Below are 922,746 nucleotides of genomic sequence, written 5' to 3'. Positions count from 1 at the left end.
TTTGGACACCTCAAATGGATGCCTGTCATTGCGATTGGTTATGCTGCGAGTATATTCGTGCACTTATCGATGAACGGTGGCTTGTTCTAACCACCATTCAGCTCCATTTTACATTTCACGTACTGTTAAGCCCCTTTCAACAAGGGGCTTATTTTTGCCTAAACACCCAGATAGGGCCTATCAAAAGAAACTGAAGATCATCAAAAAAAGAGGGCTTCTTGCCTTCAATTTTGTGTCCGACAAATTGCATGATCCATAAGATCACAAACAGCACTACCGATAAGGCAAAAATCGATACACCAAGCATGCTGGCAAAGGTAATGATGGCAAGGCAAGCCAAAGTGAACAACAACATCTGAATGAATACCGAACGCGACAGCCTAAAATAAAAGAACATCACTGGCAGCATAACAACCCAAACCCAATTTATCACCACGTCCCCTAAAGACATAGGTGGGATACACCAAATCAGCCCAACGATTGATAGATAAATACCGGGCACCGCCACTTTATGGATTTTGCGGTTCGTCGTGTTTTGGTGACTCTCCCCATAGGCATCTAACCATTGCTGCAATGACTTCATATACTTTCCTTGTTGTTTTTTATTGGTGTTAAAACTCTAGACCAATATCCAGCACTCTTCCTGCATCATTACCCTATTAGCTTTACTTAAAGGTGCTAATTTAACCTAATTAAGCTGTGCGCTTACTATGGCCTCAACGAAACAAACGCCCCTATCAAGTGAGGTCACTATGAACAAGTCAATCTTAAGCCTAGCGCTCGTCGCCACCCTATCCACTGGTTATGTCGCCGACAGCATCGCATGTACGTCAGCAATTTATAACAATGGAGAGGCAAGCCTATCTGTAAGAACCATGGACTGGTTTGGTCATGACGACGCGATTGTTGTTGGTGCTGGTAAAGGTATGGCAAATCAATATGGCGATACTAAAGAAGCGGTGCAAACGAAGAGCAAATATGCGTCTTTGAAGATCAAATCTTTCGCCCCTCAACTTGTTGCTGAAGCGATGAATGAACAAGGTCTGGTTGCCCGCATTTTATATCTTGGCAATGACTACACCGAAATGGCTCCGGATCGCGCAGGTGTACCGGATGTTGCCGCTTCGCAATTCCCTAACTATGCGGTTGATAACTTTGCTTCTGTCGCAGAGGTAGTCGACAACCTAAACCACATTGATGTAATTCAAGATAAGGTGTGTGACCTACCTGGACATGAGAATGAGTGCGTACCAGCACCCGTTCATTACCACCTTACGGACGCAACGGGCAACAGTGCGGTCATTGAGTTTGTGCACGGAGAGGTGAAAATCTACCATGGTGATGTCACCGAGGCGGCCAGTGTTCAATACTTATCCAATGATCCAGAATTTGGCTTCCATATCAATTTGGACAAGGAACAGACCGAATCGGGTTCAACCATACGCGCGTATGATCGCCGCTTGCGCGCCAAAGAAGTCATTGAAGATATGTACGCAAGAGACGTAAAAGACAATACGGCGGCGCTCAATAGTTTGAAAGCAGCAGGGACATCTGTGTTTGCAGGTTACGACCAACTGGATCCTTATTTTAACGATGTCTTCCCAACACTTTGGACGATATATACCGATCAAAACGCTAAAGAAATCTACCTTGATCGCTACGACACATGGCAAGTAGAACAATACAATTTCAGTATGTTCAATAACAATGAGGCGAAAGAAGTCGTACTCGGTGCCCATCCAAACACCAATCAATAGCGCCATCACAACTTATGGCGCCGATGCCTATGTACATACTGAACAGTTCGCACTGTCGAGCCGAAAAGATGAACTAAAGGCCAACCAAGATGGCTCCTACACGGTGCATTTTAACTGCGGAGAGCAAGCTATTAATAATATCGACGTAGAGCAAGGCTGGACAGGCATTCTTCGAATGTATAAGCCGAACTCAGACGAGCAGATTGTCGATTACGCAAAAGGGGTCCAGCAACCACACAGTTAATGCCCTAAACGTTCAACATCACACGGAGTCCAAACCTCATTTGGACTCCGATAATTTACAATGTAAACGCCCGATACAACAGGCGTGACTGAGCTTGACTCTATCGAAAATAACCTATAATTCAATAAACTGTATTTACCTTAGCACGACTTTCTTGCACAGTAGATAGATAACCATGCCCATCGCAATGGGCATGGTTATCAAGGTGACTGATGGCATTTTTTTGATAGGCGCAAAGCATGTTATTGAATACTGAACGGCTACTCTATTTAGTCTCGATTGCTGAAACGGGGTCGTTCTCCGCTGCAGGTCGTACTCTGGGCGTCAGCCCATCGGCGGTAAACCAAGCCGTGCAAGCAATGGAGATTGATTTAGGCATCACGCTTTTTGAGCGTGTTGCTGGCAAAGCACCCACCTTAACACCTGAAGGTAAAGCGCTGTATTTTCAAGCCCTAGAAATAGTACCAAGATTGAAAGCCATTGATCGAAAGGTACAATCCTTGCGGCAAGGAGAGGAGCCAACTTTAACTATTGCTACACATAGTATGACTCTGTATCCAAGGTTTGTAGAAGCGTTGGCCGAGCTTACTCGTCAATTTCCAGAAGTCGACCTTGTACTTGTCGACGCAGAAACACACTCCCTTGCTGTTGAAAGCAACGCCGATGGTGCCGACATCATGATTGCTCCTAGTGGACTTAGCCCTGCCCGCGGAAGTAATGTGCAAACTGTTGATACCATAGAGTGGTGTTTTCTCGCTTCCCCGGCTCATCCGTTGTCGAAGCTACGAGGCGAGATCACTACAGAGGATTTGGAGCAGTATCCACAAATCCTGTCACTAGAGGGTAAAGTCGCAACCAGCGAACTTCTCGACTCACTTCGCTACAGCCCTAGGCTGATCCGCTACGAAAATCACTACCAATTGCAAGATATGTTGCTACAAGGTCTTGGATACGTGGCCTACCCTAACAAGCTCGCACAACCTTATATCGACCATGGTCTAGTAACCAAGCTTAACGTCGGTCGTTATGATGGATCCTTAGTGTGGCCGGTAGATCTGTCCTGGCGGAGTGGACTCGGCACAGCTGGCAGTTGGTTTGTCGAACAAGTATTAGAACAGGAGAGCTAAATGCTAAACCAAAACAACACTCAGTTAATGATCATTGATGTACAAGGCAAGCTTGCACAACTGATGCACGATAAAGAGACGCTATTTGGTAACCTCAGCACGCTGACCAAAGCCGCAAAGCTTATGGAGTTGCCCATTGTTTGGGTTGAACAACTCCCCGACAAATTGGGCGCAACGATAGATGAGATCAGCCATGAGCTCAGTGATCAACAGCCCATCGCAAAAAACGTATTCAGCGCCTGGGGTGAGGAAAACGTGCGCACTGCGACCGACAATAACAACAGAAAACAGGTGCTATTGGTTGGTATTGAGGCTCATATTTGTGTCCATCAAACGGCGTATGAGCTCTTAACAGCAGGGTATGAGGTCCACCTGGTCACCGATGCGGTCTCTTCAAGAACGTCAACCAATAAAGAGTTAGCAATACAGCGCTTAGCTCAAGAAGGCGCGCGACTTACCTCTACCGAAATGGCACTGTTTGAATTACAAAGAGTGGCGCGAGGCGAACAGTTCAAAGCACTTCTTAAACTCATTAAGTGATCTCATTAAAATTAGCGCAGTGAGTAATACAGCGTCGCTAACCGTTTGATCTGCTCCGGTATCGCCTCTATCGGGGCGTTTCCAAAACCTAGTACAACTGAGCCATAATGGCGTTGCTTGGCTACAGGCTCATAAAATCGCATTGGCCTGACGACCAGACCATTAGCTTGCGCCAAATCTGACAGCGCCACTTCGTCGACATCGCTTTGCCACTCTACCGTGACATGCAAACCTGCGCCTTGTGACACCAGCAACCATTCTTCACCAAACGCATCTTCAATACATTGCTTGAGCAACCGGTATTTCTGCTCGTACAATCGACGCATCTTACGAATATGCCTTAACAATACGCCCTCATTGATAAAATCGGCAAGTGCGGCCTGAGTCAATGCGGGTGTATCACCCGAGAGGGCATCCTTTATTTCCAAACAAAGCGGGACCACATGCTGAGGAACGACCATATAGCCGATGCGTAAAGAGTTAAACATCACCTTACTCATCGAGCCAATGTAAATCATTTTGTCTGCATTGCCGCTCTCTGCAGCCAAACCTTGCATACTGCGAAACGGACGGCTATCAAACTGAAACTCACTGTCGTAATCGTCCTCAATAATCCATGATTGGTGCGCCTGTGCCCACTCAATTAGCCGCAAACGCTGCTCAGTTTGAATCGAGCTCCCCATGGGATATTGATTGCTTGGAGTCAAATAGATCCCTGTCGATTTACTGTCCAGAATACGCTTCAAATCAATGCCTGATTCGGCATGGACGTCGACAAAATCATAGTCAATGTCAAAGGTGTCGAGTACTTTCACCACCTGACGATAGCCTGGATACTCCACTAGGAAACGCTGATGAGGTTTTAACTTCTGAGTGGCAAGTAGGGCAATTGCAATGGACTGCTGGGCACCTGCGGTAATGATGATTTGATCTGGTTGACATACCACACTTCGACTCCCAGTTAAGTAGCGATGAAGCGCTTCTCTGAGATCGACTAGGCCCTGCAAATCTTGGTTGCCAAGCAATGCACTGCGGCTACTGTGGCGCTGCAACAATCGATTCCAAGTGCTCATTGGGAATGCAGCAAGCTCAGCGACACCCGGAGCAAACAGCCCATTGTTTGGCGTATTGTCACTTCCAAACTCTGTCGATGTTGTCACTCTCTCCGTTGCCATGTATTGCTCGGGAAGTGTCAGAGCGACATAGAAACCGCTGTTTGGTTTCGAGTTCAAATAGCCTTCAGCAACGAGCTGTTCATAGGTTTGAATCACCGTATTGCGACTTATCTTGAGTTGCGTCGCTAGCATACGTGTAGAGGGTAGCTTGGCATCGGAGACCCAAAATCCTTTCAGTATTCGCGTGCGGATCTGTTCAAACAGACTTTGCTGTAACGTCATTCCACTCAACTCAAACGAATTAAGGTCAATAGAAAGGTCGCTCGAATCAATTGCGCTCAAATTGGATCCACCATTAAGAATATTTTGGATCTAAACAGAGTACCAAAACTTTCTTAATCTGGCTGTAAAGGAATGAGAAGGAGACCATTTCATGCTATCAAAAACTCAACGAACACAGATCAAAAAAGGCGCCCACAAAGCGGTATCAGAGACTCAAGCACTCTACGATATTATTGATGAATCACTGCTCGCTCACATCGCTATCAACGACGACAACGGACCCATCATTATTCCGATGTTGGCATGGCGAGTAGACAATCATGTTTATATACACGGCGCAAAAAACAGTCGTCTACTACGGGCATTAAAATCTGGGCAGAAAACCTGCCTAACCTTCACACTATTCGACGGTTGGGTGCTCGCTCGCTCGGCATTCCATCACAGTGCTCACTATCGGAGTGCTGTTGTGTTTGGGGAGTTTGTCACTGTCGACAACAACCAACAAAAAGATCAGCTTTTGAACCACTTCATTGAACAGATTGCACCCGGTAGAACGGAACAAGTGCGACTCAGTAGCCAGAAGGAGCTGACGGCAACGGAATTACTGTCGATTGAACTCAATGAAGCATCGGTAAAAATTGGCCGTCATGGCGTCAATGACGACCAAGCGGATCTCGATATCCCGGTTTGGGCAGGTGTACTTCCCTACCGTACTATCGTAGGACCATTAGAGCCTTGCGACGATCTCGCTGAGTGTATTGAGACACCTGATTACTCCAACGCTTATGGGAAGCGATGGCACACCACTTAGTAACAGCGATACTGTCAGGTATGTCAGAAAAGTTAAACGTGGCAAAACCTGTTTAGCCGATGGTGGTTCAAAAATTACGACCAACCACAAATTGTTGCAAAATACTTGCAGTCAACCAGCAAATAATTGATGCCAAACACGTCACTGACACCAATAAATGCTAGTGTGACGAGGTTTCGTTTCTAGTGAGAACATACCTCTTCATACTATGCATCAAGTTACTAAAAAATCAGAAAAAATCACCAGTTTTGAACTCGCCAGAGTGATCGCTTTATTGGCCGTTATTTCGATTCACGGCCAACTATTTATGGATTATGGCTATATCGGTGAAGAACCCTGGCTCAACTTTATCACCAACCAAGCCGCTCGATTTGCCGTACCTCTATTTTTTGTCATCGCTGGCTATCTTATTTATCCCAAGCTCAATGCTTGTCCCTATAACACTGCGAAAAACTACAGCATTCCCTTGATGGTGATTTGGTTGATTTGGAGCCTAATCTGCCTTGCACTGCCTTTTAACCTTGGCGTCGTTGCAGAACACGGATACTTAGCTGAACGTCAAGGGTATTGGGGTTATCTGATGCAGTCGCCTCTCAATTCACTCTTTGAAGGTGGTTTAGTCCATCTATGGTTTATTCCATCACTGGTTATCGCAGTATTCATGATCGCCTGGTTTGTTGATAACAAATGCCGCTCGCTGCTCATTCCGTTTGCTGCAATCTTCTATATCTACGGCTTGGCTGCAGGTAGCTACAACGTACTCACCGGCGTCGAAACACCAATTTTTACTCGCAACGGCCCTTTCTTTAGCTTCCTCATGGTGGCTATTGGCTTTGAAGCTCGTCGTCATCAATGGACAATGAGCGCAGGAAAGGCTCTGCTCCTTGCTGCCGTGGGAATGGCTCTACACTTTGCTGAAGCCTACTACTTACATGGACAAGGACAAGTATTTCACCTCAATGACTTCTTATTAGGCACCTCACTGTGGGCGGCGGGACTTCTGTTTTTCTTGCTCGCCAAACCTAACTTAGGAAAGCATCCTATTTGGCTTTTACTCGGTAAGTGGGTACTACCTATCTACGTCGTACATTTACTGGTGACGATTTATATGAACAACATCGTCGCCATCCTTGGCGTTGAGACCATTACAGCAGATGCGATCATCTTCTTTGGTACCATTGTTGGCTCTATCGTTTTGATGTTTATCATAGAAAAAACGCCACTGTCGTTTGCCAAACTTCGTCGTATCAAACTAGGAACAAAACAAGCGACTTGTCGTGAAGCGTAATACCTGTTAGAAAGGTGCCGATCACATGCACCTCAAATGTACCAGGTAGTACCATGAACAACATCTCCGAGCTGGAACAACTCCTTCATTCACGCCGCTCAGTGCGAAAATACGACGCTGATGCGGCGTTTGACCATAACGCCGTACAACGCGCCCTCGAAAACGCGACACTCAGCCCTAATAGCAGCAACATGCAGATGTGGGCGTTTCACCGAGTGATCAGCGATAGCAAACGCCAGAAACTCGCTGAAATTTGTATGGGCCAAAATGCCGCCAAAACGGCTAATGAACTGGTTGTTGTCACAGTAACACCGGATAAGTGGAAGCAACGTGCAGCGATGAACGCTGACATCGTCCGTGCCAATTTCAATGGTCGAGAAGACGACACCGCAAAGCGAGCATTTAAGTACTACGATAAGCTCATCCCTATGGTGTACAACAATGACGCATGGGGTCTTCGTGGCCTAATGAGAAAGCTTTACAGTTTCTGGTTGGGTCGTAACAAGCCAATGGTAAGAGAAGTGAGCAAGCAAGACGTGCGCGTCTGTCTGCACAAGAGCGCCTCATTAGCTTCCATGACCTTTATGCTATCGATGCGTGAGCAAGGCTACGACACTTGCCCTATGGAAGGCTTTGACTCGGCTCGCGCTAAAGCACTGTTAGGTCTGGCCGATAGTGATGAAATCACTATGATCATCAGTTGTGGCGTACGCACTGAAGAAGGTATCTATGGCGGACGTCATCGAGTGCCGAATGAAGAAGTGATTATTTCTCATTAAATAATTGATTGATGCGGCGAGATATCACCGCTATTTCTGCATGACAGAAGCCGTCATTCCAGTGAAGGAATGACGGCATTTATTCGATAACAAGTCGCTTGAAGTGAGAAAGTTTCAAATTTGACGAGATAGACGTCACTACACTAATAGCAAATGCCTATTAATACTATCCATACAATCGATTGTTCCTTTATTACCAGCCGCCATATACTGACCTCAACAAAACAAGATTCCACTCTTCCAGAGGACAGTATTATGACAACCACAAATCTTATCGGCCTAGACAAAGACGCCTCTCAAGCTATCGCTGTTGAACTTAATCAACTTCTTGCCAACTACCAAGTGCTTTACATGAACACGCGTGGGTACCATTGGAATATCAAAGGCGAGCAGTTTTTCGAGCTTCATGTCAAATTTGAAGAAATCTACACCGATCTACAAACCAAAATCGACGAGCTAGCAGAGCGTATTTTGACTATCGGTCATGCCCCAGACCACTCATTCAGCCGCTACCTCGAACAAAGCAAGATCGAAGAACATCAAAACGCTTATCGTGGTAAAGAGTGTGTGACAGGGCTGGTAAATGGCTTCTCTGTACTGATCAATCGTCAACGTCAAATCCTAGAGCAGGCAGCTCAAACGAACGATGAAGGTACAGCGGCACTAATGGGTGATTACATTCGCGAGCAAGAGAAATTGCTATGGATGCTTAATGCCTATTTGAACTAATTTCCTTCAGAAGGTTAGTCGATAGCCGCACCAAGGTCATTATCTGGTGCGGCTTTATTTTGAGCGACTCGCTAGTTGTCTCCAAAGTGATATTCTAATGTCGCACTGTAGGTCATCACATCATTGAGCCTGATAAAATAGCGCGATATTTTTGCGCCCAACATGACGGATGGCGACAATTTGCCTTTGAAAGCAAAGGCGAGATAAGGGTCAACCCCATCTTCTGTTGACTCAATTTTCTGTCCTTGATAGAGACTCTCAAACTCGGTTCGCCAAGCCAGTGCTCCAGCGATACCATTGAGCGACACCTTATCGTTTTCCCACAAGGTGTAATCAACATCCAATCCGATACCGTGCCCAAGTGCAGGCGTCACTTTGGCAACGGTGCGGTGATAATCCTCTGGAGACTGACCCACGTCAGCTGCTAATTCGGCACTCCCTTTGCCAAGATTGATATAGTTAACTGACACCGCCCAATCCTGATTATATCGATATCCCACCCCAAGTAACCAAGCCGTATCACGATCTTCGACACTCAGCACCTGCGCATTGTTGTCATAGTTTCTATCATCCGCTCTCGCTTGACCGATGTCCGCCTTAAGAAACCAATCAGCGTTGACGTTAAATGCAGTTAACAGGGCTAACAAGGCGGTACTTGCACGTACTTGCCCAGCACGAATTGTACCGAATACTGCCAATATCATCACAAGCCATCCTCCCAAAGAGCCACCACTCGAGCTGTTTCTCACCACATCGTTACTAGCCAGATTCACGTTCACCGAAACATTTGAGAATGCGGTTCCGCCATTGCCGTCGGAAATGCCATAGCTTAACGTATCGACACCAAAGAAGTCTGTAGGCGCTTGATAGACGAGTTGGTTATTCTCAATCGATACAGTACCAAGTTGACTGCTGGCGCTCGTAACCTGTAACGCATCACCATCACCATCACTGTCGTTCGCCAGTACGTTGATCGTCACTGTGCCGCCTTTAACCACGTTCACTTCATCCGACTCTGCTTGCGGAAGTGTATTCGACGAGGTCGTCGCCACGCCACCTGGGTCAACAATTCTGCCATTGGCTTCGCCATCGTCATCATAGACACCGCCATCTTTAATGGTTAATTGCACACACCAGTGGCCTTCGATCAACTGACCTTGCTGCCATGACGCGTCACCAGGAGGTGGACAGTAACCTTCAAATCCAGGTGCTGATGAGACGTAGTTGTCTGGGTCAGTTCCATCGTTTGTTAACGTTATCCAACCGCTGGTTTCACTGTATTTGCGATAGACTGCATTACGAGGAATCGGTCTACTTTGCGGTAACACTAAAGAATAGCTCTGCCCAGGGATAGGAAGCCCAATCGCAACATAGTCAAAAAGACCACCAACATTTGTTGCATCATCATCTAAAGGCAACTCCTGCTCTAGCAACAGCGCCCCTCCCGTCATTGCATTGGCAACCGTCACCCCCTTACGCAAGCAAACACCAGGCTCACCTTCTACCAGATAGCTGCTCGACTCCGACGCATAAGACTGAATGACGTTACATTCGGTTATCGCATCTTGGAAATCTGGAATACCGTCACCATCACTGTCACTATAACCCTCTTGGTTGTCTGGAATGAGATCACCATCGGTATCCTCTTCCCCGAGCGTGGCAAGTTCAGCCACGACTTCTAAGAACACGCTGGTGTTCACCGTTTCATTGCCTGAATCCGTCACTTCAATAGCAAGCTCATACACGCCATCAACGAGAGCGCTTGGATCAAACTCAAATACTGACTCTGCCTGGCTAATATTGGCTAGCGCTGAATTATCATTGATCCAACGATACTGATGGCTATCGCCCGGATTAACATCGTCAACTACGGCAGTGATCGTCACCGTACCTTGTTGCGGAGAAATAACCGTTCTAGGTTCATTATTTTGAATAACTTGTAGCGTCACATCAGGTGCAACATTCACCTCATAAACGGTCAGAATATATTGATACTTACTGCCAAGGTTGACGGAATCAGCCAATGTAATGAGCAATGTTTCTTCGCTATCAGCAACATCATCGTTGAAGATCTCAAAATCAATCACACCTTCAAGCCCGGAAGTAATCACCACTTCCCCCGAAACAAGATCGTGATCTTGCGTATCCATCGTGCCACCCACCGTGTATGGGATGACCACTGGATAGCCACTGGGCTCACCGTTGAGATAAACCGCGACTTGATGTTCAGTACCTTCAACGGTCTTACCATTCTTCTCTATTGAGATTAATGGGTTAACCGTAATAGTCTGAAGTGATTTACCTGTATTACCGCTTTGATCCGTTGCAGCCCACGAGACTTTGTGAACACCAGGCGTGAAGAATCCGTCGCTGTTTTCTATTACGACAGGAAGTGGCAGTCCTGAACTATCAAGCGCTGTTGCTACCCCAAGGTCGACTTTAGTAAATAGCGCCGTTGCATTAATCTCAACATCATCGGGCGGTGTGACGGTTGGACCTTCATTCGCAACAATTTCTAGCACAGCCTCACCAATAACTTCAGCACCGTTACCATCTATGACACCATACTTTATGGTGACCACTCCAACATCAGTAGTCTGAAGCTCAATATTGTCACCGTTAACGGTTAAGGTTCCCGTGTCTGCATTCGCCCAAGCGAGCGTTAATGTGTCATCATCAGGATCTACATCATTAGCCAGCGGAGCAAAATTATAAATGCCTTCTGGTGTCGCTGAGAATGTTAGGGTCTCACCAGCAACAACAGGGGCATCATTCACACTGATAACCTGGACGTTAATAGTTCTATCTACCGTATAACCGCTGTCATCGGTCAAAGTGATCGTAAAGCTGTCACTGCCGTTGTAGTTGCCGGTTGGCGTGTAGACGATGTCAGTGCCATTGATGACTATCTGACCATGACTTGGCGCGGATTTCTCCGTCGCCGTGACCGTATCGCCATCCACATCGCTAAAGTTGAAGCTCAGCGTTTGGTTGTTGTCTTCGTCCGTGGTCAGAGTCGACGCTATCGTGATGCTCGGCTCATCATTGACGCTAGAGACGGTGACGTTAATGGTTTTGTCTACCGTGTAGCCGTTACCATCAGTCAGTGTAATGGTGAAACTGTCACTGCCGTTGTAGTTCGCGGTTGGCGTATAGACGATGTCCGTGCCACTGATGGCTATCTCACCATGACTCGGCGCGGATTTCTCCGTCGCCGTGACCGTATCGCCATCCACATCGCTAAAGTTGAAGCTCAGCGTTTGGTTGTTGTCTTCGTCCGTGGTCAGAGTCGACGCTATCGTGATGCTCGGCTCATCATTGACGCTAGAGACGGTGACGTTAATGGTTTTGTCTACTGTGTAGCCGTTACCATCAGTCAGTGTAATGGTGAAACTGTCACTGCCGTTGTAGTTCGCGGTTGGCGTATAGACGATGTCCGTGCCATTAATGGCTATCTCACCATGACTCGGCGCAGATTTCTCCGTTGCCGTGACCGTATCGCCATCCACATCGCTAAAGTTGAAACTCAACGTTTGGTTGTTGTCTTCGTCTGTGGTTAAGGTTGAGGCGATCGTAATGCTAGGCTCATCATTGACGCTAGAGACGGTGACGTTAATGGTTTTGTCTACTGTGTAGCCGTTACCATCGGTCAGAGTTATGGTGAAGCTGTCACTGCCGTTGTAGTTCGCGGTTGGTGTGTAGACGATGTCCGTGCCACTGATGGCTATCTCACCATGACTCGGCGCCGATTTCTCGGTTGCCGTCACCGTATCGCCATCCACATCGCTAAAGTTGAAACTCAACGTTTGGTTGTTGTCTTCGTCTGTGGTCAAGGTCGAGGCAATGGTGATGCTCGGCTCATCATTGACGCTAGAGACGGTGACGTTAATGGTTTTGTCTACCGTATAGCCACTGCCATCGGTCAGAGTAATGGTGAAGCTGTCACTGCCGTTGTAGTTCGCGGTTGGTGTGTAGACGATGTCCGTGCCACTGATGGCTATCTCCCCATGACTCGGCGCCGATTTCTCCGTTGCCGTCACCGTATCGCCATCCACATCGCTAAAGTTGAAACTCAACGTTTGGTTGTTGTCTTCGTCCGTGGTCAAGGTCGAGGCAATGGTAATGCTCGGCTCGTCATTGACGCTAGAGACGGTAACATTAATGGTTTTGTCTACCGTGTAGCCGCTGCCATCGGTCAGAGTAATAGTGAAACTGTCACTGCCGTTGTAGTTCGCGGTTGGTGTGTAGACGATGTCCGTGCCGCTGACGGCTATCTCCCCATGACTCGGCGCCGATTTCTCTGTCGCTGTCACCGTATCGCCATCCACATCGCTAAAGTTGAAGCTCAATGTTTGGTTGTTGTCTTCATCCGTCGTCAAGGTCGAGGCAATGGTAATGCTCGGCTCATCATTGACGCTGGAGACGGTGACGTTAATGGTTTTGTCTACCGTGTAGCCGCTGCCATCGGTCAGAGTAATGGTGAAGCTGTCACTGCCGTTGTAGTTCGCGGTTGGTGTGTAGACGATGTCCGTGCCACTGATGGCTATCTCCCCATGACTCGGCGCCGATTTCTCCGTTGCCGTCACCGTATCGCCATCCACATCGCTAAAGTTGAAACTCAACGTTTGGTTGTTGTCTTCGTCCGTGGTCAAGGTCGAGGCAATGGTAATGCTCGGCTCGTCATTGACGCTAGAGACGGTAACATTAATGGTTTTGTCTACCGTGTAGCCGCTGCCATCGGTCAGAGTAATAGTGAAACTGTCACTGCCGTTGTAGTTCGCGGTTGGTGTGTAGACGATGTCCGTGCCGCTGACGGCTATCTCCCCATGACTCGGCGCCGATTTCTCTGTCGCTGTCACCGTATCGCCATCCACATCGCTAAAGTTGAAGCTCAATGTTTGGTTGTTGTCTTCATCCGTCGTCAAGGTCGAGGCAATGGTAATGCTCGGCTCATCATTGACGCTGGAGACGGTGACGTTAATGGTTTTGTCTACCGTGTAGCCGCTGCCATCGGTCAGAGTAATGGTGAAGCTGTCACTGCCGTTGTAGTTCGCGGTTGGTGTGTAGACGATGTCCGTGCCACTGATGGCTATCTCCCCATGACTCGGCGCCGATTTCTCAGTCGCCGTCACCGTATCGCCATCCACATCGCTAAAGTTGAAACTCAACGTTTGGTTGTTGTCTTCGTCTGTGTTCAAGGTAGAGGCGATCGTAATGCTAGGCTCATCATTGACGCTAGAGACGGTAACGTTGATGGTTTTATCGACGCTATAACCGTTACCATCGGTCAGAGTAATGGTGAAGCTGTCACTGCCATTGTAGTTAGCGGTTGGTGTGTAGACGATATCCGTGCCACTGATGGCTATCTCCCCATGACTCGGCGCCGATTTCTCAGTCGCCGTGACCGTATCGCCATCCACATCGCTAAAGTTGAAACTCAACGTTTGGTTGTTGTCTTCATCCGTGGTCAAGGTCGAGGCGATCGTGATGCTCGGCTCATCATTGACACTAGAGACGGTGACGTTAATGGTTTTGTCTACTGTGTAGCCGCTGCCATCGGTCAGAGTAATAGTGAAACTGTCACTGCCGTTGTAGTTCGCGGTTGGTGTGTAGACGATGTCAGTGCCATTAATGGCTATCTCCCCATGACTCGGGGCAGATTTCTCAGTTGCCGTCACCGTATCGCCATCCACATCGCTAAAGTTGAAGCTTAACGTTTGGTTGTTGTCTTCGTCTGTGGTCAAGGTCGAGGCTATCGTGATGCTCGGCTCATCATTGACGCTAGAGACGGTGACGTTAATGGTTTTGTCTACTGTGTAGCCGTTACCATCGGTCAGAGTTATGGTGAAGCTGTCACTGCCGTTGTAGTTCGCGGTTGGCGTATAGACGATGTCCGTGCCACTGATGGCTATTTCACCATGACTTGGCGCCGATTTCTCCGTCGCCGTGACCGTATCGCCATCCACATCGCTAAAGTTGAAGCTCAGCGTTTGGTTGTTGTCTTCGTCTGTGGTTAAGGTTGAGGCGATCGTAATGCTAGGCTCATCATTGACGCTAGAGACGGTGACGTTAATGGTTTTGTCTACCGTGTAGCCGTTACCATCAGTCAGTGTAATGGTGAAACTGTCACTGCCGTTGTAGTTCGCGGTTGGCGTATAGACGATGTCCGTGCCACTGATGGCTATCTCACCATGACTCGGCGCAGATTTCTCCGTTGCCGTGACCGTATCGCCATCCACATCGCTAAAGTTGAAACTCAACGTTTGGTTGTTGTCTTCGTCCGTGGTCAGAGTCGACGCTATCGTGATGCTCGGCTCATCATTGACGCTAGAGACGGTGACGTTAATGGTTTTGTCTACCGTGTAGCCGTTACCATCAGTCAGTGTAATGGTGAAACTGTCACTGCCGTTGTAGTTCGCGGTTGGCGTATAGACGATGTCCGTGCCATTAATGGCTATCTCACCATGACTCGGCGCAGATTTCTCCGTTGCCGTGACCGTATCGCCATCCACATCGCTAAAGTTGAAACTCAACGTTTGGTTGTTGTCTTCGTCTGTGGTTAAGGTTGAGGCGATCGTAATGCTAGGCTCATCATTGACGCTAGAGACGGTGACGTTGATGGTTTTGTCTACTGTGTAGCCGTTACCATCGGTCAAAGTAATGGTGAAGCTGTCACTGCCGTTGTAGTTGGCGGTTGGCGTGTAGACGATGTCCGTGCCGCTGATGGCTATCTCACCATGACTTGGAGCAGACTTCTCCGTTGCCGTGACCGTATCGCCATCCACATCGCTAAAGTTGAAGCTCAATGTTTGGTTGTTGTCTTCATCCGTCGTCAAGGTCGAGGCAATCGTAATGCTCGGCTCATCATTGACGCTGGAGACGGTGACGTTGATGGTTTTGTCTACTGTGTAGCCGTTACCATCGGTCAAAGTAATGGTGAAGCTGTCACTGCCGTTGTAGTTCGCGGTTGGCGTGTAGACAATGTCAGTACCATTAATGGCTATCTCACCATGACTCGGCGCGGATTTCTCCGTCGCTGTCACCGTATCGCCATCCACATCGCTAAAGTTGAAACTCAACGTTTGGTTGTTGTCTTCGTCTGTGGTCAAGGTCGAGGCTATCGTGATGCTCGGCTCATCATTGACGCTAGAGACGGTGACGTTAATGGTTTTGTCTACTGTGTAGCCGTTACCATCGGTCAGAGTTATGGTGAAGCTGTCACTGCCGTTGTAGTTCGCGGTTGGCGTATAGACGATGTCCGTGCCACTGATGGCTATTTCACCATGACTTGGCGCCGATTTCTCCGTTGCCGTGACCGTATCGCCATCCACATCGCTAAAGTTGAAACTCAACGTTTGGTTGTTGTCTTCATCCGTGGTCAGAGTCGACGCAATCGTAATGCTCGGATCATCATTGACGCTAGAAACGGTGACATTGATGGTTTTGTCTACCGTGTAGCCGTTGCCATCGGTCAGAGTAATGGTGAAGCTGTCACTGCCGTTGTAGTTCGCGGTTGGCGTGTAGACGATGTCAGTACCACTAATGGCTATCTCACCATGACTTGGCGCGGCTTTCTCCGTCGCCGTGACCGTATCGCCATCCACATCGCTAAAGTTGAAGCTCAATGTTTGGTTATTGTCTTCGTCAGTCGACAACTGATTGCCAATGGTAATGGATGGGTCATCATTAACACCTACTATTGGCAACGTAGACGTTAGGCTTAAAGACGAATTGCTATTTAGATTGTCTCCATCACTGCCTCCACTATCCACCAGCTCTGTGATCGATATGGTACGGGTGCCTGTGACGATGTTTTCAGCCGTATTCCTATAGGTGATCCCATCGATAAGGGTTTGGTAATTGGACGTTGTATCTTGCTTGGACACACTTACAGCAAATACGCCGCTAGAGACCAAAGAAACTTGATAAACGAAACTGTTTGTAGAAGTGGTGCCACTTACTCTATCAGCTAAACTCACCTCGCTTCCATCAATGACCAAATACTCACTTCCACTATTAGCAACACCAGTGACCTGCCAAGTGATAGATTCTATTAACTGAGAAGCTTCTACTGTATCGATTGCAGCGGAAGAGAAAACGCTCACTGCCGAACCATTTTCCGTAAATGTTTGATTAAGAGCAGAAGCGCTTAACGTCGGCGCATCATCGACAGCGCTCACCGATACCGTAGAAGCAATAGCGAGGGTATCGTTGAGGTTGTCATTGTCTCCACTATTTGAGCCACTATCTGTCACTTCAGTTAAGGTCACAACCCGATTGCCCTCAGTAGGATCTTGGCCTTTGTGAATGTAGCCAATGTAATTGAGTAATTGCTGCGCTAACTGAGCAGTTCCGGTGACGTTAGATAACACCACCGTTGCCACATTGCCTGACACCGATACCGAATAATCAATAAGGTTTGTGGGAGTCGTCCCGGATGTACCTTGAACTAACGTAATTTCTGTTGCATCGACGACCAAAGCCTCTTCGCTGCCATCTTGTACGCCACTGATTGTGAAAGTCGCACCGGTAATAGTCTGCGAACTCTCCACGGTGTTAACCGAAGCAGAAGAATACACATAGCTCGTGGCAGCTCCCTCGGTATAGGTTGGGCTCAACCCATTTGCGCTAACGATCGGCTCATCATCCACTCCAGTAACCGAGATCGTGGAAGATATAGTGGTATTAGCAACCGTATTGACCGAACCAGTTTCACTAATGCTCGTTATGGTGACAACACGGTTGCTTGCCGTTGTTGGGTCATCACTGCCATTGCTATAGCTTATCGCATCGATAACTGACTGCATCTGAGTTTCGGTTAATGTACCGCCAGTGAGTGTAATCGTCGCAGTTGTGCTCGCAACAGACACTGAATAGTTAAAGCTTGATGTACTGCCGGACTGCCCAGTCGTCAAAATGATGGATGATCCATCGATATTGAGCGTTTCATTGGCCGCATCCGCCACATTGGTGACGGTAATCACTAAACCCGCTAACGTTTGGCTCGCCTCGACAGTGCTGACTGCAGCACTAGAGAAAAGTGTGACTGCCGAACTTCCCTCAACGAAGGTTGGTGAGCTGCCCGTAGCGGCTAATGTCGGTATATCGTTAACACCCGTGATTGAAGCAGTAACTTGAATGCTGCTGCTATTTTCAACGCCATCATTGAACACAAAGCTAAGCTCGACCGAGCCACTTGGGTCATCACTAGAGTTTTGATAAGTAATGGCCTGCAAAACCGAGTTGACCACAGCCGTAGTCGCATTGCTGTTGAATGTCAGTGTCAAAGTTCCCGCACTATTTGTGGTTACGGTACCGACAACAACGTTGTTATAAGTAAGATCGCCAGATTCAATCAAATTACTTAATAATCCACTGTTACCAAACACATCGTTATTATCTGCACCGCCTGAGCGGGAAATCGTCAGGCTCGCGCCACTGTAATTACCTTGACCGCTATTAAGCGCATCTAACTCCACATCAGAAACCGTGACATTGCTATCGATAACAACAGCACTCCCACCCTCAGAAAAGACTGGCGATGAGTCCAGCCCATTAACGACTGCGGGTGAGTTTTGGGAAATGACCACACTTGCGGTTTTTGACGAGCCAATAACCGCTGAGCCAGATGAAACAGAGCTAATAGTGAGTTCAACACTTTCGTTATTATCGTCGATGGCATCAGGCTGAGCGGTTAGCGTAAAGGAAGCCGAAGATGCCCCACCACCAATGGTTAAATTGCTTCCAGAAAGCCCATTCAATAAATAGTCATCCGTTTCAATACCAGTGCCGGCTTTGCCTAATGCGACCGTGATGGCTTCTGTTGCAACAAATGGGTTTCCCTTGCCATCAACAAGGGATAGCGTGAACGTAACTTGACCGCCATTCTCTTTTACACTGGATTCTCCAACGGTCAATGTTAACTCAGGGCGAGTCGTGAAGTTGTACGTGGTGTTATCACTGATACCGGCAAAGGAGTTGCCTGCCAGATCTTCCAGAGTAGAAGATCCGATTTGAATCGCATACTGAGTACCCGCAAGTAAACTACTTGCTGGATTAAGCGTTGCTTGCGCACTCGATAGGGTGAGTTCACCGCCAAGGTTTCCGGAACCCGAAGTTGCATTGTCCTCCGAGTAGGTTTCGTAGGTAGCCGAGTTGGTGACGTCCATTAGCGACAAGGTTCCGCCATCTTTAAGACGCACCGCTTCGCTAAATTCTAAAACGAAATCATCACTAGCAGTAACACCGGCACTATTATCAGCAGGGGCGGAACTCGAGCCACTAAAAGTTGGCGCGGTTTTATCAAGGAGCAACGTCAGTGAGCTATCCGTTGCTTGGTTTCCAGCAGCATCGGTTGCCGTTATGGTCACCGCTATTGATGTACCCTCTAGCATATTACCATTAAGATCCAGCGCCGACGTGGTGACGCTATAGGTATTACTGCCGATATTGCTCATTGCCACCGATGAGCCAAAGTCACTGTCTAATACTGAGATATTGGCATTAACCGTGAGTCCTGACTCTCCTAATCCCGCCGTTATCGTAATAGTCTCCCCCGCTTTGTAGGAGTTGTCGCCACTATTATCGTCTACCGATGAAAAGGTTGGTGCGGTGTTATCAACCGTATAGGTTTCGACACTGCCTGTTGGCGTCACGCTTGAGAGACCATTGCCACCAGCATCGGTCAAATTATTGTTGGAAGAGGAAATAGCAAGGGAAACCACACTGTTCGCCGAAGCCAAACCTCCTCCAGAGACCGTCACATCCACGCTGGAACCAGAGCTTGCCGATGGTGAAATAGTGACTCCCGTAGCGCCCGTAACTGCAAAGTCGCTTCCATCAATACTGGATAGGCTTTCTGAAAAGGTGACTGTCCAAACTAGAGAGTCAGAATTGGTATATTCCGCGATGGGTGACTTACGTACTATCGATGTTACCGTGGGTACGATGGTATCTGTTGTATGTGTAGCACCGCTAGTAAAGGCGGCCGGATTGGTATTGCTCTCATCAACAATAGTATTGTCGGCATCGAGATCCAATCTCACCGCACCCGAGACACCAGAAACACTAACCGTCACCGTTACTGAAGTTCCTGAGGAAGCAGACACAGACGCAACACTAACACCAGCGTTGGCCGCTCCATCGAGTTTGGCAGTGAAGTCTGTCGTCGCAATATTGCTGACCTCATCACCAAACGTGACCAAATAGTCGATGGAAGTGGCGTTGGCTGCAGGTGAGCCCGATACAGTAATTTCACTGACATTGGGAGAGGAATCTGTGGTGGTAAGATCGAGTTTAGAGGCCGACACCTGAACATTAGGGGTAGACTCATCGTCTTCAGCAACCACGTACACATCATAGTCCGTACCATCACTTAACACAGAAATAACCGAACTATTTGATAGGCTATCTCCAATGGCAAAGCTACCAGATGCTATGGCATCTGCGCCACTGGCATCTTTTCCGGTTTTAACTTGACCTGCACTCGGGGCAGAGGAAGAATTAGCCACCACGACAAAATAGGCTGTACCTTTTTCATCAAGCGAAACCGATAGCGTTGCACCCGTCGTGGTCACTGTGTTAAGAGTTGGAGAACTATTTTGGAAAACAGGCGGGGTTTGGTCGAGCTCAACTGCCGCAGGGGAAGTGACCAACCTTTCGATAATAGCCGCTCTATACTGAGCTTGACTAAAAACCCCTCCCTCGCCATCTGATTCAACATTCCAACTTACGATAAACGAGTCTATGCTACTCCAAGCTGACGAGTCTCCCAAATCATTGACATTTATAGAAAAAGATTCGTTCTGACTACTATAATCCTCACTTATACTAAAGCTTAAATTAGTGAGTGCTGTTGCAACACCATTCTCATATCCAGTTACGATAAAACTGTTGTCAGGCGTAACACCTTCTTCGTCACGCATCACTCTGCTTAAAACTAATTCATCAAGTTGAAAAAAAGTACTTCCGCTTACTTTAAATCCCTGTGTTTTGACCCAGCCCCAATTACCAAGGCCAGTAGTGTTGGGATCAATTGGCGCTAGGCCATCTGAATCCACATATACATCAGCTCCAGCATATGGCATCCCCTCCGATGCCCACCCATAATCGATAGTGTAATCAACTCCGCCCGCATTGAACGAAAACGCAGGTAGCCTTCCGATGTCTCCTTGATCAGTAAAATCAATATCAGCGGGCGCCGACCATGCTACTTGCATAACCAACATAAAGGCCAATATTAACGCGGTTTGCAAACGTGCCATGTCGTCACTTCCTTGTTTTAACTATTAATGCGCCAATAAATCTATTAGTTTCGGGATGGGAAAATCCCGTCTATGGCTATTAACCAGTTCACGCTTAAGCTCGGGTTGAGAATCGAGAATTCTTGTGATGCACCAGTAAGTTCAGTCGAAGCGCTACTACTGAAAGTGACAGGAGCATTGACCTGTGCCGTCCCTGACAAACTCCCTGAAGCGGTGGCAGATACTGATAAGCCTTCTATATCCGTATATGATGTGCCTTTTGATGGTTCTTGAAAGCTTTTATCCGTTGTTGCTGAAATGTAGCTTGTCGTAGTAGGAGTTTGGAGATTACCAAGCGAGGAAGAAACTTGTAGGGTGCCACTTACATCAACACCAACATTCACGCCTACTGGCTGATTACTGAAATCTATTCCCACAGCAGCGCTACCAGCCAGCTTTGACCCGTTAATGGTGTGATCATGGGTAGGTAAATTTGCTAGAGCTAGGCGGGTATATTCAAAACCTTCTTTTTGACCAAGCGCTCTGCTATGTAGGCCTCGGCCATCACCATATCCAACCGGGCTGCGTCCACGTAAGTCGGGCAGTCCAAATGTGACTCGTCCATCGCCGTCGTATATAGTGCCCATAATAGCGAACAGAGCTTGATTCTGACTAATTGGCATAATTTGCCCCCGACACTGCGCCCAATCTTTCATAGCAAAGTTACCTCCAAAAGGCATCATTGCCCCTAAATATGGTTCTGTCGCCATGACTTACTCCTTAATCAATTGTTTCGATTTGTCAGACGCGCACCTGCGCCCAATCTACTTATTAGGGCATAGCGATAACCACTGGTCACGCCATGCTCACTGTATACAACAGACAATCGAGCCACTCCCTTTATGGTTTGCACCAAAAGTCCTCTATCGGCACTTATGGAAATGATGGTTCCTGGATTAACCCCCAGCACTCCCTCACCTTCAATAGTGGCCTCATATATATGCAGCTCATTCTTATCTAGCCAAGTTAGCGCACCACCAGCACGAGCCAAGTTGGCAATATCAGTCGCACTAAATGTGCGCCAGTCGATGACCCTGTCCTCTATACTGATTTGCCGTGTTGGCACGAGCACTTCACCATGTTGCTGCTGCCAGATAAGAGTGTCTTGCTGCTTAGCTAGACAAAATTGATCCAGCAAAATAGGAGCAGCTTGTGAAACTTTGCTACTCAGTGTTTGCAAGGTATCAAAAGGATGTATTGGTATCGGGTGCTCAGCTGCCACATCACCTCTATCAATTTTCGAGGTGAGCTTATGCAAGCTAAACGTTAGATCGGATTGTCCATTACGCAGGTGCCAAAAAATTGGATTGGCGCCACGATAATCAGGCAGGGCACCGGGATGAAGATTAACGATGTCATTTGCAAAATAGCGAATGGTGTTCGTTGGGATTTTAGGTGCCCAAAAGAAAACAACGCCCGCATTTGCCTCTGCGCTATCGAGTTCAACGAGTAGCCGATCCTTTTGGCTAGGTGAATACACAAAATAAGCGATTCCCAATTGGTTTAGGAACGAAGCAAGCTGCTGAACATCCGAAGGCAATTTTTCATTTAGCACCACACATGCGAGCATGTTGCGTTGGTGCAAATGATTAATAAGTGGCAGAGCCAACAAACTTTCTGTAAACACCGCAAATCTTGCCGTCATTGGATAGACTCTTGTTTAACCATAGTGAACCCAGGCAAGCCTGAGAGCTGATAGAAGAACTGCACGCAATCACCACCAGAAACAACAAAATGTTCCGGCATTGCCGCACTAGGCTGTGCATCTAGATAGAAGTTCATATCTGGCTTAGGATGGGTAATTCCAGAATCATAATCGGATAGAGTTTCGCAGGCATGAACATGCACACTGGTATATAGGGTGAGTAATCGTTCACTCATGTCAGCGATTCCTTTCGGCATCAATACTTCACTGCCCGGAACAACTTCAATACCAGAGGGCAATGTAATAGTTTCTGCCGCCAAAAGGGTCGACTGATTGATAGTCAGGACGACACCAAGATCTATTCGATCGTCAAGCGCTTCATCGCTTCGGTTGGATGAGTGTGTAAAATCAGCGCGTTTCCATTGTTGGTTAAACTCCGTTTCTGGATTCACCATCATCGCACTGACAGAGACCTGATTCGGGATAAGAGTTCCACCAAGGTTGAGAAACTGAACCAGATGCCTTGCAATACTCCAATGTCCCTCCTTGGTAAATCCATGTTGCATCGCTTCAATAATCAACAGGTCAAATTCACCATTCGGTTGATATTTAGTCGCATCCTCCTCAACGATATCTTCAATATACTCGGTGATTTGAAGATCCATGACTAACTGCTGCAGCGAAAGAATTGCCCCTGGTTGAACGTCGACTAACGTTATTTTTATTGATTTGTCCGAAAACTGATTGCCGCTTTTGTAGTGAGAGATAAGCGGCAACAGAAGCGGTGCAAAGGGACCACAAGCAGGGTATAAGATACGGATGTGTTCATCTTTCTCTAACAAGCGAGTAATGGCACTATCAATGCCGCGCACAAAACGAGCAATTCTGTAAACGTCTTTAATGGTCGTCGAGCAATTAAGCGGAGACATAACAAAACCCGTAGGACTTAAGAACTCCTGTGTCATCATCTGCTCGTTGATCTTGGCGTGATTCATAGACGCTATGGCATGCTGATACATGCTCTCAAAAAGTTGTGTCACTGTTTCATGTACCAGCTGCTCAGTCGATAGCACCATTGCAACAGCCTCTGAAAAAGCTTCACGAAGAGCAATCGTGCGCTCACTGTCCGTCAATGTTTTCGCGGTAAGTGTCTTAAGCTGTTCTCGAATCGAATGTTGCAACAAGGCTTGTGCGGTTGAGTCTAAAACCAATTTAGACTCTGATGCGTTCAGCGTGTTATATGAACGTTTGCGTTTATCTTGTTGCAATGGCATATCCCTGCTTACCGTTTCCATATCCTAACGTGCAACCTCTTCTTTCCATTTGACGACTTCCGATAATTCAATTTGGCGTTTTAGCCATTTATTCGCTTTACAATCGATCACTAAGTTAACTCTTGCGAGAGAACCTTGGTTCTCTACACTGTGGGTCATGTCGGCATTGATGTACCAAAGCTGCCCCACTTCCATCGGCACTTGGTACCCAGCAACCCAAAAAGCGACGCTGTCGGATCCACTAACTGGCAGATGCAATCTAGCCAGCCCCATCTCATGACAGAGCCCAATATCACGATGTGGAGAAATCATTGATTTAGGGTGTAAACGCATCAACCGCACTGATTGAATTGATGTGTTCAACCAATTCAGCAAATCGCGTAATCTTGGCATTTTCTCGACCACATCTAAGTTGCACCACTCCTCTTCATCCTCTATGGCAAAGCACTGAAGGATAGGATGGGAATCGACATGTTGAATAGGAACTCGAAGAGGAATCACATCCCACTGCCCCTTGTATGCGTGACGATTCACGTGTTCACACCACATGTCCTCAAACAAATCTCGACATTCCACAATCAAAGCTTGAGTATCAAGTGGCACCGAAAATTTCGCACACAGTTCCATCTGAGAAACCATTCCTAAACCAAACGCATAACATTGCACCAAACTGACTAAACCATTGGCAAATGCAACTATTTGCTATTAAACCTTATGTATTATTTTTATAGGCGTTATTAAAAAAGTTGCAAACAACTCGTAGGTTTTTTGGCTAGGTATTAAGAGCTAAAAAGTGAGCAAAATCGGCGATTAACATTCCATAACTATTGTGAGGTTATAGACGTCAAAGCATGAGTAGCCTTAAGTGAGGGGAAGGAGCGTCTGTTCGCTTAGCAATCAAGAGAAGGAAAAATAGCAATCAGAATAGCAGGCTGTAAAATGGCAAATTTTGCGAACAATATCACATTGAAGGTTGATATCTGGTTGTCTCCAAGTGCCCAGCGTCACCGGGCTGAAATGTAGCGTGAAAATATACATCCTACCGCCCTATAAAAGCGATAATGACAAAACGACCATCACTAAACTCGTCGCTTTCACTAACGACTTCAGTCACCCCATGAAACGTCTCCGAACGAAATGCAAGCAGTGTATTATCACACGGTGAGATCGTAGCTTTAGCGAAGGTGTCGTCTAGCATATGAGAGCTCTCATCATCCGAAAACAACTGTAACTGCCCGCCTTCGAACGGTTTTGGATGTTTGTGAAGATAATAGAGTAGTGAAAGTTGGTATCGCCCTTCACACGTATCATTATGAGGCAGTCCATAATGCCCATTTCTACCATTCGCGATCGAAAACTTAATGTTAGGTACCGTAAAAGGGATCAGTTCCAGTTCCGAAAATAGAGCTGGTAACAGTCTTGTTATTGTCTGCTTGAGCTCGTTGAGTGCTTTGATAAGAGCCGAGTCACTCGGCACTTCAGACAACGGTGAATCTAACTCTAAATATACACAACTCTGCTGTTGAAGATTTTGTTCGCCAGGGGATGAAAATGCGCGTTCCAGATGCAAGATGGACTCGAATAAGAGCGTTTTTTGCGAACCCGTTAGTAAATTATTAATCATAACCAAAGGCTGACGTTCTAAACCAGGATAGCGAAAGGTCGTCATTTCTATTTTGTCTATTGTGCTACTGTTATTGTTCCGCATTGGTTAAACGCTTACTTGTTCGTTAAAAAGAGTATTGCTTAGGGAGAGGTACGGTTTATCACCCATAAATGTCATTTGACTCTTTGGCATACAGGAGCCACGTCTCAAACTCATAAAAAGACGGCTGATAGTCACAAACATAGCTCAGCGCTTGGTGATAACTAACATCAAAATTCTCTAGTAGCGCGATATCCGACAGTATCTCGCGCTCAACAAACGCTTCTCCATGACGGCGGTCACGTATCAATCTCGCTCTATGCCAAAAGCGCTTAATACCCGGTACAGCTATCACCCCGAGTTCTGTTTTTTCTGGTAAAACAGACGACATAGACTCAACTGGAAACGTAAACTCAAATTTTGGCAATGCCGTCATTCTGTAACAAAATTTTATACTCTCCCCAGGTTCAAGTTTTAAGCCCGCGTAGTCGATCGATAAATTCAGACTGCACTGACCGAACGTTAACCAGTGTGCTCGGTAAATCTGTATGTCGGTGCGAAAAGAGAGATGTTGGTAGTCAATAGTTGAGAATGAGCGCGGCAAGACAATCTCGCCAGTGAAACCATCCTGATGCCCATTGGCCAGACTCCTCACCAGCTCTCTATTCAACTCGAAAAACTGGCCTAACGGGATATCAGGCAAATTGGCGCTTTCAAATGGTACTAAGACAGCAGAAAGGGGCACTTTTTCGGGTATCAATACTCCATCATCCGCTAAAAACTGTTGTAAATGGGCAAAAATCGCCACCTGCGGCTCCCGTCCAAGTAATGCCGTCATGGTTTCTGATATTACAATATCAAACTGTAATGGACTCTTTGGTGACCACGTTGTCGCATCTGCACACTCAATTGAGGTTATCTGATGACCAATTCCAAGGTGTTCAACAATACGTTGAATCGACTCCGTGTTGTCTTTGTGAATATCAATCAAGCTTACTCGAATAGGTGCAGTTGGCATCAATGCCAGTAGTGGCAACAGCAAACAGCCATATGGACCCGTGCCCGCGTAGACAACATTCACAGTGTGTTTCTGAGACAATTTATCAAGCAAGCATTGGTAAATACCTTTGATAAACATTTGTGTGCGCAGAGTTTCTTCTAAACATTTTGCCGCTTGTATTGGATTAATTGCGATGCCACTATCTAGCTCAACATTATCCCAGTCATTGATGTTTTCATCTGTTGAAATCCCCCCCACCTTGGCATATAAATGGGAGAGTTCACGTGTAACCGCATAGTCGCGTCCAATATTGCAATCTCTATTAAGTAGCAACTTGGTGTTGGCAATGATGCCTGCCTTAGGTGTTAATTGGCCTATCGATTGTGGTGTTGTCACGCACTGTCCCATCCATACTAGATTGAATTGAGTACATATAGTTGCACATGGGGATTTTGCCAGATAATGCGCCGACCCTGTGAACCTGTTCTCGATTTTCCTTTGTTCACAACTCCAAAACTAACAATTCTCGGTAGAGGTCATACAATCAACGAGTTATCTACGTTTTTCCAAGCAACCATATATGAGGCATCACAACCACATGACTCAATCTCAGAACATTAATGATTCACTAGATAAAATAGTTGATTTCTTCAATGAGATAGGGATTTCTTGGTCATTCGGTAATATCAACTCAAACACGTTCCTTCCAGGTATCGAAGTCAAACACGGCACACTTATTATCGATAGACAGAAACTTAAGCAACCAGGGGATTTACTCCATGAAGCAGGCCACATCGCCGTGACAGCTCGCTCAAAACGTTTAAAATTCTGTGGAGATGCAAAATCTATTGGGCACCAAGGTGGAGAAGAAATGGCCGCGATTGCGTGGTCTTGGGCAGCATTAAACTACATTGGCTTATCGCCCGAAGTTGTATTCCATCAGCAAGGCTATAAAGGAGCTTCAGAATCACTCATTGATGCCTTTGAGAACCAAGGGGGATTTGGTCACCCGCTGCTTTGTTATTGGTTGATGTGCGAGCCTCAAGGCTGCCCGAGCGGTTACCCCAGAATGAATCACTGGCTACGTGAAAATTAGTATCTAACCTCACCAAAGAGCTGTCTACTAACACCCACCTACCTCTACCATTTAAAGTCAGAACGATAGTCGGACCAAACACTCCCGATTGGCAACTGAGAACCACAGCCAACGCTATCCAAATAGACTCTAGCGACCAGAGTGCCCCAATAAGTGCCAATGGAACTGGAAATGTGTAAAGCCGGGCTTGGGATCACTCGCCTACCCCGTTTTTATCTAGGCAACGAACTAGAAACAGGCGAACTCATCGAGCTTTTCGTTGATTACCCAAAACACCAACTGGGTGCTTATATGGTTACCCAAGTCGAAAGTACATATCAGCAAAGGTGCGAGCGTTTAAAGAACTGGTCGAAAAAACGCTCTCACGCAATGGGTCGCGGTGCATATAAGCTTGGCTTAATCAACGCGCCTACCGTTTCTGTGTCACGCCAAAGTTCGCTTTTAATGCTCGAGTTAAGTGAGATTGATGGTTGAAACCAAATTCTTGCGATTAAAAAGCACCTAACTTGATACCTTTTTGCATTTTATAGCTTTCAAGAATATTAGAGACCTTTCTCCACAATCAAATACGTATGTAACTCTGGATGCTGATCAAACTCTAAATGACGAATGATACAGCCAAGCTCCATAAACAATTTTAAGAACTCATTTGTCCCCAAAGAAGAGTAGTAAACCTCAGGTCCCATAAAATCGTCGGTATGCTCCCCAGGCTCGTTAGTACCACCGAATGAAAAAATAAACACGCCACCAGCATTGAGGCTTTCGACGATTTTGGTCAACACTGGCACTTGTTGCTCTAAAGGGATATGCCAGATGCTATCCCAAGCGGTAATAAAATCGTACGTGGTCGGCAGCTTACCTTCACAAACGTCTTGATGATAAAAAGTCACATCCGGGTGTCGCTCTTTGGCAAGCGCTATCATCTTGGTCGAGATATCTAGACCTTCTAGTTCGAAGCCATTACTTTTAAGTAGTTCGATAAATCTTCCGGTACAGCCGCAGCCAATATCTAGCGCACGGCCTTTGCCATTTGCAAACTCAAGCGCTCGCTTATGAGCCGCGATACCATTCTCTCGATTAAAGTCGTCGCTTTGCCACATATGGGTGATCGTATCGTAAGCTTGACCTATCTGACGGGGTTTGATCATGACTGACTATCCTACTCAAAAATATATTTCACAATGCCGTTCTTCAAAATTGTTGACCGACCTATTCAAATGACTCCCGTTCATTGTTCATCCTTCAGGGCCTAAACTGAATCTCAGCAATTCATAGATTAAAACGCAAAAAGTCAGGAACAAGGAGATTCAAAATGATCACTGTCAGACATTCACAACACCGAGGCCAAGCGAATTTTGGCTGGTTAGATAGCAAGCACAGCTTTTCATTTGGGAGCTACTATGACCCTGAGTATATGGGTTTCTCTGCTCTGCGTGTGATTAACGATGATATTGTGCAGCCTGGCGCAGGTTTCGACACCCATGGCCATCGTGATATGGAAATCATCAGTTATGTCCTTGAGGGAACGATTGAACACAAAGACAGTGAAGGAAACGTGCAAACTCTACCGGCAGGAGAGTTCCAGTTGATGTCAGCAGGAAGCGGTATCTATCATAGTGAATACAACGGCCCAAACTCCGAGCCATTACGCTTTTTGCAAATATGGATACAGCCGAATGAGTTTGGTACAAAGCCGGGTTATCAGCAGAAAGATTTCGGACAAGGCAGTGGATTAACTACTATTGCTACTCCAGATGGCCGTGATGGCACGTTGCAGATAAAACAAGACATGACACTGAGCCAACTCATCTTAAAGCCCAATACAGACTTAGTGTACGCCATCGAACCAAATAGAAACATCTACGTTCATCAGGTAGCGGGAGAGTTGAACATCAACACCACTAAACTCACTCCTGGAGATGGTGCCAGTATCGACTCGCAATCCGAACTAAGATTTGAAAACCATGGCGAGCAAAACGTTATCGCATTAGTGTTTGACCTACCATAATCGGCAAAGCCAGAGCAGCCCCTCAGTCACTCTGTCGCTGACCGTAACGCTCTGGTTAACTTATCAAACCCCGCTTCCATTTCTCGTATCATGATGCGAATATTTTCGAACATATCAAAGCCGATAATGTCTTCAAGCACTTTAGGGTGAAAAGTTGCGACTAAAATAATAAGCACGATTGATAAGTAGGAAAGTAGCTTACTCAATTGATATCCTTAAGTTTTATATGGGCATCGTGCCCTTTCGCTAACATAAATAGCAGTCTAAAAGCTAAGGAGAAAAAGTCCAATTTTTCTGAGTTACAACTCAATAAGAAAGAAAAACACTCGACTCGTATCGCTTTGGTTATCTGGCCAGAACATTGGAAGGATTAGGTAGCAAGCAACCCAATTGGACGGGCTGCTTGCTTTTGATTAAAGCTCAGTCGTTCGTGCTGGTAAAAAGACTTCTCCCAGCATACATCTCACGCTGCCACCGCCAATGTTTTCTATGGTAGAAACATCAAACGGCAGTAATTTCCCATGGGTTGCAAGTTGTTGCTTTTGTGCGGGTGTAAAGGCATCAAATGCCGACTTCGACATCGCAATGACTTTATCGCCATTCACCGTCTCCAGCTGTAAAATGTTGCCACAAAAATGATTCACCTGCTCCAAGCTGATATCAATCACTTGCTTGCTGTTCGCTAGCGATTTAATCACGAAGCGACGTTCATACTCAGGGATCACTTCCGAGCAAATAACCGCAAAGTGTTCCCCAATCGCCATCATGACGTTGGTATGGTAGATAGGGTGACCCGATGGCAAAGCTGTCTGAAATGAGACCACGCGGTGGTAACCAATACGCTTGGCATAGTCTTCCAACGCTTCGCGTTCACACCGCTGCGACAGCGCCGCATAGATGGTTTTATTGACGTGATCTTTTACCATCACACCGGTACTTTCTAAAAATGCCCCTTGCTCTACGTAGCTCAGAAGATTATCGGTAGCAACCACGTGTCGCCCTGCAGCATTCAGGCTATTAATCAAAGCGTGTGGGCGCACTTCGCGCTGGCGGTTTTTACATGCCATCGGAAAGGTGTAAAACGCTCCATCATGGGTGGTACTAAACCAGTTATTGGGGAATACGGCGTCTGGCGTTTCTTCTCCATCAAGGGGGTAGTCAAATTCGATAACCTGCACACCTGACTTACGCAAGCCAGCAACCATGGCCTTAAATTCCGCCATCGCTTTGGTTTTCACTGCACTGGCGTCAAGAGCAACTTGGTGCTGAAATTCATTATCGGCCGCTGTCTCTGCATTAAAACCGAACTCTTTTGGCGGCACCATCACCACACAATTGGCATTTTGAATCGAACGGCCGACACGAGCAGAAATCGTCGTCTCGACAGATGCAGTCATTCCATGATTCATAAACATCCCACTTCACTAGTTATCGCTTTAAAGTCGTCGCTGTTAGCAACGTATTGTTGTTTTGCTTGTTGTCTTACTTAGATTCTTAAATTGTAAATAGTGTGTTAAATATTAATTTACTGAATGCAAGATTTAATCACAGACTAAACCGGAACATTGACTGATTGATGACATTAATTCAGGAATATTTCCTGCACAAAAACCACGCAACAATGAAAAAACTGCACCATTTTGTGGATTATTATTCCGACAGTTCAATAAAATCACGGGCTTATCTATGGCAGCAGTTGTGAGCGTTGGTTAAAAGCTATACACTTACTGAATCTGATTCATCAGATCTCTTTCACGTGTTCTATCCCGCGAAACGGAACATTCGCCATGTAAAATCAAAATCATAACTCTGACTCGCAAGTATCTTCCGCGCAGTTGCAAATCAGCTCGACAACCGTTACTTGTGAACATCTACTCTTATCTTTGGATAGGAGGATTTTTTGACTCTTTGAAACACGACCAAATATGCAGTCAATGGATTACAAAGAGTCTTTCCAACGTTGTTAGGTGAACCATGTATAAACGCTTTGAAAAATTTACAGAAGCTTTTCCAAAGCAAGATCCGGAGAAGCCGCCAGAGGGCATACTCGCTTTCTGTCGCTACTACACTCGCGGCTTTGAGAAGCCGATCATTTTAATGTCACTATTTTCGACCGTCATCGCTATCGCAGAGGTGATGCTGTTCGGATTTATGGGACAAATCGTCGACTGGCTAACCGCCAGCGATCCCCAAACCTTTTTATCGGAAAACGGTCATACCCTGTTTTGGGTCGGTTTTTGTGTTCTGGTGGTGTTGCCAACGATATTGTTGATAGCATCGCTACTCGTGCACCAAACACTGCTCGGCAACTACCCAATGGCTATCCGTTGGCAGGCACACCGCTATTTGCTCAAGCAGAGTCTCTCTTTTTATCAAGATGATTTTGCTGGGCGTATCGCGACCAAGGTGATGCAAACCTCTCTTGCGGTGCGCGAAACTGTGATGAAAACCGCAGATGTATTCGTGTATGTCTCTGTTTACTTCACCTCCATTTTGGTGATGCTAGCGGCAGCAGACTGGCGCTTGATGATGCCAATGCTGGTTTGGCTTGTTGCCTACGTCTGTATACAGATTTACTTCGTGCCAAAACTAAAGAAAGTCGCAACTGAGCAAGCAGATGCACGCTCTATGATGACCGGACGTATTGTGGATAGCTACACCAATATCTCTACAGTAAAGCTTTTCTCCCATACCGATCGTGAAACCGAGTATGCGGAAAAAGGCATGAAAGGGTTCTTGGATACGGTGTATCGTCAAATGCGCTTGGTAACAGGTTTTGATGTCGCGGTTGAATTTACCAACTATGTGTTGCTGTTTACCGTCACTTCTATCTCTATTTACTTATGGATGGATGGGGCGATCACGGTCGGTGCTATCGCGATTGCCATTGGCCTTGCGCTACGTATCAACGGTATGTCGATGTGGATCATGTGGGAAGTCGGCGCCCTGTTTGAAAACATGGGTACCGTAGTTGATGGTATGAAAACCCTGTCTAAGCCTATTGATATCAAAGATGAAAAAGACGCCAAGCCAATCGTCGTCGATAAAGGCGGCATCGACTTTGATGATGTGAGCTTCCACTATGGTGAAAACAAAGGGGTAATCAGTAACTTGAACCTCAACATCAAACCAGGCGAGAAAGTCGGCTTAGTGGGACGTTCAGGAGCAGGTAAATCAACACTGGTGAATCTATTGCTACGTTTTCACGATGTTGAGGGCGGCAACATTCGTATTGATGGTCAATCCATCTCGAAAGTCACTCAAGACTCACTGCGCAGCAAAATCGGAATGGTGACACAGGATACCTCTCTGCTGCATCGCTCGATTCGTGACAACATCCTCTATGGTAAACCCGATGCCACTGAAGAAGAGCTACTTGCTGCAACCAAGCAGGCTCATGCTCATGAGTTTATCGAAACCTTGACCGACCCGTTCGGTAATGAGGGCTACGATGCACAAGTTGGTGAGCGTGGTGTCAAGCTCTCTGGTGGACAACGACAGCGTATTGCCATCTCACGAGTGCTGTTGAAAAACGCCCCGATTCTGATCCTTGATGAAGCGACATCAGCGCTGGATTCAGAAGTAGAGGCAGCGATTCAAGAGAGCTTAAATGAGCTGATGGAAGGTAAAACCGTTATTGCGATCGCGCACCGACTATCAACCATTGCCGCCATGGATCGCCTGATTGTTCTCGACAAAGGCGAAGTCATCGAGCAAGGCAGCCACAAAGAGTTGGTTGCTCACGGCGGAGTCTATGCTCAACTCTGGGCACACCAAACTGGCGGCTTTATTGGCGCCGAAGATACCGATAAAGACAGCGTAGCCTAAAGTACAAAGCGGAGCAGAAATGCTCCGCTTTTTTGTTTCATTTCAGTCACATATTGATCTCACTCGCAACAATGTGACCCTGTGTACAATTTTACACACCCATCCGAATTTACAAGATTTTCCGCATCTAGATCAGTATTTCGGACTGCATACGGGCGAATAATAACTCTGTCGCTATTAAAAGGAGTTGTTATGTTTTATGTTCACATGCTGCTGCTTCTGGCAGTCATTTTTGTCGGTATTCGTTATGGTGGAATTGCGTTTGGTCTACTTGGTGGCTTAGGCGTTTCCATTCTTAGTTTCTTCTTTGGCATTGCTCCCGGTACGCCCCCTATTGGCGTTATGCTCATCATTCTTGCGGTTGTTGCGGCGTCTGCAACGCTTGAAGCAACAGGCGGTCTAAAATTACTCGTCCAATACGCAGAAAAATTGCTTCGTAAGCACCCATCTAAAGTCGTCTTCCTTGGTCCTTTGTGTACTTATTCACTGACGGTAATGGTCGGAACGGGTCACTCAGTGTATCCACTTCTTCCTGTTATTTATGACGTCAGTATTAAGCGTGGTATTCGTCCAGAACGCCCAATGGCTATTGCGACCGTCGCCTCTCAAATGGGCATCACAGCTAGCCCTATTGCAGCGGCAGCGGCGGTAGTTATGGCAACGGCTGCGACCAACCACCTAGACATCTCTTTGGGTCAAGTGTTAATGGTGACTATTCCTGCGACATTAACGGGCGTATTGATTGCTGCGACTTGGAGCTTAAAGCGTGGTAAAGATTTGAATGACGATCCAGAGTTTCTGGAGCGCATGAAAGACCCACAGTTCAAAGCGCAGCTTATCGACACCAGTGAAGCAAGCACAGGTGATGCTGGCATCAAAGAGAGTCAAACCGCCAAACGCGGCCTAACTGTATTTTTACTCGGTATTTTGACTGTCATTTGCGTTGCTATGTTTGGTAAAGATCTGGGTCTACTGCCTGATGGCGTAAAAACATCGACCGCTTTGCAGTTCTTGATGCTCTCTGTCGGCGCTATCATCTTACTAACCACCAATGTTGACCCTAAAAAAATCGTCAACACCAACGTGTTCATCGCTGGTATGAGTGCGGTCATCATCATCTTTGGTATTGCCTGGATGAGTGACACCATTATTGCTTACAACAAGCCTTACATTATCAGCTTAGTTGAAGACGTCGTGAAATCGCACCCTTGGACCTTCGCGATTGCTATGTACGTTTCTTCTGTGTTCCTTAAGAGCCAAGCAGCTGTGCTGACCATCATGCTACCTCTCGGCTTTGCACTAGGCATTCCTGCAGAAGTCCTGATTGGTGTACTTCCAGCTTGTTACGCATATTACTTCTTCCCATTCTACCCATCGGATCTGGCAGCGATTACTTTTGACCGCTCTGGTACCACTAAGATTGGTAAGTACATCCTTAACCACAGCTTCCTGATCCCTGGTTTCATTGGCGTGATCACGGCGACAGCCATTGGTTATGCGATATCGACAGGTGTGCTACCTATCTGGTTATGGGCGATTGCCGTCGCTGGATTGGTGTTTGCGGTAAACAGCTATATGAATCGCATGAGCAGTGAAACGCTTAAATTAGCGTAAATACTCAAACAGCACGAAAAGAGTGGAGCCAAACAAACGGCTCCACTTTTTGTTCCTTCGCGCTTGCGTCTAGTTTTATAAGGTTCCCTCTTATCAGATTAGGTGTACAACAAGCTTTACCTTTTTAACATTTCATTTACACTTATCTATTCCACGTCTCTCTTCTCTGGTTATTAAACATCTCAAATATTTCAATATCTTAACCAACAAAAATACCCATCCACGAATACACTAATTCACTTGTAGCAAATTTGTTACACAGAAAATTCGCCAACTGTGTTTTTGTCTAACGCATTGACCCTATTCCCTTTTCCTTCAACTTTGCTCAAATTTAAGTCAACACCCTACAACAAGGTCTTCCAACGAAGGAGACCGTTTGACTATCAAAAGGAAATGACCATGACTATCAACTTCAACCCTCTTGGAACCGATGGCTTTGAATTCGTTGAATACACAGCAGCGACTGACGACGGTATTAACGATCTAAAACGCCTCTTTGACTCATTAGGGTTTGCTGAGATCGCTAAGCACCGCTCAAAAGAAGCTTGGTTATATCGTCAAGGAGACATCAACTTTATCGTCAACGCACAGCCACACAGCCAAGCAGAAGAGTTTGCGCGCATTCACGGCCCTTCGGTTTGTGGTATGGCGTTTCGAGTGGAGGATGCCGCGAAAGCGATGGCACATGCTCTAGAAAATGGTGGCGAGCAATATGTCACCGAGATCGGTCCTATGGAGCTAAGCATTCCTGCCATTTACGGCATCGGAGAAAGCCTGCTTTACTTTGTAGACCGCTATGGAAGCAGCAGCATCTACGATGTGGATTTTAAGTTCTATCCAGATGCACAAAAGCGCCTAGCCGAGCAAGACGTGGGTCTGTACGAACTTGACCACCTGACTCACAACGTTAAACAAGGCAACATGGATGTCTGGTCTGGCTTTTATGAGCGTATTGGCAACTTCCGAGAGATTCGCTACTTCGACATCGAGGGCAAACTCACCGGACTGGTCAGCCGCGCAATGACAGCACCTTGTGGCAAAATCCGTATCCCTATCAACGAATCGTCTGACGATAAATCGCAGATCGAAGAGTTCATTCGAGAATATAACGGCGAAGGTATCCAGCACATCGCACTGACTACAGACGATATCTATCAGACGGTGCAAACGCTACGCGATCGCGGCATGGACTTTATGCCAACACCAGACACTTACTATGAAAAAGTCGACGCTCGTGTTGAAGGACACGGCGAAAATATCGCTCGCTTACAAGATCTGCGCATCCTTATCGATGGAGCGCCAATGAAAGATGGCATCTTGCTGCAAATCTTTACTCAAACCGTTATTGGCCCAGTGTTCTTTGAAATTATTCAACGCAAGGGTAACGAAGGCTTTGGGGAAGGCAACTTTAAAGCGCTGTTTGAATCAATTGAAGAAGATCAGATCCGCCGCGGCGTATTAAACGAGGTAACCGATAATGCGTAAATGGCCAACGTTCCCTCACCGAGAGGGAACCTATTCGAAGCAGGCTCATGCCGACTTTCCTGACGAGGCGATTTATGAGCGAGAAGCTGGGCGAGAAGGATTCTTCGGTCCTGCGAGTCACTTTCACCACCAGCATGCCCCAACCGGTTGGTCTGAGTGGGAAGGTGAGCTCAAGCCACGTGCGTTTAACCTCAACCATGTTGAGTCGGCTCAACAATCGTCGCCCTGGTCGGCACCGAGCATATTAGAAAATCGCGAATGTAAAGTACGAGTATGGAAGCTAGCAGAAAAGATGTCAGGACTTGCTCGCAACGGTGACGGTGATGAACTGCTGTTTATTCACCAAGGCAGCGCTGATCTCTATTGTGACTATGGCCATCTTAAAGTTGAAGAAGGCGACTATGTGCTGATCCCTCGCTCAACCAACTGGCGACTAGAACCTAAAGAACCGATGTTCATCTTAATGATTGAAAACACCGGCTCAGCCTACGCGCTTCCAGAGAAAGGCATCGTAGGCCAACACGCCGTATTTGACCCAGCAGTACTAGAAGCGCCTGCGATTAATGAGCGTTTTAAAGCACAATACAGTGAAGAGCAAACCACGGTTTCACTCAAACGCGGCAACAAAGTCAACACCATTACTTATCCGTTTAACCCGCTGGATGCGATTGGCTGGCACGGCGACTTATCGGTACTCAAGCTCAACTGGCGAGATATCAGACCGCTGATGTCTCATCGTTATCACCTACCACCGTCAGCGCATACCACGTTTGTCGGTAACGGATTTGTCGTCTGTACCTTTGTACCAAGGCCCATTGAGAGCGATCCCGGTGCACTGAAAGTTCCTTTCTACCACAACAATGATGACTACGATGAAGTGCTGTTTTACCACGCAGGTGACTTCTTCAGTCGAGATAACATCGAAGCCGGCATGATGACGTTCCACCCCGCAGGGTTCACTCACGGCCCTCACCCTAAAGCGTTCAAAGCCGGACTAGAAGCTAAGAAAACCTTTACCGATGAAGTCGCGGTAATGATAGATACGCGCAATGCGCTCGAACACAGCGTCGAAGCCGAGGCGGTGGAAAACCGCGAATACGTCTACAGCTGGAAAGCAGGGAATTGATATGAAACTAGCAACACTTAACAATAACACCCGCGATGGCCAGTTGGTTGTCGTCAGTCGAGATCTCAGCCAATATATTGCCGTCCCTGAGATTGCTCCAACGCTGCAAGCCGCTCTAGATAACTGGCAACAACTTGAGCCTCTGCTAGAAGAAGTTTACCTCGGTCTTAACCAAGGCATTTTACTGCAAGCGCTACCATTTGAGCAATCGCAATGCGAATCCCCTCTCCCACGAGCTTACCAATGGGCGGATGGCTCGGCTTATGTCAATCACGTAGAGTTGGTTCGTAAAGCACGCGGAGCAGAAATGCCAGAGAGCTTTTGGACCGATCCACTGATGTACCAAGGCGGCTCAGACACCTTCTTAGCACCGCACGCGCCTATTGTGATGGAAAGCGAGCAATGGGGCATCGACTTTGAAGGAGAAATCGCTGTCATTACCGATGACGTCCCTATGGGGGCAAGTACAGAGCAAGCTCACCGCGCGATTCGACTTCTGATGCTCGTCAATGACGTATCGCTACGTGGACTGATTCCTGGGGAGCTCGCCAAGGGGTTCGGGTTCTTTCAATCTAAGCCTTCATCGGCCTTTTCTCCGGTAGCCGTCACGCCCGACGAGCTTGGCAAAGCATGGCACGACAGTAAGGTTCACTTGCCACTGATCTCACACTACAACCGCGAACCATTCGGACACCCAAATGCGGGCGTTGATATGACATTCGATTTTGCCGAATTGGTTGCCCACGCAGCGAAAACAAGACCACTGTCGGCTGGCTGCATCGTCGGTTCCGGCACAGTCTCGAACAAGCAAGGCACCGAATACGGCACATCCATTGAAGAAGGCGGCGTTGGTTACTCATGCATTGCAGAGAGGCGAATGATTGAGACCATTCGCGATGGTCAGCCAACCACATCGTTTATGCGCTTTGGCGATAGCATCAAAATAGAAATGCTAGACGATAACGGTCAATCCATCTTTGGCACTATTGAGCAAACGGTCGAAAAGCACTGAGGGTCATGATTTGATTCTATACGACTACTGGCGGTCATCGGCGGCTTTTCGGGTACGGATAGCGTTAAACCTAAAAGGTATTTCGTTTCAATCCGTACCGATAAACCTCATCAAAGATGGGGGACAGCAACACTCGCCCGAGTACGCCGCACTCAACCCGAATGAACTGGTGCCACTACTAGTTGATGGTGAAATAACACTCAATCAATCGCTGACCATCATCGATTACTTGGATGAGTGTTATCCCGGACAACGATTGACACCGAGCGAGGGTAAGCAGCGTTATCTGGTGAAAGCACTGGCGCAGGACATTGCAATCGACATTCATCCAATCAACAACCTGAGAGTGATTCAACACTTACAACAGCAATTTGATATCGATGAGCAAGATAAAGTGCGCTGGATGCAACATTGGATTAGCTCAGGTTTTAGCGCTCTGGAGCAAAAGCTGGCACCTGTTCGTGGTGACTATTGTGTTGGAAATGAAGTGAGTCTTGTTGATGTCTGTTTGGTGCCTCAGGTTTACAACGCCCAGCGCTTTGGGGTCGATATGTCGTCCTACCCGTACATAGATGAAATAGCGGGCAGGCTTAGTAAACTCGACGCCTTTCAGAAAGCCTTGCCCGAGAACCAAAAAGACGCCACATAACCAGTTAAAAAAAGGCCAGTCTACTGGCCTTTACTGCTCGCTCACTTGAACTGGTGAAGCATCGGCGCTTTGGTTCGCAGTTGGCGGCCATGGACGATGCTGCTCCGAATCTATCCACTCTTGCACCCACATTGGAATATCACTTGTCATTGGCTTCTCACCCGCAGCGTCAATCACTTGTAAAGGAGGCACAATGCCGTTTTTCGAGGTGACACCTGCGCGAATCAGAACCGAAGAACAAGGATGTCCTTTTACCCACATCGACTGCTCAAGATAGAACCATTTGTCATCAGTAGCAACACACTGGGTTTTCATAGTGATCTTGTCGAACATACGCACGCGCTTACGATAGCGAACCGAACTTCCGGCGACCACTAAACCCCAACGGTTTTGTTTGAGAGTACGCATCAATCCACACTTGACCGATAGCGCCGTGCGTCCCAAATCATAAAGGGTAAGAATGCGACCGTTGTTCATTTCCATGAACATATCAATGTCCCATGGATGACAGCGAAATTCGATTTCATCTTGCTCGGTATAACTGATGGCTGGCTTCTTATTAGATTGAAAAATGGTCTTGGCCAGTCTTAAAAAAGGGTACATGTTATTACTCATCTTTGAATGCTGATCTGTAACCATAGACCTGAACTGGAACCTTTACTCTAAAAAGAGTGCGTTTTGTGACCCATATGACACACACAGTGGTATTGCTAGCATCTGTACGTTCAACGTTTGGTGGTGTTTTTACCGCCAAGAATTGCTACAGTCTTGTCTGTTTAGAGGCCACTAAAACGTTAACCATGACGATATCACTTATTGCTAGTCGACTGACTCGCGGTCAAGATCTAAAACTTGCCATTGCTGAACTTATTCTCCAGCACAACTTAACCGCTGGGTCTATGGCTTCTTGTGTTGGTTGTCTATCGAAAGTACACCTTCGCCTTGCAGGTGCAGAGAGAACCTTGCTACTTGAGGAGCCATTAGAGATCGTCTCGATAATGGGCACACTCACCCCAGATCATCAACACATTCATATTTCGGTGGCTAACCAACATGGAGAGGTATTGGGTGGGCATCTTCTCGAAGGAAGCATCGTCGATACGACAGCTGAGTTAATGATTCATCACTATGTAGAGCACCATTTTGAAAGAAAATATGATGAACAAACCGGGTATTCTGAGCTAGTCCTTAAAGGCTAATACGTCACTACAGTATGTTACCGGAATAATACTTATGCCTCATACTTCAATTCACTATACTCATATCAATATCAATATCAAATGAATTGGAGTACGTATGGCTTTAAATCGTCGAGACTTTATTAAGTCTGCTGTGGTGTTATCCACGGTAACCCTACCCTCCACCTCTTTCGCCTCTAGCCAGAAAGGAACATCAATGAGCTTAGATAATCTTCACTTACTGACCGCCACTGAAATGAGCCAAAAAATACGCTCAAAGGAAGTCACATCAGAGCAACTTGTTCTAGCGTGTTTAGCGCAGATTGAACTGCACAACCCAAAACTGAATGCGGTATTCCAAGTTCAAAAAGAGCAGGCGCTAGAACAAGCTAGAGCTGCGGATGCTGCCTTCAAACAAGGTAAGATACTGGGACCACTTCACGGTGTGCCATATGCGCTCAAAGACCTATTCGAGGCAAAAGGCGTCATCACCACTGCCGGCAGTAATATGTTCAAAAACAACCTGCCGACAGAAGATGCCACTATTGTCACTAGGCTAAAAAAAGCCGGTGCGATTCTGATTGGGAAAAGCAACACTCCGGAGCTAGCCCTGTCTGATGAATGCAATAGCCCAGTTTACGGCCGCACAAACAACCCATACGATGTAACAAGAACGCCGGGGGGCAGTTCAGGTGGTGCTGCGGCTGCGATTGCGGCTCGAATGATCCCCTTTGATGTAGGCAGTGACATTGGTGGCAGTGTGCGAATTCCTGCTCACTTCTGCGGCATCTGTGCCCTTAAGCCAACACACGGCCGTATTCCAACGACGGGTCACATCCCAAGCTACGGCGATGCATTCTCTCAGTTTAATCACGTTGGTCCAATGGCGCGCAGCGTCGATGACCTAGAACTGCTACTCAACGTACTCGCGGGTCCTGATTGGCAAGATCCACTTGCATACGATGCGCCGCTATCAAAAAGTGACACTGTAAATGTCGCTGACTTACGTGTTGGTTTCTACACCGACGACGGACTGGTGAAAGTCCCAGCTATCTTTAAGCAAGCGGTTGATACCGCGGTAGACGCGGCCAAACAAGCGGGCTGTGCGACATCTCATCAACTGCCAGAGCAGGTTCAGTTTGGTGGTGAAATCCTAGTTGAACACTTCTTGTATGATGGTAGTCATCACCTACGTGAGTTCGTGAATAAACACGGCAAGGACTTAATGGGCGAAGAGCTCGCCGGTTGGTTGTCGTTAGGTACTGATGCCACTATTGAGGATGCGCAGCGTACCAATGCACGTCTTGCTGAGCTGCGTAACTCTATGATCAAAGTCTTCGAGCATGCAGATGTGTTGATAGCTCCTGTTGCGCCTGTCGTCGCCTTTAAACACGGTTCCGCCGACGGTACTGCGGACTCATCCATGATGCAAGCCTACAACCTGACAGGTTGGCCAGTAGCAACGATCCCAGTCATGCTAAGCGAAGAAGGTATGCCTATTGGTATTCAGATTATTGGTCGCCCATGGAAAGACCAAGAGGTTCTAGCCATTGCTAAGGCCATTGAATCTCGCCTACCTGAGCTTCCAATGCCAACGTTATAATATTGGCAAAGCGCTACCTATAGCTGCTATCCAAAACAAAGGCTCCTAAATCAAGGAGCCTTTTTACTATCACTAAAACATCAGATACTTGTTATTGCGGGTTCAACCCTAGCGTTTGCAATACCAGCTTAAAGTTGTCCTGACGCTCTTTCACCGCGTGAACCTTACCACTCACCGGACAACTACTATCAGGGCAGCCACGGTTAACAATACCTGACACCGCATCGATGAACTCTGTGCCTTGCATTCCACCGTCTACGTATTTCTTAAGCTCAGTATGATAGTTCCAAGCCGCGTACGGACCACCTTCATCATTGTAAGTTTGGACCGAAGAGACCCAGTAGAACAAACCTGCAATCCATTTGATTTCGCGATTCTCTTCTGAGCTACAAATTAAGCCTGGGTTTGAACAGAAATCCAAATCAGCATAAAGAGGATTAGCAGGAGGCGCTTCTACAACCACACCATTAACCGTGGTTCCGATGGTGTCTGGATTAACATGCGAACGTCCCATAAAGTGGTTAAGCGTACCAAAGTTTTGACGACCAGTGGTTTGAATAACACCACGTCCCCACCAGCCACAGCCTTCAACCGTTCCAGTCGTATCGCTGCCATCCCAGATAAACTTACCAGCCTTTTGACCTTCATAAACTTTACAGTCAGCACGCTCCCACACTTGCTGTGAACTATCCACCGTCGATGGGACTTCCATACAGTGACCGTCGTTAGTCCAACGACCAACATTACCATTCACCAGCAGGCCTTTCTCGGCAAGAACAGAGTCTGGCGCCGCAAAAATCGGAGCCGGTGCGCCGTACCACTTGGCATTGGTCAGTGCACTCACTTCCATTTTAGGATCGCGCGGACATGAATACGGATGATCAATACCTGTCACCGAATCCATGCCATAATCGGCGTACTTCTGTCCCAGCTGACCACAACTTGCCGTCATCGGGTAGTTAACTGCAGCGCCGTATCTGACTTCTGACCAGTTGTTTTCATCACAGGCATTGTAACGAATGGTCTCTTGCATACTTTGTGATAGGAAAGCTGCAATCGCAACTTTAGCGTATTTGGCATTGGTCGCGTCATCAGCCGTCTCGTCCAGTAGCCAGAATGTATTGCCCGCCACACCGACGTTGTGCATAGAGTTAAGACCGGCAAGGAAGTCCGCCCATTTATACACAGTCGATGGTGCCCAGTTACCCTGCGAGACTTCATACAAGAACGCCTGATTGTTCATTGCATTTTCCGCACTTGCCAACTCGCTGTTAAGTGCAGCGATACGGGTAAGAGGACCGTTGGTGATGCTCTCTCCCACATAGTACAGCGGCAACTTAGCGGTTTGGTACTGCTCAATCTTATTGGTAAGTTCTACCGTTTCACTATCAAACAAAATCGCAAACACATTGCTATGTGCAGCCTTACGAAGCTGACCTTGTTTGGACAAGTTCCCCATAAAGTAATCGACTGTTTGCGATGTTGGCATAGAGGTTAATAGCGCTGGGGTACGGATGTGATCAGAGACTTGCTTCACATATTCTAAAGCGTAATACCACTGCTCATCAGTTAGCGCAGGCGTGTCCGCCGATTTAGTAAAGGCGATGAAATCAGCTTTGGTATTCGACCCAGCGTCATAAAGTGCAGAACTTGATAGCAAATCTGCAGAAGATGAAGAGGCTGCATTCCAAACAGCTCGCTTACCGGAATGAGCATTGTAAGCAAAGTCACCGATAGTTAATGTCCAGCCAAAGGTCGCCTGAGGCGCTAAAGTAGAAATAATAAGGTTATGAGCCTGCGCCCAGCCATTAACATCATCAGTCAGTGCATTAATGGCACCCGCATCAATCGCGCTTGCGGTTGAAGCCACTGCCGCTGTGAGTGCTTGTTTGACCGCAACAGCACCAAGCGCTTGCCCTTTGTCGGCCGTCGCTATGTCCAGCACATCAGATGTAAGTACAATCGAACTGCTGCCCGCCGCTTCAGCCATTTGAATGAGCGCAGCAAAAGTATTGGTCAATTTAGAAACGTCAGCCAGATCTTGGCTGCTACTGGTTGCAAAATATTGACTCGCTGGCGCATCAAGAGAAGCAGGACTTGCTACTACCAAATGACTTGGCCACCCGGCTACTTCCAATCTCACCGGATCAAGAGGGTTTGGCAGAGCAAGTTTCGCGCCTGGTTCTGAAGAGGTTCCACCACAATCAAGATGCGTCGCCCAGCTGCTATCGCTACCCGGAATGGAAGACGTCCACCAGTTGGCCTTATAAGCTACATTTTCGTTGACCATAATGTCGCCAGCTGTAGCGTGGTTGCCTTGCGTCCAATCTGGGTAAACATTGAAGTCAGCACACGCACCACTTGAAGGAGGTGTGCCAGGGTCTGGTGTTGGCTTAGGCGTTGGATCTGGAGTTGGTTCAGGAGAAGGATCAGGGGTTGGTTCTGGTGAAGGCTCTGGCTCCGGTGAAGGCTCGGTACCACTGACCACTTTCCATGGAGAATCCCATTCATTTGCATAAGTGTCCGTCGGACTTTGACCAGCCCCAACCCACCATTTAGCTTCGTAGGAGGTGCCATCCACGGTTACTTGACTACCACCAGAGTACGACTGCGTGGCATCATAAGGTTCAGCAGCAAACACATGGCTGCTAAACACTAGGCACGCTATAGAGAGCGTGACCTTGTTCATCCTAAACATATTTTTACCTTTCTAGAGAGAATATCTTTCTGTTTCACGAGCTAAAAAAGAGCGAATAGAAACCATTTCGTTATTTAATAGCTAAAAATATGCTAGCAGCCTGAAGGCAGGTTATCAGGCAATAGGTCAATAATAATGATCAGATGCGGGAGATTTCACAAAATAAATGCAAATTTATAATGAGTTAATTATTAGTAGGAAATAAGTTCAATTATTGAACAAAGTTCGCTTGAATCCTGTTTTGTCACTCAACTCTCCTTAACTCCACGAGATACAACAACTCAGAACCCCTTTCAAAAACCCAAAATTCTTATTCAACACTTTGCAATAAAGCTGTCACACTTTGTCACTATCTTGCATCGCGACACTCAAACGAAACCACCTTCATTCGGTCAGTTAATCAAACGCTATGCAACAACACAAACACCCGATGGACGCCACTATCGTGCGTCTGATGCAATCACAAGGCTTGATAAAAAGTGAGGCACGCTCAAGGCTTAAACGCGAAGTCTATCAGCTCGACCCGAGCCAAATTCAGAAGGTAAAACGCTACGCTGAACATTTTGGCATCAATGCGCAAGAAAAGTTGATTGAAGAGATATTGGAGCTCAGACGAGAAACGTTGATTTCTCGCCTATTAAAGTAAGGTCACTTAGCGAGGAGGGGGGAGTTAGCGGTACTGCAGGTGGCATTTTTCATCAGAGCAGACGACCTTGTAAATTTCTGCGCCGCCATTATGCTCTGCAACTTCAAAATAGACGGTACTCTTGTTACGACCATCTTTGTAGGCGAGAGATAACTTTGCGTCATCAATAGTGAGCCCTTCTTGCTCCAAGTGTTTTTGCATTGAAGCCTTTGCAGAAGCGAGCGTTTCCTCACTCACGTTAGGGTTTAACCCTGCGTACGACGTAAAGGCCACTAGAGCCAAACATCCCATTACAAATCGTGGCATTCCTTCATCCTCATATGTCCGTCAGTACTTGCAATAGATTAGAACACGCGTTCACAATGTCGAGGCCGCTTGCTATAAAAACTACCTACCTCCGCACTCACCTGAGCTATACTTTGTGGCATTATTGAGCGAACAGCACAAGAAATACATTTCGCTGTTGACCTTACCCTAGGGGTAAGCTTTATCTTTAACGAATCTTGTTAATTGGGTTTTGTATGCACGCCATTATCGCCAACAAATCGTGGATCACATTCGTGAGCTTGCTTGCACTCGTTGTATCAACGTTTGTCACCAGCGCGCCTGCGATGGCTATGCATAACGGCATGACTGATGCGTCCCCCTATTGTGGCATGACCCAAACAGCCTCCCATCACGCACATCACAGCACGAGTGTAGCTTCGGACATCGCCGATAGCAGTCAGTGCGCCAGTGCAGAGCCTGATTCCCACACCACCTGTTGCACCACGATGTGTGGCACTACCCTAGGGTTTGCCCCCTTTGTTATGCTTCCAAGCGAAGGTCACGCACGCTTCTCCAAGCGATCTGTCGACCCATTCACGCAACCGATCCATAGAATCGAACACCTCGAGCGCCCGCCCTCGGCGTAATCATTCCAAAACACGCTAATGCCCAACCCTAGTTGGGGACGTTTTATCGCGCCTGTTATACAGGCACGTAGTTTGGAAATGATCGTGAAAATAATCAAACATCCGATTGCACTGGCTGTAAGTGCGATCGTTCTATTCGCACCGGCTGCACAAGCATCAAGTAGCGCGGGAGCACCACAGCAATCTCAAGCGAGCGTGCAGGCGTTATCGCTCGATACATTAATCAACATGGCGATCGCCAACGATGCCAATCGTACCCAGTATCACGCTCAATCTCGAGCGATGCGAGATACTGGTATTGCCAGCTCAACGCTGAAAGATCCGGTACTCAAGGTTGGAGTCGGCGGTTTACCGACAGACAGTTTTCGGTTTGACCAAGATCCAATGACGAATATTTCGGTCGGTATGATGCAACAGTTTGGCCGCGGCGATACGCTTGGTCTGCAAAATAAGAAAGCCCAGCAGCAAGCGGATGGTATTGAGCTTCAAGTAAAAGTCCGTGAGCTAGATATTGCGAATAGCATTACTCAGCTATGGCTTGAGCTTGGCTTTCAGCAGCACTCAGAGCGCGTACTGAAAGAAAAGCGTTCCCTGATGGTAGAAATGGAGCGATTCATTCAAACCAACTACGCCATTGGCAACAGCGAGTCACAAGATTTGATTCGTAGTCAGCTACAAGTCAGTCAGCTCGATGACAAATTGCACGCCAATAGGCAAATGCAAAGTCGGTTGCTATCTCAACTCTCCGAATGGCTGGGTTCAGGTTGGCTAAACCAAAGCTCCGCTCCTAAAGCCAATATCGCAACAGATTGGGGACGCCTTGACCAGCAATTGACTAGCCATAGTGGCTCTGGATATTTCAACTTACTTAACCAGCACCCCATGGCGAAAATGGCCGACATTCAAATTGCTGCCAATGAGACTCAGGTCTCCATCGCCGAAGAGGCCTACAAGCCGCAATTTGGTGTTGAAGCCATGTATGCCCATCGCCAAGCCCCCAACATGCGTGGCGCACCTGCACCCGATCTCCTAAGTGCCTACGTCACCATGGACATTCCCTTATTCACCGGTAATCGACAAGACAAGAACCATGCTGCCGCCCAGTACCAAGTGGTCGCATCGAAGTCGAGCAAAGATGCGTTATTGGCTCAAATGAATGCCAAGGTTAACGCGCTGATGATGGATAGACAAAACCTCAGCGAACGCTTTGAGCGCTATCAGCAAAGCTTATTACCACAAGCCAAAGCGCGCACTCGAGCTGTAGAGCGAGGTTACGAAAACAATACTGCGCAGTTTAGCGATGTGATCACCGCCTCCAGTGATGAGCTAGCCATTGAGATTGAAGCTCTGCGGTTGGAGACAGACCTCAACATTGTAAGTAGCAACTTGGCGTATTTCCTTGGTGGATTCGAATACCACGCAGAAACACCGGTTATTTCTCAGCCTTCATCAACAAAACAACCATAGATTTAAGGGAAACAATAATGAAAACACGAAATGTCGCCCTATTGGCGCTGGCCGTTGGTGCAGGTCTCGGAATAGTGGGAACGCAGTATTTCGGCACACACTCGATGAACGCCATGTCGTCACAAACTGGAACCAGTAGCGATGCCAATGAACCGCTTTACTGGGTCGCACCTATGGATCCCAATTACAAGCGCGACCAACCAGGTAAGTCTCCAATGGGTATGGATCTTATTCCAGTCTACGCCGATGACCTTAATGGCGCGAATGACAAACCAGGTACCGTCAAAATCGACCCGGCTGTGGAGAACAATTTGGGTGTAAAAACCGCCTCCGTCGAGAAACAAAAGCTCTCGCCACGGATTGCTACCGTCGGTTACATCGCCTTTGATGAAAGCCGTCTCTGGCAAACCAACGTACGTGTCGCAGGTTGGGTAGAAAAGCTTTACATCAATGCCGTGGGGGAACGAGTCAATAGAGGTGATGTGCTATTTAAGCTTTACTCGCCTGAGTTAGTCAAGGCGCAAGAGGAGCTACTCAATGCCTATCGAACTAAGCGAAACTCTCTTATCAAAGGGGCGACCGAGCGCCTGATCACCCTTGGTGTCGACAAGGCGCAAATACGCGACATCGTCCGTCAAGGCAAAGCATCACAAACCATTGATATCAAAGCGCTAGGTAATGGTGTTGTCGCTACGCTCAATGTGCGAGAAGGTGGGTATTTGTCCCCATCGCAATCGGTGATCAGTGCTGGGCCTATCGACCAAGTATGGGTCGATGCCGAGGTGTTCGAACGCCAAGCCGAATGGATCAAAAGCGGCAGTAGCGCGGTGATGACGTTGGATGCCATCCCAGGCAAAGAATGGCAAGGTGAAGTCGATTATGTCTATCCGATCCTAGACCCATCCACTCGAACCCTGCGCGTTAGGCTCAAATTCGACAACCCGGATTTTCAGCTCAAACCGAATATGTTCGCCAATATCGCTCTGCAACCACAAACCGATGAGGCTGTTCTAACGATCCCGCGCTCAGCGGTTATTCGCTCAGGTGGCATGAGCCGAGTTGTTCTTTCAGAAGGTGACGGCAAGTATCGCTCCGCTCGCATTCGTGTTGGCCGAGAAGCCAGTGATCGTATTGAGGTACTGGAAGGATTAACCATAGAAGACATCGTAGTGACATCAGCACAATTCATGCTCGATTCAGAATCTAGCCAAAGCGCTGATTTGTCGCGTATCAATGGCGTAGAGCCTCCGGCTGAAACTGTGTGGGCAAAAGGCGAGATCACCAATGTGATGGCGGGTCACGCTATGTTGACCATTAATCATCAACCGGTACCTGAATGGAACTGGCCGGGCATGGTGATGGATTTCAACGTCGAGCCAGACGTCGCGATGGATAAACTTGCAGCGGGTCAACAGATCGAGTTTGAAATGGCCAAAACGCCAGATGGTCAATACACCGTCACGGCAATCAACCCTAGCGAGAACCCTATGCCAACCGAGATCTGGGTCAATGGCAGCATCTCTATGCTAATGGCCGATTTTGGCATGATTACTATTGAGCACAGTGACGTACCGGAGTGGAACTGGCAGTCGGGAGAGATGAACTTCTCCACAGATGGCAGCGTTGATTTCACTGGATTTGAAGAGGGTGATACCGCGCGCTTTTTGATTAAGAAACAAGGCAGTGAGTTTATTTTGTCTGAGCTCAAACATGGAGGAGAGCAGCCATGATTGGAGCGATTATCCGCTGGTCTATCAACAACCGATTTCTGGTGTTGGTGGCAAGCTGCTTCTTGACATTAGCCGGCCTTTACAGCGTCAAAAATACCCCGGTGGACGCCATACCTGACCTCTCCGACGTGCAGGTGATCATCAAAACCAGCTACCCGGGACAGGCACCTCAGGTGGTCGAAGATCAGGTGACTTACCCACTTACCACAGCCATGCTTGCGGTACCGGGCGCAGAAACCGTGCGCGGTTACTCGTTCTTTGGTGACTCCTATGTCTACATCATCTTCAATGATGATACCGACATGTATTGGGCACGTTCACGGGTACTGGAGTATCTCAGCCAAGTGGCACCAAAACTGCCTTCGCAAGCCAAACCAACGCTCGGCCCTGATGCAACGGGAGTCGGTTGGATATACAGCTATGTACTGCAAGATACCACAGGACAACACGACCTTTCCGAGCTGCGCAGCCTGCAAGACTGGTTCTTAAAATACGAGCTGCAAACCGTCGATGGCGTATCTGAAGTCGCCACTGTTGGCGGCATGGTGAAGCAGTACCAGGTGCAGATCGATCCTGCCAAGCTGCGTGCTTATGATTTAACGCTTCAACAAGTGAACGCGGCGATCAAAAACGGTAACCAGGAAAGCGGTGCTTCGGTGATTGAAGTGGCAGAAGCGGAGCACATGGTTCGTACTACAGGCTACCTCACCAGCATTGAAGACATTCAAGCACTGCCACTTAAAGTCACAAGTAAGGGTACACCTCTGCTCCTTGGCGACATTGCCGACATTAACCTTGGCCCACAGATGCGTCGCGGGATCTCAGAGTTTAATGGTGAAGGAGAAGCGGTAGGCGGTGTGATTGTGATGCGCTTTGGTGAAAACGCCAGTGAAGTGATCGATAACGTCAAAGCCAAGCTTGATGACTTGCAGCGTAGCTTGCCGGAAGGCGTTGAAATTGTCGCTACCTACGATCGCTCAACGCTTATCAATGCCGCGGTAGACAACCTTTGGAATAAACTCGCCGAAGAGTTCATCGTGGTCGCGATTGTGTGTGCACTGTTTTTGTTTCACATCCGCTCCTCAATTGTCATTGCCATCAGCTTGCCAGTGGGGATTCTGTGCGCATTCATCGTCATGCATTGGCAAGGCATCAACGCCAACATCATGTCACTGGGTGGTATTGCCATCGCTATCGGCGCCATGGTCGATGGGGCGATCGTAATGATAGAGAACGTGCACAAGCACATAGAGAAAACCCCGCTCAACGACCAAAATCGCTGGCAGGTGATCAGTAAAGCGGCAGAGGAAGTCGGCGCACCGTTATTTTTCTCGCTGCTCATCATTACGCTCAGCTTCGTGCCCGTTTTCGCCCTTGAAGGCCAAGAAGGCAAAATGTTCTCGCCACTGGCTTACACTAAAACCTACGCCATGGCGGCAGCAGCAGGTCTAGCGATCACCTTAGTGCCTGTACTCATGGGTTACTTCATTCGTGGCAAGGTGCTCCCAGAGCACAAAAACCCGGTCAACAAAGCACTGATTGGTCTTTACAGACCAATGCTTAACTTGAGCCTTCGTTACCCGAAAACCATGATCATCATTGCATTGGGTTTGCTAGGTTCTGCTTACTACCCGACGTCTAAACTGGGTAGCGAGTTTATTCCACCGCTTGATGAAGGCGACTTGATGTACATGCCGACCACCTATCCTGGCATTTCAATTGGTAAAGCGCGCGAGCTGTTGCAACAAACCAACAAGCTCATCAAAACCGTACCTGAGGTTGAAACCGTGTGGGGTAAGATTGGCCGCGCCGAAACGGCTACCGACCCTGCGCCTCTCACCATGATTGAGACCACCATTCAGCTCAAGCCGAGAGATGAGTGGCGCGAGGGTGTGACAACCGAGTCGCTTCGCAAAGAGTTTGATGATCTGGTTCAGTTCCCGGGTCTGACGAACGCTTGGGTGATGCCAATTAAAACCCGAATCGACATGCTCGCAACCGGTATCAAGACCCCTATCGGGATTAAGATCGCAGGACCTGAACTTGGTGTGATTGAAGAGATTGGTGCCAACCTTGAGCCCATTCTCAATGACATCACGGGTACCGTTTCGGTCTATGCCGAGCGAGTGGCAGGTGGCCGTTACGTCACCATTGATATTAAACGTCTAGCAGCCGCGCGCTACGGGCTAAATGTCAGTGACGTTCAACAAGTCATCTCGACGGCCGTTGGCGGCATGAATGTGGGCGAAACCGTCGAAGGTCTCGAACGTTACCCAATTAACGTGCGCTACCCACAGGACTATCGTAACTCAGTGGTAAAACTGCAAAACCTGCCCCTAGTTACTCCTAACGGTGCACGCATCGCACTCGCCGATGTGGCAGATATTCGCTATGAAGATGGCCCACCGATGATCAAGACCGAAAATGCACGCCCCAACGGCTGGGTATTCGTCGACATTGCTGAGCGCGATCTCGGCTCCTATGTCAATGAAGCGCAGCAAGTGGTCGCGGAAAAGCTGGTGTTACCCGCTGGCTATTCACTGGCATGGTCCGGTCAATACGAGTACATGGAGCGCGCCAAACAGCGCCTTGGTGTCGTGATCCCCATTACGCTCGCCATCATCATGCTGTTGCTCTATTTGAGCTTTCGCCGAGTGGGTGAGGTACTCGTCATCATGGGTACCTTGCCACTCGCGATGGTCGGTGGACTATGGCTCATGCACTACCTTGGCTACAACTTCTCAATCGCAGTTGGCGTGGGCTTTATCGCGCTTGCGGGCGTCGCGGTTGAGATTGGCGTCATCATGTTGGTCTACCTCAATCAAGCTTGGCATGGACGAAAGCTCTCTGCCGAGCGAGACCGTACACCACTGACCGCAGACATGCTGACTCAGGCAATACAAGAAGGCGCAGGCCTTCGCGTACGACCGGTAATGATGACCGTATTGACGGTCATCATTGGCCTTATCCCCATCATGTATGGCTCCGGAACCGGCTCTGAGGTGATGCAGCGTATTGCAGCACCAATGATAGGTGGTATGGCTTCGGCACTGTTGCTCACGCTACTGGTACTGCCTGCCATCTACAAACTTTGGAAATCTAAAGAAATCAAACACTAACTAGCTCGCACCTGCTTGTCGCTTGAAAGTACAGTCCCTTTAAAGTACAGAGACGGCAGGTGCAAACCACAAAAGGACATCAAAATGAAAAAGACGCTCATCGCACTAACCATGACATTGATTGCCACACAAAGCTTCGCCGATGGCATGGATCATTCAAAAATGGATCACGGAGCTATGAATCATGACACGATGGATCATAGCAAAATGGATCACAGTAAAATGGACCACAGCAAAATGGATCATGGCATGATGAACATGAAAGGTATGTCTGCTGTCGGCATGCCTGCCCCAGGCGCAAAACCTGACAAGGTGGTACACGTCATTCTCAAAGATGACATGACCATCTCATTCAAACGTGATGTCGAAATCGAACCGAACGATGTGGTTCAGTTTGTGGTAATGAATACAGGCAAAGACGATCATGAGTTTGTGATCGGCTCACCAGCCGAGCAGGTCGCTCACCGTAAAATGATGGAAAACCCAACAGATGACCACGATCATCACAGCATGGGCAATGTGCTGTACCTCAAGCCAGGAAAAGCGGGACAGCTCAACTGGCACTTCCACGGTGAAAAAGAGATTGAATTCGCCTGTAACATTCCAGGCCACGCAGAAGATGGTATGACTAAGAGTATTGTTCTCAAGTAGTCAGCCAGACTCAATCTTGTATCAAGAGAGCACGACTACGTGCTCTCTTCAGACTGCTGACAAAGGTCTAGCTTTCAAGCTAGACCTTTGATCTAATAGGAGTATCGAAATATGGATACTCCGATATGCTTCAAAAACCTTCTCCTCAGCAATACGAACTCGAAATGGTAACCATGGAACAGCTCGTTCCACAGAATCATCTCGTTCGTAAAATTGATAATGCCATCGACTTCGAGTTCATCAGAGACGAAGTGGCACATCTATACTGCAAAGATAATGGCCGCCCACCCGTAGACCCTGTGCGTTTATTCAAAATCATTCTGCTTGGCTACCTATTCGGCATCAAAAGTGAGCGCCAACTGGTCAAAGAAATTGAAGTGAACGTCGCTTATCGTTGGTTCTTACGAATGTCACTGACCGAAAAAGTTATCCATGCTTCGACGTTAAGCCAGAACCGAATTCGACGCTTCAATGGTACTGACGTCTTTGAGCGCATCTTCAACAACATAGTGCTTCAAGCGATGGAGAAAGGCTTAGTCGCAGGACAGGAGCTCTTCACTGACAGTACACACCTTAAAGCCAATGCTAACAAGAACAAGCACATGAATCGTCTGCGTCCAGTTAGTGCAGGCGCTTATCTTGATATGCTGAATGAAGATGTGGCTGCAGACCGAGAATCTGAAGGTAAAAATCCATTCAAAGAGACGCCACCAAAGACAGACGTCAAAAACACTAAAGTCAGCACCACCGACCCTGAAAGTGGCTTTATGACACGAGACAATAAGCCTCAAGGCTTCTTCTATCTTGACCACCGAACCGTGGATGGTAAGCACGGTATCATCGTAGACACATACGCAACACCGGGGAATGTGAATGACTCACAGCCCTATATCCGTCGTCTCGATCACACACTAGAGCAGTTCAACCTCAATCCTATCGCAGTTGGTATCGATGCAGGTTACTTCACTGCGCCTGTTGCTGAATCACTCGAGCGCCGCAGTATATTAGGTGTGTTCGGGTATCGCCGCCCATCAAGAACTAAGAACAAATTTAAGAAGAAAGACTTCAAATACCAAAAAGAGACCGATACCTATCGCTGTCCAGAAGGGCAAGAACTTATCTATAAAACCACAACACGCGCAGGCTATCGCTCATACGCTTCAGACCCGAAACAATGTGCGTTTTGCCCCGTTCGGGACGACTGTACTAAGAGTGAAAATATGCAGAAGGTCATAACGCGTCACCTTTATAGTGAGACGGTGGAGCGAGCCAATCAAATGCGACTCTCTAGCTACGGAAAGAAGACGTATCGGAGGCGAAGTGAAACAGTAGAACGAAGCTTCGCCGATGCAAAACAACACCATGGCCACCGTTACGCGCGCTACCGCGGTCTCGCAAAAGTGCAAATGCAATGTTGGTTAGCCGCTGCCGCTCAAAACATCAAGAAGATAGCGTTGGTGGTGAGCTATCTGCGAAAAATGGGCCTAAATAAGGCAGAAATAAGTCAAATACTAGCCTCTGTATGCCGATTTAAGCCTTACTCACTTCAGAACGCTATCTAACAAAAAATATCGCGATCGCGGCCTACGGCCGCTCCGAAAAAAGAACCCCGCTTGAAAAAGCGGGGTTCGTCAGCAATCTGAAGAGAGCACGACTACGTGCTCTCTTTTTTTTATACCGAACTGCTTTCTAACCGCTTGCAATAGTCGACATCATTAAACTCTTGATCGACCAACTTAAGCGTATTTTCATCTTTGAACGTTGCGCCAAAGACTTCTATTGCGGGCTTGTGTGACATAATCCATTCAACTTCGCCTCTCGCCCACTCATTTTCTTGGTCAACGGCCAACATTTCATAGCCCTTTTCATAATGAAGAGCTAGCTTATTACATTCCAAGTGCCAGAATAAGTCACTTGGTATCGAACATGATTACGTCGACCATTAGGTAATGCTAAAATATAAGTTCCTGAATAAAGATATTGATTATCAGCTAAATACTTTTCTGTGATATCAAGATCAATGTTTTCATCAAGTGTTAGTTTGCATTTCCATGCTCCCAACAACCCCTCCTCAGTGATCGGAGTTTCCTTTGTGCAGCCAGCTACCAATACGCTGATAGCAATAAAAGACACCAACTTCATTGTCATAGACATACCTTCTTGTTTCGAATTATTGTTATTTTTTGCAAGGTAGTTCAAAACAAGTAAATAGATCAAGCTTTTTTGTAATGTAATGGATTTCACTAATAGCAGACCTAATTTTATGTGAACTACATCATATCAAGCTAGCCATTAAATTTAATTACATTTCAATCAATAACATCACGCATTTATAGTAGGTTTATTATTTGATCCCTTTATTTATGAGGGATAGGAACTATTAGTAATATTATCAATTCAAACTTTAATAAAATAATTAAAATCTACCTATTGATTAAACACTATAGTTGCAGTAGATTTATTTCGACTCTAGGTAACAGGCGAGACATTTTGTTGTAATTATTTTTCTCAATGCCTGATAACCTTTCTGAGTCATTTTATATTCGCTAACACTTATCCAATCGAGTTAGGTGTATGTTGCTAATAGTATTTAAGGAATCAGAATGAAAAAAAATAATGTGTTCACAAGGAAAAGCAATCGACAATAAAGAGACTAAGATTGCTGAGCTTAATGCAAATGAACTGGATGAAGTGGTAGGCGGTCGTTACAGTCGCCGCGTATTCCGCGGTTGTGTATCGAATGCTCGTCGCGCACAGCGCATGGGCTCGAGCTCTTGGGGCTAAATAAAGATTAGAGAGTGGGACGGGCCCATCCCACTCTTTTGTTTACTTTTCACATAACGAATAGTTTCACTTTTCTTTATCTGGGTAGATTGCATGCCTAACAACAGCTTCGAGTATTATATTTCATCCCTTGCAAGACTAGCCTCTGAAAGCGATACCTCTTCAGTCCCTATAAACAAAGATAATTTAAGTTCTAAAATATCTCAGTGTATCCCAAGTTTTCATGAGCGTTATTCAACAGAAGTAGAACCGTTAATCCATTTTGTATGGATTGGTAATATTTCATCCACTTCTTGTAAGTTTATTCAATTATGGTCAGATAGAAATCCTGATTATAGTGTAGTACTTTGGCGTCTACACTTTGGTCTTCTAGCATCAAAAGTTAAGGTATACCTGAATCAGTTGACTAAGAATCTACAGTTCCCCTCTTTGTCTTCAGCACAAGATGCTTTTTATGACCATTATGAGTCCTTAAAGTTAGACTCTATTAATGTTGACCTAACTTTATTATCTTTTTTAGAGTTACACAATAAGATACTTTATCACGAGGCTAAGAAAGAATATATAGCACTCATAGAGCGTGAAAAACAACTCTCAAAGCAGTTTGACATTCGTTACATAGATCAAGAAACTGGAATATTCAAAAACAAAAGACACAAACTCAATAGTTATTTTACAAGGAAAATTATTCTCAGACAAAACTTAGCCTGTGCTAGCGATATATTTCGTCTCGCTGTGTTATATGAGCACGGTGGTATCTATATTGACTCTGATACTATGCCATGTCTAAACAATCTATTCCCCAATTGCAGTCAGTTTTATGGAGAGAATCGAGAAGAGTATCGCTTGCTTGATGCGTATAAATCACAACTGGTCGCGACTGAGCTACTCAACATCGATAAACAAAACGCCGGGGGCAACCTACGGGCAGTCATTGAGTCTTTGGCACCAGAAGCCATAGAAGCACTTGAAGCCGATGAAATTCGCCCCCGCTCTATCGATCAGGTTGCGCCTCTGGGACGTTTACGGGTCTACAAAGACAGTATTCGTTTATCTAGTGATAGGAACGTTGCCGGTGACTTCAACAATAACCTCATCGCTACGCACAAACATTCCCGTTTAATTCGCATCATCATCCGAGAGATGTGCGTCAGATATCGATACCTCGAACGGAACCACTTAATCAATTCAAGTAAAAGCAGTAATACATGCCCCAACACCTATTACGAAAGACTCAATAACTACCGTCAAGATGGCGATGAGAGTGGCAACTTCGTTACGCTGGAGTTAACTGGACCCATTTTGATTTTAGAGGTCACTCTCGGTGTGGCATATCGAGTGTTTGATTTAGGTCCTTTATCTCAAGAAACGTTGGGGCTGTTGCTTCACATGCCCGAGCTGGGCTTCGCTTTTCCAGATCAAACCATGTACACGTACCATCATCTTGAATCAACTTGGATGTAACTTTATGCCTCGTTTGTATTTAGCTTTATCTGCCGCTGTAATGGCCATAGTCTTTGTATCAACCTTAGTGAAATCCAATATAAAAGATACGGATTCGCAAAGCTCACTGTACACCTATTGTAAAGAATCGACGCCAACCCAGACGACAACCATCGACTTCTTGTTGGATCCGGCTTCGCTGGCCTCAGTGAACATCGATAGGTTGCAGACATGGATAGACACTGGGAATACCGTGCTCGCGAACTCCTGCTTAAACGTAAGGCGTGAAATGGGGCTCGTGGTCGAAACTAAAAACAGTTACGTCCATTTCCTAGAGACCAACGACCCCAAAAGGTTACACCATCACCTCAAAAAGAACGAAGCCGAGCAATACGCCTTCGACAATCATCCACATCGGATTCTTGTATTTGTTGCTCCCTTCGTCGATGAAGACATCGTGGGATACGCTTGGCCAACGCTCTACGACGATTTTGTTCTGCTGACAACCAATGTTATGGCTCATACACTCGAACATGAACTCGGTCACTTAGCCGGAGCAGAACACGAAAAAACCAAACTAGAGCTGCTAAAAGATTTCTTGCCATTTGTGTCGAGCAAGCATGGTTCTAGCGCGGCTACAACCTGCTCAGGAAAACAGACCGTCATGTCGCAATTGACACATCCTGACTCCGTAATCTTGGCCTATTCATCCCCACTCACTTCTTACCAAGGTGAAACGTGTGGTAATGAGAAGTATGCCGACAATCGCAGTGCCATAGAGCAGTACTACCGCCAGCATTCGTTGCAAGCGCCTTAGCTGCTCTACCGCAAATTGAAGGAAACTGGCTATGTCACTTTTTAGGCAAGAAGTCCTTGAAGCAAAAAAGACCAATAATATGGGTGTCGTGGTTATCCATCAGCCCATCTCTATCTATTGGATCTCAGCGATCATCATAACCATTAGCCTCATTGCCGGTTGGGTTGTCGCGAATACAGAGTACGCTAGGCGAGAAACTGTCGTCGGGTATCTGGTCCCCAATCGCGGATTAGCTAAGGTGTACAGCGGACGCAGTGGTGTTGTTGAAGGTATCAAAGTCGCAGAAGGTCAAGAGGTACAAAAAGGCGACATCCTTGCGACAATACGTAACAGCGAGAGCTTAGCAACAGGCGTGGAGCTTTCTCAACAACTCACACTTCATACTCGCGGAGAAATCGATGCCCTTAAGGCTAAAAAAACGGCTTTACTCAACCTAAAGGAATCTTCCGAGAAACACTTAAAATCCAAAGTCGAGCAACTTGAGCAGGCTAAACTGGCGGTGATTAATACCTCAAAGTCTGCCAAAAGAAAACGTGAGTTAGCCAAGCAGCGCTTTCTAAACGCCAAAACTCTGTACTCTAAAGGATACATGAGCTCGGTTCAGTTCGATGATTTTCAAGAGCAATATCTTGATAGCCAGACTATTTTCGACCAAACCGAACAGCTCAAAAGTGAACTAGACATAGAGATGAGCGATATCCGGTCTGAGCTGGCGTCACTGCCACACAATCATCAGATGGAGATCAATACGCTAACGCAAGAGATACTTAGCCATAAGTCCCAACTCGCACGCCTAGAAAACCAATTTGCCTTTGTTGTAAAGGCACCAGAATCTGGTATTGCCACAGCGATAAGGGTAAATGAGGGAAGTCGCGTCAGCTCTTCATCTCCTTTACTCAGCATCATTCCAAAAGACTCCCCACTCATTTTAGAAATGCTTTTACCAAGCCATTCAGCCGGTTTCGCTCAGGTAGGCGACGAAGTGAATATTCGACTGGACGCGTTCCCTTATCAAAAATTTGGTTTTCTGAGTGGTCAGGTTATTCACGTTGATAAAGCGCTGCTGTTACCTGAGGACGAGCAGCTCCCTGTTGAAATTCCCACTGCCATGTATCGCATAAAAGCCTCTCTTTCGTCTCAACATATTCAGGCTGTGGGTACTTTACTACCGCTCAAGGTGGGTATGCTCGCCGAGGCTGACATTATTCTAGAAAGTAGAACCATCGCAGAATGGTTACTGGAACCATTACTATCAATAAAAGGGAAGCTGTAGTGGCCACATCCGTCTACGCTCAGAAAAGCAGTAAACTAACTGATAATCAAGCCGCCGTGCACAAGCTCAATTTTAGGAAACAACACTCAACTCCGTTAATTCTTCAATCGGAAATAGCTGAGTGCGGTTTAGCTTGCATTGGCATGGTGGCGAGTCACCATGGACACAAAATTAATTTACCCGGTATTCGCGCCTTCCACTCTGTTGGTTCACAGGGTATGAAGCTGGCTGATGTCATTGACATTGGGGACAAATTTGGCCTCGCTAGTAGGGCATTAAAATGCCCAATCAACGAAATCAATAGACTGGCGCTACCTTGCATCATTCATTGGGATCTCGACCACTATGTCGTACTCACTCGGGTCGATGATGGCAAAGTAGAGATCAATGACCCAGCTAGAGGGCGGCGAAAACTGACGGTCGATGAGTTTGGCGAGCATTACACCGGTATTGCACTCGAACTGACACCCACGAGTGCATTCAAAAAGGCTGACCGTCGAATTTCAATGAGACTCAGTGATCTATGGGAAAGAGCGGTTGGTTTTAAACAAAGCATAGCCTTGCTCATTGCGTTGTCGGTTATTCTGCAGGTTTTCGCTCTTGCTTTGCCCTATTATACGCAGTGGACAGTCGACAAAGTACTCCTCACTAACGATCAACCCTTGCTTACAGTTCTGGCATTAAGCTTCGCAGCGCTGATTGTAATGCAGGCTGCTCTGGCCGCTTTTCGTTCTTGGATTGTGGTGCGTTTAACGACCTCATTGAGTTTACAAATGGGCGCGAATTTGTTTCGTCATTTACTCAAGCTACCGCTCAACTTTTTTGGTTCAAGGCACATTGGGGAAATTATTTCTCGCTTTGGCTCGTTATCAGAAATCAAAGAGCTTCTTACCAACAATGTCGTCGAAATATTCATTGATGGCATCATGGCATTGCTCATTTTGGGTGTGATGTATCTCTATGACGCAAAACTGGCTTGTATCGCGTTTATCGTCACCGTTCTCGCATTTCTTATCGAACTCGGATACTTCTATCCCATAAGAAAAATAAAAGAAGAACTCATTAATGACGAAGCAAAAGAGGATACCGTTTTTCTTGAAACTATCCGCTCAATCCAAACTATCAAACTATATAACCAAACCAACGCTCGACTCAGTAACTGGCTAAATCGAAACACAGATGTGCTTAACAGTAACATCCGTCTGTCAAAGCTGGAGATCGGCAAAGAATCAATGATCAAAACCCTATTTGGATTGGAAGGGATTTTTCTACTCTATCTAGGTGCGCATTCCGTCATCAATGGTGGATTTACCATTGGTATGCTGCTCGCATTTTTATCTTACAAAACGCTATTTACCAGCTGTGCTAAAAACTTTATTGATAAAGGATTTGAGTTCCGCTTGCTCTCACTGCATCTCGAAAGATTGGCAGATATAACACTTCATCAAACCGAAAGACAAATCGGACAAACTGCTAAACCAAAAGCTAAAGCAAGTTCCCTTCAACTCGTTAATCTGGGCTATAGACATGAGGGCTGTTCTGAGTTTCTATTTAGGAACATTAACTTACAGATAACCGAAGGAGAGTCTGTTGCGCTAACAGGCCCATCCGGGTGCGGAAAGTCTACCCTGCTAAAAGTAGTATTGGGAGTACTACCGCCTACTGAGGGTAGAGTACTGATTGACGGAGAAGATATCTCTGAGCTTGACCTTGGCAGTGTACGAAGCAAGATAGGTTCTGTTATGCAAAACGATAGTCTGCTGTCCGGTACTGTCATTGACAACATAACCTTGTTCGAGCCCAACTACGATCAAGAGAAACTTGATAACGCAATCCATCTCTCAGGTTTATGGGATGATCTCGATAACCTGCCCTTGGGAGGCATGACACTGATCGGTGATATGGGTAGCACATTATCTGGAGGACAAGCACAGCGCGTTTACCTCGCTCGTGCTTTGTACTTTAGTCCCTCCTTACTCGTTTTAGATGAGGCAACAAGCCACCTAGACCAAAGCAAAGAGTCGGAAGTCAATGACAAAATAAGGCAGCTCAACTTAACTCGAATTATGGTTGCTCACAGAAAGGAGACTATCGAATCCGCAGACCGAGTGGTCGACATTACTGCCCTATAAGTCGAGGACCACGAAAACGTTAAAATTAACACCTTCGTGGAGTTACGCCATCGTATCGATGATCATGATTGTCTGTCTCACACGTAGTAGTCTAAAATTACAAGAATGTTTTGGGAGCTCTGCAAGTATGGAAACTCTAATCAACGCCGATTTTGACCAGCGCGTAGTAATACGACCAACAGACTACCAGTGGGTTGACTCTCCTATGCCCGGCGTTAGTCGCATGCGTTTGGACCGTATTGGTGATGAAGTGGGACGCGTGACTTCCATCGTACACTATGAGCCAAATAGTGCGTTTTCAGCACACACCCACAGCGGCGGTGAAGAGTTTTACGTTTTGGAAGGCACCTTTTCCGATGAGCACGGCGACTACCCAGCAGGCAGCTATGTCCGTAATCCCATTGGCAGCGCACATACGCCGAAAATTGGCTCTGACGGTGCGACTATCTTCGTCAAACTGCACCAGTTCCATGAGCAAGACCAAGCTCAGTTTTGCATCAATACATTAAAGCAGTCATGGTATCGAGGATTGGTCGACGGACTCACCGTGATGCCGCTACATGAGTTTGAAGCTGAGCATGTTTCGCTAGTTAAATGGGCGCCCAATACCCAGTTCAATGCCCACCAACATTGGGGCGGAGAAGAAATATTGGTACTAGAAGGCACCTTTTATGACGAGCATGGTGAATACCCTAAAGGCACTTGGATCCGCAGTCCTCACCTTAGCAAGCACACCCCCTTCACCAAAGAAGATGGTGCGCTTATTTACGTCAAGACTGGGCATTTATAGTCGAGTTTATTTGATGGCAAACTCGTAACTTGTACTGTGCTTATACTGATTGCCAGGTCGAAGAATCGCATCTGACTCTTTCCAGCCGCGATTGGGCGAGTCTGGATAAAACTGAGTTTCCAGCGCTACCCCTTGATAATCTTTGTATAGTCCGCCTAGGCGATTAGGTGTATTCGCTAGCCAGTTACCCGTATACAGCTGCATTCCTGGTTTCGTCGTGAAGACGCTCATTTCAACACGACTATCTGGAGAGACGAGACGCGCCACCGGCTCGTTACCTTGGCTCTCTAAAACGTAACAATGATCATACCCATTTGCTTGTCGTTGCTGCTCATCGGCCAATAGATGGGTCGAAATGGGCTTGGTCATATTGAAATCGAAACTGGTCCCCGCAACAGCCTCTGGTTCTGTAAAAGGAATACCATCCGCTTGTGTCGGCAAATAGTGCGAAGCACGAATCTGCAAGCTATGACCTAAGATATCCTCTTCAGACTCAGCCCCCAAAAGATTAAAGTAAGCGTGATTGGTTAGGTTAACCGGCGTTGCCGCGGTTGTTGTCGCACTGTAGTCAATAAGTACTTGGTTTTGTTCACTAAGGCTATAGCGGACACTCACCATTAGCTCGCCGGGGAACCCTTGGTCACCATCGGCTGAAACTAAACTGAGCTCAACACTGTTATCACTCTTCTCAACCAAATTCCAACGGCGCTTATCAAAGCCATCCAAGCCGCCGTGTAAACTGTTGCCTGATTGGTTGGTCACGGCTTGAAACTCGTGGCCATCAATCTTAAACCTTCCACCAGCGATTCGATTGGCAAAGCGGCCGACTGTCGCACCTAAGAAGACCTTTTGACGCGCAAAGTCCTCCATCGTATCAACGCCCAACAGCACTTCTCGTTTTTCATCGTCGATAGGGAGCTTACAACTGAGCCATGTCGCACCAACATCCATCACCGTTACTTCCATTCCAGAAGCATTCGACAAGGTGTAAAGTGAAGGTGGTTTGCCGTCTGCTGCAAGTCCATTCATTATGGCTGTCATCGCAATCCTCTTATCTCAAAGTCAGTCATTCTCAATGCTCAAGCACTTCTACAACACCTGACCCTGCACTTGCTTGGCACACATAAATCGATGCTTGCAATCCAGTGGCTGCTTGATACTTCGCGGTCACAGCTTGCTCAACGGCATCGGTTAGACTTGGCGGGATCAATGCAACGATACAGCCGCCAAAGCCGCCACCAGTCATTCTCACGCCGCCTTGGTCGCCAATCACATCTTTGACAATGTCAACTAAGCAATCTATTTCGCTCACGGTGATCTCAAAATCATCACGCATCGAAGCGTGTGATTCGGCCATGAGCTCGCCCAAACGTTTCATCTCTTGAGCTCGCAATGCCTTCGCAGCCTCAAGAGTTCGGTCATTTTCAGTGATAACGTGGCGCGCTCTTTTAGCAACAACCTCTTCTAAGCTTTGTTGGTTTTGATTGAACTCTTCAATACTCACATCACGCAGCGCTTTGACGCCAAATACCTGAGCCGCTTGTTCGCACTGCAGGCGTCTTGTGTTGTACTCACTGTCGACAAGACCACGCTGTTTATTGGAGTTAATGATGACCACTGCCATTTCCTCTGGCATCGACACCGCTTCCGATTCCAACGTTCGACAATCAAGCAACATGGCGTGATTTTGCTCGCCTTTGGCGGAAATCATTTGGTCCATAATGCCGCAGTTGCAACCCACAAACTCATTTTCAGCTTTCTGACCATTAAGCGCAATTTCGGCTTGGCTGATATCGAGTTCGTAAAGTGTTTTGAAAGTCTGCCCAATCACCACTTCCAAAGCTGCAGAAGAGCTCAGGCCCGCACCTTGAGGGACATTGCCCGTGACACAAATGTCAGCACCGCTAAATCTATAGCCTCGGGCTAGCAAGAATTTCACCACGCCACGAATGTAATTTGCCCACATTTTTCCTGGCAAAAACTCTATCGGTTTGGAGAGGTCAAATTCATCGGTATCATTGCCATAATCGACCGATACCAAACGAATGAGGTTATCTTCGCGCTTTGCTGCAGCGACGACGGTTTGGTAGTTAATAGCACAGGGCAACACAAAGCCATCGTTATAATCGGTATGTTCGCCAATTAAGTTCACTCGACCTGGCGCTTGAATAATATGGGTCGGTTGATAGTCCAATACCTGTTTAAACACGCTTTTCACGTTAGTTATTAATTCAGACATAATACGCCCTCAATCCTTGGCTAATCACGGTAGCGTCTGCTGCCGTTAAAAATAGGGTGGTTACTGCTCTTTGTAATGCACATCACTCAACGCTCTTAGTCGCTCAGCCGCTTGCTCTGCAGTCAAGTCACGCTGCGACTCGGCGAGCATTTCATAGCCCACCATGAACTTTCTCACTGTGGCGCTGCGCAGTAGTGGTGGATAAAACAGTGCGTGTAACTGCCAATGTTCAATATTCTCACTGTCTTCAAAGAACGGTGCGAAGTGCCAACCCATGGAATATGGGAAAGAACACTGGAATAGGTTGTCGTAGCGACTGGTCAGTTTTTTCATCGCCACCGCCAAATCATCTCGCTGCTCATCGCTGAGTTCGCTCATACGGCGAACATGCGCTTTTGGTAGCAACATGGTTTCAAACGGCCACGCTGCCCAGTACGGTACAACGGCGAGCCAGTGTTCGGTTTCAACCACGGTTCTTGAACCGTCTTGCCGCTCCGCCTCCACATAATCGACCAGCAGATTTGAGCCATATTGCTCAAAATACTCTCGTAAGTGCTTGTCTTTGCGCTCGATTTCATTTGGCAAAAAGCTGTTCGCCCAAATCTGGCCGTGGGGATGCGGTTGTGAGCACCCCATGGTTTCGCCCTTGTTCTCAAACGCTTGTACCCAAATGTACTCTTTACCTAACTCTTCAATCTGCTCATTCCAGGTATCGATAACGCCGCGGATCTTACTGACACTGAGCTCAGGCAAAGTTTTGCTGTGATCAGGAGAGAAGCAAATCACTCGGCTTAAACCGCGTACCCCTTGAGTTCTAAATAAGGGGTTGTCGGATTGCGGCGCATCGGGAGAGTCCGGCATTAGTGCCGCGAAATCGTTGCTAAACACGTAAGTGCCTTGGTAATCCGGGTTCACATCACCAGAAATACGAGCATTGGTTGGACACAAGAAGCAGTTTTCATCGAAGCTCAGTAACGCTTGCGTAGCAGGCTTTTCATCCTGACCACTCCAAGGACGCTTAGCACGATGTGGCGACACCAAGATCCACTGCCCGGTCAATGGGTTGTAACGACGATGTGGATGATCCACTGGGTCAAACTGAATGTCGGTCATAGCTTCTCTCAATAGGTTAATTGCCCGCCGCTGAACATATTATCAAGCCTTGTCTCACTCGATCCGTGATCCAATTCGCGACAATGAAAACGTTTACACTAAGTATTCATCAAGTCATACGATAAAATACAATGTATTAAGGTGTTGTGGCCTGATACTAATAGTGAGCACCGTGAGGTTATTGATAACGGTTACACCTTATCCACTCAGGCATTAAATCTTAGTGCTACCTCATATCGATAGCGTTGCTCGCGAAGTTGATAAGCCTTGTGAACGCTTGGTGTCCAAGAGTCATCGCCTCCTACGCCCATGTGGTAACCATCGATACGCACATACAAGCAGCCATCTTTTTCAAGCTCGTTGGTGTGCTTTGCGTCAGCTAAACTATGTTGGCTGAACTCGCTGACAGAAAAATGAAACTTGCCCGTCACCGTCAAACTGCCAACCTTTAACTCGCGGTTGTCGCAACGCAGACCATTTTCCGATGGAAAAATATAGTCAGTGTGCATGCTAGACAGTGGCTGTTGATAGCGACCAAAGTGCGCTGACTCAATTCGGTCAGGGTAGTTTTCATGTGGCCCACGTCCAAACCACTCTACAGGGGTGTCATCTTGTGGCTGATGATATAGCCCGAGCTCCAATCCCACTCTTGGCATTGGTGGTAGGCCTTTCGCAAACGCGACATCCACGTCTATAGTTAGCTGACCTTCGCTATCAATGTGGTAACGCCAAGTGCTGGAAATGATTGGCGTCTGATCGTTGCTATAAATGGCTACACAGGTGATATCGACACCATCCTCTACCAAGTGATAATCGAAGGAATGACACTCACGAGTTAAGTTCGCCAAGCCTGCGGTTTGCCAACGAGCAAACCAGGAGTTGGGATCAAGCTTATTGGCTTCACTGGTACCGATATCGTTGTCGATTGGCGCTCGATAAAAGTTGTTTTGAATCGGCTGTGTTAACTTCTCAACGCCGTGAACCTTGCAGCTCACGAGATAGCCGCTGGCACTATCAAACTCAAAGGCAATATCATCGCTCACCACTGAGAGACACTGTTCTGTTTCTACAACTTCTAACTGAGCGATGGGTGGCGTTTTAGGCACCAAAAGCGTCGGTACAGCTTGCAGCTCTATTTGCTCTATCGCGGTAACATGCCCAGCCCCTGCCCACGGTGTTTCTTCATTCAGTCTAGTTTCTAAATTGAGATGGTATTCGGCACCGGGCTGCTTATCGATAACCTCACATAAGGTGATCTGCTGTTTCTGCCCGGGCTGAATTGTCATGGCTAATTCGCCAGAAGTACTCGGCGTGCCATCTTGGATCAGTTGCCAGTAAAGGACTTCATTGTCGCTGGCAACAAACAGGTTCTCATTCTCTATTTCGATAGTAAGTGGCTGCTCACTAACTAGCTTAAACTGATAATATTGCTGAGCTTTTTTCACTTCAAACAAGGCAGGGTGCGCCGTTCTATCAGGGAATATCAAACCATTGATACAGAATTGGCGGTCGTTAATTTCATCACCAAAGTCGCCGCCGTACGCCCAGTAATGACGCCCTTTGTCATCCACTTTACTCAGGCCTTGATCGACCCAATCCCAAATAAAGCCGCCTTGCAATCTTGGATGGTCACGAAACGCTTGCCAATAGTCGACAAAGCTTCCCAAGCTGTTTCCCATTGCGTGGGCGTACTCACACAAGATCAGCGGCCGTGATTCATTCGGAAGCGCTATGGCCTTTTTGATGCCGATACGCGGAGTAACTTCTGGCTGGTGCCCAACCACAGGCAAGTCCCAGTTTACGCGCGCGTACATAGGACAAATAATGTCTGTCGCCGCCGTCATCGCACCGCCGCCTTCATACTGCACTGGTCTCGATGGGTCACGCTGTTTAACCCATTGATACATTGCATGATGATTGCCGCCGATGCCCGATTCATTGCCAAGCGACCATACAATCACAGACGGGTGGTTTTTATCTCGCTCGACCAAATTCACCATGCGTCGCATATAAGCGTTCAGCCATTCGCTGTCGTCAGACAAACGGCACATTGGCACTTGGCCATGGGTTTCTATGTTGGCTTCATCAACTAAATACAGCCCAAACTCATCACACAGTTGATACCAAATCGGATGGTTGGGGTAGTGCGCGGTACGTACCGCGTTAAAATTATTTTGCTTTAGGAGTTTGATGTCTTCTATCATCGCCTCGCGAGTCATGACATGCCCAAGCTCTGGATGATGCTCATGACGATTGACGCCACGAATAAGAAGCGGCTTGCCGTTGACGCAGAGCTGGCCATTTAAGACTTCGACATTGCGAAAACCAACCGAATAGGCTTCGCAGTCAATGAGCTGATTCTGGTCATCAATGAGTGACACGACAACGCGATACAAATGTGGCGCTTCGGCGCTCCAAGCTTTCACATCGGCTACCGACAAGCGATGAATCGCTTTGTTGTCCCACGCACCTTTTTCATCGACAAATTCGACGCCAAATACTTGAGTTTGAGCTGCTATTTCATTACCTGCTGCATCAAATAGTGCCACGTTCACTTTAAGTGTGTCGCTTGGCGAGGATACCGTTGTCGTCACCGTTAGCAGACCATCTCGATAACCAGGTTGTAAACTGGCGACAGTCTCCACATCCGCTATATGCGTTATAGGTTTCGTGCGCAAAGTAACATCACGGAAGATGCCACTTAGCCACCACATATCTTGATCTTCAAGATAAGAGCCGTCAGACCATCTCAGCACCATCACGGTTAGTTGGTTGCGACCCGATATCAGATGCTGGCTAAGGTCAAACTCAGCCGGCAGTCGAGAATCTTGTGAATACCCTACCCAATGTCCGTTACACCATAAATGGAATGCACTGTTCACACCATCAAAGGTGATGGTGGTGGACGTGTTTTCTCGTGGTGAATAATCAAAATTTTTACGATACACCCCTGTTGGGTTCTGCTCTGGAACGTAAGGAGGATTATCGACAAATGGGTACTTCACATTGGTGTAGATTGGTTTATCAAAACCGTGCAATTGCCAGTTAGAAGGAACCGGAAGAGAGTGCCAGTCTGAATCCTCAAAATCTGGCTCAGTAAAGGCTTCTGACATCGCCTCTGGCGCTGTCAGCAAGGTAAACTGCCACTGCCCATTAAGCGAGGTTTGATTATCTGATGCGTCACCAACTCGAGCTTGCTCAATACTGCTGTAGGCATGCAAAGGCGCGTGAGCGGTCAGTACGTTGCGCTGAACAACGTGTTGATTTTCCCACTCTCGTGCCGCCATCACTTGGGCAAAAGTTCTCATCTCTACTTCCTATGGTTCCATTAACAACTGCTTTGAAACAAAAAGAGCGCTCCAATGGTTTGGAAACGCTCATTGGTATCGTTATTTAAACGCTTTACAGATTAGTTCTTAAACGTGCGCTGACGTACTTTTTCAAGACGTTTTAGGATTTGATCCACACGCTCAGGTTTCACCATGAACTCTTGGAAGCCCTTCATGCCTTCTTTCGCCATCGCAGGATCGGTATCGCGGTCGTAGAACTGAGCCGTACCGCTCGCATCTGCCAACATTTCCACGCCGATGTTTAGGAATTCATCATCAGCAGGCTTGGCTTTACTGTTGGTTGGGATCTGCAGTAGTACATCATTCACCAACTGCTGGATCTCTGGTTTGGCTACAAACGCTAGGAACTTACGTGCATCTTCTTTGTTCTTCGCTTTGGTTGGGATATGAATGGTATCCATTGGCGCATCTTCTGCAATTGGCACAGCAGGATCGATAACTGGGAATTGGAAGAAGCCCATTTTGCCATCAAGCTCAGCAGGGAAGTTAGGAGCAATAAAGTTACCAATCAGGTACATAGCCGCTTCACCGTTATACAAGAACGGCTGCGCTTCCTGCCAAGAGTAAGAGGCGTGGTTGTCTAGGTAGTAGCCAGGCTCCACCAGCTCAGCCCAATTTGCAAAAGTCTTCTTAACTCGATCATCAGTGTAAGGTACTTTGCCGTCCATCAAGTCGATGTGGAAATCAAGACCGTTGGTACGTAGGTTGATGTAGTCGAACCAACCTGCTGCTGTCCATAGGTACTTGGTACCGATGGCAAAGGGCGCCACTTCATTCTTCTTCAGTGTCGCAGCTGCAGCTTTTAGCTCATCCCACGTTTTTGGTTCAGCGATACCATACTTCTCGAAGATGTCTTTACGGTAGTACACACCCCATTGATAGTAAGTGTAAGGCACACCGTATTGCTTACCATTTACCGTCATCGCTGGCGCTGCCGATTTAAAATCTTGAGCCATGTTGTTGTCAGCCCAAATGTCACTTACATCTTCCAATAGTCCACGATCAACGAATGTTTTCATTCGGTTACCCGCATACCAGAACACAACATCCGGTGGAGACGTGACCAGCCAGTTACGAATTGTCGTCTTGTACGCTTCTTTATCATACAAGTTGTACTTCACCGTAATGTCTGGGTTTTCAGCTTCAAATCGTTTCACGATTTCAGCCCACGCTTCTTTTGGTGCAGGGTCTGCTTGATCCGAGTTAATCACTAACTCGCCCGCCCAAGCGGTTGTTGAGAGGGAAGCGCCAAGTATGGCGGTAGCAGCGAGGTGTTTCACAATTTTCATAGTAAGATCCTTATTGTCGAGCTTGCGCTCAGGCTCCATTTGTTATCGTTATAGCTTGCTGGTCGTCGCCAACCAGCACTGATTGTGCGGCTAAATCGGGGTTAACCTTTGGTTGCTCCCAACGTTAGACCAGCAATAAAGTGACGCTGCATGGTAAAGAACAGCACCACTGGAGGAATTGCAGCGACGACGGCACCAGCAGATATAAACTGCCATGACGCCAACCACTGCCCTTTCAATGCACTCAATCCTGCCGTTACGGGGCGCACTTCATCGCTTTGCACTAAAACCAGCGCCCAAAAGTAGTCATTCCAAATAAAGGTAAATACCAATACAGACAATGCGGCCAATGCCGGTCTGACAAGCGGCAACACCACGTGCCAGAAGATTTTCATTTCACTCACACCCTCAACGCGCGCCGCCTCAATCAAGGCATCGGGGATGCCGACAATAAAGTTGCGCATAAACAGGGTACAAAAGCCGGCTTGGAAGGCGACGTGGAAGAAGATAAGCGCCCAATGCGTATCATAAAGACCAAAGGTAATGGTGAGATCGCGCACTGGAATCATCAGGATTTGGAACGGAACGAAGTTACCTGCAATGAACATCGCAAAAATCCAAATATTGGCCTTGAAGTTATACTTCGCGAGCGCAAACCCTGCCAACGTAGACAGCGCCACCGCGCCTGCAACTGCGGGCAACGTGATGATCAAACTATTCAGCAGATACTGCCCCATCGGCGTTGCCGTGAACACTTGCGTGTAGTTTTCAACAAACTGGATATCACTCGGCCAGCCCCAGTAATTACCTTTGTTGATGTCTTCCATTGAACGAATCGAGGTCATCATCACCGCAATAAGCGGCAACAGCCACATCACAATCGAAATAGGCAGCGCCACTCGATAGCTGATATTGGTAAAGCGTCCAGATTTTTCTATCGGTTGTGGGTACATTATTTTTCACTCCTTAGCATTCGCCACAAGAAGTAAGCGATGTAGATATCCATAATCAGAAACAGAACAACCGATACCGAGGCGCCATAACCCATGCGGTAGTTGAATATTGATTCTTCGTACATTTGATAAGCGAGCACTGATGAGCTCCCCCACGGGCCACCCGCAGTCATGGTCGCCACGAGGTCAAACGAACGAAGTGCGCCGATGACCGTAACCACGATAGCGATAAACGTCGCTGGACGAAGCTGAGGTAACACCACGTACCAAAGCATGCGCAGTTTCTTGGCACCATCAAGGCGCGCAGCTTCCAACTGCTCTGGATCCAGGTTATTCAAACCTGTGAGATACAAGATCATGCAATAGGAAATCTGTGGCCACAGACCAGCGGCAATGATCCCGTAGGTCACGTAATCTTCGTTGGACAAAATCGCAATAGCTTCAATATCGAAAAAGCCAAGTACGATGTTAAACAGACCAAAAGAAGGGTCATAGAACCAAGCAAAGACGAGGCCGACCACCACTTGAGAGATAACGAAAGGGAAGAAAAACAGAGATTTAACTACGCGAATTCCTCTTACTTGTTGATTGAGAAAGAGCGCAATAGCCAATCCAATGGGTGGTGCCAACATAAAGAACACCAACCACAAAAAGTTATTTTTAAGCGAGGTATAGAAGGCTTCTGAGTCAAAAAGCTCTCGATAATTGTCGAGACCCACCCATGTTTTTTCACCCAATCCATCCCATTCATAAAAGCTCAGCCAAATACTGTCCAGAATTGGATAGATGACGTAAACAGCAAAAATTAGGATAGCTGGCGCCAAAAATATCCATGGCGCGACTTGGGTATTAATACGACTTTTGCGTCGCTGTGACGGTAGCTGATTTTGTGGGTATACCGTTTTCACAGATTGTTCCATTTCAAGGTGACTCCCTACCCCATCGCAACATATTGTTAACAGTCAGAATTTCTGAAATTATCAACAATAAGCACTGTTTTAGATGGGTTTTAGTGAAAATACACTCGAATATTAGCCAACATGGTGAAATGTTGTACTGGTCAAAATAAAAACTGTAAACGTTTCCACAGTTTTCAATCAAAGTCGTTAACAATTTATGATCGTGATCAACTATTCTTGGTTTGACAGCTAACAAGTTGCCAATTAGCGCGTATGGTCATGGTATTCAAAAAAACTGGCATTGACGCATATTCATGCTGCCACTTGTCTGCATAACGAGGAGTTCTTATGGCTGACATCCGCTTAAACCAAGTCATCAAACGCTATGGCAAGGTACAAACCATTCACGGCGTCGATCTCGACATTAACGATGGCGAATTTGTGGTGTTTGTTGGTCCATCGGGCTGCGGCAAGTCGACATTGCTACGCCTAGTCGCCGGTTTAGAAGAGATCAGTGACGGCGAGATCTTCATCAATGAGGAAAAAGTAAACGACGTCGATCCTGCCGAGCGCGGGGTGGCGATGGTGTTTCAGTCCTACGCTCTCTACCCGCACATGACGGTTGAAGAGAACATGGGTTTTGGCCTCAAGATGAATAATCACCCTAAAGAGTACATCCATAAACAAGTGCAAAATGCCGCCAAGACATTGCAACTCGAACACCTTCTCAAGCGCAAACCCAAAGAGCTCTCTGGTGGTCAAAGGCAGCGTGTTGCGATTGGTCGTGCGATAGTACGCAATCCAAAGGTCTTTTTGTTCGATGAGCCACTTTCCAACCTTGATGCCGAGCTTCGCGTCGATATGCGTTTGCAGATCGCCAAGCTGCACCAAGACCTTGCCAACACAATGATTTACGTCACCCATGACCAAGTGGAAGCGATGACTCTAGCCGATAAAATTGTGGTACTGCGGGATGGTCAAGTAGAGCAAGTGGGTAGCCCACTGGAGCTGTATCACTCACCACAAAATGAGTTTGTGGCAGGCTTTATTGGCTCCCCAAAAATGAACTTCATTCCTGCTCATGTTGAGCAAGTAAGCGAGCAAGATATTACGGTTAAAACCGCGAAAGGCGAGCAATTCACATTGCCAAGAACCGCAGATCAAGCGCCAAAAGCCGGTGATGCACTTACTTTAGGTGTCAGACCAGAACACCTTACGCTTAATCACGACAATCCGGTTAGATTCGAATTCCAAAGTGAAGTCATCGAAAGGCTAGGCAACAGCACGTATTTGTTTGGCCAAGCTTCTGGCGTCGATGGCTTCAAAGTTCACCTACCGGGCGATCAGGCTGTAAACAAGTTTGAGCAAGTCGCCATTAGCTGCAGCTATGACGATGTTCATCTGTTTGATGCCGAGGGTCAACGAGTGACTTTATAGCAAACAATGCGAGTGAGCTTTGAAAACAAAACCTGATTCAAATACTCACAACGAACTGTTAAACATACAAATTGAACTCTGAGATCAAACGAGTTTTAATACTCGCCATCGTAATAGTTCCTATGCAAAAGGTGCCCCATGGCAACCATAAAAGATGTCGCTAAAGAAGCAGGAGTCTCTGTTGCCACAGTGTCTCGTGTTATTAATAAATCGCCTAAAGCCAGTCAGTCTTCAATAGACTCAGTGTCTGCGGCGATGAAAAAGTTGGGCTATCGCCCCAATGCGGCAGCGAGAGCGCTGGTCAGCCAAAGCACCAACACCATCGGCGTCGTGGTTTCTGATGTCTCAGATCCGTTTTTTGGCACCTTAATCAAATCGGTGGATCAAGTTGCCAGAGAAGCGGGCAAGCACATCCTGATCGGCAATGGCTATCACAATGCCGACGACGAGCGCCACGCCTTAGAGCTACTCATTAATAGCCGCTGCGAGGCGATTATTCTGCACGCAAAAGGGCTCAGTGATGAAGAGCTCATCAACTATGCCAAAGAAGTGAAAGGGCTGGTCATCATTAACCGCTTTATTCCAGAAATCGAATCGCGCTGCATTTCACTCGACAATGAGCGCGGCGCTTATCTTGCTACATTGCATCTAATTAAATCCGGTCATCGCAACATTGCCTGCATTGCTTCTTCCCAAGACATTGAAGATACCCATCAGCGCATCAAAGGCTATCGAACGGCGCTAGAAGATCACGGCATTCTACTTTCCAAAAACTACATTGAAGCGGGTGATCCAAGCAGTGATGGCGGCGAACTCGCCATGACCAATTTACTGTCTAAATCGTTAGATATTACTGCGGTGGTCACCTACAACGATTATATGGCTGCAGGCGCAATTCAAGCGCTTGAAAATAATGCCATTTCGGTACCTAAAGACATTTCTGTTATTGGTTTCGATGACGGCTTAATCGCCCGCTTTGTGCACCCACACCTCACAACCGTGCGCTACCCAATCGCAATGATGGCCGAACGTGCCGCTCGGTTAGCATTACTGCTGTCTCGCGGCGATGCCATCGAAGATGACCCAATTGTGTTTACGCCAACACTTGTCCAACGTAAATCTGTATTCGCGCGCTAGCCAAAGCGCGCTCTTCCTCAATAGGTGGTTAAATGATTTCGATTAATGACCAAGGATTAGAGTTTCACCTTCAAACCAAACGCTCCAGCTATTTAATTAAGGTCACGAGCACCGGCCACCTTATCCACCTTCACTATGGTGATAGGCTCACCCACCGACCTCATTTCGATGCCCTAGAGCATCTATATCAGGGCAAATTAGGCTCCTCAACAGACTATGCGGACGTACCGGGGCAAACCTTAAATACCTTCAGGCTCGAAGTCCCTACCTTTGGCAAAGGGGACTACCGAAGCCCGCTTTTGCATGTTGAGTATGCCGACGGCTCACGTGTTACCGATTTACACTACCAATCGCACCAACTACTAAACAGCAAACCCGAACTCAAGGGTCTACCGTCATCAAGCGCCGAGCCAGATAGTCAGCACCTAGTCGTTACCTTGGTCGACCCCGTTACCAAACTTGAGGTAGACGTTCACTACTCAGTCTTTAGCCAATCGGACGTCATCACTCGCCATCTAGTAGTGCGAAATCAAGCCAATCAGCCCGTGCAACTTCTGCGCGCACTCAGTAGCTGCGTCGATTTTGCTGACGAGAGCTGGGATCTGATTCACCTGCAAGGCAAATGGATCAAAGAGGCACAAATCGCGCGCCAAGGGCTGGAAAAAGGCACGGTTCAAATAGATTCCAAAAAAGGGGTGAGCAGCGCCAACCACAACCCGTTTATTGCCCTAGCGAGGAAAGAGACCAATGAACATCTTGGCGCCTGCTACGGGTTTGGGCTGATGTACAGTGGCAACCACCTATCGGTGGCTGAAGTCTCCCCGTACAACCAAACGCGGGTCATGACTGGCATTAATGACTTTGATTTCCGTTGGGAGTTGGAATCAGGAGCGCGATTTACCACGCCAGAGATCGCTCTCACCTACTCTGCTAGCGGCTTGAACCGTATGAGCCAGCAAATGCACCAGTTCATCAACCTACATGTTATTTCTGAGCAGTGGCGCGGCGTAGAACGTCCTATCCAAGTGAACAACTGGGAAGCAACCTACTTCGATTTTGATTACGACAAACTGGATGCCATCGCACAAAAAGCCAAGTCTATTGGTGTCGAGCTATTCGTACTTGATGATGGCTGGTTTGGTAAACGCGATGACGACACCACCAGCCTTGGCGACTATTTTGACAACCCAAAACTTGTGGGTGGTATCGCACGAATCAGTGAGACCGTGAAAGAGTATGGACTTAAGTTTGGTATTTGGGTCGAACCAGAAATGGTCTCACCTGACAGCGAGCTATTTCGCGCGCACCCTGAATGGGCGATTGCACATCCCGAGCGTACGCCTTCATTAGGTCGAAATCAGCTAGTACTCGATATGGCCAACCCGGAAGTGATTGATTATCTATTCGAGAAACTCAGTGATGTATTTACCCGTGCCAAAGTGGATTATGTAAAATGGGATCACAACCGAAATTTTAGTGATAGCTACGCTCACTCCTTATCAGAAAAAGAGCAAGCTTCCTTTAATCACCGCTACGTACTTGGACTGTATGACTTACTGAGTCGGCTGACAAAGGCCTTCCCGAACATTCTATTTGAGTCTTGTTCTAGCGGCGGCAATCGCTTTGATCTCGGCATGCTCAACTACATGCCGCAGACCTGGACGAGTGACAACACTGATGCCATTGAGCGCTTGAACATCCAGCACGGTACTTCTCTGTGTTATCCGTTGTCGTCCATGAGCGCGCACGTCGCCGCGAAACCATCGCACCAAGTTCTGCGCCGCACACCGCTTGAAACACGCTTTAATGTCGCTGCCTTCGGAAACTTCGGCTATCAACTCGACATCACTCAGCTCACCGAGCAAGAAACCCAAGCAGTGGTGGAGCAAATCGCGTTCTATAAACAGCACCGACAACTACTTCAATTTGGCCGCTTTTACCGTCTGTCTTCCCCATTTGAAGGCAACATCACCACCTGGTTGGTGGTTAATGACGAGGGCAGCGAAGCCCTGCTCGGCTACTACCAAAAGCTGCAGCAAAGTAGCGGCGAGCTAGAAACCATCAAACTGCCCGCGTTAAACCCAGAGTTAGCATTTACCGTCCGCTCTAGAGCGCAATACAGCGAAGAGATTGAAACCACCGACACGCTTGTTAACAGCGAACTGTATCAGCTCTATGGCGACCAACTCGCCAGTGTTGGCTTACCACTAAACAATCAGTTTATGGGGGTGGAGATTACCGAGCGTACTCGACATATCGGTGATTTTGGGTCTCGGATTTATCATATTCTGGCGGAGGGTGATTGCGCCCCAAGGGACTGAAAATTCGCTCTTGATATTGGTAGCAGAGACATATTTAGGTCTGGCTCATTTTTGGACATAAATAGTCTACGTCCGCTCGTTTTTAACATGCCCCACGTAGCCGTCATCCTCACGAAAGTGAGGATCTCTTACCGCGTGTAATTGACTGAAAATATTCGACTAAGTCACGTAATTCAGCTTCGCGACGCGCCGCATGAGATCCCCTTTTTCAAGGGGATGACAGTGATTTTTTTGGGGGGGAGGAAGCGCGAAATGGGGCAGTTTCGTGTTACATACCCCAGCCAGCACGGTTCTGGACAAAAATAGTCTAGGTCCGTTCGTATTGAACATGCCCCAAGTAGCCGTCATCCTAACGAAAGTGAGGATCTCCTGCCGCGTGTAGCTAACTGAAAACATTCAACTAAGTCAGGTGAATTAAATTCGCGACGCGCCGCATGAGATCCCCTTTTTCAAGGGGATGACGGTAATAGTAGCTTGTAGGCATGAGTTGGTTTGGACTCATCAACACCAAACCATTGAAGCACTAGGCATTGTTTTTAGATGCCTTCACATCTATGAAGGGTCAATGCTTGCTGGCCTTCAATTCTCAAAGCTAGATTTGATACACAGTAAAGCCTGTACTTATCATAATATTGACATCTCGAGGGTGGGTCTAAGTCATTTAACAAGCAGCAAAAATTTGGACTACCGCACAGATGCCGATATGGAATATGTTAGGATGCGGTTACCAATTCTTCTATGGGTTAACATCACCTTGAACAGCAAATTAAAAATTCTCCTTGTTGCGGCAGCGCTGGGCGCTGGCTTCTATTTGCCATCAGCGTTTAAACAGGCGCCAAACGCAGAGATAGATTTGAATGACTATTGCATGCTCTCTGACGAGGTTTGCGAGCAGCAAGGCGTAAAAGTTAAGCTCGACACGCACCGTGTCACGCCGCTGACGCCGATTAAGGTCGATGTATTTTGGCCAAATGCCAATGCGAAGTTTTTAACCGTTTCTTTGGAAGGCAAGGAGATGGACATGGGCGTCGCCAAGTATCAGCTTGAGATGATCAAACCCGACGTCTATCAAGGTGAAATTATTTTACCGGTTTGCGCTGAAGAACGTATGACTTGGTATGGCACTGTTTCTGACGGCAGTACTGACATCAAAGCAGCACTGAGGATGAGCGCACGATGAACAAAAAATGGATTGCACTACTGGTTGTCGCCTTTGGCCTTGGCGTGGGTAGCAAGCTTTACATTGACAACCAAAAACTACAAGAGCAACAAGCGCAAGAGTTGGCACAGCTTAAAAAAGTCTCTGAGTCCGTTTTGTATGGAGAAAATGGTGCACCTGTTGAAATCTTCGACCAAACAGATCCGCGCACGCGTGTGGTCTACTTTGGTTTTACTCGCTGCCCTGATGTCTGCCCAACCTCATTGGCGATGCTAGCTGGCGCGTTGAATCAGGTCGATGATGAAACCCAAGCCACGTTAAGACCTATGTTTGTTTCTCTCGACCCTGAGCGTGACGCTGCGGAAGCCTCTGCCGAGTACGCCCACTATTTTCACCCAATGATTGAAGGCTTATCTGCGCCGTTGGAAGTCACCAAACCACTTGCTCATAAGTATGGTGTGATCTTCCGTAAAACAGAACTTGAGGACTCTAAGCTTGGCTATACCCTCGACCACAGTTCGTACTTCTATTTCCTAAGCCCGGACGGCACGCTTATTGAGAAAGTGCCGCACACGCTCAATCCTGCTCCTATTATTGAAGCGATTCATCGCGTTAATAAGCAAGGATAAGCAAGGATAAGCAACGCTATATTTATAAACAATACACCTATAACAATGCACTTATAACAATGGAATTAACCATGAAGCTCAACAAACTCCTTCTATCTGCAATCGCCCTAGCTCCTCTTTCGATGGCGCAAGCCGCTATCGATGTGAATGACGTGTACGCACGCGCGACACCACCAAATGCCACAACCAGCGCCGTATTTGGCACCATTGAAAATACCGGCAATGAAGTCCGCACTATTGTCAGCGCAAGCTCACAAGCGTCAAGCGTGGTTGAGCTTCACGATGTCATCAAAGAAGGTGACGTCATGAAGATGCGCCAAGTGAACACCATCGACATTCCAGCCAATGGTAAAACCATCCTTAAGCCTGGCAGCCTGCACGTGATGCTATTAGATGTAAAAGCGCCTATGAAAGAAGGGGACACCATTAATGTTGAGCTGACCTTTGCCAATGGTGAAGTGAAAGTCCTAACCGTGCCGGTGAAAAAAGTTATGTCAGGCATGAAGCATCATAAACATCACTAAGCTCAATACTCTACATCGCGGCGCTGTACAACCAGCGCTGCGCTGCTATTATTAGCCTGTTTTCACTCACGACATTGGAGGATTTTCATGATTGTTACTCACACCCACCCGGTAAAGTCGGTTAAAAACAACGGTTAAGCGAAACACAACAACAGATACTGTTTCTTAACCCTCTCCCTTCTTTACCCGGTGTTCATAGCCGGGGTCTAGTGCAATCTGCACACACTTACATCGGTAAGTACCTGACCCTTATAAAAATAAGACCAAATTTTAGGTACTAACAATGCATTCTATTTTTACCCATCCAATCGCGATCAACGAACTTGGCTGGAAAACCTATTTTCAACAACAACTTACTCTTGAAGAGTATGAAGGTATTATCTTCGGTCGTGTCATTGCTCACCATCGCAGTGGCTACATCGTGTGTACTGAACAACAAGAGTTTCATCTAGAGCATCATATCAGCCACCCTCAAATGACGGTGGGTGATTGGATACTTTTAGATGAACAACATCGATTTGTAAGACTGCTCGATCGTAAATCTCTATTTAGCCGCAAAGCGCCAGGCTCTAAGCTGGAAGAGCAATACATTGCTGCCAACGTCGATACTGTCTTTATCGTCTGTTCCTTGAACTTTGACTTTAACCTGAGCCGTATTGAACGCTACCTCACGCTGGTGAATGAAGCCAAAGCCGAAGCGGTCATCGTGCTAACCAAAGCCGATTTGTGCGATGACGTAGAAGACAAGCGCCAACAAGTGCAGTCACTCGATCCTTTCTTGATGATAGAAACGGTCAACGCGTTAGACGTCGATTCTCTCCACGGCCTTCAATCGTGGTGCGGAGCAGGCCAAACGGTGGCATTTATGGGTTCTTCTGGCGTTGGGAAATCGACACTGGTAAACACCCTAATGCAAGTGCAAACACAGGCTACGGGGGACATCCGTGAAGACGACAGCAAAGGTCGTCACACCACAACCTCTCGTTCTATGCATAAGATGCCAAATGGTGGCTTACTGCTTGATACCCCAGGTATGCGAGAGATTCAGCTCACGGCAAGCGAGGAAGGCCTATCCGAAACCTTTGCTGATGTAGAGGCGTTAATTGGTCAGTGCCGATTTACCGATTGCCAGCACACCAATGAACCAGGGTGTGCGGTGCGTAGCGCACTAGAGAGTGGTGACTTGGACGAAAGACGTGTCGACAACTACTTCAAGCTACAACGCGAACAAGCCAGAAACAGCGCTTCTCTTGCCGAAAAACGAACCAAGGACAAAGAATTTGGTAAGTTTGTAAAATCGGTGCAGTCCGAGAGCCGCCACCGTAAAAAAGGTTACTAGAAAACTAAGTTACGGTAATAGAGAGAGGCAAGCCTCTCTCTATCTTTTTTGTTACAGCACCAATCCACCGTCTACCGCCAACACCTTGCCGTTATAGAAATCGTTCTCAACGATAAATTGGGCACTTTGTGCTATTTCATAGTCTTGGCCTAATCGACGAGCTGGCGCCATGTTTTCTAAGCGCTGCAACGCCTCTAGCTTCATTGATGCCGTCATTGCGCTGTAACAAGCCCCCGGAGCAATAGCCGCTGCACGAATATTGTAACGAGCCAGCTCTTTTGCCCACACCATGGCTAACGAAGCGACCCCTGCTTTCGCCGCGCTGTAATTACTTTGCCCCATATTGCCATCTCTTGCGACCGAGGAAATATTGATGATGACCCCTTGCTGTTTCGTAGTAATCATCGCCTTGGCGGCTTCCTTGCCACAGACAAACGTCCCGGACAAATTCACATTTATCACCGCATTAAACTGATCCAGCGACATCTCATCGAGGATTTCTCCATCCTTCGCCTTTATCATCAATCCGTCGCGGAGGATCCCTGCATTGTTGACTAATACGTTCACTTTACCTAGGTCATGAACAATTGACTCAAACGTCTCTTTCACGGCTTGTTCATCGGTAATATTCGCAACATAACCACACACTTGGGGCGCTATGCTACTGAGTTCGTTAACTGCCGTCGCCAGCTGTTCGGCGTTAGCGTCAATCAACGCGATATTTGCACCTTTGCCCGCAAAGCGTTGTGCCATAGCAAAACCAAGCCCTTGAGCACCACCGGTAATGACAACCACACTGTCTTTGATTTCCATATTACTTTCCTTTTCTGAAGACGACTTTCGATAAACCTGCGCTAGAGTGATTCGGCAATGCTGCAATGCTTTTGAAAGGCAAGCTCTTCATCTCAATAAACACGGCTTACTGTTTGAATTAACTATCAGATATATATCGACTTAGCTTCTGACTCTACCGGTAACCACTCATCCTTGAGAGGTGAACATCAAAACCTTATTTATTCTAGACACAGCATAGGCTGATGCGGCAACTCCTTTTTTGGTTACCAGACTCGCTCTGGCAATCTGTAGCACGCACAAGGCGCACCGGAACTCAAAATTCGAAACTGGTCTTATCAGTTAAGATTTGCACTGTCGTTGGGTAAGTTTTGTCGTTTTGAAGCAGGTAAAGGTCAGTGATCTCAATCAAAGGAAGTTTTGGCGTGGCGGGCCATGCATGTCTGAATGTCATCAACCCGGCTAATGACTGTGTTTAAAACAGAGTATGAATCTGACAATAGTGCCACTCACAAGAGAAATAAAAAAGCAGCGCCAAATTGGCGCTGCCTGATCATTTACTGGTTACGCTGCACTATTGAACTTTGGTTTCGTTTCGGTACCAGTAAGCGTGGTTTTCATGTCATGACTGAAATGGTCTACCTGAATGGCACGATAACGCAGGGCATCCGCCGCTTCAATTTGAGCCACCTCTTCTGCTGTGAGCACATTCGCTTCCAGCGCTTGATTCAGGCGATCTTTCAAAAGCCCTTTTCTCGCAACTTTTCCAGCTTTAACACCAGAAACTAGCTTCTTCTCTAAGCCTTTAATGTCATGCATGGCAATAAAGGCACTCTCTAGCAGGCCAATGGCGTCGCTGTCATCTTTGCCTACATAACAAAGATGGGTCAATCGGTCACGCGCCTCCCCTGGTACCATCAGCTTATTCGCAATTCGTAGCGTCACTTTATCATCTGGCAACTTATAATGGTTGCCAAGTGGGAACAACAATGTCTTCAGTGTCTTGCCTGCCAACCCACTTGGGAAGTTACGGAAAGCTTCATTGAGCGATTTCGCTGCGTGATAGAAGCAGTAGTCAACGGCATAGTCAACGTGGTCTAGATCGCTCTGCTGGCTGCCTTCATCCTGATACTTCTTCAGTACCGCTGATGCCATATACAAGTAAGACAAACCATCACCTAAACGCGCAGAGATAAGCTCTTTACGTTTTAGCTCCCCGCCCAGTGTCAACATAGCAAAGTCAGCACTCACCGCCAGCGCTTTACTTAGGCGCTTAAGGTTCTTGTAATGGCGTTTCGTTGGTCCACTGACTGGAGAGCTTGTAAATGCCGACCCAGTAATTGCGGCAAACAGACCGCCAATCGAGTTCTTAGTAGCATGACCAATATGTTTGAAGAGCAACTCATCAAAAGCTTTCAAGCCTTCTTCTTGATCTGGATTCGCCGCTGCTTCCATTTCCGCAAACACATACGGGTGGCATCGCGTGGCACCTTGTCCGAAGATCATGAGGTTACGCGTTAGAATGTTCGCCCCTTCCACCGTAATCGCGATAGGCACACCAAGGTAAGCCGACGACAGGTAGTTCATTGGACCACATTGAATCGCACGGCCACCATGGATATCAAACGAGTCGTTGATCAAAGTGCGGGAGATTTCGGTCATATGATACTTAGCAATCGCCGTCACAATGCCTGGTTTCTGCCCCTGATCGAGTGCCGTCGTCGTTAATGTTCTCGTGGCTTCAAGCAAGTAGTTCAAACCGCCAATACGACCTAAGGCTTCTGCAACACCCTCAAACTTACCAATTGACATGCCGAACTGTTTGCGCACATAAGAGTAAGCGCCTGTCGTTCTTGCTGTCAAATGACCGATTGCTGTACCAAGCGCAGGCAAAGAGATCCCGCGACCCGCTGACAAACACTCAACCAACATACGCCAACCTTTACCAGCGTAATCGGCACCACCAATCAACCACTCCATAGGGATAAAGACATCTTCACCCTGAATAGTACCGTTCATAAAGGCCAAGTAGAGTGGGTCATGACGCTCACCGATAACCACTCCAGGATGGTCAGTTGGGATCAGCGCACAGGTGATACCTACATTGGCTCGGTCACCAAGTAGTTTGTTAGGATCTTGCATCTTAAATGCCAAGCCCATAACCGTCGCGACAGGGGCTAGAGTAATGTAGCGCTTGTTCCAGTTCAGGCGAACACCTAACACTTCTTGGCCATTATGTTCACCGTAACAAACGACCCCCGTATCCGGAATGCCACCCGCATCAGAGCCTGCCTCTGGACCCGTCAAGGCAAAACATGGGGTATCGGTGCCGTCGGCAAGACGCGGTAGCCAGTAATCTCGCTGCTCTTGAGTACCGTAATGGGAAAGCAGCTCTCCCGGCCCCAGAGAGTTAGGTACCATGACGGTTATTGCCGCGCTCATACTACGAGTTGCAATTTTGGCTACAATCGTGGAGTTTGCGTGAGAAGAAAATTCGCGACCACCGTATTCTTTAGAAATGATCAACGAGAAAAAGCGCTCTTTACGTAAGTAGTCCCATACTTCAGGGGATAGATCTCGGTATTCGGTGACAAACTTATGCTCATCGAGCATAGAGAGTAAAGTCTCTAGCTGATTATCAATGAATGACTGCTCTTCTTCTGTCAGCGTTGGCTTTGGGTATTGGTGTAATGTCTTGAAATCAGGGCGTCCTGAAAACAGTTCTCCATCCCACCAAACACCTCCTGCCTCCATGGCTTCTCTTTCTGTGTTAGATAGCGGTGGTAGTACCTTTTTAAAAAGGTTAAATGCCGGCGCACTGACTAATTTTCTAGTTACGAAACCCATATCACGATTCCTTTTGTTTAGTTACGTTATTGTTTTGTTGTACTACTTTCAAACCCAGCCGATATATATGAGATCGCTTGATCGACAATATTTGTAGGTTGTGTTTCTGAATTAAACGAGCTAGAAGCTAATTCGGACAATGCCTCACTAGACACGCAGGCAAATATAAACGCCCCCAATGAGAAGTGCAGTTTCCAAAATAACTGTTCTTTATTAATATCTGGGCTCGCCTTTAACATGGATAATGTGAATAGATCCAATGTTTTGCCATATTGATTGACGATAAACCACCTTAGGTGGCCTTGAATATCACTGTAGCCGTTAGCAATAAGCAGTAAGAATCTGCCCATTCCATTGGCTCGCCATTCATTAAGACTCATTAAAGGCACTTTTACTGCACAAAGTACTTCTTCAACCGTAAAACTCTCTTTCTTATTAAGTGCAATCAGTTGATCGTGTAATTCGGGCATTAATTTGGTTAAGTACTGATCCAATATCGCGCGAACAAGCGTCTTTTTATCACCAAAGTGATAATTTACCGCGGCTAAATTCACGTTCGCTTTTGTCGTGATCTGTCTGAGCGATGTGTTGCTATATCCTTGCTCTACAAACAGATTTTCAGACATATCTAATATCTTTCTTTTGGTTCCAGCTTTAACACTCATGGTATTTAAAACGCTCGTATGAAACAGTAGTTTTAATATACCCCTCAACCAAAAAACAACAAGTGATTAACATCGTGTTTTTTAAAATTAACAGCAGACTGTACCGTCAAAGGGGTATTCTCCATCCTATTTCGATTAGCTAACAAGCACTGACATCGATACCAAAACTCAAACGTACAAACATTAAAAGCCATAAATAACAACAAGTTAAGTTAAAACAGGTTTTATGGGAGACATTAATAGCACGTTTTAATCGCGAAAATTTTCTCTCCTGTTGCTGAGTAACATCGACATTCCTCAACGATCCAAACTTTTGTCACCACTGTGTTAAATGTAAAATATTTCTAACATTTTTAGTGCAAAATGTGACCGAATCGAAACTTCTTAAAACTCATCAAAAATTATGAAATAAATGATTTCAAACGGTATAAATATATAACCTCACCAACTTAAACCTTTATTTATCAACACTTAACTCTTATTCACCGAAAATCAATCAAACGCATTGCTATTCATAAGGATGTATAAAGTAGTATTTTCCCTCCATTTCGGCTAATGACAACAGTTATTCATTTCGTCACAATGAGCTCATTCAAACGTGTGTTTGAATTTTTCATTGATATACATCAAAGCCCAGCTAAATATATTCAGTCAGACCTAAAAAAAGGAATTCACTATGCAAAACCAAGCTGCACTAGAAGCGGTTAACGCTCAACTAAAAACTGTTCTTAACCCTTTCGCTAACTTCAGCCAACTTGTTGCTAAGAACGTAGAAACATTGTCAAAAATGCAATTGGAAACGCTAACAGCATACAGCGAGCTGACAAACGAAAACCTACAAAGCCTTGTCACTATCAAAGAGCCACAAGATCTAATGAACCACGGCAGCAAACAGCTGGAAATCATTAGCAAAGTAAGCCAACGCCTACTTGAAGATGGCCAAAAACTAAGCCAAATCGGTAACGACTTTAAAGCTGCTGTTGATGAGATTTCTGCAACAACAATCAACACAAACAAAGGCGCTTAATCTTTGGGGCGGTGCCTGTCACCGCCTGTTTTAACCATACTTAGCAAGGATGGGAAGATGGACAAAACACCTCCGTTCCAAGACGTTATCGATAACTATTTCCAAGCCACTCAAAGCTGGTTTGGCGCTTTTCAAAAACCTACTCAGTCCACCATCTTCAAATCGCAAATGGAGGACTGGACTCAACTCGCTCAATCTGTTGCTAGTGATCCAACCAACATTCTCGAGCAGCAAATGAACTGGTGGAATCAACAAATTAACTTGTTTAATGATTGCATCCTGTCAGCGAACACTCCGCAAGATAAAGAGGCAGATCCTCGTTTTCGTGATGAAAGTTGGTCAACCAACCCGCTCTACAGCTATATAAAAGAAAGCTACAAAATGGTCTGTAAGACGGTGTTAGACACCATCAGTAGCACTCAAGATCTTGACCCTGAAGCGAAAGAACGTCTCGAGTTCTTCGCTCGACAATTTCTCAATGCCATGTCACCAAGTAATTTTGTGACGACTAACCCTGAGATCATGAAACTCACACTTGAGTCTAATGGCGAAAACCTCGTCAAAGGTTTGGAGCAACTGCATAAGGACATGAGTAAAAGTGTCGACATGCTGAACATCCGCATGACGGACAGTGATGGCTTTATCGTGGGTGAGAACATTGCTGCAACCGAGGGGAAAGTTGTCTACAAAAACCACTTGTTTGAACTGCTGCAATATCAAGCTACAACAACAGAAGTATACAAACGTCCGATGATGATCGTTCCACCATTTGTGAACAAGTACTACATCATGGATCTGAATCAGCGTAAGTCCTTCGTGAAATGGCTGGTCGACCAAGGACACACCGTATTTATGGTCTCTTGGGTCAACCCGGATGCAAGTTACCGAGAAGCCGACTTCGGCACCTACATTACTGACGGTATCGTTCCTGCTCTTGATGCAATCGAGAAGCAAACTGGCGAGCGTGAAGTCAATGGTCTGGGCTACTGTATTGGTGGCACGCTACTTACCACGGCCATGGCCTATCTAGCAGGTAAGAAGCGCAAGCAACGCATCAAGTCAGCCACCCTGCTGACCACAATCCTTGATTTCAAACAGCCAGGTGAGCTTGGTATCTTCATTAATGACCCGATGATTTCTGCTATCGAAGCGCAAAACGACATGCAAGGGTACATTGATGGACGACAAATGGCGGTATCGTTCAGCTTGCTACGCGAGAACAGCCTGTATTGGAATTACTACGTCACCAATTACCTCAAAGGTGAGAAGCCAGTTGCTTTCGATTTACTGCATTGGAACAGCGACAATACTAACGTACCGGCGAAGTGCCACAACCAGATGCTGCGTCAGTTCTATCTGGAAAATAAACTCAGCCAGCCTGGCCAGTTCGAAGTAGATGGCGTCACGATTGACCTAGGAAAAGTGAAATCTCCGACCTTCTTCTTGTCTGCCATCGAAGATCACATTGCTCTTTGGAAAGGCACTTATAAAGGCACAGAGTTACTCGGCGGACAAAGTACATTTGTATTGGCAGAAAGTGGCCATATTGCTGGCCCAATGAACCATGCGGATTCAACAAAATACGGCTTCTGGACCAATAAAGATGTCAAAGCCGATGCTGACACTTGGCTGTCTAAAGCAGACAAGCACAATGGGTCTTGGTGGAACCATTGGCAAGAGTGGTTGGATGCCCGCAATTTCTCTCAAAAACAAGAAGCTCGAATTCTTGAAGGGGAGATGGATGCACCAGGCACTTACGTAAAACAACGTATTGAAGATGTACTGAACAAATCAGAGGAGCAAGCCGATGTCGCTTAGTATTGGTCAACAAGCAAGCTTAACAAAAACCTTAGATAAAGCCGCAGTGGAGCAGTTTGCTTCATTGGCTGAAGACTATAACCCAGTACACTTAGATGAAGCTTTTGCCGCTATGACTCCATTTGAGGTGCCGATTGTACATGGCATGCTCGGTGCGAGTTTGGTGTCCGGTTTGCTGGCATCGAAGATACCGGGGCCAGGTGCGATTTATCTGGGTCAAACCCTGCAGTTCACTTCTCCCATTCGAGTGGGCGAAACGGTCACAGCTCGTGTTGAAGTAAAAGAAGTCAGAGAAGACAAGCCTATCGCGAAACTGATTACTGAAGTGTTTAACGAGCAAGGCAAAGTAGCGATCAAAGGCGAGGCAACGGTTTTGCTTCAGAGCTAAATAATTTTAAATTTCCCTTCCAGTTTGGACGGCATCTGCCGTCCTTTTTTATTACTGAAGTTTGGAAAATCCAACATGAATGTCAGATTTTCCAATGTAATACTCTAGTCTGCCCAGTTTTCGAATAGCGCGGCAATACCCTGGCCTCCGCCGATACACATGGTGACCACTGCATATCGACCGTTAACGCGCTTCAGCTCGTAAAGTGCCTTGACTGAAATTAAGGCGCCAGTCGCACCGATAGGGTGACCTAAACTGATCCCAGACCCGTTCGGATTGACTTTCTCAGGGTCAATACCCAGTTCTTTGACGACTGACAAAGCCTGAGCTGCGAACGCTTCATTGGCTTCCCATACATCGACTTGTTCAGCCTGAATGCCTGTTTTATCAAGCAACTGTCTTACAGCGGGAACCGGACCAATCCCCATAATCGATGGATCAACGGCTGCAATCGCGTAGCCGACCATGGTCGCCATCGGTTTTAACCCCTTCGCAGCCGCCGCTTCTTTTTCCATCAATACAAGTGCGGCCGCGCCATCGTTAATGCCCGATGCATTGCCAGCCGTTACCGTTCCTTCCTTTTTAAAGGCGGGACGCAGCTTGGCCATATCTTCCTTCTGGCAGTCCAACCGCACGTGTTCATCACTATCGAATACCGTTGTGCCACGACGTGTTTTTAATTCGATCGGTAAGATTTGCTCTGAGAATCGTCCTTCTTGCTGTGCCACCTGTGCGCGTCGATGGCTTTCTTGAGCACAAGCGTCCTGCTCTTCTCGGCTAATGTCATACTTCTCTGCCAAATTTTCCGCAGTAATGCCCATATGCACATCATTAATTGGGCAAGTGAGCGCACCAACCATAGGATCAACTAGCTGCGTGTCCCCCATTTTTGCGCCAAATCGAGCACTGGGCATCCAATATGGTACGCGGCTCATCGACTCCGCGCCTCCAGCAACAGCAGCATCACAATCGCCCAGCATGATCATCTGTGCGGCAGAGACAACCGCCTGAAGACCAGAGCCGCATAATCGATTCACTGTCAGAGCTGGTGTTGATATTGGTAGCCCTGCATTCAGAGCAGCGACGCGGCTCATGTACATGTCTCTGCGGTCGCTGTGGGTCACGCTACCAATAACGCAGTGTCCAATCTCTTTTCCATCGACACCCGCTCTATTGACGGCTTCTGCAACTACTTTTCCGGCCAACTCGGTAGGCGCGACATCTTTTAAACTACCACCAAAGTCCGCAATGGCGGTTCTAACGCCACTTAGTACAACTACTTCACGTTTGTTCATTGGTTCACCATGTATATGTTTTGTAGGGAATCATCATTGTTTCACACAACACTTTAACATTTACAAAACAACACCCCAGCAACCACAACATTCACGTATTCGATCCTTCAATTAGTTGCGCCCTCAACCTCCTGCATCGCCAATGCGAACGGCTCAGATATGCATCTACACTCGTGTTAACGGAGTTCGACTCGGCCCATAACCAAGACACAAAAATGCAACAAGAGACTAAACGCAAGAACAATAAACCACAAAATGCAACTTAATCCACAAATAATCACTGGATTTAAATAAAAACTAGACACATAAATTTGCATGGATACTATAAAACACGCAAACACACTTTATTACAGAATAACATTCATCCAACTCGCTTTACTCGACTTAGCTACACTGTTGAGAGCAACTCAAGCAGGTTGAGATGAACAAACCATTACAGGGATAAAAAATGCAAAGTTCTCGCTTATTAGTTCGCTTTGCCAATGGCAATCTGGTTGTCCAGATCCTGGCAGGCATCATTTTTGGTGTTATCCTCGCTGTCGCAGCACCAGCAACCGCACAAAGCTTCGGAATGCTTGGTAGCTTGTTTGTCGGAGCACTTAAAGCTGTCGCCCCAATTTTAGTCTTCATTCTTGTTGCAGCTTCTATTGCTAACCAAAAGAAAAACCAAACCACGCATATGCGCCCAATCGTTGTGTTGTACCTCATTGGTACTTTCTCGGCGGCGCTTACTGCCGTTTTGCTTAGCTTCCTTTTCCCAACCGAGCTAACCTTGGTTGCCGGCGCAGAAGGGGCAACGCCACCGCAAGGTATTGGCGAAGTTCTACACACACTGCTATTCAAACTTGTCGACAACCCAGTTAGCGCGCTGATGAACGCTAACTACATCGGTATTTTGGCTTGGGCGATTGGTCTAGGTTTAGCCCTGCACCATGCCTCTGACACCACCAAAGCAGTGTTTGAAGATCTTAGCCACGGCGTATCGCAAATCGTACGTTTCATCATTCGTCTAGCGCCATTCGGTATTTTTGGCCTAGTGGCGAACACCTTTGCGACAACCGGTTTTTCTGCGCTTGCTGGCTACGCACAACTACTATTCGTCCTGCTGCTGGCGATGGCAATCATTGCTCTGGTTGTAAACCCAATCATTGTCTACGTGAAGACCAAAGAGAACCCATACCCATTAGTTTTTAAGTGTCTACGTGAAAGTGGTGTGACGGCATTCTTTACTCGCTCAAGTGCAGCTAACATTCCAGTTAACATGACGCTTTGTGAAAAGCTAAACCTAGATGAAGATACCTATTCGGTCTCTATCCCACTGGGTGCGACCATCAATATGGCGGGTGCGGCAATCACGATTACCGTGCTAACACTGGCGGCAGTGCATACCATGGGTATCGAGATTGATATCTTTACTGCGCTACTACTGAGTATCGTTGCTGCGGTATCTGCTTGTGGTGCATCAGGCGTTGCAGGCGGTTCGCTACTGCTTATCCCGCTAGCGTGTGGTCTGTTTGGTATCTCAAACGATGTCGCCATGCAGGTTGTTGCCGTTGGCTTTATCATTGGTGTGATTCAAGACTCTGCCGAGACAGCGCTGAACAGCTCAACTGACGTAGTATTTACTGCCGCAGTTTGTAAAGCTGAGCAGAACAAGCTGGGTTAATATCCACTAGCATTTACAAAATCAAAGGGCTGTGTCATCGACACAGCCCTTTTTCTATTTGCGTCCCCGTCACATCGACTACGGATCAATCTTAATCACATTCATGGTATCAAGTTGATTGAGTAGCTCTGTTTGGTGATTGCCCGGATCATTGATCACGCTGGCATCCGAGATCCCAAGCTCATTCCAACCCACGCCTTCTAGGGTAATGTCTGTTTGCTCGCCATTGTTGGTGACGCTAATTACCGTTGTCGCGTTGTCTGTCGCATCTGCTGGGTCGTCTGTCACCGATACGCTGATATTACCGAGCAAGTCACCGATGTTATCGTGCGCGGGTAACAGATCAGAAATGTCTAAAATATCGCTGCCAACACTAAAATCCGTTACCGTTTGCTCGGCAGGATCTATCGTGGTGCCCGCGGCATCTTCCGTGAACAAGAACAAATCATGTCCATCACCACCGGTGAGGATATCATTGCCACCGCCACCAAATAGGATGTCACTTTCATCAGTACCAACGATTGTTTCCGTCGTTGCTGAATCAGTGCCTATCTTGATTTGATCGGGCAGTGTCAGTTGCTCAGATTGGTACAAGGCGACCAATACTTCGGTTGGGGTGAAATCACCGAGCTCGCTTGGCGTTACCCCAAGCAGAGTATGCAGTGCAATGCCTTCAAGGACGATGGATTGCACCACGACACCATTGTCAGAAATCTCAAACACCGTATTGCCACTTTGCTCGGAAACGCTAAGCTGATCGGTGAGCAACTGATCATCTTTAAATGCGACAGCCGTTAAATCGACGACATCGTGCTTAATGTTTGGATCACTGGTCGTGAAGTCACGTACATCAAAATCTTTGATGATGTCTGTACCGGCGAGGTTCGCGGTTTCCCAGCGGAACGTATCTTGCGAGTCATTATCGCTGCTGATACCGCCACCAGCAGGAATAGTATTACCAAACATCCATTCGTCGTCTGACGTGGCAACTAAGATGTCATCTAGCGCGCTGTCACCATGCAGTCCTTGATTACCGGTCACCGTAATGGTGATGGGTTGCTCAAGCGATGTCAGGCCATCGGTCACATCGATAATAAAGCTATCAGTCTCGGTATCGCCTGCGGCGAGCGCATTACTGTTTCCAGCAATCAACACATACGCCCAGATACCGGTGGCGATGTTAAAGGTCAAGGTACCGTATACACCTGTTGCGGTATAAACATCCCCCACCAAAGTACCACCACGCAAAGAGCGGGTAACTGTGCTGTCCGCATCCAAGGCCGTAACGGTTCCTGTGGCGGAGTCGGTCACGCCTTCCTGAACGCCAGCAGATGCAGTACCACCAATCACAGGAGCATCGTTCGTCCCCTGAATTCTTACCGTAACCGTCGAGGCAGTGCCATCGATTGATTTCACGTTGAAGGTATCCACCGCAATCACCCCATCGGCGAGCGAGTTAAGCGCATCGTTGGCGGTGAACGTCCAGTTACCATTCACATCGATTGAGAAGCGGCCGTATGTACCCTGAGTATCCGTCTGGTCGATAAATTGGTTGTTGGTATTGTCTACGTCGGTCGCAGTAAGCACGCCACCTGTTGACAATACCGCATCCGATTCAACCAAGGTGACATCAGCAGAGCTGACGACAGCGGCATCGTTAGTCCCTTGAATGGTCACTTTCACCGTCGATACCGTGCCATCAATCGACTGTACATTGAACGAATCAACCAGTGAGTCACCCCCATTGAGACTATCGAATGCCTCGTTAGCATCGTAGCTCCACACACCATCCTCATCGATGCTAAATACGCCATGAGAGCCCGCTATATTGGTTTGCGCCAAGAACTTGTTATCTTGGTTATCTGGATCGGTCGACGTTAATGTACCACCGGTACTGAGCGCAGCATCGGTTTCAGCGATCACTCGGTCGACAGCACTGATTGTCGCAGCATCATTGGTGCCATTAATGGTCACTTTGACACTTGACTCAGTACCATCCGCCGACTTAACGATAAAGGTATCGGAGACAGATTCGCCACTATTGAGGCCATCAAAGGCTTGATTGGCGGTATAGCTCCACACACCGTTGGCATCAATCGAGAAAGTACCATTGGTACCAGCCACGTTGCTCTGTGCGATGAACGTATTGTCTGGGTTATCGACGTCCGTTGCGGTCAATGTGCCGCCTGTCGTCAATGCAATGTCGCTCTCTTGCAGACTGACATCCGCAGAATCAACCGTTGCAGCGTCGTTGCTACCCGTAATACCGATAGTCACTTGCGATTGGGTACCGTCAATTGAGAACACATCAAACACCTCTTCAACGCGCTCGCCGTCAGCAAGGTTGTCGAAGGTGCTGTTCGCTTCGAACGTCCAAACGCCTGATGTGCTCAGCGTGAAGGTACCTAAAGTGCCAACCGTACTGCTTTGAGCGATAAAGCTGTTATCTGGGTTATCTGGATCAACCGAGGTTAACGTGCCACCAGCCGTTAGAATGCTATCAGTCTCTGTTAACTCTTGGGTAGCAGCGCTTATTGTCGCCGCATCATTGGTACCGTTGATCTGTACCGTTACCATGGACGGTGTACCATCAACCGAGGTGACATCAAAGGTCTCTTTAACGTTCTCACCCACATTCAAGTTATCGAAGGTGCCATTCGCAACAAACGTCCATACCCCATTGGCGTCGATGGAGAAGTTGCCGTAAGTACCCACGCTACTTGAAGGCGTAAAGCTATTGTCTGGGTTATCGACATCGGTTGCGGTTAAGGTATCGCTGATAGTAAGAGCGGCATCGGTTTCATCCGTTACCACGGAGCCTACACTGACCTGCGCAGCATCATTGGTACCTTCGATTTTCACCGTCACTGACGTTGGCGTGCCATCGATGGTGGTCACTTGGAATGTTTCAGAAACACTTTGTCCTACGTTAAGCGAGTCGTACGCTTCGTCTGCAACGAATGTCCACTGACCATCTGTTTGCACGCTGAATTTACCATAGGTGCCTTGAACATCTGTTTGCACCGTAAAGGTATCGTCAGGGTTATCAACATCGGTCGCATCTAGGTTGCCTGACAATGTCAGTGCCGCATTGGTTTCATCCAAAGTCTGAGAGTCTGGGCTAACAATGGCAGCATCATTACGACCTTGGACAGTAACATCAATCGATTGGGTGATCGCATCACCTTGTGCAACGCCGCCAACTAAGCTCTCAATATATAAATCAAAGCTCTCATTGACTGGGCCATCGTTAAGCGAATCCACTTTAGCCTGATCGATCACGTACTCCCACTTCACCGTATCGTCGGTATCGCCATCGATGAGCTTTAACGTACCGTAAGTGCCGACAATTTCGGTCACCATACCGGTACCGCTCAGGCTATAGCTATGCGTATCACTTTGATCGACATCGGCAATTTTCACTTCACCCGTTGCTGTACCTGACTCAGCCCCCGTTGGATCTTCAAATACGGTGCCTGTCGCGACGGTATCAGCGGCAACCACCGTTGGTGCATCGTTAGTACCGGTGACTTGGAATTCCACCGTAATGGTATCGGACGCACCGTGCTCGTCAGTCACTTTAACCTCATAACTGAGAGGTGCAGGCAATTGCTCGCCTTCTGATAAGTATTCGAAATCGCCAGTCAGGTCGAAGGTCCACGCACCGGTTGTTGGGTCGACAACAAGATCACCTCTCGAATCACCCGACACCACTTCCCACAAATGATCGTCGGCAATATTCACCGTATCCACATCACCGTCATCAAAGACACCAGAAAGCTGAGTATTGGTGTTTTCTGTTGCCATTTGCTGGGCGATATCAACAATTTGTGGGACATCGTTAGTACCCACAATCGTGATAGTAATTAGGTGTTCATTGGACTCTTCCGTTGCACTCACTCCCGAGTCATCCGTGGCGATGACGCTGACTTGAATGGTCTTAGTTTGACCTTTGGCGAGCGCATTAATTTCTGGATTCGTTTCATCGATCACAAACTGCCACTGGCCGGTGCTATCAATGGTAAATGTCCCTAAATTAGTATCTTGTTTGACCTCAAAGGTATGGTCATCGCCAATATCAACATCCGCTACCGTCACTTTGCCGCTGGCAGTGCTACCAAGGCTATCACTGACTGAACCTGTGGCCGTACCGGACACACTCGGTCTGTCATTCGTGCCTGTCACGGTGACTTCAACAGTCTGCGTCACTTCCGCACCAAAACTATCAGTCGCGCGCACCGTAAAGGACTCTACAACACTCACCCCTTCTCCCAATGCTTGAACGTGCGGCTCATTATTATAAAGCTCATACGTCCAGGTGTTGGTCGCAGGGTCGACGACAAAGTGACCATAAGTACCGTTGAGATCAGCGGCGTTCAATGTCACGCTATCATTGGCATCGGCATCATCAAGCACAATACTCTCAGTCACCGAAACCGTGCCTGCACCATTGATGTCATCTTCAATCACGGCACCATCTTGAGTCACCAGAGTCGGTGCTTGATTGTCGCCATGAATATTGATGGTCAGTGTTTGGGTGGCAGTCTCTCCGTTTGGATCGGTTACGGTTACCGTCCATGTCTGAGGAATCGATTCATTAGGGTTTAACGCGACAATCGCAGGATTAGTCGGGTCAATTTGGTAACTCCAAGAGCCGTCATTATTGAATGTCAGCGTACCGTATTCACTCTTAACGTCACCGCTTGGCACTGCCGACCAAGTATGCAAACCATTATCCTGTGTATCCACATCATTAACATTGAGCTGACCAGAAATAGTTTGGTCGGCATCATCTGCTACGATAGTTTGTTCCACATCCGCTTGCAGCGTTGGTGCATCATTTTGACCATGAACGTTAACGACAATCTCCAAAGTTTCAGGAAGCCCGTTTTGGTCAACGATCGTTTTTCCGTATTGGTCTACCGCATAAACTTCGAATACATCCTGACGTGTCTCACCCTGCTGCAGCGATTGAACGACTGAGTTATCATTATCTAACGTAAATACCCAACTTCCATCCTGACTAACTTGGATGTCGCCATAAGTACCGCTGCCATCAATCAGTGTCCACGTTATTTGGTCACCTAACCCAATGCTAGGATCGAGCTGAAGAGGTCCACCAACATCATCCGATGTGATAACGATGCTCGCCGAACCTGTACCCGTTTGCGTTGGGTCCGCGTTATCTTCGTCGGCATTAAAAGTTTCAACGACAATCTTGTTTTGGCCAATGACATCCTCGGCAGAACCGATTATTTTAATTTTGACCTCTCTGCGATCAGAGGCAGTAGCCGCATCTTCATTTGGGTCTGTATCGGTAGCAGTGACAAAGAAAGTGTCGAACACCTCTCGTTCCGCAGGTAGCTCGATGGAAGGGTCGAGAACAAACGTCCATTCACCTGTATCTGGATCGACGGTCAAAGTGCCATAATTGCCCTGAGTATTCTCAACTGCCCATAGATGAGTGTCACCAAGATCCGCATCCTCAACACTCAGCAGGCCGGAAATTGAATCGGTAACATCTTCTCGAGCCTCTCCCAGTAGAATCGTATCATTCTGAGGTACCGTGGTGTCTGTATGATAGGTGATCTCTGGTTTGTCAGCTGTCCCTTGAATAGTGACTGTGACTTCAACATAGTCATCTACCTGATCGGGTCGGTTTGGACTGTTGCCAGGAATGTCTCTTGGCACCACGATACGCCAAACCTCAGTAGCGGTTTGGCCTTCATCTAACCCTTGAGTCAAAACTGAGTTATTGTCTAACTGATAAATCCAATGTCCTGGATTATTCGGGTCCTCGATGAGAGAACCATAAACACCACCAGACTCAGCAATTATTTCGGTATAGCCATTTGGCAGCGCCTGCCCATCACCTGTGAGATTGACGTCCTCTTTTACGTCTGTCGTTTGGGTATCAATGATATGTGGGTGAATATGGCCATTGCCATTGCCATTGCCGTTACCATTTCCATTGTGAGTCTTACCTGGCTCCAGTTCCGCTTGTCCAACAACATCAATCACGATTTGCTGTCGATTAGAAACTCCGCCATCGTTGTCAGTTGCAACAACGTAAAACGTTTCTTGGACTGTTTGACCAGCAGCTAACCCTTGCGTTGCCGTTAGCGTATTATCGATAACGTATGTCCACTTACCATCATTATTGAGTGTTAGTGTGCCGTAGCTCCCCACTCCTGTGGCCTCAATCGACCAAGCACTAATCGAACTGTTATTGTCGATATCGGTAGCAATAAGCTGCCCTTCGGTACGCGTTAGATCGACACCAAAAACATCGACGGTACCATCTTCAACCACCGTTCCTGTCGATTCCCCAGAAATAACAGGCACGTCATTACGTCCTTCGATCGTAATGGTAATATCTTGGGTGATAGTGGCGCCATTTTGGTCTTTCGCTATGACAGTAAAGACTTCAGTTTGCAGCTCCCCTTCAGCGAGTGACTGCAACACGTCATTTTTTGGCGTGAACTGCCAATGACCATCTTTATCTATCGACAAATCACCACGCAAGCCAGTATAAACGTTGTGCGTCTGACCAGCATCGATAACAAATTCTGCGAAGTCATCATTGTCGACGTCATTAAGAATCGCTTGACCTGAAACCACCGTGTTGTCATCAGAGGGATCATCCGGCGTATCGTTATCTTCTATGAAGCGTCCCGTCACTTCACCTGTTACTGTCGGTGCATCATTCTGCCCTTCAATACGAATAGTGACGAGCTCAGTCGAAGCGGCTCCATGGCTATCGGTCACCGTCACTTCGAAGGTATCAGTAACAACTTCACCCGGTTTAAGGGCTTTAATTTCCGAAAGTTTGCTTGGCTGATCGTAGGTAAAGGTCCAGCGGCCGTTGGAAGCAATTGTCAGTGTGCCGTAATCGCCACGACCATTGTTAGCGTCACTGATCTCCCACTGATGACTATCGTCTGCATCGACATCGCCAGGGTTGAGCAACCCTGACTTCACGTAATTGCCAGCTTCTATCTCATCTTCCAAAATAGTGCGGGTCTGAGCACCACAGATGTTCGGCGCATCATTTTCACCAACAATATTGATAGTGATATCTTGTATCGATTCATGGCCATACTTATCCAACACTCGAACTCGAACAGTGTCATCTAACGCATCACCTTTATCGAGAGAGTCAACCGCCAACGCGTTGTTGTTAAGCACGTACTGCCAAGTTCCGCTCACTTCATCAATACTAAATGTGCCATATTGACCCGCATCGATAACATTCCAAGTCACTACTTCATTGAGATCAGGGTCACCACCGCCAATCACGTTATTATCAAGCTGATCTTGAGTGGGCACACCTGCGATAATGGTGCCAGTTAAGTTGGCGCCATCTTCAATCACGGTGTAACTCGGCTGCACCGAGATTTCTGGATCGGTGTTGGTACCGGCAATGGTGACGTTGACGGTGATGGTGTCAGTCAAACCGCCTTCGTCAGTGATAATAATTTCGAAGCTGTCGACACGGCTTTCACCGGGTGGGATCTCTCGGGTTGCATCCCAGTCACTTTGCAGTTGATACGTCCATCGACCATTGTCGTCTACCGACATGTAGCCGTAGGTGCCGCTTGCTTGACCTGTCGCCTGATCTTCGTTCTCGACGGTCCAAGTATGAGAGTCCGTAGTATCGATGTCGCTGACCGTAAGCGCGCCAGTGGCACTTGAACGCGCGTTCATTGCTTCAATCACGCTGCCAGAGGTGTCACCTTTGACATCCGGCACGTCATTGGTGCCTTTAATCGTCACCGTGATCGTTTGGGTTGCGGTGTTATCGCTTTGACCCGAATCATCTTTCACAGTAACGGTGAAGGTGTCGGTTAGCGTCTCACTATCAACACCTTTCAACCCCTGAACGGTAGGGTTGTTATTGTTGAGGGTATACACCCACTCACCAGTTTGCAGATCGATGGAGATATTACCGTACTGACCTTTCGTTGAGTTGATTGACCAAGTGTGGTCATCACCAATATCGACATCGCCATCCGTCAGCGTACCCGATGTGGTGATTGGGTTGGCAGGGTTATCATCAGGATGAACATCTTCCGTCACTTCACCGCTTAACGTGCCCCCAATGACTGGACGATCGTTGTCGCCGTTAACAGTAATAGTGATGGTTTTGGTGCTCACCGCGTTGTATTTATCCGTCACAGTGACTGAGAATGTTTCAGTGACAACACTGTCGTGAGCAAGGGCATCTACAGAAGCTTTCTGGCCATCACTCACGCCCAGCGTATACTCCCATTCGCCGGTCGTTGGGTTAAGGGTCAAGGTACCGTAAGTACCCACGCCCGCATTGGTGTCGTTAATCTGCCATGCTTCGGTTTCATTTAGGTCTGGATCGTTCGCGCCTAAATCAGCGCCCACGGTTTGGCCATACCCATTCACTTCATACAGTACGCCAGTTCGCACACCATCAATGTCTGGTGCATCATTAGTACCAATAACATCAATGCTGACTTCGAATACTTTGGTTGCCGTGCCATCGGTAACATTAACTTTGAATATCTTCTCACCAAATTCTGAACCGGCAGGGTAGGTCACACTCTCCTCTAGATGGTTAGCGCGGTCAGGATCGAGGGTATAAGTCCATTTACCATTTTCATCAATAGTTAAATCACCCAGCATCCCGACTGGTTCTGGTACTTCAAACTCAAATCTGTCTTTAGTATCGAGATCGCTAACGTCAATGACGCCATCTTCGGTAATGTTAAGGTCTTCAACGACTGTCGCGCTATCATCGCCCGTCACTTCCAATGCATCATTGGTACCAGTGATATTAATCTTGACGTCTTTGGTACGTGTACCACCGTTGCCATCGTCGACAAGAACCGTAAAGGTTTCGGTGACGAGCTCATCTTTTTGCAACGAATCGGCTTTGTCGTTATCGAGAATGTACTCCCAAGTACCGGTTGAGGCATTGATTGAGAATGAGCCATATTGTCCGTCTGAGCTGCCAACGACCGACCAGGTATGTACATCTGTCGCATCAGCATCTCTCGGGTTGAGATCTCCGGTTGCTTTAACTTCGCTGTCATCCCCTTCAATATTCTCAGTGATTGAGTCTGAGCTATTACCACGGATCCTTGGGCGATCATTGGTACCAGTAATAGTGATAGTGATGGTTTCAAAGGACGTGCCATCAACAGAGTAAACGCGGAAGGATTCTTCCATGGTTTCATCCACACCCAGACGTTGGATTGCACGCTCGCGTGTGTTCACCTGATAGTCCCAGTCGCCAAGGGCATCAATCGTTAAGGTGCCGAGTGGCGAACCTACGGGTTCAACGGTAGTGTTGAAGATGCTCTCTCCAGTATCGACGTCATCGACACGAAGTGACCCTTCACTGGTGATGTAACGCACTCCATTTTCTTTGGTGACGTTTCTGTCCTCAACCACATCACCGGTGTTGGTGCCGGATATGGTTGGCTGATCATTGGTACCGTTGATCGTCACCGTTAGCGTTTGGCTAATGTAAGCATCTCGGTCATCAATAATAAAGGCATCAATGTCTACCGTTGTCGATTCGCCAGCTCTTAACGCTTGGGTGGCAGGTTTTGTGTTATCCAATTCAAACGACCAAGACCCATCGCTATTGATGGTAAAGGTACCGTATTGATTTTCAACACTGGTTGCTGTGCTGTCATTAGAATCAAAGGCATAGCTCAACTGCGCATTATCCGCGAGATCATAATCGTCTGCATTGATTTGACCTTCCGCCAGTTGATCCCCTGACTCATTAAATCCAGATTCTTTCACTGAGTCGGTAAATACGCCTCCAGAGGTCAAATACGGCTTGTCATTAGTACCCTGAATCGTAATGGTCACTTGCTGAGTTGAAGTCGCATTCTGATCATCGGTCACCACCACATCGAAGGTCACGGTTGCCGTCTCATTTTCTTCTAGCGCTTGCGTCGCATCGGCACCGTTGTCGAGCTCAAATTTCCAGACACCGTTTTGATCAATCGACGCCGTACCGTATGGATTCGTGGCATTGGCAACGCTGTAATCTAGGACGTCGTTATCGGGAAGGTCTACATCAGTAGCAATAATCTGACCTTCAATAATAGGCGTACCTGTGACCACATCCCCTGTATCCTGATGTCCAGACTCAATCAAAGTTCCATCGATTTCGCTGGTGCCGGCAATGACAGGCAAATCATTGGTGCCATTAATGGTCACCGTTATCGTATGTGGGGTGCCATCTTCCGAGAGAACCGTAAATGTCTCTGTTGCGGTTTCACCTTGCCCTAAATACTCAACATCGGCATTCGGGATTTGGTAGCTCCAAGCTCCGTCGGCGGTAATGGTCAGCGAACCAAGAGCCTGATTCGCACCAGCTCCTTCAACGGTACTGGTTGATGTAAACGTATTCGGATTGGTATTGAACACCTCTTCATTGGCACCATCCACATCGGACAACTGCAATACGCCGCTATCTGAAAGTGTGACTAGGGTATCGTCCTCCGTCACGCTGCCCAAAGATTGAGATGGGTCGCTTATCAACACTGAGTCGTCATTAACACCGACGATATCAACAGTAATGGTGTGCGTGGTGTTGTTGTCGGTTTCAACGGTGAAGGTTTGTGTTGCACGCTCCCCCGCAGCTAACCCTTGTACGTTGGCGCTACTATTTGGAATTGTGTAAGTCCAGTTACCGGCCGCATCTATGCTTAACGCACCGTCGGAGAAGTTTCCGGCAGCGGCGGCCAAAGTACCAGGAACAAAAGCGCCTTCGCCAAGATCGACATCACTGATGGTCGCTTGCGATGTGAAATTCAAGTCGCCGTTCGCATCTATTTGTGTTGCTTGATCTTCCGTTAGCTCTGCATACGACAGACCGCCGATCTGAGGTGCATCATTAGTGCCATTGATCGTGACCACCACGTTATGTGGCGTCCCATCGTCACTAAAGACTTGGAAGGTTTCCGTTCTTGTATCCCCAGCACCGAGCTGCTGTACTTCAGTAGCAGTATTGTCAACTTCATAGCTCCATGCACCAGTAGCGGTAATCGTTAGAGTACCGACAGGCGTAATTCCGCCGACCGTAATTGGCGTAACCGTAGTTTGGAATTTGGCTTCGCCAGTGTCCACATCGGAGATGGTAAGCTGACCGTTGTCTTTTAGAAGATCACCGCTCTGGACATTGGTATCTTCAATCACGAGACCAAGCGCATCACCGGCAATCACAGGAACATCGTTGGTGCCTTGAATCGTCACTTCAATGGTTTCGGTTTTTGAGCCATCGATAGAGGTAACGGTAAAACGCTCGACTCGACTATCACCGTCACCGAGAGATTGGATCTCTTGCAGGGCATTGGACACTTGATAGGACCAGTCACCATCTTCGGTGATGGTTAACGAGCCAAGCGGTAGCTGACCGCTGTCGTTTGCGACACTGGTGACCGTGGTGCTGAACTTGTTCTCGTCAGCATCATTATCAGTAATGGTAAGCGCGAGATTATCACCCGCAACCAAGAGACCGGCATCCACGTCGGTGTCTTCTTTGACCGTGTCTGCCGTTGGCCCGGTGATGATGGTTTCATCTTCGGTGCCATTAACGGTGACGGCGATGGTGTGCTCGGTGCCGTCCGCTGACGTCACCGTAAACTCTTCAATAACTTTGTCGCCAACGTCTAGCGCTTGCACCGCGGTGAGCGTGTTATCTAGTGTGTAGGTCCAAGTACCATCGGCCGTAATAGTGAGCGAGCCCAGCGTGGTACCAACTGGCGTCGCAGCGCCTGCGTTAAAGACGTTTTCACCGGCATCTTCATCGATGATGACCAGCTTATCCGTAGCCACCAAAGTGTCGCTTGGTGTGACAGCAACATCTTCTGTCACGGCTCCCGATTCACCGCTCACAATAGACGGTGCGCCATCGACACCTGTAATCGTCACCACGATGGTTTGACTGACTGAGCCATCAATTGAGCTGACTTGGAACACTTCATCGCGAGTCTCACCATCACCTAGCTCTTGCACGCCAGTGAGAGAATTATCGACGGTGTAGGTCCAGTTACCATTGGCGTCAATGGTGAGGTTGCCCAACGGTGATTGGCCATCACCATTGTTGAGTTTGGTGACCGTGGTATTGAACAGCGCTTCACCCGCATCAAGGTCAGTAATCGTTAGACTGCCTGAGTCGCTGAGGATACCCGCCGTATCTTCTGTGACCGCGCCTGGCTGATAGTTACTGATAATGGTTGGATCTTCAGTACCGTTAACCATGACATCGATTTGATGCTCGGTGCCATCGGCGGATGTCACTGTGAAAGACTCAGTTAAGCTCGTGCCTACATCAAGGGCTTGGATTTCAGGTAGGGAGTTATCGACCTTGTAAGTCCAAACACCCGCCGCATCGATGGTTAAGGTGCCAAGTGTTGTGCCAACTGGAGTGGCGGCACCCGCATTAAATACTTCTTCGCCAGCATCCTCATCGGAAATCACTAAGGTATTGGTGGCGACGATATTACCATCACCATCCACCGCGACATCTTCTTGAGCAAGAACAGAGTCGCCCGACACAATGGTCGGCACATCATTAACACCATTGATAGTGATGACGATGTTTTGCGGGGTACCGTCTTCACTCAAGACCTGAAAGGTCTCGGTGAGTGAGTCACCTTCACCCAAGCCTTGGATGATTGGGTTGGTGTTATCGACTTCATAGCTCCACGCACCGGTTTCAGTGATGGTAAGTACGCCGAATACTGAGCCAATTGGAGTAACAACGGTTTGGAACTTGGCTTCGCCAGTGTCGACATCAGAAATAGTGAGCTGTCCGTTATCTTTAAGAAGGTCGCCAGTTTGAACTTCGAAGTCTTCGGTGACACTGCCTAAAGCATCACCTGCAATCACTGGGACGTCGTTAGCACCTTGAACCGTCACTTCGATGGTCTCAGTTTTTGAACCATCGATAGAGGTGACAGCAAAACGCTCAACGCGAGTATCACCATCGCCGAGAGATTGGATCTCTTGAAGGTCATTGGACACTTGATAGGACCAGTCACCATCTTCGGTGATGGTTAACGTGCCAAGTGGAAGCTGACCATTGTCGTTTGCGACACTGGTGACTGTGGTGCTAAATTTGTTCTCGCCTGCATCGTTATCAGTAATGGTAAGCGCGAGATTATCGCCCGCAACCAGAAGTCCGGCATCCACGTCGGTGTCTTCTTTCACTGTATCTGTCGTTGGACCGGTGATGATGGTTTCATCTTCGGTGCCATTAACGGTGACGGCGATGGTGTGCTCGGTGCCGTCCGCTGACGTCACCGTAAACTCTTCAATAACTTTGTCGCCAACGTCTAGCGCTTGCACCGCGGTGAGCGTGTTATCTAGTGTGTAGGTCCAAGTACCATCGGCCGTAATAGTGAGCGAGCCCAGCGTGGTACCAACTGGCGTCGCAGCGCCTGCGTTAAAGACGTTTTCACCGGCATCTTCATCGATGATGACCAGCTTATCCGTAGCCACCAAAGTGTCGCTTGGTGTGACAGCAACATCTTCTGTCACGGCTCCCGATTCACCGCTCACAATAGACGGTGCGCCATCGACACCTGTAATCGTCACCACGATGGTTTGACTGACTGAGCCATCAATTGAGCTGACTTGGAACACTTCATCGCGAGTCTCACCATCACCTAGCTCTTGCACGCCAGTGAGAGAATTATCGACGGTGTAGGTCCAGTTACCATTGGCGTCAATGGTGAGGTTGCCCAACGGTGATTGGCCATCACCATTGTTGAGTTTGGTGACCGTGGTATTGAACAGCGCTTCACCCGCATCAAGGTCAGTAATCGTTAGACTGCCTGAGTCGCTGAGGATACCCGCCGTATCTTCTGTGACCGCGCCTGGCTGATAGTTACTGATAATGGTTGGATCTTCAGTACCGTTAACCATGACATCGATTTGATGCTCGGTGCCATCGGCAGATGTCACTGTGAAAGACTCAGTTAAGCTCGTGCCTACATCAAGGGCTTGGATTTCAGGTAGGGAGTTATCGACCTTGTAAGTCCAAACACCCGCCGCATCGATGGTTAAGGTGCCAAGTGTTGTGCCAACTGGAGTGGCGGCACCCGCATTAAATACTTCTTCGCCAGCATCCTCATCGGAAATCACTAGGGTATTAGTCGCGACGATATTACCATCACCATCCACCGCGACATCTTCTTGAGCAAGAACAGAGTCGCCCGACACAATGGTCGGCACATCATTAACACCATTGATAGTGATGACGATGTTTTGCGGGGTACCGTCTTCACTCAAGACCTGAAAGGTCTCGGTGAGTGAGTCACCTTCACCCAAGCCTTGGATGATTGGGTTGGTGTTATCGACTTCATAGCTCCACGCACCGGTTTCAGTGATGGTAAGTACGCCGAATACTGAGCCAATTGGAGTAACAACGGTTTGGAACTTGGCTTCGCCAGTGTCGACATCAGAAATAGTGAGCTGTCCGTTATCTTTAAGAAGGTCGCCAGTTTGAACTTCGAAGTCTTCGGTGACACTGCCTAAAGCATCACCTGCAATCACTGGGACGTCGTTAGCACCTTGAACCGTCACTTCGATGGTCTCAGTTTTTGAACCATCGATAGAGGTGACAGCAAAACGCTCAACGCGAGTATCACCATCGCCGAGAGATTGGATCTCTTGAAGGTCATTGGACACTTGATAGGACCAGTCACCATCTTCGGTGATGGTTAACGTGCCAAGTGGAAGCTGACCATTGTCGTTTGCGACACTGGTGACTGTGGTGCTAAATTTGTTCTCGCCTGCATCGTTATCAGTAATGGTAAGCGCGAGATTATCGCCCGCAACCAGAAGTCCGGCATCCACGTCGGTGTCTTCTTTCACTGTATCTGTCGTTGGACCGGTGATGATGGTTTCATCTTCGGTGCCATTAACGGTGACGGCGATGGTGTGCTCGGTGCCGTCCGCTGACGTCACCGTAAACTCTTCAATAACTTTGTCGCCAACGTCTAGCGCTTGCACCGCGGTGAGCGTGTTATCTAGTGTGTAGGTCCAAGTACCATCGGCCGTAATAGTGAGCGAGCCCAGCGTGGTACCAACTGGCGTCGCAGCGCCTGCGTTAAAGACGTTTTCACCGGCATCTTCATCGATGATGACCAGCTTATCCGTAGCCACCAAAGTGTCGCTTGGTGTGACAGCAACATCTTCTGTCACGGCTCCCGATTCACCGCTCACAATAGACGGTGCGCCATCGACACCTGTAATCGTCACCACGATGGTTTGACTGACTGAGCCATCAATTGAGCTGACTTGGAACACTTCATCGCGAGTCTCACCATCACCTAGCTCTTGCACGCCAGTGAGAGAATTATCGACGGTGTAGGTCCAGTTACCATTGGCGTCAATGGTGAGGTTGCCCAACGGTGATTGGCCATCACCATTGTTGAGTTTGGTGACCGTGGTATTGAACAGCGCTTCACCCGCATCAAGGTCAGTAATCGTGAGACTGCCTGAGTCGCTGAGGATACCCGCCGTATCTTCTGTGACCGCGCCTGGCTGATAGTTACTGATAATGGTTGGATCTTCAGTACCGTTAACCATGACATCGATTTGATGCTCGGTGCCATCGGCAGATGTCACTGTGAAAGACTCAGTTAAGCTCGTGCCTACATCAAGGGCTTGGATTTCAGGTAGGGAGTTATCGACCTTGTAAGTCCAGACGCCAGCTGCATCTATGGTTAAGGTGCCAAGTGTTGTGCCGACTGGCGTTGCGGTGCCTGCATTAAACACTTCCTCGCCAGTATCCTCATCGGAAATCACTAGAGTATTAGTCGCGACGATATTGCCATCGCCATCCACCGCGACGTCTTCTTGAGCAAGAACAGAGTCGCCCGACACAATGGTCGGCACATCATTAACACCATTGATAGTGATGACGATGTTTTGCGGGGTACCGTCTTCACTCAAGACCTGAAAGGTCTCGGTGAGTGAGTCACCTTCACCCAAGCCTTGGATGGTTGGGTTGGTGTTATCGACTTCATAGCTCCAGGCACCGGTTTCAGTGATGGTAAGTACGCCGAATACTGAGCCAATTGGAGTAACAACGGTTTGGAACTTGGCTTCGCCAGTGTCGACATCAGAAATAGTGAGCTGTCCGTTATCTTTAAGAAGGTCGCCAGTTTGAACTTCGAAGTCTTCGGTGACACTGCCCACCGCGTTACCGCCAATGAGCGGCAAGTCGTTGGTACCCTGGATGGTCACTTCGATGGTTTCGGTTTTTGAACCATCGATAGAAGTCACAGTAAATCGCTCAACGCGAGTATCGCCATCACCTAGAGATTGGATCTCCTGAAGTGCGTTTGAGACTTGATAAGACCAGTCGCCATCTTCGGTGATGGTTAACGAGCCAAGCGGTAGCTGACCGCTGTCGTTTGCGACACTGGTGACCGTGGTGCTGAACTTGTTCTCTCCAGCATCATTATCAGTAATGGTAAGCGCGAGATTATCGCCCGCAACCAGAAGACCGGCATCCACGTCGGTGTCTTCTTTGACCGTGTCTGTCGTTGGCCCGGTGATGATGGTTTCATCTTCGGTGCCATTAACGGTGACGGCAATGGTGTGCTCGGTGCCATCAGCAGACGTCACCGTGAACTCCTCAATCACTTTGTCGCCAACGTCTAGCGCTTGCACCGCGGTGAGTGTGTTGTCGAGCGTGTAGGTCCAAGTGCCATCGGCAGCAATAGTCAACGTGCCAAGTGTGGTGCCTACCGGTGTGGCGGTGCCTGCGTTGAATACCATTTCACCGGCGTCTTCATCGGTGATGACTAGTTTGTCAGTGGCCACTAACGTATCGCTAGGTGTGACGCCTGCATCCTCAGTTACAACTCCTGATTCACCGCTAACGATAGAAGGAGCACCATTCACGCCAGTAATGGTCACCACGATGGTTTGACTCTCGGAGCCATCAATTGAGCTGACTTGGAACACTTCATCGCGAGTCTCACCGTCGCCCAGCTCTTGCACGCCAGTGAGTGAGTTGTCGACGGTGTAGGTCCAGTTACCATTAGCATCAATGGTTAGATTACCCAATGGCGATTGACCATCACCATTGTTGAGCTTGGTAACTGTGGTGTTGAACAAGGCTTCACCCGCATCAGGGTCGGCAATGGATAAGCTACCTGAGTCAGAGAGGATACCCGCCGTATCTTCCGTCACCGCGCCAGGCTGATAGTTACTGATGATGGTTGGATCTTCAGTGCCGTTAACCGTAACGTCAATTTGATGCTCGGTGCCATCGGCGGATGTCACTGTGAAAGACTCAGTTAAGCTCGTGCCTACATCAAGGGCTTGGATTTCAGGTAGGGAGTTATCGACCTTGTAAGTCCAAACACCTGCCGCATCGATGGTTAAGGTGCCAAGTGTTGCGCCAACTGGAGTGGCGGCACCCGCATTAAACACTTCCTCGCCAGCATCCTCATCGGAAATCACCAAGGTATTGGTGGCGACGATATTGCCATCACCATCCACCGCGACGTCTTCTTGAGCAATAGCGGAATCGCCCGATATGATAGTGGGTACACCGTTAACACCATTAATAGTAATGACGATGCTTTGCGGCGTACCGTCTTTACTCAAGACCTGGAACGTTTCGGTCAGTGAGTCGCCTTCACCTAAGCCTTGGATGGTTAGGTTGGTGTTATCAACTTCATAGCTCCACGCACCTGCTTCGGTGATAGTAAGTGAGCCTAATACCGAGCCAATTGGAGTAACAACGGTTTGGAACTTGGCTTCGCCAGTGTCCACATCGGAGATGGTGAGCTGACCGTTGTCTTTTAGAAGATCACCGCTCTGGACATTGGTATCTTCAATCACGAGACCAAGCACATCACCGGCAATCACAGGAGCATCGTTAGTACCTTGAATCGTTACTTCAATAGTTTCGGTTTTTGAACCATCGATAGAGGTAACGGTAAAGCGCTCAACGCGGGTATCACCATCGCCCAGAGATTGAATCTCTTGAAGGGCGTTGGAAACTTGATAAGACCAGTCGCCATCTTCGGTGATGGTTAACGAGCCAAGCGGTAGCTGACCGCTGTCGTTTGCGACACTGGTGACCGTGGTGCTGAACTTGTTCTCTCCAGCATCATTATCAGTAATGGTAAGCGCGAGATTATCGCCCGCAACCAGAAGACCGGCATCCACGTCGGTGTCTTCTTTGACCGTGTCTGTCGTTGGCCCGGTGATGATGGTTTCATCTTCGGTGCCATTAATGGTGACGACGATGATGTGCTCAGTGCCGTCAGCAGACGTCACCGTGAACTCTTCAATGACTTTGTCGCCATCATCCAGTGCTTGCACTGCGGTGAGAGTGTTATCTAGAGTGTATGTCCAAGTACCATCGGCCGTAATAGTGAGCGAGCCCAGCGTGGTACCAACTGGCGTCGCTGTGCCTGCGTTAAAGACGTTTTCACCGGCATCTTCATCGGTGATGACTAGTTTGTCGGTGGCAACCAAGGTATCGCTTGGAGTCACAGCAACATCTTCTGTCACGGCTCCCGATTCACCGCTAACGATAGAAGGAGCACCATTCACGCCAGTAATAGTCACCACGATGGTTTGACTCTCGGAGCCATCAATTGAGCTGACTTGGAACACTTCATCGCGCGTCTCGCCATCGCCTAGCTCTTGCACGCCAGTTAACGAGTTGTCGACCGTGTAGGTCCAGTTACCATTGGCATCGATGGTGAGATTGCCCAATGGCCACTGGCCATCACCATTGTGAAGCTTGGTAACAGTGGTGTTGAATAGGGCTTCACCCGCATCAGGGTCGGCAATGGATAAGCTACCTGAGTCAGTCAAGATACCCGCCGTATCTTCAGTCACCGCGCCAGGCTGGTAATTACTAATAATGGTTGGATCTTCAGTACCGTTAACCGTGACATCAATTTGATGCTCGGTGCCATCGGCGGATGTCACCGTGAACGACTCAGTTAAGCTCGTGCCCACATCAAGGGCTTGGATTTCAGGTAGCGAGTTATCGACCTTGTAAGTCCAAACACCTGCCGCATCGATGGTTAAGGTGCCAAGTGTTGTGCCAACTGGATTAGCAGTGCCTGCATTAAACACTTCCTCACCAGTATCCTCATCGGAAATCACTAAGGTATTGGTCGCGACAATGTTGCCATCGCCATCCACCGCGACGTCTTCTTGAGCGAGAACAGAATCGCCCGAGACAATGGTCGGTACATCATTAACACCATTAATAGTGATGACGATGTTTTGCGGGGTGCCGTCTTCACTCAAGACCTGGAATGTTTCGGTCAGTGAATCACCTTCACCCAAGCCTTGGATGGTGGGGTCAGTGTTATCGACTTCATAGCTCCACGCGCCAGACTCGTTGATAGTAAGTGAGCCTAAGACAGAGCCAATTGGAGTAACAATGGTTTGGAACTTGGCTTCACCTGTATCCACATCAGAGATAGTCAGTTGACCGTTGTCTTTAAGTAGGTCGCCTGTTTGTACTTCGAAGTCTTCAGTGACAGTGCCTAAAGCATCACCTGCAATCACTGGAACATCGTTGGTGCCTTGAATCGTTACTTCAATGGTTTCGGTTTTTGAACCATCGATAGAGGTGACAGTAAAACGCTCAACGCGAGTGTCACCATCGCCGAGAGATTGGATCTCTTGAAGGGCATTGGACACTTGATAAGACCAGTCGCCATCTTCAGTGATGGTTAACGTACCAAGCGGAAGCTTGCCGTTATCATTAACGACACTGGTAACAGTGGTGCTGAACTTGTTCTCGCCTGCATCATTATCCGTAATGGTGAGCGACAGGTTATCGCCCGCAACTAGAAGACCGGCATCCACGTCGGTGTCTTCTTTCACCGTATCTGTCGTTGGGCCGGTGATGATGGTTTCATCTTCGGTGCCGTTTACGGTGACGGCGATGGTGTGCTCGGTGCCATCCGCAGACGTCACTGTGAACTCCTCAATGACTTTGTCACCAGCATCCAGTGCTTGCACCGCGGTGAGGGTGTTATCTAGTGTGTATGTCCAAGTACCATCGGCAGTGATGGTGAGCGAGCCCAGCGTTGTGCCAACTGGCGTCGCTGTGCCTGCGTTAAAGACGTTTTCACCGGCATCTTCATCGGTGATGACCAGCTTATCCGTAGCCACCAAAGTGTCGCTTGGTGTGACAGCAACATCTTCTGTCACGGCTCCCGATTCGCCGCTGACTATTGACGGCGCGCCATTCACACCGGTAATAGTCACCACGATAGTTTGACTGACTGAGCCATCAATCGAGCTGACTTGGAACACTTCATCGCGAGTCTCACCATCACCTAGCTCTTGCACGCCAGTGAGAGAGTTATCGACCGTGTAGGTCCAATTGCCATTGGCGTCAATGGTGAGATTGCCCAGTGGCGATTGACCGTCGCCATTGTTGAGTTTGGTCACCGTGGTGTTGAACAGGGCTTCACCCGCGTCAAGGTCAGCAATGGATAAACTACCTGAGTCAGTCAAGATTCCCGCCGTATCTTCAGTCACCGCGCCGGGCTGATAGTTACTGATAATGGTTGGATCTTCAGTGCCGTTAACCGTAACGTCAATTTGATGCTCGGTGCCATCGGCAGAAGTCACTGTGAAAGATTCTGTCAGGCTAGTGCCGACATCCAGCGCTTGGATTTGCGGTAGAGAATTATCGACTTTGTAAGTCCAGACACCTGCCGCATCGATGGTTAAGGTGCCAAGTGTTGTGCCAACTGGATTAGCAGTGCCTGCATTAAACACTTCCTCGCCAGCATCCTCATCGGAAATCACTAGGGTATTGGTCGCGACGATATTGCCATCGCCATCCACCGCGACGTCTTCTTGAGCAAGAACAGAGTCGCCCGACACAATGGTCGGTACATCATTAACACCATTAATAGTGATGACGATGTTTTGTGGGGTGCTGTCTTCACTCAAGACCTGGAACGTCTCGGTCAGCGAGTCACCTTCACCCAAACCTTGGATGATTGGGTTAGTGTTATCGACTTCATAGCTCCATGCACCTGCTTCGGTGATAGTAAGTGAGCTTAAGACAGTGCCAATTGGAGTAACAATGGTTTGGAACTTGGCTTCACCAGCATCCACATCCGAAATAGTCAGTTGGCCGTTATCTTTAAGAAGGTCGCCAGTTTGTACTTCGAAGTCTTCGGTTACACTGCCTAAAGCATCACCTGCAATCACAGGAACATCGTTAGTACCTTGAATCGTTACCTCGATGGTTTCGATTTTTGAACCATCGATAGAGGTAACGGTAAAGCGCTCAACGCGGGTATCACCATCGCCCAGAGATTGGATCTCTTGAAGGGCATTAGACACTTGATAAGACCAGTCACCATCTTCGGTGATGGTTAACGTGCCAAGCGGAAGCTGGCCGCTGTCGTTTGCGACACTGGTGACTGTGGTGCTAAATTTGTTTTCGCCTGCATCGTTATCAGTAATAGTCAATGCGAGATTATCGCCTGCAACCAGAAGGCCGGCATCCACGTCGGTGTCTTCTTTCACTGTATCTGTCGTTGGACCGGTGATGATGGTTTCATCTTCAGTACCATTGATAGTGACGGCGATGGTGTGCTCAGTGCCATCAGCAGAGATCACGATAAATTCTTCAACCAACTTATCGCCAACATCCAGAGACTGCACGGCCTCTAGTGAATTATCTACTGAGTACGTCCAAGTGCCATCGGCCGCGATGTTAAGAGAGCCGAGCGTTGAGCCTACTGGTGTTGCGGTTCCGGGATTAAACGTCTCCTCACCCGCGTCTGGATCACTGATGACCAATGTATCGGTTGCCACTAAGTAGCCAAGAGCATCAGTGTCTACATCTTCAGTCAGTGTGGAGGAGGAGCCACTGACGATCTGTGGTAAGTCATTGGTACCGACTACCGTAATCGTCAACACCTCTGTGTTGATGGCACCAAATTCATCTCTGATGGTCACTGGGAAGGTAACATCTACGGAATCTCCAGCATTCAAAGCCTGAGTGGCCGCTGCATCATTATCGATCTCAAACGTCCATTCACCATTTGGCTTCATCACTAACTGGCCGTAGTCACTTGCCCCATCTTCTACGAAAAAGGTGAAAGTGGTGTCGTCATCAACATCTTCACCGACAAGAGTTCCGGACGCGAGTGACGTGCCTTCAGTATTGTCTCCAGACTCAATAACGGTGCCGGCTAAGTCGCTTGATGAGGAAATGATAGGTTGGTCATTGGCACCAAAGATCTCAATGGTAACCGGTTGCATGACGAAAGCGCCGGATTCATCCGCCACTTTGACATTAAACACAGCCTCAACCGTCTCTCCTTCTTTTAGCGACTGAGTAATCGCTGCATAATTGTCTAAGTTGAAACGCCATTCACCAGTCAATTCGTTTATTGTGAATTCACCATAATCACTCTTATCCGTTGTGGTAAAGCTTAGCGTTCCGTCACTGTCCGAAGCTCGTATGATACCGAAATCAAACACCTTACCTGGGAACAATGTGCCATCATCACGATTACCTGCCTCATTAACGGCACCGCTGGATCCTCTTCCATCAACTATTTCTGGAGTATCATTTGTACCGATTACCGTAATCGCGACAACCTGCTCACTGCGCGCACCGAACTCATCGGTAACGGAAACCGTGTAGTTCAGTGTTCTCGTCTCACCTTCGCTTAAGGCCTGTGTAACCGAAGCGTCATTGTCGAGCTCAAACTGCCACCGTCCATTGTCATCCACAGAGAAAGAACCAAAGTCATTTTGCTCAGACTCAATTTCAAAGATCAGAGTCGCACCCGCGTCGACATCGGTGACGGATAAAATACCCGAAGCTAGATTGTCGCGACCGATACCATCGCCCTGTTCAGTCACAGTGCCAGCAGCATCGCCACCTGCATCGAATGTCGGTAAATCGTTGGTACCATTGATGGTAAGCGTTAATGTTTCGGTAGTGACTGCCCCTTTGTCGTCGGTGACGGTCACCTCAAACGTGGTGTTTATTGAGTCACCTTCTTTTAGGCTTTGTGTCGCAGAGGAATTGTTATCTAAGGTGAATATCCAATCTCCGGTTTCAGGATCGACACTAAGCTGACCGTATTCATTGGTATCGTTTTCTACACCATAGGTCAGCACTGCATCCGTATCGTTATCAGATGCACTTATGCTACCGGAAGCCGTACTTACACCTTCGAACACTTGGCCGTCGTCGAGATTACCGCTCTCGACTAAGGTGCCTTGCCCCACTTCATCAATAACAGGAATATCGTTGATCGGATTAATCTCAAGTATCACACCGCCGGCTTGAACCGAGTCCGGTTGCCCCTTACCGTCATCAGCGCTATAGGTAAACTGTCCGGCATCCTCACCAAGGGTATACTCTTGGGGCGCATCAAATTGTAGGTTCTCAAACTCTGCTTGAGTCAGTGTTTGACCTAGGCTAATTGGCGTCCCATCTGCAAGCGTCACTTGTCCCAATTTAGGCAGCTCAGTGACCGTCACAACCAACGCATCACCATCGGCATCTGTTGGAAAGGAGAGTCCAAGTTCACTGTCTTGTGATTCTTCGTTGTAGCTTCGCGCTTCAAAGATGGTAACAGGGGCTCTATTGGTGACGAAATCAGCCAACGCGTTAATTTGCGTCTGGGTGAGATCTTGTCTATCGAGCCCGAGCGTTTCGAAAAAGGTCGCGGCAAGGATTTCTGGACTAATGGCTTCGACAGTAGCGGCATCAGAAATACTAGAACTCAATGAGCTGCCTGCTGCTGCAGCTTGGTCTACATTCTGAGTTGGATCGGCGCCAGCTTCAATTTGAGCAATAATGGCATCGGCGTCTTGGTCGCCCCCAGAATCCCCAATGCTATCCCGCTCACCATTTGTTGACAGAGAGTTAGTTTGAGCAAATAAAGTCTGACGCAGCTCAGCATCGGGCACCAAATTGTCCGGCGACAGTTCAATATCACCAGGTCGCATCTCCACGCCTTCAGGTAACAAAACAATTTTGCCATTAGAATCAAGAACTAATGTCCCCGATAAATCTACTAGGCCCAACAACGCAGCAATACTCATGGCAAACTCCTCGAACAACCGTCGCGACAAACTTAGTCAAACACCCACATTCACTGAAACAACTTATTGTTTATTAGATAGTTTTATATATGTTCAGTGTAGGACTGTTAAAGCAGATTTCTAGTTAACTTTTCTATCTAATTAACAATAAAAATCAAACTTTTAAACCCAAGGAGAACAAAGAATGTGCATAGTCTCAAAAAAGACATGACCTGTATCTCCAATGAGAAGATTCATTGAAGATAGAGTGGGATGCAATGAAGACTTAGTAATGGTTTGTCGAAATGAGTCTAGAGCGTGTCAAGAAGGTCCGGATTAACGCCAAATCCTGTTTTGTGCTCCTCGATCACTACCTCGCTACGGGTTTGAATCACACCGGGTAATGTACCTAACTTGGTAGACATAAATGATTGATAAGACTTCATATCTTTAGTTCTAACCTTGATCATGGTATCGAAGTCACCGGAAAGTGAATAACACTCTTCAATTTCAGGCATTAATTCAACAGCTTTAGCAAATTTTTCAAATATCGAGAAGCTGGTTTGATCGAGTCGGATATGAATAAACACTTGGACATCTAGGCCCAATTTTTCCGGATTGAGTTCAGCGTGATAACCCACAATGAAGCCTTCTTTCTCTAGGCGCTTCACGCGGTCCGAACAAGGAGAGGTCGTCAAATTGACCAACTTAGCCAACTCAACTATCGGCATACGACCCTTACGGCTAAGTATGCGCAGTATTTCTAAATCGATTTTATCTAAAGCAAGCGAAGCCATTGATTTAACTCAAGTGAACGGGATACTTCACGATTGTAAATCAAAGGTTATGCATGTAAAAAGATGTGAGATCACAAAGTTGTGACAAATGCCATCAATCGATATCAGTTTACAGTGTTAATTTACGCGAGACTTTTGTTATGCGAGATTCGTTTGACCGCTAAGCACCGTTTTCACTGTTTCTTGATTCTGCTTATTGCACACACGGCAATATAGCTGACGCTCTAGCTTGTAGTAACCGCTGCCATTGACCAGTTGAGACATCAACATTTGGAAGTTTTGAACGATAGATGAGTTATCGTTGTGGCTGCGTCGCATCACTGCTTTGTGTGCCGTATCCTTTTTGCACGCGGTGCAGTAGTTAGTTGGCATTTGAAGTCTCTCCATCTGTTCTGAATGATTCGTGAGCATATTGTGTTTAATCTTGCTCGTTTGATAAAACGATCATGCCAAAAAATGTGGTTGGTATTCCAAAATAACGTCATTATTTTGCGAAAATTTGATCAAGATTTCGAAATTAACTTACAAATCGCTCGTTAAAGCCGATGAATACCGAACTCGTCCGCAAAAAACACAAAATTGCAGCTAAATTCCGAGAAGCGGGTTCAATTTTGTATCTACAACAACGCAAAAAGCCTGCAATAAATGCAGGCTTTTGATCACTTTTACTATGATTTCAGTTAGTTCGCCGGTTTCACCTTAAAGAAAATGGCAAACAATACCGGTACTACAATTAAGGTTAGAACCGTGGCAAAGCCAAGACCCGCCATAATGGTGATCGCCATTGAGCCAAAGAAGGCATCAAACACGAGAGGTATCATCCCCAGAATGGTGGTCAGCGCTGCCATACTCACTGGACGAACACGACTAACCGCACTGTCTATCAAAGCCAAGTATGGGTCTTTACCACTCTCTAGCTCTAGGTTGATTTGATCCATCAATACAATACCGTTTTTAAGGATCATGCCACTTAGGCTAAGCAGACCTAGTAACGCGGTAAAACTAAATGGCATATTCGACAAAAGCAGTCCAAATGCGACACCAATGATAGAAAGTGGCACAGTAAACCAAATCACCAACGGCTTTTTAAACGAATTGAACAACAACATTGTGATGATGAACATCAACAGATAGCCCATCGGCAATGACTTAAACATCGCCTCTTGCGCATCTTTTGATGACTCATATTCGCCACCCCATTCGATCGTGTAGCCAGCAGGTAGAGGCAGTGATTCTACCTGTGGCTTAACACGAGCGAATAAACTTGCCGCCGTCTCGTCTCCCAATACATCATGGTCAGCGAGTACCGTTAAAGTACGTTTTCTGTCACGGCGCTGAATAATCGGCTCTTGCCACTCCAGCGTAACATCGTCGATCACCTGCTCTACTGGCACATACGTTTGCAGCATTGGGCTCCAAATGGAGATGTTCTGCAGTGACGCATAATCCACGCGTTCCGCTTCCGTCAGCCGAGTGACGATAGGCAGCATTTGTGTACCATCACGGAATACGCCAATCGTGTTACCACCGAATGCCAGTTGCAGAGTGCTCGATAGATCCTCTTTCGAGATACCCAAACGGCGCGCTTTCGATTCATTAAACTGAGGAACCAACTGCTTGGTGCGTTCGCGCCAATCATGACGAATGTTTCTTGCTCCCGGATCCGCAAGCAATACATCTTCTACTTGTACCGCGATATCACGCAGCACCTGTGGGTCAGGGCCAATGATGCGCGCTTCGATCTTCGACGCTGGTGACGGACCAAATTCCATCAGTCGAAGCTGGAACGTTGGGGTGGCAAATTGAGACGACAGCTCTGAATCCAGCGTGTTGAGTAAATCAAACATGTTGTCACGACTGGTGGTTCGCACTTGCAGCTGAGCGTAGCCTTCATAGCTTTTCTCTGGCTGATAAGTCAGCATGAAACGTTGCAAACCTTGCCCAACCGTTGTGGAAACAAACTCCACATTATCTTGAGCCTGAATATACTCTTCCACCTGCTCAGTTTGTTTCAGCGTTTGACGTATATCCGTGCCCTCAGGCATCCACATGTCGACAAAGAACATAGGCGTGTTTGACGGCGGGAAAAACGACTGCTTCACTAAACCAAACGCCATGACAGCGGAAACTAGCAATGCAATCATGGCCGCAACCGTCAACCATCGCAATTTCAGCGCCAACTCCAAAGACCAACGGAACACCGAAAACAGCACACCTTTATATGGGTCTGCAGCGGCAGTTTGGTCGTTTTTATCAGACTCTTTCAGCAAGATATCAGCAAGAAACGGCGTTAGAGTTAATGCCGTGATCCAGCTAAGGAACAAGGAGTAGCACAGCACCCAGAACAAGGAGCCCATGAACTCCCCCGTGGCGTCTTGTGATAAACCGATTGGAGCAAAAGCGGTAATTGCGATAACGGTAGCACCAAGTAGTGGCCATTGCGTCTGTTTTGCAATACCCATCGCAGCTTGCTTTTTGGTTTGACCCTGCTTAAGTCCAACCAAGATACCTTCAACAATCACAATCGCATTGTCCACCAACATACCGAGCGCGATGATAAGTGCACCGAGTGAAATACGGTGAAGCTCAATATTGTTGATACTCATCATAATGAAAGTACCAAACACGGTGAGTAGCAAAACTGCACCAATAATGATGCCGCTACGCATGCCCATAGTGAACAGCAATACCACAATGACGATGCCTACCGCTTGAGCAAGGCTGACCACAAAATCTTGTACCGATTTATCAACTTCTGCAGATTGATTGTAAAAGTAGTCAAGATTAATGCCCGCAGGCTTAATGCTCTCGAGCGCTTGTAGCTCAGCATCCAGTGCCTTACCGACTTCGACCACGTTGACACCAGCGCCAAATGAAATCGCCAAGTTAATCGCAGGCTTGCCATTAAAAGTAATCACATTTGACGGCTTTTCTTGTATCCCCTTAGAGATATCAGCCACGTCTTTTAAGCGGATAAGATTACCCGTGTCACGTCCATGTATGATGAGATTTTCTAGCGACTCAACCGAATCCAAATTGCCGTTTGGACGAATGGCCAAGCTCTCACCATTAATCATGATTTCACCAGCAGACTGCACGCTGTTTTGCTGGTTGAGCAGCCCCATGACCGTGTTCATATCTAGGTTAAGGGCAGATAGACGCTCTAACGACAGCTCAACGAATAACATCTCCTTTTGGTCACCAGCGATGGCAACTTTACCCACGCCATCCACCAGCTCTAGCTCGCGGCTCAAGTAATCAGCGTAACGTTTTAGCTCCACATAATCGTAGCCATCACCCGTAAGCATGATCATCACACCAAACACATCACCAAAATCATCGATGATCTGAATCGAATTGACCCCTGATGGAAGGTTAGGTCTTAAGTCATTAATCTTACGACGCATTTCATCCCAGATTTGGGGAAGTTCGTCAGGGCCATAGTCCATTTCCATACTGACCATGATCTGTGACAGACCCGCAGAGGACGTAGACTTGATGTTCTTGATGTACGGAAGCTTACGGATCTCTTTTTCCAGCGGATAGGTGAGCTCTTCTTCTACTTCGGTCGAGGTCGCGCCGGAATAAGTTGAAATCACCATCGCATCTTTAATCGTAAACGCTGGATCTTCCAAACGCCCTAAATCGTTAAATGATTGAATACCGCCAACAGCCAATATGACAAGAAACAGCCAGCTAATGACACGGTTTTTGATTGAATACTCGGTCAAACTCATTATTTATTATTCTCCAAGAGTGCTACTGCTTCGCCGTCTCTGAGCTTTCTCAAACTTGAGCTAATTAAAATGTCACCTTGGGTCACGCCTGAATCGACAATCACCCCGAAACTATTCACTTGATCAACTCGCACTGGCGTTTTCATCGCCATACCATCTTCATGTTTCCAAACAAAAAACTGTTTCGGCTCCATGCCAGCTTCCAGTACTGTCATTGGTAATTGATAACCTTGAATCGTACTTAACCCTGCAGCGACCATATCCACATGAACAGCAACACTGGTTCCCGGTAAAATTTTCGCTTTTGGTTGAGGCATTTGCAGCCAAAGTTCATAAGCGCGACTTTGGGCATCTGGCTCGCTAGAGTGCTCTAGGTAGGTCATGGTGTAGCTTTCATCAATGCCAGAGAAAAATGCGCGCGGCTGATAGGCATTACGCTGAGCCTGAGGAGTGATAGAAGCTAAAATGTGGTCAGAAAGACTGATCTTCACGTAAACTTTGTCATCCTGATAAATAGACACAACCGTCTCACCCGGGCCAACGTTTTCGAAGCGTTCTTTATTAACCTCTGCCACCACGCCAGAAAACGGCGCCTTTAAGCTGGTGTACTGAATTTGGTGCTGAATATTTTTGTATTGCGCTTTCGCCAGTTGTCGATTGGAAGTCAGCTCATCCAACTCAGAGTTGGAAATCATATCTCGCGCGTACAATTCGGTACCACGACGAAGTTGCTTGGTTGCCAATTCGTATTGAGCCAATGCATCACGGTATTGCTGCTGGAGTTTTTCATCGTCCAACTTGGCGACCACCTGGCCTTTCTTTACCGATTGACCTGGCTTCACCAGTAAGTGGGAAATTTCCCCCTGAATTCGAAATGCCAGTTTTGTCTGCTCTGCGGTGACAACTTGGCCTTTAAACTCGCGATATTGTTGCTCTACAGGTTTTGAGACTTCGATAGACTCAACCATCAGAGGTGCACGCTCACGAACGGTAACATCCGAATTACAGCCCGCTAGAGCCAGTGAGACGAGACCGAGAGCAATCATTGATTTCTTCATTAGATACCTCCCTCTCGCGTCCAGAGCTTAACTCGCTGTCCTTCCACTAAGTTTGCCGCGCCGGCCACCACGATTTGGTCGCCTTGCTGCAAGCCCGCAGTCACGGCACCACTTTCATTAGTAGACAGCTGAATTTGATGAATTTGCTCTGTCATTGGGTCAAAGCGCCACACCTTGCCACTGGTCGCTTGCTGGCTAATCCACGCGCTGGTTGGCAGCGAAAATGCACGCTCTTTCGCTTCACTTTGAATATGCACCTGTCCAGACATACCGGAGAGCACATTGATGTTTTGTGGCTTAACTATTGTCACTGCAGCTGCATAGCTATTGGTATCAAGATCTGGCTGCATAGCAATTTCACGAAATCTGGCTTCAATACGCTGATTGCGATGACTATCCAGCGTGACAAAAAAGTGCTGGTTCTTTAACTCTTCTAACGTCATCGCCTTCACTTCCGTAACCGGAATAGTGAAGGTCACATCAAGGTCGTCACTGCTAATAAGATTCAAAATTGGCTGTTTCGCCCCAACGACTTCAAAAGGCTTTTGGTAAGTCATAGAGACCACACCATCAAACGGAGCAATGATTTGCGTATAGCCAAGATCAGCTTTCGCTTGTGCTAATGACGCCTCAGCAGCTTTAAATTGCGTTTCGTTGCGGTCGAACTCATCGGCACTGATCAGCTTTTTAGCAAATAACTGCTTAGCACGTTTCCACTGTGACTCTGCGAGATCGAACTCGGCTTGTTTTGCGTCTAAAGCGACTTGATAGTCGGTTGGATCCAGTGTCGCCAAGATTTCGCCCTGACTAATGACTTCACCCATTTTGACGTCAATCGACGAAATTTGTCCTGCGACCTGAAAAGAGAGTTGAGCACGATCCGTCGCATCAACTTGTGCAAGATAGCTGCTGACAGGTGCAAAATTGAGTTCAGGAACCTGTACTACTTTGACGGGCTTGATCACGGGTTCATTGATTTCTGATTGTGCTTGATTGCACCCAGATAGGCTGATGGCCGCGAATATGGGGAGCATCAGCACACTGACTTTTTTGAATAGACGATGGGTGTTCATAATATTTATCCCAAATTTATACTTTACGATCGTGCAGTAAATTAACTTTACAGTTGTGCAGTATATGTTTAATTTGAAAGAGATCAATACATATTGCACACACGTGCAGTATAATTTTTTGTATGCTTTTCATCACTTTTAGTTATATACAAGCCCTCAGGCCCCGGCATAAGTAGATCTACTGCATTGTGACGTTCGGCCGATGTGCATCTTGTCGATAGGTGGGTAATTCAGTACCCTGTATAGGATTGATTAATTAAAAAGGTATCGAGTGGAGAAGAAAAAAGGTCGTCGCAGCGCCATGGCGGCAGAAGAGACAAAAAACCTGATCATGACGGTCGCTGCACAAATGTTTTGCGAACTGGGGTACGAGAGAGTTTCTATTCGCAATATCAGTGAGCGTGCGGGTGTGTCTCATAGTTTGATTCGTCACCACTTCGGTAGCAAGGAGCAGATATGGTACGGCATCAGCGACCATATGCACGCCTACATGCAGAAGTACATCCTGCACCTTCTCGAGCTACTACCAGAAGATACCCCTATCAATGTGAAGCTCTATCGCTTTTCCGTTGAAATGCTGGCCCACATTATGGTTGTCCGCGAGCCTATTCAGCTCATTGCCGATGCGATGCGTCAGGAAAACGAATTCTTTGACTATTTTGTAGATAGCAAAGGGGAAATTGAATGCATCGTGGAGGCGCTGGTCGATGAATATAATCAAGGCCGAACGGATGACGACCAATTAAACAGGCACGAACTCAAATGGCAGATGATGCTCTATGCCCATGGCTCAGCATGTATGATGCCCATGCTTAAAGAAACCTGGTCTGAAGTTACTCAAGATGAAGACGAGTGTTTACTGAAACACTGGCAGCTATTTGAACAACTCACTGCTGCAAAACTTCATGTTGATAAGCAGTATCGACTCAATCCAGACAAAGTCTCCGATCTGGTTCACCATGTCGAATGTGGCTGGGAAGAGTGCCCGATATAAGCTAACTCATTGATAAAAAGCAGCGTAACGCTGCTTTTTTTGTACCCCAAAACCACCAAACAAAAGGTTACTAAAAGTATACTAATTGATTTTAGTTTTCAGGTTACTTTAATATACCACCAGAGCGCTCGGACACACTCCAGACATAGTGAAATTTAGAGGACATAAAACCATGAGCAATATATTAATCATCAATGCACACCAACCCTACCCATTCTCTGAAGGTAAACTTAACGCAACTCTTGTCGATAAGGCGATCACCCTACTCGAAGGCAAAGGCCATCAAACACGTGTGGTCACCATGCAAGATGAGATTGATGTACCAGCACAACTGGATAACTTTAAGTGGGCGGATCGAGTGATCATTCAATCGCCAGTCAACTGGATGACAGTACCTTGGAGCTTTAAAAAGTACATGGATGAGGTGTTTACTGCTGGCATGGGTGGTGACTTGTGTTTGTTTGATGGTCGCTCAGAATCAGAGCCTAAGAAAAACTACGGTACAGGTGGCATGCAAACTGAGTCTAAGTACATGCTGTCTTTAACGTTCAACGCGCCAGAAGAATCGTTCAACGATGAATCTGAATACCTTTTCCAAGGCAAAAGCGTTGATGACCTCATGTTCCACATGCACGCCAACTTCCGCTTCTTTGGTATGAAAGCCATGCCAACCTTTGCGGCCTATGACGTGATGAAAAATGGCGATATCGACAATGACTTTACGCGATTTGAAGCGCATTTGAATCAGCACTTCTAACGACATCAAGCTTAAAGCACATTGTTACTATGGCGGTTTAAACGGCCGCTATAGTTGATGAATCCTCTAAATCTAACGCTGTGCCAGCGTTGCAGACGGACTCTCACCAAACAGCTTTTTATAGTTCCCAGCAAAAAGACCTAAGTGATAGAAGCCATGATTAAACGCGATATCATAGACGGAGTGCTCGCCGTCACTGTTGAGTAAAGCCCTGCGAGCTTGGTTCAACCTGACTCGCAGGAGAAACTGGTGGGGCGACATGCCACAGCAAGAGTGAAACGTGTTTTGCAATGTTCGGCGACTCACATGTACGGCACGACAAAGCTCGCTGATGGTTATTGGGTGAGACCAATCACTACTCTCTAATGTTTGTTTCACCCGTCTCATGACTTTAGCGCGCTGAAACAAAGGCTCCATTGAATCCTTGCTACCGCAAGACGAGTCAAGGACATCGGCGACAAAATCCAAAAGTAGCGATTCATGAGTATGGCAAGACCAACCTACAGGTTGATTCGATAGCAATATCGAGAGGTAAGCTTTTAGTTGCTGAGCATGAGACGTCGATACCACTTGGCTGAGCATCGCCAAGCTGTCTGTCTCGACATCCAACTGGTCGAGAATAGTACCTAAAGCTTGCTCGTCCAGCACCACGCCGTAGATCGAAAAGTCTTCCGGCGTCACCAACTCAAAGTCCAGTCCCCCCGCGCGAAGCAACATATCGTCAGCGTCTTGCTGGTGATGATTAAGATAAAGAGACTTGTCGGTCGCACTTAACCCCAGCCACAGCCCACCTTTGGTCACTTGGCAATCCTGTCTTAAACCTCGATTGCTCTCTTCACGAAACACATGAACCTTAGAAAAGCGTCGCTCAACAATTCGACCACGATACGCACCATCCGTGATCTGATCATAGGCTTGGGCCCAATTGAACAAGTCGTCTGCTTGTTGGTTTGCATCATTAGAGGGACGAATGCACAACTCTGGCGCAAACTTGCAAATTTCATCCATCACGACTACTCCTTCTAAAGGGATTTTTGGCGCCCAACCATGGAGCATAAGCTCTATAAGGCATTGTTTATTAACAAATTAAATAGTTGCCATTTTTTGATATACACATGGAACGCTATTCGCAAACTCACTCATTAGCTGCGAGACACGTTCAGTAATAAAGGCAGCAAGAATCGAACCATTAAAGGAGTAGTCATGACAGCGACGTATCGCCGACAACAGGGAAACCATGTGTTTACATTTAGTTCGCTTGCGGAACTGATGGCAAAAGCGACCCCAGAACGCTCTGGAGATGCCTTAGCTGGCGTGTGTGCAGAATCTGCTGCAGAACGCGTAGTGGCGCAGATGACACTTGCAGATTTGCCGCTCAAAACGTTTCTCAATGACGTCGTGATCCCTTATGAGAGTGATGAGATTACCCGACTGATCATCGATAACCATGACAATCAAGCCTTCTCACTCATCGAGCACCTCACGGTAGGTGACTTTAGAAACTGGTTACTGAGCGATCAGGCTGACTCGGAAACACTGGCGCAAATAAGGCCGGGGCTGACGCCAGAAATGGTGGCGGCGGTGAGCAAAATCATGCGCAATCAAGATCTCATCTTGGTGGCTAAGAAGTGTCAGGTTGTGACTGCTTTTCGAAATACCATTGGACTGCCGAGCCGCCTTTCAACCCGTCTGCAGCCCAACCATCCCACTGATTCGCTCAATGGCATTGCCGCAAGTATTTTCGATGGCCTGATGTACGGTAATGGTGACGCCGTCATTGGCATCAATCCAGCAACGGACAACGTTCCTCAGGCGATAAAACTCATGCAGCTTATGGATGAGGTCATCCAGAAATATCAGATACCAACTCAGTCCTGCGTTTTAACTCATGTCACCAATACCATAGAAGCCATTGAGCTAGGAGCACCTGTCGATTTGGTATTTCAGTCGATTGGTGGGACCCAAGGCACCAATGATACGTTTGGCATCAATCTTTCTATTTTGGAAGAAGCCCAGCAGGCAGCACTATCACTCAATCGCGGCACGGTGGGTAACAACGTCATGTATTTCGAAACGGGTCAGGGCACCGCGCTGTCTGCCAACGCTTTTCATGGCGTTGATCAGCAAACCTGCGAAGCGAGAGCCTATGCAGTAGCTCGCCAATTTAATCCTTTGCTAGTCAACACTGTTGTCGGCTTTATCGGCCCAGAATATCTGTTTGATGGTAAACAAATTATTAGGGCGGGACTGGAAGATCATTTCTGCGGAAAATTGCTGGGCTTACCGATGGGCTGTGACATTTGCTACACCAACCATGCCTACGCCGATCAAAATGACATGGACAATCTACTCACTTTACTCGGTGTCGCTGAGTGCTCCTTCATTATGGGGATCCCGGGCTCTGACGACATCATGCTTAACTATCAAACCACCTCATTTCACGATGCACTCTACGCTCGAAAGGTGCTTGGCTTACGACCTGCCCCCGAATTCGAGAAGTGGCTGGTAGATACCCAGATTTTTGACGATGTCGATAAAGTGCGTCTAAACGACCAACTTGCCACCCCGTTCTCTAATGCCATCAAACAGGTTAGCTAAGGAAAGTGACATGACAAAGGTAGTCAACATTAACAAAGCATCAAACTCTGTGGTGACCAGCCCTTGGCAGAATCTGCGTAGCATGACCTCAGCACGAATCGCACTGGGCAGAACTGGCAACAGCATCCCGACCGACGCACTATTGTCGTTTCAGCTTGATCACGCCCAAGCGATGGATGCCGTGCACTGCGCACTAGATACCCAATCCTTAAAAATCGAGCTTGAACAGTTACCCATGCTTCAATCCGTTGCGTCAGGAGAAATTCAAGTTGTCGAAAGCAAAATAACCGATCGCTTAATGTACCTTCAAAGACCCGACTTAGGGCGCCAGCTCAGTGACGCGTCTTGGGCACAACTGAAGCAACAGGCGTCCACCTCTCAAACCCAATCCGATCTTGCTATCGTCATCGCCGACGGATTGTCATCAACGGCGATACAAAATCATGCCGCCCCTTTTCTAGAGCGACTTCTTCGCAAATTAGACAAAAGCAAATCATGGCACTTAGCACCCATTACCATCGTCAAGCAAGGGAGAGTCGCGATTGCCGATGATGTTGCTGAATGCGTTAACGCTCGAATGGCACTGATCTTAATTGGCGAAAGGCCCGGATTATCCTCTCCAGATAGCATGGGGTTATACCTAACGTGGGGGGCGAAACGAGGCGCAAAAGACTCTGAGCGAAACTGTATCTCAAATGTCAGGCCAGACGGCTTGAGTTATAACGACGCCTGTCAGCGAACCCTATACCTACTCGAAGAAGCAAGAAGATTACATCTCTCTGGTGTCGATCTTAAAGACCGCTCTGAGATTGACGACGACAGCAGTTCAACACTCAATCAAACTCATTCCAACAACTTTCTTATCAACCGTTTGTAGAAGGATCTACTATGACCAAACATCAGGAATATTTGTCTAAAAGACAGCTAAAAAGAGGCACCGCTGGGTGGATTTTACTTGCAGGCCTAGGGGTCTCTTATGTCATCTCTGGTGACTTCGCTGGCTGGAATTTTGGCATCGCGCAAGCCGGCTGGGCTGGTTTTCTCATTGCCGCCGTCGCTATGGCCGTCATGTACTTTACTTTAGTGCTCTCACTCGCTGAAATGTCCGCAGCGATTCCTGCCGCTGGCGGGGGGTACAGTTTTGCTAGGCAAGCTATGGGGCCAACCGGAGGGTTTGTCACTGGACTCGCGGTACTCATCGAGTATGCACTAGCGCCAGCGGCCATCGTCATATTCATTGGCTCTGCGGTGAATGAGTTGATAGGGATAGATGGCCCCGTCGTTTATGCGCTATTTTATGCTGCGTTTATTGGTATTCACCTATTTGGTGTCGGTGAGGCGCTCAAGGTTATGATGGTGATTAGCGGTCTCGCCGTTCTCGCTATCATACTCACCGCAGTTGCACTCGTTGGTCACTTTGATGCCAGTAACCTGTTTGACATCGCACCAACAACCGCAGAAGCAACTGAAATCCTACCTTTTGGCTGGTATGGTGTTTGGGCAGCATTGCCCTTTGCGATGTGGCTGTTCTTAGCCGTTGAAGGGGTTCCGCTCGCCGCAGAAGAAGCTAAAAATCCAGCAAAAGACGTACCAAAAGGTATTATTGGCGCAATGGTATTCCTACTCGTCACTGCAGCACTCGTTGTCTTTTTACTTGCGGGCGCTGCGGGCTCAGAGCTGATTGGCGCAAGTGCGGTACCGCTGGTCGATGCGTTAAAAGTAACAAACAGCCCAACGATTGCAACCTTAGTCAATATGCTTGGACTTGCTGGCCTTATCGCTTCGTTCTTCTCAATTGTTTACGGTTATAGCCGCCTTGTTTTCGCCCTGTCGAGAGCTGGGTATCTACCGAAAAGCTTATCTTTAACCAGTAAGAACAAAGTGCCCTCTCGCGCTTTGATTGTTCCAGGCATCTTTGGGTTTGCTGTTTCGCTTACCGGCGAGGGAGACTTGATTTTGGCCATGGCCGTTGTCGGCGCCACAGTGTCCTATGCCTTGATGTCACTCAGCCACATTCTGCTGAGAGTAAAACAGCCAGAACTTGAGCGTCCGTATCGTACTCCAGGAGGGGTAGTCACCTCTGGGATCTCACTCATCCTATCGCTAGTTGCACTCACAGGTGTGTATGCGTTTGACCCATCGGCGTTCTATATGACATTTGGACTGTTTGTCATTGGTGGGGTTTACTATGGCCTATATAGCCGCAACAACTTAGTCGCATCGAGTGCAGAAGAAGAGTTTGCAATGTTGTCCGTCGCAGAGCAGGAACTCAATACTGATGTAGGTTAATGTCAACAAGGGTCAGACATCGCGTTCGCAATGCCTGACCCTCTCATTTCATTTGGCCAGCTACTTATTGAGCAAGTAATTCTTGCAATTCCTGCTTATATACTTCAACCGGCTGTGCGCCTGTTAATGCACTTTGACGATTAAATACCACCGTCGGCACCGAGCTGATTCCTAAGTTCTTCCACGTCTCTTCCGCTTGCTGAACTTCAAGGCGAGCGCTTGGATCATCTAGGCGGGCAATCGCACTCTCGCTGTCCAGCCCAACCGCAGCAAGTTCATTCGCAAGCACATCGCGATTGCTGATATCTTTCCCCTCTCCGAAGAACGCGCTGAACAGACGGAGTTTCAAATCTGTTTGCTTACCTTGCTCTTTGGCATATTCAAGCAAAATATGCGCTTCAAAAGTATTGAGCATCTTCATCTCATCGCTGTAGTCAAACGTAAACCCAACCTCTTGACCTAACTGAGTCAACTGCTCGCGAGCGCGAATGCTGTCTTCTTTCGTGGTTCCATATTTTTCTGCTAGGTGTTCACGCAGGTTTTGACCTTCCAATGGCATATGAGGATTGAGCTCAAACGGCTGCCACTCAAGATCAATACGATCCCCAACACCCAGTTCCCGAATCGCTTGTTCCAAGCGCTTATAACCGATAATGCACCATGGGCACACCACGTCCGATACCACATCCAGTTTGATTGTTTGGCTCATAATGACTTTCTCTTTGTTTTATTCGTTTTCTTTGATTGAATTTTTAGTGACCAGGTATATTATGGTGACCTAAATATCTGTTTCAACCAGTTACCATTTGGTGACCTAGGAGCTCTATCGTGGAAAGCCAGATCAAAATTGATAATCGTGGCCGCAAGTCTGTTGAAAATGCCTGCTTAGAACCCTGTGCAATCGAAAAAGGCATGCGCCTGATTGGTGGAAAGTGGAAAGGGTCTATTATTTATCACCTCAAAGATGGTCCGGTTCGCTTCAATGACCTAACACGCCTATTGGGTGGTGCCAGTAAGAAAATGGTTGACCAAAGACTGAAAGAACTTGAACTGGAAGGTATGGTAGAACGCAAGGTCATCAGTGACCGACCCATTGCCGTAAGCTACGAGCTGACTGAATTTGGCCGCACTGCGCTGAAGATACTCGATGATCTGCGCGTATGGTCAGAGACCTACGACATTCAAATCCGCTCGTGATATAACATCTGAACGGCAAAGGGGAGCATGATGCTCCCCTTTGTTTTCTCTATTGGGTTGCGAATTAGTAGTCTAGCGTTCCGCGAATTGGGTAGTGATTATTCGGGTCTCGTATCCAAGCGAGGCCGCGAGATAACGCACCTAATTCCGGTCTAACAAACGGGTTGTTTGAGATATCGACGACATGCAAGTTACCGTGCTCATTCACCACAAAGAGCCCGGGCTCTGCAAAATTGTGGTCCGTTTCCTGCTCGGAGCGCGGCAATGAGATATACAGTCCAAGCTGCTTCATTTGCTCTTCCGTCAAACCGTAAGCAAGTGGGAAGCTAACATCGAGCTTCTCTAAATGCTGCTCTAGCTGTGCTTTTGAATCCCCTGACACCGCCAAAATATCCACACCCGCATCTGCAAATGCCTGTTTGTAGGATTCCAATTCATTGAGGTATTTCGTACACAAAGGGCAGTGTTTGCCGCGATAAACGAACACCGCTTGCCACGTTAAACCGTCTTTGGGCTCTCCAAGCGTTACCGATGTACCATCCAACAAAGTGGCTTGCAGTGAGGGAAACGCATCGCCCGCTTTAAGTTTTACCGATGTAGACATACTGACTCCTTAGCACACGTTTTTCAGATCGCTTTTGATTGTGGGTCGAGATCTCTATAACTTCAAGTAGTTAACTTTTAGTAACCTAACCATATTTGCATAATTAGCAAAAATGATTTGTTACAACTGCTATTTTTTACAATTCAACTTTCTTCAATAATGCGCTCAACAAAACGAAAGCAGTTCACATCTTTAATCTGCAACTGCGAATTATTGGAGAAATACAATGCCTATTGCACTTTTTGCATTAACTCTCAGTGCCTTTGCCATCGGCACAACAGAGTTCGTTATTGTTGGGTTAATCCCAACCATGGCTGCTGATCTGGGCGTATCACTGCCTTCAGCGGGATTATTAGTCAGCTTATACGCGCTTGGTGTTGCTGTCGGCGCACCCGTGCTCACTGCTTTAACCGGCAACTGGAAACGTAAGTATGTTTTGCTTTCTGTGATGAGTTTGTTTGTTGCGGGTAACCTCTTAGCTTGGAAAGCGCCTGGCTACAATACACTTGTTCTCGCGCGCATACTGACAGGTCTTGCTCACGGCGTGTTCTTCTCAATTGGGTCGACCATTGCAACCGGATTAGTTTCGAAAGAGAAAGCAGCCAGTGCGATTGCGATCATGTTTACCGGCCTCACCGTAGCACTGGTTACTGGCGTACCTCTTGGTACCTACATAGGGCAAACTTTTGGCTGGCAAACCACATTCTTAGTGGTGGCAATACTCGGCCTAATTGCTCTCATTGGCAGCGTATTCCTAATACCGAGCAACCTTAAACAACCACCAGCAGCAAAACTGTCTGCTCAACTCAATGTACTGGCGCAACCACGTCTGTTACTGGTTTATGCCATCACCGCGCTAGGTTATGGCGGCACCTTCACTGCTTTTACTTATCTAGCCCCTATCTTGGAGCAGGTGTCAGGTTTTGAATCGAGTGCAGTAAGCCTAATCATGTTGGTCTATGGGGTATCTGTTGCCGTGGGCAACATCTGGGGTGGCAAGATGGCGGATTCTATGGGACCAATCAAGGCACTCACCATTATCTTTGCAGGCTTGGCGGGCATTCTATTGGTATTTAACTTTACCGCAGTAAACCCGATTGCCGCTGTTATCACTATTCTGGTTTGGGGGGCCTTTGCCTTCGGTAACGTGCCGGGCTTACAAGTTTATGTGGTAAAGCTTGCGGACAAGTATGCGCCTGATGGTATCGACGTCGCTTCAGGCCTTAATATCGCAGCCTTCAACGTTGGCATTGCCCTTGGTTCTTGGGGTGGTGGTCACATCGTTGCTGAAGCCGGACTCATGCATACCCCTTGGGTTGGCGCAGCGATTGTTACCCTAGCCTTGTTACTCACTCGATTAAGTGGCGCACTGGACAAAAGACAAAGTGCGACTATCCGTGTTGCATGACCAAATAGGCCATTTAATGGCCTTTTTTTCTTGATAAGCCAAAGAGCACCGAATAAAACCAGCCAACGAATAACCCCAAAAGCGTTGAATTAATCCCTAAAATTGTTACACCGGATAGCGTCACCACCAGCACCAATAGAGCTGGCTCCCGATAGTCTGGGGAATCAAACGCACTTTGCAAACACATCATCAGAGTTCCAAGCAGTGCAAAGCCGGCAAGCATATGGGTGATTTCCTTCGGAAAGGCTAAAAACATAGAGACGACCACAGAAGCTAATAGCCCAGCAATGAGATAAAACACACCGGCCCAAATCACAGCTCTATATCGCTTGCTCTTGTCTGCGTCTACATCGTCATTCATACAGATCGCTGCTGATATCGCCGCTAAATTGACACTAAAGCCGCCAAAGGGTGCGGATAGCACGTTTGCAAGCCCCGTCCCCACGAGTACAGGCTTCACGGGCGTCTCATATTGATAGCTTTTCATCATTGCCACGCCAGGCAGATTTTGAGACAGCATGGTTACAATATAAAGCGGCAAGGAAATATTGAGAATCGCTGACCAATCTAGTACGGGTGTCACCCAACTGGCTTGGGCGATAACCAGCTCGGGGTTTGACATTGATTCACTATCAGCAGAAAACGCCAGAGCGCAGCCCACAACAAGCAGCAACATCGTGTACTTGGGCACAAAGCGCTTGCTGACGATAAAAGTAAGAAACATCCATATAAACGCATAGGGTGTCGTCATTGCAGGCTCAAATGCACGAACGCAGAATGGTAACAATATCGCGCCTAGCATCGCCGTCGCAAGCGGAGTTGGAATCCGTTGCAAAGCTTTAGAAAGAGGCGATACGAGACCTGTCATTAGAATCAATAGGCCAGAAACAACAAAGGCACCTATCAAAGCAGACATGTCATATTCCGTGGCGGAACTTACCAGTATCGCGGCACCTGGAGTCGACCACGCGGTCAAAATTGGCACTTTGTAATACCATGAAAAACCTATCGACGTGACTCCCATCGTTACACCAAGCGCGAGCAACCAACTCTCAATCTGTTCTGGTGACGCCCCCGCAGCCGTAGCCGCTTGCAATATGATCACCACCGAGCTGGTATAACCGACGAGCACTGCGGTAAAGCCCGCTGTCATGTGGTGCAATGTGGAATTTTTTTGGCTCATTGTCGTCCCTTTCTGTATAGTAATTCCATCTGTGCGCAATAACGCACAACACCAAGATAGCATCGTGCGCTATAGCGCACAACAAGGAAGGGCTCTATGCAAGACTCTAAGTTTAAGTCTGAGATCGCACAGCATCTAAAATCAGAGAGAAAGAAGAAAAAGCTGAGCTTAGATGCGACAGCGAAACTGACCGGTGTATCCAAAGCTATGCTGGGACAAATAGAGCGAGAAGAATCGAGCCCGACGATCGCGACACTATGGAAGATCGCTAGCGGACTTGAGACCTCTTTTTCGGCGTTTTTTGCTAACAATCCAGATCTTCAAGCACCAGATCGCGCCTTTCCGGATGATCCGAGAATGAAAGTAACAACCTTATTCCCTTTTCAGCCAGATACAGGCATTGAGGTGTTTGAAATCCATCTGATGGAACATCACCAACAGATGTCATCAGCACACAGTGTTGGCGTAATTGAGCATGTACATGTGATCAGCGGTCAATTGAAGCTGTTTTTTGATCAAACCTGGCACTTGATCGATACGGGAGAAAGCGTGCGCTTTCATAGCGATCAACCTCATGGCTATGAAGCGGCGACGAAAAATACCGTATTCCATAACATCGTTAGTTACCCTAGGAAGTCAGTATGACTCTTCTCAAGATGCTCTAACGATACCGTCTTCAACGTTCTTCAGACAAAAAAATGCCCCGAATCTATCGGGGCATTGTTGTTTATGATGTGAGATTAATCTAACTCAACCAAGTTCTTTTCAAACGTCGCGTGCTGCGCCTGAACCGCTTTATCAGGACCGCCCGTCATAGAGCTCACTACCATGATTGAAATCCAAGATAGAATGAATCCAGGAACGATTTCGTAGATATCGAAGATACCGCCAGAAAGCTGTTTCCATACCACGATAGTCACACCGCCAACGATGATACCTGCGATAGCACCGTTACGGTTCATACCAGCCCAGTAAAGGCTAAGTAGGATTGCAGGACCAAACGCCGCACCAAAGCCTGCCCAAGCGTAAGATACTAGACCTAATACCGAGCTGTCTGGCGTCATTGCAAGTACAAGAGCAATCACAGATAGCAGGATAACGCCTACGCGCCCCACCATCACCACTTGCTCAGACGTCGCGTCTTTGTTGATGATTTGCTTGTAGAAATCTTCTGCCAATGCTGAAGATGACACTAATAGCTGTGAATCCGCCGTACTCATGATTGCCGCTAGAATCGCAGCAAGCAAGATGCCCGCAATCACAGGGTGGAATAGTGCATTCACAAGTAGCATGAAGATCTTCTCACCATCTGCTAGAACGTCACCACCGGTGTTAGTGATGTACACTAAACCAACCACGCCCACGAGTAGTGCACCAATCATAGAAAGACCAGACCATGCCACCGCGATGCGGCGTGCTGTCGTTAGATCTTTGTTGCTACGTGATGCTTTGAAACGTGCCAAAATGTGTGGCTGACCAAAGTAACCAAGACCCCATGCAACCAATGAAATGATAGCAATCGCAGACAGAGGCTGACCTTTGGCGTCATTCCAAAGTGTCAGTAGTTCTGGGTTAATCGCTTCTAGGTCTGCCGTTAGCTGACCAAGACCACCTTGCATACCGATGACAGGGACAATCATTAGCGCTGCTGCCATGAGTAGGCCCTGAACTAAGTCAGTCCAAGATACTGCTAGGAAGCCACCAAATAGCGTGTAAGAGACCACACACACGGTGCCGATAATGACAGCGATTGTGTAGTCTAAGCCAAATACCGTTTCAAACAGTTTACCGCCTGCCACTAGACCAGAACTGGTATAGAAAAGGAAGAAAAGCAAAATGAAGAACGCAGATACAACCTGAATCACCTTAGAATGGTCGTTAAAACGACGAGATAGATACTCAGGAAGAGTCAGAGCGTCAGTGGTAATACTGTAAGTACGTAATCGTTTCGCGCAGATCAGCCAGTTCAGCCAAGTACCTACTAATAGGCCACCTGCCAACCAAAATGCCTCAATACCGGCTGCATAGGCGTAGCCCGGCAAGCCAAGTAGCAGCCATCCACTCATGTCCGATGCACCAGCAGATAGCGCTGCAGGCCAAGGGCCTAAAGAACGTCCACCAAGAAAGTAGTCGCTTGAGTTCGCTGTGCGCTTATAAGCGATCACACCGATAGCAAGCATCATCGCCAAGTAAGCGATAAAAGTTGTCGTAATAGCGAAGCTATTTTGAATCATTATTGTTTCCTCATCCTAGAATTCAGCCTCCAACATGCTTAGTGCTGGAGGCTGGTAGGGCGGCGTGGAGCGGGTCCGAAGACCTTAGCCACTAGCTACCAAGTTCAAGCAAGGTAGCGTTGCCCCCCACTGCTGTGATGTTGATGGTTCTTGTTCTTTCCGTTATGAACCTCAACACTAGATTCGGATCGTGCGACGTTGGAAGTGACGCCAGATCCGTTTCAGATACCAAAAGACCTATCGCTCCATCGCGATTAGCCAGTTGATGGTTAACCTGCCATTGTGTTTCTTCAGAGCCTACAAGACCGACTACACGCACATCGAAATCGATGAAGGTAGTGGCTTCTTCTAAAGCGACAATCTGGACTAGGTTAGAAGGCAACGTCGATCGCTCGACGGCCGAAGTAAAAATTTGATTAAATTGCTCATTGCCAGAACAAACGATGACGCCATTACCAGCAATAAGTGCAGCCGTTATCTGAGCCACTGCCGCGATTTTTGCCTGCGCATCGGTGCTCTCAAGCACCACCACTGCAACACCTCGACCTGCGGCGTAGAGCTCATTAGTTTCACCCGTTGGTCCCGGCATCACATGTGGGTTGGCGAGCAAAATATTGGCTTGCTGAACATGAAACGCCATCACACTTGCAAGTGTGGCATTAAGCTCAGCCATATTGCGTTGAACCGAAAGTAAGCACTCACGTTGTTCAGCAAAGTCGGTGACGTTCCAGTTCTCCCATGCATTCAAAACATCAGAGAAAATTGTTGCGTTATTAACCATGACTCTTTCTCCTTACTTTGAAGCGGAAGCTGCGCCGTTAACGACATCAGTAAAACGATATAGATAGTGTGGACCACCTGCTTTTGGCCCCGTACCCGACAGCCCTTGTCCGCCAAACGGTTGAACACCGACTACGGCACCGACTTGGTCACGGTTGATGTAGCAGTTACCGACGCGAACGTGTTTCTCGATCCACTCGTACGTAGACTCGTTACGGCTATGCACGCCAAGCGTAAGACCAAAGCCTGTCGCATTGATGCTATCGACCACTTTCGGCAGCTCAGAGGCTTTAAAACGCACAATGTGCAGGATTGGACCAAAGTGCTCTTCGGTCAGAACAGAGATATCGGAAATTTCAAACGCACACGGCGGCACGAAATCGCCCTCGGCACATTCCTCATCCAAAGATAACTGAGCTACTTTCTTGCCTTGCTTCGACATCGCATCGATATGCGCCCACAATTTTTGCTTCGCATTGGCATCAATCACCGGGCCAACATCGGTCGAATGCATATATGGCAAGCCCACTTTTAGCTCATCCATTGCACCTTGAATCAGATTGATGACGCGCTCTGCGATATCTTCTTGGATGTACAGCACACGCAGAGCACTACAGCGCTGACCCGCCGACGCAAACGCTGAGCGAACCACATCGCGCACCACCTGCTCAGGAAGCGCGGTAGAATCCACAATCATGGCGTTCTGACCGCCAGTTTCAGCGATAAATGGCACTGGAGCCACTGGACGTGCTGCCAATGTGCTATTGATACGTTGCGCCGTTGGTGTCGAACCAGTAAAGGCAACACCAGCAATCGAGTTATGAGAGGTTAAAGCATGACCCACATCCGCGCCGCGACCCGTAATAAGCTGAATAGCGCTTGCAGGGAAGCCCGCCTCAAGCATCAGCTCAACCGCACGTACAGCAATGAGACAAGTTTGTTCTGCTGGCTTAGCCACCACTGTGTTACCCGCCACCAAAGCCGCACTCACCTGGCCTAGGAAAATCGCCAGTGGGAAGTTCCATGGGCTAATACAAACAAACACACCACGACCACCGCGAGTCATTGACTTCGATTGACCATCAAAGCCGAGCACCGACTGTGCGTTGAAAATATGTGGCTGTTTTGCGTAGTAACGACAGAAATCGACCGCTTCACGGACTTCATCAATGCTGTCATGAATCGTCTTGCCCGCTTCCTGATGACAGATCGCCACCAGCTCGTGCAAGTTCTCCTCTAGCTTGTCTGCTAGGTTAAGTAAGCACTGACTACGCTCTGCATATGGCAGTGTAGACCAAGAAGTAAATCCGTCTTCCGCAACCTTGATCGCTTCGGAAACATGATCAAGGTTTGCCATAGCCACCTGACCGACGACGATTCGACGATCATACGGCGCAGTAATGGTCTCTACCGTCGCGCCTTCCTTGATCATGCTTTCGTATCGTGACTGACCATTGATGATTGGCGCACCTTGCCATTGTTTGCTTCGGAATACGTCCACTTTGTGTTCGTACTCTTTCACTTCGCTCTCAATATCGACGTTAACGCCAATCGAGTTTTTACGGTCGCTAAAGATAGCTGGTGGAAGTTCGATATTGGCGTTATGCAGTGTGTCGTTAGCATTAAGCGCATCGACAGGATGAACCGTTAGACTTTCAACCGGGCAACGTGCATCCACCAAACGGTGTACAAAACTGCTGTTCGCACCGTTTTCTAGCAGTCGGCGAACCAAATATGGCAGCAGATCTTTGTGGCTACCCACCGGAGCATAGATTCGAACTGGTTGTTTGTAGGTGTCCATCACATGGTCATAGAGAGAATCGCCCATGCCATGTAGACGCTGGAATTCATAATCGGTGTGCTGCGCCATAGTCGCAATCGCCGTCACCGTGTGTGCGTTGTGACTCGCAAACTGCGGGAAGATGTTTCCACGCACATTGTCACTCAGTAGGAAGCGAGCACAAGCTAGGTATGCCACGTCTGTCGCTTCTTTACGGGTATAAACAGGGTAGTTATCGTAACCCGCTTGCTGAGACCATTTGATCTCGCTGTCCCAATAAGCGCCTTTCACAAGACGAAGTGGGATCAAATCGCCCTGCTGTTTCGCTAACGCGTTCACCCAAACCAGTACGGGTAGTGCACGCTTAGAGTATGCCTGAATAACCAGACCAAACTTACCCCAGCCTTTAGCAACATCACTACGATACACCTTTTCAAATAGCTTTAGAGAAAGCTCAAGACGGTCAGCTTCTTCCGCATCAATAGTAATAGCCACATCGAGCTCACGAGCACGAGTGAGCAGTTGAGTCAGCGTATCGCACAGCTCGGTCAGCACGCGCTCTTCGTTCGCCACTTCGTAACGAGGGTGCAGAGCAGAAAGCTTGATAGACACTGACGGTGCTGGGCTGGTATCTAAACCGTATTTGTCACTGCCAACCGCTTCAATCGCCATCAGGTAATCTTTGAAGTACTTGTCGCCATCTGCTTTGGTTAATGCCGCTTCACCTAACATATCGAACGAGTAGGTAAAACCACGATCGCGCATTTTTTTGCCATTTTTTTGCGCTTCGCCAATACTGCGTCCCAGTACAAACTGGTGACCCATGATCTTCATTGCCTGATACATGGCTTTACGGATCACAGGTTCTGAGAATTTATTAACTAGACGGTTCACCGCTTTTGCTGGGCTTTGTGATTCAGACTCAGCAAGCCCAACCACTTTACCCGTCAGCATCAGGCCCCAAGTTGAAGCATTCACAAACACAGAGTCAGAATTCTTCAGGTGCGACTTCCAGTCAGCCACGCTGAGCTTGTCGCGGATAAGCGCATCTGCCGTTGCAGAATCAGGAATACGCATCAAGGCTTCCGCAAGACACATCAGCAAAATGCCTTCTTGAGTATCTAAGCTGTACTCAAGCAGCAAGGCGTCGATCATCTGGATCGCATTTTTGTCAGCACGAATGGCTTCAATGAGCTGGGTGGTTTTCTGTGGGATCTGCTGGGCTTCGTCACCTTGCGGTGTGGCCAGAGGTAAAAGCTGTTTCAACCATTGAGACTCATCCACCATGTAAAGTGGAGAGATCAGTGACCAGAGCTGTTCAAGCGGCTGCTCGACAAACTCCGTTTTTAGCACATCTGTTGCTGTAAACATGTGTGTTCCTTAATCTCTACTCAGCCGACAACATCGACTGAATTTCTACAATGGCAGGCAGTGTATTTTGAGCGCTTGAGAATTACTTGTCAAAAACTCCGAGCTTTTTGCTGTTTTCTACGCTTATTAACAAAATTAATACAAGGTCACGCCCTATTTGACAAGATGAGCGGTTATAGATTGCAACTAAATTAACATATTGTTTTGATATCCCCCTCAACAAACAACATGAAAACTGATGATACTCTCAAGCCAAAATAGTGAAATAACGATCGGGGGGAGCTGCGGAAGCCGAGGAAACGCTCTCTCATCGACGACAGAGCGCAGAGGGGATCAAATGACAGGAATGACAACTCAGTTTGACTAGACGGTCCAATGCAATTGTTGCCAACCTTTACGCTGCCCAAGCGCTTCAAGCAACGGGCACGGATTGACCAAATAGGTTACATCGGCGAATTCGCACAACGGCCGGTCATTAATCGAATCGGTATAGAAGTGGAGGCTGGAATACGAAACCTCATGCTTTGCTAACCACTGTTGAAGACGCACCACTTTACCCTCTCGGTAAGTGGGCGTACCACACATCGTCGTTCCATACCCACCGCCTTCCTCAACCAAGTCAATGCCCATAGCGACATCAATCCCTATTCGCTTGGCAATCGCCGCAACCAAAAAACTGACCGAGGCAGAAACAATGACCGTTTCAATGCGGTCACGTTTAAGTTGTGAAAGGAGTGTTTTGGCCTGCGAGAACATACGTGGCAAAATTTTCTCGTCGATACATTGTTCAACCAACAAAGAAACCGTCTCTTTTGATACCCCTGACAAAGGCGACATAGAGAACTGGAGGTAATCTTCCATGTCCATTTTACCTTGAGCGTAAAGCGTCATCAGGCGCTGGTCTTCTTCGAGAAATCCCGGCTCGGTTGCGATCCCTTTTTCAACCAAAAATTCATTCCACAGCATAGCGCAATCGGCATCAAACAACGTTTCGTCCATGTCGAACACATAGAGGGGGTTAGACATATTGAGCAATCTCCAAACAAGTTAACTTCGCATGGTATGAAATTAATATGACAGTTTAGAGCGGAGTTTTTGACAGTTTTATGTCGGCCAACGCAGTGAGGTAAGAGCACTCTCCCCTATTAATCATTGGCCTAAGCGAAAAGGGAGAGTGTAATGGTTAGTGCTTGTATCGAAAGGTATTACTGTCGTCGATCACATCAATTTTAACTGGCACAGTGCCTTGATTGATGTTACCGATTTGCCCAAAAGACTTTCGTGACAGATCGATGACTCGGCCTTTGACAAACGGGCCCCGATCATTGATTTTGACATCCACGGTTTTACCGTTAGCAGTATTGGTCACCCTGACGATAGTGCCAAATGGTAGGGTTTTATGAGCGGCAGTATACGCCCTCATGTTATAACGCTCACCGCTAGCTGTGCGTTTTCCATGGTATTTATTGCCATACCATGACGCTTGACCCACAAGCGCATGCGACCTAGCGTAGCTGCTTGTTTTTTGATTATCAATGGAGGTGGTGGATGAACACCCCGTCATAACGGCGAGGAGCAAAGCGAAAAGCGCAAGAGGAATTTTTTTCATACTATTTGAGTGCTCAATGTGGTTCATTTCACGTCTGTCTAATTACATTATTGTCGAGTTTGATGTCGCTTCAAGCTACATAAATGAAGCAAACACCCAATCTGTTCCACACATTTTTCCATGAAGCCTTTGTTATTTGGTCATGATTTCGAAAGGGTTTTGACATGAAATAGCAGCGACTCCTTACAGGGAAAACTAAATACGCATCACGATCATCGCATCAAAGACTACCCATCACTAAAACTCAGCATCAGTATTGGTGTAGCCAAGTGCACCAATTCGCAGAGCGTGAAGCAGATAATAGGCAAAGCTGATATTGCGTTATATCAAGCAAAGGAGTCAGGAAGAAACTGTATCGTTTACGAAGAGGGGTTTGAGTTTGGTTGATGCTGACTTCAAACCCAATACCGAGTGCACTTGTCGTAATTAACTAAAGCGCTTGCGGTATTGCGAAGGGGAAACACCTTGTAGTCTTGAAAACGCGTGAGTGAAGGTGCTTTGACCTGAAAAACCAGTGAACTCGGCAATCTGGCCTAGGTTTAAATTGCCTTGTTCAATCAATCGCTTGGCCGCATCAACACGTTTATTCAGCACGTATTGATGTGGCGTAATGCCCAACTGCTCTTTAAACAGCATATGGAACTGACTTTCCCCCAAAAAGACACTTCCGGCGAGCTGGGCGACGGAGATCTTATGAGCTAAATGCTGCTCGATGTAGCGATCAATCTGTTCAAGATCGAAACGAGAGTCACGCAGTGATGTCTTGAGCTCTGAAATGTGACGCTGCAATAAAGCCACCACCGTGTCGTTACACGCACGGCTGAGTAACAGATCATCGGGGCTGCTTTTCATTTCCGCAACCAGCATCTGAATCAGCTTTTGAATTTGAATATCGAGTTGGAAATAGGTTTTACTCTTCGACAGCTCATTGATTCTTTGAAGAAGCACCGGATCATCATCACTTGGCAGTGGCATGTTCAGTACCAAAATATCCGGTTGATCAACAATCCCTCCGAAAGCATGATCAAGGCCAGAAGTCACCACACAGCCCTGTCCGGGGCCAACTCGATTACCAACACCACCCACATCAAACTCAGACTGACCTTTAAGCCCTATAACGACTTGGGTGTAATGGTGCTCATGAGAGTCCATATGCGAAGGCAGGCGAACGATTTCCGCAGGCTTAATGATGTGGGGCGCTAAGGAAGCATGATCAAGGATGTCATTGTTGCGTTTCACCATGTTTCCGGCCTCAGTGTAAATGGAATGTCGATCCGCGGAGTATACCGATTTCCTTTGAATTTGGGAAAGCGAATCGCGCTATCACCTATCGTTACTGGTCTTGCGACAAGAGGATGCTCAGGAAACAGAAGCATAAAAAAGGATCCTTACTTGATCAAGCTTCCGGAACAATGATCATGAACCAACAAGTTACGGTGGTTGTAATTTGTACTACATCTAACTAGAAACATAAAAAAAAGCTGCGAAAACCGCAGCTTAGATAAATTACGAACACCAAATGGTGATTACGGCGCCAGTCGCTCAGCATCCCATTGACCCGTTCCATCTTTGCTAAACAAGAAACGGTCGTGCAGTCGGTGTTCGCCACCTTGCCAGAATTCAATCGATTCAGGACGAATACGGTAGCCCCCCCAAAATGTTGGTACAGGGATCTCGCCTTTAGCAAATTTCTGTTTCAGTTCCAGAAACTTACCTTCAAGTACACCGCGTGCTGAAATGCGACTACTTTGCTTGCTGGCAATCGCTGCAAGTTGGCTCTCTTTTGGACGCGAGGTGAAATACTTCATGTTTTCCATCGCCGTCAACTTTTCTGCTACGCCAGTAATATGCACTTGACGTTCAAGTGTGTGCCAAGGGAAATGCAAACTCACCTTGTTGTTGTGTTCGATGTGCTGAGCTTTGCGGCTACCTAGGTTGGTATAGAACACAAAACCGTTCTCATCGACACTTTTCAACAGCACGATACGCTGAAACGGCATCCCATTTTGGTCTACCGTCGCCACAGTCATCGCAGTTGGGTCGCTAAGCTTGGCTTCCATCGCCTGCGCAAGCCATTTGTTAAATTGATCAATCGGGTCGTCTGCTAAGTCTTTACGACGCAAGCCACCTTTCGAATACTCGCGGCGAATATCTTCAATTCCCATAACAACTCCTCACTTTTTTGTGAATTTTGCGCCGATATGTGACAGAAAACAACCCGAATTCCCTATCTCGACGTAGATTTTTGAATTCTATCGCCTAGTTTGTCACTAATGGGTGATGAGTTTCTCCAAGCCAGACAATATTTCGATAATTCATTACTTTATATTCACCACGTCACTGCTAAACTTTTGGGTAACGCTAATGACGAAGTGCCCCTTTAACGAGCGGTCACACCGTGAACTACGTCCAATAATGCATGATGGATCGACTCTTTCTAAGACAACAGGTTACAGATGGATAATCTTGGTAATAGAATCAATCTATTAGTCTGATCCTGAACATCACCCCCTGCGGATGGAATATGGATAATAAAGAATACAAAAAGGTGTCGGACGCCGAACTGGATTACATCGACGATAAAACCGCCGCGCTGCTATTAAATACTCCTACAAGTGCCCGCATCATGCTGTGGGTCATGGTGGTATTTTTTGTTTGTGCCATTGCTTGGGCGGCATGGGCTGAAATTGACAAAGTCACCGTGGGTCAAGGAAAAGTCATCCCATCCTCCCAAGTCCAAGTGATTCAGAACCTCGAAGGGGGGCTGGTCAAAGAAATTCTCGTCAGAGAGGGCGATAGTGTCACTCAAGGCCAGCAACTTCTTCTCATCGATGACACACGTTTTCGCTCTGACTTTCGCGAACGTGAGCAGCAGGTACTCAGCCTAACCGCCAACGTGCTTCAGCTTTCAGCCTCTTTATCGAGTGTGGTGATTGATGAAGATCGCACCGGCGATGATTGGCAAAAATCGGTGACTCTAGATACCAACAAACTCGCCTTTCCTCCAACTTTTGAAGAAAACAACAAAAACCTAGTGGCGCGTCAGCGTGCGGAATACCGACAGGACCTCAATGAGCTACGTAACGAACTCTCTGTTATCAACCAGCAAGTTCGCCAAAAACAACAAGATCTAGTCGAAATGCAAGCAAGAGCTCGCAACTTAAGGAATGGCTATAACCTCGCTCGTGACGAACTCAATATCACCAAGCCACTGGCGGAAGAAGGCGTAGTGCCACGCGTTGAACTGCTCAAATTACAACGCCAAGTCAACGATACGCGCCGTGAGCTCACGTCAACGGAGCTTAAATTACCCACTCTGCGCTCAGCCATTGATGAAGCCAAGCTAAGCCGCATTGATATCGCACAGAAGTTTCGCTCGGAGCAGCAAGAAAAGCTCAATGAAGCACAAGACAGATTATCATCAATGACCGAATCCGCAGTGGGGCTGGAAGATAGAGTGAACCGCACCGTCGTGGTCTCTCCAGTCAACGGCACTGTGAAAACTCTCAACGTGAATACCGTGGGCGGCGTAATTCAACCGGGTATGGATATTGTCGAGATCGTTCCGACCGAAGACACCTTGCTAGTTGAAGCCAAGATTGCCCCACAAGACATCGCCTTCTTGCGTCCAGACTTACACGCCATTGTTAAGTTTAGTGCTTATGACTTTACCAAATATGGCGGCCTTGACGGCACACTAGAACACATAAGCGCCGATACTACTCAGGATGAAGAAGGCAACAGCTTTTATATCGTCCGAGTACGAACCGAACAAACCAATTTTGGTCACGATGAAACGCTGCCAATTATTCCTGGCATGACAGCATCGGTCGACATCATCACTGGTAAACGGACAGTATTGGATTACCTGCTTAAGCCAATTTTAAGCGCTAAGAATAACGCTCTTAAAGAGTAAAGGGATTGAGTCATAGACATTGAGCCAAGGAAGCGTCTGCGCACCAAACTAAAATATGCACTGATAGGATGCACGATCGCTGCGGCACTTGGCCTAGCGACACAGAGCAACGCTTACACCAAACAAGAGCAGCGTTGGATCTCGACCGTGAGCGCGACTTACGGCCAGCGTGCAGGCAAACGTGTTGAAACCTGGCGTTCAGTGTTGGCGGGTCTACAAGGACGATCCGAAAAAGAGCAGCTTGCTGGCATCAATGAGTTTTTTAATCAGCTCAACTTTGTTGACGATATCAAGCTGTGGGGCAAAAAAGACTATTGGGCAACACCACTGGAGTTTTTAGGCAGCAATGCTGGTGACTGTGAAGATTTCACCATTGCCAAGTACTTCTCGCTGCTCGAACTCGGTATCTCCGATAAAAAGCTACGTTTGGTCTACGTCAAGGCGATAGAACTCAATCAGTTCCACATGGTACTCGCCTACTACGAAACGCCACGCTCGCAGCCACTGATTTTGGACAACCTGATTGGTGAAATAAAACCTGCGTCTCAACGTGGAGACCTACTACCGATTTACAGTTTTAATGGTCGCAACCTTTGGACCATGAAAACCACCCAAGGCACGTTAGCCGGAAAGTCGTCGAGACTAAAATTATGGAATGATTTGCGCAGTCGCGAGCGCTCATTAACGTTACGGAAACCAAAGGTAAATTACGACGAGTAAATAATTATGACACTATACAGACAGCTAGTGGTCGGCATGATAGCCGTTTTTTTACTGTTATTGACGTCGGTGTTTATTATCGAAATTAACACCACAAAAGATTTTTTGGAGCGACAGCAACGCTCTGAGGTCAATAACACCATCAATACCGTCGGACTTGCCTTGGCGCCGTACCTCCAGTCTCAAGACAAGGTCGCGGTGGAATCGGTGATCAATGCCCTATTTGATGGCAGCACTTACTCTACGGTTCGCCTGGCGTTTCTTGAAAGCGATGAAGAGATAGTGCGCACATACCCTATCAAGCCGAGCGATGTACCAGCTTGGTTCACCAATCTTCCTCTATTTTCGCCAATTCAGGACTCTCGCGTTGTCACCAGTGGCTGGCTGCAATTGGCTGAAGTAGAAATTGTTAGTCATCCTGGCGAGGCGTACTCTCAGCTTTGGCATGCGTTTGAGCGTCTTTCGGCGGCATTCCTCGGCATTCTCGTATTGGGCTTACTCGCTATCGCCTTTATATTACGCCGAGCGCTGAATCCACTGCGCGCCATTGTGCTCAAAATGGAACAAGTGGCCAATCGTCAATTTGGTGAGCCGCTGCTTAGACCTAGAACCAAAGATTTGATTGCTGTCGTAGATGGCATAAATAGCATGTCAGCACATGTAGAAGAATCATTCAAACAACAAGCGAAAGAAGCACAGAAGCTGCGTGAACGCGCGTATATGGATCCCGTGTCTCACCTTGGTAACCGTGCTTTCTTCATGGGACAGCTCAATCAATGGCTTTCTGAGTCTTCACTGGGTGGCGTTGCCATCTTGCATGCCGAGTTTATTAAGCAAACCTACAAGAGCGAAGGATATGAAGCTGGAGATGGGCTAGTACGCGAGCTTGCTGATCTGCTGTCAATGACCATTAATTTACCAAACACCGTGATCGCTCGTATCTCGACAGATGAGTTTGGTTTTGTATTTCCGAATATTGATGAAAATGAGCTCAAGTTCGCAGCCAACAGCATCATCACCTGCATTCAAGATCTCAATGCAGACCCAACCGGTCTTAGTAAAGCGAAAGCATCACTGGGGGTGGTATTTAATGAAGAGCGCAAAAACTCCACGCAAATGCTGTCTGTGCTGGATAACGCGCTCACCAAAGCGAAGTCGAATCCGGAGATGGACTATGGTTACATCTCCAGCGAACAAACTGGCGTCATCATGGGCAAACAACAATGGCGCGCCCTGGTTGAAGAAGCTATCAACAACGAAGAAGTCACGTTCCGTTTCCAAGCGGCTAATAGCAGTTGGGGCGAAACCTATCACAGAGAAGTGTTCTCTGCGATTGAGAAAGACGGTGAACGCTACACTGCAAACCAATATCTACTGGCGCTTGAGCAGCTCGATGCCAGTCACATCTTCGATGAACACGTCATCACGTCGGTCATCAACAAGCTTGAGCGTGAAGAAATGGCAGATGCTATCGCCATCAACATCACGCCAACCAGTATTGCCCAGCCAAGCTTTATCCGTTGGATAGCGCTCGAACTAGGCAAACACAGTAGCATCTGCGAGAAACTCCATTTTGAGATCCCAGAAAGCTGCTTTATCAGTAACCCACATCATACGGCTCTGTTCTGTAATGCGATTCGCAATGCAGGCGCAAAATTTGGAGTCGATAATTACGGGCGTAATTTCCAATCTCTAGAGTATCTCAACGAGTTTAGGCCTGATTATGTCAAACTCGACTATCTGTATACTCATCAACTTGATGATGAGAAACAGAAGTTTACGCTCACTTCAATTTCAAGAACGGCGCACAACTTAGGTATTAAAACTATCGCCTCACGCGTAGAGACACAAACTCAGCTCGACTTCTTGTCAGAGCACTTTGTTGATGTGTTCCAAGGCTTTATTGTGGACAAATAATAGGTGCAAGAATCCATGAAGGATCCGTTACTCAATTCGCTCATCTACATCAGTCGATATTACGGCTTAGCCAACTCCCCAGAGGCGTTGGTTAATGGCCTGCCCCTATCTTCAGGCAAACTGACCCCATTCTTACTACCACGTTCGGCTGAACGTGCAGGATTGGTTGCTAAAGAGAACCGGGCGGATCTGGATGCTATTCCAACCATTGTTTTTCCTGTGATTCTGCTTCTCAAAGGCGGCGATGCGTGCGTGCTGAACAGTATCGACAAAGAAAGCAATGAAGCGGAAGTCATCACCCTTGAATCTGGCATGGTGCCCATATCCATTGCCCTAGACGATCTTATCGCCCAATACTCTGGCCGTTACTTCTTGGTGAAAAAGCAATTTCGATACGATGAGCGTTCACCTGAGGTCCTAAAAACTCGAGATGGTCACTGGTTTTGGGGCACCTTGTGGGAGTCGAAACGCATCTACCGAGATGTGTTGATTGCCTCGCTACTTATCAATATCTTCGCCATTGCCGCGCCGCTGTTCACTCGTTTGGTATACGACAAAGTGGTGCCAAATCTTGCCTTTGAAACCCTGTGGGTACTCGCAGCAGGTATTTTTATCGTCTTTGGCTTCGATTTACTGCTCAAGCTGATGCGCAGTTACTTTATTGATGTAGCCGGAAAAAAATCCGACATCCTTATCTCATCTAAACTGTTTAGCAAGGTGATGGGCATTCGAATGGAATCGCGTCCGCCTTCGGTCGGTGCGTTTGCGCGTCACTTGCAAGAGTTTGAATCCATTCGTGAGTTTTTCACCTCAGCAACCATAGCATCCCTGATTGACCTGCCTTTTGCGCTGCTGTTTTTGGTCATTATTTGGCTGATGGCAGGCAACTTGGTGATCATCCCTATTGTCGGTGTTGTGATACTCATTCTTTATTCGCTACTCATCCAAGGACCACTGCGCAAAACCATTGAAGAGGGGTCGCGTCTTGCTTCGCAAAAATACGCTAACTTAATCGAGAGCTTAGCAGGGCTTGAAACTGTGAAGATATTCGGTGCGCAGAGCCAGTATCAATACCGCTGGGAAGAAGCGGTTGCGCATATGGCGAACTGGAACATCAAAAGCAAGCGCATTACCGATGGGATTCAAAATACCGCTGGCTTTGTACAGCAATCTTCCAACATCGGTATGATCATCCTCGGCGTTTACTTAATAGCGGAAGGTGAGCTAACCATGGGGGGGCTAATTGCCGCTACCATGTTGAGCAGCCGTGCGATTGGCCCATTAGTGCAGCTTTCATTGCTATCAACACGCTACAACCAAGCGAAATCGTCAATGACCATTATCGAGCAGGTCATGGCGATGCCCAACGAGCAAGAGGAAGGTAAGCGCTACATTCACCGCCCTATCATTCACGGCAAAATCGAACTGGATCGAGTTACTTTCCACTACCCAGATTCACCCATGGCGTCAATTCGGGATTTAAGCCTATCAATTGAGCCGGGTGAGAAAGTGGCCATCATCGGTCGTATAGGCTCAGGGAAAACCACGCTTGAGCGGCTCATCATGGGGCTTTACCAACCCACCGAGGGTCATGTCAGGATTGATGAAACCGACATAGCTCAGCTTCACCACGTGGACGTGAGACGCAATATTGGCTGTGTGCCGCAAGATTGCACCCTCTTCTACGGTTCAATTCGTGACAACATTACCCTAGGAAGACCATTGGTCGATGATCGCGATGTCATGGATGCGGCGAACCGAGCTGGGGTGACGGTATTTACGCAGCAAGACCCTGCCGGCCTTGAAAGGCAGGTTGGTGAAGGTGGCTTGCTACTCTCCGGCGGTCAAAGACAGGCTGTAGCGATTGCCCGAGCATTCTTAGCTCGCCCTCCTATCTTGATCATGGATGAGCCCACCAGTTCAATGGATAACCGCTCAGAGCTGCATATAAAGACTCAGCTCAAACAACTTAAAGAGTCGGAAACGTTGATTCTAATCACTCATAAAACTTCCATGTTGGAAGTCGTGGATCGAGTTATTGTGATGGAGAAAGGGACCATCATTGCTGACGGCCCTAAAGCTAGGGTTCTTAATGATTTGAGAGAAGGCAAAGTCAGAGCCGCAAGCTAAACCCACTTAAAAAATCCCGCTCTAGTCAGCGGGATTTTTCTATTCTAACGACTAGATAAAGATACGGGCACGTATACCAAACACCCAGGCATGACTTTCGCTCGAAAACGCTGGGTCTTTAATGTACTGAACATCAGGCGTAATTTGAACGTGATCGCCCCACTGCATGTTGTAGTAAAGCTCCGCTGCAACCTGTCTTTCCCCTGCGTTTAAAAACGTTTGCAGTGTGTCTTCATTGGTTTGAGACCAGTTGATGGCAAATCCCAAATTATTGGTCGGCTGACCTAAACCAAAATAACCCACACCGACTGATAGCGAGCGGTCATACAAGGCAACATCCCCTTCAGAAATACCACCACGAACAAATGGCATAATTTGCGGAGTGACAAATCGGCTCCAAGAGAAGTTCACACCCTGCCCTGATTCGCCACCGATGACCGTACCATCTTCCAGTACTGTCGACGACAAGCTATGACGAGAGCCCGCATCCATGTGCCAAAAGGTCAGATGCAAGTTATCCGTATAAATTTGCTCTTGAGAAGCGGTCCAACCAAATTCTAAGGTTTTAAAGTAAGCTGCGTCACTGCCAAATGCGGTATCGAAACCATCAAAAATGTCCTCTGATTTTCCTTTTGCATCAGCAATACCTCCGATAATGTAAAAATTGTCACCCAGCATATGACCGGCCGATATCGCCAACACACCATCATCGGGTAAGCCCATCGCGCCTGCCCCAGTAGAAAAAGCGAGGTTGGTGAAGCCAGACCAAGGACTTGCTAGGGCATAAACATCCACGTAGTTGGTCACGTCTTGCCAGCCAACAATAATAGAGCCACGGCCATCGCTGATTTTTTGCTTCCAGTTTAGATCCGTGACGCGAAAACCTTGGTCACTGAATGCAGGTGCAATCATACCCGCGTAACCAACTTGATCTTGACCAAGCCATGCGAAACTCTTTGGGTCGGTATAGGTGTAACTGTGTCTGTGCTCAGCCTTCCACACTAAGCTACCCACATTGTTTGTACCTTGACCCAGTAGGTTCCACGAACCATAAAACCTAGCTACACCTGACGCTGCACTCACGTTAGAGCCATCGACACCATTGGGCGACGTTAGTCCTAGAGCAAAATAGTCTGCACCAAAAGTAACTCCCTTATCCGCTAACTGATTGCGCCAATCCTTCTTTTGTTCCGTTTGCTGAGCAATCGTATTCTCAACCGAATCTGGGCCTTCAAAATTAGTCGCATTCGCCGACACGGCAAAAAATAGACCGAATAAAAGTGGGCTTAGTAAAGGAGTCTTTAGGGACATAGATAACGCTCTTGTAGGTGAATACTGGGTCATCTATTTTAATAGGCTGAACACTCATTAATTGCCATTTGATGACATCGGGTGACGGAGTGGATGGCGCCTATTTTTGATATTTAGAGCGATAAGCCGAAGGAGTAACACCAGCAACGCGTTTAAAGGAGCGGGTGAAGTGCGCAGAATCGGAATAACCAAAACGATTGGCAAGTTGAGTGATAGACTCATCCGTCTCACTAAGCCTCGTTTTCACATCTTCGAAAACAAGTTGCTCGATAAAAGATTTGTAGATGATGTTCTCTGCACTCAATCGGCGTTGCAAGGTCCTAACATTGAGGCGCAAAATCTCCGCAGCGAGCTTGATCGGTAGCTTTCCCATAGAAAGGTAAGGCGTGATAGCTAACGTAAATTGCGCTTTAAAGCTCAGAGGCTGAGCCACGGGTGCAAAATTACTGTTTTTTGGCAACGTTGCCTTTACGGGCAAATCGAGTAATGAGAAGGGGATTTCTAACGCAGTGACTGGGCGCTCAACATAAAACTCTGCATGCTCTAGGGATGGCAAACGAGAAAAGTCTTCAATATTTTTGCTTTGAATACCAATACGTATAGGACTCCACTGATGATTCGTCAGCACTCTTAGCACCTCAGCCATGCAAATGACAGAAAACATTTCTGCGTACTTAAACCATGGCTCATTGACACCGGCTTTATCACGCACCAGCCACCAAGTGTTTGCCGATTGTTGTAAATACACCCTCACTCCTGTTGAGCGTGATTGAAGCTCACTAGCAAAAGTCTCAAGTGTGCCTCTCAAGGTCTGTTGTTTGGGCATCGATGTCATTAGCTCGGGAACATAGTGCTCCCGGCAAGTTCTTAAAAATAGCCACCCGGCCCGCTCTTCATTCATGTGCTGAGCCAACACCTCAAAGAAGTTCTTCAGGCTAGATTCAGGCAAGTATTCATAATCGGTGCTGGTATGGATATCGCTGGGAATGGTTGCCCTTCGGAGCAGGGCGTACGTGTCACCATCAATCTCACCCAGCATACTGGCAAAGAACTCGACGCTTTGTTTGGAAACGAGTGAGAAGTCCATCTCTTGAGTTTGTTTCATAAAATGAAGAGGTTAGGAATGGATACCTAAAGTGTCGTCAATCAGTCGAGTTTGGTCAAACCGTTTCAATGGCGAAAGCGTGACAGCAGCAATAAAACAAAGCGCCTGACTGATAGTCAGGCGCTTTGTTTTAGAGGGTATTTTTGAAAATCTTACCGTCTTTCATGATGAGATCCATTTCTGTCAGATGAGAGCCATCTGGCTTAGCATCATTGGTCAGCCAAGTTTCTCGACCACCAATAAGCGTGATGTCTTCAAGTGGGTTACCATCAATCAGTAGAATGTCGGCATACGCTCCCACCTCAATCACACCAATTTTGCCGTCTGAGTATGGGTTGATCCAATCCTCCATCAGCTCCGCTGAAATTCGGCCACCGGTTGATGTCATTGCTCGAAGCGCCGAGAAGTTGCCGAAGAACTTCGCATTTAGGTAAATCTCATGGGAGATCTGCTTGGCACACATATCCGCATAGCCCACACAATCCGTATTGAACGCTCGGTAGTCTGGGTCTAGCTTCTGTACGTTTTCAATGTAGCTGTCGAAAGCCGCTTGCGCCGACGCTAGCTTCTTCTGAATGCTTGGGTCTTGTACTACGGGCACCTTCGCTAGCTCCGGTGAGAACGCGGTGAGGTTCGTCACCAAGAAAGCGCCGTTTTCTTTAAACTTCTTGTGGTGGCTTTCATTGAACATAAAGCCGTGTTCAATGGACTTCACACCAGTATCCAACGCTTGGTGCAATGCCTTGTCTGAGTATGCGTGAGTCGCCACATAGGAGCCGTACGATTCAGCAATATCTACCGCAGCCTTGAGCTCTTCATCCAGTAGTGACTGGTATTGCCATGGGTCAAATTTTGACGATACGCCACCCGACTGGAACACCTTAGTAAACTGACCACCTTGACGGTAGTTATGGCGCGCTTGCTCATGGATCTCTGCCACGCCAGCCGGCGTTGACATAATGCCTAGGATTTCTAGGTTCTGTGGAGAATCCGTCAGTCGGCGTGACTGTAAGCCGACATCTGAGTGTCCACCGATTGGCGCAATAGGCGCACCTGAAACATAAGTTCGCGGGAAGTCGATATCACCTTTTTTCTCTAGCTCAGTCCAAACACCGTCCGCACCACCAACATCTCGAATGGTACCAAAGCCAAGATCAAGGTACATCTCACCGAACCCTTTAGCATGTACGGCGATCTCTGACCAACGCATATCGTTGGTACCAAGCAGACCTTTTGGTAGCGCTAGATGCATGTGCGCTTCTACTAATGCAGGCATCAAGGTTCGACCTTCACCGTCAATCACTTTGGCATCAGCTGGTACATCGGCATTGCCTTGGGTGATTGCTGTAATTTTATTGCCAGTAACAACGACAGAGTGGTTGTTGTACAGCTTATTTTCGGTTCCGTTGAAAATATTGACGTTCTTAAATACAACCACTTGCGGCGCTTCGATTATGGTTGGTTCAGAAGCTTGTGTCGGTGCCATAGCAGCAAAAGCAGAAGCTGTCGTCAACGCAAGTGAAGCAGCAATCAGTGTTTTCTTAAACATGTAATACTCTCTTTCAGTGATGTTGGTGTCTCAATGTGTGAGCACATAGCAACCAATCACCTTCACAAAAAACTGCCATTTGACGACACTTAAAATCTTACTCATTTGAATCCAGCTAAATAGAACTCCGGTAACAAAAAGGGAAGTCGATTAGACTTCCCTTTTTCGTTCGCTCGCACAAATTACGGATCGTTGATGATGAGAATGGTACTAAGGTCTACACCTACTACCCCCTCAAGCTCAATGCTCACCGATTTTTCATTACCCTTATCAATGCTGATTACGGTATTGCCATCTAACTCTTCGGTATGGATCACCTCAGAAGCTAGTAGGTCTGCTAAGCTATCGTCGTCATCAAACAAATCTGAAAGGTCAATAACGTCATCATTACCATTTTCTTGCGAGAAGTCTTTGATGATGTCGTAACCACCGTCAAGATCAGATTCCGCCCATTTGAAGGTATCGTTGCCCAAGCCACCAGTCATCACATCGTCACCTAGCCCGCCAATGAGAAGGTCATTGCCGTCAGTTCCGTGAATCACAGTAACACCACTGCCACCTTGCACAGCAAAGTCTAAATCGTCTGCCAGATCTAAGTTACCTTTAGATAGGATGTTCACATCAACCGTCGCCGTTTCAGTACTGGCAAGACCTTCGGAATCTACAGCACTGTACATAAACTGATCTTCTACTTGAGCTTCTATGATTTCGATGCTTTGGAGCACGAAACCTGCATTTTGATCGTCATCGACAGCGATAATTCGGAACTCATCGAAAGGGACATCAGAATCGACATTGATGACCGCCTGCTTCGAGGAGTTGTCATCGGGTCCATCAATCACAATCGGATCGGGATCAACGAGTACACCGTCGGCGTATAGATACACAAAAACTTGAGCATCGCCGTTGTTGAACGCCCCTGTCATCGCACCTATTCCGATAGCTAAACTGGTCACCAAACCACTTTGGAACTTAACCGACATGTATTCTTTAGCGAGTGACTCTGTCTCTTTACCGCTACCACTTTCATCAGCGCGCTCAGTATAGTAGCCACGTTGCTTCAAGACACCAGAACCATCGAAACCGATCATCTCCTCTGTTAAATTATCATGTGGTGCATCATCCGCGTAGGTACCACCAGTTAAAATTATCCCTTGCTCCTCGAGCTCACTAAGGTCTCCGGTAAAGCCATCAATAGTGGCATCAAAAGCAACGTCGACATCGTAATAGATATCAAAGGTCTCCTCGATCATATCCCCTTCATCCAGGTCGAATCGAATACCTGCACCACTGATAAAATAGAGCTGGCCAAAAGCTGGTTCCTTCTCGATTTTGATCATGGTGACTTTATCTGGGTCTTGGTCATCTTCGAGGTCAGTAATAAAATCGGAGAAGTCTAATGGAATGTTGTCATCACTGGCATATAGCTCAAAATCGGTCACTTCTGGTGGCGTGTTAATGTCGGTAATTGTACCAACACCAGTCGCAGAGCCATTAGTGGTGACGTTGTTATTGTCGGTCACCACTACGCCAAAGGTCTCTGGAGATTCATATACACCATCTACAATCGTTGGTACTGTGATCTTAAACTCGGTCACACCAGCGGGTAGAGTCACATTACCGTCGTTAATGGTCAGTGGTATATCAGACTGACCATCGTTATAACTCGCGGTAAGAGCTCCTATATCTCCTGCCTCGGTACTGTAGTCACCGCCAGTCACCGCTGCGAGATTCAACACAACATTAGCTTCCGTCTGCTTAGATAGCCCCACGGTGAACATGGCCGCAGTCCCCTCATTGACAGACACTGCAGGAGTGATTGAGAGCGTTGGACGGTCATCGTCTGGATCTGGACCAGGTCCGGTACCATCGTCGAGGATGGTGCCCACACCAGTAGCGGAGCCATTGGTGGTCACGCTGTTGTTGTCCGTCACCGTCACGCCAAAGGTCTCAGGGCCTTCAAACACCTCATCCGGCGTGGTCGCCACGGTGACGGTAAACTCGGTCACACCAGCAGGCAGGGTTACGTTGCCATCGGTAATGGTGAGCGGTATGTCAGACTCGCCATCGTTGTAACTCGCGGTAAGATTCCCGATGTCTCCCGACTCTGCGGTGTAACTGCCATCGGTCGCGGTGGCAAGATTCAAGACGACATCCGCTTCGGTCGCTTTCGATAGATTCACGGTGAACACAGCGCCTGTGCCCTCGTCTACTGACACCGCTGGGGTAATGGAGAGCTCTGGACGGTCATCGTCTGGATCGGGTCCTGGGCCCGAACCATCATCGAGGATGGTGCCCACACCAGTAGCGGAGCCATTGGTGGTCACGCTGTTATTGTCCGTCACCGTCACACCGAAGGTTTCAGGGCCTTCAAACACCTCATCCGGCGTGGTCGCCACGGTGACGGTAAACTCGGTCACACCCGCAGGCAGAGTTACGTTGCCATCGGTGATGGTAAGAGGCACGTCAGACTCACCATCGTTGTAACTCGCCGTAAGATCCCCAATATCTCCCGACTCAGCGGTGTAACTGCCGTCGGTCGCGGTGGCAAGATTCAACACCACATCATCTTCGGTCGCTTTCGATAGATTCACGGTGAACACCGCGCCCGTGCCTTCGTCTACTGACACCTCAGGGGTAATGGAAAGCTCTGGGCGATCATCGTCCGGATCGGGTCCTGGGCCCGAACCATCATCGAGGATGGTGCCCACACCAGTAGCGGAGCCATTGGTGGTCACGCTGTTATTGTCCGTCACCGTCACGCCGAAGGTTTCAGGGCCTTCAAACACTTCGTCCGGCGTGGTCGCAACAGTCACGGTAAATTCGGTGACGCCTGTGGGTAGGGTCACGTTGCCATCGATGATGGTGAGCGGTATATCAGACTCGCCATCGTTATAACTCGCAATAAGATCCCCAATATCTCCCGACTCAGCGGTATAACTGCCATCCGTCGCAGTGGCAAGATTCAAGACAACATCATCTTCGGTCGCTTTCGATAGATTCACGGTGAACACCGCGCCCGTGCCTTCGTCTACTGACACTGCGGGGGTAATGGAAAGCTCTGGACGGTCATCGTCCGGATCGGGTCCTGGGCCCGAACCATCATCGAGGATAGTACCCACTCCGGTGGCAGAGCCATTGGTGGTCACGCTGTTATTGTCCGTCACCGTCACACCGAAGGTCTCAGGGCCTTCAAACACTTCGTCCGGCGTGGTCGCAACAGTCACGGTAAATTCGGTGACGCCTGTGGGTAGGGTCACGTTGCCATCGATGATGGTGAGCGGTATATCAGACTCGCCATCGTTATAACTCGCAATAAGATCCCCAATATCTCCCGACTCAGCGGTATAACTGCCATCCGTCGCAGTGGCAAGATTCAAGACAACATCATCTTCGGTCGCTTTCGATAGATTCACGGTGAACACGGCACCCGTGCCTTCGTTCACTGACACCGCTGGGGTAATGGAAAGCTCTGGACGATCATCGTCTGGATCTGGCCCTGGACCCGAACCATCATCGAGAATGGTGCCCACACCGGTAGCAGAGCCGTTGGTGGTCACGCTGTTGTTGTCCGTCACGGTCACGCCAAACGTTTCAGGGCCTTCAAATACCTCGTCCGGCGTGGTCGCCACGGTGACGGTAAACTCGGTGACGCCCGCTGGCAGGGTCACGTTGCCATCGGTGATAGTAAGAGGTACGTCAGACTCGCCATCGTTGTAACTCGCCGTAAGATCCCCGATGTCTCCCGACTCAGCGGTGTAACTGCCATCGGTCGCGGTGGCAAGGTTCAACACCACATCCGCTTCGGTCGCTTTCGATAGATTCACGGTGAACACCGCGCCCGTGCCTTCGTTCACTGACACCGCTGGGGTAATGGAGAGCTCTGGACGGTCATCGTCTGGATCGGGTCCTGGGCCCGAACCATCATCGAGGATGGTGCCCACACCAGTAGCGGAGCCATTGGTGGTCACGCTGTTGTTGTCCGTCACCGTCACGCCGAAGGTTTCAGGGCCTTCAAATACCTCGTCCGGCGTGGTCGCCACGGTGACGGTAAATTCGGTGACGCCTGCGGGTAGGGTCACGTTGCCATCGATGATGGTGAGCGGTATATCAGACTCACCATCGTTGTAACTCGCCGTAAGATCCCCTATGTCTCCCGACTCAGCGGTGTAACTGCCGTCGGTCGCGGTGGCAAGGTTCAACACGACATCGGCTTCGGTCGCTTTCGATAGATTCACGGTGAACACAGCGCCTGTGCCCTCGTCTACTGACACCGCTGGGGTAATGGAGAGCTCTGGACGGTCATCGTCTGGATCGGGTCCTGGGCCCGAACCATCATCGAGGATGGTGCCCACACCAGTAGCGGAGCCATTGGTGGTCACGCTGTTATTGTCCGTCACCGTCACACCGAAGGTTTCAGGGCCTTCAAACACCTCATCCAGCGTGGTCGCCACGGTGACGGTAAACTCGGTCACACCCGCAGGCAGAGTTACGTTGCCATCGGTGATGGTAAGAGGCACGTCAGACTCACCATCGTTGTAACTCGCGGTCATCGCACCGATATCTCCCGACTCAGCGGTGTAACTGCCGTCGGTCGCGGTGGCAAGGTTCAAGACGACATCATCTTCGGTCGCTTTCGATAGATTCACGGTGAAAACAGCACCCGTGCCTTCGTTCACTGACACTGCTGGGGTAATGGAGAGCTCTGGGCGATCATTATCTGGATCTGGTCCTGGACCCGAACCATCGTCGAGGATGGTGCCCACACCAGTAGCGGAGCCATTGGTGGTCACGCTGTTATTGTCCGTCACCGTCACACCGAAGGTTTCAGGGCCTTCAAACACCTCATCCAGCGTGGTCGCCACGGTGACGGTAAACTCGGTCACACCCGCAGGCAGAGTTACGTTGCCATCGGTGATGGTAAGAGGCACGTCAGACTCACCATCGTTGTAACTCGCGGTCATCGCACCGATATCTCCCGACTCAGCGGTGTAACTGCCGTCGGTCGCGGTGGCAAGGTTCAAGACGACATCATCTTCGGTCGCTTTCGATAGATTCACGGTGAAAACAGCACCCGTGCCTTCGTTCACTGACACTGCTGGGGTAATGGAGAGCTCTGGGCGATCATTATCTGGATCTGGTCCTGGACCCGAACCATCGTCGAGGATGGTGCCCACACCGGTGGCAGAGCTGTTGGTGGTCACGCTGTTGTTGTCCGTCACCGTCACGCCGAAGGTTTCAGGGCCTTCAAACACTTCGTCCGGCGTGGTTGCAACAGTCACGGTAAACTCGGTCACACCCGCTGGGAGGGTCACGTTGCCATCGATGATGGTGAGAGGCACGTCAGACTCGCCATCGTTATAACTCGCGGTCATCGCACCGATATCTCCCGACTCAGCGGTGTAACTGCCATCGGTCGCGGTGGCAAGGTTCAACACCACATCCGCTTCGGTCGCTTTCGATAGATTCACGGTGAACACGGCACCCGTGCCTTCGTTCACTGACACCGCTGGGGTAATGGAAAGCTCTGGACGATCATCGTCTGGATCTGGCCCTGGACCCGAACCATCATCGAGAATGGTGCCCACACCGGTAGCAGAGCCGTTGGTGGTCACGCTGTTGTTGTCCGTCACGGTCACGCCAAACGTTTCAGGGCCTTCAAATACCTCGTCCGGCGTGGTCGCCACGGTGACGGTAAACTCGGTGACGCCCGCTGGCAGGGTCACGTTGCCATCGGTGATAGTAAGAGGTACGTCAGACTCGCCATCGTTGTAACTCGCCGTAAGATCCCCGATGTCTCCCGACTCAGCGGTGTAACTGCCATCGGTCGCGGTGGCAAGGTTCAACACCACATCCGCTTCGGTCGCTTTCGATAGATTCACGGTGAACACCGCGCCCGTGCCTTCGTTCACTGACACCGCTGGGGTAATGGAGAGCTCTGGACGGTCATCGTCTGGATCGGGTCCTGGGCCCGAACCATCATCGAGGATGGTGCCCACACCAGTAGCGGAGCCATTGGTGGTCACGCTGTTGTTGTCCGTCACCGTCACGCCGAAGGTTTCAGGGCCTTCAAATACCTCGTCCGGCGTGGTCGCCACGGTGACGGTAAATTCGGTGACGCCTGCGGGTAGGGTCACGTTGCCATCGATGATGGTGAGCGGTATATCAGACTCACCATCGTTGTAACTCGCCGTAAGATCCCCTATGTCTCCCGACTCAGCGGTGTAACTGCCGTCGGTCGCGGTGGCAAGGTTCAACACGACATCGGCTTCGGTCGCTTTCGATAGATTCACGGTGAACACAGCGCCTGTGCCCTCGTCTACTGACACCGCTGGGGTAATGGAGAGCTCTGGACGGTCATCGTCTGGATCGGGTCCTGGGCCCGAACCATCATCGAGGATGGTGCCCACACCAGTAGCGGAGCCATTGGTGGTCACGCTGTTATTGTCCGTCACCGTCACACCGAAGGTTTCAGGGCCTTCAAACACCTCATCCAGCGTGGTCGCCACGGTGACGGTAAACTCGGTCACACCCGCAGGCAGAGTTACGTTGCCATCGGTGATGGTAAGAGGCACGTCAGACTCACCATCGTTGTAACTCGCGGTCATCGCACCGATATCTCCCGACTCAGCGGTGTAACTGCCGTCGGTCGCGGTGGCAAGGTTCAAGACGACATCATCTTCGGTCGCTTTCGATAGATTCACGGTGAAAACAGCACCCGTGCCTTCGTTCACTGACACTGCTGGGGTAATGGAGAGCTCTGGGCGATCATTATCTGGATCTGGTCCTGGACCCGAACCATCGTCGAGGATGGTGCCCACACCGGTGGCAGAGCTGTTGGTGGTCACGCTGTTGTTGTCCGTCACCGTCACGCCGAAGGTTTCAGGGCCTTCAAACACTTCGTCCGGCGTGGTTGCAACAGTCACGGTAAACTCGGTCACACCCGCTGGGAGGGTCACGTTGCCATCGATGATGGTGAGAGGCACGTCAGACTCGCCATCGTTATAACTCGCGGTCATCGCACCGATATCTCCCGACTCAGCGGTGTAACTGCCATCGGTCGCGGTGGCAAGATTCAACACCACATCCGCTTCGGTCGCTTTCGATAGATTCACGGTGAACACAGCGCCCGTGCCTTCGTTCACAGACACCGCTGGGGTAATGGAGAGCTCTGGGCGATCATCGTCTGGATCGGGTCCTGGGCCCGAACCATCATCGAGGATGGTGCCCACACCAGTAGCGGAGCCATTGGTGGTCACGCTGTTATTGTCCGTCACCGTCACGCCGAAGGTTTCAGGGCCTTCAAACACTTCGTCCGGCGTGGTTGCAACAGTCACGGTAAACTCGGTGACGCCCGCTGGGAGGGTCACGTTGCCATCGATGATGGTGAGAGGCACGTCAGACTCGCCATCGTTATAACTCGCGGTCATCGCACCGATATCTCCCGACTCAGCGGTGTAACTGCCATCCGTCGCAGTGACAAGATTCAAGACGACATCCGCTTCGGTCGCTTTCGATAGATTCACGGTGAACACAGCACCCGTGCCTTCGTTCACAGACACCGCTGGGGTAATGGAAAGCTCTGGACGGTCATCATCTGGATCTGGCCCCGGACCCGAACCATCATCAAGAATGGTGCCCACACCGGTAGCAGAGCCGTTGGTGGTCACGCTGATGTTGTCCGTCACCGTCACGCCAAAAGTCTCTGGACCTTCAAACACTTCGTCCGGCGTGGTTGCAACAGTCACGGTAAACTCGGTGACGCCCGCTGGCAGGGTCACGTTGCCATCGATGATGGTGAGAGGCACGTCAGACTCGCCATCGTTATAACTCGCGGTCATCGCACCGATATCTCCCGACTCAGCGGTGTAACTGCCATCGGTCGCGGTGGCAAGATTCAAGACGACATCCGCTTCGGTCGCTTTCGATAGATTCACGGTGAACACGGCGCCTGTGCCTTCGTCTACTGACACCTCAGGGGTAATGGAAAGCTCTGGGCGATCATCGTCCGGATCGGGTCCTGGGCCCGAACCATCATCGAGGATGGTGCCCACACCGGTAGCAGAGCCGTTGGTGGTCACGCTGTTGTTGTCCGTCACGGTCACACCAAAGGTTTCAGGGCCTTCAAACACCTCATCCGGCGTGGTCACGACGGTAACGGTAAACTCAGTTATGCCAGCAGGCAGCGTCACGTTGCCATCGGTAATAGTGAGCGGTATGTCGGACTCACCATCGTTGTAACTCGCGGTAAGATCCCCTATGTCTCCCGACTCTGCGGTGTAACTGCCATCGGTCGCGGTGGCAAGATTCAACACGACATCCGCTTCGGTCGCTTTCGATAAATTCACAGTGAACACAGCGCCCGTGCCTTCGTTCACAGACACCGCTGGGGTCATGGAAAGCTCTGGGCGATCATCGTCCGGATCTGGTCCTGGGCCCGAACCATCATCGAGGATGGTGCCCACACCAGTAGCGGAGCCATTGGTGGTCACGCTGTTATTGTCCGTCACGGTCACGCCGAAGGTTTCAGGGCCTTCAAACACCTCATCCGGCGTGGTCGCCACGGTGACGGTAAACTCGGTCACACCCGCAGGCAGAGTTACGTTGCCATCGGTAATGGTAAGAGGCACGTCAGACTCGCCATCGTTATAACTCGCGGTCATCGCACCGATATCTCCCGACTCAGCGGTGTAACTGCCGTCGGTCGCGGTGGCAAGGTTCAAGACGACATCATCTTCGGTCGCTTTCGATAGATTCACGGTGAAAACAGCACCCGTGCCTTCGTTCACTGACACTGCTGGGGTAATGGAGAGCTCTGGGCGATCATTATCTGGATCTGGTCCTGGACCCGAACCATCGTCGAGGATGGTGCCCACACCGGTGGCAGAGCTGTTGGTGGTCACGCTGTTGTTGTCCGTCACCGTCACACCGAAGGTCTCAGGGCCTTCAAACACCTCATCCGGCGTGGTCGCGACGGTGACGGTAAATTCGGTGACGCCTGCGGGTAGGGTCACGTTGCCATCGGTGATAGTAAGAGGCACGTCAGACTCGCCATCGTTATACGTGGCGGTCATCGCACCGATATCTCCCGACTCAGCGGTATAACTGCCATCCGTCGCAGTGGCAAGATTCAAGACAACATCCGCTTCGGTCGCTTTCGATAGATTCACGGTGAACACCGCGCCCGTGCCTTCGTCTACTGACACTGCGGGGGTAATGGAAAGCTCTGGACGATCATCGTCTGGATCTGGCCCTGGACCCGAACCATCATCGAGAATGGTGCCCACACCGGTAGCAGAGCCGTTGGTGGTCACGCTGTTGTTGTCCGTCACGGTCACGCCAAACGTTTCAGGGCCTTCAAATACCTCGTCCGGCGTGGTCGCCACGGTGACGGTAAACTCGGTGACGCCCGCTGGCAGGGTCACGTTGCCATCGGTGATAGTAAGAGGTACGTCAGACTCGCCATCGTTGTAACTCGCCGTAAGATCCCCGATGTCTCCCGACTCTGCGGTGTAACTGCCATCGGTCGCGGTGGCAAGGTTCAACACCACATCCGCTTCGGTCGCTTTCGATAGATTCACGGTGAACACCGCGCCCGTGCCTTCGTTCACTGACACCGCTGGGGTAATGGAGAGCTCTGGACGGTCATCGTCTGGATCGGGTCCTGGGCCCGAACCATCATCGAGGATGGTGCCCACACCAGTAGCGGAGCCATTGGTGGTGACACTGTTGTTGTCCGTCACGGTCACGCCGAAGGTTTCAGGGCCTTCAAACACTTCGTCCGGCGTGGTTGCAACAGTCACGGTAAACTCGGTGACGCCCGCTGGGAGGGTCACGTTGCCATCGATGATGGTGAGCGGTATATCAGACTCACCATCGTTATAACTCGCAGTAAGATCCCCAATGTCTCCCGACTCAGCGGTATAACTGCCATCCGTCGCAGTGGCAAGATTCAAGACAACATCATCTTCGGTCGCTTTCGATAGATTCACGGTGAACACCGCGCCCGTGCCTTCGTCTACTGACACTGCGGGGGTAATGGAAAGCTCTGGACGGTCATCGTCTGGATCGGGTCCTGGGCCCGAACCATCATCGAGGATGGTGCCCACACCAGTAGCGGAGCCATTGGTGGTCACGCTGTTATTGTCCGTCACCGTCACGCCGAAGGTCTCAGGGCCTTCAAACACTTCGTCCGGCGTGGTCGCAACAGTCACGGTAAATTCGGTGACGCCTGCGGGTAGGGTCACGTTGCCATCGGTGATGGTAAGAGGCACGTCAGACTCGCCATCGTTATAACTCGCGGTCATCGCACCGATATCTCCCGACTCAGCGGTGTAACTGCCGTCGGTCGCGGTGGCAAGGTTCAAGACGACATCATCTTCGGTCGCTTTCGATAGACTCACGGTGAACACGGCGCTCGTGCCTTCGTCTACTGACACCGCTTGAGTAATAAAGAGCTCTGGGCGATCATCGTCCGGATCTGGCCCAGGCCCCGAACCGTCATCAATAATCTCCGCATCACCTACAACAAACAGGGTTCCCTCCTCATCGAATGTGCCGCTGCCATCTTGTAATGTAACTCCGTCTACATCCGATACTCGAAGGCCAAAATTCTCTCGTCCTTCAAATACAGCGTCTTGTTTAGTCTGAACACTAACAGTAAGCTCTGTCACTCCAGCTGGTAGATTAACTTGCCCATCATTGATGCTTACAGCCTGAGTTTCACCATCACTGTCTACATAGAATGCACTGATGGATTCCAAATCATCGGCTTCAGCTGTATAGCTGTCTTGACCAGTTATTAAGCTCAGCCCAAGAGTTATGTCAGTTTCTGATTCAGCAGATAATCGAACAACAAACTCAGCACTTTCCCCCTCATTAACTTGGTCTCCACCGGTAATACTTAAAGTGGCCGGAATGACTTCTTCAGCTATCTGCTCGGGTTGACGAGCGAACTGAAGCAAAGTTAAAGATTGTGTTGCCGACAAACCTTGCGCTTCTAAACCTGTTGTATCGAATTGTGTGGAGGCGATAACCTGTGTGCCATCCCGCTCAATGACTCCTGTGGTAGTCGGGCTTGAGCCATTTTCTTCGCCTGCTGCAGTCTCTTGACCTTCTACATCAGTCGGGTCTTGTCCAGATTCGATTTGTGCGATAATTGCGTCTGCATCCAAAGCCGTGATTTCTAGCGTTCTCGCTGAGCCATCGCCTTGAACAACAACGACGTTCACATCCTCACCAACCTCTGCATCCTCTAAAATGTCTATTACGACATCTCCTGGACGAGGGTCTAATCCCTCGGGAAGAACTGTCAACCTTCCCTGAGCATCCACCACTAACGTACCCGAGATTTGCGCTGCACCAAATAAAGAAAAACCACTCATGTTCGACTCCTTGAGTCACCCTGTGACGACCGGATAGCTCTGTAATTTTACCTAACCCACTCGTTAACCCTGCGTTCCAATAAAGCTTAATTTTTATTCATCGTATAAAGGTAATATCAGACAACTCGAATATTGAGTATGTTTTGGCAAGCTAATTAATCATCTGTCTCAAAAAAGAAATTGCGTCTCTCATATTCGAGAATTCGCTTTGTTTGTATGGTTTCCTCTATTTTCGTATTAGTTAATGAAAGTAAAGGAAAAGTTAGGATCCTAGTTGTTGGACTCATTTCCCAACCTAAAAAGTGCACTAGCACACATATTGATTGAGAATTCGCGCAGCCACTCAGACCTTGATCATTGAACTAGACGTAATGTTTGAGGGCAAAGCATTAGGCGGTGGATACAATAAAAACCAGCTCATTAAAAAGTGGCTTTCGTTGAGTGAGATAGATGGAGAGAAATAAAAAAGTCTCGCGATTGCGAGACTTTATACAACTTTGGTTGAGGCTAACCGATGACGGTTATAAACCCTTGTAGGATGATGAGGTTAACGATATCAATAAAGAACGCTCCAACAATCGGTACCACCATGAAAGCTTGCGGGGAAGGACCGAACCGATTGACGATAGAGCCCATATTCATTACCGCTGTCGGTGTCGCACCCAAGCCAAAACCACAGTGACCACCAGCAATAACGGCACCATCATAGTTGCGTCCCATAAAGCGGAACGTCACGTAATATGCGAAAATGGCAAGAACCAGAGACTGCACCCCTAGAATCACTAAGAATGGGATCGCCAAATCGAAAATATTCCACAATTGCAGACTCATCAGTGCCATTGCCAAGAACAGCGAGAGCGAGACAGTACCAAGGATATCGACGGTTTCTGCGTCCACCTTGTAGCTTTTTGTCACCTCACAAATGTTAGTGATGAACACCCCAATAAATAACGCGTAAACGAAGTCTGGAATCATTAGCCACTTTATTTCAAAGGTATTTACCCACGCATGTAAGTACTTAGCGCCGGTGACACAAATGAGCAAAATGAACAACACTTCGATCACTTTCTTTGCGGTCACTCGATCACGTTCGTATTCGTTATAGGTCACCAACTCAGGGAAGCGCTCGTGGGTGTCATTACCACGGCCATATTCAGACTCAAAATCATTCTTATCGATCAAACGCTGGGCTACCGGGCTACCAATAATACCGCCAATAATGAGACCGAACGTCGCTGATGCCATCGCGATTTCGAGAGTATTCGCTATACCATAAGTCTCAGTAAACGTCTGAGACCAGGCCGCCCCCGTACCATGACCACCAGAGAGGGTAATGGAGCCTGCGATCAAGCCCATTAAAGGCTCTAATCCAAGCATCGTCGCAAGACCAACACCGACGCCATTTTGAATAATGATGTATACCGACGCTATGGCCAAAAAGACAAAGACCTTGGCACCACCTTTCGCGAGCTGGGTGTAGTTTGCTGCCAAACCTACGGTACTAAAAAACATCAACATGAAAGTTTTTTGTAGCGGTAAAGAGAACTCTAAATCAATGTTGTTAAAGTGCAAAACGGTAATAATCACCGCAACAATAAGACCGCCAACAATAGGCTCTGGAATGTTGTACTTACGAAGTACAGGTAGTTTACTGTTGATAAGGTGACCAAGAAAAAGAACGCTGATTGCGATCAAAAAAGATTCTAACGTGCCAACAGAGATGGTGTTGTTCATATGACCTCTTTTTTTGCTGTATCGCTCATCTTCCTTAATGAGGTATCGATTCGATATTTTAGTGTAGTAAAAATAGGATAGCTGGCGATCTCTGCAAAATCACCAAACGACCTTGTTTCTATATCCATAACTTTTTGTGTGCCGAGGAAGCGTCGACATAATGACAACCCAAACGACTCGCGTTGGGTGTATTGAAACCCTAAAAACACATAGAAGTGTCCAAGGCCAAAAGAATAACTACACTGGTTAAGGCAGGATGGTAACACAATCTCGCAAGATCGACTAATTTAACTAAAGAATACAAACAATAAGGCTAACTATCGTGAAATATACAGCTCCTATCCTTCTTGCTACAAGCTTGTCATTTGCTCAGGCAACAAACGCAGAAATGACCATCAACTATCAAAAACCGCAGTCCGCATCGGAGCAAACTGCGCGAGAAGCGATACAACAAAGTGGCGCTAACGAACTGCTGGTTGAATTGTCTAAAACCTATTTCCCATTCAATCACGACCTCACGGTACAATATGGCGGAGAAGACGGTCCTCTGTACGATCCATCGAATCATACCGTGCATATGCCGTACGCGTTTTACACCGACTCTCTCAACTACTTCACCAAAAATGACTATCAAAATCGATTTGGTAAACCGGCTCAACAAGGTGCCGTCGACACTCTGCTTCACACTCTACTTCATGAAGCCGGACACGCTTACATCGCCGATCAGGGCATTCCAATTTTGGGTAAAGAAGAAGATGCCGTGGATAATTTCGCTGCGGTCATCATGCTAAATTACGTTGAGCAAGGTGCCGATGCCACCATCAGTGCTGCAGACATGTTCGCTTTTGAGTCTGAAGATAGACCCGACTACTATGATTTTTACGAATACATTGGCGAGCATAGTTTCGACTTGCAGCGCTATTTCAGTACCCTGTGCTTAGTTTATGGTAGTGATCCCGACAGCCACAAAAACTTGTTGGATGAAATTGAGAAAAAGTATCTTGATGAGCAAAAAGATAAGTGTATCGCCACCTTTGAAGAGATCGATTACAACTGGAAGCAAGTACTAAACATAGATTCTAACACCAGTAGTTAATCACTGAGGTCACATGCCGACAACACTCATCCTATTTTATGATGGTCACTGCCCACTTTGTGTGAAAGAGATGACCGCTCTGAAGAAACATGACACACACAATGTGATTCAATTGGTCGATATTTTCTCTGCAGCGTTTGAACGCTACCCAGAGCTCGATAAAAACTCTGCTTCTGAACGATTGCATGCCTATGACGAAAACGGGGTACTATGGGAAGGGTTAGACGTCACCTATCAAGCATGGCGCCTTGTTGGCCGAGGGCACTATTACGCGTTTACGCGCTGGCCACTGTTAAAACCAATATGCGATTGGTGTTACCTGAAATTTGCCCGCCACCGCTACACGGTGTCGGGCTGGCTAACGGGCAAAAAACGCTGCGACAACTGTCGTAACGACTGATTAAACGCTAATACACATTCACACAGCGGATCGCTCTCTATTTACACTGTAAAGCTTATTTCTGCGCGTCTGCACGCACTGCTTTAAACAATACCGAGGTATCAGAGCGCCCTTCACCTGATGCAGATAGGTTGCGATAGCGTTCTATGGATTGCTGCGTCAGTGGCAATTCAATTCCTTGCTTTTGCGCTTCATCCAAGCAGAAACCTAAATCCTTAATCATCCAATCGATGGCAAAGCCGAAATCATACTGGTCTTTATCCATGGTTTTGGCGCGATTTTCCATCTGCCAAGAACCGGCTGCGCCATTTTTTAAGCAATCCACCAAAGAAGGAATGTCTAAACCACTTTTTTGAGCCAAAAGTAAGCCTTCTGAAAGCCCGGTAAGCACCCCTGCAATACAGACTTGATTCACCATTTTCGCGCGCTGACCTTGACCAACATCCCCCATCAACACCGAAGACTTGCCATAAGCATCAAAGATAGGTTGAAGGGAATCGAAGGTTTGGGCGTCACCACCACACATAATGGTCAACACGCCATTTTCTGCGCCCGCTTGACCACCGGAGACTGGAGCGTCCATAAAACGAACTCCAGCACTGCCACATGCTGCGCCCAACTCTTCAGCTAGGGTGGCCGAAGTCGTGGTATGGTCAACAAGAATTGCACCTGGCTTCATTGCTGCAATAGCGCCTTGCTCTGAAGTAGTCATCTGTCGAACATCATCATCGTTACCAACGCATACAGCAACGACATCAGCGTCTTTAACACATTCCACGACCGACTCAGCAAAGTGCCCCGTGAATTCATTGGCCCAGCGCTGTGCCTTTTCTGTAGTGCGGTTAAACACGCTCACTTCAAATCCGGCTTTCATTAGGTGCCCTGCCATTGGGTACCCCATTACGCCCAGTCCAATAAAACTTATTTTCATGTCGGCTCCTTGTTGTTTTGATTCGGATTCACGGCCGTGTCCATTGTGCGAGCGGTTGCAAGAATCGCTTCTATCAGGGCTTTTACGGCTTTAGGTTGATATTGTCTGCCTTTGTACACCAAAAAGGCCTGACGGTCACTACGATAATATTCAGGCAGTATATGAACAAGATTCTTGTTGTCCGCCACGTGCCTAAGTGGCAATGATGCCACTCCAAGGCCACGCTCAACAGCATCTTGCAGTGCCTGTATGTCATTGATAATTAATCTGGGTTTAAACAGAATATCGCCCACAGCGTGCTCTTCACTGGCAATATGGATATGCTGGGCATCATCGATCGCTAACCAATCCGCTTGTTTAAGCTGTTCCAATGTTTCAATTGGACCATGATCAGTTAGGTACGAGGAGCTAGCAAAGAAACCGTGCTTAGCGGTAAAAAGTGGACGGGCGATAAGATCGTCCATATCGGACGTGTCAAATGTGATCAAAAGCTCTCGATCCGTTTTTGGTTTGCTTTGATCATGATTCAGTGCCAAATCAATATGCACCTTGGGATAGGCTTTTAAGTACTCTTCAACGACAGGGGCGATAAACGCATGATAGAAACTGTGTGGTACCGCCAATCGGACGCGCCCCGCGACTAAGTCGGTTTGCTCTATCACGTTGTTGAGCCCTATTTCTAATTGCTCAACTCCACTGCTTAGCTGTTCAAACGCCATTTTGCCAACATCGGTAGGGGCAAGCTCCCGCCCCCTCTTCTCGAGTAACCTCAGTGCCAGTTTTTCTTCTAGTGACGAAATGCGCCTTGATACCGTCGATTGAGGAAGGCCAAGACGGTTGGCAGCCGCAAGCACCGATCCCTCTTCAACCACCTTACAAAACAGGTACACATCATCTATGTATCCATATATGGAATCCACGATCCTAATTCACCGTATTTTTTCTAATTATGACTAGGTTTATACTTTTTCCATCAAAACACAAGCAACAATAGATAGGAGATACGCGATGAACAAAACTCAGTTCTGGTTGACTGCTCTGCTGTCGTCAATGACTATGGCTATTATGATGTCAGGCATTATTTCTGGATATAAGATGGGCTTTAGCTCTGAATGGCCAGCGACATGGGTCAGTAGCTTTACTATTGCATGGCCCTGTGCACTGTTTCTCAACCTCACTGTACTGCCAAAAATCAGAGCTTTTTCAGCGTGGTGCTGTCAGCCTAAAAAGATCACATAAACGAAAGCATGATCAAGGAATTTTCCTTGATCATGCTTTCATTCATACAGACGTTGCTAGGGTTTTGGCGCTTCACTCATTGGTTGAGGCTTGGCAAACCAGTAGCCCTGAAACAGGTCACAATTCATTTGTTTAAGGCGCAAATATTGCGCTTCGGTTTCCACTCCCTCCGCCACAATGTCATAACCAAACGCATGAGACATGGTGATCACAGACTCGACCAATGCGCTATGTGCAAGGTCACTACCAAGATCGCCAATGAAACTACGATCGATCTTTACTTCGTCCAATGGCAGCTGTTTTAACATCGAAAGTGAAGAATATCCGGTGCCAAAGTCATCAAGAGAAATTCGAACGCCAGCACTTTTCAAAGTCTTCAGTGCTCGCAGACACTGTTCAAAGTCACTTAAGGCAACGCTCTCGGTGATTTCAACCGTAAACCGCGATGGTGACAATTCGTGGGACAAGATAGTTTGAACAAACTCAATGGCAAAGTGTGGACGACATAAGAGCGTAGAGCTGACATTGATCGATACGCTCATCCCTTCCCTAATACGCTTATTCGCCAAATCATCACAAACACGCAGCAACACGAACTCACTCAGTTTAACGATCAATCCCGACTCTTCAGCAACACTGACAAACAGTTGCGGCGAGATAAACTGCCCATCGTCATCCTGCCAACGCGAGAGAGCCTCAAGGCCGATGACATCTTGCTGATCACCAGAAACGATAGACTGATACCACACTTCAAGCTGACCATCGGCAATGGCTCGTCGTAACTTCTGTTCTATCGTGAGCTGTTGCTGGCTCTCTTGCTCCAAACTAATGTCGTACAACGCCGCCTTGCGGCTTTTCGAGCGCTTTGCACAATACATAGCAATATCGGCCTTTTTGATCAGTTCATCCGCACACTCTGCATCAAGGGGGTAAAACGCGATACCTAGGCTTCCTTGAGTACTGAATTCATTGCCATTGACACAAAATGGCTTTTCCACCGCTCGGAGTATACGGCTAGCTAGCTCGAGCGCCTGTGGCGATGTTTCCACCTCACACATTAGCAAAAATTCATCGCCTCCAAATCGAGCAATAAGGTCGTTTTTTCTGACGACGCCCTTAAGCTGTTTGGAAACGTGCAGTAACAAAGCATCGCCAACATCATGGCCATAAGTATCATTGACGAATTTGAAGCGGTTTAAGTCCATCAACATTAACGCTATTGGATGATCTTTTTTCTCTGCGATATGGGCTTTCAAACGATCTGTCATCATGCGGCGGTTGGCAAGACCAGTCAGCGGATCGTGATAAGCCAACTGATGAATTCTGTCTGCGGAGTGCTTTTGCTCGGTAATATCGGTCATCGCCCCAAGAAATCGTACCGGACGGCCGAACTTATCGCGGATCACCTTTCCAGTGGAAGAAACCCAAACATCTGCTCCATCGGCTCGGCGCAGCCGAAATTGCACTTTGAATGGGATATCCTGTTCCACTTGAGCAAGCAGTTTTTGTTCAAGGTCGTCGATATCGTCACTGTGTACCAAGTTGAAAAATGAGCGACTGGTCAGCACTCGAGTGTTGGGTTCACCATTGTCGAATTTGAGAATATCATTCCAGCGGCTACTCCAAACGAGCTTGTCAGTTTGTAAATCCCAGTCCCAGATCGCGTCATTCGATGAATGGCTAACCACTTTCAATTGATTCGCGAGATCACTCGACACCTGAGCTCGACTTTGAGAACTGTGCAGCAGCAAGTCACGCTGCAAAAATAGGGCAAGCATATCGAGGTAATTGTGATAACTCGAGAGTTTGGCAAGATCGGGTTGACCATCGATGGGCTCCACAATGGCCATGACTTCCGTATGGCGCTCTTGTCTGTCTGTGACACAAAGTAATGTCATAACAAAAGACTCGGGGAGAGCATACAAACTGCTTACAGGAAACGTTTCCGTTGGAAAATGAATGCCTTGCTCAACATTATGCAGTTGGCGACCATCGGTATGCGCATAGCCAACCACACAATGGTCACCGCCCGACTTTACCCCATTAATCGCCCAAGCGACTGGCGTATCAAACAAACAACTCGCATTGACGATTGACGAAAAGCCTGACTGCCCCTGAGAGTACAAGGTTTCGTGCAATTCCGCTGGCGAGCGCTCGGTATGACTGAGCAGTTGGTTTCGAATGGTAAACTGCGGATTATCGCTAGGCTTCTCTGCGCCACAAGAGCCGCGCACCACCATGGATTGCTCAATCAACCCAAGGTCGTTAGCGTACGATTCACCCGCTAATCGAGCCATTAATCGATCTGCAGCGACAACCGTTAAGCGTTCCAATTGTTGGTCAACGGTCGTTAGCCTAGGATGCGTCCGTTCGCCCATGAATATATTATCAATCCCAACAATGGCCACATCCTCCGGAACACGAATACCGTTTTCAGATAAGCTTTCCATCAGCCCTACCGCAATGTGATCCGTCGCGCAAATGACGGCACTACACGGAGCGCCCTGCGGCCAATAGCGCTCATAGGCTTCACGCCCACCTTGCAAAGCGGTATTACTGACGTTAAGGATCTGCCGTCGAGTAATCGAATTTCCATGATACTCGGCATGCTTCTGAAACGCTTTAAAACGCATTCTAACGTCGTTGACTGAGAGATCCCCACAGAATCCTATATCTACGTGACCAAGAGCCACCAGATGGTCATACAGAGCGCTAACGCCACTTGCTTGATCACTGGACAAGGACTCAACGGCCAACGGTGCATAACTAGCGGCGACAGAAACCACCGGAATGCCCTTTTGCACGGCCTTTTCCACTAGGGCACTGGCTGCGGCATGTAGCACCACGATCAATCCATCAATGTGATCAAAGGCAAAAGGAGTATCAAAGTCGCGATTGTGGCCGACACGCAGAAACACTAGGTTCACCCCGTTCTCGACACCATAGGCTCTGAGTGTACTGGTGATTTCGCCCATGTAAAAACCACTTAACATTGGCAAAATGACACCTATTGTCGGCTTACGATGGTGACGAAATAGCACGTCACGGCCATCGTTTATCCTAGTGTTTATGCTGTCCATGTTCGTAATTGTTTTGCTGTCCGCACGATTAGTCAGGTATCTGACCATTCATACAGTAAGAAAATTCATGCCTATCGAGCACCGCGAGTTGATAAAAATGTTAACAGACGCACACTCGGTAGTGGGGAGGTATTGGGAAATTTGACCAAAGTAGCGTTCCCTAAGATCCAAAAAAGGAGCCAACGTTCGTCGACTCCTTTTTGATCTCAACTTAGGGGAAAAGTGCCCTAATTATTGCTCAGCGTTATGGTATACCTGCTGAACATCATCACAATCGTCAAGCATATCAAGGAACTTCTGGAACTTCTCAGCATCCTCGCCCGCGATTGCAGTGTGCGTTTGTGGCACGAACGTGATCTCTTCTACGTCTAGCGTCAGCTCTGGGTACTCAGCGCCCAATGCTGTTTTCGCTTTGAAGAATTCAGTGTGAGGGGCAAATACCGTGATAACGCCGTCTTCAAGCTCGATATCTGTCACATCAACGTCAGCCATCATTAGTGCTTCCAGTACCGACTCTTCATCGTCGCCTTTAAACTGGATAACTGCTTGGTGGTCAAACATGTGCGCTACGGTGCCTGGGCTACCAATCTTAGCGCCCGTTTTAACGAAGCATTGACGAACATCCTGGAAAGTACGGTTGCCGTTATCTGTCAGACAGTCAACGATCACGCTCACGCCGCCAGGGCCAAAACCTTCATAACGCGCTGGCTGGTAATCTTCACCGCCACCACCGCTGGCCTTGTCTAGCGCTTTGTCGATAACGTGCGCTGGAACTTGATCTTTCTTTGCTTTAGCAATCAGGTGCTTAAGCGACAGGTTCATTTCAGGATCGGCACCACCGTTTTTAGCAGCAACGTAAATCTCTTTACCGTACTTGGAATAAACTTTAATTTTTGCGCCTTGTGTCTTCGCCATAGAGGCTTTGCGCACTTCAAAACTTCTTCCCATTGGGATGTTCTCTCTAATTCAATTTAACGCGGAGGATTTTAGCAAATCGTCGTCACAATTCAATTCTATGCGGCAACGAAGAGTGTTACATCACTCCCATCATCTTTTTGTATTTGTCGACACACGCTTCAAACCATGCCTTTTCAGCGTCATCTTGGATTCGCTCAAGCTGCTCGCGAATCGCCTCAGGTCCAGCCTTGGCTTCCTTCATTTGCCACACGACATAAGAGGCTTGTTTATCCAGTTCCACTTTGTTTTTTTCCGCAGGGGGAAGCAAAGAAAGGTTATACGACATGGCTCTCAATTCAGTTAGTGTGGGCAAGGCAGAGAATATAGCACCGTTGACATAGCAAACTCAAATGAAAGGCTTGTGAAGGGGTTGGCGACTGGCAGTCACTGGTGACGGAAAAAACTAAGGGTGGCCATGGCCACCCTACTCTTTTGCTCCATCACCGCTCGGTAGCAGCTAATGTGATACTAACTTAATGGATGAGCCCTAGTTCTTTCGCTTCTTCTAGCGTTAGACCGCTCTCTCTGATTTCTCTTAATGCTTCAATGCGGCGTCGTGCATCGGCGGATTTCGCTTGTTTTGCAGGACGAGATTCCTCTTGAAAGTCCTCAGATTGATCCCACTTGTTAGTGATGGATGCCATTTGGTCATGGTCGATTGAATTGATGGACATTGTTACCTCCTGATGAACCATGTCTGGACACCTAATCTGTAGCAAACGACAAAATTGTTGTTAAGAAAAACTGAGTCAGAATGTGATTGGCTCGGAAATTCTCATCAGAAGTATGGGAAAGGAGTTTATAAACTTTGAAATCCGCATAAGAGGGCAGTACATTTAGCAGATTCCACTTCGAAAAAGTGACTTGATCCAGATCTACTTTTTTCGCCGCTTTCCATTGGTGCTATTGGCCTACGGCTAGGTACATCCCGAAGCAAATTGATGAATTTTGATAAAAAAAAAGCGAGTCCAAACGAACTCGCCAAAAATATATCAGAATGAATGTAACAATATGAGCCAATCTACTTATTTCATTAGAAAGGACAAAAGGTTGTCTATTCGGGATAAATAATAGCCAGTGCCCTTGCCCATAATGTCAGCACACTGTCAGCGTTGTGTGCAAATACCAACAATTTGAGAAACCTATGTAACAAGGTTTGTCAGCCATGACAAACAGTTACACAGAGACCTCATCTAATACCCTAAACACCGATTCATCAATATGCCCATCGTAGACTTGCTTGCATACTTTTTTGCGTACCGCTAGCGCGGAAATCAAGCGCTCGATAGAGAGGTGTTTGTTTTCCTGTCGTGAGTTGTAAAGCTCCACAACGCGACTTAGCACTTCGTAAGTAATCACATCACCATCAACCCGCAACCAATCAAGCTTCTCCATAAGCTCTGAGCACTCTTGTTTGATTGAAACAATCGAGTGCCCTGTCATCGCCGATAAAGCCGATACGCTGCGTTCTAGAGCCTCTGGTGAGGTGTATTTCGATAGGATGATGGTGATCTCATCAGCATTGATCTCCACTAAGTGTTTGCGCTGTTTCACTCGACGGCCCAAATTACCTCTCGGTGAAGGTGCCTTACGCTGAATAGGTTCAAATTCGCCATCAATGATGGTCGACAGTTCATCAAGTTGTTTGCGTGTCACCAATTCGTTTCGCAACGGGTTTGGTAGCGTTGGTGCCATATTGCGTTTGCCAGCATTGGTAGTGCGAGCACGGGAGTAGCGCAGCACTTCCTCTACGTCGCATCGAATATCCACTTGATAATCAGGCAATTTTGCATCGGGCTCATGACACGTCAGCGTTAAGTGGTAACCCCATAAATTCACATCGAACTTGTTTGGTGAATCAACATGCTCTGCAAGGTTGCGAAGTTCACGCAGGAGATCCATAGAAAAGCGACGCCATTCAATATTGCGAGCCAATTTTTGATTCAAGTCCGACAGCATCAGCGAATCAGTGTGGCGACGTGCCATACGGCTACGGAAGTACGAGTACAACTGAAATACCAACGTATGTTGCTTCAAGATCTCAGGCGGAAACAAGAAAAAATAATCACGGGTGAGCAACTCTTCGTAGAACGATGGCTCCCACACCAAGATATATAAATTGGGCTTGATCTTGATCTCGCCATCCGCGCCTTCTCGAGGCGCCTCTTCGGATGCCGTAATGGTTCTTGCTAAGAATCGAAAACGATCACTCTTAAAGCCTTCTGGCATATTTTCACTTAGCCAGCGTCCTGTCAGTTCATGCAGCTGAAAGTCAGTAAATTCAATTCTATCGATGCTATCACGAATAGAATCACGAGCTGGGCCACTGTCTTTTTTACCACGTAATGACAAGATATCTGTGATGTAGAGAGGCGTCTTGTTTGGCACCTGTTTCGCATCCAAATGGTATTCTTCATGATGATGATCATGATATTGAACCGTAAGGGTAAACAGGGCAAATAACGTCATAAGATCATCGACCGTCATGATGTTCTTTGAAGAACGAGTTTCGATCACTGCTTTAGTGCCAGAGATCGATACCATGGATTTTTGATAGCTTTTGCGAGTGCGCGGTGGCGCGAGAGCTTGATCAATGATCCCAGCCCAGTTCGTCGGCGAAACCACAAATTGATCGGCTTCATCACGCATTGCTGGTGGCGTGTAGAGACCATGCTCGTTGAGAAGTCGTTTGTTGACTTGTGTCTGTGCTAGCGCTTTCGATTTTTTTTGCTTTTCTGATTGTTTCACTGACTCAGTGACAAGGCTGGTTGCGCCGAGTACAGAGACTAATTGGTTTGGATTGATAAAACGATGCAACATCGTTTTACCTGCCAATCCTTCTTCGAATCTAACACCATGTTGGCTAAATAAACCTATGTTTACGGCAGCTCGAAGGCGTTGCTGTATTGCAGCACGAGTCAATTTACCGTCAGTGGCATCAATGAGCTCGGTTGTTGAGACAAAGCCATCTTTAGAACTGAATCCACGTAGAGAAATTAAATTCAATAACTCAAGGATGCTTTTGGTCACACCTTTGAAGTGTTGATACTGTTCGATCCAATCAACGGCTGTTTCCGTGACTTCGAAAAGGTGGCCGCCTTTGTGATCCCTAGGGGATCGAATCAAGATTTTGTCTTCACTGCTCATGGTTGGATCTAGATCACATTATCCGTAAATTCGATATTGTTCCATAGAATAATGAAATTTAGATCATAAATAAAGCGCTATTTTGATTATTGATTAAAAGACTGATCCTTATGATTATACTGATCTTAATTGATTAAGTGATCTAATGATCTGTAATGGACTTTGCTTTTAAGTTAATGATAAATAAGTATGTTTTATTTTCACGCATGGAACAATGATCAACATGTTATCGAAACCATGATCATCAATAATAGAAAGCATGATCAACCGTTATCGAATGCATGATCACCATGGCTTTGAAAGCGTGATCATAATGAGTTCGGAACAATGATCATCAACTAATGACAACTTATCCACAGAAATAGTAGAAAAGCTGTGTGTAGAATCGTGATTTTATCGGTTAACAAACGGATTGTACTTCGAAAGCATGATCAAGACAGCCCATATTGACGAAGAAACACTCAACGAGAAGATTAATTAATCGCAATGGTCCAACTATTGTCATCGGTGGTTATTTCAAATGATTATTTGAGTTTACGACGTTTGGCGCGGAACGATGATCAAGAGTTTAGCCATAATATTGCATCGTCGTTCGATTTTGGTATTTCTTAGACCCATTTTGCTGTTCATCCATTGATTCGCGGGACTTAAGCCGTAATCTATTCGGGAATTTACATGCTTCCGAACGCCTTATTCACTTGATCATGGTTCCGTTAGTTATGATCATCCATCTCACAGTTCTAGTGAAGGCTCATTGTTTAATAATTCCTTGATCATGCTTTCTTGTTTCAGCTTCCTTTCGAAACAATGATCAAGGCAACTCCTTGATCATTGTTCCTAGTTCTAGTGTTGCCGATCAGATTTATAACAAGTTGTAATGTGCTGTAGGTAGGTTTACGAACTGAGAGGCAAGTTATCTCAGTCCGTCGATTCGTGTTTACGATCTATCTCACAATGACCGTAATTTATCGTCTGAAGAGTATCGTTCCGAGGAGTCTTCGCTTTACATTGTAAATGAGTGACGCTGTAACACTTTTAAAGTTGGTGGTTTGACGGGTTAATTATCAGTGAATAAATATCGTTATTTGGTGATACTTTGCGCAATTAATCATCATAGAGCTAGATAAGGGTCAAATTAATGTAAATATTCTATGTAGATGAGTGGACAGCTTTTTCTTGAGAATGTACGATATTGCTGTACATAAACAATTAGGTTACTTGGTTGGAACTTAGGTATGAAAAGAGAACAAACAATAGATAATCTCTACCAACTTGCAGAGCAAACTCAGCAAGTGCAAGCGGATCGTATCGAAATCGTATTGGAAGAACGAAGTGATGATCACTTCCCTGCGATGTCAAAAGCGATGATGGAAACTCGCTCTGGCCTAACTCGCAGAAAGCTAGATGATGCCATCAGTAAAATGGAGCAGGGCGGTCATCAGTTTACAAAAAACAATGCCAATCACTATTCTATATCGCTTCAAGAAGCGCATATGTTGATGGATGCGGCTGGTGTCCCTAAGTTCCACGAACGCAAGAATAGCGCTAACAATAAGCCTTGGATTATTAACGTACAGAACCAGAAAGGTGGTACGGGTAAGTCAATGAGTGCGGTTCACCTAGCAGCATGCATGGCGTTAAACCTCGATAAGCGTTACCGTATCTGTCTTATTGACCTTGATCCACAAGGTTCACTTCGACTGTTTCTAAACCCGCAAATCAGCGTTGCTGATCATGAGAACATTTACTCTGCGGTTGACGTTATGTTGGAGAATGTCCCAGAAGGAACCAAGATTGACTTAGAGTTTCTGCGTCGCAACGTACTGCTGCCAACGCAATATCCAAACCTTAAGACTGTATCTGCATTTCCAGAAGATGCAATGTTCAACGCTGAAGCATGGCAAACCCTGTCGCAAAGCCAATCTCTCGACATCGTTAAACTTCTGAAAGAGAAGTTGATCGACAAGATTGCTGAAGATTTCGATGTCATCATGATAGATACCGGCCCTCACGTGGATCCATTAGTATGGAATGCGATGTACGCATCGAACGCATTGCTTATTCCATGTGCCGCTAAGCGCCTTGACTGGGCATCTACAGTCAACTTCTTCCAGCATTTGCCAACGGTTTATGAGATGTTTCCAGAAGACTGGAAAGGTCTAGAGTTCGTTCGTTTGATGCCTACCATGTTTGAAGATGACAACAAGAAACAAGTGTCGGTTCTTACAGAAATGAACTACTTACTTGGCGACCAAGTGATGATGGCCACCATCCCAAGAAGCCGTGCATTTGAGACTTGTGCTGACACCTACAGTACGGTTTTCGACTTGACCGCGTCTGATTTTGAAGGTGGCAAGAAAACGTTGGCGGTTGCTCAAGACGCTGTTCAAAAAAGTGCACTAGAGTTAGAAAGAGTATTGCACAGCAACTGGGCTTCACTGAATCAAGGGTAATGTAAGAAATGGCAATTAAAACTTCAGAACTAAACGCAAAGCTATTTGGTAAAGCAAATAAACGCCGTGCCACCACACCACAAGAGGCTCAAACTGCCGCAAAAGAACAGGCGCAAGTGATCGAACTGTCTGTAGCGGGTGAAGAGCTTGTGTCGTTTGAATTGGTGCGCGTGCCAGCAGATGAAGTAGAAGCTAAAACGTTTGTTTTCCAAGAAAACGCACGTGAGCAGTCTTTCTTAAATGAGCATGCTCTGTCTGATGTACTGGCAACGCTGCGTGACAAAGGCCAACAATATCCAGCCGTTGGTCGCCGTCAAGCTGACGGTACTATCGAGGTATTGGACGGTAGCCGCCGTCGCATGTCATGTATCCTGGCTGAAAAAGAGTTCTTAATCTACGTTGCTGAGAACATTAACTCAGAACACGCCAAGTTCCTTTCTGATGTTGCAAACGCACATAAGCCTTTGTCTCTGTATGAGAAGGGCAAAGAGATGCTGTCTAAGCTCGATAATGGTGAAGCGGAAGACCAAAAGGCCCTCGCAAAAATGTTCCAGTGCAGTGAAGCTTTGGTGAGTGGCGCGCTTAAAGCAGCCGATCTGCCACTTCCTCTGTTACAAGCTTATCCAAATGTGAGTGACCTTGGTCGCCCAACGATTGTTAGACTGCACAAACAATTTAGTGAGCTTGATAAAGCGAATCAAACTAAGCTTATTGAACGTTGCCAACAATCTGATGGTTACGTATGGCAAACCAGTCAGGCACAAGGTGTCGCACGTATTACTAAGGAAGTCTCTGAAACGTTAGAGACTTGGATACACGAACTTGCGCCACCGAAGCGTGCTAAGGTCAGCAAAATTGATTTGGTGAAAGGCCGTGCAAGCTATACTCGCAAAGGGCCAAACTTGGCGATTAATCTCAAAAAGGTCGACGACCAGACAATGGAAGAAATCCTCGAGTTTTTGAAGCAAAAGATGCAGTAAGTTTACTTTCAATGCCCCGCAAGAGCGGGGTATTTTTTTGTGTTAAGATTGGCAAAGGTTCCTAATAATGACTTAGCCATGGCATATCATCCTCAATCCTCCCTCATTGATTCACAAATTGCAGCAATCGACAATCAACTGCAATGGGCTCATTCTCAATTTGTACGTACCGCTATCGTATTAAATGGTGACTTTTTATGGAGCCAGGCTCTGGTTACTCGCTTGCTCGATCATGTCCCATCGCAATCCAGTTTTCACTTAGGCTCCGCTCCGCTCGAGGCGCTGACCTCTATTCCAGCTAACCAAGGCAAGCGACTTCTTGGGCAAGACACGCAACTGTTAGTGGTCACAGTCGATAGTCAGTTTGATGCCAACAGCTTTAATGCCGCGCTGGGAACCTTGATAGGGGGCGGTCTGCTTGTCATACGTAATGATGGTGATACAGCGCTACATCCATGGCTAGAAGAGGCGTTGCAACAGCTACCTAAGTTAGAGCAGCACCAAGAACACATTTGTTTCGATGGCAGGGTTTCTCTGGATTGGACTTCGCGTTCAACGCCCGCTGATTTCATTTCTAAACAAGATGTCTTTGTACAGCAGGCACAAGCTATCGCGCATATTGAGCACGTAGTATCAGGTCACCGAAAACGTCCACTGGTTCTGACAGCCGATCGCGGCAGGGGAAAAAGCAGTGCTCTTGGTATTGCTGTGGCAAGATTTAACGGCCAGCGTAAACTTCGCGTACTCATCACTGCACCGAGTAGGGCGGCTGTGACATCCGCCTTAAAGCATTATAAAAGTGAAATGGCGGCACAAGCCGTTGAACAAGATACGGTGTCACTCGACTTCATCGCGCCCGATGAGCTTCTTCAGACTAAACCCGATTGTGATTTGTTGTTGGTTGATGAGGCAGCGGCGCTGCCAATCTCAATGCTGAAGAAAATGGTAGAGTCGTATCATCGAATGGTTATCAGCACAACGGTGCATGGGTACGAAGGATGTGGCCGCGGTTTTAGCGTTAAGTTTTTACCCTGGCTGCAAGAGAACAGAAAAGGATGTAGGAGTTTTCATCTTGAACAGCCCATTCGTTGGAGTCAGCATGACTTACTGGAACCTTGGGCTGCGAAGACGTTTTTGTTAAATGCTGAGCTGAGTTCACTTCCTGAGAGTCTGATCGTTGAGCCCATTCGCCATGACGCATTAACTTGGTATGAGTTTAATTCTGAGAGTGCGCTTTCTCAACGTCAGCTGTTGGATGCGGCGTTTGCACTATTGGTTAATGCACATTATCAAACGTCTCCGAACGACCTCATGTTGTTGTTAACGAGTAAGAACATGAAGCTGTATATTTTGAATTATCACAATCATGTCGTTGGCAGCTTACTCGTAAATAGGGAAGGGGAGCTCGCTGATGATTTGATTGAACGTGTTCAGCTGGGTGTCGCTCGACCTGCAGGTCATTTAGTACCAATTGAGTTATGTAATCACTTAGGTTTGTCTTCACCTGCCGAGCAGTCTTGCCTTCGCGTGATGCGTATCGCGGTGCACCCTCTATTACAAAGTAGAGGATTAGGCAGCGAAATGCTGACGCAATTATCGCAATCTGCAGCTGGGGACGTGGATTATCTCGCGACAAATTTCGGTACCACTCCAGAGCTTGTCCACTTCTGGCGAGAAAATGAATTTGTAGCCACGCGGATTGGTAGTGCTAAAGATAAAAGCAGTGGTACATACAGTGGCACTTTTGTGCGTTCGTTGTCTTCTCTAGCTGACAAGTGGCAGACGCAGGCTCAGAATCTGTTTGGTCAGTCGCTGAGTTTTACGCTTCGTTCCAGTGCTCAGGACGTTGAGCCTAAACTCGCCCTTGCTTTGTTATCGAGTGTCCAGTCTTCGCCGTACTTTTCATCATCGTCTTCGGTGCCTCTCCATCCTTTAGTGATTAACTACGTGAAAGGTGGTAACAGCTTTAATAGCGTTCGTCCTTTCTTACTGTCGTTACTATTCTCTGCAATGGCGATGGATAACAACAATGTGAGTTTATTAGTGGTTGCGGTGATTGCACAGGAGTGGAGTTGGTCAAAAGTGGCTGAACATTTCGGGCTCACCGGTAAGAAACAAGCAGAGCAAACATTTCGTTCTGAGCTGGGTCTGCTCGTAGACTTTTTACAGTGTAAATAGCCACGTCGAAATTTACACTGTAAAAGTTCTCCCGTGTTTACAGTGTAAATTCATAGTTTTGATTTTTTACACTGTAAATCGACGCCTCCCTCAATTTCCACTATTTGGATACCAATACGGATTCTAGAATCACGATCAAAGTTTGAAGTAAATTACCGTGAGCGCCACCGTAGTTTTAGTCCCCAGCAGTAGTCTCAGTAGTGAGACTTGACTAAAATAAACACTAGTTATTGAAGCATGATCACACTCGCCACTATTTCAGCGAGCGTGAGCTCGCATAAGGAAGTGGTCGTCAGTCATGTGGAAAAGTGTTCTATCTCTCTCTTCAGATAAGAAACAAGTGCTCGCTCGATTGCCAAAGGAATACGAGCAAGGGTTAGCATTGGAGCTCACTTTGCTCGGAAATGCATTGCACGAGCTCAACGCGCAAGACTATTGCGTGAATGACAATGCCGTGAATCAATTCATTAAGGCCGCTCAGGGAGCCAAAGGGGAAGCTTTTTCGGGTTTAACCTTAGCTGAGATAAGAAACGCCACAGCGGAGGTTATCTTAGCGGAGCAAGATATGTTAGCCAGCATTAAAGTGACTGGCGCCTATGCCGGAGAGCCTCTCGTCCCTAATGACATTCTTTCAGCGTTAGCGGCGGCTAAAGTGGTCAAAGGCCTTAATAAGAAAGCGCTTAAAAAAGTACTGCTTTTAAGCCAGCAACTTAAGAAAGGCGAAACCTATACTCAACCTGTCGCGATCGGCAAGCGTCCTAAAGAAGGGAAAGACGCGCAGTTTATCCCTCTGGTCGCCGACCCCAAGCAGCGCGTTCTTAGACCTCAACAAGCAGGACCTAACGGTAAAGTCGACATGCGAGACTTAGGCGCTGTGGTGACTGTCGGTGAGAACGAACAAGTGATGCGACGTATTCCAGCTCTTTCTGGCGAGAATGGATACACGGTTACGGGTGCGATTATTCCACCAAGACCGGTAAAAGATCTGCCGCTTAAACCAGGCGCTGGCACACGTTTCTCACCGGACAATCCCAATACTTTGTTGTCCACTATGTCCGGGATGCCAATCATTAAAGCATCTGGTGTCGAGATTGACGAAGCACTCTGCCTAAGCAATGTTGATATCTCCACGGGTCACATTAAATTTAAAGGTAGCGTTGTTATTTCGGGCAACGTTGAACCTAATATGGAAGTGACAGCAACCGGTACGATAACCGTGGGTGGTTTTGTTGAATCGGCATTTTTAAAATCGAAGGGCGATATCACAGTGGCGAAAGGCATCATTGGCCACAATGTCGATGATGGTGAACAAAAGTCTTGTAAGTTAGAGTCGGGTGGCGATGTCGTGGCTAACTACGCTCAGTTTGCTGATATTAAAGCCAAAGGCGATATCCACTTTACCGTCCACAGCCTAAATAACACCATACGATGCTCTGGTGATTTGCTCGTTATAGGTAGCAATAAGAAGCAGGGCACTTTAAGTGGCGGCGAGGCAACGGTAGGGGGCAAAGTTCAATGTCATCATCTTGGGGTAGAAGGCGACACGGCGACGTTCATCCAAGCCTTTGCTAACTATCAACACTACTCTGATAAAATGGAACGCTTGCAAGAACGATATACTGAATTACAAGAGCGAAAAATGATCGCCATTAGGCGTGAAATCGAGCTTAAAAAGATCCCTAAGTCGAGTCGCAGTGACGAGCAGAATGCTGAGCTAGCAGCGTTAAACAGTGCAGATACCGAAGCTTTGGACGCACTGAATGAAGAAAAAGAGCGCCTTGAGTTAGAGTTGTATGCCAAGCTAGAACTCAATACCGTAGAGTCAATGATGCAAACTCATACCCGTGTTACGGTGCAGTTTGATGATGAAAAGGTAACTACTCGTTCAACGCATGGTCCGGCGACCTTTAGCTATAACAAACAGGTGATCACATTTGCTCCTAAATTGAAAGAAGAAGATATCTTGGTTTAATGCTAGCTGAGCATTAAACCTGTGTCTCTAGCTGTTGAAAGTCGCATTAATCGGAAGGTCGTTTCCAAAGTGTGGCGCCATTACCTAAGCTATCAGCCAAGGTATCTTGTGGGTTACGTAAACGACATTTGGAAAGTGACAAGCAGCCACAGCCAATACAATCGCCAAGCTCGTCTCTGAGTTTGGTCATTAACCAGATTTTTTCATCCAGTATCGCTCGCCAATCTTCTCCCATTTGTTGCCACTCTTGTTGGCTAGGTGCTCGGTTGAGAGGTAGACTTGATAGTGCCTGTTTTATTTCCTCCAAACTAAGCCCTAACTGCTGACCTGTTTTAATGACGGCAATCCTTCTGAGCACTGAGCTGTCATAACGTCGTTGATTGCCCTGATTACGCCAGCTAGTAATCATTCCCTTTTGTTCGTAAAAATGCAGTGCGGACACCGCGACTTCGGCGCGTTTGGCTACCTGACCGACTGAAAGCTCCATAACTTCTCCTTAGTTTTGTTCCAATTATAGCTTGACCTCAAGTTATGTTGAGCTTTTAACCTTGAGACCCGTCACACGGTTAGGGAGAACGGCAATGAACAATGGACGATTACATTTATCAGGATTGATGTTTGATGGTATCGCTTCAGGGATGATGTTGATGGCATTACCTTGGTCGATACTCAAACAAGGCAGCAATGGTACATTTTTGGCGGTAATTACCCTTGCGTGTACAGTGCTATCGTTCGCGCTCACGCCATTTTTTGCCACGGCGATAGACAGATATTCACGCAAGTACATTTTGGTCGTCACTCAGTGTGTTCAAATGTTAACGGCGATCAGTGTGGTAATAGGCAGTTGGCATTTTGGTATCCATATCGGGTTGCTTGCCGTAGCTCAACTTGTGTTCTAGCTCTCGAGTGATTTGGCTTGGATGACGAATGGCGCATTTACTCAAGAGCTCTATAAGCCAAGCCAATATAGTCGCGTATCTAGTCAGCAGGAAATTACAATGCAGATCACCACCCTTAGTGCAGGCGGTATGGGCGTTTGGCTGTTGGAAGCGTGGTCGATGGACAATTTTGCCGCACTAACCGGCCTACTGACGTTTGTGGCAATGCTGTGTTTTATCATGATCCGTCAAAGCCCTGAACAGCGTTCGAAGCAAGCCGTACCTTTCCACCAGCAAATGATGCAATCAAAGCGTATATTTCAAGAGTCTCCACGGTTCTTTTTATTTGTTGCGCTGTCGTGTCTTAGTTATCCAATGATGACGTATCTGTCGAAGTTAGTGCCCATCTATTTATCAGAAAACCAAAAGTCCGGCGAATGGTTTGCATGGTGGCAGATTAACTATGGTATCGGCGCAATGGTGTGTGGGCTAGTGATAGTAAAAGTAATGAACAAGATTGCCCATCAACCATTGATGCTAGTGAGTATGACGGCAATAAGTGTACTGTTATTCACCGTTACCACGACATTGTCTGCATTCTCTATCGTGTTAGTAGCATTGCTGCTTGGGCTCTTTAATGCCACTAACCGTATTGCGAGAGTCAATAAACTCCACCACGAGGTCGACAATGCCATCAGAGGACGCGTAGATGGCGGTATGAAGTTATTCACAACCGCAGCGCAGAGCATGAGTTATGTTGTCATCGCTTACTTAGCTCATTACCAGCTAACAGAGTTAGGTTTTACTATCGGTGCGTTTGTAATGACGCTGGCAACACTGGTGATGTGGGTACTGCATCGAGCGAATGTATTGAATCACCAACCTATTGAGGTCTAACGACAGGTTTAGGTAGCGGTTTGGCTGGTAGAGGCGTAGGTACGGGCTCTGCCGGCGCTTCGGGACGAGTGATTTTAATGCTTTTGATAAAGCGGCTGAAATACAGCTCTTTCACCAGTTCGTCGCATCTGTCATGAGTTAGCCCGCGTTTTGACTGCTCACTGCTCACTGACACTAAGGTCTGATTACTTGGGCGATAGCCATTTGCTACTTCACAAAGCTCGATAGTATCCATGTAGTTAGGGTAGACGTTGACGGGAGATGTACGAAAACCCATTTGGTTCATTTGATAAGAGGAGCAACCGGAAAGGGTAAGCATTGCAATAGTGAGAAGTGCTTTATTTCGCATCTTAAGTTGAATCAATCGTTTGGCTTTTGTCGTGACGCTAATACTAGCTGCTATTTGTGACAGATAAAGCGAAGTTTGAAACCTAGGTCACTTAGCAGTAAAAATTAACACTGCTCAGACATTTAACCGGTCTATACTGGAGGTCACTTAGCAAATTGCCAGTAAATCCAACCAGATATACAAGGAGATTAAGCATGACGGAATCTATCAACGTAGATGTTGCAGTACTCGGTGGTGGACCCGGCGGTTATACCGCAGCTTTTCGAGCCGCCGATTTGGGCTTGTCAGTGTGTATTATTGAAAGTAGAGACACCCTGGGCGGTGTGTGCGTTAATGTAGGCTGTATTCCATCTAAAGCTCTGCTACATGCCACATCACTTATAGAGCAAGCCAGAGAGGGACGCTCGATGGGTATCGCTTTTGGTGAGCCAAGTATCGATCTAGATGCGTTACGTGACCATAAGCAATCAAAAATTGCCGAGTTGACCAAGGGTATTGCTGGTTTGGCTAAGGCGCGGAAAGTCACTCGTATTCAAGGGATGGGGCAGTTTAGTTCATCAACTACGCTGACAGTAAGCGGTGAGAATGATCAAACCATTGAGTTTAAGCATGCCATTGTTGCCACAGGCTCTCAGTCGATCCCACTTTCAATTGCGCCAAACGATCCGCGCATTTGGGATTCAACGGACGCATTAGCAATCAACTCGATCCCAGAGCGGCTACTGATCGTCGGTGGCGGGATCATAGGATTGGAGATGGCACAGGTCTACGCGGCACTTGGATCGAAAATCACCATCGTCGAAGCTCAAGATCATATCATTCCGAGTGCAGATAAAGACATCGTCCAGCCATTACAACGTGCGACAAAAAAAATCTACAACACTTTGACCAAGACTTTGGTCACTGAGATGCAAGCACAACCGGACGGGATTTTAGTGTCGTTCGAGGGGAAAATAGCGCCCGAGCCAAGTTTGTTTGATGCGGTGCTCGTCGCCGTTGGCCGAACGCCGAATACGCAGAACCTCGGATTGGAACGTCTGGGCATCGACAAAAACAACAAAGGGCTAATAACGGTCAACGATCGAATGCAAACCAACATCGCCCATATCTACGCAATTGGCGATATCGTCGATGGTCCTATGCTTGCTCACAAAGCCACACACGAAGGCAAAGTTGCCGCAGAGGTGATCGCCGGCCTGGATTCGACGTTTGCCCCAGTCGCTATTCCTTCCGTCGCCTATACGCATCCTGAAATGGCTTGGGTTGGGTTAACAGAGAAGCAAGCCAAAGCTCAAGGCATTGAATACAGTGTTGGTAAGGTGCCGTGGTTAGTGAGTGGACGTGCTCAAAGTGTTAATGCGACAAACGGTGTAACCAAAGCTCTATTCGACAAACACTCCGGTGCTCTTGTCGGTGCCGGTATCTGTGGCGAAAATGCAGGTGAGTTAATACACGAAGCGGCCGCAGTGCTTGAATTAGGCGGAAGAGCCAAAGATATTGCACATACAGTACATGCTCACCCGACGCTCGCTGAGACGTTCGCGTTTGCTGCTGAAGTGGTTGAGGGCTCAATGACGGATATGCTGCCGGCAAGACGTAAGTAACCCCCAATCCACCGGAAAGATTTATCAAATTGGGTTGGCTATAGAGGGCGCTGGAGCGCCCTTTCAGACTGCTGACAAAGGTCTAGCTTTCAAGCTAGACCTTTGATCTAATAGGAGTATCGAAATATGGATACTCCGATATGCTTCAAAAACCTTCTCCTCAGCAATACGAACTCGAAATGGTAACCATGGAACAGCTCGTTCCACAGAATCATCTCGTTCGTAAAATTGATAATGCCATCGACTTCGAGTTCATCAGAGACGAAGTGGCACATCTATACTGCAAAGATAATGGCCGCCCACCCGTAGACCCTGTGCGTTTATTCAAAATCATTCTGCTTGGCTACCTATTCGGCATCAAAAGTGAGCGCCAACTGGTCAAAGAAATTGAAGTGAACGTCGCTTATCGTTGGTTCTTACGAATGTCACTGACCGAAAAAGTTATCCATGCTTCGACGTTAAGCCAGAACCGAATTCGACGCTTCAATGGTACTGACGTCTTTGAGCGCATCTTCAACAACATAGTGCTTCAAGCGATGGAGAAAGGCTTAGTCGCAGGACAGGAGCTCTTCACTGACAGTACACACCTTAAAGCCAATGCTAACAAGAACAAGCACATGAATCGTCTGCGTCCAGTTAGTGCAGGCGCTTATCTTGATATGCTGAATGAAGATGTGGCTGCAGACCGAGAATCTGAAGGTAAAAATCCATTCAAAGAGACGCCACCAAAGACAGACGTCAAAAACACTAAAGTCAGCACCACCGACCCTGAAAGTGGCTTTATGACACGAGACAATAAGCCTCAAGGCTTCTTCTATCTTGACCACCGAACCGTGGATGGTAAGCACGGTATCATCGTAGACACATACGCAACACCGGGGAATGTGAATGACTCACAGCCCTATATCCGTCGTCTCGATCACACACTAGAGCAGTTCAACCTCAATCCTATCGCAGTTGGTATCGATGCAGGTTACTTCACTGCGCCTGTTGCTGAATCACTCGAGCGCCGCAGTATATTAGGTGTGTTCGGGTATCGCCGCCCATCAAGAACTAAGAACAAATTTAAGAAGAAAGACTTCAAATACCAAAAAGAGACCGATACCTATCGCTGTCCAGAAGGGCAAGAACTTATCTATAAAACCACAACACGCGCAGGCTATCGCTCATACGCTTCAGACCCGAAACAATGTGCGTTTTGCCCCGTTCGGGACGACTGTACTAAGAGTGAAAATATGCAGAAGGTCATAACGCGTCACCTTTATAGTGAGACGGTGGAGCGAGCCAATCAAATGCGACTCTCTAGCTACGGAAAGAAGACGTATCGGAGGCGAAGTGAAACAGTAGAACGAAGCTTCGCCGATGCAAAACAACACCATGGCCACCGTTACGCGCGCTACCGCGGTCTCGCAAAAGTGCAAATGCAATGTTGGTTAGCCGCTGCCGCTCAAAACATCAAGAAGATAGCGTTGGTGGTGAGCTATCTGCGAAAAATGGGCCTAAATAAGGCAGAAATAAGTCAAATACTAGCCTCTGTATGCCGATTTAAGCCTTACTCACTTCAGAACGCTATCTAACAAAAAATATCGCGATCGCGGCCTACGGCCGCTCCGAAAAAAGAACCCCGCTTGAAAAAGCGGGGTTCGTCAGCAATCTGAGAGGGCGCTGGAGCGCCCTTTTTTGTTGTTTTTTAAAGTGAATTCTGAAGTTCGATAACTTTTTCTTACCGTTCAGCAGACAAGCAAAACAACACCAATAGGTTGGCATTGGGGGAATTTACACTGTAAGCCGGTCACGCCCCTAAGGCAAAGCTAACGCTCTTGCTCACGATTTTATAACCTCACAGATTTTCAATGCAACTCGACCTCGCTCGAGGCTGTTATTCATGTCGATCAGCAAGGTAACATTCATAGCATCAACTCCAATATTGACATTATATTTGGTTAATTTTTTGTTTAAGGTAATAACAAAATGTTATTGCTGATTGTGTGTGAAATGTAACAAAAATAGGTGACACCCCTTGCAGCAACCCATCCGACCAGTTATTGTTGAGTAACAAGGTGTTAACATAAGGTGGTAGGGATGCACTTCGATGAATTAATCGCACAAGCCAGGCTATGCGCGACAAGCGGCGAGCATATGTCGATCCCGGCGTCATGGGGGCAGGGGCGTACGGTATTTGGTGGATTATCGGCTTCTCTGTTGTATACCGTGATGCAATCTCATCTTAACGGAGAGCGTGTTTTACGTTCTCTAAATACTAATTTTGTTGGACCTCTTTTGGTCGACGTGCCGTTTACGTTTGAAGTTGAAGTGCTTCGTGAAGGAAAAAGTGTGTCGCAGCTTAGTGCACGCTTGGTGCAAAATGGTCAAGTAGCGGTATTTCAACAAGGGTGCTTTGGCGCTGACCGTGAGTCCAATATTGTGGTGAAAAATAACGATAATCACATTATGCCTTTACCCGATGATCTTCCAAGGTTTCCATCTATTGAACAAGGCGCCCCTAACTACACCTCTCATATTGATCTAGCGCTTGCCCGTGGCCACTTACCTTTCACTGGTAGTCGAGACTCTCATACTTGGGGCTGGATGAGATTTAAAGTGTCACCGGAAGTGATATCTGATGCTCACCTCATTTGTTTGGTGGACGCGTGGCCTCCTGGTGTGTTGCAGATGATGAGCACGCCTGCGCCAGCAAGTACTATGATGTGGAATCTGGAATTTATTCACCCACACCGCTCTGTCCAGCCGGAAGATTGGTTTGCTTATCAGTCGCATACCAGACAAGCCGCTGAAGGTTATGCTCACGCTCAAGCGAATATTTGGAATAACCGAGGTGATCTCGTGGCAGTCAGCCGGCAAAGTATCGCTATCTTCGATTAACGTTCGTTTTACAGTGTAAACAAGCCGATAGGGCTACGATCGCAAGTCGTAGCCCTATTTTTATGCTTGAGGCGTCTAAAGGTATAGAGTTTAGGCTTTGGCGCTTGAACTTCCTTTTAAGGCTGCTATTCTTTGCCGCCCTTTTTCACGTGTTGAGGTAATTTTTATGGCCATCGGGTTTGATTATGGAACCGCGAACTGCTCTGTTGCACATTTGAACAATGGTAACGTCGAGCAAGTCCCATTGGTGGGGGATAACTGCTTCATTGCGTCGACACTCTGTGCACCAACAGCGGAAACCGTCTCGGAATACCTGTTTCGCTGTTTAGACATTCGTCCGTCAAATGAAGTGGGTGAGGCGGTGTTGCGCCGCGCTGTTAAGATGAACCGTGAAGAAGGTATTGAGGTAATTCCAACCGACGTGCTGTTTGGTGAACAAGCGCTGAATCTGTATTTGGAAGACCCGAAAGATGTCTATTATATCAAATCACCGAAGTCCTTCTTAGGTGCTCAGGGCCTGCGTGATATGCAGCTTTCTTTTTTTGAAGATCTGGTTTGTGCCATGATGAGCAACGTGAAGCGTAAAGCGGAAGCGAATTTAGAGCGGTCGATAGAGCAAACTGTGATTGGTCGCCCGGTCAATTTTCTTGGTCGCGGTGGAGAGGCTTCCAACTTGCAAGCTGAAGGGATATTGTTGCGTGCCGCGAACCGTGCTGGTTTTAAAGACGTTGAATTTCAATACGAGCCAGTGGCTGCAGGGTTAGAGTTTGAATCGACCCTAACAGACAACAAAAATGTTCTGGTGGTCGATATTGGTGGTGGTACCACGGACTGTTCATACATTCAGATGGGACCGTCGTGGGTTGGAAAAAATGACAGGCAGCAGTCTCTCATCGCCCACACGGGTCAGTTAGTCGGCGGGAACGATTTGGATATCTATATTGCGTTTCGTCGATTTATGCACGCCTTTGGTATGGGCACTAAGCGCCATTCGGGCTTAGATATCCCCGTTACCCAATTCTGGAACCCGATTGCTATTAACGATGTTCAAGCGCAAAGAAAGTTTTACGCGCATGACAACTTGAAAGAGCTTAGATTGCTGGCGAAAGAAGCGCTGGAGCCAGCGAAAGTGAATCGCTTGATCGCACTTCATCAAGAAACCTTGGGTTATGCAGTGATTCGAGAAGCTGAAAAAGCCAAGATTTCCCTCGAAGAGAATGCTGAGTACAAAGCGATGCTTGATCTTTATAGTGAGCATGTAGGAATCGACATCAGTCAGGCTGATATGGCGGCGGCGATCGACAATCCGACCAAGAAAATTCAAGCCTTAGTTAAAGAAGCGGCGCAGCAAGCTGGCACTTTGCCAGATGTGATTTACATGACGGGGGGCTCTGCACGTTCTTCTGTGCTGCGTAAAGCAGTGCAAGATGTGCTGCCAAACATTCCAGTGGTCTCGGGCAACTACTTTGGCTCGGTTACAGCAGGATTGGCAAGATGGGCAGATGTTTGTTTTAGATAACAAGACCACTGCGCAGATAGACAAAACCCAGAGCGTTGCTCTGGGTTTTTCGTTTGTGATTCGTCTTACTTATTAGGCATAGGTAAGATTTCAAACATGCCATCAAACTCATCAAGTGAAGCCGCGAGCTTGCCTATGAGCTCAGCATCGCCCTTGATACCTGCTTGACCTGATTTTAGTAGCTCATCGAGCGAAACCTGTCCCAATGCCACTCGGGTAAGATCCGATTTGTGGATGATAAGCTCTACATTGGTTTCAGGTAGCGTATCGACTTCAATGTTACTCATGTTGGCATTAGACACTTCACCGTAGTAGCGCTCTTCCACATCTGGATGATACAAACCAAAGTTAAAGTCTAAACCAGCTTGCTCGGCTTTTTCTGCATTAAGCCTAACAGCAATGAAGTCTAAGAACATTCCCGTTGGTGTATTGGCAATCACGTCTGCTGAGGCCAACTTGATAGAAGGTTGGATCTCGCCAGTTCTAAGCTCAACTGCACCTTGTAGGTAAGAGTTTCGCCAAGCCATGGTTTCAGATTGATAGCCTTGCTGCTCGAAGCTGTCTGCAAGCGCATAGCGGTACGTCACATTGTTTGGGTCACATTGCACCAGGTCATTAAACAGCTGCGAAGCTTCTTGATACTCCCCTTGTTTAAAGTGCTCCATGCCTGCGTTGTATAGAACATCTGCCCCGGCTGCTTGCACATACACACATGATTTGTCTTGTGTTTGCAGTGGGTTGGTGTTCACTGGGTTCATGTCATGATAGCCCAGGTATAGGTTTACAACGGCACGAGCGTTATGGCTGTAAGAGCCGTGATAACCGTTAGTGTGCCAAGTTTGCTTTTGAGACTCAGGAACCAGATTTTCTATTTCGCGCCCTACATCGTGGATAGTCACACCGTGGTTGGCTAAACGCATTGCTTGGTTGTGAATAAAGCCGTAGTTGTCACGCTGAAGTGTCATGTAATCGGCAATTTCATTTTGTGGCGTATTCACATCATTCCAAACTGGCGCAGAGTGCGCAGCGTGGATGTTGTCGACAAGCCCCGTATCAACGTAACGCATTTTTAGCTCTGTCAGGTATTTCGTCCACACCAGCGCGTCACGAACTTTAGCGCCGCGGAAGGTGTAGATATTGTGCATACCGTCGTAAGTCAGCTCAGCAGTGTTTAGAGAGCGATATTGAGGCACATAAAGCACGATCTCAGCTGGTGCTTCTGCGCCAGGCATGTTGATGGCATGGAAATCAAGACCATCGATTGTGATCACTTTCTCGCGTTCTTGGATTTCAGTGGTAGGTGCTACCAACGTGACTTCTCCACGTGATGTACCCAGACCAAGTGCGTTGTCGACAATGCCTTTTTCGTCGTTATCTAACGTTGTGCCGTACTGATAGTTGGCGCGGCGTCCCATCGCAGTACCTGCTATCACGTTCTCGTCAGCAAGTTCCTTGATGAAATCTTTTGGTGCATAGATTGGTGCACCTTCGCTGAAGTCACCAGACTCATAGACACCACGAGAGCCACCAAAGTGATCCGCGTGCATGTGAGAGTAAATCATGCCTGTGATTTTGTGTTCACCGTTGATTTTTGGTAGATGTTGTTTGGCAAAGTCCCAAGAGGCCGCAGCCGCTTCTTTTGATAGCAAAGGATCGTGAATCACATAACCATTGTCGGTGCGGTAAATGGTCATGTTGGAGAGATCAGCACCGCGGATCTGGTACACACCATCAGTCACTTCATAAAGACCGCCAGCTGCATAATTGAGCATAGCTTGTCGCCAGATTGAAGGATTGACCGTTGGTGGGATCTCATCGACAGAAAGCTCTGCCATAAACTCAAATCGGTTTTTAAGCTCACCCGCAGCATGGGTACCAAATTCAGCGATAAGGCCACGTTTGGTGCGGTCAAATGCAGACGTGTCTTGCCACGGTAGTGTAGAAGCAAGCGCCTGATTGGCCTCCAGCGTATGGGAGCTTGCAGGTTTACCTTGGTAGTCCTCAAGGCCAGCGTAGTCAGCGTTAGCGGCGAATGACGCCATAACGGCGATAGCGATAGTTGAAGGAGTAAGCGCTCGAAGCATAGAAAACCTCATCACAGTATTAACAGGAAACACGTTCACTATATCGACTTGACTCATAACCAAACATGCATATAAGTTTAGTTAAAACATAACTAGTGGCTATGCATATGAAACTGTCTGACTTTGATCTTAATCTGATGCGCGTATTTTTGACTGTGTATCGCTTTCAATCCATTACTGTGGCGGCAGAAGTACTCGACCTTACTCAGCCAGGTGTGAGTGGCGCTCTTAAGCGACTACAAAACCAGTTAGGCCAACAACTCTTTGTTCGAGATGGTAGAGGAATTGCCCCAACACATTTGGCGCATGAGATGGCGCGTCAAATAGAACCGGCATTGGAAGCCATCGAAAACACATTGAATGACGCTCAAGAGTTTTCTGTTGAAGGAAAGCGTCGTTTCGTGGTGTACACCACTGAGCCCGTGATGCTTAATCTTGTGCCAAAAATCGAAGCCGATAAAAGCCTAGGGAACTGCGAAATTGTATTGTCTCCGACGACCGTGACCGAAGCGCAGCTACGTGAACAGCTCAACCTAAGGCAAGCTGATTTAGCGATTGAATTTTCTGAGTCTTCGACTTCAAGCTACTTTACCCTGCCGTTCTTCTCAGATCAGATTTGTCTGATAGCCAGCAAGCAACATCCTCGAATTCAGGGGACGATCAGTGCTCTGGAGTATTACCAAGAAAAACACATCACACTCAAACTGCGCCGCGAAGAGATTTTTCTGGTGGACTATTTTACCAAAGAGCATATTCAGCCGCGCAACGTCGCCGCAGAATGCGAGTCGCTTCTAGCGTTAATGGCGTTAGTTGGGAGTAGCGAAAGTATTGGTATGGCGAGTTTAAACATGGCGAGGCAGTTTTCCGAGCAATTTGGGTTGCAGATCTTGCCAGTACCCTTTAGCTCGTTGCCGGTTAACTATGTGTTGATGGGGCATAAGAGAGAGCAAAATAGCAAAGCCAATATATGGCTGCGTGATAAATTGCTCTCCTACGTTCAAGGTTGATCGTAAGAGAGCAGATCTCGTTATGCTTCCAATAGGGTCATCTGTTGCCTTCTCAAGAAGGCAAACAGCAATACGAGACTGATTAGTGCAGTGGCGGCCTCGGCAAACAGGATGCTTGCCCAAATACCATTAGTCGGGAACAGGCCAGGCAGAATCACCACCCCTAGCGCGACAAACACAAAACCGCGAGCTAGCGAGATAATGGTGGCTTGATTCGGTTTGGCAATAGCCTGAAATAGGTTGGCGACGACCAGGTTAAGCCCCATAAGCGGCGTGGCATAAAAGAAAAATAGCAGCGCTGTAGCGGAAAGCTCTAGCAATTCACTCTCTGCACCCAAATAGAACCGTGCCACGTCTTGCGCTGTGAACCAAATAATCGACAGGAATAATAGTCCACTGCCAATGGAAGTAACCAGTCCAAGCTTGAGTGTGCTGTAAACGCGCTCGGTTTTGTTGGCACCGTAGTTAAAGCTGATGATCGGCTGACAAGCTTGGTTGATTCCAACGATGACAAACAGCGCAAACACACCGACGTTAGCCGTTAAGCCGTATGCGATGATATGACTCTCGCCAAACTGGCTAAGCAGCACATAGTTAAACAGCAAAATGGTCAGTGCAGCGGTGATCTCGATAAAGAATGTCGGAACGCCGATCTTTAAGATCTGACCGATACGATCGAGCCCTAAACCCTCCAAACTCAAACGCAGTTGCCCTTTTTGTCTGGCGAAATGAGTGAGAAGAATTAGCGCGATTACACCCTGAGCAATCGCAGTCGCGTAAGCTGCGCCTTTCATACCCCAGCCAAACTTCAAAACAAAGAAATAGTCTAAAACTAAGTTGGTCACGGCGCCCGCAGACATCGCATACATGGCAAGCTTTGGGTTGGTATCGTTGCGCACAAAGCAAGACATGACCCAAGCGAGAGCATAGAGCACAAAGAATTTGAGCATGACGTTTAGGTAATCATGCGCGAGCTGCGCCATATAACCACTGGCTCCCATGAGTGCAATGATCTCATCAAGCCAAATCAAAGCAGATACAACAGTCATCGTGGTGAGGATCGCTGTCGCGAGCATCGACTGGCTAAACAGGGTTTGACCGATATTGAGATTGCCTTTACCAAACTCAATCGACATCAGTGCAGCCCCACCAATACCAATCATCATGGCCAGTGCGGTAAAAATAGAGAAAGCCGGAATCGTTAATGAAATAGCGCCAAGACCTTCCGCACCGACACCTTTGCCCACAAACCACGCATCTCCCATGATGAAGATGGATTTGATGACCATGCCTGATAATGCAGGCAATAAATACTGAATAAACGATTTCTGAATCGGATCAGATTTTAGATTTATACTCATGGATAACCAAAATACATAGAAAGTAATAAGAACACTATTACTGGTATTATCGTTACCAAAACAGGGTTAAGAAAGGGATATAGTGCCCTTTATCTGGTACTATTTGGACGTGCGTTTCCGAAATTCAGCAGGGGACTCCCCCATTTGAGCGCGATAAAAGCGTCCAAAATAGGAAGGATCGTCAAAGCCCAATTCCAACGCGATGGTTTTTACGGTTTTGGTGGAAAACACCAAGTCGCGGTTGGCTTCCAATAAGATTCGCTCATGCAAAAGGCGGGTGATCGTCTTACCGACATGTTTCTTAGTCAGCTCGTTGAGGCGTTTACTGGTAATGGACAGTTCGTCGGCATAAAACTGAACGTGGCGCTGTGAGCGGTAGTGGTGTTCAATCAACCCGAGTACTTTGGTCATGCGAGCATCTTTAATCACCTTTTTGTCTTCTGTATCGATGGAAAACCTTAACAGGTAGCGCAAAAAACTAGTAAGTAGTGATTCAATCAAATCCCAATCGGTTTGCGGTTGATGGAACTCATCCAGTAGCAGGTTAAACAGAGGTTCGAAATAGGTAAGCCCTTCATCAGAGGTGTCAAAATAAGGTTGTTGGTCATCGTGAGAGCGAAACACGGCATTGAACATACGCTGGTGGCGTGGACGGTTCTCAAGAAAATCGGTTGAGAAAATCATCATACGATAGTTTTCAGTAAGCTCGGCAGTCTCATGAACTTGACCTGGTGCGATGGTGAAAAATCGTCCTTTTTTACTGGGGTACTCCACAAAATCGATGCTCTGTTTGCCAACATCATCTAAGCAACAAATGATTTCAAAGTAGTCATGTCGATGAGCACCAATAATCCCGCCGCCATTATTGAAGGCACTGTCGATTATTTGGCAGGGATTTCCTTTGGGGAGGGAGATAACGTTTATCTTACTGCTCATGTTGACCTTACCAAATACACCACCTCTCAATTATGACACTCAATATTGCGGATTGCGACCAAACGTACGGTGTCGTTGTGCGTAAAAATTAACTAAAATACAGGCAGTAATGCTTGGAGGAAGGATGCAGATACCGACCATTGGTTTTGACCATAAAAGATCGAATCAGGCAGAGCTCGAAATCTTTGATTTAGAGTCGCTGTACCAACGTGAGTATAAAGACCACTCGCCGCAGCGCCCTCATCGCATCACTTTCTTTATGATGGTGTATATCGAACGTGGGTCTGGGAAGCACATGGTTGATTTCAAGAGTTACCCATTTGAGTCTGGGAGTATTGTCTTTGTGCGCCGCGAGCAGGTTCACTGCTTCGATTTTACTTCTCAACCTGTCGGCAAGGTGGTGATATTTACTCAGGCATTTCTCGATCAAGTCCACGCCAACATGCGTCTGCCTAACTATACGCCCACTCATCTTAATCAGTCTCGCTCTCCCGTGCTGGCTTTAGATAGTGAAACTTGCCTGAGTGCCAAGCGAATTATCGACGAGGTGCTAAAGGAGATATCTCATGACAACGCGGATCCTTTGGTCGTGATGTATCTGTTTTCTGCCTTTGCGTTGATGCTGCACAGGCTTAGACCGGAAGAGCGTCACGATAAATTGTCACAGGAGCAAAGCGTCAAGTTGGCGCGCTTTTTTGATCTCCTACAAAGTGACTATGAACGCACGCGAGACGCTAATTGGTATGCCTCGCAGATCGGTACGACCTATAAAACACTCAATCAGATCTGCAAGCGGGCAACGGATCTCACCGCAAAGCAGATGATCGATGCGTTTGTCACAATCGAAATGAAACGTCGTTTGGTGGTGAGTAGTGTGACAACTCAGCAGCTTGCTTATGATTTTGGCTTTGAAGATGCCAGTAACTTTGTTAAGTACTTTAAAAACCAAACAGATATGACGCCAAGTCAGTTCCAAAAGCAGTACGCCGACCCTCATATTTAGCCGAAAACCTGTGTCTTGGGTTCGATATTGACCATTTTCCGACTCACTTCTACACGGAATTCCATCGAGCTTGTTCCTATTATTGTTTGCGAGCCAACAAGAGGAAAACAATATGAACAAGCTTACTCGTCTATTCGCTACGACTGCTGTAGCCGCCTCAGCCCTATCTGTCACTGCGATTGCAAACGCAGAAGAAATGACCAATCGCGAAAAGGCCGTTGCCGTCATTTCTAGTATTGAGACTGGCGATCAAAGTGCCATCGGCTATATCAATCCTAAAAATTACACGCAACATAACTTGGGTGTGGCTGATGGGCTGGCAGGCTTTGGTGAGGTGTTACAGCAGCTTCCCGAAGGCAGCGCGAAGGCGAATGTGATTCGCACTATTCAAGACGGTGATTATGTAGCGCTGCACACGGAATACAATTTCTTCGGCCCTAAAGCTGGCTTTGACATCTTCCGCTTTGAAGATGGTCTTATCGTTGAGCACTGGGATAACCTGCAAGAGGTGGCCAAGCCTAATCCAAGTGGTCGAACCCAGTTTGATGGTGCAACTGAAATCACAGACCTAGATAAAACCGATGCCAACAAAGCCTTAGTCACGGACTTTGTGAAAACCATTCTTATGGGAGGAGACATGTCGAAGATTGGCATGTTCATTGGTGAAAAAGACTCTGATTACATTCAACACAACACCGGCGTTGCCGACGGCTTAAGTGGATTAGGCGTTGCGATGAAGGCGCTGGCTGAAGCGGGTATGCCGATGGTTTACGACGCGAACCACTTAATTATTGGTGAAGGTAATTTTGTTCTTTCCGTTAGTGAGGGCAAGTTCATGAATCAACATGTGGCATTTTACGACTTGTTCCGAGTGGAGAGCGATAAAATCGTTGAACATTGGGATACGATACAAGTTATTCCACCTAAGTCAGAGTGGAAAAACGCTAACGGTAAGTTTGGTTTCGAATAGCGACACTTACTTGTTGCAAGTAGGGTCACTTTTTGCAGTGACCTTCTTGGTATTTTCAATACTCAAAAGTTGACGAGAGCAAAAATCATCCCTGATTACACCAAAAACAGACATGTTTTTTCCATGATGATTCCCCTATATTTGAGCTGTAGACTTAACGCAATTATCACCGAAAGAAGTAGAGGGATAGCAATGGATTCAGAGAAAACGTGGGCACATGATGCTTGGAAAAGTGTGTTTGAGAAAGTCAAATTTACTAGCGAAGACATTTCAGTACAGTTTCCTTCCATGACATCGGAGGGCCGTTATGAAGATACCCACGCTCCTTGGGCGTGGGTTGTCGGTTTTTGGCCTGGCCTGCTGTGGTTGCTGTATGAGAAAGAGCACTACCAACCGTTCAAAGACATTGCCATTGCACGTGAGAACACCATGGATGGCCCACTCGATGAATATGTCAATATCCACCATGATGTTGGTTTTATGTGGCAACTTACTTCGATCAAACAGTATGAATTGTTTGGTAACGAGCGCTCTAAAAATCGCGCACTTAGAGCCGCGAGTCATCTGGCGAGTCGATTTAACATCAATGGGCGCTTCTTAACGGCTTGGAACAAGAATGATGTAAGTGCTGCAGATCCAAAAGGATTGAGTATTATCGACAGTATGATGAACTTGCCTCTTCTGTACTGGGCTGCGGATCAACTCGATGCACCGCGGTTCAGACTGATTGCCATGGCTCATGCTGATACGGTGCTTAAAGAATTTATTCGACCAGATGGCTCGGTAAGACATATGGTTGAGTTTGACTATATGACTGGCGATGTGAAAAGTTACTATGGTGGTCAAGGCTACAATGAGGACTCAGCTTGGAGTAGAGGCGCATCCTGGGCGGTTCATGGCTGTGCACTAAGTTATAAATACACGAGAGAGCCAAGATACCTAGAAGCGGCCATGAGAACCGCTGACTTCTTTATTAACCAGTTACCTGAAGATTCAGTTCCACATTGGGATTTTAGAGCGCCAAGGGATGAAAATACACCAAGAGATACCTCAGCTGCAGCCTGTGCTGCGAGCGGTATGCTACTTATCTCTGAGCTTGTTGACGATGAAACAAAAAAAGCGCATTACTTTGATGCTGCCAATCGAATCCTCAAGAGTCTTTACGACAACTACTGCACGGCAGGGGACGATAACCAGCAGGGAATCTTAACAGGAGGGGCGTTCAACTGTCCCAAAGGGTTGGGTGTTGATTGCTCGCTTATATATGGTGACTACTACTTTGTAGAAGCTCTATCGAAACTGGTGACAAAGCTATCGTCTGAGAAAGAAAAATCGATCGCCGAAGAAATGGTGATCTGACAAGCAGCATTGAACAGTAAACTGTAAGTTACGAGACATAAAAAGAACGCTCGATATGTAATATCGGGCGTTCTTTTGCACATTATTTCTTGGATGTGATTCTCAATTGACTGGAAAAAACCGGTCAAAAAAGCCTCAGCAATGAGGGGTAGTAAAAATAATATTTAATGGGTGTTACGATACTCTCTCGGAGATACACCAAACTTAGCTTTAAATTTCTTGTAGAAGTCACTGGTATTCGAAAAGCCTACCTCTATTGCAAGGTCGTTAATACTTATGTTCCTAATCTTAATTATTTCACAGAATTTATTGAATCTTATTTCCCGAAGTAGGTTGTTAAATGTCACTCCACTTTCTTTTTTAATAAGCTTGGACAAGTTGTAGTTCTTCATTTTAAGCTGATCAGAGATTTCATTTAAGTTGGCTGTTCTAAGGTTTCTCTCCATATAAGTAATGACTTTACAGAGAACACCTTTGTCGTAAGATACTTTTTCAATTCTTTTAGGCTCTTCAAGCGTTAGATCAAGGACAAGGATACCGAGCAAGAACTTAACGCGAGGCTCCATCAAATCCTCATCACCATCGAGTTCTGATAGCATCTCATTAAGGGAGCTTTCAAGTCGACTTTTTTCTTTGGTAGAGAAAATAAGTGCCGAAGTAGCGGATTTTTTGAATACTACATCGGTAAAGAAGTTAGATAAATTACAAGACTCATTGATAAATTCGAAGATATAGCTAAAGAACTTTTTGTGAATAATGAAGTTTACTATTATATCATCATCACCGGTCGGATATATTTCGTGAGTAACACCGGGTCCCAAAAACAGGAGATCCCCTGTTAAGAGTTCCACTTCTTCATCCTCGACTACTTGAACCGACTTTCCGTTTAGGACATAACATATCTCTACATAATCATGGCTGTGTTCAGGATAATGTATAAAACGTGTATGCTTCCTAATAGAAATCATTTTTCCAGAAGGGCAAACCTTGTCAAAGGATATTATGTTCCGGTATCTGTCGGTAAAAATACTATTATCGATACCAGATTGCTTATGGATGATTCCCTCTTCCTCAACATTGGTGGACTTCATCTTTTCCATGAAGTCATACAGCCCTCTATCCATAATAAACCTCATTCAGTGCACGGTTCTAACGATGTGGTGTGATGCAAACATTGGCTCACTTACGACCAAGATTTGCCTTAAACTGTAACCAACTCAAATATACACGCAAAATCAAAAAAAAATTGAACCATCGGTTTAACTGTGATTGTGGTCAACAATAGGGAAACGCAAACGGTTAAATTTTGGGTGTCGGTCACGATCGCGATACTGACAACAATGCGGGGAAAAAGTCGTCGAGAAAACGAGCAAAAAATGATGTTTTGGAGTGCAAACCTCTGTATTTATAGGTTAGTTATTGTCAATTAAACTACACGATCAGTAAGCATCGGAGGTTGTAATGAATTACTTTTTGGCAGTTGATATTGGTGCATCAAGCGGACGACACTTGCTAGGCCATTTGGACAATGGCAGGCTCAAGGTGGAAGAAATTCATAGGTTTAACAATCAAATTTATCAAGTAGACGAGCAACTCTGTTGGGATCTAGATTATCTGTTCTCTGAGATAATTACGGGTCTTCAAAAGTGTGCAAAGCAGGGGAAACAACCCAAAGCACTGGGTATTGACACTTGGGGGGTCGACTTCGTCCTTTTGGATAGTGAAGATTGTATGATCGGTCATGCCGTGTCTTATCGTGATAAACGAACCAATGGAGTGATGAAAGAGATTTGCAACCAAATTGGCAGTGAAACACTCTATGCAAAAACTGGTATTCAATTTATGGACTTTAATACCATTTGTCAGTTACGGACACTTTCCGAAGAGGTAAAGTCCAAAGCCAAGTCATTCCTTATGATCCCTGATTACCTGAATTACTTGCTAACAGGGAAAAAAGTAAACGAATATACCAATGCCACTACAACACAACTGTATAACATAGACACCAACAGATGGGATGAGGAACTCATTGACTTTGTTGGACTAAAACAAGAAGTATTCCATGAAGTTATGCAACCGCTATCAAAAGTCGGCAATCTAAGGCAAGCATTAGTTGACCAACTGGGCTTTGATTGTAAAGTGATTCTGCCACCCACTCATGATACTGGGGCTTCATTCATAGCGAGTAGTTTAAACATTGAAGATAATGGCGTTATTCTCAGCTCGGGAACTTGGTCCTTATTAGGTAAGGAACTACTAGAGCCAATCGTTAGTGAACAGTCAAGACTAAAAAACTTTACTAATGAGGGCGGAGTAGATAAACGCTACCGGTTTCTAAAGAATATTATGGGCTTGTGGATTGTCCAAGAAGTGTCCCGAAACCTTGACCATCGATACTCATATTCAGAGCTCGTTAATCTAGCAAGGGAGGCTAAAGACTTTACGTCTGTTATTGATGTCAATGACCAAAGATTTTTCATAAACGACAATATGATAGAAGAAATTGTTAATTATTGTAGGGAATCTGGCCAAACACCACCTTCTACGGTCGGGGAAGTTAGCGTATGCGTCTACCGCAGTCTAGCTGTTTGTTACAAGAAGTATATTGATGAAATGTCAGTAATAACAGGACAGGATATTAGAACAATTAATATTATTGGTGGAGGATGTAAGAACGAATTTCTTAATGAATTAATAGAAGAAGAGACAAGCTGCAACATAATTGTTGGTCCAGTTGAGGCAACGGGTATAGGTAACATAGTTTCCCAGATGATTGCTATGGAAGAAGTTTCGGATATTTATAGAGCTAAAAACATCATTGAATGCAGCGAGGTATAGGTTACTGCAAATATTGCCATTTTTTACTGCAATAGTATGTGTTTTTTGTTGTTGAAGTTCTTGATAAAGTAAATATAACGTCACTTATAATGATGAATGGTTATAGATGAATATAAATTGAGTGGCAAATTTACGTGAAATAAAATAACTATGATAGGAATGTCAATGAATAAGTTTAAATTTAGCTTATGTGCGAGCGCTATATTGGGCTCAATGTTATTTGTACCTGCTGGTGTAGCGAATGCTGCAATTTCGCTCGAAAGTGAATTGAAAATCACCGATGGCGCCCTTCACTTTGACGGAAGTCGAATAAAAGCTCGACATGCAGAGGACAATGGCTCTGATGTTTATGACTTTAAGTTTGGGCCTCAAATTTCTGCCCATGGAGACAGTGTAAAAACCTACAAAGATTATGTTTTCATGACTTGGTATCGTGGTGGTAAGCAAGACAGGCACGTAATGCTAAGTCGACTAAACACCAAAACTGGAGCTATAAAAACCATTGAATTCCCGCATCAACATACAGGTTTTCTAAACCAGCCACACATCGGTGAGTCACATAACACTATTGCAGTTGAAATAAGTCCAATCGATGGCACCATCCATCTACTTTATGATATGCATGCCTATGGAACAGATAGACCTTCGGATGGCTCATTTAGCGAAGACTACTTCCGCTACTCATACAGTGTGCCAGGCGCCGCAGAAGTTGCTGATAAAGACTTCACGCTTGAAAAATTTGTACAAGATCGTAGTCCACTTAGCCAAGGTGTTAGTGATTACAAGCACTTAACTCTTAGTGGCAAGATTGATTATGATAGCTATCATGGTCTAACTTATCCGACTTTCTATACCAACGATGACGGAACACTACTGGTATATATGCGCAAGGGTGGTAACAACAACGGCGGCTATGTTTTTGCTCACTATGATGCGCAGCAGGGTCATTGGTCGGACTGGAAACAGTTTAATGTTCTAGATGCCAAGTCTCATGGCAACGCGTATGACTGGGGTTTGTATGGCAGCATGAAGTACGTTAACGGCAAGCTTCGTGTTGGTTTCCAACAACGCGCTAATGTAGAAGATAAATTCGTTTACCAGAATGGCGTTTATTACGCATATTCTGATAGTCCCAATGGCGATGGTCAGTGGAAGAACCATCAGGGTGAGAGCATGAGTTTCCCATTAGTGAACTCTGACGAAATTAAAGTGTTCGAGCCTGGCGACTATATTTCGCATACTGAGAAAGATTCGGTACACATAGTGCAAAACTTTGATTGGACAGTGACAGAGAACGGCGATATACACATGATCAGCCGTGTTAAGTCCAGAGACAACAAGCGCTCAGACTTTGAAATGGTTCATTTACACTCCTATAAACCTGCAGGTGAAAAAGAGTTTATTATTTCTGAAGATTTTGTAGGCGCTTCAAATATATACACTGCAGGTGATAATATTTACATCATAGGTTTGAATAAGGATGGTAAGCCATATATAGAAAAAGCAAAAGGCGGTACCAACGAGTTCGAGCGAGTATATGAGTCTCAGTCAGACAGAAAGTTTAGCCATGGTAAGGTTCATATCAAAGATGGTAAATTGTATTACTACCTAATGGAACGTTCGCAAGGAAACTCTCGACCGCTTTATTTACAAGTTATTGATTTAGATCTTTAATTGAAAGCGATATAAAAAGAAGCCAATAGGATGCTGTTCTTGTTGGCTTCTTTCATATTATTGATTGTGGAAAAACTTAAAGGTTCTCAACTATTGTTAAAGCCAATAGTCGGTAAATCGACGGTAGTTAATATGCTCTGCAACCCAATCTACATCACTCATCTCACTTGACCTTGTTCTCGCATCTCCCAAGAGGATCTCTGCTACTGCGAATGCAAAGTCGATGGTGTAACCATAGTCTTGACCGGATATAAACTGACCATCAATTACGACGGGTTGATTGATGTATAAGCCATCGGAATAGTTTAAATAAAAATCACCACAACACACATAACGGTGGGAGCCTAGTAGTGAATTCTTAGCTAGGACTTTAGCTCCAGAAGAACAGAGGGAAGCTATGTAAGCTCCTTTGTCTATGTGCCTCTTAATGAAATGAACTACTGTATTATCGTTACCGAGTTTGTCTGTATTAGGCGGCCCACCCACAAGAATGACAGCTTCATAGTTAGTTTCAATATTGTCAGCGAACAGTTCATCCGCCACGACCTCTACGCCATGATAGGATGTGAGTGTCATCTCAAGTTCACAAGACAATAGGGTGACTGAAATCTGCAAACGACGCAATATATCAACAACATTAATTGCCTCGCCTTCTTCAAATCCATTGCATAATAATATCGCAACTGTTTTCATGTTGTATCACCTTCTTTGTGAAATGTAATCAAATAACGATTAGTATTTATATTGTCCTGACCATATTCAATAATTTTTTTTGCCGAACTAGGTATCATATGTTGCGCGCGTGGGCTTGTAATACAATATAATGGTTTTTTCTGTTCCTTGTGCAGAAATTGTCTCGTTTGTTAACAAAGATTAATCTTAAACTAAACGTCAATAACTGCAAAAATTAATATGTTTAAAAAACAGATTTTTAATCACGCCGAGAGTGAAAATTAATAAACTTGGCTAAAAATAATAAGTTCAAGGAATTGATAAATGAAAAAAGTTAATCTAATAACACTAGCAGTTGTATCCTCTCTCTTAAGTAGTTCTGTCTTTTCAGGTGTATTAATGGTTCGTCAAGAGCACTTGTCTGATCCTTTTAAACCGGAACAAAAAAATGCTACTTTGATCAAAGCTGGTGGTAGTGCGGGAAAAACCTTTTTCGGGGTGCAAGCTGTGCACAAAGGGGAGACACTGAGCACTTATGCATTGTCTAGTAGTGAAGTGCAGCTTGGCTACCGTTATGATGTGAATGATACAATAAGACTCATTCCTCAACTTCAAGCAACCGCGACAGCGAGTGGTATTGGTTGGAAACCGCAACTTGGCTTTGTTTATAAGTTTGGAGGGGGATTTTCTACGGAGCTTAAATATAAGCATGAGTATTTTGTGCGTCAAACACCGAATAGCAAAGGCGAGAGCACGTCTGAAAAGAGCCAATATCAAGTCAACCTAAACTATGCTTTAGACAAGCTGCGCCTGGGTCTCCAGTATGACTACCACAAAGGTCTAGATGGTCAGAAGTACTATAATGGGAATGGGTTTAAGCAAGAGCTTGAGCTAAAAGCATATTATCGAATTGCCAAAGGTTGGACTCCCTTTGTTACTTTTGCCGGCGTTCCTGTGCACCATAGTTCAGAAGACTATCAGCTTCGTACAAGGCTAGGTTTCTTGTATAGCTTCTAGCTTCGTAAACGTCGAGTCTCTTATTGGCTGGCGACTTAATCAGGTTTTAGATTGGATCAGGCTTATCATTTGATAGCCTGATTTTTAATAAATCAACAACATAAAAAATATTGAAATGGTCTTTTATATAAATTGCCCTTAACAATATGTTAGTTTGTTACTGACGAATGTCTTCTACACAATCTGTGAACATGAGTTTTTCATAAGACGACAGAGTTTCTATTCTTATTTCCTAACATTTCTATAATGTATAGTTATTATTAGTTCTATAAAGTGTTTATTTTTGCCATATTTGATGGAATCTAAAAATATCTTTTGCTTAAAGTGTGACTTGTTCTATGTTTATTTGTGAGACCAGTCATTGAAATGAGGAGAAAACCATGAAAGTTATTGTTGCAGTAGTTTCAGTTTGTATGTCATTAAGTGTCTATGCAATGACAGACCAAGATGTCTGTGAGGCATATGGTGTTGCTATAGCGTCGAATAGCACGCAAGACCAAGTACAGTTCCTTGATGAAATGCGAGCCAGAATAGAGAATGAATCTTGGAGCCTGAGTTCAGCAGAATGTAATAACCTGAGTTTAGAGGCTAAATATGACTACGATTTAGATTTGATCATAGATATGGGTACGGATTAATGTCTAGATTGCCAGGGTCAAAAAAAACCTCAACTCTCCTTAGTTAAGGGAGTTGAGGTCTTATTTATCGCTTTTATTCAGTTCGGGTGTTTGCTGCGCTCAGTGATCTTTTAACTGGACCGTTATCTCCAAGGAGGTACATTTTACGCCACTGTTTCTCTCCCTTGGCTTTTTCGGCGACAAACAGTCGAGCATCAGGGTGAGCATTGCTAATCATGGCGGACATTGCCCAACCAGACTTCGCTCTGCGCAATAGTTCTGTGCTCTTTTCAAATGTCTGGCCGCCATCTTCAGAAGTAAAGTAGGCAACGACACCATCTCCTTTCTCTTTATAGCCCAACGCAAATGTTACTTTCTCTGGTGATGAAATAAAGAAATCACCGCGAGTATCAACGCCCCAGTTCACTGCTGCAGGGTTGACTGGATTTCCGCCTACCCATTCTTCGCCCGTCCAGCGAATGTGAGAAGTCTGTTTTGGTCCGCCTGTCTTTTTAACACCTAAATCGACACCAATATTTGTACCAATATGTGGGTTGCCATCTTGGTCCAAATGAACAGAACCATTGAAGGTCCATTTATCTTTGGTATCCAAAGCGAGTGTTTTTTCATCGGCGAGTTCGCGAGTTACTGGCAGTTCGAATGTTTCACCTTTGACGTTGCGCCATGTTCCTTCTTTGGTATTGAAAATCATGTAGTAGGTATTGTGGCGTTCTGTGGTGTGTCCTCTGCCGTTATTAGCATGAGTTTTCCAGCACAGGTGGTAATCGTAAGTAATGACGATATCATCTCCCTGCCCCTTTACTGCCCATGCATACCAGCTATCAACAGCATCAACGTCTTCACGTTCCTTATGTTTGAGGAATGATATAGGTGCTTCGAATGTGCGACCGTGGTCTGTTGATTTTTGATATACCCAGTCACTCTCATGGGCACCGTGACGATAGAACAGGTATATGTCACCGTTGTCCATTTTCACTGCTTGGTTGTAGTTGCCAAATGGAGGAATGTTGTCAAGCTCTACCCACTCAGAAATGTCGTGGGGTTTCTTAGAAACAATGTGCTTGTTTCTGCCATCATGAACATCACCCAGCGGGTTTTCACCATGTCGTGCACTGCCGCCATGCCCACCAAAGAAAATGTGGAGGTAGCCCAGATCATCAATAATCATGGTTGGCTTACCGTGGTTATCGATGGCACGGCCAGATGGTGCCCAATAGTTATCCTTACCTAACTCACTAAAGCCCGCTTTGATCGGACCTTGCCACTCTTTGGTTTTGTGATTGTAGGACACCACATAGGGGTCTTCGAGATCGCCTTGGTAAGTGAGGTAGGTGACTCCTTTCTCATGTATTCCCGCTGGAGCTTGGACTAATGCGAGAGAGTTTCCAAACCCGTTATTGGCAAAGTAGTCAGCCATCTCGCCCTTATTTGGCACCGTCTTATCCGCGAAAGAGCTGAATGATATGGTACCTAGTGTGAGCATCATGGCGGGTACCAGCACTGTTTTCCTAAACTTTGGTAATTTTGTTTTAATGATTTGTTGAGGCAATGGGTTTTCATTGGTAGGTTTCATCTAAATTCCTTATATAATAATTATTGCGTGACTAGTTAATCCAAAGATTGTTAATTAAAGATCGACAACGAATTGTAGGTAAACATTAACTGATGTTAGATTCTGATCTTGTCGGTTTCTATGTCTATTTTTGGGTATTAAAAAGGCAATAATTGCACTAAATCAGTGCGTCTAAAAGGAGTGATGATTGTGAGATTATTTGGCAAAAGATAATCATGTGTTTGGCAGAAAACAGTTATAGTATGCGAAGATAACTTGAACTAACATAAACATTCGCCATGGCTCAATGTGTTATTTGAGCCCTGAATGAACTCCCTCGTTTACGGTGATTCTAGTATACCGGTTACCAAAATTGGTAACTGGTTTTTTTTTTGCTTCAATCTGTTGTTCGTTCTTAACGATAAGTTCCTTGAGAGTAATCATTTCCGCTGATTATTTTGCTATGCGCCTTTAGTGTTATTGATAACCGATCTTCTAGTCTCTTCCCTTTAGGTGTTCCAAGCACTGAGACCTGTTCTAACACTGTCAACGATAAAAGGTAGCTAAAACTAACCTCTAAGTTACTGATATTAATTAAAAAACAATGCAACATCAAGGGAGGTTTGGGCTGCAAAAAATGACACCATTAAGGGCAATTTAGCGCATTTTGCCTGCTGCTGTTTCTTGTATGATTAATTCAAACACTGGGAGATAGTTATGAATTACTTTTTGGCAATCGATATAGGTGCTTCTAGTGGAAGGCACTTATTAGGTCATATTGAGAATGAACAAATAGTGCTTGAAGAAATATACCGTTTTGAAAACAAGCTCACATCTGTCGATAACCAGTTATGTTGGGAAGTCGACAAGCTATTTAGCCATATTATTAGGGGGCTAAAGCAATGTGTTTTCTTGGGGAAAATACCTAAAAGCATCGGTATTGATACCTGGGGTGTCGATTTTGTCCTTCTAGATAGTGACGACAACGTTATTGGTAATACAGTTTCGTATCGGGACAGTCGTACTAAAGGTGTTATGAATGAGGTCTGCAGTCAAGTTGGACAAAGTGAAATATATCGTAAAACGGGCATTCAGTTTATGGGGTTTAACACTCTGTATCAGATGAGCTCTGTGGATTCAAACAATAAGCAAGCAGCGTGCTCTTTCTTAATGATCCCTGATTATATTCATTATCTCCTAACCGGTGTGAAAGCCAATGAGTATACCAATGCAACCACGACTCAAATGTTGAATGTTGATAGTGATGATTGGGATAAAGACTTGTTGGAAGTATGCGGCATTAGTAAAGATATTTTCGCTAAGCCTCAATATCCTGGTCATCGTCTTGGCAATCTGAAGCCATCAGTACAAGAGGCAGTCGGATTTGACTGTGAAGTTGTGTTGCCAGCAACGCACGATACCGCATCTGCATTTATCGCGAGTGTTCTCGATCTAAACGATGATGGCGTGATCCTGAGCTCCGGAACCTGGTCACTATTAGGTACAGAGCTTGAAAAACCGATTATCTCCGATATTTCTCTTGAAAGTAATTTCACCAATGAAGGTGGATACAACAAGCGATTTCGATTTTTGAAGAACATCATGGGACTTTGGATAGTTCAAGAAGTTTCAAGGATGTTGGATTATAAGTACTCCTACGCAGAGCTTGCTGATCTAGCTCGAGAGGCGAACCATTTTAAATCCGTCATCGATGTCAACAATGAACGCTTTTTTGTCAGCGAAAATATGATTAAAGAAATCAGCGATTATTGCAAAGAAACTGGACAAGACATCCCCCAAACAACGGGTGAAGTCTGTATGTGTGTTTATCGAAGTCTAGCTAAATCTTATGGCCAGTATATTGAAGAACTTGTCAGTATTACCGGTAAAACGGTAGATAAGGTCAACATTATTGGCGGGGGTTGCAAGAATCAGTTGTTGAACGAACTTATTGAACAGGAAACCAACAAAGAAATTATTGTCGGTCCAGTGGAGGCGACTGGAATGGGAAATATCATTGTACAAATGTTATCCATGGGTGAGGTTGCCCATTTAAAACAAGCAAAAAATTATATTAGAAACAGCATTTAATTAGGAATTATCATGGAACAGAGTTTAAAAGATAGATACGAACTGAGTAAATCACTTTACGCTAAATGGGGCATTGATGTTGATGCTGCGCTTGATAAATTGAAAGACGTTAAAGTCTCTATTCACTGCTGGCAGGGGGACGATGTTACAGGTTTCGAGGAAGCGGCTCATGAACTGTCTGGCGGTATCTCCGCTACTGGTAGCTACCCAGGTAAAGCGACGAATGCTCAGGAGTTACGTGCGGACTTAGACAAGGCTCTGAGCCTTATCCCAGGTAAACATAAAATTAACCTCCATGCCTTATATGCAGAAACACATGGTGTCGCGGTTGATCGCGATGAGTTGAAGCCAGAGCACTTTGCTGGCTGGGTTGAATGGGCGAAAGAGCGTGACCTCGGCTTAGACTTTAACCCAAGCCTGTTCTCTCATCCAAACGCGAGTGAAGGTTTGACGCTTTCTCACCCTGATAAAGAGATCCGTGATTTTTGGATTAAGCACTGTATCGCTTCTCGTAAGATTGGCGAATACTTCGGCAAGGAGTTAGATCAAACTTGTCTAACAAACATTTGGATTCCAGACGGTTATAAAGATACCCCAAGCAATCGCTTAGAACCGCGCCAGCGCCTCAAAGAATCACTTGATGAGATCTTCGCAGTAGACGTTGACGAACAGTTCAACAAGGATTCAGTAGAGTCAAAGGTATTCGGTATTGGTGTTGAATCCTACACGGTTGGTTCGCACGAGTTTTATATGGGGTACGCGATTGCGAACAATAAACTTTGCTTGTTAGACAATGGCCACTACCACCCGACGGAGTCAGTTGCTGACAAGATTTCATCTATGTTGCTTTATCAAGATGAGCTTGCTTTGCATGTGACTCGCCCTGTTCGTTGGGACAGTGATCATGTCGTAACGCTAAACGATGAAGTTAGAGAAATTGCAAAAGAGCTAGTTCGTACTGATAGCTTGGATAACGTTTACCTCGGCCTAGATTTCTTTGATGCCAGCATCAACCGCGTAGCCGCTTGGGTATTGGGCACACGCAATATGCAAAAAGCACTGCTTGAAGCCATGCTGATGCCGCATGACAAGTTGACTGAGTTGCAAAATGAAGGTGATTTCACTCAGCGCCTAGTTCTAATGGAAGAGCTAAAAACCTACCCAATGGGTGATATTTGGAACTACTTCTGTGAGTCAAACGATGTACCAGCAAACGAAGATTGGTTTAGAGCGGTCGAACTATACGAACAAGACGTTTTGTTTAAGCGAGGCAAATAATGGATAAGTTAGCATTTATACAAGAATTTAAAAAAACGACCCAGGATGCCTGGCTAAAAGGGTGGCATGAGCGTAATGGTGGTAATTTGTCCTACCGTTTGACTGAATCCGAAGTCGAACTGGCTCGTCCATTTTTTGATGAGGCATCGCAATGGGCGGACATCGGCGTGACGGTCGCGAATCTCGCCAATGAATACTTTATCGTCACAGGTAGCGGTAAGTACTTTCGAAACGTAGAAGTGTGTATTGAAGAGAATGCGGGAATTATCCAAGTATCAGAAGATGGTACTCAGTACAGAATTCTCTGGGGGCTTATTAACAACGCGAAGCCGACGAGTGAGCTACCTGCACATCTTATGAACCACTCAGTTAAGTTTGACGCTACGGATGGTGCGCATCGAGTCGTTATGCATTCTCACACGACAAACTTAATCGCGCTTACTTTTGTCTTGCCACTTGAAGCTGAGATATTTACCCGTGAATTGTGGGAAATGGCGACCGAGTGTCCGGTGGTATTTCCTGCCGGTGTGGGTATTGTTCCGTGGATGGTACCTGGTGGCCGCGCTATCGCAGAGCACACGAGTGAGTTGATGAAAACGTACGATGTCGCTATTTGGGCTCACCATGGCACGTTCTGTTCTGCAGAAGATCTAAGCCTAGCATTTGGCTTGATGGATACGGCAGAGAAGGCTGCTGAGATACTCGTTAAAGTTCTTGCAATGGGTGGTAAGCGACAGACTATTCAACCGCAAGAATTTAAAGAACTAGAGTCTGCATTCAACGTTACGTTGAATGAAAAAGCACTGGCTTGAGGAGGCGTTAGGTGATTAGAAAAGCGTTTAAACTCAAAGTTAATCCGGGTCAGTTTGAAGAATACAAAAAGCGTCATGACAACGTCTTTCCTGAATTAGTAGCGGTGCTTAAAGAAGCGGGAGCAAACAACTATTCCATCTTTCTAGACCAGGAGACCGGTTGTCTGTTTGGCTATGTCGAGTTAGAATCCATAGAGAAGTGGAACAATGTTTCAAAAACAGATGCTTGTCAGGAATGGTGGCGTTATATGGAAGATATCATGGAGACGAACCCTGATAGCAGTCCAAAGTCGACAGAGTTAACCGAGATGTTTTATCTAGCGTAATAACGATCAGCTAAAGCTATGAAATAAATAAGTATCAAGAGGTAAATATGAACAAGCCGAACATCATTGTAATTTTTAGCGATCAACAGCGTTGGGATACGTTAGGTTGTTACGGTCAGGAATTGCCTGTGACCCCAAATCTCGATGAGCTTGCACGCGATGGTGTCATGTTCGAGAACGCATTTACAGTTAACCCTGTATGTGGCCCTACACGTTCGACAATGCAAACGGGGCTATATCCAACCGAAACAGGTTGCTTCCGAAATGACATCATTCTTCCTCAAGGTCAAAAAACTGTAGCTCACTTTCTTTCTGATGAGGGATACAGTGTCGGTTACGTGGGTAAGTGGCACCTAGCCTCAAACAACACCGCTCATGAAGGCTTTGTTGTAGCAGCACCAACAGAGAGTTCAGGTGAAACGATCGATAACTGTTTCACAGCAATACCAAAACAATATCGCGGTGGGTATAAAGACTTCTGGGTTGCATCAGATATTCTAGAGGGTACTTCACATGGCTACGGTGGGCACATGTTTGACATCGATGGCAACAAGGTAAGCTGGGATGAAGATGTGTATCGTGCAGACTTTTTGACTGACTTAACTACCGATTACATCGGTAATTACCAGGAAGAGAAGCCGTTCTTCTTATTCTTGTCTTACCTAGAGCCGCATCATCAGAATGATCGCAAAACCTACGAAGGCCCACATGGCTCGCAAGAGAAGTGGAGTAACTTCAAGGTGCCTGGCGATCTAGAACCATTTGTTGATGGTGATTGGGCTGAGGAGTACCCAGACTATCTAGGGTGTTGTCACAACCTAGACCAAAACGTGGGTAAAATCCGCCAAGCAGTGAAAGATAAAGGATTAGATGACAACACGGTCATCATCTATCTGAGTGATCACGGTTCTCACTTCAAGACACGAAACAGCGAATACAAGCGCTCATGCCACGATTCTTCGATCCGTATTCCATTTGTGATTTACGATCCACGAGCGAAAGCGGGTCAGGTGATTGACGATCACGCGAGTATTATCGACGTTGTTCCGACTCTGCTTAAGGCTGCAGGAATCAATGTACCGAGCTACATGCAAGGTCAACCGCTGCAAGATTTGTACATTGATAGTGCGAAGAAGGACAATGTGAGCTTCATTCAGATCAGTGAGTCACAAATTGGCCGTGCCATTCGTACTGATACATGGACATACTCGGTATCGGCTCCGGACCAAAGTGGCTTGATTGAGAAAGAAAGTGCAGTTTATCAAGAAGAGTTCTTATATAACCTTGTAGACGATCCTAATCAGTTAGAAAACCTAGTTGCTAACGAGGATTTGAAACCGGTTAAAGAGAAACTAAGACAACTACTTCTTGACGAGATCTATCGCATTGAAGGAACGAAACCTAAAATTTTAGAAGCCTAGTTTTTAGAAGCCTGGTTTTTAGAAGCCTGGTTTTTAGAAGCATAGTTTTTAGCGGCATAGCCATCGCGTAAATTATCGCTAGTATGCTAAAAGATAAAGTCCATAGTGTCGCCACTATGGACTTTTTTGCTACCGAGCTTTTTAGTCTATTCGCCCGGTTACTTTGTCTTCTCAATAATCAACTATCACCCGACGTCATTTACGCGCAACAGCGCTTATATTTCTTACCACTGCCACATGGGCAGGCGTCATTTCTACCCACCCTCTCCGTCGGTTTATTCGAAAACTGCTCCATAATCTTGGCTGGTGATTGGCCGCTTTTGATCAGCTTTGCCATGTAAGCCATCGCATGCTGAGAATGGTCGAAGAAGCTAAAGTACCCTTGACACAAATAGTTATGGTCGAGTTCACCTGTTGGTCCAGGCAAAAAGCGGTGTTTCGGGCAACCACCATGGCAGGCGAATCGGTATCGGCATGACAGACACTTACTATTCAGTTGTTTAGACTTATTGAGTCCGAAATTAATCGCTTCGTCGCTATTGTTCATCGACTGGATAGTGCGATCGTGGATATTGCCAAGTTTATACTCTGGGTAGACGTAGTGGTCACATTGAAATAGATCACCATTCGCCTCGATAGCAAAGGCATGTCCACACCTTGGTGAAAACACGCATATCGGACTCGGTTGTCCTAGCCAGGTCGTTAACGTGGTATCAAATTGCTGAACAAATACTCGTCCTACATCTTTGGTGACCCAGTAATCGAAGATGGAATTTAGGAATTGGCCGTACTCATCGGGTTGGACCGACCAAGGGGTGACCTTGCCATCTTTTTGATCTGGGTTAACCAACCAGGTATCGTTTGTTAGCTGGTTGGATTCTTGTCGTTCTACCAAAGGAATGAATTGAATGAAGTTCGAACCAATGCTTTTTAAGTACTGGTATACCCTAAGAGGGTGTTTAACGTTCTTATCGTTGACGACGGTAAGGGTATTAAATTCGACACCATGTTTTTTTAGTAACTCGATCGCATCGACAACTTTGCGATGGGTACCTTTGCCGCTCGTGTTGGTGCGATAGGCATCATGAAGATCTTCTGGCCCATCAATAGACACACCAATCAAAAAGTCGTTTTGTTTGAACAGCTCACACCATTCGTCGTTAATCAAAATTCCATTAGTTTGAAAACCGTGTGAGATCTTTTTGTTGCCCCGATAACGTTCGCACAACTCCACTATGGTGCGATAAAAGTCTACGCCGAGTAGTGTTGGCTCTCCTCCTTGCCAAGCAAATTGAACGGTATCGCCCTGCTGCGCATCGATGTATTGCTGAATAAACACCTCAAGCGTTTCCTCATCCATACGCCAGTTCTTTTGTCTATCAGGGTAGAGTTTCTCTTTCTCTAAATAAAAGCAGTAGTCACAGTCGATATTACATACCGAGCCAGACGGCTTGGCCATCACATGACAGTTGGAAATTTGGTTCATTGTAGTTTTCCTATGAAGACATCAGATAGCATGGTTAAGGCGTAGGCTGCTGCTATCAGCATTATTATTATTGAAGTCAAAAACTTGACCATTCTCGCGTGGGAGAGAGAACACATGATGGCAACCAGCATTGCTGTTGCGCCGCATAGATAAATGAGTGTGGCATCTTGAGTGATCGACACTTTTATCAACACCACTCCGATAGCAAATAAAACCAACTGTGTCCGTAGCCAAGACAAGACAGTACGTTCTAACTGCAGACCATTTACCGTACTCATAGAGTGATGGCCAACGCGATGATGAAAGTAAGCACCAAAATGGTGGCACTAATAATCTTCATGTTCGATGTGTATTGGAGCTCTTGGTTTAATCTCATCGCTTGCTCGTTGCGAGACCACCGTCGGTAAGCATAGATCCCAAAAGCACCAGAGCAGAGACACAGGAAACAAGAAAGCAACAGTCGCACTAATGGGTTTGCAAGCTCTGGAGTCAGTTGGTCAAGAGCAATAGCGCCGGCTAACAAGGCGAGCGATGTTCTAATCCACGCCAGATAGGTTCTTTCGTTGGCAAGTGAAAAGCGATAATCCGGAGCGTTCCCTTCTTCACGCCATGGTGATTTCTTAGATCTAAGCTTTTTCATTTAATGCTTTCCTTGGACATCCCTTGGGTGTTTGTCAGTTTTGATAGATCGAGCGGGTGGGGGTTGCGATGGTGTTTGCAAAGCACACCTGATTGTTTGAGTAGCTTACAAAACCGAATTACAGTCGTGACGTCCGTAGCACTGTATTCGCTAATTTCGCGATAGGTCCAAGGATAGTGGGGGTAGTGCGTGAAGAAATGCTGTAGCGCATCGATGATCCTGTTTTTAGCATTGAAAGCACTAAATTGAACGAGACGTCGCTCGGCTTCGCCTAACTCCTGACATACCTCGGTTGTGAGTGCTTTGGTTAGTGGGGGGGACAGGTGTTGCAAGTCTTCAAAGGAGTGAACATTAACCCGACTGACAACACTGTCTTCCATTGCCCTTGCAGTCGCAGGGTAGCGCTGATAGGTAAAGAGAGAGCGGTACCCAAAATACGAGCCCTTCCCATACAGTCTTAATAACGATTCTTTCCCGGTTTCTGCTACCTGATAAAGCCCGATAAATCCACTTTCAACGCGATAAAACCCAGATGCCTTATCTTGACTAAAGTAGACGGCTTCTCGTTTGCCAACGGTGATTCTATTGGTCATCTCTTTTAGTGATGTTGGTATTGGTATCGTCATTCTGCCGTCATTGAGAGCTATTGGAAGGGGTAGTTTACTGCAAAAAAAACAGACGAAATATGATCAACACCATAAACCAAAAACAAACTGGTACGTTAGATTGTAATAATTGAAAAAGTGTTTTGTTTTGCTTGTTGAGGAGATGGTTTATGCCATTCTATGAGCTGTTGATGAACGTGTGGTCTGCGGATGCGGTGGCATTGAAGCTGCTTTTAGGAAGCATTTTTGGTCTTTGCTTGGGGCTAACTGGGGTAGGTGGTGGCGTGCTGTTAATACCCATGTTGCAGTTGTTTTGTGGTATGTCTCCGGTGTTGGCGGTCGGCACTGCGAGTATGATTTCAGCAATGGTCAAAATCAATGCTTCCCTAGTACACATAAAAGCTCGCAACGTATCTTGGAACAAAATAGCACTACTTTTTGTCGGGGCGGTTCCAGTTACCTTGATGGTCACCCAGTTGGTCGTTTACTTCAGTACACATCCGTTTTACTCGCAAAGGACAGAGCAGATGGTGGCTTGGCTGGTGACCATTGTGATGATTGGATCTCTGATTTCTGTGTTCTCCAAATACAAAAGCTCGTCCAAGGCCAATCAGGGCACCACTTCGGAGCCTAAAACAAACACTAAAAAAGCGATTGTCTCTGGCATGTTTTGTGGTTCAGTTTTAGGCTCTACGGGTGTTGGTGGGGGCGTTTTGCTTCTCCCTGTCCTAAACAATGTGTTGCATCTGGATATAAAGAAAGCCGTCGGCTCTTCGGTAGTGTTGGCATTGTGTCTATCCGCCATTGCAGCAGCTGGGTATGCAAAAGGTGGACAGTCAGATATTCATACTGCAATCCTGTTTTTTATCGGCTCATTTCTTGGTGTTCCTGTGGCTGCTAATTTGATGAAACGCATGTCTGAACGCCACGTTTATTCAGCGACCATGATCGTTATTTTGGTCAGTTTGATAGCGTATCTCACGCTTTAGATATCGAGCCTAGGATTTGCTTTAAGTCTCTGTCGCTGGTGAATCAGCGCTCTAAAAGTTTGTGGTCGAGTTTTAATAATCGACCTGTGATTATTTGTAAATATATAGTTGTTAATTACAAGGAATAAATATGGCTTTTACTTTGGCACTACCCAAAATTAATATCTCTGGGGAACATGCGATCAATGAATTGGTTGGTCATTTAGTCTCGAAAGAGGTTGGAGATGGCTTCATTATTGCAGACAATGCACTGAAGGAACTCGGTCTACTTGACCCGCTGATTGCTGCGCTTAGAGAGTCTAACTTATCATTCACTTGTTTCACCGATACCGTACCAAACCCAACCGTCGCAGTGGTTGACAAAGCCTATCAAGCCTACAAAGAGTCCGGTGCCAACTACATTATTGGTTTTGGCGGAGGTAGCGCTATTGATACCGCGAAGGCGGTAAAAATCCTGACTGCAAATCCACAACCCATCACTCTTTATACAGGGGTGAATAATGTAAAGAATCAAGGTGTACCGCTATTTGCTATCAATACTACCGCTGGCACGGCTGCAGAGGTGACCAGTAATGCTGTCATTACTGATGAAAAGAACAAAGTAAAGTGCGTTATTATCGATAGTAATATTATTCCGGATATCTCGGTGAATGATCCTAGCATTATGGTTGGCTTGCCCGCGGATGTTACGGCAGCAACGGGTATGGATGCTCTGACGCATGCTATTGAAGCTTACGTTTCAATGGGTGCACACACCCTAACCGACCACTCTGCGTTAGAGTCTGTTCGCGTGATTAGTCAGTACTTACCTCATGCCGTCGAGGATGGCTCAAACATCGAAGCGCGAGAGAAAATGGCATTAGGCCAGTTCCTAGCGGGTATGGCATTCAATAGCGCTGGGTTAGGGATGGTTCACGCCATGGCACACCCTGCAGGTGCACATAAGAACCTTCCTCATGGGGTATGCAACGCTATTCTCTTGCCGTTAGTGTGCGAGTTTAACCGGCCATACAGGATAGAGAAGTTTGCCAAGCTGGCAGTTGCCCTAGGGTGCAACACTGATGGAATGTCTGAAGAGCAAGCGAGTATCGAAGCTGTAAAGTCTATCCGTGAACTCAGCTCACGTGTTGGTATTCCCGCCGGCTTTGGCCAGTTGGGCGTCACAGAAGATGATGTAAAAGTTTGGGTGGATAGTGCATTGGCAGATCCGTGCGCAGGCGGAAACCCTGTAAGCATGACCCCTGATGATGTTCTGGCACTGTACATGAAGTCGCTAAGGTAATTTTACCCAATCAGTGAAATCCGTGAGCCCGTCATTCATGACGGGCTCATTTTTTTGAGCTTTTTGAGGTCTTAGAGGAGGGAGTATCATGGTGATTCCCTTTTTAAACCGATGTGCTTTGCTCATCCAGTAACGCGATCAATTCTCAGTTATTTTAACTCATACACTATGCAAATTTTGCCCTCAAAATTACCAAAGATTATCATTTCACTAAATCGGTATTGATTGTAACTTTACTATGTTGGTTTTAATTGATTGTGAAATTAGTTCTCAAATGAAAAATTGGTGACTCAAGAGTAGATTAAATGGATTTTTATTCTACATTCTTTTGTCACTTATCTATTCAAGTGAGATTGTGATTAATGTTCGGGTAAAACGAGCAAATTAAAATAAATTACGTTGAAATAAAATAATGAAAGGGAAGAAACATGGTTGATATAGCAATCGTACTGGTTTACTTTGGCTTCCTTGTGGCAATTGGGGTCTTATTCAAATCCTTTAGTAACTCCACAAGTGATTATTTTCGTGGGGGCGGTAAAATGCTCTGGTGGATGGTAGGTTCCACATCATTCATGACAGCAGTGAGCGCCATGACGTTTACTGGCCACATGGGTAAGGCACTCACAGGTGGATTTGCAGTAGCAACAACCGTTTTTTATGCAAACGCGCTTGGCTACCTATGTAACTATCTGTTTTTTGCTGCAAAAGCACGCCAAATGCGTGTAGAAACGCCGCTTGAAGGTGTGCGCATGCGATTAGGTCCAGTGAACGAGCAGATTTTTACGTGGGCAAACGTTCCATTGAGTGTCCTTCAAGCATCTATCTGGATTAATGCACTAGCGGTATTCACTAGCGCGGTAATCGGACTTCCTTTGGAGCTCACTATCGTAGTCGCTGGTTCCGTTGTGCTGTTCATGTCCTTGGTTGGTGGTAGCTGGGCGGTAATCGCCTCGGACTTCATGCAGATGATTATTCTGACAACCATGACCTTGGTAACGGGCGCAGTGGCGATTTGGAAATCTGGTGGCTTGACACCACTTCTTGATGCCGGTCTTCCTGAGCAACCATTTATTGGTGACGGATACAACCACGCGTATTTGTTTGTTGGCTGGTTTATCTTCATGTTTATTAAACAGTTCTTTAGCACCAATAACATGGTAGATTCCTACCGTTATATTGCGGCAAAAGATACCAAAAATGCTCGTAAAGCAGCGATTTTGGCGGGTACGTTAATGCTTATCGGTCCACTGCTTTGGTTTGTACCTGCGTGGTATGTAGCAGCACACTATCCAGATACAAGCACTTGGGGATTGGCTGGACTTGGTAATAAAGTCGCGGATGCAACCTACTTCATGTTTGTAAGCCGTGAAATGCCAGTGGGCATGGTTGGTTTGATGCTTGCTGCGATGTTTGCCGCAACCATGTCTTCGATGGACTCAGCGTTGAACCGCAATGCCGGTATTATTCTGAAAAGTGTTTATCAACCATACTTCTGCAAAAACCACTCTGAGTCTCACCTTATCTTTGTGAGTAAGTTACTGACGGCTCTGTTTGGTATCGTCATTATTATTTCAGCGCTTTTCCTAACATCATTGAAAGAGTTTGGTTTGTTTGATTTAACGATGTTGGTGAGCACGCTTATTGGCTTCCCAATCCTTATTCCTTCGATCATGTGTTTCTTTGTTAGGAAAACACCTGATTGGGCTGGTTGGGGTACAGTTCTCGTCGGTATGTGTGTGTCAGGCTTTATTGCCTTTGTACTGACACCGGAAGCGCTACAATCGATTCTAGGCTTAGATCAACCGCTTACATCTCGTGAATATACCGAAATGAAGTCGGTAACGTTAGGCTTAATCGGACATATGTCGATTACACTGCCATTCTTTGTTTGCTCACAGTTCTTCTACAAAGGACTGCCTGCGCAACGAGAGGCTGAGGTTAAACAGTTCTTTACTAACGTCGACACTGAAGTTGTTGTAGAAGATAGCCTAGAAAGTGTTGCAATGGACAATAAACAGAACAATGTGCTGGGTAAAATGGTACTTATCGCGTCAGTCTTTATTCTCTGCCTGACATTAGTTCCAAACCCACTTTGGGGAAGAATGCTGTTCGTCATTATCGCAGCAATCCTCGCTCTAATCGGTACCTTGTTGGTTAAGTCTGAACGTAAACTTGAAAACACTAAAGTAACAAAAGAGTCAGCAATCGCTTAAAAAAAGAAGCTGATACAAAAACCCTTAATGAGTTAATTATCGTTAAGGGTTTTTTTAGTTTATAGAGAACTAGCATTAATTTGCTACTTTTAGGATTCGAATATTACAGGCAAATGATGACGTGGCTACGGGCAATAAATTACCTTGTTGGATCCTTATTTACATCAAATGATTAATTAACTCGCAATGGTGGACGCCTTAGTTTTAATAACGCCAATAGAGTACTCATTTAAACAATAGCTGAAACAAAACAAGAGAAATTTATGAATCGCAATCATTTGTCAAACAAACTATCCTTCCTCATTCTCTCCTTGATATCGAGCGCAGTAGTCGCAGAAGACTGTACTTCCACTCCGATAAACCCCAAAGGTAATACAAGCAAACTCCAAGCCGCGCTCCAACAAGCCACGAATACTGGTTCTGAGTTGGTACTTACGGGGACCTATTACATTAGCCAAGATACAAAAGTCTACTTGAGAAAAGATCTTAAAGTAGACGCTAGTGAGGCTCGTTTTATTGCTACCGAGCAGTTGGATGGAGATATGTTTAGTTTTGATACGCATTCGTCAAAATCAGATGAGTGTGGTGGTGCGAGCGTGTTAGCGAATTTTGATTGGACTGGTGGCACGTTCAATATGTCAAAAGCCAAGGTTTCTGCTGTTGTTCCCCTTCGCTACAAAACCCCAGCGGGAAGAGAGGGAACTACGCAGACAGCAGACGCGCTCTCAATCCGTGGTGCGACAAGCTCAGGTAAGAGCAAACTAAATGAACTACTCATAGAGAATATTGTTTTTATCGGCACTGAAAATGATACGGATCCTTATTATTTAGCGGGTGGAGACAGTGGAATTCTCATGACAGGAGCACTAAAAGCAACCATTAGAAACAACAGCTTCTTTGGCGTTCGTGATGCAGCAATCTATGTTTCTGCTGGGGGCGAGTCAGGAGAGTATGGTGACCACTTCACACTCATCAATAACTATGTAGAAAGAGCCTATGATGGCATTACGAGTAAACGAGGGGCTGACAATATTAAGATGCAAAACAATGTCATGCACGATGTCGTGGTAGGTTTGAGTATTAAGAGGGTGTATGACGGTTGGACGGCAACCAACGTCAATATCTCTGAAAATAGTGTGGCAAACACGGTCAGACCCATCAGTGTCGAGCGCGCTAATGATGTAGTTATAGATAACAACCGTATCGATAACCTAGGTTCGATAGTTGCCGATTCTCCTACGCCGACAAATAAGTACGGAAAACAATACGAAGGTATCGCTCTTAATGGTGTTCAGGGCAGTAATCGCGTGACGAACAATATAATCAACGGAATCACGCAAGACGGTTCACGGGAGAAAGACACAACGACATGGGGTATCGTCCTTCGTCCGGAGGATGGTAGAGAAACGACGAATGTTACTATTGAGGGAAATACCTACTCTAGACTCGACAAGTGGGTGAATAGAATCTCACTGTGATCTGCTAGAAAGAGAGCCTCTCATTAAATGAGTGGCTCTTAGTACGAAAATGACATGAGGCCCAAGCGCTAGACTGGGTAGTGGTGATACCCGAGGTTTTTAGAGATGTTTCGAGCAGCATGGTGCAATGAACTGAGGTAATCGAGTTTTCTTCGCTCATCGAATCGACTTGTTGGAAAAGAGAGTGAAATCGCAGCTACGACTTCACCAAATCGGTCAAACACAGGCACCGCAATACATCGTAGTCCTGGCTCTTGCTCTTCAATATCTTCTGCATAATGTCGATGTTTAACCCAATCTAGCTCTGCTAACAGTTGCTCAATAGTTCTGTGTGTTTTGTCTGTGTGAGCCTTGAATTTCACATGATTGAGCAACTCTCGGATTTCTGATTCACACAGGTAGCTCATGAGAACTTTTCCAAGCGCGGTGCTATACAGAGGGTTTCGTCGACCAACTCTTGAGTGCATTCGAAAGTGATAGTCTGAATCTATTTTGTGGAGGTAAATGATCGCATCGTCATCGATGGTTCCAAGATGAACAGTTTCATTAAAAGCTTTGCAGACTGTTGCCATCTCCTTCCTTGCTGCGACGACTAAGTCAACATGTTCTAGCGCTTTTGAACCGAGTTCAAATAGCTTCGATGTTAGCAAGTACTTCTCTGCTTCCCTGTTTTGATGCACAAACCCTAAGCTCGTCATCGTTTGTAAAAAACGATGAGTCGTTGCTTTTGACATCCTCAATTGCTTTGAGAGCTCAGTTAGCCCAGCTCCTTTTTGGTCGGCTAAAGCAGAGACGAGATTAAACACCTTCAGTACTGAGGAAACGGCGCCAGGCTGGGTTGCTTTCTCCATTTCATGCCCTCGTTAAACTTGAATCAAACAGTAATTGCACAAAGTTCTGCAAACTTTGTTTTGTCATTTTGATAAATATTAGTTTTGAGTTAAAGGCAAAGATTTGCAGTGTTGACAGGCAGATTTAGTACTTTCAAATAAAAAAGTTCGACTGAGCATGAAGTCGAACTTTTTGCAGATATGAGTTTGGACTCTACATCACCAACGAAGAAATAACCCCAATCACACCACCAAACACGCCGCCCCAGACCACAAGCCAACCAAGGTGCTCTTTAATCATCTTCTGAACAATCTCTTTTACTAGCTTTGGCGTTAGCTCACTCAAGCGTTGGTCGATAATCGCTTCTACGTTGCCTTTCACCTCATCAAGCATGGCTGGGGATTCAAGCTGCTCAATCAGCGCCTGTTTGACCGAGTCGCTCTGGCTAATGTCGATAACCGCTTGCTGCATCTTCTCGACGAATGGCTGTTTCATTGGTTGCAGTGCCTCTGAGCCGCCAAGCATAGCGAGCATACCGCCAAATTGAGAGTTTTCGATGACCTCAACCAGAGAGTCAAAAGCAGGGTTAAAGTCGACTTTCTCTAGCACTGGCTCTAGGTTGATGTTGATGCCCGAGCTCATTTCTTTGTTAAGAAAGCGGTCGATATTTTCGCTGGTAAAAAACTGCTCCATCATGAGGTTTTTGATCGCCAGTTTGAAATCTTCAAACCGAGCGGGAATGACGCCGGAGCCATAAAGGCCGGGTACCTTTTCGAACAGCATGTGAATGGCAAGCCAGTTGGTAACGGCACCAGAGAACGCGAAAAGACCCGCGTACAGCAGCAGGCTATTATCCAGTTGATAACCCGCACCAAGTAGCGCAAGTGCGATGAAATTGGTAATGAAGCTCTTGTTCATGATTCGATCTTGATAAAAAACGTTGCGCTGATTTTAGAGAAAAAATCAGCGCATAAAAAGCCTCGTGTTGAATCGGTTTGTTAGTGAGGGGTAGAAACTACTCAGGTAGCACTCGAATGGTTTTGATTTTCTCTAGCAGCACAGACTTGTTAAAGGGCTTAGAGACGTAATCGTCCATACCACTGTCTGTGCAGCGCTGGATGTCATCATCGAGCACGCTAGCCGTAAGTGCGATAATTGGCGTTCGTGCCTTGTTGTACTGCTCCTCATACATGCGAAACTCTTCCGATGCGGTAAAACCGTCCTTCACTGGCATCATGCAGTCCATCAGCACCACGTGATATTCATTATTGTCATCGCACAACAAGTCCAACGCTTCTTGCCCATTGTTGGCTATGTCGACGTTATAGCCGGACTTTTTGAGTAATAAAGAGGCCACTTTTTGGTTAACCAGATTATCTTCTACCAGCAAGATGGATTGGTTATCGGGACTCTTTGCCACTTCTTGCATTGTCGCTTGGGTCGGCTTGACCCTAATATGGTCTTCGGGATCGCCGCTACCGACGACCTCGAGTTTTGGCTCTCTCGTTTTACCCATCGCTTGGTGCTGTTTTGGTGCATTAGAGAGTGCATCAATTAATCGAGCACCGAGTAGAGGGTAGGTGACCAATCCAGCAATCAGCCCCTGATAGTCACCCGCAGCTGCATTTTGTGGCTGAATTAGAACAATAGGAGTTGAAGACCAAGTGACGGCAAGTTTCATTAAGTCAGTACGAGCACGTTGGCTGTCACTCATACAATAAATGATGATGCTGTTGCTGGTAACATCCTTTATGTCACCGATCTGCGTGTGTATCACTTGGTGCTGTAAACCGAAGTGAGTGAGCTCATCGGTCACCGATTGGGCAAACTCTTGTTGATGGGTGACGATAACAAATTGCGTCTGATTCAACAGGGGTGACACCGGCGCTTTCTCCTGCGCAATACCTGACTCTATAGTGAAGTAGAAGCGGCTGCCTTTGCCTTTTTCTGAGTCGATCTCTATTCGTCCACCCATTAGCTCAACCAGTTGAGAAGAAATCGCCAATCCTAGACCGGTTCCTCCAAACTGGCGGGTGACCGAGCTGTCTTCTTGAGTAAAGGGCTTGAAGATAGAATCTTGTTTTTCTTTTTCGATACCAATTCCCGTGTCTTCGATAGCTATCGTCAGCGCACATCGCTCCACACCAATATGCTCAACATCGATGGTGATTCCCACATGTCCCTTACTGGTAAACTTGACGGCATTAGACATGAGGTTCATTAAGATCTGGCGCAGACGGTGATCATCGATAATGAGCATATGTGGCATGCCGCGTGTGAAGCGCACTTGAAGATCGAGATCTTTTTCTTTGGCTTTCGACATCACAATGGCGATCGTGTCATAGGCGATCTCACGTAAGTTTGAGCTATGAAGCGAGATGAGCAGGTTACCAGACTCGATCTTAGAGATATCTAAGATATCGTTGATCAAGATCAGCAGCGTCTGTGATGAAGTTTCAATGGTGTTCAGGTAATCGCGTTGCACGGGATCGAGTTGGGAATCCGACAAGATCCCTGACATGCCGATAATGCCATTTAAAGGGGTGCGTATTTCGTGGGACATGTTGGCTAAGAAGGAGCTTTTCGCGACATTGGCGCGCTCGGCTTCTTCTTTCGCTGCTATCATGCGTCGTTCATTCTCAAGGCGCTCTTCGATCAAGCGATTCATTTGCCCGCCAAAACGGCTAAATTCATCGTGCCCTTCGGTTGAAGCCAGTATGGTAGTATCACCGTCATGTTTCTCAATTTTTTCAAATGTCTCGAGTGTATTATTGAGGAAAAAGATGATGCGACGGGCGATGTTTAAGCTCAGTATGAGCAGTGTTAGCATCACAGAGACGGTAATCCCGATGGTGAGCCACAACCGAGTCTCTAGGGCACTGATTCCTAACCTCATTTCATTTGAAAGCTGTGTATTGATTTGCTCCGTTGCTTGCTGGATCAACTCTAAACGACGGTCTAGAGCCTTAACTCCTGCAATTATCTCCACAAGTTTGGGCTTTGCACCTTCGTCATTTAACACGCGATCGCGAAATTGAATACTCTCTATAAACGAGTCATCAGAAAAGGTTTTGAGTAGTAGGCTGACTTGTGAGGCATCAGCGTTGATATTCAAGAATCGGTCAATGAGATATTGTTGCCTTTCAAATAGAGTGCCCAATGCTTCGCGGCTTTCTTCATGATGTCCATGATTCACGCCGTGCCCTTCATAGATGTCTATATGAATAAACCAGTTCTCTTCGGTTGCCCAAAAGCGTATCCACTCTAGAGTGAATAGAGCATTAAGGTGAGATTCAATAGGGCGTGAGCCAGTATCGACTTTGACGCTTTCAAGTTTAGCAATGAGGGCAGAAATCAGCTCTTCGACCCAAGAGCTCCAATCTTCGAGATCTTCAATGTCAGTTACAAACTCTATTTCTGCTTGTGCCTCTCGAAGTTCGTTAAGCGTATTTTGGACGGTATCTATATCTGTCAGGTAATAAGCTTTGTCTAACACAAGTTGTAATTTATCGAGGCACTCGTCTAGTTTCGGAAAAATGACATTTTTATTACCGTCAAATGTTCGCTGCAGTTTTTCTAGTCGCGCTTGATGAAGAATAGCACTGTACTTTTCTATATAGCCAAGTGCTTGTGATTGATGGGAAAGTACCGACATTTGTTGCAGGTTTCTCTGTGTTCGGAACGCTTCCCAAGCGGAAAAGACCAAAATCACAATTAATGGTAAAACCGCCATTAAAATGATTCGAGTTTTGATCGACATCTTGTTTAAAGCATTCATATTCCAATTTCCTAGTGAATATTCTTGAACATCACTTTTTGTCAACTAATCTATCGTTAGTCTAGGAAAGGAATCCGCTATAGTGTAATAATAATGATTAAAAAACGGCATTCGCTCGAATGTACAAACCTCTCAAATATCATAGGCTTGTTGGTGGTTGGCCTCATGATTGTCATCGCCTCTTTGTATGCGCCTAAAGTGAGCGCGGCGGAGTCCTACGCCATTTTTTCAATGAATGCCAGCTTCAACGAGTTAAGCCGAAGCAAAGCGCGCATGCTGTACCGAGGAAAAACCAAGTCATTGCAAGGCAAACGCATAGAGTTGTCCGATTGGCCAGAGAGCTCTACTGAGCGTGCTGAGTTCTACCAATCGCTGCTGGGGAAAGATGTGGCACAGATGAATGCCTATTGGGCAAGCCTCTCTTTTTCTGGTAAAGCCCGCCCTCCAAAAGAAATCGATGCGGCTAATATTGATGCCATGATTGAGTGGTTGAGCCAAAAACCTGAACGGGTTGGCTATGCTCCTCTCAGTATGCTTCCAGATGGTGCCAACGTGCTGTACGTGGTTGAGGGGGGCAAATAATGATGAAGAAACTCTCTCAAACATTCATTTTAGCCTCAATATGCGTACCTGCTCACGCTGTCATAGATCTTACAGATACACTTTCATTTAGTGGCTTTGGCTCTACCTCTTGGGCGCGCTCAGATAATGAAACACCTTTATTCATTAATCGATTTATAAATAACGAAGACTGTTTTGATTGTGATACCACATTCGGTTTGCAGCTCGACTATTACAACAACGGATTTAAAGCGTCGGTTCAAGGGGTAAAAAGACCTCAAGACAACTGGAGCTCTCCATCACTTGAGTGGCTGTACGTTGGGTACGAGTTTGATAGTTTTGATATTCGAGCAGGCAGACAGAGATTGCCGTTGTTTTTAGCTTCTGAGTATTTTTATGTCGGTCAGGCTTTTGTCACTGCCCGCCCGCCAGTGGAGATCTATAGCGCGCTTTTGGGTATCACTGCTTACAATGGCGCAAGCGTGAATTGGAGATACGATATCAGTGACGCGCTTCAACTTTCATTGACTCCGTTTGTAGGTTTTAGTGACAAAACGGATGTGACACTTAACCCAAGTGTGCGTTTGGATTTTGAAACCCAAAACCTATGGGGACTAAATGCTCGCTTGATTGGTGATTACTATCTTTGGAATTTCGCCTATTTGGATGCCACCTACGATGTCACTGCGAACTTTCACATTCCGGGACTTCCGACGATGCTTCAACCGAAACCAGAAACGAATCGTGAGTCAGTGAAACAGTATACCGTGGGGACTGAATACGAGTTTGGTGCGTTAAAAGCGACGTTCGAGTTTCAGCGTTTAGAGAGTATTCGTATGGATTGGTACGGGCAACTAGGATATCGCCTTGCTCCATTTACGCCATATCTCGCTTATGGGCAGCTTTATCAAGACGATGAGCGTTCAAATGCGAGTGTCACTTTAGGCGTTAGGTATGACGTTCTTAGTTCTTTATCTATCAATGCAGAGTATCAGTACTTCCAAGTTCTTAACGATGGATCTGGTGTTTTTACTAGTGATCCCGGAGTAGATAATGATGCAAACCTGTTTACCATCATGGCAAGTTTCTCGTTCTAGTTACAGTTTGTCGCCGTAGAGTTCAGGTGACTAGTCGAGTAGGTATTTTGGGGCGGACTTTTGGTTTTACGAGTGATGAGAAAGCGGGCAATGACATAAAGAACTCGTTAAAGGAAGCGAAAGAAATGAAAAGCGTCAGACGGTCAATTTTTGGGTTACTGTGTACAACCCTCATTTCACTATCAGTGATTCTGCCTCTGGATAGCAGGGCATTTGCAGCGAACGAGTATGCTGTGTTTACGCTCGACCAAGATTTTGATTCGCTGAGTCGCAGTAAAGCGCGAATGCTGTATCGAGGTAAAGCAAAATCACTGCAAGGGAAGCGGATAGAATTAGCAGATTGGCCTGAAAAATCCCTCGAGCGATCAGAGTTTTACCGATCATTGCTTGGCAAAGATGTCGCACAAATGAACGCCTATTGGGCCAGCCTATCCTTCTCCGGCAAAGCGAGACCGCCTAAAGAAATTGATAGTGCAAGTGTTAGCACGTTGGTGGCGTGGCTAACTGAAAAACCCAACAGAATTGGCTATGCACCGCTGGATACGGTGCCGAGTGAAGCGAACATACTCTATGTGGTGAGTGAGGAGAAATAATAATGAAAAAACGACTTCTTGTTGTCGCACTTGGCGCATTATCTACTTCAGTGTCAGCAGCGATTGATATTAATGACAACCTTTCCGTGAGCGGATTCGGTTCTTTGTCTTGGGCACGCTCGGATAATGAAACCCCCTTGATGGTCAACCGCTCTATCAACGATGAAAACTGTTTTGACTGCGATACTATTTTAGGCTTGCAGCTTGACTACTACAACGATGCCTTTAACGCCTCCGTTCAAGTGGTAAAACGCCCTCAGGATAATTGGAGTGAGCCGCAGCTTGAGTGGGCCTACTTGGGTTACACGGTTGGCAGTGTCCAGGTTCGAGCGGGTCGGTTGAGATTGCCATTGTTCTTGCTGTCAGAGTACAACTACGTCGGCCATGCTTACAATACCGCTAGACCTCCAGAAGAGGTGTACAATGCGTTGGCTGGCGTCACGGCATACAACGGATTGAGTGCCGTATGGAATTACCCGCTGTCGGATAGCTTGCAGTTGACCGCCACTCCTTATATTGGTTTTAAAGACACCAACGACCTTCGCATTAATCCGCAACTGGTGGTGGAAGTAGAGACTCAATACTCAGGAGGTATTAACTTGGTTGCGGCAGGTGAATACTATCGCTGGAACTTCGCGTATTTAACCTCTAAATATGACCAGCGAACGGTTATCAACGGTGGGCAGTTGGTGTTGGATTCACCGGATACCACAACCGATATTTATACGTTAGGTGCAGAATATGAATTTGACGCACTTAAGCTGACTGCAGAGGGGCAAACCAACGACTTCAATTCATCTTGGTATGCAAGTGTGGCTTATCGTATCAACAAGCTGACTCCATACGCTGTGTATGGTCAGAGTTTAAAGAAAAGTGATGAGAATGACCCTTACAGTGGAAAAGACGGCGACAGTATTACACTTGGGCTTCGATATGATGTGCTGAATAACGTCTCTATAAACGGTGAGTGGCAGCGCTTCAAAAGCTATGGAGAAGATCCATTCGGTCGTCCGCTAAGTGGTCCTTTCATTCAGTCGCCCGGTCAAGACACCGATGCAAACCTCTACACCATCATGGTCAACTTTGTGTTCTAACTTGCATCCTCTGTACGATCAAAAAAGGCTCACTGAGTGAGCCTTTTCTTTCTTATTCGGTGGAATTATTTCTCACCTTTCTCCGCTACTTTCTCAAGCGCGAGCACTAGGCCGATACCTACCAACATCAGGACAACAGCAATCGCCAGTTGCGAAGGTTGACCGGTCACAGATTCAAAATTGAATGGTGATAGGTTTTCTTGGATAAGTGGTACCTGCTCACCTTTTGAGTTTGTGCGCCATGAGATAGTTTCTTTCCACGGCCAAAGCTTAGGCAAGGTGCCAAGCATGAGACCTGTAAGGAACACTAGCGCGAAGTCACGGAAACGCTTTAGTAACCAAGACAGCACGTGTGAGAACGATAGTAGACCAATCAAGCAGCCCATCGCAAAAATCACCATAACATCTAGCTGAAGACCTTTAACAGCACCTAATACCGGTGTGTACATGCCAAGCAATAGAAGAATAAAGCTGCCTGAGATACCTGGTAGAATCATCGCACAAATCGCAATACAGCCAGCAAAGAAGATGTTTAGGCTGGTTGGGTCCATTTGCAGTGGCTTAAGCACTGTAATGCTGTAGGCAAACACAGCGCCGAGTAATAAGAAAACAAAGCGAGACAGCGTCTTTTGCTCAACCTGCTTAATCATGTGGTACACCGATACCATGATTAGGCCAAAGAAAAATGACCATACTGGAATTGGATGCGTTTCTAACGCCCAAGAGATGAATTTGGCCAATGACAAGATTGACGTTAAGATGCCGCCAAACAGAGCGATGAGGAAAAAGCCATTGATGTGGTCAAATGCCGCTTTAAAGCCTTCACGTTTCCAGATTCCCAATAGACTTGGGTTTACGCGGCGAATACTCTCAAGTAGCGTATCGTAAATACCAGTAATAAAGGCGATCGTACCTCCCGATACCCCAGGTACAACGTCCGCTGCACCCATCGCCATTCCTTTTAAGAATGTAGTCAGATAGTTCTTCATGGTTTCTTCTTGGTTTAAAAAGTTGATGCAGAGTATATATGCATGCCCGTTGAAGTGCACGAGGCAATTGGTCTACACGCCTTACTGCTGAAAAGCCTATTTTGACAGTTTTTTCGGAAGCATATCGAATACTTGTCGCACCCATTTAGGCATATAGCCTTCGCCTTGCCCTCCTGAATAGGCGAGTGAACCTTGTTGATCCGCTTCCCCTGACTTCACTTCTTCGACCACTTCATGGAAGTCATTGAGCATTCGTTCGACTTGCTCATCGGAAATAGGATCAATGGCCAAGTGGATTGCGGGTGGCTGTGTATTGCCGAGTAGGCTCCAGCCTCGTTGGGACATGCCAGCCACGACTTTGGTGATATCTAGCGTAGGAGAGTCGATGATCAGTAGCGACAGATCTGTTTTAGCGGTGCGAAGGTCGGCGGAATCAGCCAAACCGTCAATGATCATCTGTTTGATGGTCATGATGCGTTTTGCGTTGTCAACGTAACCTTCTTCACCAAGGTAATTCATTACCGCCCAAGCCCCTGCTGTTGAGGCGAAGGTGCGGCTACCCCCTAATGATTGGGTAAAGTACGCACCACACGGCCAGTCATCAACGATAGTGTAGTGATGAAACTGCTCGTCACCACCGCGATACATCACAGTCGACATTGGTTTAGGCGCATAGCCGTATTTGTGCATGTCAGCAGAAATCGAGCGCACGCCCGGTACGGTAAAGTCCCAGTTCGGAAGCTCGTAGCCTGCCTTCTTGACGAAGGGGGCAAGGTAGCCACCCACACAGGCATCGACGTGAAGCCACAGACTTTTCTCTGTTGCTAGCTCAGACAGCTCTTCAATACGATCGTAAACACCGAATGGCCAACATGGCGCTGAGCCAACCAAACCTATGGTGTTCTCATTGATAGCGGCTTTGGTCGCTTTGATATCAACGCGGTTATCGGCAGCAACGGGCGTGCGAACAATCTTGATGCCGAAGTACTTGCCTCCGCGTGAGAATGCGGAGTGTGCGGAATAGGGCATGACTAACTCAGGCTCTTTGATGTGCGGCATGGTTTCACGAGCCCAGTCTCGCATTGCTTTCATGGCGCAGTAAATGGACTCAGAGCCTCCGGTGGTGAAGTTGGCGCGCATGTCGTCGCTGCCATGGAAGATTTCGCGGATCATCTCGATAAGCTCGTCTTCGATTTGGCCCGCAGGCTGGTTCATGAATGTGAATAGCGCGTTGAACGAGAAGAATTTGAGCGCCGCTTGTTCTACGATGTCCTGGATATCTTCACTGCCTTTTAGTGAGTACATACCAAAACGGCCGCCTTCGACGGGTACCATTTCTTGCTTGAGCTCATCGAGCTTATTGAGAACGTCTTCTTTGCCGTATCCAGTCTTAGGAAAATAGGATTGGTTGTGTTTCATGATTGGCATAGTGGTGACCTACTTATTCAAAAAATGGCTGCGATAGCCCATCATTAGGGCGGTGAGTTTAGATGCGGTGAGGGCGGTGATGTGATTGACATCATTAGCAGGGCAAAGCTCGACAATATCAAAACCACAAATGTTGCCTTCTGCGGCCTTGTTGAGTTCGAACAGGAGATCTTTTTGCTGTTTGAACGTCATTCCGCCTGACTCAGGGTGGGTCGTGCCCGGAACGTAAACCGCGTCCATACCATCGATATCGAGTGATACATAGGTTGGCACATTGGCATTAATCACTTCTTGCATGATCGTCTTTGCGCCGCGCGCGTCGACTTCGCTAACGGCTATGATTCGGATCCCCGCCTGTTTCGCGCGCCTAAATTCTGCGGCGGTAGAGTTGCGTGCACCGATAACGGTAATGTTTCGCACAAAAGGGAGCTTACGGATATGTGTGGTTTGAGTACCGTGATTAAACTCAGACTGCAACGGCATGTCCGCAAAGTCGAGGTGAGCATCAAAGTAGACAAAATCGATTTGGTGCCCACAATCTTCAAAACCACGCACCAGCGGGTAAGTGATGGAGTGATCGCCTCCGACAGTGATAGGTACGGCACCTGACTTTAAGATCGCTTTGACGCTATTTGTGATGCGGCTTCTGTTTAACTCTCCTTCTCCTGGGCTAATCACGACATCACCAATATCGCCGATTTTAATGCCTTCAAGTAGGGTTAAATCGGTATCGACATCGTAGAGCCCGACATCACCAATATCAAAGAAAATAGTCACAGGGTTATCTCGAAGGGCATTGGGCATCTCGGCTTGCCCTGCCTGAATGTAAGGGGCGAATGTACCTTCAGCGTAAGGAACGCCAAGCATCGCATAGTCGAGTTTGTGTTCAGCTAAGTTGTGGATGCGCTCTGCGCCCATAAAGGTGCGTGGAGAGGCATAGAAATTAGGGATCTTCTCAGACATAGAGTGGCCTATCGTGTCGTCGTGTTTTAAGCCTTTATCTTTGCAGTTTCCGAAGTTCAATAATTGACACTTTTTTAGAAAATTGACATTTTAGACATGTAGAGATTGATTTTTGAGACATGGATGAACTTACACGAACAAAACCACTATTTTGCTAAAGTGATCGTTCAGTACTTAATAGAGGTGCTTGAAAACGAGCGGCCGCCAATGGCTCTGTCACTTAAACGCCAACTGACAGAGCGTGTCAATAATCAGGCGGATATGGACTTGGTACAAGCTGAGCACTGGGTGCGCCATTACAATACATTCATACCAGGTCTGTACTTGAAACTTTATGAGCGCGTAACTGTGCAAGATTTTGGTTTATATGGCTACGTCGTTGGCGCCAGTTCTAGTGTTCGTATGGGCTTGACGCTTTCTCAGCAGTTTTTGGCGATGACGACGACATACTATGAAGAGTCGCTGGTGGAAGCGTCTGACTACTTAACGATAGTGCCAGGTATTGATGTTAATGATGATGCGGTGCAGCTACTCAGTGAAGACTTTGCCGCGGGGTATTGGGCTTTACTGATCCGAATCGTCCTTGGTCAGCGTGCGGATATGGACAAGCTGGTGCTCGATTTTTGCTATCCCGCGCCGCATTACGTTGAGCAGTATCGAGCTCTGTTTGCAGGTTGCACATTGCGTTTCAATCAGCCGCAAACGCTCATCAAACTCCCCACTAGTTGGCTTAATGATCCGATTTCACTCGAACATTCAAATATCGATCTTTTGCTATCTAACCCGTTGATATCGAATGATAGTCTTGATGGCAACAGGCTGACTGATATAGAACGAAGGGTGTCTGAAGTTGTGATTAGCTCGCACTTTACAAAAAGCACGGTGTCAGATGTTGCGTATGAGTTTTCCGTTACCCCAAGACAGCTACGTTTTTACTTACAACGCGCAGGGCTCAGCTTACGTGAAATCGTGTTGCGAGCTCGGATGACGCTAGCATCACAACTGCTAAAAAACACCGAGCTGGATATTGGTACCATCGCTGAAACTCTCAACTACAGTGAGGCTAGTGCTTTTGTACGTAGCTTTAAATCCTTTTACACCATTTCTCCTTTGCAGTATCGATTGCGAGAAAAATCCCCGTTTTAAGAGTTAGAAAGTAGAGTTCTGACTCCGCGTTTAGGCCTCATCATCTAATACGGCTCCTTAAACATAACGTGATACTAACTGTGCTTTTGTTAACGGTCACTCACTACATAACTTGCGTCGTTTTTTCAGTGTGTTAGGTTGGTTATGCAACTGGGTTGGTATTGTTTTGGATTCACGCTAACAAGTTACAGATTAAATGGCATTACAAGGAGTCAAGCCATGTATAAAAGCAAGTGGGTGTCAGTACTTTCTCTACTTTGGATAGTAGGATGTGGAGGCGGAGGTGGTGATGGTGAGGAAAATGGTGCACCTAAAGTTTCCATTCCAGAGGTCTACACTGACTATGCTATTACGGCTATCGATGGTTATTTGGTTGGCGCAACGGCTTGGCTAGATACAGGTGCAAGCGAAATTTCAGCACTCACACAAGCAAAAGGGATTGCAACGCTGCAAGTGCCAGACAGCCTTGATGCCTCACTTTATCCTGTGTACGTACAATCGCATGCTGGCGAGACCTTTGATCAAGGCTTTCAGCAATACGTGACACAGGACTTTTTAATGGTAGCGCCTCCAGGTCAGACGGTCGTCACACCGTTTACTACTTTACTGTACTTGAATACTCAGACAGGCATCGCTATCGAAAAGGCGAGAAGTCAACTCGCGGCTCAAATGCAGATAGATGCCGATTCGTTGTTTGGTGACTTTATTGCCAGTCAGAATGAGCGGATGACATTAATCGCCGAGGATTTGGTTCGTCTATCGCTGTTACCGAGTTCACCGAGTGAACTTGATGAGCAAATCAAGAATCCAGCAGACATTACCCGCGAGCTTCAAAACTATTCCGATATTCAATCTGATCCGGAACAGTTTGTTCACGTCGCCCGCAATTCCAGCAATGTGCTCGAGCGAGATACCGATGGGGACAAGGTTGCTGACAGTGATGACCCTGATATCGATGGAGATGGTGTGCCTAATGAAGATGATGCCAACCCATATAATATTGATAGGCATACATCCTTTCGCCCTACAGCATTGACGCTTTCATCCCCATTTAGTGACTCAATTGAAGCGGGACAGTGGCACTACTTTGTGGTTGAGACACCTGAAGATATTTTACTCAATATTGGCTTGTCGCAACTTTCTGGAGATGTTGACCTTTACGTCAGTCAAACAGCGATACCGACTAAGTTTGACTATGACTGTCGTTCAAACCAGAGTGCTTCAGTTGATGAGACCTGTTTGCAGAGGTTACAAACAGGGAGCCGGCATTTCATCGCGCTTTCGGCTTTGGATAACGCTGAGTATCAGCTCACCGCAAAACTGGACACTATAGAGATAGCGAAAGCGACACTTTGGCTGCATGGTCTCGCTTCGGATTCTTCAACATGGAAAGCTATCATTGATGATGACAGCTTCTATGCGGGAAAGTGTCAAACTCTGACATGGCAAGAGAGCATCACTACTCTTCCTGATTTTAATGATCGCAAAGAGTCTTGCTTTAGCTTAGATTTTGGTGGCTTTGATCGCTATGGCAATTTGGCACCTACAGGTTTAGATGGGAAAACCTGTGAATTAACAACTGGATGCAATGGAGATTATTCGCACTTTGATTCGCTTGGCAAGGAGGTCGAGGAGGCAATAGGTCAAATAGTTGATCAGTTTGGCATTGACACTGAAGTAGTGCTCATTGGTCACAGTCGTGGAGGTTTAGCTGCGCGGGCGTATATCCAAAGTGTTGATTCAAAGTTCAAGGAACATGTAAAAGCGCTGATTACAACAGGAACTCCGCATCAAGGCTCGCCGCTTGGTCGATTTTATAAGTTCATGGAGCTCCACTGTATTCCTCAAACCGTCCACGACGACGATGGAGGGGTATGTGAAGACAACTGGGAAGTAATAAAAATGATGGCGGGAGAGCGCTGGTATTTTGGGAAAAAGATACTAGACCTCAGAGCACCAGGTATTGACTTTTTGTCTCCTGATGCTCCTTCTATGACAAACTTAAACAGTGACGTTTTACCTCTAGATGAAGTAGCTCTGGCAGAGCTCACGTACAGTGGGACAAGGTTTGGTATTTTAGATACTGATGTAGATATTGTGGGTGTTTATGACCTCTATGACTATGGAGCTTTTTTAGGTGGCGATCATCCCCACCCTAGCACACTGCGCTACGTAGAAAGTGGTGAGACTAGAGATAACTTGGTTGGTGATGGCATCGTGCCATTGGCGAGCCAAAAGTTGAGCCTAATACTAGAGCAATACGGTCAGACCGTTGATTTTTCGTCTAACAATAACAGTCTCAATGTTGTACATATCGATGAAACCAAGCAAGTGACAGATATCTTCGACACCTATATGGAAGTTTCAGATGCAATTGGTTGGAGCAATACAAAATGAATCAAGCAGTGAAACGTACCATATTGCTCGCTGGGTTTTTGGGTTGTGTTTACGTGGTGAGTACATGGGGCGGTAGAGTCGATGAGCCTAGGAAAGAAGAGGTCGAAAGCCTGTTCACGCAGGATACCGTTGCACCTTTGAACACTGTGAGTTCCATGTTAAGCAAAGACAGTATCGAGACCGTTGAATCAGATGCAACAATGGAAACAGTTTGGTCGTCGGAGTCGCTCTGGCAAACTCTTTTAGACACTCGCGCTGAGGGCAATCAAAGCTTCGATATCGAAAAGCGCCTAATTGAAGCACTAAAGCGAAAACCTAATACTGCTGTCTACAATGAGATTAGGGCAAAGTTGTTGCTCCCAGATGATGGACAGCGCACCCATGAATACCTCCTCAGCTTGTTAGCGTCGATTAATACACCAGAATCGGTCGCTGTCTTGCTAGAAGCGTTGGGAGCACTTGTTGAACCCAGCTCTGATACCATTTACGCGGCTAAGCAATCATTGCGATACATCACGAGGAGCGACCGTCATATGGAGCAGTTGAAGGCCAGCTTTGCCAAGCTGCCCAATGATAGCCTTTATTTGGGAGATCTGGCTCGTGGCATCGCTCAAAATGCTGCTGAAAGTGACCTAGAGTTTTTAATTGCCGTCGCCGGTGGGAGTAATAGTGAACAACAGGATAGTAAGGTTGGGTGGGCGCTGTCTAGTATGTCTTACTTAAGCAATGAGCGTTTGGTACCGCAACTTAAAGATGTGATCGCCAGTAAAGAGTCTACTCCTGCATTAGTTGACGCCTCGTTGGAATCTCTAGCGATGATGGGGCAGTATGAAGCGGGCGTGGCACTAATCGAATGGAGCACCATACAAAGTGCATCAGCCCTACCGCGAGTAGAGCAACTTATAGTGAAGGCACAGTCTAGAAGCCCCTCTATGACTCGAGCGATAGATAAAACACTGCATCGGCAAGACTTTAATAGTGAAGAAGTTAGATCCATGATTGAGCGATTACATAAAAACTCTGAGTGATGTGTTAGAAGGCTGTTTAACGCAGTGTTTGAACCTCTCTATAAGTGACTACTTAACTAAATATAGATTTGGTCGTCTACGTGGCGGCGCTTTTTGTGGCGGCGTTGGTTGCTCTGCGGCAGAAACGCTTTCAACGGATTCGGTGGTCACTTTGACTTCTTCAGTATCTGCTTTTGGCTGAACAAGCAAATGGCGCAAGTTCGCGATACACGTGATTGATGCGACAAGAGCAAAAACTATTGATGGGGCTCCACCCAGTATATCCATAAAGAAGATTGCGGCTGCGACAACGACGAAAGAACCGAGAGCGGCGTTGATGTTTGCTTGGCGAGGCGTACAGCTTGTACTTGTTAATTCCATTTTTTATCACCATCTGAATCAGTGTTAAAACGACTGCGGACAAGGCAATGTTAAAACATTTGATTCACAAAAAACTCCTAGCTAATCAACAAATACAGAATTCAATTGGCTCAATCGCACAGTTTAGCCATTCGGTCATGGCTACCGTTCAAATCCCTCGATAAGCACTCAGTCAAGCCTTGACCCCTAGGCGCTTTTTCAGCACTTTCCATCGCGCGGCTAAGAGTAATACAGCGATGAGCATGTAGATGATTGGCTCCGCCACCTCTGATTTAACTGACCAATAAAAGTGGATAGGCGCTAGTATCGCCGCCAAATAAACCCAGTTGTGCAGCTTTTGCCACTTTGAACCAAGCTTACGCATCATGGCTTGTGTTGATGTGACCGATAGCAGCAGCAAAATTATCCAGACAGCAGCACCCACAGTTAAGTAAGGTCGCTTCACTATCTCAGAGGCGAGTAGGCTCCAGTCTAATCCGAGATCTAATGTCGCAAAGGCAATCAGATGCAGCACCGCCCAAAAGAAGCTATAGAGCCCAAGTAATCTTCTGACTCGGACAAGCAATCCTTGTTTGCTCCAACGTGCTAGCGGTGAAACCAGTAAGGTGAGAAGCAGGGTATTGAGCGCACTGATGCCAGTGAAATGAATGATGTACTGTACTGGGTCACCACCTAAGCTGTCATTGATGATGGCTATCACTAATAACGCAAAAAAGCCGAGCGACACCGTATGAATAAGTACCTTTAGCGCGATAATCGACTTAGGAGAAAGCTTCATCAATAAAACTTCCTCAAGTCCATATCTTTGTATAGACGTGCTACCTCTTCTTCATACCCATTGAACATCAAAGTTGGCTGTCTGCGACTGCTCAGCACGCTTCCTTCACCAATAAAGCGCTCGCTCGCTTGACTCCATCTTGGATGATCGACTTGTGGATTGACGTTGGCATAAAAGCCATACTCGCTTGGTGCAGAGCGGTTCCAGGTTGTTGGCGGCTCTTTGTCAGTAAGGCGAATACGAACAATCGACTTAATGCTTTTAAAACCGTACTTCCATGGCACGACAAGCCTTAGTGGTGCACCGTTTTGCGGGGCAAGCGTTTTTCCGTAAAGCCCAACAGAGATAAGCGTGAGCGGGTTCATCGCTTCATCGAGTCTTAGTCCCTCGACATAAGGGTAATCAATACTGCTCCATGAGCGCTGAGCGGGAAACTGCTTTGGATCGTAAAGCGTTTCGAATGCCAGGTATTTCGCACCGCTTTGAGGATCTGCCATTTTAATCAGGTCGGCTAGGGGAAAACCATTCCATGGAATGTTCATCGACCAAGCCTCGACGCAGCGCAATCGGTAGATACGCTCCTCAAGCGTAAACTTGTTAAAAATGTCATCGTAGTCGAGCTTGATTGGGTTATTGACCAAGCCATCGATCTCCACTGTCCATGGGTCGGTGATAAACTCAGATGAGTTGTTGGCTGGGTCGGCTTTGTCGGTGCCAAATTCGTAAAAGTTATTGTATTTAAGTACCTTGCTTTCGGGAGTGAGAGATAATTTTGCTTGGTATTGCTCGGGCTTAGTGACAGAAAGATCGATTCTAGGGTCAGCTGTTGCTTTGGTTTCACTGGAAGAGAAAATGTCAAAGATGCCCGCCTGCGCATTGGCAGCAAGCGGCATTCCCACTACGGCAATCCCGAGTTTTTTCAATATCTCACGACGCTCTTTGTACACAGACTCTGGCGTCGCGTCGTTCTCAGATAATGCCCAGCGATGATTCTTCTTGATTAACATACTCTTCCCCTGATGAAGCCTGCGTGTTTGCAAGCGACGAATTTGTCGTTTATAGGCTTAATCAGACCGAGTTAGAGCAAAAAGTCTTTCACTTTTTATGGCGCTTCTCGAGTTTGGGGGCAGTTCATCGATGATTTTTTAGTTTTTGCCGAGCTTTTTAAGAAATTAAAAGCATCCTTTTTATACCTCATACGTGTTGTTCATAGAGGCCTATCTAAAGGAACACATGATGTTGGATGTTTTTACCCAGCTAGCAGACTGGCTTGCCTATTCTTTACTTGGACTTTCTCCATCTACGTCGGTAGGCATTGGCGTTCATTTTTTTATTGAAGACACCAGTAAGATTTTGGTGCTCCTTGTTGTGCTCATTTACGTTATCTCTCTGATACGGGCTGCGCTAAGTACAGAAAAAGTCAGAGATTACCTCCAAGGTAAACATAGAGGAGTGGGGTATGGTTTAGGGGCGATGTTTGGCGCTGTGACACCTTTTTGCTCCTGCAGCTCAATTCCTTTGTTTATGGGGTTTGTGTCTGCTCGCATCCCTATTGGAATTACCATTGCTTTTCTTATCACTTCACCGCTTATCAATGAAGTGGTCGTCATCATGCTTGGTAGCATTCTTGGTATTAAGTTTACGCTGCTTTATGTTGTGACTGGGCTCTCTCTAGGCATTCTTGCTGGCATTCTAGTGGACGCCCTTAAAGCATACCGCTGGCTGCAACCTTTTCTCGCAAAGGTTTACCTTCAAGAAAGCCCATCAGTTGAACCCAATAACGCAGCTCAAAGCACGCCTAAGATGACCTTTCAGCAGCGACACCAGTTTGCAGCCAATGAGACGGGCACGATTGTTAAACGCATTTGGAAATGGGTGATTATCGGCGTTGGGATTGGTGCCTTCATTCATGGTTTTGTGCCCGCCGAGTGGTTTGAACAGAACTTATCAGATGGCCAGTGGTGGACGGTACCGCTCGCGACGGTGAGTGCCATACCTATTTACACCAATGCTTCTGGGGTCGTGCCCATTATGGCTTCTTTGATTGAAAAAGGGATGCCTTTAGGGACAACCTTAGCATTCTGCATGGGGGCGGTAGCCGTGAGTCTGCCTGAGTTTATGATGCTAAAACAAGTCATGCAGTATCGCTTTCTGGCGCTAATTGTAGGCTACTTGTTTATTGCGATTTCCATCGTGGGGTGGGTATTTAATGCTTATTACTAATGTGATTAATTGGAGTTAAACTATGAAAACAATTCAAGTATACGGTTCAGGTTGCCGCAACTGCCAGGTGACCGCACAGCGCATTGTGGACGTTGCACAATCTCTCGGGCAAGACGTGGAAGTAGAAAAAGTGACGAGTCTTGAAGCGATCATGAAAGCGGGGGTGATGAGCACGCCTGGAGTCGGTGTTGAAGGTATCGTTCGCCACACAGGATCAGTGCCAACTGTGGAACAAGTCCAAGCTATGCTGGTGTCGTAACGGTATAGAGTATTCTGCGCTACTTGGGTTGCCATGTAGCGTGGTTGATTGAGAAAGGTTGAGAGAATGAAGTGCCTAATGACGGCTTGGGATAACACCGAAGCGATGTTGTATGCATGGCTGCTGAAACAAACCCAAAGCCAGCATGAAACCGAAGATATTATGCAGGAAGTGTTTCTTAAGGCGATGAGTCATAGCGAGCGATTTTGCTCATTGTCTGATGGTAAAGCTTGGATTTTTAAAGTGACGAAAAACCATCTAATAGACCGCTTACGAAAAAGGATTGAGCTCGAGCCTATCGATGATCTCCAGTCTTCAGAAACAGCGACACCTGTCATGACACAGTTGCAAACCTGCTTACCGCGTATCTTGCCTAAAATGTCTGATAGCGATAGGCACATCATTGAAGTCTGTGATTTAAATGGGGTGACACAAGCTCAATATGCGAAAACACAAGGCTTATCTCTTCCTGCAACGAAAGCGCGGCTTCGCCGCGCGCGTATTGAATTAAAACAAAGACTGATTAGTGAGTGTCAGGTTGTGCAGGATAGTTCAGGAGTGTGCTGTTTTAAGCGTGCTCAATGAGCCTCGTACGCAAGAGAGTCCAGGACACCTAATCCGCTATGTACGCCGCCTTCGGTGGTCGTCGAGGCTTTACTTCGCACCAAATAGCCCGCATATCCACCATCAGCGGTAACTGGCTTGCCATTTAAGTGAACCGTGAACAGGCCGAGTTCACTAATTAGGCCATCGACGGTATCTGCCACACCTTCTCTTACTACGAGAGCTGGTGTTATTCTTGGTGCTGGGCGAACTCGTCTCATCAGCGCCCAAGTTTCATATTGTTCAGGGGTCAGTTGTTGCAATTTTTGAGGGATGTCCTCGCCAAAAATACAGTGTCCACCGCCTTCACCTTGGTTTTTAAGCACCCAGTTGTCGACATCTTCAGTGCTGATAAAGTCGCAGCTGTTCTCATTCACCAGCCTCATGTCACCGAGGAGACTTTTTACGCGCTCTGCTTGTTGCAACGTCAGATCGAAGCGTGTCAGTTGCGCAGCCGTCATCGACGTCAGCAGCGTTTGCACTCGCTTGCTAGTAGCGAGTTGTTGGCTCACTGTCGCATTGACGGCAACCTTATGCTGCTCAATGAAAATGCGTGTGTTCATTAAGGCGTCACAACACTTATTGCTATCGATATCGTGCGCGGCGTAATCGCAATACTGATAGCCCGCTCGTAAATACACCACATCGATGCCACCAACACCATCGAGTACTAGGCGTCCATTGTCTCCGGTGCTCAGTGAGCAATGCAGCTGTTTGAAGGTGCGTCGATACGTTTCAATGCCCATTTCACGCAACTGCTGTTCGAGTAAGAACTGATCGAAAATGTTGTCTTCGTTTTCTTGCACCACCATTAAAAACTTAGCGCTATCTTGTTCCTCAGTTTGCGCTTTAATGCTCTGCGCGGCATGAACAACTCCCTCGGCTAAACGGGTGATAGCCAAGTTATCGATAAGTTTTGCATGCGGATTATCGTTCCAGTTGCTAAACGCATTTGGTGCTTGCTTTTGCAGATAGCGATGAAGTTCATGAGCGCGCTGCCCAAATGGCCCCATACCTGCTGCAATGCCATTAAACTCAATAAGTTGCGGCCCTAACTCTTGGTCATCCATAAAGTCAGTACGCATCATGAGTAGTGGTGTACGTTTGGCGTTGCCTTTTTGGTGAATGGCTTTGTGCATCGCAAGTAGCTCACGGAAAAACGCATCGCCTTGGGCTACGGGCTCAATCGCTTGTTGAAGAAACTGATGATTTTCAGCCACCACGTTGATTAATTGACCAAAAATAGGCGCTGATTCACGAAGTGCATTGAATCGGGCCTCGGAAATCGTTGCAGGCGTGAGGCTTACAGCGGCGTGTTTACTGCTTCCTGGCGTCGCTTTTAACATGACATTGTGGGTCATCATCCAGTTGATGGCATCTTGGATAGCAAGTGTTGGGGTGTTCATTATTCTTACCTATAACCTGGCAGTGGTTGACGCTTTTCATCTTCGTGGATGATGGGCTTGATTGATGGCGCCAGTCGAAAATAAAAACTAAGGTTAACTACATTTCCAATAAAGTCGAAATAACACTTCCAATTTTTATGTTGTCAACATCGATAGCGAAAGCCAATCGCTATTGATAGAAAATACCAATCGAATAGATAGGCACAGACGAATTTTCAAAAACGCGCTCTCATTGCAATATGTATCCATCGGCGCAGGACAGTGCCACACCAGATAACAAGACCATATTGAGAGAGTAAAATTATGATCAACACGACTATCAAGCCATTTTCAGCAACAGCATTCAAACAAGGCGAATTCGTAGAAATCACAGAGCAAGATGTGAAAGGCAAATGGGCAGTATTCTTCTTCTACCCAGCTGACTTCACATTCGTTTGCCCAACAGAACTTGGCGACCTTGCTGATCACTACGCAGAGCTTCAAGAGCGCGGTGTTGAAGTTTACTCAGTATCAACAGACACGCACTTCACTCACAAAGCGTGGCATGACAGCTCAGACACTATCGGCAAAATCAACTACTACATGGTTGGCGACCAAACAGGCACTATCACTAACAACTTCGGTGTGATGCGTGAAGGTCAAGGCCTAGCAGACCGCGCGACGTTCCTAGTTGACCCAGAAGGTGTTATCCAAGCAATGGAAATCACGGCAGAAGGCATCGGCCGTGACGCAGAAGACCTAATGCGTAAAGTGAAAGCAGCACAATACGTAGCGGCTAACCCAGGTGAAGTTTGCCCAGCGAAATGGAAAGAAGGTGAAGAAACACTGGCTCCGTCTCTAGACCTAGTTGGTAAAATCTAAGCGTCTCGCTTGATGTAAACCGGATTATCAAGTCCGTGTTGCACGCCCCAACCTCTCTAAATTGCTTCTACCATTGGCAGTTTAGAGAAGGGGCGTGCAGCCTTTCACTTTTCCCTCCCCAATCTATTCATTCCACTAATAACTATTCTCAGAATACGGCTTTGTTAAATTGAGATGTGGCTTCAGACTTCAGGTGAGTTGTATCACTTTTGAAGAAGTTATCTCTTTTTTTATGTTTGTATTCAATGGATGCTTCGTCTTGAGTAACAGGCGATTCACAACTAGCGCTTTTCACTTGCAATACTAGTTATCAGTATGATGAATAAGCCTTTTTATAATAAAAAGTTAACTTAAGATTTTGTCTTCTAGCCATTAGATTCTGTGCTCCTGTTTCCATATAGATAGAGAATCTCAATGTTCAGCCAAACTCGATTGGCATGCTTGGTCATGCTTAGTTTTAGCCCCACTCTTCACGCTTCTGATTTGCCGTTTATGGATCTGCTAGATGCACGAACGTCAGTGTCGAATCAACAACAAGCCCTTTCAACAGCCAGTTACGACCATGAATACTTTGATATAGATGTAAATGCCAAGGCTGGCGATGTGGTTGTCGGTCGTTTGAATCACCCACTGAACTATAAACCAAGCCATCTTAGTGATGCTTTGTACTATGAGTTAGCGGATGGTGACCATTCTCTATTTGCCTTAAGAAATCAGCGTGATGACAACGGTCGGTTGTTTGGTGAATTCGTGTTGCGTGAGGGCGCGAATTTGTCCATGGGTCAGCACCCGATTCGCGTTGTTTTAAAACAGGGTGAAACTAAAGTCGAAAGCCGCATCATCACTATTGAGGTCGTTAACCAAACGCAGTGGAGTCAATTACATCATCGTGCCATGTCTTTCCTTGAGAGCAATGGACGATTGCGCGGTTCTTTTGTCTATAGTGACGGTGAGATTGAAGATTACATTCAAGAGCTTAATGCTAACGAGGGTGCGTTTGAGGGCATGGAGTTTTATCATGCGCGAAACGAAGATGAATTGTTAGACATTCGCCCCCGCGTGTTAGGGAAAGAGCTCATGCTGGCGGCAAACCAAATCAATTCGTTGGCTTACGCACTGACCTACAGCGATCAATTTGGATATCAAGGTGAGGCTTATGAGCGTAGGCGTTTAATTTCTGCTTTATATAAAGCGATCAATCGCTATACGGCGCATTTCCCACTCAACGACTTCGCTAACACGCCCACATTGATGCATAACATGGTAACGCATCAGTGGCGATTCACCGATCCAATCAGTGCGGCGGGCTTTGTGTTGTCACCAGCAATGAATCGAGATATTGCTAAGGGTAACCCCCGCGCTAAGCAAGCGAAAGAGAGCTTTCAAAACTTATTGCAAATTGCTTTTGATCTGCCTTATCGCCAGCGCCAGCCAGAGTTTAACCGCTTCTATTTGCAAGACGATTTGAAGCGCAGCCCAGGAGCATGGTCGGATGCGAACCGTCACCACCGCATGAGAACATGGTTGATGATGAGCGTATTATGGAGTGACTATAACCAGCCACTCACTTACCAGCCTTGGTGGTATGCTGATTATGCGCCATTCGCCGCGCAAAACACCTCACTGCTGCCTGAGTGGACACCAAAAGGTGCGCTTTATGATTTGAAAACTTGGCTCGAGACCAACACTCGCCATGCATTCAAATATGGCCAATCGGGGATCTTACCAGATGGCACCATTTCGCATCACGTTGGCGCTAGGCAAGACATGGCATTTTTCGCATATGGCTTTGAATGGATGGCCGGCACGCCTTCAGAAGTCGCCGGTATTTTAGCGGACACGCCATGGAAGTTAACCAATAACACTTACAATCAGTCGACGGACTTTGTACTCGATAGTTATCCAAACTTTGTCTATCGAGGTGGTTTGGATTTTCAAACGGCTGGGCGCAGTCACGCATCTGATATCACGCCTATTTTCGGCTCTACCAAACTTATTAAAGGGATTGATACCATTCTGGAGGCGAAAAGCGGTGATACTGAGATCCGCCGCGAAACAGAGCTGGTGAATTTTCGCAATAACCTAGAAAACAATAGCCATGAAGCGACGGTGAACCGTGCTTACTGGAATAGCGATTTCATGGTGCAAAGACAATCTGGCCAGCAAACACCGGCGTACTACATGTCGTTCAAAATGAACTCATCGCGCTCTATGGGTGCAGAGAGTTTTGAACCGGATGTCGGTTATCACAATGGTTGTGGTGTTCTTCAATTGTTAGTTGATGGTGATGAGTACTCTAAGGTCATGGACAGCTGGGATTGGCATGCTTTACCGGGCTTAACAGAAGAGCTTAGAGTCGATGAACTGCCAATGAAGAGTGATTTTAAACTCTTTAACCCTAAACATTATTCGGGCGTGGTTTCCAATGGCAGTCATGGTTTTGCTTCATTTAAGTATGACAGTGAAGCGCCGTATAACTCTGCTTCTGCGAATAAGTCGGTCGCGTTTATTGACGACATAGCGGTCGCAGTTGGCTCACAAGTCTCTCGAAGTAAAAATGGTGATGGTTGGGAAGTGGCCTCCATTATCACCACTGTCGATCAGGCGTCTTGGGATGGACTCCTAACTTATCAAGTGGATGGTGGTCAGCAACAAGTTGTTGAGGCTGGCAGCTACCTTGACGACACGGTATCGGTTCAAGACAGTGCATGGTTCCACCAAGACAAAGTGGGCTACGTGGTATTGGCTCAGTCGGACACGTCGGTAATGCTAAAGGGTGGAGGTGCCATCAACAGCACTCATGGCGCTAACGAAGCGGTATTCCATATTGCGATTGACCACGGTCAGCATCCAACGGGTGAGGGCATTGGCTCAAATTATCAATATGTCGCCATCCCGAACGTGACAGCGGAGCAGATGCCAGAGATTGTCGATAGGCTAAAGCGCCAATTGGTTATCAAAACCAGCGGCCTGACTCACACGGTTTATTATTCCAGTGCGTCTGGTCATGAGTATGTTGCCATGTCATTTTATCAAGCAGGAAGCGAGAGCGTGGCGACACTTGGAGGGGAACCACTGACGGTGACTGTTGACAAGCCAGCTTTGATTCTATTAGAGCGTAATGGTGATAGTTGGTCGATATCGGCTCAGGATCCAATGCACCATGTGGATCGCAATGCGATGGAAGAAAGTGATAGCCGACGTTTCCGCTTTTTCACGCGTAACGACCGTAACACCTTAAACCTGACTATTAATAGAGGCCTTCGCTCTGGTACGTTTGATTATCAAACCCAAGGAAGAAAACCTGAGCAGAAGGCGGGTCAGACCGTGAGTGTAAATAGCTACGGCAATCAATCGGAGCTCACTATCGAATTGCCAGATTCTCTCGATAAGGCTTACAAAGGTAGACATGATCTATACACAGGGATGCCAGCCTCAGTAGTGGTACCTGCTCAATAATAACAACATGTTACTTCGCCCCCCTCTTTTCAGGAGGGGGCTTTTTTATCCTCAGTTATCCCATTAGATACTTAATAGGAATTTCCTATCAAAGAGATAGGAAAGGACGAATTTTCAAAATCACTCTCTCGTTGCAATATATCTACATCGGCGCAGGACAGCGCAACACAAACACTTTGAGAGAGTAAAAATTATGATTAACACCACTATCAAGCCATTTTCAGCAACAGCATTCAAACAGGGCGATTTTGTAGAAATCACAGAGCAAGACGTGAAAGGCAAATGGGCAGTATTCTTCTTCTACCCTGCTGACTTCACATTCGTTTGCCCAACAGAGCTTGGCGACCTTGCAGACCACTATGCAGAGCTTCAAGAGCGCGGTGTTGAGGTTTACTCAGTATCAACAGACACGCATTTCACTCACAAAGCGTGGCACGACAGCTCAGACACTATCGGTAAAATCAACTACTACATGGTTGGCGACCAAACAGGCACTATCACTAACAACTTCGGTGTGATGCGTGAAGGTCAAGGTCTAGCAGACCGCGCGACGTTCCTAGTTGACCCAGAAGGCGTAATCCAAGCCATGGAAATCACTGCAGAAGGCATCGGCCGCGACGCGGAAGACTTAATGCGTAAAGTGAAAGCAGCACAATACGTAGCGGCTAACCCAGGTGAAGTTTGCCCAGCGAAATGGAAAGAAGGTGAAGAAACACTCGCGCCATCTCTAGACCTAGTAGGCAAAATCTAAACGCTCTTAGAGCTTAACCAAACGCAGCAATAAACGACATTCGTGTCCGTGTTGCACGCCCCGCAGTCACTTTTATGGCTTCTACCATCGGCTTGTAAAAGTGGGGGGCGTGCACCCTTTAAAATCATTATTAATTCAACATCAAAAGGGTCCCCTTTTTTATTATCCCTTTTTAAATTCCTTCTGATGTTAAGCAGTCTTATAGAGTAGGTATCAGTATGTTAGATCAAGCAATGAAGCAGCAATTAAAAGCGTATCTAGAAAACGTTAAAACCCAAGTTCAATTGGTTCTCAGCCTTGATGACCTAAGTCTTGCAAACAACAACAGTACGGCAAGCAAGCTCGAATCTCTTGCTAATGACATCGCATCACTTAGCAGCAAAATTGACGTCGTTCGCGACGACGCTGCAAGCCCACGCAAGCCAGTAATGCGCGTTGTCAACCCTGAGAAGGGCACCGCTATTGGTTTTGCCGGTCTGCCAATGGGTCACGAATTTACATCACTGGTGCTAGCCCTGCTGCACACAGGTGGTCACCCAATCAAACTAGAAGCTGAAACTATTGAGCAAATCGCACAGCTGAACTCACCGCTAGATGTCGAGATCTTTATCTCTCTATCATGCCAAAACTGTCCGGAAGTGGTTCAAGCCTTCAACATGATGGCAGCCATTAACCCGCTGGTAAACGTCACCATGATCGACGGTGCTGCATTCCAAGATGAAGTGAAGCAGCGCGACATCATGGCGGTGCCAAGCGTATTCATTAATGGTGAACTGTTCGGCCAAGGTCGTATGTCACTGAATGAAATCCTAAATAAAGTCGACACAGGTGCGGCAGAGAAAAAAGCCAATCAGCTAAATGAAACCGCGCCGTTTGATGTACTGGTTGTCGGTGGTGGTCCTGCTGGATCTTCAGCCGCTATCTATGCAGCGCGTAAAGGTATTCGCACCGGTGTGGTCGCCGATCGCTTTGGTGGTCAGGTGATGGACACTATGGCCATCGAGAACTTCATTTCAGTGAAAGCGACGACGGGTCCTAAGCTAGTGGCAAGTTTAGAAGAGCACGTTAAAGAGTACGGCGTTGAAGTCATCACAGAGCAGCGTGCAGCAAACATCATTGATGCAGAAGATACCGATGACGGTTATACCCACGTAGTTCTAGAAAGTGGTGCAGTGCTAAAAGCTCGCTCGGTAATCACAAGTACTGGTGCACGCTGGCGTGAAATGAACGTCCCAGGTGAGCAAGAGTATCGCAACAAAGGCGTGGCTTACTGCCCACACTGTGATGGTCCACTATTCAAAGGCAAGCGCACAGCGGTTATCGGCGGCGGTAACTCAGGTATTGAAGCGGCGATTGACCTAGCAGGTATCGTTGAGCACGTTACCGTTCTTGAATTTGCGGATGTACTACGCGCAGACCAAGTGCTTATCGACAAAGCGAACAGCATGCCAAACATTGATATCATCACGATGGCTCAAACCACTGAAGTTCTCGGTGATGGCACACGAGTGACAGGTCTTGAGTACAAAGATCGCAACACAGATGAAATCAAGCAGATCGAGCTTGCGGGTATCTTTGTTCAAATCGGTCTGGTGCCAAACAGTGAATGGCTAAAAAGGACCAAAGTGGAGCTATCACCGCGCGGTGAAATCGAAGTCGATGCGCATGGTGCAACCAGCATGAAAGGTGTGTTTGCGGCGGGTGATGTGACGACCGTTCCTTACAAGCAAATCATCATCGCGATGGGCGAAGGTGCAAAAGCGAGCTTGGGCGCGTTTGATTTCTTGATTCGTAATCCGGCGCCGATAAAATCGGTGGAAACAGTTTAAACATAATGCCAGAAAAAACACCGCTTAAGTTAGCGGTGTTTTTTTGTCAAATAGAATAAATCTAAAACCAATAAATAACCCCTGAAAATTAATTTTATTCGGGTTATTTGGTGGGTGAATAATAATTACTTTATTATTGGTTGAGCTTCTTAATATGTATTGCTCTTAGTGATAAATGCATCCCACTATGGTGTTTGTAATTTATATTATTAACATTGGTGATGTTACATTGGTATCCAAGTAAGTCGTAGGTAATGAACTTACTGTAACGATAATTCGAAAATGGATGTCAATAATGAAATTAAAACAGTCCCAGCTATCTAAGTTAATTAAGGTAGCTAGCACGAGTATGCTTGCTGTATGCTCATTTAATACTTTAGCAAATCAGTCATGGCATGAACTGGAAAACGGCTTTGATGAGCTTTCAACAATCGTTGATTTACCATCCTTAGCGATGAAGCAGATGCAGTTTGAAGTGGTAGACCGCCAAGGGAATCGCCTCATTGGTGCTCTCAAATATCAGGGCGAGAAGGACAACAACCTTAGTTCAATTGCTTTAGTGGATGATAAGCTGGTGGCGCAGTTGCATTGGAAGCAAGCTACTTACACCGTGACTTGGCGAAATGACGATTATTCGGTACGTTCGCGAGTTCGACCACATTTAATTGAAGATAATATTGTTCACTATACGCAAGCACAATCTAGATCTCGTTATTTTTCTCCTTACTATCAATCTTTCATTCAAGCAGATCAATCTTTACCTGCACCACCTACTAAGCGCGATACAGTTCATCAAATAGTGGTTTTCGATCATTCCACCGTCCGTTATTTGACTGGGGACAGTGAGGTAACACCAGAGAATGTCGCAGTAGCTAGAGAACTATTGCAAGCAGATCTTATGAATGCTGAACGAGCTTTTAATGAAACAGATATGCAAAAAGGGATCAAAAATCGCCTTATATTCGCTGATTTTGATTTTCCTCAAGAGTCTGGAACCATTGAAACGAGGGAAGCAGTGCGGGCAATACCTGAAGTGTCACGTCTTATTGCGATTAATGCTATCGATATAGTGCAGATTATTACCGATAACAACCTAAATAATGGCTGGGGTGGTATTGCCCATAGTGGTTTAGGCTATGACGAAGACAACATTAACCGACCTGATTACTACAGTGATCCACCGTACTTTAATTTAGTGAAGGCAAATGCTATTGGTAATGGCCGCGTGAGTGCTCATGAAACCGGGCATAATTTAGGAGCAAATCACGATAGACACACGCTAGAGACCGGTGGCTGGGGAGCTGGCGGAGAGCATTATTTCGGTGCCATTAACTATGGATATATTAATTCCTCAGAAAGCCTTTATAGCATAATGGCCTACTATTCATCATGTAGGGAGACAGCAGACAGTTATTGTGAAACGGTAGTGAGCTTTTCTAATTCGAAAAAACTTCATGGAATCGATCTAGGCCGTGCTGCTGGTGTGGAAGACAGTGCCGACATGGCTGCATTCCTGAGAATCGCTGAGCAAGACATGATCCATCAGCGTTACGACATGAAGCCTATCTCGTTATCACAAAATTTGGACGGTTATCGTGTGGAGTGGCCTGATGTATCCAGTCGTTACGAGATTTATCGTAGTTACGATTGTGATCGACTGGATTTTCCTGATGAGTATGACTACGAGGGTGGTGCTGTCACCGTAACGGAGAATAACTATCTTGATGTCACTCTTGATGATAGCTATAGAGAGTGTGTGAACGTGATAGGGATGTACAAGATTGAAGGTGCGGAAGGGATAAGAAAGTCGGTGTTAGGTTCTGTCCTGGTTCCGATAAAGCAAGCATCTAACCTCGTATCGGAAGCAAATAATACGTATGTGCCTCAAGCGAATAATGCAGCAATTGCTCAAGTAGGATTGTCAGCCCCCCTAAGTGATGATTCCAAGTTATATTTGGTGTCGTCTTTGGCTCCGTGTATTGAGCCAGATCCAAACGGTTACAGTTGTTCGAGGTCTTCTACTGTAGTGAACTACGACGATTTAGCCAATGAAACGGATAATCGTCAGTTGGACTGGCTTCAGAACTATTTTGATATTTCGATTGAGGTGCAAAACGATGGAGTTCATCTGAGTGCGACATCTAAGTACTCAGAACGAGAGCTCACTCAACAGCTTGCCGATGATCTCGCTGGTCGCGTTATTGAGGAGTATGGTTATGAGCGCTGGCTATTTCACGCGAAAGCCATTCCGGTAGAGCTACTGATTACAGAGCCTTCGCTAAGCTGGACGGGCGAGAATTATGAGAAGGTGGTGAGTAAAACCACAGTGAATTTCGATATCCGTCATTTACTCCGTAAAGAACCTATTTTGGTTGATGTAGACAATGTATCACTAGCACCAGCTGAGTTCGAGGTCGTGCTTGGCGACATTAACCTTCTCGAAGGCTATCGAGTCGAGGTGGACGGTAAAGAATTGGACATTAAACAAAATGGCGATCAGGCAATACTAGACTTTAGCAGTTTCGAGGCAGGTAATTATGTAGTGACTGTCTCGAATCAAGACTTCTCAGAAAAAGAGATTCAAGTTGTCAAACACGCCTCACCAATGATTGTTCAAAGTTGCGAGATTGGGGAAGAAAGGTCATGTCGTATTCAATTGACAGGTAATCAGCAGCTTTCATCAGCAGTGATTGACCAATCTGCGGGACTAAACTTTGAGTCGGAGCGAGTTGACGCGAAGAATAACGTGATTGACTTGAAAGCCAGTTTTTCTGAAGACTTAGAGGGTGAAACGTTGAGTCTTGCTATAAGCTATCAAACGAGTGAATTGTCAGACTGGTATCCACTCACATTTGATATTGTGTTGCCGAAAAAGATTGAGTCAAAGCCCGGAGTTGGCGGCGGAGATGGCGGTAGTGGCGGTGGCGCGATTGGCCTCGAGGGGCTTTTGGGGCTTGGCCTTGCCGCGTTTTCGGTAGTGGGAGTTCGTCGTCGTAGGACATTAGAAAAGGCTTGATACAAAGTACTTCAGAGCCTACCTGGTCTTAGATTATGAGCCTAGGTAGGCTATCAGGTGAGTTTAAAGTATGTAACTGCCGTTTGTTGTTAGCAGAGCTACTTTATAGCTCGCGTTAAGTACCTTCCTATTACTGCTTTGAGAGAACGATATGAAAAATATCCTAATTACAGGCGCGACGAGCGGCATTGGTTACGAGCTTACTAAGCAACTGTGTGAAAAGGGCTTTAAGGTTGTGGCGTCAGGGCGCAGCGAAGATAAGCTGGCTCAGTTGAAGCAGCAAACGGGTTGTGAGGTTGTTGTTGCCGATCTCAGTGATGCTGGTGAAACAGTAGGTCTGTTTGATAAGGCGATCGTGCTGGTTGGTAGTGTGGATGTACTGATCAATAACGCGGGCATGATTTCTCGTAAATGCCCGATTGAAGAGTTCACGTTAGAAGAGTTTGAAGAGCAATACGCCATCAACTTGCGTGCACCGGCACTACTAAGCCGCGAAGCGCTTAAAGTAATGAAGCCAAAAAAATCGGGCCAAATCATTAATGTCGTGAGTACGGCAGCCAAACGTGCCAACGAAACCATGAGTATTTACTCGGCGATGAAACAAGGGTTGGCAGGATTCAGCGCTATTTTGATGAAAGAAGCGCAGCCTCATGGTATTAAAGTTACCTCACTGTTCCCTGGTGGTACTGATACCAGTTTCCGCGAAGCAGAGCGCCCTGAGTACATGCACCCAGCAAGTGTCGCGAAAGCGGTGATTCAGGTACTAGAGTTGCCAGCTGATGTGGTGATGCATGAAATGACGTTTAGACCAATGGTTGAAATCGAGTAATAACGTTGGTTTTGTTCGGAGAAGGCACTGTTTATAAGCAGTGCCTTTGTTTTTTGTTTATGCGAAAATGCGCACTCTAGCGTTAGTCCCTTTTTAGATGTCATCCTCATGACTGAAAAACGTCCTTCGAAACTCTGTGATCTTTCGTCTATAGACCATTTGCCATTCGGTATCAGTTAGCTCGGCATATTTTGTATTTCTCTGATTAGACAAGCGATTCTTGAGCTGACTGAGTTCGAAGTGATAATTTTGAACCATATCCTGCTGAGCGGTAACTTGTCGCTCTCTAGTTCGAATGTCTTGTTTTTGAGCGTGCGTTAAATAAGTGTGTTCAAGCTCGGCAATAAAGGCGTTTTTTTCGTCTTCACTCATTGTGTCTGGTAATGAACTCACCGCTTTTTCGAACTTCGCTACATCGGTGTTTAAACCCAAATCGTGCTCGTGGGACGATTCTAAAAGCGCTTCAAACGCGTCACGATATTGCTCTGGACTTCCAAGTAGCAGGTTTTGCTGATCCAGCTTGAAATCATAAGCGGTAAGCAATACTTCGGCCCACGCACCCCAAACAAGTTTTGCTTGTTGCTTAAATTGAGCGATGCGTGAAGCGAGAGATTCATCGCTTTCAAAGATCAAAATGCCAAGCTTTTGCTGCCACTCTTCGCTGTAACTGAGCTCTGTTGTTCCCCGATGTTGTACCTGAATGCTCGATGGCTTATCGGAGTTATTGGTGAGGTAAACATCGGTGTCTGCGATGCTTGGCTGCGTGAGTAAACTACCAACTAAAAGGATTAACTTGTTGTAATTCATTGTAATATCCGTGAGTTAGGGTGGAGTAATTATTCTTATTTATCTGTATGACTGGCACGTTAAAATCGTATGACAATAGTTGCTCATTGGTTGAATGTGATCATTTCAAATGAGGTGGATATGCAAATGTGGGCACAAATTCACATTTTTGAAAATACACTTTGGCGACCTCAAATTTGCTCTACTACGCAGATTAACTCATCGGAGGTCTGACAAGGAAAAGGTAAAATGAAGCATATTTCATTGCTTGTTTTGTGCGCGGCTTTCGCGCTCAATGTGCAAGCTAAACTGTTTGGTTATCAGTCTGGATACACACAAACCCAATACCCTATTGTGTTGGTTCATGGGCTATTTGGTTTCGACTCCCTAGCGGGTTTTGATTACTTCTACGGAATCCCGAAAACGTTGAGTAAGGATGGAGCCACAGTGTTCGTCGCGCAGATTTCAGCGACCAACAGCTCTGAAGTTCGAGGTGAGCAATTACTTACTCAGGTAGAGAATGTACTGGCGGTCACTGGCGCGAAAAAGGTCAACCTTATTGGTCATAGTCACGGTGCACCTACTGCTAGATATGTTGCTTCGGTAGCACCGGAAATGGTGGCCTCCGTGACTAGTGTCGGTGGTGTAAATAAGGGCTCTAAAGTGGCCGATTTGGTGCGCAGTACAGTCCCTGAAGGCTCTGCTGCGGAAGCAGTTGCGGTAAAACTGGCGGGTGGGTTGACCACATTGATTGGTTTGCTCTCTGGTGGCTCCGATTTACCTCAAGACGGACTGAGCTCACTTGAAGCGCTCACAACAGAGGGGTCACTGGCATTTAATGCTTACTATCCAGAAGGTGTGCCTACCTCCACTTGTGGTGATGGCGACTGGAAAGCAGACAATGGCGTTGGACAGGCACCTCGACCTACACCAATGTGCTCGACCCTGCTGACCCAGCGATGCTCATCTTAGGGCTTGCCTTTAATGAACCTAATGATGGCTTGGTGGGTCAGTGCAGTACTCACTTAGGCAAAGTGATTGGCGACGATTACAAGATGAATCATCTTGATGAAATCAATGGCCTGCTCGGTATCCACCACTTATTCGAAACTGATCCAAAAACCTTATACCGACAACACGCGAATCGACTCCAGCTTCAAGGACTATAGCCATGCAAACGACGACCAAATGGCTGCTGATGTTATCTGTTGGTTGTGCCGCTGCTGCGGGGACGTGGATTTGGAAGGCAAACCGCGATAGCTCGGACTTGCTAATACAGGCGCCCTCTCAACAGGATACCCAGATCGATGAGGGGTCACTTCGTGACACATTCGATTACTTTCTTTCTGATGTTAGCCAAACTGACGTTAAGACAATCGAGCAAAGATTTGAACACTACAGCGACCACTCTACTGGTATGGATCCTCAGCTATTTAAGAAGTTCATTCAATACAAAGCAGCGTTAGCAGAACTAGGGGTAGTGGAAGACTTTGATGCCTTGCATCAGCAAATCTTGGCACTTCAAACGCACTTTTTTACGTTTGAACAGCAGCAACGTTTGTTTGCAGAAGAAAACCAAATGCGGGAGCTTGCGCTCAGACAAAGAGAGCTAAAGCAGTTAGCTCAGAGCCCTGCAGAGTACCAGCAGATGTGGCAACAAGAGTTGGCGCAACTGTCCCCAGAACTTCAGAAGAGCTACTACAACGCGAACTTACTGACTGCGCTCAATGAGACAAACTCAATGGATGCACAAAGTCAGTTCTTGGTGCGAGAGTCATTAGTTGGTACTGAAGTGACTCAAAGGTTAGCGACATTGGATGCGAAAAGGGCGCGCTTTGAACATAATGTTCAAAGCTACATGTTAGCTCGAGCTGAGATCATAAATAATGAAGCGCTGTCGGAATATGACCGGCAGCAAGGCATTGCTGCGCTGAGAGAGCCTTTGTTTGACCGTCGACAGCTCAAAAGCCAAGAACCTTTAGAGCGTTTGCAGAAGAGTTCGCAGCAGTCGTTGAAAAGTAAAGGACAAAACAAAGGGGGGCAAAACATGCCCCTTGTGCGTTGGTTATTTTACAAGCTTGGAGACGTAAGGAACGTTTCTTAGCTTGTCGTTCCAAGGCAGCCCGTAACCGACAAGCAAATCGTCGTTTTCCATCTCATAGGCATAAAGCTGCGGGAATGGAATGTCCACTCTGCCCGGTTTGACAAATAGCGTCGCGATAGACAGAGATTTCGGTTGATAATTGGTCGAAAGGTACTCGACCAGGCGCTTCATCGTGCCACCGGACTCAATGGCATCATCAATAACGATGACATCTTTACCTTCAATCTCGATATTCTGATGATAAACAATCTCGGACTGGTTGTTGCGATCGCCCGGTGTATGAGGGCATGAGATGGTATCCATACTCACATCAATCGTCAGCTGTCTTACTAGGTCAGCGGTGAACAAGATACCACCCGGTACCACAGAGATGACCACTACCTCTTTGAATTGTTGATTGATAAGCTCAGCGACTTTCTTTGTGCCAGCTTGGATCTGCGCTTTACTCAGTACGAGCTCGCCTAAATGCCGATTACGCATAGTTTTTCTCCATTGAGCCGCGATTCCATAATACGGCATACATTTATGTCTTGATATCCTAGCACCGAGAGAATTTGTCTTCGTACGCTTTGTCTCGAGTTTGATTCAGAATTTTCGCCTACTTCTCATATCCGGCCTTGATTTAGCGGCCGAGCACCATCAATTCGTGTTAGACCTTGTCAGCATAGTCCCATCTCGCTCTAAACTGTGTTACCTTGCCTGCCTTCAAGTGTGTTTTGGGTGCGATACCAGATGGAAAAGATCTACTTTGCGGGTGGCTGCTTATGGGGTGTACAAGAGTTCATGCGCCACTTACCCGGAGTGGTAAAAACCCAAGCTGGCAGAGCCAATGGCACAACTGATACCACAGCAAGCGACTACGACGGCTATGCTGAGTGTGTACTCACGGAGTTTGACCCAGATAAAGTGACTGTGGAGCAGTTGATGGATTTCTTTTTTGAAATCATCGACCCCTATAGCCTCAACAAGCAAGGGGAGGATGTAGGGACTAAATACCGCACTGGAGTTTACAGTGTGAATCCTAATCATCTTGAACTTGTTCGACAGTATATCGCGGCGCGTCCAGACTCAGGCAAAATCGCGGTTGAGGTATTGCCGCTCAGCAATTACGTCAAGAGCGATGAGGAGCATCAAGATAGATTGACGCTACATCCGAATGATTATTGCCACATTCCTAAAAATATACTGCATAAGTATAAGGGCTAACTGGTGAAACTTATTAAAAGGGGCGAGCGCCCCTTTACTGGTTAGTGCGCCTTGACAAGCTTATCGACAACAAAATCGCGATTTCTCACCATCAGCCACATCAAGCCGCCAATCACACCAATACACAATTGAATCATGCCAAGGTTGGCAATCAGGGAATCTGGTCGAATCGATACCAACAGCATGCCTGCCGAGCCACAAATCATAGCAAAGAACTGAATCAACGCGACCGCAGAGCCGGTGTCTTTGTCTTGTTGGTCAAGCATTAGGTTGGTCGCAGGAACGCGCATCATGATCACCATCAGTGTCGCAGGTGCGGCTAGAAGCGCAAATGCCCATGGAGAGGTATCACCGAAGGTGAGTGTCATTACGCCGACGGTAACCAAAATGGCAAAGCATCCAGAGATAACGTTTTGTACGGCGATGTGGCGTGAGAGCTTCATATATATGGTTGGGCCAAAGGAGGCGACGATGGCATTGAATGAGAAGAAGTAGCTAAACTGCTGCTCGGTCAGGCCAAACCCGTTGATGTAGATGTAAGACCCGGCTGCAAGAAAGCCCATCAAGGCCATAGGCGCGATGGAAAAAATGCACAATAGAATGACAAATCGTGGGTTTTTAATCACCACACCAAGGCGAGTCCAAGAGCGAACCAGCGATCCTGTGTAACGCGTTTCTAATGTCTCTTTGTAGCAAAATGCCAGCAGAGACGCACAGGCGCCAAAAATCGCGAGCGTAACAAACATCATGCGCCAAGAGGCAATTTGCAGTAAAAACGCTCCGAGTACGGGTGCCACCATAGGCGCGATGATCACCAGTGACATAATGGTGGCCATGATGCGCTCGCGCTCGCGACCTTCGAACATATCTTTCACGATCGCAGTCGATACTACCGTGATGGCACTTCCCGCAAAGGCTTGCAGAACGCGCGAAGCGATAAGGTGCTCAATGCTGCCAGACTGTGCGCAGAGGATACTGGCTAGCATATAACTGCCAATACCAATCAGCAAAATTGGCTTGCGGCCAAACTTTTCACTCAGTGGGCCCCAAAACAAAAGACCGACGGCATAGGTAATGAAGTAACTGCTTAGCGTTAGGTTGACCATAGATTCAGTGGTATTAAATACATTAACCATGGTCGGCAGCGCAGGTAAGTAGAGATCGATTGTCAAAGGTGGAAAGGCGCTGATAATGACGAGGAACAATAGGGTGCCTTTTGACCCCAGGACAGGTTGCAGTTGTTTCAAGCTTAAATCCTTCAAGTTGATAATGTGCCGAAGTGCGGCAACATGAGAATGTCAACTTAGGTACGACAGGTGCCCAATGATATGTAGACAGGCAGAGCCGAAGTTTGATATGAATAATGTAGTTGACTAAGTCAACCAATTCTATCGCTATTGACTTCGAAGTCAACCCGCATCTTGACGGCATTCAAATCACGCCTTCTCGCGTTGAAAATTATTTTTTTGGTATGAGCGTACGCTTGTCGAGTTTTAACCTGCTTAAAACGTCGCTATGCCCCCTTAAATTGGCTATTTTGGCTCTATTTAAATTGTTGTTTTTAATAGATATTTATTATTAGTTTCAGCGTGCCCGCAGTGTTATGCTCCATAAACCAATCGTGAGGAACACGGCGCCTTTTGGGGCCAGCAGCACATATATCGAGAGACTATGCATCAAAGTAATTCGCACTACCAAGACAAGACCTTTCATCAACACGACTTCTCGCAGCAAGATCTGGCTCAGGCCTCATTTTCGAACTGTCAGTTTTACCAGTGTGACTTTTCTCGTACTGATCTCTCTGATGCGAGCTTCGAGCATTGTAAGTTCATTGATCGTAGCGATCTTGAGGGCTGTCAGTTTGAGTATGCCAATCTCAAGGATGCCAGTTTCAAGCACTGTCAGATGGCGATGAGTAATTTCGAAGGGGCGGATTGCTTCGGCGCTGAGTTTAGAGAGTGCGATCTTAAAGGTGCCAATTTTTCGAGGGCGCGATTTGCTAACCAAGTCAGCCACACCATGTACTTTTGTTCGGTGTTTATTACCGGTTGTAACTTGTCTTACGCCAATTTTGAGCGTCAAATCATCGAGAAATGTGATTTGTTTGAAAATCGTTGGATTGGGGCGAACTTGCAAGGAGCCTCACTACAGGGTTCGGACTTAAGTCGAGGCGTGTTCTCTGCGGATTGCTGGGATCAGTGTCGATTACAAGGAGCGGATCTGTGTCATGTGGATTTAGAAGGCCTTGACCCAAGACGCATCGACTTAACCGGTGTAAAGATCTGTGATTGGCAGCAAGCGCAGTTACTTGAGCCGCTCGGGTTAATTGTGATGCCAGCCTAAAAGCCTTTAAGCAAATCACCCAATAAACAATGGATTAACTACAATTATAGTGACAATCAGTCCAGTACAAGGATGCAAAATGAAAAGAGTCATAGTCGCGGGAATCACCGCGTTGGCGTTGGCGGCTTGTAGTCAGCCAGAAAGCAAAGCGGAGCAAGCGCTTGCTATTACGCCACAGAATATCGCCGGAGCATGGCAGTGTGAATATAAGCTAACGGATATCAAATCCAAGGTGCATGTCGCGTATGGGGAGAATGGCGAGTTTAGTGGTCGGGTGTTCTTAAATTATCCTGTGACGACAAGCAAAGGTGCGGTTAAGGTTGAGCTCGTCACAGGAGGCAGTTGGCAATTAGAAGGGACAACATTGACGGAGCGTTTTGAGGTGCTGAGTATGGCCACGGCAAACTCAAATGGCAATGAGTTATCTGAGCCTTTGGCAGAAGCGCTACGAGAGTATCAGCAGTTGGCCACGGAAGTGCTTGAGCTATCGGCCACCACGATGACGCTTAAAGAAGTTGATGGCGAGCAAACCCAATGTACGCGGCGCGCTAACTGACTGTGATTGCTAGCCTAAATTCACAAATAGAAGAATGTATATTTTATAAAATCATATTTTGACTCTACCAGTCCCAAGATCTGAAACTAAATTGGCAGGATGTTAAGAAAATGTTTCTGGTTCTATGGTTGGTGTCTAGTTTGGTGAGTGTTTCAGTGCGGTTTAATGCGCACTTTGAAGCGACTGTTATTTGCAGAATTTGCTATTGGCAACAATAGCAAATCGAAGCTTGCTTACACAATTAGACCAAAGAGACAAAAGTAAATGGAATTGAACAAACTTTCTCTGGCCTTGGCAGCGTCCTTGGTTAGTTTCTCTGCGCTGGCGGATACAGCGCCAGTACCTCAAGTCATTGATGCCGACCACCATCACTCTCATGAAAGTGATGACCATGATGACAATCTCGATACCGGCCCGTCTCAAGAGCGGGCAACCACCATCAATCCTCAGCCACGAGTGATGACCTTTAGTGTCCAAGCTGTGGTTGAGTGCGATGTGTCTGCTTTCGCGACATCGAACAGCCAATCTCTTATCAATGAGCTGAAAACTCAAGGTGCGGAGTGCGTGAATGACTTGTTCTCCGCTGACAGCCAAACTCAAATCGACGCCTTTAGCTCCAACAACATGTACTACGTCGCCAAACATGCCACCGAGCTGGCTAAAACCTATTCTGGAACCGGCAGCGATGAGTTGGAAGCGTTGTTTCTGTATTTGCGTGCAGGCTACTACGCTGAGTTTTATAACGATGGCGTCAGTTTCACTTCTTGGGTGACGACAGCGGTTAAAGAAGCGGTCGATACCTTTGTGGCCAACACGCATTTCTATGCCAGCAATGATGCACACGGAAAAGTGTTGGCAGAAGTGATCACCACTATGGACAGTGCTAGCTTACAACATGAATATTTAGACGTTATCGAGCAGTGGTTAACTCGCTGGAATGATGATTATGCTCAGCACTGGAATATGCGTGATGCGGTTAATGGTATTTTCACTATTCTGTATCGTGGTCAGTGGAGCAGTGCCTTTAAAACCGCTATTGCTGGGCGAGAATCTTTAGTGCGCGATCTGGCCGCGTTTGCAAAAGATAGCTCTAAGCTCAACTCTTCCTCTGAATTTATGGCTGTCAATGCCGGCCGTGAATTGGCGCGTATGACGCAGTACACCAATACTGCCATCGCTCCGGTAGTGACATCAGAGCTCACCGCCTTATTTGACCAATACACCATGTATGGCAGCGGAGACGCAGTGTGGCTTGCCGCGGCGGATGTTGCCAGCTACTACGCAGATTGTGCCGAGTATGGCATCTGCGGCTTTGAAACTGAGCTTAAAAGCCTGGTATTGAGTCAAAATTACACCTGTAGCGATACAATTCGTATTCTCTCTCAAGATCTGACCCTTACTCAGCAGCAAGCTGCATGTGACAAGATGGGCTTTGAAGAAACGCATTTTCACTTTGAGCTAGAAACCGGTAATGAGCCTGTCGCGGACGATTACAACACTCAGCTTCAAGTCAATATCTTCAACTCCAGTGATGATTACCGCAAGTACGCTGGCCCCATCTTTGGTATCGATACAAACAACGGTGGAATGTATCTAGAAGGTGATCCGTCGGTGCCGGGCAATGTGCCCAACTTTATTGCCTATGAGGCGAGCTACGCCAACCCAGATCATTTTATCTGGAACCTAGAGCATGAGTATGTGCACTACCTAGATGGCCGTTTTGATTTATATGGCAACTTCTCGACACCGACGGAAAAAGTGGTGTGGTGGAGTGAAGGGGTGGCAGAGTACATCTCAAAACAAAACGATAACCAAGCTGCACTGGACACCATTGCTGATGGCAGCGCGTTCACCTTACAAGAGATATTTGAAACCACCTACGACGGCTTCGATGTCGACCGAATCTATCGTTGGGGCTACTTGGCGGTAAGGTTTATGTTTGAGCACCATAAAGAAGACTTAGCGCATATGCTGGTGGAAACCAGACGCGGTGATTGGGCTGCTTACAAAGGTCACGTCAATCAGTGGGCGGTGCAATATCAAAGCGAGTTTGAGCAGTGGACACAGCAACTAGTGGGCGGCATCCCAGTGCCTGATGTGTGTACGAGTAATAACGCTACAGGAAGCGGCCGCGTAACGGCAGGTGAGGCGATTTGCCTCTCTTCAAGTGTCCCTTTATGGCTCAGTGTGGAAGCGGTCAATGCCAGCAGCAGTATTGCGATTTCTACTGCACACGGCAGTGGTGATTTAACACTTCGTTACAGCAACGAAGGCTGGCCAACGGGCTCTGCCTCGGACGTGGTCTCTGCTCAGCTTGGTAATGGCGAGTGTATTGTGCTGGATAAACAGGATAACTATTGGGGCTATATTCAGGTATCGGGTGAGTACAGTGGTGCGTCGTTGATTGTTGAGCTTGATACGACTGAATGTCGACGTTAGTTGATGTGTGAATGGATGGATCCCAGCCAAGGTGTGGCTGGGATTTTTTATCGTGACAGAGCGCTGGCAATCTGTGTTTGCAGCTCACTTTTGGACATAAATAGTCTACGTCCGCTCGTTTTTAACATGCCCCACGTAGCCGTCATCCTCACGAAAGTGAGGATCTCTTACCGCGTGTAATTGACTGAAAATATTCGACTAAGTCACGTAATTCAGCTTCGCGACGCGCCGCATGAGATCCCCTTTTTCAAGGGGATGACAGTGATTTTTTTGGGGGGGAGGAAGCGCGAAATGGGGCACTTCTGTGTTTCACGCCCCGTCAATACAACTCTGCACATACACCGCGAAATTATCCTAAATTCCAACCCTCGATAAAATTCCACATAACAAAACCAAAAAAGCCAGCTTGCGCTGGCAAACCTTTCTTCACTAGCCATCAGAGCTTGCTTTCATCTGGCTAACACGTGAAAGGAACACGGGAGAGGAATTGATTAAACCGGAAGCGTCGCGTCCTTGAGCCAATCAAGCGTATCGCCAGCAAGATAAGGCGATAGCAATTCGAACACTTGCTGATGATAGTTATTGAGCCAAGTTCGCTCTACGGACTCGAGCATTTCTAGGTTTAAAAGATTGGTTGCAATTGGCGCAATGGTGATGGTTTCAAACCCATAGAACTCACCAAACTCATTCGAGGTGCGCGGCACTACCTTCATGATGTTTTCAATGCGAATGCCGTATTCGCCCTCACGATAGACACCAGGTTCGTTGGTGATCACCATACCAAGCTCTAGCGCCACTTCTTTGATGTTTTGAGAGAAGTTTTGCGGTCCTTCGTGCACGTTCAAGCAGACGCCCACACCATGACCAGTGCCACATTTATAGTCAATGCCATGCTGCCAGAGTACGCCTCGCGCGAGAATATCGAGGTTCGCTCCTGTGGTGCCTTTTAAGAACTGCGCGGTCGTTAGGCGAATGACTGCTTTGAGTACCAAGGTGTAATCGACACGCTGCTGCTCAGTTGGCTGGCCGTAATGGAAAGTACGGGTAATATCTGTGGTGCCACCCGGATATTGGCCGCCAGAGTCGACCAAAAACAGATTGCTTTCATCGACGGTCGCATTGCTTTGCTCGTTGGCAGCATAGTGCATTTTGGCGCCATGTTCTGCAAAGCCAGCAATGGTCCTAAAACTGTCAGAAAGATAACCATCAAGTTGTTTGCGGTAGCCTTGTAGCTGCTGCTCTGCTGCGAGTTCTGTCACTTGACCACTTGGAACTTGCTGCTCTAGCCAGTGCATAAAGCGCACCATGGCGACACCATCTTGGATCAGGGTTTGTTCCATGGAAGCCAGTTCGGTTGGGTTCTTCTGAGCCTTCATTTTGGTGACGACACATGGTGTATCGACTAATGAAATGGTCAGATTAATCGAGCTAGCGAGCAGGCTGTCAGTATTGGTTGAGCTAAAATGAAGTTTGGTTTTGCTTGGTAGCAAGTTGATGGTGTCTGAGACTTTGCCGTAGTCGAGCGTCACAATACCTGCATCTAACAGCTGCTTTTCAAGTGCGGCATTGATTTTTAATCGGTCGATGAATAAATGGCAGCTTTGTGCAGTAATCAGTAAGTAAGCTTCTGAAATCGGACAATATGGCGTGTCTGCACCACGAATGTTTAGGCTCCACATGACATCGTCAAGAGTTGAGACTAGGAGCGCTTGGGCATCCTCGTCGCGCAGGTAGTCGCGCAGTCGAGTGAGCTTGTCATCCACCGATTCACCGGCATAGGCGATGTCATGACTGAAGATTGGCGCTTGTGGACGTAGCGGACGCTCTTGCCAAATCGGCGTTAGGATGTCAGCAAGCTCAATGCGAATGCCTTTTGGGGTCAGCTCTTGCTCCAGCTGCTGATAAAACGCGTAGCTGATAGAGCGGCCATCGACACCGACCACTGACTGTGTCGGTAGCGTTTGTGCCAGCCATTTGGCAATGGATGGCGTTTCCACTTCTTTTGCTTTGAACAGTGACAAGCTGGTGCCGGAGAGCTGCTCTTCGGCTTGAATATAGTAACGGCCATCTGTCCATACGCCACCACCTTGAGCGGTGACTACGGCATCGCCTGCTGAGCCAGTAAAGCCAGAGATCCAACTGCGCGCTAGCCAATGAGCCGCTGAGTATTCGCTGTTGTGTGGATCATTATTGGTGACGATATACGCGCTGTAGCCACGCTGTTTCATGGCATTGCGCAGAAGAGCTAATCGCTCACAAATTGGGTTCTGTTTCATACAGGGGACGTTCCTAATGTCGAGTGAGTACAAAAAATATGGTGATGCTGGTTACCCGTTTTCGTGGGTGGTTGCTGTCCACATTGCTCCGTTGCATCTGGGCAGCGAGTCCTAAATACGCAGCCGCTCGGCGGATTGAGTGGAGAAGGTAAATCTCCGCTCAAAAGTTGAATGTCGCGCGCTTTGGCGAGTGTCGGATTGGCGATGGGCACTGCGGAAAGGAGTGCTTTGGTGTAGGGGTGTTTAGCCTCATCAAACACTTGCTGATAATGTCCTACTTCCATTGGTTTGCCAAGATACATCACCATCACGCGATCGCTGATATGTCGAACCACACTCAGATCGTGGGCAATCATGACGAGGGTCAGGCCCATCTCTTTTTTTAAGTCATCGAGTAAGTTAATGACCTGTGCTTGAACCGAGACATCCAATGCACTGACTGGCTCATCACAGACGACGAGGTCAGGGTTGAGGATCAGCGCTCTGGCAATGCCGACACGCTGGCATTGACCGCCTGAAAACTCATGGGGATAGCGATTACGCTGGCTTGCCAATAGTCCGACTTTGTCCATCATCGCAATGACACGTCGTTCGACTTCTTGGCGCTTAAGCTGAGGCTCGTGGGTGAGCAGCGGTTCGGCAATACACTCAGCGATGGTTAGCCTTGGGTTCAAACAGGCAGAGGGATCTTGGAATACCATTTGAAATTCACGGCGGCGGCGAGCAAGTTCGGCTTTACCAAATGCGCGCATGTCTTCACCTTTCCAGATGAGATCACCGTGAGTTGGTTCGATCAATCTCAGCAGCGCACGCGCTAGTGTCGATTTGCCGCAACCCGATTCGCCCACGATTCCTAAAGTTTCGCCGCGATAAACATCAAGATCAATGCCATTGACGGCCTTAACCACCTTACGTTTGCTGGCGATAAGGTGTTTTTTGACCGTAAAGTGTACTTGCAGATCTTGCGCCGCCAATAGTATCTCTTTGCGTTGCATACTATCTCCTTAGGCCGACTGAGTTGTAGGCTGATTAAAAAGTGGGGTCACGGTTTGCTGACCAGCGACATGACAAGCGATCGCTTGCTGCTGCGATATCGGCAAAAACGCAGGCATGGAGGCGCTACACTCGGGTTTATAGTGTTGGCAGCGCTCTTTGAATGGGCAGCCTTTGTGGTTAATTAGCGCGCTCGGTGGACTGCCCGGAATGGTCGGCAGGCGATCCATATCTTCGCTTACCGATGGAATGGCGTTGAGCAGTCCTTGGGTGTAAGGGTGTGCTGGGTGAGCAAACAAGCTTTCAGTATCCGCTTGCTCCATGCGGTTGCCGCCGTACATCACGAGTACTCGGTCGCACATTTCTGCCACGACGCCCATGTCATGGGTGATGAGTAAAATAGCAGTATTAAACTCGTGCTGAAGCTCTCGCAAAAGGGACAGGATTTGCGCCTGTACCGTCACATCTAGCGCCGTTGTTGGTTCATCAGCAATCAACAGCTCTGGACGACATAGCAGCGCCATAGCAATCATTACCCTCTGGCGCATGCCGCCTGAAAGCTCATGAGGGTATTGATTAAGGCGAGTCTCCGGAGAGGGAATACGTACAGCATCAAGCATTCGAACTGATTCGGCTTGTGCTTCAGTGCGCGACAGTCCTTTGTGAATGATCAGTACTTCGCAAAGCTGCTTACCGATCTTCATAAATGGGTTGAGCGAGGTCATTGGGTCTTGAAAGATCATGCTGATCTTCTCTGCTCGAATGTGGTTGAGCTGTCGTTTAGACATCGCCAATAGGTTTTCGCCATGCAAGTTGGCCTCGCCAGACACCTTGCCATTGTGAGCCGTCAGCCCCATGAGCGCGAATACCGATTGGCTTTTGCCTGAGCCTGATTCGCCGACAATACCTAAAGTCTCGCCAGCACTGATGCTATAGCTGAGATTGTTGACCGCCTTGACCGTACCGTCAGGCGTTGCAAACTCAACGTTCATATTATTTACCGTTAATATCGTCATAATGTGCATTCCTAGCGGTCTTTAGGGTCAAGTGCGTCGCGAAGACCATCACCAATGAAGTTAAAACAGAACAAGGTGGCGACTAAAAAAGCCGATGGAAACAGCAGTTGCCACAAGGCGACATCGATGGTTTTTGCACCTTCAGCAATCAAGATGCCCCAGCTAGTATCTGGTGGTTGAACGCCCAGACCCAAAAAGCTCAAAAACGATTCAAACATGATGAAACCAGGCACCATTAAAGAGGAGTAAACCATGACAATGCCAAGTACATTAGGCAAAACGTGGCGCCTCACTATGGTGAGCCTTGAGACACCAATTGAGTGCGCCGATTCTATGAACTCTCGCTTTTTAATACTGAAGGTCACGCCTCGCACCACGCGAGCGATGCCTAGCCAGGAAACCATGCCGATGACAACAAAAATCAGGTAGATGTTGTTGCCAAACAGAGTGACAAAGAGGATCACCATGAACATGAAGGGGACGGAGTCGAGGATCTCGATGACTCGCATCATGACACTATCGACGACACCGCCAAGATAGCCAGAGATACTTCCCCAAATGGTGCCGATAACCACCGCGACAAGTGCGCCCATAAAGCCCACCATGATAGAGAGCTGACCGCCTTTCATGGTGCGAGCGAATAGGTCTTGCCCTAAGTCATCGGTGCCAAAGTAGTGCTGCGAGCTGATTGATGGCTTACCCAGTTCATACGGGTCGGATACCACGTTCCAATCGATCTCATCATGACTAAAAGGGGTCAGGTGTGGTCCTGCGGTTATGCAAAGTACGATAAAAGCGAGCAGATAGATGGAGGTCATTGCAGCACGATTTCTGCGAAATCGGCTCCATGCATCTTGCCAAAGGCTGCGACCTTCGACGGCTTCCATTTGACTGGTTTCAATATGGTTGATGACCTGCTCGGACAATTGAGAGGCATCGAGTTTTTTTGTGGTGATCATGGTGCCTCCTAGACGTTAATTCGCGGATCAATCACTGTGTATAAGATATCGACAATTAAGTTGAACAGTATGGTCAGAGAAGCGACGATAAGCGTGATTCCCATAACCAGCCCATAGTCCCGGTTAAGTGCGCCGGATACGAAGTGCTGGCCCATGCCGCCAGTACCAAAAAAGATATCGATGATCACCGAGCCCGTAACCACAGCAACGAACGCAGGGCCAAGCATGGCTACGACAGGGATTAATGACGGCCTTAGTGCGTGATGAAACAGGATGTAGCTGGTGGAAAGGCCTTTCGCTTGAGCGGTGCGAATATAGGGTTGGTTTAGGGTCTCTATCATCGCGCCGCGCATCACACGAGCGATACTGGCCACCGAGCCAATCGCCAAACTGAGTACTGGCAATACTAGAAATGCCGCCGCGCCATTTTCCCAGCCACCAGCGGGGAGCCAACCCAAATGAATCGAGAAAATGGTCACTAACACCGGTGCGAGCACAAAGGCGGGGATCACGACGCCTGTCATTGATAGCGACATTAAAAAATAGTCCAAACGACTGTTACGATTTAGCGCCGCCAGCGTCCCCAATATCATCCCGACCGGTACTGAGATACAAAATGACAATACGCCTAATACCGCAGAGACAGGCCAAGACTGAGCGACCAACTGAGTCACCGTAAAGTCCTGATAAACAAAACTTGGCCCCAAGTCGCCTTGAAGGAAATTTTTGATATAGATGCAGTATTGAATCAAAAAGGGTTCGTTGAGGTGAAACTTGGCCTCGATATTGGCACGCACCACTTCTGGCATTGGACGCTCCATATCAAATGGGCCGCCAGGGGCAATGTGCATTAGCCAAAACGAGACCAGGGCGATGAAGAGTAGGGTAGGGATGGCGATACAAAGACGCCTCAGGATGTACCACAACATAATCGTCTCCAATAAAGAAAAAAGGGCCTACCTACGTGCTATGACGTTGCTGTCAGGTCGACCCAAAAGTGGTGTCTTAATGTGCTGTGACGTAGACGTTCTTGCGGTAATAAGAAGACTCAGGATTGGTGCGCTCGTAGCCACCGATATAAGGCTTCACCAGATACTGGTCATTACCAGGGCGGTAGACGGGAATGATGGCCATCTCATCAATGAGTAGAGTTTCCGCTTCGATGTACGCTTGTGATGGATCCGCCATGACTTTCGATTCATTCATGAGTTTGTCGTAGAGCGCATTGTTGAACTTAGAGTCGTTGTACTCACCAGTGGAGACAAATATGTCTAACCAAGTCGATGCTTCGTTGTAGTCTGCTGTCCAGCCTCCGCGGCTGACGTTGCCTGGATCTTTGAGCGCATAAAATACTTTTGGTTCGAGCTGCTGGATTTCAACTTGTACGCCCAGAACACTTTTCCACATCCCTACCATCGCAGTCGCCATCTTCACATCGTTAGAAAAGGTCGGAACCGTAAAGGTGAGTTTAAGTGGGTTGTCTTTGCCATATCCTGCATTAGCGAGAAGCTGCTTCGCCTTTTGGTTGCGCTCTTGCTGCGTCCAGTTGGCAAACTCAGGCGTGTGGCTGCGATAACCATCAGTTTGTGGTGGCACCAGCGTAAACATAGGGATACCGCCATTTTTCAAAATCGCCTTGGTCAGAATGCTGCGGTCGATAGCGTAAGAGAGTGCTGTTCGAACACGAACATCTTTGGTCGGCCCTTTTTCGGTGTTGAGGTAGTAGAACGTGGAGCCGAGTGATGCGCTGGTATCCGCCACTTGTTCGGGGAACTGTTTAAGAAGCTTGTTTTTTTGCGCCGATGGAATCGACAGCGCTTCATCAATTTCACCCGCTAGATAGCGGTTGAGGGAGACGTTCGCATCCCCAATGGGTAGCCAAGTGATCTCTTCAAGTACCACGTTGCCGGCGTCCCAATAATGTGGGTTTTTCTTCATCACCATCTTCTCATTCACTTTCCAGCTCTCTACGCTGAAAGCACCGTTCGTGACGATATTGGCAGGCTGAGTCCATTCGCTGCCGTACTTTTCAACGGTGGCTTGATGCACTGGTGCTAATACGGGGTGGCTTAGCAGCTTAATAAAAAACGGTACAGGCTGTTCAAGAGTGACTTCGAAGGTTAGGTCATCGATGGCGCGTACGCCCAAAGTTTCTGGTGCGGTTTTGCCAGCCATGATGTTCGCCGAGTTTTTGATTTTCGGAATGGCGGCAAACCAAGCGTAGGGAGAAGCCGTTTCTGGATTCAGTAGACGTTGCCAGCTGTAGACGAAATCGTGAGCCGTTAATGCCTCGCCATTCGACCAATTAGACTCACGCAGGTTAAAGGTGTAGACCGTATTGTCGGCATTGGCACTCCAAGATTTAGCAATACCTGGAATCGTGCGACCTTGTTTGTCTTGAACGGTGAGCCCTTCAAACAGGTCACGCCCTAGGTTAAACGCAGGTTCTGCCGCTTGCTTTGCAGGGTCAATTGAGGTGACTTCCGCACCGTTGTTGAGCGTGATTGATTGTTCAGGCGCAAGTTGCGTGCCTTGTGGGTAGGGTTTTGCTATTGCCCCCGTCGCGAGCACACTGGCGACGAGCGTTCCTAACATCAGTAGCTTGGTCTTTTTCATCACTTCCTCGTTGTGTTTGGTTCGTTATCGTTATCACAAGGAGAAAGGTATATTGTATAAAATGCGCTCGCAATGAAATGTTAACATGACATTAACAAAGGGTCGGTTGCTAGGCTGGTGGGTCTTAGTTTTTGAGACTGAAAGATATTCATACCTCAAAACAGCCTTGGAGTTGGCGAACTACTTCCGTTAGAGAACACGGGTTGTCTGGAGATTATCTAATTCTTAACTAGTATAAATGATACTGGTCACGGAGGTGAACGCGATGATATTTCGGATAATAATTAGTGGTCTGTTTGCTGTTTGTTCAGCGCTCATCTATGCCCAAGAGGCGATTATTTTTGGTGTTGTCCCTCAGCAAACGGCATCTAAGTTGGCAGCACATTGGATTCCTATTACTGCCTACCTATCCGAGGAAGTGGGTGTACCGATTCGGTTTGCAACGAAACCTTCTATTTCTCTCTTCGAGCAAGAGTTGGCTGACCAAACTTATGATATCGCTTATATGAATCCATACCATTACACAGTATTTAGTGATCAAAGTGGATACGTCGCGATCGCCAAGGCAAAGGATAAAGTGATTAAAGGCATTATTGTTGTTCCCAAAGAGAGTGACATGATGTCGCTGCGTGAACTCGCGGGGCGTGATATGGCGTTTCCTTCTCCTGGTGCCTTTGCGGCAAGTATTTTGAGTCGAGGTTTTTTGCAGCAGCAGGAGATTCCGATTAATCCGGTTTACGTTCAGTCTCATGATTCCGTCTACTTAAATGTCCAGCGCGGCGTGTTTCCTGCTGGTGGCGGGGTAAGGCGCACATTCAACGCGGTTGACCCTAAAGTACGTGATGGACTCAAAGTGTTGTGGGAAAGTGATGGGTTTACCCCGCACGCGATAGCGGTAAAGGGCGATGTTTCTGCAGACATACGGCAACGCTTGCAACAAGCCTTTGTCAAAATGAGTATTGAATCCCCCGAGTTACTTGAGCCACTCAAGATTAAGGGGTTTGTAGCGGCGAACGATAGTGATTGGGATGATGTTAGAGCGCTAAATATCAAATTGGATCTGGGCGTTGAGTAGCGAGTGGTTTATTTATGAAGTTTAGAACCAAGCTGATCGTTGGTATTGCTAGCATTGAGGTCGTGTTTCTACTCGTGATAGTGCTCTCTGCATTGAACTTCCTGACGGATTCCAATCGAGAACTATTCCAAAATAAAATGGATACAGCACTTTCTTTGCTTCAACAAAGCTCCATTGATGCATTGCTTACATACGATATTGCTCGTTTGGAGAGCTTGGCGAATGATTTGTTGTCCGACCCAGATGTATTACTTGTGAAAATAGAGATGTCAGGTACAGAAGTAGTGAGGGTGGGACAGCAGGTCGATCTCTCTTTACCCCTTCCACAAGAATATATTGTTCGCGAAAGAGATATATCGATTCAAAATCAGAGTATAGGAACATTCTATCTGTTGTTTGATGGTCGAAGAGTTGACGCTGTCGTTTACAGGTCAGGTATTTATCTCGGCTCGATTGCGCTGTTCGCTACCGTTATTCTGGTGTTGGTTACCTTTGTATTTGGTTGGGTATTAACAAAAGAACTGTTCAAGCTCAGTGAAGCAAGTAAAAAAATAGAGCAAACGGGGCCAGGTTATACAGTCGCTCACCAAAACCGGGATGAGATTGGGCAAGTGATTGATGCGTTTAATCATATGTCGGTCGCTATGGCGAACCAGTACCAACAGCTCGAGCGCTCAGAGCAGCAAGCAGTTGCCGCTAACAAAGCAAAAGACGACTTTTTAGCGCTAATGAGTCATGAGATACGAACGCCATTAAACGGCATTCTTACGATGTCGAAAATTATGGAGGCAGAGCTTTCGGGCGATCACAAAGCACACTGCAAAGTGATCAATCAGTCTGGTGAGCATCTGCTGCTCATTCTCAATGACATTCTCGACTTTTCTAAATTAGAGCAAGGAAAGCTTGAGTTAACGCAAGAATCGTTTCACATCGAAGAAGTAATCCAGCTAGTTCAGAGTTTTTTTCGTGCTCAATGTGTCACCAAGGGTATTACGTTAACGCTGAATAACTCCATAGCAAGCAATGTTATATGGCACGGCGATAAAGTACGCCTTAAACAGATAATATTTAATTTGATGAGTAATGCGATCAAGTTTACGTCTCATGGTGAAGTGACGGTAACTTTCTCTGCTGGGACTGGACAGAAGTCGTTGAATATCGAAGTTCTCGATACGGGGACGGGAATTGAAAAAGAGAAACTGGAGTCGATACTTCAACCGTTTACCCAAGCCCATAGTACGATTACTCGTGACTATGGTGGCACAGGGTTAGGATTGGCTATTGTGAATCGATTGGTTTCTTTAATGGATGGACAATTGGAAGTTCGCAGCACTGTTGGGACTGGAAGCGTCTTTACTGTGCGTTTGCGTTTAGCGAGTGAACTCAAGAAAACAATGTCATCTGGTGCCAACCTTGCCTCCGCGAAGCAGTTGAATGATATCTCTTGGAGAGCACCAGAGGGCGCTCGAGTTTTGTTGGTTGACGACAACAAAATTAATTTGATCGTTGGTAAAAAGTGGTGTCAAAAACTGGGCTTTGTTGCCGATGTCGCAGGAGGGCATAGTGAAGCTATGAAGAAGCTATTCGATCGTGAATATTTGTGTTTGCTAGTGGATCACCATATGCCGGAAGTGTCGGGTATTGAGTTGGTCAAAAAGATGTTGGCAGTCAAGCCAGATCTGCTTATTTTTGGCTGGACCGCTGATGTCTCAGAGCAAAGTTATCAAAACTTTATGGATGCTGGGGCAAAAGGAGTGTTGGGAAAACCTCTCGATATTAACGAATTCAGTGATGTAGTGATCAGAAACTTATCTAGAGATACTGCTTAGTTGCTCAAACTTACTTGTTCTTACCTTTACACCTGACTAATCAAGCCGCTGTCATAATGTCGTTTTAACTCGCAGTTAGTTTTAGAACTATGCTTCTGACAGAGGATATTTTCTGCATAATGTAACCCCTAACGCTTGTTGCTGATGAGCTCTGGTAATTAATACAGATTGTCAGCCTTTATATGTGAAGGGCGCCGAAACAGTGAAAAATTCAGATTACACTTGGGAAGAATCATTTGCCTCCGATGTTAGATTGAAAATCACACACTGGAAATAGGAGGAAAAATGAAGCTAGTTTTTTCGATAGGTCGAGCTAGATTAGACTTGATCACGCCGTGCCTATCACTATCGGTGAAGGCGACAAGTGGAAGAGGTAGTTGTCTTAACAACTCTTCATTGACATGTCAGATGAAGGCTTTTGAAGGGCCTCTACCTGTTGGAAACTACTATATTGATCCAAAAGAAATCAGTGATCCAAACATCGTGGGTGATCTACTTAGGAAAGTTTCGGGTGATTGGGGGGACTGGCGAGTAAGACTTCATCCATTGGCTGGTTCGAAACGACATGGAAGAGACAACTTTTTTCTTCATGGTGGCAGTTTACCTGGTTCAGCTGGATGTATCGATATTGGAGGTGGGCTCATTGGTAGCCCGATAACAGACAAAATACTTAGTTATATAAGCTCTAGCCAGGTGAAAATTCCTGTTGAGGTGACAGAATGAATAGATGGATTTTTATCTCTGTATATGCTTTTTCGGCCGTATGTCATGCCGAGATAATAGATAAATTACCATCTTTCGAAAGCATGTGGGTAACAGCTACTGTACTGGGAATCCTGTTCCTCCTAGCTTCGATGAGATTCAGGCTCTCGCCAATAATTGCTGCTTTTGTGTCATTGATATTGGCTTCGAGTTTTTATGATATGTATGTTGAGCCATCGTTTAGGCAGGCTGTTCTAAGTGAAATGGGAAGCATGTATTTCTTCAATGGTTATGCATCTTCGCTTACTGTCTTCATTCTGTCGTTAATAGGGCTTTATATGCGTAAAGTGCTTCGAAGTTAACGTAGAAATGGCTTGCTAGCTTTCATTTGAGCGTGAACTGTTACTGAGTTTAGCTCTGAAAGTGAAGTCACATTTCACTAACACTTCAGTTTACACCCCATCAGACTCTGTTATTTTCATGCGTGCACTCTTTGATCAAGCTTCATCTCTAAGACTCGGTAAACCTCTCAGACACTTTTTTAAGCAGCCCCCCATCTATATTCGGCAAGCCATCAGAAAATAAGATTTGCTTGCCTGGGGTGAAGCGCATGAGCACGTTGGTTTGCTCTCCCTCTTCGTTGGAATTGTTAATCGCGTTGAGTTCAATCAACTTGGCGTAGAAGTCTTGTTCGAGTTGCTCTTGTTGGGTTTGAGTGAGCCGGATACGACCGATGCAAAAGCTCGGGGCAATCGGGTGGGACAGGGATTCGTCTTGGAAGCGCTGACGAAATAGGGAGTCTAACTCTGAGCCTTCTTCAGTGAGAAAACGGCTACCTGATTGGTAGATGACGCCGTCGCCATAATCTTCGATGTAGCCAAGGATCTCTGCGATGCGCAGATAGAAGCGCAGGCTGGTGTCATCGAGGTTGTAGGTTTTAGCGATCTCTTCTGGAGCAATGTTGCGTGCGGTGAGCATGTAGACAAAGTCGAGTAAGTAAGGGTGCTCAAGAAACAGCTCACTGAGATCGCCGCCAATCATTTGCGCATTTTCATGCTGTATTTGATTGGCGATCTTGGAAAGCTCTACTAGGTCGGTATTGAGATAGTTCACATACATCAGGATTTTGTCTAGACCTAATGTCGGGCTGTGCAAATGACGTTTAATAGTGGACAGTGGGATACCGGTCTTTTCGGACAGCGCACTGTAACCCAGCCTTTCGTCTTTGAGTTTTTTGCGGATCGCCGCAAGTATAAATCGAGGTCCTACATGCATCCTTGCTTACCTCCCAAGCGAGTCTAGTGTTAATTGCCAGCTTTCATTAAGCTGGCTTTTTTTGCCTCTCAAGCAGCAGATCGCGAATGGCGTTACCTGCTTCGATAATGTGTTTTTTCAACAGATATTTTGCGCCGTCGACGTCTTTGTTTCGGCACATATCGAACAGTGCTAAGTGTTCATCTTCTGCTTTTTTGATGCCGGTCGTGAACAGCAGCTGCAAGCGAATATAGCGATCGCATTTGGTGTTGAGGTTGCTGATCACATCCATGGTTTCCGGCATGTTGGCTGGACTGTAAAGCGCTTTGTGGAACTCAAAGTTGTAGTTGCTCCACTCTTCGACTTCATCACCGCTGTTGACCACACTTTCAAAACGTTCGCGCACTTGTTGAGCGCGTGCTAGATCGTCTTCGGTCATGTTTTGAATCGCGCGTTCAAGGATGTGGCATTCGATGACGGCTCGCAGTTCAAATAGCTCATCGATTTTATCCGGTGAAAGCTCAGTCACCGTGGCACCTTTATGTGCTTCAAAGCTAACTAGCCCTTGAGCCTCAAGCTGAACCAGTGCTTCACGTACGGGAATGCGGCTGACGTTGAACTCTTTGGCTAAGGCGTCTTGTCTAAGAGGTTGCCCAGTTTGCAGCTCACCTTTGAGAATTTGCGTTCGAATGGCCTCTTCTACCAATTGGGTTCGGGTTTTAAAAACGGGCTTTTGTGACATCCAAGTCTCCAAGAAAAAGATATTTTATCCAATATACACTGAGTGTAGCGAATTTGGCGATGGTTCCGACTAGATTGCCACTATTATGAGAAGCGCGAGGCAACAAAGGCACCAATTGGTGCCTTTTTGACCAGTCATTAACCAAGCGCGTCAAAGTTTTGCGGCACCGACAATGGGTTGCCTGATTTTAACGCTTCAGGCAATAGGGCATCGGGGAGTGCTTGATAGGCAACAGGTCTTAGCCAGCGTTCGATGGCGCTTGCACCGACTGAGGTCGAGGCTGCATTGGTCGAGGCAGGATACGGTCCGCCATGAACCATGGCGTAACTTACTTCTACCCCCGTTGGCCAGCCGTTAAAGACGACTCTACCGGCCATCTCTTCGAGTCGAGCCAGTAGCTGTTTCGCCGTAGGGTAGTCAGCTTCTTGGGTGTGAAGTGTTGCAGTCAATGAGCCTGTTAGCGTTTCACTAATCGCTAGCATGTCACCGACATCTTTGCACATCACCACCATGGATTGCGGGCCGAAAATTTCCTCTTCCCACTGTGGATTGGCGCGCCATGCATCGCTGTCGGTAACAAACAGTGCACTTGTAACCTCGGCAAAACCTTGGTCTTGGGTGGTGCACATCAATCCCGCTTCACTTGCTCGTAGTTTGCTTTGCTCACAATAGCTATTGCGAATGCTAGGGGTGAGCAAAGTATGCGGCGCATGCGCAAGAAGCAGTGTCTGAGCGGACTCAATAAACGCGCTGGCAGGGACACTATCGACAACAAATACCACTCCAGGCTTAGTACAAAACTGACCGCTACCTAATGTCATCGATTGAACATACTGCTCAGCAAGTTGCTGCGGATTATCGAGTGCTGAAGGCAGAATAAAGGTTGGGTTGATGGCACCCAGCTCACCATAGAATGGAATGGGGACCGTGCGCTGCTGAGCAAGATCAAACAAGGCACGGCCACCAGTGACAGAGCCAGTGAAGCCAACGGCCTGGATCCTTGGATGGGTCACTAAGGATGTACCAAGCTCGCGCTGATTACCTTGTAGTAGCGTAAAGATGGCTTGAGGAAGATCGCACTCGGTGAGCGCTTGCTCGATACATTTAGCGACCAGCTCACTGGTTCCAGGGTGTGCGCTGTGACCCTTAACAATCACCGGGCATCCTGCAGCAAGTGCCGATGCGGTATCGCCGCCAGCCGCTGAGAAGGCTAACGGAAAGTTGGATGCGCCAAAGACGGCAACTGGTCCAATGGCAATGTGCTGCTTGCGAATGTCAGGTTTTGCTAAAGGCGTTCTCTCTGGGTTTGGCGTATCCAGCGTGGCTCGTGACCAAGCACCTTGTCTTAATACCTCAGAAAATAAGCGCAACTGATTGGCGGTGCGACCTATCTCGCCGTTTAGCCTAACTAAAGGCAGCGCTGTTTCAAGGTGTGCACGCTCGGCAATGACACTGGCGTTTTGCTCAAGTTTGGCAGCGATCGTGTCGAGAAGCTGAGCTCGCTTATCGGCACTCTGCTGGCGAAATGATCGAGCGATAGCATGGGCACTTTCACAGGCGACATCCACATCCTGCTTACCATGAACGGGAAAGTCATCTGCTAGTGGCTCACCAGTGAAGGCGTTAATGGCTTGAAATGTAGGGGGCTTGAGCATGGTGGTCGTTTCCTTTGTTGTTATTTGACTTCAAATCCGTAAGCGTATGGGTCGTTGTCATCGACCCAAATTGTGTTGTGTCCGTAAACCTGAGCCCAACCTTCGATGCTCGGTAATATCGCGGGGCGGCCATTGACGGTGGTCTCTGATTCAATTCGGCCATGAAATAGACTGCCGATGATGCTTTCATGGATAAAATCATCACCAGGTTTGAGCAGTCCCTTGGCGTGCCACTGTGCCATACGTGCACTGGTACCCGTGCCACAAGGTGAGCGATCTAGGGCTTTATCGCCATAGAACACAGCATTCTTCGCCGTGGCATTTGGCTGGGTTGGCGTACCCGTCCAAAGTACATGGGAGACCCCTTTCACGGTTGGGTCGTCGGGGTGCACGCACTCCACTGCTTCTGACACTGCTTGGCGAACTTTTGGACTGAGCATCAAAATCTCATCAGGAGAGTAATGTTCGAGTCCCGGATAATTCTCTTGTGGATCGACAATTACGTAGTAGTTGCCGCCGTAGGAAACATCGACGCTGATCTCTCCCATACCTTCCACGTAAACCTTCACATCTCGATGAGCGAGATAGGCAGGCACGTTATAGATCTTAACGGAAGTGACTTTGTCCTCTTGCATTTGGTAGTCGATGCGAATTTGCCCGGCGGGCACATCTAGGATCAACTTACCCGGCTGTTTTGGATGGATCAGCTTGTTTTCAATGGCAGAAGTAACGGTGCCAATGGTGCCGTGGCCACACATGGGCAAGCAGCCACTGGTCTCGATAAACAGAATTGAGGCATCGGCATTATCACTGCAAGGTGGCAGTACGACGGAACCCGACATCATGGAATGGCCGCGTGGCTCAAACATCAACGCCTGACGGATCCAATCTAAGTTCTCCATAAAGTACTGGCGCTTTTCGCTCATGGTGGAGCCTTGTAAGGGGGGAACACCGCCAGCGACGAGTCGCACCGGATTGCCACAAGTATGGGCATCAATACAGAAAAACGTGCCTTGTCTCATTTTCAGATCCTCTGATAAGAAATTGGTTGAATTACACTCTAGCAATGTTACTTTGATGTTAAATATATTTTATACAATTTATTTTATGAAGTGTGACACGGAGCAAGATCATGACCGCTAAACAAGGATCAACTCAACAGAATGTCGCCGTGATCGGCGCGGGAGTTATCGGTATCACGTCGGCGTTGAAATTACAGCAGCTCGGTTTCAATGTGACGATTTTTGATCCCCAAGGTGCCGCGCAAGGATGTTCAAAAGGCAACGCGGGACACATCGCAACAGAGCAAGTTTTTCCCCTTGCTTCACCCAATACAATCAAACAAATCCCCAGTATGTTGTTTTCGCCGCAAAGCCCATTGTCCATCCGCTGGAGAGATGTGTTGAGCACTTTGCCATGGATGGTTCGCTTTCTTTTTAGTGCCAGAAAACGGTCATTTGATGCGTCGACGCGTGCCCTAACAGAGCTTAATCAGCATTCATTACCGAGCTGGGAAACACTACTAAGTTCTATCAACGAAGAGGGATTAATCAAGGTCGATGGCTCTCTGCTCGTGTTCGAAAGCGAGACCCTGTTTGAGTCCTATCAAGAGACGCTCAATGCTCTAAACCAAGCGGGTGTAGAATACCAAATTTGGGATCAGCTTCGTTTGCGAAGAAAGCTGCCGAAGCTTGGTTTACAGGTTCGTTATGGGGTCTTTTTTCCTAACACCGGACATACCATAGAGCCTTATGAACTCTGTGTTTCGCTCAATCAACGCTTTCAAGAATTGGGCGGAAAATTTGTCGAAAAAGGTGTGCTTACGCTCACCAAGCAAGGCGAAGTCATTACCGAAAATGGTGCTCAACAATTTGATCGCATTGTGCTCGCTGCGGGTCTTCATTCTGCGCCTATGGTGGCGTCGTTGACGGGTACCAAAGTGCCGATTCAAGCCGAACGAGGCTACCATGTCATGGTGGAGAAATTCGACCATGAATTACCGATGGCAGTAAGCAGTGCTGACCGAAAATTCATCATGACTCCCATGAAGCATGGCCTTCGATTAGCGGGCACCGTCGAGTACGGTTCGCCTTCTGCTCCCTTTAATCATAAACGTACCGAACTGTTGATAAAGCAGGGCGATATTATGCTGCAAGATGGGATTAATCCTCGCGCGCTAGGCGATCGTTGGATGGGGGAGCGGCCATCAACCAGCGACTCTTTGCCGGTGATCGATACGATCTGCGATGACAAGATCGTGTTGGCCTTTGGGCATCAGCATCTTGGGCTTACGCAGGCGGCGATCACGGCGGATTTGGTCAGCCAGTTGATCACCAATCAACCAACTTCGATAAATGTGGCGCCATTCACACTACGCCGATTTAGCTAAAAAATTTTAATATTTAATATTGTATAAAATATACTTCGTTATTATGTTAATTAAAGGTTAACAAAAACAGGCGTCCAAAGCCGTACCAAGATGCCTTTCGGAACAGGACAAAAAGGAGAACAAAATGTCTAAATTTCACTTGGTGCCAACCAGCATGATGCTAACTGCCGTGAGTGCATCTTTGGCGTTTAATGCTGTCGCTGAGGACAAATTGACCGTGGTTTCTTGGGGTGGCGCATTTACCAAAAGCCAAGTAGAGGCCTATCACAAGCCGTTTATTGCTAGCACCGGAACCACCATAGTGTCGGAAGACTTTAGTGGTGGTCTTGCTGAAATCAAGGCGCAGGTTGAAGCCGACAATGTTCGCTGGGATCTGGTCTCTTTGGACAAGCCCGATATTGTACGTGGCTGTGCTGAGGGGCTGCTAGAACCGTTTGATCCGAGCATGCTTCCTAAAGGTGAGGATGGAACACCTGCCGAGAAAGACTTCATTGATGGTGCTATCCATGAATGTGCGGTGAATACGATAGTCGTATCAACCATCCTTGCAGTTAACCAAGAGGCATTTAAAGGCAAAGCCATGCCTAGCAAGTTAGTTGACTTGTTTGATTTGGAAAACTTCCCAGGTCGCCGCGCCCTGCAAAAACAGCCACAAGGCAACTTAGAATGGGCGCTGCTCGCTGACGGCGTCGAGCCGGGAGAAGTTTACGAATTGCTGGAAACTGAGGAAGGCCGCGCTCGCGCCTTTGCCAAGCTCGACACCATCAAAGAGCAGGTGCTTTGGTGGACGACGGGGGCTCAGCCACCACAAATGTTGGCTGACAAAGAGGTGGTGATTGCTTCTGCGTTTAACGGTCGCATTCACAACGCAGCGAAAGACGAAGGTCAGCCATTCAAGATTATTTGGGACCGCCAAATTGGTTATATGAACGGATGGGCAATTCCAAAAGGCAGCAAGAACAAACAAAAAGCACTCGATTTTATCGTGTTTTCATCTGGCACCACACCGCTAGCGGAGCAAGCTAAGTATGTGGCCTATGGTCCTACTCGTAAGTCCTCATCGGCGAAAGTCGCGCCAGACATTTTAGCGAGCTTGCCAACCGCGCCAGGAAATTTTGATACCGCATTCTTGATCAACGATGAATGGTGGTCTGATTATGCTGATGAGCTGAATGAAGAGTTCAATACCTGGCTGTTGAACTAGCGAAGAGTTTGAACCACCGAACCTAAAAGGTGCACGGCCCAACACTAGTGAAGTTCGCTCCCCCCAATTTTGTGCGATGACAGTGTTGGTGCCTTTTGTTAGTGAGAGTGTCTTCTATGGAGGATGAATGAAAACAATTGAATCACAGCGTATTAGCCAAAGTTTGACGATGACATCGCTTATTGCGGCGATGCGTCAAACTTACGCCAAACCCGCTAGCGTGCCGCAGCGTCAGGTATTGCCATTGGCGGCGGATAGTCATGATGCCTTGGCGTTGCTGCCGGCGTGGAATGACGAGCTGATTGCAGTTAAGACATTTACTTACTTTCCGGGCAATGGAGAGCAAGGGAAAGATGTGTTGGCCTCTCGATTGTTGGCGTTTAGGCGCAGTGATGGTGCACCGCTCTCATCCATGGATGCCAAAGTACTGACTTATTGGCGCACGGCAGCCGCATCGGCGCTAGCAGCGGATTACTTAGCGCGCAAAGAGTCAAAGACTTTGCTGATATGCGGCACGGGTCGATTGGCGCCTTATTTTGCTTGGGCTTACGCAGCGATTCGCCCTATTGAACGTGTCATTGTTTGGGGCAGAGATGCCGTTAAAGCCGCGAATGCGGCAGAGCGTATTGTTCATGGTGATGAATACCAGCGCTTGCCAAACGAGCGACAGTTTTCTGTGTCTATAGTCACGGATATAGAGCAAGGTATTCAGGCGGCAGACATCATCAGCTGTGTAACGGGTTCTCTCGAACCATTGATATTGGGCGAGCAGGTAAAGCCGGGGACACATGTTGACTTGGTAGGTAATCATCATCGTCAGCACCGAGAGTGTGACAGTGAGTTGGTGCTGCGCTCGCGGGTATATGTTGATAGCCGCATCAATGTGTTAGCTGAGGCGGGCGAACTACTTATCCCGATTGCGGAGCAAGTCTTCTCGCCAGAGCAGATAGTGGCGGATTTACCACAGCTTTGCGGTGCCGATCTAAGCCCAAAAACAAGCCAAAGCGCGGATTTGGGACGAACCGATCCCGATTCAATAACTCTGTATAAATCTGTCGGTAGTGCCCTGGCTGATCTCGTGGCAGCGCAGGTGGTATTGACGAACTTAGCCCAAGTGGAATTGGGATAGTGAAGAGCTTTTTGCTCACTTTTAAAATTGCATACAATATACAAATGGAAGGAATTCAATGAACGTAGATTGGAAAGGTGTTTACCCAGCGGTCAGTACTCAGTTTAGACGCGACTTAACGATTGATCTTGATGCGACTCAAACTGTCATCGACAACCAAATCAACGACGGTGTTAACGGCATTATTTGTCTTGGCACGGTAGGGGAGAACTGCGCCCTTTACCCAGAGGAAAAGCGTCAGGTGCTGCAAGCCGCGAAAGAAGTGGTTAACGGCCGAGTACCGCTTATCGCAGGCACTGCAGAGTCAATTACCGCCGCATCGGTTGATTACATGCAAGATGCGAAAGCCATTGGCGTTGACGGCTGTATGGTCATGCCTGCCATGGTTTATCGCACATCAGACTCTGAGACGTATGAATACTACCGCACGCTTGCGGAAGCAACGCCTGAGATGCCAATGATGATTTACAACAACCCAGTCACTTATGGTGTGGATGTGAATCTGGACATCATGGAAAAGCTGGCGAAGTTCGACAACATCGTTGCAATCAAAGAGTCGACCACGGACACGCGCCGCATCACAGAGCTTTACAACAAGTTTGATCAGCGCTTTACCATATTTGGTGGTGTGGATGACATTGCCCTTGAATCGTTAATGCTCGGGGCAACGGGCTGGATTTCCGGTCTAACCAATGCCTTCCCAGCGGAATCGGTCGCTATCTACAAGCTGGCGAGCCAAGGCCGCTATGCCGAAGCGCTCGAAATCTATCGCTGGTTCTTGCCACTTCTTAAACTCGATACCATTCCAACCTTAGTCCAATGCATCAAGTTAGCCGAGCAAGTTTGTGGTCGCGGTTCAGAGCAGGTGCGCCCACCACGTCAACTGCTGCAGGGCGCTGAGCGTGCAGAGGTGATTCAGCTTGTTGAAGCTGCGTTAGCAACTCGTCCCGACCTGAGTAAGTACCAGCTTTAGTTTTGGCGCAAATGAACTAATAGCGCAAAGAACTAATAGCACAGAGCGCTCATGGCGGGCGCTCTTAACTTAACCCAATCAAGGCAGAGACTATGAAAACGAATCGAACGGACTATGTGAGTTTTCAGCATGTAAAGAAAACCTACGATGGCAAAACCTTGGTCGTAAAGGACTTTAACCTCGACATCGCCCCGGGTGAGTTTGTCACCATGTTGGGTCCATCTGGCTCAGGAAAAACCACTTGCTTGATGATGCTCGCAGGCTTTGAAACGGCAACGCATGGTGAAATCTTTATTGATGGCACGCCGGTGAATCATCTCGCTCCACATAAACGCGAGATCGGCATGGTATTTCAAAACTATGCCCTGTTCCCGCACATGACCATTGCCGAGAACTTGGCGTTTCCACTGAAAGTGCGCAATATGAGCGCGCGAGAAATCGCTGAGCGAGTTGAGAACATCTTATCTATGGTGGAGCTTTCTCATGTGGCAAATCGCTATCCTAAGCAGCTCTCCGGTGGTCAGCAGCAGCGCGTTGCCTTGGCAAGAGCTTTGGTGTTTGAGCCTAAGCTGGTTCTGATGGATGAGCCATTAGGCGCTTTAGATAAACAGCTTCGTGAAACGATGCAGATGGAAATCAAACACTTGCATGAGAAGCTTGGCATCACCATTTTGTATGTCACTCATGACCAAGATGAGGCATTGACGATGTCCGATCGCATCGCGGTGTTTAACGATGGTGAAGTGCAACAACTGGCCCCGCCGAACGAGCTATACGAATCGCCAAGCAATGCATTCGTGGCTCAGTTCATCGGCGAAAACAATCAAATAGTCGGCCAAGTACAGTCGCTAGAAGAGCAGTGTTGTCAGGTTGCGGTTGGTTCGTATCAAGTTCAGGCGAAGTCGGTGCAAGTGGCTAGCGAGCGCGCGTTCACCACATTATCGATAAGACCGGAAAAGATCGTCATTAATCCCCAAGGGCCGGAGCTACAAAATCGGTTTGTCGGTCGAGTGAATGAAATGATCTATCACGGTGATCACTTCCGCTTGATTATTGAAGTGCCGGGTTTTGCTAATTTGGTGGTCAAAGTTCCTAACGACTCAGGGCAAGGCTTGGCGGTACAAGTGGGTGAGCAGGTCGAGATAGGCTGGCGAAAACAGGATTGTCATGCCTTAGATTTTCATAAGCCGGATTCTCAGGCGCAGAATCGCTCTGGGATAGACCATAAGACTACTCGTGATGGAGTAAAGCTGGAGGAAGCATTATGAGTCGCGAGCTTTCATCCTTGGAGTCGGTAACCGAGCTGGAAAGGCAGCTTAGCAACCACACGCCTGATCTCGCTCAGCAACTGGCAAAAGCAGAAAGACGTAAGCAGATACGCTCCCTTTTTCTAACCCTCCCTTTGGTTTGCTTTATCTTGCTGTCCTTTGCGTTTCCTATCGTAGAGATGCTCTATCGCAGTATCGATAACTCTCTGGTGGTGGACTCGCTGCCTGATACCACGGTTGAAATAGCTGCTTGGGATACGCAATCGGTGCCGAGTGAGCGTCTTGTTCATACGTTTAGTGAAGAGATCACTGCGCTTTATCTCTCCAAGCAGCTACCAAAAGTGGCTAATCGCTTTAACATTGAAATTTCGGGCATGCGTAGCTTACTGATGAAAACGGGTCGTAAGTTGGCGAAGCTGGATGGAAAATTAGTTACCTATGAGCAGCTTGTCGCTATCGACAAACGCTGGCAGCAGCCTAAATACTGGGCTGCGATTAAGAACCTGAACTCCGCCTACACCTCTCACTTCTATCTTGCCGCATTGGACTTGAAGGTGGATGAAAACGGCAAAATTACTGAGCAATCTGAGTCGAGGCAGATCTATTTAGGTTTGTTTTACAAAACCTTGTGGATGTCGCTGGTGATCACCTTAGTGTGTTTGGCGCTTGCCTATCCGCTGGCTTACCTACTGGCCAACTTGCCTGATAAACATGCCAATTTGTTGTTGATTGTGGTGTTGTTACCGTTCTGGACATCACTTCTGGTCAGGACAACATCGTGGATTGTTTTGCTGCAAAATCAGGGGGTAGTCAATGACCTGCTGATTTGGAGCGGGCTGTCTAGTGAGCGATTAGCGCTGATTCACAACACCTTTGGCACAGTGGTGTCCATGGTGCATATTTTACTGCCATTTATGATCTTACCGCTCTACAGCGTGATGAAGGGCATTAGCCCGACTTACTTTAGAGCTGCGCGTTCATTAGGCGCATCGCCTCGAGTCGCATTTACCAAAGTCTATATGCCACTGACGCTTCCTGGCGTTGGCGCAGGCTGTTTGTTGACCTTCATTCTTTCGATTGGTTTTTACATCACGCCTGCGCTGGTAGGCGGACGCAGCGGGCAGATGATTTCCAACATGATCGCTTATCACATGCAGACGTCTCTCAACTGGGGCATGGCGGCGGCACTTGGTGGTTTATTGCTGCTGTTGGTGCTTGGGCTGTTTTACCTGTTCAACCGCTTGGTGGGCATTAACAACATTCGAGTAGGAGGATAGGTCATGGCATTACCAACTTACGCATCGCGCGCTGAGCGGGTGGGGTACTGGAGTTACCTTGGTTTTTGTAGCTTGGTGCTGTTTTTTCTCATCGCGCCGATTTTGATTATTGTCCCACTCTCATTCAATGCAACGCCTTATTTCACCTTTACTGAGGGGATGATGAATCTTGAGCCAGAGGCATATTCGCTGCGCTGGTATCAAGAGATGATAGAAAACCAGCAATGGCGCCAAGCATTGCAAAATAGCACCTTCATCGCCCTGATGGCGGCCATTTTGGCCACGTTATTGGGTACGCTGGCAGCACTGGGTTTATCCAACGAGAAAGTACCGTTTCGTAATGCGATATTGGCGCTACTGATTTCACCTATGATAGTGCCGGTGATCATTTCGGCCGCGGCAATGTACTTCTTCTACACCCGATTTGGCCTTGCTCAGACTATGCCCGGGATTATCTTGGCGCACGCCGCGCTGGGTACGCCGTTTGTGGTGATTACGGTTAGCGCGACATTGAGCGGCTTCGATCATAGCTTAACCAAAGCGGCGGCAAGTCTGGGCGCTAATCCGGTGTACACCTTTCGCACCGTGACGTTTCCGCTGATCAGGCCGGGGATGATTTCTGGTGGACTGTTTGCGTTTGGTACTTCGTTTGATGAGGTGGTGGTGGCGCTGTTCATTACGGGTGCCGAGCAGCGCACCGTGCCACGGCAGATGTGGTCCGGTATTCGTGAGCAAATTAGCCCGACCATTTTGGCAGTGGCATCGCTGCTGATTTTGATGTCGGTACTGCTATTGGTGACGCTTGAGTATCTGCGGCGCCGCAATATGAAAATTCGTGGAATCGATGAGTAATTCGGGTATCAGGCTGCCGTCCAGAGTGTTTGCTTCATGCTAAGCCATTGACCCAAGCGCTCCTTCCTGTGAGCGCTCTTTTAAAGCAAAAAGCCCGAGCAATGACGATGCTCGGGCTTTGTTTTATGAAGGGTGGGGAAGCTTAGTAACCCATCAACTGCAATAAGTTTTCTGCAGTACTGATCGCCTCTTTACGATTGGCAATGTTGAGCTTTTGGTACAGGTTACGAATGTGAGTTTTAATCGTGGTACCTGCAACATCCAACTCTTGAGCAATTTGCTCGTTGCTGAAACCAGAGTAAATCAATCCAAGAACTTGCCATTCACGCTGGGTTAGCGGGCTAGTACGTACTAACTCAGGGATATTAGGGTGGTTGACCAGCTTCTCAACAAACTCTTCGTTAAAGTGTACTGAGCGGCTACGCTGAGTGGTGTTGATGTCTTTCATCAGCAGTTGCGCGCGGTGACGCTCAAGATCGCCAAGATCGGACTTCGACACTAGGTTAGCCAGCAAGTGGCCAATGGTGGCGCCATCAATGAGGAAATTGCCAATCATGCCAGTTTGGTTAGTAAGCACTAACGCTTCTTTCAACAGCTGTTTTGCCTTTTCTTCATTTTTGTTATGAACATTTAGGATAGCTTCCACAATGAGATTACGGTTGCGATCGGTCACCAGTTGGTGCTTGCTTGCGGCTTGTTCCAGGAAGTCGAGAGTGCTCTGAGCCTGTTCAAATTGACCTAGCTGGATTTGCGCACGAGCAATATTACGCCATTGAAGCTGTGAAAAGTGGTTGCACGCTTCATCCGGTCGAATTGCAGTCTCTAGCCATTGTTCAACCGACTCCATGTCGTTTCTGGCTTGCCAGTAAAGCAATAGTGACAATGAGGCATTCGCTGTCCAGTCAACGTGATAGGTCGACTGCTTGATGAGGTGCTGGATCTGTTCAATGACTTTAGACGCCTTATCCAGCTCGCCGCGACCAATGGCGATGCGAGCAATCATCGAGTAACTGTGCAGGTGCTTGCTTGGATCGATGTTCCCCAGTACGTCGATGCCTTTGTACGCGCACTCTTCTGCTTCATCGAGGCGGTTCCAGCACCAAAGAACTTGGGCACGGACACGCAATAAGAACTCGTGTAGCGGCACTTGGTGGAGTTGCTGCTCTTCAATCAGTTTAAAGGCGCTCTCTTGAATTTCGAATGCAGCTTGCACGTAGCCTTGTGCGATCAGAATTTCACTTTGTTGTAGCTGCGCCCATAACGCTTGATGGTAGACGTGATATTGACGAGCCAGCTTTTCGGTCTGCTGCATCATAGACAGTGCACGGCTAAGGTTACCGATCACGTGGTTGACCTCGCCAACAACTGAGGTGGCCACAATGCGGCTGCGATATTCCGAGTGGTCAAGCTCACTTAGTGCCAGCTCCGCCAGTTCGATAGCTTGATCTGGCGAGTTTTGGTTGATGGCCACCTGAGCACGAAGTGCGTGGAATTCACCTTCTTCTTTCTTGGTTACTTTGACCTCGCGTGTTGCCATTTCTTCACTGGCTTTGTCGATCAGTTCACCGACTTCGTTATAGCGGTGTTGGCTTTGTGCCAGCCAAGCCTGCAACACGCAAAGCTTTGGCTGACTATAAAGCTGATCGTGGCTGAGAACGCCAATCGCATCTTCTAGGGTGGTTAGCTCACCTTGGTTAAACATTTGCCAGCCAAACTGCAGCAAAATGTTCGCCACCAAATCTGCATTGTTAGCAAGACGCGCATGACGCAGGGCTTGATGAGGCACTTTTTGTTCTAGCCAAGCATTCGCAGCAGCTAGATGTAGGTCGTGCTCTTGTTGGGGAATTCGTGCTTTTCGTTCGTGGGATAAAAACTCAGCAAATAGGTTGTGGAACCTAAACCAGTTGTTCTCTCCTTCCAACGGGTAGATGAATAGGCCAAAACGGTTTAACGACTCAATCATACTAAGCGCATCGTCGCGTTTTGTTAGTGCGGTGACCAAATTGTCGTTGAAATGATCAAGCACCGAGCACTGCATTAAGAAATGACGAGTTTCTTTATCAAGTAAGTCAAACACCTCTTCAACTAGGTAGTCCCAAAGGTGTGCGTGGTTGAACTGGGAGATGGTCTCTACCGATTGTGCCAGTGTGCGTTTCTGGTGCTGCGCTTGCAGTGCGAAAAGTTGCAGCGCCGATGGCCAACCTTCAACGTATGTGCGCAGTGTATTGGCCGTTTCGTTATCGATCTCACTGGCAAGGCGCTGGCTAAAGAAGCGAGTGGTTTCTTCTGTGTCGAAGGCAAGTAATTCGTTGCCAATTTCAATCATAAGGTCACGTACACGCAGGTTTGCGGTACCCAGTGGGGGATTACCACGACTGGTCACGACCAAAGTGATGTTATCTGGCATGTGCTTTAGGAAAAAGCGCATCGCTTCATGAATGTCTTCATCGGTGATGAGGTGGTAATCATCCAGCACGATATAGCACTCGTGATGGTAGCTGGTTAGCTCGGCGAACACTTCACTAAACAGTGAGTGCAGAGATGAAAATTGTCGACGTTCTGCCAGCTTTTGGGCATTAGGACAGCTATTGCTGGTGGCTTTATTAATGGCTTGCAGCAAGTAATTGACGAAACGAAATGGGTCGTTGTCACTTTCATCAATGCTGTACCAACCTACATGTGGTTTGTCCGATAACCATTGAGCGGCCATCGTTGTTTTACCGTAACCTGCCGGCGAGCGAAAAAGTACCAGTTTATAAAAGGGAGCCTGTGCAAGCAGATCTAATACTCGTGGGCGCACAATAGCATTGTGCAAGCGGCCCGGACGAGTCAGTTTTGAAGGAATCCACATACGATTTTTCCTACTAATTATTATTTTCTTCTTCTCCTAAAGGAGGAGAGAGTGATTACCACGGCTTTATAGAGCAAACTCGATGGTATGAAACACTGGGTTATACCGTTGTTGATCGAGCGCCAGATTTTAATTATTGCGTGTCTTATAGCCCAACTACGCCTCATAAATGTGAAGTCGGTCACTTAATGGTGACTGTTCGCAGAGGGTTTGGCTTGCCATGTATACAAAAAAACGCATTTCTTTGGGGGTTTTTCACGGCTAATTGTGATCTCAACAACAATTTTTGTATTTAGTTGCAATCTGGATAGTAAAGGTTTCTTAGTTAGCACTTAGATTAAAAACTGAGCTTGGCGTGATCGCTATCACCCGAAAAAACCGAATCGGATAGCGGAATGGGAGATCGATCACTAAGTGGAGTGGAGTACGCCCTCTACGCCCTCCTCACTCATCCTCTAGGGAGTCGGACTTAGGAGGATGTTTATGGACACGTCACCATGCACGATATGTGACAGATGGATAAAACTTGAAAGTGAGATTTCGTAATGAAACCTGCGCAACAGAAAAAATTTGATAAAGCTTCTTTCCAAGAAAGTGTTAAGAAACACCTGTCAGCGACTTACGCAACAACGGTAGAGACTGCAACAGAGCGTCAGTGGTATCTAGCAATGGGCCGTGCGCTTGCAGAGCTAACGACTTTTGACCTGCTTCAAACTGAAGCCGATGAGCGCATCAAGAGCGCGAAGAGCGTTAACTACCTATCTCTAGAATTCCTAATCGGTCGTCTAACAGGTAACAACCTAATCAGCATGGGTTTGTACGAGCAAGTGACAGATGCAATGGCAGAACTTGGTCACAACCTAACTGACCTTCTAGAAGAAGAGCGTGACCCATCATTGGGTAACGGTGGTCTAGGTCGTTTAGCAGCATGTTTTATGGATTCATGTGCAGCTCAAGAATTCCCAACTGTAGGCTACGGTCTTCACTACGAATACGGTCTATTTAAGCAATCATTCGAAGATGGTCGCCAAAAAGAGGCACCAGACGCATGGTGTGGTGTTGAAGGTTACCCATGGGAAGTTGCTCGTCCTGAACTTGCACAAGAGATCGGTTTCTTCGGTCACGTTGAAGTTGTAAACGTAAACGGTAAAGACGTTCGTAAATGGGTTCCAGGCATGACTGTGAAAGCGATGCCTTGGGATCTTCCAATCGTTGGCTATGAGTCTGACACGGTATACCCACTACGTCTTTGGGAATGTCAGGCAATCGCTCCTTTCTCTCTAGAAAGCTTCAACAACGGTGATTACTTCGAAGCACAGCACGCGCTTATCGATGCGGGCAACATCACTAAGGTTCTATACCCGAACGACAATCACGAGAAAGGTAAGACACTGCGTCTAATGCAGCAGTACTTCCACTCAGCAGCATCTGTACGCGACATTCTACGTCGTCACGAAGCAGCAGGTTACACGCTAGCGGATCTTCCTAAGCAAGAAACCATTCAGCTTAACGATACGCACCCAACGATTGCGATTCCTGAACTCATGCGCATCCTTCTTGATGAGAAAGGTTTAAGCTGGGATGAGGCGTGGGCGATTTCTTCTAAAACGTTCGCATACACAAACCACACACTACTTCCAGAAGCACTAGAGACTTGGTCTGAGTCGCTAATCCAGCGTCTACTTCCTCGTCACATGGAAATCATTTTCGAAATCAACCACCACTTCTTGCAAGACGTTCGTGCAATGTGGCCTGGCGATGGTGAGAAGCAAGCGAAGCTGTCTATCATCCAAGAAGGTTTCCACCGCATGGTTCGTATGGCTAACCTATGTGTTATCGGTTCATACGCAGTGAACGGTGTGGCTGCACTTCACTCAGAGCTAGTGAAATCAGACCTGTTCCCTGAATTCCACGCGATGTACCCAACTCGTCTACATAACGTAACGAACGGTGTGACACCACGTCGTTGGTTGAAATTCTGTAACCCAGGTCTATCAGCGCTTATCACTGACAAGATCGGTTCTGAGTGGCCAGCTAAGCTTGAACAGCTAGAAGGCATCGCGAAATACGCTGATGACGCTAAGTTCCAGAAAGACTACATGGCTGTTAAGAAACAGAACAAACAGCGTCTAGCGGACTGGGTTAAGGCGAACATGGGTATCGAGCTAGATACGAATGCTATCTTTGATGTGATGATCAAGCGCCTACACGAGTACAAGCGTCAGCAACTTGATTTGCTACACGTGTTGTCTCTGTACCACCGTCTACTGAATGATCCAACATTTGATATGACGCCACGCGTTGTATTCTTCGGCTCTAAAGCAGCACCGGGTTACCACCTAGCGAAAGAGATCATCTTTGCGATTAACAAGGTTGCTGAGAAAGTAAACAACGACCCACGCCTAGGCGGTAAGCTGAAAGTGGTATTCATCCCTGACTACCGTGTAAGCATGGCTGAAATGTTGATTCCAGCGGCTGACGTTTCTCAGCAAATCTCTATGGCAGGTAAAGAAGCATCTGGTACAGGTAACATGAAGATGGCTCTTAACGGCGCACTCACTATCGGTACGATGGATGGTGCTAACGTTGAGATCCGTGAAGAAGTCGGTGACGAGAACATCTACATCTTCGGTCTAGAGGTTGATGGTGTGAAACGCACCAAAGCAGCAGGTTACAACCCATACGACTTCTACAACGCTGACCCACTACTGAAAGCATCTCTAGACCTACTACTAGGCGAAGAGTTCACTCCAGGTCAACCAGGTCTGCTACGTGCAACATACGACAGCCTACTAGATGGTGGTGACCCGTACCTATGTCTTGCTGACTTCGCATCTTACGTGAAGGCGCATGAAGACATGGACGCGCAATACCGTGACCAAGCTGGTTGGGCGAAGAAAGCGATTCTTAACACGGCGCTAGTTGGCAAGTTCAGCTCAGACCGTTCGATTCGCGATTACGTGAACAACATTTGGAAACTAGAAGCAGTTTCTCGCTAAAAAAATTAGACCAAGGTACCTCAGTTTGAGCGGGGTACCTTGGCTTTTTCATTAAATAAATAATAACCCTACCGATTTGAAGGTTAGAGAAGTCCTTCGGAGAGAGCGATGACAGAACAAACAGCATTAAAACAAGTTGCTGAAATGGCAAAAATAGCTGACAGCTACGTAAGTGCGTGGGGCGATGAGGCCAAAGTTGAGGACGAAACCATTCTTCGTCTGCTTGCGTCTTTAGGCTATGACACCACTAATGATAAATCACTACTAAAATCTGCAGAGAAAAAGCACAAGAAAGAAGTGCTGGATCCGGTACTGGTTGTGAAAGACGGTGATGCAGTAGAAGTAGAACTTCATTTGGGTGTGAGCGCGAGAGAAAGCGATTTCAGCTGGCGTCTAGAGACTGAGCAAGGAGAAGTACTTGAAGGCTATCTTCAATCTCAGATCGTTCGTGATGAACGTGCTGAGGGTGGCCCTTTAGTATTTGCGTTACCAAACAACCTTCCATGGGGCTATCACAAGCTTTACTTAGAGCGTAAGCGTCGCAAAGCACCTTACGAGATGACACTTATCCGTACGCCTCGTGCTTGTTACAAGCAAAGTGCAATGGATGAAGGCAAAAAGCTTTGGGGTCCAAGTATCCAGCTATACACGCTTCGTACTCAGCACAACTGGGGCATTGGTGACTTTGGCGATCTTAAACAGTTGGTTGCGGATATCGCAGCCCGTGGTGGTGACTTTGTGGGTCTTAACCCAATTCACTCACTATTCCCGGCGAACCCAGAAGGTGCGAGCCCATACAGCCCATCTTCTCGCCGCTGGTTGAACATCCTATACATCGACGTAAGCTCTGTGGCGGAATTTGCACTCAGCGCAGATGCGCAGCAAATCGTTGGTGGTTCTGAGTTCCAAGCGCGTCTGCAAAAAGCGCGTGAGTCACACTGGGTGAACTACACCGAAGTGGCTGAGCTTAAGATGAGCGTACTGCCACTGCTATTCGATGAGTTTAAAACTCGTCACCTAGACAAGCAGTCTGAGCGCGCGAAACTGTTCTTAGATTTCGTTGAAGCAGGCGGTGAGAGTCTTCTTCATCAAGCGGCCTTTGATGCGATCCATGCTGAGCTTCACGCAGAAGACAGCAACATGTGGGGCTGGCCGGTATTCCCAGAGAAGTACCGCCGCTTCGAAAATGCAGCGACACAGAAGTTCATCGCTGACAACCAAGACAAAGTTCAGCTTTACATGTACTTGCAGTGGATTGCTGACGTGCAAATTAATGAAGCTCAAGCACTAGCAGAAGAGAAGGGCATGGCTGTCGGCCTGTACCGTGACCTTGCTGTGGGCGTTGCAGATTCTGGCTCAGAAACATGGGCAGACAATGGCAACCTAGTGATGGATGCGAGCATCGGTGCGCCACCAGATATTCTTGGTCCTCTGGGTCAAAACTGGGGCCTACCGCCACTCAACCCACAAGTGCTGCAAGCAACGTCTTACGATGCGTACATCCAACTGCTGCGTGCCAACATGAAGCACTGTGGTTCATTGCGTATCGACCACGTTCTTGGTCTGCTGCGCCTTTGGTGGATTCCAAAAGGTGAGAACGCAACAAAAGGCGCGTACATCTACTACCCAGTAGAAGACATGCTAGCCATCCTAGCGCTAGAGTCACATCGCCATCAATGTAGCGTTATCGGTGAAGACTTGGGTACAGTGCCAGATGAAATCGTTGATATTCTGCGTGACGCGGGCGTTCACTCTTACAAGGTGTTCTTCTTCGAAACAGCAGAAGATGGTGGCTTCATCTCACCGGAGCACTATGCAGGTCAATCTATGTCTGCACTGTGTACGCACGATATGCCAACACTTCGCGGCTTTTGGCACTGCGATGATCTGAAGATGGGTCGTGAAATTGGTCTGTATCCAGATGAAGAACAGCTCGCTGGCCTGTTTGATGATCGCCTAGAGTGCAAACAAGGCATTCTAGATAGTGTGGCATGGCACGGTTATCTGCCAGAAGGCGTAGGTCGTGACGCAAGCTTGGTGCCGATGGATGCGTATCTGAGTGAAGCACTGCAACTTCACGTAGCAGCCGGATCTTCTGCCCTACTCAGTGTTCAGCTAGAAGACTGGCTAGAAATGGATAAGCCAGTAAACATTCCTGGTACGGTTAATGAGTACCCGAACTGGCGTCGTAAGCTGTCGATGAACCTTGAAGAAATATTCGCTCAAGAAGGGGTAAATCGCATCGCTAAACGCCTAACGGAAGTGCGCGCGAAAGCCAGCTAACCTTAGATTTTTAAATCGCTAACAAAGCACGACTCTTTTGGATTTTTGTTCTGTCATCTCCAAAGGGTTGTGCTTTTCTTTTAGTAAATTGACAACGCTGAATAATGGTCAATTTATATTGTAAATTGTAGGAAAAATTGACGCTTGCAATGCAAAAGTGGGCGCTTGTCACTTCCCGTGGTAGATGTTTCCAGTACAATGAAATCTTGCAGATAACCCGCGTATCGCGGGTTTTTTATTTTGTGCCTCCGACGTCTTTGCCATTGGCTGAGACTCAACAATAAAAAGGGGTGGCACAGTGTTAGGTCGAGGGAGATGAACGTTGAACAAAATAGGGCTTAAAAGACAACAACAAGCGTACGATCGACTCTCGAGTGCATCGTTTGCTGACCCATTCTCATTCTTAGGTCCATACCTACAGGATGAGACTCACGCACTGAGGGTTTGGATGCCCGGTGCAGACGCCGTAACAGTTGTCTTGAAAGACGGCACGAGAATGCCAATGGTGCGAGATAAAGCATCTGGGTTTGTCTTAGAATCGGAACTCGATTTGCGATTTACCCACTATCAGTTGGCTATTGACTGGAATGGCACTGAGCAACTGCTCGATGACCCATACCAATATCACGGTTTGTATGCCGAATATGAAGAGTTGCACACACCGAAAGAGATGTACCATCAAATGGGGGCGCAGTTTATCACCCAAGAGCGTGATGGTAACAACGTCGAAGGTACTCGCTTCTTAGTGTATGCACCGCATGCATCCGCAGTAAGCCTAGTCGGTAATTTCAATGCGTGGGATGGCCGCCGCAATCCGATGCAGCGACTCGATTACGGTATCTGGGGACTGTTTATTCCAAACTTGCCGGAAGGCACTCAGTACAAGTTTGAGCTCAAAGGGCCAGATGGCGAAGGTCTGCCTCACAAAGCGGATCCATGGGGTTTCTATTCTGAGCAATACCCATCGTTCTCTTCTGTTACCTATAACCATGACCGCTATGACTGGCAAGACAGCAGTTGGCAGCAGCGTCCGGTAACCGAAAAACGCAAAGAAGCGTTATCGTTCTACGAGCTGCACGCAGGTTCTTGGAAACGCAACAACAATGGCGACTTCCTGAATTATCGCGAACTTGCTGATGAACTGATCCCTTACCTAACCGATATGGGCTACACCCATGTTGAATTGATGCCAGTTTCTGAGCACCCGTTCTACGGTTCATGGGGCTATCAGCCAGTGGGTTTGTTTGCACCGACCAGCCGTTTTGGTTCACCAGATGACTTCAAATACTTTGTCGACCAGTGTCACCAAGCTGGCCTTGGTGTGGTGCTAGACTGGGTTCCAGCCCACTTCCCATCGGATGATCACGGCTTAGCAAACTTTGATGGTACGCCGCTGTTCCACGATCCGGATCCGCGTCGTGGTTGGCACCAAGATTGGAACTCGTACATTTACGATCTTGGCCGCGAACATGTTCGTCGTTTCTTGGTATCCAATGCCCTTTACTGGTTTGAGCAATTCCATATCGATGGTATCCGTGTCGATGCGGTGGCTTCGATGCTGTATCTTGATTACTCACGTAGTCATGACCAGTGGATCCCAAATGTCGATGGCGGCCGTGAAAATTACGATGCAATTGCAACCTTGAAATGGATGAACGAAGAAGTGTACAAGCACTTCCCGAATGCCATGACGATCGCTGAAGAATCGACAGCTTTCCCTGGCGTTTCTGCTCCTACTTTTGCTGGTGGTTTAGGTTTTGGGTTTAAGTGGAATATGGGTTGGATGCATGACAGCTTGTCGTACATTCAAGAAGATCCAGTTCACCGCAAATACCATCACGATACCATCACATTCCCGCTTGTTTACGCACATAGTGAAAACTACGTTCTGTCGCTATCACACGATGAAGTGGTGTATGGCAAAGGCTCTATCCATAACAAAATGCCAGGTGATGAGTGGCAACAAACCGCGAACCTTCGTGCTTACTTAGGTTACATGTACGCTCAACCAGGTAAGAAACTCAACTTCATGGGAGCCGAGTTTGGTCAAACGGGTGAGTGGAATCACGATGACCAGCTTCAATGGTTCTTGCTTGATTTTGAGCGCCACCAAGGTGTGAAAGCACTGACCAAAGACTTGAACTTACTGTATCGCCGTGAAAAAGCGCTGTTTGATCAAGACTCAGATCCGCAAGGCTTTGAGTGGCGACTACAAGATGCCGCAGAAGCGAGTATTTTGGCACATGAGCGTATCAGCGAAGACGGTGAGCGCGTATTAGTGATCAGTAACTTCACGCCAGTACCACACGAAGCGTTTCGATTGGGTGTGCCACTAGCAGGACGCTATGAACTGCTGCTAAACACCGACGACAGCCTCTATGCAGGCAGTGGTTTCGGCGTGGTGCAGGTTGCAGAAACAGAGGGCATAGAGAGTGAGTCTCAGCCTCAGTCTCTATCACTGCGTCTGCCGCCGCTTTCAACGGTATTCTACAAATACCAAGGCTAAATGAGTTGAAGCCCCAGCACCTTGCTGGGGCTTTTGTTTATCACGCTCTGCGAGAGAGGTAGATTCGTTAACGAGTATGAAGACCCGAGATAAAATCATTCAAGCCAGCTTGAAGCTATTTAATGAGAAAGGCGAGCGCGCCATTACCACCAACCATATTGCCGCCCACCTTGGGATGAGCCCTGGCAATCTCTACTACTACTTTCGCAATAAAGAAGACATTATCAAGTCGATATTTTCCGATTATATCGCTTACGTCCGTGAGTCCTTTGTTCCGGTTTCCAGTGACACACCGGCGGAGGTTTACCTGCAGCGCTACTGCGAAGAAGTATTTGGCAGTATCTGGCGCTTTCGTTTCTTCCACGCCAGCATGCCTGAAATCGTGATGCGCGATAAAGCCCTGCATCAAGCCTATTTGCAAGCGCATGATGTATTGGTCGCCAGAGCTCACGAATCGGTTCTCAATCTGCGCCGCGACGGATTTATTGTCATCGACGACGATCAAATCGATGAGCTAATTGAACTGATGCGCGTCGTTGGTGGCTTCTGGGTGAGCTATTTAATGGCAAACTCAGTGAGCAAGTCGATAACCAAAGCCGATGTGAATCGCGGCGTTGTTAAGTTTATCGTTCTATTGTGGCCTTATAGTACCGATAAAGGGAAAGAGGTGCTGACTAAGTTGAAATTGAAGTATAAGACGGTGGGTTAGTTGAACTCAGTCACGGTTAAACCGAATAGATAAAGACTTGACCCTAACATTCACAATTACCCAAATTTCCGTCATTCCGCACTCGATGCGGAATCTACTCAACGCGCACACCGAAAACAAAAAGATAGTTTGTCTGTGATTGTTAGTTCCAACGGGGTTATAGCTCAGTCTTTGACAGAAGTTTGTTGGTTATTCCAACCCCTTCGCTCACGAATATATTCGTCATCCTCACAAAAGTGAGGATCTCCTACCGCGCGTAGCTAACTGAAAATATTCGACTAAGTCACGTAAATCAGCTTTGAGACGCGCTGAATGAGATTCCCTTTTTCAAGGGAATGACGGTAATTTTGACGAAGGCTTGAAGCACGAAATGGGGTAAAAAGAAGTCACCTTATCCTGATTGGTAAAAATAGCCCTTAAAGTAGATTATAAATTTATGTTATCATTTTTATAATTATTGATAATTTTTCATTAAACCTTATCATCCCTATACTTCTCCACATCGAAACGAAACACGAAATAATCAAATCAGTTTTTGGAGAAAGTTATGAAAATGAATCACGTTGGTATCATGGTTGGCGATATGGACAAAGCGGTAGAGTTCTACACTAAAGCGCTAGGTCTTCGCGTTGTAATGAACAACACTAAAGTGATCGAAGAGCGCGAATCTGCAATCGGTCGTATGTGTATTGCCGTATTTGGTGAAGGCTTCAAAGGTTTCAACATTGCTCACCTGGTGACAACTGACGGTATCGGCGTAGAGTTGTTCGAAATGGTTGACCGCGAAGAGCGTCATAATGTTGATTTTTCTCGCCTAGGTATCTTCCACTTCTGTCTACAGCTTCCAAAAGAGCAGTTTGAATCAGCAATCACACGTGTAGAAGAGTTCGGCGGTAAAGTACGCATGGATATTCACCGTTACCACCCAGAAGATGATTCTAAGCAAGCACAAATGGTTTACCTAGAAGACCCGTTTGGTAACCTATTTGAGTTCTACTCTCACTCTTACGAAGACACTTACGCTTCTGATTACGAGTAATGCTCTTATCTGATAAGTGAAAATTTTAATGCCCATAAGATGCCAGATCTTGTGGGCATTTTGGTTCTGCGGCCTAAAAGACTTTGAGGGAAATTAGTGTTACATCTCCAGTCTGCATTGTTCTGGACATTTCCGTGTCAGTAAATCTTCTGATTTAGATATGTACGGATTTCTTCGAGTAAGGCGACTAGTGCCATAGCCGTTTGTTAGTCACTCATTCCCAATGGTTATTGCTTACTCAGCAGGAACTTGCGTAAATCTCTCTCAGCACGCATGACAAACAGAATAAAAACTTTGTCACCGTCTTGCTTATAGAAAACACGACAGGGATTAACGACAACTTCACGATAACGCAGGTGTTTTAGCTCGGGAGGAATACGACCAGACTCCGGGAAAGTTTGTAAGCGCTCGACGTTGGAGAAGATCATTTGGACCAACTGCTTTGCCGCAACAGTGTTTTCAATTGCGATGTATTCAGCGATATCTTTAAGGTCAGATAACGCTGGCTCAGTCCAGATTATTTTAGCCATTTAGACATTTTGTCCTTGGCTTCATCATGACTTACAGCTTTGCCGTCAGCTAATGCGCGTTCGCCTCGTGCTATACCTTCAAGAATAGCCAAACGATTTTGCATAAATTCGTAATCATCAACATCAACGAGATACGCGGATGGCTTGCCATGCTCGGTTATTAACACAGGCTCTTTAGTGTCGCGGAGGTCGGCGAGGATCTTAGTTGCCTGACGTTTAAGTGATGTAACTAGTTCTACTTTCATGAGAGCTGCTCCAAATGAATACTAAAGTGATACTATTCTATCACTTTGAGTATATCAATCTCCATGACGGTTAGCGCTTTATAGACGGGCTTTTTCCAATTTTGCATTCCGTCTATGTTGCTGCCATTTATATCAACCTATTATGTGAGTCGCCATATAGCTATGGAGGCGAGTTTCGGGAAAGTTTCCGTATGAGAGTTCAAAATAGTGATTAGATTGACTGGGTCTATTGGTTTACTGGCTAGGTTTCCGTTCGCAGGTTCTGAGAAGGTTTGGGGTATTTCTGAGCAGAAGTGCCCGTCATGAAGGTTCTGGACAAAAATAGTCTACGTCCGCTCGTTTTTAACATGCCCCACGTAGCCGTCATCCTCATATATGGACTCCCGTTAGATTGCAACTAGAGGACAAAAATAAGTAGGAAGCATGCGCATATTCGGGCTCTTATTGAGTAGCGAACTCTGCCCCTTGATGTTTTCGCACCCCAATGCCACTTCGCGAAAAAGGTACCTGGTACCATGAGGATGATCTGGCTCGTTAGGGTCGGTCTTACCTGTTTTTGTCTTACTCTTGGTTGTAACCTAAATATGGTTCTTAAACTGTCTCTGGTAATCGGTATGGTTGGTGGTGATTGAGCATTGACCATGCCGTTCTTACTGTTTTGTTGGCGAGAGCAACAGCCGCTCTTCGCAGCCCAGCTCTTTCTATCAGGCCTTTGACCCAAGCCTCTTTTGTTGTCTTAGGCTCCCTTCGGTCGACAGCCCGAACAAAAGCGAGAGCACCTTGAATCAAGTTGGCTCGTATTCGTTTACAGGCGAATTTTTTGCCGATACCTAAAAGTACAGTCTTGCCGCCAGTGCTGTATTGTTTGGGCGTTAGGCCGATGCACGCAGAAGCTTCACGGCCGTTTTTAAAGTTACCGCCGTTTTCACCGATGGCGAGATATAAAGCCAGCGCGTTGACATTGCCCACTCCCTCAATAGCAGTTAAGGCGCGACATTCAGGTTGTTGCTGTATCTCGTTATTGAGTTGTTTTGTGATTTTTTCTTTCTTTTCAATTAGGTCTTGATAAAGCCAGTACATCGTCGATATTTGCTCTCTGACAATATCTGGCAGGCCATTTTCTGCATCTTCTAAGACGAAAGGAACTTGCTTTCCAAAAGCGGACGTTCCGCGTGGAATATCAACCCCAAACTCGGCAATAAGTGCTCTAATCATGTTGCTTGTAGCAGTGATTGTATCGACCAAGTGCTGTCTCATCTTGTCGATGGATTGAAGTGACTGCGCCCTGACAGATTTGACCGCAATAAAGTGGACATTAGGCTGTTTAGCTGCGACAGCAATGGCCATTGCATCATTCTTGTCTGTTTTTTGATTCGTGCGGAATGGGGATACATTCTTTGGTGCGATCAAGATAACGTTATGCCCTACGGATTGGCATAAACGCCCCCAGAAGTGAGAGGTGGCACAGGACTCCATTACGACGGTGCAAGGCGGTTGTTTGAGTAACCAAGATTTTAGCTTGGCTTTGCTGAATGGTCTCTCTGTAGCGACATGATTGCCAACCAGCTTACAAACTTGGAATGAGCTTTTTGCTAAATCAATAGCAATGGTCGTAGACTTGTTCATGTATGGACTCCTAAAGATTATGGTTTCGTCACCAGTAATTTTAGTTCCCTCTTGAGGGAGGGAGTCCATACATCACGAAAGTGAGGATCTCCCACCACGTGTAGGCAACTGAAAATATTCGATTAAGTCACGTAATTCAACTTTTCAACGCGCTAAATGAGATCCCCTTTTTCAAGGGGATGACGGTGATTTTTGGTATGGCTTGAAGCACCGAATGGGGCAGTTCTGCGTTACATGCACCTTTAGCACGTCTCTGGACAAAACCGAGTCAGTCATATTACTAAATCAGAATATAACGGATTAGTCCACATATGGAAAAGTAACGCCCTGTTAAGGGGTGAGCAACGCAATACCGAAGCCGTTGCAAACAGCCTTAAGCACTAAAACCAACGCATAGTAAGAGTGCCACGCGTTGCGAATCCCTCTTAAACAGATTGTTAAGTGCTGGTAGCCTCAGACTCTTCAACTGCTTTGAGTGTTTTACCACTCTCGGTCTGCCAATGATGACGCCCATTGATCGCATAGCCCGCTATTATTGCAGCAGCCTGTGATGGACTGGTGAACAGCCGGTCTCTAGTAAATCGAAGAACACCGTCACCACCTTTTACCACTGCACCTGAATCAATTAATTCTGCACGAAGTTTTTGATAGCCTGTCGAAAGACTGTCTCTAATTTTATCAGCTACCATTGAACCGGATAACACCACGATACCCTCATCAGTTAACACCGCGTTTGCTGATATTCCTTTAACTTTCAAGCTAAAATTGCTGTTGTTTGAGACAGGAGTACTTTCTTCATGTACTTGGTGATCAATCGGTTTAGGTATCTCGTGTTGAGCTAATGACTCTAGAGCTTTATGACCAATGACACCTAAGAGTACCCTGATATTGGATAGAAACTCTTCCATTGCATCACGATCACCTCTAGGCAATACAGGCTGTTGAGGTTCATTACCATTTAGAACAACGTATCTTTCAGCCGATTTAGCAAATTGTACTAACCTAGACTCAAGGTATTTGACATGGGATTTAGTAAGATTTTCATCTTTACTTGTGAAGAAAACCACTTCGTTCCAAAAGTCTTTGTTAGCAATATGACTTTGTAAACGGTCTAGAACATTCTCTGCTTCCCCAATATAAACTGCAGAGTTCCCGGAAGTTTCATCCACACCAAAAAGAAAGTATACACCCGGTTTTTTCGACTCTTCCCAGTCAGACAATGACTTTACCTGAGTTCTAGGTGCTGATATTGCTTGTCCTGTCCAATTAACAATTTCTGCATGCCTGATGCCAGAAATTGAACCGTCGTCCAAGTAGATTCTGATTGTTCTACCAATATTCATTTTACTCTCATATTTATTGAAGCATTTAACGCTTTATAGACGGAATTTTTCCGTCTACGGTACGTAATACCGATACTGTCGCATACTACCTTAATCACTAAAACCGACGCATAGTAGAAACGCCACACGTGCCGAATCACTCTGAGTCGTTTGTTATGTGCCTTGATACAAGCCTACAGTACAATCAGATGGACGCGTCTCATTCCACACCTCGATGAGTTTCTGCTTTAGTGAGTTGTGCCAAAACTTAATAGCTTTCAACTCTTTATTTCTGACCGTACCATCCACCACTGAACAATCTTCAATAGAAAAACTAGCATCAATATCACCAGACTTAACATGAAAATGTGGTGGCGGGTGTTCGTCTGAAAAGATTTCAATCTTTACACCACCTTGATTACTCACTAAGTGCTTAATCTCGATGATACAAAGTTCACCATCAAATTCTTCAACGTAACATTGGCCATATAAGAGGGCACTAAGCCACTCAGCATATTCATCCATGTCTAAAAGTTCGCTAGGATCAACTTTATGGAAGCGCCCTCGCTCACGCGCGATATCTTTAGGAAAGCCCACAGTTACTCCTTAATCCAGAAAATACTAACTTTTCGCAACATAATCTGCTTCAGATGGTGCGGCAAGCACTGGTACATAACGTCCAACTCAGCGGGAAAATGAAGCGCAGCGTAAATTAGTCCGCTGCAGTTAAGTGCTAAACCTCATCTAAATGCTGGCCAACAAACTCCATTGAGCTATTCCACGCAAGCTTAATCTCATTTGACTCTGGGTCTCTATACCACGCATCAGACCATGTATTATCATGATTCCACTCCCAAGCAACTTTTCTTCCCTTTTCGAAATGTGTCCGATTCGTTGGAAAAATTCGGTAGAATATTTTTGCGCCACTAGAAGAGGCACTTTTCAAAATCACACCTTTTCCGTTCTTAATTAGAACTGTGCAGTCAGGATCGGAATAAATTGGCACTCCTGTATGGTGCACCCAATTTGTCTCCCTTGGGAGTGCTTGGAGTGATTTTAGAATGCTAACACCAGAGTCTATTGCACTTAAAATGTTACGTTCGTCAGTTTCTCGAACATGAATTATTTTATTTCTCGTTTCCCAAAATAGCCGCAGACTACCAGATATATGTTTCGGCAAACCATAATGGCTATCTAATTCATCTATCGCTTGCCTCAGACTTACACTTTTTCGACCTTTTAGCTTACCAATGCTAGCGAGTGTTTGTTTCGCCTCTTTTTCGATCTCAGAAGCGAGTAATATTAGAGCTGCTTTAGGCGACCTTGCGGCCTCGTGAATAATGGCTTTTACACTCGATTCGTCATCTTTTAGCTCATTACTGTCTGAACTTTCCACTTCACTTGGTGGGATTGCAGAAACTTCTTCGGACAACTGCGATGCTGAGCGCTGTAGATTTACCAGGGAATCGTTTAGCTCTAATTCTTGGCCAAGCAACTTACCTTTTTTAAATCTACCGATAGCTTCTGCTAACTGACTTCTAAACAAGAATAAAGCCACAAACGCAAAAATTGGCCACAAAAGACTGGCTAATGCTTTTAATAATTCAGGTACTTCACTCATGTTTCAAATCTCTAAGGTCACTTGACGCTTTCGCTTTATAGACGGAATTTTCCGTCTATGTTGCTGCCACTTTTTATGAAACTCAACCGATATCAACCTGTTTTGTGAATCATCATATAGAACTGGGGACAATTACAGAAAAACTGCGTATTTCAGACCAGAATACGGATTAGCCTGCCTTGGTCTATTTATGTACAGGCTAAGTCGCCCCCTCACTGGCTCTGAGAATTTTTTTGGCAGAAACAAGCTAGATACGCTAGCTCAGTGCACAAAGAGTTAGTGACTGAATCAGCTGTCGTTAGTTGTGTTGGCAACGGCCAACAACCTACTGGCACCGCAGGGCTAGAGCTTTACTGATTTCGGGAATTTATGCGCGAGCGGGTCTGTAGCATTGCAATAGTTAACGCAAAAAACATATCGAACGTCTCGCGTATGTGTGTTCCATCCTCTTGATGAGATTCAGACCCATTTGCGTCTGACTGTTGCAATCTCATCTTTGCTATCGCTTCAGTAGGATCTTTCAGTGCTTGATGCTTCTGCATTATACCGTCTACCCGACCTCTGAACTTAGAGTCACTGAGAGTGTTTGCTTCAATTTTATGTGCAAAATCATTCCTGAGCTTCTTGAAAAGGTTTAATAGCTCTTTATCCTGTTGATTGATAAGCCTTAGGCGATATGTCATCTCAATTCTGGATGAAAATGTCCCCAGAGGAGCAAGGCCATCTGCAAATAGAGGGTCTTGTTTACCTGATGGTTCTCTCAAACAAGAAACAATAAGGTCTTTTAAGACCTCTTCTAACATTGACGCTGCAACTAGCACTGCTCCCCGGTCACTCTCCGTACGAGTGATCGACAGATTTTTACCGTATTGCTCTCCCAAAAAGTTAATGTCACAGCTGTCCATTGCTCCACCTAGGATAAATAAATATGAGGTTATATTAATACTAAAGTGAGCTTAATTCCCCCTTATTGCAATGCAGGTAAGACCGGACTTACTAGAAATTACACAGATAAGAAAAAGTAGGTCAAAACAGCTCACTGTGATTTGTGAGGTAGAGCTTCTCTGGCAAGGAATGGGGCAAAACCGTGTTTGATGATGCCAGTAGCTCCCCTATCTGCATAACCCCCCCTTCGGTGACTTTATGTCGCCTTCTTTACGCTCAAAAAACACCCACCTCGCACATTCTGTGATCGCTCTCATAAGATTCCAAAAGCCATACCAAAAATGTGTGATTAGTTTAAAAAATCGCCACCAATCTTATCTTTCACTTTTGAAAACGTGAAAAGGATCCCAACACGTTGAGTAAAATAAAATTAGAGTAATTACTCAAACATAGAGTAATTGCTCTATTATAAGATTTTGAAAAATAAAAAGAACAGAGTGTGTGTATTAACTGAATTTTGATTAAAACCAATAATTTAACGTGGAGGTATTATGGACATACCAACCTGGCAATACGTGGTATCTATGTCTTCTTACATAGTGTTTTTGTTACTACTCATCGAGGGCATGCGCCGGACTCCCCGGTTGACGGCCTTTATTTGGATCGCAACTTTATTTACCGCGCCGTTGTGGGCTGATCAGTTGGATGGTTGGTTCCGCTGGGCGAAAACCGTCAGCGTACTGATTCCGACAGCTTTGGTGGTCGGTCTTGCTCGACTAGCTTGGTACTACCGAGAAAACCCGAACGCGATATTGCGTTTCTTCCGTGGCGACTGGGTATTGAAAGTGCTGTACGGCGTGTTATTTCTCAACATTGCCGAAGCGACACTGAAAGATCTGGTCACGGGCAACTACTTCAACTTCATTTGTGGCGTGATCTTATGTATCACCATTCCTTTCCCGCGCTACAAGAACGGTGTGCGTCAGTACTGGCTTATCTCTAAAGACAAGCCGAATGACTTGCTGTTCTATTCCACTGCGGCTTGGAACTTCCTATACACCACGTGGAACCTGGCGTTTGTGTTTGGCGAAAACACCGGCTTCTTCGCAAGTTCATTCTGTATTTTGATTGCTGCCGAGCTTTATCCGGTCATCAAAAAACGTCCAGAGCTCTACATCATTGCACGTGTTTACACGCTAGCGTTCCACATCTTCGTGCGTGCTATACACGATGTGTTTACCCCGGTCATGGACTCCAGCGCATGGCGTAACGAGAGCGTGCTCTATTGGTGGGGCGCTATCAACCTTGCGATGCACATTCCATTTGTCATCTGGTACTTCAAAAAGCAGCGCGAGCAGAAGGAGCCACCGTATGGCGACAACCAGCCTCCACTGAAAACGGACTGCGTCAATGAGTATGACGAAGCTCCCGACAAAGTGGCGCTAGCTAAATAGTTAAGAGCAGATTGCTTAGAGGCACATAGCTTATAGGTAAATAGCTTAACGGCTCTCCCCCGGTGGCCTAGTTGATGACGACGTCATTAGGCCACCACTTCAAAACCTGACACAGGTGATGGTATGAAAAGATTAACAACACAGATTTTGGCGTTGTTGGTAACACTGTGCGCGGCGTTTATGTCTCCGCTTGCAGCCGCCGATCAAGGCTATAACGAACAACAACTTATTGGCGAAACTTGGCAAGGTACGTTTGACGGCGACCCAGGCGAGGGCAGTCTGTTTTATCGCCTAGAGTTTTTGGCGGACGGCAAAGTCAAAGTGCTTAGACAGTCTGGTGGTTTTAACAAGACCGAAGTTCAAAATTGGCACATTGAAGAGGGTCAAGTCGTGATCCGCAGCAATGCTGGCGATGAGATCACTGACTTTGATAACGCAACTTTCGCGTATACCGATCGCGATCAGATGCGCTTTACCAAGGATGGCAGTCACTGCAACTTCCATAAACTGTATCAAACCCGTGCTTATCTGCATGTGCTGTTTGTATTGGTCGGCTTGATTGCACTCAATGAGCTTTGCCGTCATGTGAAATGGGCCAACTACCTACTTTGGTTCGTACTGCCGATTGCACTTATTCCACTGTTCAGTAGCTACGGCGTTACCTACTGGTTTAAGTGGGTCAAGCTTTACTCGGTAGTCGGTGCTGCCGCGCTGTTTACCCTTATCCGATTTACCCCTATTGGCGATAAAAAGTGGGCACGTTTTGGCGCCGCTGCGTTTTTGGCGCTGAACATCTCAGAAGCGGTGCTGCAAGACTTCACCATGGGCAACATGGCCAACATTCTGAATGCGACTGGTGGTTTACTCTCCATCATCACTTTGGCGGGTTGGGCACAGATCCACGCTGACAAATCAAAACAAAAAGACATGGTGTGGCCTGCCATGACCACGTTCTGGATCATTGCTTACGACATCTGGAACATCGTGTTTGTTTACCTCAACTTCCCTGGCAGTGCTACAGCGCAAGCCATGGTTCTGGTGGCGGCGACCTTGCCATCACTGTTTATCAAGAAGGGTACGTGGCTGCAGGCGCGCGCCTTCACGCTGGCGGGTTCCTTTATGTATTACTTCAGTTGTCCATTTATGTACGAAAGCAACGTGGTGGTGCTGCCGCGCAACGATGAGCTCATGTTATTAGCGGGATTGGCGAGCTTTGTGGCAAACGGCATCTATGCCTGGTTGTTCTTTAGAAAAACGCGCGAACAGCGCATGGCGTCAGTTCTCTCTTAATACTAATAAATTTGTAATAAAAACAGTTATATGACTCATTATTGTAGTGGAGCCAAATTATGAAATCTTACCTAATTCCAATGACCTCAATCGCCCTTGTTTGTTCTGGTGCTGTCCTTGCTAACGAGGAAGCTGAGCAACAAATTGACATGTCGAGCCCAACCGAAGCGTATACCGCATTAGGCGTAGGCTATGGTAACGAAGGGATGAACCTAAAAGCGATGTACATGTTGTCGGAGCCCGACTCTGACCGTAAATCCGGTTTCATCCTAGAGTTCAACGATGTGTTTGATGAAAAGGGCGGCGATCCAAAATTCTCAGGCACTAAAGCCATTGGTGGGATGGTCGTGCCTCAAATGAACGATAAGACTACCAACCGCAACTACCGTTTCCGTTATGGCTCGGTGAATACCACCAACGGCCTTGGACATATGGTGGATGCGGTGGTCAAAGATCATCCTTTCTATGGTCAAACAGCGGTAGTTCAAGCGGGTGCAGTCGCGACGCTACCGATTGGTGACAATGCGTTTATCTGGCCTGTATTGATGGCAGGTGGTGTCATTATGGAGGATAACACCAGTAAGCTCGCAAGCTATGATCCAGCCATGGCCGCCGCCAACAATCTTAGCAGTAGCGGTATTGATTGGGCGTCGACGATCTATTCGGTTAAGGTCTATGGCCGTTACAAGTTCAATGACTCTTGGTGGGTGTTGGGTGCTTGGACTTACACCGATGAATTTGGCGGTAAGAGCTGGGATAAACCGGTTTCTGAGGGCGGGTTAGAGCTGAGCCCTCAGCAAATCGAATTGACACTCGGTTACCAGATCACCAACCGCCAAAACCTACGTCTTAACTACCATAACTTCTCTGACAGTGATGCTCCGGACAAAGTATGGCTTGAATACAACTACGCCTTCTAACGTTTGAACGCTCACTGACAATACATGGCCCCTGATTTTAGGGGCCATAAGGAGAAATCATGAAATTACCGCTATTAATCACGTTACTCGCCTCCGTATCTGTTTCGGCTCAAGCAAAAGTTATCAGTGGTATCGAAGTGCCCGATACGCTGACGACTCAGCAGCAAGAGCTCAAACTAAATGGTGCCGGTGTCCGAAGTAAGTTTTTTATGGACCTGTATGTCGGGTCACTATTTACCTCTTTGCCGGCGACCGAGGCCAAGCCGCTGATCACTGGTGAGCAGGCGTCTGCGATTCGCCTTAATATCACTTCGAGCATGATCACCAAAGAAAAGCTGGCCGATGCACTCAATGAAGGCTTTGATAACGCGACCGGTGGCAACACCGCGCCAATTGACGCCAGCATTGCCAAGTTTGTCGAGCTGACCTTTGCCGATGAAGTGACAGAGGGTGATCAGTTCACCTTGATGAGCGTACCCGGCCAAGGCATATACAGCTATAAAAACGGTGAGCTGCGCGTATTGGTCGAAGATGATGCGTTTCGCCAAGCACTACTCGCGGTTTGGCTCGGTGATAAACCGACGGATAAGTCTTTGAAGAAAGCCATGCTGTCTCACTAAGTCGCCACACTTTTAGTGCAATCAATAACTGACCCTAACGCTAGGTAGGAGGTAACAATGGAACAAAGACAGGTTATTGAAGACATTGATGTTCATATCGAAGGGGAAGGCGAGCACACCATAGTGATGATTCATGGCTGGCCAGACACGTATCGCTTGTGGGATAGCCAAGTGGCGCAGCTCAAATCACGCTATCGCTGCGTCAGGTTCTCGCTGCCGGGTTATGAGCTTGGGCAGCCACGTCAGTATCATGACTTAAACTCGATGCTGACGCTGTTCGATACCATCATAGAGTCCATTTCAGAGGGTAAACCAGTGACTTTGCTGCTTCATGATTGGGGCTGCGTGTTTGGTTACCAATATGCGATGCGCCATCCTGACAAGGTGAATCGTATTGTGGGTGTCGATATTGGTGACGCGAGCTCGAAGGACTTAGAGCTTTCGGCCAAAGCCAAAGCGATATTGCTCGGTTATCAACTCTGGTTGATGCTGGCGTGGAACCTAGGAGGAAAGCTCGGTGACTGGATGACGCGAAAAATGGCGACAATTTTCGGCGCGCCGGGCGATACCTCTCGCATCCATTCTGGCATGAATTATCCCTATCATTGGCGCTGGAGTAGTGTGTTCATGAAGCGCGAACTGGGAACGAAGCCGCTTGATATTCAGGTGCCTTTCTTGTTTATCTACGGTAAGGACAAAGTCGGCATGTTTCATTCGAGAACTTGGCAGAGAAAAATGGCCGATATTGAGGGTAATAAAGTGGTGGGATTGTCCACACATCACTGGGTCATGGCAGAGCAACCGGAGGAATTCAACCGCATCGTCGAACATTGGCTGATGGAATCAGACACCGCGCTTGCCCCATTGTCTCTAGCCAGTTAAAACCCGGCGGAGTATTTCGCCTCTATTTCGGCAATTTGCTTCTCAATGTCTTTGAGCTGCTGCTTTAGCCGGATAAGAGCCGCTTTGTCTTTGGGGGTGATTGCAAGCTTCATTGTCCCGACACCGCAAGCATCTCTGGTGGCATGACTAAACTTGGTAAATCCAGAGAGTGACACCGAGTATTCAATGAACTGACTTTGGTCTTTGTTGGATGCTCGGATATCTATCGTTTTTCCTTGTTTACTTTGTAATATCAGTCGATTAATCAGTGCCAAGTTTTGCTTATCAGCTCTCACAAATCCAGACTCTTTGCTGTTTGAGAACAGCTGTCCTTCAAAAAACAGCGGTTTGTTGTTATCCACTTTAAACGCCAAGTCAATTTTTGCGTTCTCTTCATCTAACTCTTGAGCAAGCCCAAAGGTGACCAAGAGTTTGGAGCGGTCATCACAGCGAATACCATAGGTGGTGAATTTATTCTCTACGAGATCACCAAAGCCCCATACTCTGTGGGTCTCTATGCGGTCAAACTTGTCGATATTGTGTTCGTTAAACCAGCTCGCGTTTGCGGCGAGAGGTGAAGCAACAATAGCGATGTACAGTAGCTGGTAAATATTCACTTGCTTGGTCTCGGCACCGGATAACATTCTAAACTGTCGCTGTTATAAGGTTAGGTACCTGATTGATTTTATGCCAGTTGTGTGACGAATCACGATTGTTGCCTACACTGAATAAAAACAGCGGGAGATAAGGATGACACGAGCATTACTGCCGCCAGCGTGGGTGATGGTCTCCATTGGCCTTATCCTTAATGTGATGGCGATTGTGCTTTCAAGCCAAGTGCTCGATAAAATGTCGAGCGATATTGCTTTAATACAGGAACGTAAAGAGGCAAATCTGTATTCGATGCAGCTTGCGTGGAACCAAGTAGAAACGCTAGAACGAAAACGCGAAGCATTACTGCTGCACCTGGATGGTGATGAAATTGATACTGATATTGCGGATATGTTGAGAGGGCAGCTATCTCAATGGGTCACCGCTCAAGTTCCTCCGATTCATCAAAAACACCTCCCTGAATTGATGGCTATGATCAATAGCGCGCAAGATACGCAGCGTGATTTGATTGATGGGCTCTATCTCGACAATTTGGAGCTCTCAGAAACGTTAGCAAGCGTCGAAGAAGACATGGCGTATTACAAGAACATCGCAGTGTTTCTGCAAATTCTCGGACTAGCGTTGATTTTAGCCCGTGATCTTTCTCGCCGTTCGTTGCCAAATTGATATACTCTAAGGCATCACTTTTGCAATTTATGAAATAAACATGCTCACTCGTTCTGATGATCTGGAAATATTACTCTCTGTTGTCGATAGTGGCGGTTTTTCCGCTGCGGCAGAGGCGCTCGACATTCAAGTGGCCAAAGTGTCTCGCAGTGTGAGTAAGCTTGAGACCCAACTTGGGGTGACGCTTTTAAACCGTACCACTCGACGCATAGAGCTCACCGACGAAGGTCGTCAGTTTGTGGAGGGAGTTCGTGAAGGGTTACGTATTCTACAGCAGACCGAAGAAGAGATTGTGGCTAGAGGTGAGCTGCCAAAAGGGCGATTGAGAGTCGATGCCGCTAGCCCATTTGTACTGCATCAACTGGTGCCGCTTATCGCTGAGTTTAATAGAGAGTACCCAGATATAGAGCTTGAGCTGACCTCCAACGAAGGGTTTGTTGATTTACTAGAGAAGCGCACTGATGTTGCGATTCGCATAGGTAAGTTAACCGACTCAACGTTGCATGCGAAACCGCTAGGAAAGAGCCTGTTGTATCTCGTTGCGTCACCCGATTACCTTGCACAGCGTGGTTACCCCAAATCGGCCGTTGATTTGAGTACGCATAGTTTAATCGGCTTTGTCGGTGCGAAGGTACTTAACCAATGGCCACTACCCGGCAACCCAACGATTCAGCCAAGCATGGTGTCGAGTAACGGTGAGACGGTGCGCCAACTTGCTTTAGCAGGTAATGGAATTGCGTGTATGTCGGGCTTTATGGTCAAACAAGATATTGAGGAAGGGCGCTTGGTGCCACTTCTTGAGTCAGAAAAACTCACTACGACGGGTCGCGAGCAAGTTAATGCGGTCTATTACCGCTCATCGTCGGTCGCACGCCGCATTACGGCGTTTATTGAGTTTATCCAGCCTAGGCTATCGCTGTAGTCGTTATTTCCTGCTTTGTTTCCTTCTTTTTTCCGGCGGCTTTTGCATTTTTGACAAAAGCCATTTGCGATTATTACTCTAAATCTAGAGGTTACTCGTCGCTAAAATGTCCCCATTACGATATTGAGGGCATACGATATGATCTTTTCTAATTTCAACTACGGCCAACTTGAGCTAAGCAATCGCATCGCGATGGCACCGATGACCCGTTCTCGCACCACTCAACCGGGTGATGTGCCGAATGACATGATGGCGACTTACTACGCACAGCGCGCCAATGCAGGTCTTATCATCACAGAAGGTGCGCCGATCTCGGCCATTGGTCGTGGTTACTCGATGACCCCGGGTATCTATACCCAAGCGCACATCGATGGTTGGAAAAAAGTCACGAATGCGATTCATGACCAAGGCAGCAAAGTCTTCATTCAACTTTGGCACGTGGGTCGCCGTAGCCATGAATCCATCACGGGTGAGCAGGTTTTGTCTGCGTCGGCGATCAAAGAAGCTGACCAAGTATTCGGTCCGCTACCAGAAGGTGGCTTCGGTATGATTGAAACCGGCGAACCTCGCGCAATGACTGAGCAAGATATTCAGCAAACTATTGCCGATTATGTGCAAGCCGCGAAAAACGCGATTGAAGCGGGCTTTGATGGTATTGAAATCCATGCCGCGCACGGCTACTTGCTTGACCAGTTCATGCGACTTTCTAGCAACCAGCGTACTGACCAGTATGGTGGTTCTCAAGAAAACCGTATCCGCTTACTCGTTGAAGTGATGCAAGCGGTGGTGAATGAAATCGGTGGTGACAAAGTCGCGATTCGTGTTTCGCCACACGTCATGGAAGGCTTTGCTGAAGAAGATCCAGAGATTGTCGAAGTGGTGAAAAAGGCACTTGTTGCGCTGGCTCCAATGAATCTTGCTTATGTGCATTTCTCTGAAAACATCTCGCGTTATGTTGAAGCGCCAGAGTCATTCCGTAAAGAGGTGCGCGACATTTACCCGAACCCAATTATGATTGCAGGCAAGTTGACGAAAGAGAGTGCTACTGCTCTGCTTGAAAACAACTACGCTGACCTTGTGGCATTTGGCACTCCGTATGTGACCAATCCAGATCTTGTGGCGCGTTTCAAAAACAACTGGCCACTGGCTGAGTTTGATGCCGATGCAAGGCTGAGCTTGTATGGCGGTGATGGGAAAGGGTATATCGATTATCCAGAGTACAGCGCTCAGATTTGAGAAAGGGGGCAGTAGACGCCCCCTTTACTATTTTACAGTACTGTTACCGTTATGGCGCTCGCACCGTAGTCGACAGAGAGTTCGACATTATTGTCTGACTCAATAGAGTTAAATTCACCATGGATTTTGTTTGCGGTGAGGATGGTAAAGCGCTCTCCCGGCTGGGGAGCATTTTCACCAAATGTTAGTGTTAACGAAGCGCTATCAAGGTAAGCGAGACTAGCGATTTCAAGAGAGGCGTCTTTTGAAGCCTCTATCGCTAGATCGCCACTACTGATCGTTAAATTGTTGGCGAGATTCAACTGTATATCGCTGTCGACTTTCAATGTGCCACCATTTATATAGACATCACCAGTTCCAAATGCGGTCGGTGAGCCGGCTGCTAACACCCCTTGTTCGATAATAGTACCACCTGCATAAGTGTTCTCACCGGTAAGCGTTAGTATGCCACTACCAGACTTTCTCAGCTTACCTTCTCCTGCAATGTCATTTCTCCAACTATCGTTGGCATTGAAACGTCCTTTTTCGGCATCCATATACACTTTTACATCACCTTCAAATGCTCCGTAACCGTCAGCCGCAGTCACAAGATCGATTCTTCCCCAACCGTTAGACTGATCAAGAATAGGGTAGCCAGAATCGATGGATGTCGTATAGAGAACCGCTCTTCGCTGAGCATCGGACAGGTATGGCAAGCGCGTTTCGAGCAGTCTCTCAGCACCTTTTGGAACGATTGACTTTTGACCTGCTTTACTGAGGTCTTGTTCAAATCCATATGTCATTCGTTCTCTATACAACTTTTTGTTTTCATCGTTGTTGGAGTAACGATTGTTGTCACCTACATAAACAATCGCGTGTTCGCCATCGACGTAACCTACCTCGTTCTCAGGTGCTACTTTGCGATGAGCATAGTCATAAAGAGATGAGTAGCCATCAGCATGTGCTAAATCTGTAAAGTACTCGTGGGTGTTTTCATAAGCTCTTTGAGCATTGTTGTACACATTCTGCTGTGAGAGGGCATACGCTGAAACTGCCTGAAAGTGAATGCGGGCGCCAATGACATCAACTGGAGAATGCATTCCAGTCAGTATTCTATTTTCACCCATTTGTGAACCACGCGTAATGAATTCAGCGAATCGCTCAGGAAATGCATAGGCATAGCCCATCGCAGCGAGATAGCCTGCGTTAGTGTGACCGCTAGGATAGCCTCCATCTTTCCTACGGTTTTCACCTTTGTCAGTTAATGGATCAGAGCCATGGTGACGGCCTGCGCAGAACACTCCAGGTAGAACATCGACGCTACTTTGGTAGTTGTCGTAAATTCTCTGTTCAATCTCCCCATTTAGTTGTACGCATGAATGGCTGCCGGAACCGAGATAAACGACATCACCATCATCGTCCATTCGCCAAGGACGAGGGGTAGAGTAGATGTATTTTGACGGGTTTGTTGAGGCAGAAGAGTTACGGAGATCCCTAACTAATCGAACCACGTCGCCGAGAGGTGAGGTTTCGTTGCCAGTATAGTCTCCACCATCATTGTGATGCGCAAAGAAATGATAGTTTTCGGTGATATCCGTGACCTTAGGTACATCAATATCTACATAGGCCTCAGAGCCATCAAGATAGGATTGTGTCAAAGGGCCGAAAGCGTCAATAACACTGTAATTTTTGCTTCGGCGATCATCTGAGTAACTTTCAATGGCTTGCTCGAGTGTTCTGTTGTTTGTCACATCCACAACATATTGAATATTGTGACGCCAAACGTCAGCATCTAAGATTTCTTGGTGAGCAAAAGACTCAGGTCCATCACCATTTGCATTGTTTTGCCAACCATCTACCCCAGCAGTCCATATATCGTTCATGCCCGATAGTAACGTGGTTAGCGGGTTATGATCGATATTGAACTGAACAGCACTGTCACTATTATTTTGACCATTGCTCACCATAGGCAGTGGGTAGTTAGTTTCTGGAACTGGAACATGCAGTTCATATCCAATACCTGAAGGAGCATTTGGTTTAAGGACTGTATTTGATTCAGAACTTTTGCATCCCATCAAACTTGCAGTAAAGACGGATCCGATAATAATCGCTAGAAGATTTTTGTTGGTGTGTATTTTCATAGTTTCCAATCACAGAGTTAAAATTTGGATTGGACTTTAGATTTGGATTGTTAATGTTTTATTAAATTGTTGTATGCCATATAGTTACGCCGGATACTTCTGTAATATCTTATTTGGTAATTTTTCTTTAAATTCAATGGCTTAAATTTTTCTGGTTTTAGTTTGTTTTTTGTTTTTTGAGCGGAGAGTTGAATGAAAGTCACATGTCACCTTGGCTAGCTTTACGGTAGATGAAATTTTTTATGCCTTTTCGAATGCTATTCCGCATGTCTCAATGTTTACTAACTAAATGTTTGAGTGATACTGCCTCTTGCCTCGTTATTGAGTTCTACTTTTGCTATGGCGCCATTTACTAAAGATAGGTTGGGTGGCTTGTGGCCAATATCAAGATCGATCATCACGGGAAAGGGCATATCAATTAGGTATTGTTTTAGACACTCGTAATAACTGAGGCGATTAGGATCGGTTACATCCGGTGCTGCACTGCGGCCAATAAGTAAGCCGCTAATGCAATCAAATACTCCGAGATATTTCATACTCAGAATGGTTCGCGCCACTTCCGTTGGCGGCATTTCTGCATTCTCCAAGTAGAGAAGAAGCCCCTCTGGATGGCGTTCTGACATCGCTTTGAGATCGAGGTACTCCGTGCCAAAGAGGTGTGAGAGCGTATCCCAGCATCCGCCGATGAGTCTGCCTTCCATGACTTCACCGTGCAGCGGTTTTTTTAGCCATTGCCATTGAGTCTCTGTGTCTAGGTTTAACCCGGATTCAGGATGGTTCACGAAATCTGGCCATTGACTGGCGTAGTAACTGAGTGAATGCTGAGTAAAACTTTCTCCTGACGGCGTAGAGAAATAGTTGAGAGTGTTGGAGGTAAGTGGATCGTTTGAACTCGGTGATAGATCCATAAGATTAGAGCAGTGCCCCGTCGCCCAGCCAAGTTTGCACGCAAAGGTGGCCGATATCGTGCTGACATCGGAAAATCCCAGAATCCATTTAGGACGAGACTGTTTGAGTTTTTCAAAGTCGATCAGCGGCAGTAGTTCCATCGCAACCTCTCCGCCCCAAGGTGGGTAGATTGCATCAATGCTGTCATCAAGTAGCATCGACATCAGCTCTTCGGCTCTTTGCTTTGCCGAGCCACTGACATGTTTTCCTTGGTCGTATAAGCAGTCTCCAACCACTATGTTATAGCCCAGCGATTTAAGGTGGTTGGTGACGCATTCAAAACGAGCATTGTGTTTAGGTGAAATACCGGATGAGAATGCGGTGATACCTATAGTGCTACCTTTGGTTAGAGGGTTGGGGTATTTTATGGATGGCTCCGGCTCAAAAGTGTTAAAACCAGAGTAGCGATTTTGTGTATGAGTGACAATTAGTTAGCGGATTTGAAGTGAAATTAAGCCAGCTCTCTATAGAGAGCCGGCTATAGTATTACTCGCTGAATGCTAAATTGTCGCTTTCAAGCTGCCAACTGCGCGTTCGCAAAGAATGCGAATGCAAGTTATAGGTGATGGTGGTTTTGTTGCCATCTTGATTGATACTGAATGTGATTTCAGCGTCGCTCCAAGAGACGTCTTCAATTAGAAGCTCTGCGTTTTCCGATAGGTCGTGAAGCACCATGGTATTTAGCGCGGTCGCATTAGAGCGAACCAAGGTGTACGCAAGGTTTGATGTTGCAGGGTTGTCTGGCGCTTCACCAATCAAGACATCACACGGCGAACTGAACACCATTCTCTGGTTAAATGGCGTTTGCCCTTCAATGGCGTAGCAATGGGAGTGTGCTGACACCGAACTTAACTGACGTGTATTTGTCATCCGGTTCAGTGCGCCTGGCAACAGGTTAGAGCAGTTCTCAAAGTTATCCGTGTCGGTATGCTCACCGCGAATGTGATAGGTCAAATCCAACTGTTGCTGATGTGGGTTGGCAATCAGGTTTGCTTCGACATACGCTTCGCCAACACAGAACAAGATACGTCTGAACATAACGTTCTGATAGGCCTTGCTATCCCACTGTTCGATGGTGTGGCTATCCACTTCCGCTGGTGGTTGGTTCCAATCGGCAAGCGTATCAATGACTTTGCAAATAGGTGATTCAGAGAAGTGAAGCAATGTAGGGTCGATTGGCGACTGGTTCTGTTGATTCACAACGAGGGTGTTATGCGTAGCGGTATTCTTGTAATAGCCGTAGTGCAGCTCTGCGCCATATCCGGTGGTGCCGAGATCGGGCAGGATCTCCTTGCCATTACGAACAATGATCAAGCCTAATCGATCGTAGTGATCGTGTTCACCGCCATATGGGCTGTGTTTGACAAGCAGTGAATGATCATTGCTTTGGTCGTAGTGAATCGTCACGCCCGCTTGAGCGGTGTGAATAGATTGACATTGCAGTGGCGCAGCCTTTGGAAGTTCATCAACGCCGTAAAGTAGTGCATCGATATTATCCCGAGAGATGTTTTGATAGATGCTGGTTAGAACACTCGCAAACTCATCACAAGGGTACTGCGCGTAGGCAAACTCAAACAGATGTGAGTGAGTAATGCGCTCTTGGCCTGCGATACAGTCATTGAGACGAGGGAAGTCACCCGTATTAAGCACCAAGTTAAGTGGGAACTTGAGCATCTTCAGAAAGTTAGGATTTGAGCTTACTGAATGAGGCGTCGAGTAGGCGATCTTTTCAAAGTTCAACAGTGCTTGTAAGGCATAGTAGTGATAGTGAATTGAGCCTTCAAACCACATTCCTTCTTCTGAACAGCCGTGGTTTAGCTGATAGTGGATCCCGTAGTCAGTATTCAGAGCAAAATCGATGTAGCGGCTCTCTTCCAAGATAAGCCCAATCACACCAATCGTTGCGTTGATTTTCATCTCATGGTTGTGGAGTTGGTTAGTTCGGTACTCCATTAAAAACTCAGCCCCTTCACGAAGTAGGCGCTGTTCGATGTACGACTGCTCGTCAGTTGTCAGTTGCTCACGAATGAAGTCATAACCGCGAGCAAGATCTAGGTGACAGTTTGCCTCGCACAGAGTTTGCGCGTTGGCTTTGCCGGGGCCGTTGTAAGGGATACCGCCATGAACTTCGTAATCCGGATAGTATTTAGCGGATTGAAGTAGGATATCTTTTACCTTGTCGAAGAAACGTTGCTCTCCGGTCAGACTCCAAAGCAAGCCAAGATCGTAGCATGCTTTTGCATTGAGGCCATTTAGCCATCGCCACCAAGCACCGTCATAAGGTTCACTATTGAACTCTTTGCCGTCAACAGGGCAGCAGTGCGAGAGGGGCTTTTCACGATCCCACGTTAGGCGAACGCCATGCTCAGGGCAGAAGTAATAGAGGTTCCAAGTCGCACGGCCATCGGGCGGAACCAAGGTGTCGCTATTAAGCACAACACGATTGTCTTCAATAAGTTGGGCGATGGTTTGCTCAGAAGCGCGCTGTTTGATGGATTGGATTTGTTGTTCGCTAAACTGGATCATTGAGCATCCCTTGTGAGTTTGGATTGAGGAAAATTAAAGTAGCGCTCTGCATTGTAATAACAGATGTTTTCGATGGTTTCTTTGAGCAGAGCATCGCTATTTGGAAGTTCGCCATTTTCAACCCACAATGCGAGTTGGTTGCACAGTACACGGCGGAAATATTCGTGGCGACTCATGGAAAATACGTTGCGAGAGTCGGTCAACATACCAATGAATCGACCCAGGGCGCCCAAGTTCTTTAACGTGGTGAGCTGCGCTTCCATGCCCTCTTTGTGGTCGTTAAACCACCATGCTGCGCCAAACTGGATTTTTCCAGCGGCGGAGTCACTGTCTTGAAAAGCACCGGCAATACAACTGAGTAGTGCATTGTGGTTCGGATTGATGCTGTACAGCACCGTCTTTGGCAGTTGGTTGGTTAGATCTAATTGACTGAGAAGCTGGGTGAGATTTTCGACAATAAGGCGATCATTCATCACGCTAAATCCGGTGCCACCGCCAAGCTCCTGTTTTCTGCGTTCGTTGACATTCACCAGCACACCAATATGAAGCTGCATTGCCCAACCACGGTTGTGATAGTGTTGACCCAATTGGTTGAACAGATAAGAGCTAAGCTGTGTGCTTTCGATATCTTTAAGGGCTTGTCCGGTTAGCAGCTTCTCAAACAGTTGCTGAGCAACTTTATGGGAGCACGGAGCAAAATTGACCTGCGTGAGCCCAAGATCGGATAGTCGGCAGCCGACTTCATGGAATGCTTCGATTCGCTTTGAAATCGCGTTGAGGAAGTCATTGATGGATGCAATATGAAGAGCGGTGATTGTGCTCAGCTTATCTATCATAGTCCGAAAAGCAGTTGGCGAGCCAAACGCAAAGAGATCGTCAGCTCTGAATGTAGGGAGCACTTCGACGTCAAAGTTGGACTCGGCAATCAGTTGGTGATAGCGAAGATCGGAGAGCGGTGAGTCTGTAGTGCAAAGTGTCGTGACCTTACACTGTTTCAACACACTTTGGGTCGAGAGTCTTGATGTAGCAAGCTCGGTTTCACAGTGTGACCAGATAGCATCACAATTGTCTGGGTTTAATAGCTGTGAGCAGTTGAAGAATCGCTTCAGCTCTAGGTGAGACCACTGATAGAGAGGGTTTCCGAGTAGATAAGGCGCTGTTTGACACCACTTTTCGAACTTTTCCTCATCGGATGCATCGCCAGTGATGTAGTGCTCTTCTATGCCATTGCTGCGCATCGCACGCCATAAATAATGATCACTATGCAGCCAGCATTCGGCGATGTTACTCGCGCGATGGTTTTCCCAAATCTGCTTTGCATCTAGGTGATTGTGATAGTCAATGATCGGCATGGCTTTGGCATAGTCATGGAACAAGCGGCGAGCCAAATCCGAGGTTAAAAGAAAATCGTCATGGATGTATTGGTTCATGGGTTTCATCTCGAAATACTTTTGAAAACTCAACGGTGACATTGGGTTGCACTAATGACATTGGTGATTAACGGTTTGCTAAACGCAAAATAGGGGCTGGTGGCCAGCCCCTTGTCACTCCGTTAACTTTGAGTTTGCAGGTTCAGTACATTGGTTTCCTTGGCGCTTTTTAGCAGCAGAGCACCTACGGTCAGTACCACGCCGCCACAGAACAAGAATGCCATGCGACCCCAGAATGGATTTGGTATCAGTACCATAGCTGTTACCAACACACCGAAGATTAAGATGAGCTTACCAAGCATGCTGCGCTGCTGGCGGTCGACCGCATCTTGTCCTTCTTCCTCGATAACCGGCGTTGCCACATCCGTCCAAAACTCGTTAAGTTCGGTTTTACGCTCGCCTTGTGGCTCTTTGTAGAACTTAGTGGTTAGGCAGAAGAAACCGCCGGTGAACACAAGGTGACCGATGATGCCATTCATGACCGTCAAGTCTGACGCCTCACGACTGGTGAAGCCGCCCTCGATACCTAGAAGATTTGCGATGACATCTGGTGTGATGACAAAACTCACCATGTAAGAGACCACCATACCGACTGCTAGCGTAGCCCAAGCGGCCCAATCTGGCGTCTTCTTAATAAACATGCCGAAGAACAGAGGAACTAGGATAGGCATTTGTAGCAATGTACTTACGTACATCATGGCATCAAATAGGCTCAATCCACGAAGCGAGTTGATGAACAGAGCAACTGCGATAATCAGCGCGCCAAACACCATAGTGACACCTTGGCTGACACGCATCAGTTTCTTCTCAGATGCATTCTTATTAATAATAGGGCTGTAGAAGTTGCGAACAAATACCCCAGCGTTGCGGTTAAGACCTGAGTCCATTGAAGACATGGTTGCCGCAAATACCGCAGACATAAGTAAGCCAACCATACCCACTGGCATGACGCGCTCAACGAACACCAGATATACCGCATCCGCTGCTTTGCCGCCAAGCGCGTCAGCGTGGGCTAGTGCTGCATCAGGATAAAGAACTGCGGTCACCCATGGAGGCATGAACCAAATCGCAGGACCGATTAACATAAGAACGAAGGCTAGAAGCGCTGCTTTACGCGCATTGGTCGAATCTTTAGCCGTCAAGAATCTGTATGAGTCTTGCATGTTGTTGATGTTTTGAAGCTGCTTAACAAACATGAAGATGAACCAGGCTACGAACAGTAACGGGTAGTTCATGTTTGGCCCCATAACAGAGTCTGCTGGGAACTGCTCGATTAAGTTACTTGGACCGCCGATCTTGATGAGAGCAGCAACGGCACATACAACGGTGACCGCCATAATGACGACCATTTGCACAAAGTCAGACGCCACCACACCCCAAGAACCACCGATCACGGAAATAAATAGAACAATTAGGCCGGTAATGACGATGGTCGTTTCGATGTCGATATTAAAGACCGCACTTACAAATAGCGCCAGGCCGTTAAGCCAAATACCGGTGTAAACGATGCTGGTTGGCATGGTTGCCCATGTAAATACCTGCTCGTTTGTGGTACCAAAGCGGCGACGAACCCCTTCTACTGGTGTCACAACGCGCATTTGACGGAAGCGGTAGGAGAAAAACAGCCAAGACAGCAAAAAGCCAAATGCATTGGCCATGAAAATAACCATGATAGGGAAGCCATCAGTAAAGGCTTTACCTGCTGCCCCAGTGAATGTCCAAGCACTGAACTGGGTCATGAAGGCTGTAGAACCCACCATCCACCACAGCATTTTGCCGCCCCCGCGAAAGTAATCACTGGTCGAGCTACCCGCTAGACGTTTGAATATGACACCTACAGCGATCATGAAGACGAAGTAGACACCGACAACAACAATGTCAATATTCATTACACTTACCTCTAAAATGAAATTGCTTAAATCAAAAATTAAAACACTGGTTCATTATTGCTTTAAGTGTGTTGCTATTGCTAAAAAACTGTGCATTTTTGTGATGAATGAAACGGTTTTTCATTTTTTTAGATTGTGCTTGGCTTTTTGTCATGAGGTTTCATCAGCGCTTTGTTGGCTTCTCGTCTTCGTTAAGGTGCCTTGCATGTCGATCTAGTCACCTAGCCCCAAGCTTTGGAGAACCGCGGGCTATCGCCTTCAGGCCATGTTGAAAAGGCACCTAGACCGTTTGTTTGGAGTACCTATGACAATATCAGCAACCATCATTCATGCGTGTTGCGCATTTTTTGATCGCGTTAACACAAAATCATATCTCCAGAAATAATTAGTTACACAGGTCACATTATGACCTAAACGGCCTTTATAAAAACGTCATTTATCAAATAATGAAACAGAGTTTTAAAAAATGATTTTAGATTAGAGAGAAAATGTGAAAGGAGTTCAGAATGAATGTCGATATGCTCGTCGTGGGCGTTTACTTTATCTTTATGATAGCGATAGGCGTCATCTTTAAACGCTTCGCGGGTAGTTCTACCAGTGACTACTTTAGAGGCGGCGGTAAAATGCTCTGGTGGATGGTCGGCTCAACAGCCTTTATGACCCAGTTTAGTGCGTGGACCTTTACTGGAGCTGCAGGTAAAGCGTTTACCGATGGCTTCCCTATCATGGTCGTATTTATGGCCAACGCATTTGGCTTCCTACTTTCTTGGTTGTTCTTCTCATATCGTTTCCGCCAAATGCGTGTTGTAACACCGATTGAAGGCGTTCGTCGTCGTTTTGGTGGCACCAATGAGCAGGTATTTACATGGGCAACGATGCCAACCAGCATTGTCTACACCGGTATTTGGTTAAACGGTCTAGCCCTGTTTGTAAGTGCGGTATTTAAAGTAGATATCGAGACAACTATTGTTGTTACTGGCTTGATTGTTCTATTTATTTCCGTAATTGGCGGCGCTTGGGGCGTTGTGGCATCTGACTTTGTTCAGATGGTGGTCATCATGGCAGTAACCGTGGTGTGTGCGGTTGCAGCCTTAGTTAAGATTGGTGGTCCAACCAACCTTATCGAGCAGTTCCCTGCCGATTCAATCATGGGCTCAGACATGAACTATTCACTGCTGTTCGTGGCATGGTTCATCTTCATGTTTGTTAAGCAGCTCCAAAACATCAACAACATGCAAGACTCTTATCGCTTCCTTACGGCTAAAGATTCGACCAATGCGCGCAAAGCAGCACTACTGGCGTTTGTTCTTATGCTGATTGGTCCGGCTATTTGGTTCTTGCCACCTTGGGTAACGGCGGTGATGTACCCAGATGCAGCCACGGTTCATGCGGCAGAGCTGGGTAAAAAAGCAGCGGATGCGGTTTACCTAGTGTTCGTTGAGAATGCGATGCCTGTTGGTATGGTGGGCCTACTTATGTCAGCGGTATTTGCGGCGACCATGTCTTCTATGGACTCTGGCCTTAACCGTAACTCCGGTATCTTTGTTCGCAACTTCTACGCGCCAATCCTGGATAAAAAGGCTGACGACAAGAAACTGATGCGTGTGAGCCAAATCGTCACTATGTGTTTTGGTGGTCTGATTATTCTCGTCGCACTGTTCATCAACTCACTCCGTGGATTGAGCCTATTTGATGCCATGATGTACGTGAGTACATTGCTACAAATGCCTATCCTAGTACCGCTGTTCTTCGGTATCTTCATCAAGAAGACGCCAGATTGGGCAGCGTGGGCAACACTGGTCGTCGGTATCATCGTTTCTTACCTTGTTAGCTTTGTGATTACTGCTGATGTGGTAGCTAACTGGCTGAACCTAGATACGCCATTTACTGGTCGTGAAGCGAAAGATCTTAAGGTTCTACTGGGCATCATGGGTCACCTATTCATCACTGGTGGTTTCTTCTGTCTAACAACTCGATTCTACAAAGAGCCAGTGGGTGAGCGCGAGTCTGAGCTAACTGAGTTCTGGAATGATGTTGCTACTCCAGTTGTAGAAGAAGCTGGTCAAGACGAGCTGGATCGTCAACAGCGCAACATGCTAGGCAAACTAATCCTTGTGTTCGGTGTGCTAGTGACGCTAATGGTGCTCATCCCGAACCCATTCTGGGGACGCATGGCCTTTGTCTTCTGTGGTGCGGTGATTGTTACAGTAGGTAGTTTGCTTCTTAAGAGTGCAAAACAAGCGGATAAGCTAACAGCTAGTACCGCTACATAATCTGATTAACCCCCATTGAGGAGCTACGCAGTTCACAGTAGCTCCTTTTTTAACCATTAACCAAAAGAAAAAATCTAAAACACGGAAGGGAGATCCAATCGTGAAAATGAACGTGAACACACTCGCCATACTGATACCTCTAACACTATATAGCGCTTCTGGTCTTTCTGCTCCAGGTTATAAACAAGGCGCAACGTTACCTACGACATTTCAAAACACTATTTACGCGGCTGATCATGGCGTTATCGCAGATGATGGCATCGATGACTCTGCAGCACTGCAAGCCATAATTGACAATGATGTGGCTGCTTCCACAAGTCAAAACACGGTGATTGTATTGCCAGAGGGCATAATCAACCTGAGCGATGAAATCCATATCGATAAGTCAGGGTTGGTTATCAAAGGGGCAGGGAGCGATCCTGCCACGGGTACGCAAATTGTCGTCAGATCTTGGTCACCTTATGGTGTGGATGCCAGTAACGCGCCTGACTTTGATAAGAAATACTGGCCTGGTTTTGGCGTATTTCGTGTCGAAACTCGAGAGAAGCATGTTAAAGAACCTGCTTACGAAGGGAGCGTCAACTTTCACTGGAAACACAGTATTGAGTTTTCACAACCAGCCAAAATGGGTGACACCACTATTTTCTTAGAGTCCGGGAAAGCTCGCGAGTTTAGTCAAGGCGACCTCATCTACGTAGGCGCAGCAAGTGACAAAGCGTTTTTGGACAAGGGACAAGTGCCAGAATCGAGAAGAAGTGGTAGTCACTTGAAAACGGGTCATATGCGTACACAGATTTTTAAAGTGGCGGCAGTGAATACTGGCAATAATACCGTCACACTTGATGGCGCTCTAGAGTTCGATATCCCGCTAAACAATGAAAGTGGTTATAACAGCCGTGTTATGCCTGTCAGTGCGGTAGAAAACTTTGGCCTCCAGGACTTCTTCCTGACCATGGATACAAAAGGCAGTCATTGTGAAGGCTACAACCGCAACCAGTTTTCGGCGAGTAACCCCAATGGGGTCTTATATCGGTATGAGAATGTATGTGCACAAGATGCAATTCACGGCATCATTCTCAAGTGGGCATACAATGGCTGGGTTGATAATGTTCGCATCGACATGATTGGTTCACACCCTATTGTTAGTGAGTTTGCGAAAGCGGTCACTATCTCTAATAACATGATTGACGGTTCGTGGAATAAAGGTGCTGGTGGCAATGGCTACGTTCGTGGCTCCAAGTTGTACAACAGCTGGATTCACAATAACGATATACGCAACATTCGACACCTAGCCCTCCAGTGGTCTGCGACTGGAAATGTCGTTGAGCATAATACACTCAATGTTGATATGAACTTTCATGGGGGTTGGGAGCGCAACAATCTAGTGCGTTCGAATGACATTGCAGTGCCGTATGAGCATCGTAGTTGGTCGAACGGGGCGCCAGAGTCGGGGGCAACGTGGCAACCTATTTGGGTTGGGTCAGGCGACCATGCAAGTAAGTGGTCAGGACCAACAGGACCCAACAATGTTCTAGTTAACAATACGCTGAAGAAGGCAAAGAGTTCGGGAGACAGTATCACTCGCTGGGGACTGTTTGATGAGCCGGATGTGGAGTATGCGCTCAACTGGGATGGCAGCAATTACCAACATCTCAATATTAATGGAGAGCCGATAGCGACTTGGAATCAAACATTGGCAGAAGGCGTGCATCAACAGATACCAACCTCTGGTGTTAGTGTTGCGGGAGGTTCTTGGCCTCCGGAGGGGTTTGATCCAGAAGAGCCGGTTGATCCCGTTGATCCTCCCGTATCTGAAGGGTGTGATGCCGTAACCCAATACAGCTGGGGGCAGAAAATGGAGTTGGATCTATCCCAAGCAGCCTGTTTAGCGATTGATAGAGATCTCGCAGGGAAAAACGTACAAGTATGGGATAGTGATGCAAATAGTCACTGTGATTTTAGGGGAACGTTATCCAGTGTTGATGGTAGCGGTTCAATGAGCGTGACATCAAACTATATCAGCGGAAACACTCTCACTGGCAAAGTAGTGAAATTTAGTTCAAGCAACAATTGCCAGTACGTAAAATTTAGATCTTATTAGAACTAATTTACATAAAGTAATATAAAAAGGGATCATAATGAGCCCTTTTTATATTTATAGTGACAGGAATTAGTCATGGATTAATAAATTTGACCGAAGTCACAATTATCACTATTAATATATATCTAATTTAATAAAATGATCATGATCTACTTTTTAAACCGATGTTTCATTTATCATTATTTCAGTTTTGATAAGGAGGTTTATGATGATAAATAAAAGTGTGATTGCTATTTCACTCGCCCTGTCCTGGGGAGCAGTAGCGGGTGATTTCGACTTTATTTCATATGATTCAGCTGCGCTTGAATATAACAAGCAACATCTAACGATGAAACAAGGCTCTATAGATACATTAGTTGAAAAAGCAGAGCAGGCGCTCAATGCCGAAATCGATCCGGTGACGAACAAAACTCTATTACCAGCCAGTGGTGACAAACACGATTACTTTAGCTTTGGCCCATATTGGTGGCCGAACCCAGATACTGAAGATGGCTTACCTTATGTGCGCCGTGATGGTGAATATAATATGGCCACTAAAAGCGCAGCAACGGATAAGCAGCGTTTTATCCGCTTTGCCAAAGATGTGACAGACCTGAGTCTCGCTTATTACTTCACGGATAATCAAGCATATGCAGACAAAGCGAAAGCGCAGCTTATAGCATGGTTTGTTGATCCAAAAACACGAATGAACCCTAACCTCAACCATGCTCAAGCTATCCCTGGAATTGTTGATGGGCGTGGTATTGGCATTATTGATAGTCGCTTACTTATCCCTGTGCTGGATAGTATCAACATCTTACAAGAGCAACTGGATCCGAAAGACTATCAGGCCATGGTTACCTGGTTTAGTGACTTTAACCAATGGCTTCTAACCAGTAATCATGGTTTCGAAGAGGACAATTGGCACAACAATCATGGTACGTGGTATGACGCACAAGTGGCTGCTTTTGCCATTTTTGTAGGGCAAGAAGATATTGCGAAACAGCGCTTGAGAATCACCCAAATGCGCCGAATCGGCAGTCAATTTGATATGCATGGTCGTCAACATGGAGAGCTAGAACGGACTCGCCCGTGGCATTATTCAAACTTCAACCTAGAAGCCTACAGTCATCTTGGTCATTTTGGAGACAAGCTTGGCATCGACGTTTGGAATTATGAAGTTGATAAGCACTCTTTAGCAAAAGGTTATCAATATATCGCTAAACATGCTAATCAACCGGATAAGTGGCAATACAAAGAGTTAAAAGGCTTTGATGGTTCAAAAGCCTATGTGAATTTACTTTATGCGCAGAAAGCATATGGTGAGCCGGTATTTATCGACGCTATTTCTGAGCTGAGTAAAGAAAAAGTAAATAGCAAAAAAGTTGCAAATCTATTATTCAAATAAAAGGAATTAAACTGTGTCTAAGGTTTATAAAATAGCTACAACTGCGGTTGTGGCATTGGTTGCTAGTGCCTCTATTTCTGCGGCATCTCTCGATTTTCGTCAAGAATATAAACATGAAAGTGAAACATATGCTAGTCGCGTGAAGCTTGGGGCTGGCGTTGGGAATATGTATTTTGGCGTTGAAGCGATGCAGAAGGGGAAACCATTTTCAGAATGGCAATCGAAAGGCAACGAATTCGACTTCGGCTACAAATACAAAATTGATGACAATTGGATGCTTATACCGGGTATGCCAATTACGTTCTTCCCTGGTCACGTGACCTATAAACCTCAGCTTCGCGCTCAGTACTCTTTTGATTCCGGGGTTGTAACTAAGCTTCGCTACCGTCATGAGTTCCGTAACTTCTCTGATGATCGTTCTTCTGAACAGAAGAGCAAAGTCACGGCGAACCTTGATTACAAATACAATGGGTTTCAGTTTGGCCTAGAAGCGAACTATGAGAAAGGCTTGGATGACCAAGTGCTATTCGACAACGGTGACACCAACTGGGACGCATTGTTCAAACTTGGCTATAAAGGCGAAGACTGGAGTTGGCGCCCATATGTTGAGTTCGCCAATGTGTCGGTATCGAGCGCTTCAAGCGATCGTCAGCTACGAAGCCGTATCGGCGTTACTTATAGCTTCTAGAGATCTACTGTAACTGATGGTCCGCATGGCCACACTAGATTGTTAGTGTGGCCATTTTTTATAGTGAGGGATTATGACATTGATAAAAAAGGGCGCACTGCTGCTGATTACAGCGATGTTGGGTATCGCGTTGATTGTGTTTGTCAGCTTGGATTCAATAAAAGAATCTTTAGTCGAAACCAAAAAGCATGAGGTGGCCTCGCTACTCTCGTTTGCGAAGAAGCAAGCATCGGATGCCATTTTGCAAAGCCGCTCTCCAGAAGAGGCTGAGCAACGCGTTATTGCGGTGCTGTCTACCTATCGCTTGGGTAACGCTTACATTTGGGCGAATGACCATAATGCTATGGCTCGCGTGCATGTGCGTGACGAAAAATTGGGAACCTTCCAAAGCTCTTATGCTCGGCATGTAAACCTGCTGAAGGATAAGGAGTTCAATTATGTTGTCGGCGAGGTGAGCAAGCCAAACTCGTCGGAAAAAGTGACCAAGGTGAGTGCGATTACGATGATCCCAGAGCTGAAGTGGGTGATGGGGCTTGGGATATATATGGACGATGTTGACGAAAGTTATCAGCAGCTTGTAACGCGTCTTTTGATCTACAGCGGCGGTATCTTAATGGTGATATTGTTGATAATCGGTCTCATTGCGCGCAGTATTTATCGTTCTGTAGGTGGTGAGCCGAGTACCGTAGTTTCGTTAACGAAGCGGATAGCAGATGGGCACTTAGCTCAATCTTTTGCTCGGTCAGTTCCACGAGGCAGCATTCTAGAGTCGGTTCGCCAGATGCAGGCTTCATTGAAGCGGTTTGTCGATAAAATCAGTTCGGTTGCGGTGATGATCAATCAGTCTACCGATAGTTTAGATCGTAATGTCGCGGCAACAACGGAGAGTTTGGGTCAAATCCGCTCGATTTCAGATGACACTCTCAACTCTATGAAGGCTCTTGAACTCAGTATCGAGGAAATCAATATAGGTATTGATAAGGCACAATCGAATAGTTTGCAGTCTCAATCATTGTCTGAGGAGGGAGTAGAGGCAATTCAATCTATGGAAGGCTCGGTGGAGGACATCCGTGCTAGTCTAGATGGTTCACTGCACAGTTTTGGTCTGTTAGCAGCAAAATACGAGCAGATAACAGGGGTTGTAGAGGTGATTCAAGGTATCGCTGAACAGACCAACCTGTTAGCTCTCAATGCAGCCATTGAAGCAGCGAGAGCGGGCGATCAAGGGCGTGGTTTTGCTGTGGTCGCTGATGAGGTTCGAAGTCTAGCGGCTAGGACGTCGGATGCAACGGTGGAAATCTCTAAAATGAGTGAGCATATTTTGTCGGAGTCGGAACATGTTTCCAATGACTTGAGAGGGCTACTTGAAAAAATCTCGCAAAGCGAGGCCAAATCTGAACAGGTTGGTGTGATTTTCAGTCAAGTGAAGCAAGGTGCGAGTGATGTTCAGAGTATTGTCGCTGATTTAAAACAGTCGACAAAAAATGAGTTGGCGATTTCTGAGCAGGTTTATCTATTCATTGAGCAACTGCTCAACGTTCAAGAAGCAAACTTGAATCGAATTGAGCAGTTTTCATTGAGCTCCGTCGAACTCAAGCGGCTATCCGACGACCTACAATCTAACAGTCATGGATTTGAGAAGAGCGTATAGCGGCACGTTAAAAAACAGCGACGCTGCATTTTTAGGTCGATAAATTACCTCACTGAGCGGACGATGACATAGCTTTAGCCTTTTGACTTGCGCTAAAAATAGCTCCGCACATCCTAGTGCATCACTGGCCGCTGAGTGAGCGTAATAATCAGGTAAATTATAATGTTGCCGCAGGTCATCGAGCTGAAAGCTGGAATGTCCTCGATTTTTCCCTAAGTAGCTAAATCGTTTCTCAAGCAATAAGGTGTCCACCATGTAACAAGGTAGCCTTTCAATTTGGTAGCGCCTTTTGAGGTATGACGACAAAAAGCCATACTCAATACCTGCGCTGTGGGCAATGATGGTTTTACCTCGAAGATGTTCGATCAATCGATCGAGCGCAAGCTCAGCTTCTACGCCTTGTTCTCGAACTTGCGTTGGCATAATTTCATGAACGACGGCGCTTTCCGGGCGAATAGTCACATCTTGTCGCAAAATCACTTCACTGACACTGGTTAAATCAATCTCTTCGTAGTTTAACTCCACCGTTCCAATAGACAGGATCCTATCAGAGTCTGGTTCTAGCCCCGTTGTTTCAAAATCTAGGGCAACAAATTGTTGCTCAGACACAGGGCGCTGTGCATTGGGGAGAGGGTGGGCAAAGTAATGCTCAAGTGCATGAGAAGGCCAGTGTTTGGCTTGCATGGATTGGTGCAGAGCTTCGATGTTATCGCCTTTCGAGAAGAGCTTTTGTAGGGTTTTGGCCAACATATTAGAACCCGCTTAAAAATTTGAGTTTAGCGACATCCTGCAGCTCACTAATGATCTTGAACGCATCTTTTAGGTGCTTGCGTTCAAAGCTGCTGAACTCATCAGGGCGGATGTTGTTATCTGGGGTATCGCCACGCACTTGGGCGTTGAGTTGGTGTCTAAACCGAACCTGCATCAGAAAGCGGTAAGCGCCAATGATGTTATCGCAACTGTCTTGAGACAATGTACCTTGCTCCACTGCATACCGAAAACGCTCTTCTGTTCCTGTCAAAGAGCCTCCAGCGGCTAGGCTATAAATGCGAGCGAGGTCGATAATCAGGTTCAAGGCAAACTTTTTGATGTTGAGTGACTTAGTGTTGTCTCCGCTTTTCTCAAGAACCAGACTGTTGAAAATGCCAAGTGGTGGTGAGGTTTCGATGGCGTCACGTGTCAGCGCTGGGATAAAGCGAGGGTTTGCATGAATGGTCTGGTGTAGGTGGTTTTGAAGCGTATCGACAAGTTCTGCATTCCCGTAGACACAGCGTATCTCCATGAAGACACTGATACTGAGCAGTTTGTTGTACTCAGGACTGGCTACCCATTTCGTGTAGTAGTCTTTCCAGCGACTTACATTCTGATTCCACTTGGCTGTAGCAGCCATGTATTTACCGCTGCATAAAGGGTAGCCAACGGCCGCGAGTCCGTTACACACGCGCATGGCAAAGTAGGCGAAGTAGAATCGGTCATTCTCGGTTGCATCTTCTGCAAGAACCAAAGCATTGTCTTGATCTGACAGCATATGCACTTCGTTTCTAGCATGAGATCCCGCCACCATCCATGCATAATCACAAGGCGGTGGCCCGAGCACTTCTTCGGTTAGTTGGATGATTCGCCTATTGAATGCATCCATGATCATCGACATGACCTGGCCATGAATCTCGGCACTCACGCCACTTTCGACTAAGGCTTGGAAAATGGTTTCCTTTTCATCTCGAAGATTCGCAAGGGCGCTTATCGAGTTCGCGTATTTGATCTTTTCAATCAGAAATAGCGACTGAGTTCGATGGTTGTGAACTAAGTGAGTGGTGGTCAACAAGCCCTTTACTTCGTGATTGGCAATGACGGGCAGGCAGCGAATATTGTATTGCAGCATAAGCGAAATCGCTTGAATTACTTTGTCTTCGCTGTTTATCAAGATTGGATTGCGAGTCATGACTTCATGTATCGGTTGATGGGTATCCACACCTTTGGCAACAACATGTTGTGTCATATCTCGGTCCGTGACTAATCCAACGATTTCGCTCCCTTTTAGTACCACGGCACATGAACTGCGGCGTTTGCCACACATGGCTTTGGCGACCTCGATGATTGAGTCGTCATAGTCAGAGACGGTGATATTTTCGCTAGCGACTTCACCAACAGTCCGAAAAAACAGGCTTTTGTCTTCTTTATTGACGATCGAGCGTATCGCAGAGTGTAAACGTGTTTTGGCCGTAGCCGCAAAGAAGTCTTTTATCTCGGGATGCTGTTCGCACGTTTCTTGGATGTTAGCGTGCGGTATGAGGTAAAGCAGCGAGTCTTCAATCGCTTCAGCTCGGTAGCCATCTTCGGCTTCTTTAAGCGGCTCTAGGAAAGTAAATCCAAATTGATCTTCCTCTCCAAGCCGAGCTCGTAACTTATTGATCTGGGTTCGCTGCTCAATAGCACCCTTTCGAATCACATAGAGGTAACGCTTCTCGCACATGGAATGAAATTCAATGCTTTCCCCTTTGGCGAGGTATTTGACGGTCACCGCGCTGGCCAGCGATTCAACGACGGGTTTTGGAAGAAGATCGAAAGGATCGAGATGAATCAAGAAATCAAGAATATTGTTTGAAGCTGAGGTTCCCATACTAATCCCTTAAATGAAATGGCGTTTCAATAAGTAATTTGGTGGCAAAAAAAGCAGCACGTGTGCTGCTTTTTTCTTTTATCAATGTCAAATTGGGTACTTATGGTAGCCCAAATGCTCGGAAACGGTACGTCCCGCTGTATGGAGGAGAGCGATATACTCTTGTTTACGGCTTTCCTCGAATCGAATCGTAGGGAATGAGACTGAGATAGCCGCAATAGTAGCGCCAAATCGGTCGTAAACTGGAACCGCTATACAGCGGAGTCCTGGCTCTTGCTCTTCATTGTCTTCGCCAAAGTGTTGCTCACGAACAAGATTTAACTCTTCAAGCAGCTGGTCTACGTTTTCATGCGTATGTTGCGTGTGTTTCTTAAACTCAACGTCAGCCAATAGATTTCGCACTTCCTGCTCATCCATATGAGACATGAGTACTTTGCCAATCGCGGTGCTGTAAAGCGGATTACGGCGACCGATGCGAGAGTGCATACGTAGATGGTAACTAGAGTCAATTTTGTGCAGGTAGATGATCGAATCTTCGTCAATGGATCCTAGGTGAACCGTCTCATTGATTATCTTAGAGATTTTCGCCATCTCAGTGTTGGCAAGGTCAATAAGGTCGACATGCTCTAGCGCCTTTGAACCTAGCTCAAACAACTTTAGTGTCAGTGCGTATTTATCGGCTTCCCCTTCCTGCTCAACAAACCCGAGTGTCTTCATTGTTTGCAAAAAGCGATAGGTTGTCGCTTTTGACATCATCAAACGTTGAGAGAGCTCTGATACACCGATCTCTTTTTGATCAGCCAGCGCTGAGAGAATGTTAAATACTTTTAGTACTGACGATACGGCTTCTGGTTGAGTTGATTTTTCCATTTCACGCTCTGTGTCATTTTCAATAGCTACAGATTATACCTGACATGTTTGAGTGAGTCAGTAGTTTCGAAAAGCCATTTCATTTATTTAAAACCAAGTTGTGAGACATTTATCACATTCAAGAGAACGAAACCAAAAAATTAAAACGCAATTTCAAAAATAACTTTAAGGCGTGTCATTTTTTGTGTAATGTAGATTTCAACAGAGTGAACACCCCCTTTAATCGTTCACCGCACATTCACTACAAAGGAACAGACTATGATTCTTGATTCGTTTAGCCTTGAGGGCAAAGTAGCAGTAGTAACTGGTTGTGATACTGGCCTTGGTCAAGGAATGGCTCTTGGACTTGCTAAAGCAGGTTGTGACATCGTTGGTGTCAACATTGTTGAACCGTCAGAGACGATAGCGATGATGGCGGAGACGGGTCGTAAGTTTATTGATATTCGCGCTAACTTAATGAAGCTAGACGACATTCCAGGCATCGTTGATCGAGCTGTTACTGAGTTAGGTCGCATTGACATCTTGGTAAACAATGCCGGCATCATTCGTCGTAATGACGCCATCGACTTCTCGGAGCAAGATTGGGATGACGTGATGAATATCAACATCAAGTCGGTGTTCTTTATGTCACAAGCGGTGGCTAAGCAGTTCATCGCCCAAGGTGAAGGCGGCAAAATTATCAACGTGGCTTCAATGCTGTCATTCCAAGGTGGTATTCGAGTGCCGTCTTACACAGCTTCGAAAAGTGGTGTGATGGGTGTGACGCGTCTGATGGCCAACGAATGGGCAAAAGAAGGCATTAATGTGAATGCGATTGCTCCGGGTTACATGGCGACGAACAACACAGCAGCGCTTCGCGCTGATGAGCAGCGTAATGCTGAAATTTTAGAGCGTATTCCAGCAGACCGTTGGGGCACGCCGGAAGATCTCGCTGGACCATGTGTGTTCTTAGCATCAAAAGCTTCAGACTACATTAATGGTTATACCATTGCCGTTGATGGTGGTTGGCTATCTCGCTAACGGGATTGAGAGAAGATGATTGAACTATTTTCTGTCGGCCAGGCATTGGGTTTTTTGAGTTTTGGGTTAGGAATCTCCACCTTTTACCAAAAAGATGACAGGCAGCTCAAAATTTCGATGTTGGCCTTTAATATCAATCATCTTCTCCATTTTTTATTACTAGGTTCAACCGTCTCAGCTGCCGCAGCTGGACTGTCGGCTGTCAGAACGTTGGCGTCAATTCATACTCGCTCCAAACTTGTGTCGGTAATTTTCATAGTTGTTGCTGGTGGTTTTGGGTTCTGGATTGCTGATGGCATTGGGCAACTTTGGTCAATATTTGGCACTGTGATAGGAACATTCTCTATGTTTGTTCTCAGCGGTGTGGCAATGCGTATTGGCTTTTTGCTGGGCGCCACATGCTGGCTTATCAACAATATACTGGTTGGCTCAATTGGCGGCACGTTACTGGAAGCGACGATTATAGTGACGAACCTAGTGACCATTTATCGTTTACGTAAATCAAGTGATGTAGTGGTTAGCGAATCACAAACACAATAGGTTTTTACACATGTTTGTATTTAACAAAGATATACAGTTAGAAGATTTAGGTGACGGTGTAAGCCGCAAGGTACTTGCACACAACGACAATATGATGTCGGTTGAAGTCCATTTTGAGAAAGGTGCGGTTGGCGCGATGCACTCCCATCCTCATGAGCAGCTTACTTACGTACTGTCTGGCGCTTTTGAGTTCACGATTGGCGATGAAAAGCACATCGTTAAGGCCGGTGACACCATGTATAAGCAGCCAGATATTGAACACGGTTGTGTGTGTGTCGAGGCCGGTACGCTTATCGATACGTTCACACCAATGCGCAAAGATTTTGTTTAAGATTAAATTATTGACGAGCCTTTTCGTCGGAGAATGACTATGAAAATTGCACTAATGATGGAAAACAGCCAAGCACCTAAGAATGCTATGGTTGCAGCGGAACTGAACTCGGTAGCAAGTGGCCTAGGTCACGACGTATACAACGTTGGCATGACAGATGAAAATGACCATCACCTGACTTATATTCACCTTGGTATCATGGCGAGTATTCTTTTGAATTCAAAAGCGGTGGACTTTGTCGTGACTGGCTGTGGCACAGGTCAAGGCGCGTTGATGGCAAGCAACCTTCACCCTGGTGTGGTATGCGGTTACTGCCTAGAGCCATCTGATGCATTCCTTTTTAACCAGATTAACAATGGTAATGCGATTTCATTGGCATTTGCGAAAGGCTTTGGCTGGGCTGGTGAGCTGAACGTTCGTTACATCTTCGAAAAAGCGTTTACTGGCGCTCGCGGCGAAGGTTACCCAGTTGAGCGAGTTGTACCTCAGCAGCAAAATGCAGCGATCCTGAATGATGTTAAGGCAGCTGTTTGCAAAGACGTTCTGGCGTCACTAAAAGCGATTGATCAAGATCTCGTTAAGCAAGCTGTTGGTAGCACTCAGTTCCAAGAGTGCTTCTTTGCTAACTGCCAAGTCACTGAGATTGCGGAATACGTTCGTACTTTGATTGACTAGTTTGATTTGACTCCAAGTAACCTCAGCCCCCTCGAATCCTTGTCTCTGGGGTTACTTTAATCAAACGTTGCACCACGTAGTGGCTTTTAATTTTTTGTTTTGATGTCCATATCGGGATTTCTCCAGCCAGTGTTATCACTGGCTTTTTTTATCGACAATAATGAACTGATTTTATTGTCAATTTCTCATCATTTCATCGGTAATTCATGCTCACTCTCAAAACTAAAATCTGATATTGAACCACAAATCCGTACTCTTAAAGTTGCCTATCAAGTTTACTTTTTGAAATGGTATGTTCAGCATGAATAGTGAGTATTTTAACAGCGTTAATCGCTATCGATATTTTTACAACATCCGCCCCGGGGACACATTAAGCAAGGTCATTCTCAAAATCTACCATCATCGTTATGGCAGTGATGGCTATCGTCAGGCGCTTGATCAAATCCTCACTGACAACCCAGAAATCCAACACCCTGATAAAGTTCGTATTGGCCAAGCGATTTCACTCCGCCCTCTGAATAGCAAGCCCGCCTCCACCTCTCCCGTCGCGAGTCAATTCGCGCCAAACCCGGCCATTTCAAAGGAAGATAAAGCGCAGTTTGAGCGAACCATGAAGCAGATGCCTCAGCAGCAGCAAGATTTGTTTTGGGCTCTGTCGTGGTTAGAGGATGCCTGGGGACCAGCGAGTACGGGCGCTGGGGTGACGTTTGCGTCTATGGGGATATTGTTGGGAGGCAAAGGGAAAGGAAATATAGCTAAACTCGCGGAGATCGAGAAAGTCTACCAACAGTACAAATTAGGTGTGTTGACAAAAGGTCAATATGATTATCGTCGCAGCAAGATTTTGAAAGCCGTTGCGCGAAACTTTGGGCCCATTGAAAAAGTACTGTTTAAAGGCAAAAAGGCGCGGGAAGCTATGCGGATATCAAGAGCTGGTGGAGTCTCTAGCACAGTCGCATTACGCAAGAATACCCAGAGACTTGCAGCACTATCATCTGGAGCAGCACGAGGCGGTACGCTTCTTACAGCTGTTGGTATAGGCGTTTCCTGTCAACAGATCTCACAATCGAGTTCTATAGCGGAGAAAAACGAAATTTTCGCTGAGACGGTAGCGAGCGCTGTTGTTGGAATAGCAGCTGGTACTGCAATATCACTCGTTGTTGGTGTCGCTTCGATTGGTTGGTTTGTTGCACTAAGCATAGCAGCTGTCTCTGCAGGTATAGGTTATGTAGGTGGTAAAATGGGAGTCTATATATACAAGGAGAATATTCCCTATTTCAATCTTGTTTCGAAAACCGGTGTAGATAAAGTATGTTCTCAGTAGCTCAGACTCTTACTATCACTTTTTTTGTAGTGGGTATATTCATGGCCTTTTGGTTTGTGGTTGTCGGAGCAATATTATGTTTTGTTACTCCCAAAAGTATAAAAGAGTACGCATTTACCACAGATCATTATACCGAGGTAGAGCTGGCAGTCGCGTCGGGCTTTCATTTTTTTGCCTTAATACATGGTATCGCATTGATGACAGTGATCGTAATGCCTAAGATAGCGAAACGCAGAGGGCTAACAGGAATAAGATCTGTCTGTCCTCCTGGATTTGTCAGGATTTGCTATTGCTATATTGGCATTTTATGGACATCAACTATAACAACCATGTTGTGTTTCGTTTTGGTTATTGTGATTGATCAATTATTCCTCACAGCGACGTAGTTAATTGTTTCTAAGGGTAATTTTTATTATCAGTACTCTCGGGGTGAATAAAACATGCAGATTGTAGAGTGGGCATTCATATTGTTCTTTGCTTTTGGTGGTTTGCTTTTGGTGGTTTGCTTTTGGTGGTTTGCTATTTGTATGGTTTATATTGGTTGGCGGAGTTTTAACTTTTTTTACTCCAAAGAGAGTTATTCAATACGCGTTCTCCCCAAAGCATTACACAAGAGGAGAGCTTGCGCTAGTGAGAGGGTTTCACTTTGTAGCGCTAATACACGGCGTAGCTTTGCTCACTGCAGTCGCCTTTCCCAAATGGGCTAAAAAGCGGCGATTGACGGAAATACGCGCCGTATGTTCTCCAATCTTCATAAAGCTTTCCGTCACATATATATACGTCCTGTGGATTTTGACAGTTTCGGTTGTTGTTTGTTTGGTAATTATGAAGACTTTTAGCTGATTATGTTTAGTGCAATTAAAACCCTACTTGTCGTCTCTTTAGTCATTGGTTATTTGGTCATAGCTACGCATTGTTACTTCCAAGAGTGCAAAAAGTACCATTTGCAATAGATAACGATACCGAAATTGAGTGGGTTCAAGTTAGCTAGCCTTAGGGTGAAAAGTATGCAAGTTATAAAGTGGGCATTTATTCTGTTTTTTGTTTTTGGGGGATTACTATGTGTGTGGTTTATATTGATAGGAGGAGTCTTAACATTTTTCACACCAAAACGTGTCATTCATTATGCTTTCTCTCCCGAACATTTCACTAATGGCGAGCTAGCACTAGTCCGAGGGTTTCATTTCGTAGCCTTGATACATGGGGTTGCCCTGCTAACCGCTGTTACTTTTCCTAAGTGGGCGACAAAACGAAAATTGACGGAAATACGTTCAGTATGTTCACCTATCTTCATAAAGCTTTCGGTAACATACATATACGTACTTTGGACTCTCACTATTTTGACGGTGATTTGCTGTGTGACCGCGTTGAGTCTGATTTAGCTGCTGGAGCAGCAATGGTTAGTAGTCGAATAGGCTATATTGGTGTTGATGTTTACAAGCGTCGTTACTCTGATATCTCAGTAGTAGACGAGCTAAGGGTTTTAAAGTATGCAAGTAATTGATTGGGCCTTTCTTCTGTTTTTTGTTTTTAGTGGCATCCTATTTGTGTGGTTCATTTTGGTTGGTGGACTAATGACCTACTTTACTCCAAAAAGTGTCGTTGAATTTGCTTTCAACTCTAAACACTATACTCCTGTTGAACTTTCAGTTGTAAGAGGATTCCATTTTGTAGCGTTAATACATGGTGTTGCGCTGCTGACTGCTGTCACTTTTCCAAAATGGGCTACAAAGCGAAAACTGACACAAATACGAACGGTTTGCCCACGAATTTTTATTAACTTAAGTGTGGTTTATATCTACGTGTTGTGGAGCTTGATGATATTGATCATGATTTGCTGCGCAATCTGGGTATCGATGGCTTGATCTGAGCAGTTTCAAAGATCTAGTGACTCTCTTGTCACTAGATCACCGCGCATCTAATTACTCGTTGTCTTGTGCTCTTAACCTGAGCACTAAAGGATTCGTTATCGGCTCCCCAAGCTCCGGCAGTGGCCTTTGATTACTTTCCCCATATCCAATTTTAAACTTCACTCGGTTAAGGCAAACCTTATCGATGTGCTCGCTAAGCAGGTTGAAGGCTTCAAATCGAGGTGCTAAATGAGAGTGCTCTGCTTGGTAGCGTTGAATCTCGTTAGCGAGTAGGCCGTAGAATTTAGTCTCGCTGATCCCTTGATGCTTTAGTCCATTCTGTTCTAGCCATTCTGTATCAAGCCACGGGGAAATAAATCGAAGCACAGTGACGAAATGACCAGTCAGAAGGTCATGAACTAGATACTTGGCTGGTAGGCGTGTTAGGTTCTGTTTGATGTCATCATCGAGTGAGTCCAGTTCAGGGAGTTCTTCGTCCACCAACCTTAAGTCGCCATGAAAGTCTTTGATGATACAGCCTACCGGTTGATTGTTTTCAAGAGTCAGTGTCACATTTTGCCCGTGAGCGACGAGTCCAACACCATATTGGCACATCAAGTGATAGAGTGGGATGACGACATGGCGAAACAGTTGAGTTAGCCACTGTTCCTGTGAAAGGCCAGAGGCGTCAATCAACGCTAAGATACAGGCGTTTCCTTTGCCATCATCCTGCATTAATGTTGCCATCGACATCGGTCTTTGCGCTGAATTGATAACTGACTCCGCGCGCTCTCGCCAAATGCAGCCGAGCATTTCATTATATCGATAGGCGCCTTCGATTTGAGATTGATACGGGTGAGAAACAAAAATTCCCCCGAGTTCTTGCTGCACCTTAAGCCCCCGGGAGTTGAGCAGTGGGTCGCTGCTAGCAATATCTGCTAGCCAAGTCGATATGGCAGCACCTTGCTGAATATATTTACCTGGAATACCGCGATAGCAAGAGGTATTGAGAATGGTCACCGCTGTTTTAACATCGAATTTGGTTGCTGGGGATAGGGCGCTGAGCGTGCGTATGGACTGTTGGGGTTGCCATAGTGCTTGTGAGTAGCCTAGGTCGATAAACCGCCCGTCCTCAAAGTAGTCTTGGAATTGAATGCGGATAAAGCGTTGATATTGCCAAGGGTGTATAGCAATCATCAGGTAATCCGCTTCGTGACCTTTTGGTAGCTGTACATGCAAACTGTCATAATCACTCGGTGACATGGTGGCTTTGATCAAATCGTCAGCTGCTAGATCGTCACGAAACCCGCTGTGGCAAAGTGAATGGTGCACAGCCACATAACGCAGTTGAAAACCGATACCGGTTTCTGGTGAGTAACGTTGTAACTCATCTTCTCCCCAGCCTAATCGACCTTTATTGGCGATCAGTTTTGGGTGTGCATCGAGATAACGTTGTCTTTGGGTTTCATCGCAATTGATGATATCCGATGCGGTGACATGTTCAAGTATTTTGACGCGTTCCACTTCACTGAATAGGGTTTGATTCATTTCTTCTATGAGACCAGAAAGGTCGATGTCGTTTATTTTTATCGTCGCTTGAAGATCAATTAAAAACTCACTAATTGTTGGGTTATTTGAGTTTTCATTATTTATCGAATTAATAATAGGGTTATACATTCCCCAAATACTTTTTCTTGCATCAAACTGCCAGGTGACCTTATTTAAAACAAGTGTTATCCGCGCAATGTCTTTACTCATGGCGACCTCACGGTCGAACTCAAACATCTCTTCAAAATCAAGCTCGCTAAGTGCTTTGGCGATGAGCTTTTGATTTGCCTGATACCAGTACTTCTTTGTCATGATTGGCCCCTCTTTGTCATTATCTAATTGATAAATAGGTAGATATGGATGTGATTCGATTATGTAAATAATCTATTGACAAAATGATATGAGATCAACAATCATAACGATAATTATTATCATTTTCACAAAATTTGTTGTGTAGTTGTTGCTATGTGGATGCGCGGTGCCTTGCTTGCAGTAGGGCTAAATCAAACATTGTTATTGAGTTTATTGCCAGTGTTAGTGGCAGTAATCAGTATTGAAGACTCTAGAAATTCATGGTCTTTGATAATAGCTTTCCTGAATTTAAATATGCTGAGTTTCTTTATTGGCTCGGCATTTTGGCCAGGAAAAATTATTCGTCTTGGTTACTTGTCTAGCGCAACAATAACGATATTAGGCTACTTTCTATCGAATGCTTTGTTTGTGGTTTTGCTTTTAGGTGCAACCAATAGCGTCCAGGTTAGTATTGAGTCTCTCGTGCTGATTGGTGTGACTCGTTTATTTATGGGGTTCTTTTCAAGTGCGTTCATGCCGATTGCTCAAGGGAGCATGTATGCACAAACGTCATGTGAGCAAAGACAGTACAAGAAGCTATCCAAAATAAGTGGAGCTTTGACACTCGGACGATTGGCAGGACCGGGATTGGTTTTATTGCCAGTGGATTGGTTTTGGGTATTGGTGATACCTTTTCTGCCGATGTTTTGGAGCTTTTTTAAGCGCCCATCTATCTCTTTTACTGGTCAAGAAGCAGAGCTATCTACTGCACCTAACATCAAAGCTCTGTCGTTATTCTTATTGTCTCCGCCCTCTTTGATCGCGCCGTTTCTCATAGCGCTCTCAACCACCGCCTTGGTGGCGAGTTTTCAGCTCGCACTCGCTCCCGAGATGACATCACAAGTAGGTGACGCCGAGCAGGCGAGTGAGATGCTCGCTTTTTTGATGCTTGGGTTGTCGATGCTGCTGTTTATTCTGCAAGTTTGGGTTATGCCCCGTCTGGCGAGGTGGCTCAAGACTCGCCTTTTCATCATTGCCTTCGGTTTAGTGGTTTTCGGTTTTTTAGCGCTGGTTCCAGATCCTAATTTAATGAACTTAATCCTCGCAGGCTTAGCTCTCGCGCTATCGATAGCGGGTTTACCCCCTTGGTACAGCCAAGTTGCGTTTCGGCGTGGAGAGCCGAAGCGCAAGGTGTCTGTGACCAGTGGATTGCTGGCTCAAAGTCATTCATTGGGACATCTAGTAGGCACTGCCAGCGCTGCACTGTGCCTGAGCGTTGGCATCAATGCTCTCTATGCATCGAGCCTGTTCGCCCTCGTTATTTTGAGTCTGATGTGGGTCGTAGTATCGACATCTCGCTCGCTTTTAACCACCTCTATATCAGAAAGTAAAGGAACAACATGAACACTTTAGTGAGAAAGGGTCTTCCCCTCACCACATTGGCCATCTTGGTTCACAGTGCCGCTTATGCTTCACCAAAATCAGACCTAGAAACGGTGATTGTAACGGGCTCAAAAATCCAAAGCACGATCGCGGATTCTGCAACAACCATGTGGGTAATCGATCAAAAAGAACTCGAAAAGCAGATCAATGCGGGCGCTGACTTAAAAGGAGCCCTCGGAAGGCTGATTCCAGGTTTTGACTTTGGCAGTGGAAGTCGAACTAACTACTCACAGAACCTACGTGGGCGCTCAGCACTCGTGATGATTGATGGTGTATCGCTGAACTCAACGCGTGAGATCAGCCGCCAATTCGACAGTATTAACCCATTTAACATCGAGCGTGTTGAGGTGTTATCTGGTGCGACCGCATTATTTGGCGCGGGAGCATCGGGCGGTATCATCAATATCATTACCAAAAAAGGCGAGTCTGGAGAGTTAGGCGTTGAGGCTCGTATTGGCGGTGTCTCTGGCTTCAACAGTAGTGAAGATCTAACCAAACAGGCGGCAGTCGCCATTTCTGGCGGTAATGACATGGTAGCAGGTCGTCTTTCGGTCGCTTATGAAGGCAAAGGTGCTGCGTTTGATGGCGATGGCAACATGATTATGCCCGACATAACGCAAACAGACATGCAGTTCAACGATGCCGTTGATGTTATGGGCAATCTAGAGTTTCACTTTGATGAGCAACAGTCACTATCCCTGACAGCGCAATACTACGACAGTCAGCAAGATACTGAGTATGGCGCGTATTTGGGCCCTAATTTGGCGGGCATTATGGGCTTCCCTGAGTTCATTGAAATTCGAAAAGGCCTGAAGCTTGATGAACAGCCGTCGACAAAACGTACTTTTGTCAATGCACAGTATAAGCATGATGAGGTGCTGTCTCATGCGCTTTTGGCGCAGCTCTACTATCGCAGCGAAGAGCTAGGTTTTTTTCCATTCCCAGATACTCGAACACCTATGTATGGCGCTTCTCAGCAAGACACCAGCATTTTTGGTGGCAAGTTGATGCTACAAAAAGAGTGGCAAAACATGTCACTAAACTATGGTGGCGAGTACGCATCAGAGACATTTAGTGCAAAACAGCGTGTGTTTGATCTTGCGACCGCGATGGCATCGGGAGCAATGACGTTTGAGAAACTGCGCGAACATCAGCGTTATCCAGATATCGATACTCAAAACGCGGCACTGTTCGCCCAAGCTAATTGGCGTGTAGCCCCTGATTGGCTGTTAACCGGTGGGGTTCGCTATCAACAAACGCGATATGACGTCAGTGACTTTGTTGGCTTGTCGCAACAAGAGTATGTGGCTCAGGGCCTTATCTCTGGTGCGGATGCAATACCTGGCGGCAGTTCATCAACGGATGTTTGGCTACTCAATGTCGGTGGTGTTTATGACGTGTCAGATAGCCAGCAGCTATGGGCGAACTTTAGCCAAGGCTTCAATGTGCCAGATCCAGCAAAAGTTTATGGTAAAGGGACGTACGACTATACCTCTAACCCTGGTAGAGCGACCTTGGTTAATAGTGTCAATATTAACAACACTCCGTTACCCGGTGTAAAGACCAATTCGTTTGAGTTGGGCTGGCGTGCCGCGGGGGAGAGTTATCAAGCACAGGTAGCGGGTTACTATTCACTATCGGATAAGACTCAGAAGATCAATACTAGTGACATGACCTTAGATGTCGGCAATGAAGAGAGTCGTATTTATGGTATCGAAGGTCAGTTTGATTACTACTTCACACAAAACATCTATGCTGGTATTCAAGGGCAATGGATCCGCAGTGAAGAGAAAAACCAAGGCTCTTGGCAAGACATGTCAGTGCAGTTTGCTAGCCCGTCTAGTGCGGTGACGAGAGTGGGTTACGACAACCTAAATTATGGTGCGGAGCTGTTCTTGCAATCCTTGGCAGACTACGAGGACGCAGACAATAACAAGCTAGACGGATACCATTTGGCGGGCTTAACCGGTTACTACGCGCTCCCTGTAGGTCAAATTAATTTTGGTATCGAGAACCTATTTAACACGGTTTACGAAACGATTTGGAGTCAGCGAGCTCAGGTTCTATACGGAACGATTTCTGCCCCAGATCTATTTCGTTACAACGGTCAAGGTCGCACATTTGCGCTTAGCTACAGTGCGGAGTTTTAACCGTTATGTCGCTACAGTTCTCCAACCTCAATCTAGATATTCAGGGTAAAACCTTACTGAGCGACGTCAGTGGCACCTTCCCGAAAGGGGAGGTGACTGCATTGGTCGGTCCGAATGGTTCAGGGAAAAGTACGCTACTTTCTATTGTCAGTGGACTGCGCGCACCGACAAGCGGTGACGTGACGCTAGAAGGTGCTCCACTTTCTAGCCTCTCTAAACCACATCTCGCGCGTTCTTTGGCGTTATTGCCCCAACGAAACCCACTACCAGCCACCTTAACGGTGAAAGAGCTTGTTGCTTTCGGTCGTCACCCACATAAGCGCTGGTATCAGCGAAGTGATGATAAAGATCGAGCATTGATTGAGTGGGCCATGCAAGAGACCGAAGTCACTTGTTACCGAGATACGCCCCTGACGTCACTGTCTGGTGGTGAACTCCAACGCTGCTGGCTGGCCATGGTGCTGGCTCAGGATACGCCAATTCTCATGTTGGATGAGCCCACGTCATGGCTCGATATTGCTCATCAGATCAATCTACTCACCATCGTAAGGCGGCTTAATACTGATTATGGCAAAACCGTCGTTTGGGTATTGCACGATCTCAATCAAGCTAAGCTCTACAGTGATAATGCGATGCTGATTTCCGAGGGCAGCATGGTTGCGCAAGGTAAGGTCAGTGAGGTGTTGGCACCAAGCGTGATTTCCGACATTTACCACACACCGATTAAGCAGGTAAACGTTGATGGTCAGTTGATTTTGTGGCCGGAGGCGCAGCGATGAAAACGTTTTGGGTAGCGATAATAATGTTGGTCGCGACGTCGAGCCAAGCTCAAATCCCAAACCAGGTATGCTTGGCAACCTGTGTGAGTGTTGATAAGCCTAAGTTAAGGGTAGTAGCGCTGAATTGGAGCGTTGCTGAAATGTTGCTGACACTGGGCATTGAGCCCATAGGTGCGCCGCAAATCAATGGTTATAAAAAGTGGCAAACCAACCATCCTGCCATTGGTGATCATGTATTGGATATTGGCCGTCGCCAAGAGCCAAGTCTCGCTGCTATTGCTAGCTTGAAACCGGATCTGATAGTTGGTTATCAATTTCGTCATCAGCGGTTACTGCCGCAGCTTGAGCAAATCGCGCCTACCTTGCTTTACCGGCAATATGCGTCGAGTGATGAGAGATCGTTTAACTACTTTGATCAATCACTACGCGTGTTCAAAGCCATAGCGAAGGTGACTGGTAATAGTGAGCAGGGAGAGGTGATAGTCGAGGCGTTGTACCAAACGCTCGCCAAGCTTCGCCAGCGCCTGCAATATTCTCAACCAATCACCTATGCCAAGTTTGTTGGCATGGGCTACGGACTTCGGGTCTTCAGTGACAACAGTCTAGCAGGGCAAATCATTCGCCGTTTGGGGCTAAATTATCACTGGACTCAAGCTCTACCAGGTAAAGACTTTACCCATCTGACCATCGAGCAGCTGCCCCAGCTTAACAATAGCTTGGTTCTGTTAGCGGGCGATCAAGCCAATAGTGAGTACATCACGGCTTCTCCAGTGTGGAAGACTCTGCCTTTCGTTCGCGATCAACATATTGAGCCGGTAGAGCCGCTTTGGAGTTTTGGTGGTCCGGTATCCATTGAACGTATGGCTCGCGCTTTTACACAGGCAATCGAAGCGCATTCTCATAGCGCTAATCTAAAAAGCGTTCATTCACCAGATACTCATTCATTAGATACTCATTCGCCTGAAGGCAGTGCAGAACAATTCAGTGGGGCAGAGCATGGTTAAGACGTTTCTACCTCTTTTCGGATTATTGGTGCTGGCGTTGGTTGGATACCTAACGATCTTACCGTCTATTGGTGATCCCATGGTGGCGCAAGCCATGTTCGACAGTGTGTGGTTACCTACTGCACTGATGGCAATAATGATTGGTGCATTGCACGCAAGTTCCGGTCTGCTCATCCAGGTATCGCTTAATAATGAGTTTGCCTCACCTTCAACCTTAGGCATTGCATCGGGTGCGCTGCTTGGTGCGGTGCTGGCGCAAATACTATTCCCTCAGAGTGGCTTTGTTGTGGTCTGGGCGGGGGCGCTTGTTGGTGCCTTGCTGCTGTCGGGTATCGTAATGGCGGTGAGCCGTTTGGTTGGCGGTGGACAGCTGGCAATTATTTTAGTGGGCATGGCACTTGGGCTTGGAGCGGGCGCAGTGTCATCTGTGTTGCTACTTTATTTTGAAAATCAGACAGATGGATTGTTCCTGTGGGGTAGCGGGCAGGTGCTGCAAACCAGTATTTCTCCCGTTGCGACTTACTCCCCTATCATCGGTTTGTTGCTGCTCGCGACCTTATTGGTATTGCCAAAGCTGTCCCTGTTTTTGCTCGGTGACACACATGCATCGTCGTTAGGGGTAGCGGTGAGTCGATGGCGTTGGTGCATTCTTACACTGGCCATCGCGCAGGCGTCTCTGGCTACCGCACTCGTGGGTCTGGTGGCATTTGTAGGGCTTATGGCGCCGCATATCGCTCGAGCGCTGTATATGAGAGCAAATGAGAACCGCAGTATATGGTTGCTATGGCTTTTGTCTGTGTTGGTTGGCGCTAGCTTGGTGCTCATTGCTGAGTGGTGCTCTCGCGGTATGCTAGTGATAGGCTATCGATTACCTACCGGAGTGTTTACTGCCCTGATCGGCGCGCCATTTTTTATTTCACTCCTTTTACGTCGCCGTGGACAAGTCGCATCGGCAAGTGACCAACATGGTTTGACGCTGTCACCGTTTGTTCATTTAAAACCTAAGAAAACCTTGTTTCTGCTTACTTTAGCGTTTGTCTTTAGCGCGCACTTTTGGGGACATTCTAATCACTATTATGGTTCTAACGACGGTTTACTTGGCTATTGGGATAACTTACGCGTTCTACTAGCAAGTGTTGCCGGAGTCGGACTCGCTTGTGCGGGGGTGATATTGCAAACGCTATTTCGAAACCCGATGGCAAGTCCTGACATCTCCGGTGTGAGCGCTTTTTCAGTGTTGATCATTGCCTGTGTGCTGGTGGTCGAACCCAGCGCTTCGCAAATCGTACTGACGCTTGCTTCGTTGGCTGGTGCTGTGTTGGTGCTTGCTATGCTTTCTTGGGGCTTAAAACAGCAACTAAGTGTTGCTCAATTAGCACTATTTGGCATCGTGATCTCTGCGTTTGCCGGTACTGCGACCCATATTTTGCTTACCTTCGGCAGCAGTACTACCTCAGTGACCTTGATGTGGTTATCGGGCACTACCTACGGTGCATCTATCGACAAGCTTGTCCCATTTTTTGGGGTTGTGATTGGACTTTGCGTAGCGCTCATTCCTTTATTGCGCAGTTTGGATGTGCTCAGTCTTGGGGAGCAACTACCGGTGGCACTTGGCGTGCCTATCGCTAAACATCGTTTGTGGTTGCTGGCCATCGCTGCTGGGCTTACTGCTATCTCTATCGCTCATGTTGGCGCGATTAGTTTTGTGGGTCTTTTGGCTCCTCACTGCGCTCGAATGATGGGGCTATATCGACATCAACATCTTCTTCCCGCTGCTGCACTTATTGGTGCCACGTTAATGGTCTGGGCCGATGGCCTTGGACGCACCTTGACCGCCCCGAATGAAATTGCGGCGGGTTTGATGGTGTCAATTTTAGGCAGTGTCTATTTCCTAATTCTTATTTTAGTTGGCTACAGAAAATATCAATATGCACGAACTTAACTCCCTTTATCAGCGCGTTTCTTATCATGTTCATGAGATGCGCAAGCCTGCACCCGACAAGGTGCAAATGCAGGCCATACTGCAAGCTGCCATGAGCACTCCGGATCATGGTCGTTTACGCCCTTGGCATTTCTTGGTTGTTGAAAGCGACCACATTGTCAATTTAGTCAGCCATCTACGAGACGCCTGGCTAAGTCATGATGCCAAGGTCACAGCCGCACAAGCTAATCGACTGGCGGACTACCTTAGTCAGGCACCGAGTTTGGTGTTGATTTCGGCGCGCGTTCAAACACATAAAGAAGTGAGCCAACAAGATCAGATCCTGTCTGCGGCCGCAGCGTGTCAAATGACATTGCTGGCCGCAGATCGATTGGGCTTTGGTGGCGTGTGGTACTCCACGGATGCGGTTGAACTGCCGGGTGTTCGTGAAATTCTCGGTCTGAGTAGTGAGCATTATCCTGTCGGCTTTATGGTCTTTGGTACGCCGATTGAAGTGCGTCAGAAGCCAAGAGTGAACGTGAGCCAATACACCCAAGTGTGGCAAGCCCCCAATCAGTTAAGTGCATGGATGACGGAGAAATAAAATGGCACATACACTCAGTTTTCAATCGTTTTTCAATAGTCTTTTTGTTGATATGGATGGTCTGTTTATCGAAGCAGGGGTCATCGAGGCCGACATCGCGGGTAAATCGCAAAAATGCGCGTGTTTTTCGCTCTCTATCGGCACCCTGTGGCTACCGTTAAGCTACGTCTCTGCTAATGGTCGCCATCGATATACGCAAGAAATCTATCACGTTAATGATGGCTCAGTATCTGAGGTGTCTTTTCCTATTGCGGTGGATCTTGTGCTTGGTTCCTTCGAGATAGCAAGCTCAGAAAAGCGCGATCGCTTACTTCAGCGCATCGGCGATTCGAATAACTATATGCAACGCGCGTCAGCGTATAAGGCAAGACATGGCTCAGTCGCTGCGCCAGCTAAATTCATCGAGTCTGAACAAGCGCTGGTAGGTGGCCACAGTATGCACCCCAGTCCGAAAAGTTGCGCGCCACTGTCTCACAGCGAACAGGCCCACTTCTTACCTGAATTTGAAGCGGAGTTTGCTATTGAATGGTTTGCGGTGGCAAAAGATCAGCTTGTAGGCGAGGCGCAGGTCGAGACTTTTGAGCATCATTTGCAAACCTTGTTTGCTTTGTCAGTACCAGAAGAGAGCAGGGGGCTTGTGGCTGGCGATTATTTACCATATCCCATGCACCCTTTGCAGGCAAAGGCTTGGAGAGCGTCTCAAGAGGCTGAAGAGTTGAAAGGTGGTGTTGTTGATCTTCAGCTACAAAGTGGTGGCTGGCAAGCGACATCGTCTTGCCGTGCTATTTATCACCCAAATATGCCATGGATGCTGAAGGTCTCATTGCCCATCAAATTGACCAACTCACTGCGTCTTTTAACACCCCGAGAGGCAAGACGTGGCACGCTGTTTAGTCAATTGCTGAGCCATGAGGCTGGTCAGGAGCTAGTGCAAAGGCTGTCTTGTACCACGTTTATTGAAGAGCCCGCGTGGGTAACTATTTGCTCAAAGCAAGGACACGAACTGGATCTGCCATTAGTGAGTTTTCGTCATAATCCGTTTTATCAGTCGATTGCGGATCACGACAAAAATAGCCATGACACAACACTGGGACATCATCTTCTTGCGACTGCGAACCAGATTTGTGTCGAACAAAGTGAGCCTCAAGTCGTTACCTGGGTTAAGCAGGTGGCAGCAACGCAATCAATCACCTTAGAGCAGGCTGCGTGTTTATGGATGGGGCAGTTTATGCAGCATGTGATGGCGCCATTGTGTATCGCTCGCAGTGACTATGGGTTGGTCCTTCTTGCTCACCAGCAAAATATTGTACTTAAAATCGAAGGTGGACTGCCGTTTGGCATGATGTATCGGGACTGTCAGGGCAGTGGCATCACTGAGTTGGCATTGCAGCGCTTTTCCTCGGTGTTTGAAAGCGTTGATCCTGAGTACTTTATGGCGAGTGAACAAGTGAACCCGTATCTTGCTTATTATCTTATCGGCAATTCTTTGATGAATACGGTGTCTGCGATTGCCGCTGGTGGCTTAGTTACAGAAGAAAAATTGTATGAGGTGTGCCGAGAGCACTTGGCTCGACTGGCAGCGGCTCATCCTTTGGATCCCTCTTTCTATGACTATTTACTGGGTTCTCCGACTCTACGCTGGAAACGAAACTTCCTATGCTTCCTAGAAGAAAATAATGAAGCCACACTGACGAATCCTGCTGAGATTTATCGTGACATTACCAACCCACTTTTAGGGCAAAACCTGCCTAAGTGTACTAAGCCACTGCCCGATGGCAGTTACATCAGTGTTTATCAAACCCAGCACAATGAGTGGTCATTGGTTTCTGATTCGATTGAGCGCGGCCGAGTCAGTGCTAGCCTTTGCGATGATTTGGTGACGGTGACAATCGAAGCGAAACAAGACTTGGTGTGGTGGTCGGCCATAGAGCATGTTTTCTATCATTTCGATGCAGCGCAGATTGAGTGCCCAGATGCGCCGTCATCAGTGGGTGACGTTCTTGACAAGCAAGGTCTGCTTAGCCGCTCGGCATTTCTGCAACACGCGCCAATTTGGCACTATCCTGATTGCCAGCCGAGTGTGCAATTACAGCAGCTAACCGAGCACGGAATTCAATATCCAACCCGCCCCGACAAGCCGGAAGATGTGTTCTATCAGCGTTACCTCTACCGAGAGAAGCGAGTGGTGTGTTTTAGAAAAGCGCAGCTACCAAGAGATCTCAATGGTTTCCATCGCTGGCACAACGATCCTGTGATAGCGCCGGTTTGGGAGTTAAGCGGGTCTAAGCTGTCCCATCAGCAATACTTGAGCAAGATGGAAAGCGATCCTCACCAGTTCCCGGTCATCGGTGAGTTTGATGGCATCCCTTTTGGTTACTTCGAGATCTATTGGACTGCAGAAGATCGTCTAGGGCCATTTTATGATGTCGATGAGTTTGACCGCGGCGTTCATATGCTGTCCGCGAATTCACGTTTTCGAGGCTGGCGTTATTTCTCCGCTTGGTCGCGAAGCATCGTGCACTATTGCTTCTTGGCCAATCTCAACACTAAAAATGTGATGGGTGAACCTCGTGCAGATAATAAAAAAGTGTTGACACTGACAGAGCGAATAGGATTTGAACACCTTTTCGATTTTGATTTTCCACACAAAACAGCAGCGATGCTGCAATGTCGACGACAGCGCTTCTTTGATGCTTATGCCATTTAAGTGGATAAGAGAGTACGTATCAGGCTAGGAAAAAATACAATGAAAACAGTTGATTTTGATTTGGTTGGAGTAGGCATAGGTCCTTTCAACTTGAGTATCGCAGCGTTAGCTGCACCCAAGGCAGAGTTAAAAAGCCAATTTTTTGAACGTAAACCTGAATTTGCTTGGCATCCTGGGCTACTGCTCAATCACGCCAAGATGCAAACCTCGTTTTTAAAAGACTTGGTCACGGCCATAGACCCTACCAGCCCTTACACGTTTATGAATTACTTGGTGAAGAACCAAAAATTTTACCCTTTCACCGCGCGTGGTGATTTTATGATATCGAGGTTAGAGTTTTCCGATTACATGGCATGGACAGCCAAACAGCTCCCTAATACCCAATTCGGCACTGACATCAGTGAGGTGCGCTTTGCCGATGATCACTTTGTGATTACTGCAAATGGTGAGACGGTAACCAGCCGTCATTTGGTTGTTGGCACAGGGACGCAGCCTGCGGTGCCGGAGTGCGCGCAGGATAAGCTTAGCGATCACTGTTTCCATGCCCACGAAATGATGGTGCGTAAGCCAGATTTAACGGGCAAACGCATTGCAATCATCGGCGGTGGGCAAACAGGTGCGGATATCTTTCAGCATGTGTTTGCCGGTGATTTTGGTAAGCCGAGACAACTTGATTGGATGTCACGCCGTGCAAATCTAGAAGGGCTAGATGAAAGCTGTTTTAGCGACCAGTTTTTTATGCCGGATTATGTGAATCAGTTTTACTATCTCGACAAGGAGCGTCAAGCGCGTGAGGTGTCTCGCCAAAAGCTCACCAGTGATGGGATCACCGATGACTGTTTGTCGTCGATCTATCAGAGTTTGTATCACGACAAGTATGTGTTGAGAAATCCAAAGTGGTGGACAGTGCAGCCGCATCAAGAGCTTGTGGGGCTAGATTTGTCAGGTAAGCAACATCAGTTACGGCTTCGTCATGGCGTTACGGAACACGAGAAAGTACTTGAAGCTGACGTTGTGATTCTATGTACAGGCTTTAAGCGAGTGTTGGCACCCTGCCTTCAGGGCATTGCCGATAAGCTGCAATTGGATGAGTTTTCTAGACCGCTACTTAATTCTGAGTACGCAGCCCTTTGGAAGCAGCCTTGTGATAACAAGTTGTTTGTTGTGAATTCAGGTACTCATAACCATGGAATTATTGAACCACAATTGAGTCTTGCGGCGTGGCGAGCAGCGAAAATTCTCAATCATGCTAATGGCGATGAGCTGTATCATCATGGCGATAGTAGCAACGTGATGGAGTGGGGCTTAAACTCAGTTCAAGAGAACAGGGCTAAGGTCGCCGAGATGGATTTATCGAGTTAGTCGCCATGCAGATAACAAGCAGCCCCACAAGCTAATGCTTGTGGGGCTGCTTTTATTTAGTTAAATGTTGGATTAGTTAACGTGAGCGACCGCGTCTTTCACCAACTGACCAAGCTCTTCCCAACGACCTTCGTCGATAAGATTCGTTGGAACCATCCAAGTGCCGCCACATGCCAATACAGACTTGATAGATAGGTAGTTATCGACATTCTTCAGGCTTACACCACCTGTTGGCATAAATTTCACTGGATACACAGCTGTCAGCGCTTTTAGCATTCCCACACCACCAGATGGTTCTGCTGGGAAGAACTTCAATGTACGCAGACCCATTTCCATCGCTTGCTCAACTAGGCTTGGGTTATTAACACCCGGTACGATGGGTACGTTTTTGTCGATGCAGTATTGAACAGTGCGTGGGTTGAAGCCTGGGCTTACGATAAAATCGACGCCTGCTTCAATCGCTTGATCGACTTGCTCATTAGTAAGAACGGTACCTGCACCAATCAGCATCTCTGGGTATGCTTGACGCATCGCTGCAATCGCATCGGCTGCACATTCGGTGCGGAAGGTGATTTCTGCACATGGCATGCCGTTGTCTACGAGTGCTTTACCTAGAGGAAAAGCATCTTCAACTTTGTTGATGGCAATGACAGGAATTACTTTAAGGTTTGCTAGCTGTTCGTTTAGGGTTGTCATTTGTCTTTGTCCTACTAATCAAGAGTTGGCGTTGCTGTGTTAGGAATAATAGCACCGCGGTATTGAATGACTGTGCCTGCGACTTTGTGCCCCATAGCGGCTGAGCTGAATGCGTCGCCACCGGTTAGGCGCTTGGCAAGATAACCGGCGCTGAATGAGTCACCGGCGGCTGTGGTATCAATCACGGAGTCGACCGGCTTGGGTGCGACATACTCTGCGCGACCTTCGCTAAGTACAAGACACTCTTTTGCGCCGCGTTTAATGGCAATTTCGTTGACACCAGCGTGTTGAGTGCGCTCGATGCACTCCTCTAGGCATGTGTCGCCAAACAAGTCTTGGTCATCTTCGAAGGTAAGTAGTGCGGTGTCAGTAAAACCAAGCATCGCTAGGTACGTGCGCTGAGCGGCATCGCGGCTCGCCCAAAGCTTTGGACGATAGTTGTTGTCAAAGAAGACACTGCCACCTTTGGCTTTGAATTTCTCTAGGAAGCTAAACAGAGTGTCACGTCCAGAGTCGGTCAAAATAGCCAAGGTAATGCCGCTTAGGTAAACCGCATCGTAATCCATTAAAGATTCAACAAGAGATTGGCTTTCTGGTTGATCAAACACGAACTTGGCTGCTGCGTCGCTGCGCCAGTAGAAGAAGGTGCGCTCGCCAGTGTCATCTGTTTCGATGTGATAAAGGCCGGGCATTTTGTCGTTTAGGCGCAACACTTGGTCGGTATCGATACCTTCGTCCGACCATGCTTTAAGCATTTCAGATGAGAAAGGGTCGTTGCCTAGCGCGGTAATGTAGCTTACTGAAATGTTGTAATTTTTCGTCAAACGAGAAAGGTATAGCGCCGTGTTCAATGTATCACCACCGAAACTTTGCTTCAGTAGATCTTCTTTGCGTTGTAGCTCCACCATGCATTCGCCGATGATCGCTATTTTGTATTGGCTCATAGTTAAATATCCAGCTTGAGAGTAACCAGTTTCATTTGTTCTTAATGAAATGAAACTGGGCAGTAAGAGTCTGATTTAGTGTAACTAACTGATTCTTTTTATGATGGCATTACTGTGGTGGTATACCTACCACATTGACGTTGCTCTGAGAGGTCTTGATCGCAACAGCTCTAAGATCCCCCACGTCTTTCAAGAAACAAATAGATAACTAAATTTTATTTGAAACGTTGTTTTAATGTGTTCTAATTTACCAGCATAAATTGAAGTTATGGTAGTAATATTTCTACTCTAAGCGACTAAGTGTGATTTAGGTCGAGTTTCATCATTGCGGGTTCTTGAGCTCTGTGTGGGCGACGAAGCCATTGGAACTTATCACAGAAAATGAATAAGCCATGATGCATAAGGAGCGGTATGGAACTCATTGATGGTGCAATTGTTGTCGGTTACTTTGCTTTTGTGTTGTTCGCCGCCCTGGCGTTTAAGCGTTTTGCTACAGATAGTTCCGGCTTCATTCGTGGCGGTGGGGCAATGATGTGGTGGATGGCTGGAGCCACGGCTTTCATGACACAGTTTTCGGCTTGGACCTTTACGGGGGCTGCCGCTAAGGCCTTTGAAGATGGACTTACAGTATTGTTCATTTTTTGGGGCAATGCTTTGGGCTTTTTAGTGGCGGCTTGGTATTTTGCTGCTCGCTATCGCAAGATGCGTGTCGAAACTGCTATGGAAGCGATCAAGGTTCGGTTTGGGCGTGTATCTGAGCAAGTTTATACCTGGCTCTCTTTTCCTTTGACTATTATGTCCGCGGCGATCTGGTTAAACGGCTTAGCCCTTTTCGCTGCAGCGGTTTTTAACATTGATCTTGTGGTTACGATTGTTGGTGTTGGCCTATTGGTGACCTTCATTGCCGCGAGTGGCGGCTCCTGGACAGTATCGGCAACCAATGTCATTCAGCTCATTTTGCTGGTTGCGATTACCATGTCGGTTGGGGCTTTTGCTTTGCTTGAGGTCGGTGGCCCAGTGTCATTAATAAATAGCTATCCTGCTGATAATTACATGGGAGCAGACATTAGCTATTGGCAAATATTTTGGCTTTGGGTGGTGATGATGCTTCTCAAGCAAACGATTAGCGCGAATAACGCACTTTCTTGCTATCGTTTTTTGGTGACAACCAACGAGAGAGAAGCGAAAAAAGCAGCTATGTTCGCAGGTATCCTATTTATTTTTGGTCCAGTTATGTGGTTTGTTCCTCCCTGGGTAACCGCAGCGATGGGCGTGGATCTTATGGCGCACTATCCTAAGCTTGCTGAGAGTGCAAACAACGCCGCTTATGTTTATTACATTGATCATTTCCTACCCGCAGGAATGCTTGGTTTGGTACTTGCAGCAATGCTTGCGGCCACCATTGCTCCCATGACTACTGCTTTGAATCGAAATGCGGGCATTTTTGTGCGAAATGTTTATCAATCGGTGCTCAATCCTAAAGCAACAGAACAAAAGCAGTTATTTGTTGGCAAGGTTGCAACCGTGGTTAATGGCTTGCTCTGTATCTTGGCAGCTTTGCTGTTTGCGTCCATTAAGGAATATAGCTTCTTCGATATCATGATGCTATTTGGCGCGCTATTGCAAACGCCATTGGCGATCCCATCTTTGCTAGCACTTGTGACGTTAAAAACACCGGACTGGTCCGGTTGGGCAACGATTGCTGTTGGATTGGCAGTGTCGTTCTTTATGCAGTTTGTCTTCAATGTGGATTGGTTGTTGCCTTGGTTTGAAGCTACTAGCTTCACCAGTCGAGAGTCAGTTGACTTACTTGTTTCAATGACTCTGATCGCGCATATAGTGATAACCGGTGGCTTCTTTATCCTTACACGATGCTTCTATCGAGAAACTTCAGGTGAACGCGGGGATGAAATCGCGTTGCTAAAAGCGAACTTAGACACACCTATTAGCTTGTCTGAGGAGGCAAAAGTCGATACTCGGCAAGGCGCTTACCTTGGACGTATGTGTCAGATCTTAGGTGTTCTTGTGGCATCAATCGCGATAACAACAAATTCTATCTCCGATGCCTGCGTGTTCGTTTCAATCGGCTTAGCTATTTTGTTAGCGGGAGCGCACCTCTACCGGCAGCGAAATGTGCAGCCCTCCCCACAGGAGCCGATTACAGACTAGTTCTCCAGATTAGCCAGCTTGAAAATGCTGGCTTTCTTTTTGCCGAATCTTGAGAGTTAACTTTCGTCGACTATAGTTGATGTATGCCTACTGTTTAGGGAAGTAGTTCAGTGGGTTAGCTACGAAGGTCATAGATAATCAGCATCGATGGTCGTCAAACTTTCATCATTATTCGTGTCAAAGAATGGAGTCTTAAGTCAACAACGACAAGGACAATCTTAAGCAAGCCCTATCTCAGGCCTTTACGGCATCCCTTATACGCTTTTTCTACCATTACCTTCATTGTACTGATGTGTTGGTGGGCATTCGCTCCTTTTCTGCCCATTTTACTTTGGGCGCTGGTTCTAGCGATAGCCCTGTTTCCAGTGCGCAATTTCTTAAAGACTAAGTTTGGTTGGACAACTAAGCGAAGCTCAATTGCCATCGCTTTGATAGGGGTGTTGGTACTGGGTACACCTGTCGCTTTGGTGGGCAATTCACTCGCGGTTAAAACTCTGCAGACCTACCAAAGTTATGAGCAAGGTGATCTTCATATTCCAGCGCCTCCTCAAAAGGTGAAAGATTGGCCACTTATTGGTGAAGATGCTTATACAGCATGGAATGAGGCGGCGAGAGACTTGCCGAACTTTATCGATAAGTATCATCCACAGCTTAAAAATGCATCTGCCTGGTTTGTTGATAAAGCCAGCGGTGCCGCGGGGAGTGTGTTTTTGTTGATTGGTGCGGTAATTATTGCCGGCATCATGCTTGCCTAGGCTGAAGACGGCACTAAAGCAATGCTCCGGATATTTAATAGCTTTTCCGATGAACACAAAGGGCCTGAGCTGTATCATTTGACCACGGCAACCATTCGCCAAGTGGCAGTGGGCGTTATGGGTATCGCTTTTCTAACGGCAATCATTTTTGGCGCGGTAGTCGCACTTGCTGGTGTACCTGCCGCGGCGTTTTTTACTGTAATAGCGTTAGTTTTTGCGATTACGCAGTTACCCGTCACCATCATTGCCATTGCTGCGGTCGCTATGTTGTGGTCGAGTACCGATGGCTCAACCGTGCACAATACTATATTTTCCGTTTTGATTATCGCTGCTAGTTTAGTGGACAACATACTTAAACCTATGGTGCTTGGGCGAGGTTTAAGTGTCCCTATGCCTGTGGTACTCATTGGCGCTATCGGCGGTATGATGTCTGGCGGCATTCTCGGCATGTTTATCGGTGCAGCGTTTTTGACTGCGGGATATCAGGTATTCATGAAGTGGGTAGATGAAGAAAACGACGATGTGTCATCTGAGACCGAGCGAGATTCGTCTCAACATTAACCATTATTCGTCGGGGCGCTTCTTACTCAATAGTTGAAGTGCCTCGCATATTTATGTTAATTGGATGAAATTTAGCCAGGTTTGGCAAGGTGATTTTTGTGACTAATAATTGGCGTTGCTTGGTTTATTGTTTTGTTTACTGTCTAATGAGCGGAGGAATGACCAGGCTACGGTCTGTGATGGTAGTCATAAAGTCTAATTAACTTCTCTTTGCTGTCTCAGCGAATGATTGACTGTATATCGTTCTATCGTTACATTTCGTCACAATAAAAAACCAGTGGCATACTGCGGCGTAGATCGTAAATGCGACAAATCCCTCCCCCTACAAACCCGTTGTACCGCTGTTGTTTCTTGCATGGCGGTGGTTGTTATTAGTATCAGAATGTTAGGTGCACCATGAAGAAGTTGCTATTCGCTACTTTGTGTGGGGTATTGTCGCTGTCGTCCGTTGCCCAGCCGCTAAGGCTTGCCGGTAAGCCTGACGACGATAAACTCCATTTAACCTTATTAAAAGAGATCATTTCTCGTTCCGAGCAGTACTCTTCCATCGATTTTATCTACGCCAAAACAGGCGAACCTGCAGGGACTCGATTACTCGCTGATTTAGAAAGCGGCACGTTAGATGTGGTGTGGACTGCGACCAATCAGGACCTTGAAACGCGCTTTGACGCGATTCCATTTCCCATTTATCGCGGCATGTTGGGCATGCGTATCGGATTGGTAAGCACAGAGCGAACCAATAAGTTAGCCACGGTTAACTCTGTTGCCGATCTAAAGCGCTTATCACTTTGTTCAGGCAAAACGTGGGCCGATACCGAGATACTGGAAGCGAATGGACTATCTATCGCAAAATCGCTCAAGTACCCAAATATTTTCGACATGCTGGTTGCTGGCAATCGCTGCGATGCTTTTATGCGCGGTGTGATGGAGCCTTGGGCTGAAGTGAAATCTCACCCGCACCTTCCATTGGAGGTAGATGGAAACGTGATGCTTCGCTACAAGATGCCTTACCTTCTGTTTGTGCGTAAAGGCAATGATGCATTAAAGCAGCATCTCCATGACATCATGCTCGAAATCCATAATGAAGGGCTCTACGAGACTATGTTCTTTGCGGACAATGAGATCAAAGCTGCATTGCAACAAGCAAATTTGAGTGAGCGCGTGGTATTTGAGTTGGAAAATCCAAACGTCACCGCTGCAACGAAAGCCATCCCTGAGCACTTTTTCTTTGACCCTTTAGCTAAGTAACCACAGGTGTAACATGAACAAACTGACCAAAAAAATTATTCTTGTGGTGACACTTGTCATGACGCTGGTGACAGCGATTGCCTTGTCTGTCCAATATGTATTGACCAAGCAAAATGTGGAAGCGGATTTAGCGAAGGTTACCGAAGAAATCGAGCAGGAGCTGCAAGTTATCTTGCAAGAGCCGGTGTATGTGTATGACAAAGCGCTGATTGCCAGCATTCTTGAGGCATACATCAAGAATGACACTATCTCGAGCATCGTGGTTCGCGACCAAAATGGCAAAGAGATGAGTCAAATTCGCCAGCAGGCGGCTGAGTTTGAATCTCGCATTGATATTGAGTGGGATGCTTTGCCAATTGGCTCGGTTTCACTTGGTTTTAATAGTGAGCAAGCGCGCAATGAGCTAGACAATTTGATGCTCCGCTCGATGTTAATGTTCGGTACCTTGTATTTAGTGGTTATCGTCTCTCTTGGGTACATTATGGATCGCCTAGTTGTGACGCCCATCAAGGGGATGGCCAGCAGCATGAATGATATTGCCGCGGGTGGCGGCGATCTAACATCGAGAGTACAAGCAACCTCAAACGATGAAGTGAGCGACTTAGCAAAAGCCTTCAATCGCTTTGTTGAAACAGTGCAGGAGATCGTCATCGATACGGCTCGAACGACAGACAGCTTAAAGCAGAATGGCTCGGCTATTACAGCCGTGCGCACTTCAGTAAGTCAGCAAACTGAAAATCAGTTGGCGCTCACTCATGAAAGCCTGAGCAAGATTGAGCAGTTTAATCTGGCGACGAGTGAAATTGCAGCCAACACAGAGAACACTCTGTTCAAATCAAATGATGCTCTTTCTCTTGGGGCTTCAAGCGAACAAGCGATTACGCAGAATGTCTCAAATGTCGAAGATCTGTCCGCTAACCTTGAGACTGCTGCCGAGCGCGCCAACGCGCTTAAGAACCGAAGTGACGACATCGGCCGCGTCGTTGAAGTGATTAAAGCGATTGCTGAGCAAACCAATCTTCTGGCTCTAAACGCTGCCATTGAAGCGGCGCGAGCAGGTGAAAGTGGCCGCGGATTTGCCGTTGTTGCTGATGAGGTTCGCGCGCTTGCAAGCAAGACTCACGACTCTACCAGCGAAATAGAATCCATTATTGAAAGCCTGCAACAAGAGGCAACCGAGTCGTTTAACGCGACTCAAGAATCTAAGCAATTGGTGGAACTCACCAAAGTGAGCTCAGATGAAGCGCAGCTTGCGCTGACTAAGATGATTGAGGCTGTGACTAGCATCAACGCTATGGTTGATTCTGTCGCGAGTGCTTGTGAAGAGCAGTCCAATGTGAGCAATACCGTTGCAGGGGATATGCGCGAGCTTGATTCTAGCGCAGCAGATATGCGCAGTGTTAACAATGAACTACAAACCTTGGCTGAGGCCATTACCTTGAATACGACCGAGTTGGATAGTCAGATCCGTCGTTTTAGGTACTAATCACGATTGCGTATAACCAGTGAAAGTAGTAGTGAAGTGCTAGTCGACCTAGAAGTGATCGCAAATTGTCTATCTGTTTCATTCGTCGCTTTCTAATAGGGTTACTATCGCTACTGCTCATCTGTTGCAAGTGAGGTGATTATGGTGCGTAAAAAATGGAAAATTGTTTTTGAAAAAGAAGGTACAACGGTTGATCCAGTCTACTCACAAAAAGTAGTGATTTACGATGAAAAGGGGGATGTGTTAGGTACCTTTAAAGGTAGTTCGACGCCGAACCCTTATAAACCGCGAGAGCCCCAAATTAGCGGGCACGCTGCCTATCCATACATTCGTTCAGGAACATATAACATCAAACATGGCACACATAAAAATTTACCGGCATTAGTGGTAAACGATAATCAGTTTGTGCCAACAGTAAATAGTAATCCTAATTTTCCAGCTTATGGAAAAAAAGCTAATTACATTCATGTACACTGGGGGTACAAAACAACATGGAAAGGTTCTGCTGGTTGCCCAACAATTCATCCAGGACAATGGAAAGATTTTTTGTCCAAAGTTCCAAATGGTGCCGGAGATTTGGTTATTCGCTAGCTTTGGCGTTCTCTTTGTCTGCTATTGCAAATGATACTTCCATCTCAACAGAGTATACGAAGCTTTCGAAACGATACGATGCTTATTATCAGCAAGATAACTTCCAAGCTGCGTTTAGAGTGAGCCTAGAGCAATTGAAGATGGATCCGAGTGATGCTGTCGCGTTGATGAGGTTAGCACTCGTTGTTGATGGATCGTGTGATTTTGTAGAACCTCATTTTGCTCGCTTTGGCTCTATGGATAGATTCAAAGAAATAACGTTACTTGCCCAGCAAGTAATTGCCAAAGAGTGCAGGCTGAATTCTTGACCAAGTGTGAGCAATAATGAATGCCAATTACCGAGAATTGTACTGGCGGCAATTGGCGTTTCAAAAGCCTTTATAGTTGATGGGCATGGATTAATGCATTCATCTTTTCTTCCGCAGTCTTACTCGCTTCTTCGTAACTCATCGTTTCAGGAAAGTCACTGATAACTTCGTAGTAACACTTCAATTTAGGCTCGGTGCCAGAAGGGCGCACGATAACACGCGATTTATCCTCAAGGATGTAAATAAGTACATCACTGGTAGGTAAATTGACGTGCTCAGTCGTACCGTTGGCTAATAAGCGTGTTGAAGACTTAAGATCCTCAGTCACGGTGACCTTTTGCCCTGCAATCTGGGTTGGTGGTTGCTTCCGTAACTTGTCACCGATAGGTGGCGAATTCGGGTCGAGCGCAATGCTGCGCTGCGCATTGCAGTAGAAGCCATGATGTCGATACAAGTCTTCGAGCTTGTCCCAGATGGTTTTACCCTGCGCCTTTAGTTCACCCGTCAATTGTGCAAACGCAACCAGTGCCGATAGGCCATCTTTATCCCACACTTGATTTCCGATGGTATAGCCTAGTGCTTCCTCATAGGCGAATAGGAACGGATAGGCTTCGCTTTGCTGCTCCATGGCGATGTTGGTGAGCCATTTAAAGCCGGTGAGTGTTTGGTAGTATTGCGCGCCATGCGCTTTGGCTATCGCACTTAATAGTCTGGAAGACACAATCGTATTGCCGACCAACGCATTAGGCTGACTCTGCAGAAGGTAGTCGGCAAACAGCGCACCGACTTGGTCACCAGTTAGCATTTGATACTTGCCATCCTCACGTTTTACTGCGGCGGCGAAGCGATCAGCGTCTGGGTCATTCGCGCAGGCGATGTCCGCGTCATGCGCTTTGCCAAGCGCCATCACCATATCCATGGCGCCAGCTTCTTCCGGATTTGGGAAGTTGACGGTGGGGAAGGTGCCATCAGGCTCGTGCTGCTCCGCAACGCTAGCGACGCGCTTGAATCCGGCATCGGCGAGCAAGGTTTCCGCCATCTCGGCGCCAACACCGTGCATCGCGGTGTAGGCGATGGAAACGTCAGTGTGATTGCTACGTTTTAGCAATAGATTGCCATTCATGGCACTGCGATAGGATTGGTAGTATTCCTCTTCTAGCCATTTCAGCAGGCCTTGTTCGCTCGCTTGCTCTAAGGGCATTAAAGCGAGTGGCTTGATGGTGGCTTGGTCAATTTTACTTGCGATGCCAGCGTCATGGGGCGGAATGATTTGTGCACCATTTTCCCAGTAGACTTTGAAACCGTTATATTCTGGCGGATTATGGCTCGCTGTGACGACGACCGCTGCGGCGGCGTTAAATTTTTTCACGCCAAAAGCGACAATCGGCGTTGCCGCGACTTGGCTGGTCAAATAGACCTTAATACCCATTGCGGTGAGTACGCAGGCGGTATCGTGAGCAAACTGTTTTGAATCAATTCGACCATCATAGCCGACAATCACACCTCGCGTGTCCGCATCATCGACTTGCTCAAGCAGATATTGCCCAAGTCCTGTTGCGGTTTCTTGGATGACGAGTCGATTCATTCGATTTGGACCGGCGCCGACCTTACCTCTGAGACCTGCTGTACCAAAAGCTAGGCGGGCACTGAATCTATCTGTCAGCTGTTGTTGATTGTTACTATCGATAAGTTGCTGAAGCTCTTGACGAGTTTTTGGATCCGGATCTCGTGCTAACCATTGGGTGATTGCTGTGGCCATGGTGTTCTCCTTACCCGCAGTGAATGGGCAGATGTGGCATCTTTAATATTTATAATTGTAAATGACTCTTACTCTCATTTCTGCGGTGGCAATCGATTAAACTGTGTTTGATAAATATTAGTTCAATGAACGCCAGTCAGGTCTATGCGTTGAGGTGAAGCTAAAGAATTAAAGCAGTAGATAGTTGCGTCCACTTTCTATTTGAAACTTCAATTGTCAGTGCCTGGTGGTTTTGTCATCAAAGTCGGTGAGGAATTATACTGGGCTATCTGTTGACGTTGCCTTCTTGAATTGATCGAGAGAAGCGCTAAGTAAAAGGTAGAACATGGATCACGCAGCGATTCAAGCACTGACGTTGGCTTGTCCAACATGCAAGATTGAAGTGAAAAATGAACAGGGTCGCACTTGCACTCAGTGCCAGGTGAGCTTCAATAAAACCCCATTTTGTCCGGATTGCGATACTAAGCTGGATGCTATGAAAGCGTGTGGCAACGTCAGCTATTATTGCAATGCTTGCAGAATGCCTAAATCGCGTACTGCGATTCGATGGGCGTTGACTCCCACTTAAGCGTTTGCCTTTCTAATTTGAGTCGTAAGCGAAAGCCCAACAGCTAGGTTGGGCGTCAGTCGTTTCAATGTCAGCCCTAATAATGCTAGCGATTATTCGTCTGCGCGTGGCTCGTCATCGACGATGTCATTGCCAATATCGTCATTGTTATTGTCGTAATCAGACTCATCGTCGATAGACTCAGCTGCGGCTGCTTTTTTCCCATTGAGAGTATGGAATTTTTTTCGGTCTCGCGCCAAGTGGACATACTTGATCCAAGTTTTCTCAAGCTTACTCTCGGCTTGCTTTTCATCCGCGACGACTTGAAGGAAGTGGCGCTCCTCGTCCGACTCAGGTGCCAGCTCTCCACCTTCAAGTAAGTTCATCGTATCTCCGAAGCGGATCAATATCTCCTCTTCAGCAATGGTAAAGTCACCGGATTTTGCAAACCCACGTCGAAACCGCTTGTTGTCGTAGAACGGTCTCTTTCCTAGACGAAAATCTACATTAGACATAGCCACCCTCATAAAATGACGTTGATCATCGAACTCTGCCACAGTATAGACAGAGCTTTGGCATTTTTTGAAATTTTGCCAAACGATTTATTTTAGCGTTCGGTAAGTCGTTACTTTTACGCGAATATTTGAAGCTTAAATGACAATGTGATGAAGCTTTCCTTGCGAAGCACACACCTATTGAGTTCCGAAAATGGCTAATGTTGAAGCGATCATGGTTTACACTGGGAGCAAGTAATGGATTAAACGAGGCGCGAGAGTGACATCAACTCCGATATCAATGACCCATGAGCAGTACCAACGGGCTCGGCTAGCACGCGATGCGCGTTTTGACGGCGTGTTCTTTGTTGGCGTCAAAACAACAGGGATATTTTGCAGGCCGATATGTCCGGCTAATTTGCCCAAAGAGCAGAATGTGAGTTATTTCAAACACGCACACGCTGCGCTTGAAGCGGGTTATCGACCTTGTTTGCGCTGTCGTCCGGAGAGCGCCCCTAACTCATGGGCCTGGCTGGGTGCAGAGACGAGTTTTCGCCGTGCACTTACTCTTATTGAGCAAGGTGCCTTGAACCAATCGAGTTGTGAAGCGCTCAGTGAACGTTTAGGCATTAGTAGTCGCTATTTAAGGCAGTTATTTCAGACTCACCTCGGAATCGCCCCCAAAAAATATGCGCAATATCAGCAACTCATGTTCGCCAAACAGTTACTTCATCATAGTCAGCTATCAATCGCGGATATTGGCTTTGCGTGCGGATTTAATAGTGTGCGTCGTTTTAACGATGCGTTTAAAAAAACGTTAAAGTTAACGCCATCTCAACTGCGTCGCAGTGAGGGCAAAGTGACTGCTCGCAATGAGGTGTATTTAGCTTATCGCGGTGCTTATGATTGGCCCGCGATGTTGAGCTTTTTCCAAAAGCGCGCCATTCGTGATGTTGAGTATGTGACGGAGCAAAGCTATGAGCGCTACGTCGATATTGATGGAACGCTGGGCTGGTTCCGTTTGTTTGCCGATCTAGAGGGAAAGCAGTCAGTTAGAATAGAATTTGAGTTGGAACAGGTGACTCACCTTGCCAGTTTGTTGAGTGAAATCAAGCGTGTATTTGATCTTGATACTGATATTAACTCGGTCGAATCCCATCTGCGTTCGGTTGACGAAGGGCTTATTATAAAGCCTGGCCTTCGGTTACCGGGTGTACGATCATTGTGGGAAGCTGGGGCGAGAGCAGTGCTTGGACAGCAGGTGTCGGTAACAGCCGCCGTTGGTCAGCTCAATTTGCTGACGGAAACCCTAGATCAGCGCCTGTCTGGACAGCGAGTTTTTCCAACAGCCGAGAATGTAGCAGGCAAAGATCTCAGTTTCTTGCGCATGCCAGAAAGCCGAAAGGCGACTCTCTCTCGCTTAGCTAACTATCTTTGTGAACACCCTGATGACCATCCTGATAATTGGTTATCGATAAAAGGGATTGGGCCGTGGACCGTGAACTATGCCAAAATGCGGGGGCTGTCATCACCAGACTTATTGCTTAGCTCTGACTTAATCGTTAAAAAACATCTTATCAATCATAGTATAGTCAGTGCCGAACATACTGCGCCATGGGGCAGCTATGCCACACTGCACTGTTGGAGTCATTTTTCATGAAATATTACGCTGTGCTCGATAGTGAGCTAGGGCCGATCACAGTCCAAGTTAACGATGAAGGTGTATTGGGGATCTGGTTTGAGCAACATACGACTCGCCCTGATGAGCTGGGCACACACAACCCCACTCACCCTCTTTTAGTTCAAACAGCATGTGAACTCAAACAATACTTCGCTGGTGAGCGCCAAACGTTCACGTTACCACTTGCACCTGTTGGAACCGAATTTCAACGTAAAGTATGGCAAGCACTTTGCGCGATACCATATGGTGAAGCCATTAGTTATCAAGAGTTGGCTAATCGAATTGGTAATCCTAAAGCGGTGAGAGCTGTAGGAACGGCAAATGGAAAAAATCCGCTGTCTATTGTCGTCCCTTGCCATCGAGTCGTTGGCAAAAATGGCAAGCTGTCTGGGTATGCAGGGGGCGTTGAGCGAAAACTTAGATTGCTGAATTTAGAATCTGTAATGCTTTGATTCTAATCAGACTTATGAATCTGACAGGATTTTATTCATTTGAGCGATCGGTTTCGCACTCTCTGTGCGCCACAAGGTGCAACTAATTTCACTTTATGGTTGCGTAATTTATCACTATTCCTAGTATGAAAATGCCCTTAATTGCAAATTGCATAGATATTTGCAATTTGCAAAAGAGATATGAACGCTATTTACATGAAATTGGTGTAGATTTAGCCAAAATCAACAAAAAAACGTATTTTAAAAGTTGGCACGCATACTGCATTACTAAGAGTGACCCTTTTTAAGCCGAGGGTCACCTAGCCAACTGACGTTGTTAGTGAACCTATTTTGTTCACACTTGTATATAGCCAGTCACACGTATTTTGTGGCTGGCTTTTTTTATTTCTGGGCTTTATCGCCAGTTGTCCTTTCTGACTTGGGTTGTTACTCGTTCACCCTGAATACAACCTTGTGAAACAAGGCTTCCAATTTAAACAATGTCTCCCAGGGACTGACTTGTCTCTTCTTGGCAACCCTCATAGCAGCTTGGTTTTCGTGGACATACTGCGCCTCGAGAGCAAATCAATCGTGCGTCGCCTTCTATACCACGCTCCACCCAGTTGATATTCAGTATCTTGGCAACGGTTTGCAGATCTTTCTTTATGTGACGTGGAATAGCGACACTACCACCGCCGGCAACACAGGATTGTTTTAACTCACTGGCGATGTCGAGAGCGTTACCACCTTGAGCATCAATAGCAGGGTTGAGATCTATACCAGCACAAAGCACGCGATTGTTACCCGCCGGATCGGTCATGTTGATGGATTCACAACAATAGATCCTTGGCTCATTTCCGACATTCAAAATCGAGATTTGTGCTGATGAACCATTTTGCGGCTCAGACAGTCGTCTAAATACAGCCCAATGCTGACAGGGATCGTTAACCATCCGCATATTTCCCCACGGAAGCGGAATACCATTTCCGCGGTAGACCGCTTTAAGTTTTCCGGGGCCGTAGGCATCGAAGTAGTGCCAGTGTGGGTAGGGCGATACGACGGTCATACGGCGCATAGCTACCGATGGGGAAACGCCGACACGTTTGTGAACATCAATCTCATAACCACTGCGGTCAAGGAGTTGTCTAAATGGAACTTTAGGACAAAGCAGGGCGCCAGCAAAAAAGCTGGATTCAAAATCGCGCCATGCTTGCAATATGTCTTGCGAGTTTAATGCTGAAGAGGACTGAGGTTGAGTGCTATCGTCCCAAGTATTTTGATTACCCACACTGAGCACACTTTTTAACCCCTCATCGCGGTGTAAAATTCGATGTCCAATATACACGGCTAAGTCGTATTTTAGTCGCGTTGGGTAGGCTTTGAGGATCTCGTTGAGGTAGATGGTGCCTGGTGGTTCGAAAAACGATGTCACTAATTGTTTGGCGTTTACCCCAAGCTCGTCCACCACATCTTTTGGTGTCCGGTTTACCCATTGCACGCGCAGCCCCAAATCGCTAGCAATATCGATGAGATCTTCAATTGAGAGATTAAGTCGTTTCAAGCCAACGTCTTCTGCGGCACGTTCAAGGTCGGGAAAGTGGTTCTGCAGGCTTTCCTGATGTGCACGTATCAACAAGTGGGCAAATTGACGACCCGTGATCCCCGTTTGCGACAGCATTTCGGGAATGGCTATCTGCAAAATGTCATTCGAGAACAGAAAGCTCGGCTCTAGTGCCATACCGCTGATGCCACCACGGTTGCCTTTTACCGGGGTAATTTCATCTGGCTCCGGCTCATTGTCGAGAAACCAAGCTGGGTCCTTTTGAAATACCTCGGCGATAACTTCTAACATATCGATACTTGGAACACGTTTGCCGCGCTCAATCATGGAAAGATACGAGACAGAAGGTGCGTACTCAGGATTGACGCGAATACAGCGTGCAGACAAATCCTCCATAGTTAAATGGTTGCGTTTGCGTAAGTTACGTACTTTGGTGCCCAAAAAATGGGACTGGCGGATCAGACTTTTTGACACTGGCATTTTGTAAAATTCACACTGTAAAATTTTTGTTGTGAAATTGTAGTAAAAAACACGCTAGTCTACAAAGTATACAAATCACAAAACGAATATAAATTTAAACGTCCGTTTGGATTAAATACTCTAAACTGGATTAGCAGCTGCAAGAGGGAAAGACTATGAACATGCTGACATTCGATAAAACAGAACTTCATAAGAACCATTCAACCTTTATCGCAGAAGCCGTGTTCGCTGTCGAAATGGTGAAAGCTGATGAGCAGATGGAAAAGCAAAAGATGGCCAAGCAGCTGCTAGACACTTTGTTTCCACTCGAAAAAGGTTCTCATGAGGATGTCGTGAGCTACGAAATTGACTATCGCCATGTACAAGCCTACTTCAAAAATGGTGAGCATACGGGTCTAAAGCGCGCTAAGCATTTTGTCGCTTATCTAGGAGACAAGTGTTCACCAGAAGGGATTCTACTTCGTGATGAAAGCGGCACGCATTTAGAGGTGACAATAGGACGTCGAAAAGGCACGGGTAATTTGGAGCTGGTGGAAATTGAAGATATTCAGCTTGAAACGTGTACTACGTTCGGTCAATCAGAAAACTGTCACGCGTCAGGCATTCGTCACTGGGTCAGCCTTGTGAAAGGTGATGGGCAGGGTCGCCCGCGCGCGTGCAGTGAAGATAAAGAATACACGGCAAAAAATGGAGATGACTACACACTAGGATTCAGCTTCGCATTTTAATTCACGCTAGCACGTTTATTATTACCGTATTTTCCTTTGGTAGTATTGCCCCGCCTTTATGGTGGGGCGTTTTTTTAGAAGGGCATAACCCGGTTTCGGCCGGAGCGTTTAGCGTCATAAAGCTGCTTATCTGCGCGATCAACCAATGAGGCATAGCTGTCGCCCGCAACAAATTCCGCCACACCAAAAGAGGCGGTAATGTTCGCAATTTTTTGCCCGTTCTTACGATCTTTGATGGTCATCTTTTCAATGGCTAAGCGCAATGCGTCGGCCATCTGTCTTGCCACTCGTAGCGATTTGTTCGGCACAACCAGTGCAAACTCCTCCCCGCCAAAACGATACGCAGTAATGCCACCACGACAGGCCTGTTTCAGACGCTGCGAAATGCCTTTCAAAATGGTGTCACCGAACAGGTGCCCCATTTCGTCATTGAATTTCTTGAAGTGGTCGATATCTAACAAAATCAAACTAAGCGGCTGCTTGGCTTCGCAAAACATAGTTAGATCTGCGTCAAAAGCGCCACGATTGTATAGCGTCGTGAGGCTGTCAAACATTGCATTACATTGTACCTTGGCCAGCTGGGACTTGAGTCTGCTGATCTCATCACTGGCATTTTTTAATTGGCCGTGAATAAAATCGGTTGAGTGTCTTATCTCACTGGCTTCGTCAACGAGCTGCTTGATAAGCGGCATGACTTCATCAAGCGTAGGTGCACGTTCCGCATCGAGGCTTGATGATAAGCCGTCAAAGCTGTGCTCAAGGGCTTGTGAAAACTCGTTGGTATCACTTAATGCATCACTCATCGAACTCGACATTTCGGTCACAATCGCTTCTAGGTTTTCCTTTAATCCATTAAGGTCAACTTCGGCTTTGTCTGCAATGTGGTTTCGGTAAAGTGAAGCGGAGTTTACAGGGGGTAAAACGTCGTAATCTTTGAGTATGGCGTCCATGTCAGCATTTAACTCAGGGATAGTCTGATCAACATACGTGTACCACAACGCGTAATTAGCCGGCGTTGCAGGTACATGATGTTTGACCATCAACGGAACTGCTTTTTTCAGATTGGCAGCTGATTTCTGAAAATCATTTTTTTTCATAGTCCCTTAAGTGTCCTTGGCTCATTCTGATAATTGCTATCATTTCTTGTAGTTATTTTTACTGTACAGCCGTTTAATTATCTAATGAGATGAGTAAATTGTCACTTTTGGATCCTTAGTTTTTGAAAATAGACACTAAAAAAGACGTGATCTTGCTTCCGCAACAGCATTCTTATGAATGCCGTTGCGTTCTGTGATTACCATTTGGGCACCTTAAAAGGCTATCTGCTGAGTTTGTTTATGCGGCGTGTTCGGCGCTTAACCATGGCTTCTTTGACGACATGGTCAAACAGTGGGGCAAATAAATTAGCAAATAAAATTGCCAGCATAATCCCCTCCGGGTAGGCAGGGTTGAGCACACGAATAAAAATGGTCATAACACCGATTAATACGCCATAAGCCAGTTTTCCCGTGTCAGTGAACGCTGCGGATACCGGATCCGTTGCCATAAAGAAGGTACCAAACGCCACACCACCAATGACGAAGTGCCACCATATTGGCATGGAGAACATGGGGTTGGTGTCGGAGCCAATCAGGTTGAGTAGCGTTGCTGTGAGCGTTAACCCTATGAGTACCCCAAGGACGATACGCCAAGAGGCGATCCCTATTGCGATCAGAAATACCCCTGCCAGTAAGATGAATAGAGTTGACACTTCACCCATGGAGCCGGGGAGGTTGCCCAAAAACGCATCACTCCACGCCAATGTTTCGCCTGACATGTTATTAACCAGTGCACTTTGCCCCCCTTCATACCATTGACTCAAAGGCGTAGCGCCGGAGTAGCCGTCAGCTGCGACCCACACGGTGCCCCCTGACATTTGTGCAGGGTAGGCAAAATACAGAAAGGCTCGGCCGGCCAGAGCAGGGTTTAGGAAATTACGACCTGTACCGCCAAACACTTCTTTTGCGACCACAATACCGAAGGTGATACCGAGAGCCGCTTGCCATAAAGGAATGGTGGGCGGCAAGATGAGAGCAAACAAGATTGAGCTAACAAAGAACCCTTCGTTCACTTCGTGTTTGCGCACTATCGAGAACAATACCTCCCAAAAACCCCCAACAATAAACACGGTTGCGTACACTGGCAGAAAGTAGAGCGCACCATAGAACATCTCGCTTCCCCATCCAGCAGATGCCAGTGCTTGCGGTGAGCCAAACGCTTGAGACAGTCGCCAGCTTTGTTCAACAACCGGTGCGAGCTGCTCAAGTGTGTAGGTGGCAGTGAGTGCTGCGGTAGCTTGGTTACCAATATTGTACATGCCCCAAAACATCGCTGGGAACACAGCTAACCACACCATGATCATGATGCGTTTTAAGTCGATGCTGTCTCTTAAATGAGTGCGGCCTTTGGTGACATGGCCTGGTGTATAAAAAAGGGTGGCGACAGCTTCATATAGTGGATAGTAGGTTTGGTACTTTCCTCCCGGTTCAAAGTGTGGGGCGAGATTATCGAGTGTTTTTTTGAGTGCCATAACGCATGCCTCTTCTAACTTACACACAGTTATTACGTGTGTATTTCGCGAACCGTCCACTCATTGACTAAGCTAACAGGCGCGGCTGTACGTATGTGTAGGGAATGTAAACGTTAAACGCACCGAATAAAGTGAGACAAAGATGACCACCAAACGAGGATTATATTGGTTTTATAACGACTTCCGGCTCCATGACAATGCACTGCTTGCCAAAGCCGCGCGTGAGGTTGAAACACTCCACTGCTTATTTTTTCCCGAACTGAAAACTCAATTTGAGCGGCGCTTTCTTCCTATCGAGATCAACAATGAGCCCAAACAACATTTTGCGATGCAAGCCGTAGGAGAGCTGAACCAATCATTAATGCAAATCGGGCAGGTGCTCCACAAGTTGCGGGCAGACAGCTTGGGCGAAGCAGCGGAGCAGTTGTCCGAATTGGTCAATCGCTATGGCATCACTGACCTGTTTGTTGCTCAAACAGCCAGTTGGTATGTAGATACTGTGGTTGAACATGTGTCTCGGAACTATCCTCGGTTGAACGTACACAGGGGGCAAAGCCACAGTCTGCACAGCGAAAGTACACTGCCGTTTGACCTCACCGATCTGCCGGCTAGCTTCTCCAAGTTTCGAAAGCTCATTGAAAAGCAGCCAATTGTATTACCGGGCAGCACAGTCACTGAGCTGCCTCCTCCGATTAACAATCGCCAAGGTCTTCCCGCTGCCTATGGATGCTTCGAGCAGGCGCTGGATCTAGGGGATGGTATTCGCGGTGGCGAACTTGCTGGGCTGGCTCATGTGCGCGGCTACTTTGAAACCGACGCGGCGTTAACCTACAAACAAACGCGCAACGCATTAGATGACTGGCAAAGCTCTACTAAATTTTCACTGTGGCTCGCCAATGGCAATGTGTCGCCAAGGTCGATAGTCAGTCAACTGCATCGTTTTGAAAGGCGGTTCGGTGCTAACGAATCCACTTATTGGATCTTATTTGAACTACTCTGGCGCGAATACTTCCATTGGTATGCGCGGTGTCATGGGGTGCGGCTATTTGCTTTTTCAGGCATTAAACGCTCACCACCGCTGACCTCGTTTTATGCTCAGCGCTTTAGACAATGGGTTAACGGTACGACGCCATATCCCATCGTTAATGCCTGTATGCGTCAGCTCAAGCAGACGGGGTACATGTCGAATCGCGGTCGTCAATTGGTCGCTAGTTGCTTGGTTCATGAGTTGGCGATCGATTGGCGTTATGGCGCCAACTACTTTCAACATACTCTGATTGATTACGATGTCGGCTCCAATTGGGGAAATTGGCAATACCTTGCGGGCGTCGGTGCAGATCCTCGCGGACATAGGCGATTCGACTTACAGAAACAGGCACAACTCTATGATCCTGATGAAGTTTTTACTCGTAAATGGGAAGGTGGTGAAATATCCATGAACATCGACGCTGTTGATATGGTGGATTGGCCGCTCGATAAAGAATAACGGGTGCTGACGGTATTAGCGAAGCCTCACCATCATGAAGCAGAGAGGAGAGTAGCGATGACGTATCACACGGTTCGGCTCGTGTTGGGTGATCAGCTTAACTTACAGCATTCTTGGTTCTCGCAAGTTGATAAGGGGGTGTTGTACCTCATTGCGGAACTAAAGCAAGAGTCAGACTATGTCACTCACCATATCCAAAAACAAGTGGCGTTTTTCCTTGCTATGGAATCTTTTGCCACATCACTGACGGATTTGGGGCACCAGGTAGAGCACTTGACCCTCGACGATAGCGCTGAGTTTGAATCGCTCGATGAGCTGGTAGCCCTAAAATGTCGTCACTATGGCGCTGAACAGTTTCAGTATCAGCGCCCTGACGAGTGGCGTTTACTGGAACAACTTCGCCATCTCACACTTCCCAATATCACTATCAACGAAGTCGATACGGAGCACTTTCTGCTGCCTTTTTCTGAGATTAATGAGCTGTTTCCCAAAGGCCGAGCGATCGTCATGGACCATTTTTATCGCAAGATGCGCAGAAGACATGGCATGTTAATGGCGAACGAAGATAAACCTCTAGGTGGTAAATGGAGCTTTGATGCCGATAATCGGAACAAACTAAAAATTAATGACCTAAATGACCTGCCAGCGCCATTGATGTTCGCGAATTCAACGGCCAGCGTGATTGATCGTTTGGTGCGCCATGACATCAGGTCGATTGGTGAAGTTGGGCAACAATTACTCTGGCCGGTAAACCGAGAGCAATCATTGAATTTGCTTGCCCACTTTTGCCAAGTTTGTTTGCCAAATTTTGGACGTTTTCAAGATGCAATGACGGCGGAGCACGAGTCAATGTGGAGTCTCTATCACTGCCGCTTGTCGTTCTCTCTTAATAGTAAAATGCTGTCGCCATTAGAGGTGCTTTATGCGGTCATTGACACTTACTCTGCATCCGACGGTGTGATCAGCTTGGCGCAAGTTGAAGGTTTCGTTCGACAGATACTTGGCTGGCGAGAGTACATTCGCGGTATGTACTGGAGCAACATGCCCGAATACAAACGAAAAAATGCGCTTGAGGCAGGCAGAGCTTTACCGAAATTCTATTGGACGGGTGAAACCAAAATGCGCTGTATGCAACACGCGATTTCCCAATCGCTGGAATACGCTTATGCCCACCACATTCAAAGACTCATGGTTACTGGCAATTTTGCGCTGCTTACTGAAATCGACCCAGATCAAGTGGAGGCGTGGTATCTCGGTATTTATGTGGATGCGATAGAGTGGGTAGAGATGCCAAACACTCGCGGAATGGCTTTGTATGCCGACGGCGGACAGATTGCGACCAAGCCTTATTGCTCAAGCGGGGGCTACATCAACAAAATGAGCGACTATTGTGGCGGATGCTATTACAACGTTAAGGAGCGAAGTGGTGAGCAAGCGTGCCCATTTAATGGTTTTTACTGGCGCTTTATGCACAAACATCGTGAACGATTGGCGAGAAACCCGCGCGTCGCGATGATTTACCGAACTTGGGATAGGATGGCACCAGAAGTTCAGGACGAACATCTGACGACCGCAGAAGCCAATTTGGCCCGAATCAATGAGTTGTGAAGGAGTGTAAAATGGCGGCGGAATCGAGACATATCCTTATTGTTGGTGGATCGGGTGGAATAGGTTGGGCGCTCTGCAAAGCATTGTTGGCGTTGCCGGATGTCAAATTGATAGCGACGTATCATCGACACATTCCTAGTGAGGCGGAACAGTATCGCGACATTGATTGGTTGCCATTGGACGTGTCGGATCCACAGCAATACCCAAGATTGGTCAGCGGGCTTAATGACGCGCTATCAGAGCAAAGCACTGCCGATGGTGCCCGTCTTGACTGGGTGGTAAATTGCGTGGGGTTGTTGTCTATTAATGGACAGCTCCCTGAGAAAAATCTGAAATCGATTGACCCTCAGCACTTTGCGCAATCTATCCAAATTAATACTTTGCCTACCTTGTTACTCGCTCAGCATCTCCAACCTCTTTTGAGGCGGTCCTCTCTTCCCCGTTTTGCCACGATCTCGGCTCGGGTTGGCAGTATTGGCGATAATGGTTTAGGGGGGTGGTATAGTTACCGCTGCTCTAAGGCGGCGCTGAATATGGCAATAAAAAATATTAGCATTGAGTGGGGGCGTTTAATGCCTAATTCATGTACCGTGGCACTCCATCCGGGAACCACTGATACGCCGCTGTCTAAGCCATTTCAAACTAATGTGCCAGCGCACAAGCTGTTTTCCGCCGACAAAACGGCCTCACTATTGAAGCGCGTTTTAATATCCCTTGAGCGTGCTAATAACGGACAGTTTTTAGCCTTTGATGGGTCACTTATCGAGTGGTAGACGGTGTCGATTCGAAGCGCAGCGCTTCGAGCAATACTTGACTTGGTCCCAGCAGCGTTGCCATTTCTTTCTCCAGTTAAATGGACGATGGCAAACCGGACACTCTTTGCTCGGTAGAGGGGTTTTCTTGGGCATCATCGTTCTCGCCGTATGGGTAGTAGTGGTATACGAAATTCACGCCATGAACAGGACAAATGTGACGATGATTCCGTGGTTACGATAGCAATATTGAGATATTCAGTGGTTTATTATCTATTCTTTACACAGCAGTGATGATAAAGGTTAAGACTCATGCAACTCGATATTTATCAGGTGAACGCATTTACCGCCGAGCCATTTAAGGGCAATCCCGCAGGGGTTTGCATAACGCAGCAGCCATTGCCAGCGTCATTAATGTTGAATATCGCCAAAGAAATGGCGATATCGGAAACGGCATTTTTATCTCTTAATGACAGCCGCTTGCGTTGGTTCACGCCGCAGGTAGAGGTGGCCCTTTGTGGTCATGGTACGTTGGCTACGGTCAACGTTTTGGACGAGCTTGGGTTGCTTGGTGATGAAGGAGAGTTTACGTTTCACACCTTGTCAGGAGAGCTGTCTGCGAAAAAAGTAGGGGCGCGCATTTCGATGGACTTTCCGTTGTATCCCCCTCTACCAAGTTCAGCAATGTCAACAGAGAGACTGGCCGCGTTGGGATTGCGCAGCGATGATATTGAGTTTTATGGTGAGGTTGAAGGCGGTAAAGACTTTCTGGTACTGAAAAGTGAAGAGTGTTTACATCACTTAACCCCTAACTTTAATGCGTTGCTTGAATCTGATGGTCGTGCCGTGATTGCGACCGCCCAGTCGTCACGGAGCGATGTGGATTTTATCGCGCGCTATTTTGCTCCTTGGGTTGGGGTTAACGAAGATCCTGTGACGGGGTCGGCCTATTGTGCGCTGGCACCGTATTGGGCAGAAAAGCTTGGTAAGTGCTCGCTTGTCGGTTACCAAGACTCGGAGCGTGGTGGTTATGTTGGGATGATGGTGAGCAGTGAGCGTATTGAGTTGTGCGGGCAGGCTTTGACGTTTATTCGCGGCACCATTGACGTATGATACTTTCTTAACGCGTTGATTTTCGCTAGTCTTTGCGTTTTGATGCCGACATAAATCTGGAGATTTTATGATTGAACACCAACAAGAGCGACAGCGCTTTGTCGTGGCAAAAGAAGGTCATGAGAGTGTGCTGGAGTACAAATTAAACGGCAACGCGATAAACTTTACCCGCACTTACGTACCCGATGTATTTCGTGGTCAAGGAATAGCAAAGCAACTGGTTGATAAAGGACTGGAGTGGGCACGTTCACAGCATTTTGATATCGAAGCTGACTGCTGGTATGTGGCGAAGTTTTTAGACTAACTGTTTTTGGGTCTGCGAGTCGCCAATGACGATTCGCAGACCGTGTTTCTTATTGGTTATCGATTTGGATCAAAAGGATACGGATCGAGCCCATTACTCACTCCATCACTGTCGCTATCGTTGTAGATACCATCAACGGGCGATTGTCCCCATTGCTCCAGTGAGCGGTTAATCGCTTTCGATACCGAGACGTTGTCAAAGTATATCGTTCTCGCGTCACGTATTTCGGTGTACATACCTAGCTTGGTATAGCCGTTGTTGCCAACCAGCAACGTTTTTCCTGAACGATCCAGTTTCAACTCTCCATTTACCCAGATCATCACACGACCATCGGCGTCCAATGACTTTTTGAAATAGACACGTATGTCAGTCCAAGTGTCTTGAGGCGCAATGCCCAGGTCGACCGTTGGGTAGTTAGGAGCGTGATAGGTCAGCTTGAAATCGCCATTGTTACTCAAGCGAATAGCCCCGTGCGGTCCGGAGCCGAACGATTTCCATTGAGTCACGATAATGGAGTACTTAGTGATGTTTTGCCAAGACGCGTCAGGTCGAATGCTGGCGCTGTAGTAATGGTCATCTCCAGGTGCAAAATTGTAGTCGCTGTTCATAAAGGCAATTTCGCTGCGATATGCCGGGGGCTCACCGAAAAACTTGAGTACGTGTTCGCCAGTTCTGGCCCATGGCACGTTCTCGACTTGATAATAGTGATAACTGGCTGGTTCTTGAGTCAATGAATCATAGCTACTTGAAAAAGAGGGCGTAAGCGTTTGATTGAGGCCGGATTGTGGCTCGCCATTCTCGAAGCCTGCGGTGTAAATAGGGGCTGCATCCTCAATAGGGGTCGTGCGATCGATTTGCACGCTGACCCACTCTGGCTCGGAAAGATTGAAGCCGTCGTCGACGCGATAACTGAACTCATCTAAACCAACGAAATCTTGAGAAGGTGTATAGAGCACTTTACCTTCTACGATACTGATGGTGCCGTAATTCGGTTGTTCGGCCAAAACGATAGCGAGTGGATCATTTTCAGGATCATTGTCATTGGCGAGTACGTCGCACAGTAGCTGCTGATTCTCTGCTCCAGTGCATTGGTCTGGCTGAGTGTTGGTGGTGAGATTTTCCCAACGTGTAGGATCGAGTGGATAATCATCATCAACATCCAGTACGCCATCATTGTCGTCATCAAGGTCGCGATTGTCTCCAATGCCATCGTTGTCAGAGTCTTTGGTCTCAGTTGGATCATTAGGAAATGCATCTTCGGCGTCCACGACGCCATCACCATCGGAGTCTTTGGATAATGGGGAGAGATCGAACTGAATCTTATCAACACGAACAGAACCATCTCGAGAGAACAGGGTGAATGTGTGCTCGCCCGCAGTCAGGTAGAGTGTCTGAGGTTGGGTTTGCTCAAAGTTTCGTACTATTCCTGTACTTGATAGGAAAGGCATTTCGATTAATACCTCATCCCCTTCACGCAGCTCTACAGTACGAGTTGTTGTTGATTTTGACCCAAGCCACGCTGACACTTCATAGTAGCCGGAGTCTGGGACATTGACGGTATAGTTCATCCATTCATTGCGACCAAACCAGCCAACATGAACTTTTCCGTCATGATTGGAGAAATCTACACCTTCATTTCGATAGTTTTTTGAGCCTAGATTATCTGCCTCACGATCCCAGTAGGCGACATCTTGCCCACCTAAATCGAAGTCCTCTGCCTCAACGATGGTTGGAAGCTCATGATAGGGTAGTACCCATTTAGTTGGATCCCAGGGGAAAACATCCAAACTGTCACTGACGCCGTCTCCGTCTGTATCGGTAGCCAGCGCACTCGTTGATGCGCAGGTTAGCGCAACGGCGAAGGCCAGTGAACGGATTTTTATTGTTGTGGGCATAACGCCACTCCTTAATCTTCTAGCAAGCGGAACATCACCGCTAAATGGTATTTAGCGGTGGCGAATCTAATTAGGAGTGCACTCTTCTTCAACATAGCGAAGTTAGCTTGTATATCAAACTGGGTTTATATTGGCAGGCTGAATGATTGCGCATGGATTGTAGAAAGTTTTCTGGTTCATGGGCGCTATATCTTTGAAGTGCCTTAAAACGCACGTTTTCGTTAGCAGTGCCCTGTGTTTCGGGTGGTTATGCGGCCTTGTTGGAAAGTTGAGTCGCTAGAGTCATGGCGTAGATGCGGCAACACTTTGATTTCGCTTCCACAGTTGAGTGTACCGGTTTGCAAATGGATTGCTGAGTGAAAGTTTGTTGCTGTTTTCCAGTTTCTTTAATTGAATTGCCTATTATATCAGTGGCTTAATTTCGGCGTTTTTCACGTATTTTACGCTTAGGTAATATGTTGTAATTTGGAACAAAAATCTCCCCCTTCACTGCTAGTGCAGGTAATACCAGTTTGATATCCTAACAGTTAGTAACTGGTTTGGAGAGAAGTAGCATGAGGCGGATGAAATGGGCACTGCTTGTACCCGCATTATTACTCGTAGGATGTAGCAAACCTGAAATGGATGTCACCGATGAAGCGTTCACTGCCCACCATGCAGAGCAAGTGGTCATTGTTCATGGGTTGGCTCGCAGCGCTTGGTCGATGCAAAACATGTCCAATGGCATTGCTGAGCAAGGCTATCAAGTGTGTGTGGTCGACTATCCAACACTCCGTCAGCCAATTGAAAATACCTTAGCAAAAAGTGCCGATGAGCTCTCCCGTTGTATCTCGGAATTCAAAGCGTCTAGGCAGTCGGCAGATAGCCAAGCACTGATGAATAGTGCTGCCGATCGTGTTTCAACCAGTCATCCTGTGACCAATCATGCCAAGATTCATTTTGTTGGTCACTCACTTGGTGGTCTGGTCATTCGTTCTTATCTTGCCCAACATCCAGACTTTGTTCACTCTGAGCAAATGGGCAATGTGGTCTTTGTTGGTACCCCTAATCATGGCAGTGATGTCGCTGACTTCTTTTCTGATACTTGGATGCTCTCCTTGGTCGGGGGGACTGCAGAGTCTCTGACAACCAGCCCTGAGAGCTTTCCAAATCGGCTCCCTCTCCCTAATTACAATTTTGGTGTGATTGCTGGAACACAAAGCTACCCAGTATTTAATGGCATGTTTGCAAAGACCAATGATGGCTTAGTCTCGGTAGAATCAACCAAGCTAAAAGGGATGCAGGACTTTATTGAAGTGGACATTAAACATGACAGGCTACGCCGCGATCCGCACGTCACAGGGTTGATTGTGCAGTTTTTGCAATCGGGGCACTTTGAGCCTGCCAGTGAGTAGTTCAAACCAAAAGCGTTCGCCTATATAGATCTGCTGGCTTGCTTTATGCCGCAGGTCGAACACCATAGGGCAGCCGCTTAAAGAGTTTCGGGTCCGACGATACATTGGGGCCGATGTAGGGTGGATTCCAGTCAAGCAGCATGATCGCCAGTACGTTGCGATGTTCACCATAGGCGAAGTCAAAATCACCAGATACCGAAGGAATCATGCCATGTTTTTTATCGATAGCGCGGGCGATCGCCGCACGGGTCTTTTTAACGACAGGATCATCATCGAGCCCTGCGAGTAAGAAGCTGATCCCGACTTCGGCGATAATATCTTCTTTAGTGTGTTTGATGATGTCGTCGATGTTGCGGCGAAAGTAGTCATAAATCCATTGGTGTTCTTGCTCGCTCACGGGCCTTTGATAGTAACCCGAATCCGCCAATATGATATGTGTCATACCATAGAGTTTGTTGCCAAACTGCTGATTGGTTAAACGGTAATCTTCACGGTCTGGGTAGGTTGTTTTAAAAGCCTGGGTAAATTCTGCGACCAAATCTTGTTCACCGATCTGCCTTAGCCAGTACGCTTGGTTGGCGAGTTGCGCAGCCCAAGCCGTAATCATCTGTTTGTCTGTCAGTACGCTGTTGAAATCATAGCTACGAAGTATTTGGCGGAGCTTTTTGTCTGCTTTATGAGTGACGCCATATTCTTGCAACCTAGCGAGGTACCTGAGAAGGTCTAATCCCATGTAGAAATAATCAGGATTGTCTTTGGTTGCAGCATAGCGACGTTGGCTTCGTTCATCTTTGCCTTTTTTGTATTCTTTGAGGCGAGCAAGCGAATGCTGACGAATCGCTTTGGGTGTGGTGACTTCAGCGGCCATTTTATTTAATCGATCAGTGACGTTAGCAAGGTCGACCAAAATAGCGGTATGGTATTTCTCTTCTTGTGTCTGGCGATACATACGTAGCCCAAAGTGCCCTTGTTTATATGGCGAGAGAGAAAATAGCCCGGATTCGTAGGTGTCTTTGACCACGTTAGCGTAAGCCTGAAGTTGATGCTGGCTAGGAGAATTGTTTAGATCAAAGATACTAGCACCTGTAACCAAAAAGGCACTCAGAATTAAAACCAGTATTCTTTTATTCAGTCGCATAGCGCTCTCCTTCCGCTTCAAGATCGTCCAAGTGTAGGAACAAACCGACAGTCGTTTGTAATGGTTTGGTCAGAGTTATTGGTGTCTTGAATGGCTGATGTCAAAAATGTTAATGAGTGATTATTTTCACCCCTTCTTATTGGCTTGATGAATGAATGGTCGGTGTTGTATTTTTGGTGTGTATTTATACAGTAAATTCGTGCTATTTCTTTGCTGGTCTTTGCATTCCTTGACTATGCTATGAAGGCGAGGCACGGAGATTGTCTCGTAGAACAAGGCTTTAGTAAGGAGTTTTCACAATGAAGTCATTAGTGGTTTTCGTGCTTAGCACGGTTTGTTCGTTTTTTGCTTTGGCTGACGATGCGGGTGAGCCTGGCAATATCTGTTTAACTGAAGCGGGGTTAGTGGTGACGACTCACCTTGATACCTGTCCTAAAAACATGAAGAAATTGTAACCTGTATGAACCAGCAATTGCTGGTTCACTTTCTTGTTTAATATTCCCTTGCCTCAAAAATCTAATAAATCGATTTTCTAATCATTACTTTTAAATCTAATTCTATTTTGTTTTTTCAACTTCAAATATACCACAGTAAAATACCCAAGTATTTTACTGTGGTATATTTTTCAGAGAAGAAAAGACGAATTAATTAGCTGCTTTGTTATCTATTCGATACTGCGTTGGGTTGGGTGTTGTTCTAGTTTTGCTATATATAGGTCGCTAAAGCTATAAAAAACGCCACCTTTTAACAGTAATGGATCAAAACTGATCATGTTATTTATCTTTATTATCTTTTGGTTAACAATTGGCTTTTTGAAATTAGAAGACTTTATGATTTTGAGACATTGAGCATGACTATTTGTTCAAAATATTGATTCAGGCTATTTCATTATTTAAGTTTGGTAGTAAGTTAATAATCAACAAACAACGAAATATATTCGGTCGATAACATAAATAAATGTTACATCGTAAGTAACATTTAATATGTCGCTCGCAGGATTATTGTACTTGTTTGATACCAGTCAGAATGAAAGGCCACGGTGGCCTACGTATTTACCAGAAGGATGCTTGCTGAAATTTTGCGGTTTGAGAGTAGACAGTGCAATCAGACTAGCAAGAGGGATGCGCAGAATAGTTATGCTAAAAAATCTATTTAACAAACTTGGGATCGAACTTTGGTTCTCTGCCCACCTTGCTTACGGCTTTGTACAGCTCGTTTTCATTCCGATTGTCATGCCAGCTTTCGTTGCAGAGCGTACAGGCAGCTTTGCGAATGCTGGTCTTGCAATGGGCTTCTTTGGTGTGGCGGGTCTTGCTGCTCCTGTGATTGGATTGCTTGCAGACAAATTTAAAGCACACCGCCTAGCTCAGTTCTTGGGTATGGTGGCATATATCATTGCTGGCTTCTGCTACATTGCCGCGGGCACGGATTTCAATATCATGGCCATTGGTTCAGTGTTCTTTGGTTTAGGTTCAGCAACTCTGCTTATGCTTAACCCTGTATTTATTGCGTTTGCAGGCTACGACAACAAGACGGAAGCGCTGAAATTGGGTCGTATGGCGCAAGCAGCGATCATCGGTACCTTGCTTGGCGGTGGCGCATTGGCTGCACTGACAGATGGTGGCTTTGGTTATGAAACAAGCTTCTACACTATGATGGCAACGGTTGCAGTACTGTCAGTAATTACTTTCCTAACCAATAAAGAGGCAGGTCAGCGCGTACTAGACACGGCGGAAGCTCGTGAAAAAGCGGCCGCGGAAGAAGCGCAAGAAAAAGTGAATCTTCTTAAAGTGATTTTCTCTAAGTTTGGTTTGTTCCTATTTGCAGTGGCAGCACTGTGTGCTGGGCAAGGTGCGTTCCAAGCTCAGTTCCCGAACCTGATGAAAAACGCCTTTACTGTATCGGAAGCGCTATCGGCAACCAGCCTGTCTATCTCTGCGGTACTTGGCTTGATTGTCGTTGTTGCGGCAGAACGCTTCTCGGCTAAATTTGGTCCTACAGCACTGTTTAAGCTTTGTACTGTAGCATCAATTGTTGTAATTGCTGCGCTTTACTTCATCGCAGAGCTACAGTTTATCCCAACCGTTATTCTGCCAGTGGCATTGGTAATTATTTACCTTCAGGGTATCACTGTTACTGACATGTGTTCTCCAGCGGTTGCCTCACGCCTTACTCGTGTTGGCGCGGGTTATACTCAAGGTCTAATGATGTTCTTTATCTCTATCGGTTTTGCAACTGGTAGTGCGATCAGCGGCTTCACGGTTGAAGAGTTCAGTTGGAGTGCATTGCCAGTGGCTATTGGTGTATTGACGGCGGTAGCATTTGTTGCGATTTGGATTGTGACACGTGAGAAGCTATCAAGTGGTCACTCAGCTGATACTAAGCATGCGTAATTCTGCATGACTTAAATACTGAAAAAGGAGCGTTTATGCTCCTTTTTTTGTGTCTGCAGATCAGGGATGAGGCGATTAGAAACTTTGCCAAATGGCGGTGATGCCACTTAGTGAGCAGAGTGCCAGTGCTGCTAAACGGACTTTCTCTTTTGGTAGCGATGCGGTGGTGAGTTTCGCTAATTGATAGCCAAGCCAAGCTGCAGGGATCAATGGCACCGTGATAAACAGATGGTGTGTGGTAAGAAAGCCAATTGGTGCTTGCACTACGAGCGAGATAAACGAGCTAAAGACAAAAAACGCCGATAAGTTTCCCCGTAGCTGATTGGCTTCTTGATGCTGGAGTAGTAATGCCATCGGAGGGCCGCCGATGCCACTGCTGGTACCAAAGAAGCCAGAGAAAAAGCCTGCAATGCTCATTCTGATTGGCGTTGGCTCGATACGCACCGGAAGTAAGCTAACAATAACGGCAAAGACTACCAGTAGCCCTAGCCACAATGAGAGTACTTGTGTCGACACATAAAGCAGTAGCGCTGCACCAGCGATGGAACCAGGAACACGTCCGATGATGGCCATTTTAAGTCCGCCGATGGCTATACTGCTGCGGTGCTTCATCGCATTGAGTAAAGAGATGAACAGCGCAACCAAGCAGATGGGAGCAGGAACGTAATCTGGAGATACCTGAAACAATAACGGCGCGGCGACAATCGCCAGACCAAACCCGATAGCGGTTTGCACGTAGGAGCCAACAAAAATCAGCAGCATTGCGATAAGTGAGGTGTGGCTGAACCAATCAGCGAACATGAATTGTCCTTTTCAAACAACAGAGCGAGAAGTGGCTATTGTACCCGCAACTTGGTGCAAGAGGCACTGTGAGTTGATGAGAAATCTTGCTTTGTGAGAACAGTGATGGTTGGAGGCCAATATGCGCTATATTTTATTGGTAAGCTGTAGGAAAATGATATAAAAAAAGGGGAGCTAATGCTCTAATGCCGTTCACTTAAGGTGAGCGGCATTGTTTTTTCTCGGGTATCGGCTTGGCTTTTTCTTCACTACCCTTGGGAAGGATCTTTCCCGCCTAGGCTCAAGTATTAGGCTCTCGCTCATTGAGTAGAAGTTTTGGAGTTGCCTCGGTATTGCTCCTGGTGACGAGTATGGAAGCCCCACTATCAGGCGCATGATGTGAGCTAATGCTCCATTGAAGCTAAGTTGGTATGGTAAGTAGTCGCCATTCAATGTGTTACACATCTGAACCATTTGATACCTGACTAAGTTGTATGTCAGTAATATCCCCCAGAGTTCTTGTTTAACGAGCTCTGGGAGTCGGCTGCGCAGCGTAAGGCGATTCCCTAGCATATATTGTTTTTGCTCCCTGTAGCCGAGTTCAATTTCCCAACGATACCCATATAAACCTACAATATCTGCTTTTGGATAAAGCATAGGGTCAAGCATTGAAGTGAGAACATCGTATTGCTTGCCGTCTTTGACTCTCGTGATTAAACGTACAACAACCTCTTGTCCTAACTTCGGCCATTTCTTACGCGCTTGCGGATTGCTCTTCAGCTTTATTAGTTTGTCTTGTCGGCCAAGAGACTGAACGACCTCATAATTTAGACCTTTCTTCATCGGGATAAGCCAATGTCGATTGAGCCCCTGTGAGCTCCATGCATCCAGTAAACCAAGAGAGTAAAAGCCTTTATCGAAGAGCGTTAAGCTATTATCAGGCGTTGTTTCTATGAGTTGTTCTGCTAACTTCATTTCATTGACGCTATAACAGTCAAAGGCACTGCCTGTGATTAAATGACTGCTTAATTCCATCTGACATACCATGCGAACCTGTGGATACTGCGTTTCTATACCGTCTCGATTGGTGGGCTTGGCAAAAGCGCTAGCGTTATCTTCCGTGTCTTCAGTGCGCCACAAGACCCCGTCGACACCTAACAACGTAAGCCCATTCCAATTTGGAAGGTTAGCGTGTGCGAACCAATGGCTTTGAGTACACTCAAAAAGAGCTTTAGCGGCAGATTCACCGAGACTTTTTCTGCGCTGTGTTAGTGCGCTTGGAGCAACAAACGGCTTACCCGAACGGTCAACAATGTCGAGCATATTTACGATATCAGCCATAGACTTGTCGTTATAGATAGCCATTCCAACTAACAGCCATGCCATCGATTCCAAAGTCAGTTTTCGTTTTCTAAGGGTGACAGTATCTGTCAGTTCATAGGCTTCTTTGATGAGTTCAATAGGTAAGAGGTCTGCGAGAGTTTCAACTTGATTTGGTTTGTAGTTGTTGATGATGTCGAGGGCTTGAGAAACGTGCATAAAAAAATCCGATAAACAGGGTCTATCGGATTTTTACACACTGGTGGGATCATTCAATTGATCTGCCGATTAATGTTTAACTGATCGGCATTAGAGCTAATGCTCCCCAATAAAATATAAAGCAACGAAAAGGTTAAATAGAGGTTTGTCGCAATATATTCCCTACAAACACTCAATCAGAGTTTTCCATCCCTGTGCATAGTAGCTCTGCTGCGACCACACCAGTACTGAATGTGATCCCCGCCATTAAGAGCACAACTGCATACTTACTTGCGATAATACATAACCCTAAGGTGTTGATAATTTTATCCATTTTACTTCTCCTTTAATCAGGAAGCGTTATTGACTAACGATATTTTACGCCAGCACAGAGAAGTAAATTGCGAGACAACGCTACTAATAATGAAGATAACGTCACTATGTTCTGTAAAAATCGAGTGCGTCATAGAATTACAACTGCTTACAAACTAAACGATTTGTAATAATTTTATTGAGTGCGTTACTAATGTTTTATTTAGTGCGTTCCAGTCAGATAAATTTAATTATTTTTGGTGTGAATGTCTAATGAAATGCAATAAAAAAGGCGATACTTCTGAGTATCGCCTGACGGTAAAATTGCAGGTTTATGGCTGCTGACGAGTAGGAGCGAGAACTATCTCTCGAATACACACGTTTTGAGGTTGCGCATAGGCGAATTCAACCGCTCTAGCGACGTCATCTGCAGCAAGCACGCCACCCATGACCTCTTTCCATTGGTCATATCCATCTTTGATTTCTTGAGAAGTGGTGTGTGACAGCAGTTCCGTCTCGACAGCACCCGGTGCGATGGTAACAACGCGTACGTCTGACTCAGCGACTTCTTCACGTACATTTTCTGAAATGGCATGTACCGCAAACTTGGTGCCGCAGTAAGCAGCATGATTGCCAAAAGTTTTACGACCAGCGATAGAGCTGATGTTGATGATGGTCCCCGTGTTACGTGCTTTCATTGGGGCCAATACCGCTTGCATGCCATTGAGAAGGCCAAGCACATTCACATCAAACATGGTCTTCCATTCTGACGCATCTTGACTATCGATCTGTCCCAGCAGCATGACTCCCGCGTTATTGATGAGCGCATCTGCAGGGCCGAAGGCTTGCTCTGCTTTTTGAATCGCAGCTTCGAAAGTGGCTTTGTCGGTAATGTCCACTTTTTCACACAATACGTTGGGTAATTGCAGTGCTTCCAGTTTATCAACGCGACGCGCGAGTAGTAGTAGCGGGTGGCCTGCAGCACTTAGACGGCGCGCAATGGCCTCACCAATACCAGAGCTGGCACCTGTAATAACAACGAGCTTTTTCATGTGTTCACCTTAACTATCGTTTGGACTTCTTTGTGAAGTTGCTGACTAGTTTAGTAAATTTATTATTGTTGATATATGGAGATTTAATGAAAACAGTGTTGTTATATAGCAACAAAAAAGTCGGTTGAATTTGTTCTTATACTGTATTCAGTTGCTTACAGAAAATAGCGCGGATACTGAATCTTCATGGTGAGATTTTTCGTTGGAACCATGGAGGCTAAGGGGTAGAATCTGCCTCCCGCAGCAGATGCCGATCAAGAGGCACAAGAGGAAAAACTGATGTATAAGTGGTTATTGGTTTTGTTTATGGTTATCGCGTTGCCAGCGCAATCACAAGCTTTTGAGCTTGAGAAAGTCACGGTGGTTGATCGGGTTGAAGTAAAAAAATCTCTTAGAAGAATGTATCTGATGGATGGCGATGTTGTGGTTCGCGAGTATCGGATTGCATTGGGTAAGAGCCCGCGCGGTCACAAAATTCAAGAAGGTGACAATCGCACCCCTGAGGGAAAGTATTATCTAGATTTTGTTATGGATGATTCGGCCTTCTATCGTTCAATGCACATCAGTTATCCCAACCTAAGAGACAGAAAACGTGCAGATAGCCTGGGTGTGAGTCCAGGTGGCAACATTAAGATCCATGGCCTAAAAAACGGTGATCACCGTGCCCCTCAGTTTGTGCAGAGCTTTGATTGGACCAATGGCTGCATCGCGATTACCAATGAGGAGATGGATGAACTTGTGTCTTTGGTAAAAATTGGCACCCCAATCTATATTCGCTGGTAACTAAGAGCGAATCACTTCACAAAGCAAGTGCTCTGGATAGCAGAGCACTTGTCTTCATTAACCGAACCTAGTAACGATAAGTCATGCCCAGGCTGATGCCGTAGCCTTGATTGAGCACGTCCACTTGAAGATCGTCTGTCACTTTCACGTTCTTTCTCGCGTAATGTTCACTGAAACCGCTTAAATCCACAGTTAGATGTTCACTGAAAGAATAAGCGGCACCCAGGCGATAACGCATATCTTCCCCGCCAAATGTATCAATCGCTTCATCGATGCTTACACCACCACGCAGCGCCAAATTACCAATTCTGTACTCCATCGATGTTGCATAACGTTTGCTATGACGAGATCCCTTGAGTAGTTGGATAGGATCGCTGTAATCAGCATAAGTCACACCTTGTCCATCCCAACGCGACAAGCTGAAGGTGTTATGCCAAGACCAGTTGTCAGTGATTGCGATGGTGCCGTAGACGCTGGTTATGGATGGCAGGTCAAACTGAATATTACTGTCCCCGAAATCGCTCGCTAGTCTATGTGTAGCTGCCAGTGTTAACCACGAGTTAGCTTGCCATGTGACGCTTAGCGCACCGCTCCAACCATTGGTATTTCCTTCTGTCGTTTCTAGGCTGCATTTGCCCCAGAAATTGCAGTCATTGCGTTCAAGAAGGTAGTCAGCGTATTGATACTCGACAGTCACACCGAGACTCACATCCCCCATTTTGTACGCTACGCTTGGGGCAAAGGAGACCACAATAGGGCGCACACGGGCTTGATCCAAGATACGCAGGTTAAGTGGCGGAGGAAGTTTGAACTCTGAAATAGAAATATCCGCTGCGGTGCGGCTGTAGGCGGCCAAACCGACATACCAGTTTGATTCTAGGGGTATCACTAAGAAGCCAGCCGGAATGGGGTTGGCTTTGGAGTAAGCGGATTTGGTTCCCAAAATGTCGTAATCGGTGTCCACTTGGTAGCGAGTCACACTCGCCGTTACCGTAGTTGACTTTAACTGCGTCATACTTGATGGCGCTGTCGCCAAAATACTGGCGTCGACCGCAGATGCACCGTTTGCACTGGCAAGAGCACTGTTAGAGGTGGACGATTCCCAAAAATTAAGCCCAGTAGCGCTTGAAATTGGCGTTAGCATTAACGTCGACAAGCCAACAGAGGCCGTGATTGCAACACGTTGTGTGAAAGACATGTTCGTAATGGGTGAGTGAAAAGGACGCATAGTTTAGCACGTTGATTTTTCGCCAATGGACAGATATGTGTGAACAAAGATGTCAATCTGTGGGCAAATTGCTTCAGTGAACCTGTCACGAAAACACTAAATAACGTGAACATTGGCTAACTGTTTGATTGCTATGAAGCTCGTTGTCCCCGAGGTCTTTTGCTGTGAGTAGACGCAGGTGATTTTCGGGCGGTTGAATTGTTGACCGGGTGTCAGACTTTTCTTGTCTGGGTGGTTTGGTGTGAATAGTTGTTTTGAAGGAGCGATAGCCGGGGAAATAGAAATGTTTAATTGGGGGGGGGAGCATAAACATGCTTCCTCCAGCTATCGCAATTCGATTTATTTAAGGAACTGACAAGTTTTGGCTAGTTGAATTAGCGCTTCAGTTTGCCAGCGAGGACGCCGTTTTTGATTGGCTATCTGGTTCAAGTAATAGGTTGTCAATGGGTGTGCTGGCTTTGCTTGGCGATTGGTTTTCATTTGGGGGCTCCGGCTGTACTTGTCTTTGAACATGTGCCTAGTATGAGTTTTTATAGGGAAACTAAAAACAGATCGATTAGAGGTAGTTTGGTGCCTTAATTGGAGTTTTGTATCGACTTAATCGCCAAAAACTTCATTTATAGCTAAAATGAGGAACGCCCCTTTTCATTTGGAGTACCTATTATTGGAATCTATTAACCTGTATCGCTATTATCAGCGCCTGTTAGACTTGGAACTGGGCAAAGAGTACGCGGTGACTTTAGGACAGGTGTCAGAGATGCTGTTCGCCAGCCCTCGCCACACTAGATCAATCCTCAAAATGATGACTGAAAAGCGCTGGATATCTTGGATCCCAAGAGTTGGGCGCAATCAACGCTCAACGCTAATTCGTACGATAAATGATGAAGAGGTCAAACGAGATGTGGCATCGGGCTGGGTGAAGTCGAGTCAATACGATAAGGCGTTAGAATTTCTGGATCATGACCAAGTTGCGTTTGGCCAATTGTTGCGACAAAACGCCGGTGCGCAGGTTTCTGAAGGCAAAGTGAGAGTGCAGTTGACTTACAACCGTCCATTTACTGTGTTATCGCCGAGTCGGCCACATCGCAACAGTGAGCGGTTTTTGATTCGTCAGGTACACGCTGGGTTAGTGACGCTAAATGAGCAAGGAGACGTTGTCGCGGATATTGCTCATCATTGGGAGGCTGAGCAAAACTTTCACGTCTGGCGATTCTACCTTCGCCCATCGGTTTATTTCCACAATGGCAGCCGCGTGGACGCACAAGCGGTGTCGGAAAGTTTAGCTTACGCACAAACGTTGCCTTACTTTCGAAATGAGCTGGATCATGTGGTGAGTATCGTAGCGGTGGGAGAGAATACTCTCGAGGTAACGTTGGCGCGGCAAGACAAAGGGTTTGCAGCACTGCTTACCGACCTTAAATATTCCATTGAACCGAGTGAGTCATTTAACTCGGCATCGAACTCTACACCAAAGCCTGTGATAGGCTGCGGCGTATTTTCGTTGGCTGAACATACACCGGACAAAATGGAACTGACCGCCAATGAACGCTACCACGGCTTGCGAGCTTTGACTGATCAGGTATCGATATGGTCGCTTAAGAAGGATCTGTTTTCGGAACAATCCTCCGGTTGCAATCATACGGTCACCGACCGTGTGGGCCATGAAGCAACACCCATAATTTCACATCCAGAGCTCGACTATTTAGCGGGCGAAGGTAAAAGTGAGGTGAGTACAGATTCAAGAGCTCGTATCGAACATGGGTGTATGTTCATGATTTTTAATCAGCGTAATACCAATCTGAATCATGAGCAACGTCGTTGGTTAAGCCACACTCTTAGTGGAGAACAAATTTGGAAGCAACTGCAACGGGATGACCAGAAGTTTGGCGCTCAAAATGCGACCAACTTCTTCCCTTTTTGGCAGCCGATTAAACGTCTGAGCTCTAAGACTGTAATGCTACCCGATACGCTGAATATTGCTTTCTATCATCACCCTGGGATCACTCGTGGTGCTAAGGCGATGAAGCGGCTTCTACAACAGCAAGGGGTAGAGGTAATCCTGAATGACTATAGCTTTGATGAGTTTATTGATAAGTCATTCAACCAAGGGTTTGAAGAAGAGTTAGTGCTGAGTAGTCTCAACCTCGATGACAATTATCAGGTTTCGGCGCTCTTATTCTTTTTAAGTGATCCTGTTCTTCATACAACGATTGGTGAAGATCTGAGTGCTTGGCTCATTAAAGAGATCAACCAGATCCGTGCTCATTGCGAGGCCAAAGATTATCTTACTGAGCTAGAGCCATTTGGTTCTATGTTGATCCATGAAGGGGTGATAAGCCCAATGTTCCACCATAGGCAAACATTGAGCTTTGAAGGTGTGATAAAAGGCGTTGAGATCACCTCTTGGGGTTGGCCTCAGTTGCGTGATGTTTGGTCTGCTGGCTGAGTAGGGAGAGACTCAGACTCATGCAGGTGCTGCGTGATGATTTTTTGGTTTTCGGTCGTCGTTTCAAGAGATTCGGCGGTTTTATGAATCGCCGACGCCATTTTGGAAACGTTGCGTGTCGCGTTCAAGATGGTACCTTGCATTGGGCGCAGCAATAACCAGTATGCCGCCACTAATGCCAATACAATGGACAGCACTAACAGTGCTAACAGTAGTAGTACGTTAAAACGAACATCATAAGCGAACTTTTTTGTGCTGTTGGCGATGGAGTTCTGAGACTGTTCTAGCGCTCCAGGCAGCGCCGCCAGAGACGATTTGGACATCTCGGTTAACTCATTAATGTTATCCATAGTATCGACTAACACTTGACGCTGCTCTTCGTTCAGACTTTCATTTTGTGACAGTAGAGTCAGCGACGTTGCTAGGTTATCAATAGCAACACTGGAGCGGTTTATTGACTGTTCGATGCCGTCGAGATCCAACATCATATTTATGTTTACGAGAGGCTGTTCAGCCTCATTATCAGACGTTTGAGCGGTGCTGGCTGTCGCTACAGCGTCATCGCTGGCTGCGAATGTGGTGGCAACCGGAAGTAAGGAGGCAAGGGTGAGTAATAATAGAGTTCTCATTGGCATCTCAATAGGCAGTTCGGACTAAGTTATATTGGCTATAAGTTAGTGCAGATTGCGCCCAGATACCAATTAAGGTTTTGTATCTTATCTAGATTTCTATTTGGTATTCATTGTTGTTTAGTATCTATAGTTGATTAGTATAAATGGCTATTTAGTGACTTCCACAGCGGAGCGAGACTTAGCCCATGTCGTTAGGGCGATGCCTGACAAAATTAATGCAGTTGCCAGCAATGACAGGTAAGACGGCGCTTCTGCTAGCAACCCCCATCCAAGAAACATCGCGATTGCAGGCACGCTCAGTTGCATCAATGATGCTTGCAGTACGTCTATGCTCGGTAGCAGACGATACCAAAGATAATAACCGAGCCCAGAAGCGATGACGCCAGAAAGCAGGGCATATAAGATGCCGGATACAGAGAATGTACTCGGTGAAGTGAACAACACCTGGCTAAATATCGCCAAAGCTAAAACCATCACACTGGCGACGATGAAACCTTGCTTCGTTGCCAGAATTGGTGAACTCACTTGCTTACCCAGTAACGTAAAACCACTCCAACAGAGCCCAGAGGCCAGCATAAGACTTGCTCCTAACCAGGATGGCTGAGCAGCCCCCGGTAGCAGTAGCAAGATAAAACCGCCAACGGCGACGAACATGCCGAGCATTTCGAGTGGGGTGAGTGTATGTCCGGTAAGTCGATGGTGGATGATAAGCGCAAACTGTACGGTACCGAATAAGATCAGGGCCCCGGTGCCAGTATCTAAAGTAATGTACGCTAGAGAAAAGAGTAGCGCATAACCAAACAAAGTAGCCCCTAGTGCTAAAGATTGTTTCAATGGAATCGACGCACTTAGTGTTTGAGGTATTTGCCGACGAGCAATCAAGGTGCTAAGAACAATAAGTGTCGCGGCTCCGCTGACAAGTCGAATTGAAGTAAAACTCACCGGGTCGATAGCATCACTGCCAAGTGCTAGGCGACACAGTAGTGAGTTGAATGCAAAAGCCGTCATTGCGGCAAAGGAAAGGGTAACAGTGCTATTCATGGTCACGGCCTATCAAAATCTGTAGTAAATCCTAACTCGTTGCCAACATTAGCTAAACAGAGAATTGTTCATAAGATATATTACTCAGATGAGTATCGTCGATCCTCTCTCAATCACAATGGAAAACGCAATGGATGTACAAGTAGTAAAAGTGGCCGCAGAGCATGATCACGCGCTGTGTGATGTGATCAAAAAGGTTGGTGCAGAATATGGTGCGATTGGTGATGGTTTTGGTCCATCCGATCCTGAAGTGTTGGCGATGAGTGAGCACTACCATGAAAAAGCGGGAAGCCTCTATTTGGTTGCTTTAGTGGATGGCGAAGTGGTCGGTGGCGGTGGTATCGCTCCGTTTGGTGAGCACGCTGGGGTTTGTGAGTTGAAGAAGCTATTTTTGCTGCCGAAAAGTCGCGGACTTGGATTGGGGAAAAAGCTCACGGAGCAATGTCTGGCGTTCGCTAAGCAGCAGGGCTACCAAAGCTGTTACCTTGATACGCTAAGTTCAATGGCGGCGGCTATCAAGCTTTATGAGCTTGCTGGCTTTGAGCACCTGTCGAAACCTTATCCGGGTACGTTGCACAATGGCTGTGATGTGTGGATGCTGAAAACGCTATAGAAACGAGACTCTCCGTCTCCCATTTCTAATTAACTTTTCTTTTGGGCCGCCAGTGTTTCCAACCAATGCTGGTGGTAGGCATCGAGCTGCTTCTTAACAAACAGACCTGTGAGCCAGCGAAAACCACCGCGTTGCGTTGACTCGGTGACAATGTGACACCCTTGGGTACAAGGAGTAATCAGCCAAGCGTGGTACATATCGACCCCACCTGTTTTCCCTCGCCACGCAATACGTTCAAACGGCTCGTACTCAACGACGGTGCATTCAAACCGCATGGTCTTCGTCACCCAGATAAATACGGTCCCTTTGTGTAGCTCATTGCTGTCACCTTTTACAATCTGCACTAGTGTCTTACGATGCTGCCAGTTCGGCCAACAGGGGGCGCGAACAATCCAAGACCACACCTGCTCACAGTCTGTCGGCACAATTTTCTCGTTTCTCACATGAACCGGCGCATTTTTGGGGTGAAAGTACTCGGGCCATTGTATTTGCTTTAACTCTTTCATAATCATCTCGCATGGTGTTGCGGGGATGTTTTAACTATATACGCGCTTTGCGAAGTAAGCTTAGTTTCTCATCATCCAGAGTTTGTAGGGAAGTCAGGGAGAGGTCTTAGTTCATCAAGACTCTCTACTTCTTTGACTTCCTTAATTGAAGTAACGGTTTTAAGTGCTGAGATAAAAAGGTATAGCTTATTGGGTTCAATAAAAAAGTAGTACGGTGACATATGATCGTAGTACACGGACTGTCGTGTCTCAGTCGGGAAGTGAGGATGGATCGACATGTACCAAGATTTACGATGGTATTTGAATGAGACAACTTCATGGAAATGGAAAGAGCTATACACGGTTTGTCTTTTAAACTGAGTAAACTTAGGTGCCATTAAAGCGAATGCCGCTCCACCCGCAAAAGCCAATGGGCCAATCGCGAAAAAGGCGATGACACATGCAATACATCCTATCCAAGCTGCTTTTCGGGTGGCAGAGTAGAATATCTCATGTGCGTTGTCCGTAGTGCCAATCCGCACTCCGTGTTTCGTGAGTTCAAAGTCATAGGTTTGAGGTTTGAGCGTAGTAGAGTAACTAAAGAGGCAGATGAGAAGCCATAAAGTGGTGGAAAATAACGCAAAGCCTATTGATACATCGTTAATATATAAATACAAACCAGCAGAAATAGATAGACAGACAAAAAATCCGATAATAATATAGTCGCTAGTCACACGTCTAGGGGTTACTGTCCATGTAAAAATTGATTCGGCTTCGTTTAATCTTTTTTGTCTGGCACTGTCTTTTTGATTAGTTATATTGAATTGTCTTAGTTTATTTATCTTGAAGTTTGGGCTGTACATTGCTTGCTCTCTAATGATTGGGTTTGAATTGATTGGATAAGCCTTTATTTAAATCATCGATCTCACTTCGGCTAATAAACGAGGTGACATCTTTGAAGCTGTGAACCTCCTTGGCGGTTATAATATTAAAGTTGGTTTTTAGATAAGTGATAAGTTGGTAAAGCTTTCTGGGTTCGATAAATAACTCTTGAGGGCAGCGGTAAGCATAATGTATTTCCCAGTCTTTCTCTGCAGGGTAATTGGTGTGGATAGAAATTCGCCACTCCTGTCGATAAAAGAGAAAGTCTATATACCTATGTATTGGGAAATAGAAATGTCTTCTGGTTTTGTGAAGTTTACTATATTTTGGAGCCAGCAAGGAAAATGCAGCTCCCCCTAAAAATGCCATGGGACCAATTGAAAATAGAGCTATAATACAGATTAAAATGCCAAGTCGAGCCAGTGATCTAGTTATGGAGTATATTCTATCTGGTATATTTTCATGTACAGAGGCATATATGCCATGACTGCTGAGGCTAAAATTATATGTCTTGGGTTGATTGATGATGTGGTGTAAAAAGTATACTAGGAGTGTTCCCCAGCTAGTGAATGCCATACCATAGAGAATAGCGTACTCATGGTCTTTGAAAGCAATGATTATCCCAATGATAATAAAGACTACTAAAAAAATAAACTCTCCAATTAGTTCCAGTTTTCTTCTTGGAGGAGTTGTTGTCCAACAATATATTACTAGTGAGTCTTTTACTTTAGCTGCTGCTTGTTCTTGCTTTGCTAGTTTTATATTTGGTTCTTCGCATTTTACTAGGTTCACTGGAAAGCCCTTTATTTTATAATGATGTGATTTCTATTTTTATAATTGTTCATGCCCTTCGACGAGATCATAGATTGGGAAAAGTTCGCAATTTTGAGAGACATCAACGACCTCTCTAACGGAGGTAACACTCTTTAATGCTGTTACAAGTAAGTAGAGTTTGCGTGGCTCAATGTAAAACTCGACTGGGGAGGCATGGTTGTAGTAAACGGAGTATCGGGTTTCTGTTGGATAATGGGGTCTGATGGATAGACGCCACGCTTCACGATGGTATCTCAATGATACAGTGCGATGGAGAAAGAAATCTTTTCGAATAGTACGTCTACGAAACTGAGTGAATTTCGGAGCCATTAAAGCAAATGCGGCACCACCGGCGAAAGCCAATGGGCCAATAGCAAAAAAGGCAATGACGCATGCAACACACCCAACCCAAGCGGCTTTACGGGTTGCTGAGTAAAATATTTCGTGTGCGTTGTCCGTGATACCTATTCTGACACCGAGTTTCGTAAGCTCAAAACGATATATTTGAGGTTTTAGCATCGTAAAGTGAGGAAAGATACAAACGAGTATAAGTCCAACTGTAATAAATAGTAGTAATACAGTTGGGGCATCATTCAAAAACATATACACGGCAGCAAAGGCGGGAATACATAGAAAAAAACCAACTAAAATATAATCGCTTGTTACTCGCTCTGGAATTACCACCCATGTGAGTATTGAATTTGCTTCGTTTAATGCTTCTTGCTTGGTAATGTTATTCCCTAGAATTTTGTTGTACATTATATTCTCGCTAATGTGGCGTCTTGTATTTGAGCAGAGGGTTTCTTCGCTAGGAATAATGGTGCCCTTCATTTTTCTGCTTGGCACTCAATTTTTCAAATTCCTCATAAGAAAGGAAATTTCTAACCTCCTCGAAGCTATATGACTCTGCCGAAGTGATAAGATTAGAGTTGAACTTTAAGTATGTTATTAACTGATACAGCTTCCTCGGCTCAATATAAAGGTCTTGAAGAGAGCGGTGAGCTGATATCATATTCCAGTCTTGTTCCATTGGATAGTTAGGCTGTGTAGAAACACGCCATTGCTTCCGGTAGTAACGAAAGTCAATATAACGGTGAACTAAGAATAAATGGTGATGAACGGGTTTTTTAAACTGAGTAAATTTTGGCGCCGCTAAGGCAAATGCCGCTCCTCCAACAAAAGCTAAAGGTCCAATGGTAAGAAAAGCGACAATACACAGAAAACATCCGAACCATGCAGCGTATCGAGTAGATCTATAAATGAATTCAGGTGCGTTATCGTGAATCGAAAAACGTATACCAAACTCAGTTAGTTCAAATTCGTAGGTTCTTGGTTGATTTTCTGCATAACGGAAGAGTAGGGTTAATGAGATGCCAAAAACGAAAAATAGAAAAGCGGGAATTAGTCTCAATTCATCTCCTGAGAAAGCCATGATCAGGCTTAGTATAAAAAATATTAGCAATAAGATAGCTTCGAAGAGTACTGCTACAGTCAATCTTGGGGGCGTAACTTTCCAGCGGTATATCGCTTTCGCTGTCTTTAACTTTGTGAAACGGTTATCAATATAATTTTGACTTAATTCCATTGCATCGGTTGCTCCTGCTAATTATCGCTGGTGTGTTATTGACAGTGGAGTTGACGTATAAGCCGAGCTCGAAGGTACGCCTGTTCATTAAGCATGTATTTTAACCGTGGTGTCCATTGAAACAGGGAGAATGCCAAACTCAGTGTGGTTCTTTCCGAGTATTGGATGCCTCCGCTACTGATGATTATCACCAATTCGCCCGGCTGGTTTTTCCCATTTCGAACTGTAAAATAGCTTAAATATCGAACGATGTTAGCACAGTGTAGGTAGTAATATACGTTAGGTTTTATAAAGTACGAAGTGCCTCTTAGGGACTAGTACTTTTTATTCTTCTTAGTGCTTATTCTTGTGTACTATCTCTAGTTTATTTAATTAAGTTCATTTAAAGGTCGTACATGAATAATAGAGTGATTCATAGTGTTTATTATTACTCGTGTTCATCGACGAAGTTATGGATAGGAAAAAGTTCGCAATTTTGAGAGACACCAACCACCTCCTTAACCGAGGTAACACTCTTTAATGCTGTTACTAGTAAGTAGAGTTTGCGTGGCTCAATGTAAAAATCGAAAGGGGAAGCATGATTGTAGTAAACGGAGTATCGGGTTTCTGTTGGATAATGGGGTCTGATGGATAGACGCCAAGCTTCACGATAGTACCTCAATGATACAGCGCTATGGAGAAAGAAATTCTTTCGAATAGTACATCTGCGAAACTGAGTGAATTTCGGAGCCATTAGAGCAAATGCTGCGCCACCAGCAAAAGCCAATGGGCCAATCGCGAAAAAGGCGATGACACATGCTATACACCCTATCCAAGCGGCTTTGCGGGTGGCGGAGTAGAAGAACTCTGGTGCGTTGTCTGTCTTTGCTATTCGAATGCCGTATTCAGTCAGTTCAAAACGATAGGTGCAAGGTTGGAACATAGTAAATAGAGAAGATATAGGTATGAGTGAGCAAGATAGAGTGATAAACAGCACTATCCATATTGATGCGTTATTAATAAACATGTACAGGCCTACAAAAACTGCAACACAAACGAAAAATCCGACAAAGATGTAATCGTAGGTTGCGCGGACAGGAGTTACTGTCCAGGAGAAAATCGGTTTGGCTTCTTCAAGCGCCATCAGTTTACTATCTATAGTTTCAGTTTCAGTTTCAGTTTCAGTTTCAGTTTCAGTTTCAGTTGCAGTTGCAGTTGCAGTTGCTAGGTCGGAATCATCATTTGCGTTTAAAGTCATTACTCTATCTCTCGAGATAAATATATTGTATCTTAACTGTCAATTTCTGGGCTATTTGAAATTAGCACTGAAGATATTCTAATCAAGAAGAAGTCTTACCTTTTTCTCTTTGAGAAAATTCCGAACGTAAATTATGACGAAACATTCAAATCTATTACTCTCTGAGGTCATCAAGGGTATATACCTCTCTAAATTCAACAACATTGGTTGCCAATTTTATGTAGGTGATGAGTTGATATAGTTTTCGGGGTTGAATATAGAATTCATACCGGCTGCGGTGAGCGAGGTATGCGTTAAAATCAGAGCCGTCATCACAACGTGGATTGGTAGAAATATTCCAATCTCGGCGTAGATATTTAAAGTTAATGTTGCTGTCTATCAAAAACGCGTCATGACGAGTGACTTTGCGTACTTTGGTAAATTTCGGAGCCATTAATGCGCCAGCAGCGGCGCCAGCAAAGGCGAGCGGTCCAATTACCAGAAAGGCTGCAATACATACGACGCAGCCAATCCAGCCCGATATTCGTATCGCGGAATAAAAGGCTTCATTGACATTGCATTTAATGGTCATTCGTACGCCATAGTGTGTAAGTTCATAGTGATAGGTGGATGGTTTGTGAACTGCATAACGGAAATACAGAGCTAGGGCGTTACCGCCAAAGAAAAACACACCAGCACCGTACCAATGTACCTCTTTAGCTTCCATTATCTGGCTTAATACAATGATTAAGCTAACGGTGGTGCATATCAACGAAATGACAGCTTCTGTCACCCATAACCACTTATATCTGGGTGGCGTAACTGTCCAGAAATAGATAGCTGGTGCTTTAATAAGGCGCTGCGTCTTTTCATCAACGGTTAAAAAGTGACTAGGTTGTTGAGTGCGAATGACCCCAGCGTTAGCTGTGTAACTTGAAGTGACAGGGCTATTGAGTCGTTTTATGTTCATGGTCATTGCTTTCTGATTTTTGGAAGTCGTCCCAACAGAAGATCCGTCTGAGGTCTTCTTGGGTGTAAACCTCTCGGGATTCGACAACGTTGGTTGCCATTTTTAGATGCGTGATAAGCTGATAGAGCTTTCTTGGTTGAATGTAGAACTCATGTCGACTTCGGTGTTCTATATAGGTATGCCAGTCTAACCCCTCAGGGGAGTATGGGTGGGTGGAAATACTCCAATCTCGGCGTAGGTATTTAAAGTTAATGTTGTTGTCTATCAAAAACGCGTCATGACGAGTGACTTTGCGTACTTGGGTAAATTTCGGAGCCATTAATGCGCCAGCGGCGGCGCCAGCAAAGGCGAGTGGCCCAATCACCAGAAAGGCTACAATACATACGACGCAGCCAATCCAGCCCGATATTCGTATCGCGGAATAAAAGGCTTCATTGACATTGCATCTAATGGCCATTCGTACGCCATAGTGTGTAAGTTCATAATGATAGGTAGATGGTTTGTGGACGGTGTGATGAAAGTACATAGAAAAAGCGATCCCAAACAGAAACAGGAACAAAGCTGCAAACAAAAGGAACATGTCATCCTTGATTATAAAAGACTGCAAAAAGTAAAGGCTTGCGATTGTATATACTAATAAATAGACCGCCTCCGTCCCCCAAGTCCACCTAGGTCTATTAGGGGTAACGGTCCAGCTATAGAAGGCAGGTGCTTTGGCTAGGCGATTTGTTTTCTCGTCAACGGTCAAGTCGTAGCAGGCGGCTTGCTGGAAAGATGACATTATGATTCACCTACTATGATCAGGGCATTATCATGCTTAGGTGGGTGTTCATTGTGTGCTACTGTAATATGTTCGTGATCACTTAGTGTGATTAAGTAGCTCAGGTTCTGGTCGTGTTCATAACACAGCTGCATGATGGCTCTATGCGATGAACTGTAGACGCGAAACTGATAGTAACGATGTTGTTTTTGCCGTATGTACTCCCCTAGAGCAATTTGACCACCGCTTTTTAAGCTCAGAGCCATGGGAGGCGAATCGTCTGGAATCAGTATCTTAACAATGCTGTACTCTGGGCGTATGGGGGCGCGATTTGGATAAGTGGGATAGTCGGGAGCATATGTGTAGTGAACTTGAACAAGTTCTACCTTAGGTTGCAATAGCAGTTTGTAGTAGTTATACAGCTCTTGTTTCGGGCCCCAGTTCTTTGGGTTGGTTCCCCAACTGCTATGGAGTAACCACTTTTGCAGTGGGCTCTTCTCGAGCATGATGAGCGCAAAGCTAGCTACTAGTATTACTATGGGGGCCCAAAACATAGTCGATGCAATTAACGAGGTAACGAGCGTCGAATAGCTGATATTTAAGATAAATGCTCGCACAAAATAGGTACCAAAAGCCAATGACTGCGCGCCAAATGCTGTTCCCCTTGTAAAAAAAAGTGCTTTTGTCAAGGTAGGAACATCACCATCGGAGATTCGTATTGTATCCCGATAAGCATCAATCGCTCCAGCAAGTGCACCGGCTACCGAGCCGACGGCTAATCCTCTCGTGAGCATTTTGATGCTTAATTTAGATGCGGAGTTTTTGTAGCTCTGAGTAATATCTCTTAGACTCTCTTGAAGCATGCCTTTTGAGCTACGACTCAATGAATACTTAGCTGCAGCCTCGGTCACCGCGCCAATTGCCGATAATGTCCATAAAGCGCTCACTCCAGTGTCTTGCATCGCTTTTTTGTGGGCTTGGCTGCCATTTGGTAGCGTGTTTAACTGGTCTAGATTCAGGGTAAGGTTAAGTAGGTTTAAGCCGACGATGGCAGCATTCAACCCTCCAACTGAGTTATAGTTGTGACTGATGTTCGCTTTAGTTTTTTTGTAAGTAGAGGAAAAAATTTGTTTGGCCTGTTCCATCACTCTGTTTCGAAACTGAGTCGCGCGATCGTTGTTAACTATAGTGACGAACTCGCTATTTTTCAACGAGTTAACGAACTTTTGTTCTCGCTTTAATTGCTCTCTCCAGAACTTCTCCCACTGCCCACGCCGCATTACTTTTTGATCAAAAAGGGCCTTATTACGTTCGATGTTGTCACGGATCTGAGCGCGTGCGTCTTGCATTAGTCGCGGGTATTCACGATTGATTTTTAAGGTAAATTGGTTGACGGTAGCGCCCCATAGAGACATTAGAATGAGTCGCTTGGGTGATGAGCCTTTGGATGTTGTAATAGGGAAGATTGCAAGTAGTAGACGTTCAAAGGCATCCGAAATTGAACTGGTAACCGATGCCTTAAGTGCCTCGAAAACCATTTGAGTAGACTGATTGAGTTTGTTGATCAGTTCTAGCTCGCGAACCTCGGGTATTTCAATCCAGCTTGTAAAGTTATTGGCTATGTTGAGAATATCTGAAACTTGAGAGAAACCAACAAAAATTGGATCATATTCAAAGTGCTGTTTGACGGCGGCTGCTAAATGTTGGCTACCGCCATATGGCGCTAAAGAAAGTAGATTTTTTTCGTTAAGAATACGTTGTATCGGTTGTTGGTATTTTTCTCTGTGTTGAGCGGCGGCGGTCAAAGATGATACCACCAAATCCGTCAACTCAAGGTAATGTGACATACCTTGACGGGTTTGATTATCTATACCCATAGAGATTGGGTCGATATCGAGTTCACGGATGAGTGCGCAGAGTAAGTCGATATGGAGAGCGAGTTGAGCGTCAACCTTTTCAAATTGCTGGTAATAGCCGCGAGAGAACTGATTGAGCCGGGCCCAGTCCACACTGCTGGCGAGCGATTGTTTGGCTTGCCATTTAGAAAAAAGACGATCATCAGGGGTATAGTTCCATTTCGTCGATAGTTTTTCACGTGCTTTTGTGGTCATTTGCATCTTATATGGACTGACGTTTGGTCTAGTTTTCGCCAATAGCTCTTCTGCGTATTTCGCGCCAAAGTAGTCGTTGAGGTCTTGCTCAAAATCAATATAGTTGTCTAGTGATACTGTACTAGGAAACTGCTTCTCCTCGAGCTGTACATGGGCAATGTTGCGTACAACCTCCGCCATATGTAACTTATGTTGAGTTTGTTCATCCCCTTCGGTGATAGCGAGATAATTGCTGATATCGTTGAGAATGGGGTAGGTCAGGTCTTGAAGGTCGGAATAAGGGTCATCTAGGGCAACGACTAACTTGTCTGGGGTTGTTGCATTGGCTAACCACTGTGCTGAGTCGAAGGCGGGTTTTACATGATTCAGTGGGTGGTCAGATTGTCCCGATGCGGACGACGAGCTGTGAGCGAATTGATGTTCTACATGATTATCCGCGAGTGAATCTAAACCTTCTTCGTTGCTGGTATGCTTTTGAGGGGCTTGCTGACAGCGGATCCGACGCATAAACCGAGCTCGAAGATGCGCCTGTTCACTGAGCGTGCTTTTAATTCTCGGTGTCCATTGAAACAGGGAAAACGCGAGACTTAGTGTCGTTCCTTCAGGATAGTGAATGCCACCGTTACTGATGACTGCGCCATTTATCTGGTGTTCTTTGAGTTCTTTGGTAGTTTCGTCAAACACATAGACCCAGCCATCTCGGAGTTGACGGGTAATTTTGGGCAACACTCGATTAAGCTTATCTTGTGCGTATGGCGCAGGTGGTGGATTGGAGAGAAACTCGGTGTCGTAAGCATAACGAATCGGGATAATTGAAATAGGCAGAGCGACTTCTTCTGGTTCGTTCTGGGGGCTTGCTGCAGTGTTCGTTTGCTCCAGTGCATGATTGGATTTAGATGCGCTATTTTCGGTCTTAGAACCTCGGTTACTGTTTTTTGATGAATCGCTTTGGGGTGAACTGCTTTGAGATGGAAAGTTTGATGACGACTCGGACTTAGACTCACTTTGCTTAGATTCAGACGTCTTTGTTTTATTGCCAGAGCTTGATGAGGCGGCAGGTGATTTGCCGGCATTGCCGATGAATACATTTGCGCTGCCTGCAACAATCTGTCCGCCATGTGCCGTTCCGTCTCCCATGCGCGCTGCGGGTTTGCCATCGATAAATACGGAAGAAGAGCCTTCTTTAATTGTGTCTGGAGGACCAACGCAAATCAGTTTGTCACCTTTGCGGGCGGCAGGCATACCATTGATGGTGATGCTGGACGAGCCAGCCGCAACGGGCCCTCCTATGTGGGAGACTTTAGCTGTGGTTTCTGGACACTGGTGATGGTCACCGATTCGCGCGGCGGGCTTTCCCATTTCGAACTCTAAAATAGACTAAATATCGAGCGATGCTAGCACGGTGTAGGTAGCCATATAACTTAGGTTGCATAAAGTGCGAAGCGCCTCTTAGGGACTAGTACTTTTGATTCATTTTCTGCAAAGCTTGAACGCAAGCTTATGGCATTAAATGTGTCAGTATCTTCATGTTATCGACATATAGCTTTCGTCAAATTGGCATTGAAGTGTCACTTAAACTCGCAACACTGGTGGAGCACAATGACTCAATAGGAAGCTCACTATGCCTGCGTCGCTAGCAAGGAATGTAAAGACTCGACTATTACCGCTTCTCTCGGACACTAAGTTCAATAGCACTACACCTCAACGGTTTACCAACTCCGAAACCCTTTATAACCCGACGTTGAAAGATACGATCACGACATTACGCTCCTATCTCAATCTCGATAAAATCCTAAATTTTCAAGTTCCGGATATTCCGGTGGAAACCATGTGTTCTCAGGCGGTAAGTGCGGAGACCCGCGATTGCGTCTACCGGTTAGGGCATTCTTCAGTACTTATGAAAGTCGATAAGCTCTCCATCTTGACTGATCCTGTATTGGGCAATCGAGCTTCTCCGCTAGAATGGGCTGGCCCTAAGCGTTATCACCATTTACCTATTTCGGTGAGTGACTTGCCATTCATCGATGTGTGCTTGATAAGTCACGATCATTACGACCATTTGGATAAGCAAACCATCAAACAGCTTCACAGCAAGGTCGGCGCGTTTTTGGTGCCGAAATGTGTGGCGAGTCATTTGATAGAGTGGGGCGTACCAGATGACAAGATCGTTGAGTTTGATTGGTGGCAGTCGATGGTGGTGAGTGGGGTTCGGTTCGCATTTGCGCCGACGCAGCATTTTTCCGGGCGCTCGTTTAAACAGCGCGACAGTTCACTGTGGGGAAGCTGGGCTATTTTAGGGCAAGGATCTAAGATCTATTTCAGTGGTGATTCGGGGTATTTCGACGGATTCAAGCAAATTGGTGAGCGTTACGGACCTTTTGATCTGACGCTTATGGAAACCGGAGCCTACGATGAGAATTGGGCTGACATTCATATGTTTCCAGAGCAAAGTGTTCAAGCGCACTTGGATGTCCAAGGGGCGGTGATGCTGCCTATCCACAACACTACGTTTGATCTCTCTTTCCATGTTTGGAATGACCCGCTGCTGAGAGCGGAGAAAGAAGCAAAGCGTTTGGGAGTCGATTTCCTATGTCCCAAGATTGGCGAAAAGGTGTTACTTAGTGAGTTGGAAGTGAGTAACCAAGAGCGCTGGTGGGAAGAAGAAAAGGCTCACAATGTGTGAGCCTTTGGGGTAGTAGGGGGTCTATCTTTACAGGGCAAATAGGAGATTACTAAGCCGACGCCTCGGTTTGATTGCCAGCGGTTTGCTTGTTGCGCATACCTAGAACAATCGTCAGACCAAACGCGATAGCGAAAGACATTGCCATACCTGCGATGTAGTAGCCGATGTTCTCTGGACGAATTGAGATGATACCTGGCAGACCAGCTGCGCCTAGTGCTTGTGCTTTCACGTTAAACATAGTGATGAAAGCACTTGAGATTGCCGCACCGATGATAGCGGCGATGAACGGGTAGCGCAGTTTTAGGTTAACACCAAACATTGCTGGCTCTGTGATACCCAATAGCGCTGTCACGCCAGAAGGCATGGCAATCCCTTTAAGCTTGATATCTTTAGTGGTAAAGCCTACCGCTAGTGCTGCACCGCCCTGCGCAATGTTAGACATTGCCGCGATAGGGAAAATGAACGTACCACCGGTGATTGCGATATCGGCCAGAAGCTGGGTCTCGATAGCAATAAAGCTGTGGTGCATACCAGTAATAACAAACGGTGCGTAGATGAAGCCAAATAGCGCACCACCGACAAAACCTGCTGAGTCATATAGCCAGTTAAGACCATCACCAAGTAGGAAGCCAATATCACGAGTGAATGGACCGACAACCGTAAAGGTTAAGAAGCCAGTGATAAAGATGGCAAGCATCGGCGTTAGTAAGTTATCTAATACAGATGGAATAAACTTGCGCAGACCATTTTCCACTTTAGCAAGGATGAACGCGGACACGAGCACAGGTAACACGGATCCTTGGTAACCGACTTTTTGGATCTCAAAGCCTAAGATGTTCCAAGTTGGGATCGTGCCCGATACCGCTGCGCCGCCAAAGCCCCAGCCGTTAAGTAGGTCTGGGTGAACCATCAACATACCAAGAGCTGCGCCAAGGAACGGGTTACCGCCAAATTTCTTCGAAGCTGAGAATGCGAGCAAAACAGGTAAGTAAACAAATGGTGCGTTCGCAAAAGTGTTAATCATGCTGGCCAGATCGGCAAGGCCTGGGTTGGCTTCAATCAGCGACTGCCCTTCAATAAACAGGCCAGGTGCGGTCAGCAGGTTAAAGATACCCATCAATAGACCGCCGGCCACAATGGCAGGGATGATAGGAACAAAGATGTCCGACAAGCCCTTTACTGCTCGCTGCAGTAAGTTTTGCTTTTGGGCACCCGCAGAAGCCACGTCCTTGGTGGACATTTCAGACATGCCAGTCAGTTTAGCGAGTTCTGCGTAAACTTGGTTAACGATGCCAGAGCCGAAAATGATCTGATACTGACCAGCGACTTTGAACTGTCCTTTCACGCCTTCTAGATCGTCGATGGCTTTTTCTTGGATCAGCGATTCATCTTTTACAGCGAGGCGTAAGCGAGTAGCGCAGTGTGCCAAGGCAGAGAGGTTGTCCTTTCCCCCAAGCAGCGCGAGTAGTTGTTTGGCTATGACTGGATAGTTCATAACGAGCTCCGGTTACATTTTGTGCGTTATTATCTAATGTTGTTCTCAATAACGTGTGTTGAATACATTTTTGGGAACGTTTGCAAGATCGAATCATAAGCATGTTCGAATTAGAGTCAAAAGATAAAGTCCCACAATGTGATTACGATCATCTCTTGCCTCGTAAGGCTCGATAAGAGTGTGCGCTCTGTAAGAATTTTGGGCGAAATGAGTCAATAAGCAAGTTGTTGATTGGCAGTTAGGCTTATTCAGGAGCCATTTTTCATGGTATTCTTTGCAAACATTCCCATAAATATCGGACATTTACCCCATGGCAAGCTTACATGATGTCGCTAAACTCGCTGGCGTTTCCAAATCTACTGTATCTCGAGTTGTGAACAACGAGTATGGGGTAAAGCAAGCGACAAAAGATAAGGTTCAAAAGGCCATTGATGAGCTGGGCTATCAAACAAACCTAGTGGCGAAGGAACTTAAGTCACAAAAGACCAATTTGATTGGGGTGATTGTCCCAAGGGTCGCGTCAAGCGCCACCTCACAAGGGGTCGACGGTTTAAGTCGTGTGTTCGATAATGCAGGTAAGCAGGTATTGCTTGCCAGTACGCAGCAATCTTTTCAAAAAGAAATTGAGTTCATCCGTCTTTTTAACCAAAAGCGTGTCGAGGGTATCATCTTGTATGCAACCCACTTAGACGAAGAGTTGGTTGAGGTGATTTTGCAGTCCGCTGCACCTGTGGTGCTGGTGGGTCAGGATGGCTCTTTGTTTAATATTCCGAGTATTGTACATGATGATTTTCGAGTCGGATTTGAGGCTGGAAATCGTTTAATATCATCGGGTTGTAGTCATATTGGCTTTATCGGAGTGGCCAGTTCAGATATTGCGGTGGATAAACTTCGTTACCAAGGCCTTGAGCAAGCGCTGCAATTTAAACGTAAAGGAGAGCCACTATTTCATAGTCGCGGTGAATTTACGATTGAGTCGGGCTATCAACAAGCGAAACAACTGTTGGCCGAGCATGCCGACTTAGATGGCGTGTTTTGTGCGACCGACCGCATTGCGATTGGAGCGGTAAAGGCGATTCAAGAACTTGGCTTGACTGCCGGTTCGGATATTAAAGTGCTAGGGGTGGGTAATGATGAGCTTGGCTCTGTGTCGTCACCAAGTATTTCTACTTTTAACTATCCTTTTGATAAGGCAGGTGAAAGTGCCGCGAAGCTACTGATGGATTTGCTTAGTGGTGAACCTGCTATGATGAGTAAAATTGTTCTTACTTTCCAAACTATCGATCGTGAAACCTGCTAGTTGCTTACCCCTCAATTGACAGCACTACCGCCTCTTTGCCTAGATATTTGCGTTACTATGAGTTGGGGGACAGGATGTGTTTCAGGTCACAAAACCAGCTGCTCACCATGAATGCTCTTGTATCAGTTCGGTTTTGTAACTAGTATTGCAAACGTTCCCAGAAAAGAATTCTCAGTATTAAGGTGATTAGCCAACATGTTCTCAGTTAGCGATCTTGTAACAATGCTCGGTGGTCAAGCCAATATCACGCGTGTGTTATCCCCCAACAAACAGTTGGTGATTGAAGTGAATGACCTAGCGCTTATTCATGACTCTTTGCCACCCTACAGCTTAGAGGAGGTGCTGGGGAAGCCACAACTCACGTTCTCCATGCCAGATAATTTTGATGAGGCAAGTTTACTAGAATTTGGCTGTGTGATTGCGGAGCAGCAAAAGCTACTCGCTGTTGAGTCAAGTCAGCCAGCAGCTTGTGAACATCGCCCTACTTGGCACGTTTCACCTCCTAGAGGATTGTTGAATGACCCAAACGGCTTTATTTATCATCAGGGGCAATATCATCTTTTCTATCAGTGGTACCCACACGGCTGTGTTCATAAAGATAAATACTGGGCGCATCTAACAAGTCGTGATTTGATCAATTGGGATTGGCAACCGCTGGCGTTAACACCATCAGATTGGTTCGACAGTCATGGAGTGTTTTCGGGTCATGCATTGAGCCAGGGTGAACAATTGATGTTGTTCTATACGGGCAACACCCGAATTGGCAATCAACGCGATCGCCATACCACCCAGTGCTTGGCAGTCTCCGATGACGGTATCCACTTCAAGAAATTGGGCCCAGTTATTCCTGAGCTACCTGACGGTGTCACGCCGCATATTCGCGATCCAAAAATTGTTCGACATGGCGACTATTGGCTGATGTTACTCGGTGCTCAAACCACAGATCTAAAAGGTCGATTAGCCGTTTATCGTTCGCAGGATCTTGTTGAATGGGAGTTTGTTGCCCTATGCGGTGATGAGATGGGTGATTTTGGCTATATGTGGGAGTGCCCGGATCTGTTTGAACTGGGTGGAGAGCATTTTGCTGTTGTTGGACCTCAGGGTATTGAATCGGAAAGTGCTGTTCATACGATTCCTCATCATAACGGCTATACCAAAGCGGAGTTAGATGAAGAAGGTAAAATCACCTTGTCTGAATTTGGAAATCTCGACAAAGGTTTTGACTTTTACGCGCCGCAAACCCTGTTAACCGTCGATGGTCGACGCGTCCTTTCGGGCTGGATGGGATTGCCAGATGAAATCGATCATCCTTCCACAGATAATGGTTGGGTGCATCAATTGACCGCGTTGCGTGAACTTAGCAACAAAGGTGGTCGATTGACTCAAATGCCAATTGCGGAAATAGAGACTTTGTATCAAGACAAACAATGTTTTAGCCTTGATAACACCAGCTATCAGCAACTTAACAATAAAGCGTTTGATATGAGTGTTGAGCTAGAGTGGGGAAGCGAGTTGAGGTTACACGCTAAAGAAGGCCAGTACGTTTCGATTCGATTAGATGAAGCAACTCGTACATTGCTTTTAGATAGAACTCACACCTTGATCCGCGAAGGAGACACACAGCGTGAAGTAGCTTTAACGAGTGATAAAGTGGCATTGCGTATTCTATCTGATGAGTCCTCATTGGAGATCTTTGTTAATGGTGGTGAGCAAGTACTGACGAGTCGAGTGTTTACCGATAAAGATGCAACAGCCATTGAGCTTGTTGGTGGTTTAGCAAACTTTGAGCTTTTCCCTCTAAGCGCAGCAAGTGCCCCATTCATAGTTAGCTAGTTATTGCCACTGTATATTAAAAAGCCCTGAACTGTCGTTGATAGTTCAGGGCTTTATTGTTTATGGCATGACTGTTGCTGATTTTAGTAATGCGGTCACTTGGTCAAGTGAATCAAAGATATAGTCGGCACTTTCTACCACGTCTTTCTGTGGCGACACTATGTCGGGAATCATCGCGGCGTAGCATCCGGCAGCTTTACCAGAACGCATCCCATTGTTTGAGTCCTCAAGTACCAAGCAATCTTTAGCCGTCAGTCCAAGTCTCTCATAGGCCATGATGTAGCAATCTGGCTCCGGTTTGCCGTTGGCGACATCTTCTGCTGTGATAACAAGATCGAACTGGTTTAGGTAGTCGGTATTGCTAAAGTTTAATTTGGTCTCAGTTAGGGCAGATGAAGTAACGAGTGCGAGTGTCAGTTGTTGGGCTTTGGCTTCGGTAAATAGTGTGTGGAAACCCTCTTTAAACGCAACTCCAGCTTTACGAACTTTGTGGTAATACGTGTCTCGGATTGTTTTGTATTCAGCTAGGTCAAAGCCTTCCCCAAAATGTTCTGCGAGCATTCTTTCACAGTCCGGGTCTTGAACCCCAATAAACCGCTGATAAAACTCGTCGGTTAAATCAAACCCCATTGTTTCGGCGGCATACTGCCAGCTAACTTTGTATACCGCTTCTGTGTCAAAAATGAGCCCATCCATATCGAACAGTAGTGCTTTGAACATTGCCATGCTCCTTTTTGTTTCACGTTATTTTAATCTCGTTACTTTGTCAGAAGTCCTTTGAAATTGAAATGTCAAAACTGTAATTTAATTACAAATTAAGGCTGTTTAGTCGACTTATTGCTCGAATTGTAGTCGTAGATAGTTCTATTGAATGGGTTTGAGTGCTGTGATTTACATAATATGTGATTTACATCACTAACTATTTGTGGGTGTCTTGGTATTAAAAGGTGATCAAAGTCACCAGTGAATGAAATTTATTCTCAACAAAGTTGCTGTGTAATTTATTAACGGCCAAATAATGTGAAGTTGATCACTCTTATTTTTGCCCGGGTTGCCATTGGTAGTGATGCATGTCACAAAAAGGGGCGTTATGCTGACTTTTGGAAATCCTGTGTTACTTTTTAATGGACTTTTGAATAAACATTTTAGTCCATTGGACACATTTTCTGATAACGAGGCTGACCTTATGCTATCTCCTGAAGCAAAAATCAAAGTACAAAACTTTGGTCGTTTCCTCTCCAACATGGTAATGCCAAACATTGGTGCATTTATCGCTTGGGGTTTGATTACGGCACTATTTATTCCAACCGGATGGATCCCTAATGAAACATTAGGTTCAATGGTTGGCCCTATGATCACTTACCTTCTGCCACTGCTGATTGGTTACACGGGTGGTAAGATGGTCGCTGGCGATCGCGGTGCGGTTGTTGGTGCAATCACCACAATGGGAGTGATTGTTGGTACTGACATCCCAATGTTTATGGGGGCGATGATTGTTGGTCCTCTAGGCGGTCTAGCAATTAAGAAATTCGACCAAGCGGTTGAAGGCAAAGTGAAGAGCGGCTTCGAGATGTTGGTGAACAACTTCTCTGCCGGTATCGTTGGTATGCTTTGTGCCATCCTTGCTTTCCTTGTGATTGGTCCAGCAGTGAAAGTGCTATCAACTGCGCTAGCAGCTGGTGTTGGCATGATGGTTAGCGCAGGTCTTCTGCCTCTTACTTCTATCTTTGTTGAACCTGCGAAAATTCTATTCCTAAATAACGCAATCAACCACGGTATCTTCTCACCACTGGGTATCCAACAAGCAGAAGAGATGGGTAAATCTATCTTCTTCTTGATTGAAGCAAACCCAGGTCCTGGTCTAGGTCTTCTACTTGCTTACATGTTCTTCGGTCGTGGTAATGCAAAAGAGTCAGCTCCGGGTGCAGCGATTATCCACTTCTTCGGTGGTATCCACGAAATCTACTTCCCATACGTTCTGATGAACCCACGTCTAATCATCGCTGTTATTGCTGGTGGTATGACAGGTGTGTTCACTCTAACTATGTTCGATGCAGGTCTAGTATCTCCGGCATCACCAGGTTCTATCTTCGCGATTCTACTGATGACACCTAAGTCTGCATTTGTTGGTGTGATTCTGTCAGTCATTGCTTCTGCGACGGTAACTTTCTTTGTAGCGTCTCTACTAATGAAAACGTCTAAACAAGACGATGAAGAAGAGTCACTAGAAAAAGCAGCAAGCCAAATGGCGAACATGAAAGCGGCTTCTAAAGGTCAAGCTGGTGCAGCTCTGGAACTAGCGACAGTGCGCAAAATCATCGTAGCGTGTGACGCGGGTATGGGCTCAAGTGCAATGGGTGCAAGCATGCTTCGTAAAAAAGTAGAAGCAGCAGGCCTTGGCATTGAAGTGACTAACCTTGCGATCAACAACTTACCTGATGGCGCTGACATTGTGATTACTCACAAAGACCTAACCGACCGTGCTCGTACTCATGCAGCGGATGCACACCACATCTCGCTAGGTAACTTCCTAGACGGTGCTCTGTACGATGGTCTAGTTGCAGACTTGGTTAATGCACAACAAGCGGGTGCTGAGCCAAAAAAGCCTGAAGCACCAGCAGACACTAGCTCAAGCAATGAAGAAGGAACGCTTAAGCTATCAAATGAAAATATCTTCTTGGGCATGGAAGTGAAGACCAAAGAAGAAGTTATCAAGTTTGCTGGTGAGCAACTCGTAAAACTTGGTTATGTAGAACCGCAATATGTGGAAGGCATGTTGGCTCGTGAAGAGTTGGTTTCTACTTACCTAGGTGAGTCGATTGCAGTACCTCACGGCACTATTGAAGCAAAACAGTTCGTTAACAAGACAGGTATCGTGTTCTGTCAGTTCCCTGACGGTGTTCAGTGGGGCGAAGACGAAGATGATGTCGCTAAGATGGTGATTGGTATCGCGGCGCAAGGTGATGAACACATTCAGGTTATCACGGCGATTACGAATTCACTTGATGACGACGAAGCTGTCGAATGTTTGAAGTCTACCACTAATGTTGAAGATGTCCTTCGCATCCTAAGTGGTAAGTAGCAGAAATGGTGATAATCACCTTGGCTTTGAGTCATAGCTCCTAAGTGAAACGAGACCAACAGCCCCCTTGTTGGTCTCATTTTTGATTTTTTCTTTTTCTTTTTTTAATGAGTTATTTAGGAAGACGTCTTATGAAAGCATTACATTTTGGCGCAGGTAATATCGGTCGTGGCTTTATCGGAAAACTACTCGCAGATGCAGGCATTCACGTAACATTTGCTGATGTAAACGAAACCGTGGTTAACGCTCTGATTGAACGTCAGTCCTACCCTGTAAAAATTGTTGGTGAAGATGTAGTAGTAGAAGAAGTGACGAATGTTACTGCAGTCAACTCAACCAGCAGCGACATCATTGATCTTATCGCTGACGTAGAGTTGGTGACGACAGCCGTTGGTCCAACAGTACTGAAGATCATCTCTAAATCAGTCGCACAAGGTATTGAAAAGCGTGCAGCGAATGGCAATACCACGCCGCTTAACATCATCGCATGTGAAAACATGGTACGTGGCACTAGTCAGCTAAAAGCGATGATCTTTGAGCACCTTTCTGAAGATGTTCAAGCATTTGCAGAGGCGAACATTGGCTTCGTTGATTCTGCAGTAGACCGAATCGTACCGCCAGCAGAAGAGGGTGAAACGGATCCTCTTGCGGTAACCGTTGAAACGTTCAGTGAATGGATCGTCGATCAAACTCAGTTTGTTGGTGACATCCCAGCGATTCAAGGTATGGAGTGCACTGATAACCTAATGGCATTCGTTGAGCGTAAATTGTTCACGCTTAACACCGGTCACCTAATCACCGCTTACCTAGGTGTACTGGCTGGCCACGAAACCATCAAAGACTCTATTGAAGATGCTGCGATTCTTGCGGACGTAACAGCGGCCATGCAGGAAAGCGGTGAAGTATTGATCCGCCGTTACGGTTTTGATGCAGATGCGCATGCGGCTTACATTCAAAAAATTCTCGGTCGTTTTGCAAACCCATACTTGCGCGATGAAGTGGATCGTGTTGGTCGTCAGCCAATCCGTAAGCTAAGCCCACAAGATCGCTTGATTAAGCCTCTTAACGGTACGCTAGAGTATGGATTGCCAAATAGTTACTTATTAAAAGGTATTGCAGCAGCATTCCTTTACAAAAACGACGATGACCCACAAGCGGTTGAGCTTCAAGCGATGTTTGCAGAACAAGGATTTGAAAAAACATTGGCTCATTATTCAGAGCTGAATGTTGATTCAGAAATTGTTACACTAGCGCACGAAGCGTATTTAGCGCTCAAATGATTCAAGCTGTTGGTGCCACGCAAGTGGCACCCTTTGTTTTAAGAGATGTTATGCCACTGCACCCGCCTAATGAAACTGAACTATTAGAAGCGCTATCTGAAGCGAAGGACGCGAGCGCGTGTCTTATGGCTGCTTATGATGCCATTGACGACACCCTAGATACCCTTATCAATAGTATCTTTCATAAAGACGACTATGCAGTGAAGTATGTTGTCGACCCTCTTCTTACCAGTGATGGTCCTCTAGGCGACATTCTAGTACGCGCTAAATTGCTGCTTGGGCTAGGTGTCATTTCCAAGCAAGTATTTGATGATATTGATATCTTTGTCACACTCCGAGAATGGACTAAGCATCAAGAAAACAAAGTGAGTTTTACTGAAGTCGACGTATTGTTCGAGCTCAATAAAATCAGTGCTATCCAGAAAATGATGCCTATCGAATACGATGAGAGCATGACGGCAGGACTGGATGAAGTCATGTTAGAAATGTTCTTAGAGCGACACTATCAACGAGTTAAGTCGACGATCATCCTCGCGATCACCGAGATGGTCGAAACCTTATGTAGAGACAACCCACTTGTCTAACTTATATTAGCCCCGTCGCGTCACTGCTATGGGGCTTTTTATTGGTCTATTCCCTCCCTTCTTTGACTCATAAGTTTCAGTTTCGTTCTGCCTTTCCATACAGATAAGTTTCGAATCGAAATTTAAGCATTCAAAATTACAGCACTTAATTGCTGTCTTACAAATAAAACAGCCATTTCCTTGCGCAATAACTTACGTTGTGAAATAATTTTTGCATCAGTTAAGTTTTGAAGCGAAAGTTAAAGTGAGAAAACGTAATACTCAGGTTCGACGTCATTCCATTGCCCAGCTAGTACAAGAGCGAGGCGAAGTCAGTGTTGAGGAGCTGTCTGCTCTGTTTGATACCTCTGAAGTTACGATTCGAAAAGATCTCACTTCGCTAGAAAAAAATGGCCAGTTGTTGCGCCGCTATGGTGGTGCGGTATCACTTCCACAAGAGGCGGTCGACGAAGTGCTCAATGAGTCGGTAGCGACTTCAGAAGCTAAAGAGAAGATCGCTGAAGCTGCTACGGCGTTGATTAACGACCATTACCGCATTGTGATTGACTGCGGTAGCACGACAGGTGCTTTGGTTTCTCGCTTGGGGAGTAAGAAAGGTTTGGTTGTGATGACGAATTCACTTTCCCTTGCCAATGCGATCAACGAGCTGGAAAACGAACCAACACTTCTAATGACCGGTGGAACCTGGGACGCCCATTCCGAGTCTTTCCAAGGCAAAGTCGCCGAATCCGTTCTGCGTTCTTACGATTTTGACCAACTGTTTATCGGCGCAGATGGCGTCGACTTAGCTCGCGGCACAACGACGTTCAATGAGTTAATTGGACTAAGTAATGTGATGGCAGAAGTGGCTCGTGAAGTGGTGGTCATGATTGAATCCGAGAAAATTGGCCGAAAAATTCCTAACCTAGAATTAGGGTGGGACGCGATTGATGTACTGGTGACCGATCAAGGCTTAACAACAGAGCAAAAGGCTCAAATTGAATCCAATAGCGTAAAGGTAATTTGCGCTTAAACGAATTATCCCTCTTCTATTGACTTGCTTGCGTTCATTGAGGGAAACAGAAACTAAAAAATGGAGAATTGATATGTGTGGAATCGTAGGTGCGGTAGCGCAACGAGACGTAGCGGAAATTTTGGTAGAGGGTCTACGCCGTCTGGAGTACCGTGGATATGATTCAGCGGGTGTAGCCGTTGTTGATGCAAATCTGGAGCTTAAACGCGTTCGTCGTCTAGGTAAGGTACAAGAGCTTGCTGATGCAGTCGATGCACAAGATGTGACTGGCGGTACGGGTATCGCTCACACTCGCTGGGCAACGCACGGTGAACCTTCTGAAGCAAACGCTCACCCACACGTATCTGGCGATATTGCTGTTGTTCACAACGGTATCATCGAAAATCACGAAGAGCTGCGTGCCCTGCTTCAAGAGCGCGGTTATGTATTCCAATCTCAAACGGATACTGAAGTTATCGCTCACCTAGTCGAGTGGGAGTGTCAAACATCAGACACTTTGGTTGAAGCATTACAAAAAACTGCTGCGCAACTAGACGGTGCCTACGGTACAGTTGTTGTTGATCGTAAAGATCCAAGCCGCATCGTTGCTGCGCGCTCTGGTAGCCCAATCGTTATCGGTTTTGGTGTTGGCGAAAACTTCCTAGCTTCTGACCAGCTTGCACTTCTTAGTGTAACTCGCCGCTTCATGTACCTAGAGGAAGGCGATGTTGCTGAGATCACTCGCCGTGAAGTTAAGGTTCTTGATGTTGAAGGTAACCCAGTAGAGCGTGAAATCACAGAATCTAACGCAGAACATGACGCGGGTGACAAAGGCCAATATCGCCACTTTATGCAAAAAGAGATCTACGAGCAGCCACGCGCACTGATCAACACAATGGAAGGTCGTATTACTGACAAAGCAGTAGTGACTGAAGCGATCGGTGTCAACGCGGTTGATATCCTTAAGAAGGTTGAGCACGTACAGATCATCGCATGTGGTACTTCCTACAACTCTGGTATGGCGGCTCGATACTGGTTTGAATCGATGGCTGGTGTGAGCTGTGATGTAGAGATCGCATCTGAGTTCCGCTACCGTGACTTCGTTGTACGCCCAAACAGCCTACTTGTGACGCTTTCACAATCTGGTGAAACTGCCGATACTCTAGCAGCACTGCGTCTTGCGAAAGAGAAAGGCTACATGTCTGCAATGACTATCTGTAACGTAGCGGGCTCCTCTTTGGTTCGTGAATCTGACTTTGCATTCATGACTCGCGCAGGGACAGAAATCGGTGTTGCTTCAACCAAAGCTTTCACCACTCAGCTAGCTGCAATGCTGATGATGGTGGTGTCTATCGCTCGCCTTCAAGGTCGCATGACCGAAGAGCGCGAAGCAGAAATCGTGAAATCACTGCACGAGCTTCCAGCTAACATCGAGAAGGCGCTAGCGTTTGATAAAGAAATTGAAGCTCTAGCAACAGACTTCGCTGACAAGCACCACACACTATTCTTAGGTCGTGGCGAATACTACCCAATCGCGATGGAAGCGTCTCTCAAACTCAAAGAGATCTCCTACATCCACGCTGAAGCGTACGCAGCAGGTGAGCTTAAGCACGGCCCTCTAGCGCTTATCGATGCGGACATGCCAGTCGTTGTTGTCGCACCAACCAACGATCTGCTTGAGAAGCTGAAGTCAAATATCGAAGAAGTACGCGCACGTGGCGGTCTGCTGTATGTTTTCGCAGACGAGAAAGCGGGTTTTGAAGGTGATGAGAACATGAAGATCATCCAAATGCCTCATGTAGACGACATCATCGCACCAATCTACTACACAGTGCCAATGCAGCTACTGTCTTACCACGTAGCATTAATCAAAGGTACTGACGTTGACCAACCTCGTAACTTGGCGAAAGCGGTGACGGTTGAGTAAGTGAACGCTCAGTAGCGCTATATGTTGTCGGCGAAAAATAAAGATTAGAGCTCGACAGTAGAGTTTTAAACGCTGACATTGAAGCTGAGAACGTTTAAAGCCCGGTTTGGTTGATTGATACCTGACTGGGCTTTTGTTATGGAAAAATCAAAAAGTGCTGTAAAGAAAAGTGTCGGCGGACAATAAAGATTGATCTGTTTTGAGTAATGTCAGGTCAGGAGAGACGGATTTGCTAACACCCTTCTGCCCCAAAGTTATTTAGGTTCGAAGATCATCCCTCTTGCGTTTTTACCAATTAACCTTAGCTAAAGTTATTCGAATAGTATCATCTAAATTTAGGTGACCAAATTCATTGCATCACTACACCTGCTCGTTCTACTCTCTTATGGATGAGAGTCTCAGTAATATCCTTATCATTTAACTTCTATGTGTCAGATAGCGAGCTTAAATACGGCGTAAAAAAACTAAGTTAAAAACCGAGATTAGTTAGCAAAACCGTGTTCTATATCCTTAACTTTAAAAAAGGTTTGTGAGTTAAGGCTGAGAGCATGACTGAGAAAAAACAAAGCAGTGAAAATCAAACGAAAAAAGAATCACCGCGACAGGTTTCTACACATCCAAATGACGCTAAATCCAAAAAGAAAAAACGGGCAAAGCGTCGACTTTTTAATACATTAAGATATCAAGTAGGCGTTCCGCCGACACTTGCTCTCATATTACCTTCTCTATCCAACGCCAGTGATGATAGTGGCGATGACGGTAATATCGCAGAAAGTCATGCTCTAACCCAAAAAGCGACTGGACCTCACGAAAATACACAAGCTCCTGATTCAGAGACGCCCACGTCACCCTCTAGCGAGCATCAAGAGCTAGCAGCAAACAGTGATGATATAGAAAGCGGTCATACACACGCATTACCGAGTAGGCACCTTGCTCTCCATCACTACCCAATGCATGCATACACTTCTCATCATATTGCGAGTCAATCTGGTACGTCATCGTCGGCTAGAGACAACCATGTTGACGGAATTGCCCCTTTTTCTGTACCCACCGAAAAAACACAACAGACTGATAAAGTACATAAATCGCCTCACTTCAATTCCGCACCGAAAATGTCGGAACAATCTCATGCAGTAAAAGAGGATGATGCCATTTTTCATGGAAAGATGGTGGCAACAGATGCTGATGGAGACACGCTAAGCTACGTAATATCAAAGCCTATCGATGGTTTGACGTTTCATTCTGATGGCAGCTACACCTTTGACCCTAGTCATGGCGCTTATCAACACTTAGCGCAAGGCGCGACAGAAGTTGTTAGTACCACTGTGCTCGTGACGGACAGTATGGGTGGTACGCACAGTGAACAACTTCAATTTACGGTAACGGGTACCAATGATGCTCCAAAAGTAACAGGGCAATTTACGGGCGCTTTAAAAGAGGATCTTAATGTTGATAGCTCGGGGTTAATGCATGTCCACGGTAAAGTAGACGTGGTGGATGTTGACCAAGCGGAGTCTCACACTCTTTCTGAAGTTGTTCAGGGTAAATTTGGCGTATTGGACATTGATTCAAATGGTCATTGGCACTATCAAGTCGATAATTCCTTGCCAGCCATTCAACAGCTTGCTTCAGGGAACATCATTACCGAGCAAATAACGATTCATACGGCAGACCAAACCCCGCAACTAATCGAAATTGTTATTGGTGGCACGGCTGATTCTGCGGTTATTTCCGGTGTAGATTCTGGGTCGGTTAAAGAAGACTTGAATGTCGTTAATGGCAGTGTCAAAACGTCGGGCGATTTATCGGTAATTGATAGCGATCAGGGGCAGAACCACTTCTTGTCACAAGTGTTAGTAGGACAATTTGGCACGTTGACAATAGAGGCGAATGGTCACTGGCAGTATGAAGCGAACAATCAGCAAACTGCAATACAGGAACTTGCTAAGGGCACTCATTTGAGTGAAACCTTTACGGTTTCGTCTGTAGACGGCACCGCGCACAATATTGATGTTCAGATCGATGGCACTAACGATTTACCCGTGATGACAGTACAATCGCAGTCGCTGAAAGAAGATGGCGCAGTCTTCCACGGTCAAATGGTGGCAACCGACACTGACCATGATTTGCTAACCTATACCACCTCAAATCCAATTGATGGCCTGACGTTCAACCCAGATGGCAGCTATACGTTCGATCCAAGTCATGCTTCCTATCAGCATCTAGCAAAAGGGGACACCCAAGTCGTTACCACTATGGTTTCAGTGACGGATACCGCAGGCGGCACGCATCGAGAAGAGCTTAAGTTCACCATCACAGGCACCAACGATTTACCAGTGATGGCTGGTCAATCACAGTCAGTGAAAGAGGACGGTGCAGTCTTCCAAGGTCAAATGGTGGCAACCGATGTAGACCAAGACCTGCTCACTTACACTACGTCAAATCCAATTGATGGCCTGACGTTCAATTCGGATGGTAGCTACACGTTCGATCCAAGTCATTCGTCGTTTCAGCATTTGGCAAAAGGGGACACCCAAGTCGTTACCACTATGGTCACCGTGACCGATACGGCTGGTAGCACGCATCGAGAACAGCTTAAGTTCACCATCACAGGCACCAATGACTTGCCAGTGATGGCTGGCCAATCACAATCAGTGAAAGAGGACGGTGCGGTATTTCACGGTCAAATGGTGGCGACCGATGTTGATAAAGATTTGCTCACTTACACCACTTCCAATCTAATTGATGGCCTGACATTCAATCCAGATGGCAGCTATACGTTCGATCCAAGTCATTCGTCGTATCAGCATTTGGCAAAAGGGGACACCCAAGTCGTTACCACTATGGTCATCGTGACGGATACCGCAGGCGGCGCGCATCGAGAACAGCTTAAGTTCACCATCACAGGCACCAACGACTTGCCTGTGATGGCTGGTCAATCACAATCAGTAAAAGAAGATGGCGCAGTCTTCCACGGTCAAATGGTAGCAACCGATATTGACCAAGACCTGCTCACTTACACTACGTCAAATCCAATTGATGGCCTGACATTCAACCCAGACGGCAGCTACACGTTCGATCCAAGTCATTCCTCCTATCAGCATCTAGCAAAAGGTGACACCCAAGTCGTTACCACTATGGTTTCAGTGACGGATACCGCAGGCGGCACGCATCGAGAACAGCTTAAGTTCACCATCACAGGCACCAACGACTTGCCCGTGATGGTTGGCCAATCACAGTCAGTGAAAGAAGATGGCGCAGTCTTTCAAGGTCAAATGGTAGCAACCGATATTGACCATGATTTGCTCACTTACACCACTTCCAATCCAATTGATGGCCTGACATTCAATCCAGATGGCAGCTACACGTTCGATCCAAGTCATTCGTCGTATCAGCACTTGGCAAAAGGGGACACCCAAGTTCTCACCACCATGGTTACAGTGACGGATACCGCAGGCGGCACGCATCGAGAAGAGCTTAAGTTCACCATCACAGGCACCAACGACTTGCCTGTGATGGCTGGTCAATCACAATCAGTGAAAGAGGACGGTGCAGTCTTCCACGGTCAAATGGTAGCAACCGATATTGACCAAGACCTGCTCACTTACACTACGTCAAATCCAATTGATGGCCTGACGTTCAATCCGGATGGCAGCTACACGTTCGATCCAAGTCATTCGTCGTATCAGCATTTGGCAAAAGGTGATACCCAAGTCGTTACCACTATGGTTACAGTGACGGATACCGCAGGCGGCACGCATCGCGAACAGCTTGAGTTCACCATCACAGGCACCAACGACTTGCCAATGATGGCTGGTCAATCGCAATCAGTAAAAGAAGATGGTGCGGTTTTCCAAGGCCAAATGGTGGCAACCGATGTAGAACACGATTTGCTCACTTACACCACTTCCAATCCAATTGATGGCCTAACATTCAACCCAGATGGCAGTTACACGTTCGACCCAAGCCATTCGTCCTATCAGCATTTGGCAAAAGGGGATACCCAAGTTGTGACCACCATGGTTACCGTGACCGATACGGCTGGGGGCTCTCATCGAGAAGAGCTGAAATTCACCATCACAGGCACCAATGATTTACCAATGATGGCTGGTCAATCACAATCCGTGAAAGAAGATGGCGCAGTGTTCCACGGTCAAATGGTGGCAACCGATATTGACCAAGACCTGCTCACTTACACCACTTCCAATCCAATTGATGGCCTAACATTCAACCCAGATGGCAGTTACACGTTCGACCCAAGCCATTCCTCCTATCAGCATTTGGCAAAAGGTGACACCCAAGTTGTGACCACCAAGGTTACAGTAACCGATACGGCTGGTAGCACGCATCGAGAAGAGCTTAAGTTCACCATCACAGGCACCAATGATTTACCAATGATGGCTGGTCAATCACAATCCGTGAAAGAAGATGGCGCAGTGTTCCACGGTCAAATGGTGGCAACCGATATTGACCAAGACCTGCTCACTTACACCACTTCCAATCCAATTGATGGCCTAACATTCAACCCAGATGGCAGTTACACGTTCGACCCAAGCCATTCCTCCTATCAGCATTTGGCAAAAGGTGACACCCAAGTTGTGACCACCAAGGTTACAGTAACCGATACGGCTGGTAGCACGCATCGAGAAGAGCTTAAGTTCACCATCACAGGCACCAACGACTTACCAGTGATGACTGGTCAGTCACAATCAGTGAAAGAAGATGGTGCAGTCTTCCAAGGTCAAATGGTGGCAACCGATACTGACAATGATTTGCTCACTTACACCACTTCCAATCCAATTGATGGCCTGACATTCAATCCAGATGGCAGCTACACGTTCGATCCAAGTCATTCGTCGTATCAGCACTTGGCAAAAGGTGACACCCAAGTCGTGACCACCATGGTTACCGTGACCGATACGGCTGGGGGCTCTCATCGAGAAGAGCTGAAATTCACCATCACAGGCACCAATGATTTACCAATGATGGCTGGTCAATCACAATCCGTGAAAGAGGATGGTGCAGTCTTCCAAGGTCAAATGGTGGCAACCGATGTAGACCAAGACCTGCTCACTTACACTACGTCAAATCCAATTGATGGCCTGACGTTCAATCCGGATGGTAGCTACACGTTCGATCCAAGTCATTCGTCGTATCAGCATTTGGCAAAAGGGGACACCCAAGTCGTTACCACTATGGTCACCGTGACCGATACGGCTGGTAGCACGCATCGAGAACAGCTTAAGTTCACCATCACAGGCACCAATGACTTGCCAGTGATGGCTGGCCAATCACAATCACTGAATGAAGACGGTGTGGTATTTCACGGTCAAATGGTGGCAACCGATGTTGATCGCGATTTGCTCACTTACACCACTTCCAATCCAATTGATGGCCTGACATTCAATCCAGATGGCAGCTATACGTTCGATCCAAGTCATTCGTCGTATCAGCATCTAGCAAAAGGGGACACCCAAGTTCTCACCACCATGGTCACCGTGACGGATACCGCAGGCGGCTCACATCGAGAACAGCTCAAATTCACCGTCACAGGCACCAACGATTTGCCAGTGATGGCTGGCCAATCACAATCAGTAAAAGAAGATGGCGCCGTCTTCCACGGTCAAATGGTAGCAACCGACACTGACCATGATTTGCTAACCTATACCACCTCAAATCCAATTGATGGTTTGACGTTTAATCCAGATGGCAGCTATACGTTTGACCCAAGCCACGCCTCGTATCAGCATTTGGCGGTTGGCGATACACAAACTGTGAAAACCACGGTCATTGTGACTGATACTGCCGGTGGGCAAGCTCAAAAAGAGCTATCTTTTGTTATCGAAGGAACCAATGATAAACCTTCAGTGATGCCAATCACTGCTCAGTTCCATGAAGATCAGTCACAGCATCTTGATATTAATTTGTTGTCCCATGCTCAAGATATCGATGGTGATGCGCTAAGCGTGGGTAGTTTGTTCCAAGTTAAGGTGAATGGTCATATAGAAAGGCTTCCGGATGGCTTTGGCATAGTTAATGGCCATCTGCAGGTTGATCCATCCAGTTCTACATTCCAGCATCTTGCGCAAGGCGAGGTTGCGACGTTTGAACTGAGTTACAAAGTCACGGATAGCCACGGGGCTTTAACACCTCAAAGTGTCATTGTAAAAATAGTCGGTACCGATGATAAGGCGCAGCTGGTTTCGAGTTCGATAAATATCGGTGAAGCTGCTGCCGAGCACACCTATCACGGCACCTCTATTAAAGGGGCGCTTCAACTGACGGATATCGATACGACCGACAACCCTCAGTTCGTCGATATGATCTATCAATCTAGTTCTAGATTGGGAGCGCTCGCGCTGCGTGCAGATGGGCACTACGAGTACTTTCTTCAAGGCAATTATGTGGGAACTGCTAATGCTCAAAAAACGGTAGCAGCATTGAAACCCGGTGAGAGTATCACTGAAACTTTTAATGTGAAGACCGCCGATGGGCAGACGAAACCTGTCACCGTGACGATTCATGGTGAAGAAGATAGCGCCCAGATTGTTGTTAATTACGGTACGACAGACAATCACTTACACGAAGACTCGATGACCTCTCCAGCATACCCTACAGAGCTCTTTGCAACGGGTATCGTCAAGGCCATTGACCCTGATCATGATGATGACCAATTGAAGCCTCAAACGTTAGTGTCGACCCACGGAGGTCACTTCACTGTGACAGAAACGGGCATGTGGCAGTACCACATTGACAACAGCTTGCCTACAATTCAGCAGTTAGGTAAGGGAGAGAGCTTTCAAGAGCAATTTACCGTTGAATCAAAAGATGGCTCTGCGCAAAAAGTCATTACTGTGACGGTACATGGTACCAATGATGATCCTGAAGTTTCCTCGACAGTGACATTGCCGCCTGGTCATGAAGACAAGCCTTATATCATCAGTAGTGCAGCCTTGCTTGCCAACGCATCGGATGTTGATGCTAACGATGCAGGTCATCTATCAGTCGCCAGCCTTGTCGCACTTAAGGCTGACGGTTCTTCCGCTGGCACTATTACAGATAATCACAATGGTTCGTTCACATTTACCCCAGAACTCAACTATAACGGGCCAGTGCGTTTTAGCTACGAAGTCCATGATGGTCATGGTGGAAGCGCCGTCACCTCTGCGAGCGCTTCGCTCAAACCAGTGTCAGATAACGCACAAATAAGCTACGCATCGACCGACCATCATTTGGCAGGAGTGACCGAAGACAGAGGCTATATCGATACTCATGATAAGCTTCACTTTGAAGGCAAACTCGACATCGTTGATCCTGACCAAGGAGAAGCGATGTTTGATATTAACTATGGTCCGCAAACCTATACCGGTATAGGTTATGATACCAAGCTTGGCGGCCATATTTTGTTGATGCGAGATGGCCACTATACCTACACGATCCGAGACCATCAGCCTCAAGTTCAATCATTAAGCCAAGGTGAAGTGCTTACCGATCAATGCGTGGTTCGAGCGAAAGATGGGACGACGTTTACCATAGAGGTAAACATACATGGCACTAATGATGCGCCAACCCTCAGCGCACAGACGCAGGCAGTGAAAGAGGATGGCAATAGTCTGAATGGGCAAATGCAAGGCCGAGATATTGACCACGGTGCGACGCTCACCTATTCGATAGCTCATGCTATAGATGGACTGACATTCAACGCCGATGGTAGCTACACGTTTGACCCGTCTCATGCGAGCTATCAACAGCTCAAAGACGGCGAGCACAAGATCATTGATATTCCGGTGACAGTGACTGATGAACATGGTGCAAGCTCGACGCAAAACCTGACCATCAACGTTCAAGGTACAGGTGATGCCGCAGTTATTGGTGGTGTGGATACCGGGGATGTATATGAGAATCAAGCTGGGCAGGATAAGTCTCCTGACTATGCACAGCCTGGTATTGGGGTTATTGGCCAAGACTCTCTGACAACAAGCGGTCAACTGACAATTGTGGATCCAGATTCTGGTGAAAGCGTGTTTGACCCTAATGGTCAGGTGTATTCATACAGCGGCCAATATGGACACTTACTGCTTCGTCCGGATGGGCATTGGGAATATGCGGTTGCTGCGGGTACTCATGATTGGCACTTAGGCTCCACCAAAACCACTGTTGGCTCAACAATCGACCAGTTGGGTCAAGGGGAAACGCTCACCGATACGGTTACTGTTCATTCCAAAGATGGAACCACTCACGATATTGTTATCACCATACACGGGGATAATGATGCTCCTTACGTTTCATCAGAAGTTACCTTGCAGTCTGGCAAAGAGGACGTCAGCCAGACCTTCACCAAGGCGGATTTGCTGGCGAATGCTGTCGATGTCGACAGTAACGATGCAGGACGACTGACGGTGGCAAATTTGCTTGCCGACCATGGTTCTGTTCGTGACAACCATGATGGCACCTATACCTTTACACCAGATAGAGATTACAACGGTCAGGTGCACTTCGCCTACGATGTAAAGGATGATCATGGTGGTATCACACCAACTGGAGCGTCGATGCAGATCACACCGGTGGCTGACGCTGCACAAATAACGGCAGTTGGAGATAGGCTAAAAGAAGACAATGTACTTAGTGGGACAACAGAGCTGCATTCAACGGGTCATTTTCATGTTGTCGATCCCGATGGTGCGCAGGAGTCATTCTTTGAAACTACGCTAGCAGGAAGGAATGCCTTCTATAAGGGTTCACTAGGAGGAGACCTGCAGGTAAACAAAGATGGGGGTTACTTCTACAATATTGATAACTCATTGGTCGATTCTCTTAAAAACGGTGAAACCGTCACTGACCAGTTTACGATAAGAAGTGCGGATGGTACGACAAAACAAGTTGAGTTCACGATACAGGGAACCAGTGATAAACCGTATATAGGTTCTGGCAGCTTGCATGAGTGTGTATTTGAAGATGGTGGCCTGCTTAAAGGAAGCTTGTACGGCGTGGATCCTGATCATGGAGACCAGAAGCATCTTGTTTATACTCCTGTTGGCAGTGTCCCCGGGTTTACGATGCTACCTGACGGTCATTATACCTTTGATTCCTCGCATCCAGCCTATCAGCATGCTTCATTATCAAAAGGGGATGAACATATTATTATCCCGGTCAAAGTGACCGACAGTGAAGGCTTGTACTCAGTGCAGAATTTGCGGATTACCATGATCCCGACAAACGACGCGCCAATAGTGACAGGCGCTCTTTCCCTATCTAAGGGAACAGAAGATCAGTCGGTGCTGCTTCACTCTCGTGACCTGCTTTCCAACGCCACTGACATTGATGATTACGATCGCTTACACATTGCTAATGTGCGTGCCGACCACGGCCGAGTGATAGACAATCATGATGGTACATTTACCTTTATTCCAGATGCCAATTACAGTGGGCGCGTAAACTTTAGCTACCAAGTGACGGATAACCATGGCGCATCGACTCCGGCAACAGCGACAATGGACCTTGCCAATGTTAACGATCCAGCGGTGTTCTCCGGACAAGATACTGGCGGCATTACCGAAGACCATCACGTCCAGGGTGATGCTCAGCATACGGTGTTTACTACCGGAGTACTTAATGTTGTCGATCCAGATAGTGGCGAGCAGCATTTCCATGCAACGCATCGAGCGCAGGCCATTCATGATCCTTACGGCGGCACTTTAACCATTGGCAAAGCGGGGGATTGGGCGTACAGCGTTCCTAACGCCAATTTGCAGCATTTAGCTCAGGGACAAACTGAGCAGGTCCAGTATCAGGTTCAGAGCGTGGGGGGAGATACCCACACCATCACTGTGACGATCCATGGTACGAACGACGCTCCGACACTAACGGCTCAGACTCAGGCTGTGACTGAAGATGGGCAAGAGTTAGCTGGGAAAATGCAGGGCAACGACATTGATCAGGGAGCAGTACTTCATTATGCCATCGCACAAGCCGTGGATGGGTTGAGGTTCAATAACGATGGCACTTATCGCTTTGACCCAGGCCATTCAGCATACCAACATCTATCTGCAGGACAAACACAGACGTTGACGATTCCGGTGACAGTGACCGATGAACACCATGCCAGTGTGACGGAAAATCTGATCATTACCATCACCGGAACTAACGACAATCCGATTGTCTCTCCAATCTCAGACACAGTGAAAGAAGACTCGGACAGTCATCATGTGGTTGACTTGCTTCAAGGTGCGACAGATCCAGATGGTGGCACGCTTGCTATCTCACACATTCAGTGTCAGTACCATGGCGCTGCGGGGCCGTTACCTGATGGGGTGACCTTTTCCCATGATGGAACCCATGTCATCGTCGATGCTACCGCACAAGGATTCCAGCATTTGTCTGAAGGTGAGAAGGAACAGATCACCTTTCACTATCTCGTGACCGATTCTCAAGGTGGTACCACTAGTCAAACCGCGACGATTACGGTCGTTGGTAGCGACGATAAAGCGAACATTGCCTCGTCGAGCATTGAGCTTACCGAGCAGCAAGCGCTTAAAACGTACCAGGATATCTCAAGTTTTATGGGACGTTTAAGCCTGGTTGATCCGGACAGTCACGATCATACGCAGTTCAGTTTTACTCTGGAGCAGGGCTCGCAAAATATAGGCTATCTGACGGTCTGGCCCGATGGCACCTACCGCTATTATGCTGATGCCGCCCGAAACCACGGCAGTAATTACCGAATTGCGGCACTCAAAACAGGGGAAACCTTAACCGAGCATTTTCAAGTCAAGACCAGTGACGGGCAGACGAAAGACATTGCCGTCACCATCCATGGTAGTGACAACAATGCCTATCTGGAAGTCGTCGATCCACGGTATCTTCCGGCCCATCAGAATATCTATGAAGACCGCACTTCACACAGTGATCCCAATCAGTTGTACGCTGGTGGGATTATTCGTGTCCGTGACCCGGACCACGACGATGCCTTCGCCGTGTCGCACTCAGAAACAACGCCTCATGGGGGGCATTTTTTCGTCAACAATGGCGGGAGTTGGAGCTATACCATTGATAATCATCTCGATGAGGTTCAAAACCTTGCTGAAGGGGAGTCATTTACCGAGTCGTTCACTATTACGTCAAAAGATGGCACTGCATCGAAAGTGGTCCAGGTGACGGTGCATGGCAGTAATGACAGACCTGTAGTCACTGCAGCAGTTACCTTGCCAAGCGGTGAAGAAGACAAAGATATGATTTTGACCAGTCAGCAGTTGCTGGCCAATGCGACGGATCGGGACCATGGTGATCTTGCCAGATTAAGTATTGCGAATTTGAGCGCAGATCATGGCGTTATCATCGATCATCATGATGGTACGTTTACTTTCAGACCAAATGCAGACTACAACGGCGATGTGCATTTCTCATACGATGTCGTTGACCCTCATGGGGCAAGCGTACACACAAGCGCAACGTCTACGCTTGCTTCTGTCAACGACCCAAGCACCCTTACTGCTGGCCTGGCGCATGGGTTAGTGACCGAAGATCATCTCTCTGGAGCAGGGAGTAACCGTCTTTGGTCCGGTTGGACCAATATTGATATACAGGACCCCGATGGGGCAACTGACGCGGCGGTCGTCGCAATTGAAGTCAATGGAGTCAGGCATAACGTCCCCGCAGACTTTGCTATGACTCTCACGGCTAACCATGGCTACTTCAGTACCACACACAGTACCGATGGTCATAATAAATGGAGTTATACTGCTGATAATGCCAATCCAGATATTCAGGGGCTGAAGTCAGGGGAGCAACTACAAGATTCAATGGTGTTAATCACCAGAGACGGAACGCGCATCCCGGTGACTGCGACGATTAATGGACAGGATGATCACGTCGCTATCGATACGCCTAATGCACTTACGTCACCCATCGGTACGGTGATTGAAGATAGCAAAGCAACGGTTGCGGGTATGTTGCATGCTCATGATCTCGACTACGGTGATACGGTAAGCTATGAGTTGGCAAACTCGCAACCCACACAAACCGGTAGCTACGGAACCTTTTATCTCGATAGTTCAGGCGCCTGGCACTACGATTTAGATGCGTCCAAGGTACAGGCACTTGGCGCCGGAGACGGCAAAGCTGAAGGATTCGATATTGTAGCGATTTCAAGCGACGGTTCCAGAGCAACACAAAGAGTTGAAGTGTTCGTCCAAGGTACCGATGATGCTGCAACGATAACCGGTCAAAGCACAGGCGCTATCACCGAAGATCAGCAAGTTCATCAGGATGCGGCGCACACGGTTTGCGTCAGCGGAGTTCTCAATGCGCAGGATGTTGATGCGGGTGAAAGCGGGTTTCAACACACGCTTAACGCACATGCTATCAATGACCCATTTGGAGGAAGTCTTTCCATAGGTAAAACGGGTGGGTGGACCTATAGCGCGCCCAATGCGAACTTGCAGCATCTGGGGCAAGGGGAGACTCAACAGGTTCAATATGAAGTGCAGACGTTGGGCGGTGATAAGCATATCATCACGATACAGGTTTTAGGCACCAACGATGTCCCACAAGTGTCTTCAGAAGTCCATATTCACTCAGGGACGGAAGATATCGCACAAATTATCAGTGCTACAGAGTTGTTGGCAAATGTTGTCGATGTTGATCAAAATGACATTGGTCATTTAAAGGTAGTGAACTTGCATGCTGACAACGGAAGCATACAAGATAATCATGATGGGACTTATACGTTCACGCCAGACAAGGACTACAACGGCACGGTTCGGTTTAGTTATGATGTGACCGACACTCATGGTACGCCAACGCACACGGGTGCTGTGCTTACTTTGGCATCAGTCGATGACAAAACAGAGTTTACCGGTTCTAATTATGGTGTTGCTAGAGAAGATGTCTCAACCAGTACTATGTTTCATAACAGGATTCTCGATTCTGTGGATTGGCAAAATCTCTTAATTACCGATGCCGATAACACCATCCGTCAGGTCAAGGTTGAATTTGCAGGTCATCAGCATATCTGGACTCTAGGGCAGGATTTAGATGTTCATACCCCCTATGGAACGTTCCAATTTCACACTATTTTGAGTGGTCCGCACAAAGGTGAATACGCTTGGAGTTATATTGGCGATAACAGAAACAGTGTGGTTCAGGGGCTGAAAACGGGAGAGTCGCTACATGAGTCGATTAAACTCATCGCTCAGGATGGTACCGAGTTTCCGATACGGGTTGAGGTCAAGGGAACCGAGGATCATGTTGTTATCGATTCTCACAGTGAATTGGGGCGAGTTACTGAGAACCTCGCATTGGGTGCATCGGTCTCTGGTCAACTCGTAGCACATGATACTGACACTCATGATCGGGTTCATTGGTCGGCCACGCCTTCAACAGGTGTCGTCGGTCGTTATGGTACCTTTCATGTGGATGCTGCAGGGCATTGGCATTACGATGTCGACCAAAGCCTGGCAACACAACTAGGTGCGGGCGACGAACGATGGGAGTACTTTGATGTAGAAGCGGTGTCGAGCGACGGAAGTCGTGTGACTAAGAAAGTGGCCGTGGTGGTGCAAGGTCACAACGATAATCCGACAGTCTCCAGTGACGTAGTACTTTCATCAGGCAAAGAAGATACGGGTATACAACTATCGCAGGCAGATTTGCTTGCCAACGCTTCGAACGTAGATATCAACGATCGGGGGTGGTTACGAGTGAGCAACCTGTCAGCAGATCATGGTCAAATTACGAAAAATCTCGATGGCACATATACCTTTACGCCCGAAAGTGACTACAACGGCGTCGTCCAGTTCAATTACAGTGTTATTGATCGTCACGGGGGGAGCACTGCTGCACACGCATCCGTATCGTTACAAGCGATCAACGATGCACCTGTGCTGCATGTTTCTCCCACAACTCCAATAACAGGTACCCTAACTGAGACCGATGTTGATGTGGGGGATACACATCAGTTTGGTGTTAGCCAGTCTTCGGGCCAGTACGGCACTCTAAGCGTTGACCCAGATACTGGGGCATATCAGTACACGCCAAATGGTCAAATAGTCGGTATGCATTACAATTCAGTGTCTGGCTATACGGGTCAAGATACGTTTGAAGTGTCTGTGACCGATAAAGCGGGGTTAACATCGTCTTTATTTATAACCTTTGACGTTACTGGCACCGTGGCGGCACCATCAGGGACAGGTCAGCGACCTACGACATCCACTTTGGTTGCGACTCAACCGACAATATCGCAAACGATGCCAACTCAGATGACAGCATCTGCCCAGGCAATTAATCATGTCACTGTGGATCTGACAACGAGCAGTGATACAGGACAGTCTGATACGGATAACCTGACGAGTGCTCAGACGCCGGAAATTAGTGGTCATACTGATATTCCGTTCTCGCTCGTGAAGATTTACGATGGTTCAAAAGTGATAGGTAGCGGTTATTCTGACGATCATGGTGATTATCAAATAGTGGTCGGAGCGTTGGGTGACGGTGTGCATAACATCAGTGCCAGAGCGCTGGCGCCTTCCGGTGTCCTGCCAACAGTTTCATCTGTTATGCCTGTGACAATTGATACACAAGCACCAACGCCGTCGATATCGATAGATTCAATTACCAGTGACAATGTCATTAATGCCGTTGAATCTCAGTCATCCATCACCATTACAGGGTCTTCCACTGGTGGAACGCAACCAGGTGACGTTGTCACTATAGAAGTGGGCGGACATCAATTCACGGGGCAACTCGATGCTTCGGGACGGTACAGTATTGATGTGCCCGGAGGGGAGCTAGTCCATACCGCTATGATCAAGGCAAGTGTATCGGCAACAGACAGCGCAGGGAACACCGCTACGGTATCTGCTGACCATCATTTTGATGTAGATACTAGCGTGTCCAGACCAACCATTACTTTTGAAGATCCTGGCCCTGATAATGCCTACAGTAAGGCGGAAATTGCTCAAGGCGCCGCAGGTACAATCACGGCGACTGTTCATGCAGCGGCAGACGCGAAAGTGGGAGAGCATATTAATATTAATGGGGTTGACCATGTGCTCGATGCCAACGGCCTGCGCCACGGCATACAACTGGAGGTTGCGCCTAGCACCATCGTTAGAGCGGTTATGACTGATGAGCATGGTAATGTAAGCTCGAGCTTAAATATGGCCGCTGGGGCAAAACCCGAACCTATTGTGGTAACAGCACCTTCAGGCAGCCATCAAATTAGCGCATCCCTTGGCGTACCAACGCTGATGCCATCACAAGTCCCAGTGCCGTCAGCTCAGCAGGGGTGGAAAATTCTGGTGAATGGACATTACCACACCTCCTACACCAGTCAGTGGGGAACGTTGACCATCGATCCTAAAACCGGCCATCTGAGCTATCAGGAGCACGCCGATGTGCACACCGGTCCGCATGGGTCGGCACAGAATGTCGGCGTTCACGAAGACCATTTCCAAATTGCTCTGCAAGGTTCGCATCAGGACGACGTGCTGCTGCATGTGCAGGTGAGCATTTTAAGTCATGGTCCGGGTCACAGTGGTAAGCTGACTTTAGGCTCGGAAGTGCTGGATATGACGGTGACTCCGGTCATTTCACACGCACCTTCTGCGACACTGCATGATGCGTACGATGTGCCTGAGCCGGATGCTGTTAGTGGTATTGAGCATGAGCTGACAATAATGACGGAGTTAGGAATTCCTCTTCTGGATAGTGCTGAGGAAGAGTCCGTGTCGAAACTGACTGGTGGCGCAAGTAGTTATTTAGAACAACTCGGGATTGACCAAAGCGAGGCTTATGCCGATGGAGTGAATTCTACATTACCTGATGATATTGATATTGTCTTAAATGACGCAGAGCAAAGCGATGTTACCTACGAGTATGGAGAGGAAGACGCTACTCATCATGATGAACATAGTGGTATAGAGCATCTTCAAGAGACAGAAAGAGAACATCATGATTTGGACGACCCGACATTGCCTGATGACACGAATCATTAAACAAAGGAACGCCCTTGGATAACAAGGGCGTGTTTGGAGCTAAAAGTAACGTTAACGCTCGCCAAAGGCTCGGCTTACATTGGTATAGATCGGTTTCCATAGATATTGGAATACGGTCTTCTCACCAGTGGTGATGTCGACTTCACCTGTCATACCCGGCAAGATCGCAAAGCGCTCCGGGTCATCTCTAAAGTAGGGTTTTTCCACAGAGACAGTGACTTCGTAGAAGATATTGCCTTTCTCATCCTTGGTGGTCGTAGGGGAGATGGACTCGACCACGCCCCGCAGTGCTCCAAATCGACTGTAATCAAAAGCATCGACTTTGACTCGAGCAGGTTGACCTTCATTTACAAAACCAATGTCACGTGGTGATAGCTTGGCTTTAAAGTCGGCTTTGCCACCAATGGGAACTATCTCTACCACCGTGCCTCCCGGTTGAATAACCGCCCCCGCTTTGGTGCTAGGAATGCTTTGAACTAGCCCTTGTACTGGGGACGTCAATACCGTATTTGACAGTTTCGCTTCTCCCGAACGAACTCTGGCTTCTAAAGCAGAAAGCTCAGATGCGGCTTTGGAGCGTTGATCAGCCACTTCTACTTTTGCCTCTGCTAAAAGCTGGGAGATTTTCTCATCATTGGAGTCGGCTTGTTTTAACAGCAGCGCTTTCTTACCGCGAGTCTCTTCTATTTGCTGTTCAATTGAGGCGACTTTTTGTTGCATCTCAAGCACACGTAAACGTGAGATGTTGCCGCTTTTTTGTCCTCTTTGGAGTATGGTCAATTCTTGTTGTGAGGCTTGAAGCTCGCGCTCATAGGCAGGCAGAGCGTTGTCAGTACTTCGTAGCTGTTCAGTGATTTGCTCGGCTTCTTTTTCCAAAACGATACGCTTTTGATAGTAGAGAGCGACTTGTGCACTTCGCTGTGCTTTTTGCTGAGCGACCAACTCTGGGAACTCTTGTTCATAGTCGGAGAAGTCCGGGTCTCTTTCATCAATCAGTGAGCTAAGGCGCTCAATAGTTAAGTTGAGAGACGCTTGTTGTGCTCTAAGCTCTTCTAGCGCCGTTGTTTGGAAAGTCGCATCAAACTCAACCAGTACTTGTCCTTGTTCGACGAGATCCCCTTCTGACACCGAGATTACTTTCAATTTTCCGCCAATATCACTTTGTATGATCTGTCTTTCACCTTCAGGGATAACAGTGCCTTGCGCCTTAGCAATTTCATCGACCTTGGTGAAGGCTGACCAGGAAATGAAGGCGAGCACAGACAGTGCAATTGCCGAAGTTATAACGGATAAGAGTCGACGAGTTTGCTTTGATTCTATCGCCTCAGCGTAATATTCCTTACTCATTAGCAACGATCTCCATAGGTTGTGACTCCTGCTGTGAATCTTGATTATCCAAAGCGCCGAAATAGGCCACGGCTCCTTGATTCAGCACCAGAACCTTATCGGCGAGCTTAATCAACTCGGCGTCTTGTGTGCTGAAGAGGATTGTCGAACGGCCGCGCTTCTCATTTAAAAAGTCGCTAAATAGCTCAACGGAGTTTGGCGCTGAGTCTTGAAGCGGGTTGTCGAGAAGATAAAGCGGATAATGGGTAGCCAGTGCTTTTGCGGTAATAAGCATTCGAGCTTCAAACCGTGATAGTAAGTCGTACATGCTGGCTGGCCATAGATCGGCTAAGTTGCTATCGAGCCCATTCTCTAATGAAGCCAACCACTCTTTCCCTCCGGCTCGTTCGATGGCGGAGATGATGTGATGATCTTCTATGCCTTGATTGTCAGAAAACCAGTCTCTGATGCTGGTGAGCAAAACCTGTGGATGAGCCGCTTTATAGAACAGCCAATGTCGATAAAGATGTGGAGCGTATTGGTTGAGGTTTATCCCGTTAATGTTCACCACACCATTTTGTACCGGCTGAAAACTGGCGATGGTGTCGATGAGGCTGGTCTTACCGCTATTTGATGGACCCGTGATGGCGACAATCTCTCCAGGTTCAATGACGGCAGATACCCCACTCAGCGCAGGTTTTGCCTGTTTTGCATAGCGTAACGTCACTTGGTCGAGCTCTATTTGTGGTGGCGACTGGTCAAGAGTGTGGTGATGGTAGCGGTAGCTTTCCTCTGTGTTCATGGCCAGCGTGCGATTAATTTGCAGCTCGGTTTGTTTGAGTTGCTGGAGACGTAAGGCGTTGTTGGCCAATGTTTGTGCTGGCCCGGTAATTCTTGAAATTAACATCATGGTCGCGATCAAGCCACCGGCGGACATGACGTTGGTAAAGATGAGCTCAATCCCCAGACCAATCACGGAGATGGTCGATAAAATGCCGATCGCATAATAAATAGAGGTGTATTTGGCTTGATGCAAAGACTGCTTAAAGCTGTTAGTTGAAGCGAGATGATTAGCTTTATCAAATTTGGAGAGCCATCCATCTATCATTTGGCTACTGCGCATAAACCCGAGTTGCCCTGATAGCTCAGCGATCAATGTTTGACGGTTAGCGCCAGCCACTGTGGATTGATTCGCTCTGACTGCAGAATGTTTGATTGAGCGCTTCGCCACCAGATAGTAAAAACACAAAGCGACGATTGGCACCATAACCAACCAGCCACCCAGTGCGGCAATCGCCACTAAGAACACCAGAACAAAGGGGATATCGAAAAGTGTGTTGCCGAGTGGCCCAGACAGCACGCCAGCAATTCGCTGTGAGAAATTCAGCTGATTGACTTGGGTTTGTTGTGCGGTGTTTTTAGTGACTTGATAGCTTTCGGTAAGCAGCTTTTTAACCAGCGCGTCTGATATCTCGCGACTGATGCGATTCGCTACTGTGGCTAAAGTTTGACTTCGTATCACTCGGAGCAGCCAAAGCAGAGCAAATAAAAGCGCGGCGCCAATAGCGATACCAGACAACTCATGAGGCGCATCGCCACCAATCACATGGTCGTAAATGGACATGGTGATGAAAGGGATGGCCAGCGCGAACAAATTAGCCACCAAGCTTGCGAGTGCGACTTTGGGGATGATGTGTCGAAATGCGTCGAGGCGGCTGCCGAGCCAGTTAGGATCCGGTTTATCTGGGGGAGTGTCTTCTAAAAGAACGATATAAGCGTTGCGGGCCGGGTCTTGCTTTATTGAATCATGTTGCTTGTAGGCCGTTAACCCAGAGTCGGAAACGTGCACAGACACTTTGTAATCGTATTGGGTTAATGCCATATCTTGGCTAATGATCCGATAGGGTACGTTAAGACGATCGAGCATGCTTAAGTAATCCTGCAGATCCGCTAGACCATTTTCTTCCACCCATTGATTCGCAAACACATCAATGTTGCTGTTCACGTCTAAAAGTCTAAGTGATTTAAGTGCGGCGGTTTCAAAGTTATTCATTTGATTCACCTCGCTCGCCTGCCATTCCCTCAGAAACACTGATGACGTCGCTCGTCAATTGCTTAAATAGTGGATTATGAGTAACCAAAGCAATGCTGCGTCCTGAGCTAGCTTCACTTTCCAGAACGGCAGCTAATTTAGGCCAAGTATCAATGTCGAGATCGATTTCTGGTTTGTCGATAAACAGCAGCGGAGTCGGCTTTGCCAATTGGAAACAAAGATTAATCAAACGCATACTACTGTGACTGAGTGGGATCGTTGGCAATTGTGCTAGTTTAGTTTCAAGTCCATCAGGGAGTTGAGTCAACACATCGTACAAGCCTAGCTGTTTACTGTACGACAGAGCTTTCTCTGAAAGCTCAGGGTTGAAGCCACATAAGTTGTCCAAAATGGAGCCTTGCAAAATAGAGCCTCGAGCACTGATATAAGAGGTTATCGATGCGATTGAATGTGGATCCACCGTTAAGTCGTCAATCAACACTTTCCCGTCAGCAATTGTATTGACCCCAGCCATCGCGGCCAGCGCTTGCCCAGAAACTTCGTTATTGCGGTGTTCAACAAGGGCGATGCGACCACAGACCAGCTCGTGGCTGAAGGAATAAGTTTTTCCGTAGCGGTCGAACTCGATATCGTGATAGGCAATTTGGCGGAAAGACTCAATGTTATCAGGTAGGCTTTCTTTTTGAGCCGAGAGAGTGAGTAGCTCTCTAACGCTCTGAACCGATGTTTGCATATTCGCGTAGCGAATATTGAGATTGGTTAATGCGGTGAGCGGGGCAACAGCTCTCCCTGCCAGTATTGAACAGGCTGCTAAGCCACCGGTCGTCATTTCTCCAGACAAAACATGTGATGCACCAGCGATCACTAGAACTACTGACGTACCAAGTGATGCGAGGTAAATACATTCTTGAGCAAACGCATTCTTTCTTTCGTCGTCTGCGGTAATAAGACGGTATCTTTGATTCAGCTTTTTGAATGTAGAGAAGGTTCGGTATTCGCTTGCCTGACGTTTAATGCCGAGTAAGTTACGAGAGAGTTTGACTAAGAATCCCGCTCTTAAGTCGTCGAGCTCTGCGTGCTTTTGGCTGCGACGTTTTGCACGGTTACCAGACTGCCACACAATTAAAAACGTCACTGTCCACACGATAAAAGGCACCAGAACCAGCGCTCCGCCGACATAGTAAATTAAGAACAGGAACAGCAATGCAAAAGGAATATCTATGAGCCCCGATAACAACCCGCCGGAGTAGATATCTTTGATCTTTGAAATCGATTCAAGACCATTTTGTACGCCGCCAACTTTTAACTGTTTGATCTCAGCCGTAGGTGCACTGGCGAGCACGCGAACCGCTGAGGCATAACGCGCTTTTTCCATGTTGGCGGACTCCGCGGCCAAGATCCAACTTCGAATATAACGTAGCAAAGCATCAAGTAATACCGCCAATGTTGCCCCCAATAGAAGCAGCGTTGCCGTTCCATAGCTTTGATTGGGAATGATACGGTCATAGATTTGCAGAACCGTTAAGGGCACGGCAAGGGAAAGAATGTTGATCAATATTGATGGTATTAGAACCTTTCTAATTCCCGATACGCCAGCCGAAAGTGTCGTCTCCATACGCAACCCACTTATGATCCATATGAATTAAGATTCGGACAGAAATTGCCAACTTTCAAATAGTAACCGAGGAAAAGGTGGGTTTTACTGAAAAGCATTGTAGATATGAGTTTCGGAGGGAACAAAAACGGCGATTAAAGCCTCATTGTTAGCATTCTCATTATCGATATCACCGAACTGATATAGGGAGTGACTTGGAGATACTAGATATTGAACATCGACTCAACGAGTATCTTAGCGTCTACGTGAAAGAGTTCGAATTGGCAATAGCTATCTTGTTCTTGAAGCCAATAATCCAGGGTGCGCCGCATTCTTGGATTTCTGCAACGCGAGTGTCATCACAGGGTTTTGAGCAATTGATATGCTAGGTAGTTACACTCCCCGCAATCAACGCTCGTTCACGTATAAAGTAAAAAGGATTTGTCGTGAGTAAACCTAAATTACATTTTGATGTGCTTAACAGCGCAGATGGCTCGCTCAAGCTCAATATCGTCCTGGAAAATAGCACTGACACGGAACTTAAAGATTTTGTGTTGTGCTTTGATATGCCTCGTTTTATCGATAAACAAACCGTGGTCAATGGACATGTTGCCTCGCAAGTTGGGTCGCACATTGAGATGGCACCTCCGGCAAATACTGCGATAGGAAAAGGTGAGCGTTGGCAGACCACAGTTGAAAGTCAAACTTGTGGTTTGTTCAATCTTTCTGAGCGTCCAAATCATCCCTATTTACGACTTGGAGAAACGATCGTCGATGTTGAAATGGGGACACATAAGATGAATCAACCCGAAGACTTAGATCTTCGAGCGTTGACGCTTCCCGCGGCAAGCTCTGGCGTTATTCCTCAGCCGCAGTCTATTGAGTCTACTCAAGGTGAATTTCGACTAGCTAATCAAGTGACTTTCAACGCTGAGGGGACAGAAACCAGTAACGCAATCGACTGGCTTTCAAATCAGTTTCCTGAGGTCACCTTTAACAAGGCGAAAGGTGATGTAACCTTGTCGCTGGTTAAGGTAAGTGCTGAGCACATCAAACCTGAAGGTTATGAGCTGAACATTGGCCGTGAGTTTATAGAGATCAAAGCGGCGACATCGGCAGGGTTCTTTTATGGTGTGGTAACGTTGGCGCAACTGTTGGTTACAGGTCAAGGTGTGGTCGGCTCGGCCACCATTATCGACGCGCCTCAATACCATTACCGTGGGCAGTTTTTAGATTGCGCACGCTCTTTTCATGACATCGATACTGTGAAATCAGTCATTGACCAAATGGCATGGCTTAAGCTCAATACGTTCCATTGGCATCTCACCGACGACGAAGCATGGCGCATAGAAATAGACGCTTTCCCTGAACTCACCGATCTTGGCGCATGGCGAGGTGAGGGGGAGCTACAGCCTTCTCAATTTGGGTCAGGACCTAAGCGATACGGCGGCTTTTTTACCAAGCAGCAAATCAAAGAGGTGGTTGAGTATGCCAAAGCGCGAGAGATCGCTGTGATCCCAGAAATTGACATTCCGGGTCATGCTCGCGCGCTCATTATGGCGTTACCGCATTTGCTGCGCGAAGCTGACGACAAGTCTGAGTATGTTTCCATTCAGCAATACCAAGATAATGTGCTTAATCCAGGACTGCCCGGCACCTATCAAGTGCTGGAAACCATATTGGATGAAGTGTGCGAGCTGTTCCCATCCAAAGTGATTCACTTGGGTGGCGATGAAGTGCCGAAACACGTATGGGAGAAATCGCCGGCGTGTATTGCTAAGGCGAACGCAATGGGACTCGACGATGTACGCTTACTAGAGGGGCATTTGATTTCCCACTTGGAGCAATATCTAGCCCAGAAAGGTCGTAAGATTGCCGTGTGGGAAGAGGCCAGTCATGGCAATAAGATCACCAGTAACGCAACAGTCTGTGCATGGTCAAACGGAGCGGAAGGGCAAAAAGCCGCTCAGGCGGGATATCCGGTCATTATGTGTCCTGCTCAGGCTACTTATCTCGATATGGCATGGAACAAAGACATCAATGAAACTGGAGTGTTGTGGGCTGGATCCATTGATCTTAGAACGGCCTACGATTTTGACCCTGGCAGTATTGAAAACAGTGAACAAGTGATAGGTACCCAAGCATTAGTGTGGACCGAGTTTGTTAAAGACAAAGCCACATTGGAGTACTTGTTGTATCCAAGGCTGTTCGCGGTCGCGGAGGTGGCATGGACAGCCAGCGAGAATAAGTCTTGGCAAAGCTTTTTACCAAGAGTCGCCGCTCAGTTGGAATATCTTGATAAACGCAACATTAATTACAAGCGCATGTCATCTTGACATTGATGTAGAGACCAAATAAAAACCGCCCTCGAAAGGGCGGTTTTTATTTGAATCAAAGTTTGGACTATCGATCTAGACCTTGGCATTTTTCACACACATGCTCTACTTGAGCTTCGTCCCTGTGTTGCTTAATGTCTAATTCGAACGCCTCGTGCGTTGTCACTGAGTTACAACGTGGGCAGTAATCGTTAACCAAATAAAATTGTAAATCGTCCATAGTGCCTCCTTGCATGAACTTACCATCTAAGTCTAATGTCATCCGGCTGCAGTTCTCAAGGTGGTGTTAACAAACTCTTTACATATGTCACATTTTAACGTTTTTTACCAGCTTTGCCCTGAACCACTTTAAACCTTGGGTTCGATTTGCAAATGACGTAAATGCGGCCACGACGCTTAACGATTTGGCAGTCTGAGTGACGTTTCTTTGCACTTTTTAGTGAACTGAGTACTTTCATGGTTAGCTCTCTGATTTCGTCTTGAGGTTACCGAAGCGGCGGTTAAAGTTGGCAACACGGCCTTCTTTGTGTAGCACACGCTGTTTACCGGTGTAGAACGGATGTGACTCTGAACAGACTTCAATGGTCATATAAGGGTAGGTTTTGCCGTCTTTCCATTCGATGGTGCGATCAGTTTCTAGTGTAGAGCCTACAACGAAATACTTGTCGACACTGGTGTCGTGGAAGACGACCTTACGGTAGTTAGGATGGATATTTGGTTTCATGGTTGCCTATTTGTTATGTTATAACGTTTGCAAATGATAATTGTTATCGAATGAGAGATCCAGACATTTGTAATCACCACTGATAAACCACATTCATATTAGGGCTGTAATTCAAATGATAATCAATATCATTTATTCCATCTTAATTTTGATGGAGAGGATGCAGTGGATACAGCGAAGTGGGAGCAACATACCTTGTTGGCTGATGAGGCAAATCAACAAGGTAAACTAATGATGGCCGTGACGCATTATCAAGCGGCGCTTTCTGAATCTAAACAAATGGATGTGACGATCAGTGATTCGGATGAGTTCGAAGACCTGCTGGCGATAAAAGTGATGTCTTGTCACAATCTTGCGGACTTCTGGCGCGCTCAAGGTGACAGCGACTACGAGCTCAAGTATCTACAGTTGGCGTCTGAAGAGATCATGATGTTGATCCCTCAATGTCATCAAGTCAATTGTGACCGATTTATCTCCTCACTTGGCTGCTGCAAATCGGCCTTGGTAAGCTTCTTAAAACGACACCCTAATCCGCAAGTCGCAAAACATGTCGAAAGCATGCAGGCGATCAGTGATTGCGAGATCATTGCTCGGTTTAAGCTTCAGTAAAGCTCTACTTAACAGCAGCAAAGGCTGCCAAACGACAGCCTATAAATGTCTTGGTAGCGAAGTTAGTGGCTTACCGAAGACGAATAGACATTTATGATCATCGTGCCCACTAGGATAAAGCCAATCCCCACTATCGCGTAGAGATCAAGTTTTTGCCCGTAAACCAACCAAGAAAGGCCAGCGACCAAGACAATACCTGCGCCACACCAGATGGCGTAGGCGACACCAAGCGACAAGGTTTGCACTGCGACCGCGAGTAAGTAAAACGCCAAGCCGTAACTAATCAACACGGCGAGCGTAGGAACAAGCGCGGTAAATTGCTCAGTTTTAGGAAGCCAAGATGTAGCGAAAACTTCGAGGCCGATGGCTATTGAGAGTGAAAGGTAAGGATGAATCGAAAGCATGTAAGTGCTCTAGTTGAAAATCGATGCGGCACGTTATCACATCAATATTTCAATTGGGTGTCTTAATTGAAAGCGACAGAGTTAGAAAAGGTTACTGCTCATTGAATGGGGCATGAACACTCTTAAACTATTGGAAAATCGAATGCGTTTGCGGTTTTTCCTTGCACCTGATGTCGAAAAAAATCCTCGCCTCTTTTCAAGGCATTATCGTGATTAAAATTGCGCTACTCGGTGTCACTGCTGCGCTTGTTCCGCCTCTACTAGCTTGGTTATATGGGCTGTACATTCGTAACATGAACCCAGCTATTCTTGCTGGCGCTTGCGCGGGTGGTCGAAATAGCACACCAGCGATGAAAGGGGCGCAAGATGCTACCCAAAGTGACATGCCCGCGATTGGTTATCCAGTTCCCTATGCATTGACATCAGTTCTTGTGTTGATCCTTGGCTATATCGCAATGGTGATCAGTTAAGAGGGGAGGTGTGTACATTAATTGTTCGACTTGTCATAAAGAGAGCGGTAAGGTTGTGGGAGGTATGTGCTACATGGCATAGCACAACCCAACACATTAAAAACAGGGAGGACTAAAATGGAATGGAGTTTATGGTTAGCGTACGTTGGGGTCATTACGGTTTTGATCTCATCTCCCGGTCCCTCAGCAATGCTGTGCATTGCCCACGGTGTTAAGTACGGGAAATCGAGTGCGCTGGCGACGGTGTTTGGTGGAACGTTTGCTTCGCTGACACTGATGGTCCTCTCTGCTGTCGGTTTGGGGGCCATTTTGGCAGCATCATCGGAAGTGTTTTTATTACTCAAAATCTTTGGGGCGCTGTATTTAGTCTATCTCGGATACCAGACTTGGAGAGACACAGGTACTGAATCTGCATTTAGCACTGATACTAAACAAGAGAAAGTCGCATTTACTCAGCGTGGCATTCTCAAGAAAGCCTATATGGTAGGTATCAGCAATCCTAAAGACTTGCTGTTCTTCACTGCATTGTTTCCTAACTTCATTAACGTGAATGCGCCGCAGCTTAGTCAGTTTGCAGTGCTTGCGTTAACCTGGATTGTGATCGATACCTTGGTCATGCTGGTGTATGCAAGACTTGGCGCTAAGGTTAACCCTTGGCTATCTAGTAAAAAGAACATCAAGCGCTTTAACAAGGTGATGGGGGGCTTCTTTATGTCAGCGGGTGGTGCACTATTTGCGTCGAGTACAAAATAATGAAATCAAGCCTGCATCACGACTGTATGCAGGCTTCTAGCTTCATCGTCTCATTTTGTTCAATCAGTAACTGGCTCTAGCAACTCTTCGATACATCCTCGGCTAATATCTTCATCGATGTAAGCCATGCCAAGAATATTTAAGAAATCCATGCGATCGGCATTGCGAAGGTCAATCTCAGGCACCCCGAGATTATTATCTTGATAGAGCTTGGCGATATACGCCATAAAGGCTTCTCCATCGCGCATCATCAATAGACTCATCGCACCCACGTCAGGTTTCACCCGACTTTGCTGATCTTCGTTAAGGTTAACCTGTAAGACGACAGGTTCTTCGCCGCCTTCAAACCGAATACCACGTTCACGAACCGTTTGCTTCGCCCAGTAGTAAGCGAGTTCTTTGCTTTGGGTAAGAAATACAGGTTCGGTAACATCTTGATAATGGTTGCCTATGGTCGCCATGGTGGCTTTCGCGACGTCATTGAGTGCTTGGTCGCCCGAGCGTTTTAAGCCTTGTGCTTGGATAGAGGCGACGAGTGCTGAAGAGGTGCCGTGGTACCAGGTGTTGCTGGTGGTGAAACCGGTTTTTGTTAGTAGGGTTTGGGTGTCTTTTAGGTGTTTTGGGGTCATGGGCGGCCTCTTTGTTTTTAGAGCTGGGTGGTGAGAGTTTAGAGCTGAAGGCTGAGAGTTAAGAGAAGAGCGAAGAGCACCCCCTCTAGCTCCCCCCTGAATAAGGAGGAGGCTAGGAGGGGTAAAAGCGCTCTAGTCAAACTGATTAGAAGTATTCAACTCACCCGCCGCTTTCAGCGCGTTTTCACCCGCAAAGTATTCTTTGTGGTCATCACCGATATCTGAACCAGACATGTTTTGGTGTTTAACACATGCGATACCTTGACGGATTTCTTGACGCTGAACGTTCTTAACGTAGCCAAGCATGCCTTCATCACCGAAGTACTCTTTCGCTAGGTTATCTGTTGATAGCGCAGCAGTGTGGTACGTTGGCAGTGTGATGAGGTGGTGGAAGATACCTGCTTCACGAGACGCGTCTGCTTGGAACGTGCGGATTTTGTCGTCAGCGCGTTTCGATAGCTCAGTTTCGTCATATTCTGCACTCATTAGGTTCGCACGATCGTATGCCGATACATCTTCACCAGCTTCAACCATTGCGTCATACGCTTGTTGACGGAAGTTTAGCGTCCAGTTGAATGAAGGCGAGTTGTTGTAAACCAGCTTCGCGTTCGGGTGTACTGCACGTACGCCGTCCATCATCTCTTTGATTTGACCGATGTGTGGCTTCTCAGTTTCAATCCAAAGTAGGTCAGCACCAGCGTTGATAGCTTCGATACAGTCAAACACACAGCGGTCTTCACCCGTACCCGTACGGAACTGATATAGGCCAGAAGGTAGACGCTTAGGACGAACTAGCTTGCCATCACGGTTGAAGCAAACGTCGCCTTGTTTCATGTCTGCAACATCGATCTCTTCAACGTCTAGGTAAGAGTTGTAGATATCGCCTTGGTCACCTGGCTCTTTCACTACCGCAATTTCTTTGGTTAGGCCCGCACCTTGTGAGTCAGTACGTGCAACGATGATGCCGTTGTCGATGCCAAGCTCTAGGAATGCATAACGTAGTGCACGCAGTTTCGCGTGGAAGTCAGCGTGAGGAACCGTAACTTTACCGTCTTGGTGACCACACTGTTTCTCATCGGCTACTTGGTTTTCAATCTGTAGACAACAAGCACCCGCTTCAATCATTTTCTTAGCCAGTAGGTAAGTGGCTTCCGCGTTACCAAAACCAGCATCGATATCGGCAACGATTGGCACAACGTGAGTTTGGTGGTTGTCGATTTTGTCTTGAATTTGGTCTTGCAGCGCTACATCGCCTGCTTCACGTGCTGCGTCTAGTTCACGGAATAGGCCGCCTAGCTCACGTGCATCTGCTTGACGAAGGAAAGTGTATAGCTCTTCGATAAGTGCAGGAACAGACGTCTTTTCATGCATTGATTGGTCTGGAAGTGGACCAAAGTCAGAGCGAAGTGCAGCCACCATCCAACCTGATAGGTATAGGTAGCGTTTATCTGTCTTGCCGCCAAAGTGCTTCTTAATAGAAATCATTTTTTGTTGGCCAATGAAACCGTGCCAGCAACCCAAAGACTGAGTGTACTGAGACTTATCTGCGTCGTACGCTTCCATGTCTGCACGCATAATATCCGCCGTGTATTGCGCGATATCTAGGCCTGTTTTGAATTTGTTTTGAGCACGCATGCGAGCTGCTGATTCAGCGTCGATAGCATCCCATGGCGTACCTGCAGCGCGTTTAGCAACTTCGATCATTTCGATATCTTGATTAATTTGCGACATAACTATTCCTTAGTTTCACGTTGGATATAGGGTGGCCAGTGGCCTGTTGTATTAACTTGTTGTTATGGACAAATCCTAGCCGCTCGTGTGATAATTTTGTTAATTTATAGTTGTTATACTCGGTATTTTTTAAATGAATATAGCTCGGATTGACCTTAATTTACTTGTGTATTTAGACATGCTGCTGCGTGAAAGGAACGTGACTCGGGCGGCGAACCAACTTGGGATAACTCAGCCGGCGATGAGTAACGGACTGCGTCGACTACGGGATTTGTTTGAGGATCCTCTGTTGGTAAGAACCAGTGAAGGAATGATTCCGACAGAGCGTGCGCAGAAGTTGCAGCCACAGATCCGCAATATCCTCGCGAATGTAGAAAAGACTGTTCAACCAACGACTGAGTTCAATGCAGAAGACAGTGAGCGGGTATTCAGGATCATGGCCAGTGACTATGCGGAATCGACGATCATTCAACCATTGCTGGAAAAGCTAAGTGAGATCGCACCAAAGATTCGCCTGGATATCATGACCCCCAGTGATGTGAGCTATCAAGATGTAGAGCAAGGGTCAGTGGATATAGTGATCAACCGCTTTGATGATATTCCACAATCCTTCCATCAAATGAGTCTCTGGCACGACGGCTTCTCGTGTTTGTTTAGTCGTGAGAACCCCATTGCCGACAACTTTGACCTATTTTCTTACCTTAAGGCGCAACATATATGGGTAAGTAAAACGGGAATGGGAACGGGGCACGGTGTAAACCCAAGTCAAGCGCAGAAACTGGGCTGGATCGATGAAGCCTTGATGAAGATAGGTAAAACACGAAACATTACTGTGTTCACCCGACATTACTTGTCAGCCATTTTGTTTGCTCAACAGAAAAATTTGATTTTGACCATTCCGAGTAAAGCCGCTCAATCGCAAAGAAACAATCCTAAGTTACTGATCAAACCGGCCCCCTTTGCCATTGAGCCATTTGAAGTCAAGATGGCATGGAGCCCACTTTTGCAAAGTAACCCGGATCATCAGTGGATGCGCCGCCTAATTAAAAGTGTCGCCAACGAGCTTGAAAGTGGCGTCACGGAGTAGCATAAAACCTACCTAGAGAGTGGTATTTTTTGTGTGAATGTTAGGTATAAGTGGCATAAATTAGCCAAATTCTCATCCAGTACGTAGATTTTTAAGCAGAGGTCATCGACTAATTCGAGAGAGATTTTATGAGCAATCGCATTCAACAGGGAAGCTTGAACATTGATAGCACCCTCTATAATTTGGTTAATGAACAAATCATTCCCGGCACAGGCATCGAAGCCGAGGCATTCTGGCAATCGTTTGAGTCTATCTTAACTGATCTTGCTCCTAAGAACCGAGCACTGCTCGTCAAGCGTGACGACTTACAACATCAAATTGATGTTTGGCATCAAGAGCGTGCGGGTCAAGCAATTGATCCTACTGAATACAAAACTTTCCTTCAGCAGATTGGCTATTTGGTACCAGAAGTGGATGATTTTGAGATCACCACAGAAAATGTCGAGCCTGAAATAGCCACTCAAGCAGGACCACAGCTGGTGGTACCTATTATGAACGCACGCTTCGCGCTGAATGCTGCCAACGCACGCTGGGGCAGTTTATATGATGCGTTGTACGGCACCGATGTGATCAGTGAAGAAAACGGTGCAGAGCGCGGCGGCAGTTTTAACCCAGTGCGCGGTGAAAAAGTGGTAGCGTATGCCCGTGAATTTCTTGATTCAGCAGCACCGCTAAACGGTGTGTCACACCGAGAGGTCGCGCAGTACAGTATTAGTAATGTCAGTGTTGGCAATACCCTCACAGCGACTCTGACCAACGGTGAAGAAGTAACCCTGATGGATAGCAAGCAGTTTATTGGCTACCAAGGGGAGGCTAGCTCGCCATCTTGTATTCTTCTTAAACACAACAATCTGCACATTGAAATCCAAATTGACCCGAATACGCCGATCGGCCGTGTAGATGCTGCTGGCATCAAAGATGTGGTTGTTGAAGCTGCGCTTACCACTATCATGGATTGTGAAGACTCGGTTGCAGCGGTAGACGGTGACGATAAAGCGCTCGCTTATCGTAATTGGTTAGGTCTGATGAAAGGCGATCTGCAAGAGAGCCTGGAAAAGAATGGCAAAACGATGGTCAGAAGCTTAAATCCAGATCGTCAATACACCAGCGTGAGCGGCGGAGAGATCCATCTTAAAGGCCGCAGTATGCTGTTTATTCGCAATGTTGGGCACTTAATGACAAACCCAGCAATCCTTGATGGAGCAGGCCTTGAAGTGCCTGAAGGTATCATGGACGCCATGATCACCTCGCTGATAGCTATCCATGATCTTAAAGGTAATAGCCAGTACCAAAACTCAACATCCGGCAGCATAAACATCGTTAAACCTAAGATGCACGGCCCTGAAGAAGTGGCGTTTACCAACGAACTATTTACTCGTGTTGAAGACGCGCTTGGTTTAGAGCGTAACACCATCAAAGTTGGCATTATGGATGAGGAGCGCCGCACATCGGTTAACCTTAAAGCGTGTATTCACGCGGCGAAAGAGCGTGTCGTGTTCATCAATACCGGTTTCTTAGATAGAACGGGTGATGAAATTCATACCAGTATGGAAGCGGGCGCATTTGCTCCTAAAGCGCAGTTGAAAACCATGACCTGGATTGGTGCTTATGAAGATCAAAACGTGGATCTCGGACTGGCGTGCGGCCTGCAAGGTAAGGCGCAAATCGGTAAAGGTATGTGGCCGGAGCCGGATAACATGGCAAAAATGATGGATGCCAAGATTGGTCACCCACAGTCAGGCGCTAACACCGCATGGGTACCGTCACCGACCGCAGCAACTTTACATGCGCTTCACTATCACCAAGTGAGTGTACCAAGCCGTCAAAAAGAGCTTCGTGAGCGCGTGATGGCGAGTGTGGATGATATCTTGACGATTCCACTGTTAGGCTCACAAAAGCTGACAGCACAACAAATTCAAAGTGAGTTAGACAATAACGCACAAGGCATTCTCGGCTACGTAGTACGATGGATAGACCAAGGTGTCGGCTGTTCCAAAGTGCCAGACATCAATGATGTCGGCTTGATGGAAGATCGCGCTACGCTGCGTATTTCCAGCCAACACATTGCCAACTGGCTGCGCCACGGTATTTGCACGGAATCTCAAGTGATGAATACCATGCAGCGTATGGCAAAAATCGTTGACCAACAAAATGCCGATGACCCAAATTACAACAATATGGCCCCCAACTTTGACAGCAGCATTGCGTTCTCTGCGGCGTGTCAATTGGTGTTCGAAGGCTGCGCACAGCCCAATGGCTATACCGAGCCCGTATTGCATGCAATGCGACTCAAATTAAAATCACAACAACGATAAAACACTGTAATTACCAAGCCCAAGGTAACACCGCGCTTTCGAGCGCGGTTTTTTTTGGTTGTCGGTTCTAAGATACTTTTAGCCCATTCTGTTTTACTTACTTTTATCAATAGTGAAGGAGAGAAGTTGGAGCAAACAAACTTTTCTAATCTCACCCGTAGTCCTGCCTGATATTCTAGTTAGTGGAATTGAACAAGTTATTGGAATAGAAGTACAGTAAGTAACCCTCCTCGCAAGAAGGATCTTTACGTGTATTTTTATAAGTTTAGGGCATTCGACACGAATGCTTTAACAGCGCTTTCTAACAATGAGCTGTGGTTTGGAAAATTGGATAGCCAAAATGACCCTTTTGAGGGGCGATGTAAAATCGAACGGAGCTTATCGGAGGAGTTAGAGAGGTTTGCGACCCATAGAATTATGCCAGAGGACCCTAGATCATATAACGCTTACTTCCAGTTAACAGGTGTTCATTACCCACATAAGTTGTCAAAGTTTGAGCTATTGGAGCAAGGCTGCTTCCAAATGGCTAAGGAAATGATTGGAAACTTGAATGCTACTAGTCGAATTTGTAGTTTTTCTTACTATGACGCAAGTTCGAAAGAGGACGCTTTAATTGATAATAGGATGTGGGGGCATTACGCTGACGGGCTTCGGGGTTTTTGCTTAGTTTTCGACAAGAAGCTGCTAGAAGAAGCAATATTCCAATCAACGAATAAAAAGGCTGTTGGATTCGAAGTACGATACAAGAATGAAGCCGACGAGTTGAGAGTATCGGATCTTTTTTCTGTTAATAGTAAGCTTGAATTGATTCAAGTTCAGACTCTTAGTGGCTATCGGATTGTAGCAAAAGCCGCTTCGACCAAGTCGGAGCATTGGGAGCATGAACAAGAAGTTCGCCTCATCTCATTTTCAGATAAACCTTTGGTAAAGTATCCGCCACTCGCTTTAAAGCAGATTGTTATTGGTGAGAAGATGCCAAACGCTCAAGTAAACCTTCTTAAAGATATTATGCAATCTAAATACCCTCATGCAAGCATCAATAAGATGATGATGCGACAAGACAGCTATGAACTTAAACAAGTAGCTTGGGATTGAGCTGTTTGTATAGATAGAGCAATCAGCAAAGGTCTAGCTCTGCCCCATTTCGGTGTTTCAAACCATATCAAATCACCGTCATCCCCTTGAAAAAGGGGATCTCATTTAGCGCGTTGAAAAGTTGAATTACGTGACTTAGTCGAAGATTTTTAGTTACCTACACGTGGTGGGAGATCCTCACTTTCGTGAGGATGACGGCATTCTGGGGGATGTGAAAAAATGGAGACTAGATTGCTTCTGTCCACAAATATCTTAGAAACCGAGCTACGCACTGCAAGGTTCAAAGACCTACCGCGCAGTGGCTGAGCATATTAGCCCTTCAACCACATTCTCCAAGCGAAAAAAAACGCCAAGACAAGCGGTCTTGGCGTCAAAGATAGTAATCGTAAACTCGGGAGGGCTGAGTCTCCCATGCTCTACAATCTCAAATATCCCTTTAGCTACTTTCCTGTAGCGATGTTGTGATCATATATTCAACACCTCGATGGCAATACTAGCCTAAAGTGGTAAACATATCGTCAACGATGCAATCTGATATTCCATTTTTATTGGCTTTGTGAAGCCATTTTCGCGAGTACACATTTTAGTGTGCCGTAGTCGTATTGCTGTTCAAAGTGCTCGTATAGCGGCTTGATGGTCTGCTGTGCTAGAGAATCAAGCGTTAGTGCTTGCTGTGTAATTGTTTGGATCTCCTCTTCGCTTAATGAGACCACGCTGTTTAACTCGCAGGCGTTTAACTCTATGGCTTGAGCTAGATGAGACATGATCGTTGTCGCCTTTAGTCCGCGTTCACTTGCGATGTCTTCAACGGTAAACCCTTTGTTAAGAAGTCCCAGAGACTCAAGTTCGGTATCTGACAACTGCTTTTCGGCTTCGGATTTAGGCTCAATAGCGGCGATAAAAGCATCGCCGTATTTCTCGATCTTAACTTCACCAAAACCTGAGATTGTTGAGAGTTCATCGAGGGTTTGCGGGCGCACGCTCGCGAGTGATTCCAGCGTCGCATCATGACAAATCATGTAAGCCGGCACCGATTGCTGCTTAGCTAGCTCTGCACGAACCTCGCGAAGCTTTTCAAACTGCGGCATATCGGCAGTAGACAATGTGCCAGAGTTTTTCTTCTTAGCGCCTTTCGCCGCTTTTTTCGAGACTCGCAGTTTGCGAAGTTCGATGGGCTGTTCGCCTTTCAGGTAGGGACGGCACAACTCAGTAAGCTGTAAGCTGCCGTGTTCACCGTGCACTTCCAGAAGGTTCATGGCGAGCAGTTGACGAAATACTCCTTGCCACTCTTTAGCTGAAAGGTCGCCACCAATACCAAATGTAGAAAGGGTATCGTGCTGGTTTTGGGTAATTCGACTGTCGGCTTTACCTAAGAGAATGTTGACTAAGTAACTCACACCAAACCGCTGACCGGTTCGATATACAGTAGAAAGCGCCTTTTGCGTAGCTTGTAAGCCATCCCAGGTTTCGGGTGGGGTGAGGCAGTTATCACAGTTGCCGCAGGGCTTTGATAGCGTTTCGCCAAAGTAGGCGAGTAGAGATTGGCGACGGCAAGTAGCCAAATCACAATAGCCAAGTAGTCGATTGAGTTTTTGAATGGATACGCGCTTATATTGCTCTGCGCCTTCGGAGTTTTGCACCATTTGCCTCTGTAGAACCATGTCTTGCATACCAAAACTCATCCAAGCATTTGCAGGCATGCCATCACGTCCTGCACGGCCTGTTTCCTGGTAATAGGCTTCAATACTTTTTGGTAGGCTTAAATGCGCCACAAACCGAACATCGGGTTTATCAATCCCCATTCCAAATGCGATGGTGGCGACGACGATGATGCCATCTTCACTCAAAAAACGGCGCTGGTGATTCGCGCGTTGCTCACTTGATAGCCCTGCGTGGTATGGCAAAGCGGTTTTGCCCATGTCACACAACCACTGTGCTGTCTCTTCTACTTTTTTACGTGATAGGCAATAGACAATACCGGCATCATCTTGATGATGAGTATCGATAAAGCGCCATAGCTCTTGTTTTGCATTGCCAAGGTCGGAGACGTGGTAAGTGATGTTAGGACGATCAAAACTGTGAACATAAACATCGGCTTGCTCAAGTGCCAATTGAGCGATGATCTCCTCACGTGTTTTAAGATCGGCGGTAGCGGTGAGCGCGATTCTCGGCACGGCAGGAAAGCGCTGCTTGAGCACACTGAGCTGCTGATACTCTGGGCGAAAGTCATGACCCCACTGGCTTACACAGTGCGCTTCATCAATAGCAAACAGCGACAGGCTCGATTGCTCCAACAAGCGAAGCGTTTTTTCCATTAATAGTCGTTCAGGTGCGACATACAGGATTTGGATGTCACCAGTGAGTACTTGCTCTTCCACGACTTGCTGATCGTACGGGCTCAATGTTGAGTTTAGGTAAGCAGCACGAACGCCAACTTGGTGTAGAGCGTCGACTTGATCTTGCATCAGTGCGATAAGTGGAGACACCACAACGCCAACGCCCTGCCTCAGAATAGCCGGTATTTGATAACAAATAGATTTACCGCCGCCAGTTGGCATTAGTGTCAGCACATCATTTCCCGACATCAACGAGTCGATAATGTCCGCTTGTTGATGACGAAAATTATCGTAACCAAAAAGAGATTTCAGCAGGTCGTTGGGAGTGATGGGATTCGCGGTCGGAGTATTCGGCATCATAGAAGCTTTGGATTTATCACAAAGTGGGAAGATAGCGGGAAAGTGTGTCAGGAGCAGAGTAGGTTTTCAAGCATTCATCGAGATAATGCGCAGTCATTCTCAATGTGATTGTGGAACTATGTCGTGAGAGTTGTACTACTTGAGGTTAGTCTTGTTATGACAAGTCTTTTTTAAGGTGTTGTGAGTGATTAGGAATGGGAACGCAGCGAGAGAAAGTCGGGCTTAGCTTGGCATATAAGCCCGACCTATACGGAGCTTTGGAATACTGTGCGTTTCCATCGCTTTTGTTGCCTTTTGCTAAAAGTGCAAAGAGGTAACAATTTGTTAGACACAAGGCAGAAGAAAAGTTCCGCTACCTTGTATCTGAAGGATTATAAAAGCTTATAGACCTTTGATGTTCTCAACTTCAAGTTCGTTGAAGTAGCGAACTGTCTTCACTTTTAGCTCTTGTTGAGCTGCATCGTCAGCAACGATGATTGCTTTAGGGTGCATTTGTAGCGCAGTCACTGTCCACATGTGGTTTACAGAGCCTTCTACAGCCATTTGTAGAGCTTGAGCTTTGTTGTGACCCATAGTTAGGATCATCACTTCTTCTGCGTCTAGTAGAGTTGCAACACCGATAGTTAGTGCGTATTTAGGCACTTGGTTGATGTCGTTGTCGAAGAAGCGAGAGTTTGCGATGCGCGTGTCTTCAGTCAGTGTCTTGATGCGAGTACGAGAGTTTAGAGATGAACCTGGTTCGTTGAATGCGATGTGACCATCGATGCCGATGCCGCCCATGAATAGGTTGATCTTACCGTATGAACGGATTTTCTCTTCGTATGCCGCGCAGTGTGCGTCGATATCGTCTGCAAGACCGTCAAGAAGGTTGATGTTTTCTTCTTGGATATCAACATGGTTGAAGAAGTTGTTGTACATGAAAGAGCGGTAAGACTCAGGGTGCTCAGGGTCGATACCTACGTACTCATCCATGTTGAACGTTACAACGTGCTTGAAGCTAACTTCGCCGGCTTTGTGCAGATCGATGAGTGCTTTGTACGTTGAAAGAGGCGTTCCACCAGTAGGCAGACCCAAAACAAACGGTTTTTCTGCTGTCGGTTTGAAAGCGTTGATACGTTCAACGATATGGCGAGCAGCCCACTTACCTACTTGTTCTGCGTTCTGTAATGGAATAAGTCTCATGTTGATCCCCTAATAAAAGAATTTAATGTGTTCTGAAACATTAATTCGCATTATAAAAAAAGTTTTTCGACACGGCTATTACTTTTCTGTGAATTTTGGTTTTTTTCTTGATCGGGATCGCCTTTTGCTAAAGGTGTTGAACGTTTGTTAAGGAATGGTGCTTTTTTAACGAGAAAAATTTTTGATAGAAAATAAAGTACGGTTTAGATGGCTAGGGTATTGGAGCGATGGTGACCTGGGCAGGGGAGAGCCTGCCCAGATGGGGGTTAGATTGCCTGACCATTGGCCGTTACGACAACATCAACGTTGCCACGCAAGGCATTGGAGTAAGGGCAAACCTGGTGCGCAACACGCACTAGCTCTAGCGCTGCTGCGTCATCCATTTCAAGAGTGACATCCAGTGCTACATCTAACACAAATCCGCCTTGTTCATTTGCTTTCAGTGCCACAGTGGCTTTGGTTGGCGCTTGTTTTACGGCGAGTTTCTGTTGTTGTGCAACGTGCAGAATGGCATTTGAGAAACACGCTGAATAACCCGCAGCGAATAATTGTTCTGGGTTAGTTGCGGTGCCGCTTCCGCCCAGTTCTTTTGGGTAAGAAAGCGCGAGGTTTAGAAGGCCATCATCGGTTGCGACTTGACCATTACGGCCGGCGATTGCAGTTGCAGAGGTAGAGTAAAGTGCTGACATAGATCCATCCTTTTGTGCTTTATTGAATTGTGTAAAATTAAGTTGTGCGCTAACTATATTGTTAAAATCTGACGATTGCAAGTATATTGTGCACAACTTAAATCAATAAAGTGACTCGATATGAAGTTAGACAGTCCAGAAGCCCTCGATCTAGACAAACAAGTATGTTTTGCGCTTTACAGTGCCAGCAATGCGTTAACCCGCGCTTATCGCCCAATCCTTGACCAAATCGATCTGACTTATCTGCAATACATGACCATGTTGGTACTTTGGAAACAAGCACCTATGAATGTCAAAGATATCGGGGCAGAATTGAAGCTCGACTCCGGTACGTTAACGCCACTTCTCAAACGTTTGGAACAAAAAGGTTTAGTGGAGCGCAAGCGCAGTGAGTCGGACGAGCGAGCTCGCATGATTTTTGTGACTGACCAGGGCGCGGCTTTGCGCGATCAAGCGATGTCGATTCCGGGGGCTATTGCCTGTAAAGCTAAACTCGACCCAGAAGAAGCGATGGTGCTCAAACGGATATGTGAGCGATTAACTGACAATTTAATGGATTAACACGGATGGATATTGAAGGACTTAATCGAGTCGGGTTTAAACACTTGTTGGCGCTGCATGTGATGCTTGATACGTGTAATGTCACCAAAACCGCAGAGCTGCTTTCAGTTACGCCTTCGAGCGTGAGCAAAACCATTACTCAACTGCGCGATATCCTAGATGATGAGCTGTTTTTCAGGGACGGTACCTCGCTCACTCCAACGCTTTATGCCGTGGAAATTGCGCCGCTGATTCACTCCATGTTGGCGAGTATGAATGGTTTACTTAATCAAGCTCGTTTTGAACCGCAGGTATTTGAAGGCCGGTTTAGTTTATCGATGCGTGAAAGTACTTTTGAGTTGTTTGCAAAACCACTGGCAAAACTGACTACGCAATACACACCGAAAGCCAAGCTCAATATCATGACCAAAGCTAAGTTCGGATTTGGCGCACTGCACAGTGGGCAGGTGGACTTTATTATATTGCCGCATGATGTTAGCCAGCCTCCGACGAACACTAAAGAGTTGGTATGGGAAGTCGTCCTAGAAGATGAATTGGTGTGTTTGATGTCCCCAGATCACCCGCTAGCCCAATGTGAACTGACCGTTGAGCAGTACCTGAAAAGCCAGCATATTGGCATTGCTGAATCGGAACTGAGTCGTCCTTATTTTGAACAAACACTGAGACAGCAGCACGGTATTCGAGATGTCAAAATGATAGTGCCAGATTTTGGTGCGGCAGCCGTGATGTGTCACCAATCGGATTTGCTGTTTACTTGTTCAAAGCAGTGGGCAGATGTTGCTAGCCAAGCCAAAGGACTAACGGTTAAGCGTTTGCCGTTTGAATACGGTAAGGTGGCTTATAGTGTGGTTTGGAACCGAGCAGCGATCAATGATCCGGCGATACAATGGCTGTGTTGCTACCTGCGTGACCTCAGCGTCAATGCCTAATGGATAGTGGTTGCATATAAGGTGCGCATCTTGTAGCCTGAAATTTCATCAATAGGAATTTTTATGCACCATACGTTCTCCTACCTCTGGCTCGTACTCGTTATGCCTGTAGCTCGGTAGGATCACCTGTGCCTGGCTACGAGTTGATTGTAGCCACACCGCACCGTCATTCTCGTAGCCTTGAATTGAAAAGGAACCAGAATGAACTCAAGGACTCAGACGACCCCCCAAGATAAAAAACAGCAAATTCAAGGGTTGTTATATGCTCTGGTGGGCACCGCGCTTTTTTCCATAAAACCCATTTTTATTAAAATTGCTTACCAATACGGGGGCGATGCGACCGCGATCATGTCACTGCGTGCATTCAGCTCTCTGCCTTTTTATCTCATAGTACTGTGCGTACTTTGTCGAGATACCCAACGCCGCTCGTTGGTTCATCATTATGGATGGCAAGCCGCCCTTGTTGGGAGCCTAGGTTATTATCTGGCCAGCTTCTTAGACATCGCGGCGCTGGCGTATATCAGTGCTCAACTGGAGCGATTATTGATATTTCTATTTCCGAGTTTTGTGGTCATACTCAGCTGGTTATTCTTACGTCAGAGACCAACAAGGAACGTAGTTCAGGCTGTGATCTTGGGGTATTTGGGTATTGCCGCGATTTTGTTTCATGATGTTCAATCTTTGGGCAGTGATATTTGGAAAGGAAGCGGCTTGGCTGTGGCTTCTGCGTTTATTTTTGCGGTCTACTTGATGTTGAGTAAAAGCATCATCGGAAAAATGGGCAGCGAGTTATTTACTAGCATTGGCATGGGGAGTGCGGGAGTGGCCATATTGATTCAATTGTCGCTGCCCTCTTCGACATCGATGAACAGTTGGTCGTTCGAACTGGTTGTGCTTGGCGTTTTATTGGGGATCTTTTGCACCGTTTTGCCTTCTTATTTCGTGGCCGCAGCGATGGCGCGTTTAACGGCCACAGAGCTCAGTATTACGTCAAATATTGGTCCCGGAGTGACTGCCATAATGGCGGTGCTGGTGCTGTCGGAAGCGTTCACTGTGTATCATTTTGTTGGGCTGTGTTTAGTGACGTTGTCGGTATACAGGATGAAAAAGCCGGCGTAATAGCCGTAATCCAATAGCTGCAACCATGGTCATTTGATTATGCCACGGATGAGAGGGCGGCATAACACTGTTAAGGCGCGAGGGTTACTTCCACGCGCTACCAAATTGAATGTAGGTGGTCCACTCTTCTGGCCCTTTCGCCACATCAACACCGACTCTCAGACCCAGTTGACGAGCGATGAGGTATCGAAAACCGCCGCCGCGTGTGTAGTGTACTTGGCTGCGGGCGATACTTTCGCCGTGGTTAAACGCTGTCGCGGCTCCCACAAAACCAAGTACTGTCCAGCGTTCGTCGATGTCATAACTTAGCTCTAGCTCACCAAGGGCAGTATTGTCTGCTTGATAACGCATGGCGGCGATACCGCGCATGTCGATGTATGGACGAGCGTATATCGATGCTGGGAAATCGACGTTATCTGAGATTGACTTTACATCCCCACGCACGCCCAGTCCCCAGCTTTTCGATAGGCGGGTATAGTGCTGAGCATAGGCATTATATTTTTGATAATCGAACTGGCCGCCAAAGGCTTTATGATGGTAATCGACTTTGAGACCCGCCTTAGTGCCTTGTTGTGGTGAGAACTGGTTGTTGCGAGTATCGTACATCACCCTCCAGCCAAGACGTCCGTCTTTAGAATGCAGGAGTGGGTCGTTGACGCCATCAAGTGTTGGCTTCGATGACATGTAGCTATAGGCGCCACCAATGAAAAAGTCGGAGTCGCCAATTCTGATATCCATTTCTTGAAAGAAGTAGATCCCCTGCAAACTGAGATCCATAGGGCCAAGTGATGCCATTGGGTAATATTTGAGGTTGAATTTAGCGCCAAATAAGCCACCCATATAGCGGATGCGATCATTCATCCAATTGCCGTAGTGGAATCCGCCATAAAGTTGGCTGCCGTTATTGGTACCAAGTGCCATGAGTCCTGAGGTACTGGCTGGGATGTCTTTGACCTCTTCGCCAGCAAGACGTTTTTGTTTGCGCTCTTCAGATTCGTGGAAAAATAGCAATGCTGCACCGCCACCGACACCAACTGCCGGATCGGTCACGGTTAACGGGACGGGAAGAAAACCAGCGGCGTTATCAAGTATAAATTGGCTGCCATCGAGCCGCCCATCTTTAGGATCAATGAAATCATCCATCATACCTGCCTGTGTATAGGCACTACACAAAATGGTACCCGTGAGGAGATAAAACGGTATTGATCTATTCTTATAATTCATACATCTAACAACTCTGTGGTAATACGATTAAAAGCAATCCCTGCAATATTTCCAATTATATCGGTATATTAACGACACCTTTGTTAATTTTCGAACAAGTCAATTTGAAGGAGGGACTGAAAACGCTCTTGACCTAATCGCTAGTCGAATAGTTTGTATTTGCTTATTAGGTGGTTTGCTCTATTTGGGTGTTGATGACGGCAGTATTGGTTTGGGGTGCTTAACTGTGGATGTTTACTCATTCACGATTGCTATGAAAAAACAGTATTCTAGGACCGAAAATTACGATAATGTTCGCACATTCCGTACTAGGGTGATGTTAAGAATGCTAAGCCGATTTGATGATTTATCTCAGACCTCAAAAGGGGTCGTTGCCTCCATCCTTGCTTCTTGTTTGTTTGGCTTGCTGCCTCTGTATGTACAGTTCCAACCGGATCTGGGCACGTTTAACGTAAGTGGTGGCGAAGGGCACTGGGTCGCAGCGCAGCGCGTGACATGGAGTGCTGGGTTGATGATGGTGATTTTAGTGTTGACGGGACGCATTGGCCGCTTTTGGCAAGCGTTTAAGCAAACACGGCGCTGGCATCGCTATCTCATATCGGCCCTGTTGGTGGCGCCGCAATACTGGGTGTTTGTTTGGGCACCTTTATATGGAGAGACGTTATCTGTTGCGCTCGGTTATTTCACGTTACCTTTGGTGCTGGTGGTCGTAGGCAAACTTGTTTACGGAGATACGCTATCTCGACTTCAATGGATAGCCTGTGTTTTGGCTGCTGTTGGCGTAGCCTACGCTTATGTCATGGCTGAGGGACTGTCATGGATAGTGTTACTCATTGCCTTGGGCTACCCGGTCTATTTTGTCCATCGCAAAACGTTGGATGTGGCGAGCGATGTCGGCTTTACCCTTGATAATGTATTCCTGCTGCCACTGACCATATTTGCGATGTTCTATTTGTTACCGATTGAGCAAATTCAAGCTATCCCAGCTGTGAGTTGGTTTTACTACCTTGGTTTAGCGATTGCAGGCGCAGTGCCAATGCTGCTGTTTTTGTATGCTTCACAATCGCTACCTATGTCTCTGTTTGGTCTTCTAGGGTATGTAGAACCTGTACTTGTGTTTGCCGTGGGCTTACTGCTCGGTGAGCGAGTTGAGGCCGCCGACATGCCGACTTATCTGCTGGTTATGATGGCTCTGTCCGTATTGGCCTTAGACGGAGTGCGACGAGCGCGCACGCACGGCGCTGTGTAACTGTCGTTACATCACTGAGTCAAAACGACCGAGTGGGACCTCTAAGGTGTTTTGGCCATGTTTAATAGGACTACCGACCATTTCATCATAGGCGCTGTCTTGTCTGAGCACGACTTCTTTGGCAGACAGATTTTGACACAGACGGCGCATATCCACCACGTTATGAGTGCGTAACAGCGACCCGTTGTCGTGTGTGACATAATGTTCTTCACCATCAATGACCACTGATGCTTGATAGAGCGACATTTCTAATGAATGGATAACTAATTTGTCGAATTGAGCGTATTGCTCCAGCGTACTGATCTTAGTATTCATCTCACGTCTCCATGTTTGGCAGGGCGGTTTAAAAACGGGTTGTGCAGACGATTAGTACGAAGGGCAGGCAATAAGTGATTAAATATTGTTCTTAATCCGTTCTTGTTTAGATGGGATTGGATAGGGTTTACAATGTAAAAGTCAGGCTGCATGGTCGCCGCCTGACATAGATTGATGACAACGTCGATTACATTGCCGCGCTAAAGATCGCTTCGATTTCTGCTTGAGTTGCTTGACGAGGGTTAGTCATACAACACACATCTTGCAACGTGCTTTCAGCAAGCTTTGCAATGTCTTCTGATTTCACACCAAGCTCTTTGAGTGTGGCAGGAATACCCACTTTACTTGATAGCTCCTGCATCGCCTCGATAGCAAGCAATGCCGCCTGTTCTGTGTTTAACCCAGTCGTGTCTTTCCCCATAGCATTGGCAATATCGACAAACTTTTCAGGATTCGCTGAGACATTGAACCGTTGTACGTGTGGCAGCAATACTGCATTACATACCCCGTGAGGCAGATGATAAGTGGCGCCAATTTGGTGTGCCATCGCATGCACGTAGCCCAGCAGCGCGTTGTTAAATGCCATACCTGCCATAAATTGGGCGTAAGCCATTTGCTCACGAGCTTCAACGTTTTCACCATCGGTCACACAAGTCGGTAGGTGTATGGTGATCATTTCGATTGCTTTAAGCGCCACAGTATCGGTGATCGGGTTAGCGGCAATCGACACATAAGCTTCAATAGCATGAGTTAGTGCATCCATGCCTGTCGCAGCGGTCAGTGAACTTGGCATGGCGAGCATCAAGTTAGGATCATTTACCGAAATCAGTGGCGTCACTTTTTGGTCAACAATCGCCATTTTGATCTGCCTTGCTTCATCAGTGATCACACTGAACATGGTCATCTCTGATGCGGTGCCTGCCGTTGTATTGATTGAAACGAGTGGGAATGGTGCGATTGTGGCTTGGTTAATCCCTTCGTAGTCTGTGATTTTTCCGCCGTTAGTTGCGACTAAGGCAATACCTTTTGCACAGTCGTGCGGTGAGCCCCCGCCAACAGATAAGATCAGATCACAGCCTTCGTCAGTGAGTACTTCAAGGCCAGCTTCAACGTTTTGAATTGTAGGGTTTGGTTGAGTTCCATCATAGACTGCAAATGCGATCTGACGATCGTCGAGTTTTTTTGTTATTTGAGCGACAAGGCCAATCTGGTTCAACACAGCATCCGTTACGATCAGTGCTTTTGTGAACCCCTGTTGCTGGATGATATCCAGCGCTTTGTCTAAACACTCTTTTCCTAACAAGTTGGTCGATGGAAGGATAATAGTACTGCTCATTTGAATGCTCCTTGCTATTCGTCATGATGAATATAATGACGCTAAGCTATCATGCACAAATAGTGAGAAGTATGATGCAAATCAATAGGTTTGATGACGTTTAAGGATTGAACGATATGCGGTTTGTTTATTTAAAACATAGAGTTAGGTGGTGGGCATACAAACTAGTATGCCCTTTGTGATTAGTTTGCGTCGGTAAGTATTGATTAATCGAATGGACTTTAAGTGGTCATTTCGCCTAACGTCAGCTTGGATAGCTGAATATTTACACGCAAAGATTCATCAATAATGAGCCTAGGATCATCGATGTCAATGCCTTGCTCAAGGGAGTGGTGAGTTTTATCAGTAAGGGCGTTGAGTAGCTGAATCGAGCGCGAAATATCACTATCGGAACCTTTGAGGGTTTTTAGTGATTGTAAACTGAAGAGTTGCTCTGTGAGTTTGTTGACCGCTGATTCAAGGTCGTACGCTTCCTCGCTCAGTCTAAGGTTTGGTTTATAGCGTTCCAACTGCCGGATTGTTGTGATTAACGTTTCTTGAAGGGTGAGTAGATCCATGCGACTTCCTTGTGCATAAGGTTTCATTAAGTATTTATTTATATTGGATCACTATTCTGTAAAGTCGAGTCTGTTTTTGGAAAATGCGATATAGATCGTTTTTATCTATCGCTCCTTAACAACAAGCGACTACACCAAACCTTTCAGTTTTGCTAATCCCCATGCAGCGGTCGTCACCACGTCTTGTATTTCCCCGTCAGTCAACATGCGTTCAAAATCGGAAATTGTAAATGCGCGAGCGATAAGATCTTCTTCTTCTTGATCGCGGCTTGGCTCACCCTGAGTGAGGTCGGTAGCAAGGTAAATGTGGCAAGTTTGATTGAGAAAACCATACGCAATGAACTGCTTCCCCACATACGTCATGGTTGCGGCGCTCAATCCGGTCTCTTCCCGCAGTTCACCTTGCGCGAGAGACAAGTGGCTCGCATCTGGTTTTGACTCCCATGCCCCTTGAGGCAGTTCCCAAAAGGTTTCACTGACGGCGTATCGATATTGCTGAACCAGATGAATTTCGCCGTTATCAATAGCGATGATCACCGCGCAATCGGGCTTGTCGACAACTCCGTAAATTCCTTGTTTTCCACTTTCGCGTTCGATTTTGTCTTCACGAACGGACATCCAAGGGTTTTTATAGACGACGGTTGAATCTAGGGTTTTTATTGTCATAGGTTACTGTTTAGTAGGAAGAATTAAGGCAAATTTTACCTCAGTTTTTTAATCTATCCTATGCTAAAAGGTGAATAATAAACACAAAGGCTAGGACAATGAAAATATGGATTAAACAAGCATGGGTCATAATGTTAGGCCTGATTGCTTGCTTTGTTAATGCGCAGGAGCGCTTCCCTCTCTCTCCACCCGATACCAGTACTCCAAAACTCACCTATGACAGCTACATTGCCTCTGTTACTGAGGCTAATCGAGAGCTGGGTATCGTATACAACGATCTTTCTAACGTCAGTGAAGATCAACGTCAGAAAATTCACTCTTCATTTGAGCGTGCAGCACTGACATTTGACTTATCTCAGGTAGCGGCATCGAGTCAAAACCGTGTGGCCATTGAGTCCGTTATGTTGCTCAAAGAGGTACTTGATCGTGTGCCTACCTTTGACACTAACGCGATTCCAAATAGTGCCGACATCGAGCGTTGGACTGTGCCGAATACTAATATTAGTATCGTCAGGCAACCTTCAGGCCATTATCAGTTCTCTAGTGACACCGTTACACATCTGCACAGGTATTACGGTCTTGTCAGTCATCTACCGTCCAATATAGACGCGTCACCAGACTACTATAAATACTATTCGTTAAGCGCGGGGCGATTAATCCCGCCGGGATGGTTTGCGTTTGTTGAGTCGATGCCAGCGGAGATGATGATCGAGATTGGTGATCAAGCGATTTGGCAATGGATTGCTTTGCTGCTTCTGAGTTGCGTCTTAGTGCTATATGCTTACGCCATTTATCACAAAGTACAGCATGTGCTGCTCAAACCCGTCATGATGGCGTTCGGTCTGTTTGTATTTGATTGGACGGCCGATTATCAGTTCAACTTAACGGGTACATTAATGACTACGCTCAATATGATGGTTGAGCTGCTGTTTTGGCCACTCATCGCTCAAGCTGCCTACTTGTTAGGCGCATCGGGGTGTCGCTGGCTGATGGTTGGTCAGCGACTCGCTGATGGCCTAAAGAAAAGCCTTGCTCAAATCATGGGTACACTAGCGGGCAGCTTTTGTGCTGTTTGTGTCATTGGTTATGGTTTGCATCGTTTAGGAGTACCAGTGTACGGCATTATTACCGGACTCAGTTTGGGCGGGATGGCGATCGCGCTGGCGATTCGCCCTACGATGGAGAACCTCATCGGCGGCGTGATCATGTTTATGGATAAGTCTTTGTCGGTGGGTGACTTTTGTTCTGTAGGCAGCGTTTCTGGTGTAGTCGAGCAAATTGGTGTGCGCTCTACACGCATTCGTGCCAAAGATCGTACCTTGATCACTATCTCTAATGGCGATGTCGTCAAGATGCAAATTACCAATTTTAGTCGTCGAGATCGCTATCCATTTTTAGTCAAACTTGGGCTGCGTTATGAAACGCCAATGGAGACGATGGTCGCGGTGACGCGCGATATTCGCGAATTTTTGGCGCAGCACCCAAGAGTGTTAGCGTCCCCGCTGCGTGTTCACTTTTCTTCTTTCAGTGACTACAGCTTAGATATTGATGTATTTGCTCACATTGATACCCGGGATAGAGAAGACTTTCTGAATACCCAGCAAGAGTTGCTTATGGAAATTAACCGCGTGATTGACGAGCATGGCGCGGAATTCGCCTTCCCTTCGACGACAACCTACCTCAATCCAGACAGTCTGACACAAGCGCCAACCACGCTTAAATTGGCTGGCGACGGGCAAGACTAATCCATGCGCGCTTTGGGTCTTACCTTTGGCAACGGTTTAAATGGTTAAAACACAAATCAGTGCTAGCACGTTAGCACTGATTTTGTTAAAACAGTGGCCAATATTCATCGCCTTACTTTAACCTGTAAGGTGAGACACCCAACCAATAGCAACAAGTATAAAAAGGACATCAACGTGGCACAGTCTCTACAGTTTGAAAAGTTCGTCGACCTAGATTTTGATTTAGCGGAATGCCCACGCTGGGATTGGCGCACCGACTCTTGGATGTGGGTCAACATCTGTGAAGGGGAGCTTTGGCGTCACAAAAATGGCGTAAGTGAGAAGCGTGAGTTCGGCGATAAGTTAGGCTGCTTTGCTTTGCATGGTGAACAAGGGTTTGTTGTCGCACTAAAATCCGGCATGTACTACATCCAAGATTGGGATGCAGAGATGATTTCGCTGGCACCATTGGTGTCAGAATTTCCTCGTATGCGATACAACGATGGTCGCGGTGCGCCAGGTGGACGTTTCATTGCCGGTACTCGTAATGGAGCGAAAGTCGGTGACCAAGGACAATTCCATCAGCTTCATCTAGATGGCACTATCGAAGCTTTGCCTATGTTTGCTTGGACCTGTAATGGCCTGGCGTTTTCGCCAGATGCTCAATGGTTGTACTGGGCAGATACTGGCTCTAGCAAGGTGTACAAACACGCTTATGATGCAAGTACAGGTCAATACGGTGAGCAACAGCTGCACTGTGATTTGACGGATTACAATGGCCGTCCAGATGGTGCGAGTGTCGACGTTGAGGGCAACTACTGGGTTGCGATGTACGCGGGCCAATCTGTGGTGAAAATTGCCCCAACGGGTGATGTGTTGGACGTGATTGATGTACCGTCTGAAAATCCAACTATGGTGGGCTTTGGCGGTGAAGACATGCGAGATCTTATCGTGACATCAGCGGAAGGCAGCAATGAAAAAGGTAAGCTTTTGATTGCTAAAGATGTTGCACAAGGCTTGAAAGAAGAGCTCGTCAGCGTGGTAGTGGCGTAAATTGCACTCGCTTAATCGCGATGTTTGATATTGCGGCGTGACTTGAACGTGACTAAAGCGGAGCAGACCGCTCCGCTTTAACATGTCATGGAAAGTGTGTTGTAATGTGACGCGCGATTCATATCGCTTAACTCGTCTTCAGTAATGTATTTTTTGGCAACAACATTGCCAGCAACCACAAGGTGGGAAATATAATCACGACAAGATGTGGTGGGCATGTTACCCCACATAAAATCGGCCTTGGTCGCATCGGAAAATTCGATATTCAGTACGATGGATCGCTCATCGCACCTCAAGTCATACACGTTGATCTCATACTGCTGCATACTACGTCTCCCAAATCTCGCTAACCGTTACTCAAAGGCTAACCGTACAACTGTGTGTAGGGAATGCAGTTGAATAGCATGTTATTTAATTTCTCATCATTGCAACATGTTCTTGGTTTTGTTTAACGCCTAAGTTACATGGTCTGTGTACGGTAAACTTTGAGGCACTTCAAATAGTCAATTTTTGCCAAATTTCAAAGTAAATTTATGGAAGGTTAGTCGCACAAATCATCTGTAATTAGCTCATTTGTGTCAGTAAATGTGAACCTGGATGACAAGGTGTGTCCACTTAGCAAAGATGCTAGTGGACACAGAAGGAGTTAGTTCAATATTAAACGTGCGTTGAGTGCTTGCGTCGGTCTCGCGTTGTCACCCATGGTTTTCGACAGGCGTTTAAGTTGCTGTTGCGGTATAAATTGCGGGTCGCGCAGTACCAGCCAGCGCACCCCTTCACTACAAGGTGGGGTTGTCAGTGAGCCGTTGTAACGATAGTAGTCTTTTACTCGGGGTAGTAGTTCATTAAGTTGAACGGTTTTCTCGGGAGTGATGGTTTGTGCTTTTGCCGGCAGCGTGTGTACGATGTTTTCCAATTGCGCGCTCTCACGCTCGCCGCGCTTATACATCACCGCTACCACTGCAAGTTGCCCTTGTTGATTAGCATGGACAAAATGCGCTTCCAATGGTGCTGCTTTGCCGTTAATCGTGTTCTCTGAAGGCGTGTGGAAGTGGAACTGCTTCAATTCAAAATCTTGGTCATCGATACTCAGCGTGTTTTTGCCCGTCACATTGACTTGAATGGTGTGACCGTTGTTGACGATGTTTTTGACCTCGCCTTGGTAGTCGAAAGCCAACGGTTGCTTGTTCGCTGAGGTCAACTTATTGGTTTCAATGTCGACAGGACTTTGATTTTGGCCCTGGTCGCAGGTAGCGCTGACCTTGCCCCAGGTGTTAGGACCGTTGCCCTCGCCGTAACCCCATGCCTCGGCGTTTACAGGTGAAGTGAAAGAGAGGGTCGCGCATACGGCGAAAGAAAGTGCGGTGAGTTTTTTCATAATTATCCTTTATATACTGACGTCGCGGACAAGCCGCATCGCAGAAAAGGATAGATGAGATCGTCACAGTGCAACGCACTGCACACTTAGATTGCGATTCCATTCTAATAAACGTGGAATCAATCTCTCTTTTTACTTTAAATTCAGCAGCATGGGTCACATCAAGACTGCGGTTATCCATATGTTTAGGCAATAAAAAACCCAGCATGTATGCTGGGTTTCGATGGCTTGTTATTGCGTGCTGCCTAGTTACGTCGTGGTCCGTTACGCACTAAGTCTTTGCCGTTCTCATACACGTCTTGTGATACCCAGCGACCGTGTAAAAGCTCATGTTTGTCACTTAGCACCGCGACGAAAGGACGGCCGTCAGCATTCGAGGTTGCTAGTGCAATACCTGCTACGCCTTGTAAACCGAGTGCTCCGCTCTCGACTAAGATCAGGAACTGCTCTAGTTGTTCTAATGTTTCAATAACTTCGTTGTCAATGTTCATCGTTTTCTATCGCTTGACTGGTATTGTTGGTGGCGTACTCTACCTAAGTTAAACAGAGAAACCAACAATAGGCATGAAAACCGATGAAAAAAGTATTGGTGACAGGCTTCGAACCTTTCGGAGGTGATGCGGTTAACCCGTCACTAGAGATCATCAAGCGGCTCTCAGGCGTGATGATAGAAGGTGGAGAGATCGTCACTTGCCAAGTACCAGTGACTCGATACGAGTCGATCGATTGTGTGTTGAGTGCTATTGCTGAGCATCAGCCGAGTGTGGTGATAAATCTCGGGCTAGGGGCTGGGCGGACGGCCATCACCCCTGAACGTGTTGCGATCAATGTTGATGATTTTCGCATTGCCGATAATGCGGGTAACCAGCCTATAGACGAACCCGTCGTAGCAAACGGCTCTAACGCATTTTTCTCAACCTTGCCTATCAAAGCTATTACTAAAGCATTGAATAAAAACGGGATTGATTGCGAAGTGTCTAATAGCGCTGGCACATTTGTCTGCAACCATTTGTTTTATGGATTGCAACATCATTTAACGGGGAAGCCGATTGCTCAAGGCTTCATTCATGTTCCTTTAATAACCCCGGTGGGTGACCAAACTGCTCCCCCTTCGATGCGGCTTGAGGACATGGTTAAGGGGATCGCGCTTGCGGCAGAGGTCTGCTTGCAGGTTGAACAGGATATTAAATATGAGTCGGGTCAGATTTGTTAAACGAATCAATCTGATTTGGGTAAAGGAGACGAGTTAGTCGCTCTGAGCCAATTAGAAGCTTTTGTCCACAATGGCTACAGACATAGTACTCTCTCACTCCCAACAGCTTCATAAATAGGCTTCGTTTTTGACGCTGTGGTGCTCCATGCTTGCACATTTCCTTGCTCCAATGGTTGTATTGCTGTGGTCTTGCTTCCAACTTTACCATTGCATCAAAGTGCAGACCATATCGTTTAACATCAATAAGTTGATGTGTGGTATCCGGTTAACAATGACTTACAAATTGAAGCCGATCTGCTCGCCAGCTTCGCTTATTTGAAGTAAGTCGTGTCTACTGCTGATCTTTGAGTCTTGCCATATAGTAGGTGGAGATATACTCACCATCTCGAAATGCGGAGCACAGTGCTTCCCCTTCGATATCAAAGCCGTATTTTGAATAAAGAGCGATAGCGGCTTTGTTGTCGGTATTCACTTCAATATGAAGTCTCATTAAGTTGAGCCAGTTGTCTGCTAAATCCAACACGGTCTCGATCAGTTGACTGCCAATGCCCATCCCGTGGTAGTCATCATGAACGGCGAGACCGAAGGTCGCACTGTGCATCAGTCTTGGTCGTTGTGACTGGGTTAACGCGATATTTCCAACAATTTTCCCATCCCACTCGGCGACATATGAATAAACGCCAACGGGAATATTGTTCAGCCGCTCTTGCCACATAGCAAGGGTAGAGTGGGGTAAATGCAATGTTTCTCGCATGGCTTTTGGTTGCAAAAATAGATCGCGCAGGCCTTCGGCATCTCTTGGCTCAGTAGGTCGAATGGTAACGTTCATTGCCATCTCCGTTGTTGTTATTTGGCATCGAGGTCATTAGGTATATAACTAATTGAATTTGAAGGATGTGGCAAGCAGATTATCCAACTTCGAGCGGTTAGTGACGTGACTCGAAGCGAATGGAGATGAAAGCATGATCTGATCCCACATCATTGATGCCAAATCTAGGATCAACGATGTGCTTATCGGTAAGTTGATACTCAGTCAATTCATACAGTGAGTGCTCGTATTCCGGTACGAATTCACTAGACAATAAGATGTAGTCAATACGCTGTCCAGACTCACCATAGTAGTGGCTAACAGGTGGTTTGATGGCGTCTTGAGCTCGAACAGGTATGCCATGGGGGATAAGTGCCCAGCTGTCATGGAATTGGTATGGTGCAATGGCGCTACGTGATTCACGTCTGCGGTGGCGATACTGGGCACGAAATGGAGCAAATTCGGCCGCCGAAAGCACATTATTGAAGTCGCCGAGTAAGATAAATGGACGCTGAGCATCGCGTTTGTGACGTACGATATTAGCGTGCAGTGACAGCGCCTCTTGCTGACGAAGCTGGCTCGATAGTGTAGAACCGGCCAGTTCCTTTAACCATTCAGTGACGTTGTCACTAGTTTCTTCGCTGTCTATGATGGCTCGCTTGGACTTTAAGTGCACATTGATTAGATCAAAGTCTCCGAGTCCCGCTATGGAAAGCGAAATATGCAGTGGTGGTCGACTAAACTCGCCAGAAAACGGATGGCAAAGCTGCATATTAGTGTACTTTTTTATTGGGAACCGAGAAGCAAACGCCAGTGCAGGCTTGGAGTAGATGTAATCACCTTCAATCGCGGGTTGCTGATTATACTCAAAATATGGATAGCCCAGCTCTGAAGTTAAGATACGCAGCGCTTCAATGGAAAACACCTCTTGAAAAGCTATGACATCACTGTCTATCTCGCGCAATGTGGCTGTTAGCCAGCGTGTTTTCTGTTGCCATTGCTTTTGAGAGTAAATGTTCTCCATTTCATAAAAGGCGCATGGCGGCTCGACAAAGTTGCATAAGTTGCAAGTAGTGACTTTCAATGTATTTATTTGTGTCAAAGTATTAGACTCCATTACCGCTTATGTCTGCCCCTTCATTGTGGTTGAGGATGAGCATATAAAAATAACGCTTTCAAAGGAATAACAATGTCTCAACCGCAACTTGAACCTGCTTGGCGAACGCCGCAAAACTTCCTCATTATTATCTCGATTATAGTGCCCATCGCTTTTTCAAGCTGGATGGCGCTGCTTAACAACTTCGTTATCGAGAAGGCCAACTTCGATGGCTCGGACATCGGCCTTTTACAAAGTGTACGAGAAATTCCCGGCTTCTTGGCATTTACGACCGTCTTCGTGCTCCTGTTCATTCGCGAGCAAAAGTTCATGATCGTGTCACTATTGTTGCTCACCGCAGGTACCGCGATCACGGGATTTTTCCCTTCCGTGGCCGGTTTGCTGATCACCACACTGATTATGTCTACAGGGTTTCACTATTTTGAGACGTTAAAGCAATCTCTTTCCTTGCAGTGGCTGAGTAAAGAAGAGGCCCCGGAAGTGTTAGGTAAACTGATCTCCGTAGGTGCCTTGGCATCTCTTTTGACCTATGCGGGCCTTTGGGTCATGGTTGAAGTCTTTAAGCTCGACTATGTCTGGGTATATGGCATCTCTGGAGGTGTCGGCTTTATCTTAGTGCTGTTTATTGCCTTAGCCTTTCCTCAGTTTAAGACAGACACTCCTCAGACAAAGAAACTTGTGTTGAAAAAGCGCTACTGGCTTTACTACGCATTGACCTTTATGAGCGGAGCAAGACGCCAAATCTTTACGGTTTTTGCTGGCTTTTTAATGGTTGAGAAGTTCGGCTACAGTGTCTCCGACATTACCTTACTTTTCCTAATTAACTATCTGTTTAACTTTTTGTTTGCGAAGAAGATTGGTCGATTTATTGGTATCGTTGGCGAGCGTAAAGCCTTAATGGTGGAATACATTGGACTGATATTTGTGTTTGTCGGATACGGTTTAGTGCAAACGGCAGAATGGGCAGCTGCGCTGTATGTTATTGACCACCTTTTCTTTGCGCTGGCGTTGGCGATTAAGACTTACTTTCAAAAGATCGCCGATCCGGCCGACATGGCGTCTACAGCAGGCGTATCGTTTACCATTAACCACATTGCGGCGGTTGTGATCCCTGTGTCGTTTGGTTTTATTTGGTTAATTTCACCGTCGAGCGTGTTTTATATTGGTGCAGCCATGGCCGCGGTATCTCTGCTGTTGTCTTTGAATATCCCTAAGAAACCCGAAGAGGGAAATGAGGTTAGGGTGCTTAAGTGGAGCTAGCCCTGTTGAGCTAAGCGATAAAAAAGAGCCTGTGATTGTCACCGATAAGGGGAGATATCACAGGCTCAGTTGTTTCTAGATTGAGTGATTACACATCAAATCGGTCGGCATTCATAACTTTAACCCAAGCCGAAACGAAGTCGCAGATGAACTTATCATTGGCATCATCGCACGCGTATACTTCCGCAAGTGCACGCAATTGTGAATTAGAGCCAAACACAAGGTCTGCACGTTTCGCTGACCATTTCTGTTTACCAGACGCACGTTCAACACCGGCAAACTCACTGGCGTCACGGTTGGTTGGTCGCCACTCAATGTCCATGTCCGTTAAGTTCACAAAGAAATCATTGGTTAACAAACCTTTACGCTCGGTGAGGACGCCAAAGTCGCTGTCGCCGTAATTTGCACCAAGTACACGAAGGCCACCAATCAACACGGTCATTTCTGGCGCGGTAAGGGTCAGTAGCTGTGCTTTGTCTAGCAGTAGTTCCTCTTCAGAGACACTAAATGCTTTTTGACTGTAGTTTCTAAAGCCATCAACAAGTGGCTCAAGTACAGCAAATGATTCCGCATCAGTCTGAGACTCAAGTGCATCGGTACGACCAGCTGTAAATGGTACGTCCACGGAAACCCCCGCATCTTTCGCTGCTTTCTCAATCGCTGCGTTACCGCCGAGAACGATCAAGTCAGCAATAGAGACAGGCTTAGCAAATTCAGCTTGAATACGCTCATACACCGCCAATACGCGATTAAGTTGCTCTGGTTGGTTAACTTCCCAGTTACGCTGAGGGGCTAGACGAATACGGGCACCGTTTGCACCACCACGATAGTCCGAACCACGGAAGGTCGAGGCCGATGACCAAGCGGTATACACCAGTTCAGAAACCGTTAGTCCTGATGTGAGAATACTTGCTTTCAACGTTGCTGCATCTTCAGAGCTGATAGGCGCAGACGTTGCTACTGGAACTGGGTCTTGCCAGATCAGATCTTCACTTGGTACTTCTTCACCTAGGTAACGAGCTTTTGGTCCCATGTCACGGTGAGTGAGCTTAAACCAAGCGCGAGCAAAGGCGTCGGCGAACTCATCTGGATTCTGGTGGAAGCGCTTGGAGATCTCACCGTAGATCGGATCCATACGCATCGCCATATCTGCTGTCGTCATCATGGTGGTGACGCGCTGAGAAGCATCGTGTGCTTTAGGAGCCATATGCTCTTCAGAGACGCCAACCGGTACCCATTGCCAAGCGCCTGCTGGGCTTTTTACGAGATCCCAGTCGTAGCCAAGTAGCATATCGAAGTAGCCGTTATCCCATTGAATAGGGTTTGGTGTCCAAGCGCCTTCAATACCGCTGGTGGTCGTATCATCGCCTTTACCGCTACCAAAACCATTGCGCCAACCAAAGCCCATTTCTTCCATTGGTGCAGCTTCTGGCTCAGGCCCCATGAGTTCAGGGTCGCCGGCACCATGGGATTTACCAAAGGTATGGCCGCCTGCGACGAGCGCCACTGTTTCTTCATCATTCATACCCATACGAGCGAATGTTTCGCGAATATCGCGGCCGGACGCGAGCACACTTGGGTCGCCATTGGGACCTTCTGGGTTTACATAGATAAGTCCCATCTGTACTGCAGCAAGCGGATTTTCAAGTTCGCGGTCACCAGAGTAACGCTTGTCACCTAGCCATTCGCTTTCCATACCCCAATACACGTCCTCCTCTGGTTCCCAGATGTCTTCGCGACCACCACCAAAACCGAAGGTTTTTAGGCCCATGGACTCGATAGACACGTTACCAGCAAGAATAAACAAATCGGCCCAAGAGAGGCTTTGCCCGTATTTTTTCTTTACCGGCCAAAGTAGGCGACGAGCCTTATCTAGGTTGCCGTTATCAGGCCAACTGTTAAGAGGAGCAAAGCGCTGATTGCCAGTGTTACCGCCCCCGCGACCGTCAGCAGTACGGTAGGTACCTGCAGCGTGCCACGCCATACGGATCATAAACGGACCGTAGTGACCGTAGTCGGCTGGCCACCAATCTTGAGAGTCAGTCAGGATATGTTCAATGTCCTGTTTTACTTGCTTCAGATCGAGCTTTTTGAAGGCTTGTGCATAATTGAAGCTTTCGTGATGAGGATTTCCTTTACGATCGTTTTGATGAAGGATTTTTACATTGAGTTGGTTTGGCCACCAATCCACGTTTTGAGTGCCACGACCGCCGGAGCGCGTATTGCCACCGTGCATGAATGGGCATTTACCTTGAGGAGCATTGTTATCGCTTTGCATATTCATCTCCAGTTTCTAAAAACTGTGAACTAACAAAAGACCTCAGAATCGCTACTTATTTAATGGACAATTCTGATGGACGCCGGAATCAGTTTGATTCTATGTAACAGCAGAGGAAATGGCCGCGTTTAAATCTCCAATAAGTGTAAATTCGCGTAACCAAAGTCTGTTACTGGTTAACTGTTATATTCATTATGCGACGCGTGCGGCGGTTTGAACATTTGCCTTTTTCTATCTATTCGATAGGAAACACCTATTAACAGTAGGGGCATAAAAAAAGGATGCCTGCTGAGTGGCATCCCTTTGGGTTTCTTATTGATGTGAATAACGCGCGTTATGCCACAACAATGAAGAATAGGGTGGTGGCAACAATACCGATCAGTGCGTAAGGGAACTGAGTCTTAGCATGCTGCATTGCGGTACAGCCAGAGCCTTGCGCTGAGAGTACGGTAGAGTCACTAAAGAAGCATGAGTGACTACCTGCAGCAGAAGCTGATAGCATCGCAGCGATGGTAAGATGCAGTGGCACGCCTAACTGGTCTGCAAGAGGCAGGATAATCGGCATGGCAACGGCGAACGTACCCCAAGACGAAGAAGATGCAAATACTAAGCCACCAGTGATGATGAAAATCAACGCAGGGAAGTACTGTGCAGAAAGGTAAGGTGCGACAGATTCGATGACAAACTCAGTCAGTCCAAGTGAGTCATTGACACTTTTTAGCATAAAGCCGCCGACAACCGTCGCAAGTGGAATAAGCATGACTTTGACGCCATCAAATACAGAGTCAAATAACTCATTCATTGACACCAGTCGCTGGAAACCGTACAGGCAAAGCGTAAAGATGATAGCGACAACGACACCGGCCAGTAGGTCAATACCATAGAACCATGTTGCACCAACAAGAACGACCATTGGCGTTAAGAAGTTAATCAAACCCATCGTTGGTGAGGTGGTTTCAGGCACTTCACCTGAGAAGTCGATGTCTTGAGCACCATCTGGCTTCACTTGACCGTTCTGTGCGCGTTCTTCCGCTTGTTTCATCGCACCTAGGTTTGGCAATTTGTCTAAAGACACCAGAACAACGATAGCCAGTGTTACCCAACCATAAGCCATGTATGGGATTGCTGAAATGTAAGCTTCGATACCAGAACCTTCTGCTGCTGCACCATTTGCTTCCAACAGAGAGCTAAAGAAGATAGCCCAAGTAGAGATTGGAACCAGAATACAAATCGGTGCCGCCGTTGAGTCAACTAAGTAAGCGAGCTTTTCACGAGAGATCTTATAGCCGTCAGTGACCTTCTTCATCGACGATGAAATCGCGATGGCGTTAAGGTAATCATCGATAAAGATGATCAGACCTAACACGAATGTCATTAGCATGGATTGTTTACGGCTTTTTACTTTGCTGACCAGCATATTACTGAAGCTAAGAATACTGCCACCCTTTTCGAGGACCGCAATCAATCCGCCCATAAGCGCACAAACCAAAATGATCCAAGCGATGGTGCCGTCCATCATTACATCCATGGATATGCCAATGAACTTCTCAACCACTTGAGTCGGGTCGAGCAGCAATACGCCAGCGATGGTACCCGCGACAAGCGCTTCTACCGTTCTGTGGGTTGTGAGTGCGAAGATCAATACTAGGGCTGTCGGTAGTAGGCTCAGCCATCCGTATGCTTCACCTTCTACATGGTTTAACCCCAGGGCGGTAAACCCAATTAACACACTAGCCACAAGCGCAGTCACAAATAAGTGCTTACTGCCTGATTTCCTAGGTGGGGTTAGTACACCAGTTTTTGTTGTCATAATTTCCTTCCTTTGGCTATGCCGAGTGAAGCATCCAGTCGATTTCTAGCGGGGTAATAATGCGCTCAAAGTCGGCCAGTTCACTACGTTTACAAGCGAGATACATATCAATAAAGTCCTGAGAGAGATAAGTACCTAACTCACTGCTATCAAGCTGAGTTAGGGCATCTGACATGCGGGTTGGCAGGTCAACTGCGTTATCACTTAGGGCGGGTGGACACTGTTCTTGGGTATAGTTATCACTCGCTAATACGGCGGAAAGTACTACGGCAGCGAGAATGTAAGGGTTGACATCCGCACCAGCGATGCGGTGTTCAATGCGACGGTTTTTACCGTCACTGATCGGTACGCGGAGTGCAACGCCACGGTGATTCTCCCCCCAATCTGCACGTGTTGGTACATAAGCACCTGGTACAAATCGGCGGTAAGAGTTCACGTTAGGGCAAAGCAGAGCCATTGCGTCCGAAATTTGGGATAGCATCGCGGTCATTGTTTGGTAGAACAATGGGCTCGCTGAGTCATCCTCTTTATTAGTAAACAGGTTGTCGCCTTGGTCATTAACCAGGCTAATGTGCATGTGTTGACCGTTGCCCGCTTCTTCTAGGAAAGGCTTCGCCATAAAGGTGGCATCAAAACCGTGCTTGTGGGCAATTTGCTTGATAAGGCGCTTAGAGAAGACAATTTCGTCACAGACACGAAGCACATCTTGGGAGTGGTTGAAGTTGATTTCGAATTGACCTGGTGCAGATTCGGCCAGTGCACCGGCGGTATTTAACCCTTGGTCGGCTGCTGCGGCATTCAGTTCAGCAAGGAAATCGGCATAGTCGTCAAGGCCATCAACGTCATAGACTTCAGTATCACGCTCTCTTTTGTTCTTCGTCGGGTTGATGGCTGTTTGAAGTTCACCATTTTCACCACGAACTTTATCGATGAGGTAGAACTCAAGTTCTAATGCCACGACTGGAAAACAGTTTTTCGCATGCAGTGTTTCTACCATGCGCTCAACAATGTTCCGAATGAACAAACGATGCGGGGTTTTTCCGTCGTCTTCCATCATAGAGAGCAAGACCTGACCAGTGCCATCTTTCGCTGTCGGCAATAAAGTGCCTGAAACCGGGAAACAAAGGTTATCTGGTTCTCCAAGATCTTCACCAAGACCTGCTGACTCAACCACTGCACCTTTAGTATCGAGAGTAATAGTAGATAGGGGGAGCGCAACGCCTTTAGCGAGTTTCTCCAACGAGTCTACTGGAATACGCTTGCCACGAGGTGTCGCGTTGAGATCAGTAAATATAACGTCCACGTACTTAATCTCTGGCCAGTTTTGTCGAAAATTTTTAACTTCCTGTAAATAGGTATCCATCTTTACTACTCCTAGTTACCCGGTCAGACAGTGGTTGTTGTGATGGTGTTTAACAAAAAGAACACAATAACCATAGTACTAAAAGGGTTTTTGGCTGAACTATTAATTTAAATTATTGTTTTTATTGTTTTTATTGGTTTTTGTTTAATTTGGTAATTATATCAACCGCGTTAAACGTTAACTAATTTGTAACAGTTGATCGCCTTTTGCTCAATATTTCGAGCGAAATAAGTGCTTTTTTTGACCAAAATAGAGATCAAAGTCACGCTTTGGAATCTATTTTTAACACCGCTGTTGATAATTATGTACGTGGGTTGTACGGTTTTTGTTAAATAAATCGAACGTGAGTGTGACAATGTCTGAGATAAGAAAACCCATCATAGGACTCGTAAGCTGTAAGAAAGAGCTCGCTGGCTATCAAATACAGGCATTGAATGAGTTTTACCTACAAGCAGTAAAAGACTTTGGTGGAACGCCAATCATTCTGCCTTCAGCAATCGAGACTGATGAGCTAGACCGCGTGTTAGCGGTATGTGATGGGCTGTTGTTTCCGGGTAGCCACTCGAATGTCGCTCCCCACCGTTACAACGGTAACCATGAAGAGAAGAAGAAAGATGAAGCGCGTGATGAGCTGTCGATTCAACTGATCCGTCGTGCCATTGATATGAATATCCCTTGCTTGGGTATCTGTCGCGGCTTTCAAGAAATGAATGTGGCACTTGGCGGCAGCTTAGATCCGGCGGTACACGAATCTGGATATGACGATCACCGTGAAAATGAGTCAAAAGACTTTGGTGAGAAATACGCACCTGCGCATCCGGTATTAGTCGAAGGTGAGGGGGTCTTTAAAGAGTGGTTGGTCAATGCCCAATGGGAAGATACCAGTCAGTTCCAAGTAAACACTCTGCATAATCAGGGAGTAAAACAGCTCGGTTCGACACTAAGAGTTGAAGCGAAAGCCCCTGATGGTCTCATAGAGGCATTTAGTTTGCCGGGTCAGAAATATTTTGTTGGCGTGCAGTGGCACCCAGAATGGGAAGCAAAACAAAATCATTTCTCACAAATTTTGTTTAAAGAATTTATTATGTCAGCTTCTCAATAATTTAGAGGCTGAATGTATGGATAACCACCAGATTGGTAAAAATATCGCTCAACTGAGAAAAGAGCGTGGACTTTCACAGCGAGAACTGGCTGAGCGAGCAGGCATTACACATAGTGCTATCTCTTCGATAGAAAATGCCAAAGTGAGCCCTTCGGTGAGTTCTTTGCAAAAAATAGTGAACGTTTTTTCTTTGTCGCTTTCGGAGTTTTTCACTCTTGAGCAACAAGAAAACAAAGAAATAAAGGTAGTGGTTAAGCCAGATGAGTTGATTGAAATCGGCAGTGAAATGGTCTCAATGAAACTTGTTAGCAACGGCAGTAACCAACAAGAAATTGGATTTTTGATAGAGGAATACGCTCCAAATAGCACCACTGGAGCTTCCAACATTAAGCATGAAGGAGAGGAAGTCGGCACCGTGTTGAGCGGTGAAGTTGAACTAGACTACAACGGTGAAACTTATCTGATTAAGGAAGGTGAATCCTATGTTATCGACACGACTATCCCACATAAATTTACTAATTACTCCGATAAGGCTTGCAGAATGATAAGTGCTCACACACCAAAAGCATTCTAGCGCCTTGAGGTAACCAAGGAGAGCGTATGAAAACGCAACAACAATGGATTGAACAACGAGAGGCGCAAGTGATCGAACAGCGCGCCTTTCTTAACGGCGAATACACAGCCGCTGTGGATGAGACGACACTTGAAGTGGTCAACCCGGCCACAGATGAGATCATCGCGAACATCGCGCGCTGTAAATCTGCCGACGTCGATCTTGCCGTTGAATACGCCAAAAGAGCTTTTACTAAGGGCGAATGGAGCCAGAGTTCTCCTGCTCACAGAAAGTCGGTACTGACAAAGTTTGCCGACCTAATTGATGAAAACGTTGAAGCGCTAGCATTGCTTGAAACGCTCGATACGGGCAAACCTATCGCACACAGTGTGTCCACGGACATTCCTGGTGCGGCTAAGTCTATTCGTTGGTATGCCGAAGCTATCGACAAAGTGTATGGCGAAGTTGCTCCAACGGAAAAAGAGGTGCATGCATTTGTTTCTCACCAAGCGATTGGTGTGGTTGCAGCCGTGGTTCCTTGGAACTTTCCATTGTGGATCGGTTGCTGGAAACTTGGCCCGGCATTAGCGGCGGGTAATAGCGTTATTCTAAAACCTTCTGAAAAATCATCGTTGACCGCTATCTTCCTTGGCAAACTTGCTAATGAAGCGGGGATCCCTGCGGGTGTCTTTCAAGTGATCACAGGCTTTGGTCATGAAGCTGGTGAAGCGTTAGCACGCCACGAAGGCGTCGACTGTATCGCGTTTACAGGTTCAACCCGTGTAGCAGGCCAGCTTATGGTCGCATCGGGTGAAACGAACCTCAAACGTGTATGGGCAGAAGCGGGTGGCAAAAATGCCAATATTGTATTTGAAGACTACGCCGATCTAGATCGCGCAGCCGCAGAAACAGCCGCTGGTTGCTTCTACAACCAGGGTGAAGTGTGCGTCGCCGCGACACGTCTGCTGGTGCACGAGAGCATTAAAGATACCTTCATCGACAAAGTGATTAGCGCAGCACAGCGCTTTATGCCAAAAGATCCGATGGATCCTACCTCTTCAATGGGCGCGCTCATCGACCGAGAGCACAAGGCTAAGGTGTTGGATTACGTGAAGCTAGGTCAAGAGGCGGGTGCAGTTGTGCGCTGTGGCGGTGACGTCGCTGGACAAGGTGCGTTTGTTGAGCCTGTGATCTTAGACAATGTTGATAACAGCATGCGCGTTGCTCAAGAAGAAATATTCGGTCCTGTTCTTTGCGTCATTCCATTTAAGACAGAACAAGAGGCCATTGCCATCGCCAACGACTCTCAATACGGGTTAGGCGCTGCGCTATGGAGTGACAACATTAATCGCGTACACCGAGTCGCTAAGCAATTAGAGGCGGGATCTGTGTGGGTGAATAACTACAACGAGGGCGATATGACCGTCCCATTTGGTGGCTTCAAAATGAGTGGTAATGGACGCGATAAATCCATCCATGCCATTGAGAAGTTTACCGAAACCAAAACGACGTGGATTCGTCTCCAACCTTAAGCCCGAAGCTGTAACAACAAGGAATAGAACTATGAATAAACATACAGATTCATACTACGCTCACTCGATCCCTAATGTAAGTGAGTACCCACAACTACAAGACAATATTGAATGTGATGTTTGCGTCGTTGGAGCAGGTTTCTCGGGCTTATCGTCAGCACTTCACTTGTCTGAAAAAGGCTTCAAAGTCGTTGTACTTGAAAATGCGAAAGTAGGCTTTGGTGCAACAGGCCGCAATGGCGGTCAGATTGTAAACAGCTATAGCCGTGATGTAGATGTGATTGAAAGCCGCTATGGTGCGAAGCAGGCAAAAGCACTGTGCGACATGATTTTTGAAGGTGGCGACATCATTCGCGGCCTGATCGACAAACACAATATCGATTGTGATTTCAAGCAGGGCGGTATGTTCACGGCGCTGAACAACAAGCAAATGAAAGGCCTTGAAGAGCACAAAAAGCATTGGGAACGCTATGGCAATGACAAGCTAAGCCTAATGGATGCGAATGAAGTCGAAGCGGCAGTGGGCACAAAGGCTTACAAAGGCGCGCTACTAGACATGAGCGGTGGTCACATCCACCCACTAAAACTGGCGCTAGGAGAAGCAGCAGCGATCACAGCTCTAGGTGGCCGTATCTTTGAGCAATCTGGCGTAACTCGCATAGAGAAAGGCGCGAACCCAGTGGCCCATACCGAAAAGGGCAGCGTTAAAGCGAAGTACATTGTACTAGCGGGTAATGCTTACTTGGGTGGCTTGGCACCAAACATCAGTAATAAAGCGATCCCGTGTGGCACACAGGTTGTGGCGACAGAGCCGCTATCAGAAGCGATGTTGAAAGACATTTTGCCTTCAGACTACTGTGTTGAAGATTGTAACTACCTACTGGATTACTTCCGCCTAAGTGCAGACAAGCGACTGTTGTTTGGTGGTGGCGTAGTGTATGGCGCACGTGATCCAGAGAACATCGAAGCGTTGATTCGACCTAAGATGGAGAAAATCTTCCCACAGCTAAAAGGTATCGGTATCGATTATAAGTGGACAGGCAACTTCCTATTGACCTATTCACGTATGCCACAGTTTGGCTCTTTTGCCGACAACATCTACTACCTGCAAGGTTACAGCGGCCATGGTGTGACTTGTACGCACCTAGCAGGCAAGTTGCTCGCTGAAGCACTATCTGGTCATGCAGAGCGCTTTGACGCATTTGCCGACCTTACTCACGTCACGTTCCCAGGCGGTCGCCACTTCGCGATTCCGTTTACGGCAATGGGTGCGACGTACTACAACTTGCGTGACAAACTGGCAATCTAACCCCTGAAAGAAACAGAGAACCCCCTAGACAAAAAGAAGTGCCTGCTATGACAGGCACTCAGTCGGCCCTTAGATGAGAAGAGATAAAGGAAGATCCTATGAGTAAAGTAGTTAAATTTGCTGCCCTTCAGTTGACCAAAACTTGGGACCTAGACGCAAACCTAGAAAAGATTAAAGGCGCGATACGCGAAGCAGCAGCGAATGGTGCAAATGTTATTGTGCCTCAGGAGCTCATGGCTGCCCCTTATTTCTGCAAAAAACAAGAATCAAAATACTTTGAGTTAGCGGAAGAAACGGAAAACTGTCGTCTAATTAAAGAGCTGAGTGCTCTAGCTAAAGAGCTGAACGTGGTAATTCCAGTCAGCTACTTCGAAAAAGCGGGCAACACCTTCTTCAACTCCCTAGTGATGATCGATGCCGATGGTACCGTATTGGAAAACTATCGTAAGTCACACATTCCTGATGGCCCAGGTTACAGCGAGAAGTACTACTTCAGCCCTGGCGACACCGGTTTTAAAGTGTGGAAAACCCAGTTTGGTACTTTCGGTGCGGGTATTTGTTGGGATCAATGGTTCCCAGAGCTTGCTCGCAGCCTAGTACTTAGCGGTGCGGAAGCGATCTTCTACCCAACAGCAATTGGTTCTGAGCCACAAGATCTGTCACTTGACTCGCGTGACCACTGGCAGCGTACGATGCAAGGTCATTCAGCGGCTAACTTGGTGCCAGTTGTTGCCTCAAACCGTGTTGGAATTGAAGATGATGACGGTATCAAAACAACCTTCTATGGCTCATCGTTCATCACTGATCACACTGGTGGCAAACTTGCTGAAGCACCTCGTGAAGGCGAAGCAATCATCTACGCGGAGATTGATCTTAAAGAGACAGCAAAAGCACGTCACGCTTGGGGTCTATTCCGTGATCGCCGCCCAGATCTGTACCAAGATATTCTTAGCCTAGCGAAGTAATGAGGTGACCGATGAAACTCACCACGACACCAAAACAGGATGGTTTCTATTTTCCGGCAGAATTTGAGCCTGTAAGAGAAGTTTGGCTGGCATGGCCGGAGCGCCGTGACAACTGGCGCGACAAAGCAAAACCAGCCCAGCAAACGTTCGCTAAAGTTGCCAATGCAATTTCCGACGTGGTGCCTGTCTCTGTAGCTGTGAGTAGCGCTCAATATGAGACAGCTCGCAGCATGCTTAACCGCTCGGTAAAGCTTGTAGAAATGGCATTCAATGACTCTTGGATGCGTGATATTGGCCCTACCGTTGTTGTGAACGCCAATGGCGACAGGCGCGGAGTAAGCTGGCAGTTCAATGCTTGGGGTGGTGAGTACAACGGGCTTTATGAAGATTGGAGTGACGACGACAAAGTTGCGGCGGCCGTGTGTGATGTGATGGGCCTGGATCACTACCGTGCACCTTTTGTCCTTGAAGGCGGCGCTATTCATACTGATGGTGAAGGTACACTGTATACCACAGAAGAATGCTTACTTAGCCCAGGACGCAATCCATCACTGTCCAAGGCTGAGATAGAAGCCCAACTGAGTGAGTACCTTGGTATCGAGAAAGTCGTATGGTTACCAAAGGGGCTGTTTAACGATGAGACCGATGGTCACGTCGATAACCTCATTCATGTGGTTGCTCCGGCTAAAGTGGTGTTGAGTTGGACCGACGATCCGTTTGATCCTCAATATGCTTTATCACGAGAGGCATTGTCAGCACTGAAGGCACAAACGGATGCAAAAGGGCGTACCATTGAGGTTATCAAAGTGCCGTTGCCCGGCCCATTGTTCTATTCGGATGAAGAAGCGTCAGGAGTAGAAACCAGCGACAGTATGAACCGACAAGCGGGAGAGCGTTTAAGCGCTTCTTACGCCAACTTTCTGATGGTCAATGGGCATATCTTTCTGCCTTTGCTTGATAGTGAGTTTGATAACATTGCGGTTGAGATTTTAGTCCAGGCGCTACCCGATTATGACATCGTCGGTATACCGACACGTGAAGTGCTACTTGGCGGTGGCAACATACACTGTATTACACAGCAGATCCCAGCCTAAGGCTCTGCGTGCTAATTGAAACACTAATTTGGCTGCTCAGCATATTGCTGAGCCATTGAAATAAAAGGATTCACCATGCAGCAAATTGACAACAAAAGCCTATTGGCGTTTATGGTGACAGCAGCGGATGACGCTGTTGAAGTAACCAACCCAGCAACGGGAGAGACGGTAGGTTTTGCACCGCGCTCAAGTGAAGCAGAACTTATGGACGCGATTGAGCGTGCAGATGTGGCGCAGAAATCGTGGGCGAAAGTGCCTGCGAAAACCCGTGCAGGTATGCTGAACCGTTGGTTCCAGCTTATTCTAGAGAACAAAGATGACCTTGCTCGAATCATGACAATGGAGCAAGGCAAGCCCCTAGCAGAAGCAGCGGGTGAAGTACTGTATGGCGCAAGCTTTATCGAATGGTTTGCAGAAGAAGCAAAACGTACGTATGGCGATACGATCCCTGGTCCGACGGCGGACAAGCGAATCGTGACAATCAAGCAGCCAATCGGTGTGGCGGTGGCTATTACACCATGGAACTTCCCGATTGCGATGATTACACGTAAAGCGGGTCCGGCTCTGGCGGCAGGTTGTAGCTTTGTCGTCAAACCGTCTGATTCGACGCCACTGTCTGCGTTTGCCATTGTTGAGTTGGCATACCAAGCGGGTATTCCGAAAGATGCGCTACAAGTGGTATTGGGGGAAAGCTCTCGTAAAATTGGTGCGATCTTTACCTCGCATCCTTTGATTAGAAAGCTCTCCTTCACGGGCTCTACTCAAGTCGGCAGCGTATTGATGGCGCAGTCTGCAAAAGATGTGAAACGTACATCGATGGAGCTAGGTGGTAATGCCCCGTTCATCGTGTTTGAGGATGCAGATATTGATGCGGCAGTACAAGGTGCAATGGCATCTAAATTCCGCAATGCAGGCCAAACGTGTGTCTGTGCAAACCGTTTCTACGTTCACAACAACGTCTACGACGAGTTTGTCGCGAAGTTTGATGCGGCCGTACAGAAGCTCAAGATTGGTAATGGCTTAGAAGAGGGTGTCGCTATTGGTCCTGTGATTAACCAAGGTGCGAAAGAGGGCATTCAAGCTCTGATTGATCGTGCGGTTGAGCAAGGCGCAACACCTGTCACACCACCGAAGGCACTCGACGGTAACTTCATGCAGCCAGTGGTGCTTAAAGACGTCACACACAGCATGGACATCATTCAAGAGGAAATCTTTGGTCCTGTTGCACCAGTGGTTCGTTTTGAGACCGATGAAGAGCTGATTGAAATGGCAAATGACACCATTTACGGCCTTGCAAGCTACTTTTACAGCCAAAACATTTTCCGAGTTTGGAAAGTAGCAGAAGCGCTGGAGTACGGCATGGTGGGCATTAACGAAGGCATTATTTCTACCGAGGTTGCCCCGTTTGGTGGAGTGAAGCAATCAGGTATTGGACGTGAAGGCGCGAAGCAAGGTATCGACGAGTATATGGACGTGAAATACCTATGTTTTGGTGGCAACTAAGCGATAACTTATAAAGGATTAAACAATGAAAAACCAACAATTACACGAAAGAAGAAGCAAGGTTATCGCTCAAGGCATGGGCGCACTTTACCCACTGTACGTAGAGAAAGCTGAAAACGCTCACGTATGGGATGTCGATGGCAATAAATACATCGACTTTGCCGCTGGTATCGCAGTGACCAACACGGGTCACTCGCACCCACGTATCACTGAGGCAGTGAAAGCACAGATTGAAAGCTTCTCCCACACGTGTGCGATGGTAACGCCGTACGAGTCATTTGTGGAGTTGGCGGAAAAGCTAACTGAGCTTGCACCAGGCGATACTGAAAAGAAAGCCATTTTCCTAACTACGGGTGCTGAAGCGGTAGAAAACGCAGTGAAAGTAGCGCGTGCCCATACCGGTCGCAGTGGTGTTATTGCCTTTAAAGGTGGTTTCCACGGCCGTACGAATATGACTATGGGATTAACCGGTAAGATCGCACCATATAAAGCAGGTTTCGGGCCTTTCCCGAACGAGATCTTCCATGCACCGTACCCAAATGCTTTTCATGGCATCAGCACACAAGATAGCTTGCAAGCTCTAGAGGATCTGTTTGCTTGTGATATCGAACCAAGCCGCGTTGCCGCGATCATTTTTGAACCTGTTCAAGGTGAAGGTGGTTTCTATCAAGCGCCTCAAGATTTTGCAGAAGCAGTACGTGCTCTTTGTGATAAGCATGGCATCTTGTTGATTGCCGACGAGATCCAGACAGGTTTTGCGCGTACGGGTAAGATGTTTGCCACTGAGCACATTGGCATTGAACCTGATCTGATGACCATGGCAAAAGGGATCGCGGGTGGTTTCCCAATCTCTGCCGTAGTGGGTAAAGCACACGTCATGGACTCAGCACTTCCGGGCGGTTTGGGTGGTACTTACGCAGGCTCTCCACTGGGTTGTGTTGCAGGCTTGGAAGTCCTCAAGATCATTGAAGAAGAGCAGCTGTGCGCCAAAGCTCAAGGCATTGGTGAGGTCGTGAACGCTCGTATTACTGAACTGCAAAAGCAAGTTCCGGCAATTGGTGAAATTCGTACTATCGGTGCAATGATGGCGATCGAGTTTACTGATCCAGAGACACAGCAACCGTTGCAAGATGTGACGAAAGCAGTGATAGCGAAAGCTCAAGAAAACGGTCTTATTTTGTTGTCGTGTGGCGTGAAGGCGAACGTGATTCGCTTACTTCCACCGTTAACAATTGAGTCAGAAGTGCTAGCAGAAGGCTTAGACAAGCTAGAAGCTATCATTTTGGACGTGGCGAAGTAACCCCCTAGCTTCCCATAGATTTTTATCGCTCCGATAAAGTCTCTCCCTAACAAAGCCCCCTCGATTTAACAAAGCCCCCTCGATTCGAGCCCGAGGGGGCTTTTCTTTTTTCTGATCTTTTTGTCAATTTTTGATCATGTCGAAAGTATTGATCATTTATCAATTTAAAACTATATAGTTTTAAATTGAGTTCTGTTAAATTATCCCGAGTAACTGGCACTCCGTTAGCAGATCTGGATCCTGATAGCGCTCTTTTGAAAAAGTCCGCTATCAAGATCCTTTTGATGATTGGTTGGAATTTTCATGACGCAACAACATTTTTTACCTATGAGTAATGTTATCCAAGATTACCCATGGGGCAGTGAGACCTCGATTTCGACGCTTTTTGGTATCGAGAATCCGGAGCATAAACCGCAAGCCGAACTTTGGATGGGCGCGCATCCTAACGGCTGTTCGCAGGTCTTCATCGACAATCACTTGGTTCGCCTCGACCAATGGGTGGCTGGCGACCCTGAGTCTATTCTCAGCCCTTCTATACAGCAGCAATTTGGCGAGTTGCCATTCTTGTTCAAGGTTCTTGCGGCAGAAAATGCACTATCGATTCAAGTGCATCCGAGTAAAGAACAAGCTGAGAGAGGCTATTTGTTAGAGCAGCAACATAACTTGGCTTTAAACGCGGACTGTCGAAATTACAAAGATCCCAATCACAAACCCGAGTTGGTTTATGCCTTGACTCGCTATCAAGCAATGAATGGCTTTAGGCCTCATGAAGAGATCCTGAAGTACTTTAATAAATTAGATATTTTGGAGTTGTCTGAGCTCGTCACTGAATACAACGCAGAGCCGAACCCGGCGGGACTTGAGCGGTTCTTTGTAGGGTTGCTGAAGTTGGAGGGAGAAATCAAATGCCAAGCCATTGATGCCCTATTAAGTTTTGCTAGCAGCCAAAAAGGTGATGAGACATTTGAGCTCATAACTTGGCTAGCAGAGCGATACCCGGGTGACGTCGGTTTATTTGCGCCGCTTATCTTGCATGTTCTCACCTTAGAACCAGGTCAGGCAATGTACCTAGATGCGTGTACTCCTCATGCCTATTGCAAAGGGACAGGTCTTGAGATTATGGCTAATTCCGACAACGTACTTCGCGCTGGCCTGACGCCAAAGCATATTGATGTTGCTGAGTTGGCGGCCTGTACGGTGTTTGAGCCAAAACGTCGTGAAGCTTTGCTCTCGACTCCCCACTGCGAGAACGGTGCAGAGCACTTTTTGGTGCCAGTAAAAGACTTTAAATTCAGTGTGTATGCGAATCAGCACCAGCGTGAGCTATCGGTGGAAACGCCAGAAATCTTGTTTGCGCTCAATGAGCCGGTGTATTTAACGCATGAAAATGGTGAGGTCGCCGTGCTGGAGCGAGGGCATTCTATGTTCATTCCGGCTTTTGCTAAGCACTATTCCATCAGTTGCCAAGGTAAGTTTGCTCGCGCCTACTGTTAGGTTTGAGAACAAAAACGGATGCAATATTGACAAACTGCTAGGGAGATCGCGAGAGATCTCCCTTTTTTTATCCATTTTGTACAGAATACAATCAGCATGGATTGCAATTTAGTTACAGATAACTAGTATGTAATTTAAGGAAATGTAAAAAACAAAGCACTAGGTACTGTAAAATGGAATTTAGAGTAGCAGAATATGCTGACTTTCAAAATGTGGCTCAATTACATGCATCGAGCTGGCAACACGCTTACAAGGGAATTATGCGCCAATCGTATCTTGATGATTCGGTTCTAGAAGATAAACAACTGATTTGGCAAACAAGATTGCTCAATCCGCCTTTCAGTCAGCATGTTCTCGTTGCTGAAGACAAGGGCGAGCTGGTGGGTTTTATTTGTCTTTTTGGTAATCATAACGTTGATTTCGGTACTATCATCGATAACCTGCATGTCACGCCTCAAGCACAGCGTCGTGGTGTCGCTAAACAGCTGATCGTTCGTGCGGTCGAATGGGCAGACAAGTTCTATCCGGACAATGGCATTTTTCTTGAAGTACTCGCCGACAATACCAATGCCATTCACTTTTATGAGTCGCTCGGCGGCAATCAAGTCCTCAAACAACGCGCCGAATCCCCTTGCGGCAAGTTTCTTGATGAGTATCTCTATACTTGGAAACGCCCTGCGGACTTAGGTGAAAGGTGTGGTGTTCTCGTTTAACTAATAAGAAAGGCATCTCACAAAGAGATGCCTTATTATTGAGCTTCGCTGTTAGAAGTCGAGTTTAAATACAGACGTCGTTCCGCTTACTTCGTTGCCTACTGCAATGAAGTGCTGACCCTGCCTTGTAAAGTATTTTATCGACTCAGGACCAAGATCGCCCGCTTTAGGGTTGTAGGTGTCGTTAGTGCAATCACCATCTTCGACTTGAGTGCAAACCGGTTGATTAAAGTCGCGATTGTTTACATAGGTGATAAACAATGCCTGCTCTGGGACACTAATGTCATACACCATAATGCCGCCTTGTCGCTCTAGCCCAATAAAGGCGTAGTGACGGTCGTTGATATATGCCACTTCAATCGCTTCTGGTTCAACGCCTTTGTCATCGCTGCGATCATCCGCTGAGCTATTGTTGTCGTTTGTGCTGTTGAAGTTGGCTTTGTCGCTCATCAGAACAATGTTCGCGAACTCATCGCCGCTGTCATAAACGGCTTGACCTTGGTCATTCCAAATCGTGAAAGAACGAGCGCCGAAGGCTTGTACCTTTTCATCTGCCTTGAGTGGGCTATTTGGTTTGATGACTTTAAGACGCGCAAGTTGTTTGTTGTCTTTAAGGGCCTTGGCAAGAGGGTGGTCATCAGCAACCTTGAGCTTTTTGCCGCGCACTTCATCTACATAGGCAATACAGAAATCCTGCTTGGCCGCGTAATCCGCTGCAGATTGGTCTTCGTCGCCATCCCATTTATAGCCAAGTTGGTCACACTGCTCCTGAGTGGTATCAAACCCATATTCACGGCTGTCGCCTTCGTTTGCTGTGACTATGTAAGTTTTACCGTCCACTTGGTAACTAGTAATACTGTCAGGCATATAAAGCCCTTCTAACATTGGGTAGCTTTGTAAGTTGCCAACCATCTTGTCTTTGTTTGATGCATCCAACTGAGCAGTCTCCCAAGATTTGCCGCCAAGTCCATAAATGCCGACCACGCGTTTTTGTTCAACGTCGATGGCTGCCAATGCATTGTTTTCTTGAAGTGCAACATAGATTTGGCCGTTGTCGGCAAAGGTTAAGTATTCAGGTTCCAGATCTTGCGCGACGCTGGCTGTCGGGTGTGAGATTCGCACCTTGTCACTCCGTTCAGCATGTCTGGCGGCACCTTGATTGAAATCTCTAAAGTCGATTTGCGTGACTTCGGCATTGAGTGGGCCTTTGCTCAAGTCGACAAGCGTCACCGAACCTTCTGGATCGATGGAGTAATCCGAGTTCGGTTCGCCTTCATTCGCCACAGCTATGTACTTTCCATCTTTGGAAAAGCTGACCATATCTGGCAGTGCCCCCGCAGGGTACGTGGTAATCAGTTCTAGAGAGTCTGAGCGGTACAGTGCGATAAGACCTGCTTGCTGCTTACTCGCGTTTTCAACGGCGACTGCGACGAGTCCTTGATGTACAGAAACACTGTTTGCCGCGCCAATGGCAACACCTGACTGCTCTGCTGCTGAGTTAAGATCGATTTGTCCGGACAGAGTTGGCGCACTTTCCTTATCAAGTGACATCACGTCAACGGTTTTTCCCTGAGCGTTGACGACATACAGCTTGTCAGTGCAGCTATCATAACTGATGATTTCAGCCGCGGAACTCGCAAACGGCGCATCAGCGACAGAAGTCCCTACAAGTGTAAGGCCACTGAGCGTCATTTCACTGGGCTGGGGAGCGGTTTGCGTCTGACATTGAATATTGAATTCTGTGACGGCTGAGAACGGCTGATTTGTTTCGCTGGGGGCGCAGCCCAATAAGCTGGCAGATGCAATTGTCAAAGCAGATAGAGCGAGTGTGTGTTTCATGTTTCCTCCTTGAAAGTAGACTCGCCGACTTTAGAGAAGTGGTATGAAGGTTTTATGTCGATAATGTAACTATCTGATTAAATAATATAATTGACAATAAAACAAAGCGAGAGCCAATGCTCTCGCTTATCTCGTCTCTGATAGTCGGAACTATCGCCTTAGTGTATTGAAACTAGGTTGATTGCGAACGACTTTCTCATGAACCTGCGTGTAGGTTTGCAGGTAGATGTCGTCAATCTGCTTAGCACTTGGGAAACTTTGTGAAAACTCGGGATGCTTATTATCAATAGATAAGCTTGCTGCTTCGATGATGTGAGCGATAAACATACGCGGATCTTCTAGACCAATAGAAAGCCTCATGGTGGTTGGTTTTATCCCTGCCTCGGATAGCGCCGAATCACTAAGTTCAGAATGCGTGGTGAGTGCAGGGCATAGAGCAACGGTGTTGGTTTGCCCAAGGCTGACTTGCATGCCAATCGCGGGCTCTAGCATGTCGAAGAACTGTTTAAATACTTCCCGGTTGATAGGTGCTCGATTTCCATTTCCTTCCATGTCGATGGTAAATAGCGCTGCCGGTAACCCCAAATACATATTTTTCTGGCAATGAAGGTAGTTATCGCTATCACGGAGAGCAGGGCAAGAGACATTAATATCTGGATGCGCATCGAAGATCTTCGCTAGCGTTAGCGTGTTAATGGTTTTTTGTACCACACGCATCTCATAGGTTTTCATGCCGTTGAGCACTTCAAACGCTTTGTCCGCATCGAGGAACGCGCCCTTAATATAGTAAACGTTCCAAAACAGTGAGTTATTCCACTCAATGGTCACTTCATCGCCATTAGGTTTAGTGAATGGAACACTCTCACCTTTAGGGATAAACATGGTTTCGTTTCGACCGATTACTACACCGGCAGTCGTTGTCCCTGAACCTGCAAGCTCTTTGGTATAAGAGTGAATGACGTAGTCGGGGCGCTCCATAACATCGTCACGTTTGAGAACAGGGTGTAGCATCGGCGTACCAACGGTTGAGTCGACAATTACGTCCCAGCCGCGAGTGTGTGTGGCATGGCTGATAGCTGCGACATCTAGAACGTAGCCATGTGGATTGCATGGCGATTCAAGGTAAACATAGATGCGTTTGCCGTTTGCGATTCGGTCTGCGTATTTCTCCGCCACTTCATCCAAACGTTTGGCGAAGTCGTCACCAGAATAACCATCGACCCACTCAACCGCGACGTTGAGATTCGACGGCTTAGCGAACCAATCGTCGAGCAATTGATACGACCCGCCATAGATGTTTCGTGACGCCAGAACAATATCTTCGTAGCCGAGAAGGTGACTCAGTAGACCATCAATCGCCGCCATCCCGGAGTTGAAGTTCCAAGCAAGGTATTGGTTGGCTCTTTCACCTGCTTCTAAGTCGACCATATGATTAGCAAGTGCTATCGATGTTGGGTTGAGCAGTCTTGAATAGATATCGTGCAACGGCTCTTTGCCGTTAAACGCATCTTCAATCCATTCTGTACATGCAAAAAGGTAGGTCGCGGTGCGAGTGATAACTGGGCTGGCAGAGAAGATAGCCGCCACATTGTCAAAAATAGGGTATGCCCCTTTGGATGCGAAGTTACCATTGTTGGTTGCGATTGATTGGTAAGTGGCGCGCATCGGGTTTTGCAGGTTGTCGAGGATCTTGGCGATCTGGAATGACAAAAATCGTTTGGCATTAAACCATGCGATGCGATCGCTTTTGTCGAGATCAGATAGGCCTTCGACGGTGATTGCCCAAAGATCGTGAGTCTTGTTGTTCGCTTTGTATAAGGTTGTCGCAAGCTCAACCAGCGACATTCCGTATTCGCTGTTCGGATCGATACCAAAGTGCTGGGCTTGCTCTATTGCTAATGCCTCTGCTTGTTCGTGTTTGGTTGTTTTTCGTAGAGGGCTAAGTTGAGTCGAGGTATTCATATTTCCATCCTTTATTTTACCTCTTAAAAGTTTAGTGTTATAAAAATGTTAATGATTGCGATGTGCTAACTAATCGCGGGTGTTCGCGCAATAATATTGCGTTTATGTGGTTAACTTTGAAGGAATCTGCCAATGGATGAGATTGATAAGAAAATCTTGAAAGAGCTTCAAAGCAATGCTCGATTAAGTAATCAAGAGCTTGCCGATCGCATCGCTCTGTCGCCGTCTCCCTGCCTTCGCAGAGTACGGGCATTGGAGAAACAAGGCATTATTCGTGGCTATCACGCGAGTGTCGATCAAGAGGCATGTGGTTTGCCAGTTAACGTCTTTGTGCTGGTTAAGCTGGAAAAACCTACCGAGGATAATATGCGAGACTTCGAGCAGCACATTGAAGCAATGGACGAGGTTCTAGAGTGCTTTTTGATGACTGGTAATCATGACTATTTACTGCATGTGGTGAGTGGGTCACTGAAAACCTATGAGCAGTTTATTCGTCGCCAGCTTACCCCGCTTACCAATATCGCTTCTATTGAATCAAGCTTTGCATTCGGGCAGGTCAAGCAAAAGACTAAACTTCCGATAAACTAGCCGTCGAACTTTTACACAGCTTTACATCACTTACTGTTGCTGGGCACATTGGCACGCATGTTTGGCTGATAGTTGCCATATCAGCACGCAATAATCTTGTGGGCTAAGTTTTCTTACCAAATAAGAAACGGCTTTGAACTAAAATTCAAAACCATTTTTATATCTCAGTACAATGTCGCATATAAGTTAATCAAACTCTCAACTTGGTTCTAATTTTGGGTGTGGTTTCTGCTTCTTTTTAGGCGAGGGCTTTTACGTCTTACGTCTAAAAATCAGCATGTTACTGTTGCATTTGTCAGTAGTAATGGTGTGGTGATAGGATATCGTTTTGTAACACTATTGTTGGTTTAGTTATTAAAATAGAGAGACATGCAGGATGCGTGTCAGTTGTTCTCACTGAGGGATAATGAAAAAAGCAGAAACCGTTCAAACTATTTCAAATCATCAAAGCTACGCACTACTGAGTGCTCTTCCTTACAATGCGTTTGTGTTTACCGAGCACGGCGATTGCATCGAGGCGTTTGCTGGCAATGAAGCCACTGTTTCGAACTTTGATTACAAGTCGTTGGTTGGATTGAGTCTAAAGCAGATGCTGTCTCCAGACCTCGCTAAGCGACTTCAAAACCACATCCGCAAAGCCATCGAGTCTGATCTGACCGAAACAATCGTCCATCCGGTTAGCGCTGCCGATTTAGCGCCTGAGTTTCAAACCTTAACCGGACCGAATGATACGCTTTGGTTTGAAGGCAAAGCGACTCGAATTCCTGCATGGGAAGGGAAGGCGAATGCAGTGATGTGGCTGAGTAGTGATATCACGTTAGCGATTAGCCGTGAACAGAAAATAAAAGCATTGATTGAGATGGACGCGCTAACCGGCGCTCGAAGTCGTCGTGCGCTGCTTAAAAGTTTACGTCGCGCATTTAAAAACAAAGAGGTTTCGTCACCGCCATATTGTTTACTGTACATAGAAGTACGTGACTACTCCGCTTACAAAAAAGACTATGGATTGGTGAGTAGTGAGAATTTGCTCAAACAGTTGAGTGTTTTTTTCCGGCGACACCTTAGACCTTCGGACAAACTTTATCGCTTTGAAGGTAGTGACTTTGTCGCCATATTGCCAAATACAGTTTACGGAGGTGCCTGCAACCTGGCAAAACACCTCACAGAAAAGCTTATCAACACATCAATAGAAATTGGTCACCATACCTTAACCATACCTATTGATGTGGGTGTGGCAGAGAGTCATACAAACTCAACAACACGCCCACTGGACGTTTTGTACCGTGCCAATGAAAATGTCGGCAAGTAACCACTTAGGGTAGTGGTTAGATCTTAGCGACTAGCTTTTGTAATAGCTGGATGATCGCCGCCTGTTCCTTATCGGTAAGCGCTGCAAGAAGCTGTTGATTCACTTCGAGAGGCAAGTGGATCACTTCTTCTTTAAGCGCACGTCCTTTTTCGGTTAGGTAGATTTTAAATGAACGTCGACTTTCCGGATCCGGTTGACGTTCCACAAGGCCTAGGGTCTCCAACTTGTCGATAGTGCGCGTCGTCGTCGAGCTTTCGACTTTGGACATCTGAGCGATCTCTCGCTGATTAATCCCTTCTTTTTCCCATAAGCACATCAACGTTGGCCACAATGCTAACGTCAGTCCTTTTTCCTTAAGGCGCTGATCAAATTCTTTAGATGCGTGATTGGCAACTACGTTGAGCAGCCAGCCGAAACTGGATTCGCGTGCAAATTCGTCTTTCATCATATTTCCGTTGTGCAAATCTTGTAATAAATGTCCCGCAATGACGTTGTGTTGTCACCGTGACTGGCAATCAAATCGCTATACCATTGATGGGGCAACTATTGCGATAGTAACTAAAATAGCGCCGATTAGCACCAAAAATGCACGGCGCTGGTTTACTATCGTCGGAGCAATGGTGTCGTGTTTTACCCATTGCTTGCCTGTCACCATTGCGAGCAGTAGCGGTTTGCCAATGAGTTTGTATCCAACGATCGCTGCTACATGTGCAGCGATCAGCCAAGGGAGTAGTTGAGCCAATACAAGATGAACTTGTTCTCCCGTATCATAAAGGATATCTGGGATTGTAAGCCCATATTGTTCTAATCCGTCAAATAGTCCGGCGAGTAACATCCCGCTTAAACACTGCAAAACAAGAAGGCCTAGCATAGTCACCACCATAAGGGCACCTAATGGATTGTGCCCCGTAGTGGCAGGGTGTTTACCTGTTAGGTAGTCAAGTATCTGCTTCGGCTTTTTGACAAACTGTTTGAAGCGGCTGGTTTCACTGCCAACCATGCCCCAGGCCATGCGCCAAACCAGCAGCGTAAACAAAACCATACCAAGCTGTAGATGTGGCCCTGTATCTTGCAGCCCAGTGGCCATTAACGCCAAAAATAAAAATGCTTGTGCCCAATGGTAAATGCGTGTCGCTGCATCCCAAACTTTAATGTTGTTCATAATATCTACTCGTTATCGAAGAAGTGTGATTAATTTACACAACAACAGTTGCGCACGCAACTGTTGTTGTGTAAATTAATCTGGATTCAAGTTAACTCAAAAATAAGGTGGATGTATGTTGTTAGTAACAAAGGTTTGCTCTAAGGCTGCAGTAAGTGCGTTGGCGTTTATGTCATTGGCGATGGTTCAAGATGTTCAAGCAATGAGCCATGCAGAATCTGTCACTACACGTCAAGGGGCGTTTGAGCGTATAGAGAGCCAGACGGAATGGGTTGATGACCAAGTGAATGAATCACAAGTGGATTGGCAGGCATTGCAAGCCGCGAGTGAACAGCTTCTCGAAGACAGTTTGCTATTGTCTGAAGCTTTCCCCGTGGGTAGCCAGCAAGGCAGTAAAGCGAAAGAGTCGGTTTGGAAGAAACCGGCAAAATTTCAGCAGTTACTGACAGAAATGCAGCAGGGCTATCAACAGGTTGTGGATGGCGCTAAATCGCAATCTGTGGAAGCGGTGGAGAAAGGGCTTGATGCGGCTAACTCCACTTGTCGCAGTTGCCACCGAAGTTATCGTTCGCGTTGGTGATTTATCCTTGTCAAGGTCAGTTGTTAGAGCTCAAAGCGGAATGCGTATCGAGTGCCACTTTTCTAAGCGATACTAAAGATGTCTAGCTTCTTAACTTGTCACTCCTATGACTTGCCATTTATAGTTAACCTATCAAGCATACCGAAAAGGAATAAAAACAATGCGTTGGATGTTAATTGGAGCCTTGGCAGTAGGTGGTTTAGTAGGTTGCCAATCCACTTATTACTCTGCAATGGAGCAAGTTGGTTACCATAAGCGCGATATTATGGTGACGCGGGTTGAAGATGCCAAAGAGTCCCAGCAGGATGCGCAAGAGGAATTTACTAGCGCACTTGAGGCGGTATCAGCTTTGAGTGGTTTTGATGGCGGTGATTTGGAAAAAGTCTACAACGACATCAACGATAAGTATGAAGACAGCGAAAAAGCGGCGGAGGAAGTTCGTGATCGTATCTCGGCAGTCGAGGATGTCTCAGAGGCGTTGTTCGAGGAGTGGCAAGGCGAGCTTGAGCAATACACGAGTGCTAAGCTGCGTCGCTCAAGCGAGCAAAAGCTTAGAGACACGCAAGCATCTTATCAAACCATGTTGAAAGCGATGAAACGAGCAGAGCAGAAGATGACGCCGGTACTTAATACATTGCGCGACAACACGCTTTACCTCAAACACAACCTTAATGCGAGTGCGATTGGTTCATTACAAGGTGAGTTAATCAGCCTAGAGAAAGACATTCAGGTCGCGATCAATCAGATGAACGCCGCAATCGAGGAGTCGGATAAATTTATTGGTAAGCTTAATAACCAATAGCGAGCGTCAAGCAAGGATTCTTCTTTGAGGGCTCCCATAATTTGGGGGCTTTTTCATTCTGCGCCTAAATTGTATTTTCAAGATTTCCGTCACATCAATTTCTTCTGTTTAAGTTTGTAAAACCCCTTAAAGCAAACAACTATTAACGAATAACTCACCACATCCGAGGGGAACCATGAGCAGTGTATTTCATCGAAGTTGTCGGGGGCAGTTGCCGACCGTGAGTCATGGTGATGGGGTTTATCTTTTTGATACCAATGGCAAGGCATACCTTGATGGTTGTGGTGGAGCCGCGGTGTCTAATTTGGGGCACAGTCACCCCAGAGTAAAACAGGCGATACGAGAGCAGCTCGACAGTATTCCTTATGCCCACACTGGTTTTTTTACCACCGAAAGTAGTGAACGCTTGGCGGACCGCTTGGTGGAATTAGCACCTACCCCATTAAAGCATGTGTACTTCGTGAGTGGTGGCTCGGAGGCCGTAGAATCCGCGCTGAAAATGGCGCGCCAGTATTTTGTCGAACAAGGCAAAATTCAAAAGACCCAGTTTATTGCTCGTCGGCAAAGTTATCACGGGAATACTCTCGGTGCGCTAGCCGTAGGCGGCAATGAATGGCGTCGAGAGCCCTTTAGACCTCTGCTCGCAACGAGCCATCATATCGCACCATGCTATGCCTATCGTGACAAACTGGACTCGGAAAGTGAGGCGGAATATAGCTTGAGAGTGGCGAATGAGCTTGAGAGTAAAATCCTGACCCTAGGAGCAGAGAACGTAATGGCATTTGTCGCGGAGCCAGTCGTTGGGGCAACCGCTGGAGCGGTGCCAGCCACAGCGGGGTATTTACGGCGCATTCGAGAGATATGCGATCGATATGATGTGCTGCTTATTCTGGATGAGGTTATGTGTGGTATCGGGCGGACAGGGTCTTTTTTTGCCTTCGAGCAAGATTATGTCGTACCTGATCTTGTCACTGTCGCGAAGGGATTGGGAGCAGGGTACCAGTCTATTGGTGCGGTCATCGTTCATGAGAAAATCTACAATCAAATCGCAGATGGCTCAGGCTTCTTTCAACATGGTCACACATTTATGGGCCACCCCCTGGCGTGTGCATCCGCTTTAGCTACCGTAGATACTATTGTTGAAGAGAACTTGCTTGCTGAGGTTACTCATAAGGGACAAGAGTTACGAACTAGGCTGCAAGATGCCATTGGCGATCTGTCATTCGTCGGTGATATTCGTGGAAGAGGCTTGTTCGTTGGTATTGAACTGGTGGCAAATAGGGAAACAAAAGCACCGTTAGCCACACAGACACAAGCGCATAAATGGGTCAAGTCTATTGCTATGGAGCAAGGGTTAATGTGCTACCCCATGTCTGGCACCATTGATGGAAAGCAAGGGCATCATGTCTTGCTCGCGCCGCCGTTCATCATCGCTGATGCGGAGCTGGATGAGCTGGTCGTCAAACTCACGCACTCACTCAAGCTAGCAGCTGTAAAGTGGGGGGGTTAGTATGACTGTCCAACCATTTTCAGAATCTGCGATCATTGTGGCCCCGAATGGTGCTCGCAAAACCCGTTGCGATCACCCGAACCTTCCCATGGATCCACAAAGTATTATTGATGAGGCGATCGCTTGTCGAGATGTGGGAGCGGCAATGGTGCACTTGCATGCTCGGGATAAACAAGGTCGGCACTCACTTGAGCTTTGCGATAATCTGCCTCTCTACCAAGGGCTCAAGGAGCGGGTAGGTGACAGTCTGCTAGTTCAACTGACCACAGAGGCGGTTGGGCAGTACCTTCCAGACCAGCAGCAAGCGTTAATTAAAGCGATAAAACCCGAAGCGGCGTCCTTTGCGCTTCGAGAGCTTATTCCTGACGAGCAGCATCTAACATCGGCGAGCCGCTTCTTTCACTGGGTCGCAGAGCAGGGCATCATTTCGCAGTATATCCTCTATGACGAACAAGACTTGCAGCACTATTTGCGATGGTTATCGCGTGGATTGTTGCCCAATTACCACCATCATTTGTTATTAGTATTAGGGCGCTATCGCGATGGGCAGTTGGCACATCCGCAGGATCTCGCTCCTATGTTGGGATCACAATTATTTGAACTGGATCACCGTTGGGCGGTGTGTGCCTTTGGTCATTTTGAACACAATTGCTTGACGGCTGCTATGCTTATGGGGGCTGACGTGCGAGTAGGGTTTGAAAATAATCATTATGACAATCAAGGTGCTATCGCGGATAGCAATGCTGTTTTAGTGACTCAACTTGTCGATACGGCGACAGCGCTCAACATCAAACCGATGACAACAGAAAGATTAAAAAACCATCTCACTTCGACCGGTTGTTAAGGAGTACACCGGTCAGGATACCTACGACAGGAAAAGGAATAATTATGACCAAAATAAAGACCATGTTAACCGTATCTGCTGTTTGTATGGCAATGGGCGGCGCTACCCTCGCGCACGCCAAAGACCAATTTGTGACAATTGGTACTGGTGGTGTAACAGGTGTCTATTATCCTACTGGAGGGGCGATTTGCCGATTGGTAAATAAAGACCGCAAAGATCACTCGATTCGCTGTTCTGTAGAAAGTACAGGCGGTTCTATCTACAACATTAACACCATTCGAGCGGGTGAGTTGGACTTAGGTATCGCGCAATCAGATTGGCAATATCATGCGTACAATGGTACTAGCAAATTTGCTGATGCCGGCCCTTACAAAGAGCTTCGCGCAGTGTTCTCTATTCACCCAGAACCGTTTACCGTTGTGGCACGTGCTGACTCAGGTATTGAGAAGTTTGAAGATCTAAAAGGCAAACGAGTGAACATCGGTAACCCTGGCTCAGGCCAACGCGGTACGATGGAAGTACTGATGGACGGCTACGGTTGGGGCATGGATGTATTCAAACTGACTTCTGAGCTGAAGGCTTCTGAGCAATCTAAAGCGCTTTGTGACAATAAAATTGATGCAATGATCTATACCGTTGGTCACCCTAGTGGCGCTATCAAAGAAGCAACAACCTCTTGTGATAGCAAGCTAGTAACTGTTGACGGTTCTGTGGTTGACAAGCTGGTAGCAGACAACAGTTTCTATCGTGTTGCCACAGTGCCTGGTGGCATGTACAAAGGTAATCCTGAAGACACGACGACTTTCGGTGTAGGTGCGACATTTGTTTCATCTACCGCAGTACCAGAAGATGTGGTGTATAACATCGTTAAGTCAGTGTTTGAAAACTTTGATGACTTCAAGCGTTTACACCCAGCATTCGCTAACCTCAAGAAAGAAGAGATGATCAAAGACGGTTTATCCGCACCGCTGCACCCAGGTGCTGAGAAATACTACAAAGAGGTAGGGCTACTAAAATAGTCTGTCGGCCTTAAAAAGTTCAAACCCAACGCTGATGCGTTGGGTTTGTTGCTTTTGGGGGGAAAGCAAAAAAAGAGGCAATACAAAATGGTATTGCCCCGAGTTACACACATAACACAAGTTCTAGGTGCTTAAGGCCAAATCATAATGCGCCTAGTTGCGTTTGTTTTTGTCAGTAAACCGTGAGCGAAATGTCAGCGCCATTGGCAGTTGGAACCGCTCTCACAGTTATTTTTGGGACATCATTTTAGCTTGGCAGAGGTAATAAACTCGCCAAAACTTTCACACCACACGATAGCCGTATTGTATTGAGTTAAATCGGTTTGTTCTGGAAGTGTCAGCAAAAAACGATCGAAAGTTTTTACATCTCCCACTTGAAGCATGGAAGCTTTGTTGGCGACAAACTCTGCCTCAGTTTCTATGAAGGTAGGTGAGAGGTACAGTTTGTAATCAGGCCCCGGAGCCAGTTCGCCGATAAACATCGCACTCTTGTCGGAAAAGCTGATTTTACCCTCGCCCCAATGGAGAAAGTCACTGTCCGCGCGCTCTTTGATAAATTCGCCCTGATAAACAATGGCTGAGCTTTGCGACTCTATTGCCTCTATGGATGGCGAGTCAGGCTGAGTGAGAATAGGTAGAACATAGATTCCCAACATAAAACCAGCAAACAACGCCGCTAAGTGAGTAAAAAGTAATAAGACACGTTTCACAGAGATTCCCTTCTATTCAAAAAACGGATAATACATAGAGATAACTCTAGTACAGCGAAGAACTGTTTGATAGCCATTAAAGCGGTTGTTACTTAGCGGTCTCTTTTCACGTCTGCGATGGTATTTCCTGTGCTTGCTTACAAGCTCTCCTATACTTTTTGCTAGGGGGATTGCTATGAAAATCAGATTGTTAATCAGTACTGTCACTATAGGGCTGGCGAGCTCCTTGATTGGACATCAGGTCGAAGCCGCACCATCAATGGGGTTGGTTTTACCTGGTGGTTGGCAAGCTTGGGGTAGTCGCGCAAAAGAGATTCAACAATGGGAATCACAGAATAGCGATATTGTATTTGGCAGCTTAGGTTCACCAGAGCTAAACAAGCAGACTACGGCTCTAGGTTATATGTACAGCCAGAAGCTAGACTGCTTTGCTGGCGAACAAGAAGCGTGGCTTCATCGACAATTGTGGCAGCAAGGCATTAACCCAGAGCATCTATATTTGCATGCCGCTCAAGAGACGCACTTAGCCTACGACCACTTATCTGAAAAGGCGCAGCAATTCCTCGATGGAAAGCCACTTCATATGATGGTGAAAAAGGGCACGGTGCTTCAGACCGCCCGACTACCGTTAAAACTGTCGATAGATGAAGAGCTCATCGTCGTCACCTCCCAGCCTTTTGTAGCTATCAATGTTCCCTCCACCGATACACTGTCGATTAGCCTTGCTAAGCCAGAGCAGGTTGGTGCGTCGATAACTGAGTGGCAACCATTGGCGATTGATGAGTCGGATGTTAGCTCCAATTCGAATACAGAGACTTTGCTGAACCTTACTATCGATCAACAGATGCTAGCGGTTACTCCTTGGCTTGGTGAGTATCATTTCAATACTGGACATCATGCGCTTGATTTAGATATGCCGGTATACATGGCGCGGTTAAGTTGGTCAACTCCGCAGACTATAGATGCATTGTCGGTTGACTATGGCTTGCGTCAGGAAGCAAAACACTTGGTGATACTGGGGTGGGATTGGCGAAATGATGCCAACGGAGATGGGTATTTGGATGATGACGAGTATCGCCAAAGAACAAATCTAGAAGCGCTAGCACGATATGCTTCACAAGCCCGTCTTATCCCAATTGGCAATATGTGGCCCGGAACCTGTTGGCAACGCACTAACTTTTCTCACCCCGCAGCCAATCAAGCACATATGGATTGGTATAAGTATGATTGGCACAGACAGGGACTGAGCGGCGCCTACAACGATGATATGGCAAAGCTGCTTGGCGGCAATCAATATCAAGTGTTCAAAGGTGGCGCTATCGCCGAGTTGCCAGGCACGTTAGGCACTGATGAGGCCGCCTTGAATTATGCAGGGCAAATGGCAAGCTTTCTCTCACAGCTTAAAGACCACCTACCCAATACGAAGCTGGCCGCTAATATCTCTGAGCTTAATCTCTGGCGTTACCCGCAATGGACCCCTGAACTTAGAAGTGTTTTTGATGTTTGGCTAAGAGAGCACTACCTGTATGCGGCAATGGGAACGGATGCACTTCGCGAGCGTTGGGAGCACTTTGCTCTTTCTGCGATGGGGGATGTGAGCCTTGTTATGACCACGACCCGCCTTGGTCGCAGCGAGGGCAATATCAGTGATGAGCAGGCTTGGCAGCAAGACATCGCCACAGGATTGGCTCTCTATTACTTGTTCCATATACCTAATCAAACCCATTACCACAGCTGGAATCAGACCTTTTATTACAGCAGTGGTCCAACTGATGACAATAACTGGCACCAAAGTGGCGCGGTGAAAAATCAGGTCTATCGCCCCACCGATATGCTCAGCCACGATTTAGGTGAGCCTATTACCGAGACCGATTCCTCATTTGACTGGTTAACGCAAGATCGAGCGGAAGCTAAGCAAGTTGAGCAGCTTCTTAAATCGAACCGTTCTGGGTGGTTTTGGCTTGATAGCGACGACAATTGGTTTTGGCCTAAAAAATACAAAGCCATCGGCCGACGATTTGAACACGGCATAGTAGTTTACCTTGCTGGTGGGTCACGAGCGGATAGCGAGATGTGGCGCGATGAAGCCGCGTGGAGCGAAGAGAGTCAAGCCATACGATTGCCAGCTCAATATCAACGAGTGAATTGGGATGGCAGTTTAGCGCCTAAGAGTAATCGAATTGAACTACGCCCCTATGAGGGAGCGGTGTTGATCGCCGATTGACGGTTGGGGACCTAGGCTTGTTAGGTTCGCAATTAAATCGAATAAATATTGTGAAAACGTCGAATTTATTTCTAAGTCATCCGTGCCTACGTTTATAAAACAATATATGCAAAGGATGAACCAAATGAAAATGACCTACAACTTGCTGATTTGCGCGATGTCCTTCACAGCATTAAGTGCTGGAGCTAATGAACCTGTTTGGGATGCCAACAAAGTGGAATTAGTGAGTGAAACTCTGTCGGACGGTGTTTACGCTTACTATGCGTCAAATGCAAAAAAATTAGAGGCTAAAGGGTTTCCTGTGGCAACCAGTGGTGGGCTGGTTGCTGGCACTGAAGGCGTGTTAATTATAGATACCATGCTCAACAAACGCCTGAATGCACAGGTTCAAAAGATGGTCGGTAAGGTTGGAGGTAAGTCGCCCACAATCTATGCAGTGAATACCAGTTATCATGGCGATCATTCATACGGGAACATGTACTTACCTGAACAGTCTGTGATCATTCAACATCAAAACACTAAAGACTATGTCGACAACAACTTTAAAGCCGACACGGAGTTTATGATGTATAACTTTGGCCAGGGGCGTGGTATTGAGGAAATCGTTCCTACCACTGGGGATGTGCTAGTTGAATCAGGTAGCCAAATCGCTTTGGATTTGGGAGATAAGACAGTACACATCATCGATTTTGGTTTTGCTCAGACTGGCGGCGATCTGTTTGTTTGGGAACCTGAGTCTAAGGTGATGTGGACAGGTAATGCCATTGTTGCTGTCAAACCTGCTTTACCATGGCTACTTGATGGCCATATGCTGGCTACCCTCGAAACGTTCAAGAAAGTGTATGACTTTTTACCTGAGGACGCTCGGGTGGTGCCGGGGCACGGGAGTGTAATGAGTAAAGCCGATATTCAATGGCATATTGATTATCTGGAAACGGTAAAAGAGCAAGTTCAGCTTGCGGTGAACGAGGGATTGTCCTTAGAAGAAACAGTCAAGCGTGTAAGCATGCCTGAATTTGGTGGTTACGCGTTGTTTGGTTGGGTACATTCTGGATTAAATGTGCCCGCTGCCTACAAAGATCTGACTCAAGCAAACTAAGTATTTTGTTGTTGAGAGAATTGGGTGGCTTAACTTGCCACCCAAGTCCCTTGTCTTATAGGGACGTGGGTGAAAAGCGCAATATTATGAGAGCGTGCTGTCCCAATAGGGGACGCTACCATAGTAGCCTGCGAGAAAATCAATGAATAAGCGACTTTTTCGCGGGAGAAAACGGGTTGAAGGGTAGACAATATACGCCCCGATCTTGTTGAGAGTATAGTTCGTTAAGATAGACGTAAGAGCCCCAGATTGGAGCTCCTTCCAGACAATAAAGCGGGGCAAGAAAGCAATACCATGCCCGGATGTAGCCATATCTTTTAGAAAGTCGCCATTATTGGCCACAAGGTGTGGCGTTATGGGGGCGAGGTGGCTGTGATTATCAGCATCGGTCAGCGTGATGCCGGAAAGTGGTGTTTGGCTGTACTTGAGAAACTGGTGGTGTTGTATGTCTTCAGGCGTCATGGGGGTGCCATGTTGTGCCAGATAGCCCGGGCTGGCGCACAGAACATGCTCTATATTGGCAATCAGTTTCGCTTTCAGCGAAGAGTCAGTGAGCTCGCCAATGCGTAGGGCTAAGTCGATGCCGTCTTCGACAAGATTAATTTTTTTATCAGAAAACTCCAGGTCGAGCTTTAACTCCGGGTGTCGTTGGCAGAACTCTTTCAGAGCGGGTGTTAAATGATGCAACCCAAACGAAAGCGGTGCGGCTATTTTTAAGTTACCTGTGAGGGTGCCCTGCGAGTGAGCGATCTCGGCGTTGAGTTCCTCCATCTCTTCAACAATTAGGCGACTTTTCTGGTAGTAGCGTTCTCCTGCCTCAGTCAGACTTGAACTTCTGGTGGTTCGGTTGATGAGCTTTACTGCTAGTAGCTGCTCTAACTCTGCCAGCCTTTTACTGACCGCTGATTTGGCAAGGCCAAGTCTCTCTGCGGCTTTGGTAATACTGCCCGTCTCCACAACTGTGATGAAAATCTTGATGATCTCTAATTGCCCCACAACCGTTCCTCCTTATTGTTCTCATTTTGAGAATTATTATTCTCCATTTTTGATGTTTATTGTTATTTGGTCAACAACTAATATGAACTTATCGAAACAACACCAACTTAATTCACTATCTTTAGGAGTGTCACTATGAACAAGCTACAACAATTATCAGCACCAGCAGGCCGTCTATTTCTCGCTCTTATTTTTGTTATGTCGGGTTTTAGCAAAATAGGCCAATACGAGCAAACTCAAGGTTATATGGAGATGATGGGCGTACCAGGAGCACTTTTACCGCTCGTAATTCTGACAGAAGTTATTGCCGGTCTTGCCATCGTTTTGGGATGGAAAACTAAAGTTGCCGCTGTCGCGTTAGCAGGATTTAGTGTGATGTCTGCCATTTTGTTCCACGCCGACTTTAGTAACCCTGCAGAAATGACCAATTTTATGAAAAATATCTCTTTGGCTGGCGCGTTTTTAATTTTGTTTGCTCAAGGCGCAGGTGCTTATTCACTCGACAATCGTCAGAAGTAACCGAATTGAAGGTGAAAACCAGGACGAATTAACCACGTCCACTTTGTAACCATAAAGGAGATCACATCATGGGGAAGTTAATCAACGGACAATGGCATAACGATTGGTACGAAACTAAGTCAACCGGAGGAAAATTCGTACGCAAAGCTTCGAGCTTTCGAAACTGGATTACTAAAGATGGCAGTGCCGGACCGACGGGGGTAGGTGGATTTAAAGCAGAACCAGATCGCTACCATTTGTACGTGTCACTAGCTTGTCCCTGGGCGCATCGTACGATTATTTATCGTAAGCTGAAGGGACTCGAGGAGATGATATCAATGTCGGTTGTGAATTCGTTTATGGGCGAGAATGGTTGGAGTTTTCTACCTGGGGACAAGGTTATTGCGGATCCAATCCATCATGCAGAGTTCTTGCATCAGATTTACACCAAAGCAGACGCTAATTATACCGGAAGAGTCACGGTACCGGTGCTTTGGGATAAGAAAACCCAAACTATCGTCAGCAATGAATCGGCAGAAATCATCCGTATGTTCAATGACGCATTTGATGACGTAGGGGCAACACCCATCGATTTTTATCCCAGCGACAAGCAGCAAGAGATCGATGAACTTAACGACTTTATCTACCCTAACATTAACAATGGGGTGTATCGAGCGGGCTTTGCAACAACACAAAATGCTTATGATGAAGCCGTCAGACAGGTCTTTGAGGCGCTGGATAAGTTGGAAAGCAGGCTAACAACTCATCGATACCTAACTGGCAAAGAAGTGACAGAAGCGGATTGGCGACTGTTTACCACCTTAGTTCGGTTCGATGCCGTTTACGTAGGCCACTTCAAGTGTAACCTTCGTCGTATTGTCGACTATCCTCATGTATGGGGCTATTTGCGCGACCTGTATCAGACTCCCGGAGTCGCAGAAACAGTGGCATTGGATTACATTAAAGCGCACTACTATGCTAGCCACGAAACGATTAATCCAACGCGTATCATCCCTGTTGGACCAATCATCGATTTTACACAACCCCATGGCCGAGAGTTATTGTCTTGACTGGCAGTTGAGAAGGAGTCTGAGTATGGGAAAGCTAGTCGCAGGTCAATGGTTAAACGATGATGAGCTAAGAGCGTTGGAGCAACAACAATATCAACGGACCAATGGGAAGTTTCAACGTGATAGTGCTCAGTTTAGGCACTGGGTCACACCAGATGGCAGTGCTGGCGTTTCTGGGGTAGGAGGCTTTAAGGCAGAAGCCGGACGCTATCATCTATTCGCCGCGCTGAACTGCCCCTGGGCACATCGAACCTTGATCTACCGGAGTGTTAAGCATCTGGAAAAGGTGGTGTCACTATCACTGGTCAAGCCATTAAGAACTGGTGAGGGGTGGGTATTTGAAGCGAATAATGCAAAGGGTGAGTCCAGGTTTACCGACACCCTTTTAGGGCTGACTGCCTTGCATCAACTGTACTCAAAAGCCGACTCAAATTATACCGGTCGTGTAACCGTGCCTGTACTGTGGGACAAAGAGCAAGGCAAAATCGTTAGTACAGAATCAGCCGATATCATTCGCATGTTCAACAGCGCTTTTAATGATATCACCGGTGATACCCAGAACTTTTACCCCGATTCACTGAAAAAAGACGTCGATGAACTCAATGAATTCATCTATCGAAATCTCAACAATGGGGTATACCAAGCTGGTTTCGCTCGTACACAGGCCGCATACAATGAAGCCGTTGCCAACGTGTTCTCCGCGCTTGATAGTCTGGAGCTGCGATTGTCAGAAAGTCGCTATCTACTTGGTCAACACGTGACGGAAGCGGACTGGCGCTTACTGCCAACATTGGTTCGTTTTGATGTCGCCTACTTCACTGCGTTTAAATGTAACTTGCGAGCACTGCGCGACTACCCGCAATTGTCACGTTATTTGCGAGATATGGTCAGTCTTCCTAATGTTGCCAAAACTATAGAGCTGGATGTTTATCGCAAAGGATATCACTCAGTGAGTCCGTTGCGTAACCCACATGGGATAGTTCCAATCGGCCTAGAGCCTGCGTTCTCCGTTGTCGAGTGAGGTTAAGCATGTCTAAAGTCACACTGGAACAATGGCGCATGTTCCGCGCAGTTGTTGACCACGGTGGTTTCAATCAAGCTGCAGATGCAGTTAAAAAAAGTCCTTCAACCGTGCACCATTCTATACAAAAACTAGAGTCTATTTTGGAATTACGTTTGTTAAAGGTGATAGGACGAAAGGTGGTGTTGACTCAAGCGGGAGAGCTCGTATTACGTCGTGCTATACATCTTATTGATGACGCGGACAACCTTGAAGCATTGACGCAGCAGTTGAAGTCTTCGCAAGATGGATTGTTACGTGTTGCTGTCGACCAGGTTTTCCCAAGACAGTGTTTATTGCATGCGTTAACTACATTGTCGGATTTGTTCCCTAATGCAAATATCGAATTATTCGAATCAACACTAGGGGGAACAACAGAGTTGCTAAAGCGCAATGAAGTAGACGTTGCTATCGGTGCGTACCCCATCGCCGACCGATACTTTGAGGAAGTCGACCCCGTAGAATTTATCGCAGTGGCTCATCCAGAGCATCCATTACACCATCGAGACACGGAATTGTCATTGGATGACTTAATTCCTTATCGTCAAATCGTGGTGCGTGACACAGGCATAGGGCCAAAATTAGATCACGGGTGGTTGGGCGCCAATCAGCGATGGACTGTGGGTAATGTTAGTACATCAATACTGCTTGTTAGCCGAGGCTTGGGTTATGCGTGGCTCCCGATTGAAGAGGTGCAAACAAGTATCACTAATGGAGAGCTAAAGCCACTTCCCTTAGGCTTGAACCAGACTAAAAGAAGTGCCTTCTATTTAATGGCAAATGAAGTTGATGGACTAGGGAATCTGGCGAAACACTTTTTTAAATTGATCCGTACAACCGTTTGATTTTCGGATGTTGAGGGAGAGTCTGTCTATACTTTTTGCCTAATAAACGGTTTTGTTACACAAGGTGTGCCCCCTTCTTCTCATTTTATCTTTAAGTTTTCGCAGACTTTATTGTCTCAATATCCTATGTCTTTATCGTTTTTCTCTGGTGGCGAGATAGCGTATGTGAATTAGATCTGCAGGAGTGATATCAGCCAGATGGCAAATCATTGAGGGCGCCATGCCGTAAGCGATAAGATTCTCCCAGCTTTGGTAAGCGCGCTCTATATACTCTAACTCCTGTCGATTAGCGGCGGCGACTCCCTGTCTTACGTTTCGCATCTGTGTTCCGATCCAGATTGGAGATGCGTGAGTATTTTCTTGGTTTTGGTACTCATAGGGGTTAAGTGTCGTCATTATTTTCTCTTGTTTAGGATTCGCTGAGAAGATTAACCACCTAATCGCTTTAGATATAGGCAGCCAATTTAGTTTGTACCATTAATCATATTTATGCTTCCCAGTTAATGTCGAGTCGTTTTTCACTACCATGGCGCTAAATGGTAAGTACCAAAATTATCCCGCCCTACAATACGCTCCATCACTTGGTCGTAGACACTATTGAGAGGCTATAGCTGCTAGTAAATAACTTTTCGCAGCAAATGGCATAAGTGTCCGACTTTCATCAACGAGGATTGAACCGCTTAGGATGGCTTGATTGAGGCAACGACTTTGAAAAACACATTCATCACGAAATTAGCATTGGCAACCACTGGTATTCTGGCACTTACAACAACCGCACAAGCGTTTGAGTTGGGTGCAGATACAAGACGCGGTGTCACGTTTCAGTTCGATAAAGTGATTGTTGGTGTAAAAGACAACTATGTGAATGGTGGTTTCGCTTTTCTAGAAAAGCCAATCTCTGCGGAACATAACATCAGCTGGTTTGTTGAGGGTGGTGTCGGTTATAACTGGAACAGCGAACGTGTTGATGTGCATGCTCCTGTTGGTCTGCGCTGGAAGCCAGTAAAAAACTTGGATGTTGACCTGTTTGCAACGCCGGAAGTTAAATTTAATGATGGTGCGGATGTTGGAGTGGGTGTGGACTTAGGTGTATCTTGGAAGTTCTAAACCTGAAGACTCTATAGCAAATAGCGCTTAAGCAGATAGTAAAGAGGCAATACATAAAAGTATTGCCTCTAGATGTTTGTAGTCAAAGTAATATCTGTTTAACCGTTGCTTAATAAATGACTTATCGTCAAATATGTTGCTCACCAAAGTTCCCACTTGCCTAACTTGCAATTAGGCCAAAGCGACGGTGTTAATTTTTATTGATACTGGTTGTTTTGAATCACCGATTTCAGTATTTCCCGTGTCGCCTTATGATCTTCATCGTTTACAAAACGTCGGTGGTAGATCATACGGTGCTGAACGTTGCGTATTTCTAGTGGGATCGGGAATATTTTCAGGTTTAACATTGGAGCCAAATGTTTGGCGAGCGACAGCGTTGATGCCCCTAGTAGATTCGTTGTGGCGGCGAGAGCAAGCATACTCGATACAGAACCGGTTTCTGCTTTGATGACTCTTGGTGGGCTGGGCTTTTGTGATAAATAATCCATCATATTGGCGTTATTACGACGAATTTTCAGGGCGATATGTTGGGCTCGATAGTAGTCTTCGTAAGAGAGTGAATCACCGATATCTGGATGATCTTTTCTGCACACACAAACGGCGGGTTCTTCAATAATGTCTTCCACAACGTGTGCTTGGCTGGTGCTTGTGGCGAAATCGATGGCAAGGTGAACCTTTTGTGAGTCTATATCGGCGAGCAATTGTTTTTCACTAAGCGGCGCCTCAACAAAAGAGAGCCCAGGTAAGTCACAGACCAGATGCATTAGGCTCTCACTGCAGTAGACTCGAGTGATCTCTTGTCGCTTCTCTATCGTCTCAAGTACCGCGAGTGGCATTTCGATCTTATCGGACAGTGCCACGGCCGCGCCAGTTGGTGCGATTCCCCTTCCTGATCGAACGAACAACGTCTTTCCCACCACACCTTCTAATCGTTTCAAGGCTGCACTCACCGCTGGCTGAGTAAGGTTAAGCTCTTCTGCTGCTAGAGTGATAGAGCGGTGTCGATACACTGCGCTAAAAGTGGATAGAAGGTTTAAGTCCATAACAAACTGATCTGATAGATGATATCTCTATCCTAGCAGAGGGTTAGGTGCTGTCAATTAGGTGAGATGGCTTGCTTTGTAAGAGAGCCATACCAATTAAAATATAAATTTCATTTATGTTTGTTGGGTTTATTACTTTATTTATATTATTTTCATAAATGTCTAAGCTTATTCTCAACAGCACAGGGAGGTGATTGCTTGTTCAGAGATTAAGAGAATTCAACTATGAAAAACATTCGTATCATTTCCATTATGGCATTGTCCGCGCTGGTCTTCACTGGTGGTGCCAACGCTCACACGACAGATTCTGACTTAAAGTTTAGAGGCGGTTTGGGTTATGCCTCCCTTGAAGGAAACCACTCGGCAGTCAATGCCACAGTGGGGTTGGAGCTTAATCAATACTTAGGGATTAACTTCGATCTCTACAAAGGCACAGATAGCAGTATCGATTATACCGGTGGCGGTTTTGCTTTGGAGCTTGGCTACAACTTCGCTTTACCAAACAGTTTTGAACTTCGCCCTTTTGTAGAGGGAGGCATGACGGCAGGTGTCATGAACAATGAAATAGAGGGCATGAACAGAGATGGTCATCTTGGTTTTAGCTCAAATATTGGTTTTCGAGTTCAGCACGAAGAAGTGCCTGTTTATGCCGAGTTTAAAACCGACATTCACACTTCACACACCGACGCCCGTTTCTTACCTGAAAATACGTTCCTAGTTGGTTTTCGACTGCCCTTATAGCGTCTATTTAAACCAAATCTAGCGAGCTTGCTCACCCCTTAAATACTAACTTTTTAATCACCAACCCTACAATGTGGGTGTGGAGAGATCACTATGCGAAAAATTCACCAATTAAGCGTTATGACTGGCGCGATCCTCATGTCGAGTGCGGTTCTAGCGCAGAATCCGTTTGAGCACTATCAATCAGAAAACTCAGCCAGTTTTTCAGGCTACAAACACTACAACTACGAACAAAATGTCAGTACGGACGAGCTGATGAAGCAAGGCGGTAAGATCTACTCCTCTCCTGAGGAAATCCACGCCATTTTACAAGGTGGTCTCAAGACCGACATTCAAACAGGAGAAGAGCTTTGGAAAGAAGGTCTGATGTTTGACGGTATTGAGCCGATGGATCATATGGTTACCGCTGCTAACTGGTTCCCAAGAACGGAAGAGGTTCAGCACAATGAAATGCGAGTGACCTTCATGGGTACTTCTCCCATGATTCGACCTGGGCAGGCCAATACGTCCATCTATGTAGAGCTTGGCAATGGCGATAATTTTGTGTTTGACCTGGGTGAAGCGTCCATTGCCAACTATATTGGCGCCGGCGTCGCTTTGAACGAACTCGATAAGGTGTTCATCACTCACTTGCATGTCGACCATTTTGGCTCACTACCTTATTTGTATCAGTTTGGTGGCTGGAATGGTCGCTGGGAAAAGCCGCTGACGATTTATGGTCCTTCTGGTCGTAATCCAGAAGACGGTACGCGCCATATGGTTGAAGGCATGCTGCAGATGCTTTCGTGGCACCAAGATGCCTTCGATGTGTTTCCATCTGGTAACGATATTGAGGTGGTGGAATACGACTTCAAAGATGATGGCGGTGTGATTTACGACGTTGATGGCGTAAAAGTTTCTCATTGGCGTCGTTCACACGCTAAAGATGGTGCATCTGCGTACAGGCTGGATTGGACGATCAATGAAGAAGAATCGTTATGTTTTGTATGGACAGGCGATGGCCGACCAACTGAGCTTGATATTGAATATGGCAAAGGCTGCGATTTGTTTGTCACCGAAGTACAAACCGAGTTAGTAGGGCTTGCTTCTATCGTACAGGGGGTGCCTGCTTTCTTGACGCGCTACACCATCGATACGCACCACACCTCTGGCTACGCAGCAGGTTGGCTCGCAAATCAGGTACAGCCAAGGCTGTTCATGACTACACACATGGAATTTGACCCTTATTACAACAACGAGACGGTAGCCCAGGTTCGCGAACATTGGAAAGGGCCATACCATTTCGGAGCTCCAGACATGATCGTCGCCAACATTACTCCGGACAAAGCGTGGGTGCGAGAGGGGATTATTCCAGATTTTCCGAATAACCGAGCCCCTCAATTCAACTTAAACGAAGGCGAAGTATTCCGAGTACCAGTGCCTAAAAATTCGAGAGCCGATATTCAAGAGCAAGAGATTCGAGACCTAGAAATCGATGAGTCATTGTATTACCCAGAGGGGTATCACCCTGAACTGCTTAAAGAATGGCCATTGGATCGTGATTTGATCGTACCGACCGAAGTGTTGCCAGAGAGCATGAAACGCGGCATGGGTGAGAAGCAAAGAATGGTGGATGAAATGCGTAAAGCCCATGGCCTAGAGCCTCGTTCAGTCCATAGGAAGTCGTCTTCAGATCCATATCGTGATACTCGCGAAGACAACACCAAAGATCAATAACCCTTACTAGCGGGCATTACATACGATGCCCGCGCTCCAACCGCTTTTTATCGAGACGATATTATGTTTAGACGATTGACCACTTTCACATTAATAACTATGAGCCTGGCAGGAACAGCAGTGCATGCAGCACAACATGATCATGACACGCTCTTTAGCCGCGACAATGCCGTTATGGCCGCTGCCGCTGTAGAGACAGTTAATGCCTACTGCGTTGAGCTTGGTTCGATGACCTCCGAATACTCAACTCAAAATGCCACCATGATTCGAGAAACTATCGAAGGGTTATCAAGCGAAGTCTTACACGAGGCCTATACCTTCAGCGAAGACGATGAAATGTACCTACAAGGTGTCGCTCTTGGCAAAAGATTGATTCAGGAAGCTGAACAAAAAGGGCACGTGAACCAAATGTGCGTTCAACCAGAGGAGACAACGTTATGAAAAAAATCGTACTTAGCTTGGCAGCAATGATTCCAACTTTGGCTCTTGCTTGTGGTGCTCACGTCCATAACACGTTACCGCACTATGAAAATTACACGGAGTCACTAGTTGCAATGTCGGTTTGTAAAGTGAATGAGCATATATCGGAAGAACAATCAGCGGTGTGGTTTAAAAAATTGGCCTGGGTAGCAAACGGTACAGACGAGGAGTTGTTTGAACACTATGCTCACTTCGCCGCGGATCATGTAAAGGAGATTGCGAGTGATTCTGAAATGCTACCCAAGTGGACGAGTGACTATTGTAAAGATCAGTTTTTTGATGTGATGGCGATGGATCAGGTTGTACTAGAGGATCTTTATGACGAGCAGGAATTGGCCGATAGAGATTTCAATCGCCATATTAAGTCATCAGGTAGCGAGAACTCGTTAGACAAGCCGCAAGCATAGTGTTTTAACTCGCTGACTTAGTCACGATTAAGCGCTACGTATGATTTCTAATTCAATGCAAGCCAGTTTAGTACAATGGCTAAACTGGCTGCTTTCGGAATTGTAATCTGGATTAGACCTAAGTGGGGGTTGTGATTTCAATATCCATGGCGCAAAGTAAGGAAAAATTGTTGATACAAATATAGACAGATGGATTTAGCGAGTTTTCTAAGGTTGATTCTTCTTGCCTCAATATGGGGCGGCTCCTTTTTATTTATGCGCATCGCTGCCAACGTAATGGGGCCTGCGGTACTGATTGAAGCGAGAGTATTTTTTGCGGCCATTGCTCTGTTTGTTATTAGTATTTATTTAAAGAAGAAACTAGAGTTCACCAAGCATACTCGACACTTTTTTATCATCGGACTGTTCAATACGGCGCTGCCGTTTCTGTTGTTTGCTTATGCCGCGCAAACGTTGAATGCTTCCACATTGTCGATTCTCAATTCAACCGCTGCCATTTGGGGGGCGGTGATTGGCGTATTTTGGACCAAAATACCACTAACAAAGCGCGGAGCGCTTGGATTATTGATAGGTATTATTGGTGTTGCTGTGTTAGTCGGTTGGGATGCGGTGCGGATAGGTGAAGAGGCGACGCTACCGATTGTTGCAGGCGTGATGGCTGCGTGTTGTTATGGCATTGCGACCAATTACGCAAAGAATGCGCCTTCCATACCGGCATTTAATAATGCTCATGGCAGCATGTGGGCAGCCTGTTTGATCGTGTTGCCGTTGATACCCTTTGTACCAATGAGAGAGGCGCCGACTCAAGAGGTATGGTTAGCGGTAGTATTGCTGGGCGTTGTCTGTACAGGGGCGGCATATTTACTCTATTTTCGTTTGGTTACAGATATTGGACCGTCTTCCGCGTTGTCGGTCACCTTTCTAGTTCCGATGTTTGGAATACTGTGGGGCAATTTGTTCTTGGGTGAACCTATCGGCATCAACACTGTGGTGGGAACTATATTGGTTATTAGTGGCACGATGCTTGTAACGGGGTTCTCTTTTTCTTCACTGAGAAAGGTCAGAGCTGGGTAAGGTTGGCATGAAGGCGACTTGCCACGAAATTAAACAGTGGCAAGTCTTTGGGGGTGTTTATAGTTGGGCTTTGGGTGCAGGTGTAAACAGTTCGCGGATTTGTTGAATCAGTACAAAAAATACACTTGCCATAATACACCCAATAAAAGTGGCGGTGACTATGCCACCAAATGACGCCCAACCCAATGCCTGTTGGCCGCCAGAGCCGACAGCGCTCGCCAGCATTAACGGTATCAATCCAACCCCGAATGAGAATGCGGTCATAAACACTGCGCGAGCACGCAAACGGAGTGCTTGAACCGCCGCTTGCTTAATAGTTAATTCACCTTCATCGCGCAGCGTTTTAGCGAACTCGACGATAAGAATCGCGTTTCGAACGGTCATACCTATCAGCAAGATGGCCGATAGCTGGGTAAGAATGTTGATGTTGCCACCAATATGAATCACGCCCTCAACGATGCCTATAACCGCTGTTGGAACGGTCAACATAATCGCGAGAGGGATCAGCCAAGACTCATACTGTGCGACCAACACTAAGAAGGTGACTAGCAGAGCGAGACCCATGACTAGGGCAACCGTATTTCCAGCATTGACTTCTTCTTTTGCTGCGCCGGTGAACTCAACGCGATAACCAAACTCTTCAGCAAGCTCTTGTATCGCCTGGATAGCTTGACCTGTCGCAACGGTTGGAATGACGTCGATGAATACCCCTTGCTCAGCGTTATACCGAGTAATGAAATTAGGGACTTTGATTTGTTCTACATCGAAGAGCTTATCGTAGGTGATACGTTTACCATTTGATTTTGACAACCCGGTTTGTTTCAGTGCTTTCGGGTCCAATCGATAGTTGGGGTCATTTTGCACCATCACCTTGTAGTTTCGTCCACCCATATTGAATGTGTTGATGTACATACCACCAAAGTGCGTTTGCATGCCTTCAACCACATCCGAGAACGTAACACCATATTTTAGCAAGTCATCGCGCTTGATATTGAGCTTCATGGAAGGTTTTGTCACTTCGAACTGAGCCATCGCTAGGCCAATTCGCTCGTCTTCCATTAAGCGTGCGTTAAAGTCCGTTGTGAGTTTGTAAAGTTCATTGGGTGTTAATTCCGGTGCAAGCAAAACGAAGTTTACACCATCGACCATGCCTAGCTCAGGAATGACAGGTGGTTTAAAAGCAAACGCTTGGATATCGGTATTTTCAGCTAAAATGGCATTCACTTGGTCTGTGATAGCGACGTCTGTAGCCGTTCGGTTTTGCATATCATCAAGCGACACTAACATCATGAAACTGCTCATTTCTGCGGTTCCAGTTAGCAGATTAAACCCGGATGCCTCAACACTGGTGGAAACGCCAGGTAGCGCATTGAGCTGCTGGGTCAGATTGGCTAGGTATTGGTCGGTCTGTGTCAACGCTGTGCCTTGTGGGAAGCTTCCAACCACAAAAATAGCGCTAGTATCTTCTTCTGGTAGGAGACCGGTTGGCAAGCTCGCTCCTCGCTCTACCGATAAATAGAGGCCACCAGCTAGCAGCGCGATAGTAAGTATTGGTAGGCGAGTTGCTGTCCATGCTAGACCAGTAAAAGCTCGGATTTTCTGTGTAATAACCCATTCAACGGACTTTGCGATAGCATTTTTCTTTGGCGGCTTCATAAACAGCGCGCACAGCGCAGGAGTCAGTGTGAGCGCCACTAAGGTTGAAACTACCACAGAGGCACATAGGACGATGCCAAATTCAGAATAGATAGTGCCGGCCATGCCTGGAATAAATAGTGAAGGGGTAAAAACGGCAAGCAACACTAGCATAGAAGCGACAATTGGAGAGAAGGTGATATCTAAAGCTTTAGATATTGCTTGTTTAACTGTCATCTTGGGATGTTCGTGTAGTTGATGCTCGGCGTTTTCAATAACGATAATTGCGGCATCAACAACAATACCAATTGCCATCACCAGACCAAACATGGAGATGATGTTGATTTGAATACCAAGTCCACTCATGACCGCAAATGTGCCAATGAGAGAAACGGGAATCGCCGTTACCGTAATCAAGGTCAATCGAAAATTTTGCATAAAAAGGAGAGTGACCAAGGAAACAATGGCAACAGCTAGGACCAAAGTTTCTACAACGCTGTAAATGGCGCCATCAATAAAGGTAGTTGCATCGTAGACGGTCTTGATTTGGTAATCGCTTGGCTGTTGTAAAAGGGATTTAATGCCGGAGGCTACATCCATTGCGTTGGCTTCTGGAGTTTTGTAGATGAACAGCACTGCACCGTTAGCGTTTTCACCATAAGCATTGGCGGTATAGATTTCGCTACCTAGCTCGATTTCTGCGATGTCTCTTAAGAAGATGGTTTTTCCTAGCTCGTCTGAGCGAACGACGATGTTGCCAAACTCTTCAGGGGAAGATAGACCACCCTCAACGGTAATTGGGAATTCAAACTTATCGTTGACCACGCTACCGGCGGAAGCAATCTTATTTTGGGTGGCGATTGCATGATTGATTTCATCGACATTGATCGAGTAATGCTTCATTTTGTTCGGGTTGAGCCAAACACGAATTGAGTATTTCTTTTCACCAAGTACATCGACTTTTGACACGCCGTTGATACGTTGAATTCTCTCTTTTAGTGGACCGCCTGCGAACGCGCTGATCTCAATAGCCGATGCCTCGCCAGATGGATCGGTAATTGAGATGCCGAGCATTAAGCCATTAGAGAGTTTCTCCACTTTAACACCATTTCGCATTACATCGCCGGGTAGCTCCGGAAGAGCGAGGTTGACGCGATTCTGTACCAAGTTAACGGCTTTGTCTGAATCAGTACCACTTTCAAAAACGACTTCGAGAGTATAGGTACCATCTGCACCGCTGGTGGACTTCATATACTCCATTCCAGCGACACCATTGACCTGTTTTTCGACTTCAGGAGCGACGGATTTCGCCATAACATCAGCACTGGCACCGTCCATGAACGTTGTGACTTCTACGGTTACTGGCGCAACGTCGGGGTACCTTCCTATTGGGGAGTTGGCGGCAGCGATTGCTCCAATAAGTGAGATTAAAAGCGCAATAACAATTGCAAACTTAGGCCGTTCTATGAACATTTTAAACATGTTAGCTACCCATTGATGAATAATTGTCCTGAGTTTACGCCTGGGTATTTTTAATCACAATTGAGCCGCTGACTGTTCTATCAGCAAACGAAATAGCAAATATTTGAGGTTCGAATAGCAAGGTTTGACATCGTATCTGAAGAGCTAATTTCGTGACTACGTATTTGCTGATGGAATAGAAGCTATTTTTCCAGTGAGTTTTAATGTCGCTACAGTGGCACTCCTTTCTAAAATCAATTGGATGAAACTCGAATGAAAAAACTGTTAGTAACGACCATGATGCTTGCCGGCGTGACTCCTGCATTTGCTTATCACCCATGTGAGCCTGGCAATGCCGTTACCGATGCGGTGGAAGGTGCTGTTGTTGGTGGCGTGGTTGGTGCGATAGCTGGTGATGCTAAAACAGGAGCGATGATTGGCGGTGCAGCTGGCGTCGTTGATGGCGCATACGACGAAGCAGAATGTGATGCGTTGGTGGGTGAGGCGATTGTTGAAGAGGCGATCGTTGCGGATTATGAAGACCGAGTCGTCGACGAAGTCATCATTGACAGCGCACTAGACGAAGGCTGGTAGTGATCCGGTCGAGGTTTTCGTTAATTCTTTTGTAGGTACTGCTGACCATAACTCTCTGAACTATATTGATAATATAAAGGTCAATAAAGCTAGTGTAATAAATGCTATAACCTTGAGTTAATTGTTCTAGACCCTCTCGCCCCTTAGTCTGCTCGCGTCATTTACTTCTAGGATTAGTTTCATGCGCGCGAGCATTACCCTTTTAAGCGCAGCTGTGGCTGCGAGCTTCTCTTTTTCTACTTATGCTGCTAACGACTCGGACGCTCAAGTTCAGGACATGTCAGATCCTCTTGCGGTTTACACGCAGGCTGGTGCAGGTGCCTCAGATAAAGGTCTAAATTTCAAAGTGGGCCGTACCTATGATACGGGCAACCCAGAGACCATGGCGATGAATATCATCGAAGTGAAAGGTGTGGTTGGTGAGTATCTGGGCTGGTCGGGTAGCGGTGCACGCGATAATTCTATCGACAGCGTGCGTTTTCGTAACTTCAGTGTCAATACTACTAACGGCCGCGGTTCTCAAGTTGATTTAAATTACAACGTCGAGCAGGAGAGTTTGAACGCTTCTTACAGCTTCATTCAGGCGCTACCAAAGCTGGGTAATCTGAATCTTTACCCGCTAGCAGGTCTTGGCGTCAATGTGAGAAATGGCGAGTTTAAAGGTTGTGAAAACATGCCAAATGTTGATTGCCCGGTTGAAAAGCAAAACATTGGTTACACCATTCCCGGTACGTATGCGGTAGTGGGAGCGTACACCAAATATGCGATTACCGATAAGCTATGGCTCAACTATAACCCAATGTGGTTGACGACCATTTCTGGCTCGAAGTCGTACGTTGAAAATGCGTATGGACCAGGTATGGATTCTATCTTTACCAACGAGTTTGCCGTGTCTTACCAGTTTACGCCGCGCTTCAATGTGCGATATTTTGCCAACTGGACGCAGGAGCAGAATTATTTTGATGGTGACCAAAGAGTGGAATTTAACTACCAGTTCTAGTTCTGTTTTGATGGTTTAGGAGATTCATTGAGCAGGGATGCTCTAATCGAAAAAGAACAGAAGATATTCATTCCTTCGAATATCTTTAAGAAGAGAATGCTTGTCGGTATTAGAACGGCAGTACAACGCCTACTTTGCCGTATGTGTTGCGCTTACCATCACCAAATTGACCTTCGTTGCCAATTTCCACATAAGGGATCAGGTTGTCGATGGCTGTGAACGTTGCGCGTAGCTCTACGTTGTAGATGGTGTCTTTGGTCATATTGTCTTTAGTGATCAAGTTTTTGTTTGCTTGATGCTGACCAACCAGCTTGGCATTGAGATATGTTTTATCCGTGACTTGTTTGCCTGCCGCTAAGTCAAAACGATAGATGTTGCTGCGCTCACTGCCGTTACCTGAGTTCAGATCTGTGTCTTTACGTAGACGCAGAGAGGCATCAAACATGTCAGATACGTTGCCGCCTACGGTCACGCCAAACTTGTTTTGGTCGTTGGATTGACCTTGAACACCGTGACTGTTTTGAACACTTTTCTTGTCTACGAACTCATATTCACCTTTCACCCAAACATTCTCGAAGTCATATTTGTAGCTAAGGTTGTACTCGTTTTCGAAATCCGCTTTACGCTTGGCAGATAAACCAAACCCTTCATAACCTACAAACGCTTTGATGCCAGAACCGTTGCTTGTTTCATAGAGCTTTTGACCGTTCTCACCAAATTTTGCGTCTAGCTCAATGCCTCCAGAGAAGCTGCTATCTGCTGCGTGAACTGAGAATGCTGATACCATTGCGAGAAGGATTGCTGTTTTTTTCATTGTCTTGTTACCTAATTGTTTTCGCTCCTGTTTTTGGAGCGAGGCAAAGGTACCGAGAAATTGACAGATCACTAAGTTAGGAACTATTCGGTATTTTGATTGGTTGTAGCCTTTGTATATTCCCATGAAGGCTGAACTGCGATAGAGCGCAGTCGGCCGTGTTTTGAGTGGTAGGATGGCGTCTTTCCTGTCTAAACTTAATAACTACGACAGGTTTGGTGTGGATAAAGCTGATTTATTCCAGCATGGAGAACAATCATGAAGTGGTGTGTAACGATCCCTCTTGGTCTGGTGATAACCGCGTGCAGCGCTCCTGTAGATAAGGTGTCGGGCGTGGTGAGTAATGAACTTTGTGATGCGCTAAGAAACGGCGATGTGGCTGACAATCGCGCGATGATTAATAGTGAAGAGGTCACTATGGATAGCGTATACGGGGAGTTGACTAATAGAGATATCGACCCGTTTGCAAAAGGCTGTTTTGGCAGTCGAGAAAGGGCGAATCAGTATAGAAAACATCAAGAGAAAATCATTGCTGAGGCGTTAAATATTTGAATAAAAAAGCACCTCAACGAAGTTGAGGTGCGGTAGACCCAATTTCCTTTCCAAGTTCCAATCAGAGTTCCAATAGTTCTCGGGTCTTAAGCGGGTTAAACCAAATAGGCTTATAATGCGTTGAGGTAAGCTTTAAGTGCTTTCAGTCTCACGGTCGCACCGCCAATGATGTCCATAAAACCAAGTTTAGGTGACGGTTTGCTAGCCGATATCCAACCAGAGCCTGTTGCACCAAGTGGCACGTTGTAACCTTCTGGCTCATTGAACTCGATGATCACAGTACGACCATGACTGCTCGTATTGTTGCCTACGTGCTGCCTTACATGCTGCGTTGAGCCCTGTGCTGAGATGGTCGCTTCACCGGTGTTGCTGGTAATGCTGTGTACCCTGCCTCTAAATATCTCCCCCGGATGAGAATTAACAAAGAACTCTGCAAATTGACCTTGCTCAATATAGCGATAGGTTTGATCGCTAACGCGCATTTCAACAAATTTTCGGCTGGTGTCGAACAGATGCAAATTGCCCGTTCGGGATCCCTCGGCGATGTTAATAACACCGACAATCCCATCAAAAGGTGCGCGTACTTGATTGCGTTCGTTTAACCACTGTTTCTGGTTGATCTGTGCGCTGATGCCATCCATATCAGATTTGGCAGCCATCAGATCGGCGCGACCTTGTTGAATACGAGTATGCAGCTCGTCACGCTCTTGCTCAGAGCTAAATTCATCTAAGTTGATCAAACGGCGATGGTTCTTCTCATCTATGGCTATTTGCTCTTCAATGCTGGTAATGCGGTGCTCTGCTGCCACCAAACTGGATTGTAGACTCTTTAGCTCGTGGTCTGTATCTTCCGATTCTAGGGTATAAAGCAGTTCGCCTTTTTTCACTTCTTGGTTATGGGTGACATAAATCTTTTTGACCTGTTGACCAAATAGTGGGCTCAGCACGGCATGAGGCGCTTTGACTGTGGTGCTGTCGGTTAAATCTGCAGGTGACCAGAATCGGTGTGCAGTGAACAACATAAAGGCGAGAAATGCCCCAAAGCCAACACTGATCACGGCATTTCTAAGTGTCCATTTGATCACCCCAAGCTTGACCAATAGCCAGATAATCAATACGTAAGGCAGCATAATTTCTTTCATTACGCGTCCTCCGTTTTCTTGTTGCCATAGATGCCACTATGAATCACTTTACTGACAGCGCTTGCCACTGCCTCCCAGTTGGTAAAGGCAATTATGACCGCGAGCACCCACCAAAGTTTGTCGATGAACAAACCACAAAGGGACAGTGCAAACACAAGGTTGGCTTGAGCACTTTGCATGTATTGGCTGCGATGCACCGCGACTTCGTGCAGTTGCCACAAGAGGTATAGGACATAAGTAATGATCGATAGGGTGATGACAAAAATCACGCCCATGAAAAATTCAGAGTTTAGCAGGCCGAGAATGCTAGGCAGATCTTGTGAGAAATAGTCGGCTGGAAGTGATTTTCCATGCACTTTAGACAACTGAGCAAACACGTAGCTCAGGGAAAGAAAGCCACCAATAATGGCAGCGGATTTAGCACTAAAATGTAACGCTCTTTTTATTAGTCTGAACATGTTTGTTCCCTGATTCAGGCTATCCGTAGCGATTTTGTCGATTAAACTTGGATAACAACAGTGTAACCTAAGGTTACTTTTGGATACATAAGGCTATGTTGGCTTTAAACATAAATCCCAGTTATGTATTTGTTCGTTTGTGCGCAGGTAACGTGTTTATGGTGAAATTGCACTAAGCTGAAGAAAACAGGGGAGTGGATGTCAAATATTCAAACTGATGAATTATTCACCGAACAAACTGATTTTGCTGCATTTATCCAATCAAATGCTATACAAGCCGAAAATCGTCAGTTAATATTTCGACATCCACTTGTTGAGTGGACGTCAATGGATACGGGCAAGCAACGTATCATCGATGCCGAGATGGTGAAATTGGTAGACACGCTAGCATGAGGTGCTAGTGCCTTTGGTGTGAGGGTTCGAGTCCCTCTCTCGGCACCATTACTCCTTTCCTTATATTACCTACAGACTACGATGCAGAACAAAGGATCCAGTTCAAAGCAAATGAGTACGTCTAACTCGGAATCAATTCAGCTATTGACCGAGGTGTCTCTGCACGCCCTTTTGTACCTCGAATTTTATAAGCTTGATAGCAAAACGCAGCATTTTGATCGTGACAAAAAGAACGAACTATTGGTGCGCTGGTTGAAGCCTAAACTCAAGAGCAACAAGTACAAATCTATACGTAAGCAGCTCAAAACAATGAGCTTACAAGCTAAAAAGTCTCAAGTGGACTTGGAAGATGTGTTGCTTACTGGCATTGAAGCTAAACCTGACGCATTACAACCTCATCTAGACAGCTACCTGCTGTTGATTCGTGAATTGGAAAAGAAGCTGGGTACCACCGCGTTACTGTCTACGCCAGAACAAGTCGATCTGGGCCATGATGAAAATGGCTGCTTGCTGTGCGTATTATCTGGCGATCTTAACGCGCACTTTGGCAGTAAGAATCAGCTGATAGCGGATGTTTCGATCTTATTTCGTGGTACGGTGCGAGAGAAGCATCTATTTCTTGGTGCGATATACGCTAACGAAGTCTTCGCCTATCAAATTCAATATGAAGACGACAGTTTTGTGCGAATTTCGCTTAATCTAAATAAGTAGCGACTTGTACGCATGGCCTAAAAGGTGATGATATTTGGCCAATCGATGTTGGCTAAAGATAGGTTGAGCCCAAACATAGAGATATTTGGGCTGGCTTAACGTTATGCCGTTAATCTTCGAGTGGTACAACAAGCACATCTACAGGTGAACTGTTGATGACTTGGCGAGACGCTGACACCAATTTGCTCCAAAAATCGTGGTGATGGCCACAGATGAGAAGATCAAAGTCGTTCTCGGCGATGGCGATTTTCACTTTATCACCCAGATCCCCGGTTCCAACCATAAAATGCTTCAATGTGCATTGTGCATATTCGGCGAACTCATCAAGTTGATCCATGGACTCTAAGGTCAACGGCCTCTGCTCGGGATCGGCGACTAAGTCGACCAGCTCATGATAAATTTCACCATGACTACCATCGATATGAATGAAGGATACGTCAGCGTCCAACAGTTTTGCTAGAAAAACGGCCCTATCAATAAGCACCTTACTTTCAAAGGAAAGTTCTAGTGCGACAAGGATATGTTTGTATTTCATAACCACGCTCTCTTGCTGCGAAACCTACTAAAAGCATAGCGGTTCATGGCGGTTTTTTTTGTCGATGAGATCGCGGTTCGGCGATAAATTCGCCGAAATCGAAGTGAAACAAATGAGATAGGCAGATTATGGGTATTATTGTCCATAATGTCTGGATCATTTTTCTATTTTTCTCGCGACGCTTTCACTTTAATCTAGCGCCATCAGCCAATAGTGGCACTGGGTGAGACAGCGACGACGATTAAAAATCGAATTTCGGATGCCCCAAGTTATAAGTGAACATAGAGTGGAGAGTGCACAGTGACTCATCAAATTATCAAAGATCTAAATACCCGTTATACAGCAAAAAAATACGACGCGACTAAGCGCATTTCTGCTGAGGATATGATGGTCATCAAAGAAGCGATCCGCTTATCTGCGTCCTCTATCAACTCTCAGCCGTGGAAGTTTATTGTGATCGAAAGTGATGAAGCGAAACAGCGCTTCCACGATACGTTTGCCAATATGCATCAGTTTAATCAACCGCACGCTAAAGAGGCATCACACACGATTTTGTTCGCTCACAACCCTCACTTTACCAAGGATGATTACCGTAGAGTTGTTGACGCTGAGGTCACATCTGGTCACTTGCCAGCGGACAAATACGATCAAATGCTAAATGGCGCGTTTGGATTTGCAGAGCTAAATACCGACGACCAAGGTTTCAACGGTCAGTGGACTAAGGCTCAAACCTACATTGCACTGGGTAATGTACTGCACACGCTTGCGCGTATGGGCATTGCGTCTACTCCAATGGAAGGTGTGGATCCAGAGATGATTGGTGAGATATTTGAAGACGAACTCGGTGGTTACGTGTGTGATTTCGCGCTAGCGCTTGGCTACCACAAAGAAGGTGAAGATTATAACTACGGCTTACCGAAATCACGCTTGGCTCAAGAAGACATCATTACGGTGCTTTAAACGTATATCAAATCGATAAAAAACGGCCACTAGCATAGTGGCCGTTTTTTATGCCTGAAGCAGTAATCCACTTAATCCCAGAGCAATAAACAATAACCCTGTAAGTCGATTAATAGTCACGACATATCGTTTCAAGAACCGTGCGACCTTTTCTGTTGCAAGAGACAGCAACAGATGGATAGACAGGGTAATCACCACCAATTCAAGCGTCAGTAGCGCGGCCTGCAATGCAAAATACTGCTCACTTTTCACGAACAGTGGGAATAGTGCACCGAAAAAGACGATCGTTTTCGGATTCAGCAACGAGATCAACACACCACTTTTGTACCCATAGGAACGCGCTTCAATCATCGCTTGGCTCCTCGAGTAGTAAAGCGCTCGACAACCTAAATAGATAATGTAACTGCTGCATAATCCCGTCATGACTTGGTAGGCGAGGGCATTAGTGTGAACTAAGGTCAGCAACCAAGAGTTAGAGAGTATTGAAGCGAGCAGAAGCCCCGTAGAAATGCCGAGGATGACCGGAATCGTCCGCTGCATATTCTGGTTCAAGCTGTTACTCAATACCGCCAGCATCCCCGGCCCTGGGGATGCGGCTGAGGCTATACAAATCGTAATGAAGGCTAATTGACTGTCCATAGTGAAATTAACTATTAGGGGAATTCTGTTGGTATTATTGTTTGTCAATTTAATACGATTTGAGCGAGGTTATCGTGTAAAAAATTGTTGTTGGTAGGTCGTTGGGTTGATCCCCATAGCGCTAACGAAGGTTTTATGGAAGTGACTCTGATCATGGAATCCACACGCTGTGGCCACATCGACAGGTTTGTCGCCCGCTTTTAACAGGGATTTGGAATAGCAGATTCTTTGTTGAACTTGGAATTGATGAGGCGTGACGCCTAAGTGGCGCTTAAATTCATGAATTAAGTGATATTTGCTTACGCCAGTTAGTTGCGCCAATTGGTCAAGCGCGACTTTCTTGGTGCAGTTATCGGCAAGATAATCCCGGGCGGTGATGATATTGGATTTGGCATCTACCCCGTCACTATTAGTTAGTCGAGATGAACCGTATTGTAAGATCATTTTCACTAACAGCAGTTCCAAATGACTCTCTATTTCGAGCTGTTCACCGCCACTATGAATGGTTGAGAGTAGCAAATGCATTTGTCTTTTGAGCCTGTCATCAGAGATGATGCTATCACGAAAAGTTGGCAGTCCGTCCTTCGAATACATCTCTTTATAGATATCGCGAACTTGTTGCTCACTTGGATAGATACCCCGATATCGCCACCCTTGTTCACAACCTTTGCTGCCAGTATGGATCTCGTCTGGGCTAATGATGCAAATATCACCGGAGATAGCATTGTGAGTGGCACCTTTGTGAAAGAATTGCTGAACACCTGCGTCAACAAGTGTAATCACAAACTCTCCATGTGCGTGTTTGCCAAACGTGGTATCGACAAACTGTGCATTGATGACATCCATTCCATCGAATGCCTCAAAGCTTGCCAGGTGACAGAATTCTTCTTTAGACATTTAAATCAACGTTCCTTGTATCACTCCTTGTAATAAATTGCGGTGTGCGAATAGGCAACACCACAATTTTTGCGGAGCTTATCACATAACCTAAGGCGCTTTGCTTTAGGTCGAGCTCTCTTGTGCACTTTGTTGCAATGCCAGTATTACTTTATTTGGGCTGTTTTGCGAGAACTTCATCAATATCCTCGGCACTGTGGCGTTCGGCTAAAGTCTCCCATTCCTCTCCCCATACTCGGTTTACAATGCGCCCGCGTTGCACGGCTGGGCGCTGCGCGATCTCTTTGGCCCAGCGGATCAGATTAGGGTAGCTTTCAACATCTAGAAATTCAGCGGCCTCGTACTGGTTGTTGATAACCAGATTTCCATACCATGGCCAGGTGGCGATATCTGCAATAGTGTATTCATCACCCGCAAGGAATTGATTGTCAGCCAATCGAGCGTCTAGGAGGTGCAGCTGGCGCTTTGTTTCCATTGTGAAGCGGTTGATTGGGTATTCGAACTTTTCTGGTGCATAAGCATAGAAGTGACCGAATCCTCCTCCCAAATAAGGAGCAGAACCTTGCAGCCAGAACAGCCAGTTCATCGCTTCTACGCGCTTCTCAGCCTTCTTAGGCAATAAAGCGTCAAACTTTTCAGCCAGATAAAGCAGAATATTACCCGATTCAAAGACACGGACAGGCTCACTGCCAGAGCGGTCAAGTAAAGCGGGGATTTTCGAGTTGGGGTTAATGGCGACAAATTCTGACCCAAACTGGTCGCCGTCACCGATTTTGATGGTGTAAGCATCGTATTCAGCGCTTGTCTTGCCCAGAGCTAGCAGCTCTTCGAGCATGATGGTTACTTTTTGCCCGTTTGGCGTTGCAAGTGAATAAAGTTGAAGATCGTGTTGGCCAGACGGGAGGGCCTGATCGTGTCTTGCGCCTGAATCTGGTCGATTGATACTGGCCCACTGACCACCACTTTCGGCATCGTGGGTCCAAACTTGCGGCGGGATATATTGAGTCGTCATGCTTTTGCTCTCCATGATATTGTTGCAAAACACGCCATCGTGTTGATTCAAAATCGTAGCTGGATTGCTGCAAGTCTTCAATATTATTGAGTAAAGCTTAAATTATAACTTATGCCTATGCTCTCTCATGTGCTGAACGTACCGGTTATGTTTCGGCGGTCTCTGAACTGAAGTGGCTTGCTTGGATCACCTAGTCCAAATAAAAAAAGCGGGCATCATTGCCCGCCAAACGTTATTCAATAAATTAAATTCCGTAATACAATCCGAAGAGGAATCTCTCCTTCAAAGGGTTAATCGCACCAAAAGAGAGAACACTTGAATAGACTGTGACGGTCATAACCAAGTCATGCTATCGATGCGGCCTGTTTATTATGACCAACTGGCTATATTTTGCTATAACTGAAAAATTCAGTCATTTGTAGCGGTATAGTGTCCAAAAGTGTCAAAAACATGGCTATTTCACACTATTGGTGTAACAAAATATTATTGTTTATATTGACGTTTGCTGGCTGTTATATTGAGTACATCATTCAATTCTGTGGAGCAGGCATGTTATGAATCCGCTACCCAGTGATGGATACATTTGTTATTTGGTGACGGAACACCTCAAGAAGATCCTGTCGGAATCGACCAACACTAAACTGTCGCTGTTCAATTTTTTTGTCCTTCAATATGTCGACAAATGTTCAGAGCAAGATTCGACGGAATGCACTCAATATATGATAAGCCAAGCTTTTCTTGCTGATACCTCGAAAGTGAACAAAGCGGTACGTGAATTAGAGTCTGCGGAACTTCTGACAGCCACCAAGATCAAACAGAGTGGTCGCATCAAAAAGATACTTGCTGTCACCCCGCCGGGTAAAAAGTTGATAGAGATACATCGGGCGAAAACCGATGCGATTGCCGAGCAGTATCTGACTGCGGTTCATGGGCGCGTCAATGCCGATGAGTTGTTTGAAGCTCACAACACCACCATGGCGGCGTTTTATGATGCGCTAAAGCTCTACAAGAATGCTTGTTGAGTAGTGAAATAAAAAAGCAAGTACCAATACAGGCACTTGCTTTTTAAACAGTTTAATTTGACTTCTCAGTCGCTAACTTAGCCGCTGAATGTATAAGTCATTCAGGCCAGTGTTTTACGAAACTATTGCTTTTTAAGAAACAATTGCTTCAGCGTTTTCTTGGTGTGAAGTGGTATTGCTTGTTTCAAACATCTCAGCGCAAACTAACACTACACCATTCTCAGTGACGGTGTAACGCCTTTGGTCTTCTGCGAGATCATAGCCGATCACAGTGCCATCGGGGACGACACACCCTTCTGCAACAATCACTTTCTTTAGTTTACAGCTACTGCCAACAACAGCGCGCGGTAATAGGACGCTGTCCTTCACTTCCGCAAAGTCTTCGACGCGAACATCAGAGGAAACTAGGCTATGTTCAACCTGGCCACCAGAAATGATAGCGCCTGCGCAAAGGACTGAATCCACAGCGAAACCACGGCGTTGTGGGTCATTAAATAAGAACTTCACCCCAGGTCGTTGAACTTGGTTGGTCATGATAGGCCAGCTGGTATCGTAAAGATCAAGCTCTGGTGTTGGTGCCAACAAGTCCATTGTCGCCGCGTAGTACTCGTCTACATGACCGACATCACGCCAATATCCGTTCGCTCCAGGGTGCCCGCGCTCGGTGAACACGTAGCCTTTGATCTTCTTGCGACCAATAAGGCTAGGGATGATGTTGTGTCCAAAGTCGTGTTTATAGTTTGGATCATCTAACGCTTGTCTCAGTTCGGCATCTAACACGTCTACATTAAAGATATAGATACCCATTGAGATGAGCGCCTTATCCTTATTGTTCGGCATTGGAGTTGGGTTGGCAGGCTTTTCTACAAAGTTGATGATGTCACCATCTTCATTGAGACCCATTACGCCGAACTCAGAGGCTTCCTCAATCGGTTTTTGAATACAAGCAACGGTCACATCGGCGCCACTTTCAACATGGAAGTTGATCATGCGCGAGTAGTCCATTTTGTATATGTGGTCGCCACCCAAAATCAACACGCGCTCGGTGTGGTCGACGCGCTTAATAAGATCGAGGTTTTGATATAGGGCATCCGCAGTGCCTCGATACCAGTTCTCACCAACCCGCTGCTGAGCGGGAATGATATAAACCCCTTCACCTAAAGCAGAGTAGGACGACTGCCAGCCAGATTGGATATGGCTGATCAGATCGTGCGCCATATATTGGGTAAGTACGCCAACTCGACGAATGCCGGAGTTGATGCAGTTGGAGAGCGTAAAGTCGATGATTTTGAACTTACCACCAAAGGATACCGCAGGTTTTGCGATATTTGAGGTAAGCTCTTTTAGTCTGGTGCCTTTCCCACCTGCGAGAATCATCGCAGTTGTATTACGCAAACGCGCGTTACTAGAAATGTGGGAATATTGGTTTTCCTTCGGCATTGTATAACTCCTTATATAACAAGCTCAAAAGACGTTTTTGGGGGAGTGTGATGTGTTGCTAACCTTCTATGGATAAGCTTTGTAAGACCAATACACTCAAAGACGTCATAAAATTTCTACTATCAGAACAGAACTTGACTATGCAATCTAGCCCATAAAATCTAAAGTTTTATCAAATTGAGGCAATCTTGATGCTCAATCACATTCCATGGGTAATCAGATGTAATTGAGCGATAAGCCAATTGGATAAAGTGGGCAAATTCAAACGTCAGAGCTGTGTAACATTGAACAAACTTACTAGCAAAACTATACAAACTATGTGACATCGCGGTGACAAGCCGAACGTCAATGCGACTTCACTTCAAACACTGTTACGCAGCGCATCATAGAGGCTTATGCATGGCTATGCATCCTGGTTTATTGTTGGGTGAGAATCACCAGCATCAAAGTAAACATCAGTTCGAAGGTTTGTGGTGATCGAAGAAAAAGTTGAGTTATGGGCATAAATACATAAACTTATCGAGATTCAGGGCGTAGCGACAACTCGTGCGCCCTTTTTATGTTTGAGTTAGAGAGTGAGTGAGGTTTTAGCATGTCGAAAAGAGATTATTACAGCGTGCTAGGTGTCTCGAAAGGAGCCTCAGAAAAGGACATCAAAAAGGCCTATAAGCGCCTAGCGATGAAGTACCATCCTGATAAAAATCCCGGAGATACCGCAGCAGAAGCAAGCTTTAAAGAAGTGAAAGAAGCTTATGAGGTGTTAACCGATAGCAGTAAACGTCGTCAGTATGACCAGTTTGGACATGCTGCGTTTGAAGGTGGTGGTTTTGGCGGTCACGGTGGCCATGGCGGTGGCGGTTTTGATGATATCTTCGGTGATGCATTTAGGCAGCGTGGAGGCGGCTTCGGCGGTGGTGGCTTTGGCGGCGGCTTTGGTGGTTTTGAAGACATTTTCTCTCAAGCACGTGGTGGACGTGGACGCCCGAGAGCCGAAAAGGGACAGGATCAAGAATACACATTGACGGTTGATTTTGTTGATGCGATTCAAGGTGCCGAAAAGGTGGTTGAACTGCCGATAAATGGTGAAAGCAAAAAGATCAACGTAAAGATTCCAGCCGGAATTAAAGACGGTGAGAAGATCCGCTTTTCTGGCAAAGGTGGCCCAGGTGTTCATGGTGGTCCAGCGGGTGACTTGTTACTCACTATCGCTACTCGCTCGCACGCTTACTTGGAGCGTGATGGCAATGATCTTATCTGCCTGACTAAAGTGTCTATGGTGACTGCGGCTTTAGGCGGTGAAGCCGAAGTGAATGTGCTAGATAGCCGCTTCAAACTAAAAATTCCAGCGGGCACTCAATCTGGTCGTAAGTTTAAAATGACCGGAAAAGGGGTGACGAGCCGTAAAGGAGAGACAGGAGACTTGTTGGTTAAAATTCAAGTGGAAACACCGACTAACCTGACTGAGAAACAGCGCGATATTTTAGAGCAGTTCAAAGCGACTCTGGCCTAATAGCGATCTTCTTTCCTATTCAAACAGCCACAATAGTGTGGCTGTTTGCTTATTTGTTGGCTGGAAATAGCAGCAATCGCAATAGCTGGCTTTCTTTCTATGAACTATTCTTAACTTTACCCGTAAGAAAAGTTCGCGATAAGGAGGTGGCAATGAGCATGGTTTTTAAAGCACTGATACTCGGATTGTTGTTTGGGCTTTTTGCTAAAGAGGCACTTGCTAGCAACTGTCCAGCTCTACTTGACTCCACTCAGCGTAAGCTCAATTCGACCGATTCCGTCAGCCTCTGTGATGAATATCAGGGCAAAGTTTTGCTGGTCGTGAATACCGCAAGCCAATGTGGTTTTACGGGGCAGTTCGAGCAGCTCGAAACCCTTCATAATCAATTCAAAGACCAAGGTTTCAGTGTAGTAGGTTTTCCTTCCAACGACTTCAATCAGGACAGAGGCAGCGAAGAGAATACGGCCAAAGTGTGCTATTTAGATTATGGTGTGACCTTTCCGATGATGGCGCGTAGCTCGGTGAAAGGATCGGATATGAATCCCGTCTTCTCAGAGATTGCCAAGCAAAGTGGCGTGACCCCAAAATGGAACTTCTATAAATATTTAGTCGGACGGGATGGCAACGTTGTCGGTGTGTTTTCGACGGGTACATCACCAACGGATGACAAAATCACGACGATGATCAAACAGAATTTATGACAGGATACCTGTAAAAAAGCGGCAGCCAATATGGCTGCCGCTTTTTTTGTTTTCACTGTTTAGTGGTCAAGATAAAGGTAGTTTTGCCAGCTCTTCATGCGGATTAAGACTTTACGCATGATCGATACATGGGTGAAGCTGTCAGAGTACACTGCAATCTCCACATTGGAGCCCGTAGGAAGGACGTATTCACTCATATCATCGTCAATCACTAATTTAACCATGGCTCGGCCAGTGGTGTTTAGAGTTCGTGTTGTTCGTAGTGTGCCGCTGGCTTGGATTTGGCCTTCAGGAATAGTGGGTAACACTTCAACAACTTTGCCTTTAAAGACTTTACCGGGTAACGCTCTAAACAGAAATTCGGCCTCAAATCCGGCTTTGAGACGCTGTAAGGAGTTCTGTCTAAAGGCACCCACATAGAAATCTTGTTCGGTATGAACAAAGGTCATAAGCGGTGCCAATGGTAACGGCACGGCCATCATGCCAGGTCTTAGGGCAAGCTGAGTGACGTAGCCATCAGTTGGCGCCAGTACGACGGTTTCTCGCAAGTTAAACTCAGCTTGAATCAATTGAGCTTTAAGCTGCGCAACCATGGTGTTTTCACCAAAAATTTGTGACTCAAAAGCAAGGCGGGCGCTTTCCTCTTGCGCTTGTGCAGCCTCCAGTGCGGCTTGGTTGGCTTTAAAGGTTTGTAAGCGCGTATCCACTTGTTGCGCAGTGAAGGCACCTTTTTTAAAGCCTTGCTGGTATCGATTGTACTCTCGCTCCGCCTTGTCTCGCTCTGCAAGTGCCTTGATAGTGTCAGATTGTGCGGCTTTGTAAACACTCTCTAATTGCAATACATCCTGCTCGGCATCCGCCAAGGCTGCTTTGGCGCGAATGACTTCGGCCTCAAACGGAATAGGATCGATGCGAAATAGTACGTCACCTTTATTCAGCTTTTGATTGGCCTCGACGTCAACCGACACGACCTTGCCTCGTACGCTAGAGACAATTGGCGTGGTGGTATAGAACTGACCACCTATCTGGCTAAATGGATGGTTGTAGTTCATGAGTAAGATGAGGGTGCCAACCAGCACCACACCGCCGAGTACCGCGGTTGGGACGGTCCACTTGTTGAGTGGGATCTTAAAAATCTTAAAAATGGCAATACAAAGCGCGGCATAGGTTAATACCAATAACAAATCCATAGGTTACTTCTCCTCTGCCTGCTCTTGACTAGCATTTGCTTTTTGTTGAGTTTGCTTCCCCTTGAGGTAGCCAACTTCTTGCTCTAGTGCACCAACTTGGTCAATGAGCTTTTCTAGGCGGTGGTGTAGATCGTGTTGCTCTTCTTCCAATTTATGGAAACCCCAGCCGCGTTCATTGCGCCACAGCGTCGCCCAGATCCATAAAAATGGCCATATTGCGTGTAAAGTAAATAAGCTTACCCATCCAGCAACATGTATGGCATCCTGATGTGGATGGTCACGCTCTTTGGCGATTTCGTAAGGAATGTCGTGAATGACGATGATTCCGTAAAACAGAACCAGGGCAACAAAAACCAGTAGCCCTAAAGCAAAATAATCCAAAAACATAATGCATCCTTGATCGAGAGTATTGAATCGCGTAGTTGATTGACGCTGGTTAAGTATTTGTTGTAATTATGTATTATGCAATAGCAAACTGATAAATATTCGAGGGTTTAGTGGAATTTCTTGGTGAGTTTGCCGCGATTGGGGCAGCGATTGTGTGGGCAATCGCCACATGGATATACAGTCAATTCAGTCATCATTTTTCTGCGATGCAGCTAAATATCATTAAGGGTATTTTGGCATCGGTGATGATGCTGTTGGTGATGCCGTTCGTACCGATGCCAGATGTGCAATTAGAGGCGAGCTATGTGTGGATACTAGGCGTGTCAGGCATCATAGGCATCGCTATTGGTGATAGTGCGTATTTTGCGTCGCTCAAACGTATCGGCGCGAGCAAAACCTTGTTATTGGAATCGCTAGCTCCGCCTCTTTCAGGAGTATTGGCGTTGGTGGCGCTTGGCACGGCGCTGGGGTTTCAGAGTTGGTTAGGGGTTATTATCACAACCATTGCGGTGACCGCCGTCGTGTTTCAACCTGCCGATGAGCATAATCAAAAAGCGAGTGTGTCAGGTATTGGATTTGGATTGCTTGCCAGCGTGTGTCAGGCAAGTGGTGTTGTGATTTCCCATTTTGCGTTGGTGCAAGGAGACTTACCGCCGCTATTAGGGGCTTTGATTCGTCTCACTATCGGTGTCGCAGCGGTGGCACTGTTGATTGGTTTTGTGGAGAAAAAACCGTTTCAACAGATGGTTGAGCAGAGTAAAGGCATGAGTCAGGCAAACTGGTGCTGGTTACTGGCAGCGATTTTTGTGGGTACGTTTCTTGCCCTTTGGTTGCAACAGGTCGCGCTTAAGCATGCTAACCCGGCGATTGCGCAAACTTTAATTGCGACCAGCCCCTTATTCATTCTTATTATTTACGCCGTTCGTGGAGAGCCCATTTCACGTCGCAGTGTTATTGGCACCCTGTGTGCACTGCTCGGCATCTCATTGTTCTTTTTGTGACAATGTTTTGCCTACTCAAGCAAACAGCGTAAGGTCATAGGTGCATCGGTCACGCCCAGACGCTGGGCGGCCGTTTGTCCCTGTTTGTCTTGATAACATAAGTTGTGCCAAGCACGGAAAATATCCAGTAATGGATGAATGCCCGCCGGTCTGAGCTTTCGTCTTGGTTCATTGACAAAACTTTCGAACAGCAAGTGGAAACGGTCTTGATAAAAGGTGACTTGCTTGGTCGATGCCGTTTGCAACCAGTAGGAAACATTCGGGTTATTCCCCGCCAGATAACAGACGCCTTTACTGGCTCCTGATGGTTGATGGGTAACTGCCCAACGGTCGCGCCACCACCCCATCAACACCACATCAATCAGTTCTGATGATTGTGTGTCTTGCCACTTTTCGTCTTGCTCAACATACATTAACTCCACATTGCCACTCTGGATCTCGCCAAGAAAGACACTCAGTGCAGCGGAGCGAAGCACCGGATCTTGCGGCATATACACGGTGACACGCTTACCGTTTTCATCGGACTTACTGCTAAGCGCTTCTAGAATGGATAGGTAGTGGGCATAAGAGGTATACGGCGCTCTTATTAAAGACCCTACCGCTGGGTAATGGAATTGAGCGTAGTTGCCGAGTGGATCTTCTACGTTGCTGCGAGCGAGGATGTTTTGGTAAGTAATATCAATCTGCCCTTTCAAATCGGTCGCAGTCGTATTGATTTCATGATTGGTCTCTGCGCTGTAGCTTTTTGGTAGAACCTGACAACCAGCAGCGTAGGCATCATGATCCTCTACAGGGCTTTGTGCATCAGTGGCGCTGTAGTTGGTATGCTGGCAAAGCACATAGCCAGATTCGGCATCACAAGTCGCAAACCAAAATACCCCATTATGACTGAGTGGCTGTAATGGTCGGTAATGTGATGCTAGATGGAAACTGTCGGTATGTTTTATCCAACGGCCATCAATATCCGCTAGCTTGCGACGGCAGCGACTGGCAATTTGATCGATATGATCATAGAAGGTCTTCGGATTGATTTTCAGCTTTCGACAGATCTCGCGTACTGAGTATCCGGTAAATAAAAGCCCAAGTAACGATTCTTGGAAGCCAAGTTTCTTATTACTACCAGACCATTTATCGACAAAGGTACCTTGGCAAGATTTACAGCGATAGCGTTGGCGATCGCCACTGAATCCGAAAGAGTGGTAAAGTTCTTTGTGGGTGTGTACCGACAGACCAAAGTGTTCGCATTGCGGATCTTTACACGAAGGGAGCCCTTCGTGATGATGCTGTTTCAATCGAGTCAGTTCATTGAGCACTTCTCGATTGTTAAGTAGGGGGGGAAACGCGCCACACTCGCGGCATACCATCGCTGGCCGTTTGGGGTTACGGTGCTGCAGGATATAGAGGTTTGCATCACTTTGTCCAAAATTGTCACACGCCAATGTTTTACAAAAATTGAGCTGTAACCCGTCCGCGGCCATCGGCAGTTTGCCTTCTGACACGTTCACCCCCTATGGTTTGGTGACATCAAGCCATTATTCTTATATGGCGGCTCGATGATGTTGCATATATGAGTTAGAAAAAAGCCAGCTCACTTCAGGCATAGAGCTGGCTTGATTCTTTATAGGTTGATGGCAGTTTCTAGTGCGACAACCATCATGTCGTTAAATGATTTTTGACGATCTTCTGAGCTTAGTTTCTCACCACGGATGATGTGGTCAGATACAGTCAGTACCGTTAGAGCTTTCGCGCCAAGGTCTGCAGCAACACCGTAGATGCCCGCCGCTTCCATATCGACACCTAGAATGCCAAGGTGCTTCATTTTGTCGAAGATATCTGCTTCTGGAGTGTAAAACAGGTCTGCCGAGAAGATATTACCTACTTTAACCGGTACTTCTTTAATGCGTGCTTGCTTCACCGCTTCTTCTAGAAGACCGAAGTCAGCAATCGCAGCAAAATCGTGGTCATTGAATCGAATACGGTTCACTTTAGAGTCTGTTGACGCACCCATACCGATCACAACATCCATTAGGTTTACGTCGTCACGTACCGCACCACAGCTACCTACGCGAATCACGTTTTTTACGCCGTAATCTTTGATAAGTTCGTGAACGTAGATACAGCAAGACGGGATACCCATACCGTGACCCATCACTGATACTCGCTTGCCTTTATAGGTACCTGTGTAGCCAAACATGTTGCGAACGTCACACACTTTCTCGACGTCTTCTAGGAAGGTTTCTGCGATGTATTGTGCGCGAAGTGGATCGCCTGGCATTAGGACTGTCTCTGCGAAATCACCTGGTTTTGCGTTGATATGAGGGGTTGCCATGGGGGTCACTCCTAAAGTTTTAACTAATTATGTTGAACGTTATGTTCGTTGTTGATGAGGATTCTAACCTGCACTGCAAGGGCTCTATGAGAGTTTAGTCACAAATTTGTCGGTAGTGCACAGAGAAATACATGATGATAACCAAATATGTTGAAAGTGGTTGAGCAATCGATTTTTTCGCTGATTAACCGAATCATAAAATATTCGTCCTGTGAGTGAACCATTTGAGAACGACGACCATATAATTGTACAAAACAAATTTTTGTATCACTTCAGGAAGCGGTTGAATGCTTGTGTGGCTTCGTAGCTTACCGGGGTGACCTGATATCAGATAAGAGGGATGAGACGATGAGCGAGAAAATTACAGTGGGTATCAGTTCCTGTTTGTTAGGTGAGAAAGTGCGATTTGATTCTGGTCACAAGCAGAGCACTTACGTCAACAAAGAACTCAGAGACTATTTTGATTTTGTGTCTGTCTGCCCGGAAGTCGGGATGGGGTTACCTGTTCCTAGACCTACTATTCGTTTGATGAGTAATGAAGAGCGCATTGCACTGGTGGACACTAAAGATGCAGAGAAAGACCACACCGATGGCATGATGCGTTTTACAACTCAAAAAGTTGCCGAGCTTGAAGACACAGAGATGTGTGGTTATATCGTGTGTGCCAAGTCGCCTAGCTGTGGCATGGAGCGCGTTAAAGTGTACACACGCGGCCATGCTCGCACCGATGGGGTGGGGCTGTACACCGAGCACTTGATGAAAAAGATGCCTTGGTTGCCAGTGGAAGAAGACGGGCGTCTCAATGATCCTATTTTGAAAGAAAACTTTATCTCTCGAGTGTATTGTTTGAAAGACTTCTACGATTCCATGGGCGGCGAGCCGACGCCGGGGAAAATCGTCGCATTTCATTCGCGCTACAAGCTGACGCTGATGGCACATGACCCTAAGTCTTATAAGAGCTTAGGACGCCTAGTGGCAAACCAATCGACATACAAACCGGACGACTTTTATCAGGCATATCGTCTTGGACTCATGGACGGTTTGAAAAATCGCGCCAGCCGCAAGAACGTGACAAACGTACTGATGCACATCCAAGGCTACTTTAAGCGCTCGTTGAATAAATCAGAAAAAGCAGAGCTGGCGACGGTCATTGATGACTATCGCAATGGGCTGCTACCTGTACTCGCGCCTTTAACTCTACTTAAGCATTACCTCAACACCTATCCAGACGACTACTTGGCACACCAGCAGTTTTTACAGCCTCACCCAGAAGAGATGCGATTACGATATGGTTTGTAGTAATACCTTGTACGCGATTCGTGAAGTAGCGGATATCACTGGCGTCAAGCCAGTGACTCTGCGAGCTTGGCAGCGACGTTATAACTTGATCCAACCGCAACGCTCAGACAAAGGTCATCGCCTATATACGGCGCAAGATGTTGAGCGCATAAACACAATACAGAGCTGGCTGAGCAAAGGCGTGTCTATAGGTAAGGTGAAAGCGCTGATTGATTCCAAAACTCTAACCCAAGCCGACATGGAAACTGAGCAACTGGAAGAAGTTACGGTGCTGCTCGATGCCCTCGGCACTGTGAACAGTAAGAAAGTGGATGCCATAATAGACACGGTGTTGAAAGAGTACCCACTGGATGTCGTTGAAGGAAAGTTTGTCATTCCCGTGCTAAATGCGACCGAATTTTTGAAGCTTAGCCCCAAAGCAATTCAGCAGTCGCTCTTCAAAACTGCGATGATTCAAAAACTTGCCATCATGGCTAACCTAGAGCGCAAACGAAAGCGTTCTGCGCCAACGCTGCTCGTGAGTATGGACGTAAGCGGTAATCTTTTTGCTTGGCTATGGTATGCCAGACTGTCCGAGCAAGGAGCAAGTGTTACCTTTATTGATGGTGTGGAGGATGTGTCAGCGTTGTTGGGGGAACCGATGGAGTTCGACTTGGTACATCTGTTTGCTGAGAAATCCCTATCTGAAAAACAGCTAGAAGCAATTCGCCTCCAGCGGGATAGAGCCGATCCGGCCTGGTCACTCTCTCCTGTGATTGAACATCTACTCGATAACAAAGTGAGCAAAACACTATGAAGTTGGTGCTGTTTAACCGTGATCTGCGAACCATCGATAATACGGCGCTTAATGCTGCAATTGATGGTCAAACGCCTGTTGTCGGTTGTTTTATTGTCACTCCACAGCAGTGGGCGCAGCACGACTTAGCGCCGATACAAGCTGATTTGATATTCAGGCGTCTAAAAGAGATCGAAAGCGAACTTCGAGAGCTCAATGTGCCTTTGCTGTTTGCCTATGCCACTGACTTTGATTCTGCAAATCAGTGGTTGATTGATTTCTGTCGTCAACATGACGTGACCGATATCTATCTTAATAAAGATTACGAGCTCAACGAGCGCCGCCGTGCAGAGCAACTTGGACAGCTTGGTATTAGCTTTGGGGTCACAGTGCATCTTTTCGACGATAAATGCATGTTGCCTCCCGGGAGTGTGCTCAATAAACAAGGTGGCTATTTCAAAGTTTTCACCCCATTTCGCAAAGCGTGGCAACTGCAGTTTTCACGAGTGGAGGTGATCAAACCTACTGTTTCCGTACCTTGTCATATAGAGTTGCCTTCGGCCCCTAGTTTGGAAGAGTGTTTCACCTACCCAAGGCAGGATAGCGGCGAATATTTTATATCAACGGAAGATATTCTAACTAGGCTCAGACATTTTTCTGACCAGTCGGTTGGCCACTATCACAGTGAACGCGACATTCCGGCCATAGACGGAACCAGTCAGTTGAGTCCCTATTTGGCGATTGGCGCACTGTCGGTGCGTCAGTGTATTGCCCGCCTTTACTATGATGCTGGCAGTGAGCCTTTATCAGAGGGAGCACAAGTTTGGTTGAGTGAGTTAATCTGGCGAGAGTTTTATCAGCATCTGGTCTACTTTGAGCCGAAGTTATGTAAACGCATAGGCTATTTAGAGTGGGAGACATTGCTGCGCTGGCCGGGGGAGGACGCTTGGTTTGAGCGTTGGTGTCAAGGCAAAACCGGTTACCCAATAGTCGATGCGGCAATGCAGCAGCTCAATCAAACAGGCTGGATGCACAATAGGTTAAGGATGATAGTGGCGAGCTTTTTAACCAAAGATCTCAATATTGATTGGCGACGAGGTGAGCGCTACTTTTTGAGTCGACTCATAGATGGGGATTTCGCAGCCAACAATGGCGGCTGGCAGTGGTGTGCATCGACGGGGTGTGATGGGCAACCTTATTTTCGTATCTTTAATCCAATCACTCAGGGAGAGCGTTTTGACGCCCAAGGTGAGTTTGTTCGTACTTGGCTTCCTGCGCTTCGTGATGTTCCAAACAAATTCATTCACAAACCTTGGACGTGGCCAGACTTCCATCATGTCGCTTATCCGGAGCCAATAGTTGATCACAAGACACAAAGAGAGATAACCTTAGCTTTATATAAAGAAGCTAAGGATCAATTTTGATGTTACGTAAGACCTTTCTGGCAGCTTGCTTAGGATTTTCGCAGTGGTTGAGTGCTGCAACTTTTGACCTTCCGACAGATGGAAGCAATATGGTTGGTACGCTGCAATACCACAGTGTCGAAGCGGGGCAGACGATGTCTGACATCGCTAAGCAGTATGATGTGGGCTTTTTGTCACTTATGGCCGCCAATAAAGGCGTTGACCCGTTTTTGCCGCCGGAAGGTTATGTACTGACGATTCCAAGCCAAGCCATTTTGCCTGAAGTCGATTATGAGGGCATAGTGATCAATTTGGCGGAACTGCGCCTCTATTACTTTGAACCAGACAAGAACTTAGTACACATCTTTCCCGTGGGGATTGGACGTATTGGACAAGACACGCCAGAAATGACGACGACTATTAGCCAGTTGCGTGAAAACCCAACATGGACGCCTCCGGCTTCTATTCGTAAAGATTATCTCGCCAAGGGCGTTGAACTGCCAGATGTTGTTCCAGCTGGGCCAGAAAACCCACTCGGTGATTACGCGATGCGTCTCGCCTATGGTACGGGCAGTTATTTGATTCATGGAACAAACAAGGACTTTGGTATTGGGCTTCGAGTAAGCGCGGGCTGTATTCGTATGGATCCAAAAGATATTGATTGGCTGTTCTATCAGGTGAAGCTTGGTACCAAAGTGAGAGTGATTGATGAGCCGATTAAAATCGCGTTAGAGCCAGACCGCAGTGTGTTTATCGAAGCTCACGAGCCACTTACGCGCAGTGATGGCACTAAAAAGACGATGGAAATCCCAGAACAGCTGACTTGGTGGCTCGAGGAGTACGGTATTCGCGACAAAATCGCACGTGCGGCGGTTTTGGCTCAAAATGGTGTGCCTATCGAGGTCGTGCCTGCAATGGACGATCTTGAGTGAACGAGTAATGAGCGACGAACGAATGTCGTCGCTCATTAAATCGAAGACATAAAAAACGCCCACGATATCGTGGGCGTTTTTGATTGTCTGGCTAGCGTCTTACTTAGTGTAAGATTGAGCGATGTTATCGATACGCTCGTTTGCACGTGCAGCTTCTTCTTGAGCTGCCATTGCGTTTTTGTTGCCTGCTTGTACTTCACTCTTAAGTGCTTGAACGTCTGCACTTAGCTGGCTAACTTGGTTGCTTAGGTCATCCATTTTTGCTGTTGTTGCTTCATCTGGACCAGACGCACAACCTGCAAGTAGTAAAACTGACGATGCTGCAGCTGCAATTAAAACTTTCTTCATTATAAGCTCCTTCAGGATTAGTATTTAGAACAGCCCTGCAACGTGAATGTTCGCATAAAGGCTATTTCTGAGTTTAGTGCCTAATTTTAAGAACGCAAATTATTTAAAAGTCAGAAAAACCAAAAAATTACGCCATTTTGGGGTTAATCTTCCTTTGTCTTAAATATGAGATTAACCTCAGCAGGATTAATGTGACTTGTGTCACGTAGATGGAAACGTCCCATGATAAGTCTCTGTAACCGCTGATTTTATTTTTTCTAGTTTAATAAATGGGCAGTTTCAGTTCGGACTTCTCCTACAATGTGTTTAGACACCTTGTTTTTCACCCTGATTGTTCGCTGGTGGCAAGGAGAATTATCGGGTATCATGCGCGCTCATTTTTAGCCTGCAACCGTCTGAGGAGAACTTGCATTGCAATTTAAAGAACTTGGCCTAGATAACCGACTATTGAAGAACTTAAGTCACTACGACTTTAAAAAAGCGACCGATATCCAGAAGCAAGCTATTCCGGTAGCTATTGCTGGTAAGGATTTGCTGGCATCTTCAAAAACGGGTTCTGGCAAGACTTTGGCATTTGTATTGCCGATGCTGCATAAATCTCTTAAGAACAAAGCATTTTCTGCAAAAGATCCACGTGGTGTGATTCTGGCACCAACACGTGAACTGGCAAAGCAGGTATACGGTGAGCTTAAATCTATGCTAGGTGGTTTGTCTTACGAGGCAACGCTTATCTTAGGTGGTGAAAACTTTAACGACCAAGTGAAAGCGCTACGTCGTTTTCCAAAGTTCATTGTTGCGACGCCAGGACGTTTGGCTGACCACTTAGAGCACCGTTCACTGTTTTTAGACGGTTTGGAGACTTTGGTTCTTGATGAAGCTGACCGTATGTTGGATCTCGGTTTTGCTCCAGAGCTTCGCCGTATCCACAACGCTGCAAAACACCGCCGCCGTCAAACGCTGATGTTTTCTGCCACGCTTGATCACGCTGAAGTGAACGACATTGCTGCAGAGATGCTTGATGCGCCAAAACGTATCTCGATTGGTGTATCGAATGAAGAACATAAAGACATCACTCAGAAATTCTACCTTTGTGATCACTTAGATCATAAAGAAGCACTTCTAGAGCGCATTCTAGAAGAAGCCGAGTACAAGCAAGTGATCATCTTTACTGCTACTCGTGTTGATACTGATCGTTTGACTAAATGGCTCAATGAAAAGCAGCTCAAGGCTATCGCGCTTAGCGGCAACCTAAACCAGACTCAGCGTAACACCATCATGAGTCAGTTTGAACGTCACGTATTTAAGATCCTGGTGACTACCGATGTCGCGTCTCGAGGTCTGGATATCGCAACGGTGACTCACGTGATTAACTTCGATATGCCAAAACACACCGAAGAGTATGTGCACCGCGTAGGCCGCACTGGCCGCGCTGGTAACAAAGGTGATGCAATCTCTTTGGTTGGTCCAAAAGACTGGGATAGCTTCAAACGTGTTGAGGCTTTCCTTCAGCAAGATATTAGCTTCTCGGTATTAGAGGGCCTGAAAGGTAAGTTTAAAGGCTTCCGTCCTAAGAAACCGGCCTTTAAGAAGAAAGCACAAGCTGCTAAAGGTAAAGCACAGCAGAAGAAAGCGGCGCCTAAGAAACCAGCGAATCGCGATAAAACCTTCTACAAAAATGTGGCAGTGGGTGATTCGGTATTCATTCCGAAGAAAAAACCTAAGCAACAAGATAGCGAATAACCGCAAAAAGGCCTCATTGAGGCCTTTTTTGATCGTGTGTAGCGCTCAAACTTTCCCCAAACAAACCACTTTATGACAAATATGACAGTACAATTTTTGACTGTTATATTTGGGTTTGTACTCAACTCTTCATGATAAACCACTGAATTTGGGTGATCTTCTCCCATAAACCTCCATCTTCAAAATTCTCATTTGTCATAGACCTTTCAACTAACTGAAACACAACTGTCATATTCGCCCACTAATCTTGTCAGCGTTCAAACGAAACAAGGCAATCAAGCCATCAAAGGAAATTGTGATGAAAAAGACAGTTATCGGTGCAATCGCTCTACTAGGCGCACTAACAGTGACATCAGCTTCAGCAAAAGAAACTATCTCTGTAGTAGGTTCTAATAGTGCTTCTCCACTGGTTGAAGTTTTTGCAGAAACTTACATGAACAAAGGCGAACCAGTGTTTATCGAAATCCAAGCACCAGGTTCTTCAGCAGGTATTCGTGCAGCGAAGGATGGCAGCGCAGACCTAGGTATCTCTTCTCGTGACCTAAAGCCAGAAGAAAAATCCGCAGACCTTAAAGAGCTCGTTATTGCTCGTGACGGTATCGCAGTTGTTGTTAACCCGAACAACAGTGTTAAAGAGCTAACGTCAGAGCAAATCACTCGCATCTACAAAGGCGAAATCAATAACTGGAGCCAAGTTGGCGGTGAAAACAAGCCAATCGTTGCTATCACTCGTGATACGGCTTCAGGTACTCGTGGTGCATTCGAAGACATCATGAAACTAAAAATGAAGATCAGCGGTAAGAAAGTATCGGCTATCTCTCAACGTGCTCAAGTTGCTAACGGTAACGGTGCACTGAAAGTATCTGTAGCAAGTAACCCATACGCTATCGGCTACATCTCTCTAGGTACAGTAGACAACACAGTTCAGCCTCTAAAAATTGACGGCGCTGCAGCAACAGTAGACAACGTGAAAAACGGTTCTTACAAAGTTGCTCGTCCATTCCTTGTTCTTTACAAAGATGGCGCACCTTCAGCTGAAACTCAACAGTTCCTAGACTGGATGGTTGCTGACGAAGCTCAAGCACTATCTGCTAAGAAAGGTTACATCACTGTAAACTAAGTCACCCAGTAAAATATTTAAGTTGCTCAGCCCGCCTTTTAGGGCTGAGCCTTTTGCGCGTCTATCGAAGTAATACAAACATAGAAGCAGAATTATGACCATCGCAACAAATAGTGAGAAGCTTATGAACAATGAAGCGACTCAGTCTGTCACTCGCGGCCTAAAAACCCAAAAACGAGTGGATTGGAAAGAGAGAATCTTCCACGGACTTTTCCTAACCAGTGCAGTAGTCGGCATCCTTTCCCTTGCTGTTATTGCTTACTTCATCGTTAAAGAAAGTATTCCTGCATTCCAAGAAGCGGGTGTTTCTGGAATCGTACTTGGTCAGCACTGGCTACCACCAGCGCTTTATGGTGTTGCCACCATGATTGTCGCATCGGTTGTGTCAACGCTTGGTGCGGTAGTGGTTGGTGTACCCATTGGTGTTCTAACGGCTATCTTCATCGCGGAGATTGCGCCAAAACGTCTAGCTGACATTATCCGTCCAGCGGTTGAGCTGCTTGCGGGTATCCCGTCGGTCGTTTACGGCTTCTTCGGTCTGATTATTATCGTACCGCTTATTCAGCAAATCTTTAATGTTCCTGCAGGTAACACGATTCTTGCCGGTATCATTGTACTCGGCGTGATGATCCTGCCGACGGTCATTACGGTATCTGAAACGTCGATTCGCGCGGTGCCTCGCACGTACAAAGAGGGCTCATTGGCTCTTGGTGCGTCAAAGATTTACACCATTTTCAAACTTCTCGTTCCGGCGGCTCGTTCAGGCATTATGACTGGCGTCATTCTGGGTATCGGTCGTGCGCTAGGTGAAACCATGGCCATCATTATGGTAATGGGTAACGCGCCAGCGATGCCAGGTAGCATTTTGGAGTCAGCACGTACTCTTACCGCGAACATCGCGATCGAAATGTCTTACGCAAGTGGCGTTCACGCAAACGCGCTCTACGCGACTGGTGTTGTGCTTCTGGTGTTTATCATGATGCTCAACTCAGCTCTACTTTACTTGAACCGTGAGAAAGCGAAGTAATTATTATGGATACAGTAAAACTAAAGAAAGCGCGTGACCAAAAAGACGCGATTCTAAATGCCTTTGTGTGGGCAGCAGCAGTGCTGACCGTTGGCTTTTTGTTCTGGATTATTTGGTACATCCTTTCTAACGGTCTTCAGCACGTGGATTGGAACTTTATTACTGACAACTACACAGCAACAGGCAAAGAGAAGGGCATCTTCCCGATGATCATCTCAACCATTTACATGGTTTTCGCGTCGATTGCAGTAGCCGCGCCACTGGGCATTATGACGGCTATTTACTTGACCGAGTATGCGAAAGTAGGCAGCAAGTTGGTTAAGGTTATTCGTTTCTGTACTGAGTCGTTGGCAGGTATTCCGTCAATCATCTTCGGTCTGTTCGGTATGACGTTCTTCGTGGTTATCTTGGGCTTTGGCTTCTCGATTCTATCGGGTGCACTTACGCTGAGTATCCTGATTCTGCCGGTTATTATTCGTACCACAGAAGAAGCGTTGATGGCGGTACCGCAAACTTACCGTGAAGGTTCTTACGGTTTGGGCGCATCGAAAATCTACACCATTTGGCGTCTTATCTTGCCAAGTGCAACTCCAGGTATTCTTACTTCGGTCATTCTAAGTATTGGTCGTGTAATCGGTGAATCTGCACCGGTATTCCTAACAGCAGGTATGGTGGCACGTGTCCCAGACTCACTGTTAGATTCAGGTCGTACCCTAACGGTTCACCTGTACAAACTCACAACGGAACTGTTTACGATTGACGAGTGGAACCAAGCATACGGCACAGCGACCGTACTGATTGTGGTCGTCCTACTTATCAACACGCTAACGAAGTTTATCGCTAGCCGCTTTAACACAGCAACGTACTAATTGAGAACAATTCGGTGGATGGTGAGGCCAGAACATAAAGAGCTAAGCCATCAATGAAAACTCGAATTTACACGACAAAGAATTTAGAGAATAAAGACATGAACAAGTTTAACATTGAAAATCTAGACCTTTTCTACGGTGACAACCAAGCACTGAAATCGATCAACCTACCGATCCCGACTCGCCAAGTGACGGCACTAATCGGTCCATCAGGTTGTGGTAAATCGACGCTGCTACGCTGTTTGAACCGCATGAACGACCTTATTGAAGGCGTTAAGATCACAGGCCTTCTAGAAATGGATGGTACTGACATCTACGGCAACATCGATGTTGCTGACCTACGTATCAAAGTAGGTATGGTATTCCAAAAGCCAAACCCATTCCCAATGAGCATCTATGAGAACGTGGCTTATGGTCTGCGTGCACAAGGCATCAAAGACAAGAAGCACATTGACGAAGTGGTTGAAAGCTCGCTTCGCGGTGCAGCGCTTTGGGACGAAGTAAAAGACCGTCTTAAGTCGCATGCGTTTGGTCTGTCTGGTGGTCAGCAGCAGCGTCTATGTATCGCTCGTACGATTGCCATGCAGCCTGACGTTATCCTGATGGATGAGCCAACGTCGGCACTTGATCCAATCGCGACACACAAAATTGAAGAGTTGATGGAAGAGCTTAAAAAAGACTACACCATCGTTATCGTTACTCACTCAATGCAGCAAGCGCGTCGTATTTCAGACCGCACTGCGTTCTTCCTAATGGGTGAACTGGTTGAGCACAACGAAACTCAGGTTATTTTCTCTAATCCAAGTGATGACCGCACTCAAGGTTACGTAAACGGTGACTTTGGTTAATGGCAGCGTAACGCTTGTAATCGTTTGAACACAATTTCCATGTTTCGCACGATTCGTTTTGAATCACAGCATTAGCAAATGACAGAATTTACTGGCATATCACTATAACTATAAGCGATGGTACTATTGCCCTTCCATGTGAAGGGCTTTTTTTCGTCTGTACAAAGTGAGCTTGTTGATCGCTGCGCTGCTGAAAAAAACAAACAAAAACGTCAAACCTCGTTTAAGGTTTGACGTTAGTCGTAGACGTGTTGTTTGCAGTCGCGAATTAGTTTTGGAATAGAAACACGCAACTGGTGAGGTAATCCAGCATCTCTTGATGAGATACAGCCTGATCGGCGCGATAGCCAGTAATCAATCCGTAAACAATGGCGTAGTTCTTGTCGTTGTGCGCGACATGTTCCTGGGCAAAGAAGTCAGAAATTACCTTACTCAGCTCAAAGATATCACTGCGGTCTAGCGCCTCTGCGCCTGCATTTGCTGCGGGGGAAAGGTCACCAAGTTTATTCGTTAGCCATTTGACGAGTTGCGAGTCTTCTACGGGACTTTGTTGATCAATTTCCACAATGTAATTCCAAGTATGAGTGAATGCTCTAATCCTAGGAAACTTTTCCTTCTCTTACCATAGGAGAAAAGTCGCAACTATTGAAGTTAGCGATTGAAGTCACACTGACCTTTTAAAAATAGAAAAAAGCCAACGAATAAACGTTGGCTTAGCGAGATTAGGTTGCGGTAACTAGGCGGTTGCCGTTGCAGTTGGGCGCAGCGGCTTATCATTGATTGGCAAATGAATCAGCGCGGCTGCAAAAGCCAGAACAACCGTTGACCACCAGATAGGCTCGTAAGAGCCGTAGTAATCGTAGATCCTACCGCCAGCCCAAGCACCAAGGAAACTGCCTACTTGGTGAGTGAAGAACACCAACCCGTACAAGGTTGATAGGTAACGCGCGCCGAAGATCTGACGAACGAGGCCAGAGGTTAGCGGTACTGTACCTAACCAACAAAAACCGATGGCACCACCAAATAGCGCGGCAGTGTGCTCTGTGACTGGCATCGTCACAAACGCAGCAATTACAACCGTTCTAAATAAGTACAGCATCGACATCACATGGCGTTTACTGAACTTATCGCCCATCAAACCCCAGAAGTACGAACCAAAGATATTGAAGATACCCACGTAAGCAAGCGCCAGTGCTGCACTACTAGCAGGAAGATCTTTATCGGCTAAGTAGCTTGGTAAGTGCGTCGCGATAAACATCACGTGGAAGCCACAAACGAAGAAACCAGCATGGATAAGCCAGTAACCTTTATGATTGAAAGCTTCTTTAAGGGCTTGCTTCAGTGTTAGCTCGTTTTGCTCAGCTGTACCATTGGCACTATTACTTGGGCGTGCTGATTTCATAAATAGTGAAAAAGCAATCATCATGGTACAAAGCACAGCAAAACCTTGCAGTGCGCCTTGCCAGCCCATATCTTGTAGCATCAATTGGGCGCCAGGGATCATCGCGAACATACCGAACGAGCCAGCAGCGGTAGTTAGGCCAAATGCTTTAGCAGCGTGTTCCGCAGGTACTACTTTAGCAACAGCACCGAGAACAATCACATAACTCGTTGCGCTAAGACCCAAGCCAACTAATGCGCCGAGTGAGAAATAAAGCACAGAGGCTTCTGTAGTAACAGAGGTCAAATACAAGCCCACAGCATAGGCGATAGAGCCCATCAAAATGATGCGTTTTGAGCCCCATTTATCCGCAGCCATTCCAACAAAGGGTTGGAACATACCAAACAGTAAGTTTTGCAGCGCAATGGCGAAGCTAAAGAATTCACGTCCTGTCTGGAAATGATCGGAAATTGGCATCATAAAAATGCCAAATGACTGGCGAATGCCCAAGCTGACGATCAGGATGCCAATACCCAGCCAAACTAGGGCTGGAAAGCGGAAAATACTCATTGTAATAACACTCTAGTGATGATGGTGGTGTGAGTGATCCATAGGATCAGATGGGTTTTGTTGGTGACACCCACTGTTAATGGCTTGCTTGGCCAAAAGGTCGAGCAAGGTGGGTGAGTGGTGCACCGCCATCAATGCCACGGCAAGAAGCAGCAACATTCGTATTAGCTGAGCAAAAATGGATTGTGAGGACATAAACTCAATTCGCGTTGATGCGCAAAAGTGGCGTTAAAAAAGAGCGCGCAGTGTAATGATCTACCGGGTATGACTCAAATGACATTTAGTGAAGTAATGTATGCATGAAATGCATATTTAAAAATCAACGTTCCCTCTGAGTACCTATTCGCCATTTGAGGGGGTATAATTCCGCGGTTCATCACTAGGGATACAATAATAATGAAGTACGATTGGGTTCTATTTGACGCGGACGAGACGCTGTTCCACTTTGATTCATTTGGTGGCATGAGGCTGATGTTTGAGCGTTTTGGCGTTAATTTCACGCGAGAAGACTATGACGCGTATCAATTGGTCAATAAGCCGTTATGGGTGGACTATCAAGATGGAAAAATCACCGCTGATGATCTTAAGACCATTCGTTTTGAAGGCTGGGCTGCGAAACTTGGCATCACACCTTTTGAGCTAAATTCTGCGTTTCTAGAAGCGATGGCGGATATTTGTACTCTGTTGCCGGGTGCAAAAGAGCTGCTCGATGCACTTTCAGGCCATGCAAAACTGGGTATCATTACCAATGGCTTTACTGAACTGCAAGCGATTCGTCTTGAGCGCACTGGGCTTAGTGACTACTTTGAACACGTGGTTATCTCTGAGGAAGTGGGGGTAGCAAAACCTGATCTCGGGATTTTTGACCATGCTCATCAATTGATGGGGCTACCGTGTAAAACTAGAATTCTTATGGTTGGCGATAATCCACACTCTGACGTTCTCGGTGGGATGAACTTCGGTATTGAAACTTGCTGGCTGAACACTCAAGGTGCGCCAGTACCAGAGGGTATCCAACCTCATTATGAAGTGAATTCTCTTGAACAATTAAGGACAACACTGTTCGCATAAGCCTCGGATAAACCGAAGAGTAGGCGCTATTGGGGTGAAATGTAATAGGTTGTAAACTCAACTTTGCACTTTACCCCTATTGAGTAACTGACAATCTTCACATTCAAACGTCTGTTCGGTATAAATCCTCATCTGCATTTAGTACGATATGCTGAAACTTCGGTCAAGGGAACTTTGGCCTAGCCGAACGAATGAGTAGTTCTGAGTTTCTGTATCATGTCTTTAAAAACCCTCCCAACGCTTCAGCAATTTATTGATGCACTTGATGATCATATATGGGTCAAAGATGCCAATGGACGTTATGTTGCTGTTAACGAAGCCAGCGAAGCCGCTTGGCACCATACTCGCGCGCATATTTATGGCAAGACCGATGAACAATTGTTCAGTGTTGAGCGTGCCGAATACTTCAAACACATCGATGAAAAAGTCATCGCCAAGGGTGGCCAGCAAACTGTGGAAGAGTGTGCGGCGCTGGACAAATATGGCAATGAAGTTTGGTTGGAAACAGTCAAGTCACCGATAAAAGATGAGGCTGGTGGGGTAGTGGGCATTATCGGTATGACCCGCAATGCTACACGAAGAAAACAAATGGAAGCGAGGCTCTCGCTCACTTCCGAGATCTTCAATAATTTTCAAGAAGGCATGATGATCACCGATCATAAAGCCAATATTATGGATGTAAACCACGCGTTTACCTCCGTAACTGGATACGATGAAGCGGAAGTCATTGGGCGCAACCCAAGTTTTTTGCAATCCGGACAACACGATGCGGACTTCTATGCAGAGCTTTGGCGACAATTGCAGACGCATGGACAGTGGAAAGGAGAGTTCATTAACCGTAAGAAGAACGGTAGTGTTTATCCTCAATTAGCCACTATAAGCGCGATTACTGATGACTGTGGTGTGTTGCTGCACTACATCTGTGTCTTTGAAGATATCTCGCTTCGCAAAGCTCATGAAGAAAAGCTGCGTCGTATGGCGTTTTTTGATCCCCTGACCAACTTACCAAATCGCGTTCACCTTACTCACTTGCTAGAGCAGAGTATCGCGCTTGGCGAAAAGGGCAACAAGCCCTTTGCTACGCTGTTTCTCGATCTTGACCACTTTAAGCACATCAATGACAGTAAGGGACACTTATTTGGAGACAAGTTACTGGCCCAAGTAGCAGAGCGGTTGCTGGCGATCCAAGCGGGCAACGCGAACATAGGTCGAATTGGAGGCGATGAGTTCGTCATTATTTTAAGTGACTACAGCGGTGAAGCGGCATTATTGGATATTATCGACCAGACATTAGGCGTATTTAATACGCCTTTTAAGTTTGAGCACGATGAGCACTTACGCGTGTCTGGCAGTATCGGTGTCGCTCGTTTCCCACATGACGGCAGTGACAGCGAAACGTTACTAAAAAATGCGGATACGGCAATGTACCTTGCTAAAAAGAACGGTCGGAGCGGCTATGCGTTTTACTCTCCCCACCTAACAGACCGCTCGGTACAGCATGTTCGTATTCAGTCTGCTCTCCATGATGCCGTCGATAAAGAGCAACTGTCATTGGCCTATCAGCCACAATATCGATTAGAGGATAACGCGCTGGTAGGGGTTGAGGCGTTACTGCGCTGGGAACATCCAGAATTGGGCTTTATACCGCCAAGCTTGTTTATTCCTATCGCTGAGAAAACAGGGCTAATTCAACGTATTGGTCATTGGGTATTGAAGGCCGCATGTCAGCAAGGTAAACAGTGGTTAGATCAGGGGATTGAGTTTGGCAAATTGGCGGTTAATGTGTCGGCGCTGCAATTACAAAGAGCGGAGTTTGTAGCGCAGTTGGCCGATATCACCCAGCAAACCGGTTTTCCTTTGCAGCAGCTTGAGATTGAAATAACAGAGAGCTTTCTGCTTCATAACCAAAAGCATGCAATTAACACGCTGAATCAATTACGTGAGCTTGGGGTTGATGTTTCACTCGATGACTTTGGTACTGGGTACTCTTCTCTCTCTTATCTGAAAGGATTGCCGATCAATAAACTTAAAATTGATCGCTCATTTGTAAACGATGTACCAGAGCAAAGTGATAGCAATGCGCTGGTATTGGCGATTATCGCTATGGGTAAAGCACTGGACTTGCGGGTGGTCGCCGAGGGGATTGAGACCGAGCAGCAAGTAGACTTTCTTACTCTGCATGGCTGTCAATTTGGTCAAGGTTTTGCTTTTGCTAAGCCTTTGACAGCAAGCGATTTTGCTTTGCGTTTCACTCACTCGACATGTCTCTAGTTGAACCTCACTGAGCCAAAAAGCATAGCTAGCTAGCGCTCACCTCCAATGAATGATGCCTTTGTTTGCACTATTGTTACGGTTGACTCGTAACTACATGAGTCAGGGCAAAGGCGTTATCTTATCTCAACACTTTCGTCCACATTTTCTCGCCTTTGATTTTTGACTGACGACTTGGGCAATAACTATGCTTTGTAATCAAGTCACTTTTATCTAGTACGGTAAACGTTACGTCAGTAAGCATGCAGTCCTGACTTTCGCAAAACAAGGAAGCGCATCATGGGTAAATTTACCTCCCGAGTTAGTCTGGTCCTCGTTACTGGAACTCTCTTCTTTTCCATCACTACACATGCCGATGAACGATTTCAAATCGGTATGGAAAAAGCCAAAATCTGCGCCACCTGTCATGGTGACAATGGCATCTCTAGCATCGAGTCCTACCCAAACTTGCAAGGTCAAAAGATGGGTTATCTAATGACGGCCCTTCGCAGTTATCAAACCAGAGAGCGCAGTGGAGGGTTGGCGGTGTTAATGCAGCAGCAAGCCGATGCGCTCAGCGATCAAGATATCGCGGATATCGCCTATTACTATTCCAAACTAGGCTCTGATGCCAACAAGCAGTGAGGGAGCCATCATGGACATCACGGCGAACCATTACGACACAAAAGTCGTCAGATACTTCATACTAGCGTCGCTGATTTGGGCCATTGCCGGCATGGTGATTGGCGTCATTCTAGCGGCACAGCTTTATTGGCCTGTACTTAATTTTGATTCCCAGTATTTCCAGTTTGGACGATTGCGGCCACTCCACACATCAGGGGTGATATACGGGTTTGTGGTTAACATACTCATGGGGACTTCTTTATACATAGTGCAGCGCACCTGCCAGTGCGCCTTGTTCAACAAAAGCCTGTCATGGATGGTGTTTTGGGGTTGGCAATTGGTTCTGTTGCTGGCCTTAATTTCCCTGCCACTTGGTTACACGACATCGAAAGAGTACGCCGAATTGGAGTGGCCGATCGACATATTAATCGTGTTGGTTTGGGTCCTGTATGGCGTGCTGTTTTTTGGCACGATAGCGAAGCGCAAAGTCGCGCACATTTTTGTGGCGAACTGGTTCTTTGCCGCCTTTATCATCGTGATAGCGATGATTTTTGTTATTAATAATCTGGCCATGCCCGCCTCCTTGATGAAGTCCTACTCTGTGTATGCGGGAGCACAAGACGCCATCGTTCAGTGGTGGTGGGGCCATAATGCTGTAGGCTTTTTGCTCACCGCAGGGGTGATTGGTATGAACTACTACTTCATACCGAAAGTCGCAGAACGCCCCATTTACTCTTATAGGCTTTCTATCATTCACTTTTGGGGGCTTGTCGGTTTTTATACCTGGGCAGGGACTCACCATCTCATTTACAGCTCGGTTCCGATGTGGGTACAAAATATTGGTATCGTGATGTCGCTGATCCTCTGGCTGCCTTCTTGGGCAGGGGCGTTCAACAGTGCCATGACCCTATTGCAAAACAAGCAGAAGCTGAAAACGGACTATATTATGCTGTTTTTCTTCTCTGCCATTCTCTACTACTGTCTCGCCACCTTTGAAGGTCCATTGCTTGCGATTCGCTGGTTCAACATGATTGCGCACAACAGTGAGTGGGTGATTGGTCATGTCCACTCTGGCGCTTTGGGCTGGGTCGGCATGTCCGGTATCGCTGTGTTTTATTACTTTATTCCAAAGTTGTGGGGAAGAGGCGAGCTGTGGTCGCCACGATTACTGAAGTGGCACTTCTGGCTTGCGCACGCGGGCGTCGCTTTGTATGCCATTGCATTGTGGGTTGCTGGGATTGGTGAAGGCGTCATGTGGTTAGCACAGGGTGACAACGGCGAGTTGCAGTACAGCTTTGTGGAAGCCATGAACTTTAAAGCACCTTGGTTATTCTTGCGATTCTTCGGAGGGGCGTTGTTTGTCGTGGGTTTATTGCTGATGGCGGTCAATCTCTACCAGACTGTGCGTATGCCGCTCACCCGTCGAGTAAGTCGTGAGGGGGGCGTAGCATGAATGCTGATTTTACGAAGTCTCTAGTGATATTGATTGTGTCGACCGCGGTGGTGGCGTCTTTTTCCATCTTGGTGTGGGTACTGCCAAACTTACTGCGTACCCCTGAGCTGGCGCAGCAAAGCCGAGCTAAACCTTTGACGGCAATCGAAGTGGCCGGCAGAGATATCTACATTAGCGAAGGTTGCCATGTATGTCATACGCAGATGGTTCGCCCGCTTGAACCTGAAGTAAAACGAAATGGTCGAGCCAACCAAGAATCCGATGATATCTATGAGTTTCCAAACTTATGGGGCTCGAAGCGTACTGGTCCCGACCTCACTAACCTAGGGCGGAAATATTCCGATCAATGGCATACCATCCACCTTATTGACCCCCGCCGCGTGGTCCCAACCTCTATTATGCCCGCTTATCCTTGGTTGTTTGAGCAAGTCCTGTCTGGAGATTCGATTGCTGGAAAAATGCAGACGCTGCGAACGCTTGGTGTACCTTATTCTGATGACCAGATTGCGAATGCCAGACTCGAAGTAAGAGGCAAAACGAAAGGTGAAGCGCTGATCCGCTATTTGCAAAGTCTTGGTGTGGATACGGCTGAGGAGAACGTGCAATGAGTAGTTTCTGGACTCTATGGGCCGCCATAGGCACCGTTGTTTTCTTTGTATTAATGGTGGCTGTGATCATCAAATACTGGCGCACTAACCATCAGGCCGATAAGGATGCAGTGCTAGATACCTTTGATGGTATAGAAGAAAAAGACGCACCGCCGCCGACGATTTTGTTTGTCGCTTACTTTGCCGCGTTTGTTATCTCAATCGGTTATCTGATTTTGTATCCGGGCCTCAGTGGCTGGGCAGGGTTGCTCAATTACGATCAAGCCGATGACAAACTCAGTGCGCCGACCACGACACTCGATGCGCAGTTGCAACAGGCACAAGATCAATCCCTTATTGCGCTGGCAGGCAATAAAGAAATAGTCTCGTCTGGACGAATGTTGTTCCAAACGCACTGCGCCGCCTGCCATCGCGACAACGCTCAAGGGGCGAAACATTTCCCAAACCTTATCGATAACGAATGGCTATACGGTGGATCGGATGAGGCGATTATTCACTCCATTGAATTAGGGCGTAACGGGGCTATGCCTGGGTGGGTCGACGTGTTGCGGCCAGATGAAATCTCGAAGATCTCATACTACCTCGCGTCATTGAATCAAAGGCATACTGATGTACCGGATGTCAAAGTAGAGCTTGGGAAAGCGTTATTTGTAGAGACCTGTTCATCGTGTCATGGGGATGGCCGTTTGGTGAACACCGAAACGGGCGTACCGGATCTTTCGGATAATATTTGGCTCCATGGCGGGAGTATTGATGAAATCCAGCACACCATTCGTAGGGGGCTCAACAATGTGATGCCAGCGTTTGGAGAGCAGCTCTCCCAAAATGAGATCTTGGCGATTGGCGCGTACATCACTGCCGCTCGGGTCCAAAATGATGATCGACTTGCTGCGCTGGATGAGCAAGCGGTACAACGCGGTGAATACCTAGCGCACGCGGGGGACTGTGTCGCTTGTCACAGCGCTGAAGGCGGAGAGCCATTTGCTGGCGGCTTGCCATTTGTGACTCCGTTCGGAACCATTTTCTCTACTAACATCACGCCTCATGTTACCGAGGGCATCGGTAGCTATGATTACGAGGATTTTAGAGCCGCGTTGGTGGATGGCAAAGGCAGACATGGCTATCTCTATCCAGCCATGCCCTTCACTTCCTATCAGCATGTTACCGAGCAAGATTTACAAGATATGTGGGCGTACATGCAGTCCATCGCGGCGGTACCGCGACGCAATGACGCCAACCAGATGATGTTCCCATCCAATATTCGTTTGGGGTTGCTGGCATGGGACATTGTGTTTGCTGACCGCAAGCCAATGGATTACGAACTACCTGCTGAGCTTCAAGGTATAGTAGAGGACGTCGACAAATGGCAGCGCGGTAAGTATTGGGTGGCTGGGCTTGGGCATTGCTCTGAGTGCCACACACCACGAAATATTGCTCAAGCTTTGGATAACAAGCGGATTTTCCAAGGAAACCTCATTGATGGCTGGCACGCGCCTGATATCACCGCAGATGAATTGTTCATCGACGGCTGGGACCTTACTTCACTGACGGACTTTTTACACACCGGGCATTCTGACAAAGGCAGTGCCTTTGCGGGTATGGCTGATGTGATTAAAAACAGCTTAAGCCTGATGACGAGAGAAGATATCGAGTCAATGTCTTATTATCTACTCGCGGGGGATACGCACAATCTGATCAGCGAAACTGCGGTTAGGCTAGAGCCTAAAGGGTTCGATGAAGCCTCGTATGAACAAGACATATACGCGGTATACAATCAAACCTGTGGAGCCTGCCATGGTGCGGATGGTAAAGGCCGAGATCCTATTGCGCCGACTTTACTAAACAATGGCATCATTATGCACAGTGACCCCTTCAACACTATTGCTGTGACGATTCGTGGGCTTCAGCCTACTTACTTAGATAAAGATCGTAACTTTATGCCAATGGCCAGTTTTGAGGACGTGTTATCCGATAAGAAATTGGCTGAGCTCATCAGTTTTGTTCGACTCAATCTGGGGGCTCGTGAGGCACCAGTAACGGAAGAGGATGTCAGGCAAGTTAGGGAAATGCTAGAGAAAGCCGGCTATTCCGGCGGGCTACACGTCACGCCTGAAATGTATGATCAGCGTGATGGTAGCATCAATGTCAACTGACTACAGAGTTAGCTGAACACAATTAAAAAGCTCGTTACAGCTTCAGTAACGAGCTTTTTTAAATCAGCTTTCCGCTTCGGTCAACTCTACTTGCTCTTTAGGTTGATGTGCATCGGCGGCCGCTAGCATCTTGCGAATCGCTATCGAAGAGAGCAGCGCAACCAGTACCATCACCACGGCCAACATGGTGAGTAGTCCAAAGTAGTCACCGTACACCGTTTGTACAAACTCTTGGGTGATCTCTTGGCCTTTCTCGGCAGCAATGGAAGTCGAGAATACCGCACCAACAATTCCAGACAGTGCAATAGCGACAGAGAATAAACTTACCGAGAAGTTTTCAATATGTTTGGGCGCTACAGATAGGATAAACGCTACCACCAGTGAACCTACGATGACTTCTGCAAAGGCTTGGAAGAAGTGGATTACCAAGAATACTTCTGGGCGGATAATGACATCTTCTCCAACGTTTTTCACAGCAAACGCCAAGATACCAAAGGCAATCGCAGTCATGATGAATGAAAAGCCAATCTTAGTCGCCGTGGTGAAGTGAATATTGCGCTTTTCTAGACCTGAGAAGGTTGCGGCAATCACAGGGCCTGCCACGATACACCACAGTGGGTTCATTGACATTGACGCTTCAGGGGCGATTGGAATGATGCCAAACAGGTCGCCACGCATAGTATTGATGGTCACCATGGTCATTGATGTCATCATTTGTCCGTAATAAACAAAGAATGCCGTGGTAAGAATTGTCACGATGATAATGGTGCCCATACGCAGTGCATCGGCTTTTTCTGCTTTGAACATGAGAGAGATGAAATAGCCGATCGCTGCAAGACCAATGGCATAAACGATGTTCTTACCAATATCCATGTTGGAGAACATGAAGAATACCATGCCGATCATCGCCACAGAGGTGATTGCAAATTTGATCCAGTTCGCGCTCGAAACTGGCGCTTTGTCGATGTCAGCACCGATACCCTGTAACTGTTTTCTGAACGTAAACAGCATAAATAGAGCGGCAAAGGCCAAAATGCCAGACAGAGCAAAGCTGCCATAGAAACCAATCACCAGAACAAACATTGGGAATAGGTATTGGCCAAGCAGTGCACCAACATTATTGACGGAGTAATTCACCGGGTAGCCATTCTCAAAATCTTCTTGGCTTTTGAACGTGCGCTTATAAAGGCTTGGATAAGAAGGGGACATTAAGCCACGAGCGTAACTTGCAAGAGCAATACCGGCCAAACTCATTGGAATGTTCACGGTCGATGCTCCTAATACAAGTAGAGCATAACCGCAGGTAAACCCAAGGTAAGCGATAGTTAGCGAGCGACACGCACCTAAAAACTTATCGGCGATGAAGCCACCTGCTATCGCGAACAGTGGGCCAATGGATGAAAACGCGCCGACCACCATCATAGTGTCTGCTTCACTATAGTCGAGGTTCTCAAGAAAGAATCGAGTGAGTATTACCATAACGCCATAAAATGACAGCCCAAACATCATTTGGCAGAACATCATGGATTTGTTTAACTTGTTCCACATAACTTTATCCTTAATAATTCATATTAAGTGGTTTAAATATCCAGCTGTATGGTAACAGACAAAATTTGTTACATGTTTTGTCATTGGATAAGAATGTGGGGCATGAGCACGAGTTTTTCTAATCAACAGGGTGAGTATTACTAATGTGGAGCGGCTTCATTTAGGCAAAGCTCGGTCTAGAATCGTCGCTGAATATGGACTTGATGTGGTTGTGAATCGAAGCTGGCGGGCGCAGGTGCTGAGGCTTTGTTTTACAAAGAGTTGTGTACAAGAACAGTACCTCAAGGCCCCTCTTCTCGTGTGAAGAGGGGTCAATTAGTATGACAAAGCCGCACGACTTGTTGCATTTTCTGCGTGCTTATCACGGCTTAACTGGTTTGCTTATTCGTTGCGATGGATGGGTGTTGAGTCGATTTCTTCACCATCAAGCGATACATCACAGGCACAAAATAGAACGACAGTAACGTCGTTAGCACGGTTCCGCCAGCGATGGCGACGGCAAATGGAGGCCAAAAGCCACCACCTGCGATAATCAGTGGCATAAAACCGCCGACGGTGGTGATTGTGGTAGAGGTGATATGACGGGTACAAGACATCACTGCATCAACCGATGCTTCAATATCCCCACTGGCCGCCTTTGCATCCATTCTCAGCTCCGCAAGTATGACGATTGCCGCGTTGATGGCGAGCCCCATGATGCCAAGCATTGCGATAATCACGGTGAAGCCAAATGGGTAGTTAAACACCCAGACCGATAGCAATCCCAAGCCCCCTGCGAGTCCGGCAACCATAAAAATGATAGAGCTTAGTCTAAATGAGTTGAACGACATAACCACGACTAGGACCATCAGCACCACGACCACCGAAATGTTGGATATCAGTAGGGCCACTGAACGATCACGCTCTGCCGACTCTCCACCAAAATCGATACGATAACCAGCAGGTAAAGGATAAGACTCCAGTCGTTGTTGAAACTCGTTTAGAACCGTCTGTGGTAATACACCAGCTTGGATGTAGCCTTCAATCGTGTTGACACGTTCGCCGTTACGACGAGTGATCGCGCCGCGGCTGGTGGTCAGTTCAAGATCGGCTAGGGTGGAAACATTGACCCCAGTGGTGTAAGCCTCAGAGGCGATGGGCAGTCTCAAATTGCCAAGGTGTGATAAATTTTCGCGCTCTTCATTGGCGACGCGGACACGTATCGGTATGGATTCACTTCCTTCGGTGACCGAGCCTGTTTCGCGGCCAACCAATGTTGCTTGCAGCATATTGGCAAACTGATTGAGCGAAATACCATTGAGTTTCGCAGTGTCTTCATCCACTTTGAGCCATACTTTGGGCGTGCCAGGCTGAAGGGTTTCTCGAGTATGAGTGACATGAGGAGTATTGGCCAGAATAAGACGAATGTCTTCACCTATTGCTTTGAGCTGATTGAGGTTTTCGCCATAAACGCGAAGTTCAATAGGGGCCCTAAATGGAGGGCCTTGTTCAAGCTTACGAACCAAGATCTGAGCCGCAGGAAGTTCTCGATTGAGCCTTGCTTGTAGCTCAGGAATAAGAATATTTGCTTGCTGGAAGTTGTCCATTTTCACCATGGCTTGCGAGAAATAAGGTGCGTTATTTTGCGTGGCTTGCAAGTTGTAATAAAACGAAGGGAAGTTAGCACCCACTAGCCAATCAACTCGCTCAACACCAGAGTAGGAGCGGATAATCTTATCTACATCGTCTGTCGTTGCTTTGGTTGCGTATAGACTCGCTTGCGGGGGCAAATACACTTGTACTTCAAACATATCTCGATCCGATGGCGGGAAGAATTGTTCGGTTAATTGAGACATACTCCAATAGCCAGTGATCGGCACAGCAAGCACGGCGACAAGGGAAATGGCGGGATGTTTGATCGCTAACCTGACCGATTGGCTAAATCCTTTGGTCAAGGCTGGGATTCGCAACCCAGTGTTATACCAATGATCACCAGAGGCGTGGCTAGGTAACAGCATAGTGGCAAAGCCCGCGATGACGGTGTGCGACAAAATGTAGGAGCCGACTAAAGAAAACGATACAGTAATCGCGATGGCACCCACAAACTCCCCCGTGGCTCCCGGCATAAGAAAGATGGGGGCGAACGCTAATATGGTCGTCAGTGTTGAGCCGAGTAGCGGAACCCACAAGTGGGAGATAGCATTGATGGTGGCTTCGAGCCTAGCTTGACCTTTCAGGCGATAGCTTTGAATGGTGTCGACCATCACCACGGCATTGTCGACCATGATCCCAAGGGCTACTATCAGTCCCGTTACTGACATTTGGTTAATGGGGATGGCGGTCATTTTCATTAATGACAAGGTGATCATGCAGGTTAGCGGGAGTGCAACCGCTACCAATATCGCCGCGCGCACTCCAAGGGTAACGAACAACACAATAAGAATGAGCGAAAAACCGATAAGCAAACTTTGGCCAAGGTCGACCAATCGAGTAGTGGTGTAGCTTTGCTGATCAAACAACAGAGTGACTTTAATATTGCTTGGTAATTCGCGCTCAAACTGATCAATGACGGTTTTGGCTCGCATTGTCCATTGATCCACTCTCAGCTGCGGCTCCATGCGCGCTGCAACTATGACGCCGGGGTGACTGTCGATAATCGCGACTTCCTTTTCGGGTGTTTTCTGACTTCGAGAGACGGTCGCGATATCTTCAACGCGAATAATGTGACCGTTTTTGGCGACCAGCAGCGGCACTTGTTTGATGCGTTCAATCGAGTCTAGCTCGGATTCAATTTCTAAACCAAAACGTGAGTACTGACTCACTAATTGACCCGCAGAGTTTTTCGCATCGGCTCCGCGTAGACTGTCACCGATTTGAATACTGGATGAGCCAAAAGCTGCGGCGTCAGCGGTTCGCAGGTTAACTTGGATTTCTTCTTCCGGCATCGCATATTCGTCAACAAATTCGGTGCCGGACAAGGTACGCAGGCGTTTAGCTAGCTCTTTGGCATAGCGTCCTAGAGTTAATATATCCGCATCTCCAGCCCCATCCCAAGTCAGTGAAGTGATAACGGTAAACGCATAGGTATGATCGCTGTCGAGATCCGGGGGCGCTGTCCCTAAGGGCAGTAGAGGTTCAACGTCAGAAAGCTTGTCTCTTGCTTTCGACCAGACTGGCTCTGGTTTAACAACTTCGTCTTTAAGTTCAATCGTGACGATGGAAACGCCGGGACGAGAGCTCGATGTGAGGAGTTTAACTTCGCTTAGCTCACGCAGCTTATTTTCTACTACCTCGGTCACTAAAGTTTCGACGCGCTCGGCACTGGCACCTGGGAAGCTGGTCGTGACATTGGCAAATCGGTTGCTGATTATCGGATCTTCAGCGCGCGGAAGTGAGGTAAAGGCAGCAAGACCACTTACAATGAGCAGGGCGGTGATTAGGAGCAATAAACGAGTATTGGTAATCGCATCAATAAGCTTCATAGTGTTCCCTACTGTTTTGCGATTTCAACCGGCTGTCCTGGCACGACGCGGTGCAAGCCACTGGCAATGATCGCTTCACCATCGGTAATGGCACCGGAGACAAAGGCTCGCTCGCTATCGGCATACAGTACATTCACACTGCGCCTTTCTACTTGGTTATTATCGCCAACGACATAGACATTCCATACGCCTCTAAGACCATCAATCAGCGCTGTTAGCGGTACCCAATACCCTTTGTCTGGTACTGTTTCATCAAACGAAAGATAGGCCAGTTGTCCTTCAAGCACATCTGAGCCTTCTGGAAGTTGATATCTCAGTCCAACACTTCTCGATAGGGTATCGACCATGGCTCCTGGGTTGAGCAGCGCTACGGAATATTCATTGTTACCGACACGCACTGTTGGGGCGCTAAGCGCTGTTACGCGTTTGAGCTGCTGAGCAGGGATACCGATAAAAGCCTCTTTGCCTTCTGTTGCAAGCAGCACAAGAGTTGGTGTGCCGACATTGACCACATCACCCAATGAGACGTGACGCTCGGCGACACGTCCATCGTAGGGGGCAAGAATGGTGGATTTGTCTATTCTGAGTTTGTTGGCGTTGATTGCCGCCTGAAGTCGCACTAGATTCGCTTGTAATACGCCTTTTTCACTGGTCAATGCATCGATTTCTGCATCGGCACTAAAGCCTTTTGTTTTAAGTGATTGTTGACGCTTTAGGTTGGCATTGACGAGGTTGAGTTGAGCGCGTACTTCTCTGTCTTGCGCATTTAGCTGGCCAAGCTCGGTCTGCAAAAGGTCGGTGTTGAGCTGGATCAGCGGAGCACCTTTTGTCACGGTATCGCCGACATCGACTAAGATAGCCTCAACCTTTCCAGCGAGCTCAAACCCAAGATTGGCTTGTTGACCTGCCTTGATAGTCCCTACGTATTCGCGTTTTACCTGATATGAAGGTTTCAGCTCTACATGGGTTGTTGACACTGTCAACGGCTCGACAGCGGTCATCTCTGTGTCACTTTGTTCGCTACAGCCGATGAGTAGAGCCATAGCGCTTAATATCGATGCTTTTATTAATGTTTTTTGGGGGCGCATCATTAATTTCCTATACAACTAACTGCAATATATAGGGTAATCAATGAATTTCGTTACTGTCTACCTTGGTTATATTAATGAATGGTAAAACACCAAGAAGATGGTAAGGGTGTGACGTTGATCCGGAAATAACCAGTTGCTTTTGCTAGTTGTTTTTGAAAGGTCACGCAATCTAAAGCTCAATCACGATGCTGTTTACTGCGTTCAAACACATCAGACAAAGATTGGGTAAACCAGTTCATCATTTCACTATTGGCATGTCGAGAATGGAAATAACCATTGGCAGTGTAGTGGGCCTCAGGAACATCCATTTCAGGGTCGAGCATGACTAAATCGGGATAGTCTTGGATAGGAAAACAATCGTTAATACCCATAAACATATTGGAGTGACGTAACACATCAATAAGCACGACCGGGAATTCAGAGGCAAACCCGACCTCTAAGTCAAAGCCCAAACGCTTGAAAGTATCAACCGTCGGGCTGCTGTGCTTGCTATAGTCACTCACCAACAGTCGTGCCAGAGGGTAGGAGACAAGGCTTTCTGGAGTTATGGGACTGCCGATCACCGGATGTTCGCGCCTGACGATCAATTTTGCAGTCAGTTCAGTCAACTCTTGTTCGACCAAGAAAGGAAACTGCTCGGTGATGGGAGCGTTCACACCCAACAGGATTTCACCTTTTTCGATATCCTGAATAGTGTGCTCGTTCCATGAGGTGATGTTCACGCTTAGTTTCGGGGCTTGCTGCTTGAAATGGCGGTAGAGTTGCCCAGACACCGAGAACACAAACTGCGATGACAGAGCGATGGTGATTTCCCCTTCAAGATCGGCGGGATCAAATTCGCTACTGGCGTTGATAACGCTTTCCAATTGATGCAGTAGCGGTAAAAGCTCCTGTGCAAGTTGTTCGGAATACGTGGTCGGGGCAAGCCCTGTTTTGACTTTAACAAATAACAAGTCGTCAAAATGATGTCTGAGTTTTTGCAAAGACTGGCTGACCGCGGGTTGAGATACAAACAAGCGCTCTGCGGCCTTGCGCATATTCTTTTCTTCTAATAGGACTTTGAATACACGAAGTAAATTTAGGTCGAGATTGCTAAATCGATTTTTGGCCAAGCTGGTTACTCTTGTTTGTGGCATCACCGAGGACCCTAACACGTTGTGGCTGTGAAATGTCAAAGAGCCAACAATTCGATTGGTGGCTCTGGTAGTAAATAGTTACAAGCTGTAAAGGCGTTAGAAGCGATAGCCAACCGTAAACGAGAGAGAGTCAGTATCAAGCACATCATAACTGCTCATATCATAATGTCTCAATCCCTGTTGAGTGAGCGGCATTGTAGAAACAAGCAGTTATCGGGACTAATCATCTTTGTTTACTAGCCTCATTAGCGATACTTATCAGAAAGCTTGGCACTATGATCAACCTTCATTTGATGGGGTGCATCTTGAAAAATCCTCACTGTAAATCTCCACTCAGCTTGGTAGGTTGAAGTCATGGAAAACCAAAGGATTGGGGTCTGTTATGGAGTTTTGGATAAAGCTGGAATATTTGGCACTGCAAATCTGGGCGATATTTGTGATAAAAGCGCTGCTGTTCGGTTGAATTGAGGTAACAATGTGAGTGGTAACGACACAATGCACTTATAGTCCTTGAAACCTTGTTAGGTAATTCGCAACATAGTGAACTAAGGAAGAAAACATCCATAGAGACAAGAAGAAACATGGCTGATAAGTTATCAATTGAAACCAGCAGGATGCTATTACGTGTGACCGAGCCTTCCGACATTGATCTCTATGTAAAATTGCTCACCAATCCAGACGTCGTTCGATTTCTACCAACCGGCAAGCCGTTTGGTCACGAGTATATTTGTTCATACTTGGAGCAAAAACTAGCGCATTGGGAAAAGGGCTTTGGCACGTTCACCGTGGCACTTAGAGACCAGCCCCATATCGTGATTGGTTATGCAGGTGTTGAACAATTACCAGATTCACCGTATCACGATATTCGCTACGGTCTATTGCCAGAGTTTCAAGGCTTCGGGTACGCATTAGAGGCAGCGAAAGCGGCAATGACGTTTGCGCTGGACAATCACGACCTAGATGAAGTGTTTGGTGTTGCAGTAAAAGCGAATCTGGCGTCGCTGCGGATCCTCAAAAAGTTAGGGATGTCGCCATCATCACAAACACTATACGACAGTGATGACCTCGTGACATTAAGCTTGAAGAAGTCGTTATAACCCAAGGACAACAGATGGTACAACTCGACAATGGGTTGGATGAGCAGGGCCACATACGCAACATCTACTCACCTTCACATATTCAAACGGACTTTAACAGCGTAGTGGGCGCTGCAATTGGCGAGCTGACGGCAACACTGCCTGATCAAATCGATGGAATTTATCTGTACGGCAGTATTGGTCGCGGCAACGCGGTGATCGGCCAGTCGGATCTCGATCTTTCTATTGTTCTTAAACATCCTCAGAGTGAGGCCCAGCGCCAGACTTTTAAAGAAATAGCGCGCGATTTTCCAAGGCGTCACCCGCAGATAAGTAAAATCGACTTAGATATCGGTCATGTCGATGAGGTTTTGCAAGCCGGTGAGTATTACCGCTGGCAGTTTTGGCTTAAGCATTGTTGCTGTTGTGTCTGGGGCAATGATTTGTCGACACGATTTGAATGGCACAAGCCCAGCCACAATATTGCATTGGCGATCAATGGCGACCTAATTGAGTTCACCGAACAAATGCTCCCCAAACTGTTAACAGGCTCAGAGTATGGCATTGAAAAAGTGATTGGAAAAAAGTTACTACGAACTGCTTATTACTTTGTCGCGGAACGTGACCCTAGTTGGTACACAAATTTGGAACAATGTTTTGAGGCCTGCATCCGACATTATCCGAATCATATTGAAGAGCTTGAAAAAATCTATCAGGTGGCGACTGGAGATCTAATAGCACCTAAAGATGCACTTTATCTTTTTGAGGGGTTTAGTCAGTTTTTAAACCACAAATGGATAATATGATTCACACAAGTTTTAATGCCGCTTTATGGCCGACCAAAGGATCTCATATGACAAAAAACCAGCTCCTCAGCCAGTTATTTCTACGAGAGTCACACACTAAAAAGCTGGCATTACCAACTCAAGAGAGTCTTGATACCGTGGATCCAATAATGTTTCAGGAATGGCAAAACAGCAAACGAGAGTTTGTTCCTATCGATGTAGCCAACACTCATTGGATCAAAACGTGCACAGAGGGATATATCACCGAAGTGGTGTTTCATGCCGATGGCACGTTAAATGAGTACCGATTGTTTGATCGTTTTGAAACTCAGGGGACGTGGTTATTGGCTGACGGCATCTTACATGTGGAAATCATCAAAGGGGATAATCGCTATTCCTTTGGCGTAGTGGGCAATGCAGACGTGAACATTCATTCTGCGATTGAGCATAAGAACGATGAGCTGCACTCTTATCTTAAACTGGCGCAGATTAAGCCTAATTGATCAAAGTTGAATGATGTCGAGCTGGAAGTGCGATAGCCAGTAGGACGGCTACCGCAACTCTTACATATTCTCGGCTACACCATGATTTGGCTTTCAAAACCAAGTAGGTGCTGCTTGATCTCTTTGGACGCAAAAGATTTAGATACGCTGCTTAGGTAGATGCTTCTATAGTCCTCTTTAGTGAGTTTAAATGTTTCCCACACCTTCTCCACTTCTTTGGTCATCGTGGTGTTAGACACAGTACGGTTGTCAGTGTTGATGGTGACGACCACATCGTCTTTATGGAACTCACTCACAGGGTGGTCAGCAAACTTTGCGACACATTTGGTTTGCACATTGCTTGTTGGGCATAGCTCAAGCGCAATCGCCTTGTCTTTTACAATAGAGTAGGCCTGCTCGTGATCTTTCATGTGCACGCCGTGACCAATACGCTCGGCATCAATGACAGATTTGATGTCATCGATTGGCATGCCACGTAGCACAGACAAGATGTAGTTGCCGTGGATATCGTAGAGTGCTTCTGCTCGTTTCATTCCTTTCGCGACACTGTCTATGATTTCGGTAAGTTCTAAGCCTTTTTGTTGATGGAGCAAAGGCCCAAATCTTACCTCTAGGTATTTGACGTTTTCTTTTGCCGCGTCTTCAAACAGCTCAAACGAAATGCGCTCTAACGCCCCTTTATTCTGCATTATTTGTAGAGGCAGAGCGAAACAATCTAAGTATTCGTCGAGGTTCTTACATTCTTCTGGCATAGGTACCTTAATACCGATCCGAGCCACGTTTGGATGCGCAAACTGATTGTGAATTGGTGTGGCCATCAACCAAGTGAAGTTGAGAGTGGCTAAAACTTGGAAAGATCTAGAGCAGTTGAACGACTGTTGGGATAAGACCCCAGTAGACACTAGCGCGTGTCTACCGAGTTGAATCCAAAAAATGAGTGAAGGTTTAGCGGATCATCTGACGGAGCTTTGCAGATAAAATGTCGGTAGCAAATACCAATCCAAGAATTACGAGCACACAGGCCGCCGTGTCGCCGTACTCAAACATCTTCATCGATGTCATTAGCTCAAAACCGATGCCACCAGCACCAATCATGCCGAGTACAGCCGAGATACGAATATTGGCCTCCAGACGATAGAGGATCACGCTGATCCAGTTTGGAAAGACTTGTGGTAACACTGCAAATAAAATGATTTGCGCTTTTGAGCAGCCCGACGCTTTCATTGCTTCAACGGGACCTTGATCCATTTCTTCAATGGCTTCAGCAAAGAACTTTCCTACCATACCCGCGCCGTGAAGCGATAGCGCTAAAACGCCTGCAAAAGGGCCAAGGCCAACCGCAGCAACGAAAATAAGCGCTAAGATCAGTTCATTAATACCGCGAAGTACATTTAATACTTGGCGAGAGATATGGTATAGCGGCTTACTTGGGGTGATATTTTTTGCAGCCAGCAGGCTCATAGGGAGCGCTAATAACACCGCAAGAACTGTACCCCATAACGCGATCTGCAATGTTTGAATCGCAGGACCGATGAGGCTTTCGGTAATGTAGCCTATATTCGGTGGCAGCATACGAGATAGAAAATCCCAAATCCATGGCAGGCCGTTAGCAAGTGCTGAGATATCCATGCGAGCACCAATGGCCGACCAGTGCAACACAGCGTAAAGCGCAATAAGAATAGGTAATGCGATCCACCAGCCGTGCTTTGGTGGATTGGCGATGAACTGTAATTGACGAGTTTTCATTCTACGCTACCTTCTCTTGTTGAATGCGTTGTTGACGTCTTTGCTCTGCCATGCGCAGTACCAATTGACTGATGCTGTCATCTTCTAAACCTGAATAAATTTGGTTGACGACTTCTGGTGTGAGATCTTCAGGTAAGCCATCAAAGATCACTTTGCCATTGGATAGTCCAACAATGCGCTCGCCAAATTCCATCGCATAGTCAATTTGATGGAGATTACAAAGCACTGCGATATTTCGTTGCTTACAGCTATTTTGTATGTATGTCAGCACCTTACGGGAAGACTTTGGGTCTAAGCTCGCGACTGGCTCATCGGCGAGCATCAGTTGTGGGTTTTGTGCCAGTGCACGGGCAATGCCTACGCGTTGCTGCTGACCGCCGCTGAGGCTATCGGCACGAGCATCGATTTTGTCGGCGAGTCCAACTTGCTCTAGGCACATTTTTGCAACCTCAACATCTTGTTTTGGAAACAGTTGTAGTGCGCAGCTCCAAAACGGAAGTGAGGCCATGCGGCCGACCAATACATTCTTAATGACCGAAAGACGTTTGGTGAGGTTGTGATGCTGGAAAATCATCCCCACAGCTTGGCGAATTTGGGTAAGCGCTTTGCCCTGAACGTGAGCGATGTTGTGTCCGTTTAGCTCAATATCGCCGCTGGTGGCCTCAGTTAAGCGGTTAATACAACGTAAGAGTGTCGATTTTCCTGCCCCTGATGGGCCAAGGATTACCACAAATTCTCCCTCGTTAATGGTTAGGTCAATACCACGTAGTACGTGGTTATCACCATAAGATTTGTGGAGATTGTTTACTTTAAGCATGAGTTACCTCTTTGTGGTTTGGCGCTCACAGGCAGCACCAAACCTTGAATTGGGTTATTTAAATTTCGCCGCTTCACGAACTGGGTTGTAGGCTGCATCGTTGGTCTCGATATAGCGGTTCACGACACCTTGGTCACCAAACTGAACCGACTCCATGGATAGGAACGCTTGCTTGATCTTTGCCTTGTCGTGAGCAGGAATGTCGTTGCGCCAAACCATTGGAGACTCAGGGATCGATTCTGATCTCCAAATTACTTTGTATTCATCTTTACCGATGATGCCTTTGTCTACAGCAGAAGTGAGGATGCGATCGGCAACGGTTGCTGCGTCCACTCGACCATGTTTGACCGCGAGGATGTTGGCATCGTGTGCCCCGGTATAAACCACGTTCTTAAAGTACTCACGTGGCTCAATGCCTTCATTTTTGAGTCCAACGTAAGGGAAAACATAGCCAGATGTGGACGTTGGAGAGACGAAAGCGAAGTTCTTGTTTTTAAGATCTTTGAGGGTATTGATGTCGGTTGCACTCGCTGGAGCAATGATTTGGCTGTGGTAAGCCACATCACCCGCTTCCGCTGTTTCGGCTACTACGAAGGCTTCAACATCGGCAATTTCTGCAGCCTTAACATAAGAGAATGGACCAAGGTAAGCGATATCAACGTGTCCTGCGCGCAACGCTTCAATCACACCGTTGTAGTCTGTGGCAACAAACCCTTCGACCTTAACGCCTAATTGGTCACTGAGTCCTTTGATCAGGGCTTCACTTTGCTTGATCATGGCGCGTGAATCTTCTGATGGGATCAGAGCGATTTTTAAATCATCCAGTGCCGATGCGCTAAATGATGTCAGCGATGATGCTGCCGCTAGAGATAGAGTAAGCAGTGTCTGCTTCATGTTCATGGAGTCGTTCCTTTAAATAAATTGATTCAGTAATTGTTGAGAGCAGCCTGGAAAGTTTTTGCCACGTTCTCCGTCTAGTGCGTCGGTGACAATTTGCTGCCATTTTTCTTTGCTGTAGCCGTAATGCTCTGGGCTGGTATGTACATCGAGCTTGTGTATCCAGCTCTCTAGCTCTTTTGCAGCACCGTTGAGATCGTCTCCAAATAGCTGACGCAAGCGCTGCGCCGTTGGGCAGTCACTAAATGCAAATGAGCAGAGCACGGCAGGCAGAGTGAATGAGCAGGCGATGCCATGCGGCAAGCCGGTTTCTAGTGTCACCGCGTAAGACATGTTGTGCGCGATGGATGTTTTAGTATTGGAAAATGCCAGCCCGGCGAGCAGCGAGCCTTTCATCATCTTCTCTCGAAGGCCGAGGTTGCCTGGCTCGTTGACCAGCTTTGGTAATGTTGTTCGAATTAGAGCAATGGCCTCCGTCGCGTAAACCAAAGAAATCGGGTTCGCGTTGCGATTCCAAATACTCTCCATGGCGTGGGAGAGGGCATCTAGGCCGGTTTGAATGGTGAGTGACACCGGAAGGTTCAGTGTTAAAGCGGGATCGCAAATCGCTGTTTCTGGAAATAGTGCGGAGTCATTGAGTGAATACTTACAGCCGCTGTTTTTGTCCCAAATAGTCGCCCATGACGTGACTTCACTTCCTGTGCCAGTTGTCGTTGGAATGACAACCATTGGCAGCGGGTTTTCGACAGGTGCGTTTTGCTTGAGGACGTTCGCCACGATGCGGCTTTCACCTTTCGCAACCGCAAGCGCTTTGGTGGTATCGATGACAGAACCGCCGCCTAGTGCGACTAATACTTCAATCTCATCTTGATGAGGCTCAAAGGCAGCGCAGATGGCCTCAAGGTCGGCGAGATCTGGATTCTCTGCGACTTGATTGAGCACAGTCACGCAGCCCGGACATTGCGCTTTAATTTCTGTAGCAACTGCAGCGAAGTGAGCGTTGTCGTAGGTCACTAGTGCGTAGCGTCGGTTGTTGAGCTGTTGCCTTAACGCCGACAGTGAACCTTCACCAAATAGGATGTTGACTGGGTTATTAAATTTCCACATCGATTTATCTCTAATTTGTTTTGATGTGATGAATTTAATTTATAAAAGTGACACTTTTATTTAATGAAAATACTATTTAATGGAGCGCAACATAGAAAAAAACGATGTAGAAATGGATTGCTAACTCACTGAGTTCTTGAGTTATTAGTCAGAACTTAGGTGTAGTGATGGGAACCTCATTATGAAGCACACACAGTTACGCTCATTTCATACAGTCGCCAAGTTGGGTAGTTTTTCAGAGGCGGCGAAGGCCCTCAACGTATCACAGCCAACCATAACGGCGCAGGTAAAAGAGCTAGAGCAGCGTTACAACGTGGCGCTGTTTTTTCGTCAGCGGAGCAATAACCGACTCACCGATGTGGGTCGTCAATTGTTTGAACAGACTACGTTAATGTTCTCGATTCAAGAGCGCGCAAAAAAACTGCTTGAAGCCAACGGAGCTTTGAAAGTCGGTCAATTCAAAATGGGCGCGGTAAGCCCAGCAGCCGCATTGCCATTAGTCGAGCGATTTAAACGTCATTACCCGCAAGTGGAAATCACTATGTCGACTGGAGGCTCTGCGCAAATCCGCAACGCGGTGTTATCTGGAGAGCTTGAGGCCGCGATGCTGGCGTATCGAGATCCTAATCCTAAGCTCGTCTCGCAGAAAATTGCAGAGCAGCCTGTGGTGTTGGTTGTACCCAAATCCCATCCTTTGTCATCTCGTACTGAAATCGATTTAGAAGAGTTAGAAAACACCAAGATCATTCATCGAGAGCATGGCTCCACGACTCGGAAAATATTAGAAGACGAATTGCTAAAACGCGGTATCAATATTCAAAACGATCTCGAAATCGACAGCAGAGAAGGGGTACGAGAAGCTAGTATTTATGGTCTGGGTATTAGCTATGTCGGGCTACACGAGTTTCAGCCGCACCCTGATATCACTATGCTCAGCATCCGTAACTTGGAAACCAAGTCTAAGTCCTATTTGATTTATTTAAAGGAGCTAGAGGCGCTGCCTATCATTAAGATATTGAAACGGTTTTTGAGTGAGGGGGAGATGCTCACATGAGCTCAGGATCCTGTTAGTTATAGAAAAATTGTAGTCACTAGGCTAGTTAAAATAGCGAACAATGACAGATTGATTAGTGCATTATCAGATGTCTTTTCGAGTACTTTAATGCCAACCTTTACGCCAATAAAAGAACTTAAAACAACGAGTAGCCCGATCGCGACGTTGCTTTGGCTGCCACTACTATAACGAACGGCCGTTACCCCAGATAGGATGACGGCGATGACGATAGAGCTACCCACAGCTTGCTTGACTGTTGTGCCGAGAACATTTTTTAGCGCAGGTAGCAGTATTACGCCACCACCTATACCCGTTGTGCCAAGCACTGAGCCGCTTAATGCACCGACGCTGAGAGCTGCGGACATGCTTGTTTGTTGATGACAAGATGCCGTTTTTGACTTACGCCCTAGGTACAAAGCAACGAATGCACCAGCCATAGTGATAACAACGCAGCCTTGCACAAAACTCTCGGTAACGGACTGAAGTGAGGGGGTAGCGGCAGATCTTACGATGATCTCAGTGGCAATGATGAGCGTAGGCACAGCGCTGATAAGGATGATCCTGACATGGCTCCAGTTTACATTTTTGCAGCGAATATGATTCAACGCGGCGTTTATCTTGATTAAGGTGGCGATAATACTTGCGGTGCCAACAGCAGTCACAATCGGCATAGCAAAACTAAGTTGTAACGCTGGAATAATGATCACTCCGCCACCGACACCTGTCATGGTCATAAGGCCTCCAACAACGATACCAATGATAATTGCGTACGTGATGTGATGAAGGGGAAGAGTGAGAATGTCCGCTAACATGATGAGCTCCAAAGGCCTATATTTCAGTGACCTCTTAACCCATGATTGGAAAAGAGGTCTATGAGGTTACCTGATGGTTACTTAATCCAGATTGGGCTTGTCCAACCGATATTGTGATCTTTTTGGAATACGCGAAGGTAAATGTAAGCTGCTTCTTCCTCTAATGAGAATTCATCCAAGGTGATGTCAAATTTGTGGCCACCGACGGACCACTTCTCAAAAACTTCCCCGTTAACAACAAGCTCGACTTTAGTCATTGGATTCGGTGTAATCGCTTCAATATGCAATTGATAGGCATCTGCGCGGTTAGCGTCGTTGCCAATGAGTACGTTGTCTACCTTGAGGTCTAGGAACATACGTGGATGGGTGGTGGCAATGGTTCTACGCGCTTTCATGGCATCAAAAATATCCGCACGGGTTTGTGAGCCCGCAATAACACCAGTAATGCCGCCATAGCCTGGGTTGCCGTCATGACCGTCACTGTTGGAAACGAAACCAAACTTTTTACCACGATTTAAGAAATCTACGACCGTGTTGTCTTTGACGTTATTGCGAGCTTTATGAACCATAGGATTCTTCGCGTACTCAAATCTACCCCACTGAGCGGAATAGACTTCAATCATGGTTTCATCGGTACTGCTAGGCTCCCAATTGGCAAGATCAAACCCTTTTTCGAACTTGGCGTCTTGGTTGTCGACGTGTTTGGGGTTACGGCCGTTACAGAATCTATGCAGGTGAGGAATGGTAATGAACTCACGCCCTTTGTAGATATCCCAAATATCATGGATTATGGTGACTTCACGATCTGGGTACTTTTCTTCTAAAAGTGAGTTCTTGAACAGCACTACTGTATCGCCACGTTTGCCATGGAGTTCAAAGCCGCAGAAGGTGACGAATGTTCCTTCTTGATTGAATTTGTCACATTGTTCACCAATTTCTTGCCACGTCGCTTTATCGATATTAAGGCTGCGGTCTTCGTTAAAGGTGAAGGTTTGTTCAGATAGCGCCACAAAATCGAGGCGAGCAACATCTTTAGCATAGGTGTAAGCATTGCGAGGGTAGGCACCACAATCATTGTCACGAATGTTGGCTGTTAGGTTGGAGTGCGTGTGAGTATCACCCCAATATATTTTTTCCTGCACTGTTTCTGCAACTTTGATGGCGGCAGGAGCAATGTGCAGTTCGGTATTTTCTACGGTTGCAAGGTAACGACCGGCAGGGAGCCGTGCTTCTACATCACCATATGGAACATTGTGGAACTGGAGTCTTTCACCACTATCAAGGTTAGTGAAAACAACCGTTAATGCGTCACATTGATAATGTTTGAGCGGATTTTCAAATCTGTCCATTGCGAGCATGGTGAGTTTGAATGGCTCGTCTTGTGCAACCAGGGTTGGTGCGACGAGTGAGAGCTCTGTGGCGGTTCCAGGCTTAAGTGTTATGTCGGGAAAGACGGGTAGGCGTCGAGTGACATCACTGTCGCCTAAGGTAATATCAAATGTTTTCTCAATGCGACATACGTCGTCGTTGAATGCACGAATACCGACTCGGGTTGGCGCCGCGTCACCTTTCAAAAATAGCCTGTCTACACCGCCAAATTGAATAAAAAACGACTGTCCGGTTTGAAACTCGTCAATTAGAGTGATATGAGCTTGTCTAGAAGAGTCCTTCCAACGGTTAATATGACTAAAGTTTGTGTCGACTTTTTTGATGGCGACATCAATTTCTAGACTTTCTTCATCAGCTAATGCGTAAATGTAGCTCGGTTTCCAGTAGTCGTAGCATTGTAAATACTCTTCAGATAGTTGATGTTGATATGGTTGAACTGTAATGACAAACTTGGTGCCTGATGGCAATGTGCATTTTGGCTCAACTTCTAGCCGCCATTCGTACTCACCATTCACTTCTATTTCTGCTTGTTGTGTTACACGAAAAGCCGCAACGTCATCTAAATAAGTATATACATTCATAATCTCTAATTCTCTACGTCTGTTCTCGAATAAAACTTATTCTTCTTAATGTGTGGCTAGTTTAATATTGGTGCGTATGCTTCATTCTGATTGGATTATTTAATGTTACATAATTGCCATATTGATTAATAAACTAGCGTATATCTAAATAAAATAGGTGCACATCAATATGGGGGATATGAGCACCCTGGTAAGTCGTTGTTTTTAATATATAGGTTCATCGAGAAGATACAGTATGACTGTCGTCATACCGGATTATGGATTTTTACAATTAGTTGAAAAAAGAAGCCACAGCTCACACATTGATAAAGTTATCATCGTGCTATGATCATCATCATATCTGCGTAATAAAAAACCTAATAACGTTTAATTACGAAAAGGACGCATAGCTCGGGGCTATGAATTGGGTTGTTATTATAAATAATATAATTTAAGCAGAATGCTTGGAGGCACGTGTGAAACAATTACTGTCATCGATATTAAATCAATTACAGAGGGTAGGCGGTGCTTTAATGCTGCCTATTGCTGTATTACCAGTGGCGGCCTTGCTACTTCGTTTTGGGTCTGCAGACTTGCTTGATTTACCATTTGTGAAAGCATCTGGGGGAGCGATATTTGGCGGGTTACCGTTACTGTTTGCTGTCGGTATCGCCGTCGGGTTAGCCAAAGACCACAATGGTACTGCTGGCGTTGCTGGCGTTATCGCACATTTGATCATTCTCGAAGGTGCAAAAACCATTACACCTGACCTTAAGATGGGTGTCTTATCTGGCATTATTGCCGGTATTATGGCGGGCTATCTTTACAACAACTTCAAAGACACTAAGTTGCCAGATTGGCTTGGTTTCTTTGGAGGGAAGCGTTTTGTACCTGTCGTGACGGCATTGTGTTCTATCTTTATGGCTTTCATTGTTGGACATGGTTTCCCTGCTATTGGTGCTGCAATCAACGACATTGGCATGTGGATGATACAAAGTGGCGAACCAGGTCTATTTGTTTATGGTGCAATGAACCGTCTTCTCATTCCATTTGGTTTGCATCATATCCTTAACAGTATTGTGCGCTTTATGTTCGGTTCATACACAGATGAAAGTGGCGCCGAAATCATTGGTGACCAGCTACGTTTCTTTGCCGGTGACCCTGAAGCCGGTGCATTCATGACGGGTTGCTATGTCGTGATGATGTTTGGTCTACCTGCGGTCTGCTTGGCGTTTTATGTAACGGCGAAAAAAGAACGTCGTCCAGCCTTAGTGGGAATGTTGGTTTCTATAGCACTAACAAGCTTCCTGACGGGGATCACAGAACCTGTTGAGTTCTTGTTTATGTTCACTGCGCCAATTCTATTCGCTCTACACGCTATCTTTATGGGAGCATCTTACGTAATCAGTGATTGGCTAAATATTAAACATGGCTTTGGTTTCTCGGGAGGTTTCATTGATTACGTGTTGAACTGGGGACTCGCAACGAACCCGATTCGAATCATCCCTCTAGGTCTTGCTTATTTTGCTATGTACTTTGTTACCTTTACTGCCGCAATTAAGTACTTCAACCTTAAGACTCCTGGGCGCGATGATGAGGAAGAAGAAGTCGTTGCCTCAACGACAGATACGAGTGGTTTAGCCGCTGCTTACTATGATGCTGTTGGAGGCTACGACAATATCACCAATATTAACTGTTGTATGACGCGTCTTCGCCTTACTGTCAGCGATAGCTCCGCTATTGAAGATTCGGCTTGTAAGAAGTTGGGAGCGGCAGGTGTGATTCGACCAACTCCGACAACGATTCAGATTATTGTTGGCACTTCTGCTGAAGCCATCGCCGGAGATATGAACGCTATCCACAAAGAGAAGGCGTTACAGGAACAAAAGCAGTTTGAAAGCGCTAAAGCGTAATTGGGTTGTGTGAGTCTTCAAGCCGAACTTAGTCGATGCTAAGTTCGGCTTTTTTCTTGTTTTTTGCTATCGGAGAATGTGGTGTCGGTTCATATAATTGATATTATCGTTCTTAGTTAGATATCCAGCCTAGAAAGCCCAACCTTTATGCTGGTATCGTCGGTGAGTAAGAGACTAAGACGCATTCCGGAGGGAAAATGGATCACTACCGATTAGCGGCATGCGATATAAAAACGGTTGTTTTGCCAAAGGGAAAGTTTCTCTATGATCAACATGATGAGCCAGACTGTTTCTATTTTATCGTATCTGGTTTGGTATCGCTGCAACGCTTATTGCTAAATGGAAAAGAGGTGATGAGTCGCGTTTATAAAACCAATCAATATTTTGGCTATCGAACGCTTTTGTCCGGACAGAATTACCACGTAGGTGCCAAAGCTTTGACTGATCTCACTCTTGAGCGGGTAGTGGTAAGAGATTTTGATCAGTTCTTTCAAGAGAACCCAAGATTTGTTCGTTATCTATTCTCTGAAATGGCAACAGAGCTCCGCCACGCTGAAATCCGTTTGTCCAAAATGTCTACGCACAGCGTCGAGTTAAGGGTCATTGATAGCGTGATTGATTTAGTTACCGCTGATGCAGATTATAAGTGGACATATAGGGAAATTGCGGCTTATTCGGGATGTTCAACAGAAACGGTTATTCGTGTCAGTAAAAAGCTCAAGAATAGTGCTTTAATGCATGGAGAAAACACCAACAAATCTTTTGAACTAGTGAAACTGCAGCAAGTTAGAACACAACTAGCGTTAGGAGAGAAGCTGTAAGAATGACCCAAATCTATTTCGTCTGTGGCTTTATTGGTTCCGGTAAGACAACGTATTCTAAAGCGTTGGCCGCTAAACATGGTGCGTTTCGGTTTTCTATTGATGAATGGATGATCCCTCTCTATGGCGAGCATATGGGGCGGGAGGTATTTGATCTTCGTCTAGCAACGCTTCAAGGGTTATTTAAGGACTCTGCCTTACAGCTTTTTTCTCTCGGCGTGCCGGTAATATTTGATTTTGGGTTTTGGACTAAAGCGGATCGGCTTGCTGTTACTGAATGGGCATCGAGTGTCGGTGCGAGCAGTGAAATTCACTATTTGGATGTGGGGTTTGATGTTTGTAAGCAGAGAGCATTCGCCCGTAACTCAGAGCTTAACGGCCAATCTTATGAAATGACAACAGAGATGCTGGCGTTGTTTTGGTCTTGGTTTGAGACACCGAAATCAGATGAGAGTGTGGTGTGGATCCAGTCAGCGGGCTAACTATCGCTACCCTCATTATCGAAGCAACCAAAAGGAGGAAAGGTATCGCACCTTTCCTCCTTTGTAATGCTAAAGCCTACTAAACACCTAGAATGCCTTTTATTGCCATCGTTGCGTAGCTGCCAGTTGGCAATGTGAACTGCAACTCACAGCTGTCAGAGTCGAGCGATTTGGACTTAAAGTGGCAATAAATAAAACAGTCTCTGGTTGCGGAAAGTTGCTTAATTTCACCATCGATTGCGCGCCACTTGTCTATGGCTAATTTGTTCGGAAGCTGATGCGCGGCGAACTCATCTTGGTTTGGAGCAAAATAACGGTTGTCTGCGATGCGGATAGAGGCGGTAGCGGAGCCTTGTGCTTGTATTAGCTCACTGAGCTTCTTATTCCACATGTGCGAGCCATGAGAGCAAAGCCAAAACGCTCGTTCACGCATAGGTATCACAGAGTCTACGTTGTCTAGTGTTACCTCTCTATTGGCAAGCACGCCCGATTCTCGAGCGAACTCTAGGCATTTGTCGAGATTGCCTTCAAGGTAGTGCTGTCCTATCAGATGTGTCAGCGCAGGCTGATTGGGTAAGCCGAAGCGTTGGCTGTCATAGTAATTCGGAACTCTAAGCTGAGTTTCATTAATGTTTGATAGTGCATTTTGAGCTTCTTTATTAAGCCCTCGCAACACAATTTTAAACGCATTACCAAGGTTAGAACCAACAGTGATTTTATTATTGGAGTAGCCAATTTGGTATAACTCCAGCCAAAAATCGCTGGATTTATCCTCAAATTTTTCAGGGAGTATACTGCTTTCAATGGTGAGGTATTGCTGGGTAATTCCTTCTTCATCTTTTAATCCAGCTACGCCAACTTGACCTTCTTCTAAGTTAAATTCTTGGCTTATTATATCTATCGCATTAAACGTTGAGATCCCACTCTTCACTAGACAAAAAAGGCGGTAGTCTGTAGGGCCGTCTGCAATATCTAAATTAATGATTTCGCATACCCTAAAGTCTTCGTTTTTTTCCTTCAATCTATAGTTCATCCACTTCTCCTTGCGGTAACGATTTATTTCTCACATGCAATAACTTATTTGTCACATGCCATAACGAAATGGCTTACCCGCACTGACCATGTCTCTATGCACTGGGGCTAGAGCATTGGCGTAGGCGGCCAATAATTGGATCGTGTATTGGCTGCGCGCATGCTGACTTTCGCTTGTACATTGATGGTCTGCGGTGAGAATTTGTTCGCAGTTTCTGAATATCAGATGATCAGGCAAAAAACAGACATGGTTGTTTTTATTGCCTGTCATACGCAGTTCACTTATTGGGTAGACACCGTTGATACTGGAAGACACACTCACCAGCAATGCCGCTTTGTGCGCCAGTTCATCGTCGGTAGTCAGCATTAGAAAATTCTTCAGGGAGGGTGTCGCCATGCCGTGCCACTCGGGAGTGGTAAAAATAAACGCGTCAGACTGTTCGAGTTGTTGCTTGATCGCTTGCCATGGAGCCCATTCCTCACTTCCCTGCCATACGCCTTCATTCCAAAGGGGTAAGTCTAATTGATGTAAATCGAGGACGTGAATCTGCTCAAAATGATCGCTGGCGAGCGATGAAAGATAATGGGCGACATTGACGCTTTGAGAATTCTTTCGCTGGCTGCCTGCTACGATAGTGAGTTTCATGCTTGAACCTTATTTATGAGCCTAGGTTAATATTGTTATGAGTTTTCTCTGACCGAAGAGGTATCGTCAACATTATTAAGCCCAAAATGGCGAGTGCGCCGAATAGTTGCAATAAAGTTGCTGAGTCGTTAATGCAAAGTGGTGAGAAGACGAGCTTGTTGTCTGGTGTTTTAAACTTCGAGGAGCAGTAAATCTGGCTATAGCATTTATTTCAGCACTTCAAAATAGTGTGATCCTTAGTCCATAAATTGTGGTGATTAATTTTAAGTTTAATATTTATATGAGATCTATTTAGTACGCGTTGGATTATATCTGTATATCGAACAAAGGCGCGTATTTTTTAAGCTTCGATCTATTAGAACTCGAATAAAACTATGACGAATATATTGTTTGGCAAAGATGCGACAGCACAGGGTGTTGCAAAACAACGTTTAATAGAAACACTTGCAGCGCCCAATAAACGGATCATCAATGATTTGTTTGCAGAGCGATTCGTATTGGGTGCAAGTGTCATTAAGTTAATGGGTCATAAAGCATCGTTATGGCTAACAGATAAGTTCGCACCTGGGTTTCATGAGCACCTAATCGCTCGCACTCGCTATGTTGACGACTTTGTTCGCCAAAGTGTTGCAAATGGGGCAGAGCAGTACGTCATTCTGGGCGCAGGTTATGACTCGAGAGCGCATCGACTCGAATTGCCACCTGAGTTGAAGGTTTTCGAAGTTGACCAAGCTGATGTTCAAACTAAAAAGCGCGAAAAACTGTCACATGGGCTATCAGGATCAAATACCGTGACCTATGTGAGCGCAGACTTTAATCAACAGTCTCTAGTCGAGCAGCTACTGGCAGCGGGCTTTGATCAGAGTAAGCCAACGGTTTTCACCTTAGAGGGCGTATCCCAATATATTAGCAAGCAGGCGCTCAGTACCACCATTGAAGCCTTGGCTGCACTCACATACCGAACGCGATCGACTTTGTTTATCTCTTATGTCGATCAACGACTAAAAGACGACCCTAAAGCTTGCTTTGGCGAAGGCTATCCACAGGCAATAAAGCGAGCGAATACGATTTGTCGTTTATCAGAAAAAGTCGGTGAGCCTTGGGTATCTTTCTACAATGCCGATGAAATCGAATGGTTGTTGTCTCTGCGTGGCTTCGCTATTCAGGAAAATAAAACGCTGGAAGATCTTAACGCTGCGTATTTCACGCCTATTGGTAGAGCGATTCCTGAACAGAATATATTGAAGCTAGAACACTTTGTTATTGCGGCGGGTTGATTGTTTTTGAAATCGCGAGCATTGCCAATTTCTACTCACGGTTTAAATGTTAAAAGCTCACGGCATGACCGTGAGCTTTTTATATAGTTAAGGAAGCCCTACGGGCGTTCACCCGCCAAAATACGTTTTTCAATATCGGCAATCACACCAGGAAGATCGGCAATCGTATCTACTAAATAGTGAGGTGAAGCTTTGCCAAGCTTGACTCGAGCACGTTCGCGAGCAGCGTCAAGAGTCGCTTCATCAGCGGCTAGGTATTGCTCAAATGTCAGACCGGCTTCGTTGCCAGATAGCAGTAGACCTACCGTCCACATCCCAGCATTGTGGCCCTCTTCGATACCGGGTGCCGCATCATCGACTTTTACACAGGCACCAACGCTGTTTGCGCCAAGCTCAATGGCATTTTTCAGTGCCATGAACGGTGCTGGACGACCGCCTTGTGGTAGATCATCAGTAGCGACGACATAATCTGGTTTGTAGCCGTAATCTGCAGCCACTGGAATCAGTACATCCATTACTTGACGTGGGTAGCCAGAGCAAGAGCCGATCTTAATGCCTTTTTGTTTAAGATCGTTCACCACTTCAACCGCGTTAAGGATTGGCGCTGCGTGATCGGCGACTTTGGCTTTTTGCAAAGGCATGAATGCGGCGTAAATCGCGTCAACATCACTGTCTTGCATTTCTTGACCAAACTGAGCGGTCCAGCGAGCTTTGACTGCTGGAATTTGACCTACGGCTTTGATGTGATCCCATTTACCAATACCCATTGGCTCGCGGGCTTCATCTAGAGAAATCTCGAAGTCAAAGCCTTGTTTAAACGCTTCGACAAAAATGCTGGTTGGGGCGAACGAACCAAAGTCAACAATGGTGCCAGCCCAGTCAAAAATGACGGCTTGAAGAGGTGATGTGTGAGACATAATGTCATTCCTTAGAGGTTAATTTCTTGAGTTTGAAACGTGAGCAATGGCCTGCTCAAAAATGTCGAGCGCTTGAGTTAACTCGTCACGCGTAATGATCAAAGGAGGGCTGAGCTGAATGACGTTGCCTTGCGACACTTTAAAGCTCAAACCTTGATTTAAGCACTGGTAGAGGACCTGTTCGGCCTCGTCATAGGCTCGCTCTTTGGTGATGTGGTTTGTTACCAGTTCCACACCCCACAACAAGCCGATACCGCGTACATCGCCGATGACTGGGTATTGCGCTTTCATTTGCATGAGACGAGCACGAACAAATTCGCTGTCAGCACGCGTTTTCTCTAGCAGCTGCTCTTGCTCAATCGCTTCCATGGTGGCAAGCGCTGCTGCGCAGCCAAGGGCGCTTTTCTCATGCGTGTAGTGGCCTAGAGAGATTTCAGCAGCTGTGTTGTATTTATCTTTGGTTACCATTGCAGCTATTGGGACTAAACCGCCACCCAAGCCTTTACCGATACAAAGAATATCTGGTTCAATGTCGAACGCTTGGTAGGTAAACCATTCGCCGCTGCGACCCATACCATTGGGAATATCGTCAATAATCAGTAACACATTGTGTTTGTCGCAAATCTCTCGAATGCGTTTCCAGTACGCTTTGCTTGGTACTTGCACATCGGTGTTACGAACGCCTTCTGCGATAAACGCGCCAATGCCGCCTTCTTTTTCAATCACGTATTCTAGATAGTCAGCGTAGTGAACATCGCTCCCGTCTTGTGAAGGGAAGGCGCCGCGATAAGACACTGCTGGTGGGATACGTTCAACGCCAGCCATGAGTGGCCCCATGCCTTCACGGAAACAGGCTTCCCCACCGACAGAAATCGCATCAAGTGACGCGCCGTGAAATGAGTCCCACAGTGACACGACTTTGTAGTTGCCAGTGATATAACGAGCCAGTTTGAGCGCCATTCCTACCACTGAAGTCCCGCCCGGTGCGAATAACACACGGTTAAGCTCTCCGCCGCAGATATCGGCGAGTTTTTCAGCGCACTTAACCGCCGTTTCGTTAGTAAAGCGGCGCGGCGAGAAGGGCAGGGAGTGCATTTGCTCCGTCACACGTTTGATGACATGTGGATGGGCATAACCAAGTTGGTGAACGTTATTGCCGTGAAAATCCATATAGCGCTTGCCGCGAGTATCTTGGATGTAGATCCCTTCAGCGGCTTCTAACGAATCTAAACACGGTGTCGACATGGACTGATGCAAGAATACATCGGCATCGCGTTTGAGTAGCGCTTGCGTACGCTCATCTTGGATCTGCTGGTTCCACTCTTGGCGAGCGGGGGTGTTGTTGACATCCCCTTCGCTGCGCAGGTGGGTTGCCTGATCTGCCATTATGTTAGCTCCCAGTACATCGCGTTTTTCACCGCACCAATTAAGCGTTCGATGTCTGATGGGTGCACATCGCCAATATTGCCGATACGGAAGCAGTCTGCATTAGAGACTTTTCCAGGATAGATAACAAAGCCTTGCTCTTTCAAACGTTCGTAATAAGCTTTGAACTGATAGTCACTGTGCTCAGGTGAGTAGAACGACGTAATGATCGGTGAATGAAGCTCATCATTAAGTAGGGTACGGAAACCCAATGAACGCATACCGGTAACCAGAGTTTTCTGGTTAGTCTGATAGCGTTGGAATCGCGCTTCAATGCCGCCTTCTTGCTCCAATTCAGTAAGCGCCTGATAAAAAGCGCGCACGGTGTGGGTCGGTGAGGTGAAGCGCCACTTACCATGATTGACTTCCATGCAGTGCCATTGGTCATAGAGATCAAGGCTTAACGAGCGTGCTTGGCCCTTGCATTTCTCTAGCTCAGACTGTTTCGCGACAACAAAGCCAAACCCTGGGACCCCTTGAATACACTTGTTGGCAGAGCTGATCATAAAGTCGATGCCAAGCTCACCAATATCCATTGGGATACCACCAAAACTCGACATCGCATCTAAGATCACGGTTTTGTCATATTGCTTTGCTAGTTTGACCACGGCTTCGATTGGGTTAAGCATGCCAGTTGTAGTTTCGCAGTGAACAATGGCAACGTGAGTGATGGCACTGTCTTGTTCTAAGAGGCGGGTAACCTCATCAAGGTTCGGTTGGCTGACTTCGCCCGGTGCGACAATTTGAGTGTCGATGTTTAGATAGTCGGCAATTTGCGCGATTCGTGCACCATACGCACCATTGTCTATGACCAGTAGTTTGCCTTGCTGTGAGATTGCGCTGCCAATCGTAGCTTCGACAGACGCAGTACCACTGCCTTGCATTAGGACACTGGTGTAGCCTGTTTGTTTTGTGGCGAGTTGAGTGAGCTTAGCTCGAATGACTTCAACAATGTCTTTGTTGTAATCGTCATCCCATGTACACCAGTCTTTTAACATCGCTTCGCGCACGGATTCAGACGTCGATAGCGGGCCCGGAGTTAATAGCAAGTATTCGTTTTTCATCTCGTTTCTCGTTTTGGACTATACCAATAAGTTGTAATTACTCTAGCAATCGAAAATGCACGCCGTAAAGCGCCAAAACCAACTTTCATAAAAGTTTCATAGACCAACAAAGGCGCTATAACCGAGCGTCAAAGCGAACTCTTTTTCGTAAAACTGCCACTTTTTGTTCATTTAATCGTCATAAAACAAAATTAAGGTGAATGACATCAACTGGTACAGACCAAATCTAAATGGAGACGAAGATGAAAAACCGTTTGATGAAGGGAACACTGGCTACACTGGTTTCTCTATTAGCCACTAACGCACTAGCAGCAACAGAAGTCACTGTGTATACCGCTTTCGAAACGGACATTCTTGCTAAATATAAGAATGCATTTGAGAAAGAGAATCCGGATGTGAAAATCAAATGGGTTCGTGATTCGACGGGTATCATGACGGCGAAACTGCTGGCGGAAAAAAACAACTCGCATGCAGAGGTTGTGTGGGGTTTGGCTGGTTCATCTATGGCACTACTTAAAGAAGAGGGTGTTCTAAAACCATACACACCAAAAGGGCTTGATGATTTAAAGGTGAATCTCAACGATCCTCAGTCCAACCAAGCTTGGTTTGGTAATGACGCTTTCTTTAATGCTATCTGCTTCAATGAAGCTGTGGCTAAACAGCTAAACTTACCAAAACCTCAGTCATGGGAAGATCTGACTAAGCCGGTTTATCAAGGCCATATTGCCATGCCAACCCCGGCGTCTTCAGGTACCGGTTATATGCAAGTTTCGGCTTGGTTGCAGAATATGGGTGAAGACCAAGCTTGGAACTACATGAAAAAGCTTGATAAAAACATTGCTCATTACACGCACTCCGGTTCTAAGCCGTGTGTTCAAGCGGGAATGGGTGAAGTTGCTATCGGTATTTCTATGGCAGTTCGCGGCGCTAAGCTGATTAACCAGGGCGCGCCTCTCGCAGTGATCACACCAAAAGGGATTGGCTGGGAATCAGAAGCCGTCGGTTTGGTAAAAGAATCTGAAGCGGCTAAGCGAGTGGTGGATTGGTCTGTTTCGAAAGCAGCAAACGAGCTGTATGTCGAATCCTATCCAGTGGTGGCGCACAAAGCGGTGACTGGGAACGTGAACAATTACCCAGAAGTTCAAGGTGCAATGGCTGAGATGGACTTTGCAAAAATGGGGGCAGATCGGGCAGCTGTTCTGAAAACATGGTCTCAGAAGTTCGATTCAAAATCTGAGCCGAAATCTTAATCGTATCGGCACAATAACTTGAGCTAAAAGGGCGATCCTACGATCGCCCTTTTGTTGTTTGGACTCAGGGTAAGCGCGTTCGAGCGGCAAAAATAGCCATTGCAATCTACCTGATACAAAACTGTCATGCTGATGAAATAAACCAGATTTAAATTTGGTATATACCATTGGAGAGGCGATGATGACAGTATCCAACCCTTATCTAAATATCAAAAATGTGGTGAAACAGTTCGGTCAGTTCACGGCATTGAAGCAAATTTCACTGGCAATCAACAAAGGCGAGTTTGTCTGCTTTCTTGGTCCGTCGGGCTGCGGAAAAACTACCTTGTTGCGAGCCATTGCCGGGTTGGATCTGCCAACTTCGGGTCAAATCTATCAGGACAACCAAGAGACGACGTTTCTACCACCAGAAAAGCGCGACTTTGGCATTGTGTTTCAGTCCTATGCACTTTTCCCTAATCTGACGGTGCAGGAAAACATCGCCGTTGGGCTAAAAAATCAGGGAATGTCGAATAAGGAAGCGCTGGAAAAAGTCGACCATTGGTTAGAGATGATTGGGCTGCCAACGTCTGGTAACAAGTACCCAAACCAACTATCAGGTGGCCAACAACAACGTGTAGCCTTAGCACGTGCCTTGGCGTTGTCACCGGGCCTGCTTTTACTCGATGAACCTTTATCTGCGCTGGACGCTAAGGTGCGAACTCACCTTCGTGAAGAGATTTGACAGATGCAGCGCAAGCTCGGTATTACCACCATTATGGTGACTCACGATCAAGAAGAAGCGCTGTCGATGGCTGATCGCATCGTGGTGATGAACCATGGCGTCATTGAGCAAGTAGGCACACCGCAAGAGGTCTATGAAAAGCCAGCAACCCGTTTTGTGGCGGATTTCGTCGGTAGCATGAACTTTATCGAATCGTCGGTAGCATCGACGACCAGTCTACGTATCGCCGAGAGCATGCTGCCATTACCAGCTTTGGAGAATATGACGCTCAAACAAGGGGATATTTTCGACTTAGCGGTGCGACCAGAAGGACTGCGGTTTGTTGATAGAGCGTCGAATGCGATTCCAGTTAAAGTGTTGGCAAAAGAGTTTCAAGGTGCGTTTTATCGTGTGGAAGTTCAGATGCAACATGCGGCTACGTCTGCACCGATATACATTGATGTACCGATTAAGCGCGTTAACGAACTCGATCTGCGTCGTAACGACATTCGTTATATTGAATTTGCAGCTGATGGCTTACTGGGCTATCGCAGCGGTAAGCCTTCGTTGGACGCAGCAGCGTAGAGGTCAGCCATGCAGATAACTTCAACAATCAATGCGGGTGAATCTATGAAACAACGCGTCGCCACATTCTCGGCACAACATGTTAGTGCCAAGTTGAGTCGGGATAATATGGTGCTCTTCGGACTGCTGACAGTTTTGTTCGTTGCTATGGCACTGTTTATTTTGATGCCTCTTTGGGCGATGATGAAAAAGAGTGTCCAAAACAGTGATGGAGAGTTTGTCGGCCTGGCGAATTTTGCTAATTATTTTGCTACCGACAGTTTGTGGTTTTCCTTAACCAATACAATGACGCTGGGGCTAATCGTTACAGTCTCCGTAGGTGTATTAGCCTTTGGTTACGCGTTTGCTTTGACACGCTCTTGTATGCCATTCAAAGGTGTATTCCATTTGATGGGCACAGCGCCTATTCTGGCTCCATCGTTATTACCCGCAATCAGCTTGATCTTTTTGTTTGGTAATCAGGGCATAGCGAAAGAGCTACTACAAGGTCATTCAGTTTACGGTTTGATTGGCATTTCTCTTGGTTTGATCTTCTGGACATTTCCTCATGCGTTGATGATCTTAACCACATCACTGCGTACCTCGGACGCGCGTTTGTATGAAGCGGCACGTGCTCTTAAAACTTCGCCTTTAAAGACCTTTTTTATGGTGACCTTGCCAGCGGCGAAATATGGCGTCATCAGTACCCTAATCGTCGTCTTTACCCTAGTGGTGTGTGATTTTGGTGTGCCGAAAGTTATTGGCGGAAGTTACAGTGTATTGGCGACGGACATTTTCAAACAGGTTGTCGGTCAGCAAAACTTTTCGATGGGCGCAGTGACCAGTATTTTGCTGCTGTTGCCAGCGGTGCTGGCGTTTGCAGTGGATCGCTGGGTTCAGAGAAAGCAGAAAAGCATGCTCGATACTCGCTCAGTACCTTATCAGCCTGAACCAAATAAGCTCCGTGATTCTCTGTGTTTTGTGTATTGCTCGCTGGTCTCACTGGCCGTGCTCGCGGTATTGGGGATGGCGGTGTATGGCTCGTTAGTCACTTTCTGGCCTTGGAACAAGGCGTTAACGCTGAACAACTATAACTTTGCAGAGATGAGTACCTATGGTTGGAGTCCCTATTTCAACTCATTAAAGTTAGCGACCTGGACGGCGATTATCGGCTCGGTAGTGATTTTTGTTGGGGCATACTGCATTGAAAAAGGGCGTGCGTTTGCCCCGATCCGTCAAGCGATGCAGATGATGAGCGTGATCCCTATGGCGGTACCTGGATTGGTACTGGGTTTGGGGTATATCTTCTATTTCAATGATGCCAATAATCCACTTGGCGTGCTGTACGGAACGATGGCGTTTTTGGTGATCAATACCGTGGTGCATTATTACACCGTCGGCCACATGACTGCGCTAACGGCACTGAAGCAACTGCCTTCTGAAATTGAGGCGACCGCTGCATCAGTCAAGTTGCCGCAGTATAAGCTATTTTTTAAAGTGTCCTTGCCGTGCTGTCTACCGGCGGTACTCGACATTGCCATATATCTATTTATCAACGCTTTAACAACGACCTCTGCGGTAGTATTCTTGTATTCAACCAATACTATTCCGGCGTCAGTCGCGGTGCTGAACATGGATGACGCTGGCCAAACGGGCAGTGCTGCGGCGATGGCTGTGATGATCATGCTCTCTGCGGCTATCGCAAAATTGCTGCACATGCTTGTCGGCACGTTGTTTGAAGCAAAGACTCAAGCTTGGCGTAAGCGCTAAAATTGAAATGAAGAATCGTAACTAATGACGATTGATGTAAGGATGCCAAGTGCAATACGTAAAAATAAAAGATGCCATCGTTGAGCAAATCGAGTCGGGAATGCTAGCTCCGAGACAAAAGCTACCCGCAGAGCGCAAACTGGCTGAGTCATTTGACACCACACGTGTAACTTTGCGCGAAGCCTTGTCACTGTTAGAAGCAGAAGGGCGCATTTATCGAGAGGATCGCCGTGGCTGGTTTATCTCACCAGAACCACTGCGCTATGATCCTACGCAAACGCTCAACTTTACCAATATGGCGATCGCTCAAAATAGGCAGCCGCGCACGGAGTTACTGTCTGCAAAAGGTATCCTGACGACGAAGCGAGCGGCACAGCTTCTTGAACTGCCACCTTTCTCGGATATCTATCGAGTTGATAGGGTACGCTATCTTGAAGAGCGTCCGGTCGTTTATGTCACGAACTTCATCAGAACAGAGAAGTTCCCGGATCTTCTCGACCTCGATGTGGCGGGCGCATCACTGACGGACATTTACCGTGAAAAGTATGGCGTGGTTTATGCCAAGGTAAAGTATCGAGTGACAACCACGTCACTACTTGGTGAAGTTGCACAAGCGCTAAGGGCTACCTCAGGTACACCAGCGATGATGGTGGAACGCATCAACTATAACCAGCATGGTGAGTTGATTGACTGTGACATCGAATATTGGCGTCATGATGCCATCAGTATTGAGTCTATTGCTCAACTCGAAAGACAGTAATTTGATAGACCTCGATTGAGGTGCCCCCCTCTACCAAGCAGCATGTTCACATGCTGCTTGGCCTTTCTACGTGGATTTTGTTGTGACACTTTATGCTGCACTTTTGGTGATTTTTTCGGCATTACTTCATGCTGGTTGGAACATTCTTGGCAAATCAAATAGTGGCTCAGGTTACTCCTTCACCCTTGGGGCTTCGCTCTCTCAATGTTTACTGCTGGCTCCATTTATCATTTGGTGCTTTTGGCAAATAGGGTTCAGCAATGTCAGCCCTTACTTTTGGGGACTGCTTGCGCTTAGTGCCGTGGGTCAGGTGATCTACTTGGTGGGACTTCTCAGAGCCTATCAACATGGTGACATTGGTGTGATCTACCCTATAGCTCGTGCATTGCCTGTATTAATGGTTGGGGTAGGGGCTTGGTTCTTCGGTCAATCGCTGCATATAAGTGCATGGGCCGGATTTGCAATCCTAACCTTAGGTTGCTTGTTGGTTCCGGTAAGGGCATTTAGGCAGCTGACAGTTAGTGCATACGCCAATCTTGGTGTTTTATGGGCGTTTGTCGCAGCAGTTGGTACCACGATTTACTCGATCATTGATAAAGAGGGCATCAATTGGTTGATGTCGGAAACCTCGTCGCTGTCTCCTCTTCACATCGCGATTTTGTATCTTGGGTTACAAACAGCGGGTATTGCTTTGCTAATTTTGGTTTGGCTGCTGCTCACCAAACAAGTTGGAGAGCTCTCGCTTGCATGGAAGTACAAACGTCAGTCGGCGACTGCGGGCGTTATGATGGGATTAACGTATGGTATTGTTCTGTTTGCGATGACCATGGTTGAGAATGTCAGTTACGTGGTCGCGCTGCGTCAGGTGAGTATCATATTTGGCGTGTTTATGGGGATGTGGTTTTTGAAAGAACCCTGGCTCAATACACGCATTCTAGGGGTGATTTTGGTCAGTGCTGGCCTGGTTATCGCTCTTGCGATCTAATGAACTGAAAGAGTGACATTGATCCAATCCATGTAATAGGGATAAGAACTAGTGTACACTCTGGCAGTAACTCTATGATTAAAATGGAATTGAGTAATACATGCGATTGGAACACGTTATTGAGATCATTGAACACACCGACTCAGACCTTTTTTCAGACGCGATTGAGCAGTTTAATGCTCAAGGCATAGTGACCGATGGCCTGCTGCCTTTTTTGGATATTGTGTATCAATCGGCGCCCGAAGCACTTTGTCAAAGGCTCGCGTCGGCAGGTTTTAAAGGACGACCTCAAGTGACAAGCGGCATCTTGTTCAACGGTTTTGTCATCTTTAACGCGGAATTGTTCGATGAAGAACGCGCGTTGCATTTAGCCGCTGAAGAAATTAAATAGTATTTCGACCTTATAAAAAAAGGTTCATCGCGGCTTTCCGGGGAAGGCCGCTTTAATCTTTAGAAAGAAGTAGTCCGTGTCTCGGTAACCATAACCCATTCGCTTGATGAGTTTTATCTTGTTATTGATACCTTCCAAGGTGCAAGTATTCAGATGGTATGAAGCTGATGCCACTATTCCGTGAAGGTAAGGTTTGAGCTTTCTAGCAAAATTAATAAGAGGTTGTATGCCACTTTCATTCACCTGCTGCCACCATACTTCCCATAAACCTTTAGCGTGCTCCTCTGAGTCACAATACCAAAGTTCCTTGAGTTGAGCTCCAAGCAGATGAGTGATCATGAGGTCTCGGTTGATTGAGAGTATTTCATCAAGATAACTCTGTTGTTTTACGTTCAAGTTCTCTCGGTTTTTCAGAAGCACCCAACGGGAACGTTTTATCCAACGACGTGCTTTCTTGTCCGTTTTTAATTGATTTGCTTGGTCTACACGAACCCTATCCATGACCTCTCGACCGAACTTGGCTACAACATGAAACATGTCATAGACAATACGAGCATTTGGGCAATGCGCCTGCACTTCAAGGTCAAAAGCTGTGTTCATATCCATTGCCACAACTTCAATGTTGACGGCATTGTCGCCGAGCTCTTCAAAGAATGGGCGAATGTCCTTTCGGCTTCGGCCTATGCCAATCCAAAGCACTTGGTGTGTTTGAGCATCAGCAATGACCGTCGCATATCTGTGCCCCTTGAAGATGGCGAACTCGTCCATAACAAGTTGACGCAAATCACTCCAAGGCACCGTTGGCACAACTCGCTTAAGACGTTGTTTATCAATTTCTTTAATCGTATGCCAATGCACTCCGGTCAGCTCGGAGATATGCTTGATAGGCAATAGGGGCAGTAACTTTTCAATATAGCCCTTCAAGCGATTTGTGATTCGAGCATATGGTGCAACCCATGGTATAGCTTCCGTTTTTACGCCACAGTCAGGACAGTTTATCCGTCGAGTTTGTACCAAAAGCTCAACAGGAATATCGAACATCATTGTTTCTTTTAGCACTCGCCATTGGTAGTCATGAATAGAGTCGGATGAGCGACCGCATTGGCAGTGAGCGGTAGAGTCAGGCTTCAAGGTGATTGTAATTAAGGAGTCAGTTTTGTGGGACTTTATGATTTCAAAGCCTTCCCAGAAGGAAGATAGGAAAGTATTATTCGACATGAAAACGGTAGTTTTTGGCAGGTTGTGTTTGGCGATGTAACCATACCATTAACTACCGTTTTTGTTTTCAGCTCCCGCTAATCCGCGATGAACCAAAAAAAAGCCCTTGTATCTGCATACAAGGGCTTTCTATTTCAAATGTATCTTATTGAGGCTAGTACTTTTTCAGAATCTCAATAATCTCAGCTTTGCTTTGCGCAGCGATGATGGCGTCAACGTCATCTTCGTTTTGGAACAGTTCAGCCAGTGCCATAATGGTTTGGATATGGCTGTCTGAGTCCATCGCCGCTAGAGTAACTGAGAAGTAAACGTCACCGTTATCTTCTGACTCTAAGTCGACACCGTTTTTGAACACAGTCACTTGAAGTGCTGCTTCGTTCACTCCATCTTCTGGACGAGCGTGAGGCATTGCAATCTTAGGAGCGAGTACATAGTAAGCACCGATTTCTTTGTGCTTTGCCTTGATAGCTTCAAGGTAGCTCACTTCCACTTTGCCTTGTTCCAGTAACTTTGAACAAGTGATTTCTAGCGCTGCATCGACCGACAGGTTTTCTTCGGTGCAGATAACGATGCCGTTATCACCAACTAGATTAAAAATACTCATTGAACCAACCAACCTAGAAGTAGACCAACAACACCGAAGTCAAAGTCAGCAAACGTTGTTGCTTCAAGACCAAGACCGCCTAGAACTGGTAGCAGTAGCATTGGTAGGAACGAGATACATAGACCTTGTGTAAAGGCACCAAGAATCGCACCGCGTAGACCACCTGTTGCGTTACCGTAAACACCCGCTGCACCACCTACGAAGAAGTGAGGAACAACACCTGCTACGATAATCGTCCAGTCAAATGCACCTTGGATACCCATAGCGACAAGACCAGCTGCGAACGATGATAGGAAACCAATCAATACCGCGTTAGGTGCTACAGGGAATACCATTGGACAATCAAGTGCTGGTTTAGCGCCCGGTACTAGTTTGTCTGAAATGCCTTTAAATGCTGGAACGATTTCCGCAATCAACATCTTCACGCCCTGAAGAACAATGTATACACCACCAGCAAACGTTAGTGATTGCATAAAGGTGAACACTACCCAGTTTTGACCGCCAGATACGCTTTCTACAAATTCGCCACCTGCAAAGATAGAAGCAAACATGAAGAAGATAGCCATAGTCGTTGCAACCGCTACAGGCGTATCACGCAAGAACATTAGGCTCTTAGGTACGTTGATGTGTTCCGTCGTTTTAGATGCGTCACCAAACTTGCTGCCAATAAAGCCTGCAATGATGTATGAGAACGTTGAGAAGTGGCCCATTGCTAGTTGATCAGTGCCCATTACTTTTACAGTATACTTCTGTGCTAGAGCAGGCATGACAACCATTAGCGAACCAACAATAATAGAACCCATTGCTACTAGCGTTGCACCTTGAATTCCAGCTGTAGACAGGATTACCGCAACCAGCATAGACATAAACATGGTGTGGTGACCTGTTAGGAAAATAAACTTTAGCGGAGTGAAACGCGCCAAAAGAATATTAACTAGGAACGCAAAGAACATAATAAGAGCCATTTCATAACCGAAAGCTTCTTGTGCTAGAGCAACAATTGCTTCGTTATTTGGAATAACACCACTTACGCCAAATGCTTCAGTAAATACCGTTGAAAAGTTATTTAGTGCGCCAACAAGAGCGCCAGCACCAAAACCTAAAATTAGGAAGCCCATTACAGTTTTAATGGTGCCTTTTAGAATGGTTGAAACATCAGCTTTTTGTGCAATAAGGCCAACAAAAGCAATTAAACCAACCATGATTGCGGGCTCTTTTAATAAGCCCAGCATAAATTCGAAGAAATTTTGCATTACAACTAGCCCTTACATGAATTTTTTCAATTGTTCTTCGATTGAAGCTTTATCAAAAATATTTGCAAGACTTACAATGTTTTCTTTACCCGCGTCTGCTAGCTGACTTGCTACGTCCGTCGCAGCTACCCAAATATCAGCGTTACTTGACGCTGCAGATGATAGATCTTCATGATCAACTTCTGCATCCAGACCAATTTTACCTGCTACTTCCTTAACTGCCATTTCCATCATTAGTGAAGTACCAAGACCATTTCCGCATACAACCATAATCTTTTTCATATCATCATTCTCTATTTGAGTTTATAGGGGGAGAGTGTCATCACCCTCGCTATTGGATGGGGAAATCATAGCCAAATTGACCAAAACAACAATAGACCTCTGTCACAAAACCAAATTGCCCTTGTGATGGAGATCGCATTAATTTAAGGAATGTAGCAATTAGGGGTGGCCTTAACACTTAAGTATTAAAGCCAATAGAAAGTATAGTTTATGTGTATGGTTTTAGTGCTTGCAAATGAGTGATGGGGTATTTATTTGTGAAGGTGATGAATAACTTTAGAAAAGGACTGATTATTTACCGTAGTCCGTAAGCATTTTCTTGAGAAGGCTATTAACGTCTTTAGTTTTCTTATTTCTTTTCGTTAAGGCAGATAATGAAGTAGGTAGTTGAGATTCTTGGTCTTCCAATTCTGTGTCATCAATTCTTTCACGAAGTTTTTGAACAGCTGGGCGTAGTAAACGAACTTCGTCACCTTGCTCATTTTCGAGGACAACAATATTTTCAGACTCAACTCGTATAATGGTTAGCGTACCATGCTTAGGAGATTCAATTATTTCTCCAACCATCGTTGACTGGATAGGAACGGAGCGGTCCGTAATTTGGCCGCTGCGAAGTTTAGAAGCCGTAGTTGAACGAACATTACCGGTATTTTCAAACGCAACAATCACAGTGTGGGTATTGTAATACTCAATGACCGTCACATAACCGTGTGTTTTCGTCTCAAACCGAGCACCGATTTGCATATCCAGTGGCGCTTCCATTTTTTTGAACTGCATGTAGATCCCAAAGTACAGCGATACAAGTAAATTAATTTAAGTATACACCTTCCGTTATTTTATAGAAGAGTGCAGTGTGTCTTGATGGTTAATTTGTCTGCGTCGAAACGCCGCTGGTGATAGTTGAGTCACTTTCTTGAAGGTGCGACCAAAGTTACTGACATCCTGATAACCAAGTTCATAGGCGACTTTTTCAACAGTCATCTCCGAAGAACAAAGCAACGTGCGAGCATGCTCGATTTTGGCTTGAACAATGTATTCGCGTGGTGATATTTCTAGCACCGAAACAAACTTACGGTGTAGTGAACGCTCACTGATTTTGCAGTGTTCAGCGATGTCTTTTACGCTACTTTTCGGATTTTCGGTGCAATATCGCTGTGCTTTCAAAACCATTGCGTCACCGTGACTAGTATCGGGTACAAAACGTTCATAATAGGCTTGTAACCGGCCATTGATATCGAGTAGAGCAAAGTCAGCAACGCGTTTTGCGAGTTCGAAGCCCTCGTACTGGGCGATAAGGTGGAGAACCAAATCTTGGTAGGCGAATAGTCCTGCCGCTGTCGTTATTCCTCTATCAACGACGAGTATATCGCGCTTCTCCACGTGGTTAATTTGAGGATATTCTCGGTTTAGGCGTTCACACAGGTTCCAGTGTGTAGTGACATTTTTGCCGTTGAGTAATCCAGCTTCAGCGAGCCAAAATACTCCAGCACAGGAAGCAGCAATGTCGACGTTGTGGTTGGCCAAGTACGTCAAGTAGGACGTCATATTTAAACATTTGAAATCAGGCAAAGGGTGAGCGCCAGAAGGAGGGACGATCACTATATCCGGCAATTTGTTAATTACTGTGTCGTCAAAGTCCAATTCGTGTTGGACTTCAAATTTATCGCTTTGGGATAGGCGATTGGCGATAGTAAACAGGTCCATAATCCCATAAATAGCCGAGCGCATTGCATCTTCGTAATGGAGAATCGAAACTTTTATCACGTTGTTTCCTTGTCTGAATATGACCAGTTTAAGTGATTGTAAGCCATTAAAAAGTCATAGTTATGATTTTAATCTAAGTGGTGTCGATTATTTGAACAGGGAGCACAATATGACAAATCACCACACAGCATTGTTGCTGATTGATATCCAGAACGACTATTTTGAAGGCGGTCAACTGCCACTTAACAACCCAAAGACTGCAGCAGACAACGCCTCGGCAATATTGAATGCGTTTCGCCAGCAAAACTGGCCCGTTATACATATTCAGCACGAAAACCTCGATGCATCTAAACCATTTTTGCTCAAAGATAGCGCAGGGCAACAGTTGCACGAGAGCGTCACACCTCTCCATAGTGAAGTAGTTATCAGCAAACACTTTCCAAACGCCTTTTGGAAGACGGCGCTGGAGTCAGTGTTACAGAGCATGCAGGTCAATCATTTAGTGGTTGTCGGTATGATGACGCATATGTGCGTGAGTACGACTTCTCGAGCGGCAATGGAGCGCGGCTTCAAGGTCTTTGTTGTTGATGACGCATGCGCCACTCGATCCCTTCAATATAATGGTAAGGAAATTGATGCAACCACGGTGCACAACACCGCTTTGGCCGAGTTGCAGATGATTGCGGATGTTCACAGAACGGATTCGATTCTGCGCTACGTTGTCTAGTTGGAGTCAGCGCCTACATGGGGGCATCATGTCACAGAAATCCTTTCTGACAGCGATGCCACCATAAGCTCCTTAAACCAGCGGTGGGCAGGACTACTGACTGTTTTTCGATGTTCTATCAGATACAGGCCGACACAATATTGTGGTTCATTAAAGGACTTGATCACCTGAAGCTCTGGCCGATGAGCTAAGTCTTCAACCAGCGCATGGCTGGAGATCATTAAACGATCGGTGCGAGAAAGCGAATCCATGAGCGTCGTCAGTTGTCCGGATTTGAGGGCAATTTTACGTTGTAAGCCTTGCTCAGCCAGTTCTAGATCTATTGGGTTGAGGTAATGTTGGCTGGAGCGAACGTCCAATGACAAATCGACAAACTGATAGTGCAGGCAGTCAGCAAGTGTCATCGTTGCCGTGCTTGCCAGTGGGTGGGTCGTTGATCAATAAATCACGAAGTCTGGCTAAAGTGCGACTCATTGCTGGCTGCGACAAATAGAGCTTTTGTGCCGCACGAGACACGTTACGTTCTTTGATCAGTACGCTCAGCGACACCAGAAGGTTAAGGTCAATTCGAGACAGTTCTTGCTCAAGGGTCTTCATCTCATATTCCTACGCCATCTATTCCGAAGGCACGGTGCGATTAGCTGCACAGTATTACACCAGAGCATATCACCTTATGAGTAAAGTGCACTGTACAAATATCATAGCTTGGGGGGAACTTACGCCAAACCCTACACTAGACCCGAGATATTTGGTTAGCTAAGCCTTAGGTTAAACCCTCACAAAGCGATTTTTAACAATACAGTCGGCATACCTTTCTGCCGACTGATGCTTGAACTTCAGTGGTTTATCAAGATCACCAAAAAGCGGGATACCGCCACCAAGCAAGACAGGAATCGTGGTAATAATCAGCTCATCGATCAGATCTTCCTTAAGGAAGCTTTGGATCGTCTTACCGCCATCAATGTAGAGATCCTTGTATCCTTTGGAAGCGAGCTCGTTAATGATGTCTTTAAGCTCGCCCTTCACTAAATACACCTTTCCTTCAAGGCCTTCTGGCACTTCAGTTAAGGTGTTACTCAATACAAACACAGGTTTGGAATACGGCCAGTCGCAGTCGAAGCTCAATACAATGTCTAGAGTATTGCGGCCCATAACCAATGCGTCGATTCGGTTCATAAACTCGGCGAAACCAAAGTCGGAACCCTCTGGGTTGGGAATATCATGCAGCCACTCCACGCCGTTGTTCTTGTCGGCGATATAACCATCAAGGCTGGTGGCAATGTAGACGATGTTGGCCATTTGGGGGCTCCTATTTCGATGAGATAATGGTGTGCAATTAGCGGACTTTTTGCTAAAATTCTACAGTGTAGAAATTAAGTGGAGTTTAACTAGGATCTCTTATGACTGTCAATGCCAAAAAACGCGGTCGCCCAGAGAAGGGCAGTGATGGATTGAGTCAATCGCGCATTGTTGAGATGGCGAAACAAATGATGCAATCCAACGGAAAAATCCCAAGCATCAGAGGTTTAGCTACCGAACTCAATGTCGATGCGATGGCGATTTATCACTATTTCAAAAATAAAGATAGCCTATTGGAAGCCGTTGCTGTGTCTCTAGTGGAAGGGATTTATCAGCCAAACCATCAAGCCACATGGCAGCATGAACTAACTGAGTTGGGCTGGAGTTATCTTGGGCTTCTCAGAGAGTATTCAGGACTGCTGGAAACGTTATTCAAAATGCAGAGCAGTGGGCCGGCCGAAGTATTTATCGCCCGTTTTAATGATGTAGTCGCCCCCTTAACTCTAAGCAATGACGACAAAATGAACGCTGTGAATCTTTTAGCCGACTATCTACATGGTTTTGCATTTTCTATGCAGTTTGCAGAGGTCACGCAGCAAGAGCAGCGTCGTATTTACGAGGGCTCGATATCACTTTATTTGAAAGCAGTGACTCCCGTCCTTCCTCGCTAGAAAAACACAAGGTATGGTTAAGGCAATTAGCTCGTTTCACAAGGATAAGTGATGACAGAACTCCATGATTATATTGTGATTGGTGGGGGCATCGTTGGCGTGTCCACCGCGTGGCAACTGCTGCAAAGACACCCGCAAGCGTCGATCATGCTGGTGGAAAAAGAATCGGACTTTGCTCATCACCAAACTGGCCACAATAGCGGCGTTATTCACGCGGGTGTTTACTATCAACCGGGCAGCCTTAAAGCGGACTTTTGTAAACGCGGGGCGGAAGCGACCAAGCACTTTTGTGCCGAACATGGTATTCCGGTGGAAAACTGCGGCAAGCTTTTGGTTGCAACCAACGCTCTAGAAAAGCAAAGAATGGAGGCGCTTTATCAACGCTGCCTTGAAAATGGTATCGAGGTTTCATTGCTCAACCAACAGCAATTGGAGCAACTTGAACCCAATATTACAGGCTTGGGCGCTATTAAGGTCGAATCCACTAGCATTGTGGATTATCGAAAGGTAACCAAAACGATGGCCGAGCAGTTCCAGTCGCTCGGAGGAGTCGTGTCTTTATCGAGCGTAGTTACCGCCCTGAATGAGCAACATGATGTGGTGAATATTGAGTGTCTGGTCAATGGTGTGCCAACCCAATTGCAAGCTCGACAACTTGTGGTATGTGGTGGACTGATGGCGGACAGACTGGCCGCTATGATTGGCATTGATGTCGATTTCCAAATCATTCCCTATCGTGGTGAATACTACCAATTGAATGCCAAACACAACGATGTCATCCGCCACCTTATCTATCCGATTCCCGATCCAGAGCTTCCGTTTTTAGGGGTACACTTAACACGAATGATCGACGGTTCTGTGACCGTTGGCCCCAATGCCGTTCAGGGTTTTAAGCGTGAAGGTTATGGCAAGATCAATTTTAGTCTTGAAGATACACTGGCGATGCTAACCTTTTCAGGGTTTTGGCGCGTATCGTACTCCCATTGGAAGGCCGGTTTGAACGAGTTGAAGAACTCTCTGTGGCGACCCGGGTACCTTCAATTAGTGCGCAAGTACTGTCCTATGATTGAGGTTTTAGATCTTGAACCGTACCCTGCTGGCATTCGAGCTCAAGCGGTGATGTCTGATGGCCGCTTGGTACATGATTTCTTATTTGCCGAAACTTCCCGCAGTTTGCACGTCTGCAATGCTCCATCCCCAGCGGCCACATCGGCCATTCCAATCGGTGAATACATTTGCAATAAAGTCGAAGCTAGACTGGAACTTCTAGAAAATAATGGATGATTTCTCTTTAAGCTCATAAATTCCAGCTACTATTGAAGGCGTGCCTCCAAAGTGGGGCAGAAGATTTTGAGCAAGGTAGGAAACGGAATCACCTTCATGATCAGAGAATACACTCCACAAGATACAGATAGTGTCTTGAAGATTTGGCTGGCGGCATCTGTGGAATCACACGACTTTTTAGAGCCTAGGTTTTGGTATGACAAGCTGGATGATATGCGCAATGTGTATCTCCCAAATGCCGAAGTTTATGTGTACGAGCTTGCTGGACGAGTTGTTGGATTTTACGCGCTAGTGGATAATGAGTTGGCTGCGCTGTTTGTCGAGCCGCAAGCGCAAGGCAGCGGTATTGGGATGCGGCTACTTATGGACGCCCGTAAAAAGCGCGATACGCTTTCTTTCTCCGTCTACAAACACAACTGTCGTGCTATCGGCTTTTATCACCGCTGTGGATTTTGTATTGTCGATGAATCAACAGACCCACACACCGGACACTTGCAATTGACCATGTCTAGCCACTAGCCCTATTGAAATCAACAGTTTAAACTGGCTCAATTGTTATTGAAATCGTGATACTAAAATCGCGTTATCGAATGAGCGTGATTTAGATAGGGATAGGCTGTGTTTGACTTTGATGAAATTGTAGAGCGTAGAGGTACTCATTCCGCAAAGTGGGATGAGATGGAGGCAAGTTTTGGTGTATCGACGGATGATGGCCTGCCGATGTGGGTGGCGGACATGGACTTTAAAGCACCACCAGCCGTCAACCAAGCATTGGCCGATGCCGCTGAAAATGGCGTGAATGGTTACTACGGTGATGATTCACGCTACAAAGCATCAGTTGTGAACTGGATGAGCAAAAGACATCACTGGCAAGTATCTCCTGAATGGATTGTCACGTGTGCAGGGCTCGTTCAGGGGACGGCGTTGTGTGTTCAAGCCTACACTCAGCCTGGCGATGGCGTCATTCTTTTCACACCCGTATACCATGCGTTTTCAAAAGTCATTAAAGCGAACCAGCGTGTCGTAGTGGAAAGCCCGCTAGTGGAAAAACAAGGTCGATATGAAATGGATCTTGCCGCTCTAGAGGCAAGCCTAGATGGCTCAGAAAAGCTCGTTGTTATGTGCTCACCCCATAATCCTGGCGGGCGCGTATGGAGCAAAGATGAGATCCGAGCGCTCGCCGAACTTTGTGCTCGTCGTAATCTTGTATTGGTCGTAGATGAGATTCACCACGACTTGGTTTTTCCTCCCCATCAACATACCGTCGCCACTCTTGCCGCACCAGAGCACGAGCAAAACATGGTGATTTTGGCGGCAACGACGAAGACCTTTAATATTGCCTCCGCGTTAACCGGAGCGGCTATCATCCCCAATCCTGAGCTAAGAGATAAGTTCAAGTACGTTCTCAATGCCGCTGGCATCGGTCCAAATCGAATGGGAATGCTAATGGCGACAGCGGCATACGAGCATGGTGAAGCTTGGTTAGAGGCCTTGGTGAAATACCTTGATGAGAATCGACGCATATTTGACGAGGGCATCAATGCCATTAAAGGGCTTAAATCGATGCCACTGCAAGCGACGTATCTGTCTTGGGTCGACTTTTCACAGACAGGGTTAGCACCGCAAGAGGTTATCGAGAAAGTACAAAGCGAAGCGAAGATCGCAGCCAACCATGGTTCAACGTTTGGCCTGGGAGGCGAGAGGTACCTTCGCTTCAACTTAGCGACCCCTCGTACTAGGGTCATCGAAGCTGTGGCGAGGCTACAGCAGGTATTTTCAGGTGACTAGTTAACCTAGGGAGGCAAGTGCCTCCCTTTTTATTGGTTGCGGAGTCAGAGTTGACCATGGCTTCTGTCGCTTTGAAGGCGATTTGCCAATAGACGTCTTAATTCAACTGCATCATGCTATGGGAAACAGACACTGGGAGAATATTATGTTCATTGCTTTAATGAAGAGCAAAGACATTGACGGTAAATGGAGGTGTCATGCACGCTTGGAACATTGAGGTACAAACAGCCTTACAGCCACTCGCCAACAGCGATAACGCCGCATCTATGAAAGCTTATATGCGTGACCAGTATGAGTTCTATGGAATTCAATCATGGCCGCGCCGTAAAGCACTTCACACCCTGTTTTCAAAACAGAAGATGCCAAACATGAATGAGCTGGCAAAAGTTGTCGACGAACTATGGGCCTTGCCTCAAAGAGAATATCAACTCGTCGCCGTGGATCTTCTAATCAAACAGAAGAAGGTGTTGCAAGAGAGCTTTCTTGAGGATGTTGAACGGTGGATCACGACGAAGTCCTGGTGGGATACGGTCGATATGTTGGCGACTCATATCGTCGCGAGTTTGTTTCAGCGCTTTCCCGATCAAACTGCGTGTTTTATTCTCAAGTGGCGACAGAGTGACAATATTTGGCTTAGGCGAACCGCGATCCTTTATCAACTCAAATTCAAACAAGACACCAATGAGTCTCTGCTGTTTGAGATCATTTCCGAAAACCAACCCAACAAAGAGTTCTTTATCCAAAAAGCGATCGGCTGGAGCTTAAGGGAATACTCAAAGACCCATTCAGACGCTGTCATCCAGTTTATTGATGCTCAGCATATCGAAGGACTCGCTAAACGAGAAGGACTTAAGTGGCTCAAGGCTCAAGGGAGGGTGTCGCTTATGTAGCGACACTTTGGCTGACAACCAAGCGTCCAACCAACACATCACGAACAAAGTCACTTCTTAACCAATTTCCGCTATAAAACCCCTCTAAAGGGCACTAAAAACTGAGAGTTTTTGTCCTACACTGCTATAAATTGCTTTATTAATAATAGGGATATTATGGAAGCGTTCGGGCGATGGTTTGATGATATATCAATAAAGCGAAAAGTATTAATGAGCTTTTCAATTCCAGTATTGTTAATGCTTTTGGTGTCGCTTTCGGTACACAAAAATACGCAATCAATGGTTGAGGATGCAAGCTGGGTTGAACACACTCATAAAGCGATCGCGAGGGCACAAGAGTTGCTTACCATGGTAGTTGATATGGAAGCAGGTAAGCGTGGCTTTCTTATCACCGGCGACGAAGTGTTTTTAGAACCTTTCACTTGGTCTACGCCGGTTTGGAACGAAAAAATCAACACGCTGGCAGAACAAGTCAGTGATAACCCGCCACAGGTTGAAATACTGTGGGAAGTTGATGCGTTACATAAACTTTGGTTACAAGAGGCCGCAACAGAAGAGATCGAACAAAGACGAGCAGTGACAGAGGGGCGAGCCAGTATGAGCTCCATCATTGAGCTGGTACAAAAACAAACCGGTAAATCCATCAATGATGAAATAAGACTGAAAATGGCCACTTTTATCGAAGTGGAAGAACAACTGATTCATGTTAGAACCGTTGAATCCGCGGAGTCTGCGCGGCAAACAAGCCTAGTGCTGATATTAGGGACAGTCGTGTCAGCGGTTATTTCTGTGCTGGTGGCTTTTTGGAGCTCTGCTCGCGTTAAGCGTCGGCTAGATACGCTGCTAAAGGCGACGCACGATGTGGGTATCGGCAAGTTGAACCTTGGATTGGAAAAGCTCAGTGAAAGCAGGCACCTTCATGGTCGAGATGAGTTCTCCAAATTAACGTTGAGCTTCAAAGAAATGACGTCCAGTCTTATTGAAAATAATAAACAAATGCGTCACTACAACGAAAAGCTCAAGCAAGAATCCTTGCGTTCAGAAGCCGCAGCCAAGGCAAAAGGCGACTTCTTATCCACTATGAGCCATGAAATCCGCACTCCAATGAATGGGGTAATTGGGATGGCTAACTTGCTGCTCGATACTAGGTTAAATGAACAGCAACGCAAGATGGCAGAGACCACCAAGAACAGTGCAGAGTCGCTACTGTCCATCATCAACGACATACTGGATTTTTCGAAAATTGAAGCGGGTAAGATCGATCTGGAGCTGATCGACTTCGACTTAGGGGAAGTCATCGAAGAAGTAGGGGCTATGTTGTACTTTGCAGCAGAGCAAAAAGGCATTCAGCTCATTTGCCCGGCAACACCTGTGATGGACCTTTGTTATAAGGGTGATCCTGGGCGCATTCGTCAAATTTTGAACAACCTCATAAGCAACGCGATAAAGTTTACGGCGCAAGGTGAAGTGGCGGTTTATGTTTCAGTGGTAGAAAAGAGATTGACCGACAGTGTTATCAAGTTTGAGGTCAAAGACACTGGAATTGGAATCAACGATGAACAACAGAAGAAGTTGTTTTCGCGCTTCTCTCAAGCAGACAGTTCGACGACACGGAAGTACGGCGGGACAGGGCTGGGTTTGTCGATTAGTAAGCGCTTATCTGAAATTATGGGGGGAAGTATTGGCGTATCGAGTGTAGAGGGAGAAGGCTCAAATTTTTGGTTTACCATTAAGCTCGAAAACTCTAAGCAACAATCCATCGTTTATTTACCTACCGGCGATTTGAAGCGTCAACGCGTGCTGGTTGTTGACGATATTAAAACGAATCGAAACCTGATGACGCAAATTCTCGGGCGTTGGGAGTTAGACCATGAAGTTGTTGAAAGTGGTGAGCAAGCTTTGCACGCCCTGATTCGAGCCAATAAAGAAGGCAAACCGTTTACGATCGCCATCATCGACTATCAAATGCCAAATATGGATGGGGTCCAATTGGCGGAACAAATCCAAAAAGACGCATCGATCAAAGAGACGAAACTGGTCATGTTCTCCTCCGTTGTGCAAAGGGGAGACGCTAAACTGATGCAGCAAGCTGGATTTACGGGTTATCTAACCAAACCGATGCAACAATCAGATCTTCTCGGAGTTCTTGAAAAAGTATCTGGGCTTAACTCCGAAAGTCCTAAAGATAGCTTTGTAACACGACACACACAGGCGAAGAAAACGCAGTATCAAGCGCGCACGTTAATTGTGGATGATGTGACGACGAATCAAGTGGTACTTCAATCGTTACTTGCCAAGTACGGCATTAAAGTCGATAAGGCGAAAAATGGATTAGAAGCGTTAGCCGCATTAAGAGCTCATTCTGGTTATGATCTCGTGTTCATGGATTGTCAGATGCCAGAAATGGATGGCTATGAAGCGACGAGAGAAATTCGAAACACCAATAATGCCAATATTAATCATTCGATTCCAGTGATTGCTATGACCGCAAACGCGATACAAGGCGATAAAGAAAAGTGTCTTCAAGCAGGGATGGATGACTATATTTCTAAGCCCATCAACGCAAAAGCTTTGGGTGATGCACTGGCAAAATGGTTACCACACAAAGTCGTTCAAGAGCCTCCAGTAGATGGTGAAGAGAAATCTCGTGCTTAACGGTTATTGCTGCTGACTTATGTTTGATAACTATCGTTGCAGGCAAGCTGAGGGCAAACGTGTTTCACTTTATCTAGTAATATTTGGAAGTGATGATTTGGAAATGATTGTTAGGAAGAGGTAGAGATAGAGATAGAGAAATCACGCCCTTGACCGCTAAATCTCTACAACGTACTCCCCTGATAGTGATAAAATCCTCACATCAGAATTATCGAGATACTCTATGTTTATCCATCATGTTAACGGCATCGACTGGCTGGTGATTACCGCCTTTGAAGAACTGAAACCCATGTTTATTGAAGATGCTGGTGCCATCCCCTCATGCTTTTCTATCGCCAGCGAACTGAGCCTGATTGACCAAGCCAAGCGCACTTACGGATATTTGCCTAAGCTCAGCGGTGTTATCACCGATACCGGTACGTTCCAGCGCCGAGATAACGAAGAAGATTTGAACCCACAGCTCGCCTGTATCGTTGAAGGCCGTGGTCGGGTGTTTATCTATCACGGTGGCTTTGTGGCTTTTGTGGATGACGAGCAAACCTTTATTACTCGATTGGACTGACATTATTCAGCTACTTGAAACCTGCGAACTGAATGGGACTGCGTGAGGCCCCGTTTGTAAGAGAGAGGGTTATGAGTCTGACTCAAATGGTGTCAGGTCTATACCCTCGATATCACAAACCGCTTTGATGGTTGGGTTCAAACAAAGGCACTTCAAGTACGCTGCTAGGTGCTCGAACTCGAGTGGTGATTTCTTAACTGGCAACGACCATTCTGCAAGCATAAACAAGAAATAGTCACATGCAGTTAAGGTATCACCCAGCAAGTATTCGTGATGTTCTAGCTGGTCGTTGATAATCGACAATGCATCAGCAATTCTATCGTCCTGTGCCGCAACGACATTTGGAATGGTCGCTTCATCATTAGTGTGACGATGAGGGTAATAACGGACCATGAGTTCAGCTTGTAGCGTGTTATTGAGAAACGCGAGCCATTGATAAAACAAAGGTCGTTTTGGCTCACCTATCGATGGCATTAAATCGGATTCAGGGTGTAATTCACAGATGTGGATACAGATAGCAGGACTTTCGAAAATTGGCTGGTTATTAACGACTAAGGTCGGTATGCGTCCTGATGGATTGAGTTTAAGATAGTCTGCAGATTTTTGACAGTTCGATTTTCTATCAACTAACAACAGTTCATAGTCTGCGTTTAAATGATGTAGCAAAAAATGAGGAGCTAGGCTCGCATTGTTTGGGTAGTAGTAAAGTTTGAACAAATTAAATTCCTTTTCATTCAAGTTGTGGATACGCATCATTTTGATTAGTCGTTGATTTTACCGTACTTCGTAACTGATTTGCTTACTTACGTTCTTTAGTTGTACCCCAACGTTATTAAACGCCTTTTGAATCGTTGTTGAAACATGCTGCTGGCCTTCGCTTTGCAAAAAGTGTGTTCTATCTTGATTGGTTTCGAACACACAGATGATGTTCAAGCTTTGTGGGAAAGATGAAAACTTAACGGTATGTGTTACCCAAAGAAAGCCGTCGTAGCTTTTTAACGTACCTTCACACACATCGGTCAACACCTCTCTAATTAGATTATCGACCTTCTTATCTGATTTACGCATGAAGAAAACGTCCTATTTTTAGTGAAGGGGCAAATATGAATGCCTAGTTAGGCTCTCCAAATCTAATAAGTTCGTCCTTTGCACGCAAGTGAAGATCTCTCACAACGTAAGGGGCATTGAAAGATTTCCACTAAACCACGTAAAGCAAGCAGGCGATGCGCTGAACGAAACTCGTTTGAATGTAGATATTGTTTACTCTATCAGCGTGGTCCTTTTTCATATACTCTCGTAAAACAAAACATCGAGTTAACATGTTGAGAGGACACAAGTAAACCCAATGGACTCCCTTACCCAAGCTGCGCTCGGAGCGACAGTTGCCGGCGCGATTGCTGGTAGACAATGTAACGCTAAGGTGCTTCTAACCGGTGCTGCGATTGGTACTTTGCCAGACTTAGACGTGGTGATTGATTATGGTGATGCGGTGAGCAATACCATTAAACACCGCGGGTTCACGCATTCTCTGTTGCTTATTCCGCTGTTTTCACTCGTGGTCAGCTGGCTATATTGCCGTTTTAGACCCGATGCGTTTTGGTCTTTTACTCGCGTCTTTGCTCTTGTGCTTAGCGTGCTTGTTACTCATGTTGCCATCGATGCGATGACCACTTACGGCACTCAATTGTTATGGCCAATACCCGGTTACTTTGAAGTGGGTAATGTATTCATCATTGATCCCTTGTACACACTGCCGTTGCTGCTAGGCATTGGTGTTGCACTGTTCTCCCGTCATAGGGGAGGGCGCTGGTGCCAGGGTGTGGTATTGGTATCGAGCTTTTATCTGGTTTGGGGCTATGTTGCCCAGCAGGTGATTGCTGATAGAGTGGAAGACAACTTGGCGCTACAAAACATCAGTAATGAGCAAGTGCTAATAACGCCTTCTCCGTTTAACACTCTGTTGTGGCGCGTTGTGGTTGTCGAAGGGGATCAATACTTTGAAGGGCTAGCGTCACTGCTTGATAAAGAGCCTCATATCGACTTTATCGCGCGTTCTCGCGGTCAGTGGCCGCTGGAGGAGAAACCATCAACGCTAGTTGGATTGGAGGCGTTTTCGCATGGCTTTTTGGGATATCGCCAACAAGGCGATCAACTCATTGTGTCGGATTTAAGATTGGGTATGGCGGATAGTTTGGCCTTTGAATTTGTGTTCGCAAACACGACATCATCGCCGCAGTGGACCTTGTTAGACGCCCCTACAAGACTCGAAAGTGAGCGAAGCTTCGAGCAAATCTCGGTACTTTGGCAACGAATGTTGGGTGATCAAGCGATTGATGCGAACTTACAGAAGGTCGCGTACAACCAGGCCTTGGATGATGTGGACTAACGCGCAGTAATAACGTAAGCGTAGAGACGGCAAATCGAGTTTTTGCAGACTCGATTTTTTATCGTCACGACAAAAATCACTATTTGACGAAGCGATTCATGTGAGTTCACTATTCCCGTCCTAAAATTGTCACGACAGACAGTGACTTGCTCATCTATTTACTCGCTTAAGATACTCAAATTTATCTTTAGATTTTTCCTACTGAGGACAACGATATGACACTTGCCGCACTGGCGATTCTGGTTGGTTTTATCTTATTGGTTTGGAGTGCAGACCGATTTGTTGATGGCGCGGCGGCAACTGCGAGTCACGCGGGCATGCCGCCTTTGCTTATCGGTATGGTGATTGTTGGTTTTGGTACCTCGGCACCAGAAATGGTGGTATCTGCGATGGCAGCAGCAGAGGGTAATCCGGAGCTTGCTTTGGGTAATGCTCTAGGCTCTAACATTGTAAACACCGGACTTATTTTGGGTGTTACCGCAATCATTGCGCCAATCATGGTGCAATCGGTCATTGTGAAAAAAGAACTGCCGTTGCTGTTCGCTATTAGCTTATTGTTAGGTGCTTTGCTGTGGAACGGAGTGTTAGGACGCGGTGAGGCGGCGATTCTCTTGGTGGGATTTTTCAGTCTTATCAGTTGGAGTATTTATTCGGGCATCAAAGGGAAAGGTGACCCACTAGAGACCGAAACAGAACAAGAACTTCAAGAGAAAACCATGTCTTTAGGCAAAGCGATTTTCTGGTTGGTGTTAGGCCTAGTTCTGCTGGTGGTGAGTTCACGTATCCTTGTGTGGGGTGCCGTAACCATCGCTCAATCTCTTGGTATTAGTGACTTGGTCATTGGTTTGACGATTGTTGCACTCGGTACGTCGTTGCCAGAGCTAGCGGCTTCTATCGCCGCAGCTCGCAAAGGCGAGCATGACATTGCGATCGGTAACGTTGTCGGCTCCAACATGTTCAACATTCTGGCTGTTGTTGGTATTGCTGGCATGATCTCGCCAATCGCGAATGTGCCAGAGGCTGTGTTGTCTCGCGACTGGTTGGTGATGATGGCGATGACGGTTGCGCTGTTCTTTATGGCTTACGGTTTTGGTCGCCAAGGGCGCATCAATCGATTTGAAGGGGCATTGCTACTTGCAGGGTACGCTGCTTACAACATCTGGCTTGTTGTCTCTGTTACAGCCTAACTGCGTAACTGTTTTTTGAAATGAGCCCGTGATTCAATCACTGTATTGAGTCACGGGCTTTTTAGCATCGAATGGTTAAGAATTACAATTTGTCTTTTCGTTTGCTCTGCTGGCGGATGTAATCGCCAAACTCATACTTTCTTTCTTGATGTCCTACCTGATAAAGCTCGCTTTCCGTGCGCTGCTGCGAGTAATTTGACGCTTTCATAGAGCCTTTTCCGACTCTCAACATGTTATCGACAACGCGTTTAAAGAATGAATCAATGCGTCGACCGTACATTTGAAGAACGCCTAGCATGCTGCAAAAGCTCATCGCTAAAGCGACAGTCCAGTGTATTTCTATCATGCCAATCCTCCACAGAGTGAAGAAAGTGTTGTTAAAGTGCGGGTGGGAAAGGGTTGGCGAGCAAGGAAAAGAGTAGGCTCTTTCATAGAGGTTCGAGAAAATAAAGCAGCTTGGATAGGAGGCGCTGCAGGTTGTGGGCGCGTTGAGCTGCGCAGTTGGTTTGGATCGCTTGTAGATGCGAAACGGGCCAAAGTGATCATTGAGTTTTATACCTTTATTATTTGAGCTGACTTTGCAAAAACTGAGCATGTTTTTGCTGAAAGTGAATATAAGGTATGCGGCTTTGTAACATCAATGTGGCTGAAATTAGTTGATACAAACGGTCACAGAGCTAAATGCTAATTAACGGACCGTCGATGTTTGACACGGCTAATTAATCTAATTTGTGCTTGCATACAAAACGATGGGTGACAACCGACAAATCGGCATTTCCCCCGCTTTATAAGACGTGCTTCATCGTAATAAATTGAGTACTGTCAGAAGGTTGCAGGCTATTAACATACGACGCTTGTTCCGAGACGACCAATACTTGGCCATCGGTAAAGTAGTCGTGTCGGTCATTTTGGGTTGTCACACTCGCAAGCTGAAGGTTTTCGGCATTCCATCGGTCATTGAGTCGAAACACATCGGTTTTCAGTTGGTCGCGCTCAGCATCCACATTGGGTGATACCGAGTGGAGCAGCGTGACGATTCCCCCGTAGGGTGTGAACGTTAATCCATCATCATAGCTGAGCGCACCGACCCAAACCGTTTGTTGGGTTTGTGAATCAACCCCCGCTTGCCACCAACGAATATGTGACCGATGAGTGAGCGTGCCGGGCAGCTGAAACGCTAGGTGTTGTGGCTGACCTTGCCAGAGTAAGTCAGAGACAGGTGGCGTGCGTTGTTGCAACAAGTCCACATAATCGGCAAGTTCGATATCACTGCGCGAGAATGTTTTGTTTTGAGTCCAACCCAGTTCGTTCATTAAATGTGTCGGTGTCTCGCCTAAGTAAACAACATTCACGGCTTGCGCAGAATAGAGAGCCGATTGGCCAGCATATACTTTATATTCCAGCTCCGTTAAGCGCACCTCGACAGGCTTTGTTTCGGCCAGTGGTACCACGCTGTTGTCGCTCCACCAGAAAAAGTGCGAATAGTTGAGTGCGACCATTCCGACCAAAAACAAGCTGGATGCCTTTAGCCATGAGTAACGCCATTGCTTTTTGATGCCGAAGTAGAGCAGTGCTAATGACACAAGCGATAGCCCTAATGTGTATTTGTGCTCGGCAATAAAGGTGGCGGTTTCACCGAGTATCGGCACATTGTCGACGCCCGCAGCGAGTAAATATCCCCAGGTAACAAATTGCCCAACACCGAGAATAAGGCCGACCGTCGCATAGAGGGAGAACCTCCCCCAGCGGATATGGTTAGCGCCAGCCATAAAAGGCACCACCCAAGCAATTGGGCCAAGCAGGCGGGCAAAGGCGATAACCCAAAACGCATTGCGATTGATTAGCAAACGGCAGCGAGCCAAAGGGCGACGAATTTTTGGTTGCCAGCGCATCAAAGACTTTTGGGCGCTAAAACCATAGTGTCGTCCAATAAGGAAACTGAGTTGGTCACCAATCAGGCCGCCGAGCAGAACGGCAATGACCGCCCAGTACGTTCCTGAATAGAGCTGATATCCCGCCGCGATCATGAATGGTTCACCCGGCACTACTAGGTTTGGCCCAATCAATGCGTCCAGAAGTGATCCCAAAAACAGTCCCAATGTTTCAAACATATCTCATCCTTACCTAATCTTTATGCACTCTCTCTTGTTGGCTGTTTTATTGTTTCTGGTAGTGACCGAACTGATATTCCATCTCGTTGTTACGCATCTCGCCAAATAGGAAGCGGCGAACATTCGCTTTTAGGTAAGTGACCCCCATCTTAAAGAAGCCATCTTGCTCAAGACGGCGTGGATCGAACTGAAAGCTCATCGGCAAAAATCGAAAACGCCAAGTCTTTGAGGCCTTTTTAACGTAGTGGCAGTCTTCGCAAAGGACGATCTCTTCATCAAATCCACCAATCTCCTGATGAGCTCGTTTGGTTGAAAAAATGCATGCGCCGACCGCGGTTGGGAAGAAGAATTGAGTAGCAAATAACCCTGCATTAAACAGGCTGTAACCCAGCTTATAGGCGGGTGCAAGATTACGTGACCCCATATAAACACCCGCGACTTCGAGCTTTTCTTGTTCGAGTTTGTCGATCGCCTGTTGTAGGAAGTGTTTGTCGAGACGAACATCCGCATCGAGAAACAGTAAGCGCTCATTGTTCGCCAGTTCAGCGCCTTTATTTCGGCCAAGGCTAACGCCACGCTCAGACATTTTGTGTACCGTTAAGCTCGGCAATGAGGCTTGATATTTGCTCGCTACGTCACAGGTAAGGTCATCGCTGTTCGAGTCGACCACAATGACTTCAAAATCCTGATAAGTCTGGCAGCTTAGATCGCTCAGCAGGCGAGCAATACGTTTCTCTTCGTTTAGGGTGATAACAACTACGCTAAGTGATTTCATCATTCTTTTCCTTTGGTTCAATTTGTCCATCTTTTGGGGCACAGAAGCCGCGTGTTGGGTGGAGTCGCGGTTAATCGATGGAGACAGTATTGAGCAACTGCACTGAATGAAGAATGAGTGGAGAGTTCAGAATCGGTTCATGTAGATGAACGAGGAGGCTTTGCCACCGAGAGTTCGAGGCAAAGCGCTGATGAATCAAAAAGTTAATTGCTATGATGAGTGTGCAAACTGGGCAACTTCTTCAAGAATGTGTGGGTTGGCGATGGCGCCTTTGTTTTTCACTTCCTTACCGTGGAGTACTTGTTTAACCGCCAGTTCCACCAGTTTTCCTGATTTGGTTTTTGGGATCTCACTGATGGTATAGATCTCTGAGGGCACATGGCGAGGGGAGCAATGCGTTTTAAGTTGTTGCTTGATGGCTTGTTTAAGTGCTTCGTCCAGTACCGCTGCGGGCGTAAGCTGCACGAAAAGCACAATTTTCTCGTCGCCATGGCGGGTTCTTCCTACCGCTATCGAGTCAACAATGTCATCCAACTGGTTGACCTGCTGATAGATCTCAGCCGTTCCGATACGTACCCCGCCTGGGTTCAAAATCGCGTCACTGCGGCCAAAAAATCGCATTCCGCCGTGTTCGGTCATCACTACATCATCGCCATGACTCCAGCATTGATCAAAGTCGGCCCAATACGCGTTGTGGTATCGCTCTCCGTCATCGTTCCAAAAGCCGACGGGCTGGTTAGGAAAACTGTTAAGGCAAACCAACTCTCCGCGCTCTTCGGTCACCGCTTGCCCGTCTGAGTTAAATACTTGAACATCCAGCCCCAAACCTGGCGCTTGGCACTCGCCTCGGTAGACGGGAGAAATTGGATTCCCAAGCACAAAACAGCCACAGATGTCCGTGCCACCAGAGATAGAAGCAAGATGAATATCCGACTTGATTGCACGATATACATAGTCAAATTGCTCGGGATATAACACTGAGCCAGTAGAGCAAAGGGTTCGCAAGTGGGTGAGTGCAAACTTTTCGCTTGGGTTAAAGCCACTTTTCTCTATTGCTTCTAGATACTTAGCCGCTGTGCCAAACAAGCTCACGGACGTTCTTTGCGCTAACTCCCAAAGCACATTCTCCGAGGGATAGACGGGGTTGCCATCATAGATGACCAGACTCGCACCGCTGGCCAGTGCCGATACGTGCCAATTCCACATCATCCAACCACAGGTAGTGTAATAGAATACGCGGTCGTCGGCGCGAACATCACAGTGAAGTTGATGCTCTTTAAGATGATTGAGGGTAATGCCGCCCACTGAGTGAACAATGCACTTAGGTTTGCCTGTTGTTCCTGACGAATAGAGGATGAACAGAGGTGAGTTAAACGGTACACGATGAAAGTGAACGGGTTCGCTTTGAAAGTCTTTCAGCACCGAATCCCAGTCAACACGAAGGATATTGCTTGCGTTCGATTCGACGGTGACGTTTTGTGGTGGCTCGCTCTGGCCAAGGTGTTGATAGGCGATCGTACATACGTGCGTGATGGCGTCGATGGCATGACAGATGGCATCGTTTTTATCTTTCATAGAAAACGCTTTGCCACCAAACTGGTAACCATCCACGCAAAACAGCACTTTTGGCTTCACCTGACCAAAACGTTCGATCACACTTTCTGAGCCAAAGTCGGGTGAAGTGGAGGTCCAAATTGCGCCTAAGCTTGTCGCGGCGAGCATAGCGATAACAGCATAAGGTGAATGGGGAAGGTAGCCAGCGACAACGTCGCCTTCTCCCACGTCTGCTCCCCGAAGCCACTGCTGCATGATTGAGACATGCTGGTGCAGTTTTCCCCACGTGTATTGTTCGACATGACCTGTCTCGTTTTGAAACAAGATGGCAATGTTTTCTGGGTTTTTCTCGCCATAAGTCAGCAAGTTCTCTGCATAGTTTAAACGTGATTCAGGAAACCAAAGGGTGTCTCTTGTCGGAACCGTGCTTTGCCAAACAGGGTCTCCAAGGGCTGATACTGGACCTTGTCGTGAACCAACAACGCCACAAAAGTCCCACACGCGTTGCCAAAAGTGCTCTGGGTTTTCCAGCGTCCATTGGTGCAACTGCTGATAATCGGTTATCGCTTGCGGCAGAGGATCAAGCGCCTCGATGAATTGTTGCATGCGACTGCTGGATACCGTGTTTGGTTTAGGGATCCACATGGGATGGCGTGAATTAGGGGGTGTTAACATTTTATCTACACTCAAGGCTGAAGTTGTCCTGACTGTAAGTTTTGGTTGAATGTGTGATGAAGTCAAACTTGCTGGAAAATTTCAATTAACTGAATTTAAAGCTAAAAATATACAATTGTAAAATTTATGTTACACGTAGTTCACAAGGCTGGTTTGGCTCAGTTATTGTCAGCGGATACCCGAACACATAGTCTTAATGTAAAGAGCTTGTTAAAGGAAATGGCATGACTCAGTATGTATCTAACCCTGTGAATGAACAGGGGTTAATTGATTGGAGCGAAGAAGAAAATCGTATTTGGCACGACCTTGTCGAGCGCCAACTGGATCTCGTTCAGGATCGAGCGTGTAAAGAGTATTTACGCGGGTTGGAACTGCTTGATCTACCTTTAGATAGAGCGCCGCAACTTACCGAGATCAACCAGGTATTGCAGCGTGAAACGGGCTGGCAAGTCGAGCCGGTGCCGGCACTCATCGACTTTGATCGTTTCTTCGCATTGTTAGCGTCACGCAAGTTCCCCGTCGCCACGTTTCTGCGGTCACGCGAGGAATTTGACTATCTGCAAGAGCCCGACTTTTTCCACGAGATATTTGGCCATTGTGCCATGCTTACCAACCCAGACTTTGCGGATTTTACGCAGCACTATGGTCAGTTGGGGTATCAGGCGAGCAGTAAACAAAGAGTCTATTTGGCTAGGCTGTATTGGTTTACGGTCGAGTTTGGATTGGTCGAGCAAAACGGTGATTTGAAGATTTATGGAGGGGGTATTTTGTCATCACCGGGTGAAACGCTGTATGCGCTGGATGACGAAAGGCCGCTTCGCCAAGCGTTCAACATCGACAATGTGCTCAGAACGCCTTACCGAATAGATATCATGCAGCCGACCTATTTTGTGCTAGATGATATCCGCCAGCTATACGAACTGAAACAGCAAGATCTCAGTCTCGATGTGGCACACGCCATGGAATCTGGCTTGCTTCCACCACTTTTTGAACCAAAGGACATAACTCATGCTTAACGAACTACGCTGCGAAGCATGCAGCAGTGACGCGATTGCACTAGGTAAAGATGAACAACAGCAGTTACTTACAGAACTAAATGACTGGCAAATTGTGGTACGTGATGGCATCCCACAACTAGAGAAACAGTATAAGTTCAAAAACTTCAAACTCGCTTGGGCGTTCTCAAATCAGGTGGCAGAGCTGGCCGAAGATGAATTTCATCATCCTTCGATTGTTCTGGAGTGGGGCAAGGTAACAGTGACTTGGTGGAGCCACTCGATTAAAGGTTTGCATCAGAATGATTTTATCTGTGCTGCCAAATGCGATGGCTTTATTGCCCAGTAGAGTTGTAATGAGTGATGACAATCCCCGCGAAAGCGGGGATTTTGCTTTCTAGGGACAACGTAATTGAAATGTCACAGTTTGCAGTAACAAGAAGTCGATGTGGGTCAAAAAAGATGATGAAACGTTACAGTTTCTGCCGGCTAATATGCGTACAATAACTACAGGCTAGAGAACAAAAAAGGGAAACTATGTTCAAGCGCAGTATTAAATGGATACTCCCCTTCGCTATTTTAGGTGTGGCCGCTGGTGGCTATTTCTGGGTGCAATCAACCGCCCCGGAGATAGATACGCAAAAAGTACTCGACACGACGCCGCGCGTTAAAACACAAATCTTGCAAGCACAGACTCATCAAGTGCAGATTTCAAGCTTTGGAGAAGTCGTCCCGTTAGAGCGTACAGCACTCTCCACTCAAGTCTCTGGAGAGGTGACCAGTTGGCATCCTAATTTTGTTTCAGGCGGGGTGGTCAAACGTGGTGAAGTGCTATTTACCATTGAGAAAGACGACTATCAAGCCGCCGTTCTGCAAGCTCAAGCCGAGCTCGCACAGGCTCAAGCGACTCTCATCGAAGAGCGCGCAAAAGCCAAAGTGGCAGAGCGCCAAGCCAAGAAAATCAAAGACACACAAGTTTCCGACCTTTATCTGCGCATTCCTCAAGTATTGAGTGCAGAGGCCCGCGTCAAATCAGCTCAGGCGGGGCTGCGTCGTGCCAATCGCGATCTGGAAAATACCGAAGTGGAAGCGCCTTACGATGCTTTGGTCGTATCGCGCAATATTGGTGTGGGCCAGTACATTACGGCGGGCTCTCAAGTGGCAGAAATCAATAATATTGAACATGCCGAGGTCATGGTACCTATTGCCGGATTTGATGCCCCGTTTCTGCCAAAAGACATTGAAGGCGTTAAGGCTAAGATCATTGCCAAGGGGCGAATTGAAGCCGTTCGAGAAGGCAAAATTGTACGTGATTTAGGGGTGGTCGATAGCGCTACTCGTATGGTCAATATGGTGATTCGTATTGAAGATCCTTATGGGCTGCAATCTGATGAAACACCACTGCCGTTTGGCTCTTATGTCGAAGTCCAGTTCAATGGTCGCCAAGTGCAGGCGCTGTTTAAAGTGCCACAAGAGTTGGTGATAGATGAACGCGTATGGGTGGTCGACCCGGACGATAAACTGATCCCGAAACCTGTGCATGTGCTGCGAGAAGAACAGGCCAACTTCTTTATTGATGCCGGTATTGAGAACGGTGATGAACTGGTACTAACTGTGCCTGAGTTCCCACAAATTGGCATGGCGATCATTCGAGTCAACGATAAGGCGGATGTATTAGTGCAGCAAGGAGAGGCCAGTGAGTAACTCTACCCAGCGCGGCATTATTGCCCTGTTCGCCAACAATTCGGTGGCGGCTAACTTGCTGATGGCGTTTGTACTCATCATGGGTACCGTGAGCTACTTTTTGATCCAGCGGCAAATGTTTCCCAACTTCGAAATCAACTACATTCGTGTAATGGCCTCTTACCCTGGTGTATCGGCGCAAGAAATCGAAGAAACGATCCTCATTAAAGTGGAGGAGTCGCTAAAAGACGTCACTGAAATCAAAAAGGCGGTAACGGATGCCTATCGTGGTGGTGGTCAGGTTACACTAGAGATTGATACCAAAGCTGATCTCCCCGAAGTGCTTGATCGAGTAAAACAACGTGTCGATGGTATTGCCAGCTTTCCAAGGGCGATGGAGCCGATAAAAGTCACTCAAATTGAGTTCAAGCAAGATGTGATTGGCATGGTGCTGTCCGGCAACACCTCACTGACCGAGCTCAAGACCATTTCCAAGCAAGTGGAGAAAGAGCTATTACAACTGAATGATGTGTCATTGGTTGAAGTGAGCTCTCCGCCGGATGAAATTGGCATCGAAATTCATCCGGACGAGCTGCGTACTTATGATCTGACACTCGACGATGTCGTGACGGCAATCCAAAAGTATTCCGCTAATTTTTCCGCAGGTCAGGTTCGAACCAACACAGGGTTGGTCTCGATTCGTATTGAGAACCAGTACTATGACGGTTATGAGTTCCGCCAAATCCCGGTCAAACTCGGTGCCAACGGTTCAAAAGTATTGCTTGGTGATATCGCGGTCATTAAAGACGAGTTTACCGAAGGTCAGCACTACTTTAAGTTCTCGGGTGAGAACGGCATTTATCTCACCGTAAAAGCCACTAAAACTCAAAACATGGTGCCGGTGGCAAAAACCGTGCAACGCTACATAGAGGCTCGCAACCAAACGCTGCCTCATGGGGTGAAGATCCATACCTTGATGGACATGACTTACTACCTCAATGCACGTCTCGATATGATGCTTAAGAACTTGATGCAAGGTGCGGTGTTGGTCGCGGTTTTGCTCAGTATCTTCTTGCGCTTTCGTTTAGCGATGTGGGTGATGGTGGGGCTGCCAGTGTGTTTTCTGGGCGCGGTCATGCTGATGCCATTGTTTGGGGTCAGTATCAATATTATTACCTTGTTTGCTTTTATCATGGTACTCGGGATCGTGGTCGACGATGCCATCGTGATAGGAGAGAGTGTTTATACCGAAGTCGAGCAGAATGGCGGTGGTGTCACTAACGTGGTTCGTGGCGCACAGCGAGTTGCTACGCCAGCAACCTTTGGTGTGTTAACCACCATTGCGGTGTTTGTCCCTTTCTTATTTTCAACCGGACCTGAAAAAGCCATTTTCTATGGACTGTCGATCGTGGTGATCTTCTGCCTGATATTCAGTCTGATTGAATCAAAGCTGATCTTGCCAGCGCACTTGGCGCACACCAAGTTTACGCCAGTGAAAGAGAACAGTTATCGCGCTCGATTTAATCGCGCCTTTTTTGAGTTTGTAAATGGTCCATATAAACGCTTGGTTAGCCAGTGCGTAGAATGGCGTTGGTCGGTGATGGCAGGTTTTATCGCCATATTGGTAGTGAGCGCCGCTATGGTGACCTCAGGACATGTCAGAATCATACCCAGCCCGAAAGTGCCTTCTGACTTCCCAATGATCAAAATCGAGATGAACAGTAATGCTTCAGATGAGCAAACCATCGATGCCTTGCTGACGCTAGAGAAAGTGGTTAAAGCGGTAGATAACGACATTCAAGATGAATTTGGTATGCCGGTCATTCGCGACATGATGACCATCAATACCAGCCGAACCGAGGGAATGTTGATTTTGCCTTTGGTGGATGAAGACGTTCGCCCAGTGGATGCCTTTGAACTGTCTCGCCGCTGGCGTGAAAAGTTGCCGACCATTGTAGGCCTCAAGTCTATCGTCATAAATGACAATGTGGCTGGTGGCGATGATGGTGACGAATTCGGTTACTTACTCTACGGCCCTGATATGGAAACGCTCAACGCTGCGGGCCGAGAGTTAGTGTCGAAGCTGCAATTGCAAACGGGTCTGTTTGATGTCAGTTCATCCATGGATACCGGTAGCCGAGAAGTGCAGCTTTCTCTTAAACCCGTGGCGTATGATCTGGGGCTGGATTTGGCCAGCGTGGCCGCGCAAGTTGGAGGCAGCTTTTATGGTGGCGAGGCGCAACGCGTGCTACGTAACACCGAAGAAGTTCGCGTAATGGTCCGCTACCCTAAATTGACACGCGAAGCGTTCTCATCACTACGTTATGCGTTGATTACCACGCCATCGGGCAAGAAAGTAATGCTTGGTGACGTGGTTGAAATAGAGAGCAAACCCGGTATCAACCAAATCCGCCGCGAGAATGGATTTAGAACTGTGTACATCTATGGATCGATTGATGAAACGGTGATTGAGCCAGACAAAGCGGTGAAAAACATTGAAGATAACGTCTTGCCTGAGCTGAAGGCGTTGTTCCCCGACGTCACCACCGAACTAGGTGGGACGATTGAGGAGCAACAAAAACAATCGGCAGAGCAAATAGTGTTCTTCGTGGCGGGCATGATAACGGTGTATATCCTGCTTGCGGTTCCATTAAAGAGCTATGCTCAGCCACTTATCATTATGTCAGTGATACCGTTTAGTTTAACCGGGGCGATTTGGGGCCATTATTTCTACGGCTTAGATATGTCAATGATGTCGACATTCGGGCTAATTGCAGCAGCGGGGGTGGTGATCAACGATTCACTGGTAATGACCGACTACGTCAACCAAATCAAAGCCCGTTGCGACTGCGCCAAAACCGCTGTGGTTGAGGCTGGCTGTGCCCGCTTTAGGGCCATCACATTAACCTCTATTACCACCTTCTTTGGGGTCATGCCGATCATGTTTGAAACCAGTCTACAAGCTGCGTTTGTCAAACCTATGGCCGTCGCCTTAGGGTTCGCGGTGATGTATGCCACTGTGGTTACCTTGATAGCGGTACCATGTCTGTATGTGATTTTGGAAGACATAGGCGGAGTGTTCCGCAAGGTCAAAAGACTCTATTTTCCTCTAAAACAACCCGCGGTTGAGCGCGGTTAACTCTTAGCTATGGTGGACTTGGTGAGCGATGGCTGCCGAGTCCACCAAATGCTTTAATCACCGATAACCTATCTGAAACCCTCAAGCTGCCCTTTCGCTAGATTACAAAAGTTGTTTATTTACAGTTGGTTAGAGCTTAAGGTTTGGTGATTTTATTTCCACCCATTCGAATAGTTGATAATAACCACTTTGAGTTAATTATCATCAATCCATAAAGTCAGCGCCAGAACACAGCGGATCCCCTTTCTTGGGGTATCTGGTTTTGCTTTATTACAGGTGACTGACAATGAAAAAAACACTACTCGCTGTCGCGTTGTGCACGCTGACAGCAGGCGCATTCGCGGCCAATTCGCCACCGACAGAAGCTGCGAGTGAGGATATTAACTACGGCGATCCGACGGCCTCTTTTTCTACCCTTGGTATTTCTCGGTCAGGTGATGCGACTCAGCTCAACGGTATGTTGGGGATGGGAAACAATATTTTCCAGCTAGACCTTGGTGTGGCGGATAAGAAAACCTATGACGACAAGATGGATTACAACTACCGTGCTCGCTATTTCCATGTCACCGACGGCCTCGGGGTTAGCGTAGACGTGCTGGGGGACCGAAACAGCACTACGGCTTTGGCGGGGCTCATCTATAAGTTCCAAGTGACGGACAATATCATGCTATTCCCAATGTTGTCGGTTGGTCGTACCTCTGCAGATTGGAAAGAGCTTGATGCTAATTGGCAGCCTGGTGGGCCAGATCTCTATATCAAATATCAAAAGTTTGACTCTAATGTGTATCAAGCTGGCCTCTATGGCATGTACGCTTTCGATGCAGGCCACTGGTTGTATGCCAACCCGAAATCGACTTATGTTCAGCAAACCAAAGAATGGATACCTCAAGTAGAAATCGGTGGTGGCTACATGGTTTCAGACGTCGTGTCAGTGGGTTTTAAAGTGGAACACACTGCGGAAACCAAGTTCCTGAAAAAAGACACTACAGGTTGGTTACAAGCTAACTATTACTTCTAATGAGGTGAGATTGTGGAAGACACACTAGATATCGTCTCGATGTGTGTCATGGATGATCGCAGCTTTATCATGGCTTATTTGATTGGAGCCGCTTCGATGGCGCTATGGGTCGAGTTTCGTCGATCTGGGACAAAGCCTAGGCGCAGTGATGATGAGCCTAAGCAAGAATCAGGTAAAACAACGGCTCCCTAGGAGCCGTTATTTATTCATCACAATAGTATTCATCACGTTAGTTGAGCCGAGTCATCGAGCGCTGAAACTGCTTGGGTGTTTGGCCAAACTCGTTTTTGAACAAACGAATAAAGTGGGAGATATTGTCATAACCGGTTTCATAGGCTGCATCGGTGACCGACATCGAGGATAAATGGCGCTTTGCTGCTTTCAAGCGCAATTGCGTTAAATACTGTTTCGGATTCTGTTCCGTCATTAGCTTAAACTTCTGTGAGAAGCTCGATAGCGATAAACCCACTTCCTCTGCAACCTGAGACAGCGATAGCTGCATACCCTCATGAGAGTTCATTAGCCTAATCGCGCGTTTGATAGGATGTGTTTGATTGCCATTGATGATGCTATGACAGGCGCTGTTGCGAAGAAGCTCAAACACGAGTTCTTGACCCGTAAGGTCAATTAAAAAATCCATACCGGCTTCTTGCTCGCGGAGGATCTCTTGCATTCTCCCATGTAGCGCATCAACTCGTTTCTCAATCGGGTTAACGATGAAACCTTGTAAATCGAACGACTGTGAGGTGTCGAACTCCAAATAGTCGGATACTCGTTGCGCGACCTTCTCGAGCAGTGGCTCAGTAAACTCATACACCAGCGCCTTAGTGTATTCCGGCATCTTCATATGAATAGTGGAGTTCGGAGGCAACAATACGAACTCATCGCTTTGATATTTAAATGCTTCTGATTGGTTCACTCGTACAGATTTTGCGCCCTCAAGAATAGTGCAAAGGCGAGGCGCTTCGTATGAGCGGTATTCGTCGTGAAAGTCTTTAGGGAGGTCATAATAGAGCAAATTGATCTGGCCTGCGCTCAGGGCATACTCTCGTTCTGCGATGCGACTAAAGTTGCTTAACGTGTGCATGAATGGTGCTTTGCTCCTATTACGGTGTTGAATTCCATAATAGACAGGAGAAAATAGCACAACATTGATCTGTGTTAGTTAATCCCTCGCCATTTATAAAACAAAACTGCAGGCAAACGTTTTACCTGCAGTTCTGAGAAGTGACTCGAAATTCGTGATCTAACTGCCTTATAGTGCAGCGCTTAAAATGCCAACAATTTCGTCATGCGTCGCTTGTTTCGGGTTAGTGAAGCCACATGCATCCTTTAGCGCGTTTTCGGCCAGAACGTCGAAGTCGTCACGCTTAACGCCAAGTTCTTCTAATCCTGCTGGAATGCTCACGTCTTTAGATAGCTGACGAATCGCATCCAAACCTGCGTTTGCCGCTTGCTCGTCGCTCATGCCAGTTGTATCTACGCCCATCGCACGCGCGACGTCCGCTAAGCGCGCTGGTGCAACTTGTGCATTGTACTGCTGAACATGTGGAAGCAGGACTGCGTTACATACGCCGTGTGGTAGGTCGTAGAAACCGCCTAGCTGGTGTGCGATAGCATGAACATAGCCAAGAGACGCATTGTTAAACGCCATACCCGCCATAAACTGTGCGTAGGCCATGTTGTCACGTGCTTCTAGGTTATCACCGTTCGCCACCGCTTCACGAAGGTTTGCTTGAATCATCTCAATCGCTTTGATAGCTGAGGCATCGGTTACCGGTGTCGCTGCGATAGACACATAAGCTTCGATGGCGTGAGTCAGTGCATCCATGCCGGTTGCAGCCGTAAGTGAAGCTGGCTTGGCGAGCATTAGCTCAGGATCGTTTACAGAGACAATTGGCGTGACGTTTTTGTCTACAATCGCCATCTTAATGTGGCGCGCTTCATCAGTGATGATGCAGAAGCGAGTCATCTCTGATGCTGTACCCGCTGTCGTATTGATCGCAATAAGAGGAAGCTGAGGTTTTTTAGAAACGTCCACACCTTCGTAGTCTTTGATTTCGCCGCCGTTCGTAGCCAGAAGCGCAATACCTTTGGCACAGTCGTGTGGTGAGCCACCACCAAAAGAGATAACACAATCACAGCCGTGTTCTTTAAGAAGGGCAAGACCGTCGTTGACGTTCTCGATGGTTGGATTTGGCTTAGTTTCGTCATAAACCACAGCTGCAACTTTTGCTTCGTCTAGGAGCGTTGTCAGCTTATTAACGGCACCAATTTTGTTTAGAACGCCGTCTGTCACAATTAGGGCTTTTTGAAAGCCATGGCTTTCAATCGTTTTGACTGCGTCAGCTAGGCAACCAGCACCCATTAGGTTCAAAGATGGAATATAGAATGCGTTAGACATGTTCTACCTCGTTTAACTTTCAAAAAATGAGTAATTTACGACCCTTAAATAGGTCTTAATTTATCTTCTGAATTCAGGTTAACAGTGGACGCAATGGGCAAACTAGCGCTGGTTTTATAGAAATAGTCGATTTTTTAGAAGGGTTTATTTTCGTGACAGGATGCGAGGTCGATCGGCTACAAAGTGGGCGGCAAAAGAAAAGCACAGAATCGGTGACTAGGCGATTCTGTGCTTTAGGGGGAGCGGTAAGGTGATACCGCGTTATCTGTTTAAGCGGAATACTTAAACCAGAATTCGGTTCGCTATTGTGCGAGCGCCACTTTCATTTGCTCTGCGACTCTATCTACTTTGCCAAGCCCGATGATGACTTGCAGTCCGTGTTTACCCACTGGGACAACGCCTGCAGCACCAAGTTGTTTTAGACGCTCAACGTTTGCAACTGACGAATCTTTAACTGAGAGACGTAGGCGGGTAATGCAGTTGTCGACCTCAGTGATATTCTCAGCGCCGCCAAGTGCTTCGATATAGTCTTGCGTAAGCGCAACCAAGCCCTCACTGCCAATAGTGGCCTCTTTCTCATCTGCGTTTTCCATGATTTCACCACGACCTGGTGTCTTCAAATCAAACTTGATGATTGCGAAGCGGAATACTGAGTAGTAAATGGCGAAGAACACAAGACCTTGAAGGATCAACATGTACCATTTCACCGCGAGTGGGTTTTGGCTCGATAGCACCAAGTCAACGAAACCTGCGGAGAAACCAAAGCCAGCCATCCACTGCATTGATGCCGCGATGTACATGGAGATACCAGTGAGTACAGCGTGAATCAGATACAGAACAGGGGCTAGGAACATGAAGCTGAATTCTAGCGGCTCGGTGATCCCTGTGAAGAAAGAAGCCATAGCAGCCGCTAACATAATTGAGAACACAGCCGCTTTGTTTTTCTTGTCTGCACAGTGGTAAATGGCCAGTGCCGCACCCGGTAGACCAAACATCATAATTGGGAAAAAGCCCGCTTGATACATGCCCGTTTGGCCGACGACAGCGGTGCCATTAGCGATAGATTGCGCGCCGCCTAGGAAGTTCGGGATATCATTGATGCCCACTACGTCGAACCAGAAGACAGGGTATAGAGCGTGGTGCATACCAACGGTGAGCATCAGACGGTTGAAGAAGCCAAACAGTCCGGCACCAATAGCGCCCATAGATTGTAGCTTAACCCCAAGAATGATCAGCGCGTCGTAAACCACTGGCCAGATGTAGAGTAGGACAAATGCGAGCACCATACCTGCGATAGAAGTCAGTATCGGTACTAGGCGTTTGCCACTAAAGAATGCCAGCGCTTTCGGCAACTCAACATGGGAGAATCGGTTGTAGATCTCGGCCGAAACGATTCCGACTAAAATGCCGACAAACTGGTTACTAATTTTACTGAAAGCCGCAGGGACTTCGTCTGCCGCTAATCCTTTGATTTGCTGAATTGTAGAAGGGTCTAGGAGAGTGGTCAGCACTAGGAAGCAGATAAAACCTGAAAGTGCTGCCGAGCCGTTTTTGTCTTTACTCAAACCAAAAGCGACACCAACCGCAAACAGTACGGCCATGTTGTCAATAATGGCGCTGCCGGATTTAATTAGAAAAGCGGCGAGAACACTGTCTGCACCCCAACCAGTAGGATCAAGCCAATATCCTACCCCCATAAGAATTGCGGCGGCGGGTAGCGTTGCTACCGGAACCATCAGCGCCTTACCGACTTTCTGCATGTAACCAAGTATATTCATTCAGACCTCGTTGTAATTTGAAACATTTGGATGTGAGATATGGGTCTATTTGAAACTTATTTAACGATGCAAACAAACTAGTAATGTCTTACTATGAATTAAATTTTTTGATTCATAGTATTGATATGGCGAACCAGCAAACTCTACTCAGAAATCTGCATACTTTTCATGTCGCAGCCAAAACGTTGAGCTTTACCTTAACGGCCAAAGAACTCAACTTAACGCAAGGGGCGGTGAGCTATCGGATGAAGGTGTTGGAGGAATCAATAGGATTCAATTTGTTTACGCGTGGCACACGAAAGCTATCCCTGACAGAGGAGGGACAGCGTTTTCATGCAACCTTAGCGAAATCACTGACTTCCATTTTTGGTGAAATAGAAGATATTCGCACCACAGAATTAGCGGGAGAAATTACCATAGCGGCAGCACCGCAGTTCGCAGCGAGTTGGTTAATGCCACGTCTTTCGGACTTTAAGGAGCGCCATCCTAAGTTCAATCTCAATATCTTGGTGTACGAAGAACAGGAAGCCTTTTTTAAAGAAGACATTGATGTGGCGATAGTTTATGGAGATGAGACTCCAAAGGATATGTATGTTCGCCCCCTATTTGGAGAGCGATACGTTCCGGTATGTACTCCTGAGTATGCGACTAAGTTTGAACTGTTTGATAAGGGCATCGATGCACTAGTTAACATCAATTTTCTTCATGCGTTGGGCTCTGACGTATGGCAGCGCTGGGTAAACTATCATGGTATCGACGTGGATATCTTTGAGCAGTTCTACTGTGTAGGCCATCGTGGGTTAGGAGTAACGGCCGCACTTAGTTCGGTTGGAGTGGCTATGGGGCGCTACCATTTTGTAAAGAAACACATTGAGAAAGGAGAGCTGGTTAGCCCACTACCCGCAATGCCTACAGACAAACATTACTATTTAGTTTGCCCAAATGGGCACGAAAAAAGGCCTAAAATACAGACCTTTATTCGTTGGTTAGATAACCAGATTATTTAGAAAGGATGATCAACCATGATCCAGAAGTTGGTGCTTTCTGGCGACTTAGCCAAATCTGCACGAACGACCAGACCTGCCATTAACGCCCGCACCGAGCCGCCTGCATCGTACTTTAAGTCCGTGAGCAGCTCGTTCGCTGTGTAGGCTGCACCAACACGGCCCACTTCAACAAAACCGACGAGCTGGATCCAGTCGACACGCAAGAAGTTGAGCCAAGAGACCTCTTTAAGTGGGTTATAGGCGAGGGTATAACGATACTCTGCGGCGCCGTACAACACCGCTTTATCGTGGAATCGGTTGTTGTCATAACCACGTAATCGGGTGAAGCCACCAAGCGTTGCTCCTTCATTGTATGGAGGATTGCCGTTGACGACGCGGTTACCTTGAGCGTCTGTATTGACCTCCCAGGTTGGTGAGACACCCGTCCAGAAGTTAAGCGCAATCACTCGTTGAGATGCCCAGTCCGATTTACCCAGTGAGAAGTATTTGCTCATATCGAGCTCGTGGAATGACCATTGCTGCTTGGACTCAAACCAGCCCCAATCATGTGAGGTGGCAATATACTGGCGGCTACCATAGGAAGGGTTGGGCGCAAAATCTGTATTGTCGTACAACAGCCCGAACTCCATCGCGTGGATCGCGCCATCGAGTGTGCCTTGGTTAAACTCAAAAGATTGATAGCGGTTGAATTGGCGAGTCACGAAGACAGTAGAACCACTTTCTAGCGGGTTCCACTCTTTGCCCCCGGAGGGCTCAGAGACCAACAAGCCATTACGTATTTTGTAGTCGACTCGGCCATCATCACGAGTTGCGCCAATTGGGAGCACATATTCCATTTTGATATCAAACCAATTAGATGCACCATCCGCTTGGAAATACTGCGTGTTCGAAGAGGCATTACTACCGGGAAGAGGAGACCCCGGCGGGTAGGTGTCTGGCCCTGTGGTGTAGGCCCTTTGCTGTGGATAGTAACCAAACATCCCATAAGCACTCAAAAATACCCGTTCTGTACCAGGGATCATGTAGTTCCAAACGCCGCCAGCAATCGCGTAGCTAGTGTCACCACCAAACACAGTTCCACCGATGGTCATTTGGTCTTGGTGTATGCCTTTAATCATTCCGCCGACACCCACGTTCAAACCCATGGTTTCGGTGCTGAATAGGTACGGTAGTACCATAGACTCACGAATTTGGTCGGGAGTTTCTTGGCGGTCAATACGTGATTTTACGGTCGTTGGTACGGCTGCTTGTGCCACAGTGGCATTGAGAGAGCATGTCAGCGCCGTAACGAGTCCTAATAGCCGACGATAAGTCATAGATGAGCGACTTCCTTGTAATTATGATTGTTATCTGCCGTTACATAGCCTAGCGTGATTTGTTGCGTGAGAGAATAAATAAACGAGACTTTGATGGTTTTTTGATGTGGGTTTTACAAAAGTGACGCAAGTGAAGCGGTTATTTAGAAAACCCAAGCGATGGGCTTGGGTTTTGAAATATCGGGTTACATCGATTTTTGTAGGAAATCGAGTGCGCCAACAATCGCAGCGACTTGAGCATCGTTACACTCTTGCTCCGTTACCTTTGGACTATCTGGGTAGACTTCGGTGGTGGTGGAGTATTCGCAGTCGGTCATGCCAGTACATAGGCTGAGCTTTTTCAATGGGTAATTGATAACGCCGTGCTGCACTACATCAGAGCCGATGATTTTACCGTTGTCGTCTGGTGGCGCAATGTGCGTTACTTTTTCAACAAAGCCAATCACATGTTTTTGAAACGCCTCAGCTGGCTTTTCGGTGTTACCTACAAGATAGAAGCCGTCTGGTACATTGTCTTCAATGTATTCAAGGCCATCACGTGCGGCAAGAGCAGGGCGGAACTCGCTCTCATCCGTATCCGTGGTTTCATGCAGATCAATGTGAGCCCAAATATCGGTGCTAAGTGACGCCACCAACGCCATGAGATTTGCCGACTCTTCCGCTGGAGAACCTTGATAGAACGAGCGGTTTGGATCCACTGCGTTTGGATTCCAACGGTTGATGGTTTCGTAACCCCAAGGACTAACACACGGCGCGATAACGATGTTGAAGCTAGCCTCGTAATCGTGGACGTTTTGCTGAGCAAACTGCAAAGCACCATGTACACCGGATGTTTCATAACCATGAACACCACCCGTCACTAGAATAGTCGGTTTGTTAGCATCCCAAGAACGAGTTTTAAGAGCAAACAGCGGGAAGCGGGTTTCATCATAGGAGAGGGCACCATACTGAACCACATCAAGGCGATCACGCAGGGATTCGATTTTAGGCAGCACATCTTCGCTATATAGGCGCTTTACCGATGTGGTTGCACGCCACTGTTGGACTTCACTATCGGTCCACTTTTCTCCAGGCGTACCGATTGGGTATTGAAAGCTATTTTGCATGGTTTCCATTCTCAACATCTAATGTGCGAGAAAGCATAGCGGCGAAGGGACCAACTGGCAATCGAAGAGAGGTGAAGATTATGACAAATCTATTATCAAAAAAGAGAAGTGCGGTCTTACCAACTTAGCCAACTAGTTCGAATAGGCCGTCTTATTTCCATGTTTTAACCTATCGAAGAAACGTGTTCTCTGTTAGAGTCACCGTCAACTACGCTATTGAATAAAGACACCCACAAATCGCATGTAATTGATGGATTTTTATTCACCCTTAGAACTCATTTTAGGAATCCCTAGTGACTAACAACGAAATTTTACGTCGTATCCAACACGCGTTAAACCTTAAAAACGCACAGATAATGAAAGCTTTCGGGCAGGCCGAAGTCACTGTGGCTCACGATAAAGTGGCAAACTGGTTAAAAGATGAAAGCGACAAATCTTGCGTTAAGATGAAGGACCAAGAGTTAGCGGTATTCTTAAATGGCTTTATTAACCTCAAGCGAGGCAAAAAAGACGGCGAGCAACCTAAGCCAGAAGTCGCATTGACCAACAACATGATTCTCATGAAGCTGCGCATTGCGCTAGACATGAAAGCAGAAGATGTGTTGGACGTATTAGAAGTAGTGGGTATTAGTCTAAGTAAATACGAAATTGGTGCGTATTTCCGCAAGCCAAACAATAAAAACTACAAACAGTGTGAAGACCAACTGCTGTGCGACTTCTTAAATGGTGTGCAGTTTACCAATCGTCCCGATTCTGAAGAGTTTACTGGGTAATTTTTATCTCGAATCGAACGTGGTAATTGATTAAAAAAGCGAGAACCATTCCATTTGGCTACTCGCTTTTATCATGTTAAAGACCGATATTAGAGCTTCACAATTACGTCTACTCTTTGTCTTTCTTCAGTCGATACCTATCAACCACGCTGAAATCTGGTCGGCTTTTAGAGTCAAGCCACACACCGCCTCCTATGACCCTACCAAGATAAACCCAAGCTAAAACCTTAAGCCAGTTAGGAGTCTCTATTCTGGTCAAGCTATTCCAGACATCTTGTAGTGATTTACTAAAACTGGCCACGTATATGGAGTTTTTTCATACTTTTGGTCATGCGAGCAGGGTCACGACTGACGCTATTGGTAACACGAATTTGCCCCATTCGGTGCTTCAAGCCATACCAAAAATCACCGTCATCCCCTTGAAAAAGGGGATCTCATTTAGCGCGTTGAAAAGTTGAATTACGTGACTTAATCGAATATTTTCAGTTGCCTACACGTGGTGGGAGATCCTCACTTTCGTGAGGATGACGGCTACGTGGGGCATGTTAAAAACGAGCGGACGTAGACAATTTCTGTCCAGAACCTGCATAAGTGACACCTCATAACTCAGAAGTACCACACTTAATGTTTGAAGCCATCTCCTTAATCACCGTCATCCCCTTGAAAAAGGGGATCTTTCACAGCGCGTCGCGAATCGGACTTACGTGACTTAGTCGAATATTTTCAGTCACCTACACGTGGTAGGAAATCCTCACTTTTGTGAGGATGACCTCTATGTGAGGTATGCTAAAAGCAAAGGAAAATTGATGGCATAGTGGGCACTAATTACTGGACGGTTAAATTTTGTCTATTAACTAGAAAGTCGAAAGAAAGTTCAGATAAACCTTTGCCATCGACTTGTGCATTCCATGCGCCGTGACCATATCCCTCTAACGTTTCAAGTCTGTTGTAAATGCCTAAATCATTATATATATCCTGCAATTCAACGGCTTCTGAATAAGGCGTTACTGGGTCGTTCTCGGTACCATGTGCCATGAATAATTCAGGGTCGTTACTGTCATATCGATTTAGGCCATATACATTTTCAAACAAGTCCAATTTTATGTTTGAACCCCAATAGTAAACCATGCTTCGTACAACATAACTCTGGTCTAAATGGGTAGTAGCTAGAGTAGGATCGTCGCTGATAGATATTTCGTCTCTAAAGTCCTCGTTGTCCGAAATTCCTAAAGCAATTGTCGTAATCGAGCCTGCCGAGGCACCGCCTACGGTAATGTAATCGGGATTTATGTTGTAAGTATCCGCATTAGCAACAATCCAGCGAAGTGCTGCTTTGGCATCTCTTTGTGCGGTGTACATCGCGGTACTGGTTTTTACTTGATCTGAAGATTCCGCTGTTTGCAGGGCATATTCGAGCCACTCTTGTGGAGCAATACCGTTATAGTAGGTTAATAGCTCTTCTGGGGTTTTACCTGTAATTGTTCCCAAGTCTTCAGCGGTACGATAATCGACAGATACAACCACCCAACCTCTCGATGCAAAGTAGTGAGCCAAATCGATGATTTCAGGTTTAGTCTTGGTGCCTGATTGAAAACCTCCGCCATGAATGAACATATAAACCGGCCTATTGGCGTGATCATTTGCTGGATAGTAAATATCGAGTGTTTGCGGCGCAGCAAAAGGGGATGTGCTTACATTGTCGTGAACAAGACCATCAGCGTATTCAATGTCGCTTTCAACTAATACCAAATAAGTTGACTCAGCACTCACCAATGGTGCTTCAGTGCTGAGATTGGGTTCGCCATTTCCTTGTTGGTTGCAACCAAAATTCATCGCGGTAAAGCAGGTAAGTAGCAACGTAGCTAAACGGTTATTCTTCATCGTTCGTGTTATTAACTTAGAGATAGCTTCGAGGTTGTTAAAAAATATAACATATATGCGTGGGGATACCTGATGTAGCCTGCTATTTTAAGATCTTCAACCCAAAACCAGAGCAGCTTTATGATGGCACACCGACGCTACCATGAGCGCAGGGACGACTCATGGTGCTAAACGTGCTGTTGACCAAATAACGCCTGACAGTAGTTCTAATAACGGTGCGCTTAGTTACTGTTTACTGCGCTCAAGTATTTCGCCATAAGGCGGATCTCTTCATCCGTGTAGTGTTCCATTGCGACCTCCATGGTCATGAACAAGCCGTTTTTACGCTTTTTCATCTTGTAATCTTTCATTTGGTTAAAGAGGTAAAGCTCGTTTTGTCCACCGATTTTCGGGTACATAGGCATTACGGGCTCATTTCCGGTTTCACCATGGCAAGTAGCACACCCTCCTTTTCCCGGAGCGATGTACAGTGCTTTGCCTTTATCAGCCTCAGTGTTGGCAAAAGTGGAGAAGCTGATGGAGGCAATAAGTAAAATAAGCATACTTTTCATGATTACAGTTCCTCTTTTAAGCAAGTTAGCCAGTCTTGCACCACTTCCGGTGAGTGCTTGATATACCCAGAATAACGAAATTTAGCTTCACCATTAATCACTACCAATGTGGCGGGTAGCCCTTGAAAACCGAGCGCTTGAATTGCCCCCATATTCGGCTCAATGGTTTTCGGTAAGTGATGAATACCCAGTTTAGAAAAACGCTCTTCGATCGCTGGGAGATTGTCCCCAATGTGTACGGTTTCAATATTAAAGTTTGTGTTAGTCGCTATGCTGTCGAGTGCTGGTAACTCCTTTAAACAAGGAGGGCACCAAACCGCCCATAGATTGACTAAGCTGACTGGCCCTTTTAGCTCGGTAAGCTGATAAGTCGCGTTTTCTGGTTTAAAACCTTCTGGTGTGGTGCATTCTTTTGCGGTTGTCGAGAAGCTCAAACATAAGGTGATGCTAGCCAGTGCGAATGAGGTCCACTTATTCATTGATATACCTCTTCAAGGCTTGGCCGATTTTTGCACCACCTTCGCCATAACCAAATACATCAATAAGCTCTCTGTCTGGTCCGTAAAGGTAGATGTAGGCAGAGTGGTACACTTCATATTGTTTTGGGAGAGGGGGGTAAATGGGCTTGCCTTCAAGAGAATAGCCATAGGTTGCCTTCATGCTCTTTGCTATGGCTTTGATCTGCTCTTGTGTTCCGGTTAATCCAACCATTTTGGGATCAAAGTACTTCACATACATGTCCAAGTTTTCAACGGTATCGCGGTTAGGGTCAACAGAAATGAAGATGGGCGTGACCTTATTTGACTCCTCGTTTAACGAATTCACTGCGGTCGCTAAATCGATGACCGTGGTAGGGCAAATATCGGGACAACTGGTGTAACCAACGCCCATAAGAAGGAACTTACCTTGCCAATTTTTCTCGGTCACCGTTCCTAGGGTATTCTCTTGCAGCTCAAACTTTAAAGGTTTAGCCACGGCGTGAAAACTCAGCAAGCATGCCGCTAGAAAAGCGTAGAGAGTATAGGAAGTTTGTTGTCTCATTGTGCGTTCCTTTAGTGACATACGGTGTTTGTAATGCCCATTGCTAGCAGGTGGGGCTTGGCTAGCTTAGTGTCGATCTCTTTCAACACTTTGTTGGTGCGGATGTCGTAGACGAAAAGTTTTGAAGAGCCTTCTTGCGTTGCAAACAGCGTTTTTGAGTCTGAAACCACAACAACTTCTCGCAAGTCATTACTTAACGAGACTGATTGAACGGGTGTATTGGTCGAAAGCTCAAAAATGTCTAGAGCTCCCTTAGATTCAATTATGCCCATTGTCTCTATCCAACCCGTGCGAATAGACTTTGGAGCCCCGGTAAGCTTGAGCTCTTTGACAACTTCACCTCCCCAAGATTCGATAACTTGCGCTTGACCATTTTCACTGGCAAGCACGATATATTCAGAATCGGAACTTACGTAAGGACGCCAAGGTTGTGAGTCGAAATGGAAGGTATTGAATTCCATCTCCATAGAGAGATCCCAAACGACAACGGAATTGTCTTTATATTGGGAAGCCAGTGCTAAGCGCGCATCGGGTGACAAAGTCAGCTCAGAGACGTTGCCTTCGCCGACATTGATATAGCTTCTTTGACCATCGTGATTACGATAAATAAGCGTTTTACCTGACTTGCTTTCTGAAACATACAAGTTGTAGCCACCGTTATCAAAGTTCATGCTAAACGGCGATTTGATATCGGTAATCGTGGCGACATATTCACGTTTTAGCGGTTTAATAATGTCAATACGATCTTTCATTGCTACTGCCAGTTGGGCTTCATCAGCATGAAAGGTAATTTCTGTTGGAATTCCTTCCATCGCCATTTGCCAGTGGGTCTTTTTAACTAAGTCGTAGACGTAGACGGTTGGCGTTTTTCCGTCGATGTAGACGAGAACATCTTGTACGTCTGAGACTTCAAGGTGAATCGGTTTTGCCTTGAGTTCGATCTGGTCTGTGTAGGAAAACGCAAAAGTGTCAATAACGGCGACGTTGTTAGAGTCATCATCAGAAATGAATGCCCAACGAGCGCCGTCGTCATATCGACCTTCGATATCGGCGTGCGCAGTAAAGGTAAGCAAAGAGGTAAGTAGGAGAATCAAAATCTTGTTCATAGTAACCTCGAACAATAGAAAACATCATCGCAATCGAGCCACAAGTGAGTTTTTGGGGCGACATTGTTGGTGTGGAAGTAAAGAAGCCCTCAAGAGGGCTTCATTGAACAACTAAGGATTGCGAACACAGCGAGTGTAGAACTCGGAGTCTTTTGACATACCGAAACCTTGCCCAGTTAGGTATCCATGTGCCCAACCTTCGTTATCACCCGTGAATCTCAAATCCAACTGCTCAGGAGTTTGGTTTTTCTTACGAGCCGATAGTGGTCTTACGTGAAGCGTAGGGCCGGCAACATCAGAAGTGCTGGTCCAGAAGAATGACTTCACTGGTGTGTTCGGGAAAAACTCTTCATCAATAGCTGGAGAAACTTTGTTGTAGTTAACAATGGAGTTCATCTCTTTGATATCTGGAGTGCGCCAGTCATCATAGCCAGCATATTCTAAGTCTTGGCAGTACTTCAGAGAGTCATCGAACTTGCGCTTCACATAATCAATGTTTTGCTGCCACATTCGATTGGTCACTTTTTCTGTGACAGTGCCATCACCGTTATCGACGTATTGCATGTTGTGATATGCCGCGTCGTTGTCTGCGCGAACACAGCGAACCAACTTGGTTGAAGCGGTGTGTTGTCCCATGATATGAGCATCAGGGAAGCCCACGTGCCAAACGTGATCGTGACGGTCAGAAACAGGGAACGTCCAAATACCAGAGTTTTGACGAGGCATGTTCAAGAACACATCGGTATTAATAGCCGGACGGAACTCGCCCATGTCAGCTATGGAGAATAGCTCTTTCATTAGCGGGAAACGCCAATCTGTGTAACCATCGATTTCTAGGTTTGCGCAGTATGCTTTACCTTCGACCGCCGTCATCCAGATTCGGGAGGAGTCTCGTTCCCACATCAACTGGGTATTGTTGTCGAAAACGACTTTCCCTGATTCAGAGATAGTGTAGCTAGGCTCGTTACCTTGGTAGTCAGAGTCTTCGCCAAAGGTATCGGTAAAGTTCTGAATTTGACCTGTGTCTGGCAATTTGAAACCTTCAGGCGCTGGCATGCCAATGCCGGTAATAAACTCTTCCTTTTCAATCGGCTTGACGCGTTGACCGGAAACATACGCCGCGACATCGCGGTAGTCTTGCTCTGACAACATCTTAGCGTAAGGCATCATGATGCCGGCCAATGCACCGTTAGTACGTTTGCCGTCGCGGTAGGCAATCATCTGTTCGTAGATGTATGTCGGCATTTGGCCTTTCAATGGCGGGAAGTTTTTCTGTGTTGATGCGCCTTGTTCGCCATGGCAGGCTTTACAGGTACTGTCGTAAGTCTCTTTTCCGCGTTTGAACTCTTCACTTTCTAGTACATCCGGCATTGGGTTGTACTTCATTTTTTGTGCACCAAGCAGGATCGCAGTCGATGCCATATCACGAGGCGGGTTAGCGTAAACGATCTCTTTCATTTGAGAGGAGATACCAGCGTGACGCTCATTATCCATAGCGAACCATTGGTCTAAGAACCATTGCGGATCAAAACCTTCAAGCTTAGGGCTTAGCGTTTCAGGCACTTCCTCTTTCGCTGGTCGGTGACAACCGAGGTAACAACCAAATACGATACGTTTTGCTGCTTTTAAGTCCTTGGGTGATTTCTTTAAATCTTCAAAAGTTCGATTAATGGTGTAATCACCGTATCCATTATCGATGTCTTCTGCTGCAACAGCGCTACCAGCCAATGCTAAGCTGATGGCAAGTGATAATGCGATTGAATGTTTCATTTATAAGCCCTCAGTTGCCGCCAAATTACGAATTCGTTCTTCCTCACGTAAACGCATCTCACGCTTTAAATTAGGGTGGGCGATATCGTAGTGGCAGCTCGAACACTTCCAAGATGGATCGTTATCTTTGTTGTTAAATGCAAGGTTGTGAGAGAAGTCCGATGCGGGTGAGTTTTCGTCTGCACCTTGAGCACGCTCTTCCAAACCACGGTGGCAATTGATACAGCCTGAGTCATAAACATACTCACCACGTTTAGGGTGAAGTTCATCATAATCAAGCGAATCCATACCCAGCACGAACTCTCCCCATAGATGTCGCGTACCGGATGTTCCTTTTACCCAAAGCTCTTCGACAATATTCGATTTTGGCAGGTGACAATCGATACAATCTGCAACAAAACCATGTTGGTTATTACCGCCATGTATCGATTGAGAAAACGTTTCAGCCATCGGCTCCATCGTATGGCAGGACGCACAAAATTCATTGGTACTGAATACATGCAAAACTTCTGTTGCAGGGAGAGCTGAGATCAAACCAATACCGATGCCGACCGCGACAATGGCAAGTTTAACCGAGCGTTTAACTTGTTTAATTTGCTCAATAATTTTCATTATCTCACCTACATTTTATGCTTCGGGGGAAAGTCAGAAGATTTAAGAACGCTTGCTTCACACTGCTGGTCTGAAAGGTAGGTCAGCCATAAGTTGACCGAGTACTTTTCACCAGCGAGTGGGCGCTTCTTAAGGTCCATTAACATAAAGTGCGTCCCACCGCGCTCTAGTTTGGTTACCGCATTCTTTTTAAGAAACAGCTTCGGAAAGCGCTGCATGGTCATCACGCCATCTTTCATAATGGTGTTATGCATCTGAACCTCATTGGTAAGCTCTGGTATTTCCGCGCCTAGAATGGCTTCTGGCGAAGGAAGTCTCAGTGCTTTGACCTCGTCGTCTTCAGTAAAGGTCGCATTGAAGAACAGTCCGGTTTTGTTGACGCCTGGCGCGGGTTCAACGATGACGCAGTCGGTAATAGAGACACCTGCATAGGCTTGAGCTGCGCAGAGTAAGCTCAACGTTGTGAATAGCTTTTTCATCTGTTAGGTCCTTAGCACAAGGCGTTAAAACTTGAAGTGGAGGCCGATGTTGATGTTGTCATTTCGGTTCTCGCCGTTGTTGTTCGCAGGGTCATTGGTTGCTGCATCGTCAGCGTACTCTGCGACTTCTAAATAGGTAGAGAGCTGTTCACTAAAGGCATAGTTAAGGCTCGCTAGATAAAGCGTTTGGCTATCTTTTTGGGAATCGTCGAAAGCTTTGTGCTGAGCCCCGAGTTTGAATGTCAGCTTATCTAGAGAGTATTTGCCTGAGATACCATATACAGTACTGTCGCCTTGGGGATCGTCGTGATTGAGCTCAACAAGGCCACCGAGGTAGAAGTTCTCCCAAGTGTAAGAAGACGACAGAGCGTAACGCACGTAGTCATCGGTTTGGTTCCCAGGTAACTGTTTCTTATCGACTTGGGAACGATTCAGCACCAGATCAAAGTTATCGGTCACATACAGTAAGCGCAGACCAAAAATATCGATGTCTTCGCCATTGCTATTGTCAGGGCTGATGACCGCGACTTTTGCGTACAGACCGTTCCATTTGGGTGTCATATAGGCGAGCTGATTGTTGCCAGATTTTGCCTGACGAAATAGAGCCGCATTGCTTGAACGGTGCATATTGTTACTGTCAAAAATGTCTACGCGAGAGTAGAGATCTTTATAGGTGCCTGTGGTACCGTTTCCGAAGTAGATACCGCCGAAGTCCTTAGTTACTAGCACCAAGTTTGCTTCGCTAACACGCATATCGAAGCCTTGCTCCTCCTTAACCTTTTGTGTTAAATCTTCAGAATATTCAGCCTCTAGGTTGTAAAGAACACGCAATAGGCCAGCGTCGTGTTTGCCTTTTATGCCCGCACTCGCGCGATGAATTTCTGACTGATAATCTTGTCCTGCTTCCCAGCGTACTTGCCCTAAAATGTCGCCATAAAAGTTGGGTGCTTCAAAGGTTGTTGCCGCGACAGGCGTTGTACAAAAAGCGATTGTGGACAATAGCAAAGAATGTTTTAACTGCATGAATAGACCTACTCTAAAGTGGTAGTTATGAAAAGTTGTGTCGAATTATATCGAGTTGTTTTTTTGGCAATACGCGAGTAGGAAATCGCAGTAATTCAGAAACTGAATAGCAGAGGTGAGATCAAATAAAGCGTTGATATTTTTTTAGTTACAGTGATGAAGGAAGAAAATTTACATTTTAGTGAGTAATATCGTAGAGAGACGACTAGGAGCTAAGCATGGATATCGAAGCGGTTAAAATGTTCTCTGTTTTGGCGAAAAAGCTGAACTACACCGAAACAGCAAAAGCACTCGATGTAAGCCAACCGACACTAAGCAGAAAAATTAAAGCATTAGAAGAAAGCCTAAATGTTACTTTGGTTCATAGGAGAGGAAGTAGCATTAGTCTTACGCCACAAGGTGAAGTGTTTTTCGAGTCCGCTGGCCAAATTCTCGATCTTATCGACCACACTGTAGAAAAGCTTCATGTCGAACGCAAAGGTATTAACGGCCTACTGCGTATAGGCTGTTTACACCCGATGGCGAGGTTTTTAACCAAGAGCTTCTTACCGGATTTCCATGAAAAGTATCCAAACATCCACATTCACTTTCATACATTGACGCCAAACACCTTGAGCTTATTTGAAGATGTAGATCTGATGATTGCCCCGTTTTTACCGAACGATGAGTCCGTTGTCTGCCGAAAAGCCTCTCGATTTACACGATGTTGCTATGCCTCGCCAAAGTACATTCAAAAACGTGGTGAACCCAAATATGTTCATGATTTAGAGCTACACCAATGTATTACTCATACCAATACGCCAGGCTCAGAACGATATTGGAACCTAACGAATAAACATGGTGATAAACGACAGATTGAAGTCACAGGAGACATGACGACGAACTCAATCGATATCGCAATTAACTTGGCGCAAGAGGGGTTCGGTATCGGCTTAATTCCTGATAATCAAGTGCGTGAACAAGTGCGTTGTGGGGAGCTTATAAAGCTGTTCAATGGCGAATGGTTTGAAGAGGGCATACTCTATGTTTTATACAAACAGAGCTTACACACACCGAAACGCTACAAGGTGTTTATTGAAGAGTTTGAAGAATTCCATAAGAAATGGCATTTACAAAATTGAATCTAAGAGGGGCAAGGTACATTTAAGATTTTGCCTAATCTAGCGTTTCAAGCCATCCTCCCAAATCACCGTCATTCCCTTGAAAAAGGGAATCCATTCAGCAAGTTGCAAAGCTAATTTACGTGATTCGTCTAAGTTTTTACTCTTCTCGATAGGCAATGTAATCGAAACTGTACTGGTGCACTCGGAAGTAATGGATAGTGTATTCAAATACTTGACCTTCAGTCAGTTCGCCAACGGAATCAACACGAATAACGGCTTCTCCACTCTTCATGTTTAACTCTTTAGCGATGGAACCCTGAACAATTTCAGGTTTCATTGATTGGCGTGACAGTTTGATCTTCAAGTTTTTGGTCTTTTCGATGTAATCATATTTTGAACTGCGCATTGCCTTAATGCTGAGATCTGGAAAAAGAGCAACTGGTAAATACGTATGCTCTAACACCTCGGGTTCATCATCTATCAATCTTAAGCGACGAATTGAGTATACCTCTTCACCGACTTCCAGATTTAACTTTTCTGCGACGGGCTGTGTGCAATCGAGCAGCTCAAAGGTAATGATCTTGGAGCTTGGCGTTTTTCCTTGCGCTGAAACCTCTTCGACAAAGCCAGTAAGTTGTAAAACGTTGTGTTGTGCTTTTGGCGCTTTGACATAAGTGCCACTGCCTCGCTGCCGATACAACAGATCATTCTCAACCAACAGTTGCATCGCTTTGCGAATAGTCACTCGACTTACATCGAACGTTGTTTGCAATTGACTTTCAGTAGGAAGAATCGAACCGACAGGCAGTTCACCGCTTTTTATCTGTTCACGCAGGGTATCAGCTATTTGTAAGTATCTCGGCTTGTTCATTTGCTCTCCTTATCAATAGCTGATAATAACCGATAGTGTGATCAATAGTACATTTAAAATACTTTAACGCCAGTTTTCTGTGATCTATTTAATCTTGATGCAATAAAGTATCTCAAAAGGATTGTTGAAAGTAATACTTTTAAGATACATTTGTCCCATCAAGTGACTTAGTAGGACATTAAAAGTGAAAAGACAGAACTTAACCGTTGTTGGCGCGGGTAGTACTTATACTCTGGGTATGATGAACAGCTTAATTGCTGAAAAAGAGACGTTCCCGCTGAAACGAGTGGTGTTTTATGACATTGATGCCAAACGCCAAGAGTCCAATGCGAAAGCGACAGAAATTCTATTCCGTGAGCACTATCCAGAAGTGGAAGAGTTTATCTATACCACTGATAAAGAGGTGGCTTTCTCAAATTCAGATTTCTTCTTTATTCAGATCCGTACTGGTGGTCTAGAGGCGAGAGAGCGTGATGAACAAATCCCATTAGCACACGGTTGTGTGGGGCAAGAGACATGTGGTGCTGGTGGTATGGCTTATGGTTTGCGCTCAATCGGTGACATGATTGCGCTAATCAATGAAATACGTGCATATTCTAAAGATGCTTGGATTCTAAACTACACCAACCCGGCGGCCATTGTGGCAGAAGCGCTGAATCGTGAATTTGCAGACGACAAGCGCATTTTAAATATCTGTGATATGCCAGCTGCCATCATGGTTAGCTATGCGAATTTACTCGGTTGTGAGTTTTGGGATTTGGTACCAGAGTATTTCGGTCTAAATCACTATGGCTGGTTCACCAAAATTAAAAACAAGCAAGGCCAAGATTTAACTGATGAGATTAAAAACATAATCTTAAACAAAGGGATAAGTGCAATTGACCCGGAAATTGCGGATGACCCATCTTGGCAGGCAACGTTTAAAAATATGCAAACCATGCTTCAAGATAACCCAGAGTTCTTGCCAAATACTTATCTTCAATACTACCTATATCCGGAAAAAATGGTGGCAAAAGAAGATGTGAATAATACTCGTGCTCGTCAGGTGATCAACGGACGTGAAAAGCGTGTATTTGAGCTCAATGAGAGAATTATTGCGGCAAACACAACTCAGAATGAAACGCTACATGCGGATATCCATGGTCGTTATATGGTTCGAGTTGCCGCTTCATTGGCTTACAACATGGGCGACACCTACTTAGTCATCGTTCCAAACAACGGTACGATTGCGAACTTGCAAGATGATGCGATGGTTGAAGTTCCTTGTGCGCTGACTAGCGATGGTCCAAAAGCGTTCTCTGTTGGTCATATTCCTACTTTCCAAAAAGCGATGATTGAAAGCCAGTTAGGTTATGAAAAACTGGTTGTTGATGCTTGGTATGAGGGGAATAAACAAAAACTCATCAATGCATTAACCCTTAACCGTACTGTAATCAATATTCCTAAAGCTAAAGCAATCGTTGAAGAGCTGCTCGCTGAAAATAAGAACTACCTACCACAATTTTTCCAATAATTTAAACATGAGTTGAGCAGACAATGAGTGCTGCTCACCCTTTTTTGAGGTTACTATGAAAGATATGATACAGAGGTTTGGGGCAGCGATGTTTGTCCCCGTACTCCTTTTCCCTGCTGCTGGTATGCTGCTTGGTTTTACCGTGATGCTATTAAACCAAGATCTCTTTCCGTGGGCAGTACCGGGCTCTACTTGGCACAGTGTTTCTACCATCTTGTTGCAAGCATCGTTAGCCGTATTTAAGAATATGTCGCTGATTTTTGCGGTTGGTTTGCCTATCGCTCTGGCGAAAACAGCTTCAGGCCGAGCTGTATTAGCAACGCTGGTTTCCTACATCACCTTTAACTATGTCATTGGTGGGATTCTTCAGTTCTGGGGTGCGGATCTCGGTGTTAACTATGTTGCTGGTGAGCGTGGTCTGACAGAAATAGGTGGCATTCTAACCCTAGATACAAACCTTCTTGGTGCGATTGTGATTGCAAGTGTGTCGGTATGGGTTCACAACAAATACTTTGACCGCAAATTACCTGATTGGGCGTCAGTATTTAATGGCTCGCCACTGGTGGTGATCATTAGTTTCCCACTTATGGTTGCGCTAGCGATTGTCACTTGTTTTGTTTGGCCTTCGATTCAAGAAGGGATTAACGGCCTACAAACGTTCTTAGTTAATGCGGGTTCATTCGGTGTATGGGTATTTACTCTTCTTGAACGTTTATTGATCCCAACAGGTTTGCACCACTTTGTTTATGGTCCAGTTTTTTATGGCCCAGTTGCTGTTGATGGCGGTACGGTTGCTTACTGGATTCAACATATTCAAGAGTTTGCCGCAAGTAGCGCACCACTGACTGAGCAGTTCCCACAAGGCGGCTTAATGCTAACCGGTATGGGTAAAGTGTTTGGTTGTACGGGTATCGCATTGGCACTTTATTCAACAGCGAAACCAGAAAAGAAAAAGATGGTATTGGGTTTGGTGTTAGGTGCTGCGATTACCGCGATACTAACGGGTATTACTGAGCCGATTGAATTTACATTCTTATTTATTGCTCCAGCTCTGTTTGCACTGCACGCCGTGTTATCAGCAACCATGGCGACGATCGCTTACATGCTTGGCGTATCAGGTAACTTCCAGACTGGCCTTATCGACTTTGTATTCCAGAACTGGTTGCCATTAGGTTCAAACCATATGGGTACTTACTTGTTGCAAATTGCTTTAGGCCTTACATTTACTGCAATTTACTTCTTTAGCTTCCGAGCGATCATTCTAAAGTACAACATTATGACTCCAGGACGCGATGATGCTGAAGTGAAATTGGTTTCAAAGAATGAGTACCGTGCATCGAAAAAAGGCTCAGCAACTCAAGATGCTCAAGCCAGTGCTTTCATTGAAGGGCTAGGTGGTAAGGAGAACATTGAATTACTGACTAACTGTGCGACTCGATTGAGAGTTAAAGTTAAGAATTCCGATTTGGTTCAGCCAACGTCATTCTTCCAACAGCAAGGTGCAGTGAACGTAGTTCGCAATAAGGAAAGTTTCCAGATTATTGTTGGTCTTACTGTTCCTCAAGTAAGAGAAGAGATGAGCCAGATGATTCAGGTCTAGTCTCACTCGTTAAAGGTAGCGCATTAAATGTGCTACCTTTTCAGTTTGTTACAAGTTTATTGAGCGCACTGTAACTCGAACAAGATTGGTAGAAGCGCTATTGATCGCTTGAAAGTGACGCCTACGGTCAAACAATATTGTTTGACCGTAGACGTCGTTTTGTATTGACGGTTAACCAGCAGAGCCATTTCGTGTCTGCTCAATCGCGGTCATCAATTTCTCAGAAATCACGGCTTTTTTGTTGGTGTTAAAATCAAACATCACAATGGTTGCGGTGCCGGTTGTGGTGACCTTGCCAAGTTTGTGACTGACAATTTGGTACTCCATTGTGAACCTGTCTTCTTTGAGGTCAGTGATACGAGAGCCGACGAGTAGCGTATCGGGGTAAGTCACCGGTAGCTTATAGCGGCAATAGGTATCTCCAAGTACAGGGCCGATGTTTGTGACCGCCATATCTTCCATCAGGCTAATGTGGCGAAAGTAATCCAGACGAGCGGTTTCAAAGTAGCGAAAATAAACGGCGTTATTGACATGATTTAATGCGTCCATTTCTCCCCAAGCAACGGGGATTTCGGTAATGACCGGGAAGCCTTCCAACAATGATTCCATGTTCTAATTATCCTTTTTGAATGGGGCTTTTACTCTATTGGGTATTTAACAAGTTTGCAACAACCCCGATGTGGTACATCACTCAAGATGACGAACCCGGCTGAGTATTAGGCAAGCCGAAGCGAAGATTTGCAACGCGAAGCACAGTAGGAATACGAATTGGCTCCCCCATGCCGCCACTAGATAACCCGATGCAGCGAGTCCGAATGGCATCAGTAGTTTAAACAGTGAGCCAGTAATTCCCGCAACGCGTCCTAAATATTGTTCGCAGAATGCTTCTTGTCGATAGCTCCAAATACAGATGCTGCTATAGAGCCCCACAGCGGAAACCCAAAGGAAAGCTGCGGCCAGTGTCCATACATTGGGAGCAATCATTGGGATAACAAACCCCAGTGATTCTAAGGCAATAGAAGCAATGAGCAGCCAGCCCAGCCCAATTTTTTTGCGTACTTTATCCGCACTGAATGCGCCGATCAAGCCCCCTAAACCTGAGGCTGCGACGAGATAACTCACTTCGACAGAGTTGAGTTCTAGCTCCGCTTTGGCGTAGTAAATAGCTTGTATCCAGAACACCGCCCCCGTGGTGTTGATCACCATGACAGCAAGCGTTATCAGGACCATATTGCGATCGGCCACAAACGCACACCAGCCTTGCTTTAGCGCACTCAACGTGTTGGTTTTGGGTGGGACCTGAGTGGGATTGAGTGTCAGTTGATTGAGCTGCCAATAGGCGACGAGTAACATCAAAGCCACCCCCAGAAATACGCTATGGACGGCAGAAAGCAGTAGCAGAGCACCAGATAAGATGGGACCGACGGTTTCCATCACACTATTGAGGACGCTCATTCTCGCGGTTGCGGTGTTTTGTGCTTCAGGTGGTAGCGCGTTTTTGAGCATAGTGATCCGTGCTAAATGGTAACCGTAGTTGAAAGCCATCATCAAAAACGCACATGGGAACAGCACCCACAATGGGTTGCTCATCATTTCAACGGCGGTGTAAGAACAAAGTACCACCATCACTTGACCGATCAGCATGGTCTGCGACCAACGTTTTTTGTCGATGCGGTCTACCCAGACACCCAAAAACAGAGCCAAAAGCAAATTGGGCAAAAATTCCACGCCTCGGATCACCCCCATGACCTGTGAGGATTGCGTTAAATCATAGACAAGCAAAGGCAAGGCCAGATTATAAATTTGGCCACTAAGTGCAACAAAAAAAGCGCTGGAAAACAGAATAACAAATGGCCGATTTTTCCATATCGATGCTTGAGGCTCAATGAGTGTCGTCATGCCTAATTCCTTATAATTTATAGATAAAATGGTGGGTTGAGTTTGTTGTCTTCTCGCTCTATTATCGAAATTAAAAGGCGAACAAAAATAGAAAAGTGAAAAGGAGATTTCACCTTTATGCGGTATTGGAATGCGCTAGTGTTTTGTCGTGACAGGCTGGTGTTGGGGGAGTGGCAAACTATTTCGCTCGATGACGTGAGCCAGCATTTAGAGTGTACTCGACGTAATGCACAGCTATTGATCAAGCGTTTGGTCAAAGAACAAGTCATTGAGTGGCAATCTGGCGTTGGCCGAGGCAATTTACCTAAAGCCAAGCTGCTTTGCTCACTCAGTGAGCGGTTAAAAGGTTACGCGCACCGACTATTGGAGCAGGAGCAAGTAGAGGCGGCGGTATCCTTGGTTCCGGAGTCCGAGCGAGAGCTGTTCTTAAAAACGTACCTTTCACGCTACCAATCTACTCAGCAAGCAAAAGACATACTGCAAGTCCCGTTCTATCGAGCAACACATGCACTAGATCCTATTACGATCAATAGGCGTACCGAGCTTCATATAGCGTCGTACCTGTATGCGTCGCTACTCAAATATGATGCCAGTTCAGGCGAGTTTATTGGCGATTTAGCCCATCACTGGCAAAGGGACGATGATGGGGTAACCGTCATACTTCGCAAAGGGCTCACATTTCATGATGGTAGCGCACTTACCGCAGCGAGCATCAAGGCCCATTTTGAGCGCCTAATCCACAAGGCAACGAATCACCGAGCTATGTTTCAGTTTATTGACGAGGTGAAAGTCGAAACGCCACTCAAACTGAAGTTCGTCAGCCATCGTTTGCCGCACTTAGTGCCTAAATTATTAGCCCACAGTGCGATGGGGGTGACTAAGTTTGACCAAGGTCGAGTGATTGGCAGTGGTGCGTTTGTTCTTGCTGAGCAAACGCAGTGGCGCACCTTATTGCTGGTCAACACAGACTACCATGGTCATCGCCCGTGGATCGACGGGGTCGAAATTTGGAACCTTGGCGAAAACGCGAAAGAAATAGCGCTTAATTGCGATTTTGTGCATAGCCGTCACATGGCAGAGAAAGCCAATACGCCATTGGAGTCGCATCAACAATGGGAAAGAGGCTGTGTGCATGCAATGTTGAACCCAGCTCGTCATCCTTGGATGAAACGTAAGCGTCATCGTCGAGTGCTCCAACAGTTGTTGCTGGCGATGGGGCAGCCAAAAAGTGCGCAAGTAGAGACGCTGGCCCGTGCCAGCGGCATGATGTCGCAGCCTGAGTGCATTCAAGAAAGCGATTTGACCTCACTAAAGTCCGCTTTGGCTTCTTTGCCTGAGCCGGGGGACGAGCTAAGGATTGTGACCTATCAACTTTTTACCCACGTAAATACCGTCAGGCTCATTGAAATGTCGCTAAAGCGCTTGGGGATCCCTTGTCGGACGACGGTGTTGGAGTTTCCAGTTTTTAACAGTGTCGAAACGCTTCGTGAGGCCGACATTATTGTGACTGGTGAGGTGTTTACCGAAGACATCGAAATGTCGTGGTTAGGCTGGTTACTTGGCACTGCATCCAATGAGGCGTGCTTTAGTGATGAGCGTAAAGCGTGGTTGTTGGAGCAAACGGTCAAGACCATGAATAGGCCCGATCTCAAGCGTAAACTTCAGGGGTTTGAAGCAATTGAGAGTAAGCTCATCAAGGAAGGGATTTACCAGCCGCTCTACCATGTGGAGCAAGAGATGAATGTCTCGAAGAAGGTCAGTGCACCGGAGCTACTGGCCAATGGCTGGATCGATTTCAATCGGGTAGTGTTGAATGTGTAATACAGCGCTATTTAAGTGGCAACTTGCTTAAACACTTACGACACAAACAGGTTGCCGACTTTTCCAAACTTGAGGTATCTCGCTTTTCTATCTCGAAGCACCAGCAAGATGATTTTCCAGCGGAAATGTCGCAATAGGCAGGCTCGCCACACTGTTGGCATTGGTGCGTGGACTGCTCGCCGGAGAGTTGTTCGACTTTGTCCTGACGTTGTTCGTTATCCATAAAGCGCCATTCGGACAATTCGTCCATGGTGCGATGGCATCCGCTACAGATCCCACCTTCATTTTTACAGGCAGCGCGGCAGGGAGTGACGATAACGACTTCTTGGGACATGAGGAGCAATCTCGTTTTGACTTAGTAAAAAATAAGGCTCCCATTATTCATTAGGGAGCCTTACATATCCAGTATTAGTCAGCGCTAACGGCTTACTTTACTTTCCAGTTAACAGTTTCGCCGCCGCGGATTGGCACAACAATGTCGCTACCAAATGGCATGGTTTCTGGCACGTTCCACTCGTCTTTCTCAAGGGTGATGGTGTCCGTGTTGCGAGGTAGGCCGTAGAAGTCTGGACCGTTGTGGCTTGCAAAACCTTCTAGGTTCTCAAGCTTGCCTTCTTGCTCGAATACTTCAGCATAAAGCTCTACTGCAGCGTGTGCTGTGTATGAACCCGCACAGCCACAAGCGGCTTCTTTTTTGCCTTTTGCGTGTGGCGCAGAGTCAGTACCAAGGAAGAATTTCTTGCTGCCACTGGTTGCCGCTTCGATAAGCGCTTGCTGGTGGGTACCACGCTTAAGGATTGGTAGGCAGTAGAAGTGTGGCTTGATGCCGCCAACCAGCATGTGGTTGCGGTTGTAAAGAAGGTGGTGAGCCGTGATAGTCGCTGCAACGTTGTCGTTAGCGTTTTTCACAAAGTTTGCAGCATCTGCTGTCGTGATGTGCTCTAGAACAATCTTAAGGTTCGGGAAATCATTCACGATAGGAGCTAGAACAGTGTCTAGGAACTCTTTCTCACGGTCGAAGATGTCAACTTCGTGAGTGGTTACTTCACCGTGAACAAGCAGTAGCATGCCCACTTCTTCCATCGCTTCTAGTACGTGGTAGATGTTCTTTGCCGACGTTACGCCAGAATCTGAGTTTGTGGTTGCACCTGCTGGGTACAGTTTTGCTGCTACAACTGCGCCAGACTCTTTCGCTTTGCGGATTTCATCTGGTGTGGTGTTGTCTGTTAGGTACAGTGCCATTAGCGGCTCAAACTGCTCAGAAGGCTGCTCAGCCATAATGCGCGCTTTGTAGGCCAGCGCCATTTCTGTGTCTGTGACAGGTGGGATAGTGTTTGGCATGATCAGTGCACGACCGTTGTAGCGGCTGATATCGCGAACAGTATCTTTAAGAACGTCGCCGTCACGAAGGTGTACGTGCCAGTCGTCAGGACGAGTAATAGTCAATGTAGTCATTTGGGCTCCCACCAAGTTAGATTCTTCTTGAAACGGAGCCTAAACGGTGGCGAAAAATGTGAATGCAATCGCTTACGTTTAGGCGACAGGATGATAGAGGAAAACGAGTAAGATTTCACTATGTTTCTGGGACTAAGGGAAAAAAGACGTTACCATTGAGCACAAAATAAGGAAGACAACAATAAAAGGGCTCAGTCGTGTCAAAATCTCCTCTGCTTTCCCAAATCAATATCTACCCCGTTAAATCCGTTGGTGGCATTTCTCTTTCTTCTTCTTGGGTCGAAAAACAAGGCTTGTGCTTTGACCGCCGATTCATGGTCGCGCTTTCTGATGGTGCTATGGTGACAGCACGCAAATACCCAAATATGGTGAAGGTGTCATCAAGCCTGCTGCCGACAGGGATCATTTTTACTTATCCAGGTATGGCGCCATTAAAACTTGAATACAGCAGTTTCAAGTTACAAGAGACACCAGCAACGGTTTGGAAAGACAACTTTGCCGCTTACACCACAACGGATGAAGCGGATGATTGGTTTAGTCAGGTGCTGGATCAGCGCGTAGAGTTATTGTTTACCGGTGAGCAGTCGAATCGTGTGCGCGAAAAGCTGGGTCACAATGTGAGTTTTGCCGATGGTTATCCGCTGCTGATCATCAGTCAGGGCTCTTTGGATGAGCTTAATCGTCGCAGTAGTGAAGTCCACTCGATGGAACAGTTTCGAACTAACCTAGTCGTTGGTTCGGATGAGCCATTTATCGAGGACTCGTGGAAGCGTATTAAAATTGGTGAAGTCGAGTTTGAAGCGGTAAAACCTTGTGAGCGCTGCATTTTGACGACGGTTGATGTGGAAAAAGGAGCGTTCCGTGAAAGCAAAGAGCCGCTAAAGACCTTTTCCCGTTTTCGTGCCAATGAAAGGGGCGGGGTATTCTTCGGTCAAAACTTGGTGGCCAAGAACGAAGGTATGATCCGTGCTGGCGATGAAATTGAAGTGCTGGAGTATAAGGAAAAAGAGTTCTACCAAGATCTTGATGCTCAAAAGCAAGCGTTCGTCTGCGTAGAGCGTGAACAAGTGGCGCGCAACTTTGAAACCTTTTGGCTAGAGCCGCAAAAAGGCGCAATGCCAGAGTATAAAGCCGGGCAGCACCTTCCTATTGACCTGGATATCGAAGGTCAGGTCATCAAGCGTTTATACACTTTGTCCTCCAGCCCATCTCGTCCAGGGCGACTGGCTATTTCGGTCAAACGTATTGATGGCGGTAGCGTATCGAATTGGTTATTTGAACACTTCCAAGTGGGGGATACCTTAATCGCCGACCTGCCAAATGGTAGCTTCCACATGGCGAACAAAGAACATGAACCTCTGCTGTTACTCTCGGCAGGCAGTGGTGTGACGCCAATGATGTCAATGCTTCGTGATCTCTCAGATAGAGGAGAAGTGAATGACGTGGTGTTTTTCCACCAGTGTTCAACTTTGGACGATATCCCGTTTAAGCAGGAGTTACAGTCTCTTGAAGCAAAGCATGACAATTTGACGGTCATGATTTCATTGACGCAACCAAGTGACGAATGGGATGGTTTAAAAGGGCGCTTTAGTTTGTCGCACCTAAAACAAATTTCAGCTCTAACGGCAAGACAAGTGTTCGTGTGTGGCCCAGATGGCTTTATGCAAAAGGCGAAAAACCTGATGCTGAAAAAAGGACTGGCGGAAGATCATTATCACCAAGAGGCGTTTGGTGTTGCCACCTCGACGGAAGATAGCGTCAAGACAGTGCAAATCAGTATTGATGGCAATGTGTTTGAGGGTAATAACCAGAAAACCTTATTGGATCAAGCGGAAGATGCAGGACAGTCGATAGCGCATAGCTGCCGTGCGGGTTTTTGCGGTGCATGTAAGGTGACGGTTGAATCGGGTTTGGTTCATCAGCCTGATGTGCCAGCGATTCAGGAGTCGGAGATTGCGGAAGGTAAGGTGTTGGCTTGCTGCGCGGTACCAAGAACCGATGTGGAAATCGTAAGTTAATGATGATTATGGGTGCCAGTGTCCAACTGGCACCGGCTTTGATTTACATGCTTATTTTGAAGCACTCACTATACGTTGATGCAACGAGTCTTTTAAAACGGCTCTATCATGTTTTAGCTGATGCATCTCGGTATCTTCGATGGGTGAACCGTTGAGTTCTAACACACGAATTTCTTTATCCAGAGCATTGTAGTTTTTAGTGTCTGTCGCAAAGCCTTGATCGCTTCGCGTGAGCGCTAAAATGGTATCTTGATGTTCTGGAAATTCCTTAAGAAGAGAGTGATCTTCGCCTAACATAGCAACCCCTTTTTATTCGATGAACAATAGTTTTAGCTTGGGCATGTGCACAAGTGGATTGATGCGCGCGAAGGCGTGTTATCACCTGTGCACTTATAACAATGGCACAAGTTGAAGGTGATTAAAAGTTGACCGCTGGCAAGATTTGAATTCAGCGAAGTAAATCACAAGCTAGAAAAAAGCCAGCAAATTTTTTGCTGGCTTTTGGCATTTATGAGAAGCGGATTAATCGTAAATGGTCGGGATTGCTTCACGCTTGTGTTGGGTTGCTTTGTAGATAGCAACCAGCTTGTCTGATACGTCTTGAGAGACAGGCTTGCCTTCTAGGAAGTCATCGATCTGATCGTACGTCAGGTTTAGCGCATCTTCGTCGGCTTTCTGTGGGTCTAGTTCTTCTAGATCAGCGGTAGGTGTTTTCTTCACTAGTAACGCTGGCGCGCCAAGTGTTGCTGCCACTTCACGAACTTGACGTTTGCTAAGACCAAATAACGGCGCTAAATCACACGCACCGTCACCAAACTTGGTGTAGAAACCTGTGATGTTTTCTGCCGAGTGGTCAGTACCAAGCACTAGACCACCAACGTACCCTGCGATCTCGTACTGAGCCACCATACGTGCACGCGCTTTAACGTTACCTTTAACAAAATCGACTTTCGCCGCGTCTGTCGGTAGCAGGCCAGTGCCTTCAAGTGCAACGTGTGATGCGGCATGAAGACCATCCACGCCAGCTTTGATATTCACCGATACTGAGTGAGTCGGCTCAATGAAAGAGAGCGCAAGCTGCGCTTCGTCTTCATCTTTTTGTTCACCGTAAGGTAGACGTACCGCGATGAATTGGTATTCGTTGCTGTCACTCGCTTGGTTAAGCTCGTTAACCGCCAATTGTGCCAAACGGCCACAAGTTGTTGAGTCCACACCCCCACTGATACCGAGAACGATGGATTTGCATCCAGATTGCTGCAATTTACTCTTAATAAATGCAACACGGCGTTCAATTTCAAATTGTGGGTCGATAGACGGAAGCACGCGCATCTCGTCTCGAATAAGTTGTTCCATGTGGGATCCCTTTTCCTGCAAGCAAAAATGATTTCTTGTATGATACCTACGAACATCGCTGAAAAAAAGTTACAGTGGTGGTCAATCTATGCATAGATACGATTTATTGAGATACATATGACAAAAATAGCGATATTTGGCAGCGCCTTTAATCCGCCAAGCTTAGGCCATAAGAGCGTCATTCAATCACTCAGCCATTTTGATAAGGTGCTATTGGTCCCGAGTATCTCTCATGCCTGGGGCAAAAGCATGCTGGATTACAGTATTCGTTGCCAGTTGGTCGATATGTTTATTGACGATATTGCCCAAGATAATGTCGAACGTTCGGATATTGAAGAGCACCTATTTGAGCCCAATAGCTCCGTCACCACGTTTGCGGTACTAGAAGCACTGGAGCAGCGTTATCCCGATGCAGAGCTTACCTTTGTTCTTGGCCCTGATAACCTGTTCAGCTTCGAGAAATTTTATAACGCCCAACAAATTGTGGAACGTTGGTCGTTGCTGGCTTGTCCAGAGAAAGTGAAAGTACGTTCAACGACTATTCGTTACAGTTTGTCGCAAGGTTTGAATGTAGATCACTTAACCACAGTTAGTGTTGCTAAACATTTGGTCGCACATAAGCTATATTGACCATATAAGCAAAATGGATAATTTATAAAAAATGAAAGCAACATGGACTTGTATTGCTTTAGCAGTGGCCGTTAGTAGCCCTCTCGCGTATGCATTTTGTGAGAGTAAAACGAATAAGTCTGTCGTGATAAAAGCGACGGAGGAAGAGTCGTTTTGTTCGCTAATCACTAAGCCTTTCACTTATCTCGGTAACCAAGTTGTGACACTTGGGGGTCTTATCGAGCAAGATGCTCCGATGAATACATTGCAAGATTCTTACTGGGATCAGTGGCTATTAACTCAAGAGTCAGAGCCTGTATTGACGGGCAGTATCGACAACAGTTTTGTTGGTATCGGACTTTGGGCACCTGATGAAATCGCTCGACGCAAAGATGAAATGTCGATGCAAGAATGGCTAATGGCGCAAGGACTGCACTTCGGTGTCGGTTTCGGCGAGAAAGGCAAAGAGCCAAGATTACGTCTCGATTATCGCTGGCATCAGGATTATCAAGGCGACATGATGATGCAAGTCGAAGTACCGTTCTAGAATTCAACAAGCATATAAAAATACAGCGAGCTCAGGCTCGCTGTATTTTTATATGCTTGTAGGCGTGCATTTTACAGCTCAGCCCCCAGTAAGCTTTGTGTCAGCTGCTGGAACTGCTCGTGGTTGCCCGCAAATAACTGCTCACATATGGCATCGGCTTTTTTACCCGAAAGCTTGAGCTTGCGCGCTTCACGCACCAGTAACACTAATGACAGCTCACCAGAAACTGAGTTGGAACCCGGTGTCCAGCGTGAAATCTTTTCACTCATGGTATCAAGGGTCAACGCAGGTGCCATGCATGCCACTTCATGGCGCATGACTTGTAGTAGATCTTTGTTAACTTCCTGGTCGGACGTCAGAGAGATCTTATCCAAAAGCGCAGTCATAAGCGGTGTAGCTGAGACTCGGCCAGCTTGGGTTGGGAAACTATCACGTAGCCTGACTGAAAACTTTATGGTGCTCAGCTTGGTGTGTGGGAGAATGGTTAGACTCGTCAGGCAATCAAATGGTAACCAGAATAGATCGCCAGCTTGGTAGAGGTAGTCGTTCTTACCTAGCTTGACGAGCACCTGTCCGTCTTCAACACGAAATAGCTGGTTATGCAGCATTTTCTTGCGCGCGGTAATGGTAACAAAGTCGTAACTGGTTGATTGAAAGTCGATTGCGTGATTCATGATGGTCTTAATCTGTGGATCTGCGCGTAGGTTACCCCTTGAAGGCTGGAATGCCAACTAAAGATCACACTTTTATGTAGGCGACAGTGAACAAGATGGTAAAACTGTGGTCTGACCTTAACAAAAATAGACGTAATAGGGCTGCGGTCTTTGGTCGCAGGGCGTAGAATATGGCAGCTTTTAATTTGATGTAACAAACATGACAACACAGACAGATCCTTATATTGATATTCGTCCTTACAATGATGACGAGATTCCCGCCGCGATTGATCGATTGATTAACGACGCCGAATTTATTGATGCTATTTTGCAGCATCGTTTTTCTAATCATGCGCCTTGGTTCAAAGCGCTGATGAGCCCATTGGTAAAAGTGTACCTAAAATTTAAGTGGGCCAAGCTGGATAGCGTGGAAGCGATTCAGCTAGAAGTGAAAAAATACCTAGAACAAACGTTGAACGCGACAACACAAGGTGTGACTTATGAAGGCCTTGATAAGCTAGATAAAAATACGTCTTACCTGTTTGTTTCTAACCATCGCGATATCGCAATGGATCCGGCTCTAGTGAACTACGGCCTACACCAAAACAACCACAGAACCGTTCGCATCGCGATTGGTGATAACCTGCTGAAAAAGCCGTGTGCGACGGAGCTAATGCGCCTGAACAAAAGCTTTATCGTTAAGCGCTCGCTGAAAGGCCCGCGTGAGATGATGAGAGCTTTGGGTACCTTGTCTTCGTACATCAAGCACTCACTGGATACTGGCAACTCAATCTGGATCGCTCAGAAAGAAGGCCGCGCAAAAGATGGTAACGACTTCACCGATCCTGCCATTCTTAAGATGTTCCATGTTGAAGGTCGCAAGCAAAAAGTGGCGTTTGCAGAATACATTCGCTCGCTAAAAATCGTACCTGTATCGGTTTCTTATGAGAATGACCCTTGTGATATTGCTAAAGCAAAAGAGCTTTATGAAAAAGCGACGCATGGCAACTATCAAAAAGGTGAGTTCGAAGATATCGAGAGCATCGTGCAAGGCATTGTAGGCCGCAAAGACCGCGTAAACGTGGTGTTTGGTGATGTGATTGACCAAGACTTCGAAACACCAGAAGCATTGGCGCAAGAGATCGACCGCCAAATCCATGCCAACTACACCTTGTTCCCAATCAACAAGTTGGCTGCTGGTCTGGAAGATGACACCATTACCGAAGCAACACGCACAACGCTACAAGAGAAGCTTGATGTACTACCAGAAGGTGCACATCAATACTTGCTAGATAGCTATGCCAACCCAGTTAAGAACATTTTGCTAGATAAAGCAGACATGCCAGAAGTTGCAGAAGCATAAAGGCGTTTCGAACACTATCTAGAACAATGAAAACACCACCCTTGGTTTGTCCAATGGTGGTGTTTTTTTATGCATGATGTCACTCGCTTCAGTACCTACTCACGTTAATCACTCACAGCGGTGTACCAAGTTTAGCTTTCGCCAGGTTTGTCTTTTTGCACTGCTTTAGCGATGTCTGATACCGCCTCCACCAAGTTAACAGGCAGTGGGAATACAATGGTGGACGTCTTATCACTGGTTATTTCCGTGAGTGTTTGCATGTATCTAAGCTGCAGAGCATTCGGAGCTTGATTTAAGATATCTGCCGCTTCTTTTAGCTTGTTCGATGCTTCGAGCTCGCCGGTTGCATGGATGATCTTCGCACGGCGATTACGCTCTGCTTCGGCTTGCCTTGCTAACGCTCTGACCATGCTCTCGTTTAAATCGACATGTTTCACCTCAACGGTGGCAATCTTAATTCCCCAATCATCGGTTTGCTGATCGAGTATTGCTTGCAGATCTTTGTTAAGCCGTTCGCGCTCAGACAGCAGTTCGTCTAATTCGTGCTGCCCCAAAACAGAGCGCAGTGTGGTTTGTGACAGTTGGCTGGTCGCATCGCTGTAGCTTTCGATGTTATTGATGGCCATTTGGGGGTCAACAACGCGAAAATAGACCACGGCATTGACGCGCACCGACACGTTGTCGCGGGTGATCAAATCTTGTGTGGGCACATCAAGAACCACAGTCCTGAGATCGACACGAACCATTTGTTGAATAAACGGGATCAAGATGATGAGGCCAGGCCCTTTCACTTCTTGAAATCGACCAAGGAAGAACACCACACCACGTTCATATTCGCGAAGAACTCGGAAGATTTGCGTCGCGAGCGCGATCAGTAAAACGGCGATGACTCCAAATGTATAACTTAACATACGCGCCTCCTAGTATTTTGGGCGGTTATTGGATGTAACTTTAAGTACCAGACCTTGGATGCTAACGACCGTGACCTCGTCGCCTTGTTGCGGAGCATGGGCGTCGTCTGTTATCGCACTCCACAGCGCACCGTTAAGCTGAACGCGTCCTTGTCCGTCGATAAAGTCGTCGCTCACTACCGCTGCTCGCCCTGGAAGGGTTTCAGTCCCAGTGGTGACGTCTTTACGACGCACACGCAGCAGAAGACCCACAACGAGCAGAATCAACGCAAGCGAGAAAATAGCGATACCAAAGATCAGTGGCAGCGCCACCTGAAAGTTAGGGAGTTCGCTGTCCATAAGAAAAATGGAGCCGAGGACAAAGGCAATCAGCCCTCCTAGACCTAAGATCCCAAAACTCGGGCTAAAGGCTTCGGCCACCATCAAAGCAATACCGAGTAGTAGTAGAGCTAACCCAGCGTAGTTAACTGGCATCATTTGCAGCGCGTACATCGCCAGCAATAGGCAAATACCGCCGAGAACACCGGGAAGCCCGATACCAGGGTTGTAGAACTCTAAAAGTAAGCCGTAGATGCCAATCAGCATTAAGATGTAGGCGACGTTCGGGTTGGTAATGACAGCAAGCATTTCTGCTCGCCAGTCAGGTTTGCGTTCGACAAATACAGGTGTATCTAGTGACAGCGTCACCTCTATATTTGCAACCTTAATGACTTTACCATTGACGGTTGTGACCAGTTCCTGCGGCGAATTTACCAAATAATCAATGACATTCATTGCCAGAGCATCAGTGGCATCAAGGCTTGCCGCTTCGGAGACGGCTTTTTGCGCCCATTCTGCGTTTCGGTCGTGCAGTCGTGCGAGTCCTTTAATATAGGCTTTGGCATCATTGATGACTTTCTTCTCAGAAGCGGTAGTGGCCGGCACTTGCTCTGAGTTGTCGCTCGCGGGCTCGTTGTTATCTTCTTCTGTGGCTGGGGCTTTGGGTGATGGGGCGCCACCTAAGGCGACGGGGGTCGCTGCGCCAAGGTTGGTTCCTTCAGCCATCGCGGCGATATGACTTGCGAGTAAGATATAGGTGCCTGCACTCGCAGCACGAGAACCAGCGGGGCCAACCCAGGTGGCAATAGGGACGTTTGATGCTGTGATGGCGTGGATGATGTCGCGCATGGCGCTGTCCAAACCGCCGGGGGTGTCCATCTCAAGGATAATGAGGTTCACACCTTGTGTTTGTGCCAGTTGGATTTCGCGCGCTAGATAATCACTGTTAGCAGGGCCAATAGCCCCCTTTACAGGTAGGATCCACACGACGCTCGCTAGCGCTTGGCCAGTTAATAAAGTCAGTGTGATGAGTAATAGCCACAAACGTTTCATACCATCCTCCTAATCTAAGGATTTAAAGCGCTTGTTATCTGTTAAGTATATACCTAAGTGCTCACTGAACCAGAATCGAGCAATACCAAGGCTATCGCTGAATTTGTCGTGACGATGGCTACAAGGCAATAGTCGGACTAGACTCAAGCATGATGCGAAGAGAAATCATCAAAATCAGAGACTTTCATGCACAGGAGCGACTATGATCTACCCAGAACCACTGCCACATGGCGAACTGCATCACATCATCGACGACATCTACATGGTAACCGGCTCAGTGGCAATGAAAGCGCCTCATCCTAAGTTTGGACCGTTTAAATTAACCATCAGTCGCAATATGCTGGTGATCAACCAAGGTGGTGAGCTGATTTTGGTTAACTCCGTGCGATTGAATGAGAAAGGGATCGCTCAGTTGGATCAGCTCGGTGATGTCAAACATGTGGTGCGTTTAGCTGCGTTTCATGGCTTTGATGATCCCTTTTATAAAGAAACGTTTGGTGCCACGCTTTGGTCAGTGGACGCGCCGTATGTTCGTGGTTTTACTAAGTCGACGAGGGAAGAGTATTACCGAGCTGACCGAGTCCTAAAGCCCGGAACCGAACTGCCGATAAATGGCGCTGCTTACCACGAGTTTACGACAAGTCACCCCAAAGAAGGGTTGATACTGCTTGAGCGGGAGGGGGGCATACTACTGGCTGGGGATAGTATGCAAAACTGGCCTAAACCGGATAAATACTTTAACTGGTTCGCCAAGATCATGATGAAGCGAATGGGTTTTATTGAGCCAAGTAACTTTGGACCAGGTTGGTTGGATCTTGCCAAGCCAGATAAGGCTGAGCTGATGGAGAAAGCCATGCTTGACTACAGTGTGTTACTGCCAGCCCATGGCAACCCGATCATGGCCAATGCGCAGCAAGGCTTTATTAAGGCGGCGCAGCAAGCTTATTCTTAGCTGGATGGCTTTGATTAGCCAGCTTGCTACGAACCCAGTGGTTACAAGGGCTCCGCTGAATTTGATAAGTAAAACTAATCCGAACTCAGCAGAAAATTCGTAACTAACTTACTGAAAATATTTGACCTTGTTCACAAAATGAGTAGAATTCGTGCTGTCTTTTGAAATGTTATTACACAAGGGTGAGAACAATGAACTCAGCACTTCTATCAACATTGGACACTGAAAAATCAGAAAAAGTAGAGAGCGCATCTAAGTCGTCTACCTCTACTGCGGCTGAAATTGCGACAATCGTTGCAATGTTCCTAGCGACTTCAGCTGTGATTTTGTTACTGAGCCTAACTTGGGTTATGTAACCAGCCTTTCAAGGATTTGAAATCAGCGATACTCTCTAAAGCAGCACATGCGAGTATCGCCTAAACCTCTTCTTCCTCTACGGTTCAACGACAACATATTTTCCGTTGCCAATCGACAAGAACCAGTTTCCTCTAGAGACAAAATACTGCTGTCCACGTTTATTTACCGCTGTAGCGCCTTCTGGTAGGTGTCTGACGACTTTTCCTGGACGATAGCGACGTTTCGGTGGCTTCTCGACAAACACATACTTTTCTTTCTTTTGCTCGTAATAGTGTCCATCGATTAAGGCATAGGTCACTCCTGCAATGGCTAGGAGGATGGCATCTTTTGGTAAGCGATGTCTGGGATAGTGGTGGACGACATGCACTTCTTTTTTCTTATGTTTGTGCTTATGTTCTTTCCAAGGCTTATCGATAAACTTGTGCCAAGGGTCGGCTAAAGCGGAAGTGCTACCAAGTACAGTACAGATAATGAGTGCAGATAAAAGAGGTTTGTATGACATAAATGGCTCAATCGAAAACTTTGAGCCATTGTTTCGTGTTGTGAGTGAAGCTTGGTTAGCAATCTGTCATGAACAGGTCGTGATTTGATGGGGGCTAAATGAATGCTGGTCTACCTATTTGTCTGGCTGATTGTTTGGTTTGCTGTTGTGTTGGTAAAACTCAAACAAGGCACTGATATCCGGGCTACAGATCACGCCCATGGCTTCTTTTAGTGTTTCTATGGGCCAGTCCCACCATTTCATTTGCAAAAGCTTATTAATATCTTGCTCTGCAAAACGCATCTTGATCACGGTGTTATGACCTACGACAACAGAATAGGGTGCGACATTTTTGGTGATCACCGAACGGGCGCCAATCACTGCGCCATCACCAATAGTGACACCGGGCATGATCATGGCCTCACTGCCTATCCATACGTCATTACCAACGATCGTATCTCCAGAGGGAAGAAAGCCATCTTTTACTTCTTCGCCAAAGGTTTCACTTGGAAAAGGAAAAGTAGATATCCAGTCCATTCGGTGCCCTTGATTGCCTGCCATCATGAATGTTGCACCAGAAGCGATAGAGCAATATTTGCCAATGTAGAGCTTATCAACGTTTGGATAGGCACCACTTTCCCATACTTCTCGAGTTGGTGGATCGCCAAGCAAGTAGCGCACGGCGCACTCTTCAAAGTTCTTTCCGTGATAAAAACCGGAGTAGTAGGAGTGATCGCCGACAGTAATATTCGGGTTAGTAATGGTGTCTTTGATGACCTGGCCTCGCAGCCAATTTGGGAATGGATTCATGTTGCGGTTTCTTTTTGGTGATGACTCACAAAAATTAGCACGATAACTCGGTAAGCCAAAATCTAATCTTGTTTATCCGTGGTAAGGACACTAGTTTACTAGCAAACCTCGTCGGAAAAAGGGAAGTGTATGAAAGGATTTCGTATTAGAACCATGACCTTAGATGAAGTCTCAGTGGCAGTTGAGTGGGCTGCCCAAGAAGGATGGAATCCGGGCGTTAACGACGCTAAACATTACTATGCGGCCGATCCGAACGGCTTTTTAGTTGGCGAGTTAGACGGAGAGCATATCGGCTGTATTTCGGTAATCAAGTATGACTCGACGTTTGGCTTTCTCGGGTTTTACATCGTCAAACCTGAGTATCGTGGCCAAGGCTATGGGATTCAGATATGGAACCAAGGCATGGCCTATTTAGATGGCTGTAATGTCGCTTTGGATGGTGTGGTGGATCAGCAAGAAAACTACAAACGTTCCGGATTTGTGTTGTCTCACCGAAATATCCGTTATGAGGGGCGCACGGCCCAGCTTGCCTTTGATAGCAAAGCGATAGTGAAAGCAACCAGTGTCGACTTTTATCAGGTTGAAGATTATCTAAATGGTTTCTTCCCCGTTGAAAGAAGGGTATTTAACCATGCTTGGTTTAGTCAAATGCAGTGTACGTCTCTGGTCTATGTGAAAGAGGGTAAGGTGCTTGGGGCTGGGGTGATCAGGGATTGCCAAACGGGCTATAAAATCGCACCACTGTTTGCAGATAGTGAACATATTGCCAATGAGTTGTATACAGCCTTAGTCTCAAGCGTAGATGCTGGAAAACCTGTCTTTTTGGATGTACCAGAAGTGAACAAACCTGCCGTTGCATTGGCAAGCTCGCACGATATGACGCCTTGTTTTGAAACCGCGCGAATGTACACCAAACAGCCACCCGCACTTTCCTTAGATAGAACTTACGGTGTTACGTCATTTGAAATTGGCTAGCCACGTCGGCCTAACATTGCGCTCGGCTAGGCTGCCGAGCGCTCTGTGTTTTCTGTTAAATTGTTCACCCATTTATCACTGTAGACTCGCCATGCCGCTGGCAGCACCTTGATAATTTCTTCTGATGTCATCAAAAGCAGTACAGTCGTAAAAGGCAGTTCAAACACGATAGCACCTATTGCAGTCACAGGAACTGCCCACATCCACTGGCAAACAAAGTCCATGTTCATGCAAAACTTACTGTCTCCACCACTTCTCAGTACACCAACGATTAAAGTGATGTTGATGGTTCGCAACATGATACTGAGCGCCATAACGGGGAAGCTCATAATCATGAGCTCTGTGACGTCATCAGATAACGCGCCATAGAGAGATAAAATAGCACTTTGCGCGACTAATAAAATGCCACCAAGTAACGCGCCCACAATAAAGGCTGATTGAAGCGCCCACCTGGAATATTGTGTACTGTGCTTAAATTGATTCGCGCCTAAGCTGTTGCCAATAATGATGCCGGTGGCATTAGATAGGCCGAGACCTAAGGCAAGGCCAACGGACTCAAGTGGCGTGATCACCGCCATTGTTGCGAGTTCAGTTTGTCCCATGCGACCAAGAATGATGTTGAATGTGAAGATCCCTGCGCACCAAATCACTGTACCGACCATGATTGGGTACGTGATAGTGACAAACTTACTCACCATGCTGCGTTCACAAGCCTCGACTATGTTTTGCCAACGCAATGCCAATACTGGAAAGCAGCGATAGATGATAACTAGCACCACGATTAGGCGTATTGAACGTGCAATAACGCTGCCGATCCCTGCTCCAATAAGACCCATTGCGGGCAAACCTAAGTGGCCGAAGATAAGAATGTAATTCAAAGCCACATTGAGGGCGACTTCTAATATCGACACATATAGGTTTATGCGGGTCTGTCCTATTGAGCGCAGCGCCGTGTCAGCGGCGATACCAAGTCCAGATAGACACATGGCAATGCCAAGAAGTTGAACATAGTCACTGGCGAGTGCCAGTACAGTTTCGCTTGGGTTGAACAAACTCGGCAATAAGGTCGGCATGAAAAAGCAAAGCACGAAGCAAAAAAAGGCGAGTCCTTGAGTGACGCCTGTACCCAGCGCAAGGTAGCGTTTTAGGCCTTGTTCGTCGTTTGCCCCCCAATACTGAGCCAACAAAATTCCCATACCTGATCCCAGTCCCCAAACCAAGACGATGGATACCCAAAATATTCGAGCGCCAATGCCCGCCGCTGCGACTTCTTCTGTACCTAATTGACTGATCATTAAACTGTCGACAAAACCTAAACTGCTCATCAACAAGCTTTGCAGTGCAATTGGAATTCCTAGTAGTAGGACGTTTTTAATAAAGTAGCGATACGACGGTGGCTCCATAGTGTTCTCCCTGGTTGCTTGATTTTCAAGCTACTGACTTTGATCACGATATGCAACGAATTACTCCTTTTGTAGTGAGAGTTACCTCGCAAAACACTCTGCATCTTGCGTTTATGAGAATGCCAAGTTATTAACTTGATTGCATTAAATTGGTGCTTATGCGAGTGATTTCTCTAATTTGGTGAAATGTAGACTGTAATTGCACCAAGATGCAGCGCACCAAATTGAACTAACAGCATCTAAGTTGTGCAATAAAAATAAAATTACATTATTTTCAGTATGTTATGTCGTTACTAACAATGTTGTCTAAATTGGCACTCTTCTTGAAGTATTAGTTTTGAATAACTATTCACAATAAGGAGATATCCAACATGAACATGACGTTCAAATTAAAGCTTGCAGCGATGGGCGCGTCACTGGCTTTTGCATCTGGCATGGCAATGGCTGAAGAAGACACGATCAAAGTCGGCGTTCTACACTCACTGTCAGGTACGATGGCAATCAGTGAAACCACACTGAAAGACACCATTTTGATGTTGGTGGAAGAGCAAAATAAGAAAGGCGGCCTATTGGGCAAAAAGCTTGAAGCCGTTGTGGTAGACCCAGCATCAAACTGGCCTCTCTTTGCCGAGAAAGCACGTGAGCTGATTGAGAAAGAGAAGGTTGACGTAGTATTCGGTGGTTGGACGTCGGTATCTCGCAAATCGATGCTTCCTGTGTTTGAAGAGTTAAACAGTATTCTTTTCTATCCAGTGCAGTATGAGGGTGAAGAGTCATCGAAAAACGTGTTTTACACCGGTGCTGCGCCAAACCAACAAGCCGTTCCTGCGGTTGATTACCTAATGGATGAATTGGAAGTAGAGCGTTGGGTATTAGCTGGTACGGATTACGTTTATCCACGCACGACCAACAAGATCCTAGAATCTTACCTGAAGTCAAAAGGGGTGAGCGAGTCAGACATCATGATTAGCTATACGCCGTTTGGTCATTCTGACTGGCAGTCGATTGTTTCTGACATCAAGAAGTTTGGCTCAGAAGGTAAGAAAACCGCCGTTGTTTCAACCATCAACGGTGACGCAAACGTGCCATTTTACAAAGAATTGGGCGCGCAAGGTGTCTCATCTGAAGACATCCCGGTTGTGGCATTTTCAGTTGGTGAAGAAGAGCTCTCAGGGATGGATACGTCCGCGTTGGTGGGTCACTTAGCTGCATGGAACTACTTCATGAGCGTGGATACCGATGCCAATGAAGAATTCGTTGAAACCTGGCAGAAGTTCATTGCTAGCGAAAAACGTGTCACCAACGATCCGATGGAAGCACACTACATTGGCTTCAATATGTGGACACAAGCGGTGACCAACGCTGGTACGACAGATGCTGAAGAAGTACAAGATGCACTGATCGGTGTGTCGGTACCAAACCTATCAGGTGGCTACTCAACCATGCTACCAAACCACCACATTACAAAGCCGGTTCTGATTGGCGAAATCCAAGACGACGGTCAGTTTGACGTTGTTTGGGAGACCACGGGTCTAGTCGCGGGTGATGCTTGGTCTAACTACCTACCTGAATCGGCCAAGCTTTACTCAAGCTGGGCGAAGCCATTCTCATGTGGCGCATTCAACGTAGAGACAGGCAAATGCTCAGGTAGCGCACAATAAATCCTCGTTATTCGGTGCCTCTCCCGTTCCTTCCTCAAAGGGCTGAGGCGCCTTTTTATTTCTGCCGGAGTTCACGTCAGGCTCTGGCAGCCAAAAGGACGCATTTCATGAGAACCATAATTCAGATATTGAAAGTCGTGGTGTTCTTTGTTTTGAGTACGCACTTCGCGTTGGCTAGCGTAAGTGACAGGGAGACGTTTGCCCAAGCACTCATAGGAAAAAACAACCCTCTAAAAGAGTCTGCGATGGCTTGGATTGTTGAGAATGAATCTTCAACAGTCGCAAAATCGGTATTAACCGCTTGGCTTGAAGGTGACCTCTATTATGTCAAAGACAAAAAGAGTGAGCAGTTTCAGGCTTTGTACATTTCAGACAACATCAAAAAGTCTCCCACTGCAAAAAGTGCTTGGGATGATACGACGTTTGTTATCGAATCCTCTCGTCAGTTTAAGAAGGTTCGAGTAAACAACAAATTACGCGGCATGATTCGCCTAGAAATCGCATCGCTTGGTTTGTCGAATTCTGAACCTTCAATTCGTCTAAGTGCGGTAACCGCCTTTTTGGGCAAGACGGATGATGCCGTTATGGCGAAACTGCAGCAAAGAAAAGAGATTGAGCAAGATGCCGATGTGCTCAACATTCTGAACTTGGCACTGGCGATTGACCAATCGCTAACAGGGGACACGAACGCAGACAAAGTTACCGCGATAGAGACCTTATCGGGTTACAAGCAATCTGTTGTTTTGCAGACCTTAAATCAAGTCATCGACAAAGAAAAAGATGAGCGAGTCGTTGCTGCTGCCGAGCGAGCGCTTGACAGTTATCAGCAGAGTCAGAAATTTTACTCGGGTGTCGAAACTGTCTTTTTTGGTTTGAGTCTAGGTTCTGTACTCGTTCTAGCAGGCATCGGCCTTGCCATTACCTTTGGTGTGATGGGCGTTATCAACATGGCTCATGGCGAGCTTATTATGATTGGCGCGTACACCACTTATGTGATGCAGCAGCTTATGCCAAACAATATCGGTATGGCACTCATCCTATCGATTCCGATGGCGTTTATTGTCTCTGGTTTGGTAGGCATCGCCATTGAGCGCAGTGTCATCCGTCATCTTTATGGTCGTCCTCTAGAAACCTTGCTGGCAACATTTGGTATCAGCTTGATCTTGCAACAAGCGGTTCGCTCTATTTTCTCTCCTCTTAACCGCTCAGTGAGTACGCCGGACTGGATGTCAGGTGCTTTGAATATCAACCCTATGCTGTCACTGACCTATAACCGCTTATACATCATTCTATTCTGCATCATGGTGTTTGTTGGTTTGGTGATGGTGCTAAAGAAAACACCGCTCGGTCTTCAGGTTCGCGCTGTGTCTCAAAACAGAGCGATGGCGAGAGCCATGGGTATTCGTTCTGAGCGTGTCGATGCCATGACGTTTGGACTGGGTTCGGGTGTCGCCGGTGTCGCAGGTGTGGCGTTATCTCAACTGACCAATGTGGGCCCTAACATGGGACAAGCCTACATTATCGATTCCTTTATGGTGGTTGTGTTTGGCGGTGTAGGGAACCTATGGGGAACCTTGGTCGCGGGACTGAGCCTCGGTCTATTTAACAAGATCCTTGAACCATGGGCAGGCGCCGTTCTTGCCAAGATTTTGGTCTTAGTGTTCATCATTTTGTTCATTCAAAAACGCCCTCGTGGACTCTTCCCACAACGCGGTCGTGCGGCGGAAGGTTAAGGAAAACGTATGCAATCAACAATTCAATCTTCTGGCCATCCGGCAGGTGCTGCATCTAAGTCGTTTGTCCTCGCAGCAATGCGCGGTGATAAAGGTGGACAGCTTACAATCCTAGCTATCTTAGCCGCCGTTATTTTGATTCCGCTAGCGAACACACTATTGCCAGCGGGTCACCCGCTTCATGTTGAGACATTTACTATTTCACTGATGGGCAAATATCTGAGCTATGCCATGCTTGCCTTGGCCGTGGATCTAGTATGGGGCTACCTCGGGATCCTCAGTTTAGGACATGGCGCGTTCTTCGCGCTTGGTGGCTATGCCATGGGTATGTATCTGATGCGCCAAATTGGCGATAGGGGTGTGTATGGCAACCCGATCCTGCCTGACTTCATGGTGTTCCTAAACTGGCAGGAACTGCCTTGGTTTTGGCACGGCTTTGACCAGTTTTGGTTTGCTTGTCTGATGGTTGTGCTTGTGCCTGGGGCATTGGCGTATGTGTTCGGTTATCTGGCGTTTCGCTCCCGTGTTTCTGGTGTTTATCTCTCCATTATGACTCAGGCTTTGACCTATGCTTTGATGCTGGCGTTTTTCCGCAATGAAATGGGTTTTGGTGGCAACAATGGCCTGACTGATTTTAAAGATATCCTTGGCTATAGCCTGCAGCAAGATTCCACCAAAATTGCTCTGTTTGTGGTAACGGGGATAGCACTCGTCGTTAGTTATATTGTTTGTCGAACCGTTATTAGTAGTCGCCTTGGACGCGTTTCTATGGCAATCCGCGATACGGAATCAAGAACACGCTTCATGGGCTATGACGTTGATGGCATCAAGCTATGGATATTCGTCTTATCAGCAGTGATAGCAGGTATTGCGGGTGCGCTTTATGTTCCTCAGGTTGGCATCATCAACCCCGGAGAATTTGCTCCGCTTAACTCGATTGAGATCGTCGTGTGGGTTGCGCTTGGCGGTCGAGCTACTTTGTTTGGTGCGATTGTCGGTGCGTTGGTTATCAACTACGCCAAGAGTTGGTTTACGGTTGAGTTTCCTGAAGTGTGGCTATTTGCGCTCGGTGGTCTTTTTGTTTTGTCGACCATGTACTTCCCGAAAGGTCTGATCGGTTTTATTGCAGACAAAATGGCAGTAATGAAGAAGCGAACCACGCCCGCTCAAGAGTCTGACAAGGAGGTAGCGGTATGACAACGTTACATAGAGCACAGCAGATCAAAAACTCAGTACAAGAGATCACCAAACGCGATGAGGTGTTCTCGTTTCTAAAGCCTGATCAACATCCTCTTGTCGACACTCGCCATAACATTCTTCTGTATGTAGAGGGCGTCAATAAGAGCTTTGATGGTTTTAAAGCCATCAATGACTTAAACCTCTATATCAAAGAAGGGGAGCTGCGCTGCATCATCGGGCCTAATGGCGCAGGCAAAACTACCATGATGGACATCATTACTGGCAAAACCAAACCCGACACGGGCGAGGTTTGGCTCGGCTCAAACATCAACTTGCTCAAAATGAATGAATCTGAAATTGCCAACGCAGGGGTTGGCCGCAAGTTCCAAAAACCGACTGTGATTGAATGTCTGACGGTTTGGCAGAACTTAGAGCTTGCCATGTCGGGCGTTCGTGGTGTGTGGGGAACTTACACCGCGTCTTTGTCTGGTGAGCAGCAAGACAAGTTGGAATCGGTACTTGAGCTTATCCACCTAAAAGACAATGCGGCTCTAAATGCGGGGAACCTTTCTCACGGTCAAAAGCAGTGGCTGGAGATCGGCATGCTGCTGATGCAAAACCCTAAGCTGCTATTGGTCGATGAGCCAGTGGCAGGAATGACGCACCAAGAAATGGACAGAACCTCAGAGCTACTTAACTCGCTCGCCGGCAAACATTCCGTGGTGGTGGTTGAGCACGATATGGACTTTGTTCGCTCCATCGCAAGCCATGTGACGGTGCTCCACCAAGGTCATGTACTGGCTGAGGGAACCATGGACCAGGTTCAGTCGCATCCAGAGGTTAAACAAGTTTATCTAGGGGAATAGCATGTTACAGATTCAATCACTTAATCAGTTTTATGGTGAAAGCCACACCTTGTGGGATCTCGATATGTCGATTCCCGAGGGTAAATGTACCGTGCTCATGGGGCGCAATGGCGTGGGCAAAACCACGCTTTTGCAGTGCATTATGGGACTAGTCAAAGTCAAGAGCGGTGACATACAACTTAATGGTGAATCACTACTCAAACACGATGCGGAATCTCGGCCAAGAATGGGCATCGGCTATGTGCCTCAAGGTAGGCAAATCTTTCCAATGCTGACGGTGCAAGAGAATCTAGAAGTGGGTCTTCCGATTCGTGATAAAGGCGACCGTAAGATCCCTGAGTTCATTTTCGACTTGTTCCCAGTGCTAAAAGAGATGCTTCATCGCCGTGGCGGTGATTTATCTGGGGGGCAGCAACAGCAATTGGCGATTGGTCGTGCGCTGGTGGTGAATCCGAAATTGTTAATCCTAGATGAGCCAACCGAGGGCATTCAGCCAAACATTGTTCAGGAAATCGGAGACATCATTCGAATGCTCAACGAAAAGCTGGGACTTACGGTGTTATTGGTTGAGCAGAAACTGCCATTCGCGCGAAAAGTAGGTGATCAATTTTGTATTATCGACCGAGGTCGTCAAGTAGCAGAAGGCGAGATGAGTGCACTAAACGATGGCTTAATTAAGGAGTATTTGACGGTATGACAACGGCTTTGCAACTACAAGAACACGTTGGTTCCGGTCTGGGTCAGATCATCGATGCACAAACTGAGTTTGGCTGGAAAGCCAAACTGAACTTGGGTTTTGTGAATCGAGGGGATAAAACGGTGCTAAAACACCGCTCACAAAAAGGCCCTCTTGCTATACAGCGGCCACTCTATCCTGAAGGCAACCCATGCCACACCTATTTACTTCACCCTCCAGGTGGTGTGGTAGGGGGAGACACGTTGCAAATTACAGCCACGGCCGAACGCGGTGCGAACGTGTTGATCACCACCCCAGGCGCAACCAAGTTTTATCGCTCTGAGACAAAGTACGCAAAACAGCGCCAAGTATTAACGGTAGAAAGCGGCTCTCGGCTTGAGTGGCTACCTCAAGAAAATATCTTTTTCCCGGATGCCCATGTGCGTATGGATACCGAGGTGCACTTAGAACAAGGTGCACAATTTTTGGGCTGGGAGATGCACTGTTTTGGTCGGCCTGCACTAAATGAGGGATTTAACTCTGGGCATTTAGTTGGAAAAACAGAGGTTTACCTCGATGGTAAGCGCCTTCTTACCGAGGGGTTAAATGTGAGGGGTGATGATAACCTTCTGAAAAATAAGGGGCTTCTTGGCTATCAAATGATGGGGACATTGTATATTTCAATTGATGACGAAGATTTTAGCCAGTTGGTACAGAGCTTGCTCTCTAACATGCAGCAAGACAACAAAAAAGGTGCAGTGATTATCGCTGCGAGCCAGTTAGAAAATTTGCTTGTAATACGTGCGCTTGGTAACTGGAGTGAAGTGATCTTAGATTGCTTTCAACAAGTTTGGCAGGCGGCGAGAGAGCATTGGACGGGCGAATGTCCTTATCCACCTAGGATTTGGGCCACCTGAACCAAGAAATAGAATCGACAATAAGGCTTATCAATGGAATTGACCCCAAGAGAGAAGGACAAACTTCTGATCTTTTGCGCTGGCATGCTCGCTAAGCAGCGTAAAGACAAAGGCTTAAAACTCAATTACCCAGAATCCGTTGCTTTGATCTCTAGCGCCATTTTGGAAGGCGCTAGAGAAGGCAAAACTGTTTCGGAACTCATGGATTTTGGCCGCACATTGCTTACCACCGAAGATGTCATGGAGGGCGTGCCCTCTATGATCCCCGATGTTCAAGTTGAAGCCACCTTTCCAGACGGCACCAAATTGGTGACTGTCCATGAACCTATTGTTTAAAAGCTGGTGCTTAACAAACTCACTTAACGGAATTAGGAGGTGACATGGCAGGTTCATCAAAACAATACACAGGCTTCGTGCCAGGGCAGGTTGAAACCGCCAAAGGCGACATTGAACTCAACGTTGGCAGAGAAACGGTGTCTGTGAAGGTAGAAAATCTCGGTGATCGCCCAGTGCAAATCGGGTCGCATTACCACTTCTTCGAGGTCAATAACGCCTTGAGCTTTGAACGAGAACTCACTCGTGGATTTCGTTTGAACATTCCTGCTGGTACCGCAACACGTTTTGAGCCAGGCCAGTCCCGTACGGTGGAACTGGTGGCATTTGCTGGTAAACGGGAAGTCTACGGCTTCCAAGGCAAAGTGATGGGAACGCTTTAACGTCTGAAAAAGACATTAGACAAGCATCGCGATAGTTAATGTCGCTTTGCAAACAAAACGCCAAACTAAAAACAACAAGGAAGAAAAAATGGCGAAGATATCCAGACAGGCATACGCCGAGATGTTTGGTCCCACGGTAGGGGATCGAGTTCGCTTAGCTGACACAGAACTTTGGTTAGAAGTTGAAAAAGATCTCACCGTCTATGGTGACGAAGTTAAATTTGGTGGTGGTAAGGTTATTCGTGATGGGATGGGACAGAGTCAGCGCCCTAGCACAGAAACGCCCGATCTTGTTATTACCAACGCATTGATTCTTGATTACTGGGGCATCATCAAAGCTGACGTTGCAGTAAAAAATGGCCGTATTCAAGCGCTAGGCAAGGCGGGAAACCCGGATATCCAGCCTGGTGTTGATATTGTTGTGGGTCCCGGTACGGAAGTGCTTGCTGGTGAGGGCTCAATACTGACCGCTGGTGGTATTGACTCCCACATTCACTTTATTTGCCCACAACAGATTGAAGAAGCACTGGCTTCCGGTGTCACGACGATGATTGGCGGCGGCACTGGGCCTAATACAGGTACCAACGCGACAACGTGTACACCGGGTCCATGGAACATGCACCGTATGCTGGAGTCATTGGATCAGTTTCCAATGAACTTTGGTTTGCTTGGGAAAGGAAACGCGAGTCAGCCGGATGCGCTGCGTGAGCAGGTGGCGGCAGGTGCTGTGGGTCTTAAATTGCATGAAGACTGGGGAACGACTCCCGCCTCTATTGATACCTGTTTGACGGTGGCTGACGAGATGGATGTTCAGGTAGCGATCCATACCGATACGCTGAATGAATCTGGCTTTGTCGAATCGACATTAGGTGCGATTGGTGACCGTGTTATTCATACCTACCACACGGAAGGTGCGGGCGGTGGTCATGCGCCAGATATCATCAAAGCCGCGGGTGAGTCTAACGTTTTGCCATCATCAACCAATCCGACACGTCCATACACTGTCAATACCGTCGATGAGCATTTGGACATGTTGATGGTTTGCCATCACCTCTCTCCATCGATTGCTGAAGATGTTGCTTTTGCAGAGTCACGTATTCGCCGTGAAACCATCGCGGCCGAAGATATTCTGCATGATTTAGGGGCATTTTCTATGATTGCCTCGGACTCTCAGGCGATGGGGCGCGTAGGGGAGGTCATTACTCGTACCTGGCAAACTGCGCATAAGATGAAAGTTCAGCGTGGCAGCCTCAAAGAGGACTCCAGCTACAGCGATAATTTCCGTCTCAAGCGCTATGTTGCCAAATACACCATCAACCCTGCTATTACGCACGGCATGGCGCACGAAATAGGCTCAATAGAGGTGGGCAAGCTTGCCGACCTTGTGCTTTGGAAGCCTGCTTTCTTTGGCGTGAAACCAAGCGTAGTACTTAAAGGTGGCATGATCGCAATGGCACCAATGGGTGATCCAAACGCGTCGATACCAACGCCGCAGCCCGTTCATTATCGTTCCATGTTTGGTAGTTACGGTAAGGCATCGCAGAACACTTCAATGCTGTTTGTTTCGCAAGCTGCGGCCGATGCTGACATTGCTTCTCAGCTGGGCTTAGGGAGCTTAATTGGTGTTGCTAAACAGTGCCGAACCATCAGCAAAGCGGATATGAAGTTGAATGATTGGCAACCCAATATTGAAGTGGACTCTCAAACATACCAAGTGCGCGCTGATGGTGAGTTACTGGTGTGTGAGCCTGCTGACGTGTTGCCAATGGCGCAGCGCTATTTCTTATTTTAACCCCGGCTATTGAGAGCTTTTGAGGACACCACAGTGATTGAACTAATAGAAATAACCAAAGAGCTGACAGCACAGCCTCACGCTTTTTTAAGTCTGCCAATCGACAGCCGCATTAAAAGCCGTTTAAAAGTCATGCTTGACGATGGTCGCGATGCAGGACTGTTTCTACCGAGAGGCCATATTCTGCGTGGAGGAGAACAGCTAAAAAGTAAATGTGGCCTGGTGATTGAAGTTAAAGCCGCACCAGAGCAAGTCTCGTCCGTCTATTGCAGCGACTTGCATTTGCTGACTCGCGTTGCCTATCACCTTGGCAATCGACATGTACCATTGCAAATAGAGTTTGGTTGGGTGCGTTATCAGCATGATCATGTGTTAGATGAGATGGTGGAAGGTCTAGGGGCCGAAGTGACCTCCGAGCTGGCACCTTTTGAGCCAGAAGGGGGCGCTTACGGTGGTAAAAGTGGCGGCCATCACCACCATCACTAATTCAGCCCCAAAAATTTAAGTCAGTATCAACTTATTCAAAACTAAAACAACAAGATGAAAAGGAAATTTCAATGAAAACAACATTCCTCAAACTGAGCACGCTGAGCGCTCTTTTCTTGGCGCCAACGTTGGCATTCGCACACCCTGATCATGAGTCCACGGCGTTTTCTAGCGGCCTTCTTCACCCTGTGACAGGCGTTGACCATCTCATTATGTTGCTGGCATTCGGGCTACTAGTTGGCTGTTTAAGTGCAACAAAAATGCAAAAGGTTGGGTTAATCATTGGTGCACTGGTCATGCTGATAGTGGGGCTGCTTGTTGGCAGTAGCTTTGGTTTAGCCACGGGTGTTGAAACGGCAATCATTGCCTCACTTTTTGTGGTCAGTGCCGCTATTTGGCACGCGTTTAGTGCATCGCAAAAGATGGGTAAGCTGGCAGTCGGTCTGTGTATTGGCATGATGTTTTTCCACGGTTACGCTCACGGAGTTGAAGCTGAGGGCACGCTTGGTCAGTTTTCAATGGGAATGGCAATCGGTGCATCGGCGCTAATGATGCTGGGTGCCCAAGTTGGTAGCCGTGTGGCGTCACGCTGGATGTCGGTCGGCGTCGCGGCAGTAAGTTCATTGTTTTTGATGGCAGCGTAATATGGGCGCTCATGCCAACGTTGCCTTGGATACGGTCTCAAAACCTAAGTCCAATAACGATGTTTCTAGCTACCGCTTATTTCAACTGATTAGCCCCTCACTTCCGATTGGTGGCTTTACCTACTCGCAAGGTCTGGAGTGGGCGGTAGAGGCGGGCTGGGTGAAGAATCGCACGTCGATGGAGCAGTGGTTAGCGAACATGCTGTTTAGCAGTGTGGCAACGCTAGAGCTGCCAATCATCGATAGGCTTTATCAAGCGATTCAAGCTCAAGATAGCGCGCTAATACACGACTTGTCGGAACGGCTAGTGAGTAGCAGGGAAACCAAAGAATTACGTGCAGAAGAAAAACAACGTGGACTCGCTCTCAACACATTGTTGAGTAGGCTAGAGATTAGTGTTGATGGTGTCGTGCTGGATAATTTTTCACCTAACCAGCTTCTGGGTTTATGTGTTGCAGCGGTGCACTGGAATATTAATGTTGATGAGCTAAAGAAGGGCTATTTGTGGAGCTGGGCGGAGAACTTGGTGATGGCTGGTGTAAAGCTGGTGCCACTTGGGCAAACCGATGGCCAGCTCGCTCTGATCAATCTCTCTGATCAGTTTTCCAAGGCACTCGAGATAGAGAAGCAGACAGAAGATTGGATGATTGGCAGTTTTACCCCTTCGGTATCCATTGCCAGTAGCCTTCACGAGACACAATACACGCGATTATTTCGCTCTTAGCTTAGTCTGGCGTTAGTGGCATTCGACGAGCAAAGAGTGACAAAAAGGAAGAGATACAACTATGACAAATACAACGGACAGTTATAAACAGCCACTGCGAATTGGTATTGGTGGCCCAGTAGGCTCAGGTAAAACCGCACTGCTTGAGGTGTTGTGTAAAGCGATTCGAGATAAGCTCCATATCGCGGTTGTGACGAACGATATTTACACTCAAGAAGATGCAAAAATTCTCACCAGAGCGGAGGCCCTAGAGCCGGATCGTATCATTGGTGTAGAGACAGGCGGTTGTCCACATACGGCAATCCGTGAGGATGCGTCAATGAACTTAGCGGCAGTCGAAGAGCTTGCCAAGCGTCATAAAAACCTTGATGTGGTGTTTGTTGAAAGTGGTGGTGACAACCTCAGCGCGACTTTCAGTCCTGAGCTTGCTGACCTCACTATTTACGTGATTGATGTGGCGGAGGGAGAGAAGATCCCACGTAAAGGTGGCCCGGGTATTACTCGCTCCGATTTGCTTGTGATCAACAAAATAGATCTTGCTCCTTATGTTGGGGCATCCCTTGAGGTAATGGAGCAAGATACGCAGCGTATGCGCCCAACCAAGCCGTTTGTGTTTACTAATTTGAAAGAGAGCAAAGGGCTGGATACGATCATCGATTTTATCCTGACCGAAGGTATGTTGGAGTTTCATAGTTAAGAATTTAAGACTTCGCTTCTATTTAAACGGTCAAAATTACCCATAAGTGACGGTTCTGACTTACACTTTTGCTATTACACGTGAGATGCAGGACCTTTATGTTTCAAGCAAAACTGATGGTTTGGATAACAGCATTGGTGTTTTTCGGTTACGGCGTGCTGTTTTCCCTTTCGCCCAGCGCCTTATTTGAAAGGGTCACAGACAGTGCGCTGTTTTCCTATTCTGCCGCCATTGATGTGAGAGCAACCTACGGTGGAATGATGACCGCGGTGGGCATCATTTTGGTATTGTTGGTGCTTAAGCAGGAAACCTTAAAGCTTTCTGTGGTCTCTGCGACCTTGTTAGCGGGATGTATGGCCGTCACGCGTGCTATGGGGATAGTTGCTGAAACACAGCCAAATGACACGATGCAGATTTATCTTATCACCGAGCTGTTTTTTACCCTTTGGGGCTTGTTCATTTTATGGCGACTGCCGAAACGGCGACTGTATTTTAGATAATTCACGGTCTGTGAAGACAATATCGATATCAAACAATGACGTCCGCTTTTGCAGTTCGAAGCGGACGTTTTTCTACCTGTAAACTGACCTACGCCAATCTAAAATAAGTGAGCTGCTGTTTTAGCTCTTCGGCCGCGACAGCCATTTCTTGTGTTTGTGAAGCGAGCTGGTTGCTTGCCTGATTGATTTCACGTGCTGACAAGTGGATGGTAGTCACATTTTCACTCATCTCATTGGATACCATGCTTTGCTGCTCCGCAGCGGCGGCAATTTGCGCCACCATATCATTAGCACCATTAAGATCATCGACCATAGACTCGAGTGTGGTTTTGGTATCGCTCGCCGCAGAGACACTGGCGCTGATACTGGCGTTGTTTTGCTCCATCACACTGACCACCTCGCTGGTTTTCTCCAATAGCTCGTTGATGGTGGTTTGAACTTGATTGGTCGATTGCTGAGTTCGACTGGCGAGACTTCGCACTTCGTCAGCGACGACCGCAAAGCCTCTGCCTTGCTCTCCTGCTCGCGCTGCTTCAATTGCCGCGTTGAGCGCAAGAAGGTTGGTTTGTTCCGAGACTTCTTGAATCACCTCAACCACATCACCAATATTATCCACGCCAATTTTAAGAGCGGTCATTAAATGGGTGCTCAATTCAATGGCGATTGAAATGGCGGAGACTTCCTCCAGTGTCGAGTCCATACTGGCGCTGCTTGTTTTGGCGTGTAGCGTCGCTCCGCTGGTTTTTTCTGCGCTTTGTTCCGCGTTGTTAGCGACATCATTAATGGTCGCTGACATCTCATTCATGGCGGTTGAGAGCTGTTCAAGTTGTGCATTCTGTGAGTCGAGGCTTTGTGCCGTTTCTTCACTGGTCGAAGCGATGCTTTCTGAGAGGCGACTGGCAGTGCTTGCGGTGAGCGTTGCTGCACTTAGTGTATCTCGAATGGTGTCTTGCATATCACTTAGACCATGACTGAGTTGGCCAATTTCGTCTTTGCGAGGTTGAGACAGGTTGGCGGTCAAGTCACCACTTGCCATTTGCTTGAGATCGGTGAGCAAGCGCTCAATCGGGTTAACGATATTATTGCCAATTACAAAGCTTGCCATCAGTAATACAAAAACGCAGCCAAGGGTAAACGTCACTTGCTTGGTAACCTGCGCGATAAAGTCTTCTTTGATATCGGAAACAAACAGACCTGAGCCAAGGATCCAATCCCATTCAGGAATATGCACTACGTAAGAGATTTTATCTTTCAGTTCTCCTTGCGGAGACAACCAGGTGTAGTCGAGGAAACCGGCAGTTTGGGTACTGGCAATCGTGGACATTTCACGCCAGTGATGCTTCCCAGCACCATCAACGGTGTTGCTCATATCATCACCAATGGAATCGGGCCTTAGAGGGTGCAGCACCAGTCGGTTTTGGCTGTTGGTCACCCAAAAGTAGTTGTTGCCGTCATAACGCATCGCATTAAGGGCTTGAGTGGCAGCATGTTGTGCTTGCTCTTTTGTCAGCGTTGGTTGAGTTTGATAGTAATTGATCAGTGAGACCGCGGTATCAATTTGGCCCTTGAGTTTGTTTTCACGCTCAGCAAGCTGCTGATTTTGCTGAAGGTAGACATTAAAAATACCCAGTAAGAGCATTAAAAGGGCAGAGAGAATGACAAGAAATTGGAGTTTGGTTTTTATGCTTATATTGTTGAGCTTCATAACTAGCCTCTATGACATGATGTTCATAACCTTATAATGCTATCGAATCACAGAGGGGTGTATAGGGGCAGTAGAGCAAAAACACAGTTCTGGTGTCTTTGAATGTAAAAAATGCAGAGGCGATCGAGTTATGAAGAGAAAAATGCGAGAAAGCAGCGGTTTTACCAAGTAAAAGGTGAGACACATCAAACTGAAGTTTTGATGTGTCTCGTAAAGGGCTATTTAAAAATGCAGTGCTTGGCGTAGTCGCTGGCTTCGTTAGCGGTCCAGTCGCCTTTCGGTTTTTCTTGCATGTCTTGGCACCATGCTTCACTGCCAACCTCTGTGCATGCGCTCAACGCCATGACACCGAGCACAACGAGTACCCACCTGCTGAGTAATGCAACCATTTTCCTTTCCTCTAGATATATTTCCTATGACCCAAAGACTATGCCAACGGGACTCCGCAAAAGCAACCCTTGGAATGAATGGTCTGGGTCGATCTCATATTTGTGCTGTCACTATAGGGCCTTAATGGATGGGTACTGAACACTAACAGTAGTCTGTAAGTTACTTTTCGCTTAAATATTACCCAAGCGCGCATACGGTAATTAATATCTTTTCGAACAAAGTCGCCCAATTAGAAAGCTAGTGGGATCATTTAGGCCAAAAATATATAGAATGGCATATTTATTAATAGTAAATAAATTCATCCATACGGTAAAGTATTTAGTTTTGTAAATAGCTTTGTCTTATATTTCGATCTGTTTAGTATTAAAAGTATTAATATAATTATTTTGTTTGCCACGTTGTATTTTAGGGAATGGAATGTTGTTCAATTTTAGAAAAAAAGCCACCGACTCTCATCAGTTAGTGAATAAGGAAGTGGTGAAAGTCATCAACCTTGATGTGGCAGCACTGTCGTCATTAGATACGGCTGATATGTTGTTTAACGGTGTTAAGCCCATATTAGGGATAGGATTTGTGCCACATGGTCACGATCTAAGTCAAATTCATCGATTGCTTAACAAGGTTGTCGACGGTCCGCTCATTCTTACATCTACCGCGGGTGAGCTTTCTTCTAGCCATGAGGATCTGTACTTAGCGACGGGTCAAACTCAAACCATGGTGCTGCAGCTGTTCTCATCACAATTGATAAGTGATGTCGATACCCATACCGTGCCGTTACCCTGCGATGATATTCAACGTGGAGTGAGTCATGTTCAGCCTTCTGTACGGGTTCAAGAGATTGAAAAGCAGCTGGAAAACATACGCTTATCCTTTACTTTAGATCCGACTGATTGTTTTTCGATGACTTTGGTCAATGGCCTTACCAACAGCGAAAACTGGCTGATGGAAGCGGTATACCAGTCGGGTAAGTTTCCGGTTCCCTTTGTGGGTGGCACCTCAGCAGGTAGCTTGAATTTTGATAGCGCTCCTTTCCACGATGGCACATCGGTTCGTCATCAACATGCTCTGCTGTGTTTTATTAAGCTCAATCCAGCCTATCAATTTCAACTATTCAAAACACAAAACTTCGAACCGGCAGGGCGCTCATGGCTAATTGGCGATGCGAATCCATCGTTGCGTTATGTGAAAGGGGTATTGTCGCCGTCCACGATGGAGATCAACAGTTTTCTAAATGAATTGGCGAGTCATTTTCGTTGCCGTCTAGAGCAAGTTGAGCAGCGTTTATCAGAATATACGTTTGCCGTAAAAGTCAAAGGAGAATACTTTGTTCGTTCGGTGGCGAGTATTAATATCTCTGAAGGAAAAGTGCATTTTTATTGTGATACGCCACTCGGAACTGAGCTGCATTTAATGCGAAAAACGCCTTTTGTTGAACAAACGGATAGAGACTTTGTAAGGCAATTAGCCAATGAAGATAAGTTGGTTGGCGGTATATTATTTGACTGTATTCTGAGGCGGTTAAATAATAGTCAAGAACTGAACAAAGTAAGTAATTTTTCTGAGCTTCCTGTGGCGGGCTTCTCTACTTTTGGGGAGCTTTTTGGGGTTAACATCAATGAGACGCTAAGTGCCATTTTCTTTAGTCGTCGTGGAGAGGGACTGGAACAAGCTCATGGTCAGTTTGTCGCCGATTACGCTTCTTATACTAACTACTTTTCGCAACTTAAACTGCGCTCAAATGAGTTGATGATGCGTATTCAAGACCGGTCATTGACTGACTCTATAGAAGCGATGAGTGTGGCGCACAAATCCAGCGAACTGACGCAAAACTCCATCAGCTATATCGACCATATCGGTAACAATTCATCGGCATTGTCATCCGACACGAATCAATTTAGTGGCACGGTTCGCTCATTGGAAAGTGAGGTTTGTGCTCTTCAACAGAACATCAGTTCCGTGGAAAAAGAGGCGGAGAGCTTGCGCAGCGTGCTGTCGATAATCGATAAAATTGCTGAGCAGACAAACTTGTTGGCATTGAATGCCAGTATAGAAGCCGCGAGGGCCGGTGAGTATGGGCGTGGTTTTGCCGTAGTCGCTGATGAAGTACGAAATTTGGCGAAAAGTACTCAGCAGTCTTTGGACAACTCTCGAACGAGCGTCAATGCTTTGTTCCAGCAGATGGATACCATCGCCGATGTCGTTAAAACGGTCGGTGAGCATATGCATGATGCAACTGCTCGAACCGAATCAATTGCTACCGCTATTCAAGATATCGACAATTTGGCACGTGATACCAATCGACTGTTAGAAAATAGTCACAGTATCGCCACCGAACTTCAGAGTATGGAAGCGAAAGCGCAGCAGCATCAACAAGACGTTGAAACCATTCGTAGTCAGGTAAGTTAATTTCTACTCACGTAAGCTAGTGGGTGATGGTATCCGCTAGCTTGTGCGTACGATGCAAAGACCGTTTGAAAAAGAAACTAGACGACTGGTCTAATTGTGTGTCATGATGCCTGCCATGAATGCAAAGACCAATGAAACCCGCCAACACATTTTGGATGTCGGGTACGAACTGATTTTATCAAAAGGCTTTACGGCGGTTGGGCTGTCTGAACTTCTCAAGACGGCGGATGTGCCTAAAGGCTCGTTTTACCACTACTTCAAATCCAAAGAGCATTTTGGTGAAGTATTGATAGCCAATTACTTTGAAGGTTACTTAGAGCGATTAAACGACTTTTTGTCTGATAGTCAGCTTAGTGGCTATGAGCGTTTAATGGGCTATTTTGCACGCTGGCTGGATGTAGAAAATGGTCGCTGCAATGCTCACAAGTGTTTGGTAGTGAAGCTTGGTGCTGAGGTTTCAGACTTGTCAGAGCCAATGCGTGCAGCACTGCACCGTGGGGCGCAGCAGATCGTAAGCAGTATTGCTGACTGCATTGAGCAAGGTATTGCTGATGGTTCTATTGCCAAGCAAGATAGCCTAAGCACCGCGAGCATTGTTTATCAGCAATGGCTCGGGGCGAGCTTGGTAAGCAAGCTCAGTCAAAATACGCAACAACTCGAATTAGCTCTGGCAGCGACACAGTCACTGCTTAAGCGATAAACAAAAACACCTGCTTAAATTCTGGCTATGCTAAAGCAACAGGAAAGCAGGTTTTTTTAGAAACGAACACTAGACGACTGGTCTAATACTATAAAAGGGAATCCCTATGTTACAGAACAACAGAAGAATTGTTTTAGCCTCTCGCCCTGTTGGCGCACCGACGCAAGACAACTTTCGCCTAGAGCAAGTTGACATTCCACAGCCTCAGGAAGGGGAAATGCTACTCAAGGCCATCTATCTTTCATTGGATCCATACATGCGTGGTCGAATGAGTGATAGTAAGTCGTACGCAGAACCCGTAGCGATTGATGAAGTCATGGTGGGTGCAACCGTATGTCGTGTAGAGCAATCTAACCATGCTCAATTTGAAGAAGGTGAATGGGTACTCGCTTACACGGGTTGGCAAGACTACGGGATCTCAAATGGTGAAGGCCTAGTAAAACTGGGTAAAACGCCAATGAACGCGTCATACGCATTGGGCATCATGGGTATGCCTGGCTTTACCGCATACATGGGACTTTTAGATATTGGCGCACCAAAAGCGGGTGATACCGTTGTAGTAGCGGCAGCAACGGGGCCTGTGGGCGCAACCGTGGGTCAAATCGCGAAACTTAAAGGTTGTAAAGTTGTGGGCGTTGCTGGCGGTGAAGAAAAATGTCGTCACGCAGTAGAGGTTTTGGGTTTTGATGTTTGTCTTGACCATAAAGCGGATGACTTTGCTGCTCAACTTGCCACTGCGTGTGACCAAGGCATCGATGTTTACTTTGAAAATGTCGGCGGCAAAGTGTTCGATGCAGTAATGCCACTTCTTAATACGGGCGCGCGTATTCCAGTTTGTGGACTTATCTCTCAATACAATGCGACCAGCTTACCTGAAGGCCCGGATCGCATGTCGGCGTTGGTGGCCACTTTGCTTATCAAACGCATTAAGATGCAAGGCTTCATTATCTTTGACGACTACGCCCATCGCTACGATGAGTTCGCGGCGCAAATGAGCCAGTGGTTAATGGAAGGCAAGATGCAATACAAAGAGCACCTAGTGAAAGGAATGGATCAGACAGTGGATTCGTTTATTGGCCTGCTAGAAGGCAAAAACTTCGGCAAGCTGGTGATTCAGCTGAATGATGTGGAATAGATTTTTGTCGGTTTAATTGTGAAGCGCTCAACTAGGTTGAGCGCTTTTTTATAGGTTCCACAGGTGGCTCATACTAACGAGTCCAACACGTTAAGGATTGAGAAGAGCCTCGGCTAGTTTGTTGTTTACACCCGCAATCCAGCCTCCATCAACTCGAATGTCGGTACCGGTAATGTATTGGCTCGCATCGCTTGCTAGAAAGTGATAGGTCCCCAGAAGTTGCTTAACATCAGCGGGTTTACCAAGGGCGGTGAGTGCTCTACATAGATTAGCTTCGGCTCCATCGTCTGGCTCCATATCGGTGACAACGGTACCGGGTGACACCGAATTGACCCTGATGCCACGCTTCGCCCACTGCATGGCTACGTTTTTGGTGAGTTGAACCAACGCCGATTTGCTTATGCTATAGCTGGTGTAGTCTTCTACGGTAAGATGGGCTGCCAGAGAGGCGGTGTTGATGACTGATGCACCCTCATTTAGCATTGGGTACGCCGCCTTCAAACAGCGGGTTACGCCCAGTACATTGGTATTGAAATTCTGCTCCAGCTCCTTAGAGGTGATTTTATCAATCGGGGCTTGCTGACCACTTATACCAGCATTGTTGATGAGTACGTCTATCTGAATGTCCGCTTGTGACAGCTCTTCAAATGCGTCGACAACGGAATCATCGCTTGCAATATCCATCTGCAAAAAGCGAATAGGAAGGGCTTGCAGCTCAGCGCTATGAGTTCGAGCAGCCGCCGTAACCTTCGCTCCTTGTTTGATGAAATGTTCGACCAGCGCTAATCCTATTCCGCGACTGGCGCCGATGATCACGATGTGTTTCCCGGATAACTGAAACATAGTATCTCCTTGTTTTAGGCTATGAATCATTTTGACTAAGTTAAGTTATTTACCATATACCCTGATAAGGTGAGTGAACCTTCAATGGAAGCACACCACAAACTGCTATCGTGATCTTGAGCTATCTACTGTTGTGCCAGTAAACTGCAACGTAAGTTTTACTAGGAACAAGATAATGCACATTGTCGCCTCTAACAGCGTTCGATACCGTTCACTGCTGCTTAAAGCACTATTGAAAAAATCAAAACCAGGAGCCTTGTCGCAATCATCAGTGAATGTGACTTTGTTCAATCCCTCATTCTCAATAAATGCCGATGCTCATCGTTGTTATTGCACGCATTTTGGTTTTGATGAATCGAGCGTACCGGCGACGTATTTGTTCGTTGCAACGCAGAGTGAATTGCTACAACTTTTTGTTCACCCAGATACGCCAATACGTCCATTGGGGCTGGTTCATACGTTTGTTGAGTTTGAACTGACTGAAAAGCTAGAAGTAGGGGAGAACTATCAATTTACAGTAACGCTTGAAATGAAAGAGAGAACAGAGAGAGGTCAAAGGTTTGAGACGCTTGGAGAATTCTCTTTAGATGGAAAAACGTTAGCGCGTTATCGCAGCGGATATTTGATGCCAATTAAAAGCGGGAAGTCTAAGCAAAGCCGTTCTGTTTTGGCCGAAGATATGACGGCCTACCAGTATCAAACCAACATACAGACATCAAAAATCAGCACCAGAGCGTACGCCAGCGTGACGGGGGACTATAACCCGATTCATTTAAGTGGCTTCATAGCGAAGCTTTTTGGTTTTAAGGCGCCCATTGTTCATGGCATGGATATGGCTGGGAGGTTATTGAGTGTCGCCGGTAACCGAGGCGATGCGAATCAGAATTTGACGCGGTGTCATTTCGGCTTCAAACGCCCAATATTTGTCTCGCAAACGCTGGACGTTATGAATGATGATAATCAGCTATTGCTCGTAAATGAAGACGGTAAAACGTGCGTGACTATGGCCGCTGGAAAGTGGATTAGTTAGGCTTTGATTGCAGTTTCTGGTTTAGCCATGTAGCACTGCTCGTCGATTGCCCATCACAGACTACTTGATACGCTCTACCGGTAAACCAGCTTTTAGACGCCACTTCATCAATAAACACTTGAGTGGAAGTGACATCGTCTTTGGCGTAATCCCACTTTCTGCGAAGGTGGGCTGCTGCCTCTTGACCATTGTGTTCGTCGCCATTGCGAATAAAGGTGCAAGGGGAGCCATTCATTTGCTCGATAAGGTAGAGCACATCGCTTTCAGTGCTTGCCAACACACTTTGGCTGGCAAGACTTAGAACTAAAGCGGTGATTGACAGTGTTCTCATTGCTGCCACCATTTGGTGACGGGCATAGGGTCAGCAATCTCGAGGCGCTGGCCGATTTCTGGTGAAACCATCGTTACACCGCGTTCTTCGCTGATTTCTAGTGCCCTATTCATAGGCTCATACCAATCGTGCAAAGCAAGATCGAAGGTACTGTTGTGGATTGGCATCATGACTTTACCTTTTACATCGATGTGTGCTTGTACGCTTTGCTCCGGGAACATGTGGATCTGTGACCAGAGTTCATTGTATGCACCGGTTTCGATCATCGTAAAGTCAAATGGGCCATATTTTTCGCCAATCTCTGCAAAACCTCCAAAGTAGCCAGAGTCACCGCTAAAGAATACTTTTGACTCTTTACTATCAACGATCCAGCTGCCCCACAGTGTTGAATCTCGATCGGTCAGGCCACGACCAGAGAAGTGCTGTGTTGGCGCTAGCGTATACTCAATACCATTCACATTGTGTGATTCCCACCAAGCAAGTTCGGTTACTTTTTCTGAAGGCACACCCCATTTGATCAGGTAATCACCCACTTTAAGTGGCACGATGAAATGATTCACCTTATTCGCGAGCACTTTTACTGACGCTTTATCTAGATGATCGTAGTGATCATGACTGATGATCACCACATCAATATTCGGTAGTGCTTCTAAAGTAATCGGCGTTTGGTGAAAACGCTTTGGTCCAGCCCACTGTACAGGTGATGCTCGGTCACTAAACACCGGATCGGCCATGACCAATTGGCCATCGAGTTTCATGATGATGCTTGAGTGTCCAAGACGATATACCACGTCACTTTGCTCATTTACTAGCTGCTCGGCTGTAATTGCGTGCACTGGCAACTCAAAAGTGGGTGTTGGCTCTGCGCGTTCGGTTGTGAAATAGGATTTCATCACATCAACGATGTCACCAAAGCTCGATTTGTATTCCATTTCAGTGTTGACGTACTTGTCTGGATAACGCTTAGAATCTTTTTCGGTGTTAGTGCAAGCAGCAAGTGAGGCAATACTCATAGATAGAACTCCCAATGTCGCGAATAGTGACTTTTTCATAGTGATGAACTCATTTCGTGGGCTAGTGCCCATCTCTCAATTAAAGTAAACTAACCAGTGCAGTTTACTTTCTTGTGGTGAAAAGTAAACTGATTAGTGTAAAATAATCGAAGAAATTTTCGTCCCTCTGGTTAACGTAATGATTGAAAAGAAAAAAACACGAAGCGAGCTAAAGCGAGAAGCAATCATTAATGCTGCTAAAGAAGCGTTTAATGAATTTGGTGTGCAAAATACCAGTATGGACAAGTTGGCAGCAATGGCAGGTGTGTCTAAGCGGACTGTCTACAATCACTTTGAATCAAAAGAAGAGTTAGTGATATTACTGCTATCTGAGCTTTGGAAGCAGTCTATGGCTGATGTGGATTTGAGCCCTCTTAAATCGAAAACTGTCGAGCTGCAATTGCAGTATTTGCTTGAGCACGAGATCCGAATTTTAAACCAAGCGTCCTACATCGATTTAGCCAAAGTGGCGTTCGGCCATTACTTCTATCGACCGGAAGAGCTTCAACAGCAAGCCGCGCAAATGTCCAAGCAAGAAACGGCACTGTACAAATGGCTTGAACAACAACATGCTAATAAAGTGATGGTTATTGATGATATCGAGACGGCTAGCATTCAGTTACACAGCCTTATTAAAGGTAGCTGCTTTTGGCCGCAACTGATGGGGCTGAGTCATGCTCTTAGTGATGATGGTATCACTCAATTGGCTCAATCCACGGCGGATCTATTCTTGGCTCGTTATTTAGCGCGTTAATATCAAACTCTCTTTCGTTCTTTGGGCAGTATGTTGTCAGTCCATACTGCCTTTCAATGCGACTTTGCTTAACCATGGCACGTTGCCATAACCTTCCTAGATTTTTCAGCGTTGTTACCAATAAACACCCTCTCTCCAGTACTCGTGCTTCCAAGTTGCTGTTTTTGTGCCAAATATGATTTGAGTGCATCGTTTATGATTCTTATTTGTCAAAATTGATATTGCGAATGGCTGCTTGTTGAGCTATTATTCGTGCGAATTAATCGTTTTTGATTGTAAACGGACATCTAAAGACTCATTTGTAAGGCGGAAGGTCAGGGCGAGCTCATGGTCAATCGAATTATCACTATTGTTTTATCTTTAGTTTCATTTTTGAGTTTTTACGTTGAGGCATACATGCTGACTTCTGCTGATATCGGTCGAGCAAATCGCACATTTTGCTCACAACTATCTGGTTCTCATATCGACCAATTTACGGTTGTTCGAACGGCATGTTTCGTACTTCAAAATGACAGCTTGAGATTAGAGGTGATCGCAGATCTTTCTCTCCATTTATCAAACATTGTTGCCCGCTCTGATATGAGTCGAACTTCATTGACTGAAGGGCTACTTGCTAGGGCGGAAAACTTTTCCGCTAGAGTAATGATGTTGCCAATCATAGAAGCGCACAGTATTGGTGAAGAGTTACGTAGATTAGACAACGTAAGCACCTTCAGTGTGACGCTTGTTTACGTATTTGCTGACGGCGAAATAATCAGAGTAGAAACCAGTAAACGAATCGGTTGAAGAAAGTAGGGGACAGAGTGAGATAAAGCGGAGATCGTCGCTTATGGATGAGCAGTATTCCCAAAGGATCCTCGTGGGTACTTTGGGAATAACTAAGAGGCAGTACGATGAAAAAACTATTGGCACTCGCGCTATTGGTACCGACACTCGCACAGGCTCATAGCCAAACACCTCGCGAGATTAAAAGTACATAGCAACCGAGAGAGCGGATGTTGCATTGGACGTGACGAATCTAAATACCTACGTACAGAGTTACGAGGTGATTGTGGAAGGAAAGGTGTTGGGCAGTTTCACGCTTAGCCCTGACGAAACAAAGAAGATTCATTTGAACCTCAAAGTGGAGGGCTTTGATAAGTGGACAAATAAAATTGTCGCAACGCGCTCGATTCCAGACAAAGGCGACGCGGTACGAACTGAGGTTCAAAGCCTAATTCGACTTTACCGACCAACGATCAAGGGTTAGTGATGAAGTTTGCATTATTCGTATTGGCAGCCGTTGTGACATTCGATGCCGCCGCCGCTTACATGCCTAGCCCCACGATGGCGCAGGGCGATCGGATTCGCGTTCGGGGTGAGTCGGGTATCGAGATAGACGCCACTTACCAGCCAGACATGACGCTGCAAATGGGTGGCTCGCTTGGCAATGACTTGAATAAGGATAATTGGTATGACCATCACCACCGCCATCAGGACCGGTATCGAAATGAGAACTCAGTTTATATTCAGGCTGTGGTGCCGATTACGTTTGGAGAGCGCAAGAAGCCGGATCCTAAACGGTTGTACGACATAGAGTTAAGATCAAGGGAAGCGCAAATCCAAAAGCTAGAAGCTGAAGTTAGATTATTACGCGCTGCCACTGAGGCTGGCGCAACATCCACTAAAGAAGTCTTTGTAGAAGGTTAAACCATGAAAAAAATCCTCCTCGCGACAGCCATCGCCGCCATCTCAGGTTCCGTACTTGCGAGTTCTAACGGTGTTCGTTTTGAACGTGAGATTAAGCACGTCAACGGTATCACCATTGATAAAGAGTTAGCGCACATCTCAATGAAAGGTGAGCATGCCGGTGAACGCGGTGAGTTTACGATTGTGTCTAACCATCCATCAGGTCATGAAAGCGTGATGTTCGACATGCAAGAGTCTGCCGCAGTTCAACCAGGTGATGTCACCTACACGGTTGATGGCTCATTTTCGGTTCGTCACAAAGAAACGAGAGACATCCGAGCGGGCAAACATCATATAGGCGCTCACATGCATCATAAAACGTACGCTGACTTTAAAGCAGGCGATAAGATTGAGTCGATTGTCACTATTACACTGCTAGCACCAACCTCATAGCCGGAGGTGGGGAGTATGAAGAAAGTACTCATAATAGCGGCGGCATTTCTAGTTCTTGGTTTTGCGGCAGTCCATGTGATGACGGACCCAAGCAACTATGTTGAGAACCCTTGTCCGCACGCAGCTCAACAGAAAGCAGTGTTGAGATTGTGGGCTCGCCCAAAGTCGGCGTTATTCTCATCTATTAGAAAGGTCGCTGACGCGACCTTTTTTGCTACTCACAGAAATGTCCTAGCTCTTGTACCAAAAGCTGCGTTGCTTTGGAGTAGATGTGGCGCTCTTCCGCTCCTACTAACTGCACAAGCAGTACTTTATTCGAGGCTAAGCATTGGCGAAGCACGCGCAGCACCATATTGACGTCCAGTTTATGTTTCTCGCTGCTGGAGTTGTGTTTGGAGATAGAGGGCAGATCGACCGTCACGATGAGTTTATCAACATGGTTGATAAAGCGCGCGAGCTGCTCTTTTATCATGGTACGTCCACGGTAATTGACTTCCTCAGCAAGTAGCCAATTGCATCCCATATCTTCTGCGTACTCGAGCTGTTTCTTATCGCAATGGTGACGATCGATGCCCACATGAAATGCGCGGCATTCATTATAGCGGTTTAGTGCGAAATGGAGCATGGAGCCCATGTTCAAGTCTAAACACTGATCCATTAACAGGTGAGCATTGACGTTGACAATACCAACGTCCTCTTGGTCGATAAGTAGGCTTGGAAGTACATCAAGTAAGGTCTCATGGCAGTTAGTGATCACCAGTGGCATGGCACCCACTGTAATTTGTTCAACAAGAGTGCCCTTGAAATCATGACATGCCATCTGGTTTTCGAAGTAAGGAGGCTTGTTGTGATGTCCGCTTAGAATAGGGAAGTGGCCTACGTTTCTCATTGAATGAGAATTTTGCTGAGCACTAAGCCAGTCATAGGCGGTATCAAGCAAAGATTCAGCGTCTTCAAACTGGGCGTTATTCAGGGGTTTAATCACTTCACATACGGTTAATACCGACAGTTTGTTTTCCATGATTGGGTGATAACGACGTTTCCATAACTGTTTGAAGACGTTGAGCATGATGAATTACCTTTCTGGTGGCAGCGCTCTGGCTGCTTGTAATACATGTAGAATAAATCTGTCCTTGTTTGCCTCTACGCGGTGAGCAGGGGCCATGATGGAAACCGCACCGATAAGCTTGGTTCCTTTGGTAACCGGAGCACTGATGCCCGTTACGCCTGGATCAAACTCAGAGGTGCTGATAGCAAAACCTTGGCGGCGGATCTGCTCTAGCTCGCTTTGCCAGACATCGGCATTTTCTGCCTCACCAAAATGCCTTAGGATCTTTTCGCGGCGAGCTTCTGGCAAATAAGCCAACATAACTTTCGAAGAAGCACCTCGAAGCAAAGGCTGACTTTGACCGCGAACATAACTACAACGTAGTGCCTGTGCGCTTTCTTGTAGACTTACGCATAACGCGCGGTAGCCAACAGGCACCATGTAAGCCGCCATTTCACCGGTCTGCTTTTGTAAGCGGAACAAGATGCTTTCAATCGTCTCTAAGTTGTGTGGACTCGATTGATAGCTGTGCATAAGTAAAAGTGCCGCTGGGCCGACAATCAGTGTTTTATCGTGAGCACTCTCTTCAATAAGGTTCCATTCTTTGAGCAGTTTTATGTGTCGATACAAACTACTCAAAGGGACCCCCAGTTGTAGGCTTAATTCCTTAGCAGAGACGGGCTCATCCGATACGGCAACTTGCATGAGCAGTTGCAATGGCTTTTCGTTGACCTGAGTCGAAGGTTGCTGTGCGTTTCCCATAATTGGTTATCTATCATCAATAAGGACTAGGCAATTTATATTCCTGTCAGATAAGAAAGGGAACAAAATTCATCGATACCTTTCTCACCAGATGAAAAATACGCAAATTCTGACATCTTATGAATCTTGCGATGCATCAATGCAATTGGATGAGTATCCAACTACAGTGGTCGCAACATTGAGGGAGAGATGGAAAATGAAATTTGTTTGTGGGACGTGTCGCCAGTTTCAAAGAGATAAAGAGAATGATAGAGCTATCTGCAGTGCGTGGGGAAATCCGACGTCGATGAAGCGCGACGGTTGCCAATTTTGGATGCCAAAGAATGAGCGACTTTTCCCTGTAGAGAAATCCACGTTGCAGGAATGAAAAACGCCCAACGGCAGAGGAGACGTTGGGCGTTTATTTGATAAGCGCGAAGTTGATTAGAACTTGTAAGAAGCGCCTAGGTATAGAGAACCAACAGCAAACGTGTCAGTTGAACCACCCATGTCAACCTTGAACGCATCAGCTTCATACGCTACGCGCATAGCCAAGCCTTCCACCATTTGTGGAGCATACTCAAGACCTAGACCGTAACGGAAACCAGACGCTGAATCACTCTCTTTGTGGCTGCCGTCTTTAAGTTCCATGTTAACGTGAGATAGGCCTAGTGTAGCGAACGGGCGCAGACCATTGTCGAAGCTGTAACCAAGGTTTGCTGCTAGTGAGAAGGCACTCGGAGTTGCCTTTACGCCTTGCATTGCTTCGTGAGATAGGTCGCCGTAGTTAGTGTAACCACCTTCTAAAGAAACGATGCGGTTAAACTGGTAGCCACCGTAAACGCGCAGTGAGCGTGCACCGTCGATGGTTGGGAATTGAGACATGTCTTTGTTTTCTAGCTTACTTTCCGTAAGACCGAAACCACCACCAATGTAGAAACCTGGCTCTGTAGAGTTTGCCCATGCGCCAGTTGCCATTAATGCCGTAAGAGCAAATACTGCTGTCTTTTTCATTTTGCTACCTTAAAAGATTCTAGAGAGTGTTTTGTTGTTGCGGCGTAATGTAAGGGATCTTTGCAGGGAACTCTGTGCTAGAAGTGTCGTGAAATGTGGTGGAAGTGTCATAGAACTGTTTGCGACCTACATCAATAAATGACAATCAGATACGCAAACGTTTACTCGAATTATATTGAATTACATCACACTTTTTTCGAACGTCAGGGTGGTTTTGTAGTACGTTTATCAGTATAACTGCCAACAATTACGACGAGAGAGGTAACGATGAATTATAAACAACTGCCAAAAATCGACCTTCACTGCCACCTAGATGGAAGTGTGCGCCCAGAAACCATTATCGAGTTGGCGGAGCAACAGAACATCGATTTGCCTAGTAAGGACGTCAACGTTATTCGCGATATGATGATCGCCCCAGAAACCTGCCCAAACCTTATTGAATACCTAAAGCGTTTCGATTTGCCACTGTCTGTTATGCAGACTAAAGAGGCGCTAGAGCGTATCGCTTTCGAAGTGTATGAAGATGCGGCACTAGAGAACGTAACCTACATGGAAGTGCGCTTTGGCCCACTACTGCATCGTGAGAAACGCCTAAATATTGAGGACATCATCGGTTCAGTGGTTGCAGGAATGCAGCGTGCTGAAAAGGTACACGGTATTAAAGGCAATATCATTTTGTCGCTACTGCGTCATATGCCAACCGATGAAATTAACGATGTGATTGATGTTGGTTCGCAATATGTGGGTAAGGGTGTTGCCGCGTTTGACCTTGCTGGTGGTGAGGAGCTGGGATTCTGCGAAAAGTTCATCCCATTTGCTCAATATGCAAAAGAAAAAGGTCTCAATGTGACTATTCATGCCGGTGAGCAGGGTGAAGGTCAGAATGTGTATGATGCGATTACTATGCTGGGTGCCGAGCGAGTGGGGCATGGTATCCATATCGCGACTCACCAGGCCGCGTTCGATCTTGTTCACGATAAGCAGGTGGCACTAGAGACTTGCCCAAGCAGCAACGTTCAAACGAAAGCGGTAGAAAGTATGGATGTTCATCCAATTGAAGACTTTAGGCAGCGCGGCATCCCGGTCACGATTAACACGGACAACAGAACGGTTTCCAACACTACAATGACAAAAGAAGTACAGAAAGTGATGGAGCAGTTTAACTTGAGTCAAGACGATTATATGCATATCTATCGCAACAGTGTGAATGCTGCATTTACCGATGAAGCGACGAAATCACAGCTTCTAGCGAATTAGTAAACAGCAGAGTTAGTGTTACTCAAACCATAAAAAGAAGCCCCAGTTGTGATACAACTGGGGCTTTTCATATTAGGCATGAAAAGCCTTTTAAATGAAAAGCAGAAAGTCTATCTACTCCTCTTTATGGTTGCCTCATTGGTCTAGAAGTACACCCTAAAGCCAGCTCTTGCCTCGAGTTCTATGTCAAATTCATCAAGATAAATTGCTGGTGTAACATCGACATAAAACCCTACAGGTTTAACGCGAAACTCAGCACCGATCCCCGGTGTAACGGCAATATAGCGGCTGTTTCTATCGACATAGTGACCGCCGACAAAAAAGTAAATTGGAGTATCTTGAATACCAAATGTCTTGTTGACGCCAAAGCCCATACGGTCGTCGAGGCTAACATTAAAGCGAAGATCATTGTGCTTGAAGTCTAGCCCCCAATATGGGTCGCCAACAAATAGGCCAACCCCAGTATTTGCCTTGGCAACTGAGCTAAAGCCCAAGCACAGCGCCAATGACATCATTATTACGTTTTTCATGTTTGCTACCACTGCTATTTCGTAGGCGGTAACCATAAAAGTCCAATGCAAAAATAACGTTAGGCAGCTATTGGTTTGACGAATGTCTTACACGATTGGATAGTCTCTCTCCATTGCTGACAGTAGGGAAACCAAACAGAAACAACTGTTAACAGCTTATAAGCTTGTTTGAATGTTGCTCGCAGTATGGCTTAGCCCAATAAATACTTTGGTTAAGCGATAGATAAAAAAAGACCCTCACCAATGGTGAGGGTCTTTTATTAGAAGTCGACTTCGTAGCCTAGGCTAAAGGTTCTACCGCGACCCGAGAAGTAATAGGCACTATGGTGACGGATTTGGCTAAAGTAGTTGATGTACTGCTCATTAAACAGGTTCTCGATACCGACACTGATGCGGCCATACTGCTTCATGTTGTAGAACATCGAAAGATCCATCAGGCCATAGCCATCAAATTTCTGTGCACTGCCCGCACCGTTCTGCTCTTTTGAGCGTGAGAACATGTGGTTATATTGTACTCGGCCATTCCAATTATCAGAAAACTGGTGGTTCATTGCGACCAACAGGCGATCTGGCGATAGGTTTTTCAAATCCATATCGCTGTCTACACGACCGTCTTGGTTCGTATCTACTTGACCTTCGACATGCGAGTAGAGCGCTTGAAGCTGAGTGGTTGGCAAAATGTGGTAGGTGGAGCTTAACTCATAACCTTTGATGTCGGTTCTTTGACGGACAACATCATAGGTACCGCCTTTGTTTAAGCTCAGGTTAGCGCCATCTTTTGCAATAGACATGTAAGTGCTACCGCTAATGAAGAACTTATCGTTGCTGTAACTTAGTCCTACTTCGTAGTTGTCTGTTACGACCGGTTTAACCGCTGGCATCGTATTGAAATCGATAGGGTGTCCGCCAGATGGCGCATCAACCCCAGGCCCGCCGATCCAGTTGCCGCGAAGCACTCGGCCAATATCTGGCAAACCGAATCCTTGACTAAAGCCCACGAACGAAGACACGTTTGGTGTGAAATCATAGACGGCGCCCGCGTTAAATACAGCTTGGGAGAAGGTTTGTTCGCCACCGATGATGTTCACTTCACGATGACCGCCGTTACCGTAGCCCCAAAGTGTTTGACCATTCGCCACTTTCACACGTGTATTCTCAAAGCGTACACCACCAGATAGGCGCAATGAATCGGTGACCAGCATGTCACCTTGAATAAACGGTGCGATACTTTGGTACATCATATCTGGTGTCACATCGCGATTCGATTGGGTCAGTTTTTGCTTGGTAGAGTCTTCCAGACCATCAATGCCAATCACCCAGCTATCGTCAAGGCCAAGGAGATCCAGCTTCACATAACTGAGTTTGAAACCCTTTTTAGTGGAGACGATTGCCCCTTGGTCATACTGTTTGTCGGGTGTTGGCCACCAAGATGCTTGACCATACACTGCCTCGAAGTTTTGGTAGAACGCTTGGAATTTAAGCTCACCGCCTAAGAAGTCGTAATGGTCATAACCAAAATTATAAAGCTCAGCATAGTTAGAGGTTGGATCGCCACTTGGTGTGCCTTTCACAACGGTACCCGGAACGCCATTTTGCCAGTCGCCTTTGACCGCGACGTAGTTTTGGTTACTTTGAAGTTTGAAGCGGCTAGCACTAAAGCTGACACGTTGATTGCCACCATCAAAGTTGTAGCCACCTTTCGCTAGAAAGTTGGTGGCGTTGGAGTCTTGAGTTTCACCTTGGATCGAGTTCATGCCAATTGGGTTGCCATTACCATCGTAATACAGACCTTGCTGCTCCCACGCACCACCGATAAACAGATCATAATCTTCATCGTATTGGCTCAGGTTGTAGTATACCTTGCCGCCTGTACCGTCTTCTTTGAGATTGGATGTCAGCCGGGTACCGATCGTTTGCTTCCAGTGATCACCCGGTTTAGCACTCTTGGTTACGTAGTTAATGATACCGCCCGTCGCACCATTGCCTTGTACAGCACTCGCGCCTTGCACAACTTCGACACGCTCAAGCATTGAAGAGTCAACGGTATAGCCATTGCGATTACCATTTCGAAGGGGGTTATTTTGTGGAACACCATCCACCATGATAAGTGCCGTGCGTCCACGTAGGTTTTCACCTTGCGTTGATAACTTCTGGCGACTCGGGGTCATGCCAGGTACCAAGTTTGCGATAACGCTGGTTAGGTCGTCGGCAACCGCCGTTTGCTGTTTAAGCTCTTTTTCTGAAATCACATGGATAGAGCCAGGGATCTTGTCCGCGTCTTGGCTGTAGCGTGTTGCCGTTACCACCATGTTTTCATCAGCGTTATCTTGTTCTGTTTTTGTCGATGACGCTGTTGTTTCAGTTGCGTTGGCTTGAGCAATGGATAGTGCGAGTAGTGAAAGGGATAAAACTCGGTTCCCTGTTGATGATGCCATTAGATGTAATTACCACTGATTCTAAATTTCGCGGCAATGGTAGTGCTTATGATAATAATTATCAATACCATTTTTTCAATGTGTTGTACGTGATGTATAACACATTGAAATGATTAGCGAGCGACGCACATTGGCGTATTGGAAACTGGGTCTTCAATCACCATTGCATCTAGGTCGAACACTTGTTTGAGTAATGACTGGGTAAACACTTCTGAAGGAGCGCCCTCGGTCATTAATTGACCGTCTTTAAGAACAACCAAGTGGTCACAATAGCGGCAGGCTTGGTTGAGATCATGTAATACGACAACCACTGTTTTGCCTTGCTGATTCATGGCTTGCATGGTGTGCATTAACTCGACTTGATGAGAAAGATCAAGGTAAGTAGTGGGTTCATCTAGCATGACAATTTCGGTGTCTTGCGCGATGATCATCGCGATCCAAGCACGTTGACGCTGACCACCAGAGAGCGCATCGATGGGCAGTTCGGCCAAATCACTAATGCTGGTGGCTGCCATAGCACGTTCAACGATTTGGTTGTCCTGTTCGTTGAGTTTTCCCCAATGTGAGGTGTAGGGTGCACGTCCATACTCAACCAAGCGGCGTATAGAGATACCTTCTGGGCTAGTATGCGTTTGAGGTAACATCGAGAGCCTTTGTGCCAGCGCTTTAGTTGGGATCTTAGTTAGTGGCTTATCGTCAATAAACACCTTGCCAGACTTAGGCTGATTGATTCTTGCCAGTGTTTTCAAAAGAGTTGATTTGCCACAGCCGTTCGGTCCAATAAGAGCCGTAATTTTTCCTTTCGGGATCGACAGGTTGAGATCTTGGATAATGGTTTTATTACCATAAGCAACGTGTAGATTTTTAACAGACAGCATTACCAACCCTTGTGTCGTTTTAATAGAAAGATGAAGTAGGGTGCCCCAATGACGGAAGTCAGAACACCAGCAGGAAGCTCAATTGGCGGTGAGATGCCTCTAGCAATAGCGTCTGCGATGAGCACCAATAATGCACCAATCAATGCTGAGCCGATGGCGAGCGCTTTATGATTGTGTCCAAATAGCATGCGAGCTAAATGCGGTGCGAGTAATCCAACAAAACTGATGGTTCCCGCGATGGACACACTAAGGCTAGCGAGCATGACGGCGCTGAGTATTGCGGCTATCTGTACCTTTTCGAGTTGTACACCCAGAGCAATGGCGGATTCTTCACCAAGGCCGATGATATCCAGACGCCATGCGTACCATAGGGCAATTGGCAATAAAATGGCCAAGCCGAGCCAAATATAAGGGAGCTGCTCCCATCCTCTTCCCCATAAACTTCCTGTCAGCCAAATCATGGCGGTGTTGATCTCGATAGGATGGACGACTAAGAGAAAGTCGATGCCACTGGCTAAAAAGGCACTGATAGCAATACCTGTAAGCGCCATTCTCGCTGGTGGTAATTTTGCCGCTTGTGCGATGATAACCAAAGCAAGTCCTACACTGACGCCACCAAAGATGGCCGCCAAAGGCAGATACCAAACTGGCGCATCGGGATAGATGGTCAATAGCAATGTGGCAGCGAAACCAGCGCCGGCACTGACCCCAATCAAATCTGGAGAAGCAAGAGGGTTTCTGATCACGCCTTGTACAAGCGCACCAGAGACACCAAGTCCCGCACCGACACCAATGGCAAGCAATAGTCGCGGAAATCGATATTGATTAACGACAAAGTCATAGTCTCCACCCTGAAAAAGGGTATCGAGGACTTGTGCCAATGACAATTGCGTGACACCAACTAGCATGCTTAAGATGCCTACAGCAATCAGAACCACAACTAGAATTAACCAAGAAAGCTTCATGAGTTGATGCGGCCTTTTATGGAAATAAAGATGAAAAATGGCGTGCCAATCAGCGCTGTCACTACGCCCACTGGCGTCTCGCTTGGGAAGGCGATGGCACGAGCCAAGGTGTCAGACAGCATCAGCAACAATGCGCCAAGAAGCGCGCTTGCTGGTATTAAAAGGAAGAAGTTGTTCCCAACGAGCTTGCGTGCCATATGAGGAACCAATAGTCCTAAAAAGCCAATTGGGCCCGCAGTGGAGACACTGACACTAGTCAGCATAACAATGGATAGACAAGCAAGTAATCGAATAACAGTGGTGTTGACGCCAAGTCCAGTCGCGACATCGTTCCCAAGCACCAATAGGTTCAATTGATGAGCCAGTCCCCAACTGAGTAGCAGAGCAAGCAGACTGATCGGGGCGAGCAGATTGATAGAGTCCCAATCGAGATTGCTAACAGAGCCAATTAACCAAGATTGAATGCTATAGGCTTGATCGTCAGCAAGAATAATGGTGGCTCGAGTTAACCCTAACAGCAGAGCATTCACTGCAATACCAGCGAGAACAAGTTTAACCGGGTGAGGTCGATTTTCGAAAAAGCCACCAAGATAAATGACCAGCAGACCACTTAGCACACTCCCAAGAGCACCGGCTACAACAGTAGGCAACGGAAGGGTAAGCACTCCAAAACTGGTCAATACAATCATAAGTGCGGCACCTGAATTGATGGCGAGCACCGATGGTGAAGCAAGTGGGTTTCGAGTGAGGCCTTGCATGAGCACACCAGCAACGGCTAAGCTGGCACCAATCAGCGCACAGCCCAACACTCTTGGCATGCGAAGTGTATTGATTATTTGGTGCTCCATATTATTGGCATCGAAAGCAAACCAATAGTGACTCAGAGCAGAGATCGTTAAATCGAAACTAGACCAAGCGATCAATGAAATGTTCAGGGAAACAAACACCCCGAAAAAAAGCGCAAGCCAAAGCTTGCACTGTTGGAGTTGCAACATGGGGAAATCTACGGTTTTTGAATAATGTCAGTTAGGTTTTTAGCAATGCCTTCTGCTGCGATTATCCCTCGGTTTAGTGACCACAGTTGCGGCGACACTTTCACGGCTTGCTGTGACTTTGAAACGTTCAGCATGTTGAAAAGAGGGTTGTTTGCCCAGTCATCATAGACGGTGTGAGGCTTATAAGGACCCAGTAGTAACCAGTCAGGGTTGATTTTTAAAAGCTGCTCAAAGCTCACTTCAATATACGCTTTGTCTGTTTTCGGAACCGCTGGTCCTTTTAGTCCTAGTGCGGTGATAACACCACCAGCGTAGGAATCAGGTCCATGCAGCCACATGCCTTTGTCTGTTACAACGGCAAACTGAAAGTTGTCTGCTGATGATAGATTTTGGCGATACTGAGCCATGATTTGGTGGTGCTTTTCAATTCGAGCTTTCATCGCAGCTTCACGGTTTACCGCAATTCCTATTTTCAGTGCCGATTCCAGGTTCTCCTCGTAAGTCTCGCCTCGGCTTTTTAAAAGGATGGTCGGCGCAATGCTTGAAAGATCGTTGTATATGGTGGCGTGACGCTCAGCGTCCGCGATGATGAGATCGGGCTTGAGCTCCGCGATAGCTTCTAAGCTTGGCTGCGGGCGCACGCCAACAGATTGCCAAGGTTTAATCAGCTCACGAATTTCAGGAAGAATGCGTTCGATGTTCTTGTCATCGGCGACACCAACCGGGGAGATGCCTACCGCCGCGAGCGCATCTACAAAAGAGTACTCAAGAGCGACAACACGACTTGGGCTGCCTTGAATCGAAACTTGTCCTTGTTGGTCTTCGAAAACTCGGGTGTCGCTTGCAACAGCGGAAACACAGACAAAAGCGAGAAAATTGACGATAACAGCACGAAGTCCTTGTGCAAAAGAGATATTCATAGCGAGCTCAATGTAAAAAATAGGAGGAGCGCAATCCTAGCATTGATTGGGAATGGTTATCAATAGCATTAACGATAAGTTGTCAATATGAAGCAAAACAAACCATTACATTGAGTGAATGGTTTGTTTTCGTGGTCGTGGGCCTAAAGACAGAGGCTATTGAGGACGTTGAACCGTGATGGTTTTGTCTAGCGTGGCGTAATCATTACCACCCAAGCGAGATAACGGGTCAACTTTGAGAGCATCGATGATCAAGCGCTCGTTTTGCATCGTGACGACTTGATCATCGATGTAAACTTTTTCTATTTTTGCGATGAGCAAGTGCTGAGGCGTGTTACCTACCTCTAGAACCTCGTGAAGGGTACAACCAAAGGCGATCGGACATTGTTTCACTCTCGGTAGACGGAAACCGTCTAGATCGTCGAGTTCGACTTGGCTAGCGATGACTTCTGACTCACCGTGATTCAATGTTGCAGAGGTTTGAGTCATGGTTTCGGCGCTGTCAGTCGATGCAATGTGAATGACAAGCTCTTTATTGTTAATAGCGTTCACTGCCGTGTCTTTTAACGTACCATCCGGCTTTTTACCCACTGAGAGCATCAACAGTGGTGGGTTGCTCGATATTGGTGCGAAATACGAAAATGGGGCGAGATTATAGTTGCTGTCGGATGACTCTGTGAGCGCCCAAGCAATCGGGCGAGGGATAACGGTTTGCGTCATTAAATGATAGATAGCGTTGGGGGATAACTCATCGAGGCTGAGCTGCATACTGACTTCTCCGTGTCGTCATTTTTGGTATGTCAAAACAGTATCATATTCCCTTGAAAGTTTGGAGATCCCAAGTGTCCTAGACTACACCTATAGAGTCAGCATAGATGAGGAAAACCCCATGATGATTCGATTAGGTACACTGCTTGCGGCACTTGCAGTGACGATCTCGTCACAGGCGGAGTGGATGCTTGATAGCAGCAATTCGACACTCAAGTTTGTCTCCACTAAAAGTAACAGCGTGAGCGAAATACATCACTTTGAAGCGATGACAGGCACGATCAGTGATGATGGCAAAGCGACATTGGTTATCGATTTGGTCAGCGTAGAAACCAACATACCCATTCGAAATGAGAGAATGCAAACCATGCTATTTAATGTTGCTGATTATGCTAAAGCAACGATTACCACCGTGGTCGATATGAGCGAATTAGACAACGCCGATATTGGCGGCATCTATAGCATCATCAATGACGTCACTGTGGATTTGCATGGTAATCAAAAAACCTACTCCACTAAATTGACGGTGATGAAAATGAGTGAAGATAAGGTGGTGATAGTGGCAAGTGAACCAGTGATCGTGAATGCGGCTGACTTTGGCCTTGAAGCTGGGATAGAAAAGTTACGCGAAGTTGCGGGTTTGCCAGCGATTGCAACGTCGGTGCCGCTGTCCTTTGTGTTGGTCTATAACCAAAAATAAGCCAAAAAAACGCTCCATGGGCGTGGAGCGTTTTTTTTATGAACAGCAAGCTTACACTCTAAAGTATGCTAGTTTTTGTGTCAGTTCATCAGACGCTTGCGCCATTGATTGCGACTGTTGAGCTAGGCTTTGACTAGCTTGTCTGATTTCACCAATCGACATATGAACCACGCTAACATTCTCATTAACGTCATTGGCGACGCTGCCTTGCTGCTCAGCAGCTGCGGCAATTTGGGTCACCATATCGTAGGTATCGTTGAGCTTAGCGACAGCGGTATCCAATTTGTCTTGGGTCTGAGAGGCTAAATCGACACTTTCAGACACTTTGGTCTGGTTAGCGGCCATGACCGACAGAACGCTGTCGGTGCGCTCATTAAGCTGATCGATGGTCGCCTGCACTTGTGCAGTCGACTCTTGAGTGCGGCTGGCAAGATTACGAACTTCATCGGCAACGACGGCAAAGCCGCGTCCCTGTTCACCCGCTCGTGCTGCTTCAATAGCCGCGTTGAGGGCTAGAAGGTTAGTCTGCTCAGAGACTTCGTGAATCACATTCACGACTGAGCTGATATCACTGACACCTTGCTTGAGCGCTTCCATAAGCTGGTGAGTACTGGTGATGTCGTCAGAAATGCCAGCGATGTTTTCAAGCGTGTAGCCCATGCTACGACTGCCTTCGGCGGCAAAGCTCTTGCTTTCTTCCGTTGTCGCTGACGTGCGCTCCGAGTTACCGGCGATATCTTGAATGGTAGAGGACATTTCGCTCATGGCGGTCGCCAGTTGCTCTAGCTGCTGGCTTTGCGAGTCAATACTGGTAGAGGTCTCTTCACTCGCGGCGGCAATGTTGCTGGAAAGCTGTCCTGAATAGTCTGCTGAAGACTTCGCCGCGGTAATGGTGTCTTTAAGCGCCGACATCATGCGTGCTAGTTCATTGCTTAGGTAGCCAAGCTCATCTTGACGATCGCTCGACATATTAACGGTCAAATCTCCGTCCGCAACGCGATGAACACGTTGCACCAAATTTTCAATCGGTTTAACGATATTACGTGCAATGAATACGCTGATAACAATTAACGCGATAGCGGCAATCGCATTGACGATGAGATCTTTAATTAATTGGCTTTGGAAAGCTTTGTCGATATCTGCCGTTTGAACACCGGCGCCAATAACCCAGTCCCACTCTGGAATATAGCTAACGAACGAGATCTTTTGTGATTCAACACCATCGCTGCCAACCCAGTAATAGGTAACAAAACCGCTGCCTTGACTCGTCGCCACAGCACTCATTTCCTGCCAAAAGTAATGACCGCGGGCATCCGTTAAATTGCTGGCAATGGTACCATTTAGCTGTGGGTTGGTTGGGTGCATCACCACCTTTTCATCAGAAGTCGCAATGAAGAAGTAATTATTGCCATCGTAACGCAGAGCTTCAATTGCACGTACCGCTGCTTGTTTGGCTTGCTCTTCACCCATCGACGCACTGAGCTTTTGATAGTGACTCGCTAAAGTATAAGCCACCTCGACATTCGAGCGTACTCGGTCTTTTCGCTGTTCATAGCTTGAGTCTTTTTGGGTAATAAGATTGAAAGTACCCAGTGAGAATAAAATGAGTACGGCAACGCCAACAAGAGCTTGTAATTTCGCTCTAATCGACAAATTATTCAGTTTCACAAAAACATTCCTCTTTACCTTATAAGTGCGCAAGTTTCATTTTAAATGCCAATGACGATATTTAGTTGCCAAGCACTAACCAATAGTATCACTTATTACTGATAACATTGGTACTTATTGACCGGAATTATTTATTAACTGCCGTAATTTCAATCTATTTAATATAAATCGCTACCAGCTAGTTGTGAAATGGATAAAAATAGGCAATTAGATTATAACCATCAATTTTGATAGAGGTTTGTCTATATGTTTTTGTTATGATTTGGATGGCTTATGAGCGTGGCTATATCAAATGAGGTGTTTATTTTGTTGAGGTATATCGTACTCAGTTTTGTATTTTTAGTGATGGAAGTATTAAAAAGTGCTATTGATTAGCACTTTTCATCTACACAACATTCGTCTTGCAAGAAGTCAATTACGCCAGCAAGGTGCTCATATTGGGCAACACAAAATAGTGTTCGGCCTTCACGGCGCTGCTCTATTAAGTTTGCCGATGCTAAACTAGAAATATGATGCGACAAGGTAGAGCCTGGAATATTTAATCGCTCTTGTATTTCTCCCACTGGGATACCTTGTCGGCCCGCTTTTACCACTTGGCGATAGATGGCAAGGCGAGTGACGTGACCTAACTCTTTTAAGGCTTTTGCTGCAATTTCGATCTGCATGTATTTCTCCCCACGATGACTATTTCGATAGTAATGGAAATCTATGACTAGCGCTAGGGACAATCAAGAAAAGCACCAGAGCAAATGCTAGCGAAGCGAACAAGTCTTCTGGACGATGCATACCAAGCCAAAGTCGACTTGAAGCGACAGCCACTGCCCACAACATGACCAGACAAGCTAGTAGGTTATGCTGATGGCTAGCAAAGAGTCCGGCAAAAAACAGAACACAGACTGCAACGAAGATGGTGTGACCAGAGGGGAAAGAATAGTCGGTTTCTCCCAACCAATGTTTGGTGCGCCAATCACTGACTTCATCACTGGCAAGGATGATGATCTGATTTTGAACCTTGCTATCGAGAGTGTAAAACTGTTGAGGTGAGGAAATAAGCCCTTCTTCTGCCAATTCGTAAGTGTAAGGCCTAGGGCTTTCTGTCCATTGCTTTAAGACTGTTTTAGCCCCAAAACTCAGTATCAAAAGCAACGCCAGTTGAGCGATGAGGATCAGTCTATGTGGCGTGGATCGTGTCACCCAAAGAGTCGTGACACCAAGGATGGCAAGCGTAAACAAAAAGCCCTGGTGACCAGCGGAATAAGACAATACTTGCATCGTAACGCCGAGCTCGTTGCTGACTGGCGTCGTAAGTTCAAACGGATAAAGGAGTAGCGAAATAATGTAGAGAATGGTCGCAACGATGGCGAGGCAACCGATACCGAATAGCTTACTTTGAGTGAAAAAGCGCAATTGATTAAGACGTAGGCTTGGCATAGTGGGCATAAAATATTGGTGAAACAGAGGAGGGTAGGGTATTCGATAGATTGGCTGGATAATTCAAGGAAATGTCATAATTTTCTTTGAATGCGATTTTTCGAAACGCTTACACGTTTGTTTGTCAGTATTGAACGATATAAAGCTACTTTGCGAGCAACTTTGTTGCTCGCTTTGCTGTCGGTATTGTGCCTTAAAACCCTACAGGTCACGCATCAGCTGTTCGAAGTCTTCATTGGCGCGCTCAATAATCTTATTCAGCTCATCGGCATCTCTATTGTTTAGGGAAATTTGCCAAGATTTATGGTCGCTGATTTCCATTCCTTTTAACAATGTTGAATGCTGTGAGCGTTGGAACTTCAGAGCTGTGAATTCGGTATTGTGGTGCTCGTCCAACTCAACGATATCGACATCGACTTCGCCTACCGGGTTAACGTGTACGTGAGCGTGACGTTGTGGGCTGCCACTTAGCAGGAAATTGTGGTGTGTTTTTATCATAGCTCTCTCCTTTAGAAAGAATCGATCCCTTTGAGTCTATTAACGAGTTTAGGAGAGGATTTGGCTATCCTGTATGAAATTAAAGTGAAGCTTGATGCCAGTCAAATAAAGGTGCACAAAAGCGCCTGGTTTACATTAATTTGTTGAGAAGTGTTCTCTTAATGCAGAGCGTCGGTTTTGTGTTGGGTTATACCCGTCCATTGGTACAGTATCTTCGTAGCCTTCGAGAATAAAACGTTGTGGTGGCAGTGCCGGAGTTACGCGACGAAGTTGAGGTGAGCGAGGAGTGCCAACGCGTTCATAAACCCAGAGACCACTGCCAGTCTCTAAACGGATAATACGACCATCAAATTCGAATGAAGTGGTGATCAATCTATGGTTACGCAATGCGCCAGCATCAGAAAAACTTAGGATCTCGGTACTCTGCTTTGGAGCGCCGATTTCGATCCAATTACCATAGACCCGCTTAGGAGAGATATGGTTTTGGTGGCTATTGTAAAACGCGAAGCCAAGCAGCGCGGAGAGCACAATAAAACCCACCAGAATGACGGCCAGCATGTAGCTATCTCTGTTTGGGGTTGCTCTTGCTCTGATTCTTGTCATTAACTCGACCTTCCTTGTCGTTAAGTTGAAGATTAATGTCTTATTCGTCTTGTTGTTCGCATCTAGTTATCATATCGACCAATGGTCAGATAACTTTACATCATGTTGTCTAATCGATGATGTTTTCTTATTAGTCAACTTAGCGTGAGCGGCACACGGGAGACAGCTAACCTTTGTAATACTTTGTTATTTCTAGACTTCGGTCAACCTAAACGGCACGAATAGCTGGTTTACATCGACTTTGGCTTTGAGTCTAGCGGCCAGCAGATACAGACCGCCAATCTTACGATGCAAAAACAACGCATCCGCGGGTGGGGTATGCCAATAATCTTGCTCCATACTGATCACGGTGCCAGCTTCACTGATACGTTGTGCTAGGTTGCTACTGCCAAAGTCATATTTTCCTTGATGTTTGAGCGGCTCGCCTGCAAGTTTCACCAAATTTACAACCGCTTCTTTTTGAGCGGGAAGAATGTGCTGAGTGAAGAACCCAATTTGCTGCAGAGCTTGATAGAGTGCCTCATCGTCTTCGTCCAGAATGGCACTAAAAGCAAGACGATAGCCATCGCTGATTCGGTCGTCGTAGGCTCTGGTTGCGCCAAAATCGAGGAGCACGACTTTCTGCTGTTGTTCATCGAAAAGGAAGTTAGCGAAGTTAGGGTCCGTTTGTACTAATTTGAAATCGAAAATCTCTTTAAACAGTAATTCAAGCAATAAGGCGACGACGCGATCTCGTGTCTCTTGGCTACTGTTCACTAAAGACTCGATAGCGACACCGCTGACATAAGTCATAGCCAGCACGTTATCCGTTGTGAGTTCGTCACGAACGTCGGGCAAAACGAACTGCGGGTAATGTTCGAGGTAGTGGCGAAATTGGCGCAACAATTTCGCCTCCAGCAAATAATCGGCCTCAGCATGAAGCTGCTTTTTAGCTTCTTCCAGCAGTCCTTTGTAATCTACATCTTTGGGTATCAGGCCGACTACATTGAGCAGGGTACCCACATTGTCAACATCGCTATCGATGCTTTGTTTGATCCCCGGATATTGCACTTTAATTGCCAGTTTGGTGCCATCGTCGGCGTGGGCTTGATGAACCTGGCCTATAGAGGCGCTAGCGATAGGTTTAAAGTTGAATTCAATAAAGTTTTGTTTCCAGTTGCTGCCCAGTTCTTGTAAGAGCACGGATGATAGCTGACTGGCTGGCATTGGAGAGGCATCGGAACGCAATCGCGAGAGAATATCTGCAAGTTCTGGACTAATAAGATCCCCCGCGTCCATCGACATTAATTGCCCCACTTTCATGGCTGCGCCGCGAAGGTGTGCCAGTTGGTCTGCAACCCGTTTGACGTTGCTGGGGGTAAGAAGTAGCTCCCGAGCCTTGGGGCGCTTACCTTGAGCAAATTGCTTAGCGCCCTCTGTTACCATAGAGCCGGTCACCCGAGTCGCCAGAGAGGCGAGTTTTCCAAAGCGAGTAATGCGGTTTGTTGGGACTTTACTTTCCTGATTGGACATAGCTTGTCTCTAATTAATGGATTGTGAATATTTATACCATCGCAGACTAGCAAGTGATCAATGACTTGTTTTCGCTATCTTTGTGAGGTAAAACGATGTTTTGCCAAAAGTTAATTACAAGGAAGTTATTATGATTAAAGAAAACACTTATTTTGAAGGCAACGTTAAATCACTCGGCTTTACACAAGCGGATGGCGACAGCAGTGTTGGTGTGATGGCGCCGGGAGAGTATACCTTCGGAACGGCTGCACCGGAGAAGATGACCGTTGTTAAAGGCGCGCTAATCGTTCGCCTTGCCAACAGTGATCAGTGGACTACTTACAGAGCAGGTCAGGCGTTTGACGTTGAAGGGGACTCGAGCTTTGATTTGAAAGTGGAACAAGCGACCGCTTATCTGTGTGAATACTTGTAAATATTTACAATGTAAAGTTAAGGTATAGTAGGCCTTGCGACGCAAATAAAAGAACGCATCGACGGAGTTGGTCGATGCGTTACACTCAGGCAGTGGATTGGAGTGTCAAAATTAAAGCTTGCTGTTTAAGTACAAATCTCAGTAACGTTCAAATTCACCACGATTGTAGTCATCGATAGCTTGTTGGATCTCCTCGTTGCTATTCATTACAAACGGCCCGTAGTGCACAACGGGTTCATTAATAGGCTCGCCGACAAATATCAGTAACCCTGTGTCTTCTCTCGCATTAATCTCCATCGCCTCTCCTTTTGAGACTAGTGCAAGTTCACCTTTTCGCAACTTTTTCTCAGCCACTGAAACTTCACCTTGGTACACATACAACATGGCGTTGTGATGTTCTGGCGTAGCTACAGTGAGTAGCTCACCGTGTTGTGCGCGCCAATCTGCGACAGTGGCGACTGCGCTAGTTTGTGTAAGCGGCCCTGACAATGTTTGACCATCCACAGTGAATGATCCTGCTAATAGGCGAATGAGGCCGACTCCTGACTTTTGGTATTCGGTAATCGTTTCTGGCTGAAAATCATGGTATTGGGCTGGCTTCATTTTGTCTTTGGCCGGCTGATTGATCCAAATTTGAAAACCGTGCAGCTGCCCTTCATCCATTATTGGCATTTCACTGTGAATCACACCACGGCCTGCTGCCATCCACTGCGCGCCACCTGAGCGCAGCTCGCCCACGTTACCCATATGGTCGCGATGCTGGAAGTGGCCTTGCATCATATAGGTAAGGGTTTCAATTCCTCGATGTGGATGTGGAGGAAAGCCGCCCACGTAGTCTTTCTTGTCGTCGGACTCTAGCTCATCAATCATAAGAAATGGCGAAAACGCTTGGTTATCAAAGCCGTGTACGCGACGAATTTTTACCCCATCACCATCAGAGGTAGCGTGCGATGGAATGATCTGTTGAATGGTTCTTAATGAAGTCATTTGGGACCTCCTTGTTATCTGATAGTCAAACTATAGATCTCCGGAGATACAAAGAGCAGAGTGGAAATGTGAAAGAGACGTTCAAATAGTTTGAACTAAAAACTACATGCGTATATTTGTAAAACTATATAGTTTTGTGACTTGTTCGTAATTTTGAGGGTCTCGTCCTTTAGAACAGACCGAAAATTTGGTTTATTAGAATCAACCCAACGAGATGTTGATGGCCCCACGTTTAATGATTGGCGAACAAACAAATCAAGAGAGTAGAAGATGATAGTAGGATTAGATATCGGTGGCACAAAAATAGAGGGTGTGGGACTGGATGCCAACAGCTACGAGACCTTGGTTGTTCATCGTGAGCCAACGGCAAAAAACAGTTATTCAGAGTTCTTACAAGCTGTGATGTCGGTGATTGATACTGTAAGCCAACATGGGGATATCGAATCTATTGGCATAGGCTGCTGTGGTTCTGTCGGCAATGACGGCCTGATGCAGGGTGCAAACGTGTCGGTGTTGAATGGACAGGACTTTATTGGTGATATTCAAAAGCAGATCGACGTTCCGGTTGCTATTGCGAATGATGCAGATTGTCTTGCGCTCTCTGAATATAAAGATGGCGCCGCAAAGCACGCGACCAACTCCTGTGTCGCCGTCATCATTGGAACGGGTTGCGGCGCCGGCGTTGTGATCAACAATGGCTTAGTGACTGGCCTTAATAAACTCGGTGGCGAGCTAGGACACAATCCACTCCCTAACTTTAACCCAGAGATTGATGGTAATCCTCACCAGTGTTATTGCGGCTCGATGAACTGCGCAGAGTCTTTTGTTTCCGGTACGGGCTTTGCTCGTACATTCGCAGAAAAGTATGAACCTGCAAATTCTAGAGAAATTATGGATCTCTATGAAAGAGGTGATGACAGAGCGATTGAGCACTTCGATTTGTACTGTGATCAGCTCGCTCGAACTTTGGCTGCTATTGTGAACTTTGTCGACCCTGAAGTCATCGTGCTTGGTGGTGGGATGTCAAACGTAGACGAAGTGTACCCTTTGGTTCAGCAAAAGCTCTCGAAATACACCTTCACAAAATCGGTCACGACTCAGGTTGTCAAAAGCGTACATGGTGACTCGTCTGGTGTGCGGGGCGCAGCATTCTTGCACACGCTTTAGTTAGAGCTATTGACTCTTTCACAAACCTAACGAGTTGATGAAAACCACTATGACGCAAAAAGACGATTTGTTTCTAACTCTAGACTTTGGTGGCTCTTCGGTGAAAGGTGCCGTCATGTCGCGTGATGCTCAAATCCATGAGCGATTTTCGCTTGCTAGCCAAGCTGACACTTATGAGCAGTGGCTCGACACGTTTACCCCTTTGTTCGATGAGCTTGCCGCACGATTTGCACTAAAAGGAATCGCGATTAGCACTTGTGGAGCGGTCAATGTGGACTCTGGGGTGATAGAAGGGGCAAGTGCTCTACCGTATATCCACGACATCGATGTCAGATCTTTATACCAAACTCGGTTCAACCTGCCAGTTGAGCTAGAAAACGATGGCTGCTGCGCGGCACTTGCAGAAGACTGGCTCGGGGCTGGAAAAGAAGATGACGAGTTTTGCCTGCTAGTACTGGGCTCTGGGATAGGTGGCGCCATCGTGCGTGATGGTGCAGTCATCAAAGGGACGCACTTGCATGCCGGGGAATTTGGCTATTGCATACTCCGTTTTGAACAAGGGCAGCCGATTACCTATTCGAACGCCGCATCCACTCGAGCTCTTGTTGAAAACGTGGCACTGGCCAAGAATCAAAAAGTCGAAGATTTCGATGGTGTTAAAGTGTTTTCCCTTTACGAGCAGGGTGACAACGATGTACTGCCGTTGGTCGAACAATGGTATGGCGATCTGGCAACGATTCTCTTTAATGTTCAGTACTCTTTGGATCCGAAACGCATTCTGTTAGGAGGGGCGGTCAGCCGTAGCCCTCGATTAATTGACAATATCAATCGCAAGCTGGACGAGCTGCAAGCTTGGATCCCAATTGCTCGAATACGTCCAGTTCCCGCACTGACACAATTTGGTAACGACGCCAATCTGATTGGCGCTTTGAAACATTTTCTGAATAGACAAGGTTAGTAAGATGACGACATACACTTTTCCGCAAAATTTTTTGTGGGGCGCGGCTGCGTCTGGCATTCAAACAGAAGGCACCACAAATAAAGCCAATGATTCTATTTGGGATCTTTGGCACCAACAAAGCCCAGAACGTTTTTATCGTGGCATCAGCTCTCAAACGGTAACGGATACCTACCACCGTTACAAAGAAGATGTGCAGGACATGAAAAAGGTCGGCTTCAATTCATTCCGTACTTCTATTCAGTGGTCTCGACTGATAAAAGACTACGAAACTGGCGAGGTATGCCAGGACGCTGTCGAGTTCTACAACAACTACATTGATGAAATGATCGCTAATGGCATAGAGCCGATGATGAACCTCTACCACTTCGACATGCCGGCCGAACTTCAAGAAAAGTTCGGCGGTTTTGAGTCAAAGAAAGTGGTCGATCTTTTTGCAGACTACGCAGAGACGGCGTTTAAACTCTTCGGCAACAAAGTGAAGTACTGGATTACGTTTAACGAGCCAATCGTGCCAGTAGAAGGCGGTTACTTGTATGACTTCCATTACCCATGCAAGAAGGATGGTAAGCTCGCGGTTCAAGTGGCCTTCAACATCATGCTTGCTCACGCAAAAGCGGTACACCGTTTTAACGGGTTGCAGCTGGAAAACTCGCAAATTGGTATCGTGCTTAACCTAACTCCGTCATACACGCGAAACGACAGTGAGGAAGACAAAAAAGCGGCATGGTATGCAGACCTTTTGTTTAATCGCAGCTTTCTAGATCCAATGGTGAAAAACGAAATCCCTCAAGAGCTGTGTGATGTATTGGCTGAGCAAGGGTTAACGCCTGAAGCGACAGCGGAAGAGATTACCGCGATTACAACCGCGAAGGTCGAGTTCCTTGGCGTTAACTATTATGTTCCGCGCCGCGTGAAAGCGCGTGAAGCTGAGTACGACTTAGATTACTTTACGCCAGAGGTCTACTTTGAGAACTACGTAAACCCAGAAGGTCGATTCAACCCATATCGTGACAATAACGAAATCTTGCCGACGGCTATCTATGATATTGCGAAAAATGTCCAAGAGAACTATGGCAACATTCCTTGGTATCTTGCTGAAATTGGCATTGCAATGGATCTAGAATCAGAAGGAGAGCCAGGCGCCGACGGTCTGATTGACGATTCCTTCCGCACGGGCTTAATGAAAGAGCATCTAGTTCAGCTTCACAAAGCGATTGAAGAGGGCTCAAACTGCTTTGGTGTTCACCAGTGGACCTTTATCGATAACTGGTCTTGGCTGAACTCGTTCAAACGTCGTTATGGTTTCTTCCGCTTGGATCTAGAGACTGGCAACCGAATCCCTAAGAAACATGGGGTTTGGTTTAAAGAACTAGCGACGACGGGCTCGTTTGAAATCGAGTAAACCTGTCAGCACTTGGTGTGCATATGCCTTAAGCTGTTTTGGGCTTTATGGTGGACTGATACCTCTATCAATTGTGGCTTGAATTTGATAAAGTTTTTTCTGCTTCGTATAACCCCAATAATATGGTTTGGGGGTCTCTACCAGTTCCCGAAAAGTGCTGATTACGAAGAGTTAGGATGGCATTGCTGTCTTTACTCTTTGTATTGGCGTTAGAAATTTCCCTTCATCTGTTCCTATACTCAGAGTAAGTGCATCCGCAAGCCCCAAAAGCCGTTTCGGCTCTCATAAGCATAATAGGTGGTATATGAACGCATTTATTCAAGGTCTCCCAAAGGTCGAGCTACATCTTCACATCGAAGGCTCTCTTGAACCAGAGCTCCTCTTCAATTTGGCAAAACGTAATCAAATCGACATTCCTTACGACTCGCCAGAAGCGCTTCGCAAAGCGTATGAGTTCGATGATTTGCAATCCTTTCTCGATATTTACTATCAAGGTGCCAATGCTCTGCAAACTGAGCAAGATTTCTACGATTTGACGTGGGCGTATTTAGAGCGCTGTCAGCGTGATAATGTAATTCACTCCGAAATTTTCTTTGATCCGCAAACCCACACTGACAGAGGCATCGCTTTTGCGACTGTGATTAACGGTATAGACCGAGCACTTCAGGATGGTCAGGAAAAACTGAATATCAGCACTCAGCTCATCATGTGTTTTTTACGCCACTTATCTGAAGAGGCGGCGATTGAAACGCTTGAACGTGCTTTACCCTATAAAGATAAAATCATTGGCGTTGGTTTGGATTCTTCCGAGCAAGGTCATCCTCCAGAGAAGTTTGCCCGAGTGTTTGAGATGGCAAGAGAGCAGGGCTTTTTAACCGTCGCACATGCAGGAGAAGAGGGGCCTGCACAAAACATCGTTGATGCGATAAAAATGCTTGGTGTCAGTCGAGTTGATCATGGCGTGCGTTGTGTTGAAAGCGAGGCGCTGGTCGCTGAACTCATCGAATCTAAGATGCCGCTCACGGTCTGTCCTTTGTCAAACATAAAACTGCGCGTGTTCGAATCTATGCAGGATCATAATATTGTCGAGCTACTAAAAAAGGGCGTGGCTGTGACGATAAATTCCGATGATCCGGCCTACTTTGGGGGCTACATGACGGATAATTTTGCTGCTGTCAGTCAAGCTCACTTCTTGACGCATAGAGAGTTAGCACAATTTACACTCAATGCCATTGATGCCAGCTTTATTGATGAGGCGTTGAAGCAAGCGTATCGCCAGCAAGTGGAAGACTATTTGGTCTCGGCTATGTAATGAGCGAAATACAGCACTAAAAAAGTTAAGTCGTCACTCCCGAAAAAGGTGGCAGCCTCAAAAAAGGAATGACGACTTGAGTGGTAGACTCAGAGGTTGGTTAATCAACTGAGTGGTTTATTTGTAGCGTGTTCTGTAATTAGCTGCAATACAAGGCGTTATCAAACGCTCATTGTCGTGCAGTTTTGTGAAACATTTCACTTTCTGTAGCACCATATTGGTTCACAACGTATAGGTGTCGTTGTTGGGCAAGCCTAGGTTGGCAAGCTATTCTTAACTTAGCGTCTTCTCGGCATCTAAAGTGAGGGAAAGAGATGGGCAAGTTAGTTTGGTTACTGTCACTGGTTGTGTCCTTTAATGGCTATGCGTTGCAGCGTTCCTGGGATGAAGTCACGGTGCCAAGTGCCGGTGAATCGAACTCGATTGGTAGCTATGCTAATGGCTGTTTAGCCGGAGGCCAGCAGCTCTCGTTGAGTGGTGAGGGGTATCAGGTGATACGCTCACAACGCAATCGTTATTATGGCCATCGAGATATGATCGCTTATTTAACCGAGCTAGCACGTAAGGTGGATAACTTGGGTATCGGGCATTTGCTGGTGGCCGACATCTCAATGCCAAGAGGTGGGCGTTTTACTTCTGGTCATGCTAGCCATCAAACGGGGTTAGATGCTGATATCTGGCTCAGGCTGCCCAATGCGCCCCTCAACGCTATCGAAGCGGCCGATCCTAAACCTTATCCTGTCGTTGATATCGAGAAGTACCGATTTAAACAAGACAAGTGGACGACAAATCACGAACTTCTGCTTCAGGTAGCTGCCGTTGACGAGCGTGTTGCTCGCATTTTTGTTCATCCTTTGATCAAAAAGCAGCTTTGTGACGTCGCATGGAAAGATAGGACTTGGTTACGTAAAGTGCGCCCATGGTGGGGGCATTACTACCATTTTCACGTCCGGTTGCATTGCCCTGAAGGGGAAAATCAATGTATCGCTCAAAACCCTCCACCACCGGGAGACGGTTGTGGGCAAGAGCTGGCCTCTTGGAAGCCCTACATTCCAGCTAAGAAGAAGCCAGCAGACAAGGTCACGAAAAAAGAGCCTGCCAAAAAGCGTGTTTCAAAGCCGAAGTTTCAAGAGTGTGTTGCGTTACTGGCCGAGCCTTAGATTGCTCATTGGTTATTGCAGGCGATACTCAATCGTCACTTGATTGCCATCAACACGAATATTGGTGATGTCGCCATCTACCGTGAGCCGAGTATTAAAAATTCGATCGGTTTCGCCGCCAAAGTGACCACGCATTGAGGGAAGGTGGTGGCAAGGATCGATATGCAGTAGTCGGCAAAAACGGTCAACAAAATTTGCATCTAAAGGTTTGTTACCGTTAAGGCGGTTAGACAGCTCGATTTGGCTAACGTTTAGGCGCTTGGCCACTTCCATTTGCGTAATGTGCATTTTTGCTTTTTGTGACATCCAGACACGGTAAAGCGCTTCAGTATCTTGTTGTGTAAAGTTCATCAATATAACCCCTGCATTTATTGGAATTGTCCCATTCCCTTTTCTGCCGCGTATTTCAGCTTAGCTGGGACGCTGGGTTGTCAGGCGCATGCAAGTCAGGTAAAGCTACTGTCCGGTAGAGGACAAATGCGCGTCAAGATTTTGATGGAGTTTTTTATGCCACTGAAACGACTCTCATAGAGTGAGAATCCTATGGTCATTCACTGTCAAGCCTTAGATAAGTAGCTAGTCATGCTATGTCATTGAGAAAAATACATTAACGGCAACAATCTTGATTAAAGAGGCGGCAAATTCTAGGTATTGATAACAATGTTAGTGATGCACTTCTCAAAAAACACGCAATATTCCCCATTTGCTGTCTGGTTGTATAGCATTTGTTAATGAAGTTTTGGTTAATTGATTTGGACTGGAAATCAATACGGTTATTAAGCTAGGAGTTGGATGGATACGTTGACTGCGTTTTCTCTGGATATGAGAACGTTGAATTTTGTGATGATATTGTTCAGCATCATATACTGTATTGGCTTGTTGCTGTTTTCACAGACACAAGAAAAAACTCAAGGCTTGAAGCTATTTGCAGTGGCATTGTTGGTCATGGGCAGTGGTCCTTTACTGATCAGCTTACGTGGTGTTGCTCCGGACTGGGTTTCGATTGTTGCTGCTAATACTTTGGTTTCCATCTCTTTTCACATGATTCTAGTTGGGTTGTGTCAGTTCCGTGGAGTAGATATTCAGTTTGCGCGGCGCTTCAGTTGGGTCATTCCAGTTGTACTGCTATTCAATCTTTACTTCACCTATGAAGCGAACTCAATAAATCAACGCATTCTGGTAAGTGCGCTATCAATTGCTGTCGTTACTCTGGCGACCGCGTTTGTGGTGTTGGTGGGTAAACAACGAGACTATAAACCAGCGGTGCTCACCATGGCAGCGACATTTGGTTTTTACGGTTTGTTCATGTTGTTTCGAGCTTTTTATACTTGGGATAGCCCAGAAATTCTTCATTTTATGAGCGCTGATTTGGTTCATAAAATGACCTTTTTATTCAGCATCTTTCTGACGGTCGCATCGAGCTTTAGCATGTTGTGGTTAATAAATGCACGGCAAGTCGACGATATATACGCGCTGTCCTATTTTGATTCATTAACCAATTTACGTAATCGCCGGGCATTGGATAGTTATACGCTAGCGTTTACCGATAATGGCGATAAGCTAAAACACAAACAGAGCATTATTATGCTTGATATCGATAAGTTTAAATTGATTAATGATCGTTATGGCCATGTTATTGGCGACAAGGTTATTAAAGCGGTCGCAGAGCAAATAAAAGGTACTTCGAACGCGCCAAAATCTATATACCGATTTGGTGGCGACGAATTTATTATTGTGTTGAATCATCAAACAATCGACTTTGCGTTGTTCGTCGCTGAGTCGATGCGTAAACGCGTTGCCGACCACGTAAAGGTGAATGGGTTGCCCATTCAGGTTAGTTGCAGCTTTGGTGTTGCTGAGTCACTTCCTGATGAAAGCTGGGATGCGCTCGTTGCTCGCGCGGATGAAGCTTTGTATCGCGCTAAGCAAACAGGACGTAACTGCGTTCAATCTGCGTCGGATCAGGCTCAATTACTGGCTAATGTCTAAAACAACAGCATCGTTATCCGAACAGGAGTGGTGCGTGTGCCTTACCAATAGTAAAAATGGTCAGCCAAACACCGCACGTCACTAACATCACAATCAACCGCGTACGTTTTGCTAACGAAAATTGAAAAATCACCATAGTGCTCAGTGCATAGAGAATGAAGAGCCCAAGTTTTTCAGTCAGCCAAGGATTAGACAGTGGAAACTGACCAATAGTCATGCAGAGACCGGCTGCGCTAAGCAGCATAAAGGCGGTGAGAACTTGATGGATGACCAAGGCAAACTTGTTCTCTACCAATGCGGAATGGCTAAAACCCCACCAAGCTCGAATGATAAAGCTAATAAAGCTGAGCAGTGCCAATGTGACGTGCGTTTTCAAAAGAAGTGTGTACATATAGAGCATTTACATAGTGTTTACAATTATCTGTCGTCACGATAAGGAATAGTGGTGGAGGGATCTTTGATGTAAATCAAGTGTTACTTCATTGTTTCTTTTATCCCCCTAATCAGGTTTGTAGAACGTGATGCCTGCCGAACAATGTTCGTATTTCTACTCATTCATACGATTAGTTGATGGCTCAATAATAAGTTAGAAGAGATACTTTACCTATCAATATTTGTCATAATACAGGCCTAGTAGCCATATTGTTTTTAAATTGATAATAATTTACCAGGTTGTTTATTGATTGTTTCCAGGTGTATGTTGTTTTAACAATAAAAACAATGCAAATAGCATGACTATTTGTAAGACGGCATGAGCCGCCCTTTGTCCCCCGGAGAAACAACATGACTATTAGAACTCTGAATCCTTACACCAATCGCGTAGAACAAAGCTTCGACACGCTACAAGATACCCAAATTGTCGAACGCATCGATATGGCACAGGCAGCGTTCAAAACTTGGAAAGCGACAGCCCACCGAGAGCGAGCAGAGCTGCTATCTCGTGTCGCTACACTACTCGAAGAGCGCGCAGCAGATTATGCAGCATTAATGACCACGGAAATGGGTAAGTTGCATAGCCAAGGTGTTGCGTTAGAAATCCCTCTTTGTGCGCAAATTTGTCGTTATTACGCAGAGCATGGCGAGCGTTTCCTTGCTCCTGAGCCCATTGAAGAACTGGCTACGGGCCGTGCGGAAATTCAAAATCATCCGCTGGGTGTTATCTATGGCGTTATGCCGTGGAACTTCCCGTTTTATCAAGTGATCCGTTTTATCGCACCGAACTTGATGGTCGGCAATAGTGTGGTATTTAAACACGCCTCGAATGTTCCTCAGTGTGCAAAGGCGATTACTGAACTATTTGAAGAGGCAGGAGCACCCCAAGGGTTGGTTCAGCATCTGTTTATGGCTTCGAGCCAGTCTGAGCTGGTCATTGCTCACGAGCGAGTACAGGGTGTATCGCTAACCGGAAGTGAAAAAGCAGGATCGAGTGTTGCGGCATTGGCGGGTAAGCACTTGAAAAAAGTTGTCATGGAGCTAGGTGGCAACGATCCGTTTATTGTGCTTGCTGATGCGGACGTGAATAAAGCGGTGGAGCTTGCGGCTATCGCCAAAATGTTCAACTCAGGACAGGTTTGCATTAGTGCTAAACGATTTATTATTGCTGAAGAAATCTATGACGAGTTCATGGATAAATTTGTTGCGGCGTTGGCGAGCTTAAAAGCCGGCGACCCAATGGATCCGCAAACGGGTTATGCTCCGGTCGTCAGTGTTCAAGAACGTGACTACCTTCTCAATCAAGTTTCGCATGCGGTAGAGCAGGGCGCTACGTTGGTACTGGGTGGCGAGTCTGAAGATCTTCCGGGAGCATGGCTAAAACCGACCATCATCGCTGATGTCACTCCGGAAATGGATGTTTTTGATCAGGAGTTGTTTGGTCCTATTGCGGTGGTTTACCGTGTCAGCAGTGATGAAGACGCAATTGAACTGGCAAACCACAGCTCATATGGCTTGAGCTCTGCTGTGATTTCAGAATGTCTCGAACGCGCTCATGCGGTTGCTGGGGCGCTGGAGTGCGGTGCATCGTTCATTAATACGTTCTCAATGTCCGAAGCATGTTTGCCATTTGGTGGTATTAAAAATTCAGGTTTTGGACGTGAGTTAGGGCGACTAGGACTGGATGAATTTGTAAACAAGAAACTGGTCAGAATTGCCTAACGCGGATACTTAACGTTCGCTAAGTACCACTTTGTCAAAAGGATCGAGTATGCCCAGACCAAATTGGGCATACTCATTTTTCATTAAGGGAGCCTAGAAATCCCTCTCTACCCAGCAGCATGTCATAAAAGCGCTGCCGATCTTCGGCTTGGCTGCTTCGGTGGGTATGATAGGTGACGTGTTGGTCTGCTGTCGCTGCTGGCGCTAACTCTATGCTCCACAGGGCATTTAATTCGTTGGGTACAATAGAGTATCGAACGTCGATAATGCGTAGTTCATCGTTGCTGCTAAGCGCCACAAATCCGTCTGAAAACCAGTTGAAGCGCTGAATGTCTCTTGCTTGTTGTGAACTCGCATCTAACCACGGAAAACTGCTTTCAATATCCAGCTTTGCTACTTTCGTTCCTAGATAAACTTTAATGTCCTGACCTGCTCGTACCGCATCGATATAAAAATCACCACCGTCTTCATAGATCACCTTCCAAACTAAAATGTTTCCAAAACTTGGCTTGGCCTCGAGTTGAACAGGGCGGTGTTGACGCTCTTTGGCGATTTGCCAGCCAGTGTGCTCTGCGCGCTCTCTCTGTATCATTCCAATAGTGAGGTAGGTTATTGCCCACAGGAAGCCAATTCGAGCTATGGCTGGATGTCGTTTCCACGCTGCCAGAGTCAATATGGCGAGCAGCGGTATCGTGAAAAGTGGATCTATGACTGAAACGCTATTCCAAGCAAATCGCTCATTGCTTAGCGGCCAGAGCAACTGCGTGCCATAGGAAGTACAGGCATCTAATAAGCCGTGTGTCGCGTAGCCAAGGAAACAGTAGAACCAAGTCTGTTTGAATGAGAAACCGTGCCTTTTGGCAATCAGAGGATAAAACAGGCAAGCACAAATTAGGCTTCCTATCGGGATGAACAGCAATGAGTGAGTAAATTGGCGATGAAATTCTAAAAACAACAGTGGATCAGAAGGTGAGCGGATCAGTACATCCAAATCTGGAGCAAGCCCAGAAAGCAGCCCTAATACACCAGCGACGGCAAAACGTGCTCGCTTACTTGCTGACATCGACAACGATGCGCCTAATAGTCCTTGCGACAATGGATCCATAAATAACGCTTTGATCATCCGAGAATTAATGACACTGAATACAGTTAGCTATAGCAGTAAATTGACAGAAGTGACAAGGTAGTGAGCCAGTAAATGCTCTGGCAGGCGTGGTTTGCGTTACGGGTTGTGAGTGCACCAACTATGATGGCGCTCAAAGAAATGAAATTGAGCACCAATATATGCAACTTAGGTAGCATATTTGCGTGTTTCTTTTGGATGAAAATCACAAAATGTGCGCCGTTGCATTGTTAAGTTACGTTCCAAAATGAACTTGAGGAAAGAAAACAATGCATGCAGTACGAACCACTTTAATCACCAGTATCGCGATTTCACTTGGTGCATGTGGTGGCGGTGATGGAGGTGAAGGCGGAGGCGCAACGCCAGCTCCTCAGCTCTCATATCAAGGCAAAACAACCCCAGCAATCGTCACTATCGATAATATGGCGGAGGTAAGCCAAGCCTTGTCATTATTGTCGTCAAATCAAAGTCCTATCACCGATAGTATTTCAGTGTCGACGCAATCGGCGGTGTCGGTGCAGACGAACGTGGATGAAGATTTTGGTTGTGCATTTGGCTTTGGAAGGATAACGGGTAGTGTCGATCCAAGCACCTATACGGGTACCGTGACAGCCACATTTGAAGCATGTGATGTTGACGGTAGTGGACAGGCTGTCTTTGATGGTAGCTATACAGTGGATGTCGAAGCCGTAAATACCAACACACTTTCACTTGTCAACAGTACGATTACCTTTAATGATTTTAAAACCAGTTCCAACGATGGCAACTATGTTTCTCTTACCGGTCAGTTGATCGAGCGTGGTGCAAACACTTGCCAACACACGACGACGCAAAATTTGGTGAGTAATTCGAATCAGCCGAGTCTCAATCGCTATCTCAAAAATGTCAAAACGACTCGAAGCTGTGTTAGTGATGACAGTGTCGGCTCTAACTTGACGAAGTACAGCATTTCTGGGCGTTATTACCTTGCCGATTTGGGATATTTGGATTTGCGATCCGAGGATGTCATCATCGCCAATCAAGTTGTTTTTGAACAGGTAGATCTTGGGCTGACGGACGTCATAGCTCAAGGTACGCTTGAGCTTTTTAATGAGGCTAGCTCGCTTCGCTATGTTGGCAAAGCTGAGGCGATTGGTGGCACATTTAATCGTTATGATTATCGAACCAGAATAAGACTAGAAGAGGTGACAAGTAACACCGAAATTGTCGACGTTGATATCCCTTCTTGGATGGCCGTCACTCCAGAGTTACTGGACTTTAAAGACAGCGACGGCGACAAAATGTGGGATGGCTATGAGCGTTATTACGGACTAGAGCCGTATGTAAATGATGCTGATGAGGACTTTGATAGCGATGGGTTTAGCAACTACATTGAATGGCTCGTTGACTCCAACCCTAGCTCGAGCTCATTAATGCCGACTGGGTATGTTGGTATCAGTTACACTCCTTTTGATGTGTCGGGTGATGCCGGCACACCCTTGAAGGTAGACTTCACGATTTCAGGTGGATTCGATGCTCGATATGCGGCGGTTGTTGGAACATTTTCTGTGGTTGCTAACTTACCTGAAGGTGCTGGGGAGTGGCAATTGAAGAGTGATTTGGGATGTGTCATCAATAGCTCTAATCAAATATATTGTGGCAATCTCTCTGCCCAGGATTTTCCGATTGACGCCGACGGTCAGGCAATCGACAAACCTTTTCTCGAGTTAACTCTTTTCAGTGCGCAACCTAGCACAAGTTGTGTCAACTTTCAGGTTGTCACCAAGAACCCGATTGTGATTGATCTAACGGGAGTGTGTTATACGGTCTATTGATAAGGTGAGTTGCAGGTAAAAAGGGACGAGAGGTCGTCCCTTTTTAGTGTCAGTTTCTGTGCAGATATTATCGAACAACAGGCGATGCGACTTGGTCAACAAGGTAAAGAATTGATTGGTAGGGCACCCCACTATGGTGAGAGAGACCAATTTCACAGGTAATGCTGTTACTAAACCCTCGGGTGCACCCTTTCGGTACTTGTGTCTTGATGGGCTCGACCGCGGCTTCGTTGAGTTCGGGGGTCGTAAAGCCTTTATCACCTGCCCAGCCGCAGCATTGAATATGTTCAGGGATGATGACTTCGCGGGCGCACGCTTGTGCCAGTGATAGCATTGGCGCCTCTAAACCCATGCGTCTAGAACTGCAGGTCACATGAAGCATGACGGTCTCGTCCACCGGAGCTAGGCTCAACTCGCTGAGCAGGTAATCACTGACAAACTTCACAGGTTCAACGACCGTCATGGGCTTGGTGAAGTTTTCAATACTGCGTTTTGCACATGGGCTGGTGTCCATCAAAACAGGATATTTTCCGTGTTCAGAGGCTTCCCACAAAGCAAGCTCAAGTTGTTCACTCTTTTGTTTAGCAATGTCGGTCATCCCTTTGCTGTCATAAGGCATACCACAACACTGGTCACTGAGTGATTCAGGTGTCACGATTGAAAACCCAGCCTTTGTAATGAGTGACATTGTCACCTCTGTTAAAGGTCGTTTATCAAACGCATTGGCTTGAGTGCTCATATTGCGGCTGGCACAAGAGGGCAAGTACACGACTTTTTTATCACTTGACGCCGCATTGTCAGAGAGCTGGTCAGCATCGAACTTGGCGCCGTTTGGCGTTTCTGGTATCCAACTAGGGGTCGCATTGTTGGTAATTCTACGCATCCCCTCAGCGAGTTTAACCACACGCTCTTGGCCGAGGATATTGGTGGCGACAGCGCCGCTTTTTAGACCAAATCGAGCTATGGCAGTGGTCGCTGTAAAGTGATTTGCGGTCCATTTAGCGATTGGTCGGAACTTTTTGTACTTTGGCTCTCTTAACTTTTTGATAAGGTCCCCAGTGTTGATGCCCACAGGACATCGGTCGGCGCAAAGACCTGTCGCTGCACACGTATCGATACCTTGGTATTCGAATACCTGTTCGAGCTCTGTTGCTTCCACAGTCTCTCCCGCGGCTTTACGGCGTTGAAGCTCTCTAAATAGCACGATACGTTGACGAGGTGATAACGTTAGGGTACGTGAAGGACAAACAGGTTCACAGAAGCCACACTCGATACAGCGATTCACAATGTCATCGGCGGCTGGCATAGGTTTGAGATTTTCGATGTGTGAGTGGGGGTTGTCGTTAATGATCACTCCGGGATTGAGTAAGCCCTCGGGATCGAACAGCGCTTTGATTTGTTGCATCAGTGCGTAGCCTTCTTGTCCCCATTCGAGTTCCACATAAGGTGCCATATTGCGTCCGGTTCCATGTTCAGCTTTCAACGAACCTTGATATTTAACAGCAACAAGCTCGGCCACATCATCCATGAAACCACCGTAACGGTCGATCTCTTCCTGACTATCAAATCCTTGGGTAAATACAAAGTGCAGGTTGCCCTCTAGTGCATGCCCAAAAATGATGGCTTCATCATAGTGATATTTGTCGAAGAGCTGTTGCAAGTCACGTACGCCAGCAGCAAGATTTTCGACGGGGAAAGCGACGTCTTCAATGATGACCGTAGTGCCGACTTCGCGAACCGCACCAACCGCTGGGAACATACCTTTGCGGATGCCCCAAAGCGTCGCAACCGTCGCAGGATCCAGCGTGAATGGCACAGACTCAATGATGGTGTAATCGTTTAGTGCTGCCATTACAGTATCGGTGTGACTGTCTAATGTGTGTTTACAAGATGCATGAACTTCAACTAGGAGTGCGGTGGCTTCAAGGTCTAGCTGCTGGATAAACTCTGGCATTCCCGGTTTATCCGCGACCGAACGTAGAGCACGTCCATCCATCATTTCAACGGCTGCAACCGGTGTATTGGCGATGGTTGCTACCGCTTTGCTGGCAGTTTCAATATCGGAGAACACCAGCAAAGTTGAGGCTTTGTATTTGTGTTCCTTGACCGTGTTATAGGTAATGTCAGCAATGAAACCTAGGGTGCCCTCAGAGCCAATCATCAAATGCTCAAGGACTTCGATTGGGTCGCTGTAATCAACGAGCGCATTGAGTGCGTAGCCTGTGGTATTTTTTAGACGGTATTTGTGAGCAATTTTCTCAGCGAGCTCACCGTTAGCCTTGGTCGTCTCTGCAAGATACTTAAGCCCTTCAATAAACTCAGGCTTGTCCGCTTTAAAGCGCTCGATACTTGCCTTGTCTCCGGTATCTACCAAGGTGCCATCACTCAGAACTATCTTCATACTATCGACAGTTTTGTACGAGTTTTGCGCGGTGCCACAGCACATGCCGCTTGCGTTGTTCGCAGCAATACCGCCAATTTTACAGGTGTTGATAGAAGCTGGGTCTGGGCCAATTTTACGTTGGAATGGGAGCAAGTATTTGTTGGCATCGGCGCCGATGACACCCGGTTGAAGGCGGATTTTCGCGCCTTCATTGAGAATAGTGTGTCCGCGCCAGTCATCCGTAAGAGCAATCAATACCGAATCAGACACCGCTTGGCCTGACAAACTGGTACCAGCAGCGCGAAACGTGAAGGGAATACTGTGCTCACGGCAACACTGGATAGTAAATATCACCTCATCGAGATCTTTAAGGCGCAGCACGATCTGAGGGATCAGTCGATAGAAGCTAGCATCGGTACCATAAGCTAGACGCTCCGCTTCACCAGTGATGATACGCTGGGAATCGATTCTTGTAGCGAGTTGCTGCTTGAGCAGTTCATAGTCGCGTGTGTGATTCATCTTGGTGTCCTTTATACGTTCTTATTCGTCTTCCAATAACAGTACGATCAACTGACTCGGGCCATGGGCACCGTAGGCGAGCGTTTGTTGAATATCGGCGGTTTTTGATGGACCAGAAATTAAAAGTGCATTGGTCGGCATGTAATGATCCCAATTGTTTTCTTGCATCACTTGCAAAAAGTGTCCGTACAGCGCTGACTTTTTCACGATCGCTATATGGCTTGGTGGTACTAACGATAAGGTGCGAGGCTCGTGCTCATTTGGCCACAGGACCAATGCGCCTGTATCTGCAATGCCGCCGAGTGTATGGGTGATGCCGACATCAATGTCGTTAAAAAGCTCAGATTTCCAGTCTTCTATCTTCTGGTTGAATGGCTTTACTTGTTTGGCTTGAGCTGCATCTTCGAAATCACGGATGTACTCGCCTGCAGTGCCTATGGCAACGCGACTAAAACCGTAACTGTCCATTACATCACGCAAGGCTTGGGTAAGCTCAGAGCGTTGAATAGTTCGAACGTCGGCATGGTTGGCGCTCATCATGTCGACAAAGCGCTCGGCTTTATCATCCATAGTGATATCTGGATGGCTGCCCCAAGGGAAAAAAGCTAACTCCTCCGCCGATTTTGGGCTCCGCTTCGCTTGCTTGAGTCGGCCAAGAATGTTGTCTTTGGCAAGTCTGGTGTTCATCTTGGTCTCCTCGTTACTGCTTATCGCTATTGGCTTTACTTCGTTCTGCCATGATCTGGTGTAGGGTTTGCTTAGCGGGCTTTGGACTGGTTCGACATTGTGTCCAAGCGCCGAGTTTATTCGGGATAAGGTTTTGCAACTTGGTCGCCATGTACGTACCAGTGTGATACAAGCTCGGATTGCTAGCGGCGAATGCAAAGCCTTTCATTGCGGCGGTTTCAAGGCCACTGCTGGCGGCATTTTGCCCTTTTAGTGGTGGCGTCTCTTTTTCCGCTTTGTTTTTGGCTTCTTTACGTAGGCGAAGCAACATATCTGGGATCGGTATTCTTACAGGGCAGACTTCGCCACAGGCGCCGCAGAGACTGGAAGCGGTAACAAGATCTTTGGTTTTATCCATACCCAGCAAATGAGGGGAGATGATTTTGCCAATCGGACCCGGGTAAACCGTGCCGTAAGCATGACCGCCAATTTTGGTGTAGACCGGGCAGTGGTTCATGCACGCGCCGCAGCGAATACACTGTAGAGTCTTACGAAGCTCTTCATCGCGGTAGGCTTGACTGCGTCCGTTATCGAGCAGAATGAGATGTACTTCCTGCGGGCCGTCTTTTTCGCCGTTTTTACGAGGAGAGGTGATCATGTTGAAGTAAGTGGTGATGGCTTGCCCTGTCGCTGAGCGAGTTAGCGCACTGTATAGCGGAGGGACATCAGACAAAAACTCAACGACTTTCTCGATACCAGTGATGGCAATGTGCACGTTTGGCACCGTTGTTGACATGCGTCCGTTGCCTTCGTTTTCTACAAGACAAAGCGTGCCTGTTTCTGCAACGGCAAAGTTGACACCGGATAAACCAATATCAGCTTCAAAGAACTTTTGTCTTAGGCGAGTGCGACCTGTTTGAATCAGGCTGTCTACGTCTGTCGTTGGTTTGAATCCATCAAGGTGCTGCTCAAAGGTGTCGCTCACTTCCTGCTTGTTCTTGTGAATCGCTGGCATGATGATGTGAGAAGGTTTGTCGCCATCGAGTTGAACGATGTATTCGCCCATATCACTCTCTAAGCATTCAATACCGAGTTTCGCCATCTCGTGGTTCATCTCGATCTCTTCGCTCACCATGGATTTGCCTTTGATGATTTGCTTGGCATCGTGCTCATTCGCGATAGCAGCAATGATGGCATTCGCTTGTTCTGGGTTTTCTGCCCAATGAACTTGAATGCCATTTTTGTAGCAATTGAACTCTAATTGCTCTAGAAGTTCAGGAAGCTTACTAAGGCAGCGTTGGCGAATGGATTCGGCTAGATCTCTTATTTGCTTCTCTTCCTCTACGTCACTAAACGCTGCCTTACGCTTATCGCGCAGATAATCCATCGCACCACGAAAGTTGGCTCTTAGCTGTTTATCACCCAGTGCATTTTTGGCGAGCTGGTGGAACTGTTCAGGAGTTTGACTCATTGTGCATTCTCCTGTGTTCTCTCAAGAAGAAATGAAGCTAGGTGACGCCCTTTGATGGGTTTGCCTTGGTATTCAAACGCACCATTGATGTTGAGAAGGCATCCCCAGTCGGCGCTTACCAGTGTATCGGATTGGGTCGCTTCGATATGGTGAGTTTTGTCTTTCACCATGGCTTCGGAGATATTCGGGTGACGTACAGAGAAACTACCGCCAAAGCCACAACATTCGCTTTCATAGTCTTGCATACGAAGCTCGACATTGGAGAGTTGGCTTAGTAGCTCTGTAGCTGTGACGTGGACGTTCATTTCACGCCTTGCTGCGCAAGAGGTGTGCATAACAACGCTTGTCGGCTGGCCTTTGTCGTTGAGCTTGACGCGACAGACGTTGACGAGAAATTCGGTAAGTTCAAATACACGGTCACAGAACTTATCAACTTGAGCTTGATTGTTATCGCCTTTAAATAGGCGGCGATAATGGTGATGCATCATGCCACCACACGAACCGGACAATACAATAATCGGGTACTCTTCAGGAAACAGATCCATTTGGCTCTGCGCGACTTGTTTGGCTTCTGATTCATAGCCTGATGTGTAGGCAGGTTGTCCGCAACAGGTCTGTTTTTCAACAAACTCAACCTCGATGCCTTGCTGTTTTAAGAGGGTCATAGCATCTAAGCCTGCTTCAGGGTCAAATACGTCTACTAAGCAGGTGGCATAGAAGTAGACTTTGTTCGGTTTTGAGGGATAGATTCGCATTGTATTGCTCCAGCACTAGACCCGTTTTTATGGGTTCATATTTTTATATAGACTAGTTGTAAGGTTATGAAAAATAAGCGCACTTACCTTCTTGAAGTGTTTCACAACTTTGCCGACAGTCGGCAAGTGCGCCTTTGACTAAAACCTAATCAGTTCATGAGTGCATCGGTAACATGGAAACCGTACACCAGTGCAAGTCCCATAAGGCCAGTGACAACCAGGTAGTAGAATGTAGGAATAATGGTTTTTCTCAATGTCAGACCTTCACGGTCCAGTAAGCCAACGGTGGCAGAGGCCGCGACCACGTTGTGGATGGCAATCATGTTACCTGCAGCCGCACCAACGGCTTGTAAGGCGATCACGGCGGTCGTTGAGATTGTGAGCGTTTGCGCCACTTCAAACTGGAACTGACTAAACATCATGTTCGAAACGGTGTTCGAGCCAGCGATAAAGGCACCGAGTGCGCCAATAGTGGCACTCAAAGCAGGGAACGCTTCTCCGACTAAAGCAGAGGCAAAGTTGGCGGTGGTGACTGGCATACTTGCGAGATCAGCACCGTTTACACCCGAGTTAATGAAGATACGAACCATAGGAATGGTAAAGACAAGAACAAAGCCAGCACCAATCAGCGTTTTACTCGACTCACCAAACGCGGCCATTAGTGGTTTCGCAGAGCGTGATTGAATCATGACAGCCAGTAGAGCAACGAAGACTAAGATCCCGCCCGGTAGATACAGCGGTTGAATAGCCGTGCTAATACCCGTTTCACCAAGAATATTGCTAAACGACAAGCTCACACTGGTTAGGAAGCCCTTAAACTCGCTACTCACGCGGCTTGCAACAAGGATAACTGCTAGAAGAACGTACGGTAACCATGCCACCGCCATTGACATCGGTTTTCCAGCATTTTGTTTAAGATCCATTTTGAGTGAGCCAAGCCATTCTGTCGGCCACTTATCTTCGCTTTCAAAATCCCACTTGGATTTAGGAACTAGAAAGCCACGTTTGGCTGCACTGACGACGATCGCAAGGCCAACCAGACCACCAATTAGTGATGGGAACTCAGGACCTAGTAGAACGCCTGTTAATGCGTAAGGGACAGTAAACGCAACACCCGCAAAGAGCGCGAAAGGCAGGATATCTAGACCTTCAGTCCAACTGCGGTTTTTGCCAAAAAAGCGAGTTAGCATCATTGCCATCAGAACTGGCATCAGCGTACCCACACAGGCATGAATAATGGCAACGTTAGCGGTGATTTGCTGAAGGTAGAGATCCCATGACGCACCTTGGGAAACCAGTGACTCACTAATGTTATGCGTATCTAGTCCCTTATTCACACCAACGATGATTGGTGTGCCAACTGCCCCAAAAGAGACGGGAGTCGATTGAATCATCATACCCATTAACACTGCGGCAAGAGCAGGAAATCCAATTGCGACCAATAGAGGTGCTGCTATTGCAGCAGGCGTACCAAATCCAGATGCGCCTTCGATGAAGGACCCGAAACACCAAGCGATGATGATGGCCTGAACGCGGCGGTCAGGTGATATATCGGTAAAGCCATTACGAATCGTTGTAATAGCACCAGTGTGTTTCAGTGTGTTTAGCAAGAAGATGGCGCCAAACACAATCCAAAGCACGGCAACGGTGATGCCGAACCCTTGGAAAATGGATGCTAAAACACGTGTAACGGACATGTCCCACGTAAATAGGGCGATGACTACAGTTAGGCCAAACGCAACGGGCATGGCTTTTTTGGCTGGCCAGTTCAATCCCACCAGAAGTATGGCAGCAACCACAATGGGAGAAAAGGCAACAAGGGCAAGCAAAGTTTCAGACATTAGCGACTTCCTTTTGTCTTGGCCGACTCTTGGTATTGAATGAGTCAGCCGTGTCGTGCTTATTATTTTTGTAATAGGGTTGTTAAGGTGGGGTGAATTTATCCCTTTATTTTTTGATGATATAGAGAAATAATGAAAATGATTATTTCCAAAAATGACATAAAACTATGCGTGCAGACGATTTGATCCTGTTTTATCAGGTGGTTGAAATGGGGGCGTTTAGCCGAGTGGCTGAACAAAATAACCTTACAAATTCAGTAGTTAGTAAAAGGATAGCTAGGCTGGAGCAAGAGTTGGGCGTTCAATTATTATATCGAACAACGCGCAAATTGACTCTGACGGAGGCGGGTAAGGCGTTAGTCCATGGTGCCAAAAATGTGAAGCATGCCACCCAGGAGGCGATGGCGTCGGTATCGGGTTTTGGGGAAAACGTGACCGGCCATATCAAAATGTCGGTACCCACGATTTCCGGTGATCTTATTTTAGCCGATGCGGTGGCCGAGTTTTGTAATATGCACCCAGGACTCACCGTTGATATGTCTTTGGATAATCGTTTTGTTAATCTGGTCGATGGCGGTTATGACTTAGTAATCCGTACTGGCTATCTTGAGGATTCGAGTCTCATTGCTCGTCATATTTTAGATTCTCAATGGGTCGTCTGTGCATCGCCTTCCTATATCGCTAAGAACCGAAAACCCCTTGAGCCAGAAGATCTGACCGAGCATAACTGTCTACAGTACGCATATCAGACAACAGGGGCATCGGAGTGGGAGTTTATGGGACGTAAGGGGCACTACATTGTGCGCGTCTCAGGATCTTTTTCTACCGACAATGCTGGCGCACTGCGTAAAGCGGCACTGGGGGGACACGGAATTGCGTATGTGCCGAGATGCCTGGTGTACCACGATATTCGTGATGGTCAGCTGGTGGATATTTTTCCCGATCAAGTTGGTAAGCGACTCGGCATCTATGCGGTATACCCATTTTCACGCAAGCCACCAAACAAAGTACGATTGTTGATAGAGCATATCCGTGCTCGGTATTTAGCGATTTCCCATTACTTTTAAGCAAGTCGGGGAAACATGCTTCAAAGGTTAATGGAGCGTGTTTTTTGCTGTATCCAAAGCTTTGCGAAGTCACACCAACCGATGGAGTTAATGTCTACGCCGCCTATTCGGGTTGGAATGGTGAGTGTTAAGTCTTCGGATTTAATGATCGCCAGTACGTTGTCTTGATATAACCAAACGAGTAGGTCATCTAAGAGCCGCTCCCTCTCAATGCGGTTTATTGACTGGCGAGCAGATGCCAACGTGTGACGCAGTTTATCTTGTTGTTTCCAAGTTAGGTTCTTGTTCCAATAAGGATAGAGTTTAAAAAAGGCGAACAAGCTGGTCGCACGATCGCCTTCTAAGCGAATACCTCCAATAGATAGGTCTTGATTGGCAGCTGGATGTCCATAGATCACTTGGGTGCCGTGTCCTTTTGAGCCGCCAAGGGCGAGTCCCTGCATGAGCTTGTTAGCGAAGGTACGATTTTCGTTGTTGTTCTCAAAACTGAAGTTTACCGGCAGTGAGATAGCCAGTGATGAAGCGTGGTCGCTGGAAAACAGCGACTCTAGCTGACGTTTGATGGTTGGCTTTTGCAGTTCAGTGTGGTTCAACAATAAAAAGAAATAACCAATATCGGCCGTTGACACTTTGTAGGTTTCTTCTTCATCGTTAAGAAAGAAAAAGTTCTCAGCGCATTTTTTATCTTTTGCCCATTCTTCATGAATCCACAGTTCAATATGCTCTACAAGAGCACTGTTGCCTGAATATTGGCTATGTCTAGTAAGACGTAGTAGCTTGTCTGAATTGACCGTGACAGAGAATGGACCTGAGCCAATTGGCTTGTACGCGCTTTCTGCGCGATGCACTAGAGCTTTTGGCATGATTGCCGCTTCCGAGCGACAAAGTAGCGATAAAAAATGCGGATCAGGCTCGTTTAGCGTCATCGTGATTTGGTGCGGTGAATCGATATGAATGTCCGCAATGTGATCATAAAGACCTTTCCAGTAGGTCGATGCCGAAAGTGCTCGCAGGCTTTCCACAACGTCTAGGGCGGTGAGAGGTGTTTGGTCATGAAAAATGGCGCCGGTTCGTAAGTAAAATGTCCATTGGCGAAAGTGGTCGCAGTGAGCCCAGCTATGCGCCAGCTCGCCACAAATGTTTGCGTCTTTCGAGACCACCAACGTTTGGAATATTTCATGAATTAGATGGCGTTCGGTTCGCTCCATAGCGTGATGCGGATGTAACCAGGTCAGTTTTCTATGAAACGGGGCATGAATCGTATTTTCACTTTCGATGGTGGCCTGTGTCAGATATTGCTTGAGCGCACTGGCAACATTGCGGTTATTAAAGCCAATGAGTTTATGAGCCGTATCGTATTTGCCTTGATTCGTTGCCTGTTCAACTTCCTGGTAACAGGCTGCCAAAGGTTCCATTAAGCAGACAAGTGTCCCCTTCATACCCCGGCCGCGCGCTGGGGTCCATGTTAGCCATTTGCGCTCTGACATCTGCTTTAACAAAGTACGGGCGTGGCGTTCACTGCAGTTCATTGACTCCCCGATGGTGAGCACAGTAACAGTATGCTCACCAGGTCCCAATTGATTAAATAGATTTTCGTAAAGCTCAAGTTTTCGCTTGTTGATCATGCTATGCACTAAACAAAGTGTTCCGGTTATTTGATTTGGTTGTTGTTATCTTTGTTTGTCTCTAGACCCCAAAATGCCTCGGTGTTGAAGAGCTCATTGAGACGTTCAGCACGCTTCGCTGGAGACAGGTAAAACAGCTTACCTAGCAGTGTGTCTTTGGTTTCGTATTTATAGGTGGATTGGAAGTAGTTTGCAACATAGTTGAAAAAAGCCATGTTTGTCTCTCTGTTCGTTGTCGATGAACATAGACTACAGAGCGCGGGTAAAATAAAACCGGAACAGATTTTCTAACTGTTCCGGTTTTATCGTTGATGAAACGTTTACGACTTTATCTCAAGCGCTAACCAATTTAGGGAATTAGCGCGCGACAGCTCCGCCGAGTTTGAGGTTGTCAGGCCATTGTTTAATGGTGTTACCACCCAAATAGATATTCCCGTTTACGGTCATTGTTTTGGGGAATTGAGTGATTTTTGAGCCGCCAATATAAAGGTTGCCTTCGATAATGATGCCTTCGGGTAGGGTAGTCATAGGAGTACGTACCAGACTGAGATCACCGTTGACTATCATGCCGTTTGGCAGTTTTTCGATTGGTGTGTCACCAAGATTGATATATCCCCCGGGGATCACACCTTGCGGCCACGCTTTGAGTTGGCTGCCTAGAAAGTTCGCGTAACCTGTGATTTTGGTTCCTCTTGGCATGAATTCCACTAAACTATCCGAAGCATCTAAGCTACCTTTGATCTCAAGATTTTTTGGCATCATTTTAATCGGTGTTTTGGCAATATTTAGGTTGCCTTTCACCACCAAGCCATCAGGAAGCGTGGTATAAGGTTTGTTACGTAGATCCAAGTTGCCGTAGTTGTCTAGGTGGTTGAGGATCTTGTAGTAATCAAGTTCAATCGCAGTCGAGACTGGAACTATCAACAGCAGTGACAACAGGGTGAGGGTGGATCGAAACATAGTAATTGAGATTCGCTTTAGTTTGGAACACAGATATTTTGGAACGTTAGGTAGTTTGCAATGGAAAAACTAATTTCACAATGGAAATCAATACGTGTTGTGATACTCACCATTGTCGGTGGGTTGATGGCATCAACGCTATCGGCGAAGGTTATCACTACGCCTGGGGCGGACGTGGGAGCGGCGGTGCTGCTTTCTGACTCTAAGTTGGGCAAACGTGTTTGTTATTACAATGACAAAGCCTACTCCCTTGGGGCAGTCATCAACGTGGAAGGGGTGGTATTGCAGTGCGTCGCTGAGCAAGATTTCGAAATGAATGGTCAGCTTAAGTGGAAGGCACTAAAAAGCGAGCAGTGATGCTCGCTTTAATCAACTCCGGCGTTTAGCCGTTTGTGCATTAAGGCTTAGCGTGCTAGTGAGCGCGTTTTCAGTTCGAAAATGAGCTTTTCTGCACTCACTTCAAATTTGAATCGAGCGTTAAGCTCTTTGCTCTCTTCAGTAAGTTCAGAGACTTCAAATTCAACCTTCTCTGACACAGTCTTAGCCAAATCAATGTATTTTTGAATTTCTGCTTGCAGTTGAACTTGCGATTCGCCGAATAGTTGTACTTCTGCGACGTCATCGCCTTCCTTGATGATGAAACCCATTTCTCCAGAAACGCCACAAGCGTCGCATACGGTTGGTTCTTCATAGGTGTTTGACATAACGATACCTCTCATAAAATCTGTGGTTATTCTATAGCTGTAGAAATAAGGTATCCAGCAATAAATTCATTGCTTTTATGCTACGAGTTAGTGAATGATGCATACCACCGAACACGAATCTGGTCATATTAGGTTTCAAATTGATAAAAAGTGTGAATATCTATTTGTTTATCAATAGCTTTTGAGTATGCAAGCAGTATTGTCATGATGTGATTGAGTTCTCAAAAATGAGACTCTTGTACTAATGATATAGTACAGAATAGTACAAGCCATTGTGTGAAATGATAGACTTTATAAGTTACTAATCAATTACTTGATTATTTATATTATTTTAAATGGTATCTATACCAAGTATGTGTGTGGTGTATGGTTTGTTGTCAGATTGCCGTAATCTGTGTTTGAGCAAATTGATACATAAATGGATAGAAAATTACACCGAGCACTGCTTTAATTATGGTATAGCATACAGCGTACGCAGATAACGATTAGAGAAGCTTAAGAAATGCCAAAGCGTAGTAAAGAAGATACTGAAATTACGATCCAGAAAATCATGGAAGCGGTCGTTGATCAGATCATTCGTCTTGGGTATGACAAAATGTCGTATACCACATTAAGCCAACAGACAGGCATATCAAGAACTGGGATTAGTCACCACTTTCCAAAGAAAACGGACTTTACCGCCGCGCTCGATGGACGTATTTTCAAGATGTTTGTTGAACACTTAGAGTTTGAAAAAGGTATTGATGGGTTTACGGGAAGTTGGATTAACTCGCTGAAAAACCAGGAGTTTCTAGCAATCCTAAAGCTTCTGTTCCATCATGTTGTTACTTCCGAAAACTCACATGAGTTTGCTTCTAAGGGTATTGATCGTCTGTATAAGTTGGTAGAAACACAGTACGGTGAAGGCAGCGATAAAGAATTGGAATGGCTTATTGGTCGTTCATTGATTCAGTTGTCTAAGTAACTTATCGCTGTTTAAGGCAGTAAGATGAGAAACCGCTCTTTTTAGAGCGGTTTTTTTGTGTCTATGTTGTTTACAGGGCATAGACACAAACCAATTTTATTGCGGTAACACAATTGGAAAGTCGTGGGTTGGGTGTTTGGTTACCAAGGACTGATACCCGTAGACTTTGTTGATCAAGTCACTGGTGAGTGCTTTCCATGGAGCGCCGTCTGCGACAACCTTGCCTCTATCTAGCACTAGCAGCCGGTCTGAGTACTGTGATGCGAGGTTTAGATCATGTAGAACAACGACAACCGCAGCATTTTGCGTGTCCGCGAGCTGCCTTGCAATCGCTAAGGTATTGTGTTGATGAGACAAATCCAATGCAGAGGTGGGTTCATCTAACATTAGGATCTTTTGATCGCCAGATTGATGTAATTGCGTTAATACTCGGGCTAGGTGAACACGCTGTTTCTCACCTCCCGAGAGTGAAGGATAAAGGCGGCTAGCTAGGTGTTCTACATCCGCCGACTGCATATAACGTTTGGCAAGCGAGCGTGTCGCGTGATGACACATCTCTAAAGGGATAGCGCCCAACTCAACCACTTCAGAAGCGAGAAAAGGAAAGGACAAGGTGCTGTGTTGCGGAAGTAGCCCCAGATGTTTTGACAACCGCTGCGCAGGCCATTGTGCCCTTTGCTTGCCAAAGTAGCGAATATCAAAATCGGAAGGGGTCTCCCCACAAAGAAGTTTCAGTAAGGTACTTTTTCCTGCGCCATTAGGGCCAAGTAGAGTTGTGACCTGGCCTGAATACAGATCGATATCAATGTCATCGAGTATGACTCTGTCACCAAATTGCATGCGAATGCCGCGAGCTGAAATGGCGACATCATGGGGAACAGATTGATGAAAAGGGTTGGCAATGTCGATATCGCGCGCAAGGCTCATAGGATTTTTCCTTTTTGCTGAAATAGCAGATATAAGAAGAATGGCGCTCCCACTATGGCGGTAACAATACCAACGGGCAGCTCAGCTGGCGCAACAGCGACGCGTGCAACCATATCGGCAGCAGTCATTAGCAAGGCTCCAAGTAGCGCAGATAAAGGCAGCAAGGTACGGTGATCAGGGCCTGCGAGCATCCTGCCCAAATGGGGAATAACCAAGCCGATGAATCCAATAAGGCCGGAAACACTCACTGTCACTCCGACCCCCACGGCGGTTAGTAGTATTAATTGCCTTTTGAGTCGTTGTACCGGAATACCAAGATGCTTCGCTTCTGACTCGCCAAGTAATAGAGCGTTGAGCGCCATCGATTTTTTATGGAAGTAGCAAAACAGCACTAGGAATGTGATCGCAGATAATGCAATTTTTCCCCAACTGGCTCCTGCCAACGACCCCATTGACCATAGTGACAAATCTCTTAACATTTGGTCATCGGCGATGAAGTTTAAATAGCCTATTGCAGCCCCTGATAAAGCGCTAATCGCAACGCCGGCAAGCAGCATAATGGTAACAGAGGTGCCAAATTTACTGGTGCCTAATCGATAGACCAGAATCGTTGTCAGTGCGCCGCCGAAGAATGCGAAGACAGGTACCACCATTAATGCCATAAACTCGGGGAAAGTGATTCCCATCGCGGCAAACCCAACAATCGCTAGCGCTCCCCCTAGTGATGCACCTGCGGAAACACCGATGATTCCGGGTTCAGCCAACGGGTTACGAAAAAGCCCCTGCATCACTGCGCCGCATACAGCGAGAATTGCGCCCACCAACATACAAAGAAGCGTTCGTGGTAGGCGTATGTCGTGAATAACTAAATTGATATGTGGCGCGAGATCGTTTGTTTTCGTGGTCAATGAGGTGACGCTTTCCCAGAACGAAATATTCATGGGGCCGACGGTAATGGAGTACACCGAGGAGACCGCGAGCAATAGTGCAAATGCTGAAAATACGAGAGTGTTGGAAAAATTTCTTAGCATACTGTTCTTATAGCAAGCCCAGCAAAGCTGGGCGTTGATTTAGGTTGCAATCCGGAAGCGGGACAAAAGAGGCTCATTCTAAATGAGCCAATGAGCTGGTCGATTTATGGATAGAGCAGGGCGTTTATTCGCTTGGCTTCTTCTAGGCTTTTCAGGCCGAGGCCGCCAACTAATGCATGGCCATCGATCGTCAAAATGGCATTGTTAATTCCCGCTGGTGTGGCCGACAGCATAGGAAGTGCTTCGATAATTGCGGCACTACCACCAAGTTTGGCGTGACTGCGACCGCTAACGAGTACGACATCTGGTTGCATTTCAATGATGGATTCATTGGAGATGGGTTTGTAGGAGGTCAAAGAAGCAGCGGCAGGATTGATGCCACCCGCTAGAGTGATGATGGCATCTGGTGTGGTGTCACTGCCCGCGACATTTGCTGGACGTCCTTCATGAATAAGCAAAAAGAGGACTTTCTTCGCTTTGTTCTCGTTAGGTTGATTGGATTTTAGAGCTTTTACTTGTTCATCGATGGCCGCCTTAAGAGCGGGCACTTTTTCTTCGGAGTGAGTAAGCGCTGCGATTTGATCAATGCGCTTGTTTAATCCATCGATTGTAGGGGCGCTATCGACGACCTGTATCTCAACACCGACACGTTGCAATTGATCTAATGTCGGTTTTGGGCCCATTTCATCTGAGCCAATGATGATGGTCGGCTGAAGTGCAAGAAGACCTTCTGAAGACAATGCCCGGTGATACCCCACTTTAGGCAGTGCTGAGTCCTCGGGTGTAATGCTCGTTACGTCGACGCCGACAAGTTGTGATTGTGCGTCTAGCGCAAAGATTAATTCTGTGACCGACGCACCCGCACTGACGATTTTCTCCGCATTGTTAGCAAAAGCTAGACTAAAAGGAAAAGAGAGTGCAGTACCCACCAAAAGTATCTTTTTTAAAGGTTCATCGCGGCTTTCCGGGGAAGGCCGCTTTAATCTTTAGAAAGAAGTAGTCCGTGTCTCGGTAACCATAACCCATTCGCTTGATGAGTTTTATCTTGTTATTGATACCTTCCAAGGTGCAAGTATTCAGATGGTATGAAGCTGATGCCACTATTCCGTGAAGGTAAGGTTTGAGCTTTCTAGCAAAATTAATAAGAGGTTGTATGCCACTTTCATTCACCTGCTGCCACCATACTTCCCATAAACCTTTAGCGTGCTCCTCTGAGTCACAATACCAAAGTTCCTTGAGTTGAGCTCCAAGCAGATGAGTGATCATGAGGTCTCGGTTGATTGAGAGTATTTCATCAAGATAACTCTGTTGTTTTACGTTCAAGTTCTCTCGGTTTTTCAGAAGCACCCAACGGGAACGTTTTATCCAACGACGTGCTTTCTTGTCCGTTTTTAATTGATTTGCTTGGTCTACACGAACCCTATCCATGACCTCTCGACCGAACTTGGCTACAACATGAAACATGTCATAGACAATACGAGCATTTGGGCAATGCGCCTGCACTTCAAGGTCAAAAGCTGTGTTCATATCCATTGCCACAACTTCAATGTTGACGGCATTGTCGCCGAGCTCTTCAAAGAATGGGCGAATGTCCTTTCGGCTTCGGCCTATGCCAATCCAAAGCACTTGGTGTGTTTGAGCATCAGCAATGACCGTCGCATATCTGTGCCCCTTGAAGATGGCGAACTCGTCCATAACAAGTTGACGCAAATCACTCCAAGGCACCGTTGGCACAACTCGCTTAAGACGTTGTTTATCAATTTCTTTAATCGTATGCCAATGCACTCCGGTCAGCTCGGAGATATGCTTGATAGGCAATAGGGGCAGTAACTTTTCAATATAGCCCTTCAAGCGATTTGTGATTCGAGCATATGGTGCAACCCATGGTATAGCTTCCGTTTTTACGCCACAGTCAGGACAGTTTATCCGTCGAGTTTGTACCAAAAGCTCAACAGGAATATCGAACATCATTGTTTCTTTTAGCACTCGCCATTGGTAGTCATGAATAGAGTCGGATGAGCGACCGCATTGGCAGTGAGCGGTAGAGTCAGGCTTCAAGGTGATTGTAATTAAGGAGTCAGTTTTGTGGGACTTTATGATTTCAAAGCCTTCCCAGAAGGAAGATAGGAAAGTATTATTCGACATGAAAACGGTAGTTTTTGGCAGGTTGTGTTTGGCGATGTAACCATACCATTAACTACCGTTTTTGTTTTCAGCTCCCGCTAATCCGCGATGAACCTTTTTAAAGCGTGTTTCATTATGAGGATCCTAGGGAAGCCAGTGTTGTCCATTAAGTTATCTGGTGAGCTCACAGCATGTGTATAGCCCATAGTTTGATAAGAGTATGCATCGTAGTGAAAATAATATCAATTATCATTTGCATAATCATTTTCGTACGATTATGATCTTTTGCGTTTTAGATTAAGCCTTATACAACAAGGCATTGATACCAATCGTGAGCAGTTATGAAAATTGATTTAAGTCAACTCAATGAATCGCATTTTGGGGTGAATAGCCCCGATCCACTTCGATTTGCATTCGGTAGGAAAACATCGCCCCATGCAGGAGGTATGGGAAAACCGGTACCACAAGCACAGTATGACGGTCTGTTTCATCAACTAACTGCTCAGTCTACGTCCCGCAATAAAAAACGCTGTTTATACATTCATATTCCGTTTTGCCGTGTTCGCTGTACGTTTTGCAACTTTTTCCAGAATGCCTCGAGTCGTCGATTGATCGATGACTACTTTGAAGCGCTCATGAAAGAGATTGAAATCAAATCGCAACTGGAGTGGACGCAAAGTGGTTTGTTTCATGCGGTATACATAGGTGGCGGGACGCCTACGGACCTGTCTCCTGATCAGGTACGTCGACTAGGAAAAGCCATTTATGCTTCCTTTCCATTAGCTACAGATTGCGAAATTACGTTAGAGGGTCGTACTAATCGGTTTAGTGACGAAATGTTTGAGAGTGCGTTGGAAGGGGGATTCAACCGTTTCTCTTTTGGCATTCAGAGTTTCGATACTAAAGTGAGAAGGAGTGCTAAGCGACTTGATGACCGTGAGGTCGTGATGAAGCGAGTATCAGAACTTGCGGCCAGAGACGAGGCTCCAATCGTTATTGATCTTCTTTACGGGCTTCCTTACCAAACCTTAGATGTGTTTGAGCAAGACCTAAACGACTATCTGGCAACAGGTGCCCATGGTGTTGACCTGTATCAATTGGTGGTTGGAGGCTCGGCACCAATGATGGACTTGGTACAAAAAGGGCGTTCGCCTGCACCGGCATCTTCGGCAGAGAAAGCGGCAATGTATGAACTGGGTGTCAACTTCATGAACACGCATTTCATTAAGCAGTTAAGCGTTAACCACTGGGCTAGAGATAACCGAGAGCGCAGTCAGTATAACAGTGTCGCGAAAACATTTGCCGAAGTGTTACCGATTGGCGCGGGAGCGGGTGGAAACATTGGTGGCTATGGAATGATGCATCATCGAACGCTTGACGCTTATATGGCCGCGATGCGTGCGGGCGATACGACGATTGCGATGATGAGCAAGCAAAGCGATTACGAACCTGTATTGGCCAGTCTTAAAGCAGGTTTTGATAGCGGTATCGTGCGAAGAAGCATGCTCGTGAGCTTTGAAGGCCAAGACACGTTCGAACTGCTGACACCACTATTTGACGTTTGGCAACAGCATGGACTTGTCGAACGACACCGAGACTACCTCGAGCTGACTGTAGCGGGAGCGTTTTGGGCGGTGACGTTAGCCCAAGGAGCGATCGCCGCGATTAACACCATGATTAAAGATAAACCACAGATGCCAAGCGGCATAGGGCATCCGCATGCCACTACGGCGCAGAAGCAGAACAAAGCGAAAATGAACGCTGCATAGGAAATAGAATGACAATTGAATTGAAGCAAAATGTTGCACATATCTTAGAAACCGAACCGTCACTGCTGCCATCGGCTATCGCAGAAAAGCTGGGAGTCAGTGAACGTGATGTTGTATGTGCCATGCCAGAAAATATGGTCGCGTTCGAGAAGGGTGATGTAGCTCAACACATCTTAGAGTCCATCACGACTTGGGGCCCGGTGACGACGATTGTCCACTCGTTTGGTTCTATCTTTGAGGTCAAAGCGCCATTTCCAAAAGGCAAGGTCGCACGAGGCTACTATAACCTCATGGGTAAAGAAGGTGAGCTACATGGCCATTTGAAGCTTGATTTGATTAAAACCGTGGCGCTGGTAAGTAAACCTTTCATGGGCAACGAAAGCCATTACTTCGGTTTCTTTGATGAAGCGGGAAACAACGTATTCAAAATCTACCTAGGGAGAGATAAGAAACGTGTACTGTTCCCAGAGCAAGTAAATAGCTTCAAGGCACTACAGCAACAACTGCGTGGCTAGACAAACAGTTACAAAAGTATATCGCATTAAAAATTGATTATAATTATTAGAGAAAGTGAGGTTTCAACATGGATCAACAAGTTAAGCAAGAGCGCCTGCAAGGACGTTTAGGCCCGGAAATTAAAGAGTTTCGTCAAGAGCGCAAAACCATTCAATTAGCAACGGTTGACCAAGAAGGTCGCCCAAATGTCAGCTATGCGCCATTTGTACAAAATCAAGATGGCTACTTTGTTCTCATTTCTCAAATTGCACGTCATGCCCGTAACTTAGAGCAAAACCCAAATGTATCGTTAATGATGATTGAAGATGAAACGGAGAGTAAGCAGCTGTTTGCTAGAAAGCGTTTAACCTTTGATGCCGTTGCCACTGTTGTCACACGTGATACTGAGCAATGGCAGCGGGTCGTGAGCCAAATGAAGGAGCGCTTTGGTGAAATCATTGACGGATTAAGTCAGCTAGAAGATTTCGTTTTGTTTAACTTAAAAGCGGAACATGGTCTGTTTGTTAAGGGCTTTGGTCAAGCCTATCAAGTCTCAGGTGATGATTTAGTAGACTTTGTTCATCTTCAAGAAGGTCATCGCAAAGTGGCTGATTCAGAAGCTTAATTGATTCTTTGGTTGCACAGCCTTTACGCAAAAGCATAGTGTCACACAAAGCATAGTGTCACACAAAGCATAGTGTCATCCCCTTGAAAAAGGGGATCCTTCACAGTGAGTGACTCACATAAATCGAGCGCATTAGCTGCTAACAAAGATCCTCACACGCGTGAGGATGACGGCTATTTAATACTGCTCTACACGCTACCATGAACCAGATTTGGTCGAGAAGCTGTCCTTAGTTCATAAACTAATTGAGCGAGCAAAAGCACTCCAGTTGCGGCAAGGCCAACCAAAATACCTCCCCAGATCCCAGCCAGCTCGTAATGAGACATCAATAGCCAAGCGGCAGGAAGGCCAAAAATCCAATAACCAATCGCAGTCATGATGGTTGGCAAAGCGACGATTTTCATCCCCCGAAGAAGGTTAATAGCCAGCAGCTGCCAAGCATCAACGACGAAACATAGTGCCACGACCCATATTAATGAAGAAAGCATATTGGTAAGGGTGTGTTCGCCTTCGCCATCAAGTTGGAATAAGTTAGCAATCGCTTCTGGCCAAACGATGAAAACAACCGCTAATACTGCACTTAAAATAGTGACTAGGGCAAAGCTGCGTTTGGATACCGCTTTCACACCATCGAGATTATCACTACCGAACTCTTTACCCACTAAAATCGCTGCTGCTTGAGAGAAGCCGAAATTGATGTTCCAAGTAAAGCTTAGGCATTGCAGTAAGATCTGATGTAATGCAAGTGCGGTGACTCCGATAAAGCCAGCCATCAATGTCCCGCCATAAATGAGTCCCATTTCAAGTGCTGCCGCGATAGCAATAGGGATCCCCATAGACAGCAATGGTAACATTAAGCGCCACTCATACTCTTCCAGGTGGAGCCAGGGAGCAAATCGATAGTAAGTCGGTCGTCTAAACACCCAATAACCATAGCCAAACAGCACAAGAGTGGCAGCGAGCGTGGTTCCAAACCCGAGACCAGCAATGCCCCATCCCATATTGAACGCGAGCAGGTAACTGAACGGTACATTTAACGATACGGTGGCGAGCGACATGACCATAACGGATTTAGCGTCACCATAATTGCTGGTCAATCCTCGAAGGATTAACAGTAAAAGTGTTGGTAGCATTGCCCATTTGAGTGTATCGAGATAGGTCATCGCAACGACGATGATCTGTTCTGGTTGCTTGGCTAATCGTAAAAACTCGGGGGCGAAAATAAACGCCGACGTCAATACGGTAGTCAGAAGTAACGACAGCATTACCGCCCCTTTCACGGCGAGGCGAACTTGCTTTTTACCGTGCTCTGGTCTGGCGACACTTTGTCCGTATGCTATGGCGATTAAATTAGCAACGCAGCCAACGGTGCTGCCCGCAACAAGAAAAACAAAGGTATACACTGACGCACCAAGCCCACCGCCTGCAAGATCACTGACACTCAATTGTGCCATCATCCAGACGTCAGTAAGCACGAGCGCCATAGCGATGAGTTGTGAAATGATGAGTGGTGTCGCGAGAGACAAGATGCGCTTCATAAATAACCCCGGGTGATAGTGGGTGTATTTTATATGCATAGTTATGGCGTTCAATTAACATTTATGTCACTCTGGCATTCCTTCAGATTATGTGAGCAATTATGAATCCATATTCGAACATTCCGTATTCACACAATGCACTAAAAGTGTTTGAAGCTGTGGCAAGGCGCATGAGCTTTACGTCTGCAGCGCAAGAGCTACACGTGACGCAGAGTGCGGTGAGTCGACAAGTGAAGCAACTCGAGGATGAGTTGAATGCATCTTTGGTTATTCGTGGTCATCGCTCAATACAGTTAACGCTGAAAGGGCAAGCATTGTATGAAGTGTTGGGGCGAAACTACACCGCACTGCAGTCATTATTAGACTCTTGGAAAGAGCCCGATACCAACAAAATTGTCATACGAGCGGCGCTAAGCTTCGCGACCCGGGCGCTACTGCCGAAAATCCAACAGTTGAATGAACGATTTCCAAGTTACGAAATTGCGGTGATCCCAGTCATAGATGAAGAGGAAAGTTTAGGCAAAGGTGATTATGATTTATTTGTGTTCACTACTCGCAACAGCAAAGCTTACGAGGATGACCCAGAGATATTCTTTATACGAGAAGAATACATGGCGCCCGTGTGTACCCAGCAACTGATAGGGGACAGGCGTGATATTGAACACCTGCTGACTTTACCTAGACTACACCCAACCCTCGACCATCTTGATTGGCGCGCATGGCTTAAAAAGATAAATCATACAGACAAGGCTATAGCTCGCAATTCGACGTTTTTTACGTTAGATCTCACGCTTAGCGCCTGTTTATCTGGGCATGGTGTAGCTGTGACAGATTTACTGTTGGCACTGCCTGAACTGGAAAGGGAATATCTAGTATGCCCTGAGAATGCGCGGATACATTCAAGTGGCTGGCGATATTTCTGTCATCAGAAAACGACGTCGCCAATCGTTGAAGAGCTGGTGGATTGGTTAAAACAAGAGACAATAGAAGAGCTCAGAAAGCTCGAGTTGCTTTCTGAGCGTCATGGTTGGGGATCGATTAAGGGTTAACCTTGTGGCTCAGCTTGATGTTGCTTCACTATGGCTTCGAGCTGATCGTAAGGGATGAAGCCTGGGATGACTTGATCACCAATGAACATCGCTGGCGTACCTCTTAGCCCCAAAGCGGCGAATGTTTTGTAATTTTTAACAAGAGATTCGTTAATGGCCGTATCTCCCGCCAGAAATTGTTCTGTTCCAGTTTTTTTTGCTATGGCTTCAAGCGAAGCTTTGTCATGTATCCCTGGTTTGGCAACAAGTAGGCGGTTGACCTCTGGAAACTTCTCGGGTGCGTTTTGCCATACCTTGATAGCAAATGCTGCAGAGTTTGTCTCAAGCCCATCAATGACTTGTTGTTTGAGTGGCACATAGATGTTGATGACCTTTAGGTCTGGATTGTTGCCCGCCATTTTACTAAGTACCTGATCTAAACGCTTACAGTATGGGCAGTTGTAGTCGGTAAAGTTAATAATGACTGTATTGCCATCGGGGTTGCCCGTTATGCTATGTATGGTGGTGTCATTGAGCCAGCTATCACTTTGTTGCTTCACCTGTTGAAGCTGTTTCTGATTTTCGACATATTGTTCAAGGCTGGCATGCAGATCGGCAATGACTTCTGGATTTTCATTGAGCAGTTGATGGATCGCCTCTAATTGTTGCTGCTGCTCGCTAGTGAGCTTGGCAAAAGAGAGCGTTGGCAATAAAGCAGTTAGACTGATTGCCAGCGAGAGAATTGTTTTTTTCATTTTATGTCCTTGGCTCAGTGCACTACTGAGCTGATAGAAGTCTTAACCATAAACCCATAGGGGTGGTCACGCCGGTAGAGATATTCTCTATTTGACCATTGTTAATGATGGCGATGGTTGGGGTGACAGTAATATTCCACTGACGGCTGATTACGCCCGTCGTATCGTTGATAACAGGAAACTGATAGTCCTTAGCTTCCATATACTGCCTTACACGTTGATCGGGCCCTGAAGAAAGGGCAACGGATACCACCTGATAATGATTTGAGAACCAATCAATGGTCGGGCTCACAAATTTGCACGCTCCACACCATGTTGCCCAAAAGTAGAGAACGACCGGAGCCTCGTGACTTTGCTCGATGATGTCGATAGGGATGTTATCTATGCTCACCGCCTGAACCACCGGGGCCTCACCACTTGGCATATTGATGCTTCGATACCAATCGAGAGCAAGAGAAACCAGACTCAGCAGTATAAAAATGCTGACGAGTTCTTTGCTCCATTTGATTAGCGTACGTTTCCAAGAAGTGGATTTAGTCATTAGGCTTACCACCCGCTGTATTCAGAGCTTGGGTTACTACGTCAGAGGTCAATATGACTGGTAGCGGGATCCCGTTGGGGTGATCAGGGCCGTAGACAATGTTGAACGGCACACCAAACCGGCCATAACTCTGTAGGTATTCAGTGACGCTGTCACTTGGGGTGGTCCAGTCGCCACGCATAGTGACCACGTCGGTCTGCTGGAGCTGGCTATAAACCGGGTCTTGGAGTATGACGCCAATTTTGTTGGCTTTACACGTAATACACCAATCAGCGGTAACATCAACAAAGACCGTTTTTCCCTGCGCAACCAATGATGGTATCGACTTTGCGTCTAGTCGTTGCCAGTTGAGATCATCGACAATAGGCTTCGACCAGCTATCAGCAGTGACACTGCCAATAATAAGACTGCTCCCGAGCGCAAACACTGAAAAGCCAGACATTAATATGACCGCTTTCTTACCATAGGACTTCGCCATCAAGACAAACGTCGACAGCAAAACGATGCCGATGATTGCGTATGTTGCAGGAGTGCCGATAAACGTAGAGAGCAGAGACGTCAACCAAAGGCTTGTGATCAACATCATTGCACCAAATACCAGCTTGAGTTTGTTCATCCATGCACCAGGTTTAGGGAAAACTTTGACCAATGCTGGAAAAGCGGTGAAGAGCAGCCAAGGCAAGCTCATGCCAATACCTAACGCGATGAAAATAAGCCAAAGCTCGATGTAGCTTGCGCCTAAAGCATAGGCAACAGCCGTACCCAAAAACGGAGCACTACAAGGGGTAGCGAGCAAAGTTGCAAACATACCCTGAATGAAATGCCCGCTGTAACTATGATCACCCTTAGTTGCCAACCAAGTGTTCATTGAGCTTGGCAACTGAATATTGAAAAGCCCAAGAAGATTCGCAGAAAACAGCAAGGTAACCACTGCCATCACGACGATAAAGCCGCTGCTTTGAAATTGAATTCCCCAGCCGACCATGTGCCCAGCCATCTTTAAAGCACTCAACAGCGCGGCTAGAATCACAAACGAGGTGATGATGCCTGCGCTGGATGCTAAGAATGACAGACGGACTTGTTTTGCCGATTGGTTAGCGCCCATGATGATGGAGTTGAGTTTCATGCCAAGCACAGGTAAAACACAGGGCATCACGTTTAGGATGAGGCCGCCTAAAACCGCAAAGCCCAACATCCAAAGTAGGCTGCCTTGGTTTGGCAGCGCCATTGGGGCGGTTGAGACTGTGGTCGAGGTTTCGGTAAGTAATAGCTCATCTGACACCGTAACTTGGATGGTCTTATCAGCAATATTGGCTTCACCGAGCCAATTACTGACTTGGTAGGTCGCGTAGAGCGTCTTACCTTCGATCGTCAGCTTTGGCTGAGAGAAAAACTCATCCGCCACATCGTCACCATCTACTAGAACAAACGGTTTGCTCCACATGGTATCTGCGGTGAGCTTAAGGGTAAGCGTTTGGGCTTGTTGATCCCAATAGCTTTGCGCAATTTCAACTTGACTACTCTCTTTGGGGGTCAGGCTCATCCCTTGCCCAAAAAGGTAGGCTGCATCTGAATCGAGAGCCAGTGAGCTTGTGTCAATAGCCAGCTCAATAGGGTAGTCCGTAATAACGCAAATGTTGGTACAACTTGGCAACCGTAAGTTGGCTTTAAGCAATATCGGTTGTGATGGGTCGGTGATAGTGACGATGAGCGGGAAACTCACTTCGTGTTTATACCCAAGCGTCAGAACACCTAGCTGTTCATAATAAGCCGGTACTGGCCAGTGCCACTCAACGTTGTCGATGTTCGTTGAATCACTCCAGTCAAACTCGGGCGCAACGCCACCTTCACCAGGGTTTCGCCAGTAGGTTTTCCAGTCTCCATCGAGTTCGACATCTAATACCATTTCCATTTGACGAGTGTCAGGATTGATATGTCCGGTAGAAAGGGCTCTCACTCTAACCGGTGGATGCATTGGATCTTGTATCCATCCTGTGGATTGAGCCAAAGAACCCGCACTATAGAATGCAGCGAGGGTTGCTGTTAGTAGCATCAAAATCATGCTTGTTATCTGTCGCAGTGACGACATTAACGGATATGCCTTGCTCCAGGCACCTTTAATTTCAGTGTTTTTATTCGACACAGTATTCTCCAAAAAGTAATTAATAGACCTTGGTGAATACTTTTTTATTCCCGAAATGTGCAGAGCGTGAGGTGAAGTCTATTTTTGGGGGGAGTGCTATCCACGCGCTTGCTTGGTTTTTGCTGAGCACGCTGGGTGGAAAGGAGAGAGATGATCGCAATAAGAAACAGCAACGGAGTTAAGTCTTCGATCCCAGAGAGAGATTGAGTAAGCAGTTTCTTGGTCACGAAGCATGGTTCTTCAGCATTGGCACTACCATGAACGATAGTATTGATTGATTCACTATCAAACAGTGCCGCGTAACTAAGGTGACTCGTTGCTGTAGGCGATGGGGTTGGAATTTTGCTGTGGTACGCAACGTTCGTTTTCAGTGCACAGAGAAGCACAACCATAAGGGTCATGATCAGAAATAGAGCGCGAAAAGTAGTGTGCCTGAAGGTATGCAAAAAGTATTTCTCTATCGTTATTACAGCGATGACAAAACCCATCAAAATCGAACGACTAACTTAACGTGTTACTGAAAAACGTCAAGTAAAATTCATCGCTCCGTGAGTGAATGTCGGGTAGTTGAATTGGTCGCATGAATGAAATGAGAAGGTTTTTTGCACAAAAAAGAGCAGCCTAATTGCTGCTCCTATTGGGGTCTTTAGCCTAGCTTTTAGGCGGCTTTACTGACTAACCGCAAGATCGCTTTGTTGATACCAATGAGATCGTCTACTGAATTAGCACCTTTGATCGCATCGAGCAGTGATTCCTTACTGCAGTTGGGAATAACATCAATGTTTTTTACTTTTCCCATAAGTGTGTTCTTCATCAATTCAAATTGTTTTTGTTCGAACATGATATTGAGCCTGTGACGTTGTTTATTATTGCATTGCGCCGCTATCTTACCTTCTTATTGTGACAATTGTTTGGTTTTTATTGCAACAGTATGTGGTTTCAGGGGAATAGTCTTTCGACGGCCAGTTTATAATAAGGATTTGTGCTAGTGGATTCCAATGCAAACAAGCAATGAAATGGTAATAGTGATAGGTAGTGAGTATCTGAGTTGAGGGTAATGTCAGTAACTGGTTGAAACTTCAATAGTCTTGATAAAGAACTTTGTAACTTATTGTTAACTCGCGGCTTGGTGTTACATTATGTTCACATTGGAGATGTGATCTTGGTCGAAGCAGACGATAAAAAAAAGCCCCTAGAAAGGGGCTTAATTGATTGGCTAACTACTTACCCGATAACCAGAATACAGCGTCGTTCACTTTGTCGCTGCGAGGTGTGCCCTTGGCCAAAATCTGATATTGAGTGTCAGGTCGTAGGCCGACGAACTTGACGATTTCTTGAGTAGAGTTGCTTCTGTCTAGTAGCAGGTAGTCATACTCTGGGTCAACACCGTCCAAAATTGCTTGAGCACGCTCTAGGTCGACACGAGGTACTGACCATTCGTGATACAAGAAGAAAATCGATGTCATGGTTTCTGAGAAGCGAATGCTGGCGATGCGGTCGCGTTTTTCTTCCGGAACTTGTTCAACAAATGCAGCAAGATCAGGCTTCATATCTTTAGCAATATCGATTGCCGGGAACAGATAGGTGAATGCGCTCGAGAAAAACAGAGCAGTCATAATTGCCATTTTGCTCCACTGCGGCCAAGCCTTTCGCTCGACGACGATCATTAAAGCAACCGCCGCGAGAGGGATCAATGCGACTAAGTGCCAACTGCTTAACCATTCCATCAGTGCTGGTGGGATTTTGTGCTCTGGAAGTAAGCCTGACCATAGCGGCACGGCTGCGAAGGCGATCAACACAAATGACATTAGCGCTAGCCATCCGCGGCGATACCAGTCAAACCACTTACCGGCCAAAGTCGTAAGTGCATCAGCAATCATTAGTGCAAACAGCGGCATCAATGGTGCTAAGTACATAGAGCGTTTAGTAACAGAGTAGGACAACACAAAAATCGCTAGGGCAAACCAGAAAGCGAGCAGTCCATCGGTCCAAGAGAGCTGTTTAGGTTGACGCAGTTTATAGACAAAGTGACCTAGCCATAGAAGCAGCAGAGGCGTCCATGGCGCGCTGTATTCAAGTACACCTTTTACGTAGTAGAAAGGTTTACCAGCGTGGTTGTGACCCAATGTATTGGTTGCCGAACCAGTCAGACGGCCAACTTGGTTATCCCAGAACCACGCTTTCCAAAGCTCTGGCGAGGCGGTTTTGTAGAATGGGTAAATCCAGCTAGCCGCGACCAAACACATAGTGGCGATGCCTATTACATGCATGGCAATGAACTGTCCCATTGGAGCGGCTTGTTCGGGAAATTTCTTGCGCAGGTGCAGCGCTCGTAGCACTAGAGGCACCCAAGACAAACCAATACATAGCACAATGGCGACAGGACCTTTGCTCAAGAAGGCAAGTCCTGTAAACGCGCCTGCTATAACTAAGTAGCCAAGTTTTTGGCGTAGGTAAGCCTCGGTGAACGCCCACGTTGCTGCGATGGTGGTGAACATCAGCGCGGCATCAACACGAAGCCAGTGGAAGTTAAGTACAAAGCCTTCTAGCGTGCCCAGTACCGCAAGTGCCATCCAAGCAAAGTTTTCGCCCTTAAATAGGTAAGCAATGCGATAGGTCGCAGCCAGTGAGCCTAGACAAAGTAGAGACAGTGCTAAACGGCCCGCCATGATGGCGTCGAGCCCAGTGGCATGCATCAAAAGGGTCGACATGACGAAGAAAACAGGAGGCTTTTCGACGAATGAGATGCCCGCAAATTGAGGAATGATATAGTCCCCAGTTAGGTACATGCTATGAATAATCGCAGCGACTCGAGGTTCGTCTGGCGTCCAGACATCGTGATCGAAAAGACCACTAAACACCACCGCGAGAATGGCGAGTACCAGAATAAACTTCCAGCTCTGGTTTTGATCACCGGTTTGCGTTGTTGACACTTTTTTTCTCCACTGTTGCTGCAAGTAAAATAGCTTGCGAGCGCCATGTTAAAACATTCATTAAGATAAAAGGGGTAAATTCTAGTTAGCTAGGATTGATGCATCAATAGTTTCTCTCTGAAATACAACTGTATTTCCACAAAAATTAACGTCGTGCTGACAGAAGGATACCTTCCTATACGTTAGCTTTATATGTTGTTTTTGTAACGATTAATAATTTTATACTTACAAGGGCATAGGTATAAAGCGATAAATTGTTATGGCGAATGGTTCTAGCGGTGCCTATTGCCATAAAGTGTGATTTAGATCTACTATTGCCACCAAGGTGATGGGGTTCCACCTACTTAACCGCCATTTGGCTGATGACTCCTACAGTTTCTGAAAACAGGTGTAACTTGTTCGTGTGATGACAATGTCACGCGGTAACTGTAGATCTAAGCCGATTCCTACACCTGTTTTCCCGTCATAGGAAAACACCATGCAATATTCTCATGAAATTCAATCTATGTGCCCGATACAGCAAGGGGCGCTCCATCCATCTGCACCCATTCCAGTTGAAGGACGTTGGGTCAATCCGAAAGATGTCATTGCCATTTCTGGCTTAAGCCACGGCGTAGGAGCTTGTGCACCTCAGCAAGGCGCAGCAAAACTTACCCTGAATGTAAAAGACGGCATAGTGGAAGAAGTGTTAATTGAAACCATCGGTTGCTCAGGTATGACACACTCCGCTGCAATGGCATCTGAAATCCTCACTGGAAAAACCATTTTAGAAGCCATGAACACCGACTTGGTTTGTGATGCGATTAACGTGGCGATGCGCGAGATCTTCCTGCAATTTGCTTACGGACGCACTCAGTCTGCGTTTTCTGAAGGTGGACTTGAAATTGGGGCGGCCCTCGAGGACCTAGGCAAAACCCAGCGAAGCCAAGTGGGAACAAGCTATGCCACGCGAGCTAAAGGGCCCAGATATATGGAGGTTGCAGAAGGGTATGTGACGCGTCTCGCCTTAGACAGTGATAATGAGATCATCGGCTACGAGTACCTCAATCTTGGAAAAATGATGACCGAAGTAAGCAAAGGAGTGCCTGCTGATGAAGCGATGAAGCTCGCTCAAGGTCGTTATGGTCGCTTCGATGAAGCAGTAACCATTGTTAACCCACGCCAAGATTAATTGAGGAACTCATTATGACTATTACCACACAATCGCTACTCAATGAAATGGGTGTTGACAACCTGGATCAAGCTTATCAATTTTGTCTCCAGCATGAGATTGACCCAAAACACCTAGTGCTCGAAACGCAACCCATCGCATTCGATGATGCCTGCGATGCTTACACTCTTGGTAGTGCTTTGGCGCTGCATCGCAAAGTCGCTAACGCACAGGACGCAGCACTGGCTATTGGTGAAGGGTTGCAAGCATTTTGTAAGCCGGGCAGTGTAGCTGAGCAAAGACAAGTGGGGCTGGGGCACGGCGCACTTGCGGCGAGACTGCTGAGTGAAGAAACACAGTGTTTTGCGTTTTTGGCAGGACATGAGTCATTTGCTGCCGCGGAAGGTGCCATTAAGATCGCGCAGAATGCCAATAAGTCTAGGCGGTCACCTCTGAGAGTGATTCTTAACGGATTGGGTAAAGATGCCGCCTACCTTATCTCACGTATCAATGGTTTTACCTATGTGAAAACGCAATTTGACTACCAAACGGGACAGTTGAATGAAGTTAGCCGCAAACGCTTCAGCCAAGGAGAGCGTGGTGAAATCCTCTGTTATGGTGCTGACGAAGTACGTGAAGGTGTTGCTATCATGCACGCTGCTAATGTGGATGTGAGCATTACCGGTAATTCAACTAACCCAACACGTTTTCAGCATCCTGTCGCAGGCATATACAAGTCGGAGCGCCTAGAACAAGGTAAACCATACTTCTCCGTGGCGTCGGGTGGCGGAACGGGTAGAACACTGCACCCAGATAATGTGGCAGCAGGTCCGGCAAGCTATGGCATGACAGATACTATGGGAAGAATGCATGCCGATGCGCAGTTCGCTGGCAGCTCATCGGTGCCTGCCCATGTTGCGATGATGGGCTTTATCGGGATGGGGAATAACCCAATGGTCGGAGCTTCTGTCGCGCTGGCTGTCGCGGTTGAGCACAGTTTAAACCGTTAGTTTCTAGACTGAGTTTTTGATTGGCATCCGAATGACATCGGATGCCAACATCAAAGTTTAAACTCTATGACGTTCGATTCACTTTCGTTAATCAGTCTTTTTACAAAATCATCGACCGGCATCGGCTTGTCAAAGTAGTAACCTTGTCCAACTTCACAACCAATTTTAGCGAGGTTATTGGCTTGTTCTTCTGTTTCAATACCTTCGGCTACAACTAATAAATCGAGGTTTTTGGCCATGGCGACCATGGCTTGTACCAATTGTTGATCTTTAGAGTCGGTGATGATGTCACGCACAAATGACTGGTCGATTTTGATTCCGTCCACGGTAAAGCGTCTTAAGTAACTTAGTGACGAATAACCCGTACCAAAATCATCAAGCCAGACCTCAATGCCGCTTGCGCGGATTGCTTTAAGCGTCCGTTCAGCCTCGTCTTCATCTTGAAGTAACAAACTCTCTGTGATTTCTATTCGAATAGTTCTCGCAGGAACATGGTACTTCTCCATGTAGAACGCGAACATTTCAACCAAATTTTGTCTGTAGAGCTGTTTGGATGAAATATTGATTGAGACATGAAAGTCGTGAGCGAAGTAGGGCATCCACTGTTGAATTTGGAAGCATAAGCGCTCAATTAGCCACTGGCCAAGCGGCAGAATCATCGCCGTTTCCTCGGCAATGGGGATGAAATCCGCGGGTGGGACTATACCCAGAACAGGATGACGCCAGCGAACTAATGATTCTGCCCCCATGATTCGACCGGTTTTCAGACAAACTAAAGGCTGGAACCAAAGCTCGAATTGCTGAAGATCTGATAGCGAGCGTCGCAGCTCACGCTCGATATTTGCTCGGTGCATGACAGACTTGAGCATTTTTGGGGTAAACACTTTGTGGGTGTTTTTGCCATCGGCTTTAGCTCTGTACATGGCAATGTCAGCATTTTTGATTAAATCTTCTGCGGTTTTACCATTTTGCGGATAGCGAGCAATCCCTATACTACCACCAACCACAAGCTCATCATTTTCCATCAAAATAGGAGAGCGTACGGCGAGGAAGATTCTTTTAACTAAATCATCTACGTTCAATGTGGATTTAATGTGAGGGATCAGCATCAAAAATTCATCGCCGCCAATCCGCGAGATCATAGTAAGAGGATGATCGTTGGTGATCTCTCTGGCACAGGTGGTGAGCTTTTCAGCAAGTCGCATGAGTAAGAAGTCACCACTGTTGTGGCCGTAGTTATCATTAATGACTTTAAATTCGTCAAGGTCGATAAACAACACACTGAATGACGTCGCGGGGTAAGACTTGATTGTCCCTTGCAAGTGTTGGATAAACCGTGTGCGATTGGGAAGATCGGTTAATGCGTCATGGTAAGCAAGATGCGAGATTTTTTGCGTGCGCTGTTCCAATTTCGAGGCCATTGACTGAACGGCTAGGGTCAAGTTGCCGATCTCGTCATGTCGTTTTTCTGCACTCATAGTTTGTGCCAATTGAAAATCGCCTCGCCCAATGGATTCAGCTTGTTCAGTGAGCTTAGTTAAAGGTCGACTCCAATGGCGAGAAATAATCGCTGCCATCAGTGCTGAAAACGACAGCAGCAGAATGGCTGCGGCCAAAACGCCAAGATAGAGAGCTTGTTGAGAGCGTTCGTTGGTCGACTCTATTAACGCGGCCATGTTAGCGATATCACGGTCGACTTTATCAAGCGAGAACTCGAGAAAGATACCACCAATAATTTCATCTGCGGCTTGAATTGGACGAATGATGATCAAATGGTTATCTGTGAACTCATGGACTCGTTGCCCTTGTTCGAGTACGGGAGCGACATCATTGGGAAACGGCAAGGTCTTACCGAGCATGACCAAAGAATTATCGCCATCGTGAAACACTGAGCTTTGGGCATCGAATACAACAAGTCTATTGAGTTCATCCATCTGCAACAATGGCTCAAGTAAGTAGCCTGCTTCTTCCAAGTTATACATATAGAGCGGGTCAAACATCGCCTTAGACAGATAGCTCGACATTTGTTCGGCGCGCTTACTTAGCTCGGCTCGGAATGTCTTACTGTTTTGTACAGTAAGTTCGTGGAGAAGTCTCTGTGAATGATTGGACGATAGCCATAGATGAACGGCGGCGCTGGTCAGAGTCATGACTACAGCCAGTGCAAATGTCACCAGCATGTACTGTCCTTGTAGTCGTAATTTCAGCTTCATTATCCGATTACCTAGTTAAACCACAGATGTTCAATTTGCATTCGATATCGATTGTAATCTTCAAAAGATTGCAATTGTGCTGGTGAGAACGCCTCAAACTTGGTGGTTTTCTGAAATTTGTACAGTGCGGCTTTTCCTTGTGCTGTTTGATGTGCATTGACGAGGCTTTCTGTAATAGCTTGACTAACTTGCACGGGTAGGTCACGACGCAACAATATCACGCTACGTGGGATGAACTCAGTGCGATGGATGATCTCCATTTCTGGTTTTATATGCGGTGGCATGTCTCCAGAATCATCCCAGTTGGTGTTGGCAAAGGCCCCTGCGTCCGCTTGGCCGTGCGCAACCCAAGTAGACAGTGAGATTTCATCGGCTCGGCGTAGGACATCTCCAGCTACAACGATATTGACATGACTCGAGTGAGTGTTATTGGTTGGTGAAGGTTGAGACGTCATAGGCAATTGTTGGTTAAGTAGCGTTTGAACTGGCATGTAAAAGCCCGACGTTGAGCTTCTGTCTTCGAGCACCAGAGTTTTACCAATGAGATCGTCCAGAGTGTGGATTCCGCTGTTTTTGCGCGCAAAAAATATGGTCTGGTAGTCTGCTTGTCCCTTCTTCCAGCGGCGCAACAGAATGTCAGCGTTGTGCTCTTGTTGCAGTTTTAGTGCTGAAAACAAGGTTTCTGAAACCATATCAATTTCACCATTGTCGAGCCATTGCCCTAGTTCGACAATGGAGTTGGTGACCTTAACGCGTCCTTGTGTGTAGCCGAACTGAGCAAGCGTTTGCCCTAAGTACTTTGCCAACGGCGAAGTAAAGCCGATGTGTTTACGAGCTTTGTTACTGAGAACACCGATCGTAAACGTTTTATTCGGCGTTACGTTTTTGGCTTGCGTAGTGTTATTGACGTTAATCGTATCTGAAGCAAAGCTGAGACCGCTAAAGCCAATAGCGCTGAGTCCAATTGCGGCGATGCCCAGCATTTTCACGGCTGCGCTTTTTGGGCATAGCGTACGGAGTGCCAACGGATTAAAGACAGGACGTATGCGCATTACAACAAGCCTTTTAAATAGTGGATAAAGATATATTAGGTGATAGCTGTCGACATTCGAACGAAATTAAAGGGTTCGGCAAAAAACTACTTTTACTTTAGGAATGAGTGCTTATTGCCTGAACGAATAAATCTCATTCACTCTTCAATTCGCTGCTTGGCAACTATTTCTTATAACTCAGAATGTTAACACAACCATTTGTGGTGTGAATGCTTGTGGCACAAAAATAGCCGGTGCTCGTTGTCTAGAGTTTGATATGCTGCCCAATAATTTATTAAACTTTGCGCCGGAAGTGCCGATATATAAGGCACTCTCAGCATAAAGTAGTAGGTAAGGTAACGGTGAAGAAAATATTGTTGGGACTTGGCGTTGTTGCAATGCTTTTAGGAGGTGGTGCTGGAGTGGCGTATTATCTTGGCTACTTCGACGATCCTCAACCGAATCAGACTCGCTCAACAGGTAACGAACGACTTCCACAGACTGCTGTGACACCTTCAACAATAGAAGAACCAACGCCTGAACCCAAGCCACTGCCTAGCCAGTATTACGTCTCTCGTGCTGTAGAGACGGTTTATCAGCAACCGGAAACAAGCGCAACACCAGACGGTATTGCCTATTATGGTGAGCAATTGAACGTCATGGAGCGCCGCGGTGATTGGATACGAATTGCTCCCATCTACCAGTTAGAAGAAGGGGCTGAAGAAGTATCGCAGTGGGTTGATAGCGCCAATCTGTCCGTAGAACCGGTAAAACTTTCAGGTAGCACCTGGTTGGATGTACTTGATGGATATATTGAAAACAGTGACCACTATATGAGCTTTCAAGAGGCTTTCATTAACGCCAGCACACAATTGATACAAGCTAAGCGCTGTCGATTAGCGGACTTTGAAGAGGTCGGCGGTTGGATTAAGTCAATCAATCACCAAGATAGCGTCTATTTCACCTACTGTGGTGGTATCGAGACCGAGCACAAAATCTATCTGAATGTGGCGAGTGGGAAGATTTTCTGACATCTTCCTCTGTCATGAGCCCCTGCACTTAACTGAACCAACCTTCTACCAAGGCGATTGGTCTCGCTCCCTTTCAGCTGTTCGAGCCATGTCCTTTACGCATTGCTTCAGCCGCTTTAGAGACGTGAGATCCCCATGTTCAACATGCTCGATAGGTGCGTAGCCATTAAACACGGTGGAGTTGTTGCGAACATTAATGAAGTTATTAATAAAGTGGGAGCTTTCAAATGCTGTGCGAAGTAGGCCATCTATTTCGACGATTAGGTGGACTCGTTCAAACGTGGAAGGCCCAATAGGTACCGTTGCGGGAGTGACTTTAAGGCGAGCGTGTTGCTCTTTAGAAAGCTCCAGGATTGCCTCTGTTTGCTGATTGGATGCTCCCCAGCCATCGAGTACACTTAATGCGTATTTGACCAGTGTAAGTCTTTCATTCTGAGACAGTTCCATTGTCCTATCCTTTTTCACCACTACAGGTTTGAATATAGTTGCTGAGCGGTATTACCTCAAGATGAAGCTGATGGCGTGATGGTTTAGCTTTTTTTATTTGTTTTCTAACTGTCTTAGGCACATAATGCCAACCAGTCAGTATTGAGGTTGTATTTTTGAGTCAGTTCAGTGTGTCATTTTTGCTTGCTTTTGTTGTCGCGTTTTTCGCGCCAATGGGGTTTGCTGCATCCGACACAAACGAGAATGAACAGACTCGTTCTCACAATACCAATAGCTGGACTCATTCTCAGAGTAATGAGTTTATTGCTACGCCTCGTCCGCTATCTAGCCGACTCGCTTCAACGCTCAATCAGCGCCCAACCCACCCACGCAAACCAAACCGCCCAACCTCCAATTCATTTGGTGAACACGATGCACAAGGCATTTTGTCGTCTTGGCGTTGGTTTAATAGTGGTCAGGAATCACGTGAGCAAGAAGCGCCAGATTACACCCAAATTACCGATCTCGGGGCGTCATGCTATGTCGAGCAGTGTGTTAACTCGTCGGCGACTAAGCTTTTAATACCTTTCTATTTTCGTTATGCCGCTTCTGAGCACCGTTTGAGTGGTTGGAAAGATGGCAACACGCTATACGTTTATTTGAACTCCCTCAACGCCTAGTTCTCTGTATCTATTTCTTTATTGCTAAAGCTTGCATTGCTTAATGTACAAGCTCACTAGTGCATTTTCATATTTATACATTTCAGCCTTTTGGCTGCGGAAAACTATGCGTACAAAAAAACAACCTAGAGCAGTGTTGAACCACTATTCCACCTGGAAATACCTTGTATTGGTGGTGACTTGCGTTATTTTGGCTCTCAGCGCGATGCCTTCTTGGTACGGTGAGAAGCCGGCCATTGAAATCAAATTAAGTCAGCAGAATACGTATTTAGATACACCATTTAAGATCAACTCATTGCTCACTGGTCACGGTGTTGAAACGACGTCGATCAGCGTCGAAAACCATGTGGCCCAATTGGTGTTTGACAATGAAGCAGAGCAAACCGATGCACGTAATGTGCTTGGTAAGTGGGTGAGCAAGGAAGACACTATGTCTTACTCCTATACCTCTGTTGCACCACAGTGGTTGCAGTCTATGGGCTTTACTCCCATAAAACTCGGGCTTGATTTGCGTGGGGGCGTGCAATTTCTGCTTAACGTCGATGTTGAACAAGCCGTATCCGAGCAGCGTGATGCAGTGATTGATGAAATCAAACAGCAGCTTCGTGAAGAGCGTGTATTTGGGGTATCGGTCAGACCGGATTCCCATACTGGTATCCGTGTAACGGCCAAGGATAAGCAAGGTGAGATTGCGGCTCGTAAGTTTGTAAACGCGTCTTACCCAGAGTGGCAAGCGAAAGGTGAAGGTGATGCGTTGACGATAACAATGAAAGCGCAACCGTACACCGAATTTGAAACGCTTACTATGCAACAAAATCTTAAGATCATGCGTCAACGTATTGAAGAGCTTGGTATCACAGAGGCTATGGTTCAGCGTCAGGGTAGTACTGGTATTCGTATTGAGTTACCAGGCGTTCAAGACCCTTCTTTGGCAAAGCGCGTGATTGGCGCCACAGCGAGCCTTGCTTTTCACGAAGTCAGTACTTCGTCTAACCCAGTATCGACACTGCGAATTAAAGACGAGCAAGGTAATCCTGTCACGCTAGTGAAAAAACCAGTGCTGACTGGTGAGCACATAGTCAACGCACGTGTTGGTTTTGACCAAATGAAGCGTCCGGAAGTTGACATCTCACTTGATCATGCAGGTGGCAAGAAGATGAGTGACTTTTCAGCGACCCACATTGGTAAGCCCATGGCGACGGTTTATCGAGAATATGGCGTGAATGCGCGCGGTGAAACGGAACGCAGCGAAAAGGTCATTAGTGTTGCTACCATTCAATCTCAGTTGGGTAGTCAATTTAGAATTACCGGGTCAGGCAACCTAGAAGAAGCGCAGCAACTGGCTCTATTGCTTCGTGCCGGCTCTTTGACTGCACCGGTGACTATTGTCGAAGAGCGTACCATCGGTGCGTCATTGGGTGCAGAAAACATTCAAAATGGTTTTGCTGCTCTGGCGTTAGGTATGGGATTAACACTGACGTTTATGGCGCTGTGGTATCGCCGTTTGGGTTGGGTGGCGAACGTAGCACTTATCCTAAATATGGCGTGTTTGTTGGGGTTGATTGCATTGGTTCCAGGGGCAGTGTTAACGCTTCCGGGCATTGCTGGTCTAGTGCTTACAGTAGGTATGGCGGTGGATACCAATGTACTTATCTTTGAGCGTATTCGAGACAAACTGTCAGAAGGTCGCAGCTTTGCGCAAGCGATTGATCAAGGTTTTAACTCTGCCGTGGCGACAATTTTGGATGCCAACATCACGACGATGATCACCGCAGTGATCTTATACGCCATTGGTAACGGTCCTATCCAAGGTTTTGCTTTAACACTTGGACTTGGTCTACTCACTAGTATGTTTACGGGAATTTTTGCCTCCCGCGCTATCATCAATCTTGTTTGGGGTCGCGACACTCGTCGTGAGGTAAGGGTTTAAGCATGAAACAGTTTTTTAAAGCGCACATTCGTAACATTCGTTATTTCACCAACATACTGTCGATTGCTTTAGTGGTGTTGTCTATCGCTGCGGTGGGAGTCCGTGGATTGAACCTTGGCCTAGATTTCACGGGAGGGGTGGTATCAGAAGTCCAGTTGGGCAGCGCAACGACACAAAGTGAACTGCGAGACACACTGACGCCAGTATTGGGCGAGGGGATCTCGGTGACTAAATCGGGTGAAGAAGGCCGCTGGACAATTCGCTACGCTGCGGACCAAGACGCTGCTAAACATCAGGCTTTCAAAGAAGTTTTAGTGAATGCTTACCCACATTCGAAAGTGGTAAGCGATAGCATAGTCGGTGCTCAGGTTGGTCAGGAGCTTTACGACCAAGGTGGTTTGGCTCTGTTGGTCTGTCTGCTGTGTATTCTCGGCTATTTGAGCTTTAGATTTGAGTGGCGTCTGGCAAGTGGTGCATTAGCTGCGCTGCTGCACGATGTGATTTTAGTGTTGGGTTTCTTCGCGCTAACACAAATGGAATTTAATCTAACAGTATTTGCTGCGGTACTGGCGGTATTGGGTTACTCGTTGAACGACTCTATCATCATCGCCGACCGAATTCGTGAAATCCTCAAACTGAAGCCGAGTGAGCAAACGGCGGACGTGAGTGACCAAGCCGTCATCGCCACATTCGCTCGAACCATGGTGACTTCTGGTACCACGTTAATTACCGTTGGTGCGCTTTGGCTGCTGGGTGGTGATGCGTTGCAAGGGTTTGCGACCGCGATGTTCATCGGTATTTTTTCTGGTACATGGTCGTCGATTTCGATGGGTACGGTTATCCCAGAATGGCTGCATCTCGAAGCGAAGCACTATCAACCCGTTGAAATTGACACGGCACCTTAATCAACGACTGATTTAAAGTTAGGGCACCTCGTGGTGCCCTTTTTTGATTTAGCCTGCTCTAACTGTCAGAGAGGTACTTACTCTCATCTACCGTATCAATTTGGCTTTGCTCTAAGAACTGGTTGGCGTAATCCATATACACCTTGCTGCGAACAAACAAACGAAAGACTTCGATATCCACATGGTTATCTAGCGCCATATTGTGAAGAATATCGAGTGATTGGCTAATGGTCTTGGCTTTTTTGTAAGGTCTATCTGAAGCAGTGAGTGCTTCAAAAATATCGGAAACTGCTAGAATTCGCTCGGGAATGGATAGCTCGTCTCCAGTTAATCGCCGTGGATAACCTGTCCCTTTCATTGTTTCATGGTGAGTGGTGGCAATGCGCTCGACGTTTTGTAAGTCCTCTGGAAATGGAATGCTACTTAGCATTTGGATACCAGTGATCATATGTTCGTTGATTTTAAAGCGCTCTTCGGCTGTTAGTGTACCTCGTGATATGGTGAGGTTGTGCAGCTCGCCTAGGTTATACAAATGCTCAGGGACATCCACTTTGATGCCAAGCTCGGGTGGATAAGAAATCTCGCTGTGGTGATGGATAACATGCTCGATTTTATCGCTTAGGAGCGATTCAGTGACAGGGAGCGAATCACTCTGCTTGGACATGCGTTCCTCTTCTACCGGCGATAGACCTAGTCGGTTATCAAAATACCGTTGCCACGGCTGTTTAGCTATCTTGATGAGTCGCTCTTTGTCTTGGTCATTTAAAAACTCCCCGCCAATATTGATGTTAGCGACAAACGCAAACTGCTCGCGAAGCATTTGTTGGCGGACTTGGAGCGCTTCGATGATTTGCTGTTTATTCTCTGGCGTGTCAATTTCAGACTTCAGTGCCTCTATTTCCGCATCACGCCATAACACTTCAAAGCGAGTTCTGACTTCGTTGATGCGATTGTAATTGGTTTCAAGCTTAGTCCCTTTATCTACAACGTATTCTGGTGTGGTTATTTTTCCACAATCATGCAGCCAAGCGGCTATTCTAAACTCACGGCGCTCCGCGTCATTTTTAAAATGGAAATTCTCAAACACAGGATCTTTTGCCTGTTCAGCCGCGTCAACCAACATCAGTGCAAGCTCTGGGACACGTAGACAGTGCCCGCCTGTATATGGCGATTTGCTATCAATGGTTTTCGCAATCAGTTGGATAATCGATTCTATGAACTCTTCTTGTGATTGCTGATATTGATTTAGGGATTGAGACATCTCAAAGATGGCGGTAGAAAGCTCATCGACTTCACGAACCGGGCTGCTGTGCTTTTCGACTTGGTCATATTGACGGCGTTTGACTTTATCAGTCTCTTTGACCAGTCGATATATTGGGTTGGAGAGTGGCGTACTGAAGTACCACACTATCGGCACCATGATCACTAGTGCCGCTAAAGTCCATGCAACATTGTACATGACGTACTTGTATACTTGCCCAAGCACTTTTTCCTCGGGTAACGAAACGATTAGGTATTCTGCTGGGACGGTATTGACTTGGTCTACGAAGACATAGCTTGATTTGTCATCGATATCAATTGCCGTGATTTTTCCAAAGCTATGAGAGTCGGAGATTCGTGATAGCAGAGTTTCGTTGTTAACGTGGCCGAAAGTTTGCTGTGGAGATCTGAGCCAGCGTTGATTGAGCTGCTCGATAACACCCTTGGTTTTTAAATACTGAAGTGCTTGGTTGATAATTTCAACATAAGGACGTAGCTCATCTCTGGTGACATAGGTAAACCCTTTGGGCAGAATCTCGGCGTGCTCAATACCTTGCAGTCTAAGTGTGTCTTTATTGGTGCGCTTAAGCTTATTAGTGAGCACAGCTCGGTTGTCGAGCACACCACTAATCCGTCGCTCATGAACATCTTTCAGCGCGTCGCTATATGACTCATATCGATATACCGTAATCTCTGGATAGGACTCGACAAGCTTCTCTATGACAGACCATCCACCAATCATACCTATGGTTTTACCCGACAAATCGGCGAGAGAACTGAAAGTTGCACTTTCAGTGTGACTGGCAACGGCATAATCAAGCTCGAAGAGTATGTTGCCTTCTATGTGGGAATCGGTTTTTGAGTTGCTAGCAGCAATAGATTGAAGAATATCTATATTTTTGCTCTGAAAGTCTTCAACAAGTTCGCTCCAAAGCAGTCCGTTGACAAACTGAAACTGGAGTCCAGTCGTGTCGGATATCAGCCTAAATAAATCGGGCGAATAACCAAAAGGTTGTCCGCCTACAGCAAAGTCGATAGGTTCCCAGTTGAGCTGGTTGGAAACCGTCAAAGTCGGAGCGTTGATGACAGTGGTAACTTGGTCATCGGTCAGTGGCATGGGTTCTACATAAGGAAGGTTGCTCTTCTTTGAATCAAAATGACTGCTACCAATAATACGACCATCAAATGTGCTTACATAGACTTCTGCACCCTTGAGCAGCTCAACTTCGCCGAGGGACTGCTCAAAGTGATTTCCAAGTTGTGCTAAGGAAATATCAACGCCAACAACAGCATTTCTCTGCGGTAGGCGCTTCGAGAAGGTTTGTCCGGAGATCCTGATATTGTGAAATAAGTAGGGTTGCGATTTACTCACGGAGTCGGGCGTGGCACGAGTGTACCAACCCCGCTTCGTCGGATAGTAGTTGCTGAGTGTAACGACCTCTCGGCTGAGCTCTAGGGTATCTAAAAAATATTGAGTGGTTTTTATGCGTGCTTCGCCACTGGTTAGATGCTCAACAACCATCCAAGCCTCGCCTTCGATTAGGTCGAGATGCTCAGAGATATAGTCTGCTTCGAGGTTAAACAACTGTACAAAGTGGTCATCGTCGAAACCAACATAGATACTGTGTAAAAAGTCATTGCCGACGAAAGCGGCACCAAATATCTCGATCAACTCAGCAGTGGATTTCTTCCCTTGTGTGGTTGAGAGTAAGTAAGCTAATTGATTGGTTGTTTGCTCACCGACATCGTCAAATTGCTCTAATCTATCCGATACGATGGAGGAGACAAGTCCTAGTGTGCTGAGCGCAGTGTCGACTTCTCGCTGTTTGGTTAGCGAATAAATCAAAGAGGCAGAAAGTATCGCTGTAGCTGAAATAACAACGATGAAGAGCAATGCGACTGCATGACGAATTGAGAGCTTTTTAACCCTACTGGACTGTTTAGACATGGACAAGCGAAACCTAGTTAAGGCCATGGTTATCCCTGTATGGTAAGACGGGAACCTGACTCTATTTATCTAATTTTATTGATTTATTTAAATATAGTAGACATTTTGGTTTGCGAATAAAAAAAGCCTCGCGAATGCGAGGCTTGATGATAGTTTGATCGTGTTTATATCTCTTTGTCTTTGCCAAGAGAGAGCAGCCAAAGTGATACCGCAGCAACCCCTACAAATCCAGACAAGATGATGACCGGCATTGCCGCGTAGCCAAGCACGTGCCAAATAACCGATTCTAATGTGCTCATTCAGTGCTCCTTTATTGCCAGCCTTCAACGCCTTCCATATCAGGTAGACGGTGTGCGATACCTTTGTGGCAATCTACACATGTCTTTTCGCCTGATGCTAGCGCCGTTGAGTGTTGTTGTACGCTTCGTGGACCTTGTTCAGAGAAGTCCATAAAATCGAACTCGTGACAGTTTCGACATTCTAAAGAATCGTTACCCTTCAGTCGTGCCCATTCACGTTCTGCAAGGTGACCACGTCGAGCTTTAAACTTCTCTTCCGTACCAATAGTGTCGAGTACGTAGTGAGCGAACAGCTCTTTCGATGCTTGAACTTTACGAATGATCTTATCTGTCCAGTTATGTGGAACGTGACAATCAGAACAGATAGCACGTACACCAGAACGGTTTGACCAGTGAATGGTTTCCTGGATTTCCGCTACGATAGGAGCATGACAGCCCGAGCAAAACTCCTCGGTGTTCGTCATTTCCATGCCCGTGTTAAACGCACCCCAAAACAAAAGTCCGCCCGAGAAGCCGAGGAACAGAACAATGCCTGCCGCGACTTTACTTGGTGACTTAAGACGTTTCCAAAACGCTTTTAAAAATTTCATATATAGCCTCTCTCTACTTCAATTGGCTATTCAGTACGCAATGAATCAACGCGCTCGAAGTCGTTGCCAACCAATGGTTGAGCGTCAACTTGAGGTACGTGGCACTGAAGACAGAAGTAGCGACGAGGAGACATATCAGCCAACACAGCATCTTCACGGTTCATGTAGTGAGTCACACTGATTTTGGTTGCACCTGCTTCTTTCGCATTTTTCCAGCTATGGCATGCCAAGCATTTGTTCGCGTTAAGCGATACTTCATAGTTACGAATTTGGTGAGGGATCAGTGGAGGCTGATACACATAGGAACTCTCTACCAGTTGGTCTTTAGGTGTGTGTTTGAAGTCATCCGCAGGACGAGTGTCTTCAAGGTTCGTACTACCACGAAGTGAATCTAGACCACCAGTTCCACCCGGGTTATTCAATTCTGCTTGTGCTACGCCGGCGATAAGTGCACCAACAGAGAGAATAGCAACAATCAATTTTTTCATTTTTGTTTCTCCGCCTTTAGGCTAATTCTTCGATGGCTACTCCTACTGGAGCAGCCGTTTTGCTCATTCGTTCTCTGTTAAGCCAATTTGGTGATCTTAACAGGGCACTTCTTGAAGTCTGTCTGTTTGGACAGAGGATCAGTCGCATCGAGAATCAACTTGTTGATTAGGATACGAGCATCGAAGAATGGTACGAATACCAAACCTTGAGGTGGACGGTTACGACCGCGTGTTTCTACACGTACGCGAACTTCACCGCGTTTGTTTGCCATGAGAATTTCTTCACCGCGACGTACACCGCGAGCCTTAGCATCTTCTGGATGCATGTAACATACCGCATCAGGGACAGCTTTATACAGCTCAGGAACACGACGTGTCATGGTACCTGTATGCCAGTGCTCAAGGACACGGCCTGTACATAGCCACAAGTCAAACTCTTCGTCTGGCACTTCTGGTGGCGCTTCGTACGGTGCTGAAATAATCAAAGCTTTGCCGTCTGGCTTACCGTAGAAGTCCCAACCTGAACCTGCTTTCGCATATGGATCTGAGCCTTCTTTGTAGCGCCACAGCGTCTCTTTGCCATCAACAACTGGCCAACGTAGACCACGCACTTGGTGGTAAACATCGTATGGTGCTAAGTCATGACCATGACCGCGACCAAACGCTGCGTACTCTTCGAAAAGACCTTTTTGAACGTAATAACCGAAGTGGTGTGCGTCATCGTTCAACTCACGAGCTTCTTCGATAGGGTACTTGTCGACTTGACCGTTCTTAAACAGCATGTCGTACATTGTTTTGCCACGGTATTCTGGTGCTTTCGCTAGAAGCTCTTCTGGCCAAACGTCTTCCATCTTGAAGCGCTTAGAGAACTCCATAACTTGCCATAAGTCAGACTTCGCTTCGCCCACGGTTTCAACTTGTTGATACCAAGCTTGAGTACGACGCTCAGCGTTGCCGTAAGCCCCTTCTTTTTCGATCCACATTGCGGTCGGAAGGACAAGGTCAGCGGCTTGTGCTGTTGCAGTTGGGTATGGGTCTGAAACGACGATAAAGTTCTCTGGGTTACGGTAGCCAGGTAGACGCTCTTCGTTTATGTTTGGACCAGCCTGCATGTTGTTATTACATTGTACCCAGTAGCAGTTTAGAACGCCGTCTTTCAACATGCGGTCTTGAAGTACTGCGTGGAAACCAGGTTTTGGTGGAATCGTACCTTCTGGCAGTTTCCATTCTTTCTCAGCAATCGCACGGTGTTTAGGGTTTGCAACCACCATGTCCGCAGGTAGACGGTGAGCAAAAGTACCTACCTCACGAGCAGTACCACATGCTGATGGTTGACCTGTCAATGAGAATGGGCTGTTACCAGGAGTTGCGATCTTACCGGTTAATAGGTGGATGTTATAAACCAAACCGTTCATCCATACACCACGAGTATGTTGGTTCATACCCATCGTCCAAAGTGACATCACTTTAGTGTTTGGATCAGCGTATTGTTTCGCAAGTTCAATCAATTTCTCTGGTTCAACACCTGAGATCTCTGACGCTTTCTCTACTGTGTATGGAGCAACAGACTTCTTGTACTCTTCGAATGAGATATCGCTCATGTTGCCAGAGTTAGGGTTAGCCGCAGCTTTTTGCAGTGGGTCGTCATCGCGCAGACCGTAACCGATATCGGTGTCAGCTTGCTTGAAGTTAGTGTGTTTGTTTACGAAGTCCCAGTTAACGGCATCGTTTTCAATGATGTAGTTAGCGATGAAGTTTGCGATCGCAAGGTCAGACTGAGGATTAAAGATGTAACCGTGATCAGCAAGCTCGAATGAACGGTGGTAGTACGTAGACAGTACGTTAACACGAACATGAGGATGGCTTAGACGACGGTCAGTAATACGAGTCCATAGTACTGGGTGCATCTCTGCCATGTTTGAACCCCAAAGCACGAATGCGTCAGCGTTCTCGAAATCATCGTAACAACCCATAGGCTCATCGATACCAAAGGCGCGCATGAAACCCACTACCGCAGATGCCATACAGTGACGAGCGTTCGGGTCGATGTTGTTGGAACGGAAACCTGCTTTCATCATTTTTGCAGCAGCGTAACCTTCCATAACGGTCCATTGACCAGAACCAAACATACCGATGCTGGTTGGTCCTTTGGCTTTAAGAGATGCTTTCCATTTCTCAGCCATGATGTCGAATGCTTCGTCCCAAGAAATAGGCGTGAACTCACCGTCTTTGTCGAACTTACCATCTTTCATACGAAGTAGAGGCTGAGTAAGACGATCATTACCGTACATCACTTTAGACAGGAAGTAGCCTTTGATACAGTTCAAACCCTTGTTAACTGGCGCTTCAGGGTCACCTTGGGTCGCAACAACTTTACCGTTTTGCGTCCCTACTAGTACAGAACAGCCTGTACCACAGAAACGACAAGGTGCTTTATCCCAGGTAATTTTTGTTTGGTCGGAGCTAGCAATCAGGTTGGTTGCTGACGCAGGAAGGGTAATACCTGCTACAGCCGCCGCTGATGCCGCTGCGTTCGCTTTCACGAACGCACGTCTTGTCATTTTCATACTTCACCCTCTAATTGGGAATGGTTACTTCCAGTGTTGTTTTGATCGTCATCTAGTCCTGTCTCGATTTGGTGAAACACCAAGGCGCAGGTTAGGACGTTAGGTAAGTTGTTGATAGCGTCGATAGTGTCAGTGACGAAACCTTGATTCTCAGTCTCAAGGACGACAACAATCTTGCCTTCCTCACTGTCTCCATAGATCTCCGCGTTATCAAATTTTTCGATTTCGCGTTTCACTTCTTCAAGGTGTTCTGCCCTGCAGTTAACTACCAAGCTTGAGATATGTACTTCGTTTAGTGACATTAAACGGTGTTCTCTTTGTTATTTTTAATTCTGTTTTTAAACATTGCTCACTGAGATAGAAGAGGTCGGGCACGGAGACACACAGGCTCCACATCCATTACAATCTGCTAACTCCAATTGAGGTAACGCGACACCACCTGCACGTAACTTAAACGTAATCGCCATTGTTTCGCAGCTATCACCACAGCTTCTGCACTCAACATTGTTATGTGCTAAGCATGTGTCGTTAATGACGGCTTTGGCGTTCCATGGTTGTGTCTCGATACCATTAAATATAGGCTCTGGGCAGATTTCTGCACACTTGTAGCAAAAGGTACATTCATCAACTGTGAAGTTGATAGCAGGATAGCCGCCGTCACCTTTATAGATAATTCCTGTTTCACAAACTTCCTCGCATTTTCCACAGCGGGTGCATATGTCTGTAAACTGTTCAAGATTGTTGACCCAAGGGAGTCTGATTTGGGTAGGATCGATGGCTTTGCGTCTAAACAAAAGTCGTTTTGCAATATCTACCATTCATGGCACCAATGAAATGTGTAATAACAAGAGTGTAGCAAATCCCATCTGTTAACAATCTTTAATTAATAGTCATATGAATTGTAGTTTTCGACACATTTGTATAAATACCTCCTAGGAGGTAATTGAGTGCTAAGCTTGTTTTGGATCAATAAATTACTGACAATAGATAGATAGTGTTGCCTTCAACTAAAGCCTATTGGATACGAAGGTGTTTACGGGCATTTGATAGTTTGATGAGATGAATGGATTATGAAAAAACCGACAAAATCCGTTACGGGAACCATAGCGAAAGCGATGATTTTGATTTTGCTGCTGTCGCTAATGACCACCAACTTCGCGATTTTGACTTTGGCTTCTAGCTTAAATGACGCTGAAGCGGTCAATGTGTCGGGCTCTATGCGTATGCAAAGCTATCGGCTTGCCAATGATATTCAAATCGATTCGCCTCAATATCAGAGTCACGTCGAGCAATTTGAGCGCTCGCTGTACTCATCCTCTATGAAGGCGCTGCAATCTTGGGATGTGCCAGAAGAAATTACTCAAGATTATTATCAAGTCATTGTACGTTGGCACGAACTGAAAAAGGTCTTAATGAGCGACGATCGTCAGCAGTATTTGTTACTCGTTGAGGACTTTGTGGATGGTATTGACCATTTTGTGTTGAAACTCCAAGAGCACTCAGAAAATAAGCTGATTCGCCTCGCATGGGCTGGTGGTATTGGATTGGGTGGCATTCTTATTGTCGCCATTTATGTGGTGTTGTTTGTGCGCAAGCAGATTGTTCGACCTTTAGGGCAGTTAATTTCTGCGAGTGAGCAAATTCAAAATCGTTACTTTGATGTCAAAGTCGATTTACGTTCTGATAATGAACTTGGTATTTTAGGCCGCGCTTTCAAAAATATGGCTGATGACTTGGGTAAGCTCTACCGAGGGTTAGAAGATGCGGTAAACGAGAAAACTCACAAGTTGCAGCATGCTCATCAATCGTTGCAAGTGCTTTATCAATCGTCACAAGAACTGACCGCCACTCGGATTTCTCATGAAAACTTTAGAGCGATTATCAGCTATATCTACAGTATTGAGGGCATTACCGCTGTAGAGTTACAGGTCACTGAAGTAGAAGGCACACCTTGGGTGGCCACTGAGGGTAAATTCAACGGAAATTCAGAGCGCATTAAAGCACTTAGACTTGACGGGGAAACGTTGGGTCAATTGCGATACCAGTTTGGCTTGCCTTGCCCCGATGAGCAGCTCGTAGACAACTTTGTACAAATCTTGGCGCGAGCGGTGTATTACAACAAATCACAACGCCAGACAGAGCAGCTCATTTTGATGGAAGAACGCGCAACGATCGCGCGTGAGCTTCACGATTCTTTAGCTCAGTCGCTGTCATATTTAAAGATACAGGTTACACTACTTAATCGCTCTATTACCAAGGAGTTAGGCAGCTTGGAGGGGAGTTACTCCTCGGCTGTGCTTAACGACATACGTGAGGGACTTGATAATGCTTATATACAGCTGCGCGAGTTGCTCACGACGTTTCGGCTGTCCATTAAAGAGGGCACTTTTGGTGAAGCGCTGACGGAAATGTTGAATCAACTTGATAGTCAAACGCCAGCAGATATCGAATTAGACAATCAGATGTCATCACTGGAGCTTGGCGCTAATGAGCAAGTTCATATTTTACAACTGATTCGTGAAGCCGTTCTGAATGCGATTAAACATGCCCAGGCTTCTAAAATTCAGGTCTCCTGTATTGAGGGAGACAGCGCAGTAGTAACTGTTAAAATTACCGACAACGGCGTAGGGTTCGACCAGGCAAAAGATAAACTGGATCACTACGGAATGAGTATAATGAAAGAGCGCGCCACGCGATTAAATGCTGATTTTTCGATACACTCTTCGAAAAATCAGGGGTGTGAAGTGCGATTTACGTTTCAACGAACATATACAGCATAGAGACTCTTTTGTGCTGTACAAGTGCAACAAAGCTAAGGAGCCACTCAGTGAGCGAATGTAAAGTCATGCTAGTCGATGACCATCCATTAATGAGACGAGGTATAGGTCAGCTGCTCAGCTTTGAAGATGATTTTCAAGTTGTCGCGGAAGCCAGCAATGGTTCAGATGCCGTAGCATTGGCCAAAGAGACAGAGCCTGATTTAGTGCTTCTCGATCTCAACATGAAGGGAATGTCGGGGCTAGATACGCTCAAAGCGCTGCGTGAAGATGACTTTCAAGGGTTTATCGTGATTCTAACGGTCTCAGATATCCCTGCAGATATAGACTCTTTAGTGAAAGCTGGTGCCGATGGCTATTTATTAAAAGACACCGAGCCAGATGAGATTGTTGAACTGCTTCGCGGCTTGAGCGACGGCTCTAAAGCATTCAGTGGGGCAATCAAGACTTACCTTAGTGAACGCGCTAATGTCAGTGATGTGTTTGCGACACTTACTGAAAGAGAGATGCAGATCCTCAAAGAGGTGGCGAAAGGGTTCAGAAACAAGCAAATTGCTGATCGGTTATTTATTTCTGAATCGACGGTTAAAGTGCATATGAAAAGTTTGCTGAGAAAGCTTCAAGTGCCTTCAAGAACTGCGGCAACGATATTGTATTTAGAGCGCTACGGTGAAGCGAAATAGAGATTGCGAAAGCGTAAGCATAAGCATAGGTAATCTAACTTAGCGTGCAGATAGCCGAAACCTTAAAAAGATAGCCGTGTTTTGATGAGTAAAATCCTGACCTAGTGTCGGGATTTTTTGCGTTGAAGGGCAATGTTTTACGCGAGGCACAAAAAAGCCCTCACCGAGAGGTGAGGGCTTGATAGACGTTAATGTCGGATTATAGCTTCTTAGATAGCACACCCGTTAGTGCGATGATGCCAAGGCCAACCAACATGATAGGGCCTTTACCACTATCGAAGCCGCTAGAGATACCAGCAAATGCTACGATTGCAACAGCTACAGGGATAACGAACTTAACTAGGTTGTACCACAGACCGAATAGTGGGAACTTAACTTCACCATCGTTAGTGATTTCTTTCTCTAGTTCTTCACGGCTTAGTCTCCAGCCAGCGAAGATACATACCAGCATACCGCCAACCGCTAGGAAGATCTTATCCGTCAGTAGGTCGAAGATATCGAATGCGCCAGTGTCAAACAGAGTTGGACCAACACCACCTAGTGATAGAGAAGCAAACACACATAGTACTGCCATTACTGCCGCTGCAGAAAGAACCGCTGTAGAACGCTTCAGGCCTTTCTCGTCGATTAGGTAAGACACAACAACTTCAAGTAGAGATACAGAAGATGTTAGAGCTGCAACCGTTAGACCCACGAAGAACAGTAGTGCGAAGATAAGACCAACGCCGCCCATTTCAGCAAATAGCTGAGGAACAACTACGAATACTAGACCAGGACCTGCTGCAGGCTCCATACCCAGCGCAAACATTGCTGGGAACATTGCGATACCCGCTAGGATAGCAACACCCGTGTCCATTGCCGTAACCATACCTGTAGTTTGAACTAGGTTCTCTTTCTTCTTCAGGTAGCTACCGTATGTGATCATACAACCCATACCAAGACTTAGAGAGAAGAAGGCTTGACCAAGTGCTGCTAGCACAACGCCGCTGTCTACTTTCGAGAAGTCTGGGCTGAATAGGAACTCAACACCAGCCATAGCGCCTGGTAGTGAAAGACCTTTAACAGATACTATGATTAGGATTAGGAATAGGATCGGCATCAGGATTTTACCTGCTTTCTCGATACCACCTGAGATACCACGGCTAACGATGATGATGTTCATTAGCAAGTAGATACCCATCCAAAGAAGTGGTTGCACAGGATCTGTGATGAAACCACCAAAGCTATCACCGATTGCTTCAGGTGTGCTCAACAGGCCTGTTGCGACTTTCTGAACATAAGCCAGCGCCCAGCCACCTACTACAGGGTAGAAACCCATGATAAGTAGACCACTTAGTACGCCAATTACCCCAACAAATGTCCAGCGACCGTCTGTCGATTTAAAAGCACCAACTGCACTGCGGCCAGTCTTACGACCTATAGCAAATTCAGTCAGCATTACGCTAAAACCAATGAAAATTACAAATGCAAGGTAGATAACGATGAATGCGCCACCGCCATTTTCACCTGCTGTGTATGGGAATTTCCAAATATTACCAAGACCTACAGCAGAACCTGCTGCGGCCATTACGAAGCCAAGCTTCGAACCCCAATTGTCGCGGGGTGCTGCGTTTGTGTTGCTCGTTGCCACGATAACTCCAATTAATCTGTTGTGTTTGTCCGTAACTTTGGCGCCGAAACGTTGTGTGTATTTTTTTATATACACCTTCTAAAAGTTGTAGAGGCGCGCTAACAGTGACAAGTAAACCAGTTTATGGTTGCAGTTGGAACCCTTAAAAGTGTTTTTTTCTGACTTTTGTAGGAAAAATGTTGTCAACTGCTGACTATTTAAACGTTGGGTGTATGTTTTTCTATAAGATCCTAGACAACTAGTACCAATTTCTGTTTTTTACTAGTCACCTCATTGCATATTATAGACAAAGATTCTGAGGTTTTTAAGATTTTTAGCATGACTACGTTTCAAGGTAGGTAGTTGCGAGGTGAATATATATTGCTAGCGTTAGACTAACTTTTCAGCGATTACACGTAGAAAATGTATGTTTACTCGCTGCTTTTGAGTGAGTTCAAAGAAGAAATCATGATATTTTGAATGTCAATGTTGGTGGTGGATTAAGATTTTGACTATTGTGTAAATTATCCTTTCCAAGTGTTTGATGTAATATTTCGATATCTAGTTACAAGGTAGTTAATAATTCTGGTTTTTTCCAATTGGTATGGAGAATTAATCTGAATGATGATTTTGGATGGTAGTAGTGGGGGATTAGGGGGAACTTTAATACTCAAAGAAAAGATAAGCCTCGCCCCCATTCGTCAAGTCGAATGGGGGCGATAAGTCATCAGACTTTAAAGCGGCTTAAAATCGCTTCTTGCTGGTGTACATTGTCAAATTGCTCTGTCATAGCAGAATTTGCACCGCTTGCTGCTTCGGAGACTTGCTCACTCAAATCTTTGATCTTAACGGTATTGGCATTAATCTCTTCCGCCACTAGACTCTGCTCTTCTGCCGCAGCTGCGATTTGCATGTTCATGTCAGATATTTGGGCAATGGACTGACGAATACGCTCCAACGCATCATTGGCTGATTGCGCACGATCAACAGCTAGTGTTGCACTGTCTTTACTTTGCGACATTGCTGCTGAGACAGAGTGTGCCCCGGCTTGAAGCTGTTCAATCATACTGCGAATTTCTGTCGTCGACTCCTGCGTACGCTGTGCTAGCGTTCTAACTTCATCGGCTACCACGGCAAAACCACGTCCAGATTCGCCGGCACGTGCTGCTTCAATCGCAGCGTTTAGCGCTAGCAGGTTGGTTTGATCGGCAATGTCGTTGATAACCTTCAGAATCGTTTCAATGTTGTCAGTGGCTGTTTCTAAGCCCTGAACTTCAATGACTGCTTCTTCGATACTATTCGATAGGTTAGTAATGGCGCTTGTGGTATCAAGTACGACTTCTGAACCTTCTTGAGTTGCACAGTCCGCTGCTTGCGCTGCACTTGCTGCACCTTGGGCGTTGTTAGCGACTTCTGAAGAAGTACTGGCCATTTCGTTCATCGCTGTAGCGAGCTGTTCTAACTCTTGAAGCTGGGTATTCATAGCAACTGCAGAGTGCTTTGCGCCCTCAGTCGTTTGCTGAGTCAATGCGAGGATTTTAGTAGAGATTTGCTTCGACTGAATAATTTGCTGCTGTAGATTCCCTGTAAAGGTATTGAAGCCTTTAGCAAGCTCGGCAAACTCCTCATCTGTATTGGTATCAAGACGATGAGTCAGGTCACCGTTACCATTAGCAACATCTTGAATTGCAGCATTAAGGTCATTGAGTGGACGCATTAGGAAGCGAATCAGTACGGTTAGCGCAATAACGCTGACGATCAGACCAAAGATAGTAAATAGAATCGATTGATTGCGCATGCTACGGATCGCTGAAAACGCGATGCTTTTATCAATGATCGCACCGACGTACCAGTTCTCTTCAGGCACTTGCACTAGATTAACTTGGTAATCTTGGCCATTGATAGAAAGCTGCTGAGCGCCTGATTTTAGCTGAATACCTGGCACGAACTTAGTCACTGGTTGGCCGTTGAAGCTGCTATCAGGGTGCGCAATGGTCATGCCTTTGCCGGTCACGACAAACAAATAACCTGCACCAAACAGGTCAGTTTGATTCACGAGATCAGCCAAGGTCGTTAAAGTCACATCAAAGACAACGCTGCCTATAAAGCGACCGGAGTCGTCGTTGAGAGCAGAGCCAAGTGAGATGATGACGTTTTTCGTTGATGAATCAACATAGGGGTCAGTAATAATTGTGCCATTGGTTTGTTTTGCTTCTTGATACCAAGGACGTGTTCGCGAGTCATAGGTGCTATCTGGTACCCATCCGTCGTTACTAATTAGAGAACCATCAGCATCATAACCGACACCAACGGCTTGAAAACTACTTTTCAGTGTAGGAGTGGTGATGACGTTGGTGATGAATTCGCGATTTTCAGGATTGATTTCTAGAGATTCAGTCACGGAAGTGGCGATATCACGCTTGGCATTTAAGTCATACGTGATGGTGTTCTTAATGCCCGTAGTCAGCTCATGGATGCTGCTATCAATGTGATCTTGAAGCTCGCTACGTACAGTAATCAACTGAGTGACACCCAAGGTTGAGACGGTAACGAGCAGTAATGCCGCTGAAGCGGATACGATTTTGTGGCTAAATTTCATACTATGTCCTAGATTCGCTAAAACTATTGATCTATTGGTTGGCTGACATTGAATGTATACAAGGTGCTATGAAATGAATTTATTATTAAGAACACTGTTTTGTATAGCTAGATAGTGTATCGGTACCAAAGAAGAATTCTTTAGCATTTTAAGTAAGTAATTTTACTGGTCTGATTACCGTTGAGACAAGGCTCAATAAGGGATTCGCTTGTTACTTGAACCCTAAGGTAACTGTAAGAATTTCCTTAACTAATTCGTTGATTATGACTTAGCCACTTGGTTATAGTCAGGCTCTAGGAAGACGATAAGGAATCAAAATGAAAACTATTGGCCTACTTGGTGGAATGAGCTGGGAGTCGACAGCGAACTACTACAAAGCGATTAATGAAGGGGTAAAAGCGGCGAAAGGGGGCTTTCACTCCGCCAAGATTGCGCTTTATAGCGTCGATTTTGCTGAAATAGAAGCAATGCAACGCAAAGGAGATTGGCAAGGCGCGGCGGAGCACTTAAGTCAGGCCGCTCAGTCAATCCAAAGCGCTGGTGCAGATGCTTTGTTGATTTGTACCAATACCATGCACAAGGTGGCGCCTGAGATAGAGGCAAAGCTGTCGATTCCTCTCATTCATATTGCCGATACAACCGCACAAGTTTTAGCAAAAGATGGAATCTCGAAAGTGGGCTTGCTTGGCACGGCCTTTACGATGGAACAAGACTTTTACAAAGGTCGGTTAGAGCAACAGTTTGGTATTGATGTACTCACCCCAATCCATAGTCAGCGCAAACTCATCCACGATGTCATTTACCAAGAGCTGGTAAAAGGCGAGATACGATCACCCTCTAAGCAAGAGTATTTGAGAATTGTTGATGATCTAGCCGCACGTGGCGCTCAAGCGATTATTTTAGGCTGTACAGAAATTGCGATGCTGATAAAGCAATCCGATACTCGAATTCCACTCTATGATACTACGCAAATTCACAGTGAGGCGGCAGTCAACTTTGCTCTTAGTTAAATATGGGAATTTATAGATCGATCCCTATGTTCCTGCTTTTTATAAGGAAGTGATGGGTGAGCTGGCTTTGTGCGATCTAGGTCGAGAAATTCAAAAATACGGAAGGCATGTCACACAATAAGCGGCTATAAATAATATTCTTATTAGGTAGTTGCGAGTGTGTAACATGTTGATTATGACCCGGTTTAATGTGCTCTGGTCATTAGCTTTGATACTGGTTTTGATCTGTCGTGTTGCCGTCGCGTCTGATGAAACTGACTCGCAAAATTTGAATGTTTACGACGTACGGTCCCAGGTCGATCTACCGTTTTCAGAAAATCGTCTAATTGTCACCAACTCAAAAGCTTGGAAACCTTATTCATTTATAGATGACACAGGTCAGCCAGCCGGGATCTTGGTGGATTTTTGGAAAGCTTATGGGCAAGTCAATAATGTCGAGATTGAATTTCAATTGGTAGACTGGAAAGAGTCGCTGGATCGAGTGAAACGCAATCAAGCGGATATACATGCTGGGTTACTTTGGTCCGAGGCGCGGTCAGGCTACTTAGCGTATGGTCGTACGCTGTTTCAGATAGATACTCAGCTTTACTTTCATCACTCTTTACAAACCTTCGATGCCAACGCCTTCTTACAGGGAAACCACAATCACAACGTTGGCGTAGTGAACGGTGGTTATGAAGCTGAATATATGCAAACGCATTATCCAAATGTCGCCCTGACATATTTTGCTAACAATGCCTTGATGATCGAGGCCGCGCTGGGTAATCGTATACGCGCGTTTGTTGCCGATCTTCAAGTTGCCAACTACTACCTCACGACCTCCCGAGCCAGTGGTCAATTTATAGATGTGAAGCACTTATACTCTGGAAACCTGTATTATGCGACTTCTATTCAGCGCGCTCAGGCATTAGGGAGTGTCATTGCTCGTTTCAACAAGGTCACTGCACAAGAGCGTGAACGGATACTCAATCGTTGGATGTACATTGCGACTGTCTATCCAGATTATTTGCCGAAACTGGCCGTTGGCATCATTGTGGCTCTGGTGGCGAGCTACTTACTCGTATTCAAATTCGCATTAAAGCTGCGCACAGCAGAGCTGGCGAGAAGCAATCAAAGACTAAAACATCTCTCAGAAACAGACGCGTTAACCGGACTTTGGAATCGTCGTTACTTTCTTGAAAAGCTGCAACGCTATGGTCAACTCAAGGGTAACCTGACAGTAATGATCGTTGACATCGATAATTTCAAGGCCATCAATGATACCTATGGGCACGTGAAAGGTGACTTGGTCATTAAGAGCGTGGCAGAAAAGCTGAGTAGCTTGACTGGCCAGTCTCAAACCATAGCCAGAATCGGAGGAGAGGAATTTGCTCTCGCTTTTGTCGACCAGATAACCTGCGCATCAGAGCAGCTTGCAAAGAACATTTGCGACGCAGTAAGAGAGATAGAGCTTGCGGAAATAGATTACCAGAGGGTAACAGTGAGCGTAGGTTGTGTGATTTATCAGAGCGCTGGCGACTTTGAGACGCTGTATGAGGCCGACAAACTCATGTATGCTGCTAAAAAACAAGGGAAGAACCAAGCAGTTATCGACTACCTTCCATCAAAAATACCGGTTGCCCAGCCGATTAAGTAGTCGCGACGGGTAGTCACATTTGATCTTGGTCTTTCGATAAAGCAGATAGGCCGATGAACAGTAAAACTAACCTTAACCTCCTTTACACATTGCAGGTGCTGCTTGCAGAGCGCCATGTGAGCCGAGCGGCTACGCGTCTTAATTTAACGCAATCGGCTGTAAGCCGCCAATTGAGCCAGCTACGTGATATTTATCAAGATCCGTTATTGGTTCGAGAGGGGAGCCACTATGTGTTGACACCACGTGCACTCAAACTCAGCCGAGAGCTGGAGCCGTTACTTGAAAACATTCATCGCGTACTAGGTAGTGATGAGTTCGACCCCAAGCTCTACCAGCAAACACTGACTTTTTCTTCATCTGATTACGTCGCACAGTATATTTTTCCCGAGTTGGTTGGACGGATTGCTGAATATGCACCGTTAATGGACTTTTCCTATCGCCTTTGGGAGCCCAATTTATTGCAGCAGTTAGGAGATTCTGACGTACAGCTTGCATCAACCATGCTACCAGAAGCTCCAGTCGGTTTGAGTTCGCGCAAAATAGGTGAAGATTTGCCAGTGATTGTGATGCGCAAGCAGCATCCATTATCCAATCATCCAGAGTTGAGTTTCGAGGACTTAGAGCGCTATCCGCATATCCGTATTTCTGCGGGTGGCGATAAAGACAGCTTTCTTGATAGAACGATGAAAGAGAGAGGTCTCAAGCGCCGCATCTTGGTTTCCACTCCCTTCTTTAGCTCTGCGTTCGCTATGCTGCAACAGAGTGATGGTTTGCTAACGCTGCCTCAACATATAGCTGTCAATCTCGCGCAGTCATTGGGGTTGCGCTCCTTTTCTTTGCCTTTTACTCCGCCCACACACCTTTATTGGCTCATTTGGCACCCCAAGTATGATCAAGATCCCGCGCACACGTGGTTGCGGGAACAAGTGTTAACGCATATGCGAACCTCTATGTACTCCGTCCGAGACTGACCTTAGGCTATAAGTATGATTTTAGATCATGGTGATGATGATAAATCGTGATTTCAAATCATTGATGGCCGATGGTAGATTGACGCTCAAAGAAGGAGAAAATCTATGAGTTTTACTATTTGGTTGTCACTGTTAGCGATTTGTCTGTTGGGAGCGATGTCACCAGGACCAAGCTTAGCGATTGTGGCTAAACACAGTCTGGCGGGTGGACGACAGCATGGCCTAGCAACCGCTTGGGCACATGCGTTTGGTATTGGCGTTTATGCATTGGTGACAGTGCTCGGCTTATCGGTGTTACTGCATCAATTTCCTATGGTATTTAAAGGAATTTCATTACTTGGTGCGCTTTATCTCGCATGGTTGGGTTATAACGCGCTGCGCTCAAAAGGTGGGATTGTAGAGCGATTAGAGTCGGGCAAACAAGTCTCGGTAATGGTTGCAGCAAAAGAGGGGCTATTCATTTCTCTATTGAGTCCGAAAATCGCGTTGTTCTTTACCGCGTTGTTCAGCCAATTTGTTGCCGTTGGTAGTGAAGTCTCTGACAAAGCGATCATCGTCTTCACTCCATTAGTTGTTGATGGTCTGTGGTACACGTTAATTACTTTTATGTTGTCATCACCACGCTTGTTGAACAAGCTGAAATCGAAGGCGAAATTAATTGACCAAGTTTCGGGACTGGTGCTGATTTTGCTGGCGGTTCGTGTGGTGACGACGTTGTGATTTTTTAATTTTACCTTGAGAGTCCCCGTTTATCTTCATAGACTTAGGTATCATTATTGGGTGTTGGAGACGGATGTGAAGCGAGCCATTGTACTATTTTCGGTTGCTGCCTTAATGCAAGGCTGCAATGAATACACCAGCGAACCGCGACCTGAGGTTTTCACGCTCGACAATATTGATAGGTTGGTTGTAGAAGACATATTGGTTCCGGAAAAGCTCGACCCTAGAGACAAGGATTACCGATATCTAGCGGGTGCCGCTGATTTAAACGGCGATGGACGTGACGAGTTGATGGTCTTGATGCAGGACCCTTATTTTTGTGGCTCAGGCGGTTGTATGGCGTATTTGTTCGATGATAAAGGAGTTGTACTCCATCGAATGACGGTAACAGAGGTGCCAATCTTGTTGTCTAATCGAGTGCATAATGGCTGGAAAGATCTCTATGTATGGAGTGATGGTTCGTTACGTACTTTGACATATGACGGCACTGGCTATCCTAGCAACCCGTCGGTTGCTCCGGCTTATGATCGTCAATTAGAGTTGGAGGCGGCACAATCGCGGGTCGAGGTCCAAGAAGTATTTGTTCAAGATGGTTATGATCTAAAGCAAGTTACAGATGTGCCGATTTTCTATCCTGTTCACAGCTATCAGTTTACCTTCAGGCATCATGGGGATCCCGACAACCTGTACCATGTCAGCATTGACATGGTGACAGGTGAGATGGCGAACCAGTTGCTCCCACTGGAACCTAAATAAAGAATCTCAATTCTTTCGCACTCTGGCTGTGGGCGTGCTTTTATCCCCATATTATTCAGTAACAAAGAAACTTGCTTCGGTAGCTCTTAGATAGGCAGTATTCTCAACTATGAGAAGCTACTTTTATCGAATTCCCTCATTGGTTGTCCTAGTCTTTTAGAAATGTCATAGCTAAAGGATTAGCCAATGCTAGTGGTGGATCGCTGTTGTCGTTTATCGACTCTGTTGTGTGGTGGGCTGACAATATTTGCAGCGTCTAACGCTTCTTCTTCGGATCGAGCGGCGACGATACACTTGTACAACTGGGAGGCGTTTTTGTCCCCGGCGGTGATCGAGCGTTTGGTGGACGAGCAACACCTTCATTTAAAAGAAACCTACTTTTCCGATGAGTCCGTTCGTGATGAGCTACTACTCAGTAAGAGGCGCAATTCGATTGATCTTGTGGTGATTGAAAGTGTCCGTTTAAATATGTTGGCGGAGCAGGGAGTAATGCAACCGCTGATTGAAATTAGACATGAACTGGAAAATCGATTTGAAGCAAGATGGTTTGAGCAGTGTGGTGATTATGGTATTCCTTACGCCTGGGGCACGAGCGGCATTGTTTACCGACAATCAGCGTTTGAGCAGCCCGTCACTTCGTGGAAACAGTTAATCAATCCTGATCCACAACATCGTGGCCGTGTATCAATGTACTACCATCCAATCGATCTTATTGGTGCGTCTTTACTTGCCAGTAATAAAGACCCGTTTACGGATGATAAGAATGATTTAAAGCTTGCTTACGACGCATTGAAGCAGCAAAGAGCGTTTTTAAATTCGACCGAATATATATTAGATTCCGTGGATAACCCGTCGCTGCTTGAGAGTACTGATATAGCATTCGGCTTTTCAGGTGATGATTATGTACTGAATGCATCGAGTAGTCACTCAGAGGGAGAATGGCAGTACGTGGTGCCAACTGAAGGGACCTTTGTATGGGTTGAATGTCTTGCGGTTCCTTCAGGCATTATAACTAAGCCGCAAACAAAGATGGCCATTGAGTATCTCACCAGACCTGATATTGCGGCCCAAAACGCTCAGCAAGCCTGGTTTTCGACTCCGAATTCAAATATTGAATCCTACCTAGAACAAGAGTACTTGCAAGACCCAGTGATAAGCCCAACCCAAAAATTGATCGACAAAAGCTACACCTATCGTGTGGTGAGTGACGTAGGCTTATCAATTCGACAACGAATCGTGAAGGAATTGAAGTAACGATGAAATTGGTTCAGCGCTTACATTTTGCACTCATTCCAATCGTTGGCATATTGGTTGTTTCGGTGGCTACCATTGTCTACATGTGGCAATTGCGTGAATACCAGGCTCTTGAGCGAGACCGCTGGGTAAGCCGAGCGTCTTCAGCGCTCATTGCAGCCGAGTATGAGAGTCGTGCAATGGACTTTCTTGGTGGGGAGCTAGCCGCATCAGAGCAGTTTGTTCGTCATCTTCAAGACACCGGTGATTATGGGGTTCGTAACTTCTTAGAAGCACACATTAACTATCTAATGTCGAAAGCGTATGTCACGCAAATGGGCTCTGCTCAACTATTTGTGATTGATGACTTGTTTACCATTACTGCTGCGAGCAGTGTAAGTGATCCTTTTATAGCACGTGAGCTGCCAAGTGATATTTATCAGTCTGTTTTCGACACTCATGTTTTGGTGTCGCTTGGAGAGTCTTTTTCGAGAACACGAGACGTTTACGTATCTTCGACAGGCGAATTACGAAGGACAGTTATTAGCGCCTATGACCCAATTTTGTCCTCTGGCGATAAGCGTACGCTCACGCGCAAAGAAAGGAGTTTATTAGTTGTTGATGCTCCTATGTTAGAGATCAATCAGTTATTGTCAGAAATCGACCAGCTCCCAGATGTTTCTATGTCATTTGGGCCTTCGAAAAGCGATGATTCTTCGCTATTGGTGAGTACACTCTCAAATACTTTCATTGATGGAGATATTTATCAGATAAGTGGTTATGGGGTAAGGTTGGAACTGACGGTATTAGATGACTATTTTTCGGATTTCAGAGCACAACTATTAGCGAGAGCGTTAGGGTATGTGACCGTTATATTGGCCACATTACTTGCGGTTGTGCATATTGTCGTACGTCTAAATGTGACCGGTCCGATACAGAACCTCCTATATGACATCCAACGTGGGGGATTAGAGTTAAGATACTTCAAGAGATCAAAAGGAAATAGCGAAGTTGCTGTTTTACGTAATGCGTATATTGATAGTCTGACCAAAGTAAAATTTGAAGCTGAATTTGACAACTTAACCAAGCTGGCTACTCGAAAGTCATTCATAGACTATGTGGAGAATCGCGTCGTTAGTTGTGTGAATGATAATAGCTACTTGCTCGCTTGGGATATTGTGAACTTTAGAAGAATCAATGATATCCATGGACAAGACTTTGCTGATCAGCTTCTGATTCGTCTCAGTGAGCAGATGGTTCAACTTGCCAGCAATAATCAAAACCAACAGGGAGTGGGATACAGTGACTATTCGTTGAGCCGATATGGTTCAAACACTTTTTGTGCGGTGCTCAGTACTACCAATGTGCATAACGCCAAAGCACTAGCGACGCAGTTTAGAGAGCGGTATTTCAAGGCTTTTTCATCAAAGGGATTTACTTCGCATATTGAGATAGCAATGGCGGTTATCCCTTTAACTAATCAACATCATGTTAAAATTTGGCAAAAGGGATTAGAGGAAACCTTAGCGAAAGCAAAACAAGTTACCAATGGTACGCCTATCTCTGTTTTTGATGAGGCGCTTTTAGCCGAACTGGCGCGCCGTGAAGAAATTGAGAAACAACTGCTAGTTTGTATTGAGCAGGGGGCTTTTGAACTCAACTATATGCCATTAATTGACATTAAAGCATCCCGTGTAAGCAGTATCGAGAGTTTGATTCGATGCCCAGCATTGCAAGCTAAAGGTATTTATCCCGATGAGTTTATTCCTATCGCAGAGCAAGCTAATGTGATTGTCGAGATTGATAAGTGGGTTCTAGAAAAAGCACTGTTTGATCTCTCGAGAATGACTAAAGATTGTAATTATACAGGTAATATATCCGTCAATATCTCTGCATTAGAACTTTATAATAATGGTTTTATTGAGCAACTTTGCAGCATTTGTAATAGTCATGCTATCGATTTTAGTCGCGTGATTTTGGAGATAACAGAAACCAGTTATGTGAAAAGTACCCAAGATACTATTGCTATGATCAGTACTTTAAGAGAAATAGGGTTCAAAATGTCGCTAGATGACTTTGGAACCGGCTTTACTTCGATAAATCAGCTGCTTCATTATCCAGTCGATGAACTAAAAATTGATAAGAGCTTTGTTGACTTGATTTGCTTGAAGGGCGATGAAAAGAAAATGCTGAAGTCCATTGTCGCTTTGGGACACAGTTGCGGTGCTAAGGTAGTGGGTGAAGGGGTGGAAACCGACTTACAAAGTGAGTACCTAGCATCGTTAGAGTGTGACTACTTGCAAGGCTATTTTATTAGCCAGCCTCTTCAGTATGATGAGTTTTGCCAGTTCTATAGCGAATACCAAATCGACCGGAAAATACCAAATATTACTGAGTTGATGACTGTTGGAGATGAGCGTTCTTCGAAGTAATTGAGCTTGTCATTTTGGTTCCGTTTCCTATCGATTGATGGTTAAGTCAATGGCTTACATCAATAATGTCACGAACAAAGGCCTCTAGTATGGTGAATTAAAGTGTTACCGATAGCGGTCGTCTTGATAGCTGTGTCAATCGCTCAAGCAGTTGGTTTAGTTCTAAATCCGTATCCTGAATAATACTCACATCCAAAACCAACGTCATATCGGACAATTCAAGGGGGTATGCGAGTATCTCTTTCAAATTTTGGAAATAAGGGGTCCCTGAAGGCTCTTTGACTTGTTCTCGTAGAACGATAAATTGTGCACCACTATAACGATAGACTCGATAGTTAGAATCAAGAGTAGTAATTATTCTTTCCGCTGCTGTCTTAATGATTATGTCGCCATAGTCAATTCCATACTTTTGATTAACTTCGGGTACGTTGTGAATTCGAATCGATAACAGCTCGCAGCAATCCCATGATGATCTGGCTTTGAGGTCTTCATTGAGAGATGTACGGTTAAGTGTCCGAGTCAGTGGGTCAGTACGCTGGATTGTTTCCCTCAAACGACCTTCTAACCAGAACACATAAGAGATAAAGATAACCAATATAATCAGAGCGATAGAACTTGATTTTTGCATGATTAGTAGGTTGTTTATTTCATTTCGGTGTTGTTGGGATATGGGACTCTCGATCCGAAATTTATCGTTAATAAACTGAATGATTTGCTCAAAATTCAATTCGATTCTTTTGAGCAAAGGAAGCCGTAATTCTGGCTGCTGTTCAATCAGCTTTAGTGACTTTTCCACTGTTTTGAATTTGTCAAAGTGATGTTCAAAAAACAACCGGTAGTTTGCTTGAGCGATAAACTTTGCAGATTCTTTACTGGTTAGAATGATGTCGAATCGGCTCCATGTAAGATCGTAGGCAAGGTTAACGGAAGAAGAGTTGTAAGGAGTGGTGCTCACTTGAGTAATAAGGTTGGAGTATTCTTTTACTAGCTGTAAGACGAACCAAGTTGCCTCGTTCTTGCGGTCGGAAAGGTCACCATTAATGCTATTTATACGATCAATAGTGAATAGGTTTACCATCAACACTGATGAGGTAAGCAGAACGAGTATTGATTTGGAAAAGTTAATTGGTATTTTGTTAACGATGGATTTAATGCCCATAAAATACCTCCCGTCATTACTAATATCTTACTTCCTTTAGTTGCCAAATCATTTTTGCATGATAATCAGTGTTATCGATTTCGGGGTACTCGGAAAGCGGGAAGATCACCCAAAATGGTCCTTTGTCTCTTACCGACATCATTTCGCCATTTTTTCTATTGGCGATGATCGGTTGGTACTTTTCGATGTCCTGAATTTCCACCTCAACTTGGTAATTGTTCAAGGCAACAAATGTCATCGTTTTTGGTATTGGTGTCTTGATATGGTTAAAAATATCTGTCAACTGAACGCCCGAAAATCGACTGACGCCATCAATCCATGGTAACTCTGTGGCGATCTCTGTTTGTGGCAACTCTAGTAAATCTTGGTCAGAAAGGGTTTTGTCAGTGATGCCATTTTTTATGAATTCGAGTTGCGCGGAATTAACGGAAAAAACCATCATGGTCAACAGAAGCGAAATCCATTTAGCCATATCAAAATCCTTTTGAGGTGTTTTTTACAGTCTAGGATCTTGAATCGTGACGTCAAGTAAATGGGAAGCGAGTTCGGCACAACCCAAAAAGCCGAGACCCAATTAGGCCCCGGCTTTTTAAAATGTTGAAACGAATTACTTAAGCAGTGTTTTCGCTGTGCTCACAACGTTTTCTGTGGTGAAACCAAACATCTTGAATAGTTCACCTGCAGGGGCAGACTCACCAAATGTTGTCATACCCACGATCTTGCCACCAAAGCCAACGTACTTGTACCAGAAATCGGCAATACCCGCTTCAACGGCAACACGTGCAGTCACGCTCGAAGGCAGTACAGATTCGCGGTATGCTTCGTCTTGCTTGTCGAAGACGTCAGTTGCTGGCATAGAGACGACACGTACTTTTTTGCCTCCTGCAGAAAGCTCAGCGGCTGCGTTAACCGCTAGCTCAACTTCAGAACCTGTGGCGATAAGAATTAGCTCAGGCGTGCCTTCACAATCTTTCAGCACGTAAGCACCTTTTGCGATGTCAGCCACTTGCTGCGTGTCACGTTCTTGCTGCGCAAGGTTTTGGCGAGAGAAGATAAGTGACGTAGGACCGTCTTTACGCTCAATTGCAAATTTCCAAGCTACTGCAGACTCAACTTGGTCACATGGACGCCATGTGCTCATGTTTGGCGTTAGGCGAAGTGATGCCATTTGCTCAACAGGTTGGTGCGTTGGGCCATCTTCACCCAGACCGATAGAGTCGTGAGTGTAAACTTGGATGTTTTGCACTTTCATTAGCGCAGCCATACGCATTGCATTACGCGCGTATTCCATGAACATTAGGAAGGTTGCACCGTAAGGGACGAAGCCGCCGTGCAGCGCAATACCGTTCATGATAGCCGTCATACCGAATTCACGCACACCGTAGTGAATGTAGTTACCTGACGCATCTTCAGCCGTAAGAGACTTAGAACCAGACCACATGGTGAGGTTAGACGGAGCAAGGTCAGCAGAACCGCCTAGGAACTCAGGCAACATTGCGCCAAACGCCTCTAGTGCGTTTTGAGACGCTTTACGAGAAGCAATGTTCGCAGGATTTGCTTGAAGATCAGCAATGATCTGGGATGCTTTCTCTTCCCACTCTGCTGGTAGTTCACCATTTACGCGGCGTTTGAATTCTGCTGCCAACTCTGGGTAGGCTGCTTCATACGCGGCAAGTTTCTCGTTCCACGCAGCTTCCTTCTCAGCGCCCGCTTGTTTCGCATCCCACTCAGCGTAAACGTTTGTCGGAATTTCAAATGGGCCGTGCTCCCAACCTAGTTGTTTACGAGTTGCTGCAATTTCGTCAGCACCTAGAGGTGCACCATGACAGTCGTGTGAGCCTGACTTGTTTGGTGAACCAAAGCCGATGATGGTTTTAGTACAAATAAGAGTAGGGCGAGGGTCTGCTTTGGCCGCTTCAATCGCTGCATTGATAGCGTCTGAATCGTGACCGTCTACAGCTGGAATGACGTGCCAGCCGTATGCTTCAAAGCGCTTAGGTGTATCGTCAGAGAACCAGCCTTCCACTTCACCATCGATTGAGATGCCGTTGTCATCCCAGAACGCAATGAGTTTGCCAAGGCCTAGTGTGCCTGCAAGCGAACATGCTTCGTGAGAGATACCTTCCATCAGACAGCCATCACCCATGAACGCATAGGTGTAGTGGTCAACGATGTCGTGACCTTCTTTGTTGAACTGAGCCGCGAGAGTTTTCTCAGCCAGCGCCATACCTACCGCGTTGGTAATACCTTGGCCTAGTGGACCCGTGGTAGTTTCAATACCAGGTGCGTAACCGTATTCTGGGTGGCCCGGTGTTTTCGAATGAAGTTGACGGAAGTTCTTTAGCTCTTCGATTGGTAGGGCATAGCCTGTTAGATGAAGCAATGAGTAGATCAGCATAGAGCCGTGGCCGTTTGATAGTACGAAACGGTCGCGGTCAGCCCACTCTGGGTTTGATGGGTTGTGGTTTAGGTGTGAACGCCAAAGTACTTCAGCGATATCAGCCATGCCCATAGGTGCGCCAGGGTGACCAGAGTTAGCTTGTTGAACACCGTCCATGCTTAGCGCACGGATAGCATTAGCGAGATGTTTACGATCCATAATACATTCCGAAAAAATTGATTATAAAGAGAGAAAATTGAAGAGGGGAACGCAAACGTTCCCCTCTAGAAAATGATGTGGATTAAAGCTTAGCTTCAATCATCGCCTCAAGTTTGCCTTGGTCGATAGCGAAGTTACGGATGCCTTCTGCTAGCTTCTCTACCGCCATTGGATCTTGGTTGTGATCCCATAGGAACTCAGCGTGAGTCATTGCAGCAGGACGCTCTTTAGAGCCTTTAGAGTCAACCAGTTTCTCAACAACTTCACCTTGTGCTTCCTCTAGCTCAGCAAGTAGCTGTGGGCTGATTGTTAGACGGTCACAGCCAGCTAGCTCTAGGATCTCACCTGTGTTACGGAAGCTTGCACCCATAACAACTGTGTTGTAGCCGTGGTCTTTGTAGTAGTTATAGATGCCAGTTACTGATAGTACACCTGGATCTTCTGATGCTTCAAAGTCGCGACCTTCTTTCGCTTTGTACCAGTCCATGATGCGGCCAACGAAAGGAGAAATTAGGAAAACGCCTGCTTCAGCACATGCACGAGCTTGAGCGAATGAGAATAGAAGAGTCAGGTTACAGTTGATGCCTTCTTTCTCTAGGATCTCTGCAGCGCGGATGCCTTCCCAAGTAGAAGCCAGCTTGATCAGGATACGGTCGTTTGCAATACCCGCATCGTTATACATTTTCATAAGTTGGCGTGCTTTCGCTACGCTGCCTTCCATATCGTAAGAAAGACGAGCGTCAACTTCTGTTGAGATACGGCCTGGGATGGTTTTAAGAATTTCTTTACCGATGTTTACCGCTAGCATGTCGCAAGTGTCTTGTACTTGCTGTGCTTTGTCGTTGCTTTGAGACTTTGCGTATTCAATCGCTTGGTCAATTAGAGGTGCGTACTCTTCAATCTGCGCCGCTTTCAAAATCAGAGAAGGGTTTGTCGTTGCATCTTGTGGCTGGTACTTGCGAATCGCTTCGATATCGCCAGTGTCCGCTACGACAGTAGTTAGTTTACGAAGTTGCTCTAATTTGTTGCTCATCAGTTCGTTCCTATTCTAGAGGGCAGAGAATTTGAGACTAAGGCTCGAAATACAAATGCTAAACAGCGGTTCAAAGATTCATTTAATCCCCAAGACCGCTCAATGACTGTTAGGGTAGAGTGCGTACAATTGCTTGAGCATTTGCGTCACTCGTGAGTAAATGTTGAAGCCATATTTACCCTATGCAGAATTAATGTCAACCGAATACTGGGATAAAACTTGCTATTTGTTGGGTTAATTTTGGTTTTTGTTAGCTCTGACGATTTTTGAAAGTCAAGCTAGTGCAGCCAAGGCCTAGAACGCAATTAGAACGGTGAAAAAAAAGAGCTGAGAAATTGTAATGAGCATGAGCGAATGATAAGGTGTGGAAGTATTTGAGCATATGATTAGGCAATGAGCCAATGCTCGTTTTTATAAAATCCTTGTGGTGTATGCATCGATGAAGAATGACAACAACGAAACCAGCAATGATCTGCTTACTGAAATTGCAGTGGCCTACTATCAAGACGGGGCAACGCAAGAGGAGATATCAAAGAAGTTTGGCGTTTCTCGTGCAAAGATTGGTCGTTTACTTAAACAAGCTAGGGACGAGGGCATCGTTGAAATTACGGTTAAGTATCACCCAGTCTACAGTGCCAAGATTGAACAACGACTTATTGAACGCTTTGGCGTTAAACGCGCACTGATTGCACTCGACCAACCGGATGAAGAGTCGCAGCGTATGCAAGTGGGGGGCTTAGTATCTAACTATTTGGCTCAAACCCTCCGGGGCGGCACGGTTGTCACAGTAGGGCAAGGCCGAAACGTGTCGGCGGTTGCTCATCACATGGGGGTTATTGCCCCGCGCGATTGTAAGTTTGTGTGTGGTATCGGTGGTATCCACCCCAGAGGAGGGCGCTTCAATGCCGATCATATCTGCCGTCAACTAGCGAAAAAGTATGGTGGCACTTCCGAGACACTTTACGCGCCTGCTTATGCAGAAAACCGCGATCAGAAGATGGCCTTCATGCAGAACGCGACTGTAAAGCAGACCTTGGACCTGGCTCGTAAAGCGGACGTCGCTGTGGTCGGTGTGGGTGACATGAGTGAAAACAGTTACATGGTTGATTTGGGTTGGTTCACGACTGATGAAGTGGTTCAGTCGCGTTTGAATCAAGGCGTTGTTGGGGATTTCGCCGGCTACGACTTTTTCGATATTCAAGGAAGAGCGGCCAACACAGTAATGAGTGACCGCGTAATCGGATTGGGGCTGGATGAGTTTCGCCGGATTTCAGAGGTTATCGCGATTGCGTCTGAAAACAGTAAACCAATGGCGCTGCTAGGTGCGCTGCGCACGGGGGTGGTCGATGTTGTTGCTACGAGTGTTAGCAATGCACTGACAGTACTTAACCTTGACGAACAGATGCTAAGCCTGTGGGATAGTCCACAGAAAGATTAGGAAAACTCCGTCTCTTTAATAACATCAAGAAGAAATGAATACCGTGCGGCTAGCCGTTTACGTTTCTTCTGCACAAAGTATAGGGGCTCACTTACGAGCTCCACCGTCTGCCAAATATCCACCTTATCTTTATACTCTGAGTATTCGATAGCGACCTTAGGTAACACGGTGACGCCAATTCCCATTGCGACAGGTTGTAAAATCTGGCTGTGTTGATTGATATAGCTGACCTTTCGAAAATCTTGCCACTCGGCACCTTCTAGCTCTGCAAGCCCACTTTGATCAATCAATTTCTGCAAATAGTATTGAGCATCAGGGTGGTCGATAACACCCAACTGCTTTAATGCCTCTCGGGGGCTAAGCGTCGAGACAGCAGATTTTGAGCCAATAAGACACAACTCTAGTTGCCCTAAGTGCTCTGCGGATAGATCCGGGTGCTGTGGTACCGCAGTAACAATGCCTGAGTCTATGCTTCCGTTGGCCACACTTTCTATGACGCGTCGATTGGGAGCGGCTTCGATGTTCACTCTCAAACTAGGGTACTGAGTCTGGAGATGAAGAAGTTTTGGGTAAAGCGCCGTGCTTATCGCGCCAGAAGCTGAAAAGCTGAGACTCCCAGATTCAGGGTCATCGTATTTGAGCTTTTCAAATAGTGAAACCTCTCGCTTAGCGAGATCACACGCATAGTCATACACCAGCCGGCCTTGCTCGGTTAGCTCAAAGGTTTTCCCTTCCCGAGTGATTAACTCAGCTTTAAGGCTAGCTTCAAGTTTTTTGATGTGCTGGCTCACACCAGGTTGAGTCATAAACAGCTTTTCGGCCGTTTGGGTAAAGTGACCAATCTCTACTAGAGTTTTAAACGTATTGAGCCAAGTTGTGTTAATCATACATTCTACATTTGATAACAAATCCTTATTGCTTGAAGAGTATATGATAAATAACAACGAATCCATCAGAAGTATCTTATTCTCAACGAGAGAAGGGCACCACTCATGACTTCACCCAATACCAACCACACTTATCCACGTACCTTTAGCCACATTGGAATATCGGTTCCCGATTTGGAAGCTGCCGTTAAGTTTTATACCGAAGTTCTGGGCTGGTACTTAATTATGCCGCCAACCGATGTCACCGAAGACGACTCTGCCATCGGCGTCATGTGTACCGACGTATTTGGCGAAGGGTGGAATCATTTTCGCATCGCGCACATGTCGACGGGCGACCGCATTGGTGTCGAACTGTTTCAATTTGATAATCAAGAAAACCCAGAGGATAACTTTGAGTACTGGAAAACGGGCATTTTCCATTTCTGTGTGCAAGATCCGGATGTGGAAGGACTCGCTGAAAAAATTGTCGCCGCGGGAGGTAAGCGCCGAATGAAGGAGCCGCGTTATTACTATCCGGGAGAGAAACCGTATCGCATGATTTATATGGAAGATCCGTTTGGCAATATCCTCGAAATCTATTCACATAGTTACGAGCTGCATTATTCTAGTGGTGCTTACACTGGTTGATAGGACCTCTGCATAAGATATGTGTAGTGGAAGAGAAGCGCCGCCAAAAATGGCGGCGCTGCATCAATAATTGCCCCTAACAAGGGACACTACACTTCTAGTGGTAAGTCGGTTCTTTGTCCCCACTCAGTCCATGAACCATCATAGACTGACAAGTTGGTGTACCCACAAATATAAGCCCCCAGAGCCAAAATGCATGCCGTTACGCCTGAGCCGCAGCTGAACACTAAATGTTCACGTTTGCTGCCACTAATGGATGCAAATAGAGGGGCTAGCTCTTCTTGAGGCTTTAATGTGCCGCCCTCCATAAGCTCGGCAAATGGCAAGCAGACTGCGCTAGGAATATGGCCGCTGCGTACGCCCTCTCTGGGCTCTGGTGTTTCTCCTTTAAAACGAGCCAAAGAGCGAGCATCGACGATGTGAGCATTGCGCTTTTGCGCGTGGTTTAGTACTTGCTCCGCCGATAAAAAATAGTGGCTGTCGAGTGATTGAGACAGCTCAGAAGATTGTGGCGTTGAATAGTCACTATCCACCTCGTATCCAGACTCTTTCCATGCCGGAAGGCCGCCAGAAAGCACGTACACCTTCTCAATACCCAGTGACTTTAACATCCACCAGGCACGCGGTGAGGCAAATGTACCGGAGTTGTCATACACCACGATGGTGCTGGAGGCCTGTATACCTAAATCCGACGCGAGTGCACTAAAACGCTCAGCTGATGGCATCATGTGTGGCAGCGTGGCGTCTGGATCGCAAAATACCGTATCATAGTCAAAGCGCTGTGCGCCTGGTATGACGCCGCTTTTGTCTTTTTGCGGCTCAAGAGGAATTTGAAACTCGATGCTAGCATCAAGAATGATGGTATTAGGGTTGGCGGCAAGTTGTGAGTGAAGCCATTGGGGAGAGATGAGAGTGTTGGTCATAAGCCACTTCCTTATTATTGTTTTATTCCTTGGTTTTAGGATGCAGACTAATTGCGGCGATGTCTATACCCGCTTTCTTGGTACAAACCGAAGTGTGACCATGGTCAGCGTGGTAAGCACTGCCCAAGTTGGTAGGTGTTGGCCTTACCCAGAGAAGAAGAGGTGACGTTGAGTTCAACCTGTGAGCCGATAGGGCATAAGGAGGTTTGATTGGCAACCAATCTTGTCGTTGTTCCATCGGCAAGCTTCACCACCATATAGTGACGATTACCATCAAGGGACTGAGTGAGAACATGGTTTTGCACAGTTGCAGTGATTGTGCCGTCGATAGCAGGGCTGGTTACCTTAAGTAACACCAACAATAGGCTCACGCCAGCAAGAAGAAGGATAAACGCGATGGCGATTGGTTTCATGCGAAGTACTCCTTTGTTGGTGTCGAATAGAATCAGCTACATACAGGGCATTGCTTAGACTTAGGCAGTCCCATTTCGCGCCAGTTTAACGTGAGTCCATCAAATAGCATCAACTTGGCGACTTTAGGTGTCCCATAGTTGGCAATGATCTTAATGGCTTCTAGTGCTTGAGTTGCCCCAATGATCCCGACAATAGGCGACATCACTCCAGCTTCAACACAGCTTAGGCTGGTTTCTCCAAACAGCGTGCTCAAACAGCAATAGCACGGCTGAGTGCTGTCTTGATAGGTAAAGACAGAAATTTGTCCTTCCATACGAATTGCGGCGCCACACACCAAAGGGATTTTATGCTGATAGCACAGGCGATTGAGTTGGTTGCGTGTTTCTACGTTGTCTGTCGCGTCGAGCACAAGCGTATGTTTGATGATTTGCGCTTCAAGCTCATCATCGCTCAAACGTTTATCAAAGGTGTGAACCGATAGATGAGGGTTAAGCTTCTCTAATGCTTGCTTTGCTGAGTCAACTTTTTTCAGCCCAATGCCCGCGTCATGATGCAATACTTGGCGCTGCAAGTTTGATAACTCGACCACATCATCATCTACCAAGGTCAAAGTGCCAACGCCTGCAGCGGCGAGATATTGGCTGGCAGCACAGCCGAGGCCGCCAGCACCGATGATAAGGATAGAAGATTGCTTGAGCGCTTCTTGACCGTCAAAATCAAAATTTTTCAGGATGATTTGACGGTTGTAGCGAAGCATCTCTTCATCAGAAAGAATATCCAAAATCACCTCTTAGAACAGTGTTGGATTGAACAGTTGAATTTGCACCGTTTCACCAACGTCAACAGAGCCGCGGTCACGTTCCAGCACCACAAAGCAGTTGGCTAGGCTCATAGAGCGGAATGCACCAGAGCTTTGGTTACCCGTCGTTTCCACCACAAACTGGCCATTTTCAACTCGGTAGATACCACGCTGATAATCGGTGCGTCCCGGCGCTTTCTTAAATGCGCTGCGAGTGATTGCTGGAATGGACTCTGGCTCTTTCCATTCGCTGTTACCACCAAGCTTGGCAAGCAATGGCTGAACCAACACATACATGGTGAGTACAGCCGATACTGGGTTACCCGGAAGGCCACAGAACCATGCATGATCAAGCTCACCGAACGCAAAAGGTTTACCTGGCTTTATCGCAAGTTTCCAAAAACCGATTTGCCCAAGCTCTTCGAGAATATCTTTGGTGTAGTCTGCCTCACCAACGCTTACGCCGCCCGAAGTGATCACCACATCGGCCAGCTGCTGCGCTTTCTCGAATGTTGCTTTTAATGTCTCTTGGCAGTCTGGAATGATGCCTAAGTCAATGGCTTCGCAGCCAAAGTTTTCAATCAATGGTTTAATGCCGTAGCGGTTGCTGTCATAGATTTGACCAGGCTCTAGCTCGCTACCTAGTGGTTTGAGTTCATCACCTGTGGAGAAAAATGCCACCTTCGGTTTGCGATAAACGCTAATGTGGCTGATGCCAAGCGTCGCAATCATTGGGATATCACGCGCAGTTAAGCGAGCACCTTTGTTTAAAACCACATCGTCAGCATGAATATCATCACCGGTAGGGCGGATGTTCATGTTGGTTTTGATGTTTGGTTGATTAAAGGTGATGAGGTCACCGTCGGTGGTGGTGTTTTCTTGCATGATCACCGCGTCGCAGCCCGATGGGATCTGAGCGCCAGTCATAATGCGAATGGTGGTTTGTGCTGGCCATTCACCTTCAAAAGGCGCACCTGCAAATGATTTTCCAACCATTCTCATGGTGGTCGATTGTTCGAAATCACTAAGGCGAATGGCATAGCCATCCATCGCTGAGTTATCAAATGGTGGGACATTGATTGGAGAGAGAATGTCTTCTGCCAGTACGTACCCTAGCGCTTCAGCGAGCGGCAATGTAATGGTATCGATAATTGGCGTGATTGGTGTGAGCATTTTATTCAATGCTTCTTCTATAGGCATCAAGCCCGGTGCGTCGCAGCAACCCATAAGATAAGTCATCCTAATTGAATCTTTAAAACCCATTGACTGTAACACATTTTTGCCAGCGAATGGCTTATCCCTTTGGATAAAAGCGACTATTTGAACCACAAATCATTGCAGTTACAAAGCAATACGGAATTTGTGGGTGTAATTAACATTAAATCCGAGTATCCTTGTCTGCCCTTACGGGAGTTAGTGCGAGGATGTAAGATGTCAGGTTTAAGTGAATCAGCAAAATTGGTGAAAGCAGCGTTATCAGAGCGCGGTTTGGAGACACCAATGTTGCCAAATGAAGTGTCGAGAGAAGAAAAGAAAGAACGTATTGAACACCACATGCGTGAGATCTTAACTCTACTTCAATTGGATCTCGCCGATGACAGCTTGATGGAAACGCCGCATCGCATCGCAAAGATGTATGTGGATGAAATCTTCTCTGGTCTTGATTACCAGAACTTCCCAAAAATCACTGTCATCGAAAATAAAATGGACGTCAGTGAAATGGTACGTGTTAAAGACATCACGGTGACCAGTACTTGCGAACATCACTTGGTGACTATCGATGGTAAAGCCGCAGTGGCGTATATTCCACGTGGTAAAATCATCGGCCTATCGAAGATCAACCGCATTGTCAGATTTTTCGCTCAGCGCCCACAAGTGCAAGAGCGCATGACACAGCAAATTTTGGTGGCGTTGCAAACACTGCTTGAAACCGATGATGTTGCAGTGACTATGGATGCTGTTCATTATTGCGTTAAGTCGCGTGGTGTGATGGATGCGACTAGTGAGACAACAACGACGGCTTTAGGTGGAATTTTTAAATCTAACCCTGCCACGCGGTCCGAATTTTTGCATGGTCTAAAATAGAGAGTGAACAATTAAATACAACAGCGCCTTCTAATATGAGAAGGCGCTGTTGTATTTGCAAAAGGTTTTCGTTCATACTATTGATTACATAAAGGAATTAATCAGAAAGAATCGGTATCTTTATACTTGCAAGATAATGATAAAAAGAATAATAAGCCGAAGCGTTTCTTTCAGTTGGATAGGGTCGATGAGTAGACTGCAAAAGATCTATAACTATGCTGAGCCTAATATGTCGCTAGTGGTGATTATGGGCGTGGCGGGCTTTCCTCTATATTACTGGGTGTGGGAATACTTGTTTCCTCAAGCTTATGAAAACTTGGGCCTGAGGCTGCTGTGTACTGCGTCAGTATTGGTGATGGCGTTTCGCAATCACTATACCAATCGAATAAAAAAGTTCCTACCAGTGTATTACCTGTTTGCAATGGGACTGTGCCTACCGTATTTTTTCTTTTTTATGATGCTGATGAATGGATGGTCCGACGTATGGGTATTGTCTTTTATGTCGTCTATTTTTATTCATATCTTATTGGTCCACGATACACGAATGATGTTTACGCAAGCATTCGTATGTATAGTGTTAGCGACTTTAACTGCGTACTACATTAAAGGTCCTGAGCTGAATCTTGAAGAACACAACTCATACCTGCCCATCTTTGCTTTTACTTATGTGTTTGGTAATTTGTTTTACTTTCGCAATCAAGTCGAACATGAAGCTAAAGTATCCATAGCAAAATCTTTTGGTGCGGGTATCGCTCATGAAATGCGCAACCCACTTAGCGCGTTACTTTCTTCTTTCGAAGTGGTTCGTTCAATCATTCCAACCAGTAACTCATCGTATCGAAATTCACATCATTTGAACGCTCAAGAGATTCAGATCCTTAATGACATCATTGAGGACTCGATGAAGGTGATTTGGACCGGAAACGAAACCATCGATCTACTGCTGACCTCTATAGACCAAAATAGAGTTTCGACATCTACGTTTTGTAAGCATCGAGCAAAGAAAGTCATTGAAAATGCTATCGATAGTTTCAGCTATAAAAATGCCACAGAAAAAAGACTGGTGACGATAGAGATGGACAAGGACTTTGAGTACTTAGGTAGTGATACCTTACTCAAATATGTTGTTTACAATTTGTTGAAAAATGCATTTCGTCATCGTGGCACAGGGCGTTTTAAAATCACCGTATCGACTAGAAAAACACCGGACGGTCATAGCGTGTTCATCAAAGACACGGGGCAGGGTATCGAGCAGCAACTCATTAAAAACATATTTGAAGACTTCTACACTACCGGCAAAAACGGCACTTTTGGATTGGGGCTGTCGTTTTGTAAGAAGGTGATGAAGTCTTTCGGTGGCACCATTGAGTGTCGCTCCGAATTTGGCGAGTGGACTGAGTTTGAACTCAAATTCCCAGACACTAGGTCGGCGCAAGTGGCTACGATTAAACAAGAGTTAATGAAAGCAAAAACGGTACTGTTTATCGGAAATGAGCATGGTACCGTAGGCAGCAATATTAGGCAGATTGGTTTAGAGGTTGATTTAAATCTCACGCTTAAGTCATTGGCGGAAGCGGCTGAACTAGAGGAGCATCAGTTCGAATACAACCTGATTGTTATAGATGGGGATTTAGATACGACTGGTTGGGCGCTGATGTCGCGTTTAGAGAGTAAATTGAGTTTTACAGAAGCTCGAATTGCCTTCATCCATGATGAGAACTCGACTCGTAATTTATACTTCCAGCGTTATGTCGATATTCAGTTGTTTAGTATTCAAAAATTTGAACAAGATCCATTTGCTGCGGTTGACTACTTGCTGTTTGATGGCTTTGACAATGAGCAATCTGCACATGCATACAACGAAATTTCAACCAAGCGGACGGTGATGATTGTTGATGACAATCATTCATTACGTTCTATCACCAGTATCATGCTGGAAAAACAAGGTTTACATGTTATTCAGGCTGAAAATGGGAAACGTGCGATACAAACTTTAGAGGAAGAAGACGTTGATCTGATCCTGATGGATATCGAGATGCCTGTAATGGATGGATTGACTGCAACGAAACGAATACGCCAGTCAGACAGTCATTATGCTTCAATACCTATTGTGGGATATACCGGCGATAAAAGTGATGAGACCGTGATTAAAATCAATGAGTACGGTATGAATGACTATTTGGTTAAGCCAACCCCCAAAGATGAACTCATTGATAAAGTGGCGACTTGGATTTACTAAAGTTATCACAAAAAAGAGCGCTCAATCGAGCGCTCTTTTTGATCAAAATTCGCAATGGTTACGAGAACGATAACTCTGGGTTATTCCATGCTCGTTGGCAAACATCGAGTACTCGAGTTAACTCTTCTTTAGTGTGACCTGAGTTGATAGAGAACCGGATCAGATGTTTTCCGTGAGGTGTCGCTGGTGGGCAGAAAACCGAACCGAAAACGCCATTCTCTTCGAGAAAATTCCTAATTTTAAGCGTGTTGTGCACATCTCCGGTATCAATGCCGAAGATTTGTGATTCACTATCAATATTAAAGCCAATTGAACGTAGCCCACGATTTAAATAGTCAGCATTTTGCATTAGCGCGCGTCTTGCTTCGTGAGCACCAACAATAACATCGAACGTTGCGTTGAGTCTGTCCATTTCATAAGGCAGCATGGCAGAGCTGAAAATTGATGGAAATGCGAGCAGCGGAACCAAATAGGAGGTTTTTTCGTTAGCTAAGATAGCACCGGCTCGATAAGCGAAGGTCTTAGCTAGGCTAGCGGTAATGAAGTCAACATGATCAGTAAGTCCAAGCTCTGCGACTAAGCCCGCTCCGTTTGGGCCGTGTGTACCTAAAGAGTGGGATTCATCAACCACTAACGCGCAGTCATACTTGTAAGCGAGAGAGACGACTTCCACAAGTGGAGCAATGGTGCCTATGGTGCTGTAAATAGAGTCGACTAGGATGATGCCGGAGCCATGGCGTTTTAATTGCTTCTCAAGGTGGCGCATATTGTTATGCATAAACATATGTACTTTTGCCCCAGCAATTCTCGCACCTTCCCATAGAGAGGCATGAGCAAAAAAGTCGACATAAACATTGGTATCTTTATCGCAAATTCCTTGAAGAAGGTCGATATTGGCATTCCAGCCAGATTGCGCGACGACACAGCGTTCAAAGCCAGTTAACTTGGCCAGCTTTTCTTCGAAGACAGGTTGGTTTTCCGCTCCTCGCAATAGGGCTCCCGACATCAGAAGGCTCTGATCGTTATCGCGAATCGCCTGGATATGGGCATTTTTAATGGTATCGTCATTGTGTAAATCCAGGTAATCGTTAGTTTGCATTACCACGTCACCAGGTTTAGGCGGCATACCGAAAATGATGGGCTTACGGTCAGCGAGAATATTAATTCTATCTTCGATGATTGCGTCAAACTTCTTAGTGATAAAATCTGGGAGAGACTTTTTGATCTGAGTTAGTTGCATAGCAGTTATTCTCTATAAAATTTGATTTATATGTCGGCCGATGCATTTATTTATTGCCGACGAGAGAATAACTGTCACTATGGAATATTTTATTATTTGTTGCTGGTTGCAAAATAAACTATAGTGAGTGAGAATAGTTTTATTCTAAATATACCAGTTGGGAGTCTAACTGATTGATAATTTTCTCATTATTTATAAATTCTGGCATTTTCGTTTTATAAAATCAATCGCTAATTTCTTATCTCAGGCCAATACATTTTTACAAATCCAATCGTCACCCATGCCACTGCCAATGTCGCGACTGACAGCTCCAAAAAGCCGAAATTATGTAGCCAATGCCAATGAGGGTGCTCCGCTTCAAAAAATGTTGTGAGCCGATGCATGGCGATAGAGCTGATCACAGATGGGAATGTAATAGCAGCAATCGAAGGCTGAAATTTCAGACGTAACAGTCGAATGTAGCAAAGGTAGACCAGCAGCGTCATGGTGATAGCAATCCCTGCTAGTGCCCCTGTGAGTATAGGATCAGGTTCGGAAAAGTTAACTAAGTATGCAGATAGTGTGAGGTTGATCGGCGCCGCCATTATTGCGAGCGTTGGTCTTGCGCGTCTAGGCAGCATACCCTCAAACACCAATCGATAGAGGACCAAGGGCAGCATAAAGAAGTATATGGTGATACAGACGGAAGCAATGGTTTCAGAGTAGACTGTATGACCGAATTGCGTACCGGCGAGTGAGCTGCTTATTAGACCAACGGGATATAAGAACCAGCTTGGTACTATATTTGACATACGAAAGTTTTTTAACTGGTAATAAAAAAACAATACCGCCATAGAAACGTGTAATGTCAAAGCCGCAAACCAAAGTGGATATGCAATGAGAGGCAATATAACGGCTAAATAATCACACAAAATGAGGAGCGCCATGCTCATAGGTGCCATTAAACTACCAGTAAGAGGATGTTTAATGTCAGCAGAAAAAGTATGTCTATTTAGTAAGTACTTAATAAGTACAGGGAAAAGCATTAATGCGCCAACTGAGGCTAATATTGGCTGTACAGTTTTGCCAAACTCTGGAATATACAGTGCCCACGCATGGCCGAGACCGATCATGCCAAGAGCTAAGGAAGCTTGTGAGGTAGGCACATTATGAAACTGCGTAAGGCGCTTTAACGAAGTAAGGCTGATGGTCACGGCGGGCTCTCTTGAAAATCCATATCAATCGACTGCTTAAGCATGGCAGTCTAGCCGTCTAATTATACATACTTTTTGTAGGGACGAAACCATCAACCACTTTAAGTGAGTTTAGTTTGTTTCTTTTCTTGGCAAATCTTGCTGTCGCAGTTTTTCATTCTTCAAGGTGCGATGAAGTAGCTGACTATATATCGGTTGGCCGCCGAGCATTTGCGCGACGATGGTCGCTCCAAGCCCTGTGATGATAAGCGGCAATATTAAATGGTAATTATTGGTCATTTCTATAACTAACAAAATTCCCGTTATCGGTGCTCGCACAGTTGCTGAAAACAGTGCTCCCATTCCTGCGATGGCAAACACGCCAGGCTCAATTGGCAAGTCTGGAAACAGTGTGTGGGCAACCAAGCCAAAGGCATAACCAAAAGAGGTGCCAAGTGCTAGCATAGGCGCAAATATCCCCCCTGGTGCGCCAGAACCAAAGCAAATTAACGTCGTAAGCACGCGACCTATGAACAGCAGTATAAGGATGCTAGCGCTGAAGCTGCCATTAGTAATTTCAGGAATTAGCCCTATACCACCGCCGGTCAGCTCTGGCACATACAGTAGCAACAAACCAAAGCTACCGCCGATCATAGAGCCAGTAAACAGAAAGCGCTTTAGGTCGTTTTTGTGGATACGTACAAACATATCTTGGAACAGTGTGACCAATCGGTTGAACACCACACCAAAACCACCAAATAGTGCGCCGAGCAGCAAGAATAACCACAACACATTAAGGTCTGGTGAGTCATATTGCGGCATGGTAATGACCGCATGCTGACCATTGATGGAACGGAACACAATCGTTGCCGTCACGGCGGAGATAAGTACTGCTTTGATGGATATTAGCGAGTAACGAAAATGTGGTCGCATTTCTTCTACGACAAACATAATACCTGCCAGTGGCGCATTAAACGCTGCGGCTAAGCCCCCAGCTGCTCCGGATGCGAGTAGGGTATGTCGACTATCATCATTTTTTACTCGGAAAAGGTCGGTAACCATACGACCAATGTTTCCACCCATTTGAACCGTCGGCCCTTCACGACCTAACACCATTCCAGAACCCAGAGCACCGAGACCGCCGAAGAATTTTACCGGCAATACGCGCCACCAACGAACGGGACGCATGTTATCCATTGCACCTTCGATTTCGGGAATTCCTGAACCGGCCGCTTCGGGGGCAAATTTGTGCACTAAAAAGTAGCCAACAAACGCCAAAAACGCGCTAATGAGAAAGGCAAGCAGCCATAAAGGGAGCACCGAACCAATCTCATCTTTCAACCAGTCCGTGCGAGTCTCTGTGACAAAGTGAACCCCGATTTCAAACAAGGTACCAATAAGGCCGGCAAAAACACCTACAACACAAGAAAGTAACAACACTGAGATGGGGGTTTTATCGCGAGAGAGAAACTGATTAATCGTTCCCTTTGGTACATGGGCGAGTAACGATTGCTTGATTTTCTCTCTTTTGGTCATAGGGGTGAGTGCCTGTATATGCGGGGGGAATCAACAAGGTTAAAATTATACGTCTTGGTAAAATTGGCAATAGTGGCAAGAATGAAAAGTAGTATTTCACTAATCATCACTTATGAAGTCACTTTGCATCGCAAGTCCCGGTACTGAGCTATCAAGCTGGTTTGGGTGCCAATTTCACCAACGTCGCTTCATTCACAAACTGTATCTAAAATCGTAGCTAAATTTTAAGTGTTCAACTTGAAAAAAGTCATTTTTGTACCATAGTTAAATCGTAGGGCTCATATTCGAAAGACATGGAGGATTAAAGTCCCTACCTACAATTTGGATGTGCAACTTAAGAAACACATACTACTGCCTCGTTTTTATATCTCAGCCGCTCGACTTGGTTCAGAGATTCGCAAACTCACGATTGAGTAACGAGGGATCAAGGCGCGCGCAAAGCGCGCCTTTTGTCTTTTCCCATTTCGCGCCCGTCAGTATCCTTTGTCCCCTAGAATCGTGGAATAATTTGCGGTTATACTTTCGTTAACAGCAAACACAGAGTAAGACAATGACAAATAAAGTCCCAACCAACATTATCACTGGGTTTCTCGGTGTGGGAAAAACCACAACAATCTTAAACCTGCTTAAAAACAAACCAGAAAATGAAAACTGGGCTGTGCTTGTGAATGAGTTTGGTGAAGTTGGTATTGATGGCGCGATGATGGCAGACGGTGGCGCTATGATTAAGGAAGTCCCCGGTGGCTGCATGTGTTGTACAGCAGGAGTTCCAATGTCGGTTGGTATCAATGCCTTGCTTAGGCAAAAGCCTGACCGATTGATCATTGAACCGACGGGGTTAGGGCATCCAAAACAAGTCATCAAAACACTGACTTCTGAGCAATACCACAACTACATTGATTTGCGGGCAACCATAGCTTTAGTTGACCCAAGAAACCTATCGGATGAAAGGCACCTTGAGAACAAGAACTTTAATGATCAGCTCGCATCTGCTGAAGTCATTATTGGGAACAAGGTTGACCAATGTACAGCCGAAGATATTGATGTGTTTAACGATTGGCTTACCGACCAAGAGCCTGCGAAGATTTTCCATAAACTGGTGAAAAATGGTGAGCTTCCGATTGAGCTGCTTGATATCGAAAGACGCGAATCACAACAGGAACCAGCTAAGCATGCTCATCACCATGACGATCATGACCACAGTGATCTTGAGCCAGTGTTTGAATTGCCACCTGAAAAGCCATTTATAAGAAGAGAAAATCAAGGGCAAGGCTATTTTAGCTGTGGTTGGATTATTGGTGAAGAACATAAATTCGACTTCGACCAACTGTTTTCTCTGTTTAGTGAACTCAATGCTGAGCGGGTTAAGGCGGTGGTGAATACCGATAAAGGCTGTTTTGCCTTCAATGTGGCGAATCGCGTTGTCTCTGTTAATCAGATGTCCTTGGAAGGCTATGAATCGCGTATTGAGGTCATAGATTCACAATTAATGCCTTGGCAAGATTTGGAGTCTATCCTATTGAAGTTGTGCGGTTTAAATGACGCATAGCGCAGTCAAAGTTGAGTGAAGAGAGGCCTTAGGCCTCTCTTTCAGATTGCTGACGAACCCCGCTTTTTCAAGCGGGGTTCTTTTTTCGGAGCGGCCGTAGGCCGCGATCGCGATATTTTTTGTTAGATAGCGTTCTGAAGTGAGTAAGGCTTAAATCGGCATACAGAGGCTAGTATTTGACTTATTTCTGCCTTATTTAGGCCCATTTTTCGCAGATAGCTCACCACCAACGCTATCTTCTTGATGTTTTGAGCGGCAGCGGCTAACCAACATTGCATTTGCACTTTTGCGAGACCGCGGTAGCGCGCGTAACGGTGGCCATGGTGTTGTTTTGCATCGGCGAAGCTTCGTTCTACTGTTTCACTTCGCCTCCGATACGTCTTCTTTCCGTAGCTAGAGAGTCGCATTTGATTGGCTCGCTCCACCGTCTCACTATAAAGGTGACGCGTTATGACCTTCTGCATATTTTCACTCTTAGTACAGTCGTCCCGAACGGGGCAAAACGCACATTGTTTCGGGTCTGAAGCGTATGAGCGATAGCCTGCGCGTGTTGTGGTTTTATAGATAAGTTCTTGCCCTTCTGGACAGCGATAGGTATCGGTCTCTTTTTGGTATTTGAAGTCTTTCTTCTTAAATTTGTTCTTAGTTCTTGATGGGCGGCGATACCCGAACACACCTAATATACTGCGGCGCTCGAGTGATTCAGCAACAGGCGCAGTGAAGTAACCTGCATCGATACCAACTGCGATAGGATTGAGGTTGAACTGCTCTAGTGTGTGATCGAGACGACGGATATAGGGCTGTGAGTCATTCACATTCCCCGGTGTTGCGTATGTGTCTACGATGATACCGTGCTTACCATCCACGGTTCGGTGGTCAAGATAGAAGAAGCCTTGAGGCTTATTGTCTCGTGTCATAAAGCCACTTTCAGGGTCGGTGGTGCTGACTTTAGTGTTTTTGACGTCTGTCTTTGGTGGCGTCTCTTTGAATGGATTTTTACCTTCAGATTCTCGGTCTGCAGCCACATCTTCATTCAGCATATCAAGATAAGCGCCTGCACTAACTGGACGCAGACGATTCATGTGCTTGTTCTTGTTAGCATTGGCTTTAAGGTGTGTACTGTCAGTGAAGAGCTCCTGTCCTGCGACTAAGCCTTTCTCCATCGCTTGAAGCACTATGTTGTTGAAGATGCGCTCAAAGACGTCAGTACCATTGAAGCGTCGAATTCGGTTCTGGCTTAACGTCGAAGCATGGATAACTTTTTCGGTCAGTGACATTCGTAAGAACCAACGATAAGCGACGTTCACTTCAATTTCTTTGACCAGTTGGCGCTCACTTTTGATGCCGAATAGGTAGCCAAGCAGAATGATTTTGAATAAACGCACAGGGTCTACGGGTGGGCGGCCATTATCTTTGCAGTATAGATGTGCCACTTCGTCTCTGATGAACTCGAAGTCGATGGCATTATCAATTTTACGAACGAGATGATTCTGTGGAACGAGCTGTTCCATGGTTACCATTTCGAGTTCGTATTGCTGAGGAGAAGGTTTTTGAAGCATATCGGAGTATCCATATTTCGATACTCCTATTAGATCAAAGGTCTAGCTTGAAAGCTAGACCTTTGTCAGCAGTCTGGAAGAGAGGCCTTAGGCCTCTCTTTTTTTGTATAAACAAAGCGAACTAAGGAGATAACCTTGCTCGTGGAGCATTCTAGACTATTGTTATTATTGAAATAACAATAACTTGCAGTCAAGCAAAGGAATGTCGTATGGGGGTAGTGTTTCGAGTATTGGGCACATTGGTCATATTGCTGGCAAGCGTGAGTTCATACGGCAAGGATTCAGAATTGTCGGCAGCCAATCATCTTCAAGCGGACTATGTAGGCAGTCAAGTATGTGTTAGGTGTCATCAGGATGAAGTGACAAAATGGAAAGACTCAGACCACGAGCGAGCAATGGATCATGCGACGTCTGAGAGCGTATTGGGCGATTTTGATAATGTCAGCTTTGAGTTCAATGGAAAGGAAAACCGTTTTTTCAAAAAGGGTGAGCAATACTGGGTCAATATAGAGGGGCCAGATGGTCAATTTCATGATTATCAGATTCGGTATACCTTTGGTCACTATCCTTTGCAACAGTATATGGTTGAGTTTGAAGACGGTCGAGTGCAGCTTATTCCTTTTACCTGGGACGCCAGAGACAAGTCACAGGGTGGCCAACGTTGGTACCACCTCTATCCCGACACGACAACCAACGACGAGTTTTATTGGACCAATACCGGGCAGAACTGGAACTTTATGTGTGCGGATTGCCACTCGACCAACCTTGAGAAAAACTACGATAAAGCGACCAATCGTTACACCACCCAATGGTCAGAAATAACGGTAGGTTGTGAAGCTTGCCATGGTCCCGCCAGCATACACGTGATGGTGTCTAAGCAGGAAAATCCGGCTGGTTTTTCGCCTACGAACCACTATGGCTTTGATCGTGATTTAACCAAAGCCGTGTCCAAGTGGGTCTATCAAGAGGGGCACTCTACGCTTCAACCTCAGTCAATAAACCCTACACAACAAGTAAAAGTATGTGCTCAGTGCCATAGCCGACGAGTTCAAATTTCGGAACAGTATGATCATGTACAAGGGGATGTGTTTGATAGGTACCTCATAGCCAATTTAACCCCTGAGTTATATCATTCTGACGGCCAAATTTATGATGAAGTCTATGTGTTTGGCTCATTTGAACAATCGAAAATGGCGCAAAAAGGCGTCACTTGTACCAATTGTCACGACCCACACTCGGCAAAGCTGAACATTCCCGAAGAAGCAGTGTGCGCCCAGTGTCATATCGCGTCCGAATATACACCTCAGAACCACACATTTCACCAAGCTGGTTCTAAAGCGAGTCAGTGTACAACCTGCCATATGCCAGAGACCACTTATATGGAAGTGGATCCAAGGAGAGACCACAGCTGGCATGTACCAAGACCAGACATGAGCAAACATATTGGCACGCCAAACGTCTGTACCTCTTGTCATGAAGACAAAGACGCAGAATGGGCGAGCAAGGCGTTGTCTCAATGGTTTCCAGACTCGAGCTACCAGAACAGTCAGCATTACGGTATTGCTTTTTACGCCGCCGATATAGGACATCCTGCGGCGGCGGATGCCTTGTCTTACATAGCACAAGACATCAATCAGCTACCTATTGTCCGAGCCTCGGCACTACAAAGAATGGCAGGTTTTCAAGGTCAAAACAGTTTAATAGCGCTTGGACGAGCGGTAAAAAACGACCAAGCGATGATTAGAATTGGCGCTATTCAAGGAAGCGCACCCTATCCGGCGCATCAGCGTTGGCAGATTATTTCACCGTTACTTACCGACGAGGTATTAGCCGTTCGAGCTGAAGCGGCGGGTGCTCTAGCTCAATACTGGCGGGAGCTAAATCCACTGCAAAAAGAACAGCTCAAGGACCCGCTGCAGGACTATATTAATATTCAACAATACAACGCAGACCGAGGGTTTGGCCGAACCAATCTGGGCAATCTTTACGCGGCTCAAGGGAAAGCACAACAGGCGATCACAGAGTACCAAGGCGCGATCGCGATTGAGCCGTATTTCGAGAACAGTTACATCAATCTTGCTGATCTTTATCGAACTCAAGGAGATGAAGCGTCAGCTGAGAAAACACTCGCGCTGGGTATGAAAAACCAACCAAAGTCTGCTGCCATTCACTACAGTGCGGCGCTAACAAAACTAAGGAAGGGCGATAAAGCCTCCGCCAGTCAGTTACTGGCAAGGACGACCGAGCTAGAAGCAACGAACCCTCAATACTGGTTTGTTTATGGGCTATCAATGGAAACTGTGAACGTGAATACAGCCGTTGATGCGTTAGACAAAGCTTATCAGTTAAGTCGAAACCCAGAACATCTGTTTTCTCTGTGTGACCTTATGCTCAAGTACAAGCATCAAGGGGCTTCGCAATGCTTGAGTCAACTGTCTACACTTGCACCACCAGAAGTTATACAGCAGCTAAAATCACGCTATTAGCAGCGATATAGCATTCACTCTATAACCAAAAGTTATAGAGTGAATCGCTAGAATTGAGTGCAACATTGAGGTCTATTCATACAACCAAGACGAGCAAGCAAAGGTGTGAACCAATGAATCAAGCACAAACAGAACTCAACCGCCTAATCACAGAAGTGGGGAAGTCGGTAATAGGCCAACAACATGTGGTGACAGCGCTGGTAGTTGGGTTGATCACCAATGGTCATATACTGTTAGAAGGTTTGCCTGGTACAGCAAAAACGCGTTCCATTAAGTCCTTGGCCGAGCGTCTAAGTACCAGTTTTGGGCGCATTCAGTTCACACCAGACCTATTGCCTTCCGATGTTACGGGCACAGAAATTTACCAAGACGTCGATGGCAAACCTCAGCTTCACTTTCAAGCTGGCCCTATCTTCAATAGCATCGTTCTAGCCGATGAAATCAACCGTGCCCCTGCAAAAGTACAAGCAGCACTCCTTGAGGCTATGGCGGAAGGTACAGTTACAGTGGGTGGCGATAGCCATAAATTGCCAGAGCTGTTTATGGTGCTGGCAACGCAAAACCCGATTGAACAAGAGGGTACTTACCCACTGCCAGAGGCGCAGATGGATCGCTTCATCATGAAAGTTACGGTGGATTACCCAGAAGATGACGCTGAGCGCGATATCATTCGTTTGGTACGAAATGAGGAGCGCGCAGCAGGTGGAGTTAACAGCTCGAAGCAAGTGGATGAATCGGAGTCAGTGACCATCTCAACCGATTCCGTGTTTGCCGCGAGGTGTGAAATGCCAGATATCGAAGTTTCAGAACTGGTTGAAAACTATATTGTTAACCTTGTTATGGCGACAAGACAGCCCGAGCGCTACCCAGAGTCCTCACTCGCAGATTGGATCCTTGTTGGCTCATCGCCGCGCGCTTCTATTGCTCTAGATAAGTGCAGCCGAGCCTATGCTTGGTTACAGGGTCGCAATTATGTCGAACCTGATGATGTAAGAGCGGTTGCCAATATGGTACTTGGCCATAGAGTTGCTCTGTCTTACAACGCATTAGCAGAACAAGTGACGCAGCAAGATGTAGTTAATCACTTGCTTGATGTTGTGGCTGTTGGCTAAGTTGCTAGAGGTACTTTTATGGCTTCTAAACACGCCAATAATCACGATCATCGAATCCACACCTCGTATGAGCGCTTGGTGAAGCTGCAATCACAGGTTCAATCGTTTTCGCTGCTGCCACATTTAGTTGCTCAATCGCGAATGTCTGGCCGACATGGCTCGCTTTTTCGCGGGCGCGGCCTCAACTTTGAGGAGCTTCGTCACTATCAAATGGGCGATGATATTCGCAATCTCGATTGGAGAGTCACCATGCGTACAGGCAAACCCCATGTTCGCACTTACACTGAGGAGAAAGACCGCAACTTTATTCTCTGTGTTGATCAGCGCAGCGGGATGTACTTTTCTTCCATTGATACCATGAAATCAGTGGTTGCTAGTGAGATCGCCGCACTATCGGCGTGGCGCATTTTGAAAGATAACGATCGGGTCGGCTTTATTATTAGCCGATCGAATCAGATTGAATATCTAAAACCACAACGCTCTCAAAATCACCTGTTACATGCGTTAAAGCGACTAAATGACGCGAACCATGCGTTAGATATCTCTAGCGAGGATAGCGAGCGTGCTAGCTTTTCTTCTACCATTCGAATGCTCGGAAACTTGGGGCTCAAGAATGCCACCATCTTGTTTATCAGTGACTGGTCAGGTGCGACGGAGTTTGATTTGGATAGGCTCAAGTACCTTCAGCAGCACAATGATATTTTGAGTGTGGTGATTTCTGACCCATTGGAAGCTGCGTTACCGACTGATATTTTAGATTCTGCTTCGTTGGTGTTTGGAGACGGAAAGTATCAGCTGAGCGTGACGGAAAAAACTAAATTGGACAAAGCGAACCAAGGTTTAAAAGCTCACGCTCATCATCGTCTGGAAAAGCTTGGGCAATTAATGGCTATGAAGCGATTGCCTGTGATAGAGCTATCCACGGATGGCCAACATATTGATGCCTTCAAACGAGCCGTCGGAGGGTTTGCATTATGACCCAAGCTGCCCCGAGTTCCTATATTCTTCGCAATATGTCAGAAGTCCCTAATCCTGATGCTATCTCTTGGTTTCCTCAAACTTTGGGTTGGCAGGTATTGGCCTTGTTGATTGTTGCTTTCATCATTTACAAATTTGCGCTCGCGTATTGTAACAAGCAGATGCAGCGTTATCGAAAAGAAGCAAAGCAGGTATTGGAAATGCATCGCAACACCGATGAAATGCCATTGGTTTGCTACGACGTGCTAAAAAGCACCTTTCACTATCTGTATCCAAGCCAGCCACAGCAATTTAACCGAGCTTGGCTATCGACGTTGAGTCAAACATCAGACGCAAATCTGTCGAGCGAACTAGACCTAGATTTAGGCGAGAAGTGGCTGAAAACGCTGGTCACTCGATCTGTCGTGTTAACTGACCAAGAAGCCGAGCAGGTTTATAGCATGGTTTGGCTTTGGGTTGATACACATACGACACCAACATGGCTTAAGCAACATTGGTCATTGAGCGCCACGATTTTGCGAGCTCTGAACAAAACAAAGCGTGCTATCTCTGGCGTGGTGGGAGAGACGTCATGAGTTGGGACAGTCTTTCTTTAACCCATCCTTTATGGCTGCTGCTATTACCACTGCCGATCTTAGTGTATCGATTGGTGCCTGCATACAAAACGAAGCAGAGCGCTATTAAGGTACCTTTTTTCCGCAGTCTACTAGATATTCTTGGGGAAGAGCCTGAGCAGGGCGCAAGTCAGCTAAATCCGTCGTGGTGGCAACGGGCTATTTTGGTTGTCTCGTGGATCTTATTAGTCTTCGCAATGACCAAGCCAACCGTGTTAGGTGAGCCTCAAACTCGTGAGAAGCTTGGCCGTGATGTGATGGTTGCCGTCGACCTCTCTGGTTCGATGTCGGAAATGGACTTTCTATCACCGGATGGACAAGCTACTTCCAGACTTGACGCAGTAAAAGGTGTACTGACGGATTTTGTCGCAACACGTGATGGAGACCGTCTTGGTCTGATTCTTTTTGGTGATGCCGCCTATTTGCAAACCCCATTTACCGCAGATCACGATGTTTGGCTTGCGCTATTGAATCAAACCGAAGTGGCGATGGCAGGGCAAAGTACTCATCTGGGGGATGCGATTGGCCTCGCGATTAAGGTGTTCGAGCAATCACAGGGGGAAGCTGAACGCGAAAAAGTCGTGATCGTGTTAACCGACGGTAATGACACAGGAAGCTTTGTTGAGCCCAAAGATGCTGCAACGGTAGCGGCAGCGAAACAGGTACGGATTCACGTTATTGCAATGGGTGATCCAGAAACCGTTGGTGAGCAGGCACTGGACATGCAGACCATCGAAAACATTGCTAATTCATCAGGTGGTCAAGCATTTCAGTCGATGGACCAAGAGGCTTTGCAACAAGCCTATCGAGCCATTGGAGAGTTGGAGCCGAAGTTGTATGAAAGCACACAGTATCGACCGAAACAAACCGTTCACCAATACCTGATGATGATCGTCGTTGTACTGTATTTAATCGCATTTTCAGCGGCAACGATACGTCGTTCATTGTTCACAGCAAATCAAAATGCAGAAACTAAACAGCAGGAGAGAGAGTCATGAGCAGTTTGGCTATTGAGCAGTTCTTCTCTCAGTTTCATTTTATGCGCCCGATCTGGCTATTCGCGTTTGTGCCGTTGGGACTATTGCTACTACTTCGCTGGCGCCGTGAAACAACCGCTGCTTGGAAAACGATGATCCCCGAGCATTTACAAAAGGCACTCATCATAGGAGAGCAGGGCTGGAAGAGTCAGCTACCTCTTAAGTTGCTTAGTGCTATTTTAGGCATTGCCATTGTTATCTGCGCAGGACCGACATGGGAGCGTGAACCTTCGCCATTTGGCGAAGATCAAGGCGCGCTTGCCATTGTGCTTGATGTCAGCACGTCTATGGATCAGACAGATCTACCACCGTCACGTCTAGAGCGAGCAAAATTCAAGATTCGAGACTTATTGGAAGCAAGAAAAGGCGGTAAAACGTCGCTCATTGTTTTCGGTGGTAGTGCTCATACAGCGATGCCGATGACACAAGACAATCAAGTCTTCTTACCATTCCTCAATGCGATCACACCTGAAGTGATTCCAGTGCAGGGAAAGAGTGTCCAATCGGCAATACCTGAGCTTCAATCGCAGTTGAAGAACTTTCCTTCGGCTTCGATTTTGATTGTGTCTGATGGTATTTCTCAAGAAGGGATCAAACTCTATCAAGATGCTTTTCAAGACACGAACCAACTGGTGATGGTGTTAGCTGTGGGAAATGATGCTATTCATAGTAGTTCTGCGACCGACTGGGACAGTTTGAAGCAACTGGCCAGTGCCACCGATGGCCGATATTACGCATTGACCACGGATGACAGTGACATCAACAGGATTGCGTCCGATGTTGAGCGTCATATGCAGATCTCGGGAGAGTCGGCGATGCCGTGGCGGGACATGGGTTACTACCTCGTGTTTCCAGTGATGGTGTTGGCGTTGCTGTGGTTTAGAAAAGGTTGGTTGGTTCAATGGGCAATTCTTGCCACTTTAATGAGTCCAAATATTTTCCTAAACCAAGCTCATGCAGAGACAGTTTCCGCAGTAGCAAGTAGTGAGCAAACCACAGAGCCGAAATCGGTCGTCGAAGATTTTTGGGACAGTGCGACTCAAACTTGGATGGATTTATGGCTGACACCAGAGCAGCAAGGCCAGTGGTACTTTAACCTAGGGGAATTCATCAAAGCGGCCAATTATTTTCAGGAGCCAATGAACAAGGGCATCGCTTTTTACTATGGACGCGATTTTGCCTCGGCGCAGTCTCAGTTTTTACAGGTACAGGGTGATGAACGAGCGGTTCTTTATTTAGGAAACGCCTTGGCAAGACAACGAGAATATCTTGCAGCACGAAATCTCTATAAAGATCTTATCGAGAAAACCAAAGATGAGAGTATCGCTGTGGTGGCAAAGCAAAACTATCAAGCTATGAGTGAATTGGTAGACGAGATTAATCGAGTGAGTGAAAGCCAATCGGGTACCACTGACGGACCAGAAGAGTCGATGGAGCTCGGAGACAATCCGAGAACGGCCGACGGCGCTGAAGAAAATACTGCCTCAGAGCTGATGTTAAAAGAAACCTTGAACGCTAACGAGATATTGGGAAGCCAGGAACTTGCAGATAAGTGGCTTCGCAAAGTTGAAGCAGACCCAAAAAACTTTTTGCGAAACAAATTCCAAATCCAACTTCGTGAGCAGGGGAACCAACAATGAACATCGTTAAGTTAGCGAAACTCTTTACTCAAGCGGGTTCATTATTACTTCTGGCCTTGATGACCTTGCTCGTCCCGATTTCGGCGCAGGCAAGTATGACTATCAATCAGCTGGAAAGAGAAGGTGGCGTAGAGATAACCTCTTGGCTTAGCAAAGGGGACAACGCATCAGAGCCGGCCGCGATACGTGAGCAAGTTATTCTTTATATCGAGGTTGCCACACCAAGGTGGTTTACTGGTGGTACGCGTATCTCTGGCTTTGGTATGCCGGATTTGATTGTGAAGCAGCGCAATCAACTTGCAACTAACTACACGGAACGTAAAGACGGTCAGACATGGTCGCGCCAACGCTGGGAAATAACCTTATATTCTCAGCAAAGTGGAGAATACCGATTACCAAAAGTACCCGTTAGAGTTCAAGTATCGGCTCCGGATGGTTCAAATGTCTCAGGGACGCTGTATACCGAACCGAAGTCACTGTTTACCTATCTTCCGGATGCGTCGTTTACTCAAGACGAAGCCTGGTTCTCTGCCAATGATGTCAAAGTGCAGGAGTCTTGGAGTGCTTCGTCCGAAGAACTGCATGCGGGGGACAGTATTGTAAGGACTCTCGAAGTTGAAGCTGACGATACACTCTCTATTATGTTGCCGCTACTGGGCGATGACAGCATTGCTGGCGTGAAAGCGTATCCGAAACCCAGTGTTTTATCAGATAGCCAAACGCGTGGCGTATACAAATCAAAACGTGTCGATGAGGTGACTTACATTGTTACCACGGGCGGCGAAGTGGTGTTTCCAGAGCAAATCGTTCGCTGGTGGGATGTCGAAACGCAATCTTTACAAACAGCGACTCTGGAAGCTAAAAAAGTGCGGGTTGCTCACACTTGGCGCTCGCTTTTCAATACGTACAAAACTGAATTCGTTATACTTTCGATTATCGCTTTAGCGCTGTTATTGGTTTTGAGATTGGCTTATCGATTCTTTAAAACTCACCCTACACCACCTTGGTGGGAGTTGGCTCAAGCCATCCGTCATCGTGATTGGCCGAGTGTTAGACGTTTGATTTACAGAAAAGGCCGCCAAGTGAGCGGTGAAGTCGAACTCAAAAAAATGCGCAGCGATGCTTCTTGGCAACAAACCAGCCAAGAGATGCAAGATGATAGGTTGGATGCCACCCAAAGTCGTTGGATGTGGCGTCAACTAAAAGACTCTAAATGGGGTAGCTTAAAGCACGGCTCACCAAAGCCCAGTTCACCAGAAAATAGCACTTCGAGAAAAAGCGAGAGTCAATCCGTATTAAAAGGTTTAGATAGGTGGCGAAAACCGAGCTAAGCCATTGCAGGTGATAAAAAGGTAATAATGAAAAACACCGAGCTCAACCTTATCCCAGTCTTTGTAGCCATCTATGAAGAACAGAGTCTATCCAGTGCCGCGACACGTTTGGGTATTAGTCAGCCTGCGGTAAGTAAGGCACTCAAGCGATTACGAGAGATATATGAAGACTCCTTGTTTCATCGCAATGCCAGTGGCGTAGAGCCGACGACGTTTGCCAATGACATCTATCCTGCATTGGCAACGTCGCTGAAAAACTTCAATTCAACCCTAGAGGCTTCACGAGACTTTAATCCTAAAACGTCAACCAAGACCTTTTCTATTGCGTCTGTTTCTGCCGCAAACTATGCCGTATTACCTGAACTGTTAGTCAGGTTTGCCAAAATTGCGCCTAAGGTATCGCTGGAAGTTCACCCGCTATTTACCGAAGATCATGAGTCCGACTTGCGACTGCAACGCTATGACTTGGTCATTGATAGAACGCGTGCTGATGTGACGACACTAAAAACCAAAGAGATCTTCAAAGAGAAACTTTATGTGGTCGCCGCAAATGATCATCCAAGATTAACTGGCGAGACAATAACAACGGACGAATACTTGGCTGAGCAACACGTTGTTATGTCTCGTTGGCACACTCGCCAAAGTTTTTTTAGCGAAAAGGACTTCCCTGAGTTTGGACAACGAAAGATCGTCTACCGAGCGCCAGGTGAGATAGATATGCTGCCCGTGATCAGTCGAACCGAAGCCATTGGGCTTATTACTCATTCAACATTTACTAAGTTCTCTCAGGGCTTAAATGTCAAAGCGTTGCCAATGCCGTTTGGCACATCGGAGCATGGGCTTAGTATGGTGTGGCACCCAAGCCGTAATTCCGATTCCGCGCATCAATGGTTGCGAAATCAAATTGCTAAAGTTGCCAGCACCGTTAATAGATAGATCATCCAAAAAGTAAGGAACGCATTTGTGATCAAATGGGGTGTAATGGGGCCAGGAAGGATTGCCCATAATATTGCTAAAGGCATCGCTGTGACTGATGGTGCAGTCATTCAAGCGGTCGCGAGCAGAAACGGGCAGCGCGCAAAGCAGTTTGCTAATGAGTATCAGGTAGAAGCGGTTTATTCGGACTATCAAGCGCTGAATGTGAGGTTGGAATCTTTGTTGGATGCTCGACAACAATTGAACAATTACAATCCGATCGTTGGACTTAACTCTAAATAGGGTTTTTAGTCGGTTTCTTGTTAGAGACCTCGTAGAGGCAAGCGGAATGTTGATACTCACCCTCATCCAGCCTATTAGACTCAGTCAGGCTTATTCGTCAATAGCTGATAAGACTTTCTTGACGTCAAATGAATCCATGAACCTCAGCGAAAGCCATCTTGCTTACTTGACAGGTTGCTTATGAAACGCTTGTGTCACCAAAAGTAATATTGCCCACCTCTATTTCTACCGTAATTGCTCTCTGTTACACCCATCAAATAAATGACCAAAACTTGGTCATTCAATATCCATTCAAATTAGATTATTTGTCTAACCGATCACCAAAATGCAGGCATATTGGGCGGAAACGCAAGTTCAACTGCCTCCATAAAAATTATTTATCTTCACGACAAAGAAAATTTCCTTTTAATTTTTCTGTAAAGAATTACCTTTCGATTCATCAAGTTTTCTCACCCATTGGTAAATTCGAGGTATCTATGACACCAACTTCAATACGCCAAGGCGCAACTAGATTCTATGACAATCTCAAATTCCCTCGCGGCTTCGCTAAATCTGGTGATTTCACTCTAGCTGAAGAAGAAATTTTGACGTTTTACGGAAAGACACTACTAGGTCTAGAAACTGGCGAACTTCAAGCGATAAATGAAGAAGAAAAACGTCTTGTGAAAGTCGCTCACTTTGAAGTGGAGCCAGAATCGAAGATAGAAAAAACATGGTTTAAATATATTAACTTAGCGCGCGGTAGAAAGAAGTTTCATACCCTCAATGGGCGCAATAAGCCCGAAGCATCAGAAGACGACATAGTAGAAACACTTGAGGACGATTAATGAATATTTGCTTTCTAATGTACCCTTGGGAACGCGTTTGTCCCGAGACAGATACCACTCTGCGTTTAGTTCACGAGTGCGCGTTGCGAGGTCATACGGTCGCGATTACGACAACGAGTGGTCTTACAATAAGAGATAGTACGGTATTTGGTTTCTGTCAGGTTTTAAAGAAAGGCAAAGTATCCGATAAAATTCCTACTTTCTATCGTAATGCTGACTTTCGTAAGGCTCGTCTACCGATGGCTGGATTCGACGTAATCTTTATGCGAGCTAATCCACCACTGGATAACCTAGCGCTAAACTTTTTAGACTCGATAAAGGATGACACGCTAATAATTAACGACCTTGAAGGTCTGCGACTAGCGAACAACAAGCTTTACACCGCGAGTATGGGTGGCAATGCGAGCGAGTTTATTCCTGCGACACACGTTTCGAAAAACCGCGACTATTTACAGCGCGTTTTGGAAGAAAGTACCAGCGAGAAAATGATTCTTAAACCGCTCAACGGATATGGTGGTCATGGTGTCATCGTCATAGAGAAAAATGCCCAGCAGAACTTTAGGTCTTTGCTCGACTTTTACATTGGTGAAGGGGAAACGAGTAACTATGTGATCCTGCAAGACTATATCGAAGGCGCCGAAGATGGTGACAAACGTATTTTGATGTTGAACGGAGAACCTATCGGTGCGATGAGGAGGGTACCTGCTTCAGGTGAAATTCGCTCAAATATTCATGCCGGTGGCACAGTAGTGAAACATGTGCTCACTAAAGAGGAAAAGCGACTCTGTGCGGCCATCGGCCCTAAGTTGGTTCGCGATGGACTCTACTTCACTGGACTGGATGTAATTGGGAGTAAGCTCGTAGAAGTTAACGTACTGAGTCCTGGTGGCATTATGCGTATCAATAAACTCAATCGAGTGCGATTACAGCGTCAGGTCATTGACTTTGTTGAGAATATTGTACATTCCAAAGATCTTCTCCAGCAGAGAAAGAGTGCATTTAGGCTTGCGGTTCAAAACGCGCACCAAATCGAGTCTTAATTATGGAAAAACTCTCCGTATCTGAGGTTCTCCAACGTATTCAAAATACCACGACTTTTCATGCTGAAGTCGCTGAGACCGGCTGTATTCTAAAAATCGACGAGTACTTACCAGTAGTATGTACCGCAATTCACGCAGGCGAACGTCTGCGTGAAGATTTGGTAAAACATTGTCTACTGACTAAAGAGCAACGTTATTTTGAAGAAGATCCATTTACCGATGACATGATTTCTTCTCAGCCGATTACTCTAGTTGGATTGGACTCGAGATTTGAATACGATTTGAATCGTGCAATGTCACTGAGTACGTATTATCGCAGTGCGTGGGAACAAAAGGTTTGGGATAGGCCTTTGCCTCCCAAACAGCGTACGAATAGCCAAGCCAAGCACGCTGCCTTTTACCAGATATATTCTGTATTGATACAAAAGCTCGAGTCGATGTTTGGCCTCGTCATTGTTTTCGACATCCATTCATACAATTACAAACGGATAGAGAAGAGCACGCCCGTTTTTAACGTCGGAACGTCTCAGGTTGATAGTGAAAGATGGGGCAAGACAGCCACTCGTTTCTTGCAAGAGCTTGGTAAAATCGAACTGCCAAACATACAAGTAACGGCTGAGGAAAACTCAGTATTTGAAGGGCGTGGCTATCTTATTGCACATACTAATGCGAACTTTGACCGCACTTTGGTGCTTCCGACAGAAGTTAAAAAAGTATTTATGGAAGAAGAGAGTGGCACTCCATACCCACTCGTACTAGAAGCGTTACAATCTGGTCTTAAAGAAGCGTTCAGCCAGACCAGTGCTTACTTTCAGCGCATTTACAATAGAAAGCCCAAAGTGAGCAAGACAGACATGTTAAGCTCAGCCATCGATCCTGCGGTATTGTCTGTTGATCGTGCTCTATACAGATTGGCTCACAAAGTAGAGACGCTGAAATATGTGACGCCAACAAATATCCCAAGTGAGAAGAAGCGGTTTTTTGCCAACGCGGCTCGCTATCAACCTAAATACCGCTACCGACAGCTTCCAATTAATGCGAACGAGTTTAAGTTTCAGCTCTATAGACTTCCAATAGAGAATATTGCTGATCCTGACATGCGTCAGCTCTATAGCGACATGATTGACAAACTCAGCGAGAAAGTCGATTTACTCACGAGTGTTGGTCAAGAAAACTTTCTATACAACAGCTTAGCTTATCATGGACGTCCCGATGAAGCAGCGGTAAGCAATGCGAAGTTTTTGATGTATGCAAAGGATATTTCATCTGCGCCGAGTGAAATATATTCAGCATCAGAAGCGGCAGAGCAAATGAAAGTCGCCGCTACAAACTGGGGGATGAAGTGTAAAATAACACTAACCAGCTCACTTGCAGCACGAGCGATGGTGAGTTCCGTGCCCCCGACGTTGTTTGTGAACAAGGGCGCTACGTTTACCCATGAAGAAGTACAGCGACTCATACAGCATGAACTAGGTGTACACATGGCGACGACGTACAACGCTAAGCAACAAGCCTTGAAAATCTTTCAGTTGGGCTTACCAGGCTCTACCTTTACCCAAGAAGGTATGGCTATTATGGCGGAGTATAAGGCTGGGTACATGTCTTTAGACAGGTTGAAAGACCTTTCGACTCGCGTATTGGCTGTCGATTCAATGCTGAAGGAGCATAACTTCTACAATACTTATTCTTACCTAGTCGAGGAGCTTGGTATCCAAAAAGACGCTGCATTTATGACCACGACACGCGTTTATCGTGGTGGCGGCTTTACCAAGGATTACCTTTATCTCACAGGCTTTTTAAGCATGCTAAGAGCCGAGGAAGAGAACAACTTAAATAATCTACTGATTGGTAAATGCAGTATCAAGTATCTTGACTTGATAAGTGAAATGGTGGAAAGAGACTGGTTAACCCCTCCAAAGTATCGATTCGATGATAAAGGTGGGACGCTAGAACCGACACTAGAGTATCTTATTAACTCATTGCGCTAGTGTCAGTTTGCGCTGGAATTCAGCAGAGCTAATAACGGAAAAAGTGAAAAGGGGTAAGGGTACTAGGCACCTTTGCCCCTTATTACCTTAGGATGTTCTTTATAGAATATCTCTCACGCGATAATAAGACATCGCCAACACCAAAGCTGGTGTCTTAAACAGCCTTCCCCCAGGGAACGGCATATGCGGGATCTTATCAAAAATCGCAAAGCGTTCAGCGGTGGTTGCGACACATTCCGCCATCAGTGTGCCTGCCATCCCTGTTGCCGCGATGCCGTGACCGGAAAAGCCTTGGGCAAAATAGACATTAGGTTTTAGACGGCCAAAGTGTGGCGCGCGGTTCATGGTAATAGCGACATTACCGCCCCAAGCATAATCGATTTTTGCATCGGACAGCTGAGGGAATATATCCACCATGCGTCCACGCATCGCTTTTTCGAGATTAAACGGTGCCACGCCTGAATAGCTGACTCGTCCGCCAAATAGCATCCTGTGATCGCCAGAGCAGCGGAAATAATCTAATACGAAGTTTATGTCACAAGCGGCGATGTGATCTTTCATAAGCGCCCCGGTGACCTCTTCACCTAAAGGCTCAGTGGCACAGATATAAGTACCTACAGGCATGACTTTGTTTTCTAACTTCGTCTCCAAACCATCCATATAGGCGTTACAAGCGAGGATGACGTGATTGGCTTTTACTGTGCCGTTTTTTGTGAATAGGGTAGCAGGATCACCGTGTTCGATTTTGGTCACGGCGCTATCTTCATAAAACTCTGCGCCAGCCTGTTTGGCTGCATTTACTAATCCAAGCGTGTAATTAAGTGGGTGCAAATGGCCACTGTTACTATCAAACATCCCAGAAGTGTATTTTTTACTCGCGATGTGGTGATGGGTCTTTTCTTGATCCCACATTTCAAGCGATTCATAGCCGTAGTTTTCGGTAAGGTCGTCATACCAAGCTTTGAGCTCTTTGTCGTGGCGAGGTTTAACACCGACATGCACCATGCCATCTCGCCAATCACAATCAATGTTGTACTTGTTGATGTTGGATTTGGTCAGCGCTAGTGCTTCGACTGAGATATCCCAGAGCTTTCTAGCATCTGATTTTCCAACTAGCTTTTCTAAGGTGTCTTGCTCGGATGCCCAGCCAAAGATAGCTTGGCCACCGCTTCTTCCGGATGCGCCCCAGCCAACGCGATTGGCTTCTAGAACGATCACTTTAAAGCCTTTGTTAGCAAGTTCTAGTGCGGCGGTGGCTCCGGTGATTCCGGAGCCAATAACACAGACGTCGGCAATATGATCTCCCATCAGTTTAGGAAAATCGAATTGCTGATTTCGCGATGCCGCGTAATAAGAGTCTGTGTGCTTCACTTTCATTTTGTATCCTTACTTTACTTGTACCACTGATATTCTAATGGTGAGACTTGCGCCGAGAAGCGAGCTTGCTCATGTTTTTTGTTTGCTAAGTAAACCTTGCAGAATTCTTCACCAAAGCTGCGCTTCATAAACTGGCTATTAGCGAACTCATGCAGTGACATATCCCAAGAGATAGGCAACATGGGTAGCTCTAGCAAAGAAGCGTCACCTTCAATTGGGTCTGGTGGAGTGAGTTTGTTTTCGATGCCGTCGAGAATAGACGCGAGCAACACCGCGACGGTCAAGTAGGGGTTAACATCGGCGCCAGAGAGTCGATGTTCGATACGTTTATCGGATTGACCACTTGCGGGTACTCGCACCGCCACGGTTCTATTATCCCATCCCCATGTCGCGTGCAATGGCACAAACATATTGGGCTGAAGTCGTCGATAGGAGTTAGCGTTAGGCGCGAAGATGGCCATACTATCTTCAAGGTGTGCCAATACGCCAGCAATGGCGTTTAGAAGAATGCTTTCATCTTCACCAAAAACATTGGTACCAGTTTCATCTCGCAGGCTGATATGCACGTGACAGCCGTTGCCTGCATACTCGGTATAAGGTTTCGCCATGAAGTTGGCATAGAAGCCATGCTTTTTCGCTACTGCTCGAACCACACGCTTTAACAGCATGGCTTGGTCACAAGCGAGTAGAACATCATCAGTATGCTTGAGATTAACCTCGAACTGCCCTGGGGCGTATTCGGCTGTGATGTTTTCAGCTGGGATATTCTGCTCTTCACAAGTGCTGATGATCTCATCGAGGAAGTCTTTGAACTCGTCTAGCTCTTCTAGGGAATAGACTTGGGTTTGCGTCATTCGCTCGCCACTGATTGGCATCAATGGTGGTTGTGGGTTGCCTGCTTCGTCGGGTTCAAGGTCTTGTAGATAGAACTCAAGTTCAACTGCGATACAAGGTTTGAGACCTTTACTAGCAAACTTTTCTAGCTGAACTTCGAGTACGTGTCTTGGGTCGGCAAAGAAGGGTTGGTTTGAGGTTGGCTCAAACATGGTCACAATCGCTTGCGCGCTGTTTTCTTGCCACGGCGTGGTCGTGAGTGAGCTTGCCACCATTCGACAGATCCTATCACCGTCTCCTTTTTCAAAACCCAGTCCAGTCTCTTCTACCGTCTCTCCACAAATATCCAGGGCGAATACCGATGCGGGTAGACAAATACCTTGTTCTAACACTTTGTTGAGTTGGGTGATGGGGACACGCTTGCCTCGAACAACACCGTTCATATCGAACAGGATCAAATCCAAACTGGTGACGTCTGGATGCTGTTCGATAAATCGTTCAATTGTAAGCTTTTCGTGACCAAGTTGAATTGGTTCGATGTTGTCTGCGCTACTTGCAAGTTGACTGGTTCCCACTGTGGCTCCTCCACTTTTCCCAACGATTCCTTATGTATCAAGCCCTAAGTTGGGCTCAACCATGTTGGTTGCTTTTTAACCTTAGACACAATGTTCAGTAAAATACAACACTAATGTATCTAAAATGTTAATCATCATCTCAAAAGTTGCAGAATAATTAACATCATTGTTTGACATTTATGCAGGTCGGTGCCAATGCTAAATGGGAGCTTATTGATAAATTCGTTGAGCGAGTAACGAAAAGAAGGATTTATGGAAACGATTAGGAAATGGATAGAAGAGAACCGTATTACTGAAGTTGAGTGTTTGATCCCGGATATCACGGGTAACGCTCGAGGCAAAATCATGCCAGCGAAAAAATTCCTTCGAGAAGGGGGCATGCGTCTTCCCGAAGTGGTTTTTTTCCAGACCGTGACCGGCGATTGGCCAGACGATGAAAGTATGATCGATCTGACCGAGAAGGACATGACTCTGGAACCCGACCAAAACACGATTCGATTTGTTCCTTGGACAAAAGAGCCGACGGCGCAAGTGATTCATGACTGCTACACCGTAGAGGGTAACCCTGTCGATATCTCACCACGTGCTGTGTTGCGCCGTGTTTTGAGTCTTTACGAGAAAGAAGGTTGGCACCCAGTTGTCGCGCCAGAGCTCGAGTTTTTCCTAGTTCAGAAAAACCTAGATTGGGATTACCCACTTGAGCCGCCGATTGGTCGCAACGGTCGCCCAGAAACGGCTAGGCAGTCATTTAGTATCGATGCGGTTAACGAGTTCGATCCTATTTTCGAAGACATGTACGACTACTGCGAAGCGCAGGGTTTGGATGTAGACACCTTAGTCCATGAGTCTGGCGCAGCCCAGATGGAGCTTAACTTCGACCACGGCGAGCCGTTAGACAGAGCGGATCAAGTCTTCCTATTTAAACGTACGGTGCGTGAAGCTGCGTTAAGACACGATGTTTACGCGACCTTTATGGCAAAACCGATGGAAGATGAGCCGGGCAGTGCAATGCACATTCACCAAAGCCTAGTTGATGATAAAGGTAAAAACCTATTCGCTAACGAAGATGGTTCAAACAGCGAACTGTTCATGAACTATATCGGCGGTATGCAGAAGTACACACCGGCGGCAATTGCGTTTTTTGCTCCAAACGTGAACTCCTACCGTCGATTGGTGTTTGGTGATTCGGCGCCAACGAATGTGGCTTGGGGTGAAGACAACCGCACCGTCGGTCTTCGTGTTCCAGTGTCTGATCGAGATTCAAGACGTTTGGAAAACCGTTACGCAGGTGCAGATGCTAACCCATATCTGGCGATGGCACTGACATTGGCGTGTGGTTACCTCGGCATGAAAGAGAAGCTTACGCCTACGGCGAAAAGCACCGGCGACATGACCACGGAACCATACTCGCTTCCTCACAACCTAGAGGATGCATTGGTTCTGCTAGAGAACAGCGATGAATTACGAGAAATCTTAGGTGACCGATTTGTATCGGCTTATGTGGCAATTAAACGCAAGGAGTACAAAACCTTCTTCCAAGTTATTAGTTCTTGGGAGCGAGAATTCTTACTTTTAAACGTGTAACTAAGGCAACGCTATCGAACAGAGCATCAATTAAACAGCAGGAAATGGAAATTAATTTATGTCAGTACAAAACGGTTCAAAATGGATAGAGCAAGACAGCGCACACTGTCTCCATCCATTTACTAACTTCAAAGCACTAAACGATAAAGGTTCTCGAGTGATTACTCGTGCAGAAGGCATCTATATCTATGATGAGCACGACAACAAAATCTTAGATGGAATGGCGGGTCTTTGGTGCGTGAATATGGGTTACAACTGTGAGCCTCTTATTGAAGCGGCGACGAATCAGTTAAAAGAGCTGCCTTACTACAATCTGTTTTTCCAGACTACGCATCCACCTGCTGTTGAGCTTTCAACGTTACTGGCTGAAGTCGCGCCAGAAGGGATGAATCATGTGTTCTTTACCGGGTCTGGCTCTGAGTGTAATGACACTGTGGTTCGCATGGTTCGCCACTACTGGACAAGCCTAGGCAAGCCAAACAAACAAACTATCATCAGCCGTAAGAATGCATACCACGGTAGTACTATGGCGGGCGCAAGCCTTGGTGGTATGGCGTTTATGCATGCACAGGGTGGTTTGCCACTGCCAAACATTACCCATATCGATCAGCCGTATCACTTCGGTGAAGGTCAAGGGATGGATCCAAACGAGTTTGGTTTGGAGCGAGCACGTCAGCTTGAAGCGAAGATCCTTGAACTTGGCGAAGAGAATGTGGCGGCATTCATCGCTGAGCCTATCCAAGGTGCTGGTGGCGTAATTATCCCGCCTGACAGCTACTGGCCAGAAATTCAACGCATCTGTGATAAATACGAAATCCTATTGATTGCTGATGAAGTGATCTGTGGTTTCGGACGAACAGGCGAATGGTTTGCTAGCCAAACTTACAACATCAAACCAGATCTGATGTGTATGGCAAAAGGCATTACCTCGGGCTATTTGCCGCTTGGCGGTGTGATGGTGCGCGACCACGTTGCTAAGGTGCTGACGGATGCAGACACTGAGTTTGCGCACGGGTTTACCTATTCTGGTCACCCGGCAGCCTGTGCGGTTGCCATAGCGAATATTAAGGAAATGCAGAACCGCAACATCATCAACCAAGTTCGCGAAGATACCGCGCCTTACTTTGCTGCACGTTGGAGTGAGCTTTTAGAGCATCCAATGGTCGGTGAAGCAAGAACTAAAGGTTTGGTTGGTGCGATTGAATTGGTCAAAGACAAACAAACCAATGAGCGATATCACAAAGACCTCGATATAGGGACGCGTTGTCGTGAGAACTGTTTTAATTCAGGTGTCGTTCTTCGAGCGGTAGGGGACACCATGATTTGTTCGCCACCGTTAATTATTACCCGAGACGAGATCGATGAATTCATCGAAAAAGCAAAACTCGCACTCGACAAAACACTCGCCGACGTTTCGCAGTAGCCGACGAGACTACCCAATACCTAGAAAAGCACAATAAAGGTATTAACCAAAGAGCAAACAGGAAACGGAGATCCAAATGGAGAAAGCAAAAGCATACTTTGGTGTGGCGTTAGGGATGACAATGGGGCTTACCTCAATGACATCTTTTGCTGCTGAGGAAAAAGTCCTCAACATTTACAATTGGTCAGACTACATCGCAGAAGACACCATCGCGAAATTTGAAGCGGAAACCGGCATCAAAGTCGTGTATGACGTATTCGATTCAAACGAAGTATTGGAAGCGAAGATCTTGTCGGGTAATACAGGCTTTGACCTTGTTGTACCGAGTAACGACTTCTTAGGTCGTCAGGCGAAAGCGGGGGCTTTCCAAAAACTCGATAAGTCTAAACTGACTAACTACAAGAACCTTGATCCGAAACTGATGGGTATTCTTGCTGAAACTGTTGATCCAGGTAACGACTACTCTGTCCCTTACCTATGGGGCACCACGGGTATTGGTTACAACGTTGAGAAAGTGAAAGCAGTACTTGGTGAAGACGCCCCTGTCGACAGCTGGGATCTCGTGTTCAAGCCTGAGAATATGGAAAAACTCAATAAGTGTGGTGTGGGTTTCTTGAATGCGCCTACCGAAATCATGGCGGCTGCGCTGAATTATATCGGCAAAGATCCAAACAGTACCAATCCAAACGACTACAAGAAAGACGCTTTGGAGTTGCTTAAACAAGTTCGTCCATACGTGACCTACTTCCACTCATCGCAATACATCAATGACCTAGCAAACGGTGATATCTGTGTGGCGATCGGTTGGTCGGGTGACGTTCTTCAAGCGGCCGATCGCGCTGCTGAAGCAGATAATGGTGTAGAAGTTGCGTACTCGATTCCTAAAGAGGGCGCATTGGCTTGGTTCGACCTAATGGCAATTCCAAAAGAGGCGAAGCACCCAGAGAATGCTCACTTGTTTATCAACTATCTGCTTCGTCCAGAAGTGATTGCTGAGATCAGTAACTATGTTTGGTATGCGAACCCGAACCCACCATCGCGTGAGTTTATCGACGCAGAAATTCTCGAAGATCCAGGAATTTACCCAACAGAAGAAGCGCAAGCGAAGCTATATAGCTCGAAGATGTTGCCACACAAAACATCTCGTGCCATGACTCGCGCTTGGACCGACTTCCTTAAAAACTGATTAGTACTATTTGGCGACCCAACTTGGGTCGCCGCGTTTGCTTGGAGACTACCATGACAGTGATGTCACTCGATACAGAGCTCAACCATCAACACGTTGCCCCAGTGCCACCGAAACCACTTCTAGAAATTCGAGGTCTGACTAAGGATTTCGATGGTCACGTAGCCGTGGACAACATCGATCTCACCATCAATCAAGGCGAATTATTTGCACTGCTTGGCGCTTCTGGCTGCGGTAAGTCAACGCTGCTTCGCATGTTAGCAGGCTTTGATCAGCCAACGGCCGGCCAAATTATCCTCGATGGCGAAGACTTGGCTGACATTCCGCCCTACAAACGCCCGGTGAACATGATGTTCCAGTCATACGCGCTGTTCCCACACATGACGGTGGAGAAGAATATTGCCTTTGGTCTGAAACAAGACGGCATGCCAAGCAAAGAGATCGACGCGACGGTAAAGCACATGCTCGAGCTGGTACGAATGACTGATTTTGCCAAGCGCAAACCACATCAACTATCTGGCGGACAAAGGCAGCGTGTTGCGCTGGCAAGAAGTCTCGCTAAAAAGCCAAAACTGTTGCTACTTGATGAGCCAATGGGCGCACTAGACAAAAACTTAAGAGAAAAGATGCAGCTTGAGGTGGTCGATATCTTGGAAAGCGTTGGTGTGACCTGTGTGATGGTCACCCACGACCAAGAAGAAGCCATGACCATGGCAAGTCGCATCGCGATTATGAACAAAGGGCAGTTTGTACAGATTGGTTCGCCAGAGGCGATTTACGAGCACCCGAACTCCAAATTTGCCGCCAAGTTTATTGGTTCGGTCAACATCTTTGAAGGCGTGCTTGAAACCAACGAAGCTGACCATTCAACCGTTCGCACACCGGATATGGGCAGTCCGATCTCCATCAGCCACGGTATCTCCGGCGCGCCAGGTATTCCAGTGTCGATTGCGGTGAGACCTGAGAAAATTACGCTGTGCGACCCTATGAATCCGTCGCCAAATCATTGCAGTGGCATTGTGGAAGATATCGCCTACATGGGCAACCAGTCTATCTATCACGTCAGACTAGACTCAGGAAAACTGGTGACCGCAACACTGCAAAACACCAGTCGTGTTAGGAAAGGAATGCCTACATGGGAGCAAAGGGTCAATCTTTGCTGGGACAAGGAAAGTTGTGTGGTACTTAAGATATGAAGAAACCAGCCAAACTTAATATTTGGAGCGTGGTACCGACGCCTAAGTGTCTGCTACTTGCTGTACCATACGGGTGGCTCCTTCTGTTCTTCCTGCTGCCGTTTCTTATCGTATTTAAGATCAGTTTTGCAGAAGCACAGATCGCCATCCCGCCGTATTCAGAGCTGTGGAGCTATGCCGAGCAGCAGTTGCAATTATTGCTCAATATCGGCAACTACCAGTACCTAATTGAAGATGATCTCTACGCATCCTCTTACATTCAATCGATTCGAATCGCCTTTATTTCAACGGTACTGTGTTTAATCATTGGCTTTCCGATTGCTTGGGCGATTGTTCACTCTTCACCAAGCACTCGTAATGTCCTTTTGATGCTGATTATCCTACCTTCGTGGACCAGTTTCCTGATTCGAGTCTACGCATGGATAGGCATCCTAAAAAATAACGGACTGCTTAATAATGTCTTGCTGATGTCTGGCGTTATTGACGAGCCATTGCAAATCTTACACACAGATACCGCCGTCTACATTGGTATCATCTACACCTATTTGCCGTTTATGGTGCTACCGCTGTATACGGCGCTAATGCGTGTGGACTATTCACTGCTTGAAGCCGCGAGTGACTTGGGCGCTAAACCAATGACAACGCTGTTTACCGTGCTGGTTCCACTGACACGAGCGGGCATCATCGCAGGCTCTATGCTGGTGTTTATTCCAGCCGTAGGTGAATTTGTTATTCCAGAGTTACTAGGTGGCCCCGATACCGTTCTAATAGGTAAGGTCTTGTGGCAAGAGTTCTTCAATAACCGAGACTGGCCTGTGGCTTCCGCCGTCGCCATAGTGATGCTGCTTATTCTGATGCTGCCAATTCTATGGTTCCACCGCTATCAAAAACGTGAATTGGAGGCTCAAGGATGAACGATATCCCAGTTTACAACAGCAAACTGAAATGGTTGATATTGGGCGCAGGCTTTGCGTTCCTTTATCTGCCGATCCTGATTCTGATCATCTATTCGTTCAACGAAAACCGCTTGGTAACGGTTTGGTCTGGCTTTTCATTTAAGTGGTACTCTGAGCTACTGCAAGACGACTTGCTAATGGGTGGTGTAAAACTCAGCCTTATCATCGGGTTCTTATCAGCAAGTGCTGCTGTAGTTCTTGGCATTATCGCCGCCTTTGTTCTTAACAGATTCGGTAAGTTCAAGGGTGAGACGGGCTTTGCCTTTATGATCACTGCGCCTCTTGTTATGCCAGAAGTGATCACGGGTTTGTCACTATTGCTGCTGTTTATTGCGATGGGGCAGGCGTTCGACATCTTCAGTCAACGCGGCATGATGACTATTTGGATAGCACATGTAACCTTCTGTACTGCCTATGTGACCGTTGTTGTAAGTTCAAGGCTGCAAGAGGTGGATCGCTCGATAGAAGAAGCGGCAATGGACTTAGGAGCACCGCCTTGGAAGGTGTTCTTCCAAATCACGCTACCTTCTATTGCGCCGGCGATTTTGGCTGGTTGGCTGCTGGCGTTTACCTTGTCTTTAGACGATCTCGTGATTGCGAGCTTTGTGTCAGGGCCAAGTGCAACGACCTTACCTATGGTCGTGTTCTCTAGCGTCAGACTTGGGGTGAGCCCTAAGATCAATGCACTGGCGACGCTCACGATACTAGCGGTTTCATGTGCCACATTTATCGCGTGGTGGTTGATGGCAAAGGCAGAAAAGCGTAGGCTGCTAGAAATGAAGATGAGTCAGCAGTAAAACGGAGCTAACTTGCTGATAATAAAATCAATTTGGAGAGATATTCATGGATGTAGGGAAACAGCTAAAAACCATTCGCACAATGCGCGGACTATCGCAACGAGAACTGGCAAAGCGCAGTGGTGTCACCAACTCCATGATTTCTCAAATTGAGCAAAACTTAGTGAACCCCTCGGTGGGTTCACTAAAAAAGATCCTAGATGCCATTCCCATCTCTATGGGTGAATTCTTCACTTTAGATGTGGAACCCAAAGACGAAATCTTCTTCAACGCGGATCAAATGGCAGATCTAGGTGACGGCACCATCAAAATGCTGCTTGTCGGCGCCAAGCGAGAAGGCAGAGAGCTCGCCATTCTCCGAGAAATTTACCCACCAGGTTCAGACACCGGTACCGACTTCATGCAGCATGAAGGAGAGGAAGGCGGCGTCGTCATTCGCGGAGAAATCGAAATTACCGTGGGCAGTCAAATCCGGGTGCTTAAAGCGGGAGACTCGTATTACTTCGAGACTCGTAAACCTCACCGATTCAGAAATCGAGGAAAAGTTGAGTGTGAGCTCATTAGTGCTGCTACACCGCCTACTTTCTAGTTTCTTATCAAATCATTCTTGATATAGATCAATTAGGATTAAAAACAGCCAGAGCTTTGGTCAGAGTCCGACTAAACTTTAAGTGGGTATCCGCACAAGGTTGGAGGTTCATATGAGCTTGTTACCAAGAGATTCGTGGTCTGACTTTGGGCATTTTTTTGATAATGCACTACCTACTTTCAATACACGCTGGAGTCATGGGCAGTTTTCTCCTAATGTCGATGTCATTGAAAAAGAGACTGCGTTTGAAATCATTGCAGATCTACCAGGTGTAGATAAAAAAGACATCTCTGTGTCCTGCGATAGAGGAATGCTGACTATCGAAGCGTCAACAACTGAAACTCGTGAAGAAACTGAGAAAGATAAGTACATTCATAAAGAACGCTATCAAGGTAAAATGGTTCGCAGTTTTACCTTGAGTAACAATGTGAATGCTAATGATATCTACGCTGAGTTTACCGATGGTGTTCTAGTGGTTGTGGTACCAAAAATCGAGCCTACAGAAAGTCGTTCGAAAAATATCGATATCAGCTAGGCGTCAATAGATGAAAAGGTCTGGGTATGATCCAGACCTTTTTTTATTTCAGAGAGTTAATCAACTATCCAACGGTGGGTTCCAGCGTGCCACCTTTGTCATCCTAACGAAAACGAAGAAGGTCTAACCAGTCGCGTTCAATTATTTCACTGATTAATTCAAGATAACTGGCACTGCATTTTCCTATAAGTAGAATATTAAGGCCATATGCTTGTTCTGCTCCTAACATACTCAGAAAACTGGAAAGAACAGTGCCTTTAGGGTTGGTATCGATGTGGCTATGTGTCGGCTATCAGAGAAATGTTTCCAAAAAGCCTTTAGAATGAGGTGTCTAACCCTATACCCACGAAAAGGACATTCACGTGACGGTACTCATTCTTTGTTTAATTTTCGCCTCATTTCTTCCCTACCTAGTCAAAATCCCATTGGCGGTCGCGATGGCAAAAGAGGGTGGATACGATAATAATCACCCTAGAGAACAGCAATCTCGTTTAGAAGGCTTTGGTGCACGAGCCTTAGCATCCCACCAGAACGCTTTTGAATCTTTGTTGGTGTTTGGGATAGCGATATTGCTTGCGATAGCAACAGAGACGACGACTGAAAGCGTACAACTACTCGCAATCGTGCATATCGTGTTTCGAGTCATCTATCACGCCCTCTACTTAATTGATAAGAGTACACTTCGCTCAATCTCTTGGTTTATCGCGATAGCGTGTTCGTTTGCCATTATGGGACAGTGTTTGTGAAGCTACTATTGAGTATGCTTAAGTCGCAGGTGGTTTCTCTGTGTAGCAGTGAACACTTCATAAGAACATTCCCCCATTCAATTATTCAGGGCGCCAATTCCTTAATCTAGATTAATATTTTATGCCCGCGTTCCCTGTACTATCCCGGCTCACTGGATTTTTTCAGCAATAAGCTTAACGATACTTTGAGGGGATTGGACTTGAGCCACTTGTTCACAGAAAGCCGCATTGGCAATTTGACACTTAAGAACCGCTTTATGAGAAGCGCGACTTGGGAAAACATGGCGACGGAAGATGGTCATATGACCGATAAGTTGTATGCCATCTATAAAGAGCTAGCTCAAGGCGAGGTTGGCTTGATTGTCACTGGCTACGCTAACATTGTTGAAGAAGAAAAACCCAACGCCGGCATGATGGGGATGTATAACGATTCGTTTATCCCAGAATACCAAAAGCTAACAAGTTTGGTTCACGACAACGACTCTAAAATCGTTATGCAGCTAGCCTATGGCGGAACTAAGACGACCTATAACGTTGGCGAGCGCGTTATCTTCGCACCGAGTGATGTACCTGAGATGGGGACTAAAACCCAAGGTACAGCGATGACCAAATCTGATATTGATTACATCGTTGCCGCATTCGCGAAAGCGACATTAAGAGCCAAACAGTCAGGCTTTGATGGTGTGGAGATTCATGCTGCGCACACGTATCTCATCAACCAGTTCTTGAGCCCGTATTACAATCGTCGTGATGATGAGTATGGTGGTAGTTTAGAAAACCGCATGCGTTTCTTGCTTGAGATATATCGTGAATGCCGCAATCTTGTGGGTACCGATTTTCCGATTCTGGTTAAACTGACTGCTACTGAGTTTTTTGACGGGGGCCTCACGTTTGAAGAGACCCGCAAAGTGTGCAAGAAGCTCGAAGAAATCGGTGTCGATGCCATTGTGATCTCTGGCAATATCCACGGAAAAGCCAATACGATGGTAGGTGAAGAACATGATGGCTTTAGTATTCAAGAAGAGGGCTACTTCCACCAGTATGGGCAAGTCATAAGCCAAGATGTATCGATTCCCGTTATTACGGTTGGTGGTTTAACCGACATTGCTGCCATCGAAGCACTCGCCAATACGACAGACATTCAATACTTTGCACTATCACGTCCACTTCTTTCTGAGCCAAAACTCATTAAGAGATGGAAAGAGGGCGATCGAGCACCTGTTGAGTGCGAGCGCTGCTCTAAGTGCCGTACAAAACGTGGTAACTTCTGCGTGGTAAATAAAGAGAGAAAAGTTCAACTGGCTAGGCTTTAAAACCTATTAAATAGTCCGCCACTACTTGCCCTAATTTAGTTAATGCTATTTATGTTAGAACGCCTGATGTACCCATCGGGCGTTTCTGTTTCTTTTGGTAAATGCGCTTGCACCCAAAAATTGGTATTGCCGGTCAATTCTTCATTAGAAGCGGGTTACAACCATCTGCCCCTCTACTTACATGCGCCCGACAAGCAGTGCTTAGCTCAGGCGTTGAGCAACCCGAGCGAGCTCATTTGCACTCGTTTGTATTCAAATACGCTTACTATATTGATTCAATGTTACCCCATAGCGCTTTTTAAACGCTCTTCTAAAGTTTGAAACATCGGTATACCCACAGCGAATGGCGATATCTTCGTTGCTTAATTTAGGGGCTGTGTTGTATAGCTTTATGGCATGATTCAGTCGAGAGTCTAATAGCAGCTCTCTAAAAGAGATTTGCTCAGAATGCAGCCGTCTTTGCAAAGTTCGCGAGCTCATGCCTATAAGTCTTGAGAAAGAGTGTATAGACATATTTTCCACTAGCAGATAGTTCTCGAGAATCAGTGAAATTGATTTGCTAAGAGACCAATCGCTTTCGTCGTTAGTGGGTTCTATCTTTTCAGAGAGTGGGATAGAGAAACCAGAAAAAGAATGCCCATCGATAACTTGAATCTTCAATCTCGATTGGATGAGTGAAGGCGTAATTTTCCCCGTGACCCAGATAAAATCAGGTTCCCAGTCCGCTCCTAAATAGAGTTTGCAAAAAGCGATCAGTTGCAGGTTTCTATAGATATCAAAATCCGCTTTACCAATACTCTTGTTGGAGTAACCACTGTCGTGGCAAAGATACCACTTATGATCGTCCCCGTAGCTTAGCCAAGTCTTCGCTTGAGACGTTATATAAGGGATTTTGGGAAGCAATACGTTTAAGGCTTGTCCAAGTGTGCTTGGTCTGTTCTCTTCGTTCAGCTCATCGGTAATTAAGGAAATATCAAAAGCTTTGCTCGCTTGAATAAGGATGTCGAGACGTTTTTCATGGGGGAGCTCTTGTAAGATCGCGACCAATTCGTCGATAAGCACCCAAGAGTCATCATCGCTAGAAGTATCTTGGTTTACTAGAGAGTAATTCAGTTTTTCTGAAACGTTTACATTGAAATCGTACAGTGTTTGATAAACAGGGTAAAAAATCGCGTTCCGAGCAATTTTAAGATTTTCCATTTTCGTGTCTCTCTGCCATTTTATGAACTGAGCGTTTATCAATGAAATCAAAGCAATCATTAGGAAAAACGTATTCTCATTCAGTATCTATTATAGACACTTTGGCGCAAAGTGACCTTTTCACGTTAAGAGTCCTAACTATAATAATTGCCATTGAAGCGGGTAATAATACGTGGTTTACAGTTCACGTTTATAGATTGGTTATAAATCTTTTTCTAGCTGAGATTAATAGCGAACCAATATTACCTTGTTGGATGATATTTTTTGATAGAGAAACGCATTATGGTAGATTCAAAAAGAACTAAAATAGCTAAGTTTTGCTTTAGCTTATCGTTACTAGCGGTGTCTATAGGCGTAGAAGCAGCATCGACAGTAATAACAAATGCAAACGTATTTGACGGCGAGAAAAAAAATCTTCAAAAAGGCGTAAGCGTACTAATTGAAGAAAATAAAATTATATCGATTGGTAAAACAGTATCTGTCCCAGAAGATGCTACCGTCATTAATGCTAAGGGTAAAACACTAATACCAGGCTTAATTGATGCCCATTGGCATACGATGTTTGCCAATGCCTCTATGAGTGAACTCATGAACTCGGATTTTGGATACTTGACCCTCATTGCTTCTGATGGTGCAAATAAGACGTTAATGAGAGGGTTTACAACGATTAGGGATGCAGGAGGAAACCCTTTTGCTATCAAACAAGCGAGCGATAAAGGCTTAATCAATGGACCGAGAATTTATCCTTCAGGCGGCCCGATCAGTCAAACCGCGGGACACTTCGATTACCGTGGACGCTTTGATGTACCAGCCAATAGCACTGACCCGTTAAACTACTTAGAGCGCAACAGTCTTGCTATTGTTGCTGACGGTGTGCCTGAAGTGACCAAAAGAGTGCGAGAACAGTTGAGACTGGGTGCCACTCAAATAAAACTGGCTGCTGGTGGCGGGGTGTCTTCAAGCTATGACCCGATTGATGTTGCAGAATACACTTATGACGAGTTCAAGGCGGCGGTTGAAGTAGCAGAAAGCTGGAATACGTACGTTATGGTGCATGTATTTACTAACAAAGGAGCACAAACCGCATTAAGAGCAGGTGTTAAGAGTATCGAACACGGCAACCTCCTCTCAGAAGAAACTTTTAAGATGATGGCAGAGAAAGGGGCATGGTTGAGTATGCAGCCAATCTTCGATGATGAAGATGCCATTCCTTTTCCTCCAGGTTCTTTTCAAGAAGCCAAGTTTAAATTGGTGACCAAAGGCACTGCACGAGGCATCGAGCTTGCTAAAAAATACGGAGTGCCGATTGCGTTTGGTACTGATATGTTGTTTGACCCATCACTCGCCAACAAACAAGGTAAGTTCTTAACTAAGCTAACACCTTGGTTTGAACCTTGGGAAATCTTAAAAATGGCGACGCATGACAACGCTCAGCTCCTCAAGCTAAGTGGTCCTCGTGATCCCTATCCTGGTGAGTTAGGCGTAATAAAAGAAGGCGCATTAGCCGACCTTGTTTTGGTTGATGGTAACCCTTTAGTGGATATTAAACTGGTTGCCAATGCGGATAAGAACTTTGTGCTAATTATGAAAGATGGGAAAATATACAAAAATTCACTTTCAAATGATTAGCTGGAACACAACTGATTTGAGTTTGCCTGAGTTGTTTACTTGTTGATTTTTATTTAGCTGAATATTGACAAGTAAATAACTTAAGTAAATGAATGACTAGAATGCTGAATCATATTTTGAACGACTATTTAGTTAGAAAATATATTCGACAGAGGGATGGAAATTGACAACGGAGTGTTGACGTTAACAAGATTAGTGAATGATATGAAACATTTAAAAACACTCTTAAGTCTAATATTTTTGATGTTAACCATCTTACCTCCACAAACTGCGCTTGCTGACATTGAAACAGATGTACAAAGACTGCATTGGATAGATTTGATACCAGAGCAAGAAAGAAATATTCCAACCAAGAATTTAATCACCGATCACACGGGGGGAGCGGCACTACAATCTCAAGTGCATACTGTGCGACAAGAGCTCGATGGTACTGAGGTCAAAATAGCCGGCTTCGTCATACCGCTTGAGGGGGATGATGAGCTGGTGACAGATTTCTTGCTGGTACCTTATTTTGGAGCCTGTATTCATATTCCACCACCGCCACCGAACCAAATTATTCGAGTGAGATTTAAAGAGGGTGTGGCAATAACTGAAATCTGGGATGTGGTTTACGTCTTCGGTATGCTCAGGACAGAAAGCAGCAGCTCAGAGCTCGCGGATACCGCGTATGTGATTGATGGTAATCGAATTGAAGTTTACCAATAATCACCACTATCTAATGTCTTGTTCACTAAAATGGTGCTCACAGAAATGAGCACCTATATGATTAATGTGAAATACAGCAATAAAAGTCTTGTGACGAATTAGTCCAACTCAATCCATGTAGATTTCATTTCCGTGTACTTATGCAGCGCGTGAAGTGACTTATCACGGCCGTTGCCACTTTGCTTGTAACCACCGAACGGCATAGTCATATCACCGCCGTCCCAGTTATTAACGAACACGGTACCTGCACGCAGTGCTCGAGAGCAGCGAACCGCTGTAGAAATATCTGAAGTCCAGATTCCCGCCGCTAAGCCGTAGTCGCTGTCATTGGCGAGGGTAATTGCTTCTTCGATCGAGTCGAAGGTCGTGACACAAAGAACAGGGCCAAAAATTTCTTCTTGGAAGATCCTCATATCACGGGTGACGTCGGTAAACACCGCTGGCTGAATAAAGTAGCCATCAGTGTGAGTCATGGCAGGTTGTCCGCCAAAGGCAAGGGTTGCTCCTTCACCTTGACCGATTTCAATGTAGCTAAGCACGCGTTCGTACTGTGAGGCGTCGACAATCGCGCCAACTCGCGTATCTTCTAGGAGTGGGTCATTAGGCTGCCATTTCTCCATGTATTTCAACAGCAGCGCGACAAACTCGTCTTTAATCGAAGAGTGAACAAGCAAACGAGAGCCTGCGGTACAGACTTCGCCTTGGTTATAGCAAATAGCGGATGCAGCAGTAGCGGCGGCTTTTTCTATATCTTTGACATCGTAATGCACGATGTGGGGACTTTTACCGCCACATTCCATAAAGGCGCGTTTGAGATTCGATTCTCCAGCAAAAGAGAGCAGCTTTTTGCCGACAGCGGTGGAGCCAGTAAAGGTGATACAATCGACGTCGTTATGAAGCGCCAGCGCTTGCCCCGCTTCGTGCCCAAACCCGGGGAGCACTTGGAATACACCGGCAGGGATCCCAGCCTGTTTGGCAAGATCGGCCAAAAGGATAGCGGTCAACGGGGATTTCTCCGACGGTTTAACGATCACCGAGTTACCTGTGGCAAGTGCAGGGCCAATTTTCCATGCCGCCATGACAGTTGGGAAGTTCCACGGCACAACGGCAGCAACGACACCAAGCGCTTCTCTAGTGACGAGTGCGAGTGCATCTTCTGTGACGGGTGCAACTTCATCATAGACTTTGTCTATGGCTTCAGCGTTCCACTGAATACAGCGCGCTGTGGCTGGGGCGTCATAGCCCATTGCATCCGATATAGGTTTGCCCATGTCGAGCGACTCGAGTAGCGCGAAGTCTTCTTTATGCTCATCGATCAGTTTGGCGTAGTTGAGCAAAATCGCTTTTCTTTCACTAGGCGCTAAACCACTCCACACGCGACTTTCAAATGCCGCGCGCGCTGCTTCAACTGCCGTATTAACATCTTGTTCACTGCAGCGAGCTACGTGGGCGAGTGAGTGCCCAGTCGCTGGGTTAATAATTTCAAACGTATCGCCGGAAGCCGAATTGACAAATTCACCATTGATGAATGCTTGAGTTCGAAAACTCAATGCCTCTGCTTTGTCATGCCATGTCATATTGTCCATAAGTATCTTTCCTTAATTCCTTTAGTTAGAAGCTTGCCGGTGAGTTTGCACTGATAATGACGCAATCCACATCAGTGGTGTTTCTAAATCGGTGAGGGCGCTCGCTATCAAAATAGTAGCTGTCGCCTTCGACTAAACGGGTGACTTGTTCTTCAACAGTGAGCTCAAGCTCGCCCTGCACGATGACCCCACACTCCTGTCCTTCGTGACTGAGCATCTCTTGACCGGTATCGGCACCGGGAGCGAGCGTTTCTCTTAACATGCCGATGTGGCGATCTTCGTGATAATGGCCAATTTGTCGATAGCTGATCTTACCGCGACCAATTTCGGGTTGTTCAGCACGTCGAGTGAAGAACTGCTCTGGTTGTGGCTCATCGACGGCGAAAAACTCCGCCATAGAAGAGGGGATCTTGCTGAGCAATTTACTCAGAGAAGCGACAGACGGGCTAACCGCGTTACTTTCTATTTGTGAAATAAACCCGTTGGTGACGCCTGCACGTTTTGCGAGTTCTCTTTGTGAGAGTCCCGCGCGTTCTCGTAGCGCTTTGAATCTTGGTCCAATCTCCATTTCCATGAAATGAATGCTCCCTAGAAGACACGAAGTGATTAGTAAACTAAACACAATCCTAGCTCACTAAACACAAAAATCCAGAAAATGTTTATAATTTTATCATTGCACAGCTCAAAAGAACGTTCTATAGTCAATTTTGTTTAATATTTAATAACATTGCATTTACATTAAGCGGTATGGGTGTTTAGCGGTGTTTAGTAAAAGAAACAATCATTCATTCAACTATAAACAGTTCAACTAAGATCAGTTCAACTATGACCGTTGGGGTGCACTATGCATGGGACGAACAATAAAAGCATGGATTCGCTAGTAAGCGACCAATCAACCAATAAAGACGCTTTTTGGATGCCTTTTACGGCAAACTCGCAGTTTAAAGCGTCACCGCGAATGTTGGTATCCGCTGAGGGGATGTATTACACCTCAGAAGATAAAAGAAAGATCCTTGATGGTACTGCTGGACTTTGGTGTTGTAACGCAGGGCATGGCCGACATGAGATCAGTGAAGCGGTGGCAAGCCAAATTCATAATTTGGACTTTGCGCCAACGTTTCAAATGGGGCACCCGCTGCCGTTTCAATTTGCAGAACAATTGGCTGAGATAGCCCCGTCTGGCTTGAATCGAGTGTTTTTCACAAACTCGGGTTCAGAGTCTGTTGATACCGCTTTAAAAATTGCGCTCGCTTATCAGCGTGCGATAGGGCAAGGCACAAGAACTCGCTTAATTGGCCGAGAGCGTGGCTACCACGGAGTAGGATTTGGTGGTATCTCCGTTGGGGGCATTGTTAATAATCGCAAAGCATTTGGTAGCTTACTTACTGGCGTTGACCACTTGCCGCATACATTAAGTATCGAGCATAGCGCCTTTAGTCATGGCTTGCCGGATTACGATCCGGGCTGGGCGGAGAGTCTCAATAACATCGTTACTTTGCATGATGCGAGCAATATAGCTGCTGTGATTGTAGAGCCAATTGCTGGCTCCACAGGGGTGATTCTGCCGCCGAAAGGCTATTTAAAACGTCTACGCGAGATCTGTACTCAACATGGTATTTTGCTCATTTTTGACGAAGTGATTACTGGCTTTGGCCGTATTGGTAGCCCATTCGCTGCTCAAGAATTTGATGTTAAGCCAGACATTATCACCACGGCTAAAGGGCTGACTAACGGCGCTATCCCGATGGGAGCGGTGTTCGTTAGCGATGAGATTTACCAAGCAATGGTTGCTCCAGACAGTCAAGCTATTGAACTGTTTCATGGTTACACCTATTCAGGTCACCCAGTCGCGGCGGCGGCGGGTCTCGCTACCTTGGATATCTATCGCAATGAAAACCTCTATACCCGAGCGGCGGATCTTGCTGACTACTGGCAGCAAGCGGTACATAGCCTGAAGGGCTTACCTCATGTGAAAGATCTACGTAATTACGGATTAATCGCGGGCATTGAGCTCGAAGGTATTGCAGGTAAACCCGGTTCTCGCGCTTATCAGGTGTTTACCAAGTGTTTCGAGAAAGGCGCACTGATTCGGGTGACGGGCGACATCATTGCACTGTCACCTCCTTTGATTATTGAAAAACAGCATATTGATGATCTGTTTACGCTTATTGCCGATGTTCTACAAAATATTGAATACAAGGAATAAAACTTATGTCAGTTTTGGTATCAAACTTTATTAATGGCGAGATTGTTGAAAGTAATAGCCAGCGAAGCGCCGATTTGTTTAATCCTGCCAATGGCGAGCTAAGAGGGCAAGTTCAGCTTTCTAGCGCAGAAGAAGCCTTGGCGGCCGTCGAGGTTGCCAAAAAAGCACAAGTTGATTGGCAAGCCACTCCGCCGTTGCAACGTGCTCGCGTTATGTTTCGTTTTAAAGCTCTATTGGAAGACAATGCCGATGAGTTGGCAACATTGATTTCGACCGAACACGGCAAGGTTCATAGTGATGCGCTGGGTGAGCTAACTCGAGGCTTGGAAGTCGTAGAGTTTGCTTGTGGTATTCCACACCTACTTAAAGGTGAGCACTCGCTAAATGTTGGTCGTGAAATTGATAGCTATTCCATGATGCAACCTGTAGGTGTTTGTGTAGGGATAACGCCGTTTAACTTCCCTGTAATGGTGCCGCTTTGGATGATCCCTGTGTCTCTCGCTTGCGGTAATAGCTTTATTCTTAAGCCTTCAGAAAAAGATCCGAGTGCTTCGTTAATGCTCGCAAAATTACTAAAAGAAGCGGGTTTGCCAGATGGCGTATTCAATGTTGTCCAAGGTGATAAAGAGGTTGTTGATGCGCTACTCGAAGCGCCTGATGTTGCGGCAGTGAGCTTCGTTGGCTCGACACCAATAGCGGAAGCGATCTACTCAAAAGGCAGTGCTAATGGTAAGCGCGTTCAGGCACTTGGCGGTGCGAAAAACCATCTAGTTGTTATGCCAGACGCCGATCTTGAGGGCGCAACGAACGCGATTATGGGCGCGGCCTATGGCGCGGCGGGCGAGCGCTGTATGGCAATTTCGGTAGCGGTCGCAGTGGGTGATGAAGCGGCGGATAAGTTGGTAGCTGCTCTAAAAGAAAAAGTGCAAGCACTGCGAGTCGGTCCTGGGCTTGGCGTTTCTCCAGAGAACGAAATGGGGCCATTGGTCAGTGAGCCACACATGAATAAGGTGCGTGAGTACATTCAAACGGGTGTTGACCAAGGCGCGACACTGGTAGTCGATGGTCGAGATATCGATACGGGTGCGCCGGGTTATTTTGTCGGCGGTACGCTGTTTGATAACGTCACCGCAGATATGACCATCTACAACGAAGAAATTTTTGGGCCAGTACTCTCTGTGGTTCGAGCGAAGGATTACCAACACGCTCTAGAGCTTATTAATGAGCATGAGTTTGGCAATGGCACGGCGATCTTTACCCGTGATGGCGATACAGCTCGCGATTTTGCAGAAAAAGTTGAAATCGGAATGGTGGGTGTAAATGTGCCAATTCCGGTCCCAATGGCGTTCCACAGCTTTGGTGGTTGGAAACGTTCTATTTTTGGCCCACTGAATGTGCATGGCAATGATGGTGTTCGCTTCTATACTCGTATGAAGACAGTGACAGCACGATGGCCAAAAGGGCAACGTGAAAGTGAATTTGTAATGCCAACAATGAAGTAGGTGATGAATGAAGATAGGGATTATTACTTGTGGTCATGTAGATCCACCGTTATCCGATTATGGTCAATACGCTGAGATGATTGAGGGCTCGTTGGTCGAGATCAATCGTGACTTTACGTTTCAAGACTATGATGCCACCAAAGGTGTGTTGCCTGCATTGGATGAGTGCCATGGTTTTATCATCACAGGCAGTGTGCATAACGCGTACGACAATCACCCGTGGATACTCATGCTGGTGGATTGGGTTGTACGTTGCGAAGCGCAGCGCAAGCCATTGGTGGGTATATGCTTTGGTCATCAACTGATCGCGAGAGCACTGGGCGGTAAGGTGCAAAAGTCCGATAAAGGTTGGGGACTAGGAAGCTATGAAGTGCAGATGCAGGCGCAAAAGAAGTGGATGAGTCTGTCGGTAGACAGTGCAAGGCTATTGGTCAGTCACCAAGATCAGGTCACGATTGTTCCTAAAGCGCTCACGGTGATCGCAGGTAATGAGTTTTGTCCTAACTTCATGTTAGTAAAAGATAATCATATCTTTACGGTTCAAGGCCACCCAGAGTTTAGCGCGGCGTTTACCCAGAAGTTGGTGGAAAAACGTCAGCAACTCCTCACGCCAGAGCATTATCAGCAAGCGTTTGTTGATTTAGCTCAGCCACAAGACTCAGCGCTTATTTTGCACTGGATCGATAACTTCTTTGTCATGGCACAACAAGGGAAAAGCACAGAGCGTTTGCAGCAAGCGGTCTGATGACTTTTCTTGAGTATAAGCCTCTCCAATAGGTCTGATGTCTATCTTGATTTGTAATAATGAAGAAACATCAGACCTATTTGTACATTAAGTGATAGTCAGGAATATAGCTTTCCCAAATAGCCGGCTCACCAATCGCGAGTTTTAGCTCGTTGATAAACTCTGAAACCAGTAGTGTTTGTTTTCTATGCGGATAGAGGGCGTAGATACCTTTATCGAGGGTCGACAGAGTATGGTCGGTAAGTAGAGGCACCAGCCCTAGCTCATCAATAGGTTTTTCTAGGTTGAACAAATCAATCACTGCGTAACCCAAACCATCGCGCACAGCCGCAATTAGGGTACGCACGTCACTGACTTTGTAGTTGCCTTGCATCTTAAACGAACGAAGCTCGCCGCCATTAGGTTCTGTGCTCATCTTAAACGTATCGAGGCAAACTGTGCCGTTGTTGTAAATAATGGCAGGTAAATTAATCAGTGCTTCTGGTGTTGTGGGTTTGCCGTGAGCGTCGATAAACGATTTTGATGCAATCACGGCAAAGTTAGATTTGGCAATTTTTCTCGCAATGAGGTTAGAGTCGTCCAATTTTCCCATTCGAATAGCCACATCATAGTGATCGGCAATGATGTCGGTACGCCGGTCGTCTAAATGCAGGACAACTTGAACATTGGGGTATTTGCGCATAAATCGCGTTACGACAGGTTGGATGTATTGTTGGCCTAGGAACATGGCAGAAACAATACGAATGACGCCTTTCGGCTCAGACTGGTAGGAGTCTGCAATGTTTTTGATATTATCGAGTGTGTCAATGAGCTGGTAGGCCTCAGCCAAGATATCTTCGCCGGCAGAGGTTAGAGAAAAAGAACGTGTTGAGCGATTGAGTAATTGAACACCTAGGTGTTGCTCGAGCTTTTTGATTTGTTTGGAAAGCGAAGAGTTGTCCATATTGTTTAACGATGCAGCTTTGGCGAACGACCCTTGTTGGACGACATCGACAAACAGTTTAAGTTGTTGGGTAATGGACATGGATTTGCTGCCTTAACTAAATGATTCGTAGACATAATAGTTAAGGGGTATAAAGAATGAAAGGGGCGTTTGATTTATCTAAATCAAACGCCCCTTTCAATGAACGCTAGTTATCGACAACCTCTTCAAGGATATTGCCGGTTGCACCGCTTGGCGCACTGATGTTTAAGTAGCCAGAAAGCGTAGGCGCGATATCATAAGGCGTGACCGGGCGGCTTATGGTTTCAGCTTCCAGTTTGTTACCCGCAAAGATAACCGGCACATGAGTATCATATCGCCAAGGTGAGCCATGCGTTGACGCAATGGTGAGGCCGTCCATATCGTTGATGTAAGTACGCGAGCCAAATACCATGTACACATCGCCTGAGCGCAGTGGGTGATAGTTATTGCGAATCAATTGATTGACGCGAGAATCCGCTACGCGATTGTTAGCGATGTCTTCACTGGTCACTGCTGCGGCAACACCTTTCACTTTCATCACTTCTTCTGCGATGAGCTTCTGAACATCACTCAGTGATAGGCTTTTCTTGGCAATCAAGTCATGATCTAGGTAGATGTATGGCTGTGCGTAAAGCTTAATGACTTCTTCACCCAATCCGAACTCGCTCTTTAACTTGCTCATCAACTCTTGAGTGAGTAGGGCATCTTTTTTGAAGTAAAACGGTTGTCTAAACCCTAATGTATTTAGCGTTGGTGCTGCTTCTGGTACGCCATGGTCAGCAGAAAGTACGATTAGCGTATTGTCTAGCCCTACGGAATTGTCGATATGGCTGAACAGATCCGCTAGGTTTTTATCGAGCCTAATTAAATTATCTTCAGTCTCTAAACTTGAGGCACCATACAAATGCACTACGTAGTCGTTAGAAGAGAAGCTGATGGCTAAAAAGTCGGTTGCGGAGCCAGTTCCCAGTTTCTCTTGCGCCATTAGCGTTTTAGCAAATTCTGCCGTGATCTCATCACCCGCAGGGCTAACAGTTAGCATGGTCGAGTAGTACTTGTATGACGCAGGTCCATATGGGTGCGGGAAGGTGCGTGCAAAGCCACCAATGTCCACTTTGTGGTCTTTAGCTCGTTCTTGTAAAGAGTAGCTTTCTTTAGGCAGCGAGAGCTCCCAACGTTGCCCTGAATAGCGGTTAGGGATCGCTTTTTCATTCCAACGATTTAGCCATTGTGGGTTGCTGTCGTAGTAGTAATTACTGGTAACGAACTCTGACTGTGCTTTTGAGAACCAAAACGCTTTGCCGCTATGGCCTGCTAAAGAGATTGCGCCGCGATCTTTGATGGATACCGAGAACACACGAGACTGGCCGTTGTTGGAGATAATCAGCTCATCACTAAAGGTGGTGGACAGGATAGGGTATGGAGAGCGTCCGTCACCGGCGGCGGCTTTTTGAGTCGGGTCGATTTCCGTTGCTTTATCGACACCGGCTCCCGTGGCGAGCATCGCGTAATTAGGATCCTCGACATTATAAACCAGTCGGTCAAGCGAGCGATCGAACCAGACGTTGCCCACCATCCCATGTACTGCTGGTGGCGCGCCCGTTGCTAGGGAGACGTGGCCGACAATGGTTTCGGTATTGGCATGTTCATAGTTGGCGTTTTTGTAATAGACGCCTTCGTCCATTAGGTAACGAAAGCCACCTTGGCCAAAGTTGTGTTTGTAGCGCTCAATGAGATCGGCACGTAATCCATCTACGGTGATCTGTACTACCAGTTTCGGCTGGTTAGCCTCGGCGTGTGCAATGGTGGGCAGCAAAAGCCCACCACTGAGTGACGCTGTCACTAGTAGAGCGCGTGTTACGCGGGAAGTTATATTGTGGGTATGTTTCATACAGGTTCCTTGCCAAGACGTTAGTGATCTTTTGCCAGACGTAATCCCATGTCCGACATAATTATAGATTGGCTGGCAAAGTCACGACGGAAATTCTCCGATTCATCAGCATCATAGGAGAAGCTTCCACCACGAACGGATTTATGTGACAAACCAGAGTCGGAGTGTTTGGCATTGTTGGGATTATCGACAGGAGAAAAACGGTAAAAGCCGTCATCAAAGGCATCTTGAACGAATTCGCCGACGTTACCTGTCATGTCATAGAGGCCAAGTTCGTTTGGTTGTTTAAGTCCTACAGGATGAGCGCGATTGTTTGCGTTTCCGACATACCATGCGACGTCGTCAATGTTGTTAGAACCTGCATAGGTGTAGCCCTTAGACTCGTTTCCTCCTTTTGCGGCAAATTCCCATTCTGCTTCGGTAGGTAGGCGATAGTTTTCACCCGTTAGTTCGTTTAAACGCTCGACAAAGTAGTTAGCTTGTTGCCAGCTTAGGTTGTTCACAGGTACGTTAGGGTCGGCAAAAAAGCTCATCGATGAACCCATAACGGATTCAAATAGCTCTTGAGTGACTTCAAATTTGGAAAGGTAGAAGCTGTCCACTTTCACTGGGTGAGCAGGGCGCTCAGATTTTGCTGCCTCCGGAGCGTCTGACCCCATCACATACTCACCACCTTCAATCAGCACCATGTCTTGGTTTATTTTGAGGGCGATTGGATGATCTGGCTTAGCAGCGCAGCCAGAGAGTAGGATAGGCAGCGCGATGATAGCGAAGACTACTAATAGTTTGGTCGCATTCCATGCCTGCTTGTCCTCTGTGTGATGCTTCATGTAGGTAGCTCTTTTGGTCAAAAGTATCCATGAAATGGTAACCGTTGAGCACTTTCCTTTTGGTTATATGTACTATAACGATGGCCTCATTGCTCATCGGGTACACTGGCCTCGTTATCCGATATAAGGTCTATTTCTATGGTTTCTAGCGCTAACGCGACCACATCTCCTATGGCATCTTCTTCTAACGCCGAGTCTCCGATGCAGCTAACTCAAGGACCACAATTTCAAGGAAGACCCTCTAAGCGAATGCACGTGATGGCGAAGCCGATCGGTGCTGTGTGTAATATCGACTGTAACTACTGCTATTACTTGAGCAAACAAGACTTGCTTGAATATAAGAAAGGCTGCTCTCCAGAAATGGATGAAGCCATGCTTGAGCAGTACATCAAAAACTACATTCAAGGTCAGAACACCCCGGAGATCATCTTCTCTTGGCAGGGTGGTGAACCGACCATGCTTGGCCTGAACTACTTCCAAAAAATCGTCGAACTACAAGCGAAGTACCAGCCACCAGGTGTGAAAATTTCCAATGATTTGCAAACCAACGGCACCTTGTTAGATGACAAATGGTGTGAGTTCTTAGCCAAGCACAACTTCCTCGTCGGCTTAAGTATTGATGGGCCACAAATGTTGCACGATGCGTATCGCACTAACCGAGCGGGTCGTGGTACTCACAAGCAAGTTATGCAGGCCGTCGAGCTATTACATAAATACAAAGTAAGCTTTGCCACTCTGACCTGTGTGAACAATCTAACTAGCCAAAACCCGCTAGAGGTTTACCGCTTTTTGCGCGATGAAGTTCGTTCGCCGCAAATGCAGTTCATTCCTATTGTTGAGCAAAAGACGTTTCGTACCGATGCGCCTCAGACAGGACAGTCGAGTGAGCAGTTAAGACAAGGCGATAAGCGTCTTATTCCAGGTAATGCTAACTCTATTATGGAGCCTTGGTGTGTATCGGATGAGGCCTGGGGTAACTTTCTTATCGCAGTCTTCGATGAATGGGCCCAGAAAGACATTGGTAAGGTGTTTGTTCAGTATTTTGAAGCCAGTGTCGAGACATGGATGGGGCGTAAAAACCCGCTTTGTACACTTGGTTCATTGTGCGGAAAAGGGTTGGCAATGGAGCCAAATGGAGACGTGTTTAGCTGTGACCACTATGTCTACCCAGAATACAAGATTGGCAATATTAATACCGATAGCCTAGAAAATATGGCTTACAGCAAAGGCCAGCAAGAGTTTGGTTTTGCAAAGTCTCGTACTTTGACGAGCCAATGTCAGCAATGTGACTACCAGTTCGCTTGTTACGGAGAGTGTCCAAAAAATCGCTTCATCAAAACTCGAAATGGAGAGCCTGGTTTGAACTATCTGTGTGCGGGATGGAAAAAGTTTTTCTCTCATGCAGACAAAGCGTTAGCGTACATACTACGAGCAACTGGAAATCCTGTGGCCCATGGCAAGTTTAGTGATAGAGCGGTCGCTGAGCAAAGAAAGATGGCCATGCAAAGTGTTGTGCACAGCGCCAATACGACCAATGCAACCGGCTTTAATCCAAAGTTCTAACAAGCCACTCAGTATCCATTTTAGGAGCGAATCATGAATATCAAACCTTTGGCGCTGACAGGCCTATTACTGGCATCATTCAGCCATTACGCAATTGCAAATAATACCGCTATCGGAGAATCCAACGCGCAGGCGGTGTCTTCTGCGCAAGAGTCTACCGAACAGCGCATTCAACGTTTGTCTTATGTCGCACAAAACCAAGCAGAAAGCGCAGAAGCGCGTGTCGATGCACTGCATGAACTCAGCCAATACCCAAATCAGAATGCGTTGGTGGCGGTTACACGTGCTTTGAAAGACAGTAACCCTGATGTCAGGGAGGCAGGAATAGTCGGTGCAAAACCTTATCAATTTGAATATCGATGGAAGCTAGTATCCCCTTTGCTATCTGATGGTGAAGAGTCGGTAAAAATAGCGGCGGTAATTAACTTATTACCAGATTACTCGACCATGGCTGAAGAACAGCAACAGGCGATTGATAAGATTTATCCTACGGTAACCGCGTACCTTGAAAGACAATCAGGCAAGCGCAGTCAATTACTATTGGGCGACGTTTATCGCTGGCAGTTGCAGTGGGAGAAGGCAGAGCAGCAGTATCTTGCACTCATAGATGATCCGGAGTTGACGACACAAGCATCACTTAGCTTATCTGATAACTATCGCGCCCAATCTAACGATAAACAGGCGCTAAATGTACTGAACCAAGCTATCGAACGTGACGATGCTTCAGCACAGCTTCAATATGCGAAAGCGCTGACTTTGGTTCGTATGGAGAATAAACCAGAAGCTGCGAGCGCAATAGAGAAGGCGACAGAACTCGCGCCGGAGAACAGTTACTACTGGTATTTGAATGGAGTATTACAAGAGCCATTAGATGTAGCAAAAGCGACTCAATCGTTTGAGCAAGCCTATTTGATCTCAGGCGCACCAGAGCAGCTTTATGCGGTGTGCGATATGTACGTTCGTCACAGCAATGCGAAATCAGAGGCATGTTTAGAAGAGCTAGGCAAGGTGGCACCGCCGTACGTGATTGAGCAATTAAAAGCGAAGCAAAATCTTTGAGCAGTTTCTCAACTATATGTAACAAAATAAAAAATTCACCACAAAAGAGTTGGATAGCATACTGAATACAGGCATCCTGTAGTTATTAAATTGTTACAGGATGTAGGTACTATGATTATTGAAGACGGTGTGATTCATATCGATTCTTTTTTAGCGGTAACCATGGGTATTATTGTATTGTTTGTGGGGCGCAGGCTTAATCAGGTTGTAGGGTTTTTAAAGGAGTTTAGTATCCCAGAGCCAGTATCGGGAGGTATTGTTTTCTCGGTATTGTTCGCACTTTTCCATATGGCAACGTCGCTCGAAGTCTCTTTTGATTTGATGGCGCGCGACGTGCTCTTGGTCTACTTCTTCACCACCATTGGTATTAACGCCAGCTTAGGCGACTTGATGAAAGGTGGTAAGCCACTCATTATTTTGCTCGCCATCACCGTCGGCTATATGCTGATCCAAAACGTCACGGGTATTACCGTGGCAACGGCCTTTGGTTTGGAGCCGGTAGCAGGTCTTCTCAGTGGTACGGTATCGCTGATTGGCGGCCACGGTACCGCAATTGCTTGGGCACCAAAAATTCAAGAGCAGTTTGCCCTCAATACAGCGATGGAAATTGGTATTGCGAGTGCGACCTTTGGTTTGATTCTGGCCAGTATCATGGGCGGTCCAATCGCTAAGTTCTTGATCAAACGTTATGACCTGAAGCCTGCTGAAGAACAACACTTAGATGTGGGTGTTGCTGACAACAAACCAGAGCCGAAAATCACTTCTTATGATTTCCTTGATGCCATGCTCGCCATTCATACCTGTATTATTGTCGGTGTGTTCCTTAATGAAGGGGTAGAGTATCTTGGGTTACAACTGCCTCTGTTCGTGACTTGTCTGTTTGCAGGTATCATCCTTTCGAACATTGTTCCGCACAACTATCCGCGCATTACAGGCACAAAATGGCCATCCAATAAACCCGCAGTGGCGTTGATTGCCGACATGTCGCTGGGTGCGTTCTTAGCGATGTCATTGATGAGTATGCAGCTGTGGACACTAGTAGATTTGGCAGGACCGATATTTGCCATTCTCGGCGCACAATTTGTGGTCGCGATTTTGGTTAACCTGTTCATCATTTTCCCAGCGATGGGTAAAAACTACGATGCAGCAGTTATCTGTTCAGGCTTTGGTGGTATTTCACTAGGCTCGACCCCAACCGCAATGGCCAATATGTCGGCCGTGGCACAGAAGTACGGTAACTCGCATCAAGCGTTTATTGTGGTGCCGCTGGTTTGTGCGTTCTTTATTGACTTAGCGAATGCGTTCATTATTCCTTACTTTATGGGGGTTTTGGCTTAAGCGATTTCAGAACTCAAAGAAAATACGCCTAGGTTGTAAGGCTTTGCAACATGGTGGTGTTGAGAGTAGGAGGGGCTCATCTAGAGCTCCTTTTTTATGGCGAACAAGTATAAAGTCTCAAAGCAGTTACTGCACCACAAAGCAAAATATTGCGTTATTCCTGAGCAGGTAGGAATCTAATCAGAGCGTGCGATGGCCTCTAAGTTAAACTCGATTTTGCCCCATTTTGTGCTTCACACCATCTTAAAAAATGACTGTCATCCCCTTGAAAAAGGGGATCTCATTCGGCGCATCGTGAAGCTGATTTACGTGATTTAGTCGAAGATTTTCAGTTGCCTACACGCGGTGAGAGATCCTCACTTTCGTGAGGATGACGGCTATATGGGGGTATGTTAGAAATGAAGGGATGTAGAGAACTTCTGTCGAAGGACGTGCTGACGCCTATCTCGGCAAACACGTCTTTGCCCCATTCGGTGCTTCAAGCCATACCAAAAATCACCGTCATCCCCTTGAAAAAGGGGATCTTATTTAGCGCGTTGAAAAGTTGAATTACGTGACTTAATCGAATATTTTCAGTTGCCTACACGTGGTGGGAGATCCTCACTTTCGTGAGGATGACGGCTACGTGGGGCATGTTAAAAACGAGCGGACGTAGACTATTTCTGTCCATAAACATCGTAACCTACATATTTAATGCGACTAATGATGTGCGAACCCTGTTGACATCATTTTAAATGAGCTCGGTTTGTGCTCTAAGTCCATGAAGGTCTTTCTGGAAAGATACGTGTGCTTTGTCCTTCCTTCACCGAAGGAGGGGCATGTTGTACGGTCGTTAGCTTAGGTGCTTTATCGTGTCGAAAACAAGCCCTTTTAACCAAGTTAGATACGGTGAATGTCGGGAGCGATGAGCAAAAAAAACACCAATGGAGAATTCTGGTCCATCTTCAAAATGCTCTATATCAAGTAGCGTCATATTTTCTGGAATAGAGTGTCTAACAATATGGCTGACAGGAAAAAGACAGTGGTGTTTACGCACTGCTTGATAGCATAGATCTATTTTGTCTGTTCGTAATAATACTCTAGGCTCAATGTCCCGCGCTCTCAAATAGGTTTCTGCAAATGCTTCCCCTTGGTGGTAATCAGGCATTAACATTAATGCTAACGGCATGCTTCCGACATCTTGTGGGGTTATGCTTCCTTTTCTACTCATTGGATGTTCGGTAGAGCAACAAAGCTTAAACTGAGCGGCAACAACATGTTGCTGCACGATCTCTTTAGTAATACCTAAAGGCATAAAATTAATACCTAGGTCTACTTGGTTGGTTTTGATTTTAACTTCGGTATCGTGAGACCAGTTTTGGATGACGATCGTTGCATTGGGTGCGGTTTTAGTGAGAGCTTTGAATAAGGGCTCCATTAGTGGGTAGCAGAGTACAGTGTTGATGTGAATATTGATTTCACCAGAGTAGTCCTCCGGGTTGAAACTACTACCTTGTTCAAATATTGCTTCCAGTCCTGATAAGACATCGGGAAGCTGCCGAAGCAACTGCTCACATTTGGGGGTCGGCTCTAACCCATGCTTTTGTCTCAAAAACAGTTGATCGTTGAACTGCTCTCTAAGCTTTCTTAGTGACTTGCTTACTGCAGGTTGGCTGATAAAAAGTCGCTCGCCAGCTCGTTTGGTATTCTTCTCTTCGCCCAGTATTTTGAGCAACTTTAGAGAATTAAAGTCGAGTTTTAACATCTCCGACTCTTTCATAGGCAATCCTTGCTTCATGATAACTATGTCAGGTTATCATGAAGTTAAACGTATTGCACAGAGTCCAATAAAGTAGCGATTGGTTGGATAGAGGAGAGTAACCTTTGTGTGTACCATAGAGCGATAGAGTATAGAGGTTGACTAACTAATTGAACTCGTATCGATAGTTAATTGACAGGGTGCTTTTTGAACCAAATTGTGAGCTATTACTGACAATGCCAAAGCTGTTTATTGATTGGTTATCATCGATTCGATAGCTCACGCCACCACCAAGATAACCATTATTCGTGTTATTACTACCTGCGCTTCCTCCGCCACCTAACATCAGTGTTAAGCCATTACTTATTGGCTTAAGAGCGAGCATTCCTAAATACGCACCATGACTTTCTATTGGTACCATTAATAACTGACTTTGGTATGAGTGAGTAGTAGGAACTGCCGTGCGTCCCTCTGTGTAGTTATACCCAAAGGCCGGAAAAAGTTGCCAGCCAGCTGGCTTCACACCGAAAACGCTGAGAGGCACGAATGTACCTAAGTTGTAGCTCGTACTATCACCGCCGCTATCATACTGATTTTTCTTGAAGTTGAAGTTCACGATCCCCTTGCTAAACAGCCAAGATCCGCCTATGCGCCATTCACTAGCGTCGGAATTAATATTACCGCTGAGCATTCTGGCTTCATCCAGCCCCAACGAACCACTAAGTGTTAACTCTCCGTTATAGCCAGCGCCAACTCTTGTCACTATTTTAGTAGGGTCTTCTTGGTTTTTCTCTTCATCAACTAGTTCATAGGCCGTTACCTGCAGCGCTATGATGGAAAATAAGAGAGAAGCAAGTTTCTTTTTAAATATCATATTTAGTTTCCCAATATATTTATAATCGGTTTTTTTAGGATTGATACTTCTGATATGTTCGCCGTCCATGGCGATAACCCTAAAATTGATAGTTATATTCGACTCTGAAATCAGTGCCGTTTATTGCTTCACCAAAATTCCAAAATGCTCGGATATTGCTTCGAGTGTCTATTTGATAGCTTGCGGCAACTTCATGCTGCCAACCATATAAACTGCTTAATGCTTCAACACCACCCAATTGAGTTGTGTACATAGGGTTGTAGTTCAACCAGACTTGGTCGGATATCTCTATTTTCGAATAGAAGCCTAGCAAACCAAAACTAGACGGGATAGCATAACCTATTGATCCGAAAGGTTCTCTTTCATCGACTAATAGAGCCGAATCAACGTCCGCGATATTCACTCCGATGCCTGCTAAGGGGTAGACCTGAATCGCTCCCATAGCAGGGAGTGCTTGAATCATGGAGTATGAGGCTGAGCCTAGCTTTTGATTGAAGTCCCAGTTTATGTCCACTTGAGAGCCAATGCCGTTTTGCATATTGACATTAAAGTGGCGATAACGAAGAGAATCGAAGCTATCATTTCCTTTTAATCCAAGGGTATCAGCTGCAAACCCTTTTGCTTCAAGGACATGCATTGCCATTGTGGATTCGTTGTTGGTGTCATAAGCCTGGCCGAACTTGAAGTTTAGGCCTTTGTTTGTGACCCCAACTCCTGCTTGTGAATAGACTGCAAGTGGGTCTGACATATCTTGATATTCTTCAGCGACCGCAGTATTAAATGCTAGAGATAGAATGGATGCGATAGTTGCTACTTTAACTGAATTGATTGTTTTCATAATAACTCCTACTTTTTATATACCCTCCCTGGTGAGTGTTTAAGGCCAGTTCCAATTAGGCCGTCATGCGATATTACAGAGACATAAAAACAGATGTCTTTGCTATGTCGTAAATTTTATATTCAGTTTTTTGATGTAAGAAATGAATGTCGTTACTTCATGCTATTACAATTGGTTATATCTAAAAAAATCCTACGTAAATATTAATGCCATGATATGATTTCAAGTTATTTGTTAATGTAATAATTGTTATTTCTTGTTGAGTAGATTAATCGCTAATATTAAAGTTGATTGATGAGGTAGGAGTAATCATCTTATATTGAAGAAATGCTGACTATGGAATGTCTTGGTTTCTCTTTTAGAGTAAGCGCGATAGCTATATTGCAAAGTTGACTGAATTTTTGCGATTGCATTGCGTTATACCTGAAAACTAACTCCATGAGTGAGCTTAATATTATGAAAAAGTCAGTAATTTCTCTCGCATTATGTGTTGCGACTGTATTAACACCCGTATCATCTTCTTTTGCTAGCAGTGATACCAGTGTACATATTGCTTCCATTGCTGAGCAAAGGTTTGAACGTAGAGCGCTGGAAGCAGGTATTTGGTTCATTCCACAAGTTCTTTATGAAACGATTGCGTCTGAAACAATTGCTAAATTTGGCGGTGACCGCAATAGCACAGTGTACTTTTTTGAACGACCTGTGACTTGGCATGCTCAGATGATGACTGGAAACAATAATACGCCGTATGTTCACACCTATCATAGTATTGAAGATGGTCCAGTGGTCATCGAGATACCTGCGGCGACAGAAGAGAATGCCTTCTTTGGTACATTGCTGGACTCTTGGCATAAGCCTTTAATTGACGTTGGCCCTGATGGTGCTGACCAAGGTAAAGGTGGTAAGTATCTTATAGTGCCTAAAGGTTACAAGGGCGACACAGATGGCTACATTGTCGTGGAACAAGATACTTTCCAAGGTTATACGACGATACGTTCGATGACGAAAACTACTTCCGAAGAGGACATGAAGGGTCATGTCGATTACGTTACAAAAGGCGTAAGAATGTATCCATTGGGTTCAAGCAATATCCATACAACATTTAAAGCCATGGATAATGTTGTGATTGATACACATCTCCAGTGGCAAGATCACTTTTCAACTTCGTTTTGGGAACGAGCGCATCAAGCTTTGCAAAATGAAGTTATTAAGAGTGATGAGAAAGCAATGTACGGTATGCTGCGTTATCTAGGTTTGGAAAAAGGGGAAGCATTCGCACCTAGCCAACACCAGCAAGTGATGTTGAATGAAGCATCAGTGAAACTTCATGCAGAAATGAAAGATAGCTTCACACATTATGCCCCTAAGTTGTGGGGTGAACAATCGCAGTGGACGATTCCTGTCAACCCAGAAATGATGCTAACCAACGCAACCTACACTGCTGATTACTGGCACGATTATGCTGGGCGTGGAACCACATTTTCTTACTACATAGCACCACCTAAATCTTTGGCGGAATCACGCTCGACGACATACATCAAAGGTATTCTCGATGCAGACGGAAATCCAATGTTTGGCGACTATGATTATACCATTCACGTCCCTGCTAATGTGCCAGCGGAGCGTTTTTGGTCATTTCTAACTTACTCTATGGAAACGGGTAGTTTTATCTATGAGGCTGACCGTTTAGGTTGGGCATCCAATGAGCCAGAGATGGCATTTAACCAAGATGGAAGCACTGACATTTACTGGTCTTCAGACTGTGAAAGTAGAGGTTACACCAATTGTATGCCAATTACTAAAGGCGAACAGTTCTTTACTTTATTTAGGCTTTACGGTCCCCAAGCTGATTTTTTTAATGGCAACTTTGTGTTAGATGATATTCAACGTATTGATACCAAATAGTCAAAATCTAGTAACGAATTAAAATGACTGGCCATCACTTTTCATGAAGGATGGCTTTTTCGTTTTTATAGTAGTTGCAACCGTCTTTGTAAAATGGGGCAGGCCTTGTCTTTTGCCCTACGTATTCTCATCTATATGCCCGGTATTCACAAGAAATCATAACTCAGAATTGTCCAGAACCGTCACAGCTGGCACTTCGTAACTCAGAAGTGCCCCTTTTCGTGTTTCACACCATCCTCAAAAAATCACTGTCATCCCCTTGAAAAAGGGGATCTCATTCAGCGCGTCGTGAAGCTGACTTACGTGACTTAGTCGAAGATTTTCAGTTACCTACATGCGGTAGGAGATCCTCACTTTCGTGAGGATGACGGCTATATGGGTATGTTAGAAATGAAGGGATGTAGAGCATTTCTGCCCCATTTGGTGCTTCAAGCCATACCAAAAATCACCGTCATCCCCTTGAAAAAGGGGATCTCATTTAGCGCGTCGTGAAGCTGATTTACGTGACTTAATCGAATATTTTCAGTTGCCTACACGTGGTGGGAGATCCTCACTTTCGTGAGGATGACGGCTACGTGGGGCATGTTAAAAACGAGCGGACGTAGACTATTTCTGTCGAGTAGACGACACTTGTTACCAAGTGCCGTCCCTCTAAGAACCGTACGTGCAACTTTCACTGCATACGGCTCAAGCCTCCGCTAAGGCATCGTTTGATACCCAGCAACTCATAAAGCAGTTGGAACAGGTTCAACCCAAGAGTTTCGTGCTTGTCTCTTTGATTTCCGCTTAGCCAAGTATTCTTGGTAATCGGGGTCATAAGGAGTCGCGGCGCTTCGGATTTTCACATGTCGCTCTATTGGCACTTTTGCGATTTGGAACAAGTTGAAGTGACAGTCCATGTTCATAATTTTCTGCCAACCATGAAATTGCCATTGGCCTTTTCGGTTGAGGAAATATTTGTGAACAACCCAGTCTTTAGACTTGGTTGGATGACGTCTAACTGCCCAGTGCCATAGCGCTGGAATAGTTTGTGGCCTACATACCCAAATACTTGTTTAGCAACGCAATGGCGATAGTAATTCGCCCATCCTCTAAGTTTTGGATTTATCATCCTGATAAGATCATTAACGGGGATAGTGGCGTACCCTCATCGGTGTCGTAGAATAGGCCTTTATCCACAAAACCAGACTTTAGCCATTGCTTTAACATTCGTTTATCTACAGTGATATTGTCCGTAAGCCATTGATGCCCGATTTTATCGAAGCAAGCTTTGATATCACCCTCAAGAACCCATTTTGCTGATTTCTTCAGAGCCAAGCATTTAAAGCATTGACTGATGGCGTCAGCGGTGCTTCGGTTTGGTCTGAATCCATAGCTGTTGAGGTCGGCAAGTGTTTCAGAAACAGGCTCTAGTGCAAGCAGGTGGAGCGCTTGTTGCGCTCTGTCTATCATGCACGGAATACCTAGAGGTCTGAGTTTTCCATTCTTTTTGGGGATGTAGATACGTTTGAGTGGTTGTGCTTTGTAAGTCTTGCGACTCAGTTGATTGACTGCTTTCATACGGCGTGCATCTGTGTTCCAGATGACACCATCTATTCCAGGCGTTTTACTGCCTTTATTTTGAGAGACTCGCTTAACAGCTAGAAGTTTTGCTGAGCGAGAATGAGTCAAGATCCACTGTAAGGACTTTACCTTACCGTAATTCTTTTCTCTCGTTGCTTTTGCGATACGCATTTGAAGCTTTAGTACGTGTGCTTCAGCGGATTTCCAGTCAATGGACTGCCACTGAGTACCGTCAGAAGATGCACTAATCTCTTTTGAGATCATCATTTGCTTTTCTCCTTAAATAAAGTTCTTCAAATTCTCTCGCAATGGGAGACCAGTCGGAAGTGGGCTCACTTTCGTGATCAGGCATTAGCCTGTATCTGCATCATTACAATGCAGTTTTCGCTTTTTCTGACCTCCTATACCTGCATCACTATCGGTCGCAGAGACTTTCCCATAGGGAGTGATACAGGCTTACCGTGTTCCGTATGTCACGCAATATCAGGTTAGATGCCCGCTATGGTGCGGAGAGCTCAATGATCACGAAAGAGTATTGGACAACCTCTTTCCTACTCTCGTTGCCTTTTGGCTACAGCGTATTAACCACTTCCGCTGCTTCATCACATAACGCACCTTAAACGGATTCACATATGTTCATCATACTGACTACCTAGCACTTACCCAATTCGTGGTTATCAGGAGGATCTTCTTCTCACGATTTCGATCCCGAGCAATTGTTGAACTGCTCTTCGTTACATTGTCAGAGCCGCTACTTTATTCAGGCTCGTAGGTTCATCTGGTGATACAGATGGTTCACTCTTAAAGCGGTGAACAGCGCTTCATACGACTTCACGTCGCACGTCCAGAAGTGTGTTACGAAGGGCTGTCACGACAAAGGACAGTAATGACAAACTACGCTCAGAGACTGACTGTGTATCTTGGAAAGAGGAGTGCATGTTGAGTAGATTCTGCATCGAGTGCAGAATGACGCGAAAACTGGAGCCTAGAATACTAAGGTCCAATCAATTGTCATTGCTCAATCTCGAAGTGCCATGAAAGCACTCTGAGCTTGAAATAACGCCTCAATAGGTCTAGAGAGACTTTCTATTGAGGCGTTTAAGTTCATTTGTTAGTTCTAAACCGCAGAAAAGGACAAGGCCAACCTAGTTTCGTTTCTGCGCATATTAGAGACCACTACTTCCCAAAGTAAGCAACAATCACCTTGTCACCATCTAGCTCTCTAGAGAAAACATAGGCATTGTCGTTAGCAATCTCTGTATGCTTACCCGCACCAATAGCCGGATGACGGTCTCGGAACTGACCAACAGTTCGCCAATGATCGAGCAGTGCTTTCTTATCTTCAGTGAGTGTCCATACCATGTCGGAGCGAGTGCCTTGGTGGAAGTCATCGGCATATGGGCCAATATTTCGACCCACTTCATCACCGTAATACACCTGAATCGCGCCCGGGCTCAGTAGTAGAGCATTCGCTACGTTTTTCTGCATGGTGTAGTCTTTGAATCGGCTGAAGAACAGCTCGGTATCATGGGAGGACATGTAGCTTACTGGGTTAAAGTCTTCCGACTCTTGAATCGAGTTGGCGTAACTTTGGTAGGTGTCTGCCATTTGGCTGAAACATGCCGCGCCTTTATCGAGCTTTTTCTGCATATCAAAGTTGATGAGTGCATTGAAGCCGTCGTCAAAATAGGGGCTGCGATACGCACTGTGTCCCCAAACTTCACCCATCATCCAGAAAGGTTGTCCAGATTGATTGTTGTCTTTGCGCCACTGCTCTAGGCTTTGTGTCGCTTCTGTTTTTAGCCTCTTCCACACTTCTCCTTCTACGTGCTTCACCGTATCGACACGGTAACCATCAACACCAAAGCGTTTCACCCAATCCGTTTGCCATTCAATGAGATAATCGGCAACAGTGTAATTGTCACGTTTGGCAACGCGGGTTCCGGGATTATCCAGCAGCCACTGAGGAGGGGTTACCGCTTTAGTGGATTCGGTTTTAAAGTCAGGTAGGCCTGCAAGCGACAGAGTAATGTCACTCGAACCTGGTTTGTCGTAGCCTGGTAAACCGGTACGAACCCAATCTGCACCCCACCAGTGGCTCCATTGTTCGCTTTGGTAGTCGATGTTGCTGTGATAGCTGTGCCAGTTTTCTGATGCTTTGGGTTGCCACTTGGCAAACATTGCTGGTAACTGGTGCGCTGGCTTGAGTACGTTGAGGTCATCATATTGAATGTCGGCGAGCGTTGAATAGCCAGGGTGGTTAATGACTGCATCCAGCAACACTTTGATGCCGCGTTTATGTGCTTCGTCTACTAAGCGTTTTAAGTCATCATCGTTGCCGAAACTTTCATCGATTTTGGTGAAATCACGAGTCCAGTAGCCATGGTAGCCATAGAAAGGGAATGAACCGCTGTCGCCGCCGCCAACAAACCCATGCACTTGCTCGACGATCGGTGAAAGCCAAATCACATTCGTGCCAAGTGATTGGATGTAATCGAGTTTTTCGGTAATGCCATTAAGATCGCCACCGTGGAAAGTACCTATGTTGTCTTTACCATCTGATTGACGTCCATAGGGTTGTGGCTCGCTCGGATTGGAATTGTTGAATCTATCTACCATCACAAAGTAGATATTGGCATTGCGATAGTTAAGGTCATCAGACAGCTCAACGGTGTCGACAGGCTCTAGTAGCGTCAAACCACCAGACGCCGCGTTTGGCACTACCGTCACCTTGCCGTTTTTTACAGTGACAACATCACCAGTGAAGATATCTTTTAGCTTAGTACCATCGGCATAGGTATCACCGACAGCAATGGTCTGTGCCTCGTGTGGTAATGCGGCGCATTGAACATTGGGAATAGGACGCTTGAACTCTTTTTTTGCGACCTTCTTAGGCTGTCTTTTGAATACTAGAGACTTAGCTTCGTTATCATAGGCAAAAGAGTAATCTCCGGTAAAACGGATGTTGAGAGGCAGAACTGAGTCTTCGCCACACAACAGAGGAATCGGTGTATTGAACTTAATTTTGCTAGGCAGTTGATGATCGCAACTGCCATCAATACCAGACACTTTTAATTGGTATTTATCTTTGGTCAGTGGTATCACCAACGGCTCATCTGCGGTTATGGGATAGTCACGGCTGGTGGTTGAAGTTGAAACCGTGATATTAGGTGATGCTAGCAGCCCAGGCGAGGCTAGTAGCATGCAAGCAAGTAGGGTCTTATGTTTCATGCTCATTCCATTTTTGTAGTTTTCCGAGGCTAATATAAAACGCATCAATGTCAGTCACATCCTTCTCACCGCCTACGCCTTAGAATTTGCTCCTGCTCACAAAATGACCTTGGTGTGGGCGTAAACCGGGGGAGGAGGGGAGAAGCGGTATAACTTGCTAGTCTTGGGTATCACAGTTAATTCCATGAGATTCGAATGAAGCCACTGTTCTCCTTACTACTGCTTGCCTTTAGCCATAACGTCCTCGCTACTGAGCTCTGGCCGAGTCAATATGTTTCGGGTCTACAGCCTATAAAAACGCTTGCTGATGTAGAGAGTCTTACAGAGCTATATGACTGCGGAGAAGCAGAGCGTCAGACGTTTTGTGCTTTTGAGCAAAGCTATCGCGGCATTGAGCTTGATGTGGTTATTTCAGTCAATGAAGAGGGTGATGTCACTGAGGTTAACTACTCTTTTCCTTTTAGTGTCCATAACTTTACCTATGTTCAAACCGCTTTGCGCAAAGACAGCTATCACTTGGTTGAGGTCAAAATCGGTGAGGAAATGCTCACTGTCGAAGAATTGATCAATCAGGGCACGGCTCAAACTGCGGATAAGAAACTGGTTGAATTTTTGAACTTACATCCCACTTTTGTGTCCAAACAGTTTACCTGGATCAGGAAAAATGAGATTCAGAATACGTTAGCAACAAAGACGCTATTAATGACCAGTGACGCTGAGCGCATTCATTTGATTTGGAATCGTTAGCCGAGCAAGCGTGTTCAACACAGCAAGCTTATCGATGTTACTCAGAGAGTGTCACACAACGGTCTTACGGTTGTCATTTCACTGTTACATAAGAAACGTAACGTGAGATGCGTAAAGTTTAGAAGGAGTTAACCATGAAAAAGATGAGACGTGCACAACTGCATCGTTGTCGTATTCAGTACTGGAAAGAAACGAACCAGAAAGCGACGAGCAAAGATAAAGCATAATCAATACACCAAGACGTGAAGCCAGCATCCTTAATTATGCTGGTTTTTTCGTTTTTGGGCTTTTTGTTATAGACAGCATTCTAATCTCGCCCTACAATCGCCCCGTTTTGGGGAGTAGTCACCCGTTTATTTGTCGTCATCTCGTTAAGTTATTGCAGGCATAGCAATGAACTTATCCGGCAAATATAAGTGTTTTCATAACGCTTTGACGAGACCAACGCAATCAAAGGCTCAGCGCATTCGTGTGCTGGTGTGTTATTGGTTTGCGGAAGGTCGCCTTAAATAGTCCCGTCCTTCCGCCCGGAGGACTTATGAGCCCATCTATCTATCTTGGCTTCCTGCTGCTGACTCTTGCGTTAGTCGCATTAGATATCTATCAAACTCGCGGCGGTCAAATTACCATTCGTAAAGCGGCGATTTGGAGCGGTTTTTGGTTTGTACTGGCATTCGTGTTTGCTGCAACTATCTATCTATTTTGGCATGTGTACGCGCCAGACAGCGATTACAGCGCAGAAAAAGCAACGGTATCGTTCCTAACTGGCTATTTGCTTGAAAAATCGCTCAGCGTCGACAACCTGTTTGTGTTCGCGATTATCTTTCACCAGTACTCTGTACCTCAGCATTTGCGCCCGCGTGCTTTATTATGGGGTGTGATTGGTGCGTTGGTACTGCGTGCCATCATGATCAGTGTCGGTGCTCAGCTGCTTGCTCAGTTCCACTGGGTGATGTATCTGTTTGCGGCTTTCTTGATTTGGACGGGTATTCAATTGGCGCGTGATCATGGTGAGGATGAGATCAATCCACTTCCAGAGCGATTGATTCGCAAACTATTGCCGGTGACGGAATCGTATCATGGTAATAGCTTGTCAATTATTGAAAATGGCAAACGAGTATTCACCCCAATGCTGGTGGTGATTGGTGTGATTGCCTTTATGGATATTCTGTTCGCGTTGGACTCAATCCCGGCGATATTTGCTGTTACTCGTGAGCCGTTCCTAGTGTTGGCGGCAAACGTGTTTGCTCTGCTTGGCCTGCGTTCGCTCTATTTTGTTCTTGAGGGCATGATGAACCGATTCGTGTACCTCAAACCAGCGCTGTCTTTCATCATGATATTCATTGGTATCAAGATGGCATTGGTAGGATCGCCTTTGGAGATTCCAACTTGGTTCTCTTTGTGTGTGATTTTGTGCACCATGACAGCGGCATCAATAGCATCGCTGTACAAAGAAAAACAGCAGCTCAAGGTTGTGAATAAATAGAGCTAACAATAAATGCGTAAAACCTCCCATTTTTTGGGAGGTTTTTGTTTATCATTTTGCTAACAAATTGAACTTATAGAGCGTTGAATGGAATGTTTATTCACCAAACTGTTTGTTTTGGGTATAAAAATTCACCAAAAATAAATAGCTGCATATAGAGGTTGTTAAAGGTTTGTTTTATTAGAAAAACTAATCTGAATGTCCAAATTTTGTCATTTTTTAAACAGCGTTTTTTTGCCTAATATTGTCACCAACAACAACGAGTTACCAAGTTTTAAGAGAGGCAATCATGGCACAAGCAATGAACATCGAAACCATCGCTATCGCACCCTCTATGGATAAGAAAACCTACGCGGTTAACTTCAAAGGATTGATTGCACACCTACTAGATATTTTGTTTGGCAAAGGTGAAGTTGAAGCAACTTACTACGCGAACGAGTTATCTGGCCACATGCAGCGTGATATCGGTCTTAACCGATAAAGCAAGCATGATAAAAAGCACCTTTGACAGGTGCTTTTTTTGTATCTGGCGTAAGCAAAACTAAGCGCTGAGGCCACCACGTTGCTGCAGTTGTTTGACCAATGCGACTCGCTCACGTTCTAGCAGACTTGGAGCTGCTAGCGTTGTGTGGATAGCCAGGCCATTCTGAGTCGTTGTTGTCACTTTTTTATCAGCGACAGGAGCTGAAACAAAAATAGGCGTGGAAACAAAATGTGGACGCTTCATGGTGTCTTATCTCATCTTCTTTACGTTAACTTAGCGTCATTATTTCAGCCCTAACAATCAATCACATCCCCCTTAGATTGGGATATCAGGGCGTAGTGCATTGGGCGTATCAATCTGTTTATGGCTTACTGTTTATGGCGTAGCGATTGGGCTTATGTCGACCTTACAAAAAACTCGCCAAATCAGATAAAACTGATTCATCGCAACATGTCACTGTTTTCTATCCGTATCATGAGATGACTTGGGTTCACAACCACTATAAAGGTGAAAATATGACAAGTCTTATTGACAGGTTTCTCAAATATGTCACGTTCGACACGCAATCTAACCCGTCACAGGCAACATGCCCTAGCACCCCAGGCCAAACTGAGTTTGCTCGATTTCTTCAACAAGAACTTATTGAATTAGGTCTATCCGATGTCACGCTAGATGCTAACGGCTATATCATGGCGACCTTACCATCAAATGTAGAAGCTGATGTTCCAGCAATTGGCTTTATTGCTCATATGGATACTGCGCCGGATGCTTCAGGTAAAGATGTGACACCTCAGTTGGTAGAGAACTATCAAGGCGGTGATATCGCGCTTGGAAAGGGTGATGTGGTGCTATCTCCAATTCAGTATCCTGATCTGCATGCTCTTCATGGTCACGATATCATTACGACCGATGGCACGACATTGCTCGGAGCGGATAATAAAGCCGGTATTGCCGAGATCATCTCTGCGGTCGAGTATTTGATGGCAAATCCAGAGATCCCTCATGGTGACATTAAAATAGGTTTTACCCCTGATGAAGAGATTGGTCGTGGCGCCGATTTATTCGATGTCGAGAAGTTTGCGGCGAAATGGGCTTACACCGTCGATGGCGGTCCGGTAGGTGAACTTGAATATGAGAACTTCAATGCAGCGGCCGCGCTTGTTGAGTTCAAAGGTGTCTCAGTCCACCCAGGGACGGCAAAAGGTAAAATGGTTAATGCCATGACCGCAGCAGCGCGATTCCATGCTGATATGCCAGTCGAAGAGACGCCAGAATGCACTTCAGGCTATGAAGGCTTCTATCATCTACATAATGCGCAGATGTCTTTGACGGAATCATCGCTGCACTACATTTTGCGCGATTTTGACAAAGATGAGTTAGCACGTAAAAAAGCCTACCTAGAAGATAAGGTGGCAACGTTTAATGCGCAGGGTAGTAAGGTGAGTTTAACCATCACGGATAACTATTCGAACATGCGCGAAATGGTAGAGCCGCATCCACACATCATTGAGATTGCTAAGCAGGCAATGGAAAGCTGTCAGGTGAAACCAAACATCAAGCCTATCCGAGGCGGCACCGATGGCGCTCGGTTATCGTTCATGGGATTACCTTGTCCAAACTTGTTTACCGGTGGTTACAATTTCCACGGGATTCATGAGTTTATTACTGTTCAAGGCATGGAGTTAGCAGTAAAAGTGATCGTGCAAATTGCGAAAGACACCGCGATTCGTTATCGTTAATACTCATTCTTAATGCAGTAGTAGGCGACCATGGAAGACGTTCAAAAAATCATCGCGTTTTTAATTGAAAACAAACTGTTATTGAGCGTTCTGGTCATCACTCTGATTTTGATAATACGCCGCATCACACTCTCGGGAATTCGAGGGGATGTGGCGTTTTTGTCTGAAGATCAGCGTAAATGGATGTCTCGGACTAAAAACGGCTCGTTCGCGATCATCGTTGTTACTCTGTTTCTGGTTTGGAAGTCGGAAATCAGTGAGTTTGCGCTATCGGTGACCGCGATAGCTGTTGCTATTGTTGTGGCCTCTAAAGAGATCATTCTCTGTTTTACCGGTTCAATCCAACGAGCGAGCTCGCGCTCGTTTCGTATCGGTGATTGGATTGAAGTAGGAAAGACCAGTGGCGAAGTGATTGAGCATAATTTGATGGCCACTGTGATCCAAGAAATCGACCTTTATCATGGTCAATATCATTTCACAGGAAAAACCATCACACTGCCTAACAGCATGTTTTTCACCTATCCTGTTAAGAACCTCAACTTTATGAAACGCTACGTTTACCATAGCTTTTCCATTGTAGTTCCTGGCTTTAAAAACCTATTCCCATTGCTCCCTGAGTTAAGCGTTAGAATCGAGAAGCACAGCGAAAACTTTATCGATGTTGCGAGACGCTATAACGGTGTTATTGAAAAACATGCAGGGGTCGATTTACCTGGCTCAGAGCCCCATATTCATATTGCAAGTGGTGCGACGGGTGAGCAAATAGTGCATGTGATGATTTTCTGCCCAACGGAACTTGCGACCCATTTAGAGCAGGAAATTCGCGCTGACTTTATGCTGTTGCACGATTTATCGTTTCCAGAAGAAAATTCAAAAGATTGATGTAAATCAAGCCGTTATATTTTGAAACACTTTCACCCAAACTATTAATAATTCTCGGACATTCAGCTGACTTGTGATTTGCTAGTCTGCCATGGCTTGTTCCAATCAGAAGAGAATAGGGTGTTTCAATGCCTAAAAAACTACTCGTTGCCAGCGTTATCTCTGCACTATTTTTAGCAGGATGCGGTGAAGCAACAAAATCCAACCAAAATGCACCAGCGCCTCTTGTGCAAACTACTGCTGTAGAGGTCGTCCCACATCAACAAAGTAAGTCTTACATTGGACGCATGGATGCGGTTGAAGATACGGCCATTACTGCCCAAGTAACCGGCTATTTGATGGAACGTCATTTCCAAGAAGGACAGATTGTCGAAAAGGGCCAAAAGTTATTCACGATTGAGCCATCGTCATTTGAAGCTCAGGTCGCGAGTGCAAAAGCTAAGGTATCAGAAGCTGAAGCTGCTCTGAAAAAGGCCAATCTTGATTTTGAACGCGGTAAAAACCTCGTCAAATCGAACAATATTTCTCAAGCAGAGTTTGACGCATTGACCGCCACTCTGATGAGTGCACGCGCTCAATTAGAAGCAGGAAAAGCTCAATTAAAGGTGTCAGAGGTTAACCTGTCTTATACCACCATCCGAGCTCCATTCAGTGGCCGCATTTCAGACAGCAAGGTCAGCCAAGGTGACCTTCTTTCTCCATCATCGGGTGTATTGACCACGCTGGTTAGCATGGATCCTATCTATGCGTCGTTTAGTATCAGTGAACGTGAGCGTTTGGCTCTAGGCATGGATACCATAGAAGGTGATGGCTCTGATGAATCGAATGGTGTGGCAGTAAACATCATTCTAGAAGACGGCCGTGTATATGAAGAGCAAGGTAAAATTGATTTTCTAGGTAATCGTATCAACCTCAACACGGGTACGCTTGCGATGCGTGCCGTGGTGGAGAACCCGCAGCAGCGTCTGCTTCCTGGTCAGCACGTACGTGTTGAGCTGATGGAAAAGCAACCGGTTGACGTGGTCACAGTACCACGCCGTGCGGTACAAACTGACCTCGAAGGCGACTTCGTAATGGTGGTTACTGAAGGTAATGTGGCGGAGCGTCGTAACGTCGCACTGGGTACACAGATTGAAACTGGCGTCATCATCCAATCAGGATTGAAACCGACCGATGTCGTCATCACTCAAGGCTTGCAGCGTGTAAGGAATGGCGTGCCTGTGCGAATCGATTCGTCGAAGCCAGCAGTATAGGGTAGCCATTAGATGTTAAGTCGTTTCTTTATTCAAAGACCAAAGTTCGCTTTGGTCATCTCTATCATACTCACGCTAGCGGGTGCTATTTCTTTAATGGTATTGCCCGTTGCTGAGTATCCAAAAATCAGTCCGCCCTCGGTGAGTGTGACCGCGTTTTATACCGGTGCAAGTGCAGAAGTTGTGGAAGAAGCCGTTGCCGACCCAATAGAAACTTCGGTCAATGGGGTTGAGAACATGATTTATATGTCCTCAAAAAGTGCAAACGATGGCTCGTACAACTTGAACGTGACGTTTGATATTGGCACTGATCCCGACATGGCGCAGGTTAACGTACAAAACCGTGTATCACAGATTGAGTCTAAACTGCCTCAAGAAGTGCGTATGGTTGGCGTGACAGTGAAAAAGCGTTCACCAGACTTGCTGATGGTCCTTAACTTCTACTCCCCAGATGGGCGTTATGACGACAAGTTCTTGATTAACTACATCAACTTGAATGTCAAAGATCAGCTGGCTCGTGTTAAAGGCATCAGTGAAGTTAACGTAATTGGTGGCGGTGAGTACGCAATGCGTGTTTGGCTAGACCCAGATAAGCTTGCCAACCTCAAAATGACCACGTCCGATGTTTACTCCGCACTCGCAGAGCAAAACGTTCAGGTTGCTGCTGGTCGAGTAGGTGCAGCGCCGTATGCTGATCCGCAAGAAGTGCAATTTAACCTAGTGACCAAAGGTCGTCTTGAATCGGTGAGTGAGTTTGAGAATGTCGTACTGCGCGCTAATTCTGACGGCTCAACCGTGTATCTTAAAGATGTCGCACGTGTCGAATTGGGTAAGAAGTTTTACGATGGTAGCGGTCAGTTCCGTGGTGAAGATGCATCGATTGTCGCTCTAAACCTACAATCTGACGCAAATGCGCTAGAAAGTGGTAAAGCGGTCATGGACCTGCTGGAGCGCCTAAGTGTGAACTTCCCTGAGGGCATGGCGTACGAGTCGAGCTACGACACCACGGTATTCGTTGCTGAGTCGATCAAAGGGGTAGTAAAAACGCTGGTTGAAGCCATTCTGTTGGTAATCGCGGTGACCTACCTGTTCTTAGGTAGTGCGCGTGCGACGCTTATTCCAGTGGTTGCGATTCCAGTTTCCTTGATCGGTACTTTTGCGGTTATGAATATGACCGGCTTCACCATCAATACGGTGACGCTGTTTGGTATCATCTTGGCTATCGGTATCGTGGTAGACGATGCGATTCTGGTTATCGAAAACGTCGATACCATTATGAAGCGCAATCCTCAGCTTTCACCACGTAAAGCCACCTTGATGGCGATGAAAGAGGTAACAGGCCCGATTATTACCTCAACCTTGGTACTGCTAGCGGTATTCATTCCGGTTACTTTGTTGCCGGGCATTACCGGCATCATGTATCGTCAGTTCGCCCTGACCATCTGTATCTCGGTGATCATCTCATCAATTAACGCATTAACACTATCACCAGCACTGTGTTCATTGGTGCTTAAACAAGGTGGTGGTAATACCGCCCGTTGGTTCCAAACCTTCAACGGTCTACTTGAGCGTATTACACTGCGCTATGGTCAAGTTGCTGGTTTCCTAGTGAAAAAAGCACTATTGCTACTTGCTTTCTTCGTCGTGGCCGTGGGTACGGTAACCTTCCTTGCTAAAAACACGTCGACCGCGTTCGTGCCGCAAGAAGACAAAGGTATTTTGCTGGTTAACGTTCAGTTGCCGGATTCGGCATCACTGTCGCGTACCACTGAAACCACGGATAAGTTGGTGAACTTGGTCGAGCAGGAGCCGGGAATTGACGGTATTACTGTCGCTAACGGTTATGCGTTTATGACAGGTGCTGCAGCGTCCAACGGTGCGTCTTTGTTCATAAAGCTTAAAGATTGGGACTCGCGCAACGGGTTTGAAGGCGATCATTCAGCTAATGCGATTGCGGCGCGAATAAACGGGATGGCAGCACAGCAAATTCCGGGCGCAGTCGTATTCGCAATGGGTCCCCCTGCGGTTCCGGGTATGGGTGCGGCTTCGGGTTTTGAGTTTGTGTTGGAAGATACCCTTGGCCGCAGTCGAACTGACTTGGCTTTGGTTATGCAAGATGTGATTCAAACAGCGAATCAGCAGCCAGAAATTGCTTATACCTTCAGTACATTCCGAGCGAACGTTCCTCACTACTATGTCGATATCGACCGTGAGAAAGCACAGCAACTTGGCATTCCACTGTCATCAATTTTCCAAACGCTACAGGGTAACTTAGGCTCCTTGTATGTGAATGATTTCACCATGTTTGGTAAGAACTTCCGTGTGACGGTTCAGGCTGACGCGCCTTATCGAAGCGGTATGGACGACTTGCGACTGTTCCACGTTCGCTCCGCACAAGGGGAGATGATTCCTCTGAGCACGTTGGTTTCTTACGAACAAGTGTTTGAACCTGATGTTGCATGGCGCTACAACATGTATCGTAGTGCGGTCATTCAAGGCCAACCTGCACCAGGGTACTCAAGTGGTGATGCCATTGCCGCGATGGAACGTGTTGCAGCAGAAGTGTTGCCAATGGGCTATCAGCATGAATGGACCGGTATGGCTTACCAAGAGATCTTGGCTGGCAACCAGGCCATTTATGCCTTTGCTTTGGCACTGATCTTCATCTACTTGTTCATGGTGGCTCAATATGAGAGTTGGACGATTCCACTTGCCATCATATTGGTGGTTCCGGTGGCGACCTTAGGCTCGTTCATTGCGCTTAACTTAACGGGGACGCCGTTGAACCTATATGCTCAGATAGGCCTCGTTCTGCTCATAGCATTGGCGGCGAAGAACGCGATTCTGATCGTCGAATTCGCCAAGATTGAACGCGAAGAGAAGGACGTCGACATTGATGATGCTGCAGTGCGTGGCGGTATGTTGCGCTTCCGTGCGGTTAACATGACGTCATGGTCATTTATTTTGGGTATTGTGCCGCTAATCTTCGCTTCAGGCGCAGGTCACGTGAGCCAAAACTCACTCGGCATTTCATTGGTGGGTGGTCTATTGTGCGTGCTGTTGGCGGGTACATTCCTGATCCCTGGCTTTTATGCTCTGATCCAGCATCGTCGTGAGAAAATTCGCGGTGGTAACACCAAATTAGTGCCGCTGGAAGACGACGACTAAGTGATGTTTTGATATGACTGAGCCCCTCCTAGTGAGCAATGTAGATCAGATAAGGATCGGTTGACCGATCCTTCTGATGAGAGACAATCGGAAACCTGTTTATAGGTTTCCGATTTTTTTATGTCTATTCAAAACTTCTTTGCCGACTTCCTCGAAGAAAACCCTGTCGATGTAGCTCAGCTCACCACATTCTCTGAACATATTCCTGATGAGTGGGTCGCTAAAGCAGCCTCTCTGTCTGATAAAGCGACAATCCGTCGACGCCGACTACCGAGTGATATGGTTTTGTGGTTAATTGTTGGTATGGCTTTTTTCCGTAATGAACCCATTGCCGAAGTCGCACGGAGAATGAACGTCTGTGCTGATGGCCTTGCTGATGAAGAACTGTTGGCAAAGAGCGCTTTAACCCAAGCAAGACAGCGCTTAGGTAAAGCAGCACCAGAATGGCTGTTTAAGCAATGCGGAAAAACATGGGGGCTTGAGCGATACCCTGATGATACTTGGCAAGGCCTACAGGTTTTTGCTGTAGATGGTGCTCTTTTTAGAACAGCTGACACACCCGAATTAAGAGAACATTTTGGCTCTGGTAATACGTCTAGCAACAGGCAAACACCTCATCCAGTATTGAGGGTTGTGACAATGATGAATGTTCGCTCTCATGTCATCGTTGATGCAGCGATAAGCCCGTATCGCCGAGGTGAAATCCCTCTAGCGATGCCCTTCATCAACGCTTTACCAGACAACTCTGTGACATTACTGGATAAAGGGTTTTATGGAGCAGATTTACTACTTTCTCTTCACAACAGTGGAATAAATAGACATTGGCTTCTCCCTGCAAAGAAAGGAGTCAAATATACCCTACTGGACGATAAAGAAAGCAGTGACATGCTAGTAGAGATGAAGACCTCTCCACAGGCTCGTAAGAAGAACCCTAATCTTCCTGAGAAATGGACAGTCAGGGCGGTCACTTACGAGGTCCAAGGTAAATCCAAGACGGTGTTTACCTCTCTTCCTAGAGACAAGTATGACGCTCAATCCGTGGCAGAGCTTTATCATGAAAGGTGGGAGATAGAATTAGGTTATCGTGATATCAAGAGTTCGATGCAACATAACGCTTTAGTGTTGAGAAGCAAAACAGTCGATCTCGTCTATCAAGAGCTATGGGGACTGCTACTTGGTTATAACTTGGTGAGACGAGAAGCTAGTCAAGCCGCAGTTGAACACGGGCGCTTACCTAATGAAATAAGTTTTAAGTATGCTTGCCAATTTATAGCCAGCCAGCTCAAAGTGATGAGTAAAGCGGTATCCTTAGGTAACACGCCGAAACGCTTAAAGAGCCTTCGAGGCGACCTATCCATCCTCTTTATAGACAAACGCCCTAAGCCAAACCGGCCTAGGGCGGTAAAAATATCAAAAACCCGATACCCTGTTAATCGCAACGCTGCTCCTCTTAAATGAACTACGTTGCCCTCCTAGTGAGGGGCTTTTGTTATGTCGAGAAATGTCATCGTGCTCTGACAAATCTATACATTTGGCCTTTAAACTATCTGGAGAAGTTTTTGATATTGCCATACGGTTTAGGGTTCATAAGTTTGGCAGATAACTATTTGTTTAATATAACCAAATACCAATTTGTTAGCGGTTTGTAATAAATGTCTCATTAGGAATACAGCTACAAAAACACAATAATTCGCATTTGTAGTATTCTGTAAAATTATGTATCTTTGCGGCCGATTCGATAGATGTAGTGGATTGGACCATGGTAAATCAAAAACTGTTAATCGTAGAAGACGATGCAAAACTGAACGTGATGCTAGGCGATTACTTTAAGACCCAAGGCTTTGATGTAAAAACAGTTTATGATGGAAGTGAGTCAGTAGACTTGATTGAATCCTTCCAGCCGGACGTGACGATCCTCGATCTTATGCTTCCTGGCCAAGATGGCCTGTCCATTTGTCGCGATGTTCGTGACAGCTATAACGGCAAAATTCTGATGCTTACTGCCAGCGATGACGACTTTGATCATGTCGCAGCATTAGAAACCGGCGCCGATGATTTTGTCTCTAAACCTATCAAACCACGCGTTTTGCTTGCTCGAGTACGCAACCTGCTTCGACGTCCATCCGAAGATGCCATAGCAGTGGAATCAAATAGCATCCAAGTGGGACGCCTGAAAGTGTGTCAAAACAGCCGAAGCTGCCGACTAGGGGAGTGTGAAGTCTCTCTCACTGACAGTGAATTCGATTTGCTTTGGCTACTTGCTAAGTCAGCCGGAGAAGTTCTATCTCGCGACTATCTAACCAGACAGCTGCGCGGTATCGACTACGATGGCATCGATCGCACCATAGATAACCGTATTGTCACGTTACGTAAAAAGCTTTTTGATGATGCGACCAACCCAAAAGGTATCATCACTGTGCGTGGCAAAGGTTACTTGTTCGTCACTGATGGCTGGAAAGCATAGGGCTTACTGGTTTGTGGCGATTATTTCTTGAATCCTTAATTGGCGTAATACTACTATTTGCTGCAAGTATTTACGGCTATGAGTATGTAATCTACGGCAAAACCGATCCCGACTTGGTGGATGCCAACTTAAGAGTAGAAGCATTTCGCGACATCATGAATCATGTCGCGATCAATGAGAGTGATGAGCAGGCGATTGCTTTGCTTGAGTCTTTCGCAGCGAAAACACATCGTTTACTTGATGCTCATACTCCCGCAGAGCTGCCTGAAGAGGTGGCTTTTCATTTTGAAGAGCAGCCAGACGTACATTTCCTGCTAGATGAAAATGATCACTTGTGGCTCAAATTCGACAACAACTCCAATTACTATCATCTCACCGATGATCCCGACTCTGAGCTGATTAAAGCGATAGAATTTGCTAACCAAGTCGTTTGGTTATTCTTTTTTGCAGGCTTTGTGGCCTTTAGCTTTTTGTTGATTTGGTTCTTGAGCCGCCGTTTGCGTGTCCTTGAAAAGACCGCCAATGAGTTCGCGAGTGGTAACCTTGAAGCGAGAGCCTCTGAGGGGCAATGGGTACGACTAGGTAAGCTCAATAAATCTTTCAATCACATGGCAACGAAAATCGCCAATCTTATGGTGAGCAACAAAGCGCTGACTAATGCCGTTGCTCATGAGCTGCGTACGCCGATTTTCCGTATTCAATGGCAAAGTGAAGTCCTGATGGAGCAGCTTAGCGATCCTGATGCGAAGCAGCAGTTAGCCAGTATTATTGAAGATACCGAAGAGATGGAGCATCTTGTGGACGAGTTGCTTTACTACGCACGAGTAGAGCGCCCTGATGCAGCCATTGAACTTGAACAAATTGACATTGCAGCGTGGCTAAAAGAGCATCACGTGAAATGGCAAACCCATATTGGTCATACGTTTGATTTACAGGTGATGAGTGAAAGCTTAAACGTAAATATGGACCGTTTTCTGCTGTGCCGCGCGCTGGTTAACTTAATAAGCAACGCAAAGCGTTACACTGAGCAACGTATTGTCGTCAAGCTGGTGGAAGATGACGATAATATTGCCATTGAAGTGCACGATGATGGTATCGGTGTCGACCCAGAGCACTGGGACCGTTTGTTTGATCCTTTCTATCGTGTTGATAAGTCCCGTGACAGAGCCTCTGGTGGTTATGGTTTGGGATTGGCCATTGTTAAGCACATTATGCTGCGTCACGGTGGCAATGTAGAAGTTAGCCATAGTGAACTTGGCGGGGCATGTTTTACCTTGGTGTTGCCTCACTCTTCACACGCATAAAGCACCTTGTTTAAGGTGCTTTAGCTCTCCTCTATTAGTTTGTTGCCGCTTCGTCTGCATGAAGGCAGACGAGCGTCTACGTCCGGTGATATACTTCGCGCTATGGATTGGACATAACAAACTGAACTGAATGAAATTTATCCACACTTCTGATTGGCACCTCGGCCGGCAATTCCATAACGTGTCTTTGCTTGAAGACCAGCAGCACGTACTTGAGCAAATCACCCACTATCTCACTGAGAATGACATTGATGCATTGTTGATTGCAGGTGATGTTTACGATCGCTCCGTGCCACCAACCGCTGCAATTGAAGTGCTCGATGAATTTCTTAACCATGTTATCGGCCAACTGAGTATTCCGGTAATCATGATTTCAGGAAACCATGATGGCGCTAAACGTTTGGGCTTCGGCTCAAGACAGTTTGGTCAAGCAGGTTTGCACATCATCAGTTCGTTAGAGCAAATTACCACTCCGATTGAAATTAAAGACAAAAACGGCGAGTCGGTGCTGTTTTATGGCTTACCTTATGCTGACCCAGAGCAAGTAAGACACCACTATAAAGTGTCCGTCACCAACCATGATGAAGCCCATATGCACCTTGCCGATCAGTTGAATGCTGTGTTGGACTCATCCAAACGAAATGTGTTGCTCAGTCATTGCTTTATCGATGGTGCACAGACTTGTGAGTCTGAGCGTACCCTGTCTATTGGCGGTGCAGACCGTGTTAGCTACGAACATTTTCAGCACTTTGACTATGTTGCCCTTGGGCACTTACATCAGGCGCAAAAGCGGGGCGCTGAGCATATTCGTTACTCCGGTTCCATTATGAAGTACTCGTTCTCAGAGCAGCATCATAATAAGGGCATGACGCTGGTTGAGTTCGTCGCAGGTGAGCATAAGCCAAGCATTACAACGGTTCCGCTCACTGCACCACATAACATGCGAGTTATTGAAGGTGATTTGGCTGACTTATTGGAGCAAGGTAAAACGGATCCTAAGGCCGATGATTACTTGTTAGTCAGGCTGACGGATAAACATGCGATATTAGATCCAATGGCTAAGCTTCGTGAGGTCTACCCAAATGTCCTGCACTTGGAGAAGCCAGGTATGCTGATTGGTGTTGAAACCGAAATGGGACAGGCAAGGCTAGGGCGTTCGGAGCTCGACATGTTCCAAGACTTCTTCTTGGAAGTGCAAGGCGATGACATGACCGATAGCCAAACCGAGATGATCGCGGATGTGTTAAACACGCTTCAGCAAGCGAAACAGGAGCAGTAACCGTATGAAACCATTAACGCTGACCCTGCAAGCTTTTGGCCCTTTCTCGGGTGTTGAGCACATTGACTTTCGCACCTTAGGTGACTCACCACTATTTTTGATCAATGGGCCGACTGGCTCAGGCAAAAGCTCGATCTTAGACGCGATCTGTTATGCATTGTATGGTGAAACAACAGGCAGTGAACGTACCGGCGATCAAATGCGTTGTGACTATGCCGATGTCAAGCTTTTAACCACAATTACGTTCGAGTTTGAACTGGCCGGGGTTCGCTATCAAATTACTCGTAGCCCAGATCAAGAGGTGCCTAAGCAGCGCGGTGAGGGGATGACGAAAAAGTCTCATGCAGCCCAGCTTATTAATCTTGATAGAGACGCGCTGATTGCCAACAAGCCCAAACCTGTTGCTACCGCTATCCAAGAGTTGATTGGATTGGACGTAAAGCAATTCCGTCAGGTCATGGTTATCCCACAGGGTAAATTTCGAGAACTATTAACGGCAAGTTCTAAAGAGCGTGAAGCGATTTTTGGCCAGTTGTTCCAAACTCAAATTTACACCACGATTGAACGTGTGTTGTTTGAGCGTGCTGCGGGTATTCGCAAGGCTAAAGAAGAGTTCGACAATCAAATTAAAGGCGCACTGGATGTTGCCTCGATGGAGTCGGAATCACAGCTCTCGCAAAAGTTAGTTGAGCTAGCGCCAGTGCTTGAGCAGGCAGGCAAGGAACTTAAACAAGCGGAGATCGTGCGAGCGAACGCGCAACAAGAGCTTGATACTGCGCTTGAGCTTGAGAAAAAATTCGCGTTAAAAACCGAACTTGAACAGGCACAACGTAAGCACCTGCAAGGTAGTGACGCGATTGAATTGACTAAGTCTCAGCTCGATGCTCATAGGGCATCCGCAGCTATTCAGCCTGATTATGACCATCATTTACGTTTAACCAAAGAGTCCGCCACTTTAGCTGAGCGACTGCAAACTGGGCGCAGTAAAATAGCTCAGGCGCAGCAAAATCAATCCAAGGCTCAGGCCGCGTTTGATGATGCTAAAAAAGCCAATGATGATGCCGAGTCATTAAAACAAGAGCGGTTTGAGCTGAGTGCTTTAGCAGAGCGCCTAAAAGAACTTGATAGCAAGAAAATGGCATTACAGCAGGCGAATCAACAGCTTGGGCATGTTACGGCTGCGCAAACGTCTCTTGCCGAACAGCTCAACGCAATGACTCAACAGGAAGAGGGGTTGCGTGCTGCGTTTGTCGATGCTGAGAAGCAAAAGTCACAGCTTAGTGAACTCACCCTTTCTCTGGATATTGAGAACAAGAAGCAGCAGGCTCTGCAATCTATCGCGAGCATCGACGCTCAGCTACTTGATCAGCAGAAACAACGAGCGGAGTTGGTTGGTGTAATAACCTCGCAAGAACCTGTTGTGAACAAGACACGTCAAACGCGCACCGAAGCGGAAATTGCTTGGCACAGCGGACAAGCGGCTTTGCTGGCCGCTTCTCTTGAGCAAGATAATCCTTGCCCGGTATGTGGTAGCTTAGAGCATCCCAATATTGCCACCTTCGCGGGTGAAGTGGTGACACTTGATCAAGTCAATGAACTAAGAGAAGTTGAAACCGCAGCGAAAGACGAACTTAGTCGCCAACAACAGTTAATGGCTGAGCTTGAAAGTCAAATAGCTACTCAAGTCACGCGCAGGCAAGAGTGGTTGGATTCTTTGGGTGTTGATCAACAGCAGGACGTTGCTCATCTCACTCAAAGTGTCCAGCAGAGGATTGCTGAATTATCAACGCGTATTACCGCATTACAAGCGCTGAATATGGAGTTAATGCAGACGCAATATCAGCAAGCAACCGCAAAACGCGTTGAATTGTCTCAACAGCTTGAACAAACGACCAATCAAGTGAATGAAGCCACTAACCAAGTCCAGCAGCTTAGTGGCGTCGTTAGCTCATTAGAGGCGAGCAACAATACGGGTTATGCGACAGCGCTAGCGGTACTGGGACGTCAGCAAGCTATTGAGACTGAACTTGTTCAAAAGGCAGCGGCTCTAGAGAAGGCGATGCAAGCATTGAAACAGGCGGGTGAAACGCTTGCGAAATTTGAATCTCATTTGGATACGTTGCAAAAACAGTTCGAAGAGTTAGAGCTTTCCCGAGAAAACGCGTCGACGGCATGGAAGGCAGCGCTAGAAAGCAGTGTATTTGAGTCAGAGCAAACGTTTTTGAACGCTAAGCTTCCCCCGGAAAGTGTCGAACAAAAGGCGAAGCAAATTGAGCATTATCAACATGAAGGCATTCGCCTTAAAGAGCAGCTCAATTTACTGACAGCTCAGCTTAAAGAGCAATCAATGCCAGCGATTGAGCAATTGATGCTGAATAAGCAGCAAGCAGATGCTGCTTATCAGTCGGTGCTTGTGCAACATCAAACGCATCAATCGCAACAAAACAATTTGCTTCAAGTCCGCAAACGAATCGAAACTCTTCGCTTACAGAATGAAGAGCTGGACAAACAGTATCAAGTCGTGGGTACCTTGAGTGACGTTGCTAATGGACGAACCGGCAATAAAATCAGTCTTCACCGTTTTGTTCTTGGCGTTTTGCTAGATGATGTTCTGATCCAAGCGTCGCAACGACTAAGACTAATGAGTAAAGGGCGTTATGATTTGAAACGTAAAGAATCGCGTTCTAAGGGTAATGCGGGCTCTGGCCTTGATCTTATTGTCGAAGATGCTTATACCGGAAAATGGCGCGACGTAGCAACGCTCTCAGGCGGTGAGTCATTCATGGCTGCATTGTCACTTGCGCTTGGTCTGTCTGACGTTGTGCAGTCTTACAGTGGTGGAATAAGGCTTGATACTCTGTTTATTGACGAAGGCTTTGGTAGCCTCGATCCCGAATCTCTTGACCTTGCGGTACAAACGCTGGTTGAGCTTCAACAATCAGGCCGTACGATTGGAATCATTTCCCACGTGTCTGAGTTAAAAGAACAAATGCCGCTCCGACTGGATGTACATGCATCACGCGTCGGTAGCACGGTTAGTTTGGTCAATTAGGAGAAACAACATAATGCGCGACCAAATCACTTTTTTTGAACGCTTCGAAGCCGATATCATGGCCGGTAAAAAGACCATCACGATTCGCGATAAATCAGAGATTGATTTCGAACTCGGCCGTACCATTCCAGTCGCCACATTCGAAGATGGACGAGTATTCGGTAACTTGAATATTCGCTCCATCACACCAATTTCATTCGATGACATCAACGCAACACACGCTGAGCAGGAGAACATGACTATCCCGCAGTTGCGTGAGGTAATTAGTGAGATTTATCCTGGTGAGGATGAGTTGTATGTGATTGAGTTTGTGGTGGTATAGAGGTATTTAGTCGTGGTGTTCAGATAGACAGAACACCACACTCTTATGCATCTTGATCATGTTCTTCCAGCTTCGACAGCTTGTGTGAGTAATAAACATTTTGAGAAAAAGCGATTAGAAAAACAAAAAAGAAAAGGCCAGTTTTGATCGTTTCATTCGCTTCTCCCCAGTACCAAACCACAAAGCCCAGTAATACTGAGTAGAATATCACCTTCATGAGTACGTTTATTATCATAAGTAGAACCTCGAGCTTTTGGTGGTGGTTCGATGACGCTGTTCTTGTTGGGCTTTTATGAGCTCTTGTTTGTTCATGTAGATGCAGCCCCAAATAACCAACATGATCCAGTGCTGTCTTCCATTCTTTTCTGAGACCAGATATTTTTGATGAGATCTTTGCCTCCCAACACAGAAGCGCCAACACCAATATATCCAACGACAGAATCAATAGAAGCGTGAAATTTGATGTCCTCTAGCAGTTCTTCCGTTGAAAGGGACCATATTCCCCATTGTGGGTTAACAAAAGTAGTGTCCAGTGCCTTAGTGATGATAGAGCCCATGAGAGCTCTGTTTTCAACTGAGCGAATGGTTTGCATGGCTTCTATTCTTTGCTGCCTGCTGAGGTGGCGATACAGTATCATCACTTTGCATCATTGGCATCCAAAGATATAAGATTTTGTGCATATGATAAGCAATAGACAAGGTATCGCTCAGATTTCTTTCTTTGAATAGATCAGCGTAACAAATACCGTTGAAACTCAGTGTTTAAGCAAAGTGCTTATGTGTGATTGGTCAAAGACTTTCAAACTTTTTTCACGTTTATATAGTTGGGCGGTAACTCGCTTCGACATAATGTGTAATTTTCAATGCCAGTTGTAATCTTATGGACCTAACATGAGTCGAAGCGAAGTACGAGACGGCAGATTCTGGTTGAGCATATGTCGATGTAGCTAAATAACTAATGGAATAGAAGTAATATGAAGGCTGGCAGTTCCTTAAAGATAAGAGTCGCTTCAGACGGAGACTGGACAAATATATATCAACTTATTGAAGATAATATGTTGCAGATGCAGCTAGAGTTGAACCTCGATTGGAAGCCCGACTCTATCGTTCGACACTATCAGTCAAAGTCGGTGTTGGTCGCCGAGCTGGGACAACAAGTGGTTGGATTTATCGCCTTTCATATTTCTGAAAATGTACTGTATATAGACTCGTTACAGGTCGTTAAAACGTTACAGCATCGGTTGTTGGGCTATAGGCTTATCAAGACGATGCTTGGTTACCTAAGCGCAAAGCAAGATATAGTGAGCATACGTTGTTGTGTGTTTGAAAATAATCCAGCTCAAAAGCAATACTTTGCTGCGGGTTTTAAGCAAATACAGCGTAAAGATGGGATACTAACGCTAGAGGCCGAATTAGAGAGCTTGTTGTCTAAACTCGGCCTAACTGACAGAGTGAATCACCTTACCCAAACAACAACCTCTGACAGGCTAATAGCGACTTAGGCAGTGGTACTTTCAGTTCCCATGTTCTTGGGATGTCTTGTTCAGTTCCTTGATAACACGCTGCTAGTGTCGCACCGAGCAGTATCGCGCGGCCGCAGTTGTCTCCAGCACACAGTATGTTTTCACGAATGGCGGCTTCGTAGCTAGTGGCATTCAGTAGCAGGTGAACGGTCACAGGGAAGGAGGCTTCCAAACCGCAGTGCATACCGAGTTCTGTGGCGACCTCGTTAGAGGGCTTTAAAACCCGCTCTTCGGCGAGCTTAATAGCTTCGTCGGTTAGATCTGACAGGCCTTTAGCACTATGTACGCTTTCTAATGGCGTTTTACCTGATAATGCGGCTTTCAAAATGGCCGCAGAGGCGAGGGCATAAGCGACTGCTGTATCATTGTTGTTGGTGACGCGCACCGCTGACTCAACAAGTTGGTTGAGGTTTTTATCATTATGATGAACGGCTAACAGTGGAGGCAGTTTAGAAACCGCGGGGTTTTGTGTGTCGTCTGCTCCCAGATTCGACAATGGCTTATCTTCAGCTTCAAGCGCATGAGCGGTAAGCAGAGTGAGTTTGGTCGGCTTATCTATGTAACCACGCCACTTGCCTCCCATATCAAACCATTCTCGAAAGGCTTGAATGTATTTCGCTTCGTCGTATTGTCCATGCTTCGCAATAGCATCTAGCATCGCGATCATTTGGACTCCATATTGGGAATAGTCACCGGGCTTTTTGCCTTCGTGGGCGTAATAGCCTTTATCTATATAGTCTTTGGCATTGGGTGCGTGGAACTCTGGCGTGCCATTCGAGAGGGTTTTGATGGCGACTTGGTCATATAACCAATGAAAGCCCATTGACGCAGCATCGGCGACCAGTGCGCCAATCACGGAATTTAATGCTCGATTATTTTCACTATTCATCACGTGTCCATACATCACAGAAGTAATCCTTGAGTCTGTTATTGTAGGCGCTTTGGGGTAGACTTTTTTGGGGCTAACGCAAATTTTTGCGTGATCTCCTTAGTGTTCGAATAAGGCTACTGGCCTCATGAGATAATTTCTGTACGGAACTTTGTGAAAGGAAGAGCGATGAAAGACGAGACTTTATCAATACATCACGGCTACGAAACGGATCCAACCACCAAGTCGGTAGCAACTCCCATCTACCAGACTGTGGCGTATGAGTTTGACAGTGCGCAGCATGGTGCCGACCTCTTCAACCTTGAAGTTCCGGGAAATATTTATACCCGCATCATGAACCCAACCAATGATGTGCTTGAGCAGCGAATGGCTGCGTTGGAAGGCGGTATTGCCGGTCTTGTGGTGAGTGCAGGTAGTGCGGCCATCAACTACGCCATTTTGACGCTGGCAGAGGCGGGAGACAATATTGTATCGACGCCTCAGCTCTATGGTGGAACCTACACTCTGTTCGCGCACATGTTGCCAAAGCAGGGGATTCAGGTGAAATTTGCCAAAGACGATAGCCCAGAGTCGCTAGCAGAGCTTATCGATGAAAATACCAAAGCCGTCTATTGTGAATCGATTGGCAATCCGGCGGGTAATATCGTGGATATTGAGGGGATTTCGACACTCGCACATCAGGCGGGTGTGCCTGTTATTGTTGATAATACGGTTGCGACGCCGGTACTGTGTAAACCGATTGAGTTTGGTGCAGATATCGTTGTCCATTCGTTAACTAAGTATGTTGGCGGCCATGGAACCTCCTTGGGAGGCATCATCATTGATTCTGGTAAATTCCCTTGGGATAAGCATAAAGATCGTTTCCCAGTGTTTAATCAGCCTGAGCCTTCGTATCACGGGGTTGTCTATACGGAGGCGTTTGGTCCAGCGGCATTCATAGGTCGCGCACGTACAGTACCGCTTCGTAATACCGGGTCGGCATTGTCACCTATGAACGCGTTTATGCTGCTTCAGGGTCTAGAGACCTTATCGCTGAGAATGGAACGGCATACCGAAAACGCCATTAAGGTTGCGGAGTTTTTGCAAAACCATGAAAAGGTGAGTTGGGTATCTTATGCAGGTTTGGAAAGCTCGCCGCATTTTGAATTAGCCGCGAAATACATGAAGGGTAAGCCGTCTGCTATTTTGTCATTTGGATTGAAAGAAGGCTACGAAGCGGGCGTTCGTTTCTATGACGCGCTCGCAATCTTTAAGCGATTAGTGAATATTGGCGATGCTAAATCCCTTGCTTGTCACCCAGCGTCAACGACCCATCGTCAGATGAGCGAGAGTGAGCAACGCGAAGCTGGTGTAAGACCTGAAATGATTCGTTTGTCGGTAGGCATTGAACACATTGATGATATTCTGGCCGATCTTGAACAAGCTTTGAAAGCGTAAACTTGAGAAATAAAAAATCGGGCCTTTAGTTTGGCCCGATTTTCGTTATGTATTACTGATACTTATTGTGTCGTTTCTACCATTTCTTCAACAGTGTACTCAAACTCTGGAACCGTGATTTCAACGCGGCGGTTTTGTGCACGGCCTTCTTTAGTCGAGTTATCAGCAACTGGGTTTGCTTCACCCATACCACTTACAGACATTCTCGAACGGTCGATACCTTGAGATTCTAGGTAAGCCGCAATAGACTCTGCACGTTCTTCAGAAATGCGTTGGTTGACTTCTTCTGGGCCTGAGGAATCGGTGTAACCAACGATAGTGACGGTCGCCTCTGGGTGCTCATTCATCAACGCGATAAGAGGATCAAAGTCAGACTTCTTACTCTCTTCGAGCTCTGAGCTATTGAAGGCGAACGTTTCTTGACCTTGAACTTGTTCAAAGGTTTTAGTCAGGATAACCGCTTCTACAACAGGTGGCTGTTCTTCCACAGGGGCTTGTGTTGCCGCTGCTGCCGTCGCTGCTGCCGCCGCTGCCGCGTTACCAAATGAGTAGGAAATGCCTAGCCAGAAGGTATCAACATCTGTGTCAAACCAACCATCTTTAACACCATTGATACGTTGATATTCTAAACGGCCAGACCATGCAGTGGCGAAATCATACTCAACACCGACACCACCCATGAGTGCAGTTTTTTTGCGATCGCCATAAACGGTGTATGCGCCACCAATTTTACCAAATACTGCCCAGTCATCAGTAAATGGATAAGAGAACTTGGGTGCTAAAGTGAATGCACTCATGTTGGCATCTTGGCGATAACCCGTAGAACCTTCGATGAACGAAGTTTCGTAGCTACCTAGCCAGTCATAAGCGAACTCAAGTGCGATATAGTCGTTCCAATCGTATCCGCCAAAGAAACCTGCACTAAAACCACTATCTGTACAAGGTGCTCCGGAGATGTTACAGGCGTCGGAGAGTTGTGAACCCCCTAAACGACCCCCTATATATGTGCCTTCGTCGGCGAAGACGGGCGCTGCTGCCGTTATAGCGCCTATTATTGATGCTGCTACCACTGTTTTTCTCATAATGACGTCCTTTTAATCGTTAACGATGCGATTAGATACATCACCTGTAAAAATAGGTTAGCTTGTGGGGATTTTCAAAAATAACAAATAAGTTTCATATTGTTGCAGGCCGTTTCGTGTTTATTGCCTGCGTCTAGTCGTTATTTGGCAGGAACGGCCGAAGGTTGCTCGTAAGATAGCGGTTTATATCGACGTAAGATCGGTTCAATGATTGATATCAGCCATTGTATCTTCTGTTCATTTTTTCGAGAGGTTTTAGCAAGGAGCGCTAAGTCGAGTTGTACTGGGGCTTTTTCTGGTACGTCCGTCGTTTGATAGCGGATGGTATAGCACTCATCGAGCAATTGAGTCATCAATGCGTGGTTGTCGACGAAAATGGTCGCCTCAGCATCACTTTTTAGCAATTTATACAGATTAATGTGCTCGTTCAAATCTGCGACGAGATACTTAACATACTCGCCATTTTTATTTCCAAACAGCACACCTGTGCCTGTATGAATGTATTTTTGATAAATAGATTGAGGCTTGTCTGTTAAAGCGTGCACTGCAAGGTCAACTTCTTCAGTCAGTAGCAAAGACTCAGAAAGCTTTGTCCATTGTCTGATTTCTATCGGTGCATTGGTGTGCTGTCGAATGGTCTGAATGATTTCTTTGCCACATGATATGAGGTAAGGCTCAATGAGGTGCAGAGTGATTTTGTCCATTGCGGCTGGTGAAAACTGATCTGGGGTCAGTGCTTCATTGATTTGATTGAGGGCGTGTTTGATTTTTGGCTCGATAGCGTTGGCGTAACTGGTCGGCGTAAGGCCTTGAGCATTGCGTATGAAAAGAGGGTCATCAAGTTCATCGCGAAGCTGAGCCAATATTTTCGATACATACGACTGGGAGCGGCCAAGTGTCAAGCCTGCTTTGGAGGTAGAGCCGGTTTCCATGATGGCAAGGAAGACACGTAGGGCATTGAGGTCATTCATATCAGCTTATACCGATGAAATTTGGACATAATTAAAACCTAAACGAAATAGTCCTTTTTCTCAATGCCTTGTGTCTACTTGAGAGTAGTTATGTAATTAATTGAGAACCACGTAGCCACGGTGTGTCATACAGTTTTTGATCACAGCTTGTTGGTCTTGTTGATACTGTTCAGCATTCTCTCGATTTGCTCTTCCGCGACCTAGTACGCCAGCTGCAAGACCCACTGCCGCGCCTTTCTTAGCGCCTTCCGTTCCGGAGCCACCTGCAATTGCTACTCCAGCAGATCCAAGTGCTGCTCCTTTGGCCGCACCGCTTATTGCGCCACCAGATGCTTGTTGTTTTTGAACCTGGCCGGCCATTTCTTCACATTTATGCAGGTCGTAGACGTAGTCCTTTTCATCCACACCTTCCATGTCAACAATAATGTTCGCGAAGCTTGGTGATGATACGAACAAAGTGAGCGCTAAGGTATAGATTGTTTTTTTCATAATCGTGACTCCAGTTGGTGAAGAGGTCATGGTAAACCATTGAAGTCTCGTGGTTGGAATATCCAGTATTACCTCTGGAATAATGAAGGATCGTTCTGGTTTGTAATTGCGCTGAAGGGGTAGCAATGGTGGTCATTTACAGTGTGAATTAGGAAGATCATCTTGAGCTTTTGTCGGTTGAACTAATGATGCGATATTGTAACAGCTGATGTATACCGTTTGGGGTTCGGCGTTGTAAGAAATTGATTCTAATCAAGTGTCTGCGTAAATATTTTGTTTCCATTTTGTAGTAACTGGATTGTCATTAACAATCAAAACCCTGAGTTAAAAGAGTCGCAGGCGGTTATGGGATTTAACATTCCTTTTTCTCATTAAGTCTATCGAGTTTTTGCATTATATTCTGTTCAAGTTGTTCAATATTATTTTCAAGCCCAAGGAAGAACCCAAGTAAATAACTATTAAGGGCATGCGAATTATTAAAAATCGCCAAGTTAAATGTTTGCTTGCGAAATATATATTGAGCACACCTAAGGGAGTAATATGAACAAAAAACTAATAATGTCACTGGTCGCGATACTGTCATGTAGTGCCTATGCATCTCGAGAAAACAGCGAGCCTATCAAGGTGATAGAGCCAGTCATTGGGCTAAACGAGGCAAAGGTTGAACTAGGTAAAACACTTTGGTTTGAACCAAGACTTTCCGCGTCGAATACAATATCTTGTAACTCATGCCACAATGTAGCGAAGGGTGGGGTTGATAATTTACCAAGCTCGATTGGACATAAATGGGCGGTAGGTGGAATTAACTCACCAACAGTGCTTAATTCGGATTTGAACTTTGTTCAATTCTGGAATGGCCGAGCGAAAGATCTTCAAGAACAAGCGGCAGGGCCGATTGAAAATCCAATTGAAATGGCATTTTCCCATGAATTGGCGATTGGCACGTTAAAATCTATCCCACAATATCGTCAGTGGTTTAAAGAGGCGTATGGTAAAGAAGAATTTACCATTACTGAAGTTACTGATGCGATAGCGACGTTTGAAAAGACTCTTCGTACACCAAACTCTAAGTTTGACCAATGGCTAAAAGGTGATGATGCAGCCCTAACCGCAGAGCAAGTGGAAGGTTATGCCCTGTTTAAACAAAAAGGTTGTACTGCCTGTCATAGTGGCCCGTTAGCGGGCGGCCAAATGTACCAGAAGATGGGACTAGTAAAAGCATTTAAGACCGAAAACCCAGACATTGGTCGTGCGGCCATTACTGGCAATGACTTTGATAAGTATGTGTTCAAAGTCCCGACGCTGCGAAATGTTGAACTCACTTATCCTTACTTCCATGATGGGTCGGAGTGGGACTTACAAAAAGCGGTAGAGATCATGGCGGACATTCAGCTCGGTCAAACTCTTACTCAGCAGGAATCGAAGAAGATTACCGCGTTCTTGAGAACGCTCACCGGTGACCAGCCGAAAGTGACGTTACCTCACTTACCGCCTTCGACACACGAAACAGCGAGACCGCAAATCTAGTTGCTGTCTATACTGAAATGAATAATTAAGCCCCAATCATGGGGCTTTGTTATTGGTAAAGGATGCTTCTTTTTGTGACATAGGTATAATGCGCTGTTCAGCGTAATGACAACTAATATCAATAAGGAATTCAGTTTGAATTTATTCGTCAGAGACCTCACTGTTATCGACTCATCTTACCTATGCGAAAAGCGAGGTATGGTAGGAGAGAGCTGGATTGTGGACGTTATCTTGTCTGGTGAGCTCAATGAGATGAGCATGGTGCTTGACTTTGGCAAGGTAAAAAAACAAATCAAACAGTTAATTGACGAATATGTCGACCATCGCCTTTTGGTACCGATGAAAAGTGAAGCCGTACGCCATGCATCTTCTGAGCGGGGCTATACGAAGCTGGATTTTCTAAGAGGTGAACAAAGTATCCACCTGCATTGTCCAGATCAGGGCTTTTGTCTAATCGATACTGATGCGATCACCATCGATTCGGTCACCGCTTATATTTACGACATATTAAAAGGCAATCTTCCAGACAATGTTCAGGGGTTAGAGATTACTCTTCGCCATGAGCCTATCGATGGGGCTTTCTATCACTATACTCATGGTTTAAAGAAACACGATGGCAACTGTCAGCGCATTGCTCACGGTCATCGTTCTCCTATTGAGTTGTTGGTTGATGGTCAGCGTGATGCCGATCTAGAACGTGCGTTTGCACTGCGTTGGCAGGATATCTATCTGGGTTCGTTGGAAGATCAGGTGAGCCTAGCGACTCTGAATCTGAGCGAGCATGCAAACAACATCAGTGATGCGACGCACTACGGCTTTTGCTACTCCGCGCCGCAAGGCGAATTTGAGCTGGCGATTGCTAAACAAGAGACAGAAATTCTCGATACCGATACGACAGTGGAGCTGCTGGCGAACTACATCGCAGATGAGGTAGACAAGACGCTTAATGAGAATCAAACATTACAAGTGATTGCTTACGAAGGAGTCGGTAAGGGTGCCATGGCATTCCGCCCTTAGTTTCTTATTCTCTCTCTAAAAAAACGCCCTTGAATGGGCGTTTTTTGCATTTTCAATCTAATCTTGATGTATCGTCCGTATAACGATTTAGACGTGGCTGACGTTTAACATGGAGAGGAAAGTGTTCAGGAAATCAAGACTATGGCTAGTGGGATTGCTGTTTGTGATCACTGGCTGCACCACTAAGTTTCTTTACAGTAACCTTGATTGGTTGCTGGTCGAATATATCGATGACTATGTCACGCTCAATGATGGCCAAGAGAACATTTTAAGCGAGCGCATTATGGTACTTGGGCGGTGGCACAAAGAGAACGAGCTTCCTCAATATATTAAACAACTAGAAGCAATTCGCACCAAAGACCCTAAACAAGTTGATAGCGATTATGTGCTTGCTCAGATGGATGAAGTAAGGGCGCACACTAAACGTTTAGTAGAGCAAGTGACCCCCGATCTATATGCACTGACGCAACAAATGAGTGATGCCCAAGTCAAAGAGCTGATTGAGAACTTTGAAGAAAAAAATCGTGAATTCGTCAAAAAGTATCAAGACATGAACGACGATGATGTGCGAGGAATTTATCAAGAGCGCATTGAGGAAAACTTTGACCGCTGGTTTGGTACAGTTACTGAGGAGCAAAAGGCGTTAGCCAAAGAGTGGGCTTCTAATATGCAAGTGACGGTGTTTGATTGGCAGCAACACCGCAGACAAATGAATTACTTCATGCGTCAGCTATTAAACAGACGCAACGATCTCGCCTACTATCAGCCCGAATTTCAAAAATTCCTAAATGATTCCGACAGTTATTACCCTCCAGAGTTACAAGCCAAACTTGATCACAACCGGCAGTTAGCGGGGAAATACGTGGCTCTGGCTGTCAACAGTGTCAATGCTAAGCAACAGGCGCATTTAATATCAGAAATCGATGAGTGGCGAAGCATTGCAGAGGATTTGATGACCTCTATGGCATTAGACCATAGTCCAAGAGAATTTCTGGTACTTACCGCATACACTAAACGGGTACTAATTTAAGGAGTGAGTACCCTATGGTGGAGTTAGGATTGTTTTGGACGGAAAAGGCGCTGTTAGTAGTAGGCGTCTTGTTTATTTTGACTGGTATTGTGCAGTACGGACGTCGCAGTCACGATTGGAAAGGCGTGGTGACCATGTTTTATAAACGTGTCCCAATGAGTGTTGATGAATACAAACGCTACCGCCTTGGTGTTGCATTGATCATTTTTGCTATTGTGGTTAGGTTAGCACTCCACATATTCTGGCCACAGTATTAACAACACAAAGCGAACTCGTTCATTTATCGCTGACACTTATTCTAGTTCACAGTCATAGCGCTGACCGTCTGTTACTCTTGATGATGCAAGGACAGCAAAGGAACGCGCTATGATGCAAATATCCTCAACTCGATCGGCACTGCCCGAAACTCTTTACACCTCTCAACAAGTTCGTGAGGGCGAACTGCTCGCTGCACAAGCGTGTCAACTCGATATGTATACCTTAATGCTAAGAGCTGGCCAAGCGGTTTTCGAGCAACTTCTTCACCAATATCCAGACGTAAAGCATGTTCTGATTTGCTGTGGCAAAGGAAATAATGGCGGTGATGGTTATGTCGTGGGTAAGCTCGCATTGGAACATAATCTAACCGTAACACTTTGGCAGGTCGGGTCTGCTCAAGAGCTTCGAGGGGATGCGGCTACCGCTCATGATGACTATGTTAATGCGGGTGGGATCATTAGTGTGCCAGAAAACACGGTTTCGAGCTCAGTGGATGTCATAGTCGATGGATTGCTTGGAACGGGTATTAAGGGACAGGTTAGGCCTTATTTTGCTCACCTTATCGATCGCCTGAATCAGGCACAAGCCCCCATTGTTGCAATCGATACTCCAAGTGGACTCAATACCGACACAGGTGCAGTTGAGGGCAGTGCTATTGATGCAGACCTGACGGTCACTTTTATTGGCGTCAAGCAAGGTTTAGTGACGGGCAGGGCGAGGGCCTATACGGGGACGTTAACTTTTGCCGGACTTGGCGTCGATGAGGTGTTCGCAAAACAGAATTCAGCTTCAGCACTACTCACGCGGCAGGCGTGGCTAAACCTCATCACTGTTCGGGCTCGAGATTCACATAAAGGACGTCAAGGGAGTGTGTTGGTTATCGGTGGTAATGATGGGATGAGTGGCGCTGCCTATTTGGCATCTTGTGCTGCTTTTAAATCGGGAGTTGGGCTGGTGGCAACGCATGTTCACCCAGAAAGCGCGCTTCCGATCCGCGCAATGCTTCCAGAGGCAATGGTGAGTGCTGATCTAGACAATAACTCTGAACATCTTAAACAGCGTTCCGATTGGGCTGATGTACTTTGCCTCGGCCCGGGTTTGGGGAGAGAGAGTTGGGGGCGGGGTGTGTTCATGTCGGCTTTTAAGTATGCCACGACGTTGAATAAGCCCCTTGTCATCGATGCTGATGGTCTTTATTGGTTAAGCACATTCAGCGATCACTCAGAGAACCGCGTGTTGACGCCCCATCCGGGTGAGGCAGCACTACTATTGGGAATCACTGCAGCAGAGGTTGAGGTGGATCGCTATGCTGCCGCCCAGCGTCTGCAACAAAAATTTGGTGGGGTTATTGTCCTTAAAGGTGCAGGTACCATTATTTGTGATGGGCAGACGAGTGTTGTGTGTCATGCAGGGAATCCGGGGATGGCAACGGGAGGTATGGGAGATGTGCTGTCCGGTGTGATTGCATCGCTGTTGGCGCAAGGTTATCCCCTATTTAGAGCGGCAGTGCTTGGCACATTGATACATAGCAGCGCAGCAGACAGAAATGCGAGGTTAAATGGGGAGTCGGGAATGATGGCCTCTGATGTGCTCAGCGATATTCGTTATGTGTGCAGTAAAAAAAACGGAAATAGGCAGTAATCCGACAAATATTTTTTCAAAGTCCCTTTTTTTTGCTTGTATTTGTGTAATTTTTAAACAGCAAGAGGGTGGGTTTTTGCGTTGATTTGGTGTGTTCGATGATAATTTCAACAGAGGCTAAACGTTTGCTCTTGAAGAATAATGATGTGTTTGCTGATTGATGTGTTTATAACTAATTGATTTATTATGACTTTGTGGGGAGTTCAATGATTTCGGGGGAGTTTGCTGCGGGCGAATTTGTAGCTTTTCGGAATAGTACCACAAAAAAAATTGTAATATCAGTCTTGCGAGAAAGTTTTCGCGACCTATAATGCTGAAAACCGGAGCGTCTGCCAACGCTCCGGTTTTTTTGTGTCCGAAGAAAGGTGAACCGTCTGCCAACGGTTAGCCAACGCATCATGTTTAGACATATGCCCACTGGAACATGTACTAATAAATCGAGGAATTTTTACAATGCGTATCGAACAAGAACTTAAGTTAGGCTTTAAAGATGTACTGTTTCGCCCTAAGCGTTCAACACTGAAAAGTCGTTCTCAAGTAAATTTAACGCGCGATTTTACATTCAAGCACAGTGGTCGTCAATGGTCTGGTACACCTGTTATCGCTGCAAATATGGATTCAGTGGGTAGTTTTGAAATGGCAACGGCTCTTGCGCAGCACGGCGTAATGACAGCAATGCACAAACACTACACTGTTGAGCAGTGGGCAGAGTTCGTAAAAGGCGCTTCTAAAGAGACGCTAAACAAAGTATTCGTATCGACTGGTACGTCTGAGCGTGATTTCGAGAAGACAAAAGAAATCCTAGCGCTAAGCGAAGATCTAGAGTTCATCTGTATCGACATCGCAAACGGTTACTCAGAGCACCTTGTTGAGTACGTACAAAAAGTACGTGCTGAGTTCCCAAACAAGACTATCTCTGCAGGTAACGTAGTAACTGGCGACATGTGTGAAGAGCTAATCCTAGCAGGTGCTGACATCGTTAAAGTTGGTATCGGCCCAGGTTCTGTATGTACTACACGTGTTAAAACAGGTGTTGGTTACCCTCAGCTTTCTGCAATCATTGAATGTGCAGACGCTGCACACGGCCTTGGCGGCATGATCATCGGTGACGGTGGCTGTGCATGTGCGGGTGACGTTGCTAAAGCATTCGGTGGCGGCGCAGACTTCGTTATGCTTGGCGGTATGCTAGCAGGCCACGAGCAATCTGGCGGCGAAGTGATTGAAAAAGACGGCGAGAAATTCATGAAGTTCTACGGCATGTCTTCTCAGTCGGCAATGGACAAGCACTCTGGTGGCGTTGCTCAGTACCGAGCTGCTGAAGGTAAAACTGTATTGCTTCCATTCCGTGGTGATGTAAACGACACTATCTCAGACATCCTTGGTGGCGTTCGCTCTACTTGTACTTACGTAGGTGCCGCTAAGCTTAAAGAGCTTACTAAGCGTACTACATTCATCCGCGTACAAGAGCAAGAGAACAACGTATTTGGTAAAGAGTAAATAGCTATTGGCTAGAAATTACTCTTAGTTAGATACTTCCAGAAGAGCCGCTGATTAGCGGCTCTTTTTTTGCCTAAAGTTTGCCAAACACACCCAGCAGATCACACTTAAAAATTCTTAACCAAACTTGGCGTCTTAGTACAAAACCATCGATTGAAGATAGATTTATATTGCCAGCCAAGCGATAGAAGCTTTTTGGCGAGGCCTTGGTTTTCGATAACCTCTACTTCAACACCTAGGTAGTGGTGAGGATTGTTTGCTATGTATTGAATAAACTGCGTAAACACGCCTTGCCCTCGAGCTGAAGGTGTAAAGTTTACAGAAACAATACTAAAGCGTTGGCTTCCGGCGGCACTTCTCACCAAGCAATATCCATATTCGTTTTTAAAAGTCTCGACAAAAACCGGAAGGGGATCTGACTGAAATTTTTCAGATATTAGGTCGTATTCAGAGCAAAGGAGCTGAAGAAGTTGCTGTGCGTTATAGTCCATAGTCAACATTAGCCTCTTTTAATGTGGCACTTAGTGATTCTCTACAGCATCATTCTATGTATAAATGTGGACCTTAATAAGTTGAGTGTGGGTTAAGGAAATTGCCGTATTTTATTTAGTCTTAACAACTGCTCTGTTTTGATTGGGTCGTTACGTTTAGGCTTTGTTTGAGTCTCCTGCTGTATTTGGTGATGAGTTCAAAATTTTCATGTCAGATTTGCTCTATTGTGTAATTAGGTGGTTAAGAGTAGGGGGATACAATGAGCACAGAACGTCACGGAATTACAATTGGAATCGAGCGTATTGAGAGCGAATCAATTCTGATCCTAAAAGCGACAGGTAAGCTTACTCATGAAGACTATCAAGCGATTACGCCTGTACTAGAGTCGAGTTTGCAGGGGGTATCTGCAAAGCACATGAAAATGTTGGTCGATATTACCGAGTTTTCTGGCTGGGAGTTAAGGGCAGCCTGGGATGATTTTCAATTGGGGTTAAAACTTGGTTTCAATATAGAGAAGATCGCTATCTACGGCGATAAGAATTGGCAGGAGCTCGCAAGTAAAATAGGGAGTTGGTTTATTACCGGAGATATGGCGTCTTTTGGGAACTATCAAGATGCCATTGAATGGCTAACGGATTGATTTTTTGTAATAGAATCAGCGATATGGATCGCAGTCGTACGTGCAATAAAGTGTTTGATGTAGAAATAGGGTAGTGGCATATGCAACCATAGGCTTTACGAAAGGATTGGGATTTCCGTATTTTTCCGGGTTTTGGAATGAATAAAACGTTAGCCGTTGTTGGTGGCCTATTAGGTGTGTGTGCGTTGTTCTTTTTAGGAAAACGCAGTGGTGAGGAGCTTACCCTACCAAGCTGTGAGGTGATGGAAAAGGTGGATTTGTTGGTGAAGCTCATTTGAACTTTAGTCGCAGCTTTTTCGTGATGACCGCAGACGCTCAAGACGCTACTTTGGAGCATGAGCTAGGCCATTTAGCTTGGGCTTGGCACAACGATGAACCTATCCATTGGTTAAAGGGAATGCTTTTACCCGAGTTCCATTCCTTTATAAGGCCCTACGCCTTTGGCGCTTTGTGTCGTGAGGCGGGCACAGTCATGACTTATGCAGAAAAGTCGCTACCTGTATATTCATCGCCTGATATTAAGTACTTCGGCACAGCATGCGGTGATGCCGGCAGCGCCGACAATGCTCGTCATATGAGAGAGTTTGCGATGTCACTGATGTGAATGTCAGTGACACCGGTCGAGGAACACGGTCATTGATTGTTGTTTGAAGGGTATTCTTTATTACCTTTGAGTGCAGATATGATCAACAGCGTGTTGAACTATCGTATGTGAGCTCAACATGGAGTTCTTCACTTGTATGATTTTATCTTCATTGCCAAACCTGCAGTTGTTAAATAGTACATAGGCAAGGCCTATGTCTTTGAGGACACCGCGAAGTCTCGCCTCGCCTTGAAGAACCAGCTTACGTTCAACTTCGTCAACGCTATCAACGTCGACAGCCGCTTTGGCTATCGCTAGGATGCCGGACAAGGCAATGCCAGGAATAAGCGCCAACCCGCCAGTAAGTACAGTGGTGGCCGTGAGTAGTGTTGTTAACAGAACGGGCGTAAAGCCCGCGGCAACCCAATATTTATCATCTCGAATGTCTTGCACTTTTTCTGCGACCCATTCAGTCGCACTGTTGCGGTTGTGAACGGCTTTGCCCGTGTTTTTTCTTAGGTTTTCTGCGATGTCCATATCTTCAGAGCCAACTTTTTTGCTGGCAAGTTTGCCAGCAGCCCATTGGCTTCCCTTTTTGACGCCTACTCCGGTTCCACTAATACCTTGCTTGATGGCGTAACCCGCCAAATGGTTACCAACACCATTGGCAACTGGCTTGAGAGCCATACTGCCAAATGACGTTCCGACACCGACACCAAACCCTACAGCTTGTTTAGCCACTGCTTTTGCTTTGGCGGCGTTTTTGTTCACCATTGTGGCGTAATCGGTCAGTGATTTGACCGACCTTTCGGCAAGTTCAAGTGCCATACCCAGGTTTGCACATTCTGCAATGAGTTTGTTCTCACCCATATCGTGTCGAAGTATGTCGAAGTTAGGTGATTGCGCTATGAGCTTATAAACCGCTTGCGCATGAGGGGCGAGGCTCTCCCAAGCATCGGGGTCGAAACCATCAGGCACTCTAGCTCGCTGCATCACATTGGTTGTTGGAGTTTGTGGTTGAGAACTTTGTTCAGACAGGCGTTGAATAGGGGAGTTCGCAACGTGGAGTGGACGATTATCTTGAAGGCTGGGTTGACGCTGAGCGACGCTGGGGTGTTCAGAGTTGCTGCGCTGGTCGGGTAAAACCTTACTTGAAACCGCACGTCGCTGGGTGATCGGTGGTTGATGCTGTTTCTTTTTCTGCGGCGGCTGAGGTTCAAGCACATCTGAATACATTGTATAACGTCTCCCTAACGATTGGTTATGAATGGATGTTGTTATCACTATATGCAACAACATCACCCATAGTAGGTTAGGAGAGATTTGTTCAGAGTCTAGGTTTTACCGAACAGTGGATGTTTAGTTTTCCGTGTTGATCTCTGCGTAAGAGTGCAACAAGTCATTGAGTACCTTTACCCAACCCAGTACGTCTTTAGGTCGGTTATTGAGCAACACTTCGACGTGGTTACAGTGAGTCTGCAACGGGATCGCTTTTTCAAGGTTGAATGATACGGCGTAGAAGTGCCATAAGACGAGGCGCGTCATGCGCTCACTGTTCTGATTAGCGTTGTCTGAATCGTCAAATGCTTGTTGAATCTCGCACAGAGCAATCGCAGTCATTCTTAAAATGGCATCAAGCTGGGTTGCTAGCATACGTTCTTCGTTATCCACTTCTTCTTGCTCGAAGGTGAACAGCTCGGTCATTACGTCCTCGGGTACCATGCGGCTTATCATGCGCGCAGCAAACTCTTCAAGCTCTTGTCGTGACATGGTGTTGAGGGTATCGAATGTGTAATCAGGAATCATGGTGAGTCATCTAGCTATGTATTTGATGGTGCATTGTAAGCTTTGTGAGTCGATTTGCCATCCATTGTTGGTATTTTAGTGTCGAAATCATCGAAGCAAGGTGCCTGATATGATCTTCAAGCACCTTAATGGTTGTGTTTAGTCTCTAAAGGGTGAGATGACTAAAATAATACGGCCGCACCGAGGAAGATGTGGGTTGCCTTACCGCGAAAATCAGACGGAGCAGCACCTGATTGCCAGTCTAGGGTTTGGTTCAGCGTAACATCATCGTGGTAGGCTTCCATGTACAGCTCCCCCCAAGGCACCGGAGCCCAAGCTGCCCCAACGTTGATCATACTTACTTTAGTATTCGTGGTATGCGTTAGGTTGTTCTTATCGAGTGCCCACTCGTAGCTACCGTATACTCGAACAGCGTCGGTAATAAACCAGTTTGCACCAACACCAATATTGTCGGTAGTACCATCGAAACTCGGTGCCGCAGCGCCATCTTGCGCGTTGAAGCGCTCATAGCGTCCGGATACAGAAAGCTGACCGTCAAAGAAGTGATGCTCTAACGCCAGAGCATACTGCTGTACTTTGGCATCGCTTGCGACAAGACTAAATGATGGGTCAGGGATGCCTAGCAAGTCGATGAATTCGCCGTTGATTTTATCTGCTTGGTTATAGGCAAGTGCTACGTAGGTGCCGAAATCGAACGTGTAGGTAGCGGCAACGCCAAAGCCGTTGTCGATTGAGATAGTTGGTTTGTCTTCCGTTGGTTGAAACACAGAGCCGAAGTTTAATCCGTTTCCGAATGATATTTGATCAACATTACGACTCGCCTGGTATTGAAGCCCTAAATAGAAACGATCGGTCTGTTTTGACCACACAACCGTATTGGCCGTCCGACGGCTGCCAAGTTCATCTGACTGCATCATATTCAGCCCGCCTGCCCAATAGGCATAATAGCCCTTATCGGTTTTCATGTAGGGACTCTCTTGTCTACCGATCGTTACTTGGCCGTAATCGTCATGCGCAAAACCAACGTAGGTTTGACGTTGTTGTAGTGCTTCGTCGGAGGTATCGGATTGTGTTCCAAAGTTCACGTCCCATTCGAGTTTTACCAACCCACGCATGGCGCCCATTCGGTGAGAGAGGTCGATGCCCACGTAGGAGCCAGGATCCTCGATGTGAACGACATCACTGTTGTAGTTGTAACCTTCGGGACTTCCCATAGCAGAGGATTGGTCATAATCGTATTGGCTAACTTGCGCGGCGATAGCACCATAGGCCGAAAGTTCAGTACCTTCTTGGTTATACAGTTCGACAGCGGCAAAGGTAGGAAAACACGTCAATGTGAATGAAAACGTTAAAAGTCTAATGCAATGTCTATTCATATGTATTCGTTATAGTGGTAGTTAATTAAATGGTTCATTTATTATCAATAAGTTACTTGTGAATAAAAGTTATTAACACTGGATTATGATGATTTATATTGTTAATGATTCCGTGGTTGGTTATTTTCTCAGTGGATTCTATGAGTAAAATCAGAACGAATATTGGTGTTAAATCACAATTTATATTTTTATTAATTTTTATTTCACAGGGTTATAGATGGTTGGAGGGGGTAACTATTAGGTATTTGTATGAGTGGTTTGGGTTGTATAAAGTATGTGCATTTGTTGAGCTAAACCGTCATGGGTGGTCAAGTCTGTAGAAAATATTTGGGAAGAGTAGTTGTAGGGACAAGTAAAAAGCCCTTTGTGCGGTGGTGCACAAAGGGCTTTGTAAAATGCTTAATTTTCGTGTTTAGAGGCTAGGGTTTAGAAGAATACCGCTGCGCCTAGGAAGAAGTGAGTAGCTTTTGACTCAACACCAACAGACGTAAAGTCGTTGAAGTTCAAACCATCATTAAGTTTTAGGTCGTCCGTGTAGCTTTCTAGGTAAACTTCACCCCAAGGCACAGGAGCGTATGCAGCACCAAGGTTAAATGATGTCATTTCAGTCTTAGTGCGGCCAAGTTTTTCATCTTTCTCTTCAGCCATTTCGTAGCCAGCGTATATACGGAATGCATCTGATAGGTACATGTTTGCACCAAAGCCAAATGTGGTTGTTTTTGAGTCAAATGAATTTAGGCCGTCTTTCGCTGTAAATTCTTCATATCGAGCTGAAAGGGACAATGCACCTTCTAGCAAGTGTTGCTCAAGCGCTAGCGCGTACTGCTTAACTTCTGCGTCAGTAGCTGTAATTGCCGCTGCAGCATCTGGGATGCCAAGAAGGTCAATGAAAGAACCGTTGATATCGTTAGCTTGGTTGTAAGCTGCTGCTAAATATGTACCAGTTTGCTCGATGGTATAAGCAACTGCTGCACCATAACCGCCTTTAATTGTTACAGGGTCGCCATTAACTTCTAGTAATGAGCCGAAGTTCAGACCATTACCACCAAAGGTGATTAGGTCATCTACACTGCGGCGAGCTTGATATTGAAGGCCGATGTAAAGGTTATCAAAATCATTCTGCCAAACTACTGTGTTTTGAGAACGGCGACTACCTAGCTCGTCCGACTGCATCATGTTAAGACCACCAACCCAATAAGCATAGTAGCCCTTGTCTGTTTTCATATACGGGCTTTCTTGGCGACCAATGGTAATTGAGCCAAAATCATCGTGACCGAAACCAGCGAATGTTTGGCGTGCTGTTAGCGCACGGCGGGTATCAAGGTCTGTTGACGTTGAGAAGTCCACATCCCATTCAATCTTTGCAAGACCATATACTTTGCCCATTTGGTGTTTGATATCAAAACCAAACCATGAGCCTGGATCTTCAATGTGCGTTTGGTCTGAGTTATAAGCAAAGCCTGCATCATTACCGATAATGGTTGATTCGTCATAATCATATGCACTGACTTGTGCAGCAATCGCACCGTACATGTTCGCGCTCGTGCCCTCTGCATTATACAACTCAATAGCAGCAACTTGCGATGCAGCAAATACACTCACTGCTAAAGTAGAAAGTTTGAATAGGCTTTTCATACTGTGTTCCTTTTTATATTTATTCCGTTTTTCGGATATAAGAACCCCCTTCAAAAATATTTCTATTTTTGAATACCACTATTGGGGGACAATTATTTTAGAGTTGATTATATTCGTATTGAGGAATATTACCGCGCTCTTAATAAATCACTTTGTTGATATTAGTGTAAGATATTTTATTCAAACATGTGTTTAATCTTGGTCACAATTATCAAACCGCTGAATGTCAACCTATTCGATATGCAAATGCTTATGGTTGCGTAGTGTGTATATTAATGATGGGTGTTGCGAAATTGTTATCGCTCGGTGGCTTAGTGTAAATGCTCTGCGAGATTTAATGAGTGAGTTATTAGCTGGTGATACTAGCAAGCAGTCTTTTCATGCCATGCGCATCTAAATGACCATCATTTTTTTTGGTGGCACGTAAGTATTGGTAGGCGATGATGAGTTTTCGGTGGGTGAGAGTGTCGTTTTCGGCAAGCTTCATACCAAGCACGGTTTCGTATGCCAGTTGATAGGCGGGCATATCCACTACCTCGGCTTGGCGATATAAATAGCCACAACCTGTGGCAAGCCACTCTAAGGAACAGTTGGCTTTCATAGCGATTTGATTGGCTTTTGCTAAGCTTGGTTCACTGCCTTTAAGATATTTGCGTATGAGAGCTTCAGAGAGTTCAACACGGCGAGCGAATCCGCTGACGCTTTCCTGTCCAATCAATTCTTTAAGTCTTTCAGCAAAGCTCACAACTTCGTACTCCAGTTCGTTTTTTCGAATTTTACCCGTTGTGAGCCTTGGAAAACAAGCTTAGGATGTGGGCAGAATTAAATAAGGAGATAACCCATGGTTTCTAAAGTAACGATGGCGCCAAATGGACCCGAGTTTTCTGAACTGGTTCAGGGGTATTGGCGTTTGGCTGATTGGGGGATGACACCGCAAGAGCGTTTGACCTTCCTTAAGCAGCATATCGATTTAGGGGTGACAACTGTCGATCACGCCGATATTTATGGCAACTATGAGTGTGAAACGCTGTTTGGTGAAGCATTAGCGTTAGACCCGTCTGTACGCGAAAAAATCCAAATCGTTTCTAAATGCGATATTAAGCTGTGTAGTGACAAGTTTCCGGATCGTAAGATCAATCACTACGACACCAGCGCAAAACATATCTATGAGTCTGTAGATAATTCACTTCAGCGTCTTGGCGTCAATGAGCTTGATGTGCTGCTTATTCATCGCCCTGACGTTTTGATGGATGCAGATGAAGTCGCTGATGCATTTAATGAGCTGTACAAGATTGGTAAAGTGAAACACTTCGGCGTATCCAACTTTACGCCGCGCCAGTATGAATTGCTGCAATCACGATTAAGCAAATCATTAGTGACGAACCAAGTTGAAATTAATCCACTTAACTTCGAAGTGGCGCACGATGGCACCTTAGATCAGCTGCAGCAACTTCGAGTGACACCAATGGCATGGTCAACACTGGCTGGTGGAGAAATTTTCAATGGTCAGTCAGAGCAAGCTCAGCGAGTGCGCAGTGAGCTCGAAGCTATTCGAGCGGAAGTAGGGGCGGCGAGTATCGATCAGGTGATTTACGCTTGGGTGAAGCATCTACCATCGAACCCGCTACCTATTATTGGCTCTGGTAAAATTGAGCGCGTAAAAGCTGCTATTTCTGCTTTAGATATCGAACTGACTCGCGAGCAGTGGTATCGAGTTTGGGTGGCGTCTAAAGGCCATGGTGTGCCATAGACACATATCAATGAATACAAAAACGCCGCGTGAACGATTATCACGCGGCGTTTTTGTATCAGCTTATCGTTTGAAACAAAGTTGTTCTCCGTTTGGTTCTCATGAAGGGATAAAAATGTTATAAGGTAACAATTGTAATCAATTCTCATCTCCGCGTTTATGAAGTTCTTTCGTCCTGTATTGATAGTGACTGCCGTCGTGGCGCTCTCTAGCGCTTGTTTACTTAGTTTTATTCCAGAGTCTACCCCTGAACCAGTTTCGATAAAGATAACGCCTTATGATCGGAGCCATGGGTTGCAGGCTGTTGATGAGCCGACACAACAAAATGAACAACGAGTCAAAGTTCACTATTTTGTTAAAGTAGGTGACACACTCAGTACGATTTTCTCAGCATGGGGGCTATCTTATAACGCAATGCAACACGTGCTTGAGGCCGATCTGAATGTACTCAAGCTCGATACTCTCAAACCTGGCGATCATTTAGAGCTTGTGATTAACGAGGAAAATCGGCAGCTAGAGAACTTAGTCTTTCACGAGAGCCTAGTAGAGCGTGCTATTTATAGCAGGGAAACTGATGGTTCGTTTACTTATCAGTTCGAAGAAGATGAGGGTGAATGGCGTGAAACGCTTTATTCTGGCACAGTTCACGGCAGTTTTTCACTATCCGTTCACAAAGCAGGCCTTTCTATGAGGCAGATTGCGAATATTACTCAGATCCTCAAAGATAAGGTTAACTTCTCTCGGGAGTTGCGTGCTGGTGACCGATTTGAAATTCTGGTCAATCATCAATATCTTGGTAACCATCCAACCGGTAACTCTGAAGTTCAGGGCGTGACCATTAGTTTGGGCAACCGAGAGGTGGCCGCTTTTATCGCAGATGATGGCCGCTTCTATGATCGCGAAGGAAACAGTTTTGAGCAAGCATTTGACCGCTATCCTATTGATAAAGCTTATCGCCGTGTGACTTCTCATTTCAATCCAAGGCGCAAACATCCGGTGACAGGAAGAACCTCTCCCCATAATGGCACTGATTTTGCGACGCCAGTGGGCGCGCCTGTTTACTCCACAGGCGATGGCACAGTCACAGCTATTCGTAATCACCCCTATGCAGGAAAGTATGTGGTGATAGAGCACAACAATGTTTACACCACGCGTTACTTGCATCTTTCTAAGTTCCTAGTAAAGAAAGGTCAACGAGTTAAAAGGGGCCAAAAGATAGCATTAGCAGGTGCAACAGGACGTTTGACTGGGCCACACCTGCATTTTGAAGTGCTAGTTAGAAACCGAGCTGTAAACCCACTAAAGGTTGACTTACCTATGGCGACGTCCATTTCCAAACAAGAAAAAACCACGTTTTTGGCCCGCATTGCCGACTTTGATCGAATGGTTGCAAACAAGCGTTTGGCAGGACAGGCATCAGCTCCGAAAGGTGGCGGGGTTTAACTGCGAGGTGACTCCAGAACTGTAATGAAACGCGCAAAGTCTGTTGCTGTTTGAAAAGTAAACAGCAACTCGCGCCAAATATGCTACCGAGTTAACATAGTTTCTCGTTTGGTTGAATTACAATCAGCGTCCAATTAACCACTTGAACACAGGGAATTCGGTCATGCAACGGATTGAAAATTGTGTGTGCAATGTTTGTTGTTCGGAGACCAAACATATTGTCGTGCTGATAGAGAAGCCAGCGTTAACCGAGGGTTTACATTCACAAGACAGTAGTGCATTTGTGGCCAGCCTTTTAAAAGGCTGGGTATTTGGTGGTTTAATGACCTCTACCCATGCCTATGCCTGTCATCGCGTTTGTGAAGTTTGCGGCACTAAGACCATTGAGGACTACGTGGAGTAATGTCATCGCTTGTCATTGCCATCGCGCAACCTGCAACTCGTGATCTCGACATTCAGGCCAACACCGAAACGCATATCCAATTGATCAAACAGGCCTCTTTACTGGGCTCCGATTTGGTGCTCTTTCCTGAACTCTCCTTGACTGGCTACGTGCTACCAAAACTTAAACATCTTGCTATGGCTCAGGATGATGCTGTACTTGGCAAACTGTCGAGTGTCGCTCAGACGCAGGATATCGATATTATTGTCGGCTGCCCGCTGCAAGTACAAGGTGAAAAACCAGCGATTGGCGCGGCCTATCTATCTAAACACGGCCACGTTCTGCATTACCACAAGCAGTATTTGCATCAAGGGGAGAGTGAGTGGTGTTGCTCTGGGGACAATGATTTTATGTTTGAGATCAAAGGGATTAAGATCGCACTGGCGATTTGTGCTGATTTCTGCCACGCCCAACATGCCACTGACGCCATGAATCTAGGAGCTCAGTTATATCTGGTGAGCGCACTGATATCACCTGCCGGTTATGAGGGAGACGCGAGCATCTTGTCTGATATTGCCAAAAGTCATCAAGTCCCAGTTGTTCTCTCCAATCACGCTGGGGAGACGGGCGGTTGGCAGTGTGCTGGGAAAAGCGCGTTTTGGAATGCGCAAGGGGTGCAAGTCACTGCAGCCGATTCTGACAGGCAAGGGCTGTTAATCGTTCGATTTGACGGACAAGCGGTCAATACGATGCCGATTGGTGATGAAAATACGGTGACATCGACACAGATTGGTTGAGCAGGCGGAACGTATTGACTACAATGAGCCACTTTTCACTAACTCATTCAGGTTATCACCATGAGCGACAACGCAAAGCCAGAATTACCAGATCATCTATCAGGCAACCCTCGTAGCCCACATCACGTGGCTGAGTGTTTTGAACACCAAATTGGCATTCGCCTAAATGGTAAAGAGCGCACAGACGTTGAAGAATACTGCATCAGCGAAGGCTGGGTTAAAATCCCTTCTCCAAAAGCGAAAGACCGTTGGGGTCAACCTATGCTGATCAAACTTAAAGGTACAGTTGAAGCGTATTACGTTTAATTGAAACCTAAAAGAAAAGGCCAGTCACTTTATCAGTGACTGGCCTTTTTTATAGCGCTTGTTTTAGATTGCTTGTTCCAAACAAAGCGTTATTTCATTTGCTCAACTTGTTTCTGTAGTTGATCAAGCTGGTGCATTTTGCCTTTCAGACCCAGAGATTGGTAATCAATTGCCGCTGGGTTCATCAGTTGACCTTGCTGCATTGGGTAGTCTGGTAGAGTCTTGAAGAAATCACCGAGTACGTCTTGAATCGGTACGAATAGCCACATGTTGTCAGCCATCCAACGTAAGTACATGCCTGATTCGTGAGGCGCTTTTTCAAACGGGTCTGCACGTAGGTGAATGATCTTCGGCCAGTTAGGAGCGAAGCGAACGGCGTCGGTGATGTTACCTTCTAGAGTTGCAAAGTGCAGTTTCCAGTCGTTCCAACGAACAGCGTTTAGCTCACCATTCGCGGTAAAGTAAAGTAGCGATTCACGTGGCGCTTCGTCCGTTTTGCCTTCGAAAAATGGTTTGAAGTTGTAACCATCGATGTGTACACGCCAGTCTTTGCCGTTGGCTTGGTAACCTTCAGCAAGCTTTTCTTTTACATCAGGTACACCAGCTGCCGCTAGCAATGTTGGCAGCCAGTCTTGGTGAGCCATCATTTCGTTGATCTTAGTTCCTGGTTCAATCACGCCAGGCCAGCGCACAAGCTGAGGAACACGCATACCGCCTTCCCATGTTGTGCCTTTCTCACCATGGAATGGTGTTGCGCCACCATCAGGCCAGCTCACCGTTTCTGCACCGTTGTCGGTCGAATAAATGACGATGGTGTTATCTGCTACTTTTAACTCATCCAGTTTATCAAGCAAAATACCAATATGGTCGTCGTGCTCTAGCATGCCGTCGGCATAGATAGAGATGCCAGATTTACCTTTGTATTTCTCTTGCAGACGAGTCCATACGTGCATACGTGTGGTGTTGTGCCAAATAAAGAACGGCTTATCTGCTTTTACTGCTTTTTCCATGAAGGCCAGTGAAGACTCTAGAAACTCTTCATCTGCGTGTTCCATGCGCTTACGGGTCATTGGTCCTGTATCTTCAATTTTGCCGTCAGCATAAGACTTGATTACGCCACGTGGGCCGTAGTTTTTACGAAACTCAGGATCTTTAGGGTAGTAGTAAGTTTCTGGTTCTTCTTCAGCGTTGAGGTGATAAAGGTTACCGAAGAACTCATCAAAACCGTGCTGAGTTGGTAGGTGTTGGTCTTGGTCGCCAAGGTGGTTTTTGCCGAACTGTGCGGTCATGTAACCTTGATCTTTCAATAGATCGGCAATCGTTGGAGCCCAGTCTGGGATACCGTGAGTAGAGCCTGGCATACCAATGGTCAGTAGACCTGTACGGAAGGGTTCTTGACCTGTGATGAACGCAGCACGACCCGCAGTACAAGACTGCTGTCCGTAATGATCAGTAAATAGAGCACCTTCGTTAGCAATGCGGTCAATGTTTGGGGTTTCGTAGCCCATCATGCCTTGGTTATATGCGCTAATGTTCCAGTAACCCACATCATCACCAAATATCGCTAGGATGTTTGGTTGGTCGGCTGCGACTGCTGCTGAAGAGGTTGCAACTAGACTCACGCCCATTGCAATCTTACTTAAGTGGTTCGCCATTCGAGACTCCATCGTCTTTTAACTTATTGGATTTGAACGAGACACCATAAGGTATCCAGATGGTTGGCACTTTAGGCGAGTAGGGACGGCAAGTCCTCTTATAGAGACTATAAAGAAAAGTTATACACTCACTACAAGTGTTTATTATTCAGTAAGTTGAATGTTTTAGTAGGCACGTGGTTGTTGCAGTAAGGTGTGTGATTAGCTTCTCATATCACACGCTAAAACTCGGGGGACTGTTTTATACAAACAGTGCTGAGTTAGTGGTGGTTATGCACGTTAGCGACTATATGTTAATGGGCAGGACGCAACCAACTAACGTAGAGGTTTACATGACAACGACAACAAGGTTTAAGCGGAGCTTAGCTGTATTGGCTACCGCGTTAATTGGTGTTTCAGCAAGTACATACGCCGAGGATAAACCCAATATTCTCGTCATTTGGGGTGACGATATTGGTCAATCAAACGTCAGCGCTTATACATTTGGATTGATGGGATATAAAACACCTAACATCGATTCGATTGCCAAAGATGGCATGATGTTTACGGATTACTATGGTGAGCAATCCTGTACCGCCGGTCGCTCGACATTCATTACAGGTCAAAGTGTTCTTCGTACTGGACTAAGCAAAGTGGGTCTGCCTGGCGCTGATCTTGGTTTGCAAGCTGAAGATGCGACCATTGCTGAGCTACTTAAACCCCATGGTTATATGACGGGGCAATTTGGTAAGAACCATCTGGGTGACAAAGATGAGTTTCTACCCACCGCCCATGGTTTTGATGAGTTCTTTGGTAACCTTTATCACTTGAACGCTGAAGAAGAGCCAGAAAACATCGACTACCCCAAAGATCCAGAGTTTCGTAAACAATTTGGTCCTCGCGGTGTCATCAAATCATTTGCTGACGGGAAAATTGAGGACACAGGACCTTTAACTCGTAAACGTATGGAAACGGTAGATGAAGAAACCTTGTCCGCTGCGCTCGATTTTATGGATCGTGCTGTTGCGGCGAAAAAACCGTTCTTTGTATGGTGGAACGCGACTCGAATGCATTTTCGTACCCATGTGAAAGATGGAAACTTGGGTAAGTCAGGCATCAGTTTCTATGCCGATGGCATGATTGAGCACGATAACCACGTTGGGGAATTGCTCAAGAAAGTCGACGAGCTAGGCATTGAAGATAATACCATTGTGTTTTACTCCACGGATAATGGCCCACATATGAACACGTGGCCTGATGCCGGTCTTACTCCTTTCCGTGGCGAGAAGAACACGAACTGGGAGGGGGCTTACCGAGTGCCGGCTATGGTCAAGTGGCCAGGCAAAATTGAGGCAGGCAGCGTATCTAACAACATCATGCATCACATGGACTGGTTACCAACCTTCCTTGCAGCAGCGGGTGAGCCTGACGTCAAAGACAAACTGCTTAAAGGTCACCAAGCCGGTGATAAGAGCTTTAAGGTTCACTTAGATGGTTATAACTTCTTACCGTACCTAACCGGTGAAACCGAAGAGTCCCCACGCGCAGAGATCTTCTACTTCTCTGATGACGGCGATCTTACAGCGCTGCGCTATAACAACTGGAAAGTGGTATTCATGGAGCAGCGTGTCGAAGGTACGTTACGCATTTGGGCAGAACCGTTTGTTACGCTGCGTGTACCGAAAATCTTTAACCTGAGAATGGATCCCTATGAGGTGGCTGATGTGACATCGAACACTTACTATGATTGGATGCTCGATAGGGTTTATCTACTTGTTCCGGCGCAAGTTTATGTAGGTAAGTTCCTAGAAACCTTTAAAGAGTACCCACCAAGGCAAAAAGCGGCGAGCTTTAACCTCGATGAGGTGATGGAAAAGCTGCAAACGCCTACCAATAAGTAAAACGAGCATAAAAAGCGCTCCCATCAACAGGGAGCGTTTTTATTTGGATTCTTTTTCACACTTATTACATAAACTTGGATGGAATTAGGGACTTGATACAGTAGACTGAGAACTATAACTCATAATCATCACCACTTATTTCGATTTATCATGCTGCTAACCGCCACTCCCACCGCCGAAATGTTTACTCAACACGAGTTTCGAACCATTGAACTGCAATCACACTGCTTGGTCTTGCACTCGGTAAGGGCAGAAGTGCGGATACCGTTTTGTGAATGGAGCGGTAAGCTAAGTGTGAAACGCGGCTTAATTTGGTCGTCGATTACGGTTCATGCCCATGAATCCGACGGCAAGCAGGTCTGTTGGGTGGTGCAAGGCTTACCCTGGCAAGAAGCGCAGCGTTTTGCTAAGCAGGCAGTCGAGGTTTACCAAAACTGGCATCGTGAACAAAGTGCGCTGCTTAAAAACTATCTCCCTAAGTGGGAACAAGAACTAACGAGGCTGTGTACTTTGCCTCAGTTCTTACCTCATTCTATGATGACCAATTGGGTGGGTGAGGTGAACAGCCAGTTTCTGGAAATGAATATGTCGATTTCCGAGGCAATGCGTACTATGCCAAATCGCATACAAAAGCTGCTTCCTTGGCTGGATGATACTCAACATACGTTACAAGAACGCAATGCCAGTTGGTTGGAGGAAGAGCGTGAGAATTGGCAGGTGCTGTTTACTCAGTCTGAATCCTCACCAATGAACCTCTCTCAGCAAATGGCGGTGCTGCATAACAACGACCAAAATTTGATTTTGGCCGGCGCAGGTTCAGGTAAAACCAGTGTGTTGATGGCCAGAGTCGCTTATTTGCTGCAAAGTCACTTGGCACAGCCTGAGCAAATACTTTTGGTTGCCTTTGGTCGAGATGCTGCGAATGAGATGCGAGAGCGCCTAGAAAGGAAACTAGGTAAGACCGCTGACGATATTGCGGTACTGACTTTTCACCAGTTAGGGCTACAAATCTTAAAAGAGACCGAAATTCAGCCACCAAAACTGACGCCTTTAGCGACGGAGTCATCCCAGAAAACCGGTTGGTGTATTGACTGGTTGAAGAAACATTGGATGACACCAACCAACTTTAAGCGTTGGCAAAAGCATCTATCCAAGTGGCCGATCGCTTACCTAAAAGGGGACGAGGAACTTGGAAGTCAAAGTGAAAACCCTAAGCTTATCGCTTGGTTGGAACAACAGCTTGATCAGTTGATTGCCACTGGACTGACTAAAAAGGCAATACAAGAACGACTCATTGATGATGCAGAGTATACCCGTTTAAACAGTGAGCTAGCGCTGTGCTGGCCATGTTATCAAGCGTGGCAAAAGATGCTTAAAGATCATGACCAAATCGATTTTACGTCTATGATCACTAACGCAACCAAACGAGTTGCTACGAAAAAGTTTGCCTCACCATGGAAGTTCATCATGGTCGATGAATATCAGGATATATCGCCAGATCGGTTGGCTTTGGTGCAATCGCTGTGTGAACAACCCAATAATAACGCTTCACTGTTTGCTGTTGGCGATGATTGGCAGTCTATTTATCAGTTCACGGGCTCTGATGTCGATTTAACCACGGAGTTTGGCGAGCGGTTCCCTCACTCATCGATTCATTTACTCGATACGACTTACCGTTTTAGTGACAAGCTGAGTGCTGTTGCGTCAGATTTTATTCAGGCCAATCCCGCGCAGATCAGCAAAGAGATCAAGAGCCATAAAGCGGTTAAGCAAAAAGCAGTGGTGATAGAGCATGGTAGTCGAGTTGAGAAGATCCTAGATGATATAAATAGCAAGGCAAAAGCGGCTAAGTCAGTGCTACTCTTAGGGCGCAATCATTATCACAAACCTGAGTTGTTTGATGATTGGTGTAAACGGTTTAGTAACCTGTCATTGGAGTTTATGACCTGCCACTCGAGTAAGGGCAAAGAGGCCGATTTTGTTGTGATCGTGAGTGCCGATGAAGGACAGTTTCCGGCTAAACGTAAGTTTATTCACTTAAGTGATGCGCTAACTAAAGGCTCGGATGACTATCCTCACGCAGAAGAACGACGCCTGTTTTATGTGGCGATGACCCGTGCGAAAAGTCGTGTATGGATTACCTATCAATCGTCGCCGTCACCATTTGTCAGAGAGCTTATGGATCATGAGTTGGTGATGGTGAAAAAATAACTTGGTGGACTACTGGCTATGAACATCGATTATCTACGTTTATTCATTCGTCTAGCAAGCACACATAACATCAGCCAAGCAGGACAAGAACTTGGGTTGTCACCTGCCGTGGCGAGCTCACATATCAATAAGCTTGAGGAAAGTGTCGGTGCAAGGCTTGTACATCGCACAACTCGAAAGGTCTCGTTGACTCAAGAGGGGGAGGCGTTTCTGCCTCATGCAGAAAATGTGGTCGATAGTGTTGAACTTGCAAAAGCTTCTATTGGCGGACAGGGGGCATTGGCTTCCGGCACGCTGCGAGTGACAGCGCCTTCGTCTTTTGGACGTATGCATTTACTGCCTGCCATGAACGCGTTTATGGAGCAAAATCCACAGCTTTCTGTCGATTTGCGCTTTTCTGATTCGATAGTTGACTTAGTTGATGGCGGCTTTGATGTGGCCATTCGCAATGCTGAGCTAAAAGACTCGAGTTTGATTGCCAAAAAATTAGCACCAGACCATCGTATCATCTGCGCTTCACCTGATTACCTGGCTAAACATGGAACACCCGATTCGCCGCAGGCTTTAAAAGATCATCAATGCATCAGAATTACTGGTATCGATCATTGGGATTTTAAAACCGCGAATGGTGATGTCAGCATCAAAATTACGGGCAAAATTCGTTCAGATAATGGTGATGCGATACGCGAGCTTTGTATGGCAGGTCATGGGATTACGATGAGCAGCACATGGAGTGTGTACCAGCAAATAAAAAGTGGAGAGCTGGTGGAAATTTTACAGCAAACCCCTTACCAATCGGATACCGCTATCTGGGTGTTGTACCCAAGTTCAAGACTCGTTGCCCCTAAAGTCCGAGCCTTTATTGATTTCTTTAGCGACTACTTTGGTACGCCCCCATATTGGGATCTATGATACCGACCCACCACAAGAGGTGGTGGGTCGAGTCGTGATTACCAAGAGAACGTCTGAATTATGTTCTCTTTAGCACTTGGGTTGTTATCGATGGTCTTATTAACGTGCTTTAAAAAGAACGCTTTGTTGTCTGGGAACATGCCGCGCATTTGGATCATGTTATTACCATGATCGCCCCAGTAAATGGTATTGAAGTTCATGTTCTCAAGCAGATATTTTTCTTCCTCGAGCAGTTGCATCTGTGTTGGCAACACAAACTCACCAGCTTGAACCTCGCGCTCAAGCTCCGTCCCTGGTTGAATAGCTAACGCCATAGGCGCGATTTGTTCGGGCTGCACTTCATTAAGGATCTTAGTTGTCGCAACGATATGCTCTTTAGAGCGATATCTGCCACCTAGGCCAAAAATGAATGACTGGAGTACTTCGATACCTGCTTCTTTGGCCATTGCTGCACCTTCAATCGCTTGTGAAGGTGTCATGCGTTTTTGGATTTTTTCTAGAATAACAGGGTCACCAGATTCAAGCCCACAATACGCCATGTCCAACCCCGCGCTTTTCAGCTCTTTTAGTTCCGAGACCGACTTGCGACGAAAGTCATTCAGCCCACTGTAAAGCGAAATTTTTTGTACTTCTGGAAACGTCTGTTTTAGCTTATCGAACACTTGTAATAAGTAATCAGTTCGAGCTGCCATCACATTGCCATCTGTCAAAAAGATCGATGTGACGTGAGGGTAGATACGTCTTGCCTCTTTGATATCTAGGAACACTTCTTCTAGCGGACGCACTTTAAAACGCTTGTCATCGAACATGCTGCAAAATGTGCAGGTATTGATACTACAACCTAAAGTCGTTTGAATTAATATGCTGTTGGCTTCTATCCAAGGGCGATATACTTTACCGACATATTTCATTCGTTTTTCTCCGCTTGTGCGCCTAAGGAAAATCAGTCCGGATTGTTAGGACGCGCGCAAACTGAGCCTCATCATTGCTCCACTTGGATGTGGCTCTTGGTGCTTAAAATCAAAAGAGTGAGTGGTTTACACACTCAAAAGATCAGAGGTACTGGTCAAGTGCAGACATGACCTCCTCAACCTTGGTGGTGTTCTGAGCATCGTTGTGCGGCTTAGCAAACTGGCCGATGTCGTTATCAAAATAAAGACCGCTGGCATTGGCAAACTCATCCGACAGTGCCGCTCTCACTAGAATGTCAGCACCAATATTCAGATCGTTACCGGTGACGCCATACGCCTCTTTAACCATTTTGCTTCCCAAGAAGGATGCAGGGTTTACGGCAACAAACACTGGTCCATTTGGATACTCAGTTGCCATGGCTTGCGTCCACATGGTGATAGCCAGCTTTGATTGTGCATACGAGCCGCTGTCAGAGAGTACTGGACGGCCAATCATAGCTTGAACTTCAACAGGTGCTTGTGCTGCGGATGATAAGTTCACCACGCGGCCATCACCAGTTAATAGCGGCAATAACTGACGAGTCAGAATGTATGGGGCGATGGTATTTACTGCAAAACGTACGTCTAGGCCGTCTTTTGTCAGAGTGTTCGGTGTAGCAAAAACGCCAGCGTTGTTGATAATCACATCGAGCTTACCGTGCATCTCTGAAACTTGAGTGGCCAGTTGGCTGACTTCGCTCAGAACAGACAGATCAGCGACATAGCTTTCAATCTTGGCATTGCGATTTAACGCTGCTACTTCTTCTACCGTGGAATTGAGTTTCGCTTCATTGCGCCCATGCATTAGGATGTGGTGACCCTGTAGAGCAAGTTTTTTTGCTGTCTCTAGGCCAATACCATCTGTCGCGCCGGTCAATAATAGTGTTTTTTGCATGGGTTTAGTCTCCTGATGAGTGAACACCTACAGGTTAGGCGATAGGAGGTATCTCACCAAGAAGCCAGATTAGTAAACAGTTTTTAGATTTTGTTGATAATAAGAAAAAGCCTTTGCGCAGGGCAAAGGCTTGGTAAAGTTATGCTGTGTTTGAGCTAGGACTAGATTTTGTAGCCCGATACAACATCGTCCATATGTTGAGTTTGCCCTGAGACCTTTTGAACTTCTTCAATACAAGCATTGGCGTTGTTCATATTGTCAGTGGAGATCTCATTCAGTTCCGTAATCGACTCGCCAACCTGGTTCATAACAATACCTTGTTCTTCAATGGCGGCAGCGATTTGCTCTGAGTTAGCTTGGATCTCGGACATATCGCTAGAAATCTGCTGTAGCGCGGTATCTAACTTGGCAGAGGCGCTCAATGTAGCTGCGCCTTGAGTATTACACTGCTCGATGTCATCAACCACAGTGGTCATTTGGGATTGAATGGCAGACACGAGATTGGTGATTTCTTCTGTGGATTGATGGGTTCTGCTCGCTAGGGCGCGAACTTCATCGGCAACCACGGCAAAACCACGACCTTGCTCACCAGCACGGGCCGCTTCAATTGCCGCGTTTAAGGCAAGTAGATTGGTTTGCTCTGCGATATCTTGAATGATGTGAACAGCACCACCAATTTTGCCGACATGCTCGCTCAATGAACGGATTTCATCGTTGCTTTCTGCTAGTACAGCAGACAGTGATTGAATGTTACTTACGGTATCATCGACAAAAGTTCGGCTTTGCTGAGAGTTGTCTGCCGCTTGGTTGACGACATCTGCTGCTTTGTGAGTCGTTTGAGATATCTCATCGATGGTGGTCACCATTTGCTGAACGGCGGCAGCCATAGAGTTAGTATGGTCGCTTTGGCTGTGAAATTGTTCAACGACATGCTGTAGCTCAGAACTCATGTTGCTGCTGCTGTGTTTTAATTGGCTAGATTGCTGTTGTGTGTCGGTAACCAGCGCTCTGAAGCTGTCGAGTAGGGTATTAACCGCGCGTCCAATAGAGGCTATTTCATTTTTACCCTCTGCTGGCACATGTTGGGACAGATCATTGTTGCGCGCTATGTCGGTAATGGTGGATTGCAGCGCATCGACGTCTTTGCTGATGGAGCGAAGAATCACCAATATCAAGGACACGATAGCGAAGATAAGCCCACCTGAAATAAGCCACTTGATGGTGGTGAGCGTTGCAAGCGCCTTATCCAAGGCGTTGTGTACGGTATGGTTAAACGCTTCAAAGTCAGATTCGATACTGTGAGAGCGGCTGCGCGTCTCTCCAAGTAGGCCTTGATTGTACTTAAAACCAATTACTGAGCGCTGAGCCAGTACCTCTTGGCTAAGGCGATCAAGCGTTGTGAAGCCTGTTTGTGCGATGGACAGCTCAGAGCCAGACACTACAGCTCGTTCAAGTTCGACCAGAGAGAGACTCAAACCGTTCGTCTGTTGCTTGTTGAGCTCACGTTTAAATTGTCCTATGACACCATCAGTTGCTGTCAACCCCAGGGTTTTATAAGCGGCTACTAGGTTGCTAAAGGTCTTACGGTAATCAGATAGCTCTTGATCGAGTTGGTTCGGAAGTGACACATTCGATGCAGTGAGCGTTTGCTCTAGTGCGCGTTTTTGTTCAATGAATCGTGCAGCGTTTTCATTGAATTTAGTGAGGTATTTTTCATCCTTGCGTAATAAGAAGTCTTTTTCGTTGCGACGAAGGTTAAGTAAGGTCACTTCCAGTTGACCAAGTTGGGTGACGGCGTTGGACAGATTGTCGGTAGTGCGAGCGAAGTAGGTACTGGTTCCCAGTACCGCAAGTATCGCCAATAATGACAGCGATCCTAATAGGAGAAGTTGGTGCTTAATCTTCATAGTGAGCCTTAACTAATTATCTATCCGTATTAAAACGCCTTACTGAGAGGGGACTCAAGAGGCGAAACTTTGTTATTATTTGAACTTGATACCTTTTCGGGTGCGCAATATAGCAAGTTATTGATTTTTCGTCTTCATTTGCAGCAGCAAGAAAAAGAAATGGAATCGAGTGCATATAAATAGCACCTATGGTACGTCGTACTGATATATATATCGGTAATGGCATGCTGTTCTTTAGCGCACAGTGTAGGATTTAGAGCACAAAAACCAATATAAGAGGTTAACGTCTTGTTAGAGCTAGAAAAATATGACGCAATTATTTTTGATATGGATGGTACTCTTCTCGACACCATGCCTAATCATGTAAAGGCATGGCAGCTGACTGCTGAACACTTTCAATTTCCGTTCGACCGCAATTGGCTACATTCATTAGGTGGGATGCCAAGTTACAAGATCGCAGGCGAGGTAAACAAGCGTTATGGACTGAGCTTGGATCAGCAAGCAGTATCCAGCTTTAAAATGGAGACCTTTTCCACGCTTCCGTTTTCTGGTTCACCGATCATGCACACATTTGAGGTGTTTAAACTTCATCAAGGTAAAAAACCAATGGCGATTGGTACTGGCAGTCAACGTGATTCAGCACTTAAGCTACTTAATGAAGCGGGTGTATTGGAAGCGTTTGATTGTGTTGTGTCGGCAACTGAAATTACGAATCATAAACCAAACCCAGATACGTTCTTGATGGCGGCTGACAAAATGGGTAAACAAGCTTCTCGCTGCGTGGTGTTTGAAGATACTAAGCTGGGCTTACAAGCTGCTCATGCAGCAGGCATGGACTGTTATTTAGTCACTGAAAGTGATTTTGAATTTTACCCGGTATAAACATAAAAAACGCCCCATAGTGAATGGGGCGTTTTTTTGAAGCTTAATGTTTCAGGTTATTGAATTTCAATTAACTCAACATCAAAAATCAATACTGCTGAAGGTGGGATTGGGCCGCTACCGCCTTTACCGTAACCAAGAGTACTTGGAATATATAGACGGAACTTGTCGCCTTCCGACATATACTGCAAGCCTTCCTGCCAACCTTTGATTACTTGGTTAAGACCAAAGCTGATTGGTGTACCGCGATCAACTGAGCTATCAAAGACAGTGCCGTCGATAAGCGTACCGTGGTAGTGCACTTTAACCTTGCTCTTAGCCGTAGGGGTTTCAGTATTATCACCTTTATGAAGAATTTCATATTGAAGGCCGCTTTCAGTGCTGATCACACCTTCTTTCTTAGCGTTTTCTAGTAAGAAAGCCTGACCTTGTTGGAAGTTCTCTTCACCCGCTTTGCTGTTGTTCCAAGTGCGATAAATCATGAATGCTGCAAGAAGCAGTACGATAACAGGGATAAGAATTTTAGACACAATCTTTCCTTTTATTTGGCTTTTAGGTAGTTAATGGTTTCGGCAATCTCATCAATGCCCTGGTGACCAGAGACCATGACTTCATACTTGCCATTGACGATAAACGTTGGCACGGCATTAATCTGCGCCTCTACAGAAACAGACTCAGCGACTTCTAGGTAATGAAACAGCTGTTCTTGTTGCGCTTTATCCAGCTCGTAAGGACTAACCATATTACGAGAGTGGAAAATTCGGTCAAGTTCGGCTTTCTTTGCTTGGCCATCAAGCTCATGATCTTGAACCAGTGCGAAAAGGCTGTCTTTCATGTCTGCGGGTACATGACCATTTTCTGATTGCATAACTGCTGTATAGAAAATCATAGCGGCAATCTTAGCACTGTCGTTAAACATGACATGCAGTTTGCCGAGCTTTTCACCCGTTTGTTCTTCTAGCGCGGGCAACATAGGTTCTAGGTTACGACAGTGACCACAGCCAAGCGAAAAGATTTCGGTCACTTGGGGTAGGCGATAAGTGGCAAGATTCGTGTCGAGTGTACGGTATTGTTTGCCCTCTACCGGTGTAGAGGACTCGCTACATGCGGTCACAGCCATGACGAGCGCAAGTACAGAGAATGACTTAGAAAGTGTTTTTAACATGATAATGCTTCTGAATAATATAAACCCAAAGAGTGTAACGTTGAATGAGTGAACCATACAAGAGGGGAAAAGACGAAAGATTTATTGTAAAGCTTTACCCATTTTGGTCGATAAGAGATTAGGTTCGTGATTGAGGAGTGGGTGATGTTGAAACTGAAAAAAATCGTATGCTTGGCCGCAGCGATTATTCTGTCAGGGTGTAGTTCGATGTCCGATACCAAAAACAAAATGTTTCCGGCTATGCTAGAGACCGCACCGCGTGGTGATAGTGATGTAATGCATGCCGATTGGGCTGAGGCTCCAATGATGTCTACAGCGAAGGTTGGTGGTCCGAATGGCCAGTTTAGAAGCCAGTCTTGGGATGAGTTGGAGACCTATTTGGTCAATCATGGTTTGGATTATGAACTGATCCCAGGCGATTATGTGATGATCCGCTTGAAGCAAAAAATTCACTTTAACACGGGATCTGCAAATGTTACTGATGGCTCGGCAATGTGGCTTGAGCAACTTGCTAATTTCCTGTCGAATCAAAACGGCGTCGATGTGGTCATAGGCGGACATACTGATAATACTGGCACGGTCAAACTGAACGACTCGCTGGCGGATAAGCGAGCAGAATCTGTGAAACGTGCATTGGTTGGTAATAATGTACCGCAGAAGATGATTTTTACTCGCGGCTATGGGGAATATGTACCAGAGTGCACCAACACTACCCAATTCGGGAAAGCGTGTAATCGCCGCGTAGAACTGACTTTGATCGTCGCTCAATAATTGAAAGCCAATAAAAAAGCGACGGGCTAACCGTCGCTTTATATTTTTCTCTGATTCTACACAACTCGGTAGGGGTGTAGACTAGCTCAAGCCAACAATATTCCCATCGTCATCCAGATCTAAGCTCATAAATGCTGGTTTGTCTGGCAAGCCAGGCATGGTCATCACATTGCCACACAATGCGTAGACAAAACCGGCACCTGCACATAAGCGAAGTTCGCGAATCACAACATCAAAGCCGGTTGGAGCACCTTTGATACAGCCGTCCGTCGTAATAGACAGTGGCGTTTTCGCTAGACACACGGCAAGATGATCAAACCCGTGTTTCTTATATATCTCAAGTTGCTGTTGAGCTTGGTAAGATAGCGTGACTCGAGCGGCGCCGTAACCCACTTCACAAACTGTCATCAGTTTTTCTTCAATAGATTGCTCGGCAGTATAAAGCGGTTTGAAACTAGCATCGGTTTGGCACGCTTCAATGACTTTCTCTGCCAGTGCGACAGTGCCTTCCCCGCCTTTAGCAAAGCCTTCACTGATGGCGACTTGGCATTGGCTATCTAACGC

756 protein-coding genes, 1 tRNA gene, 9 pseudogenes and 2 riboswitches (2 of these 768 only partly in view) are annotated in these 922,746 nt (G+C 46.5%); of the genes and pseudogenes, 419 read left to right on the top strand and 347 right to left on the bottom strand.

Annotation, left to right across the window (positions count from 1 at the left end; all coding sequences use genetic code 11):
• Positions 1-90 carry the 3' end of a sodium:proton antiporter NhaD gene (nhaD, locus tag AAA946_RS23585; protein WP_338167170.1) on the top strand. It extends 1,353 nt beyond the left edge of the window, so only the last 90 of its 1,443 coding nucleotides appear in the window; its start codon lies beyond the left edge, outside the window; the stop codon is at positions 88-90.
• A 58-nt stretch (positions 91-148) separates the two neighbouring features.
• Here the strand turns inward: nhaD and AAA946_RS23580 are convergent, their stop codons facing one another.
• Positions 149-583, bottom strand: a complete 435-nt coding sequence (locus tag AAA946_RS23580) for an Mpo1 family 2-hydroxy fatty acid dioxygenase (protein ID WP_338167169.1) — start codon at positions 581-583, stop codon at positions 149-151.
• Between the two features lie 169 nt (positions 584-752).
• Between AAA946_RS23580 and AAA946_RS23575 the strand changes: the two genes are divergently transcribed.
• From AAA946_RS23575 to AAA946_RS23560, 4 genes are all read left to right on the top strand, one after another.
• Positions 753-1,757 (top strand): linear amide C-N hydrolase, encoded by a 1,005-nt coding sequence (locus tag AAA946_RS23575; RefSeq protein ID WP_338167168.1) that lies wholly within the window; start codon positions 753-755, stop codon positions 1,755-1,757.
• Positions 1,732-2,001 (top strand): hypothetical protein, encoded by a 270-nt coding sequence (locus AAA946_RS23570; RefSeq protein ID WP_338167167.1) that lies wholly within the window; start codon positions 1,732-1,734, stop codon positions 1,999-2,001. The genes AAA946_RS23575 and AAA946_RS23570 overlap by 26 nt, the downstream gene beginning before the upstream one ends.
• Positions 2,002-2,240: 239 nt before the next feature.
• Positions 2,241-3,128, top strand: a complete 888-nt coding sequence (locus AAA946_RS23565) for a LysR family transcriptional regulator (protein WP_338167166.1) — start codon at positions 2,241-2,243, stop codon at positions 3,126-3,128.
• Positions 3,129-3,668: a hydrolase gene (locus tag AAA946_RS23560; protein WP_338167165.1), complete on the top strand. Its 540-nt coding sequence runs from the start codon at positions 3,129-3,131 to the stop codon at positions 3,666-3,668.
• An 11-nt stretch (positions 3,669-3,679) separates the two neighbouring features.
• On the opposite strand, the gene pdxR is transcribed toward AAA946_RS23560, so the two are convergent.
• Entirely contained in the window at positions 3,680-5,065 is a 1,386-nt protein-coding gene (gene pdxR / locus AAA946_RS23555; protein ID WP_338167235.1) for a MocR-like pyridoxine biosynthesis transcription factor PdxR, read from the bottom strand.
• A 151-nt stretch (positions 5,066-5,216) separates the two neighbouring features.
• Here pdxR and AAA946_RS23550 point away from each other — a divergent pair, with 151 nt between their 5' ends.
• The 4 genes from AAA946_RS23550 (at position 5,217) to AAA946_RS23535 (ending at position 8,672) form a co-directional block, all read left to right on the top strand.
• Positions 5,217-5,876, top strand: a complete 660-nt coding sequence (locus AAA946_RS23550; RefSeq protein ID WP_338167164.1) for a pyridoxamine 5'-phosphate oxidase family protein — start codon at positions 5,217-5,219, stop codon at positions 5,874-5,876.
• 208 nt (positions 5,877-6,084) lie between these two features.
• Positions 6,085-7,164 carry an acyltransferase gene (locus AAA946_RS23545; RefSeq protein ID WP_338167163.1) on the top strand — a complete coding sequence of 360 codons (1,080 nt, stop codon included), beginning with the start codon at positions 6,085-6,087 and terminating at the stop codon, positions 7,162-7,164.
• A 53-nt stretch (positions 7,165-7,217) separates the two neighbouring features.
• Complete coding sequence (locus AAA946_RS23540) at positions 7,218-7,943, top strand: nitroreductase family protein (protein ID WP_338167162.1); 726 nt, start codon at positions 7,218-7,220, stop codon at positions 7,941-7,943.
• 255 nt (positions 7,944-8,198) lie between these two features.
• On the top strand, positions 8,199-8,672 hold the full coding sequence (locus AAA946_RS23535) for a Dps family protein (RefSeq protein ID WP_338167161.1): 474 nt from the start codon (positions 8,199-8,201) through the stop codon (positions 8,670-8,672).
• A 71-nt stretch (positions 8,673-8,743) separates the two neighbouring features.
• Here the strand turns inward: AAA946_RS23535 and AAA946_RS23530 are convergent, their stop codons facing one another.
• From AAA946_RS23530 to AAA946_RS23500, 7 genes are all read right to left on the bottom strand, one after another.
• On the bottom strand, positions 8,744-20,935 hold the full coding sequence (locus AAA946_RS23530) for a tandem-95 repeat protein (protein ID WP_338167160.1): 12,192 nt from the start codon (positions 20,933-20,935) through the stop codon (positions 8,744-8,746).
• A gap of 44 nt (positions 20,936-20,979) precedes the next feature.
• Positions 20,980-21,684 carry a phage tail protein gene (locus AAA946_RS23525; RefSeq protein WP_338167159.1) on the bottom strand — a complete coding sequence of 235 codons (705 nt, stop codon included), beginning with the start codon at positions 21,682-21,684 and terminating at the stop codon, positions 20,980-20,982.
• Between the two features lie 14 nt (positions 21,685-21,698).
• Positions 21,699-22,619, bottom strand: coding sequence for a methionyl-tRNA formyltransferase (locus AAA946_RS23520; protein ID WP_338167158.1), 921 nt, complete (start codon positions 22,617-22,619; stop codon positions 21,699-21,701).
• Positions 22,616-23,893 (bottom strand): hypothetical protein, encoded by a 1,278-nt coding sequence (locus tag AAA946_RS23515; protein ID WP_338167157.1) that lies wholly within the window; start codon positions 23,891-23,893, stop codon positions 22,616-22,618. Before AAA946_RS23515 ends, AAA946_RS23520 begins: the two co-directional genes overlap by 4 nt.
• Before the next feature lie 24 nt (positions 23,894-23,917).
• A complete protein-coding gene (locus tag AAA946_RS23510; protein WP_338167156.1) occupies positions 23,918-24,520 on the bottom strand; it encodes an aspartyl/asparaginyl beta-hydroxylase domain-containing protein in 603 nt (200 codons plus the stop codon).
• Between the two features lie 412 nt (positions 24,521-24,932).
• Positions 24,933-25,562: a 2OG-Fe(II) oxygenase gene (locus AAA946_RS23505; RefSeq protein WP_338167155.1), complete on the bottom strand. Its 630-nt coding sequence runs from the start codon at positions 25,560-25,562 to the stop codon at positions 24,933-24,935.
• A gap of 97 nt (positions 25,563-25,659) precedes the next feature.
• On the bottom strand, positions 25,660-26,934 hold the full coding sequence (locus AAA946_RS23500; protein ID WP_338167154.1) for a hypothetical protein: 1,275 nt from the start codon (positions 26,932-26,934) through the stop codon (positions 25,660-25,662).
• 202 nt (positions 26,935-27,136) lie between these two features.
• Here AAA946_RS23500 and AAA946_RS23495 point away from each other — a divergent pair, with 202 nt between their 5' ends.
• Together AAA946_RS23495 and AAA946_RS23490 are read left to right on the top strand one after the other, a co-directional pair.
• Positions 27,137-27,634 carry a hypothetical protein gene (locus AAA946_RS23495; RefSeq protein WP_338167153.1) on the top strand — a complete coding sequence of 166 codons (498 nt, stop codon included), beginning with the start codon at positions 27,137-27,139 and terminating at the stop codon, positions 27,632-27,634.
• Between the two features lie 171 nt (positions 27,635-27,805).
• Complete coding sequence (locus tag AAA946_RS23490) at positions 27,806-28,108, top strand: hypothetical protein (RefSeq protein ID WP_338167152.1); 303 nt, start codon at positions 27,806-27,808, stop codon at positions 28,106-28,108.
• Between the two features lie 68 nt (positions 28,109-28,176).
• Here AAA946_RS23490 and AAA946_RS23485 read toward each other — a convergent pair whose 3' ends face one another.
• Positions 28,177-28,779 (bottom strand): class I SAM-dependent DNA methyltransferase, encoded by a 603-nt coding sequence (locus AAA946_RS23485; protein WP_338167234.1) that lies wholly within the window; start codon positions 28,777-28,779, stop codon positions 28,177-28,179.
• A 167-nt stretch (positions 28,780-28,946) separates the two neighbouring features.
• On the opposite strand from AAA946_RS23485, the gene AAA946_RS23480 reads away from it, so the two are divergent.
• A complete protein-coding gene (locus tag AAA946_RS23480) occupies positions 28,947-29,642 on the top strand; it encodes a pirin family protein (RefSeq protein WP_338167151.1) in 696 nt (231 codons plus the stop codon).
• A gap of 26 nt (positions 29,643-29,668) precedes the next feature.
• On the opposite strand, the gene AAA946_RS23475 is transcribed toward AAA946_RS23480, so the two are convergent.
• Complete coding sequence (locus tag AAA946_RS23475) at positions 29,669-29,848, bottom strand: hypothetical protein (protein ID WP_338167150.1); 180 nt, start codon at positions 29,846-29,848, stop codon at positions 29,669-29,671.
• Between the two features lie 207 nt (positions 29,849-30,055).
• Positions 30,056-31,039, bottom strand: a complete 984-nt coding sequence (locus AAA946_RS23470) for an arginine deiminase-related protein (protein ID WP_338167149.1) — start codon at positions 31,037-31,039, stop codon at positions 30,056-30,058.
• Positions 31,040-31,616: 577 nt separating this feature from the next.
• On the opposite strand from AAA946_RS23470, the gene AAA946_RS23465 reads away from it, so the two are divergent.
• From AAA946_RS23465 to maiA, 6 genes are all read left to right on the top strand, one after another.
• The gene (locus AAA946_RS23465) at positions 31,617-33,470 is read left to right on the top strand and encodes an ABC transporter ATP-binding protein (protein WP_338167148.1); all 1,854 of its coding nucleotides are present in this window, start codon (positions 31,617-31,619) and stop codon (positions 33,468-33,470) included.
• 192 nt (positions 33,471-33,662) lie between these two features.
• Entirely contained in the window at positions 33,663-35,084 is a 1,422-nt protein-coding gene (locus AAA946_RS23460; RefSeq protein ID WP_338167147.1) for an anaerobic C4-dicarboxylate transporter, read from the top strand.
• Positions 35,085-35,483: 399 nt separating this feature from the next.
• The gene (gene hppD / locus AAA946_RS23455; RefSeq protein ID WP_338167146.1) at positions 35,484-36,569 is read left to right on the top strand and encodes a 4-hydroxyphenylpyruvate dioxygenase; all 1,086 of its coding nucleotides are present in this window, start codon (positions 35,484-35,486) and stop codon (positions 36,567-36,569) included.
• Positions 36,562-37,695 (top strand): homogentisate 1,2-dioxygenase, encoded by a 1,134-nt coding sequence (locus tag AAA946_RS23450; protein WP_338167145.1) that lies wholly within the window; start codon positions 36,562-36,564, stop codon positions 37,693-37,695. The genes hppD and AAA946_RS23450 overlap by 8 nt, the downstream gene beginning before the upstream one ends.
• A gap of 1 nt (position 37,696) precedes the next feature.
• Positions 37,697-38,707, top strand: coding sequence for a fumarylacetoacetate hydrolase family protein (locus AAA946_RS23445; protein ID WP_338167144.1), 1,011 nt, complete (start codon positions 37,697-37,699; stop codon positions 38,705-38,707).
• Positions 38,708-38,717: 10 nt separating this feature from the next.
• Positions 38,718-39,356 (top strand): maleylacetoacetate isomerase, encoded by a 639-nt coding sequence (gene maiA, locus AAA946_RS23440; RefSeq protein ID WP_338167143.1) that lies wholly within the window; start codon positions 38,718-38,720, stop codon positions 39,354-39,356.
• A 30-nt stretch (positions 39,357-39,386) separates the two neighbouring features.
• Here maiA and AAA946_RS23435 read toward each other — a convergent pair whose 3' ends face one another.
• Positions 39,387-39,959, bottom strand: a complete 573-nt coding sequence (locus tag AAA946_RS23435) for an acyl-CoA thioesterase (RefSeq protein ID WP_338167142.1) — start codon at positions 39,957-39,959, stop codon at positions 39,387-39,389.
• Positions 39,960-40,156: 197 nt separating this feature from the next.
• On the opposite strand from AAA946_RS23435, the gene AAA946_RS23430 reads away from it, so the two are divergent.
• Positions 40,157-40,555, top strand: coding sequence for a PPC domain-containing DNA-binding protein (locus tag AAA946_RS23430; RefSeq protein ID WP_338167233.1), 399 nt, complete (start codon positions 40,157-40,159; stop codon positions 40,553-40,555).
• Between the two features lie 97 nt (positions 40,556-40,652).
• Entirely contained in the window at positions 40,653-42,137 is a 1,485-nt protein-coding gene (locus tag AAA946_RS23425; RefSeq protein ID WP_338167141.1) for an amidase, read from the top strand.
• 91 nt (positions 42,138-42,228) lie between these two features.
• Here the strand turns inward: AAA946_RS23425 and AAA946_RS23420 are convergent, their stop codons facing one another.
• Positions 42,229-44,835: a cellulose-binding domain-containing protein gene (locus AAA946_RS23420; RefSeq protein ID WP_338167140.1), complete on the bottom strand. Its 2,607-nt coding sequence runs from the start codon at positions 44,833-44,835 to the stop codon at positions 42,229-42,231.
• Between the two features lie 409 nt (positions 44,836-45,244).
• On the opposite strand from AAA946_RS23420, the gene AAA946_RS23415 reads away from it, so the two are divergent.
• Positions 45,245-45,481, top strand: a complete 237-nt coding sequence (locus AAA946_RS23415; RefSeq protein ID WP_338167139.1) for a hypothetical protein — start codon at positions 45,245-45,247, stop codon at positions 45,479-45,481.
• Between the two features lie 24 nt (positions 45,482-45,505).
• On the opposite strand, the gene AAA946_RS23410 is transcribed toward AAA946_RS23415, so the two are convergent.
• Positions 45,506-45,787, bottom strand: coding sequence for a hypothetical protein (locus AAA946_RS23410; RefSeq protein ID WP_338167138.1), 282 nt, complete (start codon positions 45,785-45,787; stop codon positions 45,506-45,508).
• 734 nt (positions 45,788-46,521) lie between these two features.
• Between AAA946_RS23410 and AAA946_RS23405 the strand changes: the two genes are divergently transcribed.
• The 5 genes from AAA946_RS23405 (at position 46,522) to AAA946_RS23385 (ending at position 54,924) form a co-directional block, all read left to right on the top strand.
• Positions 46,522-47,862: a TolC family protein gene (locus AAA946_RS23405; protein ID WP_445206136.1), complete on the top strand. Its 1,341-nt coding sequence runs from the start codon at positions 46,522-46,524 to the stop codon at positions 47,860-47,862.
• Positions 47,863-47,879: 17 nt separating this feature from the next.
• Positions 47,880-49,592: an efflux RND transporter periplasmic adaptor subunit gene (locus AAA946_RS23400; RefSeq protein WP_338167136.1), complete on the top strand. Its 1,713-nt coding sequence runs from the start codon at positions 47,880-47,882 to the stop codon at positions 49,590-49,592.
• On the top strand, positions 49,589-52,711 hold the full coding sequence (locus AAA946_RS23395) for an efflux RND transporter permease subunit (RefSeq protein ID WP_338167135.1): 3,123 nt from the start codon (positions 49,589-49,591) through the stop codon (positions 52,709-52,711). Before AAA946_RS23400 ends, AAA946_RS23395 begins: the two co-directional genes overlap by 4 nt.
• Before the next feature lie 84 nt (positions 52,712-52,795).
• Positions 52,796-53,362: a copper-resistant cuproprotein CopI gene (copI, locus tag AAA946_RS23390; protein ID WP_338167134.1), complete on the top strand. Its 567-nt coding sequence runs from the start codon at positions 52,796-52,798 to the stop codon at positions 53,360-53,362.
• Between the two features lie 125 nt (positions 53,363-53,487).
• Complete coding sequence (locus tag AAA946_RS23385; RefSeq protein WP_338163447.1) at positions 53,488-54,924, top strand: IS1182 family transposase; 1,437 nt, start codon at positions 53,488-53,490, stop codon at positions 54,922-54,924.
• Between the two features lie 110 nt (positions 54,925-55,034).
• Here AAA946_RS23385 and AAA946_RS23380 read toward each other — a convergent pair whose 3' ends face one another.
• Together AAA946_RS23380 and AAA946_RS23375 are read right to left on the bottom strand one after the other, a co-directional pair.
• Positions 55,035-55,214 carry a hypothetical protein gene (locus AAA946_RS23380; protein ID WP_338167133.1) on the bottom strand — a complete coding sequence of 60 codons (180 nt, stop codon included), beginning with the start codon at positions 55,212-55,214 and terminating at the stop codon, positions 55,035-55,037.
• A 26-nt stretch (positions 55,215-55,240) separates the two neighbouring features.
• A complete protein-coding gene (locus AAA946_RS23375) occupies positions 55,241-55,606 on the bottom strand; it encodes a hypothetical protein (RefSeq protein WP_338167132.1) in 366 nt (121 codons plus the stop codon).
• A 372-nt stretch (positions 55,607-55,978) separates the two neighbouring features.
• On the opposite strand from AAA946_RS23375, the gene AAA946_RS23370 reads away from it, so the two are divergent.
• From AAA946_RS23370 to AAA946_RS23345, 6 genes are all read left to right on the top strand, one after another.
• Complete coding sequence (locus tag AAA946_RS23370; RefSeq protein ID WP_338167131.1) at positions 55,979-56,146, top strand: hypothetical protein; 168 nt, start codon at positions 55,979-55,981, stop codon at positions 56,144-56,146.
• A gap of 93 nt (positions 56,147-56,239) precedes the next feature.
• Positions 56,240-57,610, top strand: coding sequence for a TcdA/TcdB catalytic glycosyltransferase domain-containing protein (locus AAA946_RS23365; RefSeq protein WP_338167130.1), 1,371 nt, complete (start codon positions 56,240-56,242; stop codon positions 57,608-57,610).
• Between the two features lie 4 nt (positions 57,611-57,614).
• On the top strand, positions 57,615-58,406 hold the full coding sequence (locus AAA946_RS23360) for a hypothetical protein (RefSeq protein WP_338167129.1): 792 nt from the start codon (positions 57,615-57,617) through the stop codon (positions 58,404-58,406).
• A 31-nt stretch (positions 58,407-58,437) separates the two neighbouring features.
• Positions 58,438-59,679 (top strand): HlyD family secretion protein, encoded by a 1,242-nt coding sequence (locus AAA946_RS23355; RefSeq protein ID WP_338167128.1) that lies wholly within the window; start codon positions 58,438-58,440, stop codon positions 59,677-59,679.
• The gene (locus tag AAA946_RS23350; RefSeq protein WP_338167127.1) at positions 59,679-61,811 is read left to right on the top strand and encodes a peptidase domain-containing ABC transporter; all 2,133 of its coding nucleotides are present in this window, start codon (positions 59,679-59,681) and stop codon (positions 61,809-61,811) included. The genes AAA946_RS23355 and AAA946_RS23350 overlap by 1 nt, the downstream gene beginning before the upstream one ends.
• Before the next feature lie 127 nt (positions 61,812-61,938).
• Positions 61,939-62,601, top strand: coding sequence for a cupin domain-containing protein (locus AAA946_RS23345; protein ID WP_338167126.1), 663 nt, complete (start codon positions 61,939-61,941; stop codon positions 62,599-62,601).
• Positions 62,602-62,607: 6 nt separating this feature from the next.
• On the opposite strand, the gene galM is transcribed toward AAA946_RS23345, so the two are convergent.
• From galM to AAA946_RS23310, 7 genes are all read right to left on the bottom strand, one after another.
• The gene (gene galM / locus AAA946_RS23340) at positions 62,608-63,642 is read right to left on the bottom strand and encodes a galactose-1-epimerase (protein ID WP_338167125.1); all 1,035 of its coding nucleotides are present in this window, start codon (positions 63,640-63,642) and stop codon (positions 62,608-62,610) included.
• A gap of 31 nt (positions 63,643-63,673) precedes the next feature.
• Positions 63,674-64,840: a galactokinase gene (gene galK, locus AAA946_RS23335; protein ID WP_338167124.1), complete on the bottom strand. Its 1,167-nt coding sequence runs from the start codon at positions 64,838-64,840 to the stop codon at positions 63,674-63,676.
• Positions 64,841-64,900: 60 nt separating this feature from the next.
• Complete coding sequence (locus AAA946_RS23330) at positions 64,901-65,953, bottom strand: UDP-glucose--hexose-1-phosphate uridylyltransferase (RefSeq protein ID WP_338167123.1); 1,053 nt, start codon at positions 65,951-65,953, stop codon at positions 64,901-64,903.
• Between the two features lie 206 nt (positions 65,954-66,159).
• The gene (locus AAA946_RS23325) at positions 66,160-69,261 is read right to left on the bottom strand and encodes a beta-galactosidase (protein WP_338167122.1); all 3,102 of its coding nucleotides are present in this window, start codon (positions 69,259-69,261) and stop codon (positions 66,160-66,162) included.
• Between the two features lie 101 nt (positions 69,262-69,362).
• Positions 69,363-70,592, bottom strand: coding sequence for an ABC transporter substrate-binding protein (locus tag AAA946_RS23320; RefSeq protein WP_338167121.1), 1,230 nt, complete (start codon positions 70,590-70,592; stop codon positions 69,363-69,365).
• A gap of 101 nt (positions 70,593-70,693) precedes the next feature.
• Entirely contained in the window at positions 70,694-71,545 is an 852-nt protein-coding gene (locus AAA946_RS23315; RefSeq protein ID WP_042500458.1) for a carbohydrate ABC transporter permease, read from the bottom strand.
• Positions 71,545-72,465 carry a carbohydrate ABC transporter permease gene (locus AAA946_RS23310; RefSeq protein ID WP_042500456.1) on the bottom strand — a complete coding sequence of 307 codons (921 nt, stop codon included), beginning with the start codon at positions 72,463-72,465 and terminating at the stop codon, positions 71,545-71,547. Before AAA946_RS23310 ends, AAA946_RS23315 begins: the two co-directional genes overlap by 1 nt.
• Positions 72,466-72,792: 327 nt before the next feature.
• Here AAA946_RS23310 and AAA946_RS23305 point away from each other — a divergent pair, with 327 nt between their 5' ends.
• The 7 genes from AAA946_RS23305 to rsgA all read left to right on the top strand — a co-directional run bounded on the left by AAA946_RS23305 (position 72,793) and on the right by rsgA (position 80,990).
• Positions 72,793-73,881 (top strand): ABC transporter ATP-binding protein, encoded by a 1,089-nt coding sequence (locus tag AAA946_RS23305; protein ID WP_338167120.1) that lies wholly within the window; start codon positions 72,793-72,795, stop codon positions 73,879-73,881.
• A gap of 138 nt (positions 73,882-74,019) precedes the next feature.
• On the top strand, positions 74,020-75,018 hold the full coding sequence (locus AAA946_RS23300; RefSeq protein ID WP_338167119.1) for a substrate-binding domain-containing protein: 999 nt from the start codon (positions 74,020-74,022) through the stop codon (positions 75,016-75,018).
• Between the two features lie 32 nt (positions 75,019-75,050).
• Entirely contained in the window at positions 75,051-77,339 is a 2,289-nt protein-coding gene (locus tag AAA946_RS23295) for an alpha-galactosidase (protein WP_338167118.1), read from the top strand.
• A 718-nt stretch (positions 77,340-78,057) separates the two neighbouring features.
• Positions 78,058-78,519, top strand: coding sequence for a hypothetical protein (locus AAA946_RS23290; protein ID WP_338167117.1), 462 nt, complete (start codon positions 78,058-78,060; stop codon positions 78,517-78,519).
• Entirely contained in the window at positions 78,516-79,127 is a 612-nt protein-coding gene (locus AAA946_RS23285) for an SCO family protein (protein ID WP_338167116.1), read from the top strand. The genes AAA946_RS23290 and AAA946_RS23285 overlap by 4 nt, the downstream gene beginning before the upstream one ends.
• A gap of 71 nt (positions 79,128-79,198) precedes the next feature.
• On the top strand, positions 79,199-79,651 hold the full coding sequence (locus AAA946_RS23280; RefSeq protein WP_338167115.1) for a copper chaperone PCu(A)C: 453 nt from the start codon (positions 79,199-79,201) through the stop codon (positions 79,649-79,651).
• Positions 79,652-79,934: 283 nt separating this feature from the next.
• On the top strand, positions 79,935-80,990 hold the full coding sequence (gene rsgA / locus AAA946_RS23275) for a ribosome small subunit-dependent GTPase A (protein ID WP_338167114.1): 1,056 nt from the start codon (positions 79,935-79,937) through the stop codon (positions 80,988-80,990).
• A 51-nt stretch (positions 80,991-81,041) separates the two neighbouring features.
• On the opposite strand, the gene AAA946_RS23270 is transcribed toward rsgA, so the two are convergent.
• From AAA946_RS23270 to AAA946_RS23260, 3 genes are all read right to left on the bottom strand, one after another.
• Complete coding sequence (locus AAA946_RS23270; RefSeq protein ID WP_338167113.1) at positions 81,042-81,803, bottom strand: SDR family NAD(P)-dependent oxidoreductase; 762 nt, start codon at positions 81,801-81,803, stop codon at positions 81,042-81,044.
• Between the two features lie 543 nt (positions 81,804-82,346).
• Positions 82,347-84,629 carry an acyl-CoA dehydrogenase gene (locus AAA946_RS23265; protein ID WP_338167112.1) on the bottom strand — a complete coding sequence of 761 codons (2,283 nt, stop codon included), beginning with the start codon at positions 84,627-84,629 and terminating at the stop codon, positions 82,347-82,349.
• 26 nt (positions 84,630-84,655) lie between these two features.
• On the bottom strand, positions 84,656-85,294 hold the full coding sequence (locus AAA946_RS23260; RefSeq protein ID WP_338167111.1) for a TetR/AcrR family transcriptional regulator: 639 nt from the start codon (positions 85,292-85,294) through the stop codon (positions 84,656-84,658).
• Between the two features lie 676 nt (positions 85,295-85,970).
• Here AAA946_RS23260 and AAA946_RS23255 point away from each other — a divergent pair.
• The 3 genes from AAA946_RS23255 to AAA946_RS23245 are packed head-to-tail and all read left to right on the top strand — an operon-like array spanning position 85,971 to position 88,527.
• Entirely contained in the window at positions 85,971-86,321 is a 351-nt protein-coding gene (locus AAA946_RS23255; RefSeq protein ID WP_338167110.1) for a phasin family protein, read from the top strand.
• A 57-nt stretch (positions 86,322-86,378) separates the two neighbouring features.
• Positions 86,379-88,139 carry a class I poly(R)-hydroxyalkanoic acid synthase gene (gene phaC, locus AAA946_RS23250; RefSeq protein WP_338167109.1) on the top strand — a complete coding sequence of 587 codons (1,761 nt, stop codon included), beginning with the start codon at positions 86,379-86,381 and terminating at the stop codon, positions 88,137-88,139.
• Positions 88,129-88,527: a MaoC family dehydratase gene (locus AAA946_RS23245; protein WP_338167108.1), complete on the top strand. Its 399-nt coding sequence runs from the start codon at positions 88,129-88,131 to the stop codon at positions 88,525-88,527. The genes phaC and AAA946_RS23245 overlap by 11 nt, the downstream gene beginning before the upstream one ends.
• A gap of 104 nt (positions 88,528-88,631) precedes the next feature.
• Here AAA946_RS23245 and AAA946_RS23240 read toward each other — a convergent pair whose 3' ends face one another.
• The gene (locus AAA946_RS23240) at positions 88,632-89,822 is read right to left on the bottom strand and encodes an acetyl-CoA C-acyltransferase family protein (protein WP_338167107.1); all 1,191 of its coding nucleotides are present in this window, start codon (positions 89,820-89,822) and stop codon (positions 88,632-88,634) included.
• Between the two features lie 448 nt (positions 89,823-90,270).
• Between AAA946_RS23240 and sstT the strand changes: the two genes are divergently transcribed.
• Positions 90,271-91,488, top strand: a complete 1,218-nt coding sequence (gene sstT / locus AAA946_RS23235) for a serine/threonine transporter SstT (RefSeq protein WP_338167106.1) — start codon at positions 90,271-90,273, stop codon at positions 91,486-91,488.
• Between the two features lie 78 nt (positions 91,489-91,566).
• On the opposite strand, the gene AAA946_RS23230 is transcribed toward sstT, so the two are convergent.
• The 6 genes from AAA946_RS23230 to AAA946_RS23205 all read right to left on the bottom strand — a co-directional run bounded on the left by AAA946_RS23230 (position 91,567) and on the right by AAA946_RS23205 (position 122,222).
• Entirely contained in the window at positions 91,567-115,578 is a 24,012-nt protein-coding gene (locus AAA946_RS23230) for a VCBS domain-containing protein (RefSeq protein ID WP_338167105.1), read from the bottom strand.
• 290 nt (positions 115,579-115,868) lie between these two features.
• On the bottom strand, positions 115,869-116,354 hold the full coding sequence (locus tag AAA946_RS23225) for an Lrp/AsnC family transcriptional regulator (protein ID WP_042499897.1): 486 nt from the start codon (positions 116,352-116,354) through the stop codon (positions 115,869-115,871).
• 138 nt (positions 116,355-116,492) lie between these two features.
• A complete protein-coding gene (locus AAA946_RS23220; protein WP_042499899.1) occupies positions 116,493-116,726 on the bottom strand; it encodes a hypothetical protein in 234 nt (77 codons plus the stop codon).
• 308 nt (positions 116,727-117,034) lie between these two features.
• The gene (locus AAA946_RS23215; protein ID WP_338167104.1) at positions 117,035-120,091 is read right to left on the bottom strand and encodes an efflux RND transporter permease subunit; all 3,057 of its coding nucleotides are present in this window, start codon (positions 120,089-120,091) and stop codon (positions 117,035-117,037) included.
• Complete coding sequence (locus AAA946_RS23210) at positions 120,091-121,149, bottom strand: efflux RND transporter periplasmic adaptor subunit (protein ID WP_338167103.1); 1,059 nt, start codon at positions 121,147-121,149, stop codon at positions 120,091-120,093. The genes AAA946_RS23215 and AAA946_RS23210 overlap by 1 nt, the downstream gene beginning before the upstream one ends.
• The gene (locus AAA946_RS23205; RefSeq protein WP_338167102.1) at positions 121,149-122,222 is read right to left on the bottom strand and encodes an efflux RND transporter periplasmic adaptor subunit; all 1,074 of its coding nucleotides are present in this window, start codon (positions 122,220-122,222) and stop codon (positions 121,149-121,151) included. The genes AAA946_RS23210 and AAA946_RS23205 overlap by 1 nt, the downstream gene beginning before the upstream one ends.
• Positions 122,223-122,523: 301 nt before the next feature.
• On the opposite strand from AAA946_RS23205, the gene AAA946_RS23200 reads away from it, so the two are divergent.
• Complete coding sequence (locus AAA946_RS23200) at positions 122,524-123,216, top strand: TetR/AcrR family transcriptional regulator (RefSeq protein WP_338167232.1); 693 nt, start codon at positions 122,524-122,526, stop codon at positions 123,214-123,216.
• Between the two features lie 172 nt (positions 123,217-123,388).
• Complete coding sequence (locus AAA946_RS23195; protein WP_338167101.1) at positions 123,389-123,973, top strand: NAD(P)H-dependent oxidoreductase; 585 nt, start codon at positions 123,389-123,391, stop codon at positions 123,971-123,973.
• Between the two features lie 72 nt (positions 123,974-124,045).
• Here the strand turns inward: AAA946_RS23195 and AAA946_RS23190 are convergent, their stop codons facing one another.
• Positions 124,046-124,981, bottom strand: coding sequence for a helix-turn-helix domain-containing protein (locus AAA946_RS23190; protein WP_338167100.1), 936 nt, complete (start codon positions 124,979-124,981; stop codon positions 124,046-124,048).
• A gap of 195 nt (positions 124,982-125,176) precedes the next feature.
• Between AAA946_RS23190 and AAA946_RS23185 the strand changes: the two genes are divergently transcribed.
• The 3 genes from AAA946_RS23185 to eat are packed head-to-tail and all read left to right on the top strand — an operon-like array spanning position 125,177 to position 128,860.
• The gene (locus AAA946_RS23185) at positions 125,177-126,571 is read left to right on the top strand and encodes an ethanolamine ammonia-lyase subunit EutB (protein WP_338167099.1); all 1,395 of its coding nucleotides are present in this window, start codon (positions 125,177-125,179) and stop codon (positions 126,569-126,571) included.
• Positions 126,572-126,581: 10 nt separating this feature from the next.
• Positions 126,582-127,448 carry an ethanolamine ammonia-lyase subunit EutC gene (gene eutC, locus AAA946_RS23180; RefSeq protein WP_338167098.1) on the top strand — a complete coding sequence of 289 codons (867 nt, stop codon included), beginning with the start codon at positions 126,582-126,584 and terminating at the stop codon, positions 127,446-127,448.
• Between the two features lie 11 nt (positions 127,449-127,459).
• On the top strand, positions 127,460-128,860 hold the full coding sequence (gene eat, locus AAA946_RS23175) for an ethanolamine permease (RefSeq protein WP_338167097.1): 1,401 nt from the start codon (positions 127,460-127,462) through the stop codon (positions 128,858-128,860).
• 64 nt (positions 128,861-128,924) lie between these two features.
• Here eat and AAA946_RS23170 read toward each other — a convergent pair whose 3' ends face one another.
• A complete protein-coding gene (locus AAA946_RS23170) occupies positions 128,925-129,569 on the bottom strand; it encodes a DsbA family oxidoreductase (RefSeq protein ID WP_338167096.1) in 645 nt (214 codons plus the stop codon).
• Between the two features lie 119 nt (positions 129,570-129,688).
• Between AAA946_RS23170 and AAA946_RS23165 the strand changes: the two genes are divergently transcribed.
• Positions 129,689-130,057 (top strand): winged helix-turn-helix transcriptional regulator, encoded by a 369-nt coding sequence (locus tag AAA946_RS23165; protein ID WP_112461829.1) that lies wholly within the window; start codon positions 129,689-129,691, stop codon positions 130,055-130,057.
• A gap of 64 nt (positions 130,058-130,121) precedes the next feature.
• On the opposite strand, the gene AAA946_RS23160 is transcribed toward AAA946_RS23165, so the two are convergent.
• Positions 130,122-130,661 carry a peroxiredoxin family protein gene (locus AAA946_RS23160; RefSeq protein ID WP_338167095.1) on the bottom strand — a complete coding sequence of 180 codons (540 nt, stop codon included), beginning with the start codon at positions 130,659-130,661 and terminating at the stop codon, positions 130,122-130,124.
• A 226-nt stretch (positions 130,662-130,887) separates the two neighbouring features.
• Between AAA946_RS23160 and AAA946_RS23155 the strand changes: the two genes are divergently transcribed.
• Positions 130,888-132,069, top strand: a complete 1,182-nt coding sequence (locus tag AAA946_RS23155) for an MFS transporter (protein ID WP_338167094.1) — start codon at positions 130,888-130,890, stop codon at positions 132,067-132,069.
• Positions 132,070-132,082: 13 nt separating this feature from the next.
• Here the strand turns inward: AAA946_RS23155 and AAA946_RS23150 are convergent, their stop codons facing one another.
• The gene (locus AAA946_RS23150; RefSeq protein ID WP_445206121.1) at positions 132,083-133,252 is read right to left on the bottom strand and encodes a benzoate/H(+) symporter BenE family transporter; all 1,170 of its coding nucleotides are present in this window, start codon (positions 133,250-133,252) and stop codon (positions 132,083-132,085) included.
• A 96-nt stretch (positions 133,253-133,348) separates the two neighbouring features.
• Here AAA946_RS23150 and AAA946_RS23145 point away from each other — a divergent pair, with 96 nt between their 5' ends.
• A complete protein-coding gene (locus AAA946_RS23145) occupies positions 133,349-133,897 on the top strand; it encodes a helix-turn-helix domain-containing protein (RefSeq protein WP_338167092.1) in 549 nt (182 codons plus the stop codon).
• A 95-nt stretch (positions 133,898-133,992) separates the two neighbouring features.
• Here AAA946_RS23145 and putP read toward each other — a convergent pair whose 3' ends face one another.
• From putP to AAA946_RS23120, 5 genes are all read right to left on the bottom strand, one after another.
• Positions 133,993-135,486 (bottom strand): sodium/proline symporter PutP, encoded by a 1,494-nt coding sequence (gene putP / locus AAA946_RS23140; RefSeq protein WP_338167091.1) that lies wholly within the window; start codon positions 135,484-135,486, stop codon positions 133,993-133,995.
• A gap of 91 nt (positions 135,487-135,577) precedes the next feature.
• Positions 135,578-136,267 carry a 1-pyrroline-5-carboxylate dehydrogenase gene (locus AAA946_RS23135; RefSeq protein ID WP_338167090.1) on the bottom strand — a complete coding sequence of 230 codons (690 nt, stop codon included), beginning with the start codon at positions 136,265-136,267 and terminating at the stop codon, positions 135,578-135,580.
• A 12-nt stretch (positions 136,268-136,279) separates the two neighbouring features.
• A complete protein-coding gene (gene putA, locus AAA946_RS23130) occupies positions 136,280-139,417 on the bottom strand; it encodes a bifunctional proline dehydrogenase/L-glutamate gamma-semialdehyde dehydrogenase PutA (RefSeq protein ID WP_338167089.1) in 3,138 nt (1,045 codons plus the stop codon).
• 363 nt (positions 139,418-139,780) lie between these two features.
• Positions 139,781-140,443 (bottom strand): HAD family hydrolase, encoded by a 663-nt coding sequence (locus AAA946_RS23125; protein ID WP_338167088.1) that lies wholly within the window; start codon positions 140,441-140,443, stop codon positions 139,781-139,783.
• Between the two features lie 157 nt (positions 140,444-140,600).
• Positions 140,601-141,053 (bottom strand): septal ring lytic transglycosylase RlpA family protein, encoded by a 453-nt coding sequence (locus AAA946_RS23120; protein ID WP_338167087.1) that lies wholly within the window; start codon positions 141,051-141,053, stop codon positions 140,601-140,603.
• A 192-nt stretch (positions 141,054-141,245) separates the two neighbouring features.
• Between AAA946_RS23120 and AAA946_RS24190 the strand changes: the two genes are divergently transcribed.
• Positions 141,246-141,413, top strand: a complete 168-nt coding sequence (locus AAA946_RS24190) for a diguanylate cyclase domain-containing protein (protein ID WP_445206135.1) — start codon at positions 141,246-141,248, stop codon at positions 141,411-141,413.
• 39 nt (positions 141,414-141,452) lie between these two features.
• On the opposite strand, the gene AAA946_RS23115 is transcribed toward AAA946_RS24190, so the two are convergent.
• A complete protein-coding gene (locus tag AAA946_RS23115) occupies positions 141,453-142,268 on the bottom strand; it encodes an AraC family transcriptional regulator (RefSeq protein ID WP_338167086.1) in 816 nt (271 codons plus the stop codon).
• A gap of 284 nt (positions 142,269-142,552) precedes the next feature.
• Positions 142,553-143,191, bottom strand: a complete 639-nt coding sequence (pdxH, locus tag AAA946_RS23110; protein WP_338167085.1) for a pyridoxamine 5'-phosphate oxidase — start codon at positions 143,189-143,191, stop codon at positions 142,553-142,555.
• 359 nt (positions 143,192-143,550) lie between these two features.
• Between pdxH and AAA946_RS23105 the strand changes: the two genes are divergently transcribed.
• Genes AAA946_RS23105 through AAA946_RS23090 form a run of 4 tightly spaced genes read left to right on the top strand, consistent with a single transcriptional unit; the run spans position 143,551 to position 149,709 of the window.
• The gene (locus AAA946_RS23105) at positions 143,551-144,942 is read left to right on the top strand and encodes an HlyD family type I secretion periplasmic adaptor subunit (RefSeq protein WP_338167084.1); all 1,392 of its coding nucleotides are present in this window, start codon (positions 143,551-143,553) and stop codon (positions 144,940-144,942) included.
• Positions 144,943-145,002: 60 nt separating this feature from the next.
• Positions 145,003-145,662, top strand: a complete 660-nt coding sequence (locus tag AAA946_RS23100; RefSeq protein WP_445206134.1) for a transglutaminase-like cysteine peptidase — start codon at positions 145,003-145,005, stop codon at positions 145,660-145,662.
• Between the two features lie 6 nt (positions 145,663-145,668).
• A complete protein-coding gene (locus AAA946_RS23095) occupies positions 145,669-147,579 on the top strand; it encodes a bifunctional diguanylate cyclase/phosphodiesterase (protein ID WP_338167083.1) in 1,911 nt (636 codons plus the stop codon).
• A 15-nt stretch (positions 147,580-147,594) separates the two neighbouring features.
• On the top strand, positions 147,595-149,709 hold the full coding sequence (locus tag AAA946_RS23090; RefSeq protein WP_338167082.1) for a type I secretion system permease/ATPase: 2,115 nt from the start codon (positions 147,595-147,597) through the stop codon (positions 149,707-149,709).
• Between the two features lie 51 nt (positions 149,710-149,760).
• On the opposite strand, the gene AAA946_RS23085 is transcribed toward AAA946_RS23090, so the two are convergent.
• The 5 genes from AAA946_RS23085 to gltS (AAA946_RS23065) all read right to left on the bottom strand — a co-directional run bounded on the left by AAA946_RS23085 (position 149,761) and on the right by gltS (AAA946_RS23065) (position 166,792).
• Positions 149,761-151,020 (bottom strand): carbohydrate porin, encoded by a 1,260-nt coding sequence (locus AAA946_RS23085; RefSeq protein WP_338167081.1) that lies wholly within the window; start codon positions 151,018-151,020, stop codon positions 149,761-149,763.
• 100 nt (positions 151,021-151,120) lie between these two features.
• A complete protein-coding gene (locus AAA946_RS23080; protein WP_338167080.1) occupies positions 151,121-152,125 on the bottom strand; it encodes a helix-turn-helix domain-containing protein in 1,005 nt (334 codons plus the stop codon).
• 130 nt (positions 152,126-152,255) lie between these two features.
• Positions 152,256-153,674: an amidohydrolase family protein gene (locus AAA946_RS23075; RefSeq protein ID WP_338167079.1), complete on the bottom strand. Its 1,419-nt coding sequence runs from the start codon at positions 153,672-153,674 to the stop codon at positions 152,256-152,258.
• 182 nt (positions 153,675-153,856) lie between these two features.
• Positions 153,857-165,058, bottom strand: coding sequence for a Calx-beta domain-containing protein (locus tag AAA946_RS23070; protein ID WP_338167078.1), 11,202 nt, complete (start codon positions 165,056-165,058; stop codon positions 153,857-153,859).
• A 507-nt stretch (positions 165,059-165,565) separates the two neighbouring features.
• Entirely contained in the window at positions 165,566-166,792 is a 1,227-nt protein-coding gene (gltS, locus tag AAA946_RS23065) for a sodium/glutamate symporter (protein ID WP_338167077.1), read from the bottom strand.
• A gap of 322 nt (positions 166,793-167,114) precedes the next feature.
• On the opposite strand from gltS (AAA946_RS23065), the gene AAA946_RS23060 reads away from it, so the two are divergent.
• On the top strand, positions 167,115-167,888 hold the full coding sequence (locus tag AAA946_RS23060) for a DUF4344 domain-containing metallopeptidase (RefSeq protein WP_445206120.1): 774 nt from the start codon (positions 167,115-167,117) through the stop codon (positions 167,886-167,888).
• A 13-nt stretch (positions 167,889-167,901) separates the two neighbouring features.
• Entirely contained in the window at positions 167,902-168,288 is a 387-nt protein-coding gene (locus AAA946_RS23055) for a thiol-disulfide oxidoreductase DCC family protein (RefSeq protein WP_338167076.1), read from the top strand.
• Between the two features lie 55 nt (positions 168,289-168,343).
• Here AAA946_RS23055 and AAA946_RS23050 read toward each other — a convergent pair whose 3' ends face one another.
• Positions 168,344-169,219 (bottom strand): NAD(P)-dependent oxidoreductase, encoded by an 876-nt coding sequence (locus tag AAA946_RS23050; protein ID WP_338167075.1) that lies wholly within the window; start codon positions 169,217-169,219, stop codon positions 168,344-168,346.
• Positions 169,216-170,139 (bottom strand): LysR family transcriptional regulator, encoded by a 924-nt coding sequence (locus AAA946_RS23045; RefSeq protein ID WP_338167074.1) that lies wholly within the window; start codon positions 170,137-170,139, stop codon positions 169,216-169,218. The genes AAA946_RS23050 and AAA946_RS23045 overlap by 4 nt, the downstream gene beginning before the upstream one ends.
• Positions 170,140-170,227: 88 nt before the next feature.
• Here AAA946_RS23045 and AAA946_RS23040 point away from each other — a divergent pair, with 88 nt between their 5' ends.
• Complete coding sequence (locus AAA946_RS23040; protein WP_338167073.1) at positions 170,228-170,458, top strand: DUF2798 domain-containing protein; 231 nt, start codon at positions 170,228-170,230, stop codon at positions 170,456-170,458.
• Between the two features lie 56 nt (positions 170,459-170,514).
• Here AAA946_RS23040 and AAA946_RS23035 read toward each other — a convergent pair whose 3' ends face one another.
• From AAA946_RS23035 to AAA946_RS23015, 5 genes are all read right to left on the bottom strand, one after another.
• Entirely contained in the window at positions 170,515-173,538 is a 3,024-nt protein-coding gene (locus AAA946_RS23035) for an EAL domain-containing protein (protein WP_338167072.1), read from the bottom strand.
• A gap of 231 nt (positions 173,539-173,769) precedes the next feature.
• Positions 173,770-174,486: a YebC/PmpR family DNA-binding transcriptional regulator gene (locus tag AAA946_RS23030; protein ID WP_338167071.1), complete on the bottom strand. Its 717-nt coding sequence runs from the start codon at positions 174,484-174,486 to the stop codon at positions 173,770-173,772.
• An 85-nt stretch (positions 174,487-174,571) separates the two neighbouring features.
• The gene (locus tag AAA946_RS23025; RefSeq protein ID WP_338167070.1) at positions 174,572-174,781 is read right to left on the bottom strand and encodes a DUF3283 family protein; all 210 of its coding nucleotides are present in this window, start codon (positions 174,779-174,781) and stop codon (positions 174,572-174,574) included.
• Positions 174,782-174,968: 187 nt separating this feature from the next.
• Positions 174,969-175,169: a PA3496 family putative envelope integrity protein gene (locus tag AAA946_RS23020; protein WP_338167069.1), complete on the bottom strand. Its 201-nt coding sequence runs from the start codon at positions 175,167-175,169 to the stop codon at positions 174,969-174,971.
• A 502-nt stretch (positions 175,170-175,671) separates the two neighbouring features.
• On the bottom strand, positions 175,672-177,642 hold the full coding sequence (locus AAA946_RS23015) for a replication initiator protein RctB domain-containing protein (protein WP_338167068.1): 1,971 nt from the start codon (positions 177,640-177,642) through the stop codon (positions 175,672-175,674).
• Positions 177,643-178,877: 1,235 nt separating this feature from the next.
• Here AAA946_RS23015 and AAA946_RS23010 point away from each other — a divergent pair.
• The 4 genes from AAA946_RS23010 to AAA946_RS22995 all read left to right on the top strand — a co-directional run bounded on the left by AAA946_RS23010 (position 178,878) and on the right by AAA946_RS22995 (position 185,225).
• The gene (locus AAA946_RS23010; protein ID WP_338167067.1) at positions 178,878-180,095 is read left to right on the top strand and encodes a ParA family protein; all 1,218 of its coding nucleotides are present in this window, start codon (positions 178,878-178,880) and stop codon (positions 180,093-180,095) included.
• An 8-nt stretch (positions 180,096-180,103) separates the two neighbouring features.
• Entirely contained in the window at positions 180,104-181,075 is a 972-nt protein-coding gene (locus tag AAA946_RS23005; RefSeq protein ID WP_338167066.1) for a ParB/RepB/Spo0J family partition protein, read from the top strand.
• Between the two features lie 78 nt (positions 181,076-181,153).
• Positions 181,154-183,253, top strand: a complete 2,100-nt coding sequence (locus AAA946_RS23000; protein WP_338167065.1) for a GNAT family N-acetyltransferase — start codon at positions 181,154-181,156, stop codon at positions 183,251-183,253.
• Between the two features lie 298 nt (positions 183,254-183,551).
• Positions 183,552-185,225: a DUF342 domain-containing protein gene (locus AAA946_RS22995; RefSeq protein WP_338167064.1), complete on the top strand. Its 1,674-nt coding sequence runs from the start codon at positions 183,552-183,554 to the stop codon at positions 185,223-185,225.
• A 46-nt stretch (positions 185,226-185,271) separates the two neighbouring features.
• Here AAA946_RS22995 and soxR read toward each other — a convergent pair whose 3' ends face one another.
• On the bottom strand, positions 185,272-185,712 hold the full coding sequence (gene soxR / locus AAA946_RS22990; protein ID WP_338167063.1) for a redox-sensitive transcriptional activator SoxR: 441 nt from the start codon (positions 185,710-185,712) through the stop codon (positions 185,272-185,274).
• Between the two features lie 94 nt (positions 185,713-185,806).
• On the opposite strand from soxR, the gene AAA946_RS22985 reads away from it, so the two are divergent.
• Entirely contained in the window at positions 185,807-186,124 is a 318-nt protein-coding gene (locus tag AAA946_RS22985) for a hypothetical protein (RefSeq protein ID WP_338167062.1), read from the top strand.
• A gap of 21 nt (positions 186,125-186,145) precedes the next feature.
• Positions 186,146-187,000: an MFS transporter gene (locus tag AAA946_RS22980; protein ID WP_338167061.1), complete on the top strand. Its 855-nt coding sequence runs from the start codon at positions 186,146-186,148 to the stop codon at positions 186,998-187,000.
• Here the strand turns inward: AAA946_RS22980 and AAA946_RS22975 are convergent.
• Positions 186,987-187,277, bottom strand: a complete 291-nt coding sequence (locus AAA946_RS22975) for a hypothetical protein (protein ID WP_338167060.1) — start codon at positions 187,275-187,277, stop codon at positions 186,987-186,989. The two genes, AAA946_RS22980 and AAA946_RS22975, sit on opposite strands and share 14 nt — an antisense overlap.
• 266 nt (positions 187,278-187,543) lie before the next feature.
• Between AAA946_RS22975 and lpdA the strand changes: the two genes are divergently transcribed.
• The 4 genes from lpdA (at position 187,544) to yegD (ending at position 193,355) form a co-directional block, all read left to right on the top strand.
• The gene (gene lpdA, locus AAA946_RS22970; RefSeq protein WP_338167059.1) at positions 187,544-188,953 is read left to right on the top strand and encodes a dihydrolipoyl dehydrogenase; all 1,410 of its coding nucleotides are present in this window, start codon (positions 187,544-187,546) and stop codon (positions 188,951-188,953) included.
• Between the two features lie 140 nt (positions 188,954-189,093).
• The gene (locus tag AAA946_RS22965; protein ID WP_338163447.1) at positions 189,094-190,530 is read left to right on the top strand and encodes an IS1182 family transposase; all 1,437 of its coding nucleotides are present in this window, start codon (positions 189,094-189,096) and stop codon (positions 190,528-190,530) included.
• A gap of 505 nt (positions 190,531-191,035) precedes the next feature.
• The gene (locus AAA946_RS22960) at positions 191,036-191,836 is read left to right on the top strand and encodes an acyl-CoA thioesterase (RefSeq protein WP_338167058.1); all 801 of its coding nucleotides are present in this window, start codon (positions 191,036-191,038) and stop codon (positions 191,834-191,836) included.
• 166 nt (positions 191,837-192,002) lie between these two features.
• Complete coding sequence (gene yegD, locus AAA946_RS22955; protein WP_338167057.1) at positions 192,003-193,355, top strand: molecular chaperone; 1,353 nt, start codon at positions 192,003-192,005, stop codon at positions 193,353-193,355.
• Positions 193,356-193,420: 65 nt separating this feature from the next.
• On the opposite strand, the gene AAA946_RS22950 is transcribed toward yegD, so the two are convergent.
• Complete coding sequence (locus tag AAA946_RS22950) at positions 193,421-195,439, bottom strand: alkyl/aryl-sulfatase (protein WP_338167056.1); 2,019 nt, start codon at positions 195,437-195,439, stop codon at positions 193,421-193,423.
• Between the two features lie 107 nt (positions 195,440-195,546).
• Between AAA946_RS22950 and AAA946_RS22945 the strand changes: the two genes are divergently transcribed.
• Complete coding sequence (locus AAA946_RS22945) at positions 195,547-196,446, top strand: LysR family transcriptional regulator (RefSeq protein ID WP_338167055.1); 900 nt, start codon at positions 195,547-195,549, stop codon at positions 196,444-196,446.
• A gap of 20 nt (positions 196,447-196,466) precedes the next feature.
• On the opposite strand, the gene AAA946_RS22940 is transcribed toward AAA946_RS22945, so the two are convergent.
• Both AAA946_RS22940 and AAA946_RS22935 read right to left on the bottom strand, forming a co-directional pair.
• Positions 196,467-197,807, bottom strand: a complete 1,341-nt coding sequence (locus AAA946_RS22940; RefSeq protein WP_338167054.1) for an MATE family efflux transporter — start codon at positions 197,805-197,807, stop codon at positions 196,467-196,469.
• Positions 197,808-197,906: 99 nt separating this feature from the next.
• Positions 197,907-198,743, bottom strand: a complete 837-nt coding sequence (locus AAA946_RS22935) for an AraC family transcriptional regulator (protein WP_338167053.1) — start codon at positions 198,741-198,743, stop codon at positions 197,907-197,909.
• Positions 198,744-198,867: 124 nt separating this feature from the next.
• Here AAA946_RS22935 and AAA946_RS22930 point away from each other — a divergent pair, with 124 nt between their 5' ends.
• From AAA946_RS22930 to AAA946_RS22920, 3 genes are all read left to right on the top strand, one after another.
• Positions 198,868-199,746: an AraC family transcriptional regulator gene (locus tag AAA946_RS22930; protein WP_338167052.1), complete on the top strand. Its 879-nt coding sequence runs from the start codon at positions 198,868-198,870 to the stop codon at positions 199,744-199,746.
• Positions 199,747-199,858: 112 nt separating this feature from the next.
• Entirely contained in the window at positions 199,859-200,716 is an 858-nt protein-coding gene (locus tag AAA946_RS22925) for a nuclear transport factor 2 family protein (RefSeq protein ID WP_338167051.1), read from the top strand.
• A gap of 192 nt (positions 200,717-200,908) precedes the next feature.
• Positions 200,909-202,075: a hypothetical protein gene (locus AAA946_RS22920; RefSeq protein ID WP_338167050.1), complete on the top strand. Its 1,167-nt coding sequence runs from the start codon at positions 200,909-200,911 to the stop codon at positions 202,073-202,075.
• Between the two features lie 164 nt (positions 202,076-202,239).
• Here the strand turns inward: AAA946_RS22920 and AAA946_RS22915 are convergent, their stop codons facing one another.
• Positions 202,240-203,199 (bottom strand): AraC family transcriptional regulator, encoded by a 960-nt coding sequence (locus tag AAA946_RS22915; RefSeq protein WP_338167049.1) that lies wholly within the window; start codon positions 203,197-203,199, stop codon positions 202,240-202,242.
• 337 nt (positions 203,200-203,536) lie between these two features.
• Between AAA946_RS22915 and rhaB (AAA946_RS22910) the strand changes: the two genes are divergently transcribed.
• Together rhaB (AAA946_RS22910) and AAA946_RS22905 are read left to right on the top strand one after the other, a co-directional pair.
• A complete protein-coding gene (gene rhaB, locus AAA946_RS22910; protein ID WP_338167048.1) occupies positions 203,537-204,913 on the top strand; it encodes a rhamnulokinase in 1,377 nt (458 codons plus the stop codon).
• A gap of 165 nt (positions 204,914-205,078) precedes the next feature.
• The gene (locus AAA946_RS22905) at positions 205,079-206,587 is read left to right on the top strand and encodes a BNR-4 repeat-containing protein (RefSeq protein ID WP_338167047.1); all 1,509 of its coding nucleotides are present in this window, start codon (positions 205,079-205,081) and stop codon (positions 206,585-206,587) included.
• Positions 206,588-206,683: 96 nt separating this feature from the next.
• On the opposite strand, the gene AAA946_RS22900 is transcribed toward AAA946_RS22905, so the two are convergent.
• Entirely contained in the window at positions 206,684-207,280 is a 597-nt protein-coding gene (locus AAA946_RS22900; RefSeq protein ID WP_338167046.1) for a DJ-1/PfpI family protein, read from the bottom strand.
• 303 nt (positions 207,281-207,583) lie between these two features.
• Between AAA946_RS22900 and AAA946_RS22895 the strand changes: the two genes are divergently transcribed.
• Positions 207,584-208,276 (top strand): oligogalacturonate-specific porin KdgM family protein, encoded by a 693-nt coding sequence (locus AAA946_RS22895; protein ID WP_338167045.1) that lies wholly within the window; start codon positions 207,584-207,586, stop codon positions 208,274-208,276.
• Positions 208,277-208,656: 380 nt separating this feature from the next.
• On the top strand, positions 208,657-208,914 hold the full coding sequence (locus AAA946_RS22890) for a hypothetical protein (RefSeq protein WP_338167044.1): 258 nt from the start codon (positions 208,657-208,659) through the stop codon (positions 208,912-208,914).
• A gap of 73 nt (positions 208,915-208,987) precedes the next feature.
• On the opposite strand, the gene AAA946_RS22885 is transcribed toward AAA946_RS22890, so the two are convergent.
• Positions 208,988-210,487, bottom strand: coding sequence for a BNR-4 repeat-containing protein (locus tag AAA946_RS22885; protein WP_338167043.1), 1,500 nt, complete (start codon positions 210,485-210,487; stop codon positions 208,988-208,990).
• A 696-nt stretch (positions 210,488-211,183) separates the two neighbouring features.
• Between AAA946_RS22885 and rhaB (AAA946_RS22880) the strand changes: the two genes are divergently transcribed.
• Genes rhaB (AAA946_RS22880) through AAA946_RS22860 form a run of 5 tightly spaced genes read left to right on the top strand, consistent with a single transcriptional unit; the run spans position 211,184 to position 216,394 of the window.
• Positions 211,184-212,557 carry a rhamnulokinase gene (gene rhaB / locus AAA946_RS22880; RefSeq protein ID WP_338167042.1) on the top strand — a complete coding sequence of 458 codons (1,374 nt, stop codon included), beginning with the start codon at positions 211,184-211,186 and terminating at the stop codon, positions 212,555-212,557.
• 12 nt (positions 212,558-212,569) lie between these two features.
• Positions 212,570-213,835 (top strand): L-rhamnose isomerase, encoded by a 1,266-nt coding sequence (locus AAA946_RS22875; protein ID WP_338167041.1) that lies wholly within the window; start codon positions 212,570-212,572, stop codon positions 213,833-213,835.
• Positions 213,835-214,647, top strand: coding sequence for a rhamnulose-1-phosphate aldolase (gene rhaD, locus AAA946_RS22870; protein WP_338167040.1), 813 nt, complete (start codon positions 213,835-213,837; stop codon positions 214,645-214,647). Before AAA946_RS22875 ends, rhaD begins: the two co-directional genes overlap by 1 nt.
• Positions 214,648-214,658: 11 nt before the next feature.
• Entirely contained in the window at positions 214,659-214,973 is a 315-nt protein-coding gene (rhaM, locus tag AAA946_RS22865) for an L-rhamnose mutarotase (RefSeq protein WP_338167039.1), read from the top strand.
• Positions 214,974-215,020: 47 nt separating this feature from the next.
• Positions 215,021-216,394: a sulfatase-like hydrolase/transferase gene (locus tag AAA946_RS22860; protein WP_338167038.1), complete on the top strand. Its 1,374-nt coding sequence runs from the start codon at positions 215,021-215,023 to the stop codon at positions 216,392-216,394.
• A 199-nt stretch (positions 216,395-216,593) separates the two neighbouring features.
• Here the strand turns inward: AAA946_RS22860 and AAA946_RS22855 are convergent, their stop codons facing one another.
• From AAA946_RS22855 to AAA946_RS22845, 4 genes are read right to left on the bottom strand one after another with little or no spacing between them, the layout of a single operon-like run.
• Complete coding sequence (locus AAA946_RS22855; protein ID WP_338167037.1) at positions 216,594-217,880, bottom strand: anaerobic sulfatase maturase; 1,287 nt, start codon at positions 217,878-217,880, stop codon at positions 216,594-216,596.
• Positions 217,877-218,158, bottom strand: a complete 282-nt coding sequence (locus AAA946_RS24185; protein ID WP_445206119.1) for a DUF202 domain-containing protein — start codon at positions 218,156-218,158, stop codon at positions 217,877-217,879. Before AAA946_RS24185 ends, AAA946_RS22855 begins: the two co-directional genes overlap by 4 nt.
• Positions 218,155-218,520, bottom strand: a complete 366-nt coding sequence (locus AAA946_RS22850) for a YidH family protein (protein WP_338167036.1) — start codon at positions 218,518-218,520, stop codon at positions 218,155-218,157. Before AAA946_RS22850 ends, AAA946_RS24185 begins: the two co-directional genes overlap by 4 nt.
• Complete coding sequence (locus tag AAA946_RS22845) at positions 218,517-219,146, bottom strand: Crp/Fnr family transcriptional regulator (RefSeq protein WP_338167035.1); 630 nt, start codon at positions 219,144-219,146, stop codon at positions 218,517-218,519. Before AAA946_RS22845 ends, AAA946_RS22850 begins: the two co-directional genes overlap by 4 nt.
• A gap of 149 nt (positions 219,147-219,295) precedes the next feature.
• On the opposite strand from AAA946_RS22845, the gene AAA946_RS22840 reads away from it, so the two are divergent.
• The 4 genes from AAA946_RS22840 to AAA946_RS22825 all read left to right on the top strand — a co-directional run bounded on the left by AAA946_RS22840 (position 219,296) and on the right by AAA946_RS22825 (position 225,087).
• Positions 219,296-220,114: a sulfite exporter TauE/SafE family protein gene (locus AAA946_RS22840; RefSeq protein ID WP_338167034.1), complete on the top strand. Its 819-nt coding sequence runs from the start codon at positions 219,296-219,298 to the stop codon at positions 220,112-220,114.
• Between the two features lie 130 nt (positions 220,115-220,244).
• Entirely contained in the window at positions 220,245-221,396 is a 1,152-nt protein-coding gene (locus AAA946_RS22835; protein ID WP_338167033.1) for an iron-containing alcohol dehydrogenase, read from the top strand.
• Positions 221,397-221,824: 428 nt separating this feature from the next.
• The gene (locus AAA946_RS22830; RefSeq protein WP_338167032.1) at positions 221,825-223,609 is read left to right on the top strand and encodes a sodium:solute symporter family transporter; all 1,785 of its coding nucleotides are present in this window, start codon (positions 221,825-221,827) and stop codon (positions 223,607-223,609) included.
• 263 nt (positions 223,610-223,872) lie between these two features.
• A complete protein-coding gene (locus AAA946_RS22825) occupies positions 223,873-225,087 on the top strand; it encodes a right-handed parallel beta-helix repeat-containing protein (protein WP_338167031.1) in 1,215 nt (404 codons plus the stop codon).
• Positions 225,088-225,155: 68 nt separating this feature from the next.
• Here the strand turns inward: AAA946_RS22825 and kdgR (AAA946_RS22820) are convergent, their stop codons facing one another.
• From kdgR (AAA946_RS22820) to AAA946_RS22810, 3 genes are all read right to left on the bottom strand, one after another.
• The gene (gene kdgR / locus AAA946_RS22820; RefSeq protein WP_338167030.1) at positions 225,156-225,938 is read right to left on the bottom strand and encodes a DNA-binding transcriptional regulator KdgR; all 783 of its coding nucleotides are present in this window, start codon (positions 225,936-225,938) and stop codon (positions 225,156-225,158) included.
• A gap of 193 nt (positions 225,939-226,131) precedes the next feature.
• Positions 226,132-226,836: a DUF445 domain-containing protein gene (locus AAA946_RS22815; RefSeq protein ID WP_338167029.1), complete on the bottom strand. Its 705-nt coding sequence runs from the start codon at positions 226,834-226,836 to the stop codon at positions 226,132-226,134.
• A 97-nt stretch (positions 226,837-226,933) separates the two neighbouring features.
• Entirely contained in the window at positions 226,934-229,696 is a 2,763-nt protein-coding gene (locus tag AAA946_RS22810; protein ID WP_338167028.1) for a hybrid sensor histidine kinase/response regulator, read from the bottom strand.
• A gap of 165 nt (positions 229,697-229,861) precedes the next feature.
• Between AAA946_RS22810 and AAA946_RS22805 the strand changes: the two genes are divergently transcribed.
• The 4 genes from AAA946_RS22805 to AAA946_RS22790 all read left to right on the top strand — a co-directional run bounded on the left by AAA946_RS22805 (position 229,862) and on the right by AAA946_RS22790 (position 233,041).
• Complete coding sequence (locus tag AAA946_RS22805; protein WP_338167027.1) at positions 229,862-230,278, top strand: hypothetical protein; 417 nt, start codon at positions 229,862-229,864, stop codon at positions 230,276-230,278.
• Between the two features lie 2 nt (positions 230,279-230,280).
• The gene (locus AAA946_RS22800) at positions 230,281-231,354 is read left to right on the top strand and encodes a porin (protein ID WP_338167229.1); all 1,074 of its coding nucleotides are present in this window, start codon (positions 230,281-230,283) and stop codon (positions 231,352-231,354) included.
• Between the two features lie 125 nt (positions 231,355-231,479).
• Positions 231,480-231,947 carry a hypothetical protein gene (locus AAA946_RS22795; protein ID WP_338167026.1) on the top strand — a complete coding sequence of 156 codons (468 nt, stop codon included), beginning with the start codon at positions 231,480-231,482 and terminating at the stop codon, positions 231,945-231,947.
• Positions 231,948-231,949: 2 nt separating this feature from the next.
• Positions 231,950-233,041, top strand: a complete 1,092-nt coding sequence (locus tag AAA946_RS22790; RefSeq protein WP_338167025.1) for a sulfate ABC transporter permease — start codon at positions 231,950-231,952, stop codon at positions 233,039-233,041.
• Between the two features lie 65 nt (positions 233,042-233,106).
• Here AAA946_RS22790 and AAA946_RS22785 read toward each other — a convergent pair whose 3' ends face one another.
• From AAA946_RS22785 to AAA946_RS22775, 3 genes are all read right to left on the bottom strand, one after another.
• Entirely contained in the window at positions 233,107-234,030 is a 924-nt protein-coding gene (locus tag AAA946_RS22785; protein ID WP_112479719.1) for a DUF368 domain-containing protein, read from the bottom strand.
• A 96-nt stretch (positions 234,031-234,126) separates the two neighbouring features.
• Positions 234,127-235,458 (bottom strand): pyridoxal phosphate-dependent decarboxylase family protein, encoded by a 1,332-nt coding sequence (locus AAA946_RS22780; RefSeq protein ID WP_338167024.1) that lies wholly within the window; start codon positions 235,456-235,458, stop codon positions 234,127-234,129.
• A gap of 9 nt (positions 235,459-235,467) precedes the next feature.
• Complete coding sequence (locus AAA946_RS22775; RefSeq protein WP_338167023.1) at positions 235,468-236,421, bottom strand: arginase family protein; 954 nt, start codon at positions 236,419-236,421, stop codon at positions 235,468-235,470.
• Positions 236,422-236,544: 123 nt separating this feature from the next.
• Here AAA946_RS22775 and AAA946_RS22770 point away from each other — a divergent pair, with 123 nt between their 5' ends.
• The 3 genes from AAA946_RS22770 (at position 236,545) to AAA946_RS22760 (ending at position 240,992) form a co-directional block, all read left to right on the top strand.
• Positions 236,545-237,567 (top strand): AraC family transcriptional regulator, encoded by a 1,023-nt coding sequence (locus AAA946_RS22770; protein ID WP_338167022.1) that lies wholly within the window; start codon positions 236,545-236,547, stop codon positions 237,565-237,567.
• A 219-nt stretch (positions 237,568-237,786) separates the two neighbouring features.
• A complete protein-coding gene (locus AAA946_RS22765; protein ID WP_338167021.1) occupies positions 237,787-239,964 on the top strand; it encodes a PGAP1-like alpha/beta domain-containing protein in 2,178 nt (725 codons plus the stop codon).
• On the top strand, positions 239,961-240,992 hold the full coding sequence (locus AAA946_RS22760) for a hypothetical protein (RefSeq protein ID WP_338167020.1): 1,032 nt from the start codon (positions 239,961-239,963) through the stop codon (positions 240,990-240,992). The genes AAA946_RS22765 and AAA946_RS22760 overlap by 4 nt, the downstream gene beginning before the upstream one ends.
• Positions 240,993-241,040: 48 nt before the next feature.
• Here AAA946_RS22760 and AAA946_RS22755 read toward each other — a convergent pair whose 3' ends face one another.
• The 3 genes from AAA946_RS22755 to msrP all read right to left on the bottom strand — a co-directional run bounded on the left by AAA946_RS22755 (position 241,041) and on the right by msrP (position 243,137).
• Entirely contained in the window at positions 241,041-241,352 is a 312-nt protein-coding gene (locus tag AAA946_RS22755) for a hypothetical protein (protein WP_338167019.1), read from the bottom strand.
• A 172-nt stretch (positions 241,353-241,524) separates the two neighbouring features.
• A complete protein-coding gene (msrQ, locus tag AAA946_RS22750) occupies positions 241,525-242,133 on the bottom strand; it encodes a protein-methionine-sulfoxide reductase heme-binding subunit MsrQ (protein WP_338167018.1) in 609 nt (202 codons plus the stop codon).
• Positions 242,130-243,137 carry a protein-methionine-sulfoxide reductase catalytic subunit MsrP gene (gene msrP / locus AAA946_RS22745; protein WP_338167017.1) on the bottom strand — a complete coding sequence of 336 codons (1,008 nt, stop codon included), beginning with the start codon at positions 243,135-243,137 and terminating at the stop codon, positions 242,130-242,132. Before msrP ends, msrQ begins: the two co-directional genes overlap by 4 nt.
• A 229-nt stretch (positions 243,138-243,366) precedes the next feature.
• On the opposite strand from msrP, the gene AAA946_RS22740 reads away from it, so the two are divergent.
• From AAA946_RS22740 to AAA946_RS22730, 3 genes are all read left to right on the top strand, one after another.
• Complete coding sequence (locus AAA946_RS22740) at positions 243,367-244,353, top strand: permease (protein WP_338167228.1); 987 nt, start codon at positions 243,367-243,369, stop codon at positions 244,351-244,353.
• A gap of 22 nt (positions 244,354-244,375) precedes the next feature.
• Positions 244,376-244,612, top strand: a complete 237-nt coding sequence (locus tag AAA946_RS22735) for a thioredoxin family protein (RefSeq protein ID WP_042500046.1) — start codon at positions 244,376-244,378, stop codon at positions 244,610-244,612.
• 78 nt (positions 244,613-244,690) lie between these two features.
• Entirely contained in the window at positions 244,691-245,197 is a 507-nt protein-coding gene (locus AAA946_RS22730) for a sigma-70 family RNA polymerase sigma factor (RefSeq protein ID WP_338167227.1), read from the top strand.
• On the opposite strand, the gene AAA946_RS22725 is transcribed toward AAA946_RS22730, so the two are convergent.
• Entirely contained in the window at positions 245,191-246,621 is a 1,431-nt protein-coding gene (locus tag AAA946_RS22725; RefSeq protein WP_338167016.1) for a glutathione synthase, read from the bottom strand. The two genes, AAA946_RS22730 and AAA946_RS22725, sit on opposite strands and share 7 nt — an antisense overlap.
• 303 nt (positions 246,622-246,924) lie before the next feature.
• On the opposite strand from AAA946_RS22725, the gene ahpC (AAA946_RS22720) reads away from it, so the two are divergent.
• The 6 genes from ahpC (AAA946_RS22720) (at position 246,925) to AAA946_RS22695 (ending at position 257,366) form a co-directional block, all read left to right on the top strand.
• Entirely contained in the window at positions 246,925-247,482 is a 558-nt protein-coding gene (gene ahpC, locus AAA946_RS22720) for an alkyl hydroperoxide reductase subunit C (RefSeq protein WP_006069782.1), read from the top strand.
• A gap of 414 nt (positions 247,483-247,896) precedes the next feature.
• Positions 247,897-250,941 carry a polysaccharide lyase family 8 super-sandwich domain-containing protein gene (locus AAA946_RS22715; RefSeq protein WP_338167015.1) on the top strand — a complete coding sequence of 1,015 codons (3,045 nt, stop codon included), beginning with the start codon at positions 247,897-247,899 and terminating at the stop codon, positions 250,939-250,941.
• Between the two features lie 193 nt (positions 250,942-251,134).
• Positions 251,135-251,692 (top strand): alkyl hydroperoxide reductase subunit C, encoded by a 558-nt coding sequence (gene ahpC / locus AAA946_RS22710; RefSeq protein ID WP_042500071.1) that lies wholly within the window; start codon positions 251,135-251,137, stop codon positions 251,690-251,692.
• Between the two features lie 218 nt (positions 251,693-251,910).
• On the top strand, positions 251,911-253,521 hold the full coding sequence (ahpF, locus tag AAA946_RS22705) for an alkyl hydroperoxide reductase subunit F (RefSeq protein ID WP_338167014.1): 1,611 nt from the start codon (positions 251,911-251,913) through the stop codon (positions 253,519-253,521).
• A 295-nt stretch (positions 253,522-253,816) separates the two neighbouring features.
• Complete coding sequence (locus tag AAA946_RS22700; protein ID WP_338167013.1) at positions 253,817-256,537, top strand: M12 family metallo-peptidase; 2,721 nt, start codon at positions 253,817-253,819, stop codon at positions 256,535-256,537.
• A 151-nt stretch (positions 256,538-256,688) separates the two neighbouring features.
• Complete coding sequence (locus AAA946_RS22695) at positions 256,689-257,366, top strand: SDR family oxidoreductase (protein ID WP_338167012.1); 678 nt, start codon at positions 256,689-256,691, stop codon at positions 257,364-257,366.
• A 93-nt stretch (positions 257,367-257,459) separates the two neighbouring features.
• Here the strand turns inward: AAA946_RS22695 and AAA946_RS22690 are convergent, their stop codons facing one another.
• Positions 257,460-258,173, bottom strand: a complete 714-nt coding sequence (locus AAA946_RS22690; RefSeq protein ID WP_338167011.1) for a hypothetical protein — start codon at positions 258,171-258,173, stop codon at positions 257,460-257,462.
• A gap of 228 nt (positions 258,174-258,401) precedes the next feature.
• Between AAA946_RS22690 and AAA946_RS22685 the strand changes: the two are divergent.
• Positions 258,402-259,321 (top strand): annotated as a pseudogene (locus AAA946_RS22685) (lipase family alpha/beta hydrolase).
• Positions 259,322-259,323: 2 nt separating this feature from the next.
• Entirely contained in the window at positions 259,324-260,256 is a 933-nt protein-coding gene (locus AAA946_RS22680; RefSeq protein ID WP_338167010.1) for a lipase secretion chaperone, read from the top strand.
• On the opposite strand, the gene AAA946_RS22675 is transcribed toward AAA946_RS22680, so the two are convergent.
• Entirely contained in the window at positions 260,218-260,736 is a 519-nt protein-coding gene (locus tag AAA946_RS22675) for a phosphoribosyltransferase (RefSeq protein WP_338167009.1), read from the bottom strand. The genes AAA946_RS22680 and AAA946_RS22675 overlap by 39 nt on opposite strands.
• 252 nt (positions 260,737-260,988) lie before the next feature.
• Between AAA946_RS22675 and AAA946_RS22670 the strand changes: the two genes are divergently transcribed.
• The gene (locus AAA946_RS22670) at positions 260,989-261,462 is read left to right on the top strand and encodes a peptide-methionine (S)-S-oxide reductase (protein ID WP_338167008.1); all 474 of its coding nucleotides are present in this window, start codon (positions 260,989-260,991) and stop codon (positions 261,460-261,462) included.
• 41 nt (positions 261,463-261,503) lie between these two features.
• Here the strand turns inward: AAA946_RS22670 and AAA946_RS22665 are convergent, their stop codons facing one another.
• Positions 261,504-262,709: a multidrug effflux MFS transporter gene (locus AAA946_RS22665; protein ID WP_338167007.1), complete on the bottom strand. Its 1,206-nt coding sequence runs from the start codon at positions 262,707-262,709 to the stop codon at positions 261,504-261,506.
• A 424-nt stretch (positions 262,710-263,133) separates the two neighbouring features.
• Between AAA946_RS22665 and AAA946_RS22660 the strand changes: the two genes are divergently transcribed.
• From AAA946_RS22660 to AAA946_RS22650, 3 genes are all read left to right on the top strand, one after another.
• Entirely contained in the window at positions 263,134-263,805 is a 672-nt protein-coding gene (locus AAA946_RS22660; RefSeq protein WP_338167006.1) for a Qnr family pentapeptide repeat protein, read from the top strand.
• A gap of 79 nt (positions 263,806-263,884) precedes the next feature.
• On the top strand, positions 263,885-264,361 hold the full coding sequence (locus tag AAA946_RS22655; RefSeq protein ID WP_338167005.1) for a hypothetical protein: 477 nt from the start codon (positions 263,885-263,887) through the stop codon (positions 264,359-264,361).
• Positions 264,362-264,625: 264 nt separating this feature from the next.
• Positions 264,626-266,800 (top strand): M9 family metallopeptidase, encoded by a 2,175-nt coding sequence (locus AAA946_RS22650; RefSeq protein ID WP_338167004.1) that lies wholly within the window; start codon positions 264,626-264,628, stop codon positions 266,798-266,800.
• Positions 266,801-267,291: 491 nt separating this feature from the next.
• On the opposite strand, the gene AAA946_RS22645 is transcribed toward AAA946_RS22650, so the two are convergent.
• The 6 genes from AAA946_RS22645 to AAA946_RS22620 form a co-directional block, all read right to left on the bottom strand.
• Positions 267,292-269,076 (bottom strand): aminopeptidase P family protein, encoded by a 1,785-nt coding sequence (locus tag AAA946_RS22645; RefSeq protein ID WP_338167003.1) that lies wholly within the window; start codon positions 269,074-269,076, stop codon positions 267,292-267,294.
• Entirely contained in the window at positions 269,073-270,071 is a 999-nt protein-coding gene (locus AAA946_RS22640; protein ID WP_338167002.1) for an ABC transporter ATP-binding protein, read from the bottom strand. Before AAA946_RS22640 ends, AAA946_RS22645 begins: the two co-directional genes overlap by 4 nt.
• Before the next feature lie 9 nt (positions 270,072-270,080).
• A complete protein-coding gene (locus tag AAA946_RS22635) occupies positions 270,081-271,085 on the bottom strand; it encodes an ABC transporter ATP-binding protein (protein ID WP_338167001.1) in 1,005 nt (334 codons plus the stop codon).
• Between the two features lie 11 nt (positions 271,086-271,096).
• Positions 271,097-272,044 carry an ABC transporter permease subunit gene (locus AAA946_RS22630; protein WP_338167000.1) on the bottom strand — a complete coding sequence of 316 codons (948 nt, stop codon included), beginning with the start codon at positions 272,042-272,044 and terminating at the stop codon, positions 271,097-271,099.
• An 8-nt stretch (positions 272,045-272,052) separates the two neighbouring features.
• Positions 272,053-272,973, bottom strand: coding sequence for an oligopeptide ABC transporter permease OppB (gene oppB / locus AAA946_RS22625; protein WP_338166999.1), 921 nt, complete (start codon positions 272,971-272,973; stop codon positions 272,053-272,055).
• Between the two features lie 76 nt (positions 272,974-273,049).
• Entirely contained in the window at positions 273,050-274,660 is a 1,611-nt protein-coding gene (locus AAA946_RS22620) for a peptide ABC transporter substrate-binding protein (protein WP_338166998.1), read from the bottom strand.
• Positions 274,661-274,925: 265 nt separating this feature from the next.
• Here AAA946_RS22620 and AAA946_RS22615 point away from each other — a divergent pair, with 265 nt between their 5' ends.
• From AAA946_RS22615 to AAA946_RS22605, 3 genes are all read left to right on the top strand, one after another.
• Complete coding sequence (locus AAA946_RS22615) at positions 274,926-275,735, top strand: phosphate/phosphite/phosphonate ABC transporter substrate-binding protein (protein ID WP_338166997.1); 810 nt, start codon at positions 274,926-274,928, stop codon at positions 275,733-275,735.
• Positions 275,736-275,749: 14 nt separating this feature from the next.
• A complete protein-coding gene (locus AAA946_RS22610) occupies positions 275,750-277,564 on the top strand; it encodes an ATP-binding protein (protein WP_338166996.1) in 1,815 nt (604 codons plus the stop codon).
• Positions 277,565-277,849: 285 nt separating this feature from the next.
• Positions 277,850-278,287, top strand: a complete 438-nt coding sequence (locus tag AAA946_RS22605; protein ID WP_338166995.1) for a tlde1 domain-containing protein — start codon at positions 277,850-277,852, stop codon at positions 278,285-278,287.
• A 489-nt stretch (positions 278,288-278,776) separates the two neighbouring features.
• Here the strand turns inward: AAA946_RS22605 and AAA946_RS22600 are convergent, their stop codons facing one another.
• From AAA946_RS22600 to AAA946_RS22585, 4 genes are all read right to left on the bottom strand, one after another.
• Positions 278,777-279,541 (bottom strand): transcriptional regulator, encoded by a 765-nt coding sequence (locus AAA946_RS22600; protein WP_338166994.1) that lies wholly within the window; start codon positions 279,539-279,541, stop codon positions 278,777-278,779.
• Between the two features lie 46 nt (positions 279,542-279,587).
• Positions 279,588-280,262 carry a GntR family transcriptional regulator gene (locus AAA946_RS22595; protein WP_338166993.1) on the bottom strand — a complete coding sequence of 225 codons (675 nt, stop codon included), beginning with the start codon at positions 280,260-280,262 and terminating at the stop codon, positions 279,588-279,590.
• Positions 280,263-280,399: 137 nt separating this feature from the next.
• Positions 280,400-281,917 (bottom strand): aldehyde dehydrogenase (NADP(+)), encoded by a 1,518-nt coding sequence (locus AAA946_RS22590; protein ID WP_338166992.1) that lies wholly within the window; start codon positions 281,915-281,917, stop codon positions 280,400-280,402.
• 20 nt (positions 281,918-281,937) lie between these two features.
• Positions 281,938-282,939 (bottom strand): 4-hydroxyproline epimerase, encoded by a 1,002-nt coding sequence (locus AAA946_RS22585; protein WP_338166991.1) that lies wholly within the window; start codon positions 282,937-282,939, stop codon positions 281,938-281,940.
• A 110-nt stretch (positions 282,940-283,049) separates the two neighbouring features.
• Between AAA946_RS22585 and AAA946_RS22580 the strand changes: the two genes are divergently transcribed.
• The 7 genes from AAA946_RS22580 to AAA946_RS22550 all read left to right on the top strand — a co-directional run bounded on the left by AAA946_RS22580 (position 283,050) and on the right by AAA946_RS22550 (position 291,009).
• Positions 283,050-284,306 carry an NAD(P)/FAD-dependent oxidoreductase gene (locus AAA946_RS22580; RefSeq protein WP_338166990.1) on the top strand — a complete coding sequence of 419 codons (1,257 nt, stop codon included), beginning with the start codon at positions 283,050-283,052 and terminating at the stop codon, positions 284,304-284,306.
• A gap of 154 nt (positions 284,307-284,460) precedes the next feature.
• Positions 284,461-285,510, top strand: a complete 1,050-nt coding sequence (locus tag AAA946_RS22575; protein WP_445206133.1) for a polyamine ABC transporter substrate-binding protein — start codon at positions 284,461-284,463, stop codon at positions 285,508-285,510.
• Between the two features lie 127 nt (positions 285,511-285,637).
• Positions 285,638-286,639: an ornithine cyclodeaminase family protein gene (locus AAA946_RS22570; protein WP_338166988.1), complete on the top strand. Its 1,002-nt coding sequence runs from the start codon at positions 285,638-285,640 to the stop codon at positions 286,637-286,639.
• 58 nt (positions 286,640-286,697) lie between these two features.
• Positions 286,698-287,612: a dihydrodipicolinate synthase family protein gene (locus tag AAA946_RS22565; RefSeq protein WP_338166987.1), complete on the top strand. Its 915-nt coding sequence runs from the start codon at positions 286,698-286,700 to the stop codon at positions 287,610-287,612.
• A 92-nt stretch (positions 287,613-287,704) separates the two neighbouring features.
• Positions 287,705-288,880: an ABC transporter ATP-binding protein gene (locus AAA946_RS22560; RefSeq protein ID WP_338166986.1), complete on the top strand. Its 1,176-nt coding sequence runs from the start codon at positions 287,705-287,707 to the stop codon at positions 288,878-288,880.
• Complete coding sequence (locus AAA946_RS22555; protein WP_338166985.1) at positions 288,877-290,157, top strand: ABC transporter permease; 1,281 nt, start codon at positions 288,877-288,879, stop codon at positions 290,155-290,157. Before AAA946_RS22560 ends, AAA946_RS22555 begins: the two co-directional genes overlap by 4 nt.
• Positions 290,158-290,160: 3 nt before the next feature.
• The gene (locus AAA946_RS22550; protein WP_338166984.1) at positions 290,161-291,009 is read left to right on the top strand and encodes an ABC transporter permease; all 849 of its coding nucleotides are present in this window, start codon (positions 290,161-290,163) and stop codon (positions 291,007-291,009) included.
• 142 nt (positions 291,010-291,151) lie between these two features.
• Here AAA946_RS22550 and malT read toward each other — a convergent pair whose 3' ends face one another.
• Positions 291,152-293,860: an HTH-type transcriptional regulator MalT gene (gene malT, locus AAA946_RS22545; protein WP_338166983.1), complete on the bottom strand. Its 2,709-nt coding sequence runs from the start codon at positions 293,858-293,860 to the stop codon at positions 291,152-291,154.
• A 545-nt stretch (positions 293,861-294,405) separates the two neighbouring features.
• Here malT and AAA946_RS22540 point away from each other — a divergent pair.
• The 5 genes from AAA946_RS22540 to AAA946_RS22520 all read left to right on the top strand — a co-directional run bounded on the left by AAA946_RS22540 (position 294,406) and on the right by AAA946_RS22520 (position 303,396).
• On the top strand, positions 294,406-296,859 hold the full coding sequence (locus AAA946_RS22540; RefSeq protein WP_338166982.1) for a glycogen/starch/alpha-glucan phosphorylase: 2,454 nt from the start codon (positions 294,406-294,408) through the stop codon (positions 296,857-296,859).
• Between the two features lie 108 nt (positions 296,860-296,967).
• On the top strand, positions 296,968-299,142 hold the full coding sequence (gene malQ / locus AAA946_RS22535; RefSeq protein WP_338166981.1) for a 4-alpha-glucanotransferase: 2,175 nt from the start codon (positions 296,968-296,970) through the stop codon (positions 299,140-299,142).
• A 322-nt stretch (positions 299,143-299,464) separates the two neighbouring features.
• The gene (glgB, locus tag AAA946_RS22530; protein ID WP_338166980.1) at positions 299,465-301,648 is read left to right on the top strand and encodes a 1,4-alpha-glucan branching protein GlgB; all 2,184 of its coding nucleotides are present in this window, start codon (positions 299,465-299,467) and stop codon (positions 301,646-301,648) included.
• Between the two features lie 76 nt (positions 301,649-301,724).
• Positions 301,725-302,357: a TetR/AcrR family transcriptional regulator gene (locus AAA946_RS22525; protein WP_112459891.1), complete on the top strand. Its 633-nt coding sequence runs from the start codon at positions 301,725-301,727 to the stop codon at positions 302,355-302,357.
• A 547-nt stretch (positions 302,358-302,904) separates the two neighbouring features.
• A complete protein-coding gene (locus AAA946_RS22520) occupies positions 302,905-303,396 on the top strand; it encodes a VOC family protein (protein ID WP_338166979.1) in 492 nt (163 codons plus the stop codon).
• 227 nt (positions 303,397-303,623) lie between these two features.
• On the opposite strand, the gene AAA946_RS22515 is transcribed toward AAA946_RS22520, so the two are convergent.
• The 7 genes from AAA946_RS22515 to AAA946_RS22485 all read right to left on the bottom strand — a co-directional run bounded on the left by AAA946_RS22515 (position 303,624) and on the right by AAA946_RS22485 (position 309,645).
• A complete protein-coding gene (locus AAA946_RS22515) occupies positions 303,624-303,926 on the bottom strand; it encodes a type II toxin-antitoxin system RelE/ParE family toxin (RefSeq protein WP_338166978.1) in 303 nt (100 codons plus the stop codon).
• A complete protein-coding gene (locus tag AAA946_RS22510; protein ID WP_338166977.1) occupies positions 303,914-304,171 on the bottom strand; it encodes a type II toxin-antitoxin system Phd/YefM family antitoxin in 258 nt (85 codons plus the stop codon). Before AAA946_RS22510 ends, AAA946_RS22515 begins: the two co-directional genes overlap by 13 nt.
• A gap of 591 nt (positions 304,172-304,762) precedes the next feature.
• The gene (locus AAA946_RS22505; RefSeq protein WP_338166976.1) at positions 304,763-305,797 is read right to left on the bottom strand and encodes an IS110 family transposase; all 1,035 of its coding nucleotides are present in this window, start codon (positions 305,795-305,797) and stop codon (positions 304,763-304,765) included.
• A 437-nt stretch (positions 305,798-306,234) separates the two neighbouring features.
• Positions 306,235-307,140 (bottom strand): GIY-YIG nuclease family protein, encoded by a 906-nt coding sequence (locus tag AAA946_RS22500; RefSeq protein WP_338166975.1) that lies wholly within the window; start codon positions 307,138-307,140, stop codon positions 306,235-306,237.
• A gap of 153 nt (positions 307,141-307,293) precedes the next feature.
• Positions 307,294-307,716, bottom strand: a complete 423-nt coding sequence (locus tag AAA946_RS22495) for a DUF4160 domain-containing protein (RefSeq protein ID WP_338166974.1) — start codon at positions 307,714-307,716, stop codon at positions 307,294-307,296.
• 136 nt (positions 307,717-307,852) lie between these two features.
• Positions 307,853-308,740, bottom strand: coding sequence for a hypothetical protein (locus tag AAA946_RS22490; RefSeq protein ID WP_338166973.1), 888 nt, complete (start codon positions 308,738-308,740; stop codon positions 307,853-307,855).
• 350 nt (positions 308,741-309,090) lie between these two features.
• Entirely contained in the window at positions 309,091-309,645 is a 555-nt protein-coding gene (locus tag AAA946_RS22485) for a hypothetical protein (RefSeq protein WP_338166972.1), read from the bottom strand.
• A gap of 531 nt (positions 309,646-310,176) precedes the next feature.
• On the opposite strand from AAA946_RS22485, the gene AAA946_RS22480 reads away from it, so the two are divergent.
• The 5 genes from AAA946_RS22480 (at position 310,177) to AAA946_RS22460 (ending at position 314,791) form a co-directional block, all read left to right on the top strand.
• Positions 310,177-311,079, top strand: coding sequence for a hypothetical protein (locus tag AAA946_RS22480; RefSeq protein ID WP_338166971.1), 903 nt, complete (start codon positions 310,177-310,179; stop codon positions 311,077-311,079).
• 123 nt (positions 311,080-311,202) lie between these two features.
• Positions 311,203-312,369 (top strand): DUF5692 family protein, encoded by a 1,167-nt coding sequence (locus AAA946_RS22475; RefSeq protein ID WP_338166970.1) that lies wholly within the window; start codon positions 311,203-311,205, stop codon positions 312,367-312,369.
• A gap of 59 nt (positions 312,370-312,428) precedes the next feature.
• Positions 312,429-313,289: a hypothetical protein gene (locus AAA946_RS22470; RefSeq protein WP_338166969.1), complete on the top strand. Its 861-nt coding sequence runs from the start codon at positions 312,429-312,431 to the stop codon at positions 313,287-313,289.
• Between the two features lie 59 nt (positions 313,290-313,348).
• A complete protein-coding gene (locus AAA946_RS22465) occupies positions 313,349-313,909 on the top strand; it encodes a chalcone isomerase family protein (protein WP_338166968.1) in 561 nt (186 codons plus the stop codon).
• 57 nt (positions 313,910-313,966) lie between these two features.
• A complete protein-coding gene (locus AAA946_RS22460; protein ID WP_338166967.1) occupies positions 313,967-314,791 on the top strand; it encodes an alpha/beta fold hydrolase in 825 nt (274 codons plus the stop codon).
• Here the strand turns inward: AAA946_RS22460 and AAA946_RS22455 are convergent.
• Positions 314,788-315,435 carry a hypothetical protein gene (locus AAA946_RS22455; RefSeq protein ID WP_338166966.1) on the bottom strand — a complete coding sequence of 216 codons (648 nt, stop codon included), beginning with the start codon at positions 315,433-315,435 and terminating at the stop codon, positions 314,788-314,790. The two genes, AAA946_RS22460 and AAA946_RS22455, sit on opposite strands and share 4 nt — an antisense overlap.
• A 106-nt stretch (positions 315,436-315,541) precedes the next feature.
• Here AAA946_RS22455 and AAA946_RS22450 point away from each other — a divergent pair, with 106 nt between their 5' ends.
• The 3 genes from AAA946_RS22450 (at position 315,542) to AAA946_RS22440 (ending at position 318,227) form a co-directional block, all read left to right on the top strand.
• Positions 315,542-316,069, top strand: a complete 528-nt coding sequence (locus AAA946_RS22450; protein ID WP_338166965.1) for a DNA mismatch repair protein — start codon at positions 315,542-315,544, stop codon at positions 316,067-316,069.
• Positions 316,070-316,109: 40 nt separating this feature from the next.
• A complete protein-coding gene (locus AAA946_RS22445; RefSeq protein WP_338166964.1) occupies positions 316,110-316,991 on the top strand; it encodes a LysR family transcriptional regulator in 882 nt (293 codons plus the stop codon).
• 138 nt (positions 316,992-317,129) lie between these two features.
• The gene (locus AAA946_RS22440; RefSeq protein WP_338166963.1) at positions 317,130-318,227 is read left to right on the top strand and encodes an alkene reductase; all 1,098 of its coding nucleotides are present in this window, start codon (positions 317,130-317,132) and stop codon (positions 318,225-318,227) included.
• Positions 318,228-318,259: 32 nt separating this feature from the next.
• Here the strand turns inward: AAA946_RS22440 and AAA946_RS22435 are convergent, their stop codons facing one another.
• The 5 genes from AAA946_RS22435 to AAA946_RS22415 all read right to left on the bottom strand — a co-directional run bounded on the left by AAA946_RS22435 (position 318,260) and on the right by AAA946_RS22415 (position 327,140).
• Positions 318,260-320,347 carry an autotransporter-associated beta strand repeat-containing protein gene (locus tag AAA946_RS22435; RefSeq protein WP_338166962.1) on the bottom strand — a complete coding sequence of 696 codons (2,088 nt, stop codon included), beginning with the start codon at positions 320,345-320,347 and terminating at the stop codon, positions 318,260-318,262.
• 281 nt (positions 320,348-320,628) lie between these two features.
• The gene (locus tag AAA946_RS22430) at positions 320,629-321,621 is read right to left on the bottom strand and encodes a S66 family peptidase (protein WP_338167226.1); all 993 of its coding nucleotides are present in this window, start codon (positions 321,619-321,621) and stop codon (positions 320,629-320,631) included.
• Between the two features lie 160 nt (positions 321,622-321,781).
• Positions 321,782-323,821, bottom strand: a complete 2,040-nt coding sequence (locus AAA946_RS22425; RefSeq protein ID WP_338166961.1) for a heparinase II/III domain-containing protein — start codon at positions 323,819-323,821, stop codon at positions 321,782-321,784.
• The gene (uxaC, locus tag AAA946_RS22420; RefSeq protein WP_338166960.1) at positions 323,818-325,260 is read right to left on the bottom strand and encodes a glucuronate isomerase; all 1,443 of its coding nucleotides are present in this window, start codon (positions 325,258-325,260) and stop codon (positions 323,818-323,820) included. Before uxaC ends, AAA946_RS22425 begins: the two co-directional genes overlap by 4 nt.
• Positions 325,261-325,373: 113 nt before the next feature.
• Positions 325,374-327,140: a sodium:solute symporter family protein gene (locus AAA946_RS22415; protein ID WP_338166959.1), complete on the bottom strand. Its 1,767-nt coding sequence runs from the start codon at positions 327,138-327,140 to the stop codon at positions 325,374-325,376.
• Positions 327,141-327,646: 506 nt separating this feature from the next.
• Between AAA946_RS22415 and AAA946_RS22410 the strand changes: the two genes are divergently transcribed.
• From AAA946_RS22410 to AAA946_RS22390, 5 genes are all read left to right on the top strand, one after another.
• Positions 327,647-329,413: a sodium:solute symporter family protein gene (locus AAA946_RS22410; protein ID WP_338166958.1), complete on the top strand. Its 1,767-nt coding sequence runs from the start codon at positions 327,647-327,649 to the stop codon at positions 329,411-329,413.
• 100 nt (positions 329,414-329,513) lie between these two features.
• Complete coding sequence (locus AAA946_RS22405) at positions 329,514-331,514, top strand: hypothetical protein (RefSeq protein ID WP_338166957.1); 2,001 nt, start codon at positions 329,514-329,516, stop codon at positions 331,512-331,514.
• Between the two features lie 205 nt (positions 331,515-331,719).
• Positions 331,720-332,901, top strand: coding sequence for an alginate lyase family protein (locus tag AAA946_RS22400; RefSeq protein WP_338166956.1), 1,182 nt, complete (start codon positions 331,720-331,722; stop codon positions 332,899-332,901).
• A gap of 13 nt (positions 332,902-332,914) precedes the next feature.
• Entirely contained in the window at positions 332,915-333,589 is a 675-nt protein-coding gene (locus AAA946_RS22395; RefSeq protein WP_338166955.1) for an oligogalacturonate-specific porin KdgM family protein, read from the top strand.
• A 73-nt stretch (positions 333,590-333,662) separates the two neighbouring features.
• The gene (locus tag AAA946_RS22390; RefSeq protein ID WP_338166954.1) at positions 333,663-335,240 is read left to right on the top strand and encodes a methyl-accepting chemotaxis protein; all 1,578 of its coding nucleotides are present in this window, start codon (positions 333,663-333,665) and stop codon (positions 335,238-335,240) included.
• Here AAA946_RS22390 and AAA946_RS22385 read toward each other — a convergent pair.
• From AAA946_RS22385 to kdgR (AAA946_RS22375), 3 genes are all read right to left on the bottom strand, one after another.
• The gene (locus AAA946_RS22385) at positions 335,202-335,990 is read right to left on the bottom strand and encodes a 3'-5' exonuclease (protein WP_338166953.1); all 789 of its coding nucleotides are present in this window, start codon (positions 335,988-335,990) and stop codon (positions 335,202-335,204) included. The two genes, AAA946_RS22390 and AAA946_RS22385, sit on opposite strands and share 39 nt — an antisense overlap.
• A gap of 1 nt (position 335,991) precedes the next feature.
• Positions 335,992-337,860, bottom strand: coding sequence for a DUF294 nucleotidyltransferase-like domain-containing protein (locus AAA946_RS22380; RefSeq protein ID WP_338166952.1), 1,869 nt, complete (start codon positions 337,858-337,860; stop codon positions 335,992-335,994).
• Between the two features lie 87 nt (positions 337,861-337,947).
• Positions 337,948-338,730, bottom strand: coding sequence for a DNA-binding transcriptional regulator KdgR (gene kdgR / locus AAA946_RS22375; protein WP_338166951.1), 783 nt, complete (start codon positions 338,728-338,730; stop codon positions 337,948-337,950).
• Between the two features lie 258 nt (positions 338,731-338,988).
• Here kdgR (AAA946_RS22375) and kduD point away from each other — a divergent pair, with 258 nt between their 5' ends.
• The 6 genes from kduD to AAA946_RS22345 all read left to right on the top strand — a co-directional run bounded on the left by kduD (position 338,989) and on the right by AAA946_RS22345 (position 344,485).
• On the top strand, positions 338,989-339,750 hold the full coding sequence (kduD, locus tag AAA946_RS22370) for a 2-dehydro-3-deoxy-D-gluconate 5-dehydrogenase KduD (protein ID WP_112459912.1): 762 nt from the start codon (positions 338,989-338,991) through the stop codon (positions 339,748-339,750).
• Between the two features lie 15 nt (positions 339,751-339,765).
• On the top strand, positions 339,766-340,290 hold the full coding sequence (locus AAA946_RS22365; RefSeq protein WP_338166950.1) for a YgjV family protein: 525 nt from the start codon (positions 339,766-339,768) through the stop codon (positions 340,288-340,290).
• A 10-nt stretch (positions 340,291-340,300) separates the two neighbouring features.
• Complete coding sequence (locus tag AAA946_RS22360; protein WP_338166949.1) at positions 340,301-340,621, top strand: cupin domain-containing protein; 321 nt, start codon at positions 340,301-340,303, stop codon at positions 340,619-340,621.
• Positions 340,622-340,660: 39 nt separating this feature from the next.
• Positions 340,661-341,296: an RpiB/LacA/LacB family sugar-phosphate isomerase gene (locus tag AAA946_RS22355; RefSeq protein ID WP_338166948.1), complete on the top strand. Its 636-nt coding sequence runs from the start codon at positions 340,661-340,663 to the stop codon at positions 341,294-341,296.
• Positions 341,297-341,597: 301 nt separating this feature from the next.
• A complete protein-coding gene (locus tag AAA946_RS22350; RefSeq protein ID WP_338166947.1) occupies positions 341,598-342,620 on the top strand; it encodes a peptidoglycan-binding protein LysM in 1,023 nt (340 codons plus the stop codon).
• A gap of 1,490 nt (positions 342,621-344,110) precedes the next feature.
• Complete coding sequence (locus tag AAA946_RS22345) at positions 344,111-344,485, top strand: hypothetical protein (protein ID WP_338166946.1); 375 nt, start codon at positions 344,111-344,113, stop codon at positions 344,483-344,485.
• 57 nt (positions 344,486-344,542) lie between these two features.
• Here AAA946_RS22345 and AAA946_RS22340 read toward each other — a convergent pair whose 3' ends face one another.
• Positions 344,543-346,330 carry an IucA/IucC family protein gene (locus AAA946_RS22340; protein ID WP_338166945.1) on the bottom strand — a complete coding sequence of 596 codons (1,788 nt, stop codon included), beginning with the start codon at positions 346,328-346,330 and terminating at the stop codon, positions 344,543-344,545.
• A 294-nt stretch (positions 346,331-346,624) separates the two neighbouring features.
• Between AAA946_RS22340 and AAA946_RS22335 the strand changes: the two genes are divergently transcribed.
• Genes AAA946_RS22335 through AAA946_RS22300 form a run of 8 tightly spaced genes read left to right on the top strand, consistent with a single transcriptional unit; the run spans position 346,625 to position 358,279 of the window.
• A complete protein-coding gene (locus tag AAA946_RS22335) occupies positions 346,625-347,713 on the top strand; it encodes a hypothetical protein (protein WP_338166944.1) in 1,089 nt (362 codons plus the stop codon).
• Complete coding sequence (locus AAA946_RS22330) at positions 347,710-349,902, top strand: TonB-dependent receptor (RefSeq protein ID WP_338166943.1); 2,193 nt, start codon at positions 347,710-347,712, stop codon at positions 349,900-349,902. Before AAA946_RS22335 ends, AAA946_RS22330 begins: the two co-directional genes overlap by 4 nt.
• Before the next feature lie 5 nt (positions 349,903-349,907).
• Positions 349,908-350,681 (top strand): ABC transporter ATP-binding protein, encoded by a 774-nt coding sequence (locus AAA946_RS22325; protein WP_338166942.1) that lies wholly within the window; start codon positions 349,908-349,910, stop codon positions 350,679-350,681.
• The gene (locus tag AAA946_RS22320; protein ID WP_338166941.1) at positions 350,678-351,685 is read left to right on the top strand and encodes an iron-siderophore ABC transporter substrate-binding protein; all 1,008 of its coding nucleotides are present in this window, start codon (positions 350,678-350,680) and stop codon (positions 351,683-351,685) included. The genes AAA946_RS22325 and AAA946_RS22320 overlap by 4 nt, the downstream gene beginning before the upstream one ends.
• The gene (locus AAA946_RS22315; protein WP_338166940.1) at positions 351,678-353,627 is read left to right on the top strand and encodes an iron ABC transporter permease; all 1,950 of its coding nucleotides are present in this window, start codon (positions 351,678-351,680) and stop codon (positions 353,625-353,627) included. Before AAA946_RS22320 ends, AAA946_RS22315 begins: the two co-directional genes overlap by 8 nt.
• A complete protein-coding gene (locus AAA946_RS22310; protein WP_338166939.1) occupies positions 353,614-354,210 on the top strand; it encodes a nitroreductase family protein in 597 nt (198 codons plus the stop codon). The genes AAA946_RS22315 and AAA946_RS22310 overlap by 14 nt, the downstream gene beginning before the upstream one ends.
• A 1-nt stretch (position 354,211) precedes the next feature.
• The gene (locus AAA946_RS22305) at positions 354,212-356,917 is read left to right on the top strand and encodes a GNAT family N-acetyltransferase (protein ID WP_338166938.1); all 2,706 of its coding nucleotides are present in this window, start codon (positions 354,212-354,214) and stop codon (positions 356,915-356,917) included.
• Positions 356,918-356,956: 39 nt separating this feature from the next.
• On the top strand, positions 356,957-358,279 hold the full coding sequence (locus AAA946_RS22300; protein WP_338166937.1) for a lysine N(6)-hydroxylase/L-ornithine N(5)-oxygenase family protein: 1,323 nt from the start codon (positions 356,957-356,959) through the stop codon (positions 358,277-358,279).
• Positions 358,280-358,351: 72 nt separating this feature from the next.
• Here the strand turns inward: AAA946_RS22300 and AAA946_RS22295 are convergent, their stop codons facing one another.
• Both AAA946_RS22295 and AAA946_RS22290 read right to left on the bottom strand, forming a co-directional pair.
• The gene (locus AAA946_RS22295) at positions 358,352-358,975 is read right to left on the bottom strand and encodes a bifunctional 4-hydroxy-2-oxoglutarate aldolase/2-dehydro-3-deoxy-phosphogluconate aldolase (RefSeq protein WP_338166936.1); all 624 of its coding nucleotides are present in this window, start codon (positions 358,973-358,975) and stop codon (positions 358,352-358,354) included.
• Positions 358,976-358,989: 14 nt separating this feature from the next.
• On the bottom strand, positions 358,990-359,919 hold the full coding sequence (locus AAA946_RS22290; protein WP_338166935.1) for a sugar kinase: 930 nt from the start codon (positions 359,917-359,919) through the stop codon (positions 358,990-358,992).
• 411 nt (positions 359,920-360,330) lie between these two features.
• Here AAA946_RS22290 and AAA946_RS22285 point away from each other — a divergent pair, with 411 nt between their 5' ends.
• The 6 genes and pseudogenes from AAA946_RS22285 to AAA946_RS22260 all read left to right on the top strand — a co-directional run bounded on the left by AAA946_RS22285 (position 360,331) and on the right by AAA946_RS22260 (position 367,037).
• A complete protein-coding gene (locus tag AAA946_RS22285) occupies positions 360,331-362,088 on the top strand; it encodes a sodium:solute symporter family transporter (protein WP_338166934.1) in 1,758 nt (585 codons plus the stop codon).
• A gap of 256 nt (positions 362,089-362,344) precedes the next feature.
• Positions 362,345-363,404, top strand: a pseudogene (locus tag AAA946_RS22280) (AI-2E family transporter).
• A gap of 396 nt (positions 363,405-363,800) precedes the next feature.
• On the top strand, positions 363,801-364,652 hold the full coding sequence (locus AAA946_RS22275) for an ABC transporter substrate-binding protein (RefSeq protein WP_338166933.1): 852 nt from the start codon (positions 363,801-363,803) through the stop codon (positions 364,650-364,652).
• Positions 364,653-364,665: 13 nt separating this feature from the next.
• Positions 364,666-366,138 (top strand): methyl-accepting chemotaxis protein, encoded by a 1,473-nt coding sequence (locus tag AAA946_RS22270; RefSeq protein ID WP_338166932.1) that lies wholly within the window; start codon positions 364,666-364,668, stop codon positions 366,136-366,138.
• 141 nt (positions 366,139-366,279) lie between these two features.
• Positions 366,280-366,729 (top strand): hypothetical protein, encoded by a 450-nt coding sequence (locus AAA946_RS22265; protein ID WP_338166931.1) that lies wholly within the window; start codon positions 366,280-366,282, stop codon positions 366,727-366,729.
• Positions 366,730-366,743: 14 nt separating this feature from the next.
• Entirely contained in the window at positions 366,744-367,037 is a 294-nt protein-coding gene (locus AAA946_RS22260; protein WP_338166930.1) for a hypothetical protein, read from the top strand.
• 70 nt (positions 367,038-367,107) lie between these two features.
• Here the strand turns inward: AAA946_RS22260 and AAA946_RS22255 are convergent, their stop codons facing one another.
• Positions 367,108-368,796 (bottom strand): phospho-sugar mutase, encoded by a 1,689-nt coding sequence (locus AAA946_RS22255; protein WP_338166929.1) that lies wholly within the window; start codon positions 368,794-368,796, stop codon positions 367,108-367,110.
• Between the two features lie 325 nt (positions 368,797-369,121).
• Here AAA946_RS22255 and AAA946_RS24180 point away from each other — a divergent pair, with 325 nt between their 5' ends.
• Positions 369,122-369,364, top strand: coding sequence for a YfgJ family double zinc ribbon protein (locus tag AAA946_RS24180; RefSeq protein ID WP_445206118.1), 243 nt, complete (start codon positions 369,122-369,124; stop codon positions 369,362-369,364).
• A 92-nt stretch (positions 369,365-369,456) separates the two neighbouring features.
• On the opposite strand, the gene AAA946_RS22250 is transcribed toward AAA946_RS24180, so the two are convergent.
• Positions 369,457-369,858: a DUF413 domain-containing protein gene (locus tag AAA946_RS22250; protein WP_338166928.1), complete on the bottom strand. Its 402-nt coding sequence runs from the start codon at positions 369,856-369,858 to the stop codon at positions 369,457-369,459.
• Positions 369,859-370,138: 280 nt separating this feature from the next.
• On the opposite strand from AAA946_RS22250, the gene AAA946_RS22245 reads away from it, so the two are divergent.
• A complete protein-coding gene (locus AAA946_RS22245; protein WP_338167225.1) occupies positions 370,139-371,497 on the top strand; it encodes a DNA-3-methyladenine glycosylase 2 family protein in 1,359 nt (452 codons plus the stop codon).
• On the top strand, positions 371,494-371,970 hold the full coding sequence (locus tag AAA946_RS22240) for a methylated-DNA--[protein]-cysteine S-methyltransferase (protein WP_338166927.1): 477 nt from the start codon (positions 371,494-371,496) through the stop codon (positions 371,968-371,970). The genes AAA946_RS22245 and AAA946_RS22240 overlap by 4 nt, the downstream gene beginning before the upstream one ends.
• 472 nt (positions 371,971-372,442) lie before the next feature.
• Here the strand turns inward: AAA946_RS22240 and AAA946_RS22235 are convergent, their stop codons facing one another.
• Positions 372,443-373,990 (bottom strand): DUF3612 domain-containing protein, encoded by a 1,548-nt coding sequence (locus AAA946_RS22235; RefSeq protein ID WP_338166926.1) that lies wholly within the window; start codon positions 373,988-373,990, stop codon positions 372,443-372,445.
• Positions 373,991-374,145: 155 nt separating this feature from the next.
• On the opposite strand from AAA946_RS22235, the gene AAA946_RS22230 reads away from it, so the two are divergent.
• Positions 374,146-374,718 (top strand): hypothetical protein, encoded by a 573-nt coding sequence (locus AAA946_RS22230; protein ID WP_338166925.1) that lies wholly within the window; start codon positions 374,146-374,148, stop codon positions 374,716-374,718.
• Between the two features lie 74 nt (positions 374,719-374,792).
• On the opposite strand, the gene AAA946_RS22225 is transcribed toward AAA946_RS22230, so the two are convergent.
• The gene (locus AAA946_RS22225) at positions 374,793-375,815 is read right to left on the bottom strand and encodes a GGDEF domain-containing protein (RefSeq protein ID WP_338166924.1); all 1,023 of its coding nucleotides are present in this window, start codon (positions 375,813-375,815) and stop codon (positions 374,793-374,795) included.
• 221 nt (positions 375,816-376,036) lie between these two features.
• Positions 376,037-377,287 (bottom strand): NADH:ubiquinone reductase (Na(+)-transporting) subunit B, encoded by a 1,251-nt coding sequence (locus AAA946_RS22220; protein ID WP_338166923.1) that lies wholly within the window; start codon positions 377,285-377,287, stop codon positions 376,037-376,039.
• 142 nt (positions 377,288-377,429) lie between these two features.
• Here AAA946_RS22220 and AAA946_RS22215 point away from each other — a divergent pair, with 142 nt between their 5' ends.
• From AAA946_RS22215 to AAA946_RS22205, 3 genes are read left to right on the top strand one after another with little or no spacing between them, the layout of a single operon-like run.
• Positions 377,430-378,773 carry a DASH family cryptochrome gene (locus tag AAA946_RS22215; RefSeq protein ID WP_338166922.1) on the top strand — a complete coding sequence of 448 codons (1,344 nt, stop codon included), beginning with the start codon at positions 377,430-377,432 and terminating at the stop codon, positions 378,771-378,773.
• 57 nt (positions 378,774-378,830) lie between these two features.
• A complete protein-coding gene (locus tag AAA946_RS22210) occupies positions 378,831-380,381 on the top strand; it encodes a cryptochrome/photolyase family protein (RefSeq protein ID WP_338166921.1) in 1,551 nt (516 codons plus the stop codon).
• 11 nt (positions 380,382-380,392) lie between these two features.
• Positions 380,393-381,154, top strand: coding sequence for an SDR family NAD(P)-dependent oxidoreductase (locus AAA946_RS22205; RefSeq protein ID WP_338166920.1), 762 nt, complete (start codon positions 380,393-380,395; stop codon positions 381,152-381,154).
• Here AAA946_RS22205 and AAA946_RS22200 read toward each other — a convergent pair.
• Positions 381,137-381,289: a DUF2256 domain-containing protein gene (locus tag AAA946_RS22200; protein WP_338167224.1), complete on the bottom strand. Its 153-nt coding sequence runs from the start codon at positions 381,287-381,289 to the stop codon at positions 381,137-381,139. The two genes, AAA946_RS22205 and AAA946_RS22200, sit on opposite strands and share 18 nt — an antisense overlap.
• A gap of 156 nt (positions 381,290-381,445) precedes the next feature.
• On the opposite strand from AAA946_RS22200, the gene AAA946_RS22195 reads away from it, so the two are divergent.
• Positions 381,446-382,246: a PhzF family phenazine biosynthesis protein gene (locus tag AAA946_RS22195; RefSeq protein ID WP_338166919.1), complete on the top strand. Its 801-nt coding sequence runs from the start codon at positions 381,446-381,448 to the stop codon at positions 382,244-382,246.
• A 67-nt stretch (positions 382,247-382,313) separates the two neighbouring features.
• Positions 382,314-382,550, top strand: a complete 237-nt coding sequence (locus tag AAA946_RS22190) for a GNAT family N-acetyltransferase (RefSeq protein ID WP_338166918.1) — start codon at positions 382,314-382,316, stop codon at positions 382,548-382,550.
• 56 nt (positions 382,551-382,606) lie between these two features.
• On the opposite strand, the gene AAA946_RS22185 is transcribed toward AAA946_RS22190, so the two are convergent.
• Positions 382,607-384,445 carry a heparin lyase I family protein gene (locus tag AAA946_RS22185; protein ID WP_338166917.1) on the bottom strand — a complete coding sequence of 613 codons (1,839 nt, stop codon included), beginning with the start codon at positions 384,443-384,445 and terminating at the stop codon, positions 382,607-382,609.
• Positions 384,446-385,008: 563 nt separating this feature from the next.
• Here AAA946_RS22185 and AAA946_RS22180 point away from each other — a divergent pair.
• Positions 385,009-385,839: an alpha/beta fold hydrolase gene (locus AAA946_RS22180; protein ID WP_338166916.1), complete on the top strand. Its 831-nt coding sequence runs from the start codon at positions 385,009-385,011 to the stop codon at positions 385,837-385,839.
• Between the two features lie 43 nt (positions 385,840-385,882).
• On the opposite strand, the gene AAA946_RS22175 is transcribed toward AAA946_RS22180, so the two are convergent.
• Positions 385,883-386,977, bottom strand: coding sequence for a DUF3541 domain-containing protein (locus AAA946_RS22175; protein WP_338166915.1), 1,095 nt, complete (start codon positions 386,975-386,977; stop codon positions 385,883-385,885).
• Between the two features lie 299 nt (positions 386,978-387,276).
• Between AAA946_RS22175 and AAA946_RS22170 the strand changes: the two genes are divergently transcribed.
• Both AAA946_RS22170 and AAA946_RS22165 read left to right on the top strand, forming a co-directional pair.
• Positions 387,277-387,432 carry a hypothetical protein gene (locus AAA946_RS22170; protein ID WP_338166914.1) on the top strand — a complete coding sequence of 52 codons (156 nt, stop codon included), beginning with the start codon at positions 387,277-387,279 and terminating at the stop codon, positions 387,430-387,432.
• A gap of 681 nt (positions 387,433-388,113) precedes the next feature.
• Positions 388,114-389,370 carry an MFS transporter gene (locus AAA946_RS22165; protein WP_338166913.1) on the top strand — a complete coding sequence of 419 codons (1,257 nt, stop codon included), beginning with the start codon at positions 388,114-388,116 and terminating at the stop codon, positions 389,368-389,370.
• 75 nt (positions 389,371-389,445) lie between these two features.
• Here AAA946_RS22165 and AAA946_RS22160 read toward each other — a convergent pair whose 3' ends face one another.
• The 4 genes from AAA946_RS22160 to AAA946_RS22145 all read right to left on the bottom strand — a co-directional run bounded on the left by AAA946_RS22160 (position 389,446) and on the right by AAA946_RS22145 (position 393,032).
• Positions 389,446-390,171, bottom strand: a complete 726-nt coding sequence (locus AAA946_RS22160; RefSeq protein WP_338166912.1) for a sulfite exporter TauE/SafE family protein — start codon at positions 390,169-390,171, stop codon at positions 389,446-389,448.
• A 192-nt stretch (positions 390,172-390,363) separates the two neighbouring features.
• A complete protein-coding gene (locus AAA946_RS22155) occupies positions 390,364-391,689 on the bottom strand; it encodes an IS4 family transposase (protein WP_338164986.1) in 1,326 nt (441 codons plus the stop codon).
• 172 nt (positions 391,690-391,861) lie between these two features.
• Positions 391,862-392,002: a hypothetical protein gene (locus AAA946_RS22150; protein ID WP_338166911.1), complete on the bottom strand. Its 141-nt coding sequence runs from the start codon at positions 392,000-392,002 to the stop codon at positions 391,862-391,864.
• Positions 392,003-392,312: 310 nt separating this feature from the next.
• Positions 392,313-393,032: an SDR family oxidoreductase gene (locus tag AAA946_RS22145; RefSeq protein WP_338166910.1), complete on the bottom strand. Its 720-nt coding sequence runs from the start codon at positions 393,030-393,032 to the stop codon at positions 392,313-392,315.
• 306 nt (positions 393,033-393,338) lie between these two features.
• On the opposite strand from AAA946_RS22145, the gene AAA946_RS22140 reads away from it, so the two are divergent.
• Complete coding sequence (locus AAA946_RS22140) at positions 393,339-393,815, top strand: L,D-transpeptidase family protein (protein ID WP_338167223.1); 477 nt, start codon at positions 393,339-393,341, stop codon at positions 393,813-393,815.
• Between the two features lie 67 nt (positions 393,816-393,882).
• On the opposite strand, the gene AAA946_RS22135 is transcribed toward AAA946_RS22140, so the two are convergent.
• Entirely contained in the window at positions 393,883-395,013 is a 1,131-nt protein-coding gene (locus tag AAA946_RS22135) for an OmpP1/FadL family transporter (protein ID WP_338166909.1), read from the bottom strand.
• A 694-nt stretch (positions 395,014-395,707) separates the two neighbouring features.
• Between AAA946_RS22135 and AAA946_RS22130 the strand changes: the two genes are divergently transcribed.
• Positions 395,708-397,489, top strand: a complete 1,782-nt coding sequence (locus AAA946_RS22130; protein ID WP_338166908.1) for an SgrR family transcriptional regulator — start codon at positions 395,708-395,710, stop codon at positions 397,487-397,489.
• Here AAA946_RS22130 and AAA946_RS22125 read toward each other — a convergent pair.
• On the bottom strand, positions 397,459-398,118 hold the full coding sequence (locus tag AAA946_RS22125) for a hypothetical protein (protein ID WP_338166907.1): 660 nt from the start codon (positions 398,116-398,118) through the stop codon (positions 397,459-397,461). The genes AAA946_RS22130 and AAA946_RS22125 overlap by 31 nt on opposite strands.
• A 150-nt stretch (positions 398,119-398,268) precedes the next feature.
• Entirely contained in the window at positions 398,269-399,162 is an 894-nt protein-coding gene (locus AAA946_RS22120) for a DMT family transporter (protein WP_338166906.1), read from the bottom strand.
• Positions 399,163-399,292: 130 nt separating this feature from the next.
• Between AAA946_RS22120 and AAA946_RS22115 the strand changes: the two genes are divergently transcribed.
• Positions 399,293-399,775: a GNAT family N-acetyltransferase gene (locus tag AAA946_RS22115; protein WP_338166905.1), complete on the top strand. Its 483-nt coding sequence runs from the start codon at positions 399,293-399,295 to the stop codon at positions 399,773-399,775.
• 29 nt (positions 399,776-399,804) lie between these two features.
• Here AAA946_RS22115 and AAA946_RS22110 read toward each other — a convergent pair whose 3' ends face one another.
• From AAA946_RS22110 to AAA946_RS22070, 9 genes are all read right to left on the bottom strand, one after another.
• A complete protein-coding gene (locus tag AAA946_RS22110; protein ID WP_338166904.1) occupies positions 399,805-400,281 on the bottom strand; it encodes an SRPBCC domain-containing protein in 477 nt (158 codons plus the stop codon).
• A gap of 71 nt (positions 400,282-400,352) precedes the next feature.
• Complete coding sequence (locus AAA946_RS22105; RefSeq protein WP_338166903.1) at positions 400,353-401,123, bottom strand: hypothetical protein; 771 nt, start codon at positions 401,121-401,123, stop codon at positions 400,353-400,355.
• A gap of 10 nt (positions 401,124-401,133) precedes the next feature.
• The gene (locus AAA946_RS22100; RefSeq protein WP_338166902.1) at positions 401,134-401,934 is read right to left on the bottom strand and encodes a hypothetical protein; all 801 of its coding nucleotides are present in this window, start codon (positions 401,932-401,934) and stop codon (positions 401,134-401,136) included.
• Positions 401,935-401,973: 39 nt separating this feature from the next.
• Positions 401,974-402,714, bottom strand: a complete 741-nt coding sequence (locus tag AAA946_RS22095; RefSeq protein WP_338166901.1) for a hypothetical protein — start codon at positions 402,712-402,714, stop codon at positions 401,974-401,976.
• 49 nt (positions 402,715-402,763) lie between these two features.
• A complete protein-coding gene (locus tag AAA946_RS22090) occupies positions 402,764-403,540 on the bottom strand; it encodes a hypothetical protein (RefSeq protein ID WP_338166900.1) in 777 nt (258 codons plus the stop codon).
• 427 nt (positions 403,541-403,967) lie between these two features.
• Positions 403,968-404,777 (bottom strand): hypothetical protein, encoded by an 810-nt coding sequence (locus AAA946_RS22085; RefSeq protein WP_338166899.1) that lies wholly within the window; start codon positions 404,775-404,777, stop codon positions 403,968-403,970.
• Positions 404,778-404,931: 154 nt separating this feature from the next.
• Positions 404,932-405,726 (bottom strand): hypothetical protein, encoded by a 795-nt coding sequence (locus tag AAA946_RS22080; protein ID WP_338166898.1) that lies wholly within the window; start codon positions 405,724-405,726, stop codon positions 404,932-404,934.
• Positions 405,704-406,183 carry a hypothetical protein gene (locus tag AAA946_RS22075; RefSeq protein ID WP_338166897.1) on the bottom strand — a complete coding sequence of 160 codons (480 nt, stop codon included), beginning with the start codon at positions 406,181-406,183 and terminating at the stop codon, positions 405,704-405,706. Before AAA946_RS22075 ends, AAA946_RS22080 begins: the two co-directional genes overlap by 23 nt.
• Positions 406,184-406,506: 323 nt before the next feature.
• On the bottom strand, positions 406,507-409,956 hold the full coding sequence (locus AAA946_RS22070; RefSeq protein WP_338166896.1) for a PAAR domain-containing protein: 3,450 nt from the start codon (positions 409,954-409,956) through the stop codon (positions 406,507-406,509).
• 262 nt (positions 409,957-410,218) lie between these two features.
• On the opposite strand from AAA946_RS22070, the gene AAA946_RS22065 reads away from it, so the two are divergent.
• Positions 410,219-411,280: an MBL fold metallo-hydrolase gene (locus AAA946_RS22065; RefSeq protein WP_338166895.1), complete on the top strand. Its 1,062-nt coding sequence runs from the start codon at positions 410,219-410,221 to the stop codon at positions 411,278-411,280.
• A gap of 49 nt (positions 411,281-411,329) precedes the next feature.
• Here the strand turns inward: AAA946_RS22065 and AAA946_RS22060 are convergent, their stop codons facing one another.
• The gene (locus tag AAA946_RS22060) at positions 411,330-412,775 is read right to left on the bottom strand and encodes a sucrose-specific PTS transporter subunit IIBC (protein WP_338166894.1); all 1,446 of its coding nucleotides are present in this window, start codon (positions 412,773-412,775) and stop codon (positions 411,330-411,332) included.
• A gap of 310 nt (positions 412,776-413,085) precedes the next feature.
• Between AAA946_RS22060 and AAA946_RS22055 the strand changes: the two genes are divergently transcribed.
• On the top strand, positions 413,086-414,075 hold the full coding sequence (locus AAA946_RS22055) for a LacI family DNA-binding transcriptional regulator (RefSeq protein ID WP_338166893.1): 990 nt from the start codon (positions 413,086-413,088) through the stop codon (positions 414,073-414,075).
• 195 nt (positions 414,076-414,270) lie between these two features.
• The gene (locus tag AAA946_RS22050; protein WP_338166892.1) at positions 414,271-415,908 is read left to right on the top strand and encodes a glycoside hydrolase family 32 protein; all 1,638 of its coding nucleotides are present in this window, start codon (positions 414,271-414,273) and stop codon (positions 415,906-415,908) included.
• A gap of 60 nt (positions 415,909-415,968) precedes the next feature.
• On the opposite strand, the gene AAA946_RS22045 is transcribed toward AAA946_RS22050, so the two are convergent.
• The gene (locus AAA946_RS22045; protein ID WP_338166891.1) at positions 415,969-416,628 is read right to left on the bottom strand and encodes an HAD family hydrolase; all 660 of its coding nucleotides are present in this window, start codon (positions 416,626-416,628) and stop codon (positions 415,969-415,971) included.
• 466 nt (positions 416,629-417,094) lie between these two features.
• On the opposite strand from AAA946_RS22045, the gene AAA946_RS22040 reads away from it, so the two are divergent.
• The 6 genes from AAA946_RS22040 (at position 417,095) to AAA946_RS22015 (ending at position 439,764) form a co-directional block, all read left to right on the top strand.
• Positions 417,095-418,990, top strand: coding sequence for a PTS mannitol transporter subunit IICBA (locus AAA946_RS22040; RefSeq protein WP_338166890.1), 1,896 nt, complete (start codon positions 417,095-417,097; stop codon positions 418,988-418,990).
• A gap of 131 nt (positions 418,991-419,121) precedes the next feature.
• Positions 419,122-420,270 carry a mannitol-1-phosphate 5-dehydrogenase gene (locus AAA946_RS22035; protein ID WP_338166889.1) on the top strand — a complete coding sequence of 383 codons (1,149 nt, stop codon included), beginning with the start codon at positions 419,122-419,124 and terminating at the stop codon, positions 420,268-420,270.
• Between the two features lie 50 nt (positions 420,271-420,320).
• Entirely contained in the window at positions 420,321-420,854 is a 534-nt protein-coding gene (locus tag AAA946_RS22030) for an MltR family transcriptional regulator (protein WP_338166888.1), read from the top strand.
• Positions 420,855-421,098: 244 nt separating this feature from the next.
• A complete protein-coding gene (locus AAA946_RS22025; protein ID WP_338166887.1) occupies positions 421,099-421,866 on the top strand; it encodes a DeoR/GlpR family DNA-binding transcription regulator in 768 nt (255 codons plus the stop codon).
• A gap of 73 nt (positions 421,867-421,939) precedes the next feature.
• Complete coding sequence (glmS, locus tag AAA946_RS22020) at positions 421,940-423,772, top strand: glutamine--fructose-6-phosphate transaminase (isomerizing) (RefSeq protein WP_338166886.1); 1,833 nt, start codon at positions 421,940-421,942, stop codon at positions 423,770-423,772.
• Positions 423,773-424,320: 548 nt separating this feature from the next.
• Complete coding sequence (locus AAA946_RS22015) at positions 424,321-439,764, top strand: VCBS domain-containing protein (RefSeq protein ID WP_338166885.1); 15,444 nt, start codon at positions 424,321-424,323, stop codon at positions 439,762-439,764.
• A 51-nt stretch (positions 439,765-439,815) separates the two neighbouring features.
• On the opposite strand, the gene AAA946_RS22010 is transcribed toward AAA946_RS22015, so the two are convergent.
• Genes AAA946_RS22010 through AAA946_RS22000 form a run of 3 tightly spaced genes read right to left on the bottom strand, consistent with a single transcriptional unit; the run spans position 439,816 to position 444,758 of the window.
• Positions 439,816-441,111, bottom strand: coding sequence for an HlyD family type I secretion periplasmic adaptor subunit (locus AAA946_RS22010; RefSeq protein ID WP_338166884.1), 1,296 nt, complete (start codon positions 441,109-441,111; stop codon positions 439,816-439,818).
• Positions 441,104-443,143: an ABC transporter transmembrane domain-containing protein gene (locus AAA946_RS22005; protein WP_338166883.1), complete on the bottom strand. Its 2,040-nt coding sequence runs from the start codon at positions 443,141-443,143 to the stop codon at positions 441,104-441,106. Before AAA946_RS22005 ends, AAA946_RS22010 begins: the two co-directional genes overlap by 8 nt.
• The gene (locus AAA946_RS22000; protein WP_338166882.1) at positions 443,136-444,758 is read right to left on the bottom strand and encodes an ABC transporter transmembrane domain-containing protein; all 1,623 of its coding nucleotides are present in this window, start codon (positions 444,756-444,758) and stop codon (positions 443,136-443,138) included. The genes AAA946_RS22005 and AAA946_RS22000 overlap by 8 nt, the downstream gene beginning before the upstream one ends.
• Positions 444,759-445,183: 425 nt before the next feature.
• On the opposite strand from AAA946_RS22000, the gene AAA946_RS21995 reads away from it, so the two are divergent.
• Positions 445,184-447,073, top strand: a complete 1,890-nt coding sequence (locus AAA946_RS21995; protein WP_338166881.1) for a beta-N-acetylhexosaminidase — start codon at positions 445,184-445,186, stop codon at positions 447,071-447,073.
• Between the two features lie 67 nt (positions 447,074-447,140).
• On the opposite strand, the gene AAA946_RS21990 is transcribed toward AAA946_RS21995, so the two are convergent.
• The 3 genes from AAA946_RS21990 to AAA946_RS21980 form a co-directional block, all read right to left on the bottom strand.
• A complete protein-coding gene (locus AAA946_RS21990) occupies positions 447,141-447,293 on the bottom strand; it encodes a hypothetical protein (RefSeq protein WP_338166880.1) in 153 nt (50 codons plus the stop codon).
• 94 nt (positions 447,294-447,387) lie between these two features.
• On the bottom strand, positions 447,388-447,531 hold the full coding sequence (gene ykgO / locus AAA946_RS21985; RefSeq protein WP_338166879.1) for a type B 50S ribosomal protein L36: 144 nt from the start codon (positions 447,529-447,531) through the stop codon (positions 447,388-447,390).
• A gap of 2 nt (positions 447,532-447,533) precedes the next feature.
• Positions 447,534-447,797, bottom strand: coding sequence for a type B 50S ribosomal protein L31 (locus AAA946_RS21980; protein ID WP_338166878.1), 264 nt, complete (start codon positions 447,795-447,797; stop codon positions 447,534-447,536).
• A gap of 165 nt (positions 447,798-447,962) precedes the next feature.
• Here AAA946_RS21980 and AAA946_RS21975 point away from each other — a divergent pair, with 165 nt between their 5' ends.
• The gene (locus AAA946_RS21975; RefSeq protein ID WP_338166877.1) at positions 447,963-448,406 is read left to right on the top strand and encodes a DUF2753 family protein; all 444 of its coding nucleotides are present in this window, start codon (positions 447,963-447,965) and stop codon (positions 448,404-448,406) included.
• A gap of 62 nt (positions 448,407-448,468) precedes the next feature.
• Here the strand turns inward: AAA946_RS21975 and AAA946_RS21970 are convergent, their stop codons facing one another.
• A complete protein-coding gene (locus tag AAA946_RS21970; RefSeq protein ID WP_338166876.1) occupies positions 448,469-448,810 on the bottom strand; it encodes a DMT family transporter in 342 nt (113 codons plus the stop codon).
• Positions 448,811-448,989: 179 nt separating this feature from the next.
• Between AAA946_RS21970 and AAA946_RS21965 the strand changes: the two are divergent.
• Positions 448,990-449,280 (top strand): annotated as a pseudogene (locus tag AAA946_RS21965) (transporter); the annotation flags it as partial.
• Between the two features lie 117 nt (positions 449,281-449,397).
• Positions 449,398-450,033: a LysE family translocator gene (locus tag AAA946_RS21960; protein WP_338166875.1), complete on the top strand. Its 636-nt coding sequence runs from the start codon at positions 449,398-449,400 to the stop codon at positions 450,031-450,033.
• A 59-nt stretch (positions 450,034-450,092) separates the two neighbouring features.
• Here AAA946_RS21960 and AAA946_RS21955 read toward each other — a convergent pair whose 3' ends face one another.
• Together AAA946_RS21955 and AAA946_RS21950 are read right to left on the bottom strand one after the other, a co-directional pair.
• Positions 450,093-450,662, bottom strand: a complete 570-nt coding sequence (locus AAA946_RS21955; RefSeq protein WP_338166874.1) for a hypothetical protein — start codon at positions 450,660-450,662, stop codon at positions 450,093-450,095.
• Between the two features lie 132 nt (positions 450,663-450,794).
• A complete protein-coding gene (locus tag AAA946_RS21950) occupies positions 450,795-452,393 on the bottom strand; it encodes an isocitrate lyase (RefSeq protein WP_338166873.1) in 1,599 nt (532 codons plus the stop codon).
• Positions 452,394-452,526: 133 nt separating this feature from the next.
• On the opposite strand from AAA946_RS21950, the gene AAA946_RS21945 reads away from it, so the two are divergent.
• The 3 genes from AAA946_RS21945 (at position 452,527) to AAA946_RS21935 (ending at position 456,890) form a co-directional block, all read left to right on the top strand.
• Positions 452,527-453,480 carry a LysR family transcriptional regulator gene (locus AAA946_RS21945; RefSeq protein ID WP_338166872.1) on the top strand — a complete coding sequence of 318 codons (954 nt, stop codon included), beginning with the start codon at positions 452,527-452,529 and terminating at the stop codon, positions 453,478-453,480.
• A gap of 128 nt (positions 453,481-453,608) precedes the next feature.
• Entirely contained in the window at positions 453,609-455,795 is a 2,187-nt protein-coding gene (locus AAA946_RS21940; RefSeq protein WP_338166871.1) for a malate synthase G, read from the top strand.
• Between the two features lie 522 nt (positions 455,796-456,317).
• Positions 456,318-456,890 carry a DUF2971 domain-containing protein gene (locus tag AAA946_RS21935; RefSeq protein WP_338166870.1) on the top strand — a complete coding sequence of 191 codons (573 nt, stop codon included), beginning with the start codon at positions 456,318-456,320 and terminating at the stop codon, positions 456,888-456,890.
• 545 nt (positions 456,891-457,435) lie between these two features.
• Here AAA946_RS21935 and recQ read toward each other — a convergent pair.
• The 3 genes from recQ to AAA946_RS21920 all read right to left on the bottom strand — a co-directional run bounded on the left by recQ (position 457,436) and on the right by AAA946_RS21920 (position 461,457).
• On the bottom strand, positions 457,436-459,586 hold the full coding sequence (recQ, locus tag AAA946_RS21930) for a DNA helicase RecQ (RefSeq protein WP_338166869.1): 2,151 nt from the start codon (positions 459,584-459,586) through the stop codon (positions 457,436-457,438).
• 381 nt (positions 459,587-459,967) lie between these two features.
• Complete coding sequence (nagB, locus tag AAA946_RS21925) at positions 459,968-460,768, bottom strand: glucosamine-6-phosphate deaminase (protein ID WP_338166868.1); 801 nt, start codon at positions 460,766-460,768, stop codon at positions 459,968-459,970.
• A 266-nt stretch (positions 460,769-461,034) separates the two neighbouring features.
• Positions 461,035-461,457 (bottom strand): organic hydroperoxide resistance protein, encoded by a 423-nt coding sequence (locus AAA946_RS21920; protein WP_338166867.1) that lies wholly within the window; start codon positions 461,455-461,457, stop codon positions 461,035-461,037.
• Positions 461,458-461,577: 120 nt separating this feature from the next.
• On the opposite strand from AAA946_RS21920, the gene AAA946_RS21915 reads away from it, so the two are divergent.
• The 3 genes from AAA946_RS21915 (at position 461,578) to AAA946_RS21905 (ending at position 464,066) form a co-directional block, all read left to right on the top strand.
• Positions 461,578-462,018: a MarR family winged helix-turn-helix transcriptional regulator gene (locus AAA946_RS21915; protein ID WP_338166866.1), complete on the top strand. Its 441-nt coding sequence runs from the start codon at positions 461,578-461,580 to the stop codon at positions 462,016-462,018.
• A gap of 5 nt (positions 462,019-462,023) precedes the next feature.
• Positions 462,024-462,947 carry a LysR family transcriptional regulator gene (locus AAA946_RS21910; RefSeq protein WP_338166865.1) on the top strand — a complete coding sequence of 308 codons (924 nt, stop codon included), beginning with the start codon at positions 462,024-462,026 and terminating at the stop codon, positions 462,945-462,947.
• A 201-nt stretch (positions 462,948-463,148) separates the two neighbouring features.
• Positions 463,149-464,066, top strand: a complete 918-nt coding sequence (locus tag AAA946_RS21905; protein ID WP_338166864.1) for a DMT family transporter — start codon at positions 463,149-463,151, stop codon at positions 464,064-464,066.
• Positions 464,067-464,150: 84 nt separating this feature from the next.
• On the opposite strand, the gene AAA946_RS21900 is transcribed toward AAA946_RS21905, so the two are convergent.
• Positions 464,151-465,209, bottom strand: a complete 1,059-nt coding sequence (locus tag AAA946_RS21900; protein WP_338166863.1) for a BamA/TamA family outer membrane protein — start codon at positions 465,207-465,209, stop codon at positions 464,151-464,153.
• A 406-nt stretch (positions 465,210-465,615) separates the two neighbouring features.
• On the opposite strand from AAA946_RS21900, the gene rarD reads away from it, so the two are divergent.
• Positions 465,616-466,539, top strand: a complete 924-nt coding sequence (gene rarD / locus AAA946_RS21895) for an EamA family transporter RarD (protein ID WP_338166862.1) — start codon at positions 465,616-465,618, stop codon at positions 466,537-466,539.
• 6 nt (positions 466,540-466,545) lie between these two features.
• On the opposite strand, the gene AAA946_RS21890 is transcribed toward rarD, so the two are convergent.
• From AAA946_RS21890 to AAA946_RS21875, 4 genes are all read right to left on the bottom strand, one after another.
• Positions 466,546-466,854, bottom strand: coding sequence for a DUF6482 family protein (locus AAA946_RS21890; RefSeq protein ID WP_338166861.1), 309 nt, complete (start codon positions 466,852-466,854; stop codon positions 466,546-466,548).
• A 187-nt stretch (positions 466,855-467,041) separates the two neighbouring features.
• Entirely contained in the window at positions 467,042-468,190 is a 1,149-nt protein-coding gene (locus tag AAA946_RS21885) for an iron-containing alcohol dehydrogenase (protein WP_338166860.1), read from the bottom strand.
• Positions 468,191-468,411: 221 nt separating this feature from the next.
• Entirely contained in the window at positions 468,412-468,747 is a 336-nt protein-coding gene (locus AAA946_RS21880; protein WP_338166859.1) for a hypothetical protein, read from the bottom strand.
• 129 nt (positions 468,748-468,876) lie between these two features.
• On the bottom strand, positions 468,877-469,413 hold the full coding sequence (locus tag AAA946_RS21875; protein WP_338166858.1) for an NUDIX hydrolase: 537 nt from the start codon (positions 469,411-469,413) through the stop codon (positions 468,877-468,879).
• 98 nt (positions 469,414-469,511) lie between these two features.
• Between AAA946_RS21875 and AAA946_RS21870 the strand changes: the two genes are divergently transcribed.
• Together AAA946_RS21870 and AAA946_RS21865 are read left to right on the top strand one after the other, a co-directional pair.
• A complete protein-coding gene (locus AAA946_RS21870) occupies positions 469,512-471,158 on the top strand; it encodes a mechanosensitive ion channel family protein (protein ID WP_338166857.1) in 1,647 nt (548 codons plus the stop codon).
• 174 nt (positions 471,159-471,332) lie between these two features.
• Positions 471,333-472,190 (top strand): SMP-30/gluconolactonase/LRE family protein, encoded by an 858-nt coding sequence (locus AAA946_RS21865; RefSeq protein WP_338166856.1) that lies wholly within the window; start codon positions 471,333-471,335, stop codon positions 472,188-472,190.
• A gap of 77 nt (positions 472,191-472,267) precedes the next feature.
• Here the strand turns inward: AAA946_RS21865 and AAA946_RS21860 are convergent, their stop codons facing one another.
• The 3 genes from AAA946_RS21860 to AAA946_RS21850 form a co-directional block, all read right to left on the bottom strand.
• Positions 472,268-472,516, bottom strand: a complete 249-nt coding sequence (locus AAA946_RS21860; RefSeq protein WP_338166855.1) for a hypothetical protein — start codon at positions 472,514-472,516, stop codon at positions 472,268-472,270.
• A 320-nt stretch (positions 472,517-472,836) separates the two neighbouring features.
• The gene (locus tag AAA946_RS21855) at positions 472,837-473,571 is read right to left on the bottom strand and encodes a carbonic anhydrase (RefSeq protein ID WP_445206132.1); all 735 of its coding nucleotides are present in this window, start codon (positions 473,569-473,571) and stop codon (positions 472,837-472,839) included.
• A 242-nt stretch (positions 473,572-473,813) separates the two neighbouring features.
• Positions 473,814-474,059, bottom strand: coding sequence for a hypothetical protein (locus tag AAA946_RS21850; protein ID WP_338166853.1), 246 nt, complete (start codon positions 474,057-474,059; stop codon positions 473,814-473,816).
• Between the two features lie 83 nt (positions 474,060-474,142).
• Here AAA946_RS21850 and pcp point away from each other — a divergent pair, with 83 nt between their 5' ends.
• Complete coding sequence (gene pcp / locus AAA946_RS21845; RefSeq protein ID WP_338166852.1) at positions 474,143-474,781, top strand: pyroglutamyl-peptidase I; 639 nt, start codon at positions 474,143-474,145, stop codon at positions 474,779-474,781.
• A 331-nt stretch (positions 474,782-475,112) separates the two neighbouring features.
• Here pcp and AAA946_RS21840 read toward each other — a convergent pair whose 3' ends face one another.
• Positions 475,113-475,610, bottom strand: a complete 498-nt coding sequence (locus AAA946_RS21840) for a GNAT family N-acetyltransferase (RefSeq protein WP_338166851.1) — start codon at positions 475,608-475,610, stop codon at positions 475,113-475,115.
• 97 nt (positions 475,611-475,707) lie between these two features.
• Entirely contained in the window at positions 475,708-476,613 is a 906-nt protein-coding gene (locus tag AAA946_RS21835) for an endonuclease/exonuclease/phosphatase family protein (protein WP_338166850.1), read from the bottom strand.
• A 165-nt stretch (positions 476,614-476,778) separates the two neighbouring features.
• On the opposite strand from AAA946_RS21835, the gene AAA946_RS21830 reads away from it, so the two are divergent.
• On the top strand, positions 476,779-477,966 hold the full coding sequence (locus AAA946_RS21830; protein ID WP_338166849.1) for an MFS transporter: 1,188 nt from the start codon (positions 476,779-476,781) through the stop codon (positions 477,964-477,966).
• Between the two features lie 88 nt (positions 477,967-478,054).
• Here AAA946_RS21830 and katG read toward each other — a convergent pair whose 3' ends face one another.
• The 3 genes from katG to AAA946_RS21815 form a co-directional block, all read right to left on the bottom strand.
• A complete protein-coding gene (gene katG, locus AAA946_RS21825; RefSeq protein ID WP_338166848.1) occupies positions 478,055-480,244 on the bottom strand; it encodes a catalase/peroxidase HPI in 2,190 nt (729 codons plus the stop codon).
• A gap of 334 nt (positions 480,245-480,578) precedes the next feature.
• Positions 480,579-482,054 (bottom strand): Na+/H+ antiporter NhaC family protein, encoded by a 1,476-nt coding sequence (locus AAA946_RS21820; protein WP_338166847.1) that lies wholly within the window; start codon positions 482,052-482,054, stop codon positions 480,579-480,581.
• A 16-nt stretch (positions 482,055-482,070) separates the two neighbouring features.
• Positions 482,071-483,417 carry a glutamine synthetase family protein gene (locus AAA946_RS21815; protein WP_338166846.1) on the bottom strand — a complete coding sequence of 449 codons (1,347 nt, stop codon included), beginning with the start codon at positions 483,415-483,417 and terminating at the stop codon, positions 482,071-482,073.
• A gap of 355 nt (positions 483,418-483,772) precedes the next feature.
• Here AAA946_RS21815 and AAA946_RS21810 point away from each other — a divergent pair, with 355 nt between their 5' ends.
• The 10 genes from AAA946_RS21810 to AAA946_RS21765 all read left to right on the top strand — a co-directional run bounded on the left by AAA946_RS21810 (position 483,773) and on the right by AAA946_RS21765 (position 494,982).
• Complete coding sequence (locus AAA946_RS21810; RefSeq protein WP_338166845.1) at positions 483,773-484,519, top strand: gamma-glutamyl-gamma-aminobutyrate hydrolase family protein; 747 nt, start codon at positions 483,773-483,775, stop codon at positions 484,517-484,519.
• 16 nt (positions 484,520-484,535) lie between these two features.
• On the top strand, positions 484,536-485,093 hold the full coding sequence (gene puuR, locus AAA946_RS21805) for an HTH-type transcriptional regulator PuuR (RefSeq protein WP_338166844.1): 558 nt from the start codon (positions 484,536-484,538) through the stop codon (positions 485,091-485,093).
• A gap of 26 nt (positions 485,094-485,119) precedes the next feature.
• Entirely contained in the window at positions 485,120-486,604 is a 1,485-nt protein-coding gene (locus AAA946_RS21800; RefSeq protein ID WP_338166843.1) for an aldehyde dehydrogenase, read from the top strand.
• A 31-nt stretch (positions 486,605-486,635) separates the two neighbouring features.
• A complete protein-coding gene (locus AAA946_RS21795) occupies positions 486,636-487,913 on the top strand; it encodes an NAD(P)/FAD-dependent oxidoreductase (protein WP_338166842.1) in 1,278 nt (425 codons plus the stop codon).
• Positions 487,914-488,011: 98 nt separating this feature from the next.
• A complete protein-coding gene (gene aguB / locus AAA946_RS21790; RefSeq protein ID WP_338166841.1) occupies positions 488,012-488,878 on the top strand; it encodes an N-carbamoylputrescine amidase in 867 nt (288 codons plus the stop codon).
• An 11-nt stretch (positions 488,879-488,889) separates the two neighbouring features.
• Positions 488,890-489,972 carry an agmatine deiminase gene (aguA, locus tag AAA946_RS21785; protein WP_338166840.1) on the top strand — a complete coding sequence of 361 codons (1,083 nt, stop codon included), beginning with the start codon at positions 488,890-488,892 and terminating at the stop codon, positions 489,970-489,972.
• A gap of 75 nt (positions 489,973-490,047) precedes the next feature.
• Positions 490,048-491,475, top strand: a complete 1,428-nt coding sequence (locus AAA946_RS21780; protein WP_338166839.1) for an NAD-dependent succinate-semialdehyde dehydrogenase — start codon at positions 490,048-490,050, stop codon at positions 491,473-491,475.
• 25 nt (positions 491,476-491,500) lie between these two features.
• Complete coding sequence (gene gabT / locus AAA946_RS21775; protein WP_338166838.1) at positions 491,501-492,775, top strand: 4-aminobutyrate--2-oxoglutarate transaminase; 1,275 nt, start codon at positions 491,501-491,503, stop codon at positions 492,773-492,775.
• Positions 492,776-493,078: 303 nt separating this feature from the next.
• On the top strand, positions 493,079-494,269 hold the full coding sequence (gene manA, locus AAA946_RS21770) for a mannose-6-phosphate isomerase, class I (protein WP_338166837.1): 1,191 nt from the start codon (positions 493,079-493,081) through the stop codon (positions 494,267-494,269).
• 173 nt (positions 494,270-494,442) lie between these two features.
• The gene (locus AAA946_RS21765) at positions 494,443-494,982 is read left to right on the top strand and encodes a GNAT family N-acetyltransferase (protein WP_338166836.1); all 540 of its coding nucleotides are present in this window, start codon (positions 494,443-494,445) and stop codon (positions 494,980-494,982) included.
• Between the two features lie 51 nt (positions 494,983-495,033).
• Here AAA946_RS21765 and AAA946_RS21760 read toward each other — a convergent pair whose 3' ends face one another.
• A complete protein-coding gene (locus AAA946_RS21760) occupies positions 495,034-496,821 on the bottom strand; it encodes a choice-of-anchor I family protein (protein ID WP_338166835.1) in 1,788 nt (595 codons plus the stop codon).
• 150 nt (positions 496,822-496,971) lie between these two features.
• On the bottom strand, positions 496,972-498,783 hold the full coding sequence (locus AAA946_RS21755) for a PLP-dependent transferase (RefSeq protein WP_338166834.1): 1,812 nt from the start codon (positions 498,781-498,783) through the stop codon (positions 496,972-496,974).
• Positions 498,784-498,915: 132 nt separating this feature from the next.
• Between AAA946_RS21755 and AAA946_RS21750 the strand changes: the two genes are divergently transcribed.
• Positions 498,916-499,371, top strand: a complete 456-nt coding sequence (locus tag AAA946_RS21750) for an Lrp/AsnC family transcriptional regulator (protein WP_338166833.1) — start codon at positions 498,916-498,918, stop codon at positions 499,369-499,371.
• A 406-nt stretch (positions 499,372-499,777) separates the two neighbouring features.
• Positions 499,778-500,680 (top strand): sensor domain-containing diguanylate cyclase, encoded by a 903-nt coding sequence (locus tag AAA946_RS21745; protein ID WP_338166832.1) that lies wholly within the window; start codon positions 499,778-499,780, stop codon positions 500,678-500,680.
• A 16-nt stretch (positions 500,681-500,696) separates the two neighbouring features.
• Here AAA946_RS21745 and AAA946_RS21740 read toward each other — a convergent pair whose 3' ends face one another.
• Both AAA946_RS21740 and AAA946_RS21735 read right to left on the bottom strand, forming a co-directional pair.
• Positions 500,697-501,125, bottom strand: a complete 429-nt coding sequence (locus AAA946_RS21740; protein WP_338166831.1) for a MarR family winged helix-turn-helix transcriptional regulator — start codon at positions 501,123-501,125, stop codon at positions 500,697-500,699.
• A 78-nt stretch (positions 501,126-501,203) separates the two neighbouring features.
• Positions 501,204-501,833, bottom strand: a complete 630-nt coding sequence (locus AAA946_RS21735; protein WP_338167222.1) for a cytochrome b/b6 domain-containing protein — start codon at positions 501,831-501,833, stop codon at positions 501,204-501,206.
• Between the two features lie 124 nt (positions 501,834-501,957).
• Between AAA946_RS21735 and AAA946_RS21730 the strand changes: the two genes are divergently transcribed.
• From AAA946_RS21730 to AAA946_RS21710, 5 genes are all read left to right on the top strand, one after another.
• Entirely contained in the window at positions 501,958-502,422 is a 465-nt protein-coding gene (locus AAA946_RS21730; RefSeq protein ID WP_338166830.1) for a c-type cytochrome, read from the top strand.
• A gap of 232 nt (positions 502,423-502,654) precedes the next feature.
• A complete protein-coding gene (locus tag AAA946_RS21725; RefSeq protein ID WP_445206131.1) occupies positions 502,655-503,224 on the top strand; it encodes a DUF2959 domain-containing protein in 570 nt (189 codons plus the stop codon).
• Positions 503,225-503,399: 175 nt separating this feature from the next.
• A complete protein-coding gene (locus tag AAA946_RS21720; RefSeq protein ID WP_338166828.1) occupies positions 503,400-504,734 on the top strand; it encodes an aspartate aminotransferase family protein in 1,335 nt (444 codons plus the stop codon).
• A 1-nt stretch (position 504,735) separates the two neighbouring features.
• Entirely contained in the window at positions 504,736-505,578 is an 843-nt protein-coding gene (locus AAA946_RS21715; protein WP_338166827.1) for a 3-keto-5-aminohexanoate cleavage protein, read from the top strand.
• Positions 505,579-505,640: 62 nt separating this feature from the next.
• Positions 505,641-506,597 carry a TAXI family TRAP transporter solute-binding subunit gene (locus AAA946_RS21710; RefSeq protein WP_445206130.1) on the top strand — a complete coding sequence of 319 codons (957 nt, stop codon included), beginning with the start codon at positions 505,641-505,643 and terminating at the stop codon, positions 506,595-506,597.
• Positions 506,598-506,839: 242 nt separating this feature from the next.
• Here AAA946_RS21710 and AAA946_RS21705 read toward each other — a convergent pair whose 3' ends face one another.
• Complete coding sequence (locus tag AAA946_RS21705) at positions 506,840-507,307, bottom strand: DM13 domain-containing protein (RefSeq protein WP_338166825.1); 468 nt, start codon at positions 507,305-507,307, stop codon at positions 506,840-506,842.
• Between the two features lie 175 nt (positions 507,308-507,482).
• On the opposite strand from AAA946_RS21705, the gene AAA946_RS21700 reads away from it, so the two are divergent.
• Positions 507,483-509,531, top strand: coding sequence for a hypothetical protein (locus AAA946_RS21700; RefSeq protein ID WP_338166824.1), 2,049 nt, complete (start codon positions 507,483-507,485; stop codon positions 509,529-509,531).
• A 124-nt stretch (positions 509,532-509,655) separates the two neighbouring features.
• Positions 509,656-510,630: an MBL fold metallo-hydrolase gene (locus AAA946_RS21695; protein WP_338166823.1), complete on the top strand. Its 975-nt coding sequence runs from the start codon at positions 509,656-509,658 to the stop codon at positions 510,628-510,630.
• Positions 510,631-510,714: 84 nt separating this feature from the next.
• On the opposite strand, the gene AAA946_RS21690 is transcribed toward AAA946_RS21695, so the two are convergent.
• Positions 510,715-511,626, bottom strand: coding sequence for a LysR family transcriptional regulator (locus tag AAA946_RS21690; RefSeq protein ID WP_338166822.1), 912 nt, complete (start codon positions 511,624-511,626; stop codon positions 510,715-510,717).
• A gap of 135 nt (positions 511,627-511,761) precedes the next feature.
• Here AAA946_RS21690 and AAA946_RS21685 point away from each other — a divergent pair, with 135 nt between their 5' ends.
• From AAA946_RS21685 to AAA946_RS21670, 4 genes are all read left to right on the top strand, one after another.
• Complete coding sequence (locus tag AAA946_RS21685) at positions 511,762-512,145, top strand: DoxX family protein (protein ID WP_338166821.1); 384 nt, start codon at positions 511,762-511,764, stop codon at positions 512,143-512,145.
• A 68-nt stretch (positions 512,146-512,213) separates the two neighbouring features.
• Complete coding sequence (locus tag AAA946_RS21680) at positions 512,214-513,194, top strand: glutathione S-transferase family protein (protein ID WP_338166820.1); 981 nt, start codon at positions 512,214-512,216, stop codon at positions 513,192-513,194.
• A 25-nt stretch (positions 513,195-513,219) separates the two neighbouring features.
• Positions 513,220-514,215 carry a glutathione S-transferase family protein gene (locus AAA946_RS21675; RefSeq protein WP_338166819.1) on the top strand — a complete coding sequence of 332 codons (996 nt, stop codon included), beginning with the start codon at positions 513,220-513,222 and terminating at the stop codon, positions 514,213-514,215.
• An 8-nt stretch (positions 514,216-514,223) separates the two neighbouring features.
• Positions 514,224-515,099 (top strand): LysR family transcriptional regulator, encoded by an 876-nt coding sequence (locus AAA946_RS21670; RefSeq protein ID WP_338166818.1) that lies wholly within the window; start codon positions 514,224-514,226, stop codon positions 515,097-515,099.
• 132 nt (positions 515,100-515,231) lie between these two features.
• On the opposite strand, the gene AAA946_RS21665 is transcribed toward AAA946_RS21670, so the two are convergent.
• Positions 515,232-515,495: a hypothetical protein gene (locus AAA946_RS21665; protein ID WP_338166817.1), complete on the bottom strand. Its 264-nt coding sequence runs from the start codon at positions 515,493-515,495 to the stop codon at positions 515,232-515,234.
• 312 nt (positions 515,496-515,807) lie between these two features.
• Here AAA946_RS21665 and AAA946_RS21660 point away from each other — a divergent pair, with 312 nt between their 5' ends.
• Complete coding sequence (locus tag AAA946_RS21660) at positions 515,808-516,206, top strand: hypothetical protein (RefSeq protein WP_338166816.1); 399 nt, start codon at positions 515,808-515,810, stop codon at positions 516,204-516,206.
• Between the two features lie 197 nt (positions 516,207-516,403).
• On the opposite strand, the gene AAA946_RS21655 is transcribed toward AAA946_RS21660, so the two are convergent.
• On the bottom strand, positions 516,404-517,249 hold the full coding sequence (locus AAA946_RS21655; RefSeq protein WP_338166815.1) for a LysR family transcriptional regulator: 846 nt from the start codon (positions 517,247-517,249) through the stop codon (positions 516,404-516,406).
• A 225-nt stretch (positions 517,250-517,474) separates the two neighbouring features.
• Here AAA946_RS21655 and AAA946_RS21650 point away from each other — a divergent pair, with 225 nt between their 5' ends.
• The 5 genes from AAA946_RS21650 to AAA946_RS21630 all read left to right on the top strand — a co-directional run bounded on the left by AAA946_RS21650 (position 517,475) and on the right by AAA946_RS21630 (position 521,667).
• The gene (locus AAA946_RS21650) at positions 517,475-517,990 is read left to right on the top strand and encodes an outer membrane beta-barrel protein (RefSeq protein WP_338166814.1); all 516 of its coding nucleotides are present in this window, start codon (positions 517,475-517,477) and stop codon (positions 517,988-517,990) included.
• 93 nt (positions 517,991-518,083) lie between these two features.
• Entirely contained in the window at positions 518,084-519,706 is a 1,623-nt protein-coding gene (gene gntH, locus AAA946_RS21645; protein WP_338166813.1) for a guanitoxin biosynthesis MBL fold metallo-hydrolase GntH, read from the top strand.
• Positions 519,707-519,826: 120 nt separating this feature from the next.
• Positions 519,827-520,147 (top strand): hypothetical protein, encoded by a 321-nt coding sequence (locus tag AAA946_RS21640; protein ID WP_338166812.1) that lies wholly within the window; start codon positions 519,827-519,829, stop codon positions 520,145-520,147.
• On the top strand, positions 520,144-520,593 hold the full coding sequence (locus AAA946_RS21635; protein WP_338166811.1) for a hypothetical protein: 450 nt from the start codon (positions 520,144-520,146) through the stop codon (positions 520,591-520,593). Before AAA946_RS21640 ends, AAA946_RS21635 begins: the two co-directional genes overlap by 4 nt.
• 189 nt (positions 520,594-520,782) lie before the next feature.
• Positions 520,783-521,667 carry a DMT family transporter gene (locus tag AAA946_RS21630; RefSeq protein WP_338166810.1) on the top strand — a complete coding sequence of 295 codons (885 nt, stop codon included), beginning with the start codon at positions 520,783-520,785 and terminating at the stop codon, positions 521,665-521,667.
• Between the two features lie 57 nt (positions 521,668-521,724).
• On the opposite strand, the gene AAA946_RS21625 is transcribed toward AAA946_RS21630, so the two are convergent.
• On the bottom strand, positions 521,725-524,784 hold the full coding sequence (locus AAA946_RS21625; RefSeq protein WP_338166809.1) for an efflux RND transporter permease subunit: 3,060 nt from the start codon (positions 524,782-524,784) through the stop codon (positions 521,725-521,727).
• 252 nt (positions 524,785-525,036) lie between these two features.
• On the opposite strand from AAA946_RS21625, the gene AAA946_RS21620 reads away from it, so the two are divergent.
• Both AAA946_RS21620 and AAA946_RS21615 read left to right on the top strand, forming a co-directional pair.
• Complete coding sequence (locus AAA946_RS21620) at positions 525,037-525,357, top strand: hypothetical protein (RefSeq protein ID WP_338166808.1); 321 nt, start codon at positions 525,037-525,039, stop codon at positions 525,355-525,357.
• Between the two features lie 181 nt (positions 525,358-525,538).
• On the top strand, positions 525,539-526,357 hold the full coding sequence (locus tag AAA946_RS21615; protein WP_338166807.1) for a hypothetical protein: 819 nt from the start codon (positions 525,539-525,541) through the stop codon (positions 526,355-526,357).
• Positions 526,358-526,466: 109 nt separating this feature from the next.
• On the opposite strand, the gene AAA946_RS21610 is transcribed toward AAA946_RS21615, so the two are convergent.
• Positions 526,467-527,171 carry a hypothetical protein gene (locus tag AAA946_RS21610; RefSeq protein WP_338166806.1) on the bottom strand — a complete coding sequence of 235 codons (705 nt, stop codon included), beginning with the start codon at positions 527,169-527,171 and terminating at the stop codon, positions 526,467-526,469.
• Between the two features lie 258 nt (positions 527,172-527,429).
• Between AAA946_RS21610 and AAA946_RS21605 the strand changes: the two genes are divergently transcribed.
• The gene (locus AAA946_RS21605; protein WP_338166805.1) at positions 527,430-527,723 is read left to right on the top strand and encodes a hypothetical protein; all 294 of its coding nucleotides are present in this window, start codon (positions 527,430-527,432) and stop codon (positions 527,721-527,723) included.
• Between the two features lie 110 nt (positions 527,724-527,833).
• On the opposite strand, the gene AAA946_RS21600 is transcribed toward AAA946_RS21605, so the two are convergent.
• Both AAA946_RS21600 and AAA946_RS21595 read right to left on the bottom strand, forming a co-directional pair.
• The gene (locus AAA946_RS21600) at positions 527,834-528,865 is read right to left on the bottom strand and encodes an HlyD family secretion protein (protein WP_338166804.1); all 1,032 of its coding nucleotides are present in this window, start codon (positions 528,863-528,865) and stop codon (positions 527,834-527,836) included.
• Positions 528,865-529,323: a magnesium transporter gene (locus tag AAA946_RS21595; RefSeq protein ID WP_338166803.1), complete on the bottom strand. Its 459-nt coding sequence runs from the start codon at positions 529,321-529,323 to the stop codon at positions 528,865-528,867. The genes AAA946_RS21600 and AAA946_RS21595 overlap by 1 nt, the downstream gene beginning before the upstream one ends.
• Positions 529,324-529,521: 198 nt before the next feature.
• Here AAA946_RS21595 and AAA946_RS21590 point away from each other — a divergent pair, with 198 nt between their 5' ends.
• From AAA946_RS21590 to AAA946_RS21580, 3 genes are all read left to right on the top strand, one after another.
• Entirely contained in the window at positions 529,522-529,716 is a 195-nt protein-coding gene (locus AAA946_RS21590; RefSeq protein ID WP_338166802.1) for a hypothetical protein, read from the top strand.
• Positions 529,681-529,764 (top strand) — tRNA-Leu (locus AAA946_RS21585). The genes AAA946_RS21590 and AAA946_RS21585 overlap by 36 nt, the downstream gene beginning before the upstream one ends.
• Positions 529,765-529,827: 63 nt before the next feature.
• Positions 529,828-530,427 carry a DUF2913 family protein gene (locus tag AAA946_RS21580; RefSeq protein ID WP_338166801.1) on the top strand — a complete coding sequence of 200 codons (600 nt, stop codon included), beginning with the start codon at positions 529,828-529,830 and terminating at the stop codon, positions 530,425-530,427.
• Positions 530,428-530,536: 109 nt separating this feature from the next.
• On the opposite strand, the gene AAA946_RS21575 is transcribed toward AAA946_RS21580, so the two are convergent.
• Positions 530,537-530,962, bottom strand: a complete 426-nt coding sequence (locus AAA946_RS21575) for a universal stress protein (protein ID WP_338166800.1) — start codon at positions 530,960-530,962, stop codon at positions 530,537-530,539.
• Positions 530,963-531,262: 300 nt separating this feature from the next.
• On the opposite strand from AAA946_RS21575, the gene AAA946_RS21570 reads away from it, so the two are divergent.
• On the top strand, positions 531,263-531,922 hold the full coding sequence (locus tag AAA946_RS21570) for a nitroreductase family protein (RefSeq protein ID WP_338166799.1): 660 nt from the start codon (positions 531,263-531,265) through the stop codon (positions 531,920-531,922).
• Positions 531,923-531,970: 48 nt separating this feature from the next.
• Here AAA946_RS21570 and AAA946_RS21565 read toward each other — a convergent pair whose 3' ends face one another.
• The 3 genes from AAA946_RS21565 to yghU form a co-directional block, all read right to left on the bottom strand.
• Positions 531,971-532,561, bottom strand: coding sequence for a LysE family translocator (locus AAA946_RS21565; RefSeq protein ID WP_338166798.1), 591 nt, complete (start codon positions 532,559-532,561; stop codon positions 531,971-531,973).
• A 69-nt stretch (positions 532,562-532,630) separates the two neighbouring features.
• Positions 532,631-533,458, bottom strand: a complete 828-nt coding sequence (locus AAA946_RS21560) for a helix-turn-helix transcriptional regulator (protein ID WP_338166797.1) — start codon at positions 533,456-533,458, stop codon at positions 532,631-532,633.
• A gap of 151 nt (positions 533,459-533,609) precedes the next feature.
• The gene (yghU, locus tag AAA946_RS21555; RefSeq protein WP_338166796.1) at positions 533,610-534,470 is read right to left on the bottom strand and encodes a glutathione-dependent disulfide-bond oxidoreductase; all 861 of its coding nucleotides are present in this window, start codon (positions 534,468-534,470) and stop codon (positions 533,610-533,612) included.
• A 554-nt stretch (positions 534,471-535,024) separates the two neighbouring features.
• Here yghU and AAA946_RS21550 point away from each other — a divergent pair.
• Positions 535,025-535,492 (top strand): hypothetical protein, encoded by a 468-nt coding sequence (locus AAA946_RS21550; protein WP_338166795.1) that lies wholly within the window; start codon positions 535,025-535,027, stop codon positions 535,490-535,492.
• Between the two features lie 132 nt (positions 535,493-535,624).
• Here the strand turns inward: AAA946_RS21550 and glgC are convergent, their stop codons facing one another.
• The gene (glgC, locus tag AAA946_RS21545) at positions 535,625-536,932 is read right to left on the bottom strand and encodes a glucose-1-phosphate adenylyltransferase (protein ID WP_338166794.1); all 1,308 of its coding nucleotides are present in this window, start codon (positions 536,930-536,932) and stop codon (positions 535,625-535,627) included.
• 592 nt (positions 536,933-537,524) lie between these two features.
• On the opposite strand from glgC, the gene AAA946_RS21540 reads away from it, so the two are divergent.
• Together AAA946_RS21540 and AAA946_RS21535 are read left to right on the top strand one after the other, a co-directional pair.
• Positions 537,525-538,442: a DnaJ C-terminal domain-containing protein gene (locus AAA946_RS21540; RefSeq protein WP_338166793.1), complete on the top strand. Its 918-nt coding sequence runs from the start codon at positions 537,525-537,527 to the stop codon at positions 538,440-538,442.
• Positions 538,443-538,600: 158 nt separating this feature from the next.
• A complete protein-coding gene (locus AAA946_RS21535) occupies positions 538,601-539,143 on the top strand; it encodes a glutathione peroxidase (RefSeq protein ID WP_338167221.1) in 543 nt (180 codons plus the stop codon).
• 59 nt (positions 539,144-539,202) lie between these two features.
• Here the strand turns inward: AAA946_RS21535 and AAA946_RS21530 are convergent, their stop codons facing one another.
• Together AAA946_RS21530 and AAA946_RS21525 are read right to left on the bottom strand one after the other, a co-directional pair.
• Complete coding sequence (locus AAA946_RS21530; RefSeq protein ID WP_338166792.1) at positions 539,203-540,333, bottom strand: HlyD family secretion protein; 1,131 nt, start codon at positions 540,331-540,333, stop codon at positions 539,203-539,205.
• A gap of 3 nt (positions 540,334-540,336) precedes the next feature.
• The gene (locus AAA946_RS21525) at positions 540,337-540,720 is read right to left on the bottom strand and encodes a DUF3302 domain-containing protein (protein ID WP_338166791.1); all 384 of its coding nucleotides are present in this window, start codon (positions 540,718-540,720) and stop codon (positions 540,337-540,339) included.
• A gap of 110 nt (positions 540,721-540,830) precedes the next feature.
• Here AAA946_RS21525 and AAA946_RS21520 point away from each other — a divergent pair, with 110 nt between their 5' ends.
• The gene (locus AAA946_RS21520) at positions 540,831-541,721 is read left to right on the top strand and encodes a DMT family transporter (protein ID WP_338166790.1); all 891 of its coding nucleotides are present in this window, start codon (positions 540,831-540,833) and stop codon (positions 541,719-541,721) included.
• A gap of 11 nt (positions 541,722-541,732) precedes the next feature.
• On the opposite strand, the gene AAA946_RS21515 is transcribed toward AAA946_RS21520, so the two are convergent.
• A complete protein-coding gene (locus tag AAA946_RS21515) occupies positions 541,733-543,220 on the bottom strand; it encodes a transposase (RefSeq protein WP_445206117.1) in 1,488 nt (495 codons plus the stop codon).
• A 119-nt stretch (positions 543,221-543,339) separates the two neighbouring features.
• Complete coding sequence (gene deoD, locus AAA946_RS21510; RefSeq protein ID WP_042495091.1) at positions 543,340-544,050, bottom strand: purine-nucleoside phosphorylase; 711 nt, start codon at positions 544,048-544,050, stop codon at positions 543,340-543,342.
• 348 nt (positions 544,051-544,398) lie between these two features.
• Between deoD and AAA946_RS21505 the strand changes: the two genes are divergently transcribed.
• From AAA946_RS21505 to AAA946_RS21490, 4 genes are read left to right on the top strand one after another with little or no spacing between them, the layout of a single operon-like run.
• On the top strand, positions 544,399-545,349 hold the full coding sequence (locus tag AAA946_RS21505) for a YbgA family protein (RefSeq protein WP_338166789.1): 951 nt from the start codon (positions 544,399-544,401) through the stop codon (positions 545,347-545,349).
• Positions 545,339-546,145, top strand: a complete 807-nt coding sequence (locus tag AAA946_RS21500; protein ID WP_338166788.1) for a MerR family transcriptional regulator — start codon at positions 545,339-545,341, stop codon at positions 546,143-546,145. Before AAA946_RS21505 ends, AAA946_RS21500 begins: the two co-directional genes overlap by 11 nt.
• Positions 546,142-547,548, top strand: a complete 1,407-nt coding sequence (gene phrB, locus AAA946_RS21495) for a deoxyribodipyrimidine photo-lyase (protein WP_338166787.1) — start codon at positions 546,142-546,144, stop codon at positions 547,546-547,548. The genes AAA946_RS21500 and phrB overlap by 4 nt, the downstream gene beginning before the upstream one ends.
• Positions 547,548-548,459, top strand: coding sequence for a L,D-transpeptidase family protein (locus AAA946_RS21490; protein WP_338166786.1), 912 nt, complete (start codon positions 547,548-547,550; stop codon positions 548,457-548,459). The genes phrB and AAA946_RS21490 overlap by 1 nt, the downstream gene beginning before the upstream one ends.
• 99 nt (positions 548,460-548,558) lie before the next feature.
• On the opposite strand, the gene AAA946_RS21485 is transcribed toward AAA946_RS21490, so the two are convergent.
• Entirely contained in the window at positions 548,559-548,807 is a 249-nt protein-coding gene (locus AAA946_RS21485; RefSeq protein WP_338166785.1) for an Lpp/OprI family alanine-zipper lipoprotein, read from the bottom strand.
• Positions 548,808-549,218: 411 nt separating this feature from the next.
• Here AAA946_RS21485 and AAA946_RS21480 point away from each other — a divergent pair, with 411 nt between their 5' ends.
• The 5 genes from AAA946_RS21480 to pstB all read left to right on the top strand — a co-directional run bounded on the left by AAA946_RS21480 (position 549,219) and on the right by pstB (position 554,411).
• Positions 549,219-550,547, top strand: a complete 1,329-nt coding sequence (locus tag AAA946_RS21480) for a DEAD/DEAH box helicase (RefSeq protein WP_338166784.1) — start codon at positions 549,219-549,221, stop codon at positions 550,545-550,547.
• Positions 550,548-550,845: 298 nt separating this feature from the next.
• Positions 550,846-551,667: a phosphate ABC transporter substrate-binding protein gene (locus tag AAA946_RS21475; protein WP_338166783.1), complete on the top strand. Its 822-nt coding sequence runs from the start codon at positions 550,846-550,848 to the stop codon at positions 551,665-551,667.
• Positions 551,668-551,761: 94 nt separating this feature from the next.
• Positions 551,762-552,694 (top strand): phosphate ABC transporter permease subunit PstC, encoded by a 933-nt coding sequence (gene pstC / locus AAA946_RS21470; protein WP_338166782.1) that lies wholly within the window; start codon positions 551,762-551,764, stop codon positions 552,692-552,694.
• Positions 552,695-552,699: 5 nt separating this feature from the next.
• Entirely contained in the window at positions 552,700-553,563 is an 864-nt protein-coding gene (gene pstA / locus AAA946_RS21465; RefSeq protein ID WP_338166781.1) for a phosphate ABC transporter permease PstA, read from the top strand.
• Positions 553,564-553,661: 98 nt separating this feature from the next.
• Entirely contained in the window at positions 553,662-554,411 is a 750-nt protein-coding gene (gene pstB / locus AAA946_RS21460) for a phosphate ABC transporter ATP-binding protein PstB (RefSeq protein WP_338166780.1), read from the top strand.
• Between the two features lie 268 nt (positions 554,412-554,679).
• Here pstB and AAA946_RS21455 read toward each other — a convergent pair whose 3' ends face one another.
• The 3 genes from AAA946_RS21455 to AAA946_RS21445 form a co-directional block, all read right to left on the bottom strand.
• Positions 554,680-554,976 carry a hypothetical protein gene (locus AAA946_RS21455; RefSeq protein ID WP_338166779.1) on the bottom strand — a complete coding sequence of 99 codons (297 nt, stop codon included), beginning with the start codon at positions 554,974-554,976 and terminating at the stop codon, positions 554,680-554,682.
• A gap of 171 nt (positions 554,977-555,147) precedes the next feature.
• Positions 555,148-556,362, bottom strand: coding sequence for an MFS transporter (locus AAA946_RS21450; protein ID WP_338166778.1), 1,215 nt, complete (start codon positions 556,360-556,362; stop codon positions 555,148-555,150).
• Between the two features lie 12 nt (positions 556,363-556,374).
• Positions 556,375-556,557 (bottom strand): hypothetical protein, encoded by a 183-nt coding sequence (locus tag AAA946_RS21445; RefSeq protein WP_112460110.1) that lies wholly within the window; start codon positions 556,555-556,557, stop codon positions 556,375-556,377.
• A 201-nt stretch (positions 556,558-556,758) separates the two neighbouring features.
• On the opposite strand from AAA946_RS21445, the gene yjjG reads away from it, so the two are divergent.
• The 6 genes from yjjG (at position 556,759) to AAA946_RS21415 (ending at position 564,521) form a co-directional block, all read left to right on the top strand.
• A complete protein-coding gene (gene yjjG / locus AAA946_RS21440) occupies positions 556,759-557,433 on the top strand; it encodes a pyrimidine 5'-nucleotidase (protein WP_338166777.1) in 675 nt (224 codons plus the stop codon).
• A 216-nt stretch (positions 557,434-557,649) separates the two neighbouring features.
• A complete protein-coding gene (locus AAA946_RS21435) occupies positions 557,650-559,704 on the top strand; it encodes a sensor domain-containing protein (RefSeq protein ID WP_338166776.1) in 2,055 nt (684 codons plus the stop codon).
• Positions 559,705-559,983: 279 nt separating this feature from the next.
• Positions 559,984-560,328 carry a c-type cytochrome gene (locus AAA946_RS21430; RefSeq protein ID WP_338166775.1) on the top strand — a complete coding sequence of 115 codons (345 nt, stop codon included), beginning with the start codon at positions 559,984-559,986 and terminating at the stop codon, positions 560,326-560,328.
• A 10-nt stretch (positions 560,329-560,338) separates the two neighbouring features.
• Positions 560,339-561,760 carry a cytochrome-c oxidase, cbb3-type subunit I gene (ccoN, locus tag AAA946_RS21425; protein ID WP_338166774.1) on the top strand — a complete coding sequence of 474 codons (1,422 nt, stop codon included), beginning with the start codon at positions 560,339-560,341 and terminating at the stop codon, positions 561,758-561,760.
• A complete protein-coding gene (locus AAA946_RS21420) occupies positions 561,757-562,368 on the top strand; it encodes a cbb3-type cytochrome c oxidase subunit II (RefSeq protein ID WP_338166773.1) in 612 nt (203 codons plus the stop codon). Before ccoN ends, AAA946_RS21420 begins: the two co-directional genes overlap by 4 nt.
• A complete protein-coding gene (locus tag AAA946_RS21415; RefSeq protein WP_338166772.1) occupies positions 562,365-564,521 on the top strand; it encodes a c-type cytochrome in 2,157 nt (718 codons plus the stop codon). Before AAA946_RS21420 ends, AAA946_RS21415 begins: the two co-directional genes overlap by 4 nt.
• A 63-nt stretch (positions 564,522-564,584) precedes the next feature.
• Here AAA946_RS21415 and AAA946_RS21410 read toward each other — a convergent pair whose 3' ends face one another.
• The 4 genes from AAA946_RS21410 to AAA946_RS21395 form a co-directional block, all read right to left on the bottom strand.
• Positions 564,585-566,069 carry a peptide MFS transporter gene (locus AAA946_RS21410; protein ID WP_338166771.1) on the bottom strand — a complete coding sequence of 495 codons (1,485 nt, stop codon included), beginning with the start codon at positions 566,067-566,069 and terminating at the stop codon, positions 564,585-564,587.
• Between the two features lie 368 nt (positions 566,070-566,437).
• Positions 566,438-569,530 (bottom strand): efflux RND transporter permease subunit, encoded by a 3,093-nt coding sequence (locus tag AAA946_RS21405; RefSeq protein ID WP_338166770.1) that lies wholly within the window; start codon positions 569,528-569,530, stop codon positions 566,438-566,440.
• 8 nt (positions 569,531-569,538) lie between these two features.
• Positions 569,539-570,618 carry an efflux RND transporter periplasmic adaptor subunit gene (locus AAA946_RS21400; RefSeq protein WP_338167219.1) on the bottom strand — a complete coding sequence of 360 codons (1,080 nt, stop codon included), beginning with the start codon at positions 570,616-570,618 and terminating at the stop codon, positions 569,539-569,541.
• A 179-nt stretch (positions 570,619-570,797) separates the two neighbouring features.
• A complete protein-coding gene (locus tag AAA946_RS21395) occupies positions 570,798-571,757 on the bottom strand; it encodes a LysR family transcriptional regulator (protein ID WP_338166769.1) in 960 nt (319 codons plus the stop codon).
• Between the two features lie 581 nt (positions 571,758-572,338).
• Between AAA946_RS21395 and AAA946_RS21390 the strand changes: the two genes are divergently transcribed.
• The 3 genes from AAA946_RS21390 to AAA946_RS21380 are packed head-to-tail and all read left to right on the top strand — an operon-like array spanning position 572,339 to position 574,121.
• Entirely contained in the window at positions 572,339-572,854 is a 516-nt protein-coding gene (locus tag AAA946_RS21390) for a GNAT family N-acetyltransferase (RefSeq protein WP_338166768.1), read from the top strand.
• A gap of 14 nt (positions 572,855-572,868) precedes the next feature.
• Positions 572,869-573,639 (top strand): nucleotidyltransferase domain-containing protein, encoded by a 771-nt coding sequence (locus AAA946_RS21385; protein WP_338166767.1) that lies wholly within the window; start codon positions 572,869-572,871, stop codon positions 573,637-573,639.
• Between the two features lie 47 nt (positions 573,640-573,686).
• The gene (locus AAA946_RS21380; protein WP_338166766.1) at positions 573,687-574,121 is read left to right on the top strand and encodes a hypothetical protein; all 435 of its coding nucleotides are present in this window, start codon (positions 573,687-573,689) and stop codon (positions 574,119-574,121) included.
• Positions 574,122-574,195: 74 nt separating this feature from the next.
• On the opposite strand, the pseudogene AAA946_RS21375 reads toward AAA946_RS21380, so the two are convergent.
• The 5 genes and pseudogenes from AAA946_RS21375 to AAA946_RS21355 form a co-directional block, all read right to left on the bottom strand.
• Positions 574,196-574,873 (bottom strand): annotated as a pseudogene (locus tag AAA946_RS21375) (adenosine deaminase); the annotation flags it as partial.
• A 193-nt stretch (positions 574,874-575,066) separates the two neighbouring features.
• A complete protein-coding gene (phnE, locus tag AAA946_RS21370) occupies positions 575,067-575,867 on the bottom strand; it encodes a phosphonate ABC transporter, permease protein PhnE (RefSeq protein ID WP_338166765.1) in 801 nt (266 codons plus the stop codon).
• A gap of 1 nt (position 575,868) precedes the next feature.
• Positions 575,869-576,684: a phosphonate ABC transporter ATP-binding protein gene (phnC, locus tag AAA946_RS21365; RefSeq protein WP_338166764.1), complete on the bottom strand. Its 816-nt coding sequence runs from the start codon at positions 576,682-576,684 to the stop codon at positions 575,869-575,871.
• Positions 576,685-576,738: 54 nt separating this feature from the next.
• Positions 576,739-577,584: a phosphate/phosphite/phosphonate ABC transporter substrate-binding protein gene (locus AAA946_RS21360; RefSeq protein ID WP_338166763.1), complete on the bottom strand. Its 846-nt coding sequence runs from the start codon at positions 577,582-577,584 to the stop codon at positions 576,739-576,741.
• A 12-nt stretch (positions 577,585-577,596) separates the two neighbouring features.
• A complete protein-coding gene (locus AAA946_RS21355; RefSeq protein WP_338166762.1) occupies positions 577,597-578,688 on the bottom strand; it encodes a phosphonoacetaldehyde reductase in 1,092 nt (363 codons plus the stop codon).
• A 181-nt stretch (positions 578,689-578,869) separates the two neighbouring features.
• On the opposite strand from AAA946_RS21355, the gene AAA946_RS21350 reads away from it, so the two are divergent.
• Positions 578,870-579,742 (top strand): LysR substrate-binding domain-containing protein, encoded by an 873-nt coding sequence (locus AAA946_RS21350; RefSeq protein WP_338166761.1) that lies wholly within the window; start codon positions 578,870-578,872, stop codon positions 579,740-579,742.
• Positions 579,743-579,759: 17 nt separating this feature from the next.
• Here AAA946_RS21350 and AAA946_RS21345 read toward each other — a convergent pair whose 3' ends face one another.
• Both AAA946_RS21345 and AAA946_RS21340 read right to left on the bottom strand, forming a co-directional pair.
• Positions 579,760-580,554 carry a sulfite exporter TauE/SafE family protein gene (locus AAA946_RS21345; RefSeq protein WP_338166760.1) on the bottom strand — a complete coding sequence of 265 codons (795 nt, stop codon included), beginning with the start codon at positions 580,552-580,554 and terminating at the stop codon, positions 579,760-579,762.
• 77 nt (positions 580,555-580,631) lie between these two features.
• Entirely contained in the window at positions 580,632-582,524 is a 1,893-nt protein-coding gene (locus AAA946_RS21340; protein WP_338166759.1) for a DUF3604 domain-containing protein, read from the bottom strand.
• A 512-nt stretch (positions 582,525-583,036) separates the two neighbouring features.
• On the opposite strand from AAA946_RS21340, the gene AAA946_RS21335 reads away from it, so the two are divergent.
• The 3 genes from AAA946_RS21335 to AAA946_RS21325 all read left to right on the top strand — a co-directional run bounded on the left by AAA946_RS21335 (position 583,037) and on the right by AAA946_RS21325 (position 585,719).
• Positions 583,037-584,416, top strand: coding sequence for a PTS transporter subunit EIIC (locus AAA946_RS21335; RefSeq protein ID WP_445206129.1), 1,380 nt, complete (start codon positions 583,037-583,039; stop codon positions 584,414-584,416).
• Between the two features lie 197 nt (positions 584,417-584,613).
• The gene (locus tag AAA946_RS21330) at positions 584,614-585,237 is read left to right on the top strand and encodes a Crp/Fnr family transcriptional regulator (RefSeq protein ID WP_338166757.1); all 624 of its coding nucleotides are present in this window, start codon (positions 584,614-584,616) and stop codon (positions 585,235-585,237) included.
• A 2-nt stretch (positions 585,238-585,239) separates the two neighbouring features.
• Positions 585,240-585,719, top strand: coding sequence for an AAA family ATPase (locus AAA946_RS21325; RefSeq protein WP_338166756.1), 480 nt, complete (start codon positions 585,240-585,242; stop codon positions 585,717-585,719).
• 79 nt (positions 585,720-585,798) lie between these two features.
• Here AAA946_RS21325 and truD read toward each other — a convergent pair whose 3' ends face one another.
• Together truD and AAA946_RS21315 are read right to left on the bottom strand one after the other, a co-directional pair.
• Positions 585,799-586,752, bottom strand: coding sequence for a tRNA pseudouridine(13) synthase TruD (truD, locus tag AAA946_RS21320; protein ID WP_338166755.1), 954 nt, complete (start codon positions 586,750-586,752; stop codon positions 585,799-585,801).
• Positions 586,753-586,803: 51 nt separating this feature from the next.
• A complete protein-coding gene (locus AAA946_RS21315) occupies positions 586,804-587,397 on the bottom strand; it encodes an NADPH-dependent FMN reductase (RefSeq protein WP_338166754.1) in 594 nt (197 codons plus the stop codon).
• Between the two features lie 374 nt (positions 587,398-587,771).
• Between AAA946_RS21315 and AAA946_RS21310 the strand changes: the two genes are divergently transcribed.
• Positions 587,772-588,674, top strand: coding sequence for a class I SAM-dependent methyltransferase (locus tag AAA946_RS21310; RefSeq protein ID WP_338166753.1), 903 nt, complete (start codon positions 587,772-587,774; stop codon positions 588,672-588,674).
• 98 nt (positions 588,675-588,772) lie between these two features.
• On the opposite strand, the gene phnX is transcribed toward AAA946_RS21310, so the two are convergent.
• The 3 genes from phnX to phnW are packed head-to-tail and all read right to left on the bottom strand — an operon-like array spanning position 588,773 to position 592,080.
• Positions 588,773-589,591, bottom strand: a complete 819-nt coding sequence (gene phnX, locus AAA946_RS21305) for a phosphonoacetaldehyde hydrolase (RefSeq protein ID WP_338166752.1) — start codon at positions 589,589-589,591, stop codon at positions 588,773-588,775.
• Positions 589,592-589,609: 18 nt separating this feature from the next.
• Positions 589,610-590,977 (bottom strand): aspartate aminotransferase family protein, encoded by a 1,368-nt coding sequence (locus tag AAA946_RS21300; protein ID WP_338166751.1) that lies wholly within the window; start codon positions 590,975-590,977, stop codon positions 589,610-589,612.
• Positions 590,977-592,080 (bottom strand): 2-aminoethylphosphonate--pyruvate transaminase, encoded by a 1,104-nt coding sequence (phnW, locus tag AAA946_RS21295; RefSeq protein ID WP_338166750.1) that lies wholly within the window; start codon positions 592,078-592,080, stop codon positions 590,977-590,979. The genes AAA946_RS21300 and phnW overlap by 1 nt, the downstream gene beginning before the upstream one ends.
• A 242-nt stretch (positions 592,081-592,322) precedes the next feature.
• Here phnW and AAA946_RS21290 point away from each other — a divergent pair, with 242 nt between their 5' ends.
• From AAA946_RS21290 to AAA946_RS21265, 6 genes and pseudogenes are all read left to right on the top strand, one after another.
• Positions 592,323-593,330: a putative 2-aminoethylphosphonate ABC transporter substrate-binding protein gene (locus AAA946_RS21290; protein ID WP_338166749.1), complete on the top strand. Its 1,008-nt coding sequence runs from the start codon at positions 592,323-592,325 to the stop codon at positions 593,328-593,330.
• A gap of 181 nt (positions 593,331-593,511) precedes the next feature.
• A pseudogene (locus AAA946_RS21285) lies at positions 593,512-594,618 on the top strand (putative 2-aminoethylphosphonate ABC transporter ATP-binding protein).
• Between the two features lie 45 nt (positions 594,619-594,663).
• Positions 594,664-596,367: a putative 2-aminoethylphosphonate ABC transporter permease subunit gene (locus AAA946_RS21280; protein WP_338166748.1), complete on the top strand. Its 1,704-nt coding sequence runs from the start codon at positions 594,664-594,666 to the stop codon at positions 596,365-596,367.
• A 49-nt stretch (positions 596,368-596,416) separates the two neighbouring features.
• Positions 596,417-597,127, top strand: a complete 711-nt coding sequence (gene phnR / locus AAA946_RS21275; protein ID WP_338166747.1) for a phosphonate utilization transcriptional regulator PhnR — start codon at positions 596,417-596,419, stop codon at positions 597,125-597,127.
• 82 nt (positions 597,128-597,209) lie between these two features.
• On the top strand, positions 597,210-598,112 hold the full coding sequence (locus tag AAA946_RS21270; RefSeq protein ID WP_338166746.1) for an EamA family transporter: 903 nt from the start codon (positions 597,210-597,212) through the stop codon (positions 598,110-598,112).
• A gap of 100 nt (positions 598,113-598,212) precedes the next feature.
• Entirely contained in the window at positions 598,213-598,503 is a 291-nt protein-coding gene (locus AAA946_RS21265) for a hypothetical protein (RefSeq protein ID WP_338166745.1), read from the top strand.
• Between the two features lie 24 nt (positions 598,504-598,527).
• On the opposite strand, the gene AAA946_RS21260 is transcribed toward AAA946_RS21265, so the two are convergent.
• From AAA946_RS21260 to AAA946_RS21235, 6 genes are all read right to left on the bottom strand, one after another.
• Positions 598,528-599,721 carry an ISL3 family transposase gene (locus tag AAA946_RS21260; RefSeq protein WP_338164865.1) on the bottom strand — a complete coding sequence of 398 codons (1,194 nt, stop codon included), beginning with the start codon at positions 599,719-599,721 and terminating at the stop codon, positions 598,528-598,530.
• Positions 599,722-599,875: 154 nt separating this feature from the next.
• Complete coding sequence (locus AAA946_RS21255; RefSeq protein ID WP_338166744.1) at positions 599,876-600,325, bottom strand: PTS sugar transporter subunit IIA; 450 nt, start codon at positions 600,323-600,325, stop codon at positions 599,876-599,878.
• Positions 600,322-601,578, bottom strand: coding sequence for a PTS ascorbate transporter subunit IIC (locus tag AAA946_RS21250; protein WP_338166743.1), 1,257 nt, complete (start codon positions 601,576-601,578; stop codon positions 600,322-600,324). The genes AAA946_RS21255 and AAA946_RS21250 overlap by 4 nt, the downstream gene beginning before the upstream one ends.
• A gap of 12 nt (positions 601,579-601,590) precedes the next feature.
• Positions 601,591-601,860 (bottom strand): PTS sugar transporter subunit IIB, encoded by a 270-nt coding sequence (locus AAA946_RS21245; protein ID WP_338166742.1) that lies wholly within the window; start codon positions 601,858-601,860, stop codon positions 601,591-601,593.
• Positions 601,861-602,151: 291 nt separating this feature from the next.
• Complete coding sequence (locus AAA946_RS21240) at positions 602,152-602,637, bottom strand: hypothetical protein (RefSeq protein ID WP_338166741.1); 486 nt, start codon at positions 602,635-602,637, stop codon at positions 602,152-602,154.
• Positions 602,638-602,691: 54 nt separating this feature from the next.
• A complete protein-coding gene (locus AAA946_RS21235) occupies positions 602,692-603,624 on the bottom strand; it encodes a GlxA family transcriptional regulator (RefSeq protein WP_338166740.1) in 933 nt (310 codons plus the stop codon).
• Positions 603,625-603,733: 109 nt separating this feature from the next.
• On the opposite strand from AAA946_RS21235, the gene AAA946_RS21230 reads away from it, so the two are divergent.
• Positions 603,734-604,291: a cysteine hydrolase family protein gene (locus AAA946_RS21230; protein WP_338166739.1), complete on the top strand. Its 558-nt coding sequence runs from the start codon at positions 603,734-603,736 to the stop codon at positions 604,289-604,291.
• 26 nt (positions 604,292-604,317) lie between these two features.
• On the opposite strand, the gene AAA946_RS21225 is transcribed toward AAA946_RS21230, so the two are convergent.
• The 3 genes from AAA946_RS21225 to AAA946_RS21215 all read right to left on the bottom strand — a co-directional run bounded on the left by AAA946_RS21225 (position 604,318) and on the right by AAA946_RS21215 (position 605,590).
• Positions 604,318-604,695 carry a hypothetical protein gene (locus AAA946_RS21225; RefSeq protein ID WP_338166738.1) on the bottom strand — a complete coding sequence of 126 codons (378 nt, stop codon included), beginning with the start codon at positions 604,693-604,695 and terminating at the stop codon, positions 604,318-604,320.
• On the bottom strand, positions 604,682-604,888 hold the full coding sequence (locus AAA946_RS21220) for a helix-turn-helix domain-containing protein (RefSeq protein WP_338166737.1): 207 nt from the start codon (positions 604,886-604,888) through the stop codon (positions 604,682-604,684). Before AAA946_RS21220 ends, AAA946_RS21225 begins: the two co-directional genes overlap by 14 nt.
• A gap of 171 nt (positions 604,889-605,059) precedes the next feature.
• Positions 605,060-605,590: a dihydrofolate reductase family protein gene (locus AAA946_RS21215; RefSeq protein ID WP_338166736.1), complete on the bottom strand. Its 531-nt coding sequence runs from the start codon at positions 605,588-605,590 to the stop codon at positions 605,060-605,062.
• Between the two features lie 101 nt (positions 605,591-605,691).
• Here AAA946_RS21215 and AAA946_RS21210 point away from each other — a divergent pair, with 101 nt between their 5' ends.
• The 7 genes from AAA946_RS21210 (at position 605,692) to AAA946_RS21180 (ending at position 613,440) form a co-directional block, all read left to right on the top strand.
• Entirely contained in the window at positions 605,692-606,261 is a 570-nt protein-coding gene (locus AAA946_RS21210) for a TetR/AcrR family transcriptional regulator (protein WP_338166735.1), read from the top strand.
• A gap of 51 nt (positions 606,262-606,312) precedes the next feature.
• On the top strand, positions 606,313-607,545 hold the full coding sequence (gene lhgO / locus AAA946_RS21205; protein ID WP_338166734.1) for an L-2-hydroxyglutarate oxidase: 1,233 nt from the start codon (positions 606,313-606,315) through the stop codon (positions 607,543-607,545).
• Positions 607,546-607,641: 96 nt separating this feature from the next.
• Positions 607,642-608,064, top strand: a complete 423-nt coding sequence (locus AAA946_RS21200) for a GNAT family N-acetyltransferase (protein WP_338166733.1) — start codon at positions 607,642-607,644, stop codon at positions 608,062-608,064.
• A gap of 99 nt (positions 608,065-608,163) precedes the next feature.
• Complete coding sequence (locus AAA946_RS21195) at positions 608,164-609,333, top strand: MalY/PatB family protein (protein WP_338166732.1); 1,170 nt, start codon at positions 608,164-608,166, stop codon at positions 609,331-609,333.
• A gap of 197 nt (positions 609,334-609,530) precedes the next feature.
• Entirely contained in the window at positions 609,531-610,223 is a 693-nt protein-coding gene (locus tag AAA946_RS21190; protein WP_338166731.1) for a DNA alkylation repair protein, read from the top strand.
• A 210-nt stretch (positions 610,224-610,433) separates the two neighbouring features.
• Complete coding sequence (locus AAA946_RS21185) at positions 610,434-612,878, top strand: response regulator (RefSeq protein ID WP_338166730.1); 2,445 nt, start codon at positions 610,434-610,436, stop codon at positions 612,876-612,878.
• A 223-nt stretch (positions 612,879-613,101) separates the two neighbouring features.
• Positions 613,102-613,440, top strand: coding sequence for a cytosolic protein (locus AAA946_RS21180; protein ID WP_338166729.1), 339 nt, complete (start codon positions 613,102-613,104; stop codon positions 613,438-613,440).
• A 69-nt stretch (positions 613,441-613,509) separates the two neighbouring features.
• Here AAA946_RS21180 and AAA946_RS21175 read toward each other — a convergent pair whose 3' ends face one another.
• Entirely contained in the window at positions 613,510-614,157 is a 648-nt protein-coding gene (locus tag AAA946_RS21175; RefSeq protein WP_338166728.1) for a glutathione S-transferase family protein, read from the bottom strand.
• 57 nt (positions 614,158-614,214) lie between these two features.
• Positions 614,215-614,508: a Fis family transcriptional regulator gene (locus AAA946_RS21170; protein WP_338166727.1), complete on the bottom strand. Its 294-nt coding sequence runs from the start codon at positions 614,506-614,508 to the stop codon at positions 614,215-614,217.
• A 277-nt stretch (positions 614,509-614,785) separates the two neighbouring features.
• On the opposite strand from AAA946_RS21170, the gene AAA946_RS21165 reads away from it, so the two are divergent.
• Both AAA946_RS21165 and AAA946_RS21160 read left to right on the top strand, forming a co-directional pair.
• Positions 614,786-615,826 carry a metal-dependent hydrolase gene (locus AAA946_RS21165; RefSeq protein WP_338166726.1) on the top strand — a complete coding sequence of 347 codons (1,041 nt, stop codon included), beginning with the start codon at positions 614,786-614,788 and terminating at the stop codon, positions 615,824-615,826.
• 215 nt (positions 615,827-616,041) lie between these two features.
• On the top strand, positions 616,042-617,013 hold the full coding sequence (locus AAA946_RS21160; protein ID WP_338166725.1) for a calcium/sodium antiporter: 972 nt from the start codon (positions 616,042-616,044) through the stop codon (positions 617,011-617,013).
• An 82-nt stretch (positions 617,014-617,095) separates the two neighbouring features.
• On the opposite strand, the gene AAA946_RS21155 is transcribed toward AAA946_RS21160, so the two are convergent.
• From AAA946_RS21155 to AAA946_RS21140, 4 genes are all read right to left on the bottom strand, one after another.
• Positions 617,096-617,359, bottom strand: a complete 264-nt coding sequence (locus tag AAA946_RS21155; protein ID WP_112479297.1) for a hypothetical protein — start codon at positions 617,357-617,359, stop codon at positions 617,096-617,098.
• A gap of 439 nt (positions 617,360-617,798) precedes the next feature.
• Positions 617,799-619,124, bottom strand: coding sequence for an LssY C-terminal domain-containing protein (locus tag AAA946_RS21150; RefSeq protein ID WP_338166724.1), 1,326 nt, complete (start codon positions 619,122-619,124; stop codon positions 617,799-617,801).
• A 46-nt stretch (positions 619,125-619,170) separates the two neighbouring features.
• Positions 619,171-619,899 (bottom strand): glycosyltransferase family 2 protein, encoded by a 729-nt coding sequence (locus AAA946_RS21145; RefSeq protein ID WP_338167218.1) that lies wholly within the window; start codon positions 619,897-619,899, stop codon positions 619,171-619,173.
• A 210-nt stretch (positions 619,900-620,109) separates the two neighbouring features.
• Complete coding sequence (locus AAA946_RS21140; RefSeq protein WP_445206116.1) at positions 620,110-622,128, bottom strand: acetoacetate--CoA ligase; 2,019 nt, start codon at positions 622,126-622,128, stop codon at positions 620,110-620,112.
• 224 nt (positions 622,129-622,352) lie between these two features.
• Between AAA946_RS21140 and phhA the strand changes: the two genes are divergently transcribed.
• The 6 genes from phhA (at position 622,353) to AAA946_RS21110 (ending at position 629,155) form a co-directional block, all read left to right on the top strand.
• A complete protein-coding gene (gene phhA / locus AAA946_RS21135) occupies positions 622,353-623,144 on the top strand; it encodes a phenylalanine 4-monooxygenase (RefSeq protein WP_338166723.1) in 792 nt (263 codons plus the stop codon).
• A complete protein-coding gene (locus AAA946_RS21130) occupies positions 623,137-623,472 on the top strand; it encodes a 4a-hydroxytetrahydrobiopterin dehydratase (protein WP_338166722.1) in 336 nt (111 codons plus the stop codon). The genes phhA and AAA946_RS21130 overlap by 8 nt, the downstream gene beginning before the upstream one ends.
• Before the next feature lie 188 nt (positions 623,473-623,660).
• Positions 623,661-624,827, top strand: coding sequence for an efflux RND transporter periplasmic adaptor subunit (locus AAA946_RS21125; protein WP_338166721.1), 1,167 nt, complete (start codon positions 623,661-623,663; stop codon positions 624,825-624,827).
• On the top strand, positions 624,820-627,945 hold the full coding sequence (locus AAA946_RS21120; RefSeq protein WP_338166720.1) for an efflux RND transporter permease subunit: 3,126 nt from the start codon (positions 624,820-624,822) through the stop codon (positions 627,943-627,945). The genes AAA946_RS21125 and AAA946_RS21120 overlap by 8 nt, the downstream gene beginning before the upstream one ends.
• A 286-nt stretch (positions 627,946-628,231) precedes the next feature.
• The gene (locus AAA946_RS21115; protein WP_338166719.1) at positions 628,232-628,963 is read left to right on the top strand and encodes a hypothetical protein; all 732 of its coding nucleotides are present in this window, start codon (positions 628,232-628,234) and stop codon (positions 628,961-628,963) included.
• A gap of 12 nt (positions 628,964-628,975) precedes the next feature.
• The gene (locus tag AAA946_RS21110; protein ID WP_338166718.1) at positions 628,976-629,155 is read left to right on the top strand and encodes a hypothetical protein; all 180 of its coding nucleotides are present in this window, start codon (positions 628,976-628,978) and stop codon (positions 629,153-629,155) included.
• 37 nt (positions 629,156-629,192) lie between these two features.
• Here the strand turns inward: AAA946_RS21110 and AAA946_RS21105 are convergent, their stop codons facing one another.
• The 3 genes from AAA946_RS21105 to nagE all read right to left on the bottom strand — a co-directional run bounded on the left by AAA946_RS21105 (position 629,193) and on the right by nagE (position 633,145).
• Positions 629,193-630,050, bottom strand: a complete 858-nt coding sequence (locus AAA946_RS21105) for a helix-turn-helix domain-containing protein (protein ID WP_338166717.1) — start codon at positions 630,048-630,050, stop codon at positions 629,193-629,195.
• A gap of 168 nt (positions 630,051-630,218) precedes the next feature.
• A complete protein-coding gene (gene yiaY, locus AAA946_RS21100; RefSeq protein ID WP_338166716.1) occupies positions 630,219-631,367 on the bottom strand; it encodes an L-threonine dehydrogenase in 1,149 nt (382 codons plus the stop codon).
• Positions 631,368-631,669: 302 nt separating this feature from the next.
• A complete protein-coding gene (gene nagE, locus AAA946_RS21095) occupies positions 631,670-633,145 on the bottom strand; it encodes an N-acetylglucosamine-specific PTS transporter subunit IIBC (RefSeq protein WP_338166715.1) in 1,476 nt (491 codons plus the stop codon).
• A gap of 125 nt (positions 633,146-633,270) precedes the next feature.
• On the opposite strand from nagE, the gene AAA946_RS21090 reads away from it, so the two are divergent.
• A complete protein-coding gene (locus tag AAA946_RS21090) occupies positions 633,271-634,152 on the top strand; it encodes a LysR substrate-binding domain-containing protein (protein ID WP_338166714.1) in 882 nt (293 codons plus the stop codon).
• Here the strand turns inward: AAA946_RS21090 and AAA946_RS21085 are convergent.
• Both AAA946_RS21085 and AAA946_RS21080 read right to left on the bottom strand, forming a co-directional pair.
• The gene (locus AAA946_RS21085; protein ID WP_338166713.1) at positions 634,149-635,468 is read right to left on the bottom strand and encodes a BamA/TamA family outer membrane protein; all 1,320 of its coding nucleotides are present in this window, start codon (positions 635,466-635,468) and stop codon (positions 634,149-634,151) included. The genes AAA946_RS21090 and AAA946_RS21085 overlap by 4 nt on opposite strands.
• A gap of 185 nt (positions 635,469-635,653) precedes the next feature.
• Positions 635,654-636,574 (bottom strand): M14 family metallopeptidase, encoded by a 921-nt coding sequence (locus tag AAA946_RS21080; RefSeq protein ID WP_338167216.1) that lies wholly within the window; start codon positions 636,572-636,574, stop codon positions 635,654-635,656.
• A 293-nt stretch (positions 636,575-636,867) separates the two neighbouring features.
• Between AAA946_RS21080 and AAA946_RS21075 the strand changes: the two genes are divergently transcribed.
• Positions 636,868-637,347 carry a YehS family protein gene (locus tag AAA946_RS21075; protein WP_088878683.1) on the top strand — a complete coding sequence of 160 codons (480 nt, stop codon included), beginning with the start codon at positions 636,868-636,870 and terminating at the stop codon, positions 637,345-637,347.
• Between the two features lie 825 nt (positions 637,348-638,172).
• Here AAA946_RS21075 and AAA946_RS21070 read toward each other — a convergent pair.
• The 9 genes from AAA946_RS21070 to AAA946_RS21030 all read right to left on the bottom strand — a co-directional run bounded on the left by AAA946_RS21070 (position 638,173) and on the right by AAA946_RS21030 (position 645,810).
• Positions 638,173-639,228: an alpha/beta hydrolase gene (locus AAA946_RS21070; RefSeq protein WP_338166712.1), complete on the bottom strand. Its 1,056-nt coding sequence runs from the start codon at positions 639,226-639,228 to the stop codon at positions 638,173-638,175.
• A gap of 221 nt (positions 639,229-639,449) precedes the next feature.
• Positions 639,450-639,779 carry a c-type cytochrome gene (locus AAA946_RS21065; RefSeq protein ID WP_338166711.1) on the bottom strand — a complete coding sequence of 110 codons (330 nt, stop codon included), beginning with the start codon at positions 639,777-639,779 and terminating at the stop codon, positions 639,450-639,452.
• 2 nt (positions 639,780-639,781) lie between these two features.
• Positions 639,782-640,258, bottom strand: a complete 477-nt coding sequence (locus AAA946_RS21060; RefSeq protein ID WP_338166710.1) for a TlpA family protein disulfide reductase — start codon at positions 640,256-640,258, stop codon at positions 639,782-639,784.
• Positions 640,251-640,820 (bottom strand): SCO family protein, encoded by a 570-nt coding sequence (locus AAA946_RS21055; protein ID WP_338166709.1) that lies wholly within the window; start codon positions 640,818-640,820, stop codon positions 640,251-640,253. The genes AAA946_RS21060 and AAA946_RS21055 overlap by 8 nt, the downstream gene beginning before the upstream one ends.
• An 11-nt stretch (positions 640,821-640,831) precedes the next feature.
• Positions 640,832-641,926, bottom strand: coding sequence for a YncE family protein (locus tag AAA946_RS21050; protein ID WP_338166708.1), 1,095 nt, complete (start codon positions 641,924-641,926; stop codon positions 640,832-640,834).
• 111 nt (positions 641,927-642,037) lie between these two features.
• A complete protein-coding gene (locus AAA946_RS21045) occupies positions 642,038-643,696 on the bottom strand; it encodes an Lcl domain-containing protein (protein WP_338166707.1) in 1,659 nt (552 codons plus the stop codon).
• Complete coding sequence (locus AAA946_RS21040) at positions 643,697-644,308, bottom strand: cytochrome c3 family protein (RefSeq protein WP_338166706.1); 612 nt, start codon at positions 644,306-644,308, stop codon at positions 643,697-643,699.
• Between the two features lie 8 nt (positions 644,309-644,316).
• Positions 644,317-644,787, bottom strand: a complete 471-nt coding sequence (locus AAA946_RS21035; RefSeq protein ID WP_338166705.1) for a copper chaperone PCu(A)C — start codon at positions 644,785-644,787, stop codon at positions 644,317-644,319.
• A 24-nt stretch (positions 644,788-644,811) separates the two neighbouring features.
• A complete protein-coding gene (locus AAA946_RS21030) occupies positions 644,812-645,810 on the bottom strand; it encodes a porin (RefSeq protein ID WP_338166704.1) in 999 nt (332 codons plus the stop codon).
• Between the two features lie 218 nt (positions 645,811-646,028).
• Here AAA946_RS21030 and AAA946_RS21025 point away from each other — a divergent pair, with 218 nt between their 5' ends.
• Positions 646,029-646,931: a LysR family transcriptional regulator gene (locus AAA946_RS21025; protein ID WP_338166703.1), complete on the top strand. Its 903-nt coding sequence runs from the start codon at positions 646,029-646,031 to the stop codon at positions 646,929-646,931.
• Positions 646,932-647,070: 139 nt separating this feature from the next.
• Here AAA946_RS21025 and AAA946_RS21020 read toward each other — a convergent pair whose 3' ends face one another.
• Complete coding sequence (locus AAA946_RS21020) at positions 647,071-647,784, bottom strand: GntR family transcriptional regulator (protein WP_338166702.1); 714 nt, start codon at positions 647,782-647,784, stop codon at positions 647,071-647,073.
• Between the two features lie 184 nt (positions 647,785-647,968).
• Here AAA946_RS21020 and AAA946_RS21015 point away from each other — a divergent pair, with 184 nt between their 5' ends.
• Positions 647,969-649,297 carry a 6-phospho-alpha-glucosidase gene (locus AAA946_RS21015; protein ID WP_338166701.1) on the top strand — a complete coding sequence of 443 codons (1,329 nt, stop codon included), beginning with the start codon at positions 647,969-647,971 and terminating at the stop codon, positions 649,295-649,297.
• Between the two features lie 55 nt (positions 649,298-649,352).
• Positions 649,353-650,897, top strand: a complete 1,545-nt coding sequence (locus AAA946_RS21010; protein WP_338166700.1) for an alpha-glucoside-specific PTS transporter subunit IIBC — start codon at positions 649,353-649,355, stop codon at positions 650,895-650,897.
• A 171-nt stretch (positions 650,898-651,068) separates the two neighbouring features.
• On the opposite strand, the gene AAA946_RS21005 is transcribed toward AAA946_RS21010, so the two are convergent.
• Together AAA946_RS21005 and AAA946_RS21000 are read right to left on the bottom strand one after the other, a co-directional pair.
• On the bottom strand, positions 651,069-651,506 hold the full coding sequence (locus tag AAA946_RS21005) for an acyl-CoA thioesterase (RefSeq protein WP_338166699.1): 438 nt from the start codon (positions 651,504-651,506) through the stop codon (positions 651,069-651,071).
• Positions 651,507-651,584: 78 nt separating this feature from the next.
• Positions 651,585-652,796 (bottom strand): MFS transporter, encoded by a 1,212-nt coding sequence (locus AAA946_RS21000; RefSeq protein ID WP_338166698.1) that lies wholly within the window; start codon positions 652,794-652,796, stop codon positions 651,585-651,587.
• A 117-nt stretch (positions 652,797-652,913) separates the two neighbouring features.
• Here AAA946_RS21000 and AAA946_RS20995 point away from each other — a divergent pair, with 117 nt between their 5' ends.
• On the top strand, positions 652,914-654,617 hold the full coding sequence (locus AAA946_RS20995) for an ABC transporter substrate-binding protein (RefSeq protein ID WP_338166697.1): 1,704 nt from the start codon (positions 652,914-652,916) through the stop codon (positions 654,615-654,617).
• Positions 654,618-654,624: 7 nt separating this feature from the next.
• On the opposite strand, the gene AAA946_RS20990 is transcribed toward AAA946_RS20995, so the two are convergent.
• Together AAA946_RS20990 and pyrC are read right to left on the bottom strand one after the other, a co-directional pair.
• On the bottom strand, positions 654,625-654,933 hold the full coding sequence (locus AAA946_RS20990; RefSeq protein WP_338167215.1) for a DUF1289 domain-containing protein: 309 nt from the start codon (positions 654,931-654,933) through the stop codon (positions 654,625-654,627).
• A 110-nt stretch (positions 654,934-655,043) separates the two neighbouring features.
• Complete coding sequence (pyrC, locus tag AAA946_RS20985) at positions 655,044-656,072, bottom strand: dihydroorotase (RefSeq protein WP_338166696.1); 1,029 nt, start codon at positions 656,070-656,072, stop codon at positions 655,044-655,046.
• A gap of 197 nt (positions 656,073-656,269) precedes the next feature.
• Between pyrC and AAA946_RS20980 the strand changes: the two genes are divergently transcribed.
• On the top strand, positions 656,270-658,090 hold the full coding sequence (locus tag AAA946_RS20980; protein ID WP_338166695.1) for a hybrid-cluster NAD(P)-dependent oxidoreductase: 1,821 nt from the start codon (positions 656,270-656,272) through the stop codon (positions 658,088-658,090).
• A gap of 51 nt (positions 658,091-658,141) precedes the next feature.
• Here the strand turns inward: AAA946_RS20980 and AAA946_RS20975 are convergent, their stop codons facing one another.
• Both AAA946_RS20975 and nadE read right to left on the bottom strand, forming a co-directional pair.
• Positions 658,142-658,387, bottom strand: a complete 246-nt coding sequence (locus tag AAA946_RS20975) for a YdcH family protein (RefSeq protein WP_338166694.1) — start codon at positions 658,385-658,387, stop codon at positions 658,142-658,144.
• 225 nt (positions 658,388-658,612) lie between these two features.
• Positions 658,613-659,443: an ammonia-dependent NAD(+) synthetase gene (gene nadE, locus AAA946_RS20970; RefSeq protein ID WP_338166693.1), complete on the bottom strand. Its 831-nt coding sequence runs from the start codon at positions 659,441-659,443 to the stop codon at positions 658,613-658,615.
• Positions 659,444-659,560: 117 nt separating this feature from the next.
• Between nadE and AAA946_RS20965 the strand changes: the two genes are divergently transcribed.
• Positions 659,561-660,073, top strand: coding sequence for a nicotinate-nicotinamide nucleotide adenylyltransferase (locus AAA946_RS20965; protein ID WP_338166692.1), 513 nt, complete (start codon positions 659,561-659,563; stop codon positions 660,071-660,073).
• 31 nt (positions 660,074-660,104) lie between these two features.
• Entirely contained in the window at positions 660,105-660,599 is a 495-nt protein-coding gene (locus tag AAA946_RS20960; RefSeq protein ID WP_338166691.1) for a hypothetical protein, read from the top strand.
• A 71-nt stretch (positions 660,600-660,670) separates the two neighbouring features.
• Here the strand turns inward: AAA946_RS20960 and AAA946_RS20955 are convergent, their stop codons facing one another.
• A complete protein-coding gene (locus AAA946_RS20955; RefSeq protein ID WP_338166690.1) occupies positions 660,671-661,273 on the bottom strand; it encodes an AraC family transcriptional regulator in 603 nt (200 codons plus the stop codon).
• A gap of 199 nt (positions 661,274-661,472) precedes the next feature.
• Here AAA946_RS20955 and AAA946_RS20950 point away from each other — a divergent pair, with 199 nt between their 5' ends.
• Complete coding sequence (locus AAA946_RS20950) at positions 661,473-662,615, top strand: 1-acyl-sn-glycerol-3-phosphate acyltransferase (protein WP_338166689.1); 1,143 nt, start codon at positions 661,473-661,475, stop codon at positions 662,613-662,615.
• A gap of 131 nt (positions 662,616-662,746) precedes the next feature.
• Here AAA946_RS20950 and AAA946_RS20945 read toward each other — a convergent pair whose 3' ends face one another.
• Positions 662,747-663,526, bottom strand: a complete 780-nt coding sequence (locus AAA946_RS20945) for a slipin family protein (RefSeq protein WP_338166688.1) — start codon at positions 663,524-663,526, stop codon at positions 662,747-662,749.
• A 9-nt stretch (positions 663,527-663,535) separates the two neighbouring features.
• Complete coding sequence (locus AAA946_RS20940) at positions 663,536-664,897, bottom strand: NfeD family protein (protein WP_338166687.1); 1,362 nt, start codon at positions 664,895-664,897, stop codon at positions 663,536-663,538.
• 202 nt (positions 664,898-665,099) lie between these two features.
• Here AAA946_RS20940 and AAA946_RS20935 point away from each other — a divergent pair, with 202 nt between their 5' ends.
• Both AAA946_RS20935 and AAA946_RS20930 read left to right on the top strand, forming a co-directional pair.
• Entirely contained in the window at positions 665,100-665,849 is a 750-nt protein-coding gene (locus tag AAA946_RS20935) for a hypothetical protein (RefSeq protein WP_338166686.1), read from the top strand.
• A 191-nt stretch (positions 665,850-666,040) separates the two neighbouring features.
• A complete protein-coding gene (locus AAA946_RS20930; RefSeq protein ID WP_338166685.1) occupies positions 666,041-666,205 on the top strand; it encodes a hypothetical protein in 165 nt (54 codons plus the stop codon).
• Positions 666,206-666,282: 77 nt separating this feature from the next.
• On the opposite strand, the gene AAA946_RS20925 is transcribed toward AAA946_RS20930, so the two are convergent.
• Positions 666,283-666,708, bottom strand: coding sequence for a DUF6515 family protein (locus tag AAA946_RS20925; RefSeq protein ID WP_338166684.1), 426 nt, complete (start codon positions 666,706-666,708; stop codon positions 666,283-666,285).
• Between the two features lie 114 nt (positions 666,709-666,822).
• Complete coding sequence (locus AAA946_RS20920) at positions 666,823-667,497, bottom strand: CatB-related O-acetyltransferase (protein ID WP_338166683.1); 675 nt, start codon at positions 667,495-667,497, stop codon at positions 666,823-666,825.
• A 129-nt stretch (positions 667,498-667,626) separates the two neighbouring features.
• Here AAA946_RS20920 and AAA946_RS20915 point away from each other — a divergent pair, with 129 nt between their 5' ends.
• Positions 667,627-668,472: a GNAT family N-acetyltransferase gene (locus AAA946_RS20915; RefSeq protein WP_338166682.1), complete on the top strand. Its 846-nt coding sequence runs from the start codon at positions 667,627-667,629 to the stop codon at positions 668,470-668,472.
• Between the two features lie 26 nt (positions 668,473-668,498).
• Here the strand turns inward: AAA946_RS20915 and AAA946_RS20910 are convergent, their stop codons facing one another.
• A complete protein-coding gene (locus AAA946_RS20910; protein WP_338166681.1) occupies positions 668,499-669,875 on the bottom strand; it encodes an MATE family efflux transporter in 1,377 nt (458 codons plus the stop codon).
• A 371-nt stretch (positions 669,876-670,246) separates the two neighbouring features.
• Here AAA946_RS20910 and urtA point away from each other — a divergent pair, with 371 nt between their 5' ends.
• From urtA to AAA946_RS20840, 14 genes are all read left to right on the top strand, one after another.
• A complete protein-coding gene (gene urtA / locus AAA946_RS20905; RefSeq protein ID WP_338166680.1) occupies positions 670,247-671,536 on the top strand; it encodes an urea ABC transporter substrate-binding protein in 1,290 nt (429 codons plus the stop codon).
• A 107-nt stretch (positions 671,537-671,643) separates the two neighbouring features.
• Positions 671,644-673,269 carry an urea ABC transporter permease subunit UrtB gene (gene urtB / locus AAA946_RS20900; protein ID WP_338166679.1) on the top strand — a complete coding sequence of 542 codons (1,626 nt, stop codon included), beginning with the start codon at positions 671,644-671,646 and terminating at the stop codon, positions 673,267-673,269.
• Between the two features lie 9 nt (positions 673,270-673,278).
• Positions 673,279-674,466 (top strand): urea ABC transporter permease subunit UrtC, encoded by a 1,188-nt coding sequence (gene urtC, locus AAA946_RS20895; protein WP_338166678.1) that lies wholly within the window; start codon positions 673,279-673,281, stop codon positions 674,464-674,466.
• On the top strand, positions 674,463-675,314 hold the full coding sequence (gene urtD / locus AAA946_RS20890) for an urea ABC transporter ATP-binding protein UrtD (RefSeq protein ID WP_338166677.1): 852 nt from the start codon (positions 674,463-674,465) through the stop codon (positions 675,312-675,314). Before urtC ends, urtD begins: the two co-directional genes overlap by 4 nt.
• Before the next feature lies 1 nt (position 675,315).
• Positions 675,316-676,011, top strand: a complete 696-nt coding sequence (gene urtE / locus AAA946_RS20885; RefSeq protein WP_338166676.1) for an urea ABC transporter ATP-binding subunit UrtE — start codon at positions 675,316-675,318, stop codon at positions 676,009-676,011.
• A complete protein-coding gene (locus AAA946_RS20880; RefSeq protein WP_338166675.1) occupies positions 676,008-676,907 on the top strand; it encodes an urease accessory protein UreD in 900 nt (299 codons plus the stop codon). The genes urtE and AAA946_RS20880 overlap by 4 nt, the downstream gene beginning before the upstream one ends.
• Before the next feature lie 33 nt (positions 676,908-676,940).
• Positions 676,941-677,243, top strand: a complete 303-nt coding sequence (gene ureA / locus AAA946_RS20875) for an urease subunit gamma (protein WP_042495301.1) — start codon at positions 676,941-676,943, stop codon at positions 677,241-677,243.
• Between the two features lie 44 nt (positions 677,244-677,287).
• Positions 677,288-677,623, top strand: coding sequence for an urease subunit beta (locus AAA946_RS20870; RefSeq protein ID WP_338166674.1), 336 nt, complete (start codon positions 677,288-677,290; stop codon positions 677,621-677,623).
• An 88-nt stretch (positions 677,624-677,711) separates the two neighbouring features.
• Entirely contained in the window at positions 677,712-679,415 is a 1,704-nt protein-coding gene (gene ureC, locus AAA946_RS20865) for an urease subunit alpha (RefSeq protein ID WP_338166673.1), read from the top strand.
• 33 nt (positions 679,416-679,448) lie between these two features.
• Entirely contained in the window at positions 679,449-679,901 is a 453-nt protein-coding gene (gene ureE / locus AAA946_RS20860; RefSeq protein ID WP_338166672.1) for an urease accessory protein UreE, read from the top strand.
• Positions 679,902-679,972: 71 nt separating this feature from the next.
• Entirely contained in the window at positions 679,973-680,545 is a 573-nt protein-coding gene (locus AAA946_RS20855; RefSeq protein WP_338166671.1) for a HupE/UreJ family protein, read from the top strand.
• A 1-nt stretch (position 680,546) separates the two neighbouring features.
• Positions 680,547-681,269 carry an urease accessory protein UreF gene (locus tag AAA946_RS20850; protein ID WP_338166670.1) on the top strand — a complete coding sequence of 241 codons (723 nt, stop codon included), beginning with the start codon at positions 680,547-680,549 and terminating at the stop codon, positions 681,267-681,269.
• Positions 681,270-681,330: 61 nt separating this feature from the next.
• Entirely contained in the window at positions 681,331-681,966 is a 636-nt protein-coding gene (gene ureG / locus AAA946_RS20845; protein WP_338166669.1) for an urease accessory protein UreG, read from the top strand.
• A gap of 98 nt (positions 681,967-682,064) precedes the next feature.
• Positions 682,065-682,466: a DUF4345 family protein gene (locus AAA946_RS20840; protein ID WP_338166668.1), complete on the top strand. Its 402-nt coding sequence runs from the start codon at positions 682,065-682,067 to the stop codon at positions 682,464-682,466.
• 88 nt (positions 682,467-682,554) lie between these two features.
• Here AAA946_RS20840 and AAA946_RS20835 read toward each other — a convergent pair whose 3' ends face one another.
• Together AAA946_RS20835 and AAA946_RS20830 are read right to left on the bottom strand one after the other, a co-directional pair.
• Positions 682,555-684,171: a methyl-accepting chemotaxis protein gene (locus AAA946_RS20835; RefSeq protein WP_338166667.1), complete on the bottom strand. Its 1,617-nt coding sequence runs from the start codon at positions 684,169-684,171 to the stop codon at positions 682,555-682,557.
• A 218-nt stretch (positions 684,172-684,389) separates the two neighbouring features.
• Positions 684,390-684,515 carry a DUF3012 domain-containing protein gene (locus AAA946_RS20830; protein ID WP_338167214.1) on the bottom strand — a complete coding sequence of 42 codons (126 nt, stop codon included), beginning with the start codon at positions 684,513-684,515 and terminating at the stop codon, positions 684,390-684,392.
• Between the two features lie 463 nt (positions 684,516-684,978).
• Here AAA946_RS20830 and AAA946_RS20825 point away from each other — a divergent pair, with 463 nt between their 5' ends.
• The 3 genes from AAA946_RS20825 to AAA946_RS20815 all read left to right on the top strand — a co-directional run bounded on the left by AAA946_RS20825 (position 684,979) and on the right by AAA946_RS20815 (position 688,802).
• Positions 684,979-686,967, top strand: coding sequence for a methyl-accepting chemotaxis protein (locus tag AAA946_RS20825; protein ID WP_338166666.1), 1,989 nt, complete (start codon positions 684,979-684,981; stop codon positions 686,965-686,967).
• A 115-nt stretch (positions 686,968-687,082) separates the two neighbouring features.
• Positions 687,083-687,667: a TetR/AcrR family transcriptional regulator gene (locus AAA946_RS20820; RefSeq protein ID WP_338166665.1), complete on the top strand. Its 585-nt coding sequence runs from the start codon at positions 687,083-687,085 to the stop codon at positions 687,665-687,667.
• A gap of 106 nt (positions 687,668-687,773) precedes the next feature.
• Complete coding sequence (locus AAA946_RS20815; protein ID WP_338166664.1) at positions 687,774-688,802, top strand: NADP-dependent oxidoreductase; 1,029 nt, start codon at positions 687,774-687,776, stop codon at positions 688,800-688,802.
• Positions 688,803-688,892: 90 nt separating this feature from the next.
• Here the strand turns inward: AAA946_RS20815 and AAA946_RS20810 are convergent, their stop codons facing one another.
• On the bottom strand, positions 688,893-689,645 hold the full coding sequence (locus AAA946_RS20810; RefSeq protein WP_338166663.1) for an SDR family NAD(P)-dependent oxidoreductase: 753 nt from the start codon (positions 689,643-689,645) through the stop codon (positions 688,893-688,895).
• Between the two features lie 175 nt (positions 689,646-689,820).
• Between AAA946_RS20810 and AAA946_RS20805 the strand changes: the two genes are divergently transcribed.
• The gene (locus AAA946_RS20805) at positions 689,821-690,675 is read left to right on the top strand and encodes a MaoC/PaaZ C-terminal domain-containing protein (protein WP_338166662.1); all 855 of its coding nucleotides are present in this window, start codon (positions 689,821-689,823) and stop codon (positions 690,673-690,675) included.
• On the opposite strand, the gene AAA946_RS20800 is transcribed toward AAA946_RS20805, so the two are convergent.
• Complete coding sequence (locus tag AAA946_RS20800; RefSeq protein WP_338166661.1) at positions 690,668-691,006, bottom strand: DUF5329 family protein; 339 nt, start codon at positions 691,004-691,006, stop codon at positions 690,668-690,670. The genes AAA946_RS20805 and AAA946_RS20800 overlap by 8 nt on opposite strands.
• Positions 691,003-692,019 carry an MBL fold metallo-hydrolase gene (locus tag AAA946_RS20795; protein ID WP_338167213.1) on the bottom strand — a complete coding sequence of 339 codons (1,017 nt, stop codon included), beginning with the start codon at positions 692,017-692,019 and terminating at the stop codon, positions 691,003-691,005. The genes AAA946_RS20800 and AAA946_RS20795 overlap by 4 nt, the downstream gene beginning before the upstream one ends.
• Before the next feature lie 178 nt (positions 692,020-692,197).
• Between AAA946_RS20795 and AAA946_RS20790 the strand changes: the two genes are divergently transcribed.
• The 4 genes from AAA946_RS20790 (at position 692,198) to AAA946_RS20775 (ending at position 694,933) form a co-directional block, all read left to right on the top strand.
• Positions 692,198-692,812 (top strand): TetR/AcrR family transcriptional regulator, encoded by a 615-nt coding sequence (locus AAA946_RS20790; protein ID WP_338166660.1) that lies wholly within the window; start codon positions 692,198-692,200, stop codon positions 692,810-692,812.
• A 396-nt stretch (positions 692,813-693,208) separates the two neighbouring features.
• Entirely contained in the window at positions 693,209-693,598 is a 390-nt protein-coding gene (locus AAA946_RS20785; protein ID WP_338166659.1) for a hypothetical protein, read from the top strand.
• A gap of 465 nt (positions 693,599-694,063) precedes the next feature.
• On the top strand, positions 694,064-694,501 hold the full coding sequence (locus tag AAA946_RS20780) for a hypothetical protein (protein WP_338166658.1): 438 nt from the start codon (positions 694,064-694,066) through the stop codon (positions 694,499-694,501).
• A 3-nt stretch (positions 694,502-694,504) separates the two neighbouring features.
• Positions 694,505-694,933, top strand: coding sequence for a hypothetical protein (locus tag AAA946_RS20775; protein ID WP_338166657.1), 429 nt, complete (start codon positions 694,505-694,507; stop codon positions 694,931-694,933).
• A 214-nt stretch (positions 694,934-695,147) separates the two neighbouring features.
• Here the strand turns inward: AAA946_RS20775 and AAA946_RS20770 are convergent, their stop codons facing one another.
• From AAA946_RS20770 to AAA946_RS20760, 3 genes are all read right to left on the bottom strand, one after another.
• Entirely contained in the window at positions 695,148-696,002 is an 855-nt protein-coding gene (locus tag AAA946_RS20770; RefSeq protein ID WP_338166656.1) for an arginase family protein, read from the bottom strand.
• A 6-nt stretch (positions 696,003-696,008) separates the two neighbouring features.
• Entirely contained in the window at positions 696,009-696,743 is a 735-nt protein-coding gene (locus AAA946_RS20765; protein WP_338166655.1) for an IclR family transcriptional regulator, read from the bottom strand.
• A gap of 423 nt (positions 696,744-697,166) precedes the next feature.
• Positions 697,167-697,736 carry a porin family protein gene (locus tag AAA946_RS20760; protein ID WP_338166654.1) on the bottom strand — a complete coding sequence of 190 codons (570 nt, stop codon included), beginning with the start codon at positions 697,734-697,736 and terminating at the stop codon, positions 697,167-697,169.
• A gap of 267 nt (positions 697,737-698,003) precedes the next feature.
• Here AAA946_RS20760 and add point away from each other — a divergent pair, with 267 nt between their 5' ends.
• Positions 698,004-698,993, top strand: coding sequence for an adenosine deaminase (gene add / locus AAA946_RS20755; protein WP_338166653.1), 990 nt, complete (start codon positions 698,004-698,006; stop codon positions 698,991-698,993).
• Between the two features lie 143 nt (positions 698,994-699,136).
• Here add and AAA946_RS20750 read toward each other — a convergent pair whose 3' ends face one another.
• From AAA946_RS20750 to AAA946_RS20720, 7 genes are all read right to left on the bottom strand, one after another.
• Entirely contained in the window at positions 699,137-699,523 is a 387-nt protein-coding gene (locus AAA946_RS20750) for a hypothetical protein (RefSeq protein ID WP_338166652.1), read from the bottom strand.
• Positions 699,524-699,783: 260 nt separating this feature from the next.
• Positions 699,784-701,958: a TonB-dependent receptor gene (locus AAA946_RS20745; protein WP_338166651.1), complete on the bottom strand. Its 2,175-nt coding sequence runs from the start codon at positions 701,956-701,958 to the stop codon at positions 699,784-699,786.
• A gap of 113 nt (positions 701,959-702,071) precedes the next feature.
• Positions 702,072-702,836, bottom strand: a complete 765-nt coding sequence (fecE, locus tag AAA946_RS20740) for a Fe(3+) dicitrate ABC transporter ATP-binding protein FecE (RefSeq protein WP_338166650.1) — start codon at positions 702,834-702,836, stop codon at positions 702,072-702,074.
• Positions 702,836-703,801, bottom strand: a complete 966-nt coding sequence (locus AAA946_RS20735; protein WP_338166649.1) for a FecCD family ABC transporter permease — start codon at positions 703,799-703,801, stop codon at positions 702,836-702,838. The genes fecE and AAA946_RS20735 overlap by 1 nt, the downstream gene beginning before the upstream one ends.
• Positions 703,798-704,796 (bottom strand): FecCD family ABC transporter permease, encoded by a 999-nt coding sequence (locus tag AAA946_RS20730; protein ID WP_338166648.1) that lies wholly within the window; start codon positions 704,794-704,796, stop codon positions 703,798-703,800. Before AAA946_RS20730 ends, AAA946_RS20735 begins: the two co-directional genes overlap by 4 nt.
• Before the next feature lie 8 nt (positions 704,797-704,804).
• Entirely contained in the window at positions 704,805-705,716 is a 912-nt protein-coding gene (locus AAA946_RS20725) for a Fe(3+) dicitrate ABC transporter substrate-binding protein (protein ID WP_338166647.1), read from the bottom strand.
• A gap of 156 nt (positions 705,717-705,872) precedes the next feature.
• Positions 705,873-706,484: a flavin reductase family protein gene (locus AAA946_RS20720; RefSeq protein ID WP_338166646.1), complete on the bottom strand. Its 612-nt coding sequence runs from the start codon at positions 706,482-706,484 to the stop codon at positions 705,873-705,875.
• Between the two features lie 121 nt (positions 706,485-706,605).
• Between AAA946_RS20720 and AAA946_RS20715 the strand changes: the two genes are divergently transcribed.
• Positions 706,606-707,184 carry a YceI family protein gene (locus AAA946_RS20715; protein ID WP_338166645.1) on the top strand — a complete coding sequence of 193 codons (579 nt, stop codon included), beginning with the start codon at positions 706,606-706,608 and terminating at the stop codon, positions 707,182-707,184.
• A 51-nt stretch (positions 707,185-707,235) separates the two neighbouring features.
• On the opposite strand, the gene AAA946_RS20710 is transcribed toward AAA946_RS20715, so the two are convergent.
• The 6 genes from AAA946_RS20710 to AAA946_RS20685 all read right to left on the bottom strand — a co-directional run bounded on the left by AAA946_RS20710 (position 707,236) and on the right by AAA946_RS20685 (position 712,896).
• Positions 707,236-708,852, bottom strand: coding sequence for a methyl-accepting chemotaxis protein (locus tag AAA946_RS20710; RefSeq protein WP_338166644.1), 1,617 nt, complete (start codon positions 708,850-708,852; stop codon positions 707,236-707,238).
• 371 nt (positions 708,853-709,223) lie between these two features.
• A complete protein-coding gene (locus AAA946_RS20705) occupies positions 709,224-709,517 on the bottom strand; it encodes an ArsR/SmtB family transcription factor (RefSeq protein ID WP_338166643.1) in 294 nt (97 codons plus the stop codon).
• 19 nt (positions 709,518-709,536) lie between these two features.
• Complete coding sequence (locus tag AAA946_RS20700) at positions 709,537-710,292, bottom strand: phosphatase PAP2 family protein (protein ID WP_338166642.1); 756 nt, start codon at positions 710,290-710,292, stop codon at positions 709,537-709,539.
• Between the two features lie 192 nt (positions 710,293-710,484).
• Positions 710,485-710,781 carry a hypothetical protein gene (locus AAA946_RS20695; RefSeq protein WP_338166641.1) on the bottom strand — a complete coding sequence of 99 codons (297 nt, stop codon included), beginning with the start codon at positions 710,779-710,781 and terminating at the stop codon, positions 710,485-710,487.
• 135 nt (positions 710,782-710,916) lie between these two features.
• Positions 710,917-711,339, bottom strand: coding sequence for a DUF2850 domain-containing protein (locus AAA946_RS20690; protein ID WP_445206128.1), 423 nt, complete (start codon positions 711,337-711,339; stop codon positions 710,917-710,919).
• A gap of 237 nt (positions 711,340-711,576) precedes the next feature.
• Positions 711,577-712,896, bottom strand: a complete 1,320-nt coding sequence (locus AAA946_RS20685) for an ABC1 kinase family protein (protein WP_338166639.1) — start codon at positions 712,894-712,896, stop codon at positions 711,577-711,579.
• A 130-nt stretch (positions 712,897-713,026) separates the two neighbouring features.
• On the opposite strand from AAA946_RS20685, the gene ppnP reads away from it, so the two are divergent.
• Positions 713,027-713,308, top strand: coding sequence for a pyrimidine/purine nucleoside phosphorylase (gene ppnP, locus AAA946_RS20680; protein WP_338166638.1), 282 nt, complete (start codon positions 713,027-713,029; stop codon positions 713,306-713,308).
• A 138-nt stretch (positions 713,309-713,446) separates the two neighbouring features.
• On the opposite strand, the gene AAA946_RS20675 is transcribed toward ppnP, so the two are convergent.
• Positions 713,447-714,295 carry a pirin family protein gene (locus tag AAA946_RS20675; RefSeq protein ID WP_338166637.1) on the bottom strand — a complete coding sequence of 283 codons (849 nt, stop codon included), beginning with the start codon at positions 714,293-714,295 and terminating at the stop codon, positions 713,447-713,449.
• A gap of 270 nt (positions 714,296-714,565) precedes the next feature.
• Here AAA946_RS20675 and AAA946_RS20670 point away from each other — a divergent pair, with 270 nt between their 5' ends.
• The 5 genes from AAA946_RS20670 (at position 714,566) to mepA (ending at position 720,297) form a co-directional block, all read left to right on the top strand.
• Positions 714,566-715,462 carry an ROK family protein gene (locus AAA946_RS20670; RefSeq protein WP_338166636.1) on the top strand — a complete coding sequence of 299 codons (897 nt, stop codon included), beginning with the start codon at positions 714,566-714,568 and terminating at the stop codon, positions 715,460-715,462.
• A 49-nt stretch (positions 715,463-715,511) separates the two neighbouring features.
• Complete coding sequence (locus AAA946_RS20665) at positions 715,512-716,420, top strand: ROK family protein (RefSeq protein ID WP_338166635.1); 909 nt, start codon at positions 715,512-715,514, stop codon at positions 716,418-716,420.
• 4 nt (positions 716,421-716,424) lie between these two features.
• The gene (locus tag AAA946_RS20660) at positions 716,425-717,825 is read left to right on the top strand and encodes a glycoside hydrolase family 1 protein (protein ID WP_338166634.1); all 1,401 of its coding nucleotides are present in this window, start codon (positions 716,425-716,427) and stop codon (positions 717,823-717,825) included.
• Positions 717,826-717,909: 84 nt separating this feature from the next.
• Positions 717,910-718,009: riboswitch (purine riboswitch) on the top strand.
• Positions 718,010-718,129: 120 nt separating this feature from the next.
• Positions 718,130-719,137, top strand: a complete 1,008-nt coding sequence (locus AAA946_RS20655) for an adenosine deaminase (protein WP_338166633.1) — start codon at positions 718,130-718,132, stop codon at positions 719,135-719,137.
• A 314-nt stretch (positions 719,138-719,451) separates the two neighbouring features.
• Positions 719,452-720,297 carry a penicillin-insensitive murein endopeptidase gene (gene mepA / locus AAA946_RS20650; protein WP_338166632.1) on the top strand — a complete coding sequence of 282 codons (846 nt, stop codon included), beginning with the start codon at positions 719,452-719,454 and terminating at the stop codon, positions 720,295-720,297.
• A gap of 12 nt (positions 720,298-720,309) precedes the next feature.
• On the opposite strand, the gene AAA946_RS20645 is transcribed toward mepA, so the two are convergent.
• Positions 720,310-720,648: a helix-turn-helix domain-containing protein gene (locus AAA946_RS20645; protein ID WP_338166631.1), complete on the bottom strand. Its 339-nt coding sequence runs from the start codon at positions 720,646-720,648 to the stop codon at positions 720,310-720,312.
• Positions 720,649-721,089: 441 nt separating this feature from the next.
• Between AAA946_RS20645 and AAA946_RS20640 the strand changes: the two genes are divergently transcribed.
• On the top strand, positions 721,090-722,286 hold the full coding sequence (locus AAA946_RS20640) for a GGDEF domain-containing protein (protein WP_338166630.1): 1,197 nt from the start codon (positions 721,090-721,092) through the stop codon (positions 722,284-722,286).
• A 13-nt stretch (positions 722,287-722,299) separates the two neighbouring features.
• Here AAA946_RS20640 and AAA946_RS20635 read toward each other — a convergent pair whose 3' ends face one another.
• Positions 722,300-722,677: a SirB2 family protein gene (locus AAA946_RS20635; RefSeq protein WP_338166629.1), complete on the bottom strand. Its 378-nt coding sequence runs from the start codon at positions 722,675-722,677 to the stop codon at positions 722,300-722,302.
• Positions 722,678-723,069: 392 nt separating this feature from the next.
• Between AAA946_RS20635 and AAA946_RS20630 the strand changes: the two genes are divergently transcribed.
• Positions 723,070-724,440, top strand: a complete 1,371-nt coding sequence (locus AAA946_RS20630; RefSeq protein ID WP_338166628.1) for an NAD-dependent succinate-semialdehyde dehydrogenase — start codon at positions 723,070-723,072, stop codon at positions 724,438-724,440.
• A 73-nt stretch (positions 724,441-724,513) separates the two neighbouring features.
• Here the strand turns inward: AAA946_RS20630 and AAA946_RS20625 are convergent, their stop codons facing one another.
• Positions 724,514-725,545 (bottom strand): metal-dependent hydrolase, encoded by a 1,032-nt coding sequence (locus AAA946_RS20625; RefSeq protein WP_338166627.1) that lies wholly within the window; start codon positions 725,543-725,545, stop codon positions 724,514-724,516.
• Between the two features lie 287 nt (positions 725,546-725,832).
• Between AAA946_RS20625 and AAA946_RS20620 the strand changes: the two genes are divergently transcribed.
• Positions 725,833-727,377 carry a hypothetical protein gene (locus AAA946_RS20620; protein WP_338166626.1) on the top strand — a complete coding sequence of 515 codons (1,545 nt, stop codon included), beginning with the start codon at positions 725,833-725,835 and terminating at the stop codon, positions 727,375-727,377.
• Between the two features lie 67 nt (positions 727,378-727,444).
• Here the strand turns inward: AAA946_RS20620 and AAA946_RS20615 are convergent, their stop codons facing one another.
• From AAA946_RS20615 to AAA946_RS20595, 5 genes are all read right to left on the bottom strand, one after another.
• Entirely contained in the window at positions 727,445-730,279 is a 2,835-nt protein-coding gene (locus AAA946_RS20615; protein ID WP_338166625.1) for an FAD-binding and (Fe-S)-binding domain-containing protein, read from the bottom strand.
• A gap of 21 nt (positions 730,280-730,300) precedes the next feature.
• Positions 730,301-730,966, bottom strand: a complete 666-nt coding sequence (locus AAA946_RS20610; RefSeq protein WP_338166624.1) for a LutC/YkgG family protein — start codon at positions 730,964-730,966, stop codon at positions 730,301-730,303.
• 13 nt (positions 730,967-730,979) lie between these two features.
• Positions 730,980-732,416 carry a LutB/LldF family L-lactate oxidation iron-sulfur protein gene (locus tag AAA946_RS20605; protein ID WP_338166623.1) on the bottom strand — a complete coding sequence of 479 codons (1,437 nt, stop codon included), beginning with the start codon at positions 732,414-732,416 and terminating at the stop codon, positions 730,980-730,982.
• Positions 732,413-733,171 (bottom strand): (Fe-S)-binding protein, encoded by a 759-nt coding sequence (locus tag AAA946_RS20600; protein ID WP_338166622.1) that lies wholly within the window; start codon positions 733,169-733,171, stop codon positions 732,413-732,415. Before AAA946_RS20600 ends, AAA946_RS20605 begins: the two co-directional genes overlap by 4 nt.
• Before the next feature lie 149 nt (positions 733,172-733,320).
• On the bottom strand, positions 733,321-735,012 hold the full coding sequence (locus AAA946_RS20595) for an L-lactate permease (RefSeq protein ID WP_338166621.1): 1,692 nt from the start codon (positions 735,010-735,012) through the stop codon (positions 733,321-733,323).
• 167 nt (positions 735,013-735,179) lie between these two features.
• On the opposite strand from AAA946_RS20595, the gene AAA946_RS20590 reads away from it, so the two are divergent.
• Entirely contained in the window at positions 735,180-736,079 is a 900-nt protein-coding gene (locus AAA946_RS20590) for a LysR family transcriptional regulator (protein ID WP_338166620.1), read from the top strand.
• A 20-nt stretch (positions 736,080-736,099) separates the two neighbouring features.
• Here AAA946_RS20590 and AAA946_RS20585 read toward each other — a convergent pair whose 3' ends face one another.
• The 3 genes from AAA946_RS20585 to AAA946_RS20575 all read right to left on the bottom strand — a co-directional run bounded on the left by AAA946_RS20585 (position 736,100) and on the right by AAA946_RS20575 (position 738,664).
• The gene (locus AAA946_RS20585) at positions 736,100-737,704 is read right to left on the bottom strand and encodes an SgrR family transcriptional regulator (protein WP_338166619.1); all 1,605 of its coding nucleotides are present in this window, start codon (positions 737,702-737,704) and stop codon (positions 736,100-736,102) included.
• A gap of 26 nt (positions 737,705-737,730) precedes the next feature.
• Positions 737,731-737,919: a hypothetical protein gene (locus AAA946_RS20580; protein WP_338166618.1), complete on the bottom strand. Its 189-nt coding sequence runs from the start codon at positions 737,917-737,919 to the stop codon at positions 737,731-737,733.
• A gap of 142 nt (positions 737,920-738,061) precedes the next feature.
• Positions 738,062-738,664 (bottom strand): hypothetical protein, encoded by a 603-nt coding sequence (locus AAA946_RS20575; RefSeq protein ID WP_338166617.1) that lies wholly within the window; start codon positions 738,662-738,664, stop codon positions 738,062-738,064.
• 60 nt (positions 738,665-738,724) lie between these two features.
• Between AAA946_RS20575 and AAA946_RS20570 the strand changes: the two genes are divergently transcribed.
• Positions 738,725-739,021 carry a YnjH family protein gene (locus AAA946_RS20570; protein ID WP_338166616.1) on the top strand — a complete coding sequence of 99 codons (297 nt, stop codon included), beginning with the start codon at positions 738,725-738,727 and terminating at the stop codon, positions 739,019-739,021.
• A 47-nt stretch (positions 739,022-739,068) separates the two neighbouring features.
• On the opposite strand, the gene AAA946_RS20565 is transcribed toward AAA946_RS20570, so the two are convergent.
• On the bottom strand, positions 739,069-739,368 hold the full coding sequence (locus AAA946_RS20565) for a YfcZ/YiiS family protein (protein ID WP_338166615.1): 300 nt from the start codon (positions 739,366-739,368) through the stop codon (positions 739,069-739,071).
• A 502-nt stretch (positions 739,369-739,870) separates the two neighbouring features.
• On the opposite strand from AAA946_RS20565, the gene AAA946_RS20560 reads away from it, so the two are divergent.
• Positions 739,871-740,332: a TetR/AcrR family transcriptional regulator gene (locus AAA946_RS20560; protein WP_338166614.1), complete on the top strand. Its 462-nt coding sequence runs from the start codon at positions 739,871-739,873 to the stop codon at positions 740,330-740,332.
• A gap of 96 nt (positions 740,333-740,428) precedes the next feature.
• Here the strand turns inward: AAA946_RS20560 and AAA946_RS20555 are convergent, their stop codons facing one another.
• From AAA946_RS20555 to AAA946_RS20540, 4 genes are all read right to left on the bottom strand, one after another.
• Complete coding sequence (locus tag AAA946_RS20555; protein ID WP_338166613.1) at positions 740,429-741,259, bottom strand: heme ABC transporter ATP-binding protein; 831 nt, start codon at positions 741,257-741,259, stop codon at positions 740,429-740,431.
• Positions 741,256-742,290: a FecCD family ABC transporter permease gene (locus AAA946_RS20550; protein ID WP_338166612.1), complete on the bottom strand. Its 1,035-nt coding sequence runs from the start codon at positions 742,288-742,290 to the stop codon at positions 741,256-741,258. The genes AAA946_RS20555 and AAA946_RS20550 overlap by 4 nt, the downstream gene beginning before the upstream one ends.
• A 104-nt stretch (positions 742,291-742,394) precedes the next feature.
• The gene (locus AAA946_RS20545; protein WP_445206127.1) at positions 742,395-743,228 is read right to left on the bottom strand and encodes a heme/hemin ABC transporter substrate-binding protein; all 834 of its coding nucleotides are present in this window, start codon (positions 743,226-743,228) and stop codon (positions 742,395-742,397) included.
• Between the two features lie 13 nt (positions 743,229-743,241).
• Positions 743,242-744,435 carry an ISL3 family transposase gene (locus AAA946_RS20540; protein WP_338164865.1) on the bottom strand — a complete coding sequence of 398 codons (1,194 nt, stop codon included), beginning with the start codon at positions 744,433-744,435 and terminating at the stop codon, positions 743,242-743,244.
• 320 nt (positions 744,436-744,755) lie between these two features.
• On the opposite strand from AAA946_RS20540, the gene hutW reads away from it, so the two are divergent.
• The 3 genes from hutW to hutZ all read left to right on the top strand — a co-directional run bounded on the left by hutW (position 744,756) and on the right by hutZ (position 747,303).
• Positions 744,756-746,183 carry a heme anaerobic degradation radical SAM methyltransferase ChuW/HutW gene (gene hutW / locus AAA946_RS20535; protein WP_338166610.1) on the top strand — a complete coding sequence of 476 codons (1,428 nt, stop codon included), beginning with the start codon at positions 744,756-744,758 and terminating at the stop codon, positions 746,181-746,183.
• An 8-nt stretch (positions 746,184-746,191) separates the two neighbouring features.
• Complete coding sequence (hutX, locus tag AAA946_RS20530; RefSeq protein ID WP_338166609.1) at positions 746,192-746,698, top strand: heme utilization cystosolic carrier protein HutX; 507 nt, start codon at positions 746,192-746,194, stop codon at positions 746,696-746,698.
• A 68-nt stretch (positions 746,699-746,766) separates the two neighbouring features.
• A complete protein-coding gene (hutZ, locus tag AAA946_RS20525; RefSeq protein ID WP_338166608.1) occupies positions 746,767-747,303 on the top strand; it encodes a heme utilization protein HutZ in 537 nt (178 codons plus the stop codon).
• 188 nt (positions 747,304-747,491) lie between these two features.
• Here hutZ and AAA946_RS20520 read toward each other — a convergent pair whose 3' ends face one another.
• Positions 747,492-748,841, bottom strand: coding sequence for an MATE family efflux transporter (locus AAA946_RS20520; RefSeq protein ID WP_338166607.1), 1,350 nt, complete (start codon positions 748,839-748,841; stop codon positions 747,492-747,494).
• A gap of 101 nt (positions 748,842-748,942) precedes the next feature.
• Between AAA946_RS20520 and AAA946_RS20515 the strand changes: the two genes are divergently transcribed.
• Complete coding sequence (locus AAA946_RS20515; RefSeq protein ID WP_338166606.1) at positions 748,943-749,890, top strand: LysR family transcriptional regulator; 948 nt, start codon at positions 748,943-748,945, stop codon at positions 749,888-749,890.
• Here AAA946_RS20515 and AAA946_RS20510 read toward each other — a convergent pair.
• The 5 genes from AAA946_RS20510 to AAA946_RS20490 all read right to left on the bottom strand — a co-directional run bounded on the left by AAA946_RS20510 (position 749,887) and on the right by AAA946_RS20490 (position 756,241).
• Positions 749,887-750,624, bottom strand: a complete 738-nt coding sequence (locus tag AAA946_RS20510) for a DsbA family protein (protein WP_338166605.1) — start codon at positions 750,622-750,624, stop codon at positions 749,887-749,889. The genes AAA946_RS20515 and AAA946_RS20510 overlap by 4 nt on opposite strands.
• A gap of 22 nt (positions 750,625-750,646) precedes the next feature.
• Entirely contained in the window at positions 750,647-751,165 is a 519-nt protein-coding gene (locus tag AAA946_RS20505) for a protein disulfide oxidoreductase (protein ID WP_338166604.1), read from the bottom strand.
• Positions 751,158-753,254 (bottom strand): protein-disulfide reductase DsbD family protein, encoded by a 2,097-nt coding sequence (locus tag AAA946_RS20500; RefSeq protein ID WP_445206126.1) that lies wholly within the window; start codon positions 753,252-753,254, stop codon positions 751,158-751,160. The genes AAA946_RS20505 and AAA946_RS20500 overlap by 8 nt, the downstream gene beginning before the upstream one ends.
• Before the next feature lie 712 nt (positions 753,255-753,966).
• Entirely contained in the window at positions 753,967-754,107 is a 141-nt protein-coding gene (locus AAA946_RS20495; RefSeq protein ID WP_338166603.1) for a hypothetical protein, read from the bottom strand.
• 421 nt (positions 754,108-754,528) lie between these two features.
• On the bottom strand, positions 754,529-756,241 hold the full coding sequence (locus tag AAA946_RS20490) for an ArnT family glycosyltransferase (protein WP_338166602.1): 1,713 nt from the start codon (positions 756,239-756,241) through the stop codon (positions 754,529-754,531).
• Between the two features lie 315 nt (positions 756,242-756,556).
• A riboswitch (Fluoride riboswitch) is annotated at positions 756,557-756,620 on the top strand.
• A 99-nt stretch (positions 756,621-756,719) separates the two neighbouring features.
• On the opposite strand from AAA946_RS20490, the gene AAA946_RS20485 reads away from it, so the two are divergent.
• Both AAA946_RS20485 and AAA946_RS20480 read left to right on the top strand, forming a co-directional pair.
• Complete coding sequence (locus AAA946_RS20485) at positions 756,720-757,412, top strand: iron-sulfur cluster assembly scaffold protein (RefSeq protein ID WP_338166601.1); 693 nt, start codon at positions 756,720-756,722, stop codon at positions 757,410-757,412.
• 14 nt (positions 757,413-757,426) lie between these two features.
• Positions 757,427-758,401, top strand: a complete 975-nt coding sequence (locus AAA946_RS20480; RefSeq protein ID WP_338166600.1) for a GGGtGRT protein — start codon at positions 757,427-757,429, stop codon at positions 758,399-758,401.
• A gap of 50 nt (positions 758,402-758,451) precedes the next feature.
• Here AAA946_RS20480 and AAA946_RS20475 read toward each other — a convergent pair whose 3' ends face one another.
• Entirely contained in the window at positions 758,452-760,614 is a 2,163-nt protein-coding gene (locus AAA946_RS20475) for a putative bifunctional diguanylate cyclase/phosphodiesterase (protein WP_338166599.1), read from the bottom strand.
• An 11-nt stretch (positions 760,615-760,625) separates the two neighbouring features.
• The gene (locus AAA946_RS20470; protein ID WP_338166598.1) at positions 760,626-761,666 is read right to left on the bottom strand and encodes a phosphate/phosphite/phosphonate ABC transporter substrate-binding protein; all 1,041 of its coding nucleotides are present in this window, start codon (positions 761,664-761,666) and stop codon (positions 760,626-760,628) included.
• Positions 761,667-762,007: 341 nt separating this feature from the next.
• Between AAA946_RS20470 and AAA946_RS20465 the strand changes: the two genes are divergently transcribed.
• On the top strand, positions 762,008-762,676 hold the full coding sequence (locus AAA946_RS20465) for a hypothetical protein (RefSeq protein ID WP_338166597.1): 669 nt from the start codon (positions 762,008-762,010) through the stop codon (positions 762,674-762,676).
• Positions 762,677-762,721: 45 nt separating this feature from the next.
• Here the strand turns inward: AAA946_RS20465 and AAA946_RS20460 are convergent, their stop codons facing one another.
• Complete coding sequence (locus AAA946_RS20460) at positions 762,722-763,123, bottom strand: hypothetical protein (RefSeq protein WP_338166596.1); 402 nt, start codon at positions 763,121-763,123, stop codon at positions 762,722-762,724.
• A gap of 155 nt (positions 763,124-763,278) precedes the next feature.
• On the opposite strand from AAA946_RS20460, the gene AAA946_RS20455 reads away from it, so the two are divergent.
• The 3 genes from AAA946_RS20455 (at position 763,279) to secF (ending at position 766,617) form a co-directional block, all read left to right on the top strand.
• Entirely contained in the window at positions 763,279-763,782 is a 504-nt protein-coding gene (locus AAA946_RS20455; protein ID WP_338166595.1) for a hypothetical protein, read from the top strand.
• A gap of 94 nt (positions 763,783-763,876) precedes the next feature.
• Complete coding sequence (gene secD / locus AAA946_RS20450) at positions 763,877-765,712, top strand: protein translocase subunit SecD (protein WP_338167211.1); 1,836 nt, start codon at positions 763,877-763,879, stop codon at positions 765,710-765,712.
• Positions 765,713-765,714: 2 nt separating this feature from the next.
• Positions 765,715-766,617, top strand: a complete 903-nt coding sequence (gene secF / locus AAA946_RS20445; RefSeq protein ID WP_338166594.1) for a protein translocase subunit SecF — start codon at positions 765,715-765,717, stop codon at positions 766,615-766,617.
• Positions 766,618-766,675: 58 nt separating this feature from the next.
• Here secF and AAA946_RS20440 read toward each other — a convergent pair whose 3' ends face one another.
• The 7 genes from AAA946_RS20440 to napF form a co-directional block, all read right to left on the bottom strand.
• Positions 766,676-769,825, bottom strand: coding sequence for an HD domain-containing phosphohydrolase (locus AAA946_RS20440; protein WP_338166593.1), 3,150 nt, complete (start codon positions 769,823-769,825; stop codon positions 766,676-766,678).
• 164 nt (positions 769,826-769,989) lie between these two features.
• Positions 769,990-770,124, bottom strand: a complete 135-nt coding sequence (locus AAA946_RS20435; RefSeq protein ID WP_112462508.1) for a TIGR02808 family protein — start codon at positions 770,122-770,124, stop codon at positions 769,990-769,992.
• 11 nt (positions 770,125-770,135) lie between these two features.
• Positions 770,136-770,714 (bottom strand): NapC/NirT family cytochrome c, encoded by a 579-nt coding sequence (locus tag AAA946_RS20430; protein WP_338166592.1) that lies wholly within the window; start codon positions 770,712-770,714, stop codon positions 770,136-770,138.
• 26 nt (positions 770,715-770,740) lie between these two features.
• Positions 770,741-771,202 (bottom strand): nitrate reductase cytochrome c-type subunit, encoded by a 462-nt coding sequence (locus tag AAA946_RS20425; RefSeq protein WP_042495465.1) that lies wholly within the window; start codon positions 771,200-771,202, stop codon positions 770,741-770,743.
• Between the two features lie 77 nt (positions 771,203-771,279).
• Complete coding sequence (gene napA, locus AAA946_RS20420) at positions 771,280-773,769, bottom strand: periplasmic nitrate reductase subunit alpha (protein WP_338166591.1); 2,490 nt, start codon at positions 773,767-773,769, stop codon at positions 771,280-771,282.
• Positions 773,766-774,071 (bottom strand): chaperone NapD, encoded by a 306-nt coding sequence (locus AAA946_RS20415; protein WP_112462511.1) that lies wholly within the window; start codon positions 774,069-774,071, stop codon positions 773,766-773,768. The genes napA and AAA946_RS20415 overlap by 4 nt, the downstream gene beginning before the upstream one ends.
• A gap of 36 nt (positions 774,072-774,107) precedes the next feature.
• Complete coding sequence (gene napF, locus AAA946_RS20410) at positions 774,108-774,587, bottom strand: ferredoxin-type protein NapF (protein WP_338166590.1); 480 nt, start codon at positions 774,585-774,587, stop codon at positions 774,108-774,110.
• A gap of 252 nt (positions 774,588-774,839) precedes the next feature.
• On the opposite strand from napF, the gene narQ reads away from it, so the two are divergent.
• Both narQ and AAA946_RS20400 read left to right on the top strand, forming a co-directional pair.
• Positions 774,840-776,549 (top strand): nitrate/nitrite two-component system sensor histidine kinase NarQ, encoded by a 1,710-nt coding sequence (narQ, locus tag AAA946_RS20405; RefSeq protein ID WP_338166589.1) that lies wholly within the window; start codon positions 774,840-774,842, stop codon positions 776,547-776,549.
• A gap of 47 nt (positions 776,550-776,596) precedes the next feature.
• The gene (locus tag AAA946_RS20400) at positions 776,597-777,229 is read left to right on the top strand and encodes a response regulator (protein WP_338166588.1); all 633 of its coding nucleotides are present in this window, start codon (positions 776,597-776,599) and stop codon (positions 777,227-777,229) included.
• A 199-nt stretch (positions 777,230-777,428) separates the two neighbouring features.
• Here the strand turns inward: AAA946_RS20400 and AAA946_RS20395 are convergent, their stop codons facing one another.
• Entirely contained in the window at positions 777,429-778,859 is a 1,431-nt protein-coding gene (locus AAA946_RS20395; RefSeq protein ID WP_338166587.1) for a sodium-dependent transporter, read from the bottom strand.
• A gap of 706 nt (positions 778,860-779,565) precedes the next feature.
• Positions 779,566-781,437: a methyl-accepting chemotaxis protein gene (locus AAA946_RS20390; RefSeq protein ID WP_338166586.1), complete on the bottom strand. Its 1,872-nt coding sequence runs from the start codon at positions 781,435-781,437 to the stop codon at positions 779,566-779,568.
• A 317-nt stretch (positions 781,438-781,754) separates the two neighbouring features.
• Between AAA946_RS20390 and AAA946_RS20385 the strand changes: the two genes are divergently transcribed.
• The 7 genes from AAA946_RS20385 to AAA946_RS20355 all read left to right on the top strand — a co-directional run bounded on the left by AAA946_RS20385 (position 781,755) and on the right by AAA946_RS20355 (position 790,195).
• The gene (locus AAA946_RS20385; protein ID WP_338166585.1) at positions 781,755-782,447 is read left to right on the top strand and encodes an aspartate/glutamate racemase family protein; all 693 of its coding nucleotides are present in this window, start codon (positions 781,755-781,757) and stop codon (positions 782,445-782,447) included.
• Between the two features lie 166 nt (positions 782,448-782,613).
• Positions 782,614-784,083: a sensor domain-containing diguanylate cyclase gene (locus tag AAA946_RS20380; RefSeq protein WP_338166584.1), complete on the top strand. Its 1,470-nt coding sequence runs from the start codon at positions 782,614-782,616 to the stop codon at positions 784,081-784,083.
• Positions 784,084-784,136: 53 nt separating this feature from the next.
• Positions 784,137-785,054: a LysR family transcriptional regulator gene (locus AAA946_RS20375; RefSeq protein WP_338166583.1), complete on the top strand. Its 918-nt coding sequence runs from the start codon at positions 784,137-784,139 to the stop codon at positions 785,052-785,054.
• Between the two features lie 105 nt (positions 785,055-785,159).
• Entirely contained in the window at positions 785,160-785,774 is a 615-nt protein-coding gene (locus AAA946_RS20370) for a LysE family translocator (protein ID WP_338166582.1), read from the top strand.
• Positions 785,775-785,849: 75 nt separating this feature from the next.
• Complete coding sequence (locus AAA946_RS20365; protein ID WP_338166581.1) at positions 785,850-786,530, top strand: hypothetical protein; 681 nt, start codon at positions 785,850-785,852, stop codon at positions 786,528-786,530.
• Between the two features lie 186 nt (positions 786,531-786,716).
• Complete coding sequence (locus tag AAA946_RS20360) at positions 786,717-787,784, top strand: ABC transporter substrate-binding protein (protein WP_338166580.1); 1,068 nt, start codon at positions 786,717-786,719, stop codon at positions 787,782-787,784.
• Positions 787,785-787,786: 2 nt separating this feature from the next.
• Positions 787,787-790,195 (top strand): GGDEF domain-containing phosphodiesterase, encoded by a 2,409-nt coding sequence (locus AAA946_RS20355; RefSeq protein ID WP_338166579.1) that lies wholly within the window; start codon positions 787,787-787,789, stop codon positions 790,193-790,195.
• Positions 790,196-790,292: 97 nt separating this feature from the next.
• On the opposite strand, the gene AAA946_RS20350 is transcribed toward AAA946_RS20355, so the two are convergent.
• The 4 genes from AAA946_RS20350 to tal form a co-directional block, all read right to left on the bottom strand.
• On the bottom strand, positions 790,293-791,354 hold the full coding sequence (locus tag AAA946_RS20350; protein ID WP_338166578.1) for a GGDEF domain-containing protein: 1,062 nt from the start codon (positions 791,352-791,354) through the stop codon (positions 790,293-790,295).
• A gap of 19 nt (positions 791,355-791,373) precedes the next feature.
• On the bottom strand, positions 791,374-791,826 hold the full coding sequence (locus AAA946_RS20345; RefSeq protein WP_338166577.1) for a hypothetical protein: 453 nt from the start codon (positions 791,824-791,826) through the stop codon (positions 791,374-791,376).
• Positions 791,827-791,961: 135 nt separating this feature from the next.
• Positions 791,962-793,953, bottom strand: coding sequence for a transketolase (tkt, locus tag AAA946_RS20340; RefSeq protein ID WP_338166576.1), 1,992 nt, complete (start codon positions 793,951-793,953; stop codon positions 791,962-791,964).
• An 82-nt stretch (positions 793,954-794,035) separates the two neighbouring features.
• Positions 794,036-794,986, bottom strand: a complete 951-nt coding sequence (tal, locus tag AAA946_RS20335; RefSeq protein ID WP_338166575.1) for a transaldolase — start codon at positions 794,984-794,986, stop codon at positions 794,036-794,038.
• A 439-nt stretch (positions 794,987-795,425) separates the two neighbouring features.
• Between tal and AAA946_RS20330 the strand changes: the two genes are divergently transcribed.
• Complete coding sequence (locus AAA946_RS20330; protein WP_338166574.1) at positions 795,426-796,424, top strand: sugar-binding transcriptional regulator; 999 nt, start codon at positions 795,426-795,428, stop codon at positions 796,422-796,424.
• Here AAA946_RS20330 and AAA946_RS20325 read toward each other — a convergent pair.
• Positions 796,421-797,311, bottom strand: a complete 891-nt coding sequence (locus AAA946_RS20325; protein ID WP_338166573.1) for a LysR family transcriptional regulator — start codon at positions 797,309-797,311, stop codon at positions 796,421-796,423. The two genes, AAA946_RS20330 and AAA946_RS20325, sit on opposite strands and share 4 nt — an antisense overlap.
• 105 nt (positions 797,312-797,416) lie before the next feature.
• Here AAA946_RS20325 and AAA946_RS20320 point away from each other — a divergent pair, with 105 nt between their 5' ends.
• The gene (locus AAA946_RS20320) at positions 797,417-797,938 is read left to right on the top strand and encodes a lactoylglutathione lyase family protein (RefSeq protein ID WP_042495493.1); all 522 of its coding nucleotides are present in this window, start codon (positions 797,417-797,419) and stop codon (positions 797,936-797,938) included.
• An 89-nt stretch (positions 797,939-798,027) separates the two neighbouring features.
• Here AAA946_RS20320 and AAA946_RS20315 read toward each other — a convergent pair whose 3' ends face one another.
• The 4 genes from AAA946_RS20315 to moeA form a co-directional block, all read right to left on the bottom strand.
• Complete coding sequence (locus AAA946_RS20315; protein WP_338166572.1) at positions 798,028-798,861, bottom strand: sulfurtransferase; 834 nt, start codon at positions 798,859-798,861, stop codon at positions 798,028-798,030.
• Between the two features lie 104 nt (positions 798,862-798,965).
• Positions 798,966-799,274 (bottom strand): hypothetical protein, encoded by a 309-nt coding sequence (locus AAA946_RS20310; protein ID WP_338166571.1) that lies wholly within the window; start codon positions 799,272-799,274, stop codon positions 798,966-798,968.
• 32 nt (positions 799,275-799,306) lie between these two features.
• Complete coding sequence (moeB, locus tag AAA946_RS20305; protein ID WP_338166570.1) at positions 799,307-800,056, bottom strand: molybdopterin-synthase adenylyltransferase MoeB; 750 nt, start codon at positions 800,054-800,056, stop codon at positions 799,307-799,309.
• A 9-nt stretch (positions 800,057-800,065) separates the two neighbouring features.
• Positions 800,066-801,301, bottom strand: a complete 1,236-nt coding sequence (gene moeA, locus AAA946_RS20300) for a molybdopterin molybdotransferase MoeA (protein ID WP_338167210.1) — start codon at positions 801,299-801,301, stop codon at positions 800,066-800,068.
• 204 nt (positions 801,302-801,505) lie between these two features.
• On the opposite strand from moeA, the gene folE reads away from it, so the two are divergent.
• Together folE and AAA946_RS20290 are read left to right on the top strand one after the other, a co-directional pair.
• Positions 801,506-802,159, top strand: coding sequence for a GTP cyclohydrolase I FolE (gene folE / locus AAA946_RS20295; protein ID WP_338166569.1), 654 nt, complete (start codon positions 801,506-801,508; stop codon positions 802,157-802,159).
• A gap of 187 nt (positions 802,160-802,346) precedes the next feature.
• Entirely contained in the window at positions 802,347-804,398 is a 2,052-nt protein-coding gene (locus AAA946_RS20290) for a hybrid sensor histidine kinase/response regulator (protein WP_338166568.1), read from the top strand.
• A 58-nt stretch (positions 804,399-804,456) separates the two neighbouring features.
• On the opposite strand, the gene cqsA is transcribed toward AAA946_RS20290, so the two are convergent.
• The 3 genes from cqsA to clcA all read right to left on the bottom strand — a co-directional run bounded on the left by cqsA (position 804,457) and on the right by clcA (position 808,346).
• Positions 804,457-805,638 carry an alpha-hydroxyketone-type quorum-sensing autoinducer synthase gene (gene cqsA / locus AAA946_RS20285; protein ID WP_338166567.1) on the bottom strand — a complete coding sequence of 394 codons (1,182 nt, stop codon included), beginning with the start codon at positions 805,636-805,638 and terminating at the stop codon, positions 804,457-804,459.
• 230 nt (positions 805,639-805,868) lie between these two features.
• Positions 805,869-806,831: a TDT family transporter gene (locus AAA946_RS20280; protein ID WP_338166566.1), complete on the bottom strand. Its 963-nt coding sequence runs from the start codon at positions 806,829-806,831 to the stop codon at positions 805,869-805,871.
• Positions 806,832-806,942: 111 nt separating this feature from the next.
• Positions 806,943-808,346: a H(+)/Cl(-) exchange transporter ClcA gene (clcA, locus tag AAA946_RS20275; protein ID WP_338166565.1), complete on the bottom strand. Its 1,404-nt coding sequence runs from the start codon at positions 808,344-808,346 to the stop codon at positions 806,943-806,945.
• Between the two features lie 550 nt (positions 808,347-808,896).
• Here clcA and AAA946_RS20270 point away from each other — a divergent pair.
• A complete protein-coding gene (locus AAA946_RS20270) occupies positions 808,897-809,895 on the top strand; it encodes a CobW family GTP-binding protein (RefSeq protein ID WP_338166564.1) in 999 nt (332 codons plus the stop codon).
• Between the two features lie 122 nt (positions 809,896-810,017).
• On the opposite strand, the gene AAA946_RS20265 is transcribed toward AAA946_RS20270, so the two are convergent.
• Positions 810,018-811,454, bottom strand: coding sequence for an IS1182 family transposase (locus AAA946_RS20265; RefSeq protein ID WP_338163447.1), 1,437 nt, complete (start codon positions 811,452-811,454; stop codon positions 810,018-810,020).
• 209 nt (positions 811,455-811,663) lie between these two features.
• Here AAA946_RS20265 and AAA946_RS20260 point away from each other — a divergent pair, with 209 nt between their 5' ends.
• The 12 genes from AAA946_RS20260 to AAA946_RS20205 all read left to right on the top strand — a co-directional run bounded on the left by AAA946_RS20260 (position 811,664) and on the right by AAA946_RS20205 (position 825,725).
• A complete protein-coding gene (locus tag AAA946_RS20260) occupies positions 811,664-813,940 on the top strand; it encodes a multiheme c-type cytochrome (protein ID WP_338166563.1) in 2,277 nt (758 codons plus the stop codon).
• Positions 813,941-814,053: 113 nt separating this feature from the next.
• Positions 814,054-815,052, top strand: a complete 999-nt coding sequence (locus AAA946_RS20255; protein WP_338166562.1) for an AAA family ATPase — start codon at positions 814,054-814,056, stop codon at positions 815,050-815,052.
• Positions 815,053-815,070: 18 nt separating this feature from the next.
• Complete coding sequence (locus AAA946_RS20250; RefSeq protein WP_338166561.1) at positions 815,071-816,030, top strand: DUF58 domain-containing protein; 960 nt, start codon at positions 815,071-815,073, stop codon at positions 816,028-816,030.
• Complete coding sequence (locus AAA946_RS20245; RefSeq protein ID WP_338166560.1) at positions 816,027-816,605, top strand: DUF4381 domain-containing protein; 579 nt, start codon at positions 816,027-816,029, stop codon at positions 816,603-816,605. Before AAA946_RS20250 ends, AAA946_RS20245 begins: the two co-directional genes overlap by 4 nt.
• Positions 816,602-817,642, top strand: coding sequence for a VWA domain-containing protein (locus AAA946_RS20240; RefSeq protein ID WP_338166559.1), 1,041 nt, complete (start codon positions 816,602-816,604; stop codon positions 817,640-817,642). The genes AAA946_RS20245 and AAA946_RS20240 overlap by 4 nt, the downstream gene beginning before the upstream one ends.
• The gene (locus AAA946_RS20235) at positions 817,639-819,321 is read left to right on the top strand and encodes a VWA domain-containing protein (RefSeq protein WP_338166558.1); all 1,683 of its coding nucleotides are present in this window, start codon (positions 817,639-817,641) and stop codon (positions 819,319-819,321) included. The genes AAA946_RS20240 and AAA946_RS20235 overlap by 4 nt, the downstream gene beginning before the upstream one ends.
• Positions 819,318-820,652, top strand: a complete 1,335-nt coding sequence (locus tag AAA946_RS20230) for a hypothetical protein (RefSeq protein WP_338166557.1) — start codon at positions 819,318-819,320, stop codon at positions 820,650-820,652. The genes AAA946_RS20235 and AAA946_RS20230 overlap by 4 nt, the downstream gene beginning before the upstream one ends.
• A 27-nt stretch (positions 820,653-820,679) precedes the next feature.
• Positions 820,680-821,588, top strand: a complete 909-nt coding sequence (locus tag AAA946_RS20225; protein WP_338166556.1) for a LysR family transcriptional regulator — start codon at positions 820,680-820,682, stop codon at positions 821,586-821,588.
• 27 nt (positions 821,589-821,615) lie between these two features.
• Positions 821,616-821,870, top strand: a complete 255-nt coding sequence (locus AAA946_RS20220; RefSeq protein WP_338166555.1) for a Gfo/Idh/MocA family oxidoreductase — start codon at positions 821,616-821,618, stop codon at positions 821,868-821,870.
• 476 nt (positions 821,871-822,346) lie between these two features.
• Positions 822,347-822,697: a DUF413 domain-containing protein gene (maoP, locus tag AAA946_RS20215; RefSeq protein WP_338166554.1), complete on the top strand. Its 351-nt coding sequence runs from the start codon at positions 822,347-822,349 to the stop codon at positions 822,695-822,697.
• On the top strand, positions 822,697-823,737 hold the full coding sequence (gene gshB / locus AAA946_RS20210; protein ID WP_338166553.1) for a glutathione synthase: 1,041 nt from the start codon (positions 822,697-822,699) through the stop codon (positions 823,735-823,737). Before maoP ends, gshB begins: the two co-directional genes overlap by 1 nt.
• A 2-nt stretch (positions 823,738-823,739) precedes the next feature.
• Complete coding sequence (locus AAA946_RS20205; protein WP_338166552.1) at positions 823,740-825,725, top strand: flavohemoglobin expression-modulating QEGLA motif protein; 1,986 nt, start codon at positions 823,740-823,742, stop codon at positions 825,723-825,725.
• 99 nt (positions 825,726-825,824) lie between these two features.
• Here the strand turns inward: AAA946_RS20205 and AAA946_RS20200 are convergent, their stop codons facing one another.
• Entirely contained in the window at positions 825,825-827,102 is a 1,278-nt protein-coding gene (locus AAA946_RS20200; RefSeq protein WP_338166551.1) for an NAD(P)/FAD-dependent oxidoreductase, read from the bottom strand.
• A gap of 14 nt (positions 827,103-827,116) precedes the next feature.
• Complete coding sequence (locus tag AAA946_RS20195) at positions 827,117-828,475, bottom strand: glutamine synthetase family protein (RefSeq protein WP_445206125.1); 1,359 nt, start codon at positions 828,473-828,475, stop codon at positions 827,117-827,119.
• Positions 828,476-828,763: 288 nt separating this feature from the next.
• Here AAA946_RS20195 and AAA946_RS20190 point away from each other — a divergent pair, with 288 nt between their 5' ends.
• The 10 genes from AAA946_RS20190 (at position 828,764) to AAA946_RS20145 (ending at position 838,836) form a co-directional block, all read left to right on the top strand.
• Positions 828,764-830,095, top strand: a complete 1,332-nt coding sequence (locus AAA946_RS20190) for a glutamine synthetase family protein (RefSeq protein WP_112462557.1) — start codon at positions 828,764-828,766, stop codon at positions 830,093-830,095.
• Positions 830,096-830,153: 58 nt separating this feature from the next.
• Complete coding sequence (locus AAA946_RS20185; RefSeq protein WP_338166549.1) at positions 830,154-831,518, top strand: aspartate aminotransferase family protein; 1,365 nt, start codon at positions 830,154-830,156, stop codon at positions 831,516-831,518.
• Positions 831,519-831,594: 76 nt separating this feature from the next.
• On the top strand, positions 831,595-832,704 hold the full coding sequence (locus tag AAA946_RS20180) for an extracellular solute-binding protein (protein WP_338166548.1): 1,110 nt from the start codon (positions 831,595-831,597) through the stop codon (positions 832,702-832,704).
• Positions 832,705-832,757: 53 nt separating this feature from the next.
• Positions 832,758-833,900: a putrescine ABC transporter ATP-binding subunit PotG gene (gene potG, locus AAA946_RS20175; protein WP_338166547.1), complete on the top strand. Its 1,143-nt coding sequence runs from the start codon at positions 832,758-832,760 to the stop codon at positions 833,898-833,900.
• Complete coding sequence (potH, locus tag AAA946_RS20170; protein ID WP_338166546.1) at positions 833,897-834,814, top strand: putrescine ABC transporter permease PotH; 918 nt, start codon at positions 833,897-833,899, stop codon at positions 834,812-834,814. The genes potG and potH overlap by 4 nt, the downstream gene beginning before the upstream one ends.
• On the top strand, positions 834,811-835,653 hold the full coding sequence (locus AAA946_RS20165) for an ABC transporter permease subunit (protein WP_338166545.1): 843 nt from the start codon (positions 834,811-834,813) through the stop codon (positions 835,651-835,653). Before potH ends, AAA946_RS20165 begins: the two co-directional genes overlap by 4 nt.
• A gap of 46 nt (positions 835,654-835,699) precedes the next feature.
• A complete protein-coding gene (locus AAA946_RS20160; protein WP_338166544.1) occupies positions 835,700-836,242 on the top strand; it encodes a cupin domain-containing protein in 543 nt (180 codons plus the stop codon).
• Positions 836,243-836,354: 112 nt separating this feature from the next.
• Positions 836,355-836,777, top strand: coding sequence for an Hsp20/alpha crystallin family protein (locus tag AAA946_RS20155; protein ID WP_338166543.1), 423 nt, complete (start codon positions 836,355-836,357; stop codon positions 836,775-836,777).
• A gap of 362 nt (positions 836,778-837,139) precedes the next feature.
• Positions 837,140-837,523: an MAPEG family protein gene (locus AAA946_RS20150; protein ID WP_338166542.1), complete on the top strand. Its 384-nt coding sequence runs from the start codon at positions 837,140-837,142 to the stop codon at positions 837,521-837,523.
• Between the two features lie 200 nt (positions 837,524-837,723).
• Positions 837,724-838,836 (top strand): NADH:flavin oxidoreductase, encoded by a 1,113-nt coding sequence (locus tag AAA946_RS20145; RefSeq protein ID WP_338166541.1) that lies wholly within the window; start codon positions 837,724-837,726, stop codon positions 838,834-838,836.
• A gap of 252 nt (positions 838,837-839,088) precedes the next feature.
• Here AAA946_RS20145 and AAA946_RS20140 read toward each other — a convergent pair whose 3' ends face one another.
• On the bottom strand, positions 839,089-840,036 hold the full coding sequence (locus AAA946_RS20140; RefSeq protein ID WP_338166540.1) for an AraC family transcriptional regulator: 948 nt from the start codon (positions 840,034-840,036) through the stop codon (positions 839,089-839,091).
• Between the two features lie 282 nt (positions 840,037-840,318).
• Here AAA946_RS20140 and AAA946_RS20135 point away from each other — a divergent pair, with 282 nt between their 5' ends.
• Both AAA946_RS20135 and AAA946_RS20130 read left to right on the top strand, forming a co-directional pair.
• A complete protein-coding gene (locus AAA946_RS20135; RefSeq protein WP_338166539.1) occupies positions 840,319-841,665 on the top strand; it encodes a metal-dependent hydrolase family protein in 1,347 nt (448 codons plus the stop codon).
• 204 nt (positions 841,666-841,869) lie between these two features.
• Positions 841,870-842,370 (top strand): DUF3299 domain-containing protein, encoded by a 501-nt coding sequence (locus tag AAA946_RS20130; RefSeq protein WP_445206115.1) that lies wholly within the window; start codon positions 841,870-841,872, stop codon positions 842,368-842,370.
• Between the two features lie 98 nt (positions 842,371-842,468).
• On the opposite strand, the gene AAA946_RS20125 is transcribed toward AAA946_RS20130, so the two are convergent.
• Together AAA946_RS20125 and AAA946_RS20120 are read right to left on the bottom strand one after the other, a co-directional pair.
• Positions 842,469-843,956, bottom strand: a complete 1,488-nt coding sequence (locus AAA946_RS20125) for an aldehyde dehydrogenase (protein WP_338166538.1) — start codon at positions 843,954-843,956, stop codon at positions 842,469-842,471.
• 25 nt (positions 843,957-843,981) lie between these two features.
• Positions 843,982-844,530, bottom strand: a complete 549-nt coding sequence (locus tag AAA946_RS20120) for a cupin domain-containing protein (protein WP_445206114.1) — start codon at positions 844,528-844,530, stop codon at positions 843,982-843,984.
• 294 nt (positions 844,531-844,824) lie between these two features.
• Between AAA946_RS20120 and AAA946_RS20115 the strand changes: the two genes are divergently transcribed.
• Genes AAA946_RS20115 through AAA946_RS20105 form a run of 3 tightly spaced genes read left to right on the top strand, consistent with a single transcriptional unit; the run spans position 844,825 to position 848,409 of the window.
• Complete coding sequence (locus AAA946_RS20115; RefSeq protein WP_338166537.1) at positions 844,825-846,162, top strand: aspartate aminotransferase family protein; 1,338 nt, start codon at positions 844,825-844,827, stop codon at positions 846,160-846,162.
• Between the two features lie 5 nt (positions 846,163-846,167).
• Entirely contained in the window at positions 846,168-847,664 is a 1,497-nt protein-coding gene (locus AAA946_RS20110) for a CoA-acylating methylmalonate-semialdehyde dehydrogenase (protein WP_338166536.1), read from the top strand.
• A gap of 7 nt (positions 847,665-847,671) precedes the next feature.
• A complete protein-coding gene (locus AAA946_RS20105; protein WP_338166535.1) occupies positions 847,672-848,409 on the top strand; it encodes a glutamine amidotransferase-related protein in 738 nt (245 codons plus the stop codon).
• Positions 848,410-848,485: 76 nt separating this feature from the next.
• Here AAA946_RS20105 and AAA946_RS20100 read toward each other — a convergent pair whose 3' ends face one another.
• The 3 genes from AAA946_RS20100 to AAA946_RS20090 all read right to left on the bottom strand — a co-directional run bounded on the left by AAA946_RS20100 (position 848,486) and on the right by AAA946_RS20090 (position 852,094).
• Entirely contained in the window at positions 848,486-849,433 is a 948-nt protein-coding gene (locus AAA946_RS20100) for a LysR family transcriptional regulator (protein WP_338166534.1), read from the bottom strand.
• Positions 849,434-849,539: 106 nt separating this feature from the next.
• Complete coding sequence (locus tag AAA946_RS20095; RefSeq protein ID WP_338166533.1) at positions 849,540-851,264, bottom strand: alkaline phosphatase family protein; 1,725 nt, start codon at positions 851,262-851,264, stop codon at positions 849,540-849,542.
• Positions 851,265-851,284: 20 nt separating this feature from the next.
• A complete protein-coding gene (locus AAA946_RS20090; protein WP_338166532.1) occupies positions 851,285-852,094 on the bottom strand; it encodes a formylglycine-generating enzyme family protein in 810 nt (269 codons plus the stop codon).
• A 201-nt stretch (positions 852,095-852,295) separates the two neighbouring features.
• Here AAA946_RS20090 and AAA946_RS20085 point away from each other — a divergent pair, with 201 nt between their 5' ends.
• The 3 genes from AAA946_RS20085 (at position 852,296) to gltS (AAA946_RS20075) (ending at position 856,054) form a co-directional block, all read left to right on the top strand.
• Entirely contained in the window at positions 852,296-853,657 is a 1,362-nt protein-coding gene (locus tag AAA946_RS20085) for an anaerobic sulfatase maturase (protein ID WP_338167207.1), read from the top strand.
• Between the two features lie 33 nt (positions 853,658-853,690).
• Complete coding sequence (locus AAA946_RS20080) at positions 853,691-854,716, top strand: hypothetical protein (RefSeq protein WP_338166531.1); 1,026 nt, start codon at positions 853,691-853,693, stop codon at positions 854,714-854,716.
• Between the two features lie 111 nt (positions 854,717-854,827).
• Positions 854,828-856,054 (top strand): sodium/glutamate symporter, encoded by a 1,227-nt coding sequence (gene gltS / locus AAA946_RS20075; protein ID WP_338166530.1) that lies wholly within the window; start codon positions 854,828-854,830, stop codon positions 856,052-856,054.
• Positions 856,055-856,886: 832 nt separating this feature from the next.
• Here the strand turns inward: gltS (AAA946_RS20075) and AAA946_RS20070 are convergent.
• From AAA946_RS20070 to AAA946_RS20060, 3 genes are all read right to left on the bottom strand, one after another.
• Positions 856,887-857,813, bottom strand: a complete 927-nt coding sequence (locus AAA946_RS20070; RefSeq protein WP_338166529.1) for a LysR family transcriptional regulator — start codon at positions 857,811-857,813, stop codon at positions 856,887-856,889.
• Between the two features lie 145 nt (positions 857,814-857,958).
• Positions 857,959-858,735: a hypothetical protein gene (locus tag AAA946_RS20065; RefSeq protein WP_338166528.1), complete on the bottom strand. Its 777-nt coding sequence runs from the start codon at positions 858,733-858,735 to the stop codon at positions 857,959-857,961.
• Between the two features lie 10 nt (positions 858,736-858,745).
• A complete protein-coding gene (locus tag AAA946_RS20060; RefSeq protein ID WP_338166527.1) occupies positions 858,746-859,504 on the bottom strand; it encodes a hypothetical protein in 759 nt (252 codons plus the stop codon).
• A gap of 456 nt (positions 859,505-859,960) precedes the next feature.
• Between AAA946_RS20060 and AAA946_RS20055 the strand changes: the two genes are divergently transcribed.
• Positions 859,961-861,409, top strand: coding sequence for a DUF1254 domain-containing protein (locus AAA946_RS20055; protein WP_338166526.1), 1,449 nt, complete (start codon positions 859,961-859,963; stop codon positions 861,407-861,409).
• Positions 861,410-862,134: 725 nt separating this feature from the next.
• Here AAA946_RS20055 and AAA946_RS20050 read toward each other — a convergent pair.
• Both AAA946_RS20050 and AAA946_RS20045 read right to left on the bottom strand, forming a co-directional pair.
• Positions 862,135-863,239: pseudogene (locus AAA946_RS20050) on the bottom strand (reverse transcriptase N-terminal domain-containing protein).
• Positions 863,240-864,148: 909 nt separating this feature from the next.
• Positions 864,149-866,203, bottom strand: a complete 2,055-nt coding sequence (locus AAA946_RS20045; RefSeq protein ID WP_338166525.1) for an alpha-amylase — start codon at positions 866,201-866,203, stop codon at positions 864,149-864,151.
• 195 nt (positions 866,204-866,398) lie between these two features.
• Here AAA946_RS20045 and AAA946_RS20040 point away from each other — a divergent pair, with 195 nt between their 5' ends.
• The 3 genes from AAA946_RS20040 (at position 866,399) to AAA946_RS20030 (ending at position 868,917) form a co-directional block, all read left to right on the top strand.
• Positions 866,399-866,950: a hypothetical protein gene (locus AAA946_RS20040; protein ID WP_338166524.1), complete on the top strand. Its 552-nt coding sequence runs from the start codon at positions 866,399-866,401 to the stop codon at positions 866,948-866,950.
• Between the two features lie 538 nt (positions 866,951-867,488).
• The gene (locus tag AAA946_RS20035) at positions 867,489-868,436 is read left to right on the top strand and encodes a TerC/Alx family metal homeostasis membrane protein (RefSeq protein WP_338166523.1); all 948 of its coding nucleotides are present in this window, start codon (positions 867,489-867,491) and stop codon (positions 868,434-868,436) included.
• A 289-nt stretch (positions 868,437-868,725) separates the two neighbouring features.
• Positions 868,726-868,917, top strand: coding sequence for a hypothetical protein (locus tag AAA946_RS20030; RefSeq protein ID WP_338166522.1), 192 nt, complete (start codon positions 868,726-868,728; stop codon positions 868,915-868,917).
• 60 nt (positions 868,918-868,977) lie between these two features.
• On the opposite strand, the gene AAA946_RS20025 is transcribed toward AAA946_RS20030, so the two are convergent.
• Complete coding sequence (locus AAA946_RS20025; RefSeq protein ID WP_338166521.1) at positions 868,978-869,163, bottom strand: hypothetical protein; 186 nt, start codon at positions 869,161-869,163, stop codon at positions 868,978-868,980.
• Between the two features lie 272 nt (positions 869,164-869,435).
• Here AAA946_RS20025 and pepT point away from each other — a divergent pair, with 272 nt between their 5' ends.
• From pepT to yqfB, 11 genes and pseudogenes are all read left to right on the top strand, one after another.
• Positions 869,436-870,659, top strand: a complete 1,224-nt coding sequence (gene pepT, locus AAA946_RS20020; RefSeq protein WP_338166520.1) for a peptidase T — start codon at positions 869,436-869,438, stop codon at positions 870,657-870,659.
• 30 nt (positions 870,660-870,689) lie between these two features.
• Positions 870,690-871,541, top strand: a complete 852-nt coding sequence (locus tag AAA946_RS20015) for a mechanosensitive ion channel family protein (protein WP_338166519.1) — start codon at positions 870,690-870,692, stop codon at positions 871,539-871,541.
• Positions 871,542-871,669: 128 nt separating this feature from the next.
• Entirely contained in the window at positions 871,670-872,794 is a 1,125-nt protein-coding gene (locus AAA946_RS20010) for an efflux RND transporter periplasmic adaptor subunit (RefSeq protein WP_338166518.1), read from the top strand.
• A 12-nt stretch (positions 872,795-872,806) separates the two neighbouring features.
• On the top strand, positions 872,807-875,962 hold the full coding sequence (locus AAA946_RS20005) for an efflux RND transporter permease subunit (protein ID WP_338166517.1): 3,156 nt from the start codon (positions 872,807-872,809) through the stop codon (positions 875,960-875,962).
• Positions 875,963-876,082: 120 nt separating this feature from the next.
• Positions 876,083-877,420 carry an IS4 family transposase gene (locus AAA946_RS20000; RefSeq protein WP_338163367.1) on the top strand — a complete coding sequence of 446 codons (1,338 nt, stop codon included), beginning with the start codon at positions 876,083-876,085 and terminating at the stop codon, positions 877,418-877,420.
• A gap of 301 nt (positions 877,421-877,721) precedes the next feature.
• On the top strand, positions 877,722-878,426 hold the full coding sequence (locus tag AAA946_RS19995) for a response regulator (protein ID WP_338166516.1): 705 nt from the start codon (positions 877,722-877,724) through the stop codon (positions 878,424-878,426).
• A gap of 11 nt (positions 878,427-878,437) precedes the next feature.
• Complete coding sequence (locus AAA946_RS19990; RefSeq protein WP_338166515.1) at positions 878,438-879,730, top strand: ATP-binding protein; 1,293 nt, start codon at positions 878,438-878,440, stop codon at positions 879,728-879,730.
• 130 nt (positions 879,731-879,860) lie between these two features.
• Positions 879,861-881,009 (top strand): exonuclease SbcCD subunit D, encoded by a 1,149-nt coding sequence (locus AAA946_RS19985; RefSeq protein ID WP_338166514.1) that lies wholly within the window; start codon positions 879,861-879,863, stop codon positions 881,007-881,009.
• A gap of 4 nt (positions 881,010-881,013) precedes the next feature.
• Positions 881,014-882,601, top strand: a pseudogene (locus AAA946_RS24175) (AAA family ATPase); the annotation flags it as partial.
• Positions 882,602-883,515: 914 nt separating this feature from the next.
• Positions 883,516-884,061: pseudogene (locus AAA946_RS24170) on the top strand (SbcC/MukB-like Walker B domain-containing protein); the annotation flags it as partial.
• 13 nt (positions 884,062-884,074) lie between these two features.
• Entirely contained in the window at positions 884,075-884,383 is a 309-nt protein-coding gene (gene yqfB / locus AAA946_RS19975) for a N(4)-acetylcytidine aminohydrolase (protein ID WP_112462586.1), read from the top strand.
• 308 nt (positions 884,384-884,691) lie between these two features.
• Here yqfB and AAA946_RS19970 read toward each other — a convergent pair whose 3' ends face one another.
• Positions 884,692-884,976, bottom strand: a complete 285-nt coding sequence (locus AAA946_RS19970; protein WP_338166512.1) for a hypothetical protein — start codon at positions 884,974-884,976, stop codon at positions 884,692-884,694.
• A 462-nt stretch (positions 884,977-885,438) separates the two neighbouring features.
• On the opposite strand from AAA946_RS19970, the gene AAA946_RS19965 reads away from it, so the two are divergent.
• A complete protein-coding gene (locus AAA946_RS19965) occupies positions 885,439-885,885 on the top strand; it encodes a GNAT family N-acetyltransferase (protein WP_338166511.1) in 447 nt (148 codons plus the stop codon).
• On the opposite strand, the gene AAA946_RS19960 is transcribed toward AAA946_RS19965, so the two are convergent.
• A complete protein-coding gene (locus AAA946_RS19960) occupies positions 885,845-886,795 on the bottom strand; it encodes an ADP-ribosylglycohydrolase family protein (RefSeq protein ID WP_338166510.1) in 951 nt (316 codons plus the stop codon). The two genes, AAA946_RS19965 and AAA946_RS19960, sit on opposite strands and share 41 nt — an antisense overlap.
• A 168-nt stretch (positions 886,796-886,963) precedes the next feature.
• On the opposite strand from AAA946_RS19960, the gene AAA946_RS19955 reads away from it, so the two are divergent.
• On the top strand, positions 886,964-888,232 hold the full coding sequence (locus AAA946_RS19955) for an O-acetylhomoserine aminocarboxypropyltransferase/cysteine synthase family protein (protein ID WP_338166509.1): 1,269 nt from the start codon (positions 886,964-886,966) through the stop codon (positions 888,230-888,232).
• A 62-nt stretch (positions 888,233-888,294) separates the two neighbouring features.
• On the opposite strand, the gene AAA946_RS19950 is transcribed toward AAA946_RS19955, so the two are convergent.
• The 3 genes from AAA946_RS19950 to AAA946_RS19940 form a co-directional block, all read right to left on the bottom strand.
• Complete coding sequence (locus AAA946_RS19950; RefSeq protein ID WP_338166508.1) at positions 888,295-889,314, bottom strand: OmpA family protein; 1,020 nt, start codon at positions 889,312-889,314, stop codon at positions 888,295-888,297.
• 140 nt (positions 889,315-889,454) lie between these two features.
• Entirely contained in the window at positions 889,455-890,285 is an 831-nt protein-coding gene (locus tag AAA946_RS19945; RefSeq protein WP_338166507.1) for a LysR family transcriptional regulator, read from the bottom strand.
• Between the two features lie 96 nt (positions 890,286-890,381).
• Entirely contained in the window at positions 890,382-890,774 is a 393-nt protein-coding gene (locus tag AAA946_RS19940; protein ID WP_338166506.1) for a glycine zipper family protein, read from the bottom strand.
• A 540-nt stretch (positions 890,775-891,314) separates the two neighbouring features.
• On the opposite strand from AAA946_RS19940, the gene AAA946_RS19935 reads away from it, so the two are divergent.
• From AAA946_RS19935 to AAA946_RS19910, 6 genes are all read left to right on the top strand, one after another.
• Positions 891,315-892,301 carry a cytochrome-c peroxidase gene (locus AAA946_RS19935; protein ID WP_338166505.1) on the top strand — a complete coding sequence of 329 codons (987 nt, stop codon included), beginning with the start codon at positions 891,315-891,317 and terminating at the stop codon, positions 892,299-892,301.
• A 135-nt stretch (positions 892,302-892,436) separates the two neighbouring features.
• A complete protein-coding gene (locus AAA946_RS19930) occupies positions 892,437-893,318 on the top strand; it encodes a 6-pyruvoyl trahydropterin synthase family protein (protein WP_338166504.1) in 882 nt (293 codons plus the stop codon).
• Between the two features lie 121 nt (positions 893,319-893,439).
• Positions 893,440-894,348 carry a DUF6279 family lipoprotein gene (locus AAA946_RS19925; RefSeq protein WP_338166503.1) on the top strand — a complete coding sequence of 303 codons (909 nt, stop codon included), beginning with the start codon at positions 893,440-893,442 and terminating at the stop codon, positions 894,346-894,348.
• Positions 894,349-894,365: 17 nt separating this feature from the next.
• The gene (locus AAA946_RS19920; protein ID WP_338167206.1) at positions 894,366-894,605 is read left to right on the top strand and encodes a hypothetical protein; all 240 of its coding nucleotides are present in this window, start codon (positions 894,366-894,368) and stop codon (positions 894,603-894,605) included.
• A 109-nt stretch (positions 894,606-894,714) separates the two neighbouring features.
• Positions 894,715-896,247, top strand: a complete 1,533-nt coding sequence (locus AAA946_RS19915; RefSeq protein WP_338166502.1) for an NAD(P)H-hydrate dehydratase — start codon at positions 894,715-894,717, stop codon at positions 896,245-896,247.
• 453 nt (positions 896,248-896,700) lie between these two features.
• On the top strand, positions 896,701-897,744 hold the full coding sequence (locus tag AAA946_RS19910; protein WP_338166501.1) for a GMP reductase: 1,044 nt from the start codon (positions 896,701-896,703) through the stop codon (positions 897,742-897,744).
• 107 nt (positions 897,745-897,851) lie between these two features.
• Here AAA946_RS19910 and AAA946_RS19905 read toward each other — a convergent pair whose 3' ends face one another.
• Positions 897,852-898,235: a hypothetical protein gene (locus AAA946_RS19905; RefSeq protein ID WP_338167205.1), complete on the bottom strand. Its 384-nt coding sequence runs from the start codon at positions 898,233-898,235 to the stop codon at positions 897,852-897,854.
• A 260-nt stretch (positions 898,236-898,495) separates the two neighbouring features.
• Between AAA946_RS19905 and AAA946_RS19900 the strand changes: the two genes are divergently transcribed.
• The 3 genes and pseudogenes from AAA946_RS19900 to AAA946_RS19890 form a co-directional block, all read left to right on the top strand.
• A complete protein-coding gene (locus AAA946_RS19900; RefSeq protein ID WP_338166500.1) occupies positions 898,496-898,876 on the top strand; it encodes a SpoIIAA family protein in 381 nt (126 codons plus the stop codon).
• Between the two features lie 137 nt (positions 898,877-899,013).
• Entirely contained in the window at positions 899,014-899,154 is a 141-nt protein-coding gene (locus AAA946_RS19895) for a hypothetical protein (protein ID WP_338166499.1), read from the top strand.
• Positions 899,139-899,480, top strand: a pseudogene (locus AAA946_RS19890) (hypothetical protein); the annotation flags it as partial. The gene AAA946_RS19895 and the pseudogene AAA946_RS19890, both read left to right, overlap by 16 nt.
• A gap of 60 nt (positions 899,481-899,540) precedes the next feature.
• Here the strand turns inward: AAA946_RS19890 and AAA946_RS19885 are convergent.
• From AAA946_RS19885 to AAA946_RS19865, 5 genes are all read right to left on the bottom strand, one after another.
• A complete protein-coding gene (locus AAA946_RS19885; protein ID WP_338166497.1) occupies positions 899,541-900,695 on the bottom strand; it encodes a hypothetical protein in 1,155 nt (384 codons plus the stop codon).
• A gap of 123 nt (positions 900,696-900,818) precedes the next feature.
• Positions 900,819-901,265: an exoribonuclease R gene (locus AAA946_RS19880; protein WP_338166496.1), complete on the bottom strand. Its 447-nt coding sequence runs from the start codon at positions 901,263-901,265 to the stop codon at positions 900,819-900,821.
• Between the two features lie 161 nt (positions 901,266-901,426).
• The gene (locus AAA946_RS19875) at positions 901,427-902,641 is read right to left on the bottom strand and encodes a porin (protein ID WP_338166495.1); all 1,215 of its coding nucleotides are present in this window, start codon (positions 902,639-902,641) and stop codon (positions 901,427-901,429) included.
• Between the two features lie 426 nt (positions 902,642-903,067).
• Positions 903,068-904,276, bottom strand: coding sequence for a porin (locus AAA946_RS19870; RefSeq protein WP_338166494.1), 1,209 nt, complete (start codon positions 904,274-904,276; stop codon positions 903,068-903,070).
• Between the two features lie 349 nt (positions 904,277-904,625).
• The gene (locus AAA946_RS19865) at positions 904,626-905,021 is read right to left on the bottom strand and encodes an XRE family transcriptional regulator (RefSeq protein ID WP_338166493.1); all 396 of its coding nucleotides are present in this window, start codon (positions 905,019-905,021) and stop codon (positions 904,626-904,628) included.
• Positions 905,022-905,117: 96 nt separating this feature from the next.
• On the opposite strand from AAA946_RS19865, the gene AAA946_RS19860 reads away from it, so the two are divergent.
• From AAA946_RS19860 to AAA946_RS19840, 5 genes are all read left to right on the top strand, one after another.
• A complete protein-coding gene (locus AAA946_RS19860; protein WP_338166492.1) occupies positions 905,118-906,026 on the top strand; it encodes an aldo/keto reductase in 909 nt (302 codons plus the stop codon).
• A gap of 159 nt (positions 906,027-906,185) precedes the next feature.
• Positions 906,186-907,469 carry a peptidoglycan DD-metalloendopeptidase family protein gene (locus tag AAA946_RS19855; RefSeq protein WP_338166491.1) on the top strand — a complete coding sequence of 428 codons (1,284 nt, stop codon included), beginning with the start codon at positions 906,186-906,188 and terminating at the stop codon, positions 907,467-907,469.
• Positions 907,470-907,632: 163 nt separating this feature from the next.
• The gene (locus tag AAA946_RS19850) at positions 907,633-907,872 is read left to right on the top strand and encodes a hypothetical protein (RefSeq protein WP_338166490.1); all 240 of its coding nucleotides are present in this window, start codon (positions 907,633-907,635) and stop codon (positions 907,870-907,872) included.
• A complete protein-coding gene (locus AAA946_RS19845; protein ID WP_338166489.1) occupies positions 907,872-908,648 on the top strand; it encodes a carbon-nitrogen hydrolase family protein in 777 nt (258 codons plus the stop codon). Before AAA946_RS19850 ends, AAA946_RS19845 begins: the two co-directional genes overlap by 1 nt.
• Positions 908,649-908,708: 60 nt before the next feature.
• Positions 908,709-908,954 carry a DUF3297 family protein gene (locus tag AAA946_RS19840; RefSeq protein WP_112477983.1) on the top strand — a complete coding sequence of 82 codons (246 nt, stop codon included), beginning with the start codon at positions 908,709-908,711 and terminating at the stop codon, positions 908,952-908,954.
• Positions 908,955-909,043: 89 nt separating this feature from the next.
• Here AAA946_RS19840 and AAA946_RS19835 read toward each other — a convergent pair whose 3' ends face one another.
• Positions 909,044-910,609: an arylsulfatase gene (locus AAA946_RS19835; RefSeq protein ID WP_338166488.1), complete on the bottom strand. Its 1,566-nt coding sequence runs from the start codon at positions 910,607-910,609 to the stop codon at positions 909,044-909,046.
• Between the two features lie 332 nt (positions 910,610-910,941).
• On the opposite strand from AAA946_RS19835, the gene AAA946_RS19830 reads away from it, so the two are divergent.
• From AAA946_RS19830 to AAA946_RS19820, 3 genes are all read left to right on the top strand, one after another.
• Entirely contained in the window at positions 910,942-912,489 is a 1,548-nt protein-coding gene (locus AAA946_RS19830) for an arylsulfatase (RefSeq protein ID WP_338166487.1), read from the top strand.
• Between the two features lie 150 nt (positions 912,490-912,639).
• Entirely contained in the window at positions 912,640-914,700 is a 2,061-nt protein-coding gene (gene helD, locus AAA946_RS19825) for a DNA helicase IV (RefSeq protein WP_338166486.1), read from the top strand.
• Between the two features lie 18 nt (positions 914,701-914,718).
• Complete coding sequence (locus AAA946_RS19820) at positions 914,719-915,612, top strand: LysR family transcriptional regulator (RefSeq protein WP_338166485.1); 894 nt, start codon at positions 914,719-914,721, stop codon at positions 915,610-915,612.
• A gap of 38 nt (positions 915,613-915,650) precedes the next feature.
• On the opposite strand, the gene AAA946_RS19815 is transcribed toward AAA946_RS19820, so the two are convergent.
• The 3 genes from AAA946_RS19815 to AAA946_RS19805 form a co-directional block, all read right to left on the bottom strand.
• The gene (locus tag AAA946_RS19815) at positions 915,651-916,523 is read right to left on the bottom strand and encodes a radical SAM protein (protein ID WP_338166484.1); all 873 of its coding nucleotides are present in this window, start codon (positions 916,521-916,523) and stop codon (positions 915,651-915,653) included.
• 142 nt (positions 916,524-916,665) lie between these two features.
• Positions 916,666-917,457, bottom strand: coding sequence for an SDR family NAD(P)-dependent oxidoreductase (locus AAA946_RS19810; protein WP_338166483.1), 792 nt, complete (start codon positions 917,455-917,457; stop codon positions 916,666-916,668).
• A 161-nt stretch (positions 917,458-917,618) separates the two neighbouring features.
• Positions 917,619-919,364: a methyl-accepting chemotaxis protein gene (locus tag AAA946_RS19805; RefSeq protein ID WP_338166482.1), complete on the bottom strand. Its 1,746-nt coding sequence runs from the start codon at positions 919,362-919,364 to the stop codon at positions 917,619-917,621.
• A 288-nt stretch (positions 919,365-919,652) separates the two neighbouring features.
• On the opposite strand from AAA946_RS19805, the gene AAA946_RS19800 reads away from it, so the two are divergent.
• A complete protein-coding gene (locus tag AAA946_RS19800) occupies positions 919,653-920,246 on the top strand; it encodes a beta-phosphoglucomutase family hydrolase (RefSeq protein WP_338166481.1) in 594 nt (197 codons plus the stop codon).
• A gap of 56 nt (positions 920,247-920,302) precedes the next feature.
• Here AAA946_RS19800 and AAA946_RS19795 read toward each other — a convergent pair whose 3' ends face one another.
• Both AAA946_RS19795 and AAA946_RS19790 read right to left on the bottom strand, forming a co-directional pair.
• On the bottom strand, positions 920,303-920,776 hold the full coding sequence (locus tag AAA946_RS19795; protein WP_338166480.1) for an FKBP-type peptidyl-prolyl cis-trans isomerase: 474 nt from the start codon (positions 920,774-920,776) through the stop codon (positions 920,303-920,305).
• Positions 920,777-920,787: 11 nt separating this feature from the next.
• Positions 920,788-921,411: a thiol:disulfide interchange protein DsbA/DsbL gene (locus tag AAA946_RS19790; RefSeq protein WP_338166479.1), complete on the bottom strand. Its 624-nt coding sequence runs from the start codon at positions 921,409-921,411 to the stop codon at positions 920,788-920,790.
• Positions 921,412-921,555: 144 nt separating this feature from the next.
• Between AAA946_RS19790 and AAA946_RS19785 the strand changes: the two genes are divergently transcribed.
• Positions 921,556-922,182, top strand: a complete 627-nt coding sequence (locus tag AAA946_RS19785) for an OmpA family protein (RefSeq protein WP_338166478.1) — start codon at positions 921,556-921,558, stop codon at positions 922,180-922,182.
• Positions 922,183-922,263: 81 nt separating this feature from the next.
• Here the strand turns inward: AAA946_RS19785 and AAA946_RS19780 are convergent, their stop codons facing one another.
• Positions 922,264-922,746, bottom strand: partial view of a formate--tetrahydrofolate ligase gene (locus tag AAA946_RS19780; RefSeq protein ID WP_338166477.1) — the 3' portion only. It continues 1,266 nt past the right edge of the window; 483 of the gene's 1,749 nt are visible here — the last part of the coding sequence; its start codon lies beyond the right edge, outside the window; its stop codon occupies positions 922,264-922,266.

Origin of the sequence: Vibrio sp. 10N (genome assembly GCF_036245475.1) — a bacterium.
GTDB lineage: Bacteria > Pseudomonadota > Gammaproteobacteria > Enterobacterales > Vibrionaceae > Vibrio.
Note: the sequence above shows the minus strand (reverse complement) of the source record. Positions and strands in the feature narration are given on the sequence as shown.

What these genes read in the sequence shown, in the direction of transcription:
- AAA946_RS23580 (WP_338167169.1), bottom strand. Translation starts at nt 583, where the DNA reads ATGAAGTCATTGCAGCAATGGTTAGATGCCTATGGGGAGAGTCACCAA.
- AAA946_RS23575 (WP_338167168.1), top strand. Translation starts at nt 753, where the DNA reads ATGAACAAGTCAATCTTAAGCCTAGCGCTCGTCGCCACCCTATCCACT.
- AAA946_RS23565 (WP_338167166.1), top strand. Translation starts at nt 2,241, where the DNA reads ATGTTATTGAATACTGAACGGCTACTCTATTTAGTCTCGATTGCTGAA.
- AAA946_RS23560 (WP_338167165.1), top strand. Translation starts at nt 3,129, where the DNA reads ATGCTAAACCAAAACAACACTCAGTTAATGATCATTGATGTACAAGGC.
- pdxR (WP_338167235.1), bottom strand. Translation starts at nt 5,065, where the DNA reads ATGACGTTACAGCAAAGTCTGTTTGAACAGATCCGCACGCGAATACTG.
- AAA946_RS23550 (WP_338167164.1), top strand. Translation starts at nt 5,217, where the DNA reads ATGCTATCAAAAACTCAACGAACACAGATCAAAAAAGGCGCCCACAAA.
- AAA946_RS23545 (WP_338167163.1), top strand. Translation starts at nt 6,085, where the DNA reads ATGCATCAAGTTACTAAAAAATCAGAAAAAATCACCAGTTTTGAACTC.
- AAA946_RS23540 (WP_338167162.1), top strand. Translation starts at nt 7,218, where the DNA reads ATGAACAACATCTCCGAGCTGGAACAACTCCTTCATTCACGCCGCTCA.
- AAA946_RS23535 (WP_338167161.1), top strand. Translation starts at nt 8,199, where the DNA reads ATGACAACCACAAATCTTATCGGCCTAGACAAAGACGCCTCTCAAGCT.
- AAA946_RS23530 (WP_338167160.1), bottom strand. Translation starts at nt 20,935, where the DNA reads ATGGCACGTTTGCAAACCGCGTTAATATTGGCCTTTATGTTGGTTATG.
- AAA946_RS23525 (WP_338167159.1), bottom strand. Translation starts at nt 21,684, where the DNA reads ATGGCGACAGAACCATATTTAGGGGCAATGATGCCTTTTGGAGGTAAC.
- AAA946_RS23520 (WP_338167158.1), bottom strand. Translation starts at nt 22,619, where the DNA reads ATGACGGCAAGATTTGCGGTGTTTACAGAAAGTTTGTTGGCTCTGCCA.
- AAA946_RS23515 (WP_338167157.1), bottom strand. Translation starts at nt 23,893, where the DNA reads ATGCCATTGCAACAAGATAAACGCAAACGTTCATATAACACGCTGAAC.
- AAA946_RS23510 (WP_338167156.1), bottom strand. Translation starts at nt 24,520, where the DNA reads ATGGAACTGTGTGCGAAATTTTCGGTGCCACTTGATACTCAAGCTTTG.
- AAA946_RS23505 (WP_338167155.1), bottom strand. Translation starts at nt 25,562, where the DNA reads ATGACGACCTTTCGCTATCCTGGTTTAGAACGTCAGCCTTTGGTTATG.
- AAA946_RS23495 (WP_338167153.1), top strand. Translation starts at nt 27,137, where the DNA reads ATGACTCAATCTCAGAACATTAATGATTCACTAGATAAAATAGTTGAT.
- AAA946_RS23490 (WP_338167152.1), top strand. Translation starts at nt 27,806, where the DNA reads ATGTGTAAAGCCGGGCTTGGGATCACTCGCCTACCCCGTTTTTATCTA.
- AAA946_RS23480 (WP_338167151.1), top strand. Translation starts at nt 28,947, where the DNA reads ATGATCACTGTCAGACATTCACAACACCGAGGCCAAGCGAATTTTGGC.
- AAA946_RS23470 (WP_338167149.1), bottom strand. Translation starts at nt 31,039, where the DNA reads ATGACTGCATCTGTCGAGACGACGATTTCTGCTCGTGTCGGCCGTTCG.
- AAA946_RS23465 (WP_338167148.1), top strand. Translation starts at nt 31,617, where the DNA reads ATGTATAAACGCTTTGAAAAATTTACAGAAGCTTTTCCAAAGCAAGAT.
- AAA946_RS23460 (WP_338167147.1), top strand. Translation starts at nt 33,663, where the DNA reads ATGTTTTATGTTCACATGCTGCTGCTTCTGGCAGTCATTTTTGTCGGT.
- hppD (WP_338167146.1), top strand. Translation starts at nt 35,484, where the DNA reads ATGACTATCAACTTCAACCCTCTTGGAACCGATGGCTTTGAATTCGTT.
- AAA946_RS23450 (WP_338167145.1), top strand. Translation starts at nt 36,562, where the DNA reads ATGCGTAAATGGCCAACGTTCCCTCACCGAGAGGGAACCTATTCGAAG.
- AAA946_RS23445 (WP_338167144.1), top strand. Translation starts at nt 37,697, where the DNA reads ATGAAACTAGCAACACTTAACAATAACACCCGCGATGGCCAGTTGGTT.
- AAA946_RS23435 (WP_338167142.1), bottom strand. Translation starts at nt 39,959, where the DNA reads ATGTACCCTTTTTTAAGACTGGCCAAGACCATTTTTCAATCTAATAAG.
- AAA946_RS23430 (WP_338167233.1), top strand. Translation starts at nt 40,157, where the DNA reads ATGACGATATCACTTATTGCTAGTCGACTGACTCGCGGTCAAGATCTA.
- AAA946_RS23425 (WP_338167141.1), top strand. Translation starts at nt 40,653, where the DNA reads ATGGCTTTAAATCGTCGAGACTTTATTAAGTCTGCTGTGGTGTTATCC.
- AAA946_RS23420 (WP_338167140.1), bottom strand. Translation starts at nt 44,835, where the DNA reads ATGTTTAGGATGAACAAGGTCACGCTCTCTATAGCGTGCCTAGTGTTT.
- AAA946_RS23415 (WP_338167139.1), top strand. Translation starts at nt 45,245, where the DNA reads ATGCAACAACACAAACACCCGATGGACGCCACTATCGTGCGTCTGATG.
- AAA946_RS23410 (WP_338167138.1), bottom strand. Translation starts at nt 45,787, where the DNA reads ATGCCACGATTTGTAATGGGATGTTTGGCTCTAGTGGCCTTTACGTCG.
- AAA946_RS23400 (WP_338167136.1), top strand. Translation starts at nt 47,880, where the DNA reads ATGAAAACACGAAATGTCGCCCTATTGGCGCTGGCCGTTGGTGCAGGT.
- AAA946_RS23395 (WP_338167135.1), top strand. Translation starts at nt 49,589, where the DNA reads ATGATTGGAGCGATTATCCGCTGGTCTATCAACAACCGATTTCTGGTG.
- copI (WP_338167134.1), top strand. Translation starts at nt 52,796, where the DNA reads ATGAAAAAGACGCTCATCGCACTAACCATGACATTGATTGCCACACAA.
- AAA946_RS23385 (WP_338163447.1), top strand. Translation starts at nt 53,488, where the DNA reads ATGCTTCAAAAACCTTCTCCTCAGCAATACGAACTCGAAATGGTAACC.
- AAA946_RS23380 (WP_338167133.1), bottom strand. Translation starts at nt 55,214, where the DNA reads ATGTTGGCCGTTGACCAAGAAAATGAGTGGGCGAGAGGCGAAGTTGAA.
- AAA946_RS23370 (WP_338167131.1), top strand. Translation starts at nt 55,979, where the DNA reads ATGTGTTCACAAGGAAAAGCAATCGACAATAAAGAGACTAAGATTGCT.
- AAA946_RS23365 (WP_338167130.1), top strand. Translation starts at nt 56,240, where the DNA reads ATGCCTAACAACAGCTTCGAGTATTATATTTCATCCCTTGCAAGACTA.
- AAA946_RS23360 (WP_338167129.1), top strand. Translation starts at nt 57,615, where the DNA reads ATGCCTCGTTTGTATTTAGCTTTATCTGCCGCTGTAATGGCCATAGTC.
- AAA946_RS23355 (WP_338167128.1), top strand. Translation starts at nt 58,438, where the DNA reads ATGTCACTTTTTAGGCAAGAAGTCCTTGAAGCAAAAAAGACCAATAAT.
- AAA946_RS23345 (WP_338167126.1), top strand. Translation starts at nt 61,939, where the DNA reads ATGGAAACTCTAATCAACGCCGATTTTGACCAGCGCGTAGTAATACGA.
- galM (WP_338167125.1), bottom strand. Translation starts at nt 63,642, where the DNA reads ATGACAGCCATAATGAATGGACTTGCAGCAGACGGCAAACCACCTTCA.
- galK (WP_338167124.1), bottom strand. Translation starts at nt 64,840, where the DNA reads ATGTCTGAATTAATAACTAACGTGAAAAGCGTGTTTAAACAGGTATTG.
- AAA946_RS23330 (WP_338167123.1), bottom strand. Translation starts at nt 65,953, where the DNA reads ATGACCGACATTCAGTTTGACCCAGTGGATCATCCACATCGTCGTTAC.
- AAA946_RS23325 (WP_338167122.1), bottom strand. Translation starts at nt 69,261, where the DNA reads ATGAGAACTTTTGCCCAAGTGATGGCGGCACGAGAGTGGGAAAATCAA.
- AAA946_RS23320 (WP_338167121.1), bottom strand. Translation starts at nt 70,592, where the DNA reads ATGAAAATTGTGAAACACCTCGCTGCTACCGCCATACTTGGCGCTTCC.
- AAA946_RS23315 (WP_042500458.1), bottom strand. Translation starts at nt 71,545, where the DNA reads ATGTACCCACAACCGATAGAAAAATCTGGACGCTTTACCAATATCAGC.
- AAA946_RS23310 (WP_042500456.1), bottom strand. Translation starts at nt 72,465, where the DNA reads ATGGAACAATCTGTGAAAACGGTATACCCACAAAATCAGCTACCGTCA.
- AAA946_RS23305 (WP_338167120.1), top strand. Translation starts at nt 72,793, where the DNA reads ATGGCTGACATCCGCTTAAACCAAGTCATCAAACGCTATGGCAAGGTA.
- AAA946_RS23300 (WP_338167119.1), top strand. Translation starts at nt 74,020, where the DNA reads ATGGCAACCATAAAAGATGTCGCTAAAGAAGCAGGAGTCTCTGTTGCC.
- AAA946_RS23295 (WP_338167118.1), top strand. Translation starts at nt 75,051, where the DNA reads ATGATTTCGATTAATGACCAAGGATTAGAGTTTCACCTTCAAACCAAA.
- AAA946_RS23290 (WP_338167117.1), top strand. Translation starts at nt 78,058, where the DNA reads ATGCGGTTACCAATTCTTCTATGGGTTAACATCACCTTGAACAGCAAA.
- AAA946_RS23285 (WP_338167116.1), top strand. Translation starts at nt 78,516, where the DNA reads ATGAACAAAAAATGGATTGCACTACTGGTTGTCGCCTTTGGCCTTGGC.
- AAA946_RS23280 (WP_338167115.1), top strand. Translation starts at nt 79,199, where the DNA reads ATGAAGCTCAACAAACTCCTTCTATCTGCAATCGCCCTAGCTCCTCTT.
- rsgA (WP_338167114.1), top strand. Translation starts at nt 79,935, where the DNA reads ATGCATTCTATTTTTACCCATCCAATCGCGATCAACGAACTTGGCTGG.
- AAA946_RS23270 (WP_338167113.1), bottom strand. Translation starts at nt 81,803, where the DNA reads ATGGAAATCAAAGACAGTGTGGTTGTCATTACCGGTGGTGCTCAAGGG.
- AAA946_RS23265 (WP_338167112.1), bottom strand. Translation starts at nt 84,629, where the DNA reads ATGGGTTTCGTAACTAGAAAATTAGTCAGTGCGCCGGCATTTAACCTT.
- AAA946_RS23260 (WP_338167111.1), bottom strand. Translation starts at nt 85,294, where the DNA reads ATGAGTGTTAAAGCTGGAACCAAAAGAAAGATATTAGATATGTCTGAA.
- AAA946_RS23255 (WP_338167110.1), top strand. Translation starts at nt 85,971, where the DNA reads ATGCAAAACCAAGCTGCACTAGAAGCGGTTAACGCTCAACTAAAAACT.
- phaC (WP_338167109.1), top strand. Translation starts at nt 86,379, where the DNA reads ATGGACAAAACACCTCCGTTCCAAGACGTTATCGATAACTATTTCCAA.
- AAA946_RS23245 (WP_338167108.1), top strand. Translation starts at nt 88,129, where the DNA reads ATGTCGCTTAGTATTGGTCAACAAGCAAGCTTAACAAAAACCTTAGAT.
- AAA946_RS23240 (WP_338167107.1), bottom strand. Translation starts at nt 89,822, where the DNA reads ATGAACAAACGTGAAGTAGTTGTACTAAGTGGCGTTAGAACCGCCATT.
- sstT (WP_338167106.1), top strand. Translation starts at nt 90,271, where the DNA reads ATGCAAAGTTCTCGCTTATTAGTTCGCTTTGCCAATGGCAATCTGGTT.
- AAA946_RS23230 (WP_338167105.1), bottom strand. Translation starts at nt 115,578, where the DNA reads ATGAGTATTGCTGCGTTGTTGGGCCTAGTAGATTTATCGGGGACATTA.
- AAA946_RS23225 (WP_042499897.1), bottom strand. Translation starts at nt 116,354, where the DNA reads ATGGCTTCGCTTGCTTTAGATAAAATCGATTTAGAAATACTGCGCATA.
- AAA946_RS23220 (WP_042499899.1), bottom strand. Translation starts at nt 116,726, where the DNA reads ATGCCAACTAACTACTGCACCGCGTGCAAAAAGGATACGGCACACAAA.
- AAA946_RS23215 (WP_338167104.1), bottom strand. Translation starts at nt 120,091, where the DNA reads ATGAGTTTGACCGAGTATTCAATCAAAAACCGTGTCATTAGCTGGCTG.
- AAA946_RS23210 (WP_338167103.1), bottom strand. Translation starts at nt 121,149, where the DNA reads ATGAAGAAATCAATGATTGCTCTCGGTCTCGTCTCACTGGCTCTAGCG.
- AAA946_RS23205 (WP_338167102.1), bottom strand. Translation starts at nt 122,222, where the DNA reads ATGAACACCCATCGTCTATTCAAAAAAGTCAGTGTGCTGATGCTCCCC.
- AAA946_RS23200 (WP_338167232.1), top strand. Translation starts at nt 122,524, where the DNA reads ATGGCGGCAGAAGAGACAAAAAACCTGATCATGACGGTCGCTGCACAA.
- AAA946_RS23195 (WP_338167101.1), top strand. Translation starts at nt 123,389, where the DNA reads ATGAGCAATATATTAATCATCAATGCACACCAACCCTACCCATTCTCT.
- AAA946_RS23190 (WP_338167100.1), bottom strand. Translation starts at nt 124,981, where the DNA reads ATGGATGAAATTTGCAAGTTTGCGCCAGAGTTGTGCATTCGTCCCTCT.
- AAA946_RS23185 (WP_338167099.1), top strand. Translation starts at nt 125,177, where the DNA reads ATGACAGCGACGTATCGCCGACAACAGGGAAACCATGTGTTTACATTT.
- eutC (WP_338167098.1), top strand. Translation starts at nt 126,582, where the DNA reads ATGACAAAGGTAGTCAACATTAACAAAGCATCAAACTCTGTGGTGACC.
- eat (WP_338167097.1), top strand. Translation starts at nt 127,460, where the DNA reads ATGACCAAACATCAGGAATATTTGTCTAAAAGACAGCTAAAAAGAGGC.
- AAA946_RS23170 (WP_338167096.1), bottom strand. Translation starts at nt 129,569, where the DNA reads ATGAGCCAAACAATCAAACTGGATGTGGTATCGGACGTGGTGTGCCCA.
- AAA946_RS23160 (WP_338167095.1), bottom strand. Translation starts at nt 130,661, where the DNA reads ATGTCTACATCGGTAAAACTTAAAGCGGGCGATGCGTTTCCCTCACTG.
- AAA946_RS23155 (WP_338167094.1), top strand. Translation starts at nt 130,888, where the DNA reads ATGCCTATTGCACTTTTTGCATTAACTCTCAGTGCCTTTGCCATCGGC.
- AAA946_RS23150 (WP_445206121.1), bottom strand. Translation starts at nt 133,252, where the DNA reads ATGAGCCAAAAAAATTCCACATTGCACCACATGACAGCGGGCTTTACC.
- AAA946_RS23145 (WP_338167092.1), top strand. Translation starts at nt 133,349, where the DNA reads ATGCAAGACTCTAAGTTTAAGTCTGAGATCGCACAGCATCTAAAATCA.
- putP (WP_338167091.1), bottom strand. Translation starts at nt 135,486, where the DNA reads ATGATTCAAAATAGCTTCGCTATTACGACAACTTTTATCGCTTACTTG.
- AAA946_RS23135 (WP_338167090.1), bottom strand. Translation starts at nt 136,267, where the DNA reads ATGGTTAATAACGCAACAATTTTCTCTGATGTTTTGAATGCATGGGAG.
- putA (WP_338167089.1), bottom strand. Translation starts at nt 139,417, where the DNA reads ATGTTTACAGCAACAGATGTGCTAAAAACGGAGTTTGTCGAGCAGCCG.
- AAA946_RS23125 (WP_338167088.1), bottom strand. Translation starts at nt 140,443, where the DNA reads ATGTCTAACCCCCTCTATGTGTTCGACATGGACGAAACGTTGTTTGAT.
- AAA946_RS23120 (WP_338167087.1), bottom strand. Translation starts at nt 141,053, where the DNA reads ATGAACCACATTGAGCACTCAAATAGTATGAAAAAAATTCCTCTTGCG.
- AAA946_RS23115 (WP_338167086.1), bottom strand. Translation starts at nt 142,268, where the DNA reads ATGGTGAAACGCAACAATGACATCCTTGATCATGCTTCCTTAGCGCCC.
- pdxH (WP_338167085.1), bottom strand. Translation starts at nt 143,191, where the DNA reads ATGGGAATTGAAGATATTCGCCGCGAGTATTCGAAAGGTGGCTTGCGT.
- AAA946_RS23105 (WP_338167084.1), top strand. Translation starts at nt 143,551, where the DNA reads ATGGATAATAAAGAATACAAAAAGGTGTCGGACGCCGAACTGGATTAC.
- AAA946_RS23095 (WP_338167083.1), top strand. Translation starts at nt 145,669, where the DNA reads ATGACACTATACAGACAGCTAGTGGTCGGCATGATAGCCGTTTTTTTA.
- AAA946_RS23090 (WP_338167082.1), top strand. Translation starts at nt 147,595, where the DNA reads ATGAAGGATCCGTTACTCAATTCGCTCATCTACATCAGTCGATATTAC.
- AAA946_RS23085 (WP_338167081.1), bottom strand. Translation starts at nt 151,020, where the DNA reads ATGTCCCTAAAGACTCCTTTACTAAGCCCACTTTTATTCGGTCTATTT.
- AAA946_RS23080 (WP_338167080.1), bottom strand. Translation starts at nt 152,125, where the DNA reads ATGAAACAAACTCAAGAGATGGACTTCTCACTCGTTTCCAAACAAAGC.
- AAA946_RS23075 (WP_338167079.1), bottom strand. Translation starts at nt 153,674, where the DNA reads ATGTTTAAGAAAACACTGATTGCTGCTTCACTTGCGTTGACGACAGCT.
- AAA946_RS23070 (WP_338167078.1), bottom strand. Translation starts at nt 165,058, where the DNA reads ATGAGTGGTTTTTCTTTATTTGGTGCAGCGCAAATCTCGGGTACGTTA.
- gltS (WP_338167077.1), bottom strand. Translation starts at nt 166,792, where the DNA reads ATGAACAACACCATCTCTGTTGGCACGTTAGAATCTTTTTTGATCGCA.
- AAA946_RS23055 (WP_338167076.1), top strand. Translation starts at nt 167,902, where the DNA reads ATGCCGACAACACTCATCCTATTTTATGATGGTCACTGCCCACTTTGT.
- AAA946_RS23050 (WP_338167075.1), bottom strand. Translation starts at nt 169,219, where the DNA reads ATGAAAATAAGTTTTATTGGACTGGGCGTAATGGGGTACCCAATGGCA.
- AAA946_RS23040 (WP_338167073.1), top strand. Translation starts at nt 170,228, where the DNA reads ATGAACAAAACTCAGTTCTGGTTGACTGCTCTGCTGTCGTCAATGACT.
- AAA946_RS23035 (WP_338167072.1), bottom strand. Translation starts at nt 173,538, where the DNA reads ATGGACAGCATAAACACTAGGATAAACGATGGCCGTGACGTGCTATTT.
- AAA946_RS23030 (WP_338167071.1), bottom strand. Translation starts at nt 174,486, where the DNA reads ATGGGAAGAAGTTTTGAAGTGCGCAAAGCCTCTATGGCGAAGACACAA.
- AAA946_RS23025 (WP_338167070.1), bottom strand. Translation starts at nt 174,781, where the DNA reads ATGTCGTATAACCTTTCTTTGCTTCCCCCTGCGGAAAAAAACAAAGTG.
- AAA946_RS23020 (WP_338167069.1), bottom strand. Translation starts at nt 175,169, where the DNA reads ATGTCCATCAATTCAATCGACCATGACCAAATGGCATCCATCACTAAC.
- AAA946_RS23015 (WP_338167068.1), bottom strand. Translation starts at nt 177,642, where the DNA reads ATGAGCAGTGAAGACAAAATCTTGATTCGATCCCCTAGGGATCACAAA.
- AAA946_RS23010 (WP_338167067.1), top strand. Translation starts at nt 178,878, where the DNA reads ATGAAAAGAGAACAAACAATAGATAATCTCTACCAACTTGCAGAGCAA.
- AAA946_RS23005 (WP_338167066.1), top strand. Translation starts at nt 180,104, where the DNA reads ATGGCAATTAAAACTTCAGAACTAAACGCAAAGCTATTTGGTAAAGCA.
- AAA946_RS23000 (WP_338167065.1), top strand. Translation starts at nt 181,154, where the DNA reads ATGGCATATCATCCTCAATCCTCCCTCATTGATTCACAAATTGCAGCA.
- AAA946_RS22995 (WP_338167064.1), top strand. Translation starts at nt 183,552, where the DNA reads ATGTGGAAAAGTGTTCTATCTCTCTCTTCAGATAAGAAACAAGTGCTC.
- soxR (WP_338167063.1), bottom strand. Translation starts at nt 185,712, where the DNA reads ATGGAGCTTTCAGTCGGTCAGGTAGCCAAACGCGCCGAAGTCGCGGTG.
- AAA946_RS22985 (WP_338167062.1), top strand. Translation starts at nt 185,807, where the DNA reads ATGAACAATGGACGATTACATTTATCAGGATTGATGTTTGATGGTATC.
- AAA946_RS22980 (WP_338167061.1), top strand. Translation starts at nt 186,146, where the DNA reads ATGACGAATGGCGCATTTACTCAAGAGCTCTATAAGCCAAGCCAATAT.
- AAA946_RS22975 (WP_338167060.1), bottom strand. Translation starts at nt 187,277, where the DNA reads ATGGGTTTTCGTACATCTCCCGTCAACGTCTACCCTAACTACATGGAT.
- lpdA (WP_338167059.1), top strand. Translation starts at nt 187,544, where the DNA reads ATGACGGAATCTATCAACGTAGATGTTGCAGTACTCGGTGGTGGACCC.
- AAA946_RS22965 (WP_338163447.1), top strand. Translation starts at nt 189,094, where the DNA reads ATGCTTCAAAAACCTTCTCCTCAGCAATACGAACTCGAAATGGTAACC.
- AAA946_RS22960 (WP_338167058.1), top strand. Translation starts at nt 191,036, where the DNA reads ATGCACTTCGATGAATTAATCGCACAAGCCAGGCTATGCGCGACAAGC.
- yegD (WP_338167057.1), top strand. Translation starts at nt 192,003, where the DNA reads ATGGCCATCGGGTTTGATTATGGAACCGCGAACTGCTCTGTTGCACAT.
- AAA946_RS22950 (WP_338167056.1), bottom strand. Translation starts at nt 195,439, where the DNA reads ATGCTTCGAGCGCTTACTCCTTCAACTATCGCTATCGCCGTTATGGCG.
- AAA946_RS22945 (WP_338167055.1), top strand. Translation starts at nt 195,547, where the DNA reads ATGAAACTGTCTGACTTTGATCTTAATCTGATGCGCGTATTTTTGACT.
- AAA946_RS22940 (WP_338167054.1), bottom strand. Translation starts at nt 197,807, where the DNA reads ATGAGTATAAATCTAAAATCTGATCCGATTCAGAAATCGTTTATTCAG.
- AAA946_RS22935 (WP_338167053.1), bottom strand. Translation starts at nt 198,743, where the DNA reads ATGAGCAGTAAGATAAACGTTATCTCCCTCCCCAAAGGAAATCCCTGC.
- AAA946_RS22930 (WP_338167052.1), top strand. Translation starts at nt 198,868, where the DNA reads ATGCAGATACCGACCATTGGTTTTGACCATAAAAGATCGAATCAGGCA.
- AAA946_RS22925 (WP_338167051.1), top strand. Translation starts at nt 199,859, where the DNA reads ATGAACAAGCTTACTCGTCTATTCGCTACGACTGCTGTAGCCGCCTCA.
- AAA946_RS22920 (WP_338167050.1), top strand. Translation starts at nt 200,909, where the DNA reads ATGGATTCAGAGAAAACGTGGGCACATGATGCTTGGAAAAGTGTGTTT.
- AAA946_RS22915 (WP_338167049.1), bottom strand. Translation starts at nt 203,199, where the DNA reads ATGGATAGAGGGCTGTATGACTTCATGGAAAAGATGAAGTCCACCAAT.
- rhaB (WP_338167048.1), top strand. Translation starts at nt 203,537, where the DNA reads ATGAATTACTTTTTGGCAGTTGATATTGGTGCATCAAGCGGACGACAC.
- AAA946_RS22905 (WP_338167047.1), top strand. Translation starts at nt 205,079, where the DNA reads ATGAATAAGTTTAAATTTAGCTTATGTGCGAGCGCTATATTGGGCTCA.
- AAA946_RS22900 (WP_338167046.1), bottom strand. Translation starts at nt 207,280, where the DNA reads ATGAAAACAGTTGCGATATTATTATGCAATGGATTTGAAGAAGGCGAG.
- AAA946_RS22895 (WP_338167045.1), top strand. Translation starts at nt 207,584, where the DNA reads ATGAAAAAAGTTAATCTAATAACACTAGCAGTTGTATCCTCTCTCTTA.
- AAA946_RS22890 (WP_338167044.1), top strand. Translation starts at nt 208,657, where the DNA reads ATGAAAGTTATTGTTGCAGTAGTTTCAGTTTGTATGTCATTAAGTGTC.
- AAA946_RS22885 (WP_338167043.1), bottom strand. Translation starts at nt 210,487, where the DNA reads ATGAAACCTACCAATGAAAACCCATTGCCTCAACAAATCATTAAAACA.
- rhaB (WP_338167042.1), top strand. Translation starts at nt 211,184, where the DNA reads ATGAATTACTTTTTGGCAATCGATATAGGTGCTTCTAGTGGAAGGCAC.
- AAA946_RS22875 (WP_338167041.1), top strand. Translation starts at nt 212,570, where the DNA reads ATGGAACAGAGTTTAAAAGATAGATACGAACTGAGTAAATCACTTTAC.
- rhaD (WP_338167040.1), top strand. Translation starts at nt 213,835, where the DNA reads ATGGATAAGTTAGCATTTATACAAGAATTTAAAAAAACGACCCAGGAT.
- AAA946_RS22860 (WP_338167038.1), top strand. Translation starts at nt 215,021, where the DNA reads ATGAACAAGCCGAACATCATTGTAATTTTTAGCGATCAACAGCGTTGG.
- AAA946_RS22855 (WP_338167037.1), bottom strand. Translation starts at nt 217,880, where the DNA reads ATGAACCAAATTTCCAACTGTCATGTGATGGCCAAGCCGTCTGGCTCG.
- AAA946_RS24185 (WP_445206119.1), bottom strand. Translation starts at nt 218,158, where the DNA reads ATGAGTACGGTAAATGGTCTGCAGTTAGAACGTACTGTCTTGTCTTGG.
- AAA946_RS22850 (WP_338167036.1), bottom strand. Translation starts at nt 218,520, where the DNA reads ATGAAAAAGCTTAGATCTAAGAAATCACCATGGCGTGAAGAAGGGAAC.
- AAA946_RS22845 (WP_338167035.1), bottom strand. Translation starts at nt 219,146, where the DNA reads ATGACGATACCAATACCAACATCACTAAAAGAGATGACCAATAGAATC.
- AAA946_RS22840 (WP_338167034.1), top strand. Translation starts at nt 219,296, where the DNA reads ATGCCATTCTATGAGCTGTTGATGAACGTGTGGTCTGCGGATGCGGTG.
- AAA946_RS22835 (WP_338167033.1), top strand. Translation starts at nt 220,245, where the DNA reads ATGGCTTTTACTTTGGCACTACCCAAAATTAATATCTCTGGGGAACAT.
- AAA946_RS22830 (WP_338167032.1), top strand. Translation starts at nt 221,825, where the DNA reads ATGGTTGATATAGCAATCGTACTGGTTTACTTTGGCTTCCTTGTGGCA.
- AAA946_RS22825 (WP_338167031.1), top strand. Translation starts at nt 223,873, where the DNA reads ATGAATCGCAATCATTTGTCAAACAAACTATCCTTCCTCATTCTCTCC.
- kdgR (WP_338167030.1), bottom strand. Translation starts at nt 225,938, where the DNA reads ATGGAGAAAGCAACCCAGCCTGGCGCCGTTTCCTCAGTACTGAAGGTG.
- AAA946_RS22815 (WP_338167029.1), bottom strand. Translation starts at nt 226,836, where the DNA reads ATGAACAAGAGCTTCATTACCAATTTCATCGCACTTGCGCTACTTGGT.
- AAA946_RS22810 (WP_338167028.1), bottom strand. Translation starts at nt 229,696, where the DNA reads ATGAATGCTTTAAACAAGATGTCGATCAAAACTCGAATCATTTTAATG.
- AAA946_RS22805 (WP_338167027.1), top strand. Translation starts at nt 229,862, where the DNA reads ATGATTGTCATCGCCTCTTTGTATGCGCCTAAAGTGAGCGCGGCGGAG.
- AAA946_RS22800 (WP_338167229.1), top strand. Translation starts at nt 230,281, where the DNA reads ATGAAGAAACTCTCTCAAACATTCATTTTAGCCTCAATATGCGTACCT.
- AAA946_RS22795 (WP_338167026.1), top strand. Translation starts at nt 231,480, where the DNA reads ATGAAAAGCGTCAGACGGTCAATTTTTGGGTTACTGTGTACAACCCTC.
- AAA946_RS22790 (WP_338167025.1), top strand. Translation starts at nt 231,950, where the DNA reads ATGAAAAAACGACTTCTTGTTGTCGCACTTGGCGCATTATCTACTTCA.
- AAA946_RS22785 (WP_112479719.1), bottom strand. Translation starts at nt 234,030, where the DNA reads ATGAAGAACTATCTGACTACATTCTTAAAAGGAATGGCGATGGGTGCA.
- AAA946_RS22780 (WP_338167024.1), bottom strand. Translation starts at nt 235,458, where the DNA reads ATGCCAATCATGAAACACAACCAATCCTATTTTCCTAAGACTGGATAC.
- AAA946_RS22775 (WP_338167023.1), bottom strand. Translation starts at nt 236,421, where the DNA reads ATGTCTGAGAAGATCCCTAATTTCTATGCCTCTCCACGCACCTTTATG.
- AAA946_RS22770 (WP_338167022.1), top strand. Translation starts at nt 236,545, where the DNA reads ATGAACTTACACGAACAAAACCACTATTTTGCTAAAGTGATCGTTCAG.
- AAA946_RS22765 (WP_338167021.1), top strand. Translation starts at nt 237,787, where the DNA reads ATGTATAAAAGCAAGTGGGTGTCAGTACTTTCTCTACTTTGGATAGTA.
- AAA946_RS22760 (WP_338167020.1), top strand. Translation starts at nt 239,961, where the DNA reads ATGAATCAAGCAGTGAAACGTACCATATTGCTCGCTGGGTTTTTGGGT.
- AAA946_RS22755 (WP_338167019.1), bottom strand. Translation starts at nt 241,352, where the DNA reads ATGGAATTAACAAGTACAAGCTGTACGCCTCGCCAAGCAAACATCAAC.
- msrP (WP_338167017.1), bottom strand. Translation starts at nt 243,137, where the DNA reads ATGTTAATCAAGAAGAATCATCGCTGGGCATTATCTGAGAACGACGCG.
- AAA946_RS22740 (WP_338167228.1), top strand. Translation starts at nt 243,367, where the DNA reads ATGTTGGATGTTTTTACCCAGCTAGCAGACTGGCTTGCCTATTCTTTA.
- AAA946_RS22735 (WP_042500046.1), top strand. Translation starts at nt 244,376, where the DNA reads ATGAAAACAATTCAAGTATACGGTTCAGGTTGCCGCAACTGCCAGGTG.
- AAA946_RS22730 (WP_338167227.1), top strand. Translation starts at nt 244,691, where the DNA reads ATGACGGCTTGGGATAACACCGAAGCGATGTTGTATGCATGGCTGCTG.
- AAA946_RS22725 (WP_338167016.1), bottom strand. Translation starts at nt 246,621, where the DNA reads ATGAACACCCCAACACTTGCTATCCAAGATGCCATCAACTGGATGATG.
- ahpC (WP_006069782.1), top strand. Translation starts at nt 246,925, where the DNA reads ATGATCAACACGACTATCAAGCCATTTTCAGCAACAGCATTCAAACAA.
- AAA946_RS22715 (WP_338167015.1), top strand. Translation starts at nt 247,897, where the DNA reads ATGTTCAGCCAAACTCGATTGGCATGCTTGGTCATGCTTAGTTTTAGC.
- ahpC (WP_042500071.1), top strand. Translation starts at nt 251,135, where the DNA reads ATGATTAACACCACTATCAAGCCATTTTCAGCAACAGCATTCAAACAG.
- ahpF (WP_338167014.1), top strand. Translation starts at nt 251,911, where the DNA reads ATGTTAGATCAAGCAATGAAGCAGCAATTAAAAGCGTATCTAGAAAAC.
- AAA946_RS22700 (WP_338167013.1), top strand. Translation starts at nt 253,817, where the DNA reads ATGAAATTAAAACAGTCCCAGCTATCTAAGTTAATTAAGGTAGCTAGC.
- AAA946_RS22695 (WP_338167012.1), top strand. Translation starts at nt 256,689, where the DNA reads ATGAAAAATATCCTAATTACAGGCGCGACGAGCGGCATTGGTTACGAG.
- AAA946_RS22690 (WP_338167011.1), bottom strand. Translation starts at nt 258,173, where the DNA reads ATGAATTACAACAAGTTAATCCTTTTAGTTGGTAGTTTACTCACGCAG.
- AAA946_RS22680 (WP_338167010.1), top strand. Translation starts at nt 259,324, where the DNA reads ATGCAAACGACGACCAAATGGCTGCTGATGTTATCTGTTGGTTGTGCC.
- AAA946_RS22675 (WP_338167009.1), bottom strand. Translation starts at nt 260,736, where the DNA reads ATGCGTAATCGGCATTTAGGCGAGCTCGTACTGAGTAAAGCGCAGATC.
- AAA946_RS22670 (WP_338167008.1), top strand. Translation starts at nt 260,989, where the DNA reads ATGGAAAAGATCTACTTTGCGGGTGGCTGCTTATGGGGTGTACAAGAG.
- AAA946_RS22660 (WP_338167006.1), top strand. Translation starts at nt 263,134, where the DNA reads ATGCATCAAAGTAATTCGCACTACCAAGACAAGACCTTTCATCAACAC.
- AAA946_RS22655 (WP_338167005.1), top strand. Translation starts at nt 263,885, where the DNA reads ATGAAAAGAGTCATAGTCGCGGGAATCACCGCGTTGGCGTTGGCGGCT.
- AAA946_RS22650 (WP_338167004.1), top strand. Translation starts at nt 264,626, where the DNA reads ATGGAATTGAACAAACTTTCTCTGGCCTTGGCAGCGTCCTTGGTTAGT.
- AAA946_RS22645 (WP_338167003.1), bottom strand. Translation starts at nt 269,076, where the DNA reads ATGAAACAGAACCCAATTTGTGAGCGATTAGCTCTTCTGCGCAATGCC.
- AAA946_RS22640 (WP_338167002.1), bottom strand. Translation starts at nt 270,071, where the DNA reads ATGCAACGCAAAGAGATACTATTGGCGGCGCAAGATCTGCAAGTACAC.
- AAA946_RS22635 (WP_338167001.1), bottom strand. Translation starts at nt 271,085, where the DNA reads ATGACGATATTAACGGTAAATAATATGAACGTTGAGTTTGCAACGCCT.
- AAA946_RS22630 (WP_338167000.1), bottom strand. Translation starts at nt 272,044, where the DNA reads ATGATCACCACAAAAAAACTCGATGCCTCTCAATTGTCCGAGCAGGTC.
- oppB (WP_338166999.1), bottom strand. Translation starts at nt 272,973, where the DNA reads ATGTTGTGGTACATCCTGAGGCGTCTTTGTATCGCCATCCCTACCCTA.
- AAA946_RS22620 (WP_338166998.1), bottom strand. Translation starts at nt 274,660, where the DNA reads ATGAAAAAGACCAAGCTACTGATGTTAGGAACGCTCGTCGCCAGTGTG.
- AAA946_RS22615 (WP_338166997.1), top strand. Translation starts at nt 274,926, where the DNA reads ATGATATTTCGGATAATAATTAGTGGTCTGTTTGCTGTTTGTTCAGCG.
- AAA946_RS22610 (WP_338166996.1), top strand. Translation starts at nt 275,750, where the DNA reads ATGAAGTTTAGAACCAAGCTGATCGTTGGTATTGCTAGCATTGAGGTC.
- AAA946_RS22605 (WP_338166995.1), top strand. Translation starts at nt 277,850, where the DNA reads ATGAAGCTAGTTTTTTCGATAGGTCGAGCTAGATTAGACTTGATCACG.
- AAA946_RS22600 (WP_338166994.1), bottom strand. Translation starts at nt 279,541, where the DNA reads ATGCATGTAGGACCTCGATTTATACTTGCGGCGATCCGCAAAAAACTC.
- AAA946_RS22595 (WP_338166993.1), bottom strand. Translation starts at nt 280,262, where the DNA reads ATGTCACAAAAGCCCGTTTTTAAAACCCGAACCCAATTGGTAGAAGAG.
- AAA946_RS22590 (WP_338166992.1), bottom strand. Translation starts at nt 281,917, where the DNA reads ATGCTCAAGCCCCCTACATTTCAAGCCATTAACGCCTTCACTGGTGAG.
- AAA946_RS22585 (WP_338166991.1), bottom strand. Translation starts at nt 282,939, where the DNA reads ATGAGACAAGGCACGTTTTTCTGTATTGATGCCCATACTTGTGGCAAT.
- AAA946_RS22580 (WP_338166990.1), top strand. Translation starts at nt 283,050, where the DNA reads ATGACCGCTAAACAAGGATCAACTCAACAGAATGTCGCCGTGATCGGC.
- AAA946_RS22575 (WP_445206133.1), top strand. Translation starts at nt 284,461, where the DNA reads ATGATGCTAACTGCCGTGAGTGCATCTTTGGCGTTTAATGCTGTCGCT.
- AAA946_RS22570 (WP_338166988.1), top strand. Translation starts at nt 285,638, where the DNA reads ATGAAAACAATTGAATCACAGCGTATTAGCCAAAGTTTGACGATGACA.
- AAA946_RS22565 (WP_338166987.1), top strand. Translation starts at nt 286,698, where the DNA reads ATGAACGTAGATTGGAAAGGTGTTTACCCAGCGGTCAGTACTCAGTTT.
- AAA946_RS22560 (WP_338166986.1), top strand. Translation starts at nt 287,705, where the DNA reads ATGAAAACGAATCGAACGGACTATGTGAGTTTTCAGCATGTAAAGAAA.
- AAA946_RS22555 (WP_338166985.1), top strand. Translation starts at nt 288,877, where the DNA reads ATGAGTCGCGAGCTTTCATCCTTGGAGTCGGTAACCGAGCTGGAAAGG.
- AAA946_RS22550 (WP_338166984.1), top strand. Translation starts at nt 290,161, where the DNA reads ATGGCATTACCAACTTACGCATCGCGCGCTGAGCGGGTGGGGTACTGG.
- malT (WP_338166983.1), bottom strand. Translation starts at nt 293,860, where the DNA reads ATGTGGATTCCTTCAAAACTGACTCGTCCGGGCCGCTTGCACAATGCT.
- AAA946_RS22540 (WP_338166982.1), top strand. Translation starts at nt 294,406, where the DNA reads ATGAAACCTGCGCAACAGAAAAAATTTGATAAAGCTTCTTTCCAAGAA.
- malQ (WP_338166981.1), top strand. Translation starts at nt 296,968, where the DNA reads ATGACAGAACAAACAGCATTAAAACAAGTTGCTGAAATGGCAAAAATA.
- AAA946_RS22525 (WP_112459891.1), top strand. Translation starts at nt 301,725, where the DNA reads ATGAAGACCCGAGATAAAATCATTCAAGCCAGCTTGAAGCTATTTAAT.
- AAA946_RS22520 (WP_338166979.1), top strand. Translation starts at nt 302,905, where the DNA reads ATGAAAATGAATCACGTTGGTATCATGGTTGGCGATATGGACAAAGCG.
- AAA946_RS22515 (WP_338166978.1), bottom strand. Translation starts at nt 303,926, where the DNA reads ATGGCTAAAATAATCTGGACTGAGCCAGCGTTATCTGACCTTAAAGAT.
- AAA946_RS22510 (WP_338166977.1), bottom strand. Translation starts at nt 304,171, where the DNA reads ATGAAAGTAGAACTAGTTACATCACTTAAACGTCAGGCAACTAAGATC.
- AAA946_RS22505 (WP_338166976.1), bottom strand. Translation starts at nt 305,797, where the DNA reads ATGAACAAGTCTACGACCATTGCTATTGATTTAGCAAAAAGCTCATTC.
- AAA946_RS22500 (WP_338166975.1), bottom strand. Translation starts at nt 307,140, where the DNA reads ATGAATATTGGTAGAACAATCAGAATCTACTTGGACGACGGTTCAATT.
- AAA946_RS22490 (WP_338166973.1), bottom strand. Translation starts at nt 308,740, where the DNA reads ATGAGTGAAGTACCTGAATTATTAAAAGCATTAGCCAGTCTTTTGTGG.
- AAA946_RS22485 (WP_338166972.1), bottom strand. Translation starts at nt 309,645, where the DNA reads ATGGACAGCTGTGACATTAACTTTTTGGGAGAGCAATACGGTAAAAAT.
- AAA946_RS22480 (WP_338166971.1), top strand. Translation starts at nt 310,177, where the DNA reads ATGGACATACCAACCTGGCAATACGTGGTATCTATGTCTTCTTACATA.
- AAA946_RS22475 (WP_338166970.1), top strand. Translation starts at nt 311,203, where the DNA reads ATGAAAAGATTAACAACACAGATTTTGGCGTTGTTGGTAACACTGTGC.
- AAA946_RS22470 (WP_338166969.1), top strand. Translation starts at nt 312,429, where the DNA reads ATGAAATCTTACCTAATTCCAATGACCTCAATCGCCCTTGTTTGTTCT.
- AAA946_RS22465 (WP_338166968.1), top strand. Translation starts at nt 313,349, where the DNA reads ATGAAATTACCGCTATTAATCACGTTACTCGCCTCCGTATCTGTTTCG.
- AAA946_RS22460 (WP_338166967.1), top strand. Translation starts at nt 313,967, where the DNA reads ATGGAACAAAGACAGGTTATTGAAGACATTGATGTTCATATCGAAGGG.
- AAA946_RS22455 (WP_338166966.1), bottom strand. Translation starts at nt 315,435, where the DNA reads ATGTTATCCGGTGCCGAGACCAAGCAAGTGAATATTTACCAGCTACTG.
- AAA946_RS22450 (WP_338166965.1), top strand. Translation starts at nt 315,542, where the DNA reads ATGACACGAGCATTACTGCCGCCAGCGTGGGTGATGGTCTCCATTGGC.
- AAA946_RS22445 (WP_338166964.1), top strand. Translation starts at nt 316,110, where the DNA reads ATGCTCACTCGTTCTGATGATCTGGAAATATTACTCTCTGTTGTCGAT.
- AAA946_RS22440 (WP_338166963.1), top strand. Translation starts at nt 317,130, where the DNA reads ATGATCTTTTCTAATTTCAACTACGGCCAACTTGAGCTAAGCAATCGC.
- AAA946_RS22435 (WP_338166962.1), bottom strand. Translation starts at nt 320,347, where the DNA reads ATGAAAATACACACCAACAAAAATCTTCTAGCGATTATTATCGGATCC.
- AAA946_RS22425 (WP_338166961.1), bottom strand. Translation starts at nt 323,821, where the DNA reads ATGATCCAGTTTAGCGAACAACAAATCCAATCCATCAAACAGCGCGCT.
- uxaC (WP_338166960.1), bottom strand. Translation starts at nt 325,260, where the DNA reads ATGAAACCCATGAACCAATACATCCATGACGATTTTCTTTTAACCTCG.
- AAA946_RS22415 (WP_338166959.1), bottom strand. Translation starts at nt 327,140, where the DNA reads ATGAATATTGACATTGTTGTTGTCGGTGTCTACTTCGTCTTCATGATC.
- AAA946_RS22410 (WP_338166958.1), top strand. Translation starts at nt 327,647, where the DNA reads ATGAATGTCGATATGCTCGTCGTGGGCGTTTACTTTATCTTTATGATA.
- AAA946_RS22400 (WP_338166956.1), top strand. Translation starts at nt 331,720, where the DNA reads ATGATGATAAATAAAAGTGTGATTGCTATTTCACTCGCCCTGTCCTGG.
- AAA946_RS22390 (WP_338166954.1), top strand. Translation starts at nt 333,663, where the DNA reads ATGACATTGATAAAAAAGGGCGCACTGCTGCTGATTACAGCGATGTTG.
- AAA946_RS22385 (WP_338166953.1), bottom strand. Translation starts at nt 335,990, where the DNA reads ATGTTGGCCAAAACCCTACAAAAGCTCTTCTCGAAAGGCGATAACATC.
- AAA946_RS22380 (WP_338166952.1), bottom strand. Translation starts at nt 337,860, where the DNA reads ATGGGAACCTCAGCTTCAAACAATATTCTTGATTTCTTGATTCATCTC.
- kdgR (WP_338166951.1), bottom strand. Translation starts at nt 338,730, where the DNA reads ATGGAAAAATCAACTCAACCAGAAGCCGTATCGTCAGTACTAAAAGTA.
- kduD (WP_112459912.1), top strand. Translation starts at nt 338,989, where the DNA reads ATGATTCTTGATTCGTTTAGCCTTGAGGGCAAAGTAGCAGTAGTAACT.
- AAA946_RS22365 (WP_338166950.1), top strand. Translation starts at nt 339,766, where the DNA reads ATGATTGAACTATTTTCTGTCGGCCAGGCATTGGGTTTTTTGAGTTTT.
- AAA946_RS22360 (WP_338166949.1), top strand. Translation starts at nt 340,301, where the DNA reads ATGTTTGTATTTAACAAAGATATACAGTTAGAAGATTTAGGTGACGGT.
- AAA946_RS22355 (WP_338166948.1), top strand. Translation starts at nt 340,661, where the DNA reads ATGAAAATTGCACTAATGATGGAAAACAGCCAAGCACCTAAGAATGCT.
- AAA946_RS22350 (WP_338166947.1), top strand. Translation starts at nt 341,598, where the DNA reads ATGAATAGTGAGTATTTTAACAGCGTTAATCGCTATCGATATTTTTAC.
- AAA946_RS22345 (WP_338166946.1), top strand. Translation starts at nt 344,111, where the DNA reads ATGCAAGTAATTGATTGGGCCTTTCTTCTGTTTTTTGTTTTTAGTGGC.
- AAA946_RS22340 (WP_338166945.1), bottom strand. Translation starts at nt 346,330, where the DNA reads ATGACAAAGAAGTACTGGTATCAGGCAAATCAAAAGCTCATCGCCAAA.
- AAA946_RS22335 (WP_338166944.1), top strand. Translation starts at nt 346,625, where the DNA reads ATGCTGAGTTTCTTTATTGGCTCGGCATTTTGGCCAGGAAAAATTATT.
- AAA946_RS22330 (WP_338166943.1), top strand. Translation starts at nt 347,710, where the DNA reads ATGAACACTTTAGTGAGAAAGGGTCTTCCCCTCACCACATTGGCCATC.
- AAA946_RS22325 (WP_338166942.1), top strand. Translation starts at nt 349,908, where the DNA reads ATGTCGCTACAGTTCTCCAACCTCAATCTAGATATTCAGGGTAAAACC.
- AAA946_RS22320 (WP_338166941.1), top strand. Translation starts at nt 350,678, where the DNA reads ATGAAAACGTTTTGGGTAGCGATAATAATGTTGGTCGCGACGTCGAGC.
- AAA946_RS22315 (WP_338166940.1), top strand. Translation starts at nt 351,678, where the DNA reads ATGGTTAAGACGTTTCTACCTCTTTTCGGATTATTGGTGCTGGCGTTG.
- AAA946_RS22310 (WP_338166939.1), top strand. Translation starts at nt 353,614, where the DNA reads ATGCACGAACTTAACTCCCTTTATCAGCGCGTTTCTTATCATGTTCAT.
- AAA946_RS22305 (WP_338166938.1), top strand. Translation starts at nt 354,212, where the DNA reads ATGGCACATACACTCAGTTTTCAATCGTTTTTCAATAGTCTTTTTGTT.
- AAA946_RS22300 (WP_338166937.1), top strand. Translation starts at nt 356,957, where the DNA reads ATGAAAACAGTTGATTTTGATTTGGTTGGAGTAGGCATAGGTCCTTTC.
- AAA946_RS22295 (WP_338166936.1), bottom strand. Translation starts at nt 358,975, where the DNA reads ATGACAACCCTAAACGAACAGCTAGCAAACCTTAAAGTAATTCCTGTC.
- AAA946_RS22290 (WP_338166935.1), bottom strand. Translation starts at nt 359,919, where the DNA reads ATGAGCCAATACAAAATAGCGATCATCGGCGAATGCATGGTGGAGCTA.
- AAA946_RS22285 (WP_338166934.1), top strand. Translation starts at nt 360,331, where the DNA reads ATGGAACTCATTGATGGTGCAATTGTTGTCGGTTACTTTGCTTTTGTG.
- AAA946_RS22275 (WP_338166933.1), top strand. Translation starts at nt 363,801, where the DNA reads ATGAAGAAGTTGCTATTCGCTACTTTGTGTGGGGTATTGTCGCTGTCG.
- AAA946_RS22270 (WP_338166932.1), top strand. Translation starts at nt 364,666, where the DNA reads ATGAACAAACTGACCAAAAAAATTATTCTTGTGGTGACACTTGTCATG.
- AAA946_RS22265 (WP_338166931.1), top strand. Translation starts at nt 366,280, where the DNA reads ATGGTGCGTAAAAAATGGAAAATTGTTTTTGAAAAAGAAGGTACAACG.
- AAA946_RS22255 (WP_338166929.1), bottom strand. Translation starts at nt 368,796, where the DNA reads ATGGCCACAGCAATCACCCAATGGTTAGCACGAGATCCGGATCCAAAA.
- AAA946_RS24180 (WP_445206118.1), top strand. Translation starts at nt 369,122, where the DNA reads ATGGATCACGCAGCGATTCAAGCACTGACGTTGGCTTGTCCAACATGC.
- AAA946_RS22250 (WP_338166928.1), bottom strand. Translation starts at nt 369,858, where the DNA reads ATGTCTAATGTAGATTTTCGTCTAGGAAAGAGACCGTTCTACGACAAC.
- AAA946_RS22245 (WP_338167225.1), top strand. Translation starts at nt 370,139, where the DNA reads ATGACCCATGAGCAGTACCAACGGGCTCGGCTAGCACGCGATGCGCGT.
- AAA946_RS22240 (WP_338166927.1), top strand. Translation starts at nt 371,494, where the DNA reads ATGAAATATTACGCTGTGCTCGATAGTGAGCTAGGGCCGATCACAGTC.
- AAA946_RS22235 (WP_338166926.1), bottom strand. Translation starts at nt 373,990, where the DNA reads ATGCCAGTGTCAAAAAGTCTGATCCGCCAGTCCCATTTTTTGGGCACC.
- AAA946_RS22230 (WP_338166925.1), top strand. Translation starts at nt 374,146, where the DNA reads ATGAACATGCTGACATTCGATAAAACAGAACTTCATAAGAACCATTCA.
- AAA946_RS22225 (WP_338166924.1), bottom strand. Translation starts at nt 375,815, where the DNA reads ATGAAAAAAAATGATTTTCAGAAATCAGCTGCCAATCTGAAAAAAGCA.
- AAA946_RS22220 (WP_338166923.1), bottom strand. Translation starts at nt 377,287, where the DNA reads ATGGCACTCAAAAAAACACTCGATAATCTCGCCCCACACTTTGAACCG.
- AAA946_RS22215 (WP_338166922.1), top strand. Translation starts at nt 377,430, where the DNA reads ATGACCACCAAACGAGGATTATATTGGTTTTATAACGACTTCCGGCTC.
- AAA946_RS22210 (WP_338166921.1), top strand. Translation starts at nt 378,831, where the DNA reads ATGACGTATCACACGGTTCGGCTCGTGTTGGGTGATCAGCTTAACTTA.
- AAA946_RS22205 (WP_338166920.1), top strand. Translation starts at nt 380,393, where the DNA reads ATGGCGGCGGAATCGAGACATATCCTTATTGTTGGTGGATCGGGTGGA.
- AAA946_RS22200 (WP_338167224.1), bottom strand. Translation starts at nt 381,289, where the DNA reads ATGCCCAAGAAAACCCCTCTACCGAGCAAAGAGTGTCCGGTTTGCCAT.
- AAA946_RS22195 (WP_338166919.1), top strand. Translation starts at nt 381,446, where the DNA reads ATGCAACTCGATATTTATCAGGTGAACGCATTTACCGCCGAGCCATTT.
- AAA946_RS22190 (WP_338166918.1), top strand. Translation starts at nt 382,314, where the DNA reads ATGATTGAACACCAACAAGAGCGACAGCGCTTTGTCGTGGCAAAAGAA.
- AAA946_RS22185 (WP_338166917.1), bottom strand. Translation starts at nt 384,445, where the DNA reads ATGCCCACAACAATAAAAATCCGTTCACTGGCCTTCGCCGTTGCGCTA.
- AAA946_RS22180 (WP_338166916.1), top strand. Translation starts at nt 385,009, where the DNA reads ATGAAATGGGCACTGCTTGTACCCGCATTATTACTCGTAGGATGTAGC.
- AAA946_RS22175 (WP_338166915.1), bottom strand. Translation starts at nt 386,977, where the DNA reads ATGCGACTGAATAAAAGAATACTGGTTTTAATTCTGAGTGCCTTTTTG.
- AAA946_RS22170 (WP_338166914.1), top strand. Translation starts at nt 387,277, where the DNA reads ATGAAGTCATTAGTGGTTTTCGTGCTTAGCACGGTTTGTTCGTTTTTT.
- AAA946_RS22165 (WP_338166913.1), top strand. Translation starts at nt 388,114, where the DNA reads ATGCTAAAAAATCTATTTAACAAACTTGGGATCGAACTTTGGTTCTCT.
- AAA946_RS22160 (WP_338166912.1), bottom strand. Translation starts at nt 390,171, where the DNA reads ATGTTCGCTGATTGGTTCAGCCACACCTCACTTATCGCAATGCTGCTG.
- AAA946_RS22155 (WP_338164986.1), bottom strand. Translation starts at nt 391,689, where the DNA reads ATGCACGTTTCTCAAGCCCTCGACATCATCAACAACTACAAACCAAAT.
- AAA946_RS22150 (WP_338166911.1), bottom strand. Translation starts at nt 392,002, where the DNA reads ATGGATAAAATTATCAACACCTTAGGGTTATGTATTATCGCAAGTAAG.
- AAA946_RS22145 (WP_338166910.1), bottom strand. Translation starts at nt 393,032, where the DNA reads ATGAAAAAGCTCGTTGTTATTACAGGTGCCAGCTCTGGTATTGGTGAG.
- AAA946_RS22140 (WP_338167223.1), top strand. Translation starts at nt 393,339, where the DNA reads ATGGTTATCGCGTTGCCAGCGCAATCACAAGCTTTTGAGCTTGAGAAA.
- AAA946_RS22135 (WP_338166909.1), bottom strand. Translation starts at nt 395,013, where the DNA reads ATGTCTTTCACACAACGTGTTGCAATCACGGCCTCTGTTGGCTTGTCG.
- AAA946_RS22125 (WP_338166907.1), bottom strand. Translation starts at nt 398,118, where the DNA reads ATGAGAACTCTATTATTACTCACCCTTGCCTCCTTACTTCCGGTTGCC.
- AAA946_RS22120 (WP_338166906.1), bottom strand. Translation starts at nt 399,162, where the DNA reads ATGAATAGCACTGTTACCCTTTCCTTTGCCGCAATGACGGCTTTTGCA.
- AAA946_RS22115 (WP_338166905.1), top strand. Translation starts at nt 399,293, where the DNA reads ATGGATGTACAAGTAGTAAAAGTGGCCGCAGAGCATGATCACGCGCTG.
- AAA946_RS22110 (WP_338166904.1), bottom strand. Translation starts at nt 400,281, where the DNA reads ATGAAAGAGTTAAAGCAAATACAATGGCCCGAGTACTTTCACCCCAAA.
- AAA946_RS22105 (WP_338166903.1), bottom strand. Translation starts at nt 401,123, where the DNA reads ATGTACAGCCCAAACTTCAAGATAAATAAACTAAGACAATTCAATATA.
- AAA946_RS22095 (WP_338166901.1), bottom strand. Translation starts at nt 402,714, where the DNA reads ATGTACAACAAAATTCTAGGGAATAACATTACCAAGCAAGAAGCATTA.
- AAA946_RS22090 (WP_338166900.1), bottom strand. Translation starts at nt 403,540, where the DNA reads ATGGAATTAAGTCAAAATTATATTGATAACCGTTTCACAAAGTTAAAG.
- AAA946_RS22085 (WP_338166899.1), bottom strand. Translation starts at nt 404,777, where the DNA reads ATGACTTTAAACGCAAATGATGATTCCGACCTAGCAACTGCAACTGCA.
- AAA946_RS22080 (WP_338166898.1), bottom strand. Translation starts at nt 405,726, where the DNA reads ATGAACATAAAACGACTCAATAGCCCTGTCACTTCAAGTTACACAGCT.
- AAA946_RS22075 (WP_338166897.1), bottom strand. Translation starts at nt 406,183, where the DNA reads ATGGCCATTAGATGCAATGTCAATGAAGCCTTTTATTCCGCGATACGA.
- AAA946_RS22070 (WP_338166896.1), bottom strand. Translation starts at nt 409,956, where the DNA reads ATGGGAAAGCCCGCCGCGCGAATCGGTGACCATCACCAGTGTCCAGAA.
- AAA946_RS22065 (WP_338166895.1), top strand. Translation starts at nt 410,219, where the DNA reads ATGCCTGCGTCGCTAGCAAGGAATGTAAAGACTCGACTATTACCGCTT.
- AAA946_RS22060 (WP_338166894.1), bottom strand. Translation starts at nt 412,775, where the DNA reads ATGAACTATCCAGTCATAGCCAAACAACTACTCGCGCTGCTTGGGGGA.
- AAA946_RS22055 (WP_338166893.1), top strand. Translation starts at nt 413,086, where the DNA reads ATGGCAAGCTTACATGATGTCGCTAAACTCGCTGGCGTTTCCAAATCT.
- AAA946_RS22050 (WP_338166892.1), top strand. Translation starts at nt 414,271, where the DNA reads ATGTTCTCAGTTAGCGATCTTGTAACAATGCTCGGTGGTCAAGCCAAT.
- AAA946_RS22045 (WP_338166891.1), bottom strand. Translation starts at nt 416,628, where the DNA reads ATGTTCAAAGCACTACTGTTCGATATGGATGGGCTCATTTTTGACACA.
- AAA946_RS22040 (WP_338166890.1), top strand. Translation starts at nt 417,095, where the DNA reads ATGCTATCTCCTGAAGCAAAAATCAAAGTACAAAACTTTGGTCGTTTC.
- AAA946_RS22035 (WP_338166889.1), top strand. Translation starts at nt 419,122, where the DNA reads ATGAAAGCATTACATTTTGGCGCAGGTAATATCGGTCGTGGCTTTATC.
- AAA946_RS22030 (WP_338166888.1), top strand. Translation starts at nt 420,321, where the DNA reads ATGCCACTGCACCCGCCTAATGAAACTGAACTATTAGAAGCGCTATCT.
- glmS (WP_338166886.1), top strand. Translation starts at nt 421,940, where the DNA reads ATGTGTGGAATCGTAGGTGCGGTAGCGCAACGAGACGTAGCGGAAATT.
- AAA946_RS22015 (WP_338166885.1), top strand. Translation starts at nt 424,321, where the DNA reads ATGACTGAGAAAAAACAAAGCAGTGAAAATCAAACGAAAAAAGAATCA.
- AAA946_RS22010 (WP_338166884.1), bottom strand. Translation starts at nt 441,111, where the DNA reads ATGAGTAAGGAATATTACGCTGAGGCGATAGAATCAAAGCAAACTCGT.
- AAA946_RS22005 (WP_338166883.1), bottom strand. Translation starts at nt 443,143, where the DNA reads ATGAATAACTTTGAAACCGCCGCACTTAAATCACTTAGACTTTTAGAC.
- AAA946_RS22000 (WP_338166882.1), bottom strand. Translation starts at nt 444,758, where the DNA reads ATGGAGACGACACTTTCGGCTGGCGTATCGGGAATTAGAAAGGTTCTA.
- AAA946_RS21990 (WP_338166880.1), bottom strand. Translation starts at nt 447,293, where the DNA reads ATGGACGATTTACAATTTTATTTGGTTAACGATTACTGCCCACGTTGT.
- ykgO (WP_338166879.1), bottom strand. Translation starts at nt 447,531, where the DNA reads ATGAAAGTACTCAGTTCACTAAAAAGTGCAAAGAAACGTCACTCAGAC.
- AAA946_RS21980 (WP_338166878.1), bottom strand. Translation starts at nt 447,797, where the DNA reads ATGAAACCAAATATCCATCCTAACTACCGTAAGGTCGTCTTCCACGAC.
- AAA946_RS21970 (WP_338166876.1), bottom strand. Translation starts at nt 448,810, where the DNA reads ATGCTTTCGATTCATCCTTACCTTTCACTCTCAATAGCCATCGGCCTC.
- AAA946_RS21960 (WP_338166875.1), top strand. Translation starts at nt 449,398, where the DNA reads ATGGAATGGAGTTTATGGTTAGCGTACGTTGGGGTCATTACGGTTTTG.
- AAA946_RS21955 (WP_338166874.1), bottom strand. Translation starts at nt 450,662, where the DNA reads ATGACCCCAAAACACCTAAAAGACACCCAAACCCTACTAACAAAAACC.
- AAA946_RS21950 (WP_338166873.1), bottom strand. Translation starts at nt 452,393, where the DNA reads ATGTCGCAAATTAATCAAGATATCGAAATGATCGAAGTTGCTAAACGC.
- AAA946_RS21945 (WP_338166872.1), top strand. Translation starts at nt 452,527, where the DNA reads ATGAATATAGCTCGGATTGACCTTAATTTACTTGTGTATTTAGACATG.
- AAA946_RS21940 (WP_338166871.1), top strand. Translation starts at nt 453,609, where the DNA reads ATGAGCAATCGCATTCAACAGGGAAGCTTGAACATTGATAGCACCCTC.
- AAA946_RS21935 (WP_338166870.1), top strand. Translation starts at nt 456,318, where the DNA reads ATGGCTAAGGAAATGATTGGAAACTTGAATGCTACTAGTCGAATTTGT.
- recQ (WP_338166869.1), bottom strand. Translation starts at nt 459,586, where the DNA reads ATGATGCCGAATACTCCGACCGCGAATCCCATCACTCCCAACGACCTG.
- nagB (WP_338166868.1), bottom strand. Translation starts at nt 460,768, where the DNA reads ATGAGACTTATTCCATTACAGAACGCAGAACAAGTAGGTAAGTGGGCT.
- AAA946_RS21920 (WP_338166867.1), bottom strand. Translation starts at nt 461,457, where the DNA reads ATGTCAGCACTTTACTCTACCTCTGCAACTGCAATCGCCGGCCGTAAT.
- AAA946_RS21915 (WP_338166866.1), top strand. Translation starts at nt 461,578, where the DNA reads ATGAAGTTAGACAGTCCAGAAGCCCTCGATCTAGACAAACAAGTATGT.
- AAA946_RS21910 (WP_338166865.1), top strand. Translation starts at nt 462,024, where the DNA reads ATGGATATTGAAGGACTTAATCGAGTCGGGTTTAAACACTTGTTGGCG.
- AAA946_RS21905 (WP_338166864.1), top strand. Translation starts at nt 463,149, where the DNA reads ATGAACTCAAGGACTCAGACGACCCCCCAAGATAAAAAACAGCAAATT.
- AAA946_RS21900 (WP_338166863.1), bottom strand. Translation starts at nt 465,209, where the DNA reads ATGGATGATTTCATTGATCCTAAAGATGGGCGGCTCGATGGCAGCCAA.
- rarD (WP_338166862.1), top strand. Translation starts at nt 465,616, where the DNA reads ATGCTAAGCCGATTTGATGATTTATCTCAGACCTCAAAAGGGGTCGTT.
- AAA946_RS21890 (WP_338166861.1), bottom strand. Translation starts at nt 466,854, where the DNA reads ATGAATACTAAGATCAGTACGCTGGAGCAATACGCTCAATTCGACAAA.
- AAA946_RS21885 (WP_338166860.1), bottom strand. Translation starts at nt 468,190, where the DNA reads ATGAGCAGTACTATTATCCTTCCATCGACCAACTTGTTAGGAAAAGAG.
- AAA946_RS21880 (WP_338166859.1), bottom strand. Translation starts at nt 468,747, where the DNA reads ATGGATCTACTCACCCTTCAAGAAACGTTAATCACAACAATCCGGCAG.
- AAA946_RS21875 (WP_338166858.1), bottom strand. Translation starts at nt 469,413, where the DNA reads ATGACAATAAAAACCCTAGATTCAACCGTCGTCTATAAAAACCCTTGG.
- AAA946_RS21870 (WP_338166857.1), top strand. Translation starts at nt 469,512, where the DNA reads ATGAAAATATGGATTAAACAAGCATGGGTCATAATGTTAGGCCTGATT.
- AAA946_RS21860 (WP_338166855.1), bottom strand. Translation starts at nt 472,516, where the DNA reads ATGCAGCAGTATGAGATCAACGTGTATGACTTGAGGTGCGATGAGCGA.
- AAA946_RS21850 (WP_338166853.1), bottom strand. Translation starts at nt 474,059, where the DNA reads ATGAACATTGACAACGAAGTTATTGAAACATTAGAACAACTAGAGCAG.
- pcp (WP_338166852.1), top strand. Translation starts at nt 474,143, where the DNA reads ATGAAAAAAGTATTGGTGACAGGCTTCGAACCTTTCGGAGGTGATGCG.
- AAA946_RS21840 (WP_338166851.1), bottom strand. Translation starts at nt 475,610, where the DNA reads ATGAACGTTACCATTCGACCTACTGAGCCAAGAGATGCCGAAGGCCTG.
- AAA946_RS21835 (WP_338166850.1), bottom strand. Translation starts at nt 476,613, where the DNA reads ATGGAGAACATTTACTCTCAAAAGCAATGGCAACAGAAAACACGCTGG.
- AAA946_RS21830 (WP_338166849.1), top strand. Translation starts at nt 476,779, where the DNA reads ATGTCTCAACCGCAACTTGAACCTGCTTGGCGAACGCCGCAAAACTTC.
- katG (WP_338166848.1), bottom strand. Translation starts at nt 480,244, where the DNA reads ATGCAAAGCGATAACAATGCTCCTCAAGGTAAATGCCCATTCATGCAC.
- AAA946_RS21820 (WP_338166847.1), bottom strand. Translation starts at nt 482,054, where the DNA reads ATGACAACAAAAACTGGTGTACTAACCCCACCTAGGAAATCAGGCAGT.
- AAA946_RS21815 (WP_338166846.1), bottom strand. Translation starts at nt 483,417, where the DNA reads ATGGATACCTATTTACAGGAAGTTAAAAATTTTCGACAAAACTGGCCA.
- AAA946_RS21810 (WP_338166845.1), top strand. Translation starts at nt 483,773, where the DNA reads ATGTCTGAGATAAGAAAACCCATCATAGGACTCGTAAGCTGTAAGAAA.
- puuR (WP_338166844.1), top strand. Translation starts at nt 484,536, where the DNA reads ATGGATAACCACCAGATTGGTAAAAATATCGCTCAACTGAGAAAAGAG.
- AAA946_RS21800 (WP_338166843.1), top strand. Translation starts at nt 485,120, where the DNA reads ATGAAAACGCAACAACAATGGATTGAACAACGAGAGGCGCAAGTGATC.
- AAA946_RS21795 (WP_338166842.1), top strand. Translation starts at nt 486,636, where the DNA reads ATGAATAAACATACAGATTCATACTACGCTCACTCGATCCCTAATGTA.
- aguB (WP_338166841.1), top strand. Translation starts at nt 488,012, where the DNA reads ATGAGTAAAGTAGTTAAATTTGCTGCCCTTCAGTTGACCAAAACTTGG.
- aguA (WP_338166840.1), top strand. Translation starts at nt 488,890, where the DNA reads ATGAAACTCACCACGACACCAAAACAGGATGGTTTCTATTTTCCGGCA.
- AAA946_RS21780 (WP_338166839.1), top strand. Translation starts at nt 490,048, where the DNA reads ATGCAGCAAATTGACAACAAAAGCCTATTGGCGTTTATGGTGACAGCA.
- gabT (WP_338166838.1), top strand. Translation starts at nt 491,501, where the DNA reads ATGAAAAACCAACAATTACACGAAAGAAGAAGCAAGGTTATCGCTCAA.
- manA (WP_338166837.1), top strand. Translation starts at nt 493,079, where the DNA reads ATGACGCAACAACATTTTTTACCTATGAGTAATGTTATCCAAGATTAC.
- AAA946_RS21765 (WP_338166836.1), top strand. Translation starts at nt 494,443, where the DNA reads ATGGAATTTAGAGTAGCAGAATATGCTGACTTTCAAAATGTGGCTCAA.
- AAA946_RS21760 (WP_338166835.1), bottom strand. Translation starts at nt 496,821, where the DNA reads ATGAAACACACACTCGCTCTATCTGCTTTGACAATTGCATCTGCCAGC.
- AAA946_RS21755 (WP_338166834.1), bottom strand. Translation starts at nt 498,783, where the DNA reads ATGAATACCTCGACTCAACTTAGCCCTCTACGAAAAACAACCAAACAC.
- AAA946_RS21750 (WP_338166833.1), top strand. Translation starts at nt 498,916, where the DNA reads ATGGATGAGATTGATAAGAAAATCTTGAAAGAGCTTCAAAGCAATGCT.
- AAA946_RS21745 (WP_338166832.1), top strand. Translation starts at nt 499,778, where the DNA reads ATGAAAAAAGCAGAAACCGTTCAAACTATTTCAAATCATCAAAGCTAC.
- AAA946_RS21740 (WP_338166831.1), bottom strand. Translation starts at nt 501,125, where the DNA reads ATGAAAGACGAATTTGCACGCGAATCCAGTTTCGGCTGGCTGCTCAAC.
- AAA946_RS21730 (WP_338166830.1), top strand. Translation starts at nt 501,958, where the DNA reads ATGTTGTTAGTAACAAAGGTTTGCTCTAAGGCTGCAGTAAGTGCGTTG.
- AAA946_RS21725 (WP_445206131.1), top strand. Translation starts at nt 502,655, where the DNA reads ATGGAGCAAGTTGGTTACCATAAGCGCGATATTATGGTGACGCGGGTT.
- AAA946_RS21720 (WP_338166828.1), top strand. Translation starts at nt 503,400, where the DNA reads ATGAGCAGTGTATTTCATCGAAGTTGTCGGGGGCAGTTGCCGACCGTG.
- AAA946_RS21715 (WP_338166827.1), top strand. Translation starts at nt 504,736, where the DNA reads ATGACTGTCCAACCATTTTCAGAATCTGCGATCATTGTGGCCCCGAAT.
- AAA946_RS21710 (WP_445206130.1), top strand. Translation starts at nt 505,641, where the DNA reads ATGTTAACCGTATCTGCTGTTTGTATGGCAATGGGCGGCGCTACCCTC.
- AAA946_RS21700 (WP_338166824.1), top strand. Translation starts at nt 507,483, where the DNA reads ATGAAAATCAGATTGTTAATCAGTACTGTCACTATAGGGCTGGCGAGC.
- AAA946_RS21695 (WP_338166823.1), top strand. Translation starts at nt 509,656, where the DNA reads ATGAAAATGACCTACAACTTGCTGATTTGCGCGATGTCCTTCACAGCA.
- AAA946_RS21685 (WP_338166821.1), top strand. Translation starts at nt 511,762, where the DNA reads ATGAACAAGCTACAACAATTATCAGCACCAGCAGGCCGTCTATTTCTC.
- AAA946_RS21680 (WP_338166820.1), top strand. Translation starts at nt 512,214, where the DNA reads ATGGGGAAGTTAATCAACGGACAATGGCATAACGATTGGTACGAAACT.
- AAA946_RS21675 (WP_338166819.1), top strand. Translation starts at nt 513,220, where the DNA reads ATGGGAAAGCTAGTCGCAGGTCAATGGTTAAACGATGATGAGCTAAGA.
- AAA946_RS21670 (WP_338166818.1), top strand. Translation starts at nt 514,224, where the DNA reads ATGTCTAAAGTCACACTGGAACAATGGCGCATGTTCCGCGCAGTTGTT.
- AAA946_RS21665 (WP_338166817.1), bottom strand. Translation starts at nt 515,495, where the DNA reads ATGACGACACTTAACCCCTATGAGTACCAAAACCAAGAAAATACTCAC.
- AAA946_RS21655 (WP_338166815.1), bottom strand. Translation starts at nt 517,249, where the DNA reads ATGGACTTAAACCTTCTATCCACTTTTAGCGCAGTGTATCGACACCGC.
- AAA946_RS21650 (WP_338166814.1), top strand. Translation starts at nt 517,475, where the DNA reads ATGAAAAACATTCGTATCATTTCCATTATGGCATTGTCCGCGCTGGTC.
- gntH (WP_338166813.1), top strand. Translation starts at nt 518,084, where the DNA reads ATGCGAAAAATTCACCAATTAAGCGTTATGACTGGCGCGATCCTCATG.
- AAA946_RS21635 (WP_338166811.1), top strand. Translation starts at nt 520,144, where the DNA reads ATGAAAAAAATCGTACTTAGCTTGGCAGCAATGATTCCAACTTTGGCT.
- AAA946_RS21630 (WP_338166810.1), top strand. Translation starts at nt 520,783, where the DNA reads ATGGATTTAGCGAGTTTTCTAAGGTTGATTCTTCTTGCCTCAATATGG.
- AAA946_RS21625 (WP_338166809.1), bottom strand. Translation starts at nt 524,784, where the DNA reads ATGTTTAAAATGTTCATAGAACGGCCTAAGTTTGCAATTGTTATTGCG.
- AAA946_RS21620 (WP_338166808.1), top strand. Translation starts at nt 525,037, where the DNA reads ATGAAAAAACTGTTAGTAACGACCATGATGCTTGCCGGCGTGACTCCT.
- AAA946_RS21615 (WP_338166807.1), top strand. Translation starts at nt 525,539, where the DNA reads ATGCGCGCGAGCATTACCCTTTTAAGCGCAGCTGTGGCTGCGAGCTTC.
- AAA946_RS21610 (WP_338166806.1), bottom strand. Translation starts at nt 527,171, where the DNA reads ATGAAAAAAACAGCAATCCTTCTCGCAATGGTATCAGCATTCTCAGTT.
- AAA946_RS21605 (WP_338166805.1), top strand. Translation starts at nt 527,430, where the DNA reads ATGAAGTGGTGTGTAACGATCCCTCTTGGTCTGGTGATAACCGCGTGC.
- AAA946_RS21600 (WP_338166804.1), bottom strand. Translation starts at nt 528,865, where the DNA reads ATGAAAGAAATTATGCTGCCTTACGTATTGATTATCTGGCTATTGGTC.
- AAA946_RS21595 (WP_338166803.1), bottom strand. Translation starts at nt 529,323, where the DNA reads ATGTTCAGACTAATAAAAAGAGCGTTACATTTTAGTGCTAAATCCGCT.
- AAA946_RS21590 (WP_338166802.1), top strand. Translation starts at nt 529,522, where the DNA reads ATGTCAAATATTCAAACTGATGAATTATTCACCGAACAAACTGATTTT.
- AAA946_RS21580 (WP_338166801.1), top strand. Translation starts at nt 529,828, where the DNA reads ATGAGTACGTCTAACTCGGAATCAATTCAGCTATTGACCGAGGTGTCT.
- AAA946_RS21575 (WP_338166800.1), bottom strand. Translation starts at nt 530,962, where the DNA reads ATGAAATACAAACATATCCTTGTCGCACTAGAACTTTCCTTTGAAAGT.
- AAA946_RS21565 (WP_338166798.1), bottom strand. Translation starts at nt 532,561, where the DNA reads ATGGACAGTCAATTAGCCTTCATTACGATTTGTATAGCCTCAGCCGCA.
- AAA946_RS21560 (WP_338166797.1), bottom strand. Translation starts at nt 533,458, where the DNA reads ATGTCTAAAGAAGAATTCTGTCACCTGGCAAGCTTTGAGGCATTCGAT.
- yghU (WP_338166796.1), bottom strand. Translation starts at nt 534,470, where the DNA reads ATGACGACTCAATATATCCCGCCGCAAGTTTGGACCCACGATGCCGAA.
- AAA946_RS21550 (WP_338166795.1), top strand. Translation starts at nt 535,025, where the DNA reads ATGAATCCGCTACCCAGTGATGGATACATTTGTTATTTGGTGACGGAA.
- glgC (WP_338166794.1), bottom strand. Translation starts at nt 536,932, where the DNA reads ATGCCGAAGGAAAACCAATATTCCCACATTTCTAGTAACGCGCGTTTG.
- AAA946_RS21540 (WP_338166793.1), top strand. Translation starts at nt 537,525, where the DNA reads ATGTCGAAAAGAGATTATTACAGCGTGCTAGGTGTCTCGAAAGGAGCC.
- AAA946_RS21535 (WP_338167221.1), top strand. Translation starts at nt 538,601, where the DNA reads ATGGTTTTTAAAGCACTGATACTCGGATTGTTGTTTGGGCTTTTTGCT.
- AAA946_RS21530 (WP_338166792.1), bottom strand. Translation starts at nt 540,333, where the DNA reads ATGGATTTGTTATTGGTATTAACCTATGCCGCGCTTTGTATTGCCATT.
- AAA946_RS21525 (WP_338166791.1), bottom strand. Translation starts at nt 540,720, where the DNA reads ATGTTTTTGGATTATTTTGCTTTAGGGCTACTGGTTTTTGTTGCCCTG.
- deoD (WP_042495091.1), bottom strand. Translation starts at nt 544,050, where the DNA reads ATGGCAACCCCTCATATCAACGCAAAACCAGGTGATTTCGCAGAGACA.
- AAA946_RS21505 (WP_338166789.1), top strand. Translation starts at nt 544,399, where the DNA reads ATGAGCGAGAAAATTACAGTGGGTATCAGTTCCTGTTTGTTAGGTGAG.
- AAA946_RS21500 (WP_338166788.1), top strand. Translation starts at nt 545,339, where the DNA reads ATGGTTTGTAGTAATACCTTGTACGCGATTCGTGAAGTAGCGGATATC.
- phrB (WP_338166787.1), top strand. Translation starts at nt 546,142, where the DNA reads ATGAAGTTGGTGCTGTTTAACCGTGATCTGCGAACCATCGATAATACG.
- AAA946_RS21490 (WP_338166786.1), top strand. Translation starts at nt 547,548, where the DNA reads ATGTTACGTAAGACCTTTCTGGCAGCTTGCTTAGGATTTTCGCAGTGG.
- AAA946_RS21485 (WP_338166785.1), bottom strand. Translation starts at nt 548,807, where the DNA reads ATGAAGAAAGTTTTAATTGCAGCTGCAGCATCGTCAGTTTTACTACTT.
- AAA946_RS21475 (WP_338166783.1), top strand. Translation starts at nt 550,846, where the DNA reads ATGAAAAAGACAGTTATCGGTGCAATCGCTCTACTAGGCGCACTAACA.
- pstC (WP_338166782.1), top strand. Translation starts at nt 551,762, where the DNA reads ATGACCATCGCAACAAATAGTGAGAAGCTTATGAACAATGAAGCGACT.
- pstA (WP_338166781.1), top strand. Translation starts at nt 552,700, where the DNA reads ATGGATACAGTAAAACTAAAGAAAGCGCGTGACCAAAAAGACGCGATT.
- pstB (WP_338166780.1), top strand. Translation starts at nt 553,662, where the DNA reads ATGAACAAGTTTAACATTGAAAATCTAGACCTTTTCTACGGTGACAAC.
- AAA946_RS21450 (WP_338166778.1), bottom strand. Translation starts at nt 556,362, where the DNA reads ATGAGTATTTTCCGCTTTCCAGCCCTAGTTTGGCTGGGTATTGGCATC.
- AAA946_RS21445 (WP_112460110.1), bottom strand. Translation starts at nt 556,557, where the DNA reads ATGTCCTCACAATCCATTTTTGCTCAGCTAATACGAATGTTGCTGCTT.
- yjjG (WP_338166777.1), top strand. Translation starts at nt 556,759, where the DNA reads ATGAAGTACGATTGGGTTCTATTTGACGCGGACGAGACGCTGTTCCAC.
- AAA946_RS21435 (WP_338166776.1), top strand. Translation starts at nt 557,650, where the DNA reads ATGTCTTTAAAAACCCTCCCAACGCTTCAGCAATTTATTGATGCACTT.
- AAA946_RS21430 (WP_338166775.1), top strand. Translation starts at nt 559,984, where the DNA reads ATGGGTAAATTTACCTCCCGAGTTAGTCTGGTCCTCGTTACTGGAACT.
- ccoN (WP_338166774.1), top strand. Translation starts at nt 560,339, where the DNA reads ATGGACATCACGGCGAACCATTACGACACAAAAGTCGTCAGATACTTC.
- AAA946_RS21420 (WP_338166773.1), top strand. Translation starts at nt 561,757, where the DNA reads ATGAATGCTGATTTTACGAAGTCTCTAGTGATATTGATTGTGTCGACC.
- AAA946_RS21415 (WP_338166772.1), top strand. Translation starts at nt 562,365, where the DNA reads ATGAGTAGTTTCTGGACTCTATGGGCCGCCATAGGCACCGTTGTTTTC.
- AAA946_RS21410 (WP_338166771.1), bottom strand. Translation starts at nt 566,069, where the DNA reads ATGTGGAACAAGTTAAACAAATCCATGATGTTCTGCCAAATGATGTTT.
- AAA946_RS21405 (WP_338166770.1), bottom strand. Translation starts at nt 569,530, where the DNA reads ATGAAGCTTATTGATGCGATTACCAATACTCGTTTATTGCTCCTAATC.
- AAA946_RS21400 (WP_338167219.1), bottom strand. Translation starts at nt 570,618, where the DNA reads ATGCGCCCCCAAAAAACATTAATAAAAGCATCGATATTAAGCGCTATG.
- AAA946_RS21395 (WP_338166769.1), bottom strand. Translation starts at nt 571,757, where the DNA reads ATGCCACAAACAAGAGTAACCAGCTTGGCCAAAAATCGATTTAGCAAT.
- AAA946_RS21390 (WP_338166768.1), top strand. Translation starts at nt 572,339, where the DNA reads ATGGCTGATAAGTTATCAATTGAAACCAGCAGGATGCTATTACGTGTG.
- AAA946_RS21385 (WP_338166767.1), top strand. Translation starts at nt 572,869, where the DNA reads ATGGTACAACTCGACAATGGGTTGGATGAGCAGGGCCACATACGCAAC.
- AAA946_RS21380 (WP_338166766.1), top strand. Translation starts at nt 573,687, where the DNA reads ATGACAAAAAACCAGCTCCTCAGCCAGTTATTTCTACGAGAGTCACAC.
- phnE (WP_338166765.1), bottom strand. Translation starts at nt 575,867, where the DNA reads ATGAAAACTCGTCAATTACAGTTCATCGCCAATCCACCAAAGCACGGC.
- phnC (WP_338166764.1), bottom strand. Translation starts at nt 576,684, where the DNA reads ATGCTTAAAGTAAACAATCTCCACAAATCTTATGGTGATAACCACGTA.
- AAA946_RS21360 (WP_338166763.1), bottom strand. Translation starts at nt 577,584, where the DNA reads ATGAACATGAAGCAGACACTGCTTACTCTATCTCTAGCGGCAGCATCA.
- AAA946_RS21355 (WP_338166762.1), bottom strand. Translation starts at nt 578,688, where the DNA reads ATGTGGAAATTTAATAACCCAGTCAACATCCTATTTGGTGAAGGTTCA.
- AAA946_RS21350 (WP_338166761.1), top strand. Translation starts at nt 578,870, where the DNA reads ATGAAGCACACACAGTTACGCTCATTTCATACAGTCGCCAAGTTGGGT.
- AAA946_RS21345 (WP_338166760.1), bottom strand. Translation starts at nt 580,554, where the DNA reads ATGTTAGCGGACATTCTCACTCTTCCCCTTCATCACATCACGTACGCA.
- AAA946_RS21340 (WP_338166759.1), bottom strand. Translation starts at nt 582,524, where the DNA reads ATGAATGTATATACTTATTTAGATGACGTTGCGGCTTTTCGTGTAACA.
- AAA946_RS21335 (WP_445206129.1), top strand. Translation starts at nt 583,037, where the DNA reads ATGCTGCCTATTGCTGTATTACCAGTGGCGGCCTTGCTACTTCGTTTT.
- AAA946_RS21330 (WP_338166757.1), top strand. Translation starts at nt 584,614, where the DNA reads ATGGATCACTACCGATTAGCGGCATGCGATATAAAAACGGTTGTTTTG.
- AAA946_RS21325 (WP_338166756.1), top strand. Translation starts at nt 585,240, where the DNA reads ATGACCCAAATCTATTTCGTCTGTGGCTTTATTGGTTCCGGTAAGACA.
- truD (WP_338166755.1), bottom strand. Translation starts at nt 586,752, where the DNA reads ATGAACTATAGATTGAAGGAAAAAAACGAAGACTTTAGGGTATGCGAA.
- AAA946_RS21315 (WP_338166754.1), bottom strand. Translation starts at nt 587,397, where the DNA reads ATGAAACTCACTATCGTAGCAGGCAGCCAGCGAAAGAATTCTCAAAGC.
- AAA946_RS21310 (WP_338166753.1), top strand. Translation starts at nt 587,772, where the DNA reads ATGACGAATATATTGTTTGGCAAAGATGCGACAGCACAGGGTGTTGCA.
- phnX (WP_338166752.1), bottom strand. Translation starts at nt 589,591, where the DNA reads ATGTCTCACACATCACCTCTTCAAGCCGTCATTTTTGACTGGGCTGGC.
- AAA946_RS21300 (WP_338166751.1), bottom strand. Translation starts at nt 590,977, where the DNA reads ATGGCAGATCAGGCAACCCACCTGCGCAGCGAAGGGGATGTCAACAAC.
- phnW (WP_338166750.1), bottom strand. Translation starts at nt 592,080, where the DNA reads ATGAAAAACGAATACTTGCTATTAACTCCGGGCCCGCTATCGACGTCT.
- AAA946_RS21290 (WP_338166749.1), top strand. Translation starts at nt 592,323, where the DNA reads ATGAAAAACCGTTTGATGAAGGGAACACTGGCTACACTGGTTTCTCTA.
- AAA946_RS21280 (WP_338166748.1), top strand. Translation starts at nt 594,664, where the DNA reads ATGAAACAACGCGTCGCCACATTCTCGGCACAACATGTTAGTGCCAAG.
- AAA946_RS21265 (WP_338166745.1), top strand. Translation starts at nt 598,213, where the DNA reads ATGCGATTGGAACACGTTATTGAGATCATTGAACACACCGACTCAGAC.
- AAA946_RS21260 (WP_338164865.1), bottom strand. Translation starts at nt 599,721, where the DNA reads ATGTCGAATAATACTTTCCTATCTTCCTTCTGGGAAGGCTTTGAAATC.
- AAA946_RS21255 (WP_338166744.1), bottom strand. Translation starts at nt 600,325, where the DNA reads ATGAGTATTTTTAATCTAGTTGGTGATAACGGCATCGTTATCTGCACC.
- AAA946_RS21250 (WP_338166743.1), bottom strand. Translation starts at nt 601,578, where the DNA reads ATGCAAAATTTCTTCGAATTTATGCTGGGCTTATTAAAAGAGCCCGCA.
- AAA946_RS21245 (WP_338166742.1), bottom strand. Translation starts at nt 601,860, where the DNA reads ATGAAAAAGATTATGGTTGTATGCGGAAATGGTCTTGGTACTTCACTA.
- AAA946_RS21240 (WP_338166741.1), bottom strand. Translation starts at nt 602,637, where the DNA reads ATGCAGTTCAAAAAAATGGAAGCGCCACTGGATATGCAAATCGGTGCT.
- AAA946_RS21230 (WP_338166739.1), top strand. Translation starts at nt 603,734, where the DNA reads ATGACAAATCACCACACAGCATTGTTGCTGATTGATATCCAGAACGAC.
- AAA946_RS21225 (WP_338166738.1), bottom strand. Translation starts at nt 604,695, where the DNA reads ATGACACTTGCTGACTGCCTGCACTATCAGTTTGTCGATTTGTCATTG.
- AAA946_RS21220 (WP_338166737.1), bottom strand. Translation starts at nt 604,888, where the DNA reads ATGAAGACCCTTGAGCAAGAACTGTCTCGAATTGACCTTAACCTTCTG.
- AAA946_RS21215 (WP_338166736.1), bottom strand. Translation starts at nt 605,590, where the DNA reads ATGGCCAACATCGTCTACATTGCCACCAGCCTTGATGGTTATATCGCC.
- AAA946_RS21210 (WP_338166735.1), top strand. Translation starts at nt 605,692, where the DNA reads ATGACTGTCAATGCCAAAAAACGCGGTCGCCCAGAGAAGGGCAGTGAT.
- lhgO (WP_338166734.1), top strand. Translation starts at nt 606,313, where the DNA reads ATGACAGAACTCCATGATTATATTGTGATTGGTGGGGGCATCGTTGGC.
- AAA946_RS21200 (WP_338166733.1), top strand. Translation starts at nt 607,642, where the DNA reads ATGATCAGAGAATACACTCCACAAGATACAGATAGTGTCTTGAAGATT.
- AAA946_RS21190 (WP_338166731.1), top strand. Translation starts at nt 609,531, where the DNA reads ATGCACGCTTGGAACATTGAGGTACAAACAGCCTTACAGCCACTCGCC.
- AAA946_RS21185 (WP_338166730.1), top strand. Translation starts at nt 610,434, where the DNA reads ATGAGCTTTTCAATTCCAGTATTGTTAATGCTTTTGGTGTCGCTTTCG.
- AAA946_RS21180 (WP_338166729.1), top strand. Translation starts at nt 613,102, where the DNA reads ATGTTTATCCATCATGTTAACGGCATCGACTGGCTGGTGATTACCGCC.
- AAA946_RS21170 (WP_338166727.1), bottom strand. Translation starts at nt 614,508, where the DNA reads ATGCGTAAATCAGATAAGAAGGTCGATAATCTAATTAGAGAGGTGTTG.
- AAA946_RS21165 (WP_338166726.1), top strand. Translation starts at nt 614,786, where the DNA reads ATGGACTCCCTTACCCAAGCTGCGCTCGGAGCGACAGTTGCCGGCGCG.
- AAA946_RS21160 (WP_338166725.1), top strand. Translation starts at nt 616,042, where the DNA reads ATGACACTTGCCGCACTGGCGATTCTGGTTGGTTTTATCTTATTGGTT.
- AAA946_RS21155 (WP_112479297.1), bottom strand. Translation starts at nt 617,359, where the DNA reads ATGATAGAAATACACTGGACTGTCGCTTTAGCGATGAGCTTTTGCAGC.
- AAA946_RS21150 (WP_338166724.1), bottom strand. Translation starts at nt 619,124, where the DNA reads ATGTTTGAAACATTGGGACTGTTTTTGGGATCACTTCTGGACGCATTG.
- AAA946_RS21145 (WP_338167218.1), bottom strand. Translation starts at nt 619,899, where the DNA reads ATGAAATCACTTAGCGTAGTTGTTATCACCCTAAACGAAGAGAAACGT.
- AAA946_RS21140 (WP_445206116.1), bottom strand. Translation starts at nt 622,128, where the DNA reads ATGTTAACACCCCCTAATTCACGCCATCCCATGTGGATCCCTAAACCA.
- phhA (WP_338166723.1), top strand. Translation starts at nt 622,353, where the DNA reads ATGACTCAGTATGTATCTAACCCTGTGAATGAACAGGGGTTAATTGAT.
- AAA946_RS21130 (WP_338166722.1), top strand. Translation starts at nt 623,137, where the DNA reads ATGCTTAACGAACTACGCTGCGAAGCATGCAGCAGTGACGCGATTGCA.
- AAA946_RS21125 (WP_338166721.1), top strand. Translation starts at nt 623,661, where the DNA reads ATGTTCAAGCGCAGTATTAAATGGATACTCCCCTTCGCTATTTTAGGT.
- AAA946_RS21115 (WP_338166719.1), top strand. Translation starts at nt 628,232, where the DNA reads ATGAAAAAAACACTACTCGCTGTCGCGTTGTGCACGCTGACAGCAGGC.
- AAA946_RS21105 (WP_338166717.1), bottom strand. Translation starts at nt 630,050, where the DNA reads ATGCACACGTTAAGCAACTTTAGTCGCATCGCAGAACGAGAGTATGCC.
- yiaY (WP_338166716.1), bottom strand. Translation starts at nt 631,367, where the DNA reads ATGTCTAACGCATTCTATATTCCATCTTTGAACCTAATGGGTGCTGGT.
- nagE (WP_338166715.1), bottom strand. Translation starts at nt 633,145, where the DNA reads ATGAATATACTTGGTTACATGCAGAAAGTCGGTAAGGCGCTGATGGTT.
- AAA946_RS21090 (WP_338166714.1), top strand. Translation starts at nt 633,271, where the DNA reads ATGGCGAACCAGCAAACTCTACTCAGAAATCTGCATACTTTTCATGTC.
- AAA946_RS21085 (WP_338166713.1), bottom strand. Translation starts at nt 635,468, where the DNA reads ATGACTTATCGTCGGCTATTAGGACTCGTTACGGCGCTGACATGCTCT.
- AAA946_RS21080 (WP_338167216.1), bottom strand. Translation starts at nt 636,574, where the DNA reads ATGCAAAATAGCTTTCAATACCCAATCGGTACGCCTGGAGAAAAGTGG.
- AAA946_RS21070 (WP_338166712.1), bottom strand. Translation starts at nt 639,228, where the DNA reads ATGAAGAATAACCGTTTAGCTACGTTGCTACTTACCTGCTTTACCGCG.
- AAA946_RS21065 (WP_338166711.1), bottom strand. Translation starts at nt 639,779, where the DNA reads ATGAAAAGTATGCTTATTTTACTTATTGCCTCCATCAGCTTCTCCACT.
- AAA946_RS21060 (WP_338166710.1), bottom strand. Translation starts at nt 640,258, where the DNA reads ATGAATAAGTGGACCTCATTCGCACTGGCTAGCATCACCTTATGTTTG.
- AAA946_RS21055 (WP_338166709.1), bottom strand. Translation starts at nt 640,820, where the DNA reads ATGAGACAACAAACTTCCTATACTCTCTACGCTTTTCTAGCGGCATGC.
- AAA946_RS21050 (WP_338166708.1), bottom strand. Translation starts at nt 641,926, where the DNA reads ATGAACAAGATTTTGATTCTCCTACTTACCTCTTTGCTTACCTTTACT.
- AAA946_RS21045 (WP_338166707.1), bottom strand. Translation starts at nt 643,696, where the DNA reads ATGAAACATTCAATCGCATTATCACTTGCCATCAGCTTAGCATTGGCT.
- AAA946_RS21040 (WP_338166706.1), bottom strand. Translation starts at nt 644,308, where the DNA reads ATGAAAATTATTGAGCAAATTAAACAAGTTAAACGCTCGGTTAAACTT.
- AAA946_RS21035 (WP_338166705.1), bottom strand. Translation starts at nt 644,787, where the DNA reads ATGAAAAAGCTATTCACAACGTTGAGCTTACTCTGCGCAGCTCAAGCC.
- AAA946_RS21030 (WP_338166704.1), bottom strand. Translation starts at nt 645,810, where the DNA reads ATGCAGTTAAAACATTCTTTGCTATTGTCCACAATCGCTTTTTGTACA.
- AAA946_RS21025 (WP_338166703.1), top strand. Translation starts at nt 646,029, where the DNA reads ATGGATATCGAAGCGGTTAAAATGTTCTCTGTTTTGGCGAAAAAGCTG.
- AAA946_RS21020 (WP_338166702.1), bottom strand. Translation starts at nt 647,784, where the DNA reads ATGAACAAGCCGAGATACTTACAAATAGCTGATACCCTGCGTGAACAG.
- AAA946_RS21010 (WP_338166700.1), top strand. Translation starts at nt 649,353, where the DNA reads ATGAAAGATATGATACAGAGGTTTGGGGCAGCGATGTTTGTCCCCGTA.
- AAA946_RS21005 (WP_338166699.1), bottom strand. Translation starts at nt 651,506, where the DNA reads ATGGAATCATTGTTGGAAGGCTTCCCGGTCATTACCGAAATCCCCGTT.
- AAA946_RS21000 (WP_338166698.1), bottom strand. Translation starts at nt 652,796, where the DNA reads ATGACGACACTCATTGAGCCTCAAGCATCGATATGGAAAAATCGGCCA.
- AAA946_RS20995 (WP_338166697.1), top strand. Translation starts at nt 652,914, where the DNA reads ATGCGGTATTGGAATGCGCTAGTGTTTTGTCGTGACAGGCTGGTGTTG.
- pyrC (WP_338166696.1), bottom strand. Translation starts at nt 656,072, where the DNA reads ATGACTACATTGACTATTACTCGTCCTGACGACTGGCACGTACACCTT.
- AAA946_RS20975 (WP_338166694.1), bottom strand. Translation starts at nt 658,387, where the DNA reads ATGTTAGGCGAAGATCACTCTCTTCTTAAGGAATTTCCAGAACATCAA.
- nadE (WP_338166693.1), bottom strand. Translation starts at nt 659,443, where the DNA reads ATGGAACAACTTATTCGAGACGAGATGCGCGTGCTTCCGTCTATCGAC.
- AAA946_RS20965 (WP_338166692.1), top strand. Translation starts at nt 659,561, where the DNA reads ATGACAAAAATAGCGATATTTGGCAGCGCCTTTAATCCGCCAAGCTTA.
- AAA946_RS20960 (WP_338166691.1), top strand. Translation starts at nt 660,105, where the DNA reads ATGAAAGCAACATGGACTTGTATTGCTTTAGCAGTGGCCGTTAGTAGC.
- AAA946_RS20955 (WP_338166690.1), bottom strand. Translation starts at nt 661,273, where the DNA reads ATGAATCACGCAATCGACTTTCAATCAACCAGTTACGACTTTGTTACC.
- AAA946_RS20950 (WP_338166689.1), top strand. Translation starts at nt 661,473, where the DNA reads ATGACAACACAGACAGATCCTTATATTGATATTCGTCCTTACAATGAT.
- AAA946_RS20945 (WP_338166688.1), bottom strand. Translation starts at nt 663,526, where the DNA reads ATGTTAAGTTATACATTTGGAGTCATCGCCGTTTTACTGATCGCGCTC.
- AAA946_RS20940 (WP_338166687.1), bottom strand. Translation starts at nt 664,897, where the DNA reads ATGAAACGTTTGTGGCTATTACTCATCACACTGACTTTATTAACTGGC.
- AAA946_RS20935 (WP_338166686.1), top strand. Translation starts at nt 665,100, where the DNA reads ATGATCTACCCAGAACCACTGCCACATGGCGAACTGCATCACATCATC.
- AAA946_RS20930 (WP_338166685.1), top strand. Translation starts at nt 666,041, where the DNA reads ATGAACTCAGCACTTCTATCAACATTGGACACTGAAAAATCAGAAAAA.
- AAA946_RS20925 (WP_338166684.1), bottom strand. Translation starts at nt 666,708, where the DNA reads ATGTCATACAAACCTCTTTTATCTGCACTCATTATCTGTACTGTACTT.
- AAA946_RS20920 (WP_338166683.1), bottom strand. Translation starts at nt 667,497, where the DNA reads ATGAATCCATTCCCAAATTGGCTGCGAGGCCAGGTCATCAAAGACACC.
- AAA946_RS20915 (WP_338166682.1), top strand. Translation starts at nt 667,627, where the DNA reads ATGAAAGGATTTCGTATTAGAACCATGACCTTAGATGAAGTCTCAGTG.
- AAA946_RS20910 (WP_338166681.1), bottom strand. Translation starts at nt 669,875, where the DNA reads ATGGAGCCACCGTCGTATCGCTACTTTATTAAAAACGTCCTACTACTA.
- urtA (WP_338166680.1), top strand. Translation starts at nt 670,247, where the DNA reads ATGAACATGACGTTCAAATTAAAGCTTGCAGCGATGGGCGCGTCACTG.
- urtB (WP_338166679.1), top strand. Translation starts at nt 671,644, where the DNA reads ATGAGAACCATAATTCAGATATTGAAAGTCGTGGTGTTCTTTGTTTTG.
- urtC (WP_338166678.1), top strand. Translation starts at nt 673,279, where the DNA reads ATGCAATCAACAATTCAATCTTCTGGCCATCCGGCAGGTGCTGCATCT.
- urtD (WP_338166677.1), top strand. Translation starts at nt 674,463, where the DNA reads ATGACAACGTTACATAGAGCACAGCAGATCAAAAACTCAGTACAAGAG.
- urtE (WP_338166676.1), top strand. Translation starts at nt 675,316, where the DNA reads ATGTTACAGATTCAATCACTTAATCAGTTTTATGGTGAAAGCCACACC.
- AAA946_RS20880 (WP_338166675.1), top strand. Translation starts at nt 676,008, where the DNA reads ATGACAACGGCTTTGCAACTACAAGAACACGTTGGTTCCGGTCTGGGT.
- ureA (WP_042495301.1), top strand. Translation starts at nt 676,941, where the DNA reads ATGGAATTGACCCCAAGAGAGAAGGACAAACTTCTGATCTTTTGCGCT.
- AAA946_RS20870 (WP_338166674.1), top strand. Translation starts at nt 677,288, where the DNA reads ATGGCAGGTTCATCAAAACAATACACAGGCTTCGTGCCAGGGCAGGTT.
- ureC (WP_338166673.1), top strand. Translation starts at nt 677,712, where the DNA reads ATGGCGAAGATATCCAGACAGGCATACGCCGAGATGTTTGGTCCCACG.
- AAA946_RS20855 (WP_338166671.1), top strand. Translation starts at nt 679,973, where the DNA reads ATGAAAACAACATTCCTCAAACTGAGCACGCTGAGCGCTCTTTTCTTG.
- AAA946_RS20850 (WP_338166670.1), top strand. Translation starts at nt 680,547, where the DNA reads ATGGGCGCTCATGCCAACGTTGCCTTGGATACGGTCTCAAAACCTAAG.
- ureG (WP_338166669.1), top strand. Translation starts at nt 681,331, where the DNA reads ATGACAAATACAACGGACAGTTATAAACAGCCACTGCGAATTGGTATT.
- AAA946_RS20840 (WP_338166668.1), top strand. Translation starts at nt 682,065, where the DNA reads ATGTTTCAAGCAAAACTGATGGTTTGGATAACAGCATTGGTGTTTTTC.
- AAA946_RS20835 (WP_338166667.1), bottom strand. Translation starts at nt 684,171, where the DNA reads ATGAAGCTCAACAATATAAGCATAAAAACCAAACTCCAATTTCTTGTC.
- AAA946_RS20830 (WP_338167214.1), bottom strand. Translation starts at nt 684,515, where the DNA reads ATGGCGTTGAGCGCATGCACAGAGGTTGGCAGTGAAGCATGGTGCCAA.
- AAA946_RS20825 (WP_338166666.1), top strand. Translation starts at nt 684,979, where the DNA reads ATGTTGTTCAATTTTAGAAAAAAAGCCACCGACTCTCATCAGTTAGTG.
- AAA946_RS20820 (WP_338166665.1), top strand. Translation starts at nt 687,083, where the DNA reads ATGAATGCAAAGACCAATGAAACCCGCCAACACATTTTGGATGTCGGG.
- AAA946_RS20815 (WP_338166664.1), top strand. Translation starts at nt 687,774, where the DNA reads ATGTTACAGAACAACAGAAGAATTGTTTTAGCCTCTCGCCCTGTTGGC.
- AAA946_RS20810 (WP_338166663.1), bottom strand. Translation starts at nt 689,645, where the DNA reads ATGTTTCAGTTATCCGGGAAACACATCGTGATCATCGGCGCCAGTCGC.
- AAA946_RS20805 (WP_338166662.1), top strand. Translation starts at nt 689,821, where the DNA reads ATGCACATTGTCGCCTCTAACAGCGTTCGATACCGTTCACTGCTGCTT.
- AAA946_RS20800 (WP_338166661.1), bottom strand. Translation starts at nt 691,006, where the DNA reads ATGAGAACACTGTCAATCACCGCTTTAGTTCTAAGTCTTGCCAGCCAA.
- AAA946_RS20795 (WP_338167213.1), bottom strand. Translation starts at nt 692,019, where the DNA reads ATGAGTATTGCCTCACTTGCTGCTTGCACTAACACCGAAAAAGATTCT.
- AAA946_RS20790 (WP_338166660.1), top strand. Translation starts at nt 692,198, where the DNA reads ATGATTGAAAAGAAAAAAACACGAAGCGAGCTAAAGCGAGAAGCAATC.
- AAA946_RS20785 (WP_338166659.1), top strand. Translation starts at nt 693,209, where the DNA reads ATGCTGACTTCTGCTGATATCGGTCGAGCAAATCGCACATTTTGCTCA.
- AAA946_RS20780 (WP_338166658.1), top strand. Translation starts at nt 694,064, where the DNA reads ATGAAGTTTGCATTATTCGTATTGGCAGCCGTTGTGACATTCGATGCC.
- AAA946_RS20775 (WP_338166657.1), top strand. Translation starts at nt 694,505, where the DNA reads ATGAAAAAAATCCTCCTCGCGACAGCCATCGCCGCCATCTCAGGTTCC.
- AAA946_RS20770 (WP_338166656.1), bottom strand. Translation starts at nt 696,002, where the DNA reads ATGCTCAACGTCTTCAAACAGTTATGGAAACGTCGTTATCACCCAATC.
- AAA946_RS20765 (WP_338166655.1), bottom strand. Translation starts at nt 696,743, where the DNA reads ATGGGAAACGCACAGCAACCTTCGACTCAGGTCAACGAAAAGCCATTG.
- AAA946_RS20760 (WP_338166654.1), bottom strand. Translation starts at nt 697,736, where the DNA reads ATGAAAAAGACAGCAGTATTTGCTCTTACGGCATTAATGGCAACTGGC.
- add (WP_338166653.1), top strand. Translation starts at nt 698,004, where the DNA reads ATGAATTATAAACAACTGCCAAAAATCGACCTTCACTGCCACCTAGAT.
- AAA946_RS20750 (WP_338166652.1), bottom strand. Translation starts at nt 699,523, where the DNA reads ATGAAAAACGTAATAATGATGTCATTGGCGCTGTGCTTGGGCTTTAGC.
- AAA946_RS20745 (WP_338166651.1), bottom strand. Translation starts at nt 701,958, where the DNA reads ATGGCATCATCAACAGGGAACCGAGTTTTATCCCTTTCACTACTCGCA.
- fecE (WP_338166650.1), bottom strand. Translation starts at nt 702,836, where the DNA reads ATGCTGTCTGTTAAAAATCTACACGTTGCTTATGGTAATAAAACCATT.
- AAA946_RS20735 (WP_338166649.1), bottom strand. Translation starts at nt 703,801, where the DNA reads ATGAAGCTTTCTTGGTTAATTCTAGTTGTGGTTCTGATTGCTGTAGGC.
- AAA946_RS20730 (WP_338166648.1), bottom strand. Translation starts at nt 704,796, where the DNA reads ATGTTGCAACTCCAACAGTGCAAGCTTTGGCTTGCGCTTTTTTTCGGG.
- AAA946_RS20725 (WP_338166647.1), bottom strand. Translation starts at nt 705,716, where the DNA reads ATGAATATCTCTTTTGCACAAGGACTTCGTGCTGTTATCGTCAATTTT.
- AAA946_RS20720 (WP_338166646.1), bottom strand. Translation starts at nt 706,484, where the DNA reads ATGCAGCTCAGCCTCGATGAGTTATCCCCCAACGCTATCTATCATTTA.
- AAA946_RS20715 (WP_338166645.1), top strand. Translation starts at nt 706,606, where the DNA reads ATGATGATTCGATTAGGTACACTGCTTGCGGCACTTGCAGTGACGATC.
- AAA946_RS20705 (WP_338166643.1), bottom strand. Translation starts at nt 709,517, where the DNA reads ATGCAGATCGAAATTGCAGCAAAAGCCTTAAAAGAGTTAGGTCACGTC.
- AAA946_RS20700 (WP_338166642.1), bottom strand. Translation starts at nt 710,292, where the DNA reads ATGCCCACTATGCCAAGCCTACGTCTTAATCAATTGCGCTTTTTCACT.
- AAA946_RS20695 (WP_338166641.1), bottom strand. Translation starts at nt 710,781, where the DNA reads ATGATAAAAACACACCACAATTTCCTGCTAAGTGGCAGCCCACAACGT.
- AAA946_RS20690 (WP_445206128.1), bottom strand. Translation starts at nt 711,339, where the DNA reads ATGCTGGCCGTCATTCTGGTGGGTTTTATTGTGCTCTCCGCGCTGCTT.
- AAA946_RS20685 (WP_338166639.1), bottom strand. Translation starts at nt 712,896, where the DNA reads ATGTCCAATCAGGAAAGTAAAGTCCCAACAAACCGCATTACTCGCTTT.
- ppnP (WP_338166638.1), top strand. Translation starts at nt 713,027, where the DNA reads ATGATTAAAGAAAACACTTATTTTGAAGGCAACGTTAAATCACTCGGC.
- AAA946_RS20675 (WP_338166637.1), bottom strand. Translation starts at nt 714,295, where the DNA reads ATGACTTCATTAAGAACCATTCAACAGATCATTCCATCGCACGCTACC.
- AAA946_RS20670 (WP_338166636.1), top strand. Translation starts at nt 714,566, where the DNA reads ATGATAGTAGGATTAGATATCGGTGGCACAAAAATAGAGGGTGTGGGA.
- AAA946_RS20665 (WP_338166635.1), top strand. Translation starts at nt 715,512, where the DNA reads ATGACGCAAAAAGACGATTTGTTTCTAACTCTAGACTTTGGTGGCTCT.
- AAA946_RS20660 (WP_338166634.1), top strand. Translation starts at nt 716,425, where the DNA reads ATGACGACATACACTTTTCCGCAAAATTTTTTGTGGGGCGCGGCTGCG.
- AAA946_RS20655 (WP_338166633.1), top strand. Translation starts at nt 718,130, where the DNA reads ATGAACGCATTTATTCAAGGTCTCCCAAAGGTCGAGCTACATCTTCAC.
- mepA (WP_338166632.1), top strand. Translation starts at nt 719,452, where the DNA reads ATGGGCAAGTTAGTTTGGTTACTGTCACTGGTTGTGTCCTTTAATGGC.
- AAA946_RS20645 (WP_338166631.1), bottom strand. Translation starts at nt 720,648, where the DNA reads ATGAACTTTACACAACAAGATACTGAAGCGCTTTACCGTGTCTGGATG.
- AAA946_RS20640 (WP_338166630.1), top strand. Translation starts at nt 721,090, where the DNA reads ATGGATACGTTGACTGCGTTTTCTCTGGATATGAGAACGTTGAATTTT.
- AAA946_RS20635 (WP_338166629.1), bottom strand. Translation starts at nt 722,677, where the DNA reads ATGTACACACTTCTTTTGAAAACGCACGTCACATTGGCACTGCTCAGC.
- AAA946_RS20630 (WP_338166628.1), top strand. Translation starts at nt 723,070, where the DNA reads ATGACTATTAGAACTCTGAATCCTTACACCAATCGCGTAGAACAAAGC.
- AAA946_RS20625 (WP_338166627.1), bottom strand. Translation starts at nt 725,545, where the DNA reads ATGGATCCATTGTCGCAAGGACTATTAGGCGCATCGTTGTCGATGTCA.
- AAA946_RS20620 (WP_338166626.1), top strand. Translation starts at nt 725,833, where the DNA reads ATGCATGCAGTACGAACCACTTTAATCACCAGTATCGCGATTTCACTT.
- AAA946_RS20615 (WP_338166625.1), bottom strand. Translation starts at nt 730,279, where the DNA reads ATGAATCACACACGCGACTATGAACTGCTCAAGCAGCAACTCGCTACA.
- AAA946_RS20610 (WP_338166624.1), bottom strand. Translation starts at nt 730,966, where the DNA reads ATGAACACCAGACTTGCCAAAGACAACATTCTTGGCCGACTCAAGCAA.
- AAA946_RS20605 (WP_338166623.1), bottom strand. Translation starts at nt 732,416, where the DNA reads ATGAGTCAAACTCCTGAACAGTTCCACCAGCTCGCCAAAAATGCACTG.
- AAA946_RS20600 (WP_338166622.1), bottom strand. Translation starts at nt 733,171, where the DNA reads ATGCGAATCTATCCCTCAAAACCGAACAAAGTCTACTTCTATGCCACC.
- AAA946_RS20595 (WP_338166621.1), bottom strand. Translation starts at nt 735,012, where the DNA reads ATGTCTGAAACTTTGCTTGCCCTTGTTGCCTTTTCTCCCATTGTGGTT.
- AAA946_RS20590 (WP_338166620.1), top strand. Translation starts at nt 735,180, where the DNA reads ATGCGTGCAGACGATTTGATCCTGTTTTATCAGGTGGTTGAAATGGGG.
- AAA946_RS20585 (WP_338166619.1), bottom strand. Translation starts at nt 737,704, where the DNA reads ATGATCAACAAGCGAAAACTTGAGCTTTACGAAAATCTATTTAATCAA.
- AAA946_RS20580 (WP_338166618.1), bottom strand. Translation starts at nt 737,919, where the DNA reads ATGGCTTTTTTCAACTATGTTGCAAACTACTTCCAATCCACCTATAAA.
- AAA946_RS20575 (WP_338166617.1), bottom strand. Translation starts at nt 738,664, where the DNA reads ATGTTTCGATCCACCCTCACCCTGTTGTCACTGCTGTTGATAGTTCCA.
- AAA946_RS20570 (WP_338166616.1), top strand. Translation starts at nt 738,725, where the DNA reads ATGGAAAAACTAATTTCACAATGGAAATCAATACGTGTTGTGATACTC.
- AAA946_RS20565 (WP_338166615.1), bottom strand. Translation starts at nt 739,368, where the DNA reads ATGTCAAACACCTATGAAGAACCAACCGTATGCGACGCTTGTGGCGTT.
- AAA946_RS20560 (WP_338166614.1), top strand. Translation starts at nt 739,871, where the DNA reads ATGCCAAAGCGTAGTAAAGAAGATACTGAAATTACGATCCAGAAAATC.
- AAA946_RS20555 (WP_338166613.1), bottom strand. Translation starts at nt 741,259, where the DNA reads ATGAGCCTTGCGCGCGATATCGACATTGCCAACCCTTTTCATCAATCT.
- AAA946_RS20550 (WP_338166612.1), bottom strand. Translation starts at nt 742,290, where the DNA reads ATGCTAAGAAATTTTTCCAACACTCTCGTATTTTCAGCATTTGCACTA.
- AAA946_RS20540 (WP_338164865.1), bottom strand. Translation starts at nt 744,435, where the DNA reads ATGTCGAATAATACTTTCCTATCTTCCTTCTGGGAAGGCTTTGAAATC.
- hutW (WP_338166610.1), top strand. Translation starts at nt 744,756, where the DNA reads ATGAAAATTGATTTAAGTCAACTCAATGAATCGCATTTTGGGGTGAAT.
- hutX (WP_338166609.1), top strand. Translation starts at nt 746,192, where the DNA reads ATGACAATTGAATTGAAGCAAAATGTTGCACATATCTTAGAAACCGAA.
- hutZ (WP_338166608.1), top strand. Translation starts at nt 746,767, where the DNA reads ATGGATCAACAAGTTAAGCAAGAGCGCCTGCAAGGACGTTTAGGCCCG.
- AAA946_RS20520 (WP_338166607.1), bottom strand. Translation starts at nt 748,841, where the DNA reads ATGAAGCGCATCTTGTCTCTCGCGACACCACTCATCATTTCACAACTC.
- AAA946_RS20515 (WP_338166606.1), top strand. Translation starts at nt 748,943, where the DNA reads ATGAATCCATATTCGAACATTCCGTATTCACACAATGCACTAAAAGTG.
- AAA946_RS20510 (WP_338166605.1), bottom strand. Translation starts at nt 750,624, where the DNA reads ATGAAAAAAACAATTCTCTCGCTGGCAATCAGTCTAACTGCTTTATTG.
- AAA946_RS20505 (WP_338166604.1), bottom strand. Translation starts at nt 751,165, where the DNA reads ATGACTAAATCCACTTCTTGGAAACGTACGCTAATCAAATGGAGCAAA.
- AAA946_RS20500 (WP_445206126.1), bottom strand. Translation starts at nt 753,254, where the DNA reads ATGTCGTCACTGCGACAGATAACAAGCATGATTTTGATGCTACTAACA.
- AAA946_RS20495 (WP_338166603.1), bottom strand. Translation starts at nt 754,107, where the DNA reads ATGGGAAAAGTAAAAAACATTGATGTTATTCCCAACTGCAGTAAGGAA.
- AAA946_RS20485 (WP_338166601.1), top strand. Translation starts at nt 756,720, where the DNA reads ATGCAATATTCTCATGAAATTCAATCTATGTGCCCGATACAGCAAGGG.
- AAA946_RS20480 (WP_338166600.1), top strand. Translation starts at nt 757,427, where the DNA reads ATGACTATTACCACACAATCGCTACTCAATGAAATGGGTGTTGACAAC.
- AAA946_RS20475 (WP_338166599.1), bottom strand. Translation starts at nt 760,614, where the DNA reads ATGAAGCTGAAATTACGACTACAAGGACAGTACATGCTGGTGACATTT.
- AAA946_RS20470 (WP_338166598.1), bottom strand. Translation starts at nt 761,666, where the DNA reads ATGCGCATACGTCCTGTCTTTAATCCGTTGGCACTCCGTACGCTATGC.
- AAA946_RS20460 (WP_338166596.1), bottom strand. Translation starts at nt 763,123, where the DNA reads ATGGAACTGTCTCAGAATGAAAGACTTACACTGGTCAAATACGCATTA.
- secF (WP_338166594.1), top strand. Translation starts at nt 765,715, where the DNA reads ATGAAACAGTTTTTTAAAGCGCACATTCGTAACATTCGTTATTTCACC.
- AAA946_RS20440 (WP_338166593.1), bottom strand. Translation starts at nt 769,825, where the DNA reads ATGTCTAAACAGTCCAGTAGGGTTAAAAAGCTCTCAATTCGTCATGCA.
- AAA946_RS20435 (WP_112462508.1), bottom strand. Translation starts at nt 770,124, where the DNA reads ATGAGCACATTAGAATCGGTTATTTGGCACGTGCTTGGCTACGCGGCA.
- AAA946_RS20430 (WP_338166592.1), bottom strand. Translation starts at nt 770,714, where the DNA reads ATGAAATTTTTAAAAGCGTTTTGGAAACGTCTTAAGTCACCAAGTAAA.
- AAA946_RS20425 (WP_042495465.1), bottom strand. Translation starts at nt 771,202, where the DNA reads ATGAAAAAATTGATTGTTGCTATTCTCTCTGTTGGTGCACTTATCGCC.
- napA (WP_338166591.1), bottom strand. Translation starts at nt 773,769, where the DNA reads ATGAAAATGACAAGACGTGCGTTCGTGAAAGCGAACGCAGCGGCATCA.
- AAA946_RS20415 (WP_112462511.1), bottom strand. Translation starts at nt 774,071, where the DNA reads ATGTCACTAAACGAAGTACATATCTCAAGCTTGGTAGTTAACTGCAGG.
- napF (WP_338166590.1), bottom strand. Translation starts at nt 774,587, where the DNA reads ATGGTAGATATTGCAAAACGACTTTTGTTTAGACGCAAAGCCATCGAT.
- narQ (WP_338166589.1), top strand. Translation starts at nt 774,840, where the DNA reads ATGAAAAAACCGACAAAATCCGTTACGGGAACCATAGCGAAAGCGATG.
- AAA946_RS20390 (WP_338166586.1), bottom strand. Translation starts at nt 781,437, where the DNA reads ATGAAATTTAGCCACAAAATCGTATCCGCTTCAGCGGCATTACTGCTC.
- AAA946_RS20385 (WP_338166585.1), top strand. Translation starts at nt 781,755, where the DNA reads ATGAAAACTATTGGCCTACTTGGTGGAATGAGCTGGGAGTCGACAGCG.
- AAA946_RS20380 (WP_338166584.1), top strand. Translation starts at nt 782,614, where the DNA reads ATGTTGATTATGACCCGGTTTAATGTGCTCTGGTCATTAGCTTTGATA.
- AAA946_RS20375 (WP_338166583.1), top strand. Translation starts at nt 784,137, where the DNA reads ATGAACAGTAAAACTAACCTTAACCTCCTTTACACATTGCAGGTGCTG.
- AAA946_RS20370 (WP_338166582.1), top strand. Translation starts at nt 785,160, where the DNA reads ATGAGTTTTACTATTTGGTTGTCACTGTTAGCGATTTGTCTGTTGGGA.
- AAA946_RS20360 (WP_338166580.1), top strand. Translation starts at nt 786,717, where the DNA reads ATGCTAGTGGTGGATCGCTGTTGTCGTTTATCGACTCTGTTGTGTGGT.
- AAA946_RS20355 (WP_338166579.1), top strand. Translation starts at nt 787,787, where the DNA reads ATGAAATTGGTTCAGCGCTTACATTTTGCACTCATTCCAATCGTTGGC.
- AAA946_RS20350 (WP_338166578.1), bottom strand. Translation starts at nt 791,354, where the DNA reads ATGGGCATTAAATCCATCGTTAACAAAATACCAATTAACTTTTCCAAA.
- AAA946_RS20345 (WP_338166577.1), bottom strand. Translation starts at nt 791,826, where the DNA reads ATGGCTAAATGGATTTCGCTTCTGTTGACCATGATGGTTTTTTCCGTT.
- tkt (WP_338166576.1), bottom strand. Translation starts at nt 793,953, where the DNA reads ATGGATCGTAAACATCTCGCTAATGCTATCCGTGCGCTAAGCATGGAC.
- tal (WP_338166575.1), bottom strand. Translation starts at nt 794,986, where the DNA reads ATGAGCAACAAATTAGAGCAACTTCGTAAACTAACTACTGTCGTAGCG.
- AAA946_RS20330 (WP_338166574.1), top strand. Translation starts at nt 795,426, where the DNA reads ATGAAGAATGACAACAACGAAACCAGCAATGATCTGCTTACTGAAATT.
- AAA946_RS20325 (WP_338166573.1), bottom strand. Translation starts at nt 797,311, where the DNA reads ATGATTAACACAACTTGGCTCAATACGTTTAAAACTCTAGTAGAGATT.
- AAA946_RS20320 (WP_042495493.1), top strand. Translation starts at nt 797,417, where the DNA reads ATGACTTCACCCAATACCAACCACACTTATCCACGTACCTTTAGCCAC.
- AAA946_RS20315 (WP_338166572.1), bottom strand. Translation starts at nt 798,861, where the DNA reads ATGACCAACACTCTCATCTCTCCCCAATGGCTTCACTCACAACTTGCC.
- AAA946_RS20310 (WP_338166571.1), bottom strand. Translation starts at nt 799,274, where the DNA reads ATGAAACCAATCGCCATCGCGTTTATCCTTCTTCTTGCTGGCGTGAGC.
- moeA (WP_338167210.1), bottom strand. Translation starts at nt 801,301, where the DNA reads ATGGGTTGCTGCGACGCACCGGGCTTGATGCCTATAGAAGAAGCATTG.
- folE (WP_338166569.1), top strand. Translation starts at nt 801,506, where the DNA reads ATGTCAGGTTTAAGTGAATCAGCAAAATTGGTGAAAGCAGCGTTATCA.
- AAA946_RS20290 (WP_338166568.1), top strand. Translation starts at nt 802,347, where the DNA reads ATGAGTAGACTGCAAAAGATCTATAACTATGCTGAGCCTAATATGTCG.
- cqsA (WP_338166567.1), bottom strand. Translation starts at nt 805,638, where the DNA reads ATGCAACTAACTCAGATCAAAAAGTCTCTCCCAGATTTTATCACTAAG.
- clcA (WP_338166565.1), bottom strand. Translation starts at nt 808,346, where the DNA reads ATGACCAAAAGAGAGAAAATCAAGCAATCGTTACTCGCCCATGTACCA.
- AAA946_RS20270 (WP_338166564.1), top strand. Translation starts at nt 808,897, where the DNA reads ATGACAAATAAAGTCCCAACCAACATTATCACTGGGTTTCTCGGTGTG.
- AAA946_RS20265 (WP_338163447.1), bottom strand. Translation starts at nt 811,454, where the DNA reads ATGCTTCAAAAACCTTCTCCTCAGCAATACGAACTCGAAATGGTAACC.
- AAA946_RS20260 (WP_338166563.1), top strand. Translation starts at nt 811,664, where the DNA reads ATGGGGGTAGTGTTTCGAGTATTGGGCACATTGGTCATATTGCTGGCA.
- AAA946_RS20255 (WP_338166562.1), top strand. Translation starts at nt 814,054, where the DNA reads ATGAATCAAGCACAAACAGAACTCAACCGCCTAATCACAGAAGTGGGG.
- AAA946_RS20250 (WP_338166561.1), top strand. Translation starts at nt 815,071, where the DNA reads ATGGCTTCTAAACACGCCAATAATCACGATCATCGAATCCACACCTCG.
- AAA946_RS20245 (WP_338166560.1), top strand. Translation starts at nt 816,027, where the DNA reads ATGACCCAAGCTGCCCCGAGTTCCTATATTCTTCGCAATATGTCAGAA.
- AAA946_RS20240 (WP_338166559.1), top strand. Translation starts at nt 816,602, where the DNA reads ATGAGTTGGGACAGTCTTTCTTTAACCCATCCTTTATGGCTGCTGCTA.
- AAA946_RS20235 (WP_338166558.1), top strand. Translation starts at nt 817,639, where the DNA reads ATGAGCAGTTTGGCTATTGAGCAGTTCTTCTCTCAGTTTCATTTTATG.
- AAA946_RS20230 (WP_338166557.1), top strand. Translation starts at nt 819,318, where the DNA reads ATGAACATCGTTAAGTTAGCGAAACTCTTTACTCAAGCGGGTTCATTA.
- AAA946_RS20225 (WP_338166556.1), top strand. Translation starts at nt 820,680, where the DNA reads ATGAAAAACACCGAGCTCAACCTTATCCCAGTCTTTGTAGCCATCTAT.
- maoP (WP_338166554.1), top strand. Translation starts at nt 822,347, where the DNA reads ATGACACCAACTTCAATACGCCAAGGCGCAACTAGATTCTATGACAAT.
- gshB (WP_338166553.1), top strand. Translation starts at nt 822,697, where the DNA reads ATGAATATTTGCTTTCTAATGTACCCTTGGGAACGCGTTTGTCCCGAG.
- AAA946_RS20205 (WP_338166552.1), top strand. Translation starts at nt 823,740, where the DNA reads ATGGAAAAACTCTCCGTATCTGAGGTTCTCCAACGTATTCAAAATACC.
- AAA946_RS20200 (WP_338166551.1), bottom strand. Translation starts at nt 827,102, where the DNA reads ATGAAAGTGAAGCACACAGACTCTTATTACGCGGCATCGCGAAATCAG.
- AAA946_RS20190 (WP_112462557.1), top strand. Translation starts at nt 828,764, where the DNA reads ATGGAAACGATTAGGAAATGGATAGAAGAGAACCGTATTACTGAAGTT.
- AAA946_RS20185 (WP_338166549.1), top strand. Translation starts at nt 830,154, where the DNA reads ATGTCAGTACAAAACGGTTCAAAATGGATAGAGCAAGACAGCGCACAC.
- AAA946_RS20180 (WP_338166548.1), top strand. Translation starts at nt 831,595, where the DNA reads ATGGAGAAAGCAAAAGCATACTTTGGTGTGGCGTTAGGGATGACAATG.
- potG (WP_338166547.1), top strand. Translation starts at nt 832,758, where the DNA reads ATGACAGTGATGTCACTCGATACAGAGCTCAACCATCAACACGTTGCC.
- potH (WP_338166546.1), top strand. Translation starts at nt 833,897, where the DNA reads ATGAAGAAACCAGCCAAACTTAATATTTGGAGCGTGGTACCGACGCCT.
- AAA946_RS20165 (WP_338166545.1), top strand. Translation starts at nt 834,811, where the DNA reads ATGAACGATATCCCAGTTTACAACAGCAAACTGAAATGGTTGATATTG.
- AAA946_RS20160 (WP_338166544.1), top strand. Translation starts at nt 835,700, where the DNA reads ATGGATGTAGGGAAACAGCTAAAAACCATTCGCACAATGCGCGGACTA.
- AAA946_RS20155 (WP_338166543.1), top strand. Translation starts at nt 836,355, where the DNA reads ATGAGCTTGTTACCAAGAGATTCGTGGTCTGACTTTGGGCATTTTTTT.
- AAA946_RS20140 (WP_338166540.1), bottom strand. Translation starts at nt 840,036, where the DNA reads ATGGAAAATCTTAAAATTGCTCGGAACGCGATTTTTTACCCTGTTTAT.
- AAA946_RS20135 (WP_338166539.1), top strand. Translation starts at nt 840,319, where the DNA reads ATGGTAGATTCAAAAAGAACTAAAATAGCTAAGTTTTGCTTTAGCTTA.
- AAA946_RS20130 (WP_445206115.1), top strand. Translation starts at nt 841,870, where the DNA reads ATGAAACATTTAAAAACACTCTTAAGTCTAATATTTTTGATGTTAACC.
- AAA946_RS20125 (WP_338166538.1), bottom strand. Translation starts at nt 843,956, where the DNA reads ATGGACAATATGACATGGCATGACAAAGCAGAGGCATTGAGTTTTCGA.
- AAA946_RS20120 (WP_445206114.1), bottom strand. Translation starts at nt 844,530, where the DNA reads ATGGAAATGGAGATTGGACCAAGATTCAAAGCGCTACGAGAACGCGCG.
- AAA946_RS20115 (WP_338166537.1), top strand. Translation starts at nt 844,825, where the DNA reads ATGGATTCGCTAGTAAGCGACCAATCAACCAATAAAGACGCTTTTTGG.
- AAA946_RS20110 (WP_338166536.1), top strand. Translation starts at nt 846,168, where the DNA reads ATGTCAGTTTTGGTATCAAACTTTATTAATGGCGAGATTGTTGAAAGT.
- AAA946_RS20105 (WP_338166535.1), top strand. Translation starts at nt 847,672, where the DNA reads ATGAAGATAGGGATTATTACTTGTGGTCATGTAGATCCACCGTTATCC.
- AAA946_RS20100 (WP_338166534.1), bottom strand. Translation starts at nt 849,433, where the DNA reads ATGTCCATTACCCAACAACTTAAACTGTTTGTCGATGTCGTCCAACAA.
- AAA946_RS20095 (WP_338166533.1), bottom strand. Translation starts at nt 851,264, where the DNA reads ATGAAACATACCCACAATATAACTTCCCGCGTAACACGCGCTCTACTA.
- AAA946_RS20090 (WP_338166532.1), bottom strand. Translation starts at nt 852,094, where the DNA reads ATGAAGCATCACACAGAGGACAAGCAGGCATGGAATGCGACCAAACTA.
- AAA946_RS20085 (WP_338167207.1), top strand. Translation starts at nt 852,296, where the DNA reads ATGCAGCTAACTCAAGGACCACAATTTCAAGGAAGACCCTCTAAGCGA.
- AAA946_RS20080 (WP_338166531.1), top strand. Translation starts at nt 853,691, where the DNA reads ATGAATATCAAACCTTTGGCGCTGACAGGCCTATTACTGGCATCATTC.
- gltS (WP_338166530.1), top strand. Translation starts at nt 854,828, where the DNA reads ATGATTATTGAAGACGGTGTGATTCATATCGATTCTTTTTTAGCGGTA.
- AAA946_RS20070 (WP_338166529.1), bottom strand. Translation starts at nt 857,813, where the DNA reads ATGAAAGAGTCGGAGATGTTAAAACTCGACTTTAATTCTCTAAAGTTG.
- AAA946_RS20065 (WP_338166528.1), bottom strand. Translation starts at nt 858,735, where the DNA reads ATGGACGGCGAACATATCAGAAGTATCAATCCTAAAAAAACCGATTAT.
- AAA946_RS20060 (WP_338166527.1), bottom strand. Translation starts at nt 859,504, where the DNA reads ATGAAAACAATCAATTCAGTTAAAGTAGCAACTATCGCATCCATTCTA.
- AAA946_RS20055 (WP_338166526.1), top strand. Translation starts at nt 859,961, where the DNA reads ATGAAAAAGTCAGTAATTTCTCTCGCATTATGTGTTGCGACTGTATTA.
- AAA946_RS20045 (WP_338166525.1), bottom strand. Translation starts at nt 866,203, where the DNA reads ATGAAACATAAGACCCTACTTGCTTGCATGCTACTAGCCTCGCCTGGG.
- AAA946_RS20040 (WP_338166524.1), top strand. Translation starts at nt 866,399, where the DNA reads ATGAAGCCACTGTTCTCCTTACTACTGCTTGCCTTTAGCCATAACGTC.
- AAA946_RS20035 (WP_338166523.1), top strand. Translation starts at nt 867,489, where the DNA reads ATGAGCCCATCTATCTATCTTGGCTTCCTGCTGCTGACTCTTGCGTTA.
- AAA946_RS20030 (WP_338166522.1), top strand. Translation starts at nt 868,726, where the DNA reads ATGGCACAAGCAATGAACATCGAAACCATCGCTATCGCACCCTCTATG.
- AAA946_RS20025 (WP_338166521.1), bottom strand. Translation starts at nt 869,163, where the DNA reads ATGAAGCGTCCACATTTTGTTTCCACGCCTATTTTTGTTTCAGCTCCT.
- pepT (WP_338166520.1), top strand. Translation starts at nt 869,436, where the DNA reads ATGACAAGTCTTATTGACAGGTTTCTCAAATATGTCACGTTCGACACG.
- AAA946_RS20015 (WP_338166519.1), top strand. Translation starts at nt 870,690, where the DNA reads ATGGAAGACGTTCAAAAAATCATCGCGTTTTTAATTGAAAACAAACTG.
- AAA946_RS20010 (WP_338166518.1), top strand. Translation starts at nt 871,670, where the DNA reads ATGCCTAAAAAACTACTCGTTGCCAGCGTTATCTCTGCACTATTTTTA.
- AAA946_RS20005 (WP_338166517.1), top strand. Translation starts at nt 872,807, where the DNA reads ATGTTAAGTCGTTTCTTTATTCAAAGACCAAAGTTCGCTTTGGTCATC.
- AAA946_RS20000 (WP_338163367.1), top strand. Translation starts at nt 876,083, where the DNA reads ATGTCTATTCAAAACTTCTTTGCCGACTTCCTCGAAGAAAACCCTGTC.
- AAA946_RS19995 (WP_338166516.1), top strand. Translation starts at nt 877,722, where the DNA reads ATGGTAAATCAAAAACTGTTAATCGTAGAAGACGATGCAAAACTGAAC.
- AAA946_RS19985 (WP_338166514.1), top strand. Translation starts at nt 879,861, where the DNA reads ATGAAATTTATCCACACTTCTGATTGGCACCTCGGCCGGCAATTCCAT.
- yqfB (WP_112462586.1), top strand. Translation starts at nt 884,075, where the DNA reads ATGCGCGACCAAATCACTTTTTTTGAACGCTTCGAAGCCGATATCATG.
- AAA946_RS19970 (WP_338166512.1), bottom strand. Translation starts at nt 884,976, where the DNA reads ATGCAAACCATTCGCTCAGTTGAAAACAGAGCTCTCATGGGCTCTATC.
- AAA946_RS19965 (WP_338166511.1), top strand. Translation starts at nt 885,439, where the DNA reads ATGTTGCAGATGCAGCTAGAGTTGAACCTCGATTGGAAGCCCGACTCT.
- AAA946_RS19960 (WP_338166510.1), bottom strand. Translation starts at nt 886,795, where the DNA reads ATGAATAGTGAAAATAATCGAGCATTAAATTCCGTGATTGGCGCACTG.
- AAA946_RS19955 (WP_338166509.1), top strand. Translation starts at nt 886,964, where the DNA reads ATGAAAGACGAGACTTTATCAATACATCACGGCTACGAAACGGATCCA.
- AAA946_RS19950 (WP_338166508.1), bottom strand. Translation starts at nt 889,314, where the DNA reads ATGAGAAAAACAGTGGTAGCAGCATCAATAATAGGCGCTATAACGGCA.
- AAA946_RS19945 (WP_338166507.1), bottom strand. Translation starts at nt 890,285, where the DNA reads ATGAATGACCTCAATGCCCTACGTGTCTTCCTTGCCATCATGGAAACC.
- AAA946_RS19940 (WP_338166506.1), bottom strand. Translation starts at nt 890,774, where the DNA reads ATGAAAAAAACAATCTATACCTTAGCGCTCACTTTGTTCGTATCATCA.
- AAA946_RS19935 (WP_338166505.1), top strand. Translation starts at nt 891,315, where the DNA reads ATGAACAAAAAACTAATAATGTCACTGGTCGCGATACTGTCATGTAGT.
- AAA946_RS19915 (WP_338166502.1), top strand. Translation starts at nt 894,715, where the DNA reads ATGATGCAAATATCCTCAACTCGATCGGCACTGCCCGAAACTCTTTAC.
- AAA946_RS19910 (WP_338166501.1), top strand. Translation starts at nt 896,701, where the DNA reads ATGCGTATCGAACAAGAACTTAAGTTAGGCTTTAAAGATGTACTGTTT.
- AAA946_RS19905 (WP_338167205.1), bottom strand. Translation starts at nt 898,235, where the DNA reads ATGGACTATAACGCACAGCAACTTCTTCAGCTCCTTTGCTCTGAATAC.
- AAA946_RS19900 (WP_338166500.1), top strand. Translation starts at nt 898,496, where the DNA reads ATGAGCACAGAACGTCACGGAATTACAATTGGAATCGAGCGTATTGAG.
- AAA946_RS19895 (WP_338166499.1), top strand. Translation starts at nt 899,014, where the DNA reads ATGAATAAAACGTTAGCCGTTGTTGGTGGCCTATTAGGTGTGTGTGCG.
- AAA946_RS19885 (WP_338166497.1), bottom strand. Translation starts at nt 900,695, where the DNA reads ATGTATTCAGATGTGCTTGAACCTCAGCCGCCGCAGAAAAAGAAACAG.
- AAA946_RS19880 (WP_338166496.1), bottom strand. Translation starts at nt 901,265, where the DNA reads ATGATTCCTGATTACACATTCGATACCCTCAACACCATGTCACGACAA.
- AAA946_RS19875 (WP_338166495.1), bottom strand. Translation starts at nt 902,641, where the DNA reads ATGAATAGACATTGCATTAGACTTTTAACGTTTTCATTCACATTGACG.
- AAA946_RS19870 (WP_338166494.1), bottom strand. Translation starts at nt 904,276, where the DNA reads ATGAAAAGCCTATTCAAACTTTCTACTTTAGCAGTGAGTGTATTTGCT.
- AAA946_RS19860 (WP_338166492.1), top strand. Translation starts at nt 905,118, where the DNA reads ATGGTTTCTAAAGTAACGATGGCGCCAAATGGACCCGAGTTTTCTGAA.
- AAA946_RS19855 (WP_338166491.1), top strand. Translation starts at nt 906,186, where the DNA reads ATGAAGTTCTTTCGTCCTGTATTGATAGTGACTGCCGTCGTGGCGCTC.
- AAA946_RS19850 (WP_338166490.1), top strand. Translation starts at nt 907,633, where the DNA reads ATGCAACGGATTGAAAATTGTGTGTGCAATGTTTGTTGTTCGGAGACC.
- AAA946_RS19845 (WP_338166489.1), top strand. Translation starts at nt 907,872, where the DNA reads ATGTCATCGCTTGTCATTGCCATCGCGCAACCTGCAACTCGTGATCTC.
- AAA946_RS19840 (WP_112477983.1), top strand. Translation starts at nt 908,709, where the DNA reads ATGAGCGACAACGCAAAGCCAGAATTACCAGATCATCTATCAGGCAAC.
- AAA946_RS19835 (WP_338166488.1), bottom strand. Translation starts at nt 910,609, where the DNA reads ATGGCGAACCACTTAAGTAAGATTGCAATGGGCGTGAGTCTAGTTGCA.
- AAA946_RS19830 (WP_338166487.1), top strand. Translation starts at nt 910,942, where the DNA reads ATGACAACGACAACAAGGTTTAAGCGGAGCTTAGCTGTATTGGCTACC.
- helD (WP_338166486.1), top strand. Translation starts at nt 912,640, where the DNA reads ATGCTGCTAACCGCCACTCCCACCGCCGAAATGTTTACTCAACACGAG.
- AAA946_RS19820 (WP_338166485.1), top strand. Translation starts at nt 914,719, where the DNA reads ATGAACATCGATTATCTACGTTTATTCATTCGTCTAGCAAGCACACAT.
- AAA946_RS19815 (WP_338166484.1), bottom strand. Translation starts at nt 916,523, where the DNA reads ATGAAATATGTCGGTAAAGTATATCGCCCTTGGATAGAAGCCAACAGC.
- AAA946_RS19810 (WP_338166483.1), bottom strand. Translation starts at nt 917,457, where the DNA reads ATGCAAAAAACACTATTATTGACCGGCGCGACAGATGGTATTGGCCTA.
- AAA946_RS19805 (WP_338166482.1), bottom strand. Translation starts at nt 919,364, where the DNA reads ATGAAGATTAAGCACCAACTTCTCCTATTAGGATCGCTGTCATTATTG.
- AAA946_RS19790 (WP_338166479.1), bottom strand. Translation starts at nt 921,411, where the DNA reads ATGTTAAAAACACTTTCTAAGTCATTCTCTGTACTTGCGCTCGTCATG.
- AAA946_RS19785 (WP_338166478.1), top strand. Translation starts at nt 921,556, where the DNA reads ATGTTGAAACTGAAAAAAATCGTATGCTTGGCCGCAGCGATTATTCTG.